Here is a 922,746-nt window from a genome sequence, read left to right as displayed (position 1 = left end):
ATTTGCAGACATGTAGGCAAAGAAGGAACCATAAGTAGGTAATTGATCAGTTAATTGATGCGCACCCCACATCCATTCTACATTATTAATATCGTTAAATCCGCTCAAATAATCTGCATTATTCATCAAACTCAGACCCGCCCTTGCTTCTGCAGCATATTTAGCAGCATCTGTCCAGTTTCCCATCGTTAAGGCTACCCTTGCTTTTAAGCCCTTAGCTACATTAATGTTAATGTGTGTTTTATTTACCGGTTGCGGTGCACCCGTAAGGCTAAAAATTGCAGAATCTAAATCTTTATTCACCTGTGCATATACTTCATCAACAGTTCCCCTTGGTTGTGGTGTTAAGGTAAATTCAGTTAAAATGGGGACTCCTGGCTGAGGGTTAATACTTGCACTGGCTCCTTTATAAAAAGGACGGGCAAATAATTGTACCAGTTGAAAGTGTGAATAGGCCCTGATGGCCAATGCCTCACCAACCACCATTCTGCGCTGATCGGCAGTAGCCTGGACATTTGGCACTGCAGCCAAAATCCTGTTGGCATTTGAAATCAGCTTATAATACATCCTCCATACAAAGTAAGGAAGGTCACCAGCTTCAGTCCTATGGTCAACCCATCTATAGGTATCCCGAAAATAAGAAGAACCTCTGGTGGTGTGGACAACATCTTCTCCCATGTAATCCAAATCAATCATTACGGCCGGATGACCATCCTGCTCTTGATTGGAATATTGCATATACATGGCCCTATAGGTTCCATTAAGAGAATTATTGATTGCTGTAATAGAGCCTAGTGCCTCCTCTTCCGAAATTGCATTGGTAGGGGTGGTATCTAAATAATCTTTTTTACATGATGCAATCAGCAGAGAAACTGCCAAACAAGCAAATCCTAATTTATATCTAAAATTCATCATGGCATTAAAGTGTTAAATTTAAACCCAGGCTAATAATCCGTGCCGGAGCGTAAGTGTAAGATGAAGAACCGGTGTAAGTCTGAGAAGGATCTAATCCTTTACGTTTTGAGGTCATGAAGATATTTTCACCATTCAAATAAACCTTAGCGGCCTGCATGCCAAATCTTGAAAGTACTTTTTTAGGCAGGCTATAAGTAAAAGCAGCAGTTTTTAAATGCAGGTAAGAAGCATCTACCAAGAAGCGGTCGCTATTTGGAATAGCGAGGTTACTCAACACCCTCCTTGGTACGTCTGTAATATCACCCGGTTGTTTCCAGGCATTTAATGCGTCCACATGTAAAGCGATTGCAGATGATGATCCTCCTGTCATTAAATCCTGATAATCGTTATCGTAAACTAAGCCCCCAACCTGATAGATAAACATGAGCTGAAGCGAGAAGTTTTTATAGCTAAACGTATTGTTTACACTACCAAAATAATCAGGAATTGCACTGCCAGCATACCTGTACCTGGCCAGAGATGAAGTGGTAGTTAATACCTCTCCGCTTTCCGTAAATACTTGTCCGGAAGTAATTAGGGCCGTGTTTGCAGGGGTGTACATATCCAATCCTGTTGCCGGATCAACACCTCTCCAGTCACGCACATAAAACTCATAGATGGATCTGCCTTCCCTATAACGTCTTAGGCCGGTGATCAAACCATCGTAAGAATCTGGCAAGGTTAAGATTTTGTTCCCCATGGTGGTCCAGTTAACCGTAGTTGTCCATTTGAAATTTTTCTTCCTTATAATATCGCCTGTTAAAGTAACCTCAATTCCCTGGTTCAGCATACTTCCGAAATTGTCATTCCGACTGGTGAGCCCAGAGCTTAGTGGTACAGCTACATCAAACAATAAATTATTGGTTTGGCGTCTGTAGTATTCCACACTACCAGAAATCCTGTTTTTAAATGCAGAGAACTCTACGGCAATATCTGAATTGATATTGGTTTCCCATTCTAAGGAATCCACCCTAATTTGGGTCATCAAGGTACCCGGCTCGGTTCCATTGTTATAACTTAATCCGTATAAGCCCTGGTAAGCGAAATAATCACCCAGGTTATCATTTCCCACTTCACCATACGAAGCACGGATTTTTAACTGGTCTATTTGCTTTACTTTAAAGAATGCTTCCTGATCTATGTTCCAGGCACCGCTGACAGAGTAAAATTTACCCCATCTGTTTGTTTTGTAAAACTTGGAAGAACCATCTGTTCTAAATGATGCAGAAGCAATATATCTTCCATCATAAGAATAGTCTACCTTAGATAAGTAACCTTCAGTTTTATAAAGTCTATCATAACCGTTAAGGTTGGTTACTACCGCATAGTTGTCAATAGCTGTACTGGAGGATGTTGCCTGACTGGTTGCAGAACCTGTTAAATTATCAAAATAATTTAGGTAAGACTCATGACCAATCAATGCCTTTATGCTGTGTGCACCAATCTTTTTGGTGTAGTTTAACAACTGGTTGAAGTTGAGGTAAGCATAGAAATTGTTGGTCCTTACCGCTCTACCCCTGCCTTGGGCATCACCTATAATACTATTGTCTACCACGTTAGACCTGTAGTTATTTAAATTGGCACTAAAAGTAGTGGTAAATTTAAAGTCTTTCAAGAAAGTCATATCCACATTTGTATTGGCAATGATGGCATTCTTACGGATTTGGTTAATATTGTATAAAGTCTCAGCCAAAATATTCCTTCCAGTCATGGACGGCCTGTAATCTCCAGGATCATATTGTTTATTGCCATTTGCATCCAGAATATAAGCCCCGGTAAATGGATCGTGTAGATGCACAGGATAAATTGGTGCCATTAGTAAATCCACATAAAATGGGTTCTCATTGATCCCGCTGTTTTCATTGGCACGGCCTGATTCTGAATACGTACCATTTAAGGTAAAGCCTGTAGATAGCCACTTTTTAGGCTGGGAGTTCATCCTTAACCTGGTAGAATAACGTTTAAAATCGGACCCTATTGAAAATCCTTGTTCATTTAAATAAGCCAATGAGACATAATAATCGTTTTTTGCAGATCCGCCACTCAAACTAACAGAAGCATCAGTTCTTAGTCCTAAGCGCTCCATGGCATCTTTAAGACTCATGTCTTCTTCATATAACAACCGTGCCGCAGGATTAATCGTTCCGTCGGGCAATACAATTTCGTTATTTGCTACGTTAAAAGGATTCCATCTTAAAATGCTGTAAATATTATTGGTTGCCAATCTATTCACCGAATCAGCAGGTGCTCTTGGAAAATCCGCAGCATAATCTGCTCTCATACTTTCCCACATTAGTGGATAAAACTGATAAGCATTTACCCTTTCATACACTGGCAAGGCTCTTTCTGAAGCTGCCTGAGTATATTTAAACGAAAAAGTATTCCTGTTTTTCTTTCCTTTTTTAGTGGTGATTAACACAATACCATTCGCTGCACGTGCGCCATACAAAGCCGTAGAGGCAGCATCTTTCAATAAACTGATGGTTTCAATATCATCAGGATTGATCATATTGATATCGCCTTCATAAGGCGCACCATCTAAAACGTACAAAGGGTTATTGCTATTTGAGATGGAACTAAATCCCCTGATGCGGATCTCTGGCCCTTCACCCGGCTGTCCATTACCAGTAGAAGTTTGCACACCAGGCGCAGCTCCAACAATTGCATTGTTTAAATTACTGATTGGTCTTTGTTCTATATCTTTAGCTGTAATTTCCTTTACGGAATAAGTCAGCTCTTTTTTGGTAGATGTACCAAAAGCTACTACAACTTCTTTTAGCTGAGTACTTTGTACCTGAAGAGTAACTGGATATGCATTTGCGGCAGTAATCGGAACCTCTTTAACTGCATAGCCCAGATAGGCAAACATCAGTACTTTATCCTCGGCCTTAATGGTAATCTTGAAATCACCATCCACATTGGTTACCCCCTGTGTCGCCGTCCCTTTTACCCGAACAGAAACACCTGGTAATGGTAATCCATCTTCAGAATCTACAACATGACCGGTAATTACCCTGTTTTGCTGGTTTCTAGTCGTGCTAACAGGCCTGGATTTAACTGTAATTATTTTATCTTCTATACTAAAACTTAAGGGTTGCCCATTTAGCAGCGTAATTAATGCCTGCTCAATAGTTACGTCTTTTACGTTGATATCTACCGGATCAATTTTAGATAGAACTTCATTGTTATAAATGAAAAAGTATCCGGTTTGCGACCGCAGTTCTTTAAAAGCATCTTTTAAAGAAATATTATTCTTTGAGATGCTTACATTTTGGCCAAAGCTGGTTGCACTAACCTGCAAATTGACAATAAAAAGGATAATTGCGACAAGCTTCATTATCAAAAAGATTTTCTTTAAAATTCTGGAATCATTCATGTTTCCGGCAATTAATGCCAAAAGCACTCCAAAATGTATTCTTTGTTTCATACATTTGTGTATCTAAGGTTGGGCAATGAGGTAAAATTGTTTCTAACAGCCTTGATTAATGCCTTTCCTGGCCGCAATCCGGGGAAGGTTTTTTTTTCTGCTGTATTTCCTGATGAAAATCAGTTGAGGTTTGTCGAGTATCTATTTCTTCATATCGTTCAGTTACTTTTTTGAGCAAATTATTTTATTTCCATCTATACTTAATGTCAGATCTCCTGTGGTTTCCAGCACTTTTAGCACCTTTGAAAGGTTGGTAGCCCTGGGTATTACTCCGGTAAAAGCTATATTAGGTTTGGAACCTTTGTAAACTACATCTACGTTGTACCAGCGGGTAACACTGCGCATAATTTCTTCTATTCCGGTATTATCAAAAACGAAGATGCCTTTTCTCCAGGCCATTACACTCTCTACATCTGCCTTTTCTACTTTCTCTCCGCTACCATTTGGCTGGTATTTTACCTGCTGGCCTGGCTTTAAGATGTACTTACTGCTGTTTCTGCTAAACTGAACGGAGCCTTCCAACAATGTAGTTGTGGAGAAATTTTCCTCGGCATAGGTCATCACGTTAAAATGAGTACCTAACACCTTTATTTCTGCTTTATTTGCCTCCACGATGAAAGGCATATCTTTATTTTTAGAAATTTCGAAGTACGCTTCACCCGTAAGAATTACCTTTCTAAATTTACCTGAAAATGCGGTAGGGTATTTTAAGGAGGATGCTGCGTTTAAAAAAACCTTACTTCCATCAGGTAATACCACTTCGTATTGCCCCCCTCTCGGCGTGGCCAAAGTATTTAAACCCGCACCTGCATTTTCTATGGCCTCATGAGCAGCACCATCATAAACCAATTGGCCATTTGCTGTTCGTGTTAATACATTATTGCCTTTTTGGCTCAGCACCCTATTTTCATTTTTATCTAAAAGTACCACAGATCCATCAGCCATGGTAAGCACTGCTTTATTGGTTCCCGGCGCAATATCTTGAACTTTAGCTACAGCTGTAGCCTGCTTTTGAACTTTTTCGGCAGTGATCAGATGATATCCGATGCCGCCTATGATGAGTACAACTGCAGCGACCATCATTTTATACCAGGGATAACTCCTTTTAACTTCCAGGGTGGAATGCTGAATCCCTTTAAACAGGTTATCCCATTCCTGCTCTGTTTTTTCAGTTTCAGAAACAGCCATAATGTGTTTTTGATCCATGAACTGAAAAAGGAAGTCCTTATTCTCACTTTTTTCAATGTGCGAGAATAATTCCTGGTACTCTTCCCAGCTACAAGCCTTGTTGATGTATTTATCCAACAGGTAATCGAACCTCTCCTTATAATCAGACATTTAAAAACACGTTATGAAACATATATTGGGCGTTAACTTGATATTGCATATTATTATTTCTCTTTATAAATTCTGTTTGTTATTATATAGACTGCTTAGGTTCCGAAAGGGACCGTTTTATTTTAAAAAAAATGAAATATTAAATTATTACTACCAGATTTCACCAAAGGACAGTGAACCGAATGAAATTCACCCTGCAATAGCATGCAGGAAGCATGTATTTAGTTGATGTAACTCACTAAAAGGAACATGAAAATAGAGGCCTGTTGCAAGCGTGATTTTAAATGCTTCAAAACTTCTACAATGATATTTTTAACACGGCTTTTAGATAAACCTGTAGCATCTGCAATCTCTTCATGACTCATGTCTTCAAATCGACTCATTCTAAAAACCGCTTGCTTTTGGGTAGATAATTTCAACAATGCTTTATCTATAACCAACATACTTTCTTTAACCTGCATTAAAGACTCGGTATCATTACTACAGGTTTGGGTATTTTCCCAGGCATGTTTCATCATCTTTTCATTGCGTGCTACTTTAGTTAAGTAGTCATAACATTTATTACGTGCAATGGTATAAATATAGTTTCTTGGATGGTCTACTCCCGAAAGAGAGCTACGGTTATTCCATAATATGACAAAGGTCTCCTGAACAATCTCTTCCGCATCGGCAGTAGAATGAATGAAGTTCTCAACAAATGTAAATATGGTTTTCTTGTACAGATCAAATACCTGCCTAAAAGCAATCTGATCACCTTCAGCAACCTTCAGGAGCAATTCTTTGTCAGCAAATAAATTATAAATCGCCATTATTATTTTATCTATGCATTAACTTTTACCGAATGATTGTGGCATCCAATGCCCCCTGCTAGCAAAAAAACCTAATAGATCCTTTTGATGCACTGAAAATACGCATAACTCTTTAAAAACCAAAATATTTAAAACAAAAATGCAATAAAACTGTACAGATTGAGTTAGCGTTTAAAAAAACCCGACATTTCAGCCCCATTGACGCTAAATCGTTGCCAGTTAGGAAAGAAAAAAACGTCTAAACGAATAAGGCCTGAAAAATCCATTTCAGGCCATTACAAATCAAACTAAAAAAAAGAAAATCACGAGGCTTTAGCCTTCAATGAAAATCAAAACGGTTATTTCTGAAGAAAATGAATTTTTAAGCCAATAGATAAATTACCTTCTGAATATTGCCTCAATGTGCCACTAAATGGAGAGGTGTAGGCAAACTGAAGCTGGTATTTATTATCGATTTGAAAACCCAGGCCAGCACTCAAATTTTTTGTGCTGTGGTAAAGTGCCAGAATGTTAAAGCTATCCTTCAAAAAGGAAGCATTTACGCCTGCATCTAAAATGTTTCCATAATTTTTAATACCACGATAAACCACTTTGGGTTCCAATGTGGTTACTTCACCAATAAATTTGTAACTCAGTGCGGAATAAAAAGTTGAAGGTGTATAGGCTCTCTCCTCTTCTTCTTTATAAAACAACTTGCGAAGATTAGGTACTACACCTTGTACGGTAATATTTTTATAATTGTATGCTGCACCAAAATCTCCATCAATATAGGCAGTTTGATTGTTATACCAACCAATTTCGGTATCCCCTTCATCGCCAATGATATTTCCGGTATTGATCTTTTCTGTAGTTACACCTGCAGACAGGCCAAAACTCACTTTACTCTCGTCGTTAATTGGAAGGTGATAAGCATAAGTTGCTGTATAACGGAAGATATCGATAAGGCCGTCTCTATCCATATTTACATTTACACCTAGGCCAACTTTTCCCATTCCGTAATCAGCGGTAATGTTATTGGTTACTGGCGTACCCTCCACTTTTGTCAATTCTCTTTTATAACCCAAGTTCAATGTTAGCCCTTGATTGTCGCCAGCATAGGCTGGATTTGCAAGGTATTGATTTTGGTAGTACATGCCTAGGATCGGATTAACCTGAGCCGCTGTTTTTTCAACCATTAAAAAGGAAACAACTACGGTAAAAAGACTAGCAGCGATACAGTTTAATTTATAATTCATCTTCGTAATAATTTTAGGATTGCTATTTAATGTGACTTCTTTATAAAATACAAGCCTTATTTTCTTCTAATTATGGTAATGTAACCTTTCAACGGTTTTAAATCAGGGCCAAAGCTTACCTGATAGTAATAGGTTCCCGATTGTAAAGGTTCACCATTACTGGTTCCGTCCCAGTCTTGCTGATAGTTGTTTTGACGATAAACTACTTTCCCTACTTTATCAAATACTACGACTTCGTTTATAGGGTATAATTGCAGGTTAGTGATTTTCCATACGTCATTTTTACCATCTCCATTTGGTGTAAGTAAGTTATAAGGAACAATTTCTGTAGTTGCCGTGCCAAAAGTTACTGTTGTTACGGGACTGGTTTTTAAAGCCTGGCCAGTTCCGGTGCTGGTAAAGTAAAATGTATGCATGCCTGGGGACATGGTATTATAAATTCTTGCCGTCCAGTTGGCCCTTGTTTCGCTGGTTGTAATGGTATCTGTTACCAGCACATCATCTACATATAAAGCAATATTCCTGTTGTATTCTGCTACACCAGTTACCTCTGGCAAGAATCCGTTTAGTCTTCCGCCTACCGCGCCTGTAATTTTTGGGGCAGTTAACTCCTCATCCAGGTTTCTCACACTTACAATAATTGGTACACTGTTAGATCTTACCGAACCATTATATACTTCCAGAGTTAACGTATAATTAGGCATAGTTTCATAATCCGGCAATGACGTACCTGTTAACGTAATCACACCTGAAGATGGATCGATCGCAAACATGTTGTTGGTATTGCCATATAATATTGCCCATTTTGAAAGTGATCCTGTAGACCTTAAGGATGCTGTTGCTTTACCGACTATTGTACCTGCCGGACTGTTTTCATCTACAGAGTAATCCTGGCCGGACTTGATTATAGGCTGATTGGCAATTACTGGCCTTAATGATGCAATAAAATCTGCGTTATTTCCCGGGTGACCATTCCCCCATACCGGAATCAGCGTTGTGCTGTTACCAACATACGTAGCTCCTCTTCCGTTGAAATCATTTGGAGATTGTGTAGGACTAAGCGCATATTGATAGCCTGAAGATGTGCTATTTCCATTAAGAATTGATGCAGCACCTAATCTAGGTTCAGGTAACGTATTGAATAACGTTATTTTTGTTGCACTACTTATTCCCGTAGCAAAGCTATGAATGGCTTCTGTAAAACCTGCAGAACCCGATGCTTTAGTTTTTAGCATCACCATATCATAGTTTTGAAGGTTAAACGCGGTAGCTGTACCAAGGTTTAGAAAATAGTCTGATGCTTTTAAATTTAAATCCAACCTGTAATCTGAAGGATCCAAATCAACACCCGGTTCTGTAACTGTTGCTGCAACACCGCGCAATACGATGGTTGTTCCAGACCGGAGATCACTCCATAACGCATTTTCAGTAAATTGATATTTACCCCCCGCATCACTAAATGAAGTTGTTAAATTTGTTCCACCACCAATATCCTTAATAAACATTCCACGCATATCAGTATGATCCTGAATGACAAGTAATTCAATCACATCATCCACCCCACCAGTAGTGGTTGTACCACTAACAACGGTACTACTATTAAATATCCTGTTGATGACCACACTAGGTCCATCACCAACAGTGGTTGTTGGACGCAAGCTTTTAATAAAATCAGCATTAGCTCCCGGATGTCCATCTCCCCAAACTGTTTCGGTACTAGTGGTATTGATTACATTCGCGCCTCTTCCATTGTAATCGTCAATATCATTAGTTGGACTACTTACATACTGATAACCTGATGATGAACTCAACGGAGCTGAAGATCCTATTTTTGGAGTAGGTAATGCATTGTAGGCAGTTGAATAAGTTGATGTAACACCAAATACAAAGGTATGCACGGCCCCAACATTACCGTCTGCCCCACCAGTTGCATTGGCTGCTTTTAACATTGCCAGATCATAATTTTGGAGATTAAAAGTTCCGGACAAATAATTTAGATATTTCGAAGATTTCTGGTACAACATATTAATATCGATTCTACTGTCATTAGCGTCAACATCATAAGCCTCTTCTGCAAAAGCTGCATTTCCGCTTACCCTGATCACTATAGTAGTCCCAGCTTTCATATTGTTCCAAAGTGGGTCCTGAGAGAACTGGTATTTACCTCCGTTATCATCATAAGCAGTACCTGTACTTGTTCCTCCTGCAATATCTTTAAGGTACATACCCCTTATATCAGTATTATTATTTAAAATCAATAATTCCAACATATCTCCCTCTCCACGATCAGCACCGCTATTAAAAACCCTATTAATAACTATATTTCCAAAAACTACCGGTACAACTGATGATGCTTCACGCAAAGACGCGATAAGATTAGAATTATTACTAGGTTCACCAACTCCCCAAGCGGGTGCTGTAGTTGTAGAGGTGGCAATAATATTATTCGTTGCACTATTTACACCATTATAGTCTGCCTTCGCTAAGGTCGCAGTTAATGCTGCAGAAGGGTTATTTGCGTATGCAAATCCGCTAGCTGTGGTTCCACCAGGCAATGTTGCTGAAGTTAGCATTTTTGGAAAAGTGAAAGCGTCTATAACCGCTTTTAACGTTGCGTTATTTCCATAACCTGTGTAGAAAAAATGAATCACGTTATCAAATCCAAGAGGACTAGTTCCCCGTTTTAACACAATACCGTCAGTACCCTGCGGGTTAAAGAAATAACTATTGGTAGTAGTAATCTGTGTAATGTACGGAGTAGAATTAGCATTGGTAAAAGGTATCTGAATTATATAATCACTAACGTCAACGTCTAAGGCCGGTGGCTCTACAGGCGATATTGCCGGACGTATTAAAGTAATTGTAGTTCCAGAACGTAAGTCCTTCCATAAATCATCTTGAGTAAACTGATAGTGACCACCTTCCACAAAAGCAGTTGATGAAGCAGACATGTTGTAAAAATCCTTAATATAAACTCCGCGCAAATCGACATGATCGTCAAGTACCAGCAGCTCTACTCCGTCCCCTTGCCCATTTAGCCCACCGCCGAAAGTAGCAGAAGTATTCGTATTGTTGTAAATTTTATTAATTACAACAGATTGGGCATTAAGGCCTGTTGCAAGTAGTAAAAAAATCCCGACAATTAATAGTAGCTTTTTTTTCATATGATCCAATTAAAAATGATTTAGATAGCTGACATTGGACATACCGCATCCATTGAAGCCTAATTCATTAAGATAGACTGCGAAAAACCGAAACAGGACCGGATTTATTTTTAAAAAATTATAAAACCTGTTATTTTAAAATAATTCGGTACGATTATTCTTTCTTTCTGTCTATCCCTACATGAAACTTCTAAAACTGACACCATTATTATTGCTGTTTTTTGTGCAAGCGGCATTTGCCCAGAAATGGGAAAGTGGAAAATCGTATTTTGATGAAGAACACTGGACAGAATTTATCCCGGGTGACATGCCGCTTGTCATTAGCATTCCTCATGGTGGAACTTTGGTATTACCTGAAGTCCCTTTAAGAGATTGCAAGGGGGCCGTAACGGTAACCGATACCCACACCGCAGAACTTGGAAGGGAAATACAAAATACTTTCTTTAAGAAATACGGCAAACGCCCATACCTTATCATTTCGCTGATATCCCGAAAAAACGTGGATCAAAACCGCGATCTTGAAGAAGGGACCTGCGGCAACCAGCTCATGATAAAACCATGGCATGCTTTCCACGATAATATTGATACGGCATTGGCACTAGCCGTTAAACAATTTGGCAGTACCCTCTATATTGACTTGCATGGTCATGGCCATACCAATCAGCGTCTTGAACTGGGTTACAGTTTAAATGCAAGTGAGTTGCCAGACGTCAGCAATAAGACTGATTTAAAGGAGCTTGCTCAAAAATCTACTTTAAACAATCTATTAACTATTAATAAAAAGGCAGATTTTAAAGATTTGATGATTGGCGACCATGCCTTTGGAACCTTAATTACGGAAGCCGGAAGCCCGGCAGTCCCTTCCAAGCAAGATCCCTTTATTGCTGATGGGGGTAAATATTTTAACGGTGGTTATAACACCAGAACTTATACATCTGCTAAGTACCCAAAAGTTTTTGGCTGGCAAATAGAAAGTAATTACAAAGGGGTTAGGGACGCCGCTGGCCGACCTGCTTTTGCTAAAGCATTTGCAGACGTAATTATGAAATATTTCAAAGAAAATACGACAATTAAGTTATAAGATAGATATCTCAATCGTACCTCATATCGATATGACGAAGAGAGAAATTATCACATTTGTAATGCTCCGAACCAAATATCCTGCGTAATGCTTAAAACTTACGAAACAGGAACCGCTTTAGGTCACACCACCTGAAGCGGTTTGGATTTTAACAATACTACACTTCTTCCCGCTACGTTAACAATTTCTCCCGGCTTATAAAGGCCTTCACATTCTTCTGTTCCGCCAATACTTGTATCCAGCACTTTTATCCATCCGTTACCATATTTTTTTTTAGGCAATACATAATCCAGCTGCCCCTCATAGGCATTAAAAATAACATAGAAGCTATCATCTGTAATGCGCTCACCTTTGGTGCCCACACTTCTTAAGCCCATACCATTTAAATAGACAGCTAAAGACCTTGCATAATCTTCTTCCCAATTGTGCTCTTCCATTTCATCCCCTTCCGGCAAAAACCAGGCGATATCTTCTGCGCCAACCCCTTTTATGGCTTGCCCCTGAAACCATCTTCTTCTGCAAAATACAGGATGTTTTTTTCGAAGATGGATTAGCTTTCTCGTAAAAGCCAATAAATCTTCGTCTTTTTCTGACCAATGTAACCATGAAATTGGATTGTCCTGGCAGTATGCATTGTTGTTGCCATTTTGTGTGCGGCTTATTTCGTCACCAGCTACTAACATTGGAACCCCCTGCGAAAGAAAAAGGGTAGTAAGCAGGTTGCGTTTTTGCCGCTGCCTTAACGCAAGAATACCTTCATCTTCGGTTTTACCTTCCGCACCACAATTCCATGACCTGTTATGATCCTCGCCGTCTTTATTGTCTTCGCCGTTTTCGGCGTTATGTTTTTCATTATAAGATACTAAATCATTTAAGGTAAAGCCATCGTGCGCAGTAATGAAATTGACGCTTGCCGTTGGTCTTCTATAATCGTCCTGATATAAATCCGGGCTTCCGGTAAAACGCTGACCAAATTCACCCAGCATACTTTCGGCTCCTCTCCAATAATCACGGATGCAATCTCTGTACTTACCATTCCATTCTGCCCATCCCGGAGGAAATTTCCCAACCTGATACCCCCCTTCTCCCACATCCCATGGCTCTGCAATTAGCTTTACCTGCGAAATAATCGGGTCCTGATAAATGATTTCAAAGAATGAGCTCAGCCGGTTTACTTCATGCAGTTCCCTGGCCAGCGTAGAAGCCAGGTCAAAACGAAAGCCGTCTATATGCATGTCCTCTATCCAATAGCGCAAGCTATCCATCATCAAACGCAATACACTGGGCAAATTGGCATTTAACGTATTTCCTGTACCGGTGTAGTCCATGTAATAACGTTCTTCTCCCTCCACCAATCTGTAGTAGGCTTCATTATCTATTCCTTTAAAAGACAATGTTGGCCCCATTTCATTTCCCTCGGCGGTATGGTTATAGACCACATCTAAAATCACTTCTATACCGGCTTTGTGAATTTCCTTTACCATATCTTTAAACTCCTTTACCTGACCTCCAAGAATACCATTAGAGGAATAGCGTGCGTCTGGAGCGAAAAAACCAATGGTATTGTAACCCCAATAATTGCTCAGCCCTATTTCTACCAGATGGCGGTCGTCTATAAATTCATGTACCGGCATCAGTTCAATTGCCGTAATGCCAAGGTCTTTTAAATATTGTATAGTTACAGGGTGTGCCAAAGCGGCGTAGGTACCCCTTATTTCTTCAGGGATATCGGGATGTAGTTGCGTAAAACCTTTTACATGTGCCTCATAAATGATGGAGTTATGGTAACTGATTTTAGGTGGTTCATCTCCCTCCCAATCATAATTCCCATCTATCACAATAGCTTTTGGTGTAAAAGGGGCGCTATCCAGTTCACTAAAACTTAAATCTTTATTTTTATGTCCAACTTCATAACCAAACAAAGCATCGTCCCATTTAACCACCCCTGCAATGGCTTTTGCGTAAGGATCAATCAATAATTTATTAGCGTTAAAGCGTTGCCCCTTATCAGGTTCAAAAGCCCCATGTACCCTGTAGCCATATAGCTGGCCCGGTTGTATACCGGGAAGATAGGCATGCCATACCTCATGAGAGCGTTCTGTAAATGCAATTTTATACGTCTCACTTTGATCAGTTTCTGCATTGAAAAGACATAATTCAACAGCCGTAGCATTTTGCGCATAAAGTGCAAAGTTTACACCCTCTCCATCCCATGTTGCACCTAGCGGATAAGCCTCTCCTGGGTATATCATTAAATCACTCATATCGTTACGTTTCTTAAAACTAAAGCTGTAACAACTGATTTAGCGGAATGTTAGCTGGAAAATAAAACGGATTAAAGAAGATAGTGCAATAGTTTGCGGTACAACTCATCAGGAAGAAAAGGTTTGATCACCACATCATCAATTCCAGCTTGTTTAACTTTCTCTTCAATTTCTTTTGGGAGATTTGCTGTCAATGCTACAATTGGGATCAGCACGCCATTTGCCCTCATGCTTTTTGCCGCTTCGTAGCCATCCATCACAGGCATATGAAGATCCATTAAGATCAACTTATGTTTATCGATATCCAGCTTTTCAATGGCTTCTTTCCCATTCACTGCCACATCAATCTGCGCCCCCCAGCGCTGCAAAAAAGTTTGGGCCACCATCACATTTACAGGGTTATCTTCTACCAGCAAAATAGAAATTCCTGCAAAGGGCTTATCCTCCTGCTTCGGCAAATTTTTCTCAATATTTTGTTGGGCGGCCGTTTTAATGCTTTTATCAAAAGTTTGTTCAAAGAAAAACGCTGAACCTTCACCTTCTTCACTAATCAGCTCCAAAGATGAATTTTGCAATTCCAGGATACGTTTGCAAATGGCAAGGCCTAAGCCCGTACCCCCAAAACCTCTTGAGGTAGAGGAATCTGCCTGCGTAAATCGCTCAAAAATCAACTTTTGCTTTTCTGCAGAAATTCCAATGCCTGTATCCTTAACCTGAACCCGCAAAGTAACGCGCTGTGCATCCTGCTGTTTTACCTCTACCCTCACATCCACATAACCTGACTGCGTAAACTTAATAGCGTTATGTACCAAGTTGGTAACTACCTGAAAAATACGGGTAGGATCTCCCATTACTTTATTTTGAAGCGTAGAGTCAATGAAAAGCCTAAGTTCTATACCTTTATCCTGAGCGGAAGTTTGCAAGCCCGAAACAATATTTTTAACAATTGCGGGCACATCCATCTCTATGTGCTCAAAAGTTATTTTACCTGCCTCAATTTTGTTGTAGTCTAAAATGTCGTTTACAATAGCCAATAAATTATTGGCAGAGAACAGCATGATGCCCAATTGTTCTGTCTGGTCTTCTCGGGGATTGTTTTTGAGCAATAAATGGCTCATCCCTATCACAGAATTTAGCGGAGTCCTGATTTCGTGGCTCATAGTGCTTAAAAATTCACTTTTAGCAATCAAACCCATTTCTGCCGCCTCTCTTGCATTTCTAAGTACAAAAGATACCCGATGCGACAATACCAGGGATTGCAGAAAGAAAAAGCTTACATAAGCAAAAAAACTGAGCAACTGTAACTGCGGTATTAAACCCCAATAATGAAATAGTGAAATGCCAAAGATTATAGACAGGGATAAACAACTGGTTAAAGCATAGGTAGCACCTGGAAGTTTGTTTTTAAAAGCCACAGCATATACATAGGGCATATACCCCATGCAGAATAAGGTGACCAACAAAAATGGGTTGATGAGTTGTGTAAAATAGTACGCCGGAAATAAAATGACTATAGCAGCAAAACCGAAGCAAATGAAAGCCAGCACTTTTATAACAAGCAAAGAGATCACCTCTGGATATAAATACCTGGTATACAAAGTAAATAGACCGATACCCGCAAAAAGGGTCATATATTCTATCCTTGCGGTGATATACCAACTCATATGGGGCAATACGGTGTGCAACTCATAATTATCCACCCCTATAATCCGATAACTGTATACAATGCAGTAGAGAGAGAATAACAAAATGGCTTTATCCCGGTTTCCGAGCAAAAAGAGCCCGAGAAAAAACAAACCACCCATTAACAAACAACCCGTTAAAAGCAGATCAATAGCTTCCGCCCGATTCCTGTCTAGTTCAACCTCATAGGTTTTTCCGATTGTAATGGCATTTTTAAAGCCACCCTTGCTGTGGGCAAAGTTGGCGGCATGCAAAATTAAAGTTAGGGTATCAGCCCCTTCAGGAAGATGAACTGCTCGGTATTGCCAATGCGGTACAAATCCATTTGCACTTGTACTTACTGTTCCATTGGCTGTTTCTTCTTTTCCATTGATAAAGAGCCTGTAGGCAGAGTAAACATCAGGCATTACCAACGTTAACGGCCCAACCGCTTTTGGCAATACTACCGTTAATTTATAGGTACCATATCCAAATCCGGGAAGGGTTTTGCCATTTAGCACATAACCATCCCATCTAAATGGAAAATTTACGAGTTCGCTTTTTCCTTTGTCAGGCTGGTGAGGATTTAAAAATTGTTGCCAGTAAAAGAACCATTCTCCGTTAAGCGATACATCTTCAGAGAAGTCCTGCTTGCTTAGGTCTATTAGCCCATTCTTTGCAGTAGGAACCATACTTATCTCCGCCGAAAAACAAAATGACGCGCTCCAACCCAGCAGCAGCAACAGTATATAATATGCTTTTTTTATCCTCATTTAGAAATGTAAAACTCGACAAACTAATGATACCAGCGATATCAAAATTATATTTGGCTTTTGAAGTCTAAAGGTAACAGAAAAAAGAGATTAATTTAACTGTCATCTATGTTTAATTTTCTTGAACAAATCTGTTCTAAATACGGTTTTTGTTTAACCCTGGCATAGCATGAGGTAGAGCTGTACCGGTATCGGTGTAAAGAGCCACAAATGCAACAGTGCCCAAATCATTTATTTTATTTTATTTGAAATGTTTTGACAGCTCATCCGTCTATATCTTCAAAGGATTACAAATGCTTAGTTATACCATGCAAGAAGAGAAGAACAGTTACCTGCTTAAAACCATACATAAATATGGACAAGGATTACTGTCTTTTATTCGTGGAAAGGTGCGTAGTGACGATGACGCTGAGGATATTCTGCAGGATATCTGGTACAGTTTAAGTACAGTGGTAAATACTGCCCCAGTAGAGCAAACTGGTGCCTGGCTTTATAAGGTTGCCCGTAATAAGATCACAGACAAGTACCGTAAACGTTCAGAAAGTTTACTTAGTGATGTTTTTTCTGAGGATGACGATCAGGAAATGGATTACAGCTCTTTTTTGTTCCCCGATGCAAATACACCGGAAACGGAATTTCTGCGTAAGCTTTTCTGGGAACAGCTTTTTGCGGCATTAAAGGAGCTTCCTGACGAACAAAGGCAGGTATTTATATGGCAGGAACTGGAGGATGTTCCTTTTCAGGAAATTGCGGAACAAACTGGTGTAAATGTACAAACCCTGGTCTCACGAAAAAGATATGCCGTACTGCACCTGCGTAAACGGCTAAGACAATTGTATAATGAATTAACAGATTAAATAAAGAACGATGAGAAATAATTTTTTTAATAAAATAGGCAAAGGAAGATTTGTACTATTTCCTCTGATGGGAGCTGCTTTTTTAACGCTGATCAGCTATGTGGTGATGCTTTTATGGAACAATATCCTTCCTGACGTAATTCATGTGGAGCAAATTACACTATGGCAAGCAGCAGGGATTTTTATATTATGCAAACTGCTCTTTGGCTTTGGTCGCCCCGGAGGCTTTGGCAAAGACAAAATGTTCAGGCATCGTATGGCAGAAAGAATGGGAAACATGAGCCCTGAGGAGTTGGAACGCTTTAAAGACCATTTTGGAGAAGAGCGTTTTAGTCGTTTCGGAAAGTGCTTTTCGAATGCAAACCCAAAACCTAAACAGACTGAAAGCTTATGATTTCAATTTTCAAGACCAACGTTGCTTCCAGCAAAGAGGCAGAAATAATCAGTCCTTACTTAAATAAATTACTAGAAAGGCTTAACTGGACCATTGATCTCTCTGACTGCGACAGAATATTGAGAGTGGATTCCCCGGATGACAAAAATGATGAGGTCATCCGGGTGCTTAACCACAATGGCTTTTTATGTATTGAACTGGCAACTTTTTATGCAGCACCTGTCTGATTAAAATCTACTGTTCTGGTAGCCTGATATGATTTATTTTTATACATTTACCTGAAAGGAATATACACATCAGGTACGCAGGTTTCATAAGATGATTTTATCAGGGCCCGGAGCAGAATTTAATGACGAAAAAGTACTGTTACACCGCATGTCAGCTGGTGATACTAATGCATTTAGCACAATTTACAAGCTCAACAGCCCTAAAGTTTATTATTATGCCCTTAAAATCGCTAAGAATGATACGCTTGCCCAGGAAATTGTGCAAGATGTATTCATCAAAATCTGGGGCCTTGGCGAACAATTAAATAGCATTGAGAACTTTCAGGGCTACCTGCGGATAGTTACCCGCAACTACACATTAAAGGTACTAAGAAGGATAGCCATAGAATTCCAGGCCAGTAAAATGACAACGCACAATTATCAGGAAGGGCATAACGATACTGAAGAATACGTAATCTTTAAAGACTCTGAGCGAATCCTCAACGAAGCGGTTGAGAAATTACCCGCCCAACAAAAATTAGTTTATCAGCTCTGCCACCAGGAAGGGCTCAAATATGAAGAAGTTGCGGAGCGACTTAATCTTTCTAAACTTACCGTAAAGACCCATATGCAACTGGCATTACGCTTTTTACGAAACTATGTTAGTAACCACACTGACATTGCCGTACTTATCATTCTTTTAAACTTACTATCAGAGAAGAATTAAAACACGCTTTGTACCGCTCATGTAGCAAGTGCGGGCTGATTGTGTTAACTGTTTAATATATGGCATAAAAATATTTTTTGTTTTTCATTACTCCTGTCCTTCTTCCAAAGGGTCATGTAAAAAAGAGCGCAAGAAATATCCCTATGAATAAACAACTCATCTATTTATACCATCGTTATATTGAAGGTACCTGTACGCCCGAAGAGCAGGAACAATTCCTCGCACTTATTGCTGCAAAGGAGTCTGTTCCACAGGTATCTGAACTTTTAGACGATACCTGGAATAGTTTCCAAACTGATGAACAGACCTTTCCTCAAGCAGATGATATTCTCCAAAAAATATTGGCTGAACCTGAAAAGGCAGTTGTTAAAAAGATTTCCTGGTACCGGTATACTGCTGCCGCAGCTATCCTTATCGTTTTGGGCACATGGCTTTACACCTTATTTCCAAAAGACCAGCAGCAAACAGAAGACAATAACATCGCTGCAATTGTTCCCGGAACCAATAAGGCTACTTTAACATTGGCAAATGGCAAAGTGATTGCGCTTGATAACACTACCTCCGGTAAACTTGCCCAGCAATCTGGTGTTCAAATTGTGAAAACTAAAGATGGACAGCTGGTATATCAACTTACCTCAGCAGATCAAGAAACCGCAGCAAGCCCCGAGTTTTACAATACCATCAGTACTCCTGCCGGAGGCCAGTATCAGGTAAACCTTCCCGATGGGACAAAAATTTGGTTAAATGCGGCCTCTTCCATTACCTATCCAACTAGATTTGCCGGAGCAACCCGCAAAATTCGGTTGTCCGGAGAAGCTTATTTTGAGGTATCCAAAGATAAAGCACATCCTTTTATGGTTACCACGGATAAACAGGAAATTAAAGTGCTGGGCACACACTTTAACGTAAATAGTTATGTGGATGAGCAGAGTACTAAAACCACCCTTTTGGAGGGTAGCGTGCAGGTCTCTGCATTGAAAACGAAGCAGACAAGTATTTTAAAACCTGGTGAGCAAGCAGTTTTAATAAATAACAGCATGAATGTATCCACAGTGGAAACAGATGAGGCCATTGCCTGGAAAAACGGCTATTTTCAGTTTAACGAATCTAATCTTGCTAGTATAATGCGACAGATTTCCCGCTGGTACAATATTGCGGTTGTATTTGAGGGCAAATCTCCGGATGATCTTTTCCATGTTAAAATCCCAAGAAACCTGAGCCTGCCAGAGGTTCTGAAAATATTTGAAATGAATGGTATTAACTTTAAAATAGAAGGGAGAACGCTTATAGTAAAATCATAACAAACAGAGATTTTACCAGAAAAAACCGGAAGTGTTACCAGCACTTCCGGCATAAGTTCAGGTAAAATAAAAAATGAAATCGGGAAAGACCACATTAATTTATCAACCCAACACCGTAACTGAACCTAATCCTAAAAAAAGGAATCAGTATAGCTACGGCTAAACCAAACAAAAATATGAATAAAATTTTAGACCTGATAAAAGTCATGAAATTAATTATATGCTTACTAATCATTAGTTTTCAGGCCAGTGCAGTCGCCTTTAGCCAGGGCATAAGCTTGAGTGAAAAAAACGCAAGCATAGAAAGTGTGATTAAAAAAATTGAACAGCAAAGTGGCTATTCATTCTTTTATAAACTAGACCTCCTGAGAAGTAACCGCACTAAAGTAAATATCTTTATAAAAGCTGTATCTGTTGAACAGGCCTTACAACTTGCCCTGGAAAATCAACCTTTAACCTTTGTGATCGAAAAAAGGACAGTTATCATTAAATCAAAGGTAGCAACGGCAGATAGAAATAGTAATCCTGAGGCAAAAAAGCCGGTACGTGGTAAGGTGACTGATGGCAAGGCCCCACTACCTGGCGTATCAGTAAGAATTGATGGTACAAATACAGCAACAATGACAGATGCCAATGGGAATTTTGTTTTAAATCTTAATCCCGGCACCTATCATATTGTTTTCAGTTCTATTGGTTTTGAAAGCAAACGCATTGAAAAAGTAGTTATCGATGGGGATGACGTGGAGATGAGTATTGTGCTTAATCCCGCAATTGCGCAATTACAGGAGGCTATAGTTGTAGGATATAGCACTAAAAAGGCCAGTGAGATTACCGGATCTTTGCAAACGTTTAATGCAAAGCAACTGGAGGGTGTGACTACCAATAACCTGATCTCCATGCTTAAAGGTAAAGTTGCCGGGATGTACATTACAGAACCTTCAGGAGATCCCAACAACAAAGCATCTTTTGTGGTGCGCGGACAAGGTACGCTACCAATCAGCGGCAACCTTCGTGTAACCAATAACCTAAACCCATTAATTGTAGTAGACGGAATTATCTATGCAGATGTAGCATATCCAAGTGATATTGTTTCTTCAACGGATATTGAAAGCATTACTTTACTTAAAGATGCAGCTTCTACAGCGATATACGGTTCGAGGGCAAGTCAGGGTGTATTGGTCATCACCACTAAAAAAGGTGTTGCAGGCAATACACAGCTTAATATAAACAGCACCTTTGGAGTGAGCCAGCGCTATATGGGTAAAATTGAATTCATGAACTCACAGGAATTGTACGACTACCAGCGTAAAATGCTATTGAATTCTTTTGCAATTAAAAATGAGGGATTAACCCAGGACGCTTATCTGACAAAATACTTACCGCCATCTTCAGTTTTAGGTACCTATACGGACTGGAATTCTAAGCTTTACCGCGATGCACTGAACAAAACGGTAGATATGGGTTTATCTGGCGGAACAGAAAAGACAAGGTATTATTTTGGCGCCAACCGATACGATGAACAAGGTCCTTTAAAAGGGAATGACCTGCAGAGAACTAGTTTTAAATTAAACCTCGACCATAATATCACTAGTAGGTTAAGCTTAAATGCCAACATCAGTACCATATTTGATAAGGGAAACAGAAGTCCGGTTGGAGGCATTGTTGGTCTTGCGTTATTGCCATGGTTTACATTGGATAGTGACGACGGCATTCCAAAAAAGACATTGGGCGCTGATGCATTGGGCACGGTCTATCAAAATCCTTTATATGACCTGCCTTATAACAATACCACCACAAAAACCCAACAGCTATTAGGTGTCTTTTCTGCAAAATATAAAATGTTTGACTGGTTGACTTTACAATCTAATAACTCCTATAATACAACCTTTGTTAATATTGAGGATTATCAGGACCGACTTTCGCTAACAGGACTGGCAGATAAAGGTAGACTATCACTAAACAAATCGAATTCAAACTCTTTTATGACTTCAAACCTGATTACCGCGCGTAAGCAATATGGTTTACATACTATAGGTGGGCTTGGTGGTTTTGAGTACAACAAAAGCAATTCAGAATATAATGCTATAGCAGTTAAAAATATACCTACGGGTGTGAAAGTTCCTTCGGCGGCATCGGAGGTTTGGAATACTTATTCTGGAAAATCATTTCGTGGAGAACGTTTTATCAGAGGATCTTATTCGCTCTTTGCTGAAGGAAATTACAGTTACAATGAGCGTTATTTTGCAAATGCTTCTTACCGGATGGATTATTCGGCAAATTTTGGAATAGATAACCGCGATGGTCATTTTTACTCTGTAAGTGGCGCATGGCTCCTTAGTAACGAAGATTTTCTTAAAGGCAACTCGTACCTGACCAGCTTAAAATTAAGAGCAAGCTATGGAACTAGTGGAAAGGTTGCCGGAGAGGATTTTTTAACAGAAAGCTTTTACAATTTTAATTATCAGTACAGCAGTGACCCGGCAGCAATTATTAACCAGCTTGGAAACCGGCTGATCACCTGGGAACGTGCACATGTAGGCAACTTAGGAATAGATCTTTCTTTATTCGACAGGGTGACTTTAGGCGCAGATTTTTATCGGAAACGTAATACTGACCTTCTTCAAAAGGTTGGAACTTCGGCCTTGCTTGGCGTACCAAATCAGTACCAGAACATTGGGGCAATGGTAAACAAGGGAATTGAACTGGTGTTAACCAGCAAGAACCTTACCGGCAAGTTTACCTGGGAAACGGGATTAAACTTTACCTACAATACAAACAAGATTACAAAGCTATATGATGGAAAAGTGAGTTACGGAAATGCCGGAACCATTAAAGAAGGCGAAAACATAGCAAGCGTACATGCGGTTAAATGGCTGGGGGTAAATGAGCAAACAGGATTGCCTCAGTTTGAACGCTTAGAATTTGACGCGGCCACGAGTACTTATGTTAGTAAAACAGTAAACACTTATGATGCTGTTTTTGCAGGCTTAACAGGAGATGCTTCTGCAATGCAGTTTCAAGCCATTGGTAACACCACGCCTACCTATTATGGCGGTATGTTAAACACTTTTGGTTATCGTGGTTTTGAACTCTCAGTTTTATTAAATTTTGCGGCAGACTACCTTGTTTTTAACAATTCAAGAAATACTTACTTTGCTTCCGAAGGAAACAATGTACTGAAGAACAATCAGATTAAACCTGCGGCAGGGCAGGTGATTTGGGAAAATCCTGGCGACAAAGCCACCGAGCCGATGATTTATCGCAGCAGGACGGATGGAGCCGATCAACCATCATCGAGGCTTTGGGAAGATGCCAGCCACATCAGGGTGCGTAACGTAAGGTTAAGCTATGCTTTGCCATCAAAACTGATCAACAGGGCGAAACTAAACAGGGCCAATATCTTCATCAGTGGAGATAACTTATTCATCTTCACAAAAAAGAGCTTTTATGGGGTAGATCCTGAAGGCGGACTTGCGGGAGATCAGAATAATTACGGGGTAAGTGCGGGTTATGGCGCCAGTCGCAAATACCTGTTGGGTTTACAGTTAACTTTTTAATGAGCAGACAATGAAGAAGTACATACTATCCATATATATATGTTTTGCAGCAATTGTATTGTTTGGCTGTAAAAAAAACATTGATAACAACATCAGACCTTTCAATGATAAGGCCGATAAGGAACTTTTATCTACGCTTGATGGCCTTGCAACGGCAACCAATGGTAATTATTCGCTCATGGTAACACAAGCGGCCGGCGATACTCAATATGACGTAACCTGGTTCAATTTAAGTGAGCTTAAAGGGAATAACATCTTATCCGTTACCCAAGCTTATCCACAAACCAGGAATGACAGTTATATTTACAACAATTCTCCTAGCCAGGGTGTTACAGCACCGTTCTGGAGAATGTCTTACCGCATCATATTTGGCACTAATAAAGTTATAGATGCCATTTCTGAGGGTCAGGGAGCTGCTTACGATCAGCTTAAAGGAGAAAATTACTTTCTTAGGGCAATGGCTTATTTTAATTTAGCACGGGTATATGGGCGCCCGTATTATCAGGACAATGCTGTATCATTAGCAGTCCCTATATCACTGAACTCGCTGGTTGACAAAAATTACCAACCCAAACGAAATACGGTTAAGGAAGTTTATGCACAAATCATCTCAGATCTGGAAAAGGCAGCCACTTTGATGACGATCTCCAAGACCAATAACTACGCAAGTAAAGAGGTGGCCTGGGCATTGCTCTCGCGTGTTTACCTTTATATGGGAGGAACGCCTGCTGCACCACAAAATGAATACAACACCAAATCTGTAGAGTACGCGGATAAAGTGATTGCATCAAATAAATACACCTTGCTGCAGGGCACCGCTTACAGCACTTCGTTTGCCGTAGATAGTAGAACCAATAAGGAAGCTATATTCAGTTTCAGGCACGATGACGCGAATGGGAATAAGATCAATGAATTTTTGATGCTTAGGGATGTTTTTGGTAACCCTTATCAAGGAGAATACGCAGCATCACCAGACTACATGGCAATCCTGAACCAGAATTCAAGCGACCTCAGAAAAAGCTTTATTACCGTTGAGACAGATAAAAGGATTACACTTACAGATAAAAGTAGAAATTCTATTAACAAGTTTAACTTTCAGCAGCTATCTGCCCCCGGGGGATTTGATTTTAGTACCCAAACCAGAAGTGGTACACCTTACTTGCGAATTGCCGAGATGTACCTGAATAAAGCGGAAGCACTTGCGAAACTGAACAACAATACAGATGCTTTGATTGCACTTAATTTGGTTAGAACGAGATCTACGGCACCAGAATGGACAACTGCTTCACTAGCAACGGCGGGCATGACTGTTTTCCAGGCTGTTCTTAATGAGCGTAGACTGGAGTTGGCATGGGAGGGGCATTCATCCTATGATAATTTTAGGAATGGATTGCCTGTAGTGCGGAATTACACGGATTATTTTTATACCAGTCCACTCACCATTCAGGCGACGGACAAACGTGTGGTTTATCCACTTCCTCCATCAGAAATTTTATTGAACAATAACCTGGATCAAAATCCGCTGTAAAAAATTACCCGGACTGCTGGTCGGTCCGGGATTATGCTGAATTCCGTTTAAGAATAGCAAAAAACAACAAAAACAAAGCCATGAAGAAATTAGTCATTGGAATTGCCTGCTTAGCAGCCCTGAATGCTACTGCTCAAAACCGCGAGATTCAATTTAAAGAAGCAGATTGGAATAGTCAGTTAATTTCGGCAAAAAAGGAAAACAAAATTATCTTTTTTGACGCCTATACGTCCTGGTGTGGTCCATGTAAAGTGATGGCAAAAGATGTATTTACGAAAGATAGCGTGGCTGATATGTTCAATCAAACCTTCTTAAACGTAAAATACGATATGGAAAAAGGCGAAGGGCCGGCGCTAAAGGAAAAATATGATGTTAAAGCATACCCTACCTACCTATTCATTAATGGGGAGGGAGAAATTGTGCATAAAATTGTAGGAAGCATGTCAGCATCCGAATTTATCACCGAATCTGCTAAAGCTTTAAAGCCGGAAAGCACTGCTTTTGGGCTGGCAAAAAAGTTTAATGCCGGTGATCATTCAGAAGCTACCTCTGTTGCATACATGGATGCCCTTGACAAGGCTTATGAGTCTGATAGAATGGGGGTAGTAGCAAAGGTTTATTTCGATGGACTTCAAGTGCGCTCGTTAACGGAAAAGAACGTATGGGACCTGGCGGTAAAATATCTAAACAACCCTTCTTCTCAGGCATTTTCGTATCTCTATGAAAATAAACCAGAACTGGAGAAAAGATATGGCGCAGATAAAGTAAATATGTATTTCCAACACACATTTATGATGTCGGTTTATGCGATTAAGCGGGCTTATGAATCAAAAACAGGCCTCAAAGAAGCGAAAGAAAATATAGAGGCTATCCGGAAATTGCTCCATAAACCGACGAACAATTCAAAGCGCTTGCTGAGCCAGTTAAACCTGATTGAGTATGCCGCATTAAACCAATGGGACAAGTTTGCAGCTGTTGTTCGTGGTGCTCTTAATGATCAGGAATTTTCCAGCAGGCACGATTTTGTGATCGGCGCAGCAAATGATATAGCAGATAAGGCACCCGCCAAAGAATACATGAACGCTTTAAATTGGGCAGACGAGATCGAAAAGGGCAATCCAAACCTTTTTACAAATATCCAACTGGCGGATCTGAGAAAAAGGATCTTCAAGAAACAGGGAAAACTTGCCGAAGCAGAAATTATGGCCAACAGGGCGCAGGATCTGCGAAAAGAGGCTGCCGAAAAAGGACAGATGACCCCACCCATGAAGAAAGATTAAAATTAACTCACATATAGAAATACAAAAAAATGATTAAAAAATGTTTAACACTGGCTGTTTCAGCCCTGTTGATGCTGAGCAGCAGCTTTGCGCAAAAAGGTAAAACGGTAACCTTTACAGGTACTGTTAAGTTTCCCGATACAGAGAATAAATATCCAATATACCTCGGGAAGTATGAGGGAGAAGGGTTTAAAAAGGCTTTTAAGGCCATTGATAGCGCAAAGTTAGATGCCAATAATAACTTTTCATTTAAAGTGCCGGCAGATAAACCTGATTTTTACCAGGTAAGGGTTTATTATTTCGACCGGATTGACTTCTGGGCAGATAAAGATAATATCCATGTTAATGTAAGAGGGATTGACACGGCAAAAATGAAAATTAAAAACCCACCATATATCTATATGGAAAATACATCTGCAGACAACGATTTGATTAATGATGTAAACCTGATTAATTACCTGAACTATCAAAATATGATTGCTGTTGGACAGGAACAGTATAAAGCAGGACTTTCTAAAGACTCTTTATGGATTGACTATATGAAAGGGGGATTTGCGCGTATGGACAAAGATTTTGATGCACGCATTAAGTATACTATTAACAAATATAAAAACCAGCCCGCAGTGCTTTACGCATTGAATGCTTTGAGCTGGAAAAGAGACGGCGAACTGTTGATGTCGACGCTTGACAATTTAACCAAAAAATTCCCCTGGCTAACCCAGGCCCAGGAGAAGAAAAAGGAAATTCTGGAGAATATGGCACAGACTGCTAAAATTGCCAACGGACAGAAAGCACCTGATTTTTCTTTTCCTGATGTAAATGGTAAGAACTTGGGGCCAAAGGATTTTAAAGGAAAATACCTGATTATTGACTTCTGGGCATCCTGGTGCGGGCCATGCAGGGCCGAAATTCCCCACATAAAGGAAGTTTACAAAAAATATAAGGACAAAGGCCTGGACATTTTATCTGTGTCTGTAGATGCTAAGCCGGCTGATTGGAAAAAAGCGATGGCTGAAGAGAAAATGGCATGGCCGCAAATCAATGCTGTAGAGTCTAAACAGGTGATGTCATCATACCTATTCAGCGGTATTCCTTATCTGGTGGTAGTTGATAAGGAAGGCAAAATCATAGAGAAAAACGTTCGTGGCGAATCTTTAGACAATGCCATGAAAAAAATATTTGGCATGTAAACAGATGAAGAGCATGAAGAATATTTTATGGTTGTTATTCCTGGTGTTAGGTTTGACAGCAACAAAGGCCAGTGCACAGATGCCGACTGCACAGCAGATTAAATGGGATGCCAATAAAGAAGTTGAATTGAGCATGGATGTCGATTCCGTTTGGGAAATCTTCCAACGACCTGAGTTGCTTAAGCGTGCATCAAACGGCTATGTTACATCCGTTGAAATTACCGATCCAAAATTTCCTGTATCCAGGAAGATCACTTTTGCAAACGGAGCCAGTAGAATGGAAAATGTAGTCCAGAATGAACGGCAAAATAAACTGATGGTCATAGAGTTTGCGAATGCATCTTTACCTAGGGGTATTAAGTCGGCCGAAATTGCGATTTTTATCAGGCTGCAGGATCCTACAACCAAGATTTTATGGAAAGCCAAGGCGACAGGTGATAGTGAAGCGAAGAAAATATTAATTGAACAACTAACTGCTGAATTTGAGAGTTATGTTGCGGGATTTAATAAAATGAGCAGGAAAGTGATACCTGCAGTAAAAATGAATTAGACAAATTCCGGTGACTATAAAGTTAAGGAAATGCACTACTAAATAGTGCATTTCCTTTTTTACAATGCCTCATACCATTCTAAAGCATAATCGGCTACCTTTTCCCAACCAGGTTCTCCGCAAATAAAATGGCTTTTTCCATCAAATATTTTGAGATCAACCCGACTGTTTGAATCCTTATAACGCCCAGCAATTGTTTTTGTGAGGCTCACTGGAAAAATATGATCGCTCCCTCCACCAATAAATAAAATTGGTGCATGGGCTTTTTTAAAGTCGATGTTTGAATAGGAATCTAAAACCAACTGTCTGCTCACCTTAAAACTTTCTGGTACCGCAAAAGTTTCAAATGCCTTTTCTTTTTCCACATCAGAGATCGTATTAAAGAATGCATAATCATACCATTTACGGCTGCCCATATAGTATTTATTAAAGGTAAAAAATCCAAAAGCCGGAAGGGCAGTTTTAAGCGTTTGAAAAGGAGGAAACACATTTTTAGGCGGCGCCCCATCAATACTTACACCTGCTACCGCTTTGCCCATCTCTATCAATTTTAACACGGCCATACCAGCCATAGAATGGCCGATAATAAAGGGCTTTTCCGGAAGGCTGTCAATTAGCTTCGCTATGTTATCCACAACGTCAATAAATCCGGTTTTAACAAGATCGGGATGTACATTTGCCCTTAATGCTGCCGGATCACCGTCGTGACCTGGATTTGCCGGTGTGTAAACCTGATAGCCTTTTTGTTCGTAATAAGTTTTCCATGCTTTCCAGGTAGCGTTGTTTACGAAATTCCCATGAATGAGTACAATTGGAGTAGATTTTGCCATGATGCTGATTTTTAGATGATGCCTAATTTAGGCATTTATTCTTTAATCAACTAATTAACAGCACTATAAAATAAAAATCACAAGCCCACACGTAACGTAAGACCTGTCATTCTGGTAGAAATTTCCGGCAGTAGGGAATAGCTTGCCTTAAATTTTTTCTTATACAGACTATTTGCCTGGTTTTGCTGTCGTTTTTTTTCAAAATACCTTGAACTGGTTACAATTCCTTTACCTATTAACGTACCCAACAAGCCACCAGCCACCATGTCTCCAACCCAATGCTTATGAGCGTCCAAATCTGCAAAAAAGACAAAAGTTACTAAACCATAAGGGATCCAATAGTTATCGAACTCCATTGCCATCACTTTAGCCACGGCATAATAAGCTGTAGCATGAAAAGAAGGAAAAGAAGTTCCATCTGGTCCGGTATTGAAGTTTAGTTTTCTAAAATGAAAAAACTCATGCGGATCTGTGGTTAAAGGTGCCCGGGGTGGAATTCCATCACTTAAATTTGGATCGGGACGTTGACGGGCAAAAGCGGCTTTTAAACCTACATGTACCAATAAATAAGAATAACCAAGCGCCTTTAATGAATTTAATGCCGCGCGTTGGCCTGTTTTATAATTGGTTGCCAATGAACCTCCATACAATGCGATAATAGAATAATTTAAATATGCATCATTACCTCTAAAAAATTGATTCCCTTTTGAACCAGGTAAGGCTGGTAGGGTATAGTCGATTTTTTTCTCTAGTTTATCCTGGTACCATTTGGTAATGGGTTTATCTGCTAATACCACCAGAGATACACCAGCCAGATAGGCCAGGTTACTTTTCCAATCCTTTTTCAAGGTATGGCCCATCTCTACAAAATCCCTTGGCGTACTAAGTATTAAAGTCTCCCAAACCTTAGTAGCCGTTTTAAACCTGCTTTGCTTTGCTACGGGAGTATCTATCTCTATGGTTGTACTATCTGCCACAATTACTGTTTTAGATGAATCTACCTGCTGTGCAGTTGCAATGATGGACAGGAATAAAAAGGGTACAATTGCTACAATTTTGTAGTTTATAGTCATAAAAAGGCTATTTTTTTCTAAAAATAGACAAAAACACGGAAACTGAAGGAAGGAATTGACATTGCGCATTAAACTATCTTACGCAAGCCTATTCGTTGAGCAGAATAAATTCCGGAAGGACCACTAAACAAATAGGCTGTAAAACAAGCCACTGCAAAGAACAAAACATATTCACTGCCAAAAAGCTCTACCCCCATTATAGTACAGGCAAGTGGCGTATTGGTTGCCCCCGCAAAAACAGCAATAAAGCCAAGTGCGGCAAACAGACTTACAGGCGCATCTAGCAAAGAAGAAAGCACATTTCCTAAAGTGGCTCCAATATAAAATAATGGTGTAACCTCACCACCTTTAAATCCGGTTCCCAAAGTTAGTGATGTATATACTGTTTTCCATAACCAGCTCCAGGTATCCGCTCCACCACTATGAAAAGCCGACGGAATGGTAACCGATCCGGGATATTCAGCATCTACACCCAGGCTTAAATAATCTGGTTTACCAAGAAGGAAAGTCAGCAGGATAATCATCAGCCCGCCCAAGACAGGAATTAACCAGGTGATTTTACATATTTTAGAAGAAAGGGCTTTGATTTCATGTACCGTAACAGAAAAAAGATAGCTGGCCAAACCAAAAAATACAGAGGCCAGGATAACTTTTCCAAGCAAAAGCAGGTTTACAGGTAAGTAGTTGGACAGAAAAAAGCTGCCTTTAGCCATAAGGTCAATAGCATAGGTAGTATGATGAATGCCCCAGGCCGATACCGTGAGGTCTCCAATTAAACTTGCAATGAGCAGGGGCAGCAAGGCATCATATTTTATTTTGCCTAATGTTAGCACTTCCATGGCAAATATAGCTCCGGTAATTGGCGTACCAAACACAGCACCAAAGCCGGCGGCAATTCCGGCCATAAGCATTGTTTTAGTATCTGCTTCATTTAGCTTAAACCAGCGCCCAAAAAGTCCGGCAAGGCTTCCTCCAATTTGTACAGCCGTACCTTCCCTCCCAGCCGAACCACCAAAAAGGTGGGTAATAACCGTAGTTACTAAAATAATGGGGGCCATTTGTGCTGGCACTCCTGCGCCGGGCTCGTGTATTTCATCCATAATCAGGTTATTTCCCTTTTCAGATGATTTCCCTACCGATTGATAAATGAAATGAATGAGTATACCTGATAGGGGTAAAAGATAAAGTAACCAGGAATGCTGAAAGCGAAAATGTATAGACCAGTTTAACAGCCATAGAAACAGGGCCACAAGACTACCTATAACAATAGCAACCGGAAGGAGCAGCAATGTCCAGCGAAATGCATATTTAAAGATTGAAAAATGTGTCGGTATAAATTTAGGGCGTGTCGTCATGTTCAATAGTTCATTTTTCATAAATCGGAAGGACACCATTTCCGTAGTACAAATGTATAAGAAAAAACCGATCGTCTTTTCTTAAATCTAATTTCCCGGATAAAGGGCTTATCTTTGCATTATGAACAATGAACCTACTTTAGGACTTGAAAAGGCAGTACTCTATATTAGAAACCTGAACAACTGCCCTCCAAGTTATTTGAATGATCCTGGCAGAAAGGATTTTTTTGAAATTGTATGGCTCAAAAATGAAGATCCGCTCCATGGAATTTCAGATCCTGCATTTCGGATTAAGGGTGACTGGGTATACTTGATTCCCCCCTACCGCGTGCATCAACTGAACAAAGCTGGAAAAAACGGAGAACTGATTTCATTTAAACGTTCTATGCTGGAAGAAGAAGATAAAGATTTCCTTCTTGATCTCTTTAGGATTTTCAATGTTCAGGGTGAATTTTCTTGCTTAAGATTAGATGAAGTATCTGCCAAAGAACTCAGTGAGATTTACCAGATCATGGTTATTGAATATTCAAAAGAAAATAATTATGAGATGATGAAAGCATTGCTAAAGGTGCTTTTGCTTAAACTCATATCGGTTAAAGAGCTTGAATTTACAGGGCATGATGTTCACCAAAAAAGGGTTTATGAATTTCTAATGCTCATTGAAAGTAATTTTTACACAACAACCAATATCGATTTTTATGCCGGCAAACTGGGCATCAGTTCTAAAAGACTAAACCAGATCTTAAAAGAAAAACTGGACAAGACCGGAACGCAAATTATCCACGACAGAATTATTCTGGAAGCGAAACGTAAGATCATCCATAGCGAGGTAACCATCAAAGAAATTGCTTTTGATTTAGGCTTTAGCGACCGCCCGTATTTTAGCAGGTTTTTTAAGAAACAAACCGGGCAGACCCCTGAAGAGTTCCAAAAAATGGCCAGAACCCATATTGAATCCAATTTGAATACACTGGTTTAAAAACCATCAGGGAACCTTTCAGATTACCAGTTCCATACCAATCCGGCCATAAAATTAATGGCGGGCGCAGCGTTAAAATAGCGGGCACCAAGGGCATTTAAATCGTTTCCAAGGCTATATTTCTGGTTCAGCAGGTTATCTGCGGCAATGTAAAGCTCTGGCAAGTACGGTTTTTTTGAAAAATAACGGGTTCCCACTTTTGCGGATAACAGATGGTAAGGCTTAGCAAATACGCTATTGGCATCATTAAGCGCAATACCCGAAGTATAATTGTGCTGCAAAAAGAGATATAATCCCTTGCTAAAGTCAGCGTGCAGATTGTTGACCAGCACACTTCTTGGTACACCGGCTACCCTATTTCCTGAATACGAGATGTTGTTTACCAAATATTCATCATAATGAAAATAAGCATAAGTGTAAATACTATTCCATTCCAGGCTTTTAATCAAGGATGAAGTATCCTTTTCAGGTATCAACAACCAGCTGGCAGCAGCTTCAATGCCTTTTTGTTTTATTCTCCCTGAATTCACAAAAAAGAAATTACCAGTCTGATCTACCTGAGAAACAACACCTTTATTTAACGCATACTGGTAAACAGAAGCATCTAAAGTCAATTTTCCTTTTAATGCAGTGATGCGGAAGCCCGCTTCAGTGTTCCAACCTTGTTCAGGTTGCAGATTGGTATACACCAGGTTATTAGCTGGGCGTACCTCGGCGGTGGTAGGTGTAGAATACCCTTTACTTACCGTGGCCCTAAACGATACTGGTTTTGATATTTCATAGTTAAAACCAAAATGTGGCATCCAAACCGGATGGAAATCAGTTTTAACTTTTGCGTCATTTCTAAAATGGTAACCGCTATTGTTACTGGAAACAGCAGCTTCAAAAACCAGGCGATTGTTCAAGTTCATTTTTCCACGAACAAATTCAAAATACTGATAGCTTAATATATTACTATATGCCTGAAGATTACCCGGCACACCACCGTTATTATCGTAGTTATAAATGTCTGAAATCAATCTTTGTCCTTCAAAACCCACATCTAATGAAAGTTGTAAACCTTCTGGCAGCCTTTTATTTTGTAAAGTAAAAAACGTTCTCATACCCAGGTTATTTTCATTCCTGTTTTCAAAATTACTGATGGCTGGATTCTTAAAATCTACATTACTGCCCCAGGCTGTAAAGCTGTGCGATAGGTATGTTGATAAATTCATTTTATGCTTGATCCCTCCAAATAACATTTTTGAATCAATCCCCGCTTTTTGCGCTAAAGCCCCAGGTAATGTTGCAGTAGCCAATCTGGCCATTTTAGGATCTGCATCATATTGCGTTTGGGAAAGTGCTCCAGGTGTACCGTAAGCCAGGTTGCTATAAAAAGCATTTATTTCTAATGACTTGTCCGGTTTGTAATTCCAACTATCCGAAACCTGCAAAAACATTCTGTGGTTATTGGTATTTTGCCGGTAACCATCAGATTTTTGATAAGATTGTTTCATACTAAAGAAATGCTTACCAGATGTTTGATTATAATGAGCTGCCTCTCCAAACAAACCAAAAGAACCACCGTACAACTTAGCACCTGCAGAAGAGGCGCGGTCTGTATTAGATTTAAGCAATACCACACCACCAGAGTTGGCACCAAACAGGCTTCCATCCGGTCCTTTTAACACCTCTACCCCGTCTATATCATTTACATTAAGCGCATTCAGATAAGTATTGCCTCCTGCATCTGTGAGCGCAAAATCGTTATAATAAATCTTAATGTTCCGCACGCCATAAGGAGAACGCACCAAACTGCCACGGATGGACAAACGATAACTCCCTGGAGAACGCTCTTCCATACGTACACCAGAAATGGTATTCATTGCCGAAACCAATGAGCTATTGCTTTGAAGCGCTATATTTTCCTTACTTAGTGTCACTACAGAGGCTGGTGTTTGCCATAAACGTTGTTCGTATAAATAGCCGTTTATTTTGATCTCTTTTAAGGCTACTATTGAATCAGCAAGTCTTGCTTTTATACTTTGTGCCTTAACATCCTGTATCCACAAAATGCACAATATTAATAAAATTGGAAGTATCAGTTTTTTCATCTGTTTTAATTCGTTTCTATTTGTGATGAAGCCATCATGATCTTAAGTATTCCACTGTGTGATTTGAAAGATCATGATGGTTTCATTTAGAATCAAATCAGCTAAAACTAGCTATTTTCAATCAAAAACCAGCGCCTATTTGAGGATCGGTAAATCCATGCCTGCCATTTTCTACCCGGCCTGCAAAATCCCGCACGAAGCCTATAGCGCCATCAACCACAATATCAAAATCATACCAGTTTTGGCTCTTACCTAAATTTAGCTTTTCCTTAACGTCATGAGTAGCCCTTACTGTTAGTTCTTTCTCAAAATTGCCGTAGCCTTTGTCCCGGATAAAGATTTTGTAATCATGCTGGGCACTTGTATTTTTTATTTGCAGGATAAGATCTCCTTCTGATGTGTAATGAACATGTATGCGTAAAGACGGATCATTAGCATTCCCCTTAAACTTTCGGCAAAAGCCATTGGGGCCATTTAAAACCAAATGATACTGACCATTTTCCACTGAATTTAAAGGCCATTGATAAACAATTTCATCGTTTCCCTTTACAGCAAAATAACGGTTACGAACAGTTTTATCAGGTGTATCAGCAGATTCATTTTCGGTATAAGAAGACACGGTAAATGGCGCCCCTACCCCTTTAGAAGCCATAGAGATCACAAAATTATCTTGTTTTGGATCTAAATATCCATCTACCTTAAATACATAAGGTAAAGCACAGGATGGACGCTGCCCCTTTTCCTGACGCGGAAAGCGATTCATTGAAAAGGTATTTTTATTCATCTCGCGTATTTCATTTTCAGTCAGCGCCTTATAATTACGGGGATAGGCTTTAAACTTTGCCTGATGAATACTGGCGATCAAGTCATCTCTCACTATTGATGTAGGAAACTTAACCTTCTCGCCATTATAGGGCCTAAAAACCGAGGTAAGATCCCCACATACTGTCCTCCGCCAATCACTAATATTACTTTCCTTTATTGTTTTAGCACTTTTCTTCTGGATAAATGTCTCCAAAAATTGCAGACAGGAAGTGTGATCAAAAACTTCAGAATTTACCCATCCACCCTTACTCCAGGGCGAAACCATTACCATCGGAACCCTAAAACCAAGTCCGATGGGGCTCTCTCTTCTTAAGTCATTTTGCCTGCCTCTGTTTATCTCATCCTCTTTAGTTACAAATTCTACGTTAGTATCTAGCCCAGGCGAACATTTCCCTGTCTCCGGACGATCTGAATGAGGAGGTACGAAAGGCGCAACATGATCAAAATATCCATCGTTTTCATCATACGTCAAAATGAAAATCGTTTTCTTCCAAACCTCAGGATTCTTAGTCAGAATATCCAATACCTCCGAAACATACCAGGCACCATACCATGGAGAATGTGGGTGATCTGAAAAATTACCAGCAGCAGCCAACCAGGAAACCATGGGTAATTTTCCCTCTTGTACGTCTTTTCTAAATTGGAACAATACATCCCCTTTGGGCACAGCTACCGCTCTGTCAATGCCGTTTTCCTGATAATTGAGGTATTCCAGTTGATGGTAATGAGGATCACCTGTATTGGTAACAAATGCATTATTGTGAATATGCTTCTCAAATTCACTTAACTTATCAAATCTTTCCTGATTCCATTCCCTACGTTCTTGAATTACTTTTTGCAGCTGCTGTGCTTTTTCTTTCAGTTCAACCTGCTGTTCTGCTGTTTCAGGCAGAGCCTTTAACCGCTCAAGTTCTTTTGTAAGCCTTTCTTCATGCCTGGCCAAAAAAGCTAAATGGGCTTTGTGCAGCCTTACATTATATTGCTTGTGAAATTCAAGATTGTTATCGGTAAAGTTGCTCAACCAATCATCGTGTTCAGCATCAAAGCCTACATCTATACTCAGTTCATTTTGATAGATTTTCCAGGAAACCCCAATCTCTTCCAATCTCTCGGGAAAAGTTTTCCAGGTTAAATCCTTAAAATTGATCTCATCATTAAACACCAGGGCCTGTGCATCTTTATGCTGTTCTTCGCGAATTGTACCGCTCCAAAAATAAGACCTGTTTGCACTGGTTCCGGTTAGTGCAGAGCAGAAATGCTGATCACAAACTGTAAAGGCATCAGCCAAAGCATAATAAAAGGGAATATCTTTCCTATCGTAAAAACCCATTGTTAGGGGCATACTGGCATAATCCGGATTCCCAGATTTTTTGCTTTCCAGCCAATTATCCATATCGCCACCATTTCTTGCATCAACCTGATTTTCCCATGAATGTGGCAAAGATTGCATCCAGGTAGCATTAGATTCCTTAATGTTAAGATTAAATGGAATATGTGTCTCCCCGGCTTTATTGGTTTGCATCCAAACCTTATTTTGGTTTGGTAAGCGCATCGCCCTGGGGTCATCAAAACCCCTTACCCCTTGAAGTGTTCCGTAGCAGTGATCAAAAGAGCGGTTTTCCTGCATTAAAAAAACAACATGCTCTGCATCCAGATAGGTTGATCCCTTTTCAGCATCAATAGCCAAAGCCTTTTGAATGGATTCAGGCAGCATTGAAAACAATCCTGCGGCTCCGGTCAATAAGCCTGCTTTCTTTATAAATTCTCTTCGGGTATCTTTAGTCATGGTAATTGCAGTGGAAGCATAAATCTATAAACACAAATTTAATACTTCCATGTTACCAGATGGTTAAGAGGCTTCTATATCTTTTAAACTATTCATTTTTTTGTAGGCCAGGAAGCCCTTAATGTCTTCAAAATGCTCCCGCACGCGTTTGTTCCCAAATTCAAATACCTTATGAGCCAAACCGTCCAGGAAATCCCGATCGTGCGAAACCAAGATCAAGGTGCCGTCAAAATCCTGCAAAGCCTCTTTAATAATGTCTTTAGTTTTCATATCCAGGTGATTGGTTGGCTCATCCAGGATCAACACATTCACTGGCTCCAATAAAAGCTTAATCATAGCCAAACGTGTTTTTTCACCCCCGGAAAGTACCTTTACCTTTTTAGTGGTATCGTCACCACTAAACATAAAAGCACCCAAAAGATCTTTAATCTTTATAGATCCATCACTCAGGGGAATTTGATCAATGGTTTCAAATACCGTTAGGTTTTCATCAAGTAGTGCTGCCTGATTTTGCGCAAAGTAGCCAATTTTAGCATTGTGACCTACTTTCATACCTCCTTCAACGTCAATCTCGCCCATTATGGCTTTGATCATGGTTGATTTACCTTCACCGTTTTTACCTACAAAAGCTACCTTTTCTCCTCTTTCAATCACCATGGATGCTTTTTCAAATACCACATGGTCACCATAAGCCTTAGTCAGCTCCTCTACCATCACCGGATACTGACCCGAACGTGGTGATGGTGGAAATTTAAGTCGCAATGCCGAAGTATCTACTTCATCAATTTCAATGACTTCAAGTTTCTCCAGCATTTTAACACGTGATTGCACCTGTAATGTTTTGGAGTAGGTACCTCTAAAACGATCTATAAACTCTTGGTTATCGGCAATAAAGCGCTGCTGTTCTTCATAAGCTTTTAGCTGGTGTACACGACGATCGGCACGCAATTGCAGGTAATGACTATATTTTGCCTTATAATCATAAATTCTGCCCATGGTAACCTCAATGGTTCGGTTGGTGATGTTATCTACAAAGGCCCTATCGTGCGAGATGACCATTACTGCTTTCGCCGAGTTGATCAGGAAATCTTCTAACCATTGGATACTTTCAATATCCATGTGATTGGTTGGCTCATCCAGCAAAATCAGATCAGGCTTTTTTAATAAAATCTTAGCCAATTCAATCCGCATACGCCATCCACCAGAAAACTCTGAGGTTTGACGGTTAAAATCTTTACGCTCAAAACCCAGGCCTTTTAATACTTTTTCAACCTCTGCATCGTAGTTAACCTCCTCTACCGAATAAAACTGTTCACTCAATTCCGATACACGCTCAATTAATTTCATGTAATCGTCGCTTTCATAATCGGTTCTAATGGTCAACTGCTCATTCAATTCGTCAAGCTCCTTTTGCATATGCTGCATCTCCTGAAAAGCCTTGGAGGTTTCTTCAAAAACAGTAACATTATCCTGAGTAAGCAAATGCTGTGGTAAATAAGCAATTACCGCCTCCTTTGGCCCGGTTACGCTTCCGGAAGTAGGCTTCGTTGCACCAGCAATTATTTTTAAAATAGTAGACTTTCCAGCACCATTTTTACCCATCAGGGCTATTTTATCATTTTCATTAATAGAAAACGTTACATCACTAAACAAGGTAGTTCCACCAAAGGAAACGGAGATATTATTTACATTAAACACAAAAAGGAGTATTAGATTAAGCCACAAAGATAAAGGAATTTTACAATGACCGTGCTGAAGCTTCCTGCCTTATAGCCCGGAATAATTTCCTGTTAAGGCTATAAAAATTTTATAAAAACAGCCAAATAAACTTTATAAAACCATAAAATCAGTCGTTTTAACTGATTTTTAGCTTTATTATGGTTGTATATTCTACAAACTTACCTTTGCACCAGAACTTAAAAACAAAGACGTTAGTTATGAAATTTTTAGTGACTGGAGGCACTGGCTTTATTGGTGCACGTATAGTAGTTAACTTATGGGAACGTAAAATACCGGTAGTGGTGGCCGATTTGAGCTTGAATATAGCCTGGGCGAAACAAATTGCGCTCCTGAAATATGATAATGATCCTGCTAAACGTACCGAACTAGAGGAACAAATAGCACAAACCTCATTTATCAATCTTGACGTATCAGATAAAGAAGCTGTAAACCAGGTTTTTTTTGACCACACGGATATTACCCACGTCATTCACCTGGCTTATCTGATGAGTGCCGAAGTAGAAGCCAATCAGCAGCGCGGTGCTTCGGTTAACATATTGGGCATGATCAATATGTTTGACATGGCAGTAGAACATAGGCTGTCACGTCTTGTCTTTGCCAGCAGCGAAACAATATATGGAGCTAACCATAGCGTATATGGTGATGAAAACTATGCGGTTAAGGAAGAGGATTTTTGCTCTCTTGAAGAGCATTTTTACACGTATGGCGTAATGAAAATGCTCAATGAATATACCGCCCAAAAATACATCAAAACGAAAGGGGTTAGCATTGCCTGTATGCGTCCGCCAATTGTATATGGAGATGGACGCATGAGGGGATCGGTGCTCTGGGCATGCGAATTTGCCACCAACCCGGCATTGGGTAAAGAGGTGAAACTGCCATTTTCTAAAAACTCCAGAGACTGCTGGATTTATGTAGACGATGTAGCGGAGCAATTTGTACGCCTTGCATTAAAGCCACAACTTAATCACTTTTCTTATAACAACGGAGGACATTCTGTTACCGCCGAGGAACTGATGCAGACGGTAAAAAGCATTGTTCCTGATGCCAAATATGAATTTGATGAGCGCGTTCCCCGTACCTCCTTGGTTGATAGATGTGACAGTTCCCGCCTGGAACATGAAATTGGCTTTGTGCCACGATCACTGAAGGATGGGCTGAAGGCACAAATTAAGGAAGCCCGAAACAGGGCGCTACAGGTAACCATTTAAAATATTTTATAAAAAACAAGATATGTCAGCATTTCGAAATACCGTAGTCGGCAGTTACCCACGTCCGGAAAAACTACAAGATACCATGAAAAGACCAGTTATGAGCAGAGATGAAGTAGATCATTACATTGACTGGGCAGTAAAAGACCAGGCCAGCCTTGGTCTGGATACCATTACCGATGGTGAAGGGTACCGGGAAAACATGTATTATTATTACCAAAAACGCATAGATGGGATCACATTTGAAGATATGCCACAGGTTACTTTTGGTACGGCTGGTTTTGGAATAGAATGCCCAAGGGTAATCGCAGAACTCAGGAACCCACGCTTTGACCTTGCCCAAAACTGGAAAATAGCACGTGATGCAGCCCCTGCAAATGTAGAAGTGAAACTAACCGTTACCGGCCCACATGTACTTTATCGTTTTAGTGTAAACGAGCGCAAAGATCTCTATCCTGATGCGCAGTCGTTGTGTCGTGCCTGGGCAAATGTTTTAAGAGAGGAGATTGCCGAAGCAATAGCGCTTGGCTGCCGACATGTACAGTTTGATGAACCTATGTGGACAGAATCGCCAGAGGAAAGCCTATGGGCTGCCGGCATTCTGGCCGAACTGATTGAGGAGCTACCTAAAAATGTACGTATAGGATTACATGTGTGTGGTGGTAACCCAAGGCGAAAAAGGGTTTACTTTACTAAATATACAGACATCGTGGAAGCTTTTAAAAGGGTGCCTGTTGATGAACTTTTACTTGAACATTGTACTTTAAGCTACAATATGCTGGAACTATTTGATCTATGGGATTTTAAAGGCGACCTTGCCATTGGTGTGATAGACCAGCGCAGTGACGAGTTGGAATCTGTGGAAGAAATACGCGAACGCTTAAAACCAGCCCTGGAATATTTTCCTGCCGAACGGTTAATATTGACAAGTGAATGCGGATTTGGTCACGTACCGATTGACATTACCCATGCAAAATTGAAACGCCTGGTTGAGGCTACTAAATTGTTATAAAAAGCGCATTAGTTGTTATACAGTCAGATCAGAAGTGATGATCTGACTGTAATGTCATTCCCATCATTTCTACTGCTTTTCAAATATGGCCGCACAAATACACCCTGTTTTTGTCGTAAATAGCCCCTACATATTCCCATCACAACCCTCATCTTTACAATCAGTCACCAAGTTAAAATATAACTATGAAAGCAATCAATCCCTGGATCAACTTTAACGGAAACGCAGAAGAAGCCTTCCATTTCTATAAATCAGTTTTTGGCGGAGAATTCACAAAGATCATTCGTTTCAAGGATTTAGCAAGCGATGAATTTCCAGTACCAGAAAAGGAAGCAGATAAAATCATGTATATTTCTTTACCTATAGGAAGAAATAATGTATTGATCGCAAATGATGTTCCCGAAATAATGGGAAGAACAAACGAAAATGAGAACCGTTCTAAGATAGCCATAAATGCAGAAAGCCGAGAGGAGGCAGAGAAAGTTTTCAACGGCCTATCGGCCGGAGGTGATGTAGAAGGGCCCATCGGCGACACTCCTTGGGGTACATACGCCGGAATGTTCAGAGACAAATACGGAATTGAATGGATTGTGGAATTTGACCCCAACGATAACGGGTAAAATTGGTGACTCCCTCAGAATTGCCATATGATAGTCACAGATGTTCCTTAGTCTAGAGTGCAATGGTATTATTCTTATTTTTGTCGATTAATTAAGAATAAGGGGGATGATAAATGCCAGTTAAGATTCCGAATAATCTGCCAGCGATTGAGCTTTTAAAGAAGGAAAATATATTTGTAATGAGTGATCTGAGAGCGGATACTCAAGATATCCGCCCAATGCGCGTGCTTATCCTTAATCTGATGCCTCTTAAGATATCTGCTGAAACGGATTTTGTTCGTTTATTATCTAACAATCCTTTACAGGTTGAAGTTGAATTTTTAAGGCTCGATTCCCACACTTCTAAAAATATATCTGAAGAACATCTGGAAATGTTCTATAAAGGTTTTGGCGAAATAAAGGGAAACTTTTATGACGGTTTGATCATTACAGGTGCTCCTGTAGAAATGCTGAAGTTCGAGGAAGTAAGCTATTGGAAGGAGATCACTCAAATCTTTGACTGGGCTAGAAAACACGTTACCTCAACGCTATATATTTGCTGGGCCTCTCAGGCTGCGCTTTATCATTTTTATGGGGTAGAAAAAAAGCCATTAAACGAGAAATTGTCCGGGGTTTTCAAGCATACTGCCACTGAAAAAGGGCACTCCTTGTTAAGAGGCTTTGATGACGAGTTCTTTATTCCTCATAGCAGACATACCACCATATTGAAATCGGATTTGGCTGATAAGGAAGGTCTTCATATCCTATCAGAATCTGCGGACGCAGGAGTAGCCATTGTATGTTCCCGGGGCGGGCGTGAATTTTATCTTACTGGTCACTCAGAATACGCTCCGCTCACCCTTCACGAGGAATATGTAAGAGACCGGGAGAAAGGTCTTGATGTACCTGTACCGAAAAACTATTACCGGGACAATAATCCGGATAATGCACCATTGGTGTGTTGGACAAGTCATGCGAATTTACTCTTCAATAATTGGCTCAACTACTTTGTTTATCAGGAAACACCTTATGATCTAGAAGACGTGGGTAAATTGGGCGAGATTGTTCAAAATGGTTAAAGAACCAGGTTAAAAGTAGAAACCCGAAGCTTCCTCGCCCAATTGTAGCAAGCCATGCGCTGCAAAATAAAATCAGGATGATTTCGTTTTCCGCACGCACCAGGTAGTCATACTTCTCAGGTTCTGAACATTAGTGGTTTTGATGGGCTCGTGAAGTTCCCCCCCAATCTTTTTAGTCAGTCGGAGCAGCATCTCCTGATTGACCAAAAAGCGTTCCGAACCATCAGGCAGAATGTACCTCCCGTTTCCGATAAACCTGACCAGTGATTCGATACCGATTTCAGAAGCCAGCCGGCAGAAAAAATATCCTCCCGGCTTGAGCACATCCCACATGGAATTCAGCATCGCTTCGAAATGCCCCAGGTTTTCTGCAAAATGTAACACCGCGCTGCTGATCACCAGGTCAAAGGTATCAGCAGCAAAAGGCAACTCCTCTACTGAAGCAACCTTAAAGTTCTCATCCGGATCAACCTGTGGGAATGACATCGACAACCTTTTTAACTGTGCGATGGCTTCCGCATTTTGATCTACGCCAAAAACATTTGCCCCGCTTTTCAACAAGTACAGCAAGTTCCTTCCAGTTCCGCAACCGGCATCTAAAATTGTGTGACACTGATCATACGTACCTTTTAGCAATTGGTCAAATAAATAAATATCAATATTTCCAAAAGTATCCTGAATGTGCTGCTTTTTCATCTGCTGGCAAAGATAGTCACATTCAGCTTACAGCGAATATCAAGGCACATTAATATTGGCGTAAACCAAAATCCAACCCATTGCCCCCACTAATCCCCAAAAAGAGTGGCCTTTCCGGCATATAGTCATTTTCACTAACTTAACCAACAATACCTCTCAAAAAATCGTATGTACCTGCAAGAAAACGTCGCCCATCAAAAAAATAAATGATCCTATTTTGCAACTAAAGGTGTAGCAAATTTGGGTTTTTATCCGTTTACAGCAAAAACCAATTATAACTCACATGACATCCATTAAAAATTTTCTATTCCTATTTATCATTCTGTTGACGGGGCTGCTTTCTTGCAAAAAAGACAAAGTTGAAAAGCCATCACATCCGCTATCCGGCGAGTGGCAACTAACAGATACCGAAGGCTACTTCACCAGGGTCATCTTCGGCGAAGGTAACAATTTCAGTTATGTAATTTCCTCAAAAGACTGGTCGATGACCACAGCAGTACTTGGCAGCTTTACCACCGACGAAAACAAACTGACAATAACCGTCAATAAAAGACTGGTACAGGAAAAAGGCAAGGAAACTATATTGGTGACCAGTGATACTCCATTTTTCGATCAGGCAACCTTTAGCATTGAAGATAAAACCCTTACACTCAATTACACCACCTATCCGGCTGATGCACCAGTGCCTACCACTTTAAAACTCACAAGGGCATTGAGTCTAAAAGATGACACACACTAGCAAGCCATAGAAAAATGATAAAATTAGCCTCATTTAAGCCAGCAGATTTCAAAAAATTAATATCCTGGATGGACAGTGAAGAATTACTGGTTCAGGTAGCGGGGCCCATATTTACGTTTCCGCTCACGGAAGAACAGCTTTTCACTTATCTGGAGGATCAAAACCGGCATGTGTTTAGAGTAGTTGATACCGGCTCAAACCAGACCATAGGTCACGCGGAAATTTACATAACAGAAGAACAGACTGCAAAGATATGCCGGATTTTGATAGGCGATCCCTCCTCCAGAGGAAAAGGACTGGGACAGGAATTGATCAGCCTGCTGGTAAATTATTCCATCAATATCCTTAAAATCCCACATATAGAGCTTAATGTTTATGACTGGAATACCAAGGCCATTAAATGTTATGAAAAAGTTGGCTTTAGGATCAACCCTGAAAAATTCAGCACCATGGAGGTGAAGGGAAATACCTGGCTGTCTTTAAATATGGTTTTTGAGGGGTTAAGGCTAGCTAAGCAGCCATAAAAAAACCGGAATCGATATTTTCGATTCCGGTTAGTACTCGGTGCCAAAATTGATAAACTCCAATTTGAGCAAGATTTAAAGAAAATTGTAGAATATCGATTGATTCGTTGGAAGTCTCTAAAAATGACGAAGTACACTAATTGTGGCTTCTTTGCCGAATAGAGATGGAATTTGAAAAGTACTTTTTTTTAAAATAATTTATTTGTTTCAAATTTTGTCGAACCAATTAAAGCATGATTTGATATTTATTTACATAAACAATATTAATTCGCTGATATTTTTTGAAAATTATATAGTGGATAAAATTTAACCATATTTAATGGAGTTTTGGTTAATCTTGTAATTCAAGTTGCTAATGGAAAATTTGCGATGGATTGTCTACTTTTAAATATTCTTTAGCAGGTTGGCCCCTCAGCGAACCTAACATTATGCTTTGTGCAATAAAGTAGTCTTCAATAGAAACTTTTCCATCGTTATCTAAATCTGCATGTACTTCAGCCATAAAATCCAATATAGAGTTTAGAATGAAGGTAAAATAGTATTTCATATGGGAAATGTGGACATATATACCCTTCTTTATTGCCGCATTGTGAACGATTTCGTTTCTGATACGATACAGACGAGTGAGATTCCACTCTAAATTTGTTGTGTGCTTATGTAAAACGTATGTAATTCTACTTGGGTCTTGCACCCAGGTTTGATAGTATCTAGCTCTAACTTTGAGTAGTTCACTGGGACTAGCAGCAACTATTGCGTCATATGTTTCATTAAGAGATAGGTAGACAAGATCATCATTATAACCCGGTATGTGTGCAGAGATTCCTAATCTTTTGATGGTCTTGTGAAGGTCATGCAAGTTGCGCTTGACATATATTAAGGAGTGGCACAAGGGATAATAGCTACGGATACGATCAATAGTTTTCTGGTCGTTTTTATTTGAAGTGAAAATATATTCTAGGCCAATCCAATAATTAAGTAATTTGGTTTCCAATTCTGGTGATTCCGTACCAGTTCTAAAGTAACGAATGGCAGAGATGATCTTATCATAACTTTCCTTTTCAATACTATTTTGTTCGATTTTCTTAATTTTATTTAAAAGTGTTTCAAATACTTGAGCATTGCTTCTTACATAGCCATCAATTTGGAAGTTACTAGGAAAAGTATCTGCTTTAGATGGATCAACTTTTCCAATTACCGCACACTTAGTGTCAATTTTGAAAGAATGACGGGTAAACCCAAGATGATAAATGTCCATGTCCTTCGAGAGTTTATTCATTGAAGTCTCTACAGCCTTAAAATAGTCGTGTGCTTTAATTTCAATGTATATCAAAAAATTCTCTTTATTATCTTCAAGATAATCAGCGACTTCAGCAGAAATAACAGGCGCAATTGTTCGACGGTATCTTTTTGTAACTAGCTCATAGCTATTGTCAATTTTTTTAAATTCGTTGAATTGAAATGAACTGCCAATTATCCTAAATATTACTGTGAAATTCTCGCTATCCTTGACTATGAGTGTTTTTAAAATATCCATTCTAGCTGAAAAAGTAAGTGCTGGATCTATGTTGCGCACAAAAGTAATTTGGAAAAAATTATTTAGGTATTGTTTTGTAAAGCCTTTATTAATTAGTTCAACAAACAAATGGTTAGCAAGTACTATTATGTTTTTTTTCATCTCTGCAAGATCATTCTGGAACTTTGGACTGTGGTCGTCCACAAGAGATGGAAAGATGGCGGTTAATCTTAGAATTTCATCAAACAATTCAGAGAGATAATGTTGATTATCTTTTAACATAAGTTTGCTTGATTGGATTAAAAGACTGTAATCCTTGGGACTAGCTTTAGATAAAGTATCTATATAATGTTTTTTACTAACTTTGATGAATTTTAAACCATGATTGTTTTCTTCAAGTGCTGCTTTAAGTTCTTTTGAGGTGGAACTGGCATAATCATTGTTTGTCAATAACCCAGAGTTGGAAGCATGACAAACGCTAATCAACTCTTCGATTAATGTCTTAGGATTATGTAACCGTAGTCTGTAGGTGTCAATTGTGAAATTGTAAAGTAATTCCAATCCCTTGTCAATAAAAAGCAGCTCAAAAGGATTTACAGGATAGTGGATAACTATATTTTGCATTTGTAAATATAATCGTATATTTTTGCATTGAAATAGAAAGAATTATTCATTTATAAAGATACAGAAAGGGGTCCGGGAATCACCTCTAGTTTTTGGAAAGTAAATCGGTTCTGCCGAATTGACCTGAAGAAGATTAAGTTTTTTTCGTTCCCCTAAGAAACTTAGGCTAACCTTCAAGGTTGGCCTTTTCATTTTCGATCTTTCGTCACTATTTTTCAAATTTCTTCTGGCTCTAAAAATTGGATTATTGAATGATATACAGATTAGGTTTAAACTTTCTATTTTACAATTGAACTTTTTCAGTTAATGGATTTATCTTTTTGTAACCATCATGTCTAAAAGGAAAAATAGCGTAAGGATCGATATGTAACACCTCTTCAATATTTGGCAAGGAGGATTCTAAAACTGTGTTAATATGAGCGTCACCAAATGAATAACCGACAATAATCAGCTTATCACAATCTTTCAAATGCTCTTTAAAATTTGAATATAATAATTTGTACATTTTATCATTTCGAATCATTTCTAGCTTATTTTCACCTGTAATGAATTGCGGAATTATCTGAGGAGTAAAATTTTGAATTACTTTTCCATTTTCGTCAATATCATTAGCGGTATGTTTTGCATGGAAATCTAATGTCTTGAAATAATCAGCTCCCTTATGGCTATTTTCCTCCCGGACATAGCGATATTGATAAAAATCTATTGAGCCATGAAGTTTTAACAAATTAAGCCTTTTTTGAAAATCACCATTAAATACTTTTAGTTTAGTTCCATTATCATCGACAAGGGTACTGCGATCAGTAGAAAATCCATCACTATAATCAATATCGTAATGCTCAAAGAGCATTTCCAATAAAAGATCATGATTTAAAGTGAAGATGTTAATCTCCACATCTTCTGCCATGAAAAAGTCCGAATATGGTTTGTATGCTGTATAAAGTTCCTCGCGGTCTGATCTAACCCATAATAAGTCTTCTATAAGATGGTAGAAACAGGAAAAAAATTCATAATCTGGAATACTCAAAAAGTCTGCGTCATCCTTTTTAAAAACCTCCGCGTACTGTTGCTGCGCACTTTGTAAGAGATCTTCATAGGTTTCTCTATCTTTTGTTTTTAAGGATAACAAGTAAAAATAGAATTTCTCATAATTAAGCTCTGCTAATCCATTTACATTCAGGTAATGTCTAATCACAAATTCAAGAAAAAAAGCAATTTCGAGTCCGCGCCAATGTATTTTGCCATTGTGTTGTTCGGCCTTGTTCGCCCAATCTGTCCATTTTGATTCACCGGAACTAAACCAAAGAATGTGATCGTATAGTGGTTGCCGCAAAAACTTATCAGAGATATCTTTAACAAGTGGCAAGCCAGCATTGTAAGAAAAACCGGCTCCTAATAAAAAACTAACTTTCATAATTAATTATATAAAAATGATGAACCTAAATTATTCAAATGTCTTTAGCTAGAAATACTATAATGCCAATAGATATTTAAGTGCTAAACATAATGTTTAAATGGGAGTATTGATGTGGTTACATTTTTACCAGCAGTAAGAACCTCACCAATCGAATCGGCGAAACGGAGTGTTACCGGTTGGCCATCAGCAAAAATACAAGCGTTATAATTCAATTTTGTTAATGCTAGAACGTCTTTACATACTTGTTCAATCGCTGCTTGACCTCGTGTTATTTCAACGACAATTGGATTTGGTGTTTCCAACCCAACTTGAGTTTGCAGCCTGGGTATAAATCCTTTAGTCCATAAGAAAGCTTTATTGGTTTCTATTTTCATTGTCATTCCTCTTGGAACGCAAAATGAATAATCTCGATATAACTTAAATTGTGAGGTGCTCTGAATACGAACCCCAATGATTTTAGATCGCCCTGCCGCCATTTCTGTAAAGCCCGTCCATTCGTCATCATCAAAAAGTGTTTTTGCATGAATAAAGACCTCTTTTGGATAATTTCCCTTCCCCAACTTTTCTTTAAACGCTTCCAATGATTGGCTGATCATATCTGCAGCATCATTTTTTGTGATGTGAAACTCTTTAGTTTCAGGATTGTACCAATCGCCAATATTACCTCGAAATACCATGCCATCGCCTGAGTCTATAAACATTTGTGCAGCACAACAGGCACTTCGATTCTGCGGATCATCATTTAGTTTCTTGTAAACCAATCCCAAATAACAAACATCTTCCCTAATGTCACCGAGACGCCAAGGGAGTCCGCCATTTTTGTAGTAAAGAGTTGTCGCTATATTCCATGCTTTTGCACTATCGAACACTCGTTGCTGATCTATTAGTTTTTCATCTTCCCATATTTCCTGATAACCAACGGTACTTTCTCGCAATATCTGAGTTACGATCTTATCGTTCAGCAATTTTGCTTTAATCTGATTGTGAAAATTCACCTCGTACTCGTAAGCCTCCTGCATTTGATTGAAAAAATCGAATAGAAACGGTTGCGATGAATTGCGTTCCTTTTTCTTTAGCCCTAAGCGGACATTTTGAGGGGATTTGGGAATTTTAGATTTAGGGCGTCCAAACTTGTATATATCATCTTGGATAATTAAGAACCAAACACTTACAGGGCGTTCTTCTTCCTTGTGATATTTTATTAGTTCGTCTGCAAACAAGTTTGATAGATTGTGCACACGCTGATGCCCATCTGAATATTGAAGATATTTATTTACCTCACTCTCCTTTACATCAATTTCGACAATATTATCAAAATTAACATGAATGCCAAAAGCAGCTTCAAGTCCAGGAAAGGAGGGCCTTGCGATATCGGCCTGCAATGATCCCACAGGTTGATGTAATTTTCGGAGATAGGATTTAAGACGGTTGCGCTGGTTAATACAACCAACGATACCAATGTTTATTTGTCCCTTAATTTTATCCCGATCGTGTGGGCCGAATAACATCAATCCATCCCTTGGATCAGCCGTCCGCTGATTGTATCCAAATGACAATTCCGGCTCATTTATGAAAAATAATTCAGGTTCTATCAACATAACTTATTCTTGCTCTTGGATAAAGTCTTCTCTTTCATCATCTATAAAAAGCTCTTGACGCTTTAAATCTTTAGGGTCAAAATACCCATAATCTGACCAAAACATTTCCAGTGACGGTTTCATCACAATGTCTGTTTCTGTACCTGTCTTTAGAATGATTTCACCTTCGCTGTCACCAAGGCTTTTAATAAAGGCAAGAAGTAAATCACGCCATTCCTCATTAAACATTCGTTTGCCCTTTTTACGCCTATGTGTATGCTGAAGATCTTTGTCATCTATTGCACCATATCCACTTTTAGTAAAGATCAAATGGCTTCTCAAATGGAAACCGAGGAATGGCGACAATGCAGGCTTTGCCGAGATTGCAAAATGCCATTTTCCAACTTCTAAATGTTTGCCAAGTAAGTTTTTTGTTTTGGGGCGGGCGTTTTCACGGTATGGAAAATCGAAGGTTACTTTAGATGTTGGTAAGCTGGTATAAGTATGATAATAGGCCATATTCTTATTTGACAAATCATACCAATACAATTGCTTGTTTTTAAAAAAGAGATGTAAGGTACGCTTAAAAAGCTTTTTAAAATGATTTTCGGCGTCGCGAAAAGACGGAAAACTTTCTTTTTCATATCCCTGGAGCAATTCGCTTATTGTAATCTCAAATACTTCATAAGGTAAAATAGAGGTATTACCGAAACTGTCAATAATTTTTGTATGAAGTCTTTTATTAAAGGTAGTAACACAATTGGCATCCTTAACCAACAAATAGTTTTCATTATCCGCAGCTACTTTATTCGCTTGTTTTTCATTTTTGTACCGCATGATGAAAAACGATTTTGGCATAGATTTGACACTCCACCAATTTGTATAATAAAGCTCCTTTTTTTCAATAATGGGGTTTTTTACAAGATAATTATTTAAATACCACTTAGCAGCTTCATCCAATTCATGAATATCTGTCACTGGGACATTATCTCTTACTAGCTTTTTTTGAAGTGCAGTTAGTCCTTCAGCCCAATTTTCATTAAAGGGTATTTGGTTAAGATCTTTTGCCCCTGGAAAAAGATTATACCCTGAATCATCCATATGCAGGATAATAAAGAAATCGTTTAGTGTTTCATTCTTAATAACATCTTTTGCAAAATCAATCTCCTTTTGAATACCTCCTTTTATTTCTTCGCTATCTGGATAACAGATATTTTTAGAATAAACCAATAAAAACTTTACTGCATTTATTTTAATAACTGATTCAATTGTTTCCCAAAAAGTTTCGCCTCCTAAAAGTTCTTTCTTATCAATCCAGACCTTATACCCTAATAACTCAAGTCTAGAAGCTAACCAAACAGTGAATTCATTATCCTCAGGAGTAGCATGACTTATAAAAATTGTATCTCTCATATTTTGGTTGGATATAGAACCCTAAAATTACATACTAAATCTATTAGTATTACGTATGTTGATAAGTATAATAGCTGTATCTTTAACAACTTGCGAACTTCAACAGTAATTTTTTATTAAATATTACAAATCATGATTACAACAACCGCAATATAACTCCTGAAAAAGCTCAACAAATCCTCGAAAAGCATGGCACTTTAGTTTCTATTGAAGAAGCTGAACGAATGCTTAGAACTATGTATGATTTTGCGACAATCGCTGCAAAGCAACTCGAAAGGGAAACCAAGGCTGCAAGCCTTAAGAAAAAGAGAAAGCCAAAAAGCATTTAGGCTCTTTGACTTTACAATTAAACTTTTGGAATTTTTCCACATTCACTGATTAATCCTTCGGCCTGTGCTTATGGGGTTTTAAATCAGGGTGTTTTTGCTTTGTCTCTGGTAAAACCTTTCTCCTTTTGTCATCTTGTCCATTATCTTTTTTAGGTTTGGGACCTGGTTTTATTGCTTGAACTTGTTCCATGATATTTTATGATTTAGTTACAGCCCAAATCTATCCAACAAAGTGTAAGATAATTTACGGATTCCCGTAGGAATGAAAAGTTCGGTAATCTTCTGCAGTACCGAAAATACTTTTTTGATGTGAAATGGTTTAAAATTCTCTGAAGCTAGAAGTTGTGATTTTTGGAAAACATGCCTAAAGCATAGGAAAACGGCATTTTGAAATTGCTCTAAAACAAGAAAAGTCCTCAATATAAATATTAAGGACTTTTCTTCGGTAATCTTCGGTAGTACCGAAGTTTTCTGTACCCAGTGCCGGAGTCGAACCGGCACGGTTTCCCACAGGTGTTTGAGACCAGCGCGTCTACCAATTCCGCCAACTGGGCATTTGCTATTAAGCGGGATGCAAATGTATAAATTCAGCCGTATATATCCAAGGCTTATTTTAAAAGATTTAGAAATAAATCAACACATTTATGCTTTCACCTGATCATCAGCACCTTCATGCAAGCGCTTTTCAACTATAAAAGGAGCAAAGGGCAATAAAGAAGCAAAGAGCACCAGGATGGTCTTCCCTATTTTCCATTTATATTCCATCCAGCACATGATAACCAGCATCACATACAATACAAAAAGTAAACCGTGCGCCCAACCTGTATATTTAACCGCCAATGGCATTCCTGCAAAATATTTAAGGGGCATAGCAATCAGCAATAGCGCCAGGTATGAAATACCTTCAGCAACAGCTATTTTTTTGAAAATGGATAGTGTATTCATAATTTAAGATTTAGCCAAAAATAAACAAAGCAAAACGGCTAAAGGAGGGAATATCTCTTTTTTACATTTTCTAAACACCTCAAAATTTAGCCCAATTAAGCATTAACCATGCGCAATTTTCTTTTCCCAAAAAGAGAAGAAGCATTAAAAACTACAACTGCGGCAAAGATGATCACATAGGCAGAAATTTGCAGAAGGCTGATCTCTTCCCGAAAAACGAAAAAAGCAAGCGCAAACGCAATAAGTGGGTTTAAATTTAACAACATTCCGGCAGTTGAGGAATTGAGCCCCTTTAGGGCATATAGGTTTAAAAAAAGCGGAATTATTGTAAAACCAATAGCAATGATCGATATGTAAAAATAGAAATCAAATGCCGTAGGCAATGTGGCGCTATATATCGGATAAAAAGGGAGCAACAACAAAGCAGCGCAAAGAAACTGACTACTTAACAAAATGAGTTTATCGAAACCTGTATTCTGCCGCTGGGCAATCAAATAAAGGGCATAAGATAACCCTATAATCAGGCTAAACACCATATCCATCAAATTACTGTAAGACAGTATAACGCAGCCCACAATACTTAAAAAGATAGCCAGCCATTGCTGCTTACTCAATTTTTCCTTCAAAATAACCCAGGCCAGTAAAGTAGTTAGAATGGGGCAAACCAGATAAGCCAACGATGTAGCTTTAACATTAATGTGGTTCATCACATAAATAAAGGAAAACCAGTTTGCCGTTAAAAGCACTCCTCCCCCAATATTTAACCACAGTACTTTACGCTTTTGAACCGACGATAAGCTTTTAAATAGAGCCACATTTTCTTTTAAAACTTTACGCTTAAACAAAAGAACGATGGCCGACATCACAACAGCACACAAAAACACGCGATAAAATAAGATATCAACCGAAGCATAAGCATGCAAAGGCTTTAATACAAGACTAAAAAAGCCCCATATCCCATAGGCTGTTAAAGCAGCAACGTAAAATCTAAGTAAAGGTTTCATATTTGTTGCCCACAAACATCGTAAAAATAATGCCATCATGAAGTCATGTTTAACGGAAGACAACTACCATCCCTTAATAAAAACATAACATAAAAAAACAGCTAAAATATCATACATTTGAGGTTATAAATACCAATTAACACCTCATGCAAAAACCTATACTATTCCAGTTCCTTGGTCTATTAATCTTTTGTAGCATCACAAATGCTGAAGCTCAAAGTAGCAATTCAATTTTTGAAATGACTGCTCCAAAACTCAAAATTAAGAACAGCCATTATAATAAATTTATCGTTCTGGACTCACGTGCAGATACTTCGTTAGGAATAGTACAAGTAGGATTGTTAAATCAAATGACCAAGGTTACCACCAGCCGTCCTTTAAAACAACAAATCGAGGATACGTTTACAGCGCTAACAGATTCATCTGCTTCATCAGGTACGCTTGTATTCCAGCTCCGTCAGCTTAATTTTACCGAAGTAACCAAAACTGCAAGTGAAACAGGATACTGCCAAATAAGGGCTAATTTATACCAAATGACTGAAGGACGTTATTTGGAACTGGAAAAGCTAGATACCCTGATTTCTTTCAATGCCATGGATGTTACCAGGCGTTTGTTCAAAAAAGGGAACGAAGTAATTACAAAATACATCGCTCAAAACCTTAGTCGCGCCCTGCCCAACAATACATTACTCAGTTACGAGGACATCCTTCAGGTAGACAGCATAGAAAAAAGCAAAATTATACTTTATACCAGCTTGCCTTTAAAAGATGGCTTTTATAAAAACTACCACTCATTTAAAAATCAGAAACCTGATTATACAAACGTAACCTGCATAACTGATCAAAGTACCATAAACATAAAGAGCATACTCGATGAGAATGGCAAAGCAGCCATGATAAATGAAAAATTTGCTGCTGTTTACCAGGGCAAACCTTATATTATCACTGAAAAGGGCATTTTGCCTTTGCAAAAAGAAGGAGACCTCTTTTACTTCACCGGATTATCTAAAGTGGGAAACAATACTGGTGCAATGCTGGCAACATCAGCTCTTTTTGGTCTGGTGGGTGCCTTAGTAGTAAACGACTTTGCCAAATATGAGTTTTTCGATATTAAGGTAGATCACCTTAACGGCTCATTTGTTCCTTTTCGTCAGGCCGACAAAGAAAAGTTTAGCAGACAGGGTAAATATGGCAAGATGCCCTCTCGTGTTTTCAAAGAAGATGACATGTATTAATCTTCTGCATTAAATAAAACTAACTCCCCGCTTCCATTTTAGCCAGGCTTTCGCGGATCCGTAACAAATACTTGTTGCGGTAATACAGATCTTTAATAACCAGCAAAGCTTGCTCCTGCTCAACAGCATCCTTACCATCAAATTCAGCAGTCAAGGCATTGAGTTCTTGTGTCAAGCCCTCTTCCACCTCGTCTATATCACGTTTTAAAGCATTAAGCTTTTCCGCATCAGGTTCAAACTGTAGCTCCATCAATGCCTCGTTCACATCCATCATCTCCATCAAAAAACTTTGTGGAAGCAGATGGTTTTCCCCCTCTACCAGCAAGCCCTTTAAAACAAGAATGTAATGCAAGCGCTTTTGCGCATCGCTCAATACTTGGTAAGCTTTATTGTTAAGTGTAGACAGCTCCAGCACCTCGTCCTGCTTTTCTATAAGCTCATTGATGTAAAAATCTGGATGGTACTTTTTACTGAGCTCGTAAAACTTTTGCTTTACGAGCTTTAAATCCGGATTAAAACTAAGTGGCAAGCCATAGAATTCAAAATAATCCATAACGGGCTACTTAAAAAATGCTTTGAAAATGTCGTTACCCAATACAAAAACCATCAGGCAAAGCAGCATTACAAAACCTACAATCTGCGCACGCTCCATAAACTTATCTCCAAGAGGTTTTCCTTTAACCATTTCAATCAACAAGAAAACCACATGGCCACCATCCAAGGCAGGAATAGGAAGTAAATTCATAAATGCCAACGCGATAGAGATAAATGCGGTAGAAGCCCAGAACCTGGCCCAAATCCACTCCCCACCATAAACCTTACGTGCAATCTCAACAGGACCAGAAAAAGCTTTATTCGGCTTAATTTTACCTGTTAACACTTTCCATATCCCTTTACCATTATCGGCAAAGGTTTTCCATGCCTGTGCAGCACCAATAGGCAAAGCCTCAAAAAAACCGTATTTGATCGTTTCTTCCTTAATCTCACTGGCATCAAACAAGATTCCGATTTTACCAGCCGTATCAACCGCAACGTTAAAATCTTTTACCTCGCCAGCTCGGTTAATTCCAAAAGCAACAGTTTTACCCTTATATTTTTGAATCTCCTGCCTTACATCTACATCGTACTTTACAGGCACAGCATTAATGGTTTCAATTTGATCACCCACTTTAAGACCGGCCTTTGCAGCAGCCAAAGTAGGCGGCACACTATCAATACGGGTAGACAATAATGGCGTGCGACTAATAAAAGCCTCTATACCCAAATCAGAAACTTTATTCAGAATGTTATCCGGAACCTTAATTTCCTGTGCTTTTCCCTCACGTAAAACAGTCAGCGTAGTATTACCCAACAATACTTTAGAACTGATCAGCTCATCAAAACGAATCACCTTCTTACCGTTTACGGCAACTACCCTATCCCCTTTTTTAAGTCCAATTTCCTGACCAATCTCTCCTGGATTAATTCCCCTGGTTACAGAACTGTTGGCAATGTAAGTTTCGCCATATTTAAACATGAGCATCCAGAATATAAAGATCCCCACTACAATATTTACAAACACCCCACCAAGCATTACTACCAATCGCTGCCAGGCTGGTTTAGAACGAAATTCCCAGTCCTGTACAGGCTGTGCCATTTGTTCCGTGTCCATAGACTCGTCAATCATACCGGCTATCTTTACATAGCCTCCCAATGGCAACCATCCTATACCGTATTCTACATCGCCCTTTTTATAGCTGAACAACTTAACGTTCCAGGCATCAAAAAACAGGTAAAATTTTTCTACTTTAATACCGAAGGCACGCGCCGCTATAAAATGTCCTAACTCGTGTAAGACTACTAATATTGATAATCCCAGCAGCAACTGGGCAGCCATAATCAGTCCGTTCATATATTATTTAATGTTTTTGTATGTTAATGTTAGATAGAAAAATTTTATTTAGTTACTAGACTTGCGGCAAATATACGTGTATGTTGGTCGGTTTCTAAATAATTATTCAGACCAGGAGCGGATACAAAAGGAATCTCCCCCATGCAATGTTCAATAACGTCGCTCATTTCCAGAAAACCTATTTTATCCTGTAAAAAAGCTTCCACCACCACCTCATTTGCAGCATTAATGATACACGGCATATTTCCCCCGCGGCGTAAAGCATCGTATGCAAGTCCCAGATTGCGGAAGTTTTCCATATCGGGCTTATAAAAACTCAGCTCAGGATAATCCATAAAATTAAACCTCGGGAATTCACTGGACGCCCGCTGCGGATAAGCCAGGGCATAATGAACAGGCAACTTCATATCAGGCAGGCCCATTTGCGCTTTCATAGAGCCGTCTTTAAATTGTGCAATAGAATGAATAATAGACTGTGGATGCACAATAACATCAATCTGATCCATTTCCAGATCAAACAACCATTTCGCTTCAATTACCTCTAGTCCCTTATTCATCAGCGAAGCAGAATCTATCGTAATCTTAGCCCCCATAACCCAGTTGGGGTGCTTTAAAGCCTGGGCCTTGGTTACACCCAATAAAAAATCCCTGTCCCGGCCCCTGAAAGGTCCACCAGATGCCGTTAAGTATATTTTTTCAATACTTTCATAATCTTCCCCTACCAGGCACTGAAAAATTGCCGAATGTTCAGAATCTACCGGAACTATGGTGACCCCGTGCTCCCTGGCAAGTTGCGTAATCAGTTCACCCGCCACCACCAATGTTTCTTTATTGGCCAGTGCAATATCCTTTTTGGCCTCAATAGCCGCAATAGTAGGCCGTAAACCCACAGCACCTACAATAGCAGTAAGTACCATTTCTGCAGCCGGAAGGCTTGCCGCTTCACACAAAGCAGCCTCCCCAGCCAGCACTTTGATGCCCGTACCAGAAAGTCCATCTTTAACCGCAGCATAATGGTTTTCATTACAGATCACTACAAGTTCTGGTCTAAACTCCAAAGCCTGGGCAACCAATAACTCTGCATTAGATTGAGCAGTAAGTGCAGCAACGGTATACAAGGCCGGATTTGCCCTGATCACCTCAAGGGCTTGTGTGCCAACAGAGCCTGTAGAGCCTAATATAGATATATTTTTCAATGTGATGTATTCGCTAATTAAATCGTAAAACTACTTAAACTATCCGCAATCTTCCTGTCGTTGGCTAAGCGGGGAACCTTATTTTGTCCACCCAGCTTACCTTCTGCACGCATATAGCTTACAAAAGCATCCTTCTGCAAAGATCGGATGATAAGAGGCTGCAATATTTTTCCTTCAATCAGGTCAAAATAATAGATGTTCTTCAATTGAAGCGCCTGGTCAACTTTCCTGCTAAAAGCCAGCAAATCTTTGGGCGGATTGGAAAATTCAACAAACCATTCATGATAAGGCAATTCGCCAGCTTCAGGACTCACCTGCGGCGCAACCGTAAATTCAGTAATACCTACCCCCTCTTCATTAGCTACGCTTAGTAAAGCATGCTCCACTTCTTCCCCAATTACGTGTTCGCCAAAAGCAGAAATGAAATGCTTAATACGACCGGTAACCAGAATTTTATAAGGATTCTTAGACACAAACTTAATGGTATCGCCAATACTATAGCCCCATAAACCCGCATTGGTATTTAAAATAAGGGCATAATTCTGGTTCAACGCCACCTCTCCAAGGCTCAATCTTGTGGGCTCATCGTTGTAATATTCATCTGCAGGAATAAACTCATAAAACATACCAGCGCTGGTTAGCAACAACAAACTTTTGTCCTGCTGACTATCCTGATAAGCAATAAAACCCTCCGAAGCTGGATAAGTCTCTATGCTATCTACCTTCCTGCCAATACTAGCCTCTATTTTTGCACGGTAAGGTTCAAAATTTACCCCGCCATACACAAACAACTGAAAATTCTTAAAAATCTCTTTGATCTTTTTACCAGCCGACTTTTCGCCAAGCTTGTCAAAATACATCTGTACCCATGGTGGTATTCCAGAAATCAGGGTCATATTTTGATCAATCGTCTCCTCAACAATAGCATCAACTTTCTGCTCCCAGTCCTCAATACAATTGGTAGCATAAGATGGCAGGCGGTTTTTTTGCAAATAAGCAGGTACCAGATTGGCAACAATACCAGATAAACGGCCAACATTAATACCGTTCTTTTTATGCATCACCGGGCTTCCTTGCAGAAAAATCATCTTACCGTTAACAAAATCAGCCCTACCCGTTTCGTGAATATAGCTCAACAGTGCATTCCTGGCTGCCTTGATATGTTCTGGCATAGACTCCTTAGAAATAGGAATATACTTGGCACCAGAAGTAGTGCCCGATGTTTTGGCAAAATAAGCAGGCTTTCCTTTCCACATTACATCGGCCTCCCCCGCAATCACACGCTCAATATATGGACGTAAAGCTTCGTAGTCCCTAACTGGAACCCGCTGCTTAAAATCTTCATAGTTCCTGATCTGCTCAAACTGGTGGTCTTTCCCAAAGGCTGTAGATGCAGCATCATTAACCAGCTGTAACAAGGTTTCCTGCTGAGCCAGCACCGCCCTCTTTTTCCATTTTTGAATCCCCCGCAGCACAAAGGCAGCAAAAGGCTTACTTAAGGCCGCTTTTAATCCCATTTCTACTTAAACCAGGTTATGAATAATATCAGGATGTTCATCTCCGTTATATTCGCTCATAATTTTACGATAAGCAACCGCAAAAAAAGCAGTTGTAAATGGTACAATAATAAATGAACTGAAGATCACTACAATCAGCGAAATGTATTGGTAATAATCGTAATCAAAAAAGAAGTTGATCAGGCGAAATCCTGTCATCACCACCACATAAAAAAAGGCAAATACAACCACCTGAACCAGCACCAGTCCCAGTAAGATAAATAGCAATTTAATGAAATTCCCCTTTGTGGTAGCCAAACTTAATTTTATCGCATCAAATGGCGTAGCGTGTTTATCAATGATAAAAAATGGAAAAAACACAATCCTGATGAAGGTGAAAAATATACTCAGGATGCCAATGGCAACCGCAATGTTTACAATGACCTCACCAGCAACGGTAAAGTTATCAATCAGCCCCTGGCTAACGGCAAACTTCAAAATCAAATCCAATATATAAAGAACAGGCATCAACAAAACACCTACTAAAAATATGCTCAGGCCAAAATAAACAGTCGCAATCAAAAAGCGGATAATCTCTGCCCTGGTCGGCAATGTTTCCACAATCAAAATATCACCGTTATCATGATCCAGCAAATGGAAAATATACTTAATAAGGCAAAGTTCAACGATGCAATAAAACATGATAAAAATCAGCATCATTACAATTTTAATCCCTACATGCAGTTCGCCCATAAAAAAGGCCATTAAAGTAGATACCGATGCGGTAATAAAAACCAGAAAACATAAGGTTGCAATAGAAAAATAATTGTCCCAGGTTACTTTCCAGGCATGTGTAATTACCTCCTTAACGGTAAAGGTACTTTCCTTTAAATAATTTATCATTGTTGTTTCAGTACTATTCTCTTAAAAAAGTCCTGCATAAAGCCCAGGCCATAAGCTGTTAATTGTATAAACGCTGCAATGATACTTAAAAATGCAACGCTGGCAGATTTATTCACTTTCCAGGAATGTAAAAATATCATCAGGAAATAAACGAGTATACCTGCATTACAAATATAAGCTAATGGTGGATATATTAGGTTTAGCAGTAAAGTAAACAAAAAACCCAGCGTAAATACTGCTGGAAAAAAATGGACCAACTTTAGTTCAGCCGGAAAGTGCTTATAAATATTGATCCTTGCCCTGCCAAAAAAATGCAACTGTTTGTAAAACTGTAAAAAACTTGTCCGGCGTTTATGATAGACTTTGGCACCCGGTATCAATCCTATTTTGTAACCACGGCTGTGTATCCTGATGCTATATTCAATATCCTCGCCCAGGCGGGTAAGTATAAATCCACCAACATTTTCCCAAACCTCCCTTGAAACGCCCATGTTAAAACTACGGGGATGAAACTGCCCGATGTGTTTGGCATTGCCCCTGATGCCACCAGTGGTAAAAGGCGAGGTCATGGCATAGCTAATGGCTTTTTGTACCGGAGTAAAGCTTTCATGCGCGGCATCCGGGCCACCGTAGGCATCCAGTTGATGCTCAAAAAGATAATCACGCACAATTTCCAGGTAGTCTTCAGGAATCAGGCAGTCCGAATCAAAGATGACAAAATAATCGCCCTTAGCCCTTTCAAAACCATAATTACGGCTAAAACCCTGGCCCTCGTTGGGCTTAAAAAAATAGTGAATGTCCAGCTTATCCGCATATTGCGCTACAATGTCCTTTGCATCCTGCACAGAACCATCTTCTATCACCAAAACCTCAAACTGCATGTAGGTTTGTTTGGTTAAGGTGTACAGCAGCTCATTAATTTCCTGGGGACGGTTATACAGTGGTATGATGACAGAGAAAAACATGATTTAGCGCAGCTCCTTTTCGATGAGGTAATTGTTTCTTTCAGGCGCATTCCTGGTTACCAGCTCGGCAACAAAGCCCGTCAAAAACAATTGCGAACCCAGAATAATAGCCACCATCGCAATGTAAAACAAAGGTTGCTCTGTAATGTCACGGTAAGGAATGGCCTGCGATATGTGATACAATTTAACAGAGATCATCCAGATGGCGATAAAAGTACCCAATAAAAAACTCAGTACGCCCATAGAACCAAAAAAGTGCATTGGACGCTTACCAAACTTGCCCACAAAAAAGATAGACAATAAATCTAAAAATCCGTTTACAAACCTGCTCAAACCAAATTTAGTAACCCCATATTTACGGGCACGGTGCTCTACCACCTGCTCACCAATTTTTTTAAAACCGGCCCATTTCGCAATCACGGGAATATAACGGTGCATTTCTCCATAAACCTCAATGGTTTTAACCACCTCGTGGCGGTAAGCCTTTAAACCACAATTAAAATCGTTAAGCTGAATACCCGACATTTTACGCGTAGCCGCATTAAACAATTTTGTAGGAATGGTTTTAGTAATTGGATCATACCGCTTCTTCTTCCAGCCAGAAATGATATCCAGCCGTTCTTCCTTTAGTCTGCGGTACAGTTCAGGAATTTCATCCGGACTATCCTGCAAATCTGCATCCATCGTAATGATCACATCACCCACAGCCGCCTCAAAGGCTACATTTAGTGCAGCAGATTTACCATAGTTCCTCCTGAATTTAATCCCCTTTACGGCAATAAATTCCTCTTTCAACCGCTCAATTACAGCCCAGGAAGTATCAGTACTCCCATCATCAACAAAAAGAATTTCATAGCTAAATCCATGAGCAGCCATCACTTTGGCAATCCATGAAGTTAGCTCCGGTAAAGACTCATCTTCATTATATAGAGGGATAACAACAGAAATATCCATGCAGGTTTAAATGTTAAGGGGTTTTTCTGATTTTACAATCGCAGCACCGATCAAGCTTACAATTAAGCCCAATACTGTGTACATAATAGCGGCACTAAAACCAATAAAAAAGGGCATATACGAGCGCATCATTTCAACAGCCCTAATTTTTTCACGGTCGCCTTTCGCAGCAGCAATAGAAATGTCCATCAATTGTGAAAATGCCGCCCGGTCTAATACCAAATAGTAAAAAACGAGTAAAATACCGATAAATAAGCCGGCATAAGCCGCCACTTTAAAACCAGCAGAAAAGGCCTCTTTAAAACTGATGTAATTATCCAGTTCTTTTTTAAATACACTTTGAACATACACAACTGCCAGAATAAAGGGAACATAAGAAGCCACTTGGGCAACTGCCTTTTCCAGCGTACTGATATCAGGATTATTGGTATCAATACCAAGCCACTTTAGCAGGTAAATAAGCACCAGAAAGTAAGCCGTATATGCGAGTGCAGTTTTAAAGGCAAGCATATTGGGCTTCTTCTCCACAGCAATAGGAAATTGCTCCATATCTCTATTTATTGGTGTTAAAGGCTGCAATTAAGGCATAAACAGCAACTTCAAATTCTTTATTCTGACTAAACTTGTCTAAATCTGCAAAGGCCTGGTCCTTACCTTCGGGCTGGTTAAAGAAACACATAAAAGGAACAAAAAGCTCCTCCATCTCTTCATTAATTTCAATCATGCCCGCATGGCTACAAATATCTTCGATACTGCTGTCTGCCAATTGCTGGTTGCTGATCAGGTCTTCATAAATTTCAAATTCATCCTGAAAATCATCTTCTTCAACCAGTAAAAATTCTTTTAGGAAATCGTCCAGCTCAGGTTTAATATTTTCATCGTGACATTCGTTGATGTACAACAACAAGTTCAGCAATTCTGTGCCCCTGTCTATCGTTTCATCCTCAATGCTCTCCCATTCCTCGGACTCCAGGTAATCTTCATTTTGTAATTTCACATCACTGGCAAAGAAATTGATCATCAGCAAATCAAAATATACTTCCCGAAGTTCCTCAAAACGACCATGATCATCAAATACAGCATCAAATGCTGCAATTTTATCCATGAAGTCTTCATGTTCAGAATTAAAAACATCAAACAATTCTTGTTGAACTGCAGTAACGTCTTCCTTAATTTGTAATGCAAATTTATCTAATGACGCACTCAGCGCACGCTGTACTTTATGATCCATATATTTTAAATTGTTGATGATTATATACCAGTTTAACCTTGCCCTTAAGGGTTTTGTTTAACAATGGCGAATTACTTGATTTTGATTGATTAACAGCTGCCGTGTATACCCATTCTTCAGCAGGATTAAATACGGTGAAATTAGCCGTGCTGCCCTCTTCAATTACCGGAACCGGAAGGTTTAAGATCTTTCTTGGCGCGATAGAAAGTTTAGCCGCAATTTGCTGCGCATCCAGGCCTGCCTTAAGCAACAAAGGAAGTGCGGTTTGCAAAGCGATGATTCCATAAGCAGCAATTTCAAATTCCACGGCCTTAAATTCTATTTCATGCGGGCGGTGCTGCGCACTAACTGCATCAATTGTGCCATCCTTTAAACCTGCAAGTAATGCTTTCGCATCAGATTTGCCACGCAAAGGAGGTTTTACTTTATAATTACTGTCAAAGTCATTCAGCAGCTCTTCCGTAAAAACCAGATGGTGTGCCGCTACATCGCAGCTAATTTTTACCCCATCTTTTTTAGCTTTCTTAATCAGGCTTACCGCTCCCGCAGTAGAAATGGTATTGATGTGGATAGGCGCATCATGATAAGTGGCCAAAAAGATATCTCTGGAAATGTGCATCTCCTCTGCCAATGCAGGCATGCCCTTCATGCCCAGCAATACACTGGTAGCACTTTCATTAACCTGTGCTTTACCTGCCATAGATTTATTTTCCGGATACACCATCAACAAACCATCAAAGCCTTTTGCATATTGTAAGGCCCGGCTCATAAAACCATCGTCGGCAATAGCCTTGTTCCCGTCAGAAAATGCTACTGCTCCCGCCTGCTGCATATCATACAACTCGGCAAGTTCTTTTCCTTCCAAATCTCTGCTTAGTGCACCTATGGGATGTACATCAACCAGGTTATTTTTAGCTTTATTGATGATGTAGGCAACTTCAGCTTTAGAATGGATAACCGGATAGGTATGTGGTAAAACTGCCAGCCCGGTAAAACCACCGGCTGTAGCTGCAGCCGTGGCCGACTCGATATCTTCCTTAGTTTCAAATCCCGGATCTCCTACAACGCAATTGAGGTCAAAGAAACCCGGTGACAAATAACAACCCTTGCCGTCAAAAACTTCCTCTCCTTTTAAGGGAGTAAGTTGATCAGAAACTGCAGTGATTTTTCCCCCTACTACTCGTACATCACATATTTTTTGATTGAAACTGCTGTTAGGGTCTGCTATCGTTACATTGCTGAGGAGAAGATTCATGAATTTGATATTGTTTTAGTTTTGTTATAAAATCGGATCAGAAGTATTTCCAGGCCTAAAAAAACAGCACACAAAATTAGACAAAGTTTCCATAATTCAGTGCTGTTATTTTTTGCCGCTGTGGCCGTAGCCAGACTGTCGCTTTTCGTATCATAAAAACCGACATCTTGCTTAGGAAATAAATTTTTTAAGGTTTGTGCTGAAGCATATTTCATGTCAGATTCTGCCCTGCTGGTATTAAAGGCAAAAACAGCCATTGTAGCCTCTGCCTTTTTTAGTTTATAAAAACCAGGTTGTTTAACCTGATCAGCAATATACAGTGAGGTATTTCCGGGTTGCTGCCTTAATTCAGGAATAGCATCCATACCATTGCCACTTAGTTTTAGAGATTGGTTGGCGTTAAGAGTAATCTTGTTACTTTGCAACAATTCATCTTTGCCTAAGGTATAATACAAGGACCGCGTTCCCGCACTGCCAAAAGCAATCTTGTACAAGAGCGGCACAAAAACAGGATGCATAGGCAGGTTACTGTCTTTTACGTTCAAAGCGGTAGCACATAAAAAGACTTTACCAGTCCAGGCACTAAATTGTGCAAAAAACAGCTTTTTCAGCGGTAGTTGCAAAATATTCAATTGATCTGCCTTTTGTTGCTCAACATATTCAAAATAACGGTTTACCTTCGGTAAGTCTATTGTTTTGGGAAGCTCCTCAAAAACGTCCTTAAAAACCTCATGTTTCAGATCAATAGCATTCACCATCACAGGGGCAGTCGTTAATTTAGAAACAGCAGGTAAGCCTAAAGTCTTCAAAAAGCTGCTGTACAAATTTTGGTCCCCGTCCAAATCCGGAAAAACAACTACCGTACCTCCATTCTTTAAATACGTACTCAATTCTTGCGCAAGACCAGATGAAGGTGTAGTCAAGCCATTTAGCACAATCAGCGGAAATGAAGAAAATGTGGTGTACCCAATATTAGATTCCGGCATTTGCGTCAGACTGAAATAAGCATCCGCAGAAAAAAGCGATTTTATATATGGCCCCGATTCTTTCCCGTCAATACTCAATACATTCATGTGCTCTGCCACCTCAAAGGTAAAAAAGAGCTGATCATCAAAGGTTACAGGAAAATCTTTCAAACTAAGTTGCCCCTCCTGCCATCCCGCCTGCAAATTGCTAAACAGCAAGGTATCTTTTACCGAACCGAACGCAGGAATATCCAATGTCCTTACCGCACGCTCCTTGCCATTTAAAACGAGTTTTACAGGAATACCTTTGGCTTCCTGACCCGTGTAGTTTTTCAACTGAACGACCAAACGTTCTGTTTCAGCCACTTTATGCAGGGGAGATAAAAACCATACACTATCTATTGCCACGTTGGGCAGTACGTTGGCATGGAGTTTAACTAGAGAAGTCCTGATTTCAGGATTACTTTCAATTTGGTCATGCCCGCTAAAACTCTCCTGAAAATCGGAAATGATATAGTTGAACCGGTTGTTGCCAGTAGAACCAGCATTAGACTGCCTGTTAAGCACCTGTTGCAAATTTCTTGTTGCTGATGAAATCTTAACCTCATCCAGCAGTTTTATAAATTCAGCAGCACTAACGGCACGTTGATGTCTGCCTTCAAAATCATTTGTCGTTAATTGAAACCTGTCGTTTACACCAAAACCTTTTACCAGCTCTTTTGCCCTTCTTTTGGCCTCATCCAAAAGGCTCCCCTCTTTATTCACAGCTTCCATACTGTAAGAGTTATCAATATAAATACCTACTACAGTATTTAGTTTTGCATCAATAGCGCCGTCAGCAGGAAAGTAAGGGCGTGCAAAAGCAAGTACCAAAAAGACAACAGACAAGATGCGGCTAGCCAAAATCAAATAATGTTTCAGCTGCGCACGGGATGAACTTTGTGCTTCAACCTCTTTTAAAAACTGTACATTACTAAAATATACTTTCTTAAACTTACGGAAATTAAACAGGTGAATGACAATGGGTATGGCGACGGCCAGCAGTGCAAAAAGAAAACCTGGATAGAGGAAATTCATTAAAAACCAAAGTTAGAGAAATTTTTGCAATTTACTCCAAAGGATTTCGTCCAAACCATAGATGTCCGGTCTAAACTCTATATGGCCGTTTTGAAACCATGCAGTGTGGTAATTAATCAATAAGGATACCGTAGGCTTTACAGAAAACCATTTTGGCTTTAACTGAAAAACGTTTACCGTATCTGCTTTTTTCTCTAATTTCTTTTGGTAAATGGCCATTTTGGTGGTGTCTAACGGCGGAAGGTTAATTTCCATCCTCAGCTTATCGTATTGAAATTTGTCGCCCAGCAAAAGTTCTGCAAATTCAAGGGGCTTTTCTACACGCACACAACCATGGCTAATGGCCCGGTTTTTTAAATTAAAAGCATATTTATTATTGGTATCGTGCAGATAGATGCTGGTACCGCTTTCAAACATAAACTTAAATTTGCCCATCGCGTTCCCATCTCCAGCACCTTGCTTAAACTGAAAAGGTAATTTTTGCCTCGGATATTTAGCCCATTGAATGGTATCCGGATCGTTGACTAATTTACCTTTATGATACACCCTCATGTTATTATTAGACAAATAGTAAGGATCTTTTAAAGCCTGGTAATAAATTTCGCTTTGCGCGATGCTCGCCGGAATATTCCAGATCGGATTTACCTGGATGGCATTGAGCTTACTAAAAAGAATAGGTGTTTCGTGATTTTTAGGTTTATCATCAAGATTGCCTGTTTTTAAAAATGTAGCAATCTTTGCTTGGTAATCCTGTTCCCGCTTTCCGCCCACACAAACTTTCATTTGAATTAACGTATCTGCTTCGTTCATCCATACCAGGGAAAAATCAGGAATATTTACCTGTACATATACAGGCCCGGTTTCCGGAAGTTTCCAGCGCAACCGCTCCAGGTTTATTTTAACTGTTTTTATAGCCTGCTCATCTTTTACAGTCGCCCCTTCATAAGCAGCCAATGCAGCTTGCAGTGCTAAATACTGACTGGATTTTGGCTGAATAGCAGATAATAAAGCAGCCAGGTCTTTAGTATCCAGCAACTTTTTAATGCTATTACTGTCGGGTCTTTTCACCTTAATGTAGTACCTGCTTAGTAATCCCCTGGGGTTGATGCAGCCAAAGTAGATGAAATTATGGTATTTTAAGGCCGACTCAGCACTTCTGATTTCAAGATCAGCCAACACAGGATAGAGTTCTTCAACAGTTTTAAATTTGTTGGCATCAAGTGCAGACAGCAGCCTGCTGAGGTCCTTTAAGCCAAAAATTTCAGGATTAAAACCGTGTTCTCGGCTTTTGCCAATATAACTTTTTAGCGTATCTAAGCCCCCGTTAACATAAAAACGAGTCACAAATGCCGGTTGCTGCTGTATACTTTCGTAGTAAAATTTTAATGTTAAAGGATTGGTTAGTTCAGTTTTCTGAGCTTCCAGCCTGCCGATAAACACTTTGTTATAAGCCGCTGTATCAAACTTTTTATAGAGCTTGTTGTCAAAATGCTTTGCCAGCACTAGCCCTATTTCCGGTGTCTCTTTAAACCAATCACAAGATTGAATTAGCAAGCACAATGCAATAACGATAAGAAAGGGAACTTTTAAAATGTTCTTCAAAGCGAAAATAATTTAGGCAAAAATACGGCTTTACAAACGTTCATGAGCAATAAAGTCAAATTAACCGTTACAGCTGTTTTAGCAATCATTGATCAGCCTTGATTAACTTCTACGTCAAAATTACCCGACTGTTTAGCAAGTTCAGTAATCCATTTCGCAACAATTGGCCCCTTTCTACCAGGTCGTACGGTAGAACTGATGATTTCAATTTATCCATGATCTTTATTTCACAAATAAACAAGGATCTGACGAAATGGTTTGTAATCGATAATGTACGCATGCAACAATGTCTCGTCCTGGATAGGCTATACATCTTGTGTGCTACATTAATAGAGTTTTACTTTAAGCTATTGTAATTTCACCCAAATACGTATTTGATGAAGATAGACTACCGTTAGCAGAAAAAAAGGTGAGGTAGCAATGAACCGAATGCCCGGCAAAAGATTCAGGCAACATCATCCTGGCCTGACAGTCGCCTCTCAATGCAGCTTGCCTTAAGTAGATAAATGATTTTTTTTCAGGGCAGTAAATAACCATGATTGCTTCATCATTTTCATTACAAAGCGGGGTGAAAGGGCCGTTTGTCCATTTGAAATCAATTGTTTTGCTTTCAAATGATTCCGCAACAGGGCTCCATGCACAAAAAAGATCACCCTTTGTAAATAGCAATTTTGGAAAATCTACCTTGTAGGCAGGTGCAATACCTGCGACTGCGCAACTCATGTTATAAGACAAGGCAGAATTCATCGGCGTCTTTTTATCACCATTTTTAAACCCTTTTACAACCAATTGGTTGATCGCCAATAAAAAATTTCTTAACAAGGCCATTTTCCCCTGTTGCTTTAACTGATTGTCACTAAATGGTACTATTCTTTCCTTGGGCAGACTCCTCATATAAGGGATTCCGCACCAGCTTGCACCGACTGCTGTACCAATCTTCCCCGAGAATGGGCCATTGATTCCTTCTGAATATTTTGCCATATCTATTTGTTTTTTAAATGTTTAACAATAGCACAAAATTATAGGATGTAGTAGATCTTTGCAAACGATTTGAAAAAATTGGCGGTATTTGTGGGTATTTGTCGGCATTTTGATAACTTTTGATCACTTTTGATAATTTTTGATAGTCATTAGATCCATTTAAAGGAAGCAATTTGAGCTCCTCCGGAACTTCGCCTCACTCTAAACACATTTCAGACACGTTTCCTTCACAAAACGGGTACTTTTTGTGAAGAAGAAGTGTCGGAAGAGTGTGCAAAGTGTGAAGAAATCCCGGATCAGCCCAAAAGCTTGTATTTTTATGCCTCTTTTGTGGTATTTTTATGTCGAAAGCGGATAATATTGCAGCTGGCCTATCTCCTTTCAATCCAGAAAGTGTTGCCCTTGATGCCGGGCGCATGATGTTAAAGCGTATCCAGGAATTGTAGCTCAGCAAGCTGATTTTGCGATTGAAACTACTCTTGCAACAAAAAGTTATGTTTCGTTAATTAAGCAAGCGCAAGCATTAGGCTACAGGGTGAGTCTTTTATATTTTTGGCTAAGTTCACCCAAAGTTGCCATTGAGCGGGTTGCTAAACGAGTAAGTAAAGGTGGCCATCACATCCCTTCGGAAACCATAGAACTTCGCTATCATCGAGGAATTTCGAATTTATATACACGCTACATGTCTATTTGTGATGAATGGACAGTTGTAAACAATATGAATCTTATTCCAGAAGTTATTGCTAAAAGTGATTCCTTTGGAAAATCAATTATTAATACCGAAATTTGGGACACTATCTTTAAACATCAATAGCATGAAAATAACTGAGTCTTTAATTCAAAATGGAACTTTTACTGAGAAGGTAATGCTTGGATTGAATATCGCCTTGCGGAAGATGACTGAAGAAGCTGCTTTAAATAACGAAAGTTTGGTTATTGGCGACAAAGATGGTAACGTAAAATCAGTTCCCGCTAAAGAACTGCTTAAAACTCTTCCAAAGTAGAGGTAAAATATGGGCAGCTTATTTTAGTTAGCCTAAGCTACCCATATTGCTTATTGCGCCAGATTAAAGCTGATGGGAATATTGTACTTAACACGTACCGGTCTGCCGTTTTGAATACCCGGAATCCAACGTGGGCTAGATTTTAACACCCGCATGGCTTCTTCATCTGTACCACCACCAAGTTTTCTATCAACTTTTATATCCGTCAATTCTCCATTTTTTTCAATGATAAAGGAAAGAAACACCTTGCCTTGCAAACCAATTTCTTGTGCGGCGGCAGGATATCTTACGGTTTTTTGAAGGTAAGCATAAAATTTCTGCATGCCACCAGGAAAGTCAGGTTGTGTCTCTAAAGCCTCAAATGGTACAAGATTATCACTCGTCCCTGTGGCTGCTGCAGCATTGTGACTAATACCTGTAGCGCCAGTGATCACAATTTCTCCATCATCTACACCGGCTATAGTTTTTAAACCCGGATTGGCATCTTTTAAATCTTTAACATCGGGCGCAACATCATCGGTTACTTTCGCATCTTCAACAACAATTGGTGGCGGAAACTTAATCTGGTTTTCTTTTGGTGCAGGCGGACTTACCGGTAGTGGCGGAGGTGCAATGGGATCTACTGCCGGAGGTGGGGCAATTTCTATAACAGTTGGGTCCTTAAAAGTTTCTATTGGCTCCGGCCCTTTAATCATAGCAATGATTTTTGGTGATACAAACAGCAGCACAAATACCACCGAAGTAAAAAACAAGGCTTTTGTGGTATTGCCAGAGCTTTCCTGGCGAAGCTGATACGCTCCATAACTTTTGTTTTTCTGATTGAACACAACGTCCAACCATTCTTTTCTGTGTAAATCAATCTTTGAGTCTAACATGGTTTTAATTTTTAGCTTAAAATATAAATTGTGAGACCCGGCCAGGTTTACTATAATGATGTTGGCAGGTTAAACATTCCATAACCAATACTCAAATTTGTTTTTTAACCAGTTTATTTTGGATTTATTAAATCGATTTATATATTTGCGCTTCCTCAATAAACATTGCTTTGTTGAATAAGGAATAAAAATATGAACAAACACTTGATCCATAGCTTACATTTGCACCATCGCCAGTTGGCGATGTATATGTAATGTTTTGTACTTCAAGACTTGTTTCCGACCTTTTTATTTTCTTATTTATTTTAAACTCAGCAATTGAAAACACTCAAAATAGCTATCCAGAAATCGGGTAGATTAAACGAAAAATCAGTAGAAATTCTTAAAAAATGTGGTTTGTCTTTTGAAAACTACAAAAGTTCCCTTATCTCTTCCGTAACTAATTTTCCATTGGAAATCCTCTTTTTAAGAGATGATGATATTCCGGAATATGTTCAGGATGGTATCGCAGATTTAGGAATTGTTGGTGAAAATGTAATCACCGAAACAGGTGCCCAGGTTACCTATTTACAGAAATTAGGTTTCGGAAAATGCACGCTTAAAATTGCCATTCCTAACGACAGCAACATCACCGAAATTGCACAATTGGAAGGCAAGGCTATCGCTACTTCTTACCCTGTAATTTTAGAAAAATACCTCAAAGAAAATAACGTAAATGCGCAGGTCCGGATGATCTCCGGCTCGGTTGAAATTGGTCCGGGTTTAGGATTGAGTGATGCGATTTGCGACATCGTTTCTACAGGAGGAACTTTAAAAAGCAACGGACTAAAACCATTTGCTGAAGTTATGAAATCTGAGGCTGTAATTATTGGCAGCGAAGGGTCAGAACTGAACCCTGAAGTACAGGAACTCATTCAGAGAATCCGCTCTGTACTGAAAGCAAATGAGACCAAATATGTGGTGCTAAATGTTGCCAAAACCAATCTTGAAAAAATTGTAAATTTACTGCCAGGTGTAAAAAGCCCTACTGTTGTTCCGCTGTTTGATGAGGACTGGGTTGCGGTTCATTCTGTAATTGCAGAGCACGACTTCTGGGAAAAGATCAACAGTCTTAAAGCAGCCGGAGCTGAAGGCATTGTGGTGATGCCGATTGAGAAAATCATCACCTGAGCGTATTAACCAATAGTTAATTACAAAATATAACAAATTGAAAATCTACACATATACCAACTTATCTAAACAAGAGATTGAGCAATTGAGTTTAAGACACCTGGAAGATGATGCCAGCATTGAGCAAAGGGTAAAAGCGATTGTAAATACAGTGAAGCAGGATGGGGACAAGGCCTTGTTCAGCTACGCCAGTGAATTTGATAAGGTGGAACTGGATTCACTTTTTATAGAGAAAGCTGAAATTGATGCCATCGCAAACACCATCCCTGATGATGCAAAAAAAGCGATAGATATTGCTTACAGCAACATTAAAACTTTTCATGCCGCACAAAAACAGACAGAAGAAAAGGTAGAAACTATGCCTGGTGTATCCTGCTGGCGGGAAACCCGGGCCATTGAGCGCGTTGGCTTATACATTCCGGGAGGTACAGCAGTATTGCCTAGTACTTTTTTGATGTTGGGCATACCAGCAGTACTGGCCGGATGCCAGGAAATTGTAGTTTGCTCACCCCCTCAAAAAGACGGCAAAACAAACTGTTATTTGGCTTATTGTGCCCAATTGCTGGGAATAGATCGGATTTACCTGATTGGTGGCGCTCAGGCCATCGCAGCTATGGCATACGGCACAGCAAGCGTACCGAAGGTATACAAGATCTTCGGGCCGGGAAACCGATACGTTACCCAGGCTAAGCAATTGATCCAGTCTACCACCATGACAGCGATAGATATGCCGGCAGGCCCATCAGAGGTTTTAGTGCTCGCTGATGAGACTGCCAATCCGTCATACGTCGCATCCGACCTGCTTGCTCAGGCTGAACATGGCGTTGATAGTCAGGCTATCCTCGTTGCCACCTCAACACAAATTATAGCTCAGGTTTTAAAAGAACTGGACATTCAGCTGAATGCCTTGCCAAGGAAGGCTCTTGCCGCTGAGGCTATCGCCAATTCCTATGCTGTATTGGTGGATAACCTGGCCGATGGCATGGAATACAGCAACGTCTACGGACCCGAGCACCTGATTCTGGCTACAACGGAGTACGAGCAACTTATTCCCCTGATTCACAACGCTGGTTCTGTGTTTTTGGGCAATTTAACGCCTGAAAGCGCAGGAGATTATGCTTCCGGAACTAACCATACCCTACCCACAAGTGGCTTTGCAAAAGCGTATTCAGGTGTTTCACTTGATTCTTTTGTAAAAAAGATCACTTTCCAGCACATCAGTAGCAGTGGTTTAGCTAATATTGGCCCCACTGTTGAAGTACTTGCCGCTGCAGAAGGCCTGCAGGCGCACAAAAATGCAATCACCATTCGTTTAAATTCCTAATGATAGACATTAACAGTTTACAACGCGAAAACATAAAAAACCTTAGCCCCTACTCTACCGCACGTGATGAATACAAGGGACAAGCAAGCGTATTTTTAGATGCCAATGAAAACAGTTTTGGTTCTCCGCTGGACCATGCTTACAACAGATATCCTGATCCATTGCAGCTGGACCTTAAAGATGCCATCAGCAAAATCAAGGGTGTGCCCATAGAAAATACCTTCCTTGGAAACGGAAGCGATGAAGCGATAGATTTGTTGTACCGTGCTTTTTGTGAGCCCGGAAAAGACAACGTAATTATCCTTCCGCCAACTTACGGAATGTATGAAGTTTCGGCGAATATCAACAACGTTGAAATCCGAAAAGTGAACCTGCTGCCGAGCTTCCAGCTAGACCTGCAGGGCATTGCCGAAGCGATAGATGAACGCACAAAACTCATCTTCATTTGCTCGCCAAATAACCCTACCGGAAACTCCATCAACCGCAGCGATATTGAAACCATTCTGGCCAACTTTAAAGGCATCGTGGTGATTGATGAAGCGTACATCAATTATGCAAAACAGAAGACTTTTATTCAAGAGCTAACGGAGTATCCGAACCTCGTTATCCTGCAAACTTTTTCTAAAGCCTGGGGACTCGCCGCACTACGTTTAGGCATGGCTTTTTCTGGTCGCCCGGTTATTGACATTCTTAACAAAGTGAAGCCGCCTTACAACATCAACCAGGCTACTCAGGATTTAGCTTTGAAGGCCCTTGAAAATTTAGAGCAGGTAAACGAATGGATTAAAATTACCGTGAGTGAAAGAGCTAAATTAACTGAAGATTTATTGGGCCTTGCCAGCGTAAAAAAAGTCTATCCTTCAGATGCTAATTTTATTTTGGTGAAAGTGGATGACGCTGCTCACCTGTACAATTCTTTGGTGGACCAGGGTATCATTACGCGTGACCGCTCTAAGGTGACCTTGTGCGAAGGATGTCTACGCGTTACAGTAGGAACACCAGATGAAAATGAAACTTTACTAGAAGCCTTAAAATTACTTTCTAACGCATAACCTTGCCAAAATGAAGAAAATACTTTTTATAGACCGAGACGGCACACTGATTACAGAACCAGAAGACGAACAAATAGATTCCTTTGCCAAGCTGGTCTTCTACCCTATGTCGTTATACTACCTCTCAAAAATTGCCCGCGAGCTGGATTTTGAATTGGTGATGGTTACCAATCAGGATGGACTGGGCACAGATTCGCACCCTGAACCTAACTTTTGGCCAGTACACAATTTTATCCTGGATACGTTTGCCGGTGAGGGGGTTAAGTTTAGCGAAGTAATTATTGACCGCACTTTTGCCCATGAGAATGCACCTACACGTAAACCCAATACAGGTTTATTACAACATTTTTTAACAGGTGAATATGATCTTGAAAACTCATTTGTAATCGGCGACCGCATCAATGATGTAATCCTGGCAAAAAACCTGAATGCAAAAGCCATCTGGCTGCGCAACAATGACCTGTTGGGCGCCAACGAACTGCTGGAAAAGGTAGAAGCGGTAACAGACATTATTGCTTTGGAAACGACAAAATGGGAAGACATTTACACCTTTCTGAGGGCTGGAAGTCGCGTGGTAACACACGAACGCAATACCAACGAAACCAAAATCAGCATTAAAATTGATCTTGATGGTACCGGAAAAGCAGAGATCTCTACAGGCCTCAACTTTTTTGACCATATGCTGGATCAAATTGCACGTCATGGCAGCATTGACTTAAAGGTCATCACCAAAGGCGATTTACACATTGATGAACACCATACAGTTGAAGATACCGGAATTGCACTTGGAGAAGCTTTTGCTAAAGCCATAGGCAACAAATTAGGTCTGGAACGTTATGGCTTTTGCCTGCCAATGGACGACTGCCTTGCGCAGGCGGCTATTGATTTTGGTGGCCGCAGCTGGATAGTTTGGGATGCAGAATTTAAACGTGAAAGCGTTGGTGATGTGCCCACAGAAATGTTCTATCACTTCTTTAAATCTTTTAGTGACGCTGCAAAATGCAACCTGAACATCAAAGCAGAGGGTATAAATGAACACCATAAAATAGAAGCTATTTTTAAAGCTTTCGCTAAAGCCATCAAAATGGCTGTTAAACGCGATGCAGAAAAACTGGTATTACCGAGTACAAAAGGCGTATTGTAAAATGGAACAAAGAGTGAAAGAACAAAGAGTAAGGAATGAAGATAAGAAAGCAAATCCAATCTTTTATCCTTATTTCTCAAATTTTTATGACGCAAGTCTTTGTTCCAAAAATCCATGTTCTTTAATCTAAAAAAAATGATTGGAATTGTAAATTATGGCGCGGGCAACATCTTTTCGCTGACTTCTGCGCTCGACAGACTTAACATTCCTTACGGGATGGTAAATACAGAAGAAGAATTACAGGCTTACAGCCATATCATTATTCCGGGTGTTGGACACGCCGGCACCGCCATGAAAAAACTGGAAGATACGGGATTGGTAGAGGCCATTAAAGCGTTAACCAAGCCCGTATTGGGGATTTGTGTGGGGATGCAGCTGATTACAGCGCATTCTGAAGAAGGTGATGCCGATATGATGAAGATTTTTCCCTTAAAAACAAAACTGTTTGATAAGGATAAAGGCATCAAAATTCCGCACATGGGTTGGAACAACATCAGCCATAAAAACAATTTATTATTCGAAGGTGTTGAAAACGAGGCACAATTTTACTTCGTTCATTCGTACTTTATTGAATATAACCCTACTTTTGACATCGCAACTGCAAATTACGGAATGCCGTTTTCTGCAGCCATACAAAAAGACAATTTTTATGGCGTCCAGTTTCATCCTGAAAAGTCAGGTGCGGCGGGCGAACGTTTATTAAAGAATTTTTCAAACTTAAGATAAGTAAGATGTACATTATTCCCGCAATTGATATTTTAGATGGAAAAGTTGTTCGCCTGAGGGAAGGCGACTACGACCAAAAAACGGTTTACGATGTTTCCATCGCCGACATGATTGAAACTTACCGTTCTAATGGTACTGAGTTTATTCATATCATTGATTTAAATGGCGCAAAAGGCGATTTCAGCAACCAGGCCGAGTTGTTTGACATCATTAAAAAAACCGACATGCGTGTACAATACGGAGGCGGTATCCGCACCATTGAGCAAGTAACGGGTTTACTGGATGCTGGGATCCATAGGGTAATTGTAGGTACACAGGCCATTACCAATCCAGATTTTCTGTCTGACCTCAGTAAAGAAGTTGGTAAGAAATATGATTATGCCAACCGCATTGTAATTGCTATTGATGTATTAGACGAGGTAATTAAATATTCGGGCTGGATGGAAAGCTCTCCTATAAAACTGATGGATTACGTTGACAAATGTTTACAGTTAGGCTTTTTCAGGTTCCTGTGTACCGACATCAATAAAGATGGCAAATTAGGTGGCGCAGCAATTGACCTTTACAAAAAACTATTGGAACACTCTCCGTTCATTAAACTGATTGCCTCTGGAGGCGTAAGTTCTATGGAAGACATTGAAGAACTGGCCAAACTGGAAGTAAGATCTGTAGTGGTAGGGAAAGCGATTTACGAAAACCGCATTACCATTGAAGAGATTAAAGAATGGAACCTTAGGGCGATGACTTCCCTTTAATTTATGCTGAGCAAACGCATTATACCCTGTTTGGATGTCAAAGACGGAAGAACGGTTAAAGGGGTAAATTTTGTAGACCTTAAAGATGCCGGAGACCCGGTAGAACTTGCCTGGCAATATGCGCAGCAGGGCGCTGATGAACTGGTATTTCTGGACATCACGGCCACGCATGAACGCAGGGGAACCACTATAGATATGGTTAAAGCGGTAGCCAGACAGCTAAACATCCCTTTTACCATTGGCGGCGGCATTACCACCATTGCAGATGCAGAAGCCCTATTAAATTCAGGAGCAGACAAGATCAGCATCAATTCTGCCGCAGTAAGGAACCCGGCTTTGATTGAGGAACTGGCCAAAGCTTTTGGTGTACAGTTTGTAGTGGTTGCTGTAGATACTAAATTGGTAGTTGGCCGCAATATGGTACATTTAAATGGCGGAAGGCTAATTACCAGTCTGGAAACAGAAAACTGGATTAAAGAGGCTGAAAGCCTTGGTGCAGGAGAGATCCTGCTGACTTCTATGGACCATGATGGCACTAAAAATGGCTTTGACTGTGGCTTACTTGATACCATTGCTCAATCTATCAATATTCCTGTAATTGCATCTGGTGGCGCGGGTAAAGTGGAACATTTTACAGAAGTATTTACTAAAACAGGCGTAGATGCCGCACTGGCAGCTTCTGTATTTCATTTTGGTGAAATCCCTATCCCCTTTTTAAAAAACGAATTAAAAAAACACAATATACCGGTAAGGTTATGAATATAGATTTTGAAAAAACCGATGGATTGGTTCCTGTCATTATTCAGGATGTACAAACATTGGAAGTGTTGATGCTGGGATATATGAACCAGGAAGCCTGGAATAAAACGCAAGCAGAAGGCAAAGTAACTTTTTACTCGCGCTCTAAAAAACGGCTTTGGACCAAAGGTGAAGAAAGTGGGAATTTTCTGTTTGTTAAAGAAAGCCATATCGACTGTGATAACGACACCCTATTGATTAAAGCAAGTCCTGTAGGCCCAACTTGTCATACTGGAAGCAGAAGCTGTTTTAAAACCAATTATAACCAGAACTTTATTTTTGAACTGGAAAAAATCATCGGCGACAGGTACGACAACCCTGTTGAAGGGTCTTATGTGAATAAACTGCGCAACAAAGGCCTGAATAAAATAGCCCAGAAAGTGGGTGAAGAAGGTGTAGAAACTGTAATTGCCGCATTAAATGAAACAGAAGAGGAATTTATTGGCGAAAGTTCTGACCTCATTTTCCACCTGCTGGTATTGCTACGGGAAAAAGGAAAAACACTAAATGACATTGCCCTTAACCTGGAAAGCCGTCATAAATAAATGTTAAAGCACCTGCATACCCTTAAAGGACACCAAAATCCCATTTATACCATTGCAAACGGTACAAAACCTGGCGTAATCTATACAGCGGGCAACGATAAGGGTGTGGTAGAATGGTCATTGGATACGATGGCCTTTGTAAAAGTAATTCTACCTGTGCAAACTTCTGTTTATGCTTTGCACAGGTACAACAACCTGCTGTTTGTAGCACAAAAAAATGGCCTCATCCTGGTGTTTGACCTGAACCTGCAGCAAACAGTTGCTTCTCTGCATTTCCATGAAAAAGCCGTTTTTGACATCAGAACCATCCCCTCAAAAAATGAACTCATCAGCACAGGCGAGGATGGAATTGTGGCGGTTTGGTCGCTTGCAGATTATACCCTGCTGTACCACTTCCCCGTGATCAATAACACGGTGAGAACGCTTGCACTGAGCAAAGATGAAAAAGAAATTGCCATTGGCAGCAAAGATGGCGTAGTGAGAATTTACCAGTCGGCAGATTACAGCCTTGTTCGTGAATTATCCGGGCATACATTTCCCATTACAGCATTACAATATTCTCCAGAAGGCCATCAGCTTCTTTCAGGAAGCAGGGATGCGCAGTTAAAAGTATGGAACCTGCCAGACTATAGCCTGCAGCAAAATATCCCGGCACATATGTTTAGTGTCTACAGCATCGTTTTCCATCCCACACTGCCCCTTTTTGCCACCTGCAGCCAGGATAAAAGCATTAAGATCTGGGACAGTAAAGAATTTAAGCTGTACAAGATCTTAAGCCTTGAAAAAAACACAGAAGGACACCTTCATTCCGTAAACAAACTGCTTTGGACACCTGACGGCAAACATCTGATTTCTACAGGTGATGACCGCCAGGTGATGGTATGGGATTTTAGTTAACCGCAACCCGCTTCATGCCCTCTCTTCCATAAAACACAGGATAATACATCATTTCTGCCTTGGCAGGATTCAGGATGTAATTCCCAGAATACCTTGGCATCAACTCTACGTTAAAATAATACGTACCCTGCTTAAGTTTAGTACAGAAAACAGCTACCTTGTTTTTAAAATATTCACGATGCGTTTCAGGTCCCCAATAATTTTGCTGCTTATTTTCATAAGAGCAGCCCGCAGGGATCGGGATCTCAATCATTACATAATCTGCATCAGCACGAACATTTACCCTCACTTCCAATGAACTAAGCACACCTGCTTTGAGCGAAGACACAACTTTATCTTTCACCACAAACCTTGACGTAACTTTAAAATCACCATCCACCTTTAAAGGTTTAGGGTTGTTGAATTGCTGGTAAGCGGTAAAATAAACCGGAGCATCACCTTTCTTTTGCAAGCTGAGGGCCTGAGGGCCCACTACCCTGTCAAAAGGAAATTTATTGATAGTTTCTGTTTTGTTTAACACTATAGCGGCAGGCTCCGCTTTTTTACCCGGCACCATCATATCTGGCAGAATGGTTTCCAGGATTAAAGAAGATTCATAGGTATTGCGCCATTGCCCATCTTTTCTTTGCTCCAGAAAGTAACGATGAATTTTTTCCAGTTCATTTTTATAATTGCCTGCTTTTTTCAAAATCCGGTAGGCCATCAGTGTGTTTTGAACGCTGTTGTCCCAGAATGTCCAGTTGGCATTCCCCCAATAACTGTTACCAAACATGGTTTGTTTCTTAACTTGTAAAAGCCAGTTAAAATCAACCGGCAAACCTGCCTTTTGCCTCAGCTCCATAATTTGAAGCCTGTCATACACAGAAAGTTCATATTTGTATTTCGCTGCATCCGCAATTTTTTGCTTTTCTATTGCAATGACCCAATCTTTCAAATAATATTTATCACTCAGTAAATGAAGCAGCCTTACCGCAAATACCTGATCATAATCCTTTCTTCCAGCCAGTTTATCAACCAGATAATTGTATGTCCTGGTTTTATCCAACTTTACCGCATAACCTTGCTGCTCTGCCATTAACAAGGCTTCTGTAACATGCAGGGAAATCCAAAGCTCTTCCTGACTATTTTGCCACCATCCCCAGGTGCCCTCAGTTTTTTTGGTATTCTGCAGCTTTTTAATCAGCTCCTTAATGTTTTTTTCTTCCTTAAATTCTTCGCTCAGGTACAACCTAACTTTCTTTTCCAACAACAGGGCTTTCAATTTAGAAGCCATTTGCTCGTTACATAAGTATTCATACTTGCGTAGTTTCTCCATTTCATCCAGCAACGTAGGGAAAACAGAAGCCTCTGCCCTTAAGGTCACTTTCCCTAAGGAAGCATCAAAAGCATAGTTTATTGTGGTATCGCGGGTTAAAGCATTAAATACCCCTTTTGTCTCCAACACCCCCGCTTCAAATACCGGTATTTTACGGATTTCACCATCAAAATACCCATTGTCCTGTTTCATGGTATATTCAAACTTCAGGCTATCCTTAACTGCAGCCTCATTTCCCTTAGCCACAATCGCAATTGTATCTATGTGGGCATTCTTATAACTAATCTTGTTGTTGCGCAACTCTAAATCGTTGTAACTAAATTTACGCAGCACAGTTTCTTCAGCATTGCTGTAATTCATCAGCTTCCCGATAACCTTAATGCTATCACCTACAATAGCAAACTGCGGAGAAACAAAATTTGCACTTAGCATTTTAAAAGATTTGATGCCGGTTACTGCTGTACCACTCTGTTTTTTTCCGTTCATGGCAATCAGTTTAGTGCTCCAATTGGTAATGTCGTCTGGAAACTTAACCGTAAAAGCAGCAACACCATTAGCATCTGTAAATAGTTTTGGTTGCCAAAAAGCATAGTCAGAAAAATTAGTACGCATGGTATCTTCCTGCGGAACGAGCTCCCCAGCAGGATTAGCGGCCAAATTTCCTGATTTGGACTTTATAATGATGACTCCATTTGCGCCTCTTGCACCATAAATAGATGTGGCGGCAGCATCTTTTAAAATATCTATAGAAACAATCATATCCGGACTTAAGGAATTAAGATCTCCCGAAAAGATCAATCCATCTACAATATACAATGGCTTTTGCTCAGGAGAAAGTGTACCGCTACCCCTGACCATAAAGCTATAATTGGCTTCTTTTTTAGCTTTGGCCTGAATACCTGCCACTCTACCTGCCAGCATCGTGCTTACTTCGCTAACAGCACCTGTCATACTGGTTTTTTTCACCGAACCATACCCTATTACTACAACTTCATCCAACTGATTTTTATTCTGTACCAAATAAACATCACCCTCATTCCCTTCATTGATCTCAATTTCTTTAGGCAAATAACCGATGTACGAAAAAACCAGCTTGCCCTTTTCAGGCACCTTTATCGTGAAACGTCCGTTAAGATCTGTGCTTACGCCATAGCTAATGCCTTTTATTTTTACACTAACCCCCGGCAAAGCAGTTTTATCAGTAGCGTCGATAACCCTGCCTGTTACCTTTTTGCTGAATTTAGAAAGGTTAACATTCAGATCATTTAATTTTTCATTAATCCTCACCGATGCATCGTATGGATCAGGCACGCCCCTATCAATTTTGATGGATTTAATTTGATGATCAATTCCAATACTAAGACTATCAGCAGGCTTAATTTGTACATCTTTCCAGTCAAAATAATTAGTCCCCCTATCTTTAATGTCCATTGCCTTTGAAATGAAATAACGGTTGTCTTTAAATAAATACATGAACCTGTACTTACCCGGTGCAAGGGAGTAAAACTGAACCGTATTACCTGGGTGGATCTTCAAAAAATCAGGCTCGGTTTCTTTAAAGATGATCACATTTTTAACAAAAGGCATCTTTTTACTGATGTTGGTATCCAGCTTCATGGCTAGCTTTCCCCAATTGGAACTGTATGAATATAAATTATGACTAAGCACCGTGCTGTAACTCCTTAAGTCCAGGTAGTCATTCCAGATGCTATCGATCTCACCTTTTTTTAAAGGGCTTTGCTTGTAGTCAATTGCACCGGCGTTGTAAATTTGGGCCAGGTCTCGATTAAAACCGTAAGCACTTACATGAGATTTCTGTTTTAATAACCCAGGCAGGAAAGTATATACATATCCCGGTTCCTTGATAAAATTCATGCTCAGTGTTTCAGAGTTAAACTTCAAATAATTTTCTGCAAAAGGGCCTACCACTAATGGTTGCTGCCGCGAAACAGTTGGCGGAGGGTTTAAGAGGTGAGGGACAGTATCTGCCTCAACAATCGTTTTGGCTGACTTAAAATTATCCTCAATTTTAATCATGTATTTGCTCAGCAGTTCTGATTCTTCTCTGCTAAGTACCGGGCTTACTTTGCTTACCCTTGCTTTTGTATTCAGCACATCAGCAGCAATACTCAGTATGGTCTTTACATTATCATCAAAGAAATAGTTATCCAACCGTACCAGATAATCTGTAGTGCGCAATTCGATATTGTGTTTTCCACGTTCTATTTTAAAAGCATAGCGTTTCAATTGCTCTGCCTGGCTAAAATATACCGGCACACCGTCAATATAAACAATATGAACGGGCAAAATTACGCCTTCTTTGACCACAAAAGGAACTACCATTGTGCTATCCCTATCGTACTTGTACATCATCGTTCCATTTCGCATTTCATGCTTTATTGCTCCGGGCTTATCCTGCACCCGGTCCTCCTGTATGGCGAATAAATCTTTGGTTTGCGTAAACCGGTAATATTCCAGTGTATCTAAGCCGAGTTCCCTGGCCCAGCGTTCCCATTTTAGCTTCATTTCCCCTGTTGAGGTAAGCGTATTAGACTTGAAGTTCCCTGATAATTTGCGGACTGAAAACTTTTTGCTAAAATCTGGCAAATTGACTTCAGGCTGATTGGTAAATTTTGAGGTGTAGGCAAAGGCGCTTACGTCAGTAGCGGCAGCAGGCTTGTTACTGGCATCCGTTACCTTAATCTGCATGTTTACGGTTTGTCCGGGATATACAATTTCGGGGGCGGTCAGTTTTACGGTTAATGCATTCGCTGCATACACGGCATAAGCTGATGCTGTACGCTCTGCACCAGCCCAGACATAATTGACAAGTACCTGGGCGGCTTTGGTACCCGTATGTCTCCATACCGTATCCAGGCTGCTGGTATAACCTTTAAAAATAGCCTTATTGCCAGAAAAAACAGTATACCAAAATGGAATTTTATGAGGATTATCAATACTTACCTGCAAAGAGTCCTTGCCCTGATCGGCATGCACAAGCACATCAGCAGGAAGCGCCGCCTGCAATACAGCTGTTTTAAAGCCATCTGCTATAGTGATATCGTACCTAATGGCTTTAGCATTCAAGGGGATAGCAGCAGGAAGTTGCAAGTTGCTTTCTGCTGCTTCCAGTCCTGATGGATACACTGCATGCAACCTTGCTTTTTGAGGTGCAGATTTCCCCAGTACAAAATAATCAAGGTAAATGCTATCAGCCTTTAATACGGCCTTAACTTCCTTTGCCTGCATTTTATAATACAGGTATTTACTGTCTCTCTTACTTTCATTATTGCTGTTTAAAAAGTTAAAGAACATCATAAAAGCGATGTCTGCCTTTGGGAAAATGCTGTCAGGCACAACTAGTTTAGTTTCACCCGTCGGGTCTAGCGTAATCGTTTTTTTCCATAGTGTATCGCTAACAAAACCTTGCTGATCGTAATAGTTCGTTACATTACTGGTTGTTAAAACCACATCTACCCTCCCATCTGGTACAGCCAGCATATTCTCGTCTACCGCTTTCATATAAGCAACCAGGGGGTCGCCCGGGTGGTATTCCGTTTTCTCTGTTCTAACAGAAAAATTGATTGATTTCAGTTCATATTCTTCATACCTAAAACTCCCCCTAATCACTTCTTTCCATTCATCTTTAGATTTCTCTTTAAAAATGACTTGATAGTTCGCATCTAAATCAAGGTCCAGGCTATCTGCCAGCACAAAATCTAAAGTATAACCTCCATCCCGGTACGGCTTAACAAAGCCTATAACTTTACCATCTTCATTATATTCAACAATTTCTACCCTAAACTCCTTGTCCTTTAAGGCCTTTCCTTTTCCGGTAAGCAAATATGCCTTTAATTTTACAGTATCCAGCGGTTTATACATAGGCTTATTAAAAACCATATAACCAGAATAATTAGCTTTTTTTACTTTAGGAGATTTCGGTTTCGGCGCAAAAATCCTTTTAAAAAAAGAGGCTTTCTTGCGCGAATACCCATAATTTGAGCGATTATTACCTACGTAAGGAATATTTTTTTCCTGCTGAAAGCTGAAATAGTTTTGATGCCCCTGATAGCGAACCACAATTGCCTTATTTTTATCAGAATAGCCACCTGCATAAAGCCGCGTCTTTGAATTGTACTTGAGTTTTTTACCCTTTCCTACAGCTACCATTGCATCCGGTAGTTCGTTACCTTTAAGGTCGGTAACAATCAGCTGAAAGTTCTTGTTGTCGTTAATAAAACGAACGTTTACATTATTGACCGGATGAAGAGCATAGGCCAACCTATCTTTCACCGCATTTACATAGATGTAGGTTCCCAGCGGTAAAACCCTGCTGTAAGATTTTACACGATCTGTATAAAAAGAGTCTACCAGCGTGTGCATATAGCTGTCTGCAATTACAGCATTTGTTTTTGACGCAAGCTTAAAAGCCTCTTGATCGGTTAATTTGTAAATGTAAGTATGGTAACTTGATGTTCGGCCAGTTGTTAGCTTTTTTTGTCCGAACGCAGGATTACATAGCAAAAGCGCTATAATCAGGATACTTAGAGCAGATAAAAAATGTTTCATACAAATTTGATTTGCCTATAGATGCAGAACAACAAGCTATTCCATAAGGCTATGTGGTATATCTTTTAATAATTCTGAGTTTATGGGTATACTTACCCAATTCAGCATTGTAAATACCCTGTCCATCAATAGGGTCTATCCTCACTTTACCCGAAGCATGGATAATTTCCTGCGGATTGATCATCATGCCAACATGGGTAATTTTACCATCTTCATTGTCAAAAAACGCCAGGTCACCCAACAGTACTTCGGGAAGAAAGCTCACCAGTTCTCCTTCTTCTGCTTGCTGTGAAGCATCGCGTTTAAGCCGGATGCCGTTTAACTTAAATACAATTTGTACAAAGCCAGAGCAATCTATTCCAAAGAGCATACGTCCGCCCCATAAATAAGGTACATTTAAAAAAAACATAGCAGCGGGTAAAAGACCTGCAAGGGTGATATCTGCACGATGCGGCGTAAACAGCACTTCGTACTTTTGTTCGTTTAACCGGCAAAAGCCATCTTCATAATTGGGCAAGTAACTACCCGGCGATAGATAGTAAGCAGTACCTTCAGCATCAATAAGCGTATTGCTTACCGCCAATGGAACCATGTCTTCACAGTCATGATTGGCAATATACTGCGCCAGGGTAATTTCAGTGAGCTGCCTAAAGTCCATCCAGGCTTCATAACCATCGTAAGCAGTACGCACCAACCACCAGCGTTCCGTTTTCTCAAGGATTTCTACGTGTTCTCCAAAAAGCAATTGAGAGCTCAATTCGGCACGATCACTTGGTTCCGTTCTTAAATGGGCTACTGAAACCCTGCAAATACCATATTGTTGTTCCATTGTTACAGCATGAATATAAATCTCTGCAAGATAAGGTTTAAACATAAAAAAACCACAATCCGGATCATATCCGTGATTGTGGCAAAAGAGCGACATAAGTTTAATAGATTTAAAAGCGCAGGGTTAGATTCGCTGCAACCGTTCTTGGCATTTGTGCAGTTAAAACACCCTGACCTGCAAAATATAATTCATCAGTAAGATTCTCGACTTTTACCCCCAGCCTGTAACGTTTGGTTTCATAAAACGCCGTGCTAGTAAGCAGAACATAAGATGGGAGTGTAAATATGCCAGTTGTAAGGGAATTTCCTGTTAAATGATCACCAATATAATGTGTGCCAAATCCCAAACCTAAGCCCTTCAGCTTTCCTTTTGGCATGGCGTAACTCACCCAGGAATTAAATAAGTTAGATGGTCCTGCCGAAGCCGGTCTTCTGCCGTTTAAGGCAACTGCAGCATCAGTAAGCTTACTATCGTTATAACTGTAACCGGTTATAACATTCAAACCTTCAATAGGATTTGTGATCAGTTCAAATTCTACGCCTTTACTTCTTTGCGTCCCTTTTTGAACGGAAACATTTTGAGCGGTTTGGTTATATGGCTCCAAATAAACCATATTTTTCACCTTAATATCGTAGTAACTAGCGGTAAAACTCAATTTACCTGCAAATAAGTCCATCTTGGCACCCCCCTCAAATTGATTGGCTTGCTGTGGTCTAAATACACCAGAAATGTCATTTGAAGGTTGAGCAACTGGAGCCACGTTCATAAATCCATTCATATAGTTACCGAAAACAGAAATTTTGTCTTTTATTACCTGATAAACAAGTCCTAGTTTTGGAGAGACAGCAGTTTGCATGTACTTGCTATTTAACACAAAATCATTAGTGGCTTGATTACGTGTACCTCTACTCTGGAAACGGTCAACCCTCAGGCTTAGCATCACCATAAATTGGTCGGTTACACTCAAGACATTCGAAGCATATGCACTATAAATGTTAATTTTAGTATTGTTCTTTGAAGGTGCCAAGGTACTTGTAGCCAGTTTTGCCTCTACAGCTGAACGGGAAATTTTAACATAATTAGGATCAGCAGGATTTAATCCACTCACATTATCAAATACGATATAAGGTGAATTGTCATTATTAACGGTTTGATTCAAATAATCTAAACCTATCACCATTCTGTTGCGTAAACCTAAGACCTTAAAATCACCAATAAAGTTTTGCTGAAAATCTGTAGAAGTATTTACAGAGTTTTGAAGAGAAATATTACGTTCTAACATTTCGTCGGATGTGGCACCACGAACAAACTCATACTGATAAAAGCCATCAGATTTTCGTGTATTACTGGAGTAAATGGTCTGTGAAGTCCATTGATCTGAAAGCTTATAGGTAATTTGCCCTCTAATATTTACGGTCGGATTCTTCATCACCAGGTCATTGCTGGTATAAGATCTTTTCCAGTCAAAGTTTAATTCCTGAGGAGTAGTAGCTATATAGCCCCGCACACGATTTAAAAATATACTTGAAGGACTTGTACCTTCCAATTTATAGAAGCTGGCATTTAAGCCAAAGGTAAGCCTGTCTGTAGCACGATATTCGATAGCCGGAGCAAAGAAAACCGATTTACGAAAACCAGCATCCTGAAAAGCATCCTGATTCTGGTAAGCGGCATTCATCCTAATTAATAACTTTTTATCTGCATTTACCGGACCGTAAACATCCGCACTTAAACGGTTCAACCCGTAACTACCTGTAGTGTAACCAACTTCTCCCCCTAGGGTATCTAAAGGCTTTTTAGTGACAATATTAATCAATCCACCAAATGAAATTACTGCACCACCAAATAAAGTCCCTGATGGACCTTTAATTAATTCAACCCTTTCTATATTAGCCGGGTCAATTTCACCATTGGTTTGTGCCGGAACACCGTCCATTAAGGAAGCTTCAGTTCTAAACCCACGTAAAACATAAGAAGCCGCACCATCACTGTTAATTCCTCGGGTACCTTGTATTTTATATACACCAGGACTATTTTTAAGGGCCATACTAAATTCAGTAACCATTTGCTCTGCAAGTAAAACTTTTGGAATAGTGGTGTATACCTGAGGATTCTCCAGGTTACCTAGCGGCATTTTTGCCGAGGTAGTGGTTTTCTTTACAGAGTATTTATTGGTTACACCTCCGTTAATCACCACTTCCTGTAATTGCTCATTATTTTCGGACAAGCTAAAATCAAGGAATACTGTGGCACCAGAAGAAACGGTAACATATTTCTGTTGTGGAACTAAGCCAATGAAACTAGCCACCAAAGTGTAGGTACCTTCGTCCAGATCTTTCAGCGTGTAGAAACCTTTGGCATCAACCTGGGCCATTTTTACACCTTTAATGCCTACAGTCACAAACTCTGCCGGTTTACCATCACGCGTGGTTACCCTACCTTTAATAGTTGCCCTACCCTGACCTGTTTGAATGGTAACCTGCGTGCCATTCACGCTAAGTCCTTTCAAATCTTTACCAAGTAAATTAGATAAAATATCTTTTAAAGACCGTTTAATGTAATTTCCACTTACTTTACGCTGAACATTTAACTGCGTGCTGCTGTAAGAAAACTTTACGCCTGCCTGATCTCCGATGGCCATCAGGGCATCGCTAAGACTGATATTGCTGAACTGTACGGTTACTGGCTTTTCCAGCAAGGGTTGCTGTGCCATGGCATTAAATTGTGTGAGTAAAAAAACGAAAGCCAACAGTATTATTGTTACGCTTTTTTTCTTTTGGGTACATCCTTTGTACATACTTTTGTTTTGTTGTTTAATTAATGTGAATTGATTGGGCAATATGCCCGGTGTTATGTTTGTCGACTGATCACCGGGTTTGTTTTTATAGGTAGATATCGGGCTAAAATGAGGTCATTTAATAAAATATATACTGGTTCTTATCTTTTCTGTATTTTAATTTAATGGCAAAACTGATGCTTTGCAGCACTTCTTTCAATGAGGGATTGTCAAAACGCCCGGTGTAACGCTCCTGCTCGAGGTCTTTATCACCAATAGAAACCTTTACGCCATACCAGCGTTCCAACACTGGCGCCACCTCTTTTAATTTCTGGTTATCGAACAAAAGCTGGTTATTTTTCCAAGCCAGGTGTTTAGCCACATATACCTCTTCTTTATAGATTGATTTTCCATCATAAATGCCTTGCTGATTTGCGGTAAGAATGAGGTGTTCGGAAGATGATAGTCCTGAAAAACTAACCTTTCCCTCTTCTACCACTACATTTGTTTGCCGCTCTGATGGATATGCCCTTAAATTAAACCTGGTACCCAATACACGTACAGCAATATGATTAGTGTTGATGGTAAATGGTCGTGTTTTATCTTTAGCCACTTTAAAAAAGGCTTCGCCCCTAAAACGAACATCTCTGGTATGGGCATTAAACTTTAGTGGAAAACGAATGCTGCTTCCCGAATTCAGAAAAACAACCGTACCATCTGGCAAGGTACAGGATAGCTTCTCACCATTGGCGGTGCTAATGTTCTGATACGTTACCTCTTTATTACCGGCAGAAAAATGAGCAACAAAATAATAAAGGGCTATGCCGGAGACTAAAAATAAAGCGGCTGCAATACGCAAGGCAATGGCAAACTTTAACTTAATTACCTTTTTACTACCCAGGTTAAAACGTTTGGAAAACCTTAACCAACCTTTATTTTCCAACGCAGCAAGATCAACATGTTCAGGAAAACTCATTTCTACCTCCTCGTTTTCCAACCATTCTTCTACAGCATACTGCTCCTCTGGAGTGCAGGAGCCAAGATGGTAACGTTCGATGAGTGCTTTTGTAATCTGCATATATACTAAAGCCGATTAACAGGGAATTTCTCCTAGGTGCTTAAAGAGAAAAAATCACAACCTACTGATTTATAGTGAGATTATTTTAATACTGATACTCACCGAGCTGCACCCTTAAAAAATTAAGTGCCTTATACAGGTGATACTCTACAGTTTTTTCTGAAATAAGTAATGTCGATGCAATGTGTTTAATGGAAAGACCTTCCTCACGGCTCATACGGTAAACCTCACGGCATCGGCAGGGTAACTGCTCAACAAGCTCAGTAATGTTATTGTTCAGCTCATTGAAATAGACAGAGTCTTCAGTACATTTACCACTGGTACAAAGGTCTTTAATTGCACAATCCAGATGTTTTTGATGATTGGCAGCCGTGCGAAGATATTCAAATGCTTCCAGTTTTGCTGCCCGGTGCAAGTACTTTTCAACCGTGGTTTTAATCGTTAACCGATCGCGGCGCTCCCAAAGTGATGTAAAGAGGTCTTGAGTAATTTCTTCTGCGATCTCCTGATCTTTAAGGTAATGGTAGCAAATTCCGAAAACTGATTTCCAATGACTACGGTACAAAGTCTCAAATGATTTTTCATCCAAAGGAAAAATATCACCTAACCCGTAACTGTTATCGTCTTGCTGAACCAATCTTCTAAATTTTCTCCAAAGCTACATATTAACTGGAATAAATCTAAATAATATAACCTTCAAAATGTTTGCTTAAACATTTAACCTGCCGATTTGTTATATAAACAGTAAACCTTCAATCTAATTGACCATGAATCCTAAAAGAATAATGATCGCTGTAGACAACAGTGCCTGCGCAGAAAAAGCTGCAAAAACAGGTTATGATTTAGCGAAAACTTATCATGCCGAAGTGGCGCTTGTAAATATAATTGAACCTATACCTGCCAATGTAAATCCAGACATGACCTTAACGCCTGTATTTTTAGAAACGTACGACGACAGTGAGGAGAACAGTCATGTATTATTAAAGGAAATCGAAGATAAATATGGTTTCGGGGTAAAAACCACCTACCTGAGTGTGATGGATAGCGCTGCACATGGTATCATTCAGCAATCAGACGAATGGGGTTCTGATTTAATTGTAATAGGCACTTACGGCCGCACTGGCTTATACCATTTTTTGATGGGTAGCGTTGCGGAACACGTAGCCAGAAAATCGGCCTGCCCGGTACTTATTGTACCTAATAAATACGAAGAGAAAGCATAATTTACAAAATACAGGATATAAAAAAAGGACGCTGCGGGCGTCCTTTTTTTATATGTATAATGGGACGACTATCCTTCCTGGTGTAACCAGCTTTTCTTAGTCAGCAATTCTTCTTCTGTCTCGCGGATGTCTTCATCATCCACACAGCAATCTACCGGACAAACCGCAGCACACTGAGGCTCATCATGAAAACCTTTACACTCTGTACATTTATCAGAAACAATATAATATACTTCGTCAGATACCGCTTCCATAGAAGCCTCAGCATCTATTTGAGCATCTCCAAAATCTATGATCCCATTCAGGCTGGTACCATCAGAAAATCTCCAGGCAGTGCCTGCGTCATAAATAGCATTATTTGGGCATTCAGGCTCACATGCTCCGCAATTAATACATTCGTCTGTTATTTTAATAGCCATGTCTTCGTCTATATCTACTGCTAAAGTTAACTTTGCATGGCAAATATAACACATAAACTTTAAAATAGTTCAAAACATGCCCCTTCTTACCAACGAAAAATTAATTATTGCATTCCACAAACTAAGTGCTTTTATGGCTTCCCCAAGCCCTGAATTTAGCTATTTAATGGAATCAGCCTCCAATAGCAATGCATGGTTTACACTGGAAGAAGTAAAAAGAGCAGTAAATTCATTGCACGAAATGCTGAATACTGCAGACCTTGAAAAATGGTTTGAATCCATTACTATAAGTCCATCTCCCAAAAAGGTAGGCCTAATTTTAGCTGGCAATATCCCACTGGTTGGCTTCCATGATGTGATTTCTGTTCTGGCAACCGGAAATATTGCCGTCATTAAGATGAGCTCTTCCGATCAAAAGCTACTCCCTGCCTTACTTGCACAGCTCATTGCTTTTGAACCGCTCTTGGCCGACCATGTGGTTTATACCGAACGGTTAAAGGATTTTGATGCTATTATTGCCACCGGAAGCAATAACACCTCACGCTATTTTGAGTACTACTTTGGCAAAGTGCCCAATATCATCAGAAAAAACAGGAACAGTGTAGCTGTGTTAACCGGAAATGAAACAGCAGCAGAAATTGAATTACTGGGACATGATCTATTTGATTATTTTGGTTTAGGTTGCCGCAATGTTTCCAAAATATACCTTCCTGAGCAATATGACATCAAAAACTTTTTTGAACCGCTTGAAGGTTATAAAGGCATTGCCGATCACTTTAAATACAATAACAACTACGATTACAATAAATCTATTTATCTGGTAAACCTGGATCAGCATTACGACAATGGCTTTTTATTGCTAAAACCCGATGCAGGGCTTTCCTCGCCGCTGGCTGTTTTATATCTGGAACGGTACAAGGATTTGAGCGAAGTGGAAGCCGCATTGACTGCCAATGAAGAAAACATTCAATGTGTGGTAAGCAGGTTAGATTTAAACATTCCATTTAAAACCCTTGCTTTTGGAGATTCACAACATCCTAAACTTTGGGATTATGCTGACAACATCAGTACGGTTGACTTTTTAGCTCAGCTTTAATCTGTCAAGCTAATTTCAATATGGTGAGCTCCTGATAAATTAGATGGTATCTGTGGCTTAGGCAATACTTTATCATCTAATTTAAAACTCTTTACGGTAGCGCCATTTCCTGTTAGCGAAATGGTTAACACAGCGTTTCGGTAATTTAATTTCGCCAAAGTAATTTGATGGATTTCTGCGGGCAAATAGGGACTGAAACTAAGTTGATCTGAATTAAACTGAAGGCCAAAGATCCCATTTAATATCATATTCAGGTAGGCAGTGGCCGACCAGGTTTGCAACTTGCAACTTTCCCAGTGAAAATCAGGCTTCCCTGCCTCATTGTCTTGAAATCCACCATCGGGCTTGGCCGTATATGGATTATATACCTCTCTAAAGTTATAATCTCCAGCTTTCTCATCCAGCGCCAGATGGATAAGGTTAAAAAGCTCATTTTTGAAAGTAGGGTAATCCTTGCATTGTATGGCCGCGGCGGCAAAGAAACCATTTACCATTGGCCATATGATGTTGTTGTGCCGCCCTGGTTTTTGAGCAGAATACCTTGGAAAATCCGGATAAATAGAAGTAATGCCATATTTTGATACCAGGGCATTTTGCACTATAGCCTTAGCTTTTGCCCCATCAATAATTTTAAACAATACGGCATATGAAATCCCTAAAGCTTCCTGCGAAGGGTCTGCTTTTCCATTTTGATCTATCAGGTAATAAAATTTGTTGTTCTCTTTATCATATAAATGCTTCAATATACTGGCTTTTAATTGTCCGGCTTTTTGCTGATAAAGCATTGAAACAGCTGCTGGTTGCTTAACGGCCTTTGCCATTTTTGCTAATGCAAGATAGGCACCATAGTATGCTGCATTTGTGCTTAAACATTTTATATGAACCGAATTTTTATGTTTGGTAACTGCCGAAGCGTTATTTCCCGGTTCGTAAATTGGCTCCGGGTAGGCCGCAATGCCATCGTTAAATACAGATGGGCCTTTAAATAAACCATATTTGGTATCCAGCTGCTGTGCTTCCAGATGTTTCATGGTTTTGGCAGAACAGGCGTAGGCTTCTTTTAAAAATTGTTCATTTCCATTAATCTGATAGTGCTGCCATGCCGCAATTACCCATAGAATTTTATCCCAATACTGGTGGCCAACGGTATCTTTATTTATAGTAACACTCCATAAGGAATGTTCTGCTACCTGCGGACGCAGTAGACTGGCCGCATTCCAAGAGTTGATAGAAATATCCCGGGTCCATTCTCCACCGTAATCTGTTCCGGCAGCAAGGATTCCCCTTCTTATATTGATGTCTACCGTGCCCAGTGCTAGTTTAAAGGCTTCATTAAGACCTTTATCATTAGAGCTTAGTTCCTGCCCAACTACAGAATGTGATAAAAAAAGGGATATTGCTAGTAAAATTCGTTTCATGTATTTATATCTGGTGAATGTTAAAGATTGATTGTTTCTAAGACGAGTAGCGCGGCATAAAACACCCCTGCAGAAATAGTTTATGAAAATTTAACAACACCTCTCTCTAAATAAATGACGCCAATTCCTATCTTGCCATCTTAAACTACTGATTTGAAATTTTTTAGTGCAATTGTTTTTCTTTTTTCCCTTTTAGCGCCTTTTTCTGCTGCAAAAAGTCAAGCGATTACCTGTCATGGAGCATTTGGGGACGTATTAGCAGGCACCACCTTTAACAGCGGACCCGGTGCATATGGTCCTGAACTTAATGCCGAAAATACCGGAAACTATAATTATGTAATGGGTGCACCAAATGATGGTGCATATACACTGGTAAAAACAACTGCTGGGATGAGGTATGTAACCAGTAATGCCTGGCATCTTGCGAGAAACCATACACCCAATGATCCAAATGGTTATATGATGGTCATCAATGCCGATATCAATCCAGGTATATTTTATCAGGAGATCGTTTCCGGTCTATGCCCTGGAACCACTTATCAGTTCTCGGCTTGGGTAATTAATTTGTTAATTAGTCCTACCGGTAGAAAGCCTAACCTTACATTTAGCATTTTAAATGCAGACACGGATGAATTACTCGCTGAACTTACTACTGGTGACATCCCCGTTTCTACTACCGAAGACTGGCAGCAAAAGAAAATGGATCCTTTTGTTGTGCCTTCTACAGGCAGTTCAAATCTACTGCTTCGCATCAGAAATAACGGTGTAGGCGGTAGTGGCAATGATTTGGCTCTAGATGACATTGCTTTCCAGGCCTGTGGTCCAAGCATAACGACCAAAATAGACAATTCACCTTTAAGCAGTTTAGACATTTGCGTTGGTGATAACAGAACATTTACCCTTTCTGCTGATGTAGAATCCTTTGTATACAGCCATGCGCAATACCAATGGCAGCGCCTTGAAGATGAAGTATGGCAGAATTTGCCTGGCGAAACTAATCTCAGTACTATCGTCCCTGCACAACCCAATGCCGGTGCATCACAATATAGATTACTTGCTGCAGAAAACGGAAATATTGATGCAGTAAAGTGTCGATCTGCCTCTCCGGTAATTACCATTACCACCTACCCCTATCCAAGTCCCACAGCAAGCAATAATGGTGCTGTATGTGTAGGTGGAACAATTATGCTGGATGTAGATGAAACGGGCACAGATTACACATATGCATGGACTGGACCAAATGGTTTTACATCTTCCGAAAAAAGGCCCACTATCCCCAATGCTACCCCAGCAAATGCCGGGCTTTACAGCGTTACAGTAACAAATAAAGCCCTTTGTGCCACACCAGTTGGTACCACAGTTACTGTATTACCTCTTGTAAATGCTTCTGTCGGAAATCCTTCTATGACCAAATGCGAAAGTGATGGCGCAGTACAATTGGAAGCCTCTGGCGGAACGTTTTATACCTGGTCGCCCGCTGAAGGGCTTTCTGCTACCAATATCCCCAATCCTTTGGCTAATCCTAAAATCACAACAAGATATACCGTAAAAGTAAGTAATGGAGGCTGTGAAGAATCGAAAACAGTTGATGTAGTGGTGAAAAAAAATGCGACCGCAAATGCGGGAGCAGACAGAAAAATATTTGAAGGTGAAAGCACTATTTTAAATGGATTTGCAGGTACTAATATGGATGGTTTTTCATTTTATTGGACACCAACTGATGGATTAGATGATCCAAATAAGTTGAATCCTGTTGCGACACCTATCCAGGACATCACCTATACTTTGCATGTTAACTCTGATTATGGATGTATCCCGGCTACCGACGATGTTTTTATCAGGGTATTTCAAAAAGTTACCGTACCTAATACCTTCAGTCCTAATGGAGATGGGGTAAATGATCTTTGGAATATCAAAGCATTAAATAGCTATCCTGAAGCCACTTTGAAAGTAATGAACCGTGAAGGGCAAACCGTATTTTCAGGTACCGGTACAGGCAATCCCTGGAACGGAAAATATAATGGGCAGGACTTACCTGTAGGTGCTTATTACTACACCATTACGCTTAATCCAGAACTAAAAAAACTGAGTGGCTGGGTAATGATTGTACGTTGATTCTGATTTTATCAGCAGGAAATACTATTTTTGAACCAAATGTATGTGATTAAAGTAAAAGGCATTGCCAAGATTCCCGACTATGTACAGTTGCGTGATGACAAATTTACCCTATTGGCTTATTTCAGGGTAGACCGGCCGGATAAATCTTTAGACAAACTTGGATTGGCTGAAAAGCTACCCTACATAATGGAATTTATAAAGGATTTGCCTTTTGGACAAATTGCTAAATTAGATATTTAAACATGACAGGAAATACAGCAAACGCAGTTATAAAATTAAGAAATGTTGATGTTTTTCAACAAAAACATCTTGTATTGTCTAATGTGAACCTGAGTATTGACAAAGGCGAATTTGTTTTTTTAATTGGACAAACAGGTTCTGGAAAAAGTAGCTTACTGAAAATTATTTATGGCGACCTGCACATTGGAAATGGTGATGGGGAAATTGCTGGCTTTGACCTTAAAAAGCTAAGTGATAAGGAAGTGCCTTACCTGCGTAGAAAACTGGGCATCGTATTTCAGGACTTTCAATTGTTAACCGATCGTACGGTAGAGCAGAACCTGGAATTTGTACTTAAGGCAACAGGATGGAAAGATAAAGCACTGATCCAGGAACGTGTTAAAGATGTGCTGGAAAAAGTGGGTTTACGCTCTAAAATTAAAAAGATGCCCCATGAGATGTCTGGCGGGGAGCAGCAAAGGGTAGTGATTGCTCGTGCTTTATTAAATAACCCGGAGATCATACTTGCCGACGAACCTACCGGAAACCTTGACCCGGAAACCTCAGAAGAGATTGTAATGCTCTTGAAACAAATTAGCCTGAGCGGAACAGCAGTGCTGTTGGTTACGCACGATTACCACATCATCCGCACACTTCCATCCCGCATTATAAAATGCGAAAATGGCGCCGTACATGAAGATGCAACCATAGTATAAAATTCTGACAAAATTATTCGATATCAGTCATTCTGTACAGTTTAGTTCATTTTAAACTGACAGCATGACTGATATTTTTTGTTGGCAAAACATTTGACATTGCTAAAAAAATTCTACTACAACAATGTTTGGCAAGAAGAAAAAAAACGATAACGAAAATCCTGATATGGAAAATAATAGCACAGAGCAAGAAGTGAGCGAGCAGGCTGCTGAAAATACAGTAAACAATGAGGCTACAGCAGAAAATACTGCTGAATCACAGCCGGAACTTAGCCTTGAAGAAAAGCAAAAAGAAGAAATTGCAGCTTTAAACGATAAGTACCTGCGTTTGTTTGCCGAGTTTGACAACTATAAACGCCGTACTCAAAAAGAACGCGTTGAGCTTTTACAAACTGCAGGTAAAGATGTGATCGTTTCATTATTGGGTGTACTGGATGATTTTGACCGTGCATTGAAAGCAACAGAAAACGCTGCTGATGTAGCTGCTGTACGTGAAGGTGTGGTATTGATACACCATAAATTAAAAAATCTGCTGAGTCAAAAAGGATTAAAGGAGATGGAAAGTATCAATACTGTTTTTGATACAGATTTACATGAAGCCATCACTAAAATTCCTGCTCCATCAGAAGAGCACAAAGGAAAAGTAATAGATGAATTAGAAAAAGGTTACACTTTGAATGATAAAGTGATTCGCTTTGCTAAAGTGGTAGTGGGTAGTTAAGATTATGAGTAAAAGAGATTATTACGATGTACTGGGTGTAAGTAAAAGTTCTTCTGCTGAAGAAATTAAAAAAGCTTACCGCAAGCTTGCCATTAAATACCACCCTGATAAAAATCCGGATGATAAATCTGCAGAAGATAAATTTAAGGAAGCAGCGGAAGCTTATGAAATTCTAAGCAATCCAGAGAAAAAGCAACGCTATGACCATTATGGTCATGCAGGCGTAGGCGGTGCTTCTGGTGGTGGAGGCGGCTATGGCGGCGGCGGCATGAACATGGAAGACATCTTCAGTCAGTTTGGAGATATTTTCGGTGGCGGCGGAGGCGGTGGCTTCGAGAGCTTCTTCGGCGGTGGCGGTCAGCAATCGAGAGGTGGCAGACGCGTAGCCAAAGGAACCAACTTAAGGATTAAGGTTAAACTTACCCTGGAAGAAATTGCTAACGGTGCAGAGAAAAAAATCAAAGTAAATAAACAAATAGTTTGTAAAACCTGTGATGGCAGCGGTGCTAAAGACCGTTCGTCTATAAGCACTTGTAAAACCTGCGGTGGCAGTGGTGCAGTGCGCAGGGTTACCAATACTATATTGGGACAAATGCAAACCAGCTCTACCTGCCCTACTTGTAATGGTTCTGGCAGCCAGATTACTTCAAAATGTACTTCTTGTCATGGTGAAGGAACACAACGTGGCGAAGAAACCATCACCATTAACATCCCTGCAGGTGTTAGCGAAGGAATGCAGTTGAGCATGAGTGGTAAAGGTAATGCGGGTCCTAATGGTGGAATTCCGGGTGACCTGATTATCTTGATTGAAGAAACCCCACATGAAAGCCTGAAACGCGAAGGCAATAATGTAGTGTATGACTTACATGTAAGTATTGTGGATGCTGCATTAGGTTATAGCGCCGAAGTGCCTACAATTGATGGCAAAGCCAAGATAAAGATAGAGCCAGGTACACAAAGCGGGAAATTGCTTCGCCTAAAAGGCAAAGGAATCCCAGAGGTGAATTCTTACCACCGTGGTGATGAGATTATCCATGTAAACATCTGGACACCTAAAGCATTGAGCAGTGAGGAAAGAGACATCCTTGAAAAATTAAGAGACTCTCCTAACTTTAAGCCTCAACCTGGTAAAAACGACAAAAGTTTCTTCGAAAAGATGAAGGAATATTTTGAGTAAGGATGTTTGAATAAAGATTATTTAGATTAAAGAGCAAAGATGAAGAAAGCTACCGTAATTGGTAGCTTTTTTAATAGCTTACAAAATTAAATTAAAACAATGAGAGCAGCCGTAATTGACATGGGTACCAATACATTTCACCTGATCATTGCTGATCTTTCGGCAACAGGCTTTGAGGTAATCTATAAAACCAATGTACCAGTAAAGCTTGGAGAAGGACGTTTGAATGATAATGTGATCATTCCGGCTGCATTTGAAAGGGCTATAAATACCTTAAAAGATTTTAGCCAAACCATTACAGACCATCAGGTAGCACTGGTAAAAGCTACCGCAACATCTGCCGTTAGAAATGCAACGAACAAGCAGAGATTTATTGAAGCGGCAAGAAACCAGGCTGGTATCGAAATAGAAGTGATTAGCGGTGATGACGAAGCTGCCTTTATATATCATGGTGTACAGGCCACAGGGGTATTGTCTACAACTTCTTTAATCATGGATATTGGTGGCGGAAGCACCGAATTTATCATTTGTACACCAGAAGAAGTGTTATGGAAAAAAAGCTATGACCTTGGTGCTGCACGTTTACTGCAAGCCTATTTTAAGTCTGATCCAATTAGTGCAGACGATCAGGCCAATATTAACAACAGGCTGGAAAGCGAACTTAAGGATTTAAAGGAGGCATGTACACAGTACGCACCGGATACTTTGATTGGCTCGGCAGGGGCTTTTGAAACTTTTGCGGGGCTCTTAAATAAACAACTTGATTTGCAAAACATTCCCTATGCAATCATTGACCTCGTAGCCTATCGGGACCTGGCAGCAAAACTTCTGCTTTCCAGTCATGAAGAAAGGGCCAATATAGAAGGGCTGATTCCGCTAAGAGTAGATTTGATTGTAATAGCCGCGATGATCACCAACTATATCATTTATACAATAGGGATCAAATCAATGTACTTGTCTGCTTACGATTTAAAAATGGGTGTACTGCATACACTTCGCGAGTCTTAAGATTTAGATTGCAGCAAGCGCCTGGTACAGTTTTTCTGTAGGTAAACCCATTACATTGGTATAAGAACCCTCAATTTTCTCTACAGCAACCAAACCTATCCAATCCTGCACACCATACGCACCTGCTTTATCCATTGGATTGTAATTTGCTACATAGTATTGAATCTGCTCTTGTGTAAGCGGTCTGAAGAAAACTTCAGTTACATCATAAAAAGAAAGAATCTGATCTTTATAGGTTAAACTTACGCCCGTAAATACCTGGTGATTGGCCCCCGAAAGCTTGGTGAGCATCTTTACAGCATCCTGTTCATCTACAGGTTTACCTAATATTTCATCTTTATAAGCAACGATGGTATCTGCGGTAATGACAATGCTGGCATTGTCATTTTCCATAAATGCCTTTGCTTTTTTCTCTGAGATATGTACCGCAATTTGAGCAGGGCTTAAACCTTCAGGATAACTTTCATCTACCTCTTTTAAAACAACTTTAAAATCCAGGTCCATTAGTTTTAACAACTCTTGCCGACGAGGCGATTTGGAAGCGAGAATGATAGGAAGGTTTTGCTTATACATAGGGCAAAAATAACAAAAGCGACCATAGGCCGCTCTTATTATTTATATATTTTTGTGGTTTAGTTGGCTGGTGCCGGAGGTGGAGGAGTTCCTTGTCCGCCAGGGCCACCCGGTCCGCCTCTTCTACCCATATTGGCTTTTCTCTCCTCTTTAAAGGCGATGTAGTCTTTTTTCTGAGTATCCGTTAACAAAGCTTCGATTTTTGAATCGCTATCCGCAGAAAGCTTCATCATCGATTCACGCATTGCTTCACGATTGTCTTTGTTGTCTTCACGCAATTTAACCATTTTTGCATTCTGATCGGTGTAAATAGCAAGCACCTTAGTTTTTTGATCTTCCGTAAGAGCTAATTTCTTGGTTAACTGTTCTGTGTTTCTTTGTGCTCTTTCTTCCGGAGTCGGCATTTTGCGGTCACCTCCCTGTGCTTGCGCAAATGTTATTACACTGAATAACAATCCGCAGATCATGAATAATCTTTTCATATTTTTTGTTCTTGTTTTACCTATAGAACTAAAAAGACAAAGAAGGTTTAATGTAATTCTTTTTATTTTCCAGAGTCGACCGCCAAAGGGTTTGGATCGTACCATTTTCCCTGTACTTTAAGCACCTTTTCAATCACATCCCGCACGGCAGTTTTGCCCCCTTCAAAAGGAGAAATGTATTCTGCAACTGCCCTGATTTCTGGTACTGCATCTGCAGGACATACTGGTAACCCAACAAGCTGCATTACTTTAAGATCTGGCATATCATCACCCATATACAACACAGCTGTATGATCTATTTGATGCCGGGAAACAAAATCATGGTAAACTGCAACTTTATCACCTACACCTAAAAAAATATCAGTGATTCCCAAACGCTCGAAACGCTGCTGCATGGCCTGTCCCTGGCCTCCCGATATAATACAGATTTGATAACCCTTTTTAATGGCTAGTTGCATGGCATAGCCGTCCTTTATGTTAAAAGTACGTAGTAATTCACCACTTTCAGCAGCAAGAACATCACCGGTTGTTAAAACGCCATCTACGTCAAAGACAAACGCGGTGATCTTCTTTATTTTCTGCAAAAACATCTTTTAATCCTGGTTATCTCTCCATTCATACACCCAGGCCGATTGGATTTGCTCCAAATGCCCTTCTGTACTTTGTTCTCTGGTGCCTTTAAAGTTAGGTAGGGTTAATACCCATTCCAGTAATTCTGTAAAACGGATTCTATAGATTTTAGACTCATTAAAATCATCACCAAACTTTTCATATAACTCTTGAGCTATATCTTCGTGGTCGTTCCAATATATTGGCAAAGCAAACTTATCTTGCATGTCTTTTATGTTAAATTGTATGGAGGTAAAAATAGAAAATTATTAGTGACCCAGAAATTCTGACTGGTCTGGTATCGTTACTTCGATGTCTCCACTGATGACCACACACTGGCAACCCAACCTGGAAGTAATTCTTGGACGTACCGCCCTGTCAATAAAATCTTCTTCTTTATCTGAGATCTCCTGGATGTTATCCATGCCTTTGTTTACGTAGACGTGGCAAGTACTGCAACCACATACCCCACCGCAGTTATGCTGCAGCTCAATTCCATTATCAAGACAAATGTCAAGAACAGATTCCCCGCCTGCAATTGGCAGTTCTACTGGTTCTTTTCCCTTCTCTTCAAAATTTATCTTTAGTTTAAAAATACTCATAATTGTGTTCAAAAATAAGAAGCATAAACCGCAATTCTGTTATGAATGCGTTTTTTTAATGCTATCACTTAAAATAGTATAGATTTCTGTCAGTTTTGGCTCCTCCTTTAAAAAAGCAAGATGCCTTTCCATCGTTGCAAAATCAGCACGAACGGCAGGGCCTGTTTGCAGCTCGGCTGGTAGTTTATCCCCTTGCACTTTAGCTGCAGTCTCCAGAATTAAAGGTTTCAGCAAATCAAAATTTAGCTGATGGCTTTCCAAAATCTGCTGGCTCAAATAAAAGAGGTGATTGGTAAAGTTATTGGCAAATACCGCCGCAACATGCAGTACTTTTCGTTTTTCACTGTTAATGATATTTACAGACGTTGTAAGTTGAGCTGCCAGATCTCTAAGTACAGTCAGGATAGTTTCATCCTTAGCCTCTAAACATAAGGGTACAGTACTAAAATTAAGCACCTTACTTTTAGAAAAGGTTTGCAAAGGATAAAGTACACCGTAATTTGTAAGTGAAGACAATAGGTCTATGGATACTGCACCAGAAGTATGCACAACCAGTCCCTTGACATGCTTAAGTTCATGGACTACATCTGCAATCGCATCATCCTTAACGGCAATTACATAAAGGTCTGCATTGGGATCTATAAGTTCGGTACGATTGATGGCTAAAGCATTAAGCTGGTTTGCCAACACAGAAGCATGTTCCATACTTCTGCTCCAAACCTGTATCACCTCATGCCCGGCGGCTTTAAAAGCAAGTGCCATATGGCTTGCTACATTACCAGAACCAATGCTAACGATTTTCATTTAGGCAGCTTTGATTTCCTTTTTCCTTCTTACTATAGAAATTATAAAACCGATTACCATTACAATTGTACCCACCCAATACAGGTTGATGAAAGGGAATTCAATGGCTTTAAAAACCACCCAGTCTTTTGCTTGCTGAGGCTTTTCAAACACTTGTAATTCTGCTCGTTGCTCTTCCGGAAGAACCTTAGTGAACCTGAACCTTAAGCCCAGGTCATCAATAGTTCTGGCAAAGTCAAACGTATTTTGTCCCTTCACTAAAAATATAGGCTCAGTATTATAAATTTTACCATTAAGGTCAATTTCAAGAGGTAAGCCTACCGCAACATCATTTGGAGATAAAACGAGGTCTTTGGCTGCCGGCTTGGTATTCAATGCCTTTACAGTAATAATTCCACTGCTGGTGTGCAGGGTATCACCCATTTTCACGTTTACAATTCTTGGTGTTTTATAGTTTTCTTCATCATTATGACCTTCGTGGTCTTCATGAGATTCTTGCTTATCAGGAGCACTGGTAATGTGGGTATAAATATCTGTAGTAATGTAATGTTTTGTATCTGGAGAGGCAATTAGGCCCATCTTCTCATTTACCTGAACATGCGGGTTCAGATCAAAGCTTTCTTTGATGGTTCCTTTATCATCTATCACCTTAAAATTAAGTGTGTAATACGTATTCGGGGCAACCGTGGTATCCCTAACATAAGTTACCGTATACCGCCCCATTTTTTTAGGTTCGTTGCGATACAATACCATATTTTCTCCCGGTTTTTCTACCTTTTCAAAATCCTTTACAGGGATAAAATTGGTGCTGTTAATGGATATCGGCTTACTGGTTGCAGCAGCTACCATGGCACCAATCAGCAAAAATGCGAAACCAATATGCGCTACTGCAGCACCTACCAGCTTTGATTTACCACCAAAACCCTGGGCCAACAAACGCGCATTGGACAATATGGCGAATACAGAACTGAAACTCAGCAAAATATACATCAGATTGGTGTAAACACCAGTTATCCATACAAAAACACCCGTTAAAACAACAGAAAACACCAGGCAAGCAATCAGTGAACTATAAAATTTACGTGGGTCTGTACGTTTATACCTTAAAAACTGAGAAAATCCGGAGATAATAGTTACCAAAATAGCAAATGGAGCCTGCCATTGGTTATAGTACTTTATAGCGTCTATAGGTGGGGCAAAATTGGTTCCGAAAGCTTTGTTAAATACCGGAACAGAGGTGGTAAAAATAACCTGAATACAGGCTACGGTAACCACCAGCGCACCAATAAAAAGCCAGAATTCCCTGGAATAGGTTTCTTCATCTTTATTGGTAATTGGCAATTCTTTCCATCTTAACACCAACAACACCACAGGTAGGACCAAAAACACAACATTGTATAAGATGAGGTGACCAAACATACCCAGGTCCGTGAACGAGTGTACAGATGTTTCGCCTAATATCCCACTACGGGTTAAAAATGAAGCGTACAGCACCAACAGGAAGCTCAATAAAACCAAAGCGATGGCCGTAAAAAAAGCGTGACCTGTATTTTTAAAGGCAATCATTACATGCACACCACCAATAAGCATCAACCATGGAATTAACGATGCATTTTCAACAGGATCCCATGCCCAAAAGCCGCCAAAGTTTAAAGCCTCGTAAGCCCAGAAAGAGCCCATGATGATCCCAGTACCTAAAATCATTACGGCAAATAGCGCCCATGGTAAAGCAGGCTTAACCCACTCTTTATATTTTCGTTGCCAAAGTCCGGCAATGGCATAAGCAAAAGGAACTACCATGCTTGCAAATCCAAGAAACAAGGTTGGAGGGTGAATCACCATCCAATAGTTTTGCAACAATGGATTTAAGCCTCTTCCATCTGTGATAAAATTAAGGTAATTTTTTAAATTTTCCGGGTTTGCAAAAACCACAGGGGCCATATCTTTTAAAACAACAGCTTCTCTAAGCAGAATAAATGGAGAACTACCGATGCGCTCCCCAAATAACTGAACCCCCAATAACATAGAGGTTAAAAAAACCTGCGATAAGGAAACAACAGTCATTACACCGTTTTCCCATGATTTAGCTTTCCAGATTAACAGTGCGCCAAGTAAACTTTGCCAAAAAGCCCAAAGCCAAAAGCTTCCTTCCTGTCCTTCCCAAAATGCCGAGACGATATAATATACCGGTAATGCTTTTGAAGAGTGGAAATAAACGTAGTAATATTCGTTATAATGATTTAAAATCAGATAAAACAAGGTTGACCCTATACCGATAACACTTGCCCAGTTGACAAAAAAAGCAATACGACCTATACGTGTCCAGGAATGATCAGAAAGGTCTTTATTTTTTACGGCAAAAAAATAGGAAAGTGTAGCAAGCAAAGACGCCGCAAAGGAAAGCACGATGAAAAACTGGCCTATTTTACCGGGAAGGAGGGTCTCTCCTGCAAATTGAATATCCATTAAAATTAGTTGTATTGTTTAACTTTTCCGTCCTGCTTCACTTTAGTACCATCCTCTTTTTCAACGGTACCATCCTGCTTCACTTCCACAAGATTATCATTGTATTTTGAAGGACATTTCATCAATATTTTAGAAGCATAGAAAACACCAGCATCCATTTTACCAATCAGTACAAGTTTCTCTGAGCGTTCAAAATCTTGTGGCTTAGTACCGTTGTAAATCACTTTACCCACCTGTCCATCCTGATCTTTCATATAAAAAGAAAAGTGATTGGCATCTTTTAAGGCATCGTAGTACATCCCTTTGGACTTTTCCCAGTAGCCCATTACATGGAATTCTCTTGAATCTTTTGCAGCTTCTTTAAAGGTGGAGTAATTACTGGTATCAGCGTTTAAGCTTACCAAAAAGCAAACACAAATCGCAATTGTTATCAAACCGATAATCGCACTCTTCTTCATAAATACCTATATTAAAAACAGAGCACAAAGATAAAAAATATACGCAGCCAAAATCTTTTGCCTCCAGATGTTTCTATTAGATGACATTTGATTGATACTCCGTTGACATAACATCAACATTTGAAAACTATCGCTATAGCTTTGTTACTAAAAACAAAAAACCGCACCAGTTATCCCGGTACGGTTTATCGTTTATTTCTTAATGCCGCGCGGACAGTAGAAAATTTATGGCCAAATACCCAGGTTCATGTAAGAAACCGCAATTTTGTCAATTGAGCCTACAAAGGCTGCTGTTCTTAAAGTTTGAATACCAGGTTTAGACAATAAAGTTTCCCTGATTTCATGGTAAGAATGACTCATGGTATCTTCAAGACCAGAATTTACCAATTCTAATTCTGAAGCGCCCTTAATTAACATAGTGCGATGCTCTGCTGGTATACTTTGACCAGTAAGACCTTCAAGTGTATTAATTAAGTTGGTATTTGAATTTTCAGCATAACGGCTTTCCATACGGCCAAAAGCCACATGAGAAAGGTTTTTTAACCATTCAAAATAAGAAACTGTAACACCCCCGGCATTACAATACATATCCGGAATAATGATCCCGCCCATCTCTGTAAAAATAGCTTCTGCACCCGGAGTAGTTGGTCCGTTGGCACCTTCAGCAATAATTTTAGCCTTAATGTTCCTGATGTTATCTTCGGTAAGTACATTTTCTAAAGCTGCAGGCACCAAAATATCACAAGGTTGTTCTAAACCTTCTTCAGAATTTTTAAATTCTGTAGCACCCGGAAAGCCAAGGATAGAACCTGTTAATTTACGGTGTGTAAATACTTCATCAATATTTAAACCATTGGCATTGTAAATGGCGCCTTCAAACTCGCAAAGACCAACAATGGTTGCGCCAAATTCTGCCAGGAATTTAGCGGAGTGGTAACCCACGTTACCTAAACCCTGAACAATAACCTTTTTATCACCTAAACCAGCTTTTAAGCCAATTTTAGCCATATCTTCGGCAACACTTACACATTCACGCACAGCATAAGCAACACCACGTCCTGTTGCTTCCTTACGTCCGCGGATACCATGCAAAGCAATAGGTTTTCCGGTTACACAACCTAAAGCATCCAGTTGCCCGGGGTTCATGGTCATATACGTATCTGCAATCCAGCTCATTTCACGCTCTCCAGATCCATAATCAGGAGCAGGAACGTCAATACCAGGACCAATAAAATTCTTTTTGATTAATTCAGTCGTATAACGGCGGGTAATGGTTTCCAGCTCCGCCACTGTATAATTTTTAGGGTTAATTTTGATACCACCTTTAGCGCCACCAAAAGGAACATTAACGATGGCACATTTGTAGGTCATTAAAGCCGCAAGGGCCATTACCTCATCTTCGTTAACCATTTCGCTATAACGAATCCCACCTTTGGTTGGACTCATATGGTGAGAGTGTTCAACACGCCATGCATCAATCACTTCAAAACCGTTTCCTCGGCGGATGGGGAACTGAAAGCGGTAAACACTGTTACACGCTTTAATTTGATTTAATAGACCCTCAGGATGTGAGGTAAATCGGGCTGCACTGTCAAAATTTTCACAAACATCTGAAAAGAAATTTGTCTCGTTTGCTGTACTAATCATTGGTCTTTTTTTATGAATTTGAACTCAGTTCTTAATTATGATGCAAAATTGCACTAAAAAAAGCGATTTATACAAATCGCCAAAAGCTTAGTGTAGCCCTCACACCCTTAGTTACCAATAACAAAAACCACGTTTAAACGTTTTAAATTTAGTTTTTATCGGCAGATTTTTTTTCAACTTTTTTTAATCTGCTGTCTACAGAAAACATAAAAAAGATTAAACCCAATAAAATTACAGCCACACAAACCACAACTACGTAGATTTTTCCTGATGCATACAAACTATCAGTAATGGCAGAATTTTCATTCTGAGCAAACAACTGGCCGGTAACCAGCAGCATTAAAAAGGTTATTATAAATTTCTTCATGATCATTAAGCAATATTTTTTTCGTTAGTTTCCAGAACGCGTACCCTAAACAATAAAGTGTACATCCAATAGCCAATTAATATCCACCCAATACAAGCAGGATAAAAAATCATTCGCATTCTGCTATCCAGGTCATAAGAATTAAAACCAGGATTACCTCCATTGCCGGGATGCAACGAATCAGACAAACGTGGCAGCACAAACAAAAGCACCACCATCATAGGAAAGGCAAATATGTTGTATATAGCAGAAATCTTTGCCCGTTTTTGATCTTCATCAATGGCATTTCTCAATATCATGTAGGCAAAATAAAGCAGCAATGCTATGGCAGCAAAATTTTGTTTTACATCAAAGCTCCAGGCCTGGCCCCAGGTAAACCTTGCCCAAATGGCGCCGGTAATAATGCCCAGAATACCAAAAATGATACCCGCATTTACACTTTCTACTGCTTTAAGGTCGCTTTTTGCATCTCCGTTACTCAAAAATTTAATACTTTGAACTACAGAAATACTAAACAGCACAATCATACTAAACCACATAGGAACGTGGAAATACAGATTTCTGATACTTTCATGAAGAATGGGTAGTTCGGGGGTTTTAGCCAAAAAGCCAGCAATTGTGGAGTACATCACCAAAACAGCACCTAAAATTTTCCACCAGGATTTATACATTATTAATAGATTTTAGTCTCGCCAAAGGTAGGGAAATAACAATATAGAAAAAGCCATGACAAGCACATTGATGATGAGCAGTGTAAAAATTTCATCCAAACTCACACTCCGGTCAAGCCCGTCACAAGCATTTTTTGTTAACTTAATTAAAACGGTAATTACCGGGATAATGACAGGAAAACTAAGAATGGCCATCAGCATTCCACCATTTCCAGCTTTCGATGCTATTGCGGAAATCATGGTGAAAATGGTAGAAAAACTCATGCTCCCCAATAAAGTAGCGATGAGGTAGAGGCCAAGATCTTCTGGTGTGTAGCCAAATACCAAAGTGTAAAATGCCAATGCTACTACAGTAACCAATAGCATTAAAAACATGTTGTAAATGGTTTTGGAAATAATAAGTGCCAGTGGACTGGCTATCGTGTATACATAAAGCTGTCTCCCTTTACTTTCCTGGAGGAAACTCTTAGAGACTGTATTAATGGAGGCAAAAAGCATAATGATCCAGAACAAAGCATTCCAGGTTACCCCTTTTAACGACACAAAGGATAAAAAACAAACAAATACTGTTGAAACCACATATAGCAGCACACCATTTAAAGCGTATTTTGACCGCCATTCTAACAGAATCTCCTTTTTTATCAGATGTTTTACTTCCAGGACAAGCTGCATCACAGAGAATTAGGTAAGTGGACGATTAGGATCAAGCGGAAAAGCCTTTTTTTCCTTTCTTACGGTAAGCATTAGTAATGCACCAGCAAGGATCACAAACCATCCCCATTTAAATTTCACCATACCAGATGCCAGGTTAATGAGCTTTTTAAAGTGTAAAAAGCCAAATGCACCATGAGTTTTAAACCAAACCGCAAGTAAGGTAAGTATCACAAAAACTACTACTGCCCAGCCTGAAAAACGCATTAATCCGGTTTTATTTGCCAATGCGCCAAGTAAGGCCAGCACCACAAATACATAAAAAATGCTTCCCAGATAAGGATCTATCCCAAAGTAATTCCAGTTTCCCATAATTGGAACATGAACCAGGGGACATAAACCACCTGCAGCCATTACAATGGCCCCTACAACGCCTTGTGCTTTCATTTTTATTTATTTACGGGGGTCTATTCCCATTTTATCTGCAAAATGTGCGCAATAATCACGCAAATCCTCAATAATTAAGGTTTCACCTGTAGCCTTTAAAAAACTATCGCCCATAGTTTGCAAGGTTTCATAAAAAAAACGCTTCATTTCATCAACCGGCATATCTTTGGTCCACAAATCTATGCGCATAGAATTTTTGTAGTTATGGTCCCACAATGCCAGCATCATAGATTTTACCGGAACCTTATCCTGTGTTTCTGCATCGGTAGACTCCCAAAGCAAATTTTCAGGCACATTGTTATCATCAAGTTCAACTGTAATTTTTATTTCTGCTGTTTTCATTTTAATCTTATGGTATTTTTTAATCTTTTAATGTCTTTTCCTCTAGGTTGTAGTGCTTCTTAAAATTAGCATCAGCACTAGTGTAAATACTATAAGCAGTCCCTCTACTACCCAAAGTTTGCGCAGCAAAGGTATAAACTTCCTAAAAACCAAATCTGCAATAAAAGCAATAATTGCAGTAGTGAAATAGAAAATTGACTGTAAGCTGTTGATGTTGATATGTGCGGGAGCGGTAGATGGCGTTTTAAAAAACAACATTATCCCGGTAACCAAACATATAGAACTCACTAAATTTAAGGGTGTCAGTTTCACGGATAAACGCTTTATTTTTTAAACTTCTTATCCTTTTTCCACGGTGTTGGGTTGTTAGCCTTTTTCTTGGCTTTAGCTGCTGCTGCCGCTGCAATGGCGGCGGCATGTTTCTTTTCATGAAATGCACCTTGAAAATTAGGATCATCCTTACGCTTTTGATCATCAATAGCACGTGCAATAGCCTGCTTTTCCTCATACGGTGTTTCTTCTACAAAAACTTCCGCAGGCAAGGATAAAACAGGAACTGTTTGACGGATCAGTTTCTCTATTTTCCTGATGTAATATTTTTCAGCTTCCGTGTAAAAAGTCAGGGCATCACCTTTAGCATAGGCACGTCCCGTCCTTCCAATCCGGTGTACATAGTCTTCAATAATAATAGGTACATCAAAATTGATTACATGACTTACCTCACTCACATCAATTCCTCTTGAGGCTACATCTGTAGCCACCAATACACGCACATTGCCTTCTTTAAAAGCATTGATGGAATTGATTCTGGTATTCTGGCCCTTATTGGCATGAATTACCCTTACCGCCTCTTCTCCAAAACGACGAACAATGAACCTGTAAATATTATCGGCAACGGTTTTGGTTTTACAGAAAATAATGAGCCTTTTGTAAGCCTCATCGTCTTTTAGCAAATGCTGCAGCAGGTTTACCTTAGTTTTAAAATTAGGCACTTCGTAAAAAACCTGAGTAACTGTCGAAGCTGGCGTAGCCTGCTCTCCTACCTCTATAATGGTTGGGTTTTTAAGGAAATCGCCTGCTATCTTTTTAACCAGGTCACTCATTGTTGCGGAGAACAACAAATTCTGCCTTTTACGAGGCACAATCTCCAGGATACGGTGAATAGAGCCAATAAACCCCATATCCATCATTTTATCTGCTTCGTCCAGCACCAAAAACTTCAGGTATTGCGTATTGATATGCCCTGCTAAATAAATATCCAGGAACCTCCCTGGTGTGGCAATAATAATATCAACACCGGCCTTAATTTGTTCAATCTGAGTTTTAGGACCAATTCCTCCAAACACCACTACTGAACGCAAATCGGTATAAACCGAAAACATTTTTACATGTTCGGCAATTTGCATGGCCAGTTCACGTGTAGGGGCCAGAATTAGCGCCCGAGCAGCATCTCCCTGCGCATATTTTAGCTGCATTAATATAGGTAACACGTAGGCAGCCGTTTTACCTGTACCCGTTTCTGCTATACCAAAAATATCCTGCCCGGATAACACAGGGGCAATTGCCTTTTCCTGTATAGGCGTAGCTGTACTAAAGCCGGCATCCGCAACGGCATTTAGGATCTGCCTGTTTAAATTAAATTCTTCAAAGCTTTTAGCCATACCGGCAAAGGTAGCGAATCTTTATCTTTGTACTTGCTCCTTATGTGCTAAAAACATAGCTTTGGGGTTATGAACAGTATCCTCATCAAGGCCGCAACACTTGTAAATGAAGGCCGGATTTTTATAGCCGATGTATTTATTAAAGATGGCTTTATTGAAAAAATAGCACCTAACATAGATATTAAGGCAGATCAGGAAATTAATGCCGAAGGTTTACACCTGCTGCCTGGGATGATAGATGACCAGGTACATTTCAGAGAACCCGGACTAACGCATAAAGCAGATATATTTTCTGAAAGCATGGCCGCAGTTGCTGGTGGTATTACTTCTTACATGGAAATGCCCAATACTGTTCCTAATACATTAACACAAGATTTGCTGGCAGATAAGTATGCTATAGCCGCAGAAATGTCTCTTGCAAACTATTCTTTTTTTATGGGTGCCTCCAACAACAACCTGGAGCAGGTTTTAAAAACAGACCCAAAAAATGTATGTGGAATAAAGGTTTTTATGGGATCATCTACCGGAAATATGCTGGTAGACAATGAAGTTGTACTCGAAAATATTTTTAAGGAGGCTCCAATCTTAGTTGCAACTCATTGCGAAGACGAGCAAACGATACAGCATAACCTGGCTGTATTTAAGGAAAAATATGGAGAGGATCTCACGATAGATATGCACCCGTTAATTCGTAGTGCCGAAGCTTGTTATAAATCATCTTCTTTGGCGGTAGAACTGGCAAAAAGATACCAGACAAGACTGCACATCCTGCACATTTCTACAGCAAAGGAGATACTATTATTTGACAATGTTACACCGCTAAAAGATAAAAGGATTACTGCAGAGGCTTGTGTACATCATTTATGGTTTGACGACCGTGATTATGCGACAAAAGGAAACTGGATTAAATGGAATCCGGCAGTTAAAACAGAAGCAGATAAGAATGCGATATTAAAAGGTGTGCTGGACAATTATATTGATGTGATTGCAACCGATCATGCTCCGCACACCATTGAAGAAAAAGAGCAATCTTACAGTAAGGCGCCTTCTGGCGGCCCTCTGGTACAACATGCTTTGTCTGCCTTGCTGGAAATGTATCATCAGGGAAAAATTACCTTAGAGAAGATTGTAGAGAAGGCTTCGCACAATGTTGCCACTTGCTTTCAGATTGAAAAAAGAGGATTCATTAGAGAAGGCTATTGGGCGGATCTTGTTTTAGTAGACCTGAATGATCCCGTAAAAGTTATTAAACCTAACATATTGTACAAATGCGGCTGGTCGCCTTTTGAAGATCAAACCTTTCAATCCTCCATCATCTACACCCTGGTTTCCGGAAATGTGGCTTACAATAAGGGTAAGTTTACCACAAATGAAACGGGTAAAAGATTGGCTTTTGACAGGTAAAACAGATGAATTCTAAAATACGCCAACTGGCTATTACAGCATTTTTGGCACTCCTGCTGTATTTGGTTGGCTTAAGCCCTGCCTTAGTAGAAAAACTATATGTGTATGGCTCCTATCCAATCACTTCTGCTATTCAGCGGTTTTTGAGTTCATTTTTCCCATTTTCGCTGGGGGATTTCCTGTACATCATCCTGGTAGGCTATGCGTTATATTCCGTAATCAATGGGGTAAAAAAGCTAAGTAAGACAAAAAAGTATTTTGGCGGCAGCTCTAATAAGCCGTTATTAATCCAACCCATCAACTTTTTATTAATCCTTTACGTCACTTTTAAACTATTATGGGGATTAAATTATGTCCGTTTACCTATTGCTGAGCAGTTGGGCATTAGCAACGAAAAGTACACTACTGCGCAACTGGTTGCTCTGGGAGATTACATGACTGATCGGATTAATAAGATTCAGGCAGAGCGAAATCCGGATACTTTAATTCAGCATATCTATAGTATAACGGAACTTGAAACTAAAGCAGCGGCATCTTATAAGCAACTAGCAGCTAAAAACAGCTTTTTCAAATACAATAATCCATCACTGAAACCTGTTTTAAACAGCTGGCTGGTCACAAAAATTGGATTAGAGGGATATTACAATCCTTTATCGGGAGAAGCAAACGCAAACATGATGCTCAATGCGGCCAACCTTCCTTTTGTAGCTTGTCATGAAATTTCCCATCAACTGGGTATTGCCAGGGAAGACGAAGCCAATCTGATTGGATACCTGGTTGCCACTGCAAGTTCTGATCTGGATTTCAAGTACTCTGGCAACTATTGTGTGCTTAAAAACGTACTTTTTGAAATTGGCGTAAAATCTCCGGCCGATTATGTACGACTGCGCAAAAAAATCAACGCAGCTACGCTTAAAGATTTTAAAGCAGACAAGGAGTTTTGGCGTAAATACAACAGCAACATGTTTGGATATATGGAAACTACGCTAGATCAATTTTTAAAACTGAACAACCAGCAGAAAGGTGTAGAGAGCTATCAGGATATTGTACTGTGGCTGTATAATATTCATAAAAAAGCGTTAAAACTACCCTCACGTTGATTCATACTTTGCTACGGCATCAGTTAATTGTTTTTTCAGTTGCTTAACCAGAATCCTTGGGCCTAGTACTCTAATTTTTGAACCAAAGCCTAATAGTTCACGCTCCAGTTCGAAATTAAGAATCACTTGAATACTAAATATCTTTCCATCAGCTTCATTTGCCAATAACTTTTGAGTATGGTGCAAAGGTTTGGTGATGATATATGGCGCATTTGCCTCGTCAATCCAAAATATAACTTCGCAATCGCGCTGTCCCGGTGTTTTTGTAACGCCTATCACATCGTTATAATAAGAGGCAAGGTCTATCGTCTTATTTTCCCGATAAGGTTCCTCCTCTTCTTTTATAGTTTGGATTCTATCCAAGGCCAAATTCATGATATTAGAATTTCTCTTATGCTGCATACCAAGCACAAACCAACGGTTACGATATTCTTTGAGCAAATAGCCACTAAAACAAAAAGTACTGGCTTCTCTGGCTTTAAAGGATTGATAAGTGATACAAATAGCTTTCCTAACCACTATAGCTTTTCGAATTACCTCTATCCATTCCAGCCCCTTAAGATTCTCATTTTTCTCAAAATCAATTACAGGCGGACTAAGTGTTTTTTGAGAATAGATTTTATCTTCTAACTTGCTCACCATTTCATTTAAATCGGTAAAATGGTTAAATCCTTTAAATTGCTTCAACAAGTCTGATACTTCCGTAAGCACCTGCATGTCTTGCTGGTTCAGCGGACTATTGGTGATGCTATAATCTTTATCGCTATATGTATAGTACTTTTTATCTACAACCACTATAGGCGCTTCATAGCCTAGCTTATTGCTGCGCATCATTTCAATATCAGCCTGTATTGTACGTTTGCTTACACCTGTATCTATCCCCTGGTATTCATAAATTGCATCACTGCAGGCTTCTATCAGGTCGTCCAACGTCCATTTCTTAAAACAATTTTGGAGACATTTATCAATGGTACGATAACGGATAAGCGCATTGCGATTTATAGGCATTTCAGATTATTTTTGCTGAATTTATAAATTATTTTTCACTACGCAAATAGACTGCGTACTTGATATATTCCTTTGTACCATTAAATAAAATAATGGTCATGGAAAAAGAGAAGATCAGCAACAGCGAGTTAAATGCACTAGGAATAAACGACATCGATATATTGGTGAGCTTTAGTCGTGTGGCAAACGGTTTATTAAAACATGGCGTGATGGATAAACGAGAAATATTAGCGAATCTTGAAGCAGTGATTGAAGACCCAATGCCTTATACATTAAAGAAAGGTGGAAAGTTTAAAAATATAGCCGAAAGCATTATCGAAATGCGCAAAGAGGGTCGATTTATTAAACAAGAGCGCAGCAACTTTAAATTGAAAGAAGAGCTAGCTGAATTCCCGGTTTGGGGATTGGAGCATATAGAAGTAGGCGCTTTAGCACAAATGAGAACAGCGGTTCAATTGCCTATTTCAGTAGCCGGTGCACTTATGCCCGATGCACATCAAGGTTATGGGTTGCCAATCGGCGGCGTACTGGCAACTACTGCAAATACAATTATTCCCTTTGCTGTGGGTGTAGACATTGCCTGCAGAATGTGCCTTAGCATTTTTGATTTACCTGCGGAAGCTGTAGATACGGAAAAGGATAAACTTAAAAATATTCTTTTAGACAGTACCTATTTCGGCATAGGTTGCACAACTAAATCTTATTTTGATAGCTCGCTATTTGACCGTAAAACATGGAACGAAACTAAATTGATACGCTCATTAAAGGATAAAGCTTATTCGCAATTGGGAACAAGTGGAACTGGAAACCATTTTGTAGAATGGGGCGAATTAACCATAGCAGATGGTGCCCTAGATGGCATCCCGGCAGGAAAATACTTAGCACTATTGTCACACTCCGGATCCCGCGGTTTTGGTGGAACAGTTGCAGATCACTATTCTAAAATTGCAATGACAAAAACTAAGTTACCAAATGAGGCTAAACATCTGGCTTGGTTAGACCTGGATAAAGACGAAGGTCAGGAATACTGGATTGCGATGAATTTAGCTGGTGAGTATGCAAGTGCCAATCATCATGAGATTCACAACAAAATTGCACGTGCATTAAATCATACGCCATTAATGAGGATAGAAAATCACCATAATTTTGCATGGAAAGAAAATCTCGCTGATGGTACCGAGGTTATGGTACACCGTAAAGGAGCCACTCCCGCTGGTGAAGGTGTGATGGGTATCATTCCAGGCTCAATGAGCACTCCAGGCTTTGTGGTACGTGGCAAAGGTAATATTGCAAGTATTAATTCTGCAAGTCACGGTGCTGGTCGTTTAATGAGCCGAAGCGCTGCTTTTAAACAGTTGGATAAGGCGGTCATTGCAGCAAATCTTATAGACAAACGAATTACGCTGATGGGTAGTGATATGGATGAAGCACCAATGGCCTATAAAGACATCCATGCGGTTATGGCTGCGCAACAAGATTTAGTTGAAGTGCTGGCAATGTTTGAGCCGAGGATTGTGAGAATGGCAGACCCAAGAGAAAAGCCAGAGGATTAATACTCAACATCAATAAAGAATAATTTAAAATAATTTTTGCTGCGCAGATACACTGCGCAGCATCTATCAATCTTTGTTTCAACAGATAAAGAAAAGGAGGATATAATGAAATTCAACATATTAAGGAGGGTTAAAAATCAGGTACTAAACTATGAAGGGGCAAAATCGTTTACACTTACGCCAGAAATGGAACTTTATACAGCTGTTGTTACCTGGGGTCTGAATGACTCTTTTTATGAGAAAAACGAGGCTCGTTTAGCCCGTCTTCAAAAATTGATTTCGGACTGTGATCCCATATTTGTTGGCAAACTAGCCGTTTACACCCGTACCAAAATGTATATGCGCTCAGTACCCATGGTTTTAACTACAGAATTGGCTAAGCGGCATGCTGGGGACAATTTGGTCGCTAAGGTAACAGAGGGCGTAGTTAACCGGGCAGATGAGATTACGGAGCTTCTTGCATGTTATGAATTATTAAATGAACGTTCTGGAACTAAAAGATTGAATCGTTTATCGAAGCAATTGCAAAAGGGCTTGTCGGCAGCATTCAACAGCTTCGATGAATATCAATTTGCGAAATATAACCGGGATGGTACAATCAAGCTACGTGATGCTTTATTTTTGGTTCACCCAAAAGCCAAAGATGATGCGCAACAAATGCTGTTCAATAAAATTGTAAACGGAACTTTGCAAACTCCTTATACCTGGGAGACCGAATTGTCTGCATTAGGGCAGCTGAATTATGATAGCAACGAAGCGAAAGCAGCAGCATTTTGCAAAAAATGGGAAGAATTAATTGACAGTGGCAAATTAGGTTACATGGCTTTATTGCGTAATCTTCGCAATATACAAGAGGCCGGAATAAGTTATCCGCATTTCCAAAAAGTATGCTCAAGACTTTCCGATTCAGAACAGGTTGCTAAAGCTAAGCAGTTTCCATTCCGCTATTTGGCGGCTTACCGGGAACTAATCACTACCGGTACCTACTTGCCAATAAAAGGCTTACCTAAAAAATTAAGTGCACTGCTATTGGGACATAATGGTTATACCGGAGAATTACTTGACACTTTGGAAAAAGCTGTGCAGGCAAGTGCTGCCAACATAAAAGGTTTTGATCATGAAACAAGAGTGTTACTCGCTTGCGATGTATCGGGCTCCATGCAAACCCCTGTTTCGGCGAAATCCAAAGTGTTGCTGTACGATGTGGGCTTGATGTTGGCCATGCTGCTACAAAGTCGTTGTAAAAATGTAGAAGTAGGGATGTTTGGAGATACATGGAAAACTATAAGCCTGCCACGCAATACTATACTTGGCAATATCCAAGAGTTTTATCGTCGTGAGGGAGAAGTAGGATATGCCACTAATGGTTACCTTGTGATCAAGGATATACTATCCCGTAAGATGAAAATGGATAAAGTTATGTTATTTACTGACTGCCAGCTCTACAATACATCGCCTACAACTGGAGAACACATACATGCTTTATGGTTACGTTATAAAGCCGAAGTGGCACAAGAAGCCAAGCTCTATTTATTCGACCTTAAGGGATACGCACAGGTACCACTACAGGTATTGAAAAATGATGTTTACCTGATTGCGGGTTGGAGTGATAAAGTTTTCGAGGTATTGGCTGCTTTAGAAAATGGAGGTTCAACCTTAGATGCGATCAATAAAATGGAACTATAAAAATATGTATGAGAACCCAATAAGTTCATATATTTAAAAGAATTAAAATAATAAGAATGCCGTAGAAACGGGTTACTTCGCGCCATTGAAGGGAGTTGGGCATTGTAGTGCAAGCTATGATGAGGGTTCGAGTCCCTATAGCGTACTCCCGTCCCGCGTTCACTTGTTGCTTCTTATTTAAAAAAGGTGCCGTAAATATGTGATACATCGTGTCGCCGGTTCGAGCCCGGCCTCTGGAGATTCCATTGTAGCTGAGCTGGTAGAGCAGTAAACACGCATATTGACTTTTTGCCCATAAAACATAAGAAGATGCCGTAAGCAAGCGTTACTTCAACCTGTAAAGTGAAATTGCACGCTTGCTGGATCGTAGCTCTTCTTTTTAAAATAATGAAAGATGCCGTGGGTATGTGATACTTCGCTGGTGAAACCGTGAAAACGGGCAGGTTCGAATCCTGAAAGCCACATGCCGGATATTGCTCTTTCATTTATATTTATAAACAAGCTTCTCTTAAAAAACGTTCACACAAATGGAGTTATCTGAAAATTTGAAACATAAAAGTTAGGCAGCTAAAAAACATGACGACGCCAAAACAATAAAACCCTAAAACATTCCTAAATTTGCCTGCATTATGGCAAAGATCTCCATTAACCTGGCAACAGGTTCTTTACAGAAAGAAGAAATCATTGTAGGAATTGATTTGGGCACCACAAATAGCCTGGTGGCATTTATCAATCCTGATAAAAATCCAGTGGTCATTAACGATACAGGAAAAGGACTTTTGGTTCCTTCGGTAGTGCACTTTAATGCCCAGGGTGATGCATTGGTAGGAAATGAGGCTAAAGAATTTTTAACCACAGATCCTGCAAACACCATTTTCTCTGTAAAAAGATTATTGGGCCGCTCTTATAAAGATGTAGCCGAACACCAGGACACTTTCTCTTACAAAATAATAGACGACGATACCGAATCGCTGGTTAAAATACAGGCCGGAGATAAATTCTATACCCCTATCGAATTGTCGGCCGAAATTTTAAAAGAACTCAAAGCCAGAGCAGAACATGCACTAAAAACACCTGTTAACCGGGCTGTAATTACCGTGCCCGCTTATTTTAACGACAGTCAGCGCCAGGCCACCAGAGATGCAGGCCGGTTAGCAGGATTGGATGTATTAAGAATAGTAAACGAGCCTACCGCAGCGAGTTTGGCTTACGGAATAGGCTTAGACCCCACAGAACAAAAAACTATAGCGGTTTACGACTTAGGTGGCGGAACCTTTGATATTTCCATCCTGGCTATACAGAACGGTATATTTGAAGTACTGGCCACAAACGGAAATACTTTTCTTGGTGGTGATGATTTTGACCGCGCCATTGTGCATTACTGGATTGAGAAAAACAACCTGAATGCAGCAACGCTTAAAGCCAATGCTTCGCTTACACAAAGCCTACGTTTAAAGGCTGAAGAAGCTAAAAAAGCCTTAAGCACACAAAACCTCTTCAATGAGAAATTGCGCGAAATATGGTGTACGTTAGACAAACAAACCTTTGAACAACTCATTAAAGCTAAAGTTGACGAAACTTTACATTCTTGTAAACAAGCTTTAGCGGATGCAAAATTAACCATCAAAGACATTGATGAAGTAGTATTGGTTGGAGGTTCAACCAGAACACCATTTGTTAAGCAACAGGTCGCAGAGTTCTTTGGCAGGCAACCCCATGATCAGATTAACCCTGATGAAGTTGTTGCATTGGGTGCAGCCATCCAAGCAGATATCCTGGCAGGAAACCGATCAGATATCCTGCTACTTGATGTTACGCCTTTGAGTTTGGGTATTGAAACTATGGGCGGACTGATGGATGTAATCATCCCTAGAAATGCAAAAGTACCTACCAAAGCAGGCAGACAATATACCACCTCTATTGATGGTCAGGTAAACATGAAAATAGCTGTTTTTCAGGGAGAGCGGGATCTGGTAAAAGAGAACAGGAAGCTTGCTGAATTTGATTTAAAAGGCATCCCTGCAATGCCGGCAGGACTTCCTAAGGTTGACATCAACTTTATCCTAAATGCCGATGGAATTTTAACGGTTCAAGCCATAGAATTACGCTCAGGTGTAAAACAAGAAATTGACATTACCCCATCTTATGGTTTAACAGACGATACCGTTGAAAAAATGCTGATTGACAGCATTACGCATGCCAAGAGCGATGTAGAGCAACGTATGCTGATAGAAGCCCGAAGTGAAGGTGAGCAACTGGTCTATACCGCAGAAAGGTTCCTTTCTAAAAACGGACAGGTATTAACAGCAGTAGAAACAGAAGATACCATTACGCATATTGAAGCATTGAAAGCAGCCCTGGCTACTGGTGATAAAGATAGTATCCTTAAAAAAGCTGATGAACTGAATGAGTTTACCCGTCCTTTTGCAGAGCGACTGATGGACATGGCCGTATCACAAGCCATGAAGGGAAAAAGCATAGAATAATTCGCACTTTTACATAAATAAAATACAAATTAAAGAGATGAAACAACAATTCATCTCTTTAATTTTTTTAGGCCTGCTTATACTCTGCAGCGGATGGGGCTTTTTTGCACACAAACGAATTAACCAATTGGCCGTCTTTACACTCCCAACCGGGCTTAGCCGCTTTTACAAGTTAAACATTGATTACATCAAAGATCATGCGGTAGACCCTGATAAACGCAGGTATGCTGATACACTGGAAGCCCCGCGGCATTACCTAGATGTAGAAAACTATGAAGAAAATATAGATAGCATACCTCGCAGCTATGAAGCAGCAGAAAAAAAGTATGGCTATAAAAAACTTCATGAGAATGGCATCCTGCCCTGGCAAATTCTAAAAAGCTACACGAAATTAGTCAATGCCTTTAAACAGAGAGATTCTATAAAAATACTTGTGCATTCAGCTTACCTTGGCCATTACATTGCAGATGCGCATGTACCTTTACATACTACTGCCAACCACAACGGGCAACTTAGCAATCAGGTAGGCATACACGCATTTTGGGAAAGCAGGCTCCCGGAATTATTTGCTGGAGAATACAATTTTATCACTGGCAGGGCAAAGTATATAGAACATCCTTTAGCTGAATCATGGAAAATCATTACTCATACCCATCAATTGGTAGATACCGTATTATCTGCTGAAGCAGAATTGAATAAAAAAGTTAAAGGTTATCAGAAATACAGCTTCTCAGAGCGGAATAATCAGGTTACAAGACAATATTCAGAAAAATACTCCAGGGCGTATCAGCGGCTCATCAACAACATGGTAGAAAAGCAAATGCGTGCTTCAATTCTATCTGTGGGCTCTTTCTGGTATTCTGCATGGGTTGATGCCGGGCAACCTGTAATGGAGCACTTAATTAAAACAGAGCCAGAAGCAACAGACAAGAAAGAAGCTCAGGCAACAGAATCAAAGTATAAAAAGGGACAGATTATTGGAAGAGAATATTAAACCGTTTTGTCTTCCTCTATTTCTTCTATAACTTCTTTAGCTTTAAACATAGATTGTACAGCAGCAAAAATTACCGGGGCAAAAGTAACCACACCAATAAATATGATTACCAGTGAGAAGTTATCCCTGATGAAAGGTATTTGTCCTAGCAAATAGCCTGCAAACAACAGACTGCCTATCCATGCCAAACCGCCAATTACATTGAAATAAGTAAACTTACCAAATGGCATTTTAGCGACACCCGCAACAAAAGGTGCAATTGTTCTTAGAATGGGTAAAAAGCGACTAAAAATGATGGCTTTACCACCATGTTTCTCAAAGAAATCATGAGATTTATAGTAGTATTCAAGTTTCAAGATCCTATTTCCTTCCTTAAATACGGCGATCCCAAAATAGCTTCCAAACTTATAATTTAAGCTGTTACCGCCAATGGCTGCAACACAAAGCAAAAGAAACATTACCCAGATGTCCAGACCCGTACCGCCTTTTGCAATTAAGGTACCCATTGCGAACAACAGAGAATCTCCCGGTAAAAAGGGAGTAACTACGAATCCGGTTTCTGCAAAAATAATCAGGAAAAGAATCAGATAGGTCCATGTAGAATAATCTTTAATGATCTCTACCAGGTGTTTATCAATATGTAATAAGATGTCTATGAATTGTGCGAAGAAGTCCAAAGTCGTTTTTTTTTCAAAAGTAAATATATCGTGATCAATAACCACGATATATTTAAGTTTTGTTTGTCATATTAGTTTTGCAGAACCAGATTTCCTGTAACCTCAGTTGATGATGTACCTCCAAGCCAAATGGTATAAATTTTACCAGCAGTAAGAGTTAGGCTACTGAATGTTACCGGACTGGCAAGTCCTTCAACAGTAAATTTTGCAGCTGGATCAACTTCATAATAATTAGTGATGCTAAGGGGTAGAAAATCACTAACCAACGCAGTAGTAGTGCCCTGAACAGTTATCTTTAAAGGCACAGTATTGGCGATCAAGCTATTAAAATGTATAAATCTTACTTTCGCCTTACCTGAGGCCGGAGCAGTAGTATTATCGTTCACGGCAACAGCAGCTCTACCATTAATGGGGCTACTTGGTTTATAATAATAAAACGTAAAGCTTCCTCCAATATCCAATATCACTCTAGAATCTGCATTAGCAACTGTAGCGGCCGTTGAGCCCGCATCTTTAAATGCATATAAATTATTAATCGTATTGGTAGTTGCATAACCAGAAGCCTGTCCATATGCTACGGTTTGTGTTCCAAACCTAGCATTCGTTACATAAAATTCTTGTGCAGCTGAACCACTGAAGGCATTTACAAACTGTACTTTTACGTCGCCGGTAGGTATCGGCTCCGGTTCAGGGTTATCCTTAGTGCAAGAAGCGCTTAATGCCAATATGCCAAAACAAGAGACCATCAAAGCCCATGTGGTCCTTTTTGGTAAATCGAATAATGATTTCATAATTTTATTTTTTTGCTGTAAAACAAAATGGCTTGGTCAAAAACCAAGCCATTAAATGAATTTATTTAACTTAATTATAACTGTTTAGCATCACCGGCATCACCAACATCAGCACGTTTTCGTTCTCATCATTGGTCTGCGGAATCAATAATCCCGCCCTGTTTGGTGTAGAAAGTTCCAAAGTAACTTCTTCTCCAGATAAATTACTCAGCATTTCAATCAGGAAACGTGCATTAAAGCCAATCTCCAGATCTTCACCTTCATATTGGCAGCTTAAACGCTCATGTGCCTCATTTGCAAAATCTAAATCCTCTGAAGAGATATTTAATTCAGAACCACTGATCTTTAAACGAACCTGGTGTGTGGTTTTATTAGCAAAAATCACTACCCTTCTTAAAGTATTTAAAAATAAAGCACGCTCAATAACCAGTTTATTAGGATTATTAGCTGGAATTACCGCTTCATAGTCCGGATACCTTTCATCGATTAAACGACAAACCAGATTGATGTTTTCAAATTTAAAAAAAGCACTTGTTGCATTGTAATCCACAGACACGTTGATATCAGTTGAAGGCAATGCCGCTTTTAATAATGTTAATGCCTTTTTAGGCAAAATAAAGGAAGCTGTCTTGTCCGCTTTGCTGTCCGTACGTCTGTATCTAACCAGCTTATGCGCATCTGTAGCAACAAAAGTAACGTGTTCATCAGACAATTGACAATATACACCGGTCATTGCCGGACGTAATTCATCATTACTTACTGCAAAAATTGTCTTGGTAATTGCCTCAGACAATACAGACGCAGCAAAATTAATAGAAGAAGGGTTTTCAACCACAGGGATTTTAGGAAAATCATCTCCATTTTCTCCACTCAGTTTATATTTACCATCACCGGCACTAATTTCTATAGAGAATGAGTTGTCATCAATATTAAAAGAAATTGGTTGATCTGGCAATGTTTTCAATGTATCCAATAAGATTTTTGCCGGTACAGCAACCTTACCACCTTCTTTAGATTCTACAGGCAGGGAAGTTGTCATACTGGTCTGCAAATCTGTAGCGGAGATCGTTAAGCTGCCCTCTTTAATTTCAAAAAGGAAATTTTCAAGTATAGGCAAAACGGTGCTGCTGCTGCTTGCACCATTTACCGTTTGTAAATGTTTTAAAAGTGTTGAAGTGGATACTATAAATCTCATAATTTGATTTTGTCAGTTCTCAAAAATATAAAAATTACCTTGCATACTTGTGCCTGCGGTAATAATGTTGAAAAATTGAGAACGATATTAACAATAAAAGGGGTACGAGCACATTTACCAACTGCCATTTTGACTTTTCCTCCCTCAACAATACCTTATTCAGGAGCCTCACTTTCAACTCTTTGTTTCTTAAAGAGATTAAGCTCTCCTCATTACATAAATAATCGGCAACGTTCAACAAAAATACCTTATTGCCATAATTATTTTGCGTGTATCGGTCAAAACCCAACGGAAAAATAGAATTGTCCTTTGTGCTAATTTGATTTTTAAAGAGATCCCCATCTCCAATCACTATCATTTTCGCCCGCTTGCTTACGGCTGGAACCTCATAAGGTTCAGTAATCCCCTCTGGCACCGCCCGGTTCATAAAAACAGATGGAAATTCGCCTTCCAGCAAAACCGCAACAGGTTGCGGGGTACTTGCATATTCACGTGGATCTGGTTGCTCCGCCACCATTTGTAAAGAAAGCAACTTCGGTGCTGCATGCAGCTTGTTAAAAGCAGAGCTTCGCAAAATCACTTTCTTAACAATCCCTTTTACGCCTATCGTATCTACCGTACTCACAAACTCGGCCCGCAAGGCATCTATGTTTTTCACCAAACTATTGGTGCTATCCGGAAGCAATAATGGATAATACACCCATGGTGCCATTTGTATCTGACTTTGGCTGCCCCCGCTACTCATTGCCAATGGAATTTCCACACAATTTGCATCTGCCAAAAGGTTATAATTTACCCTTGCACCATAGGTAAAAAGCATATCATCAAGGTTCAGCTTTTTATTAAAAGCAAGCTGCTCTCCTTTGCCTTTTAAACTGTCCAGATCAGCACTTACCTGGTCTATAGACCAAACCACACTGCCACCTCTTGATATAAAATAATTGAGTTTATACTTTTCCGCTTCAGTAAATTCCTGCTGAGGTTTCGCTACCACCAGCAACTTCAGCTTATCTAATCCTGCCCTGGTAATGCTTTGAAGATTTACACGACCAACTTCATAGCTATCAGACAACGATTTCATCGCGTCACTCAGCTGCAAATCAGACAATTCTCCATTACCTTCGGTAAATCCAATTCTGGGGTTGATACCAGTTACCACCTTTCTAATGGCAGAAGTAAAGCTGTATTCCAGGTTTTGAATGGAATTATTAATATTTTCTTCATAACTACCTGAAGCATCCTGATTTTGAAGCAATTTAACTGCAATCTGTCTCCCGTCACACTGTACCAGTGCCATAGGAAAAACTGTTTTTTGCTCAAAGCCGTTGTCATTTTTAATGTTCAGGTTGGTAGCTTCAATTCCAATAGCATACAAGTGCTGCATCACAGTATCCTGCTCATTCACAGGCAAACCAGATAGCGGATCTACAAAAGTAACCTTAACCTCGGCGTTATAAGCCTTATAATCATTTAGCAAATCCCTCGTTGCCTGCTGTAAACGCTTGAAAGCAGCAGGCATATCGCCATCCAAAAAAACAGTTATGCTAAATTCCTTTGTAGATTTCTTTAATAGCTCACGCGTTTTATCGGTAAGCGTAAAGCGTTTTTCTTTGGTAAAATCAAAGCGGGTGTACGCAAATGCAGTCACTATATTTAAAAACAACAAAACCAGCAAGAAGCCCCATTTAAACCGACCAACAGTTAAAGATGTTAAGCCCAAAAATACGGCAATCAGCGTTAAAAAGTAGCTTAAATCACGTGTATCCAGCACTCCCCTACTCATAGACTGGTAGTGTTCGTTAATACTCAGGTAGGTAAATATGCGCTCAATTCCGCTGCCCGAAAATATTTGTCCTAAGGCATCAAAACCACTATAGGTAATAAAACAGATAAATACCGCAATTGCAAAAGCCACAACCTGGTTTTTTGTAATTGAAGATGCAAATATGCCAATGGCCACAAATACACTTCCCAATAGCAGTAAACCAAGATACGAGCCAATTATGGCCCCAGAGTCTACATTTCCGAGGGGCATTGCCAGCTCATATACAGAATAATAATATACCAGGGTTGGCAGTAAGGTAAACACCAATAATACAAAACAAGCAAGATACTTACCTAAAATAATCTCCCAGCTCCGCAATGGCCTTGTAGCCAACAGTACATATGTATCTTCTCTGCGTTCTTCAGCAAAAGAACGCATGGTAATAGCTGGTATTAAAAAGATAAATAAAAATGGGCTGAGACTAAAAAAGCCCGTAAGCTCTGCATAGCCATAAGCCAGAATAGAAGTATCGGGGAAAAACCAAAGCAACAAACCCGCTGCCAGTAAAAACACACCAATGGTGATATAAGCCATTAATGAGTTCAATAAACTAAATAATTCTCTTTTAAAAACGGCGTACATCCCCATCATGAAGCTTCCGTGCCTAAAGTTAATTTCCTAAATACATCTTCTAGCGAAGAACTGTTGTGTTGCAATTTCAAATCCTGAATTGTGCCGTTGGCGACAACATTTCCCTTATTAATGATGATGACATCATCACAAAGCGCTTCTACCTCCTGCATAATATGCGTAGAGAGGATTACGGTCTTATCAATGCCCAGCTTTTTAATCAGACTGCGGATGTCTATCAGCTGATTGGGATCAAGCCCCGATGTAGGTTCATCTAAAATTAATACCTCAGGATCATGAATAATGGCCTGAGCTAAGCCTACCCGCTGTTTATAACCTTTAGAGAGAGCCGCAATTTTCTTGTGCTGCTCATCCTGTAGGCCAACCAGCTCAATAACTTGTTGCACTTTTAAAGAAACATTTTTTAATTGGTAAGTATTGGCAACAAAGCCCAGAAATTCCTTTACGTACATATCCAGATACAACGGGGTATTTTCGGGCAAATAGCCAATTCTACGCCTTACTTCGAGGCTTTGTACTTGCGTATCAAACCCACAAATAGCTACGCTACCTGCGCTTGGATGTAAATAAGAGGTAAGCATTTGCATAGTTGTAGACTTCCCCGCACCATTAGGACCAAGAAATCCCAGAATCCTTCCCGGTTTAGCCGCAAAACTAATCTCATTTACCGCTTTTTGTCTGCCATATAGTTTTGTTAAACCATCTACCTGAACACTCATGTCCAAAAGTAAATAAAACTATGCGAACCAACCTACAATCCATTCTGCAATATTCCATAATGCAATAGCCAGCAGTGCCATAATTACCAATAAAATTACGATTGCCATAATTAATGTACCCTTACCACTTCCCTGATGTTTTCCCTCCAGGTAATGTTCACGCATAAGTTTCAGGTTTCTGGTGTTGGCCTTAAAAAAGAAATCAAAAACCTGTCCAATTAAAGGGATTGTGCCAATGGCCGCATCCAAAACAATATTGATACACATCAGGATGACAACTTTTCTGCTGGCACCTTTATTGACCATTGTCAATACCAAACCTGCCGACACAAAAAAACCCGTCATATCTCCCAGGATAGGAAAAAGATTAATGATGGGATCAAATCCGAACCTAAACCTGGTTCCCGGAATCCTGAACTGTTCATCAAGCAAGTATGATATGCGTTTTACCCAAACCAGTCCGGGTGTTTTTACCGCATAAACAGGATCAGTCGTATTTTCCATACTATCCTCTCCATTGTTCAATGCCATCTTGCTGGGCGCTCAGCCGATGTTGCAGACGATCTCTTTTTTCTCTAAGTGCAGTTAAGGTAGCATTCCATTCTAATTTTTGGCTGCCTTCAGCTTCCAAAAATCTGGTTTCCGCAACACTAATGTCTTCGGTCAATTTTTCCAGTTCAGATTTTACCGGAACATAAATCTCTTCCTGCACACTAAATCTTCTAATATCCTTGGTTAAAGGCAGAAGCACGGCATCTAAAGGGGTTTCCCAATTTTCCCATACATGGGCAACCAATACAGATTTTCCATCAGGAATTTCAGCTGATACCGCATCAAGGTATTCTGAAACGCTTTCCGCACGTAAAGTTTCACCTGCAGATCCAGCAATCATTCCTCCCGCAACGCCCACAACGAATCCTAAGGGCCCTGCCAAAAGGCCAATTAACCCGCCCAGTAATCCACCGCCAAGCGCAGCATCACCTTCACTTTCATCCTTCGCAGAGCGAATAGAAGTTTTACCGTCCAAATCTTTTACCAGCACATAAGTTTCACCAACTTTTATATCCTCTGTTGAATCTAGTTGCTGTATGGCTTGCAATCCTTTAAAAGCATCTAATTCGGTATCAAACAGGGCTTGAATCATTTTTTCCATAATCGTATCGCATTTGCTTAGCGTACCTTTACAACAAGAACTAGCGTTGTTTAGTTTGTCCTTTAATGCAATAGATTTAGTAAAAACTAATCAAACATCACCCTGCCGGGATTGTTTAGCTTTAAACATCCTGCCTTTATGAAAATACCCAAGAAATTTAAACCCCTTCATGTACTTGCTGCATTACTCATTACCTGTTTATTCTCCTGTAAATCCGGCCCGGTAAATTTGTTCAAATCCACTTCGCCGCACGAAGCCTACCAGCGTAAACTCATTACTGCTGGTCTGGATAAAACCGCAATGGTGACTTCATGGATCAACGCTGCAGACCAAAGTTTACAAAAAGCACTCAACATTAGTATTCCTTTTAAAGAAACAGGATACTTTGCCGCGGAGCGGATTCCTGCCGCAGCTTATAAATTTACCGCTACCAGAGGGCAAAAATTAAATATCATCCTTAGCAAAAATCCTACAGAGCTATTTACTATTTACATGGACGTGTGGGAACAAAATGAAGACGGCCGACCAAAATTATTAGCTGCCGCAGATACACTTGGTAACCCATTACAACTAGAAATTAAACATACTGGAACATACCTCATCAGGTTGCAGCCCGAGCTTTTACGGAGTGGCCAGTATACTTTAGAAATTACTCTAGGACCATCTTTGGCATTTCCTGTAAAATCAGCAGGAAGAAACAATATTCAAAGTTACTGGGGAGACGGGCGGGATGCCAACAGCAGGAAACATGAAGGTATTGACATCTTCAGCAGTTTTCGAACCCCGGTTATTGCCGCAGCCGAAGGTACCGTAGTTCGCGTAAATGAGAACAACCTTGGTGGAAAAGTAGTTTGGATGCGTCCAAAAGGAAGAGATTATACCTTGTACTATGCACACCTGGATCAACAAACTGTTGTTGAAGGTCAGCAAGTGCAAATCGGGGACACACTCGGTTTGATGGGTAATACAGGCAATGCAAAAAACACTGCGCCTCATTTACATTTTGGCATCTATGCCAGCGGCGGGGCAATAGACCCCTTATCATTTGTTAACCCTACCATAAAGCCTGCCGCCAGCATCACCGCCGCGCTGAATAACTTAAATGCAACCCTACGCACAACAGGCAACACCATTTTACGTGCCGCACCCAATGTTACGGCGATACAACTGCAAAGCTTAAAATCGGGCACCATATTACATGTCAATGCTGCCAACAGTGCCTGGTATACCGTTCAGCTTCCTAATGGTCTTACTGGCTTTATCCAAAATAAACAAGTCGTTAATGTAGAGAAGCCCCTTGGCAGTTTAAAGGTAAAAGCTTCCCAGTTGGCCGTATATGATCATCCAGACAGCCTGGCAGCCATAAAATCAAACCTCCCAACAGGTAAGCTGGTCACAATTTTAGGCCATTTTGAAAATTACCACCTCATTAAAGATGGACAAGAGCAAACAGGTTGGATTAAAATGTAAAAAGCTCCCCGGATTAATTATCCGGAGAGCTTTTTATGTAATTAAATTCAGTGCTATTTTCCAGTTACCTCATCAATAGCTTGTTGCTCCTTTAAGGAGTCTACATGATTTTTATCGCCAAAGTTCTGTGTTTTATCAGCGAAATATTCCAGAATCCCTACAATGGCATCTAGGTTATCCGATACCCGTTGATGCATGTCTGGCAAATCAATATCCAACCTTTTGTCACCAAGTTCTATATTATCAACTTCAATTTTACCGATCTTCTGTATAATTGCCTGTTGTGAATGTTGCAAGTCTTCTAATTCTCTTACAATCTTTTCCATCAGTTCAAATTTTTTCAACGTATCCATAACTGTATTTTAATTAGTGTTTAAATCATAAACAACCAATTACCCTGCCAGTATTTAAATTCACTTATTTAATTTAGAATATGTATGTTTAAATTATGGAACAACCAAGTGTTACCCGCAGTGTAATACACCAATGCGCTCCAACCTTTGCAAAAAGGAGAATTTGCCATCAGGTATTTTTCCAATTCCACACTTTACCATATCAATGTTCATATAGGCGCAGAATCCTACTTTTTTGAAGAAGGAACAGGAGAGCATTATGAAAGTGCTGCTTATGGTGGATTAAGAATAGATGCTGAAGGTAACAGTGTACTTACCGGCCTTTATGACGAGCACCAGCACCTCATCAAATAACCTTACTTTTTTAAATTTTCCAGGTAAACTGCTAAAATATTTTTCAGGTATAGTTCTGGTTTAGGCATGTTAATTACCGTTCCAGGCTCTTTATCTTGAGATTGTTTGATATAATTCGCTTTTATTTTACCCCAGTCTTTTGAATACAACTGGATAAACATATCCACAAATTGCTTATCTGTATAGTCTTTAGGAAGCTTACTCAACACAACTTCTATTTTATCTTCTTTTCTATGTAATACTGCCATTTTGATTTTTGAACTGCAAAGTTACAAACTAATTTGGTTGTTCTTTACATTTAGCAACTCGATAACTGTAGGTTTAAATTAGTTGCGATATTCTTTTGCTGTGGGATAAAAAATGAATTTTTACGCAGAACTCATATATTTGCATCATTATGGCTAAAAATAACGACGAGCAATTTAAAAATGTAATATCCCATGCTAAAGAATACGGATTTGTATTTCAAAGCAGTGAAATTTATGATGGCTTAAGTGCAGTTTACGACTACGGACAATTAGGTTCTGAATTGAAAAACAACATCAAAACGTATTGGTGGAAAGCCATGGTGCAAATGCATGAGAACATTGTGGGTATTGATGCCGCAATTTTTATGCACCCTAAAGTATGGAAAGCTAGTGGTCATGTAGATGGTTTTAACGACCCGATGATTGACAACAAGGATTCTAAAAAAAGATACCGTGCAGACCAGTTATTAGAAGATAAAATAGCCCGTTATGAAAAAGACGGCAAAACAGATAAAGCTGCTAAACTGCAGCAAGACATGGATGATGCTTTGAAAGCAGAAGACCTGCCTTTGTTAAAAGCATTAATTGAAGAACACGAAATTGCCTGCCCGGTTAGCGGCACAAAAAACTGGACGGAAGTTAGGCAGTTTAACCTGATGTTTAGCACACAGTTTGGTGCCATGGCAGAAGGTTCTGATGAAGTTTACCTTCGTCCGGAGACCGCTCAGGGTATTTTCGTAAACTTCCTGAATGTACAAAAATCAGGTAGAATGAAAATCCCTTTCGGAATTGCGCAAATCGGTAAAGCATTTAGAAATGAAGTTATTGCCCGTCAGTTCATCATGCGCATGCGTGAGTTTGAACAAATGGAAATGCAGTTTTTTGTGCGTCCTGGAGAAGATCAAAAATGGTTTGCCTATTGGAAAGAAGCGCGTTTGGCATGGCATGCTGCTTTGGGAACCAATCCAGAAAAATACCGTTACCATGACCACGTTAAACTTGCCCACTACGCAAACGCAGCTACTGATATCGAATTTGAATTCCCATTTGGCTTTAAAGAGGTAGAAGGGATCCACAGCCGTACAGATTTTGACTTGAAGCAACACCAGGAGTTTTCTGGCAAGAAAATGCAGTATTTTGATGCCGAATTGGATGCAGATGGTAAACCTTACGGAAATTATATTCCATACGTTATCGAAACCTCTATCGGTTTAGACCGGATGTTCCTGCTAACCATGATCAATGCTTTTGAAGAAGAAGATTTAAGCACAGAAGAGAAGCAGGACAGTAGAACTTTATTACGTTTACACCCTTGCCTGGCCCCTTATAAAGTAGCGATCTTTCCTTTAACTAAGAAAGATGGTCTGCCAGAAAAAGCAAGAGAAATCATGAACAGCCTGAAACTTGATTTCAACTGCCTTTACGAAGAAAAAGACGCAATTGGTAAACGTTACCGCAGACAGGATGCCATTGGTACACCGTTCTGTATTACCATAGATCACCAGACACTGGAAGATGATACGGTAACCATCCGTCATCGTGATACAATGGAACAACAGCGTATTGAGGTCAAAGAATTGCAGGAATTAATTGCCAGAAAAACCAGCTGGAAGAATTTGTTGAAGTAGAACCCAATTTGGTGCTTTTGGTTAGTGATAATACTAACCAAAAGCACCAACCTTACGGTGTACTCATTGCCACAGGCAACACCTTGCCATTAAAAAACTGATGCCCCGTGCGGGCAAAATCAGCAACATACTTACCCATTTCAAAAGCCATAACTGGCGATTGGTAACCAGGAAAAGCCTTTTCCAGCATTTCAGTCTGTGCAGATCCCAAAGCGAGGCAATTTACCTTTACCCCTGTTTCTGCAAGTTCTAGTGCAAGGCATTCCGTTAGCGTATGTAAAGCGGCTTTACTGGAAGAATATGCTGCAAGTCCGGCAAATTTAACACTTCCCTGAAAACCACCCATACTCCCAATATTTAAAATGTGGCTCCCACTGGGCATCAGCGGAAGTACATTTTTAATCATGTTAAAATGACCCAAAACGTTGCTTTCAAACATATCGGCAAGGTCCTCAGCAGTAGTCTCCATAAAAGGTTTATTTATCAGGGCACCCGCATTGTTAATTAAAATATCTACCGTTCCCAATCGCTCCTTTAAAAAAGGAACTAATGCCGCGTAATCATCTTTTACAATATCAAACTCCACCGGCAACAGCTTGCAATCAGGTGTAATTCCGCGGGCAATCTCCAGTAGCTTTCTCAGTTTGTCTGCCGACCTGGCAATGCAAACAACTGTATTTGAGGTACTCAATGTAAATTCCAATGCGGCTTCAAAGCCTATCCCACTGCTGGCTCCTGTAAGTATAATGTTCATTTATGCTATATTTATAAGCTGCGTAACAGGATGTTCAATCACAAACAATCCATCGTTGATCAATTTTTTGTGTTCCTCCTCTTGCTCAGCTTTTGTTTCCAGATACAAACGTACTTCTTTTTCCAATTCTGCGTTGTACTGTTTGTGGTATAGAATTTCAAGAATTTCCAACGTGGCAAGCCAATCGCTGGGATGTTCCATTTTTAAAGCTGCAAATAACGTAGGCAACTGTTCAAATCCTGTTCCTTCTTCTCTAATCCGCCTTATTTCTTTATACAGCTTGTGCAGGTTTTGCGTTTGCTCATCGTAAACCAGTTTTTGAGTTTGTTTTTCACTAATCTGTGTCAACTCTTCATAAGCATCCTTATCTGCCGCACCATTAAAAACAGCAACAATTTCTGCGCCAATAGCCATATCATAAGTTCCCCATTCTGGCGCAAATAATACCTTTCCATCTACAGTTTTTACAGTACAATCCTCAAAAACAATTAAGATGAGTTTATTTCCATTGTTTAGGATTTCTTTAACCACACCATTAATTTGAATGCCAGATTCAAAACTAAAATCTGCGCGTTGAGCTTTTTGAATGCCCAGGCCTTTTAAATCTTCAAAATCCAGGTCTTCTACCGCAACGTCTGATCCTATAATTTTACCCACAGGAGAAGAAAAACCATCCTTATGGTAGTGCTTATCATGACCCGGCAGTTCCTTATTATCAACAGCCAAAGCAGATGGTCCAGAGGTTTTAATGAACGTAACCTTCCCCTCCGCATCTACATACAAGTCGGTAAATATCCCCGTAACCTGCAGGCCAGAACTGTATACTGCAGTTGCTGTATTCTTACAGTCAATTGCTTTTTGTACACTCTCGGCACCACCACGTCTAAAGGCCATCGTGTCTGCAAATTCATCCAGCACATCAATTAAATTCTGGAAAGTTTCTGTCACAAACAGTTGAGGCTGCGTTTTAGTAATATCGTAAGCATAATTGATGGTGTATTTATTGTACCAAAGTTTTTCAACATCAGCTTTCATACAGCTGCTGCTTTCGCCAATGGAGGAAAGTAAACCAGCACCATATATTTTGGGATTTTCCAGTGTACCAATTAAACCATACTCAACGGTCCACCAATGGAGTCTACTCAGCAAAGCCATCTCAGAAGGCTCACCCATGTTATCAGCAATCAATTTTAAGCTTTGCTCAGCCGCTTCAATCTCTTCTATGGTGGTTCCGGCAGCTTCCTTTAAAATAGAAAGGTGACGAATGGCCTCATACAGCTCAAAATCTTTAGCAGAGAACATCGCTTTAGCACCAATAGATCCAAAATAACTCAGGTAATTATTATAATCCGAATCTGCTATAATTGGCGCATGTCCGGCAGACTCATGAATAATATCAGGAGCTGGTGTATATTCAATATGATTAATCTGTCGGATATCAGCAGCAATTACCAGCACTTTATAAGCCTGGTATTCCATAAACGCCGCAGGTGGAATAAAACCATCTACCGTAACAGCTCCCCAGCCCAATTTACCCAAATTATCATTCATTGTTTGCAAATCAGGAATGTATTCAATACTTAATCCTGCACGCTGCAAACCTTTTATATAAGGGTAAAATGCCACCTCTTTTAAATAACTGTAATTCTGTCTCATTACATAACGCCATACCGCCTGATCTACAGGCGTGTACTTTTCATAGTGTTGCGCAACAATAAACTGCCTTAAATGCTTAGGCAATCTGGCAACCTGGGGGTTGTTAAAGTCATTCATGAATTCAAATAAGTTTATACCAAAGCTAAACAATAAACCGAGCCAGGTGTGAGTTAAAATCCTTATTTTTTCACTTTAAAAGAGAAGTGGGTTTGAATAAAGTAACTGGCTACAGCCAGCACAACTGTAGTAATGATTTTGGAGATGGTTGGGTAAAAATCAAAGCTTTCTACCATGATTTTTATCATCCCATAATTGAGCATTAGATTGGCCCCCACAACCAGTGCGTACCTAAACATCTGGATCCTGCCCTTCAATTCCGATTGGGTAAAAACCACATATTTATTAAGCATAAAACCAATTAGAAAGGTTAGCGGAGTTTCTATAATTAATGTAGCCACATGGGCAGTAATCATTCCCGGCTTGAAGGGAATATATACATCCTTCTGATGCAGTACATAGTTGTAGATTAAAAAGTACAATACAATGCCACTTGCCGCATTAGTACCCCCAGAAACGATATACCTAAACGTATGTAAGCTTAAAAGGCCTGAAAATGGTGGATAAAAGAAATCTATAAACTTTAAAAGTACCTTACGCATGCAGTATTGATCTTCGGCGGCGAATTTAGGATTAAATTTTTAAATTCGGGATACCAGCAAAATCTATGGTTGCAGAATACCTGTATGTAGGATGCCGCTGGATACTTACCCCCACAATATTGAGTCCGAGGGTATTGTTAAGGATATTTTTTCTGTGGCCCAGATCGGCAACTCCTTTATCCAATAACAACAGGCATACGTTATCTAATCCCTTTGCAAATCCAAAAGCTAGGTTTTCTGCAAGAGACCTGTTGGGGTAATATTTACCAATTCTATCCTGTGCATTACGCCCATCTTTAGAACCGTGCCCGGCCAGGTTATATCGGTTCATTTCTATACCATGTTGGTCTGCACCATAAGTCAACAGTTCATCCGGATAAAACATTGGTAAACCCTTAATGAGTTTAAGGTCTATTTCCAATCCCCGATAATATTTATCCTGCCGATCTACTTTTAGATCCTCATAGTTGCGAAAAGCCTGCATTTTAAGGTTATGACTTTGTACAAAATCCTGAAAATAAGTTTTAAAAAAACGGTCCCCATCCATTCGCACGAGGTTCATATAGAAGATAATGTTCTTTTCTTCAGTGCTCAGGTAACCAGCATTTTTGGCTGTATTAGCCCTATTTAACTCTTCCTCTGTCCATTTACTTTGTGCATTGGCAGGATTTAAAAAAAACAAAGAAAACAGGGAGAAGAGAAAGAGATAAATGAGCTTCATGCTTACAATAACGAAATTTTATAATTTTTATTGGTTCTTCTTTTCTTTGCCTGTACTGATGTTTAATATATCATCCCCATTGTTCATTTTCTTTTTTTGCATAATAGAATCCAGCTTAACTGCAGCCTGATAATGAGCCTGTATTACGGGAAGGGTTTTTGAGGCAAAGATTTTAACATCCTGGTTTTCGGATTTTTGGCCGGCATTAAATAAGTCTACTGTTTTATTATGATCAGTAACCATCATTTGCACATAGTGCCTGTCAAATGCATCCCCAGCCAAAGTTTTCATCATATCCATATGCTTTTGCTCTTCTGCCGGAAAAGTGGATGGTAGCTCCAGACCTTTGCTTTTGGCAACTTCCTTAAGTTCCAAATTTGCTTTGGTATGATCAGTGACCATCATTTGTGCGAAATCTTTTACCACCGGACTTTTGGTTTTTTGAAGTGCCAGGTTACCGGCTTCAACTTCCATCATTCCGCCAATAGCCGCCTTTTTGATAAAATCTGTATCCTCTTGAGTAGTTTCGCCACCCATACTTTGTGCAGTATTTGAGGTGGTGTCTAATACTGAATCTCCAGCCAGAGTGCTGGAATTGTCCTTTTTATCAGAATTGTGGCAGGCCTGTAAAGCACATGCGCCTCCAATTAATAATGCAATAATTTGATTTTTCATGGTTAGGTGTTTTTTTTATGCTAACACCTGATCACTAAAAAGGTTTTGTATAGAAATGATTGTCTTTACCGCTTGCCTGGATTTTGCTTCGCAATTATTATTTTAAAAAAGATTGGTGTTCTTGAAAATAAAGCACTAATTCTCATAATTGATTAGCAATTCAGCTAACCATACATTTATTTAGATATGTTTGATATAAAAAACCTTTTGCTTTCTTTACAAGAAGACATTATGCAGCTTGTTGAAAATCAAAACACTGAATCAAAACCATTACACAATAGCAAAGATGCCAACGAAATTTACGAGCGACTGCTTGCGTTTAAATCGATAAAAATGAATAAAGCCGACAAAAAAAGTTTTGAAAAAGTATACTGCTTATTCCAGCTACATGCATTCTTAGTTCAAGGCAGACAATTGCAGAATTAACTTAGGCTAATATACGTAGAAGTAAAGTTGGCTTCTAGAAATCATTTGACAAAAAGATTATATAACATAATCATCATGTTTTGTACATTTGTGATGAGAGCGTTAATTTAGATGGCGGGCACCGACGGAGGTTTGTGCCCGCTTTTTTTATGCATTACCTTTTAATCACAAACTTATGGAAATATGGAGACACAACTCCATTTTCATGAAATAGATTTCGTTGACCTTCTGAAAATAAAACGGCCCACACAAGTATATCATCAATGCTTCGCTGCCATTTTGACAAATAGATTATACAACATAATCATCATGTTTTGTACATTTGTGATGAGAGCGTTAATTTAGATGGCGGGCACCGACGGAGGTTTGTGCCCGCTTTTTTATTGGCCATTAGTTTTCAACATTTTATACAAGTTTACTTTTTTTTGGATACCTTGTAAATAATATGATGAGAAAACCCTTAATTATCATGACTTTCCTGTTGTTTGGTATTACCCAGGCAAAATCACAATCTACAGGAAAAGCAGTTGAGTTGCCGGTACAAGAGCAAACAGAAACGCAGCAATCTCTACCCAGGCAATATTCAGATCAGATCATGGGCTTTGCTAAAAAGCTAATCGGCATCCCCTACAGGTACGCAACCAGTAATCCGAATGTAGGTTTTGATTGTTCTGGCTTTGTAAGTTATGTTTTTAAGAATTTTGGATTCAAAGTTCCACGTTCATCAAGTGAATTTGTAACCGCAGGAACACCCGTAAAACTGGAAAACGCGAAGGTTGGAGATGTATTGATATTTACAGGGAGCAACCCTAAAATCCGTAGAATTGGCCATGTGGGCATCATCTACTCTATAGATGGTGATGAAATCCAGTTTATCCATGCAAGTTCCGGAAAAGCAAACGGGGTAACCATTACCACACTCAATACATATTATAAAAGCCGCTTTATTAAAGCCGTAAGCATCATTTAATCTAATAGCACAACTTTAATCGCATCGGCGGTATTGCCCTTGCGCAGCATTTCTTTTGCCAGTTCATGCAACTCCCGCTGACGGTTTACGGCATCACCAATGGTGGCATCCATTATTTCTTTAACCAAAGCATGGTTCCGAATAGCATCAATTTCATCTGCACCGGGCAACTGTTCTACATTGCCTAGCATGCCCAGGTCATTGCCCGTAAGCACCATAGAATTTCTCAGGCCTTTAGGCAGGGCATCTACGCCAATACCTAATGTTGTGAGTGGTTTTGCTACTTTAAACAAGCTTTCTGGGGTTACCCTGCAATACCAATCTCCCCCTAACCTGGCTACGAGGTCAATTTTAGCCTGATCAATTTTACCTTCAGCGTCCAGAATTTCTTCTTTAATATGGATCAGTTTAATTTCGGCCAAAACCAGGTTACCAGCACCTGGCCCCTCTCCTAAACTGATGACTTCCTGAATACTGCATTCCATTTGCACAGGAGCTTCTGCTACTCTTGGCGGTTTAACCAGTACTGACGGCAACATGGTAAAACCGGCCTTTTCAAATTCATTTACACCCTTTGCATAATCTGTACTGGCCAGACTAGTTTGCTGCACCATGGCATAATCTACCATGTTGATCACACACTCTTTTACCTGGAGCACATTTTCCAGCGTATGCTTAACGGTATTGTCTCTTACCCTGCGGGCAGGAGAAAAAATGCACAAGGCTGGATTGGTGCTAAAAAGGTTAAAAAAACTAAAAGGACTCAGGTTTACATTCCCCGCCTCATCTATAGTACTGGCAAAGCAGATAGGCCTTGGCGCAATGGCATATTGCAGGTAATTTTGCAATTGCGCCGGGCTAAGTTCTGATGTTTCTACGGTTAGCATTATTTTTTAAGCGCCAGGATAGAAAAATCTGTATCGGCTTTTTTAATGATATTGTTAAGGATGCCAAGACCGGTAATTTTCATTTCTACAATATCGCCATCCTGCAACCACTGAACTTTATAGTTTGGATCATTTAACAATCCTGTACCATTTAACTCCAGGAAACAGCCTGTGCCAACGGTGCCAGAGCCAATAACATCGCCAGGTAAAATATCTGCCCCATAGGCGCAACGTTCTACAATTTCTGCAAAGGTCCAGTCCATATCGGCCATATTACCTTTTGAAACTTCTATTCCATTTACAATGCAAGTCATTTCAAGGTTATAGGTATTGCCCGTGTGATTAGCTTTCGCAGGCACTTTATAGGTTTCCAGTTCATCTGGGGTTACCAGCCATGGACCGATAACAGTAGAAAAATCTTTTCCTTTTGCAGGGCCTAAATTGAGCAGCATTTCTTCCATTTGCAATGTGCGGGCACTCATATCATTCATGATCATATAACCAGCAATGTATTGATCTGCCTCTGCCGCAGTGATGTTACGGCCTTTTTTACCAATAACAATGGCTACTTCCAGCTCAAAATCCAGCTTTTGGAAATGATCTGGCATGCATTCAATATCACCAGGCCCCATAATGGCATTGTGGTTGGTAAAATAAAAAATGGGATATTGGTCAAATTCTGCAATCATTTCTACTTTACGGTTTCTGCGTGCCGCAGCAACATGCTGACGGAAAGCATAACCGTCTCTGCAGGAAGAAGGGTGTGGCACTGGTGCCAGCAACTCATAAAAAGCTTCTTCTTTGGGGTTAATTTGTTCGGATTTAATCTGTTCATCTACCTTTTTAGCACGTTCCATTAAAACTTCGCCGCCTTGTAAAAAAGCATTCATCTCATCTGGCAATTGCTTGTCGCAAGAATTTAAGTTGTAAATATGTCCGTTTATAAAAACACCCAGGTGTTCTGTTTCTTCTGTTTTATACGATACTAATTTCATAAGTTTGATCAACTAATTGGTCAAAGCTAGAAAAAATAAAAGCAAGATGGTTATTATAAGTATCAGATAATTATCATTAGCTTTACAACGCAAAAATGAAACAGCGCAGGTTTACATATCAGAATTTAATTGCCAGCCAGGCTATGGCGGCTTTTAGGTATGCCATGCTTTCTAAACTTATTTTTGCGCAATATTCCCTTTAGTATCTAGCTATACTACTGAACGCTTACTGGCGTTCTATTCTCCATTTATTTCTATTCTAAACCATATATAATACCTTAAAGCTATGCCCATATATCATACTTTAGGAACGATTCCTGCAAAGCGACATACGGTTTTTCGTAAACCAGATGGCCAGCTCTACGCTGAAGAATTGGTATCCACAGAAGGATTTTCAAGTTTATACTCATTGGTATACCACTGTCATCCGCCAACTATTGTTAAAGCATTAGGAGAGCCTTACTCGGTAGAGCCCAAAATCGCCAGAGAAAAGCACCTTAAACATACCAGCCTAATTGGCTTTAACATTAAGCCCGAGGATGATTACCTGCAAAGCAGAAAACCTGTATTGGTAAACAGCGACCTTCACATTTCACTTGCCGCACCTAAAAACTCTATGACTGATTATTTTTATAAGAACAGTCAGGCTGATGAGGTGATTTTTATTCACCAGGGCAGCGGCACACTAAAAACGGGATTCGGGAAAATTAAATTTGCCTATGGCGATTACCTCATAATACCACGCGGCACCATTTACCAGCTGGAGTTTAACGACGAGAACAACAGGTTGTTTATTGTAGAGAGCTTTAGCCCCATCCGTACGCCTAAACGTTACCGCAATGCTTTTGGGCAATTGGAAGAGCATGCTCCTTTTTGTGAGCGTGATATTAAACGCCCTACAGACCTGGAAACCATTGATGAGCTTGGAGATTTTAAAGTACTGATTAAAAAACAAGGGATCATGTATCCATATACTTATGGTACACATCCTTTTGATTTTGTGGGTTGGGACGGTTTCCATTACCCCTGGGCTTTTTCTATCCATGATTTTGAACCAATTACAGGTCGTTTGCATCAGCCTCCCCCTGTTCACCAAACTTTTGAGGGCCACAATTTTGTAATATGCTCTTTTGTCCCGCGCAAATATGACTACCATCCATTATCTATTCCCGCTCCGTATAACCATAGCAATGTAGATAGTGACGAAGTGTTATATTATGTTGACGGGGATTTTATGAGTCGTAAAAGCGTAGTTAAAGGCCAGATTACTTTACATCCGGGCGGCATTCCACATGGTCCGCACCCGGGCACGGTAGAGAAATCTATAGGAAAGGAAAGCACGGAAGAGCTTGCGGTAATGATTGATCCTTTTCGCCCGCTGATGTTAACGGAAGATGCTTTACGCATAGAAGATGAAAGTTACCATAAAAGCTGGCAAGCGTAAAAATCACCGTTCTCTTCGAAAACTGCAGTTGAGGCGCTGCGCACAAGTGCTAAGGCTTTCTCTGAGAAGGTAATTTTTAGACCGGAAGGAAAAGCGCGGACTGAGCAGGGAATTTTTAGACAAAAAAGAACTATAACTAACTTATTTATAAAATAAAAAACAACGATGTCAACATTAACATTTGCAGAGAAAATTTCAAAGGCACAGGATTTTCTCCCTATTAATGGAACCGATTACATAGAATTTTATGTAGGAAATGCCAAACAAGCTGCACATTATTACAAAACCGCATTTGGCTTTCAATCTATTGCTTATGCCGGACCGGAAACCGGTATACGCGACCGTTCATCTTATGTATTACAGCAGGGTAAAATCCGTTTGGTATTAACTACTGCATTAAAGTCTGACCATGCTATTTCTGAGCATGTTAAAAAACATGGTGATGGAGTAAAGGTATTGGCTTTGTGGGTTGATGATGCCTATAGTGCTTTTGAAGAAACGACAAAACGTGGCGCTAAACCTTATTTGGAACCAGTTACACAGCGTGATGAAAATGGCGAAGTAAAAATGTCTGGGATTTATACCTACGGCGAAACCATACACATGTTTATTGAGCGTAAAAACTATACTGGTTCTTTTTTACCGGGTTATGTAGATTATAAAAGTGACTATAACCCTACTGAAACCGGATTATTATACATAGATCATTGTGTAGGTAATGTGGGATGGAACCGTATGAACGAAACTGTTCAATGGTATGAAGATGTAATGGGTTTTGTAAATATCCTTTCATTTGACGATAAACAAATCAACACCGAATACTCTGCCCTGATGAGTAAAGTAATGAGTAATGGAAATGGTTTCTCCAAATTTCCAATTAATGAGCCGGCAGAAGGAAAGAAGAAATCGCAAATTGAAGAGTACCTGGAATATTATGAAGGTGAAGGTGTACAACATATCGCGGTAGCTACTAAAGACATTTTGACTACCGTAAAGGAATTAAAAAGTAGAGGTGTAGAGTTTTTAAGCGCTCCGCCAGAAGCCTATTATAACATGATGCCAAACCGGGTGGGCGAAATTGATGAAGAAATTGCGCAGCTGAAGGAACTTGGTATTTTGGTGGATTGCGATGAGGAGGGATACCTCTTGCAGATTTTCACAAAACCTGTTGAAGATCGCCCAACCTTATTCTTTGAAATCATTCAGCGTAAGGGTGCTCAATCTTTCGGAGCCGGTAACTTTAAAGCTTTGTTTGAATCTCTGGAGCGTGAGCAGGAACTAAGAGGCAACTTGTAAGTTGACTTATTAAGTTCATCATATTAGAAAAGCCGGGAAGAATTCCCGGTTTTTTACTTACTTTCGTGGCACACAAGCCATAAATGTTAACATTAAGGAGATCAGTACATGAAATAAAACGGTTCGCAGTTCACTTTAGATCTGCCTTTAAGTTGTTTCAAAAGAATGATCCTCTCAGACTTGCCGGGGCAACGGCTTTTTTTGCAAATTTTGCCCTACCTCCAATCTTAATTATATTGATTCGTCTTTTTGGTTTTTTTACCGACAGAAAGGCCCTAGTCAACAATTTGTTTGAAAGATTGGGAACAATGCTTGACGATAGCAGCACCAGTCAAATCAGACAAACTTTAAGAAACATACGTGCAGTAGATCAGAACTGGTATGCCACCATCATCAGTTTTGTTTTTTTCCTTTTTGTAGCAACAACCTTATTTAGTGTAATCAAAAATTCTATGGACCAAATTTGGTCTATAGGGGCTAAGGCACATTCCTCCCTTTCCTTTAAGCTAAAACTACGGGGTCGCTCCATGGTCATTATCTTACTGGCGGGTATTCTATTTTTTGTTGGGCTGCTTACAGACAGTATACAGACCTTTATAGCTGCCTATTTAAGTACTGCGGCACCTACATTTGGAAAAGTAGTGTTAACGACTTTAAATCAAATATTATTTGTAGCAATTGTAACCGTTTGGTTCACCGTACTATTTCGGTTTTTAACCAACGGAAGACCAACCTGGAAAGTAGCAATCCGTGGTGGCATCTTAACAGGAATTCTATTTGCCTTTGGTAAATATATCCTTAGGATTATGCTGCCACTGAGTAATATTGGCAACATCTACGGCGCTTCGGGCTCCATAGTGCTTATTATGTTATTCGTTTTCTATTCTTCCTTTATCTTCTATTTTGGGGCTTGCTTTGTAAAAGTGCTAAGTGAAGCGCGCAATACACCCATTAGACCCATAAAGGGAGCTTTCAATTACGAACTAAAAGAAGTTTAGGCATTTTTTATACAAGTCTGGCGACCCGCTCAAATCCCTGCATCTCAAATACAGCAAGCTGGTCCATCAAATTGTAATGTAAGGTTCCAAAAAAATTAACAATCCCATCTTTATTTTTCCCTTCAATACAAATGCTCTCTTTAACGATATTCTTATGCTGGGCATAACTATCAGATAAAATTACATCCTCATCTGTAATACGGATGTCTTCAGCATCCATAGAAAACTGTTTCAAAAGCTCAGCAAAGTTTTGCCTGGTTAGCAATAATTCCTTGATTTTCATAATTGTACATATTAGGTTAGTCAACCAAAAACACACAATTTTAGCGCCAAAAAAAGGGTAATCTGCTATAGACTACCCTTTTCCACAAAATGTTGATAAATTTAAAATATCTTATAAGCTACACCAAAGGTAAACAAGCTTAATCTAGTATCATCATATCCACTCTTACCGATCTTGGATAGGCCTTGTTCATACCTTAAATCAAACCCTAATCTACTGATATCAAATCCAGCACCAAATTGCCATGCAATCGCCTGATCTTTAAAGTCCCCTCTAAAGGTGCTTCCTGCGGCATCACCTAAAGATTGCTCATTATCCAGAATAAAAGACACTACCGGACCAGTATTTAAACGAAATCCGATCCCCGCTGCACCAAATTTAGTACCCAACAATACAGGAACGTCTAAACTTGTAAACTTAACCTTGTTTTCCTGGCCTGAAGCAGATTTTAAATTGGTGTTTTTACCACTCAGGTACATCTCTGGTTGCACAAAAATACCAGCAGCACCAAAACGTGCGTAAAAACCTGCATAATAACCACTGCGGTTATCACTAGCCAAAGGGCTGTCTGTACTTAATTTAGATAAGTTTGTTCCTCCTTTAATACCAAACTGAAAGCTTGGAATAACCTGGCTGTAGGCTACAGCTCCGAAACAGATAAATAATGCAGATAATAGAATTCGTTTCATATGTTTTATATTAGTTTAACAAAAATATATATTTGTTTTGATACCCACGATAAACAGCTATAATTATGCCGTTTTATTCAACAACCGGGCTACGTATTTCCCTATGATGTCAAATTCCAGGTTAACCAGGTCTCCCTCCTCAACTTCCTGAAGATTAGTGTTTTCAAAAGTATACGGTATAATAAACACGGAAAATTCATTGTCCTGCGAGTTTACCACGGTTAAACTGATACCATTTACACATACAGATCCCTTTTCAACCGTTACATTTCCTAAACCCTTATCGTAACTAAAGCGGTATTCCCAACTTCCTTCCAGTGTCGCTTTTTTCACACATACCGCAGTTTGATCTACATGTCCTTGTACAATATGCCCATCTAACCGTCCGTTCATTTGCATACATCTTTCCAGATTAACCACATTTCCTTCCTTTAAATCTTGAAGGTTTGTTTTTTGGAGCGTCTCCTGGATAGCCGTTACCGTATGGCTATTCTCATCTAACTTCACTACCGTTAAACAAACGCCGTTGTGCGCTACGCTTTGGTCTATTTTCAATTCATGACTAATGGCAGAACTAATGGTATAATGGATATTATCCTGCTCTTTTACTACCGAGGTAACTTTACCAAGGGTTTCTACAATTCCTGTAAACATAGGCTAATTAAAAGTCTTTCTATTTCTTGTCCAATTGCTTGTTGCAGCAGCTACATTGGCAGAAGCAACTGCTTTTTTATTTTTAGTAAACATTGCAGCCGCTACCGCCGCAATAAAGGCTTCGTCTTCATTATTGTTTAGCAAGCTGCCGGGTTTAAAATATTTGCCCACAAAATGCGTATCAAAATTACCTGATGCAAAGGCCTCATGCTGCAGCACAAACCTACCAAAGTTGAGCGTGGTTTGTATGCCCGAAATGTCATATTCATCAATAGCCCTTAGCATCCTGGAAATGGCTTCCTGCCTGTCTTTTCCATAAGTAATCAGCTTTGCAATCATCGGATCGTAATAAATCGGGATTTCCATACCCTGCTCAAAGCCATCATCCACCCTCACGCCATTTCCCTTCGGCGTTTTGTAAGTCTTCAAAGTTCCAATATCAGGAAGGAAATTGTTCTCCGGATCTTCTGCATACACCCTTAACTCAATAGCATGTCCTTTTATAGCAAGTTCTTCTTGTCGATAGCCTAAGGCCTCCCCCTTAGCAATCCTGATCTGCTCCTTAACCAGGTCCAGCCCGGTAATCATTTCTGTAACGGGATGCTCTACCTGCAAACGCGTATTCATCTCCAAAAAAAAGAAATTCAGTTGCTCGTCAAGTATAAACTCTACTGTACCCGCTCCTGTATATTTTACCGAACGGGCTACATCAACTGCACAGCGCCCCATTTCGGCCCTTATTTCAGGAGTTAAAACACTAGATGGTGCTTCTTCAATTACCTTTTGATGCCGGCGCTGCACCGAACATTCCCGCTCAAATAAATGAACAATGTTGCCATGATGGTCTCCTAATACCTGAATTTCTATATGCCTTGGAGAAGATACGTACCTTTCTATAAAAACAGCACCATCGCCAAAAGAAGATATAGCTTCACTAATGGCCAATTTCATTTGTTCTTCGAACTCTTCTAGTGCATTCACCACCCTCATTCCCTTTCCACCACCACCTGCCGCAGCTTTGATGAGGATCGGAAAACCTACTTCCGCAGCCCTTTGCTTTGCTTCGGCCACGTCTGTAATGGCCTGATCGGTTCCGGGCACCATAGGGATTTGATAACTGAGAGCCGCAGCTTTGGCGGATAACTTATTGCCCATAACTTCCATAGCCTCTGCCGAGGGGCCAATTAAAATTAAACCCGCAGCTTTTACCATACGCGCAAACTCAGCATTTTCTGATAAAAAACCATAACCCGGATGTATGGCATCGGCCCCTGTAGTTTTACAAGCGGTAATGATGTTGTGCCCCAGTAAGTATGACTGATTTGAAGGAGCGGGACCAATGCAGATGGCTTCATCTGCATAACGGACATGCAGAGCTGAGCGGTCTGCCTCTGAAAAAACAGCCACTGTTTTTATGCCCATCTCCTTAGCAGAGCGCATAATGCGAAGTGCAATCTCCCCCCTGTTTGCAACTAGTATTTTGTTCATCACATTTACATTTGTTTTTAAAGATAATAAAGGCTTTATAATTTAGGCACATAAAAACAGTATAAAACGGCCTTTAACTGTTATGGCTTAAAAATATTACAATAAAATAAGTGCATTGGAAAATCTTGATTTCATTTACAAAAAACACAAACCAAAAGAACATTAAACGCTGATAAACAATCATTTAATTCAGACCTTCAGAAATCATTTTTTTAAAATTCTAAACCATCGGTAAATGGAAATGTTATTTTAAAATTTGGATTTTAAAATAACTAGCGTACTTTAGCCTTAGTGTTATTTTAACAATAAGTCATTTTACAGCTAAAAAGCGCTGTAAATAGTGATTAAGACAAGCTTATATAACATAAAAAAGAGCAAAACCAAAACTAAATAATAGATATGAAAAGAGAGCAACCAATGAATGTATACGGTCATTCGCAATTATCAACAATTTTTAAATGTATTCAAAAAAAATCAAATTAAGATGATAGTAATTGCAGACGGTGGTTCAACTAAAACCAATTGGTGTTTAATTAATGAAGCTGGAAGAAAGATTCATTTTAACACAGAAGGATACAATCCGTATTTTTCATCTACAGCATACATCATTGACTCTTTAAAGCTTACGCTTCCTGATCATTTAGAGACAGACAAACTTAAAGCTGTTTATTATTATGGCGCTGGTTGTTCTACAGACGAGAATAAAAAAATTGTTGCAGATGCCATGCAGGAGATTTTCCCTAATGCAAAAGTTGACATTGGCCATGACTTACTTGCATCTTGCAGGGCTTTACTTGGTGACGAGGCAGGATTTGCAGCTATTTTAGGTACCGGTACCAACACCTGCTTATACGATGGTGAAGACATTACTTTAAACATAGACTCCTTGGGATACTTTCTGGGTGATGAAGGTAGCGGTTGTTATATCGGCAAACGCATCCTGGGCGATTACATGAAAGGTTACATGCCTAAAGGTTTAAGCGAACGTTTTTTTGATACTTTCGGTTTAACAAATGATGACATTTATGACAACATCTACAACAAACCTTTACCTAACCGTTTTTGTGCCAGCTTTAGTAAATTTCTTTACGAAGCCAAAGACGATTTCGAAGACTATGTATTTTCTACGGTAGAATATGCTTTCACCGCATTTTTTGAAAACCTGGTAATCCACTATCCAAACTACAAAACTTACAAACTGAACTGTATTGGCTCTGTTGGTTACAACTTTAGGGATATACTGAGCCTCGTAGCAGACCGTTATGAAATGGGTGTAGGAAAAATTATCCGCTCCCCAATAGATGACCTGGTTGATTACCACATCAGAACATCAAAAGTATAAAAGTAATAAAGGTTAAGGTTGAAAGTTCGGCCTTAACCTTTAAACCCTTAAAAGGTAATCTCTTTACCAAATAATTTGGCGTATTTCCTCTTATCAAACCTGTATAAGGTAGCCGCTCTAAAGGAAACGCCCTTCTGCTTCTCATCCAGATCTTTAAGTACCCCAAAACTGAGCATCTTTTTTCTGAAGTTTCTTTTATCAAGCTTTTTCCCGATAATCAACTCATAAACATTTTGAAGTTGTGTTAAGGTAAACTTCTCTGGCAACAATTCAAAAGCAATGGGCTGATGCTTAATCCGCCTTTTTATTTTTTCCAGTCCTTTATCAAAGATATGCTGGTGGTCAAACCCAAGTTTAGGCAATTCTTCAATATTAATCCAATGTGCCTGTTTAGCATAACTTGAACGCGGCTTTAATTCTTTGTCGCCTCCCAATCGTATTAAGGCATAATAAGCAATACTCACTACCCTACCCTGCGGATGTCGGTCAACATCGCCAAAAGTATAATATTGTTCCATATAAATATCACCTAACCCGGTAAGCTCATGCAAAATTCTGGAAGCAGATTGGTCAAGGCTTTCATTCTCCCCTACCAGATTTCCAGGCAAAGCCCACCAGTCTTTAAAAGGTTCCTCATTTCTTTCAATCAAAAGGATCTTTAATTCTCCTCCGTCAAAACCGAATACAACACAATCAATAGAAAAGGTAGAATTAAACTGCGGTAAAACTTCTTTCAAAATATATCTTTTAAAATTTCAACATTAAATTAATGCTTTCCCTGTTTATTATGTGTAAAAACGTCATAGGTAATATCCTTAAAAACGGTGTAAATATAAAGATATAATTAAAGCATTACAGTAAAAAACAATTAAAGCGTTTGGCTGGCACTTTGTATGTTGTTGCAAAAATAATACAAATTAAATTACTTAGTGTAAGAAATACACACTATATTCGTGTTATAAATGAAGCCAAATATTAAAAATATAGCGGTATTAACATCAGGTGGTGATGCACCTGGAATGAATGCATGCATTAGAGCTGCCGTACGTACCGGCATATATAATGGCATCAACATGTTCGGTGTGATGCAGGGTTACCAGGGACTGATTAACAACAACATCATTCCGATGGGCGCACGCTCTGTAAGTAACATCATTCATCTTGGTGGCACGGTTTTAAAAACAGCACGCTGTTTAGATTTTAAAACAGAAGAGGGAATGAAAATTGCCTATGATAACTTAAAAGCGAATGACATTGATGGTTTAGTGGTTATTGGTGGCGATGGTACTTTTACCGGAGCGCAAAGATTTTCGCAGCGTTATGACGTAAATGTAATTGGCGTACCCGGAACCATAGACAATGACCTATATGGCTCTGACTTTACCTTAGGTTATGATACAGCCATCAATACGGTGATTGAAGCTATCGATAAGATCCGGGATACAGCAGATTCTCATGACAGGTTATTTTTTGTTGAGGTGATGGGCAGGGATTCTGGATGTATTGCTTTAAGAGCAGCAATCTCTAGTGGTGCCGAGGCGGTATTGTTGCCAGAGAAACCAACCAGCCTTGATGAATTGATTGAACAACTTGAAATTGGTGCCGCAACTAAAAAATCTTCTAGTATTGTAATTGTATCCGAAGGCCATAAAGCTGGTGGCGCGTATGATATTGCCAAGAAAGTTAAAGAAAGATTTAACCACTATGACACCAAAGTTACTATATTAGGCCACTTACAAAGAGGAGGTAGCCCAAGTAGCTTTGACCGTATTTTAGGGAGTCGCTTAGGTTTTGCTGCTATTAATGAATTATTAAAAGGCAATACAGAACAAATGGTGGGTTTACGTGGAAACGAAATTAAAACAACCTCTATAGATGAGGCTTTAACTAAACATACTTTTAAGCTGGAGGCCGATTTGTTAGAAATGGCAAAGGTTTTATCTATATGATAGCTGTAGTTTACAGCGGTTCTAAAACCGCATTCTGGAAAATTGCCGATGAAGGGAAAGTCATTGCAGAATGTACTATGCCTGGCATTAACCCTTGTTTAAACGAGGCAAAAACAATCCTTAGTCAACTTAACAAAAAAGCTACGCTGGTTAACCATGCAGAGCAAATCAAAAAGATTTATGTATTTGCTGCAGGAGCGTCTTCTGAAGACCGTAAAAAAGAACTGGCCCGCACGTTAGAAACTTTTTTTAAGCGCAGTAAGGTTGCTGTTAAAGATGATTTGTATGGCGCAGCATTAGCGGCATGCTTTAACCATAGTGGTATTGTTGGCCTATTGGGTAGTGGAGCAAATTGCGCATGGTTTGATGGCAAGACCCCGCAAAAAAACAACTTTGGTCTTGGCTTTGTACTTGGCGATGAGGGCTCATCAAATTACCTAGGTAAAAAATTAGTGATCGCTTTTTTAAAAGATGAACTTCCTGCTGAGCTAAAAGCTGAATTTGACTTGAAATATAATCTTGAAAGACCACAAATCTTTGAGCGGATTTACAGAAAGCCGCTGGCACAACAATTTCTCAGCAACTTTTTAGATTTCTTTATAGAGCACAAGGCAAACCCTTTTATCATCAACATTATTGATGAAGCGTTTGACAGCTATTTTAAAATTTATTTATTACCTACAGTGAAGCAACACCCCAATCAGCAAATTCATTTTGTTGGTTTGGTTGCCGCAAAATTCCAGGATCGTTTGCGCCTGATGGCAGCAAAATATAACCTGGAAATTACATCAGTGATTAAAGAACCTATTTATAATTTATTAAATTACTATTCAAACTAATACAATGAGCAAAATTGGAATTAACGGCTTTGGCCGTATCGGCAGACTGGTTTTTAGAGCTGCATTAAAAAGAGGATTAGACATCGTAGCCATCAATGACCTTATTGAGCCAGATTATATGGCTTATATGTTAAAATATGATTCTACGCATGGCCGTTTTGATGGAACAATTGAGGTGATAGATGGAAATTTAGTGGTAAACGGAAAATCCATCCGCATTACTGCAGAACGTGATCCTGCAAACTTGAAATGGGATGAAGCTGGTGTAGAAACTGTAATTGAATCTACCGGTTTATTTTTAACCCGTGCTGACGCTGAAAAACACATTGCTGCTGGTGCTAAAAGAGTAGTATTCTCTGCTCCTGCTAAAGACGCAGACATCCCTACTTATGTAATGGGTGTTAACCACCATAAATTAACCGCAGATCAAACTATTGTTTCAAATGCATCTTGTACAACCAACTGTTTAGCACCAATTGCTAAAGTATTAAATGACAACTTTGGTATTGTAGAAGGCTTAATGAGTACCATCCATGCGGTAACTGCAACTCAGAAAACAGTTGACGGCCCATCTGCTAAAGACTGGAGAGGTGGACGTGGTGGTTTCTCTAACATCATCCCTTCTTCTACTGGTGCTGCTAAAGCGGTAGGAATGGTTCTTCCAGAATTAAAAGGAAAATTAACCGGTATGTCTTTCAGGGTTCCTGTGGCTGACGTATCTGTAGTTGACTTAACTGCCCGTTTAGAAAAACCGGCTACTTACGAAGAAATTAAGGCTGCAATGAAAGCTGCTTCTGAAGGCGAATTGAAAGGTGTATTGGCTTATACTGATGAAGAAGTTGTATCATCTGACTTTATAGGTGATGATCATGCTTCTATATTTGATGCCAAAGCAGGGATTTCATTGAATGATAACTTTGTAAAAGTAGTATCATGGTATGATAACGAATGGGGCTATTCTTCTGCATTAGCTAAATTTGTTGAATATTACGGCACACTTAAATAGTCATCCATATTTAAAGCTAAAACGGGATACCATTCATTTGGTATCCCGTTTTTTTATTAGAGTACCAGTTGCTGGTACAGTTCATTCAGTTTATCTTCTGCATCTGTGCAAAAACCCGGATGCACCCTGGAGGTTTGCAGCACTGTGCTACGCATAGCTGTAAGCCACCTGAACCGGGAAGCCGGGTCCAGTAAAGCAATTGGTCCGCTATTTTTATCTCCTGCACTTATCCGCTGAAAGGCCAAAAGATGTGCTTCTACTTCATCTAAATCCAGATCACAACAAAAAACCTGTAACCGTTGTTCATTTAAGGTAAACAGCGCCTTTAAAAAACGTTGTTTTGCACAATACACTATTACACCCACATTTATGAATTCTTCACGTTCTACCCTTGGCATTACGCGAATTACGGCATACTCAAATAATTGCTTGTCTTGCATGCTGTGCCTCATGTAAAAATACTTCCGAATGTTGGATCCTGATCTCCAAAAATTTTGCGTAAGCCTGTCTTTGGGCTGCCGGCGATTCAAACAACTCTTCAATCAACCACTCATCTGGAATTAAAGCCACAATGGAATGGATCAGTGATGAAGATAAGATCTGTTTGAACTGCTGATCTACCGCTTCCAGTTCCGAAGCAAATGGCAAAAGAACGTGGTCTTTTATTAATGCAAAAGGACGTTTGGCTTGCTCCTCCCAGTTTTGCCAGGAATGATGAAAATATAGAGAAGCCCCATGATCGATAAGCCATAATTCTTTATGCCAAATCAGCATATTGGTATTACGGGCAGTACGATCCATATTGGTCAAAAGACAATCCAACCACACAATTTGCGAGGCCAGTTTAGCATCTACAATATTCACGGCTGAGTCAAACGTAATTGCCGTGGAGAGGTAATGCAAGGCTAAATTTAGACCAACGCTCGCCTTTAACAAATCCTGAATTTCCTCATCCGGCTCCGTACGTCCAAACGCCTCATCAAGATTAGCCAGTACAATTTCAGGGACTTTAAACCCCAGTGCACGTGCCAACTCACCACCAATAATTTCTGCAATAAGTGCCTTAATCCCTTGTCCCGCACCGCGGAATTTCAATACATATAAAAAATCATCATCTGCTTCCGCAATAGCGGGCATAGAACCACCTTCACGTAATGGTGTTACGTACCGGGTTACATTAACCATCCTTAAAGGCTCTAATGTTCCCGGTGCTGAAGGCGTCAGTGGAAACTGCTTGTCATTCATGCAGCAAATTTACTTAATTTGCTTAAGAACTACAGCTGCCAGGGGCGGAACGTTAATAGTTATGGAATAATCTCTGCCATTGCAAGAAACCTGCTCCGGTACAGCTGCTTCGCCATTCACTTTACCACTACCAAAAAACTCAGTTGCATCCGTATTAAACAGCTCTGCCCATTTGCCTTTAAATGGCAACCCAATTCTATACTGCTCCCTGTAAACAGGCGTAAGGTTTAAAATCACAATTAGCGTATCCTTTGCTTTCTGTGCCTTACGAATATAAACGTAAATAGAATGCTGCCAGTCGTCCGCGTCTAACCATTCAAAACCGTCGTAAGAAAAATTGTTCTGATAAAGTGCAGGTTCTGTTTTGTAAAGCTGGTTTAATGCTTTTACCGTCTTCTGCATACCCGCATGAGAAGCATATTTAAGCAAATGCCAGTCAAGAGAACGGGTAAAATTCCATTCTCCATTTTGCGCAAATTCATTCCCCATAAACAACAGCTTTGTTCCGGGCTGCGTAAACATATAAGTGTATAAGGTTCTAAGATTCGCAAATTTCTGCCATTCATCACCTGGCATTTTATAAATCATCGATGATTTTCCATGAACCACTTCGTCATGAGAAAATGGAAGCATAAATTTCTCACTAAAGGCATAGGTGATGCTAAAAGTAAGCTGATGGTGATGAAATTTACGGTTAATGGGATCGTTTTTGAAATACTTTAAAGTATCGTTCATCCAGCCCATCATCCATTTCATACCAAAACCAAGCCCACCATCCATTACAGGATGTGTTACACCCGGAAAAGTGCTGCTTTCTTCTGCAATGGTTTGTACACCAGGATAATTGTTATAGACAGCCTCATTTAAATCTTTTAAAAAGGTAATAGCACCCAAATTTTCACTCCCACCATACTCATTAGTGGCTGCCTCCCCACCCTTTCTTGAAAAGTTAAAGTACAGCATAGAAGCTACTGCATCTACACGTAAACCATCAGCATGAAACTTATCCAGCCAGTACAATGCATTACTGATTAAAAAACACCGAACTTCAGGTCTGTCATAATTAAAGATATACGATTTCCAGTCTGGATGAAAGCCTTTACGCATATCAGCATGCTCATACAAATGAGTGCCATCAAAATTAAATAAACCATGAGAATCGCCCGGAAAATGCGATGGCACCCAATCCAAAATCACGGCTATATTTTGCTTATGCAATTCTTCAATCAGGTTCATCAGTTCCTGAGGCGTACCATGACGAGAGCTTGCAGCATAATATCCAGTAATTTGATAACCCCAAGAAGGATAATATGGATACTCCATAATCGGCATTAACTCCACGTGCGTAAAACCCATTTCTTTAACATACGGCACCAAACTAGTCCCTATTTCCTTATAGGTTAAAACGCGTGCGGGATCGGATGGGTCTCGTTGCCAGGATCCCAGATGCAGCTCATAAACAGAAATTGGCTGGTCTAAAGCATTTACCTTAGGCCGCTTGTTTAGCCAGCTCTTGTCTTTCCAGGAATAGTCCATTTCCCAGACTATAGAAGCTGTACGTGGCGGATGCTCCCATTTATTTGCAAAAGGATCTCCTTTCTCAAACACATTGCCATCAAAACCTTTAATGTGGAATTTGTAAATGGTGCCCTTGCCTATTAAGGGTATAAAACCCTCCCAAATACCAGAAGCATCCAGCCGTTTATACAAAATGTGGGAAGTCCTGTCCCATTCATTAAAATCACCGATCACCCCAACTTCCTGTGCATTGGGGGCCCAAACAGCAAAGTAAGTTCCTGAACTATTATCTACTGTGATGATGTGGGCACCCATTTTTTCGTAGAGACGAAAATGCTTACCAGTGACAAACAAAGAAATATCGAAATCTGTAAATAAACTGTAAACAGCTACGTTTTTGTTGGGCATATGTTATGGGTTAAACACCAAATATCTTAATGTCTGAAAAATTCTTGTTAGATTTAAAACGCAAACACTGATGTTCATCTATAGTAAAGCTAAACTCTACATCGTCAACGATCACCTTCTTAACTTCAAAAGGCATACCAATAACATTGTAATTGTACAATTCATAATTTGAAGTGTACAATCCATCTACATCCTGTACAATAGAGAGCGTATGGCTATCGCCCTTTACCACAAACTTCTTTTCAGAATATATGCCCTGCTCATACGCAAAGGTATCACCATGATCTTCATACAGATAAGAGTTTACCTCATAATCTGCATAGTAAACATTTAAGAGTACTTCTTCAATATGTTTCTCGCCTACATACTGCATTACGGGGTATTCAGGAACTACCGAACCCGCACGTACAAATAGCGGGATAATTTCCAGAGGCGCTTTGATATCGTGCTCCTTTCCACCACCTAATAATTCATGTGTCCAGTAATTGTACCACATTCCCTTGGGCAGGTACACAATTCTGGAAACTGCGCCCTGTTCCAGTATCGGACAAACCAATATTTTATCTCCAAAACTAAATTCATCCTGACGGAAATGGTTTCCAGCATTTACCTGTTCCATCATCACCAAGGGTCTTAGGATAGGGAATCCGTACCGGTGGTGTTCCCAGAATACAGAGTAGATATAAGGCATCAGTTTATACCTCAACTCAATAAATTTACGGTTGATACTGGTAAAAGGCTCGCCAAAGCTCCATGGTTCACGTTCTGCTGTATCACCGGCAGAGTGTGCCCGCATAAAGGGAGAAAACACACCCAACTGTATCCATCTGGTAAACAATTCACCATCTGGCTCACCGCTAAATCCGCCAATATCAGTACCACAAAATGGCACGCCAGAAATGGACATCCGCTGGCATTGAATACTCCCTATTTTCAAGTGTTCCCAGGTGGCCACGTTATCACCTGTCCACACACTGCTATAACGCTGCATACCAGCGTAACCCGCGCGTGTTATGGTAAATGGGCGCTTATTTTTCATCAGCTTCTTCAAGCCATCATAAGTAGAGCGCACCATTTGCATACCGTAAACATTGTGTGCTTTACGGTGCGAACCTCTGTAGCCGTCCAAATTGTGCCTTACATCATTTGGAAAGGTTCCTGAGCCAAAAACTGCAGGCTCATTCATGTCGTTCCATACACCAGCAACACCTATATCAACTAGTTCTTTGTACAAACCACCCCACCATTCCCGAACCGCAGGATTGGTAAAATCCGGAAACTGACATCTGCCCGGCCATACATGGCCTTCCATAAAATAATCATCACTCCTTCTGCAAAAGAAATTGTTCTCTTTACCTTCTTTAAAAACCCAATAGTTATCATCTACTTTAATACCCGGATCAATCATCACTACGGTCTTCATACCAATGTCGTTCAATTCCTTTATCATCCTTTTCGGATCCGGAAAATGCTTTTTATTCCAGGTAAAACAGCGGTAACCATCCATGTAGTCAATATCCAGGTAAATGGCATCACAAGGAATGTTCCTTGACCTGAAACCTTCTGCCACTTCCTTAACTTTACTTTCCGGGTAGTAGCTCCACCTACATTGATGATAGCCTATTGCCCATTTTGGCGGCATATGATGAGTGCCCGTAAGTGTTTGATAACGTTTTACGACGTCCATTAAATGAGGGCCGTGAATGTAGTAATATTGAAGTTCGCCCCCATCGGCCCAAAAACTGGTCTTTTCATGATCTTCCTTGCCAAAGTCAAAAAAAGACTTAAAGGTATTGTCAAAGAAAATACCGTAAGCCAGGTCGCTATGGACACCTAAATAAAAGGGAATGGTGCGGTATAATGGGTCGCGGTCCCAGCCAAAAGAATAAGCATCTGTATTCCAGTTTTCAAAATGCCGACCTCTAAGGTTAAAATTTCCTGATTTATCACCTAAGCCAAAAAAGTTCTCTTCAGGAAGACATTTTTTTGTGGCATACACATAATAGCCCCCGAAGTCAACATTCTCTTCCCAATGCATTGGAGAAGCATCTTCGCTCATCAACAACTGACTTGTATTTTCAATAAATGAAATATGGAAATCGCTTTTTCTAATTTTACAGGTAACCGTATTGGTTAAAATGGCATAATGGTCTTCGCGTTCTTCTAATCTAAATGTAGTCACCTTTTGATCTACTACAGGTACAGCATAAGAGAAATCGCCCAGAAATACGCCATGTGGTGCCAGCCTGATCCTAATAATTTCATCGCTAACTACCCTTACTTCTACTTTCGCTTCCCCATCAGAAAAATAGAACTTATTCCCGTCTGCTACAACACTTATAACAGAGGTGAGGTATTTTTTAACGATTTGCTGCAGATCTGTAACCGGATTATTAAGGTGCTGTATTGTTTCTTCAACAATCTCCTGGATATTCTCCTTATTTTTTATTTCCTTACCTTGTTCGTTTACTTCTTCCATAAAAATATACAATACTGCGATTTATACTAAATGTCTTAATTGATAAAACTAAGGTGTCGATTTTTAAACTAAAAGCCAAACATATAGCATAATATTTGAGCGCTAAAGGCTATGTTTTATTTTATTCTTTACTTCTAAATAAAAATGGCCGCAGCTTTACCAAACTGCGGCCATCTTAGCCAAGATCAATATGCGCTAACGCTCAAAATCTTTAAGGATTAAAAGTGATAGACATGTAATACAAGGCTCCAACTTCCGGATTACCAAAAGAGGTTTTGTAATACTTATTCAGTAAGTTTGAACCTCCTATTTTAAAGATAGAGTTTATAGAAGGTACTTTTAAGTTGGCTTGCGCATCAACGGTAGAAAAGGCTGGAACTTCACCAGCTGCAAATGATGATAACCAGTAATAACTATCTTGCCAACGGTATTGAACATTAAAGCCTACATTTTTAACCACCTCGCGGTTAGCAAAACCTACATTGAACCTTACTTTAGGCGTATTAAAGTCATTTTCATAATCTGCAGGCATTTTACCTAACGCATTTTGAGAAACGTTTCCGCTTAAGGTATATTTTCCAATCAGATAATCCAATCCCAGGGCACTTCCATAAGATGTTACCTTACCTGCAGCATTTACAGGCACGCCAAAACTGGTATAAGACTTTCCTGGCTCTGCTCTATATAGCGCTACTGAAGTAATAAAGTCTTTATACTGGTTATAATAACCATACACATCAATCAGCAATCCATCGGTAATTAAACCTTTATAGCCCAGCTCGTACGATTGTACACTCTCAGGCCGCAAGCCTTTAGGGTCAAAAGTATAAGGAACCAACAACGCAGCATTTGGAATTCCACCAGCAGCTGAATTAAGATAGGCGTTATAATCTTTCCTCAAGACACCTTTCCTATTGTAAAAATCATACTTAGTTAAGCTTTCAGGCAAACCTCCAATTAGTCTGGACTGTCCACCCAAAACAGACAGGTCTATGTATTGATTTTGTGTGGTCGGGTTACGATAACCAGTTTGGTATGACAAGCGGATGTTGTTATTTTTTGCAACCGTATATACTCCTGTAAACCTTGGTGTTACACGACCTTCAAAATTGGAATTTTTGTCGTAACGGGCAGCTAAAGTAAGTTTTAGCTTGTCGCTAAACAGCTTTTTACCCAGCTGTGCAAACGCACCGTATTCTTTAATGTTTATTTCGCGGTTTAAATCATCAAATATAGTACCACCAGACCGCAACTGATACAACCTGGAAGAAGCACCTACCTGAAGTTCAACTGCGTTCTTTAAAGCATTTGTAAAATTGTACATCCCTTCGTAATGATACAGGTTCGTTTTATCATCAAACCTTGCTCCATATACACTTTTAGAAGGATCAGCTTCATTGATTACGGTAGAACTGATGTTGGTATTCCTGATCTGATATTTGGCCTGTTCAAAGTTTGCAGAGCCAGGTAAAAATCTTCCTCTTCCTGTACTGTTTGCCGTTGCCCTGGCCAATGAGTTAGATGCTTCAACAGATTGCCCGGCTAGTCTTGACCCTATAAACGTGCCTACATATGCAGGAAACCAGGTTGTGCTAGGACTAGATACTTCATTGATAGATAAGCCCAACACGGCCGCAATGTAAGAATCACCTGATCTTTCCTGAGTAGTATATCCCCTTACGTAAAAATCATCTCCTTTAAGTTCCAATTTATATTGACCAATACTGAAATTACGCAAAGAGTAACGCTCTGTACCAGTATAAACAGAGGTTCCTGTTCCCCAGTTTACTTGTGCAATTGCCTCTATACTTTTAGTGATTCTATAATTTAATGAAATATTGGTTTTTAAGGATTTTGTATCGTTATCTACCAAGCTAGATTCATTATAACCATCTCTGGATACTGACTGATCTGGCAGCACAGAAGGATTTCTGATCCCATAAAAAAACGGCAAATATTGATTAGTAACAGCTGCACGTAAGGCTGCATTAGGTATGGCGTTAATTGCCCCAAGATAAGTAGCATAACTGGCATTAGCCGGAACAGCGCTCAAAAATGCCCTTGGATCAAGCGTATTCCCCGAAGCCGATAAAATTCCAGCTCTAACAGCAGGTTCAATACTGCCTTGAGTAATATTTCTCATATTCTGACTTACCTCGTCACCATACACATTGATCCCATCATAATTGGGATCAGAAGCCCTATCTCCTGACTTTACCCTATTATTTGCCCTGTCAAAATTGGTCATGTCATTTCCCTGCCAATCCTTAGCCTGTAAAAATGAAAAAGTAGCCTTTACCCCGAATTTATTGTTCCATGATTTAGCCAAACGCATATCAAACTGCTTGTATTCCTGTACAGCAGAATTGTTATCATTTACGTGATTTACACCTGTTTTGTATTGAAAACTTGCTCCTGGATAATTGAACGGGTTTTTAGAGGTCATTAAGAGTGTTCCGTTAATTCCCCCTGCACCATATAAAGCAGATGCCGCACCCGGTAGTAATTCTACATTGTCTACATCCAACTCAGAAAGCCCAACAATATTACCCACAGAAAAGTTTAAACCCGGAGCCTGATTGTCCATCCCATCAACAAACTGATTAAAGCGGTTGTTGCCATTTGAATTGAAACCACGTGCATTCACCGATTTAAAGGTTAAACTTTGCGTACTCATTTCTACGCCCTTTAAATTAAGGATAGCATCATAAAAGGATACACCCGGCAATTCCTTAATTGCAGAAGCACCAATGCGCTCTATGGTAACCGGCGATTCAAGGATCCGCTCTGGCGTTCTGGAAGCAGAAATAACAACCTCCTGACCTAGAATTCCACCAGATTCCAGTTCAAAATTTACACCGCCTGCAACACTGCTCACCTGGCGCTCTATAGGTGCATGCCCTACGTATGATACTACTATAGTAAAAGGCGGCCGCGCAGTGGTGTTGAAAGAATAATTTCCATTTTGATTGGTAGAAGTACCAGAAGTAGTACCCTTAATGGTAACACTTACTCCTGGAACCGGAAGCCTGGTTTCTTTGTCAGTCACGGTACCACTAACAACTATATTTTGAGCATTAACTGCTGAGGCGGAAAGCACACAAATTATAAAAATGTAAAATGCTTTAGTAGATTTTTTGATCATACGCTAATTTATGTTTGGTTATCAATAAGACAAACCTATGACAAAAAAAAATCAGGAACAAATTCTTTTTTTACGAGTGATGGTAGTGAATGCTTTTTATGTAAATTGCCGTAGCTAAATAGACGAAGTATGAGGAATAAAATAAAGGCATTTTTTTGTGTCCTGATCCCAATTTTACTGGCTTACATTTTTAACACCAAGTTTGGAGAAGTACCTCCCCTGCTTGAATTTCTTAATCCCTATACCGGATTTTGGCAAAATGCAGAAAGCATGAGTACAAGTCGTACCATTAAACATAATTTGAAAGGAAGCCGGGAATCAGTTGATATTGCCTTTGATGAGCAAATGGTTCCGCATATTTTTGCTAAGAATGACTACGATGTTTATTATGCGCAGGGTTACGTAACTGCCATGCACCGTCTTTGGCAAATGGATTTCCAAACCAGGTATGCAGCCGGAAGGATTTCGGAAGTTGTAGGACCCAAGGCAATTGAACTTGACAGATATCAACGCAGAATGGGAATGTTATATGGCGCCGAAAATTCGCTGAAAGGCATGATGGCAGATCCAAAATCAAGAGAAATGATTTTAGCCTATACCAATGGGATCAATGATTATATCCATTCTTTAAACGCGGCATCATTACCTATTGAATATAAAATCCTGGATTTTACACCTGAAGACTGGACGCCAATAAAATGTGCGTTGCTGCTAAAGCAAATGTCGGCAGTGCTGGCCATGGGATCTGATGAATTCTATATGACCAATATTCTAAAGAAATTTGGCCCCGAAGTCACTAATAATCTCTTTCCTGATTACCCGGATAGAGAAGATCCTATTATCCCAGCCGGTACACGATGGGATTTTGGTGATGCTTTAAAAGTACCTAAAACTCCACTTCATTACAATCAGCTCGTGACTAGTCGGGTACGTACCAAGCAAAAAGAAGACGGTATTGGTAGTAACAATTGGGCTTTATCTGGCAAGAAGACTGCTTCTGGTTATCCAATCCTTGCTAATGATCCACACCTAAACCTCACTTTACCCTCTATTTGGTATCAGATCCAACTCCATGCGCCAGGCTTAAATAGCTATGGTGTGTCTTTGCCGGGTGCTCCTGGTATTATAGTAGGCTTTAATCAACATATTGCATGGGGTGTAACCAATGTAGCCGCAGATGTACTGGACTTTTACCAGATCAAATTTAAAGACAGCAGCCACAAGGCTTATTGGTACAACAATCAGTGGAAAGCTACCAAGCAGCGTATAGAAACCATTAAAATAAGAGGCCTGGCCGAAGAAAAAGATACCGTAACCTATACCCATCACGGACCAGTTGTTTATTTTCAGCAGCCTAAAAAACTTTCCATGGCCAGGAATGTGCCCATAGGCAATGCGCTGAGATGGATTGCCCACGATTCATCCAATGAGTTAAAGACATTTTATCTTTTAAACAGAGGTAAAAATTATGCAGACTACCGTACGGCATTAATCTATTTCAGTGCTCCTGCACAAAACTTTATTTTTGCATCCGCAGATAATGACATTGCCATCACGCCAAATGGCCGTTTCCCTTTGAAATGGAAAAACCAGGGCAAGTTTATTCTTGACGGTTCCGATCCTGGGAACGATTGGCAGGGCTGGATTCCTGCAGCGCAAAACCCTACCGTTAAAAATCCGGACAGGAACTTTGTGAGCTCTGCAAACCAGTCTTGCACAGATCAAACCTATCCTTACTACATTAACTGGGAATTTAACGATTACAACCGTGGAAAACGCATCAATGACAGGCTTAAAATTATGCATAATGCTACTGCAGATAGCATTAGAATTATGCAGAGCGATGCTTACAGCATCTCCGCAGCAGACATTTTGCCTGTAATTGTGCCAAAAATGAATAACAGTACACTAAATGCCACGCAAAAAGAAGCTCTTAACCTGATCCAGAAATGGAATAAATATTATGATGCTAATGCTATTGCCGCAAGCATTTTTGACTTATGGTCCAAGCGCCTGTATTATGCCATTTGGGACGATGAATTTACCGTTAACGATGTACCGATGCGCTACCCCTCTGCAGATAGAACGTTAACCTTAATGATCAAAGAACCGACATCCAAATGGTTTGATAACATTAAAACGCCAAAAACAGAAAGCCTCGAAGACCTGATAAACAGTTCATTTAAGTATGCCTGCGATAGCCTGGAGCGTAAATACGGCCCAATTGGAAAGGATTGGGAATGGGCAAATGTTAAACATACCAATGTTCCACATTTGGCAAAAATTCCTGGATTTGGTTCAAAAACCCTGATGATTGGCGGTGCAAAAGGCACCATTAATGCACTTGCCGAAAGCAATGGCCCGTCATGGCGTATGGTGGTTGAACTTGGCAGTCCTTCACAATATCCTAAAGGTCATGGCGTATATCCTGGTGGGCAGTCAGGAAATCCTGGTAGTCCATTTTATGACAACATGATCAATACCTGGGCCGAGGGCAAACTTTACGACCTCAACTTTATGCAATCTGCAGGTGATATTCCCGGTAAAATAATCGCTCATTTAAAAACCTCCAAAAAATAACACATGGTCTTTATAGTAATACTTCTTGCAGCTTTTTTATTCCAATTGGTACTGCCCTGGTGGATCTCATTGGTCATATCTTTTGCCATCTGCGGTCTAATTGCTAAAACTGCAAAAATTGCTTTCTGGTCACCCTTTTTTGCCATTTGCATATTGTGGATTGCTATGGCACTTTTTAAAAGTCTGCCCAATTACAACATCCTTGCCGGGAGGGTTGCAGAAATGCTGTCATTAAAAGCCTGGTGGATGGTACTCTTACTTACCGGAATACTTGGGGGACTAGTGGCCGCAATAAGCGGCGTATGCGGATATCATTTCAGAAAGGCTGTGTTGTTAAAAAAAACGAATAACTAAGCAGCGGGTTTTCCGTATTTTTGCGAGGTGAACTCATTACTCCCAGACATATTCGCCATCACTAACGACACAGATTTTGAAGCCGCTGCAATTAAAGTTTTTCAACATCAATCTGCAAATTGCGCGGTTTACCATGCCTACCTCAGTAACCTCCACATCAATCCGGCAACTGTATCCAGGATAGACGAAATCCCTTTTTTACCCATCAGTTTTTTTAAAACCCATGAGGTAATTAGTGATAAGCACAGGCCAGAGCAAGTTTTCAGCAGCTCGGGTACAACAGGAATGGTGCAAAGCCAGCATTTAGTAACTGACGTTTCTGTGTATGAGCAAAGTTTCAACAAGGCTTTTGAATTATTTTATGGTCCGGTAACAGACATGTGCCTCCTGGCTTTACTTCCATCCTATCTGGAAAGGGATGGTTCATCGCTAATCTATATGGTTGATGCCTTGCTCAAACAAAGCAGCCATGCAAAAAGCGGCTATTTTTTACACAATTATCAAGAGCTATATACTACATTGTTTGATTTAAAGAAATGCAGACAAAAAACACTACTAATAGGCGTTACCTATGCGCTGCTGGATTTTATTGAGCACTTTAAACTGGATTTCCCTGAATTAACAGTAATGGAAACAGGTGGTATGAAGGGCAAAAGAAAGGAAATGGTGCGCGAAGAACTCCATGATCTGCTCACAAAGGGATTTGGTGTAAATGCCATCCATAGCGAATATGGAATGACAGAGCTCCTTTCTCAAGCCTACTCATTTGGAAAAGGGATCTTCAATTGCCCGCCCTGGATGAAAATTATCCTTCGAGATCCAAATGATCCCTTAACCTTGCTTCACAGCAACCAAACCGGAGGTATTAATGTGATTGACCTTGCTAACATCAACTCTTGCTCTTTTATAGCAACCCAGGATCTGGGCAAAACATACGCTGATGGCAGTTTTGAAGTTCTTGGACGTTTCGATAACGCAGATATTAGAGGCTGTAACCTATTGGTGCAGTAAAAAACTAGAACAACCGGCTATCAAAACTAAAACTTTTGGTTTCAATGATGCTAATTTGATCAGCAAGGGGATGGCTTACGTTCATTAAGTAGTTAAATTCATCCGCGATAATAGCCGAAGGAACCTGTAAAAGGAGAAATTCAGATTGCTTTACAAAGCGATCTCCTATATTTTGTAAAACCGGTGGAGCAGGATAAGTCCTCCAATCCTCAGGCAATTCATGCTTATCAATTATTTTGATGCTATTTTCCGGTAACTCAAAAAGAGTTAAGCATAGGTTTTTCGCATCGGTTAAGGTATTTGTATTGGCTAATACTTCCAATGCCGCTAAGGCACGGCTTGAGGCCATATAATGCAAAGGGGTACCTATAGAATTCCATCTCCCCCCAACTAATTTAGCACCAGTTCCGTTCAGGTCTTTTGCATGTTGGCAATTAGAAATGCGATACAATACCATTAGCTAAAAACACCATATTCTATCCTGCCTAAAATTTGTAATACCATATCAAAACCTATTGAGGTGTCTAGCAGGTACAAAGGTATTTCATTATTGAGTGCACGATTTGGATTGCGCATCCAGGTATTAAAAGCCTTTGTACTTCCCAAAACTTCTATTCCACGTTCATAGAGACGAGCCAGTTCTATGGCTCTGTCTGCGTATTCTGTTTTTACTAAAGTGGATGGCGTATAACGCTGTAAAGTACGTTCGGATATATGTAGCACGTTAGCTACTTCTTCTATAGTGAGTGAAATTTGCTTAGATAAAGCGGTTAAAGATTTTTTAGAAATCCCCTTTCGTGCCAGGTGCAACAAATCAAAATCAGTTGGGTTAGTGTACTGGGCGCCCATCATAGCTACCATAGGGGTATAATTTACACTACCATAAGCTACCATGGGTTCATTTACTAAGGCGATATCTTCAACTTTCTTTTTCATATCAGACAATTATACTCAAATATATACATTTTGTCCGAAACATTCTAATAATTCACATTTTTTTATAAACATCTGCGTTTACACGGCAATAATCAGGTAATAGTTCTTTTTACCTTTTTGAACAATGATAAATTGGTCATTTAACAAATGAGAGGTATTGATCACATCTGCAGGAGTAATCAGTTTTTCTTTATTTACCGCTATACCCCCGGCCTGAATCAGCTTTTTAGCTTCTCCTTTTGATGGTAATACCGTAGATTTCTCTGCCAGCAGTGTTGCAGCATCAATACCTTCCTCAAGCGCTGCTTTAGAAATTTCAAATTGAGGGATGCCCTCAAAAATTTCCAGCACCTGTGTTTCGTTTAAAGTTTTAAAAAACTCCAGAGAACCATTTCCAAACAAGAATTCAGAAGTTTTGATGGCTGTCTCTAAAGCTTCTTCACTATGCGTGCGAATGGTAATATCTTCAGCCAGGGCTTTTTGCAAGATGCGTAAATGAGGTGCTTCATTATGCGCAGCTTCCAATCCTTCTAACTCTTCTTTACTTTTAAGCGTAAAGATCCTGATCCATTTTTTAGTATCATCGTCACTTGCATTTAACCAAAACTGGTAAAATTTATAAGGAGAAGTTTTTTCAGGATTTAACCAGACAGCCCCACTTTCAGTTTTCCCGAATTTAGTACCATCTGCTTTTTTAATCAATTGCGTAGTTAACCCGTAAGCACTGCCTCCATCCTTTCTACGAATAAATTCTGTTCCGGTAACAATATTCCCCCATTGATCTGAACCACCCATTTGAATGATACAGTTGTGATTTTTCCATAAATAATAGAAATCGTAGCCTTGAATCAGCTGGTAAGTAAACTCTGTAAAAGACATTCCTGAATCTCCTTCCAAACGCTTTTTAACGCTGTCTTTGGCCATCATGTAATTTACAGTAATGTGTTTACCAACATCCCTGATAAAATCAAGAAAGCTAAAGTTTTTAAACCAGTCCATGTTGTTAACCATCATGGCACCATTACCAGCATCAGTAAAATTTAAAAACTTTGCCAGCTGAACTTTCATGCCCGCAAGGTTATGCTGCACCATTTCTTCAGTCTGCAGGTTACGCTCGTCAGATTTGCCAGACGGATCGCCCACCATCCCAGTTGCACCACCTACTAAGGCATAAGGTTTATGACCAGCACGCTGAAAATGAATTAAGGTCATAATCTGGGTTAAATGACCAACATGAAGAGAATCTGCTGTCGGATCAAAACCAATATAACCAGAACACATACCTGCATTTAACTTTTCTTCAGTTTCAGGCATCACATCATGCAACATGCCTCTCCAACGTAACTCTTCAATAAAATTGGTCATTATATATCTATGCTTTTGTGGCAAATATAGGGCAAAAGCGTTACATTTAGCCATGAACTTTCTGTCCCATTATTATTTTGAGCGAAATAACACCAATGAAAATATGGTCATGGGTGTGGTGCTACCAGATTTTATCAAGAACGCTCATAAAGACTGGAACCTCAATCCACAGAAGGAAGAAACGCTTTTTGCATATGATCTGCAACACCTATCTATACTGGAAGGGTGGAAAAAACACCTCGAAGTAGACCGGTTATTTCATGGTTCAGAGTTCTTTAAAGACCAGACCGCAACCCTGAAACACATCATTTTACCCATCTTCGAAGACAGCCCGGTTAAACCATTTTTTTTAGCCCATATTGGGCTAGAATTAATTTTAGACCACCTGCTCGTTACCGAAGGTCTGATCAATATCAATACATTTTATCAGCAGCTGGCTAAGGCAAACAATCCTGGTTTAACCAGCTTTTTATCAAAAGCAGGTCTACCTGACGAAGAGCTCTTTTACAAGTTTTTGAATGGCTTTATTTCCAGCAAGTATTTATTAAGCTATCAGAAGATAGAAAACATAACTTACGCCCTTAACCGCATCTGTATGCGTTTATGGAGCAACCCCTTTAAGGATCAGCAACTTCAGGAACTCACAAAAAAACTGGAAGAATTTAAAGCTGGCCTGCAAGAAAATTATAAAGTTATTTTTAACACCATTGAAGTTTCAATTTAGTATCGGGCGCTCCCTATCTGTAATCGAATAATTGTATATTCGCTCCATGTCACTATTTGATACAAAACAAAAAATGGATGCCTTGATGGCAGAGTTAAACCAGCATACTTATAACTATTATGTACTGGCTATGCCAACCATTGGAGACTATGAATTTGACAAAAAGCTGGAAGAACTTGCCTTACTGGAGCAAGCACACCCAGAATACGCAGACCCCAATTCACCAACACAACGCGTAGGTGGCGACATTACCAAAAACTTTACCACGGTAAAACACAAATGGGCCATGTTGTCTCTGGGCAACACTTATAATGAGCAAGACCTGCGAGATTTTGATGAGCGCATCAAAAAAGCGATAGGTGACAATTTTGAATATGTTTGCGAGCTTAAATTTGACGGTCTTTCCATCAGTCTTACTTTTGAAGATCAGAAACTAGTAAGAGCAGTAACCCGTGGAGACGGCACTAAAGGTGACGATGTAACCAGCAATGTAAAAACCATAAGTAATATACCACACCGGTTAAAATCCAATGATGCCCCTTCACTATTCGAAATCAGAGGGGAGATCTTTATGCACCGCGCCGCATTTGAACGTTTAAACAAAGAGCGCGAAGAACTTGGAGAAGTTGGTTATGCCAATCCACGTAACTTTGCCTCCGGAACCATTAAAATGCAAAATTCAAAAGAAGTAGCCAAACGCCCGCTGGATTGTTTTCTATATTCTTTAAACACAGAAAAACAATATTTTCGTACCCATTGGGAAAGTCTTCAAGCCATCAAATCCTGGGGTTTTCATATCAGTGAGCATACCAAACTGGTAAATTCCATTGAGGAAGTACTTACATTCATCAGCTATTGGCAAAAAGAAAGGTTTAACCTGAGCTATGACATTGATGGCATCGTAATTAAAGTAAACAGTTATGCGCAGCAACAGGAGCTTGGTTTTACAGCTAAATCTCCCCGTTGGGCAATCTCCTATAAATACAAAGCAGAAGAAGTAGAAACCATTCTGGAGCAAGTTACCTACCAGGTTGGTCGTACAGGGGCAGTAACACCTGTAGCCAACTTAAAACCAGTTTTACTGGCCGGCACTACGGTTAAAAGAGCCACCCTGCACAATGCCAATGAAATTGGGCGGTTGGACCTGCATCTGGGTGATCATGTTTTTGTAGAAAAAGGTGGCGAGATTATTCCAAAAATAATTAGTGTTAATCTTGAAAAAAGAAGGGAAGATGCCTTACCCGTAATTTATCCGGTAACCTGCCCGGAATGTGGCACCACCCTGCTGCGTAAAGATGGCGAAGTGGCTTTTTATTGCCCCAACGATGAAGGTTGCCCACCTCAAATTGTAGGCAAGATCCAGCATTTTATTAGTCGCAAGGCCATGAATATTGATGGTCTGGGTGATGAAACTATAGAAACCTTCTACCAAAAGGGCTTGGTGCAACACATCAGCGATTTGTATACCCTGCATGAAAAAGCAGAAGCTTTGAAAACATTAGACCGCTTTGGAGAACGTTCTATTGAGAACATGCTTAAAGGTATTGAGCTTTCCAAACAAATGCCTTTTGAAAAGGTGCTTTTTGGATTGGGCATCCGATATGTTGGCGAAACTGTTGCAAGAAAACTGGCGATGGCTGTAAAAGACATTGACAAACTTAAAGAGGCTAGCCTGGAAGAGCTTACCGCCATAGACGAGATTGGTGCACGGATTGCCGAAAGTATCCTGGAATACTTCAGTAAACCAGAACATCAGCATCAAATTAACCTGCTCAAAGTATATGGCCTACAATTTCAGGCAGAAGAAAATACAATTCCACTCCAAAGTGACAAATTAACCGGAAAAACATTTGTAATTTCGGGCGTTTTTGAAAATCACAGCAGAGAAGAACTGAAGGACCTGATTGAAAGCAACGGAGGTAAGATTTTAAGCAGCATCTCTGCTAAATTAAATTACCTGGTTGCCGGGGACAATATGGGACCAGCTAAGCTGGAAAAGGCCAACAAGTTAAATGTGCCACTGATATCCGAAGACAACTTATTAGAGCTATTGAAATAATAAATTAAAAATGAACAAATTTCATGGAACCGGTGTAGCCATAGTTACACCATTTAATGCAGATGGATCAGTAGATTATGACGGTTTAAAAAGCCTCATCAATTACCTGATCAATGGAAAGGTAGAATACCTGGTATCTTTAGGTACCACAGGAGAAGCATCAACACTCAATAAGGACGAAAAGAAGAAGATCTGGGAATTTACAGCAGAAATAAATAATGGCCGTTTACCATTGGTAGCAGGTATTGGCGGCAATGATACCGCTGAAGTGGCAAACAATATCAGTACATTTAAATTGAATGGCTACGATGCCATCTTATCTGCTAGTCCTTATTATAACAAACCTTCTCAGGAGGGTATATATCAGCACTACAAGGCCCTTAGTGAGGCCAGTGCTTTACCGTTATTTTTATATAATGTACCAGGAAGGACAGCCAGTAATGTAAGTCCTGAAACCACCTGCCGCCTTGCACATGATTTTAAGAATATTATTGGTACTAAAGACGCTTCTGGCAGCTTTGATCAGTTTAACCAAATTCTTAGGGACAAACCAGAAGACTTCATGCTGATTTCAGGAGATGATCCTGTTGCCCTGCCTATGATTGCGTTAGGTGCTGTAGGCGTAATATCCGTAGTGGGTAATGCATTACCGCAACAGGTATCAGACTTGGTAAGGCTTTGTCTAAACGGTGATTTTAGCGCAGCGCGTAAGCCACATCTTGATTTAATAGAATTTACCAGGCTCTTATTCGCAGAAGGAAATCCTGCAGGAGTTAAAGCTGCATTACGTCAGCTTAAAGTATGTGGTGACCAGGTAAGGTTACCGCTGATTAAAGCAACAGCACAATTAGACGGACAAATTGCAGAACAACTTAAGAAGATCATTCAATAATCAAATGCAAATTAAGCTTAAAGCGGGCCTGATCAATTGATCAGGCCCGCTTTGTTTATGCAGTTAGAAACTATTACTCTCCTGTCGCGGTAGCAACATTTTTGTACTGTCCGGCTTCCAATCTCTTAGAAATATCACTAAAAGCATCCAATGTACGTTGTACATCGTCAAGCGTATGCATCGCTGTAGGAATCAACCTCAAAGAAATCAATCCTTTCGGAATTACAGGATAAACTACAATAGAGCAGAATATACCATAATTTTCTCTCAAATCCATTGTCAAAGCCGTAGCTTCCAGCAACTCTCCTTTTAAAAACACAGGGGTAACCATAGTATCTGTAACACCAAGGTTAAACCCACGTTCACGCAATCCGTTTTGCAGGGCAGTAGCAATCTCCCACAGTTTAGCCCTTAATTCCGGACTGTTTTTAAGCAATTCCAGACGTTTAATTAAACCTACAACCATTGGCATTGGCAAAGCCTTTGCAAAAGTTTGAGAACGCATGTTATAACGCAAAAAGTTCACAATCTCCTCAGTAGAAGCTACAAAAGCACCAATACCAGCCATTGACTTAGCAAAAGTACCAAAGTAAACATCGATACCGTCCATACAACCTTGCGCTTCATGTGTACCCGCACCAGTTGGCCCCATAGTACCAAATCCATGCGCATCATCTACTAGGATACGGAAGTCAAATTCACTTTTTAAATCAACAATTTCCTTTAACTTACCCTGCGCACCAGACATTCCGAATACACCCTCTGTAATCAATAAGATACCACCACCGGTTTGGGCTGTAAGTTTAGTAGCACGTTCCAGCTGTTTACGGGCGCTCTCAATATCATTATGCTGGTAAACAAAACGTTTACCCATGTGCATCCTTAAACCATCAATAATACAAGCATGAGATTCTGCATCGTATACAATTACATCATTACGATCTACCAGACAATCAATAATAGAAACCATACCCTGGTATCCATAATTCAATAAAAACGCATCAGGTTTACCAACAAAGGCAGCCAGCTCCTGCTCTAATTGTTCATGGTATTTTGAATTTCCAGACATCATTCTGGCTCCCATTGGATAAGCCATACCAAATTCAGCAGCCCCCTGCTCATCGGCTTTCCTTACTTCGGGGTGATTAGCTAATCCCAGATAATTGTTTAGACTCCATACCAGATGCTCTTTACCACGAAAATTCATATGTGGCCCAATTTGCCCTTCTAATTTTGGAAAGGAGAAATATCCATGTGACCATTTTTGATGCTGGCCCAAAGGACCCATATGTTTTGCTATCTTTTCAAAAATATCCAATTGATTATATTTTAAGTTTTATAAGATTGCAAATTTACGTTTTAAAAGATTCATAAACAATACTTCAAAGGAAGCCGATCAGCAACAAAAAAGCCCTGGCAGGATGCCAAGGCTTAATAATTTATAATTGTTACACTAAAGCACTAATCAACGTTATCATGCAAAAATGAATTGTTTGGTCTAATCTCGGTAGAGCCATCTTCGTCATTACTCAATGTAAATCTTGAAACCTGAGATTCCGAAGAGTGCTGAACCTGTTGCAACTGCATTTGTTTACGTTTATAAGCTGGTTCATTTTCCAGCTCCTGTAAGCCATTGGTTGTACGCAGTTTCATACTAAGGTCTTTTAACCTTAAAATACGCTCCTTAGATTTTCTAAGCTGATCTTCTATAGATTCGTCATTTTTATCGTCATCCAATCCTGGCTCAACAACTTCAAGATGCTCCCTGCGCTCAGGACGTTCTTCAAACTCCTGGCTTATCGAAGCTACAACACGTTCTTCTCTCGGCCCTTCCTCTGGCATGTTTACAAAATCCGTTACCGGAGTTTCAAACACATACTCAGTTTCAGAAACCTTCAATTCAAAATCAGCAGATGGCTCTTGTTGCAACTCAGGCATTTGAACCTCTTCTTCTACCAGAGTATGTCTAACAATAATATTTTCCGGTTCTTCTGTTTTTCTTGATCTGCTGCCATTAAATAAGTCACCGAAAAGATCAGATTGCTTCTCTTTCGCTTTCATTACCGGTTCTGTTGCCGGAACTGGAGGTTTAGGCGCAATAAAAGAATTTACAGGCTCAACAGGTTTAACCATTGGTGCCTCTTCCGGAGTTAACAAAGAAATCTTCTTTACATTTTTACGCTCATTGGCACGTTGCTCTGTAGTTTGGAAACCCGTAGCAATAATCGTTACCGATAATTTATCCTCAAGGCTCTCATCAATACAATTACCCCAAATTAAATCGGCAGAAAGACCGGCTTTTTCCTGAATATAATCTGTAATGATACTCACTTCATCCATGGTTACTTCACGTAAACCAGAACTAATGTTCAATAATATATAACGAGCACCTTCAATTTCATTATCCTTTAACAATGGCGAAGCCAATGCACCTTCAACGGCGTTAATGGCACGGTCTTCACCATCACAAGCAAAACTACCCATAATAGAAACACCACTGTCCTTCATTACAGTGCGCACATCCTTAAAATCCACGTTTATATAACCTGGCACGGTAATGATCTCAGCAATTCCTTTGGCCGCAGTAGTTAAGATATCATCTGCCTGAGAAAAAGCGGAACCCAATGTCAGGTTACCAAAAATCTCACGCAACCTGTCATTAGAAATAACCAGGTATGAATCTACATATTTTTTCAGCTCATCTAACCCGTCTTCAGCCTGCATCTTTCTGCGCTTTCCTTCAAAAGAGAAAGGGGTAGTAATGATTGCCACAGTTAAAATATCCAGTTCTTTAGCAGCCTGCGCAATAATTGGACTGGCACCTGTTCCGGTACCACCACCCATACCAGCAGTGATGAACAGCATTTTAGTTGTGCTACCCAACATCTGTTTGATGTCATCTATATTTTCTATTGCCGAGTTTTTACCAACCTCAGGAATTGAGCCTGCACCCATACCTTCCGTTAAACTCGCGCCAAGTTGCACTTTATTTGGAATAGGGCTAAACTCCAATGCCTGTGCATCTGTATTACAAATAATAAAGTCTACACCGGTTATTCCTTGACGGTACATATGGTTTACCGCATTACCTCCACCGCCACCAACACCAATTACTTTGATGATTGATGACTTATCTTTTAACATTTCGAACTGCATATATTTATGAATCAGTAATTTATAAATCAGTTTTACCTGTTCATCTCTCCATGTAATATTAACACTTTTTTAACAGGCGTTTTCCACAATTGTTAGTAATGTGGAAAACTCGGCATTTGTGGAAAAGTTTTAAGGCTTTATATAATCTTCATCGCTAACATTCATATCATCTTTGATAAAATCTTTGGTTTTTGCCAGTAATTTATCAAATAAACCACCACCGCTACGTTTTGCTTTTTCCTTAATTGCGGCAGGTGTTTCAACATAAACACCGGGCTGTTTCATTTCCTCAATCAGCTCTTCTGCCTTTTGGATTCCTTTAATCAGCAAACCAACACTAGTTGCATACATCGGACTTTTCAGATCGTCGTATATGTTTTTAGGCATTTCTTCAAATTTAGACAAATGCTCATTTGGATAACCTACACGACAGTCTAAACCCGTTACATATTCTACCAGCTGAGACAGGTGTTTCAATAAAGCACCACCACCAGTAATCACTACACCACCTATTAGTTTTTTCTCATAACCAGAAGACTTGATTTCGTAATACACATGCTCAATAATCTCTTCCATACGAGCCTGAATCACATAAGCCAGGTTTTTAACCGAAATTTCTTTAGGCTCCCTGCCGCGTAAACCCGGTACACATATGATCTCATTTTCTTTATTTTCTTCAGCCAATGCAGAACCAAAACGTGTTTTTAAAAGCTCAGCCTGATTCCTCATTACAGAACAACCTTCCCTGATGTCTTCCGTAATACTATTACCTCCAAAAGGAATTACAGCAGTATGGCGAATAATACCTTCATGGAAAATAGCGATATCTGTAGTACCCCCACCTATATCTACTAAAGCAATACCCGCTTCTTTTTCTTCATCGCTCAACACCGATTCCGAAGAAGCCAATGGCTCTAATATCAATTCCTGCGTTTGCAAACCTGCATTGCTTACACAACGCATAATGTTTTTAACCGCAGTTACCTGACCCGAGATGATATGGAAATTAGCTTCTAAACGCACTCCAGCCATACCAATAGGATCTTTTACGCCCGGCTCATTATCGATCGTAAATTCCTGTGGCAATACATGGATGATTTCTTCTCCCGGGGGCATAACCAGTTTGAACATATCATCTATCAGCTTATCTATATCTTTCTTTGAGATTTCATTGATCTGATCTCTGCGCGTTAATATTCCACGGTGCTGTAAACTCTTGATGTGCTGTCCGGCAATCCCCACATTCACTACCCTGATCTCCACATTCGATTGTCCGCTCGCAATTTCTACGGCTTGCGATATACCTTGTACTGTTTTTTGAATATTGGAAACCACCCCGCGGGTTACCCCTGCAGATTCCGCTTTTCCAATACCTAGTACTTCAATCTTCCCATGCTGTGTTCTGCGACCAACGATCACACAGATTTTAGTAGTACCGATGTCTAGTCCGACTACAATTGGAGATTGAATGATAGATTTTTCTTTGCCCATAACTATATCAATTTTGTTGAGTTTGTATTATTTTGTTTTTCCTGGTATCTTTTTAATTTCTTTTTTATCAGTAACCTTTTTGTCGGTGATCTTCTTTGGTTTTTCCTTTTCAGGTGTTACTTTTTGAGGAACAATCTTCTTTGGGGTTACTTTTTCTTTTACTGGCAGGTTGTGCGCAATGTCTTTTACAATCGCATCCTTTATTAAAGAGTCTGCTACCACCTTTATCGCTTTAACAGTATCTCTTACAACTAAAGGTTTACGTACCGCAACCAGCAGGGTATCGCGTTTTTCGCATACCACCTGATTGGTGTATTTGATATTAATATTTTTATAGGTATCCCAGCCAACCTTAGGCATGGCTTTTTTATAAAACAACATTAGGTTATTCATCTTTACTTCCAGAGAATCTGCATTCCCCAAAATAATGCGTTGGTTGCCTACACGTGGGATCAATTCGATATCATTATCTGTATTAACAAATAACTGCTCAATTTGTGCGTCCCAAAGTGTATCTTTTTTTATAAAAAGAGCAGTTTTATATAGATCTGCTGCCATTTGTGTTTTTAAGGTATCCACCCTACCACTAAAATGTTCTGGTATATTACCATTTGCTACCAAAACATTTGCCGTAAAGTTTGGACTTACCGGCATCTTTAAACCGTTTTTATCAATATAGTAATCCTGGTTCCCCGCATTGATCACCCTAAGTACAGGTTGGCGCTGTTTGATCTGGATGTGAATTACGCCATCCATATCCGCATACACCTTAGCCAATTCTATATAAGGATTGGCAATCATGTCCTGCTCAATACCATTTAGGTTAATTCCTTCAAGGTACCTACCAATCAATTGCCCCTGATTTTGTTTCAAAATGGCATCAATTTCTTCCCTTTCAATAAAATTATCAGCCCCTGGAATTAAGATTTTTACATTGGTACATTTAATGGTATGCTTTTTAGCCTCCACAAAACCCATAAGTACCACCAATCCGCTCAGACAAATTATCCAGGCAAATACTTTAAAAATCAATCTCCAGTTGATCTTTTTAATCATGGCTCAAGGTTGCTTTAAGTTGTGGTATCAAAGTATCAATATCACCCGCACCTACTGTTACCAGCAGCTCAGGCCTTTCTGTTTTAATTTTTTCCAACGCTGCACCCTTTGTTAAAATCTGCTTATTACCTAGTGTCATCTTATCCAGCAACAGCGCCGAATTTACACCTTCAATAGGTATTTCCCTTGCAGGATAAATCTCCAGCAAAATCAGCTCATCAACAGAACTCAACACCTCTGCAAAACCATCTGCAAAATCACGGGTGCGGGTAAACAAATGTGGCTGAAAGATCACCGTCAATTTTTTGTCCGGATACAATTGTCTCACGGCATCAAAGCAAGCCCTCAATTCCTCCGGGTGGTGCGCATAATCATCTATATAGATATGCCCCGGCGTATTCACTATGTATTCAAATCTGCGTTTTACACCCGTAAAGCTGGCAACTGCATCTTTAATTTTGGTGGTATCAATGCCTAGTTTCAATGCAATACTAATGGCAGCAACAGCATTTTCTACGTTATGCTTACCTGGAAGCAACAAATGCAGGTCTTTGATTTCCTCTAGCTCACAATGGTAATCAAATACAAAACTGTGGTCTACCACCCTAATATTGGAACCATAAGCATCAGAATTTTCCCACAAGCTATAGGTAACCCCATTGCTAATCGGTAAGCCAGCTTTTACAAACAAAGTACCACCCTCCTTTAATTGTCCTGCAAACAAATGAAAAGATTCATGTAAATGTGCTGCATCACCATAAATATCTAAATGATCTGCATCCATCGAGGTAATCACTGAAAGGTCCGGATGAAGCGTTAAAAAGGAACGGTCAAATTCATCAGCCTCTACAACCACTACATTATTTTCGCCAATTAAAAAATTGCTGTTATAATTCGTAGTAATACCGCCAAGGAAAGCCGTGCAACCATATCCCGAATGCGTCAAAATATGAGCAATCATAGAGGAAGTTGTGGTTTTACCATGTGTTCCGGCAACAGCGATACAAAACTGGCCTTTACTAATAATACCCAGCACTTCAGAGCGTTTCTTTAGGGAAAAGCCATTGTCCTTAAAATAATTCAGGATCAGCGAATTTTTTGGAACCGCAGGTGTATAGACAATTAAGGTATCCTCATGATTTTCAAGAAAACATACCGGCAGTGAAGATTCATCATCCAGATAAGAGATCAGAATGCCTTCCTGCTCCAGCGCAATGGTTAAATTGGTCCGGGTTTTATCATAACCACAAACCACACATCCGCGCTTGGCAAAATAGCGCGCTATAGCACTCATACCAATACCACCTATTCCTACAAAATATATCCTGTTTATTGCATCTAATTCCATTATCTAATCTCCTTTCCAGCTAAAATTAACACTTCGTTTGCAATTACCTCATCTGCCTCGGGCAACGCCATTTTCGCAATATTTTCTGCAAAAACCTCACAGCGTTCTTTATCATTCAGTAACCTCAAGGCCTCTGCAACAAGGGTATCTTCTGCAGAACGATCTGTGATCATTAGTGCTGCATTGTTATTCACCAACGCAAAAGCATTTTTAGTTTGATGGTCTTCAGCAACATTAGGTGAAGGCACCAGGATCACTGGTTTCTTAATCAGGCACAATTCTGCAATTGTTCCCGCACCTGCCCTTGATATAATCAAATCAGCCGCTGCATACGCCAAATCCATCCTGTTTAAAAACTCAAGGATGCGCACATTTGGGTGCAATCCAGGAGCCAATCGTTCCATGATCCCGGTATAATAAAACTTACCGGTTTGCCATACAATTTGCACATCCTGATCGATGATCTCCTGCAAATGTTTTTCAATGCTTTTATTTAAAGTGCCGGCACCAAGACTTCCGCCGGTAATCAATATCGTCCGCTTTAAAGGATCAAGCTTCAGTAATTCGGCCCCGGCAAAATGCTTATTTACCACGTCTACCACCTCCTTACGCACCGGATTTCCAGTTTTAAGAATATTTTCTGATGGAAAAAACTCTTCCATGCCATCAAATGCCACACACACCTTAGCCGCCTTTTTACCAAGCCATTTATTGGTGATACCGGCATAAGAATTCTGTTCCTGAATCAGGTAAGGAATACCTTTTAAAGAAGCAGCATACAAAATCGGTCCGGAAGCATAGCCCCCAACACCAACTACCACATCTGGCTTAAAAGTATTAATAATACCCACCGCTTTTGCCACACTACCAATCAGTTTAAATGGCAATGATAAGTTTTTTAAAATAGAACCACGCTGCATACCAGCAATGTTAAGTCCAACAATTTTATAACCCGCCGCCGGAACTTTTTCCATTTCCATTCTGCCTTTAGCGCCCACAAACAAGATCTCACAATCCGGTTCTATGCGTTTTAATGCATTAGCTATCGCAACTGCTGGAAATATGTGTCCACCGGTCCCGCCTCCTGATATGATAATTCTTGTTGGTCTCACGCTCATGTTCTTTCTTCTAAAATCCTTATGCCAATACGGGCAATTCCCCTACAATTACTTTTTTATTGCCACTGTCATCCAGTACCTTTTTACCATTTTCTTCAACGTCCCTGCTCACACTCAAAATAATCCCGAAAGCTATACTGGTAAAAATCATAGAGGTTCCTCCCATACTTACCAGCGGCAAAGGAACACCAGTTACAGGTCCTAAACCTACAGCAACAGCCATATTGGCAAATGCCTGGATGGTTAAACTAAAACTCAGTCCCGCAGCCAGCAGGGCCCCAAAGGCTTTTGGACTTTGGGTTACAATCCTGACACATCGATACAGCAATACCAGGTACAATACTACAATAACCAGGGCGCCTAACATACCGTACTCTTCTACAATAATAGCAAAGATGAAATCCGAATATGGATGGGGCAAAAAGTTCCTTTGTGTACTGTTACCAGGGCCCTTTCCAAAGAATCCACCAGTAGCCAACGCGATTTTGCTTTGATCAGCCTGATAAGTTTTATCAGAATGCTGCAACTCCGGATGTAAAAAAGAGTTGATCCTGGATTTATAAGTTTCACGTCTGGGGCCTAAAAAGATAACAAACATCAATAGAACCAGTCCCCCGGCGCAAACCATTGCAATCTGTTTGATACTGATCCTTCCAATAATCAACAACAACACGCTCACTCCAAACAACATCAATGCCGTAGACAAATTGGCCAGCGCAATTAAAATAAAAACCACACAAACCGAACCCATGATAGGGATAAATGCTTTTTTAACATCTTTAATATTCTCCTGCTTTTTGGTTAGCATCCTCGCCAAAAAGGTAATCAGTGATAGCTTTGCCAAATCTGAGGTTTGAAAAGTAAGTCCGATGATAGGAATTTTAACCCAACGGGAAGCATCATTTAAAGTTTCCCCAAAAGCCAGTGTATAGAACAGCAAGGGGATGGTAATGATCATTAAAATCTTAGAAATCCCCGCATAATATTTGTAATCCAGCAAATGCGCAATGTAAATCATGCCAATTCCAAGAATCACAAAAATCAAGTGTTTGGTTAACAATATCTTCTCAACTGTTTTTCCGGTTTTATAAGCGTATGTACCCGTAGCACTGTAAACAGCAAGAATGGAGATCATAGACAGCAGGATGATGATCAACCAGATCCACCTGTCGCCTTTTGTTTTTTCAAGAATTCTGTTTATTGCTACCATAATTTATAACTCCTTAACAGCCGCTTTAAATTGATTTCCGCGGTCTTCGTAATTTTTAAACAAGTCAAAACTTGCACATGCAGGAGAAAGCAATACAGTATCTCCCTTTTTTGCAAGGTGATATGAGAGCTGTACGGCTTCATGCATCGAAAAAGTATTTACAATTACCTCAACATCATCCTCAAAAGCATCATGGATCCTTTTGGTATCTTTCCCTAAGCACACAATAGCTTTAACCTTAGATTTCACCAGGCTCCTCAGCATGTCGTAATCATTTCCCTTATCCACCCCACCCAAAATCAACACTACTTTTGCAGGTACACTTTCCAGTGCATACCAGGTAGAGTTCACATTCGTGGCCTTAGAGTCATTGATGTAATCCACACCCGAAATTTTAGCCACAAACTCCAGTCTGTGTTCAATATTTTTAATATCTCCCATTCCCTCGCGGATGGTTTCATTACGAATATCCAATACCCTGGCAACTATTCCCGAGGCCATTGAATTATAGGTGTTGTGTTTGCCTTGTAAGGCTAGTTCAGATATGGACATGGTCAGTTGCTCCTCCTGGTTTATATTAATGTGAATAGTATTTCCTTCCAGATACGCACCTTTCTCTACTTTCTTACGAATAGAAAATGGGTACATGGTGGCATTTATAGTTGTGGTTTTGAGTGCTTTTAACGTTTCTTCATCGTCGGCACAGTAGATAAAATATTGTGCCTGCGTTTGGTTCTGAGCTACACGCATTTTTGAAGCGGCATAGTTGCTCATTTTATAGTCATAACGGTCCAAATGATCTGGAGTAATGTTCAGTAGAACCGCAATATCGGCCCTGAATTCAAACATATCATCCAACATAAAACTGGAAATTTCCAGTACATACCAATCGAAATTTTCCGTCGCCACCTGCGCAGCGAAACTATGACCTATATTTCCGGCAAGCCCAACATTGAGACCTGCCTTTTTTAAAATATGATAGGTTAGCATTGTAGTCGTAGTCTTACCATTAGAACCTGTAATACAGATGGTTTTGGCAGAAGTATAGCGTTTCGCAAACTCAATTTCCGAGATGACCGGGATATTTTTCTTTTTCAGCGCTACAATAATGGGCGCGGTATCAGGTATCCCCGGACTTTTAATCACTTCAACAGCAACCAGAATCTCTTCAGCGGTATGCTGCTTCTCCTCATAGGTCACACCTAATTCATCAAGTGTATTCTTATATCGGTCTGCTATGGCACCAAAATCAGATACAAAAACATCAAATCCCTGCTTCCTGGCAAGTATTGCCGCTCCTACTCCGCTCTCTCCGGCGCCTAAAATTGCAATTCTTTTCTTTTCCATTACCTTACCTTTAAAGTGATAATTGTGATGATGGCCAATAAAATTCCAATGACCCAAAAACGGACAACTATTTTAGCTTCATGATAGCCTTTCTTTTGGTAATGATGGTGGAGCGGCGACATCAAGAAAATTCTCCGGCCTTCACCAAACCGCTTTTTAGTATACTTAAAATAAGATACCTGCAACATCACAGACATAATTTCAACCAGAAAAACACCACATAAAATTGGGATCAGCAATTCCTTCCTAATCATAATGGCAAAAGCAGCAATGATACCACCGATGGCTAAACTACCTGTATCGCCCATAAAAACCTGGGCAGGATAAGAATTGTACCATAAAAACCCTACACAGGCACCAACAAATGCACCGGCAAAAATCATTAGTTCTCCCGAATTCGGAATATACATGATGTTCAGATAATCGGCTATCACCGTATTACCAGAAACATAAGCCAGCAAGCCTAATGTAACCCCAATAATTGCCGATGTTCCGGTAGCCAGCCCATCTATACCGTCGGTAATATTGGCACCATTAGAGACGGCTGTAACAATAACCACAACAAACAGGATGAATACAAAAAAAGCGTATTTTTCATAGCCTTTACCTAAAAACTTAAGAACCTTGGCATAATCAAATTCATTGTTTTTGTAAAATGGCATATTGGTAATCGTAGATTTTACATCCTGGGTGTAATAAAAACTTTCACCCTTTTGCCTCAGTACCATTGGTGCATCAGATTTAACAATACTGGTTTCATCCACGGTTTGACGGGCCACAATATTTGGATTAAAATACATCGTATAGCCTATAATTAAGCCCAAACCGACCTGTCCTACAATTTTAAACCTTCCGGCCAGTCCTTCTTTATTCTTTTTAAATACCTTGATATAATCATCCAAAAATCCAACTGCTCCCATCCAAACGGTGGTTACTATCATCAGGATAACATAAACATTGGTTAGGTTGGCCAAAAGCAAAGTAGGCACTAAAATTCCCAGTAAAATCATGATACCACCCATAGTTGGAGTACCCTGTTTTTGCATTTGTCCTTCCAGACCCAGATTTCTCACAGTCTCTCCCACCTGCATTTTTTGCAGATAATTGATGATCCTTCTACCATATACAGTAGTAATAATCAGGGATATGATAATTGCCAGGGAAGTACGAAAGGTAATGTACTGAAACAACCTTAAGCCAGGAATATCATAATGATGACGTAAATATTCAAATAAATAATATAACATTAGCTGATTAAATTAAGTTGTTCCGTCAATATTTCTTTATCGTCAAAATGATGTCTAACACCATTAATTTCCTGATATTTCTCATGTCCCTTACCTGCTAACAAAATGATATCGCCAGGTTTAGCCAGGTGACAAGCTGTTTTAATGGCTTCTCTTCTATCTACTATGGTCAGTGTTTTACGTTTATTTACCGGAGATACGCCAGCTTCCATTTCCTCTACAATAGTTTGAGGATTTTCTGTTCTTGGGTTATCCGATGTCAGGATTACTTTATCACTCCAATCGCAGGCTACCTGTGCCATCAACGGACGTTTAGATTTGTCCCTGTCACCACCACAACCAATTACAGTGATAACCTGCTCATTACCCTGTCTGATGTTCTGAATGGTACTCAGCACATTCTGCACTGCATCAGGCGTATGCGCATAATCAACAATACCAATGATATTTTTACTGTTGCTTACATAATCAAACCTACCTTCAGCTCCCGTAAGACCACTCAACACAGTCAACACATTTAATTTATCCAGTCCCAGAAGTTGCGTGGTTCCGTACACAGCCAATAAATTATAGGCATTAAAAGAACCCACCAACTTAAAAAACACATCCATATGGTCTATCTCCAGGTTAAGTCCGCTAAAGCGGTTTTCAATAATCCTGGCTTTATAATCAGCCATCTGTTTCAGTGCATATGTTTTTTTAGCTGCTTTGGTATTCTGCAACATGACCATGCCATTTTTATCATCAGCATTGGTCAAAGCAAAAGCCGTTTTAGGCAGTACGTCAAAAAATGCTTTCTTGGCCTTAATATAATTGTCGAACGTTTTATGAAAATCAAGGTGATCATGTGTGATGTTAGAAAACACGCCACCGGTAAAATGGATCCCCTCAATTCTATGCTGTATCACAGCATGAGAACTCACTTCCATAAAGCAATACTCGCAACCTTCGCTTACCATTCGCTGTAAAAGCAGGTTCAGCGCCAACGGATTTGGCGTAGTATGCGTTGCCGGAATTACCAGCTCATTGATCTGGTTCTCCACGGTAGAAATCAACCCGGTAGCATAGCCCAACTGTCTAAACAACTTAAATAGTAAGGTAGCGATAGTTGTTTTGCCATTTGTACCAGTAATACCAATCAATTTAAGATTAGCAGAAGGATTACCAGAAAAATTGGCTGCCATTTTACCCAGGGCTACAGAAGAATTTTCTACGATAATGTAAGTTACACCCTCCTTCAATTCTGCAGGCAAATCCTCGCAGATGATCACAGTAGCACCAGCCTGAATAGTTTGCCCGATATAATCATGCCCATCAGACAATGTACCTTTCACAGCAAAAAACACAGCATTTTCCGTTACTGTTCTGGAATCAAAAGTAAGCGCAGAGATTTCCCTATTGGTTGACCCAACCAACTTGACAATCGCTACACCATATAAAACATCCTGCAACTGCATCTTATTCTAATTCTATTTGTACGGATAATCCTTTTCCTATTTTAGTTCCCGCAGCAAGAGATTGTCCCACTACTTTGCCACTTCCTGTCACACGGGTTTTCAATCCCGAATTGCCCAGTAAATAAAGTGCATCTTTCAAACCCATACCTACAACATTAGGCATTAGCCCCTTCACAGAGCTATATTCTTCATAAACCAAACCATTGCTGGTATCCACACTATTAAAGTAATCTGACTTGGCAGCATACAAGGTTTTGATTCCAAAAGCATTATACACCCTTTTTACTGGCTTGGTTTGCCCAGCTTTAGCTTCCGGGCTTTTAGTATTGCCTACCAAATGATCAGCCACACTATTGTACATCTGCATATCACTTGCATAAATTCTATCGGCAATCTCCCTGAATGGAGGCCCCGCAACCTGTGCTGCGTAGTAACCATTTTTAGGATCATTAATCACCACAATCAACGAATATTTAGGCTTATCAGCCGGGAAATATCCGCAAAAAGAAGCCTGGTACTGCCTTTTGCCGCGGTATCCTTTATTCGCATCAGCCACCTGTGCTGTTCCGGTTTTACCAGCAATTCGGTATAAAGGATTGTAAATATTCCCTCTTCCCGTACCTTCCGTAATTACACCTTCCAACATTTCCTGCATTTTTTTCAGGGTTTTATCAGAGCATATCTTTTCATTGACAACCGTCGTTTTAAATTGCTCAATTGGATTCCCTAATCTTCTGATCTCTTTTACAAAGATTGGCGTTACGTATCTGCCATTGTTTGCAATAGCATTATAGAAGGACAGCATTTTAAGCGGTGTCAATTGCATTTCGTAACCATAGGCCATTTGCGGAAGCGTCATCGTTTTACTCCAGCTTTTATTAGATGGATTTTTAACCACCGGCTGTGCTTCCCCGGGAATTTGCAGGTTCATTTTTTTATTCAACTGCCAATCGTACAAATGATCCGTGAATTGTTCCTGATTATCGTGATAAGCATTATTAACCAGATAAGCTACCGCAGCATTAGAAGATTCTTCAAAAGCCTTTTTAACCGTAACTACACCTATACTACCATGCGAATCTCTAATGGTATGTCCTTTAATCCGATAATCACCAGTTGCCACAAGGGTATTGGTATCTACCTTTTTGTCTTCCAGCAAAGCCATGTAAGAAGCTACCTTGAAGGTTGAACCAGGATCCTGATTTCCCGCTATGGCATAATTAAATTTCTCTTTATACTCTCCCGGACCTACCTTAGTATAATTAGCTACAGCCCGCACCTCTCCTGTGGCAACCTCCATTAAGATCACCGCACCATGATCAGCATTACTTGCAATCAATGCTTTTTCCAGGGCACTTTGCGCCAAATCCTGCATGTTGATGTCTATAGTAGAAATGATATCCGATCCTTCTTTAGGGGCAACTTCAGCCTCATCATTTACCGGCACCCAAACTCCGCCTGCAATGCGTTGCACCAAACGTTTACCACTTTCGCCATTAATGTAATTGAGGTATGCACCCTCTAAACCTACACCATTTTTTACATTTTCATTTTTGTAACCAATGGTACGAGCAGCCAGTGATTTGAATGGCAGGATCCGTTTGTTCTGCTGCACTGCAATCAAGCCACCACTGTATTTACCCACATTAAAAAGTGGAAACGTACGAATGGTTTTCAAATCCTGATAATTTACTTTTCTCTTAATCAGCAAATACCTTACGCTATCTCTACGGGCAATACGCAGGTAACGCGCATATTCTTTTGGAGATTTGTCTTTAAAAAACTCAGATAGTTTCATAGCCAATGAATCTACCTTAAGGCTAAAAAATGTATCATCCTCAATTCCACCCGCATATAGATCCATGCGCAATTCATATTCAGGCACTGAAGTAGCCAACAAACTACCGTCATTAGAGTATATGTTTCCACGTGCGGCTTCTACATTGATGTATTTAGTAGAAAGACTATCAGCCATCGCTCTCCATTTATCGCCCTGAATGTACTGAACATCACATAGCCTGATCAGTACCGCTACAGCAAGCAGAACAATCAGGCCGAAAGCCAGATAAACACGTAATAATATATTAGCTCTAATGTTCATCGTTACTCAATACAATTTTTTTAGGTGGTGCTGTAAGTTCTTTTATACCTAGCGTATCCACCTTTTTAGCTACTTCTGTTAATTTACTTTTAAACATGAGGTCTGCTTTGAGTGATTTATACTCCCAGCTTAACTCTTTCACTTCTTTATTTAACTTGTCAATGTTTCTGATGTTCTTTACCGCCATGTGGCTATTGGCAATGTATAACATACACAAAAACGAAAGGAACAATAAAAACGGCAACATCTCCGTAGCCGCCTCTTTGGTTACCACCCCTTCTGTAAACAACTTCTTAAAAAAGGCCGTTGCACTTCCTGCAGCTTCCTTTTCTTGTTTTTCACGTTGCGCTTTCTTCTCCAGTTTCTCCTGTTCCAGCTGATCTTCCAACCTTCCCAAACGATCTTCACGCTCTTCCGGATCAAACTGTTTCAGTTTTCTCGGCTTGTTTTGAAAACCTTTCTGCTCAGCATATTCACGTTCAAAACGCGCATTCTCCAACCGCTCTTGCTCTTCTGAAAATTCAGAATCATCTTTCCCTTCTATATTTTCCCTGAACCGGTTCATATCTTCTCACCAATCCTCAACTTTGCACTTCTTGCACGACTGTTTTGCTCCAGTTCTGCCTCATCCGCAATCACCGCTTTGCGGGTAACGACATTGAAAGGCTTTTGCTGGTTACCATAAAAATCCTTCTCTACCTCTCCCCTAAACTTGCCCTTCGCCATAAAATTCTTCACCGGACGATCCTCCAAAGAATGATAAGACATCACCACCAAACGTCCCCCTGGCTTCAGCACCTCAGCAGTCTGCTCCAGAAAACGTTCCAACACGTCAATCTCCTGGTTCACCTCTATCCGCAGAGCCTGAAAGACCTGCGCCATATACTTATGTTCTTTTCCTTTAGGAATATGTGCTGCTACAGCAGTCTTAAAGTCTGCAAGCGTCACAATTGGACGCACTGTTCTAGAAGTAACTACCGCTTTGGCCAGAGATTTCGCATTTTTAACCTCTCCGTAAATCCCAAAGATTTTATGAAGCTTATCTTCCTCATACGTATTTAAAACTTCAGCAGCGGTAAGACTACCTTGTTTGTCCATGCGCATATCCAAAACTGATTCGAAACGCGTAGAAAATCCTCTCTCAGGTTCATTGAATTGATGAGATGACACGCCAAGATCAGCCAGGATACCATCCACCTGTTTGTATCCCAGTAACCTTAAGTTGTTTTTTAGAAAAGCAAAATTTTGATCTACAAATAAAAAGCGGGAATCATCTATCTTATTACGCTGGGCATCAGGATCCTGATCAAATGCAATCAGTACGCCCTTAGGCGACAAATGCTTAAGAATTTCTTTAGAATGTCCGCCACCACCAAAGGTAACATCAACATATACCCCATCTGGATTAATGTTCAATCCATCAATACATTCTTTCAATAACACCGGAATGTGGTAATTATTTTCCATCGCCTATCCCCCTCATTTTATTACCCATTACCTCTGCTGCAAGCGCCGCGAAATTTTCCGGCTCTTTATCAAATAAAGCTTCGTAAGCAGATTTGCTCCAAACTTCTATTTTATCAAACTGGCATGCCAGTATCAATTCTGTGTTGTTAGAAATACCCACAGATTCCAATAAGGAGTTGGGTAAATTGACCCGACCAGCAGCATCAAGTGTCAATTCCGTAGCGCCACGGGTAAAATACCTGATAAACTCTCGTGTTTTTGGTTCGTATGGATTCAGCTTACTAAGCTCTTCAACTATAGATTCCCATACTTTTTTAGGATAAATAACCAGGTGCTTCTCAAAACCCCTATTGATCACAAGTCCCTCTTGCTCAACATCAGGCAATTGCTTTTTTAGACTCGAAGGCACCATAAGGCGACCTTTCGCATCTAACTTACAATCAAATTCTCCTAATAGTTGAACCATTTCTATTTCTACACTTTTTATGTAGTGTAAAATTAGATACTTCTACCACTTTTTACCACATTCCCCCACAAAAAGTTTTCAACATAATTTTTGAAGGGAAAAAAGTGCATTTTTGATAGTAAAAACAACGATTTAAAAGTGGTAAAAAAAATCAGGCATCCCTAAAACAAGGATGCCTGACTCAAAAAAATTATAAATTATCTGAAGTTCAGCTAAGAATTAACTGCCTTTACACCAGGTAACTCCTTACCTTCCATGTATTCCAGCAATGCACCGCCACCTGTAGATACGTAACTTACTTCATCTTCCAAACCAAATTTGGCAATTGCAGCAGCAGAATCTCCGCCACCGATTAATGAGAAAGCCCCGGCAGCCGTTGCTGCAACCACTGCATCTGCAACAGCGCGTGTTCCATGCTCAAAGTTCGCCATTTCAAAAACACCCATTGGACCATTCCAAAGCAAAGTTTTAGAGTTAGCAATGACATCAGAGAAAAGTTTAATGGTTTTAGGACCAATATCCAGACCCATCCAATCTGCCGGAATGGTTCCTGTATCTACCACATCTTTTTGTGCCTCGTTATCAAACTTATCAGCAATAACGGTATCTACTGGTAAAATTAAATTTACGCCTTTAGATTTGGCTTTCTCCAGCAATTCAAGACAAAGCTCCATACGATCAGCCTCTAATAAAGAAGTACCGATTTCGCCACCCTGTGCTTTAGCAAAAGTATAAGCCATTCCACCACCAATAATCAGGTTATCTACTTTATCCAGCAAACTTTCAATCAATAAAATTTTATCAGAAACTTTAGCTCCACCCATAATGGCTGTAAAAGGTTTTACTGCACCGTGGTTTACCTTCTCTGCATTTTTCAATTCTTCGGCCATCAAGTAACCGAAGTATTTATTATCTGGGAAAAACTGAGCAATAACTGCTGTAGAGGCATGTGCACGATGCGCAGTACCAAATGCGTCATTTACATATACATTACCAAGTTTAGCTAGTTTCTCTGCAAAAGCCACATCGCCTTTTTCCTCTTCTGGATAAAAACGAAGGTTTTCTAAAAGCAATACATCACCAGGCAACAAATTTGCAGCTTTTTTAACCGCCTCAGCACCAATGCAATCGTCTGCAAACTTAACTTCCAGATCCAGCATCCGCGATAGATCACCTAAAATGTGTTTTAAAGAATATTTATCTTCCGGACCGCCTTTAGGACGACCCAAATGAGACATCAACACCACAGCACCACCATCGTTTAAAATTTTGGTGATTGTTGGCAAAGCTGCACGCATCCTTTTATCATCAGTAATGTTAAAGCTCTTATCCAAAGGCACGTTAAAATCTACCCTGATGAGCGCTTTCTTATCTTTAAAATTGCATTGATCTATTGTATTCATATCCTTTTTTCTATTCTATTAGTTATGTACAGCACCAAATATAGCTATTTTCTCCACCACGTTCACTAGTCTGGCAGAATAACCAGATTCGTTATCATACCAGCCCACTACTTTCACGAGATCACCAACAATGGATGTAAGCAGGCTGTCGAAAATACAGGAATGCGGGTTATCTAGAATATCTACGGATACAATTGGATCTGCAGTATATTCTAAAATATTACTCATATTGGTTTCAGAAGCATTTTTAAACGCTTTATTAATCTCCTCGATAGTGGTTTCTTTCTTAAGAATGCAGGTAAAATCAGTTAAAGAGCCGTTCAATACCGGAACGCGGATTCCTGCCCCCCCAAGTTTACCATCCAGGTGCGGAAAGATATGTGTAATGGCTTTTGCCGCTCCCGTACTTGTAGGAATAATAGAAGCCGAGGCAGCCCTTGCCCTGCGTAAATCTTTATGTGGTGCATCGTGAAGGCTCTGGTCGCCAGTCATAGAATGTATGGTTGTAATGTAACCATCCAGAATTCCCCAATTGTCATCAAGGATTTTTACCATTGGCGCTACATTATTGGTGGTACAGGAAGCATTGGATAAGATCGGAGAAGAAAGATCTATGATATCATCATTGACGCCCAATACCACCATTGGAATATCATGATCTGCCGAAGGCGCGGAAATGAGCACCTGCCCCGCCCCTGCTTTTAAGTGTTTTTCAGCTCCTTTCCTGCTGGTATATTTACCTGTAGCTTCGAGTACAAGATCAATATTTAATGCCGCCCATGGTAATTCTTCAGGATTCGGAACAGATAAGACCCGGATCTTATTACCGTTGATGATTAGGGAGTCTGCATCATAAGAAACTGTGCCTTTGAAACCCCTGTGTACGGTATCATACTTAAACAGATGAGCCAATGTAGCGGGATCTGTTAAGTCATTTATAGCTACAATATGAAGTCCTTTTTCAAGCGCAGTACGCAAAAAAATACGGCCAATTCTACCAAAACCATTAATTGCAATATTCATTCTGCAAAAATACCCAATTGCATGCAATAATTAGACATTACACGGAAAGACTAAGATAAGTCAAAGGTAAATTCGAAGGTAACCGGAAGATTGCATCGCATTTCATATGGAATTTCTTCGGCATTTCTTCGGTTAGAGTCGAGCAAACACCGATGATACTACGCTCAAACTACGCTTAAAGAGCAGTAAAACCTTCGACTTACCTCCGGGTTTCTCCGGGGTTACTCCAAGGATTTCTAGAAAGACCGTAGATAGATACAACACTATATTTGCAGGGAGGTTATTATTAAGGAACACGTATAGAGCTCGTATAGACCTCGTATAGAGCTCGTATAGAACAGGTAAAAATAACGTGTTTGATGCGCTCGTTTTCCGACTGCTATTTGGTTGCCACACTTTTATGTTCCGTGAAACCTCCCTTCAATTTTAGTGCACGCACCAAAATCTAATCTAGCACACCTTAACACCATATTCTGGCGTAATTGTTGCTCAAAATAAAAATAATATAAAAATGTATACTCAAAAATGCAACATTACTGTTGCAAAATAAGTTAATCCATTTTATATTAGGCAATTATTAATAAAAAACCAAACAACATGGACAAATTTAAGGAATTGAAAGAGCTTGTTGCTGCTGCTGAAGCAGACTTCACAGCTTTTTACACCAAAGGTAACAAGGCTGCAGGAACAAGAGTTAGAGGTGTGATGCAACAGGCTAAAACAATTGCTCAAGACATCAGAACTGAAATCTCTGAAAAGAAAAGCAAAAAGTAACACTTCGGTGTTTTTAGGAAAAGGGCTCCGTTAGGAGCCTTTTTAGTTTGTATATTTTCCGATATGTACATAATTAAATTCACAAACCACACAAACACCTGACAAACAAATCAGTATTTAGAAAAATCATCACTCTATCTATTTAGATTTATTAAAAATAATTTGCTTTTGTAACAGTAATATTATTACTTTGGTGGCAAATTAGATTAAATCCAAATAAGAAAAATGAAAAGAAAACTACTCTGCTTGGTGCTTTGCTGCCTACTGTTCGGGCTCAATTCTTACGCACAACAAAACGGGACAGTAAAGGGCAAAGTACTAACCCTAGACGGCAAACCTGCTGAAAATATTTCTGTACGGATTGTAGGCACTTCTCTGGGGGCTTCGACCAATGAGTACGGAGAGTATAAGATTGGTAATGTAAAACCAGGAACATACACGCTAAAAGCGACGGCTATTGGCTTACAAACACATGAAGAAAGTGTAACTGTAACTGCAAAAGGCACAGCATCAGCAGATTTTACCATCTCTGCGAATTTTGCACAATTGCAGGAGGTGAATGTATCTACTGGTAAAAACAAATTCACAAATAAAAAAAGCCAGTATGTGGCTAAAATGCCCTTAAATAACTTGGAAAACCCTCAGGTATATTCCGTGATCTCCAAAGAATTATTGGCTGACCAAGTAATTACAAGTTATGATGACGCTCTTAAAAATGCACCGGGCTTAAATAAATTATGGTCTTCTACAGGCCGTGGTAGTGATGGTGCTGGTTACTTCTCTTTAAGAGGTTTTGCTGTACAGCCCACCTTGGTTAATGGATTACCTGGATTAACCAATGGAAGCCTGGATGTGTCAAATGTGGAACGAATTGAAGTTGTCAAAGGTCCATCAGGTACTTTATTTGGTAGCTCTGTAGTTTCTTACGGTGGTTTGATTAACACAGTTACTAAACAACCTTTTGCGGTTGCGGCAACAGAAGTGACTTACACGGCAGGAAGTTACGGCTTAAATCGACTTACCGCTGATGTAAATGCACCTTTGGATGCGGAAGGCAAACTATTATTAAGGGTTAATGCAGCTTATACAGATCAAAATAGCTGGCAGGACGCTGGTTTTTCTAAAACCAGATTTTTCGCACCTTCCCTTGCTTACAAACTGAACGATAAAGTTTCATTCTTGCTGAATGCGCAGTTTTTAAGCGCTGAGGGCACCAATCCTACCATGTTATTTTTTAACAGATCTGTAGCCTTAAAAAGCACCAGCCTGGAGCAATTGGGATACAATCCTAATAAATCTTACACCAGTAACGACATCACCATAAAAACTCCTGTTATTTCAGTGCAAGCACAAATGAATTGGAAAATATCTGAGGACTGGAACTCTCAGACCATTGTTTCCAGAGGATCTGCCCAAGCTGATGGTTTTTATTCCTACTTATTTGAATCAGCAACTGCTGGCCCAAACCCTTTAGGAACAGGTATTTTCAATAGGCTGATCAGTGACCAGAATTCTACTACTCAAACAACTGATATTCAACAAAACTTTATCGGCGATTTCTCCATAGGTGGCTTACGCAATCGTGTAGTAGCTGGGTTAGATTATTTTAACCGCACTGTATTAAACAGCAGTTCTGGATATGCTCCTGTTGGTGCTATAACTTTAGGGCCCGCAGGAACGAACACAGGAAACTTAACGCGCCAGGGGGTTGATGCAGCAATTGCTGGCCTTGGTAGCGCAGCAGCTCCAACAAGGATTGCCCAAGATATTTACAGCGCTTATATTTCGGACGTCATTAACTTCACGCCGGAACTTTCCGGTATGGCAAGTGTCCGCATTGACCGTTTTCAAAACAGTGGCTTAAGCAATCCAGCAGCTAGCAAATATGGTCAAACTGCTGTTTCCCCAAAGTTTGGCTTGGTATACCAGGTATTGAAAGATCAACTATCCGTTTTTGGTAATTACATGAACGGATTTAAAAATGCTGCCCCAAGAAATACGGTTATTAGTGGCATTGCAGGAGTAAAAACATTTGATCCGGAGCAAGCTAATCAATGGGAAGCCGGTATTAAAAGTGATTTATTTGACGGCAAGCTATCAGGCTCTTTAAGTTATTATAATATTAAAGTTTCAAATACAATACTAAGCTTATCAGGTACTGCAGACATTGATTTTTCACAAGGTGGTAATCAATACAGTAAAGGTTTTGATGCACAAATCACCGCAAATCCATTTCCTGGTTTTAATATCATAGCTAGTTATACAAAAAACAAAAATAAGTTAACCAATACCGGTACTACAGCAGAAGGCCGAAGATATGTAGGTGCTGGCCCTGAAAATTTAGCAAATGCATGGTTAAGCTACAAAATCATGACAGGCACCGTTAAAGGTCTTGGCTTTGGCTTCGGTGGAAATTATCAGGGTAAAAACATGATTGTAAATGATCGTATAGTAGGTGTATTTACATTACCATCTAATACCGTTTTGAATGCATCGGTTTCTTATGCAACAGGCCCATTCAATTTTGCTCTGAAAGTAAACAATCTAACTGATAAAGATTATTATCAAGGCTGGACTACACTTGAGCCTATGCAACCCAGAACAGTAGCTGGAAGCATCAGTTATAAATTTTAATATTACAAACGTATTAAATTTATACACCAGTTCCGGGAAATCCGGAACTGGTTTTTCAATAAAAACCCAACATGGAACCACACAAAAAACAAAGATCTCTTAAATGGGCCAGGCACCAGAAACGCTGGTTTGGCAAATGGCATTTATACCTGGGATTATTTGCGGGAGTTATCGTTGCTTTTGTGGGCATTACGGGAAGCATCCTGGTTTTTCAAGACGAAATAGATCGTTTGCTTAATCCTGAGTTATTTAATATTACGGCAGCTAAGCAGAAATTACCGGTGGCTGAAGTGGTATCTATTGTAAAACGAGAGCATCCAAAACTCGTCATTAATTACATAGATATTAAAACAACCAATCCTTTTGAAGCTTACGCAGCTTACAATTTTAAAACTGAAGAGGAATACTTCATAAACCCCTATAACGGGGAACTGAGTGGCAAACGTATTCACGAAAGTTCTTTTATACATATTGTAACGGAATTACATCGAACGTTATTGATCCCTGTAGCCGGCAGGTATATTGTAGGCCTTGCCTCTCTTTGTTTACTGATCCTTACTATTTCCGGGTTACGGATGTGGATTCCTAAAAAATGGAACCAGCTTAAATCTTCGCTCTCCGTAAAATTTAGCGGGAGTTTTAAACGCCAAAATTACGACTGGCACAATGTATTGGGCGTTTACTCTTCTCCTGTAGTTTCTATGCTGGCATTAACGGGATTCTGTATTACCTTTTCTACCATTGTGATCCCGTTTTTATTTATCCTAAATGGCAAATCGCCCCAGGGCGTTGCTAAATTGTTAGGTGCAAAATCAATATATCATCAAGGTATTCCCGCCCTACCCCTCGATCAAATTCTGGGCATAGCTAAAAAAACAATTCCCGAAGGACGCGTGGCTGGTATTGCTTTTCCAGCAGATAGCACAGGGAGTTACAGACTGGACATTTTAAGTCCGGATGTGCTTAAAACAGGAAAAAGGGAAATGCTGATTGTAGAACAGTATACTGGAAAAATACTATTAAACAGTCATACTGATTTTCCTAATGTTGGAAATGCTTACCTGAGTTGGCTGACCCCGCTACATTACGGAAGTTTTGGTGGCAGACCAACACAGATTCTTGCGCTAATTGCTGGTTTAATGCCGCTAGTTTTGTTGATCACCGGATTTTTAATTTGGTGGCCCAGGTTTAAAAAACAGAAACGGGGCATAGCGCCAAAAACTCCGCGACCCTTAAGATTAAAGGAAGAGGATATTCCATCTACTTTAACACCGTATTTTATTTTTCATTTAAAAATTGGCTTCAGATATGCTGCGCTGATTTTAGTGATGAGCACTATTATGGCTGGCTTATATGGATTGGCTGCAGGTATTGTGCTACAGCCGATGGTTTTTGCGATCGCATTCAGTACCATCCTGGTCATTATGAACTTTATTTTCGCAGTACTTTTTATGTTATTGAACCTGCTTTTTTTTATACCATTTAAAAAAGGAAAACGCAATGTACTGAAGTATTTTGCCCTCTCACTTTCGTTTTTACTGGTGTACCTCGTGGCGTACATGCTGCTTTTAAATACAGGACTTAACATATTTTAGGTATTTTTGCGGTCTAACAAGATTCCTGATGATTACCAACAAACAGCTCTTTTTGCTTAATACCGCTCAAACTTCCAACAGTCCAAAAATGTTGGAAATAGATTTTGCAGAAGGAATTTACCTGTATGATCAAGACGGAAAAGCATATATAGACCTTGTTTCTGGTTTTGCGGTCAGCAATATCGGACACAGGCATCCTAAAGTTTTGGAGGCTATAAAAGCTCAATTAGACAAATACCTTCACCTAACTGTGTATGGAGAGTATGTACAAACGCCGATGGTCAAATTTGCAGAAAAACTGGTCTCGGTTTTACCTCCGGACTTAAACAATGTCTATTTTGTAAATTCTGGTGCTGAAGCTACGGAGGGGGCGTTAAAACTTGCCAAACGATATACTGGCCGTACAGGTATCATTTCCTTTAACAATGCTTATCATGGTAGTACACATGGTGCATTAAGTGTGATGGGAAATGAATATTACAAACAAGCTTATCGCCCATTATTACCGGAGGTAAGTTTTATAAACTTTAATGAACCTGCCGATTTAGCATTGATTACCGAGCAAACGGCTTGTGTAATCATGGAAACCTTACAGGGTGAAGCGGGAATAAGGGTTGCCTCCACAGCATACATGCTGAAGTTGCGCCAGCGCTGTACTGAAGTAGGCGCATTGCTAATCCTTGATGAAATACAAAACGCTTTTGGACGGACAGGTAAGTTATTTGCTTTTGAACATTATGGCATTGTGCCCGACATTTTATTGCTGGCTAAAGCACTTGGCGGCGGCATGCCAATCGGTGCTTTTATTTCTTCGAAAAAAGTGATGGGCGTGCTTGCAGAAAACCCGATTCTTGGCCACATTACCACTTTTGGAGGGCATCCGGTTTCTTGTAGTGCCGGATTAGCTAGCCTGGAGGTATTACTGGAAGAAAACCTGACCGAGGGGGTAACTAAAAAAGAAATGTTATTCCGCGAACTATTGGTGCACCCACTGATCAAAGAAATTAGAGGAAAGGGATTGATGCTGGGCATACAGCTGGACTCTTTTGAACAGGTTGAAAAAGTAAGCAGTTTATGCAGTGATCAGGGCATCATTATAGATTGGTTTTTACATTGCGAAACCGCCATGCGTATTGCCCCGCCTTTAACGATCAAAGAAGAGGAAATACGTCATGTTTGTGCAGTGATTTTAAATGTGCTGGATCAACTTCATACTCATTAAGACCTATAGTTTATAAATACGTTACCGTAATTTCTTCGGTAAGGCTTCCTTTTTTTACAGTCCCTTTTGTCGGATAATTGTTTTTATCGTATGTCCAGGTTATCGTTGTAGCCGTCTCCTTTGTTCCTGTTACTGACGTTAAATTATTGCCCTGACACAGTAGAAAAAGTTCCGGCAAATGAACAGCTAAGGCGGGTATGTTAAGTACATTTTTAAATATTCCATTTGCATTGTCGTAAGTGTAATTTTGATCATCGGTGACTACCCCACCTGTTTTTGTTTGTTTTAGTACCTGAACAGGCTCTTTTAAATAACTCAATTGTTGTGTACTCAGTAATACATTGGCAAAATTGTAAACGCTAACGCCTGTAAGCTGATTGAGGCTATTGTATTGGAAGCTATAGTTGTTATCTGATTTATAAACATGCTTGTCTTCATTCACGATAAAAATATAGGCAGATTCCGTATTTCCGACTTCGTTCACATTAAAATCCATTTCGGTATACAAATTATCTCCTTCATAAAAGCTGACCAAAAAACCATATATATTGTAACTAAAGTCCAGGCGCTTACCATTTGAGATGTCAATTTTTGAAATACTGGACAGATCTTTTACATATGAAAAAGTATAGGTTACTTTATTGTAAGTGATCGTCTGTGGGAGGTAAGCTTTTTTAGGCTCTTCTTCGGGCTTCTCTTCTTCAACTAACGCTTTCACATCTTCTTCGAGTTCAGCATGATGTTTTTTGCAGCCTTGAGTAAATAACAACGCAATTGTTAACAAAGCCATCGTCCATGTCAATGTACCATTTTCCATAATAAAATTTTAATTTTAAACAATTTAATTAATCAATATTTATTAAAAGGCAATATTAGTAATTTAAGAATAAAATAGCCGTTAATTTTCATCGACTTCCGTAAGTAATAATTATCCACGGCTACAGAAGCCAGGAAGCCAGATTTGGGTTAGAGATTAGACCAGCTAATGACAAAAATTCTAAGTGCACCCTTTATATTTACAAAAAATATAAAACTATGTCTTTACAAGTTGGCGCTAAAGCCCCAGATTTTAAATTGTTCAGTTCTGAACTTAAAGAAGTATCACTGGCAGACTATGCTGGTAAAAAATTGGTAGTTCACTTTTTCCCGATGGCTTTCACTGGTGTTTGCACTGCGCAACTTTGCACCATGAGAGATAGTTTTGGTTACTACCAAGGTATGAATGCCGAAGTTGTTGGCATCTCAGTAGATTCACCGTTTACATTGGCAAAATTCAAGGAAGATCAGGCTTATCAATTCCCGCTGCTATCTGATTTCAACAAGGAAACCTCCCCTGCCTATGGTGCTTTTTATGAGCAATTCGCATTTAATTTGAAAGGCGTGTCTAAAAGAGCGGCTTTTGTACTGGATGAAGAAGGAAAAGTTATCCATGCCGAAGTTTTGGAAGACGCAGGTAACATGCCTGATTTTGATGCAATTAAAAAAGCAATTGAAGCTTAACCATCATTAATAAAAGGTAATGCCAGGAATATTTTCACAATTTTATTGCGAAAATCAATTTCAAGCATTACCTTTGCAATCCGTTAGCGAAACAGTTAGAGCGTTTCAATAACAAACATGCATTTGTAGCTCAATTGGATAGAGCATCTCACTACGGATGAGAAGGTTTGGGGTTCGAATCCCTACAAGTGCACAAACAAAACTAAAAGCCTTGCTGCCGGTGGCGGGAAGGCTTTCACTTTTTAAAGACAAACCAAATGCTTAATTTTGTTCTCTTTGGCCCACCAGGTGCAGGCAAAGGCACCCAATCGCAGAAATTGATTGACCAATATCAATTAATCCACATCTCTACAGGTGATATTTTTAGGGAACACATTAAGAATCAAACCCCGCTTGGTCAACAAGTAAGTGCTTTGATTGCTGATGGACAACTGGTTCCAGACCAAATTACGATTGCAATGCTGGAAGAAGAAGTAGATAGTAATCCGAATGCAAAAGGGTTCATCTTTGACGGTTTTCCACGTACAGTTCCTCAGGCACAAGCACTGGATGAGTTTTTAGAAAGTAAAGGTACAGGTCTTGCGGGCGTAATTGCACTGGATGTAGATCAGGAAGAACTGACCAGAAGAATTGCGCAGCGCCAAAAAGAAACTGGCAGAGTAGATGATCAGGCTGATAAATTGCAAAAACGTATTGAAGAATATTTCAGCAAAACGGTTCATGTATTGCCTTATTATGAAGCACAGCAAAAATTAAGTAAAGTAAACGGCATTGGTAATGTTGATGATATTTTTGCTGAATTGCGTACTGTAATAGATAACTACTAATCCCCTATATGTCGCAAGGTTCCAATTTCGTTGATTATGTCAAAATATGCTGTCGCTCTGGTAAGGGTGGCGCAGGCTCTTCACATTTGCACCGCGATAAAATGACCTCTACGGGTGGCCCTGACGGTGGCGACGGTGGACGTGGTGGTCACATTATACTTAGAGGTAACCCTCAATTTTGGACCTTACTCCACTTAAAATACCGTAAACATATTCTTGCTCCTGACGGCGAGCCAGGCTCCAGCTCTACGAGTACAGGTAAATCAGGTAAGGACGAAATCCTTGAAGTACCTCTTGGCACAATTGCCAAAGATGCCGAAACAGGAGAAACTTTATTTGAAATTACTGCAGAAGGCGAAACTAAGATCCTAACTGCCGGTGGCCGAGGCGGACTAGGTAACTGGCATTTCAAATCCTCTACATTACAAACACCGCGTTTTGCCCAACCAGGAGAAAGCGGAATTGAGCAATGGGTGGTACTCGAACTAAAAGTACTTGCCGATGTTGGTTTGGTAGGATTTCCAAATGCTGGTAAATCTACTTTATTATCTGTGGTTTCTGCTGCTAAGCCAGAAATTGCTGACTATCCATTTACAACTCTTGTACCCAATTTAGGTATTGTTGCTTACCGTGGTGGAAAATCGTTTGTGATGGCTGACATCCCAGGAATTATTGAAGGGGCATCTAAAGGAAAAGGTCTTGGGTACCGTTTTCTACGCCATATTGAACGCAATTCTGTATTGCTTTTTATGGTGCCTGCCGACACAAGCAGAACAATCTCTGAAGAATATGAGATTCTTAAATCTGAATTACAACAGTACAATCCAGAACTGATGCAGAAACCCCATGTACTTGCAGTAACGAAATCCGACATGCTGGATGAAGAACTGCAGGCAGAAATGAAAAAGGACCTGCCTGAAAATATTCCTGCAATCTTCATCTCCTCAGTGGCGCAAAAAGGGCTGAACGAATTGAAAGACATGCTTTGGACAGCTATTGGATCGGATTAATTTCCATTTGTGCTTTTAAAACAGATAATCCTTCCACAAAGCTACGTGGCTGATACCCCAATTCTGTAATTGCTTTATCTAAAATAAACCCAGTACGCAACGGACGTTTGGCGTTTTGGTTCAGACTGTCACTGCTTACTTCATTAATCAGACTTCTATCCAGCTTCCAGAAGTCGGCCACCTGCCCTACCAATTCTGCTATACTCATCATATCCTTACCAGAGGCATTATAAACCCCATAAGCATCCTTTTCTACTGCAAGCAAGCAACAATCGGCCAGGTCTTCAGCCAGTGTGGGCATGCGAAACTGATCGTTCACTACGTTAATAGGCTTTCCTTTTTCAAGGGCCCCTTTTGCCCAAAGTACAATATTGCTCCGGCTCATGTCGTTTACAATTCCATACACCAAAATAGTACGAAGTATAGCCCATTTGATACCAGAAGTCTTAATCAACTCTTCTGCTTTTAATTTTGTTTGCCCATAATAACTCAGAGGATTGGGTGCTGCAAGTTCATCATAAGGTCCATCGGCACCATCAAATATAAAGTCAGTGGATAAATGTACCAGCTGAATGTTGTGCTCGGCACAAATTGCAATTAGGGTAGCCACAGACTCTACATTTAAACAATCGGCCTCTTCGCGATGATCATGAGCGGTATCAACATTGGTCATTGCCGCTGTATGAATGATTGCATCTGGCTTGTACCGTTCAACAACTTCCCTTACGTTTTGAGCATTTAAGATATCCATTTCCGCATATAAGTAACCAGCAACCTGCGGAAACCGGTTTCTACCTTTTGAACTGGCTACTAAGTTAAATTGTTGAGTTTCCAATATCCTTTGTGTTATTTTCTGCCCCAAAAGCCCGTTACTGCCAGTTACTAAAATTGTCTTCATATGCTGCAAAAAGATAGAATTACCCGTTTTTTATTCCCCGGGAGAGGCTACCAATTTACCGATTAAAAAACTGTTAAAAAACTTTTTATTTATATGTAAAATTTATGTAGAAAACTCTTAGCTTTGCAAACCAAAATACGTGGCTTTATTGATCGTTAAGTTCTTCATTCTTACCTGTAGCGCGGCAAATTACGCGGCGATTTATCCAGGAAACAAATGCTGATCTAAATTGTAAAAAACAGTCGCTTTAAAAATGGTTATTTAATAATTTACCCCAAACAATATATGCCTAACATTGGAAAAATAGCGCAGATTATAGGACCGGTAGTTGACGTAAGCTTTGCTGATGACGCTCAATTACCTAAAATTTTCTCTGCATTAGTTGTTGAAAAAGAAAATGGACAAAAGATCGTTTTAGAAGTTCAACAGCATCTTGGTGAAGACCGTGTACGTGCCATTTCGATGGACTCTACAGATGGTTTAGTTCGCGGAATGCAGGTTAACGATACCGGTGCTCCTATTAAAATGCCTGTTGGTGAAGCCATTAAAGGTCGTTTGTTTAACGTTGTTGGTGATGCTATCGATGGTATCAATACAATTGACAAAACAAATGGAAGACCAATCCACAATGCTCCTCCAAGATTTGATGAGTTATCTACTGAAACTGAGGTACTTTTTACAGGTATCAAAGTAATTGATTTACTAGAGCCTTATGCAAAAGGTGGTAAAATCGGTTTGTTTGGTGGTGCTGGTGTTGGTAAAACAGTATTGATCATGGAGCTGGTAAATAACATTGCCAAAGCACACGCTGGTCTTTCTGTATTTGCCGGTGTTGGTGAGCGTACACGTGAAGGAAATGACCTTTTACGTGAGTTTATCGAATCTGGCGTAATCAACTATGGTGAGGATTTCCTTCACTCTATGGAAACTGGAGGATGGGATTTATCTAAAGTTGATACCGAAAAATTAAAAGAATCTAAAGCTACCCTGGTATTCGGTCAAATGAACGAGCCTCCTGGAGCACGTGCACGTGTAGCCTTGTCTGGTTTAACTGTGGCTGAATATTTCCGTGATGGTGATGGCGAAGGCGCTGGAAAAGATATCCTTTTCTTCGTTGACAACATTTTCCGTTTTACTCAGGCTGGTTCTGAAGTATCAGGTTTGTTAGGTCGTATGCCTTCTGCGGTAGGTTACCAACCAACGCTTGCTACTGAGATGGGCTTAATGCAGGAGCGTATTACTTCTACCAAACGTGGTTCAATTACATCTGTACAGGCAGTATATGTACCGGCAGATGATTTAACTGACCCGGCTCCGGCTACAACCTTTGCCCACTTAGACGCTACAACTTCACTTTCACGTAAAATTGCAGAGCTTGGTATCTACCCTGCCGTAGATCCTTTGGATTCTACTTCAAGGATCCTTTCTCCAGCTGTTTTAGGCGATGAGCATTACAATACAGCTCAACGTGTGAAAGAAATTTTACAACGTTACAAAGAGTTGCAGGATATCATTGCGATCCTTGGTATGGACGAGTTATCTGAAGAAGATAAACTGGTTGTATCACGTGCCCGTCGTGTTCAGCGTTTCTTATCTCAACCTTTCCACGTAGCGGAACAATTTACAGGATTAAAAGGAGTATTGGTAGACATTAAAGATACCATCAAAGGATTTAACATGATCCTTGACGGTGAAGTTGATGAATATCCGGAAGCTGCATTTAACCTTGTAGGTAATATTGAAGATGCGATTGAAAAAGGAAAAAAATTATTAGCTGAAGCTAACGCATAGTTATGACATTAGAAATATTAACACCAGATAAAAAAGTATTTGAAGGCGAAGTAACTGCAGTTACGGTTCCTGGAACAATGGGGTCTTTTCAAATTTTGAAAGACCACGCGTCAATCATTTCTACTTTAGAAGATGGACCGGTAATTATTAAAAGTAAAGCCGATGGCGAAGAAACCTTAATGATTAAAGGTGGTGTAGTTGAGGTATTAAAAAACAAGATTATTGTTTTGGCCGAGGGCATCGCTTAATATTAAAATAATAAAAATACGAGCCCTTTGATTTGAAGATCAAAGGGCTTTTTTTTGCCCGCTATTTAAACAAGTTTTTTAGCTGCTTCTCCCGTTTCACGCAGAATTACCACTCTAATCTAATGCAAGCATAATATTCATACCGAATACCAATTTCATATTCGGTATAGTAGCAGCCCTGTTTCACCTATGATTACCTATATATTTCAATATATAATTTTAAAATACGTATATTTATAGAAATAATATTTTTTTTCAATTATTTTCATTATCCTATTGTCGTTTTGTAATACTTAACCTAAATTGGTTTTTATAAAACAACGATAAAAGTACAAGCATGAATAGTTCAACTACAGCAAATGCTAACGTCATTATTAACCTAAACCTACTCCTGATTATTGGGAGTTGCAAGGCGCTATATTGAATATTTAATAACATAAATAACTAAGCGCCTTTCACAAAGAGGCGCTTTTTTAATGAATGATAATTTAAACTATACCACAAAATGCAATACTTCAATTCAAATACGGTTCTCTACATGGATGGACAATTCATTAAAGCTACAGAGGCTAAAATTGACGTATATAACCAATCTCTGCATTATGGTTATGCAGCATTTGAGGGAATAAGATCATACCATACACACAATGGTGTACGTATTTTTAAAGCTAAAGCCCATTTTGAAAGATTAAAAAAGTCATGCGAACTGGCTTATATCCCTTTTACCTGGGACATAGACGAACTGATTAAACAAACTTATAAAATACTTGAAATCAACCACCTGAAGGATGCCTACATCCGTCCACTGGTTTTTTGTCCGCCAAAAATGGGACTTGATGTAGCCTCAACTTCAAACCTTATGATCTGCGCCTGGGAATGGGAACCTTATTTTGGAAGCAAGCGTTTAAAGGTTGGCATTTCAAGTTACCAACGTCCAAATCCAAAATCGGTACCTATTGAAGCAAAAATAAGTGGTCATTATGTTAATTCTATTCTGGCAACTGCAGAAGCAAAAAGAAGAGGATTTGATGAAGCGCTTTTACTCGACATGAATGACTTTGTTGCGGAAGCGCCTGGTGCCAATATCTTTATTGAAAAAGACGGGAAATTATACACCCCTGCCCTGGGACATATTTTACCAGGTATTACCAGAGCTGCAATTATGATGCTTTGCAAAAAACTTGATATCGAATGTATAGAAAAACAGCTCAGCGTTGAAGATTTGAAGGCGGCAGACAGTGCCTTTTTCTGTGGTACTGCAGCAGAAATTGTAAGCATAGCTGCTATAGAAGATAAGACCTTTAGTACAAAATGGAGCGATACGCTAGGTGCCACTCTACTGCGTACGTATAAATCTATGGTTTTAGAAAAACAAAACTATGAAGTGATCATCTAGCAATTCATAACTAAATAATAAACAAGAGAACAACCAATATAAATAAGATACAGACCTAATATGTCACAAAAACTAGAATTAAACCGCTACAGCAAAACCTTTACGCAAGATCCAACACAGCCAGCCGCGCAGGCAATGCTGTACGGAATTGGCTTAACCAAGGAAGATATGGACAAGGCACAAGTTGGCGTTGCCAGCATGGGCTATGATGGTAATACCTGCAATATGCACTTGAATGGCCTTGCTCAAATTGTAAAAGAGGGTGTCTGGAAAAACGACATGGTAGGCTTAACGTTCAGCACCATTGGTGTAAGTGACGGAATGAGTAACGGAACGGATGGAATGCGCTACTCTTTGGTATCAAGAGATGTTATTGCAGATTCCATTGAAACCATTTGTGGTGGACAATACTACGATGGTTTAATTACTATTCCGGGATGCGATAAAAACATGCCGGGATCTCTAATGGCAATGGGTCGCTTAAACCGTCCTGCTATTATGGTATACGGTGGAAGTATCCATTCAGGAAAGTATAAAGGTGCCTCATTAAATATAGTATCTGCTTTTGAAGCTTTGGGCCAAAAATTAGCTGGCAATTTAGAAGAAGAAGATTTTCAGGGCGTAATAAAAAATGCTTGCCCTGGTGCCGGTGCTTGCGGAGGGATGTACACGGCCAATACCATGGCCTCAGCCATTGAAGCTTTAGGTATGAGCTTACCCTACAGCTCCTCTTATCCTGCGGTAAGTGACGAGAAAAAGAACGAATGTATTGAAGCTGGTAAATATATCAGGATCCTGCTGGAAAGAAACATCCTTCCTTCAGACATCATGACTAAAGCTGCATTTCACAATGCCATTGTGTTGGTAATTGTATTGGGGGGTTCTACCAATGCCGTGCTGCACTTAATTGCCATTGCTAAATCTGTAGGCTTAACATTAACATTAGAAGATTTCCAGTATGTGAGTGACAACACTCCTGTATTAGGAGATTTGAAACCTAGTGGCACCTACCTGATGGAAGACCTTCATGAAATTGGTGGCGTTCCTGCGGTATTAAAATATTTATTAAAAGTAGGATTGATTGACGGCACTTGTTTAACTGTAACCGGAAAAACCATTGCAGAAAATGTTGCGGATGCGGTTGAACTGGATTTCGATTTACAAAAAATCATTTTCCCTGTTGAAGCCCCTATTAAAGAAACCGGTCACCTGCAAATGTTATATGGTAACCTCGCACAAAAAGGTTCCGTAGCAAAAATCAGCGGTAAAGAGGGCGAGAAATTTACCGGACCCGCACGTGTATTTGATGGTGAGCAATCACTGATGAAAGGCATTCAAAGTGGAAAAATTAAACCAGGTGATGTAGTGGTGATCAGGCAGGTTGGACCAAAGGGTGCACCTGGAATGCCAGAAATGTTAAAACCTACCTCATTAATTATTGGCGCTGGTTTAGGTAAATCGGTAGCCCTGATTACGGACGGCCGTTTCTCTGGCGGCACACATGGTTTTGTAGTGGGACACATTACGCCTGAAGCATGGGACGGCGGAAATATTGGCCTGGTACATGACGATGACGAGATTACTATTGATGCGGTAAATAATACAATAGATGTACACCTAAGTGATGAAGTACTTGCAAAACGCAGGGCGGCATGGGTACAGCTTCCTCCACCCGTCAAAAGTGGCGTATTGTATAAATATTTAAAACAAGTAAGTAATGCAAGTGAAGGCTGCGTAACAGATGCCTACACTCACTAAAAATAAAGGCCTGAATTTAAAATTTAAAAACATGGAATTAGCACAAGCGGAAGCAACCACCGCAACAGCACCGAAGAAAACAACAACCTTAACAGGCTCTGCAGCTGTATTGGAAGGACTGATAGCCGAAGGCACGGAGGTTGTTTTCGGATATCCCGGAGGCGCCATCATGCCAATATATGATGCACTCTACGATTATAAAGAACGTTTACAACACATATTGGTACGCCATGAGCAGGGTGCTACCCATGCCGCTCAAGGTTTTGCCCGTACATCTGGCAAAGTCGGTGTAGTATTCGCTACCAGCGGACCTGGAGCAACCAATTTGGTTACAGGTCTTGCTGATGCACAAATTGACAGTACGCCTATGGTATGCATTACCGGACAAGTGTTTGCACATTTGCTGGGTACAGATGCTTTTCAGGAAACGGATGTTATCAACATCACCACTCCGGTAACAAAGTGGAATTATCAGGTAACTGATGCTTCTGAAATACCGGCAGCATTGGCAAAGGCATTTTATATTGCCCGCAGTGGCAGGCCGGGTCCGGTACTAATTGACATCACCAAAAATGCACAAATGCAGTTATTTGAGTACGAGGGTTATGTACCATGCAAGCACATCAGAAGCTACCGTCCTAAGCCAATTGTACGTAACGAGTATATTGAGCAGGCGGCTGCCATGATCAATGCTGCTAAAAAGCCATTTATTCTATTCGGACAAGGTGTATTATTAGGCGGTGCAGAACAGGAATTTAAAGCTTTTGTAGAAAAAAGTGGCATCCCATCTGCATGGACCATATTGGGTGCGGGAGCCATCCCTACAGATCATCCATTAAATGTTGGAATGCTGGGTATGCATGGAAATTACGGCCCTAACGTGCAAACCAACTCCTGCGATGTACTGATTGCTATTGGAATGCGTTTTGACGACCGCGTAACTGGTCGCCTGGATAAATATGCTAAACAGGCCAAAGTTGTCCACCTGGATATTGATCCGGCAGAAATTGATAAAAATGTGAAAGCTGATGTTCCGGTTTGGGGAGATTGTAAAGAAACTTTACCTGCATTAACTGCTTTAATTGAAGAAAAAGTACACACCGAATGGCTGGCTGAATTTAGGGCTTTTGATAAGGTGGAGCAGGAAGAATTGATTCAAAAAGAACTGAACCCTGAAACAGGCGAACTGACTATGGGTGAGGTAATCAATCAGCTGAATGTACTGACCAAAGGTGAAGCTGTAATTGTAAGTGATGTAGGCCAGCACCAAATGGTTGCTTGCCGTTATGCACAATTCAACAAAACACGTAGTAACATTACCAGCGGCGGACTGGGCACGATGGGCTTTGGATTGCCGGCAGCAATTGGTGCTAAATTTGGGACGCCTGACCGTACCGTTGTTGCAGTAATTGGCGACGGAGGCTTTCAAATGACCTTACAGGAACTGGGCACCATTATGCAAAGTGGCGTTGATGTTAAAATTATGATCCTGAACAATCAGTTTTTAGGTATGGTACGTCAGTGGCAACAGTTATTTAATGAAAAACGCTACTCTTTCGTAGACATCAAAAGCCCTGATTTCGTGAAATTAGCTGAGTCTTATTACATCGCTGGAAAAAGGATTTCTGAACGTGACGACCTGGTTGCTGCATTAACAGAAATGCTGGAACATAAAGGATCATACCTGCTGGAAGTAATGGTTACCAAAGAGCACAATGTGTTCCCAATGGTGCCACAGGGATGCAGTGTAAGTGAAATCAGACTAAAATAACAAAGACCATGAGCAACCAGAACATAGAAACTCCTGCTCAGCAGGAATATACCATCACGGTTTATACTGAAAATCAAATCGGGATATTGAACCGCATTGCGATCATTTTTTCCAGAAGAAAAATAAATATAGAAAGTTTAAATACCTCTCCTTCTGAAATTGAGCACATCCACCGTTTTAACATTGTTATTCAGGAAACTGAAGATGTAGTACGTAAGCTTTGCAGACAGATAGAAAAACAGGTAGAAGTATTAAAAGTGTACTACAATACCAACGAAGATATCATTTGGCAGGAAATGGCTTTATATAAGGTACCTACAGATACCGTTGCAGATAAAGCACCTGTAGAAAGGTTACTTAGAGAATTTGGTGCCAGGGCTGTAGTGATCCGTAGGGATTACACCGTGTTTGAAACTACCGGGCACCGTGAAGAAACGGATAAGTTGATAGAAGTATTACAGCCCTATGGCTTAATAGAGTTTGTACGTAGTGCCAGGGTAGCGATTATTAAAGAAAGTGAAGGTTTTAATGCTAAACTGAGAGAGTTTGAGCGTGAGGAACCGGGACAGGAAGTAATTGAAAACGAATACCTGGATAAAGAAAAAAACGTATTTACAATGTAATAATACGGTTGTCATCCTGACAAGCAAAGCAACGAGAGATCTATTAAAGAAGAAATAGATTTCTCAATCGTTCCTCAGATCGAGATGACGAGGAGAAGAAAAAAAGAACCTAATAATAAAAACCCCAATAAAAAAAACGATGTCAAATTATTTTAACACATTACCTCTTAGAGAAAAATTAAACCAGCTAGGCGTTTGCGATTTCATGGACAGTTCAGAATTTCTGGACGGTGTAAATGCGCTAAAAGGCAAAAAACTAGTAATTGTTGGTTGTGGTGCGCAAGGCCTTAACCAGGGTTTAAATTTAAGAGATAGCGGTTTAAATGTTTCTTATGCTTTGCGTAAGGAAGCTATTGAAGGAAAAAGAGATTCATGGAAAAACGCTACAGATAACAACTTTACTGTAGGTACTTACGAAGAATTGATCCCTTCTGCTGACCTGGTGATTAACTTAACACCAGATAAACAACATACTGCAGTGGTAAATGCTGTAATGCCATTAATGCAAAAAGGTGCTACATTATTATATTCTCATGGCTTCAACATTGTTGAAGAAGGCATGCAGATCCGTAAAGACATTACCGTAATCATGGTAGCTCCAAAATGCCCGGGTTCTGAAGTACGTGCAGAATATGTAAGGGGATTTGGTGTGCCAACCTTAATTGCGGTTCACCCTGAAAACGATCCTGAGGGAAAAGGCCTGGTACAGGCAAAGGCATATTGCGTAGGTACAGGTGGACATAAAGCTGGTGTATTGAAATCTTCTTTTGTGGCTGAAGTAAAATCAGATTTAATGGGTGAGCAAACCATTCTTTGTGGTTTATTGCAAACTGGCTCTATCCTGTCTTTTGACAAAATGGTTGAAAAAGGAATTGATGCAGGTTATGCCTCTAAATTGGTTCAATATGGTGTTGAAGTAATTACTGAAGCTTTGAAACAAGGTGGAATTACCGCGATGATGGACAGGTTGAGTAATGTTGCAAAAATTAAAGCATTTGAAATTTCTGAAGAACTGAAAGACATTATGCGCCCATTGTTCCAAAAACATCAGGATGACATCATGAGTGGCGAGTTTAGCCGTATTATGATGGAAGACTGGGCAAATGGAGATAAAAACCTATTGGCATGGCGTGCAGAAACAGGTGAAACTGCTTTTGAAAAAACACCTGCTGGTGATGTTAAGATTGGCGAACAGGAATATTTTGACAACTATACTTTAATGGTAGCTTTTGTAAGAGCTGGTGTCGAATTGGCTTTTGAAACTATGGTTCAGGCTGGTATTAAACCAGAATCTGCTTACTATGAGTCTTTACATGAAACCCCGCTGATTGCAAACACCATTGCACGTAAAAAATTATTCGAAATGAACCGCGTAATTTCTGATACTGCGGAATATGGCTGTTACTTGTTTGACCAGGCTTGTAAACCTCTACTGGCTGATTTTATGACCAGAGTAGGTACAGAATTGGTGGGTAAAAACTTTAATGAAGGTAAAGACGGAGCTGTAGATAACAGAGCTTTAATTGCGGTGAATGAAGCTATCCGTTCTCATGAAGTGGAACTGATTGGTGCTGAATTGAGAAAAGCAATGACTGCAATGAAATCTATTAAAACAGCGTAATAATTAAATGAGTGACTGTTCCTATATTTGACCAGTCACTCATAAAAAAACAATATAAAGATGTCAAAAACATTAGTAGAAAAAATTTGGGATGCACACGTTGTAAAGAGTGAGGCCGGATTTCCCGATATTTTATACATTGATACACACTTAATCCATGAGGTTACCTCTCCTCAGGCTTTTGATGGATTGCGCAAAAGAGGATTGCCGGTTTTACGTCCAAAGCAAACGGTAGCAACAGCAGACCATAACGTACCTACGCTAAATCAGCTGCAACCCATTAAAGAAGAACTTTCCCGCTACCAGGTAGATATGCTAACCAAAAACTGTGCAGAATTTGGTATTGAGCTTTATGGTTTAGGCCATCCTTATCAGGGGATTGTTCACGTTATCGGTCCGGAACTGGGCATCACGCTTCCGGGTAAAACAATGGTATGTGGAGACAGTCACACTTCTACACATGGTGCTTTTGGTGCCATTGCCTTTGGTATTGGTACATCTCAGGTAGAACAGGTTTTTGCTACACAGTGTTTGCTACAGCAGAAACCAAAAACAATGAAAATTGAGGTTAATGGCAGCCTTGAAAAAGGTGTTGGGGCTAAAGACATCATTTTATATATCATTGCTAAAATATCTGCCGCAGGTGGTACAGGTTATTTTATTGAATATGCTGGTTCTGCAATTGAGTCTTTGAGCATGGAAGCGCGAATGACCATTTGTAATATGAGCATTGAAATGGGCGCAAGAGGCGGTTTAATTGCACCAGACCAAATTACTTTTGATTACATCAAAGGTCGTGAATTTGCACCTGCAGGCGCAGAATGGGACAAAGCTTTGGCTTATTGGAAAACTTTATACAGTGATGCAGATGCGCAATTTGATGAGGTACTCTCATTTAATGCAGAAGATATTACTCCTATGATTACCTATGGAACAAATCCTGGGATGGGAATGGGCATAAAGGAACTTATCCCTTCTACAACTTCGCAGCCAGATAAAGAGCAACTTTCTTATCAAAAAGCATTGGATTATATGGGATTTGATGATGATTCATCTTTAATTGGAAAAGCAGTTGATTATGTATTCATTGGAAGCTGTACCAATTCCAGAATTGAAGATTTACGTGAAGTGGCAGAATTTGTTAAGGATAAACAAAAAGCAGAAAATGTAACCGTTTGGATTGTACCGGGATCAAAACAAGTTGAACAACAAGCCATCAATGAAGGTCTGGATAAGATTTTTGAACATGCGGGTTTTCAGCTTCGTGAACCTGGATGCAGTGCATGCCTGGGCATGAACGAAGACAAAATTCCTGCAGGAAAATACTGTGTATCTACCTCCAACAGAAACTTTGAGGGGCGTCAGGGTCCTAATGCAAGAACTTTGCTGGTAAGTCCTCTTACTGCCGCCGCCGCCGCAGTAACCGGAAAAATTTCAGACATCAGAGACTTTTTAGTTGAAGCTTAGCATTAAGGGCTAAGCAAGATTTTATAACATGGAAACTTATCAGAAAATACAACATCAGTTTAATGCAGTATCTGAAAAATACGATAGGCAAAGGCGTTTTCTAATCCCTTGCTTTGATGATTTTTATGGCATTGCCTTGAGCTTATCTGAAGAAGTGACCTCAGTTAAAAATATATTGGATATTGGTGCCGGAACGGGCCTGATGAGTGCTTTTTTTAAGGAGAAGTATCCAGATGCAAAAATAACCCTCATTGATATTTCGGCGGATATGCTAAAAAAAGCGGAAGAACGTTTTGATGGCAATGACAATATGCGTTTTTTGAATGCAGATTTTGCAACAGTTGAGCTTCCTGATGGGGATTATGATCTTGTAGTATCTGGACTGGCAATACACCATTTATCTAATGAACTTAAAAAACAACTGTTTGGAAAAATTGCCAAAACCTTAAAAACAGGAGGTTGGTTTATCAATGCCGACCAGGTTTTGGGGGCGAATGATACTGCTGAAAAAATATATACTGAGCACTGGAGGACCCATGTGCTTAAAAGCACCCATTTGGATGATCAGGAAAAGCAAAGTGCTTTTGAAAGGATTAAGCTGGATATTATGGCCCCGTTGAAAGACCAGCTGGCATGGATTGAAAATGCAGGCATGAGCAATGCCAACTGTTATTATCAATACTACAATTTTGTAGTATTTGCGGCCAATAGATTATAAAGATGAAAGCATAGATCTGATAGCTTCATCACCGTAAAAACAAATTATATAAGGATGAAAAAATTTGTAAAATTAACATCGGGCATTGTGCCTTTGAATATAGAAAACATTGATACCGACCAGATTATTCCGGCCAGGTTTTTAAAAGCAACAACCAGAGAAGGTTTTGGTGAAAACCTTTTCCGTGACTGGCGTTACAATGGTGACAATAGTCCTAAGCCAGATTTTGTACTCAACAACCCAACTTACAGCGGACAGGTTTTAGTAGCAGGTAAAAACTTTGGTTGTGGCAGCAGCAGGGAACATGCAGCCTGGGCAATACAGGACGCAGGTTTTGATGTGGTGATCAGTAGTTTTTTTGCCGATATCTTTAAAGGAAATGCCTTAAATAACGGTTTATTGCCTATCCAGGTTACAGAAGATTTCTTAGCTGCTATTTTTAACGCTGTTGGCAAAGACCATAACGCCCAATTAGAAATTGATCTTGAAAATCAAACCGTAACAATTGCAAGCACTGGTGAACAAGCTGATTTTGAAATCAATCCATATAAAAAATCTTGTTTAATAAATGGTTATGATGATATTGATTTCATCTTAAACCAAAAACAATTGATTGAAGAATTCGAAAAAGCAAGATAATGTCAAACCCTGTCGTCCATATTAGCAACCTTAATTTAAGGTACAGCCACACCCCTGTATTACAGGACTTGAACTGGGACATCCTAAAGGATGAACACTGGTTGTTGTGTGGTAAAAGTGGCAGCGGAAAAACATCATTGGCTAAAGCAATTGCCGGACTGGTTAATTTTCAGGGTACCGTTAAATTTGATTTTAATGAACAGTCTTTCCTACCTTCTACGGCGCATTACGTGGCCAACTGGTACCAGTTTAAAGATCTGGAAGGGGAGGCTAACTTTTACTATCAGCAGCGGTACAACAGCTTGGCCGTACAAACCACCGCTACTGTATTTGCGGAATTAAAAAATTACGGACAAAAAAACGGCCTTCAAATTACTGAAGCAGAGAGACTGGTAGCTGCATTAGGTTTTTCAGAATTAAAAGATTCGGCACTCATTCAGCTTTCAAGTGGAGAACATAAAAAGTTGCAACTGGTTAAAGCCCTTTGGTTAAAACCACAGCTGTTAATTATTGACCAGCCGTACAACGGACTGGATAAACTTTCCAGACAAAACTTAAATACTTTATTAGAAGAACTTGCCGGCGATGGCTGCCAGTTGATTCTAATTGGCAACGACCAGGAGTTCCCTTCAGTAATAAACCGCTTTGCTACGCTTAGAGAAGGACAGTTACACAAAATTTCTGCAGAGGAACGTAGTTATGATTTAGAGGAAGAGTTCAGCAAGCCTGTGCCTTCATTTCTAAATGAATCACCCCGCTCCTCTTCAGACAACGTGATCACGATGATTGATGTAAACATCAGTTATGGCGAAAAACAAGTATTAAAAAACATCAACTGGGAGGTTAAAGCTGGCGAAAAATGGTTGCTTCAGGGACATAATGGCTCAGGAAAATCAACATTATTGAGTTTAATCAGTGGAGACCACCCTCAGGCTTATGCCAATAACTTTTACCTGTTTGGCAACAAAAGAGGAACGGGAGAAAGTATCTGGGAGATTAAAGAGAAAATCGGGTTGATTTCTCCAGAAATGCATTGGTATTTCGACCCTTCGGCAACAGTTCGCCAAAGTGTAGTTTCAGGATTTTTTGACAGCTCCGGATTGTTTTGCGATCCTGGTTACACAAAAAATTCGCAGGCAGATGAGCTCATTGAATTCTTTGGCCTTAGCCCGTTTAAAAATATGCTGATGAATGCCCTTCCTTTGGGCAAACAAAGACTGGCCTTATTGGCGAGAACAATTATAAAAAATCCGGAACTGCTCATTCTTGATGAACCTTGTCAAGGCTTAGATCAGCAGCAAACACAATATTTTAATAAACTGGTAGATGAACTTTGTAAAAATGGTACCACACTAATTTACGTTGGCCATTTTGAAGCTCAGTTGCCAGCCTGTTTAGAGAAAAGAATATTATTAGAAACCGGAAAAGTAAAATCCGTAGAAACCATATTAGAGAACGTTTATTAACATGAATAAGAACATATTAGTGATACCTGGTGATGGTATTGGGCCAGAAGTTACCGCATGGGGAAAAGCAGTTTTAGCGCAAATAGCCACCAACTTTGGTCATGAGTTTACTTTTGATGAAGCATTGATGGGCCATGCAGCTATTGAAGCTACAGGCAGTCCTCTACCTGACGAAACATTGGATAAAGCGAAAAAAAGCGACGCCATCCTTTTTGGTGCTGTTGGTCATGCATTGTACGATAACGACCCATCTTTAAAAGTAAGACCTGAACAAGGTCTGTTAAAAATACGTAAGGAACTGGGCTTATATGCTAATTTACGCCCTATTTTGCTATTTGATGAATTGCTTAATGCATCAAGTATTAAAGCCAATATCCTTAAAGGAACTGATATTTTATTTTTCAGGGAACTTACAGGTGATGTATATTTTGGCGAAAAAACCCGTTCAGAAGATAGAAACACCGCTTCAGATTTGATGATTTATCATCGCTATGAAGTGGAAAGAATAGCACATAAAGCTTACGAAGCAGCCATGAAACGGAACAAAAGATTATGTTCTGTTGATAAGGCGAATGTTTTGGAAAGTTCAAGGTTATGGAGAGAAACCATCCAGGAGATTTCTAAGCAATATCCTGAGGTTGAAACGGAGCACATGTTTATAGACAATGCAGCAATGCAGCTGATCAAAGATCCAAAACGCTTTGACGTCGTATTGACTGCGAATTTGTTTGGTGATATCCTTACGGATGAGGCCTCTCAAATTGCAGGCTCTATGGGTATGCTGGCTTCTGCATCTGTGGGTGACGGCACAGGCTTTTTCGAGCCTATTCACGGTTCTGCACATGACATTGCAGGTAAAAACCTGGCTAATCCTCTTGCTTCTATTTTATCTGTTGCATTGATGCTTGACATCAGCTTTGGCTTAAAAGAGGAAGCCAAAGTAGTATTGAATGCTGTAGATCATGTATTGAAAGAAGGTTACAGAACCAACGATATTGCTGATGGTTCTACCAATCCATATCATGTATTAGGCACCCAGGAAATGGGCAAGCTCGTCTTAAAGTTTATCGCTGAAAAAGCAGTTACCATTTAATAGAAAGAATATGTTACACGATCCGAACAGAGTATATGTATTTGACACCACCCTTAGGGATGGAGAACAAGTACCAGGTTGCCAGCTGTCTACCCCTGAAAAAATAGAAATTGCTATTGCGCTGGAAGCATTGGGTGTAGATGTTATCGAGGCAGGTTTCCCTATCTCGAGCCCTGGCGATTTTCAAAGTGTAGTGGAACTTTCTAAAGCTGTTAAAGAGCCTACCATATGTGCTTTAACACGTGCAAATACTGGTGATATTGATGCTGCTGTTGCTGCGTTAAAATATGCCAAACACCCAAGAATTCATACCGGCATTGGGTCTTCGGACATGCACATTAAATATAAATTTAACAGTACCAGGGAGCAAATTCTGGAACGCGCGGTTGCTGCAGTTAAATATGCGAAGAAGTTTGTTGAAGACATTGAATTTTACGCAGAAGATGCGGGGCGTGCAGACAATGCATTTCTGGCTCAGATGATAGAGGCCGTAATTGCTGCAGGTGCCACGGTAGTAAATATTCCAGATACCAATGGTTATTGCCTTCCTGACCAATACGGTTCCAAAATTCTTTATCTAAAAGAAAACGTTAAAAATATTGACCAGGCTATTATTTCGGTACATTGCCATAATGATTTAGGTTTAGCTACTGCAAACTCTCTTGCGGGTTTGGTAAATGGAGCCCGTCAGGTAGAATGTACCATCAATGGTATTGGCGAACGTGCCGGTAATACTGCATTAGAAGAGGTGGTGATGGTATTGAAAACGCATCACGCGCTTGGTTTAAACACCAACATCAACACCAAGCATTTTAGCGACATCAGTAGAATGGTAAGCAAAATGATGCGCATGCCTGTTCAGCCTAATAAAGCCATCATCGGACAAAATGCCTTTGCACACAGTTCTGGTATCCACCAGGATGGTTTCTTGAAACATCGTGAAAATTATGAGATCATGAACCCGGAAGATGTGGGCATCAATTCTGCAGACATCATATTAACTGCCCGTAGTGGAAGACATGCATTGAAGCATCATCTGGAACGCTTAGGTTACGAGATTGAGCGGATCAACCTTGATCAGATCTATGAGCGTTTTCTGGTTATGGCAGATGGTAAAACTACAGCAATTACAGATGATGATATTCTTTTCTTAATGACAGATGGCAAAGAAGAATCCTACAAAAACGGTTACAAACTAAACCTGCTACAAGTACTTTGCGGAGATCCATTAACACCTACGGCTAGTATTCGTTTAGAACACAATGGTGTAGAAAAAGAAGCGATGGCATCTGGAAATGGGCCTGTAAATGCAACCATCAATGCCATTCAAAGTATTGTAGGCACAGATATTCTGTTGAAAGAATTTACAATACAGGCTGTGCAAGGCGGCAGTGATGATGTGAGTAAAGTAAACATTAAGATTTCCCATGAAGGTAAATCTTATGTAGGTCACGGCTTTAGTACAGACATCGTTAAGGCCTCGGCCCATGCCTATCTGGATGCCATGAATAAATTTATGTAAACATGAATGTAAAAAAAGAAGTGGAACTGGATTTTCTTAGTGCAGCAGAACGGATAAAAGGTACAGTCAAACGCACTCCACTGGAGTACAATGCTGGATTATCTTTAAAATATAATGCCCAGATTTATCTGAAACGGGAAGACCTGCAACTGGTTCGTTCTTATAAATTACGTGGTGCTTACAACATGATCAGTACCCTTGAGGCGGGTCAAATGGCCAGCGGTGTAGTGTGTGCAAGTGCGGGCAATCACGCCCAGGGGGTAGCACACTCTTGTAAAAAGCTTGGCATTAAAGGTGTTATTTTTATGCCCGAAATTACGCCGAAACAAAAAGTAAAACAAACGGCCATGTTTGGCGGCGACAACATTGAGATTGTGTTGGTTGGTGATACTTTTGACGATTGTATGAAGGAGGCCCTTGAATATACCGTAAAGCATCAAATGACATTTATTCCTCCTTTTGATAACGCCAAAATTATTGAAGGACAAGGAACTGTTGGTGTAGAGATATTTGAAGACCTTCCTGACCTGGATGTGATCATCGTGCCTATTGGTGGTGGTGGTTTAGCTTCTGGCGTTGGCAGTTATCTTAAAAATGTAAAGCCGGCGATTGAAGTAATTGGTGTAGAGCCAGAAGGTGCACCATCTATGCAGAATGCATTAAAAAATGGAAGCCCGGTAACACTGGAATACATTGACCGTTTTGTGGATGGTGCTGCCGTAAAGCGGGTGGGTGCACTTACATTTGAGTATTGCAGCGAACTTTTGGACCAAATGCTTTTAATACCTGAGGGAAAAATCTGTACTACGATACTGCAACTCTACAATGAAGATGCCATAGTGGTTGAACCTGCCGGTGCATTGGCTGTTGCATCTCTGGATCAGCTACAGGATACCATTATTGGTAAAAAAGTGGTTTGTGTAGTAAGCGGAGGTAACAATGACATTGAGCGGATGCAGGAAATTAAAGAGAAATCTTTACTGTTTGAAGGCTTAAAGCACTATTTCATTGTTCGCTTTCCACAAAGACCAGGCGCATTAAAGGATTTCGTAAACAATGTACTTGGACCTAATGATGACATTACCCGTTTTGAGTTCATCAAAAAGACCAATAAGGAAAATGGCCCGGCGCTGGTAGGTATTGAACTTGCACAGCGATCAGACTATGAAGCGCTGGTTCAAAGAATGAAAGAATTTAAATTCGAGATCATCGAACTGAATAATGATCAGACTTTATTTGAATATCTGGTTTAAGCAGCGTAAACAACAAAAAGCGCCGTTTGTATTCCATTGCAAGCGGCGCTTTTTGCATAAAAAAATTATTCCTGCCAGCTAGCCACTTATAATTAGTCTAAATAGTTATCTTTGCCCGGTAACATTTGCACTACATCTTGTCAGGTAAAAATAGTATAGCTTCAACAGGCGGTCACATCAGGATCAACGTACAATCTTTCGAGACGGTGTATAATATGTATTGGGAAAAAATATACGCCATTTGTTATAACAACATTCGTGAGATAGAACCAGCAAAAGAAATGGTTCAGGATATTTTTAAATCTTTGTGGGAACGAAGAGAAAATCTTGAACTTGAAAATGTTAATAACTACCTTGTCCGTGCTGCTAAATTCAAAACTTTTGAGTACATAAGAAATAAGGTAAGTCAACAAAAGCATGTCTGCATTAAACAACAAGATTGCAGTCATTCTTCTAATTGTACAGAAGAACACATTCACTTTAATGATCTTAAACAAAAAGTAAATATTCTTGTAGATACCTTACCTTGCCAGTGTCGCCGGGTCTACAAAATGAGCCGCGAACAAGGCTTGAGCAATAAGGAAATTGCTTCTTCATTGTTGATCACGGAAAGGGCTGTTGAATATCACATCACAAAAGCCTTAAGCGTGCTCCGGTTAAATCTTTCCAATTATTCTATTTAATTTTTATTCCACTTACGGTAAAGCGTTAGTTATGCTACTTATATTTGCATAAGTTTGTAAGGCTATTGCCACAGGGTTTAAAAAAAGCAATGAAGATCGATAAAGAACTCCTTGAAAAGTACCATGCTCAACAGTGTACAGCAGAAGAGGCTGAGGCTGTTGAAACCTGGCTATATGCTTCTGATAGTGAGGAAATGCTTCAACTTCCCATCAGCGAATCCAAGGTGGCACACAAAATGGAGATGTGGCAGGAAATAACAACCGTTTTACCTCCAGTAGCCAAACAAAACAATTATAAAGCTTTTTTTACCGGCGCAATTGCCGCTTCTTTAGTATTGACAATGCTGGCAACAGTTATTTATCAATCAGTTTCTTCGGCTGGGCCGGATCAGGAATTGGTAGAAATTAACAATACATCTCTGGAAAAAATACTTCATTTAAATTCAAATGGATACACCATAGCCGTAGGCACCAATACCTCTGGCAAGATTGATAACAATACAGGAATAGTTGATTTAAGCGGCAGTATACTTATCTCTCCTAAAAAAGACATTCAGCTTAGTTTTGAAGGCACTTCTAAAAAGTTTCTTTTCAAAAAAGGGCAAACTTATATTCTGTTAAAAGGTAAAGATGGTAAAGACAAAATCCTTATTGTGGATACAAAGAACCTGATGGATCTGCCTCCCGTTCTCCAAAAGCAAATCATCAATGAGTTTGACATCTAGTAGAATTATCCTCTTTTTATTTCTGATCTCTCATGTATTCCTGGCTGGTTGCAATCACAATTCTTCATCTGTTTCTACAGTAAGAACCGATAATAATTATAGTCTTTATATTCTGGGGAAAGATGGAAAAGAATATATACTTGAAACAGCTTCTTTGGACAGTGGTATCCTTTTACCAGAAAAAGATGGGGCTGCGCTAAATGTATCGGTTATGGACCGCAATGTATTGGTTAAAAATGGCTACTACTATCATATGAACCGCAAGGCAAATGCCTTTGTAAAATATAACATTAATCATCAAGTTTTTAAATCTGTTTCCAGTTCTCCTCTGCAACAATTTTCTACAGAAAACTATTATTGGATGGGTAGCGATACCCTCCTGCTCACTGGCTTGCAGGCACCTGAATTTGCACAAGCTCAATATGCTTTGTTACGCACAACAGACATGAAAGTACTGGCAAAAGGAAATATGGATATCCCTAAACCCACAGGAAGATTTGAGACCATTTCTATTGGCTTTGTTAAACAAATGGCTAAAAAGCTTTTGGTAGGTTACACCTACCATGAACAGCTAAGTGCAACAGATTATACTACGAGTGACACCATTTACGTAACGGAACTCAACTACCCCAATATGAGGGCTGTAAAAACGGTTAAGGATGGTCGCAGTACCTATCCCGGGGGGATGAATACTGTACAATCTTCATCATTTACAGATGAAAAGCAGGACTTCTACTTTATGGCATGTCCGGGAATAGCTTTAGGAAACCGCCCTGAATTGTCTACTGCAATTATGAAAATAGGCAAGGGCGTAAGTATGCCGGATCAAAAATACTTTTTTAATCTTTCCGATGCTTTACGCAATCATGCTTACGGAATGTGGTATTTAGGAAATGGTAAAGCCATAGTAAGATCAGAGCGAAAAGACTTATACAAAGATCTTGATGACCACTACAGCACTGCACATTTTGAATTTTACCTTATAGATATTTACAAACAGCGGGTAATAAATAAGCTGAACCTGCCGCTAGACAGAGGTACGAGAAGGGAATGCATATTGGTGCAGGGCAACAAGGCATACATTTCAATCAGCTCTATTACTGATGGCAATTTCATTTGGTGTTATGATATCCAAACAGGAAAGCTAAATAAGGGATTGCAATTGGCAGGAAATTCTGATTACATCCTTAGAATAGATAAATTAAAATAATTTAACTTTTTTTGCCTACCCACCTTCGGGAATTTTAAAGTTGTGCTACTTACAAAGTAAATACACAACTTAAAAAAATGTTATATAGAAAATTTTTACTTCTAATTTTACTTATTACCTTTTCAGTCAGTGCATTCGCACAAAATACAGCCGTAATTTCAGGAAATATAAAAGATGAAAATGAAGGCATTGCAAATGCTTCGGTTTTATTAAAAGGTACAAAATTAGGTACAACCTCAAATGCACAGGGTAACTATCAATTAAATAATCTTCCAGCTGGTACTTATATTTTAGTTATTTCTTCTCTCGGCTACATAAAAGAGACAAAATCGATTGTCATTAAAATTGGTCAAACCCTCCATGTAAATTTTTCGCTAAAAAAAGATCTTCAGCAATTGCATGATGTAAATATTAATGGCAAAACTAAAACTCAGGAAATTAAAGAATCAGGTTTCGCTGTTAATGCCATCGATACTAAGAAGTTTGCTAATAGTACCGCTGATCTGAACCAAGTCCTCAACAGAAGTACTGGTGTCCGGATTCGCGAACAGGGAGGTTTAGGGTCTGACTTCAAATTTTCCATAAATGGTTTATCTGGAAAACAAGTTAAGTTCTTTATTGACGGTATCCGTACGGAGGTGATGGGAAGTGCAATGTCTCTTAATAACATTCCGGTTAACCTGGCAGAACGCCTGGAAGTTTATAAAGGCGTAGTTCCGGTTCAACTTGGTGCCGATGCAATGGGCGGAGCTGTAAATGTGGTAACCAATCAGCAGGTGACCAATTATTTGGACCTAAGTCATAGTTACGGGTCTTTTAATACGCACAGGTCATCACTTACTGCACAATATGCGGATAAAAAAACAGGACTGGTTTTAAAAGGGGGGGGCTTCTTTAATTACTCAGACAACAACTATATGATGAGGGGTGTCGATTATCTTAGAGACGCTATTAAAAACGGCAAAGAAATCACCGACCCTAATAATGCCGAATTTATAAAGGGAGACTTCAAACGATTTCATGATGCATATCAATCTGCAATGGGACAAGTTGAACTTGGTGTGGTTAATAAGAAATGGGCAGACGTATTGTTCGCCGGCTTTGGGTACAACCAGGTTGAACAGGAATTGCAGACAGGATTTGACCAAAACGTAGTTTATGGAAATGTAACCAGGAAAAGTAAGGCATTTAATGGCTCGTTACGCTACAAAAAAGATAACATTTTTGTCCAGGGCTTAAATCTAAGCGTATTCGCATCTCAATCGAAAGATATTTTAAAAACTGCAGATACTTTAATGAGACAATACTATTGGGATGGTGCATGGCAGAATAAAGGTGTGTACGAGCTTGGGAACAGTGTAAAAACAATAAATAATATTACCAGGCCAAGAATTTATGGACGGGCAAACTTAAGCTACACCATCTCTCAAGGGCATTCGGTTAATTTCAATTATACTATCGACCGTTTGAAAAATGAAACCTACAATGAACTTTTCACCAATAAAGATGGTATGCCAGGCCGACTGGACAAGCAGATCCTTGGGCTTGCCTATCAGCAAGAGTTATTAAACAAAACCTTAGTCAATACTTTTTTCGGAAAACTGTATCACCTTGGATTAGAACGCAACAAATACATTAGTAATGTTTTAACCCAGTTAGATACAACCTTCAGTAATTATGGTTACGGAGTGGCCTCACGCTATAAATTAGCAAAGGATCTGGGTATAAAAGCTTCTTATGAACATGCATACCGTTTGCAAGAAGCTGAAGAGATGTTTGGAGATGGGTTATTGGTTCAGTCCAATCCAGACCTTAGACCGGAAAGTAGTGACAATATTAACCTGGGCATTTATTATAGCTTCCAGTTGCGAGAGCACAAGTTTTTTGTAGAAGCCTCTGGGTTTTATCGCAATGCAGTAGATTTTATCTTTACAGTACCAGATGAACGTTCTAAATTATTTAAAAATGAAAATAAGTCCAATGTGCGCATCACGGGTTTTGAATCTGAAGCAAGGTACGCTTACGCAGACCTAATGTCACTGAACTTAAACGTCACGTATCAAAATGCTGTCAATACAACAAAATACGCAAATCCTGGATCCACTACGATAGAAAATACTTATCTGAATAAAATCCCTAATCAGCCCTGGCTGTTTGGAAACGCAGACTTCAGTATTGGTAAAAATAATATACTGGGGAAAGATACAAGACTTCAATTCAACTGGTACACCCAATATGTTCACTGGTTTTACCTTACATGGGCCAATCGTGGTGCCGTGCAGGGAAAATCAGATGTGCCTACCCAATATATTCATAATGCTGCAATCAGCTATTCGTGCAGTCAGGGTAAGTATAACATTGCACTGGAATGCAAAAACCTGACAAATATTCTTGCTTATGACAACTTTAGATTGCAAAAACCTGGAAGATCCTTTTCAGTAAAAATGAGATACTTTATTAAATAATCCCCAATAATTCTAAAAATTTATATCCAAAAAAATGAGAAAACTATTTTACTATTCAACCAGAGTTGCGCTAACAATGTTATTGGCAGTAGCCATCAGCAGTTGTTCTAAAAAGGAAGATACCCAAGAGGAGGAAACCATTAAAAGTGAATACTCAGCAGTTCTTTGCGTGGGAAGCTGGCCGAATACAGCCTATTACATTGCAGGTATTCCGTCGTTAACTAGCGGAACTATTAGTTTAACCGGCAACGGAGCGGAAATGACAGGAAAAGTATATGCACAAGATATTGTTCAGAAAGATGGCTTCTATTACCACGCAAATTTCTCAAGCGGCCGTTTAGGTAAATACCATGTTGAAAACAACGTATTGAAGGTTGATAAGGAAATTGCCTTTACATGGCTTAACTGGAGTTCTTATGCCTGGGTTGATAACAATACCATGGTAATTTTTGGTGATGGAAATAACGAATTGCGCTATGCAGTATTAAAAGTAGATAACATGACCGTAACCACAGGTAAACTTAACGTGGCCGCCATGCCCGCCGGTTTTGACGCCTACAACATTGGCTTTGCTCAATACAGGGATAATAAATTGTTCCTGGGTTATGGATTTGGATCTACTAATTTCGCCAATTATCCTACTATGCCTGTCCATCAAAAAGCATATGTTGCAGTAATCAGCTATCCGGCAATGACTGTTGACAAATCACTTGAAGATGTGCGTACCACGACTTTTGGCGGACCGAATGTTTATGCTCCTTCTTCATTTGTGGATGAGAACAATGACCTCTATTTCATCAGTGACCCGGTATACAACTATGATTATGTATCTCCTTCAATAATGTACCGTATTAAATCTGGTAGCACAGAACTTGATCAGACCTATTCTTTTAATTTCTCATCTGCCTCTAACAGTGAAAAAGCACCAGCAATGTGGTACATTGGAAATGGAAAAGCCATTGTGCGTTCTCGCATCAATGGACAGTCTATAGATACAGATCATTATTTCTGCTTAATTGATGTAAAAACCGGTGCGCTTATTAAAAAACTAGACCTTCCTGTAGATAAGGGAGAGCGTATGGTAAATGCAGTGATTGTAGAAGATGGCAAGGCGTTTATTGCAGTAAATGCTGCCGATAGAGATTACATCTGGCAGTATGATCCAGCTACAGATAAGCTAACCAAAGGGGTAGAATTTATCGGCGGCATCGATTATATCCTGCGCATTGAGAAATTGAAATAAAATTTCCGGTTATTAAATGACATTTAAAAAAATAAATGCCTGGTTTCATTTGTGGCTTGGGCTTATTTCCGGAACTATTGTTCTTATACTAGGGCTTACAGGCTGTACCCTGGTTTTTGAACAGGAAATTAAAAGTTTAAGCTCCCCATGGCTCCATGCAATAAACCCTGCCGGTGTAAAAGCTGCCCCACCATCTGTACTTTACAGATCGGTAGAAAAAGCATTGCCCGGCAGGGAAATTGAATCGGTATGGTATTACGGCAAAAACCGTACTGCACAGTTTAGCATTCATGAATCAGATTCTACTGTTTATGTAAACCCCTATAATACAAAGGTTGTTGCAATTGCCCATAAGGAAGATATGTTCCAGTTTTTTAAAGATGGTCACTACTACCTCTGGATGCCAGAAAAAATAGGCCATCAGTTTGTGGGTTGGGGTACTTTTATTTTCTTCTTTTTATTGATTAGCGGTCTGATTTTATGGTGGCCAAAAAAATGGAATAAAAAAGGAAAGGAACAGGCTTTTAAAGTAAAATGGAATGCCAAATTTAAAAGGGTAAATTACGACCTACACAATGTTCTGGGCTTTTATGCTATTATAGTTGCCCTCATATTTGCTTTTACAGGATTAATGATGAGCTTCTCCTGGTTTAACAATAGTGTGTACTGGATGGCTGGTGGAGAGGTTAAACCGCGGATTAAATCTTTATCGGATACGCTGACACATCCCCTTAATTTAACTACGTCAAAAATGCTGTCGCAGGTAGACAAAGCCTATTATCTGGGAATTAATGAGATTGGAGAACATCATACTGATGAGATTATCCTGCACTTTCCGGAAAAAGCTTCAGATCCTATATATGTATGTACTGACATGTATAAAGGTAGCTGGCGCGATGTATACCTGGACCAATATACACTTAAACAATTACCCGGTTCCAACAACCGCTTGCGAGATGAGAACCTTTCTTCATGGATCCGGAGATCTAATTATGGTTTACATGTTGGTGCTATAGGTGGGCTGACCACAAAAATAATATTCTTTATCGCCAGTTTAATCTGTGCCAGCTTACCAGTTACCGGATTTTACATTTGGTGGGGCAAAAAGAGAAAAGCGTGGAAAAGTAAGCGAAAAGCTCAGTCACAATTGATTACAAATTAAAACAACAACTATGATCCGATCTCTTAAAACAGTAGAACCAGCTTCTGTTGCAGGAATATTATTGCCGCTATTCATCCTTTTAATTTCATGCCTTTCTCCTGTTTATGCACAAACCCAGGGGAAAATACAGGGTAAAATCATCGCTGTTGACGGCAGCCCCTTACCCTTTGCTTCTATCCGCTTACAGAAACAAGATGGTGTATTATTAAAAGGTACAATGAGTGATACGCTTGGTAAGTTTTCGCTAACTGCTGTACCAAATGGTACTTATATGCTAAAGGTAAACACCGTTGGTTTTGTAACGCATCAATCTAAAATATTTAGTGTCTCCGTTCAGCACAACAGCATCGAAATAGAAACAATTACCTTAATTGAGGAAGCCATGAATTTGGGTGCGGTTACCATAAGGGGACAAAAAAGGCTCATTGAACAAACCATAGACAAGACGGTAATGAACATAGAAAACAGCATCCTTGCAGAAGGTAATACTGCTTTGGAATTGCTGCAAAGGGCACCGGGTGTTACCGTTGGTGATGATGGACAAGTTTCTCTTAAAGGCAGGCCAAATGTGCTGGTGATGCTAAACGGCAAATCTACTTACCTTTCACCTAAAGAGCTGAGCACTTTACTTAAAGGAACCAACTCTGCTTCCATATCCAAGATAGAGATCATGAGTAATCCATCTGCCAAATATGATGCTGCTGGAAACGGCGGAATCATCAATATCCAGCTTAAGAAAAGCATGGTTACTGGTTTTAACGGTACAGTAACCATTAATGGCGGACGTAGCAGAAATGCAAGATACGGCAGTGGCATGAACCTTAATTACAGAAGCGATAAAGTAAATGTGTACGGAAGTTATGACTATGCCTATCGTGGAGAAACAGAATACCTGGATTTTGTACGCCGATTTTACGACTCAGGCATCGCCGCAGGGCAAGCAAGCAGAACATCTACCCAGCGTACGGAAACTGATGAACCTCTACATACCAATAATTTTAGGTTAGGATTGGATTATGACTTTAGCGCCCACAATTCTATTGGTTTTCTACTAAATGGAAATGTAGGCAGTTATACACATAATAGCAAAACTGGCAACTTACTGACCAGCGCTACAGGAGTATTGCTAAGCAATATGGCAACCACCAACTATGATGAGCAGAACTGGAAAAACCTGACTTATAATATGAATTACCGTCATAAATTCAAAAAAGAAGGAAGGGAGCTTTCGGCCGATGCAGATTTTGCCAGTAATCATTTTACTTCCCGGCTTAACCTTAAAACTACAACTCTGGCGAGCTTAGCGGGACAAACCAGCTCAGATATCACCAGACGGGGATATGTTCCAGCTGTTACTGATGTATATCTTGCAAAAATGGACTATACCGACCCTTTAAGTAAAACACTGAAACTGGAATCTGGTTTAAAGAGCAGTTATACCAACGCTGACAACAACTTACGGTACGACTTATTAACTAATGGAAGCTGGATTTATGATGCTACAGGGAGTAATCATTTTACCTATAAGGAACAAATCCATGCAGGATACCTTAATGTTAATAAAGAATTTAAAGGTTTCAGCATACAGGTTGGACTGAGGGGAGAATATACCTTCACCGAAGGACACCAGATTACAACAGACTCTTTAATAAAACGAAGCTACTTCCAATTGTTCCCCTCTGTGTTTTTAAATAAACCTTTGGGAACCAATCACCAGTTACAACTTGCCTATAGCCGCAGAATAGAGCGTCCGGATTATGGAGATTTAAATCCTTTCCGTGTTTTCCGTGACCCTTTGCTTTTTTACCAGGGAAATCCATTTTTAAAGCCAGAACTCGTAAATACTTTTCAGTTCAGCCATAGTTTTAAAGGAAAATACACTACTGCCATAAGTTACAATCGCACCCATGATGTGATGACCTGGGTAAACGGACAGATTGATGAGCTAAACACAACGTTTGAAACGCCGCAGAACCTTAACCGCTTAGTTAATTATGGTATCAGCTTTACGGCATCTACCTCATTTTTTGAATGGTGGACAGGAACTCATTTTGCAAACCTATACCGCAACGAATATTCAGGATCGAGTGAAGGGGTAACCGGTACATTTGACAACAAGACCACTAGTGCAAGCTTTAACTCACAGAATAGTTTTAAAGCAGGTAAAGGTTATACTATAGAGCTAAGCGGTAATTACTATTCTGGTTCAGTATATGGTATAGCCCGTTACAAAGGAAATTATGTCATCTCTACAGGGGCACAAAAATCTATCTTAAAAGAAAAAGGAAGCCTTAAATTAATGGTGAATGATATTTTTCAAAGCAGCCGCTACCAGGAATCTACCCTGTTTCAGAACATTGACATGAATATGGACAAACGCCCGGACAGCCGAAGGGTGATGCTGTCATTTTCATATCGCTTCGGCAATCAGAACATTAAAAAGAAAGAACGAAAAACGGGAAGTGAAGACATTTTAAACCGGGTTAAAGGGGGAGGTTAAAATGAAACTCCTGATCATCTGGGATTGGGACATACACCCTTTCCCATTCAGAACCGTCAAGAATCTCCCAGCTATGCCCAGGACCTAATGTATCTTCTGCGATCAGAATAATACCGGGTTCAAGAATAAAAGTGTCACCATTGGTTACAGTAAATTTAAGTTTACCTTTTAAGGTAATCACATATTGCCTGCGGGGCGCAGGATGTAGAACCTTTTCGTAACTATCAACTTTAGCCTGACAGAAAAAATATTCAACAGGAATTTTAACCTGTGTAGGTATTTTTCCAATTTCAAAAGCACAATCCAATTCGTTTATATTAAATAAGCGGATTGCCTGCAAAAATGAATCGCTTTCAGAAGCGTAAGTATCTGGGGAGGTAACTTTAGTCATGGGCTAAAGATAAATAACCTTCCCATGTTTTATCACCAGCACCTGTTTTTTTAAGCTATTAACGTCGATGAGTGGGTTTTCACTCAAGACCAACAAATCTGCATTTTTACCGTTTTCAATGCTACCAATATTCTTCTCCTGTCCAATTACTTTAGCGCCAACTATAGTTGCTGCACGTAAGGCATCGACGTTAGAGAACCCACATTTCTCCACAAAATACCTGATCTCATCCAGCAACCGTGGATAAAGCCGGTTTGTATCTACAATCTGGTCTGTTCCTGTAGCAACGGCTACCCCTTGCTCATGCACTCGTTTAAGCAGCGGAAATATCCAGGGACTCTGTTCTTCAGAAACGCATAATGTAGCATCCAGAATTGCATTTTTCTTTCTCATCATCCTGCAAAAAGCATCAATGTCTAAATTTGCAATTACACTGTCCTTATAGGCAGCAGGCGTTTTTCGCCTAAAAAACAAGGTGTCTGTAGTCAGGTTCTCCAGCATATACACATGGGAAAGCACCTCCATTCCGGCAGTAACTACTTCAATTGGTGTAGCGGGGTAAAGCATGGTATGGCCCCATACCAGCAAACCATGCTTTTTCGCTGCTTTAATCACGAGCGGAAGGAAATCTTTATCAAAAGAATGGTATAATTTTACACCCGTTGCACCGCAGGCTTTTGCAGCAGACATCGCACTGTCCAAATTAGTTCCTGGCACAATCAGCTGCTCCCAGGGAGCATATGGCTCATTGCGTAAATGCTGATCTCTATTATAATACCAGTCACCTGCCATAAATGAAGAGAAATAAACATCAGCCCCTCTCCTATTCCCTTCTTTTATTTCTTTCTGTGCCTTTAACAGCGCAGCCCCGTCACCGCCGGCATCCCTTAAAGAAGTAATTCCATGGCGTAAAAAATAGTTGAGGTGGTTGTAGGTATTTTCAATATTATTCTTCCTGTTCGCTGTTACATGAACATGCGCATCAATCAGTCCCGGAATGATGAATTTTCCTTGAAGATCTATTGTCTTCGCTCCCTTCAATTCCTTTTTAGACAGCCGCAAGCTCCTTATTTTACCGTTGGCAATAATCAAATCTTTACCCTTAATAAATTGCGCTCCGTTGGCATCCAGAATATTGGCGTTTTTTAGCACCAGAATGGTATCTGTGGCCTTGGGCAAAAAATTAGATGCAGCCAACACTGATACAACAGTAAGCAGGTGAATTGCAAGAATAAAACTAAACCTCTTCATAATATATCATTTATTTAAATTAGGATAACTAAAAACGCAGAGGCATCCACCATCTGCGTTTCTTGAATTAATTATATCTAATTTTTATTTAATTAGCATTTTTAAACACCTATCGCCTCTTCCTTGAAATTAGCATCCAGGACACCGAAATGGCAATAAGTCCGGGCAAAAGGCCTAATAATCCCCAACGGATCCAGGTAAGTTGTCCAGCGCTGATCAATAGTTTATTGTCTTTTGGAAGTTCCCGGGTAGTGTCAATTGGGAACTCACCATTACTAAACCATCTAAAAAGTTCCGTAACAAAAGAAAAGTTCAGAGAATTTAAGTTTTGCCTGCCTAGCTCAGCATTACTCATAAAATCTGCATCTCCTATTACAAAAATCCTTTGTTGCTTTTCGCCGATCTTTTTATGGAGGGCGATACCTATAGGATAAGAACTCATTTTTGCATTCTTTCGCGGATCTGCCAGTGCTTTGGTTTTATCAATCGTTAAATCTGGACCAATCCATGTATTGGCTGCCTCAGTAACAAGTATAGGAAGCTGCTTAAAGTCAGATCCCTTGTTAAACTGGAGTGCAGCCACAGTTGGTGTGGTTATCGTTGCACTGTCCTTATTGGCAAAAGCACTGGTTTTAATCAATTGGGCCCAATTTTTACTGACTATCAAACTTTGTACAAAAGAAGGTTCAAAGTTTGCACTCTTTTGTACTAATTGACCTTTGAGCATAGAAACATCTACCCAACTTAATACCTGGCTGTAAATTGACTGGCTACCTGGTTCGGCCGCAATAAGCAGGTCACCACCTTGTTTAATATAGTTTTCTAAATTACTTAATTCTTCCGGATTGTAGGCAGTTAAAGCATCTGCAAGCACCAGAATATCAACTTCTTTAACAGACAGACTATCTTTTAAAGAGAGTTCTTGAACATCGAAACCCTGATTCACCAAAGAATAACGGAAGCTAATTTCAGTTGTTGGCACCATATAGTCCCTATCTCCAGAACGGTTAATGTTTCGCTCACTATGACCGTTTACAAACCCTACCCTTGGCGAATTAACAACCAGTCTTTTCATGGCAGCGGTAATTTCCTTCTCTCCCGGTTGTTTAAAAAGATCATCATATACACGCAGGAAAGTCGTTTTTCCGTTATAAGTTACTGTACGTACTGAACGATATCGCTCCGATTTAAGATCAATCAGTTTGTTGACTTGATCTGGACGCAGAAATTCTTCAAACTTCATCTTATTTGCCTTGGCCATTTTCCTCGCCAGCTGCTCATCATTTAATCCGGGATTTTCCTGATAAAGACGTGCATTTTGTGAGTGTGCCCAATAGAAAACATATTTCATCTGCATATCAGGAAGAAAGCGATAATACTTATCGAAATTCCTTTTATCACCATTTTGGTACTGGGGCAATCCAAAATAATAGTTTTCATCAAGTAAATTGATATAAGTAGTGATGACAACTGGTCCGTCAATTTTCGCAATCACATCTTTACTTTCTTTAGTCAGGGTACGACTATCAGTAGCAGTCATATCCTTGTAAACAATTAACTGTGGCCTGGAACTTAGATAACCTAACAGCAGCATAAACACAATAAAACCTACATAACGTACCACCTTAGCAGAGAAAGAGATGGTGCGGCGTTCAAACTCGAGCTTAAATAGGGTAAGACCTATAAATAGCACAATAACAATTATAAAATAGAGCAAATCATTGCTAGCCAGGAGCCCATTGATAGACTCTTCTGCCCTACCAGACATGGATAGAAAATAGGTGATATCACGAACAAAGTTTATATCCTGCCATAAGCTACCAATAAAGTTGAGTGCCGCTAGTACCACCAGGGTGCTAATAGCTGCTACTACCTGATAACTGGTTAAACTAGACATGAACAGACCAATTGCTGAATATGCGCAGATGAGCAGATATAGGCCTATGATGCCGGAAAAAATAAACCAGAAATCAGCTTGATCAATCGCAAACAATGAAATGACACCGATACCCAGTAATACGCTAACCAAAATAAAGCAATAGCTAATCATGGCCAGGTATTTACCCACAACAATATCCAGCACTCTAATTGGCGAAGAATAAAGTAATTTAATAGAGCCACTGTGGGTTTCCCTACTAATTAAACCCATGGTGAGCAGAGGAATATACAAGTATAGATATTCTTGCATTTTAGGGAACAGTCCCATAAAACCGGAGAAAAACCAGTTGGTTAAATCATTGGATTGTTGCCCCATTTGCTGGGCACGCTCCATCCTTTCTAATAAGGAACTGTATTGCCATCCAGATTGAAATATGAACACCAGCAATACAATCCAGGCAACAGGTGAATAGAACAATTGGCTAAGCTCAATGCGTGCAATCCTTAATATGTTTTTCATTTTTTATTAGATAGTTGTGCAAAAATTTGGTCCAGGGAACTTTTTTCCAATGTAATCTCTTTCATCCGCCACCCATTGTCAGCGCTCGTTTGAATTAGCCGTTCGCTAATCTCTTGCCCTGCATCAAACCTGATCCTGAACTTTGTTGGACCCAGCACTTCTACTGCATTTACTCCGTTAAGACCTTGAAGGGTAGCAACAGCTGGAGGATTGAGCATTGTGGTAATCAAACTATCTGGTTCTATATAATTGTCAAAGGCTTCCATAGTATCAGAGAATACCATGGTTCCGTTTTCAATCATTTTGACTTGAGTACAAGTGGCCTGTATTTCTGACAGGATATGAGAGGAAAAAATAACTGCCTTTTCTTCTCCTACCTCTTTGATCAGCTTACGAACCTCAAAAATCTGGTTGGGGTCCAGCCCATTTGTAGGCTCATCTAAAACAACCAATTTGGGTTCATGAATGATGGCTTGCGCAATTCCCACACGCTGTTTATATCCACCAGATAAATTTGAAATTAAACGGTTTTTAAAATGTGACACACCACATTTGGCCATTGCTTTATCAACTGCCGATTCTACGTTTTTACGCTCAATTAGCCGCAGAAAAGCACATTGCGTTAAATATTCTTTTACGGTAAGGTCCATATAAAGTGGTGCATTTTGCGGAAGAAAGCCAATCAGCTTTTTCGCATCAATAGGATCCTTGTGCATCATGTATCCACCTACTTCTACACTACCTTCGGTCTGATTGAGCACGCCACACATAATGTTCATGGTGGTAGACTTACCTGCTCCGTTTGAACCAAGTAAACCGAGTACACCAAGTTCATTGATCTCAAAATTAATGTCGCGGATGGCCCAGGCAGTGCCATAACGATGAGAAAGGTTGGTGATTTTTACAATCTTGTTATCCATTCATTTAATGATTAAAATTAGTTACCCTTTAAGGATTTTATCTTTTCTTCTAATGCTTCACCTCTTAAACCCAAGGCGATAATTTTACCTTTAGGATCAATCATAAAATTAAATGGCAATGCCCGGATGCCATAAAGTCCGGCGGCAATTCCATTGGTTGACTCGGGATCATTTAACTGCGGCCAGGGCAATTGATCTGTCTTGATAGCAGTTCTCCAGGATGTAGCATCCGCATCAAGTGAAACACCTAAAAATTTCAAGGAATCAGAAGCATAGTTTTGATAACATTTAACAATAGTGGGATTTTCCTTACGGCAGGGGCCACACCAGCTGGCCCAAAAATCTACAAATACGTAACTGCCTTTATAGTCAGACAAGCGTATAGTCCTACCTTCAGTATCCTTCAATGCAAAATCTGGTGCTAAATTCCCTATTGCTATGTTTTTACCCGCCTTAAGGAAGCCAGCTATCCGCTTACCATAAAAAGATTGCTGCACCCTTGGAGAAAGTAATTTGAAGTACTTAGAAACCTCCATACGATCAGTCCTGGTCATATATAGATCACTAGTTATCATTGCTGTTGCTACATTATCAGGATTGGATTTTGTAATGGCAGCAAGCAAACTATCCTGTCTTTGTTGCAAAACAATGGATGCATTGCTGGTTTTGTCTTTTAAATCACCATTAACAGCTTTAACCATTTTGCGGTAGTCACTTACCAATTCAAATCTTTTATTCTTAAATGTATTATACAACTCATTTTCCTTAGAATTGGTGATCAAAGCGTTAAAAAGCTGATCAACCTTTCCTGCAACGACCATTGTTGAGTTTTCCGCTACAAAAATCCTGATTTGCTTATTGGCTGAATTACTCAGGGTACATATTACAGGCTCAGGCAGGCTTCCTTTGATGCTAAACTTATTGGCAAGAGACAGTCCTGTTTCTTGCACTTTCTCTGCCCCTATTTTATAGGTAAGGAAAAATTCAGTACCGTCAGCCGCTACCACCTCTCCCTTTAAATTATAAGCATTCTGGCTAAAGCCCAACAGGGGTGTTAGCCAGAATACGAATAAACTGAACACTTTGTATACTACTTTAAAAAATGTATCCATGAGGTACTTATTTAGTAATTTAATCCAGGAATTGGTGACTCCTCTACAATTTTATCCAGCATTTGCTTTAAATATTGGAGGTGAATTTTTGTATCCTGATCTTTAGTTTTTATAATACCACGTGAAATATCAGTACGCAAGTCCTTCAGGTGTGCAAATGCTAAAGCTTTTACATTTGAATACAGCAATGTAGCAGCTATCTTTTTTTTGTTCTTGTCATCAAATAATGCACAAGAATGAAGCCCTGCGCCAAACAGTAGGGTAGCAGTAGCCAGGCTAAAAAGCCTGGCTTTACTGTTTATAAAATTACCCATACTTTATAAATATCCTGGATTTTGTTTTAAGTTAGGATTTGCATCAGTCGCTGCCGTAGGGAAAGGCAAAAGTTTAGCAGTAGGCTTATAACTTGGTTTTAAAGTACCAATTACAATATCAGCTTGACCTGTACGTTTCAGGTTGAACCATCGGAAAGCCTGCTCACAAAATAGTTCCTTACGATTTTCTAAAGCAATTTCAGTGAGCAATGTCCCCTGTACAGTAGAAGTACTCACACTAGCTCCTGCTCTGGTACGAATCACATTCAAGTCATCTCTTGCGCCTGTTAAATTAGTGCCAATTCTAGCTCTTGCCTCTGCGCGAATCAGGTACTGTTCTGCAACACGCATCACGACTTGTGCTTCACTGACATTAGCAGCCACTGCCAACGCTTGTGTTCGATACTTATATTTGAAAGGAACACTGTAAGTGACACCAGAGAAATTAGTATCACTCATCCACAGTGTACGTCTAACGTCAGTTGCCTCAAATAATGCCGTAAAATCAGGACTGATACGATAAGCAAAGGTAGATAATGTTGTGCCGCTCGGGAGAAAGGTGGATCCTTCAACAGTATATTGGCTTGTAGCAACCAAAGGCGGTGACATTTGCCATATCGTCTCAGCGCTGTTTTTAACAAATACTCCTGTACCAAGATTTGCTTTTGGGATTAAGTTGTATAAACTAGTTGGACTAACCACAGCAAGTACTTCAGATGCATTCGCTTCCGCAGCAACGTAGTTGCCAGTAAACATATACACCCTTGCTAATAAAGCTGCGGCAGTATATCTGTTTACACCAGCACGGTCACTAGCCGTTGCTGAATAATCCAGCAACAAGTCTGCCTTTGCCTCTGTAAGATCAGTTATTATTTTTGCATATATGTTAGCAGTTGATTCTTTTGGTAAAAAAGCAGTAACATTTGAATTGGTTTCGAGTACTAGAGGTACGTCTCCAAAAGTATTAACAAGGTTGAAATAACAGTATGCACGAATAAATTTTGCTTCAGCGGTATATTGTTTACGGATTTGAGCAGATGTACCCGTTGAAGTAGCCAAGCCTTCGATAACAGAATTGGCCCGGTAAATAATTGCATACCAATCCGAAAACAAACCAGCCTGTCCGCTACTCGCCAAATTGTAAGTATTATTATTGTATTCTTGTTGAGTAAGTACTGTAGCAAGATATAGTAAATCATCTGCCTGTAGAGAACTGTAAACAGTAAGGTTTTGCTGTTGCGTGGTACTTAAAGCCAGGCCGCTGAACATACCTGAACGGGCACTTGTTGCTAGTTTATCTGAAGCGTATACCAACTCACTTGGCACTTGGTTTAGAGGTGCGTCGATATCTATAATTTTTTCGCAACCTGAACTAATTATCATTATTAGTGTAAGGAAGCCTGTCATTATGGTATATATGGATTTTGACATAATTTCTGGGTTTTAAAAAGTTAACTGTAAACCTGCTGTTATGGTGCGCAAGGGTGGAGTTGCTACACCTTGAGATTCGGGGTCAAAACCTTCGTAGTTTGTGATGGTAAATAAATTCTGAGCTTGTACATATATCCTAATGGTTTGAGCATCTATTTTTGACAGCCATTTTGTTGGTAGTACATACGATAAATTCACATTTTTCATTCTTATAAAAGAAGCATCAACTAACGAAGCATCTGATCCGGTATAATCTGAATATGCTATAAAAGAAGCATTACCAGCTGGTCCTCTTGTACCTGCACTAACTAAATAATCCTGAGATCCTAACGCAAGGTAGTCGTTTACTACACTCAAGGCAGCATTGCTGAAATAACCTGGAGGGTAAAATGAAGATGACAATAAGCTTATTCCTTTTTGTTTCACAAATTGGAAGGTAAAATCTAACGTAACGCCCTTGTAAGTTAGAGCATTAGTTAAACCTCCAAAAAACTTAGGATAAGACGTACCTGCATAGTAGCGATCCCCACGTCCTGTAGCTGCAAAACCTCCGGAGATACTTCCGCTGTTATTAAAATCTGTCAAAGAAGGCAGATTGGTTAAAGGATCAATACCCTTGTACTCGTATAAATAATAAGAGCTAATCGGATTACCTACGATATAGGTAGTTAAATAAGCAGATTTCTCTATATTATCAAAAGAAAGTAATTTATTCTTATTTTGACTGATGTTGAATGACGAAGTCCATTTAAAATCCTTCTTTTGGATATTTGTAGTATTTACGGTAAATTCCCATCCCGAGTTTTGCACTGTGGCAGGCAAGTTAGTTTGAGGGCCTGGAAGGCCAGCCTGTGCGCTGATTGTTGCATTCAACAATTGATTTCCAGTTCTGTTACGGTAGTAATTTGCAGTAAATGATAGACGATCCTTTAAAAATCCTAGTTCTAACCCAATGTCTAATTTTTTAGTCTCTTCCCATTGAAAATCAGGATTTGCCAAACGAGTTGGATTAAGACCTGTAGAACCAGCAAATACATAAGTTGAATTAGTATAAGTATCAAGATATCCATAATTGTCTATCTCGTCGCTTCCCACTATACCATAACTACTCCTGAGTTTACCAAAACTAAACCAGCTAAATCTATCTTTTAAAAACTGTTCTTCTGAAAAGATCCAGGCAGCTCCTACTGACCCAAAATTACCGAATTTATTTGCAGGACCAAATCTTGATGAACCATCTCTCCTAAAATTAGCATTGAAAATATATTTTCCATCATAATTATAATTTAGCCGGCCGAATAAAGAGGCGTATTTATAATCCACTGAATTGCTGGTTGTGCTTACGATTGTTGCTGCTGCAACAGTTCTCAATAAATCATCAGATGTGTAACCAGAGGCGCTGGTATAGTATGGCATTTTGGACTGTTTGAACTGATAAGAGCCACCTGCTAATGTGTTCAAAGTCCCTTTGCCAATTTTGGTATTGTAAGTAACTTGTGGTTCTACAATATAGTTATTTGTGTAGTTGTAAACAAATGCAGCAGTGCCAGATGTGGGATTAGAATTTGTACTCAGTGATGCTAATGGTCTTATAACCACCTGATTCATATCACTTTTACCGTATCCAACATTGGATTTAATGTCAAGTCCCTTTAGTAAGGTATATTTTAAGGTCAAATTAGTAAGCAAATTTGAAGTACGGTTATCATTTGTTTGCAACAAATAACCCATAGGGTTGTTTATAAAACCATCCCAGTTTAAACCTCCGTCCGCTCTGTAAAGTGGAAAATTTGGTGGAAGACTGTATGCATAAGTCGCCAAATCAGTAGTGGAGATGTTATTTTTATCTGTTGAATACATTGCAGATAGTGACAAATTAAAACGCTGATTAAACGATGCATGGTTTAAATTAAACCTACCACCACCGCGCTCATAACCTTGCCCACCTGGATACACATTTCCTTCTTTATGATAATTTCCTCCGATATAGAAATTGGTTTGCGCATCTCCACCAGATAAATTTGCATTTACATCGTTGGTCTTTGCAGTATTACCTAACATTAGTCTTTGAAAATCGGTATAACCATTTTGATCCCAACTTACCAAATCTGGAGCATTTGCCGCTGTTGGTTGTCCAGCAACAGTATTATTAGCAAATGCTTTTCTTCTAAGTGCCAGATATTGTTCTGTACCAACAGTTTCTACAAAATGCGTTACATTCGAAGCACCTGTGGAAGCATTAACGCTGAATTTAGTCTTTCCTGCTTTACCCTTTTTGGTAGTAATTAAAATAACACCATTTCCTCCCCTTGACCCATATATAGCTGTAGCATCAGCATCTTTTAATACCTCTATATTTTCAATATCAGCGGGATTAATAGAATTCATTGGGCTTGTATTTCCTTCCGCCGATGGCAAAACTAAATTTGACCGAGAAGAAAGTACATTCGTAGCAGTATTAATCGATTCAGCAAGATAAGGCACGCCATCAATTATGTATAAAGGACGATTTGGTTTAACGCCGAGTAAACCAATCCCATTTGCGCCACGAATTTGCACATTAATTCCAGCGCCTGGTAGACCATTAGTTTGTGTTAATGTAACACCAGCCAAGCGCCCTTGAAGTGCTTGCAATACATTGGTTACTGGTTGTTTCTCTAAATCTTTTGCACTTATACCTGATTGTGAACCTGTATTAAACCTACGGGTTGTAGTACCATAACCTATCACCAAAACCTCATCTAGCTTTCCCGGATCAAGTTCCATGTTAACAGACACTTTCTCAGCGACAGCGACTTCTTTGGTTTTATATCCCAAATAACTTAGCACCAATATTGAATTGGCATTGGGGGCCTGTAAGGCAAAAGTTCCTCTTGCATTGGTAACCCTAACAATGTTAGTACCTTTTAGCATCACTGAGACACCGGGTAGCGGCATACCATTTTCATCATTTACAACTCCATTTACGATCAAATCCTGAACAAACAGACTGGAAAGTTTTTCAAGGAAAGCCTTTTCTTTAATAACCACTGTTTTATCTTCTATACTATAAGTAAGTGGTTGCGAGGTTAAGCAACTTTTTAGCACCTCATCCAGAGTTGCATTGCTTACATTAATATTTACAGCGCCTACTTTCTCGATAACCTCACGGTCAAACAAGAAATCATAGCCACTTTGAGTTCTTATTTCTTTGAATATACTGATTAACGATGCGTTCTTTTTACTAAGCGTAATCTTCTGTCCGTAAGACGAAGCACTTACCTGCATAATAGCAGCAATTAAAAAGACGGCGGTTAAACGCATAATTAACAAAATTTTATGGATACAGCCGAACGGCATACCCGGTTTCCTGGTATAATTTTTATACATTTGTAATGGTTTAAGTTGATACGTTTGACAAAAAATATTATGGCTTATTCCTAATCCACCAGAAGTGTTTCCAGCACTTCTGGTTTCTTTTCAGATAAACCGTTTCGAATAGTAGTTATTTATATACGGTTATCCTCCTTCCTTCGATTTTAAAATGCACTTTTCCTGTTGATTCTATTAGTTTTAATATGGACGAGATATTTTTAGAACGCGACATCCATCCACCTAATTTTATACGCTCTGGTACAGATTGATCATAAAAAATATCTACATCATACCAGCGGGCTATTTTCCTCATTACACTTTTAAAGTCATCACCTGCAAAAGAAAAATCTCCATTTTTCCAATCCACAAAAGTTGCAACATCAACATCCTGCACAGTTACCGCTTTATCTTTGCTAACTCCTTGTTGTCCGGGCTTAAGCAACGTATTTCCATTGAGCCTCACACTCCCTTCCAGCAAAGTAGTTTTAGCCAGCGGCTCATCATCATAAGCATTCACATTAAAATGTGTACCCAATACCTCTATCTCCTGCACTGCCGTTTTTACTATGAATGGTTGTGCTTCATTATGAAAAACCTCAAAATAGGCTTCTCCGCGCAATTCCACGCGTCGTTGTCCTGCTCCAGAAAATGTAGAAGGATATCTTAAAGACGAAGCGGCATTTAACCAAACATTTGTTCCATCGGGGAGTACTACTTTATATTTGCCCCCCATAGGCGTGGCAATGGAATTATAGGAAATCTCTGCGGACCTGGCATCCGGTTGATCTATTATAGTGTAAACCAACTGGCCATCTTTAGACTTTGTAATACTTACCCCTGCTTCCTTAGCTATATTCCCAATCCCAGCATCTGTTAAATTTATTTTTTTGCCTCCGGCCAGCGTCAGTACGGCTTTATCACCACCAGTTGATATTGATTTTGTCGCGGCCTGTAATTCAGCTTCACGTTTGGCAGCAGATTCTGTATTAAAATAAAAGATAAGACCCGTAGAGAGTACAACAAGAATAGCTGCAGCAACCGCAATGCGCGGCCACAACTTAACTTTAGTAATCTTCGGGCTGGTCGCCTCGGTAATCTTTCCCCACATTATTTGCTGTGCAATGTAGATTTGTTGTTCAGAAAGTGCCTTACCACCATTAACATTCCATTTTAGGTATGCAGATTCCAACCAGGAAATTTCCTCAGCAGTACAATTGCCATTGCTATATTTCTCTAGTAATTCTTTGAATTTATGGTCTTGCATATCAAAAATCAGTATATAGTATTAGTCGTATATAAGTAATACAACTCAACTAAACAGATTGGGGATGCAGATTAAAAAAAAAATGTAAATATTCTTAAACCTAGCCTTACCCTTAAGGTTTTTAAGGCTTTTTTCATCTGATCGGCCACTGTAGATTCTGCGAGACCTAATTTCTGCGCAATTTCGCGGTTACTAAGGTGTTCTTTCTGACGAAGTTCAAAAATCTCCCTCATTCTGGGCGGCAATGCTGCAATTTCATTAGCTATTATTGCTGCGAACTGTTTTTCTCTCACCAGATAATCTGTGATTACCTCAGTTTCTTCATTTAAACTGGTAAAAGATTCTGCATAGGCAGATGTAATCTTCTTGTGCTTAATTAAATTAAAGATGCCATTTCTAACGGCAGTATAAAGATAGCCCGAGAGGTTATTTGCAGCATCAAGGTTCTCCTTTTTGGCCCATAAATTAATAAACATCTCCTGTACAACATCCCGCGCATCGTTTTCTTCACGAAGTTTATTATAGGCATGGGCATAAAGAATAGCGCTGTAGCGATTGAAAATTTCTGTAAAAGCCGCATGATCTCCTGCCCTCATTAATAGAGCCAATTTATCATCAGGAAATTTACTGTATTCTGCCCCCGCATTCATATGCATTCATTAATTCCCGCAGCTCAAAATCTGACACTGTAAGATCAAAAATACAATATCATTAGGAGTTATCAAAACCTACAAATAAACGAGCAGGAGTATGACGGTTTATAAATAAGAATGGCCAACCCCTAAAGGTCGGCCGTCTTACAGTTTTAATTATGAATGTAATTTTTTATGAGCCACAAATCTCCATATTCTCAATTATATGATCAACAATACTCAAATAATCCATAAATTTTATGGAAAACTAAGCGAATATCCATTTTTCACACAAAATTGAAGCACTTGAACACTCAAGGCCGATATTTTTTCGATTACCTTTAAAGGAAGTTTTGAATAAAATGTAGGTACAATTTATGTTTACATTTATAGTTATAATTCAGAAATATGAAACTACCATCATTATATTCTTTATGGATCAGCCTTAAAACAGTTGCCATTAGGTTTCCTTTGCAAGTTCTAGCAGCGATAACTGCTACCATAATATGGTGTTATCTTGCAGATCCTACAGGGCATTATAAAACTCAGGAAGACAATCTCCTTAAACTGCTTTTGGTTTGCAATCTCTCCTTAGCACTTTTACTAGCGGCTGATTTGTATGCAGAAGCAGCCAATTATACCTCTGCCAGGAAATGGGGCTTACGATTATTATGCCTTTGCATTTGCACAGCGCTTTACTTTATATTGCATCCTGCGGTTTACAAAGCTGATGCTTTTCGCATTGCATTATTGGCTCTTGCTTTTCATTTACTGGTTGCGTTTGCACCTTACATCAATAAGGATAACCTCAACGGTTTTTGGGAGTATAATAAAACCCTGTTTTTAAGATTTCTAACTTCGGCATTGTACGCAGGGGTATTGTTCTCAGGCTTGGCTGTGGCCATAGGTGCCGTTAATGCTTTGTTTGATGCCAATATAGGCTTTAATACTTACCACAGGTTATTTGCAATAATTACAGGTAGTTTTATGACCATCTTTTTTCTCGCCGGCTTGCCTCTAAACTTACACAACACACATGCAGAAGAAACTTACCCAAAAGCGCTTAAAATATTTACGCAGTATGTGCTGATCCCATTGGCAATTATTTACCTTGCTATATTACTCGTTTATGAAATTAAAATTGCCATCAACTGGGAATTGCCAAGGGGTATGGTATCTACCTTAATTCTTGGTTATGCTGTCTTTGGGATTTTATCACTATTGCTTATTTACCCTATTAAAGATAAAGAGGGCAATGGCTGGATCAAGTTATTTTCAAAATTCTTTTACATTATGATGCTTCCTTTGCTTGTCCTACTAGTACTGGCTGTATGGGAGCGGGTGAGCAGCTATGGGATCACAGAATCCCGTTACCTTCTGATAGTTTTAGCCTTATGGCTGGCTTCTATTACCTTTTACTTCCTTCTAAGCAAAAAACAGAATATTAAAGTGATCCCTGTAAGTCTTTGTCTCCTTGCTTTATTGGCAACATACGGACCCCAGAGTGCATTTTCTGTCTCTAAGTATGCTCAGGTAGCCAGGCTTAAAGATTTGATGAAAGAAAAAAAAGACAGAGATGATGAACAAATCAATAGTGTAATGGAATATCTGGTAGACCAGCACGGATTGCAGTCCTTACAGTCATTTACTAGTGCAGATCTTGAACACATTGAAGATGAAATTGAACTCAAATCAGTGAGAGGCAACAGGTATTTCATTTCAGCTACAAAACTTGATACTGCACATGCTTTGCTAAAAGTAGAAAAAGAATCCTTCAATAATTACATTACATTTAATCTGATTCCTGAGGGAAAAAATTTGCTGGACATCAATGGCTACAATAAGATGGTGAACATTGAACGTTTTGAAAACATTACAGAATCAAAACTAAATGGGATAAAGCTGACCACTCAAAAGATGACTAATAACAATTTAAAAATCAGCCTTGGTAAAGACCAGGAAATGATATTAGACATCAACAAAATGGTTATAGATGCGGTAACTCATGCAAAATCTAAAGATTCTAAACAGGTAAATGGTTCTTCTGATGAACCTGCAGCTAGAACAGGTGCTGAAGAGATCCTTCCGATAAATTATTTTACAGTTTCAGGTCAGCTGAATAGGTACCAGTTTAAATTTATTGCCACTTCAATTAATACAAATTGGAACCCCAAGCTTAAAACAGAAAAGATCTGGACTGAATATGGTGGTTATCTGCTGATCAAAACTGATTAGAATCAACTTCACTGTTTTTACTATCTTTACCCTGTGGACGAACAGATCATCAGCGTAAAAGGCCTAAGCAGGCAATATCAAACAGAGCAGGCCTCAGGAGTAAAAGACATCACTTTTAATGTAAAAAAAGGCGAAGTTATTGCAATTATCGGCGAAAGTGGAAGTGGGAAATCTACCCTGCTAAAATGCATCTATGGTCTGATAAAACCTGATGCTGGTGAGGTTCTGTTTAAAGGAAGCCGGATCCTGGGCCCAGATGAACAGCTCATTCCGGGGCATAGGGAGATGAAAATGGTAACCCAGGATTTTTCACTGAATATATACGCAAAAGTATACGATAATATTGCTTCAATGTTATCCAATACAGACCTTAAAGCCAAGCAAGAAAAAACCATTAACATTATGGAGCACCTCAGGATTAGACACCTGAGCGATAAAAAAATAATTGCCTTAAGTGGTGGCGAACAACAAAGGGTTGCCATAGCAAAAGCGATGGTTACAGACACCGCAGTATTGCTGCTTGACGAACCTTTTAGCCAGGTAGATGCCTTACTTAAGAATCAGTTGCGTGCAGACATAAAAAGGATAGCTACCGAAACGGGGGTAACAGTATTGATGGTTTCTCATGATCCTGCTGACGGGCTTTTTCTTGCCGACAATCTGCTCCTGATTAAAGAAGGTAAGTTGATACAGCAGGGTAAGCCAGCGCATGTCTATAACCATCCAGAACATATCTATACCGCCCAATTGTTGGGTAATGCTGTAGTTTTAAATGCAGAAGAAGCGAGAAAACTCGGACTCGAAATATCTGCCTCACAAGCCGTTTTTTATCCTGAGTGGGTAGAACTCAGCAGTTCATGGAACAGCAGACGTTTTGAAGTAAAAGAAGTGTACTACAAAGGGTTCTATGAAGAACTGGTACTAGAAAGAAATGGAGTAACCATCAGAGCCATCCAGCTGAATAGAGGTGAACATAAAAAAAACGACCACGTTCAGGCGAACATTGGTCGTTTCTTAAATTTTTAACTTATTAAGCAGGTCTTAGGTTACATCAACCGATGGAATCAACACAATTTTAGCACGAATACGAACTGAGGGTCTCGTTGGATTTTGCGTAGTATATTCAGAACGTTGAAGATCTACAGCAATCCCCCCGTTAAATTGCTCGTAACTATAACTGTTTCCACTATAAACATATGGTAATTGAATGTAGCTATTTACATTAACCGGATGATCTAAGTACACCAGTATACCCTCAATATCTACGTTCGTCCTATCTATTTCAGGGATAGATAACTCTGCAGTATAATTTGCACCATTATTTGAAGATACCCATTGATTAGGCTCAATGTATATGATGATCGTTCTATTCGGAGTATCCTGTATAATTTCATCTTTTTGACACGATACAAGCCCCAGCGTAATCGTGCACAACAATAGTAAAAGTATTTTCTTCATTTGGTTTAATTTATGTGTACGAAACCATTAGCAAAACTACTGCCATAAATTAATTCATCCCCCAGGTTAAGCCGAATGACATATTTTTCAACCCTGCTTGTGCGGCTGTTTCAAACATGTCATTAAAATAGTATTTAGTAAAGATCCCAAAACTACCATAACCCAAACGCACCGTACCACCATACCTTACTGATTGAAAGTTATAATCATCTCTGAACTTCTCCTTACCGCGCTCCTCACTTTTCTGTTTCACTTTGCCATTTAATAAAAAGCTAGCTTCCGGTCCAACAACAAAATATACCCTCTTTCCCCTGTCATTTTCTTTGGTACGGAATTGGAAACTCAATGGAATATGAAAGTAACTGCTCGAAAATCGGTTTTTACTAAAGGCGATCGGTTCATTGATATAATTCAGAGCCGGCTGATCTTCCTGAATGGTAATGTTCTTTTTTAAACGAATTAGAGTCCAGTCGAAACCACCAGCAAGAAGCAATTTAAAATGTGGATTAAACCGATAACCAAGGTCTATAACATCAAAAGAAAAAGTACTTGTTTTGGCATCCTTATAATCCAGAAAATCATTTTGGGCCGAGAGTTTAAAACTACCATTATCCAGGAGCCTCGAAAATCCAAGATCTATCCGCGTTAAGGTAATTCCACCAACAAACCCTGGTTTATAGGGCTTCTTTGAAGTGATATCCCGCTTAGTACTGTCTCTCCTGTTTCCGAAATCCCAGGATGCAGAGAATTTTTTCTTTTTAACTATAGTGGTATCCGTAACAATTACTCCAGTAGTATCTTGTTGCGCAACTGCATGCTGGAAAAAAGCCCCAGTCATTAAAACTGCCGTTAATAGAATCGCCTTCATTTATAATTGACTTATTTTTTAACCTTAAATAACTTAAAATCTTGCTTGTACGTCAGGAAAAACGAATGGTTAAACTGAAGTTGCTTGTCCATATGATCCAAATCTACATGAGGTTCAACACGTACATCCAGGTAAAAGTTTGGAATTAATTCCTGCTGGTAAGCATACCGTAAAGATAAGATATTACGGTAGTTTTGAGTTTTGCCATAACTGTATATATTTTCAGAAACCGACTGATATAAAGGCATCCCCTTAATTGTGATAAAATTATTGCCCTTCCAGTAAGAAGCTACTATACTCCCAAACTTACTCACCATACCGGCATTCAACCATAAACCAAATCCACCTTCATAAGCGCGCCGATTCTCTGGAGAAAAATCCTTGTAGGCGGCAACGTAATTGTCCGTGTAAATTTCCTTTACATTTCTGTTAATGAGCTTATGGATTTTAAAGCCCGTAGCACCATTAAACAAGGTGCTGATGGGGATTTCCTTTAAAACATCAATCTGCCCTCCCTGATGATACACCAGAAACTGTGCAGGAATACTCAGTTTCCATCCATTACTTTCTGCAACTGTACTTTCCGTAGATAAACCACCAACAATCTCCTCTTTTGCAGCATCACCCGCATAAATCATTTTTTGCCATGCTATCCAGGCATCCAGTTTAAACTTTTCCTTTTCAACCAATAACTGTGTACCATATTCAACAGGATTGGTAATCAGTCGCTCAAAATTATAGATCGGTTCAATGTAATTGTGCTGAATTGCACCTTCCAAAGCACCAAAAACTAAGGTCAAATCCCGCTTGTGATATTTAACACTAAATAAAGGCTTGGCATCATAAACCCCGTTACTGCCAAAATCTTTTCTGATAAAGGCCCCTGCAGTAATCGCAAGGTTAGGATGAGCGTAGTAAACTAGCTGAGGTTGCAATTGCGTACCATATAAGGTATAACCATCATGAAAATCATTACTATATTCATAATTTCTAACATAATTAAAATTATAAAAGCTAAAATGAACTTCGTCAGTTAAAGTACTGTCAGGACGAATGCGGTTTTCAAAAGCAGATTGGTTAAACTGTGCATATGACAATTGTACAATAAGCATCAGCAGCATTATAAGTAAGATTTTCCTCATTGAAATGTGTTTATCAACTGTTAACAGTTGTGTTTTTTTCTATAGCTCTTATACCATTTTACGGCTACCATAATCACCATGGCTATACCCATGATGCCCAAAAGACCATAAATCCAATTAATGGCATTTTTTAGGATAACGGTAAATACAATAGCAATCATAAAAATGGTGGCCAGTTCCCGCCAAAGCCGCAACTGGAAACTAGTCATCCCGTATAGATTATTCTTCAACTGTCTAACTATTTTCTGACAGATAAAATGATAAACCAGTAAACCAAAAACGAAAAACAGCTTTACCCACATCCAGTCTGCCTGCAGCAATCCCGGATTTAAGCTAAGCATTGTAGCACCCGCCAGTACAGAAATGATCATTGCAGGCGTAGCAATCACTTTCCATAAAGTAGCTTCCATTTTTATAAACTGTTGTTGCAGGATGCTTCTTTCGGGTTCCTGTTTATCACCCGCTTCAGTATGGTAAATAAAGAGACTCAGGATATAGAATAAGCCCGCCATCCAGCTAATCACAAATACAATGTGAACGGCAAGTATGTAACGGTAATATTCCATAAACCTAGTACCTAAATTCCTTTACTACTTCAATCGCATATTTTACGTTATCAAAAGGAATATCAGGCATAATACCATGCCCAAGATTGAATATAAATCCTTTTTCGCCACGCATGCGCTCAAACAATTGGTGGATATGTTTTTTAATTACAGGCTGATCAGCATATAGAATATGAGGGTCAAGGTTACCCTGTACGGCAATACCCGCGGGTAGAGCCTGTTTAATATTCAACAGATCCGCATTCCAATCTACTGAAATTACATCTGGTTGAGCGGTAGCCATAATAGGTGCAAAAACAGAACTGCCTTTACAAAAAGAAATCACAGGGATATCTTTACGGTTTAGATTGGCAATGATCTCCTGGATGTAACGGTGTGAAAACTCCTGATAGTCGTTCCAGGAAAGTGCCAATGCCCAACTGTCAAAAATCTGAATGGCATTTACCCCAGCCGCAATTTGCAGGTTCAGGTAATCAGCCGTTACCTTCGCAATTTTAGCCAGTAATTGGTGTGCCAGTTCCGGATGGTTGTGCATCAGTAACTTTGTCAATTTAAAATCTTTAGAAGAGCCCCCCTCTACCAGGTAACTCATCACTGTAAAAGGTGCGCCAGCAAAGCCAATCAAAGGAATACTACCATTTAAGCGCTGCTGAATTACTTTAATTGCATCCGCAACATATTCCAGCTTATCCAGCACATCCACATTCAGGTTTTCGATATCCTTTGCAGTGCGCACCGGATTCGCAAACTTAGGCCCAACACCCTGAGTAAAACTCAGTTCACCGCCCATCGCTTCACCAGTTACCAAAATATCACAAAATAGAATAGCCGCATCAATTCCCAAAAGGTCAACCGGCAACATCGTTACATCAGCAGCAATTTCAGGGGTTTTGCACATTTCCAGGAAAGAATATTTGTTTTTAATTTCCCAGTATTGCGGCATAAAACGACCTGCCTGACGCATCATCCACACCGGTGGGCGTTCAGTTTGTTTTGAAAATGCAGCATCTAAAAATAACGTGTTCATCTAATTTTAATGTTTTATAAGCTATTCGCTTCTGTCTCTATTTTATTAATTATATTTTTTGTGCGCTCAGTAATGGCCAGTTCCTTAGCCCGCTCTACATAAGCAAGCACCCTTACCTTATCCTTTTTACGCAAAGCCAGGTTCGCCAGGTGAATCAGTACCAGCGCCGTATCATTTGTACCACCAAGAGGAAACCGACTGGCAATCTGAAAATGAACCTCTGCAGCATCATAGGCCTCATCTTTAAGCGCTATATTGGCTTTCATAAATTCATAATATCCTCTTCTGGATTTCAAAAGACGGTCTGGATTAGGAACCTCAGCCAAAAGCCGTTCCGCAGCCTCATAATTCCCTGCTTTAAAATGCTTGGAAGCCAGCAATATTGAGCTCTGCTTAAAGTGGCTCCATATCGTAAAGCCCAGAAACAAACCTGCCACTGCAGCGAGTTCTTCCTGATGATTATAGAGGCATACTAAACTAATAATGGCCAATAAAGCCATTAAAGCATACCTGCTCCTCGCACTATACATGTTTAGTTATGGATATCAGTGAATTTATAGCCTACTCCTCTGATGGAATGAAAATAAACAGGATTTTTTTGATCCGGTTCAAAATACTTACGGAAAGTAAGGATAAAATTATCAATGGTACGCGTAGAAGGATACACATCGTAGTTCCAAACCGTTTCTAAAATCTGTTCCCTGGATACGGCTTCATTTTTACGCTCAATGAGTAATTTCAGTAACATCGTCTCTTTTTTAGTCAAAGGAACAATGACACCATCATCCTGTTTCAACTCAAAAGAATTGAAGTAAATGGTTTTATCACCAATTTTGTAAGAATTAATTTCTTTTAAGTCGTCAGCTTTCATGCTGCGTTTTACTAAAATACCCACCCTCAAAATTAATTCTTCAAGGTTGAAAGGTTTTACCAGGTAGTCATCAGCACCTTTTTTAAGCCCAAGAACGCGGTCTTCACTGGTATTTTTAGCCGTTAAAAACATGATAGGTACTTCACTGTTTTCCAGACGAATGGTCTCACAAACCTGGAATCCATCCATTTCAGGAAGCATCACGTCCAATACAATCAGGTTAAAACGCTCTTCCTTAAATACCTTAAGTGCCATTTTACCGTCCTTAACTGCATGAACTTTGTAGCCTTCAAGTTCCAGGTTTAATTTTATAGCATCCAATAAATGGTCTTCATCTTCTACCAGTAATATTCTTAATTTTTGCATAATGATCAACTAAATGTAACTTCAAAAATTGCACCCTGAGGCACGTTATCTTTAACGCTGATGTCAGCGTCGTGGTTTTGTAAAACTTCTTTAACAATAAACAGGCCTAAACCTGTGCCTTTAGTTTTACGCACGCTCTCATCCCCCACTCTGTAAAACTTATCAAATATGAGCATTTTTTCAGCATCTGCAATGCCAGGCCCCCTGTCAGAAACCTTCAGATAAGCATGGCCATTATTGTCTGCCAGCTCCACGCCTACTTCAGCACAGGGCCCCGAATATTTTATGGCATTTTCTATAAGATTATTCACTACAGAAGATAAAGCAAAAGGATCTCCAATGATCTTTATGCCCGGTTTTATCGATGTTTTGATGACCTGTTCACATCCACAGGAATGAATTTGTAAACGGTCTGTAATTTTAGCAATAAGCTCAGAAAAATCAAACTCTTCCTTAGGAAAGGAATACGAACGGTTCTCAATTTTAGTAGCCAGCAACATATTTTCCACCAGGTCATCCAACCGTTCGATGTCTTTCAAAGAATTGTTGAGCAGGGAGGTTTGCCTCGCTTTGTCCAAATCCCTCTTTACGATGGTCTGAAGGGACAATTTCATTGCCGCAAGCGGAGATTTTAACTCATGGGTTACCGACAATAAAAAGTTAGTTTGCTGCTCATGTAAACGATCTTCCTTTTTTATAGACTTATGTAAAAAATAAGCGCCAATACACAAAAGAAACAAGAATACAGCGCCTTCGCCCATCACCATGGCCATTCTGGACGGCTGTAGTTTAACAACAAGCGTTCCCCAGGAAATCAGCTGCACCATTGCGTACACCAGCAGAAAGTAAAATATAATGATCGATTTCTTCAAAATCCTGTTATTTAAACACTAATGTAGCATTAATTTATTTATTCCTAAAAACAAGGTCCAGGGCATCAAATATGGCACGTTTTGCCTTCTCCAGCTCAATCTTGGTATGTGCAGCAGAAACAAATCCAACTTCATAACCAGAAGGGCCCAAATAAATCCCGCGGTTCAGCAACTCACGGTGCATCACCTTAAATTTTTCCATGCTTGCAGGATCAATAGCTTCTGCCGTCTGAATTTTGGTCTGATCAGTAAAAGCAAACCAGAAAATAGAACCTACGTTAAATACCTTAAAAGCATAATTTCTTGCCGTGGCAAACCTTTGAATACTCTCCGCAAATTCAGCCGCTTTGTTGTTCAGTTCTTTGTAAAATCCAGAACGTAAAAGCTCTGTAAGCTGCGCTATCCCCGCAGCCATCGCTACCGGGTTACCAGACAAGGTACCAGCCTGATAAACACCACCATCGGGTGAAATATGACCCATAATTTCAGCAGAAGCCCCATACATTCCGACCGGCAAACCACCCCCAATAATTTTTCCGTAAGTAACAATGTCAGGTTTAGCACCATAATAGGCAGCAGCACCTTCAAACCCCAACCGAAAACCGGTGATCACCTCATCAAAAATGAGTAGGGCCTGGTGTTCTTTACATATCTTTTGCAGGAAATCAATAAATTCCTGATCCTGGATCAACAAGCCGTTGTTTGCGGGTATGCCCTCAATAATTACTGCCGCAACCTGATCCTTAAACTGATCAAAAGCAGCTGTTAAAGCTGCTGTATCGTTAAGCGGAATTACAATGGTTTCTTCCGCAAAAGATTTAGGAACGCCCAATGAAGAAGTCTCTCCAAAAGTAACCAGCCCAGAACCAGCTTTAACCAGTAGTGCATCCGTATGCCCATGGTAGCAGCCTTCAAACTTAATAATCTTGTCTTTGCCTGTATATCCCCTTGCTAACCTTATGGCAGACATTACCGCTTCTGTACCAGAACTGGTAAAGCGTATTTTTTCTACGTGCTTATTATTTTTTATAATCAGTTCCGCAAGCTCGTTTTCCAGCGCAGTAGGTGCTCCAAAACTCATCCCGCTTTGCATCACCTCAGTTACCTTTTCTCTGATTTTTGGATGGTTATGGCCTAAAATTAAAGGTCCCCAGCTGCCGCAAAAATCAATAAACTGGTTTCCGTCAGCATCCCACACAAAACAACCATCGCCCTTTTGAATAAACAATGGAGTTCCGTAAACAGATTTGAAAGCCCTGACAGGAGAATTTACGCCTCCCGGAAAAAAGGTTTTCGCTTTCTCATAAAGTGCTGCTGATTTTTCCCTTGAAATATCCGGCTTACTTCCTGTATTAACAGGTATCTCCCCTTCATTTCCCGAAAACATTTTCTTTAACGATTCTAACATTTTATTTTTATGTTTTATTGGAATTGCGGTCAAAAGACTACATCCAATTATTTTCAACAATATCCCTGATATGATAAGTCGTAATAATACTTGCACCTGCACGGGCAAAAGCATGCATCGTTTCCATGACCACTTTCTGCTCATCAATCCAGCCCCTTTGCGCAGCAGCTTTAACCATCGCATATTCACCAGAAACATTATAACAGGCGATAGGAAGGTCCGTATTTTGCTTTAAACTTTGTATCACGTCCAAATAAGCAAGTGCAGGTTTCACCATAAGCACATCTGCACCCTCGGCTTCATCCAGCAAAGCCTCCCGCAAAGCTTCTTTAGGATTCCTGAAATCCATTTGATAAGCCTTCCGGTCACCCTTACTCGGCGCGCAGTCCGCAGCCTCTCTAAAAGGCCCATAGTACGCAGAAGCAAATTTAGTAGCATGAGACATGATTGCTGTATTTACATACCCTTCACGGTCAAGTAAAGTTCGCATCGCAGCAATTCGGCCGTCCATCATATCTGATGGGGCCAGCATATCCGCTCCAGCCTGAGCATGGGTTAAGGCCATTTTAGCAATAACTTCAACCGTCTCGTCATTTTGTACATAATCATCTTTCAAAATACCGCAGTGGCCATGATTAGTGTAAGAACATACACAAACATCGGTTACAACGTACAAATCTTCACCAAATTGTTTTTTCAGTTCCCGAACCGCTGAAGGAACGATGGAATGGTCATGGTACGCACTGTGTGCATCTTCACTTTTTTCATCGCCCACACCAAACAGCATAATTTTATTTACCCCCAGTTCCAAACCTTTCTCCACATCACTAATCAGCGTATCCTGCGAAAAATGATTTACGCCTGGCATGGCATCTATAGCATGCGTAATGCCATTTCCAGGCACTACAAAATATGGATAGATAAACATGTCTTTTGATAACCTTGTTTCCGCAATCATCTCTCTCACTACAGGGTTTTTCCTTAATCTTCTCGGACGGTGTATCATATCTATTTCTTTTATCTTAATCTTTAATCCTGCTATCTTTGATCTAACTCTATACCAAAAACAGCTTCTGCAAGGCCAATTTCATCAGGAGAATACGGCAGGGTAAACGTTACGCCCATTTCCTCAAACTTCTTACCTGTAGAATTGCCAATGGCAATAACTTTTTGACCAGGATCCAGTAAATTATCTGCAAAATACGCATCTACGTTACTCGGACTGGTAAAAATCAGCACTTCAGCATAAGTTTGATCTACATCATCTTCCATTACCGTTTCATAGATGGGCAAGTCAACAACCTTGGTATCCTCTGCCAAAGAATTTTGAATGGTCAACAAGGAATCCTGCGCACGTGGAAACAACACTGTTTCTCCCCTAACTAATGTAGCAAAAGTTTCCGCCACTTCCTGAATGTCCCCGCTTTCACCAACAAAATCGGCCAAATGTCCTTGCCTGCGCAAAGCGTCTTCAGAACCGCGACCCACTACGCCAAACTTCACGTGCTTGGACAACATAGGCTTTAGCCTGAAAAAATATTCAACCCCATTCCTGCTGCTAAAGAAAATCCAGTCAATATTTTTCAAGTAGAATGGGTCCAGGATATTTACAATGGGAAAAGTGCGGATCAAAGAACGGGCTTCAATCTCTATGTTATGTTTTTCAAGGGCTTTCCTGAAATAATTATTTTCAGCCACCTCTCTGGATATAAATACCTTTGATGGCATTTTACGCTCGGGAGAAAATTTACTGACAATTTTCTCAGCTAAACCTTCCAGACTATCTACACGGTAAAAAAGGCGGTCAGGAAAATCCTCATCTGTGGTAGATTTTGAAGTCCAAACCTCATACTTGCCATTTTCCTTTTTACAGTAACAACCTAAAGGCATGTGGCAGCCCCCTTCAAAAAGGTTCAGTACTTTACGCTCCACGGCAATTTGTTCCGCCGTTTCAGCATGGTTCAATTGCTGCAACAATTCAAATAAAGCACTGTCATTTTCACGAATCTGGATAGCCAACGCACCTTGTGCAGGAGCCGGGATCAGTTCGGTGGTATCAATTACTTCCACATGAAATTCAGACAAGTCAATACCCAAACGATTTACACCTGCCTTAGCCAGCAAAATCGCATCGTAATCCTCATCCCTTAATTTCTGTATTCGGGTAGGCACATTGCCCCTTAAATCTTCAATATTTAAATCCGTACGCAGGGCAAGCAATTGCGCTTTACGCCTGTTGGACGAAGTGCCAACCATAGCACCTGTTTTAAGCGATAATTTTTGTGTAACATCCACACAATCTTTTAAAATCAGCAACAACTCGGCCGGGTCTTCACGCTCAGGTACCGCAGCAATCGTTAAACCTGCAGGATGCACAGTAGGCAAATCCTTATGAGAATGCACGGCCAGGTCAATTGTTCCTGCCAACAACTCCTCTTCAAGTTCCTTAGTAAAAAAACCTTTACCTTCCAGCTTGTCAAGCCTTAAGTTTAAAATCTTATCTCCCTGGGTTTTAATGATTTTCAATTCAGCCTCAACGCCAATTGCCGCTAGTCTATCTTTGGTAAAGTTGGCTTGCCATAAAGCCAAATCACTGCCTCTTGTGCCGATAATGAGTTTTTTCACGTCTTAATAAATGTTTATGGTTACGAATATAGCTAAGAATTAGCTATTATTCACCAGAATTTCCTTAGCCATCACCATAGGAACACTGATGTACTTCTTCTCCATATAATTGATCACCTTTTCAAGCAATAATTTAGAATTTTCATCAAGCTCATTGATCTCCTCAGCAAAAATTGCATTGATGGCTTTTTCTTTGATCTCTTTAATCTTCTGAGGAACCTCGCTCATAGCAAGTTCAATCTTACGCTGACGCAGTACCAGATTAAATTCCTGGATATTCTGATCTATAATTTGCTCCGCATGCACCAGTTCGTCGTAACGTTCCTGGATATTTTTACGTGCAGTTTCTTTTAAAGATTCAACTTCAATAAAGTGAAGCGGAAATTTCTGAATCACTTCAGGAGCTGTATCGTTTGGAATGGCAAGATCAACAATAATCTTTTTCCCCGTTTCCCCATTCAAGAGTTTTGTATAAATCTCTTCCGTAATAATCGGCTCTGTAGAACCTGTACAGGTAATGATGGCATCAAATCCCTGGTTAAAGTTTTCAAGTTCGGTAAGCGGATAAGCTGTACCATTCAACTCTTTGGCAAAAGCCTGGGCATTCTCTACTGTCCTGTTAAAAACAGAAAAATTAGAATACTTATGTTTTTTAAGATATTGTGCCAACAGCTTATTGGTTTCTCCAGAACCAATGATGAGTATCCGGGAGTTGGAACTCATTTTTAAATCACGCAATTTCCGGTAAGCCAAAGAAACTACAGAGACAGGGTTTTTAGAAATATTGGTATGGGTATATACTTCTTTCGCTGTTTTAACAACCCTGTTCATTACCGTACGCATATAATCGCCGGTAAACCCAGCCACACGACAAGCTTCATAAGCACGTCTTACCTGGGCTAAAATTTCCTTTTCTCCAACAACCAGGCTCTCCAATGAACAAGAAGTACGTAGCAAATGATTAAAAGCTTCAACCTTTTCATACACAGAAACTTTTTCTACAAACTGCTCCATGTATTGCGCAGGTAAGCCCATATCAAGTACAGTAAGAAAACGGGTAATAAAGGTTTTATCCACTCTACTTGAAGAAGTAAATACAAACTCAACACGGTTACAGGTGCCAACATAAAAAATTTCTTTTATGTCTAAATCAGACTGAACTTTTCTCAATCTGTCATCAAGTGACTGCTCACAAATTACCAGTTTGCCTAAGGCTTTCAGGTCGATTTGTTTGTGTGTAAAAGCAATGATCTTTAAGTATTCCAAAGTAGGATTCCTGGTTATTTTTAACTCAACAAAAGTAGCACGCCCAACTTGTACGTCTGTCATTATGCTGTAATTAAGAATAATTTAGAATGGTTTTAAATTGCCTCAACTCCATAAAACAACGAGTTGCTATCTTTGTTATATCATCACATTAGACTGAAGTACAATTATGATCAAACAAGAGCATTTTATACTAACCGGAGCAGCAGGAAAAGTCATTTCCGGAGACCTAACTTTTGATGATGCCTTAGAAATTAAAGGCACAATTTTGTTTATTCATGGATTTAAAGGGTTTAAGGACTGGGGTGCGCATAACCTTATGGCTTCCTATTTTGCTCAGCAAGGTTACAGGTACATAAAATTTAATCTTTCTCATAGTGGCGTAACCCAGCAGCAGCCAAATGATGTAACAGACCTGCAAGCCTTCGCCGAAAATACGGTAAGTAAGGAGCTGGCAGATGTACAAACGGTAATCAACTACATCTCACACACCTATACTTCCAACCAGCTTTATTTAATTGGCCATAGCCGGGGTGGTGGACTCGCCATACTCACAGCAGCCAACGACCCAAGAATCAGTAAAGTTGTAACCTGGAGTGCCATAGCAGATTTTAGCAGTCTCTGGAAACCAGAGCAGGAAGAAGAATGGAAAAAGACCGGAAAAATCTTTGTAGAAAACGCGCGTACAAAAGAGAAAATGCCTTTAAACATCAGTCTGCTTGAAGATTTTAAAGAACACGAAGATGAGTATAACCTGCTCAATGCTGCAAAAAAAGTTGCTATCCCCTGGTTAATTCTGCATGGCGATGAGGATGTAAATGTTCAATTTAGTGTAGCGCAACAACTGGCCCAGGCACAAGTGAATGCACAATTACAAAAAATTGAAGGTGCCAATCACGTCTATGGTGCTTCACATCCTTATACCGAGCCAAGTTTACCACCGCAACTTAAAGAAGTCTACGAAAAAACACTAGCCTTTTTAACGTAAATCTTTAGTCCACCAATGCTTGTTTGGGAGAATGCTGTCTAGTATTACGACCTCACCTATTTGAGGTGTAACCACTTTTACAGACAATTCTTCCGATCTTTTAATCACCCGGCCAATAGATTCATCCCAGGCATGCGTAGCCAGCGCAAATTTCCCCCAATGTACGGGAAACAATACTTTTGCTTTCAAGTCTACAGCTGCCTGCGCAGTTTCTTCCGGCATCATGTGGATGTTAGACCAGAAATTATTGTACTGCCCATTCTCCAAAACCGCCAAATCAAAAGGCCCGTATTGATTACCTATCTCCACAAAATGTTTGTCATAACCAGAATCACCACCAAGGTAAATGACATACCCTTTAGTTTGAAATACAAATGATGACCACAACGTTTTATTACGAACAAGCCCTCTACCCGAAAAATGCCTTGCAGGAGTAGCTGTAAACTTAGCGGACGTATTGATATCAGTAGATTCCCACCAATCCAGTTCTTTTATTTTGTCTGCAGGTACTCCCCAATACTCCAAATGGGAACCTACTCCAAGCGAAGTAACGAACATACCTACTTTATCCTTCAGTTTTTTTATAGTCTCAAAATCAAGGTGATCGTAATGGTCATGCGTAATTAACAACACATCAATGTGTGGCATGTCATCTGCTTTATACACATCGGCACCTTCAAAAGCTTTTGTACCCGCATAACTTACGGGAGAAGTCCTTCCGCTAAACACAGGATCTACTAATATATTAATACCATTAACCTGTAAGAGATAAGAAGAATGTCCAAACCAGGTGATTTCCGGTTTTTCAGCGGGATTTAATTTCAGGTCTCTTTTAACAGAGGGCAAGGTATAATCAGGCGATTTACGCTCATGCTTACCGAACATAAAATCCACCATTACTGTTAAAAATGTACCACCGCCAGTAAAAGTTGGCGTTTCAGATTGGTTCTGGAATGCACCATCTTTATATTGTGGCGACTTTTTAATGCGTTCTAACCTGGCACCCGATGGCGCAGTTCCGAAAGACGCCTGCTGTAGAAACAAAAAAACAATCAGGGCAATTACAGCTATCGTTATAAAAAATACAATCATTGTGCGTTTAAGGATGTGCTTAAATCTCATCGGCACAAATGTAAGCAGATTAGCAATAGCGTGTTTTTTTATTTTCCCCAAATGGCATCTATTCAGCAGGCGCTCCTGCAGTATTGTGAAATAAAGCAAAAACTATTATTCAATATATATTTATTGTAATTCAATAAATATATATTGAATAATATTATATTTGCATCCTATATCCTAACGTATATGAAACTAAAACTTACTACCTCAGCAATCATCAATCTAATTATCGGTACTGGTATCGCACTGTCCATTCTTTTTATAGTATCCATTTTATGGTTTAGCTCTACAACTATGACAGACTGGGATAGCACAGGTTCTTCAGCGGAAATGAAAACGCTGTCCCCTATAGATCCAGTAATTCCAGATACAATTCCCCATCGTCAATATGTTAAACTAAAAGACAGCATCAAGCATGCGCGACAATTTAAAAATGGCGTATCTGCTAGTTCTACAAGATCTGAGTTGATAGGATTTCAGTCCATTCAAAGATGTGATGGCTGCAATCCATGGGACAATAAGGAGCGGAAAAGAAAAAAGGATTACCTGCTCAGTCTTAGCGGATGGAAACTGGACACCGCACGCGGTGAGTTTTATACTCCTGTAACATACTTTGTTAAAAATGATCAGCCCTACATAAGAAAGACCTTCTGTAAACCTAGAAAACTAAGCAAAACCTCCTTTATCTGTTATGAAAAAGACATTGCTGTACCCTTTAGAGTTGATAGTGAGAATAAAGACATCATGATACCAATAAGCGAAAATTTTTATGAAATTGCTATGCCATCATTTATGGGCTTATCCATACTTTTCTTTATATACTTTATTTACTTTGTAATCGGTGCTTTTGTCCAGTTCTTAGCAGAAATTGCAAAAGGAACACCTTTTTCTGAAAGGAATGTAAAACGATTAAGGTTTATTCTGTTAAATCTGTTTTTTATACCACTGGGAATATTTCTAATCAACCTGCTGATTATACCTCTAATTTTCCAGTCCTATTTTACTCCAGAAGTTATGCTGGATAACGAATCATGGAAAAGTTTAGGCAAGCCTGCTATTTTATGCCTTATTTTTGCAGCGCTGTATATTGCATTTAAAAAGGGAAAGCAATTGAAGGAAGAAAGCGATTTAACAGTATAACCTCATGGCAATAATTATAAACATTGATGTAATGCTGGCCAAACGCAAAATGTCGTTGACGGAGCTTTGCGAAAAGGTAGGGATTACCATGTCTAACCTATCCATTTTAAAAACGGGTAAGGCAAAAGCCATCCGTATAGAAACCTTGAATGCAGTTTGCAGGGCACTAAACTGCCAGCCTGGAGATATTCTGGAGTATACCGAAGAAAATTAAAGTAGCCTGATAAATATATAATCTGGCATATTTATCACATGCCAGATTATATTAAGAAACCAGTTCTAATATACCTTCATTTTCAATAATCATCATACCATGCCTGTCACTGCTGATACCTTCTGTAGCGCGATAGGTATAAGTTGGTATGCTACCTTTCATTTCTGTAGGCATGTAAGTGAACTTAACATTCTTGCTGCTCTGCCCTAATGCTTCTCCCACTTCCACAATATGGGTAGAGATGATGAAAAAACAATTGCTGTGCTCAGAAAATGCTGTTGATACTTCTAAGGTGGCATCATAAGCATCTTTTACGTTTGTCCCTTTAAACAACTCATCAACAATAACAATCAGATTTTTAGGCGAGCTCACTTCTTCGGCAATTTGCTTTACCCTAAGCACTTCTGCGTAAAAGTGACTGTAGCCCATATTTAAATCGTCTGGAACGTTAATAGAAGTATACATTCCATCTTTCACCGAAAACACCATGGACTTTGCCGGAACCGGAAAACCCATATGCGCCAAATAAATGGCCGTACCAAAAGATTTCATATAAGTGGATTTACCCGCCATGTTAGCCCCGGTTAAAAAGATCACATTATTGTTCTCGTCCAGACCAACAGAATTAGGCACCGCATTTTCCAGACAGGGATGAAATCCTTGTTCAATAATCAGCGCATGCTCTGATGCAGGTAAAGCTTTTGCATAACTAAACCCTTTCTTTCTGGAAACATCTGCTACGGCAATATTTACATCAATGCTATGCACAAACTGTAAAATAATCTCCATTTGTTCCCGTAAAACAGAACGCAACAAGAAATCGTATTGAACAGTACTAAAAAACCCAGGTTCAGCATTTAACTTTTTCAGCCCTTTCAATCGCTGATCTTCAAAAATTTGCACTACATTCTTAAGCTGAGGAGAAAAAGGACTTTCTGGATCCTCCTGTAGCAAGCCAGCCACAAATTCATGAACCTCATTAAGGACTTTCAAGGTGGTATTAAGCCCGGCCGCAACCAGCTCTTTTTCTTCTTTTAGGCCAAGTACCGAAAGTAACTTACGGCGCCCAGTCTGTACCGTTGCCATTAACAAATTAGAAGCCGAAGCACCAGTTAAATAGTTACCGGCAATTACCAACTGCTCCTGGTCAAAGGGAAACTCCAATGCTTTACCTTCAAAATATTTAAACGTAACACTGCGCTTGTCTATTTCTTTAACATCCGTTAGCGGCTGCTGAAACATCGCTTCCAATAATCGCTCTCCCCCAGCTGTTTTAGTTGAATTAAATAAACTCAACACAGAATTGTTCCGGTATTTACCCAAAAGGTTCAAATCATCCAGCGTCTGTTTATCCGTCACAAATTGTGCGGCCACCTTACTCCTTAATCCTTGCTCTTTAATCCTCTCTGCTCCCTGCCCGGCACGCAAGCTTTCCACAATCCCCTCATTGTTGATAATGATCATACCATGCCGGTCTTCCGTAATTCCTTGCTTAAGCTTATACGTATAAACAGGCTTAGTACCTTCCATTAAGGTTGGCAAATAGGTAAACTGGATATTGTTACATCTGCCTTTTAATTCTTCACCCGCTTCAATAATATGTGTAGAAATCACAAATATGCAATCCCGTTTCTTTGCAAAACCGGCTGTTAATGCCACTGTAGCTTCGTAAGCATCTTTTACATTAGTACCCCTAAACAATTCATCAAAAATCACAAAGATCTTTTTAGACAAGGCCAGCTGCTCTGCAACTTTTTTAACCCGCAATACCTCTGCATAGAAATGACTGTAGCCCATGCTTAAATTATCCGGCAAATTGATGGTCGTAAACAAGCCCTCCATAACTGGAAACTCCATACTGCTTGCAGCCACAGGAAAACCCATATGCGCCAGGAATACAGCGATGCCCAGCGATTTCATAAAAGTAGATTTCCCGGCCATGTTGGCACCGGTTAAAAAGATGAAATTGCTCTCTGGCGTAACCAATAGATCATTCCCTATTGCATTTTCCACCAAGGGATGGTATACACCTTCCAATTTCATCACTGTATCAGCAGAAGGCAACGCTTTCGGAAACACAAAATTATGTGTTTCGGCCACTGAAGCTATAGCAATATATACATCCAAATGATAGGCAAAATGCAACATCTTTTGCAGTAAGTCTTTCTTTTTAAAGCGCAGTACTTTATCATAAGCAGCAACAGTATCGTAGCTCAGTTTTTCTTTGGCAGCAGCCACAAGCAGCTGTTGCAGTTCTGCATCTGCCAGTACATTTCTTATAGCCGTTGCTTCAACCTGGTAAGGAATACTGGTTTCTCCATCGGTTAACTGATCCGTAAACTGTCCAAATGCATTTAGAAAATCAATTGCTGCAGCTACAGCTTTCTCAATCTGACGGTACTCTGTATCGGCACCAATCAGGCTGTTAAACTTTCTGCCTAGTTTATTGTCTTCATTACCCAGCTTAGTTCTTTCGTCAACATTACTCAGGTACTGTTCTATCAGATCAAACCATTCCCCCTTAAATGGAAAGGAAATCTTACTGTCCTGGAAAAACCGGATCAGCTGACTTCGCTGGTTAATTGCTCCGGCATCCGACAAAGGATACCGGAACATTTGCTCCAGAATTTCGGCGCCGCCACGTGTGCGACTACGGTTAAACAACCCGTATACAGAATCACGGCCTTTTTTATTAAATATATTCAGGTCGTCCAGCGTTTGCTTGTCAACGGAAAAACTCATAATGCGGTTGTTTATTTAACTAAGCCACTTTTCTCTGCGGCAAATTTGCTATCAATCAGTCCTATCATTTCCTTCAAGTGAATTCGTGTCACCTTATTTAAAGATGCATTTTTAAGTGCCTTTTTAAACAAATTCTTTTGTACAGTCAACTCATTTCTGATTAAGCCATTTAAATCCGTTACTGTAAAGCGGAAGGTGTTGTTTCCACCAACCTGGGTCATGTCATTGGCATAAAAACCTTGCACCAATAACCGGTACAAGTATAATTTTTGCATGTTACGCCTGTAGTAATCTACATTCTGACCAGCTATAACCTCTTTAAAAATCCCTTTATCCAGATCACTGAATAACTCATTAATGGTATATTTTTTTCCGTTGTCATTTTGCTCGTTACTCATCAACCTGCTCAAACGGGCACGGGTAATCACCGCATCAATACTATTTTGCTGCAAAGCATTTAGCTCATAACCAAAATTCACACCCAGTTTATTGGTGATGCTTTTATTGTTCAGCCAAACCGGGGTAGCAAACAATTGGTCATTTAAAAATTTTACTGCACTTTTTTGCTTTAAATAAGGTGTAGTCTGCTCCGTCAATCCTGCTTCTCCATTTACCCTAAAAGTATGATAAGAACCCGCAATATTTTTGGTTACGTGGCCCAAATACAAGGTAAACTGGTCCCAAACGCCTTCATAAGCTTTAAACAACTTCTCTTGCCCCTCGCCCGGAGTGCTTACCCAGTTTTCAATCTGCGGAACAATCCTTTTTAAATTTTTAATTCCGTAAGTACCCGCAGTCATTGCGTTATCTCCTAAATCTTCATTTTGCGACCTTGGATCATTGGGTTCTGCCTCGCTACCAAACCACAAACGACGGTTCTTTTTCAAAGAATCTGTAACTACGTTAACCAGCATTTTAGATTCCGCTTCTGCAGTACTGTATTCAGGATACCATGTATATCCCCATTTAATGGCCCATTTATCATAATCACCAATTCTTGGATATATTCCCTTTTCGCTAATGTGATCTTCCGGCTGTGCCACGTAGTTAAATCTTGCATAATCCATAATAGAAGGAGTATGACCACTTGCTTCAACCCAAGCCTTATCCCGCAGCTTTTCAACAGGAACGGTAGAACTTGAACCAAAGTTATGCAATAAGCCTAACGTATGCCCCACTTCATGAGATGATACAAAGCGAATCAAATCACCCATTAATTGATCATCAAACTCCTGTTTTCTGGCCCTTGGGTCAACAGCTCCAGCTTGAATCATGTACCATCTATGTAATAATGACATCACATTGTGATACCAATAAATGTGGCTCTCAATAATCTCACCACTTCGTGGATCAGCAATGCTTGGACCCATGGCATTCGCTACCGCAGACGGAAGGTAAACAATAGCCGAATGATTGGCATCGTCTATGCTCCAGGTACTGTCCTGTTCCTTCGTTGGTGCTTCTTTAGCAATAACTGCATTTTTAAAGCCAGCACTTTCAAATGCCTTTTGCCAGTCATTTACACCTGCAATTAAATAAGGCACCCATTTTTTAGGGGTTACCGGATCTATATAAAAAACAATTTGTTTCGCCGGCTCTACCAACTCTCCTCTTTTATATCGCTCTACATCTTCTGGTTTAGGCTCCAGTTTCCACCTTTTAACATAGGTTGTGGTCTCCACACCCTGAGGATCAGCAGCAAAATCTTTAAATGAAGTAGAAAAGTAACCTACCCTAGGATCTTGCAACCGGGCTTTCATAGGTTTCAAATCCAACAATACCATTGAAGCATTAAGTTCTACAGTATATACAGAACCTGTTGGATTAAGACCTGCGGCATACGTTTTAACTGCCCTGATTTCTACATTTTTTGGGTAAGTGTGAATATAATCTATATAGCTCCGATCTGCCATCTGTCCGCCCATACCCGCTTTTGTTTTAAAAGCAGCTTTTTGAAAATACAGGATGTCATTATCACTATTTAAAAAATCAGTTACTTCTACAACTACGGCAGAAGAATCTTTAGGCATAGTTAAAATCGGAAACGATGCTGCAATGGCCGTTACATTGTTTTTTGCCACAGCGGCAAATAAAGTCATGGAGCTATCTTTTGCATATTCAGAATACGACATCCTTCTTAAAAACAATTTATTGTCCGGACCTTTTGCAAAACTGTATACAGTTTCTCCAATCTGGTCGCCGGCATATCCTGAATTGCCATTGCGCATATCTGCTGATGCTTTGGCAATGCGGCTTACCACCAGGATTTCCCTGCCTAAAATTACATTGGGCACTTCAAAAAAGTACTTGTTGTCTTTTTTATGGACAGTGAAGAAACCCTTCTGACTGATGGTGTTTTTAGTGATGATTTCTCCATAAGGTTTCAAGGCTTTAGCCTTCTTTAAGCTGTCTGCTGTCTTCTTTAGCGGATCAACAATAACAACCTTCTGTATCGGTGCAGGCTTTTTATGAAACAAAGCGCAGCCTGAAACAAAAGTTGCCATGCCTAGCGCAGTGTACAATATAACTGAATTCTGTTTAAACATTTCTAAATATTGAGTTTGTGTGTTTACTATTTACCTGCCCCGTCTTCTGATCCAAATAATCAGGCTAACAGCAATTAATATGGCCGGCAATCCCCATTTAAAGAACAGGCTAAACCATGCCCAACCCTTTTCGCCAATACTCAATGAACCATCTGGTGGTACGTCACGCGTCATGTCAATTGGCACTTCGCCATCAGATAACCAGTAAAATGAAGTTACAATTAAGGTAAAGTTTGCGGCATCCAATCCATTTCTTTGCATCCCCAGTTCGCCGTTACTTAACCAGTCTGCATCTCCCGTTACAATAACTTTCTGCTCCCTATTGTTAATTTTACGAGATAAGGCCAATACCGTTGGATACGATTGTGCTACTTCTCCTTTAGCAGGATTTAACTTTACACTGTCATCTACAAAATTGGTCGTTTCCAGCTCGTTCCAACTGCCTGTAGAATCTGTACGGAACAATGTTTTCACCTCAAAGCCCTTGTCTTTGGTATAACTTAAAGCGCCTGCAGCCGGCATAGTGAGCACGCTTTCCATTTTGCGCATGTCTTTAAGGTATGGAGAAAAATCAATTGCCTCCTGTGTAGGCCTCATGATCATGAGGTCCGACTGAAATTTAACGCTTGGTTTAACCAGTCTGCCAGGCAAAAACTGTACGCCCAATTCTTTGGCAATTTCGTTCATTTGTGCTTGTCGCCCTGGTTCCCCTGCAATAATCAGGTTTCCGCCACGGGCAATGTAAGCATTCAGGTTTCCCTGTTCTACTGCTGTGTAGGCCAGCTTCGGCTCCGCAATTACCATAATACGTATAGAATCAGGAACAGGCTGCGCCAAAGTAAGCTCTGTAAAGTCAAAGCCCTGGTTAATTAATGAATAACGGAATGTCTTTTCACGGGCAATCATATTGTAACCACGGTCTTGCTCAGCATTGCTACCACGTTCGCCATGTCCGTTTACAAAAGCAATTACAGGCAATTTCATCACCAAACGTTTAATGGCAGCCGTAATTTCCCGCTCTGAAGGCAAACGGCGCATGTCGTCAAATAAACGCAGGAATGTTTTTTTACCATTATCAAGTTCCAGTACCCTTACAAAACGGTAGTTCTCTGGTTCAAGGTTAACCTCCTTGCTAATGGCGCTGTAAGGGACAATGTCAAATTTCCATTTGTTCAGCTTTATCATCGTATCCAGACGCTTTTTATCATCCAGTTTAGGATACATACGCTCCAGCATCGGATTTTCTGAATGGTGCGAATAGTAGGTATAATCCAGTTTAATATCCGGTTTAAACCTAATGTACTGCTTAAAGTTGTCTACATCTGATTTATACTGCGCAGGTAAAGCAGTATAAGCTGTAGGATCAAGCATATTGGTATAGGTATGGATGCTTAGGCCGGTATTTAATTTGGCCATTACTTCCTGGCTGCTTTTGGTTAGTGTATTCTGCTTGGTGCGTGTAGCATCATAATAAACTTTCATTACTGGTTTAGCACTAAAATAGCCCAGCAACATGGCAATGCAAAATACTGCGGTATACTTACCAATGGTAACCATTTTAGAAGTCTTTACCCTTCCAGACTGTAATTTGATGATGGTAAAGCCAAGAAACAAACCAACAACAATGATAAAGTACAATACATCTTCACTGGTAATCATTCCTGCAATAAAAGTACTGCTACGCCCGGTAATGGCCATCCAATAAGTAATGTCACGTACAAACCCAATTTCTTGTCCTACTTCTTTTACATAACCCAGCAATGCAAAAATGGTAACTGTACCAATGGCAGCCACTACATTATAGGAAGTAAGTGAAGACATGAAAAGGCCAATGGCCGCATAAGCACAGGTAAGCAGGTATAAACCCAATAATCCCGTAAGCAGGTATGGAATATCTACCATATTAATGGTAAACATGGCGAACCCTGCAAATATGGAAAGTATGGCTGTAAGCACAGCAGCAAATACCATTAGGGAAACATATTTACCCAAAATAATTTGCGAATTGGTAATTGGCGAGGAATACAGCAGTTTAATGGATCCGCTGCCCAATTCCCTGCTCATGATGCTCATGGTGAGCAATGGAATATATAGATAAAGGTAGGCTTGCACTTTGGTAAAGACGCCCATCCAGCCACCAAAAGTATTGATGGTCATGTCACGTCCGGGAATTTTCATTACGCCTAACCTAACTGCCCCGTCAAATGCATCTGTAAAATTCATTCCTACCTGAAAGGTAAAAATAACCAGAATTAACCAGGCCACGGGCGAATAAAACATCACCTGAAGTTCGGTTCTTGCAATTTTTAATATTGTTTTCATTTTCTATAGCTTAACCTGCCTGGTTATTTTAATTTCTTTTTTGTGAGTTCGGCAAATACAGTCTCCAGGGAATTTTTCTCCAGGGACACTTCTACCAATCGCCAGTTTTTTTGTACACTGGTTACGACTAAACGTTCTATCAGATCCTGGGCATCAGAAAAACGCACACGGTAGCGAGCGCTACCCAATTCTTCTACTCCTACCACTCCTGGCACAGCCATGAGTTCGGCTACAGGAGGCGCAGCCATTAAGGAAATGACCAGGGTATTGGGCACAATATAATTGTCAAATTCGTCCAGCGAGCCTGAGAAAATCATACTGCCTTCGTTAATCATCCAGATGTGATCGCAAAGGGCTTGCACTTCCTGCAGGATATGCGTGGACAACACTACCGTACGTTCTTCTGCAATTTCTTTGATCAATCCTCTTACTTCAAGAATTTGGTTGGGGTCTAATCCGTTAGTTGGTTCATCCAATACTACGAAATCAGGTTTGTGGATAATGGCTTGCGCTATACCTACACGCTGCTGGTAACCTCCGGAAAGGTTGCGGATTAAGCGACGGCTAAAATGTGCGATGCCACATTTATCCATAACCTCTGCTACGGCAGCTTTTACTTTTGAAGAATCCATCAGGCGGATACTGGCGGCATGGATCAAAAATTCTGTAACTGTTAAATCATTTTGCAAAGGTGGCTGCTGTGGCAAAAAGCCGATGTTCATCTTCGCTTTTTCCGGGTGTTCGCCCATATTAATGCCTTTGATAAAGATCTCGCCATGGGTTTGTTTAATTACCCCACACATGATGTTCATGATAGTGGACTTGCCGGCGCCGTTAGCGCCGAGCAGTCCATATATCCCATTTTTTGTCAGGTCAAAGTTGATGTCTTTTACTGCCCATTGTACACTGTAACGATGGGAAAGACCTTTAACACTTACTATAGGTTCGTTCATATTTTGTTGTTTAACAAATAAAATTTGTTGTGCTACTATCTAGGGTTTTGTGTGATTTCAGGGTTTTGTGTAATGTATTTATCTGCAATTGGATAAACATATCTATTACTTCCTGGTGCAAGCGTATAAGTTACGCCTTTAAATTCCCGTGTAATTGTTGGCACAAATCCGGCATCTTTACTCAACCTCCTTTGATCAAACCAACGGAAACCACGGCCTAAAAACTCTCTTTTACGTTCGTCAATAACTAAATGTAATGCAGCATTAGAATTTGCAGCAGTTAAATCAACATAGGGAACCGCATTGTTATAACGCTTTTTTCGGAATGCATTTAGAATATCTAAAGCTGTTGATGTATTACCAGCCCGTGCTTCACATTCTGCCTTGATCAATGTTACTTCTGGCACACTTGGACCAACAAAAGTACCATCATTGTTTATCTTGGCTCTGGTATAGGCACGGCTAACCACAAAGGTAGTTGCCACTACCGATGCACCTGGAGCAGTAAAAAGCGTATACCTGATATCGTTTATTTTATCATACATGCTTTCTGCATCTGGGCTTATAGGAAATGCATTTACAAATAGATTACCTCTTTTGATCAACAATTCTTCTGGATTAGCCACCCTGGCTGGAAGTATAACCACAGGAACGTTTGTTGATTTATAAATATTCAAATCTAGCAAAGTGTTTTTTAAGCCCAGTGATAGGTCGGCGTACCTTTCTGCCTCTGTAAATTCTCTGGTATTTAAAAACACCTTGGCTAGGATTGCATACGCAGAAGCTTTGGAAGGATTAGAATTAAAATCCGGAAGATCTGGTAATCCGGGTAACGCAGCTGTTAAATCTGCCTTGACCTGGTCATAAACTTTTTGTACGCTGGCCCTTGTTAAATCTGTTGTAAATTTAGGTTGCAATACTAAGGGTACGCCAGGATCAATGGAGGCCGTGGTAGCATCGTATTGTTTACCATATAAGTTTACCAGTGTAAAATAAGCAAACGCCCGATGCACTAAAGCTGAAGACAAAGCGGCTTGTTTTTCCTGTTCTGTACCAGAGCTGCTCATTACACCATTTACAACAGTATTGTAAATAAATATGCCTTTGTAAATATTTGACCAATCTGTATCGTCCTCTAAAGCGCCATAATACTTTTCTGACCAGGTAACGACATTACTTTGGGTTGTGTTTAAACTGTTTTGCCACCTAATTTCATCCGACCCGATATCGTCACCCGAATATACAGGATAATAATAAGCGATATCAACTTGAGTAGAATAATAAAGCAATTGCTGGTAATCAGCTGCCGTACTTAAGATTTTAGTTTGTTCAGGTGGAATTTCTACATATTTACGACAAGCTGAAGTGCCTGTTAAAAGTCCACCTAAGAGTAGTGCATATATTAATTTCTTCATTTTTTTTAGATTTAAAGTGATATACTTACATTCAGCACATAATTGCGGGTTGGCGGAAGGTTAACAAATGTTTCTGTCATTTGATATTCCGGATCAATCCCTTCTTTATTGGCCACCCAAAGTGAACCAAGATTACTTACCGTAGCACCTATATTAATACCCTTGATAAACGGTGTTTTTGTTAACAAATATTGAGGCACACTATAGGTAAGTGAAACTTGCTGTAAACGAATGTTACCTGCATCCCGTACATTAATATCTGAATTTTGATACCAGCTTACGCTATTAAAAGATGTGCCTGTCAATCCTGGAACATCGGTAATGGCCTCATCTCCTGCTTTCTTCCATCTGTTTATCAATGCCTGACTGGTCGCTAGCAATCCCTGAGAACCTGAATTATTTGGATAGTTGCTGGAATTGATATTTTTGATCAGGAATTTGTGCCCTAAATTGTAAGTAGCACGTGCAGATAAAGTGATGTTTTTATATTTTACTGCATTTAAGAACCCACCAAAATAAGGCGCAGTAGTTCTGCCTGCATATACTCGGTCTTCAGCTTTTATAGTTGGAAACCCTGAGGAGTTAAGAATTGCACCGCTTGCGGTAAAAATTTGCGACTGTCCTGTGTTGCTTAATCCTGCCCAACGATATACAAATATATTATCTACAGGATAGTCCGTAGTCAGTACATTACCAATGCTCGCTGCCGAAGGCTGGAAACGTGCATCTGTAAGTTTATTGGTATTGTAAGCAAAATTAAAGACAGCGTTCCAATTCCAGTCTTTACTTCTTATGATGTCACCTGATAAACCAAAGTCCACTCCATGACCAGCCAAAGTACCAGCATTAATTTGTAAACTAGTAAAACCGTAGGCTGCGTTGAGCGGTAAATTCATCAATACATCTGTTGTTCTTTTACTGTACGCATCAAAGGTTAAATTTAACCTGCCAGCTAAGAAACTCGCATCTATACCTCCGTTGGTAATTTTAGTAGTTTCCCAGCCAATATCCTGATTTGCAGGAGTACTGATGGTAGCATAAGGCAGTTGTGTATAACTGTCTACAGCCCCTGTACTAATTCTCGTGTAATTATTTGACGTTTGCGGAGGATTTCCAGCTGTACCTACTGAACCCCTAAAGCTAAGCGCATTGATCCAGTTCACATTCTCCAGGAAGTTTTCCTTTTTAATGTCCCAGCGTAAACCAGTGGACCATAACGGTCTTGCCCTGTCTCTTCTGTCTACACCTATAATATTAAGGTCGTCAAACCTTGCGCTACCTGATATATAATACTTATTCTTATAACTGTAAGACCCTACAGTATAGTAAGATAAATTTCGTTGTCTGGCTTTATATACAGTTGAAGGTGTATTTAAACGACCGCTAACACCAGTTATTGTCGAGTAAAAAATTGTAGGGGTAACATTTGTAGAGCTAGAAAGATCTTCGTTATAACCATATAAGGTCTGTTCTGAGCCCGTAGCCTTAGTTTGCCGAATCTCTGTACCGGCAACCATCTCAAAATGGTGGTCTGTGCCAAAATCTTTTTTCACATCCAACTGCCCACGCAATGCATACTCATCAGCGGTAAGTTTGCTGCTTTTATAGACACCTCCTTTTGGTACGGCAATTAACCTCAAATAACTAGTATTTGTTAAATTGGCTGTATTATATGAGTTGTTGTACAGGTCCCGTGTCAAATAACTGTTTTGGTTTTGATTATTTACCTGATCTTGTATGTTTTTCTGTATCTGTCCTGATACTGTTGCACTTAACCAACTCGTAATTTGACCTTTTAGGGAAGTATTAATCCTGATGCTATTTTTTGATGTAATGGTATTGTTGTAGTTTAGCTCATCTATGGCATTGTATGTCCAGGGCATAAGCTTGTTCACCCTGGTCAAACTGTCGGAAACTCTGGTGGTAAAGGTAACGCCTTTGTAAATATTGTTACCATTCGCATCTTTTAACAGTTCATAAGGGGCTAATCCGTAAGACCCAACACTTAGCGCTTGCAAAGCAGCGGGATTTACTTGTGCAGAAGAATACGTATAATTCAATCCCGTATTTAACGTAATCCGCTTTTTAAGAAAATCATTGGTTAAATTAGAGGTAACGGAATAAGTTTCTCCGCTATTGCTTTTATAAATCGGCTGATCTTTGGTATAATTACCAGAAACATAATAAGAACTGTTATCTGCTCCTCCGGAGAAAGACAAATTGTACTGTTGCGTAACTGCTCTTTGCAGCATGTAATCTTTTAGCTGATCTCTACCAGACCTGTTTCTTAGTATACTTAAAGCAGAATCTCGCCTGGCTATATTCCTTGTAGTCGGACTTCTTTTTGCCAATAACATCCATTCTTGTGCTTCGCTTACAGGCGCCGCTTTAAAGCCATTTAAAGGTGATGAGTTATAAGCGATTACCGGATCTGTAATAAAACCTTTATCTACCAATTCCTGTTCCAGGTCTATATAATCAGAACTGTTCATTGAGGTAAGGTTTTTAAAATTACCCACTCCTGATGTGCTTAATGTAGTACTAAAGTTAATACTAGAAGTCCCCTTCTTTCCACGCTTGGTGGTAATTACAATTACACCACTTGCAGCTCTTGCTCCCCATATTGCAGATGCAGCTGCATCACGCAAGAAAGTTATTGACTCAATGTCATTTGGGTTGTAAACTCCCAGGACAGCATTCCCAGATGTTGAAGTAATTGTTGGACTGTTTACATTTCCATTGATCGCTCCTGAAGTGACGGTATTTAAATCCTGATTAATAGCTGGAAAACCATCAATGACAATTAGTGGGGGATATTTTAATGAATAAGTGGAAGTACCCCTGATCTCAATTTTATTGTTACGGATATCAAAACGTACACCAGGTACTTTTCCTTCCAAACGCTCCATCAAATTTACGCTTGGTGTGCTTTCTATATCTTTAGCAGTTAATATACCAAAAGATCCTGTCGCACTTTTTTTATCCATTGTTTGATATCCCGTAGAAACAACTACATTTTCCAACTCTTGTGTTGCCAAGCTCAGGCTAACCACCATATTCTCAGAAGCGCCCATTTCTCTTGTAGTATAACCTACACTTGAAAACACCAACACTGCATTATCAGGCAATCCATTAAAGATAAACGTTCCACGTTCATCAGAAATCACCGTACGTGTTGATCCTTTTAAAGTAACCGATACCTTAGCTATTGGCAAGTTGGTTTCCGCATCTAGTATTTTACCATTAATATTCACTGAATTAAAATAGTCTGCAATGCGGTCTAAAAACTGCTTATCCTTTCTTTTCACCACTACCGTCTGGTTCACGATGGTATAAGTTAAAGATTGTGGATATAAAGTTTTGTTCAATACCTCTTCCAATGTAGCATTGTTAAAGGAAGCATTAAATTTCAACTGGTCGTTTACTTTATCTTCCTGCCAAAAAACATTGTAACCAGTCTGCTTCCTGATTTCGGTGAACAGCTGTTTTAATGTAGCATTTTTTTGTGTAAAACTTACATTTTGTGCCAGGCCAGCGGCGCTTACCTGCATCAAAAAGGTGGTCATTATTAGTATCGTTAATTTCATAACACGTACTATAGGTTGATTCATTCGGGTACCATACCCAAATCGGATTAGATCCTTAAATTTCATTACATTTGTAGTTTAGTGGTTAACTGTCGTGTGAATACGTCTCATTGAACACTGAATTTGTTGCCGGGGAATGTTTGCCGCATTCTCCGGTTTTTATGCTCAGTATCCTTAGTTTAGGTAAGGTTATTGCATCGCGGTAATCCTCCTTCCTTCCATCTTAAAGTGAACTGAGCCTGTTGATTCTAATACTTCCAATAACTGGGAGATATTTTTAAAACGGGAAATTGCGCCCTTAAATGTCTGTCTTTTTACTGCTTCATTTTCAAAAGCAACCTCTACATCGTACCAGCGTGATACCTGCTTCATAATGCTTTCTAAATCCTGTCCACTAAACATGAATAAGCCATTTTTCCAGGCCAGGGTTTCGTCCATATCTGCTATGGTTACGTTTATAGACGTCTGGTTTAAAATTGATTGTTGGCCGGGCTTTAAAATTAGATCTCTCAATTGTACCTCAGAACGTGTATCATTAAGGTATCCAACTTTTACACTTCCTTCCAACAAGGTTGTTTTCGTGTTAGCTTCATCCGCATATCCTTTTATATTAAAATGGGTACCCAATACTTCTACCCTTTGCTGTGCTGTTTTCACAATAAAAGGTAAACGTTTAGAATGAGCTGCCTCATAAACCTTCTCAATTTCAAAGTAAGCTTCTCCATTCAAAACAACCACGCGTTCCGCTTTACTAAAATGTACAGGAAAGGTTAATGAGGTAGATGCGTTTAGCCAAACTGAAGAGCCATCTGGCAAGTTAATTTGATATTGTCCGCCACGAGGAGTGGTAATTGTATTAAATTCATTTTCTCCCTTTACATCTTTAACAGTATAAATGCCATTTGCCGCAAGCTCAACCTTTTTACCATTCGCCAGGGTTAAAATTGCCTTGTTGCCACCTGGAGTAATATCCTGTGTGGCAAAGCGTACCGAAGCAGGTGCAAGAGTGGTATTGTTATATAAATAAAGTCCCAGTCCAACAATGATCAAGATTGCTGCCGCTGCTGCATAACGGTACCAAGGTTTTAAAGTAACTTTAGCGGCATTAGGTTTAAATGCTTTACGCTCAATAATATTTTTATAGAAATTGTCTGCCTCCGCTTTTGTATAGCTCAGATCAGCCTGGGTATTTTTCCAGACCTCGTCCATTGCAGCATATATCCCTTGCTCTACATCGTTTTCATTTCCGCTTAAATTGAAATAGCTAATCAACTCGCTGTACTCTTCCCTGCTGATGTTTCCATCTGCAAACTTTTGTACCAAAACGGCAATGTGTGCTTTATTTATCATGTCTATTAATATTCCCTTTATATTGGGTTTATATTAGCATTACACGGCAAAATAGAATTAGGACTAGTCTAACTGAAAATAAATCTTACTTTTTCATAAACGTAGCCGCCACCATCAAAAAACAGACCACATCAGACTGGTTAAAATGAACTTTTAATGTTTTTAAAGCTGCTACAAGATGGTTTTTGACGGTATTTCTCGAAATATTTAATTTTTCAGCAATTTCATCATAATTCAAACCCTCAAAACGACTCATTCTAAAAATTAATTGCTGTTGCGGAGGTAAATTCACCAAAGCCGCCTCCGTAAACCGCTGCAAATCTCCCAACAATATGGATTCTTCAGTATCGTTACTTACTTTCTCCATTTCCAGCCATAAATTATCAATGGCCTTTTGTGAAGTTGCAATTTGCCGAAGCGCATTTAAAGCCAGTCTTCTGGTAATGGTATATAAATAAGGGGCAATAGGAAATTCTTCATTGATGCGATCACGGTTGATCCAAACGTTCATAAAGGTATCGTCTACCACCTCTTCCGCCAGCTCTTTATTTTTAAGCAGCTTAAAACTGAAGGCATAGAGTCTCCTGAAATGCTGATCAAAGATTTCACGAAAAGCAGATTCATTACCCGCTTTTAAGGCAAGGATGATATCTTTATCATTCCACCCAGTTGCCATCTTCCCTAATCAGGTCTATCAAATCGTCTAGTGCATTTGCAGAGCTAACATTCTTTTTCACCACCTCCTTACCACGGTAAAGCGTAATTCGGTCTGGGCCCGCACCTACATAGCCATAGTCTGCATCTGCCATTTCTCCGGGACCATTAACTATACAGCCCATAATGCCGATTTTAATACCTTTTAAATGATCAGTCCTTGATCTAATTAGCTGGGTGGTTTCCTGTAAATCAAATAGTGTCCTACCACAACTTGGGCAAGAAATATATTCAGCTTTAGAAATTCTGGTCCTGGTAGCTTGTAAAATGATAAAACTAACGGCATTAACCGTAGCTAATTCCACTTCAATCGGGGCATTTATCCATACCCCATCACCAAAACCATCCGTAAGCAAGGCGCCCAGATCTGTTGCTGCAAATAAGGTCATGTCATCCGCATTTACACCAGTATAAGTTCTCCTGATGATTACGGGCAATACAATCCCTTGTTCAAGTAAGCTTATAAAAAATGAGCGCTGTGCTGCCATACCATGTTCGGCAGAAGTTTCCAGCACCAAAACTACCGTCTCGTCCAACTGCTTAATTGCTGCAAGATCGTAATCATCTGCATTTACAAGCACGAGGTTTAAGAAAGGATCTTTTACAGCATTGCCAGCATAGGTTTCAAGTATAGACAATGGATGGCAATTGCTTTTATCCCTTAATCCAAGCCAGGTATCATAATTATAAATTTGGCGTAAGTTCCCCGGAAAAGAAAAAGAAGGCAAGGCATCACCCAAATAAACCAAATCACAGGCTTGGTCGGCCATGTTATATTTATCCAGACCTGCATTATAATTATAACCAACTTCAGTTAAAAAGTACGGATCCTTTAAGTTTTTTGAAGAAACATCTAACATTACCACAGGATGATGATGCCCCCCAATATGCTGTACAGGCTGGGTTAACCTCCTATTATACACATAAGGATTATACGGGAGTACAGCAATACGCTCGTTCTCTATCGCCTCAGTTGCAGGCCTTACATAACGATCCGCCAGTGCTTTTGCCACTGGTGCCTCAAATTCAGGATCTTCAGTTAAGGACACCCTGATAGTATCACCAAGACCATCTTCCAGCAAAGTACCAATTCCAACAGCAGATTTTATCCGGCCATCGTCGCCATCTCCTGCTTCTGTAACACCAAGGTGCAAAGGATAATTCATCCCTTCCTTAACCATAGTCTCCACAAGCAAACGGTAAGCCTGAACCATTATCTGGGTATTACTTGCCTTCATAGAAATGACAAGATTGTAGAAGTTCAGGTCCTCGCACATGCGGATAAATTCCATAGCAGATTCTACCATTCCCCGGGGCGTATCACCATACTGGCTCATGATCCTGTCAGACAAAGATCCATGATTGGTACCTATACGCATGGCCGTACCATATTCTTTACAGATCTTTACCAGCGGGCTAAACTTTTTATATATGCGTTCCAACTCGGCCTGGTAAGCCAGATGGGTGTATTCTATATTCTCAAATCTTTTTTTATCGGCATAGTTACCAGGATTAACACGTACCTTTTCAACAATGCGTGCCGCAGCTTCGGCTGCGTTAGGCGTAAAATGAATGTCGGCAACCAAGGGAACGTTATAACCACGATAACGAAGTTCTTTTTTAATATTCGCCAGGTTTTCAGCCTCCTTCATACTAGGAGCGGTAATGCGTACATATTCGCACCCCGACTCAACCATCCTTATCGTTTGTTCTACAGTACCAATGGTATTCATCGTATCTGTAGTGGTCATAGATTGTATGCGAATTGGGTTTAAACCACCCATGGGGATATCGCCAATGTTCACTTCCCGGGTTAAAAACCTGGAATATTGATTTAAACTATTGCAATAACCTCCGTTTAATGCTACTATCTTCTTAACCGGTACTTCTTCCATAATTAGATGAATCTATACGGCAAAGATAAAGATTAAGTTTAATACCTTTTCACTTCAAAATTACTCAGGCCACCGTCAAGGTTAATAAAAATCTTTTTATCCGCACTGGCGTAATTTGGTGTTTCGTACGTCCCGTCATCCAGTTTGGTAAAACCATTAAAATCTTTGGCAGAAAGGCCCGTTTTAGTTAGTATCCGGCATCCGCTGTCTTCCGGAATACGGATTTTTACATCTGCCACACCTGTTTTAACAGATACATCTACCACTGGCAATAAATCGCCTAATTTAATGTCCATCGCTGCTGCGCCCCCATTAAACTTGAAATTGCGCACCTTGTAGTCAGACAAATCAAAGTTTACTTCACCAGCCCCCATGTTCATTACAATTTCCCAAAGTGGTTGGGTATTCAGCTTAAAATCAACATCATTTCCCCCGTCGCCAATGTTCCATTTCCCCTTGCGTTCCTGAGTTTTAAACGTCAGGGTCTGCAGGCTGTCATTGATTTCACTCTTTAAAGAAAAAGAACCCCGCCTTTTTCTTACATCAGCAAACAACAAACTATCCGTCTCTCCACTTAACCCAAATGAAGTTCCGCCACCAGAAATGTTCAGGAGCACACTTTTAACGCCCGCAGCTTGCTCCGGATGGTAAAGTTCAAAAAAGCTCATGTGCTTTTCATCGTCAGTTGAATAGCCTTCAATCTCTTCCTTTATTTCATCGCTGATACCTCGTGTATGACTTGCCGGCTGTTGCCCTTTAAAAAAAAGGAAACTCAGCATAACCACCAGTACACCGATGGAAATAAATGCACCAGTCTGTGAGCGCTGCCGGCTAAAAAGGATGTTTAAGCCTGTAATGATTAAAAATACCGGCCAAAACCGCCAAACGTTACCCCAATAAAAATCAATTACCCCAAAGTTTTCCAATAACAGCACGCCACCAATAAACAGCAATATAATGCCCCAAATTACCCTATTCAGTTTCATCTCGTTATTTTTAATTAAGGATTATCATTTGATGATTTAGCATCACCGGCATCATTTTGCCTAAAATTATGATCTTGCTGATTTTTCCAATCTTCCCAATTATTCTTTCTTTTAGATTTCAGGATAAAGCTAATTCCGATGGCTACGAAAACCAATGGCCATAATTTACTCAGGCTAAACCAGAAAGGAATGATATTAAACTCATTGAGCAAAAAGTAAACCCCAATAACCAGAAGAAACAAGCCCCCAACCGTACGACCGGTTTCCGTATCTTTAGGAAAGGGCTTGAGCGGGTCCTCAGGCTTCCCGGCTGTAAATTTCTCTTTGCCAAATGTTGCCGAACTCCAGTTTGGAGTCGCTTTTTCAGCAGCATCCTCTACTGTATACGTTTTCGGATCAGCAAAATCACCCATAGGCTGTACCGGGTCTTTAAAGAAATCACCAAATTTCGAAAACCTTGCCGCAGGATCATTATTCACGGGCACTATAATCCACATGATTAAATAAACAAGCGCACCCGTACCAAATAAGAAAATAGTGGATAACACAAAGAGCAAGCGGATTATCGTTACATCCACCTCCATATATTCTCCAATTCCTGATGAAACGCCGGCAATTATTTTGTCGTGTACATTTCTTAACAATCTTCTATCCATATCTTTGTTCCCCTTATAGCGTCCATTCAGACTCAAATTCCATATTAAGACATTTCAAAGCATATTTAGTTACAAAAAATGGCGATTTTTTAATTTGATAAGATAGACACTATTTGATTGACCAAGTCGGTCACATCCAGAAAATGCGGCATAGATAGGCAGCGTTTTTTCTTACCTGCGTCCGGCATGCGTATATACCAACTTAACCTTTGGCTTTAATCAACTTCGGGATTGCGTAAGGGTTGAGAAACCTAAATGCCTTTCAACCTTGAAGTTGATCTGAACGTGACTCGGACGTGATTGCTTGATGGTATATACGCATGCCGGACGCAGGCTGGTAACATGGATTATCATATTCCAAATAATAGTCGAGCCCTATTCCTTTACCTACTGTTAATGCTTTGTAAATATTACTCTGGTACCTTGCGGCAACAAATAAAATTTACGATGCAAGTAGCAATAAGTCAAAAGCACCTGAAATTGATCCTTTTTGTTCTCCTGGTTTTTAAAGCAATAACCTGCCATTCTCAAACCAGCTTCCTTTCTCAAGGCTTCGCACACAACGATTATTGGCACCAACGGCCTTTGTATGATGCACTGGAAAATGGATACGCACACATTGAGGCCGACATTTACCTGAGAGACGGAGAACTTATTGTAGCGCACCTTCTACCCCGTTTTAAAAAAAGAAAAACACTGGAGCAGCTATACTTTAACCCGCTCATGCAAATCATTCAGGACAAAAACAACCGGCTCTCCGCTCCTGCTTCGCAACTCACCCTAATGATAGACATCAAATCTGATGCTAACAGTACCTATAAAGAACTGGAACTGCTGCTTTATAAATACAAATCAATCTTGTCTAGCTATGAAAATGGAGCAGTCATCAAAAGACAGGTTACTATCGTAATTACCGGTCATAAACCGTATGAATTGTTAAAATCGCAAACTTATCGTCTGGCTTTTATAGACGAGGACCTGATGGAAGTACGAGAAGAGCCGCAACCAGAAAATATCTTTCAGACATCCAGCTGTAAATATTCCAGCTTGATTAACTGGCAGGGAAAGGGCGAAATGCCGCTTTCCGAAAAAGAAAAACTATCCAGGTATGTGAGCATGGCCCATCAAAACGGCAAAAAAGTAAGGTTATGGGCATCACCGGAAAATAAATCGGTATGGTCTGCTTTGCTTTCCTGCGGGGTAGATTTGATCAATACAGACAAACTAACAGAACTCCGTAATTTTTTGCTGGCAAGAGAAAAGTCTTTTGTTAGAGAGGCCATATATGCCAGGGCAGAAGAAAGTAAATAAAGATAAAAGAAGAGGATAATGTTGAAAAAGAGAGTTAGGGTTGCATTTTTTGCAGAAATCCTGGTAGAAGATTCTGACGGTGCCTCCCGCACCATGTTCCAGCTCATCAAACGGATTGACCCGGCTGAGTTTGAATTTTTATTTATATGTGGTACCGGGCCCAACAGGATTTCTGGCTTTGAATGTTTAAAGATCCCTTCCATTACCCTCCCCGTCAATGCAAGTTACACCATGGCTTTGCCCGTTTTGATAAAAACAGAAATCAAAGAAAAACTAAATACTTTTTTGCCAGATGTAATACATATTGCTACGCCTTCACTACTCGGAAATTTTGCGATAAAATACGCAAATCGAAACTTCCTGCCTGTGCTCTCTATTTACCATACGCACTTTATATCCTATATTGATTATTATTTAAAACATACCCCTTTTTTAATTAACAAGGTAAAACAACTGGTGGCAGAAAGCCATAAGACTTTTTACAATCAGTGCGACACCATTTATATTCCTTCAGAAACCATTAAAGATGAACTTACTTTAATGGGCATTGAAGTTTCACGTATGAAATTATGGAAACGTGGTATGGATACTCAGCTGTTTTCACCAAAACACAGAAATCCTGAATTGTTAAGGCAACTTACAGGGAATGATGATCCAACAATTTTCTTTGCCAGCCGACTGGTATGGGAAAAGAACCTCGAAACCTTGTTTGCAGTATACAATATCTTGCAGGAGCAGAACATTAAAGTAAACTTTGTAATTGCAGGCGATGGCACGGCAAAAACAGCATGTGAAGCCAGTATGAAAAATGCGGTATTTGTCGGTAAGGTCGATCACAAAGCCCTGGCTGCTTTGTACGCCAGCGCTACAATTTTCCTTTTCCCTTCTATCTCCGAAACTTACGGAAATGTAGTGCTGGAAGCAATGGCATCGGGCTTACCCTGTATTATCGCTGATGGTGGTGGTTCCCGGGATTTTATCGAACAAGGCGTAAATGGTTTTAAATGTTCTCCCTATGATGCTGAGGATTTTACAGAGAAGATCCTTCTCTTATTGCAAAATCATCAACTTCGTGATCAATTCATAGCAAAAGGATTGCAGCAAAGTAAGGTGCTGAACTGGTCTGAACTTGCGATTAAATATTTTAGCGACTTAAAAGCCTTATCGGAAATACCGCAGCTGAAATTGGCATAACAATATGCATAAGGTACTTAAAATCGGTCTCGCCCTTTGCATTGTTTGTTCACTGTTTGTGTTTATCAGCGCTACCGACTTTGAAAAAGTAGCGAATTCGCTTGAAAAAATTGGTTATAAATTTGGGGCGTTATTGTTGATTACTTTGGTAGCCTATTACCTGGGCACACTGAGCTGGAAGTATTGTTTAGGAGAAAAATCTAATGCCGTATCCATATACAGGCTGTTCATGATCCGTCATGTCGGCGAAACCCTTGCGCTGGTTAACCCGGCAAGTATTGTGGGCGGCGACGCTTTTAAAGGCGTATTGCTTAAAGCAGATGAGCTGGATCAAAAAACGGTTATCGTATCTATCATTAGCTCCAGGATGGTGATGATCTTAACGCAGCTGCTGCTGTTTTTCTTTGTAGCCCTTATACTTTTTACCAATCAGAACACGCTAAGCATAATACCAGCAGCTGGCAATACCTATATTGTTTATTACGGAACCGCAGGCCTGTGCCTGTTTTTGGCGATAGCTTGGTTCTTCAGGTCATGGTTAAAGCAAAAACTTAAACCGTTCTTGTTAAAAGTGGCCGAAATAATTGAAGGATTAAAACACCATTTTAAATACCATAAATACAAATTGTTCTTGTCTTGTGTTTTTGCAACTTTACATTGGTTTTTTGGGGCACTGGAGTTTTATCTTATTTTAAAGTTTTTAAACATAGAGGTTACCGTCATACAAGCCTTATTGGTTGATATGGGGGTTATTTTTTTTAAAACAGCCGGTGCTTTTATCCCTGGGCAAATTGGAATTGAGGAATATGGCAATAAAATTATGCTCATGACCATTGGGATTCCCGGAACGGAAATATGGATTGTAGCTTCTATATTGCGCAGGACGAGGCAGCTGGTATGGATTGTCCTGGGCATAGCCATTTACTTTTTAGTATTTAAAAACAGGGAGCCAGCACTGTTAAACACTTCATCATGATCTTATTTGTAAGCCATAAATACCCTCCTGCTACGGGTGGGATGGAAAAGCAAAGTCTGGAACTAATCAATGGCATTCAAAAATATCTTCCTGTACACCTTCTTGTGTATGAGGGGGAAGGCAGCAGGATTAGGTTCTTTTTAAAATTACACCGCCGGATCAGGGAAATTTGCAAGGAACACCCTGAGATCTCCATTATTCACTTTAATGATGGCTTAATGGCTGCCTGTTCCCTCCTGCATAAAATACCCGGACATTTAAAAAGAACCGTTACTGTTCATGGTCTTGATGTAGTTTATCCTAATTTTATTTACCGGCGTCTTATTTTGCCTGTGTTTAACCGATTTGATTTGATATTTGCGGTAAGTCAGGCTACTGCACAGGCTTGTATTGAGCGGAATATTGCTGCTGAAAAAATTGTTGTAGTAAATAATGGGGTGGATACAGAGATCCGTCCTGCACTGGCCAGAGCAGAGGTTGAAAAGCTGGTACTTGAAAAATACCACACAGATCTTAAAAACCGCCGGATTCTGGTAGTTATGGGCCGACCGGTAAAGAGAAAGGGCTTCTCCTGGTTTATTAAAAATGTTTTACCTTCATTGGATGAGCAGTTTTTGCTCCTCGTAATAGGGCCTGTAAGTAAAAAAAGCACTGGCAGCAGGTTTTTTCAATATTTACCTGCTTTTGTAAAAACACCGGTAGAACTTTTTTTGGGAACACCATCTGATGAAAGCAAAATGGAAGCGCTTATTAAGCAGTCTTCCATGCACAATAACGTTGTACGCATGGGTAAACTGCCATTTGAGGAAATCTCAGCCATTCTAGGCATTGCTGATGCTTTTCTAATGCCCAATATTCCGGTAAGCGGCGATATGGAAGGCTTTGGCCTGGTATGCCTTGAAGCAGCTATGTGTGGCACTAAGGTATATGCTGCCGCTACAGGCGGAATAACCGATGCCATTAAAGATGGCAAAAATGGAATGCTCTTGCCTCCTGCGCACCGGGCATCCTGGATTTATGCCATTAATCATAAATTACAGCCCCGAAAAGCCAGTGCAGCAGATGCTACTGAAACGGTTAATTATACCATACAGCACTTTAGCTGGGAAAGAATGACTGGGGAATACCTGGCACATTTTTTAAAGTTGTTTCCATAAAAAAATCGGGTTGAACCCATTTCCAAATAAAGAAATAGCCGACAGCAAAAAGCATTTTTGAGTTATTCAGACATTTGTATAAAAATAGATAGATTTAAAACTTGTTAAGTTTTTAGGAATCCGGTGCCCTTAGCTCATCGTTGGCCAATGAATTTTTCCAGGGGTCTTCCTCATCGTTTCTAAAATAGTGACCTGTAAGGGGTGTTTTCGGGTTACTGCCCACATCTAAATCATCATTTAAATTATGACTCAGCCATCCCTTTTTGAGCGTATATTTCGCTACTTCGTAAAGTGCGATCCCTATTACTGCATTTTTAATAAATCCCATTGCCTTATCGTTTTGTAATTAACAAACCAGTTCCAAAAAGGTTTACTTTGATAAAATAGCAATTCACTAAAGGGTTGGATAGTTCTGAAAGCTAACTACAAACATAATATCAGGTTAACATTTAAATAATTTTCATCAGCTAGCTTTACAACTGAAAAATTCCGAGATTATGGCTATCCAATTGAATTTGTCAGAGCGATTCCTGTCGCAAAACACTGAAGGCGATGAAAGGACATTTAGTGCGCTATTTAAGCAACACTTTGACCACATACTAAATTTTGCAGACAATAGTGAGATGCCTGAATATTGCGCACCGCTAGCACAGGCCGCAGACTACAACCTCTCGTTGAAAGAAGCAGAAAAAACGAACAAATAGCCGCTTATTTTATATTGGCTAAGCGTTCTAATAAGCTTTCAATATGCACCGGTTTGGATAAATAATCGTTCATTCCTGAACGCAAACACTCTTCTCTGTCTTCCATCATTGCATTGGCTGTTAAGGCAATAATTACAGGCTGACTAAAATTACCCTTCCTGATACGCTGCGTAGCCTCCAAACCGTCCATTTGTGGCATCTGTATATCCATAAGTACCAAATCAAATGTATGCAGCTCCATTAACGACAATACTTCAAGCCCGTTAAAAGCAACCATAGGTTCGTAACCCAGTTTGTTTAAAATGCGTATGATCAGTTTCTGATTAATCAGGTTATCTTCAGCCAACAAAATACGCAACGGATATTGCGCGGAAAAATCCAGAGACAATAATTCCCGGTTATCGGTCTTTACTTCAACAGGAACAGCAATGGTACTTTTTTCTGCTTTAATGGTAAAAGTAAATACAGAACCAGCCCCAACTTTGCTGTTCACATAGATGATACCGCCAAGTAAATGTACCAATCGCTCACAAATCACCAATCCCAATCCCGTACCGCCATATTTACGGGTAGTAGAAGAGTCTACCTGAGAAAATGGCTGAAATAGTACCCGCAACTTATCCTTTGAAATACCAATGCCAGTATCTTCTATTTTAAATTCAAGCTCAAATAGCTGATCCGAAATATATTTACCTTGCTTAATGCTCAATGTAATTTTCCCTTTACTGGTAAACTTAATAGCATTGCCAATCAGGTTAATCAAAACCTGTTTAATGCGCATGCTATCGGCAAATAAACGTACAGGGATCCTTTCATCAAGTTCATAAGCCAGCTTTAAATTTGTTTTTGAAGCATGCTCAGCAAATATGCCCATTACCTCCTCTACACATCGTTTAAGTTCAAAATCATGAGGTTCTATCTCTAATTTGCCCGATTCTATTTTAGAAAAATCCAGAATATCATTGATCACGCTCAACAAAGTTTCTCCGCTGGTTTTCAAAATTTCTACATATTCTGACTGTTCGGGGTTCAATTTAGTTTCCCTAAGTAGAGAGGTCATACCCAAAACTCCGTTCATAGGCGTGCGGATTTCATGGCTCATGGTAGCCAGGAAAGTACTTTTAGCCTGGTTTGCTCTTTCTGCCCCTTCACGGGCATCATGCTCCTGCTCCCTTTGAAAACGAAGCTCTTCGTTTAGCACTTGTAGTTCGTCAGCCTGCTGCTGTAATTCTTCTGCCTGCACCTGCAGTTCTTCATTCAGTTCCTGTGATTTTACAGACTGATACTGGATTTCTGTAGCATTCTGATTTATCTTTGTGATGTAATTGATGAGTGTCCTTTTGAGTAGGCTAAAGTCCGTATACAGCTTTTCAATCTCAATGCTGTTGGGCATAATGCTCTTTTCTGGTTGCTGCTCGGCAATCACCTTAAAATCTGATGCAATAAATACAGCCATTCGCTTATTCAGTTCCTTAATGTCGCGGGTAAGGTAACTAGAAAGCACCCAGCTTAACCAAATGATCAGTATGGCCAAAATCACGGAAACGCCCAGCAGGAGCCTGGTAAAAAATGTCTCAAGTTGCCGTATTTCATGGGCAGAAATACTATTGGTAAGCTGATAATGTTGATCAAACTGCGCAATCAGCGACTGTGTTTTTGGCACCAGTCCCCTGGTTTTGTGGATGCCCAATTGTTCCGTATCGTTAAACAAAGCCAGAAAGTATGCTTTGTAGTATTTCAGGTGCACATTGTTTTCGCCATTGCGATTACTGGAAATGAGGTTATCCACTTCAGTAAAAAACAGCTTTGCAAATTCCATTCTGCCCCGCAGCATGTAGTCTTTTTCATGACGCCTCAGCTGCAGGATTAATATTTTAGAAACCTTACTGGAATCTTCCATCCAATGGGCTTCTTTCCTCATCCTGCCTTCCAGGCCATAATCTTCAAAACCACGCCTGTAGTAAATTTGCTTTAGCAATTTGCCAGTTTGCAATGTTTGCTTACTCAACGAAACTAAGCTGTCCAGGTTGTGGCTAACGTGCAGATTGTTCTTTTGCGCTGCACTTTTTAAAGTATTTAAATCACCATAAATTTGGTTTTGCTGGGCTAAAAAGCCATCAATCTCCGCTTGTTTACCAGTACCGTAAAAGCTGGGGTCATGGAAACCTGAAAGCATAAACTTCTGAACATTATTTATACTTTCAAGATACTGAATTTGAATTTGGGTAAGATTAGATGAAAAAGACCTAAGTTGCTGCTGCTTCCTGTCTATAGACAGGTAAGCCAATACCCAAATCAGAATAACCAGAATAAAAGAAAAAAAGCTTAAAAGGAGCCTGGCCTTAAAAAACTTAAGCAAAGGGATGTGTAACAAACGCACACACAAGCTTACAACCTTATTAATACCTGAAGATTAAATAAATGTTAATTTAAAGCTTCGTAGCATTAAGCGTCGGGTTTTTACTTGCATTAACCTGATAGGTGGATATTTTGTCTTCCTCATCTACTTCTACAATCCGGTAACCACGGTAAGTCGTTCCCCAGCTTCCACCAATATGGGCATCAAAAAAATGCGGCAATTTATCGGTGTAAAAAACAGCATCCAAACTGTGGTCATGTCCATGAAAAACAGCCTTGACATTTGCGTAACTGTGCAGCAGCGCTACAGTTTGGGGTGCATCTACAAAAGGATTTTCCGGAACCCATAGATGAGGTGGAATGTGCAGCACCACAAACACAGTTTTTAGCGCTTTAAATCTTTCCAGCGCCGTCCTGATAAAGTCGTTATCTGGTGAAAGATACTTTCCTACCGTATTTGAAGTATTGGCAAGCACAAAGCCTACGCCGTTATTCTCAAAAGAGAAATTATCTTCATAGCCAAAAACAGCTTTCCACCTCGCCGTATCTGCATGATCATGGTTTCCGGGTAAAGCATAAAAAGGCACCTTTAATTTGTCGTAATAGTTATTTTTCACTTCCATCAGCAGATCAGGGCGATCGTGTACCAGATCGCCATTTATAATTACAAAATTCAGAGGGTTCTGCTCATGCGCTTCATTAAGCCACCGAACTATATTTTCATGGTCCTTTTTATAATCAGTTCCGGGCTGACCGTAATGTCCATCTGATGCAATGGCAAAACGGAGTTTTATTTTACCAGTTGCTCCTGGTAATGTTGCCTGCTCTGCAAGTGCTAAGGCAGATACAGCCGGGCTTATACCAGCCAGTAAAACACTGGCAAGGCTGCTTTTGATAAAAAATCTTCTGTTAGACATATCTTCTTCTTTATATGTTAAAAGTACTAAACGAATATTTTAAAAAGAGGGCAATCATGTTAACATTCTGATACGCCCTCTTTTTGTTCATTTAATAAAAATTAAAAACTATATCTGGCACCAATTTGTCCTCTCCATCTCGATTCAAACGGAGCATTTACAAATGAACTGCTTACTGGTGTGTAACTATAAGTTGCGTTAGACACGCCATTCACTGTAGTAGCACCTTTGTAGGTTAAAATAGAACCGCTTAATGTTGCTGGCAACTGTGCCGTAGTAATAGATGGCAATTTTACCAGGCCCCAGTCTTTATTCAGCAGGTTACCTACGTTAAAAACATCAAAGGTAAGCTGCAGGTTATGCTTTACTTTTCCGGTTCCTACAAAAAAATCCTGCGCAAGGTGAAGGTCAAAAATATGAGACCATGGTGTTCTTGCTGCGTTTCTTTCTGCAAACTGACCTCTGTGCTTGCTTAAGTACGGATCTTGTTCTATAAAAGCATTGAGTTGCTCATAGATTTGTGCTGGTGTACGTGTATCGGTTGCATCCGTAGGAACCAATATGATCTCGCTCGCAGATTTAGGAATATACATCGCATCATTTTGCGTTTGTCCGTCGTTATTGATATCCGAATTTAACCTGTAGGTATATGGTAAGCCAGACTGCCCGTTGTAAACAAGTCCAACAGTAGTAGCCATTGATTTTAGATATTGAAAACGATAAGAAACAGTTCCAATGATGCGATGGTCTAAATTCCAGTCAGAGAAAGTTAAACCCGGCGTATTTGGATTATTTGCAATGGTATTATTTCTGAAATTGGTAGAAGCAATGGTAGAGTTCATGCTGGAAATATCCTTAGACTGTGCATAGGTATAAGCAACAGATCCAGATACTCCCTGTGCTACATTACGCTGCAATTGTGCAGTAAGGCTATACTGGTACCCTTTATTGGTATTGGTTAATAAAAATACGTTGGTGTACTGCGCATAGTTTAACCTTCCGGCACCGGCAGGATACAGGTCGCGTCCATCAGCCAATTTAGCTGCCGGCTGTACCAGGTTCAAGTCCTGAATAAAGGGTGCATTCATTTCCTTCCCATAAATACCTTCTACCGTAGCCGAAAAGCCGAAGGGTAATTTCTGATCTAATGCCAGGTTAGAACGCCATACCTGTGGCATTTTAAAGTTTTGGTCCGTCAAATCAATTTCCGAGGTTGCGGCAGTTGTACGTGGCTGGTTGTTTACATCACCACTTAAACGGATAGCTGCAGTTGCCGTTCCGGTAGCATTAATCCTGCCCAGGTCTGCTCCGGAGTTATTATAAGCATTGCCCAGCCAAACATAAGGCAGTCGTCCTGTAAATATACCGGTACCCCCTCTTAAAATGGTATTGCCATCCTTGTTCAGGTCCCAGTTAAAGCCCAAACGTGGCGAAAACAACAACTGCGATTTAGGTTTTGCATCGGTGCGTAAACCTTGAGCCTGAAACGAACCTGCAAATTGTTCGTTTGCCAATGGTTTGTCCAGAAAAACAGGAATATCAACCCTCAATCCGGCGGTAACCTTTAAGCCCTCAAAAGCAGTATACTCATCCTGAGCATAAAAGCCCAATTGCATCGCCCTGAAAATTGAAGTCGGAATGGCAACATCCGGAACTTTTGAATACGTAAGCTGATAAATTGAAGGCGCCTGGTTGCCTAAAAACGAGGCCAAACTGCTGTAGGTATAATTACCCCAGATGTTCTGGATAAACAAATTATCAAATTTAAAAAGTTCATTTTGAGTACCAAAAGTAAAATGGTGATTCTCATGGATAACGTCAAGGTTATCCGTTAACTGAAACAAATTCTGTGTTTGCTTTGCCGAAGGCGAATAACCTTCTGTACCCGCAATGACAGATCCTGAAGCCCCCAACTGAATAGTAACTTGTGGAAAAGGGCCGCCAGGAATTTCACGGTTATCACGTACGTTAGAATAACCAACAATCAGGTTATTGACTACATTGTTTGAAAAATAAGTATTCAGTTCTGCAACGGTAATGTTGGTTTTACTGGTTTGAATGTATTTGTTGTTTTCAAACCTTAAAGAGTTTAAGCCATTGCTAATGTCATCACGTAAACCATTCACATAATTGTGCCTAACCGTTAACCTGTTTTTAGCATTGATCAGGTAATCAAATCGTACAAAAAACTTCTCGCTGTTGGTACGTTTGGTGATGTCATCAAAACGGCCGGTTTCATACTGGAAATTGTTCTTTAGGTAATCAGAAATCTGTTGTGCTACAACGGCAGTAATTGCAGATTCATCCGATGCACCTGTGCCACGGTTGGCTTTATATAATAAAGGCTCTTCTCTGCGGCTGATTTCGGCATTTACAAAATAAAAGAGTTTATCTTTAATTACAGGCCCGCCCAGTCTAAAACCATATTGGTAGTCGGTAAATTTATTGTATTTGGTACGCTTAGCGTCGGGGCTTTTACCCATCAAAGATTCATTTTTACCAAAGCCGTAAACAGAACCGGTGATAGTGTTGTTACCACGACGGGTTACTGCGTTAATTCCCGCACCTGTAAAACTCCCCTGTTTTACATCAAAAGGAGAAAGGACTACCTGTATTTCATCAATGGCATCTAAACTGATGGGTTGCGTACCTGCTTGTCCGCCAGGTGCGCCGGTAGTGGTTCCCCCGCCTACGCCATAACCCATAATGTCGTTATTCTGAGAACCATCTATCTGAATGTTATTGTAGCGGTTGTTACGGCCGCCAAAAGACAAGCCTGAAGACTGAGGTGTAAATCTGGTATAGTCAGAAAGTGACCTGTTTAGTGATGGATAACGGTCAATGTCTGCCCGGCTGATATTTTTTGAAGCACCTGTTTTGGCCAGGTTCCTGGAAGAACCTGCTTTTGCGGTACGCACCTCAACGGTATTTAACTGCTGATTTTCGGAATCTAAAAATACTTTCATGGTGTACACCTGACCTAATGGAAGCGCCACATTGGCCTCTGTGTATTTTCTATTGCCAACATGGCTAATCTCTATGGTATATGGACCGCCAACCGGAAGGTTTTGAAGGTTAAAAGCACCCTTTTCTGTTACTACCGCAGTAAATTTAGCATTAGTGGGCAGATAAGTTACGGCAACACTTGAACCAGCAAGAAGCTGGTTTTCATTGTTAAAAACATATCCCCTGATACCAGAAGATGTACTTCCCTGTGCTTTAACAGAGATTTGCGCCAGCATAAGGCTGCAAAAAAATAGCAAAGCAGCAGTAAGTCTGAAGAAAGATTTACCTGTTGTAGAATTTTTCATATTTTAGTCTTTTAATAAATAGGCCATGAAGACCTCGTTTTTAATGGTAATTAATTCCAGAAGTGCTGAACCAATCTGGTCTTTTTTTGGATTGCTATTGTGGTTTACTAATGTGAATGTTATGCTCTTTTATTTCATACTGAATTTGTGTTTGTAGTTTAACTTCCTGTAAAATAGCCGTTAAGGATTTCCCTTTGGTATTTAAGCTAACTATCAATTCAGCGCCGTTTACCTGGTCAACAACTATCGTTTTTCCAAATGCTTCCGCCAGTACTTTGGCTACCTGCCGTAATGGTGTATTGTTAAATACTATTGCTGAAGGCAATTGTGCATCAAGCGGAACAGATAATCTTATTTTTTTAGCTGCATTTAGCTTGACAAGCCTGCCTGTTTGCGTAGTAAACAGGGCTTTTTCTGTTGGTAAAAGAAAGAGCGCCGGCTGTTTTGCATATAACACGCCAACTTTACCAGTTTTTACTTTTACACTAATTCGGTTTAAGTCTGCTCCGTCTACCCAAAATGAAGTTCCTAAAACTACCGTAGTTAACGCACCACTTATTACCGTAAAGGGATGATCCTGTTTATGCCTTACCTCAAAAAAAGCCTTTCCAAATAGTTCAACTTCTCTTTTGGCAATGGCAAATTGCGCAGGGTACTGGAGCATGGCCCCCGGGTAGAGTATCACCTCACTTGAATCCGGAAGTTGAATGGTATGGGCATGATTGAGGGTGTTTTTTAACCTAATAATTTTAACGGTTTTAGGGGCAAATTCGCTTATACCCGGTTTAGGCGAAATACCATCAGGCCTAAATAAAAACCAAAAAAGCATAAGTGGTAGTATAGCTGCAGCCATTTGCAAGACTAGCCTTATAGTTCTTCGCCCTGCATATTTACGCTCCAATATGCGATTTTCCAGTTGTGCAAAACCAGTCGTTAAGTTCTGCTCAGCAGTAAAGTTATGTCTTTCAACAAAGCCAAGATGGATGTCAATAAACACCAGCTGCTCTGCTTCAGAAAGGGACATGAACCAGTCTAAAACTTCATTATGTTTTTCCTCCGGCAAGCTGCCGCTAAAAAACTGATCAATTACTTGTGGGTTGTAAGGGTATTCTTTCATGGTAATATACAGCTATACGTTTAAGCTATACCCCAACCCTACCTTATATTATAAAAATATTTTTATCGTAGCCAGGATGAGCAGGATCTGCTCACTTTTAAGGAAAATCTTAAGCACTTGCAGGGTCTTGGTAATTTGTTTTTCTACTGCCTTAACGGAGATATTAAGTTGTCTCGAAATCTCTGCATTACTTAAAAATGCGTTCCTGCTTAAATGGAAAATTTCACGGTTGCGTGCAGGCAATTGCAAAAGCACCGTAGAAATAGCATGTTGGTAGTCTTTTAAAATCACCTGATCCAGGGTGTTGTAACTTTCCTGGCGACTGTAATTATGCCGTTGTAAGACTTGTTCCTGCCTGTTCATTCTTCTAACCTGGTCTATCAACTTATGTTTTGCTATGGTAAACAATAAGTTTTTAACACTCAAATCCGTATTAATTTTATTCCTATGGTCCCACAACTGCAAAAACACATCCTGAGTAATTTCTTCTACCTGTTCATGATCTTTGCAATACGTTTTAAGGAAACAAGCAACAGGCTGATGATAGGTATTATAAAGATATTCTAAAGCCTGCATGTTGCCATCCTTTAGTGCTGCTGCAGCCCTCAAATCATCTGTAAACAATTGCATGAATTAAATTTTGATTCAAAAGTATCCCCGTTAATTTAACAAGATGTAAACTCTATGTTATCAAATCTCCGTAGCCGTATACACCTGTTTATTTTGGCGTATCAATACCTATACCTCAAAAAATCAGTCACTTAATTAACAATTACCTAACACTAAACAAACCTGCCTCAGTTACATTTGAGCCATCCAATTTATTATTTATGAGGTATCTGATCTTTTTGTATGCGATTATTTTTACTTCATGTAGTAACAACAACAAAGCCATTAAAGTTAAAGGATCAGACACGGAAGTGAACCTTGCTGTAAACCTTGCCGAGAACTTTTACAAAGTAAACAACGGTTTTAGCGTAGCCATTTCTTTGACAATGGAAACGATATACATGATAATATTTACTTCAGACCAACTGAACTTATATTAGATAAACAAGTCTATCATTAAATTAGCAATTCAATATTCATCACACACTATAAAGTAATTTCGTACCTTTTTCAGCAGATGTATCCATCTATTTTTTAGATGGATACCGTCAATTTTTAGATCGGCATTCACTTACACGCCTACCCCACCCTTTCACTTTGCCGGACAGGTGGTACATTGCTACCTGGCATTTATTTCCAAAACCGAAATTGCGGTAGGATTGCCCATTATGGTTTGGTACAACAATTTAATGGCAACTGGTACCGGGGCATTGAGGGCAAAACAAATGTAAAAGGTTCCAGGGATGGTGATGGTCGTTCATATTTTCTATCTTTACAGGTAAATCACATTATGGGGTCTATTTATGAATCTACATCTGATGCTGAGCTAATCAATCTGCTTAGGGCTGGAAACAGATTGGCTTATACAGAAATTTACAGCAGGTACAAACTTGTACTCCATACCCACGCCTACAAATGGATGCGCGACCGGGAAGAGGCAATGGATATGATCCATGAGCTATTTACTATATTGTGGGATAAACGTGAAACCATTCAATTTAACACCAATCTATCTGGCTACTTATACATCTCACTTCGAAACAAGATCTTCAACCGGATATCAAAAAAAAGGTTTGAAACCCGGTACATAGATTCTCTTCAGGAATTTATAAATAAAGGGGACTGCATTACAGATTACCGGATTCGCGAAAAACAGTTGGCAGACATCATTGAAAAGGAAATAGCAGCCCTCCCACCAAAGATGCGTGAGGTATTTGAGCTTAGCCGTAAGTCTAACCTTAGCCACAAAGAGATTGCCCAGCAGTTGGATCTTTCTGAACAAACTGTTCGAAAGCACATCCAACATGCGCTGCGGATTTTAAAATCTAAACTGGGTTTAATATTTTTTTTATTTTTATTTACCCCATAGCAATCTTTCATTTGTCTTCCATTTATACGCCAGATTAATAGCTGCGATAATATGAAAAAACCTGAAGCAAATGAAATATTAACCAGATACCTGGCCGGCAAATGTACCGACGAGGAAAAAGCCTTGGTAGAAAGCTGGCATCTGAGCTATGAACTTGATGTGCTTAATGACCTTAATGTTGAAGAGCAGGAAAAAGACCTGGATAAGGTATGGGCGGCATTAGAGCGTTCTGAATCAGTATCAAGAAAAATCAGGCTTTGGCCTAAAGTCGCCGCTGCTGCTGCCATCTTAATTATTGTTGGTTCGGGCTTATTCTTCTATTTGCAAAAAAACAGAGATGACGGAGAGCTTACACAGCTTGCTTCGAACATACTTCCCGGAAAAAATGAAGCTATACTCACGCTCTCAAACGGTAAAAAGATCACCCTTAGTGAAACGCTAAAGGGAGAGATTGCACGTCAGCATGGCATTTCTATTACTAAACAAGAAAACGGTACAATTGTATATAAAATCAATGATTCGGGAGGCGATGTAGCCAATTTAGGCAAACCCCAGTTCAATGTAATTTCCACGCCCAGAGGAGGGCATTACCAACTCAACCTACCTGACGGCACCAAAGTTTGGCTTAACGCGGCTTCAGAACTTAAGTTTCCGATACGTTTTGCAGTAAACGAAAGAAGGGTGGAGTTGCAAGGTGAAGCTTATTTTGAGGTTTTTAAAAACAGGGACAGTCCTTTTCATGTAAAAACCAGGCACCAGGATCTGGAAGTATTGGGCACACATTTTAACATCAATGCTTTTGACGATGAGCAGGAAACACAAACCACTTTGCTGGAAGGCGCTGTGAGTATTGTACCTGATCGTGTTGCGCCGTCCATTCCTTACAGCACAGTATTAAAAGCAGGGCAGCAAGCTACCTTAACTAACAGTTCCATGAACGTTGAAAAGGCAGATGTGGACGAAGCCATCAGTTGGAAAAATGGGATGTTCCATTTTAGCGATACCAGGTTTAGCAGCATTATGCGGCAGGCATCGAGGTGGTATGATGTGGATGTACGGTATGAAAATGGAGTGCCAGAACTGCGGTATAGTGGAGAAGTATCTAGAAGTGTAAATGCCGCTGCATTTCTGGACATGTTAAAATATCTGGGTGTGAAATTCAGGATTGAAAGGCTTTCTGGAGATAGAAAGCGTATTGTGGTTTCTCAATAAATTTTAGAATAGTCAATTAAACTTAAACCAAAACGAATGAAAATAAACTTACCCCCTAAGTAAATGACGAGGTGGCCGGATGAAAAACCGGGGAAGGTGTTGAAGCACCTTACCCGGCAGAGACTTGGATTGCAGTCCTTGTCAATGTTTGGCTAACCTTTATCCTGACAAAGCTCAGGAAGTAAAATGTACTAAATCTTAACAATCAACCAAACCTTACAAATGTATGTATTTTACTAATACTTTTAGTGGTATAGACAGGCCCTGGCTTGCGCTTATAAAACCCGAAACCAGAAGACAGATTATTATGCGGATTAATCTTATTGCGATGCTGATGACTATGGCACTGATGCAGGCTGCCGCCAGTAGCTTTGGTCAATATGTGACTTTGCATAAAAAGAATGCAGACCTGAATGAAGTGCTCAAAACCATCAAGAACCAAACGAGTTACACCTTTCTTTACAACAGTAGAATTTTAAAAGACGCAAAACCAGTAACGCTGAATTTAGAAAAGGCAACGCTTGAAGAAGCGTTAAAAGCCTGCTTTGAAAATCAATTGCTCACATTTAAGATCATAGAAAAAACGGTGTTGGTTAAAAAGAAAGAAGCCGATTTTTTTGACCGGGTTACAAGTTACCTTACTGCAATAGACCTCAGAGGGCAAGTATTAGATGAGACAGGTAAACCACTGGTTGGTGCCAGCATTAGAGTAAAAAACACCAGCAAAGCTGTATTATCTAATGACAAAGGAGAATTCGAAATAAAGGGGATTGACGAGAACGCTATTTTAGTGATTTCTTTTCTTGGGTATAAAACGAAAGAAGTACCGGCCACGAGATCAAATAACTTTACCGTTAATTTGGAAGTCAATCCTGCTGAACTAGGCGAAGTAGCAGTAGTATCTACCGGTTACCAAAAAATCCCTAAAGAAAGGGCGTCAGGCTCCTTTTCGGTGGTTACTGGTACAGCTTTATCAAGAAAACTGCAAACCAATGTCCTGGACAGACTGGAGGGAATGGCAGCCGGACTAACCTCATTTAAAAATGGAAGTATGTCTAAACCTGCCATCCAGGTTCGGGGTGTCTCTACACTTACAGCTACTGCAGCTTCTCCCCTCTTCGTGGTAGACGGCGCTCCTTTTTATGGTGATATGCAATCCATTAATCCTTCGGAAATAGAATCCATCACGGTATTGAAAGACGCTTCGGCAGCTTCCATTTATGGTGCGCAGTCATCAAATGGTGTGATCGTAATTACCACAAGAAGCGGGGTTGTGGGAAAATTAAATATTAATTATGATGCTTCTGCTAAATTCATTGGCTTACCAGACCGGGAATACGCCAATCGGATGAGCAGTGCGGAATTGGTCGACTTTCAAAGAGAAATGTTTAATGCGCGCTCAGGTACCTACGCAGCAATTAATCCTCGTAATCAGATGGTGGAAACTTATCGTTTATATTATGAGGCAAGGCAAGGGAATATCTCAGAGGAGGAATTGCAAAAACAACTGAATGTGCTTAGAAATAACGACAGGTATGATCAGGTGGTTGAGGAATTTCTTAGAAAAACAGCAGTTACGCAGCAGCATAACCTGTCATTCTCGGGCGGTAATGATTTCTATAAATATCATCTTTCAGGAAACTACTTAGGTACTGCTCCCTATGAGCGTGAGCAGTACACCAGTAGGCTCGGGTTTAATTTGAAAAACAGTTTCAATTTTACCAAATGGATGACCGCCAATATTGGCGTACTTGGTAGCAACACAAGAGATGATTATAACAATGGAAGCGCCACAAGCAATGCTTCGCCAGGTATGAGTATTCTCTATGGAGGAAAGGCTTCTTTTTTCATGCTAAGAAATGACGACGGAAGTTTAGCAAATACGTGGTTGGTTGCTAAATCGCCCTTTGAAATTAACCGGTTAATATCGTTGGGACTTGAGGACGAAAACTATTCACCAGTTGCAGAGCTGGATAGAAGTCATTTAACCAATACCAATAAATATCTAAATTTAAACCTGTCAACCAATTTTAAGATTCTGGATGGTTTGAACTTAAATTTACTGTATCAGAGTGAAAGAACAGAAAGTTATAGTAAACAGCTTTACAGTAAAGATTCGTACAGAGTTAAGACCCAAGTAAATAATGCTACCATAGTTGGCGCAAATAATGTGATTAGGCGGTTAATTCCTCAGGGTGGACAAGTGAGCGAAACTCGTGGTGACCAAAATTCATACATACTGAGGGCCCAGGTAGATTATAACAAAATGATCATAGACAAACATCGGATTGATATTATAGCGGGCGCGGAAAGGCGTAACATTAAAACTTCTGGCACTAATATTTATAAGTATGGTTATGATGATTATAGCTTAAATTACAAACCCATTGACGAATTGGCGCTAAGTCAACCCACGGTAGGTACACAAGCCACCACTAACCAGTTTACCTTAGCCAAAGCGGAGACTGGATTTGGTTCTACAGAAGATCGTTTTATTTCTTTTTATAGTAATGGCTCTTATACTTACAATAACAAGCTTACGGTTTCTGGTAGCATAAGAATAGACCAATCAAACCTTTTTGGTACAGATCCCAAGTATCAATATAAGCCTTTTTGGCATACAGGACTGCGTTATCTTGTTGCAGAAAATAAATTGAATTGGCTAGACCGTTTAGCGGTACGGGCAACCTATGGTGAAAACGGGGCCGTGCCTAAACAGGGAGGACCCTATATGATCTCCAGGGCCAATGGAAACAACATTAACACTGGAGAGTCGCAGGATAACATTACCAGTCCGCCCAATAATGGCCTGCGCTGGGAAAGAACTAAGGTGACTAATTTCGGGCTAGATGTTAGTGTATTTAACCGCCGTATATCGGGATCAGTAGACGTATATAATAAATCGACTAGTGACTTATTGGGAAATATGATCTCAGACCCAACTTTAGGATGGACTTCGTTGGTTTTAAATTATGGAGACATGAGGAACAGGGGTATTGATGTTGCTTTAACTAGTAACAATTTAAATTCCCGGGATGTTAATTGGACCACAACTGTAAATTTTAACTACAACCAGAATAGATTAACAAGAATAGACAACACGTCAAACACTGTTGCTAGTTATTTAAATGGCCCGCAGAACCGTAAAGGCGTAGCCATGGGTTCTTTATACAGTGTAAAATATGGTGGTCTGGACAATAAAGGAGATGCCAGGGCCATTAAACTTGATGGAACAGAGGTGTATGCTACTGATCGGTTAGCTGTTGAAGACCTTGTTTATAGCGGCACCACTATTCCTCCTTACTCGGCATCCTTGCAAAATACCTTGAGTTATAAAGGTTTTGATCTTTATTTGATGTTCATCTACTACGGAGGAAACGTAATGCGTGATGTAACGGCACCTTTCTTAAGCAAGTTTGCAGAATTAAATTATGCCACCAACATGGACAGGACTACATTAAATTACTGGAAAAAGCCAGGTGATGAACTAGTACCAGGTATGGCCCCAGCGTTTAGAAGTGCGGTAGGCACTACTATCACCGGTGTTTGGGAAAGCAGCGACCAGAACATTCAAAAAGCAGATTACATTAAACTCAGGGACATTATACTAAGCTATAACTTTTCAGGAAACTGGATGAAGAAAAGTTATATTAAGAACATGCGCTTGAGTTTGCAAATCCAGAATGCCTGGAGATGGGCGGCAAACAAAAACAAACTGGATACAGAGGTATGGGACGGAACTGTTTTTTCATATTCAGTTACGCCCACAAGAGGTACATTGTATCCGGCTTCTTACACCCTCGGACTTTCTGTTAACTTTTAACTGACCTGATCATGAAGAAAATACTATTATTATTTGCCTTAACGGTTATATTAGCCAGCGGCTGCAAGAAATATCTTGATATTAAACCTAAAGGATACACTATTCCTACGTATTTTGACGACTATCAAAAAATATTAAACAGTTCATCTTTATCTATGGCTGTACCAGCTTATCCCAACTTCCTCACGGATGATGTTCGTGCAGGCGAAACTATGGATGTAAACTCAAGTACATCATATCCTTCAATTGATTTGGGCTTTCGCAATTTGTATGAGTTTAAAGCCGGCGCTGTCTTTGATCCGGGCGCGACAGATCATTTTTGGGAAACTGCTTATCAACATATTTTTGTTTACAATACGATAATCAATAACATTGAAAAGGTACCAGACGGAACAGAAGTAGCTAGAAAGCAAATGAAAGCTGAAGCACAAATTGGACGTGCTTTCGAGTACTTAAACCTGGTTAATGGTTATGCTGTGCATTACAATGCCACCACAGCAGGTACGGATCTTGGTGTACCCATCCTTTTAACCGAAGACATTAATGCTCCTTATGGAAGAAACACCGTTGCTGAGGTATACGCCCAGGTTATGAAGGACCTTAATGAAGCTTTACCTAATTTATCTTCTGCCGTGCCTAATGTTTTTCATCCAGGTAAAAGTGTTGGCTTTGCGTTTTTAAGTAAAATGTACCTGTATATGGGGAACTATACTGAAGCATTAAAGAACGTTAACGAGGCCCTTAAAATAAACAGTTCATTAATTAACCATAATCTTTATACCACAAAGAATGCAACCTATGGGCGAGTTGTTACCAAGCTGGATGCAACTATAACCTTCCCAAATGCAGATAAGAGCCCGGAGAGCATTTGGGTTCGTTTAGGCACGGCTTCCTGGGGGAATTTATTTGCTATGGTGTATGCAAGCGACGATTTGCTGGCGACCTATAGAAGGGATCTTCCTACCGGTGCGGTTGATCAGCGACTGGCATTGTTTTTCCTCGATGGGCAAGCTAATTTTGGCGCAACTACAACCTTATTTCCTGGCAGATTTTTATGGGCGCCTTACATTACCGCAAACTTAGGGTTTGGTACCGCTGAGCTTTATCTGATTGCTGCAGAATGTGAGGCCAGGATTGGTGACAAAGACAGAGCTGTGGCTCATTTAAACACTTTGCGTAACTCAAGAATTAGTGGAAATATAGCGCTATCAGCAAGCACCAATGAAATTGCTTTAAAACTGGCTCTTGATGAACGTAGAAGAGAAATGCCTTATTTGGGCATTACCCGTATTACAGATTTAAAACGGTTAAATATGGATAGTCGTTTTGCAAAAACGGTAACACACCAAGTTGGAACGCAAACCTATACCTTGCCTGCCAATGACAACAGGTACATTTTGCCTGTGCCGCCAAAAGTATTGGCACTTAACCCTACAATTCCAGTTTATAACCGCTAAAATTTTATTTATGAAACCTATAATCGCATTATTATTGGTGTTTTACGGACTATCCGCTAACGCACAGCAAGAAATAAAATTTAACCAAACCAGCACCTGGTCAGAGATGAAAGCGCAGGCAGCCGCAGAAAAAAAACTCATATTTGTTGACTGTTATACTTCCTGGTGCGGCCCATGTAAATGGATGGACAAGAATGTATTCAATGCTGCTCCTGTAGCCAATTTTTACAATAAGCACTTTATCAATGCAAAATTTGATATGGAAAAAGGAGAAGGAATAGAACTTCGAAAAGTATACGGGGTTCAGTCTTTTCCAACTTTTCTTTTTATCAATAGTAAGGGGGAGGTCATCCATAGAACAGGTTCCAGGATGCCAGTAGAAGAGTTTTTGGCAGAGGGAAGTAAAGCTGCCGACCCGACTAAAAATTCCGCGTATCTAACAAAAAAATACGAAGAGGGAACCCGCGATCTTTCCTTTCTGCTGGACTATCAAATAGCGCTGAGCAAATCAGATAGAGTGGCCGCCGATAAAATCGCAAAAGAGGTCATCAACATAATATCCAGCGAACAGTTAAATACAGAATTGGGATGGAAGGCCATTAAAACGCTGGCCAAAAACGAAACTGATAAACTTGGCGCACACTTTATTTTGAATGAACAGAATTATAAAAAATGGGGCACGCAGACTGAAATAGATGCGCTTAGAGATCGATTGGCAAGCAGTACACTGTACGGCTACATTCAGGCCAACGATGAAGCCAATTTTTTCAAAAAACTATCTTATTTTAAAAACGCTGATCGTTTGGATCGCCGTAAACAAGGCGTTATGTTAGAGGCTACGTTTTATCTAAGCGAGCGCCGGGCAGATGAATACATTAAAATTACGAATCAAGCATTAAAAAACGAGCTAAAAGATGATGCAGATAAATTGAGTTTTCTGGCCAGGTGGGCATCGCGTTCAAAAAATTATACTGAGGTATCTGAACCTCCGTTTTTGCAGCAGGCTTACCTTATGGCTAAACGTGCCGTAGCACTTAAGCCAGAGGATTATAGTGTGCAAAGCACTTTTGCAAATGTATGTCTGGACATGAAAAAGAAAGAGGAAGCACTTGTGTCTGCAAAAAAAACTCGTTTGCTGGCAGATGCTGAAACCTCAAAGATTCAAAAGATTGCCCAGGAGTTATTGGATAAAGTAGAAGCATTATAAGATTAATGATGATGTATTTGAGGATTTAACAGCAAGTAAGTCCTTTTATGATTACTGGAAATTTCAGGGTCTTATTAGGCATTGGTGCCATACCTCAAAACCTTGAGCGGAAACTCGTTGAAATTTTTAATTAACAGATTAGCGGGCGGTCTAAATAAACCGCCCGCTAATCTCCATTTCCAATAAACTATCCGTTTAGAATAATCTACTAGCTGAGGTAAGTTACTATAGCTTCTCCATTTTCTGCGGCAAGGCTATAAGCTTGTTTCAAGTTCACAAAATACTCGGCCAAGTAGTCGAACGCTTCATCCCCTTCATCCCATATCTCAGGATAGATCCCCAATTCTCCCATTTTATCAGGATCGAATTTTTGTTTCAAATCTGCGACTTCAATTTTCGAAATTTCTTTATTTATTTCAACAACTTGTTCAGGGGTAAGATAATGGGCTGGCCCATAGCCTAAGTCCTGCTCTTCGTCTATTAACTGCCCGCTAAATAAGGTACTCAAAAGCGGATGATCTGCCTCTGCCAAACTTTGGCCCGTCAATAAAAAAATAATTCCTTCCCAGGCTTTATCTAGATCAACCAAATTTGCGTCTTCTGTTTCAGTACCGTAAATTCGATCTTCAAGTAAAGAACTTTCTTCTAAATATTCTGCTAACTCAGTAGGTGTTACCCTGAGCAAATAACCGATCATACTCATATGCCAAAATCTTTATTTTTATACAATGCGCTTTATAACAATATCCCAGCCCAGCTATTTCCGCAATATCTTCTCCATCTTTCTACCCTTTGCCAATTCATCAACCAGCTTGTCTAGATACCTCACCTGCTTAGTCAAAGCATTTTCAATCTCTTCTATCCTATACCCACAAATTAACCCGGTAATGAGTGCTGCATTTGGATGTAATGAAGCTTGCTGAAAAAATGTTTCGAAAGTGGCTTTCTCAGCAATGAGCTCTTGAATTTTTGCCTCATCAAAGCCCGTTAACCAGGTGATAACCTGATGCAATTCTTCCTTTGCCCTGCCCTTTCGCTCAATTTTAGCAAGATACAAAGGGTATGCAGAAGCAAAGATCATCTTTGCAATACGCTGATGTTGTGTGGCAGAATCGTTCATGACATAACCAGGTAAATATTATACCGCTTTCTCCAATATATAGATGTACCCGCCATTCTGATAAAGGCTCAATTCAACCCACACCTCTGCCTTAGCAGTTTTAATGATATAGGTATTAACATGGCCAAGTGTGTACTCATTAACACCTATAATGGTATAAGCATGATCTCCTTCGGCCTCCAATAATTTTTGCCCTACTTTTTCTACCTGACCGGCCAACAAATTTGAGGATACCTTTACGCCACCAAGTTCTTTAATAACTTTATCATACTCCCGCTGTACCACCTCCATATTAAAAGGCGCAGCACCCTCCGAGATTTTATAGATATTGGTACTGTAGGTTTTGCCTTCCACAGGCATCAACACGCCATTAACCGCAAAATGAACAGTTTTTAAATCACTTTTGGTAATGTCATTAAACTTATAGTCGGCCGGTGCTTTTAAATACGGAAATGTGCCGATTTCTTTTGTGCTAAATGGAATATCCTTGGTATCAAAGCTAAGTTTGGTGCTATCTGCCGCCTCAGTTGTGCTGGTAACTTCAGTAAGGGTTTTATCCTGTACAGCTGTATCAGCAGCGTTTGTATTGGTTTTATTTTCAGAATTACAGGCAGAAATAAACAGTGTGCCAATAAGAGCAAGGTTTGCGGCAGTTTTAAATCCGGATTTTAAGTAAGTCATACGTTTATATTTTCTATTCAATATTTTTAAGTTCAGAGCAGATTTCAGGCCAAAAGCAAAAATTTAAAAAAGTTATTGGACTAGATTAACCACATCCCTTGTCCCAGGCATATTTAAACATCCTTAATATTAAGGTAACATGACAACTTTACTTTTGTAGCAACACCATTCAATAAGGGGGTTTAATGAAAGAACTATCGGACACCGCGCTTATTCAACAAATTATCACTTCTGATTACAATGCATTTACAGCACTCTATGAGCGGTACTGGAAGCAATTGCTAAAAATTGCCCTTAAAAAAATTGGCGATGAGGAAGATGCGTTAGATACGGTGCAAGAGCTATTTGTAGATTTTTGGCAAAAACGGGCTTTGCTAAACATAGAGAAATCTGTAGAAACCTATCTGGTATCGGCCTTATACCATAAGGTTTTTATGCTTTTTAGAAAGAAAGGCCTGGAAGAAAAACACCTGGAAAACTATGCCTATTATCTGGAACAGGCTGATGAAGCGTATGGTATTGAGGATGACCCTGAACTGATCCACACCGCCCTGGTAGGTTTTGTTGCGGAAACGATAGAAGGAATGCCAGAAAAAATGCGTGAGGTTTTTAACCTTAAATACAGGCATTCTTTAAGCATTATGGAAATTGCCAGCACCCTCAATATCTCTACCCAAACGGTAAAAAACCAGCTTAGCAATGCATTAAGCAAGCTCCGCAAAGCAGTGCAGCAGCAGGTGCCGGGTGCAAGTGCATCAATATTTATCATCTGGTTATCAGAACAACTGTAAGTTAATGTTTTCTTAACACAGTTGGTATAGTACCTTTTTCGTTTTCTGCAACTATCCGGTATATGCAGCAAGAAAAACAGCCTTTACAAGAACTCATTACTAAACACCTGGAAGGACAAGCCAGTCCGGAAGAGGAAAAACTACTACAGGATTGGCTACAGCAATACCATGCAGTAGCAGAACCTGGTGTAACTGAAAGTATGGGTGTATTGCTGAAGAAAAGGATAGACCTGGCCAATGGGCAAGCCCGGGAAGCCAAGGTGATAAAATGGTTAAAGCCTTTGCGCTATGCGGCTGCCAGTATTATTGTTTTAATAGCGGCAGTAACCTTGTGGCATCCAGAACCCAACGTTTCTAAAGCCAGAACCATACATTTTAGTAAAGCGCTAAACAGTGGTACAACACCGCGTACCATACATCTTAACGATGGCTCTACCGTGAACCTGGAAAGTGGTGCAGAACTGGTATGGCAGGTTCCCTTTGCAGCCGGCAGCAGAAAAGTAGAACTACATGGAAAGGCCTTTTTCAGTATAGCAAAAGATAAACAAAGGCCTTTTAGCGTGTATGCTGGCAACATATCTACTACGGCATTGGGTACTTCTTTCTGGGTAGATGATAGCAAAACAGGAAAGCGGGTGCAGGTAAAATTAATTACCGGTAAGGTGGTGATTAAGGAACACGCGGGCAAGTTTGAAAATACACTGGCTTTCTTGAAACCAGGACAAGAACTTAGTTATAACGCAGCTACAAGAAGAGCATTGGTTAACAACAGTTTATACGCTGCTGGAAAAACGACCAGTGATGAAAGCATCCACAGCAGTGCCGCCGCACAACTGATATTTGACAACACCCCATTAAACGAGGTATTAAACCGTTTACAGCAATTTTACCATGTAAAGATCAACTACAATGTGCAGGAAATTAAATCCATGTCTTTCTACGGAGAGTTTTCTGCTAAAGACAAGGTACAGAACATTTTAAACACCATTGCAATTGCCAATGAGCTTAACTTAAAAAGAGAAAACAATACATTCACAATTTCCAAATAAACAATCTTAAATACAAATAGGCATTAAAAACTGAACAGCCATCCGGAGGGCCGTAAGGGACGAATTTTGCCAAAAAACTTAAAAAATGCTTAGAGATATCAAAAGACAACTACTCATCAGGTACTTTACTTTTACCGTACTGCTGCTAGGTTTTAGCACAGGATTATACGCACAGGACACCGGAAACATTACCGTAATTGTGCAAACAGAAAATGGAGAAACTTTGCCCGGCGCATCTGTAATTTTAGCCAGCACTAAAAAATCATTTACCAGATCTGCAGTATCTGATGCTAAGGGAATGATAGCTTTTCAGACCGTACCGGCAGATTCCAGCTATTGTGTAACGGTTTCATTTGTGGGGTTAAAATCGCAGGTTCAATGTGGTTACATCCTTAAAAGGGGACAAAAGGTTACGGTAGTGGTAAAAATGAACGATGCCAGTTCTAAACAAATGGACGAAGTAGTGGTGGTAGGTTATGGCACCCAGCGCAAGGAAAACCTAACCGGGTCGGTTGGTGTAATCCGCGACAGCCAGATTGCAGGCAGACCAGTTACACAAATGTCTCAGGCACTAACGGGTTTAACACCTGGCCTGTACATTAATGCCAATACCGGTGAGCCGGGCAATGACCAGGCCAACATCAGGATCCGTGGTACCGGCACGCTAAATGATGCCAACCCACTCATCCTGATTGACGGGATTGAAGGCCCGCTGGATAACATTAACCCAAGTGACATTTCATCCATAAGTATCCTTAAAGATGCATCTTCGGCAGCCATATATGGTTCAAGGGCAGCAAATGGAGTAATATTGGTCACCACCAAAAGAGGCAAACTAGATCAAAAAACTGGTATCAGTTACAACCTGTATTCTGGAATTTCTACACCAACAGTACTTCCTGAAATGGTAACAGACAACCGTACTTACCTGCAACTTTATCGTGAAGCCATGAAAAACACTGGTGGGTCTGTAAGTTATACCGATGCAGACATTGAACGCTACGCCAACCTTCCTTCTACAGATTGGATGGATGTAATTTTCAGAGATGCGGCACCAATTACCCAGCATGCGGTTTCGGTGAACGGTGGCGGGCCAAAAGTTTCTTACCTGTTTTCTTCTGCATACCTAAACCAGGCAGGTTTACTGGATGGAGACCAAAGGTATAAACGTTTTAACAGTCGCCTTAACATGGACATGAAACTGAATGAAAAACTAAACGGTGGTGTATCGTTTTCCTATTCACGTGCCAACAGCTCTTTAGCCAGTCAGCAAAATGTAGAAGAACTTACAGGTAAGGGCAGCCTTGCTTTTGAAGGCGGCTTAACCCAACACCCCTTAACCCCTGTATTTGATGCATTAGGACGTTATGCTGGCCCGGAAGCTAAATTGGGCTTACGTAATGACCGTGCCAGCGGCCGTGCCATATTAGACCATCAAAATACTGGCGCACTGGGCAACGATTTATTGGGAAATGCCTTTTTAAGCTACGAGCCTTTTAAAGATTTTAAAATCAGGGGAACACTTGCCTTCAATAGTCAAACCCGGCACACGGAAGACATCAACAGCGAATTTAAACAGTACGACTGGATGACCGGAACACAACTCAGTGTGGCCAATCCGGGAAGCAACATGACAGATGTGCAATACAGCCTTTTCAACGTTACCAGCTGGCTTCAGGCTACTTACGAGAAAAGCTTTGGAAAACATTTTCTAAAAGGTCTTGCAGGTTTTAACCAGGAAACCTCTCAGCAACAAAGAAACAGGCTGTCTCAAGAGCAGTTTGCTACGCCAAGCCAAATCATTTTTGGAAAAGGAGCAACCACTACAGCAATTTCAGGTACCAAAGGAGAATGGGCATTGCAATCTTACTTTGCCAGGGCTAATTATGCCTATGATGGCAAATACCTTTTTGAAGCCAACATCCGCAGAGATGGTTCCTCACGCTTTGGTAAAAACAACCGCTGGGCCACCTTCCCTTCCTTCTCTGCAGGCTGGGTAGCTTCAAATGAAGATTTCTGGAACAAAGATCTAATCAGCCTCTTCAAGCTTCGTGCCTCATGGGGAAAGCTGGGAAACCAGAATACCTCCCTCTACCCTTTTGCCTCTCAAATGTCGCTTGGAAACAATTACGTATTTGCCAGTGGCCAGGTATCAGGCGCAGCCCTGTCTACCCTCGGTAACCCAGATTTGAAATGGGAAACCACAACAACTACAGATGTGGGTATGGAAATGAGCTTTTTTAAAGGCAAATTAAGCCTGGAAGCAGATTATTTTGTAAAACGTACCGATGATATTTTAACCCAATTGAGCAACCCATTGGTTACTGGTATTGTAAGCCCCACAATTGTAAATGCCGCTTCAGTAGAAAATAAAGGCTGGGAAGGAATGTTCAATTATAAAGACCGCATTGGTGCGGTTACCCTGGGTATTGGTGCAAATGTTACCTACATCAAAAACAAAGTACTGGCCATTAACCCTGCTTTGGCCGGAAAAGACGACCGTGTAGAGCTGAGTGCCATCAATAACATTTACCTCATTCGTGGCGAATCTATCAATGCCATGTACGGATACATTACAGAAGGTATATTTCAATCTGCAGATGAAATTAAAAATGCAGCAGACCATACCCTGTTTGGTGCCGCTAAGCCCGGAGATTTCAAGATCCAGGATACCAATAGTGATGGAAAAATTACGGAGGCGGACCGTGTAGTAATGGGCAACAGGCAGCCAAAATGGCTATATGGCTTTAATTTAAGCGCAGGATACAAAGGCTTTGATATTGCCGCTTTATTTCAGGGAATTGGAAAGGCCGATGCCTTTATCTCCCGCCTAAACGGTCCTTTCCCAAGAGCTGGTTTGCGCAAAATATGGGAAGAACGCTGGACTCCGGAAAACCCAAGCACTACCATGCCAAGTCTGTGGTCTGACAGGAGCGGGTACAACGGTAAAACAGTAGAAAGCTTACCTTCTTCCTTTTGGGTACAGCACAGGGATTACCTGAGGTTAAAAAATATCCAGCTGGGTTATACTTTTGATAAAGCAAAACTTAAACGCTTACCTGTACAAAGCATTCGCTTGTACGCAAATGCACAAAATTTATGGACCAAAACTAAATTCAAAGATTTTGATCCCGAAAGACTGGACACAGAAGCCTACGTAACCACTTCACTGCCACAGGCAAAAGTAATTACAGCTGGTATCAACGTAATTTTTTAATCAAAGGCCATAGCTAAAACAATAATTTATACAGATGAAAACTCAATATTTTGCACTACTGCTCCTGGTAATTACTCTTAGTTCCTGCAAAAAGGACCTGTTGGAAAAACTGCCTCAGGATGCTCTATCGCCCGAAGTATTTTACAGTGACGCCGCCAGTTTAAGACCAGGTCTTTTTGGTGTGTATACTTCCCTTCGGGAAGGTGCTGTATTTGGCAACCCAATTGAACTGGAAGGCATCTCAGACAATGCCATTTTAAATACCCGCGCGGCAGAATTTATCAACTTCTCTAAAGGTACAGGAGGCACAGATAACCATGAAAAGCTATCTGAATATTACCTGTACAATTACCAGGTTATCCAGCGGGCAAATGCCTTACTTGACAACATTGAGGCGCCCGGAGATATGGTGATCGCAGAACGCAACACTATCCAATCAGAAGCAAGGGTTTTAAGGGCATTGGCCTACATGCGCCTAAGCTACCTTTATGGCCGGGTACCGCTGGTAACTACTTCCATTTCCCGCACCGAGGCTTTGTCTCTAAAACAGGCATCCCATGCAGAACTGGTTCGATTCATTACCACAGAACTTAAAGATGCCGGCGACAAGCTGGATACAAAACCGTATGCTGCCCAAAAAGGCAGGATTACCCGCCAGGCTGCGCTGGGTATGCGTGCCAAAGTTTTAATCTATGAAGCAAGGATGGGCAATGGCAGCTGGGCAGATGCGCTGGCCGCAATCACAGAAGTTAAAACCCTGGCGCTTAGCGCAGGGGCAAAATTGCTAACCACAGGCGACGGAACAAACGGACAAAACAATTATGCCGCATTGTTTTTAGAAGCCAATGAAGACAATGCCGAAATACTGTTCCAGGTTAAGTTTGATGCTACCGTTGGACAAGGGCAATCCTTAAACAACAATTACGCCCCCAACCAGGCCAACCAAACCGGAAGGATTTCTGTACACACCAATTTTACCACAGATTTTTATGGTACAGATGGACTGGCCATTACGGCAGCAGGTTCCGTTTACAATCCTGCGCAACCTTACGTAAACCGCGACCCACGTTTACTGGCCAGCGTTTATTTGCCAGGTTTATCTTACTTTTTTGGCACTTACACTGGTCATGCTGGTAATGCTTCTGTAGAAACCGATTTTGCGGTTAAGAAATATACCTATGCAGACCTGACCACAGTAGACAGGGGCCTGGATGTGATTGTGCTGCGTTATGCAGACGTACTCTTGATGCTTGCAGAAGCAGAAAACGAAGTAAACGGACCAACTACAACGGCCTACAATGCCATCAACGAAGTTAGGGCAAGGGTAAAAATGCCAAATGTTAGCCTAGGGCTACTGGCCCCGGCTTTTAAAGAAGAGGTACTTCATGAACGCAGGGTAGAACTTGGCTTTGAAGGTCAGCGCTGGTTTGATTTGGTTACACTGGGCATTGCAGATACCAGGATAAATGGTATCAAAGAGCTGGGCCGTAAGTTCATTCCGGCCAAACAGGAGCTCTTTCCAATTCCAAAAAGTGAAATAGATTTAAACAACAACTTAACACAAAACCCAGGATACTAACCTGGCGTAAGCAGGCTTTGCATAATCTTAACCTTTAAATAATGTGTTAAGATTATGTTTGCCCTGTTTACCTTAACGCTCCTTAACACCAATATTTAAGATGAAGAGAAGAGACTTTTTTAAGAACAGCAGTCTGATTGTTGCGGGAACAGCTTTGGCCCCAATTACGGCACTTGCTGCAGAAAATAATACTGAAGGCTTTGCAGGCAAAACAGCAAAAAACATCATTTTCCTGGTTAGTGACGGGATGAGTACCGGTACCTTAAACATGGCCAATCTTTACCTGCAACGCAGGGATGGAAAACAAAGCAACTGGATTTCCCTTTACCAGGAGCAAAAAGGAACAAGGGCATTAATGGATACTGCTTCTGCAAATGCATTGGTTACAGATTCTGCAGCCGCAAGTTCTGCCTGGGGCGGCGGGGTAAGGGTTAACAACGGATCTATTAACGTAGGTCCTGATGGTACCCAGCACAAACCTATTTTACAAAAATTTAAAGCAGCGGGCAAAGCAGTAGGCTGTGTAACCACAGTGCCCATTACGCATGCTACCCCTGCCGGTTTTTGTGTAAACTCTGATGCCCGCAGCGACCAGGCTGGCATCGCCCTTCAATACCTTGAGCTGCGTTTTGATGTCATGATGGGTGGAGGAACTGAGTTTTTTAGCGCAGAAAAAAGAAAAGACAAAAAAGATGTATTTGGTAGTTTTGTGCAAAAAGGTTATACCGTTTTAAGAAACGGTACTGATTTCAGAAAAAATATTCCCGCAGGCAAACCAGTACTGGGCGTATTTTACGAAGACGGTTTACCTTACAGTTTAGACCGCAATCAGAACGCCGGATTGATGAAAGATGTACCTTCACTGGCTGAAATGACAAGTACCGCTATTGGCTTAATGAAAAACAATAAAAATGGCTTTGTACTACAGGTAGAAGGTGGAAAAGTAGATTGGGCAGCCCATGCCAATGACATCGGCGGATTGATTAACGATCAGCTGGCTTTTGATGAGGCCGTAGGCGTAGCTTTAAAATTTGCAGATGAGCATAAAGATACCTTAGTTATCATCACTACAGATCATGGAAATGCCAATCCGGGTTTGTTCTCTGCCGGAGGCGATGTGAACGTTAATTTTGATAAGATCCAGGCTTTTACGCAGACCAATGACCGCATTCTGAATGGCATCAGCAAAACAGACTCGGCAAAGCAGGTCATTGAAAAAATTGAAGCCGGACAAAAAATCGTCATTACCAATCCCGAGGCAGAGGCTTTGCTGGCACATTACACAAACCTGGATGGTGATGGTTTGTATAACCCCCGGAAACTTCCTTTTAAACTGCTTGCAGAAATTCAATTTAAGCATACCTCTGTAGGCTGGGGCTCTATGGGGCACTCGGCAGATTACGTAGAATTGGCCATGTACGGACCGGGATCCGAACTGCTAAAACCCTTCGTTAAAAACACAGATCTTCATCACCTGATGCTTAAAGCAACGGGCGTATCAGCATAAAATACTAAAATGGTCGGACAGGCTTGCAACAGGCATGTCCTCCATTTCTGCATCATGAGGGATAATGTAATAATAACCGTTGATGCTCAAGCCCTCTTCCCCCCTTTTGATACTCAGCTTTAAAAAACCATTGTTAGCTGTAAAAGCCTTTTGCAGGCTTACCTGATCAAAAAGTGGGCTCTCGTTTGTAAACCTATCGTCTTCCAGGTCTGCTATACTATGCAATTCATCAAAACCTCCAGAACCACAAACAATAAAGGTAAGCGCCTTTCCGTCCTTATACTGCTTACTAAACCGCTGGTAATTGTGCACATGTCCGCTTAAAACCAGATCAGGCCTGATGCCTGTTTCTTCAAATACCCCTTCTAAAAATTCAATCATCGCCACACTAGAACCATGATTTACATCCGCAGAATAAGGCGCATGATGCAGACAAACAATTAATGCCTTTTCCGTTCTCAAGCCCGCTGCGGCTTTAAGTTCTGCTACAAACCAGGCACGCTGCTCTTCAGTAATGACCCCAAATTTTGGCACATTGCTGTGTAAACCAATAATAGTAGCTACGGGCGTTTCCAATGTCCAGTAAATATTGGGCTGTATCATACTATTTCTGGCAGATCCGGAGCTAAAAGATACCGGACGCGATTCCGTGTCACAAAACACGGTCTTAAAAGCATCCAGGCTTTGGTAAGGTTCCTGGCATAGTAAGTTTACATCACTGTCATGATTTCCCGCAATGGCAAATATAGGCCCCGGATAGTTTTTATAAGGTGTAAAGAACTGTTTTGCATATTGGCTTGCCTCGCCGTGGTGGTAAACTAGATCTCCCAGGTGATATAAAAACTGTGGCTGTGCTTCCAGATCCGGGCAGTTTCTGTACTGCCTTGTCATTTCTTCACTCACCAAACGCTGAAATGAAGGATTAAGCAGGCCCCCGGTATCTCCAACCAGGTGAAAAACCAATTGCGTATCGCTTACTATTGGTTTTATTTTTTCCAGGGATAAACGATAAGGGTACTGACCAGAAGGTTGCGGCAAAGGCAGAAATTTATAATTGTCGTCTGGCTGATTCTTTTTAATTACGGGCGTACTAAACTTCATAACGCAGGTAAAGGTAAGCCCATCGGGTGAAAAAAATGCTAACAATACATTACCAATTGGTGATATGATGTATAGATTACATTGCGTTAAGCCTGTTGTCTGGCAAGGCTATGCCTAATTGTAACTATCATATACTATTATTTTCTTAACCCACTATACAAATTGCACTAAAGCCCTACAAACAGCCTTTAATAGCAAATATGCAGGGTAATCTATCTCTCTATTTAATATAATTATTTAGGTAATATAATTTTTTGCAACAATTAACTTGACACTCTCAATTAGAGTATTTATATTTGGTCAACCTAAATTTAATTCTCTCCTTTAATGAAGCCAAATATTACCTTACATTTCAATGCCCTTAACAGCCAAACGCTAGATCATTCCAAGAGGAATGCTTCTGAAGTTTCCATGCCCTTTGGCGAAACCACGCTCATTGCCATTGCCGAAGGAGTGGTTATCCACCAAACCTTCAGTTCTTACCTGTGCTTTATCGATATTCTTGAATATTCTCTGGACCGCCCCCTAAAGCTAAATTATTCTATGGCCAATACGGCCAACATGCTGCTCATCAACTTCAATTCTATTAGCAAATGCAGAGATGAGTCTAAAACGCTGCTTTTCGAAGTTGAAGAACCTAGCTGCTGTATGCTCCTCCAGCAACAAGGAGACTATATAGCTGATTATGAAGCCGGTAGTCACAAAATTATTTTACTCACCATTAGGCAAGACTGGCTTTCCAGCAAAACAACAAACTTCCCACTCTTTACGCCTTTAATTTCCCCTACCCAAGCCGTATCTACCCCATTAGCTCAGCTACCTAAATGTCCTTTAACTACTGAAATACAGGCACCCATAAACTTCATTAAAAACCCTAAAAACCATTCAGAAAACCGGCAAGAAAACGCCATCTATGCTTCGTTATTTGATTTATTAAGTGGATATCATAACCTGCTAACCAAAAAGCAATATTCAAAAAGCGTAGTACACAAACAAATAAAAGCTGCCTTTCAAAAACTACTGGATGAAAACTTTAGTACTGAACTTGTTGATGATAAAAGCTTTTTCACCAACCAACTCCGCATTTCAGAGACAGAGTTAAATAAGTTTTGTAAAGAAGTGTTAAAAACACCCCTGCACCGCTATGTTATAGACTATCGCCTGCTCCGTGCATTCAAACTCGTCATCTTCTCTGATAAAAAAATCAATGTCATTGCCAAAGAAGTAGGCTACTCAGATCCCCACTTTTTTAGCCGCGCATTTAAGAAAAAACATAACATCACACCAGAAGAATTGCGGAATTTTTGGAAAGGCTCCAGAAAACCACTCAGCTCATAGCAAAATATACTTAGCAAAATAAGCCAAATTAATTTGGTGGACTATATTCCATATAAATCTATAACTGACTATAAAACTATCCAGAATAATCTATTTTATTTGATTTATTATGAATATAAATTAGTCTTTTTAAAGCACTTACAACATAAGCAAAAGAATTAGTAACCAAATGTACCCCCCATGAACGTTATTTACGATACAGCTCATAAAACAGAAGTCATTTTAAGGTATCTTGTGCCAGCGCTAGGATGCCTTGGCAAGCTCGAAAATGATAAACTTGCCGATCTGGTAAACCGATGCAGGTTTCATTCTGTTTTAAAAAATCAAATCTTAGAAAGCCCCGGCCCCCGCCAAGAAGGCTACCTCTGGTTTACCATTCAATCTTTCTGTCAAAGCTACAACTACAACCATTTAGAAGGCAATAAGAGCGGAACCCGGATTTGGCAAAAAAGAGAATTTATCTTTTATGACTGGAGCCTTTTAGATGGCGAGCTGCGGGGCGATAGTTTACAGATCTTAGAAAGTGGCGACATCATTTCTATCAGTTATCAAAACGTGATAGAACTTATGGATAAGTATGATGACATTAGAGAAGCCATAAAAGACTTATCCAGAAAAAACGCGGCCTATTATCACCATAGAAATCTCTTGCTAAACCTCCCCCCGGCCTTAAGGGTTAAGCAGTTTAGAGAAGAAAACCGGGCTTTTGTAAATTGTTTTAACCAGGAAATCCAGGCTATGCATGTTAATCTATCGGTTAGGGCTTATTACAATCAGCTTAAAAAATTACAAGCCAATACAGTAGCAGGTTAAGCCTTTATGGAAACAACAGCAACAAATTCGTCTTTAGATCAGCTCTCAAAGAAAATCCTTCAATACATGGTAGATGTTATTTCCTATGTTTTTGTAGGCTTATTTTTATATACCGCTATAGATAAGCTTTCGGAGATCAGGCTCTTTACCCAGTTTATCAGTAAGCTTTATGTATTGCAGGCTGCCGGGGCCTACCTGGCCTGGGCCATCCCTATCATAGAAATCATCATTTGTGGCTTGCTGCTAATACCAGCTACTAAGACCTGGGGCCTAAAAGCCACTGCCTGGTTAATTCTTGTATTTACCGGCTACCTCGTTTTTATAAAATACAACATGCCTGTTCCCCCATGCAGTTGCGGAGGGGTATTGAGCAACTTATCCTGGAATGAGCATATCATGTTCAATGTAAACTTAATTGTTATTGCGTATGCGGGCATTGTCCTTTCTGGCATCGTTAAACATAAAAACCACAATTAAACAGGCATTCAGCTAATTCTGTCATACAATTCGGCACTTGTGCATAACTTCTTTCGGCACATGTGCCTGTAAAAAGCTGGCATATGTGCCTAACACTTGCGTCTCTTTTCTGCTGACATTTGGTTTAACAAAACGATAGCAACCTAAAACTAAAAGTACCGATGTTATGAAAAGAACGGAGATGCAATTGAACACAGAAAAAGCCAAGTCATTTCAATTTAACAAGCAAATGTTTATTGATGCTATTGCCGCACTTTTTGTTCTATTGTTTTTATATACTGCTACCAGTAAACTGGCAGAGTATGATAAATCACTACTGCAAATGTCTAAATCTCCAATCATTACAGATTATGCTTACTTTTTGGTATGGCTGGTACCCGCTGTAGAAATTATCATTGCCATTCTATTGATGATGCCACGTACAATAATGATAGGCTTATATGGCGCCTTTAGCATGATGACCTTATTTACCGCTTATATCATTGCCATTCTAAACTTTAGTGACACCATCCCCTGTAGCTGTGGCGGTGTATTAGCCGCTATGGACTGGAACCAACACCTTATTTTCAATATTGTATTTATGATCCTGGCTATTGCAGGAATCATTTTACAGGCAAAAGTTGAGGAGGGTAAAAAGACGAAAGACAATAGTCTTTACATATAATGACATAAAAGGAATACCCGAGAGGTATTCCATAAAAATATTCTTTGGCCAATTGAATCAGGAGAAGCTGAAAACCTGCAATATAGTAAGCACTTAAACAAAAAACCAATTAAAATGAAAAAATTATTCTTTGCCGCTGCATTAGCTATAGTAGCTGTAGGCGGTGCAATCTCTGTAAATGCCGAGACTTTTTATTCTGCAAATGGAAGCCAACGCTATGTTTGTAACGGCGGTGCTGTATCTTGTGCTTCACAAATTGGAAGTACACCAGTCTACCTTATCAATGCCCCTGAAGGACAACAAGGGCCTGCTGTTAACCCTAGCGAATACGAGGATCTGCTTTTCACAAGTAACTAAACCAGAGTGGGCGAGCTAAGAACTCGCCCCTTTTACTAAATCTTATGAAAAAGGTTGCAATTATTATATCTACAATAATTATTAGCATTTTAATTCTAATAAGCATATTGACTTCAACGGGCACTAACCAGAAAGTTAATTCGTTTCAAAGAAAATTTTCAAGTATCCATTTTAGATTGAAAACTGCCACTTTACTGCCGAATAATTTATTTGGTTTCGTTGGAGACTCAGATCAAGCCGTCTTTTTAAACAACTACTCCTATACACACCAAAAATACATATATAAGATTGATCTTATAAATAACCGTATTGATACAACCCCAATCATCTACCCTCCCCTATTCAATATCGAGGCACATAACATCTACAAAGATTACTATAATGGGTTGACCTATGCGAGTAACCCTTATGGAGACATTGCAATATGCACCCATAATGCAGGGAAGTATTTTAGGATCTTAAAGCCACGCCTCGATGTTATTAAGACCATTTCGCCTCAAACTATTGTTGCACGATTTCGATATAATACCAATAAAAATATTAACAGAGGTTTAATTAAAATTAGTTTATCAAAACAAACCAAAAAAAAACATTTTTTCTTTGAGCCAAAATCAGATGCCTTCTTTGCAAATGACGGATTATTGATATATAATTCCAACAATAGTAAAATAATATATATGAACTATTATCGGGGGGAATTTCTTACTCTTGATACAAATCTGGCACTACTCTACAAAGGAAAAACAATCGACACAGTTCTAAATCCAACAATAAAGACTGGAATTTCAAACATAAAAACGCAGGATGGAAATAACACTAAACAACTAACTCTTAGCACACCACCAAAATTTGTCAACAAATTTATAAGCAGTTCAAATAACAATATTTTTATTTTATCAGCTTTAAAAGCAGATAATGAAGTGGGATCTGAACGTACGCACAATACAATTGATGTATATGATATAAAAACAGGCACTTATAAATATAGCTTTTATATACCTAACTATCAAGGTCGAAAATTAGATCAATTTAAAATTATCGATCATACCTTATTTGCGATACATGGAGCATTTTTCATAAGCTATGCTTTTAATGAAAATATCGAATAGTCATCACTGGCTACCTAAGCAAAACTATTCTCTGATGTTACTGAAAGTACTCTTAATAAAACCCATTAAATCATACCTCTTTCAAAAATGATATACTAGTCTGAGAGTACTTCATTTATTTTCAAAGTTATTGCTTCCGCCGTGGTATTATAAGACTGGTACCTAATAACCCCATTTCCATCAACAAGCATGAGATATGGCCCCCCTTTCACATTGAAATATTTCATAAATGGATGATTCAATCCATAGCCATTTTTATCTTTAAAACCTCCTGTATACACATTGACATAATCAAGCGAGGTATAGAGTTTGCTTTCAATGCCTTTTAGCCATTTTTCTTTATTCCCGTCAAAATTTATGCTTAGAACAATGAAGTTGGCCTTGTCTTTAAATTTTGGATAAACTTTCTTTTCAAAATCATTGTGGAAATTAGCACAACCGCTACATCCTAAAAACCATGCATCTATCAAATAAATCGTTCCTTTTAGTGAGTTAAGCTTGAACATTTTGCCATCTAAGCCGACAAATTCCGCATCAAAGATGCGAGTATTACCGTTAACTTTAGCGAGGTCTTCAATTTTTTGCAAAACGGCTCTTTTTACATAAGGCACTTTGATTAGCGATGCAGCATCGTTATATAAAGAGTCTTTCGTATGATTATCAAAATCTAAAAAATAGATATAAGGAACCTTGCTAAATATAAAAGTACCGAAGAGGCGATCTCTCAACGTCCCTGAATAATGACTTTTTATCCTATCATAATATGTCTTGATTTCGATTTTATCGCTGTTACGAAAAATCATCAAATCCAATATTTCCCTTGATGATAGGTTAATGATATATTTAGGACAAAACAAACTTAAAGTGGTTGGATTATCAAAAAATTCTCCTTTATACTTTAAATACACTTGACTAATTTGATAGCGATAAGCCGGCATCTGTTGAAAAAGCCACGTTAATCGCCAGACCCATTCTTCATTGTATGCAGCGAATTCATAATTGATAATTCTTTTCATTTCAGCATTAACTCGTGCAGTATTAATTAGATTAAGCTTCTTAGCTTTGAACCTTCTTATTAAGTTACTAACTTGGTTCAACTTAACATCCAATTCCTTCCAATTATCAACCGGATACTCTAAACCAATCATACTTAAACTTGGATAATAATATTTGGAAAATTGCCTATGTAGTTTGTGTGTAAGATTATACTTGTTGCAACCTTGGCCGGAGAAATAAACTGAATCTAGAGTCTCTGCTTTTAAAACAATCCGCATTTTAATATCATCGCCAGACTCGGCATACCCATCGTAACTCCATAATCCTCTTACTTCAAGAGCATATGCATTATAAATATATAAATGTATCTTATATGGTTTATTTAGATCTGGCAAGTTAAAGCTAAAGTGGCCATTGCTATCAATAGCTATAGATAATGAATGGTGACCTGTTTGGACAAAGCCATCATCGGACTCATAATCAACTCCTAATGACTTATATCTATCTTTTAGATCCACATTCACTATTTGTCCCGTAAATCTCAATTGTTTTTTTAACGTTTCCGCCATAGTTATGTCAGTCAGAAACAGAAACAAAGAAGCAATAAATATCAACCGCATTATCTTTCTCATAAATTATCTAAATAACCTGGATTTTGTGTAATTGCAGGATTTCTACTCCTCTCGTCAAACGGAATCGGATATAGCAGATCCGTTTGCTGCCAATTAGATTTAACGGTAGACAAAATTTCGTTTGCCCTCCCCGTTCTTGATAAATCAAGCCAACGATGCCCCCACTCTGTAAAGAGTTCGACACGCCTTTCCTGTTCAACGGCTAATAATGCTAATGGTTTGTCAAGATTAGGGTCCAACGCAGGAAGAGGATTTGGCATACTTGCAGTAGAGCTCGGTCTCGCTCTTGTGCGTATGATATTGAGATCGGATATCCCTTCCTCAATCTTTCCAGCTTGATTTATTCTTGCTTCAGCCCTTATAAGATATTGTTCTGCTAGTCGAAGTACCATTGAATATTCTGTGACTGCTGTGGATGAACGAACCTTGTACTTGAAAGGATAAAAATAAGTTTGAGTTCCAATTGTAAGACTGTTTATCCAACTGGATCTCCTTCTATCGTTAGCTTCGAAAGCATTGTTTACAAAATTGCTATTTAGAGATACAGAAGTTGGTGCAGCTGTTAGAATAAAATTAAGGCCATCTTGTGTATTACTATTTGCTGCTGGCATAAGTTGCCATATTGCCTCTTGACTATTGGCTAAAAACACTGAATTTATGTCAACCAAACTATAGGTTGTCTTTGAAATGACCAGAGAAGCATATTTTTCAGCATTCACCCAGTCCTTAAGATATAAATATGTTCTTGACAACATTGCCCAAACAGCTGACTTATTTGGCCTAACCCTGCCAACCGTGGGGTAAGATTCAGTAAGCAAATTTTCCGCGTTCATAAGGTCAGCTATAATTTGCTCGTAAACTTGCTTAGACGGTGTTCTTGGTTCCATTTGCGTAATCCTATAATCTGTTGTAAGTTGTAAAGGCACTGCACCGTATAAATTTACTAGGTAGAAGTAAGCGAAAGCACGGATAAACATAACTTCACCCTGTAGCTGGACTTTAACAGGCGGCGTCACACCATTTGAACCAGAAAGCCCTTCTAAAACTGCGTTTGCCGCATAAATCGTTTTGTATAAACCTGAATATAAAGCCTGAAGACTTGAAAGGTCTGGCGTTAGTGCATTTTGGTAAAAAGGTATATTTAAAGCTGAATAACCAACCAGATCATCTGAAGACATCCCTGCTTGATTACTAATACTTCCAGAGCCACCAGAAGCATACCCAGAAGCCGACATCGTTGCATATATTCCAATCACAGCAGATGTGGCTTGATCATTATTATCGAAAACAGTAGATTGAACTAAACTGCTTTTGGGTGGGTCTACTCCCAAAAAGTTTTTGCAGGAAGTTTGCTGAAATACAATAACAAAAAATAGATATTTAAAATATTTCTTTCTCATAACAACTAATTTAAAATGTGACATTTAATCCCATTACTACGGTGCGTAAGGGAGGGAGGTTAAGATTTTGTGTTTCAGGGTCAAGGCCAGCATATTTGGTTAGTGTAAACATATTTTGCCCCTGAATACTTAATGCAGCATCGCTAATTTTTAATACTGAAAGAAAACGTCTTGGCAGTGAATAACTCAATGAAACATTCCTAAGTCTGAAATAAGAGGCGTCAGCCACCGAAAGATTGCCATAATTTTTAACGCTTGTATTTAATGAATTATTCGCAGAAATTGTCGTAAACTTTTGATACAAAGATACGTCGCCTGGCTGTTGCCAACGGGAAAGCACATCTGATAGTTGGTTTACAGTTTGAATGCTAGCAAGCCATCCTCCCGCAGTTCTGGACGCCAAAATTCTATCATTCCTACCTTTTTGATTTACATAGAAAAAACTAAAATCAAGATTAAAACGTTTATATTTAAGGGAATTTTTTAATCCGCCATAGTATCTCTGACCAACAAATTCAATAAGGTAACGATCACCATCATCTATAATTCCATTATTATTTTTGTCCTCTGCAACATATAGTCCTGTCTGTGAATTTACAGTTATATTATAGGCTTTAAGAATAGATAATGGCGAGCCGACTTGATATATCGCTGCATTTGAAGAAGTTTCTAATCCCGGGTATGTCAGTAATTTATTCCTTGGTACAGTCAAATTAAAATTAACATGCCAATCCAAGTTCTTCCTCTTAAGAAGTTTAACATCTAGGCCTACTTCCCAACCAGTATTTTGAATCTTTCCTGGCAGATTAGCATTTACTCCTCCAAGGCCAGTACTCAACGGCAATGTTTGAAATAATAGCTGATTAGAAGATACATTTTTATAGATTGAGATTTCTAAGCCTACTTTATCCTTAGCAAAACCTAATTGCAAAGCAGCTTCGAGTTTCCGATTTGTTTCCCATCCAAAATCAGCATTGGCAGCAGAGGTGCCTGGGGAAAGCGCTGACACCCCCTGATATGTCCCAGTATTGTTCCATAGCTGTAAATATCCATAATCTGCAATCTGATCGTTACCTGTCACCCCATAGCTAGCCCTAAGTTTCCCAAAGTTTAAAAAGCCAAAATTTTGTCCTATGAAATTCTCTTCAGAGAATACCCACGCTGCACCAATTGCACCAAAGTTTGCAAACTGGCGATCTGAACCAAACCTACTTGAGCCGTCTCTCCGAGCGGTCAGATTTAAAATATACTTACTTTCATAATTATAGTTAATTCGTGCATAGACTGCCGTATATCTGTATTGGGAAAAAATGTTTTGATTAGTTGTCAATAACGCTGCAGATCCAATTACATCCATTAGATCATCACTACTAAAACCAGCACCTTGAATAGTTCTGATCTGATAGTCATTAGTCTGAGCACTCATCCCAACTAATACCTCTGCCTTACCTGAACCTATGCTAGATTGATACGTGATCATCGGCTCAACGATTAAGCTGTTATTATAGTTAGCTCCAAATAAACTTACCCTATTAGCCGAAGTGAAGCCGAAGGCCGGAGAATATGATGCCAAAGGAGTTTTCTGCAACTCATCTCTTTTAATTGTTGTGTATCCTATAGACGTTTTTAAAATAAGACCTTTAACAATACGATAGTTCAAAGATATATTGCCAACAAAGTTGTCCGTACTTGCATCACTTGTCTGCAGTAGCAAAGCGAAGGGATTTACTTGCACGGTATTATTGCTCCACGTAAGTTTATCGTATTGGTCATAAGAACTAGGCGAATTAGGTGGTAATAACATATATTGTGTTAAATCAGTAATCAACTGATCGCTTTGAGTATGGCTGTAATTTGCGATGAAACTTGCACTAAAACGATCTAATGACGAACCGATATTAAAGTTTGAAATCATGCTTGCTCTATGAAAACCGAAATTACCTGGGAAAACAGACCCTTCTTTATAAAAGTTACCACTTAGCCGGTAATTACTCTTTTCTGAACCTCCACTAATACCAAGTGAGGCATTCATAGCTGGAGAATTTCCTCCAATTAGCTCTTTTTGCCAATCAGTATAATTATTAGCATCCCATGTCCCGTTCACATCATAATCGGTGGCGGTTGGCGACAAACCATCGTTCTTAAAGGCTTCTCTTCTCATGGAAATATATTGTTCAGAATTTAATAGAGCAATTCGATTTCCCACTTGGCTATATCCCTGTGCTACCGAAGCATCAATCCTGTTATTTCCAGACTTACCCATTTTTGTGGTAATTAAGATTACTCCGTTTGCCCCACGAGATCCGTAAATAGCTGTGGCATCTGCATCTTTCAGCACTTCAATGCTTTCTATATCACCAGGGTTGATCAAGCTTAATGGACTTACTCCGGCCGTCCCTAATATGTTGCTAGTATTTCCTCCCGAAATCCTTGTGGATGGGTAGATGACATCATCGATAATATATAGTGGATCATTTCCACTATTAATGCTATTTCTTCCTCGAATCCGAACTGTAAATGCTCCGCCAGGAATACCGGTCTGCTGAGTAATTTGAAGTCCAGTTATATTTCCCACAAGCGCCATTAAAGGATTATTAACAGGCTGTTTTCCTATCGTCTCTGCGGTAACCTTAGAGATATTCCCTGTCCTTTCTCTATCCGTCACCGTGTAATACCCTGCATTAATTTGCACTTCTTCAAGCTTTCCTGCACCCAGCACCATCTTAATGGTTCCAACATTTTCCGTTGCTTTAACCTCCTGCTGATCGTATCCAATAAAAGAAACAACCAAAATGGCATTCTCTTCAACTCTAGTCAAGGTAAAAACCCCTTCTGTATTTGTCTTGGCAGTTTTGCTACTACCTTTTACCAAAACAGTTGCGCCTGGTAATGGGCTTCCTGTTTCATCTACCACTTTACCTATAACATCAATTAAAGCAAACAACGAAGTAATCCGGTCAACAATAGATTTTTCCTTAGCTTTAACCAGAATCGATTTGTTCTTTTTAATCTCGTAAACAAGGGGTTGCCCTGCAAAGCACAATTCAAGCACCTCCTGGATTGTTGCGTTTTGTACCGCAATAGATACTGGTTTAAACTCTTTTTCAGAAGTTTTTTCGTGGATAAAATAATAACCACTTTGCCTAAATATCTCTTGATTAAGCTTAACAATATCAACGTTTTTATAGTTAAGACTTATTTTTTGCCCATAACTACTTGCGCTTACCTGCATAATAGCAGCAATTAAAAAAATGACGGTTAGCCTCATAACCCGCAACAATTTAGGGATATAACCCGGCGGGTTATACCAGTTTGTTTGGTAAATTTTGTACATTCGTTTTCGGTTTAGTTTGCAGCGGTTGCCTGTTATTTGAAAGTTCCGGCAATTCGCATCGGTTGATAAGTTGATTTCAATTTGTTAAGGCTTGCTAAATCTTAGTTGGTTCTGATGCCCGTCAGAGCCAACTTTTTTATTTTAGATCACCCTTTTATGCTTCTTTATTTAAGTACGGTGACCCTCCTTCCCTCAATTTTAAAGTGAACTTTTCCTGTCTGTTCCATAACCTCCAGCACGGTAGAAATATTAGCCGTACGTGGTATTAAACCTCCAATTTTTATATCCGTCGGCTCGCATTTGTAAATAACCTCTACATTGTACCACCTGGATATTTTATCCATAATACCCTTAAAATCTTCATGATAAAGAAGGAAGTATCCGTTTTTCCAAGCCATTACATCATCAACATCAGCTTGCTTAACAGCCAACTTATTATCTTTAAGTATGGCTTGCTGCCCTGGCCCTAACTTTATACTTGATTGCTTTGCCGTAGAGGATTGTGCATTGGAAAGCACGCTGACCAATACCGAACCTTCAAGTAATGTTGTTTTCACAGCAGGTTCTTCAGGATAGCTATTTACATTAAAGTGAGTACCCAATACCTGTATTTCTTGTTTATCGGTAAGCACTGTAAAAGGCACCTTTTCTTTTGATGCTGGAGATTTTAATTCTCCGCTTTTAGCCGCAGGTTTAAACACCTTTGAAACCTCAAAGTAAGCTTCGCCCAAAAGATAAACTTTACGCTCAGTAGCATTGGCTACATTACTAAACTTAAGTGTAGAGTTTGCATTAAGCCAAACCCTGGTACCATCTGATAAGGTAATTTGGTATTCTCCACCCTTTGGAGTAGTTATCGTCATATCCAATCCAGATGGAATGGATTTGTCAGTATTGCTTACCGAGGCCCCATCATTATAGCTTAAAGTATTTAAATCTATAACCACTCCTGTTTTGGCGCTGTCTAATTTTATAACCCGTCCATTACTTAAGGTAAGCGTAGCTTTATGCCCACCCGGCGCTACATCATTTGCGTAAACAGATACGGCATTATTTTCTTTATTTTTTGCCTCATAAAAATACAAACCAAAATAGGTAAGTAGAATTACAGAGGCCGCTACAGCAAAGCGTACAGACCAAAGCTTAAATTTATTGGAAACAAAATTAGCAGCAAACCGCCTGTCCATCTCTTCTATATTCTCACTAAATATTATAGGGTCTCTGAGTGGAGAGGCATGCTTACCATGCTGCAAATACCAAAGATCCAAATCCCTTTGCTCCTTTTCTGAGAGTGGGATATTTTCTCTAATTTTTGCAAATAGCTCTTCAGCTTCTAAATTGGTCATAGGTTTTTTTTTAGTATAAGTTATGTTAACAAGTACGTAACACTCAGTTTACATTCCCTTTATATAGAGTAATACGGCAATACAGGTATTTGGTAGTAGAAGAAAATAAAAATAATTTTCTTAGCGTTTACGGGCAGCAGTAGACAGGCCAGCCTAAAAGAAGAATAGAATAGTAAACCTAATTTTGGTACGCAAGATGTTAAGTACATTGTTAATTTGCTTTTTCACTGTTTTATCAGAAATATTTAGCTTATCGGCAATTTGCTTATGAGACAAGCCCTCGTTTCTGCTTAATTCAAAAACCTGGCGCATCTTAGGAGGAAGGCTGCTAATTTCTGACTCTATCATCTTCCTCAATTCCTTCTCTACAAATTTATCATGGGCAGACTCATCCTGTACAATATCCTTTGTAAAGGAGCTCACATGTTTTGCAATCACTTTTTTATGAGCAATGATGTCTAGTATCTTATTTTTAACAGCGCCATAAAGATAATTATCAATATTTTCTGTTACCTTAAAATCATCACCCTTAGCCCATATGGTTGCAAATAAATCCTGGACAACATCTTGTGCCTCTTCTTCATTTTGCAACATTTTATAAGCATGTAAAAATAGGCGATGTTTATACCGTTGAAAAAGCTCTGTAAACGCAACAACATTTCCCTCCTTAATTAAAGGTAAGAGGGCATCATCAGGAAATATTTTTAGGTTAACTGCACCCATTTTCAAAATAATTTATGTTCGTATTTACAATTCCATTAAAACTAAAAATTGGCAGGCTTAATTAACAACCAGTAAAGTAATGATATACGTCAATTTAAACCGGTAGGTTTTACAGACAACTAAAATAAATGAAATGATTTAGTTGTAAGCCTTTATGCAGCCATTTAGGCCGTTTAAAGCAGATAATCTATGTCACAAACAGATAAATGCTCAACACTCAACTTAAAACCGAACATCAATTGGTTACAAATAAAAATGATATTTATCATTATCTATACCTAATGAGTTCAATTTAAGTTCTGGCTTTATTTAGGGGACTTGCCAAGGAAGATTATACAATCGGCCCTGGCTGTCCGATTTCCCCCCGGACATGTCCCCTATTTTTTTAGAAAAACCTGGCAACCTAACCTCAGCCGATAACACATCTACTTTAACAATTTGGTAATATTGCTTTATTAATAAAAATGGAGTAGCAGTGCTTAAACCAACCGCATTAACAGTGTTAAATAAATTGGGATAATTCGGGCTCTTAGAAAAGATTGGGAGGTAATTTTTCATTGCTTTAAATTTTAGCATATAACAAATCCTTTCTGCTGTAAAAAACGATGTAGGGTGGCGGTGCCGTCTAAGAGACAATTCATTCTAAAACTGATTAAGCACAACTATAGTTGTACGGGTTTACAAAGACAAATTATTTTGGACTCTCCACTACCAGAACGGTAATGTAATTGATAATATTAAGATAAATGCATTTACATTATCTTAATGTAAGACTTTAATAAGGCTAAGGTACAAATAATAATCAACAAACAACTAAATCATATTAGTGTTTTACTCAAATTAATATTAGCATTTTTAATACCCAACTATTACTCCTGCAAGTTAGCCTTAGACTCCTCTACTATGACAATACATTTATCCTGCTCCAATTACTGTAGGCAATACTTAATGTCAAAAGCAGTTCCTGTAAATGTTCATTAATGCCCTGATTTACTTATTGCAACCAGTTGTTCCAAATCTGTTACCCAAATACTGCTACCCTGCGTTTTAATAATATCCTGCTTTTTAAAACCAGCCAGTACCCTAATTACATGTTCTTTAGATAGGCCTACAAAATTAGCTAAATCTGTGCGGGAAATGTTAATTTCAACCTGCGAGCCGCTTACCAAACCTGCCTTAGATTTTTCTCTCGATAAAATGAGCATGACAGCAACACGCCTTTCAGCCGTATCGTTTTTACAAGCGGTAAGGTTTATAAATACTGTAAAATCATGTGCCAAAGCCTTTAGCAACGCATCCGTAAACGCAACGGAACCTCTCTTTACTTTAAAAAACACTTCTATAGGGATAAAAGCGACAATACTTACCTCTAAGGTTGCCGCCGAGTGTGAATGGTTTTTCTCTGAAAAAACAGAATGGTAACCAATCAACTCTCCCTTTCCAGCAATATATATGATGCTCTCTTTACCTTCGCCCCTGTTAAAGTACTTTTTAACCTTTCCTTGCTTAATAAAATACACTCCATTTGGCGCTTCACCTTCACGAAATATGATTTCTCCTTTTTCATAGGTATGCTGCTCAGCCTGGTTAATCATTAAATCATATTCGCTTTCTGTAAGCGAATTAAGGATAGATTGGTCTATATAGTTCCAATCTTCAATTTTAAAAATACCATACAAGCTCATATGTTAATTTTTATTGGGTTAAAAAGGTTTCTATTATAAATCCTGGCATCATCAGATTTCAAATCCATAACTGGCGAAAATAATTTCCAGCCAGCCGAAATTTCAAATACGGGCTTTACTTACTAAACCAGTTATTATACGCTTCAAGGCACTTTATCACACTTTTCATAAATAAAGTTCCCGCAGCACAATATAGTTAATTGAAAAGGAAATAAAACCACAATGGTTGTAGAATTAGAAGATCACTTAAACTGAGAATTGGTTAATTTACTACGCTAAATGACCTGCTTTGCAATAACAGTATTCCGTCATAACTGCTTAATAGCCTGCTTTTAGCGCTATAGTAGGTTTCGATTACCAATTCCAAACAAGCATTAATTAATTATAAAAACCGCTTGAAAACTTTTAAAATAAGCTAAGTGGCCAGTACTTACTAAAGCGGTCAGTTTAAATGGCATCTAACTGGCCATTTCAGTGTGGATTCTCCAGGTTATTAAAGGTATTCTTAGTGGGTCTCCAGTCGGCAGAATAGATATAATAACTCAAATAGTTAAAAATAAATTTGGGTTAATACAAAAATAAAAAACATACTATGCTCCATATAGCATAAAGTATGGCAAAGAAAAACAGAAAAGCCCCAAGGCGCGATGATGAGTTATGGAAGGGCGCCTTAGAAGAGGTTTTTGACGACTTCCTTCGGTTCTTTTTTCCAAATGCAGATGAACTATTTGCCATGGACAAAAGGTTTACATTTTTAGATAAAGAATTCAACAAACTTTTCCCATCTACAGAGGATAGTGGTAAAGTACGTTTCGTGGATAAATTGGTACGTGTGCATTTAAAAGATGGTGGGTCAAGGTTTATCCTGGTTCATGTGGAGGTGCAGGGAAAAAAGGGAAATGAAGATCTTAGTGCGCGTATGTTCAGGTATTATTATTTGGCCAGGGATAAACACAACGTATCTATTACCGCATTCGCCATTTTAATTGATGATGTTAAAGGTTATCTGCCCTTACCCTATCGTGATGAATATCTTGGTACAAAGCTTAGCTATGAGTTTAATACCTATAAACTCCTGGATCAGGATGAAGCAGAACTGAGAAAAAACCCAAATATTTTTGCTGTAATTGCATTGGTGGTTCTGCTGGCTTTAAAGTATAAAAATGCCAATGATCAAGATCTGAAAAGTATGAAGCTCGATTTAGTTATGGAATTGACTAAGAGAAAAGTAAGTCTAACAAAACATAATGCAGTGATGATGTTTTTGACCTACTATGTAAATTTTGAAAACCCACAAATGTTCACGACCTTTGAAAAAGAAGTAGAACAACTAACAGGAAGGACAGTACCTATGACAGTTAAAGAAATATTAGTTGGCAGAGCAGTAAATCAAGCTCGAGAAGAAGTTAGATTAGAAGCGCTGGAAGAAAAACAGCAGATTGCTAGAAATCTTATCAACAAAGGTATCTCATTAGAGATTATCTCCGATGCTACCAGTCTTAGTATTGAAGAACTTGCTACGCTTTAAATTTACAAGCGGTAAGATTTAAATAATAATTAAACTGAGATTTGGTTTATTTAATACGCTATACGATTTGGCTCAAATATTCCCCAGATAATCCCACAAAATAATACATTAAGCTTCAGATTTAACGGCAGCACTGGAAACAGCGCTGCCGTTTTTGTTGATTAAAAGACTCAATTCTGAGCTGTAAAATACCAACTACTAGGTATTTTAAAAATGGAAGATAGTGTTCAATTTTACAGGAGAGAAAATCATATTTTAAATCGTTAGATCACTCATAGTCAACAAGGTTTTGTTTTTTGAATATGTTTCCCCCTTGCTGTTTAAATAAGATGCTCATTTACATTTAAACACAACATATATGAAAAGAAATTTACTCCTCTTGCTTATGGTATCCATAGGCAGCATTTCTTACGGACAATCCTGGGACCCGGACATCACAGAAGGCCAAAAAAGTCTCTCGCTCCAATTGGGCACACAGGGTATTGGGCTCCAATTTAAATATCAGCTGATTAACAACCTCTCGGCAAGGGCAGGCTTTAGCATACTGCCTGTAGAAACCGACAAGGTGGTGCAATCTTTTAGCAACGATACAGACGACAGGCTAAAAGCGTCTTTTACAAATGCCCATTTACTTTTAGATTACCCAATTATAGGTAAAAGTGTTAGGTTGGTATTGGGCGGAGCTTACTTTTTTAAGGCTGAGGGCACCATAGAGAGCAAGGCCGTGGAAGGGTTTAAACTGGGAGACCGCCAATTTACCGCAGAAGAAATAGGAATGCTCGTAATCCGCTCTGACTGGAAGGGGCTAAGACCTTATGGTGGTCTTGCCTTTTTCCGGGACTTTCCTAAAAACAAGATCAATGTATCTCTGGATTTGGGACTTTACAATTTGGGTGCACCAGAGGTAAGTACCAGCTCTACCGGCATGCTTTATCTGGATGAAACCAACCGCCAGCGTTTAGAAGACAATTTAAAAGATTATAAGTGGCTGCCAATTATACAACTGGGCATCAACTACAAGTTTTAAAATATTTAATAATAAAATTATGAAGAACATTTACAACAACAATAAAAAAGCCTGGGTATATGTGCCATTAATGATCTTAGGATTGTTGATTGGCCTGTGGGCATGTAAAAAACCTACGGATGGAATCGTTGTGTCTATGGACATGTCTGCAGTTACCGGAACCTCAAAATACCATATTCTGGTGCAGGTACGAGATGCTGCAACGCTAAGTAAAACCCCTACGGGCACAACCGTGGATGTAACAGGACAGGATGCCGCCTTTATCATCAACAGCTCGGGATCTAAAAAACTGACGGTACAGAGTGGCGGTATCATTGATATAGCCATAGACCCCAGCAGAATTCCTCAGCTTAACCGTCCGGTTTCATTTGATTTATCTGTAAACGCTACTGGTTACCTGCCTCAGGTTCGTCAAATTCAGGTAGCTGCTGCAGAATATGACCAGAAAGTATATGTTGACCTCATCAACATTAAAACCCCACCTGCAGGTGTAGTTTTAACAGAAGCTAACCTTTCCTTAAGCAATGGCGCAGTAGCTGCGACTACAAAAATCAATTTAGAGAATGGTAAGTTAGCTACAATAGCACCGAACGCTATACCAAATACGAAGCAGGTATCTGGCTTACAGGGGGCTAAAAGAAATACTGCTGACGAAACTAAACCTGCTGATGTGCCATTGAGCGTAGCAGACGGTTTGGTGACTATGGTATTTCCTAAGGGTTCTACATTCTACTACAAGGTTTTAGATACCGGAACGGTAAAATACACCAAGTCGGTTCCTAAGTATGATACTGTGATGCATAAAATTAACACCAGCAATCCAAATGGAAAAGCAGAAGACATCCCGGTAATTAGAATTACAGGATATTACGATACCGAGGTAAGCGGGCCACGGTATAAAAAAGTAGCTTACACTGGCGTGGTAAAGATCATCAGCCAGTCAATTGAGTACAACAACAGCGAAAACTTAAAAGTATTCCCTATAGATCCGGATGGCCAGGTAGATTATGGAAAGAACATAAAACTGCTGAATAAAAGATCGGGACAAGAAAACAGGTTACTCTTTGATGCCATTACAGTAAAAACTGGTCGTCCGGTTACTGAAAGTTTTTCAAACCAAGTAAGTTTCTACGGGGTTGATAAAGACGGCAAGAATTTCTCTATTAGTCCAGATAGCACCTACAAATGGTTCATCAGTTACACCCTGGCAGCAGATAAGATGAACCCTATTACAAAGAAGATACTCGCGGCAGGTGACTCTGTAGAGACCGGGATAGACTTTAAAAACGACACTACGTATAGGACAGCGGTAAGGGCAGTCACAATTGGAGGTAAATCCTACCTACGTACAGATTGCCAGTCGGCAAATGTTGGATTTTACTATCCCGCTGATTATACTCAAACCTACAACCTGAGCGTGATCACCACTTTGCCTCTGGCCATCAAGAACATTCCAGATAAGGAAAACATGTCATTTACCTCTTATGTAAGGATGGGTGACTACACCTTGTTTCTCCCTTTTTATCCGGGAATGGCAGATATAGAAAAGCCAGTAAATTATTCCGGGAACATTGTTTCCAGCTCTCCCATTACTGACCCCAGGGTGATTTATAATATCTCTTACTGGTGGAAGCCCCTTGTAAATGAAACGCGGGCAACCACTTTCAACGGGCAGATTAATCTATTTTCGGGTGTAAATATCCAGTTAGAGCCCAGAATAGATTTTGAGATGTGCATAAAGTGTACAGACAAAAAACTCATCATTACGCCTAGTCAGTGGGGTTATGTAGTAATGCCGGATGATTCTCCGTATAAGCGCTTACAGAGAAGTATTAACCTGATAAATGGCAAATGGTCTACCCAAGGCCTTGCCATCGGTGGCAACTATACGGCTACGGGTTCCTTTATGGGGAAAAATCCTAAATACAAAATGAACTTAAAAACAACTACGGTCCGCGATACGGCCTTTATAGATTGCCGTGCAATAGGAATGTAATGAACACATACTAAAAAGCGCCAGGATAGATGTCCTGGCGCTTTTTTATGGATATTATTTTAAGCTAAGCTTGTTTTTTTCTAAAAGGCTCAAAAGACTCCGCAATTCCAATAAGATCATTAGGGGAAACCAGTTCAGGATTATGAAACTGACGGGATAAGATGTCATCAGAAATGTTTAATGTTCCTGTAGTTGTATTTACAGCAATCCCTGCACTTACCTTTTTATAAGAAAGGTACTCTCCCACTTCAGGATGTAACTCCTTGAGTCTTACAAGTACTTCATAAACTACATAGATGGCCAACTGCATGTCTCAAAAATACGTAACTTTATTTTAACAATAAGGGAATAGTGTAATAACAAGGCAAACCTCCTTTCAATAATTTGTTCTATGACACATCAACAGCATAAGAGACTGAGTAAATGTAGACTTGATTTAAAGACATCCATACAAAAAGCGCCAGGACATCCATCCTGGCGCTCGTTTTATCAACTAAACCTAAACTGTATAAATATTAACCAGATATTTATAGCACAAAAGTAAAGCTGGCAGGTTAAGGAATTGCTAAGAATTCATGATAAAATCTATCATGGAAAAAAAAAATCCATAAAAAAAGGCCCTTATAAAAAGGGCCTAAAACTATTAAACTTGAAAAACCTATGCTTTTGAAATTTCTGGTGCTGTTGGATCTACTTTTAAAGTAGATTTTGACGCAGCCTTTTTAACAGGAGCTTTTGCTTTTGCAGCCTGCTCTGTTTTAGTTTCAACCTCTGCAGATTTAATCGCCTTGGCTTCTTTACTTTCTTCTACCAGGGCAGCTTTGTCAAACTTAACTTCCTTAACTAGTTTTCCTGCAAGTTTACCCGCACTTTTCTCTATTTCCTTGCTAACTTTTTTGTTTTCTGAAAGTATGCCTGCTGCTTCTTTTAATGCAGTAACCAAACTAAACTTAATGTCTTTCTCTGCTTCTTTCTTGGCCGTTTTAACCAAAGTATTGATTTTCTTCTTATTCATAATAACGTGATGGGTAACCAAAGATACAATAAGCCAATGTTAATTTCATATTATCATTATGTTAACTGATGGCTTATGTGTTAACATTGGCTGAATTTATTGAACAATAGCCGGCAATTGTTACAATATTGTTTCTGGCGTGTATACTTTTAAAACGCCATCATTTTCACTGCTCACCACCAATAAGCTCTTCTTCGTTGGACTGTTTTTGGCAGGGATAATTAAAACGCCTTCAGGCGCATCACCACATTTTAGGATTTTTAAAAATACCGGAGCAGCCGGATTAGTGACATCATAAACAGCAACGGCATCTGCGCGTTCCAAACCTACAAAAGCTACATTCTTATGGCCAACCTTACCTACAGTGATTCCTTCTGGTTCCACAGATTTATCGTCACTACGTCCGTCGTCATATGCAGTAGCTTCCACACATTTACGGTCCAGTTCATTTTTACTATCGTAAACCTGGCTGCCAGTTAAACCATTCCACACACTAAAAGAACGTGCACCAAAAGAATAGAGTTCATCTAAATCACCGTCGCCATCAGTATCACCAAGGGTAGTCGTGATATTTAACCTACCTAACTGGGCATCTGTTTTCAGCGCAGTAGCATTTGGAAATACAGTTGCATCTAACTTTACATCTTTGTTTTTTATCCTCAAAACTTCCGAAAAAGCATCATACTCTCTGGCATCACCTTCATTGGCAGTGAAGAGATAAGGTATGCCATTACTTTCCAATATAGCAAGTGCATCTGGCATATAAACGCCTTTTACAGGCCATTTAGCGGCAACATAAACACCATTGTCATCCGTAGGGTCTATTTCATTGCCGGTTACATTGTAATCTTTAAAACCCAGCGGAAAAATATTGGTGATGGTTTTAGAGGCAATATCTATTTTAGCGATGGCATTATTTTCCTGTAAGGTTACCCAGGCCGTTTTCGAGTCCGCAGAAATGGTAATGTATTCTGGCTCTATATCTTTAAGAAAATTCTTTCCAGGTCCAAAAATACGAAATCCTTTAGCTGTCAAAGCAGCTAACTGACTCGCCATACCTGCAAAGTTGATGGTAGTTACCGCATAATTATTTTCTACAGATATAATAGAAACGGTGCCTTCAGGATCATTTGTATACGACGTATTTGGTTCACCTTCATTTGCCGTCATGATGTATTTACCATCCGGAGAATAAGTAATCATATCAGGCAAAGCACCTACTGTAATTCTTTTAACCTCAGCATAATCGCTGATATTAAAAACCGCAACCAATCCGTTCGCTTGCTTGTCTGTAGATTCAATAGCCGCAGCAAGCTTACCATTAGAAACGGCCACGCTATTCACCGCACCGCCATAAGGAGCCATTAAAATTGAAGAGATGACCTTCATGTTGGAAGGATCTTTAAAATCTACGACATCAATTTTGTTAACCGCACCATTGTTCACCACAAATAAGCGGTTGGTAGAAGGATCGAAAGCACTGATCTCCGCAGCGCCTGCATCTCCGATATCCAATGAACCTACCTCTGCAAATGTAGCAGGGTCTTCATTCACAAAGAATTCCTGTTCTGGCTCGGTTTCTTCAGTATCGTTCTTTTTGCAACTTGCAAAACATAAAAAAAGGGCAATAAAAAGTAAATTATATTTCATGTATAAGGGTTTATATAAGTTACAAACCTACCCTTACACCATTAAAATCATTTTAGCCCAGCATTATGACTATGTTAAGGGCTAAGCTGAAATTGGGTCTGTACGATGTGATTTAGCAGGAGAAACTCCCCAGTACCGCTTATAGGCCCTGCTAAAGTGCGATGCATTCTGATAACCCAGCATATAGCCTACCTCCTTCACTGTTCTGCCATTAGCAAGTTCCTGCTTTGCCCGTGTCATTTTCATTACATGCACATATTCAAATATCGTACTTCCAAATGCCTTTCTAAACACCTTCTGAATAGCATTTTCAGTCATCCCCATAATATGGCAAAGTTCATGGAAAGTTGGTGTTCTGCAAAAGTCTGCCAGCAAAAGTGATTGTATCCGCTGGGCAACAGGTACATCTTCCTGGGTTTTGCTAAATAGCCTACTCATCCCTTCAAGTACCCTCCGTTCAAGCAATGCTCTTTTACCATCCACAGAGGCGGTAGTAGATTGTAGTTGTTGCAACAGGCCAAATAGTTCAGCCGGAATGGCCAAGGTAACCAAGCCCTCCCCTCTTGCACTTTCAATCTCTTTATTTACGATCTTATTTGCCTCCAATTCCCCTGTTGCTAAATGGTATAAAATAGTTGCCAAATGGTAATTTAGATGAATTCTAAATGAGCACCTTTGTCCCGCTAAAATAGTAAATAGATTTAATCTAAATAGCGAATTAAAGAATTAAATTAAGACGTATGACCACAAAACTACTCAAAGTAACCCTCTCTGCCTTTTTAATGTGCTGCAGCCTGCTTGTTGCCGCACAAACAGGTAACATACATGGCACCGTTCGCACTTCAGATGGTGGACCGGCAGCTTTGGTAAACATCACATTAACAGGAACAAAAAAAGGGACAACTGTTAATTCAAAAGGCGGTTACACTTTAAATAACATTAAACCGGGGAATTACACCTTAGTGGCCAGCTATACCGGACTGCAAACACAGTCAAAACAAATCACTGTAAAAGTAAACGAAACATCAACAGCAGACTTTATGCTCGCAGAGAATAATGAGGCTTTGCAGGAGGTGGTAATCGCTAAAAATAAGACCAATAAATTTTCAAGGAAAGAAAGTGAGTATGTATCACGTATGCCATTAAAAAACCTTGAAAACCCACAAGTATATTCTGTAGTTAGTCATGTTTTAATGGCAGAGCAAATGGTCGTAGACTACAAAGATGCACTATGGAACTCGCCTGGGGCTATTCCATCGGTAAGTCCGGCAGGTACCGCCAGCGCTTATATTCGAGGTTTTAACGTAAGTACAAGTGTCAGAAATGGCATGGCGGCACAATCTTGGACATACATAGATCCGATCAATGTAGATCGTATTGAAATCATCAAAGGTCCATCAGGAACTCTTTTTGGCTCAAGCATTGTTTCTTTCGGGGGATTGATTAACCAGGTTACTAAAAAACCATTCGATACTTTTAAAGGGGAAGTTTCGACTACCATAGGTAGTTATGATTTTAGCAGGATTGCTGCCGATATCAATACACCTATAAACGAAGACAAATCTGTTTTGTTCCGTGTAAATACTGCTTACCAAAATGAAGGAAGTTTCCAGAATTATGGTCATGCACGTACTTTTACATTTGCCCCTAGCCTTTCTTACAAGGTAGATGACCGTTTAACTTTATTGTTTGATCTCGAAATCTTTGCACAAAATAAAACTCAAAATCCCTATCCAACTTTCTCCGGGCCTGTTTCCACGTACCCAGGATTTTTCGCTGATGGAACGATGAAAAGCATGAGTGATGTATTGTTAGATTATCAAACTTCATTTGGCGGGGAAAATATAGATGCCAAAGTAATGTCCCGTAACTTTTACACCCAGGCAGACTACAAAATCTCAGACAGTTGGAAATCTACCACAACCGTGGCTTATAGCAATAGTCATGTGGAGCGCAGCCTTCAAATTTATCCTTTATTTGTTTCACCTTCTCTTGTAACCCGCCGTGTAACTGATTTTGGACCACGAGATTTCAACTCTATTGACATACAGCAAAACTTTACGGGGGATTTTAAAATAGGTTCATTTAGAAACAGGCTTGTAGCAGGTGCAGATGTATTTACATATCACGGTAAACAGAAGTACAGCAACCAAATTACTTATGACAATGTAGCGCCCATTGACATCACCAAGCCATTTACTTCTATAGTTCTAGAGCGATTAGATCAATTGGCAGCCTCTACAGCAAGTAACTACCAAACAGCAAAGCAAAATATTTTTAGCGCTTATTTTTCAGATGTGTTTAACATCACCGATAAGTTTAATGCAATGGTAAGCTTGCGTGCAGATCGTTTTATGAGCCAACCTAGTGTTACTAATGGTATAGTAGGTACTAATAATTACAACCAAACTGCCTTCTCACCTAAGTTTGGACTAACCTACCAGTTGGTTAAAGACCAATTGAGTTTATTTGGAAATTATATGAATGGATTTTCCAATGTTGGCCCTGTTACACAGCCTGATGGCACCATCTCCATTTTTAAACCAAGACAGGCCAATCAAATGGAAGGTGGTGTTAAAGCAGAAGCATTTGATCATAAGCTAACTGCTACTTTAAGTTATTACGATATTAAAATCAGTAATGCTACCACCACTGAATTGAGAAATAACCTTGTTTTTTCTGTTCAGGATGGCACGCAACGCAGTAAAGGATTTGAAGCAGAAATTATTGCAAACCCTCTTGAAGGTCTAAACATCATTGCTGGTTATGGCTATAACGAGAGTATTGTAACCAATACTTCCACAATAGCAAATCTTGGTAAAAGGGTAACTGCTGCTCCTCAAAATGTAGCCAATTTTTGGATCAGCTATAAATTCCAGGAATACATCAAAAACGTAGGCCTAGGCTTTGGCGCCAACTACGTAAGTGATTCTTACTTTGATGCGCCTAACACCTTTAAAATTCCATCGTATTCTATTTATAATGCTTCGGTATTTTACGATCAGCCTAAATGGCGCTTTGGTTTAAAATTAAACAACATGACCAACGAAAAATATTGGAATTCTAGCCTTGCCTACCAAATGCTAAGGCAATATTTGGGCAGTGTGACCCTGAAATTCTAAGCTACAAAAACGCTCTCGCTTTTAAGCTTTTGCTACAGGCCCGGATTAATATCCGGGCCTTTGTATTTTAAAGTTGAACTGGTTCCCTTTCGTAAGGTTCTACGTGAATGAGCACATCTTTAATCTGCAGTGCAGATTGCAGGAGTTCATCTTTAACCTGGTGGGCCACCTCATGAGCATCAAATACAGTTGTATTTCCTTCTACTTCTATATGCATGTCTACATAATATGCCAGTCCCATTTTTCTAACAATACACTTCTCTACCCTTTTCACTTCAGGATGTAACGAAGCCATGCGGCTAATTTCGGCGATGAGTTCATCGGCAGGCGCGCCATCCATAATTTCAGAGAAAGCAGGTCGTATAATTTTTACCGCATTGTAAATGATAAATAAGCATGCCAGCAAAGCAGCCCAATCATCCGCACCCTCATATCCTTTACCCATAAACAGTGCGATGGAAATTCCGATAAATGCGGCTATGGAAGTTATGGCGTCACTGCGGTGATGATAGGCATCCGCTTTTACAGCCTGGCTATTTAATTTTACCCCTACCTTCATCACATAACGAAACAAAAGCTCTTTGGTGACCACCACAATAAATAAAACCACCAGGGTAAAACTACTGGGTAGTACGTGGGGTGTAGTGATAAAAAAAACAGCATGCCAGGCTATCCAGCAAGCCGCCAGCATCAGGAAAATGCCTATTAAAACTGCAGCTATAGGCTCAGCCTTGCCATGGCCATAAGGATGCCCTTTATCTGCCGGTCGCTGCGCATACAATAATGCCAGCCATAACAGTCCCGAACTAATTACGTCAGCACCAGATTCCGTGGCATCCGCAATTAAAGCATAGGAGTTTCCTACATAGCCAGAAATACCTTTCACAAAAATCAGGATAATGCTAATCACTATACCAATTTGAGTGGTTCGTATGGCCTCCTTAGATGGAGAGATGTCTGGTATTTCCATCCTGCAAAAGTACCAATTTTTACAAGAAAGGTGCCCAACTGCATCCAACCATTTTACATCAGCTAAAAACAGACCAGCCATTTTCTTTACAAAATGCTAATACTAACGTTATAACCGCTTAATCTTGATGTAGTAATTTGCAATTAACAAATCATCAGGTTATGAGAGCTATTATAAATCCGTTAGTATATTTTTACTACAACCTCAGCCCAATCAACATACTGGACAGGTTAAAAGAACTTTATTTCAGGGCTAAAATAAAATCGTATTTTACACGCTAAAAGGCGATCACATTAATGGAGCAAGACGAGCAAGGGCTGAAAAGGGATCTTTTTGGCAAAAATTTTTATTGGGGTATAACTACTGCTGCTTTCCAGGTAGAAGGCAGTTGCGATACAGATGGAAAAGGTGCTTCTATATGGGATGAATTTACCAAGAAGAAGGGAGCCATTAAAGATGCGCAGCACGCCAATACCGCATGCGACTTTTACAATACTTATGAAAAAGATATTGAACTGATTAAGCAGCTCGGCATCCCTAATTTCCGCTTTTCAATCTCCTGGACAAGGATTATGCCTTCTGGCACCGGTGCGGTAAACCAGCAAGGTATAGACTTCTATAACCGGGTTATTGACCTTTGTCTGCAAAATAATATAGAGCCCTGGGTTACCCTATACCATTGGGATTTGCCACATGAATTGGAATTAAAAGGAGGCTGGACCAACAGAACTATCGTATCCTGGTTTAGCGACTACACTAAAGTCTGCGCCCAGCATTTTGGCGACAGGGTTAAAAACTGGATTGTAATGAATGAGCCGATGGTATTTACCGGGGCAGGCTATTTTTTAGGTATTCATGCACCAGGAAGAAAGGGCTTAAAAAACTTTTTACCAGCTATACACCATGCTGTACTGTGTATGGCAGAAGGCGGCAGGGTACTACGCAGAATGGTACCATTGGCACAAATTGGCACTACTTTTTCCTGCGCGCATGTAGAGCCTTTTTCCAACAAACCAAGAGATGTTGCCGCTGCTGCAAGGGCCGATGCCCTTTTTAACCGGTTATTTATAGAACCTGTGCTGGGTTTGGGCTATCCTTCCAAAACTGTCTCCATACTTAAAAAAATAAGCAAATATCAGCGCCCTGGCGATGAAGGTAAAATGCGCTTCGACTTTGACTTTATCGGCCTTCAAAACTACACCAGGGAAGTTGTTAAGTATTCGCTTTTTACACCTTACCTGCACGCAAGGCTAATCAAGGCAGAAGATAGAAATGTTCCTATAACCACCATGAGGTGGGAAGTCTACCCTCCCGCCATCTACCATATCCTTAAAAAATTCAATGCTTATCCGGAAATCAGGAACATCTATATTACTGAAAACGGTGCCGCCTTTCCAGACGCGATTTCCGAAAATGGAGAAATACACGATAAAGAACGGCTGGAATATTTACAGGAAACAGTGGGCCATGTGTTAAAAGCGAAGAACGAAGGTGTAAATGTGAATGGTTATTTCATCTGGACACTTACCGATAATTTTGAATGGGCAGAAGGTTACCATCCGCGTTTCGGGATTATCCATGTTGACTTTGAAACGCAAAAGCGCACTATAAAAGCATCGGGTAAATGGTATAGCAACTTTTTAAACCACAGGTAACTTCACACAATATTAACTTAACTGTGCAGATAAGCTAATGGTACGGGACTAATTTTGTCCCGAATGGAATTATCTCTAACAAGTGCACTAAAGCAAAACAGTACCGCAGCTCTTGAAGAAGCGTATTCCATACACCATGCCCAGCTTTATAGTTTCATTTACCACAAAACGCAATCTGCTTACCTTGCAGAAGAGGTGGTACAGCTTACTTTTATCCGTTTGTGGAAACAGCGCGATCAATTAAAAGAAAACGTAGCGCTTCAAATTCAGTTGTTCGGTCCGCTGGAAAATAGTCATTGGCCATCACCCAATTTATACTGTTGGCCCAAGGATCAAAAACTACGATACCCTTGCAGTAAGGAAAGTATTAAAGGATGTTTTAGAGCGCAACAAAGTTGACATTTATTTATCAGGTCACGACCATTCGCTGCAACACCTGAAACCAGAAGGCCATACCCATCATTTTATATCAGGCGCAGGTTCTGAAGTTACACCTGTTACCACTGGAATAGCCTACAGCCGTTTTGAAGCCGCAGATTATGGGTTTATGTATTTCTCGGCAGATAAAAACAGGTTCAATGCAAAAGTTATCAATGCAGAAGGTAAAGTCATTTATCAAACCACATTGTCCAAATAGCTCATTTAAACAAAGCTACTTTAATGAGCACTAGGTAAATTATCGGATATTTTACCTGGTGCACTAGTAAAAATATCCGATAATTTACCTAGTGTCTATATTTCAAAAACAGAAAACCGGGTGCTTATCAACCACTACAATACAATAAAGCCCGGTCTGCATAACGCAAACAGGGCTTTACTATATAAATCAAAACTGGAATTAGAAGCTATATCTCAATCCAAATTGCATTTGAAAACGAGATGCGAAGAAGTCTTTAGAATAACTGCTCACATCAGCATCTTTAAAAGTATAAGTTGGGTACGCAGTTGCAGTACCTGCAGCAGCCGTAGTTAAGCCCATACTAGCCATTGAATTGAAGGTATTAGGAGAGAAGTATTGTACGCCCCATTTTTTGTTCAATAAATTGGTAAGGTTAACGATGTCATAGGTAAATGACAAAGTATGTTTGTGATCCCCGTTTGTTACAATCCTGAAGTCTTGAGTAAAACGGAAATCAGCCTGGTAGTTCCATGGCGTGCGTACAGCATTACGCTCTGTAAACTGTCCTCTTCTAGAACTAAGGTAGTTATTACCATCAATGTAGGCATCAAAAGCTGCAGCTTGTGCGGCATTTGCAGTAGTAAAGAACTTAGCAGTTTCGCCAACATTAGGAACATATAGCAAACTCACTGTTTGTCCTGTTCCATTAACCCGACTATTTACCAATCCAAGAGAGTATGGTGTACCAGATTGCGCACTGAAGAATAAGGAGAAGCTTGCAGCATATTTACCCTGAGCATCCCAATTGTGCCTGTAGTTCATTGACGATACAATGCGGTTACGAATATCAAAGTTAGAATTTGCTAAACCCGGATCGTTAGGATTCAAAGCCTGGTTTAATTGCCAGTTACTTTCCATTGAATTACGGATTCCGTTGGTAATATCTTTAGACTGTCCGTAAGTATAAGCTACCATCATGTCAAAATTCCCCATTGATTTGCTAGCTTGTGCCGTTAAGCTGTAACGGTATCCCTCACTTGTATTAGACAATAAATAAGCATTGGTATATAAGGGATTGATAGCTTGCGTACCAGCAACTCTTTGGTAAATTGGCTGTTGCTTATTTACATCATAAGGATAATAAATTGGTGCATCAGCCAGGTTAATCATTTGGAATTTCAAATCATGGATAACCTTGGTAAAAATACCCTCAACAGTAAATTTCCATTGATTTTCAGTTTTATAATCAAATGCTAAACTGCTTCTCCATGTTTTTGGCATTTTAAAGTTGTTGTCAATTAAATCTACCTGTGTGGCACCATTAGCATTATTTACATTTACCCCTTGTTTAGCCACAAAACCAGCCTCACCATTACCAGTTAAGGCATCTCTGATCGGATCAGAACCTACAGCAGGATTTACCTGGCTGGTTCCGCTATACGTAAACGACTTGTCGTAAGCACCGTAAGTTACACCATTGTTGTAATACGCATAACCCAACCATGCAAAAGGAACACGACCAGTAAACAAACCAGTTCCACCGCGCATCACCAAACTTTGATCGCCCAATACATCGAAATTAAATCCAACCCTTGGAGATATCTGTACCTGACCTAAGAAATCATTTTTAATGTCTTTAGGCTGAGTGTAAGTGTAAGTTGTTCCATAAGCAGGATCTACAGGAGCATTGGTTGTTTTTGTACTCAATGGCTGTTTGTTTGGCATATCGGCCAGGTCAAATCTAATTCCATAAGTCAGCTTAAAACGGTCAGTCCATTGAAATTGGTCTTCTCCATATAAACTAAACATATTTACACGAAACTCTGCAGGAGGATTACTCATAATGTTATCCCTGCTGTTGTTTGCATAATTAAAATTGGTCCTGACACGTGAAGGCTGATTGGCAGCAAGCTGATTGATGCCATCATAATTGATCCTTCCGTTCCATGCATTTACAAATCCGTAAGTGATGTTGTACAATTCATTGTGCGTACCAAAAGTAAAGGTATGCTTTCCCTTAGTCCAGGTTAGGTTATCGGTAAATTCAAATGTTTTCTGTTTCATGTTAAAAACACTCGCTTCACGGTCCGATCCCAGGAATATAGTTCCGCCAGTTCCTTTAATTTCAATTTGAGGAATTGCAGCGTTAATAGTCGGCTCCCTATAATCATGAATATTAGAATAACCAATTACAAGGCTGTTTGAAAAATCAGCAGAAACCCTGCTTTTTAATTCAGCAACAGTAGAACTCTGGTTGTTGTATTGAATAAAATCGATACCACCGAACCTAAAGTTTTGCTGATCGCGTTCTAAGTTTGTAGCTTCAGATCTAATGGTATTGTTACGGATGGTCAACTGGTTTTTATCATTGATATTCCAGTCCAAACGATTAAAGAACTTGTTAGATTTTGCATATACATTGTAATTATCAAAAGAACCAACATCAATACCATAGTTTGTCTTCATGATATCCGTAATTCTTTGCGCATCAGCAAGGTTAATCACTTTCATATCTGCAGAACCAGCTCCTAAAATTACAGGGTCCTGGCGACGGGTAATTTCCTCATTGGTAAAGAAGAACAATTTATCTTTAACAATTGGCAAGCCTAAACGGAAACCAGTTTGATATTCATGGAAAGATGAAGGCAGTTTAGAACCGTCACCAGTTTTGTTTTTACCGATTAAAGAAGCATTACGTCCAAAACCATACACTGATCCAGATACCGTGTTTGTACCAGAACGGGTTACCGCATTTACGCTACCGCCGGTAAAGTTACCAATCTTAACATCATAAGGTGCCAGTAATACCTGAACATCCTGAATGGCATCAATAGATACAGGATTAGTTCTTGTACTGCTACCTGGCATACCAGAACTTCCACTCTGGCCACCCAATGACGGACTAAAACCAATCGCATCGTTGTTAATGGCACCATCAATAGTTACGTTGTTGTACCTAAAGTTAGTTCCCATAAAAGAGTTGTCTTTACTTACCTGTGGCGTTGCACGTGTAATATCAGTTAAACTGCGGCTTACCGTAGGCATGTTTTTGATTTGTTGCTCACCTATCTGAACACCAGAACCTATTTTAGTACCGCCTTTGGTACCTTTTACAGTTACTTCGCTCAGCTGCTGACCTTCATCAACAAGGGTAAAGTCCAATCTTTGGTCAACCCCTAAGCCAAGGTTAATATTAGTTTTTTCTTGTTTGTTGTAACCTATATACGTTACAGTAAGTTTGTAAGGACCCCCAGGATTTAAGTTTGTTAAACGAAAATATCCATCGGCCGATGTAACAGCACCATATTTGGCACCCGTAGAAACATTAATCAATAGTACACTAGCTCCGGGAATGCTCAATCCTTTGGCATCCCTTACTTTTCCATTGACACTTGAGGTAGTTACCTGCGCATTTACGCTAAGCCCGATCAACATCAGGAGCATAAGTGCAGCAAATTGTAGCTTTGTTTTCATTGCTTGTTTTTATTTTTTCCAAAACTACAGCCGCAACATGATGTTAATATTAAATTGATATTAATACCAATCGGAATTAACATGAAATTAAAAATGGATTAAAATGAGATTAAAATATGGCTTTAAACCATCAGGAAGGCAATTTTTATAATCTACGTTTTTAAGCTCAAAACCCAACAAAGCCTTAATTTCATGTTTCCTCAATATTAAGTTTATGTTAACAAGCCCAAAATCAAGGCAACAATACATATTAAGCAAGTGTTAACTTTTGAATTTTTTCGAATTCCTTAACATTGAACTGTAAATTCTACAGAATTCCCGTATCTCATCTGAATCACATCTATTTAATTTGCTACATTTTATTATTGTAAATTTTACGTATATTTAAAATAACCAAATCATTAACCCGTCATGAACCGTTTGCTTACCATATCCGGAATATTACTCTTCCTGCTAAGTACGATAACCGGCTTTAGTCAGGACAAAGCGCACATCATCAGTTTTGAGTTTTATAATGACACATTCAACTTAAAAGTAGACCCTTCCGTATTAGTTGCGCCACCAGCAGAGCTTTCTAAGACATATATCTTGAACAGTTATGATCAAGTCAACAAAGGTTCCTATCAAGCTATTATAGACACCTTAACAGCTTACAAAGCCAACCACCATTTAAACGATTGGTTATATTACCAGCTCGTACGCAAAACCGCCCAGGAAATTAGCCCTAAAAAAGAAAACTATGAGCGCTACACTTTTTACAAATGGTTTTTAATGGCAAAATCTGGTTACGATGTAAGGTTAACCATTGCCGACAACCGCATCATCTTTTACGTATACAATGATGAAGACATTTCAGACATTCCCTTTACTACCTATAGGGGCAAAAAATACATGTGTTTAAACCATCATGATTATGCCTATGCAGACTTAAACAAAGTGCCGCCCTATGAAATGATCAGCGTACCGGAAGCTAAAGATGCTTTTTCTTATAAGGTAACCAGGATGCCAGATTTTAAACCAGAAGATTACCGGGAGAAAGAAATAGCGTTTAATTATGGACGCAAAGCCTACCATTTTAAAGTAATGCTCAATCCTGAGGTGGAGAACATTTTCGCAAATTACCCTGGTGTTGATTTTGAATCTTACTTTAACATTCCACTCAGTAAAGAAACTTATGGTTCACTAATCCCCATGCTTAAAAAGAATTTGGAAGGCATGAAACAGAAAAAAGGAGTGGATTACCTGATGCGCTTTACCCGTTATGCCTTTTTATACGAGGATGATGAACAAAACTTTGGTAAAGAGAAGCGATTGTCACCAGAGGAGACCTTGTTTTCAAAGTATAGCGACTGTGACGACCGCGCCGCACTGTTCTTTTACCTGGTAAAAGAGATTTACAACTTGCCCATGATTGCCATGTTATACCCAACACACATCACCATGGCTGTACAATTTGATAAACCAATAGGAATGCCAATCGTTTATCAGGGAAAAACCTATTCGGTTTGTGAGCCTACGCCACAGAAAGAAAACCTAAACATCGGGCAGCTCTCTTCTAATTTAAAAAACCTGGCTTATCAGGTTGTCTATTGTTATGAGCCTAATTCCAGATAAAACTTAAAATAAATAAGGCCCCTACCTGCAAAGGATACAAGTTTTAAGATTTGTTAATATTAAGGGAATATCCCTACGGTATTTTTGAAAAAAAAACTGACATCAAAGCCGAGGCCACCCAATCCATAGACAACCTGCTAACCTCATTGAAAAGTGGTGATCATGCAGCGATGGAATTCATTTACCAAAATTATTGGGAGATGGTATTGGATACCGCCTATAAAAGGCTTCGGGATGAAGACATTGCACAAGACATTTCCCAGGAAATCTTCATCTCACTTTGGGAAAACCGGGCAGGCCTGCAAATTGACAGCAGCCTTGAAGCCTGGTTAAAAGGAGCAGTTAAATACAAAGTGATTAACTATTTTAAATCTTCAATTGCTAAAGAAAAGCACGAAGATGACATCATCAGGCTGCTGGGCAATCAACATCAAACATCAGCAGAAAGCAGCCTGATACTTAAAGACCTCAACAAACAACTTGATGAGGCCATGGAAGAACTCCCAGAAAAAATGCGACTCATTTTTTCGATGAGCAGAAAACAAGAGAAGTCCATTCAGGAAATTGGCGACGAGCTAAACCTATCTGCACAAACGGTAAAAAATCAAATTTCCGCAGCACTCAAAATGGTTAGGAAAAAGCTGTCCTACACCCTACTATTGATCATCTGTTTACTGTTAACGCAAGCTTAACTCAACCTTAACATCTTTCGTTAGTACCAATCTTCTTTTGAGTTGACTTGTTTATAGATGACACAAGAAGAACAAGCAAAAGAACTGCTTAAAAAATATTTAAATAAAGAGCTTGACCCTATTGCTACAAAACAGGTAGAAGAGTGGTACAATTCGTATGAGCAAGATGGTGGTTACCTCGAAAAAGAAAAAAAAGCTGTCATAGCAAAACAAATGCAGGATAAACTGCAACAAGTAATGCACACCAGTAAGCGAGGTATATTGCGCTTGCCGCTGCAACAAACCTGGTTAAGGGTTGCAGCCGCAATAGCGATCATTTCAGGCCTCGCAGTATTATTATGGCCTCACACCACTAAGCAAGTGGCTGCAGAACAATTTGTTTCCATCAGCACATCCGCAACTCAAAAAAAGAACATCAAATTGGCCGATGGCTCAGAAATCTGCCTTTCCCCCTCTTCAAAACTTTTATATCCCGCTAAATTTAGTTCATCCCAAAGGGTAGTTGAACTTGCCGAAGGGGAAGCATTTTTTAAAGTTGCACACGAAGCGCACAGAGGTTTTATTGTAAAAACATCAGACGATTTACAAACCAAGGTACTCGGCACTTCCTTTACCATCAAATCTTATCATGCAAAGGGAAATATAGAAATTGTAGTGGCCACTGGTAAAGTTTCGGTGGGTAACACTCAACAAACCTTTGGTACCTTAATCAAAGGCCAACAACTCTCCTACCATAAACAAAAAAGGATGGCCATGATTAGTTATACACCTCAGCCCGTTTACACTGATCTTGTTTTTGAAGGCACCACGCTACAAAAAGCCATCAAGCAACTGGAATATGCATACAGCATCAATATTGTGCTAAACCACCCAGACTTATACAATTTAAAATGTGCAGCAGTATTTAACACCAGGCAAAAACCAGAAGAGATCCTGGACATCCTCTGTAGCCTCCATCACTTAAAATTCAATGCATCCGAAGATCATAAAACCTTTAATATTTATAGAAAGATGAAGAGATAATTACCATTAAATGAACCAGTGCTGATCAGATCAGCACCGGTATTTAAAGCCGGGCCCCTTATGCCAATAAATAACCTGGCTTATTTAAAACACTATTAATGTTATAAAACCACTAAATATATGAAACAATCCTCAATTAAGAGGTCAACAGCTCTTTATAAAGCAATGAAATATTCAATATTAACTTTTTCAGTCCTTTGCAGCTTTTGCGTAGCCCTTATGGCCTCGCCAACAATGGCCCAAAAGTTAGAGAAAAGTACGGTTACCATGTCCATCGCAAAAGGACAATCTACCACACTTATCCTGAAGAAAATAGAAGCCATTACCGGACTTCGTTTTGTTTACAATCCAGATAGAATTGTGAGAAACGACCTGACTGCTTCTTTCAGAAATGAAAAAACTGCAAAGGTGTTAAGTACACTCGGGTTCAGGGCAATGGAAAAAGGAGATTTCGTGATCCTAAGCAACCTCCCAGTAAAGCAAAAAGTGGAAAAAGTGATTACCGGAACGGTAAAAGACTCTACCGCTAAAATGGGAATGCCAGGTGTATCTATTAAAGTTTTAGGCACGCAAACAGGCACCAGGACCGATGCAGAAGGAAAATACAGCCTTCGGGTATCAGATGATGCGGTATTGTCTTTTTCTATGATTGGTTACAAAACGGTACAGGTAAAAGTTGGAGACAACCCAATCATCAATGTAGCTATGGTGGAAGACAACTCCCGTTTAAATGAGGTAGTAGTTGTAGGTTATGGAACACAAAAGAAAACAACCCTTACTGGTGCAATTAGTGCTGTAGCTTTAGATAAATTATCTTCACGATCATTAAACAGTGTGGGTGAAGTACTGGCAGGAAAAACTCCAGGCGTAATGGTAACCAATGAAGGTGGAGACCCAACTTCAGCGCCCCGTGTAAACATTAGAGGTGCTGGTGGTATTAACGGAGAAAATGTTTTGTACGTAATTGACGGATCCATCTATCAGGGCACTCCAAAAATAGATCCTGTAACTGGAAAAACAATTTTTAGTGCACCACAGATCAATCCAAATGATATCGAATCTATAAGCGTATTAAAAGATGGTTCGGCTGCTATTTATGGTGCAAGAGCATCTGGAGGTGTAATTTTAATTACCACTAAAAAAGGCACAAGTGGAAAAATGAGGATCTCTTTTGATGCAAAAACCGGAGCACAAAGTGTTTGGAAAAAAGTGGAATCTTTAAACGCAGTGCAACGTGCAGCGGTTGCTGCCACCGCTGCAAAAAACGGAAACACAACAATTCTTCCTGCATTTGACGCCTCAAAATATCCCGATGGGCAAATTACCCGGACAAATTGGATGGATGAAATTTTCAGAACTGGCTTAATTCAGGATTACAATGCAGCCATTAATGGAGGTAATACAGAATCCAATTTTTACATGAGCTTTAATTACCGCAAAGCAGAAGGTATCGTTTTAAATACAGAAGCTAAACGCTATAACTTTCGCCTAAATTCCGACCATGTGGTTACCCCATGGCTTAAATTTGGTGAAAATCTATCTTTTAGCAGTACAGATGGAAATGGAGCCAATACCAGCAGCGATTATACCGGCGCATTACTTTCTGCTATTTATTACCCAACCAATGGCACGCCATATAATGCAGATGGATCTTTTGCAGGCTTACCCGGAGGACAGTACGCTGGCGATTACGGTGATATTGTGAACCCTGTTGCTGAACTAAAACGTATGGACATCAGCAATCCTTTAAATGTTCTTGTAGTCAATCCTTATGCCTTACTTACTTTGGCAAAGGGCTTAACATTCAGGTCAAACTTAAGTATCACCAAATCTTTCAACAATTATAAAAGCTTCACGCCAAAACGTCCCGAAGTCGGTAAACCCGTATTGAGCAATTCCCTGGTTGAAAGCAACAGCAGGATGTCTGATTTCCTTGCAGAACAGGTCCTTAATTACCACACACTAATTGGAATGCATAATCTTGATTTCACAGGTGGTTATTCTTTTCAAAAGTATACTGAAAAAGGAATGTCAGTTTCCGCGATCGGGTTTGACGATGAGTCTCCATCTTACCGGTATTTGGTAAATGCCACAACCACTCAGCCAGCTACAAGTTACCTCACTAAATATGCATTAGCTTCGTTATTTGCCAGGGCAAACTATAATTATTCAGAAAAATATCTATTGTCATTGATCGGTCGCAGAGATGGTTCTTCTCTTTTGGCCAATAAAGATAACAGGATAAATTATTATTACTCTGCTTCTGCAGGATGGGTGTTGAATAAAGAGAACTTTTTAAAAGAAACCACTTGGATCAGCGAATTAAAACTCAGAGGAAGTTATGGTTATATTGGTAACCTTGGAAGTTTAAATCAACAGGATGCAAGCCCTCTACTAACGGCAACGCAAGCCTATTTTGGACAAACACCGACTGTTCAAAACGGTTATGTTTCCACTGCACTTGAAAACTTTAATCTTGGATGGGCAGAATCAAAACAAACCAATATTGGTGTTGATTTTGGCATTTTTAATAATAGACTGAGCTTAAATGCTGATTATTTCATTAAAGACATCAGTAAAATGATCCTTAAAAAATCCCTCCCAGGCACATCAGGATTGGCTACACAAACCGTTAATGCCGGCTTAGTACGCGATAAAGGGATTGAATTGGGCATTACTTATAGCAGTGATAAAAGCAGGGATTTTAACTATTCCGTGAATGCAACTTTAGGCAAGTTAAATAATAAAGTGATCAGACTGGATGAAGGATTAGAAACCATAGCCATTACAAATAACTTTAGAAACGAATTGGCCCCATTAGTGGTTAAGACAGGACAAGAATTATACAGCTATTATGTATTAAAAACTGAAGGAATTTTCCAAAGCCAACAGGAAGCAGACAACTATAAAAATGCCAGTGGTGCAAAAATACAGCCTAATGCAAAAGCCGGCGATTTTAAGTTTGCAGATTTAGATGGTAATGGTACTATCGATAGTAAAGACCGTTATTTTGCAGGTAGTGCCTATCCTAATTTTTCTTATGGCCTAAGCTTTAATGCAGCTTACAAAAACTTTGACCTTAATATTTTTGCGCAAGGTGTACAAGGCAATAAACTTTTCAACGCCGTAAAGCGCACCACATATAGCGCCAGTGGCCCTTCATATAATAAACTTGTCGGTATTTTGGACGCCTGGTCACCTGAAAATCCAAATGGAAAAGTACCGATCATTTCTACTTCTGATGCCAACGGAAACTTTAATGCTTCAGATTTCTACGTTGAAAATGGATCTTATCTACGTTTACGCAACGTAACCCTTGGCTACACACTTCCATCAAGTTTAACCAGTAAGTTTAAAACAGGTGCAGTTCGCATTTATGCAACATCAAACAACCTGTTTACCATTACCAAATATTCAGGTTTTGATCCGGAAATTGGTATGGATAACTATGGGTTAGATACAGGTCGTTATCCTCAGGCAAGAAGCTTTATGTTAGGCCTAAGTGTGAATTTATAATTTTAAAAGACGAAAAATGAACCGAAATATAAAATATATAGTACTGGCAGTTGCAGCCATTTTAGCTTCATGTACCAAACAACTGGATATTGCTCCTGAAGGTGCCCCTTCGGCACAAAACTTCTGGAAAACGAAAGAAGATGCCGTAAAAGCAGAAGCAGGCATGTATAACGAATATAACGACGAGAATTTTTACGGTCGTGGAATGTTCTGGTTCATCAACGCCAGTGATGACATGGTAACCGGAAGGAATAAACCAGAAGCGGATAACATCAAAAACTTCAACAAAACTTATTTGGGAGGTGGTTATACAGAATCGCAATGGTCAATGCGCTACTCCATTATCAAAAAAGCCAATGACATTATCAAAAATGTTCCTGGCATTGTAATGGATGAGCAGCTAAAAAAACAAATTATTGGCGATGCCTATTTTAATGCTGGTTTGGTTTACTTTCAATTGGCAGCCAACTATGGCAATGAAAAAGCAGGCGTTCCAATTGTAACGCCAGAATCTAATCCGGCCGTTGCTGTGCCAAGAGCGGCCAACGTAAATGAAAATTACGATTACATCATTCAATTGTTTTTAAAGGCGGCAGACAATTGCCCGCTGTTTAGCGCAATGAACCCAGCCGACTACGGAAAGGCGCACAAAACAGCTGCATGGGCTTATTTATCAAAAGTGTACCTGTATAAAAAAGACTATGTAAATGCTAAAAAGTATGCAGATATGGTAATTGGCGCGGGCATCCATGACCTTGTACTAACTGGCTTTGCAGATGTATTTAAAGCATCAAACAACTGGTCTAAAGAATACATCTGGTCGGTTGTTTGTACACCAAATGGTGGCGGTACAGGTTGGGGAAGTAAATTACCTGGTGTAATGCTGACCAATAAAGCCTGGGGAATTTATAACGGATGGGGATACTATTTGCCAACAAAAGAGCTTTATGATTCTTACGAAACCGGCGACCAGCGTCGCGAAGCCACGATTTTAAAACCTGGAGATAAATTTATGTTTTTTGGTGCTGAGCGTACCTTTACAAAAGATGCCGGAGCAACTTCAAACTATCAGTTTAAGAAGTACATGGAACCATTTACTTATGCAAACCCGATTCCTACACACGTAAATCCTAACGGAGACAATGGAACAACAGACCTGAATGTTCCTTTGATGCGTTTTGCAGAAGTGTTGTTAATTAAAGCAGAAGCAGCCATAAATGCAGATGGCATTGGTGCAGGCGATGCAGAGTTAAACCGCATAAGGGTACGTGCCGGACTTCTACCAAAAACAGGAATGACTATGGTAGATCTTAAACGTGAACGCAGAAATGAACTGGCAGGTGAATGGGCCGACCGTCACCGTGACCTGGTAAGATGGGGCGATGCAGAAGCAACTTACGCTAAGCCGTTACATGATTTTGATGGCACGGTAAACTGGCCTGCCCGTACTTTCGACCCACTAATTCATGGCGTTTGGGCTGTTCCTCAAAAGGAAATTGATAACAGTGGTGGTGTAATTAAACAAAACTTTGGATGGTAATTAAAAATCTATTCCAATACACATTGAGCCTTTGCCTGCTATTTTCCCTGCAGGCAGGGGCTCAGTCTGTATTGTCTCCCAATAGCGGACACAGTCACAACGACTATCACCAAAACATCCCCCTGCTGAAAGCATATTATGCGGGTATGGGTTCTATAGAGGCTGATGTTTTTTTAAAAAATGGTCAGCTCTATGTAGCGCACGATACTACCGAAATTACTGAAGATGCAACCTTAAAAAAGTTATACCTGGAACCCCTGGCAAAGCTTTATGCTAAAAACGGCAACAAACCTTATGCAAAAGCAGGTATGAAACTGCAATTGGTGGTAGACATAAAAACCGACTACCAACATGTGCTTCCTGTGTTAATTGCCCAATTAAAAGCTTATAACAATACCTTTAACAGCAGCAAAAATCCCGATGCCATACAAATTGCCATCAGCGGAGATATGCCTGTACCTGCAGCATTTAAAAACTATCCAGATTATATTTCTTTTGATGGACGTCCAAATGTCAAGTATACCGCCGATCAGCTGAAACAGGTTGCCATGATTAGCGATGACCTGAAAAACTACACCGACTGGAATGGTAAGGGCACACCAACACCTGGCGATGCAATTAAATTAAAAGCAGTAATTGATCAGGCACACCAAATGAAAAAACCTTTCAGGTTTTGGGCCAGCCAGGATAGTCCGAATACATGGGTTGAACTGGAAAAACTTGGTGTAGACTGGATCAATACAGATGTACCGGAAAAACTACGGGATTTTTATACCGGTAGAGATAAACTGACCTATACAAATCCAATAGCTTACCCGGTTTATACGCCATCTTATAAAGTTGACGGGCTTAAAAAGCGAGTTAAGAATGTAATCCTGTTGATTGGCGATGGCATGGGCCTGGCACAAATCCACGCCGGTTGGATTGCCAACCATGGAGACCTGAACATGACCAGGATGCAAAACAGCGGCTTTTCACAAACAGGCGCTGCAAACTCCGGAAATACAGATTCTGCCGCTGGTGGGTCTGCAATGGCAATGGGCGAAAAAACAAACAACCGTTACATTGGGATGGGTACAGATGGTAAACCAAGGACCAACCTTCCAGACACCTTAGCCGGCTATGGAATTAAAAGTGGCCTGATTAGTTCAGGAGACATTACTGATGCTACACCTGCCGCTTTCTATGCCCATCAGTCAGACCGAAGTTACAGCAAGGCCATTGCAAAAGATTTTTTAAACGGACATGTGGACGTACTGGTGGGATCAAACCAGAAAAGCTTTTTAGAAAACCCGGATGCCTCCTTAATGGGAAGGCTTAAAAACAAAGGCTATACCTTAAATGGTTCTATAGAAGAATTCAACAAACAAAGTAATGGCAAACAATTGGTTTTACTTCCAGATTCAGCCACGCGTCCGGTAAAGGATGGCCGGGGAGATATGCTGGTACAATCGCTTAAAAAAACCATTGCACTGTTAACTAATAAAAAAGGGTTCTTCATCATGGCCGAGGGTGCTCAAATTGATTACGGAGGACACAGTAACGATTTAAAATATGTGGTTACGGAACTGCATGATTTTGACAAAATGGTATCCGCCGCTATACAATTTGCAGATCATGATGGCGAGACCTTAGTGGTAGTTACTGCCGATCATGAAACCGGAGGATTAACGCTCTTAGAAGCTTCGGCTGCTGATGGCAGGATCCAGGGCGAATTTAGCACCAATGACCATACCAATATCATGGTGCCGGTATTTGCATACGGCCCACAGTCTTCTGAATTTAGAGGTACCTATCAAAATACAGAGATCTTTAAAAAGATTCTTAAAGTATTAGCACCCTACCGATAGGTAGGATGCTAATGAATTTACCATTGTCTATCCGGATAGAAAAACAGTCTTGAACGGTTCAATAAGCCAAAATTATGGGCAAAGAAGTACGGTTGTACCAGTCCTTTTTCACCCGATAGCGGAAAGCTCATTGAAGCTGCACTATATTTACTTAATGCCTCATTATCCTCAAATGCCCACTGGTCTGTGGTTCCGGCCTTGGTAAAATGGATACTGGAATTACCCAGTAAACTACTGCTCCCAAAATCGGGCGCTGCAATATAATCGAAATAAATCCAGGTTTTAGGCCGTAAATTCTTAACCAGATAGTGCCTGTATTCCTGTCCGGTTGTGTTGTCCCTTCTATACAAAAAAACATCAAAAGGTGCATCACTATCTGTATACTGCACATAAAAGCCCAGTTTATTGATATTGGCATCTGAAGTTGGAGGATTGATCTCCAGCTCCTTGCCATCAAGATAAATAAAATTAAACATTGCTTTTGTACCCGTGGCCGGAAGGGGGCGGCTAAGCAGTACTTTTTTAGTCCCCGTTTCCGTTAGCGTAAACATCCGCTCCTTTTGCCCGGCATACTTGTAGGCAATACTGGCCCCCATAATAGATCCTGGCTTAAAAAGATACCCTCCGTTAGCTATACCAGTACCATATAAAGTAGTGTCAACACTCATTTCCAGATCCGTCGAACCTCCATTATAACCGTTCACTATAATTTGCATGGCTTTTTCTGCCTCTATATTTTCTTTATTGCAGGCCATAAATGCCATAGATAAAAATAGAAGCAGTACTGATAATTTAAGATGTTTATTTGTATGTCTCATTGTTGTGCTAATCATTATAGTTCCAAATCTTTTATAAATCTTATACTGTTCGCTGCCTGGCTTTCACTGAATATGTACAACTTGGAAGCCGCCGCCGAAGCTGCTGGCTTAGGCGCCGTTGAAGAAGTAACGTGCCAGGTGTATCCGGTACCCTCGGTATAAAATTCATTCGTACCAGCTTTGTAAATATAGACAAGGAATAATACAGAAGTATTCTGCCCATTATAAGGTTGTGATGCCGTAGAAAAGGTTGGTATAGTGATCAGTTCACTAAACTCATTAGGCTTTACATTTCTTATCCTTGTGATCTCTTCCGCTACTTTAGGCGTAAAGTAATATTTGATCAATGCAATATCTACAGGCTGGCTGTAACCAGTGAGTGTGGGCTTAAACATGTAGCTGATTTTGAGCTTACCGGGTTCAACGGCTGGAATCTCCGGCATATCACTAACTTTTCCATCCAGGTAAAAGAAACTGATGGTTGCGGGGCCATCTTCCTTTTTTATTTCCTTTTCCAGCACCAGCTTACCTGTTGCTTTTTCAGTTACAGTAACCTTAACACTATTCTCGTTGGCTTGAAACGTATATGCATCGCTCAGGTTAGAAGAGCCCCTCGGAAACTCTGACTTGAATTTAATTGTATCGACCTTTATTTCAAGGTTTCCTGAGCTTCCATTATAGCCTTTTATGGTAATAGGCAGCATATCGCCCTTATACAAAAAATCGTCCTTGCCTTTGTCGCAGGCAGCTAGCAATAACAGGAAGGCTCCCATTAGTATGCTGTAAAATATATTTGTAAGTTTCATCTTTATTTTTTTATGATTTGATATTTAGAAAGAGTAAGAAACAGAAAGGCTAAACGAAGTGCCGACTCTACGCGTAAAAGTATCTTTATCGCCAATGCGCGTTTTAGTCTTCCCGTCTGCCGAAGTCTCGTAATAACCTTCCTCGTATTTCTGCGAAAAGCCATATTTCCATTCATAGATATCGGCCCAGTCAGATACACCAGTTGCACTAATTGCCGACATTGCCATGCCTTTCCATTTGTCCAATAGCTTATAAGTATCATTGCTGTTGATGTAAAAACGATAAGGATTATTAAACAGGTTGCTCATGTTCAATTTTGTTTGCAGCTTTCTGCTCTTTAAAAAGCGATAGCTCAATTGCGCATCCAACTGGTTTCTTGGACGTTCATATTCTACAATATCCGGTGTTAAGCCCGTTGTAAAGGTCTTGTAGCCCATATGGTTAAAAGCAACATTGGCGCCGAGCCGGTTTCCATCATATTGCAGTCCCAAATTGTACAATACAGGGACCTGTCCATACAGCGGCCTTTTCTCTTTTTGTAACACCTTAGTACGGTATTCATAGTTTATGCCATACTTATCACTAGCCATACTTTTACCCTGGAACGCGCTGGCCTGCACTTCCGAACTTTGCAAGGTCAGGTTTCCGCTTACATACACATTGTCCAGGAATTTCCATGTTGGTGTTATAAAACCCAGGCTTTTGCGAACGTCAAACTCCCAGCCATCTACCTTTGCCCATTCCGAGTTCTGAGTGGTTACATACACCCGCATGCTGGCATCAATCTGGGTCCGGTACAGTTCCACTGGTTTATCAAAGTATTTATGAAAATAACCGAAGGAGATGACTTCTCCGGGTTTCGGATACCACTCAAGACGAAGGTCATAATGGTCAATCAATGTAGAAAGTACACCTTCATTACGGCGATAAGCCCCAATAGCAGGATCAAGACGAACCATTCGGGAATTTTCAATCAGTGCAGGTCTCACAACCGACCGTGAATAAGCGGCACGGACATTCAAATCCTTTAACGGAGTAAGTGTCAGGTTTGCCGAAGGCAGGTAATGCCAGGTTTTTTCTTCCGTTTCAGGATCGGCAAAAGCACTCACAATCTTACCCGTTTCCGGATCAACAAATTGAAGTTGTTCGCTTTGTCTGATCTGCTCGGTAATCGCAATGTCGTTTGCACCATTTTTTAACCGCTCATACTTATAGTATTCCGCACGAAGACCCCATACCAGGCGTGCCCAACTTGTAAAATGGTTGTCCAACATCCCAAAAATGGCTTGATTGGTATTTCTACCCTTGTAGCCGTTCTGCGAAAAACCGGCGGGATAATAAAACAGATCCTTTAGCGGGTCGTTAAAATCCAGGTACTTACCCCAGTCCTGTACAGGCAAATAAGCGAATGCGCCCCCTTGTACCGTACTAATTGGCAACACTGTCCAGTCGTAGGTACCTTCGCGGCGTAGAAATTGGTAACCAGACTTAGCAGTTTGTTTCTGGCCTAACAGGTTAAAACGGTAGCTTAACGCACCTTCCGCAATCCTATTGGTTTCTTCGTAAAGGTACTGCGCCCTATTAAATGTCCCGGCCCCGGCGCTATTATAAGCACTGGGCATAACGTTATAGACTGTAGCATTCAATGTCTTAGTTGGGGCCAACCATGCTTCTACGGCATCCTTTTCCAGGTTGGTCAACCTACTTTGCGAAACATTCCAGTCTAAACGGAAGTCGCCAAAAGTATGCTCGCCGTTCACTCTGTTCTGCAACAGATCAATAAACTTCGGACGATCATATTCACGGATAGCAGGCAAGTCTTTTCCAAAACCGATGTCATTACCAAAACCCACTATGCGCGAAAACTGGTTGTTAAAAACACGGGAATAAAAATTTCGGGACGTGATTTTGTGATTTTTAGAGTTCCATCCCAGGTTAAAAAGTGCTCCCCAACTCGTATTAAAATTATATTGGTTCGCAAACGTAGGTTCTATTTCCTGTCCAGTCTGTGTATCATAAGACGGGTTGCCTATTTTTTCCCAGACCCCGCGGCCAAAATGAGAGATGTTATCTATTGATTGCTCATTGCGATAGCTGATAGAGCCTACAAAACCCAGGCGACTGTTCTTGAGCAGATAGCTACGTCCAAGGCTAAATTGATAATTCTGTCCCGGCAAAGTTTTGTAAGTTCTCGTACCCAAACGTTCTAAGCCACCTATCTTTTTGTTCTGTTCTGCAATCATGGCCGGCGTAATTAGTGTAACACCTGGTGAAGGTATTGCGTTTGGGACTGTTGGGTTATAGTTTCCCTGGTTAAAAATCATCAGGTCCTTGGGGAAATGGTTACGGCTGCCATCATCAAATCCAAGGTAGTCGTTTTTACCGCGACCATAACCCAGAAAATCCTTACCTGTGCTTCCGTTAACATATTTACCACCAAAGCTGAAAGTAGTAAAATTGTTATCTGGTACTGCAAGGGTGCTGATCTGCACCAATCCACCACCAAAGCCAAAACTCATGTCAGGTGTTGCTGTTTTAGACACCACCACATTGTCAATCAGGTTACTCGGCACAATGTCAAATTCAAAGTCGCGCACCTGTACATCAGTACTTGGCAAGGTTGCGCCGTCCATCATGGCCAGGTTATAACGCTCTGCTATTCCCCTAATCACTACACGACGGTTATCTGTAGTACTAATTCCGGAGATCCTTTTGAGTGTTTCGCCCACATTTTTATCTGGTAGTACAGCAATCTGTTCAGCACTCAGACCATTAGAAATACCGGCCTCGTTCTTTTGGCGAGTGTAAAGCGCAGCCACACTTTCTTTCTTATAGCTACCCGTTACCACCACCTGGTTTAAAGTACTTGAGGTCGCATTTAGTACTACATTGAGATTGGTGAGCTGCCCAGCCTTGATCACAACATCTGTAATGCGCTTGGTTTGAAAAGAAATATAGCTCACTTCAATGGTATAAGTTCCAGAAGCAAGGCTTAAATTGTAACTCCCATCAACAGTACTCTGTACAGCTTGTCCAGTCTGCACAATTTTAATACTGGCGCCTGGAAGGATCTCTCCTTTATCGTCAAGCACTTTACCAGAGATACGTCCCGGTTTAGGTTGGGCTGTAATGGCCACCATCCATTCCGACTGCTTAAATGTTAGCTGATGTTTATTGGACAGTTCTTTAAGTACATCGTACAAACTGGCTGTCTTTTTTGATAAGCCATCTGTTTTTACTTTGCCAATTTCCTCGGCAAAGTAAAAGCTAAAACCAGATTGTTTTTCCAGATCTGCAAACAGGCTTTCAAGAGAAGGGCTGCTGTTGTTCATTTTTACCTTCGCTTCCCGAAGGTTTTGAGATTTAACGCCAGACGCCATCAATAATCCCGTTGTAATGAGGGACATGAGAATGGACAGAAAGGTTAATCTCGACATTTTATATAGTAGTTTAATTACACTTTTTTTTGTAAAATTGCGCATGGCTTTATTTAAGATTATCATGTATTCATCTGCAAGAAATCATTAAAGCTTTTTGGAGCGAAGGGGGTCAGATACCTTCGTTCCTGCTTTAAGATTTTTAATATTTCTCTTTTCTATTCTTTCAATTCATCCGTTCTTTTTTAGTTAAAAATTATACTTATTTCCAGAGCGTTATTATTCTGTTTTTGATCTGATATTTGAAATCTCCTGCCACAGCCAACATCTCCATCACTTTAGCAATGTTCTCGCCTTTAATCCGCAGACTTAGCTTTCTTTTTTCCAATGCCGGTGTTTTTATACTAATGGTTACGCCATAAGCACGTTCCAGTTCCCTGGCGATTTGCTGAAGCGGGGTATTTTTAAAGACCAGCGAGCCATCCTTCCATCCAATATATTCCAGGGCTTTCACCTGTAACTTCAATGCTTTTTCCGATGCCTGATTGTAGCTTAGTTGTTGTCCCGGGGTTAGCATCCAGTAATCCTTAACCGCAGGTGTTTTTACCGCTACCTTTCCTGTGGCCACTGTAACAGCCGCATCAGCATCACCCTTATAGTTTCGTACATCAAAGGTAGTTCCCAGCACTTGTACGGTTAATTTACCAGCATGTACAATAAAGGGTTTAGCCTGATCATGATTCACCTCAAAATAAGCTTGTCCCTCTAAAAAAACCTCACGGGTTTTGCCTTTAAAAGATTCCGGGTATTTTAATTTACTGGCACTGTTCATAAATATTCTAGAGCCATCTGCCAGTGTAATGATCTTGCGTTCTCCTGCTATCGTTTCATCATAGGCATAAATTAAAGATGGCTTTTCTGCAGATGGATGCTGTTCAACCTGAGTGATCCATAATGCCGCGAGTACGGTTAACAGCAATGAAGCAGCTATAGTCCAGCTGCGAAGAGAAAACATAGCAAACATGCCTTTATTCGCGGGAAAAAGGTGTGCTTTCAGTGCAATAAGAGAGTTGTTTTGCTCCTGCAGCAATTCTTCGGGAGCAATCTCTTTTCTGGGGGCGTCAAAGCGGGCCATCCAGCGTGCCAATCGCTCTTTATCTCCAGACTTTGCCGATCCATCAAGGATAGACTTGTACAATTCATTTAATGGATCTTGTTCTTTCATTTCCTGCCTTTACCTTATAAAAGCAGAAAAGTTAAAAATGCCTCATAGATTTGATGTTAAACTTCCATTAAGTTTAGTTCACAATTATTTAACGCTTAATAATCCAGAGGATGAAAAGGATTTGAAGAGCCGAAGGATTATAAGTTTCAGTGGACTTGCGTAAGCGCAAAATTGCCCTTTCCAACTGGTTACGGACAGTTTTTGGAGAAAGGCCTAAACGATCTGCAATCTCATTTACGGAATACTTTTCATTTCGGTTGAGCAGAAAAACCTCCCGCATACGATTGGGCATTTCATCAATAGCCTTATTTATGGCAGCAAGTAAATCTTCATAATAGGCTTCAGCTTCTTTCAGTTCTATAGGATCGAAGTCACTGGCATTCTCGTTTTCCAGGTAAACTTTAAAGTCGTCCTGATGCTGTTTACGAAAGCCCTGGTTGCGGAAATAAGTAGAGAGCTTAAACCAAAGGCGCTTTTGCAACCAACCCGGTAACCTGTCGCCAAAATTCAGGGTTTCCCTTTTTTCCCATATTTCGATGAACATGTCCTGCAGCAGGTCGTAAGCGTCCTGCCGGTCGCCAATCTTTTTATAAGCAAGCTTTTGTAATTCTGGCCAAAACCGGGCATGGAGCTGTTCAAAAGCAGCATAATCCGATTCTCGGATCAAACTTATAAGCTCCTGGTCTGTGTGTTGTGCCATACCGCAAAAGTACCCTGAGTTATGTTAATTTTATATTAATTAAAGCTACTCATGCGGTATTTTCTTTCAAGGTGGGATTGGGAATGTTCAACTGTTCAGACACAAGATAATCCGGAAGTAATGAAAATGAGCTCATGCCAACGTCAGCTTTAACAAAAAAAAGTTTAAAAGAAGAAAGCTAACTGCTAGCCCTAACTTCTTACTTATTGAAAAAAATTTCATAGTTTATTTTTCATAAGTAGCATGATAAACATTTGCATCCCTGTAGTACTCTTCTATTTCAGCTCTATTAAATATATGTCCTCTAATTAGAAAAGCGCTACCATCATTATTGAGTTTAATTTCGTCTTCAGGTACTGTGAGAGAAATCGACAAAAATCGAATTAATGTCTCAACTTTAATAACCTGTCCAACACTCGCTGTATCTGTTCTCTGCTCAGGTTTTATTATACCATCATCTTTTGTACAAGCAGATAGCGCCATAGTAGCTACTAAGCAGGTTGCAGCTAATTTAAAAGTCTTTCTTGAATTAATTCTTATTTTCATTCGTAACGTTAAAGCACTTTTGGTAATTAACTAAATTGCTAATTACTTATGCACTCCTAAAGCTATAAACATAAAATGAATAAAAATGCAACAACTTGAAACTTAACAAAATCATAATATAGAACAGAATTGAAGGCTCAATTTATCTTGAATGCTAAGGTTGAAATCGATTTTTGATCTAATTTAGGACTGTAGTGGGTAATATGTAAAAATGGAACGTTTAACTTAAAAGGGAATGAATTACTAATTTAACTTTTGTGTTCAAAATCTAATCATAAATAAAATTAGGGTAGAAATACTGCTTGATATACATGGTTTGTGTAAAAGAAGTATTTCCCTCAACGCCTAATATAATCTTAATTTCCAATAGCCACTTAGTTTGATCTGCACGCTTATCCGGTGTTAAATTACGACCTTTTACATATCCATCAACAGGCTTATATCCAATAGTATTGCAACCTTGACAGTGTTGTAAAAATTTAACCCTCCCAGCTAAAATGTCTTCTTTGCCTAAGGAGAAAGTATCGCCCTCCATGGGAGCTTCGACGTAGATAGTCGATGTCATTCCAGAACTAACAGTACTGGCCCAAAATAGACGATATACGCCTAGTTTTTTAATACCATCTTGTGGAACAAATTGTGCATGTTCAGTAAATAAGCTTTCACAATTTGTATTCGCTGGACAGGCTGTTAAATTAGTTTCATCTATTTCAATGGAAGGTTTTATACCTCTGTCCTTATTACAGGATACGTTTAAAATAGTAGCAGTTAGTAAAGCTGCAGTTAGCATTATTAAATTTCTCATAATCGAATGGTTTTTACAAGATAAAACGCAGGTCCATTCTTATTTCGCTACAGAACCTATGTTAAGTTTACATTAAGCTTTAATTAGCAAAATTGGATATACCAAAAAGCCCTTTAAGCGATTTGCTCAAAGGGCTATTAAAAAAGTTTATTATTATTAGATGTTCTTATATTCTTATAAGTTAGCTAACAAGTTAACACCATCAACTGTAGCCCATTTACCACCTGTAAGAGCAGCTCCCGTTGCAGTAGTTGAAGTACTCCAGTTTGCACCAAAACTAGCTGCATTTACAGTAAAAACACCACCAGAATTTTGTGAAAGAAATAGAACTGGGGTATTTGATGTTTTTACGTTAGTTAATTTAACTTTACCAGTAAGAACTTGGTCTGTATATGTTGCCAAATCACGGATTTGTACAGCAGAACCGAAACCAGTTTCAACTGAAGTATAGCCATCAATAACAATATTGCTGAAATCACCGTTTCCTTGTGCTTTGAATTGAAAAGCATCATATTGCTTTTCAGATGCTGCCTCAGTACCAGTATTAGCAGCTCTCTTAAGAGTAATATTGGTCACTTTTGGCCAAAAAGCATTATTTACGCTTTTCGCTTCAACCTCTACACCATAATTAGCGATACCTGTCTGATAAGCGAACCAGTTTGTGTTGGCTTGTCCTCTCCAACCATCTTGCCAATCAAATGAATCATCAGCATTTCCGTAAGAAATTAAATTTTTACCGCTTACTGTTCCCCCATAAAATTCAAACCCATCATCATTGCCTTTATACGATACAAGGTTTTCCAATGTAGTCCCTGAACCTACCGAGTAGAATGAGAATCCATTATGTTCTTTTTGGTTTGTAGTAATAACTTGTCCTGCATATTCTACTCTTACATATCGTAAAGTACCTCCGTTATGGCTTTCGTTTGCGCCACCATATGATAAATCAAGTCCGTCTTCAGATTTTGCTGTCTGAGGAGCTGAGGCGGTTGCAGAATTCACAATCGGAGCATCACCATACATAATAATACCAGCCCATGAACCAGCTACTTTAGATTTCTCCGTAAATACGATCGGCTCGTCTGCAGATCCTTCAGCAATTAGTTTACCACCATTTAAAATAACTAAACCAGTCTCACCACTTGTCTTATCTGCAGTAATGGTTGATCCCTTCTCAATAGTCAATGTAACACCGGACTGGATTTTAACCATTCCTTTTAAAGTGTAATTTCCATAAGCTAAAGTTTTACTAGCTGTAATGTTACCACTGATTTCTCCTTCAACGGGTACTCTTGTTATTTCATCGTCGTCGTCTTTAGAACAACCTGTGAATATTGTAGCTGCTATAGCAATTGCAAAAAATACTTTTTTCATTTTTATCGTTTTTATTTATTCAAAAATAGTTTTAACGTATTTCCAGATTGTTAAGCCTGGTTTATATTTACGTTATAGTCGTGTTAAATAATTGTTAATGGTCACAAATTAAAATGTATAACCCAGCCCTAGAGAGAAACCAACGCCTCTTTTATAATCTTTAACTGTTAAGTCTCTTTCCTGAATTGGCAGAGAACTATTTTCCCCAAGTTCTATTTTATAAAGTGGGTTCAGTATATTATCGATTCCGAACTTCACATCCCATTTATTACTGATTTTATTGTTCCAGATGAAATCTAGTTTACCAAAAGGCTTTTCATAATAGTTGTCCAATCCATTTGTTCCAACTGCATATATTCGTTCACCATAGATACTGTAAGCAACAGTCATCGTGCTTTTCCAACCTTTACTAAATTCTGATTCATGTCTGATATCTGCATTGATTAACCATGGAGATGCACCTTGCAATTTTCTCGTGTTTTTATCTCCTATTGCGGCTGTCTCGGAGCTATTTTTCAATTTATCAATCGTCACTTCTGTGAACATCAAGGAGGTGTTAAAGCCGAATGAGAAATCAGATAATGATTCGGATATTCTTTCCAATTGTAGCAAAAATTCCAACTCAGCACCATACAACATTGCCTTCTTAGAATTATTGTAAGTAATTTGCAAGCCACCACTGCCAGCTGTTTGCAAAAATAAACGCTCAATTGGATTATCAAGATATTTAGCAAAACCTGTCACTGCTATCATTTCCTTACCAGTTGGAAACAGTTCATATTTTGCATCAATATTGTAATTTTTGCTGTTGGTAACGTTTGGATTACCACTTTCAATAGTAGCATCTGGATTGACAAACTCCAATGGAAAAGCTTCCATAATTACAGGCTTAGTTAATGTTTTAGAGGCTGATACCCTGAAATTCGCTTTATCAGTCAAAGCATATTTAAAGTTTACCGCAGGAAGTATATCAAAATTATCCTTTGTTATTCTTTGAAAAGGGTCACTAAAACTACCTGAGTTTCTATACCTAGTTACGCGTTGAGACTGCTCAAACCTAGTACCAACATTTAAATCGGTTTTCTCATTTATTTTTAAAGCTAAATCTGCGTAACCTGCATTTACATTTTCTTGCATTCTGGCGTTATATGTGGCATTCGAACCTTCTCTATAAGAAAAGTTCCCGCTCGTTATTTCAGATGCCAAAGTAGCATCAGGCTTGTTAGTATTAAATGCAACACTATTTGAAGCTAAATTCTGAGACACTAAAAATCTGAAAATCGATTCCATTTTATTAAATGACCCATTGTAACCTAAAGAGAGTTTATGTGCTTTGGTTAAATCTTCATTTCCAAATTTCCAATTGTATTCAGCTAATCCCGATAGAAAAAGACTACCATCGAAATCCATATACTGTCTAAAAATACTATTACCAGAATAATTAATTTCCGTACGCTCATCATTAATACGTGCACCTTTGAAAGATTTTCTATCTGGCAGTTGGTATTTAGTAATTGAGTGAGAAATACCTGCACGAATGCTATGCCTGTCATCTTTAGTCAGTTTGTAACTGGCAAACAACTGATTGTTTAAAAAATCTGTTGTTTGTAACTGATTTAACCTTATAAAAGAGTTATTTACAGTCGCCTGGCTATTGGTATACCCAAGTTGATCCTGAATCATATTTTCTGTGCTTCTCAAATAAAAGCTATTAAAAGCAATATTTAAACGTTCAGAGCCATAGTTAATTGAGCCTAATAAAGACGAGTTGGTAGAAAATTTATACTTCGTTGTGTATAAGTTATTGTCATAGATACCTTGTGCTGTACTGAAAAAACGATCTACTCCTTCTCTTATTTGATAGCTGTTATCAGTATTTACGGATATCAAATATTTCACATAACGTTGATTTTCCAAATCAATTTTGCCACTATGTAAAATGCCAAAGCTGGAGTTAACAGGAGCAGTTTTCTCATCTACGTTAAATCCAGAACCAAATTGTGAATTAGCTTCCGTAGCTGACAGTTGATAGGCGGCTGGAGTTTTCCCAAAAGCCTTTGGTAAATCACGCTCATCACCAGTAATTCCAATATAATTGGAAAGAGAATTGGCTTCTTTGGAAATAAGAAATTTCCTGAAGTTATTATTTGTTGTAAAGCCTGCACCAAAATTCACTTTAGTCTGACTTTTTTCACCTCTGGAAGTAACAATATTAAACGTCCCACCGGCAAAGTCACCGTATAGGCTAGAATTAAATGTTTTGTATGTTTCCAGCACACTAACAATATCTGTTGGGAAAAGATCTAATGAAATAATCTTTTTAAACGGATTATTAGAAGGAACCGCCAATCCGTTGATCAGTAAATTATTATATCTGTCTTCCAATCCTCTTACAAAAAGGCCTCTTCCATCTACCTTAGTGATACCAGTAATTTTTGTTAATCCTTCTTCAACATCACTAACACCTTTCCTGGATAATTCCTGAGCACCAATTCCCTGTTTAATTTCTATGGAGTTTTTTTGGGTCATTAATAACGCAGTTTCAGCTTCTCTATTTGCCTGGCCTGTTACCTTAACCTCAGTGAGCACTTGTGAATTGGATTCTTCCAGAATGATGTTCAACGTTGTTGTTCCACTACCGGCAACTGCAACATCAGCAACAGCTTTAGTTGTGTAACCAACATAAGAAGCTTCAATGGTATATTTTCCATCAGCCATTGCGCTTAATACATATTTACCATTTGAATCGGTAGATACACCTTTTGTAGTACCTTTGATTTTTACCGTAACACCAATTAGTGTTTCTCCGGATTTTTTATCAGATACAGTACCTGATATTTTGCCCGTTTGAGCAAAAAGGGTAGCACTAAAGAACACACAAATGAGTGTTAAAAGTGCTTTGTTTAGAGTTAGTTGTATATTCAATTTGCTGGGTATTTATTTCCAGCAAAGCTATTACCACAATGTTAGGTGTATGTTACGCACAAAACACTATTACTTTAAGCCTATGTTAAGCCAACATTAACAGCGCACCAGCTCAATACCTTAGCCCTGTTTTTTGGCAAATAAAATGCAATAACCAGATTGGGCCAATCAGTAAAAACTTAACATCGTCTAAGAATGAAGGCTTCTTCCCTTCTATTTTATGCCCGATAAACTGCCCTATCCAGGACACAATAAAAATTACCGTACATACCAACCACACCGCCGGACCGCCATTAGCAGCCCAATATTCCAGTTGAACAATGAAGTACGACATTAGAAACACCAAGAGCAGCATCATATAAGACAACACCGGAGATAGCCTGTAATAATAGTAGATAGAAAAAGCAATTAGAAAAGAAGCCCAGTTTACAAATCCATTATACTTTCCTAAAAAATTGAGGTATGGAAAGGGAATGCACCAGATCAAGCCAAGTAAACTAAACACAATCAAAGGCACGCATACCCAATGAATTAACTCATTAGCATGGTTTTGATGACTTTCAGCATATTTGTCGAAAAGAAGATCTACCTCTCTTTTAGGCGCTGCTTTAGCTGTTGGCTTTTCTTTCTTCATGGTACAAAAATAAAAAAATGGTTGGTGTTATGCACCAACCATTTAAAATTAGATCTCTCGTCGCTATGCGCTGTCGAGATGACGAGCACCATGAACCAGTACCTTACTTAGCGAATGCTACGGATCTGGTTTCACGGATTACCGTAACCTTAATCTGCCCAGGATAGGTCATTTCAGTTTGAATCCTGTTCGAAATATCAGCTGCAAGCAATTCTGCCTGTGCATCCGTTACCCTTTCACTTTCCACAACAACACGTAACTCACGTCCTGCCTGAATGGCAAAAGTTTTCTCTACGCCTGGATAAGATAAGGCAAGTTCTTCAAGTTCTTTTAAACGTTTGATGTAACTTTCTACAACCTCACGTCTTGCACCTGGCCTTGCTCCTGAAATCGCATCACAAGCCTGAATAATTGGCGATATCATGGAAGTCATCTCAATCTCGTCGTGGTGGGCACCAATAGCATTACAAATTTCAGGATGCTCCTTATATTTCTCCGCCAGCTGCATACCTAAAATCGCGTGTGGCAATTCAGGGTTATCATCAGGAACTTTACCTATATCGTGCAACAGACCTGCACGTTTAGCCATCTTAGCATTTAGGCCCAGTTCTGCCGCCATGGTAGCACAGAAATTAGCCACCTCACGTGAGTGATGCAATAAATTTTGTCCGTATGAAGAGCGGTAACGCATCCGTCCAACCATTCTAATCAATTCAGGATGCAAACCATGGATCTGCAGGTCAATTACCGTACGCTCTCCAATCTCTACAATCTCATCCTCAATTTGCTTCTTGGTTTTGGCAACCACCTCTTCAATACGTGCCGGGTGAATCCTTCCATCCGTAACCAAACGGTGTAAAGCCAAACGGGCAATCTCTCTTCTTACCGGGTCAAAACCAGATAAAATGATCGCCTCAGGAGTATCATCTACGATAATTTCGATACCGGTAGCCGCTTCAAGTGCACGGATATTTCTACCCTCTCTACCAATTACACGACCTTTAATTTCATCACTTTCAATATGAAAGATCGACACCGTATTTTCAATCGCAGCTTCTACCGCTGTACGTTGAATGGTTTGGATCACTACCTTTTTTGCTTCTTTTGTTGCAGTCAGCTTTGCTTCGTCCACAATGTCTTTCACCTGCATCATGGCCTGAGCACGGGCTTCCGTTTTCATGTTTTCTACCAGCTGGCTTTTTGCTTCTTCAGCACTTAGGCCTGCAATGGTTTCCAATTGTTTAACATGCTGGTTTTTCAGGATCTCTACATCTTCCTGTTTTTTAATAGCCAGTTCAGTTTGTTTCTCCAGGTTCTTTTTAACATTATCCAGTTCCTGTTCTTTGCGGTTGAAATTCTCCAGGCGCTGGTTTACAGATTGCTCCTTTTGTTTAATCGAATTTTCACGCTGGTTGATCGTGTTGTTTTTTGCATTTACTTCCTGCTCATGCTCCGCCTTCATCTGCAAAAATTTCTCTTTTGCTTCCAGCATTCTGTCTTTTTTCATGATCTCTGCGCTGGTCTCAGCGTCTTTCAAGATCTTTTTAGCTTTATTCTGTACCGCCAGTTCTTTACTTTTCAGCAAATTGCGGAGCAAGTACCTGCCCACTAAAATGCCGAGAACCAAGCCCGCCAGTACATATCCTATTATTCCTACTATTTCCATTTCAATTTATATATATTAAAAACGTGCATGACTTTTATCATGAACGCCTTATCGAATATCCTTTCAAAAAAAAACCGCAACTAATTTTTTTCGTTTCACATTTAAAAACTTCAACGAGTTATAATTGGGATTTACGTTGTTTTCAGGTGCATAAAGCAGATGAAATATACGCTCTTAACCCCATAAATATTGAAGTGTTAAGTTTAAAAAATAATGAAACTTAAAAATCTAGCTGCGGCTATACTTTTAATGCTAATCTTATAAAGAACGCTCCTATTTGGAGAAAAAATCGCTTAATAAACTATCCAGCTCCTCTACCTTGCCGGCAACCTCAGTATCCTGGTTCTGCACCTTGTTTTCTACCCTCAGTACTGCCGTTGCATAATGCAATACTGCCATAGAAAGCAAATCCTGTTTATCCCTAACCGCATAATTTTCCTGATAGTCCTTTATACGCTCATTGATAATTTTGGCCGCCCGCCGCACAATTTCTTCCTCTTCAACATTTACCTTTAAAGGGTAGATGCGGTCGGAAATAGTTATTTTTATCGAGATTTCTCCCATTTTAGCTTTGTTTCAATTTCATTTGTACTCCTATTTCTTCAGCAGTACCACGCACTTATCAATTTCACGCACAAAATCGTTAATTTTTTGCTTAATATCAAGAGACTTTTCACTTGTACCCTCAATACTTTTTGCTAGCTTAAGTACCCGAAGCTTTTCTTCGAGATCCAGGCTTTTATTTTTAGAGGTTTGAAGCGCGGCCTTTATAGACTCATTTTCCTGGTTCAACAACTCGTTTTCCTCCTGCAAAGCACTGCAAAGCTCTATTAAACGCGCTGTTTTATTTAAAACTGAATCCAACTGACCCGCAACCGATGACATCTTTTAACCTTTTAGTTTTTATTTAAAATACCCTTAAAAATAAGCAATAAATTATTTTCTGATTTCTGCTTTTGCTGTTTGTGCTAAGTTAGACATTATCTTTTGCATCACAGCATCAATTTGTTTATCCGTTAAGGTCTGCTCTTCATCCTGCAAGGTAAAACTTAGTGCATAAGATTTCTTTCCTTCAGGCAACTTATCGCCCACATACACATCAAAAACCTGAATATTCTTAATCAGTTTCTTCTCTGTTTTAAAAGCTATGGTTTTCAAATCGTCGAAAATTACCGCAGTATCAACCAACATAGACAAATCCCTCCTCACCGCAGGAAACTTAGGAATTTCTTTGTTGATGATCTTGTTTTTGCGGACAACATCCAGCAATACCGCCCAGTCAAAATCAGCGTAATAAACCTCACGGTCAACCCCGGTCTGTTTTTTATCTGCTGCCGTAGCCGCGCCAAAAGTCACCAGTGTCTTATCGCCCCTAAAGTATTTTAAACCAAATGCATATTCAGCATCTGCCACCTCTTCAGTTTGATAATTGCTCACACCTAGCCTGCCAATAACAGCATCTACAGCTGCTTTCAAATTGTAAAAACTTACCGGAACTGCTTTTTGGTTCCATTGCTCCGCAGCCTGCGCACCAGATAAAACCAACAGCAAACGGGGACGCTCCACATATTTTTCATTGATCAAATGATACGTTTTACCGAACTCATAAAACTTAATATCGGCATTCTTCCTGTTTTGGTTATACGCCACACTTTCCAAAGCAGGCAACAATAATCCCTGACGCATCACATTCAAATCAGAACTCAGCGGATTTAAAATCCTTACAACCTCATCTTCATTTTTAGAATAAGCACCTTTGGTAAGTGAATTACACCAGATTTCCAGAAAGCCATTTGCAGTCAGCAAATCTGCGATCACATGCTGTGTCTGTTCTTTATCTGGTTTGGCTGTATTGGACAATGAAGCATTGATTTTTCCGGGGATAGCAATGTTATTGTAACCATAAATCCGCAACACCTCTTCCGTAACATCACATTCACGTGTTACGTCAACTTTATAAGCAGGTACTGCCAAAGATAATCCTTCTGCGGTCTCTGCCTTTACCTCAATCCCCAGGGCAACAATAATTTCTCTGATCTCAGCCGGTGGAATCTCCGCCCCAATCAATTTATTGATATTTTGATAATTAACTTCCACGTCAAAAGGCTGAACGGCCTCAGGGTACAAATCAGAAACAGCAGAAGAAATTACGCCCCCCGCCAATTCCTGGATCAATAAAGCTGCACGTTTTAATGCTACAACCGTCATGTCCGGATCAGTACCACGTTCATACCTGAACGAGGCATCTGTTTTTAATCCGTGTCTTTTGGCTGTTTTACGTACAGAAACTGCATTGAAATAAGCACTTTCCAGAAAGACATTAGTGGTTTCAGAACTTACACCCGAATTCTTACCACCGTAAACACCGGCGATAGTAATCGGTCCTTCTGCATTACAGATCATTAAATCATCAGCAGAAAGTTTCCGTTCAACACCATCCAGCGTTACAAAAGGCGTACCTTCCGCAACTTTTTTTACAATCACCTGCTGGCCTACAACCGCGGCATCAAATGCATGTAGCGGCTGACCCAAATCATGTAAAACATAATTGGTGATGTCTACAATATTATTAATTGGCCTGATGCCAATTACTTTAAGTTTATCTTGCAACCAATCTGGAGAAGCTTGCACTGTTACCCCGCTGATGCTAACACTACTGTATCTTGGGCAGGCAAGCGTATCTTCCACTTTCACTGCTACCGTTAAACTTTCGTTAGCAGTTTTAAATCCAGAAATATCCGGCATTTGCAAAGGCAGGCGCAGGTAAGCAGCCAAATCCCTGGCCACACCCAAGTGTGATGCCGCATCCGCGCGGTTTGGCGTTAACCCTATTTCAAACAGGAAGTCATCTTCCATTTTAAAATACACCTTTGCAGATGTCCCTACCAAAACTTCTTCCGGCAGCACCATAATCCCTGCATGTGAGCCACCAAGACCAATTTCATCTTCAGCGCAAATCATCCCCTCAGAAGCTTCGCCCCTGATTTTAGATTTGTTAATTTTAAAAGGCTCTCCTTCATTTGGATAAACTGTAGTACCAACCGTAGCCACTACAACTTTCTGCCCTTCAGCAACGTTGGGCGCCCCACAAACAATCTGAATTGGCTCCGCAGCACCAACATCTACAGTGGTTACACGCAACCTGTCGGCATTAGGATGCTGCACACAGGTCAACACTTTACCAATTACCAGCCCTTCCAGACCACCTGCAATAGGCTGTACAGTATCCAGGCTCTCCACTTCCAGACCTATGTCGGTCAGGATCAGCGACAGTTCCTGAGGTGTTTTATCAGTAGATATAAATTGTTTTAGCCAATTATAAGAGATCTTCATGTTGTATTATCCGTATAAAATGCAAAGATATAAAAATGCTACATCAAACCTTCATCAGCAAGGCTCAAGTACAACTTATCTGCAATAATGAGGTGATCGACTACAAAAAGATGCATTACCTTTCCTGCACTGACCAACTGCCGGGTAAGGTTCATATCGGCCTCGCTGGGCTTTAAGTTACCAGATGGATGATTATGCGCCAATATGATCGTAGCTGCATTCCCCTCCATGGCCAGCTTAAAGATAATTTTCGGATCTGCTATTGTTCCGGCCTGTCCACCTTTACTCACCTGATGCTTACTGATCACAAAATTTGCACGGTTTAACAAAAGCACCCAAAATTCTTCGTGGTTCAGATCAGAAAAGATAGGAAACAGTTGCTGATAAGCATCGATAGAGCTTTTGATTTTAACAAACTCGGGTCTGGGGATTTCGGTCCTGCGCCTGCCAAGCTCCAGGGCGGCGACAATGGTAAGGGCTTTAGCCTCGCCAATTCCTCTAAATTTTGAAAGGTCGCTCACAGTGGCTTTACCAAGTGCGTCCAGATCATTAAGATAGGCAGATAAAACACGCTTACTTAAATCTACTGCCGTTTCCTGCTTATTGCCACTCCCAATTAAAATAGCAATTAATTCGGCATCAGATAAACTCCTGCGTCCATGTTGTAATAGTTTTTCCCTGGGTCTGTCGGCCTCTGCCCACATCTTAATGCCCAGCTTTTGTTCATATAAATTCATAGCACAAAAAAAACCGGAACAAGCTAGCCTGTTCCGGTTTTGTATATTTTGTACTAATTAGTACTTATTTTAAGCCATTAACAAATTTAGTTAGCTTAGATTTGTTATTTGCAGCTTTATTTTTGTGAATAACATTTTTCTTAGCCAAACGGTCTAACATTGAAATTACTTTAGGAAGTAATTCAAGACCTGTTTTTTTATCTTCGGCGCCACGTAATCTTTTAATAAAAGTACGAGTTGTTTTAGCCTGATACCTGTTACGTAAACGTTTAGTAGCGTTTGCTCTGATTCTTTTTAAAGAAGATTTATGATTTGCCATTTTTTCTTTAGCCTTATTTTTCTATTTTTTTCGGACTGCAAATATAGACTTTAAGTTTTTAAAAAACAAAACCTAACGCAAAAAATTTTTATCCAGCCGTTCAGCATCAATTTCTTAGGCTTCTACAAAATCAGGGGGAACACCAACTCCAATCAATAAAGACACTAACAAAAAAAAACAAATTCTTAAGATAGCGAAAACATTTAAATATCTATACCGCATATATTCCGCATCTAGTCCGCATTGACTCCGCCTTTTTCCTATAAAATGCGGTATATAAATGTTATATATATGTAAAAAGTACACACTGAGCTATATAGTGTTTTCAATTTTATTGTTATTTGTACATTAGTTATCAATAAATCAATCGAAATGGCAATTGTAAAAAACAACCATATATCCGGCACCATTGGCCCCATTGTCCATAAGACATGGAGAAACAAACAAGTTCTTCAATCTCAACCTGATAAGCCAAAGCAAACGGAGGCAACAAAACAATCTGCAGACGTATTTGGAAAATCCAGTTCATTGGCCTGCCTAATCCGGGACAATTTGTATGGCTGTTTTGTCTTTTACGACCCGGAAATGATTAACCGCTTCAATACTCCTGTAATGGATGTGATGAACCATTGTTTCGACAAGGAAACCAAAAGTTTTACATTTGAAAGAGATAGCTTTGTAAGACTTAATGGCTTTGAATTTAACGCGCAATCTCTACTGGTCAACAGTCTTTTTGTACATCCTCTTGTTAATTTAGAAAACAACAAGCTTACCCTGCATATCCCGGAAATCGACATCCAAACACAATTAAAGTTTCCAGTTGGCGCTACACATTGCATCATCAAAGTAGCCTTTTGCTTATATGGTATGGAAGAAGGAATGGACACTGCAGTAAATCATAAAACGCAGGAAATTAGTAAAGCGCAAGGAATTGTTTCAGCTACCGAATTTTCCATAACTGTACCAGAAGGCACGCTGGCTGTTGTAGGCTTAGGCTTGCAATACTATTCCAAATCTGAAGGTATGAATACACTGATCAATAATAAAACATTTGAACCAGCTGCAATTTGCGCCGCTCTTATTAATCCTGGCACGTTTTTAAAAGAAAATCTGGGGGAAGATGCAGAAAAGTGGCAACACAAGGATAAGTTAAAATTAAAAATTAAGGGACAGAAAGCCAAAAAAGGCACAGGTCTTAAAAAGCAAACCGCTAAAATTGAAAAAGAGCCAACAGCGCTGGAAACTAAACTGAATATTGCACGAAACCTTAAAAAATTAGGTATCTCGTTTACTGACATTGCTGCAAGTACTGGATTAACGATCAAAGAAATCGAGAACTTATAAATAGCACATATTTGGTCACCCTTAAGCGCTGCTCCGAAAAAATCAACAAAATACTTTCTTTAAAAAGTTAAAATACTACTTTTGAAGAGATGAAAACACGCATAGCAATTTTCGCCTCGGGTTCGGGCTCCAATGCCCAAAAGTTAATGGAACATTTTAAGCGCAGTGATGATGCTGAAATTGTCCTCGTACTAACCAACAATCCGGATGCTTACGTATTACAGCGTGCAGACAATTTTGAAATCCCTACCCATGTTTTTAACAGGGATGAATTTTACAGATCAGAAGAGATCATCAATCTACTGGAACGACTGGACATCGACCTCATTGTATTGGCTGGCTTTTTATGGCTTGTCCCTAAAACCTTAATCCAGAAATATCCCGGCCGCATCATCAACATCCATCCAGCACTGTTGCCTAAATACGGAGGTAAAGGCATGTATGGCGACCATGTACACAATGCAGTGATTGCTGCAGGTGAAACTGAAGGAGGAATTACCATCCATTATGTAAATGAAAATTATGACGAGGGCGAATACATTTACCAGGGCAGGTACCGTATAGAAAAAGACGACAACCTTGAAATGGTTAAATTTAAAGGCCAGAACCTGGAGCATACCCAGTTTCCAAAGGTGATTGAATCCGTAGTAAAGAAGCTTAAAAAGTAGGAACAGCAGGGTTCAAAATTTTATTTAATTCTCTGTAAAATTTTATCCGACTACGATGAGGCCATGTATAATAATATTTGGAGCTTTGCCAAAGACGAAAACTAAAATAAGTGTGAAAAAAGGCCGAAAAATCATGTTAAATGAAGATTCAGCCTTTTTTGGTAATTTAAAATAATTTATGGCTTTATCCAGAAACTAAGGATTAACCAGACAACGATCTGAGTTGATCATACGAACATCGTTTCCTGTGATAAATTCACCATCTACTTTAACATTCGTTGCCTTTAACTGATGTACATCGTCCAGGTACAAGGCCGGCCTGGCATCTGCGGTAGCCAGTTTAACCTGAAAATTATCTATGATTAGGTTTTTAGCATGCCTCACATATAAACCTGAAGCAGGTATGCTCCAGCCAAATATGCGATTTTCAGGATAGTCCTTTTCATTCTCAGGCACCTTGCGCTCTGCATCTTCACGAGTTCCCCCGCCGGGGCTGTTCAGTACAATATCGCGCAGGGTTACGTTCTCAATGTTAAAGCCCGGAACGCCAGAAATAATGCTCGACATACGGCTGTGATAGGTCGCAATAATGTTATTGATAATTACATTCTTGAAACTGCCTGTCGGATTTTTGCGGCTACCTAATCGCATGAAGATGGGCGTTTGCACACCAGTCATACTAATATTTGAGATGGTTACCTGATCAAGAACACCCCCATCCACAATCTCAAGGGCTATCCCAGAGATCCCGGTTATCTGCTCGGTCATAAAATGATATGGCTTTTCCGCCCACTTATGAAAGGGAGACTCGGTTGCCCTACGCAACACACAATTACTGATGGAAATGTTTTTGAAGCCACCGAGTGAGCCCGTTCCCATTTTAATGAGATTGCAATTAGAGGACGCTATGCAATTGGTAATGGTAATATTTTCGGTAATACGTTTCGGATCATCGCTTTTTAAACAGATTGCGTCATCACCAGAGTCAATAATACAACCTGTAATGACCACGTCTTTACTATCAATATCAATACCATCATTATTGAAGTTTGCATGAGAATAAATAGATACCCCCCTCACAATCACGTGCTCGCTTCCAAACAGACGCAAAGTCCATGCCGCTGAATGAAGCAGTTTTACACCTTCAACCAATATACTTTTACTATTCTTGACGTAAACAATAAAAGGCCGGTCTGGCGCTTCTTCCTTAATGCTAAAATTACCACCGTTGCCAAAAAGGGTACCATGACCGGTAACTGAAACGTTTTCTGCCTGGTCAATTAAGACCAGGCTAACATACTTTGTTCCATCAGCAATTGCCTCAACAGTTGCACCTGCCTCTAAATAAAGGTTTACATTGCTCTTTAACATAACCATGTAAGACGCATATCTTCCAGCCGGCACAACCACCTTGCCGCCACCTTTAGATGCACATTCATCTATGGCTCTCTGTATCGCTTTGGTATTATTAGTTTTACCATCACCTTTAGCTCCATAATCAGTAATGATGAAATCCTTGGCGCTTGCAAGCATGCTGCAGCTTGTAAGGAACAACATCAAAAAGCCTTTTTTAATACTATATTTCATAACTATTTTGGGTTTGAATATGCTTATTTAACATAATTGCGAAGTGTTGAATTTGGCAAAAGCTTTACTTGCTCTGCCAAGGCCTTGGCGGTAAGCATGGATCCCGCAGTATTGGGATGCACATGATCCGGCGTAAAGTAATTCTTAGATACATGTTGCTCGCCTTCCTTGTCATAAATATCTGCAATTACATCGTTAAGGTTAATGAAAAATGCTTTTGAGCTAGCTGCCGCTTCCGCACTCCACTTACCGTAAAGCTCGTTAACCCTCATTACTTTATTATCTTTCCATTTATCTTTTGGTATTGGAGAACAGATGATCACGAATGCGTTTTTTTTCTTCGCTTCACTCACAAATTTACGGAGGTACCAGCCATAAGTGTGGACCGTTTCGTTAAGACCAGTGAAATGATTCTTCACAACAATTGAGTCCTCTCCAGTTCCGGGCCGGCTTCCGCGGGCACGCAGCGTATCAATCACCGGGCTGTCATCATTGTGGCCAAACTGAACCATCACGTAGTCGCCAGGCTTCAAGTCATTTAATACGCCTTTCCACATGCCATTTTTTGCCAGGCTTTTATCATGTACAACACCGGTGTAATAGGTGCGACTGCTGGTACCCGATACTGCCCGGTTTTGGATGCTGACTTTAGTGGTATCAAAATGCTGATACAGGAATTTGCCCCAGCCCCCGCTTACCGTTGAATCGCCAATCAAGTAGACAGTTGGCTTGTCTTTTTTAATGAAGGACAAAAGAGTAATGGACAGTAACACTGCAATAGTGTATGATATTGTATTTAGCTTTTTCATTATAATTTGGTTTTAAAATTGTTTTTAGTAAATGAATTAGTTTAATCTTGCAGCCCAGCCACCGCCAGGTGCCATATGTATTTTAAGTTTATTGTTGGCTGGAATTTTAAGGGTAAGTTTCTTGTAGTCGGTAGCATCACGGTCGGCGTTTATTCCGTCCTGCATGATCACAGCGCCTGAAGGGATTTTCCCTAGCGCCGATAAATCAACTTCAATGTCCCTTGCATTCCAATTGTTCAGCGCGGCAACAAACCAAGTATTACCCTTACGGCGTGCCAAAACAGTGTATTCTCCAACTTTACCGTCTAGTGCAACAGTTGCATCAAACACGGTTGGTACCGATGCAATAAAATCTGTAGTCTCCTGCTCTTTCATGTAGACTGTAGGATTATCAGACAACATGTTCAATGGTGCCTCATAGGTAACGTACAAAGCTATTTGATGACACCTTGTACCCTGGCTCATTGGCATACTGTTCACGGTGAAGTATTGCTTTTTGGTTGCGTTACGCATAGCCCCAGGGGTGTGATCTAAGGGACCCGCCAGCATTCGGATATAGGGAACAAGGGTTTCATAACCAGGAAAGTCAACTTCCTTACGTAGCGCTTTAAAGCTTTCTATTCCAAATACACCCTCAAAATTTAGAATGTTAGGATAAGTACGCATAAGCCCTGTTGGCTTGTAGGCGCCATGAAAATCAACCAGTAATTTCCTTTCAGCAGCCATTCTTGCTGCCTTATAATAAAAGTTAACCATTTTCTGATCGTCGCGGTTAATGAAATCTATTTTGAAGCCTTTCACCCCCATTTTGCTGTAATGTTCGTAAGCTTCCTTCATTTTTTCGTTTAGCGTGTACATACCTGCCCACAGCCAAACCCCAACATTCTTTTTCCGGCCATAGTCAATAATCTCCTTTAGGTTGAGATCGGGAATAACCTTCATAATATCCGCCTTTTCAGACCATCCCTCGTCGAGCATAATGTATTCCAGCTTATTGGCCGCCGCAAAGTCGATGTAATATTTGTAAGTCGTGGTATTGATGCCCGCTCTAAAATCAACCTTGGAAATATTCCAGTCGTTCCACCAGTCCCAGGCAACTTTACCAGGCTTGATCCATGACTCATCCGATACTCTTGATGGTGCAGCTAAGTTGTACACCAAATCGTTATCCAGCAAATCCTTGTCTTGTTTGCTAACCGCTATCACTCGCCAGGGTAAAGGGCGTTTACCGCTTGTTTTGGCAATATAATTTTCCCGCCCGGTAACTACAGACTGTACATTGTTATAACCTCCTCGTTTCTCTGTTTTAGGGTAGGGTGCCAACTCTGAAGTTAATGATTGGGGCGAACTTCCTCTTTTAAGATACATGCCCGGATAATCCTCAAGGTCTGCTTCGGTAATTACAGCTTTTTTACCATCTGCAAGTTCAATTAGTACTGGTAGAAACGCCAACGAATCTTTTACCGTATTTGCAAGCGGCAAATACGTGTAGGTATTTTCGAATGAAGTTTGGTATTTATCACCTGCACTGCGCTTTGGATCGATAAAAGGCAGATAACCTGTACGATTTTCTGCAAAAACATACGAAGACTGCTCAGACAGTATGGTTACCGAATCTTTTGTATTTAACAAAAAACGGTAGGCCACGCCTTGGTTGTAAGCACGGAATTGTACCTGGTAACCACCCTTGCAATCCAGTAAAAGTTCGTGATATTGGTCTTTAACCTCGGCCTTTTTATAAAGGTTGGTTTTGATAATATGGTTAACTTCCTGCTGACTAGCTTTGGTTACTTTTACATCACTTCCCAAAACCTGATTTTGCAGTTGCAGGGACACTGTAGAGGGAAGTATGACAACCGTCCCCGCATGATCAACCGACCATTGAAGCTCCTTACCTGCGCTTACTGTTACTGTTATTTTTTTGTCGGGAGATGTGAACACATAATTCTTTGCAACCTGGCCTAACGCCTGCGTAGTGCAAAGGGTTGCGATCAACATCCCAAATATCATCTTAATGGTTTTCATTAGCTTATTTTTTGTTTGTTTGCAACTTATTCTGGCTCCATAAATTCAAGAAGCCGGCTATATATGCGGCCTGTAGTTTCCGTACCTCGGGTGTGTAGTGTGCATGGTCAACAAAGCGATTGATACCTTGCATTTCGGTAAAAGAATAAAGGTCAATTTCAGGTATGTGGTGTGCGCTGAAAACCTCATCGGCAATTTCATTATATCGATTTATATCTTTAATAAATCTTCCAAAACCCTTATTTTTACGATGAATAGAATCAATGATTCCAGTAGTTCTGATCCAGATCATTGGAATTTTTTTTTGTGAGACGAGTGTATAAATCTGTTCCAGATTTTTACGGTAGTCGGTTTCTTCAACAGCAATCTTGCTCGTTTTCGGATCGCGTTTAACGTCATGTAGGCCACAATTGAGCATAAATAGATCAGGTTTAAATGCCGGATCATCCACTTGCATACGCAGGTATTTTAATACCATACGAGAGTCGCCTCCATTTGATCCCACCGGGATATCGAGGTTAGTAAACGCTATTGAATCACCCGTTTTTCGCTCAATTACATATCTATCTTTAAGAAATGCTTGCAAGTCACGTCCGTATTGCAAGGAGATGCTATCGCCCAAAAGAAAAAGTTTTTTTGGTTTTTCGATTAAAAACGAAGTAAGTACGGCTAAGCAACTGGTAGCCATAACCACTTTTAAAATATTTGTCATAATTTTTTTGTTTTGCGTAAGCTTTATTTATTCTATTGCCTTGTGTCGCCCATTTTAAATGTGAGTTCTCCACCCTCTAATAAATCCGTATGTTTGAGCCATGGTAGTTTGTAAGGCTTGCCATTAAGCCTGGTTTCCAAGATATATGGGTTGTGATCCCCAAGATTTTCAGCTTTGATAATAAACTTTTTATCACCCACTTTTAAAACCACTTTTTTAAATGCAGGCACACCGAACACATACTGTCCTGAAGCCGGATTAACAGGATAAAAACCCAGCGTACTGAAAATATACCATGCACTCATTTGTCCGCAATCGTCATTTCCACTTAAGCCATCTGGAGCATTGCTGTATAGCGTATTAACAATACCATTTATTCTCTTTTGGGCTTTATATGGTTCGCCTGCAAGTGTATACAAATAGGCTACATGATGACTAGGCTCGTTACCCTGCACATACTGCCCGATCAAACCCGTAATATCTGCAGTTGCCCCATCTCCGTACACTTTGGATTCAAGCGTAAAAAGGCTGTCCAATTTGTTCACAAACTTTCTTTTTCCACCCATCAATTTGATAAGTCCATCGGGATCCTGCATCACGTGCCAGCTATATTGCCAAGCATTACCTTCCGTGTAATCACCACCAGACGTTGAAGCATGAGAAATTTTAAGTGGATCAAAGGGCACAACCCATTTACCATTGCTATTCTTTCCACGCATGAGTCCAGTGGAGGGATCAAAGAGGTTTTTGTAAAATCCAGAACGCTTGGAAAAGGTTACAAAATCGGCCTGCTTGTTCATTGCCTTTGCCACTTGGGCCAAACTCCAATCGTCGATCCCATTTTCAAGCGTTGTAGAAACAGACTCAACTTTAAAAAGATCAGAAGGCAGATAGCCGTACTTTGTATAAAGGCTCCAGTCTGAATTCTTGTGATTTACGGTTAAGCTGTTAAACATGGCTTCATATGCTTTTCCTGTATCATAGTTCCTTATCCCTTTCAGGTATGCATCTGCGATTATAGGAATGGCATGATTGCCAATCATGCAATGATTTTCATGCCCCCACAATGTCCAGATGGGCAAATATCCTGCTACGTTGTAGTGGTCTATCATGCTGGCCACAATGGCATTGGTTTTCGCTGGATAAAGAATGGTATACAAAGGATTGAGTGCCCGAAAAGTATCCCATAAGGATAGTGTGGAATAATAAGTTTTGTTGGCAGACTGATACACCTTATTATCCTCACCTCTGTATTGACCGTTCACATCTGCAATGTTATTAGGTGCAATGAGGGCATGGTACAGTGCTGTATAAAAGATCTCCTTCTGCTGCTTCGTGCCATCAATATCTATACTCGACAGTTCCCGTTCCCAGCTTTGTTCAGCTGACCTACGTACCTTATCGAAATTCCAATGGTCGATTTCGGCATTGAGGTTGGCCCTTGCATTTTCTATACTTACAGAGGAGATACCCACTTTAACCAGCAATTGCGAATCTTTAAGTGATTTGAAATTAAAAACGACCCGCTGGTTGCGATTTGCAGTAGAGTCAGAAATCCAGGTATAACTGGTAAATGGCTGGTTTAATTGCAATACAAAATAGACGTGTTTCCTGCCCGCCCAACCCTTGGTTATGGTGTAGCCAGAAAGCGTTTGTCGATCTTCACGTTTAAAGTTACTTTCTATCACATGGCTTTCTAAACGTCCGGGACTTTCTCCCACCAAACCATGACGCAAATCAAGCAAAAGATGTCCGCTTTGCCGGGCAGGATAAGTATACCGGTGCATACCTACATGAGCTGAAGCGGTGAGTTCGGCATTCACATCAAAGCTTTTTAAGCGTACCGAATAATAACCAGGACTTGCCTGTTCATCTGCATGTGAAAACTCACTTTTGTAATCCTCCTTAGGAGAAACTTCCCCAGTGAATGGCATCAATAATATATCACCCAGATCTAAGGCTCCGGTACCACTTAAGTGCGTGTGTGAGAAGCCCAATATAGACTTGTCTTCGTAACGGTATCCAGCGCAATATTTCCAGCCGGCATAACCCGTTTCCGGACTTAACTGTACCATGCCACCCGGAAGAGTGGCACCAGGGAACGTATGTCCAGTACCCGCTGTGCCGATAAAAGGATTGACGTATTTTACTTTCTCCATCCTTTGGGCATACGTGAATAAACTCGTCTGCCCAAAGAATATAATCCAAAACAAATGCTTTCTTAAATTCATTGCACTATCTATATTCTGGATTTGGAATAAGGTTGGTGTTCGTGGCCAAATCACGGCTTGGAATAGGATACCAAATTTTATAAGGCTGGAAATTTTGTTTAATGGATACGGGTTCCTGCCCGGTAAACATTACACTGGTGCTCAGTGAATTTATAACGGATGCGATTCTGCCTGTTCTTATTAAATCAAATCTTCTCCATCCTTCAGCAGCCAATTCCCGCAAGCGCTCGTCCATAAGCTCATCCATAAAACTAGCTTTAAAATAGGCAGTCGTAATTGTATTTACTTTATTAACATCGTCATTGCAAGCCCTTAACCTAACTTCCCGGAGTAAGGTTCTCGCCCCGGCTTCATCACCCGTTTGGAAGCGGGCTTCAGCGTACATCAACACCACATCCGCAAAACGTAAAATAGCAAAGTCGGCCTCACCGCCCCAAACGACCACCCCACGTGCCGCCCGCGCGTTGGGATCGTCTTCCCGCCATTTGTTTGTACAAAGGTTACTAAGGTTAGATAAAACAGCATCTGCAACGTAGTAGTTGTTATTGTTGATGGTTACAAAATTCGTTGTGGTGCTCAAGTAACCACTGTACGAGGAAATGCGACCATCGTTGGCGTTAAATTTTGAATAAGACTCCCTAACCGGACGCAGAAAACCATTTGTTCCGGCATTCTTTCTGTAATCACCCCTTGGCCCGGACAACTGCGAGAAAAGAATATATTCCTGATTTCCACCTGCACCGGCCTGTACGATCATCATATTCTCTTCCCTTGCGGCAGCTTCAGTTGCTGAAAGAAATAAATTGGCGTAAGGCTTGATCATTTTATAACCGCTATTGTCGTAAACATCTTTGGCATATTTTAAAGCTTGATTATAAGCCTCACTTTGATTCACCCAGTCAAAACTATTCAACGGAAAATTTAGCGATTGGCCCACATTATTTTGTTTACATGATGCCTCGTATAAGTATACCTTAGCAAGGAAGCCCGCAGCAGTGTATTTATTTACCCTTCCAGGGCTGGAGTTTCTAGGCGGAAGCACCTCATATGCCGCCTTTAAATCAGCTTCAGCCTGCTGTAAAATCTTTTCCAGGGGAGCTCTGGGAGAGGAAATATCAGGAGTTGTTCCTATAACCAGAGGCACGCCGCCCCACATCCAGCCGAGATACATGTAAAACATTCCACGGAAAAATTGAGCTTCAGCAATGATCTGTGCTTTTCTGACTGCGTTCATGTTAATGTCAGGCACCTTCTCGATGATAAAATTAGCGCGGTTAATCCCTGCATAAAATGAAAAATAGGAATACCAAATCAATAAGTTTTCTCCTGTATAAGTGTGATTGTAAAATGGGACCAGTTCGGGCACTCCAATGGTAAACCGGACATCTTGCGTGAGGTCATCAACACCTAGATTGGTCATGTAGTGCATACCCCTTCCCCAGAGTGCCTGATTTCCTAACCCCTGAATACTTGGTGTGTTGAGCACATCATAGACACCGGTAAGCGCAAGTTCCGCATCCGCTGAAGTCTTGTAAAAATTTACGGTAGACAGGATAGAGTAAGGCTTTTCTTCCAGCATTTTTTTGCAGGAACCGCAGAGTACTGCAACGCCGGTCATGATTAAAATAAAAATATGTTTCATGATTAAAATTTAATGTTAAGTCCAAAAATGAATGATCGTTCACGTGGGTAAGAAATGTTGTCTACCCCAGGCAACAATGCAGAATATGAATTAATCTCCGGATCAAAACCACTGTAATTTGTCCAGGTATATAAATTAACGCCAGTTACATACATGCGCAAACCGGAGATACCTGCTTTTTTAAGCACGCTAACATTGTTCAAATTATATCCAAGGGTCACATTCCTTAGTCTAAGAAATGAAGCATCTTCAGTATAATAGGAGGAAACATCTAATTTCCCTTGTCCTGAAAGGCGTGGATACTCATTGGAAGGGTTTTCCACGAGCCAACGATTTGTCCAGTACGTTTCCGTTAAATTGCCAAATGGCGACTGGCCTCCTTCTAATCGGGAACGTCCGAGGTTGAGCACTTCATTCCCATAAGACCAGTTAAATAATACACTGAGATCAAGGTTTTTGTAAGTAAAGTTATTACTGAACCCACCATAATGTTTTGGGTTACTATTGCTGATGACAATCTTGTCATTATCGTCAATTTTACCGTCACTGTTCAAGTCTTTGAATTTTATATCACCGGGTCTTGGTGCACGAGATGACATCGTTGGGGTACCTGAATTTACGGAGTAGGTATAACTATTAAGATTTGCATTGGTGATGGTTACCGGATCAATTATGGTACCTGCCGTATTTTTAATGGTAAAATCACGTATCTGATAAATGCCGTCATATACATATCCATAGCCTGTACCAATTGGCTGTCCTTGAATCACACGTCCCACGGTAGACATTGCTCCGCCATAAACGGTAACAGGTATGTAACCTACACTGCCCAGGGAAACCACTTTATTGCGGTTTAAGGTCATGTTGATATTACTGCTCCATGAAAAGTTTTCTTTTTTTATGTTTACTGTATTCAGCGCCAGTTCAAGTCCTTTATTATCGATCTGCCCTAAGTTTTGATATTGGCGCATAAACCCGCTTTGCGAGGGAATATCGGCTTGCAACAGCAAATCTTTGGTTTGTTTAAGATAGACATCGGCCGTCAGGCTTATTCGATCTTTCCATAATCCAATGTCTAGTCCTAAGTCGTAAGAATGCGTAGTTTCCCAGGTCAGACTTGGGTTAGCAATTGTACCCGGGGCGAAACCCAGTGTAGAGGTATTGTTCGCTGCTGAATAGTAAACAGGAGAAAGCGTTGCGAGCGACTGGTAAGGTGGTATACGTTCATTACCAGTTAAACCGAAACTTCCCCGGATTTTCAATTCTGTTACAATACTTTGGTTTTTCATAAAATCTTCCTCAGATGCCCTCCAGGCTAATCCCAAACTAGGAAACAGAGATGATTTATTGTTCTCAGCAAGTTTAGAGGAGGCATCATTACGAAGTGTTGCGGTTAGTAAGTACCTGTTTTTGAAAGAGTAATTTAACCTTGCAAACTCTGAAACCCTGATGTAACGTTGTTTATCGGTACTTGGAGGTTGTGGCAATACTTTCGCAGTAGATATGTTGTCAAGTGGATTGATGTTCTGTACATCGAATCCCTGGCCTTGCCAACGAAAGCTCTCAATTTGGTAAGAGTTGACTTCAAAACCTAAGAGTGCAGTAATGGAATGATGTTTTGCAAAACGTTTGTTATAGGTTAACGTACTGGTTTGATACCAATTGGTTGAATTGCTTGTATTCAGCAAAGCAAGTCCATTTGTTGGAAATCCCCAGGATACCGTAGTCGGATAAAATTCACCATTTTTAGAAAAAGTCATTACTGCGCCGGCACGAACGTCTAAATTCAGTCCGTTGATTATTTTGTAATTGGCATTAACATCTGTCAATATTCTCGAAAGCGGACTCGTTTTGAAAGAAAGTTTTGCAAAATCTACCGGATTTGAAAAAGCCCCGCCATCCGGATCAAGCGATAATTGTGTTGGATCCGGTGCATTTACAGGCCTGGTGAGCAATATGTTCTGAATTAGACCATTGTAATTCCGCACCTCGTTACCTCCGTTTGATGCCACACCAGAACCAATAGCATGAGAAAGGTTCACATTAGCGCCAAGTTTTAGACGGTTGGTGGCGTTATGGTTTATTTTCATCAGCAAGCCATAACGTTGGTATTTATTGTTTAAAATTAAACCTTGCTGGTTCAAATAAGAAGGGGACACTAAAAAGTTTGTTTTGGCATTTCCTCCGCTATAGCTCACATTGTAACTTTGAATCGCCGCAGTGCGAAGCGCTTGCTTTTGCCAATCTTGTGATGGAACATTACTCATGTCCTTAACCACATCGAATATCTGATCGTTGTTCAGGTCGATCGCATAATTAGCATCTGCAGTTCCATTTTCTAACCTGAAATTGGCGTACTCCTGTGCACCAAGCATTTGAATATGGCGCGGATTGTATGCCAGACCGCCATACGTATTGACTTCCAATGAAGAAGTATTGTTTTTTCCTGTCTTAGTAGAAATAACGATGACCCCATTTGCACCCCTGGAGCCGAATATGGCTGTCGCCGAAGCATCTTTAAGCACCTCAATTGATGCAATGTCAGAAGGATTGATTCCGGAAAGTGGGTTAGTCAAGGCAGTGCTACCTATGCCTGAGGCGGCTGCTTCACCATTATTTACATCAATTTGAACCCCATCTATCACATATAGCGGCTGCGTGCCCGAATTGAATGAATTCGTACCCCGGATGGTTACGTTAACAGCGCTACCGGGTTCGCCAGAAGAGGAAGTAACCTGCACACCAGCCAGTCTGCCCTGCATCGCTTCCATGAACGACACAGACTTGGCCTGGGCAATTTCCTTCTCTTTCATTCCTGTGATGGAGCCGGTTAAGTCAGATTTTTTCTGCGTACCGTAACCAACCACCACAACATCATCCAACTTACTCGTAGTCGTTTTAAGTACAATCAGCAACGGTGTAGTTCCAGATGCTGATATTTCCCGGGTTTCAAAACCAATGGCACTAACAACCAGAATTGCATTTTTGTCTGGCACCTCAATTGTAAAGCTACCGTCTGCTGCAGTGATGGCACCCAAACCTGCCCCTTTTATCCTAATGGTAATACCAGGTAAAGGCTTATTGGATTCATCAACCACTTTACCCTTGATGGGAACAAGTCCTTGACTGGAGGATAGTCGACTCTTGCTAACAACGATGCTTTTCTCGTTTTCATTAACGGCATACTTTAGGCCTCTGGGCTGCAATATTTGATCCAATGCTTCGCTTAATGGCATATTCTTCAATTCTGCAGTTACACGCTGAACAGTGTTGATGGTCTCCAGATGATAAATAAACTGGTATCCCGTAGCATTATTAATTTTTGAGAACACTTCTTTTAAAGTGATATCGTTTGCTTTAAGCGTAATTGTTTGCCCAACGCTCTTCGCATTAGCATTTAAAACAAAAGCTATAATTAGGATAAAGGTTGTTTTCATTATTCGAACTAGCTTTCGGATAGGGTGTAACTTGCCATCCCTAGCATCCGCAAATAAAAATTTGTACATTTGGTATAGGTTAATCAGAAATTAGGTTTAAAAAAGTTTTGATAGCCAATTAAGCTGTAAAGCTGGGGTTAGAAGCGTTGCCGCGCTTCTAACCTTTTTTATGACTTAATTATCAATAAGGAACAGTAGTAAATTATGGCATAACGCTGATCCTCCTTCCATTAACTTTAAAATAGATTGCCCCAGTCTGTTCGAGGTTGCGAAGTACATTATTCAGTCCGTTTTTAATGGAAAAGTTTCCGCTAAAATGTTGTCCTTTAATACGCTCATCGATATCAAAGTCAACGTCAAATGTTCTCGAAAGTGTTTGTGTTAAACTTTCAATTTTCTCGTCCTTGAATACAAGCTTGCCATTTTTCCAGTCTGTGGCTTCTGCGATATCCGCTTCTTCTATGCTAAAACCAACTGCACTATTCACTTTGACAGCCAATTGACCTGGCTTGAGCAATTGCGATTTTTTTTGGTCAGACACCTTAACAGATCCTGTAACTAAAGTAGTAACACCTTGACTATCATCATTATATGCACTTATATTAAATACAGTACCAAGAACTTCGACCTGTTGGTGCTGTGTTTTAACCCGGAATGGCCATGCCGAAAAGTGATTAACTTCAAAATACCCCTCACCTACCAACGACACCAGACGCTCATTTTTATTGAAGTTATTAGGAAAAGACAAGGTACTTTGCGCATTGAGCCAGACTTTGCTACCATCGGGAAGCACGATCTGATATTGCTTTCCACGAGGTATGGTAAGCGTATTTAAAGCGTTTGAGTTTTCCTCCTGCGGTGCTTGTGTTGATTGGTAACTAAGTACATTCCCTTTTTGCTTGGTGATGACTGCCTGTTGCTCCGATGCGATTACACCCGCATTTTGAATCTCCAAATTAAACTTTTTACCATTTGTAAGGGTAAGCTCCACACCTTTTGCTCTAGCCGTCTGAAATTTGGTGGCGCCACTATTAGCCTCTAAATATGTATAGTTCTGCCGTCTAAATAGAAGCATTCCAATGGATACAATTATAACCACTGCGGCAGCAGCAGCAAATTGATAAAAAGTTCTAAAGCTGGTGGGAGGCTTGGAAGTTCGCAACTCTTTGTCACTGATCCTCGAAATCAATTGCGCATAAGATTGCTCCAATCCGTACTTTTTCGAAGCATCGGGGGAGTAATCCCTCAGCTTTTGTTGCAGCAAATTCTGCACATCTTTTCGTTCTTGAGGGTGCTGCATAAACCATTGATCAAGTTCTTGACGTTCTTGTTCGCTCAGCGTTTCATTTAAATATCTTTTAACCAGCGAACTTATTCGCAGGGCCCGTTCAATGTTATTTTGGTTCATTACCAATTTGGTTTATATATAAAACAGAAAACACCTATCACATCTTCAAAGCAATTGAAAATATTTTTTAGGTTTTGAAAAATGCGATCAAACCTCAGAAACCCACGATAGAATTAATTTAAAATTGCTATTCCTTTTTACTTAGCTAAAGCATATATTTACCGCATCAAATATAAACTACTTGGCTTGGCAAGCTCATTAAGAGTCTGTTAAAATAAGATTTATTCGTAATAAGCGGGCATGATCAAAAACTCAAACTTCGAAAATGAGGAGGCGCTCCTGAGCCGTTTTAGTGCCGGGGACGAGAAGGCGTTAAATCTAATATTTAATTCTTTATACAATCGACTTTGTTTGTTTACAGATCAGTTTATACATGAAAGTGACGTTGCAGAGGAGCTTGCCGTTGATGCTTTTCACAAACTTTGGGAACGCAGATGTGACTTTTCAACGATGCAGACGTTGAAGTCCTTTTTATATGTCTGCGCCCGCAACTCGGCATTAAATTACAAAGATAAAGAGCAACGAAGATCTAAAAAATTGTTCTCTTTCTTGAGTGAGGAGGATATAGTTGAGGATCCAATCGTCACAAACATTATCTACGCGGAAATTTGGGATGAAATTCAGCAAGAAATCAATGCATTGCCGGCGCAGTGTGCTAAAATCATCAAATTGCTTTACGAAATGGATTTATCACCAGACGAAGTAGCTGCACAATTAAACATCAGTAGAAATACGGTATACAGTCAAAAATTTAGAGGACTGGCCATTCTGAAGAAAAAATTGTCTTCGATCCATTTTGCGTTATTCTTATCGATATTATTTCACTAAAAATACTATCAACAAGCATTTGCCATTAAAAGAAAAAACGGTACTTTTGCGGCTCAAAATTTATCTCCGATGAGTCAATCCATAAAGATCAAAAACGCTTTAATCTCAGTTTATTACAAAGACGGTTTAGAACCATTGGTTCGCCTTCTTGCACAACAAGGTGTTCAATTGTTCTCTACCGGAGGCACAGAGCAATTCATTAAAGACTTGAATTTACCTGTAACTGCTGTAGAAGACCTTACTGGCTACCCTTCTATTTTAGGTGGTCGTGTAAAAACTTTACACCCTAAAGTTTTTGGTGGGATTTTAAACCGCAGGAGCTTAAATGAAGATAAGGCACAGATTGCTGAATATGAAATTCCTGAAATTGACCTGGTTATCGTTGACCTGTATCCATTTGAAGAAACCGTTAAAGCTGGCGGATCTGATGTTGAAATCATCGAGAAAATAGACATCGGTGGTATCTCCCTTATCCGGGCCGCTGCGAAGAACTTCAATGATGTAGTTATTCTTGCATCTAAAGATGATTACAGCAATTTACAGGCACAACTGGAAGCTCAAAATGGAGAAACAACCTTAGCACAACGTAAAGCATACGCTAAAAAAGCTTTCCATACTTCCTCACATTATGATTCGGCCATCTTCAATTATTTCAATGCAGAAGAACCTTTAACCGTTTTCAAACAAAGCATCAACCAGGCCCAGACTTTACGTTATGGAGAAAACCCTCACCAACAGGGAGTATTTTATGGCAACCTGGATGAGATGTTTACAAAGCTGAACGGTAAGGAACTTTCTTACAACAACCTGGTAGATGTAGATGCTGCCGTAGCTTTGATAGACGAATTTGAAGAGCCTACTTTTGCCATTTTAAAACATACCAATGCTTGCGGCGTAGCTAGTAAGGCTACCATTTTAGAAGCATGGAATGTGGCCCTGGCCTGCGATCCGGTTTCTGCATTTGGCGGTGTGCTGATTGCGAACCGTGAAATTGACCTGGCTACAGCTACAGAAATCAATAAATTATTTTTTGAAGTACTTATTGCACCTGCGTACGAGCCTGCGGCAGTAGAACTTTTTAAAGCTAAAAAGAACAGGGTAATCTTACAGCGCAATGAGGTTGAGCTGAGCACCAAACAGTTTAAAACTTTATTAAACGGTGTAATTGAGCAAGACAAGGACCTTGTAATTGAAGGCCCTGAGCAAATGACAGCCGTTACGGAGAAAAAACCTACCGAAGCTGAATTGAAAGACTTATATTTTGCCAACAAAATTGTTAAGCATACCAAATCAAACACCATCGTTTTTGTTAAAGACAGTCAACTGATTACCAGCGGAGTGGGCCAAACCTCCAGGGTAGATGCCTTAAAACAAGCTATTGTAAAGGCTGAAGCATTTAACTTTGACATCAAAGGTGCGGTGATGACTTCTGATGCTTTTTTCCCCTTCCCTGACTGCGTTGAAATTGCTGCCGAAGCAGGCATTACAGCTGTTTTGCAACCTGGCGGTTCCATTAAAGATGCGGATTCCATTAACATGGCTAACGAAAAAGGAATTGCAATGGTAACTACTGGTGTTAGGCATTTTAAACACTAATTATTTAGCGGCTAATACAATAAAAAGATGTAGTTTTACATTAGTATAAGTATACAGAATTTTTAATACATAAATTATCACCATATAAATGGGTTTATTTAACTGGTTTACACAAGAGGTTGCTATCGATTTGGGCACCGCTAATACCCTGATTATACATAACGATAAAGTTGTAGTCGACGAGCCCTCTATAGTGGCGTTTGACAGGCAGACTAATAAAATCATTGCAATCGGGCGCCAGGCGATGCAAATGGAAGGTAAAACACACGATAACATTAGGACCGTAAGACCCTTAAAAGATGGTGTAATTGCAGATTTTAACGCTGCCGAAGCCATGATTAAAGGGATGATCCGCATGCTCAACGGCGGTAAAGGATGGATGTTCCCTTCTTTAAGAATGGTGATCTGTATCCCTTCAGGAATCACGGAAGTTGAAAAACGTGCAGTACGGGATTCAGCAGAAATTGCTGGTGCTAAAGAGGTATACTTAATCCACGAACCAATGGCCGCAGCAGTAGGAATTGGAATTGATGTGGAAGAGCCTATGGGAAACATGATCATCGATATCGGCGGTGGTACTACTGAAATTGCGGTGATTGCTTTATCTGGAATTGTATGCGACCAATCTATCCGCGTGGCGGGTGATAACTTTGACTCCGACATTGTAAATTACATCCGCCGTCAGCACAACATTATGATTGGCGACCGTACAGCAGAGAAAATTAAAATTGAAGTTGGTGCTGCCTTACCTGAACTGGTTGATCCGCCTGCAGATTTTGCAGTACAAGGAAGAGACCTGATGACTGGTGTACCTAAGCAAATCACGGTTTCTTATACAGAAATCGCACATTGCCTGGACAAATCTATCTCTAAAATTGAAGAGGCCATTTTAAAAGCACTGGAGATTACGCCTCCAGAACTTTCAGCAGATATTTACCAAACCGGTATTTACCTTACTGGCGGTGGCGCTTTATTGCGTGGATTAGATAAGCGTGTGGCTGCGAAAACTAAACTTCCGGTGCATGTTGCAGAAGATCCACTCAGGGCGGTTGTTCGTGGTACTGGTATTGCACTGAAAAATATCGGTGGGTTCAAATTTTTAATGCAATAAGCAGGTAAAAACTTTCTATGCGTAACCTTTGGATTTTCATAAACAGATACAATGCTTTTTTTCTGTTTATCATATTTTTTACCATTGGCATCGTATTTACCATTAAGAATAATGTTTACCAGCACAGCGTGACTGTTAATTCTACTAATGAGGTAGTAGGGACAGCGTATGAGCGACTAAACGTCTTTAAAAAATACATTAACCTGGGTCAGGTAAACGACAGCTTAATTGCTGAAAACGCTAAACTGACCCAGGCCTTATTCGCCCTCAACCATATTGACAGCGCAACCAATACACTGGTCAAGGACACCCTGACCAAATATCAGTATACTTACCTCGCAGCCCGTGTCATCAAAAACTCTATCCGCTTAAGAAACAACATCATCACCATCAATAAAGGCAAAGCCGATGGCATTGTAACAGGTATGGCGGTGATCTCCCCGGGAAAAGGTGTGGTCGGTTTTATAAGGGACGTATCCGAGCATTTGGCTACTATACAATCCTTATTGCATAAAGATACCAAGATCAGTGTTAAAATTAAGAAAAACCAGGCACTGGGCTCATTGGTATGGGGCGAGCGGAATTCAGACTTTCTTAAAGCTTATGTAAAAGACATCCCTAATCAGTACAAAATGAGTTTAAGGGATACGGTAGTGACGACAGGATTTGGCTCCTTCCCTCCCGGGATTCCGGTAGGCCGCATCACCAATGCGGGAATTGCCACAGGTGATAACTTCCTGACTATTGAAGTGGCACTGTTTAACGACTTTAGTACCTTACAATATGTCTATGTTATAAAAGATAAATTTGCCGCTGAGGAAAAGGACCTAGAAGCTAAAATACCCCATGAATAGCAAAATTATACTTGTCAATTGCGTTAGATGGATCATCTTATTGTTTGTGCAAATCTTTTTGCTCAGGAACATGAGTTTTTATGACCTGGCCACGCCCTTTGTATACGTACTGTTTTTGCTCTTGCTTCCTTTTGGCATACCTAATATCCTTTTATACCTCATTGCCTTTGGAACAGGCTTAACGCTTGATGCATTTTATGATACCATTGGCGTACATACCGCAGCTTGTACCATGCTGGCTTTTGTGCGAATACTTTTTATATCGGTGAGTGTAAACCGTGATAATTTTGATGAACCAGCCCCTACTTTAGGCAACATGGGCTTTAAATGGTTTTTACTTTATGCACTCCTGTGTATCAGCACACACCACATTGTTCTTTTCCTGCTGGAAGCATTTAAATTTTCAGAACTGGGCTATACCCTTTTAAGCTGCTTATTTAGTGCTATATTTACACTGGTTACTGTTATATTGATAGAGTTTATCTTTTATAACAGGAAAATGCGCTAATGGACAATCTTTTCAATAGAAAATATACAATTCAGGGTTTATTTTTACTGGTCTGCCTCATCCTGCTGGCAAAGCTTTTCTATATCCAGGTGGCCAGTGACAAATATTTTCTCTCTGCGGAAAGTAATGTATTGCGGAAAATATATACTTTTCCTGCCCGTGGGATTATATTTGACCGCAAGGGCCGTACACTTGTGGAAAACATCCCGGTGTATGACTTACTGGTTATTCCTAATCAGGTAAAACCTTTTGACACGCTGGACCTCTGCAACATCATAGGCATTGACATGGAAAAGTTTAGAAAAAGTTTCCATAAAGCAGAAGTACAATCCCGCTATCAGCCTTCCATATTTCAAAAACAATTGTCTGTAGAAATTTATGGTGCCCTGCAGGAAAGGCTATCCAGATTTCCTGGCTTCCTGGTTCAAAACAGGACTATCCGGCATTATCCCGATAGTGTGGCCGGACAGTTTTTTGGTTACATTAAAGAGGTTACGAAAGAAGATATTGAGAAAAGCGAAGGCTTTTACCGTCCCGGTGATTACATTGGCAGAACGGGTATTGAAAAACAATACAATGAAATTTTGCAGGGTGAACGTGGTGTAACCAATATGATCTATGACGTGCATAATGTGCCTCAGGGAAGTTATTCTGAAGGGAAATTCGATACCCTGGCCAGATCTGGTGAACGCGTGTATTCCTCTATGGATATTGAGCTGCAAAAACTGGGCGAACAACTGATGCAAAACAAAATTGGCAGTATTGTGGCCATTGAACCTGCAACCGGTGAAGTGCTGGCCATGGTGAGTAGCCCCGGATATGACCCCAATAGCATGGTAGGCCGAAATGTAGGCAACCGGTACATGGAGCTTTTGAGGGACCCTAAACGTCCGTTGAATGTGAGACCTTTATCCGGATATTATTCACCCGGATCATCATTTAAACCTCTTGATGCATTAATTGGCTTACAGGAGGGTGTGATTGACCCCAACATGACGTTTAACTGTCCGGGTTATTATATGGCCGGAAACCATAAAGTAAAATGTGAACACGTGGATGGCAACATCAGCTTGAGAAGAGGCCTTGCACGTTCCTGCAATACCTATGCCTGTAATGTTTTTGCAAAACTGATGACGCAGAAACGCTTTAAAAACCAGCAACTGGCTTACACGGAATGGGAAGCTAAAGTAAGAAAATTTGGTATTGGCGCTCCTCTGGGCATTGATATGCCTTATGAAAGAAAGGGCACCTTATATACCGCCGAAGAGTATTCTAAAAGATATAAGAACCGATGGGGTTATACTACAGTCATCTCCCTGGCAATTGGACAGGGTGAAATGAATACGACACCGCTGCAAATGGCCAACATTATGGCAATTATTGCCAACAAAGGTTTTTACGTTAAACCACACCTGATCAGGGCAGTTGGAGAAAATAAACTGATCAAAAAGGAATACGTCGCAAAAAACTATGTGGGAATAGACACGGCACATTTCAGGCCTGTAATTGATGGGATGCAGGATGCGGTAAATGCCCCCTGGGGAACTGCGGTACTGTCACGTTTACCCAACATCATTATGTGCGGAAAAACAGGAACAGTACAAAACCCGCACGGAAAAAACCATTCGGTGTTTATTGGTTTTGCGCCACGTGAAAATCCGAAAATTGCCATTGCTGTAGTGGTAGAAAATGCCGGTTTTGGTAGTACCTACGCTGCACCTATCTCCAGCTATATGGTAGAAAAATATTTAACAGGCAAAATTTCCGGCTACAGACTGGATCAGGTAGAATGGATGAAAAAACAGGTGGTGCTGCCAGAGGTAGCCAAACCTAAAGTGAAGCTTGCTCCCAAAACAGCAGACTCTGCCGGAAAACAAACAAATGTAACTCCTATAACCAACCAACGCGCAAAATGAGTGTACAGCAGGGAAACCGTTTCTTTTTTAACGTAGACTGGATTACCATCCTGATTTACATCTGCCTTTGTACCATCGGCTTCGTAAATATTTATGCATCCATATACAATCCTGATACTTCTACCGTTTTTAGTTTTGGCAGCAATTACGGTAAGCAGCTCATTTTTATATTGACCGGATTAGTGCTGGGGCTTTCCATCCTACTCCTGGACGCTAAATTTTTTAGTGTATTTTCCCCAATTATTTATGGCATCACCATATTCCTCCTGCTGGTAGTACTGGTTATCGGAAGAAAAGTTGCCGGAAATCAGGCCTGGATTCCGCTGGGAAGTTTCAGGCTCCAGCCTTCAGAATTTGCAAAATTTGGAACGGCGCTGCTGCTTGCACGATACATAAGTAGTTATGCACCCAAATTAAGGGACATAAAATCCATTTTCTTTGCTGCGGTCATCGTCATCCTGCCCTTGTTTTTTATTATGCTGCAGCCAGATACCGGCTCTGCCTTGGTATTTCTTTCTTTTATGTTTCCACTCTATAGGGAAGGTTTATCCGGATATTTTCTGCTGATTTTCCTCGGCATGATCGTCTTGTTTGTGGCAGATTTCCTCCTGCCGCCTTACATTATCGTCCCAGTCATTTTGGCTGTTGGTGGATTTTTCGCCTTTCAAAATAAGCGAAAGCAAAAAGTGTTATTTTCCATTGCCCTTGCTGTACTGATTGCCATTGTTTACTTATTTGTGGTTAAACTGGCTTATACTTCAGTGCTTCAACCACATCAACGCACCAGGATTGAGATTATGCTGGGCTTAAAAACTGATCCTAAAGGTGCCGGATATAATGTAAACCAGTCTAAGATTGCGATAGGCTCCGGGCAGCTTACAGGCCGTGGCTTTTTGCAAGGTACGCAAACCAAATATGGCTATGTACCAGAACAAAGTACAGATTTTATCTTCTCTACCATAGGTGAAGAATGGGGATTTGCAGGTTGCGCGGTAGTGATTTCGCTATTTGCATTTCTGCTGCTGCGCCTTATTAACCTTGCGGAACGACAGCGTTCTACCTTTTCACGTGTATATGGCTACTGCGTGGCCAGTATCATCTTCTTCCATATCTTTATCAATATAGGCATGACCATTGGCATTATCCCTGTAATAGGAATTCCGCTGCCTTTCATTAGTTATGGCGGGTCTTCTTTATGGAGCTTTACAGTCTTGCTGTTTATCTTTTTGAAGCTGGACGCTAACCGGATGGGCTTTATATAGGAAAGCGCTGCCTTAACACTTCATAAAACTGATCTGCTGTACTTTGTTTAGCAGTCCAATTGTTTTTAACGGCGTAGTTTTTCTGCAAAAAGCTATCCGCTGTATTAAAATCGGCCATTTTATTGAGCAGATCTATTGCCTCGGCATAGGCCAGGTTATATCCGTTAAAAAGATCTTTAATGTACAGCAGCTTATCATTTAGTGTAATGCCCTGCTTAAGATCTGAAATTGTTTGTTTAGCACTTTCTGTCTGAACAGTAGGTTTAACACCTAAACTATTTGCCAGCAATTCATTTAAGGTAGGTTTTGTAGCAGGTTCTTCCTGAACAGGTGCTACAGGAATTTCAATTGCCGCAGGGGCTTGTGCTACCTGTACAGGCTCCGGTTCCTCTATTGCTAATTCCTCCACTTCTGCTATTTCTTCAAGCTCTTCTGCGGGCTCCGGTTCCTCTGTCACTACAGGTTCTTCTACTGCTACAGGACGCTCCTCTTCTTCTATCAAAACAGGTTCTTCTTGCTTAGGAACAAGGAATGGTTCAGGACCGATTTCATCTTCAACTAAAGGTTCCTCTTCAAATAGATCTTCTTCTTTAGGATGATGAAGTTTCTGTTTTTGCAGGATAATCTGTTGTTCCTCTTCACTTAAAGGTCTGTCAAATATTTCGTTTAGAGGTTTCTCTTCAAAATCAAATTTATCAGACAAGGGGCCTTCACTCAATATAAACTCAAAGCTGGACGGTTCGTTATCAAGTTTAAAAATATCCTGGTCCAGTTCAGCATTGATTTCCGGAACCTCTGGAAGCAAGATCACCTTTTCCGGTTCCGGAACAGGCGCTGCTACAGGAGCTGCAACTTCACTATGCTCGGTAATGGCCTTAACGGGCTTACTGTTGTTAATTTTTTGCAGGATCTGGATATGATCTGTTAAAAAGCTGGCATTGGCCAGAAACAACTCCAATTCAAGTTCATTGAGTTGTGCCGGATTTTGAGCTAAAAACTCATATTGGTCATTGATCTCATTTAAAATTGAGCCGATCTTTTTAAAAACATCTTCCTGGTTCATCATACATTAATAACGAAAAAATTGGTGTTTTGTTGGTAAGTTGCAATTCAAAAGTACTATAAAATTTCGATATTAGCGGTTCTAAAAAGTGATTAAACATGTTATTCAGCGAGCAAAATTACCGGAGGGGAACCTATGGCGGAAGTATTGAAGTAATTTGTGGCTCTATGTTTTCCGGCAAAACAGAAGAACTGATCCGCAGGTTAAAAAGAGCGGAAATTGCGAAGCTAAAAATCGAAATATTTAAACCTGCAACAGATACCAGGTACCACTTAACGGATGTGGTATCTCATAATGCAAATGCGATACCCTCTTCTGCAGTTAATCATTCGTCTGCTATTCTTTTATTGAATGCCGATACCCAGGTGGTTGGGATTGATGAGGCACAGTTTTTTGACGATAACCTTCCGGAAGTTTGTACCGCACTCGCCAACAAAGGCATCAGGGTAATTGTAGCAGGTCTGGATATGGACTCTGCCGGAAAGCCGTTTGGACCTGTACCGGCGTTAATGGCCATTGCCGAACTGGTTACCAAAGTAAATGCCGTTTGCGTATGCTGTGGCCTTCCGGCTATGTATTCTTACCGTAAAGTAGCTAGCGCAGACCGTGTGTTACTTGGCGAGAAAGAGAGCTATGAGCCACGTTGCAGAGCTTGCTTTTATGGTACCGGTAAGTAGCTATCTGGCTAGCCTACCTGGAATATGTTAATGAGTTCATCCACAAATAAGGTTGCTGATTTTTTGCGGTACACACCTTTTTGCCACAATATAAATGCCTGTTTGTAATATTCTTTTCCAGCAATAGGAATGACCACCAGGTCATCCCAGCTAAGGATGGCCTTCTCGTTAATGATGGTGGCCCAGCTCCCCTCATTTACCATAGATAAAAGCGAATGCACATCATTTACTTCAACTTTAATAAGGGGACTGATTTTCTTTTTCAGGAACAAATCATCCAGTAAATCCCTTGAACTAAAACCTTTACTGGGCAAAATCAGCTCTACATTTGCCAGCTCGGCCAGCGATATTTTTTGCAGGCTTGCCAGAGGGTGTTTTTTAGCGACCACCATAGTGATCCTGGAAGAAAACAGAGATTCCATTTCGAGGCCTTCATTGTCAGACTGATCATGGAAGGCAAGGATAACGTCTAACTCTGCCTGTTTTAATTTCTGCTCCAGTTCTGATGCAGTGCCGTATTCCAACACAATTTTAATTCCGGGATATTTAGAAGAAAAGGGTGCCAGTGCAGGCAACAACATAGAGCTGAAGGCATAGGTTACCCCTATTTTAAGCTCACCAATAACCAGGTTATTCAATTCAAAGATGGCCTGCTGTGCTTTTTTAACATCAAGCGCTATTTGCCTTGCATGGTATAAAAATAAATTACCTGCCTCTGTAAGTTTTACATGTTTTCCTACCCTATCAAACAGCAACATGCCCAGCTCTTCTTCCAAAAGTTTGATTTGCTGCGATAATGTAGACTGTGTTACAAAGGATGCTGCCGCAGCTTCGGTAAAGTGCAACATTTCTGCCGCTTTTATGAAATAGTTGAGCTGTCTAAGTTCCATGTTGCCCTTCTTTATTAATCGTTAAAACTAATCAATATCATTAAAACAATCAATTTTACCACTCTAAAATTTATATCGAAATTTGCTGTTACAATACAGCGCAGCAATATGACGGTTTTCAGATCACTCAAATCACGCACTTTTAAACTCTTTTTTTACGGACAATCCATTTCCCTTATCGGCACCTGGATGCAAAAGACCGCGGTGAGCTGGTTGGTTTACCAGTTAACCGGATCGGCTGTATTACTAGGGGTTGTAGGCTTTGTAAGCCTGATTCCCTCTCTTGTACTTTCTCCTTACGCAGGAAGCCTGATTGACAGACATGACCGCTTTCGCATCATGGTCATTACACAGGTTATTTCTATGGTACAGGCAGGCGTGCTGGCGGCAGTAATATTTTTAGGCTACAACAATATCCTGGTCATTATTGCACTGAGTTTGGTTCAGGGAATAATCAATGCTTTTGATGTAACCTGCAGACAATCATTAATGGTAGAAATGGTTAATGATAAGGAAGACCTGCCTAATGCGATTGCGCTTAACTCTACCATGACCAATTTTGCCCGCATTGCCGGGCCGGCAGTAGCGGGAATTATACTGAGCACTTTTGGTACTGATGTTTGTTTTATCGGCAATTTTTTGAGCTATATCCCCGTATTGATTTGTTTGTTTATGATGAACATTCACACCCCGGTGATTACTAAACCTGTTAAAAGCATCTGGAAAGAGCTTCATGAAGGTTTTAAATATGTTTCGGGCGATAAAGAACTAAGCAGTGTGATTATGATGATAGGAATGAGCAGTCTTTTTGTGATTCCCTTTAACACTTTAATGCCCATCTTTGCAAAAGATCTTTTTCATGGTGATGCAAAAACGTTTAGCTGGTTTGAAAGTGCGGCAGGCTTAGGCTCTATTGTAAGTGCGATATACCTGGCCAATCTTAAAAACAGCAATACGTTAATGAAACTGATCATGATTGCAGGAGGAATTTTAGGCATGAGCCTTTTGTTTTTATCTTTTGCACCACAATTACCTATCGCATTGTTTTTTATGACTTTTGCCGGGGTAGGTATGATGGGACAAAGCTCTGCGATAAATACCTATATACAAACGCATGCTGTACCAGAAATGAGGGGCAGGGCAATTAGTTATTACGTAATGGCTTATCAAGGCATTATACCTGTAGGAAGCTTGTTGATAGGCTGGCTTGCTCAGGCCATTGGCCCAAGGCCCGCAGTTTTAGTAGAAGGTTTGATTGGAATAACAGCAACCGGAATGTTTGTTTATTTAAAAAGCAGACAGAGCGCAGTTAAAACGGCAAATACCTGATTGTGCTAAATTATCCCAGCGGGCAATTGCTGCAGCGTTTGCCCTTTAAATACTTTTCACAGCACTTTTTCTTCTTCTTTTTCTCCTTGTCTTTTCCAGACTTTTTGTCTTTATCTTTTTTTGACATCGTTTTATCTCCGTTCTCTTTTCCTCTAAACGCTGTTTAATTGCATAAAAAAGCACATACTAACCTTAGTTAGCATGTGCTCTAATAGCCTGGTAAAGATACGGATTACGCTTCGTTATAAGTAATTTTACGAACGTGTTTATCAATTTCCCATCTTCCTGTTCCTTCTTCTCCAATTACATCAAACAATTCCAGCGCACGACGGGCTTTGTATTCTTCTTCTCTTTGCTCTTTAAAGAACCAGTTTAAGAATTCAAGCGTTACAAAATCCTGCTCTTTGTAGCAACGTGCAGCAATATTTTTGATAGACTGGGTAACACTAATTTCCTGATCTAAGGCATCTTCAAATACTTCTCTGAAAGAATTATAGTCAGTTTTGATATTAGTGGTTTCAGGGGAGATTGCATTTCCACCCATATCCAGTACATATTTGTAAAATTTCAATTGATGAGCTCTTTCCTCTTCAGCTTGATCAAAAAAGTAATCAGAAGAAAAATCGTAACCGTTGGTATTGCACCAGGAAGCCATGGCAAGATAAATTGCTGCTGAATGTGCTTCTTTTTTTATTTGCTGGTTAATAAGTGCCTCTACGTCTGACGAGAGTAAACACTTTACACGCATGATATCCTTCATAATCTTGTATTTTCTATTTTAACATCCGGGAAGCCAAAACTGTTTCCCTTATAACAAGAACAAAATTAATGCAATAAATCCATACTGCTGAAAATAAGGACAATTCGGAAAGAATCTAAGTCTAGTTATTACGAATAAAATTGGAGCTGATTTAGGATATTTGCTGGCAAGGCTTGCGAAGGCCGGAAAAGCGCAGTTTACATTTTGTAAAGGAGCACATGAGGACGAGCTAACGCCACCAGCAGATATTACAAACAGGTCCGGTATAAGGTATCCTGAATAATGTGATTTAACTCCAACATCACAAAAGTACCCTGAAGTAGTTGTTTTAGCTCAATAACCTGCACTAAAGAAAGTACATAGCAGTCATCGCAGGCACAAATGAAGATAATCTCCACATCCGGTTCCTGTACACCGTTTAACAAAATATCTTCGATATCGATCTTGTAAATTGCCTGTTTAAGCTTCAGAATGTTCCGGTAATCAAACCTGGCAATTTTACCGGCAAAATCAATAAACCAGCAATTTTCTCTGTCACATTGATAAATAGCGCCTTTTTCGGTGCTAAATACTTCTGCGTAACTGCTGGAAATTTGGGTAGTTAAATTTTGCATATGCTATTTGTAAAGCAAAGATGGTGTTTATTTAGAATTAATCCAATACCACCAACCAAAATATTACACAAATTTGTAAGGCTAAATTTACAGGATCTGATTTCAAAAACTAACTTTGTCCAATTGTGGCTCAGCCTTTGATATACGCTGGCCTGGAATTAAGAAATATGTTACTAAGGATTATTAATGGAGAATAATACTAAAACTTCGGCACTGGCAGGACAGCAGGATGAAGAAGTAGTTAAAGGTCCCGGCAGGTTATCGAGAATATTTTTAACCTTATACGATGTTTACCAATTTATTGCGCGTTTTTTTAAAGAGGCATTTCTCCCTCCTTACGAAGGAAAAGAATTACTAAGGCAGTGTTACGACATTGGTTACCGCTCTGCACTGCTCATTTCTACCACTGGTTTTATCACCGGCATTGTATTTACCAAGCAATCAAGGCCTTCCTTATCTGAATTTGGCGCCACTTCCTGGCTGCCTTCGCTGGTTGGGATCGCTTTATTGAGAACACTTGCCCCACTGCTTACCGGCCTTATTGCTGCGGGTAAAGTTGGCTCCAGCATTGGTGCCGAACTGGGCTCTATGCGGGTAACCGAACAAATTGATGCGATGGAAGTTTCGGCAACCAATCCTTTTAAGTTTTTAGTATCCACACGTGTGATGGCGGCAACCATAACCATTCCCATCCTTACCTTTTACACGGCAATGATTGGTATGCTTGGCGCTTTGCTCAATGTATCTATGAGTGAAAGTATGAGTGCCAAGGCTTTTTTCCAATCGTCTTTAGAGCAGATCACTTTTCTTGATATTACTGCGTCTACCATCAAAGCTGTGCTCTTTGGTTTTACCATTGGCGTGGTGGGCTGCTATCAGGGATACAATTCCAGTAAGGGTACGGAAGGTGTAGGTAAAGCAGCTAACGCGGCTGTGGTAACTGCCATGTTCCTTATTTTTATAGAGGAAGTAATTTCCGTTCAATTTTTTGGCTTATTCAGATCTTAACATGAAACAAAAACCACAGACGGACCTGAGTTCAGAGAAAGTAATCGAGATCAGCGGACTAAACAAATCATTTGGTAATTATCATGTGCTTAGAAATGCCGGACTTGATCTTTACCGTGGCGAGAACCTGGTGGTGCTGGGAAAATCGGGTACTGGTAAATCGGTGCTAATTAAAATCATCATTGGTCTACTAAAACCTGATGCAGGAACAGTTAAAGTTCTCGGCAATGTAGTAGACGAAATTACTTACAAAGAGTTGCTGGCCTTACGACTGCGGGTGGGATTTTCTTTCCAAAACAGTGCTTTGTACGATAGTATGACCGTACGACAAAACCTGGAATTCCCGCTGGTACGTAACCGGAAAACCTTAACAAAACTGGAAGTGAATAAGGCGGTAGAAGAAACACTTGATGCCGTTGGCCTGCTGCAAACGATTAACCAAATGCCTTCTGAATTATCCGGAGGACAGCGTAAAAGGATAGGAATTGCAAGAACTTTAATATTACAGCCGGAAATCATGCTGTACGATGAGCCTACAGCGGGACTGGATCCCATTACCTGTCTGGAAATTAACAGCCTGATCAACGAAGTTCAGGAGCGCTACAGAACGAGCGCAATTGTAATTACACATGATTTAACCTGCGCAAAAGAAGTAGGCAACCGCGTAGCGATGCTGCTTGACGGACATTTTCAGCGTCAGGGTACCTTTGACGAAGTATTTAACACAACGGACGAGCGCGTAAAACCGTTCTACGATTATAATTTTATTCAATAATAGTATGCAACAATCAGAAAACCGCCGACAAATTACCGTTGGAGTATTTATATTTTTAGGCCTGCTTATCTTTGTAGCAGGTATTTTTACATTGGGTGGACAGCGGAAGGCATTTGTAAAAAGCTTCCAGGTAAGTGCTGTGTTTAGTGACATACAAGGTTTAAAAACCGGTGGAAACGTTTGGTTCTCGGGCGTAAAAATCGGAACCATTAAGAAGATCCAGTTTTACGGCACTTCGCAGGTACAAGTTATCATGAGCATTGAAGAGGATGCCCATAAATACATTCATAAAAATGCTGGCGCCAGCATCAGTTCTGATGGATTGATTGGAAATAAGATTGTGGTCATTTCTGGCGGTAGTCCCAAATTTCCTTTTGTAGAGGATGGCGACAAGCTTCAGGTAAATACTGAGCTTTCTACGGATGACATCATGAAAACCTTACAGGTTAACAATAAAAACCTGGTAGATGTAACAGGGAACTTCAAAATTCTTGCTAAAAACCTGGTTGAAGGTAAAGGTACTGCAGGTGCATTATTAGCGGATGAACAAATTGCAAACAATTTTAAGGCTATTGTGCTCAATTTAAAAAACACCACCGCTGCTGCCGATAAAATGGCAGTGGAATTGAATGCCTTTACGAAGACATTGAATACCAAAGGTGGGCTGGCTGATAAATTACTAACTGACACTGCTGTATTTAACAGATTACAGGCCTCTGTGGCTTCTTTGCAGAAAACTGCAGCTTCTGCATCAGCAATGACGGAAAACTTGAATAACGCCTCTGCTAAGCTTACTAAAAACGATAATGCCGCCGGGCTATTATTGAACGATCCAAAAACTGCAGATCAGGTGCGCGCAATTATGGGCAACCTGCAAAGTGGAAGTAAGAAACTTGATGAGGATCTGGAAGCGTTACAAAGTAATTTCCTGCTAAGGGGCTTCTTTAAGAAACGTGCTAAAGCGGAAGAAAAAGCAAAAGAAGAAGCTGAAAAGCAAAAGCAATAAAATTAAATACTTAATCTGCATTTTTTTTATGGAGAGTATCTACATGGGTCAAAGCAGGTTAAGCAATAAAACGGCAAATACAGCCTTAAACAGCTCGAATTATTTTCAAATAATATTTGTCAATTAGAAAAAAGAAACTACATTTGCACTCCCAACAACGAGGAACATGAGTCAAATCATAAATATCGTTTGATGGTGCGGTAGCTCAGTCGGTAGAGCAAAGGACTGAAAATCCTTGTGTCGTCGGTTCGATCCCGACCCACACCACTTCAAAAAGCTTCAGAGAAATCTGGAGCTTTTGTTGTTTTAAGGCCAGTTCAGTTTTTAAATTTATTGAATAAGTCTGTTCCCTTATCTGTTAGCACGTACTTTCCACTCTTATTAGAGCCTTGAAACGTAATTATATCTGCTTCCTTTAGCAGTCTGATATCTCGCTGCGCTGTTGCTCTGGTGAGTTGGAAGATACTTATTAATGTCTTTGTTGTTACTCCTTCTTGTTGATATATGTAATCAACTTCCCTCATAAGTCTTTCTTTTACTTGCGTATTTATAGCCTCATTTATAGCCTCATTTATAGCCTCATTTATAGCCTCATTTATAGCTTCGTCATTATTTACAGCTTTTAGCTTATTAGGAGCAGTTGTTATTCCTCCTATAGGAATAACTGTTCTGAACAATTTATCTTCTATGAACTGTGGTTCTCTTCCCGGGCTGTAATCTTTTAAATATCTATATACATTGATAACCCCCGACCCAAGTTCATCTACTCTACCCAATTGAATGAAAAATTTGGCGATGAGCGGGTTTTTAGGGAATGGACTGAAGTTATCGGGAAGTAAAAGACCATTGCCGTGGGGATTGTTTGCATTAGTTACCTCTACACGATCCTTATAAATGACAAAGGTTGATGGGCTTGCATCCATATATTCACGGTGTATGATTAAGTTGGCAATTACTTCGCGGAATATTTGAGATCTTAAGCTAATACGCTAATCACCACGCAAAAAGAATTTATCAGGCAGGTGCTTTTCTACGAATGCGGATAACTGGTCATATGCTTCAATAAGATTGGTCTGGATATAAAGTCGGTCATCATAACGATATATATCCTCACGACGGACTAAGGCGTCAACCTTGTAATAAGAAACAGTGTTGAGAATGGTTTGATCAGTTCCAAAAAGCAAGACAGCCGCTAGATTATGTCCTTCTTTGTTTGATCTGGTATCCTTACCATATAGTCCTGCAATTTTCATGAACTGTTCATTATCCAGGTTGATCCATGGGTGACTAGCATTGTTTGCCTTAATCAAATTGCGTGCAATATCAAATAGCTCCGGTTTGAAATCAGCCATCGTAACCGCGGGACAGACCATTGATTCTGAGTAATAATTCCGCTTACTATTATAGAGGGCCGCGATCTTGGAAAGTTGTGTTACCTTAAAATCGCCGTCATGACTTCTATCATAAACCACGTTGACGGATTTATGAACTTCTGAGCTCACAGGAACTGTAATATGCAGTATAATCTTACCGTCTACTTTCAGAGTTTGAGGATGCAAGATAAATGGCGGATCAAGCTTACTTGGATTATTGGAGAGATTTACGAGATCTTTAATTAATTGGTCTAAGTATGCATTATTTATACCAAGTATTGTCCCGTTATCATTTACACCAAGAAAAATATCGCCCCCCTCTCTATTTAGCATAGCGCATATGCTTTCAAAAAGGCTTTTTGGTAATTGATCTCTAGAAGCAGTTTTATATTCAAGATGAATGTCTTCTTTTCTGCCCAATAACTTTGTTACGCGTTTCTGATCCATAATGCGAATTTAACAATAAGCAATGTATTTAACTATTTAAAGCTACAAGTTTGCAAATTATTAATTAACCAATACCTAAACAAGAAGTAAGGATCATAACTTATTGAAGAAGGGCAAACAGGCTCTTCTTCAATAAACAGATAAACAAATTCTAATTCTTTATTTCAATTAGATGTAGAACGCAGTTTAATTAGTCCGCTTTTAACAGCAGCTCCAGTTACCTGAAGCGCGATTGAGCCAGCCTGCTTAGTAGACTGCACCAACACAACCAACTTACCGCTGAACAATTTCATTGTAGGCAATTCAAAACTCTCCAGAGAGGTTGCATCACCGTTACAAGCTGCTTTATACACACCCGTACCACTCACTTTAAATTTCAGCGGCATTGATGCTGTAGGGCAGGGAATTCCGTTTTTGTCAACCACAGATACGGTGATGTACGAAATGTCTTTTCCATCGGCATTGATTTCTTGCCTGTCTGCTTCCAAAACAATTTTATAGGGCTTACCAGCGGTAATCACTTTATCTTCTGCAACAGCTTTTCCATCCGCGCCATAAGCTACAACTTTAAGTGTGCCCGGTTCATATTTAACATCGTTCCACATCAGCCTGTAACGATCCTGGGGGGTCTCTTTATTTTTTTTCCGTATACCCATGCTTTTTCCATTCAGAAACAACTCAGCACTATCGTAATTGGTATACACGAAAACCGGCGTCGTTTCTCCTTCTCTGCCTTCCCAGTTCCAGTGTGGCAGGATATGTAGCGTAGATTTCTCTTTGTTCCAGCGACTACGGTATAGGTAATACCTGTCTTTTGGGATACCTGCCAAATCACAGATCCCAAAGTAAGAACTCCTGGAAGGCCACATTTCATCATAAGGAGTAGGTTCTCCGAGATAATCGAAACCAGTCCACACAAACTCTCCGATTACCCAGGGCATATCATCCTGCAAAACAAAATCATCATCTGGAAGATTAGACCATGAACAATACTCCAGGTCATAAGATGAACTTTGAAGATCGGCATACTGTTTATCTTTGCCCTTAACTACCGGAAATTTATAAATACCCCGAGAGCTCACCGTTGATGCGGTCTCTGAACCCAGGATGAAGCCTTGAGGAAAAGTTTTATATGCTTCGGGATATAAATGTACACGGTAATTTAAACCAGGTACATCCAATAAGGCGCCAAAGCCAGATTCCATAGTAGCTTTAACCTGATCCATACCTACAGTGACGGGCCTGGTAGGATCCTCTCTGTGAAAAATATCCTGCAACCACTTTGCACGCTTAACACCTTCTGCACCCCATTGATCAGGAACTTCATTACCGGAACTCCACATCACAATAGAGGGATGGTTGCGGTTGGCCCTCACCAGGTTTACAACATCTTTTTCCGCATCAGTATCAAAATAAAGATGGTAACCATTCTCTACTTTTGGCTTCGCCCATTCGTCAAAACTCTCTGCCAGGAACATAAAGCCCATTTCGTCGCAAAGCTCCAGCTGCTCTGGTGAAGGCATATTATGTGAGCTCCGTATGGCATCGCAACCCATATCTTTCAGAATGGTCAGTTGTCTCCTTAAAGCAGCCGTATTGATGGCCGCACCGAGGGGGCCGAGGTCATGATGTAGACAAACACCTTTAAATTTACGAACCTTACCATTAAGACTAAAACCTTTATTTGCTTCATAGCGGATCTCCCGGATCCCGAAACGGGTTTTCACTTCATCTTTCAGTACATCACCTTCATATATTTTGGAAACCGCTGTGTACAAATAAGGACTTTCAGGGCTCCACAATTTCGGATCTGCAACGGCAATATTTTGATCGAATTCCTCAGCGAAGCGCTGATCAGTAGTTGATGAGCTAAGTCTTTTGCCTTGTTGATCCATAATATCTGTAACCAAACGGATGTTGGCGCCACTGGCCTTAGTTTTAATATTTACTTTAGCCAGTTTGGCATCGATTACAGGCGTAGTGATGGAAACACCCCATTGCTCAATGCTCAGCTCATCTTTGATGATCAAATGAACGTTTCTGTAAAGTCCGGCACCTGGATACCAACGTGAGGATTTTGGACGGTTGGATAAATGCACAGCGAGACTATTTATCTGGCCTGGTAGCGCTTGCTCTGTTACATCAAGATAAAAGCTGTTGTAACCATAATTCCATTGTCCCACAAGTTTACCATTCAGATACACACGCGGCTCACTCATTGCCCCATCAAACACAAGCAAGGTACGCTGTCCCTTTTTCAACGCGGGTATGGCTATGGCGTTACGGTACCAGCCTTCGCCCGTGTAAGGCAATGCACCCGTTCTACCTGTTTTTTCTGTCGGTTTGGTTTCACCGTTCTGCGTAATGGCGACCACCTGTTTGTCTATCTCTTTGTCAAAAGGTCCGGAAATCGCCCAATCGTGAGGAACTCTTACAGTTTTCCAGGCTTTATCATTGTATGTTTTTTCGTAGGCTTTCTCGTTTTCACCCCTATAGAACTTCCAGTTGTCTGTTAACGAAATTTCCACACGGTTCTGACCATAGGCGGACAATACGGCAAAAAAAGAGGCGGCCAGAAGTTTTAGCCCGGCCTTGCTAAATGTTTTTTTTCTGATGTTCATATGTGTTTACCTATTTCGCTATTTCAAATAAATGGCTGAGATCTCTATCCCCTTTTCAAAGGTGACTTCCAGTTTTTCCAATTCCTTCAGCTCAAAAGTTGTCTTAGTTGTAGCTTTATAATACAGGTCCTGAAACCCAGGATAAGGTCTTGGCAACAACAATTGTGCAGCCGGCTTTAAACTACTAAAAGGTATTTTGATGGTTTGAAATTCCGAATTTAGCTCTAGTTTGGCAGCAAAGAAATTTGCCTGCCTATCCATAAGACCAACCTGAATACTTGTTGGTATTAATTCTGTAGCCCGAGCGTGGACAACCAGTGTATCTGCTCCTGCAGTTCCCTTTATCCGATCTCCAAAGTAGGATTGAAATCCAAGCATCCGGATAGATTGATCTTCGGGCATGCTGAATTTTAATGTAGCTCTTTCTGCTGTAGGATATGCTACCGGACGGTGTTTCCAATCAGGATTGAATAATATCATCCGCTCTGCGTCTTTTTGAGCGTCGAAAAGCATCAAAACCGGGCTCTGTGTATCTTTAGGTGCAACGAATTCTGAAAGTGTGATTGTGCCCCATAAACCATCAGTATTAAGCTGACTGCTTACATTTTTACGGCTCAACAAATACGTTCCAGGACTAATCTTAAGTTTAGTACCTTGGGCAACGCTGGCATATGTATTCCCTGCATTTATACCTTTAATTGTGTAAGCATTGCCCAAGTCAGGAAGATCGATCGTTATCTCATGTTTTGCCCATTGGATCCCAGTAACCATTTTATCCGGACTGCTACGCTCAAAAGGATCGCTCAGGTAAATGGCGTCAGGCATTACTTCCAGCCTCCAAATTCCCGGTTCAACTTTATCAAGCAGATAAACTCCATTACCCTGATATTGCAAAACGGAGGAACTACCTACCCCTGCAATATGCTGCAATTGGCTGGGGCTTACAGGCTTTGAATTGGTGTTATTTGAATAATAAAATGCTTTAGCTGTGTTCATTTCACTTAGAGAAGCCGCATGGCTTAGCCTAAAATCTGCAAAGGCAGTATCTGCCCCCTGCGCTTTGCCCCGGGGCAATTGATGAAATACTTTAGAAGCAATTAGTAAACTGATGGCCTTTGAAGGCGTGTAGGCCATATTGAGGTAATGAGTTTGGTATTCGGTATTTCCCTGCGCGGTTGCCATTGGGTCATAAGCAAATTGGGTAGCCCATTGAAAGCCTGCAACACGAAAACTCCGGGCCATTGCCGGGTACATATAAGGCTCCATTACATCGCCTGCATCAAATTCATAGACTATTTTTGCACGGTTTTTAAAACCAGGAATAGTATCAAAAGGAATTTTGTACCTGGAAACGTGCGGCAGGTAGTTCCCCTTAAGCATATGGCCAGACACCAAACCCGTTGGATACCACTGAAAGCTATGTCCCTGTACGTTGGCTTTTACAATAGCAGCTGCGTACTTGGGTGATTCGCTAATATTATAGAAGATTGGTTTGGTCCAGCCCGTTCCGCGGATGGCTTTGACCATGCGGTTAATGTACTGTGTAGTCAGTCCTTTTTCGCCACTGTGCTGTGGCTCATTATTCACTTCTGTAGCAATGATATCCGGATCATTTTGATAAGTCAACCCGGTATAGGGGTTTTTATGCTGAAAAAATTGTTTTAAATACCGCTCCTGCGCCTGAATGGCCAGTTCTTCGGTCAGGGCTTTTTGCTTACCATATTTACTGGAAAAACTGCCCCGGTCTTCATCCTTTTCAGGATAGCCGTTGCCCCAGAAGGCAATAGGCGTGATGAGGGTTTTGATTTTTCTGTTTTTTAATTCAGCAATCAGGAAATCAAAAAGCCGGAGGTGTTCATTGTTGAGCAGATTGCCTACACTATCTGAAATTTCCACATCCCAGACATGTACACGGAAAGCATCCAGCCCCAACCGTGAAAAGTGATAGACATCTGCTTTAATGGCCTGCTCTACTGAAATGCCACTGCGTTGTATAGAACGGTAGCCATAAGCAAAGGGAGCAGTATAATTTACGCCAAAGAAAGAAGCTTCTGAGCCATCTTTTTGCCAGCGCATCACACCATTTTTATCTACAAAAATTCCTGCCTTTGCCTTTTTAGGCTGCGCAAATCCCGATAGACTGAAAAAAGCCATCCACAGAAAAATCAAAACACTTCTGAGCATTCTTCAATAATTAAGGTAAAAAAGCATCCATTGCTACTGTTGGTTTCCCTGTATCATCAAAAGCACCAAGCTGGTACCCACTCCATCCATTGTAAGATTGAGGTTCCCAGTAAAAAACACCAAGGCCTTTATTGTTTGGAAGTGACTTGTTCTTGGCCATTAAATCTGTAATAAACAATTTAGAAGCGGCAGCATCAGCAACAGGCATACCCAGCTCGCAGATCATAATTTCAGATCCATACCTGGTTACCATATCCGTCATATTGGCCAAACACTGCGTATTTCTAGTCGCCCAGTTTGCTGCAGTTGGATACATGGACATGCCAATGACATCCCATTTTGCTCCATTATTTTTAAGCCCGTCAAACATCCACCTAAACAAACTATTATCGTAGCCATTAGAGATGTGGACAATTACTTTAGAAGCTGGATTGACAGCTTTAACCGCATTATATCCTGAAAGTACCAGCTCGGCAAAATTTTTCATACTGGCAGAAGCTTTTCCTTCTTCCCACAACATGCCATTATTGGTTTCATTACCCACTTGCACCCATTCCGGAATAATATATGCATTTTTTAGCGTGGTAAGTACTTCTGTTGTGTGGTTGTAGACAGAGGCTTTTAAAGCTGTAATATCTTGTCCTACCCAAGCCACTGGTTTGGTTTGCTGACCAGGATCTGCCCAGGAATCACTGTAGTGAAAATCTATCATGATGCGCATGTTGGCTGCCCTTGCCCTTCTAGCTTTGGTAAGCACATCTGCAGTATTGTTAAATCCAAGAGTAGGATTAACCCATACCCTAAGCCGAATGGCATTGATGCCCTTCGCTTTTAAAATTGTAAATAAATCTTGCTCTACGCCAGCATTATTGTAGAACTTTCTTCCGCCAGCTTCCATTTCACTTACCCAGCTAACGTCAGCACCTTTTGCATAAGTGCCAATCGGATCTGGTACCGGATACAACATCGTCTCTCCGGTTGGCGTCTTTTTACAACCAGCACCTATAAATATCAGCAGCACAATTATTGCGAACCATTTGGTTTGTTTCATCTCTTTAAATTTTAATACTTATTTAACTGAATAGGTATAATTCCCTTCACCGCCACTCATATCAAGTGTAACAGTGAAAACTCCTGTTTTTGCGACCGGAATGTTCACACTAGTGGGCCAGTTTGGTGCACCTGCAAATATCAACGTGCCATTTTCTGCTTTGTCCAGTTTATAGCTAATATCATAACTACCATTGGCAGTAAACTGGAAGGTTTTACCAGCGGTAAGCGTAACATTTGAGGCTATCCACACACCAGTAGTCGCATTATATACCATCGGAGTTGATGAGACACTCCATCCATTATCTTCACCTGTAATAAAAAACTTCACAGGCGTATAGGCAATGGTCATCGCATTGAGGTCAACATTAACTTTCATATAGTTAGGTGCCGGGGACAACCACAAGTTGCCTCCGCCCGCACTTAATGTTGTTGCACTGGATCCCCATCCATAAACTTTAGCATCTGTAGTAGAGACCAACTGAAAGGCATCACCACCCCATCCATCTGCATTTGGCAAATTTAAAAACCCCTCATATTTAGTGTTGAAATTTGAAGAGGCAAGTAAGTAACCATTGGTCCTGGTTGCAGGAGTTTTCCAGGAATTCCTTCCCTGAACCAATAATGCGGGATATTCGATGTAGGAACGGTAAGGGTTAACCGTCATTTTAATAGTAGAATATAAAGGCTTTACTGTAGTAGACAGTCCTGTACTTTGATTTACATCCGTTTTTAACCTTACTACGATTGTGCTATTCACACCAGTAGGTAACAAAAGCTGTGCAGCAAGGATAGTATTCAACTGCGATCCAAGGAAAGTTCTGTGGAGACTGTCTCCAGATAATTTAACTTCTACAGCATTGCCCCAGGGATTTGCGCCTAAAGTATCTGCAGGAACATCAAATTGCAAAGTATAGCTAGGAACAACCTTAACCCCATAATTTGGAGCGCTAAAACTGAAAGTTACCACTTTAGATGCTGCAACTTCTTCGGTAAGCGTAACGGCACTCACAGAACTTTTAAAATCAAGTGTTGAAGCCGATGGCATCGTTATAATATTTTGACTGGCTTCTTTCTTACAGCTGATTAAAACAATCGCTGAGAGTACCAGGACTAAAAAACTATTGAATAATTGTTTCATGATTTTATTAGATTAATAGCCAGTATTTTGAGTTAAGTTTGGATTAGCCGATAAGTCTGATGGAGGCAAAGGGAATATATTGTATTTGTTTGCCACCGATGTACCAGCTTTAACGCCGCCTTTCCAGGCCCAGAGATAAGCATTGGTAGTAAATTTACCAAAACGGATTAAATCTGTACGTCTAAAACCTTCATAATAAAGTTCTCTGCCCCTTTCATCCAGGATAAAATCAAGAGACATTGCGCTGGTGGTAATGTTTCCGGCAAGACTTCCACTATATGCACGTGTACGCAAAGCATTGATATAACCCAATGCGGTATTTAAGCTTCCACCTGTACCACCTCGCACCACAGCCTCAGCATACGTCAAATAAATCTCGCCTAAACGAAATAATGGAAAATCTATGTCAGAGAAGTCTTTAGCTGCATCCTGATGCGGAGCTGCAGCGCCCGACCTGGTTTTATTTCTGTATTTAGTACTTGTGTATCCTGCCGTAGATAAATAAAGATCTGTCATCTCCAGGGTCTGTCCGCTGGTATAGAACTGCGCACGGGTATCTGTAGCACCTGTTTTATCTGCAAACAGATTCACGAAATTTTCTGTAAAACGTAATCCGCCCCAGTTACCATTTGAACCGGAAACATCTGCAGGCACACCTGCTGGCCCATGCATCAAATAAGTAGTACCACCAAAGTTTTGAGTACTTGTACCATCGTAATTGATGGTCAGGATGTTTTCATCTGTATTGAGGTGATTGTCAGCGATGGTCAGCTCTCTGTAGTTGCTATGCAACGTGTAACCAGCAGCAGTAATCTTATTGCAATAGGTAATCGCGTCTGTATATCTGGCAGTTCCAGTATAAATCTGAGCATTTAGATACAATCGTGATAATAACGCCCATGCGGCAGCTTTATCTGCACGACCATATTCGTTTGTTTTAGGAGCAGCAAGTTCGTTTTCCAATGCTTTTAACTCCGATTCTACATAAATAAATAAGTCTTTACGCTGAATTTGCTTTGGCAAGTCTTTACCCCCTATAACAGTATTTTCTGTAACCATTGCCGGATTGGCATACAGATCCATTAAAACCCAATATTGATAAGCCCTCAAAAAGCGTGCTTCAGCACGGTACAAGCGAATGTTATTGGCATCAGTACCGGTAATCCCTCTTTTTGAAAGGTTGTCATCAGAAGATTCATTGATGAAATTGTTGGCCACTGTAATTTGGTAATAGGAACGGTAATACAGTCCATTAATAATGGAGTTGGTAGATCCCCAGCTCAATTCGTGCAGGCCTTGAATACCCGCATCACTTTGCCATGACCAGGCTGCTTCGTCTGTGGTCAATTCCTGTAAATTCCAATATAAACGCAGAAAATCTGAGTTTCCTTCATCTTTAATGATTTCCACAGGAATATCCTGTTGCCCCGTGGTTGCATTTCCCGTTAGCGCAAAAGCACCGTATACCTTTGCTAAAGCTTGTTTATAACCTTGTGGTGTGGCAAAAACATCCAAGGCAGTAAGGTCATTGGTTGGTGTTAAATCCAGTTTATTGCAGGATGCTGTTACCAAAATTGTAAAGCAAACAAGCATAGCTATATTTAAAGCTCTTAAAGTCATTGGTTTTTTATTAAAATCCTTCATCTTCTTGATCGCTAAGGTTAAAAGTTAAGGTTTAAACCCAAAGAAAATACCCGGGGTCTTGGATAAAGATTATTGTCTACGCCTGATGCAACTTCGGGATCTAAACCCGTGTAGTTTGTGATGGTAAATACATTTTGCACACTCGCGTTCAATTGAAGGGCCGCATTGGTTTTAAACACCTTACCAAACCTGTAGCCTAAATTGATGTTATCCATTTTCAAAAATGAAGCATTCTCTACATAATAATCACTAAACAGCTGCTGAGTTTTAAAATTTGTTGTCAGGTAACTTGGCGACGCATTAAGCAGAATAGCTGATCCGTTAATCTGGGCGAGGTTCCCCATTTGACTGCTCACATTATTGTAAACATAGTTGCCAAGGTTAGCCCTTAAAGTAAAACTCATATTCCATTGCTTATAGCTCAGGTTATTGCTAAATCCGAGAAAAAGTTTAGGATCTGCTTGTTTACCTCTGTTAAGGTCATTTTCGTTGATCAATCCATCACCATTTTGGTCCACATATACACCTTCAATAGGCTTACCTGACTGATCATAAACCTGCTCGAATAAATAAAACAAGCTTTTGCTATGGCCAACTGAACTTATGAGTGCATTTTGCCCACCTACTCCACCGGCAATTGAACCTCCGGGAAGGCCCACATAGTTTGCGTCATTAGGGACAACAGTCAAATTAGTAATTGTATTTTTATTATAGGTGGCATTCAGGCTGAAATCCCAATTTAAATCTGCACTTTTTATGGGTACAAAATTGACATTCATTTCAACTCCCTTGTTCTCCATGCTTCCTACATTGACCACCGCTGAGGCAGAAAAATTAGTTCCTGCAGGTTGAGGTACTTTATTTAAGAGATCGGTAGTTTTCTTGAGGTACATATCTACACTTCCAGAAATCCTGTTGTCTAAAAATCCTGCATCGATACCCACATTGGTAGTTGCGGTTTGTTCCCACTTCAGGTTAGATATGTAGGCTGTTGGCCTGTACATTTGATAAAATGTATTACCAAACTGATAGGACGTAGTTTGCGAACTTAAACCATACGTAGATAAATAACCATAATTGTCTATCCCTTCCTGCTGTCCGGTGATACCATAACCAGCCCGTATTTTTAAGGCACTTATTGTTTTATTGTCTTTTAGAAAAGTTTCATTTTTTAACGTCCATGCCAAAGCTACAGATGGAAACATTGCGTTTCTGTATTCAGATGAAAAGCGCGAAGATCCGTCACGACGAAGGGTTGCTGTCAACAAGAACCTTTCATCATAACTATAATTTAAACGGCCGAAATAAGAAATAAGCCTATTTTCTGGCTTATTGAATGGAAAAGCAGGGTCTGTATTCGCTACCTTAACTCCATAACCATTGTAACTTGCATAATTATACGCTGTTGTTAAATAGTTGTTGTAAGAATACCCTGCCGTTGCATCAATTCTGCTCTTCAACGTGGGCAAAACTTTGACGTAGTTAAGGTAGAAATCAAAGACCGTATTGTTTCTTTTTTGCCTGTATTGATTATCGTAACCCTGATCGTTGATATTGACAGCTGCAAGCGGACTTACATAGGTTGTGCCTTTTCCATTTGCAATGTCATACCCTGCATTTACGTTTGCGTGCAGTTCTGGAAGAAAATGAAATTTATAATCCAGCTGAATATTCCCTATGCTCCTTAAGGGATTAGCCCGGTTTTCTACTTGTTCTAAAACCCCTACTGGGTTTCTGCCCACTAAATTTACAAGACCACTAGGTGTTGTATAATCCAACCACTCGTAATAACCCAGGTAGTCAGGTCTGTTTGTATATACCGCCTGACTTGGGTCGAAACTCACAGCACCTCCAATCGCCGCTGTATTAGCGAACCTGGTTTTTTGCATACTCCCTTTCAGGTTGATGTCTAATTTTAGGTGATTGTCGAAGAAAGTAGGATTTAATACAAATGCTGCAGATGTTTTCTCCAACTCATCCGTTCTTAAAATACCCCTTTGATTTTGATAGCCTAGCGAAAGACGATATGGCAATCCTTTTACCCCGCCACTAATACTTAAGTTATTGTCTGTCGCTAAACCGTCCTGATAAATCAAGTCCTGCCAGTTGGTATTAAAGGTGCCTAGTTTTGCTTTTTGTGCGGCTGTTCCATTGGCATTAACAATTTCACGAATCTGATCTCCATTTAACACATCCGTTTGTGCGATTATTCTGGACAAAGAATTTACCGTAGTAAAGCCAACCTTCAAATCTCCACTAATCCCTTTTTTTGTAGTAATGATGATTACGCCATTGGCAGCTCTTGCGCCATAAATAGCAGCTGCAGAAGCGTCTTTTAATACGGTGAAATTTTCAATGTCGTTAGGATTGATAAAACTTAGCGGATTTGAAGCACCAGATACACCATTCACCTCCAGGGGAACACCGTCAATAACAAATAGAGGATCGTTACTTGCACTTAAAGAAGATCCGCCACGAATCCTGATGGTACTTCCACTTCCTGGCTGTCCGCCATTTGATGTGATGGCTACGCCGGCAACTTTACCTGCCAGCATTTGCTCTGGAGTTGTGATACTGCCTTTTTGAAAATCTTTTGATCCCACTACGGTAACAGATCCGGTAAGGTCTTGTTTTCTGGTGGTACCGTAACCCACTACCACAACTTCACTTAATGCAGCGGCATCATCTGCGAGTACTACATTTAAGTTGTGGGACGCTGGTATAGGTAGTTCCTGAATTTTATAGCCTACAAAGCTAAAAATCAAAATACCTTTACCTTCTGGCACTTTTAGAGAGAAACTACCGTCGGGGCCGGTTACGGCTCCGGTTTTTGTACCCTTTAGCAATACACTTACGCCTGGAATGCCGAGGTTATCGGATGCCGCCTTTACCATCCCTGTTACGGTAACTGGTTGTTGTGCCTGAAGCGTTGCTGTGGTTAAGAGAAAAAGCGTAAACAATAGGTTTAGCTTGACATAAAAAGTAAAAATTCGCATACAGTATTTGGTTGATAATTACTGGTACAAATGAAATGCTTATTCGGGTTTTTCACTTGTGCTATTGTGTTTTTTTTTTGTTCTATCTAACATATTTACACACTGATTTGTTAAAAAAGCGGATTGAAAAGGTTTTTATCTCAATTTCTAGTAACTTTATCGAAATATCAACCAAATCCCTGTAACCACGTCTGATGAGTTCATTGTTTAAAAATGTCCTGTTCATTTGCTTATACTTCAGCTGCCAGATTGCTACCGCTCAAAATCTAAAATTTAAGCACATTGGTCTTGATGCAGGTCTTTCTAACAGTACCATTGAATGTATATTTCAAGACTACCGGGGATTTATGTGGTTTGGTACACGTGATGGGTTGAACAAGTACGATGGTCAGCAAATTACGGTTTACAAATCTGCTAAAGATACAAACAGTTTGTCTGACAATTTTATCAGGCATATATACGAAGATAAAAACAAAATGCTTTGGATAGCCACATCTAACGGGCTGAACAGTTTCGACCCAATCCAAAATATTTTTAGACGTTACCCCCTTGTTGGCCCCAAAAAAATGAAACTAGGAAATAATGATATCCGGGCCATTGAGAAATACAAAAACAACCTATGGGTAGCTTCCTCTGATGGACGTCTCGATCTCCTGAATGAACAAACAAAAAGCATTCGGCAGTTTAATTATTATGCGAACGATTTCCATACAGACAGAAAGGGGAATTTATGGATAGCTACGGATAAAGGACTATATAGGTTTGACGGAAAGAAGTCTGTATTAATTGCAGTTGAAGGCCTTTCCAGCTATCATATCCGGGTTATCGCAGAATCAGGTGACGGTACTTTGTGGCTTGGTACGGAAGAACAGGGAATGATCGCCTTTAACCCTTTAACTGGAAACATCAGACTTTATAAACATCAGGAAAAAAACAGCAACAGCCTGGGAAGTGATCTGGTGCGGTCTATAGTGATAGATGTAGAAAATAACTTGTGGATTGGCGGTATAAATGGTGGCCTGGATTATTTTAACCCTGGAACAAATACGTTTAAAAATTATCAAAATGAACCAGGCAACTCGCAAAGTCTTTCTCAGCGGACTGTCTCTGCCATATTCAGAGACAAGCAGGACAATCTTTGGGTAGGTACGCATCGTGGTGGAATAAACCTTTATACGCCTGGCGCGGAAAGGTTTAAACTGGTACAGCAAGAATTAAACAAGAACAGCTTAAGTTATAATGATGTTAAAGCCTTTTGCGAAGATGCAGAAGGTAATCTTTGGATAGGAACGGATGGTGGCGGGCTAAATTTTTATGATAAAGGCAGCCAGCGCTACAAACATTTTAAGTTTGACCCTTTTAAACCGGAAAGTCTGGGATCTGATGCGGTATTAAATATTACCGAAGATCGCTTTAAACAACTCTGGATTGGTACCTGGGCGGGTGGACTAAACCTGATGAACAAGCAATCTGGCACATTTACGCGCTTCATGAACAATCCCGCTGATCCTAGTTCAATTTCTTCTAATTATGTCCAAAAAACTTTTGAAGATAGTAAAGGGAACTTGTGGATAGGCACTTATTATGGCGGGTTAAACCTGATGGACAGGACCAGCAGGAAATTTACCCGCCTGATCCAGGGGGCTAACCAAACAAAAATTAGTGGGGAGAACATTATATCTATTAATGAGGACCAACATCAAAACCTATGGATTGGTACAGATGATGGCGGATTAAACTGTTACAACCTGAATACAAAAGTCTTTAAAAGTTATTTTTTAAATGCGGAAAAAAGACCAGACCTGCGAATCATTTTTATAGATAGTAAAAAACGGGTGTGGGTTGGTCAGGCAGGCTTATATTTGTTTAACCCTGTTAAAAATAGCTTTTCTTTGTACACGAATAAGGCAGGATTAGCTACCGATTTTATTAAGGGAATTACTGAAGACGACAAGGGCAATTTCTGGATTGCCACTTCCAGAGGACTAACCAAATTTAATCCGGAAACGCTTAAGTCTTCCTCTTACAACAGAGCAGATGGGTTACAAGAACAGGAATTTGAAGCAAATGCCTTCCTAAAGACAAGGACGGGAGAAATGTTCTTTGGCGGGGTAAATGGATTCAACTCCTTTTTTCCGGATGCAATCAAAAGCAACCGCTTTATTCCTCCGGTATACATTACGGAATTTCAAATCTTTAACAACAGGATGTTACCAGGTGAAAAAGATTCCCCTTTGGATAAAGATATCAGCTTTACAAACGACATTGAGCTTTCTTATCAGCAATCTACCTTTTCTTTCAGTTTTACAGGCCTAAATTTTACTGCGCCCGAAAGCAATAAATATGCATATAAACTAGATGGTCTTGACAAAGACTGGAATTATGCCGGAAATACAACTAAAGCATTTTATACCAACCTGGATCCTGGCGACTATGTATTTAGGGTAAAAGCTTCCAACAATGACAACAACTGGAATACAAAAGATACCTCAATTAATATTCATATTTCTCCTCCTTTTTGGGCAACCTGGTGGTTTAGACTGCTCATTATTGTTACGATAACCGGAATTGCTTATGCTTTACTGAGTTTTAAAAGGCGAATGGAAATTCATGCAATGGAAGAGAAAAAACGGGAAGAAATGCACCAGATTCAACTCCAGTTTTTCACTAATATTTCTCATGAATTCAGGACTCCCCTATCGCTGATTTTAGGCCCGATTGACAGGTTGCTAAAAGAGGATTCCAAGGCTGCTTTTCTCAATTATTATAAAACTATACACCGCAATGCCAACCGTCTACTTAGCTTAATCAATGAGTTGATGGATTTTAGGAAAATTGAGTCTGGAGCACTCCAACTTAAAGTAATGCAGGGTAATATTAATCTATTCATTGATGAAGTTGCTGAAGAATTTGCCGAAATGGCGCAGGAGAAACACATCCGTTTTAACGTAAAAAATGATGCACAGCCGATAGATACCTGGTTTGACAGGCAAATCATTGAAAAAATTGTGCTAAACCTGGTTAACAATTCACTAAAATACACCAAACAGGGTGGTGAAGTTGTGCTTGAAATTTTAGATACGCTGGACAAGTTACGGCCTAAGTTTGAAAACCAACTACACATTAATAGTAATTTTAAAGGCAAAAACTACATCTACATCCGGGTAGTGGACAATGGAATAGGAATTTCAAAAGAGTCTATAGAGCACTTGTTTGAGCGCTATTACCGAATCACGGAATCACATTTGGGATCTGGTGTTGGACTTGCCTTTGTGAAAAGCCTAACCATGTTGCATAAAGGCATGATACAAGTATCCAGTGAACGGCATGAAGGAACGGAAATCATTATTGGCCTGCCATGCAGCCGGGCTGATTATGAAGAAAATGAACTTTGGGGTCAAAGCAATGAACAGGGTGGAATACGCCTGGAAAGCATCAGCTACAAATCCGATCAGAATTTATCTACTGAAACCCAATTAACTGGAGAAATACCAACCGCCGCCAGCAAACGCATTTTAATTGTTGACGATAATGAAGAGCTACGTTCATTTTTGAAAGATACCTTAAGTTTGAACTATCATATTTCTGAAGCCGGAGATGGTTATGAAGGTCTGCAAAAGGCAAAAGAGGAGTTCCCGGACCTGGTAATTAGTGACGTGATGATGCCAGGGATGACCGGTACTCAATTTTGTAAGGCTTTAAAAGAAGATGTGGAAACCAGCCATATCCCATTTTTGATGCTAACGGCTAAAAATAGTGTTGAAGCAGAAATAGAGGGTGCGGAATCAGGTGCTGACTTATATTTCAGCAAACCTGTTAACATCAACCTACTACAGCTAAACATCAAAAACATTTTTGACCAACGCCAAAAGTTAAGAGACCACTATTCTAAAAATCATCAGACGGAATTAATTGAACTTGTGCATTCCAGCAAGGACAAGGAGTTTATGGGAAAACTGCTCAACATTATTAACGATCACCTCATCAATCCAGAAATGGACATCGAATTTTTGTGTGGAGAAATTGGCATGAGCAGAACGAAGCTTTACCAAAAAATCAAAACTATAACCGGGCAATCGATCGGAGAGTTTATACGTTCCATCAGACTCAGAAAAGCTGTTGAAATTATGACCGGAGAAGATGTATTGCTAACAGAAGTAATGTATAGGGTAGGTATTCAAACACAATCGTATTTTACAAAAGCATTTAAAAAAGAATTTGGTAAAACGCCGAGTCAGTTTCTCCAGGAGCGGAACATATAGTGTATTTCAGCTTCTTTGTGAACCTATTATGCTGAGAACCGCCCTATTTAAAATACGTCTAAATTTAAAAACTTTATGCATGCATAACAATTTGTTTCCTCTAATTGTTATACCTTAGCATAACCAAAATGTAATTTAGAGAATGGTATCACAAATCCTGTTTATAGCAATTACAGTAGCGGCAATAGCGCTGTTCAGTTTTAACCTTAAAAAGGTTATTCGTAATATCCGTTTAGGAAAAGATGTCAACAGATCAGACCAGCCTGCAAAAAGGTGGTTAACAATGATTAAGATCGCACTGGGACAAACTAAAATGTTTTTTAGACCCGTGCCTGCTGTATTACATCTTTTTGTTTATGTAGGCTTTGTGATCATTAATCTGGAAGTTTTAGAGATCATGATTGATGGAATTTTTGGTACACATCGAATTTTTGGCGGACTGGGAAGTGTTTATAACTTTCTGATTGGGTCATTTGAATTGCTGGCGCTGAGTGTGTGGGTAGCTTGTGCCATCTTTTTAATTCGTAGAAATGTAATAAAATTAAAAAGATTTATGGCCAGAGAGCTTAAAGGCTGGCCAAAATCTGATGCAAATTATATCCTGATTACTGAGATATTACTAATGTCGGCTTTCTTGCTAATGAATGCTGCGGATGCAAAATTACAGGCCATGGGCGCGCACCATTATATTACTGCCGGTGCTTTTCCTGTAAGCCAGTATTTGGGGGGCTTACTTCCTGATACTGAAAGTTCACTTATAGTTATTGAAAGGGCATGTTGGTGGTTTCATATTGTGGGCATATTTGCCTTTTTAAATTACCTGCCCTACTCCAAGCATTTCCATATTCTGTTTGCGTTTCCAAATACATATTTTGCAAACCTGGAACCTAAGGGTGAATTTACAAACATGCAAAGCGTTACCAATGAAGTTAAAGCGATGCTTGATCCCTCTTTTACACCACCAGAAGCAGAAGCGGGACGCTTTGGTGCTAAAGACGTGAATGATTTAAGCTGGGTTAACCTGATGAATGCCTATACCTGTACGGAATGCGGACGGTGCACGGCAGTTTGCCCGGCAAACTTAACAGGAAAGTTGTTGTCGCCCAGAAAGATTATGATGGATACGCGCGACAGGCTTGAAGAAGTTGGTAAAAATATAGATAAGCATGGCGTTGGTTTTGATGATGGTAAAGCTTTAATTGACGACTATATTTTAAGGGAAGAGATTTGGGCCTGTACCAGCTGTAATGCTTGTACGCAGGCCTGTCCTATCAACATTGATCCGCTGGCTATTATTACCGAAGTAAGAAGATATGCCGTGATGGAGGAGTCACAGGCACCTTCTAGTATTAGTGCTATGCTTGGAAATATTGAGAATAACGGTGCACCATGGAAATATTCTCCGGCCGACCGTTTTAACTGGGCTAAGCAGGATTAAGATTTTGGAACAAAGATTAAGGATTTAACGAGCAAGGATTAAGGACAAAAGATGAGCGACCAATTGAATTTTGAAGTGCCAACTATGGCAGAGCTAATCGCCCGCGGCGAAGAACCTGAAATTTTATTTTGGGTAGGCTGTGCCGGAAGTTACGATGAGCGTGCCCAAAAAACAACGAGGGATATTTGCAAAATCCTGCACCATGTGGGCATAAAATATGCCGTACTGGGAACGGAAGAAAGCTGTACTGGCGATCCGGCAAAACGTGCCGGCAATGAGTTTTTGTTTCAGATGCAAGCAATGACCAACATTGAAGTGCTGAATGCCTATAACATAAAAAAAATTGTAACGGGCTGTCCGCATTGCTTTAACACAATTAAAAATGAATATCCAGGACTTGGAGGCTCGTATGAAGTTATTCACCATACGCAACTGATCCAGGACCTGATTAACGAGGGCAAACTTAAAGCTGAGGGTGGAGAAAGTTTTAAAGGCAAAAAGATCACTTACCATGACCCATGTTATCTTGGACGTGGAAATGATGTGTATGAGGCACCACGTAAAGCACTGGAAGTACTGGATGCCCAACTGGTAGAAATGAAACGTTGCAAATCCAATGGCTTATGCTGTGGGGCGGGTGGAGCTCAAATGTTCAAAGAACCTGAAAAAGGTGATAAAGACATCAATATTGAACGGATTGAAGAGGCTTTGGAAACCAAGCCAAATATTATTGCAGCAGGCTGTCCGTTTTGTATGACCATGCTTAGCGATGGGGTTAAGATGAAAGATCAGAGCCAAAATGTACAGGTGCTGGATATTGCAGAAATTACGGTAAAGGCAAATGGCTTGTAATACACTTTTTATTACTTCTTTAAATTCCGGGAGTAACGGCAATTGTTACTATGTAGGGAATGAAACTGAGGCAGTATTAATTGATGCCGGAATCTCCTGTAAGGAAACTGAAATCAGGATGGCCAGACTTGGGCTTTCCATGTCGAAAATTAAAGCCATTTTCATTTCCCACGAACACTCCGACCACATTAGAGGCGTTTGTGTAATGGCTAAAAAATATCAGTTGCCGGTTTACATTACCCAGGGAACTTTAATTAATTGCAAATTCAGTAAGCTAAAAGAGGATTTAATTAACCATTTAAGCAGCCATGAAACCATACAGGTTGGGTCGCTCAGGATCAAAGCTTTTCCAAAACTCCATGATGCGATTGAACCGCATAGTTTTTTAGTTTCCTGTGGTGAAACGCGGGTTGGAATATTTACAGATCTTGGTGCTGTTTGTGAAGAATTGACCGACCATTTTAAACAATGTAATGCAGCTTTCCTGGAAGCCAATTATGATGAGGATATGCTACACAATGGCAATTATCCTTATTACTTAAAACGACGCATTAGCGGAGGTCATGGCCATCTTTCTAACAAACAGGCCCTGGAACTTTTTGTAAAACACAAACCTGTTTACATGAGTCACCTGCTTCTTTCTCACCTCTCAAAAGACAATAATGATCCACAATTGGTGCAAGACTTATTTGATGCAAATGCAAATGGCACTCAAATCATTGTTGCGTCAAGATATGAAGAAACGCCCGTTTACGCAATATTTGAAAGTGCTGCAATAGCAGTTTAAAAATAAAAACTGTAAATTTGTTTTATGAGTTTTTCAGCACAATCTAAAGTTTGGGTATACCAGAGTGACCGCGAGTTTACTGATTCTGAAGTTAACGAAATTCAGCAGCTGCTGAATAACTTTACTTCTCAATGGAAAGCACATGGGCACCAGTTAGTGGCAAAAGCCGAAGTATTTTATAATTTCTTTATTGTACTTACCGTAGATGAAGCTTCAGCGAATACAACAGGATGTTCTGTTGATGCATCTGTAAGGGTAATTAAAGAAATTGAACAGACTTACGGTGTAGATTTGTTTAACCGCTTTAACATGGCCTATAAGGTTAACGAGAAGGTGGTTGTAGTGAACAAAGAAGATTTTGAAACCTTAATCAGCATTGGGAAAGTTGGCCCGGGCACTATTGTTTTTAATAACCTGGTTCAAAACCTTGACGAGCTGGAAAATAAATGGGAAGTTTCTTTTGAAAATAGCTGGCACAGCACAATTTTTGGACATTTGCTGTAACCAGTTTTTCACCTTCAATAAACGTTTATTTTAAAGTAAATTGATCTCCGGAAGTATAGAAACTAAATCGAATATCATCCATTTTAATGAGTTTTTTGTCTACAACCTTTAAATTTTTAGGCTCTGATATTTGTAAAACCTGACTTACGCCAGCAACGGTAATTTTTTTATGATGGACAATAATTGCCGTTCCTTCATCAATACCAATACAACTATAAGTAGGATAAGCTGACAAAGCTGATATCAAACGGTTGTACCTGCTGCGCTTTAAGAAATGCTGATCTATGATTACATTTTCGAGAAGCCCCATGCCTTCTTCAAATTCAATATTGTCTGTCCAAAGTTTATTGAAGGTCTCTTTATACACTGTATCCATCAATTGCTTTCCCGTTATCATCTGTTTGCTCATAACGGCTGCTCCTGCGCTTGTACCAGCTACCGTAGCCCCATTTTGATAGGCAAAATGAATGGCTTTATACACAGGAGTATTTAATACAACATTCATAAATCTATTCTGATCACCGCCGGTAATAAAAATAAGCTTGGCACCTGTTAAGGAATCCAGCCATTTCTTATCGTTAACTGTTGATGCATCAAAATTTAAACAGCCGATGTTGTTTTTAGCTACAGATGCAAGTTGCTTTTTTATGGCCTGAAAACTTGCCTCAGGCTCGCCACTGGACATAGGCAAAACGATCATATAGTCCTTTGCATTCAGGTCTGCTGTCTTTATAAGCGACCGTATCAATTCCGGGGAACGTTCGCCACCCCCTATAATAAACAAGCTGCCTTTTTGTGCATTCACCGGGTTCAAGAGCAGCAACAACTGAGCAGCAACAATGATTAGCTGGAGATATTTCAATTTTAACCTCATCTTACTTGTAGATCTGTACTTCAATTTTACCATCAGCAGTTACTGTGCCGCGATACATTCCCTCTGTATTAAAAGGCATAGTCACGTTACCTAGCTTATCTAGCGCAATTAATCCGCCATCACCACCCATTTTACCTACTTTATCAAGCACGGCTTTAGCAGCGTCTGCTACGCTTAGGTTTTTATATTCCATCATAGCAGAAATGTCGTGTGCAACTACATTGCGAATATAAAATTCGCCCCAGCCTGTACAAGATATACCCGCAGTAGCATTATTGGCATAGGTACCAGCACCAATAATAGGAGAATCTCCTACCCTACCATATTTTTTATTGGTCATACCTCCTGTGGAGGTTCCCGCAGCCAGATTTCCAGACTTATCAAGCGCCACGGCACCGACTGTACCAAATTTATAATCCCGGTTGATGGTGCCTAGTTTTGTTTTCTTGTTACCATGGTCTAATACCGTTTTTATAGAATCTTCTTTAATGGCTTGTTGTAAGCCATCCCAACGTTCTTTGGTGTAAAAATATTTTGGGTTTACAATGGTTAAGCCGGATTGTTTTGCAAAAACCTCTGCACCCTGACCTACCATCATGACATGTTCAGACTTTTCCATTACCGCCCTGGCAGCCGAAATAGGGTTCTTGATGGTGGTTACACCGGCAACGGCACCCGCCATTAACGTTTTGCCATCCATTACAGAAGCATCCATTTCATTACGGCCATCATGAGTAAATACTGCACCTTTACCGGCATTAAACAAAGGGCTATCTTCTAAAATATGAATGGTAGCCTCTACAGCATCCAAACTTGTTTTACCGGATGTTAAAGTTTTATAACCTGTTTGCAGGGCAAGAGTTAGGGCCGCACGGTAAGCGGCTTCTTTTTCTGCACTCATATTCTTTTTAAGGATTGTACCAGCACCGCCGTGAATAACCAATACATATTTTTCCTTAGCATCTTGTGCAAATGATGTATTAGCAAACACACACAGCAACAGCATTATAAATTTTATCCTCATCTGTTTCTTTTTATTATTGTAAAACTTTTATCAATTGTCCATTATCTACGCTCCACCAGTACCAGGAACCACCAGAGGCTTCTGCAGCACTAAAGTTAGCAACATTAAAGTTGCCATTACCAGCAACGGAGGCTTGAACTTCATAAACAGGTATAGCTTGATTATTTCGCTTCCATATTACAGGCAAACCCGCTGTAAATTGCTCAGGGCTTTTAGCAGCATCTGGTAAAATAAAGTAAGCTTTGCTGCTACCCAGTACTTGCGCCTTGCCGTCTTTATCGATACATACTGCAGTGCGTTCATCAGCTGCTATGCCTTTTGCCAGCACACCCCAGTCTTTATAAATCCTTCCTAGAAAAGCCACGCTGCGGCCTTCACGGGTACGGGTTAAATAGTGCTGATCTGTTATTACATTCTGTAGAAAGGGTGCGTGTAAAAAGTCATTGTTATATAAAGTAATATTACTGGCGTATGGATTGGCTAAAGCTTCGTTAGAAACCACACTAGTACTTTCGCCGCTAAAATAAAAACCACCTAATATGGCACACCCTGCGCTGGTACCGCCAAAAGGGACCTTCTTTTCCTGTAACAAATAGTTTAAAGCAGTACCGGTTTTAGTGCCACGCCATAGGTTCATATAGTCAGATTGATCACCACCCGCGATAAAAAGCATTTCTGCATTACGGATGATATTGGCAACAGTATCATTATTGGCCAATTCCCTTGTATCTATCTTTAAAGTCTCCACAGAGTTTACAGAGCCTAACTTGTTTACAAAGTCATTATAAGCATCTGTTCCTGTAACCCTGATGATCACAACGTCGCCACCCCCACTCCTGTCTATCATCCACTTAAAGGCAGATTCTACATCTGCACCGCCCCCCATTAAAACCATACCCCCATTAACTGTTTTTACCACGTTTGCCGTATCACCTATTATGCCTATGGAAGCAGGCCGGCGTTTTATTGCAACACCAGTACCAGTACCGGTTTTTGCAGGTGCCTCGGCAGATTTGCCACAGCTAAGTACACTGAGCCAAAAGGATAAAAAAACAATTAAAAGGGAATATTTCATGGTTTTGAGGATTTATAATTTATTTATCGTAATACGGGTTTTGAATAGTCTGTTTGTTTACAAAAATCTCATCTGCTGGCAAAGGCAAAGCATATTGTGCTTGCTGGGATGTAAGAATATTAGCACCCTCTGTATTTACAGCATCAGGTCCTGATCGGTTTACATTCAGGTTCCTTCTTCTTAAATCAAAGAAACGATGACCCTCAAAAGCCAGTTCTTTAAAACGTTCTGCGTAAATAGCAGTAATAAGTGTTCCAGTAGGGAAAGTTTCATTCACATACCCATTAATTCTGGCTGCCCTTAAAGTATTTAAGTCCCCGGCAGCATCTCCACTGGATTCCGCGCGTGCCTCAGCACGTATCAGGTACATCTCACCAGTTCTAAATAGCTTAATATCGGCAAGACCCGGCACCGTAGATCCACCTACATATTTATTAACCAGATACTGTGATCTTGTTCCGGTTCTAGTTGCATCAAATCTGATATATGCCGGATAACGAATATCGTTTGTCTGATCAAATGAATTGATCAGCTTAAATGATGGGGCATATAAAACCATCTCAGGTGTTTGTCGTAGGAAAAAACCACCTATGTTTGAGCCAGTGGCAGTACTCCCCACTCTCCTGTTTAATTCCCAGATTACCTCACTTTTATTTGCATCTGTCCAAATTCCCGGAAATTGTACTTTGGTGGCTAAAGGAACCGCATTAATAACTTCGGTTGAATAGGTAATAGCTTCAGACCAATTTTTCTCATACAAAGCTAACCGTGCCTGAATTGCTGACACGCCAATTTTGGTAATTCGGGTTTTGTCTGTAAATGTAGAGGGTATCAAAGCCTTGGCAGCAACGAGATCAGCCTTTGCATTAGCTACCACACTTTCAAATGGATCTCTTGCTGGAAAGCCGATAATAGATTGCTTCATGTAAGGAACGCCTAAGGCACCGTTTTGGTAAGCAGAAGCATACCCGCGGATCAATTCAAAATGACAATATGCCCTTAATGCAAGCAATTCCCCTTTATAACGATCCTTGATCACCTGTTCTGTGCTACTTACTTCGATCCTATCAATGTTTTGCAATACCCTGTTTAAACGATCTATAACAACATAGTATTCCCCATATGCACTAGTTACGGAACCACTGCTTGGCGTGTACTGCCACTTAAAGGCGTCTTTATTTCCAACTGTATTTTCTCCTGGATAAGTAGCTTCATCTGCAACAATGATAGAGGTAGCTATCAGCGTATAATCCATATAACCGTAAGCACCAAGTAAGCCCATATTAATATCATTTAAGTTTCTATAGGCTTGCTCCGGACTAATTGTATCCGTAGGCTTTTGATCTAGTTTGGCACAGGATGCGGCTGTAACTAAAACCAAAACTATATATACATATCTTTTGAATAAGTTTCTCATGTCTTTAAATATTAAAAGTTAATCTTAAGTCCTCCAGTGTAAGTTCTGGCATTAGGATACTGAAAACGGCCATAAACACTATTATTTTCAGGATCCAGCCCTCTCCAACTTGTCCAGGTGAGCAGGTTTTGCCCTTGAACAAATACACTAATCCCACTCACATGCAATTTCTGTAATACACTTTTAGGAAGGCTATAACCTATATTAAGATTTCTTAACCTCAAAAAAGATGCGTCCTGAATGTCTTTTGAAGTAAATTGTCTTGCAATATCAAATCTTTGCAAAATGGCATCATCACCTGCTTTCTTCCACCTGTCCTCCAACATACGAACGGATTGGTTACTAGTAGCATATCGCTGGTTCTCATTATACAGATCTTCATTGTTATGGCGCATCACATCCGAAACAAAAGAAAACAGCACACTTGCTGTAAAACCGTTCCAGGCTACTGATGAAGTGATACCACCAGTTAACTTTGGATACAAAGATCCAGAATTGGTAGTACTTTGTGTATTTGCATTATATGTTGTTGTGATATCCCCATTTAAATTATAATATTGCGATTCTCCAGTCTCAGGTTTTACGCCCGCCCAGTCCGGGGCATAATAGGTACCATATGCTTTGCCCACCTGAAGTACACGTGTATCACCATCAGATATAAAATCGGCTATAGGGGATAAATAAAGGATTTTATTTTTATTGTATCCTGCGTTTATGCCTAGTGACCACGTAACTTCACTATTTTTAATTACATCACCACTAAGATCAATTTCTACGCCACGGTTCCGCATCTTTCCTGTACTTAAATTCTGTTGCTGAAATCCTGAAGTAACCGAAAGTCTCTGATCAACAAACATATTAGTCGTAAGTCTATTGTAATAATCGAATGTTAAATGCAATCGCTTGCTACTAAATAAGGATAAGTCAAAACCTGTATTAAACTCATTTACATATTCCCAGTCATAATCTGAATTACCTGCAGTAACCGGCCTTAAACCCGGATTACCACCATAGGAGGTTGTTCCGAAAGTAGCCAAATAAATAAAATCACTACTACTGCTGAATGGACTAGCTGTGATACCATAGCTGGCCCTAAAATTCAGATCCGCTATAATTTCTGTATTTTCTAAAAATGATTCTTTTTTTGCATTCCAATTGGCGCCAACAGAGTAGAACCCGTGCCATCTGTTTTGTGGTGCTACTTTTGTAGAGCCATCATAGCGGTAACTTCCATTAATGGTATATTTGTCATCGTAAGTATACCTTGCAAGCCCCATAAACGACGCTAATGCGCTGGACGTTTTTCCACCGCCTACAATAGGTATAGTAGTAGCTGTTGGTGTTCCAATGCCTGTTGGTGTTTCAGGGAGCCTTCCATCCAGGCCAAAACCAACAAAACTAAATGAATTGTAATTTTCATAGATATATTCATGGACAGCTGAGACCTGAATATCATGCTTCTCATTAAATGTTTTAGAATATGTGATATCAGATGTCGAAATAACGCTAAAGTTTCTTCTGCTGCCTTCTGCATAACGTCCTTTTGCGCCAAGTGTGTTAGTTACAGATCTTGATCCATAATACGAATCTGGATTGATCCAGCGCTCATCAGTTGAATTCCTGTAGTCAACACCTGCTTTGGTACGGATCTTTAATTCCGGTAACAACTGGTAGGCAAAACCCATCCCTACTATACTTTTAAACTGGTTGGATTTATCAGTGGAGTTTAGCAACCGCTCTAAGGCCAAGCTTCCTTCGCGCTGATCCAGAATCGCAGGTATCATTGTGATTCTATTGGGCACTAAAGTTCCGTTCGCAACATATGGATTTTCATAAGGCAAGGCATAATAAATGGCCGACATTGCTGTACCGCCTGTTGTAGTACCCTCACCTTCTGTATAACTTGCATTGGAATATCCCAAAGAGATATTTACATTACCAGAGAATTTTCCAGAGTTAAAATCCACATTACTTCTTAAAGCAAACCGCTCCAGACCAGTACGTTTCGCAATACCATCTTGCTTGTAATAATTCAGGGAGTTGTAATACCGTGTATTTTCATTGCCACCACTTACACTCACCTGCTGCTCCTGAAATTTGCCTCGTTGCAAGAACATATCTCTCCAGTCAATATTAATGCCCCTTAAACTATCTAGTACATGGTCGGCATTTTGTCTAAAAGCCGTAGTCCCATTTATGTAAAGAGGATTCTTTGGAGAAAAAGCCCATCCCGGACCAAGATTTCTGCCAAGTTCTAAACCAATTTCTTCTTCAAACTGAAGGCGTTGGTCGGTATTCATCATGGTAAATTTAGGTCGGGTCACATCAGAAAATCCGTATTGCGAATTATATTGAACAGAAACTTTACCAGCTTTACCTTTCTTAGTGGTTAAAATGATTACACCATTAGATCCTCTCGATCCATATTGCGCCTTAGCAGAAGCATCTTTTAACACAGTGGCCGACTCAATATCAGATGGATTGATGGTTTGAAAGTAATTCCCCTCAATAGGTACACCATCTAAAACATATAAAGGTGTAGAACTACCACCTATACTTCCAATACCCCTGATTACGACCGCTGCATTTTGCCCAGGTTGACCTGTGCTTGAAATTACGCTCATACCAGGTACACGGCCTTGTAAAATCTGATCTACCGTTAAACCTGCTACATCATTAATTTTATCTCCACTCACTACTGTTGCAGCACTTGCAGATTGGTCACGTTTATAAGCGGTGTAGCCTGTAACAATAATTTCCTGTAAACTCCTTGCATCCGTTTTCAAGGTTACGTTTAATAAACCTCCGTTGCCTACCGGCAATATTTGCTTAGCATAACCTACAAATGAAAATTCCAGAATGGCATTAGCATCCGGCACCTTAATGCTGTAAATACCATCGCCATTTGTAATAGTGGCCAAGGATAGCCCACTTACCTTTACTGATACACCTGGAATGGGTAATCCGCTATCATCAACAACCTTACCTGTAACAACAAGGTCTTTGTCTGATTTTATGCCTGCATATATAATCACCAGATTGCTTTCTTTCAAAGCATACGTTAAATTGGTTTCTTTGAGTACCAGTTGCATGGCTTCGTCCAATGATACCTCTTTCAATTTAAGCGAAATCTTTTTCTCTGTAGCCAAAGCATTGTTACTATACACAAAGCGATACTCTGTTTGCTTCTCAATAGTCTTCAGCAGGTTCTTAATGCTCATTTGAGTTACATTAATGCTGATTTTTTGTTGTGCAAATCCAGAGGCCGAAACCTGAAGGCACACCAATAATAAAATTAATCCGGTAAGTTTTATTTTCAGCAGAAACCGGTTGGTTTCCGCATACTTATCCAGATAAGCCAAAAGTAGAGTTCTTCTCATGTTCTGTGGTTTAGGGTTTAGGTAAATATTATTCTAAGGTTATTTGCTAATGGTAATTCGTGCTTCTTCTACTTTAAATTTAAATGGATAAGAGAGTTGCAATGCTTCTAAGGTTTTTAAAATGGTTTCATTTTCAAACACTCCGGAATAGCGGTAATTTTTCACCGCATCGTCTTTAATGACAATGTTTATCCCGTACCAATTTTGCAGTTTCTCCGCAATTGACCAAAGGGGCTCATTTTCAATATCGAGTCGATTCCGAACCCACTTTAATTCGCTAGGAATGGTGGAGCTTCCTTTTACATGCGTCGCATTTTCTGCAGGAATAGCCTTTGCAAGCACCGATAGCTTAAAAATACTGCTAAAGTCTTCTGTTTTTGAAGGGTAATTATTGGTAACTAGTTTTTGATTTGGCTTTAATGTTATTGAATATCCAGGATACTTTTTAGACTCTACCCTTACGCTCCCCTGAATTAAGGATGTTTCCATGGATTTCGAGGACTCATAGGCTTTTACATTGAAAGTAGTTCCAAGTACTTTAATGTCATTGTAAGAAGTATGTACCACAAAAGGATGTGATTTGTCGTGTTTTACGTCAAAAAATGCCTCTCCGGAAAGCCAAATTTCTCTATTTTTTGTACTAAAGTCTTTTGGAAGTTTTAGGGTACTCTCCTTGGCAAGCGTTATCAAAGTACCATCACTCAGAACTATGGTTTTTCTGGCCGTATCTCTTGAGTATATAACATGAGAGTTAATGCTACTGAACAAAACATGAATGCCAGATGTGGAGTCGCTCTGCAAAAAGTAAAAAGAAAGTAGTATAATTACGGCCGCAGCCGCTATAGTGCTGATATAAGTATATAAACTTCGTTTTTTGACGTCACCTTGCGCCGGTTCTTCAACTATAAGAGTGGCAAAAGCTTCTCTTTGTTTAATCCCCGTCCTCAGGTCTTTCAACTGCCGGATACGATTTCCCTGCCTGGCACTTAAAAGATCAAAAATTTGCTTGGCTTGTTGAATATCTAAAGCCCGTTCTGGATGCTTAGCAATCCATTCATTCCACAGAATCTGGTTCTCCAGTGAAGTACCAAAGCAATATTGCTGAAAAGACTCGTTACAAATCAGTTCTTCAATGGAAAAATTATCTTTTGGCAATTGCATAAAGGTCGTTTTAACCTATAGACGGAAAAACTACCTGCTTTTCCTAAGAGAATTTGCAATTTTTTTATATTTATTTTATTTCAGCAACTTTCTAAGCATTTTAATTGCATCATAAATGGTGTTATATGCAGTTTTCACTGTTTGAGAAGTATGTTCAGCTATTTGTTCATAACTCAATCCTTCAAAAAATTTAAGCTTTATCAATTCAATCTGTCTTGGAGTAAGCTGGCGAATCGCATCGTGTAATTTTTCGCGCATCTCATCATCCTGTTGCATATTAATGATAATCTCCTCATAGGAAAGTTCACTCCAATCTTCTTCAGCACCGAGTTTATTAAAGGCCAGATCCATCTTGTCCTGATAAGAAAGCTGATCCAGCATGCATCTGCGCAGTGTAGTCATTAGGTATGACTTTACATTATCAATTGGCTGTAACCGCTCGCGCTTGTCCCATAAGTTAAGAAAAATCTGATTTACACAATCTTTCACAAGCTCGTCATCAGCATTTATTTTCAAGCCGAACCTGATCAGATGAAAATACATTTTATTGTAAAGCTCAAATAAAGCTTGCTTATCACCAAGCCGCATTTGCTCCCAATAATTTTTATCATCTTCCTCAAACAGCATAATTGGGCTTAAGATAGTCAATAAACACCCGCATTACGAAACCTAAAAATCCAGCGGTCCCAATCTACGCATGTTGCGCATAATCAAATACTGTCTGTGCCTGATGTAAGTTGTTGGTCGTTCAGGTGTCCATCTTAACGGATTAGGAAAACATGCAGCAATGAGCGCAGCCTGTTTACGACTTAGCTCACTACAAGATTTACCATAGTATTCTTGTGCAGCGGCTTCGGCACCGTAGATACCGTCTCCCATTTCTATAACGTTAAGATAAACTTCCAGGATCCGTTCTTTATTCCAAAGTAACTCAATCAGCAATGTAAAATAGGCTTCGAAGCCTTTTCTAACCCAGGAACGACCGGGCCACAAAAACACGTTCTTTGCAGTTTGCTGAGATATGGTACTTCCACCCTTTACCTTTTTGCCTTTGGCATTGCTCTTAAAGGCTTTTTCTATGGCATGAACATCGAATCCTATATGTTTTAAAAACAACTGATCTTCTGCAGATACAGCTGCTCTTTTCATGTTGTCAGAAATATCTTCAAAATCAACCCATTTTTTATGGGTTTTAAAAGATTTGCCATCTGCCTTTCGCTCAATATTTCTTTCGATCATTAATAGCGTGATAGGCGGATTAATGAACCGGTAGGCCAGCACCCAAACAATAGACACCATCACGAACCAAACCAGCACCCGCAGGGCGATGGTGGTGATTTTTTCCCATAATGGGGATTTGCTTTTAGTTGCTTTGCGTTTTTTAGCGGCCATACTGCAAATGTAAATAAAACTTAAATACATGTGTAAGCCCGAATATAGAAACTATGTGTTTGATATTTAGAAATATATTGTTATTTTTGCAACCCGTTATAAAAGCGGATTAATTAAAAAACAATTAAATAACAATGAATCAGTACGAAACTGTTATCGTTCTAACCCCGTTGTTGTCAGAAGAAGTTGCAAAAGAAGCATTAGCTAAATTTAGCAAAATCATTACTGACAGCGGTGCCGAAATTGTTCAAGAGGACAATTGGGGTTTGAGAAAATTAGCGTATCCGATTGAGAAAAAAGCAAGCGGATTTTTCCACCTTACAGAGTACAAATCTTCAGGTGAATTAATAAACAAGTTGGAGTTAGAGCTTAAACGCGATGAGCGTGTGCTTCGTTTCCTTACCATTAGATTAGACCGTCATGCGGTTGCATATAATGAGAAAAAACGTAGTGGTGCTTTTAACAAAAAACCTAAACAGGAGGCTGCAGTATAATGGCAAAGGATACAATACAATATGTTACCGCTCCTAAAGTGGACGATAACAGAAAAAAATATTGCCGTTTCAGAAAAAACGGTATTAAATATATTGATTACAAAGACGCAAACTTTCTATTGAAATTCATCAATGATCAAGGTAAAATTTTACCACGCCGTTTAACTGGTACTTCATTGAAATTTCAACGTAAAGTAGCTCAAGCCGTAAAACGTGCCCGTCACATTGGTTTGTTGCCGTTCGTTGCTGACATGTTAAAATAGAGCAGAGAGATGGAAATCATTTTAAAACAAGATATCAAGTCCCTAGGGGAAAAAGATGATATCGTAAATGTAAAGCCAGGATACGGTCGTAATTACCTGATTCCTCAAGGTTTTGCTCAATTGGCTACTTCTTCTGCTAAAAAAGTATTGGCAGAAAACTTGAAGCAAGCTGCTTTTAAACAAGATAAAATTAAGAAAGATGCTGAAAGTATCGCTGAGCGTTTAACTGATGTTAAATTATCAATTGGTGCTAAAGCTGGTGAAACAGGTAAGATTTTTGGTGCAGTTAACACCATTATGATTGCTGATGCATTAAAACAACAAGGTTTTGATGTTGACCGTCGCCGTATTACTTTTGAAACTGAGCCTAAATTTGTTGGTGACTATGTTGCTAACCTAAACTTACACAAAGAAGTGAAAGTTAAAGTTCCTTTCGCTGTAGTAGCTGAGTAATCTTCCTTAAAAGGAATAAAAGCGTCCCGGTTTTTACCAGGACGCTTTTTTTATGTACACTTAAAATTAACGTCTTCTTTTACTTCTTGCCTCATCAATGATTCTTCTAATCTCTTTCACATCCGATTTAGAGAATCCATGAACCTCCACTTTGTTTCCGTTGTGAAATAACCTGATGGTAGAAAAACCAATCATTGGTGTATCTATTTCAATGGCCGTAATGTCTTCATAGTTCAGGTATTTAGAATCCCCGCTAAATAATCCCGGAATTTTAACTTCTACACTGCTCTCTTCTAAAATGATCTGCGCCGGAAAAACCTTATTCCCTTCTGATAACCGCGATGCTGTAAATTTCATTTCTCTTTTTGTTAGTATTTACTACTGCGAATCTAGTAAAACTCCACTTCTTTAATCCATAAATATTTTATAATTTCGTGGCAATGGAAAATTTCATAGTATCTGCCCGTAAATACCGTCCGGCAACGTTTGAAACCGTTGTAGGACAGCTGCACATTACAGGTACACTTAAAAATGCCATTAAAAACAACCAGCTTGCACAGGCTTTTTTATTCTGTGGACCGAGAGGTGTAGGTAAAACTACCTGCGCAAGGATCTTAGCCAAAACTATCAATTGTACCAATCTTACTCCTGAGCAGGAAGCTTGTGGTACTTGTGATTCTTGCATCTCCTTCCAAACCGGGCACTCTTTTAATTTCCATGAACTGGATGCCGCCTCCAACAACTCTGTAGATGACATTAGGAGTTTGATTGAGCAGGTTCGGATACCGCCACAAGCGGGGAAATATAAAATCTACATTATAGATGAGGTACACATGCTCTCCGCAAATGCCTTTAATGCTTTTTTAAAGACCCTTGAAGAGCCACCTTCTTATGCTATTTTTATTCTGGCAACAACAGAAAAGCATAAAATATTGCCTACCATTTTATCACGATGCCAGATTTTTGATTTCAACAGAATCCAGGTAGAAGACATTGCATCGCACCTGAATAATATTGCGATACGTGAAAGTATCAATGTAGAGGCTGATGGCTTACACATCATTGCTCAAAAAGCAGATGGTGGACTAAGAGATGCCCTTTCCATGTTTGATCAGATTGTAAGTTACACCAATAAAAACCTTACTTACAAATCTGTAATTGACAACTTAAATATCCTTGATTACGATTACTACTTTAAGCTTACCGAATACCTGACCACGGCCGATGTGAGCAAAGCACTGGTGCTGTTTGATGAAATCCTCAACAATGGCTTTGATGGAAATAACTTCATCAATGGTCTGGCTAGTCACCTGAGAAATTTATTGGTTGGAAAAGATCCACAAACGATTAAACTACTTGAAGTAAGTGAAAACATCAAGCAAAAATACCTTTTACAAAGTCAGCAGACTTCCACATCGTTCATATTAACAGCGCTAAATCTGGCCAATCAATGTGATCTGATTTATAAAAATAGCAAGAACCAACGGCTCCAGGTAGAACTTTCGTTAATTAAGATGTGCCACATCAACTCAGTAATACAACTGGCGCAACTTCCTCAAACGGCTTCTACAACTGCAACTGACTCAGATCAGATTAAAAAAAAAACTGATGTAAAAAACGAAATACCGGTTGAACGCAGTCCTCAGGTTGCCGTCCCAGATCGTATTTCAGCACCTTTACCTAAAGTAGAAGAGCCTGCTCCTCTCGCTCCTGTTGCATTAAAACCCGCACCAGTTGCAAAGATTGCTTTAACACCTATGCAATCTGGAAACATGGCAGGTGCTACACTTATTCCTTCTTTAACAGCTTTAACTAGTACCGCTGCCGGAGAAGACGATAAAGAGCCTAAATATATTACGGGTAATGACAAAGAGACTTTTACGCTTGAGCAGCTACTGAAGTTGTGGAAAGTGTATTCCAACAAGGCGATGGAGGAGCATAAAATTAACTTTTATACCATACTTACCAGTTCTGAACCTGAATTAAATGGCGCTGAAATTACGGTAATGATTGAAAATACTGCACAAGAAAGTATTCTTCAGGCAGAACTTGTAGAGTTTTTAAATTACCTGCGCCCTAATCTCCGGAATTTCGACACCAGTATCGTAACCAGAAAAGTAGAGCGCAAGGTAACCAACAGGCTATATACAAGTACCGAAAAATACCAGTACTTAATAGAAAAAAATCCAAAACTGGAAGAGATGCGCCGCCGCTTTAACCTGGATGTAAACCCTTAATTATATGATTTCGTAATTCTGATTTATAATGTTTAATTGCAAGGCTTGCGATAACTTAAAAAGCGCAGCTTGCTATTGCAAGTGAACATTTTTCAGTTGAGTGTAAAGCATCAAGCTAGCATTACAAACAGGAATTAAGGCATTGGGGGGCCGTCGTTAATAGGGTATCCCTCCTCATCAAGATCATCCCTGTCATCCTCTGGCGTACGTGCTAAAAATTCATCTTCGGGAGTAACAGCTACACTTTCGCCTTCATCAACATGCATGGCCAACTCAGCTAGCTGATCGTCTCCCTGAACCTCTTTGCTGCCATACTCATCACCAATATACGGGTTTTGCTCATCATAGGTAGAGTTGTCATCTCCCCCACTTGCTGCCGTAGTATCATAAGGTAAGGGATGATCATAGTCCTTTTCAGGCCCCTTAACATCCAGTTCAAAACTATCTTTTTCTTCATTAAATGTAAGCTCATTAAAATCCTGCGTTTGTCCAAGTTCTGGAGCGTGGATTTTATCATTTGAGCCTTTGCCGTCTAAATTATCAATTCCGTTGTCAATCATAACCTTAAATTTTATACCAGTATAACGTTATCAAATCTTCAAATGTTTTGACAAAAAAAATGGGCTGCATCATTAACTGACCAGCCCATTCTTATTTTTTAGATGCTTATAAACCCGCTAGCGCAGTGTTCAAAGTTTCACTTGGACGCATAGCAATATCAGCCAATTCATCATTTGGATGATAATAACCACCAATGTCTTGTGGTTTACCTTGAGAACCTATTAATTCTTCTGTAATCTTAGCTTCATTTTCAATCAGTGCTTTTGCCAAGGGCTCAAATCTAGCTTTTAGATCGGCATCTTTGCTTTGCGCAGCCAAAGCTTCTGCCCAATATAATGCCAGGTAGAAATGTGAACCACGGTTATCTATTGTTCCTAATTTCCTGCCTGGAGACTTATCTGTAGCCAGGAATTTCGCATTTGCCTCATCTAAAGCATCAGCTAAGACCTGAGCCTTAGGATTGTTTTGTGTTTGCGCTAAATGTTCTAAAGAAGCTTGTAACGCTAAAAATTCACCTAATGAGTCCCAACGTAAATAACCCTCTTCAATAAACTGCTCAATATGTTTTGGTGCAGAACCACCTGCTCCAGTTTCAAATAAACCGCCACCATTCATTAACGGAACAATGGACAACATTTTTGCAGAAGTACCTAATTCTAAAATCGGGAATAAATCAGTCAAATAATCACGTAGAACGTTACCAGTTACTGAAATGGTATCTTCACCTTTACGAATGCGCTCCAAAGTAAATTTAGTAGCTTCAATAGGCGCCAGGATGCGGATGTCAAGGCCTGCAGTATCGTGATCTTTCAAATATGTATTCACCTTAGCAATAATCTCTCTATCATGTGCCCTGTTTTCATCTAACCAGAAAACAGCAGGAGTTTCTGACAAACGAGCTCTGTTTACCGCAAGTTTAACCCAGTCCTGAATCGGTGCGTCTTTAGTCTGGCACATGCGGAAAATATCTCCCTTTTCAACTTGTTGATCAAAGAAAAGATTTCCCTCTGCATCGGTTACCCTAATTGTACCATTAGCCGCAGCCTGGAACGTTTTATCATGAGACCCGTATTCTTCTGCTTTTTGTGCCATTAAGCCTACGTTAGGCACAGAACCAATTGTAGTGACATCAAAAGCGCCATTTGCTTTGCAATCATCTATTGTAGCGGTGTATACACCAGCATAACAACGGTCTGGAATTAATGCAATGGTATCTTGTGCTTTACCTTCTTTGTTCCACATTTGTCCGGAAGTACGGATCATTGCCGGCATCGAAGCATCAACAATAACATCTGATGGAACGTGAAGATTGGTAATTCCTTTATCAGAGTTTACCATTGCCAGGGCAGGACCATTTTCAATGGCCTGGGCTAATGCAGCTTCTACCTCGGCTTGTTTAGCGTTGCCAGCAATCTTTGCATATACATCTCCTAAACCATTTCTGGTATCAATATTTAAAGAACTGAAAAGTTCCGCATATTTCTCAAAAACATCTGCAAAATAAACCTCTACAATGGCACCAAAAATAATTGGGTCAGAAACCTTCATCATGGTAGCCTTTAAATGCGCAGATAACAAAACCCCTGCTGCCTTAGCCTCAGCAATTTCTTTAACTACAAATGCTTTTAAAGCAGACAAGCTCAATGCAGAACTATCAATAACTTCTCCGGCTTTTAAAGCTCCCAATCCTTTTAATTCCGTCACTGCACCATCAGCAGCTACAAACTCAATTTTAAACTGCGATGCCTCTTTAACAGTAACAGATTTTTCAGAACCATAAAAATCACCTTCGGTCATGCTGGCAACTTTAGTTTTGGAATCTGCAGACCATTTACCCATGGAATGCGGATTAGCCTTAGCATAATTTTTTACAGCTTTTGGCGCCCTGCGATCTGAGTTACCCTCGCGCAATACCGGGTTAACAGCAGAACCTAAAACTTTAGCATATTTTAATTTAATTGCTTTTTCATCTTCCGTTTGTGCATTATCTGGATAATTAGGAATTGCAAAGCCTTGTGATTGTAATTCTGTGATTGCACCAACCAACTGCGGGATGGAAGCAGAAATATTAGGTAATTTAATGATATTAGCCTCTGGTGTAGTTGCCAGCTGGCCCAGCTCTGTCAATGCATCTCCAATCTTTTGCTCCTCTTTTAAAAACTCGGGGAAAGTGGACAAAATTCTTCCAGCCAGAGAGATATCCCTGCTTTCTACTTCGATACCAGCCGAAGCGGTAAAGGCTTTTACAATAGGTAAGAAAGAATAGGTTGCCAACATTGGCGCTTCATCTGTTTTAGTATAGATAATCTTTGATGTGTCTGACATATTTTTATAAATACGATTGTGAATGAAAAAATAAAAGCAATTCCTATTAAGGAAATGACTTTCGTTAAAATCGCCTAAAGATAGAATAAACAGATGAATTTAATCGCATTGGAATGTTATAAATGCATTAAAATAAATAGCATATTAGGCCTTTTTTCCATCGTAATTGCCGTACTTTATTAAACATCTGATTGATTTAGGTGTTATCAACTTGAAATAAATAAGTAAAGAAATGAAGAACCTATTTTACATACTTGCAGCGATTCCATTAATTATTGCCTGTGGATCAGAAAACAATAAAGCTACAGGTCAAACAGATACCGTAAAAACAAAAAGCAACCAGGAATTGGTATTACCAGAGCCTGATGAAAAAGCCTCGAAAAACAAATTCAGCAAGGTAATTGGCTGGCCAGAGGGGAAAACACCTACTGCTCCTGCAGGTTTTACCGTAACTAAGTTTGCGTCAAATATTAAAAGTCCACGAAATATTTACATCGCCCCCAATGGTGATATACTAGTGGTATTGTCAAATTCTGAACGTTCTGCAAAAGAAAAAGTGGCAAATGCCATTAGTGGAAAGGCAAAATCTGAACAGGGAGGAGAAAGCGCCAACACCGTCATTTTATTTAGGGATACCAACAAGGATGGCAAACCAGATGTGCAAAGCTTATTCATTAAAGGCTTAAATCAACCTTATGGTGTACTGATTATAGGCGATTCATTTTATGTTGCCAATACCGATGGCGTTTGGAAATATCCTTATAAAACAGGTGACCTCAGCATAAAGGGTAATGGAACAAAAATAGTAGCGCTGCCTGCTGGTGGTTACAATAACCACTGGACCAGAAACCTCATTGCCAATAAAGACAATTCTAAAATTTACATTAGTGTTGGTTCAGGAAGTAATGTTGGAGAGAATGGAATGGAACATGAAGTACGCAGAGCCAATATCCTGGAAGTAAATCCTGATGGTACTGGAGAAATTATTTACGGTAGTGGTTTACGAAATCCTGTGGGCATGGCCTGGGCACCGGGTACTCAAGCCTTATGGACCGCAGTAAATGAACGCGACGGCCTTGGAGATGATCTTGTGCCTGATTACATTACCAGTGTAAAAAAAGGAGGCTTCTACGGATGGCCATATGCGTATTATGGACAGCATGAAGACCCGCGTATGAAAGGGCTGAAGCCAGAACTTGTGGCAAAAACACTAGTTCCTGATGTGGCTGTAGGAGCCCATACCGCTTCTCTTGGACTTGCTTTTTATACGGACAAAAAGTTTCCCCTTAAATATCAGGGTGGCGCATTTATTGGTCAGCACGGTTCATGGAACAGGTCTGCACTTTCTGGTTATAAAGTGGCTTTTGTACCATTTAAAAACGGCCTAAAGGCTGGGCCTATAGAGGATTTTTTAAGCGGCTTTATAGCTGACTCGGAAAGTGGTGATGTGTACGGCCGACCTGTTGGTGTAGCCGTAACAACAGACGGAGCCCTACTTGTAGCAGATGATGTGAGCAATACGGTATGGAGGGTAGCAGCAACCAAATAATAAAAATGGGCAGGCGGTTATCGCCTGCCCATTTTTATTATGCCTCCTCAGGAGTTAGGATAGAGAGGGCATGGACTACAATTTCTATAGCAAAACGCTGCTCTCCTTTTTTAGAGGTATAAGTCTGTGTGCTTAATTTGCCTTCTATACTCAGGTTTGTACCTTTTTTCACAATTCCATCAATAAGCTTAATCTTTTGATTCCAGAATACCAATGTGAACCACTGGGTTTTGTTTACGAACTCGCCAGTGCTGTCTCTGTAAAATTCATTTATAGCCAGATTTACACGAGCCACTCTTTTTTCATTTGGAAATTCAACGATTACTGGATCTGCCCCGGCAAATCCAGTTAAAATTACTCTGTTCTTTACGTTACTCATACCACTATTTTATTTGTTACCTGATATTTAAAGACCAGCAACTCTCATTGCCGACAAAACAAAGGTCTGTAAATAGAGATGAGCTAACCGTAAATTATACGTATACTTCCGTAACTATACGTATAAAACGGCTGCAGGCTATAAAAACATCGATTTCAGCTTAGAACTCTCATTCTTAAAAAATTTCTACCTCCCAGGTTCTTTCCCATTCTTCGTTAGGAGACAGGCTGATGATCCCTTCCTTATTTTCTAATTCCTGATTGTGATGCACACCATCGGCAATACCACACCAAGGCTCGAGGCAAACAAAATTGGCATCTTTAGCTGCCCATATTCCAAAGAATGGAAATTCCTCAAAATAAAAATGAATCCCATGGTTATTCTTGTAATTTTTAACGGAGATCACATTACTTTTAAGTTTCTTAAATACCAAAGCATCATCATAAAAGAGTTCATGCGTTAGTGGAAGCCTGCTGTCTTCCAGCACAATCGTCTCCGTCTCATCATCAATAAGATCATTCTTTATTTTATGATAGGTTAGTTCCGCGTCCTTTTCAAATTCAAGATAGCAATCTGTATAAGCAACATCATCTTGTAAGGGTACGTTAAAAGCGGGGTGTGCGCCAATTGAAAACAGCAGATCTTCTTTTCCTGGATTTGAAATTTCGTAGGTACAGCTCAGGTAACCAGCCTCAATTTTATAACGGATACCCAACTTAAATTCAAAAGGATATACCGCCATCGTATCTTGATTTGAGTTCAGCGTAAACAATACTTCCTCTTTGCTGATTTGATTTGCATTAAAAACAAGATCTCTTGCAAACCCATGCCTTGAAAGACGAAAGCTTTCTCCCTTATAAGTATATGTACCATTTTTTAAAGCGCCAACCACCGGGAAAAGCACCGGACTATGTTTTGCCCAAAATGCAGGATCACCATTCCACATATAAGACAATCCGGTTGCTTTACCGTTTAAACTTTGTAATTCTGCTCCTTTAGGATTAAAAGTAGCAATGAGCACATTATTTTCTAGTATAATCATCTGAGATTCATTTTTAAGTCCCTAAAGTACCAAATTCTGCCGCAATGAGGAATAAGCTTATCTTTGTATTTTAAAATGGTTTTTAATCCCTGTAAAATACTTTGCCTGCCCCTCTTAGGTTTACTCATCATCCTAAGTCTAAGTACTGCGCAAGCGCAGCAAGCGGTTCACATAGCAGACAGCATTCATCAGCACATTTTCACCTATCACGAAATAGAAGTATTTACAGATGTAAAAGACAGTTATACTTTTGATCAGGTAAAAAGTAAGGCTGCTGATACATTATTTAAACCCAGTACAATCAGCACACCGCAGACACTGAAACTTAATACGACCTACTGGTTCAGAATTAAAATTAAGCACAACAACCAAACAAAGAACCAATATATCCTGGAGTTTTTTGACCAAACTATAGACCACATCACAGCCTATATGCCACTACCCAATGGCAGCTACCAGGTAAAGGAATTTGGAGATAATTACCATTTCTCTAAACGTGAGTTACAGCATAAAAATTTTGAGTTGCACGTCAATAACAAGAGCAATCTTGAGCAGACCTATTATTTTAAGGTAAAATCATCACAGATTTCTGATGCTATTATTGTACTCAGATCGGTAGACTGGTTCATTGCTTATGCGCTGGATGAATACTTTTTCTTCGGCATTTTCTATGGCATGATCTTGGTCTTCAGCTTCTATAACCTGATCATGTATATTGCTGTAAAGCAAAGACAGTACCTCTATTATGTGCTTTACAATTTAAGCGTAGGCTTTTACGAAATGAGCACTGATGGTATTGCTTATCAATACCTCTGGCCAAATTCGCCCGGATGGAATCAAATAGCTTATGCTTTTGCATTGTACGCCACCAGTATTTTTGCCCTGCTTTTTACCCGCGATTTGCTTTTTGTAAAAGCGAAAGCACCTCAACTAAACAAACTAATTATATTGCTCATTGCTATTAGAAGCATTTTCTTCGTTTACTGTTTGCTATTCGACAGAGCACTCTTCAATTACAAATTTATAGAGTTTGTACCATTGGCACTTGCGTTTTTCACTGGCATTTACATTTATAAAAAGGGCTATTTACCTGCAAGGTTTTTTGTATTAGGCTACAGTTTCCTTTTTGCAGGCTTTATCCTCAAATTTTTAATTATGCTTGGCTTTGGCTGGCTTAACTTTGGCGCCATAAGTTATTACAGTTTAAGCTTCTGTTTCATTGTAGAAATGGTATTTCTTTCTGTAGCCATAGGCGATAAAGTTAGAATCCTCAAAAAGAAAAGAGATCATGTACACCGCCAAATGATTAGACAGATGGCCGAAAATGCGCGTTTAAAGGACACTCTTAACCAGGAACTGGAAAATAAAGTACAGGAGCGCACAAGAGAGGTATTTCATAAATCAATCATCATTGAGGCCAGGAATAGTGAACTTCAGGAAGCTAACAGTAAGTTGCAGCAGCAGGCAGAAGAGATTTCGAGGATGAACATTTTACTGGAGCAAGATAATCAGGAGCTACAAACCAATGTAGAGAAAGTAACCCGGGACCGGGTGATGTCTGCTGATTTAGATTTTGAAGAGTTCAGTAAAATTTATCCGGATAAGGAAAGCTGTAACCTGTTCCTTGCGGATTTAAAATGGCATAATGGTTATACCTGTAAAAAATGTAAAAATACCCTATACTACCCAGGGCACATTCACTTGAGTAGAAGGTGTACCAAATGTGGATACGAAGAGTCTGTGACTACCTATACTATATTTCACAACACCAGGATCCCGATCAATAAAGCATTTTATATGGTCTACCTGATTTATGCCTCCAAGGGAAAAATTTCTTCTCATAAACTCTCAGAAATCCTAAACATCCGGCAAAGTACCTGCTGGACTTACAGCGCAAAAATTAAACTGGTGATGGACGAGCGCAAAACCTTGCTCAAAAAGACCAATAAAAACGGTTGGAGCGAGGTGGTATTGGACTAAAACCATATTTAAACTTTAAATTTCAGGTTTCTCTCTGTCACATGTTCGTCACTTAGTTGAACAAAATCGACCATCTCATTAAAAGTTACACAGGGTAATGAAGCGTATTGAATATCGTACGTCATCCTCTTTCTTTTGCCGCTTGAACATTGATTTACAGCGGTTAAGTATAGAAGATACAGCGGTATTGAAGCGTATCAGAAAACACACAACAAACTATAAATCAATCATTTAAGAATAAACAAGAGCTATATTTTACTTGTTTTTAACACTAAAGTCAGTGTAACTTTACCTTACCAAATAGAATAAAGGGCCGTATGACCATTTGTTGTTTGGCGAGCAATTATAAATTAAATAAGCAAAACAATGAGAAGAACATTTACTCTTTTTATTGTATGTCTGTTATGCGGTATATCAATAGCAATAGCGCAAGACATCACAATAAAGGGCGAAGTTAAAGACCAGCAGGGACTGCCATTACCTGGCGTTTCGGTTCAAATTAAAGGGGCGGCACGTGGGGCCGTTACAGGAAACAATGGAGAATTTACATTAAGTGTTCCTCCAAATGCTACCTTAACCTTTTCTTTTATCGGTTTTAAAACTATCGAGCAACAAGTTAATAGCAGAACAACAGTTAACGTTACACTGGCGGACGACAATAACCAGCTAAATGAAGTGGTTGTAGTTGGTTATGGTACACAAACCAAGAAAGACATCACTACTGCTGTGGTTTCTGTATCAGCTAAAGATCTTCAAAACCAACCCATCACCAATGCAATGCAAGCCCTACAAGGTAAAGCGGCAGGTGTGCAGGTAACCTCACAATCGGGTAAACCGGGTTCCGGAGTATCAGTTAGTATTCGCGGTAATACCTCTATTACGGCATCTAACAGTCCCCTTTATGTAATTGACGGTGTAACTTCCAGAAATGCAGATTTCCTTAACCCGAATGACATTGAAACCATTACCGTACTTAAAGATGCTTCTGCAGCCGCTATCTATGGTTCAAGCGGTGCAAATGGTGTGGTTCTAATCACCACCAAAAAAGGTACAGCGGGAAAATTACAGGTTGGTTTTAATGCTTTCACCGGTTTCAGCAATTTGTGGAAAACCCAGAAAGTTCTAAATACCGAACAATACAATACCTTACTAAGAGATCTTGGTTATAATACATTTGGATCAGAAAATACAGACTGGCAAAAGGAAACTTTTGGTACAGGTAAACAACATAGTTACCAGTTATCCTTAGCGGGCGGTGTTAAAGGTGGTCAGTATTATTTTTCCACCGGTTATCAGCAAGATGTAGGTACCGTTGCTCCTGCGGTACTTAATAAATATACGGCTAACTTTAACGGTTCACAGAATTTAACCAAATGGTTAAAGTTAACTGGTAACGCGGCAGTAACTTTCCGTAAGTCTATAGATGTTAAAGATAACACAGGTACAGCAGGCGGTGGTATCATCCTGTCATCCTTAACCACCCCTCCTACTATTGGAATTTATACTGCCAATGGGCAATATGCTGGTGATCCAAATAAAGGTGGTTGGGAAAATCCAATTGCTTATGCATATCGCGAGGACAATTCTACCAGAAACTTTCGTTTCTTAGGTGCTTTTGGAGCGCAGGTAAACTTTACTGATGACTTGTATTTTAAATCTACCATCAGCGCCAATAACGCCAATAATTTTTACAGTGCCTTCCTTAATCCTTTTACATCAGATTATGGCAGAACGCAAAAAGGACGTTATCAAAATAACCAGTCTACAGACAATGTGTGGCTGAACGAAAATATTTTAAACTACACCAAAAATGTAGACAAACATGCTTTTACCGCAACAGGTGGTATGACTATCCAGTCGTCTGACTACAATTATGTAGACTATGAGGATTCAAACTACCTGGCGGCCGACGGCTCATTGGCACCCTCTGCATCTTCTATCGCGTTAAAGGTTCCTTCTCAGCCAGCGCAGTGGACAAAACGTTCATACCTGGCCAGAATTACTTACGCTTATGACGGCAAATATCTCTTCAGTTCAAACTTCCGTGCTGATGGTTCATCCAGGTTTGCAAAAGAAAACCGTTACGGTTATTTCCCTTCTGTTTCTGCAGGATGGAGAATTTCGGGAGAGGATTTTCTGAAAGACAGCAAAACGATCAATGATTTAAAAATCCGCGGTAGCTGGGGTAAAGTTGGTAATGATGTAGGGATTGGTGATTACCCATACCTGGCCTTATTTGAACTTACTGCTCAAGGAGGAATTAACTTCAAGCAGCTTGCAAATCCAGACATCACCTGGGAAAAAACAACTCAGTCCAACGTTGGTATTGACTTAAGCATGTTTAATTCCAGAATTACATTCACGGCAGATGCTTACCTTAAAAAAACCAACGACTTACTGCTAAACGTTCCTATTTCTCTGGCAACAGGTTTTGACACGCAGGCGCAAAACGTAGGATCAATGGAAAACAAAGGTCTGGAATTTGCCTTAAGCACTAAAAACTTTAGTGGTAACAAGTTTAACTGGACATCTGACTTTAACATTTCCTTTAACAGGAATAAAGTAACCAGCCTTGGTAACTCATTGCAGTCTGTTAGTTTTGCAGGCATCAACCAGCGGGATAATGCCATAAGGGTTGAAGTAGGCAAACCTTTAGGTGCGTTTTACGGATATGTATTTACTGGTGTTAATCCTAACACGGGAGCGGCAACTTATGCAGATGTAAATGGTAATGGTAGTTTTGATACCGGTGACCGTACTTATATTGGTAATGCACAACCTAAATTTACTTACGGTGTAAACAACAATTTAACTTACGGTAATTTTGGGCTTTCTCTTTTCTTCCAGGGCGTACAAGGCAATGATATCTTCAATGCGTCGAGAATTGACCTTGAAGGTTTAAACGACTCTAAAAACCAGTTAATTTCTACGCTGGACAGATGGACTACGGTTGGTCAAATCACTAATATTCCTAAAGCAACAAGAGACAATACAGACAATTCACTTACTTCAAGCAGGTTCATTGAAAACGGTTCGTACCTCCGCTTAAAAACAGCAACGCTGTCATACAACTTTGGCGAGGTTGCGCTGAGCAAATGGAAAATGAGTAAGCTGACTGTTTTTGCTACCAGCTATAACCTGTTAACTTTTACCAAATACAATGGATTTGATCCGGAAGTACAGCAATACGATGGTAATAGTCCTTCAATGGGCGTAGATTACGGCACATACCCTCAATCCAGAACCTTCCTTTTTGGTGTAAATGTTGGATTTTAATTAAAATAAGATGAAACTCAAAATATATTCAATGATCGCAGTGGGTGCTCTGGCAATGACATTCATCAGCTGTAAGAAAGAATTTCTGGATAAACAGCCATTTGGTAACCAGGCTACGCCAGATGTTGCGTTTGCAGATGCGGCTGCCGCAGAAAAACTGCTGCAAGGTGCCTATGACGGTATGTATAATGAATACCACATCATGGACTTTTTGACCAATGGTGATGCCATTGCAGACAACTGTTACGCAGGCGGAGATAACCCTGCAAACATCCAACTGGATAAATTTACAGTAACCAATACCAACGCAAACGTTACCCGCGACTGGACACAGCTTTATAAAGACATCAAGAACTGTAACCTGATTACAGACAATGTACCTGGAATTGAAGATGCTACACTTGATATAGGCGACAGACGTAAACAAATCCTTGCCGAAGCCCGGATTTTAAGGGGCTATATGTACTTCAATTTGGTAAGGTTATGGGGTTCTGTTCCGCTGGTTACAAAAATACCGACCACTACTGCGGAATTTCAACCACCAAAAGCTAGTGTTGATGCCATTTATGCCCAGATCATAGCTGATTTGGAATATGGGGTAGCCAATGCAAAAACAACTTCGGCAAACAAAGGTATTGTTACCAAAGGAGTAGCAAACGCATTATTAGCTAAAGTATACGCCACTAAGCCCAATGCAGATTGGTCTAAAGTCCTGGAATATACAAATGCAACTATAGCTAACGGCTATTCGCTAATTGGTTACGATCAGTTATGGGATTCGCAACATGATAACAACAGTGAAGCCATTTGGGAAATGCAATATGATGGATGGGGTGGCCTGCATGGCAACTGGATGCCAAGCCAGCTTTTTGGAGCGGGATGGAAAAAATTCAACACCCCTACCAATGATCTTATTGCAACTTATGATGCTGAAGGTGATGTAGTGCGTAAAGCATCCAGCATCCTTTACGATGGCATAGGATGGGATGATGATTACTGGAAAGTTGCAGCGCAGTATCCACACATTCGTAAATACAGAGCAGATGATAAGTCAGATACTTACATCATCCGTTTAGCTGACATTTTACTATTGAAAGCAGAAGCACAAAATGAGTTGAGCACAACAGGCTGGTCACAAGCAAAAACCATTGTAGATCAAATCAGGTTACGTGTTAATCTAGGTGCTACTCCAGCTGCCAGTCAGGCTGCAATGCGCCTGGCACTGGAAAAAGAGCGCCGACTGGAGCTTGCATTTGAAGGACATCGCTGGTTCGATTTACTTCGTACCAACAGGGCCATTACAGTAATGAATGCACAGACCGCCAATGGTGTAAACTTAAACTACAATGTTACGGCGGCAAAACTATTGCTACCTATTCCGCAAACAGAAATTGACAGGAACCAAAACCTGAGGTAATACGACAGAGAATGAGATTGACCAGCATTTGCCTGCTCATAGCAGTGGCTTTAGGAGCTTGTGCACCTAAAAAGGAAATTAAGGGAACTAATGGTAGTGTAGCCTTTTGGTTAACTACAGGCGATAAAACGTCGCTTTTAGCCAAACAGGAAGATCTTCCTTTATATACAGGTAGTAACAATGCACCAACTATTGAAATCGATGAAACTCAAACCTATCAAAGTATTGATGGGTTTGGGTTTACCCTAACGGGTGGCAGCGCTACGCTCATCAATGCACTTCCAGCGGCAGAGAAACAAGCCCTTATTAAAGAGCTCTTTTCTGCTGAAGGTAATGGAATTGGCAGCAGCTATCTGCGCATCAGCATTGGTGCCTCAGACTTAAGTACAGACAGTTTTACGTACAACGACCTGCCTGCCGGCGAAACAGACATCAATCAGGATAAATTTTCCATCGCTGAAGAGCAAAAAGATTTAATTCCTGTCCTAAAAATGATTGTTGCCGTTAATCCATCCATTAAAATTTTAGGCTCGCCCTGGTCGGCACCTACCTGGATGAAAACCAATAATAGTTTTAAAGGTGGTAGTCTTAAACCAGAGTTTTATGCTTCTTATGCCAAGTACTTTATCAAATACCTGGCGGCAATGAAAGCACAAGGTATTAATATTGATGCCATCACCATACAAAATGAGCCGCTACACCCTGGTAATGTTCCAAGCATGTACATGGAGGCAGCAGATCAGGCCGTATTTATCAAAAAAGCATTAGGCCCGGCTTTTAAAAGTGCGGGCATAAAAACAAAGATTATCTTGTATGATCATAACGCAGATAAGCCTGAGTACCCGATTAGTATCTTGAATGATGCTGATGCCAGGCAATATGTGGATGGCTCTGCCTTTCATCTGTATGGTGGCGACATCAGTGCCTTAACAAAAGTGCACGATGCCCATCCAGATAAAAACCTGTACTTTACAGAACAGTGGGTTGGCGGGCCCGGTAATTTCCCGGAAGATTTAAAATGGCATGTTTCTACACTTATCATTGGAGCCACAAGAAACTGGAGCAGAAATGTATTGGAATGGAACCTGGCCGCAGATCCGGCTTACAACCCTCATACCGATGGCGGATGTACCAGTTGTCTTGGTGCCATCACCATAAGCCCGGCAATCAGCCGTAACGTTGCGTATTATGTAATTGGCCATGCCGCTAAGTTTGTAACACCAGGTTCGGTTAGGATAGCATCCAATATCACTAGCCGCCTGGAAAACGTAGCCTTTAAAACGCCGCAGGGTAAAATCATTTTAATTGTTACCAATAATAACGCTACCGCACAAAACTTTAACATCAAAAGTAAAGGTAAAACAGTGCAAACAAATTTACCGGAAGGTGCGGTTGGCACTTACGTTTTTTAAGACACAATCCCCTATTGTTGTTTTGATTTATAAAAGAGAAGCCCTGCAATTGCGGGGCTTTTTGATGCTCACTGGTTTAACCAGTTTTTGAAAGCTTCTGCCCGTTCCTCACTTACTACCACTTCAATTCCACCGATAGGCAAAGGCGACAGCACAATGCGAATGCGGCTTCTTGAGAGTTTGTACATCTCCTTAATGGCATTGATATGCACAATGAATTTTCTGTTGATGCGAAAGAAATGCGATGCATTCAACTGTGGTTCCAAACTTCCAACAGTTTCGTCAATGATGTAATTTTGCTTGTCCTTAGTTACTAAAAACAAGTATTTATCATCCGCCATGAAATAAGCAATCTCATCAGACTGTACAGTCTTGATCAAATTACCGAGTTTAACCATAAAACGGCTTCTTATTTTTTGGTTACTTTCAGTTTCGGATAGCTCAAAAACCCTTGGCACCATCGGAGCTGTAGTTTTACGGATTGTATTCAACTTTTTTAAAGCAGCACTTACATCCTCTTCATCAAACGGTTTCAACAGATAGTCTATGCCTTGATTTTTAAATGCTTTCAAGGTGTATTGATCATATGCAGTAGTAAATATAACAGGGCTGCTTATTTTAACCTGCTGAAAGATCTCAAAACTTTCTCCATCACCCAAGTGGATGTCCATAAACAACAGGTCTGCATTATGATTTTGCAGCCAGTTTACAGCTGCTTCTACGGTTCCTAAAACGGCCAATACTTGTATATTGGGATTAATGAACAAGAGCATATCCTGCAGCGTTAAAGCTGCCAGTTCTTCATCCTCAATAATTAGTACATTCATCCTGGCCTCCTTTATCCGTAAATGTAAAAAAAAACTCCGGTCAAAAAAATGGACCGAAGTTTTAACATTAGGGATGCGAAGATTTTTAATTATTGCAAATTGGGATTGTTTGCAATGGCAGATGCAGGAAAACGGATAGTATATCGCGGATCATTTTTTTGCAGGGTAAAATCCTCAAAGTTTACAGAATGTGTAATCGATGGTTGGCCATAACGTCTTAAATCAAACCAGCGGTGACCTTCTAATGCCAATTCCCTTTCTCTCTCCGCTAAAATTTCTTGCAATAGTGCTGCCGAACCAAGTGCCGAAATTCTTGCGCTTTCTGTTGCATAATAATCAGGCTTTAGACGTTTGGCTTTTAAGTCTAATAAGCTTTTCAATGCAATGCTTGTATTTCCGGTTTGCAGGGCAGCTTCTGCCTGGATCAGATACATTTCCCCATTTCTAAAAGTAATCTTCAATGCGTCAGAATTACCCTTTTTGGATACGTAATCCCCACCAAGTTTACTAAAATACATGGAAAAGCGCAGATCATTTGTACGATCATAAATACCAAGTAAATGCTCAGAAATATAGGTTGAATTTGATAGCACATTATTAAAAGCCTGATCCAACGAAAGAATATTTTCTTTAGATTGGTAGTGGTTAGGCAATAATGCCCCACTTGTATTCAGATCTTCCAGGTTACTGTTACTCGGTGTCAATACTTTTTGAACAGTGCTTAATGCATTTGTCCAGTCGCCCATATATTCATATACCCTTGCTTGTAAAGCCAATGCAGAACGTGTGCTAAAACGATAATTTCTCCCACTTTCCCAAGTATTTACGTTTAAAAACTTTTGCCCTTCAGCAATGTCAGCCAAAATTTGCGCATAAACCTCTGCAACAGTTGAAAGTGTATAATTTTGCTCCAAATCCATTTTCAATGCAAGTGCTATTCCACGATCAGTTGCAGCAGTTGCCCTGTTGTACGGCTTTGCATATAGATTTAGCAGTTCAAAGTGGGTATATGCCCTCAACAAATAAGCCTCGCCTTTTAGCTGGTCTGTAACTGCACTTTTCCCCGCTTTAGCTTCTATATTAGAAATTACTTCGTTAGCGTAAAAAATAGTGGTGTATAGCCCAACATAAGGATATTGGTAGGTAATCTCATCTGGCGTATTATCGTTCCACTTGTAAATGTCGCGTAAACCTGGAAAGTCCGTTCCATACTCATCCAAGATCAACTCATCCGTACGGAGGGCTACCAACGATTTTTGAGCAGGGAAACCAGAATAAGCGCTAGTTAACAGGGCTCTAAAATCATCTGCCGAAGTAGGAATCACTCTTCCTGTAGGCTCAATGTCAAGGTATTTTTTACAGCTGCCTAAGGTCAGCAAGACCATTAGCAGGGTACTTATTTTCAGAATATTTTTCATTTGAATTCTCTTTATAATTAGTCCTCTGGTCATCACCTAAAATGTTGCGTTTAAACCAATAGAAATACTCCTTGTAATCGGCTGCGCATAAATACTGCCATAGGTCTCGGGATCAAAATAACCATCATAGTTCGTACCAAATACAAACAAGTTTCTTCCCTCTACACTAAACCTTAGCGTATTCGCTTTTACTTTCCCTGCAATTTTAGAAGGAAGGCTATAGCCCAAACGGATGCTGTTGATTCGCACATAACTCATTTTTTTTGCAAAAATATCCAGATTTTGATAGGTATTTACCGGATCACCAGTATTCAACCAGTTATAAGCCATCCATCTGCTGCCGTCACCGGTATCACGACCAAAGATTTGCGGTAATGTTGCGCTGGTATTTCCCGGTGTCCAGGCATTCAGTATCTCTCTTGAATAATTCATCCCACGGTCTACCATTGTAGGATTATATATAGGAGCGCTTAGCTTCATCTGGTCGATATTGAAGATTGCAGTAACTGCAAGATCAAAATTAGCATATCGGAAACGGTTTGTTAACCCACCTGTATATTTTGGATCTCTATCACCGGCATAGGTAAACAAATTACGAAAATCCTTATTGGTCAATGCACTGGCTGTCAACTCACCCGGGAATATATCTGCATAAGGATCATATAACTTATAGAAATTCTCCAGAGAAATGGTTTGTCCGTCTTTAACAAATTGAGGAATTCCATTGGCATCTAAACCCGACGTTTTTAATACAAACAGCGCATTCACTGGATAACCTTCGCGAGAAGGGGTATACTGATTGTCTCTCACATTTTCTCTCACTACTTTGCTTTTATTATGCGCAATAGTTAGATCAGTGAACCATTGGAATTGTTTGTTGCTGACGTTTCTGGTAGAAATAGTTAACTCTAATCCTTTATTTTTTACCTGTGCAAAGTTAGAATTGGTAAATTCAAAACCATTCTCTAATGAAAGCGCCTGAGTACCAATCAAGTCTTTACTGTTACGATTGTAATAATCAAAGGTAATTTGTAATGCATTGTTAAATAAACCAAGGTCTAGACCTGCATTAAAGGTTGTTGTTTTTTCCCAACGTAGTTTGTTGTTTGGTGGACTGGTTACAACAATTGCATTTTCATTCTGACCAGGTAAAATGCTAACATTGTCATATGCACCAACAATAAACGGCGATGTATTTTTATCTATATTACCCTGAATACCATAAGAACTACGTAAACGCAAGTTTGAAATTGCTTTGATGTTTTTAACAAAATCTTCTTCATTTGCATTCCAAGCTGCAGATACAGAATAAATAGGCAAATATTTGTATTTAGGATCTACCCCAAATAAATCTGAGCCGTCATAACGAACACTTCCGTAAGCGGTATATTTACGGTTATAGGTATAAGACAATGTTCCGTAAAAAGATGCATATGCATTTTCAAGCTTTAGTTTTTGATAAGTTCTATAATTTGCATTGTCTACCTCCGATGAATTAGCAGGAAAAGCAATGTTTTGATTGGTTAAAGTGCGTTCGTTATAACCGAAGCCCTTTGTAAATATATCTTCATTATTGTTCCTTCTAAATTCAGTACCTGCAAGTGCCTCAATTTCATGTTTTTCAGCAATCACTTTTTTGTACTGCAGTAAACTTTTCCAGTTGTACTGGAAAAAAGAGGTCAGCTGATTTTGAATGATACCACCTACAGGTAAAAAGTATTCATACTTTTTTGTAGTTGAATTATAGTACCTTGTACCTTCTCTGTATTTACGTCCAAAGTACGAATCAGCTGAACCATATTTCTCAACGCCGGTGTCTTCAAACTGCAAGCCTAATTCTGAATGCAAATTCAGGTCTTTATAGATCTGGTAATCTAAACTCAAAATACTTTTTATGCTTTTATTGTCCAGCGTATTTCTCGTATTATTTCTTTCTTCGATCACGTTAAAAGGTACCAATACATCACCAGATAAATTACTGGCGCCAAAGATGTCCTCATCGTATTTATAAGAGCCATCTGCATTCCTCACAATTTGGTAAGGATTAACGTTACGTCCATATCTTGATACATTAGTATAACCGTCCGTTTCTGTTAAATAACCATTACGTTTTGTTTTTGAAGCAAAAACAGAGGCCCCAAACTTCAGTTTATTTGAAATGTTATAGTCAGTTTTTAAAGTCATGTTGTACCGCTCAAGCCCCGTACCAATTGTTGTTCCCTTTTCGTTATAATAACCACCAGAAAAATAATAGGTCGCCTGATCGTTACCCCCTGATAGGCCTAGTGTATATTGCTGGTTAAGGGCAGACTGATAGAGCTCCTTTCCCCAATCTGTATTATTTTGTCTAAGGTTGTTGATGGCCTGCTGACTTACTGAGCTTAATGCACTGAATCCATTTGTACGGTAATTTTGTAATTCCCCGTTTGAATTTAGAATTCGGGTTACAGCTCCTTGATTTTCACGATAAGTAAGATCTGATCTGGACGCCAGTCCCAACTCAAAGTCTATTTTCTCTGAAGCATTCATCAGGTTAAGCTTACTAAAATCCGGACGTTCTGCGATAAAAGTATTCGCGCTGAAATTGATTGCTACCGGACCTTTTTTACCTTTTTTGGTAGTGATAACAATAACGCCGTTAGCCGCCCTTGCTCCGTAAATAGCAGTTGCAGCAGCATCTTTCAAGATGGTTATATCTGCAATATCATCCGGATTTAACCCAGCAATAGGCAGGTTTCTCAACTGATCAATGTTTTCCTTATCCATAAGGTTGTTTGGAAGATTGGTGCCCTCCAATGGAATCCCATCTAATACCCATAGGGGGTCCTGACCTCCATTCAATGAAACGGTTCCCCTGATCCTGATTTTTGGTGCCGATGATGGACCACCACTTAAGGAAGTTACTGCTACACCGGCTACTTGACCTTCAAGCATTTGATCAATCCCCGAGACCCCGGATTGGCGGATCTGCGTATAATCCAATACCGCAGTAGCGGTGGTATTTTTACGTTTTGCAGTACTGGTATAACCATTCACAATCACTTCCCCCAGTATGTTGCTGCTAGCTATCAAAGAAACATTAATTCTTGTTTTATTAACAACATTTACCAAAATAGAGTTATATCCAAGGTAACTTATGCGCACATTTTGAGTGCCTTCTGGCACGTTTAACGTAAAGTTACCTTTACTATCTGTAACTGTACCAATAGCTGAATTTTGAATGACGTTAGGCACCGAGCTTTTTTCGCCTATTACTGCATTATCTACAAATACAGAAGCACCCGGAATAGGTAAGCCATCCTTTTGGTCCAGAACCTGCCCGGTAAGGGTAGTTTGCTTCTGACCATAACCAGCAAGGCCAAGGCCCAGCAGGAAGAGTATTAAGAGTAATTTTTTATTCATTTGTGTGTTTTGTTTAGTTGATATTATTTTATTTATTCAATTGAAGACTTTGGCGAATCCTCAATATTAAATCCTGATAATGACCTTGAGTAGCCTCATCGCCCCTATTTTTTCTCTTTTCCAGTAAGTTTAAAATCTGCAGCAGTTCTCCGCGTTTAGCAGAAGCAACAGCCGAAATACGGCTCATGGGCGTAACCAATATATTTCTGACCGATCTTGTGTTGTCTATATCCACCTCCAAATCTTTGTTCAAGCCAAGATCGCAAGTTTGAGGCAAATTCATTATCGATGACTGCGCTAAACTTTTCTTTGTGATCTTCTCCAACATCTTATCCGTACTTACCAGCAATACATCCACATAATTTTGCTGCAACATCCTATCCGTGATAGAAAGATCATTCCCTTTTAACTGCTCAAAAACGGAGGTACGTATTTCCTTTAAAAGGGTTGCTACTGTAAAGACATTATCTTTGCCATGAAGCAGTTCCATTTCAAACATCCGCAATAAACGCTCCTCGCTTAATAAGCTATATAACACAGAATTTTGATACTCCCGGCGAAGCGCATAAGGGCCGATTTCAAACGGGCCTATCGGCGAATCTTTTAAAGGAAATGTTTTATCCAGCAGCTCTTTATTAAACAACCAATCTGGCATGCGAAAAACCTCTGCCTTAATATAATCCAATGCACGCTGTTGCGTACCTACAGGCACAGGCGTATATGTTTTTTTCCCATCACCAGCTACAGGGTTCTCCAGGTAATAACCACCAATATTTGCCGTAACATGTTCTGCGTAGGTTTGCCATTGTCCTAAAGCAGCAAAATATAGTTTACCAGCCTGGTAATAATCCTCTCCCTGTGGTGTAGCCCAGGCAGTAATTTGTGGAATCAGCCGCTTTAAATTTGCAAGTCCATAATTACTGGCTTTTACGGCATCATCACCCAAATCTTCTGACTGCGATCTTGGATCGATTACATTTTTGGAATCCTGCTGCTCTCCATATCTATACAGGGGATCATTAGCATGTTGATCAATCCAGCCCCTCAGAACAGGAAGTTCCTGATGTGGGTCTTTTACGTCCAACCACCTGTAGGCCCATGAAATGGCATATTTATCATAAATACCAATTTGCGGCGTAATGTTAGTTACATGGTCTTCAGGCTGTGCTACATAATTAAATCTTGCATAATCCATAATAGAAGAAGCAGTACCACCCATACGGTTAGTAAACGAAGGGGAACGTAAGGAATCTACAGGGAAAGATGCTGACGAACCCATATTGTGTTTTAAACCGAGTGTATGTCCAATTTCATGAGAAGACACAAAACGAATGGCATGAGCCATTTTTTCATCAGAGAGTTTGTTAGCCCTGGCGCCCGTATCAATTACACCGGTTTGCACCCGGATCCAGGACTGTAGGGAGGTCATTACATTGTGCCACCAAACTACGTCAGCTTCCAGAATTTCTCCACTCCGGGGATCTATAACAGACGGACCCATTGCATTGGCTTTTGGTGAAGCTGCGTACGTAATTTCAGAATACCGAACATCATCTCCATCATAATCTGCAGTATCAGCTACTTCTTTTGCCAGAATTGCGTTCTTGAAACCAGCTTGTTCAAATGCTTTCTGCCAATCTACCACTCCTGCAATAATCTGCTTTCTCCATAATGGTGGTGTTGCAGGATCTATATAATAAATAATAGGTTTAACAGGCTCTACCAATTCACCTTTAAGGTAGCGTGCGCGATCTTCTGGTTTTGGCTCCATGCGCCAGCGGGTCACCAATTCGCGCGTTTCCATTTTATGTTGTGCGTCAGAAAAGTACCAACGCGGTGTGCTAAAAAAGCCTACCCTGCTATCGGCGAAACGTGACTGCATGGGTTCTTCTGGTAACAGCAAAAGATTTGTGGTCACAGCTACACTGATGTCTACACTCCCATTATTGTCACTATATTTTGTGGTAAGCAAAGAGCGAACAACAACGTTCTTTGGAAAACTTTTTATTCTTTCTATTGAAGATAAAGCCGTTTTAGCAGAACTTCCCAATCCTAAACCACCAAAAACATCATTAAAACTTTTTTCTGTGCCATCAAAAACCTTATTTACTTTTATAACTACTGCTGAAGAATCAGGGGAGTAAGCCTCAATTTTAAATGATTCAATTACTGATCCAATAAAATTGTCGTTAACAGACTTTGTAATTGCATCTCCTGCTGGTGATTGTATTTGAGGAACAATGGTTTTAACCCAGACAGTTTTAGAGATTTTATTTCTCGAAAACCTGATAACCTTATTTTCAAAGTTCATACCTTTATTTACACCCGACTCATTTAAGGCCATTGGTACAGAAGATATTTTATTGACCAACAGAAAATCTTTGCCCATTAATTTTAGCGGAATTTCAAAGTAATAATCTGTTTCTACCTGATGTACTTTAAAAAGACCTTTTACTGTTGTTGCTTTTTTCAAAAGCTCCGCATAGTTCTTTAGATCTTTACTCTTGCTGCTATCTGCACTTTTCTTCTTAACAGTATCTGCAGCAATTTTAGTTACCACAACTTTTGCTTTTGGGAATTTACCAGGTGTCTTTTTAGGAACTTGTGCTTGTAAAACGCTTGCAAACAGCAAAATCAATAAAATTAGTTTAGGTATCAGAGAAAATGAAGTTTTATTAAAAATCATGATCTAAAATGGCTTAAAGTTGGCACAATATAAAACCAGTATCCGCGAACTGGTTGTTTTATAGGATTGAAAGCGCAGTTTTAAGGAGTGAACTTTTAGTGCAAACTTAAGGGGTCGTCCTGTTTTATAGTCAGTTTGCCAATACTGGCAAATGGCACCTGTAAAAATCACCTTCAATACCGTAGCGCATTTGCCGGTTTCCAAAGTGTGCATACGTACTTTGCAGATAGGTCAATCCCTGTTTGCCAGAATCCTTAACATCTTTTCGTAATTGCAGGTTGTTGGTCACTATAATTTCATGACCTATACTTTCAATTGTGATCTGTAAAGGTTTTGCTTTTGAAAGCATGTTGTGTTTAACTGCATTTTCAACTAATGTTTGCAGGCTCATGAACGGAATTTTTTCTTTGAGCCGTAGCTCATCCACCTCTATTTGGAGCGATTTTAGCGATTCTCCAAAGCGTATTTTCATTAAAAAAAAGTATTCATTTACAAAACGGAGTTCATCCCCTACTGTTGCCAATCCGTCTTCCGGGGCTTCAAGAACATATCTGTACACCCGGGATAACTTTAGCACAAAAGATTTTGCGAGGTCCTGATTCTGGGCAATTAGCGCGTTTAGCGAGCTTAAAGAATTGAAAAGAAAATGAGGATTTACTTTTTCTTTTAGCTTGTCCAGCTGCAATAAAGCATTATCTTTTTGATGCTGTGCGGCACTGAGACTTAAAGATTGCTTTTCTATCCTCAATAAAAGCTCCTTTTGCCATTTTTTCTGATACAGCCAAATCAGTCCCACTATAATCCCAACCGCAATTAACGCCATGTATAAAGAGTAGGTACGTATTGGCGCTACATCTTCATCCACTACAAGTTCAGGAATATCAACCATCATGGTCCAGTTCAGTCCTTCTATGAAGTTTGGAATATAATAACGGATTACCGGCAGGTTAAGGTAAGCCGAGAGCGTATGCTCATTGTGTATTTTAGTTTCTTTGCGTACTTGCCGAATTATAGAAAGTTTATCCGCACGATAAAGTTGCTTACCAATAAACTGATCATTAGGATGTGCGAGGCAAAAACCCCGGTCATCTACAATGAAAACGTACGACATACCGCGCGCATCTATTCCATAAAAAGAATGCTGCAGGTCCTTCATATTCACATCCAGTCCAAGCAATAGTTTTACACCATTCTTTTGCACCAATTTCGAAGCAGTAAGCCAGTGTAGGGAATCTTTTACGCTTAGCAACTGATTATTCAGCTTTGCCGTATCTGATCGCAAAAACTGTTGTTTTACCCATCCGGCAAGATAGCCGGGCATGGTGCTTTTATAGAAGCCCTGGCTTTTTCTGGAAATGTAAACCATGCTGGTGTCCTGGCCATTAATAATTGCATACCAGGCATGTTTGACTTTGGCATCCGATAACAACAACGTACTGAGCGTAAATTGCAAATTACTTCTATCAGGCCCATCACCCAATTGGGAGCACAATGCCGCAGCGGTTTCCTGCCCTTTAAGCATGTTATTGAATTCGTACCTAAATACATTTACTTTCTGCCGGTAAACATTAGCTCCGGTAAATTCGTTAACTCCAGCTATTCGCTGATCCAAAAGGCGGAGGATAAAGAAAGTGGTGCCCGTAATACATAAAATTACCGTAAATGCGATGGCAACCAAATATTTTGGGTTATGAATTTCCGCTTTCATGGATGCAAAGATAGTTAAACCAGCAATTAAGAGCCGCTAAGACCAAACTGCTCCAAACGCATGTTAAAACTCATGGTAAAATATCTGGTAATCTGATTGGTCCTGGTGTCAGTAGTGGTGTTGCCCGCCACGATGCGCCGTTGGTTATTACCCTGGGCAAGCAAATCATTAGCACTTATTTTGATACTGGCCTTTTTATTAAACAGAAATTTTTCCATGTTCATGTTGATCAGCAGCGGGTTCGAATTGCTTAAAGCGAAACCGGTATTTATCGTTTTATACACTTCCAGTCCGGCATTTAGCCATTCTCCAAACATGCACCTTGCATCAGAACTAAAGTTCCAGGTCTGCACGTTGCCCCCATTTTCGTAGCTGATGGAATACTTATTACTTGTTAAACTATAGCTGGCCCCAGCGTTTAGCATCAGCCATTTTCTACTCATCCGCAGGGATATATTTTGCGAGAGGTTTAGGCTTTTATTTAAGCCTTTTATTTGTTCCGCATAAAAAACATTATTACTATACCCTAGCATACCGCTCATTTCCAAACTATATTTATTATCTACAAATGGTTTTGAAAATGAATACTGACCATTTATGGTATAATCGCCATCGGTATTTTCGTAACTGCTTTCCTGGCGTAAGCCCAGGCTATCTGTAATGATGAGGGTTTTAGTCACTACTTTATTCTGCACCAGATTAGCCATAATACCCACTTGTAGTGCGGAACCATCTTTCACATTTACATTGGTATAATTTAACATCGCAACCTGATTTACTGAAGGTTTAAGATTAGGATTCCCGATCACGATGTTTTGAAGGTTACTCGTTTCTTTTACGGGTTGTAGCTGGTTAAATGCAGGCGGAGCAGTAGTTTGAGAAATATTAAAGTCAAAAACATGCTTCCTCGCAATATTATAATTGATATTGGCAGCGGGACCAATTGCAAAAGTGCTTCTATCTATTCCCTCCGCAATATTTTCATATTTTCCTTTAAGTACCATTATCCGTGGAACTACCCCAAGCGTATACCTCCATCTCTTGTTACTGTACCTGTAGCTAATGTTAAAACTATTATCAGTAAAAGAAGTAGTATAGGCGTTACTTAAGGAGTCAACCAGATTAACATTCCCTTGCGCACCTGCAAAGGTTGATAGGCGATTACGAGTACCCGTAACACCAAAGTCATAAGTGAGATCAATGTTCCGCTGAATGATCGAATCCTTCTTTCCTAAAGGTTCCGAGAATTTAAAGTTTGCTTTTAAATCGGTATTGCTGTTCCTTTTGTCCAACAGACGGTTTAGTAAAGAATCTTTGGTTACCTCACCAGTTTTTTTGTCGTAGTAAACCAGTCTGTCTTCCAGATTATCTTTAGAACTGGCAAGGTTGCTGGCCAGGTTAAATACGGCAGCAAAGGTTCTTCCGGGCTTACTTAGTTTTCTCGTATAATTAAGCATTGCCGACAGCGTCGGATTACGTCCCTTACTACTGCTGTTGTTGTATAAATCTTGCTTGCTGGTTTGCCCCGTTGTATCTTTACTTTTAATGGTTTGAAGAGATTGAGATATGCCAGTATTGCTATTCTCCGAAAATGTGCCCGCAATGTTTGCAGTGATAAATTCCTTTTTGCCTCTTTTAAGAATACCAGCATTTAAACGGTGATTTTGGGTACCGCTGGTAGATGTATTGTTGTTTTCATTATAGATAATATTGTCGCCATTATTTGTCTCAACTGCATTGATGGATTTGCTGTCGTTGTTACTACCATTGTAGCTGTAATTGGTTATTATGTTAAGTTCTTTATTCAGCGGCTTATTATAGGTAACGGCAGCCACGTTACCTGAACTTTTTCCTGCACCGTTATCCTGCCGGTTTAAATTGGCATTGAAAGACATTTGCTTTTGGCCCCTCCAGTAATTTGCACTTCCATCCAGTCCATACTGCTTATTGGTGCCAAGCGTTGCCTGGGCATTGCCAAAAACCCCACCGTTTCCATTCTCCTTGGTGACCAGATTTAATATTTTTACCGGATTACCGGTTTTAATTCCAGTTAAACGAGCTTCATCACCATAGTCGTCAATCATTTGTACCTTAGCAATAAGGTCTGCAGGCAGCTTATTAATAAATTCTTTGACGTCACCTGTAAAAAAATCTTTTCCGTTTACACGGATCTTAGTCAAAGTTTTACCCATCGATTTTACATTGCCATCCTTATCAATCTGCACACCGGGCAACTGTTTAATCAGCTCTACTGCACGGTCTTTGGGCAGCGTTTTGTAAGCAAGGGCATTATACTCCAGCGTATCTTCTTTTATCCTGACTGGAATGATTTTCCCCTTTATCACCACATCTTGTAGTGTTTGACTATCTTCTGCTAAAATCACAGGATCAAGCTTTACATCCTTTCCTTTAGGAAGGTCATAATCGTGTTTGTATTGTATATATCCAATACTCCGAACAGTTAAACCAATTTTAGATAGCTTGATATTGGCGAATGTAAACTTGCCTGCAGTATCAGTTACAGCTTTAAGCGTATCTGTTCCCGCGATAAGAATAACCCCTGCCCCACTAACCGGGGTACCACTTTGTTCTTTAACTACACCCGTAAGCGCTTTTATTTGCTGTGCTTTTACAAATTGACCAGCAAATAGTAAAAAGACAAAGCATGAAAGTTTTCTCATGAAAGAATATGAATAAAGCCAGATAACGCTGGATAGACACCCAATATTGCCCGGAACTTAAATCTTTCTGATTCTGATGATACGCATCCAATGCATGGCTTTCATAATTGGGTACGTTGGGTCAAATTCAAACCACTTGCTGGCAAAGTTTGGACTATTTGGTTTTTTATGGTGGTTATTTTGAAAAAGTTCGCCCATCATCAAAAAATCAAGTGGTAAAGAATTTTTACTGTGATCATTGTTATCATGATTTGAATAGCCATACTTATGGCCGCACCAGTTTACAATGGCACCATGTAATGGCCCCATTAAAAAATGTACAGGCAAGAGTAGAAACATCCACCAGGCTGTAGCAAAGGTTACATAAAACCATACGTAAAAACTTACAAATAAAAATCTTGTTAACCAGCTGTCGCCAATTTTATCAATAATAGGCCATGAAGGATAATTGTCACGGAACTGCTCTTCTGGTTCTTTGTTAAATTTAGCGTAATTGAGATAAATATTTTTGGTCTGAATCATCATTCCCCATACATCTTTCACAAAATGCGGCGAATGCGGATCTTTCTCAGTATCGCTATAGGCGTGATGCATGCGGTGTAAAATGGCATACGCGCGAGGGTTGAGAAACGAGGATCCTTGACTTAAAAACGTAATGGTGTAAAAGAATTTCTCCCAGAAACCATTCATCTTAAACATCTTATGAGATGCATAGCGATGAAGAAAGAAAGTTTGTGAAAAGAGTGAGAGGAACCAATGTAACAGGAAAAAAATTAATATAATCATAAAGGCATTTGGTGTACTGCTACAAAAGTAGCAAAAAAAAGGTCGGTGTTATCACCGACCTGTAGTTTTATCTTCCAAAATCATCCTGTACCCTTACAATATCCGATTCATCAGAAGGATGTTCCGGGTCTGTATGTTGCCAAATTTCAGAAACAATTCCCCAATCTTCCAAACCAATTAAGCGGTGTCTTTCGCCCTGGTTCAATTTAATGGTGTTACCTGGTGCTAGTTTCTGTATTTCACCTTCTTCATCGGTATCGCTGGTTTTAACACCCACTGTACCACTTACTACTTGCCATATTTCTGCTCTGCGGTGATGATATTGCCATGAAAGGCGTTTCTCCGGACCAACAACCAATATTTTAGGGCTTAACTTGCCACCTATCTTTAAATCTTCAACATTTAAGCCATTAAAGTAAACATCAGCAAATTGCTGTGCCTGAGCTTCATCTATTACAAAAAAACCACCCCATGGGCGAGTATCGTCATAACTAACCACATTAAAGCCTTCTATTTTAAGCCTTTGGGCTACACCTTCAAATATTTCTTTTTTCTGATCTGACATTTTAATTTTAGTATTGATAGCCAAATATAGCAAATGTGACTACATACGCCAATATAAAATATTGATAAGATTAAGGTCAAGCAAATCACCCTATTGGACTATTAGGAAATTAAGGTGTACTTATCGGCCATATCTGATTTTTGATGGCATTTCAATGATAAACCAGAGCAAGCATTTCCAAATTATCCCATACTATGCGCACAATGTATAACCCCTACTAGTAAAAGAGCCAATACTTTTGAGCCATAATTTTAAAAAATGGAAGAAAAGGAAAAGGCAACTGCATTACAAGCCAATCTGGAATTGATATTACAGGAACAAGTTAAACTTGCCAAGGAAATAGATTTTAATCAGGTAGCCAAATTATTGCCATACCTCAAACCAAACCATCGCATATTTGTAATTGGTGCTGGTCGTTCTGGCTTAGCTTTACGTTCTGCCGCCATGCGCCTGATGCATTTTGGACTTAGGGTTTTTGTAGCAGGAGAGACAACTACCCCAGCCATCGGGAAAGGGGATATCTTAATTGCCGCTTCGGGCTCCGGCACAACAAGCACAATTGTAAAAGCGGCAGAAAAGGCCGTTTCTGTCGGTGCAAAGGTGCTTTCTATTTCTACAACGACTGATTCTCCACTGGGAAAGTTTTCGGAACTGGTGGTTATACTACCGGCAGCCCAAAAACAAGATCATGGTAAAACCATCTCCCTGCAATACGCCGGAAGTTTATTTGAACAAGCCTTGTTGTTGCTTACAGACGCTATTTTCCAGACCCTATGGGATGCAGATGGCAGTCCGGCGGAAGAGCTATGGAAAAGACATGCCAACCTGGAATAGAACATTGAACGAAAAAAAACAATTATTAATACATATAAAAACAAATATCATGGCTAAATTACAAGTTGCAATAGACTTATTATCTACAGAAGAAGCATTGGCACTGGTTGCTAAAATTGCTCCATATATTGACATCATCGAACTGGGTACTCCATTAATTAAACAAGAAGGTTTGGCGGTAGTTACAGCTATCAAATCCGCTTATCCAGATAAACTGGTATTCGCAGATTTAAAAACTATGGATGCCGGAGAACTGGAAGCAGACATGGCTTTTAAAGCAGGTGCTGATTTGGTAACTGTATTGGGTGCTGCCGGTGATGCCACCATTGCAGGAGCCATCAAAGCAGGGAAAGCACACAATAAAGGTGTTGTTGTGGATACTATTGGCGTTGCTGACCGTGTTAAACGTGCACAGGAAGTTACCAAACTGGGTGCTGAGTTTGTAGAACTTCATGCAGGATTAGACGAGCAATGGACTACTGGTTATTCTATCCAGGTGTTAATTGACGAGGCTGCCCGTGCAGGTGTGCCTGTATCCATTGCGGGTGGTGTAAACATCAACAATGTGTCTGATGTCATTAAAGCAGGTGCAATTGTAGCTGTTGCTGGTGCTGCAATTTATGGCGCAGAAGATCCTGCTGCTGCTGCTAAAGCATTACGTGAAGCAATTGACGCTGTTTAATTAAGCGGACTAAAATAAAAATGGGAAGACCGATTCATTTCAGCCTTCCCATTTTTTATTTAATTATCTCAAAAACTATCTCGATTTTTTTAATTCAACAAGTTCTTTTTTTAACTGTTCTATCTGTACTTGTTGCTCTTTCACGGCAGACACCAATAATGGGATCAATTGTTCTGACTTTACATCATCGTATTTAGCCACCCTGGTATCGTTTTTACCTACATTATAAAACTTTGCATTTTCAAAAATCAAGTGTGGAAATTCGTTCTTAAAACTGCTTACCGCAAAGCCATATTGTTGTCCGGCAGGCAAATTAAGATGTTTGTATTTTTGCACATTGTAATTAAAAGCTATCGGCTCTAAATTTCTCAACTGATGAAAGGAATTGGAAAGTTGTGCTACATCCACTTTTAGTTCCTGATGGTCTATTTTTTGTCCTTTCACCGTTAGTGTAGAAACTAATACTGCTGCCATTACAGCGCTCGTTTTAAAGAATCTCTTCATACTTATACATTTGGTTAAACTCAATTTTAATTTACTTATTCAGAACAAATTCCTTAAAAATTTGTTCCGTAACATTTTCAAAACAAAACTTCTCTGACTAGAAACGGGTGTATACAGCAACCTGCAGCACATTATTAACTGTATTTGCAGCAGCCCCTTTTATCGCCTGGTTTAAGTAACCCGCTTCTATATCCAACTTCTTACTAAGACGGTAGCCCAAGGCTACGTACGCCCTGTTCTGATCAAATACATCCCCATTTAACTGACTTTTATTTTGCAGGTTTAAAAACACTTCATTCTGCAGGGCTACAAAAAGGCCCTCATTAAAAGACTTTGCATCTTTAGCTATAGGTATTATACCCCGCACAAAATACCTGAATCTTTGCGCAAATAAATCTTCTCTTCCCAATCGGTCAATAAAGCGCTGTTCCAGTCTAAATCTATGAGAAAACGCTACTGTATTCAGTTTGTGTTTATACACATATTGCTCCCAAATTCTGTGCTCATTGAGTACATTATCCGACACACCTTCTACATGTAAATAAGTATTATTTAACAGATATCCGAGCGTAATCTCATTCTTTGAATTTGCATAGTAGGTAATTCCAGGCCTAAACATAAAATTCCTGACATTTGCCCATTTGTCACCGGAGCGCAGCTGCAAATCGGCATAAAAGCCCCACTTCTCAGTCAGCTTTGTATTGTTCATAAACAAAAACCAGCCAGTGCTTTCATGCCTGGTTTGCGCATTGGTTTTTAAAACCAAAAGGCCCACAAATGCAAGAAATAAAAATATGTGCTTCATAAATTAAAAAAGATCAAAGCCTCTAAAGTACACATTATCCCTAAATTTACATTAGCGCTGCCACCATTTGCGGCACGCCAATACTTGCGGGCTCTTGTATTTTCATCCAGTTGCGACCTTGTACGTTAGAAATATCAAGATCTACCACATACTTTAGTGCCTGTGCAGGCACATAATCTATTAGCCCAGCAGCAGGATACACGGCCAGCTTAGTACCTATAACGGCAAAAATATCGGCAGTATCACACATTTCTGCCGCAAGTCTTAAATTGGGAACCTCCTCTCCAAACCAAACCACGTGAGGCCGCAAAGGTTTACCATATTTACAAACATCGGCCGAGGTAAGCTCCCAACCCTCCATCGGGTAAGTAAGCGATGCATCTACATCAGATTGAGAACGGGTAATGATTCCATGCAAATGCAATACATTCTTTGAACCTCCCCTTTCATGCAAGTCGTCAATATTTTGAGTAATAATTTGAACATCATACTTATCTTGCAATTTAGCAAGGGCAGTATGCGCCGCATTGGGCTTTGCTTCCAGAACGGCTTTACGCCTTTCATTATAGAATTGCTGTACCAATGATGGATTACGCCTCCATCCTTCAGGTGTAGCTACCTCATTGATGTCGTAGCCTTCCCACAGCCCATCTTTATCCCTGAATGTCTTTAATCCGCTTTCGGCACTGATGCCAGCCCCTGTAAATACTACAATCTTTTTCATGCTCCAGTAAACTTAATAAAATTGATTCTATAAACCTTAACCGTCCTATATTTTATAACTTAGCATTAGTTATCATTTTATTTCTGATATGAATTTCAAAGCCTTGTACCCTGTCCTGCAATCATACACCTACCTAAACACTGCCTATTCAGGAATTTTGTCAAAACCTCTGCTTGACTGGCGCAATAACCATGACCAGGATTTTCTGAAACGGGGAAGTACCTTCCGGTTGCAACAACAGGAAGTTATGCAGGAAACCAGACAAAATCTCGCCCGCCTTTTTCGTGCGAAAGCATCAAACACCTTTCTTGTTCCAAACTTCTCCTTTGGATTTAATACTTTTCTGAATGGACTGGAAGGACCTCAGCGCTTCTTATTGCTACAGGAAGATTATCCTTCTGTAAATTATCCTGTGCAAAGCCGCGGTTACGAATGCGATTATGTTGCTGTAGACCATCAGTTGGAAGAAAACCTAATCGCAAACATAAAAAGCTTTAAACCAAGTGTCCTGGCTTTAAGCCTTGTACAATACATCAGCGGGATAAAAATAGATTTTGAATCTATAAAAAAAATTAAATCTATGTTTCCTGACCTCCTGATTGTTGCTGACGGAACTCAATTTTGTGGCACTGCAGAATTTAATTTTGAAGCTTCAGGACTGGATGTACTTATTTCAAGTGGCTATAAATGGATGCTTGGTGGATTTGGAAACGGATTTGTATTTATAAAAGACAAAATCAATGAGTTGCTGTATACAAAAGCACAATCCGCAAATATGCCTACCGAGCCATTCTTACTTAACAGAGGCATTTTGTCCCTATATTTTGAACCCGGACATCAGGATACTTTGTCTTTTGGCTCCTTAAACCACTCTATCTTATTTTTAGAAAAGACAGGATTAAGCTTTATTGAAAACCAGATCAGTCAACTCAGTAAAAAAGCCAGAAAAGCCTTTACAGAAAGAGGCCTGCTTGACCTGGCTGTAACGCAGCGAAAATCGCATTCATCTATTTTTAACTTAAGCATTTCTGCTACAGTAGCCGAAAAACTTCAGGAAGCTAACATACTCTTTTCAGCTCGTGGAAACGGAAGCCGGGTCTCTTTTCATTTTTACAATACAGAGGAGGACCTGAACCATTTGCTTGAGGTAATAGACAAAAACAGCTAAGCGCTACCAAGCCATTCTTTTACGCAAGGCCATGATCTGTTCTACATGATGTTTGCCGTGCCAACTGTACATATTAGTCATTTGCCATAAGGCAACAAGCTTATCATCTTCCGGGTGATAATAGTTACGCAACCAATCTTCGTCTTTCATCAATCTGAGCATAGTTGTCCATCTCACATGCAAGGCATGAACCAGAGTAACCGACATATTTACAGGCACATCAAATACATCAGGTAACTCCGCCCAAAGCTGCTCATTGTATGGAACTATGGTTGGTTGATCGGCTGTTAAAGCCAATTTCAATCTGATGTAGGCATTCATGTGACTGTCAGCAATGTGGTGTATAACCTGAATGATTGTCCAACCCCCTGGTCTATATGGCGTATTGAGCTGAACCTCATCCAGGTTCTCAATACAACCATCAAGCAGTACAGGCAAAATCCGGATGTTATGAATCCAGGCGTTTAAGGTATGCGGCGCATAAGTCTCCGCCGCTATAAAACGACCAATAGGATATTTTAATGTTTCAATAGATTCTTCCATTTTATAATTTCACCTGTCTAATGATGTTTTTGATGTTCAGTTCAATAATATCTGTCATTGTTTCACAGTCCAGATATAAAGGATCTTCGAAATGCGCCGCCATTCCAGCTTTAAGCTTTGCTATATTCTCGGCTGTTGTAAGCACCTCATTATTGGATACATCACGTAAATCGGCCAGGCGATGACGCTCGCTACGCACCCGATGCAACAATGATGACTTTTCTTCCTGCTGATATTGCAAGAAAGTCTTATCCGTAAGCTGCTCCATAGACATTTTTACATATGGAAAGTTCTCCTTAAAAAACTGTGGCAGGTAAACTTTAATGTTACCTTCATAAAATTGCTGATCAAAATCAATTGCTCTGATTCTAAATTGGATATCATCAAAGTCAGGCGTAATTTGAACTACAAAATTATAAGCACGCATATCGCCAAGCAACATCACTAAGCAGCGTTCATTAAATTTCACAAATTCTTTTGCAATACGTGTGGGATTGTATTCCGGATTGTGTAAATATTTTTGAGCAAATACGTCTCCAGGAATCCCGGCAATATGTTCTTCAATTAAAGTGTCCCGATCTACCAGGTAATTTACCTGATTTGGAGATAAGATTTCTTCCAACTCTAAACCGTAAATCCGGGATGCATCTGCACGTTTTACGTAAAAGTAATCGTACACATCATTTAAGCGGTTTACTATCCTAACTCTAAATGGGTTGGTGTTGCCAAAAGTACAATACTCTATTTTATCGATGTACTTATGCTGCACTATGCGTAAGTTACCAGATGCTTTTAAATGGGCGTAGATTACCTTTAGTCCATTTTGCAATTCATCCATCCGGCTACTGGAATAAATAGGGCCTTCCCAAAGCGAATCCTTCCCGTACTTATCCATGATCGGAAAGGATTCATCGAACTGAAGCATATCGTCGTAGCTTATGGGCAGTTTAGATTCCCGCTGATAGGTCTTAAGGTATTTCTGTAGCGCTGGAGACACCGGGTAAATTGGTTTCTTCAAGGCTATCTTCACGTCATGCTGTTCCATTACTCAGCAATTTACGCTCAAAATGTCAGGTTTACAAATAATAGCTCATCTGCACATTTAGATCCAGTTAGCATTTAGCTCTTTTTGGAAAATGCAATGATTACCACTCCACCAACAACCAATGCACCGCCAAGGTAAGGAGGCCAGTAGACCGTTTCCTGCTTATCCGCCGAGATTTGTATAGGGCCGGCATCCACTATCTTTTCTTTTTTAGTATAGCTAAAGCCCGTCCAAATGAGCATAATCGCCCCGATTATAATCAATATTATTCCTGTAATCCTGTTCATAAGGTAAGTTTAGTGGACAACACTAAAGACAAGCTGATTGTTTAAGATAGTATTTCTGAACATGGTTTGTAACAGCCTGCGCCTATTTAGGAAGTATATCAGCTACTTTCTTTGGAAGACCTAAAAAATCGAGACCCAATCAATGTATAAAACTAAAAAACCTTCCAGGATTAACTGAAAGGTTTTAAAAATGGGTGGAGAATATCGGATTCGAACCGATCACCTCTTCACTGCCAGCGAAGCGCTCTAGCCAAATGAGCTAATCCCCCGAGTAGGCGCAAAAGTAATTAAAAGTTTGACCGCCGCAAATTAAATGTTAAAATATACTTATTTAGGATAGCCAGGAAACACTCTACTTAAATAAAATCAGGAGATATGGAAAGCCCCCAGGCTTAGCACTAATTCGAATAAAACGGCATGCGTGTTCACACTTTGTTCACACCTTGTTCACACAAAAGCCACAAAGAGATACCTTTTCGTGAACGAAATGTGTTTAAAGTGTGTTTTATGTGAATACATGCCTACCAGCGGTACCAGAGTCTGGTACCATGTGGGCCGGAGTGTACCGGGTTAAGACTTTGTGGTATATTTCCCAATATACAAAAATAATATTCAACAATATGACTTTTTGACTGTTTATCCGTAAATTGCTTAAATTAAGCTTCTACTTAAACAATGCAAAAATATGGCAAAATATAAGTTCGGGATCACAGGCCCTTTCTCGGGCAAAGTAGCAACAGTGGTAGGCGCTAGCTGGCGCGGTATTGATTACATGCGCGGCTTACCTAGAAAAAGTGGCAAGCCGTCAACAGAAGGTCAATTAAGGCAGCAATCAAAAATGCTTTTGTTTAGGTCATTTTTACTCTCCATTGGCTCTATCATTGAAAAAGGCTTTCAAAATATTGAACAATACACCCCAATGAACGCAGCATTATCTTACAACATGAAATATTCTGTTGCGGGGATTTACCCTGATGATGTAGTAGATTTTAAAGAATTATTATTTACACAAGGCAATTTATTCTGTGCCTCCTCTGCAGCAGCAACATCCACAGAAAGCCGAGAACTAGTCTTTACCTGGGTAAACAGAGCTTTCACTCATTTGGCCGCTGCAGACGATGTAGTCATTCTGGTAGCTTATTGTCCTGCGCAAGAGAAGTTTTCTTATCTCGCAGATGCAGGCATCAGGAAAATCGGAGAAGCAAGTTTAACACTCCCACAAAGTTTTAGTGGGCATACCGTTCATTGCTACTTAAGCTTTAGATCTGCTGATGAGAAACATTTTTCGCCGAATACTTATTTGGGTGAAGTGTTAGTGACTTGATTCTTTAAAGATCTCCAGTTGTCTGGATTTCCCATCCAGGCTTTTCAATGTAAGTATTACCGCCGGTTTCAGCATCATCTTTTCCGAAGCACCGCATAGCCAATCACAGAGGTTCATATTTTCACAGGATACGCCATCAATTTCTACAATTTGCTCACCGGCGAGCACCTTCCCTTTCGCTTTATCCCATACCACGCCAATGACCAATTTATTTTCTGATACAATAGGTTTTACCGGCCACAATTGTTCTTTAAGATCTATATGGTTTCTTACAGGTTCAAAATAAAAGAAATGGTGAATAAAATCTAGCGTTACAATCCCATAGTCCAGTAATTTGGCGCCTATGCGGGTATGGCTGCTCTTACTGGTTTCGGTAACCAAATTATTAAAATTACAGCCAGCTATACTCAATTTAGGGACGCTGCATCTCGATAAACTATCAGCTGCCTGCAATCCAAAAATACTCATCCTGTTGCTGCCATATCCTCTTGAAATAAGCTCAACAACATCCTTTGCCACAAATTGCTTTGCATCCTTTTCTGTAAGGCTTAAAAGCGTTCTTGCACCCGTATCAAAGCCAACTTCAAGATCTGCTTTATCGCCCAATTGGATTTTAAAATACGGATAGCTTTGTGGCTCCCCAGCAACAAGAGCAATCTGGCTTTTCTTATTCAGGGCCAGCTTATCCTCCATGTCAGTCAGTATAATTACCTTTCGTCCCGGCACCAGCTGTACTATTGAATTACGCAGCAAATTACTTCCTATTACCCCATCTACCTGCCAGCACGCATATAAATTACTTCCTGAAACCAGTGCCGGGATCCCGGCAAAAGACAGTTGATTGATTTTAAGTGCCTTTAAAATAACAATAGGTAAAGAAGATTTTTTACCAGTCGCATCCGTAGTGGATGCTTTACCATCAACCTTTGGTTTTAATATCTTGAAAAGTTCTGGTGTTATTTGCACAGGTGCCCCGGTATCGAAAAGAAACTTCCGCTTCAGGCCTTCAATCTCCACAGTGACAAACATCACCCCATTTACCAGTTCGTAAGGGATTTCCTCATAATAGTCTTTGCGCTCGGCACCGCCTTTGTTAAAAACAGTACGTTGTGCAAAACAGTTGCTTCCAGAAGAAAAAATGAAAAACAAAATAAAACTCAATCCAGCAATTACAGGTTTAAGATACGTCATACTGGCTTGTTTTAATTTATACTAACGTTCCAAAATATTCACTTCAATTACATCAGCTGCATTTTTCAGCATCAGCTTACAATCGTCACTTAAATTTAGTAAGTTAAGCTTTTTACCCGACTTAGCGTATCTTTCTGTTAATTTGTTGAGTGCATCTATACCAGACATATCTGCCACCCTGCTATCTTTAAAATCAACAATTACTTCGGCAGGATCTCCCATAACGTCAAACTTTTCATTAAAACCTGCAACCGAACCAAAAAACAAAGGCCCGTAGATTTGATAATGCTTAACTCCGTTCTCATCAATGTGTTTCCTTGCCCTGATGCGTTTTGCACTTTCCCATGCAAAAACCAACGCTGAAATGATGACCCCAATTAGCACAGCTAAGGCCAGGTTATGCAAGTAAACAGTAATTGCAGCCACCAGGATACCTACAAATATATCTTGTTTGGGCATCTTGTTGATGATCCGGAAACTTGCCCATTCAAATGTACCAATGGCAACCATAATCATTACGCCTGTTAAAGCTGCCATAGGCACCCTTTCTATAATCGGCGCAGCAAACAAAACAACCATTAGTATGGTAAGTGAGGCCACAATACCAGATAGCCTGGCCCTGGCCCCGGCATTTAGGTTTACAAAGGTCTGCGCTATCATCGGACAGCCACCCATTCCATAGAAAAAGCCATTCAAAATATTTGCTGCTCCCTCCGCCAGAGATTCCCTGTTAGGATTACCTTTTGTAGCGGTAATTTCATCTACTAAATTTAAAGTCAGCAGGCCTTCCGTCAGCCCAACTGCAGCCATAATTAAAGCATAAGGAAAAATCACTTTGAGCATTTCCAGGTTTAAAGGTACCTGCGGAATATGGAACGGTGGAAATCCACCACTTACAGAAGCAATGTCTTTTACTGTTCTTGTATCTATGTGAAAAACCAGCACCAGTAAAAAAACCACTATGATAGCCACTAATGAGGGTGGTACGGCCTTAGTAATCTTTGGAAAAATAAGTACAATGGCAATGGTCAGTGCAACAAGTCCTCCCATAATGAGTAAGGGATTACCAGAAAGCCAGGTAGGCTGTCCGTTTACAACAGTTTTAAACTGCTCCAGTTGTGCCATAAATATAATGACAGCCAAACCGTTTACAAAGCCGTACATCACTGGCTGTGGTACCAAGCGAATAAACTTACCAAGTTTAAAAAGGCCCACTATAATTTGAAAAACACCTGCCAGGGCAACTGCCGCAAAAACATATTCCAGGCCATTAGATTTCATTAAGGCTATTAAAACTACCACTACAGCTCCTGCACCACCAGAAATGAGCCCTGGCCGTCCTCCAAATATTGCGGTAACCAGGCCCATAATAAATGCGGCATATAAACCAGCCAAAGGCGGAAACCCAGCCAGAATTGCAAAAGAAAGCGACTCGGGCATCATGGTCATGGCTACAGTTAAACCAGCCAAAATTTCTGTTTTATAATCAACTTTTTGCTTAAAATCAAAAAGGCCGGTCAGCATATTCATTTGTAAGGGATTAAAATGCGAAAGTAAGGATTACCAATCCCGAAATCAAAGACAATTTTAACGGACTCTTTTCAAGACGAGTATGCCCATAATTCCTGCAAGCACAGAAGCCAGCAGAATACCATATTTTGCCTGGTTGATAAAAACAGGATCTTCAAATGCAAGTCCGCTGATAAAGATAGACATGGTAAAACCGATACCACCCAATAAGGCTACCCCGGCAATATGTTTCCAGCTGGCCATACTGGGTAATGTACTAAAGCCAGCTTTTACCAATAACCAGGTAAATGAAAATATCCCGGTAAACTTTCCAATAACCAAACCTGCGGCAACCCCGAAAGAAACCGGGTTCAGCAATGCCTGGCCAAAGTCCGCTCCAATCCTGATCCCCGAATTGGCCAATGCAAATAAAGGCATAATAATAAATGCCACCCAGGGATGCAAGCCTCCCTCTAGCTTCTCCGCAACATTTGCCGGAATGCTAAATGCTACTAAAACTCCCGCAATGGTAGCATGAACGCCCGACAGCAGAAAGCCCGTCCATACGCCAATACCTAAAAACAAATAAAACCAAATGGTTTTTACACCAAATTTATTGCCTGCAAATAAGACCAGTAAAAAAGCGGCACCAGCAAATAAGGAAATAAAATTTATTCCGTTGCTGTAAAAAAAGGCAATCACCAGTATGGCACCCAAATCATCGGCTACGGCCAATGCAGAAAGAAAAACCTTTACAGAAACAGGAATGTGTTTGCCGGCCATAGAGAGCAACGCAAGTGCAAAGGCAATATCTGTAGCCATCGGAATACCCCATCCGGTACTTGCCGGGCTACCATAATTGATAAGGTAATAAATGATTGCCGGAACCAGCATCCCACCAAGGGCGGCCGTCATGGGCAACAATGCTTTCCCAAGGGTAGAAAGCTCTCCCTCCGTAAATTCACGTTTCAATTCCAGGCCAATTACAAAAAAGAAAATTGCCATCAGCCCATCATTAATCCAGGCATGTAAAGACAATGGCCCCAATTCAACTTCCCATAGATGATGGTAAACATCGCTTCCTGAAGAATTGGCCCAAACAATAGCCAGCACAACACTCAACAACAGGAAAATCCCGCTGGCATATTCAGTATGGATAAATCTTGCTATTGCTGTGCTTGCATTTACTTTCTTTAATTCCTGCATTGGCTTGTTTTAAAACAAGTATACAGTTTTTAAGGCAAAGCGTTATTTGTTCATGTCCGAAATCCAGAGGTTTTCTATTCCCAAAGTAGTAACCGGTTTATCTGAAGCGGTAATTATCAATTCGCCACCTTTTATAATTTCTTCGTGGGTAATCCACAAACGATCGAGCACCTTGCCGTTCAAGCTCACTTTAGCAATATAGGGATGCTTATTATTGAAGTGATCTGTTACCACTTTAAACGATTTTCCTCCCGGCAATGCTAAAGAAACTTCAGGAAACAAAGGCACATTTAAGTAATAAGCAGGCCAGCCTACACATGCAGGAGAAAAACCGCAGGCGGCAAACACATACCAGCCCGACATCGCCCCTGCATCGTCATCCATGGTGCGGATGTAGGCATCCGGCTGATTTTTATAAATCCTGTCAATAAAAGGATCTATACCCCTGCTGTTGTCGTTAAAATAATATTGCACAACGGTATCCCCAGCCAGTTTATGCACCATAAATTGCGATTTCCAGGGCTCTACAGTAGCATTGTACATAAAAGGCGCCTGGGTATCAGGTTCATTGGCATGGTTGTATTGGTCATTTTCAAAAAAGTAATCCAGCTGTTTAATATAAGCCTTTTCACCGCCCATCAATTCTTGTAAGCCCTTTAAATCAAAAGGAGCAAACCAACGGTATTGTAAAATGGTACCCTGGTACAAACCTCTGGCAGCTACTTTGTCTACATCCTTCTTAGTTTGATCTTCAAAATCTTTTTTCCAGTAAGCTTTGTACTCCGCAGCCTTTTTCAGGTATTTAGCGCTCAGTTCATCCTTTTTAAGGATTTTTAAAATTTGCGAATAGGCCCATGCATCGTAACTGGATTCTAGAGCTTTGTCAGGGTGTGTATAATCCAATCGATCAATATCAGCCATAAGTGAATCGCTAATTGCCGCAAAATCTACTTTAAAACCCTTGCGATAAGCGTCCAGCAATACTACAATAGCATGTTCTGTCCTCACTGTATTTGTAGGTTCATTTTGCGTTGCAAAGTCTTTTTTTCCATAGGCATAGAGGTTTGCCATCGAAGCGGTCATGCCCTGGTACTTATCGGGCAGCGTAATGGCCAACAAAGGCAATTGGGTACGGTAGTTGTCCCAAATGGCCCAACCATTGTACATGGTTTCTTTACTTTTTCGTAAATTTCCGTCTGTAGACCGAAAACTTCCATCCTGCTCCGAAATCACATAAGGAGATTGCATCGTTCTGTACAATAGCGAATAAAAAAGCTTACTCTTTTCAACGTCACCATTCACCTTAATGCGTCCTAAAACATCATCCCATGCTTTTGTACTTGCACTTTGCAAAACAGCAAAACCTTCCTTACCCAAATTTGCTTTAGCATGCAGTACATCAACAGAAGAAAATGCCACACGGATATCAGCATCAGTTTCTTTTGCCTCCAGCACAGCGGTTAATTTATGGTTACCGCTATCGGTCCATTTTACTGGCTTATTGATCATTACCGCATAATAAATTTTATACGTTCCTTCATTGCAAGTGGTTTTTGCAGAAACTGAACCAGTAATCATCTGGCCCTCTATCTGATGTTCTTCTGAAACAAAGCGATTATAAAGTGTATGGCTTAAATCCAGGTAAAAACCTTTCGCACCAGCAGGAAACTCGTAGTGCTCCAGGCCCTGCTTATCCATAACTGCAAAAGTGGCTTTAATTTTATTGCTAAAAGCTACCTGGTAATTTCCAGGAGCGGCTGATTCTGATGTTTTAATCAGTTTAGATTTTTGAGGGTCTGTGCCCAGATAAGGTTTGATCAGTAAGTTTCCGCCGCTACCCTGACAGCCCACCCCTTCAAAACGGTTGTGCGTAAAGCCCAAAAACAACTTTGCCTTGTGTTCGTATCCGGCATGTAACTTGGGATAAGTCTGCGGACCTATGCTCATCATGCTAAATGGCGAAGTTGCTGCCGGAGACATTTGCCCATGGTCACCTGACGATCCGAGGAATACGTTTACTAGGTGACTTTGAGATTTTACACTGCCAACAGACAGAGTAGTGGATAGTGAAATAAGGGCTATTAGGCTAAACTTATTGATCATTGTATTTTTTATTTGTTTGTAATACCGTGTTTGTTCAAAATATCTGTAAACTGTGGAAGCAACTGTTGTGTCATTCTATAAAATCCAAGGTCATTTGGATGTACACCATCCACAGAACCTTCATGATCATTGCCAATCAGGTTTTCTGAAGTAATAAAGTAAAGGTTTTTCATTCCCTTTTCCAACAAGGTCATTACTTCTTTCTGTATATTGATATTTTGATTTTTTACCACAGCACCTGTTTTCTTGTTCCAGTAACCCTGTTCGCGAACAATGCTTTGCATTACCATAATTGGCGCATCCGGATGTTGCTTTCTGATGGTATTAATCAGGTAGCCGGTACGTTCAGTAATTTGTGCCGGTGTGCTGTTGGGCACACAATCCAGGATGTATGCATCGGCATCAATGGCGGCCACCATATCTGCTACCTCGGGTTCCATTTTCGCACTCCCACTTAAGCCAAGGTTTATAAAGTTAAGTCCCGTAAGTCTGGAAAGCTGTGCAGGATAGGCTATCCCGGATCGACTTGCACCAGACCCTTGCACAATACTGGAACCATAAACCAGGATTCGCTTTTTGAAAGGGTTTGAGGCAGCTTTAATCTCCGCTTTTGCATCCACTCCAATTTCAAGTTTTCTAACCGCATCGTAAATGGGCAGGTACAAAAGACATTCTTTTTCCACATTGTACATTCCGTCTACCAGTAAGCCTTCACTACATACGCCTGTTGGCTTAGCGATACCCGCATACTGCCATTTACCATTATTTTTGATGTACAAATCCAGTCCTTTATTGGCAATCGCAGTTAAATTAGGGTATGCCTTACTCATGGTTACACACCATTTGGCAGATATGGAAGTGCTGTTTGTGGTAAAACTTATCGCAACTCCCGCAGTGTTGGTTAACAACTGTTTAACCCTGGCAGGTAAGGTGCTGTATTTACTTGTATCTGCACGATCATATACATTCGCAGTTGCCATACTCTTCCCAATAATGGTTAAACTTTCGGCATTCACGTAGGTGGCGTTTTTTTGTGCCATCAACGGAAAACACAAGCCCGTGAGCAGCACTGCACAAATGGAAGTTTTTAATAATTTTATCATTGAAATTTATTTTTTAAGGATAAGGAACATCGGATAATGATCGGAAAGGTAATCCGTAGTGTTATCCTTGATTAAATGGGCGTCCAGGCAATCCGGTCTCAAGGTTTCATTAACCATAATATAATCTATCCTGGTGTAGTTGTTATGGTTCCTGACTTTAGTGGGTGCACTTTTATCGTAGCCCGTGTTAAACAATTTCCAGGTATCATAAAAATTGTTCTCTAACATCGTCTGAACAGCATAATAATCAATCTTTCCATTGTTTAAAATGTGTACATCTGGGTTATTGGTTTCCGATTGTCTTACCAAACGCATTTTTTCTGCATTGTCATAAGCTACGCTATCCTGGGGCGACATGTTATTAAAATCACCCATTAACAATGTTTTTTGTGTGGCAGGAATTTCAGCAATTTCATTTTTGATGATTTCAATTTCCAAATGCCTGTTGAGGTAACTATTGGGTTCAAGATGGGTTACAAAAAAATTGAAGTTAAGAATTTTACCGCGTAAACAGCCGTGACGCATACCGTCAACTATCTTCTCAATATTGCTGATGGGGTATTTTGATGCCAATCCCATGGGGAAAGCCGATTTCCTCAGCATAACGGTGTAGGGATAGCCTAATTGCGTTGCAAAAGCTCTAAAGCTATCGCCGGTAAAACCATTCAGTTCCTGGAATGCCATTACATCTGGTTTCAGGCTATCTATCCATTGTATAAAATTATTTTTTAGTGTCTGGTCATTTCTAAATCCTTCATATATATTGTAAGACAATACCCTCAACGTGGTATCACCGGAAGGGACTGCCCGGGCCATGTCCTGCTTGCAGGAAAAAAGAATTACTGCACATAGGACGATGATAAATTTAAACATCGTTCCATTGATTATAGTTGCCACCATACTTTTGTTTTTAAGTTATCGCCGCCAATTCTTGCCGCAGCTTGTTCGTAATTTTCTTTGTTTGTTGCTTTCACTATTAATGGGTATTCAAATCTTCTTGGCAGTATACCATCGTTTGCTACAGCCGGACCAATTGGAAGCACCGGATATCCAGTACGGCGGTAGTCATACCAGGATTCGAAGCCACAGAAGAACATTGCTACATATTTCTGGGTCATTATACGCTCTAAAGTAGCAGTTGTACCTGCAAATTTAACTGCCGCCCTTGCAAGGAAATTAGTACCCGCAGTGCCATCCCAGGTACAGTTCCACTGTCTCCATGAGGCTTCTATACCTTTATTGTAATATCCCTGCGCAGTAGTAACACCTCCAGGAATCGAACCTTTTAATGCAGCTTCCGCCAAATTGAAATTCACTTCAGACCAGGTTAAAATAGGAAACGGATAACTGCTCCCCTTGAGCGTTGTTGCTAAGGTAGAAGCACCAAAACCTGCACTTGCCATCTCAGCGGTTTCCTTCTCTGAATAGCCACTGCCAATGCCTACATAGGCCTGACTCGCGGCAACAGGATTATTATCTTTTGTAGCATATCTAAATCTCCTTCCATCTACATAAGGTGTGTTCATCAGGTCCATCAAGGTTTTTCCCATTCTTCTGCTGCCACTAAACGCTGTCGATGTCATTTCTACAAAAGGACTTAAAAACGGCTTTACGGGGGTGTATCTCATCATAGCTTCATCATCGTTGCTTGCGATGATTGGATATGTAGACGGATCGGCAACAATTTCTGCTATTTCGGTAGCAGCATTCATCTCTGGCCTGCCAGATACGCGTGTTAATAAACGAAGGCGTAAAGAATTGGTAAATTTTTTCCATTTCAATACGTCAATTTTGCTATCAAGCAGCGGATAAATTAAATCAGTAGCCTCAAATGGCTTAGTAAGCGAGAATAGCGTATTTGCCCGTTTCAGGTCGGCAAGTAAAGAAGTATAAATTGACTGCTGCGTATCAAATTTAGGATAGTATAATCCCTCACGGGCTTTGAATGCTTCACTGTAAGGGATATCGCCAAACATATCTGTCAAGTTTGAAACCATCCAGGCTTTCATCACCAATGCCATTGCCATATTGTTAACGTCATTTGTTTTTTCTGCCAGCAGGTACATTTGGTTCATATCGTTAGCTGTACGGTAAAGTGTTAACCAAATTGCATCAAACTCGTTTTCCCTGAACTCGTAGCGTGTAAAATCATTTAATGCACCCATATCTACGGTATATTGCATAATTTCATTATTTAAACGGTGCGAGCGCGTAAGGAGAATCTCCATTGCATCAAACTGCGCCGGTGCCAATAATGTACCCGGCGGCACGGCAGTCAGCTGGTTTGGATCTGTATTGATTTCTTCAAAGTTTTTAGTGCAGGCTGTTAAGCAACCAATGATTAACAGTGTGACTATAACTTTCAAATTCTTTATATTTAGTTTCATAATCTTAATTAAAATGATGCTTTAAGTGTTGCGCCAAAACTGCGGGTGGAAGGAAATTGACCAGTTTCAAACCCAGATTCGATTCGGTTTCTGTTTAGTGTTGCTATCTCAGGATCGTATAGCGGGAATTTGGTGAACAGTAGCAGATCACGACCAAAAAGTACCAATGAAGCCGAACGTATTCCGCCAATCTTTTTCAAAAACTTATCACTGAATTTATATTCCAAGTTAGCTTCACGAAGCTTAATGTAGGAAACATCAAATATATTTGATTCCATATTATCCCTTGCATACATTTCGCGGTAGTATGTACTCGCAGTTACCAGAACATCATTCGGACTATAAGTTCCATCAGCATTTTGCTTTACACCTTCACCAACTATACCTTCATAACGCCCTGGGATTGTAGATACCAGCTTCCCGTTTGAAGCAAGTACAGAATGCGAGAATGAATAAACCTTTCCGCCCAACTGCCCGTCAAATAAAAAGCCGAAGCTCCAGTTCTTTATGGTAAACTGGTTGTTGATACCCGCCTTCCAATCAGGTACTGATGAGCCCTGGAGAACAAAATTTTCTGTATCAATTTGCGGAAGACCATCTTTATGTATGATTTGTCCGTCGGGTGCGCGCAGATATCCAGATCCATATATGTCACCAACGGCGCCACCTACACGAGCTTCTATATAGCCACGTGGGCCTGTAGCCATAATAATCGATTCAATACCGGGAGCCAGTTCTTTGATCATACTCCTATTGGTTGACCAGGTAAGCGTTGTTTTCCACTTAAGTTTGTTACTTCTGCCTAAAATATCGCAGGTAACCGCTGCTTCCCAGCCCCTGTTGTTAATCAAACCTGCATTAAATATCCGGTTTGAAGCACCACCAGCCGGATCAATTGGCACCTGCAAAATTTGATTTTTACTATTGGCGTTGTAATACGTAAGGTCAAAATTAAGCCTGCTTTTAAAAAAACGGATATCAATACCTAACTCGCGATTTGTGATAATCTCCGGTTTTAGGTCACTTCCGCCAGGCAATAACCGGGGATTAGCATAGCTGCCGGCAAATTCTGATGTTTGGTACGAATAGTTTGTACGGAAAGGCTCTGTATCATTTGCAACCTGGGCCAATGAAGCCCTAAGCTTTAAAAATGACAATGGTTCTACGGCCGAAAGGTCAAACATTTCTGATATAACGGCACTAGCCGATCCTGAATAATAAAAATACGAGTTATTGTTTACAGGTAATGTACTTGTCCAGTCGTTACGGCCGGTTACGTCTAAGAACAAATAGTTCTTATAATTGAATTGTGATAGTCCATACAAACTTTGAATCACCTTTCTTGGCGACTGTGGCACTACAAGGGGCCTGTCCTTAGAATTAGCTAAGGAGTATAATCCTGCGGTTGCCAAACGTTCTGCAATGATAGTGGTGTTCCTAAGCTCCTGATTTGTTGTACTTCCACCTATTGAGGTGGTTATCCTGATATTTTTTGAAACCTGTTTATCATACTTATACAGGAAATCAAAGTTCTGCTCTTTAGAAATTACGGTTTGTTCCTGGTAGCGGCCTTGTGCAAAGCGTTCAGTGCTGTATGGTCTGCGCGATGTTCTTAAGGATTCACTTTGATCAATACCACCACGCATTTGCAAACTCATTTCCTTGTTAAAAGTATATGTGGCTGTGATGTTACCGAAAATCCGATCATTGCTCAGCGTATTCAGGTTTTCATACAACATAAAATAAGGGTTATCAATAGCTGAATTTAGTCTGTTACTCTGCGTTATGCCCTCCTGCCCCGGCACCCAGTAATTCCTTTGCCAGTTAAAAGGAATGTTAGCACTACCATACATTACTGCATACATGTAAGTATTGGTATTGTATCCTGAAAGCGGCAAATTATCACTTCCCTTATGGTAGTAATTTACCCTTGTGCTAAATTGGAGATTATTCAACTTGCTGTTGCTGGAAAAAGAGAACCGGTTAAATGAATATCCTGTGTTTGACAGAATGTAGTCGTTACGCTGATCATTGTAAGATAACCTTACAGAATTCTTACTATCTCCCCCACTTATGGATAAGGTATTGTTATAGGTGTAGCCTGTTTTAAATGCGTCTTTGGTATAATTTTTATCAGCCACCCATGGGGTTCTAAATGAATTAACAGCTTGTGTTTCGGGATTGAATTGAAAATATTCTTGTCCATTGTTTTCAAATCCAGGGCCCCAACTTGCGCCGGAATGTGTATTTATGCCATCTTGAGATGCGCCAAAAGAATAATAAGCATTACCTGCAAGCGTACCTGCACCATATTCATATTGTAAATCCGGATAACGCAATACCTGATCTAAAGTAATACCTGAATTAAAAGATACGGATAACCGCTCTTTTTTTTCTGTGTTGGATTTGGTGGTAATTAATATAGCTCCAGATGCAGCTCTCGATCCATATAAGGCAGCAGCAGAAGGTCCACGTAATACTGTCACATCTTTAATATCATCAGGATTGATCTCACTTAGGGCGTTACCATAATCTATTGGGGTTTCCTGATTACCAGAAGCGCCATAACTTTTTCCGTCATTACTAACCATACCACTGGTAACTGGTACCCCGTCAATAACAATTAACGGTTCTCCTTTATCCAAATCTAATGAATTTTGTCCCCTAAGGGTGATTCTTACGGAACCACCTGGTCCGGCGCCAGCCTTTGAAATGTTCAGTCCGGGTACTTTTCCTGATAATGCATTTACCCAATTTCCCGGCGCAGTTTTTGAAATCTCCTCGCCATCTACTTTTGTCAAGGCATAACCAAGGCTTTTTTCCTCCCTTTTAATACCCAAAGCAGTAGTTACTACTTCATTCAGCATTTCTGCCGATGGAGATAGTTTTACATCTAAAACTGTCCTTCCGTTAATGGCTACTTCCTGAGCAGTAAAACCGATATAAGAATATAACAGCACACTGCCTGCGTTTGGAACGTCAATCACATAGTCGCCATTGTTATTTGAAACCGCGCCTGCCGTACCACCCTTTAACCTAATGCTTACACCAGGTATGGGCTGTGCTGTTTCAGCATCGGTCACTTTTCCTTTTATGGCAATTGTAATTTCATCAATTACTACCTGATCATCTACCTGTGTAGATTTAAGATTGGTATTTCGTAATATCAGGGCAATAGCCCTTTTAACGGTAATGTCTTTTTCTGCAAGTGTCACTTTAACTGTGGCATATTTCTTTATATCTTCACTAAAAACAAAGGTAATTCCGCTTTGCTTTTGTACAGCGTTAAAGGCTTCTTTGATTGTAGTTCCTTTTAAATTTAAACTTACTTTTTTAGCGGACAAGTCCTGACTACTGGCATTAAAAGCTATAAGCATCAGCAGTGCCATGACCAGCATAAATTGTGTAAATAACTGACGCTTTTTATATTTAATAAATTGCGTTATTGGAAGTAGTTGTACTACTTTTTGCATATGTTTGTAATTATATGGGTTAATTTCCTGTATTAAATGACAGTAAGGACCAACGTGATCGCAAATCTTTAGGTTCTTACCTTCTTTAAGCGCCTTGTCTACCCGACAGGGCGTCTTTAGTTTTGAGTAATTTATTTACATAAGCATTATTGGTTTTTATAAATCTTAAAAGATTGTGGGTTAATTGTTTTGAACTTGAACTTACCGGCTATGGCCAAGATCTTCATGATTTGCTGAGCTGACTTGCCAGCCTGGAAAGTACCACTCACCTGGTTATTGGCAATCTCCTGGTCTACTACCTCTATCTTCATTCCGTAACGACGCTTTAATTCTACAGCTATCTCTGCAATGGTTTGGTCTTCAAACACCAGCTCTCCAGCTTTCCATTGCAACAGGCTATACACTTCTATGTTGTGCTGCACTGCATTTTTGGTAACTGTATTGTAGGTTAGGCTAAGTCCTGGGGTTAATAAGGCCAAGGTTGTTTTTTCTTCTCCAATTGTTTTGATTACGCCAACTTTCCCGGTAGCTACAGCAACCACTACGGGTTGATTTGCAAAGGCACTAACCTTAAAAGAGGTACCCAATACCTGCGTGTTAATTTCCCCGGTATGGATGATAAATGCTTTTTCAGCATCATGTTTCACCTGGAAAAATGCTTCCCCCTTTAAATCTATTTCCCGGGTATCAGCAGCAAAACTTTCAGGATAACCGATGCTACTGCCTGCACCAAGGTAAACTTCAGATCCATCAGGCAATATATATTTTACAGGTTCGCCTTGCAAGTTGTCCTTTTTCACAAAGGCCATATTGTTGTTTTTTGTGCTTTGCCGCTGCTGCTTGTAAAAAAACACTGCGCTGCCTGCTATTAACAATATAGCAGCTGCATAGGCAAAAACTTTTCTCCAATTTTGCAGGTCCAACACTTTTGCATTCGGGGATAACTGGGCTTTAAAAAGCGGATGAGCAGTGATGTTTTCATAAAGTTCCTTCTTGCGCACCACAAGATTAGGGTCTCTTTTCATGTTGTCCATGAAGTCCTGCATCAGTTCATTTAAAACAGGATCAACATCTGCCTCGAGTACATAACCAGAAAGTTCTTCCAATTCCTCGTCGGTAATGGCATTATTGGTATATGCATTCAGAAGATATGCTAAATGATCTTTGTTGATGTTCATCCTTTTTTATTCCCGGCTTATTGCCGTTATATATAGAATACGGATGAAAAATGGAGAAGGACTAGTTGGACTAAAAATATTTTATAAATATCATTAATGCGGTATAAAAGATCCCCTGGCTTTCAAACTGAGCCCTCAAAGTTCTTAGCGCAACAACCAAATGGTTCCTCACTGTATTTTTGGAAATGTTCAAATGTGCCGCAATTTCCTCATAGCTCAGGTCTTCAGACCTGCTCAACTTAAATACCATTTGCTGCTGCTTTGGCAATTCGGCAATGGCATCTTCAGAAAATCGTTTTAAATCCTGGAGCATAATTACCTCTTCGGTATGGTTATCTGCTTCCATATTGCTTACTTTAAGGTTTGTTTTTAATGCGTTGATACTGGCAGCTTTTCTAAAAGCATCCAGCACCAGTCTTTTACAAATAGAAAACAGATAAGGTGCCACTGGCATTTCTTCATTCAGTTTTCCTCTGTTTACCCAGATGTTTAAAAAAGTTTCCTGCACTACTTCCTCACTCTGCTCTCTGTTTTTGAGGTAAGAATAGGCATACTGATAAACCTTAAAATGATGGTCATCGTATACCTGCTTAAAAGCTTTTTCATCTCCATTACGGAAACGCTTCAGTAATTCAGCGTCTGCAGCCGGTTTTAAAAACATACAAATATCTGGTTAGCAAATAGCCCTAGAGAACTATAAGTATGCAATGTAGTACATAAAAGTATTTTATTATAATGCTGCATAAAAAAATATACCCTTGATGATGCCATCAAAGGTATACCGTGTATGTTTAGAATATGTTAAGCGAATACTAAGCTTATATCAAGGAGCGCCATTGCGCAATGGGGATTATTTATTGATCATTTATTTTCCACTACAATCATAACCGGGAAATGGTCTGATGGCAACTTTCCTCCAAAATTATCGGTAAGTATGCCATAACGCTCCACTTTAAACTTTTCACTGAGAAAAATATGATCTATACGCTCATCGGAGTTACGGGTGATGTTAAATCCATTGAACGTCCCGTTCGGAGCATATTTTAACTTTGTAGTCTCCCATGCATCCTGTAAAAAACCTGAGTTTTTAAATGCGGCATAATTTTCATCGTACTGAGAGAAGTTGAAGTCGCCGCCCAATGCAGCGGCATTATCGCCTGCAATTTCTTTTACCTTATTCAATAAAAGTGAGGTGCTGTTTTTTCGGGCCATCACCCCCACATGATCAAGGTGTGTGTTAAAGTAAAAAAATGTTTTTCCGCTTTTAACATCCTTTAAAGATACCCATGTACAGCCACGGGCAAATTTAGCATCCCAGGCCTTTCCCTTTTTATCAGGATTGGGAGACAACCAAAAGTTATTACTACCTTTCAATTGAAAGGATTGGGTTTTAAAGAATATAGCGGAACCATTTTGCCCGTTATTTTTACCTTCAGCCACCAGCGTGTATTCTGGCAATGCTTTTTGAAGGTCATTTAACTGGTTAGGATCTCCTTCTTGCACACCAAACACGTCAAAATCATGAAAACGAATCAAATCAGGAATCATGACTTTACGCTGCTGCCAGGTATTCGCTGGTGCATCCTTTGCCATATCCCCACGAATGTTATAGGTAGCCAGGCTGTAAGACTGGGCTACCAAAACACCTGCATTTAAATTTAAGAAAAGTAGAATTAATAACCGCTGAATCATCTTGCTTACTTAGTTTTTATATACGGAGAAATCATCCAAACTTACACGTCCATTAGATACGGCAGCGTCTTCTTTTTCACTACCCAGACCCAGTTTTTGGATCCTGAACCTCACATTTCCCTTAATATCTAAATTGATGGTTGCGGCTTGCTTTATTTTGCTTTTGGTCTCTATTTCCTCGCCGGCATTTTTCCACTCTTTTCCTCCGTCTACAGAGTATTCTAGTTGTAATTTGCCAGGTTTATCTGCTTTTGCGCCATAAGAGCTGTACCAGAAAATAACTTTAGAGGCACCATCGGTTAAATCAAAATTCATCTGCACATATGCTGGCTTTGTATTGTTGCCAACAAATCTCGCCGCATTTTTACCACTAGTTGGATGATCATTTGCAAAACTGTCAATCCTTGCACCGTAAAACCACCATTTTCCTGTAGTTAGTTCATTTGTTGCTTTTGCGTAGCCATCTGGCTTAATTTCCTGTCCTTCAAAACTCTCTGGAAATTTAGGATACAACATTCCTTTTTGTGCTTTTGCACTGTACAAACCTGCTGCAACCAGCAGAAACATCAATTTAATTTTTAAATTTTTCATTTCTTATATTTTTAATATCAATTTCGTTATTGTGGTGTCACAGTGCCACCCAAGCTAAGTGCATTTGTTAAAGTTGAAGCCGGTGTCCTTCCTATAGAGAAATTACCCGTGCTTGCATTTGTGAAACCCCAGCAATACATCCGTAAAGTGACTGTTTTTCCTGAAGGGATATTTTGGAGTTCCGGAGTTTCATATACATAATAGGGAGCTATGGGAATACCGTTTGTATTGGTATCTTCAAAAAGTACTTCTCCTGTCCAGGTCGTTTCCTTAAAATTCAGTCCATCTAAACTATAATACCACTGGAAATATTTGGCTCCCGCGGCAGTTCTTCTTAATATGGCATCAATTGCTGAAAGGGAAAATTTATATCCCGGTTTTACTGAAAACGATACCTGATAATAAGAATTCTGTGCAATGGCAAGTTCTTTGGTCGAAGTTACTATTGGGCCGAGTGAAGTGGAAGCGAAGCTTCTTACCAATCCTCCTGCTACCAGTCCGGCACCACGGCTTAAGATCCCCACATTTAAACCGACATCAACGCTGGTAGCTGAGGCCGTAGCCTCGTTGCCCGCAGCTGTGCTAAACTGCCAGCCCATCACTCCTTTATATTCGGGAATAACCACCGGAGCTCCTGCAGAATTTCGATAAATTGAAAAATCATCCATACTTAACCTGCCATTCTGATTACTCACACTTGAAGAACCAATCCCCTTTTTACCAAAGCGAAAACGTACCGGCCCTTTGATATCCATTAAAAAAGTGTATAGCTTCTTCACCTTACTGGTTGTAAGAATATCTTCTCCTATTTGCAACCAGCTGCCTCCAGCATTTCTAGAGTATTCTAACCGCCAGGTAGAACCTAAATCTGCCGCTGCACCATATGAACCTGCCCAAACTGTGACTTTAGTTGCACCATTTGGCAAATCATAATTCATGGTGCACCAGGAGTCTGATGCTGAATTCTGGTTCATCCGTAACGCATATACACCACTAACCGCAAGGTCGTTTGCTTCTTTATTTAAGCCCGTATTGGTTAGTGTATAACTACCGGTTGATAAGGCTCCTGTTTTTGTTGAGTACCCAGCGGCAGTAATTGCTGCATCTCCACCCTCAAAGTTTTCAGGAAAGCCACCATATAAAGCCCCGCTTTCATCACTAATGGAGGCCTCATTGATTAACCACAGTTGTGCTGCTAAATTTTCCGATACCATATTGTTAAGCCTAACTATACCCGTAAAAGAGGCATTAACAGCAACAGCTCTATTGGCAAAAGTAGCTGCAGGTTCAGTGTGCACCCTTCCCGTAGCACCTGATGGTTCTTTAACACTGACATCGCCGGATAAGGTGACCGCAGCAGAGGTATTGTCTACATTTGGAATTTTAATTAAAGTACTCTCAAATTTGGAAAGGTTTGCATTTAAGGTTGCCAAACTAAGCTCTGTAACGTCTGTAGATCGGTTATCCGCCACTTTAGTGATCCTACCGACATCTTCTACCATAATTTGCAAGGCACCCTGATTTCGGTTCATTTTTAGATCCTGCACAGACACGCTGATTGAATCACCCATTTTGTAAGGGACATCAACCCCTGCACCTAAATTCAGTTCTATGCCTCTGAGTTCTCCTCTGGTGGCTTGCTGAATAACTACAATGCCTTTTGGAATATTTCCAGCAGTAATATCAGAAATAACTACGCCTGTTATTTTTGTAGCACCAGTCATATTCGTTGTGTTCAGCACCACCTCTTCGTTTCGATAAATCTTCCTGACGTCAAGTAAAGCAATATAATCAGTCGGTATACCTTCAGCGGGATTGAGGTCTTCTTTTAAACATGCCGTAATCAGCAGTAAGAACAATACCAGCGCGGTTTGACCCACTGCAGGTAAGCTATATTTTAAATGTTTCATTTGCAAGTTCTAATTATTTTTGCCACCAAACTTTAGTTTTTAAATCATCAGGACCTTGGTTTGCTACTGCCTCCCGATAATTATTCCCATTTACTGATTGTACCAAAACAGGATAATATAACCTTGAAGGCATTTGCCCGTCATTGGCAAGGCCCGTTCCTGGTAATAAAGTAGGATGTCCGGTACGCCTGTATTCAAACCATTGCTCAAAATCAGTGTAAAACAGTGTAAAATATTTTTGTACCATAATCTGCTCCATTTTTTGATCTACACTTCCGGCTGCTTCCCAGGCAATCGCATCACTTGTTAAATAAGTACCGCTCATGGTTAAGCCCCAATGTTCAATCGCAGCCTTTACACCAAGGTCATAATACGTTTTTGCATCGCCGGGAATGTAACCTTTTAACGCAGCTTCTGACAATATGAATTGTAGTTCTGCATAATTCATAATGTTGCCTAGCCTTGGCTCCAGTATTAAATCCGGGTTGTAAGTAGAACGTGCCGGAGGAATTTGCCCTACCTGATAGCCACTCGGAATGCCTACATAATCGTTATCGTACCTTGTAGCCCATAAAGGAAGCCTTGGGTCACCAAATTCTTTTAAAGTATTTACAAAGAACTCGGCTAAAGATCCTGCAGAATTGTAATCTGTAGTGGTGAAACCTGCAAAAGGCGAACGCAAAGGGTAAGTTTCTCCGGTTAACCTTAAGATTGCAGATTCGGCATTACTGTTAAAAATAGGATAAAGGGCGGGATTGGTCACCACCTCATTGATTTTTTGAATCGGGCTCTTTCCGTTTGCAATAGCATCCGGTTTTGCAGAAACCCGCATCAATAACCTCAGGTACAGAGAATTTCCAAACTTACGCCACATATCTAACTCCAAAGTTGGCGTAGCTGCACTTCCATATAAAGCATCCAGCCCCTTTTGCTGTGTAGTTAATAACTGGGCCGCACTTAATCCGGTTAGCAGGGTATTGGCTTCCTCTAACTTTTTAAATATATCCTGATAGATATCTTTTTGAGCATCAAATTTTGGGGTAAGGATGTTATTTATTTTACCTTGATTGGCCTGAAAATAAGGCACATCACCATAGGTATCTGTAAGCAGTGAAGTTACCCACGCATCTAAAATACTGGCAATGGCCATATAGGCTTTAGACTGGCTGGCAACCACAGCAACATTGGTTTTGGCAATGTTGTACATGTCCAAAAAGTTGGTCTTTTGCAGGTACCAGTTGTTCCACATGTAATCTGATTCACTTGGACGGATGATATAGCGCTGAACTTCTATATAATTGCTACGCTGCACAAATACCTGCATCAATTCATTATTGAGGCGATGACTGCGGTTAATGTTTCGTTGCACTACATCATACAAGGCAGGATTAAGCAAACGCTCCGGTACTGCCACTGCAACACCATTTGGATTTTCGTTTAACTCCGCATAATTTTTTGTACATCCTCCCATCAGCAATGCGGATAAACAACAGGAAAGCAAGATGAATTTTTTCAATTTCATGATTTTCATATTAAAATCTTACGTTAAGGTTAACACCGATGGTCCTGGTTGCAGGAAACTGACCTACTTCAAATCCAGCCTGGATTAACCCGTTATTTACTGTTCCAAATTCCGGGTCAAATGAAGGCCAGTTACTAATGATAAAGAGGTCACGACCATAAATACCTATGCTGGCAGCTTGTAACTTTAACTTTTTAGTTAACCGTGGCAAAAAGGCGTAATCTAACCTTGCCTCTCTTAGCTTAATATAGTCTGTCTTAAACAGGTTGGCTTCCACGTTGTCAATTGTAAAATGCTCTGTATAGTAAGTAGAAATATCTGTAGCGGCCACATCATTTTTACGGTAGCTGCCGTCAGCATTTAAAATTACACCATCACCTATTATACCGTTATAACGTCCGGGAATGGTACTTTCGAGTTTACCCAATGTTGCATTTAAGGAATGGGTATGTGAGTAAGCCTTTGCACCAAACTGGGCATCAAACAATACATTAAACCTAAATTGTCTGTAACTAAATTGATTGCCTATTGAGGCCTTCCATTTTGGATATACATTGGTCAGCAGCCTCGAAGTCTGTATTTTAACAGGATAACCATTGGCATAAACAATTTGTCCGTCTGGAGAACGCTGGTAACCCAAACCATACATATCTCCCATACTACCCCCCACACGGGCCTCAATGGTACCTCTTGATCCCGGACCAGTTTGCAAGATTAAAGTTTCTACACTATCCGCAAGCGATAAGATTTTGTTCCTGTTAGCGGTAAAAGTGGTGGTGATGTTCCAATTAAAGCCTCTTTTGTTGTGCTTAATCGGAGCACCATTCATTGAGACCTCGATTCCCTTATTCTGAACCTCGCCAGAGTTCAAAACAGAAAAGCTGTATCCAGAGGCACGATCTATCGGAACCCTTAAAATCTGATCTTTGGTATTATTTTGATATACGGCAACGTCTGCGCCCAATCTTCCGTTAAAAAACCGGATGTCTGCTCCTAGTTCGATGCTTTTGGAACGTTCTGGTCTTAAGTTAGGATTGGCAATAACCGATGGGTTGGATAAACCAGAAGGAAAATTGCTTTCTGAATCATACACAAAGGATGTTAAATAAGGCGTTGTTCCCCCACTACCTACCTCTGCATAAGAGGCCCTTAATTTTAATAAGGAGAAATAGGATGGCAACGTAAGCTTATCAGACAATACCACACTCAAATTTTCAGAGTGATAAAAGAAGCCCTCAACTTTGCCGTCCGGCCTCACCAAAGTGCTTGTCCAATCTTCACGACCAGTTAAATCGAGGTATATAAAGTTATCGTAACCAATACTTGCCAATCCGTACAAACTGGAAACACCAAACCTGTTCTTAGTTACATAGGCGATTGGAACATCCATGCTGTTGGCGAAATTGAAAATATTAGGCGCAAATAAAGTTTCTGCCCGGATCTCGTCTTTGTTGTAAGTATTTTTTAAGGTACTTCCACCAAAAGAGAAGTTTGTTGTAAACTTTTCGGCAAAATCCTTTTTATAATTCAGTAAAAAATCTGCGTTTATTTCCTGAGTATAAATATTTTGTGTCCGGTACATCCCCTGTTTATAATTCTGGGTATCTTTTGGGCGCTGTTGCGAACGGGCATCATAACTCATATCCAGCGAGGTACGCAACATTAAACTTAAATTGCTTGTAAAATTATATAGTGCCTGTACATTTCCCGTAACAGAGTTACGGTTAGATTTATTCAGCATTACGTTGGTGATCAAGTATGGGTTATCCACCACACTTACAAAAGGACGGTTCTGCACCAGGCCTTCCTGCCCGGGGAGCCAGTAAGGATTAAACCAGGATAAATCTGCGTTAGGCACCTGCCTGATCATCCAATACATGATGGTTTGATTGTTGTATCCCATCGCTGGCAGGTTATCACTAGATTTATTGGTATAGGTTGCTTTTGCAGAAAGCTGCAGCTTAGGCGTTACTTTTTGTGTTAAACTCAGGGCAACAGAATTTCTTTCATAGCCAGTATTCGGGATAATCCAGCTATTTTGTACATTGGTGTAACCCAGGCGTGCAGAAGTTGCTTTTGTACCACCTTCCAGGGAAAGTGAATTGGTGAACGTTGCCCCTGTTTCAAAAAAGTCCTTCTTATTATCCGGGTAAGCGATCCATGGTGTTCTGTTTGCCCCTGTTGTAAATGTATTTGGATCATATTGAAAATACTCTTGTCCGTCAAATTTTGGCCCAAATGCGGCACTTGTGCTTCTGGTACTCGTACCGTCGGCACTGTTTCCATAAGAGTAGTAATCCTGTCCGCTTAAGCCTTGTCCATATTCGTTCTGATACTTTGGCCAGCGCGAAACCGATTCAAAAGAGGTATTGGAACTAAAACTTGCACCAATACCTTTTACTTTAGGATCAGCAAGTTTTGTGGTAATGATAATGGCCCCACCGGCACCTCTTGCTCCATATAATGCCGTAGCCCCCGGCCCTTTTAAAACAGATACACTTTCAATATCCGCCGGATTAATGTCATTAATGCTACTGCCATAATCTGTTGGCGAGTCATCACCCATATAGGCTGTTCCATTTCCGGTAGATGCACCGCTGGAATTGCTGATCACCACACCATCCAGTACAATAAGGGCCTCTGTAGTTCCTGACAAAGAATTTTCCCCTCTCAGGATAATGCGGTTAGAACCTGCCGGACCTCCATTAGAGCGCAACAGGTTTAGACCAGCCACTTTTCCGGATAATGCATCCGTCCAGTTGTTAGAAATTGCATTGGTCAGGTCGTCTCCCTTCAAAGTTGTAATGGAGTATCCTAATGCTTTTTCTTCTCTTTTTATCCCCAAAGCCGTTACCACAACCTCATTTAGTTTGGTATCTTCCAGCTCCAGCTTTAAATTAATTACTGAATTTGCGCCAACTTTTCTCTCCTGGCTTAAAAAACCCAAATAGCTAAAGGTTAACACTGCGTTTCCATTGGGTACAACTATTTTATAGTTTCCAGTCTTGTCTGTCAGTGTACCTACAGTACTATTTTTAACCCTTACACTTACCCCTTCAAAAGCATTATTCTGATCATTCAGGATCTTACCTCTGATTGTAAGTTCCTGTTTAACCGGAGCAGTTATCCTTTTCGAAATAATGATGTTTTTCTCTACAATTTTAAAATCGAGTTGCTTTCCCTCAAGGGTTATCCTCATTGCATCCTGTAAAGATGCCCCTGTAAGGTTAACAGATACCGTACCTGTGCCTTTAAGCATCTCAGCATTGTAGAAGATGTTATATCCACTTTGCTTTCTTATCGCTTTGAATACCTCTTCCAGCGATACCTGGCTTTTTTTAAATGTTATTTTCTGTGCAAAGGCTATGTTCAGTTGCAAGAAACTGAACACCAGCAATGCAACGGGTAGCTTTATCACTAATAATTTAGTAAATTTTTTATACATTTGAAATTAAGATTTTTAAATTAATTGTTAACAGCGGTTGATTTTAAACCTTAAGCTCAATAAGCATTAATCAGGGGCGCTTGGTACCGCTCCTGATTTACTTAAAAAGCCATCTTTATGCCCTAAGGCATCACAATGACCCTCCTTCCCTCTATTTTAAAATGTATTGCACCTGTTAATTCCAGGGTTTTAAGCAGTTTTTCGAAGCTCTCGAACCTGGAGATCGTTCCTCCAAAAGTCTTATTGGCCAAATCTCCTTTATATGTTACATCAATATCATACCACCTGGAGACTACTTTCATCACTGTTTTAATGTCCTCATTGTTAAACAAGAAGGTACCATTTTTCCAGGCTAATGCTTCTGTGGCATCTACATTTTGTACGCTGATCCTATTTGTACCATTAATAGCCCTGGCCTCCTGATCTGGTTTCAGCAAGGCCTGCTGACCATTTTTACTAACCTTAACTGAGCCTTCTACCAGAGTTGTCCGCACTTCCCGGTCGTCGGCATAAGCGCTTACATTAAAATGCGTGCCCAACACTTTAACTTCGGTTCCATTGGCTTCCACTATAAAAGGCATTTTGGCATTCTTGGCAACTTCAAAATAAACTTCCCCCGTAATTTTAACCCTGCGCTCTGTACCTGCAAATGCTACCGGGTAACTGATGCTTGATCCTGTGTTCAACCAAATGGCTGTTCCATCACTCAAAACAAGCTGATATTCTCCACCTTTAGGTGTGGTAATTTTATTTTGCATACTCAACTGCAAGTCATGACCAGCTGCACTGTGGTCTTTGTACAACAACTGCCCATTGTTTTGCTCCAGTCTGGCGTTACCCTGATGGGCCAGCGTCCCTTTGCCAGCATCCTGTAGTATCACTTCAGATCCATCCGACAATGTTAGCACTGCCTTTTTAACACCTGGTTTTATTTCTTTGGATGGAATAACCGTTTTTACATACCGCGTGCTCTCGGCAGAGCTGCCAAAATGAGGCCTATATACCAACAAAGCAGCACTCAACAGCAACACTAAAACTGCAGCATACTTTAGCAGGTTGTTCCATTTGTAAAAAGTGATAACCTTAGCTTCAGGTTTTAAGAAACGAGGGTGTTTGGAAATATTTTCAAAAACAGCTTCGCCGGGAACTTCCATTTCAGCATCTTCCGGCATGGCAGCCCAAAACTGCCGCATCAATTCCGTCAGTTCGGCATCCATTGAAGAACTGTTGCTGATGTATTCAGTGAGTTCTTCCAGCTCATCAGCACCAATATTATGACTGGTGTAAGCTTCGAGAAGGTATATTAAGCGTTTTTTAGATCTACTCATTTTCTTTACTATAGGTTATTTTCAACCCTATATAAAGAATACGTTTGAGTAATAAATGTGGACTAGTTAAAATAAAATATTTTTTAAAACAGCAAAAACAGCAGGAGCCCGTATACCACACCATGACGTTCAAACTGCGGGCGCAGTGTTTTCAAGGCTACAATAAGGTGATTTTTAACCGTATTTTTAGAAATGTTTAAGCGTTGTGCAATTTCTTCATAACTCAGGTCTTCCAGTTTACTGAGTTGAAATACGGCCTGCTGTTGCTTGGGTAACTTCGCAATGGCTGTTTCAGAAAAGCGCCTCAAATCAGACAACAGGATCTCGTTTTCCGTATGATTGTCTATTTCGGTATTCGTTTTTACAAGATTTGCTTTTAACTTATTTGCTGTCGCCATTTTTCTAAATGCATCCAGCACTTCCCTATGGCAAATGGTAAACAAATAGGGTTCAAAAGGAAGTTTTTCATTTAACTTTTCTATGTTCGCCCAAATGTTTAAAAAAGTATCCTGTAGTATTTCTTCGCTCTGTTCTTTGTTTTTAAGGTAGGAATAGGCATACTGATAAACTTTTCTGTGGTAGTGATTGTACACAGCTTTGAAAGCTATCTGATCCCTATTACGGCAACGCAATAACAAAGCAGCATCTACAGTTATTTTTACAGACATAGAAATATTTGGTTAGAGTATAACCCTTTCAGGTTATCACGATGCAATGTAATAGATAAAATTAAAATATTATAATTTTGCATGAACTTCTCCCCGCTTTTATGTGTTTCAAAGTTATCCTCCGAATATTGATTTAATGTTAAGCCAATACTAATTTTGTATAAGCACATGGTTTTACCAAACCTATTTAGTTATAAAACCCTCTTAGCCTTAAATAGCACTAAGATAATATTTACCTCTCGCGAATGATTCATGAGCAATTTAAAAAAGGAGACACAAACTGGAAAAATGTAGGTTTAAAAGAAGTATACCTCATCGGAATTCTTGAATTCATTATGGAAAATAACGTTTCAAGCCGATACCTGCATAAATAGTAATCCATGTTACCAGGCTGCGTCCGGCATGCGTATATACCATCAAGCAATCACGTTCGAATTACGTTCAGATCAACTTCGAGGTTGAAAGGCATTTAGGTTACTCAACCCTTACGCAACCTCGAAGTTGATTCAAGCCAATCCTTAAGATGGTATATACGCATGCCGAACGCATGTAATAAACAGAAGCCATTCATCACCACCTAAAACACCATTCCTAATATTTGTAAAACCAGATGGAGTATTTCATCAAAATACGGCCAAATTGGGCTTTACAATAGTTAAAGGCTCCATATCCCCTTCTTAAACAGGCTATAACTTTGGCCCCAGATACAGCAGCAAAAACTGTGTCTGTAACCAATGGGAAATTTAGGAAAAATCAAAAACATGCTGGCCGAGGCCATTACTTACCTTTTTATCGCGGTGTTTATTTACACCGCTACAGACAAATTTCTAAACCTTCAAAGTTTTGAAGGCTTTATGGTAAAAATGATCTTCATGCAGCCGGCTGGCAAGTATGTAGCCATCTTCATCCCCGCAATTGAGGTCTTTATTGTGCTTCTTTTAATATTTCCAAAAAGCAGGCTCAGAGGGCTTCAACTCACCCTCGGTTTAATGCTCCTGTTTACGGGATACCTGCTCTATATGAAAATTGCCGCAAAAATGCTTCCCTGCCATTGCGGAGGGGTAATTTCCAGTCTCAGTTGGACACAGCACATTTACCTGAACCTGGGCTTAGTTCTGCTGGCTGCTTATGCAATGAAACTTATAAATCACTATACACACAATTAATTTTTATCAAGATGAAAAATTCAAAATTAATGACTGGCCTACTGGTTGCTGGCCTGGCATGCACCCTTAGCGCATTTACCAATGTAAAAAAAGCGCCTGTTAAAACCAATATACTTAACCGCACTGTAGGATTTGACTACCTAGTTCAGAGAACAGCAGATCAATTTACGCAGGTAGATCCGAGTGACCCAGCAGCAATCCCAGATCCTGAATTTTGTGCCGCATCATCTGAAAGGCGTTGTATTTATCGGGTAACTACTTCTGGAAAAACCAATATACCGAGCTTGACTACATTATTGCAAAGTTACTATACAAGCGCGCAGATTGATGTCTATATTGCTAGTGGTTGGCTGACAGCTTACTCGCAAGGTGGAAATTCTATCTACTGGGACTAAATCCCTTTAACGGTCATTTTGTTGAATACCACTGATAGCTACTTCAGCAGGATAAATCGGAAAGACCCACCTGGCCTCATTAGGGGCCAGGGTGTAGGTCTTCCCATTTAAGGTTCTGGATAAGGAGATGCCTGCACCTTCTTTGTTTAAACGCTTCAAGTCAAACCACCTTAGCCCCCGCCAAACCAATTCTTTTCTTCTTTCCAGTAAAACTGCTGCCAATACCTCTGTATCCGAACTGCCCATTACGGGAATATACGCATCTGGATCTGAAAAGCGTTTAATCAGCAACTGGTTCAACTTGTCCAATGCCTCGCTATTTTTTTTCCTCCTTGCCAGGCATTCGGCTTTTATCAGGTAAACTTCATCAGTAGCCAAACCATAAAAAGGATATAAACTTGAGCTCCCAGCATAACCTCTTTTTTTATAATAGGTACCATCGCTTAATCTTGCAAAATAAGTTACAAGCCTTAAATCATCTTTGTGGTATAGCTTAATCAAATCATCACTAATGCGGGAACTCATTGCAGCATATGCTGCAATGAGTTCAGAGTATGAAACAGCACCTCCAGATACATAAATCAATTCCTCATTATTATTTACGGTAAATGGTGTAGCGCTCGTTTTGCTGATGGACCTGTAATCAGTCAACTTATCATACAAGGCTAGGCATTTATCGGCATTCACCTCTGCGTTTACATAATCTCTCTTATCAAGGTAAATTCTCGCCAATAGCGCATACACTGCTATTCTGGAAGGTCGGTTTAAATTTAAGGCTGGTCTTGCAGTGGGCAAAAGATTTTCGGCCTCGTTTAAATCTTTCAAAACCTGATCAAAACTCTGCTGTAAAGTAGCCCTTGGCTCAATATAATCTATGGCCGCAGTTAAACGCAGAGGAATCCCCAAATCTGTATTTGCGCTTGTCGCGTCATAAGCTTTCCCATAACATCGGGTCAATTCATAAAATGCATAGGCACGCATAAATAGGGCACTGCCCTTTAAAAACAAACCTTGTGTAGAACCCGCACTGTCTGATTTGGCCAATCCCTCCAAAACCGTATTCGCATAAAAAACCGCCGTATATTGACTGTTCCAGTCATTTTCTGCCCGTTCGCCCTGGTAAATGTCGCTGGCCCATATGTACGAATTGCGTTCCGTAGCCAATGGCAAGGCCTGCCAGGCTGCATCAGATAAAGTATAGTCGTCTGCAGCCATTTGCGGCAAGGCAATACCTATACTTGCCATGATACTACTGTTGTCCATTAGTTGCTGAAAATCTGTTAAAGTTTCGGGCACTTTGATCTGCGTACTGGGCTTTTTATCTAAAAAATCTGCCCGCTTACATGCTATCAGTCCTACACACAATAAGATTACCAACAATAGATTACGGTTCATTTTTATTTCCATGCTTTAAAATGCTGCTGATAAACCAAATGCAATGCTTCGTGTGGGCTTTAAGCCCAATGAAGCAGGATAGTCTGGATCATCATGGTATTTATTTGCCTTCCAAAGAATCCCTGCATTACCCACATAGGTAAAAATATTCAGGTCTTTAAGGTAAAGTTTAGGCCTGCTACCCAAGTGGTAAGCCAGCCTGATGTCTTGCAACCTGATGTGGTCTGCTTTTTCAATTAGCACTTCCGAATACTGATACAACTGGCCTCGGGCTGGATTTGATGGATAAATCAATGCCGGCACACTGGTAAATTGCTCATCGCCGGGTTGCTGCCATCTCCTTTCATAATCAGCCATTTGCGAAGTAGTACCTAAGCCATATAAAGTTCCATTATTTAAAGAATTTCGCCTGTAATAATAATTGAACTTAAACACAAGGTTAAAACTCAGATCAAATGCTTTGTAAACCATTGTATTTCGTAAACTTCCAAAATCCAGCGGTACTGCAGAACCATTGTATACCAGGTCATCATGATTTCTGGAATTTACAATGGCTGCATAATCCGTACTCGGCTGCCCGTTTAAAACGCCAATGGGATTGCCGGACCCGTTTAAACCCAGGTATTTAAAACTAAAGATTGAATAAAAAGAATAACCTTGTAAAGGACCTAAATAATTAGTCTGAACAATATCCAAATTTAATTCATTTGGAATGCGGTTATCCGTAACCTTGCTTTCAGTACGGGTATACATGAAGGTACTAAACCACTTTACTGCTCCGTTTGTATTGGTACTGTTTAAAACCACGTCCAAGCCTCTGGTAAAGGTAGCCCCGGCATTACCCATAAAGGTACTGATACCTGTTTGCCCGGCTATAGGGCTCCTGGCAATTAAATCCAAACCGTGTTTGGTCCAATATTCTGCAGTACCACTAAAGCGCTTGTTATTGGTCGAAAAATCTACAGCTGCATTCAAATTGCGGATCTTCTCCCAACGCAGTGAAGGATTTGGTGGGTTAAGAATACTTGATACGTATTGCCTATAAGAATTTAGCCCGGGCACCGCATTAATGGTAGAATAAGCAGATATGGTATTGTTAACATTTCCGGTATAGCCATAACTGCCCCTTAACTTTAGGGCCGGATCTGGCGCCCACAATAAACCAGTGCTCCATAAAGGCACTCCTTTTTCATTGGTGGCTAAACCAAAAATATTAGATTCATCTTTTCGGGCACTAAAGGTAAGCCCATATTTTTCCATAAAAATATAAGAGCCGTTAAAATAGTAGGATAAAAAGCGGTTATAGGTACCTGATAGATTATCCGCGGCCCCTGGTACACGGGCAGTTTGAGTTGGATCGTTAAACAGCGGAAAAGCGGTATTGTAATCTAACGAGTTGTTTAGGCTGGAACCACTGTTTTTTTGATATCCATAATATAAACCCAAACTACTTTCAAGCGTATTGTCCCTGATTTCATAACCTGCCAGTAAATTCAGGTTATGCCTGCTCCAGGTATGGGCATAATTGAACTGTAAGCGTGCATTTTGGGACATTAAATAACCATCTACCGTACTTGTAATGTTGGCCAATGGAATGGGATAACTTAGCACACCATTATTAGAATTTACCTGTGTATAGCGGTTAATTTCATTGCGTGTATAATAAGATTCCAACTCGTTCAGTACATAATTCTTGGTCCGTGTTTTTCCATAATTGTAATTTAAGGATGTAGTTAAACCTTCAATCACCTTATAGTCGAGCGCTAAATCTGCACGGTAATCTGCAATATCCGTCACTTGCTTACTGTAGTTATCGCGCTGTTCTTGCAGTGGCTTGTAAGTCCAATCCAGCAACCGGCCTCCGCCTGCAGTCGCTGCATAAGATAACCTGTAGGTATTTGCCAAAGCCAGGGGCTGACCATTTTCATCTGCATATTGCACATAAGGATATGGCAGGAAAGTTGCCACAGATATACCTGCAGATTGCCTAACTGGGGTATAACTTAGGGACGATGAAAATTCCAGGCGTTTTTTAAAAAAATACCAACTGTTATTTGCTTTAAAACTGAGCCTGCGGTAACCATTGTTGTGGCGGATCTCGGTGTTTTTATCGTAACCCACACCATAAAAGTATTTTCTTCGCTCGCTGCCTCCTGTTACATTGGCTGCATACTGCTGGTTTAAAGCAAAATTCCTGAAACCATATTTGGCAGCCTGCTCCCTACCGTCTATAGACTTTAACTGATTAAGCCTGGCCTCAGCATCAGTAACAGAAAGTGGGCCATCCCTTTGGGCCAGTAAAATTTCTACCGCGGGAGATAGCGCAGAACCGTTGCTGATGGCGGTATTGTAAACCCCTTTATCAAATAAAAACCGTTCTACCTCAATAAATTCTGATGAGCTGAGCCGCGGAATATAGTTTAAATCAGGCTTCCCGCTAAAATCAAATGAAGTGTTAAAACTAAATTTTGCAGGCATATTTAAAGCGCCTTTTTTTGTGGTAATCACAATTACACCATTCCCACTTCTGGAGCCCCAAATGGAAGCTGCGGCAGCATCCTTTAACACCGTAATATGCTCTACATCATTAGGATTAATGTTCGCATAATCTCCATCATAAGGAAAATTATCTAAAATAATCAGGGGGTTGCCATCAGAAAACAAGGTAGACCTGCCCCTGATTTCTATTTTGCTTCTGGGCGATACATTAAAACCACGGTTAAATTTTACGCCACTTGTTATTCCCTCTATCCGCTCCAAAACATCTGGATTTACATCTCTATTGACCAGTTTATTTTCCAACTGCACAAATGAACCTGTTACACGTTCTTTAGGTAAAAACTGGTAACCTGTAGCAACAATACTTACCTCGTTTAGCCTCCCTATCACCAAAGACAGCTCAATAGCGCCAAGGTCTGCTGTCGCCTCCAGCTCCCTGTTTTCATAGCCAGGGCAGGATATTTTGAGCCTCGCATTTTTGGCTACACCAGAAAGGGAGAAAAAGCCCCGCTCATTGGTCTGGACAGTCTTATTGCTCTGCAGGTCTTTCACAATTGCGTTTCCCAAGCCTTCAGCCCTATCGTCAATTACCCTTCCCTGGATAGTTTGGCCAGTAAAAATACTACTGATCCGCTCTACTAAAGATGGTTGTTTTTTATAGACCACTACAGTTTTATCTTCTATGCTATAGTTAAAGGGCAGTTCATCAAATACCACATCCAAAGCCTCAGGCAAGGGAAGGTTGCTGATGCTCAGATTCAGCTTTTTAACAGTAGCAACCTGGCTTCTTTCAAAAAAGAAATCGTACCCGCTTTGGCTGCGCAGCTCCTTTAAAACTTCTTCAAGGGTAATGTTATTTTTTTTTAGTGTGATATTCTGCGCAAAACTTCCTGCAGCACAAAGCAGCATCAGGGCACAAAATATTACGGCAAACAATCGCATAGTATCAAATCAGGATATAAAAGTAATACAATATTGTTACACTAACCTGATTACTATTTCAATTTTCAAACAATTACAATTCTTTTCAAAATTATGAGGGCTAAAGTCCTGTTTACTTATTTTTTATACTTTAAGAGCAGGCTGTTGCTAACCACGCTTACACTGCTCAGGGCCATTGCGGCCCCCGCCAGCATCGGGTTTAGCAAAAAACCATTAAGGGGGTACAATACACCAGCAGCCAATGGAATGCCAATTACATTGTATACAAAGGCCCAGAATAAATTCTGCCTTATGGTGGCTACAGTTTGCCTGGATAATTTTATAGCGGCAGGTATTTTATTGAGATCAGAAGAGATAATGGTCATTTTTGCCACGTCCATGGCAATGTCGCTTCCTCTGCCCATGGCAATGCTCACATCTGCCTGGGCCAACGCAGCGCTGTCGTTAATTCCGTCGCCCGCCATGGCTACCACCTTACCTTCAGCCTGCAATTGTTTAATAAAGGCCGCTTTTTGTTCGGGCATCATGCCGGCATGGTATTGAGAAATCCCTGTTTTGATTGCAATGGCGCGGGCGGTCTGCTCATTATCTCCCGTAAGCATATACACCAATATCCCGGCCCTTTGCAATTGCAGAACGGCTTCAGCAGACCCAGCTTTAACCTGATCGGCGATGGCCAGCACCGCTAAAGCACGAGTACCATCCGCAAACCAGATGACAGTTTTTGCCTCTGTAGCCCATTCTGAAGCTTTGTGAAGCAAGGCTTCCGGCAAATTAACCTGATGTGCCTCCAGTAATTTCTGATTGCCCGCATAATACCGTTTGCCATCCACGTTGGCACTTGCACCCATACCGGTAATGCTTTCAAAATTTAAAACAGATTGTGCTGTCACCGTGGCATAATGTTTTACAATAGCTTCGGCTAGCGGATGCTCAGATTGTAGCTCCAAACCTGCAAGCACTTGCTGATGGTACTCGCTCTCTGCCAGCCAAAAACTATCCGTTACTTCCGGGCGGCCCTCTGTAATGGTGCCTGTTTTATCGAGCACCAGTATATCAATTTTCTTCGCCAGCTCCAGGCTTAGGGCATCTTTGATCAAAATGCCGTTTTCAGCCGCCTTGCCAATCCCTACCATGAGGGCGGTTGGCGTAGCCAATCCCAATGCACATGGACAGGCAATGACCAAAACCGTTGCGAAAGCCATTAAACCCTGTGGAAAGCCCTGGCTTCCACCAAAAACCAACCATACCGCAAAAGTAATCAAGGCAATCAGCATTACCACAGGCACAAAAATACCCGCTATTTTATCTACCAGTTTTTGCACAGGTGCTTTACTTCCCTGGGCATCCTGCACCATTTTTATAATATGGGCCAGCAGGGTTTCTTCACCAACTTTTACCGCACTAAACTGAAAACTACTTTTCTGATTGATGGAACCGGCAAATACCCTATCGCCTTCCTTTCTTAAGACCGGAATAGACTCCCCGGTCAACATACTTTCATCCACAAAAGAGCTGCCTTTTAGAATCACCCCATCTACGGCAATCCGCTCGCCGGGTTTTACCAGGATCTCATCACCAACAGCTACTTCTTCAATGGGCTTTACCAACTGTTGGCCGTCCTGATCTATGACCACCACTGTTTTTGGTTGCAGACCCATCAATTTTTTAATGGCAGCAGAGGTATTTCCTTTTGCTTTTTCTTCCAGCAATTTGCCCAGCAATATAAAGGAGATGATTACTGCTGATGCCTCAAAATAAACATGGGCATGCAGGCCTCTGTTATGCCAAAATTGGGGATTAAGGGTATTGAATACACTAAAAACATAGGCAATTCCAGCACCCAGGGCCACTAGCGTATCCATATTTGCCGATTGATGTTTGGCCTGTTTCCATGCGTTTACAAAAAAGCCCTTACCAAACCAGGCCACAACTGGTGTGCTTAACATCCACATTATTTGGTTGGCATAAGGAATGTTCATAAAGAACATGCCGATGACCACTATGGGTATGGTAAAAATACCCGCCAGCAAGGTTTTTCTTTTCAGCTGGCTAAGTTTCAGCTGGCTTATTTCTTCCAGTTTTTCCGCTTCCTGCGCCTTATTTTCAATCAGCAGGTCATAGCCAGCTGCCTGTACGGCCTTTTGCAAAGTATCGGGATTGGTAAGCGCCGGAAGGTATTCTACCGATGCAGACGCCGAAGCATAGTTTACCGCAGCATTGAGCACCCCATTTTGTGCCTTTAAGGTACTTTCTACACTCGCTGCGCAAGACGCACAGCTCATGTCTAATACCGGAAAATTCTGAATTAATGCCCCTTGCGCTACGCCCATTTCTTTATCATTTTATAATCTGCTACAAAGATCAACATTAGAACAGAACTGGTATTACACAATTACCATTTTGATTTGTAAGATTCCTGCCCTATCATAGTATCTTTATAGTGAGCAGCTGAAGCTTTTGTTGATGATTTTTTAGCGGGAAAAACCTATGTTACCAATCAGTTGTCAGGGCTTGTAACCAAGCTTGAACAGGAGATTACCGATTTAGTTGCGCCCGGAAACTTATGACGTCAAAAAATGGCACATGTGTAATTCCAAACTATTTGCTTCAGTTTAGGGCTCTCCGGAGGGGCTAATTAATGGGCAGGGAAACATGAAACGTGGAGCCCTTTCCGAGCTCGCTTGTAACCCAAATTTGCCCTCCATGTGAACTTACGATCTTTGAAGCAATATACATCCCGATTCCCAAACCGGAAAGTTTACCAATTACGGCTGGTTCACGATAGAATTTATCAAATATCTTTTTGATACCTGACTCAGAAATTCCGATACCTTCATCCCTAATCATTATTTTCAGCGTATTTTCTGCTGGATCGCGTGTGGTCTGAATATAAATATTGGTTCCTTTCTCAGAATATTTTGCTGCATTGCTAACCAGATTAACAATAACCTGCTCCAAACGAAGCTCATCTATCGTCATCATGCAGCTATTACAAAGCTCGGTAACTAAATTATGTTCTGGAGTTAGGTGCTTCAAATCCTCTAGGGTTCTAAGCAAATAAGCATTAAAATCCAGACTCGTCATTTCATATTCCAAATTCCCAATTTCAATTTTTGCAGAATCTAAAAGTTGTAATGCCAGGGCAGCCAACTTTGAACACTGAGCATTCATACGCCTAACGTACTCCTGAACCTGCGCTAGAGACTTCATTTTCGACGATACCGCGATATCTCCATAAGCTTTTAAAATAGTAAGCGGCGATTTAAGTTCGTGGCTTGCGATGGAGATAAATTCCGATTTTAGATCATTTAAAATTTTAGCAGCCTTTAACTCTTCCTCTTGCAATTCCGCCTTTTGAGATAGTTCGTTTTTACTGATCTTAAGGGTTTCGTAAGGTGAAACGGGCAGGCTGTTCTCTATATAAGCAACAACCAACTGAATTTTTGATTTGTCGAGGTGTAACGATTTTGGAAGGCCGATTGAAAATTGAATGACATGACGATCATTGATCAAGTAAACGTCAAAGACAGGAACCAGCCTTTTAGCGAAATGAAACAGTTCCGGATCAATAGTGCTTTCCAATCCCGGATAAGTGACCTCGCAGATCAATTTAAATTTTCCTTTATCTTCGTTTATGCCAACACTTAATATTCCATTATCCGTGTGATCCGTCATCACTCTGGCTACTTCGGAGATCGCACTCGCAAAAGTACTTTTTGTAGACAGGCTCAGATGCAAAATTTCTGTGATTTTAAGAAACTTCTGACTGCAAAGGATGATATCCATTTCACTTTCCAAAGAAACTTCTGCAAGTTTTATCATAAATTTTGGGTTTTAATGATCACAACTGACATGTCATCTGTTTTACGCGCGAAATCTTTATAAATTGCTGCGGCAATAATTGTTGGGTCATATCTTAAAATCATAGGGTATTTGGAAATATCCCAGCGTGATTTTATCCCATCAGAACATAAAATAATAAATTTAAAGTCCCTGGCATTAACCTCCTGGCTTTTCATCGTATTTGGGATATTGTGCCCAATGATCCCGTTATATGACATGATGTTCCTCGAATCAACATTACCAACCAGTTTAGTAGAAATATTTCCTACTCCCAGAATTTCAATTTTGCGGCTTGCATTGTCATACACAACTACAGTTCCCACGCCGCCGCGGCTTCGTTTCAAGGGGTTGTGCATATAACGAATAATTTCTGCAGGATCATGATAAGGGCAAAGCTTAAATGCGTTGAAGCCTTCCATTACTGCCTGATGTGCCTCGGGCCCATGCCCCAGGCCATCCATAAGAAATAATTTAAAATAGCGTTCAGAACTTTTATACATACAGCCATCGCCACTTTCAATTTCAGAAGGTTTAGCCACCACGAGGCTTGTAACAACAATAGGATGTAAATCTTCTTTATATTCTTGTTTATGGAGGCGGGCGACCAGGACAGTGCCCCAACCCTTCTGCGAATAGATTCCAAAGAAATCTGACAAGCGTTTTATACTACCTAAGCCATGCCCCAGCGTATTTACAGAAGAAACTCCATCCAAAAGCATGTTTGGCAAATCAGTAAAACCAGGTCCATCATCGATACTGATAATTTCAATATATTGGTGCTTGCCCTGCCCCATTACACCACATAAAATCTCTGCACCAGAAGTATGCTTAAATATATTGGTGGTGATTTCGGCCACAATAATGTCCAGGTGAGCTAATTTTTTGTCATCAAAACCAGCTGTTAACGCCTGCTTATGTATACCTTTGCGCAACAAGGCATAGTAGCTCCTGTCCGTTGCGGGATAACTTACATAGTTTTCATTAACCATTACACCACTTTATAATAGAAACTGTAGTACCTACGCCTACCTCACTTTTTAATTCAAAAACATTGACCAGCCGCTTTGTTCCCGGGAGCCCTAAGCCAAGGCTCTTACCTGTGGAATAACCATCTTTCATAGCCAATTCTACATCCTGTATTCCGGGACCTTTATCTTTAAATATTAATCTTACTCCAGAGTTTCTCCCTTCGGAGACTATTTCGATAAAAACCTCTCCGCCATGGCCGTACTTTAGCATGTTCCGTACAAGTTCGCTAGCAGCTGTAATCAACTTGGTTTGATTTACAAGTCCCATTTTAATTTTTACGGCGCAATCTTTTACGCGATTTCTAAAAGGTACCACATCCTGATCCTTTTGAATCAGCATGGATTGTTTAGTTAAAACCGTAATCATCGCCTTCAGCTTCCTCCTGATCAGCGTCAAACTCGTCAAGATTTACTTTGGATTTCAATAAAATCATTCCTCTTTCCACGTTCAAAGCGGTATGAACCCCGGTTAGCGGTAAACCAAGTTCTATCAAAGTAATAGCCACTGCGGGCTGCATACCAACAACAACAGTCTCGGCATCAAGTATTTTTGACATACTCGCTATATTACCGATAATCCGTCCCATAAATGAATCAACTATGGAAACAACTGAGATGTCGATTAGTACTCCCTTAGCACCAGTTTTGCTAACCGTTTCTATAAGGTCTTCTTCAAGATTTAAAGCAAGCCTGTCATATAAATCAACCTGTATGGTAACCAATAAAAATGGCCCCATTCTTAATATAGGAATTTTTTCCATGGTCTATATAGGCCTAAGTGCTTGTTTTCTTACCTCAAGTTTTAAGGTTTGAAATGAAAATTTCAAAGCGTGAGCAAGAGATGCCTTAGTTATAATATTAGATAAATCAATACCCAGATGCACAATAGTTTGGGCGATTTCTGGTCTAATACCGCTGATCACACATTCAGCGCCCATTAAACGGGTTGCTGCAACGGTTTTCATTAAATGTTGTGCCACAAGTGAATCTACCGCGGGAACACCAGAAATATCCAGAATTGCAATACTGCTACCTGTTTCTACGATGGCCTCCAGTAAATTTTCCATCACAACCTGGGTACGGGCACTATCTAAAGTTCCGATAATTGGCAATGCAAGAATTCCGTCCCAAACCTTTATCACAGGAGTAGAAATCTCAGAAATTTCATCTGTTTGTCTGTTAATGACATCTTCTCTGCCTTGAATAAAAGTTTCAAAAGTGATGACACTAAAATTATCGAAAAGATTATTTATCTTTTTACTGGTATTGTAAAGACTGGAGGGATCACCGGAAAGTTTTGATTCCAGAACTTCCAGCAAGGTATTCTTTAGTCCATTGACAAAAGCACCGGTTTCTTTCGGCGTAAAGCCCAGTTTGGCCCGGCTCATTGATATCTGTGAGAGACATTCAACTACTTCATCAAAATCTGATGAACCAAAATTTTCAAAGTTTTCAATGGTCCATACTTTGAAAAGGGTGTCCAGAAGTTCTTCCGACTGCTCTTTTATTTCCTGACTGCTGATTAAGTCACCACTAAAGCTTTGCTTACTTAGTTGTGCAGAAATCCAGTTATCAAGGATTGACTGTTTTGATTCCTTTAATACGTCGATAATATTTATATTCATTTTTGCTATGTTGTGCAACAAATATAATTATAATCAGGCAGGAATCATGAATTCCAAAATAATACCGTATAAACATCAAATCACTTATTTGGACGAGAAGCTCTGTTTTATGCACTGCATATAAAAGTATATGGAAACCTTTAAAGATTAAGGATGTTGTAAAGGTTAAATAACAGATCATGAACAAAGATACAACTCCATACACCGAACATAAGACAACCAAGGACCAACCTTCTAAAGAAGAAGCCGCTGAACAATTAAAAGGTAGCGATGCTGATGTTGACAAGCAGGTAGGCTTTGACGATCAGCCTGATGACAATGAAAAACTGGAACAGCAAAAAGGCTCTGATGCAGATGTAGATCAGTAGATTTAAACTTTATCCAAAGCCTTTCTTTTTCCGGCGATGTGGTTTTTAAATTGGCTTGGCGTGATGCCGGTTACCTTTTTAAACTGATTGCTTAAATGGGCTACGCTTGAATAATGGAGTTCAAAAGCTATTTCACTCAAAGACTGCTCATTATAAGCCAATAATTCTTTTACTTTTTCTACTTTTTGCGCAATAAAATATTTCTCAATAGTAGTGCCTTCCAGCTCTGAAAAAAGGCTGGAAAGATGTTGATAATCTTGCTGAAGTTGTTCTGCCAGGTATTGCGATAAATTAACTTTTAATACCGTGTTGTGGTGGTGCACCAAATTGATAATGGAAGTTTTTACCTGCGCCACCAATCTTGTTTTCTTATCGTCTATCAATTCAAAACCTAGCTGCTCCAAGGCAAGTGCTAAGTTGGATTTTTGAAGGTGGGTTAAATCCTGATTTAAGGTTACTAATCCGAGTTCAACAGACATTGGCTGTAGTTCAAGTTCTGCTAATTCTGCCTTTACCACCAATATGCATCGGGCACAAACCATATTTTTAATGTACAGGGTTGTCATATTAACATGCAATTTAAACAAAAAACAGTAATTCCAATTTTTAGGTGCTGCGTTACCACAAATACTGGTATAATTTCTTATTTTCGTTTCTGCGCTAATCCTTTTGGGCTGAAAACGTTATGGACTATAATCACCATGGAATCATTAAAAACTGGAAGCTGCTGGCTGAAGGGGAAAAGCAAGGGCTCTATGAATGCTTTTCGCTTTTTTATGATGATTTGTACCGCTTTGGCATGTCGCTTTACAGGAATATAGAACTGATTAAAGAAAGTATCCAAAACCTGTTTATTGAACTTTGGAGCATCAGGCATAAACTGGGTGACGTAGATAACATCCAGCAGTACGTTTTTACCATTTACAAACGCATCATTTACAAAACCAATCAAAAAAACCTTTGCAAAGATGCCAGCAATGAATTGAACCTGGAAGAGGTTGCGCCAAAGTACGTAAGTACAGATTCTTATGAGGCCATTTTAATTGCCAGTCAGGAAGATGAGCATCTAAAAATGCGGTTGCTAAATGCCATCAGCAAATTGACACCCCGACAAAAAGAAATTGTACAAATGCGATTTTACGACTGTATGTCTTTTAAAGATATTGCACACAAAACGCAGCTCAGGGAACGCACTGTCTACAATACGCTTCATAATGCGGTGAACGTTTTGCGTGAAATCCTGATTTCTTTTTTAATGTTCCTGTTGTGCTGATCTTAAATCTTAAGCCTGATCCTGATTTTGGCCAGTAAGCCACAGAGGGCAACGATAAGCAGGGCGTAACAAAAAGACTTTGCTAATCCGACTGCCCCTGTTCGCAATACTGATGGCAGTTGGGGTAAATTAAATAAGCCGATCAAGGCGTAGTGCATATAGGGTAAAAGGTAACAGGTAAGTGTACTGGTGCCCGCCGGCTTAATGAAATTATACCATTTACGTTGCTGCAAAATTTCTGTAAGGTAAACCATCAGCCCAAAAGCTACAATAGTTATTGCTGAGCTTAGACTAACCCATGCCGGTGTTGCACGGATTTTGGAAAGCCCCCAGAGTGGAAAAGTGATATAACTAAAAATAACCAGTGCCAGGGTAAATGCGCTGATACTTAGCCAGAACTTCCAATTTTGTGCGGTAAACTTTCTATACACCAATGCCGTAATGATCCCCGCTAATGTTAAGGCTGGCATTGCTCCATTTTCTACAATCCACACATATTGCTGCAATTGATGCAGCCCCGAAAGCCAGCCCAGGTAATTGAAGGAATTGAAAGCCATAAAAAACACAAAAGCCAGTATTTGCACCAGCAAGCGGCCGGATGAAAACAGAAACACAGCGCTGGCGATAAAGTAAGCCCAGCCAATTAAGCCCAGAATCCCCCACCATTGTGGTTTCATGGCTAGTATGCCTGCATCTTTTCCATCGTAAAAAAACATGGCCATACCCACAAGAATCAGGATGCCTGTAGCTTTCAGGATTTTGCTTAATAAAGGTTTGTACTCCGTATAATCCAGCCAGACCAGAAAAAACCCAATGGTAACCAAAATTGTCCAGCAACCCTTGGATAATACGGCCGCTTCACTGTAACTGTCCATATTGACATGAAAAAAGCCCATAACCAGTAAGGCCAGGGTACGGGCTACGATGTGAAGAAAAATCTCCACATCAGTATCGCCCTTTTTCCTCCGGCTATCAATAGCATAAGGCACCGATAATCCTACAATAAATAAAAATGCGGGAAAAACCACATCTGCCAATCCCATATAGTTTGCTCCCCCCGGTGCATGTTCTAACCATTCCGGAATTTTGATAAGGCTCCACAAATCATTTACAAAGATCATCAGCACCATTACTATAGCCCTTAATGCGTCTATTGAAACCAGTCGCTGTGGTTTTATTACTTCAGCCAAAGCAACTATTTAAGTGTTTTGTAAATTGCAGCCATGAGTGAATTTGTCCCTTTTACATCGTAATCTCCTGCATATAAATAAGCTCCTTTATAGCCATTTGCTTTAATATAGGCAGTTTTTTGATCTACTAATGGAATCCCGTTAAAGTAAATACCGAAATCTGTGTTGATCATTTCCTTGTTATATGCCAATGGATCAATTGCCAGTATATCTTTATACTTGATGTAGCCATAAGAGCCCCAGCTCAGGTTATTGCCAGCCCCATCAATAGCCGTATACCGCAATCCGAAAGCAGGGATGCCGATAACAATTTTGCTTTTGTCTATTTTGTTTGCCCAGATGGCAGCGCAACTTTGCATATAGGCCAGACTTGATGCTTGTCCTCTTGGCGCACCAGGCCCTACAAAAGTACCCTCTTCAAAGGCATGCACATTTACCCAGTCTGCCACTGCAAGATTAGCATATTCCCAATGCATGTAATTTGTGGTTACGGTAGCCGTTACCAATGATCCTGCGGGCAAAGCTGCTTTAAGGGCGGTAATAAAGGGGCCAACCGATTGGGCATTGGCGGCAGAAATATTATAAAAGTCATTACTTAAATCTGTCATCATCACATCTACACCGTCCAGCCTATGGTTTATTACATATTCTGCAACTGTAGTAACCAGGGCAGCCCGTTTTGTAGCGTCACTGATTACGGCGCCAAACTCATTGCTGTTGTAGAGCGACCAGCCGTCTATGCCAGATAGGGTTCCTGATATACCCAATAAAACAGGTACATGTGCAATGTGCGCCCTTGCTACCAATTCATCCCCGGTCTGATTGAGGGTAGCTTTTGAAAAATCAACAGCACCGGATGCTGCAACCCTAAAGCCTTTATAGGTAACATGGGTAACGTTTGCAAAATCCACATCGGCCACGGTAGCATCTTCGGTAAGGTAAGCCATAGCAATATTGGTATAGGTTTTTGGCGTGTAAGTTGTTGGGCTTACCAATACATTAGAAATTCTGGTAGAAGTTTGTCCGTTATACGTAGCTTCCACTTTAACCTGATATTCGCCACCCGCTGTTGGTGTAAAGGTGTAAGTGGTATCTGTTGAAACCTCTACCCCATTTACCTTCCAGGAGATTTTGGCTTTCTCTATTGGTTTAGGTGAAAAGGTAAGGCCATTGTAAACTGCCGATGTACCCTGAAAAATGATACGCTTGGGGGAAATGAATACCCCATTGCCATCAATAATTCTAGGGTGAAAGTTATCATCTGTAGCTGCTTCTTGTCCCTTTTCGCAACCTGCAATTACAGCTGAGAGGAGAAAGGCAAGAATTAAATATTTTATGTGGTTCATATTACTAAGATTATAATGATGAATTAATTGCGTTTAATAGAGAATTATCTCCTGCGGCATCTCCCAGCAAATGCCAGATCATTACGCCGCCCATTTTTTTCTTAAGTGCAAAAGCTACCTTTTTCCTGATGGTAGGCAGGCCATTGTAAAAAAAAGTACCCTTGCCGGTTACTACCCAGAAATCTTCTTTTTCTGATCCGGGATAACTGGTTACCAGCTCGCTAAAATTGATGCTCTCCTGGATATTTGCGCCAAAGCCGTATCCATAAAAAGGAAGCCCTATTACCAACTTATCTGCAGGGATATGTCTGTTTACATTCCAATGTGCAAAATCTGATTCTGCATACTCATAAGGTGCATGTGGCCCCGGTTCGTCTTTTTTCCATGGCCCGGTTTTATCGTAAGACATGATATTGATCCAGTCAAACAAGGCCAGTGCTTTATCCGTATAGGCAGCAGAATTCCAGGTGGCCACGGCAATGGTCATTACCTTACCGTCTTTTTTAAGGCCGGCACTCAGCTCGGTTACAAAACCTTCAAAGTTTTCATTTACAAAATCACCTTCCAGATCTACATCTATACCATCCAGGTTATAGGCCTGGGCCAGTTGTAACAGGCCATCAACAAGTATTTTCCTGCTTTGTGGTTTAATCAGTTCCTTCAGGTGTCCCGGTGCATCTCCTCCTGCCAGAGCAGAGATAACCTTTACATTGTTTTCATGGGCCTTTTTTACCAGTTCCTGTAAGCCAGGAACAAATGCGAAAGTCCCTGCTGCATCTGGATTGATAAATGAAACATTTACGTGCGTGATTTTAGTAAATTCTATTTTAGGCAGGGCCGTTATCAAATCATTGGCGTATAAATAGCCAATGACCTTTAGTTTCTTCTTTTCAGCCGCTGTAACCTCAGGTTCAGTAGCAACCGCATCAGATTTACCACAGCCAGAGAGAAGTACGGATATCAAAAAAACCTTCAGCAGGCTAGTTGCAGGTATTCGATTGCTCATCATTTCTGTTATAATTTGTCCCACCATACTCTTCCGTTCCAGCTGTCTACACCACCCAATGCAGGAAGTACTTTTTCAAAATTAACCCGGTTTTGCTCTTCCTCTGTATAAGGATACTCAAATCGTCTTGGAATGGTTAAACTCTCTCCCGGCTCTTCTGCATTTGTACCCGGGGTTAAGACCGGAAAACCCGACCTTCTCCAATTAGCATAGGCCTCCGGGCCATTGAGGAACAAGGTGATCCAGAGCTGTGTATTGATCAGTTCCAGTTCTCTACCAGCAATGAGGGCATTTCCCTGAAGAAAAGCATTAATTTCTGTTGACGGAATTGTTGGCCCACCAGGAAAAAGGCTCAATTGCAGCATGGCAGCCTCAATACCTTTTTGATAATGACTGCTGGCTGTACCACCAAAAGTAGCACCAAATCTAAAGGTAGCTTCGGCCAGCAGCAATTCTACCTCAGCATAGGTTAAGTGCAAAAACGGCGCATTAAAGCGCAGTAAAAAATTGGCTGGCTGTGCTTTTTGATCGTTGTTTAAGGCAGAATATGCACCTACACCCGGAACAGTGATGGCTATGGCCGATTTAAAATCATCCCAGATGTAATTACCGGGATTGACACCAAAATATCCACCGGTTACTGCCAGCAAAGGCTCCGTAATGTCAATACGATTTAAAGGATTACCGCCCGGTAAGTCAACATAATTTTTCACCATGTACTTCATCCTCGGATCGTTGGTGCTATTAAGTTGGTTTAGAAATGGAGTTGTAAATCTGCCGGGCACTGCACCGCCGTTGAAAAAAGAGGCCGAAACGCCATTACCCTTAATATTTCCTTTCCCTACTTCTTCATAAGGATTTTGAATGTCTTCATGCACTGTTTTACAGATATCGGCATTGCTGGTAAATACGCCGGCATTAAAGGCAAGTTGTGCCTCTGTTTTTGCTTTTGTGGGATTGATCTTTACCAAACGCATGGCAAGGCGCAAATGCAGGGAATTGGCAAACTTTTTCCAGGCATTGATATCTCCGTTGTAAAAAATATCACCTTTTACAGCATCCCTGGCTGTATTTAATTGTACGGATGCTGCAGTAAGTTCTCTAAAAAAGCTGTCGTAAATTTCTGCCTGGGTATCAAATTTAGCTTTAATGCCCAAGCCGGCCTCGCTGTAGGGAATATCTCCGTACAAATCTGTCATCCTTGCAAAAGAGTAAACTTTCATAATGCGACATACTGCATTGAGGTTAGACTGTGCCGCCACATCTGTAGTTCTCTTTACGGCATCAATGATGTTTACCAGATCAGATCCATAAGAATCTTCCCACAGTACCCCCATTACATTAGGACTGTTAAAATAGATACCGCCCCACCTGTTGCTGTAAGAGCCGGCAATATGCTGTACCAAAGGCATAGTCATCATAAAACTTGTCCTCTCATTTACATTCAGATCTCCGGAGAATCGCAGTTGCGCAGTAGTTAACTGTACTGAGGGATCCATATTGGATGACCGGGTGGGATCTATGTTGGTATCTCCAAACTTTTTACAGGATGAAATGCTAAACAGGATGATTCCTGCTGCCAGCAACATTTTATATAAGTGTGTTTTCATTAGAATCTAAAATTAAGGTTGAAACCAAAACTGCGTCTGCCCGGTAAAGAGCCATACTCTACTCCTTGCCCGTTACCATTACTGTAATTGGAATCAGGATCTACATTGGGAACATTTTTATAAATAATGAATGGATTTCTAGCCACTAAGGCTACCTGTACATCTTTTACGCCCCATTTAGCCGTTAAAGTTTCGGGCAACCGATAGCTTAAGGTAAGTTGTCGCATTTTGATATAGGAGGCATCGTAGATAAAGGGACGGCCAACAGAGTTAGAAATATCGCCCAGTGCACCCCAATAAATTGAGGGATCAATAGCCCTTGTATTTTGGGTATAGATGGGGGTTCCATCTGTATTGGTTCCTGTTTGTATTACACCTTGTGGTACATAACCCCTGGTTAAACCTGATGCGGCCCATTGCGCAGGAGTTTGGCCTGCCGCCTGGCGGTCTTCTTCTGATTTAATCCATTCTGCCCTGCCTTCTAATGTACTAATGGAAGAACCATTGGCAGCAGCAAAATAATTGGTAAGCGATAAGAGGTCCGCACCATATTTAACATCCAAAACAGCCTCAAGTGAGAAGTTTTTATAAGTCATGGTACTGCTTAAACCGCCAGTCCAGTCGTAAATGCCCTTACCCATCACTGCCCTGTTGGTACTTAATAGGGGCTGCAGATCTACACTACTCAAAATAATATTCCCACTAGGATCTCGCTGGTAATCGTAGCCCAATAATGACCCATAAGAAGTTCCGGGCATGGCTACTACAGAAACCCCCATCCAACGAGCATCTGAAAGGGTTAAAAATGGTGTACCCTCTGCAAGAGATTCAACATTGTTTTGGTTTCTGGCAAAAGAGATGTTTAAACTCCAGTTAAAGTTTTTGGTAGCAATGGGTGTTGCGTTGAAAGCGATTTCTATTCCTTCGTTACTGATCACCCCAGCATTGATAATCTCGGCTTTATAACCCGAAGATGGGGGCGTAGGCACTATATTCAACTGATCTTTTGATTTGGAGTTGTAATAGGTAAGGTCGATCCCGATTCGGTTGTTGAAGAATTTAAGCTCTGTACCAAATTCATAAGATGAAGTTATGGTTGGTTTTAGGGTGCTGCTTGATTTTACATCGGTTGATAAACCACCAGTTGGCAATCCATTAAAAGACATTGAATTGCTTCTATAGTACTGATCAATTAAAAAGGGGTCTGTATCTGAAGCTACCTGCGCAACAGAGGCCCTGAATTTACCAAAAGACAGAATCTTCTTATCTAGCTTGAAGGCATCAGTAAATATAAATGCCGTACTTAAAGATGGGAACAACTTACTATTGTTCTGTTCTGGTAAAGTAGAAAACACATCCTGCCGAAGTGTTGCATCTGCATATAACCAGCCTTTGTAGCCAGCAGCCACAATTCCATAAACAGAGTTGATGCTTCGGCGATTGGCCACCGGGGTTACCGATTGCTGGGTGTAACTTGTGGGTATGTTTACATCAGTTACGGCCTGATTGGTAAACTGCATAACATTACCTGTTCTCCTGTTGCGCGTAATACTGCTACCTAACCGAGCTGAAAGATTTAAAGATGGCGTTAATTGTTTTTGCGCCGTCAGCAGGGCATCAGCTTCTATGGTATTGTATTTACTGTTGTTTTGATCAAGCGTGCCCGTTAATGCGCCAGGCGTAGTTTTTGGACTAAACTTTTCATAATTCACATAGGTTTGATCTGATGATGCCCTACCCTGCAAGCTTAACCAGGTTAAGATGTTATAATTTAACTGGGCAGAAGCAATTAAACGGTCTTTAGTGGTTTCGTTTTTCATCTCATTAATTACCCAATATGGATTTAACCTGTATTGGTTACCATTGTTCCAATCAAGGTAACTGCCATCGGCATTTTTGTATTCATTGGCAAAACGGGCCTGATCTACTGTATTGGCTAAAGACAAAAAGCTGTTACCAATGTTTGCAGGATCATCTGCCAGAGAAGGACGGTTATCCACTTTTTCATTCATGTAAAAAGCCCTGGCTTCTAAAGTGACCTTCTGGCCAAATTTGGAACTACCATTAAAAGTAAAGGAGTTTCTATTGATGCCACTTTCGGGTATAATATCCTTGTTAGTCAGATTGGCGGCAGAAAACCTGAAACTGGAATTTTCATTGCCGTTGGTAAAAGAAAGTGTATTGGTAAAGGTAGATCCGGTTTTAAAAAAACCATCAATGTTATTTTTCACATAGGCGTAGGGTACACGGGCACCTGTGCCGGTGATTACACTCAGATCTGGATCTATACGGGCACCAAAACTTTTGGTTAGCGTATTGTAATCCTGAATGGCCAGGGTATTGATGAGTTGTCGTGTACCTTGTCCATACAAAGACTGGTAGCCATCGTAACTGGTGAGCTGACTTTCTATGGATGAAGTGCTGTTGAACTCAATTCCAAGATCTGCTCCCTTACCACGTTTAGTGGTAATTAAAATAACCCCGTTAGCAGCTCTTGAGCCATATAAGGCAGATGCAGAAGCACCCTTAAGTACGTTGATGGTTTCAATATCATCTGGATTGATGGCCGAGATGGCATCGCCCATATCTACACCGGAGGCATACAAACCGCCGCCGGTGCCGCCATAATTAGAATTGTCAATTGGTATTCCATCTACAACATATAAAGGCTGGTTGTTTCCGGTTACAGAGGTGCTTCCCCTGATAATTACCCTGGAAGCAGCCGTTGGCCCACCAGCAGTTCCATTGATGATAAGACCGGGTACTTTACCCGCCAGGGAATTGATGACGTTAATTTCCCTGGCTTTTTTTAGGCCCTTGCCATCTACCGCAGCAACGGCATATCCTAAAGATCGTTCTTCTCTTTTGATACCCAAGGCTGTTACCACGGTTTCGTTGAGCTGATTAATTTCTTCCTTTAAAACAATGGTTACGCTTTTTTGCGCTTCATTTGCAAGGAGGGCCGCAGCCTGAAAGCCCAGCATTTTAAATCTGATCATATCGCCCTTACCCGCCTGGATAAAAAAGTCGCCCTGAGCATTGGTTGTAGTAGTTTTATCCGTCACCGTATTCAATACAATAACGCCAGGAATCCCTACCTTTTTTTCGTCTGTTACTTTTCCTGTTAGTACAAATTGCATAGGCTTAGTTACAGGAGGCGGCGTGTAAGACTGGATCATAATGGTTTTGCCATTGATCTGATACCTAATATTGATTTTAGTGGAAATTGCATTTAAAACCTCACTGAGCTTCTTATTTTCAATGCTTAGATCAATCTTTTCTTTAAGGTTGAGGTCTAAAGGATTGTAAGAAAAGTGCACTGCCGCTACGTTTTCTACTTCCTTAAATGCATTTAACACGGTGGTATTTTTCCAGTTAAAGGAATACAGCTTTTCTTTAGATTGGGCATATCCTGCGCAGCCCAGCATGAGTACAAAACACAAGCATGTTTTTTGCAGCAGGCCATAAAAGAAATACCAATTTGGTAAAGGTTTTTTCATATTGTTTAGGTTAGGTTTAGGTGGTTGGTTTTGGGTTATTTATAGAAACTGAACGTTACTTTTTCATTCTTGATTTTATAGGTAAAGTGATTGGAGAACCCGATAGCATCTAATACCCTGGTTAAACTTTCATTGTGAAATTCTCCGGTAAAGGCTATTGGGGTTTTGGGTTGATTGCTGGTGTTAATTTCTACGCCGTAAATGGTTTTAAGTACTGTTTTGATCTCTTTTAATGAGGCCATTGAAAAATGCAGGCTACGACTGTTCCAGTCTTCAATTTCCCTGAGGTTGAAAGTTGTTTTCAACATTTTTTCCTGCTTGCCGGCTACACTTACTTTTTCTCCTGGCAGCAACTGCAGCTTATTGGTAATTTGTTGTCCGTTTACCACACCAATGCTTACTTTACCAGTGGCCAGCATAACAGAAGTTTCTGGACTGTTGCTATAGTTATTGATTTTAAAAGACGTTCCTAATGCGGTAGTAGCTGTTTTACCAGCAATTACAATAAATGGCTTTTCTTTATTTTTGGCTACTTTAAAATGTGCTTCTCCATTTAACCAAAGTACACGGTTGTGCTGGTTGTAATCTGGTGCTACCCTAAGTTGCGATAATGCGTTAAGGATAATTTCGGTACCATCTGCAAGTGTTATGGTTTTACGTTCATCCAGTCCTGTTTTTATATGGCTACTGAATGTATTTTCCTGAAACAATGGAACCGTTGTGCTGTAGTCTGTTTGATTAAACCAGGCAAAAACACCAACACTGATTAAAATTACCGCAGCAGCATACCAAATTGCTTTTTGAAAGTACATCCTTCTAACTACAGGTATCTGAATGGTTTCGGTACGCTCTATCACTGCTTTTAACTTATACAGTTCTTGCTCTTTTACAGCAGGACTTGCAGCACCAGACAACAATAAAATTAATGTACGTGCCTCATTTACCTTTGTTAGCAGCTCCGGATATTCTTTTATGAGCTTTTCCCAATAAAGAATGTCCTCTTGTCGCTCATTTAGACAGTAATTCACAAAACTTTCTTCGGATAATAACCCTTCAACAGTATATAATAGATATTTCATGCGCAATATTGGTTGTTTTATACTGACAAGTGCAAAGAACTTTAGGTTTTTACCAAAGAATTTAAAATTATTTTTTCAATAGCTGTTTGAGAGCGAATATTAGTAGCTTTATAGCGAAATCTATCTATTTTATTGCCATGATACCTTCGATGCAAATTTCCTTGATTTTAGCCGATGACCACCCAATCGTTTTAGAGGGAATACAAGCGCATTTAAAAAAAGATTCCCGGTTTAATATTATAGCCGCTGTTAGTAACGGACTGGAATTATTACAATCGGAACAACTTTTAAGCACCGATCTTATTTTGATGGATTTAAATATGCCCGGTCTGGATGGGCTGAAGACGCTGGATGAACTAAAAGCCAGGGGCGTTAAGGCTAAAATCATTATTTTAACCAATTACCACTCTTCGGAATTGATTAAAGATTGCCGGTTAAAAGGTGCCAGCGGATATATGGTTAAATCGGACCAGCTTCCTCTTCTTGAGGAAACCATTTTAAAGGTAATGGCGGGCAAACAGATTTTTCCGACACTGGAAGAAAAGGAAGCCAATTCTAGCTTTTCCTTCTTTGACGACTTTTTAAAAAAATACAAGCTTACCAAGCGCGAAGTGGAGATCATCAGGCTGGTTTGCCAGAACTTAAAAACCAAGGCCATTGCAGACCGGCTCTACCTGTCTGAATTTACCATTCATACGCACCGCAAAAACATTATGCGGAAACTGGAAATTGGGGACTCTACGCTTGCCCTCTATGATTTTGCATTAAAAAACAACCTGATTGCCAACTAATTGTTCTTCAGAAGGCATTTCTGGATTATTTGACCAATAAATCTGGATAATCGGAAATGATCCCATCTACTTTCAAAGTCTTTAAACTTGTGATCTCTTTCTTTGAATTGACTGTCCAGGGGATAATTTTGATGCCCTGATCGTGACACTTTTGCACCAATGCCGCATCTACCATTTTATAAGCGGGACTGTAGATATAAGGCTTAAAACCCAAAAAGGCCATACTTTTTTCAAAAGTTTTAAGACCGTGGTTATCGTCAACAAGATAAGATACATGCACTTCAGGATACTTTTTATGGATGAGCTGTATGGTACGTACATCAAAAGACTGGATGACAACGTAAGGTAAAATCTCCTTACGAACCACAACATCCATTAGCAGTTTTACAAATTGTTCAGGCTCCGGATTAAATTTATTGTCGCCCGCTACATCACATTTTGTTTCGATGTTATAAAATGGCTGTTTTTTACCACTTACTTTTATGTATTGCTGTACGGAGTCAATCACATCTGCTAAAAGTGGGATATGGGATTTTATTTTTTCTTGTTTGGGGAACTTACTATAAAATTTGCTGCCTACGTCATATTTGCGCAGGTCAGCATATTTCATTTTGTACAAGATCAATTGTTCTGCTTCTTGTTGAGCAAATTCTTTTCCATCTGGACTTAGCGTAAATTGCGGGTTTAAGTAATCATCGTGCGAAAGCACCACCTTCCCATCAGCGGTAACATGGGTATCCATTTCTAAGGTGGTTACACCAAGATCAACTGCCCCCTTCATAGCAAGGATGGTATTCTCGGGCCATAAGCCTCTCCCACCGCGGTGTGCTTCTGTATCGAAGGCCGGAAATCCGGTTGCTACGGAGTGTTGCCGGATACTTTTAAAAGCCATTAATGTGATGAGGCCTAATCCCGCTATATGCGCTATAGATTTCATGTTATGCGTTTATTTCTGTTGTGTATTTTTCGCCAAAACGATCTGTTGCGGTTACTTTTATGGTTTTTACAGCGGCATCAAAATGCGCAATAAAAAGATGGTCTGTTTGTCGTGGCTCGGGAAAATGACGTCCTGCAGGCAACTCAGGTCCCTGGTACAAAGTTACAGACAAAGGATCTAATCCAACTTGATTTTCCATTTTGCCCATCGGTTTACCATCCAGGAAATATTCTACTTTCCATTCCGGGTCCCAGTTCCAAACGTTGGCAATTACACGAGTTTGGTTGGTTAATCTATCTGCGTACAATTTAATCTGGTGTTCTTTCGGGAAACCAGTGGATTTATAATACCATTTAAGTTTGTTGCCGTTTACTTCGTAAACAGCATAACCACGTGGTGTACCATCTTCACAAATTGGGCCTGTCCACCAGGCACCACACACGGTACCATGGTTGTGTTCAAAAATGCCGTTGGTAATGTTATTGGCATTATAGTGGGTATGACCAGACATGATGTGTACATTTTTAAACCCTTCTAAAACGGCGTAAAAGTCTTTGTTGTTCTTTACCTGATTGTACACCGGAATGTGAAGGTTAATGATCAGCAATTGATCTTTAGCTATATATTGAAGGTCTTTTGCCAGCCATGCCAGCTGTTCTTCAGATATGTAGCCATCGTAATTGCGCTCTGTACCCAAATACCTTACATTATCCAGCACTACATAATGTGCTTTTCCACGGTTAAAGGAATAATAAGTTGGGCCGTAATTTAATTTAAAGGTTTTGTCTGAGGTTTCATCTCCTCCCATACGGTAATCCATATCATGATTACCCAGTGCCTGGAAAAAAGGAATACCCATTTCGGCAACAGCTTCGTTATAATCGGGATACAATGCATGGTTGTCCCAGACAATGTCCCCAACACAAATACCGTGTACCAATGCGTCCTTACCCAGCGATTTTATCACATCAAGGGTATCCGGTACAGAAGTATCCATCATTTGTTTTACATCCTTTTTATTTTTAACCTGGGGATCTGCCCAAATGATGAAATTATGTTTATCGTCCTTTTTGTTTAAAGCTTTCAGCTTAAAGTCATACTGGTTTTTACTGCCAAGCACTTCGTATTGACGAACTACATTGTAGTCTGTTTTAAATTCGTAACCCGCGGGTGTACTCATGAATAAGCTTTCAGCTTTTTGATGCGGCGCAATGGAATAGTTACCGTTTGTATCTGTTAGGGCTACACTATAGCCGTCAGATATTACCACGTCTTTAATTCCTTTCCCGGATGCAGTAACCTTTCCCTTAATGGTTTCACCGTGTTTTAATTTAGCGAAAGCATCAGATTGGAGCGCAATAAATGCGCTCCCTGTGATGAGGCCTAAGCCTTGTATAAATGATCTTCTGTTCATTAGTAATATTAATTTATAGTGCGGGTTGCACCTTCCATTTCTTCAATTGACGATAAAGCTGAAGCTTTGGCGATTGTGACTGCACTATGGGTCCTTACGGTTGTCCATTTCTTTTGCGTTGCATCATACACACCACCCAGATAGCTAAACTTACTATCCTCTGGAACTACAAATCTAAATGTATTTGTGCCCTGTCCCACGAATGGCTGTGCTGTGGTTCCATTTAATCTTTTATATAGATCATTATCACAGACGCTGTATCCAACGCCATTTCCATATACATTTCCTCCCTGACCCGCATAAAATACACAATCAGATGGGGCGGTAGTTAGTTCAACAACGTTGGTAGCAAAAATCGCGATACCAGCAGTATTCCCACTGTTTGCTAAGAGATTAGCAGTTTTTGTTCCTATTCCATCATCACCATCATTATCATTGTAAAGCTTACTTACCACCCAATTCGCCTGGCTTATATCTGTTGAGGTTACTCCAGCTATTTGTTTATATCCGCCTACATAGAAGAATTTACCTTTTGCAACTGTGCCCCTTGTTATGTTGAATTTATAGGTACGCACACCGCCAGTATTCCAGCCATTGACAGGAAATGGATTTGTTGAGCCCGCATTATTAGTAGCATAAACTGTAAAGGGTTTTTGCCTAAAGTCCAAGTCCTGAGTTGCCATGAACTGAATGTATTCGTAATTGGCGTCTGTACCTGATGGATTAGCAAAGTATCCTGTTATAACAGCAGGATTTGGACCTAATGGAATGGATGCATCTACAGTAATACTGGTTGGGAAAAAATCCTTCTTCACACGTGGACAAATCTGAGGGAGACCTGTACTTGAAGATGGAATTATAATTCCTGTAATTTCAGCAGAATAAGGGAGGAATTCAGATTTAAAATTCGCGTTGGCACGCACATACATCTGCATATCACCTGATCCGTCATTGAATGTCTTTGAGCCTTCCACTTTCTCAATGCCAATATTAGGCTCAAAATTACAATTGTACATTGTCCCAAAGCAACCTTCAAAATTTCCGGGCTTACCCAGAACAGTGGCGGCTGACATTGGCGTCGAAAGTAATTTAACTCCAGACGCTACTTTTTTAACGTTTGAAGGAGAAACTCCGGTAATTTGCAAAACACCATCAGAACGCTTCAGTACGCTATTTTCTATAGTTATATGTACCGAATCACCTGGCACATAATCCGCAGCAGCAGCACCTATATTTATGGCAATACCCCTTAACGAATCAATACCACTACCTACCATTCTTAAGTTCTGGATAAACAGTAAACCTTCAGGCAAATTGTGTCCAGAATGATCAGAAGTAACCTGGCCGGCCACAACAGTGGCTTCCCCAGTTATATCTTTAGTTAAGGTAACATCAGCACCTTTATAAAGCTTTCGTAAATCCAAATTGGAAATATACGGACTCGGTGTACTTTTCAAATAATCGCTATCGCGTTTACACGCAGTTAATACAGCTACACAAGCTCCGAATACTAGTATATATTTGTTTAAAATCTGTTTCATCTTTTTATGATCTTGTGTTAAAGATTAGGGTTTCTGCCACCAAACCAGTGTGTTGATATCATCTGGACCTTGAACTGCTATTGCATTTTTATAACTGGTCGGATTTGTAGATTGGGTAACAAGTGGATAGTTTAACCTTGCGGGCATTTTACCTCCATTAGCTAAGCCTGTTCCCTTTGGTAAAATTGGATGCCCAGTACGTCTGTATTCAAACCACTGCTGAAAATCTACAAGAAACATGGCATAGTACTTTTGTATATGTATCATTTCCATTTTACTGTTGCTTCCTAAAGTGGTACTTTCCAGTGGCAAAGCAGCATTCCATGTTAAATTTGCATTAGTTACATAACTTATAAACTTAGCATCTGTGGGGCCGGTGAGATAAGTCGGCATCCAGTAATTGATTGCCTCAAACATTCCTTTGTAATAATAATTTTCAGCAGGGTTATTTATCCATCCTTTTGCTGCTGCCTCAGCTAGTATAAAATTCACCTCAGCACTGTTCATAATAATCCCTGTATTTTTATCAGTTTGCAAAGTTAATTTACTCTCTGCATCAGAATTAAAATGTGCTTGTATAACCATCCCTGAACCTGGTGCAGAACCACTTGGGATACCCACGTATCCGTCAGCACCTTTATCTATACCAAAGCGAGGTACACCACTAGTGCCTAGGGCTGGCAATACTCGGGGATCGTCCCATGCAACCAACTTACCTAAAAAGAAATCGCAAATGGGCATGCTTCTAAAATCAACCGCACGAATATTTACCATAAAAGGGGAGGAATAAACGGCAGTACTACTGTTAGTTCCATTCCATAAAATTTTTGCGGTCTGTGTATTATTTTCTATAATTGGATATTCAGCAGGATTTGTATCTATCATTTCCTTAATCTTAGCAATAACCGAAGCTGAAACTTCGGCCTTCCCAGATGCACGGAGCAATAAACGCAAATAAAGGGAGTTACCAAACCTTCTCCATTTGGTAAGATCTCCCTGATAAACCGGATCGCTGGTACCCACAATAGCCGTACCTGCTTTTAATAACTGATTAGCCTCTTCCAGCTTTTTAAACATATCAGCATAAATATCCTTTTGCTTGTCAAAAGCAGGCTCCATAACATCCACTTTGCCCATATTTGCTTCTGAATACGGAACGTCTCCATAAGTATCGGTCAATAATGAATATCCCCACGTTTGCGTGATAAGTGATATTGCCTGATAGGACTTATTTAACTTTTCAGGTTTACTTGCAATGGCATAGATGTCTTTAAGGTCCGTTAAATTTACATACCAGTTGTTCCAGGTATAATCAGCCCAGGTCCTTCTCACATCGTAACGAAAAACCCTACCTTCAGAATCATTTATCTCTACTGTAACCTGCATTAGCTGGTTATTAAAACTCCAATTCCGTGACATGTTAGCATTTAGGATATTAACAAGTGCGGGAGCCAATAATTGATGAGCCTCGCTACTTTTCTTACCCACGGGATCTATGTTAATCTCGGTAAAATCTTTCGTGCATGAAAGAGTTGATAAACCGAATACTATTAATAGCGTATGTAAAAATGTATTTCTATTCGTTTTCATAATTTATAAAATTAAATGCCGACTACTAAACGTACACCATATGTTCTGGTAGAGGGTAATTGCCCTGTTTCAAATCCCTGAACGATGTCTGATCCTGCCAGTGTACCGAACTCAGGATCGAAAGCCGGCCATGGAGACCAGATGAATAAATTACGACCATAAACACTCAGTGTAACCTTACTCATGCCCAACTTTTGGACAAATCTTTTATTAAGAGCATATCCAAGCGTCGCCTCTCTAAACTTGAGATAATCTGTTCTAAAAACACTTCCCTCTGCCTGACCACTTCCATATACAGATTCATAATATGCTGCGATATCAGTAGCAATTACATCATTTTTACGATAACTACCATCTGGGTTTTGCACCACACCATCGCCAATCACGCCATTATATCGTCCTGGTAAAGTAACTGTGTTTTTGCCTAACGACGCCATTCTGGAGAAAGTAAGTGAGTGTCCGATCGCCCCTAGCTGGGCATCAAACAAGGCATTGAAGCTAACTTGTTTATAAGTAAAGCCTGTACCAAAGCTAAACCTGAATTTAGGTGTAGTATTACCAAGATATAGTAATTCAGGGTTTTCAAGCGCCACACCGGTAATTGGATTATAGACAATTTGTCCATCTGGAGAACGCAGATAACCTCTTCCATACAAATCACCCATACTACCCCCTTCATTTGCTACCACCTGACCGCCTCCCAGCGCTCCTGTACGAAGCACTACAGAACTATCAGCCAGCTCCTTAATTTTATTTCTGTTGGCAGAGAAAGTAGCATAGGTTGTCCATGTAAAATTTCTGGATTTTATCGGTACCGCATTAACTGCCAGCTCCAAACCTTTATTATCTACCCTACCAATATTTACCACCTGAAAGTTGTATCCCGTGGATTTGTCTACAATTCTATTTAAAATCTGGTTTTTTGTGTTACCGGAATAAACTGCCAAATCAAAGTTCAACCGATTTTTAAACAATTTCAAATCTAATCCCAATTCAATTGTAGTAGTTATCAGGGGTTTTAAGTTTTCATTTGGCAATGACCTTGTATTATTTAAAGCACTATCTGGATAAATTCCATCTGCTGCAGACAAATAATTATATTCTGTTCTGTAAGGAACGGTACTACCGCTTCCTACCTGCGCAATTGAAGCTCTGAATTTAGCGAAACTAATGGCACGCGGAAGTTTCCAATAATCAGACGCCACGAAGGCTAAGCTGGCTGAAGGATAAAAAAATCCAACATTATCTGTCCTTTTTATGGTTGCCAAAGTACTATTCCAATCCTGACGGGCAGTAAGGTCTAAATATAAATAATTCTTAAAGCCAATTGAGCTTGCAGCATAAAAGCTGTTAATTCTATATCTGGCTGTGTCAGGTACATAAACCAGAGGATTTTGATTATTATCTAATCTATAGATATTTGGAATTACTAAACCATCTGCACGGGTTTCTATTTTATTATAGACATTTCGCATTTGGCTGCCACCTAAAGTTGTTGTAACCTGTAGGTCTTTGTTGATTTTTTTATCATATTTTAACATAAAATCAGCGTTCACTTCGTAAGAATTTATGTTTGCAATACGATAAGAGCCCTGCGCAAATTTATTACCAGAGGCATCCCACGGACGTTGAGTTTCGCGTATATCTTTGTTTAAGTCGATGGACGTGCGAGCCATAAGGCTTAATTCTTTAGTGAATTTATAGGTAGCCTGAACATTACCCAATAAACCATTTCTTCTTTGGGCATTTATATATTGCTCCGAAATTGCATAAGGACTTTCAGGATTGGTGGTGGTGAGGTTCAACAATTGCTGATACTCCTTACCAGGTACCCAGTAATTTCTATACCAATCTACATTTACATTGGGTTGCGCAAACATAAACCAGTACATCAATGATTGGTTACCGTATCCTGTAGCAGGTAGGTTATCACTATGTCTGTTACTATATTGAGCTTTTAAATTTATACTTAACTTTTTTGTGAGCTTAGTATTAGCATTTAAGGCAACACTCGTTCTGTCAAGACCTGTATTCGGTACAATCCACTCGTTACTTCCATGACTCGCAGATAAACGCATGCCTACCTTTTTGTACGTTCCATCCAAACTTATCGTATTGGTAGATTCGTAACCGGTGGTGAAAAATGCACTTATAGGATCTTCATAAGCCACCCAAGGTGTTCTATTGATACCTCTTGCTCTTGTTTCAGGATCATACTGATAATACATTCCGCCATTAGCAAACGACGGTCCCCAAGATGAACTGGTTCCATTTGTGCTTGGTCCGTCTACACCTGCACCATAAGAAAAATAGGAAACACCATAAGTACCAGTACCGAATTCCTGTTGTCTATCCGGCCCTCGGTTTACTTCCTCCCATGCATTGTTAGAGGTGAAAGTAATTCCTACTGTCTTCCTATCCTTAGTTGCAGATTTAGTGGTAATTACAATTGCTCCATTTGCACCTCTCTGCCCATACAAAGCAGATGCGGCGGGGCCTTTTAACACAGTTACATTTTCTATGTCATCGGGATTTAAATCGTTTAGTCCGCTACCAAAATCCGCAGGCATAATATCTCCAGATGTTCCATAAACACCTCCACCCGTAGCTGCAGTACGTCGAGAGCTACTTGAAGCCACCACGCCATCAATTACAATTAGTGCTTCATTGTCTCCTGTAAGGTTGTTCTCGCCACGCAGAATGATTTTGTTAGAACCTGCAGGTCCACCATTTCGAACAAGATTTAATCCTGCAACCTTACCGGACAAGGCATCTGTCCAGTTACTTGAAATTGCATTAGTTAATTGTGTACTGTCAATTTTTGTGATTGCATAGCCTAAAGAACGTTCTTCTCTTTTGATACCCAATGCTGTAACTACAACTTCATTCAAATCATTTGCATTGCCTTTCAATGTTGCATTTAAAGTTGTGGTTGCACCAAGATTTATCCTTACATTTTCTTTTCTGATACTTTCAAAAGAAATAAAGCTGATTTCTACAGTGTACACACCCGGAACAACGTTTAAAGTATAAGTACCATCATTAAGACATTGTGTGGCTACATTAAGTGAAGGGATTTTAACAGAAGCACCAGGAAGTGGCTGTCCATCTACATCAACAATTCTCCCTGATAATTTTCCTTTACCCTGGTTTTCAGGAACAATGATGATATTTTGATCTTTAGATTGCTTAACTATAAAAGAGGTGCCGCTTAAAAGCAGGTTTAATGTGGCCTGTACAGACCGCTCTGCCTTTGCAACTTTTACTATTCTCTTATCGTTTAATGTGGTATTGTTGTAACTGATGGACAAACCGCTCAGCTTTTCTATTTGCTGAAATGCTTCTTTAAGCATAATTCCGTCTGCACCAAAAGAGATTTTTCTACTAATTATTTGTGCCTGAGCCTCAAATGCAACAAAGGGCATTTGTAAAAGCAGCAGTATGGCTAAGAACCATAACTTTTTCATATATTTACCTAATTTATACTTATTCATTATTGAGTTTAAATACCTATTTCTAAGGCCTGGATTGTGACCAGCAATTCCAGGCTTCTTGTTTAAATTTTAAGTAGCCCTACTTCATAATCCTTCCTCCTTTTTGATCATTATCTGAGATAAAAATTTGATTTCCTTCCTGAGCATAAGCTAAACCAGAAAGCTTGATAATATTAGAAAGAACTTCGTTGATTGATATATTATTGAATTTGGCAGTTAACCTGTTGTTTCCAAGTTCTGGATCTGTAAATTCAATTTTTACCCCGTAATGGCGCTCGAGGGAACGTGCAATATCCTTTAAAGAGGTATTGTAAAACACAAAATGGTTGACTCTCCAGGATGCGATAGCTGAAGCATCTATTTTGCTAAAGGTATAAAGCCCTGTTGTGGTATTGATGTCCATCTGTTCATTTGGCAACAAAAACTTGATTAGCCCATGTTTTCCTGCTCCGGCCGATAGCACGCCAACTTTACCCGTTTTAACGCTTACTGCCACTTTATGTTCAGTAGCAAATGCTTTGATATTAAATGAGGTACCTAACACCACCGTTTCAATTGTTCCGCTTTTAACCACAAAAGGTCTTTTTGTTAGATGCACCACATCAAAAAAGGCTTCGCCATCAAGATAAATGAACCGCTTTTTGCCCAAAAAGTTTTTCGCATACCTGATGCGGCTTCCTCCAGCCAAATCTACAATAGAGTTGTCTGGCAAAACTACTTTAGAATGCTGTCCTTCAGGGTTACTGATTTCTGCATATTCTACAGTTACAGGTGCCTTTTTAAAAATCTCTTTATACCCAAAAAATCCGGATGTGCCAACAATTAAGCAGATGGCAGCATAAGCCAGCCATTGGATTTTTTGAATTAACTTTTTAACGGGTTTTTGTTCTCTTTTTACATGGGCAGCTACACGTGCCCAACTTTTTTCTATTTGCTCAGGTTGCTGAAAGCATAATTTCGAAGCCTCCAGGATTTTTATAGTTTCACTAAACTGCTCAAGATTTTCAAAACTTTCTTCAATCCATTCCTGCAATTCAGTTAAACCATCATCACTGATCGTTTTCTCAAAATATTCAACTATTAACCTGTAACTTTTATCTTCCATTTAATCTGCGTCTATAACTAAAGACAGATTTATGCAGCCAGATACGTAGCGAAGTTTGTTAAGGTTACATTAAGAAAACTTTAACTGCCAATATTAAAACTATTGGAATCTTTCAGCAACAAACGAAGCTGTTTGATGGACTGATATAAAGTGGTTTCTACCGTACGGACAGAAATTCCTAAGATCTCGGAAATTTTATGCTTATCGAGGTTATCGATACGGCTCATCAGTAGAACCTCCTTTTGACGGAGAGGAAGGGTGTCAATTACAGCGACAATACGTTTATAAGATTCCCTGCCAGATAGAATTTTAAATGGGGTTTCTTCATCTTGAAAAAGATGCTGTTGCAATTCAAGATCTTCGATGGAATCTACAGGGGCCCTTTTCTTTTGATTGTAATTGAGTGACAAGTTCTTTGCCGAAACAAACAGGTAATTCTTTAATTTTAAAATGGAAGCGTCGTAACGACTGTCCCAAAGTTTAATAAAAAGATCTGCAATAATTTCCTCAGCAATTTCATGATCTTTGGTATATAGAGAACAAAAATGGCATAAGGATTTGTAGTAGCGCTTAAATAGTGTTTCAAGAGCTACAGGATCATTTTGTCGTAAAAGATCTGTTAATGCTTCATCTGTAAGTTCAGGATACATACTTAATTCCGTGTTTGGCACAAAATTAAACAGTCAACATTAAGCCAATGTTAAATTAATGAGAGGTATTAAAGTATTTCTGTAACAGTTTTGCCGTTTTTTCTGAGGCGCCGGGCGCACCCATTTTTTGAGAAAGTACAGCATAATCTTCCAGCATTTGCTTACGCTCAGGGCCATCTACTATTGCTTTAAGCTCTGTTCTGATTTTATCTTTTGTGCAATCCTCCTGAATCAGTTCTGTGACCACCTTACGGTCCATAATCAAATTTACTAATGATATAAACCTGATGTTCACCAGCATTCTCGCAATCGCAATGGAGATTTTGCCGCCTTTGTACACTACCACCTGCGGCACATGAAACAGCGCAGTTTCTAATGTGGCCGTTCCTGAAGCGACTACAGCTGCCTTGGCTTCGTTCAACAAGTCATAAGTCTGTCCAAAGATCAGCTTCACAGCTGCACCAGCAAAAAACTGTTCATAGTATGCTGCTGTAAAACCCGGGGCAGCAGCAACTACAAATTGCTGATCTGGAAATTCAGACACCACACTAAGCATCGCCGGCAATAAACGTTCAATTTCCTGCTTACGACTTCCGGGCAGCAAAGCGATCAACTCTGTCTTCCCCAGTTGGTTCTGAATCCGAAAATCAGCGTTGGGTGAAAACAATGTTTTTTCGTCCAGCAGAGGATTGCCTACATAATCTACCTCCATCCCCCATTTTTTATAAAAATCAACTTCAAAAGGCAGGATACAGAACATTCTATCTACGACTTTTTTAATTTTAAGGACACGTTTTTGGTTCCATGCCCATACTTTAGGCGAGATGTAATATGCGACCTTAATCCCATTGGCTTTCGCAAATTCTGCAATCCTTAAATTGAAACCGGGAAAATCAATTAACACCAGCACATCGGGTCGGTTGGCCAGAATATCTGCCTTACAACGTTTCATGTTTTGCAGAATTGTTGGCAGGTTCAAGATGACCTCAGTAAACCCCATAAAGGCCATTTCTGCATAATGCTTAACCAGTTTTCCACCTTCTGCCTGCATTTTATCACCCCCGTAATACCTAAAAGTGGCTTGTGGATCTTCTACTTTTAGTGCACGCATCAAGTTAGCTCCATGTAGATCCCCAGATGCTTCGCCAGCAATCAGGTAATAGTTCATGATTGTGAAACTTTATAAAAAAAGAAAGCGAAAGCCCACAGAAACGTTACGCTGAGAATTCCACGACCTGCATTTTCTTTATTTTCTTTAAAAAACAGCTTTAACAGTACCGCATTTACGCCAATGCAACCAATCAACAATAAATCTGCTTTGGCAAGATAAGCAACCTGATGCATTACAAACCAGGTAATACCCACCAGCACACCCGGAACGGCCAATCCTATTGCCATTCCCATCCAAACTGTATCTTTTACTTTACTTAACATCAAATGTCCATGAATTTAATACCGGAATAGCATGGTGAGCGGTTAGATCAAACTGAACTGGAACTACAGAAACAAAACCATGTTCCAGTGCCCATACGTCCGTATCCTCTCCTTTATCATTGTTTTGAAATACGCCTGTTAACCAGTAATACGGTCTGTTGTAAGGATCTTTACGCTCGTCAAACTCTTCTGCCCATTTGGCATTGGCTTGCCTGCATACTTTAATCCCTTTTAAATCTGCACCTTTCGGGAAATTTACATTTAGCAGAGTTGCTTGCGGCAATCCATTGGCCAGTACTTCTTCACAAATTACTTTTATAAATTTCTTGCTATGACTAAAATCTGCCGTTTCTGAAAAATCATCTAATGAGAAACCTATGGAAGGGATGCCTTCAATAGCACCTTCAACCGCGGCAGACATGGTTCCTGAATAAATTACATTGATGGAATTGTTTAAACCATGGTTGATCCCCGACACGCAAAGATCTGGCTTTTTGCCTTTAAATATTTTATTTACGGCCAGCTTTACGCAATCTACCGGTGTACCAGAGCATTTGTACATTTCTACACCTTCGTATAAATCTACCTTATCAAACCTTAAGGGTTTACCAATGGTAATGGCATGCCCCATGCCAGATTGTGGTCCGTCTGGCGCTACTACAACAACGTTACCCAATTCACGTACTACTTCAATCAGGTTCTTTATTCCCGGTGCCGTAATACCATCATCGTTTACTACTAAAATATTAGGTTTTGCCTGTTGTTTTGTCATGACTTATTGCTTTGTAATGAATGGTAAAAGTACAAGAAATCAGGATTAAATTCACGAATAATCCAATTTCAATCTATATTTGAGATTCTAACTTACTAACTGATGAATAAAAGACTTTTAGCCCTGATTTGCTTTTTAATCCTGGGCTCCAGCTTAATGGCCCAAACCGGCTACCAATGGAAAACCGCGACATCCGGAGGGTATACCTATAAGTATGTAACCAACGACCCAACAAAAGCGAGGTTTTATACGCTAAAGAATGGCCTCACGGTGATCCTCTCGCAAAATAATAAAGCGCCAAATATCGAATACAGGATGACGGTGAGAGCGGGTAGCAATGAAGACCCTGCTGACCATACTGGCCTGGCGCATTACCTGGAGCATCTATTGTTTAAAGGAACAGATAAATTTGGCACAACAAATTACGCGAAGGAAAAACCTTACCTGGATAAAATACAAGCCCTGTACGAAACCTATAACAAAACTACAGATGCTGTAAAGCGCAAAGAGATCTATGCGCAGATTGACAAACTTTCTGGTGAAGCTTCCAACATCTCTATTGCCAATGAATACGATAAGATGATGAAAGTTTTAGGTGGACAATCTACCAATGCCCATACTTCTGTAGAAGAAACGGTTTACAATGAGGATTTGCCCTCAAATGCCATAGATCCGTTTTTGGCCCTGCAAGCAGAGCGTTTCCGCAAACCGATACTGAGGATTTTCCATACTGAGCTGGAAGCGGTTTATGAAGAAAAAAACCGCGGATTGGATAACGATGACAGTAAAATGTACGAGGCGATGTCAAGCCGCCTTTTCCCTACCCATAATTATGGTCAGCAAACCACCATCGGAACCATTGCTCATTTAAAAAACCCATCGCTGGTAGCCATTCAAAAATATTACGACACGTATTACGTACCCAATAATATGGCCGTTATTATGTCTGGCGATTTTAACCCGGATGAGCTGATAAAGAAAATTGACAAAGCTTTTGCGTACATGAAAAGCAAACCTGTTGTATTGTACAAACCTGCTCCTGAAAAACCATTAACGGCTATTCAAACCGTTGATATCAATGGGCCCACGGCAGAAAAACTACAAATCTTTTATCGTGGTTATGCAGAGAATTCCAATCAAAGTTTGTTGCTTGACCTTATTGGAAGTATCCTCTCAAATGGAAAAGCTGGCCTGATAGACATCAATTTAAACACGGCACAAAAAGTATTGTCGGCCGGTGCAGGTTACGAGCAAATGAAAGACTATGGAATTTTCTACCTGTCTGCCCAGCCTAAGCAGGGACAAACTTTGGAACAGGCAAAGGCCTTGTTAATGGAACAAATTTCATTGCTTAAAAACGGTGACTTCGATGAAAGCTTGATTAAAGCCACGGTAGCCAACAGCAAGTTGGGTTTATTGCAGGCTTTTGATGAAAACAGTTACCGTGTAGATGCACTGATGAGCGAATTTGTTTTAAACCGTGGCAGCAAATGGAACCAATCTTTAAATGGCCCGGATGCAATGGCTAAAATCACCAAAAAGCAGGTAGTAGATTTTGCAAACCAGTTTTTTAAAGACAATTATGTAGTGGGTTATAAACATAAGGCTGAAGATAAAAATGTATTGAAGGTTGAAAAGCCTTTGATTACACCAATCAATCCTAATGTTGATGCAACTTCTGCCTTTACCCAAGGTATCATTGATGCTAAACTGAAGGCGGTGAGTCCTAAATTTTTAGATTATAAGAAAGACCTTACTTTTGGAAAGGTGGGCATAGCTGATGTAATTAGTGTTAAAAACACAGATAATAGTATTTTCCGCCTATCGTACAAATTTGACATGGGTGCTTACAATTATAAACTTTTACCTTATGCTGCCCAATACCTGCCTTTCTTAAGTACTGATAAATATACCGCAGAAGAAATTAGCAAGGCTTTTTACAACATTGCCTGTACCTATAGCATGAATGTTGGGAATGAAGTGGTAACCATTAACATTAGTGGATTACAGGAGAACTTTGATAAAGCGGTTAGTTTAACGGAGCACATTTTCGCGAATTGTAAAGCCAATGAATCTGCCTTAAAAGAATTAAAAAGCAGCATCTTAAAAGCCAGACAAAATAATAAAACCAATAAAAAAGCAATTTTAGGTGGCTTGGTGAGTTATGCAAGATATGGTGCGGTTAACCCAACAAATACCGTATTGAGTAATGATGAGATCAATAACATGAATACCCAGGAGTTGCTTTATATTTTACACAACATTAATAATTACAAGCATACCATCACCTATTACGGTCCAAAATCAGCAACTGACTTTACCACTGAAATGAGCAAACTGCATCCTTTACCAAGTGCCTTTACTCCTGCAGCTAATCCGGTAAAATTCAATTACGCCGCAACTACCGCAAATCAAGTGTATTTTGCAGACTACGATATGGTACAATCTGAAATCAATTGGGTACGCAATGATGGCTTGTATAATGCAGCTGATGCCGGCAATGTAGAACTCTTTAACAGCTATTTTGGTGGCGGTATGGGTTCTATTGTGTTCCAGACGCTTCGCGAGTCTAAAGCCTTAGCTTACTCCACTTATGCTTATTATTCTTCACCAGATCAAAAAGAGAAAGAGAATGCTATTGTTGCCTACATTGGCAGTCAGGCAGATAAAATGAATGAGGCAGTTGCGGGTATGAATGAATTGCTAACAACGTTACCACAAATTGACAAGGCTTTTTATGCATCAAAAAGCAATGCCCTGAATACCATAGAAACCAACAGGATTATCAAAGATGACATCATTAAAAGCTATTTTGCAGATCAAAAACTAGGCTTTGACCATGACTCGAGGATTGATACCTATAACAGTTTAAAAACTTTGACTTATGCTGATGTGAAGGCTTTCCATGCCAATCATATTGCAGGGAAAACGTACAATTACTGTATTGTAGCATCAGAAAACAAAGTAAAAATGGACGATATGCAGAAATTTGGCCCTGTTACCAAACTGAGCTTAGAACAGATATTTGGGTATTAACACCAGAAAATAAGCACTTGCTTTTAAACGCTAAGAGGGAGTTCATCGTTAATGATGAACTCCCTCTTTTGTTGTTTGTAAAGGCAATTTTATAATTTAGCTTCCAGTTCTTTTGCACTGGTATATTTAGCAGTTCCGCGGGGAACCTTGCTAAGCCATAGCTTGCATTCTTTATGCTTACGCTCTTTTAAATAACTCATCGCAACGTAATAGGCTGCGTCAAATTTGAAAGCCGAATCGCCTGCATACAATTCTTCAAGCACTTTTCTCGCATTGTCTCCTTTATTGTTCTCAATCAGCGTAAGCCCATAATAAAATGAAGAGATGCTATTTTCCGGATTCAGTTCGTAATAAACGGACAGTAATTTTTCTGCTTCTATATATTTTTTATCGTTGTAAAGATTTGCTGCTTTTTCCAATACAGTTTGCTGCCCAGCACCGCGTTCTGCAACTGACATAGTGGTTTTTCCATACTGTTCGTACAGACTTTTTTGCCAGGGTGCATAAACCATTAATCCAATGAGCAAAACCGCAGCTATACCAGCCAGTTGCACCCAAAGCCTGTGTATTCTTCCAGTGGATTTTACAGCAACAATTTCTTCATTAAAATACCTGACATTCAGCTCTGATAGCGTTGCTTTCAAATCGTCCACACCCTGATCTGGAGAGAGATGCCGGGACAAAGCTTTAAAAGCGGACTTGTATTGTTCTATATACTCTCTAAGCTCTGGATCCTGCTCCAGAAGGGATTCAAATTCCTGTTTTTCATCCAGGCTCATTTCGCCATCAGCATACCTGGATGCTTGTAGAATGATTTCGTTGTCCATCTTTTTGTAGTTTTATGATTGAACCAATTTTATTAAGGAGGCCATACATTCTGATTTCTTCTTTCTTAAATAACCATAAGTAACGCCCATTTGTTCGGCAATTTTCTCCTGCGCTTCGCCTTGCATACTCCACCGTATCACCTCTTTACAGCGTTGTCCGAGTTTTTCAAAGGCAGTATAGAAAAGTTCACTTTGTTCCTTTTGCTTTTCCAGGTCTTCCGCAAGTGCAAATGCATCATCACCAACTGTAAATACATCTTCCTCCATATTTGTTACCGGTATTAAAGATCTTTTTTTCAGTTCGTTCATCCATTTACGTTTACATACCATAAAAAGAAAGGCATTAAAGGGGCAGCTAAGCTGAAGGTCTTTATTTTTTGCCTGGTGGTAGATATCAATTAATGATTCCTGAAAGATATCTGCCGCATCGGCCGCGGTACCATTGTTAAAGCAAATGTAAGACTGAACCTGCCGGGAACATAATTTATAAATCTCATTGATCACTACAGTATCGTTATTGAGCAGGGCAGTGAGGTAACGCTGGTCTGGATGTAGTGCTTTGGTCATGAGCGAAGTTAATAATAAACTTGCAAACTATCGCAGGCTGCGCCCAGCAAGCCCAACTACTTTTTCTCCAAATTGGAAACTTTAAAGGGCTTACCGGACAAGGCCTGCTCTTAGTTCACTCGTTTACTCCAAAACAAAATAAAACTCGCAAACTATCGCAGGCTGCGCCCGGCAAGCACAGGATTTTTTCTCAAAGATTGGAAGTTTTACAAGGCTTACTGGACAAGGCCTGATCTTAGTTTACTCCTTTTCTCCAACACAAAATAAAAAGCGCAGGCTGCGCCCAGCAAGCAAAGGATTTTTCCTCAAAGATTGGAAGTTTTACAGGGCTTACCGGACAAGGCCTGCTCTTGGCTTGCTCATTTTATCTGGAGCAAGGAACAAAACAAAACGGGTAAACGAGGAGCTTGCCTTGGCTGTCCCTTCAGACAGGCGCAGCAAGCGATCGTTTACCGTTTTTTTTATACATACAGGCCCTTTTCGTAAGAAAATAAAAAAATATTACGCTAAGGGGGTAACAAATTTTAGGTACGACTGATATAGATGCAAACAACGTTAAAAACGGCGTACGCTGAAAAGCCTTAAAAGAGTAAGCAAAAAATATAAAAACTAGAACCATGAAAACTTTAAACCTATCAACCCTGGCCATTGCAGCAATATTATTATTTACTATTGCTTGTAAAAAAGACAGAAATGCTCCGGTAAACAGTGCAAACAATGCACAAGAATTTGTGCAAACATTTGGTCCACAAAAACAGAGTATACAAATCAACGCTTCTAGTCTTCCTCAAACCGTAACGCTGAAAGGTGGTAGTAAAATTACTTTCCCCGCAGGATCTTTAAAAATTGGTGGCGTAGCAGTTACTGGCAATGTTACTGTTGAAGCGCTGGAAGTATTAAAAAGAAGTGATGTTTTATTTAGCGGTACCAATACCAATCACATTTCCGGAGCCCCACTTGCATCAGACGGATTTATCTTTGTAGATGTAAAAGCCAATGGTGTAAGCGTAGACCGCAGTCTTACCGTACCTATACAAGTGGCTATCCCGGCAAAACGTGCTGGTGTAACACAGCTTTGGGAAGGTGTAAACCCACAAGGTGCTGCATTGAACGAAGCCAACAACAATCAAATGGCCTGGGCCGCACCTAGAGCAGCAAATGGTGTGGGTGGAAAAGAAGTACTTCCTGAAGCTGGTTTTTATAGCTTTAGCTTTGGAACCACAGGATGGATCAACTGCGATGTATTTTATAGCTATACCAATCCTAAAACTACCCTTACAGTAAGTTTGGTAAACAATCCAGGTGCTTTAGCTTCTTTCCGTGCCTTTAACGGCGAAACTTTTGTATTCTTCTGTGCCAAAGGCAGTAATGTAGCTGCCCAGATTTATACGCCTAATGGAACTAATAGTGTAAAAAGCTACGACAATATGATGCCAATTGGAGTAGAGGGCAAGATGTTATCTTTCTCTATCAAAGATGGCAAATACTACTATGCAGAGTCTGAAATTACCATTACGGCGAACATGAACGTTACCTTAACACTTGCTGAAACTACAGAAGCACAGGTTCAAACTGCAATTACTGCCTTGAATACCTACTAATAAACATACTCCTGAAATCAAAGGCCCCGACATTGTGTTGGGGCCTTTTACCGTTTTGTTATTTTTTATTATATATTCGACTTATATAAACCAAATGTATGTTAAAAATGAAGAAGTTCCTGCTTATAGCAGTGCTCTGCATTTCTTCAAATCTGCAGGCTCAGATCATCCCTAGTGATACAGTTCCGGCAACAGTAGTTTATACGCCAGAAAGTGGGGCGACCAGATTTGGTGCTCAATTGCGTGCATTGCGTCCAATTGCTGGTGCCCCGGCACCTTTTTACACGTACTTTTGGGAGTTTGGTGATGGTGGCTTCAGCTTTGAAAAGGACCCGCTGCATAGCTATTTGGATAGTGGCAGTTACCTGGCGCGATTGTTTGCCACGAACAATTACGACGATGGTAAACGCCCCCCTACCCGACCGAAACCAGTGAGTGTAGGCAAACCCGGCAAACGCCTGCTTGCAGCTGCTCCTCTTTTTAAGACAGGCACCAGTTTGATGTTAAAAAACAATTGTATGCCTAAGCCGGGAGATGACATGATGATTGTACTGGGTTATCGCAACAAGCCAGAAAATCACCTGACTGCCCTTAATGGTACAGTTGCCATTTTGTATAATGACAAAGAGTTTGATAAAAATAACTTTGAGCTCGCCGCATCACGGACCTACAATAAAGAAAATAAAGCTGACCTGAGTAGCTTTACAAAGCTGGCTGGCTTCAACAGGAACGAAAAGAAGCTTAATCCTGTTTTTTTTGCTTCTGCTACGCCTGGTTTATCGTTATCGCAATTGCAGCAAATGATGGCCGATGCAGCTGTACCGGTGCAAGAGCAGCTCAAGAATTTTAAAAGCAGCGAAGCCTGGAAGTTTGAAAACCTAAAGGTTAATGAAGAGCATTTTATATTCCTCCATTTTAAAACCACACCCGAAATGTTGAAAGACACCAATGCTACCGTACGCTTAACGGCATTGTTTTTACCGGATGATGCCCTGATGGAAAAAGAGTTTTTTACGATTGAGCTACAGATTGTAGCCTCTCATGATCCAAATAAAATGTCTATCCGTCAAAGCAGGATGAACTACAGGCTTACAGGCAAAAACAGGGAATTAACGTATAAGGTTCGTTTTCAAAACACAGGCAAAGGGCCTGCTAAAAAGATAGATGTTGGGGTAAGTTTATCTGAAGTATTTGATCCTGCCAGCATAAAAATTGTGCAGAGCAAACCGGAGGTTCCATTGTGCAAAGGCGCTTACGCCAATCAAAGTTGTTTAGATACGGTGACAAGGCTGGACAGCATTCATTTTATCTTTCGCAACATTTACCTGCCCGGCACCCAACAGGAGGGTGTAAACGATGCAGATTCAACTATGGGTTTTATTTCTTATAAAATAAAGTTTAAAGAGAAACCTCAAAAACTCCCAATCAGGACCGGGGCAGCGATTATATTTGATAAAAATGAACCTATTTACACCAATCGTGCAACCGGCAAATTTAAAACGGGAATTTCTCCTGCTGCCATCATCGGTTATGGCTTCCCCATACAGTCCGACAAAACTGATTTTTTAACCCAAAAGAATTTCGTATTGGGTGTAAGCGTTGCCCCCTACGCCCCTCATAGCAGATATTTACAGGCCGAACTGCACCTGAGTTCCTTTAGTGGCTTATCCGAATCTATGAGCAGAACAGCCAACAGAGATACCGTAATTGGCAAAGAAGCCTATGTCATTACGAGAAGGGACTTTTCAAGATTAAGCAAAGTAACCACCATTAATGTGGTTCCGGCTTCCTTACGCTACAACTTGAATCGCTTTATTGGCGCTGGTGTAGGTGCACTGGTTTCTTTTGATTTAAACAATACCGTTAAAACAGACATCAACTACCAGCTCAATTCCATCAGCACACGTCAGCCCGTTAACTTTGAAATCCTGTCAGATCGTTCCAACAAGTCATTTTCAGATTTCAGGGCTTCTGTTTTTGCAGATGTTGTAGCGGGGATGGTCCGTGTAGGGCCTTCTATTGGATTAAGATATTTTTATGATCCTAAATCTGGGATAAGCAGAATGACAACTTATGCAACCTGGAAGTTTTAAATGGTTAAAGGCTTATTTAGTAGCATTAGCACTGGTATTTTATCTTGGCAATGCACATGCGCTTATCCCCTGGCCAGAACCTACAAAGCAGATGCAGGAACTGAAAAAACAGAATAACCTGGCCGAATGGTTATACCTGCGAATGGATTACAATTATGCGAATCCGAAAAACAGACTTCCTTTTTTAATGCAAACACAGAAAGAGACCTGGCGAAAGCCTATATCAGAAGCTGAAAAATCGGCCTGGATGATGCTGTTAAGTAACCAGGGCTATTATCAATTGCAGGCTGCCGACATTTTAAATTCCATCAATTGTTATGAAGAAGCATATAGCTTTTTTTATCAGCACAAATTGAAGAATTTTGATGTGGTGGAATATGTACTTAAACCACTGAGTAACAATTATACCAGGTTGGGCGATTACGAACGTAGTATTTTCATTCACACCAAAGCGCTCGCCCAGCTCAATCCAGTTAGCCAGGGAGATGAAATGGCCTCTATTTACAGCAATATGGCCATTTGTTATCATTCTATGGGAAATTACCTCAATGCCGAAGCTTGCATTGAGAAAGGTAGAAATTTAACAAAAAGTGCGGAGCTGCAATTTAACCTGAATACTATTCTTGCTGAAGTATATCTGGAGCTACGTATGCTTAAAAAAGCAAATATACTCATTAAAAGCAATCTAAAATCGATTAAGCAGATCAATGAAAACAATGCCTACGGATTGATGGGCTTATACACTACGCTGGGCAAGGTAAATCTTAAAAGTAAGGAAGCAGCACAGGCTATTGAAAATTTTAGGATGGCACTCAAACTGCTCAAGCGATGGTATCCCGATGGCCGCCTAAGGGAAAAAGCCAATCTGTATGCCCAGCTAGGCACCGCTCTGCGGTTGAAAAATGAGCCGCAAAAAGCAATTGATATTTTTAATGCTGCATTACAGCTTTTAAAAGTAAATACACCTTTAAACCAAACCCAGGTTAGTCATATTTATGGAGAGAATAAACTTGCAGAGATCTTTGAGCAAAAAGCCATAACCTACGCCACACTTGGTAATGATGCCGGAGCCTTAAAAAACATGCAATACGCCTTAATGGCTATGGATAAGATTAGAAAGGAATTTGCAGATGACAAAACCAAGGAACGTTTACAACAAGAAGCCAAAGCGATGGCAGAAGAAGCCATCGGCATTGCTTACGGCATCCACCAAAAAACAAGAAAGCAGGCTTATTTGAATTTGATTTTAGAAATTGCTGAACAAACTAAATCGCGTACACTGGCGGATCAGATTCAGCGGAATAAATTGCAGTTGCTTAAGGGAGGTCTGGATGTGGATGCCAAAAAAAGGCAAATCATGGAAAGTGCCTTACGTTACAATGAACGTAAATTGATGACCGAACTTAATGCTTCAGTCTATCAGAAAAACATTGATGCGCTTAAGTTTGACCTGGCACTTTTGAATAAGAAGAATCGGGCTCAGGAAGTTGCGGTTAATACATCAGCAGCCGACCTTCTCCATTCTTTACCTCCCACCCTACAGGTCATTGAGTTTTTTGTCGGCAGCAAAAGCATCTTCCTGATTACAATCCAAAACAGGAAAGTAAAAGATGTGCAGCGCATTGATCAATCAGAAGTCTTGAAAAACAACATCAGGAAACTGGTCAATACCTATTACCAACATGGGCCTGATATGATGCTCAATTCGCCTAAAGCCTTTTTTACATTATCAAACGCCGTTTACAGGCAATTACTTGGAGGCATTGTTTTCAGCAAAAATGAAAAGCTTTGTATCATACCAGACGATTTGATTGGCTATCTTTCTTTTGATGGTTTGGTTACGAGTAATACTTATATCGCTAATTTTTCCGATTGGCCATTTTTAATTAAACGGTTGCAAATCACGTATGCTTTTTCTTTAAGTACACTGTCGCCAGGCAAAAAAGCAACAGACCAGACAAGTCATTTTTCCGGCTTATTTATTACACATCAGGGCAAGGCAAAGCAGGCATTACCAGCAGTTATAAACGAGGCCGATTCTATTGGTAATATCATTAAGGGAACTTATCTTTTTGACAAGCAAGTAACTACAAAATCTTTTTTTAAGGAATTTGACAGATCAGATTTGCTTCACATCAGTACACATGCCTATTTAACTGGAGACCGTAAAGAGCCTACACTTGACTTTGGCACAGAAAAATTATTTTTATTTGAATTGCAATCGAGAAAGAATAAGCCCCGTCTTATTGTTTTAAGTGCCTGTAGAACCGGAGATGGCCTCCTGGCCGAAGCTGAGGGAATCATTAGTCTTTCGAGAGGTTTTATTGCTATTGGCACTCCCGCCACCATTGCGGGTTTATGGAATGTGAACGACGATGCCGGAGCCAAAATTACTGCAGATATGTACCGTGAACTGGTTAAAGGTCAAAGTAGCGGGGAGGCACTTCAGCACGCAAAACTTAAATGGCTCAATACAGCAAAGGCGTCTAGTGCAATGTACTTGCCTTATTACTGGGACAGCTTAATTTTAATGGGCACAGATGAAGCCATTCCGTTACAGGCTAGCACCAGTATTTCTCTCTATTTAATCCTGTGTGCTGCAATTGTATTTTTTGCTTTTGCCTTTATCATCATCCGTAGAAAGGGCCTTTAAATTATAGATGCTTTTCTTGTTATCGAACTACAATAGCTAATGCTGATTTTGCTTTCGCATCTGCGATAGGGTGCAATACTAACGCAATTCACTGGTGAGACTTTCTAAGTTGCAGTACAGGTTGTGCATAACAAAATGAGCAGACAAAAAAAGGGCTGATCATTATTCATGATGCAGCCCTTTTTAGTATTTAAAATTCTATTACAGCGATTTGATCCAGTCTACCAGCTCATCCCTGGTTTTACCAGTTTTTTGCTGAAGTCTTCCGTACAATTCATCGTCTTTGCCTTCTTCGTGTTTCAAATCATCATCGGTAAGATCAGCATATGCTTGCTTCACTTTACCTTTAACTTCGTTCCATTTACCTTTTAATTCCAACTTATCCATAACTGTATTTTTACGTTTTACATTGTGTAGTTGGTATAATAACAGGCACGGGGCATCAATTGTTTGCCTGTAACTTAGCAGCGCCTTCTATAATTTCTGTTACAACGCCCGGATCAAGCAATGTGCTGGTATCACCCAGGTTTGCAATATCACCTTCTGCAACTTTACGCAAAATACGACGCATGATCTTACCAGATCTGGTTTTAGGCAATCCGCTTACAAAAAGGATTTTATCTGGTTTAGCAATTGCACCAATTACCCGGGTTACAGTTTGCAGAATATCTTTTTTAGTCAGCTCACTCTCACTGTGCAGCTTTGGATAAATCACGAATGCATAGATACCCTGACCTTTTACGTCATGAGGATACCCAACAACAGCACTTTCAATCACCCCAGCATGCATGTTAATCGCATTTTCAACCTCGGCAGTTCCAATCCTGTGACCAGATACGTTGATTACATCATCCACCCTACCTGTAATTTTATAATAACCGTCCTCATCTCTCATACATCCATCACCCGTAAAATACAAATCCGGATAGGTAGAGAAATAGGTTTGCTTGCAACGCTCATGATCGCCATAGGTAGTACGCAACATTCCAGGCCATGGAAACTTGATGCAAAGATTTCCATTTACACCATTACCTTCTATTTCATTCCCCTGTTCATCTACCAGGATAGGCTGTACACCAGGCAGCGGTAAAGTTGCAAAGGCAGGTTTAAGTGGCGTTACAAAAGCAATTGGCGAAATCATCAGTCCTCCTGTTTCCGTTTGCCACCAGGTATCCACAATTGGACAGTTTTTATGTCCAACCTCTTCATCAAACCAGTGCCATGCTTCTTCATTAATGGGTTCCCCAACAGAGCCCAGTACCCTAAGGCTACTTAAATCTATTCCTTCTAAAGGCTCTTTGCCAAAGCCCATCAATGAGCGAATAGCAGTTGGGGCAGTGTATAAAATATTAACTTTATGCTTTTCTATAATTTGCCAAAAGCGTGAAGGCGTTGGGTAAGTAGGCACACCTTCAAACATCAATGCCGTTGCACCCTGAGAAAGCGGACCATATACAATATAAGAGTGACCAGTAATCCAGCCAATATCTGCGGTACAGAAAAACACTTCATCAGGCTGGTAGTTGAATACATTTGAAAAAGTATAACCTGCATAAACCATGTAACCACCCACAGTATGCACTACTCCTTTAGGTTTGCCAGTAGAACCAGAGGTATATAAAATGAAAAGCATGTCTTCTGCATCCATCTCTTCTGCCGGGCAATGTGTATCTACCAGTTTAATTTCGTCTTCAAACCAAAGGTCACGTCCTTTTAGCATAGAAACAGGCGTACGGGTATGGGTAAGCACAATTACCTTTTCTACTGTTGGGCAACCAATCAAGGCATCGTCAATGACCTCTTTTAACTGAATTTGTTTATTCCCCCTAAAAGAACCATCTGCTGTGATGACCAGTTTACAGGCAGAATCGTTAATCCGATCGGCAATAGATTTAGCAGAAAAACCGCCAAATATAACGGAATGCACAGCGCCAATTCTTGCGCAGGCCAATACCGCCACCGCCAGTTCGGGAACCATCGGCATATAGATACAGATGCGGTTGCCTTTTACCACACCGTTCTTTTTTAGCACATTTGCAAACCTGCAAACCTGCTCATGAAGTATTTTATAGGTAAGTGTAACACTTGGTTTTTCTGGATCATTGGATTCCCAGATAATTGCCGGCTTATCACCGTTCTTTTCAAGGTGGCGGTCGAGGCAATTCTCTGTAATGTTCAATTTCGCACCTTCAAACCATTTAATATTAGGCTCGGAAAAGTTCCAGGATAAAACTTTATCCCATTTTTTTCTCCAGAGAAAATGCTCTGCAATGCCAGCCCAAAATTGCTCTGGCTGTTCAACGCTTAATTTATAAGTTTCTTGATACTGTTCAAATGATTTAATTTGCATACTTGGTTTAGATTGGTTATTATAATAACAGTTCAAATATAAGTTTATTAAAAAGTTATCAAAATTTTAGTCCGTATTTTAAATGTGACAGGTATAGATAAAGCACAATTAGCGGTACGGACAACAATATTAAAAATATTTTAAACGCACTCTTGCTGATTACAAATATTTTACTGATATTTGCACACTCTTAAAAAATTAAGCGACGAATAATAAAACAATATATTTAAAGGCATGTCAAGAGTTTGTGATTTAACCGGAAAAATGGCGATGAGCGGCTTTAATGTTTCTCACTCAAACGTTAAAACTAAGCGTAAGTTTTATCCCAACTTACAACTTCAGAAATTTTATATTCCTGATGAGGATCGTTGGATAACACTGAAAGTTTCTACTTCAGCTATCAAAACCATCAACAAGATCGGTATTACTGAAGCCATCAGCCGCTTCATGAAAAAAGGGTATTTGTAAATAACATGGGCTGATGTGAATCGGCCGTAAGATTAATAAAATGGCAAAAAAAGGTAACAGAGTACAAGTTATTCTAGAGTGTACAGAGCATAAAACTAGTGGCATGCCAGGTATGTCTAGATATATCTCTACTAAAAACCGTAAAAACACTACTGAGCGTTTAGAATTGAAAAAATTCAACCCTGTATTGAAAAAAGTAACGGTACATAAAGAAATTAAGTAACATTTAGTTTTAACTAAATCCAATCTATTTAGATCATGGCAAAAAAGGTAGTTGCAACCCTAAAGACGGGTAAAGGAAAAGAGTATTCGAAAGTTATAACAATGACTAAATCACCTAAATCTGGTGCTTATTCTTTCAAAGAAATCATTGTTCACAACGATCACGTTCAAGATGCTATTGCTGGAACGCACAAGTAATATTAATATTTAATCATATTAAGGCCGTCCCTTCATTTTGGTGGGAGGGCTTTTTTGTTTTCATCTAAATTTCTATGGGATTATTTGATTTTTTCAAGAAAAAAGAAACTGCTCCGGAAGCTCAGGTAGCACTGGACAAGGGATTAGAGAAGACTAAGGAGGGCTTTTTAAGTAAAATTACAAAAGCCGTTGCTGGTAAATCTACTGTTGATGATGATGTACTGGACAACCTTGAAGAGGTTTTGGTAACATCTGACGTAGGCGTAAGTACTACACTTAAAATTATTGACAGGATACAGGAAAGGGTAGCCAAAGATAAATACCTCTCTACTTCTGAACTTAACCTTTTGCTTCGGGATGAGATACAGCTTCTTCTGGCTGAAAACAACAGCAATGATTTCCGTAAATTTGAGTACGGCGACCATAAGCCTTATGTGATTATGGTGGTAGGTGTAAATGGTGTTGGTAAAACAACAACCATTGGTAAACTGGCCAATAAACTGAAAGCAGAAGGGCTTAAAGTTGTACTGGGTGCTGCCGATACTTTTAGGGCTGCAGCCGTAGAACAAATTAAACTTTGGGGCGAACGTATTGATGTTAGGGTTGTTGCTCAGGCGATGGGCTCAGATCCGGCTTCTGTAGCGTTTGACACCCTACAATCTGCCGTTGCCAATGGTGAAGATGTCGTAATTATTGATACCGCTGGCCGCCTGCACAATAAAATAGGCCTGATGAATGAATTAGGGAAAATCAAAAATGTAATGCAAAAGGTAGTCCCGAATGCGCCGCATGAAATATTGCTGGTACTGGATGGTTCAACCGGACAAAATGCATTTGAACAATGTAAACAATTTACAGAAGCTACGGATGTAAATGCGCTGGCAATTACAAAACTTGACGGTACTGCCAAAGGTGGTGTTGTCATTGGCATTTCCGATCAGTTTAAAATCCCTGTAAAATACATCGGTGTTGGTGAGGGTGTAAATGACCTGCAGTTATTTGACAAAAAAGCTTTTGTTGATAGCTTGTTTAATTAATTTACTGAACCAATGCATTAAGATCCTGAGATAACTTAGGATAACGAACACAATAATACAAGAATGAATACTAAAACCATATCCAAAATAGTTCCAGTTAAAAAACCAAAAATCAACGTCATCACGCTAGGCTGTTCCAAAAACCTATACGATTCTGAGGTGTTGATGGGGCAATTAAAAGGGAACCAATTAGATGTGGTACATGAGGCCAACCAGGTTGGTAAAGGTGACATTGTGGTCATCAATACCTGCGGGTTCATCGATAATGCGAAACAGGAATCTATTGACACCATTTTGCAATATAGTCAGCTCAAAGAAGATGGTAAGATCAGCAAAGTAATTGTAACCGGATGCCTTTCTGAACGTTATAAACCAGAACTGGAAGCAGAAATTACCAATGTTGATGCATTCTTCGGAACCAACGATTTACAGAATATACTACACTCCCTGGGCGCCAATTACAGGCATGAGCTGATTGGCGAAAGGTTATTGACCACTCCTTCCCATTTTGCTTATTTTAAAATTGCGGAAGGCTGCAACCGCCCCTGCTCTTTTTGTGCCATCCCCCTGATGCGTGGTAAACACGTGTCAAGAGATATGAACGAGCTGGTAAATGAAGCAAAAATACTGGCAGCTAATGGTACCAGAGAACTTATTCTTATTGCACAGGATTTAACCTATTATGGGTTGGATATTTACGGAAAGCGTAACCTTGACGAATTGTTAAGAAGGCTATCTGACGTTCCCGGAATTGAATGGATCCGTTTGCAGTATGCTTACCCTTCTGGTTTCCCTATGGAAATTCTGGATGCCATGAATGAGCGTGAAAACATCTGCAAATACCTTGATATACCTTTGCAGCACATTACAGACAATATGCTGAAATCTATGCGCAGAGGGATTACCAAACAAAAAACTATAGATATTGTAAACCAAATCAGGGATAAAGTTCCGGGCATCGCCATGCGTACCACACTGATTTGTGGCTACCCAGGAGAAACCGAGCGTGATTTTGAAGAAATGTTAAACTGGGTAGAAGATACCCGCTTTGACAGGTTAGGTTGCTTTACCTATTCTCATGAAGAAAAAACACATGCGCACAATTTGGTGGATGATGTACCTGATGAGGTTAAACAAGAGCGTGTGGATGCCATTATGGAGTTGCAACAGGGTATTTCTTTTGACATCAATCAAACCAAAATTGGCCAGACCTACAAAGTACTGGTAGACCGTAAAGAGGGAGATTTCTTTATTGGCCGTACTGAATTTGATTCTCCAGAAGTGGATAATGAAGTTTTAATAGATGCCAGTACGGGCTATGCTGCTAATGGAAGCTTTGTAAATGTTAAGATTGACAGAGCAGAAGATTTTGATCTGTATGGACAGATTGTAAAATAAAGGCTAAAGCACCGCATTTAATTGATTATTCAATATTTTCGTATCAAATGCAGGCTAAACACATCACTTATCAGCAAACAGGCGCCTTTTCATCCATCATCCTGGATTACATTGCAGGAAATGAACAGTTGTCACCTTTTTATGCGTATTCTACTAACATTGAAGGCTTTAAGCAGGCGATAAGTAACCGAAAGGTGCTTACCAACAGGCAGTTATTGGTAAAAACAATACAGCAACAATATAAAGATATTCCAAGCACTACACTGGTGCAAACCAATATCTCCCTACTGGAAGATGAGCGTACCTTTACCATTACAACCGGGCACCAGCTAAATATTTTTACCGGCCCACTTTATTTTATTTATAAAATTGTGACGGCCATTAATCTGGCAAGGGATTTAAAGAAGCAGTTTCCAGAATACAATTTTGTACCCGTATATTGGATGGCAACTGAAGATCATGATTTTGAGGAAATCAATCATGTTAAAATAGAGGATAAGATGCTGACCTGGAATACCCAGGCATCCGGTGCAACTGGAAAACTGAGCACTAAAGATTTCAATGAGGTCTTACTGGCTTATAAAGGTTACCTGGGGATTAGCAAAAATGGCGTACGTTTATCTAAATTGATAGAGAGTGCCTATATTAACCATGACAACCTTGCCGACGCTACACGGGAAATGGTTGATGGCTTGTTCGCAGAACATGGCTTGGTTTGTATTGATGCAGATGACAAAGGCTTAAAAGCACAATTTGCGCCCTACATTTATCGTGACATTACGGAACAGAATAGCTTCAATCTTATTAATACTTCAAATCATGCACTGGAGGCTATAGGTTATAAAGCGCAGGTAAACCCTCGTGAGATCAATTTCTTTTACATGAAAGAAGGCTTACGTGAGCGCATTACCGAACAAGATGGGCTATACCAGGTTTTACATACAGATATTACTTTTACAAAAGATCAGCTGAAGGAAGAAATAGAGACTTATCCTGAACGTTTCAGCCCTAATGTAGTCATGAGACCGCTCTATCAGGAAATCATTTTACCTAACCTGGCTTACATTGGTGGAGGTGCAGAAGTGACTTACTGGCTGCAGCTAAAAAGCAATTTTGACCATTATCAGATAGATTATCCTGTCCTCATTTTACGTAACTCTGCCCTTGTCATAGATCAGCGCAGTCAGCATAGAATGGAAATCCTGGGCATCAGTCACCAGCATTTATTCAACGATAATGAACTACTGAAAAACAACTGGATTAAAGCACATGTGAACACCTACATCACGCTAAGCGATGAAGAACGTGCTGTACGTGCGGTTTTTGATCAAATAAAATTAAATGCTTACAAGATAGATAAAACCCTATCTCAGTCGGTAGATGCAGCAAAAACCAAAACTTTAGCCCTTTTGGCCAGTTTAGATAAAAAAATGCTAAGGGCAGAGAAACGTAAGCATTCCACATCGCTTGCGCAGATAGAAAACCTTAAAAATAAACTTTTTCCTTCAGGAGTATTACAGGAGCGGGTATTGAACCTGGCACCAATGTACGTGCTTTACGGCGATGAATTTATAGATTCGCTGATAGATTCCTTTGATCCACTGGCTTTTCAATTCACTGTAATATTCGCTTAACAACAGCTACCATGACATATTTCACTTTTACAGAGCAGCACCTTCGCAATTTTACGGAAAGCGTTTTTATCAAAATGGGATGTCCGGAGAAGGATGCTGTTTTAGCAGCAGATGTGCTGTTAAAATCTGATTTAAGAGGGATAGATTCTCATGGTGTGGCAAGGTTAAGCGGTTATGTAAGACTTTGGGAAAAACAAAGAATTAACGCTACGCCAAATGTGACCATAGTACATGAAACTCCCACCACAGCTACAGTAGACGGAGATGGAGCTTTGGGCCTGGTGGCCGCGCCTTTTGCGATGAAAGTGGCCATAGAAAAAGCCAGAATTTATGGCAGCGGATGGGTAGCCGTAAAAAATTCCAATCACTTTGGTATTGCGGGTTACCACGCATTAATGGCAGTAGAAGAAGACATGGTTGGTATCAGCATGACCAATGCCAGCCCGCTTGTAGCCCCCACCTATGCAAATGAGCGTTTATTAGGTACTAACCCAATGTGTTATGCTTTTCCTGCAGCGAAATATCCACCTTTAATTGTAGATATGGCTACCTCAGCCGCGGCAAATGGTAAGCTTGAGATTGCGCAACGTGCAAATTTACCAATTCCGGAAGGTTGGGCACAAGATAAAAATGGTGTGGGCACTACCGATCCCAATGCATTAAAATCGGGCGGTTCATTACTGCCATTGGGTAGTGATAAAGATCATGGAAGCCATAAAGGTTACGGCTTAAGTGCGGTGGTTGACATATTATCGGCCGTACTTTCTGGCGCCAATTACGGCCCATGGGTGCCACCCTTTGTATCCTTTCTTGAACCCTCTGCAGATCCAGTGGGCGCAGGAATAGGACATTTCTTTGGTGCTATGCGCATTGATGGTTTCAGGCCTGCCGATGAGTTTAAGCAACACATGGATAACTGGATTGAGCGTTTTAAAAATGCCAAAACTATTGATCCGGATAAAAAAGTAATCATTCCAGGCGAGCCGGAATTTGCGGCAGAAATTGAGCGCAAAAAAAACGGCATCCCTTTAATAGATGCCGTTGTGTATGATTTAAATGAGCTGGCCCTTAACCTGGGCATTGCTAAGTTACATTAGTGGATTCCCCTGAATAACCTGTTCCAGCGAATTTTGTTGAAAAACGACCCATTGGTATCGTAACTCATCCAGATAAACAACGCTTTACCTACGATGTGATCTGCAGGAACAAAACCCCAGTACCTTGAGTCAAGCGAGTTATGCCTGTTATCCCCCATCATCCAATAGTAATCCATTTTAAACGTATATCTATCTGCCTTTGCACCATTAATTAACCAGTCTGAGCCCGATTTAACCAGCGTATTGCCTTCGTAAATTCGGATGGCACGTTCATATAATGGCATAGTTGCAGAATCTAATTTTACTGTCCATCCTTTTCTAGGAATCACAATGGGTCCAAAGCTATCTACATTCCATTTTCTGTTTGGGTCGTGTGGGAAAACAGCTAAATCCTGCTCACCAGCCGGTGCTGTACGCCAGGTAACTGAAGCTACCGAAGACATCTTTTTGACTTCAGCAAGCATCTCTGCAGTACCAGTAACCTGGTAAGTATTTTGACTTATTGCACCAATGTCATCATTAATCACAAAACCAATATCCTCAAATGCGGTCCAGTCGATATCTGTAGTTTTAAAAGTAACCAGGTAATCCATACGCCCCGTGTTTTTCAACTGTTCAGGTTTACCATTGATAGAAACGAGGCCATTCAGCATACTAACTGTATCACCTGCAATACCAATACAACGTTTAATGTAATTTTCCCTTTTATCAACTGGCCTGCTGGTTACGGTATACTGGCTGTTTACTGCCCTCCAACCCAAAGAACGTACAAGTTCATAATAATTGGCATCCTGTTGTTCCAGTGCCACAGTATCGCCTTCAGGAAAATTGAAGACTACAACATCATTTCTTTTGATGTCCGATAATCCTGGTAACCTGCGGTATTTCCATTGTACACCATCCCAATAGGCTTTAGTACCTGTAATTGGCATAGTATGGTGTGCAAAAGGAAAAGCAACAGGAGTCATTGGCACCCTTGCACCATAATTAACCTTACTTACAAAAAGGAAATCACCAATTAAGAGCGATTTCTCCATTGATCCGGTTGGGATGGTATAGGCTTCTATAAAAAATACCCTGATGATGGTTGCAGCAACTACTGCGAAAATGATCGCGTCGGTCCATTCCCTGCCTTTAGATTTCTTCTCTGGCTTGGCATTTTTATCTTTTTGCCCGAACTTCCATTTCATGTGTTATCCTATTTAAAATTAAATATATCGGCAATATTATAAAAGCCCTGTTTATTGTGCAGCCATTCTGCCGCCACTACGGCGCCTAATGCAAAACCACCCCGGCTGTGGGCAGTATGTTTAAATTCAATTTCATCCACTTCCGAACTGTACACCACAGTGTGCGTGCCCGGCACTTCACCAATCCTTTGCGAAGCAATCAATAGCTGTTCATTTTTCAGCACTTCGTCAAAAGGTGTACCTTCAATTTCATTTACCCATTCGCCTTTGCGGTCTATATTTTCAATAATTCCTTCGGCTATGGTCATCGCAGTTCCACTGGGTGAATCCAGTTTATGCGTATGGTGAATCTCTTCCACCTGAACATCATAGGCAGGAAAATCATTCATCAGTTTAGCCAGCATCTTGTTTACATAAAAGAACAGGTTTACGCCAATACTGAAATTAGACCCATACAATAAGCTATTGTTACTAGACAGGCAATCGTCTTTCACTTTCTGAAGTTCGCCGTACCATCCAGTAGTACCTACAACTACAGGTAAGTTAGCATCAAAACAAGCGTAAATATTTGCCAGGGCAGCATCAGGTGCAGAAAAATCGATGGCCATATCTGCCTTTTGCAAGTTTGCTGTGGTTAAGTCTTCCAGGTTATGAATGTTAATTTTCAACACCACTTCGTGGCCTCTTTCCAGGGCAAAACGTTCAATAATCTGACCCATTTTACCATAACCAAGTAACGCTATTTTCATTTTTTCATGTTGATTTTAAAGGTGATGAAGCAATAATGATTTATAAACGGAGTGAAAGTTTCAAAGCAGGCATAGGATGCGCATTCCCGGCATATCCATACGTTCCCATCACCGGCACAGTTCCCGGTGTGATTCTAAAAGAAAGGTCTTCCCCCACATCAAAATACTTTAACCGGGCATCAATATAAGCTTCAATTATATTTACACCGTATAAAGCTACAAAAGAGAAGATAATCACCTCTCTGTTCCTTCTATAAGTATCCTTTGCCAAAATTAATCCTGAGGTTGGGTAACTGGCATAAATACTGCCTGGACGAGACCTATCCCCATTTGTCTGCCTATAGGTGAGCTCGTCTAAAAAGATTTTATAATTCCTGTTGTTGTCTATAAAAGAAAGGGTGAGCAGCGTAGCGCCTGTGTAAATGGCGGCCACCTTTGCCAAGCGGTACACTGTGATACCGTTACTAATCTGTCCCCAACCAGGAACCATCATAGACCGGATGGCCGATTTCCGGGCTTCAATTTTACCTACGTTAACATAGGTATATTTCAAGGTATCTACCCGTGGCGCAGGTTTTGCGGCAGTATCTTTCCTCAGCGTATTTTCATTCTGGGCTTTAGCCAGGGTAAATACTGCAAAATAAAATACAACCGATAACAATAAAGTTCTGGTCATTACCAATCCAATAACTCTAAAATCCGGCTCAGGTCATCGGAAGAAACAAAAGGAATTTCGATAGCTCCTTTACCATTATCACCTACTTTAAGTTTAACTCTGGTAGAGAATTTAGAAGCCAGGTCTTTTTGCAGTTTTTGGTACTCAAAAGAGATGCCTGCCGGTTTTTTAGCAGCTTTAACATCCAGTTGCAGGGTATTCACATTACGTACCAGTTCTTCTACTTTACGCACAGAAAGTCCTTTTTCGAGGATCTCTTTATGAATAAACAACTGTTTATCTATTTCCTCCACACTAATCAGGGCACGTGCATGGCCCATAGAAATTCTACCATCACGGATAGAGATCTGGATTACCGGAGGCAGTTTTAACAAACGAAGGTAATTGGTTACCGTAGTCCTGTTTTTACCTACACGCTCTCCCAGCTGGTCCTGTTTAAGGTTACATTCATCCAGCATCCGCTGAAAACTCAGGGCTACTTCAATAGCATTCAGGTTTTCGCGCTGTATGTTTTCTATCAATGCCATTTCCAGCATTTGCTGATCATCTGCAAGACGAACATAGGCCGGTATTTCAGTCAGTCCGGCAAGTTTGGATGCCCTTAGCCTGCGCTCACCAGAAATCAGCTGATATTTATGATCGTCCATTTTCCGCACGGTAATGGGCTGAATTAAGCCCTGTAACTTAATGGAATCAGACAATTCATTTAAGGCTACCTGATCAAACTCTGTTCTGGGTTGATACGGATTGGTTTCAATGGCATTAATATCGATGTTTCCGATACTACTTTCAGGCTTTTTGCCTTGTTCCTGCCCTGTTTCACTAACAGGATTGATAGAATTTTTAGGCGGATGTACAGCTTCAGTATCGTCTAAAAGCGCACTTAATCCCCTCCCTAACCCTGTTTTTCGCTGAAAAGATGTCATCCTTATTATGTAGTTGCCGTTGTCAAACCTTCCACTTCTTTTATCAGTCCGTTTTTACGGACAATCTCACGTGCCAGGTTCAGATAATTGATTGCCCCTTTACAGTTTGCATCGTGCATAATTACAGAAACCCCAAAACTTGGTGCTTCGCTAAGCCTGGTATTTCGTTGTATAATCGTATCAAAAACCAGGTCCTGAAAATGTGTTTTCACCTCTTCTACCACCTGGTTACTTAAACGTAAACGCACATCGTACATCGTTAACAAAATCCCTTCTACTTCCAGTGCCGGGTTAAGCCTGCTTTGTACAATTTTGATGGTATTTAACAATTTACCCAAACCTTCCAATGCAAAATATTCACACTGTACCGGGATGATTACGGAATCTGCAGAAGTAAGCGCATTAATGGTAATTAAGCCCAAAGATGGAGAACAATCAATGATGATAAAATCATACTGATCTTTAATCTTCTCCAAAACGGCTTTCATTTTATATTCCCTGTTGGTCAGGTTAATCATTTCAATCTCTGCACCCACCAGGTCAATATGCGCTGGCAAGAGGTCCAGATTTGGTGTTTCTGTTTTTTGAATAGCTTCGGCAGGCTCCACATCATTGATGATACACTCATAAATGCTGTTTTTGATATTTCTTGGATCAAAACCTATACCTGAAGTAGAATTGGCCTGAGGATCGGCATCTACCAATAATGTTCTGTACTCTAATACGGCTAAACTTGCGGCCAGGTTGATGGAAGATGTAGTTTTACCTACCCCACCCTTCTGATTTGCCAATGCAATAATTTTACTCATTTATGCTTTAAAAATTACCAGTTATTTTTCTGAACGCTGTTTGTTACTGAATTTAAACGTAAAAAATGCTATTTTTGTATGGTTAGAAGCACTTTTTAACAGCAAGCTAAGATACAAACTTAAAGTCAATTTTAGCACTTATGCCAAACGTGTTTTAAACATCTTATTAACAATTTTACATATGGTTACCATCATATCGGGTACAAACAGAACTGGCAGTAATACACTAAAAGTTGCAAAATATTATCAAAAAATCCTATCCGGCAAAGGCGTGGAAACTAACTTATTCAGTCTCGAAGACCTTCCTGACAATTTGATTAAGAATGATTTGTATGGAAAGCGCAGTGAAGCGTTTCAACCCATACAGGATATGGTAACCCAAACCAGCAAGTTTTTGTTCATTATACCAGAATATAACGGAAGCTTTCCCGGTGTACTAAAAACCTTTATTGATGCCTGTAATTTTCCGGAAAGTTTTTATGACAAGAAAGCCTGCCTGGTTGGCCTTTCATCAGGAAAGTACGGAAACATCAGAGGTATAGACCATTTTGGCGGCATCTGCAGTTACCTGCATTTACATGTCATGCCCCTCCGTATCCATATCCCTAACATCCGCAAAGAAATTAACGACGAAGGAGATTTTTTTAGCGAAGACACCTTAAAATTCAGTCATGAGCAGATGGATAAATTCATCAGCTTCTAATTAAATTCAGACTCCGAAACTCATCCAGGTTTTGCCTTCATTACCAAAAACAAAATAACCGGGATACATCATTTCGGCCACATCTTCCAGCGCAAGTACAAGTGCTTCGGGGTCGCCACCTGTAATTTTATCGTTCTCCGCAAGGTACAAGCGGTTAAATTCAACAGCAGGCCAGTCGGCACTTAACAGTGCTGGCACAACGCCCATCATTTCTACCAATCCTGCATTGGGCTCATGGTAAATCACCACTTTTGCTTGTTTTGGATCTTCCTGAATAATTCCTCCGGCAGCCTCAATAATGTCACCCAGCGTCATGCTCGGCCAGTTCTCCAAATCCAGACAGGCAACAGGCACCTTGTCCATAAATTTAATTTTATGACCTATAATGTCCACCCGCTGCTGCAACTCTTCTCTAAGATTTTCATCTTCAACGTTATCGATCACTTTATTAAAAAAAGACATACAGAATTATTAATTTGTGCAAAATTACTATTCCTGAACATATGAGCCGTAACATTAGTTATATTTTTTGGGCATTTTTAATGCTCTCCATTTCTGCCTGTTCAGACCCCTCTAAGGAAGCCAGTAAAAAGGTATTCAACCTCAACCTGGATCAAAACCTTACTTCTATAGATCCTGCTTTTGCCAGGAACCAAAATGCCATATGGATCATCAATCAGATTTTTAACGGACTGGTGCAGGTAGACAGCAATTTAAATATCCTGCCCTGCCTGGCTAAAAGCTGGCAAATTTCTGCTGATGGCAAAACCTACACCTTCCAGCTCCGTACAGATGTATATTTCCATGACGACCCTTTATTTGCCGGAGGAAAGGGTAGAAAAGTAACTGCAAAAGATTTTGTATACAGCTTTTACCGATTGATAGACCCTAAAGTGGGTTCTTCCGGCGGATGGATTTTCAGTGATAAAGTGAAAGACATCAACAGTTTTATTGCCGTAAATGACAGCACTTTTAAAATCCAGCTCATTAAGCCTTTTCCACCTTTTATGAACCTGCTTACGGCTCAGTATTGCTCCGTAGTCCCTCATGAAATTGTATCGCATTACGGCAGCGATTTCCGGAGTCACCCAATAGGCACAGGTCCTTTCAAATTTAAATACTGGAAAGAAAATGAAATTCTTGTATTGCTCAAAAACGAGCATTATTGGGAAAAGGAAGGCACACTCCAACTACCCTATCTTGATGCTGTTAAAGTCAGTTTTATTAGCGACAAGCAAAGTGCCTTTATGAATTTCATTAAAAAAGAGCTTGACTTTTTTGATAAGGTTGACGGAACTTACCGGGACGACATTTTAACCAAAAGTGGTAAAATGACCTCGAAGTATAAAGGGAAATTTCAACTCATCAAAGGTCCGTACCTGAGTATAGAATATGCTGGCATCTTGGTTGATCCTTCCAAATCCATCGTACAACACTACCCACTCCGGTTTAAAAAAGTACGGCAAGCCATCAATTATGCCATCGACAAGGAAAGACTGATTAAATATTTACGTAATGGTATTGGCAGGCCTGCCACTTCTGGCTTTGTACCTGCGGGGATGCCGGGATTTGACAGTACTAAGGTAAAAGGCTACAGTTATGATCCTGCAAAAGCAGCAAAGTTACTGGCAGAGGCAGGTTATCCCAATGGAAAGGGAATGCCAGAAATTACACTAAATACCTCTACCAATGCTAAAGACTTGATGGAATACATACAAGGCGAACTGGCGGGCATTGGCATCAGGGTAAAAGTAGATGTGAGCCCTAGTGCGAGCCTGCGCGACCTGATCTCAAAAAATGAGGTTAACTTTTTTCGCGGCTCCTGGACGGCAGATTATCCGGATGGGGAAAATTACCTGGCTGTATTTTACTCCAAAAATAAGGTGCCTTTTGGTCCCAACTACACCGGATATTTTAACAATAATTTTGACCGGCTCTTTGAACAAAGTTATTATGAAAATGATGCAGAAAAGCGCTATGTACTCTACCAAAAAATGGATAACATGGTGATTGAAAATGCTTCTATTGTCCCCATATTTTACGATGAGGCGGTCGTAATGCTGCAAAACAACATCAGCGGATTTCCAATGAACCCGCTCAACTTAATGATGTTGAAGCGGGTTAAGAAGAAATAGTTAAAGCACAATATTTACAATCCTGCCTTTAACAACAATAACTTTTTTAGGTGTTTTACCTTCTGTGTATTTCATCACCTGCTCATCTGCAAGCACCATGGCTTCAATATCCGCAGCCTCCATACTCAGGCTCATGGTTAGGTTTAGCCTCGTTTTTCCGTTTACAGAAATTGGATAGCTAAACTCATCTTCTACCATGTAAGATGGATTAAATTCCGGATAGCTGGCAGCAGATAGGCTGGAGGTATTTCCCAATTGTGCCCATAGCTCCTCACAAATGTGCGGTGCATAGGGAGACAATACCAATACTAAATCCTGTAAAATTGAACGTTTGCTACATTTTAAATCTGTCAGTTCGTTTACCGCAATCATAAAACTCGATACTGAGGTATTGAATGAAAAACGCTCAATATCATCCTGTACCTTTTTAATAATCTTATGCAGGGCTTTAAGTTCTGCTTTAGAAGCCTCTTCATCACTTACCGTAAACTCCCATGCTTCATTATGGAACAACCTCCAAAATTTACGCAGAAATTTAAATACACCTTCAATACCATTGGTGTTCCAGGGTTTGCTTTGCTCTAAAGGCCCTAAAAACATTTCGTACATCCGTAATGTATCGGCACCATAACTGGCAATCAGCACATCAGGATTCACTACGTTGAATTTAGACTTAGACATTTTCTCTACTTCAACACCGCAGATATATTTGCCGTTCTCCAGGATAAATTCTGCATCTTTAAATTCTGGCCTAAACAGTTTGTACTGCTCAATATTCAAAATTTCATGCTCTACAATATTTACATCAACATGCAACGCAGCAGTTTTGTACTCATTTTTTAAGCCGTAAGAAACCAATTTATTGGTACCCCTGCCCTCTTCATCTACCACACGGTACACAAAGTTACTGCGACCCTGGATCATGCCCTGGTTAATCAGTTTTTTAAAAGGCTCTTCTTCCTGTACGTAACCCAAATCTTTTAAAAACTTGTTCCAGAACCTACTGTACAATAGGTGACCGGTAGCGTGTTCTGAACCTCCAATGTACAAATCAACATCTTTCCAATATGCAATCGCATCTTTAGAAGCAAATGCAGAAGTATTTTCCGCATCCATATAACGGTACCAATACCAGCTACTCCCTGCCCAACCTGGCATGGTACTCAACTCATATTCATATTGCTGCTCGTAAGTCCAGTTTCCTGCCCTACCCAAAGGTGGTTCTCCACTTTCAGTTGGTAAATATTTATCAATCTCTGGCAAAACCAAAGGCAACTCTTCTTCTTTAATCAAATAAGGCAATCCGTCTTTAAAATAAACCGGAATCGGCTCACCCCAATACCGCTGACGACCAAAAATGGCATCACGCATCCGGTAATTGATTTTAGCTTTACCTACACCCATATCAGCTAACCATTGATTTAAGGTTTGTATCGCTTCAGTGTAGTCCATTCCGTTGATAAATCCAGAATTGATGTATTTACCTTCTTTAGTTGGGTCGGCTTGCTCGTCCATTTGCTGTGCATCCAGAATTTGCACAATAGGCAAACTAAAATGTTTTGCAAACAGCCAGTCACGCTGATCGCCACTTGGCACACCCATTACGGCACCAGTTCCATAACCAGCAAGGACATAATCGGCTATCCAAAGTGGTACACGCTCCCCACTCACCGGATTCACCACATAACTACCCGTAAAAGCACCAGAAACAGTCTTGGTATCAGCCATTCGGTCCAGTTCAGATTTCTTTTTAGTCTGCAGAATATAGTTTTTAACCTCAAACTCCTGTGCAGGGGTAGTCAAACGCTCCACAAGTTCATGCTCTGGCGCCAAAACTAAATAAGAAACACCGAAGATGGTATCTACCCGTGTGGTAAAAACTTCTATATAATCCTGAGGAAGTTCAGGAGATGCATTTTCAATTTTAAAACGCACGCTGGCACCAACACTCTTGCCAATCCAGTTGCGCTGCATTTCTTTTACAGGCTCTGGCCAATCTATGGTGTTTAAACCCTGTAACAAACGCTCCGCATAGGCAGAGATCCGCATGCTCCATTGCATCATTTTCTTTTGCTCTACCGGATGACCGCCACGCTCAGAAAAACCATCTTTAACTTCATCATTGGCCAAAACAGTACCTAGTGCTGCGCACCAGTTTACCGTACTTTCGCGCAGGTAAGTCAAACGATATTTTAACAGTTCTACCTGTTTTTCTTCTTCTGTCATCGTCGCCCAGTCGCTCGGTAAAAACTCCAGCGTTTCTTCATCACACACTGCTTTTACCGCAGCACTTCCACCTGCGTTAAACTTTTCAATCAGCGTGGTAATGTCTTCCGCTTTGTCTGTTTCCAGGTTATACCAGGAGTTAAACAGTTGCATAAAGATCCACTGTGTCCATTTGTAATAACCAGGATCACTGGTACGCACCTCACGGCTCCAGTCAAAAGAAAAACCAATCTGGTCCAACTGCCGTCTGTAGGTACTGATATTAGCTTCAGTAGTTAGGGCTGGGTGTTGTCCGGTTTGAATGGCGTATTGTTCTGCCGGAAGACCGAATGAATCGTAACCCATCGGGTGCAGCACGTTGTATCCTTTCAATCTTTTGTATCTCGAAAAAATATCAGAAGCAATGTAACCCAGGGGGTGGCCCACATGCAAACCCGCTCCAGAAGGATAGGGAAACATGTCCAGCACGTAAAATTTAGGCTTTGATGTATCTGTATCTGCTTTAAACGTTTGGTTCTCCGCCCAAAACCCCTGCCACTTTTGTTCTATTTCTTTAAATTGGTAATCCATTACAACTGTTTACTTTATAGTAGCGCGAAATTAAGAAATAAAGGGTGTATCAGAAAGGTTATCCAAAGAAATCGGAATTTAACCAGTCTTAACGCAACCTTGTTTAATCAATAAACCTGAGTGGTCAAATTTCATTAGGGGCCTTCAATCGCATTTCAGCATGGTATCGCAAAATGCGATACCATGCTGAATAGGTTAATTAGGCTGATTTGCCTTTTCTCTTAAAACCTATTTCGGCTCTTGGTTCGCTTTCATTTTCAATGAATTTACTTAAATAAGTAAACAATACATCTATCTTTTCATCCTGCTTTATCAGTTTCTTTTCAACTTGCTCCACAAGTAGAGATACATCTTTATGTAGCAGTATAACCTCTCTTAACTTCACAAACACCTCAATATTACGTATACTCATTTGTATTGCCCTCTCACTCTTCAATACATTTGATAGCATAAGCACGCCATGTTCAGTAAATACATATGGAAAAGCCCCTCCAAGTACCTGTTTAGAAGGTATCGCATTTTGCGATACCATGTTTTCTACTTCTTGTTCGGTTAGTTGCATCATAAAGTTTTCAGGAAACCGCTCCTTATTACGCTTTACCTGCTCTCTTAAACGGATAGGCTTAACACCATAAAGTTCAGCAAGATCTCTATCCAGCATCACTTTCTGATCCCTAATCATATAGATCTTGCTTATTACTACTTCATCAGGTACGATTACTGTTTACATCGCTCATATTACAGATTTATCTATATTATATAATTTTTATTCCCTAAATTTAAATATAAAAATCATAAAGAACAGCTTAAATATTTATAATTTTGATAAAAGCATAGTTTGGGAGTCATTAGCATTTTTGGAGATCACCGATTTTGACCTCCAGTGGATATCTGATAGAGACCTTCTTTGTAAGGCCAAATCCGTATTAGACAACACCTAAGTTGCAGGGAGGTTGTTGTAAACAACAGCGCATCAAGTGCGGATAGAATGCGGATAGAGTGCGGATAGAGTGCGAGAAATTATCGCACTTGCCCCGCTTGTTATGCGCTTGTGATTTGTCCCTCACCCCCTTGTGTTTCCTGTACAGTCCCTGCAAGCTCCCCGGAACCAACATAGTTCCAAAAGCCCTGGATGCTTAGGCATAATCAGCAGCATTCAAGATAAAAGCCATTTAATTTATTTTACTGGCTTATATTTTTTATTTTCGCAATTCATAAATAAACATACATGGAAGAATTTGAAGTTAGCAACGCAGCTAAAAAAACCAAAACCATATACATATCAACCATATTTAGCATTACCCTGGTATTGCTCATGTTAGGTATGCTGGGTTTAATTCTGGTGCATGCAAAAAACCTTTCTAACTACGTAAAAGAGAACATTGTATTAAACATCATTGTAGATGAAGGTGCTAAGGAAACTGATGTACTGGCATTTAAAAATGAGTTAAACGCCAACCCGGCGATAAAGCAAACCCAATATGTAAACAAAGAGCTTGCTGCTAAGAACCTTACGCAAGACCTGGGCGAAGACTTTGTAAACTTTTTGGGCTATAACCCACTGCTCTCCACGGTAGATGTATATTTAAAAGCAGATTATGCCAACAACAAAAGCATCGATGCCTTAAAAAGCGCTATCGCCAAAAACCCCGTAGTTAAAGAAGTAATTTATCAAAGTTCTTTAATTGACATGGTTAACAAAAACATCAATGCCATTAGTATCGTTATTCTTGGCTTTGCCGGTATTTTGATTGTGATTTCTGTTGCCTTAATTAACAATACCATTCGGCTGGCTATCTATTCGCAGCGCTTTTTAATCAAAAGCATGCAATTGGTGGGTGCTACCAAAAACTTTATCCGCAGGCCTTTTGTACTTCTTGCCGCATTGCATGGGCTTATCGGTGCCTTTATCGCCGTGATTATGTTACTGGCCATTTTATTTTATGCACAGCAGGAAATTCCGGAAATTATCATTTTAAGAAACCCGGTTGAGTTTGGCTTTGTACTGTTATTTTTAGTAGGAATAGGTATCTTTATCACCGCTATCAGTACCACACTTGCCGTTAGCAAATATTTACGTTTAAAAATTTACGACCTTTACAGATAATGATAGAGAAAAAAACAGCTCCGGCACAACAGGAGAAAAAAAGTGAACTGGTGTTCACCAAACAGAATTACCAGTTGCTGATCATCAGCATCATCATTGTTATTGTAGGTTTTGCTTTAATGAGCGGCACAACAGACATCTACGACTTCAGAAAAACCACCCTGGCACCAATGGTAGTCTTATTCGGCTTCGGATTTGGAGTTTACGCTGTACTCAAAAAGTAACTAAATGAACGTTGTACAAGCCATTATCCTTGCCATTATAGAGGGGCTAACTGAATTTTTACCTGTATCTTCTACAGGCCATATGATCCTTGCCTCTTCCTACATGGGCATTGCATCAGACCCATTTGTGAAACTGTTTACAATTGTGATCCAACTTGGGGCCATCCTTTCTGTGGTGGTTCTCTACTTTAAACGCTTTTTTAAATCGCTAGATTTCTACTACAAATTGGTGGTGGCTTTTATCCCGGCAGCCGTTTTTGGATTGCTGCTGAGCGACAAAATTGACGAACTACTGGAAAGTCCGCTTACCGTTGCAGTATCTCTTGTTGTTGGCGGGGTAATCCTGCTTTTTGTAGACAAGTGGTTTAATAAAGCCATTATTCACACCGAAGAAGACATCAATTACCTTACTGCCTTAAAAATCGGCTTCTTCCAATGTATTGCCATGATTCCAGGTGTATCCAGATCAGGAGCCAGCATTGTAGGCGGGATGTCTATGAAATTGAGCAGAAAAGCGGCAGCAGAATTTTCATTTTTCCTGGCCGTACCTACCATGGTTGCTGCTACAGGCAAAAAATTATTGGACTTTTACAAAGAAGGACACACCATTACAAGTGATCAGTTTCAGGTATTGGCGGTGGGCAATGTTGTTGCTTTCATCGTTGCTTTACTGGCCATCAAAAGTTTTATTGGTTTCCTAAATAAATACGGATTCGTAGCCTTCGGCTGGTACCGTATTGTTGCAGGCTTAATCATCATTGCGCTGATCTACAGTGGTCATAGCATGCAAATTATATAATTGCCTTTTATTTTAGCTTAAGTTTTGAACAAAGAAAAATTACAGGAAAGCACTTTCAATTTTGCAGAAGGTGAACTATTACTGATCAACAAACCGTACGAGTGGACCAGTTTTGACGTAGTGGGCAAGATCAGAAATTCGTTGAAACCGCTGAAATTAAAAGTAGGTCATGCCGGGACTTTAGATCCGCTGGCTACAGGCCTCCTCATCCTTTGTACAGGTAAGCTAACCAAACAGATCGATACCTTTCAGGCACAGGAGAAAGAATATACCGGCACCATGATTTTGGGCGCAACTACGCCTTCTTTTGATTTAGAAACGGTGGTAGATCAGGAATTTTCTTTGGAAGGCATCACAGCAGATCAAATCTATGCAGCCACAGCTCCTTTTACAGGTGTAATTCAACAATATCCACCTCAACACTCAGCAGTTAAGGTAGATGGAGAACGTTCTTATTTAAAAGCCAGAAGAGGCGAAGAAACTGCAGTAAGACTGCGTGAAGTGACGGTTTCCGAATTTGAAATTACCCGCATAGCATTGCCCGAGGTCGATTTCAGGATTGTTTGCAGTAAAGGAACTTATATCCGCTCGCTGATTTCTGATTTTGGTAAACAACTTCATAACGGCGCTTATTTGTCTAAGTTGGTCCGTACCCGCAGCGGAGATTTTTTATTGGAAAATGCATTTGAGGTTGCAGATTTAGTTGCTTACCTTAGGGACAAAAGAGAGAAAGATGCGCGACAAACGGAAGCCCAGTAACCTCAACTTCGCAAAAAACACTATACTAGTCATCTGTGGCGTAATATCAGCCTGCTTTGGCCTCAAAAGCTTTTTATTACCCAGCGAATTTATTGATGGCGGGGTAACAGGAATTTCACTGTTGGTGAGCAACCTTACCGGTTTAAAACTCCCTTACCTGATTGTACTCATCAATATCCCTTTCGTGATCCTGGGTTACAAACAAATCAGCAAGACTTTTGCCATTAAAACGTCCATAGCCATTGCCGGATTGGCCATTGCCCTGGTATTTCTTCCCTTTCAGCCCGTAACGCATGATAAATTATTGATTGCCTTTTTCGGCGGACTTTTTTTAGGTGGTGGAATAGGCCTGGCCATGCGTGGTGGATGTGTAATTGACGGAACGGAAGTTTTAGCACTTTATTTAAGCAGAAAAAGTACACTCACGGTCGGCAACATCATCCTCATTTTAAACATTGTCATTTTCTCTTTTGCAGCCTGGTTAATTAACATTAACACGGCACTATATGCCATATTAACTTACCTCTCTGCTTCCAATACCATAGATTATATTATTAACGGGATTGAACAGTACACAGGGGTCACCATTATCTCAGACAAAAGCGACAGCATTAAAAAGTACATTATGTACAAAATGAAACGCGGTGTTACCGTTTATAAAGGCGAAGGCGGTTATGGCGTAAAAAGAGACATCGACATATTATACACGGTAGTCACTAAACTTGAGATGAGCAAGCTGCAGACTGCCATACGACAAATAGATCCCGACGCTTTTGTGATCCAGCAGCAAATTGCGGACATACGCGGCGGAGTAGTAAAAAGACAGGCACTACATTAATTATTGGTTTTGAAAATTTATCATTCCTTATCCGAGTTTAAAAAGCTGGATTGCGCAGTAACCACCATCGGCACATTTGACGGCGTGCATTTCGGTCATCATAACATTATCAAAAGACTCTGTGAACTTGCAAAAAACACACAGGGCGAAAGTGTAATTCTCACCTTTTTTCCTCATCCACGCCTCATTATTGAGCCCGAGAACCAGGATTTAAAGATGATCAATACCATTGTAGAAAAGGCAAAAATCCTTGAAGAACTTGGCGTCGACCATTTGATCATTACGCCTTTTACCAGAGATTTCTCTAACCTCAGCGCGGCCGAATATATTAAAGACATCCTTGTAGATACCATAGGTACCAGGCATATTATTGTGGGCTACGACCACCGTTTTGGCAAGAACCGTGAAGGTGGTATGCCAGAGCTGGAGCAATATTCTGGCATATATGGCTACGATATTGAAGTCATACCTGAACAAGATATCAATGATGTTGCCGTAAGTTCTACCAAAATACGCAGTGCTTTAATGGCGGGTGATGTGGCCCTGGCCGCAGAATATCTGGGCTATCATTTTTCTATCAGTGGTCCGGTAATTAAAGGCGATAAAATTGGCCGTACCATCGGTTATCCAACAGCAAATATCTTTGTACAGGAAACCTATAAATTGATTCCCGGTGATGGCATATATGCGGTTACGGTAGAAATACCAACCAGCGACAATCAGCATCTGGTATATAAAGGAATGGCTTATATTGGCCAGCGACCAACCATAAACGGAATGACCCGAAATATTGAAGTAAACATCTTTGACTTTGATCAGGAAATTTATGGACAGCACATTACCATGACCTTTTTAAAGTTCCTGCGTCACGATGTAAAATTTACCGGACTGGAGGCTTTAAAAGAGCAGCTAAAACTAGACAAAGAAAACACGCTGGCCTTCTTCAATTCCCGCTCTTAAAATGTAAGTATACGCACTTAAAGGTGCGCAGACTGCTAAGTAACGAGCTTTTTATGCAAAAAAAGCAGGTATTTTTCATATATTGGCAACAAACACAATTTGCCTATGATTCATTTACCGGTACTTATTGCAGACTTAGGATTGATACTTGCCGCAGCGGGTGTAACTACATTACTTTTCAAAAAGATCAAACAACCGCTGGTATTGGGCTATATTCTTGCCGGCTTACTGGTTGGGCCGCACATTAAATTCCTGCCTACCGTAACCGATAATGAAAGTGTACATATCTGGGCAGAAATTGGTGTTATCTTTTTATTGTTTAGCCTTGGTTTGGAATTTAGTTTCAAAAAACTGGTTAAAGTAGGTGGCTCGGCCTCCATTACCGCTATTGTTGAGGTAGTCTCTATGCTCCTGATCGGCTTTGTAGCGGGTAAAGCCATGGGTTGGGCTACAATGGACAGCATTTTTCTCGGCGGTATTTTATCCGTCTCTTCTACAACCATCATCATCCGCGCTTTTGAAGAGCTGGGTGTAAAGCATAAAAAGTTTGCAGGACTGGTTTTCGGGGTACTCATAGTAGAAGACCTGGTGGCCATTTTACTCCTGGTGCTGCTTTCTACCCTTGCCGTAAGTCAGCAATTTGCTGGTCTGGAAATGGTATTCTCCATCTTAAAATTATGTTTCTTCCTGGTGCTCTGGTTTATTGGCGGCATATTCCTTGTCCCCAGTTTTCTCAAAGCCACTAAAAAACTAATGAACGATGAAACGATGCTGATCGTTTCCATTGCCTTGTGTTTATTAATGGTGATGTTAGCCGTAAAAGTTGGTTTCTCTCCTGCCCTTGGTGCTTTTATTATGGGCTCTGTATTGGCAGAAACCACCCAGGCCGAAAAAATTGAACACCTCACCAAATCCGTTAAAGATTTGTTCGCAGCTATCTTCTTTGTTTCTGTAGGGATGTTGATTGAACCGGGAATCCTAATTGATTATGCGGTACCTATCCTGGTGATTACCATCGCTACAATTTTAGGTAAATTCTTAAGTTCAGGACTTGGTGCCCTTGTCTCCGGTCAGCCTTTAAAAACTGCGGTGCAAACCGGAATGAGCCTGGCACAAATCGGTGAATTCTCTTTCATCATCGCAACCCTTGGGCTCACCTTAAAAGTAACCAGTGATTTCCTTTATCCCATTGCAGTGGCTGTTTCGGCAATTACCACTTTTACCACACCCTATTTAATTAAAGCTTCAGAGCCCTTTTATCAGTTTTTAGCACGTAAACTACCGCAGAAATGGGTAGAAGCCATTAACAGATATAGCTCCAGTACAGCGGGAATTACCACCATGAGCGATTGGAAGACTTTCCTGAAATCGTACACCATTAATACCATTATCCACTCGGTGATCCTGATTGCCATCATATTCCTGGGTACGCAGTATTTGCAACCTTTTATTACTAAAAACATCATAAATGGCAATAAAGGCAGCATCATCAGTTTAATTGTCCTACTGGCCGTTATGGCACCTTTTTTATGGGCATTGGCCATCAAAAGAATAGAGCGTAAAGCCTATTCCCAATTGTGGCTAAACAAGAAATACACGCGGGGCCCGCTGATTGCATTGGAAGTATTCAGGACTGCACTAGCCATATTTTCGGTATGTTTCCTGATCTTTCAATTTTACAATACCTGGATCTCTACGGTCATCGCACTGACACTGATTATTTTAGTGATGGTTATTTTCTCCAGAAAGCTGCAGGCTTTTTACGACCGCCTGGAAAGTCGCTTTTTTTACAACCTTAATGCCCGGGAAGAACAGAACAAGCAGCCCGAGATTTTACCCTGGGATACACACTTAACAGAATTAACCGTTTCACCAGAATCAAAGCTAGTGGGCAAATCTCTTGTTGAGCTCTCCGTAAGAGAAAAATATGGTGTAAACATTGCCTTGATTGAAAGAGGGACAAAAATGATTCCTACCCCATCACGTGATGAGCGTTTGTATCCAAATGATAAAGTATTGCTGATTGGTACGGATGACCAGCTTGCCGCCATTACGGAACTGTTTGAAGGTTCTTCAGATGAAAATCAGGAGAGCTATTTCCCAAAAAAAGACATGACCCTGCAAAAGATCGTCATCAACAGCAGTTCTCCGGTTTTTGCGCAAACCATTCGTGATTCGGGCATCAGGGAGCAAACACAAGGATTGGTGGTAGGTATAGAGCGCCAGGGCAAGCGGATTTTAAATCCAGATTCTAACCTGGTCTTTGAAAACGACGACATTGTGTGGATTGTTGGCAACAACAAAAAGATCCCCGACTTGTTAAAGAAGACATGAAAATAGATCAGGAGAAGAGCGACTTTTTAGATGAAATGCTTGAGCACTGGAAAGATGAACAGTTGCTTAAACCAGATCAGGTTGCCAGACTTAAAGCCAGCTATGAAGCCAAATCTTTTGACTGGCGGAGGCTGGCACAGTATTCTTTCTGGATTGCAATGGCCTGCGGGGTAATTGCCCTGGGTGCTTTGCTGGTAGACAATACCATTCTCCTTTACTTAGAAAAACTATACGATACCCCTGACGGTATCATTAGCCTGTTGTCATTTCTGGCTGCCGCAGCTTTGTACTGGAGGAGCTTTAAAAGGAAGAAGTCATCTCCAGAGCAAGTGTTTAGCAATGATGCCATCATTTTTACTGCCGTGATGTTAACAGCCAACGGTATTGCCTATTTGGGTAAGGCCATCGGTAACGGGGGCACGCATTTCTCCCTGCTCATTCTATTTTCTGTATTTATTTACGGAATTCTCGCCTACCTCTTCAAATCAAGGCTAATCTGGGTATTTGTACTCATTTCTCTCGGTGCCTGGTTTGGAACAGAGACGGGTTACCTTTCCAGGGGCAATTTATATTTCCTGGGGATGAACTACCCTCTACGTTTCGCGCTCTTCGGTTTGCTGCTTACTGCAACCTCGGTACTGCTCCGCAAGTCAAAATTCTTCCAATATTTCCAGATGACAAGCTACATCTGTGGCATGGTCTATCTTTTTGTATCCTTATGGCTCATCTCTGTTTTTGGTAATTTTGGCACCTTAGATCAGTGGTACGGCATTAAGCAAATCACATTATTCTACTGGGCAATCATCTCTGCGGCTTTTTGTGGCATCAGCATCTTTGCAGGTTTAAAGTTCAGAGATGAAGTAGCCAGGGAATTTGGCATCACTTTTTTATTTCTGAACCTCTACACCCGTTACTTCGAATATTTTTGGGACAGTTGGCACAAGGCTTTATTTTTCTGCGTACTGGCGGCATCCTTCTGGCTCATTGGCAGAAAAGCGGAAAAAATATGGAACCTGGAATTTTTAAAGAAAGATTAGGGATAAGTATTAATTACTGGCGGATAAAATGCACGTAAATTACTTTTCCGATATGATAGGCCGAAAGTGTAAAAAACAAAATTGCAATGCTTTTATTGATGATGTAACTGCTTAGCGTAAACTTTTCCTGAATGTAACCGGCAAAGCGCGCAAAACCATATAAGGCTATGGCTGCACCAATTCCGGAGCCAATGCTAAACACGCCTAATGACAGGTAACCAATATTGATCCATTCATGAGAAATGAGGTAAGTACCCAGAAAAAGCCAATATGGAATTTGCATAGGGTTTAGAATGCCAAGCAACAGGCCATAGCGGATGCTGTCTTTATTGTCTGTAGTGTCTGTATTGGGCATTTCTTTTCTGGAACGCCAGGTTACCACGCCCAGTATCAGAAAAACAAAAATCATTGCAATATCAATGGTCTGCCCCAGCTTAACCGTACTGGATAACCATTGTACAAAGCGCATCACGGCAAAAGTAAATACCATTTCTACCAGGCCAAAGGCAATTATAAAAGAATAAGCCTGTTTTAAGCCCTTGTTAATGGTAATCTGAGCTACAGTTAAGTTGATATTACCTGGGGGGATGTAACCAATGGCATTACATACAATCCCCAGGAAAAAGGTTAGAAATAGCATGGACGAAGATACATTTTATTTCAAATGTGCTTTTAAATACTTTCCGGTATAAGAGTCTTTTGCTTTCAGCAAATCTTCTGGCTTACCTTCAAAGACTACATTGCCCCCCTTATCACCACCTTCCGGGCCAATATCAATTACCCAATCGGCAGATTTAATCATGTCCATATTGTGCTCAATCACCAGAATGGTATTGCCTTGTTCAACCAGGGTATTCAATGCAATCAAAAGTTTTTTGATGTCATGAAAATGGAGTCCGGTAGTAGGTTCATCAAAAATGAACATCGTTTTATTGGCATTATTGCCCTTAATTAAAAAGGAAGCCAGTTTAATACGCTGCGCTTCACCTCCAGATAAGGTATTGGAAGATTGGCCCAGATGAACATAGCCCAATCCAACATCTACCAAAGGTTGCAGCTTGGCTAAAATTTTAGGTTCAGTGGCAAAAAATGTTACAGCATCTTCTATGGTAAGTTCCAGGATATCAGCCACATTTTTATCCTGGTAAGTCACATCAAGCACATGCTGTTTAAACCTGCGCCCCGCACAGGCTTCACAAGGCAAAAAGATATCAGCCATGAACTGCATTTCTATCTTCACCTCTCCTTCACCCTGGCAAACGTCACAGCGCCCGCCTTCTACGTTAAATGAAAAGGCTGCTGGCTTTAAGCCGGCCGCTTTAGAAGCAGGCAAAGCGGCAAACAAGGCCCTCACATCGTCCCATGCTTTAACATAGGTTACCGGGTTTGAACGGGATGATCTGCCAATCGGATTCTGATCTACCATCTCTACCTGGCTCACCAAATCATAATTCCCATAAATCCCATCATAAGCCCCCGTTTGCTCACCAGCGTAGTTACCGATGGCCTTTTGCAAGGCAGGGTACAATATTTTTTTAACAAGACTGGTCTTTCCAGAACCAGAAACACCACTCACTACGGTAAAAATTCCCAATGGAAATTTTACATCAATGTTTTTAAGGTTGTTTTCCCGGGCCCCTTTTACCAGAATATGATCAGCCCATTTTCTGCGTTGGGCAGGAACTACTATATTTTCCTTCCCAGAAAGATACATTCCGGTAAGGCTTTTTTTATCCTTAATAATTTCATCATAAGTGCCACTAAACACGAGGTTACCACCATGAGTACCTGCTTCTGGCCCAATATCAATGATATGATCTGCCGCACGCATCATCTCCTCTTCGTGCTCTACCACAATTACGGTATTACCCACATTGCGTAAGGACTGCAATACTTCAATGAGTTTATTGGTATCACGCGGATGCAGTCCGATACTCGGCTCATCCAGCACATAAATGGAACCAACAAGGGAACTTCCCAGGGAAGTAGCAAGATTGATGCGCTGTGACTCTCCGCCAGAAAGGGTATTGGATAAACGGTTTAAAGTTAAATACCCTAAACCAACGTTATTAAGATATAAAATCCGGTTCTCAATTTCGGACAGCAGGCGTTTAGAAATCTTTTGATCAGTCTCTGACAGGTTCAGGTGTTCAAAAAACTCGCCAATTTTTGCCAAAGGCATCAACACCACATCAATGATAGATTTACCGGCAATTTTTACATAAGAGGCATCTTTACGCAGGCGCGAACCCTTACAATCGGGACAAACGGTTTTTCCGCGGTAACGCGAAAGCATTACCCGATATTGAATTTTATAGGTTTGCTCTTCCAGTTCTTTAAAGAAATCATCCAGTCCCGCAAAGTATTTATTTCCTGTCCACAACAAACGCTGTTGCTTTTCAGTCAGTTCGCTATAAGAACGATGAATCGGAAAGTCAAATTTATCTGCGCTCTTGATCAGTTTATTTAACCATTCGCGCATTTTTTCACCACGCCATGGTGCTATGGCACTATCGTAAACACTTTTGCTTTTATCAGGAATAACCAGGTCTTCGTCAATGCCAATTACATTACCATAACCTTCACATCTTTTACAAGCCCCATACGGATTGTTAAAGCTAAAAAAGTTTGGTGTAGGCTCTTCAAATTTGATCCCGTCAAGTTCAAATCGATCGCTGAAGGAAGTTGTTGTACCATCATGGGCGACAAAGCAATCCCCCCGGCCTTCAAAAAATGCCGTTTGCACAGAATCTGCAATCCGGCTTAATGTTTCCTCTTCCTGGTTTACAACAATCCTGTCAATTAATATCTTTACGGTAGACTGATCACCAAGTTCCACATCGTTAAAAGCCTCATCTTCCAGAATGGTCTCAATCTTCTGAATTTCATCATTCAGGTAAACCCTTAAAAATCCCTTTTGCAGCAACACCGCCAGTTCCTCCTTAATAGAACGTGTATTGTGCGGATGTAAAGGACAGGAAATAATAATGGTTTCATCCTCACCTAAAGCGGTGATAAACTCTACAACACTGGTTACGGTATCCTTCTTAACTACTTCGCCCGATTCGGGAGAATACGTTTTTCCGATTCTGGAAAACAGCAGTTTAAGGTAATCATAGATTTCTGTTGAAGTACCTACGGTAGAGCGTGGATTTGAAGTAATTACTTTTTGCTCAATGGCAATGGCAGGGGCAATACCTTTAATGTAATCTACATCAGGCTTATTCATCCTGCCCATAAATTGCCGGGCATAGGCAGAAAGACTTTCTACATATCTTCTCTGGCCTTCAGCATATAAAGTATCAAAAGCCAGGGAAGATTTCCCCGAACCCGACATGCCTGTAATGACAACAAGCTGGTTCTTTGGAATGGCCACATCAATGTTTTTAAGATTGTGTACCCTGGCGCCTTTTATGATGATATTTTTATGTGGATCTTTTTCGATTTCCTTACTCATTTATCTATGGATAGATTACTGCAAATATAACCCAAATAACGCAATTATAGTTTTTTAAAGGCCGCAAGAAATTGGGGCCTCACAGGAATTTAAAAAAAATTAACACTTTAATAATTGGATTCTATTAAAAAAAATGCTTCTTTTGAATAAATCAAACTAACTAACATTTTTATCCACCCCCAAACCTCATAGGAGAACACTATCGATAACACATTTACATAGGTATTTTTTAACAAACGGAAAAAGAGCATTTTAGCATGAATACTCCTATGAAATTACAGTTAGACAGTGATCAGGATTTAGTGACGTTATATATTAACGGTGATGAATCTGTTTTGGAAGAACTTATTAGAAGGCACAAATCTAAAATATACACTTCCATTTATTTACTGGTAAAAGACCAGTATCTGGCAGAGGATATTTTTCAGGACACCTTCATAAAAGTCATTAACACCCTGCGTTCGGGCAAATACAATGAAGAGGGTAAATTTTTACCATGGGTATTACGGATCTCCCACAATTTAGTTATCGATCATTTCAGAAAAGAAAAGCGCAGTCCGGTTATGGTGAGTGCAGACGACGATAACGATGTATTGAGTATGGTACCCATCCATGAAGAAAGTGCTGAAGACAGGATACTGAGAAACCAAACTTATACAGACCTGCAAGCGATGATTCATCTACTTCCTGAAGACCAGAAAGAAGTTTTGATTATGCGTCACTATGCAGATTTAAGCTTTAAAGAAATTGCGGATTTAACAGCTGTGAGCATCAATACTGCACTGGGAAGAATGCGCTATGCATTGAGCAACTTACGTAAAATGATGAAAATAAAAGAGGTGAGTTGAGGTTGGAAAAGGGGAATTTCATTTTATGTTAAAAACAATTTTAAGCACCTAAAATAAAAGGTAAATTAATACGTTAAATACATAACAATCAAAAACCTCTGTCTGCTTATGATAACAATTTCTACCACAACTATTCACAACAACCAGCTTCAAAAAAACTCAGAAATTTTGAGTGTTGAACTTTTTGAAGAATCTGAAGAAGCATTTTACGACAGCATCAGGCTTGACCTCGATTTGCTGATTAGAGTTCCAAAAGAAGAAACCATAGATCGTATTCTTGCTTATTCCAGGGCAAAAATTTAAATGAATCAGGCCGTATCGAGAAGATATAGGCCTGATTTTATTTTTCTATGCTATCTTTGCGCATGACCAAAAAAGAAAGGTATCAGCTTTTCGTTGCTCATTTTTCTGCAAAACAACCGGATGCAGAAACAGAGCTTCATTATCATAATCCATTTCAACTGCTGATTGCTGTGATCTTGTCTGCACAATGCACAGACAAAAGAATCAATATGATTACCCCGGCCTTATTTCAACGTTTTCCAACACCGGCAAGTTTGGCAGAAGTTACGCCTGATCTGGTTTTTGATTACATCAGAAGTGTAAGTTATCCGAACAATAAAGCCAAACACCTGGTAGGTATGGCTAATATGCTGCTAAATGATTTTAACAGTGAAGTGCCCTCTGATATTGATGAACTGCAAAAATTACCTGGGGTGGGCCGTAAAACGGCAAACGTAATTGCATCTGTGGTATATAACGCTCCTGCTATGGCGGTAGATACGCATGTATTCAGGGTAGCCAACAGACTGGGCCTAACCAATGGAAAAACACCGCTTGCGGTAGAAAAAGACCTTGTTAAAAATTTACCGCAGGAAGTTATACATGTAGCCCACCACTGGTTGATCTTGCATGGCCGCTACGTTTGCGTTGCACGTTCTCCTAAATGCAACATTTGCGAGATTACGCACATTTGCAGATACTTTAATAAAATTGTGCTTCCGGCTAAATTAATTAGCGAAAGCAAAAATCAGCATATGATTAAGCTATAAGGTACGATAATAAATTTGTATAATCCAAAACAAACCACTACTTTTGCTAATATTATTAGCTGTTATAATAATTACACAATTGAATTTTAACAAAAAATATTCTATATTTACGCATATACGTTAACGAAATGAATCCAAACGCAGAGAAATTAAAAGCATTACAACTTACGCTTGATAAGTTGGAAAAATCTTACGGTAAAGGCGCTGTAATGAAACTTGGTGATGCAGCAATTGAATCTATAGAGGCGATCTCCACAGGTTCTATTGGCTTAGACATTGCTTTAGGTATAGGCGGCGTGCCTAAAGGCAGGGTAATTGAAATTTACGGACCGGAGTCTTCTGGTAAAACTACCTTAGCCACTCATATTATTGCTGAAGCGCAAAAGAAAGGTGGAATGGCTGCATTTATTGATGCGGAGCATGCCTTTGATAAATTTTACGCAAAAAAGCTTGGTGTTGATGTAGATAATCTATTGATTGCACAGCCTGATAACGGAGAACAAGCTTTAGAAATTGCAGAAAACCTGATCCGTTCTGGCGCTATTGATGTAATCATTATTGACTCTGTTGCGGCATTGGTACCTAAAGCAGAGATTGAAGGTGAAATGGGTGATTCTAAAATGGGTCTTCAGGCTCGCTTAATGTCACAAGCTTTGCGTAAGTTAACCGGAACAATTGCTAAAACAGGATGCTGCTGTATTTTCATCAACCAGTTGCGTGAAAAAATCGGGGTAATGTTTGGAAATCCTGAAACCACTACTGGTGGTAACGCACTTAAGTTTTATGCTTCTGTACGTTTAGACATCAGAAGAACTTCACAGATTAAAGATGCGGACGAAGTTTCCGGAAACAGGGTAAAAGTAAAAATTGTTAAAAATAAAGTTGCTCCTCCTTTCCGACTGGCAGAATTTGACATCATGTTCGGCCAAGGGATCTCTAAAGTAGGAGAAATCATTGACCTTGGTGTAGATTTTAACATCATCAAAAAAGCTGGCTCATGGTTCTCTTATGGAGATACTAAACTGGGACAGGGACGTGATGCTGTTAAAACTTTATTGCTGGACAATCCTGAACTTGCTGACGAGATTGAAGCTAAAATCAGGGTAGAGGTAACAGGCGAAAAATTAGAAGAGAAAAGCTAAGTGCTAAATCCTTTTACAAACGAAAGGCTGCCGGTGTGTACATCGGCAGCCTTTTTGTTTATCGGTAGCTGGGAGACTGTGATTTGAGCGTTGCGCCTTCTCCTGTCTCCATAAAATTGATATCGTACTTTAAAATAGAATACAGGGCAATCAAGGCCATGGCCACCAATACCAGCAAGCCCAGGTAATTTCTGTTTTTATCTTTTTTGATCATCCAAACCACAAAAACAATTAAGGGGATGAGCATTAACCCAAAAAATATATAACTCGCTGCATTCATAATCTATAATTAAATATTAAAACTCCATTCTTGATGCAGGCGCCACATCCTGGCCTACAAAATCATTTTTCATAAACTTATAATGCCCCGCAATGGCAATCATAGCCGCGTTGTCGGTACAGTATTCAAAAGCGGGAATAAATACATTCCATCCTAACTTTTTAGCCTCTTCCTGCAAGGTAGCGCGCAGTCCACTATTTGCTGATACACCGCCCGCAATGGCAATATCCTTAATCCCATATTCTAATGCAGCCTTTTTTAGCTTGATCAGTAGAATATTCACAATGCTGTGCTGAACGGATGCACAAATATCATCCAGGTTTTCCTCAATAAAGTTAGGGTTTTCTTTTACTTTGTCCCTGATAAAATATAAGATAGCGGTTTTGAATCCACTAAAACTATAATCAAAGTTCTTGATCTGCGGCACAGGGAAAGTATAAGCAAGGGGATTCCCGTTTTTTGCATGCTTGTCTATCAAAGGTCCACCAGGATAAGGCAAATTCAGGATCTTGGCCGTTTTATCAAAAGCTTCTCCCGCTGCATCGTCCATCGTCTCTCCTATAATTTCCATCTGATCAAAATCCCTCACAATCACAATCTGTGTGTGTCCACCAGAAACAGTGAGACATAAGAATGGAAAAGTAGGTTTTGGATCTTCAATAAAATGGGCCAGAATATGTGCATGCATATGGTTTACAGCAATCAAAGGCAGATCAAGCGCCAGTGCAAATGATTTTGCAAAAGAAACCCCCACCAATAAAGCACCCAATAAACCAGGACCGCGTGTAAAAGCTACTGCATTGATGTCCTTTTTACTTACATTAGCATCGATTAATGCTTGTTGCACAACGGGAATGATGTTTTGCTGGTGTACCCTGGAGGCTAACTCTGGAATTACACCACCATAATTTTGATGAATAGTTTGGTTTGCGATAACATTGGCAGTAATTTTGCCGTTGTTACAGACAGCAACTGAAGTTTCATCACAAGAAGATTCGATAGCAAGTATTACAGACACAGTTATTATTATTAAGCTACAAAAATATCAAAAAACTATTAAAAATACTTCTTTGGTTTATTGCATCCATTTTGCTGCTGGTTGCAATTGTCTTATTCTCCCTGCAATTCAGGCAGGTGCAGACTTATGTAGCTAAAAAGGCAACAGCTTACCTTTCCAAAGAGCTTAATACTACCGTTTCTTTAAAAAGCATTTACATCAAACCTTTTAAATCTGTTGTACTGGAAGATTTATTGGTACTGGACTTACAGAAGGATACTTTATTGAGTACACCGAAGTTTTTGGTAGACCTGAATGTCTTTTCTTTAAAGCAGCGGCTTATTGATGTAAACACCATTCAACTCAACAATGGCTCTTTTTTCCTCAAATCTTATAAAGATAAATCTACCAACCTGGATTTCATCATAGATTATTTCAGCGGTTCTGACACGACTACTAAAAAAACAGCGCCTAAGGGCAAGCCGTATACCGTTACTTTTGACAGGGTGATATTAAACAACATCAGCTTTAAATACAAAAACCTAAAATATGCGGATACGGTGATGAATGAAGTAAATTTCGACGATATCCAGCTTACACAGCTTAACGGGATTTTCGAGAACCTGAACACTTCAGACTATATCCTGCAAGCCAACATTAAAAATCTGAATTTCAAAGAGAAAAGTGGTTTTTACCTTAAAAACCTTTCCGCTTTTACCACTATAGACACCAATAAAATAGAATTGGAAAAACTGTTACTGGTTACTAACCAGAGCAGGTTAAGCGACTACTACCTGATGCGCTTTAGCAGTTTTAGCGATTTTAATGATTATGTGAACAAGGTAAGGATGAAAGGCAGGTTCAAAAACAGTCACCTTTCTTCAAGAGATGTCGCTTATTTTGCGCCTGAACTGAGTAAAATGAAGCTGGACATTGATATTGATGGTGAAGTTACTGGCCTTGTAAACAATTTAAAAGCCAAAAAGCTTTCTTTAAAAGCGGGTAAAGCAACTTATATTAAAGGTGATTTTGCCTTAAAGGGCCTTCCTGATTTAGAGGAAACTTTTATGGACCTTAAAATTGACATGGCCGGCACCAATAAAAAGGACCTTGATGCCTTGTTAAGCAGTACCACTGGTAAACGGGTAAAACTGATCCCTAACATCGTCAACAAATTTGGCAACATCAATTTTAACGGCTCCTTTACTGGCTTTCAAAATGACTTTATTGCTTATGGTGAGTTTAAAACCAAATTGGGAAGATTGGTCTCGGATGTAAACATGAAGATCAATAAAAAAGGTGTGCCAGCTTACTCTGGAAATGTAAAAACCTACGACTTTAATATTGGCGACTTGCTGGACGAAAAAACACTCGGCAGGGTTACCGCAGCGGTTAACATAGAAGGCAGGGGTACAGAGATTAAAGACCTGAAAGAAAAAATAAATGGCGACATCACCTATATAGATTTTAACGACTACCGTTACCGAAATGTTAAGCTAAACGGTACGTTTGATCAGAAATTCTTTGAGGGCAGCCTCAGCATTAACGATAAAAATGTACAGTTGACTTTTGATGGCGGCGTAAATTTAAATCCAACATTACCTGTCTTTGCTTTTAATGCCACCATTAAAAACGCAAAGCTTAAAGCCCTTAAACTATTTAAGGACTCTTTGAAAGTGGACGCTGTTTTTAGCACTAATTTTTCTGGCAATAACCTGAACAACATTCAAGGAAAACTCTCTATTGAAAAGATCAGGCTAGACAATGTTAAAGGCATTTACAACATTGATTCGGTACAATTACGAGCCCGTGGCCTGGGTATTGACAGGGAGCTTACTGTAGAATCGGATATTTTTGATGCCAGCATTAAAGGTCAATACGATTTAAATACACTTCCTTCTTACTATAAAGCTTTGGCAAAAACCTATGTACCTTCCTTAAAGACGGACATTGTAAAGTTTGGGGAACAGAATTTCCAGTTTGACCTTAGGATTAAACGTTTTGAACCCATTGCGGAACTTGTGGCTCCCGGACTTAATATCGAAGATCAGGCGATACTGATTGGTAATTTCAATTCGCAACAAAATATTGCTACGCTAAACGGGTTTGTAAAGAAAATCACCTACAAAGGCATCGTAGTTAACAACCTGATCCTGGACGAAAACACCAACAATAATCAGCTGCAGGCCATTATTACCTCAGACCGTGTAGACCTCAACGATAGTTTATACATCAAGAACGTCAACATCTCCAACATTTTAAGAAATGACAGTCTCGCGCTCAACTTAAAGTTATCCAACGCTGATGACGTGAACCAGTTGGATTTAAACGGCCTGGTAGAGTTTTCTGCAGATACCACAGCTAAAATCAGCATCCTGCCTTCTATCTTAAAAATCAACAGTGAGGAATGGGCCATTCAGGAAAAGGTACGCATCAATTTTAACGACTCTAAAACCGAAATCAGCAATTTTGACCTCAGTAATGGCATACAGAAACTGACCATTGATGGGATTTTATCTGATGACCCTGAAGACATGCTAACTGTTGGCTTTAATAACTTTAGCCTGAAAACGCTTAATCCTTTTGTGAAAACACTTGGGGTTACGCTTGGAGGAAACCTAAACGGAAAAACCCAATTGAGCAACCTGCTTAAGTCTCCCGTGGTCAAAGACGATTTAAAGATTGATTCGTTAACCTTCAATGACACCTATATTGGGAGCCTGATTGAAACCTCTTCTTACGACCAGGACAAAAATGTGGCTAATATTTTTACCCAAATCTTAAATGCCAACAAGGAAACTTTTAAAATTGAGGGGAGCTTAAATTTGGCTGATAAGCTGATTGATTTGGGTGTAAGTATGGATGATAGTGAACTCACCGTACTGGAACCTTTTGTAAAAACACTGGTATCGGACTTAAAAGGGAATATCAATGCGGACTTAACAGTTAAAGGCCCATTTTCTAAACCTGAGATCAATGGGTCGTTATCACTGGAGAAAGCACAACTTACCGTAAACTATCTTAAAACCAGATACACCATCTCTGATGATGTTGCTGTTGAAAATAGTGTAATTAAAATCAACGACCTTAAACTGAAGGATATTGACAACAATGAAGCCATAGCAAATGGAACGGTTGATCTTAACAACATTGACAATCCTGATTTAGACATTAATGTTGATGCCACCCGGTTTATGGCCTTAAACACAACAGCTAAAGACAATGCGATTTATTATGGGCAGGCCTACGCTACGGGTAACTTTAAATTTAAAGGGCCTACTAACCGCATGTTTATTGGTATTGATGCTAAAACGGAGAAGGGCACTGTATTTAACTTGCCTTTAAACAGCTCTGAAACAGTGACCAGCAAAGATTTCATTACTTTTTTGAGCAAAGATACCGCCAATACCGTAAAAAAAGCCACCAGCTTTGACGGTTTAACAATGAGCTTTAAACTGCAGGTTGACCCCAACAGTACGGCCAATATTTATACTACACTGGGCAACCTTAGCGGCAAGGGAAATGGCGACCTGAACCTGGAAATTAATAGTCTGGGTGATTTTGAAATGCAGGGCGATTACATCATTGAATCTGGTAGTTTTGATTTCACAGCACAGGAGGTTATCAATAAAAAATTTACGATCCGTCAGGGTGGAACCATCCGCTGGACAGGCAATCCTACTGCAGCACAAATTCAGCTTAAAGCCATTTATGCGCTCAGGGCAAACTTAAGTGATTTATATACGGCAGCAAACCGCGACCGGAGTAGCAATGCAAATGAACGGGTATCTACAGAAGTAGAAATGGGCCTATCCGGCTTACTCTTAAAGCCAGATATTAAACTGGATATCTTTTTCCCTTCCAACCCTGCCATTAAAGAAGAGCTGCAGGCTTATTTTAATGATGAGAACAACCTGAACCTTCAGGCTTTTAGTTTGATCATTAGAAGGAGTTTTGCACCTGGTACAGGTGCGGCAAATTTGGGCGAGCAATTGACCTCTGGTGTAACGAGTACGGCCACTGAACTGCTCTTTAATCAGTTTAACAATGTGCTTTCTTCTTTAAACCTGGACTTTGTAGACATCAACATCAGGTCTTTAAGTGAGGCCAATGCTTCTTTTAAGTTTTTTAACGACAGGATCATTTTGAATGCGGGTATTGTAGACAGAAGAAGTACGAGTGACCTCTCACCTATTGGGTTTACCAAAAATAATGTGGGTAGCGAGGTAGAGATTCTGGCCCTGATTAAAAAGGATGGAAGTTTAATTGGTAAGCTGGCCAATAAGCCACCAACGCAGCAAAGTATTTTTACCAATTCTGGTATTAACCAAAATACCAATGTCACTTCATTGGGTCTGATTTACACGCAACAGTTTGATAACTTCAGGGAATTTTTGCAAAAGATAAGCGGTCAGTACAAACGGAATCAAAAGAAAAAGCAGGAGGAAGAGGCTAAAAAAGATGCCATTCCACCTGCTCAACGCAAAGACATGATCATTGAAACATTAAAGAAGAGCAAAAAATAACTTTGCTCTTCTTCAAATGATTTTATCCTTTCATAATCTGGTGTCCCATTTTATCTCTTTTGGTCTTTAAATAAGACTCATTGTGGACATTACTTTCTATCTCTATCGCAATGTTTTCTACAATCTCTAAATCGTAGCCAATGAGGCCGGCACGTTTAGTTGGATTATTAGAGAGCAGGCGCATTTTGGTTACCCCCTGATCTCTTAATATCTGTGCCCCTACGCCGTAATCACGTTCGTCTCCCTTAAAGCCCAATTTAATATTGGCTTCTACCGTATCAAAACCAGCATCCTGTAAGTTATATGACCTCAGTTTATTGATCAGGCCTATACCACGACCTTCCTGATTCATGTAAACAATGATGCCTTTACCTTCTTTCTGAATCATCTCCATTGCTTTGTGCAACTGCGGCCCGCAATCACAACGGCATGAGCCAAAAATATCGCCTGTTACACAAGAACTATGTACACGTACCAATACGGGCTCATCTTCCTTCCACTCTCCCTTTGTTAAGGCCAGGTGATTGGCGCCATTATCCAGCTGAGTATAAGCCGTCATTTTAAAATCTCCCCATTGGGTAGGCAGGTTTACGGTAACCTCTTGTTTAATCAAACTCTCCTTACTCAATCGGTAAGCGATCAAATCTTTAATGGAGATAATTTTAAGCTGGTGCTGTGCTGCAATTTTAATCAAATCGGGCATGCGTGCCATTTCACCATCATCCTTCATAATCTCTACCAGTACGCCAGCAGGTTCCATACCCGCAAGCATGGCCAAATCTACCGCAGCTTCAGTATGTCCAGACCTTCTCAATACGCCGCCGTCTTTAGCGCGCAATGGGAAAATGTGTCCCGGCCTGCCCAATTCTGCAGGGTCAGTATCTGGATTTACCAGCGCCAATATTGTTTTAGAGCGGTCTGAGGCAGAGATACCTGTTGTACAACCATGACCTACAAGGTCAACCGATACCGTAAAGTTGGTTTCATAAGCAGCAGTGTTTTTACCCACCATCAACTCAAGTTCCAACTCATCACATCTTTGCTCGGTTAAAGGCGCACAGATCAATCCGCGGCCATAGGTAGCCATAAAGTTAATCACCTCTGGAGTTGCGTTGCCGGCGGCAGTTAAGAAGTCTCCTTCGTTCTCCCTGTCTTCATCATCAACAACAATTATGATTTTACCATCTTTTATATCTGCAATAGCTTCTTCTATTGTATTCAGTATAGTGTCCATTTTATGAATATTAGTATTCTTAGCACCTGAAAAGCAATTTCTGCTGCTATAGAATGATGAAACAAAGTTACAACCTAAATATATATTTACGCTTTAAAAATATCATGGCTAAGTAATCAAAATTAGCTGCTGATCTGGCCACCTTTTGATTTCTTTTTAAAGAGGTTTGCAAAAAACACCTTGTAAGCACCGATATCGAACAGCGCAGAATCTGCCGTAGCTTTATAGGTTAGAAATGCACCCAAGGGGCTCAATACTATGATGGCCAGCCAGATTCCCAGAATTGGATTGATGTTGCCCTGATTTGCCGACTTTTCTGCTACGGTAGAAATGATGTGGTAAATTAAGAAAAATACGATAGCCATTACTACTGGCAAACCCAAACCACCTTTTCTGATGATAGCCCCGAGTGGCGCCCCGATAAAAAACAGCAGGATACAGGATACGGCGAGGGTAAATTTACGCTGGTATTCTACTCTTGCTTTGATGATATTTTTTACGCGATCGTCATGATCTGGCACCTTATTGCTCAACGTTTGGCTAATGGATTGCGCCTGATCCAGTGCGCTCTGTACTGCGCCCAATTGTTGGTTCTTCGGAATGGTTTTAAGAATATCTCCTTCTATTTTTTTTGGGGGAATAACAATTTTGGTATATCCTTTATTGGCATTGTTTTGCTTGTAATAACTTGCCAAAACGGTATTGGAGAAATTGTTTATACTATCTAGCTCTCTCTTTAACGAATCTGCTTTTCTGCTCAATCCTTTTAAGTTTAGCATTGCGGTATTGCCCCTAAAGCTATTCTCGTCAGTCTTGCCAAGCTTAAAACTAGAGAAGTCGAATTTCTGTTCTGTTTCTTTAAAACGCATTCGATAGAGTTCCTGCCTGGGGTTATATGAAGTGCTTTTACCTGCAGATTCCTCGTACCTTACACCATTATTGAGCTTTAAAATTAAATATTTTTCATCAGCGGTCTTACCCATTTTACCATCTTTTGCAATGATAATTTTAGCAATGCCGTTGTTTCCACTGTGGTCGTAAATCATGATGCCTTCTAAACGACCGTCCTCGTATTTTTTATCTACCCTGATAGAATATCCGGGAATACTGTTATTGAAAACACCTTCTTTAATTAGAAAGGAGAGCTTTTTATTACGAACATCCCAAAGCAGGGAGCCGAACTTCAGATTGGCTTTTGGCAGCATATAATCTGAAAAGAGAAAGGAGCCAATGGCGATGAATATAATACAGATAAACAAAGGCTTCATGGCACTTCGTAAAGAAATACCAGCTGATTTAATGGCCACCAGCTCATAGTTTTCTCCCAGGGTCCCAAAAGTGGAGATAGAAGACAAAAGAATGGCCAATGGTAAAGCCATGGAAACATTGGCAGCAGATGCGTAAAACATCAGCTCCAAAATCATATACCATTCAAAGCCCTTTCCTATTAAATCGTCTACGTATTTAAAAAGGAAAAGCATTAAAAGGATAAACATCACAATAAAAAATGTGACGATAAACGGTTTAACAAATGCTTTGATCAGCAGTAAATGAATCTTTTTCAAGATACAAAGGTAGGCAAAGGAGCAGAAAAATTAAGCACCAATTACACTGTGCAGGTAAGTTATTTGATTATCCCAGATCAACGTACGTTCCTTTAGGGTATCCTCGGTTGCAAAATCTGTAATGGCCAGTGCAACGTCATTGGTTAGCTCGTCCTGGATGATTTCCATTTCAAAATAGCAATGAGGTTCGTCATCCAGCCATTTAAATTTAACTAGTTTGTTCTCCTTTATGCTAAGCAGTTTGGCCTTTTGAACCTCATCATCCCATGAAAAGATGTAAACCTGGTCTTTAAATACCACATCATCGGCAAACCATTGCGACAGACCATTCGGCTCACTGATAAACGAGAACAATATTCGTGGTGAGGATTTTAACTCATATTCTAATGTGAACTTTTTCTTTTCTGACATCTGCGACCCTTATGTAATTTGAGTTATTTTAACAATTTTCATTATTTTGTTTCTAAAGAAAAGTAAATTATTCTATATTTGCAACTCTTTAAAAAATCAGCCTGGTTTTTTAATAACCAAAAGCCCGGCGGGGTAGCTCAGATGGTTAGAGCGCAGGATTCATAACCCTGAGGTCGGCAGTTCGATCCTGCTCCCCGCTACAGATTAAAAGCCTCTAGATTTACATCTAGAGGCTTTTTCGCTTTTTGTAAAAAACAGATACAAAATAAAGGGATCAATGAACAATACCAAATACTGCGGAGTGCAAATATTTTTTCCTTTGTTAAGCATACTATTGAGTTAACCCCGTCAGATGTTCAAAACATAGCTAGTGCTGCGTCCTCCGCCTTTTTCTTTCAGCATTACACCTTGTTCTATTAGGTTCAATATACCACGGGTAGCCGTATCCTAAGAGCATTTAGGCGATGCAGGTTATTTATTTAACAAATTATGTGGTAACAGCATTGAAATTGCAGCTTACAATCTCTGTAAGCTGCGTAATCCAAATTATTTAAAAATTTTTTCAAGCAAGTCATCCATGCCACGATCCTCCCCACTATATCGGCCTATAATGATGCCCTTGTTGTCGATCAATATTTTTGTTGGATAAGATCCGACTGAATATGGAGTTGTAATTGCTTTACTTCGATCGAAGCCTCCATCCGGCAATCTCTTTAATCCCCGTAACACATGTTTCCATACTCCTATCTTATCATCCTCAATTGCCTTTTTCCAGGCGGGTTTCGCAGTATCATCGTCAGATATACCTATAATTTCAAAACCTTTGTCCTTGTACTTGCCGTATAATGCCAACAAATGTGGATTTCCAGCCCTGCAAGGCACACACCATGAAGCCCAAAAATCCAACAGTACATACTTTCCTTTATAATCAGAAAGACTTAATTTATCACCGCGAAGTTCGGTTGATGAAAATTCTGGAGCCATAGCACCAACAGCTCCCCCTGCAATTACGTCCAATTCCTTCTTTATATTTCTCCCAATTGGGCTATTGGCCACCTCGGCTGACAATAGATTAAAGCGCTTCGAGGCTTCAGGCGTATTCAAATTCTCTTTTAACAAAAATGCGGTTAAGTAGCCACTGGGGTATTTATCCATGTATGCACATTCCCTTTCCTGCATCAGTGAATTTAGTGGAAGTACTTTGTTTCTTAAGACATCCCTTTCGTTCTTAAGCTTATTAAGGGTTGCATCATCCGCTTTGTTTTGCTGAGCCTTAGCGTAGGCAAAAAAAGCCTCCTCCAAATTGTTCATCGCTTTTGAAAATTCTGGTGAAATATCGGCTTTAAATGCTTTCAAATTCACCATTTCTTCGGCTACAGCAGTGCCGCTAAGGGTTGAATTTGAAAGATCGTCAGAATTGATGGAAAGCGTTTGTATTCCTGGACTTATGTAAAGCTTAAAGGAATCACTTATCCTGGATGGCTTTTTTACAACCATCACCTTTGCTTCAGTCACGCCCTCAATATTTCCTTTAAACCAGAACCTCCCGTTTTCAACGATTGTACTGTCAATATTTAATTTGCCGTTTACCTCGTAACCGAGATAGATTTTACCAGCAGTTTTCCCGGTTATTGTGCCTTTAAGGGTAAAGGGTTTTACCTGAGCACTGGAAATAGCTACCATCATAAACATGGCCACCAGCAAAATGCCTATTCTTTTTATCATTGTGTGTAAGTATTAATTCAATTTTTTTTCAAGTACCTCTTCCAATTGTCCTTCTGATAGATCACGTGCAATGATCTTGCCCGATGGATCTACGAGAACTGTTGCTGGAATACTGGTTAAGCCAAAGGCGCGTGAAATTTCATTATCCCAATATTTCAGATCTGAGACATGATTCCAGGTCAAACCATCGTGTTTGATAGCCCCAATCCATTTTTCCCGGTCTGCCGCTTTATCAAGTGATATACCTAGAATAGTGAAATTTTTATCTTTAAAGCGATTATACAGCTTAACCATCCCAGGATTAGCTGCCCTGCAAGGCACGCACCAGGATGCCCAGAAATCGATTAAAAGATATTTTCCATTGAAGTCGGTTAATGACACCATTTTACCTGACGTATCTGCCTGAGACAATTTGGGAAGAGCCTTGCCTATCCATGTATTCCGCTGTGCTACCATACTAGGGCTAATGAACTTGAAATATGAATTATCGGCCAATAAATTTGAATCCAATGCACTATAAAGCTTGATCTCTTTTTCAGGGTCTAACCTTTGAGACCAAAGAAGATATGGTGACAAGCCTGAAGACGGATTTTTTTCAATGAACGATGCTGCCTTTATTTCCAATTGCTTACTCAGTGCATAGTATTGCTCCATCAAAAGCTTACCTTTCGCTGAAGCACGGTCAATGTCCCGTAAATTTGGCAACATTGCCTTGATCTGCTCATCAATTTCCTTTGTAGCTTGTGTATACTCATTGTACTGATTGATCTGCCCGCCACCGGAAATTTTTGCTGACGTTAAATCATTCACATCGGCTAGTATTTTTATCGGTTCATTATACAAAACCAACTGAATTTGCTTTTGCGGCTCAATCATTAACGATGACATATAAGGGGAACGCAGCCTACTACCACTATACTTAAATTTCCCAGCTTTTACCGGAATGCTTATGGCCTCCGGTCTACCTGCATGTTGCTTGTTCACATTAAGCGTTACAGATGATCCTGTAAAATTTTTCAGCTCTCCCTCAAGAGAGAAATCTTGTGCTATACAATATGTAGCATTACTCATCAACGTAAACGCTAATGCGAGTTTAATGATTTTATTCATGTCTTTATGATTAATTTGCGATCACCGTGTCTATTTTTTACTCGCCTTAACTTGGTACTCTTTTAAAGTTTCCTCATACTGGCTAACAAGTTCTTTGGTGATCCTGCCCGCCCATTTGCCAGCAGCCAAACCCTCACGGGCATTCACAAAAGCGGTTTGCTGATTTTTTGCAGCACTGTTATAATCACCAGCCAGAAAATAACATTGAGCAATATAATCATACACTAACGGAATAGGCTCGCTAGTACTTCTTGAAATGTAGGTTTGAAGGCATTCAACCCCAAAAAGATAGGTCTCTGGTTTAAGACCTGAACGATCGGCAATTGCAATTCCGAAATTCGAAACAGTATTACCGCCTGTAGTGGTAGTTTTCAGGAAATTTCTTGCAACCTCAACGGCCTTTTGCTCTTCTCCAAAATCCAGCAAAGTCGTGAACTTCTTCATGTTTATACCGTAAGATAATGTCGGATCATCAGCAAGCAGTTTATCAAGGGCGGCAATTGCAGCTTTGTAATCTTTTAGTGCTATGGCTTTATTATAGGGTTCCAGCATTGCATCCTGATTCTTAATATTGGCAGCAACTTTAGCCCGCTGTTCTTCTGATGCTTTTGGAGCCATATCAAACCTGCCCTTTCTAATCGATTCTAACAAGGCTTCTAGTCCCCCAGGAGAACCCATCCAAATCAATTTATTATCTTTAACCACCATGGTAGCAGGAATGCCCGTAACTCCAGCATTTTTCAGCCAATTTTCAGACACAAACTGTTCATTATTGTCGGCAGCAACATTAAAGTCCATTTTATCCCCCATGCTTTTTACAAATTTTTCAACATTAGGCAAGGCTGATTCATATGGTCTCGCGCCTACTTTTTCCCAAACGTTATAAGCAATCACAGTCACTTCCGGATGCTTTCTCGCAAACTCAGAAAGTCCCGGCATGGCAGCAATGCAGGGACCACACCAGGTAGCCCAAAATTCCAAAACATACATCTGGTCTTTCTCGAAAGCCTTCAATGGCTTTCCCTTAAGCCATTTTGAAAATCTTATTGGCGGGGCTGCATCTCCAACAACCAGTGTCGCAGTACCCTTCTGGGCATGCGCACTAAAAGAGGCAGCTGTGAGTAAGAAATAAGTAAGGGCAATTGACGCAATTACCTTTAACGGCCTCGGGACTTTAAATTTTATCATTTTCATTTCGTGTAATTTACGGTGAGACAAACACTGTTTCCTTTATTGATCCCCGCCAATTAGTGATTTGACGGGGATTCATCTTAGTTTTTAGGGTAGCCAGGATTTTGATCTCCAAAAAGCGAATTGGTCAAAAATTCCGTAGCCGGAACAGGAAATATAAACTGTGTTTGTTTTGTGAGCGATGGCTTAAACTGTGTGATGGTCGACATTGGCAATCTAAGCAATGAAGTCCACTCCGAGCCATCTTCAGCAACAAGACTTCGTACCGTTTCTTTGTAGATTTCTACCAACAAATCAGCAGCATTTGTCGCACTTTCTACGGCTAAATAGTTTGTGTTATTAGCGGTAGCAGTAATACCTGCCTTTTGCTGAATGGTATGAACCAATGCCTTCGCATCAGAAAGGCTACCACCTGAACGTACAATGGCCTCAGCTTTCAACAAATACACTTCAGTTAGACGTAAAGGATAATCGGTCTCTGAAACTGTTGTGGGCACGCCTCCCTGCAAGATGTATTTCATAAAATAGGAGGTACCGGGAGCATAAAGTGCCGTGTAAGGTGTAGCGGTCCCTATCATCCATGCGCCCCTTGGATCATTGGCGTAAAGATTTTTTAATCCTGCTGATGCTACCCATAAAGCGGATGCTGCGGGAAAATAGTTTCTGCTTTTACTATATGGATCAGAAATCTGGTTGGCCTGTGGCTTAAGTCCCAGAATAACTTCGGTACTGGCCAAACCTTTCGTGTGAAAGATATCCTCCGCCCTTGCCTCCAGAACAAATGGGCTTCCCGAAGTAATGGTATTAGCCAAAGATATCACCTCTGCATAATCTGCAGAAGTGTTTCTCAGCATTAACATTTTAATTTTTAAAGCCATTGCAGCCCATTTCGTAACGTAATAATTGGGATTAGCTGCAGGCGCGTTAGTGATAGCAAAATCCAAATCCGAAGTAATAAAATCATAACTTTCCTTTACACTTGACCTGGCTTTTTCGGTAGTGGTTAAGGTCACTACCTGATCTCTTAAAAGCACACCGTACTGACTGTCCATTTTATACCATTCAGCATAATACGTCAAAAGTTTCAGGTGCGCGTAAGCCCTCAAAAACCGGGCTTCAGCCAGGATCTCATTCTTCCTGTTGCCAGTAAACTTATTATCCGGCAAAGCCATTACATTTTTAAGCAATCCATTTGCGGCATTAAGAATTTTATAGGATTCCAGCCAATAGTACCCAGCATTGAGTAATTGTGTATTTTCGTTTGTTTCAAGCGGTGTAGCACCAATTCCGTATTGTATGTGACCTGATAAACTTCCAGGGACCACCTGATGATTCATCCAATCATTTTTTATGGTACTCGCATTGGCAAAATTATAATAGACGCCGTTAAGTGCTATTTGCGCAGTAGCTTGATCAAAGACTGAATTGCCATCAACCTTTGCATTTCCCGGAAGTGCACCCAGTTCCTTTTCACAACTGGAGAATCCGATGACCGCAACAATACTTAAAGATATAGAGATAAATAAATTTTTCATGTTATTTTTGATTAAAGTGCACAACGAATACCAAAACTATATTGCTTAACAGTTGGATAACCACCAACATCGCTGTAACCCCCAATAAGGCTATATGGATCGTTACTCACTTCCGGATCGGCACCTGGATAACCCGTTATGGTAAATAGGTTTGTCGCTGAAGTGTATATATAAGCTTTACTAATGCCTAGTTTACTCAGTAACCTTTTAGGTAACTGGTAACTTAAAGTAGCCGATTTAACTCTTAAAAATGAGGCATCATAAATGTTATTACTGTTGGTATATGCAAAGTCAGATTGTCCCAAGATTAACCTTGGACGTGTTGCCGTTGGATTTTCCGGCGTCCATCGATCAAGGATCCTGACACCTTTGTTTGTACGCGTGCTGAGGTCCGTATTTTGAGCATCTGCTAAGTAAAAGATTTCATTGCCCTTAGAAAAAGTGAACAGTGTTGATAGTGAAAAATTCTTGAAAGATAAGGTGTTGGTATACCCACCGTAAAAATCAGGCATAGCGTGGCCAATCACATCATCTTTATAACTCTGAAGAGGATTAGTAGCGCTGCTCGGAACTCCTGTTAATACATAACGAGCATCACCAATCCCAAAATAAGCCGCACTATTGGCATTTCTGCTTACTTTTTTATAAGCATCTAATTCAGCCTGGTTCTGAATAATTCCGTCAAAAGTTTTCCCATATAATAAACCGATAGGTTCGCCCAACTTCAATACTGTATTTCCGTAGCGGTACATGGAAGGATCTGCAGAGTTACCCAAATTTGAAGGCAGTTTAAGCACCTTTGACCGGTTACCTGATATGTTAAAAGATCCAGACCACTGGAAATTTTTCTTGCGCAGAAATTCTCCGGATAGCTCTAATTCCAAGCCCACATTTTGCAGACTTGCCACATTTGCAGTGGCACCTGTAAATCCAGAACTAGGAGCTACAGAAGTCTGGAAAAGAAGACCTGTGGTTTTCTTTTTATACATACCAATACCACCCCTAAGCCGCGACTTTAAAATCGAAAAATCTATCCCGGCATCCTTCTGTAAGGTAGATTCCCATTTGATTCCATCGTTACCTAATTGGGTTGGAGATAAGCCAGGAAGGCCTGCGTATGAAACCGGGGAAAACAACGAATAAAAAAGATTGTCGCCAATGTTTTGAGTACCTGTATAACCCGCACTCGCGCGAATTTTTACCTCATCAATCCATTTGATATCTTTCATAAATTTCTCGCTCGAGATTCTCCAGGCCAGCCCTGCTGAAGGAAAATAGCCAACCCGGTTGTTCTTCGGAAATTTCGAGGACGCATCTGCCCTACCTGTGAAAGTAAAGATATATTTGTCAAACATGGAATAATTTGCTCTGGCATAAAAACTAAGTAGCGAGTTCTGACCTCGCACACCAGTTGAAGGAAGCGTGATCGAAGCTGAGGAAAGGTTATTCAAAAATATATCATCTGGAAAACCTTGTCCACTTGCCGTAAATGACTTTGACTTGAAAATATTCCAGGAAGTACCAACCAACACGTTTACCCTGTGGTTCTCGTTGAAAGCCTTGTCCCAGGACAGGGTATTCTCATAGAACAAATTGGTGGTTTGAGACTGCCCTTGAGTAGCAATACCGTTTCCAGAAGTACCAGAACCACTAGAGGTTGCAATTGACACAGTACTAGGCACAAAATTATTTTGATTGTTTGTATTGTAATTAATCGATACGGTACTTTTAAATTTGAGTGATTTTAAAATATCATACTCCCCGGATATTGATCCGATTAAGGACTGAGCACTTGCTTTATTGATACCCTGCAATAAAAACAATGGATTTTGAAATCCCTGATACGCATAGGCATTTAAAGATGCTGGAGCGATTACCTTTACACTGCCATCTGCATTGTACGGGCTAAACGTTGGCGGAGCGTATAACGCTTGCGTATATACTCCATTTGAAACATTATTTGATGTAAAACCAAAATCAAGGTTCGTGCTAATGTGTAACCGCGCTGTAATGTCATTATCCAAACTAACTTTTCCACCGATACGACTAAAATCAGTCCCTTTTACCACACCGTTATTTTTCATATAAGCTAATGACGTGTAGTACCTGGAACCAATACCTCCTCCACGAACTGAAATATCGGCATTCTGCGTAAAACCAGTTCTCAAAACAAGATCCATCCAGTTGGTATCGCCACCTTCAAAAAATGCACCTGAAATGATATTTGTAGCAACCGGATCTGCCGCCAAATTTCTTGCAGCTCTTGCCGTATTTAAGTTAACCGCACCCTCCTTCAAAATTGTCATATATTGATCCCGATTCAGCAGCTTTTCAGCTCTGGCAGAACTTATATTCGTGTAATAATTCGTCTCTAAAGTGGCCTTTTGATTATATTTGCCTTTTTTTGTGGTAATAATTACAACGCCATTTGCAGCTCTTGATCCGTAAATTGCAGTCGCCGATGCATCCTTTAAAATATCTATTGACTCAATATCGTTTATATTCAGTCCCCCCAAGCTGTTAAGTGCTCTGGCGAATGCTCCAGAAACAGCATTGTTTGGGCTATCGGCTCCAGCACGCTCCACCGGTGAAACCACATCCGCTGCAGTTTGCAGGAAATTATTCTGTACCTGCACCTGTACGCCATCTACAATATAAAGCGGATCATTTCCACCAATTAAAGAAGTCCCCCCGCGTATCCTGATTTTTGCTGCTCCGCCAGGCGATCCGTCTGATTGCACAACCTGAACCCCCGCAGATTTTCCAGACAGGGCCTGATCAATTGCCGCAAATGGAGCATCTCTAACCTCTTCTACGTTTATGGAACTTACAGAACCTGTCAGATCCCGCCTTCGTGTGGTACCATAACCTACCACCACTGTCTCGTCCAGCTTGTTAGATGATGCGTTCATAGTCACCACCATTCCCGGCTTTGCAATCGCCTCTTTATTCAGATATCCGACATAAGAAAAAACCAAAACAGTCTTATCGTCATCAACGTTGATCGCAAATGCACCTTTAGCATCCGTGATCACACTTCTCCCACCACTCCTTTTCCTCACATTTACCCCGGATATAGGGATTCCGTCGTCATTAACAACACGCCCTTGTATGTCCCTTGCTGACAGTAGGGCACTCACACTTTCGAGAATACTGCCATGTCCTTTTCCTCTCAGCGTAATGGTCGTTTTGTTTACATTATAAGATAAAGGCTGATTATCAAAGATCACTTCTAGAACTTCTTCTATTTTTTTATTTTTCACATCGATATCTACCGGTATAGCCTGGTTCATTACAGCATCGCTATATAGAAATAAGTAGCCGCTCTGCGCACTAATTTCCTTTAACACAGATTTCAAAGAAGCACTGGACTTGGACACAGTTATTTTCTGGGCTAATCCTGAGGCGCTGACCTGTAACAGAGATGCTAGTAACAGTACGGTGGTTAATCGCATAATTAGCAAAATTTTATGGCATACGGATGAAGGTACACCTAGTTTCCTGGTATAATTTCTATACATTTGTTTAGTTGGTTTTTGCAGTTTGCTTAGGTTTCGAAGCATGGGCATCCTGCGGGTTAAACGGTTGATTTTTTTTTGGCCGGAGCCAATCCTAAACCAGACTTTTATTTAAGTCTGGTTTTTTTCTTAATTTCTCTGTCGTAGTTGTTTTGCCATTCTTTTTAGTTTTAGTTGAACATTTTTGTTATACAATTGCAATAGGGCCAATTTTACATGGAAACATACACTTGTCTTCCTATAAGTCTAAATTTAACCTTTCCGGTTGATTCTAAAGAACTTAACACTTCAGATAGATTATTAAATCTGGACACACCTCCACTAAAGGTATCTGTGGTTATTTCGCCGCTATAAATCACATCCACATTATACCAACGCTGAAGCATTCGCATAATGATTTTTATGTTTTGTCCTTCGAAAAGAAATTGCTTGTTTTTCCATGCGATAGAAATAGCTGGATCAACTTTTATAACCTCAATTCCTTTATCATTATTAATAGCCTGAAATCCTGGCGATAAGAGTTTGCTTGTTCCTTTTTCCGAAACTTTAACAGCACCTTCTATTAAAGTGGTTTTGATCTCACTTTCGTTCTGATACGCATTTACATTAAAATGTGTACCCAAAACCTCAACTTGCTGATGCCCCGTAAGCACTCTAAATGGCATAGCAGCATTGTGACTTACTTCAAAGTAACCTTCTCCATATAAACTCACTAAACGCTGTTTCCCAGTAAATTTGTTAGGAAACTTTAACTTACTGTCAGCATTTAACCACACATGTGTTCCATCCGCTAAGATCACTTCGTAAGTTCCACCTCTTGGCGTAGTAATACTAAATTCTGCGTCTGCTACAAGGCCAGAAGATAACGTGTCTTTCGAAAGGGGAGTGCCGTCACTGTAGCTAAGCTTGCTGGCATCTAAAATTACAGCACCTTTGGATTCACTTAGGCGAATGGTCTTTCCATTGGATAATGTTAAAAAAGCAGTGTTTTTTCCTGGAGCGATAGCAGATTGCTGTGGACTTTGATAAAAGAGAAGCAAAGAACTGAAGACAAAAATAATAGCTGCAGCTGCGCCAATCCACCTCCACGGCCGCGTTTTGACGCTGGCATTTTGAGATTGTTCCATCAATTGATCATACATAGCTGCAGACTTTTCAGGTGCCAGAGATTGATAATCTGCATTTTCCAAATCCGTCCAATAGATATCCATCAAAGTTCTAATCGCTTCTTCTGAAGAAGGATCTTTAATGATTGCCTTCCACTCCTTTAATTCAGCTACCGACATCTTATTATAAATATATTGTCGATGCAAGTATTTTATCCTGTCAGTATTCCTCATGTTATGCAAGTATTCAAATAAGTTCAGCAGCTCCCTTTATTATAAGAACGTACGAGAGCAAGGAGGGGGGTAATGAAAAATGGCTAATTTTTAAAATAATTTAAAAATAACCAATAAAGCCAGAATATCCGTGTGTTGCTGAACGTAAGTTCTCAAAAATTTAAGGGCCAGTTTCATGTGGGTATGCACCGTAGCCGGAGACAAGTTCAATTGCGCCGCAACCTGATCGTAGCTCAGTCCCTCATCCCTGCAAAGCTTATAAACCAGTTTTTGTTGTGGTGGTAATAGGTTGATTGCCTGGTCCAGCACCTTTTGCGTATCATTCAGAAGAATTGATTCTTCTGTATCGTTATGCTCTTCTTTCCAATTTATGGCTTTATTTAAGTCGGCATTATTTTCCAAAACTTTACGGCGTAATACATCCAGCGACCGATTTCTGGTAAGCATACGAAGATAATGTTCCAGATTATTTATGGAAAGGGCATTGGAATCCCTGAGCCATAATTTTAAAAATACCTCTTGCATAACTTCCTGAGCTTCTATGTCAGATTTCAGGTATTTCAGCGCGTACGTATATATTTTTAAGTGGTAATCCTCATAAACAATTTTGAAAGCATTTTCATCTTTTTGAGCGATTCTAGTGAGCAAATTGCTTTCTTGATTCATAGCATTAGTAAAAATAAGGAATATTCTCATCAATATTAGAAAATATTAAGAAGAATATGCCAAACGATACCTAATCAACAGCGTTGCCCAAACACCTACATAAAAGTACTTACATGGATTGACTATTTGCTTTTACTGAATAATTCTAGCAGGAAATCACTCAATTCCTGTCCCCTGGCCTTGGTTGCGATGATCTTGCCATTAGGATCTAAAATAAAGTTACAAGGTAATGCCATTACAGAGTAGCTTTTCGCTAAGCTGCCTTTCAATGCACCCGGATCATTCAATTGTATCCAGCTTAAGCCATCATCAGCTACTGCCTGGCGCCAGTTTTTTTCACTTGCTTCCATTGAAATACTCACAAACAGTATGTTCTGATCCTTATAAGCTGCATTTAACTTTTTAAGCAAAGGATGTTCCTCACGACATGGCTTACACCAGCTCGCCCAAAAATCTATAAACAAATACTTTCCCCTATATTTACTAAGCTCAAAGGTCTTGCCATCCAGATCTGTTAATATAAAGTTAGGAGCTTGTTTACCAACGGTAATGGCTTTAGAGGCATCAATAAAGGCCTTAATACGTTTTGCATAATAGCCACGTTTTGCAAGGCCAGTTAGCTGCGCGTAACAAGCTTCTGCCTTCAGTACATTGGTACTGTTCATGTGACTGCCAATAATGGCAATTGAAGCTGCAGTAGCATTGGGATTTTCTTTTACAAAGGCCAACGTTAAGCTATCAAGCCGGCGTTGGAAATCAAGGTAAACGCGGCTTGCTCTATCGTGAAAGTCTGTTGAACTGGCTTCTAACTCCTTTCTATAGTCTCCGGTTAGCACGAATTTCTTCTTGTTAAATTTGTTGAAAAGTGCATCTTCAGCAGCTCCTGAAACTTCAGCATAGTAAAATTTGGCCATAGTACCAATTAACCTGACATGCTCATTTTGCAGTAAAATAACCTTCGATTGTTGATTGGACGAGTTGCTCAGTGTACACAACACCGTTTCTGGCAAGCTGCCCTTAAGCAAGACCTTGTTGTTTTTGACTACAGCGGAATCTAAAAACTTCTTACCCGAATATTCGTAACTGATCCATACTTTCTCTCCATCCGGAGCAATAATATTTCCCTCAATCACATAGCCATCGGCTTTGAATGCAGAAGTTAGGGCAATAAACAGCATGCAGCAAAGAAAAGTTAAAGCCAGTATAAGCCTGGCCGCTTTTAGTGAAATATTTTTCATATCTAATTTATTAAAAGATTTATGGTGTACTTCTAAACAGGGTTTACAATGCCTACTTTATATCTACGATCTTACCAAATTTAATAACCATATTGATATCCCTAAGTTTCCTCATATCAATTAACGGATCACCATTTAATACCAGCAGGTCTGCTACTTTACCATTTTCAATAGTTCCTATATTTTTCTCCTGACCAATTACTCTCGAAGAAACAATAGTTGCGGATCTAAGCGCATCGATAGGACTAAAACCACATTTTTCAACAAAGGATTCCAACTCATCCAGCAACCTGGGATAAGGTCTTTTAAGATCTACGATCTGATCAGTTCCAGCACTTATGGCCACACCTTCTTTGTAGATCTTTTTCAACAATGTGAAAATCCAAGGGTCACGTTCCTCAGAGACGCAAAGTGTAGCATCAAGTATACTATTATTGGCTTTCATAATATCGCAGAAAGGTTTGACATCAAAATTATTGATCACACTATCTTTATAACTAATGGGCGTTTTCCTTTTTAAAAACAAAGTATCGGTTACCAAATTCTCCAGCATAAAAACATGCGAAAGTACTTCAACACCAGATGAAGCTACGTCAATGGGATTAGCTGGATACATCATCACATGTCCCCAGGTTTTAAGTCCCTGAGCTTTCGCTGAGGCAACAACTTTAGGCAATAACACCTTATCAAATGAATGATATAGTTTAACACCTGTTGCCCCGCAAGCCTTTGCCACACGCATGGCACTATCCAAATTGGTTTTTTCGGTGACCAGCTGTTCCCATGGCAAATAGGGGTCCTTTCTTAAGTTTAGGTCTCTGTTAAAATACCAGTCACCAGCCATCAAGGCTGCAAAATATACGCTTGCCCCCCGCCGCTCACCATTATTAATGGCACGTTGCGCAGCTAGTAACGACGCACCATCTCCCGAAGCGTCCCTAACAGAGGTTACGCCATGGCGCAAATAGTAATTTAAATGGCTGTAAGTGTTTTCCATGTTATTCTTTTTATGGGCAGAAACATGGACATGGCCATCTATTAACCCGGGAATAAGATATTTGCCCGACAGATCCACTACTTTAGCATTTTTCCAAATCTTTTTACCAGCATCAATACTCAGAATTCTTCCCTGCGAGATGGCAACATTCCTCCCTTTCAGATATTTACCTGTATTGACGTCCAGTACATTTACGTTTTTCAAAATCAGCAAGCTGGTATCTGTATTAGCCGCTGAAGCCGCCTGTCTGCACAAAAGGAAAAAAAACGTAAATATGAAGAGTGACTTTATTTTTGATTTCATACATTCTTGATTAAATAATGAAAACGCAGTGGCATCCACCGGCTGCGTTTCAAATTATTACTATTTATTTTTTAGAAAGCGTATTAGTAATTCAAGCCTGGTATTGGCGATTCATTGATAATCTTATCCAGCATTTGCTTTAAGTACTCCAAATGTATTTTTGTGTCTTTATCTTTAGTCTTAGGTATTCCATTACCAATGTCCCTTCTCAATTCCCTTAAATGTGCGAAACCCAGGGCCTTCACATTTGAATAGAGTAAAACATCTGTTGGCGCCAGGGATGCCAGAATGTTATCAATTGATCCTTGAAGCGCAAATCGCTTGTTATACATGGTTATAATACTACCCACGTACATTTTTTGTAGTGTTTTACGATAGTCATCTGCCGCAGCGCCAGTGTAAATTTCAGCAAAAATACCCTTCTTTAAATCTGTCAACCATTCAGACGGAGAATACGTGCCTTTACCGTAATCCCTTTGATTGATCATCATCCGGTACAACCGGGATTGAGAAGTAACTGCGGCAACAATTTCCTGCTGCATACGTTGCACACTATTCCCACTATATCCCGGCTCAATTTTGTTGAGGATATTCTTATCCAATAACCAAGTTGGTGTCTTGAATATCTGCTCGTTAAAAAATTGAATAGATGCTTTCTGCCTGGCAAGGCTAACTGGTTGATAAATTGCCCCAGTTTGATCAGATAATTTTTCGGTCACCATTACGCCACCCATATTCTTTAAAACATGGCTTGCATATCTGTCCAATTGACCCACAGCGGCTTTGTACATTGTTGTCAATTGTGTGTAATCCTCCCCTTCTTCGCGTGTCCAGGCTACCAAATTAGGTACAATGCGTTTCAGGTTTTTGATACCGTATAAACTCGCCTTGATTGGGTCATCGCCCAAATCTTCAGATTGAGACCTTGGATCATAATCCCTTCCTTCGCCAGAGAACCATAACCGCTTATTGTTTGCAAGGCTATCCCTGGTCATCACGTTAAGCAATTTCCTTTCAACTTCCGCATCCTCAACATTTGCAAAAACATGGTATCCCCATTCAATTGCCCATTTATCATAATCGTTAATCCTGGGAAAAAGGCCTTTTTCAGAGATTCCATCTTCTGGTTGCGCCACATAGTTAAAACGGGCGTAATCCATAATAGATGGTGTATGCCCATGTGCTTCTACCCAGGCCTTATCTCTAAGCTTTTCAACAGGTACCGTGCTACTTGCCCCCATGTTATGCCTCAAACCTAGCGTATGTCCTACTTCATGTGAGGAAATAAAGCGAATGAGCTGTCCCATCAGTTCGTCATCAAATTTATTTTTTCTGGCACGAGGATCTACAGCTGCGCATTGGATCATGTACCAATTGTGCACCAATGTCATCACATTATGGTACCATCCAATATGGCTTTCTAATATTTCACCACTTCTAGGATCCGATACGTTTGGTCCATAGGCATTCGCATTGGACGACGCAAAATACCGGACAACAGAATATCTGGCATCTTCCAGGCTCATGGTGGTATCACTTTCCGGCCATTCCTTACCTACAATCGCATTTTTGAAGCCCGCTTGTTCAAATGCTTTTTGCCAATCATTTATACCAGCAATCAGGTATGGTCTCCATTTTTTTGGCGTGGCCGGATCAATGTAATAAATAATTTGTTTTTTGGGTTCTACTAACTCACCTCTTTTATATTTGTCCAGGTCTTTATCCTTCACTTCAAGCCGCCAGCGGTTAACAAATACTTCTTGTTTTACTGCTTGTTGCTCATCCGAAAATTTGTTGTAGCTGTTCACAAAATACCCCACCCTTGGATCAGCATATCGTTTAACCATCGGCGTTTCCGGCAACAATAAAAATGAAGCGTTGATTTCAAGGGTAAGCGCCCCCGCAATAACCGCAGCAGGTAAGTTCCCACCTGCGGCATTATACGTTCTAATCGTTCTAACTTCCGTGTTGATTGGAAATGACTTAACGCTCCTCACATAAGAACGATCTGCTGCCGGTGTTCCCAGACCATAACTTTTCTTGCTTTCAGGATTAAAAGTTACCAGGGGGTTTTCACTCAAAAGGAAATCCGTTACCTCAATCACTAATGAAGAAGAATCTTTTCCAAGTGCCTTGATTGGGAAAGAAGCCATAATGGGATTTAAGTTTGAGTTACTTACTGCCTTAGCAATCATATCTGTAGAATCGGCTATACTCACTTGTGCAGCAACTCTTAAGAAAAGCCTGTTATCCGGGCCTTGTTCCCAATAAATCATTCTCCTGCCAATTTCCTCACCACCAAAATTGCCCGCACCTGGGGTAGACCCACTTAAACGGGTAACCACCAGGATATCCTTTTTTAATATCTTTTTTGGAATTTCGAAAAAGTACTTTTCAGCAACCTTGTGTACCGTCATCAATCCTGGCTGTGTAAGGGCTTTACTTGTGATGATTTCCTTATAAGGTTTCATCGCATTTTTGATACTATCGGCCTTAGGTCTGGCCACAATTGGATTGCCAGTCACTGAAGCCTTGTTTTTAGCGGGCTTCTTTTTTACCAATACACAAGAACTGATACCCAAAATCAGACAGGTTAACATTACTCCCAAACTCAAGCGTTTGGGAGCATATTTAATAAATTTGTTGTTCATGTTGATTTTTTATCCAGACTATTTTATCAAGTTCGGGTTATTGTTAATAATGGATTGGGCAATTGGATAAAATTTGGCTTCTGGTTTCCAGGTAGGTTTTAATAGTGGTAAAACAACATCTGCCTGTCCTGTCCGTTTCAAATTAAACCATCTGAAAGCCTGTTCACAGAAAAATTCTTTTCGGTATTCCAAGGCAATTTCGTCCAGTAGTACTGAGGGGTTAGTTGTAGTAAGGGCTGGAATATCCGCTCTTAACCTCGTTACGTTCAAATCGGTCAATGCTCCGCTGATATTCGTACCTATCCTCACCCTCGCTTCAGCACGGATTAAGTATTGTTCCGCCAAACGCAGGATGATCTGCGATTCGGTAACGTTTGCCGCCAGGGCCTCTGAATGAGTACGGTACTTGAATTTTGCGGGAACAACGTATTGGTTTCCCGCAATGGTCAGATCCCTCATCCACAAGGTACGGCGTCTGTCTGTTCCGGTAAAAATACTGAGGAAAGACGGCTGCAATTGATAAAATAATGCAGCTACGGTATTTGAGCTTGGTAAGAAAACTGACCCTTCTACAGTGTATTGATTTGTCGCTGACACAGGCTGTGGAAGTTGCCAAATACTTTCTGAACTATTTTTAACAAATAAAGCTGTTCCCATGGTAGCCGTAGAAACCATAGTGTATAAATTAGTCGCCTGAATAACTTCGGTCGAATTTTCCTCTGCCATAGAATAGTTACCAGTATAAAGATATACCCTGGCCAGTAAGGCCGCTGCTGTAAACTTATTTACACCTAATCTGTCTCCATTTGTAAAAGAATAATCCGAACGGAGATTAGCCTTGGCATCGATTAGGTCGGAGATAATTTGTTTATAGATATTTGCTACCGTCTCCCTGGGCAAATAGGCTGTAACGTTAGCATCGGTCTGCAAAACCAGTGGCACCTCACCATAAAAATTAACCAATATAAAATAGGCATAACCCCGCATCAGTTTGGCCTCGGCTATCAATTGTTTATTGATAGCCGCAGATGTTCCAGCATATGTGGTCAAACCCTCGATAATGGCATTGGTACGGTAAATCACTTGGTAAAACTCTGTAAATGGCTCTGCAGACGCAGTTAATGCAGTATAGGTATTGGTGTTATATTCTTGCGGAGCTGTAACTGTCGCCAGGTAACGGAGATCATCTGCCATTAAAGAGGTATAAACTGGCAGACCAGTAGTCTGGAAAGAAGTCTGCGAAAAACGCCCGTACATTCCAGAAAGTGCAGAGAGTGCTATTTTATCTGTGGTATAAACACCTGCAGAAGGAGTTTCATTCAAGGGGGAATTGATTTCAATCATCTTTTCGCAACCCATAAAAACAATTGCAAACAGGCCTATGGTAAATTTGAATATTTTAGCTTTCATTTTTCGTAGATTAAAAAGTTAATTGTAAACCTGCAGAAATGGTGCGGAGTGGCGGGGTAGCTGCGCCTTGTGACTCAGGATCATAACCTTTGTATTTGGTGATGGTAAACAAATTCTGTCCCTGAACGTAAACCCTTAAATTCTGTGCGTTGATTTTGGAAAGTAATTTGGCTGGAATGGCATAAGATAAACTAGCATTTTTCAATTTTATGAAAGAAGCATCTACAAAAACCTGGTCTGACAAAGCATAATTTAAGAATGCTGTATATGCTGCGGATCCTTGAACACTTCTCGCATCCTGAGTAACCAATTGATCCTGAGAACCCAAAGCCAGGTAGTCTCTCATTACTGAGGCCGCTGCATTATATGGATAACCAGGAGGGTAATTGGTAGCAGCAATGAGCGTTTTAGATAGCTGCTTAACAAACTGAAAAGTGAAATCTAAATTGATGCCTTTATAAGTGATGGAGTTTGTTAATCCACCAAAAAACTTAGGATAAGCTGTACCAACATAGTACTGATCTCCACGTCCGGTATCCACAAAGCCAGTACTTATAGTCCCGCTTCCATTTAAATCAGCATAAGTGGGCAACCCTGTTGTCGGACTCATACCGGCAAATTGCAGTGCATATAAGACTGACAAAGGTTTCCCAACTACATATCTGGTGTAATAAGCAGTTTTTTCGATGTTAGGGAATGCTACCAGCTTGTTTCTGTTTTTGGAAATATTGAATGCTGAAGTCCATTTGAAGTCCTTTTTTTGAATATTGGTACTGTTCAGGGAAAACTCCGTACCCGAATTTTGCAACACCGCACCAAGGTTAGAAGAGAAACCCGGAAAACCAGCCTGTGTACTAATTGGAAATTCAAGGAGTTGGTTTGAAGTACGGTTTCTGTAAGTCGCAGCGGTTAATGACAACCTATCCTTAAAAAAACCCAGTTCTATGGCGACCTCCAGTTTTTTTGTTTCCTCCCACTTATAGTTGTTGTTGGCTAATCTGCTAGGCTGAAGGCCTGTCGAGCCATTATAAACATAAGGATCAGAAGTATAGCTATCGTAATAAGCATAGTTACCTATCTCGTCACTTCCAACAATACCGTAACTACCTCTTAACTTACCAAAGCTAAACCAACTGAATTTATTCTTCAGCAAATTTTCCTCAGAAAAAACCCAGGCCGCGCCAACAGCACCAAAATTACCGAAACGGTTGTTCGGCCCAAACCTTGAAGAACCGTCTCGTCTGAATGACATATTGGCAATATATTTATTCAATACATTGTAATTTAAACGTCCGAATACCGATGCGTATTTATATTCATTCGAGCCACTGCTAACGGTTTTAGTTCTGGCAGAACCAATATCAGACAGGAAATCGTCCGATAAGAAATCTGTAGCATTAAGACTATATGGTATCTTAGACTGTCTAAATTGCCATGACCCAGCAACCAGTGCTTCAAGATTACCTTTCCAAAGGGCCGATTTATAAGTTAGCTGCGGTTCAAAGATATAATTATTGCTGTAAACATAAGATTCGATTACAGAGCCACTGGTTCTGGTAGCCGAAAGGGCATACGAAGCCAATGGGCGCACAGAATTGGTTCTCATATCCGTTTTACCATAACCTAAAGTGCTACTGATATTCAATCCCTTTATAATTGTATACTTTAAGCCAAGATTGGTTACAAAATTACTACCCCGGGCGTCATTACTTTGCAGAAGAAAAGCCAAGGGATTATTAAAGCCAGATGCAAAATACAATGATCCATCAGCATTATACAATGGGAAGTTAGGAGGCAACACATAAGCATAATTGGCAAGCTCGGTGATCGTAATATCATTCTGGTCGGCAGAATAGGTAGAAGATACAGACAAACTAAATTTCTGATCTGATGAAGAATGATTAAAATTCAGATGCGCTCCCCCACGCTGATAAGCCTGTTCTCCCGGATAAATATTAGTTTCTCTATGAAATGTTCCACTCAGGTAAAAGTTTGTAAGCACATCTCCACCAGATATATTTGAAGTAATATCATGGGTACGGGCGGTATTCCCAAGTAAAATTTTAGGAAAATTTTGATTGACATTCGGATCCCAGGTTAAATCTACGTTCCCAGCCATGACGGCAGCAGGGTTATTAGCAAATGCTTTTCGCCTCAGGGCCAGATATTCATCCGTGCTTAACAACTCTACATAGTTTGCTACTTTAGACATGCCTGTATTTGCGTTTACAGAAAACTGGGTTTTACCAGCTCTTCCTTTTTTGGTGGTAATTAATATCACACCATTTGCTCCTCTTGAGCCGTAGATTGCTGTAGCATCAGCATCCTTCAGGACATCAATACTCTCTATATCCGAAGGGTTTATGATATTCATAGGGCTGGTTTGGCCTTCGGCTGATGTTGCTGCAAGTCCAACACTCGCAGCCGGAGTTCCGGTAACCGAAGCCGCCCCACTAATTGGCGTAGAAAGAAAAGGCACACCGTCAATAATATACAAAGGAACATTTCCCTTACCTATTGAGTTTATACCCCTAATCTGTACATTAATACCCGCACCAGGAAGTCCATTGGTTTGTGTAATGGCCACTCCTGGCATTCTACCCTGCAAGGCCTGCAGAACGTTGGTTACTGGCTGTCTTTCAATATCTTTTGCGGTAATCCCCGTTTGTGATCCTGTAGATACCCTTTTGGTTGTGGTTCCATAACCAATCACCATTACTTCGTCAAGCTTTGCGGGATCAGTTTCCATTCTAAACTCCATTTTCGCCCGGGCATTTAATTCTTTGGTTTTATAGCCTACAAAACTGAATACTAATATGGCATTTTCATTTTCCACGTTTAAATAAAAACCTCCGTTAGCTCTTGATAAAATGACTTTATCTGTTCCTTTAACTCTGATTGATACTCCTGGAAGCGGGTTTCCCGATTCATCCAAAACCTTCCCCGATACGTCGATGCTTTGAAAGTAATTCAATATTTTACCCACAAAACTCTTTTTGCTTACCATTACGGTCTTGTCTTCAATAGCGTAGGTTAGCATTTGATTGGCAAAACATACGTCTAACACTTCGCTCACACTTACATCCCTAAGGTTAACGGTAACAGGCTTAGCAGTTTCCATCACTTTCAAATCGAATACAAAGTCATAGCCACTTTGTTCACGAATAGATTTGAATACAGACTCCAAATCAGCATTGCGCTTATTTATGGAAATTTTTTGTGCTGATGAAGAGGCAGCGACCTGCATCATAATACCGAACATGAAAATGGTGGTGATACGCATAACACGGTAAATTTGTCGGATGTGGCCTGAAGGCCCAGCCGATTTAGTAGTAAAATTTTTATACATTTGTTTAGGTTAAAGTTGAAGATTCTCAAATAATTCAAGGCTTAAATCTATCTTGGTCAGGGTGTGTTCCCGCACGCCCTGGCCTTTGTTTAAGCCAATTTTTTAGCAGTTATTTACTTACAGTCACCCTCCTTCCTTCTAACTTAAAGTGAACCTTTGCAGTCTTTTGAATGAGGTTTAAGACTGATGATATATTTTTATCGCGTGAAATCCAGCCACCTAGTTTCACATCTTGAGGGAAAGAGGGATCATATACAATCTCTACATCATACCATCTGGATATCTTCCTCATTGTTGTTCTGAAATCATTGTTTTTAAGGTTAAAATCGCCGTTTTTCCAATCAATATATGAACTCACATCAACTGTTCTAATTTCTACTTCTTTACCTGCACTTATCGCCTGTTCTCCTGGTTTGAGCTTTACGGAATTATTTACTTCTACGCTTCCTTCTATCAACGTGGTTTTAAGATTTAGCTCATCTGCATAAGCATTTATATTAAACTGTGTGCCGAGCACCTTAATTTGTTGCTGAGCTGTGCTCACAATAAATGGCTGTGACTTACCTTTCTCGTCCTTCAGCTTCTTTACCGCAAAAAAGGCCTCTCCCTCCAACTTCACTACCCTGGCATCAGCATGAGCGAAAGAAGTGGGGTAAGTAAGTTCAGAAGATGAGTTGAGCCAAACCTGTGTACTATCTGGAAGCAACACTTTATAAGTGCCACCTTTGGGCGTACTAATTGTATTGTATTCAATTTTGGAGGTTTCGGTCTCGCTTGATTTTATGTACACCAATTCGCCATTTCTCTCATTTGAAATGCTGGCTCCATCCTGTTTTATCTTGTTAAGGCCAGAACGAAGTGTATCCAGAAAAATTTCAGTCCCGTTGGCCAGTTTGAGCGTAGCCCTGGACCTTCCAGGCTTAAGATCTGCTGATCCTGAAGCAATTTCTATTTGTTGTTCATTGTTAGTGCTTCTGAAAATCATTAAAAAAACCAAAGCCGGCACTAGTAAAACCACCGCAGCCGCAAGCCATTTAGGATATAGCTTGAATGAAGTTTTCGCATTTGAAGCAACTGATAAATGACGGGTACGGATGGACAGCAAAATTCTATCCAGACTCTCTTGTTCAGCTTCTACCGCCGGAACCTCTTCTATACCTAAAAATTCAGCCGTGATGGCTAATAGTTCCTCATCAGAAATACCATGGATAGTTTGCAAAAACTCCGAAATTTCCTTTGCAGACAGTTGATTATCCAAAAATTTCAGATATGTAGTATATATATTTTGATCTTGACGTTCCAATGTTATCGATTTATATATACAATACGCTTAGAAAAGACACTTACTCTATTTACATTGAAAATAAATATTTTTTTTCAGCCCTTATTACTCAAAAGACTAATTGCAAGGACCAGGAAACCATATTTTGAGCCAAAAAAAACTTTTTTAATGCTTGCTGTCGCCTTAACAATATGGTTACTTACGGTTGAAGTTGATATATTAAATTCTTCAGCTACTTCCTTATATGATTTACCTTCAATCTTGCAGCGTCTAAATACCAGTTGTTGCTGCGGGGGTAAATCATCGATTGCCTTATTCAGCACCTGCTCACTTTCTTTATAAAAGAGGAACTCTTCAGTTGGGTTGTAAAGTTGAGCGCTTGCCGCCAGAATTTCATCCTGAAGACGCTGGTCCCGGGCGGCTTTCCGATAAAAGTCGTTGACTAGATGGCTAGCTATAGTTAAAATATAATAGTAGAAAGGCTTCTCGATATCGATGATTACCCGCTTGTCCCAAATCTTAACAAACACATCCTGGGTTAACTCTTCTGCTAATGGGATATGTTTGACCATCCTGACCAACCTCCTGAATATAGATTTACTATAATGTGCGTATAAGACTTCAAAAGCGACTGCATCGCCATCCTTCAGCGCAGTTAATAAAGCTTTTTCATCATCAGGAAAATCCATTAAAATTCGATTATCAAATGCCTTACAACGAGAGTTTTCGTGGAAGCAACTTTCAAATATACCGAATGCGATTAATTCTAGTATGTATATTTAAGAAAAAAGTAAACTATTGCCCTACCACTGCACAAAACAAATACCATCGGAAATGCTCATATACTTAGTGATAAAAGCAGGGTACTACTGTGAGTGCATTATGCTTATAGTGCAGCTGAAACGGCATTTCGAAATAGCTATCCGCCTACAGAATCGGCAGGAAAAAGGTGTAGAATCACGCGTACTAAAGCTTCCTTCAAACAAAAATGCCGGCTCACGACCGGCATTTTGTTTAAAGAATTGCATTCTACATCCCATCCAAACGCATGGCCCAGATCATTTTTACATGCCTAAACGCTTCCGTTTCTGACCATTCACTATCATAATTTAAGCCGTAGGGCCAAAAGTGTGAACCTCCAATATGAATAACAGCACTTGCTCCGTCAAAACTTTTCAATTTGGCGATAGCATTTTTCCCAATAAATTCTGACAAAAATTTATTTGAATTAAACCCTGTTGATAAACCTACACCATAGGTATGGGCAATTTCATGCATCGCTGTACTTACAACCTGGTAACTGGCCGAAGCCCCGAAACGAATTGTGCCTGAGGTAATAGCGTCAGCTGTGGGTACATCGGGATTGTACTCTACATTAAGCGTATTTGCAGGCCAATTAGCACCAGCATTGTAACGGGCGCAGGCGTCATTCATGGCATTGGTAATCCTTGTAAGTGCAGCGGCTGGAACCCCGGTGGTACTACTCATTGTCCACTTAAGCTGTCCACTATAGCTGATCGGCAGTAGTGCCCATTGTTGGCTTTCAACCTTTTGATAATCTGCTTGTTGAATTGAAATTCCAGATTCCAACGACTGACCTACCACCTCGATGTCTTTACCGCTGTTTCGGTTTGTAATGCGATAATAGCCATCTCCAACACTTGTAAATTGCCACTGCTGTTCATTGCCAGTTGAGGAAGTGTACACATTAATGTCTCCTTCATTTGCTGTGCTAGCCCCTGCAACAGCTAGTGACAGGTTACTCTGCACACCAATTATAGAATAATAGCCACCGGTAATCGCTGCTAGTGTCCATCTTTCATTCATAGCACCTCCAGAACCAAATTGGATTACATTTGCGCCATTAGCCGTAGAAGCACCTGCTACATTAAGTGCCATACCGCTTTTTCTATTGACGATGTAAAAGGTACCGTTCCCTACCGTTTGTAATGTTTCTCCTGAGAGCGGTGAAGTTGTTACCACAGCAGGGGTTTCTACAACAGGAACCGGTTGCGGGGCCTCTACTTCTGTAGCTTTCTTTTTACAACTAGTTAATGTAAGGCCAGCAACCAATACCAAGCTGGCCATGTTTAAAAAAAATCTTCTTCTTCTCATAATAGTTTATTCGTTAATTGTGCTGTTATTTTTGTATGATAATCTGATTTTCTTTCCTTCCAGGACAAGCTTTGCTGAAAACACCATCGTCGGATCCTGATATTCCTGAATTGTCTTTTGAATAGCAGACAATGTTCTTTTAATTTTCTTTCGAAATATAACTTTACCCTCCATCGTTACTGAAACGGGCTTATTTAAATCAAGCATTTGATCATTAAGGTTGATGTTAAGTTCCTGGAATGTATTTTTACTTATCCGGATTTCATTGCCGTGGATACTCACCTCCGCAGTTGCGTCTTTTTCGAGCCTACCCACTGGGGCAGACAGCCAATAGAAGCGGTGCTGTACCCTATTGTCTTCTACCCAAATTACCTTATCCGGATATGGGTTTCTCTTAAAAGAAGCCATCCAGGCTATGGCAATCGTATCCCTATGATCCATCCAATGTGCCTTATCTGCATATAGATGAAAGTCGTGGACGTAGCCATTTGGATCCAGCTTTTGAAGGCTGTCTAATTTATGATTAAAAGACACAGCCAGCGTATTGCGGTGATAAGCTGTATCTCTACCCCCCATATAAATCGCAAACGGCACATTTCGAAGATTAAGCACATTAGCATCCCCAGGATGCCCGGCCATCATGGAAGCCGCAGCCCATCGGTCTGCCATTCGCGGTCCCAGTTGAAACACCCCGTCGCCCCCTGCCGAATAGCCCAAGATGTATACCTTATTGGGGTTGACATCTTCAAGGATAACGCCATAGCGGATCAGGGAGTCCAATAGATTGTCTATGTGATCCTCGTGCCATAAATTCCAGGTATCTGTCGGCGCCCTGGGTACGATCACCAGACCTTCTGAAATTGGATAAAGTGTCCGTTGATTTTCCCACTGTTGATTATTTACTGCTGGCGGGGCATTTCCGCCACCATGCAAGGAGATGTAGAGGCTACGGCCATCTGCGGGCTTTTCTCCAAATACTCTATAGGCAATGGGCATCGTGTATTTACCAAATTTAATGATCCCTTCTGCCCATACTTTTTCTGCAGCGGGGAGCAAACGGTGCTTCTCCAGTGCCCATTCATTAACGGAAAGTGATTCTGCCTCCGTTCTGCTCAATCCTTTCTGCGCGAGAGAAGTACTAGTGATGATCAGTAAAAAACCGATCCAAAGTATGCCATGTTTCATTAGTTTTTTAATTTAATTGATATTGCCGTCTCGTTCTTTTGTCTTAGTTTTTAAGCATATCTAGGATACCTTCGTTTTCAATGATCAGCATGCCCTGTCGGTCTGTGGTAATACCATCCTCAAGCAAGTAGGTATATTTTGGCACCTTCCCTTCCATAATGGTAGGCAGGTAAACAAACTGCACATTTTTAGTAGTCTTTTGTAAGGCTTCCCCAACTTCAATAATATGAGTAGAGATGATAAAAAAGCATTGTCTGAATTTGGCAAAGGCAGTAGTTACGGATAACGTTGCGTCATAAGCATCTTTAACGTTAGTCCCTTTAAACAGTTCATCAAACAGCACTAAAAAACTGTTCCCGGAAGCCACTTCTTCCGCGGCCTTTTTGACCCTTAAAACCTCCGCGTAAAAATGGCTGTAACCCATATTCAAACTATCAGGGACATTAATGGAGGAATAGATTCCATCAAGAATGGAAAAATGAAGGTCCTTAGCGGCCAGGGGAAAGCCCATGTGTGCCAGATAAAGCGCTATGCCCAAGGACTTCATAAACGTAGACTTCCCTGCCATGTTGGCCCCAGTCAAAAAAACCATGTTATTGCTTTTGTTAAAATGGACAGCATTTGCTACCCCTTTAACAAGGGCCGGATGCCATAGGGCAGCAATTTCTATCTGCTGCATTTCTTTAGGTAATGCCTTCGCATAATTAAAGTTTTGGGCCCTGCCTACTTTAGCTACGGCAAGGTACACATCCAGCTTATATAAATACGTTAGCAGGATTTCAACATCGTTGCGCAGCGTATGCTTCAGCAAATGATCATAGGCTGCTAGCTTCACTGTTGAATATTCTGTTCTTGTTTTTTCTTTCAATACATTGGCCAACGAAGATATGGCCAGGATGCGCTGAATGACCTGCCGTTCCTCATCAAAAGGTGTTGGCCGAGGTTCATTGAGTTGTTTCAGGAAATCATTTAACGCATTGAATAAGGATATCGTTGCCGACAAACCTTTCTGTAATGCGGCATAACGCTCATCTCTAAGCAGGGCAGCCTGCATCTTTTTAGAAAACGTAGTCAGTAGGGCCGCAGGATAATTTGTGCTGCTGCCGGTACTTAGGTAATTTTCTACGGTCTGGAATTCAGCACGGCTAAACGGCAAGCCCAGGGTTTTATCCTGAAAATAACGGAACAGGCTACTGCGTTTATTGATCTCCTCAAAATCCGTCAGGGGACTTTTGAATAACTGACTCAACAATCTTTCCCCGCCGCTGGTCTGCACTTTATTAAACATGTTAAAAATGGAACCTGGTGTAAACTTACCCAGTAAGTTTAAATCTTCAAGCGTTTGTTTGTCAACTGTAAAGCTCATATCTTTTGTGTATTCAGCCGCTCCAGACCGGTAGCCAAAATTTCTAGTATACCTTCATTTTGTATGATGATCATTCCATGCCTGTCGGCCGTTAAACCTTGTTCAAGCGTGTAGGTGTAGACGGGCTTATTGCCCTTCATACGGGTAGGCAGGTAAACAAAATTAATGTTATCACATCTTTCCTTCAATATCTCGCCGGCTTCAATGATGTGCGTGGAAATGACAAACATACTGTCGCGCTTTCCGGCAAAGGCTTCTGTGAAAGCAATTGTTGCTTCTGCCGCATCCTTCACATTTGTCCCCCTAAACATTTCATCAAAAAGCACAAATAGGTTCCTGCCCAACTTAAGTTCCTGCGCAATTTTTTTGGCACGGAGTACCTCCACATAAAAGTGGCTGGCACCCATCCCCAAATTATCGGGAAGGTTGATGGTGGTATAAATACCATCGAGTACCGAAAATTCCATTTCTTTAGCGGCAACCGGGAAGCCCATGTGGGCAAGGAAGAGCGCAATGCTCAGTGACTTCATAAAGGTTGATTTCCCCGCCATATTGGCACCAGTAAGGAAGATGACATTACTGCCCACCGTAATGTGGATGGAATTGGGCACCGCTTTTTGTAATTCAGGATGATACACGCCCTCCAGTTTCACGGTATGTTGGTGCTTAGGCATGGCCTTTGGAAATACAAATGAGCGCTCTACTGCCACAAGCGCAACAGAAAAGTACACATCCAGACCATAGATATAACGCATCATTTTAAGCACCACATCCCGGTGGCGAAACCGAAAGAGTTCATCGTACTGAATGTATTCTATGGCAGAAATCTTTCCATTAACAGGTAAAGCAAGGGCCTCTTTAATCCCTTGCGTATCCAGTAATTCCCGTACATCTGCTTTATCCTGCTTGTAGAAATCGAGATCTCCGCCTTCCAGACTGTTTATAAACTGCTGCAACTCCTTCATCAACTTCAATAAACCATCGATTCCAAGATAGATTCCTGAGGTAACAGCATCTAAAGCAACCATATTGCTCAGCTTTTTAGCGATGAACCCCTCTTGTGCAGATAACTTTGTCCTCGAATCGGTATTTTTCAAATACGATTCAACTGGATCAAAATGATCTATGCTAAACGGGAATGATGCGCCTGTCTTCGCAAATCGCTGAATGATTTGGCTGCGATGGTTGATTTTATGTTCATCTGACAACGGAAACCGGAACATTTCTTCCAGGATGGCCGCTCCGCCCCGCGTTTTCGTCCTGTTAAAAATCTGGTAGATGGAGGCTCCACCAGATTTTCCAAAAAGGTTCAGGTCATTTATGGTTTGCTGATCGGTAAGGAATGCCATTTTTTATTTTCTTTTTCTTCTGATTAAAATCAATGCGCCGATGGCCAACATGATTCCCGGCAATACCCAAATAAAGGCGATGCGGAAGTATTTTACTTGTTCTCTTTTAATTAAAAGTGTGGTGTCCTTCGGTGCCGGACGGTAACTGCTGATTGGAAACTCACCATAATTTAACCAGCTAAAAATCCCGGTGTTGAAAGCAAAGTTGGCAGTCCGCATATTAAAGCGATTTAATTCAATATTAGACATGAAATCGGCATCGCCCGCAACAACAATGCGCTGCTCCTTCCCTTTTGTCTTCCTGGTCAGGCTAACCGCAAGCGGAAAGGATTTTTGCAAATCGCCTCTTTCTGGTTCAAATTTCACCTTTGCAGAATCTGTTGCAAATTTGTCTTTCTTAAGCCAGCTTTTTCTAGGATCTGTAACCAGTAAGGGCTTAATGGTATAGGGGCTTGAGTTTTCAATTCCCAGCGCCGTCGCCATCGGCATAGAAATCACTACACTGTCGGCGTGTGCACCTTCAAGAGGCGGATAGAGCTTAGACCCGGTACCGGTTAAAAATGGTGCTGCAAGATGTGGCTCAAGGTCCCTGCTGGTCTGCACAATAGCGCCATCCATTAATTGTACACCAAACTGTTTTAGAAGCGGATTGAGCAGGGCTTGTTTTCCTGGCTCGCCGGAAATCAGTAAATTTCCGCCATTGTCAATATATTGCTGTAGTTTCGCAGTCTCAACACCGCTGAATGCTGTTTTCGGGTCGGCAAGGACTAAGGCAGAAATGTGCTTAGGTATCGAATCGGTTTGCAGGGAAATGGTATCTACATCGAAACCCTGGTTAAGTAAGGAATTTCTAAAATTTTTAAGGTTCGCCAGCGCACGGTAGTCCCGATCGCCCATTTTATTGATGCTACGCTCCAGGTCGCCGGCTACAAACAAGATTTTCGGGATTTTTGCAAGTAGCAGTCTTTTTAATGCTGCAGAAATTTCAGTCTCCGAAGGCCAGTGATCGTTATCAGGAAATACCCTTAAGAAAGTTTTCCTTCCTTTATACTTCAGTTGCATAATGTAATAATTTGGCTCTTGAGAAAGGTCTACCATCTTACGGATTTCTTCTGGCCGCTTAAACTGACTCAAACGCATGTCACCAGTTTCGGCCATCTTTTTGACAATTTCCTCTAAGCTCTTTCCGGGATTGGATTTCATAATCCCGTTACCCAGGCCTAGCGTATCATAATACATCACCGTTTTCAACTTGATGTTATGTTTAAATCGTACGTAAGGTGCCCAGCGGTTGATGTTCAATTGGTAAGACTCTGGATTTCCATCCTCCATAAACCCACCCAGAATGTTGGCATAACCAGTAACTTCCAATGGCTCGTCGCCAAGATCCTCTACTGTTTTCTGCGTATCTGGCTTAATGGTGTTAACTTCTCCACGGGTTACATCAAAATAAACAATAAGCTGTGGAATAGAGCTGATGTAACCGATAGCGATAGTGACGATAACAATTAGGCTATATCGGCTTACCTTGACCCAGGTAGATGTTGTTTCCATCCCGGTTTTCAGTTTATAAATGGTCAACTGCAGAAACATGAATACAATCGCCAGGAAATAGATCACCCCATTACTGGTAATCAGCCCTGCGATGATCCAATCCGTACGTCCGGCTACAGATAGAAAATAGGTAACATCTCTTAAAAAAGGTACTCCCCTCCACAAACCGGATACATTATAAAGTATTCCGAAGGTTACAAAAGTGCACACTGCGGCTACAATCTGATAAGTGGTTAGACAGGACATAAAGATCCCAATTGAGGAATAAGCGCAAAGCAATAAGAATAAACCAAGCATGTAGCTCAGCAGCAATCCCGTATCTGGATTATTTACAGTAAAATAACTCGTTACGATGTATATAGATACAATGCCTACCATGACTAAACTCATGGCTACCATTGCGACAAATTTGCCCAGTACAATATCCCTAACTCGAATCGGTGAGGAATATAAAAGTCGGATGGTACCACTACTAGTTTCCCGGCTAATGAGCCCCATCGTAAGAAGTGGAAGGTATAAGTATAAGTTACCCATCACATTAGACAAAACGCCTTGTCCCCCTGAAAAGATGGAACCGATCACGCTGATTGGAATTTTGAAGCCCCCCTCTAAGGTCATAGCGATGTTGTCAAGCCCCTTCAGGTAGACAAAGCCGCACTGGATCATAAATATAATAATTAGAAACCAGGCTATAGGAGAATAAAACAGGAGTTTCAGTTCCGTTTTAGCAACTCGAAAAATTGTTTTCATTAAGTTTTTTGATGTAATTATTGTTGGGACAATTGTTTAAATATCTCCTCTACAGAGTTTTTTTCGAGTGTAATTTCTTGTAAGCGCCAGCCATTCTGCACGCTGAGGGTGACAATTGTTTCTGCAATTGAAGCCTCACCACTGAAATATAGCCGTGCGAGCCTTTCGGTTAGCAATTCCGCACGCATCACCCCATCGATAGCTTCCAATACCGTAATTTCCGGCATATTGTTAAAGTGGATCAGCATACTATGAGGCTCTATGTAATTATTGAAGGCATCCATGGTGTCTTCAAATACTATCCTTCCATTTTCAATCATTTTAATGTCGCGACAAAGCAATTGTACTTCTGAAAGGATGTGTGACGAAAATATCACCACCCTGTCTTTGGCGATGTCTCTAATCAGGTTTCTTACCTCAATAATTTGATTAGGATCTAACCCGTTTGTCGGTTCGTCGAGTACGAGTACATTGGGACGATGCACAATGGCTTGGGCGATGCCCACACGTTGTCTGTAGCCTCCAGATAAGTTTTTGATTAATCTTCCACTGAAGTGATCTATTCCGCAGCGTTCTTTAGCTTCTTTCACCGCATCTTTTCTAACCTGGCCAGACATGTCCCGTAGGCTTGCGCAGTATTCAAGGTATTCATCTACGGTAAGATCCAGATACAAAGGAGGATTCTGGGGCAAAAAGCCGATTTCCATTTTAGCACGCATTGGGTCATCCCTGAAGTTGATGCCATTGATGTAGACATTTCCTTCCGTTTGGTTAAGTGACCCACAAAGGATATTCATTGTGGTCGATTTCCCTGCACCGTTGGAACCTAAAAGCCCAACAATCCCATATTGGCTAATTTCCAGGTTGATATCACGTATTGCCCAGCTGCTGCTGTATCGGTGCGACAAATTCTCAATTTTTACTATACTTTTTTCCAAAATTTAATGGTTTTACATTTTATAGGAATATGAGTTTTGCTGCTGATGTCATAAAAGTCATCAGCAGCAGAACTTGATTAATTCGGATTTTGTACCAATTCCGGATTTTGATTAACAATGAGAGAAGAAAATGGAAATACATAGGCGTTGCTATTAGGCTCTAGTGTATAGGTGGCACCCTGATACGTACGGGTACGCGTTTTCGCAAAGAATGGGTCTTTGTTCAACCGCCTTTGGTCAAACCACCGAAGTCCTGTTCCGAAGAACTCCCTGCGGCGCTCGTTAATCACCATTTCTAATGCCTGTTGGTCGCTGGTAGCAACCAAATCCACATAGTCGGTTGATCTAAATCTAAGTTTACGTAAGTCATTGAGCATTTTTACTGCGTCGTCGCGTCTTCCTGCACGCGCCAGACATTCTGCACGGATCAGCCAGGTTTCGCTAACGGATAAACCTACGTTACTTGCATCCGTTCCATTTCCAGCCCAATATCCTTTCCCGGAAAAGTTTTGCCAAAAGGTACTACCATCTTTAGTAAACAGCGTATACCTAAAGTCTTTTGTTCCAAGCAGATTCAACAAATCATCGCTCAGTTGCAACGCAGAGTAATTTATTCGCGCTACTTTGCGAAGCAAAACTTCCTTGTTTTCCGTGAGTTTGGGGAAAGGAATTTTTGGCGTCACAACAAAGTTTTTATAATCATATAGTGTACTTGTCAGTGCCAATGATTGTTCCGCAGCTTGTTGCGCAGCACTAAAATTACGCATGTTCAGATAGATCTTCGCAAGCAGGGCGTATAAAGCCGCCTTGTTAGGCCGTACAGAATTAACCTGTGCCACTGAGATTAGCGGTAGAGCGACTTCCAGATCTTTAAACACCTGTGCGTACACCTGGGCAACCGTTGCTCTTTCCAGGTTTACAAATAATTTGGCTTCCAATAAAAGTGGGACGCCAAGGTCTGTGGCAGCTGTTGCCGCATCATATTGTTTTCCATAAGAGTTCACCAGAGTGAAATAAGTATACGCTCTTTGGATCAGGGCCTCTGCATAAATGGCATTTCGTTCATCTGCTGAACCGCCTTTACTATCAAGCACACCCGCTATTATAATATTATAGGTAAAGATGCTTTTATACATTGCGTTCCAATCATAATCATCCATTTTATCCACATAAAATGGTTTCCTCCAGGTATAGATCGTCACATTGGTAATGTCACCCGAAAAATACTGCTGAAGACCAGGGTCTTTCATATCGAGATCGTCAGAGCTTAGCACGGCTGCATTTCCCGAGCCAACTTCAGAATCAACGATATTATTCATCAGTAAGCGGTAATCCGATGTGTAGACCAATACTCTCTGACCCTGAACGGGCACTTTTTCAACGTATTTTCGACAGGAAAGCAGGGTCATAGTGATTACAGCTATGAATGCTATTTTGAATATGTTCATGGTTGTTTCTTTATGCATTATAAACTTAGGTTAACTTGAAAGGAATACGTAGGTACCGGAGCCAATTGATAAGTGGACGATGCATTGTAAAGATAGTCGGGATCAAGATTCTCCTTATTCTTAGCCCAAATCATCCCCAGATTCCGACAGACAGCCGATACATTTAAGGCTTTCACACCAAATTTAGCCACCATACGCTGTGGCACAGAATAGGCCAAACGAACTTGCTGTAATTTTACGTTACTTCTGCTTCTCACGAGTAAATCAGAATATGTATATCGTTCTCTACTCATGGCATATATATAACCTTGCGACCAGTCAGTGTTAATTCCAGGAACATTGGTCGTCAACTCATCTCCAGGTTTTCTCCACCTTTTAGCCAAATCACCTGAACGGGATACAGAAACATTAACATCATTAATACTAGGCATTCGGAACACGCCACCCAACTGATACTGAAATTGAAAGCCTAAATCAAATCGTTTGTAAGTTACATTTGTATTGTAAGCACCAAACCAGGGAGAGGCAGTCCTTCCTGAATATTCCTTAACATCATAATAAGGAAAATCCGCTGTGGTATAAATTTTCCCTGGCTCATTCGGATCTTCAATTAAGGTTTCTCCTTTTTGATCAAGTCCTGCAAACTTATAAGAGAACATAAAATCGGTTGGATATCCATCATGAATAATCTGTCCTTGATTAACATCTTCATTGCCTATCGGGGTTTTAAAACGCTCATCATGGATGATGTTGGTATTGTACGACAAATTGATAGTATTGTTCCATGTTACTTGTTTAGATCTTACCAGTGCGAACGAAAGTCCAAGGTCTACACCGTGTCCATCCAGTTTGGCTGCATTGAAGATCGTATTAGAAAAGCCATAGGTTGCGTTAATTGGCAAGTTATAGAATATATCCGTGGTATGTTTTTTATAGTAATCTAAAGTCGCTGAAATACGGCTGTCAAACAACGAAAACTCAAGTCCATAGTTGAGCATCCTGGTTTTCTCCCAGGCCAGATCTTCTCTCGCGGGCTTACTAATAAGAGCGTAAGGAAGGCCTGAATAATTATCAGTCCCATTCAACTCAATAACCGTAACTGGCGCAAAACCCTGAGGTGCATTACCTGTAAAACCATAGGTAAAGCGGCCAGACAAAGTGGTTAACCAATCGATATCTTTTAACAGGTTTTCTTTTTTCATATTCCAGCTTAAACCAGCTGACCAAAGCGGGATTGCTCTTTTTCTACGTTCCACGCCAAGCAAGTTTAAATCATCGAAACGACCACTTCCTGAGATCGTATATTTGCTGTTGAAAGTATAGGCGCCGTTCGCATAATAGGAAAGTGCCCTGGTTGTTTTTTCTACTATAGGTCCTGCGGTACTACCGATAGATGTTTCATTTCCTTTCAAATCCAAATACTTGACGGTAGGATCTACCGACTTAAAGGCATTGATTTCTTTGTCGTAACCGTACTGGGTCTGGTCGCTGCTTTTGTTAAAGACTTCCCGAATTTCATTACCCAATACCATATTCAGTTCATGCCTATTGTTCCAGTTTTTGTTAACGTTTGCCTGGCCCCTGAGGTTATAACTTCTAACTAGCCCATTTGCCAAGGTAAGCCTTCCACCGAGAGGAATTCTATAAACTGGTATTCCTGAAGAATTTATGGTCCTTCCCATATTGACCATCATCCTGGCTTCATAGCTATCCGGCTCCTGATAGTTCTCCCGCTCATTAAAATTACGTCCAACATTTCCGGCTATTGTTAAACTAAGCCAAGGTGTAATTTTACCATTAACATCTACATTCAAGCCCAGGTTATTCCCGGTATTGATTGTATTATTGAAATTCAGTTCGTCAATTGGTGAGTATCGAAAAGGCAAATAGCCCCTGCTTTCTAACGCTCTGGCCTTCGAGGGAATAACCAGGACATCGTAATATTTAATACTTCCATCAGGATTTTTAAGCATATCATACGGACGTAATCCTAAGTTCGACATACTCATGGCCAAGGCGGATGCCGGATTTGTTTTATCTGTTGTGTTGCCATAAGATAAGGAGGTGCTTATATTCACACGGCCTTTAAAAAGGGCGGAAGTCGTTCCGATATTAAATGTATATCCCTTATTCTTATTGCTATTATATACACGATCTTCTGTGTAATAAAAACCAGACATATAATATGAACTGTTAACACCTCCCCCTGAAAGCGACAAATTATATTGTTTTGTAGCTGGCCGCTGCAATAGATATTCAGCTAGCTGATCTGCATTGTCGTTCTGCCCCAATGCGGCAAGTTCGGCATTCATTTTGCTTAATTTATCTGGAGTATCGCCTTGGTTATATTTGAAAATAATGGCTTGCGCCTGGCTGTTATTTATCTCTAAATAACTTGTGGCTGCCGGATCATAGAGAAGATAGTTTTTTATCATGTCTCTTTCCAGGTCTATGAAATCGGGAACAGACATTGTTGGTCCATAGTTTGTTTTTGGCTTAGCACCTGTGCTATAGGTAGTAGAGAAATTGAGGGAAGGTAAAGAATTTTGCTTTCCTTTTTTTGTGGTAACTACAATCACACCATTGGCAGCCTGAATCCCCCAGATAGAGGCGGCAGCCGCATCTTTAAGAAACGTAACTTGCTGTATATCATCCGGATTTAAAACATCTAGCCCACCTCTGGCAATGGGAATTTGTGATGGAAATCCGTCGATCACTAGCAGGGGCTCTACACTTACTTCAGTCCACTTACCTACGATGGTAGAAATTCCCCGGATGTTAATGGTCCCATTTCGGCTTTGCCCGGCAGTAGTCTTGGTTGAAATATTTACCCCCGGAACCAGACCTTGCAGGCGTTCTAATACGCTAATTGTTGGGAATTGCGCCAACTCTTTAGCTGTTACAATTCCGAATGAACCGGTGGCACGGTCCTTATTCACATTCTGATAACCAGTACTTACAATAGAAACATCCTCAAGAGCGGCGACTAATGGCTTCATGGAGATGACTACATTGTTTTGACCATTTAATGTTAATGTATCAGGTTTATAACCAATGAAGGTGGTAATCAGCGTTTCCTTACCAGTTAGATTGAGCAAGCTAAACGATCCGTCTGAAGTTGTTCTGGCAACTTGATTTCGTCCCCGAACGGCAACATTTGCGCCCGCCATGGGTTCTCCTCTCTCATTCATTACTAAACCCCTCACGTCCACTTTACTAAACGCAGCCGTCATGCGGTCTATAAAAGAGCTTTCTTTGCGGAGCACGACAACCATCTTGTTCTGGATTTCAAAAGCCAGGGGCTGATCTTTAAAAATTAGGTCCAGTACTTTAGGAAGCTCCATATTTTTCACCTCGACATTTACAAGATTCGCAGTTTTTAATACATTTCCATCTGCAACGAAATCGTAACCACTCTGGGATTTAATCTTGGCAAAAATCCTTGTTAAGGATGCATTTTTCTCCGATAAAGAGATTTTTTGTGCAAAGCCTGCTGCGGCAACTTGCATAAGTGATGCTAACAATATCACGCTGGTTAATCGCATAATGAGCAATATTTTGTGGCATACGCCTTTAGGCATACCTGGTTTGGTATATTTTATATACATTTATCGTCGGTTTGGTTTCTGCAGTTTGACCTCTACTTTCCACGGGAAAGGTTTACTGCGGGTTAAGTTGATCTGTTAATTATTGGCCTAAGCCAAACTTAAACCAGGTTCCGTTCTACGGGATCTGGTTATTTTTCAAGTACTTATTTCGTCACGTATACCCTCCTTCCCTGCAGTTTAAAGTGAACTAATTTGGTTGCTTCTAAAGCCTGAAGAACCTGGCTTATATTTTTAGATCTCGATACGTTGCCTGAAAAAGCACCTGTAGGTATGCTGCCTTCATAAATGACCTCAACATTATACCATCTTGCAATATCCCTCATCATCCTTTCTATGCCATTCTCGGTAAAGACAAAATCGCCATCTTTCCAGGCTATACTCTCTTCCAAATTGGCTTTAGAAATGCGCATAGATTCGCCTCTAAGAGAAGATTGCTGTCCTGGACTTAGCCGAATCTCGTCCGTGTATTTCACTTTGCCTTTATCACCCCAGGCAGCGGCCTGGAAGTCCACACGCACGCTTCCCTCTAATAAAGTGGTAATCACATCGGTCTCTTCTTTATATGCTTTTACGTTGAAGTGTGTTCCCAAAACCGTAACATCCTGATCGTCTGACTTTACAATAAATGGATGGTTTTCCTCCTTTTCAATTTCAAAGTAAGCTTCTCCATCCAGAACCACCTCACGGCTTTTTGACTTGGCAAAAGAGGCAGGATAGGTTATTGATGATGCGGCATTTAGCCAAACCAGGGATCCGTCGGGCAATTTCACCCTATACGTTTCTCCCCGATGTGTTGAAAGCGTATTCATGCCTGCATCTTCTGTTTCTGGGCTGCTTAAAATTTCATAGGTGATTTCCCCGTCTGCAGTTTTAGAGATGCGAACCCCAGACTCAGATGCAAGCGCACCGTTGTGGGCTTCAGACAAAACAATTTTGCGACCACTTGCTAAGGTGAGGGTAGCTCCATTTTTTCCAGGTGCAATATCCTGTGCAGCAGAAATGCTGCTGATGAAGTTCGCATCACCGTGGAAAAATCCATTTTTTACAAGTATAGAAAAGACCAGGATTGCGGCAATTGCGGCCACTCCTGCCAGACGGGGCCAAAGCTTCCGTGGTTGATGATTTGCCTGAGGATAACTGACAACTTTTTCAAAGATTTGCTGGGAACGTAAGTCACTAATTTCTTTTCTGTTACTTTCGCTCAATTGATAGTCCGTCTCCAACAAGTCGAATAGACGCTGCTCTGCGCCCACGGTATTGAGAAAAGCATTAAAATCCTCCAACTCAACAACAGAAGCAGTTTTCGTGGAGAACTTAAAATATAAATCGACAATGCTTTTGTCTTCCCAATTGACCATATATTATTTATATAACTTATTTTAATCTATTTTACACACCCAGAAGATATACTTTTGAGCTATTTTGTCGATATTTTCCAAATGTAACTCCCCTTTTTTAACAACAACCACCGAAAAATGATTTAGGGGGTATGGAAAAACAAAAAAAGTTAAAATAATTTAAAAATAACCAAAAGAGCAACCACATCTGTATGCGTTTTAAGGTATGCACGCAAAAAACGGAGCGCAAGTTTCATGTAACCTCTCACAGTTTCCACACTTAGGTTCATTTTTTCAGCCGCTTCTTCGTATTTCATCCCTTCTAAATGACAAAGTTCATAAACTAATTTCTGTTAAGCTACGAATTTTATACCTCAATCAACTCCTTGCAGATTAATTCTAAGCTCAAGCTGACCAAAGTTTTTTATCCAAAATAATCAGCAAGGTAACTGTAGTATTGCCGTTATATCCCGTAATGCTCCGGCTGTAACCCTCTTTAACCGTACCTGATATTACAGGAGACGAATTGTGCACCAGCCCAAAAGCACAAAAGCTGTTCTCCTGCCTTACTACCACCGTACCGCTCTGATTTTCAAATCTTCACCTTACATTCCCCAGATAATCTTTAATGTAATACTCATACATGCCAATGCCGCTGGCGTCCTCGCCCTGCCCCCGAGGGTGTTGATATAACTCAGCACATTATATTACAGCCATAAAACCCATTATATAAGCAGCTGTCTTTATCGTGCTGCCCTTGTCCACTACCTAATTGGTTAAGCAAACACCGGAGCCATCATAATTTTACTTGATATATTGGTTCGTATAGGCTAAGTAATGTGGTACTTTACCCAGGTCATTATAAGTATAGTTTAGGTTTTTGTTTTTGTCATTGCCCCGGAAGACTTATTGCTGTAGGTGAGGTTATCCATAGAAGTAACCGACCCGTCCAATTACTTTAAATCATATTTTTGTTTTGCAATATCTAGTATTTTAATAACAGCATCGTTTTGCTCAAGGTAGTAAATACCAATACTGCCAGAATGATGAAAATAGAAGAAAAAATTGTTGCTTCGATCAAAAAAAATAGGACTGTAAGGTGCTTTATGAGTTGTCAAACACTTTAATATGGCTTTTAAAAAAATATTCCAATCGTTACAAATACATAGAGCATCATAGCCGATTTCAATACTGGAATCGAATAGTATTTGCAAATACCATTTGGTTTCTTCTGATTTTCTCGACAATTCGTAGTCATATTGATCTGTTCGTGGATCCCAAGTGTCTAAACAGAAATCCCACCATGAATAATTATAAATTTGAATGTTCTTCTTATATTTTTTAAATATATCATAGAACATTTCTATAAGCCCCTCTATAATAAGCCCCTCTTTTAAATAAATCTCATTTTTACAGCAACTACTATCAGGTAAAAAATCGACGCAAATCCATGATGGTATTACCTCTGTCACATCCACTTTTTTCAGAATACTCATAATTTAATAAATTAAAATGGCAATATAATTAACGAAACAATCCCTAAAAAATCTAAATTTATTTCACTGTTTTAAGATGGCCCCATGGTATGAAAGTACCAGTAGCTCCTTTATGTTTGTTAATTATAAAATCACCATATTCATCTGCATCTTTAAGCCATTCCAAGCCCTTACTTGTTTCTTGAAAAACTTTAAATTTACTTCCACCATGCCCAGCTCTGTCTATGGACCACCATAAGCCATCAGAACTACTTTTATAAAGTGTACCAAATGTAGGGGGTATAGAAAAACAAAAAAAGTTAAAATAATTTAAAAATAACCAAAAGAGCAACCACATCTGTATGCGTTTTAAGGTATGCACGCAAAAAACGGAGCGCAAGTTTCATGTAACCTCTCACAGTTTCCACACTTAGGTTCATTTTTTCAGCGGCTTCTTCATATTTCATCCCTTCTAAATGACAAAGTTCATAAACTAATTTCTGTTGTGGAGGAAGCAATGCAATACCTTTCGCCAATAGTTTTTTTGTATCTGCCAGCAAAATCCCTTCTTCCGTTCCGTTATCTTGCTCTGTCCAGCCTTTCCCGAGCTCTAAATCAGTTTTAGCCTCCAGCGCCTTTCTTTTCAGCAAGGTGAAACTTCGGTTACGGGTTAGTGTTGTTAAGTAGGCCGCCAGGTTCGTATCCGCCTTAAGCTTACCGGCAGTTTGCCAAAGCTTTAGCATCACTTCCTGGAGGACTTCCTCGGCAAGCGACTCAGATTTTAATAAATAAAATGCTCTTGGATAAACCAACCTTCGGTAGTGATCGTACAGAATTTTAAAAGCATGCTCATTCCCCATCGTAACTTTACGCAGCAATTCATTCTCGTCCAGAAGGGGCTTAATCAACATAATTTACTTGAGTCTCAAATGTACATATTTATTTAGTATGTCACTGTGATGCCAGCACCATAGCCCATATCGCTGTCATAATGCGTGGACAAAGAAAAATATTTTGTTAAAATATATCGCAAACCTGCCATATATTCTCTGTCCGTGTTTCCCATCAGATTTAACCGCAGCCTGCTGGTTAAAGGTACATCTTCCCTCATGAGTTGAAAACGAAGCTTACCTTTAGTGTCTAATCTAGCCTCGGCAGTGACCAGCATCGGCAAAATGTATTGTACCCCTATTACTCCCGCTTTTCGGTTTTTCTGATTGCTCAACTGTCCAAAAAGGTTGCTTTCCACCTCATTGTCCATACGGTTATAATGATAATCAAACCCAACAAAAGCGTAAAGCCACTGCATCTTGCCCAGATATCTGCCAAAATAAGTTTCACTTTCATTTCCATGATGGGATTTAAGACCAAGACGCCACTCTGTAGAAAAACGATAACGGGTATTTGCCAGCATAAACTCACCATCACTTCCATTACTTTCCAAGCCAATGGTGGCCATGGGATGAAATGACCGATCTTCGGCAAATAATTTACGTTGGGCGTAACTGGGATCAGGAATTTCAGGATTTGGCGCGGAGTGCTCATAGCTAAAAACCCTGCCCATACCGCTCATCATGTGGTAAAGGATATGACAGTGAAAAAACCAATCTCCGCCAGGTTCAGTTGCCGCAAACTCAATCGTATCTCGCTCCATTGGCATAATGTCCAAAACATTTTTCATAGGTGCATATGCACCCTGCCCATTTAGTACCCTAAAATCATGCCCGTGCAAATGCATCGGATGGCGCATCATACTGTTGTTGTAAAGTACCACTCGAACATTCTCTCCCTTTTTTATCAGGATTTTATCGCTTTCAGATACCGTTTTATTGTCAAGCGTCCAAACGTAACGGTTCATATTCCCCGTAAGATCAAATTTAAGTTCCTTCCATGGCCCCTTAGCTAATCTTGATTTCTGTGGGCTCCGAAGCATGTTGTAGTTTAGGGTTCTGATGGCCGGCTGTTCTGATGACTGCTTCACTTCAGGATACATAACGGTATTCATGTCCATGATCTGGTTCTGCATTTTCATACCCGGCATATCTACCATATTGCCCTGCATGTCCATCATGTCATTCATCATTTTCATGCCCGCAAAATATTCCAATTTCGGCATTGGTCCAGCAGCAACCTTCTCTCCATCTCCTAACCATAGCGAAGCAGATTTAGTCCGATCCTCAGGCGTCACGAGAAACTCATAACTTTTGTTTTTCGGGATGGTCACGATGACGTCGTAAGTCTCCGATACAGCAATAATCAACCTGTCAACTTCTACCGGCTCTACATCATTTCCATCTGTTGCCACAACCGTAATTTTTCCTCCTGCATATTTTAGCCAGAAATAATCGGAAGCACCAGCGTTGGCGATGCGCAGCCTGACTTGATCACCTGCTTTAAATTGAGGTTGCTGATTCTGGTTTTTGCCATTGATGAGGAAAGTATCGTAATACACATCACTTACATCCATAGCGTTCATCCGCTTCCATTCATTGGCCACTTTCGTTTTAAAATGTCGGGTTTTGATGGCTTCCAAATAACTTTGCGTGGCCCCTTTCTGGATGGCAAACCAATCTGTGGCATTGTGTAAACTCCGGTGTACTTCTTCAGGCTTCATATTCGTCCACTCGCTAATCACAATGGGTAAAGTGGGGATTTTCATCTCTTCTCTCTTATTGATGATAAAAGCGCCGTACATCCCAATTTGCTCCTGCAAGCCACTATGGCTGTGGTACCAATGTGTGCCATGTTGCACAATCGGGAATTTGTAGATGTAGCTGGAATGCGGTTTAATGGGCAACTGCGTTAAAAAGGGTACACCGTCCATTTTATTGGGTAAGAATAAGCCATGCCAGTGCAGTGAAGTTCCAGTGTTCATTCTATTATACACATGGATCTCTGCGGTATCCCCTTCCGTAAAAGTAAGTGTAGGCATTGGGATTTGCCCGTTGACGGCAATCGCATGTTTTGGTTTCTTCCCATAAGTTACCGTAGTGTCCGAAATGTAAAGATCATATCGTACCGTTCGGGGTTTAGTGGATATAGGATTTTGCCCATAGCAGAAGCAAGAAGCACCCAATAAAAGGTAAGCCATTAGTAATTGTTTCATGATCGTAGGATTAAGCGTGGTAGTAAATAAACCCCGGCGGTTAACCGGGGCTTAAATCGAAATCTATTTGTAAGTCTCTACAATACTTCCGCAATCCAGCATGGCGCTGCCATAGTACGGATTTTTCACGGCTTTGTCGCTGCTTAACCAACTGCCTTTCTTCATTGGACAGTACATTTGGTACACGGGCGCATTGGAAAGCTTTGCGGTTTTAACAACAGCAATGACGTCATCTGAAACAGCAGAGAAGCTTTCGCGCTGGCTATCCAAATCTTTGCTGGCAGCAATTAAACCAGCATGTTTCAAGAGGTTCTTTTTAGCAGCTTTATTAACAATTTTTTCATCACTGCCTGCGACAGCTTTAACGAGTTCCGATGCTTTTGATGCAGCTAAAGCGGCATTACCTGCAACTAGTGCTTCCTTAACGTTGTAATATGACGAAAGCAAGCTTGCTCCGTTTCCTGAAATTTTTCCTTGTGCAGACCCTGTTTGCGTGAATGCTGTTGCCAAAATGGCAACTAATAACAATATTTTCTTCATTTTATTTGATTTAATAAGTACATAATTCTCCTGGTAGAGGCATCTGCCTCCCGGTAACATTGAACTATAAAATCAAATTTGAAAACTTTGGATGGCAATCCGTACATCTCTTATTGGAGACCGGCAGTGTCTGGAGAAATAAGCGTTAGAAACATTTGATGGCAAACGAAGCTCGGCAATTTGAGGATAGACGTTTCCAACCAATAGCATAAATGGTAGTGAAATCTGGCTTAAGTCAACTACTGGGTTGTTCAGTTTATCACTTTTGGTAAGCTTAGCCGCCTCGTCCTTACAACAGTTGTCCTTGTTCGCATCTTGTTTAGGATGTTGGACATGCTGATGACTATTATGAGCATAGCGTTCTGTTTGCGAATGATGATGTCCATGACCTTCGCTTTCCTGCTCAAGATGAGCACTATTGAAACCCATGTCAATTCCAATGGCACAAGCGAAGCCCACAACCGTGTTCAACAAGAATACAATTAGCAGCAACATTACTTTTACTGGAACAGATTTACGGCTTATCATCTACAGCAAAACTAATCTAAATTATACTTAAAACCAAGCTGGCATCAATTAGGCATACTTTTTCAAAAATTTTAACCGGGCGCTTACCTGTTTAAGCCATTCCCTGGCCATTAGCTCATGACCTGGAACTGTTGGGTGTATGCCATCCCAAATCCAGTACGAATCAGGCGCCCTTTTAGCTGCCTTTTGGAAAACCATTTGAAAATCGACAAGTACTGCATCGAATTCGATTGCCAGTTTTCGCACGCTTAACGCCAGGCTGTTCACCGTGGATTGATATCGCTCCCATTTGTCCTTCACTTTTCCTACCGACGCCAAAAATGGCAAACAAAGTACAATAAGTGTTTTCGGATCTTGTTTGCGAACTTGAGTCAAGAGGTCACGATAACTATCTTCAAATGCTTGAAAGTCTTCTCGACTTACCGAGGACTTTTCCATAAGCATGGCGGCGTCATTGATACCCACCAATATGCTCAGCACATTTGGACGAAGATCCAGGCAATCGGTTTGCCAGCGGTCCTGTAACTGGCTTACCCGGTTTCCGCTGATTCCACGATTGTAAAAGCGCAGGTCGGGCGAGGGAAAATCTGCCCCCCACCGACTGGCAATGGAAAATGCATATCCATGTCCCATAATGTGATTGAGATCTCCATTCCTGCCCCATTTCCCATCGGTGATAGAGTCGCCTTGAAATAAAACGGTTAGCCCCTTTACCTGCTCAGCTACCATAGTGGTAGGCGCCATCGTTGCAAGTGCCGGTTTCATTGGCAGGCTACTGGCAACACACGCTAAAGCCGCCGATCGAAGAAATGAACGTCGTGATGAATGTTGTGTCATATATTACGCTGATAGCTATCGATTGAATAGAAGATGATTAAGCTGTGTAAGTTAATAATAATATTCTGTTTTATTACTTATGGGTATAATAGTGCTAATGCTGATGCGACATTTGTACTGTTTGGCTGAGAATAATTCATCCCATCCTCATATAATAAGAGGCGCTTAATTTAAATACTGATCTCTGAAGTAATTAGGCGAAACTCCGGCTTCCTTTTTAAATAGCCTTGAAAAATAAGTAGGGTTCTCAAACCCCAGCGAATAAGAGATCTCTGCAATATTCATCCCACCCTCCTTTAACAGATTCTTGGCTTCAGTAATGATATAAAGGTGTATAAGTTCAAGAGTGGTTTTTCCTGTTTCCTGCTTAAGCACATCGCTTAGGTAGCGTGAAGAAAAGTTTAAGCTTTTTGCCATGAAATTGACGGTGGGAAGGCCCAATTCCTGAGTCATCTTTGTTTCGAAGTATGACTGGAGCAGCTTATAAAATTTTGTTGCTACAGTACCTGTTAACTCAGCACGGTTAGTAAATTGTCTTTTGTAAAAACGTTGCGCGTACTTAAGTAACGTATCTAGATGACTAATTAAGATCGTTCTTGTAAAGTCATCTGCATTATTGCGATGTTCCTTATCCATTGTAGCGACCAGGTTCCAGATCATGTCTTCCTCACTTGGCGACAAGTACAAAGCTTCATCGGTCTCATAATCAAAATAACCGTAATTTTTAATTTCATGATGCAGCGCACTACCGGCCAGGAAATCTTCATGGATTAATATTAAAAAACATTCATCCCTTAACTTGATATTCTTAAAAGTAACCGTCTGCCTCGGTTTAATGAACAACAACCTACCCCGGTCGTGGTCAAATTTTGTTCTACCATGACTGATGTGACCGGACTCCAGCACCTGAAAAGAAATGATGTAAAAATTGGCTGAAAATTCTATGTCGTCGCCTGCACACTCATCTCTGTTACCGAAGGAAATGCTGAACAACGGATGCTCTGGCGCTTTAATGCCGATTGCATTGCTGAAACTGCTTATTTTGTTGAAGTGGTTCATAGTTACTTAAGAAAAACAGTATCTGCATAACAGATACTGCTAATATACGATATTAATTTCCCTGAGCAGCAGTAGAAACCTCCTGCCATTCTTCCCAGGTTTGCATCCGTTGGCCATAAACATATTTTATCCACTGGATACCGACCCTGCCCAGGATCAGCCTTAACGGAGGAGTTTCGGCATCAACCAGTTTCAATACAGCCTCTGCAGTAGCTTCCGGTACTCCCCAGTCTTCTAATTTATTACCAGCAGCAAGTCCCTCTCTAACTTTATCGTAAAAAGCTAATGGTTTGCTTTGTATACCGGAAGTTGTGGCAAAATCGGTCCTGAAACCGTTAGGTTCCAATATACTGACGTTGATGCCGAAGCTACTAACTTCTGCGGCCAAAGCTTCACTAATCCCTTCTACCGCAAATTTAGATGCACTATAGAGTCCTAATGTGGGGAAAGCGAGCAGACCCAATGCGCTTGATACCTGAATAATATGACCTTTTTTTTGTTCGCGCATAATCGGGATAACTGCCTGGGTAACCCACAATAAACCATAAACATTAGTTTCAAATTGTGTACGTATTTCATGCTCTTCCAATTCCTCTATGGCACCTGTGTGACCGTAGCCAGCGTTGTTAATCAAGACATCTATGGTGCCAAAATGCTCCTTCGCTTTGGTAACAGCATCAAAACATGCAGTCCTATCGGTGACATCCAGCTTTAGTGCCAGCAACGTTGAAGCATAGTTTTTTGAAAGTTCTGCCAAGGCATCCGGGTTTCTCACCGCCACCACAACCTTATCGCCTCGTTTCAGGAAGGCTTCTGCCCATATCCTGCCCAGGCCACGGGATGCGCCTGTTATAAAAATTGTTTTTTGCATTGTCATTTATTTAATGTTTAGAATTAAATTCACTGACAAAGCTCGGGCTAAAAATTGTTTACAAATGATACAGAAGTGGGTAATTATAGAACGATTTTACGGATAAAAAATCGTTGCGCTTTTTTGCTGCTAAGTAATCTCTCACAGAAGCGAAACAACTCTTTACATTGTTTGGTGCTTTTGGGATGTAGCCTTTAATAATAACACTTTGACTTGCTCTTCTAAAAGTTCAAAAAGCAGTGTTGCAGATTTTTTTCTGTACGAACCTGAAAGCCAGGTGACGGTAGCCTGACGGATCATGCCTTTATCTGCAATTTCGATCGCTTTTAACTCAGGATGGTTAAAGATAGATGAACCCATAAGTATTGTAGCCCAGCGCCCGCTGTTAACCAGCTGCAAAATAGTATTGATGTCATTGATTTCCATTTTGATGTCAAGTTGCAGTCTTTGTTCGTGTAGTACTGCATCAAGATAATTCCGGATGCTGAATCCTCCCGAAGGTAGAAGTAAAGGAATGGTTCTCAAATCCATTAACTTGATTCGCATGCGACTGGATATCGGGTGTTGCGCATGTACAATGAGTGCCAGGCTAGATGAAAATAAAGGTGCTATGGTATACATTCCATTTTTCGTATCCTGAGAAAAAGACAACAGCAGGTCCAGTGCACCCTGTTCAAGTTTTTCCAGCAATTCTTTCGTAGTGCCAAAACTAATTTCCAGTTTAACATTAGGATACAGCGTGGCAAAATCAAGGATGGCCTTGCCTAATAAATTGGTAAGCCCATAGGTAACCCCAATAGTCAGGCTACCTGTATTCAAATTCATCAAATCCTTCAGCATGGTTTTACCATCATCGGCATCTTTTACCGTTTTTAAAGCGTAAGGCAGGAAAGTCTTTCCTGCGTAAGTCAATTTCACCCTTTTTGCAATCCGATCAAACAAAGGGATCCCTAATTCATCCTCTAGTTGCTTAATTTGTTGCGAGAGTGTGCTTTGGGTAATAAACAAGACATTGGAAGCTTCGGTAAAGTTTTGCAGTTCAGCTGCCTTAATAAAGTATTTGAGTTGGCGCAGTTCCATACTCAAAGATAAAAGTTAATCGGCATTTACGATCAAGTTTATCGAAAATAAGTGTTTAGACGATAAAAATACAAATAGGATCTTTGAATTATCAAACTAAAAACAAGTTATGGAAATTCAACAAACACCGAAAAACGCACTCTCACATTCAACTGTTAAATCTATCATTAATGCGCCCATTGAAAAGGTAAACATTGCGGATTGGTTATTTAACCTCCCCGATGCAGAGTACCAGAAATGTTCTCCCGCACATATTGCCGCTGGTTTTACAAGGACTCTTGATGGAGAGCCCATGTCTATCAACGTAGAAACTATTGGCAGTGCCCTAATCATTCAACATTATGTTGCTACAGAATACAGAGCTGATTATTGCCGAATGTTATCTATCTCAGACTCTATCACTGCAAATGGCCGGAGTAAAGTTCAGGTACTTTGGGAACTTAAAGCCACACGGATTGACGATAACACATGCGAATACACCAATGAAATTCATGCCACTGCTACTCCTGAATTCTTTGAGTTCATAAAGCTTCACAACATTAGCCTCGCGCAGGCTGCCTACGATAGACAGGTGGCATCAGATGCACATAATCAGGAAGAAACTCCTCTTTTTGCAAAAAGCATAGAGAAGAAGGCACTCACTGGAGAGTATGGTATTTAAGCGTATGTTCCTGATAGATACTTGGGACTGCTCCGTATCCGCTCCGGGGCTAGTAAAGGTATAGTTATACTAAAGTTCCCATTACGTCAATACCAGGCTGCACTCTTTTTCGGTAGTTCTGCGGCTGTTCTTTGGCTGGGAACCAAAGAACAGCCGTAGAAGTCGTAAGGTAGCGCCTAATTTACTTGCAATTTATCTACTTTAACCCCAACAGACAATACGCAGCGGTCCTTAATAGAACATAGGTTAGGTTATCATATAGCTTAGGTATTCATCATTTTTTGTCGCAACAGAGTGTATTCCGACATAATTTAAATAAAAATGTCGGAATAATATTATATCCCGACAAAATATCGTATATTTGTCGGGATATAATTTCGATTAGAATGAAGAAAGCTGAAAAATATACAGAAGAACTGCTAGCCATAGTAAATTCTCATCCCGAAGGCATCAACATTAATGATGTTGCCGCAGCATTTACTGAGAGTACTTCCATTCGTAGTATGCAGCGTTTATTATTGAAATTAAGCGATAACGGGTCTATTAAGATTACCGGTGCCGCGCGTAGTACAAAATATCAACCGATAATAAAAGAAGAAAGACCGTTAAACGTAGTGGCCGAGCCATTTGTCAAACTAACTCATCCTTTAGCAGCAGGCATTCCTTTATCCAATGAAGGCAAGCGCACCCTTAATGTTATCAGCGCTCCAATTCAACAGCGGATTCCTGTGGGCTATCAGCAGGTTTTTTTAAAATCCTACCGTCCTAATATTGACAGTTATCTGTCTATTGACGAAAAGCGCCATTTAGCTGCATTAGGTAATACCGGCATTGAGCGGCCAGCCGGAACTTATGCGCAACAGATTATGAATCGGCTATTGATTGATCTCTCCTGGAACTCGAGCAGATTGGAAGGTAATACTTATAGCCTACTTGATACAGAACGGCTCATTTTGCAGGGTGAAGCGGACAATAGTAAATCTGCTAAAGAAGCGCAAATGATCCTAAATCATAAAGACGCCATAGAGTTTATTGTACAAGCTGCCCAGGAAATTGGTTTTAACAGGTATACCTTTTTAAATCTTCACGCCATGCTGGCCAGTAACCTTCTTTCAGATCTTGAGGCTCCTGGCAGGCTACGATCAATGGCAGTTGGCATAACAGGTTCTGCCTTTACGCCGCTTGCAATTCCCCAACTAATTGGAGAATACTTTGATCTTATATTAGAGAAAGCTGGCCAGATCAAAGATCCATTTGAGCAATCATTTTTCCTGATGGTGCATTTACCATATTTGCAGCCCTTTGATTATGTAAATAAAAGGGTATCCAGGCTTGCGGCAAATATACCTTTGATAAAAAGGAACCTTTCTCCATTATCGTTTACAGATGTTCCGGAAGATTTATATTTTAAGGGGATGATGGCGGTGTATGAACAGAATGACATCAATTTATTGAAAGATGTTTTTCTATGGGCTTATGATCGATCTGCACAAAAGTATGCCGTTATCCGGCAATCTATCGGAGAACCTGACCTTTTCAAATTAAAGTACCGTGAATTCATTAAAAATATCATTACCAAAATTATTGTTACTGAAATGGGTTCAAAAGACGCTCAAAAACTAATAAAAGACGAGGCCGGGGAATTTCCTGAACAAGATAGGGAGCAGTTTATCACATCCGTTGAAACCGAACTCATGGCTATACATGAGGGAAATTTTGCGCGGTATAGGGTAAGCCAGCGTGATTTTATCAACTGGCAGAAAGTTTGGAAAATGTAATACCAATTGGCTGGATCTTACAAGCCAATTGGTACTACTTAATAGAATGTTACTTCCTATACAATGGGCATCTTTTGAGCAAATACTCTAATGGGCTGCTATATGCACCATCGGTATTACTTAAAAATGCCTTGTGGCTTTGGTTGTAAATGCTGGCATTGTTATCCATATAAATGTGCAGACTCACTGACACATCATAACGCTGAACAGACATGCTGTTTGTAGAACCGTAAGTAGAAACGCCTTTAACTTTTTCCGCATCATCGCGTTTCACTTTTGTATTCGCAGATTCGCTGGTTGAACTGGTTTGATAACCCTTATTTTGGGTCACTGACCCATCAATAACATATTCTACACCCAGAATGTCACAAATCTCTTTCATGGTAAAATTTATCATCTTGTCTTTTGTTACCCCAGCTTTAGCCAATAGTGCATTGGTGCTCCGGGTATCCAAAATGGTATATCCTGCAGCATGCTGGCTAAGAAAAGAAAAGGTATCTTCCTGAGCCTTGTAACCAATTGCATCTGCACCAGGTTGGTTGTCCATAATATAGGTAAAGGGCAAAATCGCAATTCTGTTATGATGATCAGCTGGAGACGCAGTCATGCTCACCTGCTCTTTTTGGCGCTGTTGAGATGAGGGATTAGACTGACTGATCATCTCTATCCTGCCGCTCGAGTGGACAATCTTTAGGAGATCAGACTTCTTAATCACATATTCAGCGGTTTCTCCAGAATAAACAAAACTTACTTCGTCATCTGTGATTTTAGTTACCCGCCCCTTCATTTCTTCACCATTTAATTTTAGGAGAATGTCTTCTTTAGCTTTGGTTGCTGGCTGTGCAAATAAACAAATTGAAACCAGACTTAGCATAAAATATAATACAGAGAACTTTTTCATAAGATTTTTATTTATATAATGTATAACAAATATAATTTTATTACTGTTTTACTACAAGTTAATAAGTATAAGATTTTTTTCTGTACCTCAACCGATAGTTGTACATTTAGGTTATGATCTAATTTTACCATTTTAATGAAAAGAATAACGCGTTGGCTTCTATATATTATTATTTCAGGTATAGTCCCCATTTCTCTACAAGCGCAGATCAAACTTCATCGTTTGCCCGACAGTGTATATTTGGAAAAGTTTGATGACTGGTTTGTAATCAAACCTTCTATCGTTAATACATCTGAAGCATTGATTGCTAAAACGGGCAATTACAATATTGTATTGGAACCCAACACCAATGAAATTGTACGTACGTATTTCAATTATCAGTTTATATCATTTTACATAGATTATGTTCCACATTCCTTATTAACCAATACTGACGATGTGCAAAAAGGAAGTACCAAAATCTCTACTCTGGGGGGTAGTATCAATACACGTCACTGGTTTGCTGACTTTAACTTCTCACACACTAAGGGCTATTACGTTCAAAACACCAAAGACTTTAGAGCAGATTGGCGTGATTCAGATCCGTATCTTCAGGTACCAGACTTGCATGTTACCAGTTATGACGCAACGATAGGTTACAATACCAATTCGCATTTATCTCTTCCCGCATCAGTTTCACAAACAGAACGACAGCTTAAAAGTGCCGGTGCTTTTTTACCGAAGACCGTATTTCGTTATTATATTGTAGATGACAGGACACCTACCGCTAATTCAAATGAAAAGTCAAAAAACATTCAAGCACTATTTGGCGCTGGTTATCAATACACCTTTGTGTTAAAAAGCTCAGTTTATCTGGTAGGTGCGTTTACCCCCGCCTTTGGATATATACATACCAGTGTCCAAAATAAAAGCGCATCTGGCGTTTACAGATTTACCCAACGTGGGCCGATTTATCAGTGGGATGGTAAATTTGGCTTAGGCTACAATAGTCACCGTTTTTTTGCCGGGACTTACTTAACAGCCGTATCTGCCAAATACTCGCAAGGACTTACCTCAGCGGAAAACGGAAATGCAAACCTCTTCTTCCAGCTATTCGTAGGTTTCAGAATCAAAGCGCCTAAATTCATAAGCAATAGCTACAACAAAATTTTTAAGTGATGACTAAAAAACTACACCTTACACTTGTATTTATATTCACGAACTTGTTTTGCTGGGCACAAATGTCAACCGACACCACCTTTGTACCGAAAAAACGTTTTGGCAGGGCTGTAACAGAACTGTTTGTTGTGCAATTAATTCCCTGGAGTTATAACAAATTTGTAACGAAAGCAGATTTTGCCACTTTGGACATAAAAAGTATAGGCAACAACCTCAACCCAAAAAACTGGGAATGGGATGACAACAGCTTTAAAACAAACCAGTTTGGCCACCCCTATCATGGCAACTTATATTACAGTTCTTTTCGTACTAACGGACATAAGTTTTGGCAATCTGTGCCTGCTGCTTTTGCTGGAAGTTTCTTGTGGGAAGTAGCTGCAGAAAGAAACAAATTTGCACCCAATGATTTTATAAATACGAGCTTAGGAGGAATTACATTGGGCGAAATGACCTACCGCTTATCCAGGAAAATTGTGAATAACAGATCAAGAGGGGCCAAAAGGCAAGTCCAGGAGGTTTTCGGGTTGCTGGTAAACCCCTTAAATGGAATGAATCGTTTGATCAATGGAGAATGGGGTAGAATTCATGGCCTAGTTGATACGGCGAATAAACTTACAGCTTATTTAAATATTGGTTCCCGGCATTTTAACGTAAAGACTTACCAGGAAAATCTTAGGGGAAAGGCAGAGATCTATCTTCGCTTACGACTTTTATATGGAGAAAAATTTAAAGAAACCAATTCGCCCTTCGACCATTTTTCTGCGATAATTGAAATGGGTGGCGGCGACTCAACTTATGTCAACAATTTGCAGGTTAGCGGGGCTCTTAAAACCTGGCCGATGGAGGTTGAAGGGAGTGCAAAACACCTTTACACCATAACAATGAACTATGACTTCATTAAAAATAATGCCTTTCAGTATGGAGGACAGAGTTTCAGTTTTAAATTGATTTCTAACTGGAATCCAAATAGAAAAGTAAGGTTTACCAGTGAAATTGGCAGCGGTGTAATTGCATTAGGTGCGGTTCCAGATAAATATATGTTTTACGGTGAAGGAAGAAATTATGACTACTGTGCAGGGCTGAGCGTTACTGCAGCAGGCTCCATGATCATTAACAACCGGTTTGAAACGGAACTCAATTACCGGGGCAGTAGGTTTCAAACCATTAATGGGAATCCATCATCTTATATATTGAATACGCTATCCGCTGATTTGCGTGGATACTTGTCTGAACGTTTTTCTTTAGCTGCGGGTGCCGGTCAGTATACCTTAAACGGTTTTTTTAAAGGCTTTGAAAATGTAGCCGAAATTTACCCTTTTGCCCGCTTCTCAATTGGTTACAAACTATAACATGCCTTTATGAAAAAATTTACAATCTTCTGCATATTGTGCACTGTCGGAATGATAGTTTTCTGCAGTAAATCTTTTGGTCAAACTTCAGATTCGACCAGAAAAGACACGGCTGTAGCTAAAGATAACTTTGTGACAAAAATGCAGCGCTTTGCCCAAATATCAGCTAAAAAAAGTGCTGAGGAATTTAATGCGGATAAAGCTGTTATGGCGCAGGGAAGGATTCTGGAAGAGGTAAAAAAGGTGATGCAAAAAGCGAAAAGCTATTTAAAAACTGCGGCTGACACCACTGGTGCAAAAACTGAACTTGCCCAAATAGAGAAAGATTACAATGCTGCTGTAGATGGTGTGATGATCAATAAGGGAACCGCTCAAACTTTTAGAAACCTTACCGCTACCGCTAAAATACTCTCCGAACTTCTCAATAAGTCACTAGCCAGAAAAGCAAAGCTAGATATTCAGCAGCAAAGTATGACCGGCTTTCGCTATCAACTAGATTCGCTAACAAGTTTGCCTGAGCTATTTAAGTTTCCTACAGATTCAGCAGAACTTTACAAATACCTTCAACAATTAAAAGTCGTTGCTATTGAAATTAGCCCAATAGACAGCGCATTAAAGATTTCCAGCAAAAGTGTGCAGTTGCTTTTAAACCAGGTGAATGTAAGAGCCTTTACGCTACAGGCAACCCTGGATGAAATTTCGCATTATCAGGCGGAGATGGGCACCAATATGTTTAACCGTGAGTTCGCCAACATTTGGGAAGAAGCAGGTTCTTACAGACCATTTAGAGAGATTCTTGAACAAGGAAAAACAAAGGGTCTGCTTACGCTGGTCTTTTATGTTCAGAACAACATCGGAAAACTCATCGTACTGGTCCTGCTGATCCTCGCATCGTTCACTTATCTGCGCTCTTTAAAGAAGATATACATTGAAAATAACATGATAAGCGGCGATTATGAAGGCCAGCTCGTATTGAGGTATCCTTTGGCTTCTGCTGTGCTCATCGTCATTAGTATCTTTCAATTTATTTTCTTTTCACCACCTTTTATTTTAAATATAATCTTTTGGGTCTTGTGTTGCTTGAGTCTCACCATTATGTTTAGACGCTTTATAGTCAAATATTGGATGAATGTATGGCTTAGTATGGTGGCTCTCTTTCTGATGGCTGCGCTGGATAATTTGGTCCTGCAGGCATCACGCACTGAACGCTGGATCATGCTGTTTTTAGCAATTTCAGGCGTCATAGCTGGTATCTATGTCTTAACAAAAGGGCGTCGGGAGGAGTTAAGGGAGAAACTCATCCTGATTGCGATAAGCCTAATGGTAGCAATTGAGTTCAGCTCCGCAATATGTAATATTTTTGGACGGTATAACCTTGCAAAAGCCCTGCTCATTAGTGGTTATTTAAATGTAGTAGTGGCTATTTTATTTTTATGGACCATCAGACTTATCAACGAAGGATTGTTTCTGGCGTTTAATATATATACCAAACAAGAGCTAAAACTATTTTACCTGAATTTTGCCAAAGTTGGTAAAACCGCACCTTTATATTTTTACGTCTTACTCATTACTGGTTGGATTATCTTGTTTGGAAGGAACTTTGCGGGCTTCGATTATATAGCAGGCCCCTTACGTGAGTTTTTTAATGCGGACAGAACCATTGGCAGTTATACGTTCAGCATTAATGGATTGCTGTTGTTTTTCGTTATCATGAGCATTGCGGTAGTAATCTCCAAAATAGTTTCTTTCTTTGCTTCTGACAGACACCTTACACATACCAAAGAAGAAAAAAATATCGCTCAGGGAATTGGAAGCTGGCTTTTATTGGTCCGCATCACCATCTTAAGTATTGGCTTGTTTCTAGCAGTTGCCGCAGCTGGAATTCCGCTCGACCGCATTACCATCGTACTGGGCGCACTTGGTGTAGGTATAGGATTTGGTTTACAGGCATTGGTCAACAATCTTGTCAGCGGGCTAATCATCGCTTTTGAGAAACCAGTAAACGTAGGTGACGTTGTGGAGGTAGATGGCCAGGGGGGCACTGTAAAATCAATTGGTTTTAGAAGCAGTGTAGTGTCAACGTATGACGGCGCAGATGTTATAATGCCAAATGGCGACTTGTTAAATTCTCATCTTACAAACTGGTCGCTCGGTGGCAACAGAAGAAGATCCACGCTTTTGATTGGTGTTTCCTACGATTCCGATCTGGAACAAGCTAAAAAGATATTATCGGACATCCTGGCTGCTGAACATAGGCTAACCACAAATCCTGCACCTATTGTGCAATATGAACAGTTTAACGACAGCTCCATCGACGTCAGAATATTTTTCTGGGCTAAAAGTATGCGCGATTCCCCTGCAGTAAAAAGCGATCTGATTATGGCAATTAATGCGGCTTTTAAATTGAATAAAATCTCTATACCGTTTCCGCAACATGACGTACATTTACCTAACTTAACTACAAAAACTGATATCGGGCAATAGTTTTACTGTGCATCCTCGAACATTTCGACTTTACCTGTTTTCATATCGTAAACAGCACCAACGATTAATATTTCCTTTTTAGCTTCCATCTCCTTTAGGATTGGACTTTTTCTGCGAATTTCGGCGATTCCCAGCTTAACGTTGTTTTCACAAACTGCTTCAACAAATTTTGGATTTGAGGATACTGCTTCTCCTTGAAAAGTCATCCTCGCAACGCCAACAGCTGGTTTAATCTTATTGAGCAACTTCGTAATGTTTCCCAACTCTACGCCGTCAATGGATGATTTTATGGCGCCACAATATTCATGGCCCAGAACAAGTACTAATTTTGCCCCAGACACTTTACAGGCATATTCCATACTTCCCAAAATATCGTCATTTATAATATTCCCAGCAACTCTCACTACAAAAAGGTTACCTATTCCGCTGTGAAATATGTCTTCAACTGGAACTCTTGAATCCAAGCATGAAAGTATAACTGCCTTTGGATATTGCCCCAAGGAGGCCTTTCTCACTCTTTCGGTAGTATTTCGAATGGTGAGATTATCTTCGGTAAAATCCTGATTACCTTTCTTTAACCTTGAAAGCACATCGGTAGGTTTAAGTTTATCTTGTTGTTCTTTGGTTAAAATATCAGTCTTCAAAATATCTTCGGTGTCGATCATCACCGTATCATTACCTGTATTAAATTCGTGTTCCTTTAAAGCACTTTTTTGTTTGCAAGCTCCGAGCCCTACAAGGGAGACCACAAAAATAACAAAACAGAAAAACCTCATAACAATAATTTACAAATGCAAAAATCCAACAACCTTATTCCTATAACAAATATAAATTATTGCCTCTACAAACAAGAAAGTAAAAACCTACAACATCTTTAGCAATTCATAAACTTCAATGTTTTGTTTAATAATCGTGCCTGACTGATCAACTAAAAATGTTGAAGGCAAAGATTTGACCTTAAAGTCCAAAACTGCCTTTGATTTCATGGACTTAGAAACGAGCTGGATCCAGGGAATCTGATCAGACAAAACTGCTTTTTTCCAGGCACCTTCGTCTTCGTCAACAGAAATGGAGACAACCGCTATGCCTTTACTTTTTAAAGCTGCATAATGTGGCGTAATACTTCTGTTAACCGCCCGGCATGGTGTACACCAGGAGGCCCAAAAATCTATTAACACATACTTGTTTTTTTTAAGCAGCATCTCAAGTGAGATAGAATCTCCTTCTATAGACGGCAACAAAAAAGACGGTGCCTTAGTTCCGGTAAGCAAATTGGCTTTGAATCCCCGTATTTTAGCCTCAATCTCCTCAGAGATTTTATTGCTGTTCCGACTTGGGTAAAAGCAATCTTTAAGCATTTCTAATTGTTTTAGATCAAGTATATTGATATTATAATGCGCATACCAATGTCCAAGAATAGTATTAGCATTAACTTTAATAAAATCGGCTTTCCTGGAATGGACTTTTTCTGCTAAATCCCTGCTCTCTGCTTCTGCAATAAGCTTGTCTTCAAGGCTGCTTGCTTTCTGATAATTAGCACCAACTTTACTCCATTCTTGTTCTAAGGGCTTTATCTCGTCAAGGAAATTTTCCAGTCGAACCTGAAGTGGCCCGGCATCAAAACTTACAGCTAAGTGCGCTGTTACGTCTATCTTGCTGGCTCCTTTTTCCAGAATAAACGTTTTGCTCAAATATGGCTTTCTGAGTTCCAAAGTGAATACAGCTGGTAATGGTTCTGCAATACTCAATTGAACTTGCCCAGAATCATCCAAAACACCCGTGTCAATTAGCGTCCTAAAGGGCCATTCTCTGTACAACTTTAATTTTGTTCCAACCGGATGTGCAGCCGAGTTAATGGTAAGGTGTTTGAGGGTAGCATCGGGCAATTGTGCACTAGATTGCAAACTGAATAAAAGTGCGGCTGCGATCACCACAACCAACAAGAAAGATTTTGTATATAACATGATTACTCATCTGGGATTAGGAAGAATGGATGGATTTAGGTCTATAATTTTTGGTGCAATTTGCAATACATATCGATTGCTATTTGGTTCTAAAGTGTAGGTATCACCAGCAACTGTGCGGCTAAGGGTTTTCTTAAACCGGTCGTCGCGGTTTAATCTCTTTAGTTCAAACCAACGGATCCCGCGAAAAAGTAACTCTCTGCGACGTTCAGCTAATACTTGTGCCAGTGCATCCTCCGCAGATGACGCAGCTAAAGCAACGTAGTCCGCAGGCTTAAATCTTTTTATTCTTAGCGTATTTAGTACAGCAACAGCACCATCCTTATCACCTGACCTTGCCAAACACTCCGCTTTGATCAACATCATTTCTGGCACCCCAATGCTAAAATTAGGTGTATTACCCAAGTAATCAGGGTTTGGACTGGTGCTCGGCAAACCTGTTGAAAGTACCCGCGTAAAATTAAATACATAACGCAGGTCGTTTTCTTTTAGAATAGCCAACAGGTCAGAACTTGCCATAAAGCGCACAAATATTCCAGGATTTGCGGCCGACTTAAAAAAGATATTTTCTACATTATTTTGAATCAACGGCATATCCGGAATTGTTGCCGCGCTTGGCTTAAGTGGATTGCTAAACTTTAACACATTCCAATCAAATAAGGTACTCTTTTTTGCCAAAACCTCATTTGCGTATTTTAATGCATTTGTATAATCCCCTTTAAATAAGTAAACCCTTGCCAATAGCGCCGTAGAAGCTAACTTACCCGGATGAATGTAATTTCGCCCTTCATCCGGAAAATCCGGAATCGAAATGGCGGTTTGCAAATCGTTTATCACCTGTTCATATACTTCCTGTACAGTGGCACGTTTAGCCTTTGCCTCCAGGTCTGCCCTGGTCATGATTGGCACAGACAAATCTGTTGAAGCCCTAGCAGCCAGGTAATCTTTTCCGTACAAATTGGCCAACGTAAATTGATAATAAGCCCGTTGGGTAAGCGCCTCGGCTTTAAGCCGGTTCCTAACCTGGTCTGTTCCCTGAGTGGCACTTGAAAGATTATCAAGTACCAGGTTGCATACGTAAATGTAATTATATGGGGAATTCCATTCAGCATCATCCTCTGTAGACAAAAGAAGCTCCTTTTGCCAGGTATAGGACTTGGATTGCCTGTTAGCATTGGCTGTGGTAATGGAGCTAAACAAGACGTCATCCGTCATGAATTCTGGATAGATGTAACCCGACTGGCTTAGCAAAATATCGTTTAGGAATTCTTCAAAGTCTGCCAGTGTTTTAGGAACAACTTTTCCTTTAATGGGTGTTGCATCCAAATATTTTTTACAGCTGCCAAAACTTGCAATAACAAGAGCAGCAATAATCATAAGTTTAATTTTATTGAACATAAAATTCATTTTAAATGATGATAAATTAAAAACCTGCACGCAGGCTTATGGTTGTAATTTTGGGTGCTGGCAGATAATAAGCGCCAGTTTGTGGATCAATAGCTTCTGGATCTATTCCATATTTATTTTTTGTCCAGAGTGCGACGTTATTCATCTGCATAGAAAGGGACAAACTCTTGACAGGCGTTTTTTCTAACACGCTGCCTGGAATTTTATATCCAAGCTGTACTTCGCGCAAGCGCACAAAATTGCTGCTTTCAACGCTATTACTAGAATACATGGCCGCACGATCGCGTCCGTCATAGGATAATGTTGGTGAAGACTGGAAAGCTGGAATATCTGTATTCGCTTCATCACCTGCTGCTTTCCAACGGTTTGCCACCTGATAATTAATCACCGGGCTCCAGTTGTAGCCGTTCATGGTAGGCATTTCACGTCGGAATACGCCTCCAAAATTGTAAATCAGGATCGCACTCGCAAAAGCACCTTTATAATTAAAAATATTCGTAAAGCCACCCGTATATTTAGGCCTGTAGGAACCGCTGTTGATCAATGAACCTAAAACGGGCACCAATACCTTATTGCCATTTCCATCGTAAACTTGCGGATCGCCCTGACTGCTTAAACCTGCCCACTGGTAGCTCCATAGACTTTCTCTTTGATTTCCTGCTACGTAATATGGAACGGTTCCTGTTACGCGTCCAGTCACGGGGTTGCTTTCTGCGATTCTATTTTCAGTGATCTTATTGGTGTTGTATGCAAAATTTAAAGTACTTGTCCAGGAAAAGCCTCCCCCCTTTAACACCATGCCGGTAAAGGCCGTTTCTAACCCTGTATTTATCATACGGGCTCCATTTACCTTTGTTGAAGTAAATCCTATAGTGGGGTCTAACAATTGTGTACCCAACAAATCATAACCATGCTTTTTATACAAATCCACACTCAACTGAAACCTATTGCTCAAAAATGCGATGTCTGTTCCCATATTATACGTCTTTGTCCTTTCCCATCTTAACATTGGGTTATAAGGATTATCAGTACTAATTCTTGCACGGTAATCTGAAGTAGCTGTTTGAAAAGCCCTGGTAGCAACCAGCAATGGTGTGGTCGAAGGATCGTAGTTCCCGGTCAAGCCTACTGTGGCCCTAAGTTTTAACAAATTAATAAAATCAACTTGGAAAAACTTTTCTTTAGTAATGTCCCAGGATGCGCCTAAAGACCATAAAGGTGTTCGTCTATATTTTGGATCTACGCCAAACAGATTAGACTCATCAAAACGTAAACTGGCCTGTAAAGTATATTTGTCATCGTAAGTATATGTACCTGTAGCATAAGAAGACACTTCCCTCGTATTTTTATAACTAAATTGATCATACTGCGCAACGTCATATATTCTACTAGATCCACTTTGACCAATTACACCATTTAGAAGCACAACCTGGTTAATTGGGGACCAGGATTGCAGGTCGTCTATATAATTGAACTTACGATTTGTAAGGCCATTAGTTAAGTACTGTTTAACCTCTGCACCAGCACTAAAATTAAGGAAGTGTTTACTGCCAAACAAATTAGAATAATTGAATTGCGACCTCAGCGATGTATTGTCATTTGTAGTTTCTGCAATATCCAGGTAATTACCTTTTGGAAGGTTAAAAAATGCTTTTCCGTTTGCATCCAGGCTGGCATATTGATTTAACAAGGACCTCGCTGTATAGGAATTTTCGTTCAGCAATTTATGATTGGATATTTTCATCTTATCGTATAGAAAATAAGTATTAAAGGTGAGGCCTTTAGCCAGCGTGGCCTCTAATCCCAGTTTTGCCCTTAAACCAAAGGTGCTACTTTCATTATCTGCCAGCCTTGCATCCTGTAATAAATTCATGCCGTTGTCGTAATAGCCCTTGGCCATTAAGGTTGAATTGGTATTTCTGTTGAAGGAATTGTAACTGTACACATAATTTCCGGCAGCATCCACCTGCATTTGATAGGGGGCAAGCCCATAAAGTTGCGACCTTAAATCTGTTCCAATATTTTGATTATTGAAAACGGCATTGATGTCTCCAACCATATGCAACCAGCGTGTTATTTCGTAATCGTTACGCATGTTCACCTGTATGTTACTTGACTCATCTCCTATAAAGTTCGATTTACTATTGTCGTAAGAGCCGGAAAACACAAACCGGTATTTAACCGCCCCACCGGCAAGCGACAAATAATAATTTTGCCGTACGCCAATACGCATTAAAAGATCTTTGTTTTGCTGAAGGTTAGACAAACCTGAAAGAGAGTCTTGACGTTGTTTAAGGACATTGTTCGTAATCAACCCCTGTTCGTTTTGCATGATGTAATCAAAAGAAGGAGAAAATCCACTGGTACCAGTTTGAAAAAAAGAGGAGTTGAAATACCCTTTTTTAAAGATTTCGTTATCTACGCTGATCATGTCGGCAGAACTGGCCTTTCTAAGCGCTCCAAAATCATTTTTCTGTGTAAAATATAAGTTCGTAGAAAAGTCTATTTTTAAATCACCCTGTTTACCACGTTTGGTGGTAATCACGATCACTCCATTTGCTGCCCTTGCTCCCCAGATGGCTGAAGCCGCAGCATCTTTCAGTACATCAATTTTCTCTACATCATTAAAATTATCTGGCAGCTGGTTTACTGGAAAACCATCTACAATAATTAAAGGTGTATTTCGCTCACTCTGAATAGCACTTCCTCCCCTCACTTGGATGTCTGAACCAACCTGTGTTCTTGTGCCGCTTACTGATCGGAACCCATTGTAAACAGATAGACCAGGAATTGATCCTTCTAAGATGCGGTCAAGCGTTTGACTGCTCCTACGCTCAATATCTGCCGAAGAAATGGTAGCATAACTACCGGTGGCATTTTTTTTAGCCAGGGTCTGATACCCATTTGATACCACAGTCACCTCGTCTAAAGTATTGGCATCTTCAATCAAATTGACACTCACAACTGCATTGCCGCTCACCTCAATTTCGCTACTTTGATAACCTATGTAACTGATCAGGAGTTTGGGTGCTACTGAAGTGGTATTGATCCTAAAGTTGCCCTGATTGTCGGTGATTGCAGAGTTGCTGGTACCTTGTTCACGGATGGTGATGCCCGCAACATAAACGATGTGGCTAATCTCAGCTAATCCGGCACGTCCTTTAACTTCCTTTAAGTTTTTGGTTGGGATATTACCGGACGGAAGTGGCACTGCTTTTTTACTGACAGCAATCATATTTCCGGATGCTTTGAATAAGAATCCGTAGTTGTCGCTTAAATAAGCAAGGATTTCATTCAATGTACGCTGCTTAGCGGGCATGCTAACTTTTTCCTTTTTATCTATCACTCCTGAAGAATAATAAAATCTTGAATTAAATTCCTTCTCCAGCTTAGTGAAGGCTGTTGAAATAGGTTCCTGATCAAATAGAATTTGCTTTTTGACCTGGCCGGATGTGTTTAAGGAAAATACGGAAACCAGACAAATCAGCAGAAGTCTCCTGCTTATGGTATTATAAAAACGTGAAATCCGTTCTGGGTTGTTAAAAATCATAAAATTTTTGGTTGGCTTAGTAAATTGTTATGTGGTTTTTATCGATAAATTTGAATTTTTTGTTGATGGAAAAACACAGCATTTCCATTACAGACTGAAGAGAATCGTGTTTAAATTTCCCATTGAAAGTGTCTTTTACAACAGCACCATTCTCAACGGTAATCGATACATTATAATAAATTTCCAGTTGTAGAAGCACCTCCTTAATTGGTGCATTTTGGAAAATAACCTCCTGAACTTTCCATCTGTTCAAGTCTACATCAGAGAACCTCCTATTCATTGGACGGAACACATCATTGCCGAGGCTTATGCTTTCATTTGGGTTTAAAGTTGTGATCAGGCTCCAGGAACGTCCATTTTTCTTTTCAATGGAAACTTTACCTTCCTCTAATTCTACTTTAAGTTTTCTAAGGATGTTGTTTGCCTGCAACCTAAATGCAGTACCTAGCGCTGTGGTTACATATTGTCCAGTATAAACCTTAAATGGATGAGCTTTATCTTTGGCTACTTTGAAATAAGCAGTACCAGATAAATATAGCTTTCTGTCAGACTTCCCAAAGGTTGGATCAACAATTAATTTAGCGCCTTTATCCAGGATAACAAAACTACCATCCCATAAATTAACAGATTTGCGCTCCTTAGCCCCGGCCTGAAAAAAGTATCTGTGTACAGAGAATTTAGCCAGTTCTGGTGTGCTGACATGGTATTGTGATGGATAAAACATAAAAATGGCAGCGGCTACGATCAACAAAACTGCCGCTGCGGCGGCAATAGATCTTCCTATACTAATGCGGAGCCTTCTTCTGCCAGAGGCTAACTGTGTACGCAATTTGGAAACGGCTTGTGGTTTTAACTTTTCTGCCATGAGCAACAATTGCAGATCATTAATAAGACCTGTTGCTTCTTCTATGAAATGTAATTTATCTGGATGCTTAGCTGCATAATCTGTCCAGAAGTCAACATCTTGCTTATTTACCTTAAGACAGTAATTGATGAAAGATTGATTTTCAAGGAAATCTTCAGTAGAATTAAACTCCATAATGGCTTGCTCTTTTTTATACAGAGAACAAACCCTATTGAATTTACCACAGCCACAAAAATTTTTTTTCATTTATTTCCGCACGCAACCTACTCATGCCTCGATGGAGTAAATTATAGGTAGTGCGGAGTGTAGTATTTTTTAAATCTGCGATCTCCTGTAAAGACTTGTTCTGCAGAAACCGGAGCTCCACAACCTCCCTCTGCGCAGGGCTAAGTAAGGTTAAGGCCTTCTCCAGCCGGGAAAATTGTTCGGTTATTGCTTCAGCTTCCAACAATTCCGATTCGTCCATTTCTGGCGAATCAACCAATTCAGAAGTAGATTCAAATTTTTTAGACCTATTCCATTGATAAATCAATTGCCGACGGAAAGAGGTTAAAAGATAGGCTTTAACATTAATGTCCAGAGAGAGCTTAGTTCTACGCTCCCATATGTAAATAAAAAAATCGTGAAGTTGATCCTTAACAAATTCGTGTTCGCCTCCAAGCCATTTACAACCCCAGACAAAAAATGTATTGTAATATTTTTCGTATAGCTCAATAAATGATTGTTCGTTCCCGGCACAAAATAACCTCCAAAGTTCAGATTCGGTTTGACTTGTTTTCATCTATAGGTTGTTATCCGGGAGATACTACTGTAATTGTGATTTCTCACTAAATTATTTACATCTTTTTATAGTTGGAGTATTCGGAAATGGTCTCCATTGGCGAAAGCTGTCCCAGAAATTTAACCATTAGATTTAGATCTTCGCTTATCGGGAAATAGCGTTGCTGATTGTCATCATACTGGTACTTAACAACAAGATCCAGTTTTTCTGCATTGAAAATTTTAATTTTTAAAGGTTTCTCGTTTAGAGACTGCAGTTTTTCCAGTCTTTTGGTTTTAATGTTGATGGTCATATAAAGTCTGCAATCCTTCATAAAGGAAGCATCAGCAGTAAGCGAAGCCGGATCTTGCTTGTAGCTAATAACCAACAGATCCTTCGTTTCCTGATCTATCCTGTAAGTTTGATTATCCGTTTTAACCAGGGTGGGAGATTTCCCATGATTTTTGAGAAAGGTCTTTACATCCCCTGCGCTTGGTGCTTTGCCTTTTACAGAGATCACCGTCCAGTGCTGATTTTCTGGCTTTGAAGGATCAAATTTAGCCACGGTCACTGTTTCCTTGTTTCCGGCTATCGTGGTATATTTATAATCGAAGCTATAGTTTTCCGGACGCGCTTTGGCTTTGGGGCTTAAAATAGACGTATCGATACCATATTTACTAAAGGCTGCAAGTACAACAGATTTTTGAGCAAATGCCGTAAATATGAATAGATTAAAAACGCTTAGTAAAATGACCTTTTTCATGATTTTTCTGATAAAATTATATTTTTTTTTGAATTTTATCAATAAACAGTAACTTTAAATTAAACAAAGCAATCTATATTATGAAACTAAAAATCCTATTCGGCTTAATCCTTACAACTTGTGCCATTTTCTTATTAACCGCGTTTAAACCCCAGGAGACAGGAAAAATTTGTTTCATCCGCTCCACTAATAGTATTGGTTCTATGGTAGCTTACAAAGTTTATATTGATGATGAATTGGTATGTAACCTAAAGAACAAAAGATATTCTACTCATAATGTTACACCTGGCGAACATACTGTTTCTGTACAAAACACAGGATTGAGCAGCCATAAAAAATCAAGACCTTTAAAAATCACGGTAGCTGCTGACAAAACGAACTATCTCGTTGTTGTAAACGCATCTGATGTATATTTACAGGAATCTGTTGAATCTTCTGCACAGGAATTATTAAAAAGAGTGGCTGCTACCGCCAAATGCCTCCCTTCCGAAGATAAGAAGTAAGCTGTTTAACCTTTGCGTACTTTGCTAACATGCCGGCAGCTTCTAAAGCTGCACAGATTATTTCAAGTATGAGGACCTTAAGAATATTTATAGTCGTAATGTTCTGCGCTACCTGCGCATTCGGCCAAATACCAACCAGAACAACAGCTAATTTGATAGATAGTATAAATTCGGCCTGGCCATCTATTAAGTTATTAAGCGAAACTGCTACAAATGCGGTGAATATACTGCCAGCAACCCCAGCTGATTCGCGACGTGTAATTACTCAATTACAACAGAGTACCCAATCAGCAATCGGGGCCGTTGTATACTATACAGGTGGAATACTCATTGACAACGGCTGGATTAGAATCCTGGGATCTGGGCATAGTGCGATGAAGCGAAACTTAACCCAATGGAATAACAATAAGACTACTGGAAAAAAATTAACGCTCATAGCAGACGATGCACTTGGCGGAATTTATGTCCTCAATGATGGGGGAATCCCGACCGATTCCGGAAAGGTTCATTATTGCTCACCCAAAGACCTAATTTACAAATCCTTAGAGACTGATTACGAAGGCTTTCTGAAGTTTTGTTTTGCTGGCGACCTTGATAAATTCTACAAAGGTTTAAGATGGAAAACCTGGCGACAAGATGTACAAAAGCTGAGTGCGGATGAAGTATATCTTTTCCTACCATTCTTATGGAAGCCTCAGGGAGGAAACATTGAAAAAGACATCAAAAAAACAATTCCGGTAGAACAGAAATATTTTCTGCTGCTACAGGAAATAGAAAGAAAAAAGGCTTTAAAAAAAGTTAATTAACTATTTAAAGGCATTGTATAATGATTATGTATCATTTCATAAGTTAATATTGATCCGGGCTTTAAACAATTTTCAAGGGTATGCGTATCATAATAGGTGCCTCCGTATAATCCTTCACCAAAAGAATAAAAGACTACTGTAGTAACTGATGCATGAGGTTTAACTAACTCCACGAGCGCTTTAATTGGTATACCTCCACATTCCGCAATACCAGACCATCCCTGTATGCAATGGTGCATCGTGATATTTTCTTCCTTATTCAGTGCACGAAGATCGTCAACTGACAATTCAACAGGATTTTCAACCAGTCCACCTACTTTTAGCTTATAGTCTTTAAATCTGTTATCAGACAGCGCCTTCCATTCTTCAGACACACTAAAAAAAACAAAAAGTAGCCATTACACGTTTGTAAAACAACTATGGATAGGAGACGATTCATTTCACAAACTTCGCTGGCATCACTCGGAATGGCATTTCTGCCAGGAATAGTAACCGATGTTTCAGCAATTTCAATTTCAGATACTATGAATAATTTCGAAAATGCGAAGTCGCACAAACGCTTCCGGCCTAAATACAAATCTGGCTTTGGCGGTGTGGCAATAGGTAATGGCTTTCATGAAAATCCAAATATAGAATGCTTGCAGGCGGTAGAAGCTGCCTGGAATGCGGGTGTAAGATATTATGACACCTCACCATGGTACGGATTAGGCACTAGCGAAAGAAGATTGGGATTGTTCCTTAAAGATAAGCCTGCTGACGAATATACCTTATCAACTAAGGTGGGCAGAATTCTTGACCCTAAGGAAAACTTTGATGTAACCCAAGCTATCTGGAAAGGAAAGATGAACTTTGGTTATAAATATGATTATACGGCCTCGGGCGTGCGCCGCAGTGTGGAGGACAGTTTACAGCGACTGGGCGTATCCTCGATTGACATCGTTTATATCCACGATTTGTCGCCAGATAATGGGGATATGAAGCAGGATTGGCTAAAATATTTTGAGATTGCGCAGAAAGGTGCCATGCCAGAATTAACTAAAATGAGGGAAGAGGGCTTGATAAAAGCATGGGGATTTGGCGTTAATACTGTAGAACCCATATTAAAAGCGATGGAAGTTGCAGATCCTGACATATTTCTTTCCGCATGTCAGTATTCATTAATTCATCATGTAGATGACCTGAATAAAGTGTTTCCTAAAGCAGCAGAAAAAGACATCTCAATTGTAGTTGGCGCTCCACTATGTGCGGGCTTTCTATCGGGAAAAGACCGTTACCTTTACGGAGGTGATTTTCCAACCGGTGTTAAAGAAAAACTGGCTGCACTAAAAAAAGTAGCAGACAGGCATAAGGTAGATCTGCGAACGGCGGCCTTGCAATTTTGTGCAGCACCGGATGTTGTATCCGGAGTTATTCCTGGAGCTCATACCGTAGAGCAGGCAACAGAAAATGCCGCTTCTTTTTCCACTGTTATACCGGCTGACTTCTGGGCGGAACTTAAAAAAGAAAAGTTGATTGCGGCAAATGCGCCTATTCCGAAAACCTAAGGATGTTACTTAGTATTGCAAAGATCAATCTATTAGACTAGAGTGCATTGCTTAAAAGTTTTTTCAAGGTATCCGAGTATTTGTTTTAATTTACCCGAAATTTTAAAAAGATGTCCCACACACCTTCTTCAGACAGATATTCCAATATGCTTTATCGCCGATGCGGTAAAAGCGGCCTTAAACTTTCGGCTTTATCACTTGGTCTTTGGCATAACTTCGGAGATGTAGACTTGATGCAAAACTATCGATCCATCCTACATACCGCTTTTGATCAGGGTATCACTCATTTTGACTTAGCGAATAACTATGGGCCACCTCCAGGTTCCGCGGAGATCAATTTCGGTCGGATCCTAAAGGAAGATTTTTCAGGCTATCGCGACGAGTTGATCATTTCAACTAAAGCGGGATACCACATGTGGGATGGGCCATATGGGGAATGGGGTTCAAAAAAGAATTTGGTTGCCAGCATCAATCAAAGCTTAAAACGCATGGGACTAGATTATGTTGATATATTTTATCATCACCGTCCAGATCCTGAAACACCACTGGAAGAAACCATGGCGGCGCTTGACCTCATTGTTAGACAGGGTAAGGCATTATACGTGGGCATCTCCAACTACAAACCAAAAGAAGCGGCTGAAGCTTTCAAGATATTAAGAGATCTGGGAACGCCATGCTTAATCCACCAACCCAAATATTCGATGTTTGAGCGTTGGGTAGAAAATGAAGGTTTATTAGACGTATTAGAGCGTAACGGCGTTGGCTGCATTCCCTTTTCTCCACTTGCACAGGGTTTGTTGACCGACAAATATTTAGCTGGCGTGCCTTCAGATTCCAGGGTGGCCAAAGGAGTTGGTTTTTTAACAGAAAATAACATCACCGAGCAACGTTTGCAGCAAATTAAAGCACTAAATAACCTTGCATTAGCCCGCGGACAGAGCCTGGCACAAATGGCATTGTCCTGGTTGCTAAAAGACGAAAGGGTTACTTCGGTTCTCATTGGTGCCAGTAAACCAGCACAGTTAATGGACTCCTTAAGATGTTTGGACAATTATGTATTCAGTACAGAAGAGTTGCAAAAAATTGAAGAAATACTCGGTTGATTAACCAATAAAACCCTACTTCCGTAAATACTTTGATAACGATTTAAGAGTGCATTAGCGTATTGATGTTTTGCAGTACCCGCAACGCCTCCTTTACCTCCAATTGCTCTTTCAGCTAATGTTGCAGACTTCTGAACTAACTGTGGATTTGTAAGTCCCCCCTTAGCGGCAACTACATTTATTCAAAGGCCGGATAATTAAGAGGATACTCTTTCCCTTTTACAAGTTCTAAAATTCCGTGGATTAAATACGAGTCCAATAAAACTATTCCTCTTTTCCTCCTCTAATTTTCCGACCTGAGTAAAGTCTTTATCAGTTATATGCCAAATATACCAATTATCGGATTTTTGATTGGCTCGTCTCCGACTTTTCGAGCATAATCATTTGTACTTCGAAATAATATATTTTCAGGATATCCAATATTTAAGCTATTCCCAACCTTTGTCCACAAATTAATTTTAAACCAAAATCTGTAGCGCAATGAGCATAAAACAAGACATTGTTATTTATTATTTCTTCCATATTGGGACTATCTCCAATTGAATAAATTCGGCTAAAACATCTGACAACGTCACTATTCAACTGCAATAAGTCAAATGCGATTAACTGCATATACCTTTTTTCTGTTTCTTTTATAGGCACAGAAAATATATCTCCTATTTTTGTTTTTAGTTTTTTTGCCATACATTATTCTTTAAGGCGTAATTCCAAAAAGAGGCCATTTGGATGGTGCAATAGAATTAATTTTATTATATAAATTAGGTAAGCCATACTAGTTTATTAGGTTTTGCTCCATTACTCTTGCCTGCTCTTTTGTAAGATTTGTGGCGCCTTTTATCACATCAAAATCTAATAAAGATTTAGCTCCAGCACCTGCTCTGTGTTCCGCAAATCTTACAGCTGGGTTTCTTGGCTAACTGTTTTTTGCCCGCTTTGATCGCTCTTGGATGATTATTAAGACAGCTGTTACAAAACCGCTAGTTCCTTTTCAACCGCGGGCAATAAACTTATATCACCATTTTTCGCTAGTTGCCTTAATCCTTGTTTTGTCAAGGATCTCTTTGCAAACGGCAAAATGAATTCTTCAAATAATCTATTCAATTTTTCTATGCGCTCTGCATCATCTAGAAAAACATCAAAGTCAAAAATCCTCCTATATTCCTTAGGTTCACCAGTCTGAACGTCGCCTATATCTGTTTTCACCAATTCTTTGTTAGAAACATATGTTCTACCAAACATACCTTGCACATAAATCTTTATTATCATCTGGTAATAATTTCCATAACTAGATTTCTGCAAGTACGTCACAAATATACATTCTGTACTCTCAATAAATAAACCGGCGAATTTTTTGTTCAAGCCGTATTTTTTTCCCGTGTCAAAAAACAACTCTTTAAACTCTTTGCTATCCATATCAATAAGTATCTAAAACTTTTTTCCATTCTATGCCTTGGAACCTTGGCATGGATTCTAACTCTTTCATGTACAAATTAAGCTGATTTTTTCCAGCTTTAATACCGCGCGGATTAAATGGTTTCAGTTCATAGATAATTCCATTAGCTGCATCTAAAAAATCAATTCTTTTTCCACTCGGCAAAACATATTCTTTAAACATTTTAGCAGCTGGGTTATGCAACTCAGCCTTGTAAGCCTTATGCATTTTTTGCCCCATTTTCAAACTAGACTTAGTATATTTCAACGTATACTTCCCGCCCGTAGCCGCCCATCCTGCAAAAGGTACCATCGCTGCAAAACTCAACCCCGCAGCTTGATAATTACCCCTTCCTAAAGAGATTAACCCGCTTGTACCATCAGCAAACTCTCCCACTCCAGGCAATAAACCGACCATATCCAAACTCTCCTGGATTTCATCCGCTATATTCCGTACATAAACCTTGCTTATATCCCCATACTGATGTGCGATATATCCATTGTTGTAAGCATCATCACCCCATAATTCCCGCTGTCTGTCTATCAACCAATTTCGATTACTCTTCATTTCGTTGATGTTCACGCCTGGTAATGTATATCCCCGAACTACCTGCTTTCCTCCTTGCTCCACCAAATTAGCGAATGCGGTCTTATATCCCCATGGTGTAACTTCTCCCCATCCATTTATAAGATTCAAATGCCTATTCAATTTGATCGAAGGCATCCTGATGATCGTAAAAGAGTCCAAAGCCGCCAAAGGAATTCCAGTACCCGCCGTAGGGGTTATTCAACAATTGATTTATAATGCTTAGCAACTCCTCCCAACTGCCAATTGGATCTGCTCCGCTTGGATCACTGAACGTTACTGGATTATTGAACGCAAAATTATATACCGTCAAATCATCGTACTTTTCGGCCATCGGATCCACGGCATTAAACCTCGCAAGCACAGGATCGTACTGCCGGTAAGGCATCGTATACAAATCAGGGTCGTTGCCGAAATCGTCATCCCATATCGATCCAGCAGTTATCTCCTTATTTGCACCGGATATAACAGGCGAAGAATTATGTACCAAACCAAAAGCATAAAAACTATTCTCCTGTCTTACCACCGCAACGCCACCCTGATTCTCAAAACTAACCCTTACATTCCCAAGATGATCTTTAATGTAATACTCATACGTGCCAACACCGCTGGCCGTCCTCACCCTACCCTCGGCAGTATTGATGTAACTCAGCATATTATCCACAGCAACAAAACCTTCCAGATAGGCTGTCGTTTTAATGGTGCCGCCATTATCCACCACCTGCTTTGTTAAACAAACACCGGAGCCATCGTAGTTATACTGGATGTAGCGATGGGTATAACTCAATAGTGTAACCCGGTTTACCTTCCCCAGATCGTTATAAGAATATTCCAGATTTTTGTTCTTATCCCGGATCAAGTCGCCATCATCATCGTACAGATAGTGTTCTGCATCTCCACTTTGGTTTTTAAAGCCATATGTTCCACCGGTACCGTTCGCATCTATCACCTGCATTAGCTGGTCATTGCCCCCGGAAGACTTATAACTGTAAGTGAGGTTGTCCATAGAAAAAACTACCGCCCCCGCCCAGTTGTTCCGCTCCAGTGACAGGATATTACCGTTTAAATCATAACTGATATTTTTCTCATCATAAGCGCCGTTCCGGTATGTCCAGCCCGAACCATTGTTTCCAAAAAACAAAGCATTACGTACCTGCCCCAGCTTATCGTAGCTATAGTTATACGCCCTGCCCACATTATCATAAGGATGGCTGTCCATTTTCGCCTTCCACTTGATTCCTGAAATCTGGCCGTTGTATATCCCCGTATTTCCGGTGCACCCTGAAGCATTGTACAGGATCTCCATCCCGAACACATCATTGCTATCCTCATTATAACCATCCGAGCTTAAATCTGAATTATTAATGTGCGTTAGCCAGCCGCGGATATTGTACCGCAAATCCACACTTTGCAGGTAACTTCCAATCATGGTTCTCAATAAGAAATCTAAAAAATTACAATATCTTCAAAGAACTTATCATTTTCCTGCCAACAGGAATCCAATCTCTTTGTCAGCATGCGTGTTCACACTTTGTTCACACCTTGTTCACACAAAAGCCACAAAAGGGTACCTTTTCGTGAACGAAATGTGTTTAAAGTGTGTTTTATGTGAATACATGCCTACCAGCAGTACCGGAGTCTGTTACCATGTGGGCCGGAGTGTATGAATATTATTGTGGAATATTGGAAATATACCACAATAATATTCAGCAATCAAGTTAGTTCATTGCAGTATTGACAATACCACTGGAGTTAAACTGCAGGTCATACAATTTTTTGTAATAGCCATCTAGCTTTAACAGCTCCTGGTGCGTCCCCTTTTCCTTAATCTCTCCCTTATCCAGCACAATAATCTGACTGGCCTTTTGGATGGTAGATAGCCTGTGGGCGATCACAATAGCCGTTCTGCCCTTCATTAAATTATCGATGGCTTTTTGAATGAGTAATTCCGTTTCCGTATCTACAGAAGAAGTGGCTTCGTCCAGTACCAGGATAGCAGGATTATAAACCAATGCACGGATAAAGGAGATGAGTTGTGCCTGCCCTGCCGACAGTGTAGAGCCTCTTTCCATCACATTGTAGTAATAACCGCCCGGTAAGCGGGAGATAAAATCATGAGCACCCACCTTTTTTGCCGCATCTACTACCTCATCCATGCTTATACCAGGATTGTTTAAGGTGATGTTATTGAAAATGGTATCAGAAAAAAGAAATACATCCTGCAAAACCGTTGCAATATGCTGCCGCAAATAGCCAAGTTCAAAATCCTGTATTTTAATGCCATCTATCTTAATCTCCCCTTTTTGAATTTCGTAGAAGCGGTTAAGAATGTTAATGGTAGAAGATTTACCAGCACCCGTGGCCCCAACAAGCGCTACGGTATCTCCAGCTTTTACCTCAAAAGAGATGTCTTTAAGCACGTAATTTTCATCCGTATAGGCAAAGTATACCTTTTCAAAAGAGATTGATCCATCCAGTTGAGCTGGCGCATAAATCCCCTTATTTTCCGTCACCTCGTCTGTATCCAAAACTTTAAACACCCGCTCTGCCCCTACCATACCCATTTGCAGGGTGTTGAATTTATCTGCCAGTTCCCGAATTGGACGGAACAACATGCTAATGTAAAGTAGAAATTCTGTGATGGTGCCCGGGGTAACATCAAGCGGTTTCTCCAAAATGCTTTTTGCACCATACCAAACCAGTAAGCCCATAGACATGGCCGAAATGATTTCTACCACCGGAAAAAAGATGGAATAGTACCAATTGGAGCGAATATTCGCATCGCGGTAGCGTGCATTGATTTTTTTAAACTTCTGAAACTCCTGATCTTCCCTGGCAAAATATTGGATAATGGAAATGCCACTGATGTGTTCCTGCAAGTAGGTGTTTAAATTGGATACTTCTGCCCGGATTTCCTGAAATGCAGATTTAATGGCTTTTTGAAATTTGGAAGTAGCCAGCATCAGCAAAGGCAAAGGCAAAAGCACCACCAGGGTAAGTGCCCAGTCGCGATAAACCATGAAACCCACAATAACAATCACCATAAGGATGTCTCCGATGATGACAATCAGGCCCTCAGAAAAAATGTCGGCAATGGTTTCCAAGTCGGACACTGTCCTGGTAATAAGCTGTCCGATGGGGGTACGGTCAAAATATTTTAGCCTCAGCTGCGTAATGTGGTTAAACACCGCAATCCGCAAATCGCGGATGGTAGACTGCCCAAGCGTATTGGTGAGCAGTGTATGCAAATACTGGATCACACTTTGCAGCACCAGCAGAAATATCATCAGGATGGTCATGGACACCAGACCGTTATAATTGCCGTTAAGGATATAATTATCCAGTGTATACTTGATTAAAAAAGGACGTACCGGTGCAATTAGTGCAAGCAGAATAGTAAGCACAATAGACCACACAAAAATCTTTCGGTAAGGCTTTACATAAAGAAAAATCCTTTTAAGCAGATCGGTATTGACAGCATCGCCGGTGATTTTAGACATCTTAGTTTACAAAAGGATAAGCTACAGTGACCAGATACAAACCACAGGCCGGAACAGACTGCCCTGCGTTGCTGCGGTTTTTACTTTCAATAATTTCGTTGAGCTGGTTAAGGGTAATTTCCTTTTTACCTACCATGACCAGTGTACCCACAATTGCACGTACCATGTTTCTTAAAAAACGATCTGCCCGGATGGTAAAGACCAAGCCCTGAGGACTGTTTTCAAATCTGGCTTCGGTAATTTTGCAGTTGTTGGTAAAGGTTTGCGTATTGGATTTACTGAAGCAGGAAAAATCTGTATATTTTAAAAGCAGTTGTGCGGCTTCGTTCATTGCGGCTACATCAAGTTCTCCTTTAAACAGCCAGGAACGGTTAAGCTCAAAAGGGTCTTTATGAAAATGAAGATGGTATTGGTATGCGCGGGCAGTAGCGTCAAAACGTGCATGTGCATCCTGATGTACTTTAAAAATGCGCTTTGCCGCAATATCATAAGGCAATAGAGAATTGATACCGGCTAAGCTTTTGCCAAGGAAGCCTTCATTTACAACAGCATCCGAATCTGCCGAAAAATGCAGGTCGAAATGTGCAAAAAACTGCCTCGCGTGTACACCCGCATCTGTACGTCCGCAACCAAGAGAAACTACCGGCTGCCGGAAATAGACAGATAAAGCTTTATCCAGACATTCCTGCACCGTTAAGGAGTTGGGCTGAATTTGCCATCCATGGTAATTACTACCATTGTAGCTGATCTCGATAAAAAAACGCTGTGTGTTCAAGAAGGCAAAACTAATATTTTTTAAGCTATATGATGGGACAAAGCAGCTTGCTTTTGATATATTTGCCCAAATTATTGAACTGATATGATACAAAGAGTGCAATCGATCTGGCTATTACTAACAAGTTTAACCCTTGTATGCCTGCTGTTTTTACCCTTAATTACCAAAAATGAAAGTGGTGGCGAACTAACGATGTATACTTGTGGCTTGTACCAAACTACACAATTGGCGCCTGCCCAAAGCGTAAAGGTAGCAGCCTATCTGCCCTTGCTTGTTTTTCATATTTTTCTGGCTGTACTGGCATTTGGCAACATTTTTATGTTCAAAAACCGCGTTTTGCAGAAAAGAATTGCAGTAATTACTGTTATTTTACTTACTGTTTTAAATTTCTGGGTGTTTAAATCTGCGCAGGGAATGCCGGGCGGACTGGAAAACACCACGGCTGGTGCAGGTGCCTTTATGCCTATTGTAGCGATTATATGGTGCTTTTTGGCCGTTAGAGGCATCCGTAACGATGAACGTTTAATTCGTTCGGCTGACCGTTTGAGGTAAGTAATTGAGGCTCTGCTGTTTTTTATTTGCAGCACAAACAGTAAAATGCTGATTATTAAGCGTATCTTTGCGGCTTAATAAATTATATTACATGAATAACCCATTTAAATTATTGGGGATAAGTGATGATGTTGTTAATGCTGTAAAGGATTTAGGTTTCGAAAATCCAACACCTATTCAGGAACAAAGTATTCCTGTGCTGTTAGAGGGCAATAACGATTTTGTTGGTTTGGCCCAAACAGGAACAGGAAAAACAGCCGCATTTGGTTTGCCGCTGTTAGAATTGATAGACTTTAAAAGCAATAAGCCGCAGGCATTGATTTTATGCCCGACTAGAGAGCTTTGCTTGCAGATTACCAGCGACATCAAGAATTTCTCAAAAAACATCTCTGGAGCTAGTGTAGTTGCCGTTTACGGTGGCGCTAACATTATGCAACAGCTGCGTGAGATTAGAAACGGTGTACAAATTGTTGTGGCTACACCGGGCCGAATGTTAGACATCATTAACCGTAAAGCAATTGACTTCACTAACGTGAAGTTTGTAGTGCTAGACGAGGCAGATGAAATGTTAAACATGGGCTTCCAGGAAGACATCAACGACATTTTGTCTACTACTCCTGACGACAAAAAAACATGGCTTTTCTCTGCTACTATGCCTCCTGAGGTAAGAAGAATAGCTAAAAACTACATGGACAGCCCAATTGAACTGACCATGGGTACCAAAAACACAGGTAACGTAAATATTGAGCATGAGTACTACACTGTACGTGCAAGAGATAAATATGCTGCCTTAAAAAGAATTGTAGATTTTAATCCTGAAATTTTTGCAGTAGTATTCTGTAAAACTAAACTGGATACCCAGGATGTTGCAGAGCACCTGATTAAAGATGGTTACAATGCGGATGCTTTACACGGAGATTTATCTCAACAACAACGTGATAAAGTAATGCAGCGTTTCCGTGACCGTAACATGCAATTGCTGATTGCAACTGATGTTGCTGCCCGCGGTATTGACGTAAACAACGTTACGCACGTAATCAACTACTCTTTACCTGATGAAATTGAAAGTTATACCCACAGAAGCGGTCGTACCGGTCGTGCTGGTAAAACCGGAGTTTCCATCTGTATCATCAATTCAAAAGAACTAGGAAAAATCCGTTCTATTGAAAGGATTATTGGTAAGAAATTTACAAAAGCAGAATTACCTACAGGTTTTGATGTTTGCGAAAAACAATTGTTTGCATTGGTACACAAAGTTCACAATGTAGAGGTAAATGAGGCTCAGATAGAGCAGTATATGCCACGCATTATGGATGAGTTTGCTGAACTGAGCAAAGATGAAGTGATTAAACGTTTTGCATCTTTAGAGTTTAACCGCTTTTTAGAATATTACAAAAACGCACCTGATTTGAATGCTACAGATGAGCGTGGCGAGAGAGGCGAACGTGGTGAAAGAGGCGAACGCGGACCTAGAAGCAGTGCTGGTTACACCCGTCTGTTTATCAACTTAGGTTCCGTAGACGACTTTACGCGTGGCGACTTGTTATCATTTGTTTGCAACAACGGTAAAATCAGCGGAAAATCAATCGGCAAAATCGACTTAAAAGGTGTGTATTCATTCTTTGAAGTAGAAGATGACAGTGTTGATTCTTTATTCAATAACTTTAAAGAGATCCAATTTAACAACCGTGGCGTGAGGATTGAAAAATCTGGCGACGCACCTGTTGGCGACCGCAAAGAACGTGGTGGTTACGGTGGCGGAGAACGCAGAGGCGGTGGCGAACGCAAAAGTTACGGCGGTGGCGGTAGCAGAGGCGGATACGCTAGCGGCGGAAGAAGCTCTGGTGGTGCCGGAAGACGTGAAGGCGGTAGCGCTGGTGGCGGATTTAAAGATTTCTCTGGCAGAAGCCGTGAGGACAGAGGCGCAAGCAGCGGTCCGAGAAGAGAAGGAAGCGGAAGCGGAGACAGAAGACGCAGGTCATAGTTTCTAAAAAACCTATAACGAAAAGCCCTGGCATATTGCCGGGGCTTTTCCATTTTAATCGCATTATCCTTTCGGTCTTGCTTTGATTTGTGAAGCTTTAAGGAAGATCTTTGCCCCTTTTTTATTGATGTAATATTTTTCGTTTTTATTGTTGATGTAAACATTAGAACCATCTGGCGCCATCATACCTTTCCAGGTCTTATCCACCACCTTGGCACTGCCTTTAACAGCTACTTCGGCCGTTTTATTACCTACGGTTGAGGCTGTTTTATCAATGGTTTGTCCTACTGTTTTTTTCTCTTGTGCCTGTGAAGCGAAAGCTACCACAACCACCAGTCCGAAGGTTAATAAACCTGCTATACATTTCTTGTTCATTGCTTTATCGTTTTAAACTTCAACAAACAACAAGAAATAATGTTTTAGTTTAACTGCTCAGTAAGGAGGCGCATTTCGATATGTGGAGAATGTTTTTCGTATAAAATGGCATAAACGGCCCTGCTAATAGGCATTTCTACTTTATATTTTTTATTGATATGGTGCATGCAGTTTACAGCATAATAACCCTCAGCAATCATGTTCATTTCCAGCTGGGCAGATTTTACTGTATAACCCTTACCAATCATGTTACCAAAAGTACGGTTACGGCTAAATTGCGAATAGGCCGTTACCAGCAAATCGCCCAGATAGGCCGACTCATTGATATCCCTGTTGATGGGGTGAACCGCATCTACAAAACGGCTGATTTCTCTAACCGCATTGGAAATTAATACCGCCTGAAAGTTATCCCCATAGCCAATACCATGACAAATGCCACTTGCTACGGCGTAAATGTTCTTCAAAACCGCAGCATATTCAGTCCCGAAAATATCATCAGAGCTGTTTGTTTTGAGGTAGCGCGTATTGAGCAAACGGGAAAAATCAAGTGCAGCTTCCACATCAATGCAGGCGATGGTTAAATAAGACAGTTTTTCCAGCGCAACCTCTTCAGCATGGCAAGGGCCACTGATAACCAGGATATCTTTTAATGGAATGTTGTATTTTTCGTGGATAAACTCTCCAATAATCTGATTTTCATCCGGCACGATGCCTTTGATGGCCGAAACGATCTTTTTACCTTTCAGGTCTTCTGGTGTAACTTCTTTTAAAGTTTCTTTTAAAAAAGCTGCAGGCACATTTAAAACCACGTAATCCGCAGCTTTAATGATGGATTTGATATCAGAAGAAATGTGGGTTTCGGGGAGTTTAATCTCCACAGAGCTTAAATAATTGGGGTTATGCCTGTACTTTTTGATGTGATTAATGGAATCATCACTCCGCATCCACCAATAAATCTCTTTTTCTGAGAGATTGTCTGAAAGCATTTTTACAATGGCAGTAGCCCAACTACCCCCACCAATCATAGCAACTTTTGGCTCCATAGTGTATAAACAAAAAATCCCGGCCTACTGTTGTAAACCGGGACAATTATACTTATTTATTCTTACAGCAAGTGTTTACTTTTTATCTTCCAGGGCAATAAGCTGATCTTTAGTAACTTTTTCTACCTTAGCATCGTCCTTTAGCCTATTTTGAATAGCAGAGTATGGCCCGGTTACCACTTCAGTACCCGCTTTAAGCCCAGCGGTAACAATGATATTTTGATCATTCTGGATGCCTGTTTTAACCTCTACCTTTTTTACCGTTCCGTTGTTATACACATATACATATTGCTTTATCATTTTATCGGTCAGCTTGTTCTTTTGCTTGTCCATATCCGCATCAGTACCCTCCTTTTTATCCTTATCTGATCCATTGCCAGTGAACACAGATTGGATAGGAACAGAAAGGCCCTGTACAGAACTACTTTCAATATCTACCGTAGCAGAAAGTCCTGGTCTGAATGGAGAAGGAAGGTTCTTGGCACCGCCTTTAACACCACTATAAGAATCAGACAGGATGCGCACCTTAACTACAAAATTAGTAACCTGATCTACAGAGGTAGTAGTACCTACATCTTTAGAAGAACTGGCAATTTCAGTAACCACACCCTTGAACTTTTTATCTTCAAAGGCATCCACTTCAATGGTTGCACTGTCGCCCACTACTACCCTGTTGATGTCGTTTTCATTGACATCTACATTAACTTCCATAGAAGACAGGTTAGAGATGCGCATAATCTCTGTACCTTCAAATTGAGCCGTACCCAGAATGCGATCGCCAAGCTCTACAGACAATTTAGAGATTACCCCATCTGTTGGCGCATAAATGGTAGCCTTGGCCAGGTTAGCATTCGCTTCCTGTACGTTTGCCGCAGACTGCTCCAGGCCAAACCGGGCAGCGATAACATTTTGCCTGGCGCTTTCCAAATTGGTTTTAGCCGTAAGGAAAGCAGCCTTAGCTGCATCAAACTCCGAGGCAGAAATCACTTTTTTAGTAAAGAGCTCTACATTACGTTTATAGGTAGCTTCTGAATTGGCAAAGTTTCCTTGCGATTGTTTTAACTGTTGCTGCGAAGAAGCCACGCTGGCCTGCTGCGAACTGTAAGAAGCCCTTGCCCTATCGTAACCAGACTTTAGCACATCTGGTCGCACTTTACAAAGCAGCTGGCCTTTTTTAACCACATCACCTTCTTTAACCAGCAGTTCCACCACTTCTCCAGATACTTCTGAACTTAGTTTAACTTCCGTTTCTGGCTGCACCTTACCACTTGCAGTAACCGTTTCTATTACCTTTCGTATCGCTGCCTTTTCTACAGTCACCTTTTCTGCCTTGGCACCTCCAATAAGTCCCGACAACTTGCCGGCAAACAACAAGGCGATGATAATGCCTACGGAAATGAGTATGTGTTTAAGCTTCATATCTATATTTTTTTGGGGATTGTAATAATTAAAATGTGATTTGACGACCGAGGTAATAGTCAATAACCTTGGCCCTGAACAGCAGATCGTATTTAGCCTGAATCATGTCTATCTCTGCCTTATTTAAATTTGTTTGTGCCGTGCTGTAGTCGAGCGAATTGACCAGACCAACTTCATAACGCTGTTCGATTACATAATAAGCATCTTTTTGTGCCAGGTAAGTATCTGTAGTGGATTGAAACCTGCTTTCAGCCGCTTTTAAATCTGCAACAGCCTGATAAATGACTTTGTTTAAGTTGTTTTTGGTTAACTGTTCTTGCGTTTGGTTTTGAAGATAGCTGATTCTTGCGCGTCTTACACCAGAACGTGCGGCATAACCGGTAAAAATTGGGATTTGCAGGTTTATACCCACCGCCTGGTTAAAGTTATCTGTAAACTGATCTATAAAGGGATAACGTTCTACCATTCCAGTTGCAATCATCCTGTACCTGCTGCTGGAATAATTAGTGCCGAGGCTACCACCAAAAGAAAGGCTGGGATAATAACTTCCCTTAGCCACTTCTATAGCGCGTTTTGCCGCTTCAGTACGGATGGCCGCAAGTTTAACATCGGGAAATATTTTTAAGGCCTCATCATACACCTGATCTGGGTTGTACTGCGTAGATGGATTATTAAAACTGGCTAACAGCGGCGCCTGAATTTCATATTTGCTGGCAGAAGGGATGTCCATGAGTTGCGCAAGCGTTAAGTAAGAAATGGTGAGTGCATTTGCAGCATTGGTAACACTAAGCTGTGCCGTGGCCACCTGCGATTTTGCCTGAGATAAATCTGCCAGTGTTTTATTCCCAACATCTAGCAGTTGCTGTTGTTGCTTTAGCTGGCTCTCTGCAACAGCAAGCTGCTGATTGGCCGTAACCAAAAAATCTTTATTATAAAGAATTTGAAGGTAAGCAGTTATGACCTGTAATATTAGATCGTTTTTAACCTTTGCAGTATTGGTTTGATCGGCCTCCAGCAACAATTTATTCTGCTTGATCTGGTTCATTTTCTGGAAGCCCTGGAACAAGTTTACACTGGCATTAAGGTTTCCGTTAAAGGAGGAAAACTTCTGGCTTACAAACTCTTGCGTAGAGGGATCAAGGCTCCGCCCAAAATTAATGTTATAGCTTGAGCCACCATTAACACTGGGAAAAAGCGCATTTTTACTTTGCTTGTAATTCTCATCAGACAAACTCTCGCTGAGTTGCGACTGTTTGATTTGAAGGTTATTGCTCAATGTTTTATTAATGGCTTCCTGGATGGTAATGACTTCCTGGGCCTCTACATAAAAAGTAGCACAAAGCAAGCAGGAAAACAGCAAGCTAAACCGGAAGAGCGGCATAAATGGGTTAACGGATTTCATATGCTGTTGATTTCACATTTCATTTTTTTTGTACATTTGACCATGTACCTTGTTAAATCTCCCCTGCTGCTAAAGTGGTATTACTCATCTTTAATTTGGAATAAGGCCCGCAACCAGAAGGTGATTTATTTGACTTTTGACGACGGTCCTATACCCGATGTTACAGACTTTGTATTAAAAACACTAAAGTCCTTTGCTGTTAAAGCTACTTTCTTTTGTATTGGCGACAATATCCGCAAACATCCGGAAGTATTTTTACGGGTTAAAGCCGATGGTCACAGCATAGGCAACCATACCTTTAACCACCTTAAAGGCTGGAAAACGGAGGACGAAAGCTATCTCAAAAACTTTGCTGCATGCCAGGAACTTACCGGCACAAAATTGTTTCGCCCACCCTACGGAAGAATCAAAAAGTCGCAGGTAAAAAAACTCCGAAACCTCTATCCCGACCTGCAGATCATTATGTGGGACGTGCTTAGCGGCGACTTTGATCTTGAGCTTTCCCCGGAACGGTGCTACCAAAATGTGATTGAGCACACCGGCAATGGAGCCATCATAGTTTTTCACGATAGCCTGAAAGCTTTTGACCGATTAAAATACGCCCTTCCAAAGGCGCTGGAATACCTGATTGCGCAGGGGTATCAGTTTAAAAGCCTGTAGCTTACAGCGGCTTCACTATTTAGAATTTATATAAATAGAATTATCATACTTATATGATGATCCTCCCTTATATTTTTTCGTAAATTCGCTACAAATAATAATTATTACCTTTTAACACGCATTATCAATGGCTTTTGATATAGAAATGATCAAAAAGGTGTATGCAAACTTTGGTCCCCGCGTAGAAGCGGCCCGTAAATTAGTTGGCAGACCTTTAACACTCTCAGAAAAAATATTATATACCCACCTTTGGGATACAGATACCCAAAGATCTTTTGTTAGGGGTACTGACTATGTAGATTTTGCACCAGACAGAGTGGCCATGCAGGATGCAACGGCGCAAATGGCTTTATTGCAGTTTATGCAAGCCGGTCGCCCTAAAGTTGCGGTTCCTTCTACGGTGCACTGTGATCACCTTATTACCGCTAAATTTGGCGCAGAGGTTGATTTACCTGCTGCAAATACAGAGAGTAAAGAAGTTTTTGATTTTTTGGCTTCAGTTTCCAACAAATATGGAATTGGATTCTGGAAACCAGGTGCTGGTATCATTCACCAGGTAGTGCTTGAAAACTATGCCTTCCCGGGCGGTATGATGATCGGTACCGATTCTCATACAGTGAATGCGGGTGGTTTAGGAATGGTGGCTATTGGTGTAGGTGGTGCTGATGCCTGCGATGTAATGGCCGGATTGCCATGGGAGCTTAAATTCCCTAAATTAATTGGTATTAAACTGACCGGTAAATTAAACGGATGGACTTCTGCAAAAGACGTGATCCTGAAAGTTGCTGGTATTTTAACCGTAAAAGGTGGTACTGGTGCCATTGTTGAATATTTTGGCGAGGGCGCACAAAACCTGAGCTGTACTGGTAAAGGTACCATTTGCAACATGGGTGCTGAGATTGGTGCAACCACCTCTACGTTCGGTTATGACGAAAGTATGGAGCGTTATTTACGTTCTACAGACCGTGCTGATGTTGCTGATGCTGCAAATGCAGTGAAAGAGCATTTAACCGGAGATCCTGAAGTTTATGCTGAACCAGAGAAATTCTTTGACCAAATCATCGAAATTGACCTGGATACTTTAGAGCCATATTTGAATGGTCCGTTTACGCCAGATTTGGCTACTCCGATTTCAAAAATGAAAGAAGTAGCCCTTGAAAACGGCTGGCCAATGAAAATTGATGTTGGATTGATTGGTTCTTGTACCAACTCATCTTACGAGGATATTTCACGTGCGGTGAGCGTTGCGAGACAGGTTGCGGATAAAGGTTTAACTTCTAAAGCTGAATACTGCATTAACCCTGGTTCTGAGCAAATCCGTTACACCATTCAACGTGATGGTTTCATGGATGTTTTTGACCAGATTGGCGCTAAAGTATTTACCAATGCCTGCGGACCTTGTATAGGAATGTGGGACCGTGTAGGTGCTGAGAAACAAGAAAGAAATACCATTGTACACTCCTTTAACAGGAATTTTGCTAAACGTGCCGATGGTAACCCGAATACTTTTGCTTTTGTAGGCTCGCCTGAACTGGTAACTGCTTTGGCTATTGCTGGTGACCTGAGCTTTAACCCACTTACTGATACCCTAACCAATGCTGCAGGCGAACAGGTAAAACTGGACGAGCCATCAGGATATGAATTGCCTCCAAGAGGTTTTGATGTAGAAGATGCAGGTTATCAAAAACCAGCTGAAGACGGTTCTGGTGTTGAAGTGATTGTATCACCAACATCGCACAGGCTTCAGTTACTTGATCCATTTACACCTTGGGAAGGTACAGACCTTAAAGGTTTAAAATTATTGATCAAAGCGAAAGGTAAATGTACAACAGACCATATTTCTATGGCTGGACCGTGGTTGAAATTCCGTGGTCACCTGGATAACATTTCAAACAATATGCTGATTGGTGCGGTAAACTATTTTAACGACAAAACAGACAATGTTAAAAATGAAATTACTGGTGAGTATGGTCCTGTACCTGCAACTCAACGCGCATACAAAGCAGAAGGAGTTGGATCTATTGTAGTTGGAGATGAAAACTACGGTGAAGGTTCATCGCGTGAGCACGCAGCAATGGAGCCACGTCACCTTGGTGTACGTGCGGTACTGGTAAAATCTTTTGCAAGGATTCATGAAACCAACCTTAAAAAACAAGGTATGCTTGGATTGACCTTTGTACACAAAGAAGATTATGACAAGATTTTGGAAGATGACATTATTGACATTGTAGGTTTAACAACCTTTACACCTAATGTACCATTAACCATTGTTCTTCATCATGCTGATGGTACTATAGAAGATTTCCCTGTAAACCACAGTTACAATGCACAACAAATTGAATGGTTTATTGCTGGTGGCGCGTTGAATATCATTCGCAGAGAAGCTGCAGCAAAATTAGCAGCTAACTAGTTTTAGCAACATATCTTTTAAAACTCCCGGCAAACCCGGGAGTTTTTTTATGCCATTTTTACAAGTAAAACCAGATTAACCAAAAAGCCACTGCCGACACCACAATAGCAATGATGTAATTGAGGCGGTCTTTTCTGGGATTACTTTTATACTTGTAATTTCTTTTTTTAAATTCTGAGGGTACCATAAGCAGGTTTTGTTTTCTTATAGGATGAAGGGCATGCTAATTTTCCATAAACCCGATTTTTATTCGTGGTGATAAGGCTCTCCTTTTAAAATACTAAAGGCGCGGTAAAGCTGCTCAATAAAGAACAGACGAACCATTTGGTGAGAGAAAGTCATATCTGACAGGGACAAGCTACCATTTGAGCGCTTATAAATGCTTTCGTCAAATCCATAAGGCCCGCCAATTACAAATACCAGATGTTGAACGCTGCCAATCATCTGTTTGTTTAAATAATTAGCAAAAGAAACCGAAGTGTATTTTTTGCCCTTTTCGTCCAGTAGCACTACCAGATCTGAATTACTGAGCTGTTTTGAAATTAGCTCTGCTTCTTTAGATTTTTGTTGCGCTTCGGTTAGGCTTTTGGTGTTTTTTAATTCTGGTATCACCACAAGGTTAAAACCGATGTAATGTTTTAGCCGGTTCAGGTATTTGTCCATTCCTTCTAAAAGGTACTTATCTTCAGTTTTACCCACCACCAGTAATGTAATCTTCATCTGCTATTGCTTATCTTTATCGGCACCTAATACCTTAGTAACATCGGTAGATGAAATTAGTCGAAGGTATAAATTCTTAGCCGCTTCAAATATAATGGTAAAAACAAGACAAAGCATTTTAACCGCCTATCTAAATCAGGTACAAATACAGCAAGCACATATTGACGCCTTAAAAAAGAAACTCAATAGCATTTCCTTATCCAGGCTCGGGTTGTTTATAACCGAAATTATATTGGTAGCATTGGTGATTAGTCAGGGTTACCATTGGGCAATTGGTTTACTAATGGTAGTTCCGGTGGTACTGTTTCTGGCACTGGTAAAAAAACAGGCTGCAGTAACAGAGCACCTGGACTATGCACTGCAACTGTTATGGGTTTACCAAAATGAAGCAGAGCTCATGCAGAGCCGCAGCAATGGCTACGCAAATGGCGAAGAGTTTGAAGATGAACAGCACCCTTACTCTTCTGATTTGGATATATATGGTCCAGGGTCTTTATTTGCATATTTAAACCGCTGTAGTACCGTTAAAGGCCGGGAGTTACTGGCAACCAACCTTGGCAGGCCAAATGAGCAAGAAGCCATTATAGCACGTCAGGATGCCATTACAGAGCTTGCGGGACATATGGAAGATACTTTCCATTTTAGGGCCAGGATACACAATCACAAACCAGAACAACTAAAAGCCATAGAAGCCGCCTTAGACCATACGCTTGGCCTGCAACTGGCTTTTACCTGCAACAAGCTAATGCGTTTATACATTACAATAGTGCCATTTTTAATGCTTGCACTATTGCTGCTGGGCATAGCATATGGCGGCATTACCTGGAACATATTTGGATTAGCCGCATTGTTTAATGCTGGTATAACCTTTTATAACCTGCAAAAGGTAAACCTGGTATACAACAGCTTTACAGGCAGCGCCAACTTGCTGAGGTCCTTTTCTGGCTCAATAGCCTGGACTGAGCAAATTGAATGGCAAAGCCCCTATCTGAAAGGCTTTTTTGAAAAATCAGAAGATAGCCGCCCTTTGAGCAGGCAAATCAGGGAACTTTCTACCATCATTCAATCCTTTGATGCCCGCTTAAATATGATTGTTGCAATGGTGTTGACGGTGTTTCTGGTATGGGACCTGCGCTGTTCCATTAAACTTGAGAAATGGCATTCGAAATCATCAGATCAATTGCTAAAAGGTTTATTCCGGATCAGTCAGTTTGAAGAGCTGATTTCATTTGCTACACTAAAAATCAATGAACCTTCCTGGACATTTCCAGAAATAAAAGAAGAATTTACTTTAGCTGCAAAGGCCTTAGGCCATCCGCTTATTATAGAACAGAAAAGAGTAGTTAATGATTTTGAACTGTATGCTAAACCCACTGTAGACATTGTTACCGGATCAAATATGGCTGGTAAAAGTACATTTTTACGTACGGTAGGGATCAATATGGTGCTGGCCTTTTCTGGAAGTACAGTATGTGCAAAGCAACTGAGCCTGTCTATTTTTGAAGCCCTATCTTACATGCGGATTAAGGATTCGCTAAATGACCAGACCTCTACCTTTAAAGCAGAGCTGAACAGGTTAAAAATGATATTAGATGCTACCAAAAAATCAGACCGTTCTTTTGTACTCATTGATGAAATGTTAAGGGGCACTAACAGTAAGGACAAATACCTGGGATCAAAAGTATTTATAGAAAAAATGATTGAGCAGCATACGCCAGCGCTTTTTGCTACGCATGACTTGCAACTATCTGAAATGAAAGAAGATTACCATGAGCAGGTACGCAACTACCATTTCGACATCCAGATTAAAGAGGGAGAGATGAACTTTGATTACAAGCTGAAACATGGTGCCTGCAAAACATTTAACGCAGCAATATTACTGAAACAGATTGGCCTGGCATTAAACCAGGAGGTATAAAAAAAAGCCCCATCAAAATTTGGTGGGGCTTAAATTAGACTATACGCCTTTTTTACTTACTGTTGTAGCCTTTTTAGGTGGCTGAGCAGTTTTACCAGGAGCTTTTACATTTGCAGCTTTAGCAACGGTTTTAGTTTTTTTCTCTGCGGCTTTATCTTCCACTTTTAAACCTTCAGCAGCTTCACCCACTGCAGGCGCTTCCTCGTTAAACAATGGAAGTTCTTTAATGATGTGGAACCAGGTAACGATCTTTTTGATGTCAGAAGCGTAAACCTTATCACCATCATGATCTGGAGCTACCTCGTTAAAAAAAGCTTTAAGTTTAGCAGTATCTGCTTTAGCATCAGGAACCTCTGCAGTGTAAGCAGCAATATTTGCCAATACATCTACCAATTTAAGGTCCTCATCATTACCGTACACTGTAATATCTTCTAAAGAAGACAACTTAGAATTTGCAATGTTAGCTACAACTTTTACCTTTTGGGCATCAAGGCTTTCTAAAATATAACCCGCTTTGTTCTGTCCCACCAGTTTAAATAACCCCGGTCTGCCGGATACAGCAACTATTCCTCTTAAATTCATATTAATCTTCTATTACCTCTATACCTAAAATTCTGTCTCCTTGCTTAATCTCATCAACAAGATCAACGTTCTCTACCACTTTACCAAAACAAGTATGGTTACGATCTAAATGGGCAGTATTGGCTCTGCTATGGCAGATGAAGAATTGAGAACCGCCAGTATTACGTCCGGCATGTGCCATAGACAATACACCACGATCGTGGTATTGAAGTTCACCTGTTAGTTCGCAATCTATTTTATAACCAGGGCCGCCTGTACCTGCAAGGTGTGCTGTTTTTGGATCTTTTGAGTTAGGACATCCCCCTTGAACCATAAAGTTAGGGATCACACGGTGAAAGGTTACTCCGTCATAAAATCCTTCTGTAGCCAGTTTTTTAAAGTTAGCCACAGCTTTAGGTGCATCCTGCTCATAAAACTCAACAGTCATGTTACCTTTATCCGTTTTTATTATTGCTTTGCTCATCGTATGTTTTTTTGAATGCCAAAAATAGTAAATTGAAATGATTAGGTAAAGGTATAAAAACTTTACTTTAGTGTTTTACCTGTTATAACTATGGCACTTAGATTTAAAAGCAGCTTAAAAGGCTTATTATTATACCTTCCGGTGTGTACATTATGCATTTTGCTTTGCCTGGGATTAAAATCGGCCAGGGCATCCTCCATCCTGATTAATATGGACGAAACGCAGAAAAACCATCTTAAAGCGTACGGAATTGCCTATTGGAGCATTGTGCAGAAAGCGGATGTAAGCTGGTTACTGAATTACGAGGGTGGCAGTTTTTTGATTGGTTATAATAAGGCTGTAGAAGATGAATGTAAAACAAGAGGTGTTAGCTACCAACTGTTACCGGATGGAAAAGTAACGGCGATACTCAATGAAATAGCCGATCCAGGTGTAAATATGGAAATGGTAAAACTGGAAAAAGCACCTAAAATTGCCGTTTACTCTCCAAAAAGTAAGCTACCCTGGGACGACGCCGTAACCATGGTGCTTACTTATGCAGAAATCCCTTATGATGTGGTGTATGATGACGAAGTTTTAAGGGATAAGCTGATGGGCTACGACTGGCTGCATTTGCACCACGAAGATTTTACCGGACAATACGGTCGTTTTTGGAGTAGCTTTAAAAATGAAAGCTGGTACCGTAACGATGTGAAAAGTCAGGAAGCCACTGCAGCAAGAAATGGATTTGGCAAGGTAGCTGCCATGAAACTGGCAGTGGCCAAAAAGATGCGTGACTTTTGTGTGGGTGGCGGTTTCATGTTTGCCATGTGTTCTGCCACAGATAGTTTTGATATTGCATTGAGTGCGGATGGTGTAGACATTTGCGAAAGCATGTTTGATGGTGACCGGGCAGACCCAAATGCGCAATCTAAACTTAACTACAACAATACAATGGCCTTTAAGGGTTTTACCATAGACCAGAACCCCTATTATTACGGGCTGGCAAACATAGATGTAAAAATGCAGCGTGACTTAACCGAGAGCAATGATTTTTTTACGTTGTTTGACTTTTCTGCGAAATGGGATTTGGTACCCAGCATGCTGACGCAAAACCACGAAAAGGTAATTAAGGGTTTTATGGGCCAAACTACCGCATTTAACAAAGCCATGGTGAAGCCTGTAATTACAGTAATGGGCGAAAATAAAGGGGCCAATGAAGTGCGCTATCTGCATGGAGAAATTGGAAAGGGCCAATTTACCTTTTATGGAGGCCATGACCCTGAGGATTATAAGCACGCCGTGGGCGATCCACAAACGGATTTAAATTTACACCCTAACTCGCCAGGCTACAGACTAATCCTGAACAATGTATTGTTCCCCGCAGCTAAAAAGAAACCACAGAAAACGTAACGCATTCCTTTATCTGGAAGTACCTGGCATTAATCGTAGAAGTTCCAGCTTACACCAAATTTCATTAACCTGTCTTGCATGGGGTAGTTTTTGATGCTGTAATATCCTTTTGAGAATAGTCCCTGGGCAACATTATCATACTTCAAAAAGATATTTGCCTTACGTAGACCGGCCCTGATCCAAACGTCAGCTATAGGCTCAGTAGGTAAACTGGAATCGTTTGTGGTATTGTAGAACTGACTGGCTGCCGCAGAGTACGACTGCGATTTATAAGGCGTATTGTACCTGATATCGAAACCGACATTGGTTTTTAGCACTTTAAAGAACGTTTGGTTAAAGAAAAATGAATTGAAGGTATAAAACTCTGGCGTACGCATTACGCTGGTCTGGTCTGTTTTCTGATACACCAAATAACTGTCCAGGTTAAATTTACCAAAACTTAGCTTTTTACCCAAGGTAACTTTAATAAGGTTGAGGCTACCATCTTGTTGTTGCGGAGCAATGCTGTTATTGCCTTGCTGCGCAAAATAAAGGTAGTTATTGACCAGGTAATAGCTTGCCCCGGCTTCAAACTTTAGTTTATCATTATAATAATTGAAGGAGAAGTTTACCGTTTTGGTATTCGAGAAATTATTTACCCAGCTGTAGTGGTTGCCAAAATAACGCTCGTAAATTTCTTCGGGAGATTTATTCTGCATATACGCGCCAAGAACAATACGGCCTACAGATTTACTGAGCATCACATTACTTTTGGCTTCGTAAAGGAAATCTCCAATTTGGCGGCCCTGAAAAATCTGCTGAACATCTACGTTAAGGTCTATCCTATCGCTAAACCGATAGCCCAATGCGCCCAATAAAGCTGTATTTTGAAAAGTTGAGCGGTAAGAATAATAGTTTGACAAATCACGATAGCTGGAAATCTGGGTATAGGTATACAAGTCATTTCGAATACCAACGTCAATCTTCAGCTCATTTTTAATGAAGGAACCCGACTTACCACGCAAAAAGAACCCGTACATAAACTCATTCCGGATGTTATTGACATGGGTTGAATCCCGGGTAAAAATGGAATCTACAATTCCCCTTGGCAACACCAAATAATTATCAGACTCATCTTTATGAAAAGAGTAGCTATTGGTATTGTACATAAAGCTATAGCTAACCTTGTTGGTAGGCAATACCTTCTTCATCACTTCCTGATCTACCGTATCTATCCGGCCAATAAAATAAGACTGCTTAATTAGAATGCTGTTTTTACGCCAAAGCTGCCTGGAGTTGGTTAAGTTAACTACTTCTGACTCTCTGGCAATTGGATTAGCTTTATTGGTAAAGATGGAATCATTTGGTGTTGAACCATTTTCCTGTGCCTTCATGGTGTTAAAAACAGCGTTTACCCAAAGGTTGTAGCGTTTGCCCGGAGACTGGTACCAGGAAAACAAAGCTGCATTGAGATCATCACCCCTTTGACGGGAATATTGTCCGTTGGCCCCAATACGGTTGTAGTTGGCCCCCACATTGAGGTTTCTTTTGATATTTTGCGAATGCGTAACCTTTAGCAATTGCTCTACCTGCCCCGAACTGATGTAAGATAGATTGGTAAAAGGAGTTCTTGCCTGATAATACATCACATCATCATGATCCATCGCATAATAATCTAGCGCATGAAACCCGGCATCAAAACCAATGGTTTTTACGGGTTCAAAGAGCATATCTTTTGCAGCCAGTCCTAAGTTACCCGTACCAATGGTGGGCCTGCGTGGCTTTTGAAGTACGCTGTAGTTTTGGAAACCTCTCAAACTGGTATCCAAAGGAAAGGTCTGGATACTATCTTTAGTAAGTTTAAGGGTAGTAAACCGGATGTATTTTGAGGTAAAAACTACGGAGTCTGCTGCACCGTCCAGCTTTTTCCTTAAGGAATCTAACTCCTTATTTTCGTTGACAGTAGTTTTAAGATCCTGGGCCATCGCCGTCCCCGCTCCAAACATTACCAGGCACAAAACAAATAAAACAACGCTTTTAAACATTATAAAGTGGCAATTAATTGGCTTAATATCTGTGTCATTTTAGGCTCAGCAATTCTTGCCGTTTCTATAATCTCTTCTAAACTTACGGGGAGCAATACCTCTGGAAAACCTTCGTCTGTGAGTACCGAAATGGCAAATACCGGAATGCTCATGTGCTTGGCAACAATAACCTCCGGCACGGTACTCATTCCAACTGCATCGCCACCTATAATTCTTAAATATTTATATTCAGCTTTGGTTTCCAGGTTTGGACCAGTAACCGCTACATACACACCTTTATGGCAGCGAATATCCTCTTTAGCCGCAATAGCCAATGCCGATTCAATTAGCTGATGATGATAAGGCTGACTCATGTCTGGAAATCTTGGCCCCATATCTTCATCATTTCTACCCCTAAGCGGGCTTTCGGGCAGCAGATTGATGTGATCGCAAATGACCATCAGATCGCCCTTTTTAAATTCTGGATTTAAAGAGCCTGCAGCATTAGACACAAAAAGATGTTTAATACCTAAAGCTTTAAGTACGCGAATGGGAAAAGTAATTTGCTGCATGCTGTAACCCTCATAATAATGAAGACGGCCTTGCATAGCCACTACCTTTTTACCATTTAAGGTACCAAACAAGAGTTTGCCTGAATGAAACTCTAAAGTAGAAATTGGAAAATTAGGGATATTAGCATACATCAGACTATGCTCAATGGTCATTTCAGTAACCAGTCCACCCAATCCGGTGCCGAGTACAATCCCAATTTCAGGATCAAAATCAGCTATTTTCTGCTTTATGTATTGTACGGTTTCGTGTATGGCTTGAAACATAGTCTAGTATCTTTTTATCAAATGTAATTTTATCTTCGGCTTTAAGCGCTACCTTGACAGGTAAATAATATACCGGCAAATTTAGCAGTAATTCTTGTATAGCAGAACTTAATAAACGCTGCGCGTCCTTTTCTGTTGTGATGATTATTTTTTCTGTACCCGGATGCTGTTTAAACGCTTTGCAAAGCTTGTCAATATCGGCCAGACTAAACTGGTAGTGATCTGGATATTCATGCTGTTCAATGGCCTTAGTATAGTTGCTTATGTAAGAGATAAGCGGCCCTGGGTTGGCAATACCTGTAAGCAAAAACACTACAGTATGTTGATTTACATTAGCAACTGGTTTTGAAGGCTGCCCGTTTAAGGAGATGAGGTCGTCGTATTTTAAAAACGAAAACGAGGGTTTATTTTTTCCAGTACGGAATTTGGCGCTGCATAGCGCTTCATCTGCTGGTGATAAATTTGCTGGTGCCTTGGTAACCAATACTGCTTGTGCCCGTTTAAAGCCGCTAAAAGGCTCCCTTAGATTGCCGGCAGGTAGTAAAAACTGAAACGAACGCAGTTTTTGATATTCAAAAAGAAGGATGTTGAAACCTGCTTTAACCGCCCTGTGCTGAAAAGCATCATCAAGGATAATGAGGTCATGCTGCTGCTGAAGCTGCGCTATGCCATATACCCGATCTTCACAAACCGCCACTGTAACCTGTGGAAATTTACTGAAAAACTGCATCGGCTCATCGCCTATACTTTGAGCAGTAGCGCTTTCATCAGCCAAAATAAAGCCTTTGGTGTTGCGACCATAACCACGGCTTAGAATAGCAATTTTATGCGTGCTTAGTAAACTGACGAGGTATTCTGTTACAGGTGTTTTCCCCGATCCGCCGACGACAAGATTGCCTACACAAATAACAGGCAAATCAAATGCTACAGATTTAAAAAAACCTGCATCATAGAGTTTATTGCGGACAATAACCACCAAACCGTAGATCAGGGAAAACGGAAATAAGAGTAATCGCAGGTATGTAAACATTCTTAAACATCAAAAATAACAATAAAAATGGGAACGGGTTTATTCCTATCCTCTTAACCTGCAAAAGACAATTATATTCTGTTGATTACCTATCTTTGCACAAAAACAACTTATTATCATGCTTAAAGGATTTTTTAACGTACCCGCACCGGTAAACGAACCTATTTTTGGTTATGCACCCGGGAGTAAAGAACGTGAACTTTTAAAGGCTGCCCTGGCTGATGCCCGCGCTAAGCAACCTGATATCCCAATGTATATTGGTGGCGAAGAAATTTATACTGAAACCAAGGGTAAAGTGGTGCCTCCGCACGATCATCAACATATATTGGCAACTTACAACATAGGTAATAAAAGCCATGTACAGCAATGTATTGATGCTGCATTGGCAGCAAAAAGCGATTGGGAAAACCTGCCATGGGAACATCGCGCTGCTATATTCCTGAAAGCTGCTGAATTGATTTCTGGCCCATACAGGTATAAGCTAAATGCAGCCACTATGCTTGGACAGAGCAAAAATGCTTATCAGGCAGAAATTGATGCAGCTTGTGAGCTGATAGATTTTTTACGCTTTAATGTAAGCTATATGGCTGATATTTATAAGCAACAGCCTCCTGTATCGCCAAAAGGAGCCTGGAACAGGGTTGAACAACGTCCGCTGGAAGGCTTTGTTTTTGCCTTAACGCCTTTTAACTTTACTGCAATTGCAGCCAACCTGCCAGCTTCTGTTGCCATGATGGGTAACGTAGTGGTTTGGAAACCTGCAGATACACAGATTTTTGCTGCCAATGTGCTGATGCAGATTTTTAAAGAAGCTGGTTTGCCAGATGGCGTAATTAATTTGGTATATGTAGATGGACCTGAAGCAGGTGAGGTGATTTTTAACAGCCCTGATTTTGCCGGAATCCACTTTACAGGATCAACTGCTGTATTCCAAAACATTTGGAAAACCATTGGAACCAATATCCATAAATATAAAACTTATCCGCGCATTGTGGGCGAAACCGGTGGTAAAGATTTTATCCTGGTACATGGCTCTGCAGATGCCGAAGTATCTAGCACAGCTATTTTACGCGGTGCTTTTGAATATCAGGGACAAAAATGCTCTGCAGCCTCAAGGGTGTACATTGCTAAAAGTTTATGGCAGGCAATTAAAGATTTTATGTTGCGCGACCTTGCTACCTTTAAAATGGGCGGCACCGAAGATTTCAGCAACTTTATAAATGCAGTAATTGATGAGCGTTCTTTTGATAAACTGGCGAAATATATTGACGCTGCTAAGGCAGATGATAGTGTAGAAGTAGTTGCTGGTGGAAACTACGACAAATCTAAGGGTTACTTTATTGAACCTACTGTCTTGCTGGTTAAAGACCCTAAGTACACCACCATGTGCGAAGAGTTGTTTGGACCTGTATTGACCATTTACGTGTATGAAGATACAGAATTTGATGCCATTTTAGAGGTAATTGATACCACTTCTATTTACGCCCTTACGGGTGCAGTGATTGCACAGGATAGATATGCAATTGACAAGGCTTCGCAGGCATTGCGCAATGCTGCAGGTAATTTTTACATCAACGATAAATGTACCGGTGCAGTGGTTGGACAGCAGCCATTTGGTGGCGCCAGAGGTTCTGGAACCAATGATAAAGCAGGTTCTATGATTAACCTGTTGCGCTGGGTTTCTCCAAGAACAATTAAAGAAACGTTTGATCCACCTAAGGATTACCGTTATCCATTTTTAGGAGAAGATTAAACTGCTCATAAAAAAAGCTCCTGGCGTATCGTCCCGGAGCTTTTTTATTTTCAAACCTTTATAATTGGATTAGATGTCCATTTTAAACATCGGGTCCATATCATCAGCTTTAGAATAGCTAAATTTCAGGTCGTTAATTAATCCAGTTTCAAGACTGTATACCCATGCATGTACAGATAGTTCTTGTCCATTTGCCCATGCATTTTGTACAATTGAAGTGCTCATCACATTCATTGCGCTGTGGATGGCATTAAGCTCTACCAAACGATCTACCTTTTTATTTTCTGGCAATGCATCTACCTCTGTCTGGTTTAACCTGTACACGTCTTTAATGTTACGTAACCAGTTGTCAATTAATCCTACTTGTTGGTTGCCATGGGCAGCAGCCACACCACCGCATCCATAGTGTCCACAAACAATGATGTGTTTTATTTTAAGTATATTAACCGAATAGTCTAATACGCTTAACATGCTCATATCAGAATGCGTTACCACATTAGCAATATTCCGTGTTACAAAAATATCACCAGGCATGGTGTTGGTAATCTTATCCGCAGGAACGCGGCTATCAGAACAACCGATCCACAATACAGGAGGTTTTTGTCCGGCAGACAACTTTTGAAAATAGTCTGGGTCTTCTTCTAAGGTTTTAGTTACAAAATCTCTATTACCTTGTAACAAGTTTTCGAGCGTTATTTCTTCTCTTTTTAATAGTTCTTCTGAATTAGCTGCGCACATAATTATTAATTGTTAATTTCTTGAATTTTTGTATTTAATTTAGGTACGTTATATTGGCTCTTAATATTGTCTAAAGTAACAATAATCCCTTTAGTGTAAGCATTGTGCTTGTAGTTAAAAATGGTTTCGAGCACATCTGGATCAATATATCGTGAGTTTTTTCCATCAATAATCACATTTGTTTCATTAGGTATTTGCGTTAATAGCACTTGTATTGCAGCTTTATTTAAGAAGGAAACCTCTTCTGCAAGCTTAATTCTGATGTTTTTACAATTACCTTCTTCAGTTACTTTATAAAAGTACGGATTACGCATATTGGTACGCAAAAGGTAAAAGATAGAAACCAGCATGCCCACCGCTACTCCCTTTAACAAATCTGTTAACAGCACGGCAACAATAGTAATTACAAAAGGAATAAATTGATCCCAGCCTTTATGATACATGTGTTTAAATAAAGCAATACGCGCTAACCTGTATCCGGTAACCAACAAAATTGCTGCCAGACAGGCATAGGGCATCATATTAATTAAACCTGGAATGAATAATAAAGAGATCAAAAGCCATGTACCGTGAAAAATAGCCGACATTTTTGTTCTGGCGCCAGAGTTTACATTTGCAGAACTTCTTACAATAACTGATGTCATAGGTAAACCACCAATCATGCCGCTAACCATGTTACCAACACCCTGGGCCAATAACTCTCTGTTTGTTGGCGTAACCCGTTTAATAGGATCAATTTTATCAATAGCTTCTATACCCAGCAAAGTCTCTAAACTGGCTACCACACCAATGGTCCCGGCGGCAATCCAAACATCTTTATTTAAAATAGCAGAGAAATCTGGCGAGCGGAACAAACTAAAGAAATCTGATACGCCGGTAACAATTGGAATGGCCACCATTTGACTTGGTTTTAACGCCAAGCCTGTATTTTGAAAAACCGCACTTAAACCCACACCAATGAGTACCACGATAAATGGCGCAGGCACACTGCTAACTTGTTTAATTTTAGGCCAGAAGATTAATACGGCAATGGACAATCCACTGATGATAATGGCACCAAGACTAAACTTGCTCAGGGCATTGTTTATGGCAGAAAAAGTATTTTGGTTATCGGTTTGAAAAAAGCTTTCATCGCCAAGAAAATCAGAATCTACACCAAGCGCATGGGGAAGTTGCTTTAAAATAAGCATTAGGCCTATAGCTGCCAGCATTCCCTCTATAACACTGGATGGAAAATAATTACCAATGGTGCCGGCTTTAATTAAGCCCAACACAATTTGCATTACTCCTGCCAGCACCACGGCAAGCAGGTAGGTTTCGTAACTGCCTAATTTTGTAATGGTACCCAATACAATTACAGTTAAACCTGCTGCAGGACCACTTACACTAAGCTGAGAACCGCTAAAAGTAGCAACTACAATACCGCCAACGATACCGGTAATTAGGCCTGCAAATAAAGGAGCACCAGATGCCAGCGCAATACCTAAGCATAAAGGCAGGGCAACCAGAAAAACCACAATACTGGCAGGAAGATCCTTTTTAAGATTCTTCTTTAAAAAATACTTTTTTGCATCCAGTCCTGAAAAGACCGAGCTCTTTTGTTCCATAAAATTTAATATTATCCTTTGTAATTTGAGATCGTTGCTCTTGCATAATGTTCCATATACAAAAGTGTAGGGGCCGCTAAAGCTGCCAAACATCATGACCCGCCTCCATGCCTGTCAGGCTCGAGTCTGATATCAGGCTCGATGGCAAGGTATGCGAAAATCGCAGCAGCGGAACTAACGCTTCGTAAAGGAGCATTTTTAAGATTACACATAAGTCCGCAGGCGGACATGGTAATCAGACCAAACTATTTGGAGGGGGTGTTGGTACAGTGGGGTGAAAAGGATCTACATACCGCTTAAAATGGTCTAAGAAATCATTTTTGATGTTGAAATGGAAAATCAAAGGCAGGTACAAAGGGTCATAATGAAAATTGAATTTACAATCTACATATTTCAAAATCACTTTTGAGGCGTCGCCATCGGCTTCATGCTCCATTTCTAACTGCATAATCACCGACTTCATCGTATCCTTATCAAGCTTTGTAATAAAAACCGGTGCAATAGAAATGACCATTTTGGCGAAGAAGATCCCCAAAAAAGCTATAACGATGAACAGTTTGTATCTCCTGATAAACATATCTAAAGGTAAATATTTAGTACCGTGTTTTCCAAAAGTAATCTGATTTCTGATTAATCAACAATTATTCAGTAAAAACTTTTCAATTCCTTTAAAACAAGGTGGTGCTTACAAATCCTCAATTAACAAGTTTAAAATTAACAGCATTGCAGTTTATAATGTACTTTAGCTTATTGAAATTGCAAACATACAAGCAAATACATCATCGCTAAATGAAGAGCAAAACAGAAGAATTAAAGGAAAAAATTAAACTGGCCAATCTTGGAGGAGGCACCTCAAGAATTGAAAGTCAGCATAAAAAGGGGAAACTAACCGCCCGTGAGCGTATTCATTTTTTAATGGATGAAGATACCTTTGAAGAAATTGGAATGCTGGTAAGCCATCGAAGTACCGATTTTGGGATGGAAAAAGAACAATATCCGGGTGATGGTGTGGTAACAGGCTATGGCAACATCAATGGAAGACTGGTGTATGTTTTTTCTCAGGATTTTACCGTTTTTGGAGGCTCACTTTCTGAAACCCATGCAGAAAAGATTTGCCGGGTAATGGATTTGGCCATGCAAAATGGCGCCCCCATAATTGGCCTTAATGACAGTGGTGGGGCCAGAATTCAGGAAGGTGTAGTATCATTGGGTGGGTATGCAGATATATTTTACCGCAATGTACAAGCTTCGGGCGTTATCCCCCAGCTATCTGCCATTATGGGCCCCTGTGCCGGGGGTGCTGTATATTCTCCGGCCATTACTGATTTTATACTCATGGTAGAACATACCAGCTATATGTTTGTAACAGGGCCTAATGTGGTTAAAACAGTAACCCATGAAGTGGTGACCTCAGAAGAACTTGGAGGGGCAACTACCCATGCTACAAAATCAGGCGTTACTCATTTTGCTTGTATAAATGAGATTGAAGCCATTAGTTATGTTAAAAAGCTATTGAGCTACATGCCTCAAAATTGTGAGGAAACTGCATCGCCACTCGCCTATACACCTGGCGACGAAAGCAGGCCATCGTTAACTACTCTGCTGCCCCAAAATGCTAACCAGCCATATGACATTAGGGAAGCCATAACGGACATAACAGACGCGGAGAGTTTTCTGGAGGTACATGCCGCTTATGCCGAAAATATTGTTGTAGGTTTTGCCAGACTGGCTGGTAGAAGTATTGGGATTGTTGCCAACCAACCCGCTTATCTGGCAGGTGTGCTGGACAATAATGCTTCAACAAAAGCCGCACGTTTTGTCCGCTTTTGCGATTGCTTTAACATCCCTTTACTGGTTTTGGAAGATGTACCCGGATTTTTGCCCGGTACAGACCAGGAATGGAACGGTATCATTAGCAATGGCGCTAAACTATTGTATGCTTTTAGTGAAGCCACTGTACCACGCATTACCGTAATTACCAGAAAAGCATACGGAGGCGCTTATGATGTAATGAACTCCAAGCATATTGGCGCAGATATGAATTATGCCTGGCCAAGTGCAGAAATTGCAGTTATGGGTGCTAAAGGCGCGGCCGAAATCATTTTTAAAAAGGAAATTAGCGAAGCGGAGAACCCGGAGCAAAAATGGCTGGAAAAAGAAAAGTTATATTCTGATACTTTTGCCAATCCTTATCGTGCTGCTGAGCGCGGCTTTGTAGACGAAGTGATTGAGCCCGCTTTTACCAGGATAAAACTGATTAAGGCATTTAAAATGCTCGAAAATAAAATTGTAAACACTCCCCGTAAAAAACACGGAAACATCCCACTTTGATGAAGTTAAGCCGAATAGACGTTTTATTAATGGCCTTTTGCACCGGGCTTATTGTTGCAAATATTTATTACTGCCAGCCCTTGGTTATTCTGGTAGCAAAGGAGTTTAACCTGACTGAAAGCTATGCAGGCCGAATTGCGTCTTTAACACAAGCCGGTTATGCCCTTGGGCTATTTGTGCTGGTACCCCTTGGCGATATGTTTGAACGCCGAAAACAGATTTTATTGATTACCGCATGTGCCGTAGCGGCATTACTACTTGCGGCATTTTCACATGCTTTTTGGATGCTTGAAATTTCTTGTGTGCTTATTGGTGCCAGTTCTATAGTACCTCAGCTGATATTACCCATGGCCGCTAACTTAAGTGCCGATGAAAACCGAGGGGAAACCATAGGTATCATCATGAGCGGCCTTCTGATAGGCATTCTGGCTTCCAGAACCGTAAGCGGCAGCATCGGCTTTATTTGGGGATGGCGCTCCGTTTATTTTATGGCAGCGGGCATTTGCAGTTTGTTATTGGTGCTGATGGCGAAACGATTTCCCATAAGTAAGCCAACTTTTAATGGAACTTATAAAGATTTGGTGATGAGCATGGGGCATTATATCAAAACTCAGCCGGTACTTAGAGAAGCATCAATCATCAACTTCCTTGCCTTTGCCATACTGAGCGCGTTCTGGACCACAATGGTGCTTTTTCTGGCTAACCCACCTTATAACCTTAGTAGTTTACAAATAGGGCTGTTCGGAATTGCAGGCGCTGCCGGTGCAATGGCTGCTCCTTTGGTAGGCAAACTTAGTGACAGTAAAGATCCAAGACGAAACCTGCTGATTGGCCTTTTACTGCAACTTGCCAGTATCGCTACTTTCTACTTAACAGGAAATCATCTTTACCTTTTTGCAATAGGAATTTTATTGATAGATATTGGTCAGCAGGCCATTCATGTAACCAATCAAACCCGCATCTACACCCTCGTGCCGGAAGCCAGAAACCGTCTCAATACTGTGTTTATGTCGGTAAGTTTTGTAGGTGCATCATCCGGATCTGCATTGGGTCTTTGGCTCTGGGATATGGGCAAGTGGCCACTATTCTGTCTGGGCACCACTATCGTTATTTTAATAAACATTTGCATCTACATGCTTTTACAGCAGAATGATTAAAAAGTAAAGCTTTTAAAACCGTGTTTTATATATTTGCTTGATCTGGAAATTTAACACGGAAATATTTCATAGATCATCAAGAACATTTAGTAAAAAACAATAGCATGGCTAAAAATAAAGAAGAAGAAAAAAAACATATACCTGTTGTAACCTCAGAATCCCTAAAATTTTTTGAAGCGTATATCAACAATCCCTCTCCTACCGGATTTGAATACCCTGGTCAGAAAATGTGGTTAGATTACCTAAAGCCATACATTGACGAAAGTTATATTGACAATTATGGTACCGCTGTAGGTGTAATTAACCCTAAAGCTGAATTTAAAGTGGTAATTGAGGCTCACGCTGATGAAATTTCATGGTTTGTGAATTACATTACCAGTGATGGCTTAATCTATGTGATCCGTAATGGCGGTTCAGACCATCAGATTGCACCGTCAAAAAGAGTAAATATCCATACAGATAATGGATTAGTTAAAGCAGTATTTGGCTGGCCTGCAATACATACTCGTGGTGCCGGAGAAAAAGAAGAAGCACCTGCCTTAAAAAATATCTTTTTAGATTGTGGTTGCACAAGTAAAGAAGAAGTTGAAAAACTGGGCATTCATGTGGGCTGTGTAATTACTTACGAAGATGAATTTATGGTACTAAACGACCGCTACTATGTTGGTCGTGCGCTAGATAACCGTGCAGGTGGATTTATGATTGCCGAAGTGGCACGTCTGTTAAAAGAGAATAAAAAAGAACTGCCATTTGGCTTGTATATTGTAAACTCAGTACAGGAAGAAATTGGGTTGCGGGGCGCCGAAATGATTGCACACAGCATTAAACCTAATGTTGCCATCATTACAGATGTTACGCATGATACAACTACGCCAATGATCAATAAAATTACCCAGGGCGAGATGGCTGCAGGAAAAGGCCCGGTAGTATCTTATGCACCCGCTGTACAGGTAAACTTGAATAAACTGCTCGTTAAAACCGCACAAGACAACAACATCCCTTTCCAACGGCAGGCTTCATCCAGATCTACAGGAACTGATACAGATGCTTTTGCCTATTCTAACGGAGGTGTGCCATCAGCGTTGATTTCGCTTCCATTACGCTACATGCACACCACTGTAGAAATGATTCATAAAGAGGATGTAGATAATGTAATTAGCCTCATTTATCATTCTCTTTTAAATATTCAAAAAGATCACGATTTTAAATATTCATCTTAATGAAACCAACTTTATTAATCTTAGCAGCAGGAATGGCCAGCCGCTATGGCAGCATGAAACAAATTGATGGGTTTGGCCCAAATGGAGAAACCATTATTGATTATTCCATTTACGATGCCATCAAAGCTGGTTTTGGAAAGGTAGTATTCATCATTAAAGAAGAATTTCTTGAAGACTTTAAAGGGATTTTTGAACCAAAATTAAAAGGTAAAATTGAAACCGACTATGTGTTTCAGAATTTTAACCTTAAACAATTCGGAATTGATGAAGAAATACACCGGGAAAAACCATGGGGAACAGGTCATGCAATTCTTGCTGCAAGAAACGTAATAAAAGAACCTTTTTGCGTGATTAACGCAGATGACTTTTATGGCTTAGATGCATTTACAAAAATGGTGGACTTTTTGACAACTGAAGTCACTGGAAGCAACTACTCCATGATTGGTTACGAAATTGCCAAAACATTGTCAGACTTTGGTTCCGTATCTCGTGGTGTTTGTAAAGTAAGTCCTGAAGGCTACCTTGAAGAAATTATTGAAAGAACCAAGGTTTTACGTGACGGCGAAGCAATTATTTACGAAGAAAATACCAAACAATATCCCCTGGCCTTAGATACCCGTGTATCAATGAATTTCTGGGGTTTTACACCTGAAGTTTTTAAAATCTCTGTTGAATTATTCAGGGAGTTCGCTAAAAACAATCGTGAAAATCCTAAGTCAGAATTCTTTATTCCGATTATTGTAGAGACCCTGCTAAATTCAGAAAAAGCCGACTTTAAAGTAGTACCCACAGATAGTAAGTGGTTTGGTGTAACTTACAAAGAAGATAAACCTGTAGTACAGGCAAGTTTTGACCAATTGATTAAAGATGGCGTATATCCTGAAAACTTGTGGAATTAGTTTTCAAAAATACAACTGCATAAAAAAGGCCCCCGATAATTACTTACCGGGGGCCTTTCTGTTATATAGGGACGATTATTTAGTTTCGTCTTTTACTTCTTCGAAGTCTACATCAGTAACATTATCTGCGCCGTTCTGAGCTTCAGCAGCACCACCTTGAGGTTGAGCAGCATCAGCACCTTGACCATCTTTGTACATCTCTTCAGAAGCAGCATTCCATGCAGCTTGAAGCTCTTCTTGTGCAGCATCGATATCAGCAAAGTTTCTTGAAGCATGAGCAGCTTGCAATTTAGCCAATCCAGCCTCAATAGGTGCTTTTTTATCAGCAGAAATCTTATCGCCAAATTCTTTTAATTGTTTCTCAGTAGAGAAAATTAAAGCATCTGCACCGTTAATTTTATCTGCTTCTTCTTTAGCAATTCTATCAGCATCAGCATTTTGCTCTGCTTCTTCCTTCATCTTCTTGATCTCTTCTTCTGTTAAACCAGATGAAGCCTCAATACGGATCTTTTGCTCTTTACCAGTAGCTTTATCTTTAGCACTTACGTGTAAGATACCATTTGCATCAATATCAAAAGCAACTTCTACTTGTGGAACACCACGAGGTGCCGGTGGAATACCATCCAGGATAAAACGTCCAATAGTACGGTTTTGAGCAGCCATAGGACGCTCTCCTTGTAAAATGTGGATTTCTACCGAAGGCTGATTATCAGCTGCTGTAGAGAAAGTTTCTGCCTTTTTAGATGGAATAGTAGTGTTAGCTTCAATTAATTTTGTCATTACACCACCCATAGTTTCGATACCTAACGAAAGTGGAGTAACGTCTAATAACAATACATCTTTAACTTCACCAGTTAATACACCACCTTGAATTGCAGCGCCGATAGCCACAACCTCATCAGGGTTAACACCTTTAGAAGGCTCTTTACCAAAGAAAGCTTTAACAGCCTCCTGAATTGCTGGAATACGTGTAGAACCACCTACTAAAATGATTTCGTCAATATCAGAAACTTTTAAACCAGCATTTTTCAAAGCAGATTTACAAGGATCAATAGTACGTTTAATTAAATCACCTGCCAATTGCTCAAATTTAGCACGGCTTAAGTTTCTTACCAAGTGTTTAGGTCCGCTAGCATCAGCAGTAATATATGGAAGGTTAACTTCAGTAGATGTAGTGCTTGACAACTCTATTTTAGCTTTCTCAGCAGCTTCTTTTAAACGTTGTAACGCCATTGGATCCTGGTGAAGGTCCATGCCATTTTCATTTTTAAACTCATCTGCCAACCAGTCAATAATAATGTGGTCAAAGTCATCACCGCCCAGGTGCGTATCACCGTCAGTAGATTTCACTTCAAATACACCATCACCTAATTCTAATACTGAAACGTCATGAGTACCACCACCGCAGTCAAACACAACAATTTTCATGTCTTTGTTTGTTTTATCCAAACCGTAAGCTAATGCAGCAGCAGTTGGCTCGTTGATGATCCTTTTAACAGTAAGACCTGCAATTTCACCTGCTTCTTTTGTAGCCTGACGCTGAGCATCATTAAAGTAAGCTGGAACAGTAATTACTGCTTCAGAAACCTCATGACCTAAAAAGTCTTCTGCAGTTTTTTTCATTTTCTGCAAAATCATTGCAGAAATTTCCTGCGGAGTATATTTACGGTCGTCAATTTCTACACGTGGTGTATTGTTGTCACCCTTTACAACTTTGTAAGGTACACGACCAACTTCTTTAGAAACCTCAGCAAAGCTGCTGCCCATAAAGCGTTTGATCGAATAAATTGTTTTTGTTGGGTTAGTAATTGCCTGACGTTTAGCCGGCTCTCCTACTTTACGTTCGCCATTTTCTGCAAAAGCAACAATGGATGGCGTTGTACGCTTACCCTCACTGTTGGCTATAACTACAGGCTCGTTACCTTCCATTACAGCTACGCAAGAGTTTGTTGTTCCTAAGTCTATACCAATAATTTTTGACATGCTATTTATCTCTGTTTGTGTTTAAAATCGTGTTATTTCTATCTGCTTAACAAGCAATGTGCCAATCAAATTTTGGCAGTTAATTGACATATATTTTTTCAATTAAAGACTTGTAGCCAGTAAACTACTGCTAAAATGTTAATTAAATGAGTATTAATTATGACAGGTTGACACAAGCAGTATTATAATTTGAACAGTTTTTCCAAATGATGATAGCTGATGCCAAAGAAATCTTTAGCCTCTTTAATCTTTTTTAGGATTTGTTTACCGTTTAAATCCAGATCAGCTGCTGGGTTGGCCTTTACGCCTACAATCAAAACATTTTTTGGAGTATGTACATCAGAAATAAATTCCATCACCTTAGTCTTATAACCATAATATTCCAATATAAGTGCACGAATACCATCCGTAACCATTTCTGCCTGTCGCTCCATAAATATGCCATACTTTAAGACAAAATCAAGCTCATTTTTAGCACTGGCGCTAACCATCTCCCTACGGATCTGTTTATGACAACACGGGGCCACCACAATTAACTTTGCACCTGCTGTAATCCCTTTAAATATCGCATCATCCGTAGCCGTATCACAGGCATGCAAGGCAATCAGTAAATCTGTTCCAGAGGCATCAAAATCTTCAATTGTACCAGGTACAAAACTCAGCTTCTTGAAATCAGAACTTTTCGAAATCTCATTACACAGCAGCACAAGATCCTCCCGGTATTCCACACCTACAACATCAACATCCAATCCCAACACCTGATGAAGATAATCATACAAAGCGAAAGTCAAATACCCCTTCCCTGAACCCATATCCGCAACATTACGAATTGAACCTGCAGGGAGCCCCTTAATCATTGGACTCAGAAGCTCAATGTATTGGTTGATTTGTTTATATTTACTCTGCGCATTTTTATAAACAACGCCAGTAGCATCAGTTATGTTTAGCGCCTGCAAATAGGACTTAGAACCAACTGCTTCGATAACCCTTTTTTTCTCCTTATCATGACTTGCCAACGGAACAGGAACAGGCCTTGTATTGAGCAGTCTTTCTCTGAGAGAAATAACTCCCTTTTTATTGTATTCCAAAATAACCTCTTTGCCGGTTGTGAACAATGTCGCAATCCTAAAATCATTACTGATAAACTGCCCAACTAACCGCATCCCATCAACAATACTTAAGTTTTTGATGATGTCCCTGGTTTTATTACGATAAGTAAAAGAAAGCATATCCACACGCTTAATCTTAACCCGTCTAACGTATACATTTTTCAGTTCCTTATCATTTCCCTGATAATTGCCAAGAGAGACCTTTAAAAAGGTGCCGGTAGAAATACTTTCATTTAAATGGTTTTGAAACTGTACTAGAAAAAGTTGGTTTGACATGAGTTCAAATTAGTTAGCAAAGATAGCCTTTTGATTGCTTAAGCACAGCGCGCTGATCGCAACTTTATATTCATAAAAAAAGCCCTGTCCAAATGGAACAGGGCTTTCTTATCTTAAAAAGAAGAATTATTCTCCTTTATCTTCTTGTTTTTCTTCAGCAACTGGCGCTTCAGGAGCCTCATCAGCAACTACTTCTTCAGCTACAACTTCTTCTTTAGCAGGAGCATCAGCTTTTTTAGTTTTGCTTCTACCACGACGAGTTGTTTTCTTTTCTTCAGCTGCAGCCTCTTTACCATAAATCTCATTGTAATCAACCAATTCGATCAATGCCATTTCAGCATTATCACCAAGACGATTGTTTAATTTGATGATCCTGGTATAACCACCCGGACGGTTAGCAACTTTAGCAGCTATATCACGGAACAGTTCAGTCACAGTTTCTTTATCTTGCAAATAGCTAAATACAATACGACGAGAGTGTGTAGTATCGTTTTTAGACTTTGTAATGATAGGCTCAACATACATACGCAAAGCTTTTGCTTTAGCTAAAGTAGTTGAAATTCTTTTGTGCTTAATCAACGATGAAGCCATGTTGGCCAACATCGCCTTACGATGCGAATCTGTTCTTCCTAAGTGGTTTATTTTTCTACCGTGTCTCATTTTTTAATTTATTCAGTGTATACCGTCTCTGTTAGTTTTCGAGGGAATTATACACGATTAACAATATTTGTTATTTATTATTCTTCGTCTAGTTTGAACTTACCTAAGTTCATACCAAAAGATAATTGTTTTGATTTAACAAGCTCCTGAATTTCAGTAAGCGATTTTTTACCAAAGTTTCTGAATTTTAACATATCAGCAACATCATAAGAAACCAGATCAGCAAGTGTACGGATATCAGCTGCTTTTAAGCAGTTTAATGCACGAACAGAAAGATCTAAATCAACAAGCTCAGTTTTAAGGATTTTACGCATATGTAAAATTTCCTCATCAACTTCTTTAGTTTCTTCTTTAGTATGAGATTCCAATACAAGGTTCTCATCAGAAAACAACATAAAGTGTTGGATCAGGATCTTAGCAGCTTCTTTTAATGCTTCTTCAGGGTGAATAGAACCATCAGTAGTAATATCCAATATCAACTTCTCATAGTCGGTTTTTTGCTCAACACGATAGTTTTCAATGGTATATTTTACATTTTTCATTGGTGTAAAGATCGAATCAATCGCTATTACGCCAAGAGTAGTATCGGTAACTTTATTTTCCTCTGCAGGAACATAACCACGTCCTTTATTGATGGTTAATTCTACTTCCAAAGTAACAGATTTCTCCATGTTACAGATTACGAAGTCAGGATTTAAAACCTCAAAATTGTTAGAAAACTTTGTAATGTCACCAGCATTAAACTGATCTTGTCCGTTTACAATGATGAAAACTTTCTCAGAATCGCCTGTATCACCAACTTTCTTGAAACGCACTTGTTTCAGATTAAGGATGATTTCAGTTAAATCTTCTACAACACCTTTCATGGTAGAAAACTCATGAGATACTCCTGAAAAACGAATACTTGTAATGGCATAACCTTCTAATGAAGAAAGTAAAATTCTTCTCAAGGCATTACCAATTGTTACACCGAAACCTGGTTCTAGAGGACGAAATTCAAATGTACCATCGAAATCAGTTGATTTCTGCATGATAACTTTATCGGGTTTCTGAAATGCTAAAATTGCCATTTATAATGTTTTTAGATCGTTATTAATATGTTGTAACGCAAAAAATTTAGCTGCCCGTACGGGCAGCTAATTAAATATATTATTACTTAGAGTATAACTCGATAATTAAGTTTTCCTTAATATTCTCTGGAATCTCATCACGGTTAGGATAAGCTAAAAACTTACCTGTAAGTTCACTTGCGTTCCAATCTAACCAATTAAATTTATTGATTACTCTTCCGGCTACTGAATTTGTGATGGCTTCTAAGGTTTTTGATTTCTCACGAACTGCAACCACGTCACCTGCTTTCAACTGATAAGAAGGGATATTTACTACTTCACCATTCACTGTTACGTGTTTATGGCTAACTAACTGGCGTGCAGCAGAACGGGTAGTAGCAATACCTAAACGATAAACAGTGTTATCAAGACGTGCTTCTAATAATTGCAATAAGTTATCACCGGTAATACCTTCACGGGCAGAAGCTCTGGTAAACAAGTTACGGAACTGACGCTCCAACACACCATAAGTGTATTTTACTTTTTGTTTTTCCATCAACTGTACTGAATACTCAGACTGTTTACCTCTTCTTTTAGACACACCATGTTGTCCCGGGGGATAGTTTTTTCTATCTAATACTTTGTCAGGGCCAAAAATAGGCTCTCTGAATTTACGCGCGATTTTGGACTTTGGTCCTGTATATCTTGCCATTGCTTTTTGTTTTAAAGTATCATGCAACCTTAAGCTGCAGACTCTTAGCTTTAAAAATTAATAATTAAACTCTTCTCTTTTTAGGAGGACGACATCCGTTGTGCGGAAGCGGGGTAATATCTTTGATTGAGGTAACTTCGATACCTGAAACCTGCAATGTTCTAATTGCAGACTCACGACCAGAACCTGGACCTTTAACAAAAACTTCAACCTTACGTAAACCCAGATCAAAAGCTACTTTTCCACAATCCGATGCCGCTTGTCCAGCTGCATAAGGAGTGTTTTTCTTAGAACCTTTGAATCCCATTTTACCAGCTGACGACCATGAAATAGTTTGACCGTTGTTGTTTGTTAGGGTAACAATGATATTGTTAAAAGTCGCATTGATGTGTGCCTGACCAACAGGCTCAATTACTACAATACGCTTTTTGGTTACTTTTTTACTCTTAGCCATATTTATTGTACGCCACTAATTTTATTTAGTAGCTTTTTTCTTGTTAGCAACTGTTTTTCTCTTGCCTTTACGTGTACGAGAGTTGTTTTTAGTACGTTGTCCACGTACCGGTAAACCTTTCCTGTGACGTAAGCCACGGTAACAACCGATATCCATTAAACGTTTAATGTTCAATTGAACTTCCGAACGTAAAGCACCTTCTACTTTAATTCCGTCGTTGATCATGGTACGGATAGCTGATAACTCATCATCAGACCAGTCCTGTACTTTTTTGTTTAAATCGATACCTGCTTCCGTTAAAATACGTTGAGCAGTTGATCTGCCTATTCCGAAGATGTAGGTCAGGCCAATTTCGCCTCTTTTGTTTCTTGGTAAATCAATACCTGATATCCTTGCCATATTTTGTACTAATGTTTGATTAATTGATTAAACGACAGATTGAGTAACCTGTACATTCAATCCAATCATACTTCAATAATTTCTTATCCCTGACGCTGTTTGTATTTAGGGTTTTTTTTGTTGATCACGTAAAGCTTACCTTTACGACGAATAATCTTACAATCAGCGCTACGCTTTTTAATTGATGACCTAACTTTCATTTTATTTATATCTATAAGTAATCCTGCCTTTTGATAAATCGTAAGGCGACATCTCTAATTTAACTTTGTCTCCTGGTAATATTTTAATGTAATGCATACGCATTTTACCAGAAATATGCGCAATAATCTCATGACCATTCTCCAGTTCTACCCGGAACATTGCATTCGATAATGCTTCTCTTATTACACCGTCTTGTTCAATTGAGGCTTGTTTAGCCATATAATCTTGATTTTTACTTAATTAGCTGCTATTAAACAGGGTTGCAAAATTAAATAAAAAATTTTAATTATTCGCCTTTTTTATTTAAAACTTCTTCAATTAATTCAAAGGTAGATAAAACATCCGCTTTACCCCTTCTTACAGCCACTGTATGCTCAAAATGAGCTGATGGTTTTTGATCTACAGTTGTAACCGTCCAGCCATCAGACCAAAACTTAATTCTCGCAGTACCAGCATTAATCATCGGCTCAATGGCAATCACCATTCCTTCCTCCAATTTAATCCCGCTACCTCTTCTTCCGTAGTTTGGAACTTCCGGCTTTTCATGTAGCTTAACGCCTACACCATGGCCAACCAATTCCTTTACTACACCGAATCCGTTATCTTCTGCATGCTTTTGAACTGCATAACCAACATCACCTATTCTTGATCCCACAACTGCTTTCTCAATGCCAAGGCGCAAACATTCTTTTGTTACATCAACAAGTTTTTGCTGTTCAGCATTAATCTCACCGATTGAAAATGTATAAGCCGAATCCCCGAAAAAGTTGTTTTTAATCACCCCACAATCCACTGATATTAAATCGCCTTCCTGAATAACATAATCACTCGGAAAACCATGAACTACCTGATCATTTGGCGAAATACATAAAGAATACGGGAACCCATTGTAATTAAGAAATGCAGGGATCGCACCATGATCCTTAATGAATGTCTCTGCATGATCATTTAAGCTCTTTGTTGTGACTCCCGCGCGGATCACTTTCGCAACCTCAGCAAGGGTTTTAGACACCAACAAAGAGCTCTCTCTGATCAATTCAATTTCTTCTGCAGATTTATAGTAAATTTTTGACATGAATAGGATTAGATCACTGCATTTGTACCGCCAGCAGCTGGAACGCCAGTCCGGCCAGTAACCCTGCCTGTTTTCATTAAGCCATCATAATGACGCATCAATAAATAACTTTCAACCTGCTGTAAAGTATCCAATACCACACCAACAAGGATTAGTAATGAAGTACCGCCGTAGAAATGGGCGAACTCAGACTTAATTCCGAATTTTACGGCTATAGAAGGCAAAATTGCGATAATAGCTAAAAATATGGATCCGGGAAGTGTAATCTTAGAAATGACATCATCAATGAAAGATGAAGTAGACAAACCAGGTTTAATACCAGGAATGAATCCACCATTCTTCTTCATATCATCAGACATTTGAGTTGGGTTAACAGTAATTGCTGTATAGAAAAACGTAAATGCAATAATTAAAAATGCAAAAGTTAAGCTATAAACTAACGACGTATAATCGCTGTACTGTCTTAACCATGTATCTTGTAAAGACGGTGCAAACTGAGTGAGCAAGGTTGGGATAAACATCAATGCTTGCGCAAAGATAATTGGCATTACACCCGCCGCGTTCACTTTCAATGGAATATATTGTCTTACGCCACCAAATTGTCTGTTACCAACAATACGTTTTGCATATTGAACAGGTACTTTTCTTACGCCTTGAACAATCATAATGGTAAACATTACAACAGCAAACAAAGCAGCAATTTCAAGAACCAAGGCAATTAAACCACCACCATCACCAACAAGCCTGGAGCTAAACTCCTGCTGTAAAGCCATAGGAAGGCGGGCTATGATCCCCACCATAATGATTAAAGAAATACCATTACCTATTCCTTTATCTGTTATTTTCTCACCAAGCCACATTACAAATAATGTACCTGCAGATAAAACAAATGTTGATAAAACAAAAAATAAGGTATGATCAATTAGTATCGCCTCAGCAGGAACCTGAGTTTTAACATAACCAACAGCCTGAACAGCTGTAATAGCTACCGTCAAATAACGTGTAATCTGATTTAACTTGTTTCTGCCGCTTTCTCCCTCTTTCTGCATTTTTTGGAAAGAAGGGACAGCGATACCCAATAACTGAACTACAATAGATGCAGAAATATAAGGCATTACTCCGAGGGCCAGGATTGAAACACGAGAGAAAGATCCACCGGCAAACATATCCAGCAAACCCAAAAGTCCAGACTTTTCATTATCGCCCAGGGCAGTTGCATCCACACCTGGTAAAACCACATGAGATACAAATCTATAAACCACCAGAATTATCAGCGTAAAAACTATACGCGTTTTTAATTCTTGAATTTTCCAAATATTACTTAGAGTAGTAAACAGCTTCTTCATTAATTACAATTTTTCAATTGAGCCTCCAACAGCCTCAATAGCTTTTTGTGCAGTTGCAGAAAAAGCGTGTGCTTTAACTTCTATCTTAGATTTAACTTCACCACGAGCAAGAACTTTTACAAGATCGTTTTTCGAAGCCAAACCATGCGCTTGAAAATCAGCAAAGCCAATAGTGGTTAAGCTAAATTTCTCAGCCAATGCCTGAATAACATCTAAGTTTACACTTACATATTCAACACGGTTAATTGGTTTGAAACCTACCTTAGGCACACGACGTTGCAATGGCATCTGTCCACCTTCAAAACCGATTTTGGTTTTGTGACCAGAACGTGATCCAGCGCCTTTATGACCGCGTGTTGATGTACCGCCACGACCAGAACCAGTACCACGACCAATTCTTTTACTACTTTTAATGGAACCTGCTGCAGGTTTTAAATTACTTAAGTTCATTTTTGAAACTTATTGTGTTGCCCTTCGCTTTCACTAATCAGGGACAACGGTTAAACAAAATATATTAAAGGCTGCAAATGTAGAACTATATCCCACATTTACAACCTTTAAAATTATATACTCTCAATCGCAACCAGGTGGTTCACTTTTCTAACCATACCAATGATGGCAGCATTAGCTTCAACTTCAACACTTTGGTTCAATTTAGTCAAACCTAAAGCTTGCATTGTACGCTTTTGGCGTTCGCTTCTGTCGATAATGCTTTTTACCTGGGTTATTTTAATTTTAGCCATAATATTATCCGTTAAAAACTTTGTTTAAATCAACACCACGTTGCTGCGCTACAGTATAAGCATCACGCATCTTAGTTAAAGCATCTACAGTTGCTTTTACCACGTTGTGAGGATTTGATGAACCTTTTGATTTTGCTAATACGTTATGTACACCAGCACTCTCTAATACAGCACGCATTGCACCACCAGCAATAACACCGGTACCAATTGCTGCAGGTTTGATTAATACAAAACCTCCAGAAAATTTACCGATTTGTTCGTGAGGAACAGTACCGTTTAACAAAGGAACCTTTACCAAATTCTTTTTAGCATCATCGATACCTTTTGCAATGGCTTCAGTAACCTCTTTCGCTTTACCCAATCCGTAACCTACGATACCGTTTTCATCTCCAACAACAACAATTGCTGAAAAGCTGAAAGTACGACCACCTTTGGTTACTTTGGCTACACGCTGTATGCTAACTAAACGATCTTTAAGTTCGATTTCGCTAGTCTTAACTCTTTTTATATTGATAGTTGACATCCTTATCTAATTTCAGATTAAAATACTAAACCAGCTTCACGGGCACCCTCTGCCAATGACTTAACACGTCCGTGATATAAATAACCGTTTCTGTCAAAAACAACTTCTTTAATACCAGCTGCGATAGCTTTTTCAGCTACCATTTTACCAACCGCTACAGATTGTTCTGATTTGCTACCGTTAGCAGCAAAATCTTTAGATAATGATGAAGCTGATACCAATGTGTTTCCGGTTACGTCGTTAATAATTTGAGCATAAATCCCTTTATTACTTCTATAAACCGATAAACGTGGACGGCTTTCAGAACCAGTCAATCTTTTACGGATTCCTTTTTTTATACGATCTCTACGAGATAATTTTTTCCCTGCCATGATGATTATTTTTTAGAAGCTGATTTACCTGCTTTTCTTCTTAACACTTCGCCTACAAACTTGATACCTTTACCTTTATATGGCTCCGGAGCACGTAACGAGCGGATTTTTGCTGCTACCTGACCAATCAGTTGCTTATCAATACTTTCTAAAATAATTTTAGGAGTCTGACCTTTTTCTGAAGTTGTTGTTACTTTAATCTCTTCCGGCAATTGGAATACATAGTGGTGAGAATAACCTAAAACAAGATCCAGTGTATTTCCTGTATTTGTTGCGCGGTAACCCACACCAACAAGTTCTTGTTGTAATTTATAACCTTCTGTAACACCAACAACCATATTGTTTAACAATGAACGGTACAAACCGTGCAATGCTTTGTGTCTTTTTTGATCAGTCGGACGAAGAACTGTTAAAATTCCGTCTTCCTGACTAACAGTGATTTCTGAATCTACTGCTTGAGTTAATTCTCCTTTTGGACCTTTAACAGTTACTACGTTATCTTTAGCTACTGTAATGGTTACTCCAGCTGGGATATTAATTGGGGCTTTTCCTATTCTTGACATTTTGTTATCCTCCTTTAATTAATAAACGTGACACAAAACTTCGCCACCAATGTTAAGCTTAGCTGCTTCTTTATCTGTCATTACTCCTTTAGAAGTCGACAGGATAGCGATACCTAAACCATTTAATACTCTTGGCATATTATCTACACCAGCATATTGTCTCAAACCTGGTTTACTGATACGTGATAAAGTGCGGATTGCAGGAATCTTAGTAATTGGATTGTACTTTAAAGCGATTTTAATAACGCCTTGAACAGTTGTGTCCTCAAACTTGTAATTAGCAATGTAACCTTTGTCAAAAAGTACTTTAGTAATTTCCTTTTTAAGGTTTGATGCAGGAATCTCTACAATTCTGTGATTTGCCTTAATGGCATTTCTTACTCTTGTAAGATAATCTGCTATTGGATCTGTATTCATTATGATATAATTGTGATAGTGGTTTCCTTTCCGAACCCTTCGGAACGACCTGCCATCTGTTAATATTTGTATTTGGGTTAAGCCAGCCGGTAAACTACCAGCTTGCTTTTCTAACTCCAGGAATTTTTCCTGCTAAAGCCATATCACGGAATGTTACCCTAGATATACCGAAAGTACGCATGTAACCACGAGGACGTCCAGTTAATTTACATCTGTTGTGTAAACGTACTGCAGATGAGTTCTTAGGTAACTTATCTAATCCTTCATAATCACCGGCAGCTTTAAGTTCTGCACGTTTTTCTGCAAATTTAGCTACCAGTTTCTGGCGCTTTACTTCGCGAGCTTTTACTCCTTCTCTTGCCATTATTGATCTGTTTTAGGGGCTTGGTTTTTAAACGGTAACCCAAATTGTTTTAAAAGTTCTAATGCTTCAACATCATTTGTAGCCGAGGTTACAAAAGTAATATCCATACCTAAAATCTTGCTGATTTTGTCGATGTTGATCTCAGGAAAAATGATTTGCTCAGTAACACCCAATGTGTAGTTACCTTTACCATCAAAACCTTTATCGTTGATACCTTTGAAATCACGAATACGTGGCAAAGCTACGGAAATTAAACGATCTAAAAACTCGTACATGTTGTTATCACGTAAAGTTACACGCACACCTACCGGCATACCTTTACGTAATTTAAAGTTTGAGATATCTTTTTTAGATTTTGCACCTACAGCTTGCTGACCAGAAATGGTAGTCATCTCTAAAATAGAGCTGTCCATAATTTTCTTGTCTGTAACTGAAAAACGGCCAACTCCCTGGTTAATCGCGATTTTCTCCAACTTAGGAACCTGCATTACGCTTTTGTAGTTGAACTTATCTTTAAGTGCAGTTACAATTTCCTCTTTATATTTACTTTTTAATCTTGGTACGTAAGCCATTATTTGATCTCCTCTCCTGATATTTTAGCAACCCTAACTAATTTCCCATCAGCGTTAAGCTTTCTGCCTACGCGGGTTGTTTTTCCTGATTTAGGATCAATCAACTGAACGTTAGAAATATGAAGAGCAGCTTCTTTTTTAATGATACCTCCGTTAGGGGTAGCTGCGTTTGGTTTTGTATGTTTTGATACAAGGTTTACACCTTCAACAAGGACTCTGCTTTTAGTAATTAATACTGAAAGTACTTTTCCTTCCTGGCCTCTTGAATCGCCGGCGATAACCTTAACTAAATCTCCTTTACGGATTTTAATTTTTGGTGTAGTAGTTACTTTATTTTTCATTTTATAATACCTCCGGTGCTAATGATACAATTTTCATGAATTGTTTTTCACGCAGTTCTCTCGCAACCGGGCCAAAAATACGTGTACCACGCGGCTCATCCTGTGCATTCAATAATACTGCTGCATTGTCGTCAAAACGAATGTATGAACCATCTTTACGTCTGATTTCTTTTTTCGTTCTTACTACAACTGCTTTAGAAACTGTTCCTTTCTTAATGTTACCAGAAGGTAATGCACTTTTAACGGTAACAACGATTTTGTCACCAATAGAAGCGTATCTTTTTCCTGTTCCACCAAGTACACGGATAACCAATACTTCTTTTGCGCCGCTATTATCGGCTACATTTAATCTCGATTCCTGTTGTACCATGTTATTTAGCCCTCTCTAAAATTTCCACTAATCTCCAGTTCTTGTTTTTGCTTAGCGGACGAGTTTCCATAATTAGTACTGTATCTCCAATACCACAGTCATTTTTCTCGTCGTGAGCCATAAATTTGGTAGTTTTCTTAACAAACTTACCATAGATCGGGTGCTTTACTTTACGTTCTACCGCTACAACAATAGATTTATCCATCTTGTTGCTTACCACCAACCCGCTTCTTGTTTTTCTTAATTGTCTTTCCATTGCGACTCTAAAGTTATTTTGTTTCAGTAGTTGACTGAGCTTTACGCTTAGTCACTTCAGTGTTTAATCGGGCGATATCTCTTCTTACCTTTTTAATACGGGTAGGATTCTCTATAGCCGAGATCGTATGCGCAAATTTCAACTTAACTAAGTTTTCTTTCTCTTCTGCAATCCTGACTACTAGTTCTTCTTGTGAAAGCCCTGTGATTTCTGAGTTTTTCATTTTATTGTTTTGTTATGTTGCGGGCCTAGAGGTTATAATAACAAGTTACTTACAACATACAGCCCTTAACTTTTTATGCTTCTACGTAATCTCTACGTACTACAAATTTTGTTTGTATCGGTAATTTTTGTGCCGCTAATCTCATTGCTTCTTTAGCTACTTCTAAAGAAACTCCTTCTGCTTCAAAAATTATACGTCCTGGTCTTACAACGGCTACCCAATACTCAGGTGCACCCTTACCTTTACCCATACGTACTTCAGCTGGTTTTTTAGTAACCGGTTTGTCCGGGAAAATTCTAATCCACACCTGACCTTCACGTTTCATGAAACGAGTTACTGCGATACGGGCTGCCTCTATCTGGCGACTGGTGATCCAGGTCGACTCTAAAGATTTGATCCCGAAAGAACCGAATGACAATTCAGCACCACGAGTTGCTAAACCTTTCATCCTGCCCTTTTGCATCTTCCTGAACTTCGTTCTTTTTGGCTGTAACATTTTATTTTAATTTATCGTAAAACGATTTGTTAACTAATTATTTGCGTGGACCTCTGTTCTGAGTGTTTCCACCTCTGTTGTCTCTCTGACCGCCTTGACCAGGACCACCTTGACCTGGGCCTCTTCCGCCACGAGGACCGCCATTGCGGTTATCGTTACGTCTGTCGCCACCGCCACGGTTATCTCTGTCTCTACCGCCAAAAGCACCTTCTGGTCTGCCACCTTTACCTGGAGCATTGTTAGCTGCGCCAATGTTTGGAGAAAGGTCACGTTTGCCGTAAACCTCACCTTTACAGATCCATACTTTAACACCTATTTTACCATAAGTTGTTAATGCTTCAGCCAATGCATAGTCGATGTCTGCACGGAAAGTATGCAAAGGAATTCTTCCTTCTTTATACTGCTCGCTACGTGCCATCTCAGCACCACCTAAACGACCAGAGGTCATAATTTTGATACCTTCAGCGCCCATACGCATAGTTGATGCGATAGTAGATTTCATTGCTCTACGGAAAGAAATCCTTGCTTCTAACTGTTTTGCAACACCTTCAGCTACCAATTGAGCATCAAGTTCAGGACGTTTAATTTCAAAAATGTTGATTTGAATTTCCTTTTTAGTCAATTTCTTCAACTCTTCTTTGATCTTATCCACCTCAGCACCAGCTTTACCAATCACGATACCCGGACGGGCAGTGTGAATAGTTACAGTGATACGTTTTAATGTACGCTCAATTACAACTTTAGATACGCCGCCTTTAGCGATACGTACAGAAAGGTATTTTCTTATTTTTTCGTCCTCAACTAATTTATCAGCATAGTTGTTGCCACCGAACCAGTTAGAATCCCAACCTCTCACGATTCCTAACCTGTTACCTATTGGATGTGCTTTTTGTCCCATTTCTGTTAATTAGTTTGAGTTTCAACGTTTTTACTATCTACTATCAGTGTTACGTGATTTGAACGTTTACGTATTCTGTAACCACGTCCTTGAGGTGCTGGTCTAAGTCTTTTCAACTGACGGCCACCGCCTACCATTACGGTTTTTACGTATAACTGATTTTCTTCAGGGCGAGAACCTTCATTTTTAGTTTCCCAGTTTTTGATCGCTGATAACAAAAGTTTCTCAACTCTTGTAGCTGCATCTTTATTGGTAAATTTTAAAATATGTAATGCTTTCTCAACACGCTCACCTCTGATAAGATCTACAACCAAACGCATTTTACGCGGTGAGGTTGGACAATCGTTTAATTTCGCTACTGCTTCCATCTTTTAATTATTTTTTCTTTTCAGAGTGACCCCTAAATGTTCTGGTTGGAGCAAACTCTCCCAGCTTGTGACCAACCATGTTTTCTGTTACGTATACCGGTATAAATTTATTACCGTTATGCACTGCAAATGTATGCCCCACAAAATCTGGTGAGATCATTGATCTGCGTGACCAAGTTTTAATGACAGACCTTTTGCCTGAATCATTCATAGATACTACTTTCTTCTCTACGTTATGGTCAATATAAGGTCCTTTTTTAATTGAACGAGCCATTATTTCTTCCTTTTCTCTATGATGAAACGATTTGAATATTTTTTAAGTGAGCGGGTTTTAAAGCCTTTAGAATACATACCATTCCTAGACCTTGGCTGACCACCTGATGAACGACCTTCACCACCACCCATTGGGTGATCGACAGGGTTCATGGCTACCGGACGTGTACGAGGACGACGACCTAACCAACGGCTGCGACCTGCTTTACCTAATACTTCATTTGCATGATCAGAATTGGAAACAGCTCCTATAGTTGCTAAACAGGTAACTAAGATAGATCTTACCTCACCTGAAGGCATCTTTACAGTTGCATATTTACCATCACGGGCAGCTAATTGTGCATAAGCACCAGCACTACGTGCCAATTGTGCTCCACGTCCTGGCTGAATCTCAATGTTATGTACAATTGATCCCAATGGAATATTTGCCAATTTCAATGTGTTACCTACTTCTGGAGTAGCTGAATCACCCGAAACTACTGTTTGTCCTACTTGCAATCCTTCCGGTGCAATAATGTAACGCTTCTCACCATCAACATAATGCAATAAAGCAATACGTGCAGTACGGTTTGGATCGTATTCAACAGTAGCTACTGTTGCAGGAATATCAAATTTATCACGTTTAAAATCAATTAAACGGTAAGATTTTTTGTGACCACCACCCATGTAGCGCATAGTCATCTTTCCTGTATTGTTACGTCCTCCCGATTTCTTAGAAGATACAACCAATGATTTTTCGGGCTTGGTTGCTGTAATCTCCGAAAAACTGGCCCCAACTCTAAAGCGGGTACCCGGAGTGACTGGTTTAAATTTTCTTAAGCCCATAGTTTATAATTATTCAATTCTTATTAAATATTCGAGTAATAATCAATTGTCTGTCCTTCTGCAAGGGTTACAATTGCTTTTTTATATTTTGGGCTACGGCCCGTTACTAAACCACCTTTAGTGTTTCTGGATTTCATTTTACCAAGTACAACCATTGTGTTGATCGCTAAAATGTTAACTCCGTACATTTTCTCTATCGCTGATTTAATCTGCAATTTATTTGCTTTAGGCTCTACCTTAAAAGTAAAACGGTTAGACTTTTCAGTCAACGCTGAAGCTTTTTCGGTTAATATTGGTTTCTTTAAAAATTCCATATTATTTGGCAAATGCCTCCTCAATTGTTTTAACAGAACCAGCAGTCAATAAAAGTTTGCCACAGTTCAATACATCATAAGTATTCAACTGATCTGCATAAGTAACTTTCACTTTCTGAATGTTTCTTGCTGATAAATAGATATTGTTATCTTGCGCAGGTAAAACCAACAATGTTTTCTCATTTGTCAGGTTCAATGCACTCACCAAATTAATGTAGTTTTTAGTTTTGATCGCGTCAAAAGTAAAATCTTCCAAAACAACAACATTGTTATCCTGAGCTTTATAAGTCAATGCAGACTTACGAGCCAATGATTTTAATTTTTTGTTCAATTTAAAACTATAATCACGTGGTTGAGGACCAAAAACGCGACCACCACCATTAAACAATGGAGATTTAATACTACCGGCACGAGCACCACCAGTACCTTTTTGTTTGTATAATTTACGGGTTGAACCAGCAATTTCGTTACGTTGTTTAGATTTGTGCGTTCCCTGACGTTGGTTAGCCAAATACTGCTTTACATCTAAATAAATCGCATGGTCAACAGGTGTAATACCGAATACGGCTTCAGGAAGCTGCACTGTAGCACCTGTCTCTTTTCCTGAAATGTTTAATACTTTAATTTCCATCTGCTTACTTATCTAAGATTACGTAAGAACCTTTAGCTCCTGGTACGGAACCGCTAACTACCACAAGGTTTTGCTCAGCATAAACTTTCAAAACTTGTAAGTTCTGAACTTTCACTCTGTCACCACCCATTCTTCCTGCCATGCGCATACCTTTAAATACACGTGCCGGATATGAAGCAGCTCCAAGTGAACCTGGTGCACGACCTCTGTTGTGTTGTCCGTGGGTTTGTCCACCAACACCACCGAATCCATGACGTTTTACAACACCTTGGAAACCTTTACCTTTTGATGTACCTACAACATCCACAAAATCGCCTTCAGCAAAAATAGACACGTCTACAGTATCGCCTAAACTTAACGATTCTTCAAACGGGTCAAACTCTACCAATTTACGTTTTGGGGTGGTGTTTGCTTTCGCAAAATGGCCTTTCAAAGGCTTTGTTGTGTTCTTCTCTTTAGCTTCACTGAAGCCTAACTGAACTGAAACGTAACCGTCAATCTCTGCGGTCTTTACCTGTGTTACCACACAAGGCCCAGCTTCGATCACTGTACAAGGAATATTCTTCCCGTCTGCGTCGAAAATGCTGGTCATTCCTACTTTTTTTCCAATAATACCTGACATTTTTTATTTTTAATTTAACACCCATCGAAGCAGTAGGGCTTCGTTCAAGGTGGATACACTTCCCGTTAAGGGACGGCAAAAATAGGAAATAAATCTTAATGTTCAAATAGTTAGCGTATTATTTTTTAAAATAATCACCAACTATTTTTAATTCGGGAATAGCTGCCGTAGAAGTCCGGCTTTAACCCACCAGTTTATTGCTTAGGCTAAACAAAATCACCGCTAAAACAAACAAACCGATGATTACGTACATATAATCACGTTCTATGAGAAATCCGAATACAGAAAATAACACCCTTGTAATTGGGGTAAAAATTAACAACAGCACGCCAAACTGAATAATTGCAGCACCATCCATAGTACGCAAGCCCGCAAATACTGCCGTAATGGAGGCATATTTAGCCTTTGTAGAATCAAACTCAGCATAGCTGATCAAATGGTAACTATTCATCAAAAGATATAAAATACCACCAATAAAAACTACCGTCATCGCCGCAACAACACCAGCACGTAGCAGCGTACCTAAAATAACCTGTATGTCCTTATCTCCAGAGATTTTTTTTCCGCTCGCTCTCATATTTTACCTGACAACCCATTATAAATCATTTGCAGTGCTAAAAAAACCACAACCGCCGCAAAAATTACCTTCAGTTTATCTGTCTTTGTATTGATCAATATTCTTGCACCCAGCGTAGAGCCTGTTAAAACGCCAAGCGTAACCGGCATCGCAATTCCGGGATCAATCTGTCCACGGTGCAGGTAAACCACAGCACTTGCTGCAGCAGTCACGCCCATCATAAAATTACTGGTGGTAGTGGAAACCTTAAATGGGATACGCATAATGTTATCCATTGCCAATACCTTTAATGCACCAGATCCTATGCCCAGTAAGCCAGAGATAATACCCGCAAAAAACATCATTACAAAGCCGCCAGCTACATTATGCACGCCATATTGTACAACCTCACCATTTACCGGATAACTTCCATTTAGCTTAAAAAACCTGGCCATAGGGCTTGAAAAATCATCGTTAGAATGATCTATCTTTTTTCTCACCATCATAATGGCCGAAAAAAGCAAAATACAACCAAACATTACCGCAATATATCCCGGATTAAGATAAACAGTAATTACCGCTCCAAATATTGCGCTAACAGTGGTAGCAATTTCTAAAAACATTCCAATTCTTATGTTCGTAATTCCCTCCTTAACATAAGCGGCAGCAGAACCAGAAGAGGTCGCAATTACAGATACAATAGATGCGCCAATTGCATAATGAATATCCACCCCAAGCACAAGTGTCAACAATGGAATGATGATCACCCCGCCTCCAAGACCAGTAAGAGATCCAAGCAAACCTGCCAGGAAAGCACCCGCAAGAACAATGATTGTAAATAATAAGACCGACATTGCTGCAAATATAGACTATCCTTTGAAAACACAATAAAAATTAGATATCATTGTTTAAATATAGCAAGACCATTAAATAATTATGAACAGAACGATACGATCTATCATCAGCATTTCACTTTTAACAACAGGGGTTGCAACAGCACAAGTAAAAGATACCCTTAGAAATCCAACAATGGATATTCCGGTAGCCCTTACCACCAAAGAAGATCTTAGTTTAAACGGACAATACCAGTCTGTACTTTCAAAATCCAAAACACTTAATGGATATAAACTCGTTAACCCCGCAAGGCTTTCCAGCTTTTGGAAAAGCCTGAGCGATACCCTTAGAACAGAACGCAAACAACTCTCCCAATCTAAAAGCTTACTGTCTGAACACAAGCAAACAATAGATACGCTCAGAGCGCAATTGGCCGGTAAAGACAATACGCTGGCAAGTGCTAATGCAAAATTAGATGAAATTAATTTTTTGGGCATCTCCTTTAGCAAAAGTACCTACAGCACCATAGTATGGTCGTTGATCATCATACTTGCCCTCGCACTGGCAATAGTAATTGTCCGTTCGGTCAAATTTATTCAGGAAGCAAAATATCGAAGTGGGCTATATGAGGAGATTTCTGAGGAATATCAGAAGTATAAAGTAAAAGCCAACGAGAAGGAAAAGAAGCTTGCCAGAGAATTACAAGATGAGCGCAATAAGCTTGATGAACTAAAAAACAAAGGTTAATGCCGCTTAAATATAAAAAAACCTCCCACGATTACTCGGGGAGGTTTTTTTATGACGTACTAAATATCATTAAACTTTAATTTCTACTTCAACACCGCTAGGCAATTCAAGTTTCATTAAAGCATCAACTGTTTTAGAGTTAGAGCTATAAATATCTAACAAACGTTTGTAAGCGCACAATTGAAATTGCTCTCTTGCTTTTTTGTTCACGTGTGGTGAACGCAAAACAGTAAAGATTTTTTTCTCTGTAGGCAACGGAATTGGTCCGCTAACAACTGCACCCGTAGGCTTAACAGTTTTTACGATTTTCTCAGCAGATTTATCTACCAGATTGTAATCGTAAGATTTCAATTTAATTCTGATTCTTTGGCTCATAATATATGTTAATAAAGGCGGCTGGTTAGAGCTATTAATAACCAGCTGCCAATTTTTTAAATTAATCTATTGATTTAATTCTTCCTTTAGATTTAGCAATTACTTCATCCTGTACGTTTTTAGGAGCTGGATCGTAGTGATCAAATTCCATAGTAGACGTTGCACGACCTGAAGTGATGGTACGCAACTGAGTTACATAACCGAACATTTCCGAAAGTGGTACAGTTGCTTTAATTACTTGTGATCCGTTACGGGTATCCATACCTAAAAGCTGACCACGACGACGGTTCATGTCACCAATTACATCACCCATGTTTTCCTCTGGAGTCAAAATCTCAATTTTCATGATTGGCTCCATCAATACCGGATTACATTTAGGCAATGCCTCACGGTAAGCCATTTTAGCTGCAAGTTCAAATGATAAAGCATCTGAATCGACTGCGTGGAATGAACCATCAATTAAACGAACTTTCATGTCTGGTAGTGGATAACCAGCCAATACTCCGTTAGCCATAGAAGCTGCAAAACCTTTCTCTACTGAAGGAATAAACTCACGTGGAATTGAACCACCTGTAATTTCGTTTACAAACTGTAAACCACCCTTTTCGAAATCAGCATCAATTGGAGAAATAATAACCTGAATATCCGCGAATTTACCACGACCACCAGATTGTTTTTTATACGTCTCACGGTGTTGGATAGTTCCGTTGATTGCTTCTTTGTATGCTACTTGTGGCGCACCCTGGTTAACCTCAACTTTAAACTCGCGTTTCAAACGGTCAATCAAGATATCTAAGTGAAGCTCACCCATACCAGAAATTACAGTCTGACCAGTTTCCTCGTCTGTCTGAACCCTGAAAGTAGGATCTTCTTCAGCAAGTTTAGATAAGCCCATACCCAATTTATCAACATCAGCCTGAGTTTTAGGCTCAATTGCCAATCCGATAACCGGCTCAGGGAATACCATTGATTCCAGAACAATTGGGTTTTTCTCTTCGCAAAGTGTATCACCGGTTTTAATATCCTTAAAACCTACAACAGCAGCAATATCACCAGCACCTACGTTAGGAATTGGGTTTTGCTTGTTTGCGTGCATCTGGAAGATACGTGAAATACGCTCTTTGTTCTCAGAACGTGCATTGTAGATATATGAACCTGCTTCAAGGTTACCTGAATATACGCGGATAAAGCATAAACGACCAACAAAAGGATCCGTTGCAATTTTAAAAGCTAAAGCTGCAAAAGGCTCTTTTTCATCTGGCTTACGCAATATTTCTTCTCCTGTTTCAGGATTAGTTCCAACAATACCTTCAGAATCCATCGGTGAAGGCAATAATTCCATCACGTAATCCAACATCGTCTGTACACCTTTATTTTTGAAAGATGAACCACAAACCATAGGAACAATTGTTGCATCCAAAACTGCTTTACGTAAAGCATCAAGGATTTCACGCTCAGTGATTGAATTTGGATCTTCAAAGAATTTCTCCATCAAAGATTCATCATAATCAGCCACAGATTCTAATAATTTCTCTCTCCACTCAGCAACTTCATCAATCATATCTTCAGGAATTGGCACTTCAGTAAAGGTCATACCTTTATCATGCTCATTCCAAACGATACCACGGTTGTTGATCAAATCAACTACACCTTTGAAATTATCTTCAGCACCGATTGGTAATTGCAAAGGAACAGCATTACTGCCCAACATGCTTTTAACCTGTCCAACAACTTTAAGGAAATCTGCACCAGAACGGTCCATTTTGTTCACGAAACCAATACGGGCAACGTTATAGTTGTTAGCCAAACGCCAGTTAGTTTCAGACTGAGGCTCAACACCATCTACAGCCGAAAACAAAAACACCAACCCATCCAATACACGTAACGAACGGTTTACCTCTACGGTAAAATCCACGTGTCCTGGTGTATCAATGATGTTAATGTGGTAACTCTGACCTCTGTATTTCCATCCTACTGTTGTAGCAGCAGAAGTAATGGTAATACCACGCTCCTGCTCTTGTGCCATCCAATCCATGGTAGCTGCACCTTCGTGCACCTCACCAATTTTATGACTAACACCAGCATAGTAAAGGATACGCTCAGTTGTTGTAGTTTTACCTGCATCAATGTGAGCTGCAATTCCGATATTTCTTGTAAATCTTAAATCTCTTGACATTATATAATTTCAATTATTAGAAACGGAAGTGAGAGAATGCTTTGTTGGCTTCAGCCATTTTATGCGTATCTTCTTTTTTCTTAACGGCTGCACCTTCACCTTTAGCTGCTGAAACAATTTCACCTGCTAATTTTTCCTTCATGGTTTTTTCACCACGCTTACGAGCGTAAGAAATTAACCATTTCATGCCTAAAGCAATTTTACGGTCAGGTCTTACCTCAGTTGGAACCTGGAAGTTTGCACCACCTACACGACGGGATTTAACCTCTACTGCAGGCATAATGTTTGTTAAAGCACGTTTAAATACTTCTAATCCGTTCTCACTGGTTTTTTTCTCAGCTAGTTCCACTGCATCATAAAAAATAGAATAAGCGATAGATTTTTTTCCATCGTACATCATATTGTTTACAAACCTTGTTACCTGAACATCATTGAATTTTGGATCAGGAAGGATAATTCTCTTTTTTGGTTTTGACTTTCTCATTATTTTTCCTCCTGATTATTTCTTTTTACCTTTAGTTGGTGCAGCAGCTACCTGTCCTGGCTTAGGACGTTTAGTGCCATATTTTGAACGACGTTGGTTACGACCAGCAACTCCTGAAGTATCTAATGCTCCACGGATGATGTGATAACGTACACCTGGTAAATCTTTAACACGACCACCACGAATCAACACGATAGAGTGCTCTTGTAAATTGTGACCTTCACCAGGGATATAGGCATTCACCTCTTTTCCATTGGTTAAACGTACACGTGCAACTTTACGCATTGCTGAGTTTGGTTTTTTAGGGGTAGTGGTATATACACGTGTACATACACCTCTTCGCTGTGGACAGCTGTCCAACGCAGGAGACTTACTCTTGAACTCCAGTGCTACTCTACCTTTTCTAACTAATTGTTGAATGGTTGGCATTGATGATTTTGTTACTAATTAATGTTTAAAAACTTTACCCCTTACTAAGGGACTGCAAAGGTAGCACATTGTAATTTAAAAATCAATACGTTACCAAAAATAATTCTGCAGGGCAATTGGTTTACTAAACATTTAATCCGAAACTTTTATGGTAAGCTGACAGTATGCTGGAGTTAAGTTGAAGGTAAGCTGAACACTTCTTTGCCCTTTCATTACCCATTGGTACACCTTTCTTTGCCCTTTAGTTGTCATTCGTTAAAGAATAGACAATGAAACTGCAACTAAAGAGTAAGGAAAACTTCAGGTTAACTTCAACTTTACCTCAATTTACCTTCTGCTTGCCTAAAATAAAACTAATGAAAGGTATTGAGGTATAGTTTTTCTACCTTTTTACGTGCCCAGTCGGTTTTGCGCAGAAATCTTAAACTGGAATTCATTGTAGGATTGTTATTAAAACATGCTATTTTAATCAGCTGCCCCAGTTCTTCCCAGCCGTAATGCCACACCAGCTGTTTAAGGATAAACTCTAATGTTTTTCCATGAAGCGGATTATTAACCTGTTCCTTTCCTTCCATGCTGCAAAATTAATAAGATTCAGTAAGTTTGAGGTATGGAATTAAAATTAGGAGATTTTGTCCGTTTTGTAGACGAGAATTTAGAGGGGTATGTAACCCGCATAATAGATAAGGAGATGGTTGGCGTTACAGATGCCAATGATTTTGAAATACCTGTACTGGCAACAAAAGTGACCCTGGTACACGGCGACATTCCAGATAATGACAATGTTGTCAACAACAGACCTTTGGCCAAAGTAGCAACCCCTGCTATTTTTGTAAAAGAAGGTATTTACCTTGCTTTGGTGAGTGATCAGCATAGTGCTTCAGTGGCGCACTTTCATCTGGTTAATGAGAGTTCATTTGGTTTGATGGCTGTACTGACTACCGAAAAATCAGACTTCTATAAAAGCGAATTTGCAGGGCCTCTTGCCGCACACAGCAGCAAAAAGATTTATTCTGCCAATATGGGCGACATACAACTCTGGCCGAAATTCAGGTTAGAAATCCTGTTTTATGCCACCAGCGACATTGCACCACCAAAACCACTAGTTTACCATGAAAACCTAAAAGGCAAGGATCTTTCTGTAGCTAAAGTAGACATCACCCTGTTAAAAAGTAAAGGCTGGCTGATTAGACTAGATACTCCAGAACCTGAGCTTGACTTAGCTAAATTAAGAGACAGTTTTAAATAGAAAAAGGCCCTGAGGGCCTTTTTCTATTTCTATTTAGTTCTTACTTATTCCAGGTATTATTACCCTCATTTGCATCCGGCAATACCTTCTCAGGATCAATCACTACAGCTACCACTTCTTCAGAACCCGGATAATGTACGGTCCAATTGCTGTTGCGCATCCAAATATCTACAGAAACCTTTACGATTTCCTTCTTACCACTTTTCGTGGTTATGCCCAATATAATTGGCATTGGTAGTTTACCAAGGTTTGCGATCACAATATTACAACCATCACTAACACCATTTTTTTGTACTTCCTTAACACTAACGATGCCTTGGTCCATACTCCAGTTCTCTAAAAACCAACCCCTCCAAAACCAGGCTAGATCCTCACCAGCACCATTTTCCATGGCATGGAAAAAATCGTATGGTCCAGGGTGCTTAAAAGCCCAGTTTTTAATGTAGTTTTTAAAAGCATAATCAAACCTGTCCGCTCCAATAATCTGGTTGCGCAAAATTTCCAATCCCCAGGAAGGTTTAGAATAAAGATTAGTACCAATATTGGACTCCCTCATCCCGTCGGGCATCAGCATAATATTTTCCAATGATGGATTAGACAAATATTTAGCCACCTGGTGCATGTCAGGGCGTCCCTCTTTATATTCGCCATTGTTAAATGCAGCAGTTGATAAGCCATTAATAAAGGTATTAAAACCCTCATCCATCCAGCCGTATTTACGTTCGTTACTACCTACAATCATAGGAAACCAGCTGTGGCCAAATTCATGATCCACCACTCCCCAGGCATCAGCGTTTTTACTTCTCCATCCACAAAACACAATGCCAGGATATTCCATACCACTGATATTACAGGCAATGTTCACCGCCATTGGATAAGGATATTCAAACCATTTGTTAGAATAATGCTCAATAGAAGCTTTTACATATTCTACGCCCCTGCCATAACTATCGTTTCCATTACTCTCTACAGGTTGTGCAGACACCGCCATTGCCTTTTTTCCGCTCGGCAAGTTAATACGTGCCGCATCCAATACAAAAGCTTTTGAAGAAGCCCAAGCCACATCCCGTGTGTTGTTCATTTTAAATTTCCAGGTCAGCTTATCTTTTGCAGGTCTGGATTTAGCATCTGTAACTTCAGCTTCAGAACGGATAGCAACTTTTTGGTCGCTAACTTTAGCCGCCTGCCAGCGTTTCAACTGTTCTGCTGTAAAAACCTCCTGTGGATTGGTCAATTCTCCTGAGCCCATAACGATGTGGCTTGCAGGCGCAGTAATTGCGAAATCAACATCTCCATACTCGCAATAAAACTCACCAGCCCCCCAATAGGGTAAAGTATTCCAACCTAAAATATCGTCATACACACACATCCTTGGAAACCATTGCGCAATAGTAAACACCTCACCATTCTTGGTCTTTAAATGGCCCATCCTGTCTGATCCGTTGATTGGAATTACAAAGCTAAAATCCATTTTAATGGTCACAACATCTCCAGCAGCAGCCAATGGCTCCTCAAGACGGATTTGCATCCTGGTATCCTCAATAAGGGAGGTAAATTTTACCGGCTTTGCTTTTTCAGTAACCGTAAGTCCTGAAATTTTATAACCACCACTCACCTTTTCTCCCCTGGCACCGTATCGGCTTCCGGCAGCAATCATTTCACTTCCGCGAGACTTCTCTGCAAAAAGATTCTGATCCAGTTGAAGCCACAAATAAGGCAACTTATCCGGACTATTATTTTTATAAGTTATGGTTACCGTACCATTAACCGTATTGGTAGCCTCGTCCAGGTTTGCTACAATGTTATAATCAGCTTTATTTTGCCAGTACTTTGGTCCCGGATATCCGCTTGCTGAACGAAATTCATTTCCGGCCTGAGGATAAAAAATTGGGCCAAATGCAGCTTGAGAATCATAGCTACCTGTAACCGCGGGCTGCTGTGCCCAGCTGTTAAAGCTCAGGCCGCAAACCAACAGATTCAAAAGAAGGGTAAACATTTTTTTATTCATATAAATTTTGTTTGGTATTGGGATAAAACTAATTTGCTTTAAGCTTAGGCATAGGAGCCAGTTTGCGTTGTTCAACGGGTATTTTTAACCAGGTTTGTTTTGCTTCTGCAATATAATATGCATAATTAAAAGGTCGTTCACTTTTTACCCTGGCTACAGAAGGGCGGAAATAAGCAATAAAATCTTTAAGTTCCTGCCCCTTAAACTTGGTCAGTTCTTCTACCGTTTTCTCATTAAAATTAAGTCTTATTTCTGTTTCCAGGCTATCCCTGGCGTCCAGCATACGCGCTTTCTGCTGATCCTTTTTATACCTGTTATGTCCCAGGGCAAAAGTTATCCCGCCCGCACGATCGGTATTTTTCTTTCCTTCCAAACCATCAGTGCCTACACGCGTAGGTGCTTTTGCATTTGGATCAGGGCCTGCATTAAGGTAAGGAGAAACCGTAGCAGCCCGTATATTTACTTCTTTCAAAGCAGTAGAATTGGTAGGCAAAAGAACTGTTTTAGGCTTCAAATCTACCAAATATAAGGAGTCTGTATGGTAGCCTAAAAGTGTAAATTCAAGTACGTCGCCCTGCTTAGCCAAAATTTCAAACTGTCCGGCAGCCTTAGTCGTTACAACTTGTTTATTACTTAAGTTTCTTACCGTAACCTTCTGTAAGGGAAAAGATTTATTATCATAATCGTATACATTTCCACTTACTTTAGACTGCGCCAACAGCCCAATCGGAGTTACAAGTGTAAAGAATATCAGGAGTTGTTTCAGTATTTTCATGTCTTTCAAATTTAGTTGAGTTTTACACTTCAGTACAGAGTTTAACAAAAATTAACATTAACTGTTTAACGCATTAGCTAAACTTAGCTGCGTAGGCCGCTTCATCAAATCCAATTAAAACCGCTTTTCCTTCTTGTTCTAAAACCGGGCGCTTAATGGCGCTGGTATTTTTCAGCAGCACAGCAATGGCAGAACCTTCATCTGCAACACTCCCTTTTTCCTCATCACTCAACTTCTTCCAGGTTGTCCCATTTTTGTTCAGTACTTTTTCCCAGCCAAAAGCCAGGCACCATTCCCTAAGCTTCTCTTCAGAAATTCCTTTCTTTTTAAAATCATGAAATTCATATTGCAAACCTTTTTCCTTTAACCAGGTTTGCGCTTTTTTTACTGTATTACAATTGGGTATTCCGTATAAAATCATTCAACAAAATTAGATTAAATTCAACTAATTGTTTAGCATTCCTTACATTTATCACGCCATCGTCATGAAGGCCCCTATTTAAATCATATTCTATGTTTAAACTATCCTTTAAACAACAAGTATTAGCAGGCTTTGCAATATCGCTGATCTTTGTGCTGATTTCTGCAGTTACTTCTTACTATAGTGTAAAATCTTTAAATGAAAGCAACTTTTGGCAAACCCACACCTATCAGGTCATTAACCTAACGCAGCGTATTGAGACAGAATTACTTAATACCGAAACCGGTTTAAGAGGATTTGTAATTACGCAAAAACACAGCTACATAGATCCTTACAGTAAAAACTCTACCAAGATCATTCCGAGCATCCATGAGCTTAAAAAACTAGTTCATGACAGGCCAGAACAGGTAGCACGGGTAGACTCACTGGAGTTTTACGCCACAAAGAAAATACTGGACATGCAGGAAATTCTGCAGGCCAATTCTATCTCAGGAAAGGATCAGGCGGTAACGCGGATGATGACCGACAGAGGGAAATTCTTTAAAGACCAAATGTTGCACATCAGCGAGAACATCATCGACCTGGAAATGAAATTGCTAAAAGAAAGGCAAGTTACAGCAGCAGAAAAAAGTTCGCAAACCATTGCAATTGTCTTGGTCAGTGCACTCATCATATTTTGCCTGATCCTGTTCCTGTCCTCTTATATAAAAAGGACATTTGACGAGCAGAAATCAACAGAGCTCAGAATCAGGGAAAGCAATGAAGAACTGGAAAAAGTATCTGCTGAAAATGAAGCTAAAAACTGGATGCTCTCCGGAGCATCAGCCATCAATGAGTCTTTACGTGGAGAACAAGAGGTAGATGAACTCTGCAATCACGTAGTTTCCAGAATGTGCAGCTATTTAAATGCACGCGTTGGTTCACTGTACCTATTTAACCGCAAAACAAATAGTTTAGTGCTTACCGGTACTTATGCCTATGAGCATAAAAAAGGAAAATCGAAAGAAATCAGCCTTGGTGAAGGTTTGGTAGGACAAGCAGCCATAGAAAAACAGATTATACAACTCAATGATTTGCCTGCAGATTACATCAAAGTGAGTTCATCCCTGGGCAATACCCCTCCAAATACACTAATTGTATTACCTGTTCTTTTTGAGAACGAAATTATAGCTGTAATGGAAATTGGCCTGTCTAAACAGCCAACAGCCATGGAACTGGATTTTTTCACCCGTATTGCGGTAAACATCGGCATTGGTATTAACAGTGCCATGGCCAGGGCGCAATTACGTGACTTATTCACACAAACGCAGCAACAGGCAGAGGAATTGGAAAGTCAGCAGGAAGAGCTGCGCACCACCAACGAAGAACTTGTTTATAAGTCAGAACAGCTTCAGGCTTCAGAAGAAGAACTTCGGGTTCAGCAGGAAGAACTGCGCCAGACAAATGCAGAACTGGAAGAAAAAGCGCAACAACTAGAAGAACGCAACCTATCTATAAATGAAGCTAAAGAGGCCATCAGCATGAAGGCCGAGGAACTGGAAATTTCAAGTAAATATAAGTCAGAATTTCTGGCCAATATGAGCCATGAACTACGCACGCCTTTAAACAGCATTTTGATCCTGGCCAGGATTTTAAAAGAAAACAAACCTGAAAACTTAACGGAAGATCAGATTAAATATGCTGGTGTTATCCACAATGCAGGCAGTGATCTACTTACCCTGATTAATGATATTCTGGACCTCTCCAAAATCGAATCCGGAACAATCGATCTTCATATCGAGCCTGTTCGTCCAGAGGAACTTACCAAAAACATGGATCTACTTTTCAGGGAGATTGCAAGGAGTAAAAAAATAGAATTTACAACAGTACTGGCAGAAAATCTGCCCGCAACAATAGATACAGATTTAGCCCGGATAGAGCAGGTCATCAAAAACCTTTTATCAAATGCATTTAAGTTTACGCCAGAGCACGGTCTGATTACTTTGCAAATTGGCAAGGCAAAATTAAACCAACGATGGTATTCAGAACAGCTGCAAAATTTCACGAATGATATCATCTCTATTTCCGTTAAAGACTCAGGGATTGGAATTCCAGAAGACAAACAGAAATTAATTTTCGAAGCCTTTCAACAAGCAGATGGTTCTACCAGCAGAAAATACGGTGGAACCGGGCTTGGCTTATCCATTAGTAAAGAACTTGCCTATATACTTGGTGGAGAAATCCAGGTAGAAAGCGTTCCCGGAGAAGGAAGTACGTTTACGCTCTTTGTCCCTGCAAAACAAGAGCTGCAGGACAAATCACTACCTGAAGAGGCCGAAATATTGGGACACAACTTTATAGCACAAATTCCTGCAGAGGCCCTTCCTGTTCAACAAACCAGAAGCGACGCTGAGCTCACTTTGCTGATTGTAGAAGATGACCTTAATTTTGCAGAAGTACTTAAAGACTACGCAACACAAAAAGGGTTTAAGGCTATCATTGCCCTTAGTGGCGATGTAGGTCTAAAAATGGCAGAGGAACAAATTCCGGATGCGATTGTACTTGATGTTATGTTGCCTGTAATGGACGGCTGGACCATCTTAAAAAAGCTAAAATCAAATCCAAACACCAAACATATCCCCGTACACATGATGTCGGCCGGAGATGAAAAAACTTCCAGGGCACAACAGGAAGGAGCCATAGGTTTCTTAAAAAAACCAATCGAAAAAGAAGAATTAGACCAGGCATTTGATCTCTTGAGTGCCGCACATATCAAGTATAATTTTAAAACAGTACTACTGATTGAAGACCAGGAACTGCAAAGTCAGCTGGTTAAAGAACAGTTAACAGAAAAAGGCGTTGAAGTAACGCAAGCTTTTAATGGTGACGAAGCCCTGAAGATTCTACAAACACAGCGTTTTGATTGTATCATTCTGGATTTAAACTTACCCGATATTTCTGGCTTCGATTTATTAGATCAGATAAAATCACAGCCGGCCTTAACACACATTCCTGTCATCATCAATACAGCAATGGAATTAGATCAGGCAAAAATTGCACACATCATGCAATATACGGAGGCTATGGTTTTAAAATCTAACAAATCAAATGACAGGTTAATTGATGAAGTAAGCCTGTTTATGAATAAGTTGAAACAGGAAGGGCAATCTACCACAGCTACTACCCAAAAAATGGCTTCTACCAGCATAGAAAAAGTGCTTAAAGATAAAACCGTATTGATTACAGATGATGATATGCGAAACATCTTTGCATTATCCAGTGCCTTGCAAGCCTATGAAATTAACATCGTGATTGCCAATAACGGCAGAGAAGCCATTGAAAAGCTTGATGAAGTAAATCATATAGATTTAGTGCTTATGGACATCATGATGCCCGAAATGGACGGTTATGAAGCCATGCGCCACATCAGACTAAAAAAGGAGTTTGCAAAACTTCCTATTATTGCACTTACTGCAAAAGCAATGAAAAACGACAGGGAAAAATGTATTGAGGCCGGGGCAAATGATTACATATCAAAGCCTGTTGATGTCGATCAGTTATTGTCTATGATGAGGGTATGGTTGAGTTAAGCTATGATGAACTAACGGGACTGGTTTCACTGATCAAAAACATTCATGGCTTTGACTTTGCAAACTATTCATCTGCATCTCTGAAACGAAGGGTTACAAGGATTATGCAACTCCAAAAACTGAGTCTTTTTGATTTGCGTATGTTGCTGACCAATGATGCAGACTATTTTGAGCGCTTTCTAATCGAGATCACGGTAAATGTTACCGAAATGTTTAGAGATCCCATGTTTTATAAATCTGTAAGGGAGCATATTCTGCCGTACCTAATGTCTTATCCACGTATTAAAGTATGGAATGCCGGCTGTTCAACCGGTGAAGAATTATATTCATTTGCAATTCTGTTTGAAGAAGCCAACCTTTACGAACGTAGTTTCTTTTATGGTACGGACATCAATTCGGATGTGATTGAAATTGCAAAAAGTGGCATATACGACCTGCAAAAAATGAAACTATACTCAGAGAACTATCAAAAAACCGAAGCATCAAGTACACTCTCCAACTATTACTCTGCAAAGTACGATGCTGCTTCTATCAACCATTCTCTAAAGAAAAATCTACTTTTTTCCATCCACAATTTAGCGTCAGATGGTGTTTTCAATGAGTTTCAGGTCATTTCCTGCAGAAATGTCTTAATATATTTTAACACAGAACTTCAAAAACAAGTTATTGAGCTTTTTTATAATAGTTTAGCTAATTTTGGCTTCTTGTGTTTAGGTAGCAAAGAAAGTTTAAGAAATGTAGAAATCGGACGTTTCAAAATCATCGACAAGAAAAATAATATATATCAAAAAATAGCTTAGCATTACTAGAGGGTACCAATTGTAAATTTATGGAGAAGATTAATATATTAATTGTTGATGACCGTCCGGAGAACATCATTGCGCTCGAAGCTTTGCTGCAAAGGGATGATGTAAACCTGATCAGTACCACCTTGCCCAATGAAGCTTTGCGCCTCTCCTGGGAAATGGACATTGCCATTGCATTGGTAGACGTTCAAATGCCTGAAATGGACGGATTTGAACTTGTAGAAATCTTAAAAAGTAACCCCCGCACCAAAGATATCCTTGTTATATTTGTTACCGCTATTTCTACTGAAACAAAATATGCTGTTAGAGGCCTTAATACGGGCGCAGTAGATTATCTATACAAACCACTGAATCCTTATGTAACCTCAGCCAAGGTTGATTCCTTTATTCAATTGGTGCGTTTTCAAAGAGATGTAAAGCAAAAAAATAAGGAGTTAGAAGAGTACCAGAAAAAACTTATTAAAGCAAGGGAACAGGCAGAACAGGGCAAAAGAATTAAAGAAAACTTCCTCGCCAATATGAGCCATGAAATAAGAACTCCAATTAACGGAATTATTGGCTTAACCCACCTGCTGGATAAAACTCCACTTACAGAAGATCAGAAAGAAATGATTGGGTTACTGGAAACCTCATCCAATTCCTTGCTCGGGGTCATCAATGACATCCTTGACCTTTCTAAAATCGAAGCAGGTAAATTTAAAATCAACCGGGCAGCAACAGAATTACCTAAACTTTGCCAGGCTGTAGTAAACCTGCTAAAAATCCGTGCTAAGGAGAAAGGATTGGAGATGATCATTGATCTGGATAAAGATCTGCCTTTAATGGTAATGGCAGATTCTCTAAGGCTAAATCAGATCCTGATGAACCTGATAGGTAATGCCATAAAGTTTACCACAGAAGGTAGTGTAACGTTAAAGGTTGAAATCCTGGATCGAAAGGGGAATAACCTGCAGATCAGGTTTTCGGTGATTGACACCGGAATCGGCATCGCTCCGGCCAACATTGATAAAATATTTGAGACTTTTGAACAGGCAGAGGATAAAACAACAGTGCAATTTGGTGGTACAGGCCTGGGACTATCTATCGCAAGGAACCTCGCTCAGCTTAAAGGAGGCATCCTTGAAGTTAGCAGTGAAGAATCTAAAGGAAGTGTCTTCTGTTTTACAAACTGGTACGAAGTTTTACAAAATCCAACTATAACCAAAACAGCAAATGCTACAGAACCAGAAGCATTTAACGACGTCAAAATCCTCATCGCAGAAGACAATCCAATTAATAAATTCCTGATTGTTAAAATCCTAAAAGGCTGGAACGTTGAACCTGATGTAGTAGAAAACGGACAAGACGCGTTGGACAAATTAAAAATAAACCATTACGACCTGATTCTAATGGATACTTATATGCCAGTTATGAATGGCCTTGAGGCCATCAGGCATATCAGGGAGGGCTATGTTCCAGGAAAAGAAGCCATTCCTATCATCACTTTCTCTGCTGCTGTAATGGCTTCCGATAAACAAACTGCTATTGAGGCCGGAGCAAATGACATTGTGAGCAAACCATTTAACCCGCAAGATTTACACCTTAAAATCAGTAGCCTGATTAAAAAATAGCAAAATAGCTACTTGTTAAAGTTGGTCATCGTCTGAGCGGGACCAATGGTTACAAAGCTCTGGATCAGCGCTACACTTTTATCAATCAAAGCAGGTAGTTCAGGTTGTTCTTCTTTATCAAATAGATCGAGCACATAATCTACCTGGCGCCCTTTTGGAAAATTATCACCCACGCCGAAACGGAGACGTGGATAATTCTGGCCTCCACATACACTTTCTATGCTCTTTAAACCATTATGACCGGCACTGCTTCCCTGAAGTTTTAACCGTAGCTTCCCAAAAGGGATGGCCAGGTCATCTACAATAACAAGCACATTTTCAGGCGCAATTTTAAGTTCGTGCATCCAGTAATTTACTGCTTTACCGCTCAAATTCATAAAGGTAGTAGGCTTAATCACATGCAATTTCCTCCCTTTGTAAGCAAGCTCTGCATAATAGGCCAGTCTTAGATTAGAAAAAGTTCCGCCAAGTTGTTTAGCCAGTTCATCAGCAATATCGAAACCAATGTTGTGCCTTGTATGCGCGTACTCAGGCCCAATGTTCCCCAAGCCAACTATTAAATATTTCATTTTTAAAGTATCCAGTAAATTCTGCCAAAGATAAAAGTTTTAAACAAAAAAAGCGGTTGATGCATAGGCACCAACCGCTCTTAATTCAGTTAGAATTGAAACTATTTCTTTCCAGCAGCGTTTTCTGCTTGTTTCAATGCTCTAGACATACCAACAGAAACGATGGTATCTTCAGGAGTATTTAAAACAGTGTAGTCTCCTGCTACCAGGTTACGTACTCTGAATAAATTACCAACTTCTAATTTACCAATGCTCACTTCAACAACCTGAGGCATGTTTGAAGGTAAAGCTTTTAAGCGAAGTTTACGCAATTTTTGAACAAGTTTACCACCCATTTTAACACCTGGAGAAGTTCCTGTTAATTTAACAGGGATTTCCATTACGATTTCTTTATCTTCAAACAACTGAAGAAAATCTATGTGTAATAAAAGGTCAGTTAACGGGTGAAACTGCATATCTTTAATGATAGCTTTAGTTTTAGTACCGTTAAGATCAATTTCTACGAAGCTTGCTTCAGGAGAATAAATAGCATCTTTTAATTCAGTAGTAATTACAGCAAAGTGTGCTTGCTCTTTTCCACCATACAATACTGCAGGAACTTTGCCTTCATAGCGAAGCTCTTTAGCATCGCGTTTCCCTACGTTCTCTCTTGGAGAACCGCTAATTGCGATTGTTTTCATTTTTTATTTATTTATTGTTAATTGCGACGGCTTTAACACCATCATATTGTTTTATTCTACTAATATTAAACCGTAAAAAGGTCGCTGATAGAACCATGCTCATTTACATTGGCAATTGCCTTGGCAAATAATGAAGCTGTACTCAGTACCCTTATTTTAGGGCTGCTCTGTTTCAACGGTATGGTGTCCGTAACAATAAGCTCAGTAAGCATAGAGTTCTCAATGGTTTCATAGGCGTTACCAGACAAAACCGGATGCGTACAAACTGCACGAACACTTTTAGCACCGTTCTCCATAATTAAAGCTGCAGCTTTAGCTAAGGTACCAGCAGTATCACAAATGTCATCCATCAACACAATGTCCATCCCTGTCACATCCCCTATAATAGACATCGATTCTATCTCATTTGCACGTTTACGACGTTTATCACAAATTACTACTTCTGCATTAAAAAACTTGGCAAAAGTACGCGCCCTGTAAGAACCACCCATATCTGGTGATGCAATGGTTAAGTTTTCAAGTCCCAAACTTTTAATGTAAGGTACAAAGATTACAGAACCATCCAGGTGATCAACAGGAACATCAAAAAAACCTTGTATCTGTGCGGCATGCAAATCCATGGTCATAATCCGGTGAATCCCGGCAGACTTCATCAAATTTGCCACCAGTTTAGCACCTATAGCAACCCTTGGTTTATCTTTCCTGTCTTGTCTAGACAAACCATAATAAGGTACCACGGCAGTAATGTAATGCGCAGATGCCCTTTTAGCCGCGTCAACCATCAGTAGCAGTTCCATTAAATTATCTGAAGGCTGGTAGGTAGATTGAATCAGGAATACATCACATCCTCGTATAGATTCATCATAAGAAGGTTGAAATTCCCCGTCGCTAAATTTACTTAAGGTTACGTTACCTAACGGCTTGCCGTAACTTTCGGCAATTTTGTTTGCTAATTCCTTTGTGCCACTTCCGGCGAAAAGTTTAACTGGGTTAAATTGCAATGGCATGATTGAGTGGGTATCAATGCTGGGTTAAAAAAAATCGGATTGCGTTTTAACTCACAATCCGAATATGTTTTGTTGCCCGACCAGGATTCGAACCTAGACAAACGGTACCAAAAACCGTTGTACTACCTTTATACTATCGGGCAATCTTCCGTTCAAAACGCTTGCTCTGAATTGGAATGCAAATCTACGCACATTTTTCAAATCTGCAAATACATTTGAAAAAAAAATCACTTTTTTTTTCAACCGCCAGTTTTACAGCTTAAAATGAAATTAAAATATGTTAAACCTGACCAATAAATATCCAATTATCAATCTTATTCTTTAATTTCGGCAGCATTTTTAGCCCTCAAAGTTTAACTTTTATATCATAATGAATTATTCAAAAATTAATAACATCACTGGCTGGCTTTGTTTTTTTATCGCCACAACAACCTATATTCTAACCTTAGAACCTTCGGTAAGTTTCTGGGACTGTGGTGAGTTTATTGCATCTGCACTTAAAATGCAAGTTGTACATCAGCCTGGTGCCCCGTTATTTTTGATGATACAGCGATTCTTTTCTCTTTTTGCTGGCGGAGATTTAAAACAAGTAGCTTACTTTATGAATGTAGGCTCTGCAGTAGCCAGCGGAGCAACCATTTTGTTTTTATTCTGGACCATTACAGCTTTTGCCAGAAAGATGTTTGTTAAATCCGGCGAAGAGTTAACCACTGCACAACTGATTTCCGTAATGGGTGCCGGTGCAGTAGGTGCCCTGGCTTACACCTTTTCTGATAGTTTCTGGTTCTCTGCTGTAGAATCAGAGGTATATGCACTCTCTTCCCTGTTTACCGCAATAGTAGTTTGGGGAATCATGAAATGGGAAGCCAATGCTGATGAGCCACGTGCCGACCGCTGGTTATTGTTCATTGCATACATCATGGGCCTTTCTATTGGTATCCACTTACTAAACTTATTAACCATCCCCGCCATTGCCTTTGTTTATTATTTCAAAAAAACCGATAAACCTACCACATCCGGAATTTTTAAGACAGGCCTCATTGGCATCCTGATCCTCGCAGTAATTCAATATGGAATTATCCAGTATCTGGTAAGCGGCGGTGCATATTTCGACCTGTTTTTCGTCAACACACTTGGCCTCGGATTTGGAACAGGCGTGCTTGTTTTTGCCCTGCTCGTTATTGGATTGCTGGTTTGGGCCATCCGTTATTCTATACAGCACCAAAAGAAAATCTTAAACCTGGCCTTATTATCTACAGTACTTATCATTTTCGGATATGCGTCGTTTTCAATGATTGTTATTCGCGCTAAGGCCGATCCGAATCTAAATAACAGTGATCCAGACAATGCCTTTGCATTTTTGAGCTACTTAAATAGGGAACAATATGGCGACAGACCTTTATTGTTTGGTCCCAATTATAATTCAGAAAAAACAAACCTTACTGAAGGAAAAACCTTATACAGAAAAGGTGCCGAAAAATATGAAGTAGCTGGTAATAAAACCGACTATGAATACGACAGAACCACTCTGTTCCCAAGGATGTTTAGCGACGATAGCCGACACGTAGAATACTATAAAGATATGATGGGCTTTGACGACAGTCATTTCCCGGGCTTTTTTGATAACGTAGGCTGGTTAATGAAGTACCAGATCGGCAGCATGTACATGCGCTATTTCTTCTGGAATTTTGTAGGACGTCAAAATGACGATCAAGGTCAGGGCAGCATTTATGAAGGGCAATGGTTAAGTGGTATCAAGCCAATTGACGCTATCTTCCTTGGCGATCAGAAAAATCTCCCCCCAACAATAGTAGAAAGCAAAGCCTATAACCGTTTCTTCTTCCTCCCTTTAATTATCGGAATTATTGGTGCGGTATGGCACTTTAAACGCAATCAAAAGGACGCAGGAATTGTAGGATTGCTCTTTTTCTTTACCGGTATCGCCATTGTGCTGTACCTGAACCAAAAGCCTTTAGAACCTCGTGAAAGAGATTATGCTTACGTAGGATCCTTTTATGCTTTCGCCATCTGGATAGGTCTTGGTGTACTGGCTATTAAAGAATGGGTATTTAAGAAATTAAGTCCGGCACAGGGTGCCATCGGAGCCACTGTCATTTGCCTTTTCTGCGCACCGGTTATCATGGCCGCACAAGGCTGGGACGATCATGACCGTTCTACCAAAATGGTAGCGCATGATATTGCGGTAGATTACCTTCAATCTTGCGCACCAAACGCAATTCTCTTCACTTATGGTGACAATGATACTTATCCATTGTGGTATGCTCAGGAAGTAGAAAACATACGCCCTGATATTCGCCTCGTGAATCTTAGCTTATTTGATACAGATTGGTACATCAATGGAATGAAGCGGAAACAGAATGAATCTGCGCCATTACCGATTACCATGAATGAATCCCAATATGTACAAGGTGTTAGAGATGTTATGTATTACCAGGATTACAAACTGGAGGGTTCTGTAGAATTAAAAAACATTGTACAGGTATTGTTATCTGACAATGATGAAGATAAAGTCCCTTTACAAAATGGCTCAAAGGAAAACTTTATCCCAACTAAAAACTTCAAGTTAACCGTAAATCCCGCAGATGTTATTAAAACAGGAACCGTAAGTGCTGCCGATGCCTCTAAAATTGCACCAGAGCTTCTCTGGACATACAACAAAGGCTACGTAACTAAAGGCACCCTGGCTTTCTTTGATATCCTAGCTCATAACGACTGGAAGAGACCAATTTATTTTGCCAGTACAGTGCCTTCAGAGCAATTTAATGGTTTAGATAAGTATCTGTATAATGAGGGCCTGGCTTTACGCTTATTACCGCTAAAAGCAGACACCTCATCACAAAGTGCTGAGCTGCTAAATACTCCTGTACTATACAACAATGTCATGAACAAATTTGTATGGGGAAATATTAAAAATGCCAGCTATCTGGATCCACAATCCTCTGATGACATTTCTATTTTTGCCAACGTATTTAACAATACCATTTCGGGCTTGCTTAGAGAAGGCAAAATTGCAGAAGCCAAAAAAGCCGTAGACAAATATTATGAAGTCATGCCTACCCGTTTCTATGGCATGCGCTCCATGATGGGTACCTATTTTATGGCCGAGAACTTATATGTATTGGGCGAAACCGCAAGGGCAAATGCACTCATTCAGAAATCTGCTGATTTCATCCAGAAAGAATTAAGCTATCTGGCAGATGTGTCAGCAAGCAAAAACAGACTTGTAGGAGAGCAAAATGTAAGGCTTGGACTTTCATTCTTAAACCAAATGGCAAGAACCACAACAGATCAAAAGCAAGCAAAATTAGCCGAACAACTTACCAACCAGTTTAAGGCACTTGAAATGAGATTTGGCCAGTTTTACGGCCAAATGCAGGGACAGTAAATCCAAAATAGGTTATTATAAAAATGGCCCGCAACTTAAAGTTGCGGGCCATTTTTATGTATATGTTTCTTATAATGCTCCGTAGAAAAAAATTAATCTACCACTACACCCATTGCACAGAACTTGTCTATACGTGTGGCTACAAGTTTATCTGATTTTTCTTTACCTAGTATTGCCAAATCCTTAAGAATTTGAGCTTTAAGGGTTTCACCCATTACTTCAGGGTTTTGATGTGCGCCGCCAAGAGGTTCTTTGATGATACCATCAATCAATTTGTTTTTAAACATATCAGCAGAAGTGAGTTTTAAGCACTCTGCTGCTCTTTCCTTATAATCCCAGCTTCTCCATAAAATAGAAGAACATGATTCAGGAGAGATCACAGAATACCAGGTATGCTCAAGCATGTAAACCTTATCACCAATCCCGATACCCAATGCACCTCCAGATGCACCCTCACCTACTACAAAGCAAAGAATAGGAACTTTTAAAAGTGACATTTCTAAAAGGTTCCTGGCAATGGCCTCTCCCTGTCCGCGCTCTTCAGCTTCCAGACCTGGGTACGCACCCATGGTGTCAATAAATGAAATGACAGGTTTGTTAAATTTTTCGGCAAGTTTCATCAAGCGCAATGCTTTACGGTAACCCTCAGGATTTGCCATTCCAAAATTACGGTACTGACGTTCCTTGGTATTTTTACCTTTTTGATGACCGATAATCATTACCGTTTGCCCGTTAATGGTAGCAAAACCGCCAATAATCGCTTTATCATCCTTTACAGTTCTGTCCCCATGCATTTCAATAAAATCATCGCAAATCATATTGATATAATCCAGCGTCTGAGGACGCTCTGCATGGCGTGAAAGCTGAACTTCCTGCCATCCTGTTAAATTGCTATAAACGGAGGCCCTGGTAGTGGCTAGTTTTTCCTGTAATTCTGCTAAAGTAGCAGACATATCTACTTTTGTCTTATCGGCAACCTGATTGATTTTTTCAATCTGCTGTACTAATTCAGCAATAGGTTTTTCAAAATCAAATGACGTTTTTATCTGTTCCATAAGTGGGCGGTAAAAATAGGCATTTTATTTAAAACTCAGAAAGAAAAGCAATTTACTTGGTGCTTATTTCTTGCGGTCGGTAGTATAACGTACTAGCTGCTCCAGGCCCGTCCTCGCATCGCCGGGCTCAAAACTATGTAAAATATCAAATGCTTCCTGCTGATATTCTTCCATTTTCTGATTGGCATAGTACACACCATCCTTACTGTTTACGAAATCAATAATCTGCTGAATCTTAACAGGATCGTCCTGATGATTTTTTACCAGGCTAATGATCTTCTTCCTTTCTGCCTTATCTGCTTTATTTAAAGCATATATCAAAGGGAGTGTTACTTTTTTCTCTTTAATGTCTATACCAAGCGGCTTACCAACATCATCTGTACCAAAGTCAAACGTATCGTCTTTTATCTGGAAAGCAATGCCTACCTTTTCTCCAAAAAGACGCATTTTCTCAATCGTCTCTTCATCTGCACCAGCAGAAGCGGCACCACAGGCACAGCAAGAAGCAATTAGGGATGCGGTTTTTTGGCGGATAACATCAAAGTACAAAGCCTCACTGATGTCCATTCTGCGTACTTTTTCAATCTGTAGCAGTTCTCCTTCGCTCATTTGTTTAACCGCTTCAGAAACAATTTGCAACAACCTGAATTCGTTGTTATTTACAGAAAGCAATAGTCCCTTAGCCAGTAGATAATCTCCAACAAGCACGGCAATTTTGTTTTTCCATAATGCATTGATAGAAAAAAAGCCCCTGCGCTCATAGGCATTATCAACTACGTCATCATGAACCAGCGTAGCGGTATGTAACAGTTCTACAAGTGCAGCACCCCGGTGTGTAGATTCAATAATGCCCCCACATAATTTTGCCGCAAAGAATACGAACATGGGTCTGATTTGTTTACCCTTACGCTTAACAATGTAGTGCGTAATACGATCCAATAACGGTGCATCGCTGTGCATTGATGCCTTGAATTTTTCTTCAAAGACCTCAATATCTTTTGCTATTGGTTGTTTAATTTGATTTATTCCCGGCATTAAGGGTAAAAAAATGTGTTCACAAACTTAATTTAAATTTCCTTTAATATGAGCAAAAATCTGCTCCGCATGAACCCTGGAATTTTCTATGAACCATTTATGGGTATCAACACCTCCGCAAACTACACCCGCTAAATATAAACCGGGAAGGTTAGTTTCCATACTTTCAGCATCATAAGCAGGATTTCCATTAGCGTCTAGTTCCACGCCTAATTTACGCAGCATCTCAAAGTCTGGTTTGTAGCCGGTCATTGCAATTACAAAATCGTTTTCAATCTTCAGCATCCCCTTTTCCGTTTTAATACACACGGCATCTTCTTCAATTTCAGTCAATTCTGCATTAAAATAAACCTTTATCGCACCTTCCTTAATCCTGTTTTCAATATCAGGGAGTACCCAATACTTTAAATTAGGGCCAAGGCTGCCACCACGGATCACCAGCGTAACCCTGGCACCCTTCCTGTACGTTTCCAGGGCAGCGTCTATAGCCGAGTTGTTGGCCCCTACCACAACTACATCCTGAAATGCATACAAATGCGGGTCTTTATAATAGTGTGCTACCTTGGGCAAATTTTCTCCGGGTATGTCCATCATTACCGGCACATCATAAAAGCCTGTAGAAATCACTACTTTAGCTACATTATAATGCTGTCGGGAAGTTTTAACTGTAAATCGCTCATCGTCCCTCTTTTGAAGTTCTTCCACACGTTCAAAAAGACGTATGTTCAAAGAGAATTTTTCAGCAACACGCCTGTAATACTCTACGGCCTCATTACGATTCGGCTTAGGATGAATACTAACAAAAGGCACGCCCCCAATTTCCAGCTTCTGAGAAGTAGAAAAAAATGTCATAAATACCGGATAGTTATATAAACTATTCACAAGCGCTCCCTTTTCTACAATGACGTAGCTTAAACCGGCATTTGTGGCCTCTATGGCACAAGCCATCCCAATAGGTCCGGCTCCAATAATTAAAACATCGTATTCATCCATTTTACACGGTAGCTTTCATAGCCTTAGATGGACAGGCAAAGTCTGTACGCTGTAAACCTGTATCCTTTAAAGCACCATAACCACCAGCAATGTCAATTACATTTTCTACGCCTCTGGCTTTCAATATAGATGCTGCAATCATAGAACGGTAACCTCCGGCACAATGAATATAGTACGTTTTTTCAGGATTGATTTCAGTTGTCCATTCATTAATATAATCCAATGGCCTGGTCAATGTATTTTCCAAATGCTCAGCCTCATACTCGCCTGGTTTGCGAACATCCAGTGCATTTACATCAGGATTTTTATTTACAATAGCCTCAAATTCTGCTGCCGTGATAGAAGAAATTGTATCCAGGTCTTTACCTGCAGCTCTCCATGCTTCAATTCCACCCTCAAGGTAACCAATAGTAGCATCATAGCCAACACGCGCCAATCTCGTAATCGCTTCCTGTGCTTTATCGGCTTCGCCAACCAATACAATTGGCTGGGTAAGGTCGGTAATCAAAGCACCAACCCATGGCGCAAACTGTCCGTTCAAACCTATATTCACAGAAGAAGGAATAAACCCCTTTGCAAACACCTGCGGATCTCTGGTATCTAAGATCACCGCTCCAGTGTGATTTACCAGTTCCTCAAATTCCTGCGCAGCTAATGGCTTTAAACCTTTCTGATAAACCTGATCTACGCTTTCATAACCATTTTTATTAATGGCTGCATTTTTAGCAAAATATTGTGGAGGCGGCAAAATACCATCCGTCACTTCTTTGATAAATTGTTCTTTGGATGTTGCTTTCAAAGCATAGTTAACTTCTTTCTGATGACCCAGGGTATCAAAAGTCTCCTTACTCATATTTTTACCACAAGCAGAACCTGCACCATGTGCAGGATAAACAAGTACCTCATCTGGCAAGGTTAAAATTTTATTATGCAAAGAATCATATAATGTTCCCGCCATATCCTCTATGGTGAGATCGCCTTTTTGAGCCAGGTCAGGACGCCCAACATCACCAATAAATAGCGTATCTCCACTAAATATGCAGTAAGGCTTCGCATTTTCATCCAGCAATAAAAATGTAGTAGATTCTGGTGTATGCCCTGGTGTATGCAACACTTTAATGGTAAGCGCTCCAATTTTAAACTCTTCACCGTCTATGGCAATATGCGCATCAAAATTAGTTTGCGCGGTAGGGCCGTATACAATTGGTGCCCCAGATTTCTCAGACAGGTCAATATGACCAGAAACAAAGTCAGCATGAAAATGGGTTTCAAAAATATATTTGATCTTTGCTCCGTCTTTCTGTGCCTTTTTAAGATACGGATCAACTTCCCGTAAAGGGTCTATAATTGCGGCTTCGCCATTACTTTCAATATAGTAGGCGGCCTCAGCCAAACATCCGGTATAAATTTGCTCTATCTTCATTAAATGCCTTATTAAAATACAAAAATAACCTAATTAGCGGGTAACTAAAGTGATTGTGGTCATATTACAGAAGTTTTACTTATGCCGTAAGTTCTCCACGAATAGACTGGGCCATCCAGAATTTGATGTCTTCTACGGGCAAGTTCAGTCCCATAAGGTACATCAGCTTCGTTACCGTAGCTTCAAAAGTCATATCATGCCCGCTGATAACCCCCATCTGCTCTAGTTTTTTACTCGTTTCATATTTACCGAGTTCCACAGAGCCACCCATACACTGAGAAATATCTACAATAAGCTTTCCAGCATCAGCAGCCTCCTGTAAACTTTCCACAAACCATGCTGCAGTGGTGGTATTGCCAGAGCCAAATGTTTCCAGCACAATGGCGTGTACAGAAGATCTGGTAATGGCATGCACAGCCTGTGGGGTAATTCCGGGGTACAGTTTAAGCACACCGATATTTGCGTTCATATCCGTATGAACAAGCAATTGCTCTTTTGGCTGCAGTTTAATGTAATTTTTAAAAAAAGTAAGATGCACACCCGCCTCGGCAAGCTTAGGATAATTTGGCGTTCTAAACGCCTCAAACTTTTCAGAGTTATACTTAATGGCACGGTTTCCTCTAAACAACTGGTAATCGAAATAAATACAAACTTCAGGAACCATAGCTTTACCTTGCTTCTTGGTCGCCGCAATCTCAAGCGCTGTAATCAAATTCTCCTTCGCATCAGTACGTATTTCACCTATAGGCAGTTGAGAACCGGTCAACACTACAGGCTTAGAAAGGTTTTCCAGCATAAAACTCAATGCCGAAGCCGTAAAAGCCATTGTATCAGAACCATGCAAAATCACAAAACCATCAAATTCAAGATACCTCACTTCAATAATCCGTGCAAGCTTAGCCCAAATATCCGGATGCATATCAGAAGAATCCAGAATTGGATCAAAGGAATGCACTTCAAGAACGTAGTTTAAACGGTCCAATTCCGGCACATTTTGTTTAATCTGATCAAAGTCGAATGGAATTAGTGCGCCAGTTTTGGGATTATTGACCATACCGATGGTACCACCAGTATATATGATGAGTAGTTTTGTCATGAACCGCTAAACTAAAAAAATCTTTTTAGAATTCGAGGTAGTTACCCTGGCTATTTCTTCAACAGATACGCCATAGATGTCTGCCACCTTTTGCGCAATGAACACCAGGTAGCTACTTTCATTAGGCTTGCCTCTATAGGGCACAGGTGCAAGATAAGGCGAATCTGTCTCCAGCACTATATGTTCCAGCGGAATGTGTTTCAGCACATCCTCTAATCCACCATTTTTATAGGTCACTACTCCACCTATTCCAAGATAAAACCCCAATTCAATTGCTTTTAAGGCCTGATCCAGGTTACCTGTAAAACAATGCAAAATGCCACGCAATTGCTCATCTTTTTCCTGCTCCAAAACCTCAAATACCTCTGCAAATGCCTCACGACAGTGAATTACTATTGGCAAATCAAGATCTTTAGCCCACTTAATTTGCTCCTTAAATGCAGCTTTCTGAAAGTCCAGCGTAGTCTTATCCCAGTACAAGTCTATCCCAATTTCCCCAATGGCATAGATTTGCCGGTCCATTAAACTTTCGCAAATTTCATCCAATACCAGTTCATAATCTTCTTTTACATCACAGGGGTGCAGACCAGCCATAGCAAAGCAATTGTCAGGATATTTTTGCACCAGGGCATCAATTTTAGCAATTGAAGCAATATCTACATTTGGAAGAAACAAGCGCGTTACATCGCTGTCCAGACAACGTTGCATCAGTTCTGCTTGTTTTACCTCGTCAGTTTCGTAATATAAATGGGTATGTGTGTCAGTTAAAAACATATACAAAGTTAAGGAAAACAAAATTAGCTAAAGCAGAAAGCCCCATCCGAAAATCGGACAGGGCTTTCAAGTATGTTTATTTTAAAACTTACCTAGTTACCAGGAACTGCGGCAACTGGTGGCGCTGGAGGTACTAAAGCACCTGGAGCAGGCTTTTTAATGTCAGACAATTCAACTTCAAACACCAATGGAGTGTAAGGACTGATTCCGCCTTGTGGCATACCAGATGGACCATAAGCTAATTTTGAAGGGATAATCATGGTGATTTTTCCGCCTTTACCAATCAATTGTAAACCTTCATCAAATCCAGGAATTGCACGTCCTAAAGTAAATGCACGTGGACCATATTGAGCAGCAGGATTAAATTTACCTGATTCTTTAGCAACTTTAAGATCGCTCGTATCAAAAATATTTTCTTTACCATCAGATTTTTTAGTTGTCAATTTACCAGTGTAATTTACCATGATGGTATCACCCATTACTGGTTTTTGCGCAGAACCAGGTGTAGTAATCACATATTGCAAACCAGAAGCAGTGGTTACTACTTTTAAATCATTGTCAGCAATATATTTTTTAATTTTTCCATCTTCAGCATTTTTATGTCTTTCAACAGTTGCCTGGTAGTCTTTTTGGAAAAACTCCTGTGCTTTTTTCTGGAAAGTTGAATCCGCCTCGCCTTTAGCTTTTTTCAATACTTTTTCAATCTTAACGGTAAAGATCATGTACGTATCTTTTGTACCCATTGGTTTAGGCTGACCAGAATATTTGGCCATCGTATCCAGGTTCAATTTAAAAGTTGCACTATCACCTTCTCCAAACAAAGAAAGCACATCATTCATATCACCAGCATACATTTTTTTCGCTACCGGAAATACTTGTGGCTGATCTGCATCATAAGTATTGGCCATGATGGAATCTTTTTCACTTTTCTGAATGAAATTCAATTTGATGATGTCACCTTCCTGAATTTTCTCTTTTCCTTCAGATTTGTGGATGTTATATAATAACCCACCTGGTCCTTTTTTGAAGTTATTGCAAGCAGACAAACTAACTGTTGCCGCTAAAAGGATTACTAAACTCTTCTTCATTGTATTTTTTTGTGTTTTTCGTGTTATATATTGATTTCTTTTTGTTGTCTTTTTTTTATTGTAACAATTGCGTTTTGTATTCTGCCAGAATAGATTTAAACTCATTTGTGGTATCCAGCAGTGATTTTTCGGACGCGCCGCCAGCCGCATTTCTGTGGCCTCCGCCACCAAAATACTTTTTACAGATTTCATTGGCAGGAAAATCACCTGTAGAACGCAAAGATAATTTAACTTTATCACTTCGTTCTATGATAAATGCCGCAAGTTTTATTCCGTTAACGGAAAGCGCATAATTTACAATTCCTTCAGTATCGCCGGTTACAATCTGGAAATGCTTAAGCTCATCTGCAGTAACGGTGATGATGGCTGTATTGTATTCTCTTAAAATTTCAAGTTTATTGGTCAAACAATGTCCAAGAAAACGCAGGCGGTTTTCGGTGGCATTATCATACACCAATTGATGGATTTTCCAATGTTCTGCACCAAGGTCAATCAAATCAGCCCCTATTCTGTAAACCGCAGAGTTAGCTGAAGGAAAGCGGAAAGATCCCGAATCCGTCATGATGCCTGTATATAGACAAGTTGCAATGTCTTTGTTCATTGCAGCAGCGTCTTCCAGTTCATTTACTATAAAATCATACACCAACTGTGCCGCTGCACATGCATTGATACTCCAATGGCGGTAGTCGTCAAAATCTTCCGGCTCAAGATGATGGTCTATCATCAGCTTATAACCATCTGCCGCCCTGATTACTTCGCCCAATTCGTTGATTCTGCTTAGCGTATTAAAATCGAGGCAGAAAATCAGCGCAGCATCTTTAACAAGTTCGTCTGACTGCTCCTTATTGTCTGTATAAATAATGACGTCTGAGTTGTTAGGCAACCAATGTAAAAAATAAGGATAATCTGTTGGGGTAATTACCTTAACATGGTGTCCCTTTTGAATTAGATAGGCGTACAAACCTAAAGAAGATCCCATCGCATCTCCATCTGGTTTATGGTGCGTAGTGATTACGATTTTCTGCGGCGTTGCCAGCAATGATTTTAATTCAGGTAGAGTCAACATAATTTCGGCCACAAAGCTAATAATTTAATCATGAAATGAACAGCATTAAATTTGACTGGTTAATAACAGTATTTGACCACAAAAATACAGGCTTTAGAGCCGAGTATTTGTCCTTAAGCTGGTTTTTTCAGTTTAATATTTAGCTAATAATGTGTACTTTTGCAAAAAAATTCAAAAGAAACATGAGCACAAATAGAACTTTTACAATGATTAAACCTGATGCTGTTGCTAACGGACACATCGGAGCAATCATCAACGACATTACTACAGCTGGTTTTAAAATCATTGCCTTAAAGTATACACAACTAACAGAAGAAACTGCTGGTAAATTTTATGAAGTTCATAAAGAGCGTGGTTTTTATGGTGACCTGGTTAGCTTTATGTCTTCAGGACCTATTGTTGCTGCCATTCTGGAAAAAGAAAATGCAGTAGAAGATTTCAGAAAATTAATTGGCGCTACTAACCCGGCTGATGCTGCTGAAGGTACTATCCGTCAAAAATATGCTAAATCTATCGATGCTAATGCTGTGCACGGATCTGATAGCGATGAGAATGCAGAAATTGAAGGAAACTTCTTCTTCGCTGCAAACGAGCGTTTCTAGAACATACTCCAGAAATAAATGAGTACAACTCAAAAATAAGCACCCCAAAAAAGGGTGCTTATTTTTTTAATAAAATCCATAACTTTCCAGCTTAAAACAAATTCTTAATGAAATTACTTATTATCACTCTTCTAATCCCAATTAGCGCTTTTACCACAATGGCGCAAACAAAAGGTAAAACCGTAGTTAAAAAGAAAACTGTAGTGACTACTAAAAAACCTGTAGCAACTGCGTTTGCAAAAAACACCCTGGATTCTGCAAGTTATGCTTTTGGAATATCGATGGCTGAAGGCTTAAAAGAAAGAGGGCTAACCACGCTAAACTACGATTTGCTGGTTAAGGGCTTAAGAGATGTATTTACCGGCAATAAGGTGATGCTTACTTCCACTGTAGCTCAAACTTCCATCAGCAAAGCATTTACCCAGGCCAACAAATCAAAATATACCGGCAATATAGCAGAAGGCAAAGCATTTTTAGAAAGCAATAAAAAAGTAGCGGGTGTTAAAACCACAGCCAGTGGTTTACAATATATGGTCATTAAAGAAGGCAATGGCATTAAACCTAAAGCTACAGATACTGTACTTGCCCATTATAAAGGCACATTGCTTAATGGCAAACAGTTTGACAGTTCTTACGATAGAAACGAGCCCTTATCATTACCATTAAATAACGTGATTGCAGGCTGGACAGAAGGCATGCAATTGATGTCTACCGGCAGCAAATACCGCCTGTTTATTCCTTACAATTTAGCCTATGGAGAGCGTGGAGCAGGGCAAGACATTCCACCCTATAGCACCCTTGTATTTGAAATTGAACTACTTAAAGTGAACGGAAAATAATCTAAAACCATTTTCATAGTCTATTGTTGGTATAGGAAACAAAAAATTATGAAAAGATATATTCCACTCGGTATTGTAGCGTTTTTAATGACAACCCTTGCCAGTTGCTCTGTAGTTGAAAGCATTTTTAAAGCCGGCGTTTGGGCAGGTGTTATTATCGTAGTTGTAGTAATCGCCTTAATTATTTGGCTGATTAGTAAAATATTCTAACAATGGCCTGGCTACAGAAAAATAAGATCTGTGATCACTTCAGAACCGGCACGTTCATTTAATTTTTGGATGATGCCGGTTCTTACCATTAACAATTCATTTTTGATCACTGAAGATTCAATTCGCACAAACAACTTCTTATGTGCAATATAGATTTGTGTGGTACGGTTGGCTATCGCTTTACCCATAATATCAGGCCACATGGCCACAATACCTGTCTCATCAAATTTACCACGCAACCTGTATACAGATAGCATTTTAGTGATGCCCTCCTTAAGGGTAATGTCATTTGGCTTACGCATGCTTTACTACTCCGTTATCTACTTCAAAGATAGTTACTGGAACCTGTATTTTATCAAAAATATTCAATACCCGCTCCTTGCCCGTATCTGTAATGAAGATTTGACCAAAGTCATGATGAGATACCATCTCCATAAGCTTATGCATCCTGTGGTCGTCTAGTTTATCAAAGATGTCATCCAGAAGCAACAAGGGCTTAAATCCCTTATATTTTTGCAGGTAAGCATATTGGGCAAGCTTTAGGGCAATTAAAAAAGATTTTTGCTGTCCTTGTGAGCCAAATTTTTTCAATGGCATATCCTGAATACTAAAAATAAGGTCATCTTTATGAATTCCCATTGTTGTTCGCTCCAGAACCTTATCTTTTTCTACTGACTGTAAAAGCAGGTCACCGAAATTATGGTCGTTTAACTGGGATAAATACGATAAAGCCACCTCTTCTTTGTCATCAGTCAAAAAGCGATAATATTGATTAAAAAGAGGAATAAATTCCTGCATAAAAAGTTTTCTCTTCTCGTAGATCCTATTTCCCGAAAGCTCCAGTTGCTCATCAAAAATCTGTAACAAAGCCGGGTCGTACCTTCTTGTTAAGGCAATTTGCTTTAACAATGCATTTCTGTTCAACAGGTGTTTATTGTAGGCAATCAGTTCATCAAGATACTGCGCATTGGTTTGGGAAATCACATTATCCATAAAACGGCGACGCTCTTCACTCCCATCCATAATGATGTTTACATCATATGGCGAAATCATAACCAGTGGAAACAAACCAATATGACTGGCAAGCTTATCATATTCTTTTTTATTTCGCTTAAACTGCTTTTTTTGGTTCCGCTTTACTCCACAGGTAATCTTCTCATTTTTCTCTTTCCTGTCAAAATCTCCCTGAATTAAAAAAATATCCTCTCCTGATTTGATTTGCTGCGTATCTATCGGATTAAAATATCCTTTACACAAACAAAGATAATGTATGGCATCAAGCAGGTTCGTTTTCCCTGCTCCATTATTTCCAACAAATGCATTTACAGCCTTAGAAAAACGCAAATCAGCATCCGTATAGTTCTTAAAGTTAAGGAGGGTAATGTTTTTTAACCACATAGTGAAGCCTCAAAGTTACCGTTTAGCTTCGTTAATTCATACCCAATCTGTTAAACTCGAATTAAATAACGTTATAGGGGTTGATTCTTTGACTGAAAAATGTATTTTTGCAATCCTTAATTTTTTTAAAAAAAATGTCTACAACACAAGAAGAAATAGTTCATCCTGCAAAAAAAGGTTCCTTTTTATTGGAAAATTCTAAAAGCCTATTGTTTATTGCAGGTGCAATCGTGGTATTAATTGCTGTTTACGTATGGTACCAAAACGTATATTTAAAAGACAGAGCGCTTGAAGCCTCTGCAAAAATGTACAAAGCAGAGCAATACGTTGGTGTTGATTCTTTAGCTACAAAAGCAATAAACGGAGAAATTAAAGGCGCTAATGGAGCTGAAGGTTTTACCGGCCTTGAAAAAATTGCTGATGAATATGCAAATACAAAATCTGCAAACCTTGCCAATTTATACCTGGGTGGTATTTACCTGCGTAAAGGCGAGTATAAAAAAGCGGCTGAAGCATTAGGTAAATATTCAGAAACTGGCAGCCCTGTTGCAGACCCACTTGCTTTAGGTCTTTTGGGTGATGCTTATAGTGAGCTTAAAGATTATAGCCAGGCTGCAACCTATTATAAAAAAGCGGCAGACAAGGCCAGCAATAAATTTACTTCACCAATGTTCCTTAAAAAACTTGGTCTTGTATATGAGCAGCAAAAAGATTTTAAAGCTGCAGAAGAAGCTTATACAAAAATTAAAAGTCAGTATCCTGAAAGTCAGGAAGCTGCTATGATTGACGAATATACTGCACGTGTTAGTGCACAGTTGAATAAATAATAAAAAATTTAAAACGATATAAAGGTTAGCTGTGGCTAGCCTTTTTTTATATCCTATCTCTATCTTTGCTTATGGCCTCACAACTTAAAAACCTGTCTGACTTTTCTCATACCACAGTTCCTGCGGCAAATAACTATAAATTTGCAATTGCAGTAGCAGAATGGAATGCAGAAATTACCGGGAGTTTATACAACGGTGCACTTGCTACACTTTTAAAACATGGCGTGACTGAAGAAAACATCATTTCTGTTGCTGTACCGGGAAGTTTTGAACTTACAGCTGCCGCAGAAATCCTGCTAAACAAACATGCAGACCTTGATGGCGTGATTTGCCTGGGCTGCGTGATACAGGGCGACACGAAACATTTTGATTTTATATGCGATGCTGTTGCCCAAGGGCTCACTAATGTAGGCATTAAGCATGGTAAGGCTGTTATATTTGGCGTATTGACCACCAATGATCAACAACAAGCTATTGACAGAGCAGGTGGCAAGCATGGCAACAAAGGTGATGAAGCTGCCATCACTGCTATAAAAATGGCACACTTAAAAGCTACACTATAACAAAACTTGCATCCTGTTGTTTAACATTGTAAATTAGTAGTCAAATAAATAAGTTAAATTATGAAAAAGGTAGCTATTTTATTGCTTGGCGTGTTTTTTGCCACTACCGTTTTAGAAGCTTGCTCTAATCGAATATGCCCAGCTTACAGTTCGTACCCTGAAGGCAGAAAAAGAAGAGGGTAATCGCACTAAAACAAAAAATTAAAGTATGCAATGGACAAATATAACTGATATTAATCAGATCAGCGAAATACAAAAGGCAGAAGGATTTAGCCTGATTTTTAAACACAGTACACGTTGTTCTGTGAGTATGATGGCTAAAAAGCGTTTTGAAAAAGACTGGGAAGTTATTCCAAAAGATACTACTTTATATTTTTTAGATTTAATCAGCTACCGCAACATTTCTGCGCAAATAGCTGAAACTTTTCAGGTGCACCATGAATCTCCGCAAATTTTGCTCATCAAAAATGGAGATTGTATTTTGGATGCTTCTCACAGCGAAATTTCGGCTGATGAAGTTGCCGAGGTAATTAGTAATTAAACGTCACCGTTTTCTTAATATCGGGGTGCAGGCTGTAATATACCGGACAGGTTAAAGCAGAACGCTCAATAATGGTCTTTACTTTATCGGAGTAGTCATTTTCAGGAAATTGAAAGTCTGCAATAATTTCTGCAACTCTTCTGGGCCCCTCAGCTGCCATCACCTTTGTGATTGCAATTGTAGTACCTTCTATGTCAAAACCATGCTCATTTGCTGCAATCCCTATAATGGTGAGCATACAATTACCCAATGAAGTTGCCATAAGATCTGTAGGTGAAAATGCCTCACCCTTACCCTTATTGTCAATAGGTGCATCAGTTATGATTTCTATACCAGATCGCTTGTGAACAGCGCTTGTCCGTAAGCCACCGTTGTATGTAATTTTTGAAGTTGCCATATTATTATCTTATACTGCAAGATTACCACTATTTTTATAACCTTACAATAGTTAAACACAGTATGCAAACAGTTAAATGGGGTATCATCGGCTGCGGAGACGTAACAGAAGTCAAAAGTGGGCCCGCTTTCAATAAAATACCCAATTCCTCTCTGGTAGCCGTAATGAGAAGAGATGCTGAGAAAGCAGAAGATTATGCACGCAGGCATAAGGTACCAAAATGGTATAACGATGCCGCGCAGCTCATCAATGACCCCGAGGTAAATGCCATTTATATTGCCACACCACCATCCAGCCATGAAGCCTACACGCTAATGGCAATGCAGGCAGGTAAACCCGTATATGTAGAGAAACCGATGACTCTTGATGCCCAATCCGCAAAAAGGATGAAAGATGCGGCAGCATTACACAATGTTAAACTCAGCATTGCGCATTACCGCAGGGCACAACCAATGTTTCTTAAGGTTAAGTCTCTTCTGGAAGATAAAGCCATTGGACAGGTTGGTCTTGTAAGGCTCCAAATGCTGCAGCCTAAAAACACAGATCTTATTGCCAGTTCAGCAACAAACTGGCGGGTAGATCCCAAAGTATCCGGCGGAGGGCTATTTCATGATCTCGCACCCCATCAGCTAGATCTCATGGTCTATTATTTCGGTAACATTATCAAATCATCTGGCATCGCTGTGCAGCAGAATAAACACGCTGCGGCGGCTGATACGGTAACCGGCTACATCCAATTTGAAAATGAGGTGGTTTTCAATGGTACCTGGGCTTTCAATGTAGCCGATTCACAGCAACTTGACCTTTGTGAAATCTTAGGCTCAAAAGGAAAAATAAGCTTTCCTGCATTTGGCAGCAAGATCTTACTGGAAATTGAAGGAACAATTGAAGAGCATAGCTTTGAAGTCTTGCCACATGTTCAACAGCCTATGATTGCCAAAGTAGTAGACTATTTTTTAGGCAAAGGAGAAAACCCCTGTAGTGCTGAAGATGCTCTTCCAACAATGGAGCTGCTGGATACTTTTACGCAAGAGGTTTAATCAATACCGTATCGGGGCACAGTTTATGTGTAAAATGTAATACTTTATAAAAGCGCCTCCTACATCACAAACGAATTTAGTCAAATGAAAATTGAAACAAGAAAACTGACGCTGGAAGATTATAGCGATCTTAAAGAATCAATGGAACAAGCTTACGATACCTTAGGAGGATCAATTTGGAGCAGGCAAACTATTGCTAAACTTTTAACGCTTTTTCCCGAAGGTCAGCTGTGTATAGCAGTAGATGACAAAGTGGTGGCCTGTTCTTTGGCTATTATTGTGGATTATGACGAGTATGGTGATAAACATACGTACCAAATGATTACCGGCGGCTACACTTTTTCTACCCATGATCCAAACGGGGACACTTTATATGGCATTGAAATTTTCGTCTCTCCCGATTACAGAGGCTTGCGTTTAGGCCGAAGATTGTATGAAGCACGTAAAGAGCTTTGCGAAAGTCTGAACCTTAAAAGCATCATTGCAGGAGGAAGAATCCCAGGTTATCATCAACACGCTGATAAGCTAAGCCCAAGGCAGTATATTGATAAGGTAAAGGCTAAAGAACTTTACGACCCTACTCTTACCTTTCAGATTTCAAATGATTTTCACGTTCGAAAAGTATTAAAAAATTACCTGCCGGGCGACCATGAGTCTAAAGAATTTGCAACTTTAATTGAGTGGAACAACATCTATTACCAGGGAGTAGATGCTTCTGCGCGTTCTGCGAAAACAATAAGGATAGGCCTGGTACAATGGCAAATGCGCTTATTCCCGGACATGGAAAGCTTTTACGAGCAGGTAGAATTTTTTGTGGATGCCGTTAGTGGCTACAAGTCAGACTTTATCATGTTCCCTGAATTTTTCAACACACCACTTTTACAGCCATACAACCACCTTCCTGAAATGGAAGCCATGCGAAAGTTATCAGAACTTACCGCAGAGATTGTAGAGAAAATTCAGGCTTATGCTGTTTCTTACAACGTAAACATCATTTCAGGGAGTATGCCCATTCTTGAAAATAATAAATTATACAATGCCACTTACCTATGCCACCGCAGCGGCAAAACTGAAGAGTACCGCAAGATCCATATTACACCCAATGAGCAAAAATATTATGGAATGGTTGGTGGCGATAAGATCAGGGTATTTGACACCGACTGTGGAAAGATTGGAATTTTAATTTGCTACGATGTTGAGTTTCCTGAGCTGAGTAGAATCTACGCAGATCAGGGTATGCAAATCTTGTTTGTGCCATTTCTTACAGATACGCAAAATGGATATACCAGGGTGCGCAGGTGTGCACAGGCAAGAGCCATTGAAAACGAATGTTATGTAGCCATTGCAGGCTGTGTAGGCAATTTACCAAAGGTAAACAACATGGACATCCAGTTTGCTCAATCTGCCGTATTTACGCCTTCAGATTTCGCTTTTCCTACCAATGCCGTTAAAGCGGAAACCACACCAAACACAGAAATGATGCTGGTAGTAGATGTAGACTTGCATTTGTTAGATGAACTGCACCATTTTGGCACCGTAAAGATTTTAAAAGACCGCCGCAAAGACCTGTATGAAGTAAGGCTGCTGAAGTAGCATGCTCAGGACTAGGGTTGATGCTATGCTTTTAAACCTGCATAACCAAACCATCAAAACAAATCGCTACCCATAAAAAAAACCGGCTGGAAATATACATCCGGCCGGTTTTTTTGGCTAAAAATTAATATGCTCAGAGGAGACCTGGGCGCTGTTTGCGCTTTTCGCGCCTAACAGATGCCAGACTCCGAAGAGTCATGTTAATTTTTCTACCAGAATTTAACGTACAGCACAGTAATCAACATCAGCGTTAATACAATCAGTGCCATTGTTGAAGGTTTTACCTTAAACATCGCTGTGTCCAGTTCAAATGCCTTAGGGTTTACTTTTGGTCCTGCCATACTTATCGCAATCATGATGATCATAGTAAATGCAAATGACAGCCCCATACATATGTGGAAAGGAATTTCAAATGCACCTTTACCATTCGGATAGGCGGTATAAATCAATGTATCGTTACCCAATATTGTTGGTGCAAATTCGTTAAAGAATACAGACAATAAAAAGCCGGATATCACACCTACAATGGCCGCAGTACCGGTAGTTCTTTTCCAGAACATCCCCAATACAAACATCGCAAATACACCCGGACTAATAAATCCTGTATATTTTTGAATAAAGGTAAAACCACCTTCTCCGCCAATCCCAAGCAAATCGTTCCAGGTAAACAATACCGCAAGAATCATTGCCGAGAAAACTGTTGCCCTGCCTATAAAAAGAAGGCTTGACTCGTCAGAACCCTTTTTAAAGTATTTTGCATAAATATCCAATGTAAAAATCGTAGAGATACTGTTTACCTTACCAGCAAGAGAAGCCACAATGGCAGCCGTAAGCGCCGCTACAGACAAACCTTTAAGTCCAGTAGGAAGAAAGGTTAGCATGGCCGAATAAGCACCATCTTTACCACCTACAAGCTGCGGCAAATAACCTCCTTTGTACAAGACAAAAGCAGCGATACCAGGAAGCATTACAATCAAAGGCATCATTAGCTTTAACAAGCCTGCAAACAGGATTCCTGTTCTTGCAGTGTGCAAATCTGCACCAAGTGCCCTTTGCGTAATGTACTGGTTACATCCCCAGTAATTCAGGTTAATAATCCAGATACCGGCAGCATAAGAAGCCAAACCAGGGAAGGTAAGATACTTACTAATCTCATTTTGAGTAGAGGTAGCATTAGGCCTTGGAATAATCATTTTAAAGTGTTCTGGTGCCTGATCCATTAAAACCTGGAAACCAGCGAGTGCATTGCTGCCTACCCCAAATTTCTCCCCTACTACCGTTAAGGCAATATAAGTAGTCATCAGTCCACCTAAAATTAATACCGCAACCTGGATAACATCGGTATATGCCACTACTTTCATCCCTCCCAGAGAGATCAGCAAGGCAAAAACCGCAAGTCCAATCATAATTACATGCAGGTATTCTCCTCCTGTTAAGCCGTTAATCGCTACCGCTCCAAGATATAAAATAGAGGTAAGGTTCACAAATACATATAAGAATAGCCAAAATATAGCCATAATTAATGCAGTAGACTCATTATACCGCGTTTGTAAAAACTGCGGCATGGTATAAATCTTATTTTTCAGGTAAACCGGAATAAACCATACGGCCACAATGATCAGGGCAATCGCAGCAATCCATTCATAGGCGGCTACCGCAATCCCCAGAAAAAAGCCTTCACCGCTCATTCCAATAAATTGTTCAGCAGAAATATTGGAAGCAATTAACGATGCACCAATTGCCCACCAGGTTAAAGTACCCTCGGCCAGGAAAAATGCTTTGGCATCCTGCTCATCTCTTTTACGCTTGTAGTAAATAGAGTAGCCGTAGCCAGCAACCACGATAAAATAAATGATAAAAACTATATAATCTATAGTCGACAAACTGTTGTTCATATAAGGGTTATTTGGTTACGTAATTCCTAATGTTTGTTAAGTTGATAATAAACTTCATTCCATCTCAAATCATTACGCAACTGGTTAATTGTCGTATTGTTGTCAATACCCACATATTCAATTCCAGAAATGTCTGCAAAATCGGTAAGGTGTTCAGCCGTTAAATTCTGACTGTAACAAGTATGGTGTGCCCCGCCTGCATAAATCCATGCTGCGCAACCTGTTTTCATATCTGGCTGTGGTTTCCACAATACGCGTGCTACCGGTAATTTCGGTAATTCTTCTTGTTGTTCAACGCCATCAACAATGTTTACAAGCATACGGAACCTGTTACCCATATCTACAATAGAGGCATTTAAAGCCGGACCATTTTCAGCGTCAAAAATCAACCGAACCGGATCAGCTTTGCCACCGATCCCCAAAGGATGAATTTCGCATTTAATAGGACCTTTTGCCAGGGCGGCATCTACTTCAAGCATGTGCGAGCCCAATACGAAAGAATTTTTAGGCTCAAAATGGTAAGTATAATCTTCCATAAAAGCATTTGCACCTTTCAATCCGCTACCCATTACTTTCATCGTTCTTACCAGCATCGCCGTCTTCCAATCGCCCTCTCCGGCAAAACCATAACCGTCAGCCATTAAACGCTGTACCGCAATTCCAGGAAGCTGCGCCATGCCATGCAAGTCCTCAAATGTATCAGAAAAGCCTTTAAAATTACCTTGCTCAAGGAAATTACGCAAACCGATTTCAATTTTAGCGGCTTCTCTTAATGAAGCATGTTGAGCACCACCTTTAATTAAAGTTTGGCCCATAACATATGTATCCGCATATTCTTTAATCAACTGATCAATCGCAGCATCAGAAGTTTGATTGATCACAGCAACCAGGTCACCTATACCATAAGTATTTACAGAACAGCCAAACTTAATTTCCGCCTCAACTTTATCACCCTCGGTAACCGCCACATTACGCATATTGTCACCAAAACGCGCAAATTTCGCACCTTGAAGATCAAACCAGCCCGCAGCAGCCCTTAACCATGTGTTTACACTTTCCCTAACTTCAGGATCTTCCCAATGTCCGGCAACAACTTTACGGTTAATGCGCATTCTGGAAACGATAAACCCAAACTCCCTGTCACCATGTGCACTTTGGTTTAAGTTCATAAAGTCCATATCCATAGTACTCCATGGAATGTCACGGTTAAATTGTGTATGTAAATGAAGTAATGGTTTTTGCAACACTTTCAATCCACCGATCCACATTTTAGCAGGCGAAAAAGTATGCATCCAGGCAATAATTCCAATACAGTTTTTTGCATTGTTTGCTTCCTGGCATACCGCATAAATTTCCTCATGTGTTTTTACGGTAGGTTTAAAAACAATTTTTACAGGAATTTCAGGTGCATCATTTAATGCCCTGGCAATTTGCTGAGAGTGTTCTGCAACTTGTCTTAAGGTTTCTTCACCATATAAATGCTGGCTTCCAGTAATAAACCAGGCTTCTAATTGTTCTAGGTTGGTCGTCATATTTTTTGTTTATTGTCCGTAATAGGAATCTACACCATGTTTACGGTCGTAGTGTTTTTTAATTAAAGCATCTTTCATTGGCCTAACGTCAGTTTTGATCTGTTCAGTAAGGAAGGCCATTTTCGCAAGCTCCTCTACAACAGCGCTGTTGTAAACGGCTTTGTCCGCAGTTTTACCCCAGGTAAAAGGAGCATGGTTCCCTACCAGGATCATTTCTACCTCCGTATAACTCAGTCCCTGAACTTCCAGGTGTTCCATGATCTGAAATCCCGTTTCATACTCATAATTTCCTTTAATCTTTTCATCGCTCATTGGTGGCGCACAAGGAATTGCGGCGGTAGTATGATCGGCATGGGTGGTTCCGTAAACAGGAATTTCCCTTAACGATTGGGCCCAGGCCGTTCCGTAAGTAGAATGCGTGTGTACAATCCCACCAATTTCAGCCCAATGCTTGTAAAGTACCGCATGGGTTTTAGTATCCGAAGAGGGTCTCAAATCCCCTTCTACAGTATTGCCATCAAAATCTACAATCACCATATTCTCCGGCGATAAATCTTCATAAGGAACACCACTTGGTTTAATGGCAAAAACCTTATTTTCCCTGTCTGCCGCACTTGCATTTCCAAAGGTAAAAAGCACAAGTCCTAATTTAGGAAGCTTCATATTGGCCGCATAAGCCTGCTCCCTGATGTGTTGATACTTACTCATGAATGGTATTTTTTTCAATATAGTTACCTAAAGATTTGTATCGTGGAAACCTTTCAGCATAAAACGCTACGTTTTCTTCAATCGGATAAAATTCCTGTTCAAAACCGCAACCCATACCTTGCATCGCTTCCTCGGTTGTACCATAAATCCCTGCTACCACAGCGGCAAACATGGCTGCACCAAGGGCACAAGTATGCTCAAATTTATGGATACGAATAGGCATATTCAATACATCAGCCATCATTTGCATGATGTAAGGCGATTTCTTAGCCACGCCGCCAATACCAATGATGCCTTTTACAGGCACACCTTCTGCAATAAAACGCTCCACAATATTTTTAGCACCAAAACAAGTTGCTTCAGCCATCGCCTTAAATAATTCAGCAGGACCTGTAGCCAGCGTAAGGTTCATTACTGCCGCACCCAGCATTTGATTGGCATCAGGCGTACGTCTTCCGTTCAGCCAGTCAATCCCTATCGGATCACTTGGTTTATTTGGCAATTTTGCAGCCGCTTCTGCCAGCTCAGGAATAGAACGGCCCGTAAGTTTAGATACCCAGGCATATACATCACCAAAAGCAGACTGTCCGGCTTCTAAGCCCAGCATGCCAGGAATTACAGAACCATTTACCTGTCCGCAAATCCCTTTTATTAATTTACCTTCCATATCCGTTGCTGGTGCAACTAAAATATCACAGGTAGAGGTACCCATTACTTTACTTAAGTGGTAAGGTTCAATTTGTCCGCCAACGGCGCCCATATGTGCATCAAATGCACCAACACCAACTTTCACATCGGTACTTAAGCCTAATTTCTCTGCCCATTCTGCACTTAATGAACCTGCTGATTCATCTGAAGTATAAGTTTCTGAAAACAAACGATCGGTAAAACCATCCAGAATTGGATCAAGGGTTTTGAAAAACTCATTTGGAGGTAAGCCATCAAATTCTTCAGCCCAAAGCGCCTTGTGTCCTGCGGCACAGCGACTGCGTTTCATTTCTTTAGCCGCAGAACCGCCAGTAAGCAGAAAAGGGATCCAGTCACAGTGTTCAACCCATGAGTAGCAGGCATTTTTTACCGCTTCGTCTGTCCGTAAGGTGCGGAGTAACTTAGCCCAAAACCATTCAGAAGAATAGATACCACCGCAGTAGTCCAGGTAATTTACCGGAGTGGTTAAAGCGTGGGCATTAATTTGCGCAGCTTCTTTTACCGCGGTATGGTCTTTCCATAAAACAAACATGGCATGCGGGTTTTCCTCAAATTCAGGAAGCAATGCCAAAGGCACTCCTGCTTCGTTTACCGCTACCGGTGTAGAACCAGTAGTATCTATCGAAATAGCCTTTACCGCAGCCGCCGCTTCAGTACCTGCTTGTTGCAGGCAATCTTTAATGGTATGCGTTAATCCTTCAATATAATCTAAAGGATGCTGCCTAAACTGATTGGTTGCCGGATTACAATATAAGCCCTGCTGCCATCTGGGATAATTGAAGACCGAAGAAGCGATCTCTACCCCGTTTTTTGCATTGACCAATACAGAGCGGACAGAATCCGAACCGTAGTCAACCCCAATAACAAACTGATCTGTATTCATATAAATTATAAATGTCAAATTAACGCTTATTTATTTGCTTAATGAAATTTCTAAGCCAAATTGTTTACGTGTTATTTCATCCCATTATTCCCCTATCAAATGATCAGGATTAGGGATAAAATTAAAAAATGCCTGAAAATTATCCCTATATTTTTGCTTGTTCAGCTTAAAATAAAACGCACCTTTTCTGGAGGCGGATTTGTCTTTTTCTTCTAATTTAATCAATAAACCTGTACCAGTAAGCTTCCTTAAAAAATTCCGCTTATCAATCGTGGTATTGTATACGGCTTCATACAAACTCTGTAACTGTGGAATGGTAAATTTCTCGGGCAGGAGTTCAAAAAGCAAAGGGTGCAGTGCAGCTTTATACCTGATTTTCTGCTGGGCCCTCTTAATCATTTCTGTATGGTCAAAAATAAGTCCCGGCATTTCACCAATCATAAACCATTCTGCCTGGTACCGGTCATTCAGTTGCTCTTCATATTTATGAATATCAATTAAAGCAAAATAGGCTACAGAGACTACCCTTTCCTGCGGGTCCCTGTTGGGTGATCCAAAAACATGGAGTTGTTCCAGGTATACACCTTTTAAACCGGTTAATTCCTTTAAAATATTGTTCGCGGCATCGTCCAGACTTTCATCTGCACCCACAAAACCACCCATTAAACTCCAACGGCCTCTTTCCACTTCAAAGCCACGTTTAATTAGTAATATTTTTAAATTAACGCCATCAAAACCAAAGATGATGCAATCTATAGCCACCAGCATCCGGCTTCCAATTGTATGTTCAATCATCTCCATTTTTTAAATCGGCGCTAATATATAACCAAAACAGCTTAACTATATCATGTATAGTTAATTTAATACGGTTCTAAAATTCCAAACATTACCCTCGTCTAACACTTCATTTTTCCATTTTTCAAAACCTATTGCTTAACTTTGCATTATGATCGAACTTCCGGTTGTTTCAGCAAACCCAGTACAACGAAAACCAGATTGGCTTAGAGTAAAGCTTCCTGTAGGAAAAGAATATGCACAAGTGCGTAGTCTGGTAGATACGCATAAACTGCACACCATTTGCGAAAGTGGCAATTGTCCTAATATGGGCGAATGCTGGGGCGCAGGTACAGCAACCTTTATGATCCTTGGTAACATTTGTACCAGGTCATGCTCGTTCTGTGCCGTGGCAACAGGAAGACCATTGGCTGTAGATTTGGATGAGCCAAACAGAATAGCCAATTCCGTGAAACTCATGAATGTAAAACATTGCGTAATTACTTCTGTTGACCGTGATGATTTAAAAGATGGCGGATCAATTATTTGGGCAGAAACGCTCCAGGCTATTCGCAGGGAAAGTCCGGAAACCACACTTGAAACCCTGATACCTGATTTTAGGGGCATCTGGGATAACCTATACCGTGTACTGGAAGAAAGGCCTGAAGTGATGTCTCACAATGTTGAAACAGTAAAAAGGTTAACCAGGCAAGTACGTATCCAGGCAAAATATGACCGCAGTTTAGAAGCATTGAAGCGAATTTCTGAATTTGGGCTCAGAACAAAAACAGGGATTATGCTGGGGCTTGGCGAAACCGAAGATGATGTACTTGAAGCTATGGATGATTTAGTAGCAAACGGGGTACATATCTTAACACTTGGCCAGTATTTGCAGCCGACTAAAAGTCACCATCCGGTGGTAGACTGGATTCATCCTGATCAATTTGCTAAATATAAAGAAGCAGGACTTGCAAGAGGACTTAAATACGTTGAAAGCGGGCCATTGGTACGCTCGTCCTACCACGCAGAAAAACATTTATTTGATTTTAACCCTACAGTTAAATAAATTAAATAATTTGTTTTATCTGCTATATATTTTTTTATATTAGCCCCATTGGCAGCGACACAAAAAATATCACTTTCAGAGGAAGAATTGGTTCGGGCATTAAAATGTCAGGAAACCATCGCTATTAGGGCACTCTATGACATGTACTCTGCTGCATTGTTAGGGGTAATTACAAGAATCGTTCAGCACTCCGAAACTTCAGAAGACTTACTCCAGGAAACTTTCGTTAAGATTTGGAATTCTGCGGATAGCTATGATCCGGGAAAAGGCAGGTTATTTACCTGGATGATGAATGTTGCCAGACATATGGCCATTGACAAGCTCAGATCCAAAGATTTTAGGAACGCCACAAAAAACCAAGAGCTTGAAAATAACGTAGGTTTTATAGACGAGCAAAAAAAGGTAACTTTTAATTCGGATACACTAGGTTTGAGGGATATGGTAACGGCACTAAAACCAGAATATCAAAGTGTTCTTGACATGGTCTATTTTAAAGGCTACACACATGTTGAAGCGTCGGAAGAATTAAACTTGCCATTGGGTACGGTAAAAACCAGGATCAGAATGGCTATAATGGAATTAAGAAAGCATTTTAATTGAACGAACCAGAAGCATATATAGAAACCGGAACACTTGAACTTTATGTTTTAGGGCAGCTTACCGCTGATGAAGAACAGGAAGTTGAGGCAATGGCTGCTAAATATCCTGAAATCAGAGAGGAGATTAGCAACATAGAGATGGCTATGGAAAAATATGCTTTAATGCATGCTATGACTCCTGTTTCTGATCTTGCTGAACAAATATTTTCGAACACCAGAAAAGAAATTGAGGCCGAAGCACTTAAGATTATTCCTCCGTCTGCAGGATACGAATCTAAATTAAGAACATTAAGATATGCACTTGTTGCTTGTATTGCACTATTAATTGTGAGTACTGCTGCGCTTTTCTCCGCGCATACTAAGCTTAATGTTGCAGAAGAACAGATTGTCAGTTTAAGTGAAGAAAAAGAAAAATTTGCTTCCAGGGCCAGTTTCATGGAAGAAAACAACAATGAACTTCAAAAGGTAGCGGATATGGCTGCTGATCCTGCCTGGAAAATCGTAAGGCTTGCAGGAACTAAATTTGCTCCTGAAGCTAAAATAATGATTTACTGGCATCCGGATGGCAAACATGTTGTTCTTGATCATGCAAAAATGAAATTGCCAGTCAATGACCAGGAACACCAATACCAACTTTGGGCACTGGTAAATGGAAAACCTGTTGACCTGGGCGTGTTTGACATGAAAAATGGTGCCACTCATCTGTTGTCAAATATGAAAGAGATTGGAATGGCACAAACTTTTGCCGTAACACTCGAAAAACGAGGTGGAAGTGTAAGCCCCACACTTGATCAAATGGTTGCTGCGGGCAACATTACAATTTAATTTTCTGAAAGTAAAGATTTAATGGTTTTTGGAACCTGACTTGCCAGCGCTGATGCTGTTATGTTTGCATAAATTGCAGAGAGCGTATCTCCAGCCATACCATGAATGTAACAGCCCAGTAATGCGGCTTCTATGCCTGTGTATCCCTGAGCAATAAAAGCGGTAATGATCCCCGTTAGTACATCGCCCATCCCGCCTTGTGCTATAGCAGGATTACCAGTAGTATTGACATGAACCCAGCCTTTCTGATCTACCACAAAGGTAAACTGATTTTTAAGGACAATAATAATTCCCTTTTCTGCCGCTTTAGCCTTTGCTGTTTCCAGGCGGCCCCACCAGGTATCATGTTTCCCAAATAACCTGTCAAATTCTTTAACATGTGGCGTAAAAACAACCTGCCGGTCAAAAAAATCAGGGAGGTTATTTACTGACAGCATAGTTAAAGCATCTGCATCTGCTACAATCGACAAGGAAGACCTTAATATTTTATCCAGCATCTCCCCGTTTACACTCGTATCATCAGGATCTGGATTGAAACCAGGCCCTATGCCCACTACATTATATTTTTTAAGGAAATCATTTCCAAAGCCTAATGCATCTCTACCTAAATACATCACCTCTGGCAATGCGGTATTTAAAGCTATCAAACCACTTTCGGGGATGCAAGCTGTTGTTAAACCTGCACCAGCCTGTAAACAGCCTTTTGCCGCCAGTAAGGCCGCACCCATCGTTTCCCTTGCACCCGCTACAATCAATGCATGACCATAGGTGCCTTTGTAACTAAATATTTTTCTGGGTTTCAAAATTGCCCTTATAGCCGTTAATGTTACCAGACTAAACTCCTTTTCATCGTCTGGTGCCGATGCATCGGGCAAAAAATCATTTAGTTGATGATCCATGGTTTCTAGTATTCCATTTCCTTCTTCAAAAACTTCCCGGTAAGACTGATCGGGTTCTGGATTAAACCTTCCGGTGTGCCTTCAAATAAAATCCTCCCACCTCCGGCTCCGCCTTCTTCTCCAAGATCAATCACCCAGTCGGCTACCTTTACCACATCCAGGTTATGCTCTATCACCAGTACCGTGTTGCCTTTTTCTACTAGCTCATTCAATACACCAAGTAATACATTAATGTCTTCAAAATGCAAACCTGTGGTCGGTTCATCTAAAATATAAAAGGTACGTCCGGTATCTTTTTTAGATAATTCTGTCGCCAGTTTAACACGTTGTGCTTCTCCACCTGATAAGGTAGTAGAAGATTGGCCCAAAGTGATGTAACCTAGTCCTACATCTTTTAAGGTTCTGATCTTCCTGTAAATGGCCGGCATGTTTTCAAAAAAGTTGCAGGCATCTTCAATGCTCATGTCAAGTACATCGCTAATAGACTTTCCTCTGTAGCGTACTTCAAGAGTTTCCCTGTTGTACCTGCGACCGCCACATTCTTCACAGGGCACCTGCACGTCGGGCAGAAAATTCATCTCAATAACTTTTAAACCTGCACCCTGACAGGTCTCACAACGTCCGCCTTTCACATTGAAAGAAAAGCGTCCAGGCTTATACCCTCTTATTTTAGCCTCCGGCAATTGCACATACAGGTTTCTGATGTCAGAAAACACCCCTGTATAGGTGGATGGATTAGAACGCGGCGTACGTCCGATAGGTGCCTGGTCGATCTCAATTACCTTGTCAATCTCTTTTAGTCCATTGATTTTTTCATAAGGCAAAGGATGTTTTTTTGCCCTAAAAAAGTGATGGTTCAAAATCGGGTACAATGTTTCTGTAATCAGGCTTGATTTCCCACTTCCCGAAACACCGGTAACGGCAATAAATTTCCCCAATGGAAAATCTACAGATACGTCCTTTAAGTTATGCCCACTCGCCTTGATGATGGACAGCTTGTGCCCATTCCCTTTACGACGTTTTTTAGGAATTTCAATTTTCTTTTTACCGTTAAGGTAAGCAGCAGTCAGCGTATCCGACTTTAAAATATCAGCTGGTAAACCTTGCGCCACAATGTATCCACCACGCACGCCCGCTGCAGGTCCTACGTCAATCACGTGGTCTGCTTCCAGGATCATGTCTTTATCATGCTCTACCACCAATACCGTATTGCCAAGATCCCTCAGATTTTTTAATGCACCAATCAGCCGCTCGTTATCACGCTGATGCAGGCCAATACTAGGCTCATCCAGAATGTACATCACATTCATTAGCTGCGAGCCAATCTGAGTAGCCAAACGAATTCGCTGGGCCTCCCCACCAGATAGTGTTCTTGCGGTACGGTCTAAAGTAAGATAAGTTAAGCCTACGTCGGTCAGGAAACCAAGTCGGGCACGGATTTCTTTTAAAATCTCTTTAGCAATGGTATTTTGTCGCTCGTTTAAACGCTCCTCAACATTCAAAAACCAGGCCTGCAGGTGATGAATATCCATTTCAGACAGCTCAAATATATTTCGCCCGTCTATTTTAAAATGCAGGCTTTCCTTTTTTAACCTTGCGCCGTTACAAACCGGGCAGGTTTTCAGCTTCCTGAAATTCTCTATATCTTCAACTGCACCTTCGCCTTTACGTTCCTGCTGCTCTTCAAGCAGTTTCACGATCCCGTCAAAGGTAATCTGGTAGTTTTGAACATTCCACTTATTGTATTCTACTGCAACGCTCAGCAATTCAGGACTTCCATCTAAAATCAAGGTAATGATTTCATCATCCAGTTTCTCAATTGGTGTAGCAAGTGAAAAGTTATGTTTTTTAGCCAATGCTTTTAAAACCTGAAACATCCAAATGTCACGGTACTCACCCAATGGGGCCAAACCACCGTTCATAATGCTCAGTTTTGGATTAGGCATTACAGACTCCTTATCTACCACTGTAATGTAACCCAGACCATCGCAACGCTCGCATGCACCATAGGGCGAGTTAAAGGAGAAGCTATTGGGTTGTGGCTCATCATAAGAAATCCCTGTAGTTGGGCACATTAAAAAGCGACTGAAATGGGAAACATTATTGTCCTTATCACTAATTTTGATAATGCCTTTTCCCAGGCGCATCGCTGTTTGTAAAGAATCCAGTAAACGTTTTCTGTCCTCTGGCTCTACAATCAACCGATCTACCACAATTTCAATATCGTGGATCTTATACCGGTCTACCTGCATTTTGGCAGTGATGTCTTTGATCTCGCCGTCTACCCTAACTTTAACATATCCTTGCTTCCGAATCTGTTCAAATAACTCGCGATAATGTCCCTTACGTCCTTTTACAACGGGCGCCAGGATATTAACCGGAACATGATCATACTTTTTAAAAATATTGGCCAGGATCTGGTCTTCAGTCATCCGCTCCATTTTCTCCCCTGTATTGTAAGAGAAAGCATCAGCTGCGCGGGCATACAACAAACGCATAAAATCGTAAATCTCCGTAATGGTACCCACGGTAGACCTAGGGTTTTTACTGGTCGTTTTTTGTTCAATGGCAATCACCGGACTTAATCCGGAAACCTTATCCACATCCGGGCGTTCCATTCCCCCCATAAACTGCCGGGAATAGGCACTAAATGTTTCCATGTACCTGCGCTGTCCTTCCGCATAAATGGTATCAAAAGCCAGTGAAGACTTACCACTACCACTTAAACCGGTAATCACAACCAGTTGGTTGCGCGGAAAAGAAACATCAATATTTTTTAGGTTATGTACCCGGGCACCGTATACTTCTACATCCTTTTGCTCGCCGAGGTCAACATTATTTTTGCTCATATTATATTAAAAAACGCTACAGAATCTTGCGCTGAAAGATAGCAAAAATTCTACCAAACTAAAGTGGTGTCATCTTCTGTCGGATGACCGGTACAAACCAGCACTCTTCCCGCGGCTATTTCATGATCCAGCAGGACTTCATTGTAATCCATACGTACATGCCCCCTGGTACAGGTTGCCGTACAAGAACTGCAGATCCCTGCTTTGCAACTGTAGGGCAGCTCAATTTTCTGCTCTAAAGCCGCATTGAGAATGCTTTTGTGATAAGGAACCTGGAGACGATGGACTACCCCTTTGAAATTTAAAACTACCGAATAGGTATTGGTATCTTTAACAACCTTCTCCGTAGTGTCATCATCATCGGCTTCGTCTTCTGGCAGTACAAATGTTTCTCTTTTTATTTGGGTAATGTCAAAACCCAATTTAAGCAAGACAATTCGGCAGGTCACCATGTAATCTATAGGGCCGCATAAATAACACAACGCATCTTTTTGATCAAATTCCAGGTTTTCTTCTACTGTTTTTTCAATCAGTCCTACGTTTAAACGTGCCTTAAGCAAGTTTTTTGACTGACTAAAAGCATAGATTAAAACAAACCTTTCAGGGTAACTTGCCTGCAACTGGTTCAGCTCCTCATAAAACAAGGTATCCAGCGCCGACCGGTTGCTATAAATCAACACTATTTTAGAGGCCTTTTCTCTGATCAATGCCGTTTTTACTATGGCAATCAGCGGCGTAATGCCCACCCCGGCCCCAAAAAGAAAGATAGTCCTGGGCAAAAATTCCTGAGTGGTATACGTAAAAATTCCGTTTGGAGGCAAGGCCGTTAACACTTCCCCAACCGCTAGTTTGTGGTGCAACAATCGGGAAATCTCACCATTCTCAACGCGCTTCACCGCAATTTTAAGCGGTTCATCTACATCAGGGGAACTACATAATGAATACGATCTCCGCAATTCACGTCCCCTGATGTTAAAGACAAATGTTAGAAACTGTCCGGCAAAATAATGAGGTTTCGTTCCATCTATTACATCAAAACTAAGGATCAGCGTTTCTCCCGGACCATAGCTCATTGCTGTTACGCGCAGTTTCATCAATTCCATCGGCTGCAAAATAAGCAATTCTGCAGCAAATTGAATTACAAAAATGTACAATTAGCCCACAGTTAGCTTTGTGGTTATCGCAATTCTGTTCCAGGCATTGATGGTTACAATGGCCATGATAATTTGGGCCAGCTCATCCTCTTCAAATAACGCTGCGGCCTTTTGGTAAGTTTCATCAGAAACATGATTACTGATTTTTGTTACTTCTTCTGTTAAAGCTAAAACGGCTTGCTCTTTTTCTGTGTATAAAGTTGTCTCTCTCCATGCATTCAGCAGGTACAACCGCTGTTCCGTTTCCCCTATTTTACGGGCATCTGCGGCGTGCATATTTAAACAAAATGCACAACCGTTGATTTGAGAAGCCCTCATTTTAATCAGCTCCAACAGAATCGGATCTACTTTACTGGTTGATAAATACTTTTCCAGCCCAAACATCGCCTGATAGGCTGCTGGTGCTACTTTCTGAATGTTAATTCTATTTTCCATGTTTTTGCTATTTTGATTACGATGTAAAGGTCTGGAAGACTGCAATCAAAAAACTTAATGTAGATTAAGAAAAGAAATCAGGAGTTATTTTTTAGCCCTGATCTTACTTAAAAATTCTGGCGTAAAACCTAAATATGAGGCCAGCATATATTGAGGTACCCGTTGTACAAATTCCGGAAACAACTTGTTGAAGTTAGTATACCGCTCTTCGGCGGTTTGGCTGTATAGATATTTTATTCTGATTTGGGAAGCCTGATGTAATTTCTGAAAGATTAACCTGAAGTATTTTTCCAACTTAGGCAGGCTTTGGTACATCTTGTCATATTGATGGTGTTCCAATACAATAACCTCTGTGGCTTCGGCAGCCTGAATGTAGAACTCGGATGATTTTTGAAAAAGGAAACTGGTTAAATCCGAAATCCACCAATTCTCAATCGCAAACTGTGTGGTTTGTTCTGCTCCTTTGATGTCAATGAAATAAAGCCGCAGACAACCTTTGACCACGAAATAATTTGCCCGGCAAACTTCTCCTTCTTCCAGCAAGAATGCTTTCTTTTTATATACTGAAGATTTAAGCAAAGCCCCTAGCATCTCCTGCTCTTCAGCATTAAGGTCTACAAATTTATTAATATGGTTGTAAAGCGCGGTATACATGTTGTTTTATGATCCAGCTAAACTACTCATAATTAAAAATACAAACAAAAGCCGCTTTGTAACCTACTCTAATGCCCGAGGTTTACTACAGGCACCGAAATTTGGAAAATTATCTCCACACGAACGAAAGCAAATTCTACCCCCTTAATAAACCGAAATAGATATATTTTCGACGTCAAGTGAAACACTATAGAAGGTTATGCTACCGCTACCAGTTGCAGTATATTCTGCTGCACCAAAAGTATGAGTGCTAGTGTCGTAATAGCTATAAATAGTTATGGTGTAAGAACCAGAAGGAACTTGCCCTAATAAACCTCCGCCAATGGAAAGCTCGTAATCATATTCTATGTGGGTTGCATCATTTATCAACTTAACCCGAAACCCAGGTTGATTCACATCATAATTAACATTCACTGTTTCTGGAATAATTCTGGAACAGCCATATACATTAGCATAATTTTGCGCATACTCCACCGCTAAGGCATCGGCTTCGGCTTGAGAAGAAGTTGAGGAGTAAAGATTTGCTGGAACACTTACATAGACCTCCCGACCATAATATCCGGCTGGGCATCCGATTGCCGTATAGTTCCCGCTTTTATCAACATTATAATAAACACATATTCCATTACTATTTATGTATGCCTGCCCATATTTATCTATAACAGACTGAGCTTTTTGATCCGCATCCGCTTGCGAGATGAAGGAACTGAATGTTTTAGCTGATACTTTATACGGGATTGCAACAACACAATTACCTTTAAAAAATGACTGTGACTTTTCCACGTTATAGTAAACAACCTGATTACATGCGGCTTGACCAGCGGTGTTATAATTATAATCTAATTTTTTTAGGATGTTTTTATCCTGGTCTCTTACCATTATCATTCTACCCAGACCATCATAATTATAATAAGTCACTTTATTTGCCTCATCTGTGGAGGCAATAATTCCTTCCCCTGGTTTATAACAATAAGTGGTCATAAATGCACCTTTTGGGAATAAACGCAATTCATCAATTTGACCATTTCCAATAATAGTAACTTGGCTGAGATTTGTCAGTTGATGTTCGTAATAAGTCCAGCCAAAGTTTGTGGGGCCTGTTGTGGGTATGATACCATTTACATCATAGCTTCCATTTCTACTCCAATAGGAGACGACATACGTTTTTGTTGACAAAAGACCTGTTTTTGTTATCGAATTACTACTTGTTAGTGAATAGGATGCTAATCCCGTTTTGGCATTTGGATCTACTGTTGTCCCACTGCCATACTGCCAATTCCCATGACCATCGGCTTCAAAGGAACTGTATGCAATCTCCGCTTCGCTTGCATTCTTTACTTCTGCAACCGGGTAGCTAGACTTGTAATCCCATATGTAACTTACAGGACTTGCTTTCTCTTTTGAAACGGAAAGTACATTGCCATTGCTACTTATAGAATGAAACTTAAGTCGTGTTTCTGGCAAACTATTAATATCATGTTTGATTTGTACAAGTTCCGGAGAAAATAAAGACTGATCATTAAACCAATCTTTGTAAAATTTACTAGTTGTACTGAGTTGTCTAGTACCCTTAAAACTTTGTACTTCAATTACCGGAGAAACTATATTTCTTCCCGTCATTGAAATATAGGGTTCTGCATTGTAATTGAACGGATATTTATAACTATTAATCAGGCTGTCTCCATCACTGGTAGAAGTAGCATCACGTTGTTTATATTTAAACAAGGGCTCATAAATCATTTTTGTTGTAGTACTATGATATGAGTTGCTAAGAGGATTTCTTTCTATAATAGTTTTCTCTTTCAGGTAACTCCAACCATAAGGTATTTGATATTGCGCATAATAAAAATCTATACCATTCCTTAACATCTTCATTCGCATTCCCCAAACAGTTCCAAGCTCTTTAAAACCATATTCATAAATTTCTGATTGGACTAAGTTTCCGTAAGCATTTTCAATCGTTTTCTTTATGAGTAAGCCACGCCTCCAATCATTATTTTTGGATGGGTTATAAGGCCAAGTAAAGTACGATCCAAGAGCCAAGTCACGTTCTTCTGGAAAAAATGTAGCAGGCTTTGAGATAAACTTCAAAGTTTCGAAATTTTCATCTGCATCTAATAGGCTAGTACCTCCATAATTGTATATTGTGCATCCGTTGCCAGCAACAAATTCTTTGACCTCATAATAACCAATATTAGAGCCTTTTGTAGAAGAGGGATGAGTGAACGAGTTGGGACTGAGCGTAAGATATAAATTTGAATCGTCGTAATCATTGGGGAAAGTGATTCCACATATTTGAAATATACCTGGATCTCCACCGTTGTTAAAGGTGTAAGTGCGATACTTTGGATAACTAAACAACTTTCCTAAAGAATAGGTAAACTCTCTTTTACCCGTAATATCACTGCAATTGTCAAAGGTTGTTATATTTTTAATTCTCATTCCACCTACAATTCCTGTATACCTTATTAGAACTTCCTGACTTTCATAATTCCCCTGATGAGGTTCGTATTCAAAATCAGTATATCCCCCCGTGGGATATTGAATAGTTTTAAGTGTACCCCCTCGCATATCCGGGAAAGATGGCGTACGGTTTCCCGTAAAATAGGTATAGCTGAAGTCGGCTTTATAATTATAATTTATAGAAGCATTCAAACAAATGGGCTGAAAAGCGTCGAAAACGGGATCCCATGTTCCAAAAGGCCCTACATATGTCTCTATAAGAGACGCATTATTATCTTGTCCATTATAATATCCCCAATGGTCCTGGGCATAGGAAACTCTATGGGGTAGCTTATCTTTTCCATTTATATCCCTATCGAAGTAACTGAACTTATAAGGCGGTTTCGACAATGTTTCGGTAGCATCGTATTCCGTCAAGCTTTTCAAATACATTCGCCAATTCAGGTATTCACTATACCAATATATTCCATTTCCCGGATCCAATCTAATTGAGGTTTCAATGTCTTCAGTCTCAAGTCTGAATTTTTTAAGTATTTCATTGTTTGAATTATAGATCACAATATCTTTTAAGGCATAACCTGTTCCATTAAGCAGATCTTTTCTTAGCTGCGAATTTGGGATGAATTCAATTTTACCAACAGTATTTGTGTTAATTTGCTTTAAACGTTTTCCTGAAATATTAATGGGTGTGTTATCATATCCACTACTTCTTCTACCGCCCGCCAAGCTAATAGATTCATCGTATCTCGCAGCAATTTGATAGCGGTAAGATTCATTTTCGTATATAAAATCAAACACTTCTTTACCGGATGGAGAAATTATTTTTGTTAAAAACCAAGCAGTCGGGTCGGCGGTCATTCCGGTTTCTCTGGCATCAAAAATATATTTAGTGCCATCGCTGGTAGTAATTTCAAATTTTACTTCGTCAGCTCCAGAAGGAGTAGAAGTAAAATAACGCTGAACTTTGATATCATCAAAGTGATTAAATTTAGCATTGTGTAGTCTATCAAATACAAAACTACCTGATTTACCATTAAAATTATAGTAGAATACATCGGGTTCCAGATCATAACCGCTAAAATAAGAATGATGTAGTGCATTGAATCTATCTTCAATACCCACCGGAAGTGGTAACACCGCTGGGTTTGAGCTAAAATCAGACTTATCTCTGATAGCCCTGGTAATTACCCCGCCGGAATTTAACGACCAACCAAGACCCACCCAACTTGCATTATCTTCAACTTTTACTCCTGACCCTCTATAACTTAATGATATTGGCAAAGTTATCTCCCTACCTTTTAGTTCATGTATTGGAATGGATACATCGGCCAATCCAGTATAGTAGCTAATAGGGATACTTCCATAAAGGCCTAATCCATCGGCTGTAGGTGACGCAGGTATAATTTTAGGTTGCGTAATATCCGCCTGAGCCTTAGCTACTATAGTACTTAAACACAAAAAATAAAATGGAATGAGACGAAGAATTAGATTCATGTTCATATATGCTATCAGATTTATGGCAATAATACCAGATCAGAGTGCAATTAGATTGCACTGAAAAATATTTTAGGAATAATCTATCAATTACTCAGACCTAGGAAATTATCATCATTAAATGCTTACGTTTTTTAACAAAATTCCTTTCTACAGAAACTAATAAAAATACTTTAAATAATTTTTCATAGTGCAGTGTGCTTGCACTATACGTTTGTACTTTAGCTTTTATATTTATTTATAAAATGAAAAAAGAAATGTACTTCCTTTGCATGGTTTTAATAGGGTGCCTATGCAGCATACAGAGTTACAGTCAGGACAATAAAATAAAACAGCAAAAAGAGAATCGCAATTATTACCGCAAAGCTTTGCAGGTAGATTCTGTTAAGGCCGAAAAGGTTTCGCAAATTCAAGCCATTTACAAAGCAGGCATAAACCAATTGATGGCAGACACTAGCTTAAATGATGCAGTAAAACGGGTTAGAATTAAGTCCCTAATGGATGCAAAAAATCAGCAGTTAAGGTTACTATTAAGTCCCACCCAGCAGGCAAAGATTATCCCGACTACAGAACGGGAGCAGGTATCACCTGCAAAAACAAACTGATTTACTCAAAGCTTTCATCTAAATCTTCTCCATGCCACCTAAATGCTCATTTTCTGCTCTTAAAAAAACCGGCCGCGGCTGGTTGTTAACCCTTCTTGTTTTCTTCTGCGCGGGTTTTAATTCTACTAAAGCACAGTCCGGCACCTGGATGTACGATGCCATTCCTGCAGGTGTACTGGGCAGTGGAGGCAATCCTTATTTTCTGGATAGTCATTATTTGGAAACTTATTCCTATTACAATAGTATCGGGGGGTACGGGGTTGATTTGTGGTATACCTTTACTCTAAATGATTACACAGAACTGCAGATCAGTACTTGTGGAAGTGAGATCAGTACGGCCCTGCATGTGTTGGATCAGTATAATAATCCGGTGGCTTATTCTGATTATTCCGGAAGTTGTGGCTATCAGGCGGAGGTAGTTCAGACTTTTGCTCCGGGTACATATTATGTTGCGGTAGAAGGAAGCGGATATACCTCCTATAGTGGATCGATACAGATGTTCATGTATGCAATACCCTCCGCTGTTCAGCCCGATGGCGCTACCATTAATAATCCAATTGTTGCGGGGACAATGGGATCTTGTGGAGGTTTTTTTTCAGATTCAAGGAGTAACGGTACTTCAGGGATGGGTGATGAATATGGACAGCCGAATAATGACATTTACTATCAGTTTACTTTAAGCAGCGCTTCCACAGTAACGCTTTCTCATTGCGGTAGTGGATTTGACACCTACATGCACTTGCTGGATGCTTCGGGGAATTTGATTGCCTCGAACGATGATTCTGCATTATCGCCTTGTTTAGGTTCTGAAGCTTTTATACAAATGCTGCTTCCAGCAGGCACTTATTATGTGGTTTCTGAAGGGGCAGGTAACAACACGGGAAATATTATAACTACTATTAATGCAAGTAGTCCTACTCCTATCCCCGGAGCTAATATGGCTACGGCTATTAATGCGGGGAGTTTTAACGCGCCGGGGAGTTTTACGGATACCAGAAGTAATGCGGATCCTTGTCTGGGGAATGATTATGGACAGAGCAGCAATGATATTTATTATAAGTTTGTGCTCAATGGAACTGCTGACGTGACTTTATCCCACTGTGGCAGTGGTTTTGATACCTATATGCATGTGCTCGATGCCTCTGGAAACCTGATTACGTCAAATGATGATACTTATGTAGGTTCTACATCTCCGTGCGTAGGATCGCAGGCTTTTATACAAACAACTTTATCTGCAGGCACGTATTACCTGGTTTCAGAAGGCTATTCTTCTAATACGGGAAACATTGTTTCAACAATAAATATAATAATGACGGCGCTGCCACCACTCATCAGCTACGCGGCTATGCCAACTTTCGCTGTGGGTACTGCTACGACCTTAACACCTGCCAATACCGGTGGTGCAGTTTGCGCACCTGGACAAACGTTTTATTTTGCGGGGAACGGAAATGCCGGTTCTGCAAATGGAACGGGCACATCGGCCACGCTATACAATCCTCTAAATTCAGTAGTTGATGCATTGGGCAATGTTTATGTATGTGATGCCGGAAACCACCAAATTCGGAAGATTACTCCTACAGGTGTAGTAAGCGCTTTTGCGGGGGTGGGATATGGAGGCTATTTAGACGGGACAGGCACATTCGCTCGTTTTCAGCATCCTTCTTCTATAGCCATTGATGCCAATAGTAATCTTTTTGTTACCGATCAGCAGAACCACAGGATTCGTAAAATTACCCCGACAGGTGTAGTAAGTACGTTCGCAGGGAGTGGTTCACAGGGTTCGGCCAATGGTATGGGTACCGGGGCTAGTTTTAACAACCCCATGGGTCTGGCTTTTGATGCTTCGGGGAACCTGTATGTCGGCGATGGGGGAAACAATAAGATCCGAAAAATCACACCTGCAGGTGTGGTCAGTAATTTTGCCGGAACGGGCACTGCCGGATCGGCAAATGGACCGGCACTGTCTGCCACGTTTAACCAGCCAATGGGCCTGGCTGTTGACGCTGAGGGAAATATGTACGTAGCTGACCGGGTAAGCAGACAGGTAAGAAAGATTAGTACTTCAGGGGTTGTTTCTACAATCGCGGGAAACAATACTGCGGGATATGCGGATGGGACTGGCACAGCAGCAAGATTTGTGGATGTTAACAATCTGGTGATTGGTAATTCAGGAGATTTATATGTGGCAGATCAGGGGAACCACATGATCCGCAAGGTTACCCCGGCTGGTGTGGTCACTACTTTTACTGGTGCACTTACTCCGGGCTCAACCAATGGTCCTGGTACTGCTGCGCGGCTGAACTCGCCCTTCGGTATTTCAAGGGATGGTAGCGGGAATATGTATGTAGCCGAGAATGCAGGTAACCGGATTCGAAAACTGATAACCAGTCCATATTCCATTAGTCCTGCGCTTCCTGCAGGTCTGGTATTTGATAACCTAACAGGTACCATCAGTGGTACGCCAATTGTGGCATCTCCATTAACTAACTACACAATTACTGCATATGGCTTTGGCAGTTTTGCTAGCGCTACGGTAGCCTTTGCAGTTACACTGCCTGTTGCTTGTATCACGCCAAGTCAGAATCAAAATTATGTGCTGACTTATACACCTTTGGTCGCAGATTTAACGACAGAGGCAGCTGTAGTTGCTGCCAGTTGCGATAAGATGCAGGTTCAAACCAGCATCCAATATGTTGACGGTCTAGGCAGGCCATTGCAAACTGTACGGGTTAAAGGCAATGGAAACGGAACTAAAGACCTCATTCAACCTAACGCACATGACCCTTTCGGGCGTGAAAGTATAAAATACCTTCCTTATACCACATCAGAAGGAGCACCAGGAACTTATCGCCCAGACGCGCTAACCGGAAGTAATGGCTATAGTAATAGTGCGCAAAAAAATTACTTTAGCTTACCGAATATGGATTATAAAGATATGTCCAGCCCATACGAGGTAACAGTATTTGAACCGTCACCATTAAACCGTAGTACAGAACAAGGCGCAGAAGGAGATGTATGGCAACCAATAGCAAATAATAGTTTAGGGCATACCCAGAAAATGGAATATCGTGCTAACAATATTTCCTTAGCTTACGGCAATGATGGTTTTGCTGTGCGATTATATAGGGCGGCATCATCGGTAGTAGTTGGACACGAACATGAAAGAACATTATCAGAAACAGGATACTATGAAGCTAATACATTAAATTTAACCATTTCAAAAAATGAAAACTGGGTATCTGGAAAACCATGCACTACTGAAGAATATAAAAATAACGAAGGCAAGTTGATTGCTAAGCGTGTATTCAACTTGAAAGATGGAATTGTCGAGACAATTTCCACTTACTATGTTTATGATGATTTTGGCAATCTGTGTTTTGTGCTACCTGCAAATACAAACCCAGATGCTGGTGAAATCAATCAAGCGACACTTGATGGTTATTGCTATCAATACCGCTATGATCATCGGAATAGATTAATTGAAAAGCGAATTCCCGGACAACTAAACTGGAATAGCCTTATTTATAATATACTTGATCAGCCTATCCTAACACAGGACCCAAAACAAAGAAAATCAGGCATCTGGATCTACAGCAAATACGACGCTGTAGGCAGATTAATACAATCTGGAATTTATTCCAATAGCTTATCACGAGCGGAACTACAGACATTAGTAAATACTGAAACTGTACTTTGGGAGGAAAGAATTGGGACTTCCGATTACGGAAATTTGAGTTTCCCTCGGGATGGTTTTGAGATCAATACTGTTAACTATTATGATGATTACTCTTTTCCAGGTGGTACAGACTATAATTACACAGGAAGTAAAATGACAAGAGGACTTTTAACTGGTACTAAAGTGAGAGTGCTTGGAACAAATACCATGCTATCGAGTTTAAACTTTTATGATGAAGAAGGCAGGCTAAAAAAGAATTTTAAGCAGCATTACCTTTCTGGCAGTCTGAATGCAAACAATTATGACGAAACTGAACTTTATTATTATTTTTCTGGTAGCCCTAAAAATAGCTTCCGGATCCATCACTCAGGATCAGTATTGACAACAATCACTAACAGCTACACATACGATCACGCAGGAAGAAAAATTTTAACTAAGGAGTCCATAAATTCACCTCAGGAACTTGTCATCAGCAAATTAGAATACAATGAATTAGGGCAATTAAAAACAAAGTACCTACATAGTGCAGATGAAATCAACTTTTTGCAACATACAGACTATTTCTACAATGAGCGTGGATGGTTAAAACGGTCTATTTCAAACGAATTTAGCTTTGAGTTGAAATATCAGGATGGAACAACACCTCAATACAATGGAAATATTGCAGATCAAAGCTGGGCTGCAGGTCCCACCTTATCTAATAATTTTACTTACACATATGATGCCCTTAATCGATTGCTTAATGGCGTGAGTACAGGAATTGTAATGAACGAGGCCTTAACCTATGATGTAATGGGCAATATTAAAAGCCTTAGCCGGGACGGAGGATTAGCGGGCACCTATGCTTATAATGAGACCAAATTAGAGCAGGTAACTAACGGCTCATCAGCCACCGGAATTTATCATTACGATGATAATGGGAACGCTGACTTAGATGGCCGAACAGGAGTAAATCTTACTTATAACATTTTAAACTTGCCTGCCCTTGCTACAAAATCGGGACTTAATTTGGCTTATACCTATGATGCAACGGGTCGTAAACTAAGGAAAGTTAGCAATGGGATAACACGCCACTATATCGACGGAATTGAATATGATGGAAATGTAATCGACGTTATTCATACAGATGAGGGACTGGCCAGAAATAATAGTGGAAACTATAAGTATAATTACAATTTAATGGACCATCTAGGTAATGTACGCTTTAGTTTTCAGCAGAACCCGATAACCCAACAACTTGAACGACTGCAAAGTGATGATTATTATCCCTTTGGAAAGCGTAAATCCTCTGGAAGTCCTGTATCTTTAACCAACAAATACCTTTACAATGGAAAGGAGATTCAAGATGAATTAAATTCAAATAATGAGGATGGGCAGTATGATTACGGCGCAAGGTTTTATGATCCGGTTATAGGAAGATGGAACGTTATAGATCCTCTGAGTGAGGAATCTTATGCATTTAACCCTTATAACTACACAGAAAACAATCCTATTAAGAATATTGACCCAGATGGGAAGAGTACAACTGGTACTCCTGACGGAATTTCAGCTGGGAGCAAAGAGACTGCTAAATATGGCCCCATAAGCTACCATAATGTAGACGATGAAGTTTGGGATGGCGGTTTTGGTCAAAAGCCGGGTTACTTTGTTGAAAAAGAAGGGGATCCTGGGAAACCAAAAAAGTTTGAAGAAAGACGGGCGACTCCCGAAGAAAGGCATGAGATGAGAGTTGCACAATTAGAATCCCTTCGTGAACTCAATAAAATTCTTATTATAATTGCCATGGCAAGGGACTTAATCGCCGCAGAATTACCAAATCTTTTGACTTATTCTTCAAGATGGTTTTCTACAAAAACTGTGACGATAAGTAGTGAAGTTCTAGCGAAATTCGCTAAACATGCATTTGCAAAAGGCAGACATGCTGATTTAGGTCTATCTATGGAAACTATGCTTAGTAAAGCATCTACTTTAGTAACTAAAAATATGTCGAAGCTAACCTCAGGAAATAATACTTTGCATGTAACCGTTAATGGAATTCAGAAAACCATTATGGTAAATGTTGAAAATGGAGTAGTTCGATCTATGAATATGTATCCCGGCATTTCAAGTCGAGTAACAAAAGAAACGGTAATTAATTTAGGGAATGTAAAATGGTAAATATGAAAATTGACGGTAAAAATATAGGCACACTGCGTAGTTCTGAATTAGATATCAAGACATCGACATGCCACATTTCGAATTCAAAAATAAAAATATTAGATTTTGATCTATTTGAGTCTGATTCCGAAATCATTATTGACAATTGTATAATAGAAAAACTATTATTTCATTCTTACTGGCCTAAAGGGGGCCTAATTTTTAATAACAATAAAGTATTAAGCTATGTAGACTATCAAATGGGGGGACATAATGAACAGCCAATCAAGATTTCAAATAATACATTTGAAGAATTTGTAAATTTCTTTGATTGTCAATTTGAAGCAAAAGTTGAAGTATGTAATAATATATTTTTAAAAGGAACTAATCTATTGGGAAATGAGGGAGAAGGATTTCAAAACTCCTTTGATAATGGAATAATCACTGAAAATAATAAAGGATTAATTAATTTAGATGGATTTGGAGACTAAAAAATGTTTTTTGAAGTTTAAAGGCTAAGATTTCACACAATGAACAACACTTAGGATTTAACGTGTTAATATGATCATGTATTAATAGAATGAGCCCGTATATTTAGTAAATTTAGAAACCAGACATAAAATCAGTATGCAAATAACTTCAGAAGTAGATTTTAAGAGCTAGGAAGGAACCTCCTTTTGAAAAACAAATAAGAAGGATCCACCAGTACAATAGTAATACGTTTTTCTCTGCTTACTGTACGAGATCGGTGCCTCCATATTCTCCTTCATGAACGTAATGTAGTAGTGAAGTGTTCTTTTAGAGATCCCAAGTCTTCGGGCGAGAGAATTTGGACATCCTGTACATTTGTGCTGGATTAAAGAATCGATAGTGATAATCCTATTGATTTCAATTTTCATTTTGAAAGGTTAAAAGATTTAAGAATAAGATATATGCCCGTAAATACCTCACTATTATTGAACCGATAGGATCTGAAAGACAATTGAGCGGAGACATAAGCGATTAATTATCAAGCTAAAATAGAAAAAAGAAATAAAAAGAGCTAATATTTCTGAAAATTCTTGTTTACACAAAAGCCGCTCCATATTCCGGAACGGCTTTCCCCATTTGCAATTTGTCTTTTATTAAAGCGGTGTTCCGGCTTTAATTTAATTCTCTTTCCGATCTTTCGTTTTCAGCATTATAAGCTAATAAAGCTCTTGGTGCCCTAAAACCATACTGAACTGGATTTTCTACAATCGCTTTCATAGAAATCAGCTTATAAACATAGCCTGCTGTTTCACGGTTCAGCTTCATTTTAAAGTAATTTTTCTGATTTTGACGGTTGATCTGCTTCTTCATGTGGTTATCACCTACATTATAGGCAGCAGCCACTAAAGCCCAGTTACCAAAAATATCATGAAGTTCTTTAATGTACTTGCAGGCGGCAATAGTAGATTTACGCAAATTTTTACGTTCATCGATATCGCTATTCACCTTTAGGCCATAACTTCTGGCTGTACCTGGCATAAACTGCCAGAATCCGGCCGCACCTTTGGCTGAAACTCCAGCGTTTAAGCCCGATTCTACCAATGGAACATACTTAAAATCGTTAGGAATGCCGTAAAAAGCAAGAATTGGCTCAATTACTGGAAACCATTCCGCGGCTTTTTGATGTAAACGATTGGTTTGGATGTGGCGGTGATTAAATGAAGCCAAAATCCGCTTCATTTTGCCTGCTACCTTTTTGTCTCCTTCGGGTAGTCTTTCTTTTGCAAAGCTTAACTGTGCTTTCTTAAATCCGGGTCCGTCTTTTTTAACTTCAGGCTCCTTTTTTTGAGGTATAATTTGTGTGGTGGTGGTGTCTTTTTTATTGGTACTGTTGGTTACTTCTTTTTGACTTTTTGTTGCTTGGGGCATGTAGTAAGCGAACACTTTTGCTATGATCAATAATGCTAAAATTATTGAGCATGTTATTATGTGTTTCTTTATCATTTTCCTCCTTTTTTTGGTTAACAATTATAAAACGTCGGCAAACCTACAATATATTTGGCTAATTATCAAGTAATTACAAAACAAACTGCAAAAATCGGTGTTTAAACAGCCGTAAACGCCGATTTTTCAACTCTCCCGGCCAGGAAAATTAAAGGGAGGCAAATCACCGGTTTTTAGCCCTTTTTTAGCTGTCAATTCCAGTGGTAAATTCATCGATAAAAATCCATAAAATTGTGAATACCATCATTTTTACTTACTTTTGTACCCCGAATAAATATTCGGCTTAAAGCGTATCATGAATAAAAGCAACAACAGGAACAGTCGGGATGACAAGTCCAAACCGGGAAACCGAAGCACAACTGGAAAAAACAGAAGTGAGGAAAGAGAGTCAAGGCCAGGAAGAACGGCATCAGATTCAAAACCACCCAGAGCCGGAGAGCGCTCCAGAGAACGTTCCGGCACCCGCTCAGGAGAACAATCTGAAGAGCGTCCACGTACAGATTTCAAAGCCAAAGATTCCAGGTCAACAGGTGGCGCTAAGCCTTTTGGCGCCAGGCCTGCCAGAGATGGCGACCGTCAGGACTCCAGATCACCCAGAGAAGGTGAACGCAGAACGCGTAGCGGAGAACGTTCAGGAGAGCGTTCAAACGAGCGTTCGGGAGAACGACCAACTGAGCGTTCAAACTTCAAATCAGGCGGATCAAAACCTTTTGGAGCTAAACCTTCCAGAGATGGTGAACGCCCGGCAGGAAAAAGCTTCGGAACTAAAGGCGGAGCACCAAGAGATGCCAAACCGCGTGCATTTAAGGAAGGTTCTTCTAAAGAATATCCTAGAAATGAAAACCGCAGTTATGTAAAAAAAGACAACTTTGACGCGGATGGCGAAAGACCATTCAGAACATTTGACAATAAAAAAAGCAGCACATCCAGATCTACAGACAGCAGACCTTTCCGCAAGAGAGAGGATGAAAATGGCAGGCCTACTTTCCGTAAGCCAGGCGAAAAGCCTATGGTTATGCGGGCAAGAAAAGAGGCCCCAGCTAAAGTAGACGATGGTCTGATCCGTTTAAACCGTTACATTTCCAATGCAGGGATTTGCTCCCGTCGTAAAGCCGACGAGCTGATTGCCGCAGGTGTGGTTTCTGTAAATGGTGAAGTCGTATCTGAACTGGGCCATAAAGTTGACCCTGCAAAAGATGACATCCGCTACAACGGAGAATTACTAAAACGGGAGAAGAAAGTTTACGTGCTGCTAAATAAACCGAAGGACTACATCACCACTACGGACGATCCGCAGGAGCGCCGTACAGTAATGGCACTGGTAGAAAAAGCAAGCAGAGAACGCATCTATCCTGTTGGTCGTCTGGACCGCAATACTACCGGATTGTTGTTGCTCACCAATGATGGTGACCTGGCAGATAAATTATCACACCCAAGAAATAGTGTAACTAAGATGTACCATGTTGAACTCAGCAGAAGTTTAAGTCAGGGCGACTTAAATAAAATTGAGTTTGGATTGGAACTTGAGGATGGGATCATTAAACCAGATTCGGTATCTTATGTAGCTGGTGCTTCTAAAAAAGAAATTGGCATACAGATCCACAGCGGAAAAAACAGAATTGTTCGCCGTATTTTTGAACATTTAGGTTATGATGTGGTGAAGCTGGATCGTGTGGTATACGGAAATTTAACTAAAAAAGACCTTCCGAGAGGAAGATGGAGATATTTGGAAGAGCATGAGCTGATCCAGATTAAACACCTGATTAAATAATAAGAAAATGAGGAAGCTGGTTTATCTTTTGATCGTAATGTTGACCGCTTTTGAGGCGCAGGCCCAGAATGCAAACTATAACTTACTGATTGGAAGTTATACCACAGGTGGAAAAAGCAAGGGCATCGCTGTCTATAACTTTAACACTAAAGATGCTTCCACACTTTTAAAAAATACCATTGCCGCAACTAATCCCAGCTACTTAACTGTTTCAAGGGATAAGAAATTTGTATACAGCGTTAACGAGACTGGGGCAACCAGTACCGTTAGCGCTTTTTCTTTCCAGCCAAATTCCGGCAAACTTGTATTTTTAAATAAACAGGATAGTGAAGGTGCAGATCCTTGTTACCTGACAGCAGATGACCATAATGTAATTGTGGCCAATTATTCTGGTGGTTCCATTGCCGTATTTGGCCGCAATGCCGATGGCTCTCTTGCCGCAGCCAAACAAATCATCCAGCACACCGGAAAAAGTATAGATCCGCTAAAAAGACAGGAAAGCGCACACGTGCACATGACTTTGTTTACGCCAGATCAGCATTATCTTATTGCTAATGATTTAGGGGAAGACCAAACCTATGTCTATAAGTATACCCCCGGAATGGTCAACAAACCACTGGCTGTTGCCAACGTGCTAAAAACCAATGCAGGAACTGGCCCAAGGCACCTGGCTTTTAGCCCGAATGGTAAATTCGCTTATCTTGCACATGAATTTAATGGTAGCATTACAGCGTTCAAATACAACAAAGGCAAGCTAAACAGCATTCAGGAAATAGCAACAACCCCAAAGGACTTTAATGGCAAAATAGATGGCGCGGATATTCATGTATCCCCTGATGGCAAATTTGTATATGAAAGCAACAGAGGAGACGCCAATTCCATTTCTGTATTTGCCATTCAGTCAAACGGCAGTCTTAAATTTGTTGAAACAATAAGCACGCTAGGTAAAGGACCAAGGAATTTCGCTATCGATCCGACCGGAACTTACCTGTTGGTAGCCCACCAATACAGCAATGAGATTGTGATTTTTAAGCGTAATCCTTCTACCGGCAAATTATCCGATACCGGTAAAAGAATCCAAACAGGCGCACCCGTTTGCCTGGTTTTTAGCGCTAAATAATCTTATTCCTTTCAGGATCTATTTATTCAATGTAGTTTGATACAAAACTGTGCCCTCATCGTTGATGGCTTTTACGGCTACTTTAGTGGTATTGATAGAAAAATACATAAATCCATGTGTTGAAGACTCAAAACGGCTGTAGGCGACACCTGATTCCACAGGAGTAAGTTCTGAGCCCGCACCCGATATAAACTGGTGTGGAAATCCATTTATTTTTAAGTGCTGCAAAGAGTGTTCATGGCCAGAAAGGTAAATGTCTACTTTATGTTTTTCAAACAAACCAGTTAACGATTTTCTAATCTCCAGGGTATCGTAATTTTTAATGCGTGGCCCAACGGTATAGCAAGGATGATGACCTACCACAATTTTCCATTTCACATCCGATGAAGCATTCTTTAAGGTTTCATCTATCCAGGCCAGCTGCTGCTTTGGCGCCTGATCTTCCATATCATAAACAATAGGTTGGGTATCGATAAATACAAACAGTACTGTCTCTTTCCCCTTACCAATCTTCATCTCTTTTGAGTAATACCGCGAAGGCATATTCCAGCGCCTGCTCACTTTACTGTACCTTACCTGAGCATCCGGATCGGAACCATAATCGTGATTACCGAGTACAGGATACCAGTCATCCTGCAGGGAATGCGCAGTATATACATTTTCAAAAGAATAGTGCCATAAGGGATCATGTTCGCTAACCACGCCCCTTGGATAAAAGTTATCCCCTACAGAGATGATAAACTTATTAGGATGTGTAGCCGCCCATACCCCCATTTGTTTGCCCACTTCTAACTGATGGTACTCACCACTCCTGCCCCAGTCACCCAGGGCAACAAAGTTCAATGGAAAATTGTCATCAGCCAGTATACTGGGCGATAAGTCGTCACTTTCCAGATGCGTAACCCGCTCTCCTGCCAATGCTTCCATCGGACTGATCAGTGAAGCACCAATGGCGGTTAATGCGGTGTGTTTAACAAAGTCTCTTCTTTTCATTATGGCTGTTTATGTATAGTTTTCTTTTCGATTAATCTGTTTGGCCTGCCTTTTTCCTTTACCAGCTCAAAAGCATCCAGCAATTCTCCTGTGGCTAAATAAGACTTAAATGACAGCACCTTATCATCAATGCTAATGGTCTGGTAAACCTGAACGTGACTGGAAATGGTATCTGCCCATTCCATTGCATTCGTTTCGTACATTTTAGAACCACTTACAGAAACGATGTACATTGTTCCTGAATGTGTATCCGGTCCTCCATTTGAAAGGGGCACTTTACGCATCCCTCTTGCATAAGCATGGTCATGTCCCTGCATCACCAGGTCTATTTTATACTGATCGAAAATTGGTTTGAGGTATTTTTTTACATTTTTATTGTTCCTACCGTTATTGGTGGAAAAAACAGGATGATGCATCACGATGCAAGTCCATTGCTGGTCATTATCTTTAAGCACCTTGTGCAGCCAGTTTACCTGATTGAGGATACATTGTTCCGTCATGGCCTCTTCAATCATCTGCGTATTTAACGAAATGATCCGCACACCCTGAATGTCCGTAAAGTAGCAACTTCCCGCCAACAGCTCATCCTCCGGCCCATTTGAAGGCAGTCTGAACTGGGTTTTCCAGTACACGGAAAGATGGGGATTCGCATCCTCATGCGTGTATTCATGATTTCCAGGTGTCATTATAGTCGGTACTGTAGCATGAACAAAAGAACCCGCAGCAAACCAGTCACCCCATTCATCGTCTTTATTGGCCCTATTCACAAGATCTCCGGCATGGATCACCATACTCGCCTCGGGCATTGCCGCATAAGCCTTTCTAATCACACGACTCCATAGCGGCTTAATTCCCACCTGTGCATCACCAAGGTAAATAAAATCTAATTTGGCCTTTGCTTCCATTTTTCTGGCCGTTTTAAATTGCATCCATTCCGTCCAATACGCTGACCTACCTACCCGGTAAGCATACAAAGTGTCTGGTTTTAGGTCTTTAAGCACAACATGGTGGTTATGTGCCGCAATTGTTTCAAATTTAAAAACCTTAGTATTTGCTTTTTCAGAAATGGCCTTGGCGATAAAATCCGGATGTGCATCTGCTATGGCATATTCAATTCCGCTTTGTTCATCAGAAACAGCCGTTCTCCAGCAAACTGCCATACTACTGGAAGGATCTTCAGTAACATTAAGGACTATACGGTCAGGAACTGCTGTAGGTTTATATAAGTTTGAAGTATTCTCATCCCCCTCAGCAGCCAAAGTGAACAAAGGTAAATTGATGACCGGTAATACCGCTCCAATTTTTAGCGTATTTAACAGGAATTTCCTGCGTGTTGCATGTTTTATCATTGTCGTTTCAAAAGTATGCGCAGAACCTGTTCAAAGGGTCCTGCACATACACCATCATTATCTTAAATACCACATTTTGGTATTGATATCATCCGCACCAAAAACTGCTATAGCGGCCTGGTAACTGTCGTTATTTACGTTGGGCTCACTTGTTGGCCAACCGTATCTCACAGGAAATTTAGATTGGAAAGACATCGGGCCAGGAACAAATTCCGGATAACCGGTACGACGAAAATCAAACCATCCTTCAGCTCCACGGAACAGCATCGACAACCATTTTTGAATGATCAGTTGTTTCTGTGTGCCATCATACTTCACCAATGGCAAGTCATAATATCCTGAACTTAAGGCCTGAGCTTTTACCCCATAATAATCCATAGAAGCTTCAATTCCATCATGGTAAAGTGAGGCCGCAGTTTTGGAAGGAACAGTTAGTTTACCCGTCTGAGCAGCCTCCGCAAGAATGAAACATACTTCTGAATATAACATCAAACTTGCTTTTAAGCCGGCAGCTTTATCTTGTTTAAAAAACGAGGAGAAAACCGACTGGTGTGTTTCACCACCATTGTAATCTGCAGGATTTGCTAATGCATGTGGCACCCCTACATATTGATTGTGATCTACCGTTGAGCCAGTGGTTGTGGCCACCGGAGCCACCCATATGGCCAGGCGGGGATCATTGCGCTGCAATAAAATATCTACCAGTTCTTTACTTGCTTTTGTTTTGGCAAAATCTGCATCGATCATATTTTTTGTGCCACCTGGCCAGCTGTCGTCTTTTTTAACCCCCTGATAAATCACCTCCGCATTATCGGTATTACTGCTAAATATGGGGTACAACTCTGTATTGTTTACGATTTCCTGCATCTCTGCAAATGCATTACCATACACTTTAGAGCACCTCATCAATAACCTTAGGCGCAAAGAATTGGCGAGTTTACGCCATTGCAAAGCCTTACCAGCATAAAGCGCATCTGCACCAGCATCAATGCCGCTACCATTAGCCCTCAACTGCAAATTGGCATCTTTAAGCATTTGAAGCAGGTTCATATAAATATCCTGCTGTTTATCGTAGGCTGGCTTAATGTTCCCGGTTTCTACCGATTGGAGTGCCTGCGAAAAGGGCACATCACCATACAAATCTGTGAGGTAAGCGATGTTAAAAGCCAGTAAAATATTTCCCGTAGCTACATATACAGGCTGTGCCGCAGCGCTTGCTTCCTGCTGCATCGTTTTAATGACCATCGCACGCTGATAAATGTCATTCCAGTCAACAGCTGTCCAGCGGAATGTTTCATAATCGTTATTTCTCACCAGCGTAATGTACCTACCTAATGCAGCAGGCCTTCTGGCAAATGCATTTTCCTGATAAGCGTAAGCAGTTTGGGTAATGGCCTCTGTAAAATGATATTCGGGCCTTGTGGTAGAAGGGCTGTTGTTATTCGTATTGATTTCTTTGAAATCTTTAGTGCAGGAGCTGATGACTGCTGCAATGCATACTAAATATATAATTGAATAAATTCTCATGTCAAATGATTAAAAGTTGCAACTCAGTTTAAAGCCATACGAACGGATTCCCGGCAATGCGAAATGTCCTACGCCCTGATAGCGAATGGTGGAGATACTCATGGTTGTTTCCGGGTCAAAGCCCATATCGGCCTTGGTCCATGTATACAAATTGTAACCAATGGCCGAAACGGTTAGATTGCTCATAAAAGGCAGGTGTTTCATTATATTTTTACTTAGGGTGTAGCTCAATGACACCTCTTTTAGTTTAACATAAGTTGCACTAAAAGTGTCATTCTGGTAGTATTTCCAGTACTTATTGTCGTAGTAATCACTTGCAGCCAAGACCACATCATTTTGCTTATAGGTACCGTCTGCATTGGCAATTACGCCTGGCATAATCATACCATCATTTCTTTTTATACCATTGGCATCTGTCCAGCTTAAGCCACCATGTGCTGCATCTCTACCTGGCAGTGTGGTTTCAATATAGCCGTCATCTATCAGGCCTTTAATGGCATAAGAATAAAACTGGCCTCCTTTACGCCAGTCTACTAAAAAGCTCAATGAAACCGGGCCATAACTAAAGCTGTTGTTGATGCCCAGCATAAAATCGGGATTGTAATTGCCAATTTTCTCAAACTCTGTAGACTGCTGCAACATGCCTTTGCTGGTTAACAGCGCCTGTCCTGCAAATGGCCCACTTTGTACTTTCTGCCAGCTCTTGGTGTAAAAGTCACCCATCTGGGTTCCTTCCTTAATCAGGTACTGCACATTATTTCCATCGGTACTGCCAAGCAGGTAATTGCTGATCCCAGGTGTCAGGGAGATCACTTTATTTCTGTTACGGGTAAAGTTAAGATCAGTTTTCCAGGTAAACTTACCCTTAAAAGGAACTGCGTTTAAAGAGATTTCTATCCCCGAGTTTTGGATGTTACCCGCATTAATCAGCTTGGTACTTGCACCAGAAGCAATGGTTGTAGGCACCTGAATAATCTGGTTTTTATTATTGGTCTTGTACCAGGTAAAGCTCAGTCCCAACCTATCCTGGAAAAAGCTCACATCAGCACCCGTTTCATAAGAAGTTGCGATTTCTGGTTTCAGCTGACTGTTTTTCTGATCGTAACTGAGTCCTGCACGTTTAACGGAACCCCAATCGGTATCAAAAGGAATTACGCTGTATAACTGATAGGGATCTGTATCCGAACCCACTTGCGAAATGTTTCCGCGCAACTTCAAATAAGATAATTTATCCCATTTTATGCCCAATAAATCGGAAGCTATTACGCTCAATGATGCCGAAGGATAAAAATAAGAATTGTTTTCAGCAGGTAAAGTACTACTCCAATCGTTACGTGCGGTAAGGTTTAAGAAAACGGATTGTTGATAACTGATTTCTGCCAAACTGTAAAGACTGTTAATGCGTTTATGTGAGGCAGCCTCATTGTAAATCATGGAACCTGCAGCGGCATTAGCCAGGTTGTAAATACCCGGTAAGGTCAGTGTACCCGTATAATTTCTCACCGAACGGGATTTCTGGTCCATTTGATTGCCTCCCGCAGAAACCGAATAGTTCCATGCTGTGGCAATTTTTGATTTATAGGTCAACAAGAAGTCGCTGTTCTGCTCTTTAAAGTAATCGTTTTGTGTAAGATAAGCACCTGTAGGATTACGCTTGGCACTAAATGGTCTTTTCTGATTGATATCCGTAGCATAATAATCCAGACCTGTACGCCCTGTTAAAGTAAGGTTTGGCAACAAGTCTACCGCAAGCTGCACATGTCCGGTTAACCTGTTCCTGTTAAAGCCATTGGTTTCTTCATAAGCAATAAGAAAGGGATTGTCATCACTTGACAAAGGATTATATTGTTTAATTCCCTCTTTACCCGGCACCCAGTAATTGCGCAGGTCTTCAATGTTGATGTTTGGGGCCAGCTTGTACAACTGATTGGTTACACTCTCACTATTGGCAGAGGGACGGTTATCGCTCCTATTGTTGGCATAGGCGATATTGGTTCCAATCCGGATATTCTTTTTGATGTTGTAATTACCAGCAAAATTGAGGCTGTTCTTATCCATATCTGTATTCGGAACAATACCCTTATTCTGCATATTGGCATAAGACAACCTGAAATCACCTGCATCGCCGGATTTAGAAATCGCTAAGTTATTGGTAAAGGTATGGCCGGTATTGAAGAAATCTTTAATTCTATCCGGATACGAAACCCAATCCGTAGCAATGGCTTTTCCAGTAGCATCCAAAGGACTGTTCCATTGTACAAGTTTAGTGCCCACATCCAGACGCTGACCCCAGGCACTCGTGCTTAAAGTATTGTCTGATACAGGCGAATCACCCGATCCGTATTCATTCTGAAAATGCGGGAACAGATAAGCCTTGTCAAAAATGGCGGTGGAATTAAAACTGATGCCAAGGCCTTTTTTTCCCGCACCAGATTTAGTGGTAATAAGGATGACCCCGGAACCCGCCCTGCTGCCATACAATGCAGCCGCACTTGCACCTTTCAGTACCGTAATACTGGCAATATCATCTGCACTCACATCGCCCATAGGGCTCCCATAGTCAATACTCTGTTTACCGTCAATTCCAGCAGTTGGATTTTGAAGCGCCGGCGCTACCGGGATGCCGTCAATAACATATAAGGGCTGATTGTCTTTCGTCAATGAAGATTGCCCACGAATGGTCACCATCACGCTTGAACCCGGATCAGCTGCTGAACCGCGTACGTTTACGCCGGCCACACGTCCTGAAAGCGCATTCAATACGTTGGGTTGAGGTACGTCACTTACATCGGCAGCACTTAATTGCGCACTTGCATATCCCAAAGAACGCTCACGTTTTTTGATCCCCAAAGCGGTCACCACAACTTCATCCAGGGCATTTTGTTTGGCCTTTAAAACTGCGTTTACAGTAACCGCCTCTCCCGAAACCACATGAACATTTTTAATCAGTTCCTGGCCATAAGAGATATAGCTTAGCTGTAAGGCATATGTACCTTCAGGCACAGAAAGCGCATAGGCACCCTCAGTCCCGGCAACCGCTGTTTTACCCGTTTCCATAACTTTTACTACCGCGCCAATAAGCGGCTCATTGAGCTCATCCGTCACTTTTCCGCGAATTTGACCTGTCTGGTTGTGCTGTCCGGTTTTACCTGCCTTGCTCAAACTTAAGATGATGTAATTGTCTACCAACTTATAGCTGATGGAAAGGTCTGACGAGAGCCAGCTAAGTGCATCTTTGACCGATGTTTTGTTTTTACGAATGTTGATATTTTTAGCCAGTAAAGCATTTACCCCCTCATCAAAAGTAAACTGCAGGGTTTGTTGAGCTTTAATCTGGTTAATAAACTGCTGTAAAGTAGCCGTATTCCCCTTTAATGTGATCAATTTTGCTGTGGTTTGGGCAATTGTAAGCTGCCAGGCGCACAACAGAAAAAGAAGCGTTAATAATTGACGCCGTAGAATTTTTTTCATTACTTTGTTTTTTGAATTACAGCAAGTTTCAATACTTGCCTTGTTAATTGATTTAAATATTCAGTTGACTACATAAGCGCCCTGCTGGAACAGGGCGCTTTGTTTTTAGCTTTCTTTCATCTACCTCCGTTTTTTTCTATATGAACTTCGTTTTTGATTATGCGATATTTAAAGCCTGCTGTATTGGATAAGATCTCCATGACTTCCTGCAATTTTTTTCTATCAAAACTGGCGGTAACACGCTTCTCTAAAAGTCCAGGATCTGAACAGCTCAGCCTGATGTTATACCAGCGCTGAAGTTCCTGAACAATATCGCGGATCTCTTCCTGCTGAAACTGAAGCGTTCCTTTTTGCCAGCCAAGAATTTCCTGTATAGCGGTATTCGATTTCAGGAATGCGCCATTTGCGCCATATTTTATCTTCTCCCCCGGTAAGAGGAAATGGCTGCCAGACTTGTTAACACCATTTACACCCACCTTTCCTGTCACTACCGCAACACTTGCATTCGCATCAGAGTGGTATGATTTTACGTTAAAGGATGTACCCAGAACATGGACGTTCATTCGGCCAGTATGGACGATAAAAGGTCTGTGCTGATCATGAACTACCTCAAAAAAAGCCTCTCCATTTAAATACACCTCTCTTTTACTTTTCAAAAATTTAGTAGAGAACTTTATCGCGCTGCTATTGTTCAACAGCACTTTAGTGCCATCGCTAAGCGTTACCATTTTATGCTGCCCGGATGTAGTTGATAAAAATACATACTGGGGTTTTTCTTTAACCGGCAAGGCCATTTTGTAAAACATCAGTCCTGCAGACAAGGCAACCAAAAGTGTAGCAGCCAACCCAAGATACCATTTGTGCATTTTTAGTGCAGGAACAGGGCTGGTACTGGAATTAATGCGCTTAAGTACCTTTTCTGCATTAAAAACCGGTGCATTTAATGCTTCGTTATCAGATAAATGATTTGCTGTTTCTTCCTCCATCACTTCTGCCCATTCCTGCTCGTACAAGCCGGAACCCAATATCAACTTGATTTCATTCAGCTCCTCATCTGAACAGAGGTTATTGACATACTTCTTAATTAACCCTTTTATATCTTTATCCATAACTTTCTAACACCACTAATACAATTAACCAGCGGGGTATAACTACTGCAGATAAAAATATTTTAAAAAAAAAGCTTAGCCTATAGTTCCGCGAAGGGAAAGAAAGTCCCTGATTGATTTTATGGCCTTCACCATCTGATTGTTAACGGTACTATCTGCAATATTCAGCGTTATTGCAATCTGCCTGTGGCTTAATCCATCATAACGGGAAAGCTCATAAATCTGCTTTCTTTTGGGTGGAAGAGTTGCTATCGCTTGTTTTGTTTGCTGAAGCGCCTCCTTGTATTGGAAAGCCTGATCTGTATTGGGCGTAGTTTGCTCTGCATGCTGCAACATCTCTTTTACAATTCTGGATTCTACCGTTCCCCGTTTTAAAAGATTCAATAAAGAATTGTGTGTGATTCTATAGAGGTAGGCTTGAATAGAGAAATCGGGATTCAGGTCGTTCAGGTTATCCCAAACTTTAACAAATACATCGTGTACAATGTCTTCGGCCATTTCCGGAGACTTTACGAATTTCAAAGCATAATAAAAAAGTTTCTGCGCATACCTATGATAAAGTTGTTCAAATGCCTGCTTGTCAAGATCCTTTAATCTAACAACCAACATTTGATCATCCCATTGATCAGTTCCTTTATTGCTCATTTAAAAAGTATTGTATGGCAACAAAGGTATTGAAATAAGCAGGCCAGATATGATAAGGAATGTTTAAGCTTATGTAAACAAATTGTACATAGGCCTAAACATCCGCTAAACTTTTCTTATAGCTTTTCTTCCGCTGTCAGTGCTTTCTGGCTTTCAATGATCGCGGTATAAAAATCAATGTAATCCGGAAGGATTTTTTTCAAATCAAAATCCTGGGCACGTTTAAATGCATTTTCTTTAAAGCGGTTGAGCACTTCATCACTTTCCAGTATAGAGATCGCTTTTAAAGCCATATCCTCAACATCACCTACATTACTCATGTAACCACAATAACCATCTATGTTGAGCTCCGGCAGGCCTCCGGCGTTAGAGGTGATAATAGGCACTTTACAGGCCATCGCTTCCAATGCCGCCAATCCGAAACTTTCTGTTTCTGAAGGCATCAAAAACAAATCAGATACAGACAAAATTTCTTCCACAGCATCCTGTTTACCTAAAAACCGAACGTGATCGCATACGCCCATATCACGGCACAGCTGCTCATTGTAGGCGCGTTCCGGTCCATCACCCACCATCAATAGTTTTGAAGGGATTTTTTCCTGGATCTTTTTAAACATTTTGATCACATCATTCGTCCGTTTAACCTTCCTGAAGTTGGAAGTATGGATCAGGATCCGTTCATTATTTGGCGCTATCGCCTTTTTAAAATGATCTTTAGGCTTTAAACTAAATCTTGTGAAATCTATAAAATTGGGAATCACCTTAATCTCCCTGGTAATGTCAAAGTGTTTCAGCGTATCTTCTTTCAAATCCTGAGAAACGGTAGTTACACCATCAGATTTATTAATCGAAAAAGTTACGACAGGTTTATAGGTAGGATCTTTACCAACCAATGTAATATCTGTACCGTGCAAAGTGGTTACAACAGGAATATGGATACCATAGCTGGCCAAAATCTGCTTTGCCATAAAAGCTGCTGAAGCATGGGGAATAGCATAATGCACATGCAGCAGGTCTAAGTTTTCAAAACGTACTACATCAACTAATTTACTGGCCAGTGCCGACTCATAAGGGGCATAATCAAACAAGGGGTAATCTCTCACAGACACCTCGTGATAAAATAAATTAGCAGAAAAGAAGTCGAGACGTGCAGGCTGACTGTAGGTAATAAAATGGATCTGATGACCTTCATCAGCGAGCGCTTTTCCCAGTTCTGTGGCCACAACACCACTACCACCAAAGGTTGGGTAACAAACTATTCCTATTTTCATCTGCTTAAATTTGTTTTTTAGCTGTCATGAAGCTATCAGATTTATTCATCCCAAGTGTGGTAGATCAATCATGATGGTTTCATTAAAAGTTTTTTTACAAACGCAAAGTACCTAACTTAAAATGAGCTTTGTGTTAAACAAATGCAATTATTTAAGCCAGCTTATTTTTAAGCGCTCAAACCATTAATTGTAAATGCGTTAGGGCTGTTTCATTTCTGCCTGAATGACAAGATACATCTCATTTGGCCGCTGCGTACCTATATAATATTCCAGACCATCCCTGTCTGTCAGCACCACCGCATCTTTACCCGATGAATAAAAGCGAATGCTTCCCTTTCTATGGAGATTATAAACCGGGTTATTAAACAGGTAATTGCTATAGGTATCTTTACGCACTTTAACAATGCTGTTTAAATCAATCTTTACGCGCTTAGCCGTCCACAAGCCATCAATAATTACACTTCTATTGTCAATGATGATCCGGTATTGAATAAGGAATAAGAGCAGAATAGAAATTCCAATGATCCCAAAACCAACAATTAAAAACAAATCCTGCGTGTTGTCCCTATCGCGCTCATATACATAAGCGGCAAAACAAAATGCAGCCATCACCAAACGGATACAGATCCGTATGTAATCCCGGCCAATGTACTGTTTTTCAAAATAGGCGTGTTTATGATGGGTCATCTCATTTAAATTTCAGTTCGAAGATAGCGACTTTTTTTGTGGTTGCCGTTACTTTATATCTATTATCCTGACGCATTCCGGCTATCCATACCAATTCACCATTTCCATTTACAAGTATGGGGATGCGATCCTTTTTAGGAACCGGTACCTTTTGATCGATTAAAAAGTCGCTGAGCTTTTTAAAGCCCTGCATTCCTAAGGGCATAAATTTATCCCCTTCCTGCCTGCTCCGCACAATTAAAGGGAAGATCAGCAAGTCTGCATCTACATAGGCCAGTTCCGGATCCCTGTCGTACGTATTGGAATGGAGATAGGAAATGTGTAGTTCCTGATGAAAAAAATCAACAATACTGTCTGTAGAATGAAGCATCACATTCAGATGCCGCTCGTTTTGATCCAATGGACTCACTATCAAATCTTCTCTGTTCAGGGTAATTCTATGGGTAGCGCTATAAAAGGAGGTACCACTCTGGTTATGCAAATTTTGTAGAATCTCTGCCACCACTGCTGCTGTAAAATGATAGGGCTGCAGCAATTCATAGGTCAACAACATTTTAGGTTCAAGCTGCTCCAATTCGGAAATCCGGAAATAGGTCCCATCTGGTTTAACCACCATCACCTGCTTTCTTAGTGCCTTTACCAGCTGCTGAATGACTTGTTCTGCCTCTGCAAAACGTTGAATATTGTGTTGAAAGGTTTGTTCAAGATTGGGATTAATGAGCTTTAATTCCGGAATAACGTTTAGCCTGATTTTATTACGTGCATACTTGTCCTGTAAATTGGAGCTGTCTTCTACGTAATCTATGTGATGTTCTGTAACGGTTTCCTCAATGCCGCTACTGGTCATAAACAATAAGGGGCGGATCAGGAAATCTCTTTTTGGAAAGATCCCATGCAGGCCTGCAATACCTGTTCCCCGGGTTAAATTGAGCAATATGGTTTCTATCGCATCGTTTTGATGCTGTGCCAAAGCAATGTAATGGTAGTTGTTCTGCTGCCTGATTTCTTCAAACCAGGCATACCTCAAATCTCTTGCGGCCATTTGTGTAGAGATCCCCTCCGCAGCGGCAAATGCCCTGGTATCAAAATGGGTAACATAAACCGGAACGTCCAGGCTGGCAGCAAGAAGCCTTACAAAGGCTTCATCACGCTGAGATTCATCTGCCCTTAAATTAAAATTGCAATGCGCGATACCAAAATCAAATTCTGCAAGTTTAAAGAGATGGGCCATTAAAACAGAGTCCTTCCCTCCGCTTACCGCCAGCAGAATCCTGTCATCAGCAGTAAAAAGGGAATGGGTATGAATATAATTTATGAAGGGCTGCAGGGGTAACATCTTTCAAAAATAACAACTAACTTTGTAAAGTGCAGAAATTACGTCTTTTCTTTATCCTATTCCTCCTTCCAATGGCGCTGTTTGCCCAGCAGCGGACAAAGATCTATGTTGACCGTTTTGAACGGAGTAAGATTGATGTAAAAAACAACGTTTCTTATTTAAGAAAACCTGTTTTTAGACAAGACAATGCCATCCTGACTTGTGACAGTGCGGTATTTTTTGAAAAACTCAACATTTTCGAAGCCTTTCAAAACGTGCACATCAATCAGGCCGACACGATGAATATCTATTCTGACCACCTGACCTATGACGGTAATACTAAAATAGCCCACCTAACCAACAATGTGCGGATGGTTGATCAGGAATCTACGCTGACCACGAATATTTTAGATTATAATATGGCATCGAGGATTGGCACCTACGTAGAGGGCGGAAAGATCATCAATAAGGATGTTACGCTAACCAGTCAAAATGGATATTATTTTGCGAATACGCGTGATGCTTATTTTAGGTACAACGTAGTGGTGGTAACTCCTCAGACCACCATCAAATCAGACACCTTAAGATACAATACCTTAACGAACTGGACGTATTTTTACGGCCCAACAAATATTAAGGGTAAAGACGACAATTTATATACAGAAAACGGGGCTTACAATACCAAAACGGAATATGCCTATTTTGGAAAAAAGAACCTTTACACGCAAGGCAGTAAATCTTTAAAAGGCGATAGTTTGTATTACGATGGGAAAGCGGGATACGGAAAAGCAGTTAAAAACATCCTTTTCCTGGATTCGGAAGATAAAACGCTGATGCGCGGTCAGCTTGGTTATTACTACAAAAAAGACCAGCGTACATTGGTGACCAAAAACGCGCACATTGGCCTTGGAACTTCTGATTCTATTATGGTAAAGGATAAAAAGCAGCCCGATAGTTTATGGCTGGGCGCAGATACGCTGGAAACTCAAATGGTGCTGCGTCAAACTTTAAAATTGATCCCTGCGCCAGTGGTTTTAAAAGACAATGAAATAGGTTCAGAGAAAAAAGGCAGCAATCCTTCGCCTCAAAAAGAAGGGAAAGTAGCCCCAAAACCAAAAGCGCCGATACTTCCAAAAGATAGTCTGACGACTAAAGCCGTACTTAACCGTGATAGCTCGTCGAAAGATAGCCTGGCAATAAAAAAGCCCGCAATTGAGCTCAAAAAAGATACCGCAGCGATTTTAGCCAGTCAGAAGGCGCCGCCTAAAAAAGATGCACTTGCTGTGGCAAAAAATAAAAAGATACTGAAGGATACTGTCCCAATCAATCCCCTGGATACGGTAAGGGCACGGATCATTAAAGCCTATCATAAGGTTAATGTGTTCAAATCGAACATGCAGGCTAAGGCAGATTCCCTCTTTTATACCAGTGCAGATTCTACTTTAAGGTGGTATTACGATCCGATCATGTGGTCTGATGGCTCTCAGCAAACGGGAGATACCATTTACCTGCAAATGGCCAACAAAAAACTAAGAAGTGTACAGGTGCTTCAAAAAGCTTTTGCGGTTAACGTGTATAAAGATTCCGCGAAATTCAACCAGATTAAGGGTAAAATGATGACCGGATTTTTTAAAGATGGCAAACTGAATGACATGTATGTAGACGGCAATGCAGAAAGCATCTATTTTACCAGAAGTGATGATGGCAAAGCTTATAAAGAGATGAACCAGACGGTGAGCAGCAGGATCAAAATCACTTTTAAAGATGGCCAAATTAACCGCGTATTGCTAATCAGGGATGATGAAGGTGCCATCACCCCGATAGAACTGGTAAAAGAAGAAGCCATCCTTACGGGATTCATTTGGAAACCGGAACTGCGACCCACATCGAAGGCACAAATTATTAATCCAAAACTTGTACCTAAAAACGTTAAGAAGGCGGCTCCTGCTTTAAAACCAAAAGAAGCGGATGCAACCACTACGCCCGTAAAAAAGCAATAAGCTTTTTCATGGCCTGCGCGCGGTGGCTGATTTGATTTTTCTCTTCCATGCTCATCTCCGCAAAAGTCTTTGCGTAACCTTCAGGTTCAAAAATAGGATCATAGCCAAAACCACTTGTTCCCGAGGGTTCGGTTCTTAAGGTGCCGTTAATTACCCCTTCAAAAAGGTGTTCTTTACCATCCTGCATTAAAGAAATGACGGTCTTAAACCGGGCTTTCCTATTGCTGATGCCTTCCATCTTTTGCAACACCAATTGCAGATTGGCCAAATCTCCCTTCCCTCCGGAATAGCGGGCCGAATAAATTCCTGGCTCCTGATTTAAAGCTTCTACTTCAAGGCCGCTATCGTCTGCAAAGCAGTCTAACTGGTAGTTTTCCAGTACGAATTTGCTCTTCAAGCCTGCATTTTCCACAAAGGTTGTTCCCGTTTCAGGAATTTCGGTTGTGCAGCCAATGTCCGTCAGGTTAAGTACCGTATACTTACCAGCTAGTAATTCTTTAACTTCCTGTGTTTTGTGCAGGTTATGTGTGGCGAAGACCAGAGATTTCATTCAATAAAATTAGGTTTTTAATTTGGGTTTTTAATTTATTCCTGTAATTGAGTAAATTTTGATCAGCAATTTATTCTTCCTACTAAAAAAAGTATTGCAAAGTCATATTTCATAGTGTCAGTTAATATTTTTCTATAGCGACACTTATTTTTCCGCTTAGATTACTTCATATTCTTATAATTTTGAGAAAACGAAATCAGCAATTTTATTTATAGATGGAAAACACCCGTGATTTAGACTGGAATATCCCAAATTTGAAAAGAAACAATTCTACCAAGCCAATTCAAGATTACATCACAAAACATATCGTTTCTGGCGATTTACCACCAAATAGTTTCTTGCCTTCTATCCGGACATTATCCGAGAAAATAAAAGTCAGCAGAAACACCGTAAACATGGCTTACAGACTGCTCAAACTCGCGAATTGGCTAAGCCAAGCTGATGATACACGTTATAAAGTGGCGCAGTGCAGACCCGGCAGTATAGCACCTCCGCTGCTGATCAAAAATAATTTCCGGGGATCCATCCTCAAGTCGAATTTATCATCAGCCGCAACAGACACCAGCTTCATAGGCATTGCAAAAAATTTCATCAAATCTGGCAATTCTCCTTTCGTCCATTACATGAAAGATTTGCGAAAGCATTTGAAAGAAAATGGTTACCACACACAACTCAATAATTTGGAAGCTTACAAAGGTTTTAGGCTTAATGCTTCCATTTGCAAGTACATCAATTCGAAAAACAAATTTAAGGTAGAACTCAACCAACTCAGCGTCGTTCATGGAAGACTGACCTGTCTTAATTGCATCTTTAAAGTAATTTTGAAGCCGGGCGATACGGTGATCAATACATCCTGCAATGATCATGTGTTAGCATCGGCCTTCCAACTTGCCGGGGTAAAAGTTATCAACCTGGATAGTTCTTCAGCTGATTTCCTTGGGCAGCTTGAAAAGGCCCTCCAGCGGAAAAAAATAAGGGCTTTACACATCAGAACGCAATGCAACTTCTTAAATAGCCATACGCTTGCCGAAGCAGATGCAGCAGCGGTTATGGCTTTGAGCGTAAAAAATGATTTTACCATCATTGAGGAAGAAGATAATCATGAATTTTGGTACGGCGAAAAACCCTATCTACCCCTGGTTGGGCATCCCGAACAAGACAGGGTAATTTATATCGCTGCGCTATCCAAGGCATCGCTATATCTACAATCTATTAGGGTGGTCATCGCAGCAGAGAATTTTATCAATATGCTGAATGCAATCCCCTGTCACTCCATTGAAGCCAGGAATATTGCTGCGGAGGAAACGGTAATAGACATGATGGATAGTGGCAAGCTGTTGAGCATGATCAAACACCACAATAGCACTGCTGCGGACAACGGCAGACTTTTAACTTATCTGGTAGAGAATTATCTGAAGAAATATTCAAGCTGTGTAATGCCGAAGGCAGGATTAAGCCTTTGGATTATGTTTAGGGTAGACATTGACGTTTTAAAAGCCCTCCGTTTAATGGAGACCAAGGGATTGGAGATTCCATTTCACCCGGTGCAAACTTACCTGGGGCCAAGCCGTTATCTCCGTTATGGCTTTGGAGATTTTGAGGCCAGGGAGGCAGAGACATTTATTAAAGGATTGCAGGAGGCACTGGTTGAATTGTATGGCTAGATTCGGTCGTGGTCCAATTGTGGTTCTACCACGGGTAATGAATACCAGCAGTATCATAGCGGTATTGTAGGACTTAGCTAGGTATCGGCTAGGTCTGGAGGCCAAGATCAGGCTTAAATAAATGTATTCCTGTGCGAGTCGCAAAAGGCGCGTATAAAAAGGTGGATATAAGCCTGGTTGAGGAATGATTGAGCCAGATCAAATCAAATGATAATTACTAAAATAGAAAAAAATGGCAAAAGCAAAAAACGGAATTTTCGGGGCAATATCAGGAAAAATAGGTCCCTTTGTTGGTGGGGTATGGAAAGGCATTCCTTACATCCGTATGGCACCACAAAAGCCAGAAACACCAAAACCACGTTCGCCGGCGCAACTGGCAAATGAAGAAAAATTCAAATTTGCTAACCACTGGATGGTGCCTTTTCACCCCTTTATTACGGTTGGCTTTGCCAATCTGGCTATCCGCCAAACAGAAATCAGCGCTGCTCTATCTGTAAATTATAAGGCCATTACAGGGGTATTTCCAGACCTGATTGTGGATTACAGTAAAGTGATGATTAGCAAAGGGGATTTGCCTGTATTGGTAGATGCCACTGTGGAACTGATTGCTGAGGATGCCATAAAGTTGAGCTGGCCTCAAAATGACCATAAGGATGCCCGTTTTGATGATCAACTGATCTTAGCGATCTACTGTCCGAAACTCGGTATCACCGATGGTTTTACCGGTGGGATCAAACGTAGTGCGAAGGAATGTGTATTCAAATTTAATGAAAACATGGTAGGACTTACCCTGCAGATCTATGTTGGCCTGACCAGCTTGAACAGAAAAGAGATCTCTGACAGCCTGCATGTTGGAACCTTATTACCTTAAATGTCAACAACCAAACTAACCAAAATTTATGAAAGAAAACTTATCTGTATTGATGCATCTTGTACACAAGGAACTGAGTCCCGCTCAATTGGCTTTAACGGAACAGCAATTATCCAGCTGGCTGAAAAGGCTCCCGACTATTGCGGCTGCCATATCATCTGCTATTTGGGACGAAGTATTTAGTTTGCACGACTGCCCTATTGTGGAGCGGCACATCTTCCAGGTTAAATCGGAATGCGTAATGATGAACAGCAAGATGTTACGGTATCAGGCTATGGGGCACTTACCAGAAATTTTATTAAAAAAGGTGATTGATGTGCTGGAGGCTATTGTGGAGGAGATTGATCTACACCATAGTCACTATTTTAAACGCTATGATGATTCCCTTCATCCCATTGAGCAGGAGTCTGCAGAAAAACCATATAAAATTAATTACAACTTATCGGTAGATTCTCTGGCCTGTTTTAACCGTGTGATTATTGAAGCGGGGATGGTTGATGCAGATCCGAGATCTGAATTATACCGTTTTTTGGCCGACTCGTGCAAAACGAAAGGAAAAAAGAAAGAGCAGAAAATTTCTGTGTACAGTATAGCTAAGGCTTACAACAATGTGGAGCCTTATGCCATCAAAGTTATAAAGGATTTTGTGCTGAAAATGCTGAATATCTTGAATAGGGGGTTTGTGAAATTGTCTTATTGATTTGAAGATTTAGGGGAGTTTTGGAGTGTTTTTATTTTGGGACGCTGGCTAGGGTGCTTTGGTTTAATCATGATTGGTTGCGGTACGCCGATACTACAATCGGCGTATTGAAAAATTGATCTATTCATTTTTTATCTTATTTATTCCCTTAAAGTAAATTAATTTCAATTAAATAAGTTAGATTTAAAGCAAATTAACAAGAAACATGAACGTTCCCAAACATCTCAGTCATAAGCCAATTATTGCAGTGAATGACTATGATAAAATAGACGCATTATATGCAAATAGAACGGATGCTAGAGCCTTATCTATAGGCCAAGCGCAGTATGATGATGATGAAATTTCATTAAAGGTTTTTCGAATTGTCGATGGAAAATGGAGTAGACAAAGTGAAGAGCTTCCCATACACAGGAATCTTGATTTGAGTATCCTTTTTTTGGCATCATTGATGACCGACACTGACTCTAATTACGCACAATCATCTTTGAGAGAAGAAGTTATTGAGAACAGTAGAGTATCAGAAATCACTGATTACTATAACCTACACGAAAGAAAGCTAAAGCCAAGATTGATTGAACTAAAGCAAATTTTAGACAAGTTTTTAAGTTTATAATTTATTATGGTCAACAAATCACAAAGAAAATATCCCGGTTTGATTCTATTATGGGATTTAGCCTTAAAATATTCATATTTAGGAGCGATGCCAAGCACAACCTCAAAAGCGGAAAATATGTATTCTGCGAGTATGAGCGATTACTCAAAAATCATCTACCATAGCGCCTCATCACAGAATTATAAGTTGCAGAAAAAAAAGGGTTTTGAAGAAGATGTAGCTATAGATGAGTATATAAGAGATATTTTTGAAAACTCGTATTCTGACTGTCTACTAAATTTTGGCATAAATGATTTATTACAATCCTTAAGTGAATAAAAATGTTAGAATCTGCATTCGATTTCGGAGAAGAACTGACCTTGAGAAATATTTCTTATAAGCTCCATCATCTATTATGGAAAAATTATAGAGTGGAAGGACTGGATTTATCTCTTCAGCGATGGACGACGATAAAGTATTTGAATTTTGAGGGCAATTGTCTAAATAAAATGGTAAATTCAATTCCCAACAATGTAGGCGGTTTGTATATGTTTTCTATTAGATGTGAAATTATACCGGGAATGACAGAATTTCCAGTTTACATTGGTAGAGCTCAGTATACAAATAGCCAAAATCTAAGAAAGCGATGTAAAGAATATTATCAAAAATACTCTTTAAGCAATGAGCGGCCTAAAATAACACGAATGTTCAAGTATTGGTCTGGACAATTATATTTAAGTTATATTATCATTGAGAATAATAATGATATAATTGACTTAGAGAAAAGTATAATCAACTCCCTTCTTTTACCTTTTAATAGTGAAATTCCAGATATAGAAATCCGCCAGGCGGTTAAAGCATTTAATTTATGAAAATTCCGGCGATGAGAGCAGAGATGGGAGGTAGAACTTTTTATATTTCTACTCTTACCTTCGAACAAATAAGTTCTCGAGTATCTGCCATTGATAAGCAGTTACATAAATCTGAGGCCTTGAACGATATGATTCAAAGAAGCATTTCAAAAAATTATTTAAATATCAAAGATTATATTTTGAACCAATCGGAAATGTTTTTCAACTCTTTGATCCTAGCAGTGTATGATAGTTATCCTGAATGGAACGAAGTTGAGTTCAAGTTTGATGATGAAACAACTTTTCAAATTGGTCTTCTTAGTTTCCCCAATCAACACAAGATATTTCCGGTTGATGGCCAACATCGGGTTGAAGGCATAAAAGCCGCTCTTTTAGAAAATCCTGATCTAAAGAGTGAAAAAATTTCGGTCATTTTTATTGGCCATTTGAACACTTCTGAGGGCATGCAAAAAACACGTCGATTATTCACAACTCTTAATAGATATGCCAAACCTGTATCTCTTGATGACAGCATTGCCTTGGATGAAGATGATATCGTTGCAATCATCACCAGAAACTTGTTGGAAGACTATGATCTTTTTATGGGTAAGAGGATTGTTTATGCAGAGCAAAAAGGCATCAGTTCAAACAACAAATTTGCTTTAACATCAATAATTACATTTTACCAATGTAATGTTGAACTCTTCCGATGTTTTTATTATTATAAGTTCGATAAAAAGGCGTCTAAATCTTCGATTGATAAATTTCTAAAATATAGACCTGAAGAAGATGTAATAAATGATTTCAAAACATACACAATTGAGTTTTGGGATGCTTTTAAGTCAAAGCTTTTTTTTATTTCAGAATATCTTAGACGTGAAATTAACCCTGTTGGGGAAAATAGAAATCAAATCACAGGTGGTAATATGGTATTTAGACCTATTGGCCTTTTACCTTTAGTAAAAAGCTCCATAACAATAAGTCAGCTTACAGGCAAAAATTTCTCAGAAATCTTTGAACGTTTCAACGAGTTAGATTTCAATCTTAACAGCAAGCCATGGATATATGTGCTCTGGAATCCAGTAGAGCATAAAATGCACAATAATGAAGATACGCTGACACAATTACTTTTGATTTTTCTTTTCGACAGGCATTTATTAACGGAATCAGAATTGAAAAAACTGAAACTTAGCTATGCAAGTAAGATTTCTTATGATGGAGACATTAACAATGATAATTTTATTTCTTCTATTTAGTTGGAGAAATAAACTCATTTTTTTGTATCCCATTATTATAATAATTCTTCTGTAAAGTAATATATAGCTTCTTCATAAGCTGTATCAGATATACCTCCTCTTAGAAGATATGCGGCTGCCTTTCTTACAACATCATTAGTTAAATCATCTACTAAGGAAATTACATAATTATATTTGCTTGGGTCTACATCTTCTTTTGAAACTGTAATGCATTTCATACAATCTACAAAACCACCCTCAAATTGAGGTGTTTTTGGCAAAAACCTAAATCTCTCACCGACAAAAGAATTAGTTACATCATCCGTAATTGATGTTCGTATTTGCTTTTGCCCCTTTGTTTCGCCAGTATCTTTATTATCTATTTTTGTATTTGAAAAACTTGCTTTTTGATCTTCCCTTAAAGGATTAACTTTAAAAAAAAGCAGTTTTTCATAATTTCCATTTGAAATATTACATCTAGGAGTCGCTAAAAACAGTAGTTCTTCAGCTCCCTCAGCAATTACTTTGAATATATCACCTGTCCAAAATGCATATTTTTTAGTATTTCTACGATAATAATGTTCTATAGAATTCACTTTAATTCCTTCCTGGTTTGGTTTATTACTAATAGCATTCTGATAAACAGCTCTTAAAGCAAGTCTCTCAAAAACTTCTTTAGTTCTAAGTTCAACATTTTCGGAACTTGCAGATTTTATCGAAGATATTATTCCTTCAATTTCATTAGCTTTAAACTGATCAACAAATGCGTCATGAAGCTCTGACATTATTTTTTTCTCTAATGATCCTCCAATAGAGAAAATATCCAAAAATCCAGAATCATGCATTGATTTAATTGAACTACAAATTGTGTCCACCGATGTCGTTTTTTTCGGCACTCTAAACACAGTTCCCTTGTCTGCCAGATCAGTAAAACTTTCTAAAAAACCACTATGAATAAAAATTGGCACTCTATTCTTGCTATATTGTTCATTTATATAACCAACTGACTGATAAGAACCTGCAGTTTCTTCTTCCTTATTATTCGAAAGATCCATAACCATACATCTGATACGATTTCTAATTTCTATTCTAGCCATAACCTCATCATATTGTTCATAATTTCTACAAACAACTAACTCGATATTAAAATTTGCATCTTCAATCCATTCTTCGAATGCTTTAATGACTGCTTCTACATCTTCAAGTAAGATAATTACGTCTTTCTCGTCTATTGTGGCTATTTTGGAGGTTATTGTAGACATATTTTAATTTTATGTTGTCTTAATTTTTTTAATATAAAATGCTGGCCCAAAAGATAGATTCTCTGCCCATATTTCCCAGCCTATAGTTAAAAGTTGACTACGCGTGAAGCTTAATCCTAATCCAGTTGCACCCCGTAATTTTTTCCCTGAAATACCATAACCAAAGATAACCTCTAGATCTTCCTCAATTATTTTTGGGCTCGTATTACTTAACACAAAAGCACCGCCATCTACTAGCTGAAGATTAATTATTTTTTCTTTATCCGTGAAATCTAGCCAGTACATTGCATTGTTAAGAATATTTAAAAATGAAATCCAAAATGGATATTCAATATCTTTAATTGAATAACTATCTAGTGCAGTTGAAATATGGATTATTATTCCATCTTTTTCTATTTTATCTCTAAATAGGTGTAAAACTTTTTTAAATGTATCAATTGGTTTAAAATCTCTCGGTACGGATTTCCCTATGGCGGGCTTCAAAGAATCTTTCAATTCCTCTATCATATACATAGACAAAGAAACATTTTCTAACCGATTCTCCAGGATTGATCTAAGCGTTTCATCAGCCACATTCTTTATGTTTTTTTCCAAAGAACTTACAGACCCTCCCAAAGATGTTAATGGCTGTGAAAGTTCATGATAAACTAGCTCCAAACCAGTTCCCAAGGTCGCAAGCCTTTGAGACAATGTAAGCGTTTCCTGCATATTATCAAGGGCGGAATTTGTTTCTGAAACGAACTGTTCCGAAAATTTTAATATTTCATCATCATTCGTTCGCGAAGCAAGATATTGAATAAACTTCTCTGAGTCTGGCCTTTCTAGTCTATTTGAAACTCGTCCTCTACCCATACCATGGAAAAGCCTATATTTTGCCCGTCTTTGGCCAGCCTCTTCTAAAATTCCAGAAATTATTTTTTTGAATACAATGAAAGCTTTATTTTCAAAAAAGCCCTCTCGATTGGTTTTTTCACTTAGACCGTCATTTTCTGGTGAATATAAAAATGCATATCCAAGAATTTGATTTGGCCCAATGCTCACTATGTGCTTATTTACCCTTCTAGCCCCTAATCCCAACCAATCTTGATCTTCTTCTCCATATGGCTTTACACCAAAGCCATTTTTAGACACCTTCAACCCCAGGTATTTATTCATTACCTGCATTGCATTTCTTCTGCCATCAGCTTTTAACAGCTTAGTCATATTAACTTTTGAGTCATCATCTAAATCATAAATTCTGATATCAAAATAAAATTCACCAACCCCACTATCTTTGTATTTATTGGGAATATCTTGCTGTTGTAGTGTATTTCTAAGTCTTTGACTTTCGTCTGACAGTAAATATTCGGAAGATATTTCTAAATTTTCTTCTCGAAGGTCACTTTCTAAACGCTTACAGATATACTTTCCTGTTACGTTACAATCATCAGATACTTTCCCAAAAACTCTATAATCATAAAAATTTATAATTTTAGAAGGAGTAATTTCAAGAAATTCAACTTTACCTTTGATGTGGTCTAAAATAAAGTTAGAGCCATAAAGTAAATCAAATGTTCCACTTCCATTACTTGTTTTTAATTCACTTTTGATAAACCCTTCCGTAACAAGTTCCTTTTGAATTTCTTCATTTAGCTTTAACGGTGTAATAAGGTCCACTAATGATTTATAAAAAGAGGTCTCTTCTAAGTCTTTTGCATCTATTTCATTTTCAATAATTGCTTTAATTGAATTATCAACATCTTGTAAGACAATCATTGTGCCCTCATTAAAAGTATCAAATGGCACACCCGAAATTAGATTGATCAAATTACCATTCTTTGAAAGCCCAGGATTTTCTTTTAGAAGGTCCTCATCTGAGAAAAGTAAACTATAGTTGTCTATTTTACCACCGGAAAATGTCACGTCGTCAAGCAATCCATCTACTCTGAAGATTTCCCTATCGATTCTTAACCAATTGTATTCATTATCGTTAGCTTTTTTTGTTATAACAGTAAGATATCTTCCCAAAGCCATAGCCGCTAATCTGCCAATACCTTTAGAACCTAAATAGAGTCTTTCATAGATTAGGCTTTTCCTTTGCTCTTTATCTTCCTCTCTTTTACTACTTCTTGATGTAATAAGCCAATCACCGAAAAGCGTTTTATAATCCATGCCAAGCCCATTATCTGCAACGATTAAAAAGTTCCGATTAGGATCTCTGTCATATTGAGTATAAACATAACATTTACCGGCATCTGCATCATATGCATTTTTCACCAATTCATTTATTGCTGTTGACGGGTGTCCAATCTGTTCTTCGCCCATTTGTATGATGGACATTGCTCCAGATGTAAATTTATGCTTTAATCTTTCAATCATTGTTTAGATAAAACAGGCTGCACAACCCTCCTCTTCTGCATCAAGTATGTCAATAAGTCTGTTTGAGCGGAAATTCTGAGCAGCATTTTGTTGTTTGGTTAAGAATTCTTGTTTAATTTGTTTTATACGTTTTGGATTAATTAACTCTTCCAAACGTTCATTTTGCATCCATGTATAACCATCTTTTTCATATTCCATGGCCAAAAAGAATTTGGATGGATTTTGTTCATATAGCCAAACCCACTCAATTTTACGCTGAAAAAAACAGAAAAAACATCCAGAACGACTGCGATTGTACTTCCCAATCTGCCCATTTATTTCGTAAGGGATTTCTTCATAGTATGCAGGCACGCCAACACCGCTTTCACGTAAGATTCTAAAAATATCCTCTCTTACTAAGATATCTTCATTTTCAATTAATGGAAATGAATCTACAGAGCCTATGGGTAAATTTGTACCTCTTAAAGATTGAAATACTGCATGGTTAAATTCTTTGATACCTAATCCCATTAAAGCATTCATCTTTTGATTTTGGCTAAATGAGGAAGAGACTGGGGTTGCTACAACGTCCTTAGCTCGATTATATAAAGGAGTTGTCAGCAGGTCTTTATAAAGCGCGTTTAAATGATCATTGTTTTCATTTTTCAGAACCATTCCAACTACTTCTTCACTCCATATATTTCTACGGAATGGGAATATTGACTGAACGGTTGACTTCGTAGAAATATAACCTTCCCGTTCTTCGTCTCCACGAATGCCTACATAAGATATTGTAGGAGTATCCCCTATATAGTTTTCAAATGGTTCTATTTTCAACTTTCGAGTACACCAACGAGCATTTGATGATGGCAAATAACCTCCAAATAACTGATGATAAAAATCAAAAGGGTTATCATGATCAGCAGTATTGGCGTACAAGGTATTTATTTTAACTCCCAAGTACGTTTCCAAGTTGGAAATAAGCTGATAGGTTTCTTCTAACTCCTTACCCGTATCACAAGTATAAAACTCAATATCCAATTGAGGATATAAGCTTCGCATATAAATAGCAAGCGCAGCACTATCTTTGCCCCCTGAAATGCCTAACACGTGTTTTACAGTACTAATTCCGCTCATTCTCCAATTCCTTTTTTAGAAGATTAGCTAATATAGCGATTTTAGTTAAACTTTGTTCTTTTGAAAATATTTCTTCTAGCTTTTTTTCGAAATCTAAAATGCTTTCCGTTCTTGGTTTTGGCAACCGGATTATCTTATTACTTAAGCCAAACTGGGGCTGAGTAATCTCTAACTTAAATACATCTTCTGTATTTAAATCTACATTTTGAAGATAAATGTCGTTTAGATTATCTAACTCGTGAATTGCATTTAAAAATTTATCATAAAGCACGTGCTCTTCATCATCATTTATCCTGTCTAATGTTTTACCAATGACCGATTGAGACACTGACGATAGCCATGCATTACGATCATCTAATGGTGATAATAAACGATCATAAAAGGTTTTTTGACGGGGTAGCAACAGACTTTGTTTTAATGAGTTGTCATATCTAGCCCTTAGCTTTGGCTTATAGCTATTAAAATCAAGAGAAACGTCCCATAATGAATTAATGATCGCTTCAAATCTGTTCAACAATTCATCATATGTACCTCTCAATTCCCTCACCGAGGTTTGTAGATCGTCGATAAATTTTTTAAGCAATTCAGGTTCTTTGTTCAACTGAATAATATCATAGCCTAATGCTTCAGGGAATTGCTCAAAAAATAGCCTTTCTGGGTCTATCGAATTAGCTAATGCCGACCTTATTTTTATGGCTTTTTTAGATATCTTTTTTGTTTGTTTAGTATATTCCTTTAGATCCTTGTAAAATTTAATAAACGGAACTACAGTCTTAATAAAGCTCTCATTGGAAGTTTGCTCCAATTCTTCCAAGCTAAGAAACTCTCTATATTTATTAAATAACTGAACTCTTATACCATCGGAATCAAAAGCCTTAATATGATAATCTTTGGGATTCTTTATTAATAGTTCTAAAACGTTAAAATCGATATCGGGTACAAAGCCATTCTTTCCATACAGGGCAAAGCTTTCGTTCCTTATAAAGAGACATATAGGAATCCAAAAATCAAGAAAACCTCTTTTCAGTTTAAAAGGCTGCTTACTTAAAATGGTATACAGCTCATCAATGGTTCTTTCGGCACCCTTAGATGCTTCAATAAATCTATTGCATTCATCGAAAAGCTCCCTGAAACTGCCTGTAATGCTTTGTTCGAATTGCCACTGCCCATTCTTAAAGGCATGAATGTTTGTTTCCTTTAATAGAGAAAGGTAAATGCTTTTTTCAGGCGGGAAACCCTCAATTCCAAGATATTCCTGTTCAGGATTCTCAACAATTACTTTTAAAAGTTCTTTTCTTGCCGTGCCAACGGCTGGAGAAAGTTTTGATTTGTTGATCAACTCGCTCTTGAGTACTGGTGTTTTCCAATAAACAGACTGGCAAATATTTGAAAGTTCTGTATTAAAAGCCCTACTGTTATTTACGGTAATTTTTTCTCCTCTAAAAAACCATTGCACAATATCTTCATTAAAAAAGCTTCCCAAAACCAGATGCGTAAGCAGACTCTTTTGCAAGTCTATTATTTGCCCCATTTCTTGCTGTACAACTCGGTCTTTCGGATATTTTAATGTAACAATTTCTGCTTTCTGTATATCCTCAACAAGATGTTTTATATCAGCTGAATTTTTAAAATTGCCATAAAGAATGGCGGCATCAGTTTTTTTAGATTCAGCTTTAATATCTTCGTTTGACAAGCTGTCATTAAATATCAGATTTATAAAGCCATCTATTTCATCTTCAGGATACTTATTATATAATTCTTCTGTAATTCTATATTCAAAAATCCTAGGAGTTCCATATTCAAAATATGCCCTTTTGGCAGAGACGGTAGATAATGAAAAATATTTTGTTAGATATCCAATTAAATCTGCATTTTTTGTTACATCTGCTGCTGCTTTTTGAATCGCCTCGTCAATGTCTACACTTGTTCCCTCGGTAAAATTGTAACGGTGAGCATAAGGATTGTAACGAATAATTTGTTTTTCGCTTAATTTTTGAATGGCATCATCTAGCGCCTCTCCATCCGCATTTGTAACGTAGGTTTGCAGAAATGCTTCATCTAATTTTGCTCCCGAACTTGAAAAAATATTTAAAAGCCCTATCGTCTTGATTATTTTGAAATATAAGCTATGTTTTTTGAACGCAAATTCGCCCTCTGCACGTTCTAAGGCTATACGGATTGCAGCCCATTTTGAATAATCTGGATTAAGTTTAGACTTTATAATTGAGTGTAGACTTTGGTTTAAATAGTCATAAACATGCGATAATGAATAGAAACTATTTTTTTCACTGTCAAACCCGTTGATCCCTTTCTGGGTGTCACTATCTAAAAATGTAAATAGAGAGCGTTCATTTTGCCCATATTCCTGCAACGCAAGAGCCAAGGTAGCAGCGGATAAGATATCAAGGGGGTATAATTGTTCTGCAAAGGTTTCATTAAAGAAATCACGCAAAGGGAAAGCATTTGACTCATTAATTACTTCATATATATCATCAAATTGCTTCTTCCTATCCTTAGGTATTGACCCATTTAATCTTTTACCTGCTAAAAATAGGAGCTGTTCAACGGGTTCATTAAATATAATTTCGTTGAAACGTCCTTTAACTTTAACCCATTCGTTTTTTTGGGCCTTACTTAACTTACCTGCATAGGCTGAAAAATCTTGATGCAAGGTAGTTATAAGTAAAAATTCATTGCTCTTGGTATTGGCATATTCAGCAAGTTGTTGCAGAAGATATAACTCTTTCTCTGAATTGTGCGCAGCCGCATATTCTAAAAACTTACCAAATTCATCAATTATAAGCAGTACTCCATTTCCCTTTAAATTATGGGCTTTCACATACCGATCGAGACCACTCAGTAACTCACTAGGGCTGCTTGCCTGGATACCTAAAGTTTCAGCAATCTTTTCAAGAATTGAGTCGTATGAACCAACGATTTTAACAGAAACAAATTCAGCTGATGTGAACCATTTCTTTAAATCGAAGAATAGTTTTTGCCCCTGCAAATGACATTCCAGAGCCGACAAAAATGTAGACTTGCCCGTCCCATAAGCCCCAACAAGATTAAATGAACGAAATCCACTAGCATAACTTGAAGTTATTTCGTCAAAAACCGCCTGTACATTTGAGGTGATAATATATTGAGTGAAATCAATATTATTATCCAATATATTGGTAGATGGTGAAAACTGCTTAACCATAATACTCATTTAAAACTGACCACTTATCTAAGGGCTTTCTTATCTGCAATACCCTATTTCCTGCTGTGCTATTATATATTAAATTTGTAGGCCAGTGTTCTACAGCCTCTCTTAATTTATTCTCCAATCCAGATTCAGTAATTGAAAATATTGCTCCAGGGGCATTCACACCTTCCAGTAATTCATTAAAAGCAATGGAATTATTATTTTCATACCTATCCATAATTGCAAATAATATTAAGTGAACAGGAACTTCTTCTCTATTTGTTTGGTTTAATTTATACCACTGAACCAATTTATTATCTACATCCCTGAACGTAAAGGGCGTAATCAGATTTAGTTCAGTAAGTAGGTTTGATGTTTCATCTTCAATGTCAGCCTTACCGTCGACAGACCTAAGATAGGTACGAATAAAAACATTTGCGTCCGATTCATATGTTTTAGCACTAAATAGCCGTAAATCACTTTCCTCCGTCTTACGTTTTAAAAAAGTGATAAGGTGATCTTTCGTGAATTCAACTTTTTCTTTTGAAAACTCATTAAAGAAAGAGTTGAATATAAATACCTTTTCATTTTTTATGATTGAATAATGCAGCAACCACAAAGAAGCAGTATCTTCAAGAAAAGGATCTTTACCCGTTCCATCCTCAAACAAATAACTTCCAAGTTCAGTAAGACTCTCATGGTCCTTATCTAAAACATCAAATCCCTTGAGCCAAAACCTGATTGCAGAAACCATATTTCTTCCTACACCTAATTCTATTACGGCCTCTTCTCGTGAAAAAGAACTTCCATTTTTAATGTAATCAAAACCCTTTTTGAGCCAAAATTGCCGGCACACAAAAGTTTCGTGTCCACTAAATCCTATTTTCATTTATTTGATTCTTAAATACAAGGCTACAAAGATAATCCTTAATATAAGAAAGTTCTTTATTTATTATCATTGTAGTGATAATTGAATATAACATTATCAACGGTATGACCTAACCTATTCTTAAAACCATGCGTACAGTGACCCAAGTTGCCAACGCACTATCTGTAAACAACAAAAAGAACGGATATTGAATTAAAGGATGTTTTAAAATCGCTGACAAATATAGCGTCAAACAGACTACAAAATAGTTACGAACACTCAGGAGCAAATCCCTGATTGGGAACAAGTGGCGTACGAACTGCAAATTCCACAGAAAATCAGTTACATCATTTGCTCCCTCATTTCCTTTACATTTGCTCCCTCATTTGCCTTAGTACATGCTTTAGCATTATCAGAAGCGTGATTTACTCCCTCATTTACGTTAGCATTTGCTCCCTCATTTGTACTTGTAGTATCTTTCAAAACTGAGGACTACGCAGATTAATTTACATTTTTTTTAAAACAAATAATCGGGCTCTGCTGCCTCATCAACGCTATTTTCACTGTCCTTTTAATAAGGGGGTTAAACCCCTTGGGGCTTTTAGCGGGTCCTCCATTTTTTTCTATTTGTGCAAAACAAACGGAAATTATGAAGACAGATTTAACAACAAAAATCCCGGTATTAGTAGAGGAATTGGCTCAGGGCAAGCAGGCTTTAAGCGAAGCAAAGGCCGAAAATTGGCTGGAGGAAATGCCTGCGATTAAAGAAGAGCTATTTACGGTGATGAGCATGCTTTATTGGCGGTTAAAACCTGTACTTGCAGAGCGCCACCTGAACCAAATCCAAACGGAATGCAGCCGTTTATTGGACAGGCTGGACAGTTGCACCAACATTGCGCCAAGGCTGCAAGCCTTATATGATGCCACATATGCCTTGCTTGTGGATGTTTTTGAATGCTTACAGGAGCGGTACGGAAAGCTGTTTAATTTTAATGCATACATGCCTGGGTTTATATTTAAACCCAAGGTGGAACACATGAACCAGCAAACCAATTTACTCCTGGCGGGCCTAAAGAAAAAATACGCGGAGCTGGCTTTACAGAATTTGATTGTTAAAAGCATCCAAAAAGTGAGCGCCGCCAGCAGGTGTACCTTTCATAAAATGATGTACATGGAAGATTCTATAGTAACCATGTTGCAGATTTGTGAGGATAGTGAACGTGAAAATATAAACGCGCTGATTAAGGAGCACCTGCTGGTAGTGAACTTGAATACGGAAGATCACATCAAATATTATGTCAAGAAAATTACTGCGGAACTAGAGAATCTTCCTGATGTTGACGATCAATATCAATTGCTGTACAACTACGAAGACCAGTTTTACAGGCGCCATAAACGCAAGGGTTCGGTCTTCTTTGAATCCCGAAACCGGAACATTTTAAAGACATTGAAGGACTACCTGACGTCACGCATGCGTGAGGTGGGTTGCAGGCAGCGCCCGGTGATTGCCAGCCTTTCAACAGTTAAAGCTGGAAATGTGGTTGTACCTGTGGCAACACCGCTGGCAGCGGCACCTGCTCCTGAATACCGGGTTAAGGTTTCATTTTCGGCAGATGTGCTAGTTTATTTTTTGCAGCTCCTGATTAAAACTGGTGCCATTATAGGCTCTAAAGCGAAACTGATGCTTTATGTAGCTAAATGTGTAGAAACGCCTGGTATTGGAGAAGCTTTGTTATCGCCCAAAAGCCTGGAACGTAAATCTACCCAGGTGGTACGAAACACGGCCATGCAGTTGCGTGCCTTGCTGATGAAAATGCTAAAATTAATTGACGAGGAATTTTCCTGAGCTATTTTTCAAGAAAATGAAATGGCCGTTATGCTATAGGAGAGGCCATTTTCATGTAGTTTTTAGGTAGGTCATCCCGACCCTACCCGACCCACAAATCTGTTTTGTTCTCCCAACCTTTGTATCGTAATGTCTGTACCGGTTGAAGGTTTGCGGCACGCAGCAGTGAGATCAGCAGGTTGTTACAATCACAAATTTTTTATTGATATGGGAATAATTACCAATGGAATCCTCGGTGGGTTCCGAAAACGTACCGGCGCCGTTGTGGGTGCCTTCTGGCGTGGTTTGGATGTAATCAGGGCTAGGCCGCGCAAAAGCGAGAAACCACCTACCCAGGAGCAGCTGGATCAGCGGGTGAGATTTGCAATGATCATCGCTTTTCTAAAACAGATTAAAAGTTTGATCCAGATCGGCTACAAAACGTCGGCTAAGGTGAAAACGCAAATGAACATTGCGGTTTCTGAAAACCTTAAAAATGCGGTTACAGGCGTATCTCCTGATTTCAGCATTGATTTTGAAAACGTAAAGTACAGCAAGGGCACAATTGTATTACCTTCTGATTTAACGGTTACTGCGGTTGCAGGTGCCAAAGCCAACCTGGCCTGGGGTTATGTACCTGCCAGTGACGATGAGGATTATGACGGCAGTGACTTAATTACTGTAGTGGTTTACAATGTAGACAAGGAAAAGTTCATGTACGTAAGGAATATTGCACCAAGATCTGCAATGGCTTATGTGTTTCAGCTGCCCATGAGTTTTCTGGACGATGTGTTGCATTGCTATGCCAGCTTTAATTCTGTGAAAAATAAGCCTAAGACATCTAATAGCGTGTATTTAGGAGCCATAACCGTGATTTAAGGCGACAAGGGTTAAAAATCAGCAATCTCTTCGGAGTCTGGCATCTGTTAGGTGCGAAGAAAGCAAACAGCGCCTAGGTCTCCTCTGAAACAACTGATTTTTCTAAGCATGGTGCGGATATGCGATACGGCACTCTGCGCCATGCTAACCTTAAACCAGGTCATTACCCCTCCCGTCATCCCGAAAGAGCATAGCGACGAGGGATCTATTAACATGCATTTAATACTAAAACAAATAATAAAATGAGGATGATATCTTTAAAACAACCCTTTAATGCCTGGTACAGGCTAAAGAAATTATTGGCGCAGGTGTTTAAAATTCCGCAACCCTGGTTTCTTTTTGGCATTCTGCTGCTCCTTTTTACCATGAGCGAAAAATTAATTGGCCTGACTGACCCAAGTGCTGGTTTACCCTTAAAGCTAACCTGGTTATTTATGATGCAGGGCTTGATTGCCTTTTCCATCATCCTGCTGCTGTGCTGGTATCTGATGCAGCAGTTCTGGATGCTGTTGGGCCTCCCGGCCCTGAATAGTTTAATTGTACACTTTGATAAATTAAAGTTATGTCAAAAGCTTGGATTTTATTTTGCCTTGTTTGCATTGCTGGTATTGGCATCGGTTGGGTGCCTGATCGCAATCTGCTAGTTCAGGGCAATGTCGTAACTATTGCCGAAGCAGAAGTAGGCGTACGCGAAGCCACGAACCGGAATGATGGTGTGAGGGTAGGCGAATATCAGCATGCGGCCGGTTGCCGTAAGGGAGATGCCTGGTGTACATGTTTTGTAGTCTGGGTGTTTAAGCAAGCGGGTTATAGGATGCCTAAGACCGGCTGGAGCCCGGATTTATTTCCTGCATCGAGAGTGGTTAAAACTCCGGTTGCTGGCTGTGTAATGGGGATATATTTTACTGCTAAACGCCGGATTGCACATTCAGGCATCGTAACACTGGTGCACAATGAGAAGATTTACACCATTGAGGGCAATACAAACTTAAACGGCAGTGCTGAGGGCGATGGGGTGTATAAAAGAGTAAGGCATTTGAAAACCATTAAATCTTTTGCAGAATGGCGGTGAGGATATTTTTCTTATTCATTTTAAGTATGCTGTCGGCTTGCAAGCTGTTTAAGAATGTTAAAACTGAGACAGAGATGAACAAGCAGGTTTCAAAGGAACAGCAGCAGAGTAGTCTTGCGGTTACGCAGCAGGCAAGTACCGATCAGCATTTTTTTGAATGGAAACTGGACAGTTTAAACAGCACAACAACGGTGCAGATTTGGCCTAAGGGCAAGTTTAAATTCTCCCAGGAATTTGGTTTTGAAGGCGAGGCGGAGAAAGTGTTGCTAACGGGAACACTACAAAAAAGTGCTACTGGATTGAAGTTGAAAGACAGCACAGGCAGCACGCAAATCGGCATCAAATCTGAATTTTCCGAAAAAAAGGAAGCAAGGGCAGCCAACAAAAGTACAGTTAAAACGGAAAGGCCTGCGTTTTGGCTGCTCATCGGGTTGGCTGTGCTGGTTCTGGCAGCTGTGCTTATTTATAAATTTTTAAAGTCATAGTTCATGAACAAAATAACGCAAAACCAAACACCTCCACTAACCTTAACCATGGGGCTGGTAATAAAGCCGGAGGGGCAAGGTTCCTTTTGGTTGAAAGAAAGGTATTTGTTAAAAATCGATGAATTGGAAGAGGTTGGGACTGTATACAAATTGTTTGCTAAAAACCTTTATGAGTTGAGGAAAACGACACAAATGTCTAGGCAGTTCGCCTTTTTCTCATCGGGCAATCTGGAGTGGAGGTGGCAAATGGTCCTGGAAGATGGGCACATACAATTTTCGATTTTATCCTTAATCCATAGATATGTAGAGACCGACAACGGGGATGATTCGGAGGAGGACGAAAAACCAATAGAAACAGAGCAATTTACCTGGAAAGGCAGTAAAGAGGATTATTGCAGAGCCTTGCAGAAAATGTTGAAAGTATGCCTGTTTGATGAATAAAAAACAAAACGTACGATTGATGAATCCACCAAAAACCTATGGGGCTGTTGATAACATAGTTATTCCAGAACTTTTATAAAGTTAATTGTTTAAGACTGCCCCATAATGTTTTTTTACCTTGCTGATCGCCATCCAGCGTATGTAAATCGGGTGCGAAAATCAGATTTACGGTTTCATGCAGCACCAAACTATTCATAGTGCAATCGGGCAGACCTAATTGTGCAGGCTTAACACCAAAAACAAACATCACTTTACTTGAAAAATAGTTACGCAAAGATGGATAGTCTGCAGTAGGATACCTGGCATAATTGACCAAGGCAAAATCATTCGCTGTAAGTTCAATAGCTTTAACCAGTTTACGCAACAACTCCCTACCCTGCTCCGTGCTCACTGCATTGATGGGATCATTAACCAGAATAAGGATTTGACGCTGATTTTTACCCATAAAATCATAACTGGTAGCTGCAACCGGAGTTTCCGGCGCTGGCACAGCTACAGCTTGAGGTTCGATCGCTATTGCAGACTCCTCTCCTTTTACTAAATAGATCTCTTCTGTAAAAAGCATACGCAGCGCTTCTGCACTGGTAGCCAGCTGATCATTCATAGGTACGGTTTTAAATGAATTATTTTTCTGTTAAAATTAGTTAAATATCTCATTAAAGCGCCTTTATTTATTACTTTTATACCTTAAAAATGTACTGCAAAAGCTGGAACAACTCAGATTTAAAGCTGTGAAGACGCTGAATAATAATACATTTGCAAAGAGAAATAATTGAAAAAATAGAATGAAGAAAATTTTATTGATAGCAGGCGGGTTATTCTGTTTGTTTTTAAATGTACAAGCTCAAAGAAAAAACATAGATAAAGTGGTTGCCGTTTTGGGAAATAACATTATCCTGCTATCTGAATTGAACCAGCAATATGCCCAATACCTGAATTCGGGAAATCCGAATAATGAAACCGTAAAATGCTACCTGCTCCAGCAGATGCTGGTACAAAAACTATTGAAACAACAGGCCGAAATTGACTCGGTGATGGTGGATGACAACCAGGTAGACAATGAGCTTGACCGCAGAATGCGTTCTCAAATTCAGCGTGCAGGTGGACAAGACCGTTTGGAACAGTTTTTAAATAAATCTGTTCTTCAATACAAAGATGAGATCAGACCAGACGTAAAAGACCAGTTGATTGCGCAAAAAATGCAGGGGAAAATCACGGAGAATGTGAGCATCACCCCACTGGAAGTTCAAAAATATTATAGTTCTTATAAAAAAGACAGTCTTCCTGATATCCCTACAGAATTTGAAATCGGAGAAATTGTATTACACCCGGAATTAACTAAAGCAGAGAAACAAAAATTTCATGATAAGATTGATGCTTTAAGACTTAGGGTAAAAAGTGGAGAAGATTTTGGCTTTCTGGCTAAAACCTATTCAGAAGATCCGGGGTCAGCACCTGATGGTGGTGATTTAGGTTTCTTTGACAGGACGGTAATGGCGAAAGAATTTACGGCTATGGCCTTTAAACTAAAAGCCGGAGAAGTATCTCCTGTATTTGAAACCGAATTTGGTTTTCACATTTTACAGGTGATAGAACGCCGTGGTGAGCAGGTACATGCCAGACATATCCTGGTGCATCCATTAACTACCCCGCAGAGTTTAGACCGGGTTAAATTGCATGCAGACAGTATTTACAACAACCTTACCGCTACGGTAGCCGCTAAGAAACTTCCATTCTCCGCTGCTGCTTCCATGTATTCAGACAATAAAGAGACCAAATACAATGGTGGTATGATGTTATATTACGATGGTGTAAGTGAGCGAACTACTTTTATTCCAGCAGATAAAGTAGATCCAACGGTCTTCCTTACTGTAGATACCATGAAAGTTGGCAGCATTTCTAAGCCGGTAATGTTTACAGGTGCCGATGGCAAAGAAGGTTACAAAATATTATTCCTGAAGTCTAAAATAGCACCACATAAAGGCAACCTGGATCAGGACTATGCCAAGTTCAAAAATAAAGCCCAGGAACAAAAAAATGACCGAGTTTTAAGTGAGTGGTTCGAAAAACGCAGGGAAAGCACTTATATAAAAATAGATGAGGATTATACTACCTGCAATGAATTAAAACTCTGGACTAAAGCAACAACCCCCTCTAAATAATGAGCATGGCATTTAACAATGATATCGAAGCCGTAGATGCGCTTCATCAGTCTTACAAAGCGATAAAAAATGAGATTGGTAAAGTTGTCATCGGGCAGGATGAGGTTGTTAAATCTGTATTGATCTCTATTTTTAGTAACGGGCATTGTTTGCTGGTGGGCGTACCTGGCTTAGCCAAAACCTTACTGGTTCAAACTGTTGCCGGGGTATTGGATTTAAATTTTAACAGGATCCAGTTTACACCAGACCTTATGCCCAGTGATATCATTGGAGCAGAAATATTAGGAGAAGACAGGACTTTTAAGTTTATTAAAGGCCCTGTTTTTTCTAACATTGTACTTGCTGATGAGATTAACCGTACACCTCCAAAAACCCAGGCAGCCTTACTGGAAGCCATGCAGGAAAAGTCGGTTACGGCAGCGGGCCATAAACACATTTTACCCAAACCATTTTTTGTGCTGGCCACTCAAAATCCTATTGAGCAGGAAGGCACCTATCCATTACCGGAGGCGCAACTTGACCGGTTTATGTTTAATGTGCAACTGGGCTACCCTACTTTTGAGGATGAGCTGACCATTGTTAAAAACACCACCAGTAACCATACTTCAGTATTAAAGAAAATTATCAATGCTGATCAGATTCAATATTTTCAGGACCTGATTAGAAATATCCCGGTTACGGATCATGTATTGGAATATGCGGTTAAGTTAGCCGGCAAAACCCGTCCACATACGCCACTGGCTACCGAAGAGGTAAACAAATACATCAACTGGGGTGCTGGACCAAGGGCTTCTCAATTCCTTGTATTGGGTGCCAAATGCCATGCTGCAATTTCAGGCAAATATGCGCCGGATACAGAAGATGTGCAAGCTGTGGCTACAGCCATATTGAGGCACCGCATTGTACGAAATTACCGCGCAGAGGCCGAGGGCCTGAGTATAGAACACATCATTAAAAATCTATTTTAGTTGCTGGCACTAACGTGCCATTTGATAGACATTGGGATAGTCGGTCACAATTCCATCTACCCCTAAGTTTAGCAGGTATTTAAAGTCCTTTACCGAGTTAACCGTCCAGGGTATGATTTTTACGCCGGCCTCATGACAACGATCTACCAGTCCTTTACCTACCAGGACGTAATACGGACTATAATAGTCTGGTTTAAAGCCCAGGACCTGCAAGCTTTCTTCAAAATCCTTTTTCTCATCTACCATCAGCGCAGTTTTAATTTTTGGATAGTGTATATGCAGGTATTGTAATGTTCTAATGTCCAGCGATTGAATAACCACTCTTTTAGTGAGCTTCTTTTTCTTTACAATTTCCATAATCCGCTCAATAAATATAGCAGAGTCTGGCTGGTATTCGCCATCGCCATTGCGGATTAAAGCGGTTTCAATGTTATATAATGGTTTAGGCAATTTCCGCTTTTTAACATACAGCTCTACAGAGTCTATCACCTCATTTAATAAAGGTTTGTAGGCTTTGATTTTCATTTGCCCGGGGAAACGGGCATGCACTTTACTCCCTACATCAAATTTACGGACCTCCTCATAATCCATTTTAAAGATGTTGTACTTCTTTTCTTCTTTAAAGGAAATCGGCTTACCATCAGGCTTCAGACTAATTTCATTGTTAAAATAGGGCTCATGAGAAAGCACCACTTTTTCATCTTTGGAGATCACCACGCCCATGTTTAACATGTTTACACCTAAATCTAACGCCTTCAACATCCCGGGAATGGTATTTTCTGGCATGATCCCCCTGGCACCCTGATGACCTGTGAGTATAAAAGTTTGGGCCTGCAATTGCAAGGCCCATAACAGTATAAATGTAAATAACGATGTTTTAAACATGCTTTATCAGTCTAATCCCTGCATTTGACTAGCGCTCTGCAGGCGTATAAATTTGTGCGATGAGGTTCCAGTTGTGGTCTGCCTGACGTTCGTAGATGAAGATGTAATTGAAACTTTCTCTCAAATCTGCTTTATAGTCTACAGTAGCCAAACCGTAGGTATAAGCCAAATCACCACCCAATGCCTTATCAGCCTTAGTAGTTTTTAAAGCCACTTTGCTCATCATTCCGTTATAGAAAGCAACAACATTATCTTTTCCAATGATCGGTTCACGACCGGGAAAAATAACCCTCGCATCTGGATTCAGAAAACCAGAAAATGCAGCAACGCCATAAGATTTTAATGTAGCGCCCAATGTTTTTTCTGTGGTCAGGATAATTTCCCTTCCCGCAGCCATTTGTTTTTCATTGGCAAATTGCGGCCTGTAGAAAGCAGCTGGTTCTTTATGCTGAACAACTACCTTATTTAAAGGCTTATTGTGCGAAACACCCATATCCAGGCTAAGTTCCCATTTTCCGTTTACCGCTTTCCAAACACTTAAATATTGTCCGTATTCCTTTTTCTCTCCATCTATTACATAAGGGCCAGTGGTAAAACCCCAGTCGCCACTTTTAGATACTTTTGCCAAAGCCGGGCTCCAGCTTAAGTTTTTCATATCTGGCTGCGCAGCATAGTATGTTCTGGAATTTACAGGATTTGGGGTAAAAGACAAAGCATCTGTGGCAGCATACTTATGAAATGCTTCTTTAGTGCCGTTTTTAGCTACACTTTCAGAAAACTCTTGTTCTGCATTTACTAAAGATTTGGTGCTATTGTCACTGCGCTGGGCGTATGTGCCAATGCTTACTAAAGTAAATGATGCGGCAAGGGCGGTAACGATAATTTTATTTGTCATATGTGTTAAATTGAAAACGTTGCTAATATAGGTTATTTATGATTTACTCCAGGTAGTTCCTTCTTTACTATCTTTTAGTTGTATGCCCATGCTTTGTAAACCGATGCGGATTTTATCAGAAGTAGCATAATCCTTATTTTCTTTGGCTGCTTTTCTTAATTCAATAACCATATCCAATACCGCATTAAGCTCTATATTGGAGGAGTCTTCATCTTTTAAGCCAAAAACATCAAATACAAAATCGTTCATGAGTTGCTTTAACTGTTCCAATTCAGTTGCTGAAAGCTGTCCTTTGCCATCGTAAACGGTATTGATGATGCGCACGGCTTCAAATAATTCTGCAATCACCACCGGACTGTTGAAATCATCATTCATTGCTTTAAGGCAATTGGCTTTGATTTCTTCAATATTGAAAGATTCCTGTTCGTCAGTTCGCTCCGTTGGAACAAGTTTATCCAATAAGCTTACCGCATTCATTAACCTGCGGAAGCCTTTTTCAGAAGCATCTAATGCATCGTTACTAAAATCAAGCGTACTGCGGTAATGCGCCTGCAGCATAAAGAACTTAACGGTCATGGGACTATAGCCCTTACGTAACAAATCGTGGTCGCCGGTAAACAACTGCCCGGGTAAAAAGCCGTTTCCTGCACTTTTAGACATCCTAACGCCATTTACAGTAAGCATATTGGTATGCATCCAGTATCTTGCAGGTTGTACATGGTTACAAGCTTCGGACTGTGCAATTTCATTGGTATGGTGCGTTGCAGCCAGGTCCATTCCCCCACCATGAATATCAAACTCACGGCCAAGGTATTTAGAACTCATTGCTGAACACTCAATGTGCCAGCCCGGAAAACCTTCTCCCCAGGGAGATGCCCAACGCATTAAAGTTTCTGGCTTAGCTTTTATCCAAAGCGCAAAATCAAGTCTGCCCTTTTTCTCATTCTGCCCACCAAGTTCACGCGTGTTGGCCAGCATGTCTTCCAGGTTTCTATTGGTTAAAATGGTATAGTTATAGGTTTCGCTGTATTTCTCAACGTCAAAGTAAACATTACCATCAATTTCGTAAGCATACCCATTTTCCAAAATTTCTTGGATCATGCCTATTTGCTCAATTATATGGCCTGTAGCAGTGGGCTCGATGCTTGGTGGAAGGGTATTGAACATGGCCAGTACCTCATGGAACCCAAGGGTATACTTCTGAACAATTTCCATTGGCTCCAATTGCTCCAGCTTGGCTCTTTTAGCAAATTTGTCATCCCCTTCATCACGATCACCCTCTAAATGTCCGGCATCCGTAATGTTCCTTACATAACGAACTTTATAACCCAGGTATTTAAGGTACCTAAAAATTAAATCAAAGGAAATAAAGGTGCGACAGTTACCCAGATGCACGTCACTATACACAGTAGGGCCACAAACATACATCCCAACATGAGGCGCATTTAAGGGTTCAAAAGGTTCTTTCTTTCTGGTAAGGGTATTGTAGAGCTGTAAGCCGTCTTTCATTAAAGTATTATTTTATATGGCCGGAAGTTTACACCTGTTAAATTCCGGGTTTGCAAATGTAAAAAAATTAGGGGGTTAATCTCAAATCACTTCTAAGCGGAAAATGGTCAGAAAGTTTAGCTTCGATAACCCGGTGATTGATGACTTCGATATCTTTAGTTACGGCGATATAGTCGATTTGAAAATTGGGAAATTTGCCATTGTAGGTGGTACCGAAGCCTTCTCCTTTTTTTACAAAGGTTTTCTGCAACGATTTAGTAAGTTGTGTAACCGCATAGGAAGCAGGCGTATCGTTAAAATCACCCGCAATTAAATAAGGACTTGTGCAGGTCTTCATGTGCGCCTTCATTAAATCTACCTGGGCACTTCTCTTTAAAAAAGCAGATTTAAGCATTCCTATAATCCTTCTGGAAGGCACAATCTCCGCATCCATCTTCTTCTTTACCTTATCCAGGTACTCGTAGTCCTGTTTTACAAAGGAAATGGACTGCAGGTGTACATTATAAATGCGGATTAACTTTTTATTTACTTCCAGGTCTACATAAATACTTGAATTGCCGCTATGGTTGGCATCAAACCAAATGGTGCCTTTATCTTTTATGGCATATTTTGAAAAAATAGCGAGTCCCATAGCCTCATAATCATTCTTTTGAGAGGGCACAAAGTAATAATGCTTGGTCTTTAAGATCCGTTTTAAACTATCGGTGAGGTCAAATGCGCCCTTCTTTCTGGTAAAATATTCCTGAAAGGCAATTACATCCGGGTCTTCCGTTCTCACCAGGTTAAGGATTTGATTCTTTACGGAATCTGAATTACCGGGCTCGTAAGGCTTGAAATTGTGAACATTGTAGGTCATCATCCGCAAAAGCGTTGTATCCTTTTTAGGCCCTGCGCCTTCAGTTCCTTTAAAACTAAATGTGGCAATAAACACACGGTTACCTGCAAATATCAATGCTACGGTAAGTACTGCATAGATAATTCTTTTGCGGAGCAACCAAAATAAAGCGGTTAAAACATTAAGGACTAAAAGGTAGGGATAAGCCAGTCCGAAAAATGGGATATACTTATTTGTCCTTGGATCTATGCTGCCGGCCAGCATCCCCAATATAAGCGAAATAGCCAAAATGACTGCAATAAAGCCCAGCAGCTTATTAAAAAAAGTCGTTTTGGATTTTTTCATCAATTTTAAGAATGTTTACTTGCTTTAAACAGCGTCTCTTTTTCTTCCTTACTCAGTTTATCGTACCCACTTTTAGAAATCTTATCCAAAATGGAATCAATTACCTGCTGGTTTACTTTATCTGAGGCTTCAGACCTGTTTCTGGTATTTACGGAAGACCTGTAGTTTTCGTTTTTGACAACCTTTAATTTTGATTTCTTTTTGAACCATTGGGAAGTGTTAAAGATTGTACTCCAATCTGTACCATTCTGAAGCATTTTGATGTACATAAATCCAAATAGTGCCCCACCAAGGTGTGCAAAACTACCTCCTGCATTTGCGGAGCCAATACCGATTAGATCAAGTACCACATAGGCAAGGGCGAGGTACTTAAGCTTAACATCGCCAAAAAGAATTAACCGAATGGCATAATTTGGCAGCAAGGTAGCTGTGGCCACCACAATACCCATTACAGATGCCGAAGCACCGATGATTGTTGCAGAACCGGCAGCAGCTGCAAAAACCGGGAATACATTAAAACCCAACAAAAAGACCAATGCTCCTGATGCACCTGAAAACAGGTACACAAAATGAAATTGGCGAGGCTTTAAAAAATCCAGAAAAATCTGTCCCAGCCAAAAGAGGCCAAGCATGTTGAATAATAAATGCAGGAAACCCTGATGAAAAAACTGGAATGTGAGCAGGGTATAGAAGCGTAAAGGCAATGCTGCAAAAGAAGATGGAAAGCCAAAGTACTCACGGATCAGTTCATCCAGGTCCAAGCTGCCTTTACCTAACATAATCCCCACGCCAATCAATGCTGTAAGCACGTAAATGATCACATTTATACCTATATAAAAGGCAACTGGATTACCCGACTTAAAAACCTTAAACTTGAGCTCCTGAAAAATATTATTATTCATAGTAGTCGTAAAATGTATTTTTATTGCGCCATAACTTTACAAGGATAAAACCAATGAGCGCACCACCAATATGGGCATAATGGGCGATGGAATCTCCAGGCAGGTTCGCTACGCCCAGGCTTAGTTCTACAAGTATATATACAGGAATGACGTATTTAGCTTTAACCGGAACAGGGATAAACAACAGCATCAGTTCAGCATCTGGATATAACATCCCAAAGGCAATCAGAAGTCCAAATATAGCGCCTGAAGCCCCTACCATAGGTACCGTATAGATGCTTCTAAATGTATCGGCCGCTTGCTCGCTTAAGCCCGACATGTGTAATGTTGACATCCCTTCTGCAAGATCAACCGTTATTGAGCTTGGATTAAACACTGATCCTGTAATCTGATAAACCTCAAAAGCTTGAACACCCCATTGTAATGCCAGTGCGCCAAGGCCGGTAATCAAATAAAAATTCAGGAATCGTTTTGCGCCCCAATGTCCTTCCAGGATGGAACCAAAGGAATACAAAGCAAACATGTTAAAAAAGATATGGGCCAAACCCCCATGCATAAACATATAGGTAATGGGCTGCCATATGCTGAACATGGGAGAATCAAAATAAACAGCTCCCAGATAAAAACCTAAATTAATACCATTAGATTCAAAAACATATGTAGCAGCAAAAAACAGGATATTTATAATCAGCAGGTTTTTGGTAACAGGAGGTATATATATATTATTCATTTATGATTTATCAAATTTCTTATCCAATTCAGTCAAACCAATGGTCTGGATTACAGGCTTGCCGCTGATGCTAAAGTTAGGCGTTTTACAGGCAAAAAGCTGCTCAATCAAGGTATTCATTTCCTCCTGTCCAAGGCTGGTCCCATTTTTAATGGCACTGTTCCTTGCCATACTTCTTGCCAGCGCATCCCGCTTATCCAGCTTCAACTCTTGCTGTGAGTTTTTAAAGCCTTCAATCAGGTGTTCAAAAAGCTGCGTTTCATTAATATTGGCGCTTCCCAGATCTACAGGGATCCCTTCAATCACCAAGGTGTTTTTACCAAATTCACGCACTTCAAAACCAAGGCTTTTGATGTCATCCAGCAAACTCTTAGCCAGTTCGTAATCATTAGGACTAAGCGTAACTGTTTGCGGGAACAAGCTCTGCTGTGAAGCACCTTTTCTGTCTTCCAGATGTACAATAAAGCGTTCGTAAAGGATACGCTCGTGCGCTGCCTGCTGGTCAATTACCATTAAACCTGATTTGATTTGTGAAATGATATAACGGTTGTGCAGCTGCATGTATTGCTTTTGCAAGGGTGCAAAAGTTTCCTCTTTGCCGCTCCCCGGCAAATCCATACTGGCTTGTTCGGCAGTGGCATGGTTGGCGATTTCGTATAAAGAACCCCAGTTTTTTGCACTTGGCGCCATATTGCCTCCGGAACCATAGCTTTTTGAAAAAGAAGCGTAAGCACCATAGCTTTCCTTGCGCTCAAACCGGTCATTAGATTCTCCGGAAGAACCCTGCTGATCTCCGGCAAAAGGATTAAATTCAGGATTAAAACTGATGGTTGGCGGAATGACATCTTCTAAAGGCTTAGGCGTAATCATTGCGCTAAACCCTGTTTCCTGATCAAAATCTATTGTAGGGCTGATGTTAAACCTCCCTAATGAGCGCTTAACTGCCGAATGAATAATGGCATAAATAGACTTTTCTTCGAGGTATTTGATTTCAGTTTTAGTGGGGTGTACATTAACGTCGATCTTTGCGGGATCTATATCAATGAACAGCACGTAAAGTGGAAAAACATCGTCTGCCAGCAGTTCCTCATAGGCTTTATTTACTGCGTGGTTTAAATAGGCATCTTTGATAAACCTGTTGTTTACAAAAAAGAATTGCTCGCCACGCGTCCTTTTGGCAAATTCGGGTTTCCCTATAAATCCTTTTAAATTGATGATGGTGGTTTCTTCTTCAACCGGAATTAACCGCTCATTGTAATTGTTGCCAAATAAATGAACAATACGTTGTTTGAGTGTGGAGGCAGGAAGACGAAAGACTTCTATCCCATCATGGTGCAGCGTAAATGCAATGGCCGGATTAGCCAGCGCTACGCGCTGAAATTCATCCATGATATGGCGCATCTCTGCAGGATTACTTTTCAGGAAATTCCGGCGTGCAGGCGTATTGTAAAATAAGTTTTTAACACAGATGCTGGTTCCTGCAGCAGTGGCTACGGGCTCCTGATTGATTACTGAAGAACCTTCAATTTCTATTAGGGTACCAAGTTCATCTTCATGCCTCCGGGTCTTCATTTCTACCTGGGCAATAGCTGCAATGGAAGCCATGGCTTCTCCCCTAAAGCCCATTGTCCGAATGGCAAAAAGGTCTTCTGCCTTGCGTACTTTAGAAGTTGCATGACGCTCAAAGCACATCCTGGCATCGGTAACACTCATTCCACAACCATTGTCAATTACCTGAATCAAGGCTTTTCCGGCATCTTTAAGAATGAGTTGTATTTTATTCCCCCCGGCGTCTAATGCGTTTTCCAACAGCTCCTTCACGGCCGATGCCGGCCTTTGTACCACTTCACCCGCGGCAATCTGATTGGCAACACTGTCTGGTAGAAGCTGTATGATATCTGACATCTGTATCTCTGGTAAAAGTTGCTAATTTAACTAAAATAAGGCTTACTTAAAGAGATTGGTACAGTTTTTATATCTTTATGGTTATCATATGAGAAAAGCCTACATTTTATTACTTACTGTAATATTTACCTTAAATGCCTGTGCGCAGGAACACAAAAAAAACGAAACGCGTTTAAATATTATCAACACCATTATCCGTAATACAAGCCTCTTAAATAACCAGAATAAGGTGATCCCTTTGCTTGAATTACAGCAAAAAAACATAGCTTCTGTAAATCTTGGGTTCAGCTATCAGCGCATTACGGATAGCCTTTTAAATAAGTATACCAGGGTTACTTCTTTTGATGCCGAAAAGTACAAAAATTCGGCTACACTTAATGAACTGGAAGATGACCTGAAGTACTTTAATACGGTGATGATTATGCTTTCGGAGCCGCAAATAAGTAATCCAAAGTACATGAGTTTTGTACAGACACTATCAAAGAGCAAACAAGTGATTATAGGCTTATTTAGTTCTGGCAATACCTTAATGAACTTCAATTTAAGCAACACCCCTATTATATGGAGCAGACAGAGTGACGCGGAGGCCGCAGCTATAGTCCCTCAAATGATTTTTGGAGGGATTGGCATAGGCGGCAGCTATGCGACACGCTTAAAATATACCGTTCCTGAAGATGCTGGCGTAAATGCCGATGACCTGCTGGAAATTGATAAAATTGCCCAGGAGACCATTACAGAAAGAGCTGCGCCCGGACTGGTGGTACTGGTAGCAAAAGACGGCAAAGTGATTTTTAACAAGGCTTATGGAAACCATACTTACGATGCGGTAATGCCGGATCAGGTAACCGACATTTTTGACCTTGCTTCTCTGACTAAAACCACGGCCACTACACCTACTGTAATGAGACTGGTACAGGAACAAAAATTAAATCTGGACACCAATATTGGCGCTTACATCCCAAAAGCGAGAACTACAGCCATGAACAACATCAGCGTGCGCGAAGTGATGTTACACCAGGCCGGCTTTATCCCCTACATTCCTTTTCAGGATGCCATTAAGGCTACTGACCATAGTTCAGATTCTTCTTCTGCCTTCCCTACCAAGGTAGCAGATGGATATTATGTACGCAAAGATTATTTCAAGGAGGTGATGTGGCCCAAAATGTTAAACGCCCCAATTAAAACCAGGGGTAAATATGTTTACAGTGACATCAGCATGTATGTGATGAAAGATATTGTGGAGCGGATTAGTGGCAAACCGCTGAACCAATATGTGCAGGAAAATTTCTATGGACCATTGGGAATGCAAACAGCCGGCTTTTTACCCAGAAACCGCTTTAGCAAAGATCAGATTGTACCTACAGAAAATGACACCTATTTTAGGAAGACTTTGCTTTTAGGTTACGTTCACGATCAGGGCGCTGCCCTGGTGGGAGGTGTATCTGGTCATGCGGGCTTATTTGCGAGTGCCAATGATGTAGCCATTTTATATCAGATGTTTTTAAATAAAGGTGCTTACGGTGGCCAGGAGTACTTCTTCCCTCAAACTGTGGATCGGTTTACCGCAAAGCAATCTGATGTAAGTAGAAGGGGATTGGGATTTGACAGGTGGGACCCACTGGCAAGTAACCGCTATCCGGCCGACAATGCTTCGCCACAAACTTACGGACATACAGGCTATACCGGCACTTGTGTTTGGGTTGACCCAACCAGAGGTCTGGTGTATGTGTTCTTATCCAACAGAATTAACCCTACGGTATCTGAAAAGCTCGGAAAATTAAGAATCAGGGCAAGAATTCAGGAGGTGATCAACAAGGCAATTGACAAGGGCACAAAGTAGTTGAATAAAAGAAGCCAGTGTTCATAAAAAACACTGGCTTCTTTTGTAATGAGATCAGCCCTTAAAGCCTTTCAATTTTTAGCAATACTGATCAAAAGCACCAATCAGGCTATCGGCAATCATTTGTGCCGGACGACCTTCAATTTGATGACGCTCAATCATGTGTACCAATTTACCATCTTTAAACAGCGCCATTGAAGGTGATGATGGCGGGAAAGGAATCATATAACCTCTTGCGCGGTCTACAGCTTCTTTCTCCATACCTGCAAAAACGGTGATTAATTTAGTCGGGTGTTTTTCATTGGCAGCAGCCAAACGTGCTGCCGGACGTGCGTTTGCAGCAGCGCAACCGCATACAGAATTTACCACAACAAACACAGTCCCTTCAGACTGAATAGCGCTGTCTACATCTGCCGCAGTTTTCATTTCTTCAAAACCTACTTTGGTCAATTCTGCACGCATAGGTTCTACTAAATATTCTGGATACATATCTTTATTTCTTTAATTTTCTTTTTGAATAATGCAAAGATAGGCTGCCCCCTTGTAGCATCAAAGCATAACCTTTTAACCCTTTTCAGTTTTTACCTTCAAATTACTTAAACAACTCACAATTACAGCGGTGTCTGCAGTGGACAAATAGATTAGCTGTGGTAAAAGGTTTTGCTGATTTTCTATACAGAAGTTAGCTGGTAAAATATTGGTCATAAAGATAAGCTGGGTTGGTATTTGAAAGAAAATATCAAATCAAAATTGTTTACTTTTGTAGTGCTTTATTCATTGTATTTGCAAATTGTTTGCACAGACACTTTCTACAGCAACATAAACAATTGATTTTAAACAAATTAAATAATAATTTCATGTCATCAGTAGAGACGACTTACGTTCCTTATAAAGTTAAGGACATTTCACTGGCAGAATGGGGCCGCAAAGAGATCGGATTAGCTGAAGCAGAAATGCCAGGCTTAATGTCGTTACGTGCAGAATTTGGTCCATCTAAACCCTTAAAAGGTGCCCGCATTGCAGGCTGCTTACACATGACCATTCAAACCGCTGTTTTAATTGAAACATTGGTAGAACTTGGTGCGGAAGTAACCTGGTCATCTTGCAATATCTTCTCCACACAAGATCATGCTGCTGCTGCTATTGCTGCTGCAGGCATACAAGTTTATGCGTGGAAAGGCCTTGACGAAGCCAGTTTTGACTGGTGCATTGAGCAAACCCTGCATTTTGGTCCGGAGCAACAACCGTTAAACATGATCCTCGATGACGGTGGTGATTTAACCAACATGGTATTTGACAGGTTCCCTGAGCTAATTGCGGACATCAAAGGGCTATCTGAAGAAACTACTACAGGTGTACACCGCTTATATGAGCGTATGAAAAACGGAACCTTACATTTACCTGCTATTAACGTAAATGACTCGGTTACCAAATCTAAATTTGACAACAAATATGGCTGCCGTGAATCTTTGGTTGACGCAATTCGTCGCGCTACTGATTTAATGCTTGCAGGTAAAGTTGCTGTGGTTGCAGGTTACGGAGACGTGGGTAAAGGTTCTGCTGAATCATTAAGCTCACAAGGTGTACGTGTAATTGTATCTGAAATTGATCCAATTTGTGCACTACAAGCTGCAATGGAAGGATATGAAGTTAAGAAATTTGCTAACGCAGTTTTAGAAGCCGACATTATTGTAACCACTACTGGTAACTGTGATATCGTTCGTGCAGAGCACTTCAGATCAATGAAAGACAAAGCGATTGTTTGTAACATCGGTCACTTTGACAACGAAATTGATGTAGCCTGGTTAAACAAAAACTATGGTGACACCAAAATAGAGATTAAACCACAGGTAGATAAATATACCATTGACGGAAAAGACATCATTTTATTGGCTGAAGGCCGCTTGGTAAACTTGGGCTGTGCTACTGGTCACCCTAGCTTTGTAATGTCTGCTTCGTTTACCAACCAAACGCTGGCACAGTTAGAACTTTGGACAAATACAGATCAGTACGAAAATCAGGTTTATGTACTTCCTAAGCATTTAGACGAGAAAGTAGCTCGTTTACACCTGGCAAAAATTGGTGTAGAACTGGATGTTTTAGATCAACACCAGGCAGATTATATAGGTGTGCCTGTTGAAGGCCCATTTAAAGCCGATACGTACAGATACTAAATCAAAACAACTTATCATATGAGGGGATGCAAACAGCATCCCCTTTTTTTATGCCCTAAAATTCAGCTAATGAAGTTTTACCAAATAAAAATGTTCTAAAACAGCTGCTCTGGTATTTGCATTCAAGAATTTTCCGCTAAGCTTGGTAATGTGATAGTTCTCAAAAGATTTTAGTACTTCCGTTTTGTATTTACTTTTTATGTTTTGTAATTCAGTATCCTGAACATAGATAACGAGGTCTCTTGTTGCTACCGCCTTGTCCAGGTCTTCATAACTCATTAAATATTTCACTTCAGCATTGGCGTAGAAATCAAAAGAATAAGCATCAACGTTGAGCAGCACAGCCGGCTTAGCTTCAGGGTAATTAGCCCTCAGCCATTGGCCTGCCTGCATCCCCCCCTCATATTTTAATAGTGCAGGATAGAAGAACAAATAGAGGAAAGACATTAAACCAATAGAAATAGCTGCATTACGGCCAACAATAGCCGAAACAGACTTTTCTTTAAAAAAGACAAATGCCGAAATGGCAATAAGCAGCAATGCGCTTATCATCCAATAAGCGTGTTCAAAGCCCGAAAAAACAGCAATTACCCCAAGCAGAATAAAGACCAGAACATATATAACGGTATGTACGGTGTAAAATACCTTTAATGGTTTGCCCTCCAATTTCTCCATATACAAAGCCGTAATAATGGCAAACTGCGGAAAAACGATCAAAATGTAATGTGGCAGCTGGAATTTTGAGAATGAAAAAAGCAAAAAGGTTACCGCTGCGCTCGCCCACAGGATGATGCTTTCGTCGGCAAGTTCTGCTCTGTTCTTCTTTTTAAACAAATTTACAACTGCCGTATACAATAGTACAGACCAGGGCAAAAATGCCCAGAGTGTGGTATGCAGAAAAAAGGATTTATCGCCAGACCCTTTAATTGGCCCGCTATTGAAAAAGCGGCCAAACTGGCTATCCCAAAAGAAAAACTTTAAGCCGGAAACGCCCCTGCTCCCAAAAACAACCTTCTCTGGATGAAGGTCAAATTGATGGTAAAGGCTATATAACTCAGGCGAAATAAAGACAAAGATAAGCACAATTGCCAGCCACCATTTTATTTTAATAAGTTGCTTATACTGCTTTGTAAACAACCAGTAGATGATAAAACCAGCAAAAACAGGAATCAATACAAATATGCCTTTTACCATAATTGCACAGGCTGTGAAGAAAGAACCGGCGACCAAATGCACAACAGAACTTTGATGCGCCCTGTAATAATGATAGATAGAAGCCAATGTGAAGGTAGTTATGTATATTTCTGCCCTTACATCAAAGGTAGAAATGAGTACATGAAGTGCAGATAGAAAAATCACCACACTCCTTAAACCTATCCTGTCCGTATATATGCTTTTAGCGAGTTGGTACACATACCAGGCACCAAGCAGCCCAACTAAAAAAGAAGGGAGTTTATACGCAAAAGCGGAAATGCCAAAAACCTTAAAAAACAATGCCGCAATCCAGAACGGAAGATGAGGTTTATCCAGCCAATCTGCCCCACGAACATACAGGTTCAGCCAGTCGTTATATAAAATATTGTTCTTAGCTATAGAAGCGTATAAAGCACTATCGGGCTCCATGATGCCGCCAAAAACCCCCAGAAAACCAAAAGCAGCCAAAAGGCAAATTAAAATCACATATAACTTTTCCTCTTTAATTTTCATCCGTATATATCAGCTTTCATCCGCTTCAAATCTAAGAATTTTAAATTACCCGCATATGACCGCCCCACCATAGAAAGCCAAACTGCTTTAAAACATCTTTTCTCCCTACCTTTTTTCGGACAAAAAAATAAACCCACTTTAAGGACCTTTTTTCTTTTCCTTCAAAAAGAAAAGCAGTCCGCCTTTTTAGGGATAAAAATAAACCCTCTTTAAGGACCTTTTTTCTTTTCCTTCAAAAAGAAAAGCAGTCCGCCTTTTTAGGGATGAAAAATAAACCCTCTTTAAGGACCTTTTTTCTTTTCCTTCAAAAGAAAAGCAGTCCGCCCTTTTTAGGGAAGAAAAATAAACCCTCTTTGAGGACCTTTTTTCTTTTCCTTCAAAAAGAAAAGCAGTCCGCCCTTTTAGGGAAGAAAAATAAACCCTCTTTGAGGACCTTTTTTCTTTTTCTTCAAAAAGAAAAGCAGTCCGCCTTTTTTGGACAAAAAAATAAACCCTCTTTTCGGACCTTTTTTCTTTTTCTTCAAAAAGAAAAGCAGTCCGCCTTTTTTGGACAAAAAAATAAACCCTCTTTTCGGACCTTTTTTCTTTTCCTTCAAAAGAAAAGCAGTCCGAAAAGAGGGTTTATTTTTTAACTTTGTACAATGGCAAATCTTTCGGTAAACATCAACAAAATAGCTACGCTGCGCAACAGTCGCGGTGGCAACAACCCCGACCTTGTAAAAGTAGCGTTAGACTGTGAACGTTTCGGTGCCCAGGGGATCACCGTACACCCAAGACCTGATGAGAGACACATCCGATATCAGGACGTATACGATTTAAAAGCGGTGATAAAAACTGAATTTAACATCGAAGGCAATTGCCGGGAACAGAAATTTGTTGACCTCGTTTTAGCCAATAAGCCTGCGCAGGTTACGTTGGTTCCCGATGTAGAAGGACAAATTACCTCAAACCACGGCTGGGACACGATTAAGCACAAAGATTACCTTAAGGAAATGATAGCACTGTTTCAAAACGCAGGTATCAGGGTATCCATTTTTGTAGATCCGGTTGTAGAAATGGTTACCGCTGCCGCAGAAAGTGGAACAGACCGGATAGAGCTGTATACCGAAGCCTATGCCCATAATTATTACGACAACAGGGAAAAAGCAATTGTTGCCTATGTAGCTGCTGCCCATAAGGCACACGAAATTGGCCTGGGCATCAATGCGGGCCACGACCTCGATCTGCACAACTTAAAATATTTTGCCCACAGCATCCCCGGTCTGCTGGAAGTTTCCATTGGCCATGCCCTAATTAGCGATGCTTTATATCTGGGACTGGAAAGCACCATACAATTATACTTAAAGCAACTTTTACCATAAGTAGATTAGCATTTTTTACGGTTGGTAATCGCAGGTAAAATATTTACCTTTGCGCAACTTTTATTCATAGACTCAATGAGCTTAAATATTCATTACCAGGAAGATTTTAAAGATCGCCACATCGCTCCAAATGCAGATGATACTGCAGCAATGTTAAATACATTAGGACTAAGTTCTGTAGATGAACTGATCGAACAAACAGTTCCGCAAAAGATCAGGTTAAAGCAGCCTTTAAACCTACCTGTAGCAAAGTCTGAAAAAGAATACCTGATCAGCTTAAAACAGACTGCTTCTTTAAATAAAGTCTTCAAATCTTACATTGGCCAGGGATACTACGATACCCTTACCCCTGGTGTAATTTTACGTAATGTATTTGAAAACCCGGGATGGTATACCCAATATACGCCGTATCAGGCAGAGATTGCACAAGGTCGTCTTCAGGCCTTGTTAAATTTCCAAACCATGGTCATTGACCTTACAGGAATGGAAATTGCCAACGCATCTTTACTTGATGAAGGTACAGCTGCTGCAGAAGCGATGTTTATGCAGTTCAGCTTGCGCAAAAATCAGGCAGCCCGTAAATTCTTTGTATCGGAACTGCTTTTTGCACAAACCATTGATATTTTAAAAACCAGAGCAAATCCTTTTGGAATTGAGCTTGTAATTGGCGATCACCAAAGCCAAATCTTAAATGAGGAGTTTTTTGGTGCTATTATTCAATATCCAGCCGGAAACGGTGAGGTATTTGATTATACTGCTTTTGCACAAAACGCACATGAGCTAAATGTTAAAGTAACAGTTGTTGCTGATATTTTAAGCTTAACCCTGCTCACTCCTCCGGGAGAGTGGGGTGCAGATGTTGTGGTAGGTACTACCCAACGTTTTGGCGTACCTATGGGTTTTGGTGGCCCTCATGCTGCTTATTTTGCGACCAAAGAAGAATACAAACGTGCTATTCCAGGACGTATCATCGGTGTAACGATTGACAGCGACAACAACTATGCGCTGCGTATGGCATTACAAACCAGAGAGCAACACATCCGCAGGGATAAGGCAACCTCTAACATTTGTACTGCACAAGCTTTGCTGGCTATTATGGCTGGTTTTTACGCTGTATATCATGGTCCTAAAGGCTTAAAAGCAATTGCAGAACGTACGCATGGATTAACAGTTTCTTTGGCTAAATCATTGGAACTGGCTGGCTACACACAATTGAATAACGCTTACTTTGACACCATCCGTTTAGACCTTGGAAACCTCAAAGATTCTATCCAACGTGAATGTGTGGACAATGAGCTTAATTTAAACTACAACGGCAGTATGGTAAGCATCTCTTTAGATGAAACCACCTCTGTTGAAGACATAAAATTAATCACTAAAATCTTTTCTAAAGTTAAAGGCATTGCTGCTGATAGTGCAGAGCTGATTACCGACAATATTGAGACTGTAATTCCGCAAACTTTACAGCGTACATCTGACTATTTAGGCCATCCAATATTTAACTCGCACCATTCTGAACATGAAATGTTGCGTTACATTAAAGCACTGGAAGCAAAAGACCTTTCTTTGTGCCATTCTATGATTGCATTGGGTTCATGTACCATGAAACTGAATGCAACTACAGAAATGATCCCTGTAACCTGGCCAGAGTTTGGAAAGATCCACCCATTTGCACCAGCAGATCAGGTAGCTGGTTACTACACTGTATTTAATGAAATTGACAAATGGCTGAGTGAAATTACTGGTTTTGCGGCCATGAGCTTACAGCCAAACGCTGGTGCTCAAGGTGAGTATGCCGGTTTAATGGTAATTAGAGCTTACCATCAGGATCGTGGTGATCACCACCGTAATATCGCTTTAATTCCTTCTTCTGCACACGGAACAAATCCTGCTTCGGCAGCAATGGCCGGTATGAAAGTAGTGGTGGTTAAATCTTTAGAAAACGGAAATATTGATGTAGACGACTTAAAAGCGAAAGCGGAAGAGCATGCTGCAAATCTTTCTTGTTTAATGGTTACTTATCCATCTACACATGGTGTATTTGAAGAAAGCATCATTGATATCTGTAACATCATTCATGAAAATGGTGGACAGGTTTATATGGATGGTGCCAATATGAATGCACAAGTTGGATTAACCAGTCCTGCTAATATTGGAGCTGATGTTTGCCATTTAAACTTACACAAAACATTCTGTATCCCGCACGGTGGTGGCGGACCAGGCATGGGCCCTATTGGTGTGGCAAAACACCTGGTACCTTACCTTCCAGGTCATGCTGTGGTAGATATCGACAATGGAAAATCTATACACGCCGTATCTTCTGCTCCATGGGGATCTGCATCTATATTGATCATCTCTCATGCTTACATTGCCATGATGGGTGCCGAGGGATTAACCAATGCTACAAAATATGCTATCCTGAATGCAAACTACATGAAAGCACGCCTGGAAGAACATTTCCCGGTATTGTATTCTGGTAGTCAGGGAAGATGTGCACACGAAATGATCTTAGACTGCCGGGGCTTTAAAAACTTTGGAATTGAAGTGGTGGACATTGCTAAACGTTTAATGGATTACGGTTTCCATGCGCCTACTGTGTCCTTCCCGGTTGCAGGTACATTAATGGTAGAACCTACGGAAAGCGAGCCTAAACATGAGCTTGACCGTTTTTGTGATGCTTTAATTGCAATCAGAAAAGAAATCACCGCTGTAGAAAACGGAGATTTAGATAAGGCTGATAATCCACTGAAAAATGCGCCTCATACCGCAGCCGTGGTAACTGGTGATGATTGGAACCATAGCTACAGCAGACAAGTTGCAGCGTTTCCATTGCCATATGTAGCAGCGCATAAATTCTGGCCATCAGTTGGTCGTGTAAATGATTCCTTCGGAGACCGCTCGCTGATTTGCGCATGTCCTCCTATAGAAAGTTATATGGAAGAAGCAGTATCGCTATAAACGAAAAATAAAACCAATGAGAATAAAGGCCATATAGAAATATTATGGCCTTTATTGTATAAAATCATATAGGCGTTTAAACATTTACATATCTAATTACTACCTTTATGCTATAATAGCACAAAGGTTTATTAAAAATGATGGATTCTAAGATTAATTTACTTGTTATCGACGACGATGACATCAATATATTCATCATAAAGAAAATTGTAGAAAAAACAGGCTACAATGTGGAGATGACTGCAAAAAGCAACGGTCAACTTGCTATTGACCATTTAAATAACGCTATAAAAACTAATGCAACGCTCCCGCAACTGATATTGGTAGATATTAATATGCCAGTATTAAATGGATGGGAATTTATTGAGGCATTTGAAACCATAGCATGCCCTGTTAAACCCGATATTTACATGCTTTCATCTTCGGTTTATGAAAATGATATCGAAAAGGCAAAGTCTTACAAAGATGTAAACGGCTTTATTTCAAAACCACTCTCCATAGATAGACTTATAGAATTGTTAAAAGCCCTGAAAGTCTAAATCACGGCAAAAACACCATCATTATAAGTAATGTGTCCGGTTGTTTTATCCTTACCATGGTAAAACAAACAGTTCCAGTTTTCTATTGCGGCTTGCTTCCCATAGGCTTCACGAAGCTCCATCGCTTTGCGGCCATCGTAGTCATACTTGGCAATAAATTTACGCAGCAGCTCTCCCGGCTCTGGCAAAACATCTCCACCAAAAAACACTTTATCTTGTCCATCATCCAGCAACCAGGCCTGATGATAAGGTGTATGTGCACCCGTTAGCTCATGGCGTATTTGCGGCGTAAAATCACCGGTATCCTCAACAAATGCCAACTGGGCATTACGTTGCAGAAAATCAAAAATCTCCGTACGATAAGAGGAAGAGGTATTGGTAAAAGCACTCTCCCATTCTCCACGCTGGATTACATAGGTAGCATTCGGAAAACTCAGCGACATTAAATTATCTACTTTATGCACCATACCACCTGAATGGTCATAATGCAAATGAGACATCAATACATAATCTACATCATCGGGATTAAATCCGGCTTTTTTGATGTTCTGGTGCAGGATCAGTTCACCTTTATCGTTACTGTAACCCAGTCCGGTATCCAGGAGCAGCAACTGATTCCCTAATTTTACCAGAAATGGCTGTACGCTAATAAATAAAGATGCGGGCCTATCTTTGGGGTTGTCTTTCTGTGGATCAAATGGGATAAACTTTTTGTCAGCAGCTACAGAATAAGAACCTTCGTATAAAGTGAAAACTTGCAATTGGATAAGTATTAGTATGAATAAGAAGAATAATTAATGATAACTTTACCATCAATTGCAAAGATATGGAATTGACAGCTTCATTCTTTAATGTAACGAATATATACCGATGGAGAAAAGATGGGTGCAGGCGCTGCCAGGTGTTAAAGAAACTACAGATCTGCTTGCACAACAATTAAATATAGACAGCAGCCTGGCAAATATTTTGGTACAAAGGGGCATTACCTCTTTTGATGAAGCCAAAGATTTCTTCAGGCCACAGCTAGCAGCATTGCATGACCCTTTCCTGATGAAGGATATGGACAAAGCAATTACCCGCATAGATGAAGCGCTTGAAAAAGGCGAAAAAATAATGGTTTATGGCGATTATGATGTAGATGGAACAACCTCCGTTGCACTTACCTATAGCTTTTTAAGCCAATTTACCACACAGATTGAATATTACATTCCCGACAGGCACAAAGAAGGTTACGGAATATCTACCGCAGGGATCGATTATGCAAAGGCACAGCACATTAGTCTTATCATCGCTTTAGACTGCGGGATAAAATCAACCGACAAGATAGATTATGCCAATAGCCTTGGCCTGGATTTCATTATCTGCGATCACCATCTACCGGGAGATGAGCTACCGGCAGCAGCGGCAGTACTGGACCCAAAGCGAAGTGATTGCTCCTACCCATTCAAAGAACTTGCGGGTTGCGGCATTGGATTTAAACTAGCACAGGCGTATTGTATCAGCCATCAGCTTCCGCCTCATCTTTACGAACAATACCTTGATTTGGTAATGGTAAGCATTGCGGCAGATATTGTCCCGGTAGTTGATGAGAACCGCATTCTGGCTTATTATGGCCTGATTAAGTTAAATACCAATCCATGTACCGGCTTAAAAGCTTTGTTAGACAGCTGCCATAAAACCAAAGACTACACCCTTACAGATGTGGTGTTTACCCTTGCACCCCGCATTAATGCTGCCGGCAGAATGGACCACGCCAACCAGGCTGTAAAAATGTTACTCTGCAATACAGATGACCTGGCTAAAGAACAAAGTCTGTTTATTAACCTGCAGAATACCGACAGGAAGTTATCTGATCAAACCATTACCGCTGAGGCCTTTGCCCTCATTGATGAATGCGAGGTACTCATCAATAAGAAAACTACCGTAGTTTATAATGAGAAATGGAACAAAGGAGTTATTGGAATTGTAGCTTCCAGGCTCACAGAAAAATACTACAGGCCCACAATTGTGCTAACCGCATCTAACGGCACCGTTACAGGCTCTGCCAGATCGGTAGCTGGTTATGACCTCTACGAAGCCCTGGTAGGATGTGCCGACCTCCTTATTCAGTTTGGAGGGCATAAATTTGCCGCCGGACTTACACTTAAGCCAGAAAATATTACCGCCTTTTCTGATCGTTTTGAAGAGATTGTGTCTGCCACCATTACTGAAAATTTACTTTGTCCGGAAATTAATATTGATACGGCGCTAGAGTTTTCGCAGATAGACGGGAAATTTCAGCGCATATTGGCTCAAATGGCTCCCTTCGGTCCCTCCAATCCGGCGCCTGTATTTGTAACCCACAATGTAACAATAGTAGGAAGAGCATATATTGTTGGGATTAAACATTTAAAATTGAACATAAAACAACAAAATTCAACTATTTTTGAAGCCATTGGTTTCGGACTTGCTGAATTTGAAAGCCTTTTACAACCAAACCGGCCTTTTTCTGTTTGTTATACAGTAGAAGAAAATGTTTGGAAAGAAAATAGGCGTTTGCAACTGAACATCAAAGCAATACGGTTTGATACATAACATACCTGGATGATACTAAGAGCAGAGAATCTAATCAAGAAATATAAACAAAGAACAGTTGTTAACAACGTATCCTTCAATGTAAGTCAGGGAGAAATTGTTGGTTTACTTGGGCCTAACGGCGCCGGTAAAACCACTTCATTTTACATGATTGTGGGTTTAATAAAACCCAATGAAGGCACTATCTTTTTAGATGATACCGATATTACCAGCGATCCAATGTACCGCAGGGCACAAAAAGGTATCGGTTATCTGGCTCAGGAGGCCTCTGTATTCAGGAAACTCTCTGTTGAAGACAACATCCTTGCTATTCTGGAGATGACCGATATGGGAAAAGAAGAGCGCCTGCACAACCTTGAAGAACTCATCAATGAATTCAGCCTTCATAAAGTGCGAAAAAACAGGGGCGATTTACTTTCCGGAGGAGAACGAAGACGTACTGAAATTGCAAGGGCATTAGCCGCAAGCCCAAACTTCATCCTGCTGGATGAGCCATTTGCCGGTGTAGACCCTATTGCAGTAGAAGAAATTCAGTCCATCGTGTACAAGCTTAAAAAGAAAAATATAGGCATACTTATTACAGACCATAATGTGCAGGAAACCTTGTCTATTACAGACCGTGCCTATCTCCTCTTTGAAGGTAAAATATTAGAATCAGGCACCCCAGAAATATTGGCCGCCAATGAAATGGTGCGGAAAGTATATTTAGGTTCAAACTTCGTTTTACGTAAAAAAAACCTGTAACCTATCTTTAAAACATGGCAATTGTAAATTCGATATTTACCTGGTACATGAAAAAGCGCGTTCATCAGATCGAGCTGTTCATGAAGTACCCCCTGGATGTACAGGAAGAATGGTTTCATACCCTCATTTCCAGTGCTGAAAATACCGAATGGGGTAAGAAATATGATTATAAATCTATAGAGAATGAGCAGCAGTTTAAAGAACGGGTGCCCATTCAAAACTACGACACCTTAAAACCTTACATAGAACGGATGTTAAAAGGAGAACAAAACATTCTCTGGCCATCCGACATCAAATGGTTTGCAAAGTCTTCGGGCACCACCAGTGACCGCAGCAAGTTCATCCCTGTTTCTGAAGAGTCCTTGCAGGAATGCCATTTTAAAGGTGGCAAAGATCTGCTCTCTATCTTCTGCAACAACAGGCCCAACAATCAGATTTTAACTGGAAAAGGCCTGGTATTAGGCGGCAGCCATCAGATCAACCAGCTCAATGAAGACTCCTTTTATGGCGACTTATCGGCTGTGCTGATCAAAAACCTACCCATGTGGGCAGAGTATTACAGAACGCCGGCAATTTCCATTGCGCTAATGGATAATTACGAGGAAAAGATGGAAAAAATGGCCGAGGCAACCATCAAAGAAAATGTAACTAATATTTCTGGCGTACCTACCTGGACCATTGTACTGGCCAAAAAAGTACTGGAAATGACGGGCAAGAGCAATTTGCTTGAGGTTTGGCCTAATCTTGAACTTTACTTTCATGGTGCAGTAAATTTTAAGCCATATATAGAGCAGTTTAAGGAACTGATTCCAAGTGATGACATGTATTATCTGGAAACCTATAATGCTTCGGAAGGCTTTTTTGGAATTCAGGATCAAATCAGTTCGGATGAAATGTTACTGATGCTCGACTATGGCATCTACTATGAATTTCTCCCGCTGGAAGACATTGGTCAGGAAAACCCTAAGACACTGTCGCTTGATCAGGTACAGCTTTTTAAAAATTATGCCATCATCATTTCCACCAACGGCGGTTTGTGGAGGTACATGATTGGAGATACCATTCAATTCAGTTCCCTCTTCCCTTTCCGCTTTCGCATTACAGGAAGGACAAAGCATTTTATCAATGCATTTGGTGAAGAAGTTATTATAGACAATGCTGAGCAGGCCATCACCAAGGCATGCAAGGCAACCTGTGCTGTGGTTAAAGATTACACGGCTTGCCCCATTTATTTTAAAGGACAAGAAGTTGGAGGCCACGAATGGATCATTGAATTTGACCAGCAGCCTACAGATTTTGAGACTTTTATAGATGTGCTTGACGATACTTTAAGAGCAGTAAATTCTGATTATGATGCAAAACGCTTCAAAGACATGGCCCTTCGAAGGCCGAAAGTTCACAATGCAGCCCACGATACGTTTTACAACTGGTTAAAATCTAAAGGTAAACTTGGTGGCCAGCATAAAGTACCAAGACTGGCAAACGAAAGAAAATATGTAGAAGAGATACTGCTGCAAATGCAGCAGTAATCTTTTTACTTACTTATTTTTTGTTTGCTGGAGCAACCAAATGGCAAGATCAGATGCAGCCTTATCATTTTCATATTCAGCCGGAAGTCTGCCGTTCACATATTCATTGTACAACCAGGGATCACCAACAGCAAACACAGTTCCTTTTCCATATTTAACCGTGGCCGCAATAGTAGCACCTGTCTTTGCAGATTTTAAAATTACCTCTGCATTAGCTGGAGTGCTGATGCTACACACATCTTTTAAAAATACTCTTTTAGATGTTTTAAATACAGGATTGTTTACAATATCTATTGCACCATCACTAAAATGGGCGTCATCGGTAACGTGAAGTTGCAAATCGCTGTTAAAGTGCATCCCAAACTTTCCGGCAAGAATGTTAAAATGCGGCAGTTCTACGTTTACGCTGTCATTAGCCATCATCACCAGTACTCCGCCTTTTTTTACCCAGGCAGCAATTTGCGAGGCATCTTCTTCCTGAATATAATTAGGCGCAGGGCTTTCTTTTCTGGTGTCCGGATCTACAATAATATAAACAGAAGTACCTTTAAGATTAGCCAGAGTTGGCCTTGTATTCAGGGAATCCAGTTTCGCGCCGTTCTTTTTAAATAACTCTCCCCAAATCATAAAACCAGACCACTCCTTTTCATCCCATAAGTAATGCCAGCGTACTGGCTTACCATTCACATCGTGCACTTCACGGTTAAAATAATAATCTAATGTTACCGTTTGTGCTTTAAGCCCTGTAAATGTACCTGCAATCAGCACAAAGAAAACGATAAGGGTTTTTAAATTTGCTCTATTCATTTATTAGTAATTTAGGATAATAACAATAAGATTTTAAAACTATCTATTCTATCCCAAAATACCAAAGGATAGCCATTAAATCTTAAGCCAGCCAGTGATACTCATTCTGGCCTTATGGGTCATCAACACTTCATGTTCCAGCTCACTGCTTTTAAAAAACACACTTTTGCCACTTTGCGGAGCAATACACTCAGCTTTTCCATCCTGATGAATACACAATTCCCCTCCATCAATGACCTGCCAATCTGCATTCAAATACATAATCATTGAAAATTGCCGGCTGTCATTATTCCGAAACTGATCCAGATGTCTTTTATAAAAGCTTCCTTCCTCATACATGGTATAATGGAACTCATACCCGGTAATACCAGTGTAGCAACTGCGGTTTAAATAGCTCACAAAGCTATCCATCAGGTCAAAAAATTCGTTCTCAAAAGAATTGTTATGTTCACGGTCCAGCCAATAGATTACATCGCCCCTAAATAACTGATCCTGCACAATCAAACTATCATTACCCAAACCAGCTTTCTGCAGCCGTTGCTCCTGATAAAGTTGTATCAAATTATCTTTTAAATGTCCTGACAGTGCAGCACTTAAAAAATCATCAGCTATACCTATTTTATTGGTTATAAAGCTCTCAATGAGCGTATCGAATATTTTTTCCAAAAGGAATGGGAGATCAAATAGAGGCAGATTACCAATATTTAGTAAGGTAATGGTTTTATCCCTAACTTTGGAAAAAAACTCATTATATGTTAGCTCACCACGTATTGTTCTGGCTAAAACCAGACACCACAGAAGATCAGAAAGTTGCTTTTAGGAAAAGTCTTGAATCTCTTGAAAAAATAGAAACGGTTAAACAATTCCATGTCGGAGTGCCCTCAATAATTGAGCGTGCGGTGGTTGATGTGACCTATACTTTCTCTTTAGTGCTATTTTTTGAAGACCTTGCCGGACACGATGTTTATCAGGTTCATGAATTGCACAAGGCCTTTTTAGAAGAATTTAGAGGCTTGTTTGAAAAAGTAACCATTTACGATTCGATATAAAAAAAAGCGCAGTTTTAAATGAACTGCGCTTTTTTATTCCATCTCTTCCAGGTACACTTCATGAACCAGGAATTTTATTTTTTCCATCCTGATCAGCAGGTCTGCTATTTCTTCTGAATGGATACTGTGGATCATATCACCGGTTTCAGGCATTTCTGAATTGGGCACCAATTCAAACGCTTCGTAGGGCCCGCGAACCTCTACCTCCAGCATCTTCACATATTTTACGCCATTCTCTATCCAGTCTTGCAGGATCTGTTCATTGAACTCAACATAGCGGTATTTAATTTCATGCATGCTTAAGCGTCACTATTAGGCGTAATAACACAGATAAGCCACGTCAGCGTCGCACATTACTTCAAATGAAGTATTTGCAGCCACATCAAATTCACCCTGCTCTTCATATATTTTAAAGGACCCATCAGCTAATTTTAAATGAAGCTGACCGGCAATCACAATCATTTTTTCCGGAGAGGAGGTTGAAAATGTATACGTCCCCTTTTTCATCACGCCAACAGTGGCTTTGCCAGCTGCAGTAGCCAAACCCAGGCTTTGTACTTTGCCTTCAAAATAAGTGTTGTGAGCCACAGGCTCAATTACGGAACTATTCAATTCACTCATGCTTAATTAATCTTTTGTTGTGGCTGAAATTACACTTAATTCTATACAAAATCAAACCATGCACTACCATCGAGGTAATCCTTCACGGTGGTGATGGTATTGTCGAATTGGAAAGCGCATATCAAAGTAGCAACTTCCTGTTTTAAACTTAAAATGCTATGTTCTGCCAAATCTTTCCTAAAACCTTTATCTTCTAACTCAAGCACATAGCCCGCACATACTACTCTTGCCAAAGCTTTACCCAGATCTACCAGTTTCCGTTGTGGAATTTCAGTACTGATGGTAAAGGAAAGGTCATTCTGGAAATGTGCACTCGCTCTCGCTGTAGGCTTAAATAACTTTAAAAACTCGTACAAATGGCTTTGCTTTTCCTTTTTCATAGCGCGTAAAACCATATCTGCAATTTGCGCATACAACATTTCATTAGAGCCTTCAAAAATCTGAAAAGGACGACTATCCATAATTCCACGGCCGCCAATATGACTGGTCCTATACCCATTTGCACCAGAAAGCTGAACCAAAAGCTGTGCAGATTCCTGCATTAAATCTGTTACTACTGCTTTCATGGCATTTGCTTCAAGGCCCTCAGCGGCCAGGCTATGGTCAATTCCGCTGATTGCACTGCTGCGGGCACACATTGCAGAGCAAATGGTATAGGCTGATTGTAACCTGGTGATTTGAAACTGCACATTATCCATCGCCAGCAGGTTGCTTCCGCCTACAATTCTGTTGTTGCAATGTTGCACCGCCTCATCCAGCATCCTATGGATAAAGCCCATTCCCATTCCCGGAAATTGCAGCCTGCTCCTATGTAAAATATCAAGCATCATTTTAATGCCTGTACTCTCTGGTTTCAATTTATGGTACTCCGGAACTACGATGTCTAGTTCATTTAAGCCATAAGGGATCATTAACAAACCAGGATTATCGTAGTATTCCGTTACTTTGATTTGCTGTCCCGGCAATGTATTGTCGCACAGAAAAAAATCTATGTCCCGTCCCAGTTCACCATTGTCATTTTCTTTCCGGCTCGCAATCAGCCAGTAATCTGCCATGCCAGTAAGTCCCTGCCAGTGTTTAGTCCCTTTAATATGATAGCCATCCGGGGTTAATTTATTACTGGTTTTCATATTTAAGGCATCACTTCCATAATTGGGTTCGGTAATCATTAAACCACCCATGTTCTGATTTTCCAGAAAACGGCTAAAAACACCCATCTTAACAGAAGAGTCACCGTATTTAGAAAGCGGCTCTAAAAACAAGGCGATGTTAATGCCGAACGTAAGCGATAAAGGAAGAGACTCATACGATGCCGCAGCCAATACGCTGAGGCATTCCTTTACGATAACACCACGTCCACCATATTCTTCAGGAATAGCTACAGACAGCGGACGCATTTTCATAATTCCATCCAGCAAATCAGCAGGCAATCCCCGTTCAGCACTTAGTTCATCAATGTTATATGTTTGATGAAACAATTGCTTCAAATTAGTCCTGAAGTTTTCAATGAATGTTGAAAACACACTGTTAGTTATAGTAATACTCATACCTTACAAATAAAAATTTAACGATTAGGTTTTCAAGATTAACAGAAAATATGAAAATACCTAAGTTATACTGCCTTCCAAAAATAAAACAACCACTTTTAAACAAAAATGATATTCATCACCTATTTTTTCATGACCATCAAATTTAGTCAAATAAAAATAAAGAAGCGCCGTTATTTAGAACGTTTCTTACATTTATCTCCATTAAATAGCTATTTAAACTTACAATATCATTTTAAATAGCTCAAAAAGAAGTACAGAGTTGGTATATTACCTATAGCTTATTTATCTTCGCCCTTATTGGGCTAATTTTGATGGAAAAATTAAAAGACACATTCTTCAGGGCGTACTTTACAATGAATGTTCCGCGCATCATTGTTAGAACAGATGCTTCAGTTTACACGGTCATTTCAATTAACGATTCCTTTTCAAGATTAACCGGCATAGCGGAAGCACATGCCTCAGGTCAATCGCTTTTTGACTTATTGAAGCTGGAAAAAGATGGAACAAATGGACAACAACAACTTTTAGATAGTTGCCTGGCGTATGCCATACAAAATAATGAACAGACCAACATACCTGAATTTGAAACTTTTATCATCAGCAATGGCCTGCGCATTCAGCGGTGGTGGAAGCTGGAACTGCTTCCGGTTATAGAAGTCAATGGCAGCGGAGCCTATGCAGTGATTAGCGTAACCGATGTAACCGAACACCTTCTTATTCAAAAGCAGTTGGATTTGGCAAAGGCCAATGAGCAATCGCTGCAGGAAGAACTTGCGGCCACCAACGAAGAACTTGCCGCAGCAAATGAAGAACTCAATGCCACCATAGAAAACCTGAGGCAATCTCAGGAAAACTTACAGGAGCTGAACAATGAACTGGAGAATAAGGTATCATTGAGAACAGCAGACCTTCTTCTGGCGCAAGCCGAATTGACATCGCAGCATATTCTCATGGAAACCATTCTCAATGAAGTGCCCGCAGGTATATGTGTACTTAAAGGCGCTGAAATGAATCTTGAGCTGGTTAATGCTAAACTGCTGCAATTATGGAAGCGTAAAAAGAACATCATTGGCAAACCGCTAACGGAAGTTATGCCCGAGCTCCTGGATCAGGAATTTCCAGAGATATTAAATGAAGTATATGTTACGGGAAGCCCGTTTAGCAAAAGCGAAGCCTATGCAGAACTGATCATAGATGGTGTTAAAACTCCTGTATACAGAGATTTTTCTTACACCCCAATTAAAGATAATCAGGGTAACACACACAGCATAGTGGCTTTGACTATTGACGTGACCGGCCGTGCACTTGCACGGATCCGTGAACAACAATTAATGGAAGAGCAATCAGCCATTAATGAAGAGCTGTCGGCCGCTAACGAAGAGCTTGCTGCCACAAACGAGGAATTGCATGAAGCTCAGGAAAACCAGGACCGGTTAATTGCTGTACTAGCCAGGAGCGAAGCCCGGTTCCGGAACCTGATTATAGAGGCACCTGTGGCCATTTGTGTTTTAAAAGGAACAGATTATGTCATTGATGCTGTAAATGATGAAGGGCTTAAGATCCTGAACAAACAATCAGACATTATAGGGAAATCACTCCGGGCAGCCTTATCTGAGCAAGAGCGACGGCCATTACAGGAGTTGTTAAAAATGGTATCCAGATCTGGCGAAACGTATTATGGAAATGAGGTTCGTGCGCAATTTGAATCAGATGGGCAGCCGGAAGACGGTTATTTTAACTTCATTTTTAAACCAGTAAAAACAAGCCAGGACAGCATTGAAGAGGTGATTATCGTAGCTACAAATGTAACTGACCTGGTCAATGCACGTAACGAAAAAGAAAGTGCAGAGGTTAAACTTGGACTGGCCATTGAAGCGGCCAGAATGGGCTCATGGTATATTAATGCTGCAACTAACGCATTAGAATACAACCCAACACTTGCTGTTTTATTTGGATATGAAGGTTCTGAGCCAATGACCTATGAGCAGGCCATCTCCCGGGTAACAGATGATTACAGGCAAAAACTGGAATGGGAAATTGAGCAAGCCATTACTCATGGTGGAGTTTACGATATGACTTATACCATGAGACGATTTAACGACGAGAAAATCATATGGTTACGCTCATTGGGTAAAATTCATCAGGATAACCAGGGCAACTATACTATATTTTCTGGTGTAGTAATGGACATTACTGAACAAAAACAAGATGAGCAGCGGAAGAATGATTTTATTGGGATGGTAAGTCATGAATTGAAAACCCCATTAACCTCCTTAAATGGCTATGCACAAATCTTACATTCCAAGGCTAAAAAACAGGAGGATTCCTTTGCTATAAATGTACTGAGCAAAGTTACTGACCAGGTAAAAAGAATGACTACCCTGATCAATGGGTTTCTAAACATCTCCCGACTAGAATCGGGCAAAATTCATCTCGTGCTACAGGAGTTCTATTTGGATGAGCTGGTTAGAGAAAATATTGAAGAGGCAGAACTACTTTCTACCGCTCACGAAATTATATTTAAACCTTGCGCGCCTGTTCTTGTAAAAGCCGACCGCGATAAAATTGGATCGGTGATTTCAAATATGATCAGCAATGCCATTAAATATTCGCCTAATGGCATAAAAAAAATAGAAATACAGTGTCAAACCACCGCCTCTGCAGCTCAAATCAGTGTAAAAGACTTTGGAATGGGTATTGCTGCTGCTGATATTCCAAAACTTTTTGACCGCTTTTACCGGGTAGAAAGCAACCAAATGCATCTCATCTCTGGATTTGGAATTGGGCTCTACCTTTGCTCAGAGATCATTAACCATCATCATGGAAAAATATGGGTAGAAAGTGAACCCGATCAAGGTTCAACATTTCATTTTAGCCTGCCTTTAAACTGACGACATTGCACCCTGGCAAATTACTGCTAACACCTTAATATATAAGTCAAATCCCCCTTTCTTACATTATTGCTAAGAAGGACAAACATAAACCTAAGAGTTGTGTTGTGGTAGGTAAATAGCCTACCATACTATGAAACAACAAAAATCCGGTGATGCCAAGTTCAGCACCAAAACCAACCCCATAGCAGAGCCTGCTTTAATGGAATTATTTCTTGATTGCATCAAAGACATTTATTGGGCAGAAAACCATTTGGTAAAATCCCTGCCTAAAATGCAGCAGTCTGCCAGCTCCCCTGAGTTGACTACTGCAATTGGCGACCACCTTGAAGAAACGAAAGTACATGTAAGCAGACTGGAAAAGGTATTTGGGCTTTTGGGCCAAAAAGTACAGGCAAAAAAATGTGATGCGATGGAAGGACTTTCCAAAGAGGCCGAAGGCATTGTTGAAAGTACAGAAGCCGGAACTGCAACCAGAGATGTAGGGATTATACTGGCCTCGCAAAAAGTAGAGCATTATGAAATTGCCACTTATGGCGGCATATACCAGCTTGCGGTGACACTTGGTCTTGATGAGGTTGCAGAATTGCTGGCCCAGACTTTAGCGGAAGAAAAGGCCGCCGATCAAAAACTATCCGATGTTGCAGAAAGCAGCGTAAATTATAAAGCGGCTGAAGAAGCTTAATCCAATCCACATGAGCAAGAAAAACACACCTCCTAAATTAGGAACAGAAACTGCAATAGATAAGCATTTGGTGCAACAGCCGGAAAATACAAAAACCGAAAAGCTGGCCGAGCATACTGCTGACGCGACCAACCAGGCAATGACCACAAACACAGGGTTAAAGATCAATGACGACCAAAACTCTTTAAAAGCAGGCGACCGTGGAGCTACTTTATTGGAAGATTTTGTACTCAGGGAAAAGATCACTCATTTTGATCATGAGCGCATCCCCGAACGGGTAGTTCATGCCAGGGGATCTGGTGCGCATGGAACTTTCAAAGTATATGAATCTTTAGCTGCGGTAACAAAGGCAAAATTCCTGCTCGACCCAGCATTGGAAACACCTGTATTTGTACGTTTCTCTACCGTAGCCGGCTCAAAAGGCTCTACCGATCTGGCAAGAGATGTTCGCGGCTTCGCTGTTAGATTTTACACTCAGGAAGGCAATTTTGATTTAGTAGGCAACAACATGCCTGTATTTTTTATTCAGGATGCCTTGAAATTTCCTGATCTGATACATGCTGTTAAGCCAGAACCTGACAATGAAATACCACAGGCGGCTTCTGCCCATGATACCTTTTGGGATTTTATCTCTCTGGTACCAGAATCTGCGCACATGATCATGTGGGCAATGAGTGACAGGGCCATTCCAAGAAGTTATAGAATGATGGAGGGCTTTGGTGTCCACACCTTCCGTTTAATTGATGCTGAAGGGAAATCAAGCTTTGTGAAATTCCATTGGAAGCCACTGTTAGGTGTGCATTCGGTAGCATGGGACGAAGCACAAAATATTTCGGGTAAAGACCCTGATTTTCATCGCAGGGATCTTTGGGATGCCATAGAAAGTGGTGCCTTTCCAGAATGGGAATTGGGAATTCAGGTAGTTCCTGAAGAGGATGAATTCAAATTCGATTTTGATCTTTTAGATCCTACAAAATTAATCCCAGAGGAACTAGTACCAGTACAGCGTGTGGGTAAAATGACACTTAACCGCAATCCTGACAACTTCTTTGCCGAGACAGAACAGGTGGCTTTTCACCTGGGAAATATTGTTCCCGGAATAGATTTCACAAACGATCCATTGTTACAAGGCCGCTTGTTCTCTTATACTGATACGCAGTTGTTGCGTCTGGGTGGTCCAAATTTTCATGAAATCCCCATCAACCGCCCTGTTGTGGGCGTCCACAACAATCAGCGCGATGGTCATATGCGTCAAACCATCAACAAAGGTAAAGTAAGCTATAGCCCCAATTCCCTCGGCAATAATGACCCCGCCCAGGTAAAAGAGGCGGATGGCGGTTTTGTAAGTTATGGAGAACGTATAGAAGCACATAAGGTACGAGCCAGAAGTAAAAGCTTTTTTGATCACTTTAGTCAGGCACGCCTGTTTTTCAATAGCCAGTCCGACCCAGAAAAAAACCACCTTATTGATGCACTTACCTTTGAACTTGGAAAAGTAAAAACTATCGCCATCAGGGTTAGAATGTTGGGGATCCTGGAACAGATTGACAAAGGATTAGCGGCAGAAGTGGCCTTCGGGTTAAGGTTGCATTTACCTGAAAAAGCAGATTTGCCAGGCAACCAAAGTATTCCCGCCGATGCAAACGCGGCAGACTACCAGTCGGTGCAAGTTGAAGGATCACTGGACAAATCAGCTGCACTAAGTATGGCGGGCACCATAAAAAATACCATTAAAAGCAGGAAAATAGCCATCCTGGCTGCTGATGGTGTAGATGCAAAATCGCTGCTTACGGTAAAAAAAGCGTTAGAAGCTGAAGGTGCCGTGGTGGAAGTGATTGCACCAAGACTTAACTACATTATTGGTACAAAGGATGAAAACATTGAGGTAGACCAAAGCTTTTTGGGCGCTGCCTCTGTATTGTTTGATGCTGTGTATGTCCCCGGTGGAACCAACAGCGTTGCCAGTCTGGAAGCAGACGCAGATGCTATTCATTTCCTTAATGAGTCTTTTAAACATTGCAAAGCCATTGCAGCAGATACTGGGGCAATGCAGGTTTTAGAAGCTACCTATTTCATTAAAAAACTACCTACGGACTTTAGTGATGAAACCGTATTAAAAGAAGGAATTGTCATTGGAGACCATGCGGGCAAATTGGCAAAACAATTTATCACGGCTATCGCTCAGCATCGTTTTTGGGAGCGGGAAGTGCCCAGAAAAATTCCGGCATAAGTCATTCATAAAAAAAGGTCGCTATGAGCGGCCTTTTTTTATGATCAATCTTTATAGAGCAAGCTTAATGCTTCTTCATTGCCCTGCTGCGCGGCCAGATCAAATACAGAAAGACCGCGTACGTCTACAAGGCTTTTATCAGCCCCTTTATCAATTAAAATCTTTAATACATCGTTACGTCCAAACATTGCAGCAAACATTAATGCTGTTCCTCCATTCCCATGTTGTAAATCAACATTAGCGCCATGATCAATTAGCAAATTGACAATGTGCGGGTAACCCTTAAAACTTACACCCATTAAGGCCGTATTGCCACCAATATCACAAGCATCTACATTGGCACCTGCTTTAATCAATAAAGCAGCAGCCTCAATTTTATTGTTATAACATGAAATGATTAGTGGCGTATATCCCTTCTCATCCTTCCAATCCAAGTCAGCCCCATCGGCAATCATTTCTCTCAAAATATCAAGGTCGCCAGAGCGGGCAGCACCTATAAGCCTACTTAATTTTTCCATTATAAAGTACCAGGGTTTGCGGTATTGATGAACTTGTTAATCGATGTACCTTTTATTACCAAATTCCTGGCTGTACATTTTAAGGTTGGCTTTCAGAATTTTTCTGGCCACATGGATTCTGGTTTTAACCGTTCCTATCGGGATATCAAGTTCTTCGGCAATCTCATGATATTTGAAGCCTTGAAAATACTTGATAAAAGGAACGTAATAATCTGCCTGTAAGGCACCCATTGCTTTATTGATGTCTTCTTGTATAAACTTGTTTTCACCAGCATTATTGGACGCGCTTTTGGACAACTGAGCAGAATTTAAATCTTCAGAGGTATCCATCACCTGATTTCTTTTGGTGGAGCTTCTGTAATTGTTGATAAAAGTATTTTTCATGATGGTGTATAACCAGCCCTTAAGATTAGTGCCTTCTTTATACATGCCTTCATAACGCATTGCTTTAAGTAAAGTATCCTGAACCAGATCATCTGCATCATCAAAATTTTGTGTAAATTTCAACGCAAACTGACTTAAAGAAGGGCGGAGGCTGCAAACCTGGGTATTGAAAGTTAAGTTATTCATAGGTAGATGTATTTTTGTTTTTCAAAATACATTTTACAACAAATGTTCCAATACACACTCCTAAATGGGAATAAGCATCAATTTAAGGTGATTTAAGTATAAAAAAATTTGTTTTTTCAGAAAAACAAATTTTGGCAGGGTTTTTATAACCATAAATTTTTAGACAACCGTTAATTTACAGTACCTTTTACAACACACTAAATAAGAATAGCCCCTTATATTAAAAAAGCCTGCTATCACTGACAGCAGACTTCTATAACATGGGGTATTTGGAAATTTAGGATTCAATAAAGGCTAAAAGATCTTTATTGATGGTATCTGCTTCCGTAGTAGGCATGCCATGAGGAAAACCCGGGTAAGAAATCAGTTTTCCATCCTTAAGGAGTTTTGCAGCTCTGGGAGCCTGGCCATAAGGCACAATTTGATCGTCTTCGCCATGCATTACCAGCACCGGAATCTCTACACTTTTAAGATCCTCAGTGAAATCTGATTCAGAGAAAGCTTTGATGCCTTCATAATGCGCTTTTACCGAGCCCATCATACCCTGACGCCACCAGTTATGCTTAATTCCCTCGGCAACTGTTTTACCCTCGCGGTTCCAGCCATAAAAGGCGATAGGGAAATCGTAGTAATACTGTGCCCTGTTAAATCCAGTTCCTAAGCGTATTTCATCAAATACAGATAATGACACACCTTCTGGATTGCTATCATTTTGAACCATAATGGGTGTAACGGCACTAATCAATACCGCCTTAGCTACACGACCTTTTCCATGTTTGGCAACGTAACGGATCACCTCGCCGCCACCAGTTGAATGACCAATATGAATGGCATCTTTTAAATCCAGTGCTGCTGTTAATTCAGCAATGTCTGCCACATAGGTATCCATATCATTTCCGCCAGAGCTTTGTCCGGAGCGTCCATGTCCTCTGCGGTCATGTGCAATTACCCTATAGCCCTTAACCAGAAAAAACATCATTTGGGCATCCCAATCGTCTGCTGATAAAGGCCATCCGTGATGAAATACAATTGGTTGTCCTGTGCCCCAATCTTTGTAATAAATTTGTGTACCGTCTTTAACTGTAATTACACTCATGTTTTCCTGATTTTAATGTTGATTATGAATTTAGTTATTTGTTTTAAAAAAGCTTTTTGCCATCATTTTGTTTTTGACTTCTATTTTGCCTGAAGATCCTGCCCAGAAAACCCACAATAAAACATTAATTGCGAGTGCGGTGACGGAAAAATAAAAGGAGAGCGCAAATGCTGCCAGATAAGTGGGCAGTCCGTAAAAGTAATTGTTTCTGATTTTTTTAATTTCAGTTTCTCCAAGCTCCGGCCTCAGCAAACTCCGGTCCCTTGAAGCCAAAAACCAGCACAAGTTATAAGAAAGGTTAACCAGTACAAAAGTACCGCTGTAAATAGTTATGGTCAATTGCCGGGAAGGTGTATCGTAAAAATTGGCCATTAATGCGCTGGTATAAGAAACACAACATACCAGAAAAAGGATGATGCCATTAGAAAACATAATGGCGGTGTTTCTTTTGTAAATCTGTTTAAAGAGCTTGTGGTGATTTACCCACATGATGAAAATGCTAAAAAACGAAAGCATAAAAGCCAGGTAACCGGGCCACTGCGCTACCAGTTTAAACAGCAGGTCTTTTGGCCCCTCTCCTTCTTTAAGTTCAGGAATATGGAGTTCCAATACCAGTAAGGTTATTGCAATGGCAAATACACCATCGCTAAAGGCTTCTATTCTTCCTGTTTCTTTTTCCATTTTATACTCCTTCTTGTGCAGGTGTAGAAAAATAGCAAATCACCATTGCCACGCCAGGCAAAACCACCCCCGCCAGACCATACCATTGCCCGGCAATTGCTCCCAACACACATCCTATTAAAAACCCGGCAAGGGTAATTAAGCCTTTCTTTAAACTTACCCAGTAATCTGCACCGGTAAACCCAGTCGCAAACAAACCACTAAGGTCCAGCGCTACCTGGGTTACATTCCCTGTCATCATGGTTGTTGGGCCATGTGTTTCTTTCGCAAACAGTTTTCCAAAAGCATTCTGAAAGCCCATTGCAAAGACCACTATCATGGTTACAACATACATAGAAATTGTGGTCAGCTCGCTTTCAGTATCACAAAGTACATACGCCAGGGCACCAGCCAAAATCAGAAGTATCCCTTCACAACACAACAAAAAATGATGATTTCTTATTCTTGATGAAATCCAGCCCCCGGTCATCACAGCAAGCAAAAAAACAGGAAAGGTTAACAACTTGACCCATGAATCTGGTTCTGCACCTTTAATCATCTGATAAGCAAAAACGATAAAGTTTCCGGTTACATGGGCAGAAAAAATTTTATCAGCCGCCACAAATGTGATGGTATCGCAATAACCGGCAACTATAGTGAGTACCAGTGTTACAAACCCTATACTTTTCTTAATTTCCATATCTGTTTATTTAGTTAAAAAATGTTTGCAGCAAATAACTGTCTACAGCATAAGTTCCAGGCCCTACAGCACAAAGGAACAATAAAGAAAGCGTATACATATATGGAACATCCCTTACCTCCAGCGAATCTTTTCTATGCACAACAAAATACCCTATTGCAGTTACCCCAATTGTGGGCAATAGTACCAGTCGCGTACCCACACCCAGCATCACCAAAAAAGGAACTACCGTATCAGAGAAAGTTGCCACTAATCCATTCAGTTGCTCTGGGAGGTGTAAGGGGTTTGGAACATGCTCTTTATGTCCGTTTTCTACCCTGAATTTTTTGAGTCCGTGGACACGAAATAACTCCAGCATCAGAAGCATCCGGAAGATGAGTATGGCTATATTGTTAAATTCAGATCCCAGATCTGAATAAAGCAGCGTTTTGATTAGTGTTTCTATATTCATGGTTAAAAAGCAAAACAAGAACAGCCCAGGGCACCCCAGAAGGCCGTATAATTATTAATTGGAAGGTGACTATGGCGCGCAACGTCATGGTTGTGCGCATGTACATTGCAGCTTCCTGCGCAAGAGTGAATGTTTACTACCTTAGCTTGGGCAGGTGCCTGGGCTTTATAGTAACCATTGTGGAATGCAGTGGGCGACCAGTCTGGCAATACGGGGATTTTTGGCGGTGAAAATTCCGAAAAATCATCTGTGGCATATACAATTTGCCCCCCAACAATGGTAAGCTCTGCTTCTATGCCCTTTATCTCTTCTTCATCTACCTTAAAATAATCCTTGTTAAGAACCGCTAAATCTGCAAACATACCTATAGCAATATCACCTTTTTTACTTTGATCATTAGAGAACCATGCACTTCCCCTGGTATAGAGTTCCAATGCGGTTTCCCTGCTTAAAGTAGTACTTTCATCATAAATCTTAAGCCCACCAATTGTTCTGCCCGCTGATAACCAGTACATGGAAACCCAGGGATTATAACTACTAACCCTGGTAGCATCAGATCCACCACCTACAGGCACACCCATTTCCAGCATTTTTTTTACTGGCGGTGTTTGCAAGGCAGCTTTTTCTCCATACCGATCGGTAAAATATTCTCCCTGATAGGCCATCCTGCTTTGTATAGCAATCCCGCCACCAAGCGCTTTTACCCGTTCAATATTTCTTTCATCAATGGTCTCTGCATGGTCAAAAATCCATGGAATACCCGCAAAAGGTAAATCCCGGTTTACTTTCTCAAAAACATTCAGGAAACGCCCGATGCTTTCGTTGTAAGTAGCATGCAGCCTGAATGGCCACTTTTTTTCTACCAATAAACGAACCACCCGTTCCAGCTCGGCCTCCATATTCTCGGGTAAGTCTGGTCTTGGCTGTAAAAAATCTTCAAAGTCAGCCGCAGAAAACACCAGCATTTCACCAGCTCCATTGTGCCTGTACATATCATCACCCTGGTACAATTCTACAGAAGAAGTCCAGTTTTCAAAATCCTCAAACTCCTGCTTTGGCCTTTGCGTAAATAAATTGTAGGCAATACGTACCGTAAGCTGCTTTTGCTCATTCAATTCATTTACCACTTTATAGTCGTCCGGGAAATTCTGGAAACCTCCACCTGCATCAATTACACTCGTAATTCCAAACCTGTTTAGCTCTGTCATGAAATGACGGGTAGAATTTACCTGATGTTCAAGCGCTAATTTTGGTCCCTTAGCAAGTGTAGCATACAGGATCATGGCATTAGGGCTGGCAATAATTAGCCCCGTTGGTTCCCCGGATGAATCACGCTGAATTTCGCCTCCGGGAGGGGCAGGTGTATCTTTGGTATAACCAACAGCCCTAAGGGCTGCTTTGTTCATAAATGCCCTGTCGTACAGGTTCAAAATAAACACAGGGGTATCTGGCGCTATGGCATTGATTTCTTCTAGCGTGGGCATCCTTCGCTCAGCAAACTGAAATTCCGACCATCCGCCAACTACCCTTACCCATTGTGGTGAGGGCGTACGGTCTACCTGCTCCTTCAGCATCCGGAGTGCATCTGCCAGTGAAGGAACACCGTCCCAGCGCAATTCAAGATTATAGTTCAATCCACCTCTAATCAAATGGATGTGAGAATCATTTATTCCCGGAACTACGCGTTTCTTCTTCAAATCAATAACCTTGGTTTGCGGACCAGAAAACTTCATCACTTCTGCATCACTGCCTAGCGCTGTAAATTGTCCGTCTTTGATCGCAACTGCGGAAATATCTTTGTTGGTTTTAGCAATGGTATGGATTTTACCATTGAATAAAATCATATCTGCATGTATCATCAGTATAAGTTTAAATGGTCAGCACTATTTATTGACATCAGCAATTGCCGCTGCAATTCCTTCTCCGGCTACGGTAAAAAAAGAGGGACCGGCCAAAAGGATAATTTTTGAGAGCGGCTTAAATTCGGCCATCTTTCGATCCTTTAACCAAAGCTGTGTCTGATAAGCGGCAAAAGCTCCCCTTACCACATTGCCAGCCACTAAAGCAGTTGGGGAGTCTATGCCCGCATCTTTGAGGTCACTGGCAAAAGAGAAATTACCTACGCCCAACCTAAGTGCTTCACTCATGGCCACACTACCTACCGATGTCATAATGGAGGCTTCAAATTTATTACGGTCGCCAAGACCAATCAGCAGTAGTTTTTTAGCACCAATAGTTCCTTTTGGCGGACTGATGAGAATTGTTTCGTACGCATGCCCCATAAATTTACCACTCTTGCGTAGTTCCGTTACAAGACCTTTCATGTCCTGGTCCAGGTGTACCATTCCATTTAGGGCTGCCGGTAAAGCCGGCGGAGAATTAAAAATATCCCCTTCTGTATATTCAAATACACAGGCAACCTGAAGATCGCTAACTTGCGCAGAAGGACCTTGCACCACGCCTTCAATTGCAACACCTTTAACGCTACCCCATACTTTGGTTGTACCTATGGCAGTTGTTTGTTGCGCTTTAGCTGACGTTACCGTAAAAATTACTGAAAGCATCAGCAGTATAACATACCGCTTATATATGGCAAATTGCTGTGTTATGGTTGTTTCTTTGTTCATGTTTATTTCTTTTAATGTTAAAATTTGAATGAGATTTGAGCGTTAAAGAACCTTGAATCCGACGTCTGGCCAACGATATCGCGGATAAAGGCAGCTGTTTTAAAGTATTGCCCACCACAGCTAAAAGACAGCAATGGGGTAAACCTGTAATCGGCACTGAGCAGGTAGGTTGTACCAATATAGCGATGAGCTGATGCAGTCCCTGCAGTATTAAAGTTGCCACTTGGGCGGTAAATCCCATCGCCAGCTGAATACCTCCAGTTAAAGACAACATCTGCCTGCAAGGATAATTTTTCTGTCATACTCAATACCAGGTAGGGATGCAGGTCAACTAAATTAGCTGGACCAATTAAGGGGTTAAAACCGAAATATCCGCCTTTTGGATAAAGCGGATTGAAAGTTTGCAGTTTACCATCTCCTGCACTTCTATCGCCAGAGATATAGTCGTTTCTCAAATTAAGGGAGGGTTTAAACTTAAGCTGTTCAAAAGTATAACCCAGATCTATTGCCCCGGTCCAGGCACTAATACTCCCTGCACCAAATGCACCAAACTGATAAGCAGCTTCCAGGTTGTAGATAAAACCTCCCCCATTTTTCCAATAGCGTGCGGCAACAGTATGCCTCAACTCTCTTGCTATCCCTTCTTCAAATTGCGCATGGTCCCGCTTTATACCAAGATAGTAAACATCAAAATTACCAGCCCTTTCTATAATGATATTGCTATAAAGCCCCCATAGGTTGGCCTGCCCTGAACCCTTATTGTCAAAAACACCTGGGTTTACTTCATCTGCTTCCATCACAAAAGCATCCAGGGTAAATTTTGGCAAACTGTACATCAGCTTGGCACCTGTAAAATATTGCCTGGTGGTAGTTCCCTCTCTCACAGAAATCAGGCGACCAGAGCCATAGTTCATTTCCTGGCGGCCTAACCTAATAGAAAGGCTTTTGGCCCCGGTCTTTAACAAGTTAAACTCTGCAAAAAGATTCTGAACAACTAGCTGATCTTCGTCTACAGGCGCGGCACCGTATTTACTTCCATTCTCAAGGGCACTATTGAGCTGTGCAAAAAACCGTAGCCGATCTCCAGTATGGAGATCGGCATAGACCGCATATCTTTGTAGAAATGAAGAATTAAAGCCCTGGTCCTTAATCCAGTCTTCGTTTACCTTAAGCCCATATTCATACCGGAGTTCTCCGCCCAGGCTAAGGTAAAATTCGCGGTCAGATGAAATTGGGATATACTTAAGGCGGTTATAAAATGTACTGTCAGCATCTTTAAGTTTGCTGTAGTCTTCATCATAACGCATCAGTCTGATGCTTTGCGCTGCAAGATCTTCATGAAAAAAGCCAGACAGCAGCACTACGATCAACATAAAAAGATTGTACCTCAATTTCATCCTGCTGAGCCGAAACTTAGTGCTTAACCATTTTATGCGCATATTGTATGCCCAGGCCATAACCTGCACCATATTTCTTCATCAGGTCGGTTACCGCAACATAAGTCTCTGTTCTAGCCCAGTCTCTTTGCAATTCTAACACATATTGTACGGCTGTAATAGGCTTAACACCAGCATGTACCATTCTTTGCACGGCCCGCTCATGTGCCTCAGTACTTACATCACCACAAGCATCCGTAATTACAAATACGTCGTATCCTTCTTCCATGGCAGATAATGCAGGGCCAACAATACACACCCCTGTCCACAAACCAGCAAGCACCAATTTTTTCTTACCAGTTCCGGTAATGGCTTTATAGGCGGGTTCATCTTCCCAGGTATTCATAGTTGTACGGTCCAGGTATCCAGAAGTTGCCTGTGGATAAAACTCTTCAATTTCCGAAAAAACCGGACCTGCAAACGAATCTTCCGCAACAGTAGTTACAATAGTAGGAATGTTGAAAATCCTGGAGCCTCCGGCTATGATGGCAACGTTGGTACGCAATTCTGTTATAGAAATACTCTTGGTAGCAAAGGCCATCTGACCTTCAAAGTCAATTAGCACTAAGGCATGGTTGTCTGGAGACAAAAGATTTGTTGATGGTTTCATAAATTTATTTTTTATACCGCGGCTTAACCAACAAGCATACCAATACCTTATCAACCTACAGCTTAGCTATTTACAACATATAAAAGTGCTTTTTAATTACTATATATCGTCATTTAACGATAGCATTAATGATAAATCGTCATATCTTCGCGATATGAAAGAACCATCTGTGTTAAAACTAGAGGATGCTTTAGAGGCTGCGAAAGCGCAAATAGAGAAAACAAGCAGAGAGAATGCGATATTATTTAAACTGAGCAGTTCAATTGCCACCACCAGAAACAAGGCAGACCTGTTTGATGTAATAGACCAGCAACTAAAGCAACTTTTTCTGTTCGAAGATTTTGTAATTTGCCTGATCAATGACGACCAAACTACGCACAGTGCATTTTTATACAATGAGAAGGAAAGTTTTCAGAAAAACGAAGGTATAGCTCCGGTTTCTACGGCTAAATATTCTTTAGAAGATGGCCTCTGCCATGCCATGATTGGCGCAACAGATCCTATTGTTTTTTATTTGGATGAGGTAGTAAAATGGCCGGATGCCCCCGTGTGGATCGGCTTCTGGCACAATATGGGTATTAAAGAGATGATTGGCTTACCTATAGTTGATCAGGGTAAATGTGTAGGTTTCTTTTACCTCTATTGTAAAGTAGAAAATTCAATTGCCAATAGTTATTTCGAGCTGTTAAAAACCATATCTATGCAAATTTCTGTTGCTGTGGCCAACATCAGGGCCAATGAAAAAATAGAGCAGCAATTGGCAGAAATCAATATCTACAAGCAACAACTTGAAGAGGAAAGGTCATATCTTAAAGAGCAGATTGCCATTACCTATAACTACGATGAAATTGTTGGTAATAGTCCCCTGGTGCAGATGGTTTATCGCTCCATAGAGCAGGTGGCCCCATCAGACAGTACTGTGCTCATCCTTGGCGAAACGGGCACTGGTAAGGAACTCATTGCAAGGGCAATTCACAATGCCTCATCCAGGAAAGACAAACTGATGATTAAGCTAAATTGTGCAGCACTTCCGCCAAGCCTTGCAGAAAGCGAATTATTTGGTCATGAAAAAGGAAGTTTTACCGGGGCCATTGCGCGAAGAATAGGTAAGTTTGAACTGGCCAACAACGGCACTTTGTTTTTGGACGAGATTGGAGAACTACCACTGGAACTGCAAGCTAAGTTACTCCGCGCAATACAGGAAAAAGAAATTGAGCGTGTAGGTGGGTCGCAGGTCATTAAGATCAACATTAGAATAATTGCTGCCACCAACCGGAATCTTTATCAAGATGTGCAGGCGGGCACCTTTAGAAGTGATCTTTTTTACCGGCTAAATGTTTTCCCGATCCAACTTCCTGCGCTTAGAGACCGCAGGGAGGACATTGAACAACTGGCCTGTCATTTTTTGCTAAGGGAAGCCAAAAAAACGGCAAAAAAACCAAAGCGACTTTCAAAAGCAGCGGTCAAAACACTGCAGGCTTATGACTGGCCCGGAAACATCAGAGAACTGGAACACGTTATAGAAAGAACCATATTGCTTACAAAGGGCGAGGTAATTAAAGAGATAGAATTGCCTGTTGCCGGAAAAAGAATGACCTACGGCGAAGCGTCTACAATTATAAAAACCATTGCTGAAAACGAGCGTGACCATATACTGGCGGTACTGAAACAATGCGATGGCAAAATTTCCGGACCAATGGGCGCGGCTAAAGTACTGGGTGTACCTGCAACCACATTAAATTCTAAACTTAAAAAGCTAAAGATCTCCCGGAAACACGTACAGGAAGATTAAGCCAGTTAAATTTTATACTACTTGTTATTTTGAATCGGATCGAAATCTACCCATCTCGATCAGCAAAACTAACACCATTTATTACTGAGCACTTACCTATATTACAGACTTGGCCTCCATAAAAGTGATCAGGTTGCTTATAATATGAGAATTTTGTAACGATTGAGCGTTGAAAAAGTTTGTTCATTACAACAGCCCTTTAATCATGTCTTTCACTTGTTCATTTCCTGGAAAGGCCGAAAATTTATTGATCAGCACACCTTTTGTATCATACAATAGATAAGAGGGAATATATTCAAGTTCAAAATGGTTCATGATGTATTCCCATTGAGGGTTTGTCAGATAATAGTGTTCATCTCCTATTCCTTTAATTTTTTCCTCCCATAACTTACGGGGAGAGGAGCCATTTGTTAAGTACACAAATGCAATATCCTGATTACTCAGCTCATTTTTTACACTTCTGAATTGTTGCATGGCATCCAGGCAAGGTGCACACCATGTTGCCCAAAGGTCGATAAAAACAACCTTGCCCTTATGTTTAGAAAGAATTGTTTCTATAATTTTATCATTCGATACCGTTGAGATGTCATTTACAACAGCAGGTGATTTGAACTTGTTTAATTCAATAACTTTTTGGTTTTTTCGAAATAGTATTTTTGCAATTTCTCCTTTTCCCCAATAATTTTCGATGTTCTTTTTTTGCTTTTCGCTGAGTGGTCTTACTTCTTCGTTTAGCTGTCTACCATAGGCATTAGCCGCTAAAATATCATAGTATGGTCCCTTGTCAAATCCAACCAAATCAGACAAAACAACTTTCACCCCGGCTAACCACGTGGGAATATCGCTGTCCCCGATTACAGGAATCCCCAATATTTCATTTTGAAGAATTCCTTTTTGAAACTCTGGTAACGCAAAACAAAGCAAATATTCTGGATCATTAAGGTTAAAATCTTTCAAAAACCGGTAGTAAGATCTGTCAATTTTATGAAAATCGGGCTTTTTATCTTTATCGGCATTTGTGTTCCTATAATTGAGCATCATCGCACCTTCATAATCAAATACATGTCCTACGTACATGAATAAATGAAAATCTTTAGACAGCATTACTTTAAATTCTTTTGAGAGTAGGGTATCATGATTTAAAATAGCTAATCTTTCAGATACAACAAATTTAGCATGATTTAGAAATTCATCCGGGCTTTTGTCATACAGTGGTTTAGGCAACCTGTTTGGCCTATGTTCAATAACTTTCCCAATGGCCTCCACGCCCAGGCTCATGTCATTTTTATTCATTGCAGGCCTAACGTCTATATTTTCAATATCGAAACTGGAATTATAAGCAATCTCAATATGTGTAACACCACCACTTATCAATTTAACATACAAGACCTTCTCTGGATTTAAACTTGTGTTTAAGCCAACCAGTGAAATATCTGTTTCAACATCAGTATCAATAGAGAACTCCCCAGATTCATCAACCCTGGTTTTATATTTAGCGCGCTCTCCGGAAATCGGATAGGAAACAGCAATATCTACAAAATTACTATCCTTGTTGCTATCATTCGACATTATTAAACGTCCGGTTATTTTGGCGGTGCCGGCTTTAATACCAGGTATATTTAATGACTGACCAACAGACTGTTCAATGAAGAACAAAAAACTGAACATGCAAAAAAGATTTATACGTACTATTTTATTCATACATTTTGATTTGAACCTAACAGGCTTTTCAGTATCTGCCGGAATTTAATTGTTTATAATGGTGAAATACTTTAATCTATACAGGTATAATTCGCTAGAATAGACATTAGGGTAGCGTTCAAAACGTTCTCTTTGCTCATCTAAAATTCGCCTATGTTACTCAATAGATAATTGATAAAATTTCCTTTGGATAATAGAGCGGGTAAAGGCATAGTGAAAAATTTAGATTACTTAAAAGTAGTTAAGTCAATCGGCATCCTTTGAATTATAGCCAAAACGTTACGATATCTATTCCCCTACCAGACCAATAACTGGCCCATATGATCCAAATAATAAACGTCCTATAATTTTAAAATAATTTAATTTGTGAATAAAATGCAAGTTGCCGGGAGGTTATAACCCTCCTAAAATTACTGTGCACTCCCAACTACCCATTTGGTCAATATACTGCTTCTTACATGCGTCTGGCATGCGTATATACCAACTTAACTCTTAACTCGAATCAACTTCGGGATTGAAAAGCTTAAAAGCCTTTCAACCCTTAAGATGACTCGTAGGTAACCTGAATGTGATTGCTTGATGGTATATACGCATGCCGGAGGCAGCCCGAAAACATGGATTACCACATTATCGTTATAACGGAATCGGTTAGAAGTTATCATCGAGACTAAAGATTGGATGCTGTTGTATCTTTTGGGATAGTAATTGAAGCTAATCCTGATCATTGTGCAGAATACTCGTAGCCAATACCAGTTGATGTAAATCTTCATAAAACCTAAACATATCCATATGTTCCTTGCTAGATAGACCAACCTTCCCGCTAATTGAAGCCAACTTCATCAACTTCCAAAGAAATTGTTGACTCTCATTTAAATCGTAATTACTAAAGAATGCTTTTAAGCCCTGGTGGGTATTATTCTACTTATCCTACAGTCCTTTTCGAAATAAAGCAAGCTCGATTTAGGATGACGCTAGGCATCAAGTAATTTCAGGACTGGTGTTGAGCTAAATTAGTATACGACATTTTTAAGTTTCACTCCATTTTAGATAACTATAGTTGCTTACCCTTACCTTTCTTTTGACAACTCCTCACGCAGTTCCTTGCAGCCTTCCATAAAACGTCAATACCGCAAAACTAAAACTTGTGCTCAGCATTTGCCGGGAATTTCTGTAATTTGCACCAAATTTTACATGAAGCATGAGCAATAAGATAAAAATTGGCATCAGCGTAGGCGACATTAACGGCATTGGCCTGGAGGTAATCCTCAAAGCATTGTCTGAAGAAAGCATTTATGAACACTTCACGCCAATTGTATACGGACATACTAAAATAGCTTCTTACCACAGAAAAGCATTGGGCATGGGTGATTTTACATTTAATGTAATCAATTCCGCAAGCCTGGCCAATCCTAAGAAAGCCAACATGATCAATTGCTGGGAAGAAGATGTAAAAATTGATTTGGGCGCGATAAATGAAACAGGTGGCAAATACGCACTGCTTTCGCTGGAAAAAGCAACAGCCGATTTAGTAAGCGGAGAAATTGATGCACTAGTTACCGCACCAATTAACAAGCACAATATACAATCTGACACCTTCAAATTTCCAGGACACACGGAATACCTGCAAGAAAAAAGTGGCAGTAATGATGTATTGATGTTTTTAATTAGCGAAAACCTCCGCATAGGTGTAGTTACCGCGCATATACCAGTAAAAGACATTGCAGCAAGCATCACTAAAGAAAAAATTGTTAACAAATTGATGCTCATTAACCAGAGCCTAAAAAAAGATTTTTGGATTGAAAAACCTAAAATTGCGGTATTGGGATTAAACCCTCATGCTGGTGACAATGGTCTTTTAGGAAAGGAAGAAGAAGAGATTATTATGCCCGCAATACAGCAAGCTTTTGACAAAGGCGTGATCTGCTTTGGCCCTTACTCTGCGGATGGTTTTTTTGGCAAAGGAAGTTACAAACAATTTGACGCTGTATTAGCGATGTACCACGACCAGGGATTGATTCCATTTAAGACGATGGCTTTTAATACCGGTGTTAACTACACCGCGGGTTTGAAATTTGTACGTACCTCTCCTGATCATGGAACAGGCTACGACATTGCCGGAAAAAACCTGGCTAGTCCTACCTCCTTTATAGAAGCCCTTTTTGCTGCTTTACACATCATAAAAAGCAGAAGGGAACAGGAAGAGCTGCTGCGCAACCAGTTGCGTGGCGGAGGAAAACTGGTAGAGACGGCATTTGATTTAAAAGATGACGCTAATTAATTGGAAGCTAACGCAGAATTATTTCAGCTTCTATTTGCATCGAATAAATATTATTCATACATTTGCGGGCTAAAATTTTGTTACAATTGAAACCGCTAAAACAATTTTCAATCCCCTTTACAGGCTTAAAAATTGGCAAACATCAATTCGAGTTTGACATTGATAACAGCTTTTTTGATGCTTTTGAGTACTCTTTGGTAAAAGAAGGAGTTTTAAAAGCAACGGTAGAGCTAGACAAACAAGAAACGATGTTGATTTTACAAATCCACATTATGGGTACAGTAAAATTAGATTGCGATAAATGTTTATCAGAATTTACTGCACCATTGGACATCAGCGAAAGGCAAATTGTAAAATTTACCGAAGATGGACTGGAAAGCGACGATCTGGAGATCATTATGCTGGACAGAAAAGAGAGCGAAGTGGACATATCGGAGATTTTATATGAGATGATCAATGTATCGGTCCCTTATGTTAAATTCTGCGAAGAAACCGGTGTAGAAGGATCAAAATGTGATACAGAAATGGTAGAACGGTTGGAAAACCTTTCTGGCGAAACACAACATAATAACGAAGAACAAATAACGGAGGACCCGCGTTGGGCAGCTCTAAAAAAATTAAAATAATACTAAAACAAATCAGCAATGGCACATCCAAAACGCAAGATCTCTAAAAGCAGAAGAGATAAAAGAAGAACCCACTATAAAGCTATAGCTCCTTCTTTAGCTACTTGTCAAACTACAGGTGCAATACACACACCTCACCATGCTTATAACGTTGATGGTAACCTTTACTACAACGGTAAACTGGTTATTGAAAACACTTCGATAGGTTAATTTTCTAAAAAATAGTTTGTGTTCAGGTCTGTTTAGGATTATCTTAGACAACTGAAAACAGGGCATTAATGTTTCATTACACAAACTGATTTTTTACTATGAAAATAGGTCTCGATATAATGGGCGGAGACTATGCTCCCAAAGCCAATGTTTTGGGAGCAATAGCTGCTCATCAATTGCTGTCTCCAAAGGAACATCTGGTCTTGATTGGAGACACACAGCAGATAAAACCTTTACTCTCCGAAAACGGGTTTAATCCCGATCACTTTGAATATGTTCATACCGAAGAAGTTATTGGTATGGGCGAACACGCCACTAAAGCTATTGTCCAAAAACCCAATTCCAGTATTGGTATTGGATTTTCCATGCTCAAAAAAGGAGAACTCGACTCTTTTGCCAGTGCAGGAAACTCTGGAGCAATGCTAGTTGGTGCGGTTTTTAGCGTAAAAACAGTTCCCGGAATTATACGCCCGTGCTTATGCTCTTTTGTTCCAAAATTGAGCGGTGGAACCGGACTGATGATGGATGTTGGTGCTAATGCCGACTGCAAACCCGATACCCTTGTTCAATTTGGTACTTTGGGTAGTTTGTACGCCAAAAATGTGATGCACATTGATGACCCTAAAGTAGGGTTAATCAATATCGGAGAAGAAGACGAAAAGGGCAATATGCTCAGTCTTGCCACTTTCCCATTGATGAAGGACAATGGAATCTTTAATTTTATTGGAAATATTGAAGGCAGGGATTTGTTTAACGACAAAGCTGATGTGATTGTTTGCGATGGCTTTACCGGAAATATTATGCTTAAACTGGCAGAATCTTTCTACGTGATGACCATCAGAAAAGGTTTTAAAGATGAGTTTTTTGATCGTTTTAACTATGAAAACTATGGTGGAAGCCCGGTTTTAGGTGTTAACGCACCAGTAGTAATTGGTCATGGTATCTCCAGTCCCACAGCAGTTAAAAACATGATCATGCAATCAAGGGAAATGATCACAACCGGCCTGGTAGAAAAAATACAAGCCGCTTTTAAATAAAATTTAGAATCAAATGAGCAAAGTTCACGCTGCAATAACCGCAGTTCAGGGTTACGTTCCAGATTATGTTTTAACCAACAAGGAATTAGAATCTATTGTTGATACTACAGATGAATGGATCACCTCCCGAACGGGGATAAAAGAGCGCAGAATATTAAAGGGAGAAGGTCTAGGCATATCTGACATGGCTGTTCATGCCGTAAACGGACTACTAAAGAAACGTGGCATCACCGCAGATGAGATTGAACTGATCATTTTTTGCACCACCACTCCTGATTTGCAATTTCCTGCTTCGGCAAACATTCTGGCCGATAAAATCGGTGCTGTAAACGCCTGGGGGTACGACCTTCAGGCCGCATGCTCTGGTTTTATTTTTGGCTTAACCACTGCATCTCAATTTATTGAATCTGGAAGACATAAAAAAGTACTGGTAGTAGGTGGCGATAAAATGTCGTCCATCATCAATTACCAGGACCGCAGTACCTGCATCATTTTTGGTGATGGTTGTGGTGCGGTATTACTGGAGCCAAATGAAGAAGGCAATGGAATTATTGATGCGGTACTCCGTACTGATGGCTCTGGAAGACAATACCTGCACCAAAAGGCGGGTGGCTCTGTAAAACCGGCCAGCATTGAAACGGTAACCAACAACGAACATGTGGTATACCAGGAAGGACAGGCCGTATTTAAATTTGCAGTAACCAATATGGCAAATGTGGCTGCTGAAATTATGGAACGCAATAACCTGACTGCCGATCAGGTCAACTGGTTGGTGCCACATCAGGCAAACAAACGAATCATTGATGCTACTGCTTCCAGAATGGGTGTAGGCGCAGATAAAGTGATGATCAATATAGAACGCTACGGCAATACAACCAATGGCACTATTCCTTTATGCTTATGGGAGTGGGAAAGTCAGCTTAAAAAAGGAGATACCCTTATTTTAGCTGCTTTTGGCGGTGGATTTACCTGGGGTTCTGTATACTTAAAATGGGCATATTAATTTTTTACAATAAAATAATCTTAACTTAGTTTGTTCTTAAGATAAACTATTCTTTTAAAACACTTTAAAAAATGGATATAAAGCAAATTCAGGAACTTATTAAATTTGTTTCTCGTTCAGGCGTAAATGAAGTAGCTATAGAGCAGGAAAACTTCAAAATAACGATTAAAACTAACCAGGCCCCTACTGTAGTAACTGCTACAATTCCTGCAGCACCTGCAGCAACGGTATTACCTGCAGCAGTTGCCCCGCAACCAGTTAGTGTAACAGAGACTAAACCAGCTGCTGAAGACACTTCAAAATACATTACGATAAAATCTCCTATGATCGGTACTTTTTACCGTTCTGCTAGTCCTGACAAACCATTTTTTGTAAATGTTGGTGACGAAATTAGCAATGGCAAAGTAATCTGTATTGTAGAAGCCATGAAATTATTCAATGAGATTGAAAGCGAAGTTTCCGGAAGGATTGTAAAAGTACTGGTTGAAAATTCTTCTCCGGTAGAGTACGATCAACCTTTATTTTTAGTAGAACCCATGTAATTTGCCCTGCGCAAAAGATCATCTTAACGAAGTATGTTTAAAAAAATATTAATTGCCAACAGGGGCGAGATTGCTTTGCGTATTATACGCACCTGTAAAGAAATGGGCATTAAAACAGTTGCCGTTTATTCTACTGCAGACAGAGAAAGCTTACATGTACGTTTTGCAGACGAAGCGGTTTGCATTGGTCCGCCGCCAAGTAAAGATTCTTACCTAAGCATCCCTAATATTATTTCTGCCGCTGAGTTAACCAATGCGGATGCAATACATCCGGGATATGGCTTTTTATCAGAAAATGCAAAGTTTTCTTCGGTATGCCGTGATTACGGAATTAAATTTATTGGTGCTACACCTGAGCAGATCAATGGCATGGGTGATAAAGCTTCTGCTAAAGAAACCATGAAACTTGCTGGTGTACCTACTATTCCAGGATCTGAAGGATTGTTGGAAAGTGTTAAAGAAGGTATAAAACTGGCTAACGAAGTTGGGTATCCGGTAATTTTAAAAGCTACTGCCGGTGGTGGTGGCCGCGGCATGCGTGTGGTATGGAAAGATGAAGAGTTTGAAAATGCATGGGATAGCGCCAGACAGGAATCGGGCGCCGCTTTTGGTAACGATGGTCTGTATCTGGAAAAATATATTGAAGATCCGCGTCATATTGAAATCCAGGTGATTGGTGACCAGTATGGCAAAGCTTGCCACTTGTCTGAACGCGATTGCTCTATTCAGCGCCGCCACCAGAAATTAGTGGAAGAAGCACCTTCTCCTTTTATGACACCAGAGCTGCGTGAAAAAATGGGCGAGGCTGCCATTAAAGGTGCCCTTGCTGTAGCGTATGAAGGTGCTGGAACGGTAGAGTTTTTGGTAGATAAACACCGCAACTTCTACTTCATGGAAATGAATACCAGGATCCAGGTAGAGCATCCGGTTACGGAAGAGGTAATCAATTACGACTTAATCAAAGAACAAATTAAGGTAGCTTCTGGCGTACCGATTTCAGGAAAGAATTATCATCCTGATATGCATGCCATTGAGTGCCGTATCAATGCTGAAGATCCATTCAATAACTTCAGACCTTGTCCGGGTAAAATTACCAATTTCCACTCTCCGGGCGGACATGGTGTAAGGGTAGATACACATGTATATGCGGGCTATCAAATCCCTTCAAATTACGATTCTATGATTGCCAAACTGATCTGCGTAGCGCAGACCCGTGAAGAGGCCATTAGCACTATGGAACGCGCTTTAAGCGAATTTGTGATTGAAGGTATTAAAACTACTATTCCTTTTCACTTAAAACTAATGAAAGATCCAAACTTTAGGGCTGGTAACTTTACCACTAAGTTTATGGAGACTTTTGTGTTTTCTGAATAGCAATAAAACTTTTTGTAATAAATAAAACGTAAATACCATTCTAATAAAATAGAATGGTATTTTTGTTTAACAAAAGAAATGCATGAGTGATAATAAAGCGCAGGATCTGATCGATTCTATAAAGAATAAGACTAAAAACCTTGAGGCAGAAATGTCTTTTTTTGACCACATTGACATCCTGAGAAAACACCTGATGAGGGCCCTGCTGGTAATTGTTGTTTTTACTTGTGCTGCATTCTACTACACTGACTTCATTTTTAATGAAATTATTATGGGGCCTAAAAACCCTGCATTCTGGACCTACAGGATGATGTGTAAACTGGTAGAAAGATTTCCATCAATAGGCTCCGATTTCTGCATCACCAAAATTGACGCTAAAATCATCAACACGGAAATGGCGGGACAGTTTACCTTACAGATGAACTCATGTGTAATGGTGGGGATTATTCTTGGCATTCCTTACTTACTTTTTGAGATCTGGCTTTTTATTAAACCAGCTTTGCATGAAAATGAACGCCGTTCTGCCAGTGGCTTCGTTACCTTTGCCTCTTTTCTGTTTTTCCTGGGCATCTTTTTCGGGTATTACATCATCTGCCCTTTATCCATCAACTTCCTGACTAATTTTACGGTAAGTCCGGATATACAGAATACCTTTACGATAGATTCATACCTTTCTTCTATCATGACGCTAACGCTGGGTTCAGGAATTATTTTCCAACTGCCTGTAATTATTTTCATCTTATCTAAGCTAGGCATCATGACCCCTGCTTTTATGCGTGCAAGCAGAAGGTATTCTACGGTAATTATTTTAATTGTGGCTGCTGTGGTTACACCAACGGCAGACCCTTACACCATGCTCATTGTAGCTTTACCACTATTTTTACTGTACGAATTGAGTATTTATATCTCAGCTAACATAGAACGTAAAAGAAATAAAGAATTAAATGGCAACACAAAAGCAAATTAACATCGCCATCGGTGCCGATCATGCCGGCTATGATTATAAGGAAATGCTTAAACAACACTTAGGCAATTTCGAAATCAAAGATTTTGGTGCCCATAGTACGGCATCTGTAGATTATCCGGATTTTGCCCATCCAGTGGCAGCGGCGGTAGAGCAAGGTGAATTTACCTATGGCATTTTAATTTGCGGCAGCGCCAATGGTGTGGCCATCACTGCCAATAAACACAAGGGGATCCGCGCAGCCATTTGCTGGGAAACTGAAATTGCAGGTTTGGTGAGACAACACAACGATGCCAATATCCTGTGTATTCCTGCTCGCTTTGTAACAGAAGCTACAGCCCGTGAAATGGTAGACCTTTTTTTAAATACCAATTTTGAAGGTGGAAGACATGCCACCAGAGTTGGAAAAATATCTTGCTAACCTTTAACTCCCCTCCCATGAATAAAAAGATTTTAAGCACTGCTGCTGCAATGATGCTATGCTGCGCTGCATTTGCACAGCAAAAAGCAATTACAAAATTTAGTCAGAGCATCACAAAAGAAAATGCCTATAAACACCTGTCTGTTTTGGCTTCTGATGAATATGAAGGTAGGGAAACTGGAACAAGGGGAGCCTGGATGGCCGCTGAATACATTAAAAATTATTTCAAGAGCATTGGGCTGAAAGGTCCGGTTAACGCCAAACCCGGGGTACCCGGAGATTATTTCCAATCGGTAGACCTGGCCAAATATGAGCTTGAACAATGTATTTTCACCGTTAATGGTGATTCAAAGGAACAGTTTAAAGACTTTGTGATCCAGCCCTCAAAAGTGGGTGTTAAGGGTTTTACGTTTAATGCCCCGGAAATTCTTTTTGCTGGCAGTAGCGCTGATAAACAGCGGCAAGATTTTACTGGTTTGGATGTGGCGGGTAAGGTAGTGATGCTGACTACAAGATATTATGATGTTAAGTACTTAACGGACCATAATGCGCTGGCCATTATCCTGGTAGATCCTGAATTGGACAACGCCTCTGCACAACAATTGGAAAGGTTTAAAGAACCAGCCAGATTGATGTTAAAGAATGAAGACAACGTGGAGCGGATGAACAAGCAAAAATTCATGAACAGCATCACCATCTCTTCTGCATTGGCTAAAGAAATTTTCAAAGCGGCAGGTGTAGACCCGGCTAACCCGCCTGCTGGTTTACTTAAAGTACCTGTTTCTGCTACGGCCATGAAAAAAGAAGTGAAAGTACGGGCAGAAAATGTACTGGGCTTTTTAGAAGGTTCAGATCCAAAGCTAAAAAAAGAAGTATTGGTGATTACAGGCCACTATGATCATATCGGAATCGGCACTACGGGTACGGATAAAATTAATAATGGTGCCGATGATGACGGTTCTGGGACTACAGGCGTGCTGATGCTTGCCGACGCGTTTATGAAAGCCAAAAAGGCTGGTTATGGCCCAAAAAGGAGTATCTTATTTATGACTGTTGTGGGCGAGGAAAAAGGTCTTTGGGGATCGGATTGGTATTCAGAACATCCGGTTTTTCCTTTGGAAAATACCATTACCGATCTTAACATCGATATGATTGGTCGTGGTGATGCTGCCCATGCTGCCGACAACAACTTTGTATACATCATTGGCTCTAACATGCTGAGCTCTGATTTGGACAGGATTGGCAAGAAGGCAAATCAGGATTATGTAGGCATTAAACTGGATGAAACTTATAACAACCGTACAGATCCTAACCGCTTTTATTACCGTTCAGACCATTACAATTTTGCCAAACACGGCATCCCGGTCATATTTTACTTTAATGGTGTACACCCTGATTACCACCAACCTGGTGATGAGGTGAGTAAAATTGATTTTCCAATGCTGGCAAAACGTGCTAAACTGGTGTATTTTACGGCCTGGGAACTTGCAAATGGGGCCAAACGTCCTGTTGTAGATAAGAATGACGATGGTACGCCTATAAAATAAGCTTATAATTATCGCTATCTTTGAAGATGACAAATACTGCAGAGGATTTTTTGGTAAAGGCTGATGAGAAAGCATTTGATCTGAAACACAGGGAAACCATCAACTATAACATTGGTAAATACAATGTTGCAGTAGAAAGGGGCCTTACAAAATTTGAAAATTTAGAAAACTCTAAAAAGAAAGCGCATACCATTAAATGGCGGGTGATGGAAAATCTGGATAAGTATCTACCAGAATTTGAAGCCAATTTTCAGCGCCGGGGCGGAAAAGTTATTTGGGCAAATGACGCCGAAGAAGCCCAGCGCGAAATCCTCAACATCATCAATAGAAATGGTGGAAAAAAGGTAATCAAATCCAAATCTATGACCACTGAAGAAATCCATGTAAATGAATTTCTTGAAAAGAATGGCATAGAATCTCTTGAAAGCGACTTGGGCGAATACATCGTACAGCTGCTGGGTGAGGCTCCTTATCATATTGTTACACCGGCGATGCACCTGAGTAAGCAGGACATTGCCAAACTTTTTCATGAACGCTTTGGTACTGCAATTGATGCCAGCCCTGAAGTACTGGTGCAAAAAGCAAGGGAATTGCTTCGGGAGAAATATTTAAGCGCAGACATTGGTATTACTGGTGGCAACTTTTTAATTGCCGACACCGGAAGCATTGCCTTGACAGAAAATGAAGGTAATGCCCGGTTATGTACTACCTTTCCGAAAATTCACATTGCCATTGTTGGCATTGAAAAGGTAATCCCTTCAATGGCTGATCTTGACCTCTTCTGGCCTTTGCTGGCCAGTCATGGTACCGGACAAAACTTAACGGTATACAATTCTATTTTAAGCGGCCCAAGACAGGCGGGTGAGACTGACGGGCCTGAAGAGATGTACGTGATTTTACTGGATAATGGACGCACCAATTTGCTGGCGCAGAAAGAACAGCGCCAGGGATTGTACTGCATCCGCTGTGGCGCATGTTTAAATGCCTGTCCGGTTTATAAAAACATAGGCGGACATACCTACAATACTACCTACAGCGGCCCTATTGGTTCTATCATTACACCACATTTAAAGGGCATGCAGGAGTTTAAACACCTGAGTTATGCTTCTAGTTTATGCGGCAAATGTTCTGAAGTCTGTCCTGTAAAAATCGACATTCACAAAATGTTGCTGCTTAACAGGCGCGATGCTGTACAGCAAGAAGAGAACAGCAAAGCGGAGAACATAGGCTGGAAACTCTGGAAATATGGAATGCTGAAACGTTCCAGAATGGACGGATTTGGTGGAAAAGTGAAGAATTTCTTTTTAAAATTCCTGTTCAGCAAGGTCTGGGGCAAGCACCGGGCAATGCCCAAAGTTGCACCTAAATCTTTTTCCAAACTTTGGGAAGAGGGTAAAAAGCCCGAATAATAAAAAAGCGCTGCAAGCCCTCCCAATTCATTGGCACGATAATAGCCTAGCTATTTGAAATTCTACGCCCCTGTTATGAGATCTTGCTTCCTAATATTATCAGTGCTCCTTAGCACCGTTTTTAGTTGTACCTTTAAATCAGACCATCCGCAGGCTGATCTAATTGATGGCGCTGTTACAGGCTTAAATAGTGCTAAAATTAGTGCATTTGCAACTTACATGAATACCAACATCAGCACATTTAATAAGCAATATAGCCTTGTTTATATGTTAGGTGATAATTCTTTATACGTAGAAAAGTTTACAGATACCAAAAATAATAAGGTTTACTATGAACATGTAAACAACGGTTCTGCAAGCAGTATGTTAAACAAATATTATTTTCAGAATGATAGTTTGGTACTGGTAGAAATCAGCAACAGGCAAAACACCTCTAACAGCGGTACAACTAACACAGACAACAATGAAGAAGGTAATCTATTTAGAGACACCAGGATCTTCTTAAGGAACAATACACTTTTTAAAAAGGAGAGCAGAACAGCTTCTTCTGCGGTTGCCCTCAGCGCACTCCCCTACTTAGCCGTAAATTCTGATAAACAGGCAGAAGAAGAACATTACTTTGAAAAAATAAAGATCCTTGATGATGCCATCTTCCAAAAAAATAAATTTGAGATGGTTTTTGATAACATTACCACCTATCCGGATTCACGATTTCTAACCTTAAAAAGCAAAATTCAAAACAGCTATACCGCCAGCATATTGATCAATCAAACTAATGGGTTTATAGATAGCTTGCTACACTATCCATCTGTTTTTAAAGATGAAAGGCTAAATTTTAAATGGAAAGTAAAGGATAACGAGGCGGTTTATGTTCCCGAAACTTCGAATACCAGTACTTCTGCAAGCGGGTTAAAAAGGTAGATTTTGCCATTGTCAAGGCAGGTACACCGGTATCTTTTCCTTAACCGGGCGCCTTTCTTAAACCTGCGACCATCTTTAATGCTAAAAACAGCGTGCTCAGCCAATTCTTCCAGGCGGGAATGACCGCTTTTATCATCATATCTTTTTAAGGTCCTGGCCAGCTTTAAATCTGTACAACTGGAAGCAGAAGGATTGCCGAGGTAGGTAACAATAGCTTGCTGTACATCGGCCGGAAAAACCTGCTGTTCTAAAAAAGGATTCATCATCCTTTTAAAATTAACCTTCCATTCTGTACCATGAGGTTTAACCTTATTTTTATAATCGTTCCAGGTTAACAGATGGGCGAACTCATGCACTGTAGTTACTAGAAAAGCATAGGGGTTGAGGTTATTGTTTACAGAAATTTTGTGCCCTTCGCCCTTGTAAGGATGACGGTAATCACCAAGTTTTGTAGCCCTGTTTTTCGATATCTTAAACTCGCACTGAAAGTAATCTATCCATTTTGCAATTACCGGAGCTGCCGTTGCGGGCATGTATTGTGCTAAAATATTAACTTTCTCCACAGATACTAAGTTAGCGAATTTACTTTAAAAGCTGAAATGCGATTAAACTGGCCACATAAGCTAAAACTGTCATGTATGCGAGCTGGATCATCGGCCACTTCCAGGTTTTAGTTTCCCTGTACACTACCGCCACAGTGCTCATACACTGCATCGCAAACGCATAAAATAACATGAGCGAAAGGCCGGTTGCAAAAGTAAATACGGGCAGTCCGGTATCCGGATTAACAGCCGCACGCATTTTATCCCTTATGGTGCTGCTTTCCTCGTCTCCTCCATCCACACTATAAATGGTAGCCATTGTGCCTACAAAAGCCTCGCGGGCAGCAAAAGAGGTAACTAACGCAATGCCAATTTTCCAGTCAAAACCAAGGGGCTTAATTACGGGTTCAATAACATGTCCCAACACACCGGCATACGAGTTCTCAAGCTTTTCTGCAGCCTTATCTCGCTCCAGCGTACTGATTGCCGTACTGTCGCGGCCAGCTTCAATAGCCTGATATTTCTGCTCTATTTTTTCAAAACGCGCCGGAGGTCCATAAGAAGCCAATACCCACAGCACAATAGAAATGGCAACAATTACCTTTCCGGCCTCAAAAACAAAAGTCTTTGATTTCTCGTACATGGTAAACAGCACATTACTCCAGCGTGGCATCCGGTATACCGGAAGTTCCATAATAAAGTAAGATTTCTCTTTGGCCTTAATGATAAATTTCATGACTAACGCCACCAATACCGCTGCTACAACACTAATGAGGTACATGCCCATTAAAGTGAGCCCCTGTAAATTGATAAAGCCGAGAACAGTTTTTTCGGGGATAATTAAAGAGATCAGCAAGGTATATACCGGCAAACGGGCAGAACAGCTCACCAGTGGTACCACCATAATGGTAATGATACGGTCTTTCCAGCTTTCAATTGTCCGCGCACTCATGATGGATGGAACAGCGCAGGCTAGACTCCCAATCATGGGCACCACAGATTTACCACTTAAACCAAACTTACGCATGATTTTATCCATCATAAAGGTTACCCTTGCCATATAGCCGGTATCTTCAAGAATAGAGATAAAAGCAAACAAGATGGCAATTTGGGGAATAAAGATGACCACCCCCCCCAGTCCGGCCACAATCCCGTCCAGCAATAAATTGGTCAGTAAGCCCTCGGGAAGATACTGGTGCCCGGTATCAGTTAGCCAGGCAAATCCCGATTCTATAAGTTCCATTGGGTAAGACGACCAGGAAAAAATAGAGTTAAAGATGAAAAACAGAATCGCCAGAAAAATTAAAAATCCAGCATATTTATTGGTCAGTACCCTATCCAGTTTATCGCTAAAAGCGAACTTCTTTACCGCTCCGGTATCTACAATTACCCCGCTAAGTACGGTGCTTAGGTACCTGTATCTTGCAATGGTTTCTGCACCCTGCAATTTAGAAGACTCAAAATGGTGTTCAATTTTAATCGCTTCAAGGTCCTGATGAACCGAAGCTAAAGGTAGATTAAGATGCTCATGCTGGTGTAAAAGTTGCAGGGCATAGTAATCATTTTCTGTACCCAACTTCAGTTTTGCAGTAGCAATTGCCTCTGGTGCCAATACCGTTACGTCAGTTCCGGTTACCTGTGTAGCCAGCGTTGTTGCATTGTTTATAGCCGATCTTAAGCCTTCAAGCCCTTCATTGCTTCTGGCAGAAATGGCTACAATCTGTATACCCAAACGGCTGGAAAGCAAATCTACATTAATGTCAATGCCCTCCTTCTTAGCCATGTCTGTCATGTTTAGGGCAAGGATAACTGGCAAGCCCAGATCTGCCACCTGCGAATACAAGAGCAGGTTTCTCCTTAAGTTCGTGGCATCGGCAACAAGTACAATCAGGTCAGGATATGCCGGATTTTTAGCATCGGCCAGCACCTGAAAAACAATGCTTTCGTCTTTACTTTTAGGATATAAACTGTAGGTACCAGGAAGGTCAATAATTTCAGCCTGTTTTCCCGAAGCCAGTTTACAATAACCTACCTTTTTATCAACAGTAATACCAGGAAAGTTCCCAATCTTTTGATTTAAACCGGTAAGTAAATTAAAAAGTGTCGATTTACCTGTGTTGGGGTTACCAACTAATGCAATTTTAAGATCAGCCGCCAAATTTATTGTATTATAATAACAGAAGCCTCTTGTTTCCTTAAACAGAGCTGGTAACCAGCTACACGAATGGTTATTGGACAACCCAGGGGCGCAAAACGTTCCACTTCTACTACCTCGCCGGGCAGGCAACCCATTTCCATTAATTTAACAGACATTTCCAGATCTGTAAATGATACGATGGTGCCTTGTTCTCCCGGATTTAACTGTGAAAGTTTCATGTTGTGAATTAGAGTGCTAAACTACCCATTATCTATAATAAATCCAAATAATAGGAGCTCTACCACTAAACCCGCGATACCAGATTAGAATGCACCGTCATGCTTACTTTAGGGCAGTCACAACCTTTTCTAAAAATACCACAGCCGCTTAAGCCGCCCAGTACCACAATCGCCAGAAGTAAATTAAATTTTGTTTTCATGAAAATCAAACTTGTGGAGTAACATATAACTAAAAATACCCATCATTACGCCAAACATGTCACAGGCAAAATCCCACCATTCGGCACCACGGTAATCAAAAAATGCAAGTTGCATCAGTTCAATACCACCGCCCAAACCTGCTGTAATCAGGATAATTTTAAAGATCGTTAATTTTCTGAAACTATAATTGTGCTTACTGCGGATCCTGCCAAAAAACAGGAGGATAGTGAGCACAAAAAAGAAGCCCAGGTGTACCATTTTATCAAATCCAGCAAAAAAAAAGCCGGCAGACCCATCGGATGCCGGCATTTTTATACTGCAAAGTATAAGGATAAACACAGTCCAGGCAATAGCCCAGCCCTGAGACTTAAGAGATGCAGTGAGGCGGCTCAAAATTAAGCGCCTACTAAAGCTTTATATGCATCTGCCGAAAGCAAGCCATCCAGGTCAGCTGCATCAGCCAATGTTACCTTTACCATCCATCCTTTTCCATAAGGATCAGAGTTCACAAGTTCAGGATTATCCTGCAATTCAGCATTAATTTCTAAGACAGTAGAAGTAACCGGCATAAACAAATCAGAAACCGTTTTAACAGCCTCTACCGTTCCAAATACTTCGTCTTTGGCAACTTCTTCACCAACAGTATTGATGTCTATATAAACAATATCACCAAGCTCGCGTTGCGCAAATTCAGTAATACCAATATAAACTTCTTCACCTGCTACTTTAACCCACTCGTGGTCTTTTGTGTATTTTAATTCTACTGGAAAATTCATCGTTTTTTTATTTGATTGCCAAATGTAAATAATATCGTGCTTTATACCAATCCTAATTCAACGTAATCCGCAAACTAAATCCAAAATTACTAAATGAAGTATTGAAAGACTGCGAGGTATATGGCTTGGTAATGTTTGAATCGTAAAATAGTTTGATATTGAAACGCTGATTTAGGATATAATCTACACTTGGCCTCAAAGTAATATTTTTAGCCCCCGAAGAAACCTCTGCATCTTCCACATCGGCACGGTAAATCACCGTTTTATTGTCCCTTACCGCAACATCAAGCTTAAAGTCCATGTTGTTGTCCATTCTTACCTGCTTAAATAAGCCAAAAGGGAAACGGAACTTGGTGGTACGATAGCCGAAACCAAATACCATATTGTTTTCTGTTAACTGCGCCAGCTGACTGTTTGACAAACTTAAGCCCAGTAACCTGGTTTTGCCAATTTCAAAATTGGCGGTCAGGTTATTTTTAAGCCTGGTATCTATACCAATCAGTGGCGAAAACTGTTCTGCAATGGTAACCTGAGAATACTGATAAGCAGGCATAAAATCATTATTTACATCTCTGCTGGCGGCAAAACCATCAGTTTCCTGATACCTGATGAGTGAGTTGAAACTGTTGATGCTGTATACCGAACGGTAAGAATGGCGCAGATCTATAGATTTAAAGGTTTCCTGCACAAAAGCCATTCTGGATAGGCCACTGTAATTGATCCGCCAGTTGGGCAAAGGAATTTTAGGCATGGAATTTAAGCTGCTTTTTGAAGCATCCTTACCAGAATAGGCCGCAAGGAAGGCCGCTACCACCACATCCTGAGAGGTTTTATTATAGCCATCAGCAAATCCTCCTGTTACACCAGAAGAATTTGGATTTAAACCGCCTAAACGTCTTGATATCACCTGCCTGTTGTCCATAAACTGATTAAAAAGCTGAGATACTGTACTACCGTTCTTGTCTGAAAAAGCAGTCCCAATACTGATAAATGAAATGCTATAATCACCAGTGGTATATGGACTAAAATTGGTAAAACCACCTGTACTGGCATCGTACCTAAAATTGGTAGAATAGTTTAAAGTCCGGTTTTTATTGGCTGTCAAGGTTATCCTCAAATCTTTTAAAGGTTCAACAGTACCTGTTAAACTCAAATCTTCACGCAGGGTATTGATATACAACTGCGATTGCAATGTATCTGTAGTGAGCCAGTTGCTGCTCAATGCCATCTCTCTAATGTCGCGCTGACTTCCAAACACAAAACCAAGCCCTGGTGCACCAGTGATGTCATCTATCCCAAAGTAGGTTGTTTTCGGCAAATAGCCCGGTAAAAATGTACCTTTTGTTTGGGTAAAGGCAGCGTTTATGTTTTTAACACTGGTTAATAATCCAACAAAGAAAGCCGATCCACCACCACCCTCTTCTCCACTGGCATTAGCCCTTTTCACAAATCCAAACTTGTTGTACAACCCGGCCATATTTAAAGTTGGGTTAACCTGTATGGTCCTCGCATTTTGAATGGTGTTGCCTAAATTGATGTTAGGATCACGCAAGGTAGAAAGCGGCTCTGTCTGCCAGTTAAAATTTGTACCGTAACGCGTAGCCACACTTACCCAGTCCAGACCCGGAATTTTATTAACCGGCAAGGTATAGGTAATGTTCATGTTGTGGTTATAATCTGTAGTACGGCCCAAACGTTTCAGGTTTTGCCAAACCGTATCTCTTTTCATCCCTTCAATCCTACCATCCGGCTCGTCAATGATGGAATAGTTTGTGGCATCAAAATCCAATGTAAGTGATTTGCTCAGGTTCCATGAAATGCCATATACCCGGGTAATGAGGAAGTTTTTATTAAAGGTCGTATTTACAGGAATGTAGTTGCCCGGATCATTGTTTCTCAGGCTGTTTTCAGAATAGTAACGGTCTACATCTATCCTGAAATTGATAGCACTTGGTAGCAAGCTAAAATTGATGTCTTTCAGTAGCGCAAGCAAGTTAGATTTAATCAGCTTGTCAAAAGGCTGATAACTTCTTTGCAGGTTACTATAATTATAGGCCAAAGAGGCGCGGTACGTTTGCTGTAGTGTATTCTCATTGATGAAATCGCGGTGAGAGAATTTTGTATAGGCGTAACTGGCACTTAAATTCTCAACATCCCATAACTTTACCTTCTGTTCCGGATCTGTACGCTCTTTATGCACATTGGTAAAGTTAATGCTATTGCGTGTGGTATAATCCTGGGCATAGTTCAGGATGGCCTTTTTCTCTTCTTTAGTGGCTTCATCCAATGCCCTTTTCAATTCAATATCCGGCATCATTGGATTGTATTGAGGTGTACTAATCTGGCTTGAATAACTCACAAACATCGGTATTTTAATCCCGCTTTTTTTAGGGAAAAACTTACCAAGTTCCATGCTAGATGAGATATCAAAAAGCTGGTTGTCTGAACGGTTTCTTTCACTAACCCTGGTATCCAGCGAACCAAAACCAATGGTAGATTTACTTCCCGAAATGTTCACATCAGCAAAGTCAGCCAATTTAGCGCTTACCCTTGCCGTAGCCGCCCAGCCGCCGCGTTCATCAAATTCCGTTAGCCTGAGTTCGTTGAACCAAATGATGGCACTTTTATCAAAACCATCATCTGCCGCAGGATTACTGGTATTGCGGTATGGGTTCTTAACCCCCAGCATATAAACCCGCACCTTACTCATATCCGGTTGCCCTTTAATGGTAATGGTCCTGTCGCCATCAGCATACACAAAAGGAATGTTAATTGGCCAGGCAGCACCGGTGGATGTAGTAGCCTTATTACGTGCAATTTTTGCATTCTGAAAAAGTTCCAGCTCAATATCCATTTTATTGGCATCAGGCCAAATGGCATAAGGATTACTGGTATTGGGTTGCGTAACCATCAATGGCTGCGAATATTCATAATAATTGTCCTGGTTGTCTGTACCAATCCTTAAAAAGGCCTGCAGGTCCCGGTCATTCAATACCGTATTGCCAAGCGCTTCTGCGTGGATAAACATTTCCAAACGTTTATAAGACCTGAAATCGTTAAAGGCAGTCTTAAAAGCGGCTCTTCCATATCCATCCCTAAGGTTCCTTACGGTTACAGAAAGGGACTGCTCATTTTGACGGGTATCTCCCCTGTAATTGCTAAAATCACGCTCTCTTAAAATACCTGGAGGCAATACATAAGGGATGGGGGTACGTTTTCCATTTTCTTCAATGTTTACAGTAGCCACCTCGATAATGGAATTGTCTGATGCCGCAGGTTGAAGTGCGGGATCTACAATCACCTGCGCAGGATCATTTGTGGTATTGTATTGTCTCCACTCTCCCCTTACCAACTGAATTTTTGCAAACCTCAGTATGGTAGTATCGGCATAATTGGTTAAAAACATCCTTAAATATCGGATGGATTTAAAATCCTGGATATTTCCAACTTTATTCCTGTTATTATCTGCAAGGGGGATACGGATTTGGTACCAGGTTACCGGTTGGGTAGCACCATTGGCCAGTTTCACTTGAGATACAATTTTATCTGTTACGTAATTTTTACCCACTTCCAAATCTGCCGGACGCATAGAAACCTTGTACTGAAAGTACTCATCGCTTTGCGTCATGTTGTTATCACGGTTCACATCCTCACCATCAGGCAATGAAGTAGAGGCCGAGTTTTCTACACCAAAATCTTCCTGAGATTGCTGAGGCGTCCTGGAGTTTCCTTCCGTACCGTTGTAGTTTTGGTACCTTCTTAAAATTCCGGCCCGCATTTGGTCTAAAGCCGTACCTCTAAAATAACTGTAGTCATCAGATGAAGGATCATTGTCAAATTCTGCTGCCGCATCAGGATTTAGCTGCGCCTTAATCTGGTTAAGGATAATAGCAAACTTAGCCCTTTCCTGTGCGCTTGATAAACCATCTAAACCAACGTCCTGAACTCGTCTTGCATCCGGGCTGTTGTCAAAAGCCTGAACTACCGGCTGCAGTTTAGGTACCCGCCCCCAGTTGGTTTCGTCGTATTTGGTTGGATCTCCATCTGTGGGCAATCCATTTTCCAAAGATTTACGACCGTCTTTCAAAATGTCTTCAGAGATATTACCTAAGTTAAAATACAAATCTCCACCAGCAGAGTTTGGTTTGTAAATATTAGGGTCCATTACCCAAAGCTCAATAAACTCAATGTTCAGCGCTTCAAAATCATTAGTTTCTATTCTTCTGAACAAACCACCCCAACGGTTGCGTGGCAAGGTCAGTTTACCATCAGGCGTAAATCCAGTGGTTGTATAATTATAAGGACCACGGATGTTTGGATAAAAAGCCACATCTAAAGTTGGCAGTGTAATCGCTTGTCCGGTTGCCGTTTCTTTAAAAGGAAATACTTCTTGCTCAATAATCTCCCTTACATAGTGGTTAGACAGTTGCGCACGGTCGTTTTTTAGGTAATCTGGTATGTTACTTCCTGTTCTGTTGTAAAATGAAGGGTCAATATTGTAAAATGCAATTTTCGCCCTGTTGTAGCCATAGGCAAGATCATTAATCAGGCTAGATTCGGTAAACATTTGCGGTGTTCCCGAAAGCTGCCATGAAATTGCGCTTTTTAAGTCAATTACAGAGCGTGACGCTTCAAAATCGTCCAGGTAACTTGTGCCCCCTTTACTACCATCTGCGTTTAGCGCACTTGGGTGTCCCGGCACCAATTGTGCATACTCTCCGGAAAACGTAATACTTGAAGGTACTTTAGTAGAAATAAAGGGTAGTTTATCTACCATTTTTGTTAAAAATCTGGAAGAGGAGCTGTAGTTTAAATCCAAACCAAACATGGTATTTGAAATCGGTTCTTCACCAATATTTACCTTAGCCGTTAGTGGCTTCTCCGTCAGGTTCATATAGGTGGCACCAATATTCAGCTTGTTGTTTACCCGGTAGTCAAAGCGTGTACCAAATAAAGACCGTTGCTGGAGACCAAAAAGCTCATTGTTTTCTGTAGTAATCCTTATCGGCTGACCAGAAGTAAGCAAGCCGGTATTTAAAATTTTTACCCTGCCGCCCTGATAATCTACGGTATAGTCTGTCCCTTCAGATAGCGGTATGGTTCCCGCAAAAACCTTTACAGAACCTTCCGGAACGTTAATGGAATTAAGGCTAAACTCTGAGGCAACTTCAGACTGATAGGATCCCTTAATCACGTACCTGTTTTGATTGGTAAACAATTGCTGTGCAATTACCTTGGTAGAGTCATATAGTGCCGTAAAGGTGTACTTATCAATCAGGTTTTGCTGATTGGTAAACTTGGCTGCCAAATCCCTACCAAAAGGCTCCACCACCGGAAATATAATTCTTCCGTTCAGCGGGTCTATGGTAATGTAGCTATTGCGTATGTTAGAAGCAAAGGCAGAGAGACTGGCGTTTGAATTTGTTGAGGTAGAATTTAAGGCCGATGCTACAGCAGCAGCCGAGCTGCCACTGCTGCCAAATGGATTATTCTCTACCTCAAAGTCAAAAACACCATCTGGTTTACGCTCCTTCTGCTGATTTAACCGATCTACGCTGGTGAGGTCTATCCAGAGTTTATTTTTAACACTGTCCATTCCCTCCGTTAACACAGGGCGTTCAATGCCGCTTTCATTATCTATGCGAAAGATATCTAGCTTAAAGTTCTGCTGACTGATCTGATAACCACCAATAGAATAGATATTTTTCATCATCAAATCCCAGGTTGGCAGGTTTACCTTGGTCGTTTCATTTTTCAGCAATTTCGCAAACAACACTTTTGGTGCCGCCTGGTCAAAAGACTGATCAGTAGAAAACTCACCCACCTGGTATTCCACCCCATTAAATGTATAGCGATAAGCCACAGCCAATACCTCATCAGCATTCAAAGCATTGTTTAATGAAAGATACCCCAGTTTGGCATGAAAGGTATATTCCTTATCTGCCAGCTTGCGTGCATAGGTTAGCTTGGCAAAATTGTCTGTTCCACCATAAGGCTGAAAATAGGCAATAACCGAATTGGAATTGGTAGATCTCGCATCGGCAGGAATCTGTGTCAATAAGTTATTAGAGGCCCGGGGCGATAAAGGCGAGGTAAATCCCGAAGGTAGTGCAGAATATCCGGCACCTCCCGTTATCTGAGTGGTATTGTAAGGCGTATTTTCACCCAGGTCAATAAAGCCCAAAACGTCTCTGGAATCAGTGGTATTACCTGTTTTATTGGTAATCCAAACCTCTATTTTGGTTACAATTACGCCAGTGGTTACCGTCGGCGGATTACTTAAGGCTTTGTTGTAGTTATTGCGGAAATACTGGGCTAAAAAGTAATGCTTATTGGCCTCGTAATTATCTCCACTCAGGCGAAATTCATTTTGTTGCGCACCGTTGTTAATTTTGATTTCCCTTGATTGCGACTTTTGTTGCGAGAACACACTGGTCACGTTCAGTTTCCCAAACTGCAATTGGGTTTTAATCCCAAAAAGGGCCTGTGTACCAGTAATCAATGCTGTATTTAAAGGCAAACTTACATTACCAGCCTCAATTTTTTTAATGATATCATCCGCGCCACCTGTATAGTCCAGTTTAATCTGGTTCTCAAAATCAAACTGCGCCTCGGTATTGTAATTCATGTTGATTTTCAACTTGGTACCAATGTTACCGACTACATCCATCTGAATGCGCTGATTAAAATCAAAATTACTTTGCACTCGCTGGTTTTCGTTAAATAGCGGGTTTTCATTTTTATTGATGCGCCCTAAGAAGGTGAGTTCGGCTTCTCCCCTTGGCTGAATATCTATGGTGGTACCCCCAAAAATCCTTTCAAATGCCCTGCTGTTGATTTGCAAACTCGGAATGACCCCGGTTTTCCTTACATCGTCAATTTCAGAATTGGAAAGCATCCTCCAGTTGTCGCGCTTAATTTCGCTATTCAGCAAACGCTGATATTCTTCAACAGTAAGGTATTGGGGCTGGGTATAAAAGCGGTCGCCAATACGCTCCCTAATGCTGTACCTTTTATTTACGGCATCGTATTCTACAATGCGGTGCATATTATCTGGCAGCGGGGCAAAAGGATTGGTATATGGCCGGATGCCAAGCAGCTGTTTTTCCCTTAAACTAAAAGAATTTTTTGCCGTATCCGTTACCGATCGCGGATTTCTGACCTGCGAAAAAGCCCCTAAACCGCAAAATAAACATAAGAGAAAAATAAATAGCGTAAATGTGTTTCTCAAAGGCTATGGCATTAATAGAGGTTTTTTCAATTATAAGTTCTTTAAAGCTATCTTAATCATCTGCTCTACAGTTAAGTCTGGGCCATTGATTTTGATGGCAGAATCTATTGCCTTTTCTGCAGGTAACTTAGCAAACCCAAGCATCACTAAAGCAGATAGAGCCTCTTCCCTAACGGTATGATTTAAAGGTACCGAGATCAATGAACCGGTACCTTCCTTTTTTAATTTATCTTGTAATTCCAGCACCAATCGCTGTGCAGATTTTGCACCTATGCCTTTGATGCGCTGTATCAGCGTTAAATCTGCCTGTACAATGGCTGTCTGAATCTCTGCCGGCGTAATAGAGCTCAACATCATTCTGCCAGTGTTAGGGCCTATTCCAGAAACTGAAATCAGGTGTAAAAATAACCTGCGCTCACCTTCATCCATAAATCCATACAAAGTGTGCGCATCTTCCTTAACGTGCAGCCAGGTATATACCTTGCAGCGTTCCGCATCACCCAAAAGCGAATAGGTATTCAAAGAAATATTGATGTGATAACCCACACCTCCGGCTTCTACCACAATGTATGCAGGGCATTTAAAAGTTAACTTACCATCAATATAGGCGTACATAGGTTATTTCTTAACTGTTCTTTTCAATATGCCGGTCTTTTTCTCTCCGGCCTCTTTTTCCTTTACCTGTACATCCAGTACCGCAATGGTAACCATGTTCACAATTTCACGTACAGAACTCCCTAACTGAACAATATGAACAGGCTTTTTCATTCCTAAAAGTATTGGACCAACCGCTTCCGCACCGCCAAGCTCCTGTAAAAGTTTATAAGCAATGTTTCCAGACTCCAAATTAGGGAATACAAGCGTATTTGCCGGTGCATCTGCTAATCTACTAAAAGGAAAGTTATCTTTCAAGAGTTCATTGTTGATGGCAAAGTTACCCTGCATCTCTCCATCCACTAAAACATGCGGATGTTGCTCATGCAAAATCTTTACGGCCTGTCTCGTTTTATCAGGTATAAACCCATCGTTAGAACCAAAGTTAGAATACGAAAGTACCGCAATCCTTGGGTTAATGTTAAACTTGCGCACAGAACTATCCATTAACAAAGTTAAATCTACCAGTTCATCAACAGTAGGATCTACATTAACCGTGGTATCCCCAAAAAAGACAGGACCTTTTTTGGTCATCATCATGTACATTCCCGCAACACGGTTTATTCCTGCTTCCGTACCAATTACCTGTAAAGCAGGCTTTACAATGGCGGCATAGTTTTTAGTCAAACCAGAAATCATGGCATCTGCTTCGCCAAACTCTACCATAGAAGCACCAAAGTAGTTCCTGTCGCGCATCAACTTAGAAGCTTCGTATAAAGTCACTCCTTTTCTCTGGCGTTTCTGGAATAAGGATTCGGCATATTTATTTAAACGTGCAGGTTCCAACAGTGGATCAATAATTTCTACACCTTCCAGTTCCAGTGCATTTTCTTCAATGATGGCTTGTATGGCTTCCTTATTGCCCAATAGAATTGGAATGGCAATGTTATCGTCCTTAACAATCTGCGCAGCTTTTAAAATTTTATAATTATCAGCCTCAGCAAAAACAACCCGTTTAGGATCAGATTTGGCTTTGCTGGCAATGTTCCTCATAATCTTATCATCTGCACCCAGTCTCACCTGCAATTCTTCCTGGTATGCATTCCAATCGGTAATTTGCTTGCGCGCCACACCAGATTCCATTGCTGCCTTAGCCACAGCTGTACTTACAGTGGTAATTAAGCGCGAGTCAATAGGTTTAGGGATGATATAGTTTTTACCAAATTTAAGGTTTTTGGCATTGTAAGCCAGGTTTACAATTTCTGGTACCGGCAGTTTAGTGAGTTCTGCAATGGCCTTAACCGCGGCAATTTTCATTTCCTCATTAATAGAAGTTGCCCTCACATCAAGTGCACCCCTAAAAATATAAGGGAAACCCAATACATTATTTACCTGGTTAGGGAAATCAGAGCGGCCAGTAGCCATAATGATGTCTTTACGGCAGTTGATGGCCACATCATAAGCAATCTCCGGATTAGGATTAGCCAAAGCAAAAACAATTGGGTTTTTAGCCATGCTCTGCACCATTTCGGCAGATACAATATTCGCTGCAGAAAGACCCAGAAAAACATCAGCACCTTTCATGGCCTGGGCCGTTGTGGTGATGTCTTTTCTTGTCGTAGCAAAATCCATGCGTATCGGATCAAGGTCGGTACGGTCGGTATTTACAATACCATCCTTATCAAACACCAGCATGTTCTCCTTTTTAACGCCTAATTTTAAATATAATTTGATGCAGGAAACCGCAGCAGCACCTGCTCCGCTCACTACCAGTTTTATTTTATCCAGTTTTTTGCCCTGTAGCTCACAAGCATTAATCAAAGCAGCACTGGTGATGATGGCCGTACCGTGCTGGTCATCGTGCATCACCGGAATGTTCATTTCTTCTTTTAAGCGGCGCTCAATTTCAAAACACATTGGTGCAGCAATATCTTCCAGGTTTACCCCTCCAAAAGTAGGTTCCAGGGCTTTCACTACATTTACAAATTCATCTACACTCTCCGTTTTCAGTTCCAGGTCAAAAACGTCGATATCAGCAAAGATTTTGAACAACAATCCTTTACCCTCCATTACAGGTTTACTTGCAGCCGGACCAATGTCACCCAATCCAAGTACTGCAGTACCATTGCTAATTACAGCTACTAAGTTACCCTTGGCGGTATATTTATATACATCGTCCGGGTTTTTATGAATTTCCAGGCAGGGTTCTGCAACTCCTGGAGAATAAGCCAGCGCTAAATCTCTTTGTGAATTGGTAGGTTTGGAAGGAACAACCTCAATTTTTCCCGGCCTTCCTTGAGAATGGTAGTCTAAAGCGTCTTGCTTCCTATTCGTCTTACTCATAAAAATCGTTGTCTGTGAGGCATCAAAGGTACAATTCTTTTAACGAGCCATAAAATAAAAACTACATCTTACCGCTTGCAGACTGAGCCTGGCTGGCGCCAGGTTTATAAGAAATATATTTTTTGCCGGGCTCTGGTACCAGGGGCACATTGCTTCCTGAGTTTAAAACTTCGTATACCAAGGCAAAATTTGCCAGACTGGCTTTGGGCATAATTAGTCTTTTTGGCGACGCCACAGAGCCATTTACAATCTTTTTTTTATAACCCGGATTAAGCCCGCAAAGGATACTTTCCTCTACATCAAGCGCTTGAGCAAGCAGTGGCAAGGATACATGATGATCTACCAGTAAAACATCTGTCTTCAAAATCATGGGGCATTGCTGCGCATTTACCTGGTGCGCTTTGGCACAGTTCATCATGTACACTGCGGCAATAAAAGCAGGCACATAATTCCTGGTTTCCAATGGAAGAAAAGGCCTGATAACCCAAAAATCTTTAGATCCGGCCTTTGCCATAGCCCGTGTTACCGCCCCTTTACCACAATTATATGCCGCAAGACACAACAACCAGTCGCCCAAATCGGCGTAAGAATCCCTAAAATATGCCGCCGCAGCGTTACTTGCCATTAAAGGATCTCTTCGCTCATCAATAAATTCATCCATGGTTAGCCGGTATCCTTTGGCCGTGGTATACATAAACTGCCATAAACCAGTGGCGCCGGTGCGCGATACTGCCAATGGGTCCATTGCCGATTCAATGATGGGCAGATATTTAATTTCCTCCGGAATATTGTATGATTTTAAGGCTTGCTCAAATATTGGAAAATAGTAACTGGACAGCCCCAGCATTTTCCCGAACATGTCTTTTCGACTGCTATAGATATCAATATATTTCTGTACAAATTCATTATAGGGCAGTGGAACCATTTTCTGGATGGAATCCAGGCGCTTTTTGTACAGGAAATTATAATTGTAAAAAGAAGGCTGTTCCAGAAGTAGCGGTACAGTTAAACTATCCTGCTGGGCGGCAACAAAGCCTGGCAGCAGCAGGCTAAAGATCAAAATATACAAGGGCCTTAGTAAGCTTTTCTTCATAAGCAGTAGTTTCGGCAGCTTATCCCTTTTTCAAAAAGCTCTCCGCAAGGGATAGCAGGGCCGCTTCTTCAAAGTGTTTGGTCATTAACTGTAAGCTTAACGGTAAACCTTCTTTATTATTGCCCAGTGGAATTGCGATAGCCGGAATTCCTGTTAATGAGGCCAATACCGTAAAAATATCAGCCATATACATCACCAGCGCATCCTGTATATTTTCACCTATTTTAAATGCTGCTGTAGGTGCAACCGGTGTTAATACCACATCGTAGCTTTCAAGCAATGTTTCCATTTTCTGCCTGATTAGCATCCGTACTTTTTGCGCTTTCTGGTAATAGGCATCATAATATCCTGCGCTCAACACAAAAGTGCCCAATAGTATGCGTCTTTTCACCTCCTCACCAAAGCCTTCGGCCCTGGATAGTTTATACAATTCGTTGAGGTTTTTTGCTTCCGTATTGCGGTGTCCATAATGCACACCATCGTATCTTGATAAATTGGAAGACGCTTCAGCGGCGGTAAGCACATAATAGGCTGGCACCAGATAATCCAGCAGGTCAAATGAAACATAATCTACCGTGTGGCCTTGCTGCTTAAAGGCTTCAATAGCATCCAGAATAGCCGCTTTAACCGCAGGATCAACAGCCTCATTCTCTAAGGTCTCTTTAAGTACCGCAATTCTTTGCGGTTTAAGTTGTTCTTTCAGCGCTTCGGTATAGGCAGGGACTTGCTTTGTAGAAACTGTACTGTCGTGCTCATCACTTCCAGCCAGCACTTCCAGTAATAAAGCAGCATCAGAAACCGAAGAAGTTAGTGTACCTACCTGATCAAAAGATGAGGCATAAGCAATTACCCCATACCTCGAAATGCGTCCATAAGTAGGTTTTAGACCTATACAGCCACAAAAAGCAGCAGGTTGCCTTACAGAGCCACCAGTATCAGTGCCTAAGGCGGCAAGGCAAAGATCTGCTTGCACAGCCACTGCAGAACCACCAGAAGAACCACCGGCCACCCTTAAAGGATCAGCAGCATTCTTTACCGGACCATAATAAGAAGTCTCGTTAGACCCACCCATTGCAAACTCGTCACAATTGAGGCGGCCAATAATTACGGCATCTTCCTTCAGTAACCTTTCCACAACTGTGGCAGAATAAGGCGACACAAAGTTTTCCAGCATTTTGGAAGAGGCGGTTACTTTATGGCCAAGGTAACTGATGTTATCTTTAAGCCCAATAACCATTCCTGCCAGTTTGCCGGCAGTACCCTTTTCCATTTTTTCCTGTACCAGTTTGGCCTGCTCACGGGCAGAATAAAAAAACACCTCATTAAAAGCATTGAGGTGTTTTTCTGTCTCTATCCGGCTAAAATAGTACTCAAGTAAATCAGGTAAACTAAGTTCCTTTGATGCGATTAGTTCCTGAATCTCTTCAAGAGCGTGATACTTCTTCAACGATAAACGGGATTAAATTTAAGCTTTACGGTTAGGGTTAGGTGTTTCGTCTACGTTGTCTACGCCATCTTTACCATCTTTAAACTCCTTTACGCCTCTTCCAAGGCCTTTCATTAGCTCAGGAATTTTTTTACCTCCAAAAAGCAATAATACAACCCCTAAAATAAGGAGGATTTCTGTTGTGCCCAGGGCAGCTAATATCTGTGTATTTAACATCATCTTTTAAATTTTATCTTTCTCTAATTTCTCCGCAGTCGCTGCAATATCAGTAGATACTACCGGGGTAGCCTCATTTTCTACACTAACGTTATCAATAACCTTTTCCTCAGTAACCCTGTTTATGCTTTGCGCATTTACAGGTGTTGTTGGATACATTTGCTCTTCCAGGGTTTGGGCAGGTGTTGCCGCCGCCTGTTTCCTTTTCGCTTCTTCCTCTTCTTCTTTTTTCAATTCTTCATCAAGCTCCAAAGAATTAATGTTGCGGTGAATTTCTCTTTTTACACCTTCAGAGGCATCTTTAAAATCTCTTATTCCTTTACCCAACCCTCTTGCAAGCTCAGGTAATTTTTTACCTCCAAATAACAGAAGTACCACCGCCATGATGAGTATAATCTCGCCACTGCCCATGTTTAAAAACTCCAATAACACGCCTGTATACATCATTTACCCTATTTTATTGTTTTATACAAATATAACCATTTTAATTTTTAAAGCTTACCTGGCAATCCATGACTCCGGATTTTGAGCCGTAGCGCCTCTGTAAATCTGGAACTGCAATTCAGGCATTTCGCCAGAGTTTGCCACCACGCCTATCGTTTGCTTTGTGGTTACATTATCGCCCGCCGCAACACTTACCGATCGCAGGTTTTGGTAAACGGTAAAGTATTCACCATGTTTAATTAACACAAAATACATGCCCATTACACTACTTACCTTAGTTACCTTGCCGTTAAAAACCGCTCGGATACTTGCACCCTCGCCTGTGGTAATGGTTACTCCGCTATTGTCATAACTTGCCTGGCCTTCAGTATGCTTACCGAACCTTTCGGTAATGGTTCCATTGGCTACCGGCCATGGCAACGAACCTCTGTTGCTTTCAAAAGAGGCTGATAATTTGGCCAACTCCGGAGTAGCATTCAGGTAATTCCCTGTGGCCTTTGGCTTTTCGGCTACCACTGCTGGTGCAGGACGGTTCTCCGCTTTAGCTTTCGCTGCCGCAGCCGCCGCAACTCTTGCCGCTTCCTCTGCTTCAGCCTTTCTCCTGGCCTCTTCAGCTCTTCTTGCTATTTCAATTTCGCGGCGAATCGCATCACGAATACTTCTGTCAATCTGTGCCTGCTGTCTCTTTCTAGTCGCAATATCCTGCCTAAACCTTTTTTCCTGTTTACTTACCTGGTTCAGGACTGTTGCACGTTCAGACTTATTTTTATCCAGTCTTTGGCGCTCGTTTTCCTGCTCTCGCAGCAGGTTATTTTTTTCTTTCAGGCTTTTATCAAGCACCACAATTTTGTAGTTCAGGTTTTTTTCCGTGCCCTGAATATAATCTGCCTGCTTTTTGCGGTACTGTCCAAACTGCTGCAAATATTTAATCCGTTTGTAGGCCTGGTTAAAATCATTTGCCGCAAAAATAAACATCATCTTATCGTATGAGTTTCTATTCCGCTGCGCAAATCTAATCATACCGGCATATTCTTTCTTCAGCTGTCCCAGCTGGTCACGTAAAGAATGTACGGTGTTTGTGTTCTCATGGATCTGATTATCCAGGTTTTTAATCTCAGAGTTGATCACCGTAATCTTATTCTGCATCAGGCCAATCTTAGCATTTAAGGCCCGAATTTCACCCAGGGTAAGCTTTTTACTGCTTGCAGCCTTATTTAAATTTCTTTGTAACAATTCAATTTCACGCTGTATAGCTTCTTTTTTACGCTTCAATTCAGAACTGCTTTGAGCAAAGCCCTTTGATGCAAAAGTAACCAGCAACAAGAATAAAAGTAATTTGTGTAGCTTCATTGCACCAAAAGTATAAAAAATTAGTCTATTCGCTGATACCTATTAGGTACTGTAAACGGAAAATCAAGCGTAACATTGCGCTCAATTTTAGAAAAACTAAAATCTATCCCTGTTCTTTTGGTACCTGCCATTGCACTAATCTTTACTACAGCAGGAAATATTGCCGTATCTACATTCACATAATCACCGTAAATTACTTTAAGCGCTTGTCCGGATTTAGCATCATTCATGGTAAGTTCCGCTACTTTAAACACATCTGTCATCAACATTCTAAAACCCAGATCTGCCCGTTTCCCTTCCAATGTAACCACGCCATTGTCTTTCAGTGTAACAGGTTCCTGTATAAATTCTGCCACAGAATTGCCTGTTAAAATGGATTGCAACATTTTAAAGTTGATTTGCCTGTTACTAAACCGCTGGATATAACTAAAAGGTTTTGCCAGGTAAGTACCCTGCAGCTTATTGAGCACAAAAATGCTGTCTGGTGTAATCATTGCACGCGCAGGCTCCAGTCCGGCAAAAGCAGTAATGCTTACCCAAATGATCTGGTCACGTTTTACCCTGATGTTCACGCTTACATTGTTAACCTCTCCATTCATATCCAGGCTGGCTTTACCTTTAATGGATAAGGTACTAAAAGCAATGTCCCGGTCTTTAATGAATTTTAAAGTCTGTGCTTTAGCTTTTTCCGCATCATTTACCGTAGTGGTTTTGGGCGGCGGTGGCGGTGTAACCGTAACTGTTACCGCTTTTCTTGTTTTGCAGGCAAAAGCCATCATCATTAGCCCTGCTATTCCCAAATATTTTATATTACGTAGTATCATTTAATCTTTATAGTACAACTTCACAACAAAGTTATTGTTTTCAAAAAGGAAGTAGTACCACATTGTCATTAAAATAAATACATTTGCAACAATCAAAAGCAAAATGAAGTTACTTTCGCTGATTTGTGTAATTGTTGTACTGGTGCTCAATTTTGCGCCATGTGCCGATGCGCAGGTTAAAGTAAGCACACAGCGCACAACAACACCTACCGAAACAGAAAAAGACCATGCCCTGGATGACGGCTGTTCTCCATTTTGCCATTGTAATTGCTGTTCAGCATCATCAATTGCCCAACTGCTAACCTTAACATCTATACCTTTCAAAGAGCACAAAACCGTATACACCAATTATTTTACTGGCAAATATGTTGATGTAAGTCTCCCGGTATGGCAACCGCCCCGGTTGTAAATTTATGATCAGGCGCCCGTACACCAGGGGCTAAAGAAAATAAGTATGCAACAGCTTCCTGTTTACACAGGTCGCTTTAAAAACACATTCATGTTTGACAAGATTATAGCGTTCTCTATAAAGAACAAAGTAACTATAGGATTGATGACGTTTGGATTAATGCTTTGGGGCATTTATTCAGCTTATCATTTACCTTTAGATGCACAGCCCGACATTACCAACAACCAGGTACAGGTAATTTCGCAGGCCCCCAGCCTCGGTGCTCAGGAAGTAGAGCAATTCATTACCGCACCAATAGAGCTGGCCATGGCCAACATCCCAAATATCCTGGAAAAAAGGTCCATCTCCCGTTCCGGGATTTCGGTGATTACTCTCGTTTTTAAAGACGATACCGATATTTACTGGGCCAGACAACAAGTTAATGAGCAGCTCAAAGAAGCAGAACAAAATATTCCAAAAGGACTAACAGAGCCCCTACTGGCGCCCATTACCACTGGTCTTGGAGAGATTTACCAGTATGTACTGCATACCAAAAAAGGATATGAAAACAAATATACCGCTACAGACCTGCGTACCTTGCAAGACTGGCTGGTACGTACCCAACTGGCCGGCACACCTGGTGTTGCTGAAGTAAGCGGCTGGGGCGGCTTTGTAAAACAATATGAAATTGCGCTGGACAACGACAAGCTCAACTCCCTTGGGCTTACCATCCCGGAAGTTTACCAGGCCCTGGAAAACAACAATGAAAATACCGGTGGTTCTTACATAGAACAACAGAACAACGTCTATTTTATTAGAGGGTTGGGACAGGTGCAATCACTGGACGATATCCGAAAAATTGTGGTCAAAGCCAACAACGGTACGCCTATCCTTATCCGCGATATTGCCCTGGTGCAGTTTGGCAGTGCTACCCGCTACGGTGCTGTAACCAGAAATGGCGAAGGAGAAGTAGTTGCCGGGGTAACCTTGATGCTCAAAGGCGAAAACTTTAACCAGGTCATCAAAAATGTAAAGGAACGCATTGTCCAAATCCAGAAATCATTGCCCGAAGGTGTAGTAATAGAACCCTTTATAGACCGCACAGAATTGGTTGGCCGGGCCATTGGTACCGTAAGGACAAACCTGCTGGAAGGCGCACTTATCGTTATATTAGTATTGGTTTTATTACTCGGCAACTTACGTGCAGGCCTCGTGGTGGCTTCGGTAATCCCCCTGGCTATGTTATTTGCCTTCGCCATGATGCGCCTATTTAATGTATCCGGAAACCTGATGAGCCTTGGCGCCATTGATTTTGGGCTTATTGTAGATGGCGCGGTTATCATCGTAGAAGCCATCGTGTTTCGCCTTACAGAAAGCAACCTTTTTCCAGGCAAACAGCGCCTAACGCAAGCAGAAATGGACCAGGAAGTTTACGCAGCCTCTTCAAAGATCAGGAGTAGCGCTGCTTTTGGAGAAATCATTATCCTCATTGTTTATTTGCCACTGTTTGCGCTGGTAGGTATTGAAGGTAAAATGTTCAGGCCAATGGCCGAAACTGTAGCTTTTGCCATATTGGGTGCATTTATTTTGTCGCTCACCTATGTCCCGATGATGAGCGCACTATGTTTAAGCAAAAACACCGTTCACAAACCTACCCTATCAGACCGGTTTATTGGTTTTGCCCAAAAACATTACCAACACTTGCTCATCCGGATGCTCCGGGTTAAAAAAATAGTAGTTGCAGCTACCCTGCTCTTGTTTGCAGTTTCCATCTGGGCATTTAACCGCATGGGCGGCGAGTTTATCCCAACACTGGAAGAAGGCGACCTTACTGTCGAGATCTCTATGATGCAGGGTACTTCTTTATCTGAAGTCGTTAAAACTTTTGGAAAAGCAGAAAAAATCCTCAAAGACCAGTTTCCCGAATTAAAACAAGCTGTAACCAGAATAGGCAGTTCCGAAATCCCTACAGACCCTATGCCTATGGAACGTGGAGATATGATGCTGGCCATGAAACCCAAAGCGGAATGGACATCTGCCAGTACACGCGAAGAAATGATGGAAAAAATGGAAGAAGCACTGGCTGTGATCCCCGGCATTAATGTAGAAATTACCCAACCCATGCAAATGCGTTTTAATGAACTGATGACGGGCATCAGGCAGGATGTAGCCATTAAAATATATGGCGATGATTTGGATGTACTGACGATGGAGGCAGGAAAAATTGCTAAAATCATTGCTCCGGTGGCTGGTGTTACAGAACCTTATGTAGAAAAAGTAAGCGGACTCCCGCAAATTACCGTAGCCTATAACCGCGATAAGATGGCCCAGTACGGCTTAAATATCGGCACCATCAATAACATTTTGCGTACAGCATTTGCGGGAAGTGTTGCAGGTGTAATTTACGAAGGCGAAAAAAGATTTGACATGGTGGTTAGGTTGCAGCAAGAATTGCGGCAAAACATTTCTGATGTACAAAACCTGCTCATCCCTTTGGCTTCGGGCAATAAAGTCCCGCTAAGCCAGGTTGCCGATATTACCTTTAAAGATGCGCCTGCCCAGGTTTCGCGTGAAGATGGCAAACGAAGGATTTTTGTCGGTTTTAATGTAAAAGGGCGGGACATAGAAAGTACGGTCAAAGAGATCCAGCAACTGATGGAGAATAAGGTTAAACTTCCTCCCGGTTACTACATCACTTACGGCGGGCAGTTTCAAAACCTGCTTGCCGCCAAACAAAGGCTTTCTGTAGCGGTACCCGCAGCCCTACTGCTTATCCTGGGCTTGCTGTACCTTACTTTTCGTTCTGTTAAACAAAGTCTGCTCATTTTTACCGCAGTACCTCTTGCTGCCATGGGCGGCATTGCGGCACTCCTGCTAAGAGATATGCCTTTCAGCATTTCGGCCGGGGTAGGTTTTATCGCCCTTTTCGGTGTAGCGGTATTAAACGGCATCGTGTTGATTGGTCATTTCAATACACTCAAAGAAGAAGGCATGGACAATAGTTACCAAAGGGTTTTAGAGGGCACTCGGGTACGGTTAAGACCCGTACTGATGACAGCCGCCGTAGCTTCTTTCGGCTTTTTACCGATGGCTTTATCTTCCAGTGCCGGCGCCGAGGTTCAAAAGCCCCTGGCAACCGTGGTGATTGGGGGATTGATGACCGCTACTTTTCTAACACTCTTTGTTTTACCCTGCCTCTACCTTTTATTTGATGGTAAGAAAGAAGGAAGCCTTAAGCTTCCCAAAGCTCTGCTTGTACTTTTATGCAGCGGACTCGGGTTAGCCTTTGGCGGAACAGCCGCTGCCCAAAGCAAACCTCAGCCGCTAAGCCTTGACAGCCTGATTAAACTGTCGCTCAAACAGAACCTTCAGCTTAGGGCAGCAGGTTTATCGGTAGAGCAATCCCTCGCCCTGCAGAAATCTGCCATCGATCTTCCTAAAACAGAGTTCATGCTTACACAAGACCCTACCAGTGGAGGCAATATGGACAATGCCCTGGGTGTAACACAAAGTTTTGCCTGGCCGGGTTTATATAAAAACCAGAAAAAGCTCTTTACCCAACAAACGGCCCTATCACAACAGGCAGCCAACACAAGCCGGGCAGAAATTATACAACAGGTAAAAGTGGCGTATTACAGCTACCTGGCCAACCGGGAGACGCTAAACTTAGTGAACTACCAGGACAGCATTTACCGCGATTTTGTTAAAAAAGCGGATTCCCGGTTTAAAGCAGGTGAAACTTCCAATCTGGAAGTGATGACTGCCCGCAACAAATACCAGGAAATGCAACGGTTAAAACTACAGTCCATAGCAGCTTTACGGAGTAATGAACTGAGCTTACAGCAACTGTTAAATACTACTGAGCCCCTGGTGCTCGCAGAAAACAGCCTGCCAATACTTAGGGAAGTGATCCTGGCCGATACGGCAGACTTAAGCAATCATCCTAAGGTTAAGTACGACCAACAAAATGTAGTGCTTGCCGACGCACGGATAAAAGTAGAAAAATCAAAAGCCTTGCCCGATCTTACCTTGGGCTACAGCCAGCAACTTGTAGTCAGTTCTTTTGACCCGGCAAATTTAAACAGGGGATATAGTCCCGGAACACGTATTGCGGGCTTCCAGGTTGGCCTGGCAATTCCCATTTTTGGCGGGGCAAACCGTGCAAGGGTTAAAAATGAACAACTGGGCCTTCAACTGTTGCAAACCAATGCAGCCCAAAACCAGTCGCTCTTAAAATTGCAATACCAACAGGAACTGCAACAGTACCAAAATCTTGTGCAGGCTGTAAACTACTATACTTCCGGGGGATTAAAACAAGCAGATGAACAAATCCGGATTGCACAGGTTTCATTTAACCTTGGAGAGATTGGTTATGTAGAATACATCCAGAACCTATCTTCAGCCATTCAAAGTAAGCTCAGTTATATTGAAACGGTTAGCCGCTTAAACCAATCCTTCATTCAGTTACATTATTTAAAAGGAGAATAACATGAAATTTTCAACATTAAAAAATATATGCGCCACATTGCTCCTACCGGCAATACTTTTTTGCGCTTGTTCTGGAGAACCAGCTAAAACCCAAAAAGAGCCTTTGGAAACTGCAGCAGAGGCCAATGAAGAAGAAGCCCCGGATTTAACTTTAAATACGGCACAAATGGAAGCTGTTGGCATAACTGTTGGCGCCATAAGCCAAAAGAACCTCAGCACAGTCATCAAAGCCAGCGGACAGCTGGCCGTACCGCCCCAAAATAAAGCAGATGTAAGTGTTTTATCTGGTGGCATGATTTACACCATCAATGTACTGGAAGGGCAACAGGTAAAAAAAGGACAAGTGCTGGCTACGGTAGAAAACCAGGAGCTGATTAAAATTCAGCAAGATTACTTATCTGCAAAAAGCAGCTTCAGTTATACCAGGGCCGAATACGAGCGTCAGCAGCAATTGAAAGCAGCGGGGGCCGGCACAGGCAAATTTTTTGAGGCTGCAGCAGCAAACTATCATACTGAGCGTTCAAAAATCAGCGGTTTTGAAACTCAGCTGCGCCAGTTGGGGATCTCCCCTCCAAAAATTTCAGGGGGAAAAATCATCTCCAGGTTTCCCATGCTTGCACCTATTAATGGTACAGTAGGACAAATCTCTGCCAATACCGGTGCATTTGTTCAGCCGGGAACGTCCATCATGGAAGTGGTAGACAATTCCAAAATCCATTGCGACCTGATTGTTTTCGAGAAAGACCTCATGAAAGTAAAAATCGGGCAGGCGGTAAACTTTCAGCTTACCAATCAGGAAAACCAGCAGATTCCGGGCCGTATTAACGGCATCAACAAATCCTTTGAAAACGAAAGTAAGGGTGTTATTGTACATGCCGTGCTTAACAATACTAAAAAACAAAACCTTATTCCGGGAATGTACGTAACCGCACTCATCAGCGTAGGCTCAGAATTGTCTGATGCTGTACCTGTAGATGCCGTTGTACGTGCAGAAGGCAAAGAATACATTTTTATAGCAGATCAAAAAGATAAAGATGCGGTGCATTTCACAAAAACAGAAGTAAAAACCGGGGTTTCAGAATTAGGCTATATTCAAATCAGCCCCCTCCAAAAGCTGCCAGCCAATGTGCAGCTGGCTACTAAAGGTGCATTTTATTTACAATCCAAATCTGCCGGAGGGACTGAAGAAGAATAATACTTATATTTGCTAATATTAATAGCAAAATATGAGTCCCGAGAAACCAACCCAGCGTAAAATTATCCATATAGACATGGATGCATTTTACGCATCGGTAGAGCAGCGGGACTTTCCCGAGTACCGGGGCAAACCCCTGGTGGTGGGCGGTAAGACGGAAAGCCGCGGCGTGGTAGCTACAGCAAGTTATGAGGCCCGGGAATACAAAATTAAATCGGCCATGCCTTGCCAGCAGGCCTACAAATTGTGTCCCCAGGCCATCTTCGTTTACCCCAGGTTTGATGCTTATAAAGAGGTATCTGGCAAAATCCGTGAAATCTTTAGCCGGTATACTGATTTAATAGAACCGCTGTCATTGGATGAAGCCTACCTGGATGTAACTGAAGATAAACTGGGCATAGGCTCTGCGGTAGATATTGCCAAAGCCATCAAAAAAGCCATTAAAGATGAACTCCAGCTCACGGCGTCGGCCGGGGTATCCATCAATAAATTTGTGGCCAAAATTGCGTCAGACATGAATAAACCAGATGGCCTGACTTTCATAGGCCCATCAAAAGTGAATAAGTTTATAGAGAAGCTACCTGTAGAAAAGTTTCACGGGATTGGAAAAGTAACCGCAGCCAGAATGCGGAGCATGCAGCTGTATACCGGTGCCGACTTAAAAAAACTTACAGAAGAACAGCTGGTGATGAAATTTGGCAAATCGGGTAAGTATTATTTCAAAATCGTCAATGGATTGGATGACCGTGCGGTTCAACCCCACAGGGAAAGTAAATCAGTAGGGGCAGAAAACACGTTTGACCAGGACACGCATGATCCGGAATTTTTACACAATGAATTGCGGCTGCTAAGCACAACAGTATGCAAGCGACTGGAGCGTTATGGCTTGAAAGGAAAAACCGTAACCTTAAAGCTTAAGTTTACTGATTTTAAGCAGATTACCCGAAGCCACTCCTTAAACTTTTACACCAATTCTGCCGAAGAGTTGTACCAGGAAGCCATCAGGCTGCTTGCAGAAATCGACCTCTCCGAATTAATGATCCGCCTAATTGGGGTTACGCTTTCCAACTTCGACAGGCATCAGGAAGCACTGAGTAATACAGACATTCAGCTGCAGCTGGACCTCTAGTTTCCTCCTATATAATTCATCAGTTGCTCACGGTAGCTATCTGTAAAGGGAACCTCCGCATTGGGAACATACAGACGGTTCTTTTTTACCAGCTGGATCTTATCCAGCGCAACGATAAAAGAGCGGTGCACCCGCATAAATTTATCTGCCGGCAACTTCTCTTCCATATAGTGTAAGGTCAACCGTGGTATCACTGGTTTATCACTATTGATCTGGTATATTTTAATGTAGTCCTTTAAGCCTTCAATATGCGTAATGTGGTCTATATTGATGCGCACCAGCGAATAATCAGAATTTACCCAAAGGTAATTTTGCTCCGGTGCCGGTGCGTCAGCCACCACTAGCTTGTTCTTCAGCAAATACAATTCCCTTGCCTTGGTTACTGCTTTTAAAAAACGTTCAAAAGGCACAGGCTTTACCAGGTAATCCAATACATTCAGGTTAAAGCCCTCCAGTGCATAATGCTCATAAGCAGTTACCAAAATTACCATCGGCGCTTCAATCAAGCCGCTTTGCAACAGCTGCAAGCCAGATAAGCCCGGCATTTGGATGTCCAGAAAAATCAAATCTATCAGCTGGCTTTCCATAATCTTCATGGCTTCATCTGCATTTTTACAGCTGCCTGCCAATTCCAGAAAAGGAACCATGCTAATGTTGTCTTCCATGAGCTCCCTTGCAGGGCGTTCGTCATCTATGATTAAGCACTTCATTTATCGCAATACAATTAACAATTCTGCTGTAAAAACGCCATCCTTAATTTCAGTACTCAGCCGGTGCCGGTCGCTATATAAAAGTTCCAGCCGCCTGCGCACATTTTTTAAACCAATGCCCGAGCTCAGGTCTTTATGGTCACCAGAAGGCGCCACAGAGTTCTGCACGCTAAACAATAGCTGATGACGTTCCAGCTGCAAACTTACCCGAATACGTGGATACTCCAGTGTACCAATGCCATGTTTAAAAGCATTCTCTACAAAAGGAATCAGCAGCATCGGCTCAATTTCATAATCTTCCGGTACAGTAGCAATGTGCAGCTGCAAGTCAATATCGTCACCAAAGCGCAGCGTTTGCAAATCAATATAGTTCTGCAGGTATTCCGCTTCCTTACGCAATGAAATCCGGCTATAATTACTTTCGCTCAGCACATAGCGCATCAGGGTAGAAAGCTGGATGAGCGAGGGCTCCATCAGGTCAGATTTTTTTCTGGCAAGAGAAACCAATGTATTCAGTACATTGAACATAAAATGCGGACTGATCTGTGAGCGCAAAAAGTTCAGTTCTGTTTTCAATGTCTCTGTTTCCTGTTCTTTACGCCGTTTTTCTTCCTGGTTCTGCTCCATCAACAGGCGGTAACTAAAGCTAATGCCCACAATGAACACAAAGGTAATGACAGGGAAACCCGGTCCAGGCCCCTTTCGCGGTCCCATATCGGTTTTAGCAGGGGGATGAAAATTTCCGGCCATCATCTCCGGCCTTGGAAAAAACTTGTTTTCCAGATAGTACGATGCTGAAAAAAGTACCGTAACGCTGAGCAAAACTGCCGGCAGATAAACACCCCATCCCCTTTTTTTGTAAAGTTGCGGATACAGGTAAAAGGCGTTCCAGTAAAAAAGTACAATCAGGAAGCTATTGCTCAGCAGCAACCTGTATTTCATATGGTCAAAAAATGGGGTATTGTAAGTGCCGATCAGAAATGGCGATACCAACAATAGCCAAAACAATACATGCATCGCATAAATCATGTATTTATTAGAACCCCATTTTGCTAACCGCTCCATACGTTTAAATTACAATTCAGATTTAACCAGCAGGTAATTGGACAAGGTATCTGCCTGAAAGGCTGTAAAAATACCTAATCCATTGATAACATTTGTGGGTACGTTTGTCAAATTTGCCGAAGTGCTGCCCGTACTGCTGTGGTTTAGCATGTTTACATATTCTACATTCACCCGTTTCAAAATTACCCTGTAATTGCCATAGTACCTAAAAGTCATCCTGTTCAGATCGTAAGTAGCCAGTTTAGCCACATTAACTTCAACGTTAGTCGCCGTATCCCTGTTAAAACGACTGTCCATCACCTGCTTAATGCTTTCTGTATATTCAAAAGCAATGATGTGGTTATTTGCCGCCGCATTAGACCAGGTTAAAGTGACCGGCACAAATTCCGTTGGGGTGGTACCAAATGTCATTACCGGAATCACCTGAGTATAGTCAGATACCGCTATGCCCGAAGGTTTGGGCGGCACAGTAGTACTGGCGCTTACAGGCAAACCATTGTAACTAAATTCGAGGGTATAGGTTAATCCTGCTTTTACAAATTTCAGATCGTTTAATACATAATGACCCGATTTATCTTCTGTAAGACTTTTGCTTGTTGTGCCATCAGACACTTTAAGTTGCAGCCCTGTAATTGCCACTCCATAAGCATTGGTATCCAGCAGTGCCTTTTGTGCCGAAACCTTTACCTCTATATTGTGGGCTGGGGTAATGTATCCCTGTACCACCGGCAGTACGCTGTAATCTGTATTGCTTTCTTTTTTGCAGGCCATAGCGGTCAGCATCAGCAGGGCAAGGCCCAAAAATCCTGTGTTTTTATATGATATTACCATTTTAAGCTAAGGGTTATGTTTGGAGTAAAACCTAAATAATTTACGTCAGTAGAGATCACCTGATTGCCCACCAGCTGGTATTCCCTGTACCAGGTGTTAGAGCGGTTGTAGATGTTGAAGAGAGAAAAGCCGATGGTGCCCACCTTTTTAGAATTGGTACGGATCAGGTCATAAGTTACCGCAGCATCCAGACGCTGGTAAGATTTTAGTCGTTCTGTATTCTTTCCGCTAATCACCAGATACGTACGGGTCCCCGCTCCTGCCCTATCTACCGTATAACTACCTACGGGTGCAGTATATGGCCTTCCCGTAGCATAAATAAAGGTCGCAGAGAAAGTCCAACGGTCCATATGGTACATGTTAATCGATTTAAACTCGTGCCTTACATCCTGATTGGCCGCATAGTAGTCATTACCATAGACATCAAATTTATTATAAGCCTCTGCCAGGGTGTAACCAATCCATCCGGTGTAATTTCCAGCCTTTTTCTGGGCCATAAACTCCAGCCCCCGTGAATAACCGATACCATTGTAAAAGTTTTCTTCCAGCGTTACCGCCGCGTTTGGCCCCATCCCCTCCGATCGTAGCTGCCTCAATGAATATTCCGTTAAACCTTTCAGCGTTTTGTAATAGCCCTCCACGCTAAACAGGTACTTGTCGGTTTCATAACTTGCCCCTGCAATGTAGTGCAACGCAGAGCCAACCGGGATGCTGCCGCCATTGGCCAGTACCCAGAAATCGCGCGTACCAGAAAGGATATCTTCACGGCTCACTTTGTTGGCAAACTGGTAGAAACGACCGGTAGCACCTTTCAAAATCAATTTATCTGTAAGGGCGTAACTGGCAGAAAAACGGGGTTCAATGTAATTCTTACCCGTTAAATCATAATGCGTAGCACGAATGCCTGGCTGTACCCTCAGCGGCCCAAAGTTTTGTTCCACCTCCAGGTAGCCCCCGGCAGTAATGGCTTTGTTGTGCTGGTTTACCAACAAGGTAGTATCATTTTGGGTATAAGTATAATCTACTTTTTGAGAAGAAGCAAAACCACCAAAAAGTATTTTGCCTTTGTTGTTAAAGTTCCATTCCCAGTCCGTTTTAGCGCTGTAATCTGTTAAATTGTTGTATTCATAATTTCCAGCATTGGTTTCTGCAGTCGTTCCCGTACTGTCTGTGATGGAACTGCTGGTACCCCTGTTGCGTTCACTAAAATAATGAGAATAGCTGAGGGTAGTATTGGCGTACACTTTGCTCCCCAATCTTCTGGCCCATTTTGCACTGGTGCCCACATTGCCATAATCTGTTAAATCTGTAATGGTAGTACTATTTACCGTACTGGACAAAATAGAGGGTATCCCAAGGTCCCTGCTATTGTCTACCTTATCCTTCCCGCTATAATAGGTCAGTGAAAAGATGTTCTTATCGTCAGGTGTAAAGGTATATTTTCCGTTCAGGTCATAAAACCAGGAAGATACCTGTGTTTGGTTGTTGGCCATTCCACCACGGCCACCGCCCCCACCAAAACCACCGCCGCCCATTCCGCCCGGACCACTGCTTGTAGTGCTGGTTGTGGTATTGGTTACCTTGTTAAAAATTTTGTTGTACAACGGCCCCTGGTACGATCGCCGCAGACTAAACAATACTGACGATTTGTCGCCAATTGGTGTTTCGCCCCAGAGGTTTACACTCAGCAAACTCAGGTCGCCACCAAAAGTAGCTTCCCTTTTGTTGCCTTCTTTACCACTGATGTCGGTAACGCTCGATAATCGTCCACCAAATTTGGAAGAGAAACCGCCCTTATACATTTGTACATCCTTTACCGCATTTACGTTAAAAGCGCTGTAAAAACCATACAAGTGATCTACCTGATATACCGTAAAACCATCAAACAGCACCAGGTTCTGATCGGGCGTACCCCCGCGCACATAGGCACCAGAAGAAGATTCATTGCTGCCACTGATCCCCGGCATCAATTGAAAAGACCTTAAAATGTCTCGCTCACCAATGTTTGGCAGTTCGGCCAGTTTAGCCGGCGTCATCTGGATTACACTTACCCTGCGGGTATCGGTATTCAGCACACCTTCCTTTTTGCCGTTAATGACCACTTCATTCAGTGTGCCTTCCCTCGGTAAGAGGCTAATCAGTAATGTTTGCTCAGACTTCTCCGTTGTCAACCTTTCCAGTGAGGTTCTAAAACCTGCGTAAGATACCTCCAGGATACAAGTATCTGCCGGCACATTTTGCAGGGTAAAATACCCATCTGTATTGGTAATGGCGCCTAGTTTGGTGCCACGTATTTTAACCGAAGCAGAAGGCAAAGATTCCCCCGTTTGGTTATCGGTAACTTTACCGGCCAGGGCAAAATTATACCGGTGCGGTAATCCTGCCTTTTCCACCACAGGCTCCCCACGAACTGTGGTAGTGATTACCTGGCCAGTAGTCAATTCTGCTTTCATCTCGCCCAGTTTCTGTTGCTTTTTCAGCTTGTCTACATCACTGGGTTTTAATACCACGTAATAGGTCCCATTGGGTTGCTTGGCATAAAATAAGCCTTTAGACTTACAAATCTGCTCAATGATTTCCTTTACTTTGTAATTAAAATAATGGTAGGTTACATCGTAGTTCCGCAGCTGTTCGCGGTTAAAAACAATGTTGATTTTGTAGGTTTTAGAAAGGTCGTCCAGTACGGCGTCCAGCCTTGCGGTTATAAATTTATCCGCCACCGTTATGGTGTCGTTTTGTATCACCTGTGCCTGTGCGTTTTTAACGCAAAAAACACTGCAGCACAACAGAAAAAGTATCAAATATTTCATATCGCATCTATTTCCGGCTAAAATCCAGAATAGAAGTCTTAAGTAATGTTAAATGATACCGGAGGAGGTTAAAACTGAGATGAACGAGGGCAGAAAAGCGACTAATCCTTAGCCTCTTCTTCTACTACAGCTTCGGGGTCCAGGTTTACCAGGCCCTCTTTGTCCTTTTTAGCAAACAGAATAGGATACATAAACATCAGCCCGCCTATTACAAAACAAAGTCCCGCAGCTTCCAAAACATAGATACTGGCTTCATTTTTAGCCGCACTTAAAATCTTGTAAGCAATTAAGCCCAGTACCCCTAAAACAAAGGCAATCACGGCTTTTTGAAGTTTGAGGACTTTAATCATTTTAGTTCAGGATTATTGATGTTTAAACATCAACAAATACTATTCCAATTTGAACTAAATGAACGCTTGCACATGATGAATAAGGAGCTCTGCTCCATCTATCAGATAATGGCCAAACCGGCGTTTCGTGCATAGACAACCTGAGTGACAACAGTCAAAATACTGAATGATTAAGATCATTTAAATTATCTAAAACTAGTCCTACTTTGCAATAGAGTCATATTTATAGATAACTCAAATTATAGTACAGCAGATCAATCTAATTAGCATGGCCAAAGCTATGGTTATCAAAAATAACGTAATTCATAAAACACATGAAAAATGCAATCACTTCAGAACCCAAGCCCTCCCCTAAAGATCACAATCTCGCCTTGGAACTAATGAATAAGCAATTAGTTAAAAATCAAAAGGAAATGAACTACTTACTTCAAAATGAGCGAAACATTAATGAAATGAAAAGTCGGTTTGTTTCCATTGCTTCACATGAATTCAGGTCCCCTTTAAGCAGCATTCAACTTTCCGCTGCGCTCATTGAGAATTATCATGAGCGTATGGATGCCGATAAAATTAGGTACCATTTAAGAAAAATAAGGATTTCTGTTAAAGAGTTAATGGAAGTCCTAGACGATTTTTTGTCTGTTGAAAGAATTGAGCGAGGTGGCATACAGCCCGTATTTACGATATTCGACTTAGAATCTTTTTTTAAAGATATCATTTCTGAAATGAACATACACAAAGAAAGAAATCAGCAAATCTGCTACGAGCACGAAGGAAAAGATATATTTTGTTATCAGGACCTAAACCTCATAAAACATTGTGTCACGAATTTGATCTCTAATGCGATTAAATATTCAAAGGATGATGGAATTATCAATATTCAAACAGAATTAGACGAAAAGTTTTGCCGGATTTGCGTGAGAGATAATGGCATTGGAATTCCATTGAAAGACCAGCTACAGCTATTCACGCCCTTTTACAGAGCAACAAATACCGGAAGCATTCCTGGAACTGGCCTTGGATTAAGTATTGTTGAAAAATATACCAGGCTAATGAACGGAACGATAAAACTGGAGAGCAACCCTGGAATGGGAACTAAAGTCACACTGCTTTTCCCACTGAATGACAAACCTTGAAATCCGCACAGAATGCTCAATATCAACCAATAACATAACGAAGATCATATTTTTTTCATAAAAAACGACGGAACTTTAGGATCATAAAATAATGAACCATGAAAACACCTGTTTCTCCAATTCAAAAGATCATCTGGTTCCAAAAATCTTGCTATGTTATTCTCGGCTTAGTCACACTTTCATTTTTCTCCTTCGTATCCTCCACCCGAAACCTCAACCTTCAACATACCCCCGTAAAGACGCAGGATACCGGCCAAAACATCCAAATTAAAGATTATATAAGCAAGAAAGCGCTGGGTATATTGCACTACCCCATGTCCGTAAAAAGATTTTATGCGCAGCGGACATATCAATCTATCTGGATCGGGCGTGATAAAGAGATCAAAAAAACATGGGAAGCAATGTTAATGCTGGATTGTGTGCTTCAATTTGGTTTGAGCCATGATGACTACCATCCAAAAGTGCTTATTTATGACAAGCTTCATCAAATTATTGACCAGCCTGATCGAATCAGCGAGGGCAAAAAAATAGAATTTGAAGTCTTGCTTACCGATGCGGTAATTACGCTAATGAACCATCTGCATTATGGAAAGCTAAATGCGCTATATACAAACACAGTAGTAGATGCAGGAAATATACAAAGTTTTAAGGCCGAAAATACCCTAGCTCATGCGCTGGAGGATAAAGATTTCATCGCTACAGTGTTGGGTGTACAGCCAACTTCTACACAATATATTTTGTTACAGCGCTACATGACCCTTATAAAAGGACAATACCTGGACGATTGCTATGAAGTACCGGAGGCAGAAGTAAGAAAGATAGCAATTAATATGGAGCGGCTCCGCTGGGCAAATATTTCTGGTAAAAATTATATCCAAATCAATATACCTGCATATACCTTAACCTATCATCATGGAGACTCCTCGTACGTATTTAAAACAGTAGTTGGAAGACCTGGGAACCCTACACCTACCATACAAAGTGTAATTACCTATTTTAAAACTGCCCCAGATTGGAGCGTTCCAAAGAGAATATTCATCAAAGAGCTGTTGCCAAAGGCAATAAAAGACAAAAGCTACCTTGAAAACAATCACTTCAGCATTTACAATCTAAACGGAAATTATGTATCCCCCAACCTTGCTCAATTGATTAAAATTAAAAACGATCCTGACAACTATTTTGCAAGGCAATCTCCTGGTTGTGATCATGCATTGGGTTTAATTGCATTCCGGTTTCCAAATCAGTACAATGTATACTTACACGACACCCCTGAAAAACAACTTTTTAATAAAAAGATACGTGCATTGAGCCAGGGCTGTATTCGTGTGCAAGATGCTGAAAAGCTAGCCACTCTACTATTAAAGTATGACAATTCAGAAAATGAGCTTTATTCAATGAATACTGCAATAGCAAATTATAAGCCTAAACAGTTCTACTTAAAAGATCCCGTACCATTAAATATAAACTATCTGACTTGTGAAATGCAGGATGGACTCCTCATGGTTTATGATGACATCTATAACCAAGACGATGCATTGGAAATGGCACTCTACAATTTAACAAAAAAACCTGTTACAAAAAAGCCTATCGTAATCAAAAGGCCTGATATAAATCAATAGACCTACCATCTCCTTTTATCATGTCATGAATAGTTATGAAAAAGAACAATTACAATTTAAAAGGACTGTCAACGGCTGAAGTTACTGAATCCAGAAAAAACAACGGCAGTAACATTATCGTTTACAAAAATGAAAATGCGACTTTAAGATTGATCAGTGCTTTACTAAAGGAGCCAATGGTCATCTTATTACTTGCAGCCTCCAGCATTTATTTAATTAGTGGAAAAACCGGCGATGGATTATTTTTACTCGGTGCTGTTTTGTTAATATCCACAATCTCTTTATATCAAAGTGCAAGGAGCAAAAATGCCCTAAAAAAGCTGAAATTGCTTACCAATCCTAAATGTAAGGTGATAAGGAATGGAAATACCGGGCAGATAAGCACAGCAGAAATTGTGGTTGGGGACTATATAATTGCTGAAGAAGGTATCCTTATCCCTGCAGATGGCATCATTTTTCAGGCCAATGATTTCTCTGTTAATGAAGCTGTCCTAACCGGCGAATCTTTGCCTGTTTTTAAAGATGAAACCTCGAAGAATAATTTTGTATACACAGGTACAACAGTAACCAGCGGACTTGCCATAGCAAGGGTAACGAGCATTGGAATTAAAACCAAACTAGGAGAGATAGGTAGAAGCATAGATACAATTCCAGAGGAAAAAACACAGCTGGAAAAACAGATGAATAACTTTGTTAAAAGCATGGTTTACGTAGGCCTGGCATTTTTTATAGTTGTATGGGGCATCAATTACTACCGTTCTCAAAACTTTCCTGACAGTTTAATCAAAGCACTAACATTGGCCATAAGTATCTTACCAGAAGAGATCCCTGTAGCCTTCACCACCTTTATGGCCTTGGGTGCATGGCGTTTAATGAAAACTGGCATTATATTTAAACAGATGAAAACCGTAGAAACTTTAGGCAGCGCTACAGTGATCTGTACAGACAAAACAGGAACCCTTACAGAAAATAATATGACCCTGGCAAAGCTGTATGTCCCTTCTTTGAATAGGATTACGTCGGCAAAGAGCCCATTATTTGATAAAAAAGAAAAAGAACTTATAAATTTAGCCATGTGGGCAAGTGAGCCCATTCCATTTGATCCGATGGAGGTCGCTTTACATGAGGCTTACGCAAATATAGCAGTAAAGGATGAACGGCCTTTTTATCAAATGGCCCATGAATACCCACTGTCGGGAATGCCACCCATGATGACACACATTTTCAAAAATGAATCGGGTAATTATATTGCAGCCGCTAAAGGTGCTCCAGAAGCCTTACTCAATGCATCAACATTAAAAAAATCAGAGCGGCAAAAGATTGAAAAAATGATCGAACAGATTGCTTCGGATGGCTATAGGTTATTGGGCGTGGGCCAGTCCAACATCACTGATGATAAATTTCCAGAACACCAACAAGAACTCAGTTTTACCTTTATAGGGCTCGTTGCTTTTTACGATCCGCCAAAGGAAAACATTACCGCTGTGCTTCAGGACTTCTATGCGGCAGGAATCGAGGTGAAGATTGTAACTGGGGATAATGCTGCTACTACTATGGCCATAGCCAATCAAATAGGATTTAAGAGCAATCAGCAACTGGACGGTGAAGCAGTGATGAAACTAAGTGATACCGAACTGAAAGGACGCTGTATGGAAGTAAACCTGTTCACCAGAATGTTTCCAGAGGCAAAATTAAAACTCATTAATGCCTTAAAAGCAAACCATCAAGTTGTAGCCATGACTGGCGATGGCATAAATGACGGACCTGCCCTAAAAGCGGCCCACATCGGTATTGCTATGGGCAAAAAAGGTACTGAAATCGCAAAAAATGCTGCCTCCTTAATTTTGATCGCTGACGATCTGTCCAAAATGACAGATGCCATCGCCGCAGGCAGAAAGATTTACGGCAATCTTAAAAAGGCCATCAGATATATCATATCTATCCATATCCCAATTATCCTAACCGTGTTTATTCCGCTAATTTTGGGATGGATTTATCCCAATATATTTTCACCGGTACATGTCATTTTCTTAGAGTTGATTATGGGCCCAACCTGCTCTATAATTTATGAAAATGAACCCATGGAAGAAAATAGCATGCTGCAAAAACCACGGCCTTTAAGCACTACATTTTTCAATTGGAAAGAACTTTCCGTAAGCATTGTCCAGGGGCTAATGATCACTGCTGGAATGATTTTTATATACAGGTATGCCGTAGGTCATGGGTTTAATGAATATACCACTCGAAGTATGGTATTTACGTCACTAATCTCAGCAAATGTGTTTTTGACACTCGTAAACCGATCATTTTATTATTCTATACTCTCCACCCTACGCTATCAAAACAACCTTATTTTATGGATCATTTCCATCACAATCACCCTTACCGGACTATTACTCTACGCAAAACCCATTACTATTTTTTTTGAATTTGAATCTTTGCATTTCTCCAATCTGATGATTAGTGTTTTTACAGGCTTTTTATCAGTTATTTGGTTTGAGCTTTTAAAATTCTATCTCCATCTAAAAAATAAAACAAAATGAAACAATTACTTGTCCTCAGCGATTTCACAGCAAATTCGGCTCATGCTGCACTTATGGCCGTTAGGCTCTGCGAAAAATTAAATATCGATTTATTGTTATACCATTCTGTGCCCTTTGTACCTCTTCTGCCCGACTATAACTATGGCGCATATGCCACAGAAATAACGGAAATACTTTTTAATGAAAGCATTGAAAAATTAAAGAAGGAGGTTAAAATACTTGAGTCCATTAACGGTAAAGACTCAGATTACTTTCCAAAAATCAACTATCAAATTAACGAAGGCAGGCTTGAAAATAATTTAGAAACTTTAGCTGAGAAATGGGACATCAGTTTTGTAGTCATGGGAGGCAGATCAGGAAGGGCGATTGATCATTTGCTTTCGGGAAGTCAAACGGCTGCTGTTTTAAGGGATTTTGATAAACCCATTCTGGTAATCCCGGAGAAAGCTGAGCTAATTGACTTAAAAAAAATAATTTTTGCCACTAACTTTAATGCGTCCGATATCACAGCACTGCTTTTTTTAATAGATATATCTCAATTTTTGGATGTCCAAATAGAAGTTGTACACGTTCCACAATCCGAATATACTTATGCAGAAATTGAAGCAGAAGTGGCCTTCCGGAAATATCTTGACGGACTGCAGCAAAGCAGAGTTTCCTATACACAAATCTATGGCAAGCATGTGGGACAGCGATTGCAGGATTACTGCGAGGAAACCGGCGCAGCAATGTTGGCCATGACCCGTGGCCATCATAACATAATTTCACGTTTATTTGGGCATAGTGAGACAAAAGAGGTTACTACCAACCAGCAGGTATCAGTATTGATATTTCCAACAGCCTTTACAGACAAATAGTAGTTAAACTTAAATTTTCAAATCATGTTAGGAGAACTTAATGAAAATCAAATAGAAGACTTGCTAAAGCAGCAAGCTACAGGAAGACTTGGCTGTCATGCCCATGGAATTACCTATGTTGTACCCATAAACTATGTTTACAGAGACGGTTGCATATACGGTCACTCGGCTATTGGTAAAAAGATACAAATGCTCCGTAATAATCCTGAAGTCTGCTTTCAGGTTGATATTATAGAAAGTTTGGTAAAATGGCAAAGTGTAATCGCCTGGGGAACCTATCAGGAAATTACCAATCGTAAAGAGCTACAAAAGGCCATGCACGAAATTATCAGTCACATTATGCCTTTAATGTCCGATACGGAAGGGCATCCCTCTCATGGTATTACCGAAAGTGAAAGCGATGTTGGTGGTAGTGTAGATTTAATTCTTTATAAAATACCGTTAAATAAAAAAACAGGCCGATTTGAACATCCATAACTTCATCTAATATTTATCACAACACTGTAAATCAATTTTATATAATAAAATTGATTTAGGCAGAAGTTTAAAAAAAACGCTTAATAATTAAAACCGAACAGTAAACCTATGCATCTCTTCCAAAAACCCATACCGAATTTCCCATCCATACCTTTTACAGATTTCTTTTACAATAGAAAGTCCAAGTCCGCTGCCCGGTGTATGTGTTGATGAAGTACTGAATCTTCTAAAAAGTTTCTCAGCATCCAGGGCATGACTTCCTGTATTCGCAACAATTAATTCTGCTCCAGAAATTGAAATAAAAATCTCTGCTTCCCCATCAGTATGCCTCCAGGCATTCATCAGCAAATTGGTGAGCATAATTTCAATTAATATGGCATTTCCGTTTACAAAACAGGCTTTATCAAGTTGACTTAACACCCTCTTTTCACCAAGAAGATCCATCAGCGAATGAAGAATCTCTTTAAGCAGCTCAGAGATATTTAGTGGTTCCTCTTCTAAAAATTGCTGATTTTCAATCTTGGCCAGCAACAACAAATTTTTATTTATGCGTGACACTCGTGAAAGCGCATTGTTCGTTTCCTCAATAATTTGCGATTGCCTGGTGGTGATGGATTCATCCTGAAGCAACAGATCCAGCTTAGATTGAATAATGGCCAATGGCGTTTGGAGCTCATGTGATGCATTCTCCGTAAATTCCTTCTGCTGTCTAAAAGTGGCAACGCTATTGTCAATAAATTTATTGATACTTAAATTCAGCTCTTCAAATTCCAGGACATTGCTTTTTTCAAACTCAATTTCTTTATTCGCTGTTAAATCGAAATCTTTAACCTTTGCCAGGGTCATATAGAATGGCTTCCAGAGTTTTAATGATATCCTTTTATTTAACTTAATAAAACCAACCAATAGAATAATAAAGAACAAGATCGTGATTGCGGTTATGGCTATGATGGTTTCGTAACTCTCTTCCACATTTGATTCTACAGTTAGGCGGTATGCTTTACCATTGATACGGAAATACGTCACCAGCCCCTCAAAACGATCATATCCCTTGTAAGATGCGGACCTATCTTTTCTATAAGTACTATAAGTACTGTCGTTTTTTAGCGTCTTTACTTCCTGAATTTTAGCTGCAGGCTGCAGGCTATTCCAAAGTTTAATTGCAGATTTAAGCATGGCACCATTAGACTGCAAGGATAAAAGATTCTTCTTTGTAGAATCGGCCACAATTTGATTATGTTTATTGATTTCATGTACCCATATCCAGTCAATGATCAAAAAATATACAGGTATACTGCAAAGCAAGACAACTAATGCATAAGTTACAAATGCTTTCAATGGCTTATCCAGTAATTTGCTCATACTTCCCATTTATAGCCGTTACCATATAATGTCTTAAGGTAATTTTCGCAACCTGCCTCTGCAAGTTTCTTTTTGAGGTTTTTAACATGCGCATAAATAAAATCATGGTTGTCCAGCATGTCGGCCAGATCACCAGAAAGGTGTTCTGCCAATGCGCTTTTTGAGATTACTTTGTTCTTGTTGCCAATAAAAAATATCAGCATTTCAAATTCCTTTTTGGTAAGCACAACCGGAGTATTCCTTACAGCAACCGTTTTGGCCAGCAGGTCTACGGTCAGTTCGCCCTGTTGTATGGTGTTAGCATTTGCAAAATTCCTTCTTCTAATTACAGAAAAGATCCTGGCAGAAAGTTCCGATAGGTGGAAAGGTTTTGCTATGTAATCGTCTGCCCCTAGCTTTAAACCGTTTATCCTGTCTTCAAGCGAATTTTTTGCCGAGATGATAATTACCCCGTCCTCTTTTTTCTGCAGCTTCAACTCGTCCAGTATGTCCATCCCGCTGCCCCCTGGAAGCATTAAATCAAGTAAAATGCAATCATACTGATGGGAATGAATTTTTTCAAGGGCCTGCTCGTAATCAATGGCCAACTCACAAAGATAGTTTTGACCAGAGAGGTAACTAACCATTCCATCCGCCAATTCCGGCTCATCTTCTATGATCAAAATTTTCATTACCTAAATTAACTAAATATTTGTTTATCCTCTGTTTTATTTTCTATATCAATAAAGCAGTAGCCTTACCAACAATCAAGTCAAAAAGCACCCCTAAATAAGATGCCAGCGGTTTTGTGCTGATACATTGGAACCATCGAGTATTTTATATCTGCTTTGCCAATCACTAGTTTTTTAAGGTGTGGATACAGCAGATAGGCCAGTTTAGTTGAAGCGATACCAAATCCCGCCCCGGCCACCACATCACTGAACCAATGTTTATTATTGTACATGCGCAATGCACCGGTAGCCGTAGCTACGGTATATCCTGCATATCCTATCCAGGGGGAGACGTCCCGGTATTCCTGGTTTAAAAATTCAGCGGCGGCGAAGGCATTCGCAGTATGTCCCGAAGGAAACGAAAAGTTATCCGCACCATCAGGACGAGCCCTGTCTGCCAATTTTTTTACTGCAAACACAGAGCCCGTCATGATGGCCTCAGATAACAAGAA

At 40.2% G+C, this 922,746-nt stretch carries 766 protein-coding genes, 6 tRNA genes and 1 pseudogene (2 of these 773 cut by a window edge); 289 read left to right on the top strand and 484 right to left on the bottom strand.

Annotation, left to right across the window (positions count from 1 at the left end; all coding sequences use genetic code 11):
- From LPB86_RS10120 to LPB86_RS10095, 6 genes are all read right to left on the bottom strand, one after another.
- Positions 1–915, bottom strand: partial view of a RagB/SusD family nutrient uptake outer membrane protein gene (locus tag LPB86_RS10120; protein ID WP_230643157.1) — the 5' portion only. 600 nt of this gene lie to the left of the window's left edge; the window shows 915 of its 1,515 coding nt (coding positions 1–915); it begins with the start codon at positions 913–915; the stop codon falls past the left edge of the window.
- Between the two features lie 4 nt (positions 916–919).
- Positions 920–4,381 carry a SusC/RagA family TonB-linked outer membrane protein gene (locus LPB86_RS10115; protein ID WP_230643154.1) on the bottom strand — a complete coding sequence of 1,154 codons (3,462 nt, stop codon included), beginning with the start codon at positions 4,379–4,381 and terminating at the stop codon, positions 920–922.
- 162 nt (positions 4,382–4,543) lie between these two features.
- Complete coding sequence (locus LPB86_RS10110) at positions 4,544–5,719, bottom strand: FecR family protein (protein ID WP_230643151.1); 1,176 nt, start codon at positions 5,717–5,719, stop codon at positions 4,544–4,546.
- A gap of 221 nt (positions 5,720–5,940) precedes the next feature.
- Positions 5,941–6,528 (bottom strand): RNA polymerase sigma factor, encoded by a 588-nt coding sequence (locus LPB86_RS10105; RefSeq protein ID WP_230643148.1) that lies wholly within the window; start codon positions 6,526–6,528, stop codon positions 5,941–5,943.
- A gap of 338 nt (positions 6,529–6,866) precedes the next feature.
- Positions 6,867–7,763, bottom strand: a complete 897-nt coding sequence (locus LPB86_RS10100; protein ID WP_230643146.1) for a PorP/SprF family type IX secretion system membrane protein — start codon at positions 7,761–7,763, stop codon at positions 6,867–6,869.
- 56 nt (positions 7,764–7,819) lie between these two features.
- Positions 7,820–10,927, bottom strand: a complete 3,108-nt coding sequence (locus tag LPB86_RS10095) for a gliding motility-associated C-terminal domain-containing protein (RefSeq protein WP_230643143.1) — start codon at positions 10,925–10,927, stop codon at positions 7,820–7,822.
- 181 nt (positions 10,928–11,108) lie between these two features.
- Here LPB86_RS10095 and LPB86_RS10090 point away from each other — a divergent pair, with 181 nt between their 5' ends.
- Positions 11,109–12,008, top strand: a complete 900-nt coding sequence (locus LPB86_RS10090; RefSeq protein ID WP_230643140.1) for an N-formylglutamate amidohydrolase — start codon at positions 11,109–11,111, stop codon at positions 12,006–12,008.
- A 122-nt stretch (positions 12,009–12,130) separates the two neighbouring features.
- On the opposite strand, the gene glgX is transcribed toward LPB86_RS10090, so the two are convergent.
- Together glgX and LPB86_RS10080 are read right to left on the bottom strand one after the other, a co-directional pair.
- A complete protein-coding gene (glgX, locus tag LPB86_RS10085) occupies positions 12,131–14,272 on the bottom strand; it encodes a glycogen debranching protein GlgX (protein ID WP_230643137.1) in 2,142 nt (713 codons plus the stop codon).
- A 71-nt stretch (positions 14,273–14,343) separates the two neighbouring features.
- On the bottom strand, positions 14,344–16,707 hold the full coding sequence (locus LPB86_RS10080) for an ATP-binding protein (protein WP_230643134.1): 2,364 nt from the start codon (positions 16,705–16,707) through the stop codon (positions 14,344–14,346).
- Positions 16,708–17,000: 293 nt separating this feature from the next.
- Between LPB86_RS10080 and LPB86_RS10075 the strand changes: the two genes are divergently transcribed.
- The 10 genes from LPB86_RS10075 to LPB86_RS10030 all read left to right on the top strand — a co-directional run bounded on the left by LPB86_RS10075 (position 17,001) and on the right by LPB86_RS10030 (position 28,297).
- On the top strand, positions 17,001–17,564 hold the full coding sequence (locus tag LPB86_RS10075; protein ID WP_230643131.1) for an RNA polymerase sigma factor: 564 nt from the start codon (positions 17,001–17,003) through the stop codon (positions 17,562–17,564).
- A 10-nt stretch (positions 17,565–17,574) separates the two neighbouring features.
- Positions 17,575–17,958, top strand: a complete 384-nt coding sequence (locus LPB86_RS10070) for a hypothetical protein (protein WP_230643128.1) — start codon at positions 17,575–17,577, stop codon at positions 17,956–17,958.
- Entirely contained in the window at positions 17,955–18,185 is a 231-nt protein-coding gene (locus tag LPB86_RS10065; RefSeq protein WP_230643126.1) for a hypothetical protein, read from the top strand. The genes LPB86_RS10070 and LPB86_RS10065 overlap by 4 nt, the downstream gene beginning before the upstream one ends.
- 91 nt (positions 18,186–18,276) lie before the next feature.
- Positions 18,277–18,891, top strand: a complete 615-nt coding sequence (locus tag LPB86_RS10060) for an RNA polymerase sigma-70 factor (protein ID WP_230643123.1) — start codon at positions 18,277–18,279, stop codon at positions 18,889–18,891.
- Positions 18,892–19,034: 143 nt separating this feature from the next.
- Entirely contained in the window at positions 19,035–20,192 is a 1,158-nt protein-coding gene (locus LPB86_RS10055) for a FecR family protein (RefSeq protein ID WP_230643120.1), read from the top strand.
- Between the two features lie 176 nt (positions 20,193–20,368).
- On the top strand, positions 20,369–23,749 hold the full coding sequence (locus LPB86_RS10050; RefSeq protein WP_230643118.1) for a SusC/RagA family TonB-linked outer membrane protein: 3,381 nt from the start codon (positions 20,369–20,371) through the stop codon (positions 23,747–23,749).
- A 10-nt stretch (positions 23,750–23,759) separates the two neighbouring features.
- Complete coding sequence (locus LPB86_RS10045; protein WP_230643115.1) at positions 23,760–25,277, top strand: RagB/SusD family nutrient uptake outer membrane protein; 1,518 nt, start codon at positions 23,760–23,762, stop codon at positions 25,275–25,277.
- 80 nt (positions 25,278–25,357) lie between these two features.
- A complete protein-coding gene (locus LPB86_RS10040) occupies positions 25,358–26,557 on the top strand; it encodes a thioredoxin fold domain-containing protein (protein ID WP_230643112.1) in 1,200 nt (399 codons plus the stop codon).
- A gap of 29 nt (positions 26,558–26,586) precedes the next feature.
- Positions 26,587–27,747: a TlpA disulfide reductase family protein gene (locus tag LPB86_RS10035; protein WP_230643110.1), complete on the top strand. Its 1,161-nt coding sequence runs from the start codon at positions 26,587–26,589 to the stop codon at positions 27,745–27,747.
- A 13-nt stretch (positions 27,748–27,760) separates the two neighbouring features.
- Positions 27,761–28,297, top strand: a complete 537-nt coding sequence (locus tag LPB86_RS10030) for a hypothetical protein (RefSeq protein WP_230643107.1) — start codon at positions 27,761–27,763, stop codon at positions 28,295–28,297.
- A gap of 59 nt (positions 28,298–28,356) precedes the next feature.
- On the opposite strand, the gene LPB86_RS10025 is transcribed toward LPB86_RS10030, so the two are convergent.
- The 3 genes from LPB86_RS10025 to LPB86_RS10015 form a co-directional block, all read right to left on the bottom strand.
- Positions 28,357–29,127: a carboxylesterase gene (locus LPB86_RS10025; protein ID WP_230643105.1), complete on the bottom strand. Its 771-nt coding sequence runs from the start codon at positions 29,125–29,127 to the stop codon at positions 28,357–28,359.
- Positions 29,128–29,204: 77 nt separating this feature from the next.
- Positions 29,205–30,200 (bottom strand): phosphatase PAP2 family protein, encoded by a 996-nt coding sequence (locus tag LPB86_RS10020; RefSeq protein WP_230643102.1) that lies wholly within the window; start codon positions 30,198–30,200, stop codon positions 29,205–29,207.
- A 68-nt stretch (positions 30,201–30,268) separates the two neighbouring features.
- Entirely contained in the window at positions 30,269–31,576 is a 1,308-nt protein-coding gene (locus LPB86_RS10015; RefSeq protein WP_230643099.1) for a voltage-gated chloride channel family protein, read from the bottom strand.
- 100 nt (positions 31,577–31,676) lie between these two features.
- On the opposite strand from LPB86_RS10015, the gene LPB86_RS10010 reads away from it, so the two are divergent.
- Positions 31,677–32,534 (top strand): AraC family transcriptional regulator, encoded by an 858-nt coding sequence (locus LPB86_RS10010; RefSeq protein ID WP_230643097.1) that lies wholly within the window; start codon positions 31,677–31,679, stop codon positions 32,532–32,534.
- 23 nt (positions 32,535–32,557) lie between these two features.
- On the opposite strand, the gene LPB86_RS10005 is transcribed toward LPB86_RS10010, so the two are convergent.
- The 3 genes from LPB86_RS10005 to LPB86_RS09995 all read right to left on the bottom strand — a co-directional run bounded on the left by LPB86_RS10005 (position 32,558) and on the right by LPB86_RS09995 (position 38,936).
- Positions 32,558–34,627: a TonB-dependent receptor gene (locus LPB86_RS10005; RefSeq protein WP_230643094.1), complete on the bottom strand. Its 2,070-nt coding sequence runs from the start codon at positions 34,625–34,627 to the stop codon at positions 32,558–32,560.
- 121 nt (positions 34,628–34,748) lie between these two features.
- Positions 34,749–37,238: a phosphocholine-specific phospholipase C gene (locus LPB86_RS10000; RefSeq protein ID WP_230643091.1), complete on the bottom strand. Its 2,490-nt coding sequence runs from the start codon at positions 37,236–37,238 to the stop codon at positions 34,749–34,751.
- A gap of 63 nt (positions 37,239–37,301) precedes the next feature.
- Positions 37,302–38,936: an ABC-F family ATP-binding cassette domain-containing protein gene (locus tag LPB86_RS09995; protein WP_230643089.1), complete on the bottom strand. Its 1,635-nt coding sequence runs from the start codon at positions 38,934–38,936 to the stop codon at positions 37,302–37,304.
- A 239-nt stretch (positions 38,937–39,175) separates the two neighbouring features.
- Here LPB86_RS09995 and LPB86_RS09990 point away from each other — a divergent pair, with 239 nt between their 5' ends.
- The 4 genes from LPB86_RS09990 (at position 39,176) to metA (ending at position 42,879) form a co-directional block, all read left to right on the top strand.
- The gene (locus LPB86_RS09990) at positions 39,176–40,189 is read left to right on the top strand and encodes an NAD(P)-dependent oxidoreductase (RefSeq protein WP_230643086.1); all 1,014 of its coding nucleotides are present in this window, start codon (positions 39,176–39,178) and stop codon (positions 40,187–40,189) included.
- A gap of 22 nt (positions 40,190–40,211) precedes the next feature.
- Complete coding sequence (locus tag LPB86_RS09985) at positions 40,212–41,201, top strand: cobalamin-independent methionine synthase II family protein (protein WP_230643083.1); 990 nt, start codon at positions 40,212–40,214, stop codon at positions 41,199–41,201.
- A 185-nt stretch (positions 41,202–41,386) separates the two neighbouring features.
- Positions 41,387–41,821 (top strand): VOC family protein, encoded by a 435-nt coding sequence (locus LPB86_RS09980; RefSeq protein ID WP_230643079.1) that lies wholly within the window; start codon positions 41,387–41,389, stop codon positions 41,819–41,821.
- A 113-nt stretch (positions 41,822–41,934) separates the two neighbouring features.
- On the top strand, positions 41,935–42,879 hold the full coding sequence (metA, locus tag LPB86_RS09975; RefSeq protein ID WP_230643077.1) for a homoserine O-succinyltransferase: 945 nt from the start codon (positions 41,935–41,937) through the stop codon (positions 42,877–42,879).
- A gap of 72 nt (positions 42,880–42,951) precedes the next feature.
- Here the strand turns inward: metA and LPB86_RS09970 are convergent, their stop codons facing one another.
- Positions 42,952–43,575 carry a class I SAM-dependent methyltransferase gene (locus LPB86_RS09970; protein WP_230643073.1) on the bottom strand — a complete coding sequence of 208 codons (624 nt, stop codon included), beginning with the start codon at positions 43,573–43,575 and terminating at the stop codon, positions 42,952–42,954.
- A 283-nt stretch (positions 43,576–43,858) separates the two neighbouring features.
- Here LPB86_RS09970 and LPB86_RS09965 point away from each other — a divergent pair, with 283 nt between their 5' ends.
- The gene (locus LPB86_RS09965) at positions 43,859–44,314 is read left to right on the top strand and encodes a hypothetical protein (RefSeq protein WP_230643070.1); all 456 of its coding nucleotides are present in this window, start codon (positions 43,859–43,861) and stop codon (positions 44,312–44,314) included.
- Between the two features lie 14 nt (positions 44,315–44,328).
- Positions 44,329–44,838, top strand: coding sequence for a GNAT family N-acetyltransferase (locus LPB86_RS09960; RefSeq protein WP_230643067.1), 510 nt, complete (start codon positions 44,329–44,331; stop codon positions 44,836–44,838).
- 352 nt (positions 44,839–45,190) lie between these two features.
- Here the strand turns inward: LPB86_RS09960 and LPB86_RS09955 are convergent, their stop codons facing one another.
- From LPB86_RS09955 to LPB86_RS09920, 8 genes are all read right to left on the bottom strand, one after another.
- A complete protein-coding gene (locus LPB86_RS09955) occupies positions 45,191–46,975 on the bottom strand; it encodes a hypothetical protein (protein WP_230643065.1) in 1,785 nt (594 codons plus the stop codon).
- Between the two features lie 283 nt (positions 46,976–47,258).
- Positions 47,259–48,389, bottom strand: coding sequence for an SIR2 family protein (locus tag LPB86_RS09950; RefSeq protein WP_230643062.1), 1,131 nt, complete (start codon positions 48,387–48,389; stop codon positions 47,259–47,261).
- 83 nt (positions 48,390–48,472) lie between these two features.
- Positions 48,473–49,990: a hypothetical protein gene (locus LPB86_RS09945; RefSeq protein WP_230643059.1), complete on the bottom strand. Its 1,518-nt coding sequence runs from the start codon at positions 49,988–49,990 to the stop codon at positions 48,473–48,475.
- 3 nt (positions 49,991–49,993) lie between these two features.
- On the bottom strand, positions 49,994–51,382 hold the full coding sequence (locus LPB86_RS09940; RefSeq protein WP_230643057.1) for a toll/interleukin-1 receptor domain-containing protein: 1,389 nt from the start codon (positions 51,380–51,382) through the stop codon (positions 49,994–49,996).
- Between the two features lie 378 nt (positions 51,383–51,760).
- Complete coding sequence (locus LPB86_RS09935) at positions 51,761–51,901, bottom strand: hypothetical protein (protein ID WP_230643055.1); 141 nt, start codon at positions 51,899–51,901, stop codon at positions 51,761–51,763.
- Positions 51,902–52,185: 284 nt separating this feature from the next.
- A tRNA-Leu gene (locus LPB86_RS09930) sits at positions 52,186–52,265 on the bottom strand.
- Positions 52,266–52,353: 88 nt separating this feature from the next.
- The gene (locus LPB86_RS09925) at positions 52,354–52,656 is read right to left on the bottom strand and encodes a DUF3817 domain-containing protein (RefSeq protein ID WP_230643052.1); all 303 of its coding nucleotides are present in this window, start codon (positions 52,654–52,656) and stop codon (positions 52,354–52,356) included.
- A gap of 95 nt (positions 52,657–52,751) precedes the next feature.
- Positions 52,752–53,660: an EamA family transporter gene (locus LPB86_RS09920; RefSeq protein WP_230643049.1), complete on the bottom strand. Its 909-nt coding sequence runs from the start codon at positions 53,658–53,660 to the stop codon at positions 52,752–52,754.
- A gap of 146 nt (positions 53,661–53,806) precedes the next feature.
- On the opposite strand from LPB86_RS09920, the gene LPB86_RS09915 reads away from it, so the two are divergent.
- Complete coding sequence (locus LPB86_RS09915; protein ID WP_230643046.1) at positions 53,807–54,895, top strand: hypothetical protein; 1,089 nt, start codon at positions 53,807–53,809, stop codon at positions 54,893–54,895.
- Between the two features lie 19 nt (positions 54,896–54,914).
- On the opposite strand, the gene hscB is transcribed toward LPB86_RS09915, so the two are convergent.
- The 13 genes from hscB to LPB86_RS09850 form a co-directional block, all read right to left on the bottom strand.
- The gene (hscB, locus tag LPB86_RS09910; RefSeq protein ID WP_230643043.1) at positions 54,915–55,448 is read right to left on the bottom strand and encodes a Fe-S protein assembly co-chaperone HscB; all 534 of its coding nucleotides are present in this window, start codon (positions 55,446–55,448) and stop codon (positions 54,915–54,917) included.
- Between the two features lie 6 nt (positions 55,449–55,454).
- Positions 55,455–56,786: an RIP metalloprotease RseP gene (gene rseP, locus LPB86_RS09905; protein WP_230643040.1), complete on the bottom strand. Its 1,332-nt coding sequence runs from the start codon at positions 56,784–56,786 to the stop codon at positions 55,455–55,457.
- A gap of 44 nt (positions 56,787–56,830) precedes the next feature.
- Positions 56,831–57,982 carry a 1-deoxy-D-xylulose-5-phosphate reductoisomerase gene (locus LPB86_RS09900; RefSeq protein WP_230643037.1) on the bottom strand — a complete coding sequence of 384 codons (1,152 nt, stop codon included), beginning with the start codon at positions 57,980–57,982 and terminating at the stop codon, positions 56,831–56,833.
- Positions 57,983–57,999: 17 nt separating this feature from the next.
- A complete protein-coding gene (locus LPB86_RS09895) occupies positions 58,000–59,499 on the bottom strand; it encodes a GH3 auxin-responsive promoter family protein (RefSeq protein WP_230643034.1) in 1,500 nt (499 codons plus the stop codon).
- Positions 59,500–59,505: 6 nt separating this feature from the next.
- The gene (locus LPB86_RS09890) at positions 59,506–60,381 is read right to left on the bottom strand and encodes a hypothetical protein (protein WP_230643031.1); all 876 of its coding nucleotides are present in this window, start codon (positions 60,379–60,381) and stop codon (positions 59,506–59,508) included.
- Positions 60,378–61,346 (bottom strand): glycosyltransferase family 2 protein, encoded by a 969-nt coding sequence (locus LPB86_RS09885; protein ID WP_230643027.1) that lies wholly within the window; start codon positions 61,344–61,346, stop codon positions 60,378–60,380. The genes LPB86_RS09890 and LPB86_RS09885 overlap by 4 nt, the downstream gene beginning before the upstream one ends.
- A 3-nt stretch (positions 61,347–61,349) precedes the next feature.
- Positions 61,350–62,300 carry a glycosyltransferase family 2 protein gene (locus tag LPB86_RS09880; protein ID WP_230643024.1) on the bottom strand — a complete coding sequence of 317 codons (951 nt, stop codon included), beginning with the start codon at positions 62,298–62,300 and terminating at the stop codon, positions 61,350–61,352.
- 6 nt (positions 62,301–62,306) lie between these two features.
- Positions 62,307–62,849, bottom strand: coding sequence for a DUF4199 domain-containing protein (locus tag LPB86_RS09875; RefSeq protein ID WP_230643019.1), 543 nt, complete (start codon positions 62,847–62,849; stop codon positions 62,307–62,309).
- A 4-nt stretch (positions 62,850–62,853) separates the two neighbouring features.
- On the bottom strand, positions 62,854–63,531 hold the full coding sequence (locus tag LPB86_RS09870) for a hypothetical protein (RefSeq protein WP_230643016.1): 678 nt from the start codon (positions 63,529–63,531) through the stop codon (positions 62,854–62,856).
- Complete coding sequence (locus LPB86_RS09865) at positions 63,521–64,786, bottom strand: dihydroorotase family protein (RefSeq protein ID WP_230643013.1); 1,266 nt, start codon at positions 64,784–64,786, stop codon at positions 63,521–63,523. The genes LPB86_RS09870 and LPB86_RS09865 overlap by 11 nt, the downstream gene beginning before the upstream one ends.
- Positions 64,783–66,828, bottom strand: a complete 2,046-nt coding sequence (locus LPB86_RS09860) for a BatA domain-containing protein (RefSeq protein ID WP_230643009.1) — start codon at positions 66,826–66,828, stop codon at positions 64,783–64,785. The genes LPB86_RS09865 and LPB86_RS09860 overlap by 4 nt, the downstream gene beginning before the upstream one ends.
- A gap of 12 nt (positions 66,829–66,840) precedes the next feature.
- Positions 66,841–68,430: a L,D-transpeptidase family protein gene (locus LPB86_RS09855; RefSeq protein WP_230643006.1), complete on the bottom strand. Its 1,590-nt coding sequence runs from the start codon at positions 68,428–68,430 to the stop codon at positions 66,841–66,843.
- Positions 68,431–68,772: 342 nt separating this feature from the next.
- Positions 68,773–69,411: a DUF6266 family protein gene (locus tag LPB86_RS09850; protein WP_230643002.1), complete on the bottom strand. Its 639-nt coding sequence runs from the start codon at positions 69,409–69,411 to the stop codon at positions 68,773–68,775.
- 439 nt (positions 69,412–69,850) lie between these two features.
- Between LPB86_RS09850 and LPB86_RS20955 the strand changes: the two genes are divergently transcribed.
- Together LPB86_RS20955 and LPB86_RS09840 are read left to right on the top strand one after the other, a co-directional pair.
- Entirely contained in the window at positions 69,851–70,225 is a 375-nt protein-coding gene (locus LPB86_RS20955) for a zeta toxin family protein (RefSeq protein WP_370632816.1), read from the top strand.
- Between the two features lies 1 nt (position 70,226).
- The gene (locus LPB86_RS09840; protein ID WP_230642999.1) at positions 70,227–70,415 is read left to right on the top strand and encodes a hypothetical protein; all 189 of its coding nucleotides are present in this window, start codon (positions 70,227–70,229) and stop codon (positions 70,413–70,415) included.
- A gap of 50 nt (positions 70,416–70,465) precedes the next feature.
- Here LPB86_RS09840 and LPB86_RS09835 read toward each other — a convergent pair whose 3' ends face one another.
- Entirely contained in the window at positions 70,466–71,290 is an 825-nt protein-coding gene (locus LPB86_RS09835; RefSeq protein ID WP_230642996.1) for an energy transducer TonB, read from the bottom strand.
- A 318-nt stretch (positions 71,291–71,608) separates the two neighbouring features.
- On the opposite strand from LPB86_RS09835, the gene hisG reads away from it, so the two are divergent.
- The 9 genes from hisG (at position 71,609) to LPB86_RS09790 (ending at position 79,701) form a co-directional block, all read left to right on the top strand.
- Positions 71,609–72,460: an ATP phosphoribosyltransferase gene (gene hisG, locus LPB86_RS09830; protein WP_230642992.1), complete on the top strand. Its 852-nt coding sequence runs from the start codon at positions 71,609–71,611 to the stop codon at positions 72,458–72,460.
- A 37-nt stretch (positions 72,461–72,497) separates the two neighbouring features.
- Complete coding sequence (gene hisD, locus LPB86_RS09825; protein ID WP_230642988.1) at positions 72,498–73,784, top strand: histidinol dehydrogenase; 1,287 nt, start codon at positions 72,498–72,500, stop codon at positions 73,782–73,784.
- Complete coding sequence (hisC, locus tag LPB86_RS09820) at positions 73,784–74,836, top strand: histidinol-phosphate transaminase (protein WP_230642986.1); 1,053 nt, start codon at positions 73,784–73,786, stop codon at positions 74,834–74,836. Before hisD ends, hisC begins: the two co-directional genes overlap by 1 nt.
- A 10-nt stretch (positions 74,837–74,846) precedes the next feature.
- Positions 74,847–75,980: a bifunctional histidinol-phosphatase/imidazoleglycerol-phosphate dehydratase HisB gene (hisB, locus tag LPB86_RS09815; protein ID WP_230642983.1), complete on the top strand. Its 1,134-nt coding sequence runs from the start codon at positions 74,847–74,849 to the stop codon at positions 75,978–75,980.
- Between the two features lie 135 nt (positions 75,981–76,115).
- Positions 76,116–76,706, top strand: coding sequence for an imidazole glycerol phosphate synthase subunit HisH (gene hisH / locus LPB86_RS09810; RefSeq protein ID WP_230642980.1), 591 nt, complete (start codon positions 76,116–76,118; stop codon positions 76,704–76,706).
- Between the two features lie 5 nt (positions 76,707–76,711).
- Positions 76,712–77,461, top strand: a complete 750-nt coding sequence (hisA, locus tag LPB86_RS09805) for a 1-(5-phosphoribosyl)-5-[(5-phosphoribosylamino)methylideneamino]imidazole-4-carboxamide isomerase (RefSeq protein WP_230642977.1) — start codon at positions 76,712–76,714, stop codon at positions 77,459–77,461.
- 3 nt (positions 77,462–77,464) lie between these two features.
- Positions 77,465–78,220: an imidazole glycerol phosphate synthase subunit HisF gene (hisF, locus tag LPB86_RS09800; RefSeq protein ID WP_230642974.1), complete on the top strand. Its 756-nt coding sequence runs from the start codon at positions 77,465–77,467 to the stop codon at positions 78,218–78,220.
- The gene (gene hisIE, locus LPB86_RS09795; RefSeq protein WP_230642971.1) at positions 78,217–78,804 is read left to right on the top strand and encodes a bifunctional phosphoribosyl-AMP cyclohydrolase/phosphoribosyl-ATP diphosphatase HisIE; all 588 of its coding nucleotides are present in this window, start codon (positions 78,217–78,219) and stop codon (positions 78,802–78,804) included. Before hisF ends, hisIE begins: the two co-directional genes overlap by 4 nt.
- On the top strand, positions 78,805–79,701 hold the full coding sequence (locus tag LPB86_RS09790) for a WD40 repeat domain-containing protein (protein ID WP_230642970.1): 897 nt from the start codon (positions 78,805–78,807) through the stop codon (positions 79,699–79,701). It abuts the gene before it with no gap.
- Here the strand turns inward: LPB86_RS09790 and LPB86_RS09785 are convergent.
- The 5 genes from LPB86_RS09785 to LPB86_RS09765 all read right to left on the bottom strand — a co-directional run bounded on the left by LPB86_RS09785 (position 79,694) and on the right by LPB86_RS09765 (position 90,905).
- Positions 79,694–85,585: a carboxypeptidase-like regulatory domain-containing protein gene (locus tag LPB86_RS09785; protein ID WP_230642967.1), complete on the bottom strand. Its 5,892-nt coding sequence runs from the start codon at positions 85,583–85,585 to the stop codon at positions 79,694–79,696. The two genes, LPB86_RS09790 and LPB86_RS09785, sit on opposite strands and share 8 nt — an antisense overlap.
- A gap of 49 nt (positions 85,586–85,634) precedes the next feature.
- Positions 85,635–86,414 carry a C40 family peptidase gene (locus LPB86_RS09780; protein ID WP_230642964.1) on the bottom strand — a complete coding sequence of 260 codons (780 nt, stop codon included), beginning with the start codon at positions 86,412–86,414 and terminating at the stop codon, positions 85,635–85,637.
- 109 nt (positions 86,415–86,523) lie between these two features.
- The gene (locus tag LPB86_RS09775; protein WP_230642962.1) at positions 86,524–89,127 is read right to left on the bottom strand and encodes a TonB-dependent receptor; all 2,604 of its coding nucleotides are present in this window, start codon (positions 89,125–89,127) and stop codon (positions 86,524–86,526) included.
- Positions 89,128–89,329: 202 nt separating this feature from the next.
- Complete coding sequence (locus LPB86_RS09770) at positions 89,330–90,268, bottom strand: FecR family protein (protein WP_230642959.1); 939 nt, start codon at positions 90,266–90,268, stop codon at positions 89,330–89,332.
- An 85-nt stretch (positions 90,269–90,353) separates the two neighbouring features.
- Positions 90,354–90,905, bottom strand: a complete 552-nt coding sequence (locus tag LPB86_RS09765; protein ID WP_230642956.1) for an RNA polymerase sigma-70 factor — start codon at positions 90,903–90,905, stop codon at positions 90,354–90,356.
- A gap of 130 nt (positions 90,906–91,035) precedes the next feature.
- On the opposite strand from LPB86_RS09765, the gene LPB86_RS09760 reads away from it, so the two are divergent.
- Positions 91,036–91,491, top strand: coding sequence for a universal stress protein (locus tag LPB86_RS09760; protein ID WP_230642953.1), 456 nt, complete (start codon positions 91,036–91,038; stop codon positions 91,489–91,491).
- A gap of 68 nt (positions 91,492–91,559) precedes the next feature.
- Here LPB86_RS09760 and LPB86_RS09755 read toward each other — a convergent pair whose 3' ends face one another.
- Positions 91,560–91,910: a 4Fe-4S dicluster domain-containing protein gene (locus LPB86_RS09755; RefSeq protein WP_230642950.1), complete on the bottom strand. Its 351-nt coding sequence runs from the start codon at positions 91,908–91,910 to the stop codon at positions 91,560–91,562.
- 76 nt (positions 91,911–91,986) lie between these two features.
- On the opposite strand from LPB86_RS09755, the gene LPB86_RS09750 reads away from it, so the two are divergent.
- Positions 91,987–93,006, top strand: coding sequence for an acyl-CoA reductase (locus LPB86_RS09750; protein WP_230642947.1), 1,020 nt, complete (start codon positions 91,987–91,989; stop codon positions 93,004–93,006).
- On the opposite strand, the gene LPB86_RS09745 is transcribed toward LPB86_RS09750, so the two are convergent.
- Positions 93,003–94,424, bottom strand: a complete 1,422-nt coding sequence (locus LPB86_RS09745) for a glycosyl hydrolase family 65 protein (protein ID WP_230642944.1) — start codon at positions 94,422–94,424, stop codon at positions 93,003–93,005. The genes LPB86_RS09750 and LPB86_RS09745 overlap by 4 nt on opposite strands.
- A 153-nt stretch (positions 94,425–94,577) precedes the next feature.
- Here LPB86_RS09745 and LPB86_RS09740 point away from each other — a divergent pair, with 153 nt between their 5' ends.
- From LPB86_RS09740 to LPB86_RS09715, 6 genes are all read left to right on the top strand, one after another.
- Positions 94,578–96,539: a gliding motility-associated C-terminal domain-containing protein gene (locus LPB86_RS09740; RefSeq protein WP_230642941.1), complete on the top strand. Its 1,962-nt coding sequence runs from the start codon at positions 94,578–94,580 to the stop codon at positions 96,537–96,539.
- Between the two features lie 39 nt (positions 96,540–96,578).
- Positions 96,579–96,782 (top strand): fructose-6-phosphate aldolase, encoded by a 204-nt coding sequence (locus tag LPB86_RS09735; RefSeq protein ID WP_230642939.1) that lies wholly within the window; start codon positions 96,579–96,581, stop codon positions 96,780–96,782.
- A gap of 2 nt (positions 96,783–96,784) precedes the next feature.
- Entirely contained in the window at positions 96,785–97,477 is a 693-nt protein-coding gene (locus LPB86_RS09730; RefSeq protein WP_230642936.1) for a cell division ATP-binding protein FtsE, read from the top strand.
- 166 nt (positions 97,478–97,643) lie between these two features.
- Positions 97,644–98,198 (top strand): nucleotide exchange factor GrpE, encoded by a 555-nt coding sequence (locus LPB86_RS09725; RefSeq protein WP_370632804.1) that lies wholly within the window; start codon positions 97,644–97,646, stop codon positions 98,196–98,198.
- A gap of 4 nt (positions 98,199–98,202) precedes the next feature.
- Positions 98,203–99,375: a molecular chaperone DnaJ gene (dnaJ, locus tag LPB86_RS09720; protein ID WP_230642931.1), complete on the top strand. Its 1,173-nt coding sequence runs from the start codon at positions 98,203–98,205 to the stop codon at positions 99,373–99,375.
- A 99-nt stretch (positions 99,376–99,474) separates the two neighbouring features.
- Positions 99,475–100,383, top strand: a complete 909-nt coding sequence (locus tag LPB86_RS09715; RefSeq protein ID WP_230642929.1) for an exopolyphosphatase — start codon at positions 99,475–99,477, stop codon at positions 100,381–100,383.
- Positions 100,384–100,386: 3 nt separating this feature from the next.
- Here the strand turns inward: LPB86_RS09715 and LPB86_RS09710 are convergent, their stop codons facing one another.
- The 16 genes from LPB86_RS09710 to LPB86_RS09635 form a co-directional block, all read right to left on the bottom strand.
- Positions 100,387–100,956, bottom strand: coding sequence for a Maf family nucleotide pyrophosphatase (locus LPB86_RS09710; protein WP_230642926.1), 570 nt, complete (start codon positions 100,954–100,956; stop codon positions 100,387–100,389).
- A 59-nt stretch (positions 100,957–101,015) separates the two neighbouring features.
- On the bottom strand, positions 101,016–101,438 hold the full coding sequence (locus tag LPB86_RS09705) for a Spy/CpxP family protein refolding chaperone (protein WP_230642923.1): 423 nt from the start codon (positions 101,436–101,438) through the stop codon (positions 101,016–101,018).
- Positions 101,439–101,500: 62 nt separating this feature from the next.
- On the bottom strand, positions 101,501–102,028 hold the full coding sequence (locus tag LPB86_RS09700; protein ID WP_230642920.1) for an HAD family hydrolase: 528 nt from the start codon (positions 102,026–102,028) through the stop codon (positions 101,501–101,503).
- Between the two features lie 3 nt (positions 102,029–102,031).
- Positions 102,032–102,274, bottom strand: coding sequence for a Fe-S cluster assembly protein IscX (iscX, locus tag LPB86_RS09695; protein WP_230642916.1), 243 nt, complete (start codon positions 102,272–102,274; stop codon positions 102,032–102,034).
- Positions 102,275–102,316: 42 nt separating this feature from the next.
- Positions 102,317–102,649 carry a 2Fe-2S iron-sulfur cluster-binding protein gene (locus LPB86_RS09690; RefSeq protein ID WP_230642913.1) on the bottom strand — a complete coding sequence of 111 codons (333 nt, stop codon included), beginning with the start codon at positions 102,647–102,649 and terminating at the stop codon, positions 102,317–102,319.
- A 39-nt stretch (positions 102,650–102,688) separates the two neighbouring features.
- Entirely contained in the window at positions 102,689–103,453 is a 765-nt protein-coding gene (locus LPB86_RS09685) for a Rossmann-like and DUF2520 domain-containing protein (RefSeq protein WP_230642910.1), read from the bottom strand.
- Positions 103,454–105,919, bottom strand: coding sequence for a cytochrome c biogenesis protein CcsA (ccsA, locus tag LPB86_RS09680; protein ID WP_230642907.1), 2,466 nt, complete (start codon positions 105,917–105,919; stop codon positions 103,454–103,456).
- 5 nt (positions 105,920–105,924) lie between these two features.
- The gene (locus LPB86_RS09675; RefSeq protein ID WP_230642904.1) at positions 105,925–106,377 is read right to left on the bottom strand and encodes a cytochrome c maturation protein CcmE; all 453 of its coding nucleotides are present in this window, start codon (positions 106,375–106,377) and stop codon (positions 105,925–105,927) included.
- A 225-nt stretch (positions 106,378–106,602) separates the two neighbouring features.
- Positions 106,603–108,024 (bottom strand): Glu/Leu/Phe/Val dehydrogenase, encoded by a 1,422-nt coding sequence (locus LPB86_RS09670; protein WP_230642901.1) that lies wholly within the window; start codon positions 108,022–108,024, stop codon positions 106,603–106,605.
- Between the two features lie 148 nt (positions 108,025–108,172).
- Positions 108,173–108,391, bottom strand: coding sequence for a CcmD family protein (locus tag LPB86_RS09665; protein ID WP_230642899.1), 219 nt, complete (start codon positions 108,389–108,391; stop codon positions 108,173–108,175).
- 5 nt (positions 108,392–108,396) lie between these two features.
- Positions 108,397–109,062, bottom strand: a complete 666-nt coding sequence (gene ccsA, locus LPB86_RS09660; RefSeq protein ID WP_230642897.1) for a cytochrome c biogenesis protein CcsA — start codon at positions 109,060–109,062, stop codon at positions 108,397–108,399.
- A gap of 12 nt (positions 109,063–109,074) precedes the next feature.
- A complete protein-coding gene (locus tag LPB86_RS09655) occupies positions 109,075–109,734 on the bottom strand; it encodes a heme exporter protein CcmB (protein ID WP_230644326.1) in 660 nt (219 codons plus the stop codon).
- A gap of 9 nt (positions 109,735–109,743) precedes the next feature.
- Entirely contained in the window at positions 109,744–110,160 is a 417-nt protein-coding gene (locus LPB86_RS09650; protein WP_230642895.1) for a hypothetical protein, read from the bottom strand.
- A gap of 6 nt (positions 110,161–110,166) precedes the next feature.
- The gene (gldC, locus tag LPB86_RS09645; protein ID WP_230642893.1) at positions 110,167–110,502 is read right to left on the bottom strand and encodes a gliding motility protein GldC; all 336 of its coding nucleotides are present in this window, start codon (positions 110,500–110,502) and stop codon (positions 110,167–110,169) included.
- Between the two features lie 42 nt (positions 110,503–110,544).
- Positions 110,545–110,760 (bottom strand): hypothetical protein, encoded by a 216-nt coding sequence (locus LPB86_RS09640; protein ID WP_230642891.1) that lies wholly within the window; start codon positions 110,758–110,760, stop codon positions 110,545–110,547.
- A 65-nt stretch (positions 110,761–110,825) separates the two neighbouring features.
- A complete protein-coding gene (locus tag LPB86_RS09635; protein WP_230642889.1) occupies positions 110,826–112,163 on the bottom strand; it encodes a DEAD/DEAH box helicase in 1,338 nt (445 codons plus the stop codon).
- A gap of 69 nt (positions 112,164–112,232) precedes the next feature.
- Between LPB86_RS09635 and LPB86_RS09630 the strand changes: the two genes are divergently transcribed.
- Entirely contained in the window at positions 112,233–113,567 is a 1,335-nt protein-coding gene (locus LPB86_RS09630; RefSeq protein ID WP_230642886.1) for a dihydroorotase, read from the top strand.
- A gap of 5 nt (positions 113,568–113,572) precedes the next feature.
- Entirely contained in the window at positions 113,573–114,667 is a 1,095-nt protein-coding gene (locus LPB86_RS09625; protein WP_230642884.1) for a DUF3810 domain-containing protein, read from the top strand.
- On the opposite strand, the gene LPB86_RS09620 is transcribed toward LPB86_RS09625, so the two are convergent.
- Positions 114,659–115,675, bottom strand: a complete 1,017-nt coding sequence (locus tag LPB86_RS09620) for a YafY family protein (protein ID WP_230642881.1) — start codon at positions 115,673–115,675, stop codon at positions 114,659–114,661. The two genes, LPB86_RS09625 and LPB86_RS09620, sit on opposite strands and share 9 nt — an antisense overlap.
- Before the next feature lie 98 nt (positions 115,676–115,773).
- Here LPB86_RS09620 and LPB86_RS09615 point away from each other — a divergent pair, with 98 nt between their 5' ends.
- From LPB86_RS09615 to LPB86_RS09600, 4 genes are all read left to right on the top strand, one after another.
- On the top strand, positions 115,774–117,228 hold the full coding sequence (locus LPB86_RS09615; protein WP_230642878.1) for an RtcB family protein: 1,455 nt from the start codon (positions 115,774–115,776) through the stop codon (positions 117,226–117,228).
- A 105-nt stretch (positions 117,229–117,333) separates the two neighbouring features.
- The gene (locus tag LPB86_RS09610) at positions 117,334–118,914 is read left to right on the top strand and encodes a TROVE domain-containing protein (protein WP_230642875.1); all 1,581 of its coding nucleotides are present in this window, start codon (positions 117,334–117,336) and stop codon (positions 118,912–118,914) included.
- A 629-nt stretch (positions 118,915–119,543) separates the two neighbouring features.
- Positions 119,544–121,400, top strand: coding sequence for a Fe-S protein assembly chaperone HscA (gene hscA, locus LPB86_RS09605; protein ID WP_230642872.1), 1,857 nt, complete (start codon positions 119,544–119,546; stop codon positions 121,398–121,400).
- Positions 121,401–121,437: 37 nt separating this feature from the next.
- Positions 121,438–122,394 (top strand): zinc dependent phospholipase C family protein, encoded by a 957-nt coding sequence (locus LPB86_RS09600; protein WP_230642869.1) that lies wholly within the window; start codon positions 121,438–121,440, stop codon positions 122,392–122,394.
- Here LPB86_RS09600 and LPB86_RS09595 read toward each other — a convergent pair.
- From LPB86_RS09595 to LPB86_RS09565, 7 genes are all read right to left on the bottom strand, one after another.
- Complete coding sequence (locus tag LPB86_RS09595) at positions 122,391–123,071, bottom strand: VTT domain-containing protein (RefSeq protein ID WP_230644324.1); 681 nt, start codon at positions 123,069–123,071, stop codon at positions 122,391–122,393. The genes LPB86_RS09600 and LPB86_RS09595 overlap by 4 nt on opposite strands.
- Before the next feature lie 71 nt (positions 123,072–123,142).
- Positions 123,143–123,862 (bottom strand): DUF4397 domain-containing protein, encoded by a 720-nt coding sequence (locus LPB86_RS09590; RefSeq protein WP_230642866.1) that lies wholly within the window; start codon positions 123,860–123,862, stop codon positions 123,143–123,145.
- Positions 123,863–123,932: 70 nt separating this feature from the next.
- Complete coding sequence (gene dnaN / locus LPB86_RS09585) at positions 123,933–125,057, bottom strand: DNA polymerase III subunit beta (RefSeq protein ID WP_230642863.1); 1,125 nt, start codon at positions 125,055–125,057, stop codon at positions 123,933–123,935.
- 34 nt (positions 125,058–125,091) lie between these two features.
- Positions 125,092–127,464, bottom strand: a complete 2,373-nt coding sequence (gldG, locus tag LPB86_RS09580) for a gliding motility-associated ABC transporter substrate-binding protein GldG (protein ID WP_255695535.1) — start codon at positions 127,462–127,464, stop codon at positions 125,092–125,094.
- A 5-nt stretch (positions 127,465–127,469) separates the two neighbouring features.
- Positions 127,470–128,192: an ATP-binding cassette domain-containing protein gene (locus LPB86_RS09575; RefSeq protein ID WP_230642858.1), complete on the bottom strand. Its 723-nt coding sequence runs from the start codon at positions 128,190–128,192 to the stop codon at positions 127,470–127,472.
- 18 nt (positions 128,193–128,210) lie between these two features.
- Complete coding sequence (locus tag LPB86_RS09570) at positions 128,211–128,723, bottom strand: DUF4112 domain-containing protein (RefSeq protein ID WP_230642856.1); 513 nt, start codon at positions 128,721–128,723, stop codon at positions 128,211–128,213.
- Positions 128,698–129,345: a DUF1269 domain-containing protein gene (locus LPB86_RS09565; protein WP_230642854.1), complete on the bottom strand. Its 648-nt coding sequence runs from the start codon at positions 129,343–129,345 to the stop codon at positions 128,698–128,700. The genes LPB86_RS09570 and LPB86_RS09565 overlap by 26 nt, the downstream gene beginning before the upstream one ends.
- A gap of 138 nt (positions 129,346–129,483) precedes the next feature.
- On the opposite strand from LPB86_RS09565, the gene LPB86_RS09560 reads away from it, so the two are divergent.
- Entirely contained in the window at positions 129,484–130,815 is a 1,332-nt protein-coding gene (locus tag LPB86_RS09560) for a M23 family metallopeptidase (RefSeq protein WP_230642851.1), read from the top strand.
- A gap of 53 nt (positions 130,816–130,868) precedes the next feature.
- On the opposite strand, the gene LPB86_RS09555 is transcribed toward LPB86_RS09560, so the two are convergent.
- Positions 130,869–131,168 carry a hypothetical protein gene (locus LPB86_RS09555; protein ID WP_230642849.1) on the bottom strand — a complete coding sequence of 100 codons (300 nt, stop codon included), beginning with the start codon at positions 131,166–131,168 and terminating at the stop codon, positions 130,869–130,871.
- Positions 131,169–131,315: 147 nt separating this feature from the next.
- Between LPB86_RS09555 and LPB86_RS09550 the strand changes: the two genes are divergently transcribed.
- Complete coding sequence (locus LPB86_RS09550; protein WP_230642846.1) at positions 131,316–131,522, top strand: GDYXXLXY domain-containing protein; 207 nt, start codon at positions 131,316–131,318, stop codon at positions 131,520–131,522.
- Positions 131,523–131,524: 2 nt separating this feature from the next.
- On the opposite strand, the gene LPB86_RS09545 is transcribed toward LPB86_RS09550, so the two are convergent.
- Positions 131,525–131,770 carry a hypothetical protein gene (locus LPB86_RS09545; RefSeq protein WP_230642843.1) on the bottom strand — a complete coding sequence of 82 codons (246 nt, stop codon included), beginning with the start codon at positions 131,768–131,770 and terminating at the stop codon, positions 131,525–131,527.
- 149 nt (positions 131,771–131,919) lie between these two features.
- On the opposite strand from LPB86_RS09545, the gene LPB86_RS09540 reads away from it, so the two are divergent.
- Positions 131,920–133,398 (top strand): glycine--tRNA ligase, encoded by a 1,479-nt coding sequence (locus tag LPB86_RS09540; RefSeq protein WP_230642841.1) that lies wholly within the window; start codon positions 131,920–131,922, stop codon positions 133,396–133,398.
- Between the two features lie 52 nt (positions 133,399–133,450).
- On the opposite strand, the gene LPB86_RS09535 is transcribed toward LPB86_RS09540, so the two are convergent.
- The 5 genes from LPB86_RS09535 to LPB86_RS09515 all read right to left on the bottom strand — a co-directional run bounded on the left by LPB86_RS09535 (position 133,451) and on the right by LPB86_RS09515 (position 137,863).
- Entirely contained in the window at positions 133,451–134,152 is a 702-nt protein-coding gene (locus LPB86_RS09535) for an SDR family oxidoreductase (RefSeq protein WP_230642838.1), read from the bottom strand.
- Positions 134,153–135,925, bottom strand: coding sequence for an aromatic amino acid hydroxylase (locus LPB86_RS09530; RefSeq protein ID WP_230642835.1), 1,773 nt, complete (start codon positions 135,923–135,925; stop codon positions 134,153–134,155).
- A 62-nt stretch (positions 135,926–135,987) separates the two neighbouring features.
- Complete coding sequence (locus LPB86_RS09525; RefSeq protein ID WP_230642832.1) at positions 135,988–136,467, bottom strand: GtrA family protein; 480 nt, start codon at positions 136,465–136,467, stop codon at positions 135,988–135,990.
- Between the two features lie 31 nt (positions 136,468–136,498).
- Positions 136,499–137,188 carry a CAP domain-containing protein gene (locus LPB86_RS09520; protein ID WP_230642829.1) on the bottom strand — a complete coding sequence of 230 codons (690 nt, stop codon included), beginning with the start codon at positions 137,186–137,188 and terminating at the stop codon, positions 136,499–136,501.
- A gap of 27 nt (positions 137,189–137,215) precedes the next feature.
- Positions 137,216–137,863, bottom strand: coding sequence for a DUF4142 domain-containing protein (locus LPB86_RS09515; protein ID WP_230642826.1), 648 nt, complete (start codon positions 137,861–137,863; stop codon positions 137,216–137,218).
- Between the two features lie 186 nt (positions 137,864–138,049).
- Between LPB86_RS09515 and LPB86_RS09510 the strand changes: the two genes are divergently transcribed.
- Positions 138,050–138,289 (top strand): hypothetical protein, encoded by a 240-nt coding sequence (locus tag LPB86_RS09510; protein WP_230642823.1) that lies wholly within the window; start codon positions 138,050–138,052, stop codon positions 138,287–138,289.
- Between the two features lie 445 nt (positions 138,290–138,734).
- Entirely contained in the window at positions 138,735–139,259 is a 525-nt protein-coding gene (locus tag LPB86_RS09505) for a C40 family peptidase (protein WP_230642820.1), read from the top strand.
- Here LPB86_RS09505 and LPB86_RS09500 read toward each other — a convergent pair.
- Entirely contained in the window at positions 139,256–140,146 is an 891-nt protein-coding gene (locus LPB86_RS09500) for a flavin reductase family protein (RefSeq protein ID WP_230642817.1), read from the bottom strand. The genes LPB86_RS09505 and LPB86_RS09500 overlap by 4 nt on opposite strands.
- Positions 140,146–141,141 (bottom strand): fumarylacetoacetate hydrolase family protein, encoded by a 996-nt coding sequence (locus LPB86_RS09495; RefSeq protein WP_230642815.1) that lies wholly within the window; start codon positions 141,139–141,141, stop codon positions 140,146–140,148. Before LPB86_RS09495 ends, LPB86_RS09500 begins: the two co-directional genes overlap by 1 nt.
- 286 nt (positions 141,142–141,427) lie before the next feature.
- Between LPB86_RS09495 and LPB86_RS09490 the strand changes: the two genes are divergently transcribed.
- The 3 genes from LPB86_RS09490 (at position 141,428) to LPB86_RS09480 (ending at position 144,879) form a co-directional block, all read left to right on the top strand.
- Positions 141,428–142,585: a homogentisate 1,2-dioxygenase gene (locus LPB86_RS09490; protein ID WP_230642812.1), complete on the top strand. Its 1,158-nt coding sequence runs from the start codon at positions 141,428–141,430 to the stop codon at positions 142,583–142,585.
- 165 nt (positions 142,586–142,750) lie between these two features.
- Entirely contained in the window at positions 142,751–143,881 is a 1,131-nt protein-coding gene (hppD, locus tag LPB86_RS09485; protein WP_230642809.1) for a 4-hydroxyphenylpyruvate dioxygenase, read from the top strand.
- An 83-nt stretch (positions 143,882–143,964) separates the two neighbouring features.
- Positions 143,965–144,879: a YihY/virulence factor BrkB family protein gene (locus LPB86_RS09480; RefSeq protein ID WP_230642807.1), complete on the top strand. Its 915-nt coding sequence runs from the start codon at positions 143,965–143,967 to the stop codon at positions 144,877–144,879.
- Between the two features lie 7 nt (positions 144,880–144,886).
- Here LPB86_RS09480 and LPB86_RS09475 read toward each other — a convergent pair whose 3' ends face one another.
- The 4 genes from LPB86_RS09475 to accC (LPB86_RS09460) all read right to left on the bottom strand — a co-directional run bounded on the left by LPB86_RS09475 (position 144,887) and on the right by accC (LPB86_RS09460) (position 147,993).
- Entirely contained in the window at positions 144,887–145,162 is a 276-nt protein-coding gene (locus tag LPB86_RS09475) for a hypothetical protein (RefSeq protein WP_230642804.1), read from the bottom strand.
- Between the two features lie 101 nt (positions 145,163–145,263).
- Positions 145,264–145,851: a porin family protein gene (locus LPB86_RS09470; protein ID WP_230642801.1), complete on the bottom strand. Its 588-nt coding sequence runs from the start codon at positions 145,849–145,851 to the stop codon at positions 145,264–145,266.
- 63 nt (positions 145,852–145,914) lie between these two features.
- Entirely contained in the window at positions 145,915–146,505 is a 591-nt protein-coding gene (locus LPB86_RS09465; protein ID WP_230642798.1) for a riboflavin synthase, read from the bottom strand.
- A gap of 3 nt (positions 146,506–146,508) precedes the next feature.
- Positions 146,509–147,993: an acetyl-CoA carboxylase biotin carboxylase subunit gene (gene accC, locus LPB86_RS09460; RefSeq protein WP_230642795.1), complete on the bottom strand. Its 1,485-nt coding sequence runs from the start codon at positions 147,991–147,993 to the stop codon at positions 146,509–146,511.
- A 484-nt stretch (positions 147,994–148,477) separates the two neighbouring features.
- Here accC (LPB86_RS09460) and LPB86_RS09455 point away from each other — a divergent pair, with 484 nt between their 5' ends.
- Complete coding sequence (locus LPB86_RS09455) at positions 148,478–149,335, top strand: N-acetylglucosamine kinase (RefSeq protein ID WP_230642791.1); 858 nt, start codon at positions 148,478–148,480, stop codon at positions 149,333–149,335.
- A gap of 47 nt (positions 149,336–149,382) precedes the next feature.
- Here the strand turns inward: LPB86_RS09455 and LPB86_RS09450 are convergent, their stop codons facing one another.
- Positions 149,383–150,072 (bottom strand): NUDIX domain-containing protein, encoded by a 690-nt coding sequence (locus tag LPB86_RS09450; RefSeq protein WP_230642787.1) that lies wholly within the window; start codon positions 150,070–150,072, stop codon positions 149,383–149,385.
- A gap of 225 nt (positions 150,073–150,297) precedes the next feature.
- Between LPB86_RS09450 and pfkA the strand changes: the two genes are divergently transcribed.
- From pfkA to gap (LPB86_RS09435), 3 genes are read left to right on the top strand one after another with little or no spacing between them, the layout of a single operon-like run.
- Positions 150,298–151,284 carry a 6-phosphofructokinase gene (gene pfkA, locus LPB86_RS09445; RefSeq protein ID WP_230642784.1) on the top strand — a complete coding sequence of 329 codons (987 nt, stop codon included), beginning with the start codon at positions 150,298–150,300 and terminating at the stop codon, positions 151,282–151,284.
- Positions 151,281–152,123 carry a hypothetical protein gene (locus LPB86_RS09440; RefSeq protein WP_230642781.1) on the top strand — a complete coding sequence of 281 codons (843 nt, stop codon included), beginning with the start codon at positions 151,281–151,283 and terminating at the stop codon, positions 152,121–152,123. The genes pfkA and LPB86_RS09440 overlap by 4 nt, the downstream gene beginning before the upstream one ends.
- 4 nt (positions 152,124–152,127) lie before the next feature.
- A complete protein-coding gene (gene gap / locus LPB86_RS09435) occupies positions 152,128–153,129 on the top strand; it encodes a type I glyceraldehyde-3-phosphate dehydrogenase (RefSeq protein WP_230642777.1) in 1,002 nt (333 codons plus the stop codon).
- A 56-nt stretch (positions 153,130–153,185) separates the two neighbouring features.
- Here gap (LPB86_RS09435) and LPB86_RS09430 read toward each other — a convergent pair whose 3' ends face one another.
- From LPB86_RS09430 to LPB86_RS09410, 5 genes are all read right to left on the bottom strand, one after another.
- Positions 153,186–153,569 carry a DUF3037 domain-containing protein gene (locus LPB86_RS09430; protein ID WP_230642774.1) on the bottom strand — a complete coding sequence of 128 codons (384 nt, stop codon included), beginning with the start codon at positions 153,567–153,569 and terminating at the stop codon, positions 153,186–153,188.
- The gene (locus LPB86_RS09425; protein WP_230642771.1) at positions 153,547–154,374 is read right to left on the bottom strand and encodes a HipA family kinase; all 828 of its coding nucleotides are present in this window, start codon (positions 154,372–154,374) and stop codon (positions 153,547–153,549) included. The genes LPB86_RS09430 and LPB86_RS09425 overlap by 23 nt, the downstream gene beginning before the upstream one ends.
- Before the next feature lie 9 nt (positions 154,375–154,383).
- The gene (gene glgB, locus LPB86_RS09420) at positions 154,384–156,300 is read right to left on the bottom strand and encodes a 1,4-alpha-glucan branching protein GlgB (RefSeq protein WP_230642768.1); all 1,917 of its coding nucleotides are present in this window, start codon (positions 156,298–156,300) and stop codon (positions 154,384–154,386) included.
- 10 nt (positions 156,301–156,310) lie between these two features.
- Positions 156,311–158,779 carry a glycoside hydrolase family 31 protein gene (locus LPB86_RS09415; protein ID WP_230642765.1) on the bottom strand — a complete coding sequence of 823 codons (2,469 nt, stop codon included), beginning with the start codon at positions 158,777–158,779 and terminating at the stop codon, positions 156,311–156,313.
- Between the two features lie 211 nt (positions 158,780–158,990).
- Entirely contained in the window at positions 158,991–161,924 is a 2,934-nt protein-coding gene (locus LPB86_RS09410; protein ID WP_230642762.1) for a TonB-dependent receptor, read from the bottom strand.
- Positions 161,925–162,053: 129 nt separating this feature from the next.
- On the opposite strand from LPB86_RS09410, the gene LPB86_RS09405 reads away from it, so the two are divergent.
- From LPB86_RS09405 to LPB86_RS09395, 3 genes are read left to right on the top strand one after another with little or no spacing between them, the layout of a single operon-like run.
- Entirely contained in the window at positions 162,054–164,504 is a 2,451-nt protein-coding gene (locus LPB86_RS09405) for a penicillin acylase family protein (RefSeq protein WP_230642759.1), read from the top strand.
- Between the two features lie 3 nt (positions 164,505–164,507).
- Positions 164,508–164,858, top strand: coding sequence for a hypothetical protein (locus tag LPB86_RS09400; protein ID WP_230642756.1), 351 nt, complete (start codon positions 164,508–164,510; stop codon positions 164,856–164,858).
- Positions 164,859–164,885: 27 nt separating this feature from the next.
- Positions 164,886–165,869 carry an acyl transferase gene (locus LPB86_RS09395; RefSeq protein ID WP_230642753.1) on the top strand — a complete coding sequence of 328 codons (984 nt, stop codon included), beginning with the start codon at positions 164,886–164,888 and terminating at the stop codon, positions 165,867–165,869.
- Between the two features lie 4 nt (positions 165,870–165,873).
- Here LPB86_RS09395 and LPB86_RS09390 read toward each other — a convergent pair whose 3' ends face one another.
- The 3 genes from LPB86_RS09390 to tyrS form a co-directional block, all read right to left on the bottom strand.
- Complete coding sequence (locus tag LPB86_RS09390; RefSeq protein ID WP_230642751.1) at positions 165,874–166,326, bottom strand: RES family NAD+ phosphorylase; 453 nt, start codon at positions 166,324–166,326, stop codon at positions 165,874–165,876.
- Positions 166,326–166,805 (bottom strand): antitoxin Xre/MbcA/ParS toxin-binding domain-containing protein, encoded by a 480-nt coding sequence (locus tag LPB86_RS09385; protein ID WP_230642748.1) that lies wholly within the window; start codon positions 166,803–166,805, stop codon positions 166,326–166,328. The genes LPB86_RS09390 and LPB86_RS09385 overlap by 1 nt, the downstream gene beginning before the upstream one ends.
- A 78-nt stretch (positions 166,806–166,883) precedes the next feature.
- On the bottom strand, positions 166,884–168,170 hold the full coding sequence (gene tyrS / locus LPB86_RS09380; RefSeq protein WP_230642746.1) for a tyrosine--tRNA ligase: 1,287 nt from the start codon (positions 168,168–168,170) through the stop codon (positions 166,884–166,886).
- 52 nt (positions 168,171–168,222) lie between these two features.
- On the opposite strand from tyrS, the gene LPB86_RS09375 reads away from it, so the two are divergent.
- Genes LPB86_RS09375 through dapA form a run of 3 tightly spaced genes read left to right on the top strand, consistent with a single transcriptional unit; the run spans position 168,223 to position 171,845 of the window.
- Entirely contained in the window at positions 168,223–168,894 is a 672-nt protein-coding gene (locus LPB86_RS09375) for an ACP phosphodiesterase (protein WP_230642743.1), read from the top strand.
- A gap of 46 nt (positions 168,895–168,940) precedes the next feature.
- Positions 168,941–170,953, top strand: coding sequence for an NAD-dependent DNA ligase LigA (ligA, locus tag LPB86_RS09370; RefSeq protein ID WP_230642740.1), 2,013 nt, complete (start codon positions 168,941–168,943; stop codon positions 170,951–170,953).
- Positions 170,954–170,963: 10 nt separating this feature from the next.
- Positions 170,964–171,845, top strand: a complete 882-nt coding sequence (gene dapA / locus LPB86_RS09365; protein ID WP_230642737.1) for a 4-hydroxy-tetrahydrodipicolinate synthase — start codon at positions 170,964–170,966, stop codon at positions 171,843–171,845.
- Between the two features lie 73 nt (positions 171,846–171,918).
- Here dapA and LPB86_RS09360 read toward each other — a convergent pair whose 3' ends face one another.
- The 16 genes from LPB86_RS09360 to gap (LPB86_RS09285) all read right to left on the bottom strand — a co-directional run bounded on the left by LPB86_RS09360 (position 171,919) and on the right by gap (LPB86_RS09285) (position 191,735).
- The gene (locus tag LPB86_RS09360; RefSeq protein ID WP_230642734.1) at positions 171,919–173,163 is read right to left on the bottom strand and encodes an aminotransferase class I/II-fold pyridoxal phosphate-dependent enzyme; all 1,245 of its coding nucleotides are present in this window, start codon (positions 173,161–173,163) and stop codon (positions 171,919–171,921) included.
- A gap of 143 nt (positions 173,164–173,306) precedes the next feature.
- Positions 173,307–175,001 carry a cell division protein FtsZ gene (gene ftsZ, locus LPB86_RS09355; RefSeq protein WP_230642731.1) on the bottom strand — a complete coding sequence of 565 codons (1,695 nt, stop codon included), beginning with the start codon at positions 174,999–175,001 and terminating at the stop codon, positions 173,307–173,309.
- Positions 175,002–175,130: 129 nt separating this feature from the next.
- Positions 175,131–176,492 (bottom strand): cell division protein FtsA, encoded by a 1,362-nt coding sequence (ftsA, locus tag LPB86_RS09350; protein WP_230642728.1) that lies wholly within the window; start codon positions 176,490–176,492, stop codon positions 175,131–175,133.
- A gap of 27 nt (positions 176,493–176,519) precedes the next feature.
- On the bottom strand, positions 176,520–177,548 hold the full coding sequence (locus LPB86_RS09345) for a cell division protein FtsQ (RefSeq protein WP_230642725.1): 1,029 nt from the start codon (positions 177,546–177,548) through the stop codon (positions 176,520–176,522).
- Positions 177,541–178,896: a UDP-N-acetylmuramate--L-alanine ligase gene (gene murC / locus LPB86_RS09340; protein WP_230642722.1), complete on the bottom strand. Its 1,356-nt coding sequence runs from the start codon at positions 178,894–178,896 to the stop codon at positions 177,541–177,543. Before murC ends, LPB86_RS09345 begins: the two co-directional genes overlap by 8 nt.
- Positions 178,896–180,014 (bottom strand): undecaprenyldiphospho-muramoylpentapeptide beta-N-acetylglucosaminyltransferase, encoded by a 1,119-nt coding sequence (murG, locus tag LPB86_RS09335; protein WP_230642718.1) that lies wholly within the window; start codon positions 180,012–180,014, stop codon positions 178,896–178,898. The genes murC and murG overlap by 1 nt, the downstream gene beginning before the upstream one ends.
- Before the next feature lie 19 nt (positions 180,015–180,033).
- Positions 180,034–181,224, bottom strand: coding sequence for an FtsW/RodA/SpoVE family cell cycle protein (locus LPB86_RS09330; RefSeq protein ID WP_230642715.1), 1,191 nt, complete (start codon positions 181,222–181,224; stop codon positions 180,034–180,036).
- A 3-nt stretch (positions 181,225–181,227) separates the two neighbouring features.
- Positions 181,228–182,571, bottom strand: coding sequence for a UDP-N-acetylmuramoyl-L-alanine--D-glutamate ligase (murD, locus tag LPB86_RS09325; RefSeq protein WP_230642712.1), 1,344 nt, complete (start codon positions 182,569–182,571; stop codon positions 181,228–181,230).
- Complete coding sequence (gene mraY, locus LPB86_RS09320) at positions 182,571–183,818, bottom strand: phospho-N-acetylmuramoyl-pentapeptide-transferase (RefSeq protein WP_230642708.1); 1,248 nt, start codon at positions 183,816–183,818, stop codon at positions 182,571–182,573. The genes murD and mraY overlap by 1 nt, the downstream gene beginning before the upstream one ends.
- On the bottom strand, positions 183,818–185,275 hold the full coding sequence (locus LPB86_RS09315; protein WP_230642706.1) for a UDP-N-acetylmuramoyl-L-alanyl-D-glutamate--2,6-diaminopimelate ligase: 1,458 nt from the start codon (positions 185,273–185,275) through the stop codon (positions 183,818–183,820). The genes mraY and LPB86_RS09315 overlap by 1 nt, the downstream gene beginning before the upstream one ends.
- 1 nt (position 185,276) lies before the next feature.
- Complete coding sequence (locus LPB86_RS09310) at positions 185,277–187,376, bottom strand: penicillin-binding protein (RefSeq protein ID WP_230642704.1); 2,100 nt, start codon at positions 187,374–187,376, stop codon at positions 185,277–185,279.
- Positions 187,366–187,941, bottom strand: a complete 576-nt coding sequence (locus LPB86_RS09305) for an FtsL-like putative cell division protein (RefSeq protein ID WP_370632803.1) — start codon at positions 187,939–187,941, stop codon at positions 187,366–187,368. The genes LPB86_RS09310 and LPB86_RS09305 overlap by 11 nt, the downstream gene beginning before the upstream one ends.
- On the bottom strand, positions 187,938–188,843 hold the full coding sequence (gene rsmH / locus LPB86_RS09300) for a 16S rRNA (cytosine(1402)-N(4))-methyltransferase RsmH (RefSeq protein WP_230642701.1): 906 nt from the start codon (positions 188,841–188,843) through the stop codon (positions 187,938–187,940). The genes LPB86_RS09305 and rsmH overlap by 4 nt, the downstream gene beginning before the upstream one ends.
- Positions 188,833–189,309 carry a division/cell wall cluster transcriptional repressor MraZ gene (gene mraZ / locus LPB86_RS09295; protein ID WP_230642698.1) on the bottom strand — a complete coding sequence of 159 codons (477 nt, stop codon included), beginning with the start codon at positions 189,307–189,309 and terminating at the stop codon, positions 188,833–188,835. The genes rsmH and mraZ overlap by 11 nt, the downstream gene beginning before the upstream one ends.
- A 212-nt stretch (positions 189,310–189,521) precedes the next feature.
- Positions 189,522–190,712, bottom strand: a complete 1,191-nt coding sequence (gene pgk / locus LPB86_RS09290; RefSeq protein WP_230642695.1) for a phosphoglycerate kinase — start codon at positions 190,710–190,712, stop codon at positions 189,522–189,524.
- An 18-nt stretch (positions 190,713–190,730) separates the two neighbouring features.
- Positions 190,731–191,735, bottom strand: coding sequence for a type I glyceraldehyde-3-phosphate dehydrogenase (gene gap / locus LPB86_RS09285; RefSeq protein ID WP_230642692.1), 1,005 nt, complete (start codon positions 191,733–191,735; stop codon positions 190,731–190,733).
- Between the two features lie 597 nt (positions 191,736–192,332).
- Between gap (LPB86_RS09285) and LPB86_RS09280 the strand changes: the two genes are divergently transcribed.
- The 4 genes from LPB86_RS09280 to LPB86_RS09265 all read left to right on the top strand — a co-directional run bounded on the left by LPB86_RS09280 (position 192,333) and on the right by LPB86_RS09265 (position 197,960).
- A complete protein-coding gene (locus LPB86_RS09280; protein WP_230642689.1) occupies positions 192,333–192,509 on the top strand; it encodes a histone H1 in 177 nt (58 codons plus the stop codon).
- A 225-nt stretch (positions 192,510–192,734) separates the two neighbouring features.
- Positions 192,735–195,143 carry a TonB-dependent receptor gene (locus tag LPB86_RS09275; protein WP_230642686.1) on the top strand — a complete coding sequence of 803 codons (2,409 nt, stop codon included), beginning with the start codon at positions 192,735–192,737 and terminating at the stop codon, positions 195,141–195,143.
- A gap of 71 nt (positions 195,144–195,214) precedes the next feature.
- Positions 195,215–196,738: a PepSY domain-containing protein gene (locus LPB86_RS09270; RefSeq protein ID WP_230642683.1), complete on the top strand. Its 1,524-nt coding sequence runs from the start codon at positions 195,215–195,217 to the stop codon at positions 196,736–196,738.
- 28 nt (positions 196,739–196,766) lie between these two features.
- The gene (locus LPB86_RS09265) at positions 196,767–197,960 is read left to right on the top strand and encodes an aspartate aminotransferase family protein (RefSeq protein WP_230642680.1); all 1,194 of its coding nucleotides are present in this window, start codon (positions 196,767–196,769) and stop codon (positions 197,958–197,960) included.
- 10 nt (positions 197,961–197,970) lie between these two features.
- Here LPB86_RS09265 and LPB86_RS09260 read toward each other — a convergent pair whose 3' ends face one another.
- Positions 197,971–198,777 carry a hypothetical protein gene (locus LPB86_RS09260; protein ID WP_230642678.1) on the bottom strand — a complete coding sequence of 269 codons (807 nt, stop codon included), beginning with the start codon at positions 198,775–198,777 and terminating at the stop codon, positions 197,971–197,973.
- 218 nt (positions 198,778–198,995) lie between these two features.
- On the opposite strand from LPB86_RS09260, the gene LPB86_RS09255 reads away from it, so the two are divergent.
- The 4 genes from LPB86_RS09255 to obgE all read left to right on the top strand — a co-directional run bounded on the left by LPB86_RS09255 (position 198,996) and on the right by obgE (position 201,297).
- Positions 198,996–199,460: a redoxin domain-containing protein gene (locus LPB86_RS09255; protein WP_230642675.1), complete on the top strand. Its 465-nt coding sequence runs from the start codon at positions 198,996–198,998 to the stop codon at positions 199,458–199,460.
- 119 nt (positions 199,461–199,579) lie between these two features.
- Positions 199,580–199,653 (top strand) — tRNA-Arg (locus LPB86_RS09250).
- Between the two features lie 64 nt (positions 199,654–199,717).
- Positions 199,718–200,287 (top strand): adenylate kinase, encoded by a 570-nt coding sequence (locus tag LPB86_RS09245; RefSeq protein WP_230642673.1) that lies wholly within the window; start codon positions 199,718–199,720, stop codon positions 200,285–200,287.
- A gap of 8 nt (positions 200,288–200,295) precedes the next feature.
- Positions 200,296–201,297: a GTPase ObgE gene (obgE, locus tag LPB86_RS09240; RefSeq protein ID WP_230642670.1), complete on the top strand. Its 1,002-nt coding sequence runs from the start codon at positions 200,296–200,298 to the stop codon at positions 201,295–201,297.
- On the opposite strand, the gene LPB86_RS09235 is transcribed toward obgE, so the two are convergent.
- Complete coding sequence (locus tag LPB86_RS09235; RefSeq protein WP_230642667.1) at positions 201,281–202,195, bottom strand: SDR family oxidoreductase; 915 nt, start codon at positions 202,193–202,195, stop codon at positions 201,281–201,283. The genes obgE and LPB86_RS09235 overlap by 17 nt on opposite strands.
- A gap of 285 nt (positions 202,196–202,480) precedes the next feature.
- Here LPB86_RS09235 and atpD point away from each other — a divergent pair, with 285 nt between their 5' ends.
- The 21 genes from atpD (at position 202,481) to LPB86_RS09130 (ending at position 229,549) form a co-directional block, all read left to right on the top strand.
- Positions 202,481–203,986, top strand: a complete 1,506-nt coding sequence (atpD, locus tag LPB86_RS09230; protein ID WP_230642664.1) for a F0F1 ATP synthase subunit beta — start codon at positions 202,481–202,483, stop codon at positions 203,984–203,986.
- Positions 203,987–203,988: 2 nt separating this feature from the next.
- Entirely contained in the window at positions 203,989–204,234 is a 246-nt protein-coding gene (gene atpC / locus LPB86_RS09225; RefSeq protein WP_230642661.1) for an ATP synthase F1 subunit epsilon, read from the top strand.
- A gap of 505 nt (positions 204,235–204,739) precedes the next feature.
- Positions 204,740–205,630, top strand: coding sequence for a branched-chain amino acid transaminase (locus tag LPB86_RS09220; RefSeq protein ID WP_230642657.1), 891 nt, complete (start codon positions 204,740–204,742; stop codon positions 205,628–205,630).
- 60 nt (positions 205,631–205,690) lie between these two features.
- A complete protein-coding gene (gene ilvD, locus LPB86_RS09215) occupies positions 205,691–207,388 on the top strand; it encodes a dihydroxy-acid dehydratase (protein WP_230642654.1) in 1,698 nt (565 codons plus the stop codon).
- Between the two features lie 31 nt (positions 207,389–207,419).
- Positions 207,420–209,159: a biosynthetic-type acetolactate synthase large subunit gene (gene ilvB / locus LPB86_RS09210; RefSeq protein ID WP_230642651.1), complete on the top strand. Its 1,740-nt coding sequence runs from the start codon at positions 207,420–207,422 to the stop codon at positions 209,157–209,159.
- A gap of 8 nt (positions 209,160–209,167) precedes the next feature.
- The gene (gene ilvN, locus LPB86_RS09205; RefSeq protein WP_230642647.1) at positions 209,168–209,782 is read left to right on the top strand and encodes an acetolactate synthase small subunit; all 615 of its coding nucleotides are present in this window, start codon (positions 209,168–209,170) and stop codon (positions 209,780–209,782) included.
- A gap of 139 nt (positions 209,783–209,921) precedes the next feature.
- Positions 209,922–211,403, top strand: coding sequence for a ketol-acid reductoisomerase (gene ilvC, locus LPB86_RS09200; RefSeq protein ID WP_230642645.1), 1,482 nt, complete (start codon positions 209,922–209,924; stop codon positions 211,401–211,403).
- A gap of 60 nt (positions 211,404–211,463) precedes the next feature.
- Positions 211,464–212,870, top strand: a complete 1,407-nt coding sequence (gene leuC, locus LPB86_RS09195) for a 3-isopropylmalate dehydratase large subunit (protein WP_230642642.1) — start codon at positions 211,464–211,466, stop codon at positions 212,868–212,870.
- Positions 212,871–212,898: 28 nt separating this feature from the next.
- Positions 212,899–213,588: a trans-aconitate 2-methyltransferase gene (locus LPB86_RS09190; RefSeq protein WP_230642639.1), complete on the top strand. Its 690-nt coding sequence runs from the start codon at positions 212,899–212,901 to the stop codon at positions 213,586–213,588.
- A 54-nt stretch (positions 213,589–213,642) separates the two neighbouring features.
- Positions 213,643–214,227, top strand: coding sequence for a 3-isopropylmalate dehydratase small subunit (leuD, locus tag LPB86_RS09185; RefSeq protein ID WP_230642636.1), 585 nt, complete (start codon positions 213,643–213,645; stop codon positions 214,225–214,227).
- On the top strand, positions 214,227–215,693 hold the full coding sequence (locus tag LPB86_RS09180; protein ID WP_230642633.1) for an ATP-binding cassette domain-containing protein: 1,467 nt from the start codon (positions 214,227–214,229) through the stop codon (positions 215,691–215,693). Before leuD ends, LPB86_RS09180 begins: the two co-directional genes overlap by 1 nt.
- A gap of 1 nt (position 215,694) precedes the next feature.
- Positions 215,695–216,786 (top strand): 3-isopropylmalate dehydrogenase, encoded by a 1,092-nt coding sequence (gene leuB / locus LPB86_RS09175; protein ID WP_230642630.1) that lies wholly within the window; start codon positions 215,695–215,697, stop codon positions 216,784–216,786.
- Positions 216,787–216,796: 10 nt separating this feature from the next.
- On the top strand, positions 216,797–218,308 hold the full coding sequence (locus tag LPB86_RS09170; RefSeq protein ID WP_230642627.1) for a 2-isopropylmalate synthase: 1,512 nt from the start codon (positions 216,797–216,799) through the stop codon (positions 218,306–218,308).
- A 2-nt stretch (positions 218,309–218,310) separates the two neighbouring features.
- On the top strand, positions 218,311–219,561 hold the full coding sequence (gene ilvA / locus LPB86_RS09165; RefSeq protein WP_230642625.1) for a threonine ammonia-lyase IlvA: 1,251 nt from the start codon (positions 218,311–218,313) through the stop codon (positions 219,559–219,561).
- A gap of 137 nt (positions 219,562–219,698) precedes the next feature.
- Positions 219,699–220,244, top strand: a complete 546-nt coding sequence (locus LPB86_RS09160; protein ID WP_230642622.1) for an RNA polymerase sigma-70 factor — start codon at positions 219,699–219,701, stop codon at positions 220,242–220,244.
- A gap of 89 nt (positions 220,245–220,333) precedes the next feature.
- On the top strand, positions 220,334–220,969 hold the full coding sequence (locus LPB86_RS09155; protein ID WP_230642621.1) for a hypothetical protein: 636 nt from the start codon (positions 220,334–220,336) through the stop codon (positions 220,967–220,969).
- Positions 220,953–222,179 (top strand): hypothetical protein, encoded by a 1,227-nt coding sequence (locus tag LPB86_RS09150; RefSeq protein ID WP_230642618.1) that lies wholly within the window; start codon positions 220,953–220,955, stop codon positions 222,177–222,179. Before LPB86_RS09155 ends, LPB86_RS09150 begins: the two co-directional genes overlap by 17 nt.
- Before the next feature lie 77 nt (positions 222,180–222,256).
- Positions 222,257–224,644, top strand: coding sequence for a TonB-dependent receptor (locus LPB86_RS09145; protein WP_230642615.1), 2,388 nt, complete (start codon positions 222,257–222,259; stop codon positions 224,642–224,644).
- 34 nt (positions 224,645–224,678) lie between these two features.
- Complete coding sequence (locus LPB86_RS09140; protein ID WP_230642612.1) at positions 224,679–225,887, top strand: DUF4374 domain-containing protein; 1,209 nt, start codon at positions 224,679–224,681, stop codon at positions 225,885–225,887.
- Positions 225,888–225,903: 16 nt separating this feature from the next.
- Positions 225,904–227,049, top strand: a complete 1,146-nt coding sequence (locus LPB86_RS09135) for a PepSY domain-containing protein (RefSeq protein WP_230642609.1) — start codon at positions 225,904–225,906, stop codon at positions 227,047–227,049.
- 10 nt (positions 227,050–227,059) lie between these two features.
- Complete coding sequence (locus LPB86_RS09130) at positions 227,060–229,549, top strand: outer membrane beta-barrel family protein (protein WP_230642605.1); 2,490 nt, start codon at positions 227,060–227,062, stop codon at positions 229,547–229,549.
- On the opposite strand, the gene LPB86_RS09125 is transcribed toward LPB86_RS09130, so the two are convergent.
- The 10 genes from LPB86_RS09125 to LPB86_RS09080 all read right to left on the bottom strand — a co-directional run bounded on the left by LPB86_RS09125 (position 229,533) and on the right by LPB86_RS09080 (position 242,640).
- A complete protein-coding gene (locus LPB86_RS09125) occupies positions 229,533–229,940 on the bottom strand; it encodes a hypothetical protein (RefSeq protein ID WP_230642602.1) in 408 nt (135 codons plus the stop codon). The two genes, LPB86_RS09130 and LPB86_RS09125, sit on opposite strands and share 17 nt — an antisense overlap.
- 3 nt (positions 229,941–229,943) lie before the next feature.
- Positions 229,944–231,191, bottom strand: a complete 1,248-nt coding sequence (locus LPB86_RS09120; RefSeq protein ID WP_230642598.1) for an amidohydrolase family protein — start codon at positions 231,189–231,191, stop codon at positions 229,944–229,946.
- 109 nt (positions 231,192–231,300) lie between these two features.
- Positions 231,301–233,589: a Gldg family protein gene (locus LPB86_RS09115; RefSeq protein ID WP_230642595.1), complete on the bottom strand. Its 2,289-nt coding sequence runs from the start codon at positions 233,587–233,589 to the stop codon at positions 231,301–231,303.
- Complete coding sequence (locus LPB86_RS09110; protein WP_230642592.1) at positions 233,586–234,509, bottom strand: ABC transporter ATP-binding protein; 924 nt, start codon at positions 234,507–234,509, stop codon at positions 233,586–233,588. Before LPB86_RS09110 ends, LPB86_RS09115 begins: the two co-directional genes overlap by 4 nt.
- A 17-nt stretch (positions 234,510–234,526) precedes the next feature.
- The gene (locus tag LPB86_RS09105) at positions 234,527–235,621 is read right to left on the bottom strand and encodes a TlpA disulfide reductase family protein (RefSeq protein ID WP_230642589.1); all 1,095 of its coding nucleotides are present in this window, start codon (positions 235,619–235,621) and stop codon (positions 234,527–234,529) included.
- An 11-nt stretch (positions 235,622–235,632) separates the two neighbouring features.
- Complete coding sequence (locus LPB86_RS09100) at positions 235,633–235,935, bottom strand: hypothetical protein (protein ID WP_230642586.1); 303 nt, start codon at positions 235,933–235,935, stop codon at positions 235,633–235,635.
- A 3-nt stretch (positions 235,936–235,938) separates the two neighbouring features.
- Positions 235,939–237,366, bottom strand: a complete 1,428-nt coding sequence (locus tag LPB86_RS09095; RefSeq protein ID WP_230642585.1) for a RagB/SusD family nutrient uptake outer membrane protein — start codon at positions 237,364–237,366, stop codon at positions 235,939–235,941.
- 12 nt (positions 237,367–237,378) lie between these two features.
- Positions 237,379–240,735 carry a SusC/RagA family TonB-linked outer membrane protein gene (locus tag LPB86_RS09090; protein WP_230642582.1) on the bottom strand — a complete coding sequence of 1,119 codons (3,357 nt, stop codon included), beginning with the start codon at positions 240,733–240,735 and terminating at the stop codon, positions 237,379–237,381.
- A 115-nt stretch (positions 240,736–240,850) separates the two neighbouring features.
- Positions 240,851–241,984: a FecR family protein gene (locus LPB86_RS09085; RefSeq protein ID WP_230642579.1), complete on the bottom strand. Its 1,134-nt coding sequence runs from the start codon at positions 241,982–241,984 to the stop codon at positions 240,851–240,853.
- A 71-nt stretch (positions 241,985–242,055) separates the two neighbouring features.
- On the bottom strand, positions 242,056–242,640 hold the full coding sequence (locus tag LPB86_RS09080) for an RNA polymerase sigma factor (protein ID WP_230642577.1): 585 nt from the start codon (positions 242,638–242,640) through the stop codon (positions 242,056–242,058).
- A 384-nt stretch (positions 242,641–243,024) separates the two neighbouring features.
- Between LPB86_RS09080 and LPB86_RS09075 the strand changes: the two genes are divergently transcribed.
- Together LPB86_RS09075 and LPB86_RS09070 are read left to right on the top strand one after the other, a co-directional pair.
- On the top strand, positions 243,025–244,851 hold the full coding sequence (locus LPB86_RS09075) for a DUF4153 domain-containing protein (RefSeq protein WP_230642574.1): 1,827 nt from the start codon (positions 243,025–243,027) through the stop codon (positions 244,849–244,851).
- A 33-nt stretch (positions 244,852–244,884) separates the two neighbouring features.
- Positions 244,885–245,877 (top strand): ATP-binding cassette domain-containing protein, encoded by a 993-nt coding sequence (locus tag LPB86_RS09070; RefSeq protein WP_230642572.1) that lies wholly within the window; start codon positions 244,885–244,887, stop codon positions 245,875–245,877.
- A gap of 15 nt (positions 245,878–245,892) precedes the next feature.
- Here LPB86_RS09070 and LPB86_RS09065 read toward each other — a convergent pair whose 3' ends face one another.
- Genes LPB86_RS09065 through hemA form a run of 12 tightly spaced genes read right to left on the bottom strand, consistent with a single transcriptional unit; the run spans position 245,893 to position 257,320 of the window.
- Positions 245,893–246,309, bottom strand: coding sequence for a hypothetical protein (locus LPB86_RS09065; RefSeq protein ID WP_230642570.1), 417 nt, complete (start codon positions 246,307–246,309; stop codon positions 245,893–245,895).
- A 49-nt stretch (positions 246,310–246,358) separates the two neighbouring features.
- Positions 246,359–247,177: an outer membrane beta-barrel protein gene (locus LPB86_RS09060; RefSeq protein ID WP_230642567.1), complete on the bottom strand. Its 819-nt coding sequence runs from the start codon at positions 247,175–247,177 to the stop codon at positions 246,359–246,361.
- An 11-nt stretch (positions 247,178–247,188) separates the two neighbouring features.
- Positions 247,189–248,319: a hypothetical protein gene (locus LPB86_RS09055; RefSeq protein WP_230642564.1), complete on the bottom strand. Its 1,131-nt coding sequence runs from the start codon at positions 248,317–248,319 to the stop codon at positions 247,189–247,191.
- A gap of 20 nt (positions 248,320–248,339) precedes the next feature.
- Positions 248,340–248,885, bottom strand: coding sequence for a CopD family protein (locus LPB86_RS09050; RefSeq protein WP_230642561.1), 546 nt, complete (start codon positions 248,883–248,885; stop codon positions 248,340–248,342).
- 4 nt (positions 248,886–248,889) lie between these two features.
- Entirely contained in the window at positions 248,890–249,912 is a 1,023-nt protein-coding gene (gene hemE / locus LPB86_RS09045; RefSeq protein ID WP_230642558.1) for a uroporphyrinogen decarboxylase, read from the bottom strand.
- 14 nt (positions 249,913–249,926) lie between these two features.
- Positions 249,927–250,442 carry a hypothetical protein gene (locus tag LPB86_RS09040; protein WP_230642556.1) on the bottom strand — a complete coding sequence of 172 codons (516 nt, stop codon included), beginning with the start codon at positions 250,440–250,442 and terminating at the stop codon, positions 249,927–249,929.
- 2 nt (positions 250,443–250,444) lie between these two features.
- Positions 250,445–251,152: a response regulator transcription factor gene (locus LPB86_RS09035; protein WP_230644320.1), complete on the bottom strand. Its 708-nt coding sequence runs from the start codon at positions 251,150–251,152 to the stop codon at positions 250,445–250,447.
- Between the two features lie 2 nt (positions 251,153–251,154).
- Positions 251,155–252,021 carry a sensor histidine kinase KdpD gene (locus tag LPB86_RS09030; protein WP_230642553.1) on the bottom strand — a complete coding sequence of 289 codons (867 nt, stop codon included), beginning with the start codon at positions 252,019–252,021 and terminating at the stop codon, positions 251,155–251,157.
- A gap of 34 nt (positions 252,022–252,055) precedes the next feature.
- Positions 252,056–253,429 (bottom strand): glutamate-1-semialdehyde 2,1-aminomutase, encoded by a 1,374-nt coding sequence (gene hemL / locus LPB86_RS09025; RefSeq protein WP_230642550.1) that lies wholly within the window; start codon positions 253,427–253,429, stop codon positions 252,056–252,058.
- 37 nt (positions 253,430–253,466) lie between these two features.
- A complete protein-coding gene (gene hemB / locus LPB86_RS09020; RefSeq protein ID WP_230642547.1) occupies positions 253,467–254,435 on the bottom strand; it encodes a porphobilinogen synthase in 969 nt (322 codons plus the stop codon).
- A gap of 32 nt (positions 254,436–254,467) precedes the next feature.
- Positions 254,468–256,054 (bottom strand): hydroxymethylbilane synthase, encoded by a 1,587-nt coding sequence (gene hemC / locus LPB86_RS09015; RefSeq protein ID WP_230642545.1) that lies wholly within the window; start codon positions 256,052–256,054, stop codon positions 254,468–254,470.
- A 39-nt stretch (positions 256,055–256,093) separates the two neighbouring features.
- Positions 256,094–257,320, bottom strand: a complete 1,227-nt coding sequence (gene hemA, locus LPB86_RS09010) for a glutamyl-tRNA reductase (RefSeq protein ID WP_230644318.1) — start codon at positions 257,318–257,320, stop codon at positions 256,094–256,096.
- Between the two features lie 169 nt (positions 257,321–257,489).
- Between hemA and LPB86_RS09005 the strand changes: the two genes are divergently transcribed.
- A complete protein-coding gene (locus LPB86_RS09005; protein ID WP_230642542.1) occupies positions 257,490–258,308 on the top strand; it encodes a S9 family peptidase in 819 nt (272 codons plus the stop codon).
- On the opposite strand, the gene LPB86_RS09000 is transcribed toward LPB86_RS09005, so the two are convergent.
- Positions 258,300–259,430: an MBL fold metallo-hydrolase gene (locus tag LPB86_RS09000; RefSeq protein ID WP_230642539.1), complete on the bottom strand. Its 1,131-nt coding sequence runs from the start codon at positions 259,428–259,430 to the stop codon at positions 258,300–258,302. The two genes, LPB86_RS09005 and LPB86_RS09000, sit on opposite strands and share 9 nt — an antisense overlap.
- Before the next feature lie 183 nt (positions 259,431–259,613).
- Between LPB86_RS09000 and LPB86_RS08995 the strand changes: the two genes are divergently transcribed.
- Together LPB86_RS08995 and LPB86_RS08990 are read left to right on the top strand one after the other, a co-directional pair.
- A complete protein-coding gene (locus LPB86_RS08995; RefSeq protein ID WP_230642536.1) occupies positions 259,614–260,567 on the top strand; it encodes a DUF2975 domain-containing protein in 954 nt (317 codons plus the stop codon).
- Between the two features lie 4 nt (positions 260,568–260,571).
- Complete coding sequence (locus LPB86_RS08990; RefSeq protein WP_230642533.1) at positions 260,572–260,781, top strand: helix-turn-helix transcriptional regulator; 210 nt, start codon at positions 260,572–260,574, stop codon at positions 260,779–260,781.
- Between the two features lie 51 nt (positions 260,782–260,832).
- Here the strand turns inward: LPB86_RS08990 and LPB86_RS08985 are convergent, their stop codons facing one another.
- The 11 genes from LPB86_RS08985 to LPB86_RS08935 all read right to left on the bottom strand — a co-directional run bounded on the left by LPB86_RS08985 (position 260,833) and on the right by LPB86_RS08935 (position 279,947).
- Entirely contained in the window at positions 260,833–263,523 is a 2,691-nt protein-coding gene (locus LPB86_RS08985; RefSeq protein ID WP_230642530.1) for a hypothetical protein, read from the bottom strand.
- 11 nt (positions 263,524–263,534) lie between these two features.
- Positions 263,535–266,027 (bottom strand): zinc-dependent metalloprotease, encoded by a 2,493-nt coding sequence (locus LPB86_RS08980; RefSeq protein WP_230642527.1) that lies wholly within the window; start codon positions 266,025–266,027, stop codon positions 263,535–263,537.
- Between the two features lie 72 nt (positions 266,028–266,099).
- Positions 266,100–268,391: a Gldg family protein gene (locus LPB86_RS08975; RefSeq protein WP_230642525.1), complete on the bottom strand. Its 2,292-nt coding sequence runs from the start codon at positions 268,389–268,391 to the stop codon at positions 266,100–266,102.
- Between the two features lie 23 nt (positions 268,392–268,414).
- Entirely contained in the window at positions 268,415–269,344 is a 930-nt protein-coding gene (locus LPB86_RS08970; RefSeq protein WP_230642523.1) for an ABC transporter ATP-binding protein, read from the bottom strand.
- A 35-nt stretch (positions 269,345–269,379) separates the two neighbouring features.
- Positions 269,380–270,759, bottom strand: coding sequence for a RagB/SusD family nutrient uptake outer membrane protein (locus tag LPB86_RS08965; RefSeq protein WP_230642521.1), 1,380 nt, complete (start codon positions 270,757–270,759; stop codon positions 269,380–269,382).
- A gap of 11 nt (positions 270,760–270,770) precedes the next feature.
- On the bottom strand, positions 270,771–274,346 hold the full coding sequence (locus LPB86_RS08960; protein WP_230642518.1) for a SusC/RagA family TonB-linked outer membrane protein: 3,576 nt from the start codon (positions 274,344–274,346) through the stop codon (positions 270,771–270,773).
- 189 nt (positions 274,347–274,535) lie between these two features.
- Positions 274,536–275,696, bottom strand: coding sequence for a FecR family protein (locus LPB86_RS08955; protein WP_230642517.1), 1,161 nt, complete (start codon positions 275,694–275,696; stop codon positions 274,536–274,538).
- Positions 275,697–275,781: 85 nt separating this feature from the next.
- Positions 275,782–276,372, bottom strand: a complete 591-nt coding sequence (locus LPB86_RS08950; RefSeq protein WP_230642515.1) for an RNA polymerase sigma factor — start codon at positions 276,370–276,372, stop codon at positions 275,782–275,784.
- Positions 276,353–278,305 (bottom strand): (E)-4-hydroxy-3-methylbut-2-enyl-diphosphate synthase, encoded by a 1,953-nt coding sequence (ispG, locus tag LPB86_RS08945; protein ID WP_230642513.1) that lies wholly within the window; start codon positions 278,303–278,305, stop codon positions 276,353–276,355. Before ispG ends, LPB86_RS08950 begins: the two co-directional genes overlap by 20 nt.
- 38 nt (positions 278,306–278,343) lie before the next feature.
- A complete protein-coding gene (locus LPB86_RS08940) occupies positions 278,344–279,291 on the bottom strand; it encodes a LiaI-LiaF-like domain-containing protein (RefSeq protein WP_230642511.1) in 948 nt (315 codons plus the stop codon).
- Between the two features lie 14 nt (positions 279,292–279,305).
- Positions 279,306–279,947, bottom strand: coding sequence for a PspC domain-containing protein (locus LPB86_RS08935; RefSeq protein WP_230642509.1), 642 nt, complete (start codon positions 279,945–279,947; stop codon positions 279,306–279,308).
- A gap of 447 nt (positions 279,948–280,394) precedes the next feature.
- On the opposite strand from LPB86_RS08935, the gene LPB86_RS08930 reads away from it, so the two are divergent.
- From LPB86_RS08930 to LPB86_RS08915, 4 genes are read left to right on the top strand one after another with little or no spacing between them, the layout of a single operon-like run.
- Positions 280,395–281,258 carry a phosphatidylinositol-specific phospholipase C/glycerophosphodiester phosphodiesterase family protein gene (locus LPB86_RS08930; RefSeq protein WP_230642507.1) on the top strand — a complete coding sequence of 288 codons (864 nt, stop codon included), beginning with the start codon at positions 280,395–280,397 and terminating at the stop codon, positions 281,256–281,258.
- An 18-nt stretch (positions 281,259–281,276) separates the two neighbouring features.
- On the top strand, positions 281,277–282,452 hold the full coding sequence (locus LPB86_RS08925) for a glycosyltransferase family 1 protein (protein WP_230642505.1): 1,176 nt from the start codon (positions 281,277–281,279) through the stop codon (positions 282,450–282,452).
- Between the two features lie 4 nt (positions 282,453–282,456).
- Complete coding sequence (locus LPB86_RS08920; protein WP_230642503.1) at positions 282,457–283,428, top strand: lysylphosphatidylglycerol synthase transmembrane domain-containing protein; 972 nt, start codon at positions 282,457–282,459, stop codon at positions 283,426–283,428.
- On the top strand, positions 283,425–284,585 hold the full coding sequence (locus tag LPB86_RS08915; RefSeq protein WP_230642501.1) for a glycosyltransferase family 4 protein: 1,161 nt from the start codon (positions 283,425–283,427) through the stop codon (positions 284,583–284,585). The genes LPB86_RS08920 and LPB86_RS08915 overlap by 4 nt, the downstream gene beginning before the upstream one ends.
- A gap of 112 nt (positions 284,586–284,697) precedes the next feature.
- Here LPB86_RS08915 and LPB86_RS08910 read toward each other — a convergent pair whose 3' ends face one another.
- Entirely contained in the window at positions 284,698–284,913 is a 216-nt protein-coding gene (locus tag LPB86_RS08910; protein WP_230642499.1) for a hypothetical protein, read from the bottom strand.
- Between the two features lie 169 nt (positions 284,914–285,082).
- Here LPB86_RS08910 and LPB86_RS08905 point away from each other — a divergent pair, with 169 nt between their 5' ends.
- On the top strand, positions 285,083–285,289 hold the full coding sequence (locus LPB86_RS08905) for a hypothetical protein (RefSeq protein ID WP_230642497.1): 207 nt from the start codon (positions 285,083–285,085) through the stop codon (positions 285,287–285,289).
- A 4-nt stretch (positions 285,290–285,293) separates the two neighbouring features.
- Here LPB86_RS08905 and LPB86_RS08900 read toward each other — a convergent pair whose 3' ends face one another.
- The 5 genes from LPB86_RS08900 to LPB86_RS08880 all read right to left on the bottom strand — a co-directional run bounded on the left by LPB86_RS08900 (position 285,294) and on the right by LPB86_RS08880 (position 293,622).
- Positions 285,294–287,648 carry an ATP-binding protein gene (locus LPB86_RS08900; RefSeq protein WP_230642495.1) on the bottom strand — a complete coding sequence of 785 codons (2,355 nt, stop codon included), beginning with the start codon at positions 287,646–287,648 and terminating at the stop codon, positions 285,294–285,296.
- Positions 287,649–287,718: 70 nt separating this feature from the next.
- On the bottom strand, positions 287,719–288,564 hold the full coding sequence (locus tag LPB86_RS08895) for a metallophosphoesterase (protein WP_230642493.1): 846 nt from the start codon (positions 288,562–288,564) through the stop codon (positions 287,719–287,721).
- Between the two features lie 101 nt (positions 288,565–288,665).
- Positions 288,666–291,875 (bottom strand): carboxypeptidase regulatory-like domain-containing protein, encoded by a 3,210-nt coding sequence (locus tag LPB86_RS08890; RefSeq protein WP_230642491.1) that lies wholly within the window; start codon positions 291,873–291,875, stop codon positions 288,666–288,668.
- A 94-nt stretch (positions 291,876–291,969) separates the two neighbouring features.
- Complete coding sequence (locus LPB86_RS08885) at positions 291,970–292,992, bottom strand: FecR family protein (protein WP_230642489.1); 1,023 nt, start codon at positions 292,990–292,992, stop codon at positions 291,970–291,972.
- A gap of 48 nt (positions 292,993–293,040) precedes the next feature.
- Positions 293,041–293,622 (bottom strand): RNA polymerase sigma-70 factor, encoded by a 582-nt coding sequence (locus LPB86_RS08880; RefSeq protein ID WP_230642487.1) that lies wholly within the window; start codon positions 293,620–293,622, stop codon positions 293,041–293,043.
- A 200-nt stretch (positions 293,623–293,822) separates the two neighbouring features.
- On the opposite strand from LPB86_RS08880, the gene LPB86_RS08875 reads away from it, so the two are divergent.
- From LPB86_RS08875 to LPB86_RS08850, 6 genes are all read left to right on the top strand, one after another.
- Positions 293,823–294,041: a hypothetical protein gene (locus tag LPB86_RS08875; RefSeq protein WP_230642485.1), complete on the top strand. Its 219-nt coding sequence runs from the start codon at positions 293,823–293,825 to the stop codon at positions 294,039–294,041.
- Between the two features lie 233 nt (positions 294,042–294,274).
- The gene (locus LPB86_RS08870; RefSeq protein WP_230642483.1) at positions 294,275–294,970 is read left to right on the top strand and encodes an RNA polymerase sigma factor; all 696 of its coding nucleotides are present in this window, start codon (positions 294,275–294,277) and stop codon (positions 294,968–294,970) included.
- Between the two features lie 51 nt (positions 294,971–295,021).
- Positions 295,022–296,182 (top strand): FecR family protein, encoded by a 1,161-nt coding sequence (locus LPB86_RS08865; RefSeq protein WP_230642481.1) that lies wholly within the window; start codon positions 295,022–295,024, stop codon positions 296,180–296,182.
- Positions 296,183–296,408: 226 nt separating this feature from the next.
- The gene (locus tag LPB86_RS08860) at positions 296,409–300,005 is read left to right on the top strand and encodes a SusC/RagA family TonB-linked outer membrane protein (RefSeq protein ID WP_230642479.1); all 3,597 of its coding nucleotides are present in this window, start codon (positions 296,409–296,411) and stop codon (positions 300,003–300,005) included.
- An 11-nt stretch (positions 300,006–300,016) separates the two neighbouring features.
- Positions 300,017–301,462, top strand: a complete 1,446-nt coding sequence (locus LPB86_RS08855) for a RagB/SusD family nutrient uptake outer membrane protein (RefSeq protein ID WP_230642478.1) — start codon at positions 300,017–300,019, stop codon at positions 301,460–301,462.
- A gap of 10 nt (positions 301,463–301,472) precedes the next feature.
- Positions 301,473–302,669, top strand: a complete 1,197-nt coding sequence (locus tag LPB86_RS08850) for a thioredoxin family protein (RefSeq protein WP_230642476.1) — start codon at positions 301,473–301,475, stop codon at positions 302,667–302,669.
- 208 nt (positions 302,670–302,877) lie between these two features.
- On the opposite strand, the gene LPB86_RS08845 is transcribed toward LPB86_RS08850, so the two are convergent.
- Genes LPB86_RS08845 through LPB86_RS08835 form a run of 3 tightly spaced genes read right to left on the bottom strand, consistent with a single transcriptional unit; the run spans position 302,878 to position 304,470 of the window.
- Positions 302,878–303,372, bottom strand: a complete 495-nt coding sequence (locus tag LPB86_RS08845) for a YfbM family protein (protein ID WP_230642474.1) — start codon at positions 303,370–303,372, stop codon at positions 302,878–302,880.
- Between the two features lie 54 nt (positions 303,373–303,426).
- Entirely contained in the window at positions 303,427–303,789 is a 363-nt protein-coding gene (locus LPB86_RS08840) for a DUF2200 domain-containing protein (protein ID WP_230642472.1), read from the bottom strand.
- A gap of 18 nt (positions 303,790–303,807) precedes the next feature.
- Entirely contained in the window at positions 303,808–304,470 is a 663-nt protein-coding gene (locus LPB86_RS08835) for a hypothetical protein (protein WP_230642470.1), read from the bottom strand.
- 185 nt (positions 304,471–304,655) lie between these two features.
- Here LPB86_RS08835 and LPB86_RS08830 point away from each other — a divergent pair, with 185 nt between their 5' ends.
- From LPB86_RS08830 to LPB86_RS08810, 5 genes are all read left to right on the top strand, one after another.
- Positions 304,656–305,261, top strand: coding sequence for an RNA polymerase sigma factor (locus LPB86_RS08830; protein ID WP_230642468.1), 606 nt, complete (start codon positions 304,656–304,658; stop codon positions 305,259–305,261).
- Between the two features lie 62 nt (positions 305,262–305,323).
- On the top strand, positions 305,324–306,310 hold the full coding sequence (locus LPB86_RS08825) for a FecR family protein (RefSeq protein ID WP_230642466.1): 987 nt from the start codon (positions 305,324–305,326) through the stop codon (positions 306,308–306,310).
- Between the two features lie 85 nt (positions 306,311–306,395).
- Entirely contained in the window at positions 306,396–309,527 is a 3,132-nt protein-coding gene (locus tag LPB86_RS08820; protein WP_230642464.1) for a TonB-dependent receptor, read from the top strand.
- A gap of 34 nt (positions 309,528–309,561) precedes the next feature.
- Entirely contained in the window at positions 309,562–311,106 is a 1,545-nt protein-coding gene (locus tag LPB86_RS08815; protein WP_230642462.1) for a RagB/SusD family nutrient uptake outer membrane protein, read from the top strand.
- Positions 311,107–311,206: 100 nt separating this feature from the next.
- Positions 311,207–312,613, top strand: a complete 1,407-nt coding sequence (locus LPB86_RS08810; protein WP_230642460.1) for an alkaline phosphatase — start codon at positions 311,207–311,209, stop codon at positions 312,611–312,613.
- On the opposite strand, the gene LPB86_RS08805 is transcribed toward LPB86_RS08810, so the two are convergent.
- Positions 312,605–313,714 carry a metallophosphoesterase gene (locus LPB86_RS08805; RefSeq protein ID WP_230642458.1) on the bottom strand — a complete coding sequence of 370 codons (1,110 nt, stop codon included), beginning with the start codon at positions 313,712–313,714 and terminating at the stop codon, positions 312,605–312,607. The genes LPB86_RS08810 and LPB86_RS08805 overlap by 9 nt on opposite strands.
- A gap of 327 nt (positions 313,715–314,041) precedes the next feature.
- Between LPB86_RS08805 and LPB86_RS08800 the strand changes: the two genes are divergently transcribed.
- From LPB86_RS08800 to LPB86_RS08775, 6 genes are all read left to right on the top strand, one after another.
- Positions 314,042–315,052 (top strand): AraC family transcriptional regulator, encoded by a 1,011-nt coding sequence (locus tag LPB86_RS08800; RefSeq protein WP_230642456.1) that lies wholly within the window; start codon positions 314,042–314,044, stop codon positions 315,050–315,052.
- Between the two features lie 180 nt (positions 315,053–315,232).
- Positions 315,233–315,865: a hypothetical protein gene (locus tag LPB86_RS08795; RefSeq protein ID WP_230642454.1), complete on the top strand. Its 633-nt coding sequence runs from the start codon at positions 315,233–315,235 to the stop codon at positions 315,863–315,865.
- 6 nt (positions 315,866–315,871) lie between these two features.
- Positions 315,872–316,342 (top strand): MauE/DoxX family redox-associated membrane protein, encoded by a 471-nt coding sequence (locus LPB86_RS08790; protein ID WP_230642452.1) that lies wholly within the window; start codon positions 315,872–315,874, stop codon positions 316,340–316,342.
- Between the two features lie 166 nt (positions 316,343–316,508).
- Entirely contained in the window at positions 316,509–317,006 is a 498-nt protein-coding gene (locus tag LPB86_RS08785) for a MauE/DoxX family redox-associated membrane protein (protein WP_230642450.1), read from the top strand.
- 114 nt (positions 317,007–317,120) lie between these two features.
- Complete coding sequence (locus LPB86_RS08780; RefSeq protein ID WP_230642448.1) at positions 317,121–317,363, top strand: hypothetical protein; 243 nt, start codon at positions 317,121–317,123, stop codon at positions 317,361–317,363.
- Positions 317,364–317,407: 44 nt separating this feature from the next.
- Positions 317,408–318,472 (top strand): hypothetical protein, encoded by a 1,065-nt coding sequence (locus LPB86_RS08775; protein WP_230642446.1) that lies wholly within the window; start codon positions 317,408–317,410, stop codon positions 318,470–318,472.
- A 95-nt stretch (positions 318,473–318,567) separates the two neighbouring features.
- Here the strand turns inward: LPB86_RS08775 and LPB86_RS08770 are convergent, their stop codons facing one another.
- From LPB86_RS08770 to LPB86_RS08745, 6 genes are all read right to left on the bottom strand, one after another.
- A complete protein-coding gene (locus LPB86_RS08770) occupies positions 318,568–320,037 on the bottom strand; it encodes a peroxiredoxin (protein WP_230642444.1) in 1,470 nt (489 codons plus the stop codon).
- Between the two features lie 59 nt (positions 320,038–320,096).
- On the bottom strand, positions 320,097–321,500 hold the full coding sequence (locus LPB86_RS08765; RefSeq protein WP_230642442.1) for a RagB/SusD family nutrient uptake outer membrane protein: 1,404 nt from the start codon (positions 321,498–321,500) through the stop codon (positions 320,097–320,099).
- A gap of 10 nt (positions 321,501–321,510) precedes the next feature.
- On the bottom strand, positions 321,511–324,834 hold the full coding sequence (locus tag LPB86_RS08760) for a SusC/RagA family TonB-linked outer membrane protein (protein ID WP_230642440.1): 3,324 nt from the start codon (positions 324,832–324,834) through the stop codon (positions 321,511–321,513).
- Between the two features lie 164 nt (positions 324,835–324,998).
- Positions 324,999–326,180, bottom strand: a complete 1,182-nt coding sequence (locus tag LPB86_RS08755) for a FecR family protein (protein WP_230642439.1) — start codon at positions 326,178–326,180, stop codon at positions 324,999–325,001.
- A 153-nt stretch (positions 326,181–326,333) separates the two neighbouring features.
- On the bottom strand, positions 326,334–326,903 hold the full coding sequence (locus LPB86_RS08750; RefSeq protein WP_230642437.1) for an RNA polymerase sigma factor: 570 nt from the start codon (positions 326,901–326,903) through the stop codon (positions 326,334–326,336).
- A gap of 977 nt (positions 326,904–327,880) precedes the next feature.
- Positions 327,881–328,588 (bottom strand): Crp/Fnr family transcriptional regulator, encoded by a 708-nt coding sequence (locus tag LPB86_RS08745; RefSeq protein ID WP_230642435.1) that lies wholly within the window; start codon positions 328,586–328,588, stop codon positions 327,881–327,883.
- Positions 328,589–329,201: 613 nt separating this feature from the next.
- Here LPB86_RS08745 and LPB86_RS08740 point away from each other — a divergent pair.
- From LPB86_RS08740 to LPB86_RS08730, 3 genes are all read left to right on the top strand, one after another.
- The gene (locus LPB86_RS08740) at positions 329,202–330,116 is read left to right on the top strand and encodes a hypothetical protein (RefSeq protein ID WP_230642433.1); all 915 of its coding nucleotides are present in this window, start codon (positions 329,202–329,204) and stop codon (positions 330,114–330,116) included.
- 358 nt (positions 330,117–330,474) lie between these two features.
- Positions 330,475–331,143, top strand: coding sequence for a hypothetical protein (locus LPB86_RS08735; RefSeq protein ID WP_230642431.1), 669 nt, complete (start codon positions 330,475–330,477; stop codon positions 331,141–331,143).
- Between the two features lie 19 nt (positions 331,144–331,162).
- Positions 331,163–333,139 (top strand): hypothetical protein, encoded by a 1,977-nt coding sequence (locus tag LPB86_RS08730; protein ID WP_230642429.1) that lies wholly within the window; start codon positions 331,163–331,165, stop codon positions 333,137–333,139.
- A 64-nt stretch (positions 333,140–333,203) separates the two neighbouring features.
- Here LPB86_RS08730 and LPB86_RS08725 read toward each other — a convergent pair whose 3' ends face one another.
- The 4 genes from LPB86_RS08725 to LPB86_RS08710 all read right to left on the bottom strand — a co-directional run bounded on the left by LPB86_RS08725 (position 333,204) and on the right by LPB86_RS08710 (position 336,446).
- A complete protein-coding gene (locus tag LPB86_RS08725; RefSeq protein ID WP_230642427.1) occupies positions 333,204–333,449 on the bottom strand; it encodes a hypothetical protein in 246 nt (81 codons plus the stop codon).
- Positions 333,450–333,797: 348 nt separating this feature from the next.
- On the bottom strand, positions 333,798–334,154 hold the full coding sequence (locus LPB86_RS08720; RefSeq protein WP_230642425.1) for a hypothetical protein: 357 nt from the start codon (positions 334,152–334,154) through the stop codon (positions 333,798–333,800).
- Positions 334,155–334,274: 120 nt separating this feature from the next.
- Positions 334,275–335,804: a choice-of-anchor I family protein gene (locus LPB86_RS08715; protein ID WP_230642424.1), complete on the bottom strand. Its 1,530-nt coding sequence runs from the start codon at positions 335,802–335,804 to the stop codon at positions 334,275–334,277.
- A gap of 81 nt (positions 335,805–335,885) precedes the next feature.
- The gene (locus tag LPB86_RS08710) at positions 335,886–336,446 is read right to left on the bottom strand and encodes a helix-turn-helix transcriptional regulator (RefSeq protein ID WP_230642422.1); all 561 of its coding nucleotides are present in this window, start codon (positions 336,444–336,446) and stop codon (positions 335,886–335,888) included.
- Positions 336,447–336,544: 98 nt separating this feature from the next.
- Between LPB86_RS08710 and LPB86_RS08705 the strand changes: the two genes are divergently transcribed.
- Positions 336,545–338,926: a TonB-dependent receptor gene (locus tag LPB86_RS08705; RefSeq protein WP_230642420.1), complete on the top strand. Its 2,382-nt coding sequence runs from the start codon at positions 336,545–336,547 to the stop codon at positions 338,924–338,926.
- A gap of 67 nt (positions 338,927–338,993) precedes the next feature.
- Here the strand turns inward: LPB86_RS08705 and LPB86_RS08700 are convergent, their stop codons facing one another.
- Positions 338,994–339,977: a cation diffusion facilitator family transporter gene (locus tag LPB86_RS08700; protein WP_230642418.1), complete on the bottom strand. Its 984-nt coding sequence runs from the start codon at positions 339,975–339,977 to the stop codon at positions 338,994–338,996.
- A 215-nt stretch (positions 339,978–340,192) separates the two neighbouring features.
- On the opposite strand from LPB86_RS08700, the gene LPB86_RS08695 reads away from it, so the two are divergent.
- The 3 genes from LPB86_RS08695 (at position 340,193) to LPB86_RS08685 (ending at position 342,188) form a co-directional block, all read left to right on the top strand.
- The gene (locus tag LPB86_RS08695) at positions 340,193–341,551 is read left to right on the top strand and encodes a GH1 family beta-glucosidase (RefSeq protein ID WP_230642415.1); all 1,359 of its coding nucleotides are present in this window, start codon (positions 340,193–340,195) and stop codon (positions 341,549–341,551) included.
- 63 nt (positions 341,552–341,614) lie between these two features.
- The gene (locus tag LPB86_RS08690) at positions 341,615–341,950 is read left to right on the top strand and encodes an RNA polymerase sigma factor (protein ID WP_230642413.1); all 336 of its coding nucleotides are present in this window, start codon (positions 341,615–341,617) and stop codon (positions 341,948–341,950) included.
- Positions 341,841–342,188, top strand: coding sequence for a hypothetical protein (locus tag LPB86_RS08685; RefSeq protein ID WP_370632815.1), 348 nt, complete (start codon positions 341,841–341,843; stop codon positions 342,186–342,188). Before LPB86_RS08690 ends, LPB86_RS08685 begins: the two co-directional genes overlap by 110 nt.
- Before the next feature lie 201 nt (positions 342,189–342,389).
- Here the strand turns inward: LPB86_RS08685 and LPB86_RS08680 are convergent, their stop codons facing one another.
- On the bottom strand, positions 342,390–345,644 hold the full coding sequence (locus LPB86_RS08680) for a TonB-dependent receptor (protein WP_230642411.1): 3,255 nt from the start codon (positions 345,642–345,644) through the stop codon (positions 342,390–342,392).
- 411 nt (positions 345,645–346,055) lie between these two features.
- Between LPB86_RS08680 and LPB86_RS08675 the strand changes: the two genes are divergently transcribed.
- The 6 genes from LPB86_RS08675 (at position 346,056) to LPB86_RS08650 (ending at position 355,879) form a co-directional block, all read left to right on the top strand.
- A complete protein-coding gene (locus tag LPB86_RS08675) occupies positions 346,056–347,258 on the top strand; it encodes a hypothetical protein (RefSeq protein WP_230642409.1) in 1,203 nt (400 codons plus the stop codon).
- A 50-nt stretch (positions 347,259–347,308) separates the two neighbouring features.
- Positions 347,309–347,950, top strand: a complete 642-nt coding sequence (locus LPB86_RS08670) for an RNA polymerase sigma factor (RefSeq protein WP_230642406.1) — start codon at positions 347,309–347,311, stop codon at positions 347,948–347,950.
- 57 nt (positions 347,951–348,007) lie between these two features.
- The gene (locus LPB86_RS08665; RefSeq protein ID WP_230642404.1) at positions 348,008–348,973 is read left to right on the top strand and encodes a FecR family protein; all 966 of its coding nucleotides are present in this window, start codon (positions 348,008–348,010) and stop codon (positions 348,971–348,973) included.
- Between the two features lie 165 nt (positions 348,974–349,138).
- Entirely contained in the window at positions 349,139–352,489 is a 3,351-nt protein-coding gene (locus LPB86_RS08660) for a TonB-dependent receptor (protein ID WP_230642402.1), read from the top strand.
- A gap of 16 nt (positions 352,490–352,505) precedes the next feature.
- A complete protein-coding gene (locus tag LPB86_RS08655) occupies positions 352,506–354,029 on the top strand; it encodes a RagB/SusD family nutrient uptake outer membrane protein (protein WP_230642400.1) in 1,524 nt (507 codons plus the stop codon).
- Positions 354,023–355,879, top strand: coding sequence for an alkaline phosphatase (locus tag LPB86_RS08650; RefSeq protein WP_230642398.1), 1,857 nt, complete (start codon positions 354,023–354,025; stop codon positions 355,877–355,879). The genes LPB86_RS08655 and LPB86_RS08650 overlap by 7 nt, the downstream gene beginning before the upstream one ends.
- A gap of 17 nt (positions 355,880–355,896) precedes the next feature.
- Here LPB86_RS08650 and LPB86_RS08645 read toward each other — a convergent pair whose 3' ends face one another.
- The 16 genes from LPB86_RS08645 to rpsT form a co-directional block, all read right to left on the bottom strand.
- The gene (locus tag LPB86_RS08645; protein ID WP_230642396.1) at positions 355,897–356,697 is read right to left on the bottom strand and encodes a hypothetical protein; all 801 of its coding nucleotides are present in this window, start codon (positions 356,695–356,697) and stop codon (positions 355,897–355,899) included.
- Positions 356,698–356,711: 14 nt separating this feature from the next.
- Entirely contained in the window at positions 356,712–357,503 is a 792-nt protein-coding gene (locus LPB86_RS08640) for a hypothetical protein (protein WP_230642394.1), read from the bottom strand.
- A 24-nt stretch (positions 357,504–357,527) separates the two neighbouring features.
- Positions 357,528–360,941, bottom strand: a complete 3,414-nt coding sequence (locus LPB86_RS08635) for a TonB-dependent receptor (RefSeq protein WP_230642392.1) — start codon at positions 360,939–360,941, stop codon at positions 357,528–357,530.
- A 202-nt stretch (positions 360,942–361,143) separates the two neighbouring features.
- Positions 361,144–362,106 (bottom strand): FecR family protein, encoded by a 963-nt coding sequence (locus LPB86_RS08630; protein WP_230642390.1) that lies wholly within the window; start codon positions 362,104–362,106, stop codon positions 361,144–361,146.
- An 88-nt stretch (positions 362,107–362,194) separates the two neighbouring features.
- Positions 362,195–362,806: an RNA polymerase sigma factor gene (locus LPB86_RS08625; protein ID WP_230642388.1), complete on the bottom strand. Its 612-nt coding sequence runs from the start codon at positions 362,804–362,806 to the stop codon at positions 362,195–362,197.
- Positions 362,807–363,031: 225 nt separating this feature from the next.
- Positions 363,032–363,352 carry a hypothetical protein gene (locus LPB86_RS08620; protein ID WP_230642386.1) on the bottom strand — a complete coding sequence of 107 codons (321 nt, stop codon included), beginning with the start codon at positions 363,350–363,352 and terminating at the stop codon, positions 363,032–363,034.
- Positions 363,353–363,620: 268 nt separating this feature from the next.
- The gene (locus LPB86_RS08615; RefSeq protein ID WP_230642384.1) at positions 363,621–364,157 is read right to left on the bottom strand and encodes a hypothetical protein; all 537 of its coding nucleotides are present in this window, start codon (positions 364,155–364,157) and stop codon (positions 363,621–363,623) included.
- A gap of 174 nt (positions 364,158–364,331) precedes the next feature.
- The gene (locus tag LPB86_RS08610; RefSeq protein ID WP_230642382.1) at positions 364,332–365,531 is read right to left on the bottom strand and encodes a hypothetical protein; all 1,200 of its coding nucleotides are present in this window, start codon (positions 365,529–365,531) and stop codon (positions 364,332–364,334) included.
- A 108-nt stretch (positions 365,532–365,639) separates the two neighbouring features.
- Positions 365,640–368,456, bottom strand: a complete 2,817-nt coding sequence (locus tag LPB86_RS08605) for a TonB-dependent receptor (RefSeq protein ID WP_230642380.1) — start codon at positions 368,454–368,456, stop codon at positions 365,640–365,642.
- A 112-nt stretch (positions 368,457–368,568) separates the two neighbouring features.
- The gene (locus tag LPB86_RS08600) at positions 368,569–369,090 is read right to left on the bottom strand and encodes a DUF962 domain-containing protein (RefSeq protein WP_230642378.1); all 522 of its coding nucleotides are present in this window, start codon (positions 369,088–369,090) and stop codon (positions 368,569–368,571) included.
- Positions 369,091–369,193: 103 nt separating this feature from the next.
- Entirely contained in the window at positions 369,194–370,756 is a 1,563-nt protein-coding gene (gene rny, locus LPB86_RS08595) for a ribonuclease Y (RefSeq protein WP_230642376.1), read from the bottom strand.
- Positions 370,757–371,029: 273 nt separating this feature from the next.
- Positions 371,030–371,320, bottom strand: coding sequence for a cell division protein ZapA (locus LPB86_RS08590; protein ID WP_230642374.1), 291 nt, complete (start codon positions 371,318–371,320; stop codon positions 371,030–371,032).
- A 30-nt stretch (positions 371,321–371,350) separates the two neighbouring features.
- Positions 371,351–371,641 (bottom strand): hypothetical protein, encoded by a 291-nt coding sequence (locus tag LPB86_RS08585; RefSeq protein ID WP_230642372.1) that lies wholly within the window; start codon positions 371,639–371,641, stop codon positions 371,351–371,353.
- Between the two features lie 51 nt (positions 371,642–371,692).
- Positions 371,693–374,089: a phenylalanine--tRNA ligase subunit beta gene (gene pheT, locus LPB86_RS08580; protein WP_230642370.1), complete on the bottom strand. Its 2,397-nt coding sequence runs from the start codon at positions 374,087–374,089 to the stop codon at positions 371,693–371,695.
- Positions 374,090–374,127: 38 nt separating this feature from the next.
- Positions 374,128–374,826, bottom strand: coding sequence for a DNA repair protein RadC (radC, locus tag LPB86_RS08575; RefSeq protein ID WP_230642368.1), 699 nt, complete (start codon positions 374,824–374,826; stop codon positions 374,128–374,130).
- Between the two features lie 64 nt (positions 374,827–374,890).
- Positions 374,891–375,145: a 30S ribosomal protein S20 gene (gene rpsT, locus LPB86_RS08570; protein WP_230642366.1), complete on the bottom strand. Its 255-nt coding sequence runs from the start codon at positions 375,143–375,145 to the stop codon at positions 374,891–374,893.
- Positions 375,146–375,517: 372 nt separating this feature from the next.
- Here rpsT and LPB86_RS08565 point away from each other — a divergent pair, with 372 nt between their 5' ends.
- Both LPB86_RS08565 and purN read left to right on the top strand, forming a co-directional pair.
- Positions 375,518–376,489, top strand: coding sequence for a hypothetical protein (locus LPB86_RS08565; protein ID WP_230642364.1), 972 nt, complete (start codon positions 375,518–375,520; stop codon positions 376,487–376,489).
- Positions 376,490–376,578: 89 nt separating this feature from the next.
- Complete coding sequence (gene purN / locus LPB86_RS08560) at positions 376,579–377,157, top strand: phosphoribosylglycinamide formyltransferase (protein WP_230642362.1); 579 nt, start codon at positions 376,579–376,581, stop codon at positions 377,155–377,157.
- A gap of 195 nt (positions 377,158–377,352) precedes the next feature.
- Here the strand turns inward: purN and LPB86_RS08555 are convergent, their stop codons facing one another.
- From LPB86_RS08555 to LPB86_RS08520, 8 genes are all read right to left on the bottom strand, one after another.
- Positions 377,353–378,744, bottom strand: coding sequence for a glycoside hydrolase family 28 protein (locus LPB86_RS08555; RefSeq protein ID WP_230642360.1), 1,392 nt, complete (start codon positions 378,742–378,744; stop codon positions 377,353–377,355).
- Positions 378,745–378,767: 23 nt separating this feature from the next.
- Positions 378,768–379,553 (bottom strand): GDSL-type esterase/lipase family protein, encoded by a 786-nt coding sequence (locus LPB86_RS08550; protein ID WP_230642358.1) that lies wholly within the window; start codon positions 379,551–379,553, stop codon positions 378,768–378,770.
- A 36-nt stretch (positions 379,554–379,589) separates the two neighbouring features.
- Positions 379,590–381,578, bottom strand: a complete 1,989-nt coding sequence (locus LPB86_RS08545) for a glycoside hydrolase family 97 protein (protein ID WP_230642356.1) — start codon at positions 381,576–381,578, stop codon at positions 379,590–379,592.
- Positions 381,579–381,582: 4 nt separating this feature from the next.
- A complete protein-coding gene (locus LPB86_RS08540; protein ID WP_230642354.1) occupies positions 381,583–382,290 on the bottom strand; it encodes an SGNH/GDSL hydrolase family protein in 708 nt (235 codons plus the stop codon).
- A 32-nt stretch (positions 382,291–382,322) separates the two neighbouring features.
- A complete protein-coding gene (locus LPB86_RS08535; RefSeq protein WP_230642352.1) occupies positions 382,323–384,521 on the bottom strand; it encodes a GH92 family glycosyl hydrolase in 2,199 nt (732 codons plus the stop codon).
- 4 nt (positions 384,522–384,525) lie between these two features.
- Complete coding sequence (locus LPB86_RS08530) at positions 384,526–386,163, bottom strand: RagB/SusD family nutrient uptake outer membrane protein (RefSeq protein ID WP_230642350.1); 1,638 nt, start codon at positions 386,161–386,163, stop codon at positions 384,526–384,528.
- Positions 386,164–386,165: 2 nt separating this feature from the next.
- A complete protein-coding gene (locus tag LPB86_RS08525) occupies positions 386,166–389,600 on the bottom strand; it encodes a TonB-dependent receptor (RefSeq protein ID WP_230642348.1) in 3,435 nt (1,144 codons plus the stop codon).
- Positions 389,601–389,802: 202 nt separating this feature from the next.
- Complete coding sequence (locus LPB86_RS08520) at positions 389,803–391,008, bottom strand: FecR family protein (RefSeq protein WP_230642346.1); 1,206 nt, start codon at positions 391,006–391,008, stop codon at positions 389,803–389,805.
- A 240-nt stretch (positions 391,009–391,248) separates the two neighbouring features.
- Between LPB86_RS08520 and LPB86_RS08515 the strand changes: the two genes are divergently transcribed.
- From LPB86_RS08515 to rodA, 7 genes are all read left to right on the top strand, one after another.
- Positions 391,249–391,836: an RNA polymerase sigma factor gene (locus tag LPB86_RS08515; protein ID WP_230642344.1), complete on the top strand. Its 588-nt coding sequence runs from the start codon at positions 391,249–391,251 to the stop codon at positions 391,834–391,836.
- Positions 391,837–391,905: 69 nt separating this feature from the next.
- Positions 391,906–393,432, top strand: a complete 1,527-nt coding sequence (gene purH, locus LPB86_RS08510; RefSeq protein WP_230642342.1) for a bifunctional phosphoribosylaminoimidazolecarboxamide formyltransferase/IMP cyclohydrolase — start codon at positions 391,906–391,908, stop codon at positions 393,430–393,432.
- A gap of 88 nt (positions 393,433–393,520) precedes the next feature.
- Positions 393,521–394,543 (top strand): rod shape-determining protein, encoded by a 1,023-nt coding sequence (locus LPB86_RS08505; RefSeq protein ID WP_230642340.1) that lies wholly within the window; start codon positions 393,521–393,523, stop codon positions 394,541–394,543.
- Positions 394,544–394,560: 17 nt separating this feature from the next.
- Positions 394,561–395,397 carry a rod shape-determining protein MreC gene (gene mreC / locus LPB86_RS08500; RefSeq protein WP_230642338.1) on the top strand — a complete coding sequence of 279 codons (837 nt, stop codon included), beginning with the start codon at positions 394,561–394,563 and terminating at the stop codon, positions 395,395–395,397.
- On the top strand, positions 395,390–395,905 hold the full coding sequence (locus LPB86_RS08495) for a rod shape-determining protein MreD (RefSeq protein WP_230642337.1): 516 nt from the start codon (positions 395,390–395,392) through the stop codon (positions 395,903–395,905). The genes mreC and LPB86_RS08495 overlap by 8 nt, the downstream gene beginning before the upstream one ends.
- Entirely contained in the window at positions 395,905–397,821 is a 1,917-nt protein-coding gene (gene mrdA, locus LPB86_RS08490) for a penicillin-binding protein 2 (RefSeq protein ID WP_230642335.1), read from the top strand. Before LPB86_RS08495 ends, mrdA begins: the two co-directional genes overlap by 1 nt.
- Complete coding sequence (gene rodA / locus LPB86_RS08485; RefSeq protein WP_230642333.1) at positions 397,818–399,083, top strand: rod shape-determining protein RodA; 1,266 nt, start codon at positions 397,818–397,820, stop codon at positions 399,081–399,083. The genes mrdA and rodA overlap by 4 nt, the downstream gene beginning before the upstream one ends.
- Here the strand turns inward: rodA and LPB86_RS08480 are convergent.
- Positions 399,076–400,149: a hypothetical protein gene (locus tag LPB86_RS08480; RefSeq protein WP_230642332.1), complete on the bottom strand. Its 1,074-nt coding sequence runs from the start codon at positions 400,147–400,149 to the stop codon at positions 399,076–399,078. The genes rodA and LPB86_RS08480 overlap by 8 nt on opposite strands.
- 95 nt (positions 400,150–400,244) lie before the next feature.
- Here LPB86_RS08480 and LPB86_RS08475 point away from each other — a divergent pair, with 95 nt between their 5' ends.
- On the top strand, positions 400,245–400,823 hold the full coding sequence (locus LPB86_RS08475; protein ID WP_230642331.1) for a thymidine kinase: 579 nt from the start codon (positions 400,245–400,247) through the stop codon (positions 400,821–400,823).
- 8 nt (positions 400,824–400,831) lie between these two features.
- Here the strand turns inward: LPB86_RS08475 and LPB86_RS08470 are convergent, their stop codons facing one another.
- Positions 400,832–401,713 (bottom strand): LysR substrate-binding domain-containing protein, encoded by an 882-nt coding sequence (locus LPB86_RS08470; RefSeq protein ID WP_230642330.1) that lies wholly within the window; start codon positions 401,711–401,713, stop codon positions 400,832–400,834.
- A gap of 108 nt (positions 401,714–401,821) precedes the next feature.
- Here LPB86_RS08470 and LPB86_RS08465 point away from each other — a divergent pair, with 108 nt between their 5' ends.
- Positions 401,822–403,042 carry an MFS transporter gene (locus LPB86_RS08465; RefSeq protein ID WP_230642329.1) on the top strand — a complete coding sequence of 407 codons (1,221 nt, stop codon included), beginning with the start codon at positions 401,822–401,824 and terminating at the stop codon, positions 403,040–403,042.
- 232 nt (positions 403,043–403,274) lie between these two features.
- Here the strand turns inward: LPB86_RS08465 and LPB86_RS08460 are convergent, their stop codons facing one another.
- Together LPB86_RS08460 and LPB86_RS08455 are read right to left on the bottom strand one after the other, a co-directional pair.
- Positions 403,275–403,802 carry a ferritin gene (locus LPB86_RS08460; RefSeq protein WP_230642328.1) on the bottom strand — a complete coding sequence of 176 codons (528 nt, stop codon included), beginning with the start codon at positions 403,800–403,802 and terminating at the stop codon, positions 403,275–403,277.
- 248 nt (positions 403,803–404,050) lie between these two features.
- Positions 404,051–404,416: a hypothetical protein gene (locus tag LPB86_RS08455; protein WP_230642327.1), complete on the bottom strand. Its 366-nt coding sequence runs from the start codon at positions 404,414–404,416 to the stop codon at positions 404,051–404,053.
- 186 nt (positions 404,417–404,602) lie between these two features.
- On the opposite strand from LPB86_RS08455, the gene LPB86_RS08450 reads away from it, so the two are divergent.
- The 4 genes from LPB86_RS08450 to LPB86_RS08435 all read left to right on the top strand — a co-directional run bounded on the left by LPB86_RS08450 (position 404,603) and on the right by LPB86_RS08435 (position 407,472).
- Positions 404,603–405,424 (top strand): ABC transporter permease, encoded by an 822-nt coding sequence (locus LPB86_RS08450; protein ID WP_230642326.1) that lies wholly within the window; start codon positions 404,603–404,605, stop codon positions 405,422–405,424.
- A gap of 1 nt (position 405,425) precedes the next feature.
- Positions 405,426–406,199 (top strand): ABC transporter ATP-binding protein, encoded by a 774-nt coding sequence (locus tag LPB86_RS08445; protein ID WP_230642325.1) that lies wholly within the window; start codon positions 405,426–405,428, stop codon positions 406,197–406,199.
- A 4-nt stretch (positions 406,200–406,203) separates the two neighbouring features.
- The gene (locus LPB86_RS08440) at positions 406,204–407,205 is read left to right on the top strand and encodes an MlaD family protein (protein WP_230642324.1); all 1,002 of its coding nucleotides are present in this window, start codon (positions 406,204–406,206) and stop codon (positions 407,203–407,205) included.
- 194 nt (positions 407,206–407,399) lie between these two features.
- A tRNA-Phe gene (locus LPB86_RS08435) sits at positions 407,400–407,472 on the top strand.
- 50 nt (positions 407,473–407,522) lie between these two features.
- Here LPB86_RS08435 and LPB86_RS08430 read toward each other — a convergent pair.
- The 8 genes from LPB86_RS08430 to LPB86_RS08395 all read right to left on the bottom strand — a co-directional run bounded on the left by LPB86_RS08430 (position 407,523) and on the right by LPB86_RS08395 (position 420,661).
- Positions 407,523–408,128 carry an ATP-binding protein gene (locus LPB86_RS08430; protein WP_230642323.1) on the bottom strand — a complete coding sequence of 202 codons (606 nt, stop codon included), beginning with the start codon at positions 408,126–408,128 and terminating at the stop codon, positions 407,523–407,525.
- A gap of 66 nt (positions 408,129–408,194) precedes the next feature.
- Positions 408,195–409,025, bottom strand: a complete 831-nt coding sequence (locus tag LPB86_RS08425; RefSeq protein WP_230642322.1) for a helix-turn-helix domain-containing protein — start codon at positions 409,023–409,025, stop codon at positions 408,195–408,197.
- Between the two features lie 164 nt (positions 409,026–409,189).
- Positions 409,190–411,646 (bottom strand): beta-galactosidase GalB, encoded by a 2,457-nt coding sequence (galB, locus tag LPB86_RS08420; RefSeq protein WP_230642321.1) that lies wholly within the window; start codon positions 411,644–411,646, stop codon positions 409,190–409,192.
- A gap of 18 nt (positions 411,647–411,664) precedes the next feature.
- Positions 411,665–413,830, bottom strand: coding sequence for a membrane or secreted protein (locus LPB86_RS08415; protein WP_230642320.1), 2,166 nt, complete (start codon positions 413,828–413,830; stop codon positions 411,665–411,667).
- A gap of 10 nt (positions 413,831–413,840) precedes the next feature.
- Positions 413,841–414,881: a glycosyl hydrolase 53 family protein gene (locus LPB86_RS08410; RefSeq protein WP_230642319.1), complete on the bottom strand. Its 1,041-nt coding sequence runs from the start codon at positions 414,879–414,881 to the stop codon at positions 413,841–413,843.
- Between the two features lie 18 nt (positions 414,882–414,899).
- Positions 414,900–416,021, bottom strand: coding sequence for a SusE domain-containing protein (locus LPB86_RS08405; protein WP_230642318.1), 1,122 nt, complete (start codon positions 416,019–416,021; stop codon positions 414,900–414,902).
- Between the two features lie 12 nt (positions 416,022–416,033).
- On the bottom strand, positions 416,034–417,665 hold the full coding sequence (locus tag LPB86_RS08400) for a RagB/SusD family nutrient uptake outer membrane protein (protein ID WP_230642317.1): 1,632 nt from the start codon (positions 417,663–417,665) through the stop codon (positions 416,034–416,036).
- 17 nt (positions 417,666–417,682) lie between these two features.
- Positions 417,683–420,661 (bottom strand): SusC/RagA family TonB-linked outer membrane protein, encoded by a 2,979-nt coding sequence (locus LPB86_RS08395; RefSeq protein ID WP_230642316.1) that lies wholly within the window; start codon positions 420,659–420,661, stop codon positions 417,683–417,685.
- A 194-nt stretch (positions 420,662–420,855) separates the two neighbouring features.
- Here LPB86_RS08395 and LPB86_RS08390 point away from each other — a divergent pair, with 194 nt between their 5' ends.
- From LPB86_RS08390 to LPB86_RS08370, 5 genes are all read left to right on the top strand, one after another.
- Positions 420,856–424,923, top strand: a complete 4,068-nt coding sequence (locus LPB86_RS08390; RefSeq protein ID WP_230642315.1) for a hybrid sensor histidine kinase/response regulator transcription factor — start codon at positions 420,856–420,858, stop codon at positions 424,921–424,923.
- A 142-nt stretch (positions 424,924–425,065) separates the two neighbouring features.
- A complete protein-coding gene (locus LPB86_RS08385) occupies positions 425,066–426,361 on the top strand; it encodes a 4Fe-4S dicluster domain-containing protein (protein ID WP_230642314.1) in 1,296 nt (431 codons plus the stop codon).
- A 51-nt stretch (positions 426,362–426,412) separates the two neighbouring features.
- Positions 426,413–427,213 carry a (Fe-S)-binding protein gene (locus LPB86_RS08380; RefSeq protein ID WP_230642313.1) on the top strand — a complete coding sequence of 267 codons (801 nt, stop codon included), beginning with the start codon at positions 426,413–426,415 and terminating at the stop codon, positions 427,211–427,213.
- Entirely contained in the window at positions 427,203–428,000 is a 798-nt protein-coding gene (locus tag LPB86_RS08375) for an MBL fold metallo-hydrolase (RefSeq protein WP_230642312.1), read from the top strand. Before LPB86_RS08380 ends, LPB86_RS08375 begins: the two co-directional genes overlap by 11 nt.
- 24 nt (positions 428,001–428,024) lie before the next feature.
- Positions 428,025–428,504, top strand: a complete 480-nt coding sequence (locus LPB86_RS08370) for an ABC transporter ATPase (protein WP_230642311.1) — start codon at positions 428,025–428,027, stop codon at positions 428,502–428,504.
- Positions 428,505–428,529: 25 nt separating this feature from the next.
- Here the strand turns inward: LPB86_RS08370 and LPB86_RS08365 are convergent, their stop codons facing one another.
- From LPB86_RS08365 to mtgA, 8 genes are all read right to left on the bottom strand, one after another.
- Positions 428,530–429,378, bottom strand: a complete 849-nt coding sequence (locus LPB86_RS08365) for a cyanophycinase (RefSeq protein WP_230642310.1) — start codon at positions 429,376–429,378, stop codon at positions 428,530–428,532.
- A 1-nt stretch (position 429,379) separates the two neighbouring features.
- Positions 429,380–430,402, bottom strand: coding sequence for an isoaspartyl peptidase/L-asparaginase family protein (locus LPB86_RS08360; protein ID WP_230642309.1), 1,023 nt, complete (start codon positions 430,400–430,402; stop codon positions 429,380–429,382).
- A 13-nt stretch (positions 430,403–430,415) separates the two neighbouring features.
- Complete coding sequence (locus LPB86_RS08355; protein WP_230642308.1) at positions 430,416–431,477, bottom strand: cyanophycinase; 1,062 nt, start codon at positions 431,475–431,477, stop codon at positions 430,416–430,418.
- A gap of 19 nt (positions 431,478–431,496) precedes the next feature.
- On the bottom strand, positions 431,497–432,894 hold the full coding sequence (locus tag LPB86_RS08350) for a RagB/SusD family nutrient uptake outer membrane protein (RefSeq protein WP_230642307.1): 1,398 nt from the start codon (positions 432,892–432,894) through the stop codon (positions 431,497–431,499).
- An 11-nt stretch (positions 432,895–432,905) separates the two neighbouring features.
- A complete protein-coding gene (locus tag LPB86_RS08345; protein ID WP_230642306.1) occupies positions 432,906–436,274 on the bottom strand; it encodes a SusC/RagA family TonB-linked outer membrane protein in 3,369 nt (1,122 codons plus the stop codon).
- 39 nt (positions 436,275–436,313) lie between these two features.
- Positions 436,314–437,435 carry a FecR family protein gene (locus LPB86_RS08340; RefSeq protein WP_230642305.1) on the bottom strand — a complete coding sequence of 374 codons (1,122 nt, stop codon included), beginning with the start codon at positions 437,433–437,435 and terminating at the stop codon, positions 436,314–436,316.
- Between the two features lie 75 nt (positions 437,436–437,510).
- Positions 437,511–438,062 carry an RNA polymerase sigma factor gene (locus LPB86_RS08335; protein WP_230642304.1) on the bottom strand — a complete coding sequence of 184 codons (552 nt, stop codon included), beginning with the start codon at positions 438,060–438,062 and terminating at the stop codon, positions 437,511–437,513.
- A gap of 42 nt (positions 438,063–438,104) precedes the next feature.
- Positions 438,105–438,827 (bottom strand): monofunctional biosynthetic peptidoglycan transglycosylase, encoded by a 723-nt coding sequence (mtgA, locus tag LPB86_RS08330; protein WP_230642303.1) that lies wholly within the window; start codon positions 438,825–438,827, stop codon positions 438,105–438,107.
- A 134-nt stretch (positions 438,828–438,961) separates the two neighbouring features.
- Between mtgA and rpsF the strand changes: the two genes are divergently transcribed.
- Genes rpsF through rplI form a run of 3 tightly spaced genes read left to right on the top strand, consistent with a single transcriptional unit; the run spans position 438,962 to position 440,037 of the window.
- Positions 438,962–439,321, top strand: coding sequence for a 30S ribosomal protein S6 (gene rpsF, locus LPB86_RS08325; protein ID WP_196859829.1), 360 nt, complete (start codon positions 438,962–438,964; stop codon positions 439,319–439,321).
- Entirely contained in the window at positions 439,321–439,584 is a 264-nt protein-coding gene (gene rpsR, locus LPB86_RS08320; protein ID WP_230642302.1) for a 30S ribosomal protein S18, read from the top strand. The genes rpsF and rpsR overlap by 1 nt, the downstream gene beginning before the upstream one ends.
- A gap of 9 nt (positions 439,585–439,593) precedes the next feature.
- Entirely contained in the window at positions 439,594–440,037 is a 444-nt protein-coding gene (gene rplI / locus LPB86_RS08315) for a 50S ribosomal protein L9 (protein ID WP_230642301.1), read from the top strand.
- Positions 440,038–440,103: 66 nt separating this feature from the next.
- Here rplI and LPB86_RS08310 read toward each other — a convergent pair whose 3' ends face one another.
- Positions 440,104–440,394, bottom strand: coding sequence for a hypothetical protein (locus tag LPB86_RS08310; protein ID WP_230642300.1), 291 nt, complete (start codon positions 440,392–440,394; stop codon positions 440,104–440,106).
- An 83-nt stretch (positions 440,395–440,477) separates the two neighbouring features.
- Here LPB86_RS08310 and LPB86_RS08305 point away from each other — a divergent pair, with 83 nt between their 5' ends.
- Complete coding sequence (locus LPB86_RS08305; RefSeq protein ID WP_230642299.1) at positions 440,478–442,274, top strand: DNA polymerase III subunit gamma/tau; 1,797 nt, start codon at positions 440,478–440,480, stop codon at positions 442,272–442,274.
- Between the two features lie 134 nt (positions 442,275–442,408).
- On the opposite strand, the gene LPB86_RS08300 is transcribed toward LPB86_RS08305, so the two are convergent.
- Both LPB86_RS08300 and LPB86_RS08295 read right to left on the bottom strand, forming a co-directional pair.
- Positions 442,409–442,834, bottom strand: a complete 426-nt coding sequence (locus LPB86_RS08300) for a hypothetical protein (RefSeq protein WP_230642298.1) — start codon at positions 442,832–442,834, stop codon at positions 442,409–442,411.
- A 106-nt stretch (positions 442,835–442,940) separates the two neighbouring features.
- Positions 442,941–445,160: an NADP-dependent isocitrate dehydrogenase gene (locus tag LPB86_RS08295; protein ID WP_230642297.1), complete on the bottom strand. Its 2,220-nt coding sequence runs from the start codon at positions 445,158–445,160 to the stop codon at positions 442,941–442,943.
- Between the two features lie 232 nt (positions 445,161–445,392).
- Here LPB86_RS08295 and LPB86_RS08290 point away from each other — a divergent pair, with 232 nt between their 5' ends.
- Positions 445,393–446,709 carry a sorbosone dehydrogenase family protein gene (locus LPB86_RS08290; protein ID WP_230642296.1) on the top strand — a complete coding sequence of 439 codons (1,317 nt, stop codon included), beginning with the start codon at positions 445,393–445,395 and terminating at the stop codon, positions 446,707–446,709.
- A gap of 37 nt (positions 446,710–446,746) precedes the next feature.
- Here the strand turns inward: LPB86_RS08290 and LPB86_RS08285 are convergent, their stop codons facing one another.
- Together LPB86_RS08285 and LPB86_RS08280 are read right to left on the bottom strand one after the other, a co-directional pair.
- Positions 446,747–447,088: a single-stranded DNA-binding protein gene (locus LPB86_RS08285; protein ID WP_230642295.1), complete on the bottom strand. Its 342-nt coding sequence runs from the start codon at positions 447,086–447,088 to the stop codon at positions 446,747–446,749.
- Between the two features lie 175 nt (positions 447,089–447,263).
- Positions 447,264–448,130 carry an aldose 1-epimerase family protein gene (locus tag LPB86_RS08280; protein WP_230642294.1) on the bottom strand — a complete coding sequence of 289 codons (867 nt, stop codon included), beginning with the start codon at positions 448,128–448,130 and terminating at the stop codon, positions 447,264–447,266.
- A gap of 75 nt (positions 448,131–448,205) precedes the next feature.
- Between LPB86_RS08280 and LPB86_RS08275 the strand changes: the two genes are divergently transcribed.
- The 4 genes from LPB86_RS08275 (at position 448,206) to LPB86_RS08260 (ending at position 456,215) form a co-directional block, all read left to right on the top strand.
- Positions 448,206–450,110 carry a 7TM diverse intracellular signaling domain-containing protein gene (locus LPB86_RS08275; protein ID WP_230642293.1) on the top strand — a complete coding sequence of 635 codons (1,905 nt, stop codon included), beginning with the start codon at positions 448,206–448,208 and terminating at the stop codon, positions 450,108–450,110.
- Positions 450,111–450,476: 366 nt separating this feature from the next.
- On the top strand, positions 450,477–453,386 hold the full coding sequence (locus tag LPB86_RS08270; RefSeq protein WP_230642292.1) for a TonB-dependent receptor: 2,910 nt from the start codon (positions 450,477–450,479) through the stop codon (positions 453,384–453,386).
- 10 nt (positions 453,387–453,396) lie between these two features.
- Entirely contained in the window at positions 453,397–454,803 is a 1,407-nt protein-coding gene (locus LPB86_RS08265) for a RagB/SusD family nutrient uptake outer membrane protein (RefSeq protein ID WP_230642291.1), read from the top strand.
- An 11-nt stretch (positions 454,804–454,814) separates the two neighbouring features.
- Positions 454,815–456,215: a glycoside hydrolase family 30 beta sandwich domain-containing protein gene (locus tag LPB86_RS08260; RefSeq protein ID WP_230642290.1), complete on the top strand. Its 1,401-nt coding sequence runs from the start codon at positions 454,815–454,817 to the stop codon at positions 456,213–456,215.
- A 68-nt stretch (positions 456,216–456,283) separates the two neighbouring features.
- Here LPB86_RS08260 and LPB86_RS08255 read toward each other — a convergent pair whose 3' ends face one another.
- From LPB86_RS08255 to LPB86_RS08220, 8 genes are all read right to left on the bottom strand, one after another.
- Positions 456,284–457,042 (bottom strand): LytTR family DNA-binding domain-containing protein, encoded by a 759-nt coding sequence (locus LPB86_RS08255; RefSeq protein WP_230642289.1) that lies wholly within the window; start codon positions 457,040–457,042, stop codon positions 456,284–456,286.
- A gap of 89 nt (positions 457,043–457,131) precedes the next feature.
- The gene (locus tag LPB86_RS08250) at positions 457,132–458,460 is read right to left on the bottom strand and encodes a RagB/SusD family nutrient uptake outer membrane protein (RefSeq protein ID WP_230642288.1); all 1,329 of its coding nucleotides are present in this window, start codon (positions 458,458–458,460) and stop codon (positions 457,132–457,134) included.
- 36 nt (positions 458,461–458,496) lie between these two features.
- On the bottom strand, positions 458,497–461,862 hold the full coding sequence (locus LPB86_RS08245) for a SusC/RagA family TonB-linked outer membrane protein (protein ID WP_230642287.1): 3,366 nt from the start codon (positions 461,860–461,862) through the stop codon (positions 458,497–458,499).
- Positions 461,863–461,890: 28 nt separating this feature from the next.
- Positions 461,891–464,548 (bottom strand): zinc-dependent metalloprotease, encoded by a 2,658-nt coding sequence (locus tag LPB86_RS08240; protein WP_230642286.1) that lies wholly within the window; start codon positions 464,546–464,548, stop codon positions 461,891–461,893.
- Between the two features lie 130 nt (positions 464,549–464,678).
- Positions 464,679–466,256, bottom strand: coding sequence for a histidine kinase (locus tag LPB86_RS08235; RefSeq protein WP_230642285.1), 1,578 nt, complete (start codon positions 466,254–466,256; stop codon positions 464,679–464,681).
- 26 nt (positions 466,257–466,282) lie between these two features.
- Positions 466,283–468,937 (bottom strand): outer membrane beta-barrel protein, encoded by a 2,655-nt coding sequence (locus LPB86_RS08230; protein ID WP_230642284.1) that lies wholly within the window; start codon positions 468,935–468,937, stop codon positions 466,283–466,285.
- 57 nt (positions 468,938–468,994) lie between these two features.
- Positions 468,995–469,723 (bottom strand): acyl-CoA desaturase, encoded by a 729-nt coding sequence (locus LPB86_RS08225; RefSeq protein ID WP_230642283.1) that lies wholly within the window; start codon positions 469,721–469,723, stop codon positions 468,995–468,997.
- A 67-nt stretch (positions 469,724–469,790) separates the two neighbouring features.
- Entirely contained in the window at positions 469,791–470,288 is a 498-nt protein-coding gene (locus LPB86_RS08220) for a phosphoheptose isomerase (protein WP_230642282.1), read from the bottom strand.
- Between the two features lie 258 nt (positions 470,289–470,546).
- Here LPB86_RS08220 and hxlB point away from each other — a divergent pair, with 258 nt between their 5' ends.
- Positions 470,547–471,122: a 6-phospho-3-hexuloisomerase gene (gene hxlB, locus LPB86_RS08215; RefSeq protein ID WP_230642281.1), complete on the top strand. Its 576-nt coding sequence runs from the start codon at positions 470,547–470,549 to the stop codon at positions 471,120–471,122.
- Positions 471,123–471,171: 49 nt separating this feature from the next.
- Positions 471,172–471,804: a 3-hexulose-6-phosphate synthase gene (gene hxlA, locus LPB86_RS08210; protein ID WP_230642280.1), complete on the top strand. Its 633-nt coding sequence runs from the start codon at positions 471,172–471,174 to the stop codon at positions 471,802–471,804.
- Between the two features lie 75 nt (positions 471,805–471,879).
- Here the strand turns inward: hxlA and LPB86_RS08205 are convergent, their stop codons facing one another.
- From LPB86_RS08205 to LPB86_RS08195, 3 genes are all read right to left on the bottom strand, one after another.
- A complete protein-coding gene (locus tag LPB86_RS08205; protein ID WP_230642279.1) occupies positions 471,880–472,308 on the bottom strand; it encodes a tail fiber domain-containing protein in 429 nt (142 codons plus the stop codon).
- 97 nt (positions 472,309–472,405) lie between these two features.
- On the bottom strand, positions 472,406–473,113 hold the full coding sequence (locus LPB86_RS08200) for a DUF2490 domain-containing protein (RefSeq protein ID WP_230642278.1): 708 nt from the start codon (positions 473,111–473,113) through the stop codon (positions 472,406–472,408).
- Positions 473,114–473,159: 46 nt separating this feature from the next.
- Complete coding sequence (locus tag LPB86_RS08195) at positions 473,160–473,837, bottom strand: NAD-dependent deacylase (protein ID WP_230642277.1); 678 nt, start codon at positions 473,835–473,837, stop codon at positions 473,160–473,162.
- Between the two features lie 88 nt (positions 473,838–473,925).
- Between LPB86_RS08195 and LPB86_RS08190 the strand changes: the two genes are divergently transcribed.
- Positions 473,926–475,005, top strand: a complete 1,080-nt coding sequence (locus LPB86_RS08190) for an aminotransferase class V-fold PLP-dependent enzyme (protein ID WP_230642276.1) — start codon at positions 473,926–473,928, stop codon at positions 475,003–475,005.
- Positions 475,006–475,008: 3 nt separating this feature from the next.
- Here the strand turns inward: LPB86_RS08190 and LPB86_RS08185 are convergent, their stop codons facing one another.
- From LPB86_RS08185 to LPB86_RS08170, 4 genes are all read right to left on the bottom strand, one after another.
- A complete protein-coding gene (locus tag LPB86_RS08185; RefSeq protein WP_230642275.1) occupies positions 475,009–475,548 on the bottom strand; it encodes a YfiT family bacillithiol transferase in 540 nt (179 codons plus the stop codon).
- Between the two features lies 1 nt (position 475,549).
- Positions 475,550–476,593, bottom strand: coding sequence for a hypothetical protein (locus LPB86_RS08180; RefSeq protein ID WP_230642274.1), 1,044 nt, complete (start codon positions 476,591–476,593; stop codon positions 475,550–475,552).
- Between the two features lie 74 nt (positions 476,594–476,667).
- On the bottom strand, positions 476,668–476,880 hold the full coding sequence (locus LPB86_RS08175) for a hypothetical protein (protein ID WP_230642273.1): 213 nt from the start codon (positions 476,878–476,880) through the stop codon (positions 476,668–476,670).
- 195 nt (positions 476,881–477,075) lie between these two features.
- A tRNA-Ala gene (locus LPB86_RS08170) sits at positions 477,076–477,149 on the bottom strand.
- A gap of 416 nt (positions 477,150–477,565) precedes the next feature.
- Between LPB86_RS08170 and LPB86_RS08165 the strand changes: the two genes are divergently transcribed.
- Positions 477,566–478,204: a DUF6266 family protein gene (locus LPB86_RS08165; RefSeq protein ID WP_230642272.1), complete on the top strand. Its 639-nt coding sequence runs from the start codon at positions 477,566–477,568 to the stop codon at positions 478,202–478,204.
- Here the strand turns inward: LPB86_RS08165 and LPB86_RS08160 are convergent.
- The 17 genes from LPB86_RS08160 to LPB86_RS08080 form a co-directional block, all read right to left on the bottom strand.
- Positions 478,193–479,395 (bottom strand): retropepsin-like aspartic protease, encoded by a 1,203-nt coding sequence (locus LPB86_RS08160; RefSeq protein WP_230642271.1) that lies wholly within the window; start codon positions 479,393–479,395, stop codon positions 478,193–478,195. The two genes, LPB86_RS08165 and LPB86_RS08160, sit on opposite strands and share 12 nt — an antisense overlap.
- 21 nt (positions 479,396–479,416) lie before the next feature.
- Positions 479,417–480,925 carry a SulP family inorganic anion transporter gene (locus LPB86_RS08155; protein WP_370632802.1) on the bottom strand — a complete coding sequence of 503 codons (1,509 nt, stop codon included), beginning with the start codon at positions 480,923–480,925 and terminating at the stop codon, positions 479,417–479,419.
- Between the two features lie 57 nt (positions 480,926–480,982).
- The gene (gene nhaA, locus LPB86_RS08150) at positions 480,983–482,110 is read right to left on the bottom strand and encodes a Na+/H+ antiporter NhaA (protein ID WP_230642270.1); all 1,128 of its coding nucleotides are present in this window, start codon (positions 482,108–482,110) and stop codon (positions 480,983–480,985) included.
- A gap of 42 nt (positions 482,111–482,152) precedes the next feature.
- On the bottom strand, positions 482,153–484,213 hold the full coding sequence (locus LPB86_RS08145; RefSeq protein ID WP_230642269.1) for a glycoside hydrolase domain-containing protein: 2,061 nt from the start codon (positions 484,211–484,213) through the stop codon (positions 482,153–482,155).
- Between the two features lie 8 nt (positions 484,214–484,221).
- Positions 484,222–485,316, bottom strand: a complete 1,095-nt coding sequence (locus LPB86_RS08140) for an SGNH/GDSL hydrolase family protein (protein ID WP_230642268.1) — start codon at positions 485,314–485,316, stop codon at positions 484,222–484,224.
- Positions 485,317–485,322: 6 nt separating this feature from the next.
- A complete protein-coding gene (locus LPB86_RS08135; protein ID WP_230642267.1) occupies positions 485,323–486,216 on the bottom strand; it encodes an endonuclease/exonuclease/phosphatase family protein in 894 nt (297 codons plus the stop codon).
- On the bottom strand, positions 486,201–487,703 hold the full coding sequence (locus LPB86_RS08130) for a SusD/RagB family nutrient-binding outer membrane lipoprotein (RefSeq protein WP_230642266.1): 1,503 nt from the start codon (positions 487,701–487,703) through the stop codon (positions 486,201–486,203). Before LPB86_RS08130 ends, LPB86_RS08135 begins: the two co-directional genes overlap by 16 nt.
- Positions 487,704–487,711: 8 nt before the next feature.
- Positions 487,712–491,176: a SusC/RagA family TonB-linked outer membrane protein gene (locus LPB86_RS08125; RefSeq protein WP_230642265.1), complete on the bottom strand. Its 3,465-nt coding sequence runs from the start codon at positions 491,174–491,176 to the stop codon at positions 487,712–487,714.
- 146 nt (positions 491,177–491,322) lie between these two features.
- On the bottom strand, positions 491,323–492,354 hold the full coding sequence (locus tag LPB86_RS08120) for a FecR family protein (RefSeq protein WP_230642264.1): 1,032 nt from the start codon (positions 492,352–492,354) through the stop codon (positions 491,323–491,325).
- A gap of 70 nt (positions 492,355–492,424) precedes the next feature.
- Positions 492,425–493,015 carry an RNA polymerase sigma factor gene (locus tag LPB86_RS08115; RefSeq protein ID WP_230642263.1) on the bottom strand — a complete coding sequence of 197 codons (591 nt, stop codon included), beginning with the start codon at positions 493,013–493,015 and terminating at the stop codon, positions 492,425–492,427.
- Positions 493,016–493,215: 200 nt separating this feature from the next.
- Positions 493,216–494,046, bottom strand: coding sequence for an endonuclease/exonuclease/phosphatase family protein (locus LPB86_RS08110; protein WP_230642262.1), 831 nt, complete (start codon positions 494,044–494,046; stop codon positions 493,216–493,218).
- 9 nt (positions 494,047–494,055) lie between these two features.
- A complete protein-coding gene (locus LPB86_RS08105) occupies positions 494,056–494,637 on the bottom strand; it encodes a hypothetical protein (RefSeq protein WP_230642261.1) in 582 nt (193 codons plus the stop codon).
- Positions 494,638–494,663: 26 nt separating this feature from the next.
- Entirely contained in the window at positions 494,664–496,547 is a 1,884-nt protein-coding gene (locus LPB86_RS08100; protein ID WP_230642260.1) for a DUF5689 domain-containing protein, read from the bottom strand.
- 13 nt (positions 496,548–496,560) lie between these two features.
- Positions 496,561–498,069, bottom strand: coding sequence for a SusD/RagB family nutrient-binding outer membrane lipoprotein (locus LPB86_RS08095; RefSeq protein ID WP_230642259.1), 1,509 nt, complete (start codon positions 498,067–498,069; stop codon positions 496,561–496,563).
- Positions 498,070–498,079: 10 nt separating this feature from the next.
- A complete protein-coding gene (locus tag LPB86_RS08090) occupies positions 498,080–501,514 on the bottom strand; it encodes a SusC/RagA family TonB-linked outer membrane protein (protein ID WP_230642258.1) in 3,435 nt (1,144 codons plus the stop codon).
- Positions 501,515–501,636: 122 nt separating this feature from the next.
- Positions 501,637–502,842: a FecR family protein gene (locus tag LPB86_RS08085; protein WP_230642257.1), complete on the bottom strand. Its 1,206-nt coding sequence runs from the start codon at positions 502,840–502,842 to the stop codon at positions 501,637–501,639.
- A gap of 83 nt (positions 502,843–502,925) precedes the next feature.
- A complete protein-coding gene (locus LPB86_RS08080; RefSeq protein ID WP_230642256.1) occupies positions 502,926–503,510 on the bottom strand; it encodes an RNA polymerase sigma factor in 585 nt (194 codons plus the stop codon).
- Positions 503,511–503,755: 245 nt separating this feature from the next.
- Here LPB86_RS08080 and LPB86_RS08075 point away from each other — a divergent pair, with 245 nt between their 5' ends.
- The 3 genes from LPB86_RS08075 to LPB86_RS08065 all read left to right on the top strand — a co-directional run bounded on the left by LPB86_RS08075 (position 503,756) and on the right by LPB86_RS08065 (position 505,071).
- Positions 503,756–503,884, top strand: coding sequence for an Rpn family recombination-promoting nuclease/putative transposase (locus tag LPB86_RS08075; protein WP_230642255.1), 129 nt, complete (start codon positions 503,756–503,758; stop codon positions 503,882–503,884).
- Positions 503,885–504,244: 360 nt separating this feature from the next.
- Positions 504,245–504,676 carry a MauE/DoxX family redox-associated membrane protein gene (locus tag LPB86_RS08070; protein ID WP_230642254.1) on the top strand — a complete coding sequence of 144 codons (432 nt, stop codon included), beginning with the start codon at positions 504,245–504,247 and terminating at the stop codon, positions 504,674–504,676.
- A 29-nt stretch (positions 504,677–504,705) separates the two neighbouring features.
- The gene (locus tag LPB86_RS08065; protein ID WP_230642253.1) at positions 504,706–505,071 is read left to right on the top strand and encodes a hypothetical protein; all 366 of its coding nucleotides are present in this window, start codon (positions 504,706–504,708) and stop codon (positions 505,069–505,071) included.
- 6 nt (positions 505,072–505,077) lie between these two features.
- Here the strand turns inward: LPB86_RS08065 and LPB86_RS08060 are convergent, their stop codons facing one another.
- The 8 genes from LPB86_RS08060 to LPB86_RS08025 all read right to left on the bottom strand — a co-directional run bounded on the left by LPB86_RS08060 (position 505,078) and on the right by LPB86_RS08025 (position 516,406).
- Positions 505,078–506,466, bottom strand: coding sequence for a RagB/SusD family nutrient uptake outer membrane protein (locus LPB86_RS08060; protein WP_230642252.1), 1,389 nt, complete (start codon positions 506,464–506,466; stop codon positions 505,078–505,080).
- A gap of 15 nt (positions 506,467–506,481) precedes the next feature.
- Positions 506,482–509,907 carry a SusC/RagA family TonB-linked outer membrane protein gene (locus LPB86_RS08055; RefSeq protein WP_230642251.1) on the bottom strand — a complete coding sequence of 1,142 codons (3,426 nt, stop codon included), beginning with the start codon at positions 509,905–509,907 and terminating at the stop codon, positions 506,482–506,484.
- Between the two features lie 116 nt (positions 509,908–510,023).
- A complete protein-coding gene (locus tag LPB86_RS08050; protein ID WP_230642250.1) occupies positions 510,024–512,240 on the bottom strand; it encodes a cation-translocating P-type ATPase in 2,217 nt (738 codons plus the stop codon).
- 301 nt (positions 512,241–512,541) lie between these two features.
- Positions 512,542–513,732, bottom strand: coding sequence for a sensor histidine kinase KdpD (locus tag LPB86_RS08045; RefSeq protein ID WP_230642249.1), 1,191 nt, complete (start codon positions 513,730–513,732; stop codon positions 512,542–512,544).
- Positions 513,729–514,742, bottom strand: a complete 1,014-nt coding sequence (locus LPB86_RS08040) for an ATP-binding protein (protein WP_230642248.1) — start codon at positions 514,740–514,742, stop codon at positions 513,729–513,731. Before LPB86_RS08040 ends, LPB86_RS08045 begins: the two co-directional genes overlap by 4 nt.
- Positions 514,735–515,121: an anti-sigma regulatory factor gene (locus LPB86_RS08035; RefSeq protein WP_230642247.1), complete on the bottom strand. Its 387-nt coding sequence runs from the start codon at positions 515,119–515,121 to the stop codon at positions 514,735–514,737. Before LPB86_RS08035 ends, LPB86_RS08040 begins: the two co-directional genes overlap by 8 nt.
- 7 nt (positions 515,122–515,128) lie before the next feature.
- Positions 515,129–515,542 (bottom strand): STAS domain-containing protein, encoded by a 414-nt coding sequence (locus tag LPB86_RS08030; protein WP_230642246.1) that lies wholly within the window; start codon positions 515,540–515,542, stop codon positions 515,129–515,131.
- 3 nt (positions 515,543–515,545) lie between these two features.
- Positions 515,546–516,406 carry an STAS domain-containing protein gene (locus tag LPB86_RS08025; protein WP_230642245.1) on the bottom strand — a complete coding sequence of 287 codons (861 nt, stop codon included), beginning with the start codon at positions 516,404–516,406 and terminating at the stop codon, positions 515,546–515,548.
- Positions 516,407–516,585: 179 nt separating this feature from the next.
- Here LPB86_RS08025 and LPB86_RS08020 point away from each other — a divergent pair, with 179 nt between their 5' ends.
- Positions 516,586–516,774 carry a hypothetical protein gene (locus tag LPB86_RS08020; protein WP_230642244.1) on the top strand — a complete coding sequence of 63 codons (189 nt, stop codon included), beginning with the start codon at positions 516,586–516,588 and terminating at the stop codon, positions 516,772–516,774.
- A gap of 2 nt (positions 516,775–516,776) precedes the next feature.
- Here LPB86_RS08020 and LPB86_RS08015 read toward each other — a convergent pair whose 3' ends face one another.
- Positions 516,777–517,340 (bottom strand): AraC family transcriptional regulator, encoded by a 564-nt coding sequence (locus LPB86_RS08015; protein ID WP_230642243.1) that lies wholly within the window; start codon positions 517,338–517,340, stop codon positions 516,777–516,779.
- 119 nt (positions 517,341–517,459) lie between these two features.
- Here LPB86_RS08015 and LPB86_RS08010 point away from each other — a divergent pair, with 119 nt between their 5' ends.
- A complete protein-coding gene (locus tag LPB86_RS08010) occupies positions 517,460–518,047 on the top strand; it encodes an RNA polymerase sigma factor (RefSeq protein WP_230642242.1) in 588 nt (195 codons plus the stop codon).
- Between the two features lie 2 nt (positions 518,048–518,049).
- On the opposite strand, the gene LPB86_RS08005 is transcribed toward LPB86_RS08010, so the two are convergent.
- The 6 genes from LPB86_RS08005 to LPB86_RS07980 are packed head-to-tail and all read right to left on the bottom strand — an operon-like array spanning position 518,050 to position 527,778.
- The gene (locus LPB86_RS08005) at positions 518,050–519,237 is read right to left on the bottom strand and encodes a DUF5009 domain-containing protein (RefSeq protein WP_230642241.1); all 1,188 of its coding nucleotides are present in this window, start codon (positions 519,235–519,237) and stop codon (positions 518,050–518,052) included.
- Positions 519,238–519,242: 5 nt separating this feature from the next.
- On the bottom strand, positions 519,243–520,583 hold the full coding sequence (locus LPB86_RS08000) for a glycosyl hydrolase family 18 protein (RefSeq protein WP_230642240.1): 1,341 nt from the start codon (positions 520,581–520,583) through the stop codon (positions 519,243–519,245).
- 10 nt (positions 520,584–520,593) lie between these two features.
- Entirely contained in the window at positions 520,594–521,592 is a 999-nt protein-coding gene (locus LPB86_RS07995; protein ID WP_230642239.1) for a glycosyl hydrolase family 18 protein, read from the bottom strand.
- Positions 521,593–521,597: 5 nt separating this feature from the next.
- Entirely contained in the window at positions 521,598–523,199 is a 1,602-nt protein-coding gene (locus LPB86_RS07990; RefSeq protein WP_230642238.1) for a SusD/RagB family nutrient-binding outer membrane lipoprotein, read from the bottom strand.
- On the bottom strand, positions 523,199–526,699 hold the full coding sequence (locus LPB86_RS07985) for a SusC/RagA family TonB-linked outer membrane protein (protein ID WP_230642237.1): 3,501 nt from the start codon (positions 526,697–526,699) through the stop codon (positions 523,199–523,201). Before LPB86_RS07985 ends, LPB86_RS07990 begins: the two co-directional genes overlap by 1 nt.
- 35 nt (positions 526,700–526,734) lie before the next feature.
- Positions 526,735–527,778 carry a FecR family protein gene (locus tag LPB86_RS07980; protein WP_230642236.1) on the bottom strand — a complete coding sequence of 348 codons (1,044 nt, stop codon included), beginning with the start codon at positions 527,776–527,778 and terminating at the stop codon, positions 526,735–526,737.
- A gap of 86 nt (positions 527,779–527,864) precedes the next feature.
- Here LPB86_RS07980 and LPB86_RS07975 point away from each other — a divergent pair, with 86 nt between their 5' ends.
- On the top strand, positions 527,865–528,569 hold the full coding sequence (locus tag LPB86_RS07975; RefSeq protein ID WP_230642235.1) for a response regulator transcription factor: 705 nt from the start codon (positions 527,865–527,867) through the stop codon (positions 528,567–528,569).
- 25 nt (positions 528,570–528,594) lie between these two features.
- Here the strand turns inward: LPB86_RS07975 and LPB86_RS07970 are convergent, their stop codons facing one another.
- From LPB86_RS07970 to surE, 10 genes are all read right to left on the bottom strand, one after another.
- Positions 528,595–529,506, bottom strand: a complete 912-nt coding sequence (locus tag LPB86_RS07970) for a glycerophosphodiester phosphodiesterase family protein (RefSeq protein ID WP_230642234.1) — start codon at positions 529,504–529,506, stop codon at positions 528,595–528,597.
- A 1-nt stretch (position 529,507) separates the two neighbouring features.
- Entirely contained in the window at positions 529,508–530,920 is a 1,413-nt protein-coding gene (locus tag LPB86_RS07965; RefSeq protein ID WP_230642233.1) for a calcineurin-like phosphoesterase family protein, read from the bottom strand.
- 8 nt (positions 530,921–530,928) lie between these two features.
- Positions 530,929–532,461 carry a DUF5689 domain-containing protein gene (locus tag LPB86_RS07960; protein WP_230642232.1) on the bottom strand — a complete coding sequence of 511 codons (1,533 nt, stop codon included), beginning with the start codon at positions 532,459–532,461 and terminating at the stop codon, positions 530,929–530,931.
- A gap of 24 nt (positions 532,462–532,485) precedes the next feature.
- Complete coding sequence (locus LPB86_RS07955) at positions 532,486–534,051, bottom strand: SusD/RagB family nutrient-binding outer membrane lipoprotein (protein ID WP_230642231.1); 1,566 nt, start codon at positions 534,049–534,051, stop codon at positions 532,486–532,488.
- An 11-nt stretch (positions 534,052–534,062) separates the two neighbouring features.
- Entirely contained in the window at positions 534,063–537,545 is a 3,483-nt protein-coding gene (locus LPB86_RS07950; protein ID WP_230642230.1) for a SusC/RagA family TonB-linked outer membrane protein, read from the bottom strand.
- A gap of 79 nt (positions 537,546–537,624) precedes the next feature.
- A complete protein-coding gene (locus LPB86_RS07945; protein WP_230642229.1) occupies positions 537,625–538,650 on the bottom strand; it encodes a FecR family protein in 1,026 nt (341 codons plus the stop codon).
- 80 nt (positions 538,651–538,730) lie between these two features.
- Entirely contained in the window at positions 538,731–539,300 is a 570-nt protein-coding gene (locus LPB86_RS07940; RefSeq protein ID WP_230642228.1) for an RNA polymerase sigma factor, read from the bottom strand.
- Between the two features lie 55 nt (positions 539,301–539,355).
- Positions 539,356–540,468, bottom strand: a complete 1,113-nt coding sequence (gene lpxB / locus LPB86_RS07935; RefSeq protein ID WP_230642227.1) for a lipid-A-disaccharide synthase — start codon at positions 540,466–540,468, stop codon at positions 539,356–539,358.
- Positions 540,465–540,734: a stationary phase survival protein SurE gene (locus LPB86_RS07930; RefSeq protein ID WP_230642226.1), complete on the bottom strand. Its 270-nt coding sequence runs from the start codon at positions 540,732–540,734 to the stop codon at positions 540,465–540,467. Before LPB86_RS07930 ends, lpxB begins: the two co-directional genes overlap by 4 nt.
- Positions 540,724–541,506: a 5'/3'-nucleotidase SurE gene (surE, locus tag LPB86_RS07925; protein WP_230642225.1), complete on the bottom strand. Its 783-nt coding sequence runs from the start codon at positions 541,504–541,506 to the stop codon at positions 540,724–540,726. The genes LPB86_RS07930 and surE overlap by 11 nt, the downstream gene beginning before the upstream one ends.
- A gap of 102 nt (positions 541,507–541,608) precedes the next feature.
- Here surE and LPB86_RS07920 point away from each other — a divergent pair, with 102 nt between their 5' ends.
- Entirely contained in the window at positions 541,609–544,542 is a 2,934-nt protein-coding gene (locus LPB86_RS07920) for a pitrilysin family protein (protein ID WP_230642224.1), read from the top strand.
- An 89-nt stretch (positions 544,543–544,631) separates the two neighbouring features.
- Here LPB86_RS07920 and LPB86_RS07915 read toward each other — a convergent pair whose 3' ends face one another.
- Both LPB86_RS07915 and LPB86_RS07910 read right to left on the bottom strand, forming a co-directional pair.
- Complete coding sequence (locus tag LPB86_RS07915) at positions 544,632–545,369, bottom strand: hypothetical protein (RefSeq protein WP_230642223.1); 738 nt, start codon at positions 545,367–545,369, stop codon at positions 544,632–544,634.
- 12 nt (positions 545,370–545,381) lie between these two features.
- A complete protein-coding gene (locus LPB86_RS07910) occupies positions 545,382–545,936 on the bottom strand; it encodes an RNA polymerase sigma factor (protein WP_230642222.1) in 555 nt (184 codons plus the stop codon).
- Positions 545,937–546,553: 617 nt separating this feature from the next.
- Between LPB86_RS07910 and LPB86_RS07905 the strand changes: the two genes are divergently transcribed.
- The 3 genes from LPB86_RS07905 (at position 546,554) to LPB86_RS07895 (ending at position 552,283) form a co-directional block, all read left to right on the top strand.
- Positions 546,554–547,537 carry a hypothetical protein gene (locus LPB86_RS07905; protein ID WP_230642221.1) on the top strand — a complete coding sequence of 328 codons (984 nt, stop codon included), beginning with the start codon at positions 546,554–546,556 and terminating at the stop codon, positions 547,535–547,537.
- Between the two features lie 107 nt (positions 547,538–547,644).
- Complete coding sequence (locus LPB86_RS07900) at positions 547,645–549,630, top strand: PKD domain-containing protein (RefSeq protein WP_230642220.1); 1,986 nt, start codon at positions 547,645–547,647, stop codon at positions 549,628–549,630.
- Complete coding sequence (locus LPB86_RS07895; RefSeq protein WP_230642219.1) at positions 549,611–552,283, top strand: CHAT domain-containing protein; 2,673 nt, start codon at positions 549,611–549,613, stop codon at positions 552,281–552,283. Before LPB86_RS07900 ends, LPB86_RS07895 begins: the two co-directional genes overlap by 20 nt.
- Positions 552,284–552,484: 201 nt before the next feature.
- Here LPB86_RS07895 and LPB86_RS07890 read toward each other — a convergent pair whose 3' ends face one another.
- Both LPB86_RS07890 and acs read right to left on the bottom strand, forming a co-directional pair.
- Positions 552,485–552,670 carry a CsbD family protein gene (locus LPB86_RS07890; protein WP_230642218.1) on the bottom strand — a complete coding sequence of 62 codons (186 nt, stop codon included), beginning with the start codon at positions 552,668–552,670 and terminating at the stop codon, positions 552,485–552,487.
- Between the two features lie 55 nt (positions 552,671–552,725).
- The gene (gene acs, locus LPB86_RS07885) at positions 552,726–554,633 is read right to left on the bottom strand and encodes an acetate--CoA ligase (protein ID WP_230642217.1); all 1,908 of its coding nucleotides are present in this window, start codon (positions 554,631–554,633) and stop codon (positions 552,726–552,728) included.
- 234 nt (positions 554,634–554,867) lie between these two features.
- Here acs and rpmB point away from each other — a divergent pair, with 234 nt between their 5' ends.
- The 7 genes from rpmB to LPB86_RS07850 all read left to right on the top strand — a co-directional run bounded on the left by rpmB (position 554,868) and on the right by LPB86_RS07850 (position 560,687).
- Entirely contained in the window at positions 554,868–555,101 is a 234-nt protein-coding gene (gene rpmB, locus LPB86_RS07880) for a 50S ribosomal protein L28 (RefSeq protein WP_230642216.1), read from the top strand.
- Between the two features lie 40 nt (positions 555,102–555,141).
- Positions 555,142–555,324: a 50S ribosomal protein L33 gene (gene rpmG / locus LPB86_RS07875; RefSeq protein WP_008242799.1), complete on the top strand. Its 183-nt coding sequence runs from the start codon at positions 555,142–555,144 to the stop codon at positions 555,322–555,324.
- A 35-nt stretch (positions 555,325–555,359) separates the two neighbouring features.
- Positions 555,360–555,521, top strand: coding sequence for a DUF4295 domain-containing protein (locus tag LPB86_RS07870; protein WP_230642215.1), 162 nt, complete (start codon positions 555,360–555,362; stop codon positions 555,519–555,521).
- A gap of 74 nt (positions 555,522–555,595) precedes the next feature.
- Positions 555,596–556,558: a signal recognition particle-docking protein FtsY gene (gene ftsY / locus LPB86_RS07865; RefSeq protein ID WP_230642214.1), complete on the top strand. Its 963-nt coding sequence runs from the start codon at positions 555,596–555,598 to the stop codon at positions 556,556–556,558.
- A 63-nt stretch (positions 556,559–556,621) separates the two neighbouring features.
- Positions 556,622–557,956, top strand: a complete 1,335-nt coding sequence (gene rimO, locus LPB86_RS07860; protein ID WP_230642213.1) for a 30S ribosomal protein S12 methylthiotransferase RimO — start codon at positions 556,622–556,624, stop codon at positions 557,954–557,956.
- Positions 557,957–558,003: 47 nt separating this feature from the next.
- A complete protein-coding gene (gene bshC, locus LPB86_RS07855) occupies positions 558,004–559,590 on the top strand; it encodes a bacillithiol biosynthesis cysteine-adding enzyme BshC (protein ID WP_230642212.1) in 1,587 nt (528 codons plus the stop codon).
- An 11-nt stretch (positions 559,591–559,601) separates the two neighbouring features.
- Positions 559,602–560,687 (top strand): Ldh family oxidoreductase, encoded by a 1,086-nt coding sequence (locus LPB86_RS07850; protein ID WP_230642211.1) that lies wholly within the window; start codon positions 559,602–559,604, stop codon positions 560,685–560,687.
- Here the strand turns inward: LPB86_RS07850 and lepB are convergent.
- The 5 genes from lepB to LPB86_RS07825 are packed head-to-tail and all read right to left on the bottom strand — an operon-like array spanning position 560,684 to position 565,037.
- Positions 560,684–561,877 carry a signal peptidase I gene (gene lepB / locus LPB86_RS07845; RefSeq protein WP_230642210.1) on the bottom strand — a complete coding sequence of 398 codons (1,194 nt, stop codon included), beginning with the start codon at positions 561,875–561,877 and terminating at the stop codon, positions 560,684–560,686. The two genes, LPB86_RS07850 and lepB, sit on opposite strands and share 4 nt — an antisense overlap.
- 8 nt (positions 561,878–561,885) lie before the next feature.
- Positions 561,886–562,626, bottom strand: a complete 741-nt coding sequence (gene dapB, locus LPB86_RS07840; RefSeq protein ID WP_230642209.1) for a 4-hydroxy-tetrahydrodipicolinate reductase — start codon at positions 562,624–562,626, stop codon at positions 561,886–561,888.
- A 40-nt stretch (positions 562,627–562,666) separates the two neighbouring features.
- Complete coding sequence (locus tag LPB86_RS07835) at positions 562,667–563,302, bottom strand: DUF5683 domain-containing protein (RefSeq protein ID WP_230642208.1); 636 nt, start codon at positions 563,300–563,302, stop codon at positions 562,667–562,669.
- On the bottom strand, positions 563,302–564,228 hold the full coding sequence (locus LPB86_RS07830; RefSeq protein WP_230642207.1) for a ParB/RepB/Spo0J family partition protein: 927 nt from the start codon (positions 564,226–564,228) through the stop codon (positions 563,302–563,304). Before LPB86_RS07830 ends, LPB86_RS07835 begins: the two co-directional genes overlap by 1 nt.
- A 5-nt stretch (positions 564,229–564,233) precedes the next feature.
- The gene (locus tag LPB86_RS07825; RefSeq protein ID WP_230642206.1) at positions 564,234–565,037 is read right to left on the bottom strand and encodes a ParA family protein; all 804 of its coding nucleotides are present in this window, start codon (positions 565,035–565,037) and stop codon (positions 564,234–564,236) included.
- A 181-nt stretch (positions 565,038–565,218) separates the two neighbouring features.
- Here LPB86_RS07825 and LPB86_RS07820 point away from each other — a divergent pair, with 181 nt between their 5' ends.
- Positions 565,219–565,740: an NADPH-dependent FMN reductase gene (locus LPB86_RS07820; RefSeq protein ID WP_230642205.1), complete on the top strand. Its 522-nt coding sequence runs from the start codon at positions 565,219–565,221 to the stop codon at positions 565,738–565,740.
- A 6-nt stretch (positions 565,741–565,746) separates the two neighbouring features.
- On the opposite strand, the gene LPB86_RS07815 is transcribed toward LPB86_RS07820, so the two are convergent.
- On the bottom strand, positions 565,747–566,202 hold the full coding sequence (locus LPB86_RS07815; protein ID WP_230642204.1) for a hypothetical protein: 456 nt from the start codon (positions 566,200–566,202) through the stop codon (positions 565,747–565,749).
- Positions 566,203–566,243: 41 nt separating this feature from the next.
- Here LPB86_RS07815 and LPB86_RS07810 point away from each other — a divergent pair, with 41 nt between their 5' ends.
- Positions 566,244–567,875 (top strand): ABC transporter substrate-binding protein, encoded by a 1,632-nt coding sequence (locus tag LPB86_RS07810; protein ID WP_230642203.1) that lies wholly within the window; start codon positions 566,244–566,246, stop codon positions 567,873–567,875.
- Here LPB86_RS07810 and leuS read toward each other — a convergent pair whose 3' ends face one another.
- Entirely contained in the window at positions 567,876–570,671 is a 2,796-nt protein-coding gene (gene leuS / locus LPB86_RS07805) for a leucine--tRNA ligase (protein WP_230642202.1), read from the bottom strand.
- Between the two features lie 199 nt (positions 570,672–570,870).
- The gene (locus LPB86_RS07800) at positions 570,871–571,353 is read right to left on the bottom strand and encodes an ORF6N domain-containing protein (RefSeq protein WP_230642201.1); all 483 of its coding nucleotides are present in this window, start codon (positions 571,351–571,353) and stop codon (positions 570,871–570,873) included.
- Positions 571,354–571,899: 546 nt separating this feature from the next.
- On the opposite strand from LPB86_RS07800, the gene LPB86_RS07795 reads away from it, so the two are divergent.
- The 8 genes from LPB86_RS07795 to LPB86_RS07760 all read left to right on the top strand — a co-directional run bounded on the left by LPB86_RS07795 (position 571,900) and on the right by LPB86_RS07760 (position 579,729).
- Positions 571,900–572,778 (top strand): ABC transporter permease, encoded by an 879-nt coding sequence (locus LPB86_RS07795; RefSeq protein WP_230642200.1) that lies wholly within the window; start codon positions 571,900–571,902, stop codon positions 572,776–572,778.
- On the top strand, positions 572,778–573,002 hold the full coding sequence (locus LPB86_RS07790) for a DUF3098 domain-containing protein (RefSeq protein WP_230642199.1): 225 nt from the start codon (positions 572,778–572,780) through the stop codon (positions 573,000–573,002). Before LPB86_RS07795 ends, LPB86_RS07790 begins: the two co-directional genes overlap by 1 nt.
- 4 nt (positions 573,003–573,006) lie before the next feature.
- Complete coding sequence (locus LPB86_RS07785; protein ID WP_230642198.1) at positions 573,007–573,801, top strand: undecaprenyl-diphosphate phosphatase; 795 nt, start codon at positions 573,007–573,009, stop codon at positions 573,799–573,801.
- Between the two features lie 24 nt (positions 573,802–573,825).
- A complete protein-coding gene (gene truB, locus LPB86_RS07780; RefSeq protein WP_230642197.1) occupies positions 573,826–574,560 on the top strand; it encodes a tRNA pseudouridine(55) synthase TruB in 735 nt (244 codons plus the stop codon).
- A complete protein-coding gene (locus LPB86_RS07775; RefSeq protein ID WP_230642196.1) occupies positions 574,535–575,398 on the top strand; it encodes a YitT family protein in 864 nt (287 codons plus the stop codon). The genes truB and LPB86_RS07775 overlap by 26 nt, the downstream gene beginning before the upstream one ends.
- A gap of 9 nt (positions 575,399–575,407) precedes the next feature.
- A complete protein-coding gene (locus LPB86_RS07770) occupies positions 575,408–576,358 on the top strand; it encodes a bifunctional riboflavin kinase/FAD synthetase (RefSeq protein ID WP_230642195.1) in 951 nt (316 codons plus the stop codon).
- 105 nt (positions 576,359–576,463) lie between these two features.
- The gene (locus tag LPB86_RS07765) at positions 576,464–578,692 is read left to right on the top strand and encodes a cation:proton antiporter (RefSeq protein ID WP_230642194.1); all 2,229 of its coding nucleotides are present in this window, start codon (positions 576,464–576,466) and stop codon (positions 578,690–578,692) included.
- Complete coding sequence (locus LPB86_RS07760) at positions 578,689–579,729, top strand: DUF2157 domain-containing protein (protein ID WP_230642193.1); 1,041 nt, start codon at positions 578,689–578,691, stop codon at positions 579,727–579,729. Before LPB86_RS07765 ends, LPB86_RS07760 begins: the two co-directional genes overlap by 4 nt.
- A 13-nt stretch (positions 579,730–579,742) precedes the next feature.
- Here LPB86_RS07760 and LPB86_RS07755 read toward each other — a convergent pair whose 3' ends face one another.
- On the bottom strand, positions 579,743–580,369 hold the full coding sequence (locus LPB86_RS07755) for a LysE family transporter (protein ID WP_230642192.1): 627 nt from the start codon (positions 580,367–580,369) through the stop codon (positions 579,743–579,745).
- A gap of 15 nt (positions 580,370–580,384) precedes the next feature.
- Positions 580,385–583,186 carry an excinuclease ABC subunit UvrA gene (gene uvrA, locus LPB86_RS07750; protein WP_230642191.1) on the bottom strand — a complete coding sequence of 934 codons (2,802 nt, stop codon included), beginning with the start codon at positions 583,184–583,186 and terminating at the stop codon, positions 580,385–580,387.
- A 269-nt stretch (positions 583,187–583,455) separates the two neighbouring features.
- On the opposite strand from uvrA (LPB86_RS07750), the gene LPB86_RS07745 reads away from it, so the two are divergent.
- From LPB86_RS07745 to recA, 4 genes are all read left to right on the top strand, one after another.
- Positions 583,456–584,034 carry an RNA polymerase sigma factor gene (locus LPB86_RS07745; protein WP_230642190.1) on the top strand — a complete coding sequence of 193 codons (579 nt, stop codon included), beginning with the start codon at positions 583,456–583,458 and terminating at the stop codon, positions 584,032–584,034.
- A gap of 108 nt (positions 584,035–584,142) precedes the next feature.
- On the top strand, positions 584,143–584,337 hold the full coding sequence (locus tag LPB86_RS07740) for a hypothetical protein (RefSeq protein WP_230642189.1): 195 nt from the start codon (positions 584,143–584,145) through the stop codon (positions 584,335–584,337).
- 62 nt (positions 584,338–584,399) lie between these two features.
- A complete protein-coding gene (gene nth, locus LPB86_RS07735) occupies positions 584,400–585,086 on the top strand; it encodes an endonuclease III (protein WP_230642188.1) in 687 nt (228 codons plus the stop codon).
- A gap of 128 nt (positions 585,087–585,214) precedes the next feature.
- Complete coding sequence (gene recA / locus LPB86_RS07730) at positions 585,215–586,228, top strand: recombinase RecA (RefSeq protein WP_230642187.1); 1,014 nt, start codon at positions 585,215–585,217, stop codon at positions 586,226–586,228.
- Between the two features lie 58 nt (positions 586,229–586,286).
- Here recA and LPB86_RS07725 read toward each other — a convergent pair whose 3' ends face one another.
- Both LPB86_RS07725 and tsaD read right to left on the bottom strand, forming a co-directional pair.
- Positions 586,287–586,508 carry a hypothetical protein gene (locus tag LPB86_RS07725; protein WP_230642186.1) on the bottom strand — a complete coding sequence of 74 codons (222 nt, stop codon included), beginning with the start codon at positions 586,506–586,508 and terminating at the stop codon, positions 586,287–586,289.
- Positions 586,509–586,524: 16 nt separating this feature from the next.
- Positions 586,525–587,526 (bottom strand): tRNA (adenosine(37)-N6)-threonylcarbamoyltransferase complex transferase subunit TsaD, encoded by a 1,002-nt coding sequence (gene tsaD, locus LPB86_RS07720; RefSeq protein WP_230642185.1) that lies wholly within the window; start codon positions 587,524–587,526, stop codon positions 586,525–586,527.
- Positions 587,527–587,597: 71 nt separating this feature from the next.
- Between tsaD and LPB86_RS07715 the strand changes: the two genes are divergently transcribed.
- The gene (locus tag LPB86_RS07715; RefSeq protein WP_230642184.1) at positions 587,598–592,031 is read left to right on the top strand and encodes a translocation/assembly module TamB domain-containing protein; all 4,434 of its coding nucleotides are present in this window, start codon (positions 587,598–587,600) and stop codon (positions 592,029–592,031) included.
- A gap of 22 nt (positions 592,032–592,053) precedes the next feature.
- Here the strand turns inward: LPB86_RS07715 and LPB86_RS07710 are convergent, their stop codons facing one another.
- The 3 genes from LPB86_RS07710 to LPB86_RS07700 all read right to left on the bottom strand — a co-directional run bounded on the left by LPB86_RS07710 (position 592,054) and on the right by LPB86_RS07700 (position 595,241).
- The gene (locus LPB86_RS07710) at positions 592,054–593,265 is read right to left on the bottom strand and encodes a bifunctional 3,4-dihydroxy-2-butanone-4-phosphate synthase/GTP cyclohydrolase II (protein WP_255695491.1); all 1,212 of its coding nucleotides are present in this window, start codon (positions 593,263–593,265) and stop codon (positions 592,054–592,056) included.
- A 122-nt stretch (positions 593,266–593,387) separates the two neighbouring features.
- Positions 593,388–594,830, bottom strand: coding sequence for an LptF/LptG family permease (locus LPB86_RS07705; RefSeq protein ID WP_230642183.1), 1,443 nt, complete (start codon positions 594,828–594,830; stop codon positions 593,388–593,390).
- Between the two features lie 30 nt (positions 594,831–594,860).
- Positions 594,861–595,241, bottom strand: a complete 381-nt coding sequence (locus tag LPB86_RS07700; RefSeq protein ID WP_230642182.1) for an START-like domain-containing protein — start codon at positions 595,239–595,241, stop codon at positions 594,861–594,863.
- A gap of 126 nt (positions 595,242–595,367) precedes the next feature.
- On the opposite strand from LPB86_RS07700, the gene LPB86_RS07695 reads away from it, so the two are divergent.
- Positions 595,368–595,441: transfer RNA gene (locus LPB86_RS07695), tRNA-Met, on the top strand.
- A 346-nt stretch (positions 595,442–595,787) separates the two neighbouring features.
- On the opposite strand, the gene LPB86_RS07690 is transcribed toward LPB86_RS07695, so the two are convergent.
- From LPB86_RS07690 to LPB86_RS07530, 33 genes and pseudogenes are all read right to left on the bottom strand, one after another.
- Positions 595,788–596,966 (bottom strand): TlpA disulfide reductase family protein, encoded by a 1,179-nt coding sequence (locus LPB86_RS07690; protein WP_230642181.1) that lies wholly within the window; start codon positions 596,964–596,966, stop codon positions 595,788–595,790.
- 12 nt (positions 596,967–596,978) lie between these two features.
- Entirely contained in the window at positions 596,979–598,076 is a 1,098-nt protein-coding gene (locus LPB86_RS07685; RefSeq protein WP_230642180.1) for a TlpA disulfide reductase family protein, read from the bottom strand.
- A 30-nt stretch (positions 598,077–598,106) separates the two neighbouring features.
- Positions 598,107–599,270, bottom strand: a complete 1,164-nt coding sequence (locus tag LPB86_RS07680; protein WP_230642179.1) for a thioredoxin domain-containing protein — start codon at positions 599,268–599,270, stop codon at positions 598,107–598,109.
- Between the two features lie 77 nt (positions 599,271–599,347).
- Complete coding sequence (locus tag LPB86_RS07675) at positions 599,348–600,802, bottom strand: RagB/SusD family nutrient uptake outer membrane protein (protein WP_230642178.1); 1,455 nt, start codon at positions 600,800–600,802, stop codon at positions 599,348–599,350.
- 11 nt (positions 600,803–600,813) lie between these two features.
- Positions 600,814–604,323, bottom strand: coding sequence for a TonB-dependent receptor (locus LPB86_RS07670; protein ID WP_230642177.1), 3,510 nt, complete (start codon positions 604,321–604,323; stop codon positions 600,814–600,816).
- Between the two features lie 209 nt (positions 604,324–604,532).
- The gene (locus LPB86_RS07665; RefSeq protein ID WP_230642176.1) at positions 604,533–605,606 is read right to left on the bottom strand and encodes a FecR family protein; all 1,074 of its coding nucleotides are present in this window, start codon (positions 605,604–605,606) and stop codon (positions 604,533–604,535) included.
- A 144-nt stretch (positions 605,607–605,750) separates the two neighbouring features.
- On the bottom strand, positions 605,751–606,326 hold the full coding sequence (locus LPB86_RS07660) for an RNA polymerase sigma factor (protein ID WP_230642175.1): 576 nt from the start codon (positions 606,324–606,326) through the stop codon (positions 605,751–605,753).
- Positions 606,327–606,448: 122 nt separating this feature from the next.
- On the bottom strand, positions 606,449–607,564 hold the full coding sequence (locus LPB86_RS07655) for a TlpA disulfide reductase family protein (protein WP_230642174.1): 1,116 nt from the start codon (positions 607,562–607,564) through the stop codon (positions 606,449–606,451).
- A 52-nt stretch (positions 607,565–607,616) separates the two neighbouring features.
- Positions 607,617–608,864 carry an amidohydrolase family protein gene (locus LPB86_RS07650; protein ID WP_230642173.1) on the bottom strand — a complete coding sequence of 416 codons (1,248 nt, stop codon included), beginning with the start codon at positions 608,862–608,864 and terminating at the stop codon, positions 607,617–607,619.
- An 83-nt stretch (positions 608,865–608,947) separates the two neighbouring features.
- The gene (locus LPB86_RS07645; RefSeq protein ID WP_230642172.1) at positions 608,948–611,515 is read right to left on the bottom strand and encodes a zinc-dependent metalloprotease; all 2,568 of its coding nucleotides are present in this window, start codon (positions 611,513–611,515) and stop codon (positions 608,948–608,950) included.
- Positions 611,516–611,533: 18 nt separating this feature from the next.
- Positions 611,534–612,925, bottom strand: a complete 1,392-nt coding sequence (locus LPB86_RS07640) for a RagB/SusD family nutrient uptake outer membrane protein (RefSeq protein ID WP_230642171.1) — start codon at positions 612,923–612,925, stop codon at positions 611,534–611,536.
- A gap of 10 nt (positions 612,926–612,935) precedes the next feature.
- Positions 612,936–616,274 carry a TonB-dependent receptor gene (locus LPB86_RS07635; RefSeq protein ID WP_230642170.1) on the bottom strand — a complete coding sequence of 1,113 codons (3,339 nt, stop codon included), beginning with the start codon at positions 616,272–616,274 and terminating at the stop codon, positions 612,936–612,938.
- Between the two features lie 109 nt (positions 616,275–616,383).
- On the bottom strand, positions 616,384–617,532 hold the full coding sequence (locus LPB86_RS07630; protein ID WP_230642169.1) for a FecR family protein: 1,149 nt from the start codon (positions 617,530–617,532) through the stop codon (positions 616,384–616,386).
- A gap of 119 nt (positions 617,533–617,651) precedes the next feature.
- A complete protein-coding gene (locus tag LPB86_RS07625; protein WP_230642168.1) occupies positions 617,652–618,245 on the bottom strand; it encodes an RNA polymerase sigma factor in 594 nt (197 codons plus the stop codon).
- Between the two features lie 340 nt (positions 618,246–618,585).
- Positions 618,586–619,671, bottom strand: a complete 1,086-nt coding sequence (locus LPB86_RS07620) for an RICIN domain-containing protein (RefSeq protein ID WP_230642167.1) — start codon at positions 619,669–619,671, stop codon at positions 618,586–618,588.
- 6 nt (positions 619,672–619,677) lie between these two features.
- Positions 619,678–620,856 carry a hypothetical protein gene (locus LPB86_RS07615; protein ID WP_230642166.1) on the bottom strand — a complete coding sequence of 393 codons (1,179 nt, stop codon included), beginning with the start codon at positions 620,854–620,856 and terminating at the stop codon, positions 619,678–619,680.
- A gap of 43 nt (positions 620,857–620,899) precedes the next feature.
- A complete protein-coding gene (locus tag LPB86_RS07610) occupies positions 620,900–622,222 on the bottom strand; it encodes a DNA mismatch repair protein (protein ID WP_230642165.1) in 1,323 nt (440 codons plus the stop codon).
- Positions 622,219–623,571 carry a DNA mismatch repair protein gene (locus LPB86_RS07605; RefSeq protein WP_230642164.1) on the bottom strand — a complete coding sequence of 451 codons (1,353 nt, stop codon included), beginning with the start codon at positions 623,569–623,571 and terminating at the stop codon, positions 622,219–622,221. Before LPB86_RS07605 ends, LPB86_RS07610 begins: the two co-directional genes overlap by 4 nt.
- Positions 623,572–623,574: 3 nt before the next feature.
- Entirely contained in the window at positions 623,575–625,875 is a 2,301-nt protein-coding gene (locus LPB86_RS07600) for a Gldg family protein (RefSeq protein WP_230642163.1), read from the bottom strand.
- Positions 625,876–625,892: 17 nt separating this feature from the next.
- Positions 625,893–626,813 carry an ABC transporter ATP-binding protein gene (locus tag LPB86_RS07595; protein ID WP_230642162.1) on the bottom strand — a complete coding sequence of 307 codons (921 nt, stop codon included), beginning with the start codon at positions 626,811–626,813 and terminating at the stop codon, positions 625,893–625,895.
- A gap of 77 nt (positions 626,814–626,890) precedes the next feature.
- A complete protein-coding gene (locus LPB86_RS07590) occupies positions 626,891–628,261 on the bottom strand; it encodes a RagB/SusD family nutrient uptake outer membrane protein (protein ID WP_230642161.1) in 1,371 nt (456 codons plus the stop codon).
- Positions 628,262–628,278: 17 nt separating this feature from the next.
- On the bottom strand, positions 628,279–631,869 hold the full coding sequence (locus tag LPB86_RS07585; RefSeq protein ID WP_230642160.1) for a SusC/RagA family TonB-linked outer membrane protein: 3,591 nt from the start codon (positions 631,867–631,869) through the stop codon (positions 628,279–628,281).
- A gap of 143 nt (positions 631,870–632,012) precedes the next feature.
- Complete coding sequence (locus LPB86_RS07580; protein WP_230642159.1) at positions 632,013–633,227, bottom strand: FecR family protein; 1,215 nt, start codon at positions 633,225–633,227, stop codon at positions 632,013–632,015.
- A 149-nt stretch (positions 633,228–633,376) separates the two neighbouring features.
- Positions 633,377–633,547 (bottom strand): annotated as a pseudogene (locus tag LPB86_RS07575) (sigma factor-like helix-turn-helix DNA-binding protein); the annotation flags it as partial.
- A 612-nt stretch (positions 633,548–634,159) separates the two neighbouring features.
- The gene (locus LPB86_RS07570; RefSeq protein WP_230642157.1) at positions 634,160–634,702 is read right to left on the bottom strand and encodes a hypothetical protein; all 543 of its coding nucleotides are present in this window, start codon (positions 634,700–634,702) and stop codon (positions 634,160–634,162) included.
- A gap of 299 nt (positions 634,703–635,001) precedes the next feature.
- On the bottom strand, positions 635,002–635,592 hold the full coding sequence (locus LPB86_RS07565; RefSeq protein WP_230642156.1) for an RNA polymerase sigma factor: 591 nt from the start codon (positions 635,590–635,592) through the stop codon (positions 635,002–635,004).
- A 32-nt stretch (positions 635,593–635,624) separates the two neighbouring features.
- Positions 635,625–637,787: a multicopper oxidase family protein gene (locus LPB86_RS07560; RefSeq protein WP_230642155.1), complete on the bottom strand. Its 2,163-nt coding sequence runs from the start codon at positions 637,785–637,787 to the stop codon at positions 635,625–635,627.
- 63 nt (positions 637,788–637,850) lie between these two features.
- Entirely contained in the window at positions 637,851–638,327 is a 477-nt protein-coding gene (locus LPB86_RS07555) for a DUF3347 domain-containing protein (RefSeq protein WP_230642154.1), read from the bottom strand.
- A 72-nt stretch (positions 638,328–638,399) separates the two neighbouring features.
- Entirely contained in the window at positions 638,400–638,855 is a 456-nt protein-coding gene (locus LPB86_RS07550) for a hypothetical protein (protein ID WP_230642153.1), read from the bottom strand.
- Between the two features lie 48 nt (positions 638,856–638,903).
- A complete protein-coding gene (locus LPB86_RS07545; protein ID WP_230642152.1) occupies positions 638,904–639,692 on the bottom strand; it encodes an SGNH/GDSL hydrolase family protein in 789 nt (262 codons plus the stop codon).
- 165 nt (positions 639,693–639,857) lie between these two features.
- Positions 639,858–640,751: an AraC family transcriptional regulator gene (locus LPB86_RS07540; RefSeq protein ID WP_230642151.1), complete on the bottom strand. Its 894-nt coding sequence runs from the start codon at positions 640,749–640,751 to the stop codon at positions 639,858–639,860.
- A 52-nt stretch (positions 640,752–640,803) separates the two neighbouring features.
- Positions 640,804–641,622: an SDR family NAD(P)-dependent oxidoreductase gene (locus LPB86_RS07535; RefSeq protein WP_230642150.1), complete on the bottom strand. Its 819-nt coding sequence runs from the start codon at positions 641,620–641,622 to the stop codon at positions 640,804–640,806.
- A 162-nt stretch (positions 641,623–641,784) separates the two neighbouring features.
- A complete protein-coding gene (locus LPB86_RS07530; RefSeq protein WP_230642149.1) occupies positions 641,785–642,702 on the bottom strand; it encodes a LysR substrate-binding domain-containing protein in 918 nt (305 codons plus the stop codon).
- Positions 642,703–642,811: 109 nt separating this feature from the next.
- On the opposite strand from LPB86_RS07530, the gene LPB86_RS07525 reads away from it, so the two are divergent.
- Positions 642,812–643,363, top strand: coding sequence for a hypothetical protein (locus LPB86_RS07525; RefSeq protein ID WP_230642148.1), 552 nt, complete (start codon positions 642,812–642,814; stop codon positions 643,361–643,363).
- Between the two features lie 386 nt (positions 643,364–643,749).
- Positions 643,750–645,141: a Fic family protein gene (locus LPB86_RS07520; RefSeq protein WP_230642147.1), complete on the top strand. Its 1,392-nt coding sequence runs from the start codon at positions 643,750–643,752 to the stop codon at positions 645,139–645,141.
- Between the two features lie 49 nt (positions 645,142–645,190).
- On the opposite strand, the gene LPB86_RS07515 is transcribed toward LPB86_RS07520, so the two are convergent.
- Positions 645,191–646,042: a hypothetical protein gene (locus LPB86_RS07515; protein ID WP_230642146.1), complete on the bottom strand. Its 852-nt coding sequence runs from the start codon at positions 646,040–646,042 to the stop codon at positions 645,191–645,193.
- A 135-nt stretch (positions 646,043–646,177) separates the two neighbouring features.
- On the opposite strand from LPB86_RS07515, the gene LPB86_RS07510 reads away from it, so the two are divergent.
- From LPB86_RS07510 to LPB86_RS07500, 3 genes are read left to right on the top strand one after another with little or no spacing between them, the layout of a single operon-like run.
- Complete coding sequence (locus LPB86_RS07510) at positions 646,178–647,200, top strand: DUF4421 family protein (RefSeq protein WP_230642145.1); 1,023 nt, start codon at positions 646,178–646,180, stop codon at positions 647,198–647,200.
- Positions 647,200–648,549, top strand: coding sequence for a DUF3943 domain-containing protein (locus tag LPB86_RS07505; protein WP_230642144.1), 1,350 nt, complete (start codon positions 647,200–647,202; stop codon positions 648,547–648,549). Before LPB86_RS07510 ends, LPB86_RS07505 begins: the two co-directional genes overlap by 1 nt.
- Before the next feature lie 9 nt (positions 648,550–648,558).
- Positions 648,559–651,033, top strand: a complete 2,475-nt coding sequence (locus LPB86_RS07500) for a mechanosensitive ion channel family protein (protein WP_230642143.1) — start codon at positions 648,559–648,561, stop codon at positions 651,031–651,033.
- Between the two features lie 2 nt (positions 651,034–651,035).
- Here the strand turns inward: LPB86_RS07500 and LPB86_RS07495 are convergent, their stop codons facing one another.
- From LPB86_RS07495 to LPB86_RS07465, 7 genes are all read right to left on the bottom strand, one after another.
- Positions 651,036–651,809: a carbonic anhydrase family protein gene (locus LPB86_RS07495; protein WP_230642142.1), complete on the bottom strand. Its 774-nt coding sequence runs from the start codon at positions 651,807–651,809 to the stop codon at positions 651,036–651,038.
- An 87-nt stretch (positions 651,810–651,896) separates the two neighbouring features.
- Positions 651,897–652,997 (bottom strand): TlpA disulfide reductase family protein, encoded by a 1,101-nt coding sequence (locus LPB86_RS07490; protein WP_230642141.1) that lies wholly within the window; start codon positions 652,995–652,997, stop codon positions 651,897–651,899.
- Positions 652,998–653,003: 6 nt separating this feature from the next.
- Positions 653,004–654,395 carry a RagB/SusD family nutrient uptake outer membrane protein gene (locus tag LPB86_RS07485; RefSeq protein ID WP_230642140.1) on the bottom strand — a complete coding sequence of 464 codons (1,392 nt, stop codon included), beginning with the start codon at positions 654,393–654,395 and terminating at the stop codon, positions 653,004–653,006.
- Positions 654,396–654,420: 25 nt separating this feature from the next.
- A complete protein-coding gene (locus LPB86_RS07480) occupies positions 654,421–657,954 on the bottom strand; it encodes a SusC/RagA family TonB-linked outer membrane protein (protein WP_230642139.1) in 3,534 nt (1,177 codons plus the stop codon).
- Positions 657,955–657,970: 16 nt separating this feature from the next.
- Entirely contained in the window at positions 657,971–659,065 is a 1,095-nt protein-coding gene (locus tag LPB86_RS07475) for a FecR family protein (RefSeq protein WP_230642138.1), read from the bottom strand.
- Positions 659,037–659,600: an RNA polymerase sigma factor gene (locus LPB86_RS07470; protein WP_230642137.1), complete on the bottom strand. Its 564-nt coding sequence runs from the start codon at positions 659,598–659,600 to the stop codon at positions 659,037–659,039. Before LPB86_RS07470 ends, LPB86_RS07475 begins: the two co-directional genes overlap by 29 nt.
- Before the next feature lie 55 nt (positions 659,601–659,655).
- Positions 659,656–660,342 carry a hypothetical protein gene (locus LPB86_RS07465; RefSeq protein ID WP_230642136.1) on the bottom strand — a complete coding sequence of 229 codons (687 nt, stop codon included), beginning with the start codon at positions 660,340–660,342 and terminating at the stop codon, positions 659,656–659,658.
- Positions 660,343–660,422: 80 nt separating this feature from the next.
- Here LPB86_RS07465 and LPB86_RS07460 point away from each other — a divergent pair, with 80 nt between their 5' ends.
- Together LPB86_RS07460 and LPB86_RS07455 are read left to right on the top strand one after the other, a co-directional pair.
- Complete coding sequence (locus tag LPB86_RS07460) at positions 660,423–660,845, top strand: DUF2846 domain-containing protein (RefSeq protein WP_230642135.1); 423 nt, start codon at positions 660,423–660,425, stop codon at positions 660,843–660,845.
- Positions 660,846–660,997: 152 nt separating this feature from the next.
- Positions 660,998–661,651, top strand: a complete 654-nt coding sequence (locus tag LPB86_RS07455; protein WP_230642134.1) for a DUF2625 family protein — start codon at positions 660,998–661,000, stop codon at positions 661,649–661,651.
- Here LPB86_RS07455 and LPB86_RS07450 read toward each other — a convergent pair.
- Positions 661,648–662,025, bottom strand: coding sequence for a molybdopterin-dependent oxidoreductase (locus tag LPB86_RS07450; RefSeq protein WP_230642133.1), 378 nt, complete (start codon positions 662,023–662,025; stop codon positions 661,648–661,650). The genes LPB86_RS07455 and LPB86_RS07450 overlap by 4 nt on opposite strands.
- A 45-nt stretch (positions 662,026–662,070) precedes the next feature.
- Here LPB86_RS07450 and LPB86_RS07445 point away from each other — a divergent pair, with 45 nt between their 5' ends.
- Positions 662,071–663,195: an aldo/keto reductase gene (locus LPB86_RS07445; RefSeq protein ID WP_230642132.1), complete on the top strand. Its 1,125-nt coding sequence runs from the start codon at positions 662,071–662,073 to the stop codon at positions 663,193–663,195.
- Positions 663,196–663,305: 110 nt separating this feature from the next.
- Positions 663,306–664,298, top strand: a complete 993-nt coding sequence (gene mgrA / locus LPB86_RS07440; protein ID WP_230642131.1) for an L-glyceraldehyde 3-phosphate reductase — start codon at positions 663,306–663,308, stop codon at positions 664,296–664,298.
- Positions 664,299–664,721: 423 nt separating this feature from the next.
- On the opposite strand, the gene LPB86_RS07435 is transcribed toward mgrA, so the two are convergent.
- From LPB86_RS07435 to truA, 6 genes are all read right to left on the bottom strand, one after another.
- A complete protein-coding gene (locus LPB86_RS07435; RefSeq protein WP_230642130.1) occupies positions 664,722–664,982 on the bottom strand; it encodes an immunity 26/phosphotriesterase HocA family protein in 261 nt (86 codons plus the stop codon).
- A 282-nt stretch (positions 664,983–665,264) separates the two neighbouring features.
- Complete coding sequence (locus tag LPB86_RS07430; RefSeq protein WP_230642129.1) at positions 665,265–665,711, bottom strand: DUF4304 domain-containing protein; 447 nt, start codon at positions 665,709–665,711, stop codon at positions 665,265–665,267.
- Position 665,712: 1 nt separating this feature from the next.
- On the bottom strand, positions 665,713–666,426 hold the full coding sequence (locus LPB86_RS07425) for a hypothetical protein (RefSeq protein ID WP_230642128.1): 714 nt from the start codon (positions 666,424–666,426) through the stop codon (positions 665,713–665,715).
- Positions 666,427–666,430: 4 nt separating this feature from the next.
- Entirely contained in the window at positions 666,431–667,744 is a 1,314-nt protein-coding gene (locus LPB86_RS07420; RefSeq protein WP_230642127.1) for an RHS repeat domain-containing protein, read from the bottom strand.
- Positions 667,745–668,033: 289 nt separating this feature from the next.
- Complete coding sequence (locus LPB86_RS07415) at positions 668,034–669,815, bottom strand: ABC transporter ATP-binding protein (RefSeq protein ID WP_230642126.1); 1,782 nt, start codon at positions 669,813–669,815, stop codon at positions 668,034–668,036.
- A 1-nt stretch (position 669,816) separates the two neighbouring features.
- Complete coding sequence (gene truA, locus LPB86_RS07410; RefSeq protein ID WP_230642125.1) at positions 669,817–670,590, bottom strand: tRNA pseudouridine(38-40) synthase TruA; 774 nt, start codon at positions 670,588–670,590, stop codon at positions 669,817–669,819.
- 84 nt (positions 670,591–670,674) lie between these two features.
- Here truA and LPB86_RS07405 point away from each other — a divergent pair, with 84 nt between their 5' ends.
- Together LPB86_RS07405 and LPB86_RS07400 are read left to right on the top strand one after the other, a co-directional pair.
- Positions 670,675–671,142: a DUF4293 domain-containing protein gene (locus LPB86_RS07405; RefSeq protein WP_230642124.1), complete on the top strand. Its 468-nt coding sequence runs from the start codon at positions 670,675–670,677 to the stop codon at positions 671,140–671,142.
- A 91-nt stretch (positions 671,143–671,233) separates the two neighbouring features.
- Entirely contained in the window at positions 671,234–673,126 is a 1,893-nt protein-coding gene (locus tag LPB86_RS07400) for a DEAD/DEAH box helicase (RefSeq protein WP_230642123.1), read from the top strand.
- A gap of 63 nt (positions 673,127–673,189) precedes the next feature.
- Here the strand turns inward: LPB86_RS07400 and LPB86_RS07395 are convergent, their stop codons facing one another.
- The 4 genes from LPB86_RS07395 to LPB86_RS07380 form a co-directional block, all read right to left on the bottom strand.
- The gene (locus LPB86_RS07395) at positions 673,190–673,501 is read right to left on the bottom strand and encodes a hypothetical protein (protein WP_230642122.1); all 312 of its coding nucleotides are present in this window, start codon (positions 673,499–673,501) and stop codon (positions 673,190–673,192) included.
- 44 nt (positions 673,502–673,545) lie between these two features.
- Positions 673,546–674,544 (bottom strand): NAD(P)H-dependent glycerol-3-phosphate dehydrogenase, encoded by a 999-nt coding sequence (locus tag LPB86_RS07390; protein WP_230642121.1) that lies wholly within the window; start codon positions 674,542–674,544, stop codon positions 673,546–673,548.
- A gap of 75 nt (positions 674,545–674,619) precedes the next feature.
- On the bottom strand, positions 674,620–675,963 hold the full coding sequence (locus tag LPB86_RS07385) for an efflux RND transporter periplasmic adaptor subunit (RefSeq protein WP_230642120.1): 1,344 nt from the start codon (positions 675,961–675,963) through the stop codon (positions 674,620–674,622).
- A gap of 28 nt (positions 675,964–675,991) precedes the next feature.
- The gene (locus LPB86_RS07380) at positions 675,992–677,365 is read right to left on the bottom strand and encodes a TolC family protein (RefSeq protein ID WP_230642119.1); all 1,374 of its coding nucleotides are present in this window, start codon (positions 677,363–677,365) and stop codon (positions 675,992–675,994) included.
- A 42-nt stretch (positions 677,366–677,407) separates the two neighbouring features.
- Between LPB86_RS07380 and LPB86_RS07375 the strand changes: the two genes are divergently transcribed.
- Together LPB86_RS07375 and LPB86_RS07370 are read left to right on the top strand one after the other, a co-directional pair.
- The gene (locus LPB86_RS07375) at positions 677,408–678,025 is read left to right on the top strand and encodes a polysaccharide deacetylase family protein (protein WP_230642118.1); all 618 of its coding nucleotides are present in this window, start codon (positions 677,408–677,410) and stop codon (positions 678,023–678,025) included.
- A gap of 127 nt (positions 678,026–678,152) precedes the next feature.
- Entirely contained in the window at positions 678,153–680,435 is a 2,283-nt protein-coding gene (locus tag LPB86_RS07370) for an aconitate hydratase (protein WP_230642117.1), read from the top strand.
- A gap of 246 nt (positions 680,436–680,681) precedes the next feature.
- Here the strand turns inward: LPB86_RS07370 and rlmH are convergent, their stop codons facing one another.
- A complete protein-coding gene (gene rlmH, locus LPB86_RS07365) occupies positions 680,682–681,155 on the bottom strand; it encodes a 23S rRNA (pseudouridine(1915)-N(3))-methyltransferase RlmH (RefSeq protein WP_230642116.1) in 474 nt (157 codons plus the stop codon).
- A 94-nt stretch (positions 681,156–681,249) separates the two neighbouring features.
- Between rlmH and LPB86_RS07360 the strand changes: the two genes are divergently transcribed.
- On the top strand, positions 681,250–683,073 hold the full coding sequence (locus LPB86_RS07360; protein ID WP_230642115.1) for a DNA mismatch repair protein MutS: 1,824 nt from the start codon (positions 681,250–681,252) through the stop codon (positions 683,071–683,073).
- 39 nt (positions 683,074–683,112) lie between these two features.
- Here LPB86_RS07360 and LPB86_RS07355 read toward each other — a convergent pair whose 3' ends face one another.
- Positions 683,113–683,655, bottom strand: coding sequence for a DUF5606 domain-containing protein (locus LPB86_RS07355; RefSeq protein WP_230642114.1), 543 nt, complete (start codon positions 683,653–683,655; stop codon positions 683,113–683,115).
- 1 nt (position 683,656) lies between these two features.
- Positions 683,657–684,118, bottom strand: coding sequence for a peptidylprolyl isomerase (locus LPB86_RS07350; RefSeq protein ID WP_230642113.1), 462 nt, complete (start codon positions 684,116–684,118; stop codon positions 683,657–683,659).
- 210 nt (positions 684,119–684,328) lie between these two features.
- On the opposite strand from LPB86_RS07350, the gene LPB86_RS07345 reads away from it, so the two are divergent.
- Positions 684,329–685,510 carry an asparagine synthetase B gene (locus LPB86_RS07345; protein WP_230644310.1) on the top strand — a complete coding sequence of 394 codons (1,182 nt, stop codon included), beginning with the start codon at positions 684,329–684,331 and terminating at the stop codon, positions 685,508–685,510.
- Between the two features lie 29 nt (positions 685,511–685,539).
- On the opposite strand, the gene LPB86_RS07340 is transcribed toward LPB86_RS07345, so the two are convergent.
- Genes LPB86_RS07340 through lpxK form a run of 3 tightly spaced genes read right to left on the bottom strand, consistent with a single transcriptional unit; the run spans position 685,540 to position 689,379 of the window.
- On the bottom strand, positions 685,540–687,534 hold the full coding sequence (locus LPB86_RS07340; RefSeq protein WP_230642112.1) for a putative porin: 1,995 nt from the start codon (positions 687,532–687,534) through the stop codon (positions 685,540–685,542).
- Entirely contained in the window at positions 687,534–688,349 is an 816-nt protein-coding gene (locus LPB86_RS07335) for a purine-nucleoside phosphorylase (protein WP_230642111.1), read from the bottom strand. The genes LPB86_RS07340 and LPB86_RS07335 overlap by 1 nt, the downstream gene beginning before the upstream one ends.
- Positions 688,297–689,379, bottom strand: a complete 1,083-nt coding sequence (lpxK, locus tag LPB86_RS07330; RefSeq protein WP_230642110.1) for a tetraacyldisaccharide 4'-kinase — start codon at positions 689,377–689,379, stop codon at positions 688,297–688,299. Before lpxK ends, LPB86_RS07335 begins: the two co-directional genes overlap by 53 nt.
- A gap of 118 nt (positions 689,380–689,497) precedes the next feature.
- On the opposite strand from lpxK, the gene pruA reads away from it, so the two are divergent.
- Positions 689,498–691,132, top strand: a complete 1,635-nt coding sequence (gene pruA / locus LPB86_RS07325) for an L-glutamate gamma-semialdehyde dehydrogenase (RefSeq protein ID WP_230642109.1) — start codon at positions 689,498–689,500, stop codon at positions 691,130–691,132.
- 69 nt (positions 691,133–691,201) lie between these two features.
- Here pruA and LPB86_RS07320 read toward each other — a convergent pair whose 3' ends face one another.
- The 3 genes from LPB86_RS07320 to LPB86_RS07310 form a co-directional block, all read right to left on the bottom strand.
- Positions 691,202–691,870 carry a carbonic anhydrase gene (locus tag LPB86_RS07320; protein ID WP_230642108.1) on the bottom strand — a complete coding sequence of 223 codons (669 nt, stop codon included), beginning with the start codon at positions 691,868–691,870 and terminating at the stop codon, positions 691,202–691,204.
- Between the two features lie 5 nt (positions 691,871–691,875).
- Complete coding sequence (locus tag LPB86_RS07315) at positions 691,876–693,477, bottom strand: SulP family inorganic anion transporter (RefSeq protein ID WP_230642107.1); 1,602 nt, start codon at positions 693,475–693,477, stop codon at positions 691,876–691,878.
- 235 nt (positions 693,478–693,712) lie between these two features.
- A complete protein-coding gene (locus tag LPB86_RS07310) occupies positions 693,713–694,054 on the bottom strand; it encodes a hypothetical protein (RefSeq protein ID WP_230642106.1) in 342 nt (113 codons plus the stop codon).
- Positions 694,055–694,266: 212 nt separating this feature from the next.
- On the opposite strand from LPB86_RS07310, the gene LPB86_RS07305 reads away from it, so the two are divergent.
- From LPB86_RS07305 to LPB86_RS07290, 4 genes are all read left to right on the top strand, one after another.
- Positions 694,267–695,808 (top strand): acyl-CoA carboxylase subunit beta, encoded by a 1,542-nt coding sequence (locus LPB86_RS07305; RefSeq protein ID WP_230642105.1) that lies wholly within the window; start codon positions 694,267–694,269, stop codon positions 695,806–695,808.
- Positions 695,808–696,965, top strand: coding sequence for an MFS transporter (locus LPB86_RS07300; protein WP_230642104.1), 1,158 nt, complete (start codon positions 695,808–695,810; stop codon positions 696,963–696,965). The genes LPB86_RS07305 and LPB86_RS07300 overlap by 1 nt, the downstream gene beginning before the upstream one ends.
- 104 nt (positions 696,966–697,069) lie before the next feature.
- A complete protein-coding gene (locus LPB86_RS07295; RefSeq protein WP_230642103.1) occupies positions 697,070–698,185 on the top strand; it encodes a M42 family metallopeptidase in 1,116 nt (371 codons plus the stop codon).
- Positions 698,185–699,084, top strand: a complete 900-nt coding sequence (locus tag LPB86_RS07290) for a sugar phosphate nucleotidyltransferase (protein ID WP_230642102.1) — start codon at positions 698,185–698,187, stop codon at positions 699,082–699,084. Before LPB86_RS07295 ends, LPB86_RS07290 begins: the two co-directional genes overlap by 1 nt.
- A gap of 75 nt (positions 699,085–699,159) precedes the next feature.
- Here the strand turns inward: LPB86_RS07290 and dnaK are convergent, their stop codons facing one another.
- The 33 genes from dnaK to LPB86_RS07125 all read right to left on the bottom strand — a co-directional run bounded on the left by dnaK (position 699,160) and on the right by LPB86_RS07125 (position 718,928).
- Positions 699,160–701,067, bottom strand: coding sequence for a molecular chaperone DnaK (gene dnaK, locus LPB86_RS07285; RefSeq protein ID WP_230642101.1), 1,908 nt, complete (start codon positions 701,065–701,067; stop codon positions 699,160–699,162).
- Between the two features lie 182 nt (positions 701,068–701,249).
- Positions 701,250–702,452: an SAM-dependent methyltransferase gene (locus LPB86_RS07280; RefSeq protein ID WP_230642100.1), complete on the bottom strand. Its 1,203-nt coding sequence runs from the start codon at positions 702,450–702,452 to the stop codon at positions 701,250–701,252.
- Positions 702,453–702,578: 126 nt separating this feature from the next.
- Positions 702,579–703,112, bottom strand: a complete 534-nt coding sequence (gene rplQ, locus LPB86_RS07275) for a 50S ribosomal protein L17 (protein ID WP_230642099.1) — start codon at positions 703,110–703,112, stop codon at positions 702,579–702,581.
- A gap of 77 nt (positions 703,113–703,189) precedes the next feature.
- On the bottom strand, positions 703,190–704,182 hold the full coding sequence (locus LPB86_RS07270; RefSeq protein ID WP_230642098.1) for a DNA-directed RNA polymerase subunit alpha: 993 nt from the start codon (positions 704,180–704,182) through the stop codon (positions 703,190–703,192).
- A gap of 82 nt (positions 704,183–704,264) precedes the next feature.
- Positions 704,265–704,873: a 30S ribosomal protein S4 gene (rpsD, locus tag LPB86_RS07265; RefSeq protein ID WP_230642097.1), complete on the bottom strand. Its 609-nt coding sequence runs from the start codon at positions 704,871–704,873 to the stop codon at positions 704,265–704,267.
- 64 nt (positions 704,874–704,937) lie between these two features.
- A complete protein-coding gene (gene rpsK / locus LPB86_RS07260) occupies positions 704,938–705,327 on the bottom strand; it encodes a 30S ribosomal protein S11 (protein WP_048907426.1) in 390 nt (129 codons plus the stop codon).
- 21 nt (positions 705,328–705,348) lie between these two features.
- Positions 705,349–705,726, bottom strand: coding sequence for a 30S ribosomal protein S13 (gene rpsM, locus LPB86_RS07255; RefSeq protein ID WP_230642096.1), 378 nt, complete (start codon positions 705,724–705,726; stop codon positions 705,349–705,351).
- Between the two features lie 83 nt (positions 705,727–705,809).
- Positions 705,810–705,926, bottom strand: coding sequence for a 50S ribosomal protein L36 (gene rpmJ, locus LPB86_RS07250; RefSeq protein WP_010599887.1), 117 nt, complete (start codon positions 705,924–705,926; stop codon positions 705,810–705,812).
- A 1-nt stretch (position 705,927) separates the two neighbouring features.
- Positions 705,928–706,146, bottom strand: a complete 219-nt coding sequence (infA, locus tag LPB86_RS07245) for a translation initiation factor IF-1 (protein ID WP_008244555.1) — start codon at positions 706,144–706,146, stop codon at positions 705,928–705,930.
- A 67-nt stretch (positions 706,147–706,213) separates the two neighbouring features.
- Positions 706,214–707,002, bottom strand: coding sequence for a type I methionyl aminopeptidase (map, locus tag LPB86_RS07240; protein ID WP_230642095.1), 789 nt, complete (start codon positions 707,000–707,002; stop codon positions 706,214–706,216).
- A gap of 8 nt (positions 707,003–707,010) precedes the next feature.
- Entirely contained in the window at positions 707,011–708,348 is a 1,338-nt protein-coding gene (secY, locus tag LPB86_RS07235) for a preprotein translocase subunit SecY (protein WP_230642094.1), read from the bottom strand.
- Between the two features lie 3 nt (positions 708,349–708,351).
- A complete protein-coding gene (rplO, locus tag LPB86_RS07230) occupies positions 708,352–708,798 on the bottom strand; it encodes a 50S ribosomal protein L15 (RefSeq protein WP_230642093.1) in 447 nt (148 codons plus the stop codon).
- A gap of 113 nt (positions 708,799–708,911) precedes the next feature.
- The gene (gene rpmD, locus LPB86_RS07225; protein ID WP_230642092.1) at positions 708,912–709,091 is read right to left on the bottom strand and encodes a 50S ribosomal protein L30; all 180 of its coding nucleotides are present in this window, start codon (positions 709,089–709,091) and stop codon (positions 708,912–708,914) included.
- A gap of 4 nt (positions 709,092–709,095) precedes the next feature.
- Positions 709,096–709,614 (bottom strand): 30S ribosomal protein S5, encoded by a 519-nt coding sequence (gene rpsE, locus LPB86_RS07220; protein ID WP_255695489.1) that lies wholly within the window; start codon positions 709,612–709,614, stop codon positions 709,096–709,098.
- A gap of 17 nt (positions 709,615–709,631) precedes the next feature.
- Positions 709,632–709,985, bottom strand: coding sequence for a 50S ribosomal protein L18 (rplR, locus tag LPB86_RS07215; RefSeq protein ID WP_230642091.1), 354 nt, complete (start codon positions 709,983–709,985; stop codon positions 709,632–709,634).
- 5 nt (positions 709,986–709,990) lie between these two features.
- Complete coding sequence (gene rplF / locus LPB86_RS07210) at positions 709,991–710,548, bottom strand: 50S ribosomal protein L6 (RefSeq protein ID WP_230642090.1); 558 nt, start codon at positions 710,546–710,548, stop codon at positions 709,991–709,993.
- Between the two features lie 18 nt (positions 710,549–710,566).
- Positions 710,567–710,965, bottom strand: coding sequence for a 30S ribosomal protein S8 (gene rpsH / locus LPB86_RS07205; protein WP_255695488.1), 399 nt, complete (start codon positions 710,963–710,965; stop codon positions 710,567–710,569).
- Between the two features lie 94 nt (positions 710,966–711,059).
- Complete coding sequence (gene rpsN, locus LPB86_RS07200; protein WP_230642089.1) at positions 711,060–711,329, bottom strand: 30S ribosomal protein S14; 270 nt, start codon at positions 711,327–711,329, stop codon at positions 711,060–711,062.
- Positions 711,329–711,901 (bottom strand): 50S ribosomal protein L5, encoded by a 573-nt coding sequence (gene rplE, locus LPB86_RS07195; protein WP_230642088.1) that lies wholly within the window; start codon positions 711,899–711,901, stop codon positions 711,329–711,331. Before rplE ends, rpsN begins: the two co-directional genes overlap by 1 nt.
- Positions 711,901–712,242: a 50S ribosomal protein L24 gene (gene rplX, locus LPB86_RS07190; protein WP_255695487.1), complete on the bottom strand. Its 342-nt coding sequence runs from the start codon at positions 712,240–712,242 to the stop codon at positions 711,901–711,903. The genes rplE and rplX overlap by 1 nt, the downstream gene beginning before the upstream one ends.
- A 1-nt stretch (position 712,243) precedes the next feature.
- Positions 712,244–712,612: a 50S ribosomal protein L14 gene (gene rplN, locus LPB86_RS07185; RefSeq protein ID WP_008244575.1), complete on the bottom strand. Its 369-nt coding sequence runs from the start codon at positions 712,610–712,612 to the stop codon at positions 712,244–712,246.
- A 1-nt stretch (position 712,613) separates the two neighbouring features.
- The gene (rpsQ, locus tag LPB86_RS07180) at positions 712,614–712,868 is read right to left on the bottom strand and encodes a 30S ribosomal protein S17 (protein ID WP_230642087.1); all 255 of its coding nucleotides are present in this window, start codon (positions 712,866–712,868) and stop codon (positions 712,614–712,616) included.
- 13 nt (positions 712,869–712,881) lie between these two features.
- Positions 712,882–713,091, bottom strand: a complete 210-nt coding sequence (rpmC, locus tag LPB86_RS07175; RefSeq protein WP_230642086.1) for a 50S ribosomal protein L29 — start codon at positions 713,089–713,091, stop codon at positions 712,882–712,884.
- 73 nt (positions 713,092–713,164) lie between these two features.
- Positions 713,165–713,587 carry a 50S ribosomal protein L16 gene (rplP, locus tag LPB86_RS07170; RefSeq protein ID WP_230642085.1) on the bottom strand — a complete coding sequence of 141 codons (423 nt, stop codon included), beginning with the start codon at positions 713,585–713,587 and terminating at the stop codon, positions 713,165–713,167.
- A 37-nt stretch (positions 713,588–713,624) separates the two neighbouring features.
- Positions 713,625–714,485, bottom strand: coding sequence for a 30S ribosomal protein S3 (gene rpsC, locus LPB86_RS07165; protein WP_230642084.1), 861 nt, complete (start codon positions 714,483–714,485; stop codon positions 713,625–713,627).
- Between the two features lie 5 nt (positions 714,486–714,490).
- Positions 714,491–714,853, bottom strand: a complete 363-nt coding sequence (gene rplV, locus LPB86_RS07160) for a 50S ribosomal protein L22 (protein ID WP_230642083.1) — start codon at positions 714,851–714,853, stop codon at positions 714,491–714,493.
- Between the two features lie 7 nt (positions 714,854–714,860).
- Complete coding sequence (gene rpsS / locus LPB86_RS07155) at positions 714,861–715,127, bottom strand: 30S ribosomal protein S19 (protein ID WP_069379634.1); 267 nt, start codon at positions 715,125–715,127, stop codon at positions 714,861–714,863.
- Entirely contained in the window at positions 715,127–715,951 is an 825-nt protein-coding gene (rplB, locus tag LPB86_RS07150; RefSeq protein ID WP_230642082.1) for a 50S ribosomal protein L2, read from the bottom strand. Before rplB ends, rpsS begins: the two co-directional genes overlap by 1 nt.
- 23 nt (positions 715,952–715,974) lie before the next feature.
- Positions 715,975–716,265, bottom strand: a complete 291-nt coding sequence (rplW, locus tag LPB86_RS07145; protein WP_230642081.1) for a 50S ribosomal protein L23 — start codon at positions 716,263–716,265, stop codon at positions 715,975–715,977.
- Position 716,266: 1 nt separating this feature from the next.
- Complete coding sequence (gene rplD, locus LPB86_RS07140) at positions 716,267–716,896, bottom strand: 50S ribosomal protein L4 (protein ID WP_230642080.1); 630 nt, start codon at positions 716,894–716,896, stop codon at positions 716,267–716,269.
- Positions 716,897–716,900: 4 nt separating this feature from the next.
- Positions 716,901–717,518 carry a 50S ribosomal protein L3 gene (gene rplC, locus LPB86_RS07135; RefSeq protein ID WP_230642079.1) on the bottom strand — a complete coding sequence of 206 codons (618 nt, stop codon included), beginning with the start codon at positions 717,516–717,518 and terminating at the stop codon, positions 716,901–716,903.
- 181 nt (positions 717,519–717,699) lie between these two features.
- Entirely contained in the window at positions 717,700–718,095 is a 396-nt protein-coding gene (locus LPB86_RS07130) for a DUF1634 domain-containing protein (RefSeq protein ID WP_230642078.1), read from the bottom strand.
- Complete coding sequence (locus LPB86_RS07125; protein ID WP_230642077.1) at positions 718,092–718,928, bottom strand: sulfite exporter TauE/SafE family protein; 837 nt, start codon at positions 718,926–718,928, stop codon at positions 718,092–718,094. The genes LPB86_RS07130 and LPB86_RS07125 overlap by 4 nt, the downstream gene beginning before the upstream one ends.
- Before the next feature lie 82 nt (positions 718,929–719,010).
- Here LPB86_RS07125 and LPB86_RS07120 point away from each other — a divergent pair, with 82 nt between their 5' ends.
- Complete coding sequence (locus tag LPB86_RS07120) at positions 719,011–719,655, top strand: protein bicaudal D homolog (protein WP_230642076.1); 645 nt, start codon at positions 719,011–719,013, stop codon at positions 719,653–719,655.
- 69 nt (positions 719,656–719,724) lie between these two features.
- Here the strand turns inward: LPB86_RS07120 and rpsJ are convergent, their stop codons facing one another.
- The 5 genes from rpsJ to LPB86_RS07095 form a co-directional block, all read right to left on the bottom strand.
- Complete coding sequence (rpsJ, locus tag LPB86_RS07115) at positions 719,725–720,030, bottom strand: 30S ribosomal protein S10 (protein WP_008244591.1); 306 nt, start codon at positions 720,028–720,030, stop codon at positions 719,725–719,727.
- A gap of 61 nt (positions 720,031–720,091) precedes the next feature.
- Positions 720,092–722,206 carry an elongation factor G gene (gene fusA / locus LPB86_RS07110; protein ID WP_230642075.1) on the bottom strand — a complete coding sequence of 705 codons (2,115 nt, stop codon included), beginning with the start codon at positions 722,204–722,206 and terminating at the stop codon, positions 720,092–720,094.
- A 16-nt stretch (positions 722,207–722,222) separates the two neighbouring features.
- Positions 722,223–722,693, bottom strand: a complete 471-nt coding sequence (gene rpsG, locus LPB86_RS07105; protein ID WP_370632814.1) for a 30S ribosomal protein S7 — start codon at positions 722,691–722,693, stop codon at positions 722,223–722,225.
- A 12-nt stretch (positions 722,694–722,705) separates the two neighbouring features.
- The gene (rpsL, locus tag LPB86_RS07100) at positions 722,706–723,119 is read right to left on the bottom strand and encodes a 30S ribosomal protein S12 (protein WP_008244597.1); all 414 of its coding nucleotides are present in this window, start codon (positions 723,117–723,119) and stop codon (positions 722,706–722,708) included.
- 353 nt (positions 723,120–723,472) lie between these two features.
- Positions 723,473–723,694, bottom strand: coding sequence for a VF530 family DNA-binding protein (locus LPB86_RS07095; RefSeq protein ID WP_230642073.1), 222 nt, complete (start codon positions 723,692–723,694; stop codon positions 723,473–723,475).
- 35 nt (positions 723,695–723,729) lie between these two features.
- Between LPB86_RS07095 and LPB86_RS07090 the strand changes: the two genes are divergently transcribed.
- The gene (locus LPB86_RS07090; protein WP_230642072.1) at positions 723,730–724,368 is read left to right on the top strand and encodes a hypothetical protein; all 639 of its coding nucleotides are present in this window, start codon (positions 723,730–723,732) and stop codon (positions 724,366–724,368) included.
- Positions 724,369–724,408: 40 nt separating this feature from the next.
- Here LPB86_RS07090 and LPB86_RS07085 read toward each other — a convergent pair whose 3' ends face one another.
- The 3 genes from LPB86_RS07085 to LPB86_RS07075 form a co-directional block, all read right to left on the bottom strand.
- A complete protein-coding gene (locus LPB86_RS07085; RefSeq protein ID WP_230642071.1) occupies positions 724,409–726,376 on the bottom strand; it encodes a M1 family metallopeptidase in 1,968 nt (655 codons plus the stop codon).
- Between the two features lie 28 nt (positions 726,377–726,404).
- Complete coding sequence (locus LPB86_RS07080; protein WP_230642070.1) at positions 726,405–727,151, bottom strand: hypothetical protein; 747 nt, start codon at positions 727,149–727,151, stop codon at positions 726,405–726,407.
- Positions 727,152–727,224: 73 nt separating this feature from the next.
- Complete coding sequence (locus LPB86_RS07075) at positions 727,225–727,572, bottom strand: arsenate reductase (protein WP_230642069.1); 348 nt, start codon at positions 727,570–727,572, stop codon at positions 727,225–727,227.
- A gap of 92 nt (positions 727,573–727,664) precedes the next feature.
- Between LPB86_RS07075 and LPB86_RS07070 the strand changes: the two genes are divergently transcribed.
- Genes LPB86_RS07070 through LPB86_RS07060 form a run of 3 tightly spaced genes read left to right on the top strand, consistent with a single transcriptional unit; the run spans position 727,665 to position 733,557 of the window.
- A complete protein-coding gene (locus tag LPB86_RS07070; protein WP_230642068.1) occupies positions 727,665–731,141 on the top strand; it encodes a response regulator in 3,477 nt (1,158 codons plus the stop codon).
- Complete coding sequence (locus tag LPB86_RS07065) at positions 731,129–731,941, top strand: protein-glutamate O-methyltransferase CheR (protein ID WP_230642067.1); 813 nt, start codon at positions 731,129–731,131, stop codon at positions 731,939–731,941. Before LPB86_RS07070 ends, LPB86_RS07065 begins: the two co-directional genes overlap by 13 nt.
- Positions 731,942–731,970: 29 nt before the next feature.
- Positions 731,971–733,557, top strand: coding sequence for a response regulator (locus LPB86_RS07060; RefSeq protein WP_230642066.1), 1,587 nt, complete (start codon positions 731,971–731,973; stop codon positions 733,555–733,557).
- A gap of 8 nt (positions 733,558–733,565) precedes the next feature.
- Here the strand turns inward: LPB86_RS07060 and pth are convergent, their stop codons facing one another.
- From pth to LPB86_RS07040, 4 genes are all read right to left on the bottom strand, one after another.
- Positions 733,566–734,126: an aminoacyl-tRNA hydrolase gene (pth, locus tag LPB86_RS07055; RefSeq protein ID WP_230642065.1), complete on the bottom strand. Its 561-nt coding sequence runs from the start codon at positions 734,124–734,126 to the stop codon at positions 733,566–733,568.
- A 101-nt stretch (positions 734,127–734,227) separates the two neighbouring features.
- Complete coding sequence (locus LPB86_RS07050; RefSeq protein ID WP_230642064.1) at positions 734,228–734,806, bottom strand: 50S ribosomal protein L25/general stress protein Ctc; 579 nt, start codon at positions 734,804–734,806, stop codon at positions 734,228–734,230.
- Between the two features lie 65 nt (positions 734,807–734,871).
- Entirely contained in the window at positions 734,872–735,813 is a 942-nt protein-coding gene (locus LPB86_RS07045; protein ID WP_230642063.1) for a ribose-phosphate pyrophosphokinase, read from the bottom strand.
- 72 nt (positions 735,814–735,885) lie between these two features.
- Positions 735,886–735,956, bottom strand: a tRNA-Gln gene (locus tag LPB86_RS07040).
- Between the two features lie 227 nt (positions 735,957–736,183).
- Here LPB86_RS07040 and LPB86_RS07035 point away from each other — a divergent pair.
- On the top strand, positions 736,184–739,219 hold the full coding sequence (locus LPB86_RS07035; protein WP_230642062.1) for a DUF2723 domain-containing protein: 3,036 nt from the start codon (positions 736,184–736,186) through the stop codon (positions 739,217–739,219).
- A 92-nt stretch (positions 739,220–739,311) separates the two neighbouring features.
- Here LPB86_RS07035 and LPB86_RS07030 read toward each other — a convergent pair whose 3' ends face one another.
- From LPB86_RS07030 to LPB86_RS06995, 8 genes are all read right to left on the bottom strand, one after another.
- Complete coding sequence (locus LPB86_RS07030) at positions 739,312–740,274, bottom strand: acetyl-CoA carboxylase carboxyltransferase subunit alpha (protein WP_230642061.1); 963 nt, start codon at positions 740,272–740,274, stop codon at positions 739,312–739,314.
- Between the two features lie 63 nt (positions 740,275–740,337).
- Positions 740,338–741,309 (bottom strand): polyprenyl synthetase family protein, encoded by a 972-nt coding sequence (locus tag LPB86_RS07025; protein WP_230642060.1) that lies wholly within the window; start codon positions 741,307–741,309, stop codon positions 740,338–740,340.
- Between the two features lie 27 nt (positions 741,310–741,336).
- On the bottom strand, positions 741,337–742,302 hold the full coding sequence (locus tag LPB86_RS07020) for a YpdA family putative bacillithiol disulfide reductase (protein ID WP_230642059.1): 966 nt from the start codon (positions 742,300–742,302) through the stop codon (positions 741,337–741,339).
- Between the two features lies 1 nt (position 742,303).
- Complete coding sequence (locus LPB86_RS07015; RefSeq protein ID WP_230642058.1) at positions 742,304–743,725, bottom strand: rhodanese-like domain-containing protein; 1,422 nt, start codon at positions 743,723–743,725, stop codon at positions 742,304–742,306.
- Positions 743,726–743,804: 79 nt separating this feature from the next.
- Positions 743,805–744,821, bottom strand: a complete 1,017-nt coding sequence (locus LPB86_RS07010) for an asparaginase (protein ID WP_230642057.1) — start codon at positions 744,819–744,821, stop codon at positions 743,805–743,807.
- 6 nt (positions 744,822–744,827) lie between these two features.
- Positions 744,828–745,595, bottom strand: a complete 768-nt coding sequence (locus LPB86_RS07005) for a TatD family hydrolase (protein WP_230642056.1) — start codon at positions 745,593–745,595, stop codon at positions 744,828–744,830.
- A gap of 92 nt (positions 745,596–745,687) precedes the next feature.
- Positions 745,688–746,683 carry an FKBP-type peptidyl-prolyl cis-trans isomerase gene (locus LPB86_RS07000; protein ID WP_230642055.1) on the bottom strand — a complete coding sequence of 332 codons (996 nt, stop codon included), beginning with the start codon at positions 746,681–746,683 and terminating at the stop codon, positions 745,688–745,690.
- 55 nt (positions 746,684–746,738) lie between these two features.
- Positions 746,739–747,749 (bottom strand): bifunctional oligoribonuclease/PAP phosphatase NrnA, encoded by a 1,011-nt coding sequence (locus LPB86_RS06995; RefSeq protein ID WP_230642054.1) that lies wholly within the window; start codon positions 747,747–747,749, stop codon positions 746,739–746,741.
- A 182-nt stretch (positions 747,750–747,931) separates the two neighbouring features.
- On the opposite strand from LPB86_RS06995, the gene LPB86_RS06990 reads away from it, so the two are divergent.
- The 3 genes from LPB86_RS06990 to LPB86_RS06980 all read left to right on the top strand — a co-directional run bounded on the left by LPB86_RS06990 (position 747,932) and on the right by LPB86_RS06980 (position 749,400).
- Complete coding sequence (locus LPB86_RS06990; RefSeq protein ID WP_230642053.1) at positions 747,932–748,351, top strand: nucleoside-diphosphate kinase; 420 nt, start codon at positions 747,932–747,934, stop codon at positions 748,349–748,351.
- 107 nt (positions 748,352–748,458) lie between these two features.
- Positions 748,459–749,190: an FKBP-type peptidyl-prolyl cis-trans isomerase gene (locus LPB86_RS06985; protein ID WP_230642052.1), complete on the top strand. Its 732-nt coding sequence runs from the start codon at positions 748,459–748,461 to the stop codon at positions 749,188–749,190.
- 48 nt (positions 749,191–749,238) lie between these two features.
- A complete protein-coding gene (locus LPB86_RS06980; RefSeq protein ID WP_230642051.1) occupies positions 749,239–749,400 on the top strand; it encodes a hypothetical protein in 162 nt (53 codons plus the stop codon).
- Between the two features lie 11 nt (positions 749,401–749,411).
- On the opposite strand, the gene LPB86_RS06975 is transcribed toward LPB86_RS06980, so the two are convergent.
- Positions 749,412–749,702 (bottom strand): DUF721 domain-containing protein, encoded by a 291-nt coding sequence (locus LPB86_RS06975; protein ID WP_230642050.1) that lies wholly within the window; start codon positions 749,700–749,702, stop codon positions 749,412–749,414.
- Positions 749,695–750,798: a DNA replication/repair protein RecF gene (locus LPB86_RS06970; protein WP_230642049.1), complete on the bottom strand. Its 1,104-nt coding sequence runs from the start codon at positions 750,796–750,798 to the stop codon at positions 749,695–749,697. Before LPB86_RS06970 ends, LPB86_RS06975 begins: the two co-directional genes overlap by 8 nt.
- A 134-nt stretch (positions 750,799–750,932) precedes the next feature.
- On the opposite strand from LPB86_RS06970, the gene LPB86_RS06965 reads away from it, so the two are divergent.
- From LPB86_RS06965 to ytxJ, 3 genes are all read left to right on the top strand, one after another.
- Positions 750,933–751,625, top strand: coding sequence for a tetratricopeptide repeat protein (locus tag LPB86_RS06965; RefSeq protein ID WP_230642048.1), 693 nt, complete (start codon positions 750,933–750,935; stop codon positions 751,623–751,625).
- A 71-nt stretch (positions 751,626–751,696) separates the two neighbouring features.
- On the top strand, positions 751,697–752,188 hold the full coding sequence (ribH, locus tag LPB86_RS06960; RefSeq protein ID WP_230642047.1) for a 6,7-dimethyl-8-ribityllumazine synthase: 492 nt from the start codon (positions 751,697–751,699) through the stop codon (positions 752,186–752,188).
- A 208-nt stretch (positions 752,189–752,396) separates the two neighbouring features.
- Positions 752,397–752,729: a bacillithiol system redox-active protein YtxJ gene (ytxJ, locus tag LPB86_RS06955; protein ID WP_230642046.1), complete on the top strand. Its 333-nt coding sequence runs from the start codon at positions 752,397–752,399 to the stop codon at positions 752,727–752,729.
- Here ytxJ and LPB86_RS06950 read toward each other — a convergent pair.
- Positions 752,719–753,126, bottom strand: coding sequence for an OsmC family protein (locus LPB86_RS06950; RefSeq protein ID WP_230642045.1), 408 nt, complete (start codon positions 753,124–753,126; stop codon positions 752,719–752,721). The two genes, ytxJ and LPB86_RS06950, sit on opposite strands and share 11 nt — an antisense overlap.
- Before the next feature lie 62 nt (positions 753,127–753,188).
- Between LPB86_RS06950 and LPB86_RS06945 the strand changes: the two genes are divergently transcribed.
- Both LPB86_RS06945 and LPB86_RS06940 read left to right on the top strand, forming a co-directional pair.
- Positions 753,189–754,166, top strand: a complete 978-nt coding sequence (locus LPB86_RS06945) for a Gfo/Idh/MocA family protein (protein WP_230642044.1) — start codon at positions 753,189–753,191, stop codon at positions 754,164–754,166.
- An 84-nt stretch (positions 754,167–754,250) separates the two neighbouring features.
- Entirely contained in the window at positions 754,251–755,759 is a 1,509-nt protein-coding gene (locus LPB86_RS06940; protein ID WP_230642043.1) for a carbon-nitrogen hydrolase family protein, read from the top strand.
- A gap of 209 nt (positions 755,760–755,968) precedes the next feature.
- On the opposite strand, the gene LPB86_RS06935 is transcribed toward LPB86_RS06940, so the two are convergent.
- The 5 genes from LPB86_RS06935 to LPB86_RS06915 form a co-directional block, all read right to left on the bottom strand.
- Positions 755,969–757,654 carry a sodium/solute symporter gene (locus tag LPB86_RS06935; protein WP_230642042.1) on the bottom strand — a complete coding sequence of 562 codons (1,686 nt, stop codon included), beginning with the start codon at positions 757,652–757,654 and terminating at the stop codon, positions 755,969–755,971.
- Positions 757,655–757,680: 26 nt separating this feature from the next.
- Positions 757,681–759,186, bottom strand: coding sequence for an L-arabinose isomerase (araA, locus tag LPB86_RS06930; protein ID WP_230642041.1), 1,506 nt, complete (start codon positions 759,184–759,186; stop codon positions 757,681–757,683).
- A 9-nt stretch (positions 759,187–759,195) separates the two neighbouring features.
- Positions 759,196–759,894 (bottom strand): L-ribulose-5-phosphate 4-epimerase, encoded by a 699-nt coding sequence (locus LPB86_RS06925; RefSeq protein ID WP_230642040.1) that lies wholly within the window; start codon positions 759,892–759,894, stop codon positions 759,196–759,198.
- A complete protein-coding gene (locus LPB86_RS06920; RefSeq protein ID WP_230642039.1) occupies positions 759,887–761,485 on the bottom strand; it encodes a ribulokinase in 1,599 nt (532 codons plus the stop codon). Before LPB86_RS06920 ends, LPB86_RS06925 begins: the two co-directional genes overlap by 8 nt.
- 84 nt (positions 761,486–761,569) lie before the next feature.
- Positions 761,570–762,280 (bottom strand): NUDIX domain-containing protein, encoded by a 711-nt coding sequence (locus tag LPB86_RS06915; protein ID WP_230642038.1) that lies wholly within the window; start codon positions 762,278–762,280, stop codon positions 761,570–761,572.
- A gap of 151 nt (positions 762,281–762,431) precedes the next feature.
- Here LPB86_RS06915 and lipA point away from each other — a divergent pair, with 151 nt between their 5' ends.
- Genes lipA through LPB86_RS06900 form a run of 3 tightly spaced genes read left to right on the top strand, consistent with a single transcriptional unit; the run spans position 762,432 to position 764,749 of the window.
- Complete coding sequence (gene lipA, locus LPB86_RS06910) at positions 762,432–763,325, top strand: lipoyl synthase (RefSeq protein WP_230642037.1); 894 nt, start codon at positions 762,432–762,434, stop codon at positions 763,323–763,325.
- A 48-nt stretch (positions 763,326–763,373) separates the two neighbouring features.
- On the top strand, positions 763,374–763,925 hold the full coding sequence (locus tag LPB86_RS06905; protein WP_230642036.1) for an RNA polymerase sigma factor: 552 nt from the start codon (positions 763,374–763,376) through the stop codon (positions 763,923–763,925).
- The gene (locus LPB86_RS06900; RefSeq protein WP_230642035.1) at positions 763,922–764,749 is read left to right on the top strand and encodes an anti-sigma factor domain-containing protein; all 828 of its coding nucleotides are present in this window, start codon (positions 763,922–763,924) and stop codon (positions 764,747–764,749) included. Before LPB86_RS06905 ends, LPB86_RS06900 begins: the two co-directional genes overlap by 4 nt.
- Here the strand turns inward: LPB86_RS06900 and LPB86_RS06895 are convergent.
- From LPB86_RS06895 to LPB86_RS06870, 6 genes are all read right to left on the bottom strand, one after another.
- Entirely contained in the window at positions 764,746–765,648 is a 903-nt protein-coding gene (locus tag LPB86_RS06895; protein WP_230642034.1) for an NAD(P)H-hydrate dehydratase, read from the bottom strand. The genes LPB86_RS06900 and LPB86_RS06895 overlap by 4 nt on opposite strands.
- A 5-nt stretch (positions 765,649–765,653) precedes the next feature.
- Positions 765,654–768,497 (bottom strand): excinuclease ABC subunit UvrA, encoded by a 2,844-nt coding sequence (gene uvrA, locus LPB86_RS06890; RefSeq protein WP_230642033.1) that lies wholly within the window; start codon positions 768,495–768,497, stop codon positions 765,654–765,656.
- 50 nt (positions 768,498–768,547) lie between these two features.
- Complete coding sequence (locus LPB86_RS06885) at positions 768,548–769,651, bottom strand: 2Fe-2S iron-sulfur cluster-binding protein (RefSeq protein WP_370632801.1); 1,104 nt, start codon at positions 769,649–769,651, stop codon at positions 768,548–768,550.
- A complete protein-coding gene (locus LPB86_RS06880) occupies positions 769,652–770,086 on the bottom strand; it encodes a carboxymuconolactone decarboxylase family protein (RefSeq protein WP_230642032.1) in 435 nt (144 codons plus the stop codon).
- 84 nt (positions 770,087–770,170) lie between these two features.
- Positions 770,171–770,740 (bottom strand): Crp/Fnr family transcriptional regulator, encoded by a 570-nt coding sequence (locus tag LPB86_RS06875; RefSeq protein ID WP_230642031.1) that lies wholly within the window; start codon positions 770,738–770,740, stop codon positions 770,171–770,173.
- 144 nt (positions 770,741–770,884) lie between these two features.
- Positions 770,885–774,703 (bottom strand): DUF5977 domain-containing protein, encoded by a 3,819-nt coding sequence (locus tag LPB86_RS06870; protein ID WP_230642030.1) that lies wholly within the window; start codon positions 774,701–774,703, stop codon positions 770,885–770,887.
- Positions 774,704–774,942: 239 nt separating this feature from the next.
- Here LPB86_RS06870 and LPB86_RS06865 point away from each other — a divergent pair, with 239 nt between their 5' ends.
- The 3 genes from LPB86_RS06865 to LPB86_RS06855 are packed head-to-tail and all read left to right on the top strand — an operon-like array spanning position 774,943 to position 781,605.
- Positions 774,943–775,302 carry a hypothetical protein gene (locus tag LPB86_RS06865; RefSeq protein ID WP_230642029.1) on the top strand — a complete coding sequence of 120 codons (360 nt, stop codon included), beginning with the start codon at positions 774,943–774,945 and terminating at the stop codon, positions 775,300–775,302.
- A gap of 31 nt (positions 775,303–775,333) precedes the next feature.
- Positions 775,334–781,135 carry a DUF6443 domain-containing protein gene (locus tag LPB86_RS06860; protein WP_230642028.1) on the top strand — a complete coding sequence of 1,934 codons (5,802 nt, stop codon included), beginning with the start codon at positions 775,334–775,336 and terminating at the stop codon, positions 781,133–781,135.
- 2 nt (positions 781,136–781,137) lie between these two features.
- Positions 781,138–781,605 (top strand): hypothetical protein, encoded by a 468-nt coding sequence (locus tag LPB86_RS06855; RefSeq protein WP_230642027.1) that lies wholly within the window; start codon positions 781,138–781,140, stop codon positions 781,603–781,605.
- A gap of 652 nt (positions 781,606–782,257) precedes the next feature.
- Here the strand turns inward: LPB86_RS06855 and LPB86_RS06850 are convergent.
- Positions 782,258–783,013 carry a lytic transglycosylase domain-containing protein gene (locus tag LPB86_RS06850; RefSeq protein WP_230642026.1) on the bottom strand — a complete coding sequence of 252 codons (756 nt, stop codon included), beginning with the start codon at positions 783,011–783,013 and terminating at the stop codon, positions 782,258–782,260.
- 370 nt (positions 783,014–783,383) lie between these two features.
- Between LPB86_RS06850 and LPB86_RS06845 the strand changes: the two genes are divergently transcribed.
- Positions 783,384–784,859 carry a pseudouridine synthase gene (locus LPB86_RS06845; protein ID WP_230642025.1) on the top strand — a complete coding sequence of 492 codons (1,476 nt, stop codon included), beginning with the start codon at positions 783,384–783,386 and terminating at the stop codon, positions 784,857–784,859.
- A 7-nt stretch (positions 784,860–784,866) separates the two neighbouring features.
- Entirely contained in the window at positions 784,867–785,979 is a 1,113-nt protein-coding gene (locus LPB86_RS06840; protein ID WP_230642024.1) for a lactonase family protein, read from the top strand.
- An 18-nt stretch (positions 785,980–785,997) separates the two neighbouring features.
- On the opposite strand, the gene LPB86_RS06835 is transcribed toward LPB86_RS06840, so the two are convergent.
- From LPB86_RS06835 to tilS, 9 genes are all read right to left on the bottom strand, one after another.
- Positions 785,998–786,972, bottom strand: a complete 975-nt coding sequence (locus LPB86_RS06835; protein ID WP_230642023.1) for a tartrate-resistant acid phosphatase type 5 family protein — start codon at positions 786,970–786,972, stop codon at positions 785,998–786,000.
- Complete coding sequence (locus tag LPB86_RS06830) at positions 786,972–788,321, bottom strand: metallophosphoesterase family protein (protein WP_230642022.1); 1,350 nt, start codon at positions 788,319–788,321, stop codon at positions 786,972–786,974. The genes LPB86_RS06835 and LPB86_RS06830 overlap by 1 nt, the downstream gene beginning before the upstream one ends.
- A gap of 57 nt (positions 788,322–788,378) precedes the next feature.
- Complete coding sequence (locus tag LPB86_RS06825; RefSeq protein WP_230642021.1) at positions 788,379–789,848, bottom strand: SusD/RagB family nutrient-binding outer membrane lipoprotein; 1,470 nt, start codon at positions 789,846–789,848, stop codon at positions 788,379–788,381.
- Between the two features lie 9 nt (positions 789,849–789,857).
- A complete protein-coding gene (locus tag LPB86_RS06820) occupies positions 789,858–793,319 on the bottom strand; it encodes a SusC/RagA family TonB-linked outer membrane protein (protein WP_230642020.1) in 3,462 nt (1,153 codons plus the stop codon).
- Positions 793,320–793,435: 116 nt separating this feature from the next.
- Positions 793,436–794,428, bottom strand: coding sequence for a FecR family protein (locus LPB86_RS06815; protein WP_230642019.1), 993 nt, complete (start codon positions 794,426–794,428; stop codon positions 793,436–793,438).
- A gap of 75 nt (positions 794,429–794,503) precedes the next feature.
- Positions 794,504–795,073, bottom strand: a complete 570-nt coding sequence (locus tag LPB86_RS06810) for an RNA polymerase sigma-70 factor (protein WP_230642018.1) — start codon at positions 795,071–795,073, stop codon at positions 794,504–794,506.
- Positions 795,074–795,189: 116 nt separating this feature from the next.
- A complete protein-coding gene (bshA, locus tag LPB86_RS06805; protein WP_230642017.1) occupies positions 795,190–796,344 on the bottom strand; it encodes an N-acetyl-alpha-D-glucosaminyl L-malate synthase BshA in 1,155 nt (384 codons plus the stop codon).
- A gap of 198 nt (positions 796,345–796,542) precedes the next feature.
- A complete protein-coding gene (locus LPB86_RS06800; RefSeq protein WP_230642016.1) occupies positions 796,543–797,031 on the bottom strand; it encodes a hypothetical protein in 489 nt (162 codons plus the stop codon).
- A gap of 1 nt (position 797,032) precedes the next feature.
- Positions 797,033–798,367 (bottom strand): tRNA lysidine(34) synthetase TilS, encoded by a 1,335-nt coding sequence (tilS, locus tag LPB86_RS06795; protein ID WP_230642015.1) that lies wholly within the window; start codon positions 798,365–798,367, stop codon positions 797,033–797,035.
- Positions 798,368–798,396: 29 nt separating this feature from the next.
- On the opposite strand from tilS, the gene LPB86_RS06790 reads away from it, so the two are divergent.
- Positions 798,397–800,346: an OstA-like protein gene (locus tag LPB86_RS06790; RefSeq protein ID WP_230642014.1), complete on the top strand. Its 1,950-nt coding sequence runs from the start codon at positions 798,397–798,399 to the stop codon at positions 800,344–800,346.
- On the opposite strand, the gene rdgB is transcribed toward LPB86_RS06790, so the two are convergent.
- Positions 800,324–800,896 (bottom strand): RdgB/HAM1 family non-canonical purine NTP pyrophosphatase, encoded by a 573-nt coding sequence (rdgB, locus tag LPB86_RS06785; protein ID WP_230642013.1) that lies wholly within the window; start codon positions 800,894–800,896, stop codon positions 800,324–800,326. The genes LPB86_RS06790 and rdgB overlap by 23 nt on opposite strands.
- Before the next feature lie 215 nt (positions 800,897–801,111).
- Here rdgB and LPB86_RS06780 point away from each other — a divergent pair, with 215 nt between their 5' ends.
- The 7 genes from LPB86_RS06780 (at position 801,112) to LPB86_RS06750 (ending at position 806,830) form a co-directional block, all read left to right on the top strand.
- Positions 801,112–802,560 carry a GntR family transcriptional regulator gene (locus tag LPB86_RS06780; protein ID WP_230642012.1) on the top strand — a complete coding sequence of 483 codons (1,449 nt, stop codon included), beginning with the start codon at positions 801,112–801,114 and terminating at the stop codon, positions 802,558–802,560.
- A 232-nt stretch (positions 802,561–802,792) separates the two neighbouring features.
- Complete coding sequence (locus LPB86_RS06775; RefSeq protein ID WP_230642011.1) at positions 802,793–803,431, top strand: DUF6266 family protein; 639 nt, start codon at positions 802,793–802,795, stop codon at positions 803,429–803,431.
- Positions 803,432–803,459: 28 nt separating this feature from the next.
- Positions 803,460–804,131, top strand: coding sequence for a hypothetical protein (locus tag LPB86_RS06770; protein ID WP_230642010.1), 672 nt, complete (start codon positions 803,460–803,462; stop codon positions 804,129–804,131).
- A 205-nt stretch (positions 804,132–804,336) separates the two neighbouring features.
- The gene (locus tag LPB86_RS06765; RefSeq protein ID WP_230642009.1) at positions 804,337–804,744 is read left to right on the top strand and encodes a DUF6530 family protein; all 408 of its coding nucleotides are present in this window, start codon (positions 804,337–804,339) and stop codon (positions 804,742–804,744) included.
- A 6-nt stretch (positions 804,745–804,750) separates the two neighbouring features.
- Positions 804,751–805,062, top strand: a complete 312-nt coding sequence (locus LPB86_RS06760; RefSeq protein WP_230642008.1) for a hypothetical protein — start codon at positions 804,751–804,753, stop codon at positions 805,060–805,062.
- A 2-nt stretch (positions 805,063–805,064) separates the two neighbouring features.
- Entirely contained in the window at positions 805,065–805,595 is a 531-nt protein-coding gene (locus tag LPB86_RS06755; protein WP_230642007.1) for a hypothetical protein, read from the top strand.
- Complete coding sequence (locus LPB86_RS06750; RefSeq protein ID WP_230642006.1) at positions 805,592–806,830, top strand: DNA sulfur modification protein DndB; 1,239 nt, start codon at positions 805,592–805,594, stop codon at positions 806,828–806,830. The genes LPB86_RS06755 and LPB86_RS06750 overlap by 4 nt, the downstream gene beginning before the upstream one ends.
- A 35-nt stretch (positions 806,831–806,865) precedes the next feature.
- Here LPB86_RS06750 and LPB86_RS06745 read toward each other — a convergent pair whose 3' ends face one another.
- From LPB86_RS06745 to LPB86_RS06720, 6 genes are all read right to left on the bottom strand, one after another.
- Positions 806,866–808,071, bottom strand: a complete 1,206-nt coding sequence (locus tag LPB86_RS06745) for a hypothetical protein (protein WP_230642005.1) — start codon at positions 808,069–808,071, stop codon at positions 806,866–806,868.
- Between the two features lie 9 nt (positions 808,072–808,080).
- Positions 808,081–810,429: a sensor histidine kinase gene (locus LPB86_RS06740; protein ID WP_230642004.1), complete on the bottom strand. Its 2,349-nt coding sequence runs from the start codon at positions 810,427–810,429 to the stop codon at positions 808,081–808,083.
- A gap of 3 nt (positions 810,430–810,432) precedes the next feature.
- Positions 810,433–811,545, bottom strand: coding sequence for a phosphoadenosine phosphosulfate reductase family protein (locus LPB86_RS06735; RefSeq protein WP_230642003.1), 1,113 nt, complete (start codon positions 811,543–811,545; stop codon positions 810,433–810,435).
- A complete protein-coding gene (locus LPB86_RS06730; RefSeq protein WP_230642002.1) occupies positions 811,532–814,747 on the bottom strand; it encodes an ATP-binding protein in 3,216 nt (1,071 codons plus the stop codon). The genes LPB86_RS06735 and LPB86_RS06730 overlap by 14 nt, the downstream gene beginning before the upstream one ends.
- The gene (locus LPB86_RS06725) at positions 814,740–815,621 is read right to left on the bottom strand and encodes a DUF4007 family protein (protein ID WP_230642001.1); all 882 of its coding nucleotides are present in this window, start codon (positions 815,619–815,621) and stop codon (positions 814,740–814,742) included. The genes LPB86_RS06730 and LPB86_RS06725 overlap by 8 nt, the downstream gene beginning before the upstream one ends.
- Positions 815,622–815,942: 321 nt before the next feature.
- On the bottom strand, positions 815,943–816,083 hold the full coding sequence (locus LPB86_RS06720; RefSeq protein ID WP_230642000.1) for a hypothetical protein: 141 nt from the start codon (positions 816,081–816,083) through the stop codon (positions 815,943–815,945).
- A gap of 166 nt (positions 816,084–816,249) precedes the next feature.
- Here LPB86_RS06720 and LPB86_RS06715 point away from each other — a divergent pair, with 166 nt between their 5' ends.
- From LPB86_RS06715 to LPB86_RS06690, 6 genes are all read left to right on the top strand, one after another.
- Positions 816,250–817,446, top strand: coding sequence for a hypothetical protein (locus tag LPB86_RS06715; protein ID WP_230641999.1), 1,197 nt, complete (start codon positions 816,250–816,252; stop codon positions 817,444–817,446).
- Positions 817,447–817,653: 207 nt separating this feature from the next.
- The gene (locus LPB86_RS06710; protein ID WP_230641998.1) at positions 817,654–818,304 is read left to right on the top strand and encodes a DUF6266 family protein; all 651 of its coding nucleotides are present in this window, start codon (positions 817,654–817,656) and stop codon (positions 818,302–818,304) included.
- A gap of 242 nt (positions 818,305–818,546) precedes the next feature.
- Positions 818,547–818,948: a hypothetical protein gene (locus tag LPB86_RS06705; RefSeq protein ID WP_230641997.1), complete on the top strand. Its 402-nt coding sequence runs from the start codon at positions 818,547–818,549 to the stop codon at positions 818,946–818,948.
- On the top strand, positions 818,867–819,376 hold the full coding sequence (locus tag LPB86_RS06700; RefSeq protein ID WP_230641996.1) for a CHAP domain-containing protein: 510 nt from the start codon (positions 818,867–818,869) through the stop codon (positions 819,374–819,376). Before LPB86_RS06705 ends, LPB86_RS06700 begins: the two co-directional genes overlap by 82 nt.
- A gap of 74 nt (positions 819,377–819,450) precedes the next feature.
- Positions 819,451–819,861: a hypothetical protein gene (locus tag LPB86_RS06695; protein WP_230641995.1), complete on the top strand. Its 411-nt coding sequence runs from the start codon at positions 819,451–819,453 to the stop codon at positions 819,859–819,861.
- Between the two features lie 3 nt (positions 819,862–819,864).
- On the top strand, positions 819,865–820,302 hold the full coding sequence (locus LPB86_RS06690) for a hypothetical protein (RefSeq protein ID WP_230641994.1): 438 nt from the start codon (positions 819,865–819,867) through the stop codon (positions 820,300–820,302).
- A gap of 73 nt (positions 820,303–820,375) precedes the next feature.
- Here LPB86_RS06690 and LPB86_RS06685 read toward each other — a convergent pair whose 3' ends face one another.
- Positions 820,376–820,906, bottom strand: a complete 531-nt coding sequence (locus LPB86_RS06685; RefSeq protein WP_230641993.1) for a hypothetical protein — start codon at positions 820,904–820,906, stop codon at positions 820,376–820,378.
- A gap of 181 nt (positions 820,907–821,087) precedes the next feature.
- Between LPB86_RS06685 and LPB86_RS06680 the strand changes: the two genes are divergently transcribed.
- Positions 821,088–822,464 carry a peptidylprolyl isomerase gene (locus LPB86_RS06680; protein WP_230641992.1) on the top strand — a complete coding sequence of 459 codons (1,377 nt, stop codon included), beginning with the start codon at positions 821,088–821,090 and terminating at the stop codon, positions 822,462–822,464.
- A gap of 5 nt (positions 822,465–822,469) precedes the next feature.
- A complete protein-coding gene (locus LPB86_RS06675; RefSeq protein ID WP_230641991.1) occupies positions 822,470–823,432 on the top strand; it encodes a MoxR family ATPase in 963 nt (320 codons plus the stop codon).
- A 9-nt stretch (positions 823,433–823,441) separates the two neighbouring features.
- Here the strand turns inward: LPB86_RS06675 and LPB86_RS06670 are convergent, their stop codons facing one another.
- The 7 genes from LPB86_RS06670 to mutL all read right to left on the bottom strand — a co-directional run bounded on the left by LPB86_RS06670 (position 823,442) and on the right by mutL (position 831,438).
- Complete coding sequence (locus LPB86_RS06670) at positions 823,442–824,317, bottom strand: glycerophosphodiester phosphodiesterase family protein (protein WP_230641990.1); 876 nt, start codon at positions 824,315–824,317, stop codon at positions 823,442–823,444.
- 28 nt (positions 824,318–824,345) lie between these two features.
- Positions 824,346–825,212: a DUF4440 domain-containing protein gene (locus LPB86_RS06665; protein ID WP_230641989.1), complete on the bottom strand. Its 867-nt coding sequence runs from the start codon at positions 825,210–825,212 to the stop codon at positions 824,346–824,348.
- A gap of 36 nt (positions 825,213–825,248) precedes the next feature.
- Positions 825,249–826,721 (bottom strand): cysteine--tRNA ligase, encoded by a 1,473-nt coding sequence (gene cysS / locus LPB86_RS06660; RefSeq protein ID WP_230641988.1) that lies wholly within the window; start codon positions 826,719–826,721, stop codon positions 825,249–825,251.
- A gap of 67 nt (positions 826,722–826,788) precedes the next feature.
- A complete protein-coding gene (locus LPB86_RS06655; protein WP_230641987.1) occupies positions 826,789–827,901 on the bottom strand; it encodes an endonuclease/exonuclease/phosphatase family protein in 1,113 nt (370 codons plus the stop codon).
- A 5-nt stretch (positions 827,902–827,906) separates the two neighbouring features.
- Complete coding sequence (locus LPB86_RS06650) at positions 827,907–828,803, bottom strand: rhomboid family intramembrane serine protease (protein ID WP_230641986.1); 897 nt, start codon at positions 828,801–828,803, stop codon at positions 827,907–827,909.
- Complete coding sequence (locus LPB86_RS06645) at positions 828,796–829,533, bottom strand: rhomboid family intramembrane serine protease (protein WP_230641985.1); 738 nt, start codon at positions 829,531–829,533, stop codon at positions 828,796–828,798. The genes LPB86_RS06650 and LPB86_RS06645 overlap by 8 nt, the downstream gene beginning before the upstream one ends.
- Positions 829,534–831,438, bottom strand: coding sequence for a DNA mismatch repair endonuclease MutL (mutL, locus tag LPB86_RS06640; protein WP_230641984.1), 1,905 nt, complete (start codon positions 831,436–831,438; stop codon positions 829,534–829,536).
- Between the two features lie 88 nt (positions 831,439–831,526).
- On the opposite strand from mutL, the gene LPB86_RS06635 reads away from it, so the two are divergent.
- On the top strand, positions 831,527–833,278 hold the full coding sequence (locus tag LPB86_RS06635) for a serine hydrolase (RefSeq protein WP_230641983.1): 1,752 nt from the start codon (positions 831,527–831,529) through the stop codon (positions 833,276–833,278).
- A 78-nt stretch (positions 833,279–833,356) separates the two neighbouring features.
- On the opposite strand, the gene LPB86_RS06630 is transcribed toward LPB86_RS06635, so the two are convergent.
- Positions 833,357–833,767 (bottom strand): BrxA/BrxB family bacilliredoxin, encoded by a 411-nt coding sequence (locus LPB86_RS06630; RefSeq protein WP_230641982.1) that lies wholly within the window; start codon positions 833,765–833,767, stop codon positions 833,357–833,359.
- Positions 833,768–834,135: 368 nt separating this feature from the next.
- On the opposite strand from LPB86_RS06630, the gene ahcY reads away from it, so the two are divergent.
- Positions 834,136–835,452 carry an adenosylhomocysteinase gene (gene ahcY, locus LPB86_RS06625; RefSeq protein WP_230641981.1) on the top strand — a complete coding sequence of 439 codons (1,317 nt, stop codon included), beginning with the start codon at positions 834,136–834,138 and terminating at the stop codon, positions 835,450–835,452.
- Positions 835,453–835,518: 66 nt separating this feature from the next.
- Here the strand turns inward: ahcY and LPB86_RS06620 are convergent, their stop codons facing one another.
- Together LPB86_RS06620 and LPB86_RS06615 are read right to left on the bottom strand one after the other, a co-directional pair.
- The gene (locus LPB86_RS06620; protein ID WP_230641980.1) at positions 835,519–837,159 is read right to left on the bottom strand and encodes a glycosyltransferase family 39 protein; all 1,641 of its coding nucleotides are present in this window, start codon (positions 837,157–837,159) and stop codon (positions 835,519–835,521) included.
- A 401-nt stretch (positions 837,160–837,560) separates the two neighbouring features.
- Entirely contained in the window at positions 837,561–837,755 is a 195-nt protein-coding gene (locus tag LPB86_RS06615) for a hypothetical protein (RefSeq protein WP_230641979.1), read from the bottom strand.
- Between the two features lie 45 nt (positions 837,756–837,800).
- On the opposite strand from LPB86_RS06615, the gene LPB86_RS06610 reads away from it, so the two are divergent.
- From LPB86_RS06610 to LPB86_RS06600, 3 genes are all read left to right on the top strand, one after another.
- A complete protein-coding gene (locus LPB86_RS06610; RefSeq protein WP_230641978.1) occupies positions 837,801–838,520 on the top strand; it encodes a pyridoxine 5'-phosphate synthase in 720 nt (239 codons plus the stop codon).
- A gap of 75 nt (positions 838,521–838,595) precedes the next feature.
- Positions 838,596–841,478, top strand: a complete 2,883-nt coding sequence (gcvP, locus tag LPB86_RS06605; RefSeq protein WP_230641977.1) for an aminomethyl-transferring glycine dehydrogenase — start codon at positions 838,596–838,598, stop codon at positions 841,476–841,478.
- A 137-nt stretch (positions 841,479–841,615) separates the two neighbouring features.
- A complete protein-coding gene (locus LPB86_RS06600; protein WP_230641975.1) occupies positions 841,616–842,017 on the top strand; it encodes a response regulator in 402 nt (133 codons plus the stop codon).
- On the opposite strand, the gene LPB86_RS06595 is transcribed toward LPB86_RS06600, so the two are convergent.
- A complete protein-coding gene (locus LPB86_RS06595; RefSeq protein WP_230641973.1) occupies positions 842,014–842,778 on the bottom strand; it encodes an MBL fold metallo-hydrolase in 765 nt (254 codons plus the stop codon). The genes LPB86_RS06600 and LPB86_RS06595 overlap by 4 nt on opposite strands.
- A gap of 109 nt (positions 842,779–842,887) precedes the next feature.
- On the opposite strand from LPB86_RS06595, the gene recJ reads away from it, so the two are divergent.
- The 3 genes from recJ to LPB86_RS06580 are packed head-to-tail and all read left to right on the top strand — an operon-like array spanning position 842,888 to position 846,864.
- Positions 842,888–844,591 carry a single-stranded-DNA-specific exonuclease RecJ gene (gene recJ, locus LPB86_RS06590; RefSeq protein ID WP_230641971.1) on the top strand — a complete coding sequence of 568 codons (1,704 nt, stop codon included), beginning with the start codon at positions 842,888–842,890 and terminating at the stop codon, positions 844,589–844,591.
- Positions 844,592–844,600: 9 nt separating this feature from the next.
- On the top strand, positions 844,601–845,335 hold the full coding sequence (gene lptB, locus LPB86_RS06585) for an LPS export ABC transporter ATP-binding protein (protein WP_230641970.1): 735 nt from the start codon (positions 844,601–844,603) through the stop codon (positions 845,333–845,335).
- Positions 845,336–845,349: 14 nt separating this feature from the next.
- Positions 845,350–846,864: a GH3 auxin-responsive promoter family protein gene (locus tag LPB86_RS06580; protein ID WP_230641969.1), complete on the top strand. Its 1,515-nt coding sequence runs from the start codon at positions 845,350–845,352 to the stop codon at positions 846,862–846,864.
- A gap of 9 nt (positions 846,865–846,873) precedes the next feature.
- On the opposite strand, the gene LPB86_RS06575 is transcribed toward LPB86_RS06580, so the two are convergent.
- Together LPB86_RS06575 and LPB86_RS06570 are read right to left on the bottom strand one after the other, a co-directional pair.
- On the bottom strand, positions 846,874–847,671 hold the full coding sequence (locus LPB86_RS06575; RefSeq protein ID WP_230641968.1) for a DUF4350 domain-containing protein: 798 nt from the start codon (positions 847,669–847,671) through the stop codon (positions 846,874–846,876).
- 75 nt (positions 847,672–847,746) lie between these two features.
- Positions 847,747–848,337 (bottom strand): 2OG-Fe(II) oxygenase, encoded by a 591-nt coding sequence (locus LPB86_RS06570; RefSeq protein WP_230641967.1) that lies wholly within the window; start codon positions 848,335–848,337, stop codon positions 847,747–847,749.
- An 86-nt stretch (positions 848,338–848,423) separates the two neighbouring features.
- Here LPB86_RS06570 and LPB86_RS06565 point away from each other — a divergent pair, with 86 nt between their 5' ends.
- Positions 848,424–848,720: a Dabb family protein gene (locus LPB86_RS06565; protein ID WP_230641966.1), complete on the top strand. Its 297-nt coding sequence runs from the start codon at positions 848,424–848,426 to the stop codon at positions 848,718–848,720.
- A 33-nt stretch (positions 848,721–848,753) separates the two neighbouring features.
- Here the strand turns inward: LPB86_RS06565 and LPB86_RS06560 are convergent, their stop codons facing one another.
- The 3 genes from LPB86_RS06560 to LPB86_RS06550 are packed head-to-tail and all read right to left on the bottom strand — an operon-like array spanning position 848,754 to position 850,888.
- Complete coding sequence (locus LPB86_RS06560; RefSeq protein ID WP_230641964.1) at positions 848,754–849,017, bottom strand: hypothetical protein; 264 nt, start codon at positions 849,015–849,017, stop codon at positions 848,754–848,756.
- Between the two features lie 15 nt (positions 849,018–849,032).
- Positions 849,033–849,341, bottom strand: a complete 309-nt coding sequence (locus tag LPB86_RS06555; protein ID WP_230641963.1) for a pyrimidine/purine nucleoside phosphorylase — start codon at positions 849,339–849,341, stop codon at positions 849,033–849,035.
- A gap of 41 nt (positions 849,342–849,382) precedes the next feature.
- Complete coding sequence (locus tag LPB86_RS06550) at positions 849,383–850,888, bottom strand: acyl-CoA dehydrogenase (RefSeq protein ID WP_230641961.1); 1,506 nt, start codon at positions 850,886–850,888, stop codon at positions 849,383–849,385.
- A 314-nt stretch (positions 850,889–851,202) separates the two neighbouring features.
- Between LPB86_RS06550 and LPB86_RS06545 the strand changes: the two genes are divergently transcribed.
- From LPB86_RS06545 to LPB86_RS06535, 3 genes are all read left to right on the top strand, one after another.
- A complete protein-coding gene (locus tag LPB86_RS06545; RefSeq protein ID WP_230641959.1) occupies positions 851,203–853,782 on the top strand; it encodes an ATP-binding protein in 2,580 nt (859 codons plus the stop codon).
- A 133-nt stretch (positions 853,783–853,915) separates the two neighbouring features.
- On the top strand, positions 853,916–854,467 hold the full coding sequence (locus LPB86_RS06540) for a ferritin-like domain-containing protein (protein WP_230641958.1): 552 nt from the start codon (positions 853,916–853,918) through the stop codon (positions 854,465–854,467).
- A 10-nt stretch (positions 854,468–854,477) separates the two neighbouring features.
- The gene (locus tag LPB86_RS06535; RefSeq protein WP_230641957.1) at positions 854,478–856,697 is read left to right on the top strand and encodes a catalase; all 2,220 of its coding nucleotides are present in this window, start codon (positions 854,478–854,480) and stop codon (positions 856,695–856,697) included.
- Positions 856,698–856,741: 44 nt separating this feature from the next.
- Here LPB86_RS06535 and LPB86_RS06530 read toward each other — a convergent pair whose 3' ends face one another.
- From LPB86_RS06530 to LPB86_RS06485, 10 genes are all read right to left on the bottom strand, one after another.
- A complete protein-coding gene (locus tag LPB86_RS06530; RefSeq protein ID WP_230641956.1) occupies positions 856,742–857,215 on the bottom strand; it encodes an ankyrin repeat domain-containing protein in 474 nt (157 codons plus the stop codon).
- 36 nt (positions 857,216–857,251) lie between these two features.
- Complete coding sequence (locus tag LPB86_RS06525) at positions 857,252–857,785, bottom strand: RNA polymerase sigma factor (RefSeq protein ID WP_230641955.1); 534 nt, start codon at positions 857,783–857,785, stop codon at positions 857,252–857,254.
- Positions 857,786–858,062: 277 nt separating this feature from the next.
- Positions 858,063–858,881: an alpha/beta fold hydrolase gene (locus LPB86_RS06520; protein WP_230641954.1), complete on the bottom strand. Its 819-nt coding sequence runs from the start codon at positions 858,879–858,881 to the stop codon at positions 858,063–858,065.
- A gap of 30 nt (positions 858,882–858,911) precedes the next feature.
- Complete coding sequence (locus LPB86_RS06515; protein WP_230641953.1) at positions 858,912–859,562, bottom strand: TMEM175 family protein; 651 nt, start codon at positions 859,560–859,562, stop codon at positions 858,912–858,914.
- Position 859,563: 1 nt separating this feature from the next.
- Positions 859,564–860,241, bottom strand: coding sequence for a YoaK family protein (locus LPB86_RS06510; protein ID WP_230641952.1), 678 nt, complete (start codon positions 860,239–860,241; stop codon positions 859,564–859,566).
- A gap of 10 nt (positions 860,242–860,251) precedes the next feature.
- Positions 860,252–860,692, bottom strand: a complete 441-nt coding sequence (locus LPB86_RS06505; protein WP_230641951.1) for a DoxX family protein — start codon at positions 860,690–860,692, stop codon at positions 860,252–860,254.
- 2 nt (positions 860,693–860,694) lie between these two features.
- Positions 860,695–862,551 (bottom strand): amidohydrolase, encoded by a 1,857-nt coding sequence (locus LPB86_RS06500; protein ID WP_230641949.1) that lies wholly within the window; start codon positions 862,549–862,551, stop codon positions 860,695–860,697.
- A gap of 24 nt (positions 862,552–862,575) precedes the next feature.
- Complete coding sequence (locus LPB86_RS06495; protein WP_230641947.1) at positions 862,576–863,319, bottom strand: M17 family peptidase N-terminal domain-containing protein; 744 nt, start codon at positions 863,317–863,319, stop codon at positions 862,576–862,578.
- Positions 863,320–863,336: 17 nt separating this feature from the next.
- Positions 863,337–864,758 carry an alginate export family protein gene (locus LPB86_RS06490; protein ID WP_230641945.1) on the bottom strand — a complete coding sequence of 474 codons (1,422 nt, stop codon included), beginning with the start codon at positions 864,756–864,758 and terminating at the stop codon, positions 863,337–863,339.
- Entirely contained in the window at positions 864,733–865,365 is a 633-nt protein-coding gene (locus LPB86_RS06485) for a hydrolase (protein WP_230641943.1), read from the bottom strand. Before LPB86_RS06485 ends, LPB86_RS06490 begins: the two co-directional genes overlap by 26 nt.
- A 154-nt stretch (positions 865,366–865,519) precedes the next feature.
- Between LPB86_RS06485 and LPB86_RS06480 the strand changes: the two genes are divergently transcribed.
- A complete protein-coding gene (locus tag LPB86_RS06480; RefSeq protein WP_230641942.1) occupies positions 865,520–867,157 on the top strand; it encodes a sigma 54-interacting transcriptional regulator in 1,638 nt (545 codons plus the stop codon).
- 186 nt (positions 867,158–867,343) lie between these two features.
- Here LPB86_RS06480 and LPB86_RS06475 read toward each other — a convergent pair whose 3' ends face one another.
- Entirely contained in the window at positions 867,344–868,858 is a 1,515-nt protein-coding gene (locus tag LPB86_RS06475) for a TlpA disulfide reductase family protein (protein ID WP_230641940.1), read from the bottom strand.
- Between the two features lie 1,198 nt (positions 868,859–870,056).
- Between LPB86_RS06475 and pdxA the strand changes: the two genes are divergently transcribed.
- The 12 genes from pdxA (at position 870,057) to LPB86_RS06415 (ending at position 881,190) form a co-directional block, all read left to right on the top strand.
- Positions 870,057–871,136, top strand: a complete 1,080-nt coding sequence (gene pdxA / locus LPB86_RS06470) for a 4-hydroxythreonine-4-phosphate dehydrogenase PdxA (RefSeq protein WP_230641938.1) — start codon at positions 870,057–870,059, stop codon at positions 871,134–871,136.
- A gap of 86 nt (positions 871,137–871,222) precedes the next feature.
- Entirely contained in the window at positions 871,223–871,762 is a 540-nt protein-coding gene (locus tag LPB86_RS06465; RefSeq protein ID WP_230641937.1) for a DUF177 domain-containing protein, read from the top strand.
- Positions 871,763–871,780: 18 nt separating this feature from the next.
- Positions 871,781–871,972 (top strand): 50S ribosomal protein L32, encoded by a 192-nt coding sequence (gene rpmF / locus LPB86_RS06460; RefSeq protein ID WP_230641935.1) that lies wholly within the window; start codon positions 871,781–871,783, stop codon positions 871,970–871,972.
- Positions 871,973–872,070: 98 nt separating this feature from the next.
- Positions 872,071–873,009 carry a phosphate acyltransferase PlsX gene (gene plsX / locus LPB86_RS06455; RefSeq protein WP_230641934.1) on the top strand — a complete coding sequence of 313 codons (939 nt, stop codon included), beginning with the start codon at positions 872,071–872,073 and terminating at the stop codon, positions 873,007–873,009.
- Positions 873,010–873,022: 13 nt separating this feature from the next.
- Positions 873,023–874,012, top strand: coding sequence for a beta-ketoacyl-ACP synthase III (locus tag LPB86_RS06450; protein WP_230641932.1), 990 nt, complete (start codon positions 873,023–873,025; stop codon positions 874,010–874,012).
- A gap of 71 nt (positions 874,013–874,083) precedes the next feature.
- Entirely contained in the window at positions 874,084–874,554 is a 471-nt protein-coding gene (gene accB / locus LPB86_RS06445; protein WP_230641931.1) for an acetyl-CoA carboxylase biotin carboxyl carrier protein, read from the top strand.
- Positions 874,555–874,587: 33 nt separating this feature from the next.
- The gene (accC, locus tag LPB86_RS06440) at positions 874,588–875,928 is read left to right on the top strand and encodes an acetyl-CoA carboxylase biotin carboxylase subunit (protein ID WP_230641929.1); all 1,341 of its coding nucleotides are present in this window, start codon (positions 874,588–874,590) and stop codon (positions 875,926–875,928) included.
- An 82-nt stretch (positions 875,929–876,010) separates the two neighbouring features.
- Positions 876,011–876,895, top strand: coding sequence for a twin-arginine translocase subunit TatC (tatC, locus tag LPB86_RS06435; protein WP_230641927.1), 885 nt, complete (start codon positions 876,011–876,013; stop codon positions 876,893–876,895).
- A complete protein-coding gene (gene rpiB / locus LPB86_RS06430; RefSeq protein WP_230641925.1) occupies positions 876,873–877,313 on the top strand; it encodes a ribose 5-phosphate isomerase B in 441 nt (146 codons plus the stop codon). Before tatC ends, rpiB begins: the two co-directional genes overlap by 23 nt.
- A gap of 17 nt (positions 877,314–877,330) precedes the next feature.
- Positions 877,331–878,860 carry a M28 family peptidase gene (locus tag LPB86_RS06425; RefSeq protein WP_230641923.1) on the top strand — a complete coding sequence of 510 codons (1,530 nt, stop codon included), beginning with the start codon at positions 877,331–877,333 and terminating at the stop codon, positions 878,858–878,860.
- A gap of 26 nt (positions 878,861–878,886) precedes the next feature.
- Positions 878,887–880,269, top strand: coding sequence for a LutB/LldF family L-lactate oxidation iron-sulfur protein (locus tag LPB86_RS06420; protein WP_230641922.1), 1,383 nt, complete (start codon positions 878,887–878,889; stop codon positions 880,267–880,269).
- 102 nt (positions 880,270–880,371) lie between these two features.
- Complete coding sequence (locus tag LPB86_RS06415; RefSeq protein ID WP_230641920.1) at positions 880,372–881,190, top strand: hypothetical protein; 819 nt, start codon at positions 880,372–880,374, stop codon at positions 881,188–881,190.
- Here LPB86_RS06415 and LPB86_RS06410 read toward each other — a convergent pair.
- From LPB86_RS06410 to LPB86_RS06345, 14 genes are all read right to left on the bottom strand, one after another.
- Positions 881,136–881,753, bottom strand: coding sequence for a SprT-like domain-containing protein (locus tag LPB86_RS06410; RefSeq protein WP_230641919.1), 618 nt, complete (start codon positions 881,751–881,753; stop codon positions 881,136–881,138). The two genes, LPB86_RS06415 and LPB86_RS06410, sit on opposite strands and share 55 nt — an antisense overlap.
- Positions 881,754–881,772: 19 nt before the next feature.
- Positions 881,773–883,890 (bottom strand): ferrous iron transport protein B, encoded by a 2,118-nt coding sequence (gene feoB / locus LPB86_RS06405; RefSeq protein ID WP_230641917.1) that lies wholly within the window; start codon positions 883,888–883,890, stop codon positions 881,773–881,775.
- Between the two features lie 2 nt (positions 883,891–883,892).
- Positions 883,893–884,108 (bottom strand): FeoA family protein, encoded by a 216-nt coding sequence (locus tag LPB86_RS06400; protein WP_230641915.1) that lies wholly within the window; start codon positions 884,106–884,108, stop codon positions 883,893–883,895.
- A gap of 183 nt (positions 884,109–884,291) precedes the next feature.
- Positions 884,292–884,702 carry a VanZ family protein gene (locus tag LPB86_RS06395; protein ID WP_230641913.1) on the bottom strand — a complete coding sequence of 137 codons (411 nt, stop codon included), beginning with the start codon at positions 884,700–884,702 and terminating at the stop codon, positions 884,292–884,294.
- Between the two features lie 2 nt (positions 884,703–884,704).
- Positions 884,705–885,085, bottom strand: a complete 381-nt coding sequence (gene gcvH, locus LPB86_RS06390; RefSeq protein ID WP_230641912.1) for a glycine cleavage system protein GcvH — start codon at positions 885,083–885,085, stop codon at positions 884,705–884,707.
- A 52-nt stretch (positions 885,086–885,137) separates the two neighbouring features.
- Positions 885,138–892,316: a cell surface protein SprA gene (gene sprA / locus LPB86_RS06385; RefSeq protein WP_370632800.1), complete on the bottom strand. Its 7,179-nt coding sequence runs from the start codon at positions 892,314–892,316 to the stop codon at positions 885,138–885,140.
- A 30-nt stretch (positions 892,317–892,346) separates the two neighbouring features.
- Complete coding sequence (ruvA, locus tag LPB86_RS06380) at positions 892,347–892,931, bottom strand: Holliday junction branch migration protein RuvA (protein ID WP_230641910.1); 585 nt, start codon at positions 892,929–892,931, stop codon at positions 892,347–892,349.
- A gap of 3 nt (positions 892,932–892,934) precedes the next feature.
- Positions 892,935–895,253, bottom strand: coding sequence for an NADP-dependent malic enzyme (locus tag LPB86_RS06375; RefSeq protein ID WP_230641909.1), 2,319 nt, complete (start codon positions 895,251–895,253; stop codon positions 892,935–892,937).
- A 61-nt stretch (positions 895,254–895,314) separates the two neighbouring features.
- On the bottom strand, positions 895,315–896,346 hold the full coding sequence (locus LPB86_RS06370) for a lytic transglycosylase domain-containing protein (protein ID WP_230641908.1): 1,032 nt from the start codon (positions 896,344–896,346) through the stop codon (positions 895,315–895,317).
- A 19-nt stretch (positions 896,347–896,365) separates the two neighbouring features.
- Positions 896,366–897,793 (bottom strand): Asp-tRNA(Asn)/Glu-tRNA(Gln) amidotransferase subunit GatA, encoded by a 1,428-nt coding sequence (gene gatA, locus LPB86_RS06365; protein ID WP_230641906.1) that lies wholly within the window; start codon positions 897,791–897,793, stop codon positions 896,366–896,368.
- 18 nt (positions 897,794–897,811) lie between these two features.
- Positions 897,812–898,009: a twin-arginine translocase TatA/TatE family subunit gene (locus tag LPB86_RS06360; RefSeq protein WP_230644299.1), complete on the bottom strand. Its 198-nt coding sequence runs from the start codon at positions 898,007–898,009 to the stop codon at positions 897,812–897,814.
- Positions 898,010–898,015: 6 nt separating this feature from the next.
- Positions 898,016–898,456, bottom strand: coding sequence for a twin-arginine translocase TatA/TatE family subunit (locus LPB86_RS06355; RefSeq protein WP_230641904.1), 441 nt, complete (start codon positions 898,454–898,456; stop codon positions 898,016–898,018).
- Between the two features lie 51 nt (positions 898,457–898,507).
- On the bottom strand, positions 898,508–899,803 hold the full coding sequence (locus LPB86_RS06350; protein ID WP_230641903.1) for a murein hydrolase activator EnvC: 1,296 nt from the start codon (positions 899,801–899,803) through the stop codon (positions 898,508–898,510).
- 20 nt (positions 899,804–899,823) lie between these two features.
- Positions 899,824–900,627 (bottom strand): DUF4292 domain-containing protein, encoded by an 804-nt coding sequence (locus tag LPB86_RS06345; protein ID WP_230641901.1) that lies wholly within the window; start codon positions 900,625–900,627, stop codon positions 899,824–899,826.
- Positions 900,628–900,730: 103 nt separating this feature from the next.
- Here LPB86_RS06345 and LPB86_RS20950 point away from each other — a divergent pair, with 103 nt between their 5' ends.
- From LPB86_RS20950 to dinB, 4 genes are all read left to right on the top strand, one after another.
- Positions 900,731–901,036 (top strand): DUF6660 family protein, encoded by a 306-nt coding sequence (locus LPB86_RS20950; protein WP_370632799.1) that lies wholly within the window; start codon positions 900,731–900,733, stop codon positions 901,034–901,036.
- 90 nt (positions 901,037–901,126) lie between these two features.
- A complete protein-coding gene (locus tag LPB86_RS06335; protein WP_230641898.1) occupies positions 901,127–905,503 on the top strand; it encodes a CusA/CzcA family heavy metal efflux RND transporter in 4,377 nt (1,458 codons plus the stop codon).
- 1 nt (position 905,504) lies between these two features.
- On the top strand, positions 905,505–906,698 hold the full coding sequence (locus LPB86_RS06330; protein WP_230641897.1) for an efflux RND transporter periplasmic adaptor subunit: 1,194 nt from the start codon (positions 905,505–905,507) through the stop codon (positions 906,696–906,698).
- A 31-nt stretch (positions 906,699–906,729) separates the two neighbouring features.
- Entirely contained in the window at positions 906,730–907,827 is a 1,098-nt protein-coding gene (gene dinB / locus LPB86_RS06325) for a DNA polymerase IV (RefSeq protein WP_230641896.1), read from the top strand.
- On the opposite strand, the gene LPB86_RS06320 is transcribed toward dinB, so the two are convergent.
- From LPB86_RS06320 to LPB86_RS06300, 5 genes are all read right to left on the bottom strand, one after another.
- Positions 907,824–908,537: a LytTR family DNA-binding domain-containing protein gene (locus tag LPB86_RS06320; protein ID WP_230641895.1), complete on the bottom strand. Its 714-nt coding sequence runs from the start codon at positions 908,535–908,537 to the stop codon at positions 907,824–907,826. The genes dinB and LPB86_RS06320 overlap by 4 nt on opposite strands.
- On the bottom strand, positions 908,538–909,602 hold the full coding sequence (locus LPB86_RS06315; protein ID WP_230641894.1) for a sensor histidine kinase: 1,065 nt from the start codon (positions 909,600–909,602) through the stop codon (positions 908,538–908,540).
- Positions 909,603–909,611: 9 nt separating this feature from the next.
- Positions 909,612–910,433 (bottom strand): DUF4249 family protein, encoded by an 822-nt coding sequence (locus tag LPB86_RS06310; RefSeq protein WP_230641893.1) that lies wholly within the window; start codon positions 910,431–910,433, stop codon positions 909,612–909,614.
- Positions 910,427–913,243: a TonB-dependent receptor gene (locus LPB86_RS06305; RefSeq protein WP_230641892.1), complete on the bottom strand. Its 2,817-nt coding sequence runs from the start codon at positions 913,241–913,243 to the stop codon at positions 910,427–910,429. Before LPB86_RS06305 ends, LPB86_RS06310 begins: the two co-directional genes overlap by 7 nt.
- Before the next feature lie 101 nt (positions 913,244–913,344).
- Positions 913,345–913,593 (bottom strand): isoleucyl-tRNA synthetase, encoded by a 249-nt coding sequence (locus tag LPB86_RS06300; protein ID WP_230641891.1) that lies wholly within the window; start codon positions 913,591–913,593, stop codon positions 913,345–913,347.
- 314 nt (positions 913,594–913,907) lie between these two features.
- Between LPB86_RS06300 and LPB86_RS06295 the strand changes: the two genes are divergently transcribed.
- From LPB86_RS06295 to LPB86_RS06275, 5 genes are all read left to right on the top strand, one after another.
- On the top strand, positions 913,908–914,726 hold the full coding sequence (locus tag LPB86_RS06295) for a sensor histidine kinase KdpD (protein WP_230641890.1): 819 nt from the start codon (positions 913,908–913,910) through the stop codon (positions 914,724–914,726).
- Positions 914,727–914,824: 98 nt separating this feature from the next.
- Entirely contained in the window at positions 914,825–916,345 is a 1,521-nt protein-coding gene (locus LPB86_RS06290; RefSeq protein ID WP_230641889.1) for a L,D-transpeptidase family protein, read from the top strand.
- 35 nt (positions 916,346–916,380) lie between these two features.
- Positions 916,381–918,888: a cation-translocating P-type ATPase gene (locus tag LPB86_RS06285; protein ID WP_230641888.1), complete on the top strand. Its 2,508-nt coding sequence runs from the start codon at positions 916,381–916,383 to the stop codon at positions 918,886–918,888.
- Positions 918,885–919,745 carry a universal stress protein gene (locus tag LPB86_RS06280; protein WP_230641887.1) on the top strand — a complete coding sequence of 287 codons (861 nt, stop codon included), beginning with the start codon at positions 918,885–918,887 and terminating at the stop codon, positions 919,743–919,745. The genes LPB86_RS06285 and LPB86_RS06280 overlap by 4 nt, the downstream gene beginning before the upstream one ends.
- 24 nt (positions 919,746–919,769) lie before the next feature.
- On the top strand, positions 919,770–920,222 hold the full coding sequence (locus tag LPB86_RS06275; RefSeq protein ID WP_230641886.1) for a pyridoxamine 5'-phosphate oxidase family protein: 453 nt from the start codon (positions 919,770–919,772) through the stop codon (positions 920,220–920,222).
- 87 nt (positions 920,223–920,309) lie between these two features.
- Here LPB86_RS06275 and LPB86_RS06270 read toward each other — a convergent pair whose 3' ends face one another.
- The 3 genes from LPB86_RS06270 to LPB86_RS06260 all read right to left on the bottom strand — a co-directional run.
- Positions 920,310–921,584 (bottom strand): HAMP domain-containing sensor histidine kinase, encoded by a 1,275-nt coding sequence (locus LPB86_RS06270; RefSeq protein ID WP_230641885.1) that lies wholly within the window; start codon positions 921,582–921,584, stop codon positions 920,310–920,312.
- Entirely contained in the window at positions 921,581–922,255 is a 675-nt protein-coding gene (locus LPB86_RS06265) for a response regulator transcription factor (RefSeq protein ID WP_230641884.1), read from the bottom strand. The genes LPB86_RS06270 and LPB86_RS06265 overlap by 4 nt, the downstream gene beginning before the upstream one ends.
- Before the next feature lie 80 nt (positions 922,256–922,335).
- A protein-coding gene (locus tag LPB86_RS06260; RefSeq protein WP_230641883.1) for a phosphatase PAP2 family protein crosses the window boundary here: on the bottom strand, positions 922,336–922,746 show its 3' portion. It continues 363 nt past the right edge of the window; the window shows 411 of its 774 coding nt (coding positions 364–774); the start codon falls outside the window, past its right edge; its stop codon occupies positions 922,336–922,338.

Source organism: Pedobacter sp. MC2016-14 (assembly GCF_020991475.1).
In the GTDB taxonomy this organism is placed as follows: Bacteria; Bacteroidota; Bacteroidia; order Sphingobacteriales; family Sphingobacteriaceae; genus Pedobacter.
This window is presented reverse-complemented; position numbering and strand designations above follow the sequence as displayed.

Coding starts and splice junctions, on each gene's coding strand:
- LPB86_RS08370 (WP_230642311.1), top strand. CDS start 428,025: ATGAGTTTTTCAGCACAATCTAAAGTTTGGGTATACCAGAGTGACCGC.
- LPB86_RS07015 (WP_230642058.1), bottom strand. CDS start 743,725: ATGAAGATAGAGCAAATTTATACCGGATGTTTGGCTGAGGCCGCCTAC.
- LPB86_RS07590 (WP_230642161.1), bottom strand. CDS start 628,261: ATGAACATATTCAAAATAGCATTCATAGCTGTAATCACTATGACCCTG.
- LPB86_RS06510 (WP_230641952.1), bottom strand. CDS start 860,241: ATGGAAATTAAGAAAAGTATAGGGTTTGTAACACTGGTACTCACTATA.
- dinB (WP_230641896.1), top strand. CDS start 906,730: ATGAGTCCCGAGAAACCAACCCAGCGTAAAATTATCCATATAGACATG.
- LPB86_RS08905 (WP_230642497.1), top strand. CDS start 285,083: ATGGCTATCCAATTGAATTTGTCAGAGCGATTCCTGTCGCAAAACACT.
- LPB86_RS09090 (WP_230642582.1), bottom strand. CDS start 240,735: ATGTATAAAAATTATACCAGGAAACCGGGTATGCCGTTCGGCTGTATC.
- LPB86_RS08085 (WP_230642257.1), bottom strand. CDS start 502,842: ATGAGTAGATCTAAAAAACGCTTAATATACCTTCTCGAAGCTTACACC.
- LPB86_RS07650 (WP_230642173.1), bottom strand. CDS start 608,864: ATGAAATCAAAAATAAAGTCACTCTTCATATTTACGTTTTTTTTCCTT.
- LPB86_RS07900 (WP_230642220.1), top strand. CDS start 547,645: ATGAAGAAGTTCCTGCTTATAGCAGTGCTCTGCATTTCTTCAAATCTG.
- LPB86_RS08665 (WP_230642404.1), top strand. CDS start 348,008: ATGACACAAGAAGAACAAGCAAAAGAACTGCTTAAAAAATATTTAAAT.
- LPB86_RS06995 (WP_230642054.1), bottom strand. CDS start 747,749: ATGTTGACTCTACCTGAATTAAAATCATTGCTGGCAACGCCGCAGAAA.
- LPB86_RS09385 (WP_230642748.1), bottom strand. CDS start 166,805: ATGAAAAAGAAAGTTGAAGATATCGCCTTAGTAAATGAACCCATGGTA.
- dnaN (WP_230642863.1), bottom strand. CDS start 125,057: ATGAGATTTATAGTATCCACTTCAACACTTTTAAAACATTTACAAACG.
- LPB86_RS08795 (WP_230642454.1), top strand. CDS start 315,233: ATGAACGTTATTTACGATACAGCTCATAAAACAGAAGTCATTTTAAGG.
- LPB86_RS08480 (WP_230642332.1), bottom strand. CDS start 400,149: ATGATGAACCAGGAAGATGTTTTTAAAAAGATCGGCTCAATTTTAAAT.
- LPB86_RS06710 (WP_230641998.1), top strand. CDS start 817,654: ATGGGAATAATTACCAATGGAATCCTCGGTGGGTTCCGAAAACGTACC.
- rpmG (WP_008242799.1), top strand. CDS start 555,142: ATGGCAAAAAAAGGTAACAGAGTACAAGTTATTCTAGAGTGTACAGAG.
- ruvA (WP_230641910.1), bottom strand. CDS start 892,931: ATGTACGCCTATATTGATGGTAAGTTAACTTTTAAATGCCCTGCATAC.
- LPB86_RS07550 (WP_230642153.1), bottom strand. CDS start 638,855: ATGATAAGCCGTAAATCTGTTCCAGTAAAAGTAATGTTGCTGCTAATT.
- LPB86_RS09275 (WP_230642686.1), top strand. CDS start 192,735: ATGAAAAGAAAACTACTCTGCTTGGTGCTTTGCTGCCTACTGTTCGGG.
- LPB86_RS07530 (WP_230642149.1), bottom strand. CDS start 642,702: ATGGAACTGCGCCAACTCAAATACTTTATTAAGGCAGCTGAACTGCAA.
- LPB86_RS07360 (WP_230642115.1), top strand. CDS start 681,250: ATGGTAAAAACAAGACAAAGCATTTTAACCGCCTATCTAAATCAGGTA.
- LPB86_RS07990 (WP_230642238.1), bottom strand. CDS start 523,199: ATGAAAACACACTTATATAAAATGTTGCTGGCAGCAGGAATCATCCTG.
- rpsC (WP_230642084.1), bottom strand. CDS start 714,485: ATGGGACAAAAAGCACATCCAATAGGTAACAGGTTAGGAATCGTGAGA.
- LPB86_RS07910 (WP_230642222.1), bottom strand. CDS start 545,936: ATGACCAAAGCACTACATCCAGACCAGCGTTACCTCACTGCCCTGCTC.
- LPB86_RS07660 (WP_230642175.1), bottom strand. CDS start 606,326: ATGAATCAAGAAAGCAATTTGCTCACTAGAATCGCTCAAAAAGATGAA.
- ftsA (WP_230642728.1), bottom strand. CDS start 176,492: ATGGGCAAAGAAAAATCTATCATTCAATCTCCAATTGTAGTCGGACTA.
- LPB86_RS07970 (WP_230642234.1), bottom strand. CDS start 529,506: ATGAAATCTATAGCGCATATAGCGGGATTAGGCCTCATCACATTAATG.
- LPB86_RS09690 (WP_230642913.1), bottom strand. CDS start 102,649: ATGAGTATTTTTAAACTAAAGATAAATTTTGAAGAGAAGGGAAAAGAA.
- LPB86_RS06555 (WP_230641963.1), bottom strand. CDS start 849,341: ATGAGTGAATTGAATAGTTCCGTAATTGAGCCTGTGGCTCACAACACT.
- LPB86_RS09685 (WP_230642910.1), bottom strand. CDS start 103,453: ATGAAAATCGTTAGCATTGGTTCTGGTAATGTAGCAAGCCATATGGCA.
- LPB86_RS09480 (WP_230642807.1), top strand. CDS start 143,965: ATGTTAACATTAAGGAGATCAGTACATGAAATAAAACGGTTCGCAGTT.
- LPB86_RS07725 (WP_230642186.1), bottom strand. CDS start 586,508: ATGAATGCAGCGAGTTATATATTTTTTGGGTTAATGCTCATCCCCTTA.
- LPB86_RS09235 (WP_230642667.1), bottom strand. CDS start 202,195: ATGAAGACAATTTTAGTAACTGGCAGTAACGGGCTTTTGGGGCAGAAA.
- LPB86_RS09545 (WP_230642843.1), bottom strand. CDS start 131,770: ATGGCAGTATTACATAGAAAAGAAGATAAAATAGAAGTTGTGTTGAGT.
- LPB86_RS06480 (WP_230641942.1), top strand. CDS start 865,520: ATGAAAGAACCATCTGTGTTAAAACTAGAGGATGCTTTAGAGGCTGCG.
- LPB86_RS08335 (WP_230642304.1), bottom strand. CDS start 438,062: ATGCTGTTTGAGGAAGATGATAAAAATTATTGGGAGCAAATGCGGCTT.
- LPB86_RS07080 (WP_230642070.1), bottom strand. CDS start 727,151: ATGAAAATACTGAAACAACTCCTGATATTCTTTACACTTGTAACTCCG.
- LPB86_RS07370 (WP_230642117.1), top strand. CDS start 678,153: ATGGCTTTTGATATAGAAATGATCAAAAAGGTGTATGCAAACTTTGGT.
- plsX (WP_230641934.1), top strand. CDS start 872,071: ATGAAAATAGGTCTCGATATAATGGGCGGAGACTATGCTCCCAAAGCC.
- LPB86_RS08910 (WP_230642499.1), bottom strand. CDS start 284,913: ATGGGATTTATTAAAAATGCAGTAATAGGGATCGCACTTTACGAAGTA.
- LPB86_RS06425 (WP_230641923.1), top strand. CDS start 877,331: ATGAATAAAAAGATTTTAAGCACTGCTGCTGCAATGATGCTATGCTGC.
- rplR (WP_230642091.1), bottom strand. CDS start 709,985: ATGGCAGGGAAAAAATTATCTCGTAGAGATCGTATAAAAAAAGGAATC.
- LPB86_RS08725 (WP_230642427.1), bottom strand. CDS start 333,449: ATGCAGTTGGCCATCTATGTAGTTTATGAAGTACTTGTAAGACTCAAG.
- LPB86_RS09220 (WP_230642657.1), top strand. CDS start 204,740: ATGCAATACTTCAATTCAAATACGGTTCTCTACATGGATGGACAATTC.
- rdgB (WP_230642013.1), bottom strand. CDS start 800,896: ATGAAATCTCTGGTCTTCGCCACACATAACCTGCACAAAACACAGGAA.
- LPB86_RS08050 (WP_230642250.1), bottom strand. CDS start 512,240: ATGGGCGTAGCGCAAGGGGCATTAATTCAGAATTTTCCGGTATTAGAC.
- LPB86_RS09610 (WP_230642875.1), top strand. CDS start 117,334: ATGAAATTCAACATATTAAGGAGGGTTAAAAATCAGGTACTAAACTAT.
- LPB86_RS08775 (WP_230642446.1), top strand. CDS start 317,408: ATGAAAAAGGTTGCAATTATTATATCTACAATAATTATTAGCATTTTA.
- nth (WP_230642188.1), top strand. CDS start 584,400: ATGACCAAAAAAGAAAGGTATCAGCTTTTCGTTGCTCATTTTTCTGCA.
- LPB86_RS08305 (WP_230642299.1), top strand. CDS start 440,478: ATGGAAAATTTCATAGTATCTGCCCGTAAATACCGTCCGGCAACGTTT.
- uvrA (WP_230642033.1), bottom strand. CDS start 768,497: ATGAGCAAAAATAATGTTGACCTCGGCGAGCAAAAGGATGTAGAAGTA.
- LPB86_RS07680 (WP_230642179.1), bottom strand. CDS start 599,270: ATGAAAATGATAAAATTTAAAGTCCCGAGGCCGTTAAAGGTAATTGCG.
- recA (WP_230642187.1), top strand. CDS start 585,215: ATGAATCCAAACGCAGAGAAATTAAAAGCATTACAACTTACGCTTGAT.
- LPB86_RS08065 (WP_230642253.1), top strand. CDS start 504,706: ATGACTGGCCTACTGGTTGCTGGCCTGGCATGCACCCTTAGCGCATTT.
- rplI (WP_230642301.1), top strand. CDS start 439,594: ATGGAAATCATTTTAAAACAAGATATCAAGTCCCTAGGGGAAAAAGAT.
- LPB86_RS08720 (WP_230642425.1), bottom strand. CDS start 334,154: ATGAATAAGAAGAAAATCAATACTTTGGTTAAAACGGCCAAGAAAGAA.
- LPB86_RS08965 (WP_230642521.1), bottom strand. CDS start 270,759: ATGAAGAAATTAATATATGCACTACTCTTAGGTGGACTTTTAACAGGC.
- LPB86_RS06835 (WP_230642023.1), bottom strand. CDS start 786,972: ATGAAAAGAAGAGACTTTGTTAAACACACCGCATTAACCGCCATTGGT.
- rplX (WP_255695487.1), bottom strand. CDS start 712,242: ATGAAAAATAAAGTAACTACTACACCAAAAATTAAAATCCGTAAAGGA.
- LPB86_RS06895 (WP_230642034.1), bottom strand. CDS start 765,648: ATGGATCATCAACTAAATGATTTTTTGCCCGATGCATCGGCACCAGAC.
- LPB86_RS10110 (WP_230643151.1), bottom strand. CDS start 5,719: ATGTCTGATTATAAGGAGAGGTTCGATTACCTGTTGGATAAATACATC.
- LPB86_RS06335 (WP_230641898.1), top strand. CDS start 901,127: ATGTTTGACAAGATTATAGCGTTCTCTATAAAGAACAAAGTAACTATA.
- LPB86_RS08425 (WP_230642322.1), bottom strand. CDS start 409,025: ATGGATCAGAAACGCGTAACAAAGTTATTGGGCAGAAAAGAAGACATT.
- LPB86_RS09465 (WP_230642798.1), bottom strand. CDS start 146,505: ATGTTTACAGGAATTGTAGAAACCCTTGGTAAAGTTACCTCGGTAGTA.
- LPB86_RS08235 (WP_230642285.1), bottom strand. CDS start 466,256: ATGAAAGCGGAAATTCATAACCCAAAATATTTGGTTGCCATCGCATTT.
- LPB86_RS07810 (WP_230642203.1), top strand. CDS start 566,244: ATGAGCCGTAACATTAGTTATATTTTTTGGGCATTTTTAATGCTCTCC.
- map (WP_230642095.1), bottom strand. CDS start 707,002: ATGTCAAAAATTTACTATAAATCTGCAGAAGAAATTGAATTGATCAGA.
- LPB86_RS06645 (WP_230641985.1), bottom strand. CDS start 829,533: ATGAATAATATATATATACCTCCTGTTACCAAAAACCTGCTGATTATA.
- LPB86_RS09650 (WP_230642895.1), bottom strand. CDS start 110,160: ATGAAAGCACAAGGCGTTGTAGGGGCCATTGTAATGGCTGCAGGTGGT.
- LPB86_RS06950 (WP_230642045.1), bottom strand. CDS start 753,126: ATGGCAACTTCAAAAATTACATACAACGGTGGCTTACGGACAAGCGCT.
- LPB86_RS09730 (WP_230642936.1), top strand. CDS start 96,785: ATGACAGGAAATACAGCAAACGCAGTTATAAAATTAAGAAATGTTGAT.
- rpsJ (WP_008244591.1), bottom strand. CDS start 720,030: ATGAGCCAAAGAATCAGAATTAAATTGAAATCTTACGATTACAATCTG.
- hemB (WP_230642547.1), bottom strand. CDS start 254,435: ATGATACACCGTCCGAGAAGATTAAGGAAAAACCCTGTAGTGAGAGAG.
- hisH (WP_230642980.1), top strand. CDS start 76,116: ATGATTGGAATTGTAAATTATGGCGCGGGCAACATCTTTTCGCTGACT.
- LPB86_RS08165 (WP_230642272.1), top strand. CDS start 477,566: ATGGCAAAATATAAGTTCGGGATCACAGGCCCTTTCTCGGGCAAAGTA.
- LPB86_RS08825 (WP_230642466.1), top strand. CDS start 305,324: ATGCAGCAAGAAAAACAGCCTTTACAAGAACTCATTACTAAACACCTG.
- LPB86_RS08895 (WP_230642493.1), bottom strand. CDS start 288,564: ATGTCTAACAGAAGATTTTTTATCAAAAGCAGCCTTGCCAGTGTTTTA.
- LPB86_RS10005 (WP_230643094.1), bottom strand. CDS start 34,627: ATGAAAAAACTGATACTTCCAATTTTATTAATATTGTGCATTTTGTGG.
- LPB86_RS06620 (WP_230641980.1), bottom strand. CDS start 837,159: ATGAAAATTAAAGAGGAAAAGTTATATGTGATTTTAATTTGCCTTTTG.
- ilvB (WP_230642651.1), top strand. CDS start 207,420: ATGGAATTAGCACAAGCGGAAGCAACCACCGCAACAGCACCGAAGAAA.
- rpsS (WP_069379634.1), bottom strand. CDS start 715,127: ATGGCTCGTTCAATTAAAAAAGGACCTTATATTGACCATAACGTAGAG.
- LPB86_RS10075 (WP_230643131.1), top strand. CDS start 17,001: ATGCTTAGTTATACCATGCAAGAAGAGAAGAACAGTTACCTGCTTAAA.
- LPB86_RS06500 (WP_230641949.1), bottom strand. CDS start 862,551: ATGATACATGCAGATATGATTTTATTCAATGGTAAAATCCATACCATT.
- LPB86_RS06800 (WP_230642016.1), bottom strand. CDS start 797,031: ATGACCCATCATAAACACGCCTATTTTGAAAAACAGTACATTGGCCGG.
- LPB86_RS09180 (WP_230642633.1), top strand. CDS start 214,227: ATGTCAAACCCTGTCGTCCATATTAGCAACCTTAATTTAAGGTACAGC.
- LPB86_RS09570 (WP_230642856.1), bottom strand. CDS start 128,723: ATGGCATTGAACAATGGAGAGGATAGTATGGAAAATACGACTGATCCT.
- LPB86_RS08295 (WP_230642297.1), bottom strand. CDS start 445,160: ATGTCAGACACATCAAAGATTATCTATACTAAAACAGATGAAGCGCCA.
- LPB86_RS07580 (WP_230642159.1), bottom strand. CDS start 633,227: ATGGTCAATTGGGAAGACAAAAGCATTGTCGATTTATATTTTAAGTTC.
- LPB86_RS08975 (WP_230642525.1), bottom strand. CDS start 268,391: ATGAAAACAATATTAAAAATTGCAAGAACCGAACTTCAGGTGATGTTT.
- LPB86_RS09415 (WP_230642765.1), bottom strand. CDS start 158,779: ATGGAAGAAGTAAACGAACAAGGTAAGGAAATAAAAAATAAGGAGAAT.
- LPB86_RS08995 (WP_230642536.1), top strand. CDS start 259,614: ATGAAACTAAAACTTACTACCTCAGCAATCATCAATCTAATTATCGGT.
- LPB86_RS07270 (WP_230642098.1), bottom strand. CDS start 704,182: ATGGCAATTTTAGCATTTCAGAAACCCGATAAAGTTATCATGCAGAAA.
- gcvH (WP_230641912.1), bottom strand. CDS start 885,085: ATGAATTTTCCAGTAGAATTAAAATACACAAAAGACCACGAGTGGGTT.
- LPB86_RS09330 (WP_230642715.1), bottom strand. CDS start 181,224: ATGGTAGCAATAAACAGAATTCTTGAAAAAACAAAAGGCGACAGGTGG.
- LPB86_RS10000 (WP_230643091.1), bottom strand. CDS start 37,238: ATGACTAAAGATACCCGAAGAGAATTTATAAAGAAAGCAGGCTTATTG.
- LPB86_RS09135 (WP_230642609.1), top strand. CDS start 225,904: ATGACATTTAAAAAAATAAATGCCTGGTTTCATTTGTGGCTTGGGCTT.
- LPB86_RS08415 (WP_230642320.1), bottom strand. CDS start 413,830: ATGCTCAGAAGTGTTTTGATTTTTCTGTGGATGGCTTTTTTCAGTCTA.
- LPB86_RS08090 (WP_230642258.1), bottom strand. CDS start 501,514: ATGTATAAAAAATTTACTAAATTATTAGTGATAAAGCTACCCGTTGCA.
- LPB86_RS07745 (WP_230642190.1), top strand. CDS start 583,456: ATGAAATTACAGTTAGACAGTGATCAGGATTTAGTGACGTTATATATT.
- LPB86_RS09705 (WP_230642923.1), bottom strand. CDS start 101,438: ATGAAAAGATTATTCATGATCTGCGGATTGTTATTCAGTGTAATAACA.
- LPB86_RS06850 (WP_230642026.1), bottom strand. CDS start 783,013: ATGCCCCAAGCAACAAAAAGTCAAAAAGAAGTAACCAACAGTACCAAT.
- galB (WP_230642321.1), bottom strand. CDS start 411,646: ATGAACATCAGAAAAAAAACATTTAGCAAGGCCGGGCTAAAACTTCTG.
- LPB86_RS09560 (WP_230642851.1), top strand. CDS start 129,484: ATGAAAATACCCAAGAAATTTAAACCCCTTCATGTACTTGCTGCATTA.
- LPB86_RS07045 (WP_230642063.1), bottom strand. CDS start 735,813: ATGCCATTGCAATTTAACCCAGTTAAACTTTTCGCCGGAAGTGGCACA.
- mtgA (WP_230642303.1), bottom strand. CDS start 438,827: ATGGCCGCTAAAAAACGCAAAGCAACTAAAAGCAAATCCCCATTATGG.
- leuC (WP_230642642.1), top strand. CDS start 211,464: ATGTCAAAAACATTAGTAGAAAAAATTTGGGATGCACACGTTGTAAAG.
- LPB86_RS08645 (WP_230642396.1), bottom strand. CDS start 356,697: ATGAGACATACAAATAAACATCTTAAATTATCAGTACTGCTTCTATTT.
- fusA (WP_230642075.1), bottom strand. CDS start 722,206: ATGTCAAGAGATTTAAGATTTACAAGAAATATCGGAATTGCAGCTCAC.
- LPB86_RS07920 (WP_230642224.1), top strand. CDS start 541,609: ATGAATAAAAGACTTTTAGCCCTGATTTGCTTTTTAATCCTGGGCTCC.
- LPB86_RS09155 (WP_230642621.1), top strand. CDS start 220,334: ATGAAGATCGATAAAGAACTCCTTGAAAAGTACCATGCTCAACAGTGT.
- LPB86_RS08310 (WP_230642300.1), bottom strand. CDS start 440,394: ATGAAATTTACAGCATCGCGGTTATCAGAAGGGAATAAGGTTTTTCCG.
- LPB86_RS08125 (WP_230642265.1), bottom strand. CDS start 491,176: ATGCAAAAAGTAGTACAACTACTTCCAATAACGCAATTTATTAAATAT.
- LPB86_RS08450 (WP_230642326.1), top strand. CDS start 404,603: ATGGAGAATAATACTAAAACTTCGGCACTGGCAGGACAGCAGGATGAA.
- LPB86_RS08140 (WP_230642268.1), bottom strand. CDS start 485,316: ATGATAAAATTATTAAAAACTTCCATTTGTGCAGTGCTGCTCACGGGC.
- LPB86_RS06540 (WP_230641958.1), top strand. CDS start 853,916: ATGAAACAACAAAAATCCGGTGATGCCAAGTTCAGCACCAAAACCAAC.
- LPB86_RS09915 (WP_230643046.1), top strand. CDS start 53,807: ATGCAAAAACCTATACTATTCCAGTTCCTTGGTCTATTAATCTTTTGT.
- LPB86_RS08360 (WP_230642309.1), bottom strand. CDS start 430,402: ATGAGGATAAAATTTATAATGCTGTTGCTGTGTGTGTTTGCTAATACA.
- LPB86_RS09770 (WP_230642959.1), bottom strand. CDS start 90,268: ATGCAGATTACAAAAGCACTCATCGAACGTTACCATCTTGGCTCCTGC.
- LPB86_RS07570 (WP_230642157.1), bottom strand. CDS start 634,702: ATGAGTATTCTGAAAAAAGTGGATGTGACAGAGGTAATACCATCATGG.
- LPB86_RS08915 (WP_230642501.1), top strand. CDS start 283,425: ATGATCTTATTTGTAAGCCATAAATACCCTCCTGCTACGGGTGGGATG.
- LPB86_RS06985 (WP_230642052.1), top strand. CDS start 748,459: ATGAAATTACTTATTATCACTCTTCTAATCCCAATTAGCGCTTTTACC.
- LPB86_RS06715 (WP_230641999.1), top strand. CDS start 816,250: ATGAAGACAGATTTAACAACAAAAATCCCGGTATTAGTAGAGGAATTG.
- LPB86_RS08735 (WP_230642431.1), top strand. CDS start 330,475: ATGAAAAGAAATTTACTCCTCTTGCTTATGGTATCCATAGGCAGCATT.
- LPB86_RS09110 (WP_230642592.1), bottom strand. CDS start 234,509: ATGGATAACAAGATTGTAAAAATCACCAACCTTTCTCATCGTTATGGC.
- rplQ (WP_230642099.1), bottom strand. CDS start 703,112: ATGAGACACGGTAGAAAAATAAACCACTTAGGAAGAACAGATTCGCAT.
- LPB86_RS06315 (WP_230641894.1), bottom strand. CDS start 909,602: ATGGAGCGGTTAGCAAAATGGGGTTCTAATAAATACATGATTTATGCG.
- LPB86_RS09895 (WP_230643034.1), bottom strand. CDS start 59,499: ATGGGATTAAAAGCGGCCTTAAGTAAGCCTTTTGCTGCCTTTGTGCTG.
- LPB86_RS08545 (WP_230642356.1), bottom strand. CDS start 381,578: ATGAAAACCATTAAGATGATATTTGGGATGTTGATCGCAACCCTTTGC.
- LPB86_RS06265 (WP_230641884.1), bottom strand. CDS start 922,255: ATGAAAATTTTGATCATAGAAGATGAGCCGGAATTGGCGGATGGAATG.
- LPB86_RS08095 (WP_230642259.1), bottom strand. CDS start 498,069: ATGAAATTGAAAAAATTCATCTTGCTTTCCTGTTGTTTATCCGCATTG.
- LPB86_RS08265 (WP_230642291.1), top strand. CDS start 453,397: ATGAAACTCAAAATATATTCAATGATCGCAGTGGGTGCTCTGGCAATG.
- LPB86_RS07070 (WP_230642068.1), top strand. CDS start 727,665: ATGTTTAAACTATCCTTTAAACAACAAGTATTAGCAGGCTTTGCAATA.
- LPB86_RS09725 (WP_370632804.1), top strand. CDS start 97,644: ATGGAAAATAATAGCACAGAGCAAGAAGTGAGCGAGCAGGCTGCTGAA.
- LPB86_RS09120 (WP_230642598.1), bottom strand. CDS start 231,191: ATGAAGAGGTTTAGTTTTATTCTTGCAATTCACCTGCTTACTGTTGTA.
- LPB86_RS08830 (WP_230642468.1), top strand. CDS start 304,656: ATGAAAGAACTATCGGACACCGCGCTTATTCAACAAATTATCACTTCT.
- LPB86_RS07600 (WP_230642163.1), bottom strand. CDS start 625,875: ATGAAAACAATTTTTCGAGTTGCTAAAACGGAACTGAAACTCCTGTTT.
- LPB86_RS09425 (WP_230642771.1), bottom strand. CDS start 154,374: ATGAATGACAAGCAGTTTCCACTGACGCCTTCAGCACCGGGAACATTA.
- LPB86_RS06920 (WP_230642039.1), bottom strand. CDS start 761,485: ATGAATACAGATCAGTTTGTTATTGGGGTTGACTACGGTTCGGATTCT.
- LPB86_RS09440 (WP_230642781.1), top strand. CDS start 151,281: ATGATAGCTGTAGTTTACAGCGGTTCTAAAACCGCATTCTGGAAAATT.
- ilvD (WP_230642654.1), top strand. CDS start 205,691: ATGTCACAAAAACTAGAATTAAACCGCTACAGCAAAACCTTTACGCAA.
- LPB86_RS06665 (WP_230641989.1), bottom strand. CDS start 825,212: ATGACAAATAAAATTATCGTTACCGCCCTTGCCGCATCATTTACTTTA.
- LPB86_RS08220 (WP_230642282.1), bottom strand. CDS start 470,288: ATGTCAGATCAGAAAAAAGAAATATTTGAAGGTGTAGCCCAAAGGCTT.
- LPB86_RS07010 (WP_230642057.1), bottom strand. CDS start 744,821: ATGACAAAACTACTCATCATATATACTGGTGGTACCATCGGTATGGTC.
- LPB86_RS06780 (WP_230642012.1), top strand. CDS start 801,112: ATGGAAAACACCCGTGATTTAGACTGGAATATCCCAAATTTGAAAAGA.
- LPB86_RS06290 (WP_230641889.1), top strand. CDS start 914,825: ATGAAAACACCTGTTTCTCCAATTCAAAAGATCATCTGGTTCCAAAAA.
- LPB86_RS07905 (WP_230642221.1), top strand. CDS start 546,554: ATGAAAACTTTAAACCTATCAACCCTGGCCATTGCAGCAATATTATTA.
- LPB86_RS09040 (WP_230642556.1), bottom strand. CDS start 250,442: ATGTATAGTGCGAGGAGCAGGTATGCTTTAATGGCTTTATTGGCCATT.
- LPB86_RS09860 (WP_230643009.1), bottom strand. CDS start 66,828: ATGAATTTCCTCTATCCAGGTTTTCTTTTTGCACTGCTGGCCGTCGCC.
- LPB86_RS08290 (WP_230642296.1), top strand. CDS start 445,393: ATGAAGAACCTATTTTACATACTTGCAGCGATTCCATTAATTATTGCC.
- LPB86_RS09835 (WP_230642996.1), bottom strand. CDS start 71,290: ATGTTAGACTCAAAGATTGATTTACACAGAAAAGAATGGTTGGACGTT.
- LPB86_RS06820 (WP_230642020.1), bottom strand. CDS start 793,319: ATGAAAAAAATTCTACGGCGTCAATTATTAACGCTTCTTTTTCTGTTG.
- LPB86_RS06655 (WP_230641987.1), bottom strand. CDS start 827,901: ATGAAAAAATCCAAAACGACTTTTTTTAATAAGCTGCTGGGCTTTATT.
- LPB86_RS07555 (WP_230642154.1), bottom strand. CDS start 638,327: ATGAAGAAAATATTGTTATTAGTTGCCATTTTGGCAACAGCATTCACG.
- LPB86_RS08760 (WP_230642440.1), bottom strand. CDS start 324,834: ATGTACAAAATTTACCAAACAAACTGGTATAACCCGCCGGGTTATATC.
- LPB86_RS07930 (WP_230642226.1), bottom strand. CDS start 540,734: ATGTTAAGTAAAGTAAAAGATACAGTTTGGATGGGAATGGCAATAGGA.
- LPB86_RS10115 (WP_230643154.1), bottom strand. CDS start 4,381: ATGAAACAAAGAATACATTTTGGAGTGCTTTTGGCATTAATTGCCGGA.
- hscA (WP_230642872.1), top strand. CDS start 119,544: ATGGCAAAGATCTCCATTAACCTGGCAACAGGTTCTTTACAGAAAGAA.
- lpxK (WP_230642110.1), bottom strand. CDS start 689,379: ATGTTTACATACCTGCGATTACTCTTATTTCCGTTTTCCCTGATCTAC.
- LPB86_RS08535 (WP_230642352.1), bottom strand. CDS start 384,521: ATGAATTTAAGAAAGCATTTGTTTTGGATTATATTCTTTGGGCAGACG.
- pheT (WP_230642370.1), bottom strand. CDS start 374,089: ATGAAGATCTCTTATAATTGGCTAAAACAATTTATATCTACTGATAAA.
- murC (WP_230642722.1), bottom strand. CDS start 178,896: ATGGAATTAGATGCAATAAACAGGATATATTTTGTAGGAATAGGTGGT.
- LPB86_RS06310 (WP_230641893.1), bottom strand. CDS start 910,433: ATGGTAATATCATATAAAAACACAGGATTTTTGGGCCTTGCCCTGCTG.
- rplB (WP_230642082.1), bottom strand. CDS start 715,951: ATGGGCTTAAGAAAATTTAAACCAGTCACTCCGGGTACCCGCTTTAGA.
- recJ (WP_230641971.1), top strand. CDS start 842,888: ATGGAGAAAAGATGGGTGCAGGCGCTGCCAGGTGTTAAAGAAACTACA.
- LPB86_RS07460 (WP_230642135.1), top strand. CDS start 660,423: ATGAAACTAAAAATCCTATTCGGCTTAATCCTTACAACTTGTGCCATT.
- LPB86_RS09510 (WP_230642823.1), top strand. CDS start 138,050: ATGTTTGATATAAAAAACCTTTTGCTTTCTTTACAAGAAGACATTATG.
- LPB86_RS07815 (WP_230642204.1), bottom strand. CDS start 566,202: ATGTCTTTTTTTAATAAAGTGATCGATAACGTTGAAGATGAAAATCTT.
- LPB86_RS09080 (WP_230642577.1), bottom strand. CDS start 242,640: ATGCATATGAATGCGGGGGCAGAATACAGTAAATTTCCTGATGATAAA.
- LPB86_RS07500 (WP_230642143.1), top strand. CDS start 648,559: ATGAAAAAATTTACAATCTTCTGCATATTGTGCACTGTCGGAATGATA.
- LPB86_RS09375 (WP_230642743.1), top strand. CDS start 168,223: ATGAACTTTCTGTCCCATTATTATTTTGAGCGAAATAACACCAATGAA.
- LPB86_RS07820 (WP_230642205.1), top strand. CDS start 565,219: ATGGTTACCATCATATCGGGTACAAACAGAACTGGCAGTAATACACTA.
- LPB86_RS07315 (WP_230642107.1), bottom strand. CDS start 693,477: ATGGAACAAAAGAGCTCGGTCTTTTCAGGACTGGATGCAAAAAAGTAT.
- LPB86_RS07755 (WP_230642192.1), bottom strand. CDS start 580,369: ATGCTATTTCTAACCTTTTTCCTGGGGATTGTATGTAATGCCATTGGT.
- LPB86_RS07050 (WP_230642064.1), bottom strand. CDS start 734,806: ATGAAAACAATCGCAATTAGCGGTTCTCCAAGAGAGAACGTAGGGAAA.
- LPB86_RS08695 (WP_230642415.1), top strand. CDS start 340,193: ATGGAGCAAGACGAGCAAGGGCTGAAAAGGGATCTTTTTGGCAAAAAT.
- LPB86_RS08730 (WP_230642429.1), top strand. CDS start 331,163: ATGAAGAACATTTACAACAACAATAAAAAAGCCTGGGTATATGTGCCA.
- LPB86_RS06685 (WP_230641993.1), bottom strand. CDS start 820,906: ATGAATGATCAGCTGGCTACCAGTGCAGAAGCGCTGCGTATGCTTTTT.
- LPB86_RS09075 (WP_230642574.1), top strand. CDS start 243,025: ATGAAACTACCATCATTATATTCTTTATGGATCAGCCTTAAAACAGTT.
- gap (WP_230642777.1), top strand. CDS start 152,128: ATGAGCAAAATTGGAATTAACGGCTTTGGCCGTATCGGCAGACTGGTT.
- LPB86_RS06965 (WP_230642048.1), top strand. CDS start 750,933: ATGTCTACAACACAAGAAGAAATAGTTCATCCTGCAAAAAAAGGTTCC.
- hemL (WP_230642550.1), bottom strand. CDS start 253,429: ATGTTAGAATCGTTAAAGAAAATGTTTTCGGGAAATGAAGGGGAGATA.
- LPB86_RS06300 (WP_230641891.1), bottom strand. CDS start 913,593: ATGATTAAAGTCCTCAAACTTCAAAAAGCCGTGATTGCCTTTGTTTTA.
- LPB86_RS08365 (WP_230642310.1), bottom strand. CDS start 429,378: ATGAGGTTAAAATTGAAATATCTCCAGCTAATCATTGTTGCTGCTCAG.
- LPB86_RS07800 (WP_230642201.1), bottom strand. CDS start 571,353: ATGATTAGGGATCAGAAAGTGATGCTGGATAGAGATCTTGCTGAACTT.
- LPB86_RS08470 (WP_230642330.1), bottom strand. CDS start 401,713: ATGGAACTTAGACAGCTCAACTATTTCATAAAAGCGGCAGAAATGTTG.
- LPB86_RS09125 (WP_230642602.1), bottom strand. CDS start 229,940: ATGACTAAAGTTACCTCCCCAGATACTTACGCTTCTGAAAGCGATTCA.
- hisB (WP_230642983.1), top strand. CDS start 74,847: ATGAAGAAAATACTTTTTATAGACCGAGACGGCACACTGATTACAGAA.
- LPB86_RS09530 (WP_230642835.1), bottom strand. CDS start 135,925: ATGAATGACTTTAACAACCCCCAGGTTGCCAGATTGCCTAAGCATTTA.
- rplE (WP_230642088.1), bottom strand. CDS start 711,901: ATGGCTTACGTACCAAGATTAAAAAGTAAATATAAAGAGGAAATTGTA.
- LPB86_RS06935 (WP_230642042.1), bottom strand. CDS start 757,654: ATGAACAACAGTTTGTCGACTATAGATTATATAGTTTTTATCATTTAT.
- pruA (WP_230642109.1), top strand. CDS start 689,498: ATGCTTAAAGGATTTTTTAACGTACCCGCACCGGTAAACGAACCTATT.
- LPB86_RS06755 (WP_230642007.1), top strand. CDS start 805,065: ATGTTAGAATCTGCATTCGATTTCGGAGAAGAACTGACCTTGAGAAAT.
- LPB86_RS08015 (WP_230642243.1), bottom strand. CDS start 517,340: ATGACAACCCTGTACATTAAAAATATGGTTTGTGCCCGATGCATATTG.
- LPB86_RS06420 (WP_230641922.1), top strand. CDS start 878,887: ATGACAAATACTGCAGAGGATTTTTTGGTAAAGGCTGATGAGAAAGCA.
- LPB86_RS07635 (WP_230642170.1), bottom strand. CDS start 616,274: ATGTATAAAAATTTTACTACTAAATCGGCTGGGCCTTCAGGCCACATC.
- rplN (WP_008244575.1), bottom strand. CDS start 712,612: ATGGTACAACAGGAATCGAGATTAAATGTAGCCGATAATAGCGGCGCA.
- LPB86_RS06490 (WP_230641945.1), bottom strand. CDS start 864,758: ATGCGCATAAAATGGTTAAGCACTAAGTTTCGGCTCAGCAGGATGAAA.
- hscB (WP_230643043.1), bottom strand. CDS start 55,448: ATGGATTATTTTGAATTCTATGGCTTGCCACTTAGTTTTAATCCGGAT.
- LPB86_RS07465 (WP_230642136.1), bottom strand. CDS start 660,342: ATGAAAAAGGTCATTTTACTAAGCGTTTTTAATCTATTCATATTTACG.
- araA (WP_230642041.1), bottom strand. CDS start 759,186: ATGACGACCAACCTAGAACAATTAGAAGCCTGGTTTATTACTGGAAGC.
- dapA (WP_230642737.1), top strand. CDS start 170,964: ATGAACAAATTTCATGGAACCGGTGTAGCCATAGTTACACCATTTAAT.
- LPB86_RS06845 (WP_230642025.1), top strand. CDS start 783,384: ATGAATAAAAGCAACAACAGGAACAGTCGGGATGACAAGTCCAAACCG.
- rplV (WP_230642083.1), bottom strand. CDS start 714,853: ATGGAAGCAGTAGCGAAATTAAACGATTGTCCAACCTCACCGCGTAAA.
- ilvA (WP_230642625.1), top strand. CDS start 218,311: ATGAATGTAAAAAAAGAAGTGGAACTGGATTTTCTTAGTGCAGCAGAA.
- LPB86_RS06600 (WP_230641975.1), top strand. CDS start 841,616: ATGATGGATTCTAAGATTAATTTACTTGTTATCGACGACGATGACATC.
- LPB86_RS09405 (WP_230642759.1), top strand. CDS start 162,054: ATGAGGAATAAAATAAAGGCATTTTTTTGTGTCCTGATCCCAATTTTA.
- LPB86_RS08230 (WP_230642284.1), bottom strand. CDS start 468,937: ATGAGAAAACTTTCATGCTTTGTCTTTTTACTATTTGCTGGTCAATTT.
- LPB86_RS08200 (WP_230642278.1), bottom strand. CDS start 473,113: ATGAAGCACATATTTTTATTTCTTGCATTTGTGGGCCTTTTGGTTTTA.
- accB (WP_230641931.1), top strand. CDS start 874,084: ATGGATATAAAGCAAATTCAGGAACTTATTAAATTTGTTTCTCGTTCA.
- LPB86_RS06675 (WP_230641991.1), top strand. CDS start 822,470: ATGGCATTTAACAATGATATCGAAGCCGTAGATGCGCTTCATCAGTCT.
- LPB86_RS10065 (WP_230643126.1), top strand. CDS start 17,955: ATGATTTCAATTTTCAAGACCAACGTTGCTTCCAGCAAAGAGGCAGAA.
- LPB86_RS07345 (WP_230644310.1), top strand. CDS start 684,329: ATGGACGAAACGCAGAAAAACCATCTTAAAGCGTACGGAATTGCCTAT.
- murD (WP_230642712.1), bottom strand. CDS start 182,571: ATGGAAAAGAAAAGAATTGCAATTTTAGGCGCCGGAGAGAGCGGAGTA.
- gap (WP_230642692.1), bottom strand. CDS start 191,735: ATGAATATTGCAATTAATGGTTTTGGTAGAATTGGCCGTATTTTTTTG.
- LPB86_RS10045 (WP_230643115.1), top strand. CDS start 23,760: ATGAAGAAGTACATACTATCCATATATATATGTTTTGCAGCAATTGTA.
- LPB86_RS06320 (WP_230641895.1), bottom strand. CDS start 908,537: ATGAAGTGCTTAATCATAGATGACGAACGCCCTGCAAGGGAGCTCATG.
- LPB86_RS08175 (WP_230642273.1), bottom strand. CDS start 476,880: ATGAACAGGATTACAGGAATAATATTGATTATAATCGGGGCGATTATG.
- glgB (WP_230642768.1), bottom strand. CDS start 156,300: ATGCCCAACAAAAACGTAGCTGTTTACAGTTTATTTACAGATTTCGAT.
- pth (WP_230642065.1), bottom strand. CDS start 734,126: ATGAAATATTTAATAGTTGGCTTGGGGAACATTGGGCCTGAGTACGCG.
- LPB86_RS09245 (WP_230642673.1), top strand. CDS start 199,718: ATGCTTAATTTTGTTCTCTTTGGCCCACCAGGTGCAGGCAAAGGCACC.
- LPB86_RS08630 (WP_230642390.1), bottom strand. CDS start 362,106: ATGAAAGAACAAGATCCATTAAATGAATTGTACAAGTCTATCCTTGAT.
- leuB (WP_230642630.1), top strand. CDS start 215,695: ATGAATAAGAACATATTAGTGATACCTGGTGATGGTATTGGGCCAGAA.
- LPB86_RS10035 (WP_230643110.1), top strand. CDS start 26,587: ATGATTAAAAAATGTTTAACACTGGCTGTTTCAGCCCTGTTGATGCTG.
- LPB86_RS06355 (WP_230641904.1), bottom strand. CDS start 898,456: ATGATGTATACAGGCGTGTTATTGGAGTTTTTAAACATGGGCAGTGGC.
- LPB86_RS09555 (WP_230642849.1), bottom strand. CDS start 131,168: ATGGATACGTTGAAAAAATTTGAACTGATGGAAAAGATTGTAAGAGAA.
- LPB86_RS08555 (WP_230642360.1), bottom strand. CDS start 378,744: ATGAAATATAGTATTAAAAAAGGCTTTTTGATGTTGTTCCTTACAAGC.
- LPB86_RS09345 (WP_230642725.1), bottom strand. CDS start 177,548: ATGATTAAAAAGATCAACTGGAGATTGATTTTTAAAGTATTTGCCTGG.
- LPB86_RS09750 (WP_230642947.1), top strand. CDS start 91,987: ATGCCCCTTCTTACCAACGAAAAATTAATTATTGCATTCCACAAACTA.
- LPB86_RS07475 (WP_230642138.1), bottom strand. CDS start 659,065: ATGAAAAAAAATTTTTGTGGCTGTGGTAAATTCAATAGGGTTTGTTCT.
- LPB86_RS07480 (WP_230642139.1), bottom strand. CDS start 657,954: ATGATTTTTAACAACCCAGAACGGATTTCACGTTTTTATAATACCATA.
- LPB86_RS09310 (WP_230642704.1), bottom strand. CDS start 187,376: ATGAACATTAGAGCTAATATATTATTACGTGTTTATCTGGCTTTCGGC.
- LPB86_RS07620 (WP_230642167.1), bottom strand. CDS start 619,671: ATGAGAAGAAGAAGATTTTTTTTAAACATGGCCAGCTTGGTATTGGTT.
- LPB86_RS09115 (WP_230642595.1), bottom strand. CDS start 233,589: ATGAAAAACATATTAAGGATTGCACGCATTGAGCTTAGCCAATTGTTC.
- LPB86_RS06370 (WP_230641908.1), bottom strand. CDS start 896,346: ATGAAGAAAAGCTTACTAAGGCCCTTGTATATTTTGATCTTTAGCCTG.
- rlmH (WP_230642116.1), bottom strand. CDS start 681,155: ATGAAGATTACATTACTGGTGGTGGGTAAAACTGAAGATAAGTACCTT.
- LPB86_RS06700 (WP_230641996.1), top strand. CDS start 818,867: ATGTCAAAAGCTTGGATTTTATTTTGCCTTGTTTGCATTGCTGGTATT.
- LPB86_RS09260 (WP_230642678.1), bottom strand. CDS start 198,777: ATGGAAAATGGTACATTGACATGGACGATGGCTTTGTTAACAATTGCG.
- surE (WP_230642225.1), bottom strand. CDS start 541,506: ATGACAAAACAACAGGCAAAACCTAATATTTTAGTAGTAAACGATGAT.
- LPB86_RS07305 (WP_230642105.1), top strand. CDS start 694,267: ATGAAGAGCAAAACAGAAGAATTAAAGGAAAAAATTAAACTGGCCAAT.
- LPB86_RS09190 (WP_230642639.1), top strand. CDS start 212,899: ATGGAAACTTATCAGAAAATACAACATCAGTTTAATGCAGTATCTGAA.
- LPB86_RS09755 (WP_230642950.1), bottom strand. CDS start 91,910: ATGGCTATTAAAATAACAGACGAATGTATTAATTGCGGAGCATGTGAG.
- LPB86_RS10090 (WP_230643140.1), top strand. CDS start 11,109: ATGAAACTTCTAAAACTGACACCATTATTATTGCTGTTTTTTGTGCAA.
- rpsD (WP_230642097.1), bottom strand. CDS start 704,873: ATGGCAAGATATACAGGACCAAAGTCCAAAATCGCGCGTAAATTCAGA.
- LPB86_RS09000 (WP_230642539.1), bottom strand. CDS start 259,430: ATGAGATTTAAGCACATCCTTAAACGCACAATGATTGTATTTTTTATA.
- LPB86_RS06740 (WP_230642004.1), bottom strand. CDS start 810,429: ATGATTGAAAGATTAAAGCATAAATTTACATCTGGAGCAATGTCCATC.
- LPB86_RS06925 (WP_230642040.1), bottom strand. CDS start 759,894: ATGAGTAAGTATCAACACATCAGGGAGCAGGCTTATGCGGCCAATATG.
- LPB86_RS10070 (WP_230643128.1), top strand. CDS start 17,575: ATGAGAAATAATTTTTTTAATAAAATAGGCAAAGGAAGATTTGTACTA.
- LPB86_RS09790 (WP_230642970.1), top strand. CDS start 78,805: ATGTTAAAGCACCTGCATACCCTTAAAGGACACCAAAATCCCATTTAT.
- LPB86_RS09505 (WP_230642820.1), top strand. CDS start 138,735: ATGATGAGAAAACCCTTAATTATCATGACTTTCCTGTTGTTTGGTATT.
- LPB86_RS06475 (WP_230641940.1), bottom strand. CDS start 868,858: ATGAATAAAATAGTACGTATAAATCTTTTTTGCATGTTCAGTTTTTTG.
- rpmF (WP_230641935.1), top strand. CDS start 871,781: ATGGCACATCCAAAACGCAAGATCTCTAAAAGCAGAAGAGATAAAAGA.
- rpmD (WP_230642092.1), bottom strand. CDS start 709,091: ATGGCTAAAATTAAAATAACCCAGGTAAAAAGCATTATCGACAGAAGC.
- LPB86_RS07835 (WP_230642208.1), bottom strand. CDS start 563,302: ATGACCAGAACTTTATTGTTATCGGTTGTATTTTATTTTGCAGTATTT.
- LPB86_RS06855 (WP_230642027.1), top strand. CDS start 781,138: ATGAAAATTGACGGTAAAAATATAGGCACACTGCGTAGTTCTGAATTA.
- LPB86_RS09430 (WP_230642774.1), bottom strand. CDS start 153,569: ATGCAAGACAAGCAATTATTTGAGTATGCCGTAATTCGCGTAATGCCA.
- LPB86_RS07485 (WP_230642140.1), bottom strand. CDS start 654,395: ATGTTCAATAAAATTAAACTTATGATTATTGCTGCTCTTGTTATTGCA.
- LPB86_RS07640 (WP_230642171.1), bottom strand. CDS start 612,925: ATGAAAGCTAAAATATTCAAATTTACCATAGGCCTGTTTGCAATTGTT.
- LPB86_RS09850 (WP_230643002.1), bottom strand. CDS start 69,411: ATGGCAAAATATTCAGAAGGAATCAATGGCCCATTCTCGGGGAAGATT.
- LPB86_RS08395 (WP_230642316.1), bottom strand. CDS start 420,661: ATGCGAATTTTTACTTTTTATGTCAAGCTAAACCTATTGTTTACGCTT.
- LPB86_RS09940 (WP_230643057.1), bottom strand. CDS start 51,382: ATGAGAGATACAATTTTTATAAGTCATGCTACTCCTGAGGATAATGAA.
- ilvC (WP_230642645.1), top strand. CDS start 209,922: ATGTCAAATTATTTTAACACATTACCTCTTAGAGAAAAATTAAACCAG.
- LPB86_RS09470 (WP_230642801.1), bottom strand. CDS start 145,851: ATGAAACGAATTCTATTATCTGCATTATTTATCTGTTTCGGAGCTGTA.
- LPB86_RS07420 (WP_230642127.1), bottom strand. CDS start 667,744: ATGATTGGAAGTTACCTGCAAAGTGTGGATTTGCGGTACAATATCCGC.
- LPB86_RS08285 (WP_230642295.1), bottom strand. CDS start 447,088: ATGAGTAACGTAAAGAACAGAGTAATTTTAACTGGATTTGCCGGGGCA.
- LPB86_RS09760 (WP_230642953.1), top strand. CDS start 91,036: ATGAATCCTAAAAGAATAATGATCGCTGTAGACAACAGTGCCTGCGCA.
- LPB86_RS08860 (WP_230642479.1), top strand. CDS start 296,409: ATGTATTTTACTAATACTTTTAGTGGTATAGACAGGCCCTGGCTTGCG.
- LPB86_RS08475 (WP_230642331.1), top strand. CDS start 400,245: ATGTTATTCAGCGAGCAAAATTACCGGAGGGGAACCTATGGCGGAAGT.
- LPB86_RS09540 (WP_230642841.1), top strand. CDS start 131,920: ATGGCTAAAAATAACGACGAGCAATTTAAAAATGTAATATCCCATGCT.
- LPB86_RS08680 (WP_230642411.1), bottom strand. CDS start 345,644: ATGAAAACAAAGCTACAATTTGCTGCACTTATGCTCCTGATGTTGATC.
- LPB86_RS09525 (WP_230642832.1), bottom strand. CDS start 136,467: ATGCGTAAGGTACTTTTAAAGTTTATAGATTTCTTTTATCCACCATTT.
- LPB86_RS08890 (WP_230642491.1), bottom strand. CDS start 291,875: ATGAAAAATTCTACAACAGGTAAATCTTTCTTCAGACTTACTGCTGCT.
- LPB86_RS08585 (WP_230642372.1), bottom strand. CDS start 371,641: ATGTCATCGGTTGCGGGTCAGTTGGATTCAGTTTTAAATAAAACAGCG.
- LPB86_RS08920 (WP_230642503.1), top strand. CDS start 282,457: ATGCATAAGGTACTTAAAATCGGTCTCGCCCTTTGCATTGTTTGTTCA.
- LPB86_RS08455 (WP_230642327.1), bottom strand. CDS start 404,416: ATGCAAAATTTAACTACCCAAATTTCCAGCAGTTACGCAGAAGTATTT.
- LPB86_RS08190 (WP_230642276.1), top strand. CDS start 473,926: ATGAATTTCAAAGCCTTGTACCCTGTCCTGCAATCATACACCTACCTA.
- LPB86_RS09920 (WP_230643049.1), bottom strand. CDS start 53,660: ATGAAACCTTTACTTAGATTTTACGTTGCTGCTTTAACAGCCTATGGG.
- LPB86_RS08300 (WP_230642298.1), bottom strand. CDS start 442,834: ATGATTGACAACGGAATTGATAATTTAGACGGCAAAGGCTCAAATGAT.
- hemE (WP_230642558.1), bottom strand. CDS start 249,912: ATGAACACGTTATTTTTAGATGCTGCATTTTCAAAACAAACTGAACGC.
- LPB86_RS09955 (WP_230643065.1), bottom strand. CDS start 46,975: ATGCAAAATATAGTTATCCACTATCCTGTAAATCCTTTTGAGCTGCTT.
- rpmC (WP_230642086.1), bottom strand. CDS start 713,091: ATGAAAAACTCAGAAATCACAGGGCTTTCACAAGAAGAACTAGTAGTC.
- LPB86_RS06485 (WP_230641943.1), bottom strand. CDS start 865,365: ATGAAACCATCAACAAATCTTTTGTCTCCAGACAACCATGCCTTAGTG.
- LPB86_RS08970 (WP_230642523.1), bottom strand. CDS start 269,344: ATGAACGAACCTATAGTAAGTGTTAAAGGTCTTTCCCATCGTTACAGT.
- LPB86_RS08145 (WP_230642269.1), bottom strand. CDS start 484,213: ATGATCAATAAGTTTAGCCTAATAGCCCTTATTTCACTATCCACTACT.
- LPB86_RS06990 (WP_230642053.1), top strand. CDS start 747,932: ATGAGCACAAATAGAACTTTTACAATGATTAAACCTGATGCTGTTGCT.
- LPB86_RS08520 (WP_230642346.1), bottom strand. CDS start 391,008: ATGAACCAAAATAACATTGAACGGGCCCTGCGAATAAGTTCGCTGGTT.
- LPB86_RS08525 (WP_230642348.1), bottom strand. CDS start 389,600: ATGAAAACAACCTTTATCCTAATTATAGCTTTTGTTTTAAATGCTAAT.
- rsmH (WP_230642701.1), bottom strand. CDS start 188,843: ATGGAAAATAATTACCACATTCCGGTGTTATTGAAAGAATGTATTGAT.
- LPB86_RS06375 (WP_230641909.1), bottom strand. CDS start 895,253: ATGAGTAAGACGAATAGGAAGCAAGACGCTTTAGACTACCATTCTCAA.
- LPB86_RS08100 (WP_230642260.1), bottom strand. CDS start 496,547: ATGAAACATTTAAAATATAGCTTACCTGCAGTGGGTCAAACCGCGCTG.
- LPB86_RS08115 (WP_230642263.1), bottom strand. CDS start 493,015: ATGTTTTTAAAACCGGCTGCAGACGCTGAATTACTGAAGCGTTTCCGT.
- LPB86_RS06610 (WP_230641978.1), top strand. CDS start 837,801: ATGGCAAATCTTTCGGTAAACATCAACAAAATAGCTACGCTGCGCAAC.
- LPB86_RS07490 (WP_230642141.1), bottom strand. CDS start 652,997: ATGTTATATACAAAATCTTTCTTGTTGGTTGTGGTGATCGCAGCCGCA.
- LPB86_RS06980 (WP_230642051.1), top strand. CDS start 749,239: ATGAAAAGATATATTCCACTCGGTATTGTAGCGTTTTTAATGACAACC.
- LPB86_RS08505 (WP_230642340.1), top strand. CDS start 393,521: ATGGGTTTATTTAACTGGTTTACACAAGAGGTTGCTATCGATTTGGGC.
- LPB86_RS08940 (WP_230642511.1), bottom strand. CDS start 279,291: ATGAAACTGAATAGGGTAATTTGGGGCATTATATTGCTGTTTATTGGT.
- LPB86_RS08180 (WP_230642274.1), bottom strand. CDS start 476,593: ATGGAACAGCATGACGTGAAGATAGCCTTGAAGAAACCAATTTACCCG.
- LPB86_RS06825 (WP_230642021.1), bottom strand. CDS start 789,848: ATGAGAATTTATTCAATTATATATTTAGTATGCATTGCAGCAGTCATC.
- rpiB (WP_230641925.1), top strand. CDS start 876,873: ATGGCAACACAAAAGCAAATTAACATCGCCATCGGTGCCGATCATGCC.
- LPB86_RS09665 (WP_230642899.1), bottom strand. CDS start 108,391: ATGAAGAAATTTATAATAACCTTTTTAATGCTGCTGGTTACCGGCCAG.
- LPB86_RS08600 (WP_230642378.1), bottom strand. CDS start 369,090: ATGAAGAAAGAAAAGCCAACAGCTAAAGCAGCGCCTAAAAGAGAGGTA.
- LPB86_RS09520 (WP_230642829.1), bottom strand. CDS start 137,188: ATGAAGCTCATTTATCTCTTTCTCTTCTCCCTGTTTTCTTTGTTTTTT.
- LPB86_RS06765 (WP_230642009.1), top strand. CDS start 804,337: ATGAACGTTCCCAAACATCTCAGTCATAAGCCAATTATTGCAGTGAAT.
- LPB86_RS07290 (WP_230642102.1), top strand. CDS start 698,185: ATGAAACCAACTTTATTAATCTTAGCAGCAGGAATGGCCAGCCGCTAT.
- LPB86_RS08010 (WP_230642242.1), top strand. CDS start 517,460: ATGGACTATAATCACCATGGAATCATTAAAAACTGGAAGCTGCTGGCT.
- LPB86_RS07615 (WP_230642166.1), bottom strand. CDS start 620,856: ATGAAACATGGCATACTTTGGATCGGTTTTTTACTGATCATCACTAGT.
- LPB86_RS09315 (WP_230642706.1), bottom strand. CDS start 185,275: ATGCAGTTGCAGGATGTTTTATATGGTGTAGCGATTGTCAAGTTGGTT.
- LPB86_RS08075 (WP_230642255.1), top strand. CDS start 503,756: ATGATTCATGAGCAATTTAAAAAAGGAGACACAAACTGGAAAAATGTA.
- rpsH (WP_255695488.1), bottom strand. CDS start 710,965: ATGAATACAGATCCAATAGCAGATTATCTTACAAGAGTAAGAAATGCC.
- murG (WP_230642718.1), bottom strand. CDS start 180,014: ATGAGCGTGAGACCAACAAGAATTATCATATCAGGAGGCGGGACCGGT.
- LPB86_RS10025 (WP_230643105.1), bottom strand. CDS start 29,127: ATGGCAAAATCTACTCCAATTGTACTCATTCATGGGAATTTCGTAAAC.
- LPB86_RS06550 (WP_230641961.1), bottom strand. CDS start 850,888: ATGAGTATTACTATAACTAACAGTGTGTTTTCAACATTCATTGAAAAC.
- LPB86_RS08610 (WP_230642382.1), bottom strand. CDS start 365,531: ATGAAAAAAGTATTTTTTGCAATTGCTATAGCAGCTACAATATTCACA.
- LPB86_RS07685 (WP_230642180.1), bottom strand. CDS start 598,076: ATGAATAAAATCATTAAACTCGCATTAGCGTTTACGTTGATGAGTAAT.
- LPB86_RS09280 (WP_230642689.1), top strand. CDS start 192,333: ATGGACAAATTTAAGGAATTGAAAGAGCTTGTTGCTGCTGCTGAAGCA.
- LPB86_RS08650 (WP_230642398.1), top strand. CDS start 354,023: ATGGTAATTAAAAATCTATTCCAATACACATTGAGCCTTTGCCTGCTA.
- LPB86_RS09840 (WP_230642999.1), top strand. CDS start 70,227: ATGAAAATAACTGAGTCTTTAATTCAAAATGGAACTTTTACTGAGAAG.
- rpsQ (WP_230642087.1), bottom strand. CDS start 712,868: ATGGAAAGACAATTAAGAAAAACAAGAAGCGGGTTGGTGGTAAGCAAC.
- LPB86_RS09785 (WP_230642967.1), bottom strand. CDS start 85,585: ATGAAACATTTTTTATCTGCTCTAAGTATCCTGATTATAGCGCTTTTG.
- lipA (WP_230642037.1), top strand. CDS start 762,432: ATGATCGAACTTCCGGTTGTTTCAGCAAACCCAGTACAACGAAAACCA.
- LPB86_RS06680 (WP_230641992.1), top strand. CDS start 821,088: ATGAAGAAAATTTTATTGATAGCAGGCGGGTTATTCTGTTTGTTTTTA.
- LPB86_RS07605 (WP_230642164.1), bottom strand. CDS start 623,571: ATGGCATTCCTTACCGATCAGCAAACCATAAATGACCTGAACCTTTTT.
- LPB86_RS08460 (WP_230642328.1), bottom strand. CDS start 403,802: ATGAAGGATATCATGCGTGTAAAGTGTTTACTCTCGTCAGACGTAGAG.
- dnaK (WP_230642101.1), bottom strand. CDS start 701,067: ATGTCAAAAATTATTGGTATAGACTTAGGAACAACAAACTCTTGCGTA.
- rplD (WP_230642080.1), bottom strand. CDS start 716,896: ATGGAAATTAAAGTATTAAACATTTCAGGAAAAGAGACAGGTGCTACA.
- LPB86_RS06745 (WP_230642005.1), bottom strand. CDS start 808,071: ATGTCTACAATAACCTCCAAAATAGCCACAATAGACGAGAAAGACGTA.
- LPB86_RS09985 (WP_230643083.1), top strand. CDS start 40,212: ATGTCAGCATTTCGAAATACCGTAGTCGGCAGTTACCCACGTCCGGAA.
- LPB86_RS08070 (WP_230642254.1), top strand. CDS start 504,245: ATGGGAAATTTAGGAAAAATCAAAAACATGCTGGCCGAGGCCATTACT.
- LPB86_RS07545 (WP_230642152.1), bottom strand. CDS start 639,692: ATGACACAACATTCATCACGACGTTCATTTCTTCGATCGGCGGCTTTA.
- LPB86_RS10020 (WP_230643102.1), bottom strand. CDS start 30,200: ATGACTATAAACTACAAAATTGTAGCAATTGTACCCTTTTTATTCCTG.
- mutL (WP_230641984.1), bottom strand. CDS start 831,438: ATGTCAGATATCATACAGCTTCTACCAGACAGTGTTGCCAATCAGATT.
- LPB86_RS06575 (WP_230641968.1), bottom strand. CDS start 847,671: ATGAATAGAGCAAATTTAAAAACCCTTATCGTTTTCTTTGTGCTGATT.
- LPB86_RS07320 (WP_230642108.1), bottom strand. CDS start 691,870: ATGTGCGCAGCTAATTCAGAAGAACTATTAAAAAGAGAAGAAATAACG.
- LPB86_RS09065 (WP_230642570.1), bottom strand. CDS start 246,309: ATGAAGAAAATACTTTTACTATTGTTGTGCACGATTACGCTGGGGCTT.
- LPB86_RS06735 (WP_230642003.1), bottom strand. CDS start 811,545: ATGAGCGGAATTAGTACTGTAAAACACGTGTTAGGCATTTCAGGGGGC.
- leuS (WP_230642202.1), bottom strand. CDS start 570,671: ATGGATTACCAATTTAAAGAAATAGAACAAAAGTGGCAGGGGTTTTGG.
- rpmB (WP_230642216.1), top strand. CDS start 554,868: ATGTCAAGAGTTTGTGATTTAACCGGAAAAATGGCGATGAGCGGCTTT.
- LPB86_RS08205 (WP_230642279.1), bottom strand. CDS start 472,308: ATGAAGAGATTCTTTAAAACGAGCGCTGTAATGGCAGCAGTATTAGTT.
- LPB86_RS06280 (WP_230641887.1), top strand. CDS start 918,885: ATGAAACAATTACTTGTCCTCAGCGATTTCACAGCAAATTCGGCTCAT.
- LPB86_RS08465 (WP_230642329.1), top strand. CDS start 401,822: ATGACGGTTTTCAGATCACTCAAATCACGCACTTTTAAACTCTTTTTT.
- LPB86_RS06690 (WP_230641994.1), top strand. CDS start 819,865: ATGAACAAAATAACGCAAAACCAAACACCTCCACTAACCTTAACCATG.
- LPB86_RS08030 (WP_230642246.1), bottom strand. CDS start 515,542: ATGGAAAAAATTCCTATATTAAGAATGGGGCCATTTTTATTGGTTACC.
- LPB86_RS07415 (WP_230642126.1), bottom strand. CDS start 669,815: ATGTCTAAAATCACCGGCGATGCTGTCAATACCGATCTGCTTAAAAGG.
- LPB86_RS08950 (WP_230642515.1), bottom strand. CDS start 276,372: ATGGCAACTGGGTGGAATGATAAAGATATCATCCTTGCCTTAAAAGCG.
- rpsM (WP_230642096.1), bottom strand. CDS start 705,726: ATGGCAAGGATATCAGGTATTGATTTACCAAGAAACAAAAGAGGCGAA.
- LPB86_RS06865 (WP_230642029.1), top strand. CDS start 774,943: ATGAAAAAAGAAATGTACTTCCTTTGCATGGTTTTAATAGGGTGCCTA.
- LPB86_RS07405 (WP_230642124.1), top strand. CDS start 670,675: ATGATACAAAGAGTGCAATCGATCTGGCTATTACTAACAAGTTTAACC.
- LPB86_RS08120 (WP_230642264.1), bottom strand. CDS start 492,354: ATGAACATCAACAAAGATCATTTAGCATATCTTCTGAATGCATATACC.
- LPB86_RS08540 (WP_230642354.1), bottom strand. CDS start 382,290: ATGACAAATATTTTAAAAGTGGTTATGGCTACCAGTTGCTTAGCCGTA.
- LPB86_RS08250 (WP_230642288.1), bottom strand. CDS start 458,460: ATGAAAAATATTCTGAAAATAAGTACCCTGCTAATGGTCTTGCTGACC.
- mraY (WP_230642708.1), bottom strand. CDS start 183,818: ATGTTATATTATTTATTTGAATATTTACGTCATCATTATGATATTCCT.
- hxlB (WP_230642281.1), top strand. CDS start 470,547: ATGGAAGAAAAGGAAAAGGCAACTGCATTACAAGCCAATCTGGAATTG.
- LPB86_RS07120 (WP_230642076.1), top strand. CDS start 719,011: ATGAACAGAACGATACGATCTATCATCAGCATTTCACTTTTAACAACA.
- LPB86_RS07785 (WP_230642198.1), top strand. CDS start 573,007: ATGAACGTTGTACAAGCCATTATCCTTGCCATTATAGAGGGGCTAACT.
- LPB86_RS08405 (WP_230642318.1), bottom strand. CDS start 416,021: ATGAAACAATTATTCAATAGTTTTTTAGTCCTGGTACTCTCAGCGATT.
- metA (WP_230643077.1), top strand. CDS start 41,935: ATGCCAGTTAAGATTCCGAATAATCTGCCAGCGATTGAGCTTTTAAAG.
- LPB86_RS06515 (WP_230641953.1), bottom strand. CDS start 859,562: ATGGAAAAAGAAACAGGAAGAATAGAAGCCTTTAGCGATGGTGTATTT.
- LPB86_RS07675 (WP_230642178.1), bottom strand. CDS start 600,802: ATGAAAAATTTATTTATCTCTATATCTTTAAGTATTGTTGCGGTCATC.
- LPB86_RS06650 (WP_230641986.1), bottom strand. CDS start 828,803: ATGAATAATAATATTTTTCAGGAGCTCAAGTTTAAGGTTTTTAAGTCG.
- LPB86_RS08850 (WP_230642476.1), top strand. CDS start 301,473: ATGAAACCTATAATCGCATTATTATTGGTGTTTTACGGACTATCCGCT.
- lepB (WP_230642210.1), bottom strand. CDS start 561,877: ATGAAATGGAAGTTCGGGCAAAAAGATAAAAATGCCAAGCCAGAGAAG.
- LPB86_RS07610 (WP_230642165.1), bottom strand. CDS start 622,222: ATGAGCTTTACAGTTGACAAACAAACGCTTGAAGATTTAAACTTACTG.
- LPB86_RS10080 (WP_230643134.1), bottom strand. CDS start 16,707: ATGAGGATAAAAAAAGCATATTATATACTGTTGCTGCTGCTGGGTTGG.
- cysS (WP_230641988.1), bottom strand. CDS start 826,721: ATGAAAGACGGCTTACAGCTCTACAATACCCTTACCAGAAAGAAAGAA.
- LPB86_RS07645 (WP_230642172.1), bottom strand. CDS start 611,515: ATGAACAACAAATTTATTAAATATGCTCCCAAACGCTTGAGTTTGGGA.
- LPB86_RS06285 (WP_230641888.1), top strand. CDS start 916,381: ATGAAAAAGAACAATTACAATTTAAAAGGACTGTCAACGGCTGAAGTT.
- LPB86_RS09130 (WP_230642605.1), top strand. CDS start 227,060: ATGATCCGATCTCTTAAAACAGTAGAACCAGCTTCTGTTGCAGGAATA.
- hisIE (WP_230642971.1), top strand. CDS start 78,217: ATGAATATAGATTTTGAAAAAACCGATGGATTGGTTCCTGTCATTATT.
- LPB86_RS08445 (WP_230642325.1), top strand. CDS start 405,426: ATGAAACAAAAACCACAGACGGACCTGAGTTCAGAGAAAGTAATCGAG.
- LPB86_RS08780 (WP_230642448.1), top strand. CDS start 317,121: ATGAAAAAATTATTCTTTGCCGCTGCATTAGCTATAGTAGCTGTAGGC.
- LPB86_RS07005 (WP_230642056.1), bottom strand. CDS start 745,595: ATGTTTTTAACTGACACACATACCCATTTATATTACGAAACTGACGAG.
- LPB86_RS07030 (WP_230642061.1), bottom strand. CDS start 740,274: ATGGAACAGATAAAAACGTCATTTGATTTTGAAAAACCTATTGCTGAA.
- LPB86_RS08410 (WP_230642319.1), bottom strand. CDS start 414,881: ATGAAACAAACCAAATGGTTCGCAATAATTGTGCTGCTGATATTTATA.
- gcvP (WP_230641977.1), top strand. CDS start 838,596: ATGAGCTTAAATATTCATTACCAGGAAGATTTTAAAGATCGCCACATC.
- LPB86_RS07830 (WP_230642207.1), bottom strand. CDS start 564,228: ATGACATCTTTTCAGCGAAAAACAGGGTTAGGGAGGGGATTAAGTGCG.
- rplO (WP_230642093.1), bottom strand. CDS start 708,798: ATGAACTTAAGTAATTTAAAACCTGCAGCAGGTTCCATTAAAAGTAGT.
- LPB86_RS09410 (WP_230642762.1), bottom strand. CDS start 161,924: ATGATCAAAAAATCTACTAAAGCATTTTACATTTTTATAATTTGTGTG.
- LPB86_RS09960 (WP_230643067.1), top strand. CDS start 44,329: ATGATAAAATTAGCCTCATTTAAGCCAGCAGATTTCAAAAAATTAATA.
- LPB86_RS08000 (WP_230642240.1), bottom strand. CDS start 520,583: ATGAACCACATAAAATATTTAATTCTTGCCTTTCTCCTCTCAGCTGTA.
- LPB86_RS09675 (WP_230642904.1), bottom strand. CDS start 106,377: ATGAAGAAGAGTGCGATTATCGGTTTGATAACAATTGCGATTTGTGTT.
- LPB86_RS07310 (WP_230642106.1), bottom strand. CDS start 694,054: ATGTTTATCAGGAGATACAAACTGTTCATCGTTATAGCTTTTTTGGGG.
- LPB86_RS08565 (WP_230642364.1), top strand. CDS start 375,518: ATGGCAATTGTAAAAAACAACCATATATCCGGCACCATTGGCCCCATT.
- LPB86_RS08025 (WP_230642245.1), bottom strand. CDS start 516,406: ATGAATATAAATATTATCGACGTATTAAAGGAATCAAAACAGTCAATC.
- LPB86_RS07300 (WP_230642104.1), top strand. CDS start 695,808: ATGAAGTTAAGCCGAATAGACGTTTTATTAATGGCCTTTTGCACCGGG.
- LPB86_RS06630 (WP_230641982.1), bottom strand. CDS start 833,767: ATGTATCCAGAATATTTAGTAGAACCTATGCGTGCAGAATTGACCAAA.
- hxlA (WP_230642280.1), top strand. CDS start 471,172: ATGGCTAAATTACAAGTTGCAATAGACTTATTATCTACAGAAGAAGCA.
- LPB86_RS06695 (WP_230641995.1), top strand. CDS start 819,451: ATGAACAAGCAGGTTTCAAAGGAACAGCAGCAGAGTAGTCTTGCGGTT.
- mgrA (WP_230642131.1), top strand. CDS start 663,306: ATGTCCCACACACCTTCTTCAGACAGATATTCCAATATGCTTTATCGC.
- LPB86_RS07585 (WP_230642160.1), bottom strand. CDS start 631,869: ATGTATATAAAATATACCAAACCAGGTATGCCTAAAGGCGTATGCCAC.
- LPB86_RS06770 (WP_230642010.1), top strand. CDS start 803,460: ATGAAAGAAAACTTATCTGTATTGATGCATCTTGTACACAAGGAACTG.
- LPB86_RS06270 (WP_230641885.1), bottom strand. CDS start 921,584: ATGAGCAAATTACTGGATAAGCCATTGAAAGCATTTGTAACTTATGCA.
- LPB86_RS08785 (WP_230642450.1), top strand. CDS start 316,509: ATGAAAAGAACGGAGATGCAATTGAACACAGAAAAAGCCAAGTCATTT.
- gldG (WP_255695535.1), bottom strand. CDS start 127,464: ATGTACGCCGTTTTTAAAAGAGAATTATTTAGTTTATTGAACTCATTA.
- rplC (WP_230642079.1), bottom strand. CDS start 717,518: ATGTCAGGTATTATTGGAAAAAAAGTAGGAATGACCAGCATTTTCGAC.
- LPB86_RS09085 (WP_230642579.1), bottom strand. CDS start 241,984: ATGCAAGACCATAAATTCAAAGAATTACTAGAGAAATATAGCAATGGC.
- hisC (WP_230642986.1), top strand. CDS start 73,784: ATGATAGACATTAACAGTTTACAACGCGAAAACATAAAAAACCTTAGC.
- LPB86_RS08625 (WP_230642388.1), bottom strand. CDS start 362,806: ATGGCACAACACACAGACCAGGAGCTTATAAGTTTGATCCGAGAATCG.
- LPB86_RS08755 (WP_230642439.1), bottom strand. CDS start 326,180: ATGACCAATTTAGAAGCTGAAGAGCTATTTGCAAAAATTAGAGAAAAT.
- ilvN (WP_230642647.1), top strand. CDS start 209,168: ATGAGCAACCAGAACATAGAAACTCCTGCTCAGCAGGAATATACCATC.
- LPB86_RS08765 (WP_230642442.1), bottom strand. CDS start 321,500: ATGAGAAAGAAATATTTTAAATATCTATTTTTTGTTATTGTATTTCAG.
- LPB86_RS08280 (WP_230642294.1), bottom strand. CDS start 448,130: ATGATTATACTAGAAAATAATGTGCTCATTGCTACTTTTAATCCTAAA.
- LPB86_RS07520 (WP_230642147.1), top strand. CDS start 643,750: ATGAAGAAAGCTGAAAAATATACAGAAGAACTGCTAGCCATAGTAAAT.
- LPB86_RS09055 (WP_230642564.1), bottom strand. CDS start 248,319: ATGAGGAAAATCTTACTTATAATGCTGCTGATGCTTATTGTACAATTG.
- LPB86_RS06275 (WP_230641886.1), top strand. CDS start 919,770: ATGTTAGGAGAACTTAATGAAAATCAAATAGAAGACTTGCTAAAGCAG.
- rplF (WP_230642090.1), bottom strand. CDS start 710,548: ATGTCAAGAATAGGAAAAGCCCCAATTAATATCCCAGCTGGAGTAACC.
- LPB86_RS08820 (WP_230642464.1), top strand. CDS start 306,396: ATGCTTAGAGATATCAAAAGACAACTACTCATCAGGTACTTTACTTTT.
- dnaJ (WP_230642931.1), top strand. CDS start 98,203: ATGAGTAAAAGAGATTATTACGATGTACTGGGTGTAAGTAAAAGTTCT.
- rpsE (WP_255695489.1), bottom strand. CDS start 709,614: ATGTCAACTATCAATATAAAAAGAGTTAAGACTAGCGAAATCGAACTT.
- purN (WP_230642362.1), top strand. CDS start 376,579: ATGAAAACACGCATAGCAATTTTCGCCTCGGGTTCGGGCTCCAATGCC.
- LPB86_RS07700 (WP_230642182.1), bottom strand. CDS start 595,241: ATGTCAGAAAAGAAAAAGTTCACATTAGAATATGAGTTAAAATCCTCA.
- LPB86_RS08715 (WP_230642424.1), bottom strand. CDS start 335,804: ATGAAATATAATTTACTTTTTATTGCCCTTTTTTTATGTTTTGCAAGT.
- LPB86_RS08350 (WP_230642307.1), bottom strand. CDS start 432,894: ATGAGAAACTTATTCAAAAGATATGTATATATAGTTTTGGTTTTAGTT.
- LPB86_RS09950 (WP_230643062.1), bottom strand. CDS start 48,389: ATGAAAGTTAGTTTTTTATTAGGAGCCGGTTTTTCTTACAATGCTGGC.
- LPB86_RS08815 (WP_230642462.1), top strand. CDS start 309,562: ATGAAAACTCAATATTTTGCACTACTGCTCCTGGTAATTACTCTTAGT.
- uvrA (WP_230642191.1), bottom strand. CDS start 583,186: ATGAGTAAGGAAATCGAAAAAGATCCACATAAAAATATCATCATAAAA.
- LPB86_RS06940 (WP_230642043.1), top strand. CDS start 754,251: ATGAAAATTGAAACAAGAAAACTGACGCTGGAAGATTATAGCGATCTT.
- LPB86_RS09145 (WP_230642615.1), top strand. CDS start 222,257: ATGTTATATAGAAAATTTTTACTTCTAATTTTACTTATTACCTTTTCA.
- ispG (WP_230642513.1), bottom strand. CDS start 278,305: ATGGAAGAAGTACCGGTTAAGAAGATAGTAGCATTAAACGGAGGTTAT.
- LPB86_RS08400 (WP_230642317.1), bottom strand. CDS start 417,665: ATGAAGGATTTTAATAAAAAACCAATGACTTTAAGAGCTTTAAATATA.
- LPB86_RS07540 (WP_230642151.1), bottom strand. CDS start 640,751: ATGAACCACTTCAACAAAATAAGCAGTTTCAGCAATGCAATCGGCATT.
- LPB86_RS08040 (WP_230642248.1), bottom strand. CDS start 514,742: ATGGTTAATGAAAACTATGTAAGTTATCCCGCAACGGACAGGAGCTAC.
- pdxA (WP_230641938.1), top strand. CDS start 870,057: ATGAGCAATAAGATAAAAATTGGCATCAGCGTAGGCGACATTAACGGC.
- LPB86_RS10055 (WP_230643120.1), top strand. CDS start 19,035: ATGAATAAACAACTCATCTATTTATACCATCGTTATATTGAAGGTACC.
- LPB86_RS09945 (WP_230643059.1), bottom strand. CDS start 49,990: ATGTTGATAGAACCTGAATTATTTTTCATAAATGAGCCGGAATTGTCA.
- rny (WP_230642376.1), bottom strand. CDS start 370,756: ATGGAAATAGTAGGAATAATAGGATATGTACTGGCGGGCTTGGTTCTC.
- LPB86_RS10010 (WP_230643097.1), top strand. CDS start 31,677: ATGAACAATGAACCTACTTTAGGACTTGAAAAGGCAGTACTCTATATT.
- LPB86_RS07355 (WP_230642114.1), bottom strand. CDS start 683,655: ATGAATTTAAGAGGAATAGTTGCTGTATCCGGCAGACCGGGGTTATTT.
- LPB86_RS08260 (WP_230642290.1), top strand. CDS start 454,815: ATGAGATTGACCAGCATTTGCCTGCTCATAGCAGTGGCTTTAGGAGCT.
- LPB86_RS09170 (WP_230642627.1), top strand. CDS start 216,797: ATGTTACACGATCCGAACAGAGTATATGTATTTGACACCACCCTTAGG.
- LPB86_RS08045 (WP_230642249.1), bottom strand. CDS start 513,732: ATGATAAAACTTGCAGAAGTTTCTTTGGAAAGTGAAATGGATATCATC.
- LPB86_RS07915 (WP_230642223.1), bottom strand. CDS start 545,369: ATGGACAACGAAATCATTCTACAAGCATCCAGGTATGCTGATGGCGAA.
- LPB86_RS09965 (WP_230643070.1), top strand. CDS start 43,859: ATGACATCCATTAAAAATTTTCTATTCCTATTTATCATTCTGTTGACG.
- LPB86_RS08620 (WP_230642386.1), bottom strand. CDS start 363,352: ATGAAAATAAGAATTAATTCAAGAAAGACTTTTAAATTAGCTGCAACC.
- LPB86_RS08020 (WP_230642244.1), top strand. CDS start 516,586: ATGAACAAAGATACAACTCCATACACCGAACATAAGACAACCAAGGAC.
- tyrS (WP_230642746.1), bottom strand. CDS start 168,170: ATGACCAATTTTATTGAAGAGTTACGTTGGAGAGGCATGTTGCATGAT.
- LPB86_RS09495 (WP_230642815.1), bottom strand. CDS start 141,141: ATGAAATTAGTATCGTATAAAACAGAAGAAACAGAACACCTGGGTGTT.
- LPB86_RS09050 (WP_230642561.1), bottom strand. CDS start 248,885: ATGGAATATTACCGTTACATACTTGCCGTTCACATTGTATTTGTGATT.
- LPB86_RS07130 (WP_230642078.1), bottom strand. CDS start 718,095: ATGAGAGCGAGCGGAAAAAAAATCTCTGGAGATAAGGACATACAGGTT.
- LPB86_RS08055 (WP_230642251.1), bottom strand. CDS start 509,907: ATGCGATTGTTTGCCGTAATATTTTGTGCCCTGATGCTGCTTTGTGCT.
- LPB86_RS06880 (WP_230642032.1), bottom strand. CDS start 770,086: ATGGAAAATAGAATTAACATTCAGAAAGTAGCACCAGCAGCCTATCAG.
- LPB86_RS07495 (WP_230642142.1), bottom strand. CDS start 651,809: ATGAGGTTTTTCTGTTTTGTTATTTTTGTGGTCTCCCTTGTAGGGCTC.
- LPB86_RS09710 (WP_230642926.1), bottom strand. CDS start 100,956: ATGTATAAGCAAAACCTTCCTATCATTCTCGCTTCCAAATCGCCTCGT.
- LPB86_RS07385 (WP_230642120.1), bottom strand. CDS start 675,963: ATGAAGCTTAAACACATACTCATTTCCGTAGGCATTATCATCGCCTTG.
- LPB86_RS06725 (WP_230642001.1), bottom strand. CDS start 815,621: ATGAAAATAGGATTTAGTGGACACGAAACTTTTGTGTGCCGGCAATTT.
- dapB (WP_230642209.1), bottom strand. CDS start 562,626: ATGAAAATAGCGTTACTTGGTTATGGTAAAATGGGTCAGATTATTGAA.
- LPB86_RS08655 (WP_230642400.1), top strand. CDS start 352,506: ATGAACCGAAATATAAAATATATAGTACTGGCAGTTGCAGCCATTTTA.
- ccsA (WP_230642897.1), bottom strand. CDS start 109,062: ATGTATAAATCCTGGTGGAAAATTTTAGGTGCTGTTTTGGTGATGTAC.
- LPB86_RS08135 (WP_230642267.1), bottom strand. CDS start 486,216: ATGGTGGCAACTATAATCAATGGAACGATGTTTAAATTTATCATCGTC.
- LPB86_RS09870 (WP_230643016.1), bottom strand. CDS start 63,531: ATGGATCATAAAGTACAGCGTGCGCTGAGTGCGTCATTAGATAAATTT.
- LPB86_RS06530 (WP_230641956.1), bottom strand. CDS start 857,215: ATGGAAAAATTAAGTAGGCTTATAGGTGCTGCCCGCTCTGGCGACCTT.
- LPB86_RS08865 (WP_230642481.1), top strand. CDS start 295,022: ATGAAAAAACCTGAAGCAAATGAAATATTAACCAGATACCTGGCCGGC.
- LPB86_RS08195 (WP_230642277.1), bottom strand. CDS start 473,837: ATGAAAAAGATTGTAGTATTTACAGGGGCTGGCATCAGTGCCGAAAGC.
- LPB86_RS07995 (WP_230642239.1), bottom strand. CDS start 521,592: ATGATGAGCAATCGAATACCTGCAACTAGCCTGCTGAAGGTTTTTTTG.
- LPB86_RS07350 (WP_230642113.1), bottom strand. CDS start 684,118: ATGAGCAAAGCAATAATAAAAACGGATAAAGGTAACATGACTGTTGAG.
- LPB86_RS06345 (WP_230641901.1), bottom strand. CDS start 900,627: ATGATACTACGTAATATAAAATATTTGGGAATAGCAGGGCTAATGATG.
- LPB86_RS08880 (WP_230642487.1), bottom strand. CDS start 293,622: ATGCAATTGTTTACAGATGATTTGAGGGCTGCAGCAGCACTAAAGGAT.
- purH (WP_230642342.1), top strand. CDS start 391,906: ATGAGTCAATCCATAAAGATCAAAAACGCTTTAATCTCAGTTTATTAC.
- rpsN (WP_230642089.1), bottom strand. CDS start 711,329: ATGGCAAGAGAAGGAGTAAAAGCTCGCGAAGTAAAGCGCCAGAAACTG.
- LPB86_RS07960 (WP_230642232.1), bottom strand. CDS start 532,461: ATGAAACAGATTTTAAACAAATATATACTAGTATTCGGAGCTTGTGTA.
- LPB86_RS07850 (WP_230642211.1), top strand. CDS start 559,602: ATGACATATTTCACTTTTACAGAGCAGCACCTTCGCAATTTTACGGAA.
- LPB86_RS09925 (WP_230643052.1), bottom strand. CDS start 52,656: ATGAATACACTATCCATTTTCAAAAAAATAGCTGTTGCTGAAGGTATT.
- LPB86_RS09475 (WP_230642804.1), bottom strand. CDS start 145,162: ATGAAAATCAAGGAATTATTGCTAACCAGGCAAAACTTTGCTGAGCTT.
- LPB86_RS08060 (WP_230642252.1), bottom strand. CDS start 506,466: ATGAACCGTAATCTATTGTTGGTAATCTTATTGTGTGTAGGACTGATA.
- LPB86_RS06295 (WP_230641890.1), top strand. CDS start 913,908: ATGAAAAATGCAATCACTTCAGAACCCAAGCCCTCCCCTAAAGATCAC.
- LPB86_RS07690 (WP_230642181.1), bottom strand. CDS start 596,966: ATGATAAAAAGAATAGGCATTTTGCTGGTGGCCATGTTTATGATGGTA.
- LPB86_RS07525 (WP_230642148.1), top strand. CDS start 642,812: ATGGAAATTCAACAAACACCGAAAAACGCACTCTCACATTCAACTGTT.
- LPB86_RS08930 (WP_230642507.1), top strand. CDS start 280,395: ATGCAAGTAGCAATAAGTCAAAAGCACCTGAAATTGATCCTTTTTGTT.
- LPB86_RS08155 (WP_370632802.1), bottom strand. CDS start 480,925: ATGAATATGCTGACCGGCCTTTTTGATTTTAAGCAAAAAGTTGATTAT.
- LPB86_RS07710 (WP_255695491.1), bottom strand. CDS start 593,265: ATGGACACTATACTGAATACAATAGAAGAAGCTATTGCAGATATAAAA.
- ligA (WP_230642740.1), top strand. CDS start 168,941: ATGTCACTATTTGATACAAAACAAAAAATGGATGCCTTGATGGCAGAG.
- rseP (WP_230643040.1), bottom strand. CDS start 56,786: ATGAACGGACTGATTATGGCTGCCCAGTTGCTGCTGGGATTATCAATA.
- LPB86_RS09890 (WP_230643031.1), bottom strand. CDS start 60,381: ATGATAAATTATTTAAAGGAAAGTACCTTTACCGTTAAGGAGGTAATT.
- ribH (WP_230642047.1), top strand. CDS start 751,697: ATGGCCTCACAACTTAAAAACCTGTCTGACTTTTCTCATACCACAGTT.
- LPB86_RS06450 (WP_230641932.1), top strand. CDS start 873,023: ATGAGCAAAGTTCACGCTGCAATAACCGCAGTTCAGGGTTACGTTCCA.
- LPB86_RS07790 (WP_230642199.1), top strand. CDS start 572,778: ATGATAGAGAAAAAAACAGCTCCGGCACAACAGGAGAAAAAAAGTGAA.
- LPB86_RS07670 (WP_230642177.1), bottom strand. CDS start 604,323: ATGTATAGAAATTATACCAGGAAACTAGGTGTACCTTCATCCGTATGC.
- LPB86_RS07795 (WP_230642200.1), top strand. CDS start 571,900: ATGGAAGAATTTGAAGTTAGCAACGCAGCTAAAAAAACCAAAACCATA.
- hisA (WP_230642977.1), top strand. CDS start 76,712: ATGTACATTATTCCCGCAATTGATATTTTAGATGGAAAAGTTGTTCGC.
- LPB86_RS06810 (WP_230642018.1), bottom strand. CDS start 795,073: ATGAGCAATAAAGGAACTGATCAATGGGATGATCAAATGTTGGTTGTT.
- nhaA (WP_230642270.1), bottom strand. CDS start 482,110: ATGCAGGAATTAAAGAAAGTAAATGCAAGCACAGCAATAGCAAGATTT.
- LPB86_RS07085 (WP_230642071.1), bottom strand. CDS start 726,376: ATGAATAAAAAAATGTTTACCCTTCTTTTGAATCTGTTGGTTTGCGGC.
- LPB86_RS09875 (WP_230643019.1), bottom strand. CDS start 62,849: ATGGAGCAATTTCCTATTGCTGTGGAGAAGAAGCCCAATATGCTTGCC.
- LPB86_RS08110 (WP_230642262.1), bottom strand. CDS start 494,046: ATGATTCAGCGGTTATTAATTCTACTTTTCTTAAATTTAAATGCAGGT.
- LPB86_RS07950 (WP_230642230.1), bottom strand. CDS start 537,545: ATGAATAAGTATAAATTAGGTAAATATATGAAAAAGTTATGGTTCTTA.
- LPB86_RS06495 (WP_230641947.1), bottom strand. CDS start 863,319: ATGAACAAAGAAACAACCATAACACAGCAATTTGCCATATATAAGCGG.
- LPB86_RS10050 (WP_230643118.1), top strand. CDS start 20,369: ATGAATAAAATTTTAGACCTGATAAAAGTCATGAAATTAATTATATGC.
- LPB86_RS06360 (WP_230644299.1), bottom strand. CDS start 898,009: ATGTTAAATACACAGATATTAGCTGCCCTGGGCACAACAGAAATCCTC.
- LPB86_RS09500 (WP_230642817.1), bottom strand. CDS start 140,146: ATGCTAACCGTAGAAACATCAGAACTTAGCCCGGCGCAATTGCAAAAT.
- LPB86_RS07775 (WP_230642196.1), top strand. CDS start 574,535: ATGCGCGACAAACGGAAGCCCAGTAACCTCAACTTCGCAAAAAACACT.
- LPB86_RS08835 (WP_230642470.1), bottom strand. CDS start 304,470: ATGACTTACTTAAAATCCGGATTTAAAACTGCCGCAAACCTTGCTCTT.
- LPB86_RS06975 (WP_230642050.1), bottom strand. CDS start 749,702: ATGCGTAAGCCAAATGACATTACCCTTAAGGAGGGCATCACTAAAATG.
- LPB86_RS09990 (WP_230643086.1), top strand. CDS start 39,176: ATGAAATTTTTAGTGACTGGAGGCACTGGCTTTATTGGTGCACGTATA.
- LPB86_RS07980 (WP_230642236.1), bottom strand. CDS start 527,778: ATGAAATATCTATTATATACTGTTGAAGGGTTATTATCCGAAGAAAGT.
- LPB86_RS07560 (WP_230642155.1), bottom strand. CDS start 637,787: ATGAAACAATTACTAATGGCTTACCTTTTATTGGGTGCTTCTTGCTTC.
- LPB86_RS07035 (WP_230642062.1), top strand. CDS start 736,184: ATGAATTATTCAAAAATTAATAACATCACTGGCTGGCTTTGTTTTTTT.
- LPB86_RS06750 (WP_230642006.1), top strand. CDS start 805,592: ATGAAAATTCCGGCGATGAGAGCAGAGATGGGAGGTAGAACTTTTTAT.
- obgE (WP_230642670.1), top strand. CDS start 200,296: ATGTCGCAAGGTTCCAATTTCGTTGATTATGTCAAAATATGCTGTCGC.
- LPB86_RS08700 (WP_230642418.1), bottom strand. CDS start 339,977: ATGGCTGGTCTGTTTTTAGCTGATGTAAAATGGTTGGATGCAGTTGGG.
- LPB86_RS08160 (WP_230642271.1), bottom strand. CDS start 479,395: ATGACGTATCTTAAACCTGTAATTGCTGGATTGAGTTTTATTTTGTTT.
- LPB86_RS08840 (WP_230642472.1), bottom strand. CDS start 303,789: ATGAACGATTCTGCCACACAACATCAGCGTATTGCAAAGATGATCTTT.
- mrdA (WP_230642335.1), top strand. CDS start 395,905: ATGGACAATCTTTTCAATAGAAAATATACAATTCAGGGTTTATTTTTA.
- leuD (WP_230642636.1), top strand. CDS start 213,643: ATGAAAAAATTTGTAAAATTAACATCGGGCATTGTGCCTTTGAATATA.
- LPB86_RS06875 (WP_230642031.1), bottom strand. CDS start 770,740: ATGTATACCGCGCTTTACAACCATATTAATAAATTTGTAGACCTTAAT.
- LPB86_RS09615 (WP_230642878.1), top strand. CDS start 115,774: ATGGAAAAAGAGAAGATCAGCAACAGCGAGTTAAATGCACTAGGAATA.
- LPB86_RS09150 (WP_230642618.1), top strand. CDS start 220,953: ATGAGTTTGACATCTAGTAGAATTATCCTCTTTTTATTTCTGATCTCT.
- LPB86_RS07740 (WP_230642189.1), top strand. CDS start 584,143: ATGATAACAATTTCTACCACAACTATTCACAACAACCAGCTTCAAAAA.
- LPB86_RS06535 (WP_230641957.1), top strand. CDS start 854,478: ATGAGCAAGAAAAACACACCTCCTAAATTAGGAACAGAAACTGCAATA.
- LPB86_RS08770 (WP_230642444.1), bottom strand. CDS start 320,037: ATGGCGGAAACGTTAAAAAAACAATTGAGATTTACGGGACAAATAGTG.
- LPB86_RS08705 (WP_230642420.1), top strand. CDS start 336,545: ATGACCACAAAACTACTCAAAGTAACCCTCTCTGCCTTTTTAATGTGC.
- LPB86_RS09935 (WP_230643055.1), bottom strand. CDS start 51,901: ATGGAACAAGTTCAAGCAATAAAACCAGGTCCCAAACCTAAAAAAGAT.
- ccsA (WP_230642907.1), bottom strand. CDS start 105,919: ATGGATATTCAATTTGCAGGAGAGACCCTCCTTCCCGGTAAAATAGGC.
- LPB86_RS09630 (WP_230642886.1), top strand. CDS start 112,233: ATGAACAGTATCCTCATCAAGGCCGCAACACTTGTAAATGAAGGCCGG.
- LPB86_RS07940 (WP_230642228.1), bottom strand. CDS start 539,300: ATGTATCCTGAACTTACAGATGAAGCATTAACAGATCTTTTACGACAA.
- LPB86_RS09775 (WP_230642962.1), bottom strand. CDS start 89,127: ATGGCACAGCAACCCTTGCTGGAAAAGCCAGTAACCGTACAGTTCAGC.
- LPB86_RS07760 (WP_230642193.1), top strand. CDS start 578,689: ATGAAAATAGATCAGGAGAAGAGCGACTTTTTAGATGAAATGCTTGAG.
- LPB86_RS06730 (WP_230642002.1), bottom strand. CDS start 814,747: ATGGTTAAGCAGTTTTCACCATCTACCAATATATTGGATAATAATATT.
- hppD (WP_230642809.1), top strand. CDS start 142,751: ATGTCAACATTAACATTTGCAGAGAAAATTTCAAAGGCACAGGATTTT.
- LPB86_RS08740 (WP_230642433.1), top strand. CDS start 329,202: ATGGCAAAGAAAAACAGAAAAGCCCCAAGGCGCGATGATGAGTTATGG.
- LPB86_RS06840 (WP_230642024.1), top strand. CDS start 784,867: ATGAGGAAGCTGGTTTATCTTTTGATCGTAATGTTGACCGCTTTTGAG.
- LPB86_RS07965 (WP_230642233.1), bottom strand. CDS start 530,920: ATGAACAGAAGATCATTTATACAAGGCTTAGGCCTCATCACAGGGAGC.
- LPB86_RS09535 (WP_230642838.1), bottom strand. CDS start 134,152: ATGAACATTATACTTACAGGAGCCAGCAGTGGGATAGGCTTTGAAGCC.
- LPB86_RS08955 (WP_230642517.1), bottom strand. CDS start 275,696: ATGATAAATAAAGCACACATTGCCGTTTTGGTACAAAAGTTTGCAGAT.
- LPB86_RS09255 (WP_230642675.1), top strand. CDS start 198,996: ATGTCTTTACAAGTTGGCGCTAAAGCCCCAGATTTTAAATTGTTCAGT.
- rimO (WP_230642213.1), top strand. CDS start 556,622: ATGAATACTAAAACCATATCCAAAATAGTTCCAGTTAAAAAACCAAAA.
- LPB86_RS09735 (WP_230642939.1), top strand. CDS start 96,579: ATGTATGTGATTAAAGTAAAAGGCATTGCCAAGATTCCCGACTATGTA.
- LPB86_RS07430 (WP_230642129.1), bottom strand. CDS start 665,711: ATGGATAGCAAAGAGTTTAAAGAGTTGTTTTTTGACACGGGAAAAAAA.
- LPB86_RS09565 (WP_230642854.1), bottom strand. CDS start 129,345: ATGGAAAAAATGATTCAAGCCCTGTTTGATACCGAATTAGATGCTTTT.
- LPB86_RS08660 (WP_230642402.1), top strand. CDS start 349,139: ATGAAATATTCAATATTAACTTTTTCAGTCCTTTGCAGCTTTTGCGTA.
- LPB86_RS06945 (WP_230642044.1), top strand. CDS start 753,189: ATGCAAACAGTTAAATGGGGTATCATCGGCTGCGGAGACGTAACAGAA.
- LPB86_RS09270 (WP_230642683.1), top strand. CDS start 195,215: ATGGAACCACACAAAAAACAAAGATCTCTTAAATGGGCCAGGCACCAG.
- hisF (WP_230642974.1), top strand. CDS start 77,465: ATGCTGAGCAAACGCATTATACCCTGTTTGGATGTCAAAGACGGAAGA.
- LPB86_RS06915 (WP_230642038.1), bottom strand. CDS start 762,280: ATGATTGAACATACAATTGGAAGCCGGATGCTGGTGGCTATAGATTGC.
- LPB86_RS06565 (WP_230641966.1), top strand. CDS start 848,424: ATGTTAGCTCACCACGTATTGTTCTGGCTAAAACCAGACACCACAGAA.
- LPB86_RS08790 (WP_230642452.1), top strand. CDS start 315,872: ATGGAAACAACAGCAACAAATTCGTCTTTAGATCAGCTCTCAAAGAAA.
- rpsK (WP_048907426.1), bottom strand. CDS start 705,327: ATGGCTAAGAGTAAAAAAGTAACCAAAAAGCGTATTGTAGTAATTGAG.
- LPB86_RS09100 (WP_230642586.1), bottom strand. CDS start 235,935: ATGGGTAATTTTATAAACAGTAAAGCCAGGCTTTTTAGCCTGGCTACT.
- LPB86_RS08105 (WP_230642261.1), bottom strand. CDS start 494,637: ATGAAAAATTTAAAAATTAAATTGATGTTTCTGCTGGTTGCAGCAGGT.
- LPB86_RS07060 (WP_230642066.1), top strand. CDS start 731,971: ATGGAGAAGATTAATATATTAATTGTTGATGACCGTCCGGAGAACATC.
- LPB86_RS10030 (WP_230643107.1), top strand. CDS start 27,761: ATGAAGAATATTTTATGGTTGTTATTCCTGGTGTTAGGTTTGACAGCA.
- LPB86_RS08640 (WP_230642394.1), bottom strand. CDS start 357,503: ATGAAACTTACAAATATATTTTACAGCATACTAATGGGAGCCTTCCTG.
- LPB86_RS09600 (WP_230642869.1), top strand. CDS start 121,438: ATGAAACAACAATTCATCTCTTTAATTTTTTTAGGCCTGCTTATACTC.
- LPB86_RS08240 (WP_230642286.1), bottom strand. CDS start 464,548: ATGATTTTTAATAAAACTTCATTTTCTCTGATACCTAAACTAATTTTA.
- LPB86_RS08245 (WP_230642287.1), bottom strand. CDS start 461,862: ATGAATAAAAAATTACTCTTAATACTCTTCCTGCTGGGCCTTGGCCTT.
- LPB86_RS08845 (WP_230642474.1), bottom strand. CDS start 303,372: ATGAGTATGATCGGTTATTTGCTCAGGGTAACACCTACTGAGTTAGCA.
- LPB86_RS07335 (WP_230642111.1), bottom strand. CDS start 688,349: ATGTTTCAAGCCATACACGAAACCGTACAATACATAAAGCAGAAAATA.
- LPB86_RS07655 (WP_230642174.1), bottom strand. CDS start 607,564: ATGAAAAATATTTCACTAAAAGCGGCCAGGCTTATACTGGCTTTAACT.
- ahcY (WP_230641981.1), top strand. CDS start 834,136: ATGTCATCAGTAGAGACGACTTACGTTCCTTATAAAGTTAAGGACATT.
- LPB86_RS07565 (WP_230642156.1), bottom strand. CDS start 635,592: ATGTTGATTAAGCCCCTTCTGGACGAGAATGAATTGCTGCGTAAAGTT.
- LPB86_RS09655 (WP_230644326.1), bottom strand. CDS start 109,734: ATGCAGCTTGTCCTGGAAGTAAAACATCTGATAAAAAAGGAGATTCTG.
- tatC (WP_230641927.1), top strand. CDS start 876,011: ATGAGTGATAATAAAGCGCAGGATCTGATCGATTCTATAAAGAATAAG.
- LPB86_RS08380 (WP_230642313.1), top strand. CDS start 426,413: ATGAGCGACCAATTGAATTTTGAAGTGCCAACTATGGCAGAGCTAATC.
- LPB86_RS09885 (WP_230643027.1), bottom strand. CDS start 61,346: ATGTTTTTCTCTGTCATCATACCACTGTATAACCGTCCCCAGGAAATT.
- LPB86_RS08855 (WP_230642478.1), top strand. CDS start 300,017: ATGAAGAAAATACTATTATTATTTGCCTTAACGGTTATATTAGCCAGC.
- LPB86_RS07895 (WP_230642219.1), top strand. CDS start 549,611: ATGCAACCTGGAAGTTTTAAATGGTTAAAGGCTTATTTAGTAGCATTA.
- LPB86_RS08980 (WP_230642527.1), bottom strand. CDS start 266,027: ATGGCAACTTTTGTTTCAGGCTGCGCTTTGTTTCATAAAAAGCCTGCA.
- LPB86_RS07625 (WP_230642168.1), bottom strand. CDS start 618,245: ATGGATTTTCCTGATGATGAAAAAGCTTTATTAACTGCGCTGAAGGAT.
- tilS (WP_230642015.1), bottom strand. CDS start 798,367: ATGTTACCCCTGCAGCCCTTCATAAATTATATTCATACCCATTCCCTT.
- LPB86_RS06775 (WP_230642011.1), top strand. CDS start 802,793: ATGGCAAAAGCAAAAAACGGAATTTTCGGGGCAATATCAGGAAAAATA.
- atpC (WP_230642661.1), top strand. CDS start 203,989: ATGACATTAGAAATATTAACACCAGATAAAAAAGTATTTGAAGGCGAA.
- LPB86_RS08080 (WP_230642256.1), bottom strand. CDS start 503,510: ATGTCTGTAAAAATAACTGTAGATGCTGCTTTGTTATTGCGTTGCCGT.
- LPB86_RS09265 (WP_230642680.1), top strand. CDS start 196,767: ATGATTACCAACAAACAGCTCTTTTTGCTTAATACCGCTCAAACTTCC.
- radC (WP_230642368.1), bottom strand. CDS start 374,826: ATGAATTTATATGAACAAAAGCTGGGCATTAAGATGTGGGCAGAGGCC.
- LPB86_RS07025 (WP_230642060.1), bottom strand. CDS start 741,309: ATGCCGGGAATAAATCAAATTAAACAACCAATAGCAAAAGATATTGAG.
- LPB86_RS08960 (WP_230642518.1), bottom strand. CDS start 274,346: ATGAAATTAACGATACTAATAATGACCACCTTTTTGATGCAGGTAAGC.
- LPB86_RS10060 (WP_230643123.1), top strand. CDS start 18,277: ATGATTTTATCAGGGCCCGGAGCAGAATTTAATGACGAAAAAGTACTG.
- LPB86_RS07510 (WP_230642145.1), top strand. CDS start 646,178: ATGAAAAGAATAACGCGTTGGCTTCTATATATTATTATTTCAGGTATA.
- glgX (WP_230643137.1), bottom strand. CDS start 14,272: ATGAGTGATTTAATGATATACCCAGGAGAGGCTTATCCGCTAGGTGCA.
- accC (WP_230642795.1), bottom strand. CDS start 147,993: ATGAACAAAATACTAGTTGCAAACAGGGGGGAGATTGCACTTCGCATT.
- LPB86_RS06815 (WP_230642019.1), bottom strand. CDS start 794,428: ATGGATAAAGATATAAAAGGGTTAATTAAGAAGTATGTCAATAACCTC.
- LPB86_RS06580 (WP_230641969.1), top strand. CDS start 845,350: ATGGCAATTGTAAATTCGATATTTACCTGGTACATGAAAAAGCGCGTT.
- LPB86_RS07825 (WP_230642206.1), bottom strand. CDS start 565,037: ATGAGTAAAATTATTGCATTGGCAAATCAGAAGGGTGGGGTAGGTAAA.
- LPB86_RS08615 (WP_230642384.1), bottom strand. CDS start 364,157: ATGAGAAATTTAATAATGCTAACTGCAGCTTTACTAACTGCTACTATT.
- LPB86_RS08635 (WP_230642392.1), bottom strand. CDS start 360,941: ATGTCGAGATTAACCTTTCTGTCCATTCTCATGTCCCTCATTACAACG.
- rpsF (WP_196859829.1), top strand. CDS start 438,962: ATGAATCAGTACGAAACTGTTATCGTTCTAACCCCGTTGTTGTCAGAA.
- LPB86_RS06635 (WP_230641983.1), top strand. CDS start 831,527: ATGAGAAAAGCCTACATTTTATTACTTACTGTAATATTTACCTTAAAT.
- bshC (WP_230642212.1), top strand. CDS start 558,004: ATGCAGGCTAAACACATCACTTATCAGCAAACAGGCGCCTTTTCATCC.
- rodA (WP_230642333.1), top strand. CDS start 397,818: ATGAGTGTACAGCAGGGAAACCGTTTCTTTTTTAACGTAGACTGGATT.
- LPB86_RS07400 (WP_230642123.1), top strand. CDS start 671,234: ATGAATAACCCATTTAAATTATTGGGGATAAGTGATGATGTTGTTAAT.
- LPB86_RS08675 (WP_230642409.1), top strand. CDS start 346,056: ATGAACCGTTTGCTTACCATATCCGGAATATTACTCTTCCTGCTAAGT.
- LPB86_RS09620 (WP_230642881.1), bottom strand. CDS start 115,675: ATGCCTATAAATCGCAATGCGCTTATCCGTTATCGTACCATTGATAAA.
- LPB86_RS08440 (WP_230642324.1), top strand. CDS start 406,204: ATGCAACAATCAGAAAACCGCCGACAAATTACCGTTGGAGTATTTATA.
- accC (WP_230641929.1), top strand. CDS start 874,588: ATGTTTAAAAAAATATTAATTGCCAACAGGGGCGAGATTGCTTTGCGT.
- LPB86_RS06330 (WP_230641897.1), top strand. CDS start 905,505: ATGAAATTTTCAACATTAAAAAATATATGCGCCACATTGCTCCTACCG.
- LPB86_RS09745 (WP_230642944.1), bottom strand. CDS start 94,424: ATGAAACGAATTTTACTAGCAATATCCCTTTTTTTATCACATTCTGTA.
- LPB86_RS07000 (WP_230642055.1), bottom strand. CDS start 746,683: ATGAAGAAGAGTTTAGTAATCCTTTTAGCGGCAACAGTTAGTTTGTCT.
- LPB86_RS08275 (WP_230642293.1), top strand. CDS start 448,206: ATGGTTTTTAATCCCTGTAAAATACTTTGCCTGCCCCTCTTAGGTTTA.
- pfkA (WP_230642784.1), top strand. CDS start 150,298: ATGAAGCCAAATATTAAAAATATAGCGGTATTAACATCAGGTGGTGAT.
- LPB86_RS08185 (WP_230642275.1), bottom strand. CDS start 475,548: ATGGAAGAATCTATTGAAACATTAAAATATCCTATTGGTCGTTTTATA.
- LPB86_RS06860 (WP_230642028.1), top strand. CDS start 775,334: ATGCCACCTAAATGCTCATTTTCTGCTCTTAAAAAAACCGGCCGCGGC.
- LPB86_RS09640 (WP_230642891.1), bottom strand. CDS start 110,760: ATGTTGTTTTTTAAAACGCCATCTACCGCTCCCGCACATATCAACATC.
- LPB86_RS08925 (WP_230642505.1), top strand. CDS start 281,277: ATGTTGAAAAAGAGAGTTAGGGTTGCATTTTTTGCAGAAATCCTGGTA.
- pgk (WP_230642695.1), bottom strand. CDS start 190,712: ATGAATACAATAGATCAATGCAATTTTAAAGATAAGAAAGCGCTCATC.
- LPB86_RS06400 (WP_230641915.1), bottom strand. CDS start 884,108: ATGAAACTTTCACAGTTAAATCCGGGAGAACAAGGCACCATCGTATCA.
- LPB86_RS10095 (WP_230643143.1), bottom strand. CDS start 10,927: ATGAAAAAAAAGCTACTATTAATTGTCGGGATTTTTTTACTACTTGCA.
- LPB86_RS07390 (WP_230642121.1), bottom strand. CDS start 674,544: ATGGAGCCAAAAGTTGCTATGATTGGTGGGGGTAGTTGGGCTACTGCC.
- LPB86_RS07295 (WP_230642103.1), top strand. CDS start 697,070: ATGGCTAAAAATAAAGAAGAAGAAAAAAAACATATACCTGTTGTAACC.
- rpsR (WP_230642302.1), top strand. CDS start 439,321: ATGGCAAAGGATACAATACAATATGTTACCGCTCCTAAAGTGGACGAT.
- LPB86_RS07955 (WP_230642231.1), bottom strand. CDS start 534,051: ATGAAAACGAATAGAAATACATTTTTACATACGCTATTAATAGTATTC.
- LPB86_RS07665 (WP_230642176.1), bottom strand. CDS start 605,606: ATGTCGGTAGCTGAATTAAAGGAGTGGAAGGCAATCATTAAAGATCCT.
- LPB86_RS08990 (WP_230642533.1), top strand. CDS start 260,572: ATGGCAATAATTATAAACATTGATGTAATGCTGGCCAAACGCAAAATG.
- LPB86_RS09455 (WP_230642791.1), top strand. CDS start 148,478: ATGATAGTAATTGCAGACGGTGGTTCAACTAAAACCAATTGGTGTTTA.
- rplW (WP_230642081.1), bottom strand. CDS start 716,265: ATGGAATTTTTAAAGAAACCAATATTAACCGAAAAAGCTTCAGCGTTG.
- LPB86_RS06870 (WP_230642030.1), bottom strand. CDS start 774,703: ATGAACATGAATCTAATTCTTCGTCTCATTCCATTTTATTTTTTGTGT.
- LPB86_RS07340 (WP_230642112.1), bottom strand. CDS start 687,534: ATGTTTAAAAGCGTTGTTTTATTTGTTTTGTGCCTGGTAATGTTTGGA.
- LPB86_RS09780 (WP_230642964.1), bottom strand. CDS start 86,414: ATGGAACAACAATATGGTATTTGCAGGGTTTCAGTAGCCCATTTAAGA.
- LPB86_RS10105 (WP_230643148.1), bottom strand. CDS start 6,528: ATGGCGATTTATAATTTATTTGCTGACAAAGAATTGCTCCTGAAGGTT.
- LPB86_RS07535 (WP_230642150.1), bottom strand. CDS start 641,622: ATGCAAAAAACAATTTTTATAACAGGCGCATCCCGTGGCCTGGGCAGG.
- LPB86_RS06525 (WP_230641955.1), bottom strand. CDS start 857,785: ATGAATAACTTAACTTTCAATACCCAGGTTTGCAGCCTCCGCCCTTCT.
- LPB86_RS07870 (WP_230642215.1), top strand. CDS start 555,360: ATGGCAAAAAAGGTAGTTGCAACCCTAAAGACGGGTAAAGGAAAAGAG.
- LPB86_RS08225 (WP_230642283.1), bottom strand. CDS start 469,723: ATGATTATATTAATTTTTTTCCTGTTACATTGGTTCCTCTCACTCTTT.
- ytxJ (WP_230642046.1), top strand. CDS start 752,397: ATGCAATGGACAAATATAACTGATATTAATCAGATCAGCGAAATACAA.
- LPB86_RS09490 (WP_230642812.1), top strand. CDS start 141,428: ATGCCCATATATCATACTTTAGGAACGATTCCTGCAAAGCGACATACG.
- LPB86_RS07765 (WP_230642194.1), top strand. CDS start 576,464: ATGATTCATTTACCGGTACTTATTGCAGACTTAGGATTGATACTTGCC.
- ftsZ (WP_230642731.1), bottom strand. CDS start 175,001: ATGCAGTTCGAAATGTTAAAAGATAAGTCATCAATCATCAAAGTAATT.
- rpmJ (WP_010599887.1), bottom strand. CDS start 705,926: ATGAAAGTTAGGTCATCAATTAAAAAGCGTAGCGCTGATTGTAAGATT.
- LPB86_RS08805 (WP_230642458.1), bottom strand. CDS start 313,714: ATGAAGTTTAGTACGCCCGTAATTAAAAAGAATCAGCCAGACGACAAT.
- LPB86_RS09575 (WP_230642858.1), bottom strand. CDS start 128,192: ATGAGTGTTCAGGTAGATGGTTTAACAAAACTATATGGCAGACAAAAA.
- LPB86_RS09880 (WP_230643024.1), bottom strand. CDS start 62,300: ATGGATATTTCTGTTGTTATCCCTCTATATAATGAAGATGAGTCTTTA.
- LPB86_RS07395 (WP_230642122.1), bottom strand. CDS start 673,501: ATGAACAAGAAATGTATAGCAGGTTTATTAACCTTCGGACTGGTGGTT.
- LPB86_RS06350 (WP_230641903.1), bottom strand. CDS start 899,803: ATGAAGCTACACAAATTACTTTTATTCTTGTTGCTGGTTACTTTTGCA.
- LPB86_RS07075 (WP_230642069.1), bottom strand. CDS start 727,572: ATGATTTTATACGGAATACCCAATTGTAATACAGTAAAAAAAGCGCAA.
- LPB86_RS08885 (WP_230642489.1), bottom strand. CDS start 292,992: ATGAAAGAATACCCTTACAACCCACAAGTAATTGATCAGTTTTTTAGC.
- LPB86_RS06545 (WP_230641959.1), top strand. CDS start 851,203: ATGGAAAAATTAAAAGACACATTCTTCAGGGCGTACTTTACAATGAAT.
- LPB86_RS10100 (WP_230643146.1), bottom strand. CDS start 7,763: ATGAATTATAAATTAAACTGTATCGCTGCTAGTCTTTTTACCGTAGTT.
- LPB86_RS06705 (WP_230641997.1), top strand. CDS start 818,547: ATGAGGATGATATCTTTAAAACAACCCTTTAATGCCTGGTACAGGCTA.
- LPB86_RS09715 (WP_230642929.1), top strand. CDS start 99,475: ATGAGAGCAGCCGTAATTGACATGGGTACCAATACATTTCACCTGATC.
- LPB86_RS09140 (WP_230642612.1), top strand. CDS start 224,679: ATGAGAAAACTATTTTACTATTCAACCAGAGTTGCGCTAACAATGTTA.
- LPB86_RS07280 (WP_230642100.1), bottom strand. CDS start 702,452: ATGTCAAACCAACTTTTTCTAGTACAGTTTCAAAACCATTTAAATGAA.
- LPB86_RS08745 (WP_230642435.1), bottom strand. CDS start 328,588: ATGAGCTTGTATGGTATTTTTAAAATTGAAGATTGGAACTATATAGAC.
- LPB86_RS08130 (WP_230642266.1), bottom strand. CDS start 487,703: ATGAAACTAAATATAAAGAATTTGAAAGTTATAGTCACACTGTTAATC.
- gldC (WP_230642893.1), bottom strand. CDS start 110,502: ATGAAAACAGCAGAAATAAAAATTACAGTTGAACTTGATGATAACAAT.
- LPB86_RS07380 (WP_230642119.1), bottom strand. CDS start 677,365: ATGAAATCCGTTAACCCATTTATGCCGCTCTTCCGGTTTAGCTTGCTG.
- LPB86_RS08375 (WP_230642312.1), top strand. CDS start 427,203: ATGGCTTGTAATACACTTTTTATTACTTCTTTAAATTCCGGGAGTAAC.
- secY (WP_230642094.1), bottom strand. CDS start 708,348: ATGAAGAAGCTGTTTACTACTCTAAGTAATATTTGGAAAATTCAAGAA.
- LPB86_RS07095 (WP_230642073.1), bottom strand. CDS start 723,694: ATGGAAGGAAAGGAACAGGTTAATAATCCGCTTCATGGAAAAACATTA.
- LPB86_RS08690 (WP_230642413.1), top strand. CDS start 341,615: ATGGAATTATCTCTAACAAGTGCACTAAAGCAAAACAGTACCGCAGCT.
- LPB86_RS08550 (WP_230642358.1), bottom strand. CDS start 379,553: ATGAAAAAGCTAAATACAATATCATACACTATTGCAGTGTTACTGTCC.
- LPB86_RS09390 (WP_230642751.1), bottom strand. CDS start 166,326: ATGGTATTGTATCGCATTTCTAATTGCCAACATGCAAAAGACCTGAAC.
- LPB86_RS07945 (WP_230642229.1), bottom strand. CDS start 538,650: ATGGAAGATAAAAGTTACAGGTTAATAGTTGAATATTTTGAGAAAACG.
- LPB86_RS07985 (WP_230642237.1), bottom strand. CDS start 526,699: ATGAAAAAACCTTTACCAAATTGGTATTTCTTTTATGGCCTGCTGCAA.
- LPB86_RS09400 (WP_230642756.1), top strand. CDS start 164,508: ATGGTCTTTATAGTAATACTTCTTGCAGCTTTTTTATTCCAATTGGTA.
- LPB86_RS08430 (WP_230642323.1), bottom strand. CDS start 408,128: ATGGATGCAAGCCCATCAACCTTTGTCATTTATAAGGATCGTGTAGAG.
- LPB86_RS06305 (WP_230641892.1), bottom strand. CDS start 913,243: ATGAAATATTTGATACTTTTTCTGTTGTGCTGCAGTGTTTTTTGCGTT.
- acs (WP_230642217.1), bottom strand. CDS start 554,633: ATGCAAATTAAATCATTTGAACAGTATCAAGAAACTTATAAATTAAGC.
- rplP (WP_230642085.1), bottom strand. CDS start 713,587: ATGTTACAGCCAAAAAGAACGAAGTTCAGGAAGATGCAAAAGGGCAGG.
- LPB86_RS06970 (WP_230642049.1), bottom strand. CDS start 750,798: ATGTGGTTAAAAAACATTACCCTCCTTAACTTTAAGAACTATACGGAT.
- LPB86_RS09590 (WP_230642866.1), bottom strand. CDS start 123,862: ATGAAATCATTATTCGATTTACCAAAAAGGACCACATGGGCTTTGATG.
- LPB86_RS09970 (WP_230643073.1), bottom strand. CDS start 43,575: ATGAAAAAGCAGCACATTCAGGATACTTTTGGAAATATTGATATTTAT.
- LPB86_RS10015 (WP_230643099.1), bottom strand. CDS start 31,576: ATGAAAAATGAACTATTGAACATGACGACACGCCCTAAATTTATACCG.
- LPB86_RS08750 (WP_230642437.1), bottom strand. CDS start 326,903: ATGGGTGCAGTTAACCTAAAAATATTTCCTGATGATGCCCTCTTACCT.
- LPB86_RS08515 (WP_230642344.1), top strand. CDS start 391,249: ATGATCAAAAACTCAAACTTCGAAAATGAGGAGGCGCTCCTGAGCCGT.
- LPB86_RS10040 (WP_230643112.1), top strand. CDS start 25,358: ATGAAGAAATTAGTCATTGGAATTGCCTGCTTAGCAGCCCTGAATGCT.
- LPB86_RS08255 (WP_230642289.1), bottom strand. CDS start 457,042: ATGAATGTACTAATTATTGAGGATGAAGAACTGGCAGCTTTAACGCTG.
- LPB86_RS08035 (WP_230642247.1), bottom strand. CDS start 515,121: ATGCTGATTCAAAAGGATCAGGATGTGGTACCTTTTAGAAATCGCGTA.
- LPB86_RS08270 (WP_230642292.1), top strand. CDS start 450,477: ATGAGAAGAACATTTACTCTTTTTATTGTATGTCTGTTATGCGGTATA.
- lptB (WP_230641970.1), top strand. CDS start 844,601: ATGATACTAAGAGCAGAGAATCTAATCAAGAAATATAAACAAAGAACA.
- LPB86_RS07125 (WP_230642077.1), bottom strand. CDS start 718,928: ATGTCGGTCTTATTATTTACAATCATTGTTCTTGCGGGTGCTTTCCTG.
- LPB86_RS06670 (WP_230641990.1), bottom strand. CDS start 824,317: ATGTTTAAAACATCGTTATTTACATTTATACTGTTATGGGCCTTGCAA.
- LPB86_RS08340 (WP_230642305.1), bottom strand. CDS start 437,435: ATGCAATTGCCAAAAGATAATTTTTCCATTGAAGAACTGATTTGTAAC.
- LPB86_RS09305 (WP_370632803.1), bottom strand. CDS start 187,941: ATGAACCGGTTCAGGGAAAATATAGAAGGGAAAGATGATTCTGAATTT.
- LPB86_RS07890 (WP_230642218.1), bottom strand. CDS start 552,670: ATGGATAAGTTGGAATTAAAAGGTAAATGGAACGAAGTTAAAGGTAAA.
- LPB86_RS08590 (WP_230642374.1), bottom strand. CDS start 371,320: ATGGGAGAAATCTCGATAAAAATAACTATTTCCGACCGCATCTACCCT.
- LPB86_RS06830 (WP_230642022.1), bottom strand. CDS start 788,321: ATGATAAAACATGCAACACGCAGGAAATTCCTGTTAAATACGCTAAAA.
- LPB86_RS09980 (WP_230643079.1), top strand. CDS start 41,387: ATGAAAGCAATCAATCCCTGGATCAACTTTAACGGAAACGCAGAAGAA.
- LPB86_RS08985 (WP_230642530.1), bottom strand. CDS start 263,523: ATGAGTTTTTCCGTTGACAAGCAAACGCTGGACGACCTGAATATATTT.
- LPB86_RS07090 (WP_230642072.1), top strand. CDS start 723,730: ATGGAATTAAAATTAGGAGATTTTGTCCGTTTTGTAGACGAGAATTTA.
- LPB86_RS08530 (WP_230642350.1), bottom strand. CDS start 386,163: ATGAAACATATTTTTATTTTAATCATGACCGGCGTTGCAGTACTCTGC.
- LPB86_RS07065 (WP_230642067.1), top strand. CDS start 731,129: ATGGTTGAGTTAAGCTATGATGAACTAACGGGACTGGTTTCACTGATC.
- LPB86_RS08935 (WP_230642509.1), bottom strand. CDS start 279,947: ATGGATAGAAGATTGTTAAGAAATGTACACGACAAAATAATTGCCGGC.
- LPB86_RS06520 (WP_230641954.1), bottom strand. CDS start 858,881: ATGAGTGTAATTACAGTTAAAGACGGTACACAAATTTATTACAAAGAT.
- LPB86_RS06760 (WP_230642008.1), top strand. CDS start 804,751: ATGGTCAACAAATCACAAAGAAAATATCCCGGTTTGATTCTATTATGG.
- LPB86_RS08495 (WP_230642337.1), top strand. CDS start 395,390: ATGAATAGCAAAATTATACTTGTCAATTGCGTTAGATGGATCATCTTA.
- LPB86_RS07435 (WP_230642130.1), bottom strand. CDS start 664,982: ATGGCAAAAAAACTAAAAACAAAAATAGGAGATATATTTTCTGTGCCT.
- LPB86_RS07515 (WP_230642146.1), bottom strand. CDS start 646,042: ATGAAAAAGTTCTCTGTATTATATTTTATGCTAAGTCTGGTTTCAATT.
- ftsY (WP_230642214.1), top strand. CDS start 555,596: ATGGGATTATTTGATTTTTTCAAGAAAAAAGAAACTGCTCCGGAAGCT.
- LPB86_RS09060 (WP_230642567.1), bottom strand. CDS start 247,177: ATGAAGGCGATTCTATTAACGGCAGTTTTAATGACTGGGGCTTTTTTC.
- atpD (WP_230642664.1), top strand. CDS start 202,481: ATGCCTAACATTGGAAAAATAGCGCAGATTATAGGACCGGTAGTTGAC.
- LPB86_RS09095 (WP_230642585.1), bottom strand. CDS start 237,366: ATGTCAAAATCCATATATACCATAATGACAGGCTTCCTTACACTAATA.
- LPB86_RS09670 (WP_230642901.1), bottom strand. CDS start 108,024: ATGATTAGTACAGCAAACGAGACAAATTTCTTTTCAGATGTTTGTGAA.
- LPB86_RS06560 (WP_230641964.1), bottom strand. CDS start 849,017: ATGCATGAAATTAAATACCGCTATGTTGAGTTCAATGAACAGATCCTG.
- rpsL (WP_008244597.1), bottom strand. CDS start 723,119: ATGCCAACCATTCAACAATTAGTTAGAAAAGGTAGAGTAGCACTGGAG.
- rpsT (WP_230642366.1), bottom strand. CDS start 375,145: ATGGCAAATCATAAATCTTCTTTAAAAAGAATCAGAGCAAACGCTACT.
- LPB86_RS08385 (WP_230642314.1), top strand. CDS start 425,066: ATGGTATCACAAATCCTGTTTATAGCAATTACAGTAGCGGCAATAGCG.
- LPB86_RS20950 (WP_370632799.1), top strand. CDS start 900,731: ATGAAGTTACTTTCGCTGATTTGTGTAATTGTTGTACTGGTGCTCAAT.
- iscX (WP_230642916.1), bottom strand. CDS start 102,274: ATGCAAGATAAGTTTGCTTTGCCAATATATTGGAACGACCACGAAGAT.
- LPB86_RS09515 (WP_230642826.1), bottom strand. CDS start 137,863: ATGAAAAATCAAATTATTGCATTATTAATTGGAGGCGCATGTGCTTTA.
- bshA (WP_230642017.1), bottom strand. CDS start 796,344: ATGAAAATAGGAATAGTTTGTTACCCAACCTTTGGTGGTAGTGGTGTT.
- LPB86_RS07375 (WP_230642118.1), top strand. CDS start 677,408: ATGTACCTTGTTAAATCTCCCCTGCTGCTAAAGTGGTATTACTCATCT.
- LPB86_RS09700 (WP_230642920.1), bottom strand. CDS start 102,028: ATGTTTTTGCAGAAAATAAAGAAGATCACCGCGTTTGTCTTTGACGTA.
- mraZ (WP_230642698.1), bottom strand. CDS start 189,309: ATGGTTCAACTATTAGGAGAATTTGATTGTAAGTTAGATGCGAAAGGT.
- infA (WP_008244555.1), bottom strand. CDS start 706,146: ATGGCTAAACAAGCCTCAATTGAACAAGACGGTGTAATAAGAGAAGCA.
- LPB86_RS09005 (WP_230642542.1), top strand. CDS start 257,490: ATGATCAAACAAGAGCATTTTATACTAACCGGAGCAGCAGGAAAAGTC.
- LPB86_RS07445 (WP_230642132.1), top strand. CDS start 662,071: ATGGATAGGAGACGATTCATTTCACAAACTTCGCTGGCATCACTCGGA.
- LPB86_RS07020 (WP_230642059.1), bottom strand. CDS start 742,302: ATGGATGAATACGATGTTTTAATTATTGGAGCCGGACCTATTGGGATG.
- LPB86_RS09625 (WP_230642884.1), top strand. CDS start 113,573: ATGAATTCTAAAATACGCCAACTGGCTATTACAGCATTTTTGGCACTC.
- LPB86_RS08810 (WP_230642460.1), top strand. CDS start 311,207: ATGAAGAGAAGAGACTTTTTTAAGAACAGCAGTCTGATTGTTGCGGGA.
- LPB86_RS07470 (WP_230642137.1), bottom strand. CDS start 659,600: ATGAAAACAAGTCAAACCGAATCTGAACTTTGGAGGTTATTTTGTGCC.
- LPB86_RS09105 (WP_230642589.1), bottom strand. CDS start 235,621: ATGGATACATTTTTTAAAGTAGTATACAAAGTGTTCAGTTTATTCGTA.
- LPB86_RS09635 (WP_230642889.1), bottom strand. CDS start 112,163: ATGGCTAAAAGCTTTGAAGAATTTAATTTAAACAGGCAGATCCTAAAT.
- LPB86_RS08390 (WP_230642315.1), top strand. CDS start 420,856: ATGAGTTCATTGTTTAAAAATGTCCTGTTCATTTGCTTATACTTCAGC.
- LPB86_RS06505 (WP_230641951.1), bottom strand. CDS start 860,692: ATGAATATAGAAACACTAATCAAAACGCTGCTTTATTCAGATCTGGGA.
- LPB86_RS09865 (WP_230643013.1), bottom strand. CDS start 64,786: ATGAATCTTCTCCTCAGCAATGTAACGATAGCAGACCCTAACAGCAGT.
- LPB86_RS08355 (WP_230642308.1), bottom strand. CDS start 431,477: ATGAAATATTCCCTTTTAATTGTTTTTTTATCCTTTTGGCTCAGTGTA.
- lpxB (WP_230642227.1), bottom strand. CDS start 540,468: ATGAACTATTACCTGATTGCTGGCGAAGCATCTGGGGATCTACATGGA.
- LPB86_RS07505 (WP_230642144.1), top strand. CDS start 647,200: ATGACTAAAAAACTACACCTTACACTTGTATTTATATTCACGAACTTG.
- LPB86_RS08345 (WP_230642306.1), bottom strand. CDS start 436,274: ATGAGAAGAACTCTACTTTTGGCTTATCTGGATAAGTATGCGGAAACC.
- LPB86_RS08875 (WP_230642485.1), top strand. CDS start 293,823: ATGAGGTATCTGATCTTTTTGTATGCGATTATTTTTACTTCATGTAGT.
- LPB86_RS08800 (WP_230642456.1), top strand. CDS start 314,042: ATGAAGCCAAATATTACCTTACATTTCAATGCCCTTAACAGCCAAACG.
- mreC (WP_230642338.1), top strand. CDS start 394,561: ATGCGTAACCTTTGGATTTTCATAAACAGATACAATGCTTTTTTTCTG.